This window comes from Streptacidiphilus sp. PAMC 29251 (genome assembly GCF_054208735.2).
Map to the genome: position 1 here is coordinate 5,376,564 of NZ_CM135725.2, position 900,239 is coordinate 6,276,802.

General features: G+C 70.3%; 848 protein-coding genes, 11 tRNA genes, 1 other RNA gene, 64 pseudogenes and 1 riboswitch (2 of these 925 cut by a window edge). Of the genes and pseudogenes, 514 read left to right on the forward strand and 410 right to left on the reverse strand.

Translation table 11 applies throughout. The annotated features are described in order from the left end of the window. Positions 1-667: the 5' portion of an ATP-grasp domain-containing protein gene (locus ACXKR8_RS25385; protein ID WP_458266884.1), read on the reverse strand. Its footprint begins 95 nt before the window's first position; the window shows 667 of its 762 coding nt (coding positions 1-667); the start codon lies at positions 665-667; its stop codon lies beyond the left edge, outside the window. A 257-nt stretch (positions 668-924) separates the two neighbouring features. Between ACXKR8_RS25385 and ACXKR8_RS25390 the strand changes: the two genes are divergently transcribed. Next, the gene (locus ACXKR8_RS25390) at positions 925-1,545 is read left to right on the forward strand and encodes a M15 family metallopeptidase (RefSeq protein WP_458266885.1); all 621 of its coding nucleotides are present in this window, start codon (positions 925-927) and stop codon (positions 1,543-1,545) included. A gap of 123 nt (positions 1,546-1,668) precedes the next feature. Here ACXKR8_RS25390 and ACXKR8_RS25395 read toward each other — a convergent pair. Continuing rightward, positions 1,669-1,751: transfer RNA gene (locus tag ACXKR8_RS25395), tRNA-Leu, on the reverse strand. A gap of 500 nt (positions 1,752-2,251) precedes the next feature. Here ACXKR8_RS25395 and ACXKR8_RS25400 point away from each other — a divergent pair. The 8 genes from ACXKR8_RS25400 (at position 2,252) to ACXKR8_RS25435 (ending at position 11,082) form a co-directional block, all read left to right on the forward strand. Beyond that, a complete protein-coding gene (locus ACXKR8_RS25400) occupies positions 2,252-3,190 on the forward strand; it encodes an FhaA domain-containing protein (RefSeq protein ID WP_458266886.1) in 939 nt (312 codons plus the stop codon). 10 nt (positions 3,191-3,200) lie between these two features. Further along, positions 3,201-3,728, forward strand: a complete 528-nt coding sequence (locus ACXKR8_RS25405) for an FHA domain-containing protein FhaB/FipA (protein WP_458266887.1) — start codon at positions 3,201-3,203, stop codon at positions 3,726-3,728. A 167-nt stretch (positions 3,729-3,895) separates the two neighbouring features. After that, a complete protein-coding gene (locus ACXKR8_RS25410) occupies positions 3,896-5,389 on the forward strand; it encodes a PP2C family protein-serine/threonine phosphatase (RefSeq protein ID WP_458266888.1) in 1,494 nt (497 codons plus the stop codon). Continuing rightward, entirely contained in the window at positions 5,374-6,801 is a 1,428-nt protein-coding gene (locus tag ACXKR8_RS25415; protein WP_458266889.1) for an FtsW/RodA/SpoVE family cell cycle protein, read from the forward strand. Before ACXKR8_RS25410 ends, ACXKR8_RS25415 begins: the two co-directional genes overlap by 16 nt. 89 nt (positions 6,802-6,890) lie before the next feature. Beyond that, complete coding sequence (locus ACXKR8_RS25420; protein ID WP_458266890.1) at positions 6,891-8,357, forward strand: peptidoglycan D,D-transpeptidase FtsI family protein; 1,467 nt, start codon at positions 6,891-6,893, stop codon at positions 8,355-8,357. 212 nt (positions 8,358-8,569) lie between these two features. Next, on the forward strand, positions 8,570-10,138 hold the full coding sequence (gene pknB / locus ACXKR8_RS25425) for a Stk1 family PASTA domain-containing Ser/Thr kinase (RefSeq protein WP_462099850.1): 1,569 nt from the start codon (positions 8,570-8,572) through the stop codon (positions 10,136-10,138). Then, positions 10,066-10,536: a PASTA domain-containing protein gene (locus ACXKR8_RS25430; protein ID WP_462100699.1), complete on the forward strand. Its 471-nt coding sequence runs from the start codon at positions 10,066-10,068 to the stop codon at positions 10,534-10,536. Before pknB ends, ACXKR8_RS25430 begins: the two co-directional genes overlap by 73 nt. A 117-nt stretch (positions 10,537-10,653) precedes the next feature. Further along, positions 10,654-11,082 (forward strand): PPOX class F420-dependent oxidoreductase, encoded by a 429-nt coding sequence (locus ACXKR8_RS25435; protein ID WP_458266892.1) that lies wholly within the window; start codon positions 10,654-10,656, stop codon positions 11,080-11,082. Between the two features lie 16 nt (positions 11,083-11,098). Here the strand turns inward: ACXKR8_RS25435 and ACXKR8_RS25440 are convergent. The 5 genes and pseudogenes from ACXKR8_RS25440 to ACXKR8_RS25460 form a co-directional block, all read right to left on the reverse strand. After that, positions 11,099-11,880 (reverse strand): annotated as a pseudogene (locus tag ACXKR8_RS25440) (class E sortase). Between the two features lie 63 nt (positions 11,881-11,943). Further along, complete coding sequence (locus ACXKR8_RS25445; RefSeq protein WP_458266894.1) at positions 11,944-12,951, reverse strand: class E sortase; 1,008 nt, start codon at positions 12,949-12,951, stop codon at positions 11,944-11,946. Next, entirely contained in the window at positions 12,948-13,592 is a 645-nt protein-coding gene (locus ACXKR8_RS25450) for an aminodeoxychorismate/anthranilate synthase component II (RefSeq protein WP_458266895.1), read from the reverse strand. Before ACXKR8_RS25450 ends, ACXKR8_RS25445 begins: the two co-directional genes overlap by 4 nt. Next, entirely contained in the window at positions 13,592-13,897 is a 306-nt protein-coding gene (locus ACXKR8_RS25455; protein ID WP_458275288.1) for a hypothetical protein, read from the reverse strand. The genes ACXKR8_RS25450 and ACXKR8_RS25455 overlap by 1 nt, the downstream gene beginning before the upstream one ends. Positions 13,898-14,014: 117 nt before the next feature. After that, entirely contained in the window at positions 14,015-14,773 is a 759-nt protein-coding gene (locus tag ACXKR8_RS25460; RefSeq protein WP_458266896.1) for a DUF881 domain-containing protein, read from the reverse strand. Positions 14,774-14,961: 188 nt separating this feature from the next. Here ACXKR8_RS25460 and crgA point away from each other — a divergent pair. Next, a pseudogene (gene crgA / locus ACXKR8_RS25465) lies at positions 14,962-15,214 on the forward strand (cell division protein CrgA). Between the two features lie 281 nt (positions 15,215-15,495). Here the strand turns inward: crgA and ACXKR8_RS25470 are convergent. Both ACXKR8_RS25470 and ACXKR8_RS25475 read right to left on the reverse strand, forming a co-directional pair. Next, positions 15,496-16,320, reverse strand: coding sequence for a rhomboid family intramembrane serine protease (locus ACXKR8_RS25470; protein ID WP_458266898.1), 825 nt, complete (start codon positions 16,318-16,320; stop codon positions 15,496-15,498). Between the two features lie 166 nt (positions 16,321-16,486). Next, entirely contained in the window at positions 16,487-17,014 is a 528-nt protein-coding gene (locus tag ACXKR8_RS25475) for a peptidylprolyl isomerase (protein ID WP_458266899.1), read from the reverse strand. Between the two features lie 204 nt (positions 17,015-17,218). On the opposite strand from ACXKR8_RS25475, the gene ACXKR8_RS25480 reads away from it, so the two are divergent. The 6 genes and pseudogenes from ACXKR8_RS25480 to ACXKR8_RS25505 all read left to right on the forward strand — a co-directional run bounded on the left by ACXKR8_RS25480 (position 17,219) and on the right by ACXKR8_RS25505 (position 23,459). After that, positions 17,219-17,968: a DUF5324 family protein gene (locus ACXKR8_RS25480; RefSeq protein ID WP_458266900.1), complete on the forward strand. Its 750-nt coding sequence runs from the start codon at positions 17,219-17,221 to the stop codon at positions 17,966-17,968. A 793-nt stretch (positions 17,969-18,761) separates the two neighbouring features. After that, positions 18,762-19,096 (forward strand): annotated as a pseudogene (locus tag ACXKR8_RS25485) (MerR family transcriptional regulator). Positions 19,097-19,259: 163 nt separating this feature from the next. Continuing rightward, a complete protein-coding gene (locus ACXKR8_RS25490) occupies positions 19,260-19,880 on the forward strand; it encodes a TetR/AcrR family transcriptional regulator (protein WP_458266902.1) in 621 nt (206 codons plus the stop codon). Positions 19,881-19,933: 53 nt separating this feature from the next. Beyond that, positions 19,934-20,791 carry an SDR family oxidoreductase gene (locus ACXKR8_RS25495; protein WP_458266903.1) on the forward strand — a complete coding sequence of 286 codons (858 nt, stop codon included), beginning with the start codon at positions 19,934-19,936 and terminating at the stop codon, positions 20,789-20,791. 281 nt (positions 20,792-21,072) lie between these two features. Beyond that, positions 21,073-22,152 carry a 2OG-Fe(II) oxygenase gene (locus ACXKR8_RS25500; protein ID WP_462099851.1) on the forward strand — a complete coding sequence of 360 codons (1,080 nt, stop codon included), beginning with the start codon at positions 21,073-21,075 and terminating at the stop codon, positions 22,150-22,152. Further along, positions 22,077-23,459: a hypothetical protein gene (locus ACXKR8_RS25505; protein WP_462099852.1), complete on the forward strand. Its 1,383-nt coding sequence runs from the start codon at positions 22,077-22,079 to the stop codon at positions 23,457-23,459. Before ACXKR8_RS25500 ends, ACXKR8_RS25505 begins: the two co-directional genes overlap by 76 nt. Positions 23,460-23,685: 226 nt before the next feature. Here the strand turns inward: ACXKR8_RS25505 and ACXKR8_RS25510 are convergent, their stop codons facing one another. From ACXKR8_RS25510 to dnaA, 14 genes and pseudogenes are all read right to left on the reverse strand, one after another. Beyond that, entirely contained in the window at positions 23,686-24,261 is a 576-nt protein-coding gene (locus ACXKR8_RS25510; RefSeq protein WP_458266905.1) for a Uma2 family endonuclease, read from the reverse strand. Between the two features lie 286 nt (positions 24,262-24,547). Next, positions 24,548-25,114, reverse strand: a complete 567-nt coding sequence (locus ACXKR8_RS25515) for a Uma2 family endonuclease (RefSeq protein WP_458266906.1) — start codon at positions 25,112-25,114, stop codon at positions 24,548-24,550. Between the two features lie 332 nt (positions 25,115-25,446). Continuing rightward, positions 25,447-25,519 (reverse strand) — tRNA-Ala (locus ACXKR8_RS25520). Between the two features lie 166 nt (positions 25,520-25,685). Further along, positions 25,686-25,817 (reverse strand): DLW-39 family protein, encoded by a 132-nt coding sequence (locus tag ACXKR8_RS25525; protein WP_458266907.1) that lies wholly within the window; start codon positions 25,815-25,817, stop codon positions 25,686-25,688. Between the two features lie 153 nt (positions 25,818-25,970). Then, a complete protein-coding gene (locus ACXKR8_RS25530; protein WP_458266908.1) occupies positions 25,971-26,282 on the reverse strand; it encodes a DUF6191 domain-containing protein in 312 nt (103 codons plus the stop codon). A gap of 102 nt (positions 26,283-26,384) precedes the next feature. Continuing rightward, positions 26,385-26,458: transfer RNA gene (locus ACXKR8_RS25535), tRNA-Ile, on the reverse strand. A 135-nt stretch (positions 26,459-26,593) separates the two neighbouring features. Then, on the reverse strand, positions 26,594-27,508 hold the full coding sequence (locus ACXKR8_RS25540) for a DUF3566 domain-containing protein (protein WP_458266909.1): 915 nt from the start codon (positions 27,506-27,508) through the stop codon (positions 26,594-26,596). A 179-nt stretch (positions 27,509-27,687) separates the two neighbouring features. Beyond that, positions 27,688-30,297 carry a DNA gyrase subunit A gene (gene gyrA, locus ACXKR8_RS25545; RefSeq protein ID WP_458275082.1) on the reverse strand — a complete coding sequence of 870 codons (2,610 nt, stop codon included), beginning with the start codon at positions 30,295-30,297 and terminating at the stop codon, positions 27,688-27,690. 183 nt (positions 30,298-30,480) lie between these two features. Next, complete coding sequence (gyrB, locus tag ACXKR8_RS25550) at positions 30,481-32,481, reverse strand: DNA topoisomerase (ATP-hydrolyzing) subunit B (RefSeq protein ID WP_458275083.1); 2,001 nt, start codon at positions 32,479-32,481, stop codon at positions 30,481-30,483. Positions 32,482-32,830: 349 nt separating this feature from the next. Beyond that, positions 32,831-33,373: a DciA family protein gene (locus tag ACXKR8_RS25555; RefSeq protein ID WP_458266910.1), complete on the reverse strand. Its 543-nt coding sequence runs from the start codon at positions 33,371-33,373 to the stop codon at positions 32,831-32,833. Positions 33,374-33,437: 64 nt separating this feature from the next. Further along, positions 33,438-34,568: a DNA replication/repair protein RecF gene (recF, locus tag ACXKR8_RS25560; RefSeq protein WP_458266911.1), complete on the reverse strand. Its 1,131-nt coding sequence runs from the start codon at positions 34,566-34,568 to the stop codon at positions 33,438-33,440. Positions 34,569-34,621: 53 nt separating this feature from the next. Further along, a pseudogene (gnd, locus tag ACXKR8_RS25565) lies at positions 34,622-35,496 on the reverse strand (phosphogluconate dehydrogenase (NAD(+)-dependent, decarboxylating)). A gap of 122 nt (positions 35,497-35,618) precedes the next feature. Beyond that, a complete protein-coding gene (gene dnaN, locus ACXKR8_RS25570) occupies positions 35,619-36,749 on the reverse strand; it encodes a DNA polymerase III subunit beta (protein WP_458266913.1) in 1,131 nt (376 codons plus the stop codon). Positions 36,750-37,688: 939 nt separating this feature from the next. Further along, complete coding sequence (gene dnaA / locus ACXKR8_RS25575; RefSeq protein WP_458266914.1) at positions 37,689-39,590, reverse strand: chromosomal replication initiator protein DnaA; 1,902 nt, start codon at positions 39,588-39,590, stop codon at positions 37,689-37,691. A gap of 409 nt (positions 39,591-39,999) precedes the next feature. Between dnaA and rpmH the strand changes: the two genes are divergently transcribed. The 9 genes from rpmH to ACXKR8_RS25620 all read left to right on the forward strand — a co-directional run bounded on the left by rpmH (position 40,000) and on the right by ACXKR8_RS25620 (position 47,024). Continuing rightward, positions 40,000-40,137 (forward strand): 50S ribosomal protein L34, encoded by a 138-nt coding sequence (gene rpmH / locus ACXKR8_RS25580; protein ID WP_458266915.1) that lies wholly within the window; start codon positions 40,000-40,002, stop codon positions 40,135-40,137. Between the two features lie 16 nt (positions 40,138-40,153). Continuing rightward, positions 40,154-40,636, forward strand: a complete 483-nt coding sequence (gene rnpA / locus ACXKR8_RS25585) for a ribonuclease P protein component (RefSeq protein WP_458266916.1) — start codon at positions 40,154-40,156, stop codon at positions 40,634-40,636. Positions 40,637-40,674: 38 nt separating this feature from the next. After that, positions 40,675-41,007: a membrane protein insertion efficiency factor YidD gene (yidD, locus tag ACXKR8_RS25590; RefSeq protein ID WP_458275084.1), complete on the forward strand. Its 333-nt coding sequence runs from the start codon at positions 40,675-40,677 to the stop codon at positions 41,005-41,007. Further along, complete coding sequence (gene yidC, locus ACXKR8_RS25595; RefSeq protein ID WP_458266917.1) at positions 41,004-42,263, forward strand: membrane protein insertase YidC; 1,260 nt, start codon at positions 41,004-41,006, stop codon at positions 42,261-42,263. The genes yidD and yidC overlap by 4 nt, the downstream gene beginning before the upstream one ends. Positions 42,264-42,381: 118 nt before the next feature. Further along, complete coding sequence (locus tag ACXKR8_RS25600; RefSeq protein WP_458266918.1) at positions 42,382-42,924, forward strand: Jag family protein; 543 nt, start codon at positions 42,382-42,384, stop codon at positions 42,922-42,924. A 60-nt stretch (positions 42,925-42,984) separates the two neighbouring features. After that, positions 42,985-43,755, forward strand: a complete 771-nt coding sequence (rsmG, locus tag ACXKR8_RS25605; RefSeq protein ID WP_458266919.1) for a 16S rRNA (guanine(527)-N(7))-methyltransferase RsmG — start codon at positions 42,985-42,987, stop codon at positions 43,753-43,755. 477 nt (positions 43,756-44,232) lie between these two features. Further along, positions 44,233-45,258 (forward strand): ParA family protein, encoded by a 1,026-nt coding sequence (locus ACXKR8_RS25610; protein WP_458266920.1) that lies wholly within the window; start codon positions 44,233-44,235, stop codon positions 45,256-45,258. Further along, positions 45,255-46,325 (forward strand): ParB/RepB/Spo0J family partition protein, encoded by a 1,071-nt coding sequence (locus tag ACXKR8_RS25615; protein WP_458266921.1) that lies wholly within the window; start codon positions 45,255-45,257, stop codon positions 46,323-46,325. The genes ACXKR8_RS25610 and ACXKR8_RS25615 overlap by 4 nt, the downstream gene beginning before the upstream one ends. Before the next feature lie 81 nt (positions 46,326-46,406). Then, positions 46,407-47,024: a GNAT family N-acetyltransferase gene (locus tag ACXKR8_RS25620; RefSeq protein ID WP_458266922.1), complete on the forward strand. Its 618-nt coding sequence runs from the start codon at positions 46,407-46,409 to the stop codon at positions 47,022-47,024. A gap of 94 nt (positions 47,025-47,118) precedes the next feature. On the opposite strand, the gene ACXKR8_RS25625 is transcribed toward ACXKR8_RS25620, so the two are convergent. From ACXKR8_RS25625 to ACXKR8_RS25660, 8 genes are all read right to left on the reverse strand, one after another. Continuing rightward, positions 47,119-48,294, reverse strand: coding sequence for an N-acetylmuramoyl-L-alanine amidase (locus tag ACXKR8_RS25625; RefSeq protein WP_458266923.1), 1,176 nt, complete (start codon positions 48,292-48,294; stop codon positions 47,119-47,121). Between the two features lie 151 nt (positions 48,295-48,445). Continuing rightward, positions 48,446-48,784 carry a thioredoxin gene (trxA, locus tag ACXKR8_RS25630; protein ID WP_458266924.1) on the reverse strand — a complete coding sequence of 113 codons (339 nt, stop codon included), beginning with the start codon at positions 48,782-48,784 and terminating at the stop codon, positions 48,446-48,448. 76 nt (positions 48,785-48,860) lie between these two features. Next, positions 48,861-49,823: a thioredoxin-disulfide reductase gene (gene trxB, locus ACXKR8_RS25635; RefSeq protein ID WP_458266925.1), complete on the reverse strand. Its 963-nt coding sequence runs from the start codon at positions 49,821-49,823 to the stop codon at positions 48,861-48,863. 110 nt (positions 49,824-49,933) lie between these two features. Then, on the reverse strand, positions 49,934-50,860 hold the full coding sequence (locus tag ACXKR8_RS25640) for a zf-HC2 domain-containing protein (protein WP_458266926.1): 927 nt from the start codon (positions 50,858-50,860) through the stop codon (positions 49,934-49,936). Further along, complete coding sequence (sigM, locus tag ACXKR8_RS25645) at positions 50,857-51,612, reverse strand: RNA polymerase sigma factor SigM (protein ID WP_458266927.1); 756 nt, start codon at positions 51,610-51,612, stop codon at positions 50,857-50,859. Before sigM ends, ACXKR8_RS25640 begins: the two co-directional genes overlap by 4 nt. 28 nt (positions 51,613-51,640) lie before the next feature. Further along, positions 51,641-53,542, reverse strand: a complete 1,902-nt coding sequence (locus ACXKR8_RS25650) for a serine/threonine protein kinase (RefSeq protein ID WP_458266928.1) — start codon at positions 53,540-53,542, stop codon at positions 51,641-51,643. 132 nt (positions 53,543-53,674) lie between these two features. Continuing rightward, positions 53,675-56,125: a murein biosynthesis integral membrane protein MurJ gene (gene murJ, locus ACXKR8_RS25655; protein WP_458266929.1), complete on the reverse strand. Its 2,451-nt coding sequence runs from the start codon at positions 56,123-56,125 to the stop codon at positions 53,675-53,677. Positions 56,126-56,191: 66 nt separating this feature from the next. After that, complete coding sequence (locus tag ACXKR8_RS25660) at positions 56,192-58,762, reverse strand: hypothetical protein (RefSeq protein ID WP_458266930.1); 2,571 nt, start codon at positions 58,760-58,762, stop codon at positions 56,192-56,194. Positions 58,763-58,991: 229 nt separating this feature from the next. Between ACXKR8_RS25660 and ACXKR8_RS25665 the strand changes: the two genes are divergently transcribed. Beyond that, a complete protein-coding gene (locus ACXKR8_RS25665; protein WP_458266931.1) occupies positions 58,992-60,470 on the forward strand; it encodes a CCA tRNA nucleotidyltransferase in 1,479 nt (492 codons plus the stop codon). A 56-nt stretch (positions 60,471-60,526) separates the two neighbouring features. On the opposite strand, the gene ACXKR8_RS25670 is transcribed toward ACXKR8_RS25665, so the two are convergent. The 4 genes from ACXKR8_RS25670 to ACXKR8_RS25685 form a co-directional block, all read right to left on the reverse strand. Next, on the reverse strand, positions 60,527-61,282 hold the full coding sequence (locus ACXKR8_RS25670) for a hypothetical protein (RefSeq protein ID WP_458266932.1): 756 nt from the start codon (positions 61,280-61,282) through the stop codon (positions 60,527-60,529). 87 nt (positions 61,283-61,369) lie between these two features. Next, positions 61,370-62,689, reverse strand: coding sequence for an MFS transporter (locus ACXKR8_RS25675; RefSeq protein ID WP_458266933.1), 1,320 nt, complete (start codon positions 62,687-62,689; stop codon positions 61,370-61,372). 136 nt (positions 62,690-62,825) lie between these two features. After that, positions 62,826-63,908 (reverse strand): inositol-3-phosphate synthase, encoded by a 1,083-nt coding sequence (locus ACXKR8_RS25680; protein ID WP_458266934.1) that lies wholly within the window; start codon positions 63,906-63,908, stop codon positions 62,826-62,828. 102 nt (positions 63,909-64,010) lie between these two features. Then, the gene (locus tag ACXKR8_RS25685) at positions 64,011-64,694 is read right to left on the reverse strand and encodes a PadR family transcriptional regulator (RefSeq protein WP_458266935.1); all 684 of its coding nucleotides are present in this window, start codon (positions 64,692-64,694) and stop codon (positions 64,011-64,013) included. Positions 64,695-65,105: 411 nt separating this feature from the next. On the opposite strand from ACXKR8_RS25685, the gene ACXKR8_RS25690 reads away from it, so the two are divergent. Further along, positions 65,106-67,625, forward strand: coding sequence for a transglycosylase domain-containing protein (locus ACXKR8_RS25690; RefSeq protein WP_458266936.1), 2,520 nt, complete (start codon positions 65,106-65,108; stop codon positions 67,623-67,625). A gap of 138 nt (positions 67,626-67,763) precedes the next feature. Then, a complete protein-coding gene (locus ACXKR8_RS25695) occupies positions 67,764-69,314 on the forward strand; it encodes a glycosyltransferase family 87 protein (protein WP_458266937.1) in 1,551 nt (516 codons plus the stop codon). Positions 69,315-69,403: 89 nt separating this feature from the next. On the opposite strand, the pseudogene ACXKR8_RS25700 reads toward ACXKR8_RS25695, so the two are convergent. The 3 genes and pseudogenes from ACXKR8_RS25700 to ACXKR8_RS25710 form a co-directional block, all read right to left on the reverse strand. Next, a pseudogene (locus ACXKR8_RS25700) lies at positions 69,404-70,437 on the reverse strand (alanine racemase). A 47-nt stretch (positions 70,438-70,484) separates the two neighbouring features. Then, positions 70,485-71,603 carry a lipid II:glycine glycyltransferase FemX gene (locus ACXKR8_RS25705; protein ID WP_458266939.1) on the reverse strand — a complete coding sequence of 373 codons (1,119 nt, stop codon included), beginning with the start codon at positions 71,601-71,603 and terminating at the stop codon, positions 70,485-70,487. Between the two features lie 160 nt (positions 71,604-71,763). Then, positions 71,764-72,054, reverse strand: coding sequence for a hypothetical protein (locus ACXKR8_RS25710; protein WP_458275085.1), 291 nt, complete (start codon positions 72,052-72,054; stop codon positions 71,764-71,766). A gap of 396 nt (positions 72,055-72,450) precedes the next feature. On the opposite strand from ACXKR8_RS25710, the gene rpsF reads away from it, so the two are divergent. The 5 genes from rpsF (at position 72,451) to ACXKR8_RS25735 (ending at position 75,673) form a co-directional block, all read left to right on the forward strand. Next, complete coding sequence (gene rpsF / locus ACXKR8_RS25715) at positions 72,451-72,741, forward strand: 30S ribosomal protein S6 (RefSeq protein ID WP_123498332.1); 291 nt, start codon at positions 72,451-72,453, stop codon at positions 72,739-72,741. Positions 72,742-72,872: 131 nt separating this feature from the next. Further along, entirely contained in the window at positions 72,873-73,511 is a 639-nt protein-coding gene (locus ACXKR8_RS25720) for a single-stranded DNA-binding protein (RefSeq protein ID WP_458266940.1), read from the forward strand. A 122-nt stretch (positions 73,512-73,633) separates the two neighbouring features. Beyond that, positions 73,634-73,870 (forward strand): 30S ribosomal protein S18, encoded by a 237-nt coding sequence (rpsR, locus tag ACXKR8_RS25725; RefSeq protein ID WP_034089348.1) that lies wholly within the window; start codon positions 73,634-73,636, stop codon positions 73,868-73,870. 19 nt (positions 73,871-73,889) lie between these two features. Beyond that, positions 73,890-74,336, forward strand: coding sequence for a 50S ribosomal protein L9 (gene rplI / locus ACXKR8_RS25730; protein WP_458266941.1), 447 nt, complete (start codon positions 73,890-73,892; stop codon positions 74,334-74,336). Between the two features lie 188 nt (positions 74,337-74,524). Beyond that, the gene (locus ACXKR8_RS25735) at positions 74,525-75,673 is read left to right on the forward strand and encodes a hypothetical protein (protein ID WP_458266942.1); all 1,149 of its coding nucleotides are present in this window, start codon (positions 74,525-74,527) and stop codon (positions 75,671-75,673) included. Positions 75,674-75,828: 155 nt separating this feature from the next. On the opposite strand, the gene ACXKR8_RS25740 is transcribed toward ACXKR8_RS25735, so the two are convergent. Next, entirely contained in the window at positions 75,829-77,148 is a 1,320-nt protein-coding gene (locus tag ACXKR8_RS25740; protein WP_458266943.1) for an MATE family efflux transporter, read from the reverse strand. Positions 77,149-77,579: 431 nt separating this feature from the next. Between ACXKR8_RS25740 and dnaB the strand changes: the two genes are divergently transcribed. Next, entirely contained in the window at positions 77,580-80,510 is a 2,931-nt protein-coding gene (gene dnaB / locus ACXKR8_RS25745) for a replicative DNA helicase (protein ID WP_458266944.1), read from the forward strand. 23 nt (positions 80,511-80,533) lie between these two features. On the opposite strand, the gene ACXKR8_RS25750 is transcribed toward dnaB, so the two are convergent. From ACXKR8_RS25750 to soxR (ACXKR8_RS25760), 3 genes are all read right to left on the reverse strand, one after another. Further along, positions 80,534-81,367, reverse strand: a complete 834-nt coding sequence (locus ACXKR8_RS25750; RefSeq protein WP_458266945.1) for an SAM-dependent methyltransferase — start codon at positions 81,365-81,367, stop codon at positions 80,534-80,536. Between the two features lie 55 nt (positions 81,368-81,422). Beyond that, a complete protein-coding gene (locus ACXKR8_RS25755; RefSeq protein WP_458266946.1) occupies positions 81,423-82,109 on the reverse strand; it encodes a class I SAM-dependent DNA methyltransferase in 687 nt (228 codons plus the stop codon). Positions 82,110-82,192: 83 nt separating this feature from the next. Then, a complete protein-coding gene (gene soxR / locus ACXKR8_RS25760; RefSeq protein WP_458266947.1) occupies positions 82,193-82,657 on the reverse strand; it encodes a redox-sensitive transcriptional activator SoxR in 465 nt (154 codons plus the stop codon). Positions 82,658-82,760: 103 nt separating this feature from the next. On the opposite strand from soxR (ACXKR8_RS25760), the gene fdxA reads away from it, so the two are divergent. After that, positions 82,761-83,090 carry a ferredoxin gene (gene fdxA / locus ACXKR8_RS25765; protein WP_458266948.1) on the forward strand — a complete coding sequence of 110 codons (330 nt, stop codon included), beginning with the start codon at positions 82,761-82,763 and terminating at the stop codon, positions 83,088-83,090. Positions 83,091-83,197: 107 nt separating this feature from the next. On the opposite strand, the gene ACXKR8_RS25770 is transcribed toward fdxA, so the two are convergent. From ACXKR8_RS25770 to ACXKR8_RS25780, 3 genes are read right to left on the reverse strand one after another with little or no spacing between them, the layout of a single operon-like run. After that, the gene (locus ACXKR8_RS25770) at positions 83,198-83,989 is read right to left on the reverse strand and encodes an ABC transporter permease (RefSeq protein ID WP_458266949.1); all 792 of its coding nucleotides are present in this window, start codon (positions 83,987-83,989) and stop codon (positions 83,198-83,200) included. Further along, entirely contained in the window at positions 83,986-84,972 is a 987-nt protein-coding gene (locus tag ACXKR8_RS25775) for an ATP-binding cassette domain-containing protein (protein ID WP_458266950.1), read from the reverse strand. Before ACXKR8_RS25775 ends, ACXKR8_RS25770 begins: the two co-directional genes overlap by 4 nt. A 37-nt stretch (positions 84,973-85,009) precedes the next feature. After that, positions 85,010-85,693 carry a DUF4097 family beta strand repeat-containing protein gene (locus tag ACXKR8_RS25780; RefSeq protein WP_458266951.1) on the reverse strand — a complete coding sequence of 228 codons (684 nt, stop codon included), beginning with the start codon at positions 85,691-85,693 and terminating at the stop codon, positions 85,010-85,012. Between the two features lie 236 nt (positions 85,694-85,929). Here ACXKR8_RS25780 and ACXKR8_RS25785 point away from each other — a divergent pair, with 236 nt between their 5' ends. Together ACXKR8_RS25785 and ACXKR8_RS25790 are read left to right on the forward strand one after the other, a co-directional pair. Continuing rightward, positions 85,930-86,733, forward strand: a complete 804-nt coding sequence (locus ACXKR8_RS25785) for a helix-turn-helix domain-containing protein (RefSeq protein ID WP_458266952.1) — start codon at positions 85,930-85,932, stop codon at positions 86,731-86,733. Beyond that, the gene (locus ACXKR8_RS25790) at positions 86,702-87,055 is read left to right on the forward strand and encodes a VOC family protein (RefSeq protein WP_458266953.1); all 354 of its coding nucleotides are present in this window, start codon (positions 86,702-86,704) and stop codon (positions 87,053-87,055) included. Before ACXKR8_RS25785 ends, ACXKR8_RS25790 begins: the two co-directional genes overlap by 32 nt. A 6-nt stretch (positions 87,056-87,061) precedes the next feature. Here the strand turns inward: ACXKR8_RS25790 and ACXKR8_RS25795 are convergent, their stop codons facing one another. The 3 genes from ACXKR8_RS25795 to ACXKR8_RS25805 form a co-directional block, all read right to left on the reverse strand. After that, on the reverse strand, positions 87,062-87,199 hold the full coding sequence (locus ACXKR8_RS25795; RefSeq protein ID WP_458266954.1) for a hypothetical protein: 138 nt from the start codon (positions 87,197-87,199) through the stop codon (positions 87,062-87,064). A gap of 122 nt (positions 87,200-87,321) precedes the next feature. Then, positions 87,322-87,879 (reverse strand): nuclear transport factor 2 family protein, encoded by a 558-nt coding sequence (locus tag ACXKR8_RS25800; RefSeq protein ID WP_458266955.1) that lies wholly within the window; start codon positions 87,877-87,879, stop codon positions 87,322-87,324. Between the two features lie 71 nt (positions 87,880-87,950). Next, the gene (locus tag ACXKR8_RS25805) at positions 87,951-88,625 is read right to left on the reverse strand and encodes a TetR/AcrR family transcriptional regulator (protein ID WP_458266956.1); all 675 of its coding nucleotides are present in this window, start codon (positions 88,623-88,625) and stop codon (positions 87,951-87,953) included. A 94-nt stretch (positions 88,626-88,719) separates the two neighbouring features. Here ACXKR8_RS25805 and ACXKR8_RS25810 point away from each other — a divergent pair, with 94 nt between their 5' ends. Beyond that, positions 88,720-89,373, forward strand: coding sequence for a class I SAM-dependent DNA methyltransferase (locus ACXKR8_RS25810; protein WP_458266957.1), 654 nt, complete (start codon positions 88,720-88,722; stop codon positions 89,371-89,373). A gap of 32 nt (positions 89,374-89,405) precedes the next feature. On the opposite strand, the gene ACXKR8_RS25815 is transcribed toward ACXKR8_RS25810, so the two are convergent. The 4 genes from ACXKR8_RS25815 to ACXKR8_RS25830 all read right to left on the reverse strand — a co-directional run bounded on the left by ACXKR8_RS25815 (position 89,406) and on the right by ACXKR8_RS25830 (position 92,236). Continuing rightward, positions 89,406-90,155: a hypothetical protein gene (locus ACXKR8_RS25815; protein WP_458266958.1), complete on the reverse strand. Its 750-nt coding sequence runs from the start codon at positions 90,153-90,155 to the stop codon at positions 89,406-89,408. Between the two features lie 25 nt (positions 90,156-90,180). Continuing rightward, entirely contained in the window at positions 90,181-90,321 is a 141-nt protein-coding gene (locus ACXKR8_RS25820; protein ID WP_458266959.1) for a hypothetical protein, read from the reverse strand. 98 nt (positions 90,322-90,419) lie between these two features. Then, a complete protein-coding gene (locus tag ACXKR8_RS25825) occupies positions 90,420-91,385 on the reverse strand; it encodes an NADP-dependent oxidoreductase (protein WP_458266960.1) in 966 nt (321 codons plus the stop codon). Positions 91,386-91,567: 182 nt separating this feature from the next. After that, on the reverse strand, positions 91,568-92,236 hold the full coding sequence (locus ACXKR8_RS25830; RefSeq protein WP_458266961.1) for a hypothetical protein: 669 nt from the start codon (positions 92,234-92,236) through the stop codon (positions 91,568-91,570). Positions 92,237-92,338: 102 nt separating this feature from the next. Here ACXKR8_RS25830 and ACXKR8_RS25835 point away from each other — a divergent pair, with 102 nt between their 5' ends. Continuing rightward, positions 92,339-93,040: a helix-turn-helix domain-containing protein gene (locus tag ACXKR8_RS25835; RefSeq protein WP_458266962.1), complete on the forward strand. Its 702-nt coding sequence runs from the start codon at positions 92,339-92,341 to the stop codon at positions 93,038-93,040. Positions 93,041-93,120: 80 nt separating this feature from the next. On the opposite strand, the gene ACXKR8_RS25840 is transcribed toward ACXKR8_RS25835, so the two are convergent. Next, positions 93,121-93,516, reverse strand: coding sequence for a VOC family protein (locus ACXKR8_RS25840; RefSeq protein ID WP_458266963.1), 396 nt, complete (start codon positions 93,514-93,516; stop codon positions 93,121-93,123). A 286-nt stretch (positions 93,517-93,802) separates the two neighbouring features. Here ACXKR8_RS25840 and ACXKR8_RS25845 point away from each other — a divergent pair, with 286 nt between their 5' ends. The 4 genes from ACXKR8_RS25845 (at position 93,803) to ACXKR8_RS25860 (ending at position 97,510) form a co-directional block, all read left to right on the forward strand. Continuing rightward, positions 93,803-94,825, forward strand: a complete 1,023-nt coding sequence (locus ACXKR8_RS25845) for an MBL fold metallo-hydrolase (protein ID WP_458266964.1) — start codon at positions 93,803-93,805, stop codon at positions 94,823-94,825. A gap of 70 nt (positions 94,826-94,895) precedes the next feature. Next, complete coding sequence (locus ACXKR8_RS25850; RefSeq protein WP_458266965.1) at positions 94,896-95,318, forward strand: MerR family transcriptional regulator; 423 nt, start codon at positions 94,896-94,898, stop codon at positions 95,316-95,318. Between the two features lie 2 nt (positions 95,319-95,320). After that, positions 95,321-95,653: a thioredoxin gene (gene trxA, locus ACXKR8_RS25855; protein WP_458266966.1), complete on the forward strand. Its 333-nt coding sequence runs from the start codon at positions 95,321-95,323 to the stop codon at positions 95,651-95,653. Positions 95,654-95,881: 228 nt separating this feature from the next. After that, positions 95,882-97,510 (forward strand): globin domain-containing protein, encoded by a 1,629-nt coding sequence (locus ACXKR8_RS25860; RefSeq protein ID WP_458266967.1) that lies wholly within the window; start codon positions 95,882-95,884, stop codon positions 97,508-97,510. Between the two features lie 63 nt (positions 97,511-97,573). On the opposite strand, the gene ACXKR8_RS25865 is transcribed toward ACXKR8_RS25860, so the two are convergent. Continuing rightward, positions 97,574-98,083, reverse strand: coding sequence for an NUDIX domain-containing protein (locus tag ACXKR8_RS25865; RefSeq protein WP_458266968.1), 510 nt, complete (start codon positions 98,081-98,083; stop codon positions 97,574-97,576). A gap of 202 nt (positions 98,084-98,285) precedes the next feature. On the opposite strand from ACXKR8_RS25865, the gene ACXKR8_RS25870 reads away from it, so the two are divergent. Further along, complete coding sequence (locus tag ACXKR8_RS25870; RefSeq protein ID WP_458266969.1) at positions 98,286-99,044, forward strand: IclR family transcriptional regulator; 759 nt, start codon at positions 98,286-98,288, stop codon at positions 99,042-99,044. 89 nt (positions 99,045-99,133) lie between these two features. Next, positions 99,134-99,601 (forward strand): SsgA family sporulation/cell division regulator, encoded by a 468-nt coding sequence (locus ACXKR8_RS25875; protein ID WP_458266970.1) that lies wholly within the window; start codon positions 99,134-99,136, stop codon positions 99,599-99,601. Between the two features lie 43 nt (positions 99,602-99,644). Here ACXKR8_RS25875 and ACXKR8_RS25880 read toward each other — a convergent pair whose 3' ends face one another. After that, positions 99,645-100,022: a phage holin family protein gene (locus tag ACXKR8_RS25880; protein ID WP_458266971.1), complete on the reverse strand. Its 378-nt coding sequence runs from the start codon at positions 100,020-100,022 to the stop codon at positions 99,645-99,647. Positions 100,023-100,139: 117 nt separating this feature from the next. Here ACXKR8_RS25880 and ACXKR8_RS25885 point away from each other — a divergent pair, with 117 nt between their 5' ends. From ACXKR8_RS25885 to ACXKR8_RS25895, 3 genes are all read left to right on the forward strand, one after another. Then, positions 100,140-100,457 (forward strand): cupin domain-containing protein, encoded by a 318-nt coding sequence (locus ACXKR8_RS25885; RefSeq protein WP_458266972.1) that lies wholly within the window; start codon positions 100,140-100,142, stop codon positions 100,455-100,457. Positions 100,458-100,466: 9 nt separating this feature from the next. Further along, a complete protein-coding gene (tenA, locus tag ACXKR8_RS25890; RefSeq protein ID WP_458266973.1) occupies positions 100,467-101,165 on the forward strand; it encodes a thiaminase II in 699 nt (232 codons plus the stop codon). Between the two features lie 160 nt (positions 101,166-101,325). Next, a complete protein-coding gene (locus tag ACXKR8_RS25895) occupies positions 101,326-101,535 on the forward strand; it encodes a hypothetical protein (protein ID WP_458266974.1) in 210 nt (69 codons plus the stop codon). Between the two features lie 92 nt (positions 101,536-101,627). Here ACXKR8_RS25895 and ACXKR8_RS25900 read toward each other — a convergent pair whose 3' ends face one another. Then, positions 101,628-102,971 (reverse strand): YibE/F family protein, encoded by a 1,344-nt coding sequence (locus tag ACXKR8_RS25900; RefSeq protein WP_458266975.1) that lies wholly within the window; start codon positions 102,969-102,971, stop codon positions 101,628-101,630. 301 nt (positions 102,972-103,272) lie between these two features. On the opposite strand from ACXKR8_RS25900, the pseudogene thiC reads away from it, so the two are divergent. The 3 genes and pseudogenes from thiC to ACXKR8_RS25915 form a co-directional block, all read left to right on the forward strand. Next, a pseudogene (thiC, locus tag ACXKR8_RS25905) lies at positions 103,273-105,110 on the forward strand (phosphomethylpyrimidine synthase ThiC). Positions 105,111-105,255: 145 nt separating this feature from the next. After that, positions 105,256-106,251 carry a WD40 repeat domain-containing protein gene (locus ACXKR8_RS25910; RefSeq protein WP_458266977.1) on the forward strand — a complete coding sequence of 332 codons (996 nt, stop codon included), beginning with the start codon at positions 105,256-105,258 and terminating at the stop codon, positions 106,249-106,251. Between the two features lie 7 nt (positions 106,252-106,258). Beyond that, a pseudogene (locus ACXKR8_RS25915) lies at positions 106,259-106,432 on the forward strand (phosphomethylpyrimidine synthase ThiC); the annotation flags it as partial. A 65-nt stretch (positions 106,433-106,497) separates the two neighbouring features. Here ACXKR8_RS25915 and ACXKR8_RS25920 read toward each other — a convergent pair. Together ACXKR8_RS25920 and ACXKR8_RS25925 are read right to left on the reverse strand one after the other, a co-directional pair. Continuing rightward, a complete protein-coding gene (locus tag ACXKR8_RS25920; protein WP_458266978.1) occupies positions 106,498-106,947 on the reverse strand; it encodes a GNAT family N-acetyltransferase in 450 nt (149 codons plus the stop codon). A 1,006-nt stretch (positions 106,948-107,953) separates the two neighbouring features. Beyond that, positions 107,954-108,076, reverse strand: a pseudogene (locus tag ACXKR8_RS25925) (helix-turn-helix domain-containing protein); the annotation flags it as partial. Positions 108,077-108,152: 76 nt separating this feature from the next. On the opposite strand from ACXKR8_RS25925, the gene ACXKR8_RS25930 reads away from it, so the two are divergent. Together ACXKR8_RS25930 and ACXKR8_RS25935 are read left to right on the forward strand one after the other, a co-directional pair. Then, positions 108,153-108,551 (forward strand): transposase, encoded by a 399-nt coding sequence (locus ACXKR8_RS25930; protein WP_458266979.1) that lies wholly within the window; start codon positions 108,153-108,155, stop codon positions 108,549-108,551. Between the two features lie 295 nt (positions 108,552-108,846). Continuing rightward, the gene (locus tag ACXKR8_RS25935; RefSeq protein WP_462100700.1) at positions 108,847-109,584 is read left to right on the forward strand and encodes a transposase; all 738 of its coding nucleotides are present in this window, start codon (positions 108,847-108,849) and stop codon (positions 109,582-109,584) included. A gap of 2,160 nt (positions 109,585-111,744) precedes the next feature. Here ACXKR8_RS25935 and ACXKR8_RS25940 read toward each other — a convergent pair. Next, positions 111,745-114,399, reverse strand: coding sequence for a tetratricopeptide repeat protein (locus ACXKR8_RS25940; protein WP_458266980.1), 2,655 nt, complete (start codon positions 114,397-114,399; stop codon positions 111,745-111,747). Between the two features lie 204 nt (positions 114,400-114,603). Between ACXKR8_RS25940 and ACXKR8_RS25945 the strand changes: the two genes are divergently transcribed. Beyond that, complete coding sequence (locus ACXKR8_RS25945) at positions 114,604-115,116, forward strand: hypothetical protein (protein ID WP_458266981.1); 513 nt, start codon at positions 114,604-114,606, stop codon at positions 115,114-115,116. A gap of 10 nt (positions 115,117-115,126) precedes the next feature. On the opposite strand, the gene ACXKR8_RS25950 is transcribed toward ACXKR8_RS25945, so the two are convergent. Continuing rightward, positions 115,127-115,894 (reverse strand): GntR family transcriptional regulator, encoded by a 768-nt coding sequence (locus ACXKR8_RS25950; RefSeq protein ID WP_458266982.1) that lies wholly within the window; start codon positions 115,892-115,894, stop codon positions 115,127-115,129. Between the two features lie 223 nt (positions 115,895-116,117). Between ACXKR8_RS25950 and ACXKR8_RS25955 the strand changes: the two genes are divergently transcribed. Next, positions 116,118-116,462 carry an SCO3933 family regulatory protein gene (locus ACXKR8_RS25955; RefSeq protein ID WP_458266983.1) on the forward strand — a complete coding sequence of 115 codons (345 nt, stop codon included), beginning with the start codon at positions 116,118-116,120 and terminating at the stop codon, positions 116,460-116,462. A 17-nt stretch (positions 116,463-116,479) separates the two neighbouring features. On the opposite strand, the gene ACXKR8_RS25960 is transcribed toward ACXKR8_RS25955, so the two are convergent. Then, positions 116,480-116,671: a hypothetical protein gene (locus ACXKR8_RS25960; RefSeq protein WP_458266984.1), complete on the reverse strand. Its 192-nt coding sequence runs from the start codon at positions 116,669-116,671 to the stop codon at positions 116,480-116,482. Positions 116,672-116,688: 17 nt separating this feature from the next. Between ACXKR8_RS25960 and ACXKR8_RS25965 the strand changes: the two genes are divergently transcribed. From ACXKR8_RS25965 to ACXKR8_RS25975, 3 genes are all read left to right on the forward strand, one after another. After that, on the forward strand, positions 116,689-118,125 hold the full coding sequence (locus ACXKR8_RS25965) for an FtsK/SpoIIIE domain-containing protein (RefSeq protein WP_458266985.1): 1,437 nt from the start codon (positions 116,689-116,691) through the stop codon (positions 118,123-118,125). Further along, positions 118,122-118,310, forward strand: a complete 189-nt coding sequence (locus tag ACXKR8_RS25970) for a hypothetical protein (protein WP_458266986.1) — start codon at positions 118,122-118,124, stop codon at positions 118,308-118,310. Before ACXKR8_RS25965 ends, ACXKR8_RS25970 begins: the two co-directional genes overlap by 4 nt. A gap of 300 nt (positions 118,311-118,610) precedes the next feature. Then, positions 118,611-120,089 carry a replication initiator gene (locus ACXKR8_RS25975; protein ID WP_458266987.1) on the forward strand — a complete coding sequence of 493 codons (1,479 nt, stop codon included), beginning with the start codon at positions 118,611-118,613 and terminating at the stop codon, positions 120,087-120,089. A gap of 134 nt (positions 120,090-120,223) precedes the next feature. Here the strand turns inward: ACXKR8_RS25975 and ACXKR8_RS25980 are convergent, their stop codons facing one another. Beyond that, positions 120,224-121,783, reverse strand: a complete 1,560-nt coding sequence (locus tag ACXKR8_RS25980; RefSeq protein WP_458266988.1) for a recombinase family protein — start codon at positions 121,781-121,783, stop codon at positions 120,224-120,226. Between the two features lie 70 nt (positions 121,784-121,853). Here ACXKR8_RS25980 and ACXKR8_RS25985 point away from each other — a divergent pair. Continuing rightward, positions 121,854-122,003 (forward strand): annotated as a pseudogene (locus tag ACXKR8_RS25985) (thiamine biosynthesis protein ThiC); the annotation flags it as partial. 178 nt (positions 122,004-122,181) lie between these two features. Here the strand turns inward: ACXKR8_RS25985 and ACXKR8_RS25990 are convergent. Beyond that, positions 122,182-122,913, reverse strand: coding sequence for a hypothetical protein (locus tag ACXKR8_RS25990; protein ID WP_458266989.1), 732 nt, complete (start codon positions 122,911-122,913; stop codon positions 122,182-122,184). 311 nt (positions 122,914-123,224) lie between these two features. Here ACXKR8_RS25990 and ACXKR8_RS25995 point away from each other — a divergent pair, with 311 nt between their 5' ends. After that, a complete protein-coding gene (locus ACXKR8_RS25995; protein ID WP_458266990.1) occupies positions 123,225-124,280 on the forward strand; it encodes an aspartate-semialdehyde dehydrogenase in 1,056 nt (351 codons plus the stop codon). A 29-nt stretch (positions 124,281-124,309) separates the two neighbouring features. Here the strand turns inward: ACXKR8_RS25995 and ACXKR8_RS26000 are convergent, their stop codons facing one another. The 3 genes from ACXKR8_RS26000 to ACXKR8_RS26010 all read right to left on the reverse strand — a co-directional run bounded on the left by ACXKR8_RS26000 (position 124,310) and on the right by ACXKR8_RS26010 (position 128,078). Next, positions 124,310-125,392, reverse strand: a complete 1,083-nt coding sequence (locus ACXKR8_RS26000; RefSeq protein WP_458266991.1) for a hypothetical protein — start codon at positions 125,390-125,392, stop codon at positions 124,310-124,312. 169 nt (positions 125,393-125,561) lie between these two features. After that, complete coding sequence (locus ACXKR8_RS26005; RefSeq protein ID WP_458266992.1) at positions 125,562-126,776, reverse strand: metallophosphoesterase; 1,215 nt, start codon at positions 126,774-126,776, stop codon at positions 125,562-125,564. Positions 126,777-126,890: 114 nt separating this feature from the next. Continuing rightward, positions 126,891-128,078, reverse strand: coding sequence for a LacI family DNA-binding transcriptional regulator (locus tag ACXKR8_RS26010; protein WP_458266993.1), 1,188 nt, complete (start codon positions 128,076-128,078; stop codon positions 126,891-126,893). A gap of 293 nt (positions 128,079-128,371) precedes the next feature. Here ACXKR8_RS26010 and hisC point away from each other — a divergent pair, with 293 nt between their 5' ends. The 5 genes from hisC (at position 128,372) to ACXKR8_RS26035 (ending at position 133,623) form a co-directional block, all read left to right on the forward strand. Next, on the forward strand, positions 128,372-129,454 hold the full coding sequence (gene hisC, locus ACXKR8_RS26015; protein ID WP_458275086.1) for a histidinol-phosphate transaminase: 1,083 nt from the start codon (positions 128,372-128,374) through the stop codon (positions 129,452-129,454). Positions 129,455-129,670: 216 nt separating this feature from the next. Further along, a complete protein-coding gene (locus tag ACXKR8_RS26020) occupies positions 129,671-130,981 on the forward strand; it encodes an efflux RND transporter periplasmic adaptor subunit (RefSeq protein WP_458266994.1) in 1,311 nt (436 codons plus the stop codon). After that, positions 130,981-131,811 (forward strand): ABC transporter ATP-binding protein, encoded by an 831-nt coding sequence (locus tag ACXKR8_RS26025; protein ID WP_458266995.1) that lies wholly within the window; start codon positions 130,981-130,983, stop codon positions 131,809-131,811. Before ACXKR8_RS26020 ends, ACXKR8_RS26025 begins: the two co-directional genes overlap by 1 nt. Next, positions 131,808-133,016 (forward strand): ABC transporter permease, encoded by a 1,209-nt coding sequence (locus ACXKR8_RS26030; RefSeq protein ID WP_458266996.1) that lies wholly within the window; start codon positions 131,808-131,810, stop codon positions 133,014-133,016. The genes ACXKR8_RS26025 and ACXKR8_RS26030 overlap by 4 nt, the downstream gene beginning before the upstream one ends. Before the next feature lie 46 nt (positions 133,017-133,062). Beyond that, on the forward strand, positions 133,063-133,623 hold the full coding sequence (locus tag ACXKR8_RS26035; protein WP_458266997.1) for a hypothetical protein: 561 nt from the start codon (positions 133,063-133,065) through the stop codon (positions 133,621-133,623). Between the two features lie 37 nt (positions 133,624-133,660). Here ACXKR8_RS26035 and ACXKR8_RS26040 read toward each other — a convergent pair whose 3' ends face one another. Beyond that, on the reverse strand, positions 133,661-134,236 hold the full coding sequence (locus ACXKR8_RS26040) for a hypothetical protein (protein WP_458266998.1): 576 nt from the start codon (positions 134,234-134,236) through the stop codon (positions 133,661-133,663). A 216-nt stretch (positions 134,237-134,452) separates the two neighbouring features. Between ACXKR8_RS26040 and ACXKR8_RS26045 the strand changes: the two genes are divergently transcribed. The 5 genes from ACXKR8_RS26045 (at position 134,453) to ACXKR8_RS26065 (ending at position 139,566) form a co-directional block, all read left to right on the forward strand. Further along, positions 134,453-135,985, forward strand: coding sequence for an efflux RND transporter periplasmic adaptor subunit (locus tag ACXKR8_RS26045; protein WP_458266999.1), 1,533 nt, complete (start codon positions 134,453-134,455; stop codon positions 135,983-135,985). Beyond that, positions 135,982-136,872 carry an ABC transporter ATP-binding protein gene (locus ACXKR8_RS26050; protein WP_458267000.1) on the forward strand — a complete coding sequence of 297 codons (891 nt, stop codon included), beginning with the start codon at positions 135,982-135,984 and terminating at the stop codon, positions 136,870-136,872. The genes ACXKR8_RS26045 and ACXKR8_RS26050 overlap by 4 nt, the downstream gene beginning before the upstream one ends. Beyond that, on the forward strand, positions 136,869-138,077 hold the full coding sequence (locus ACXKR8_RS26055; protein ID WP_458267001.1) for an ABC transporter permease: 1,209 nt from the start codon (positions 136,869-136,871) through the stop codon (positions 138,075-138,077). The genes ACXKR8_RS26050 and ACXKR8_RS26055 overlap by 4 nt, the downstream gene beginning before the upstream one ends. 28 nt (positions 138,078-138,105) lie before the next feature. Next, the gene (locus ACXKR8_RS26060; RefSeq protein ID WP_458267002.1) at positions 138,106-138,759 is read left to right on the forward strand and encodes a hypothetical protein; all 654 of its coding nucleotides are present in this window, start codon (positions 138,106-138,108) and stop codon (positions 138,757-138,759) included. 72 nt (positions 138,760-138,831) lie between these two features. Then, positions 138,832-139,566 (forward strand): response regulator transcription factor, encoded by a 735-nt coding sequence (locus ACXKR8_RS26065; protein WP_458267003.1) that lies wholly within the window; start codon positions 138,832-138,834, stop codon positions 139,564-139,566. Between the two features lie 267 nt (positions 139,567-139,833). Here the strand turns inward: ACXKR8_RS26065 and ACXKR8_RS26070 are convergent, their stop codons facing one another. Then, on the reverse strand, positions 139,834-140,040 hold the full coding sequence (locus ACXKR8_RS26070; RefSeq protein WP_462099853.1) for a hypothetical protein: 207 nt from the start codon (positions 140,038-140,040) through the stop codon (positions 139,834-139,836). Between the two features lie 50 nt (positions 140,041-140,090). Between ACXKR8_RS26070 and ACXKR8_RS26075 the strand changes: the two genes are divergently transcribed. The 9 genes and pseudogenes from ACXKR8_RS26075 (at position 140,091) to ACXKR8_RS26115 (ending at position 152,477) form a co-directional block, all read left to right on the forward strand. Beyond that, the gene (locus ACXKR8_RS26075) at positions 140,091-141,008 is read left to right on the forward strand and encodes a sensor histidine kinase (RefSeq protein WP_462099854.1); all 918 of its coding nucleotides are present in this window, start codon (positions 140,091-140,093) and stop codon (positions 141,006-141,008) included. An 82-nt stretch (positions 141,009-141,090) separates the two neighbouring features. Next, positions 141,091-142,620: a cytochrome ubiquinol oxidase subunit I gene (locus ACXKR8_RS26080; protein ID WP_458267005.1), complete on the forward strand. Its 1,530-nt coding sequence runs from the start codon at positions 141,091-141,093 to the stop codon at positions 142,618-142,620. 9 nt (positions 142,621-142,629) lie between these two features. After that, a pseudogene (cydB, locus tag ACXKR8_RS26085) lies at positions 142,630-143,013 on the forward strand (cytochrome d ubiquinol oxidase subunit II); the annotation flags it as partial. 274 nt (positions 143,014-143,287) lie between these two features. Further along, entirely contained in the window at positions 143,288-144,523 is a 1,236-nt protein-coding gene (locus ACXKR8_RS26090) for an ISL3 family transposase (protein WP_458274984.1), read from the forward strand. Positions 144,524-144,527: 4 nt separating this feature from the next. Next, a pseudogene (locus ACXKR8_RS26095) lies at positions 144,528-145,148 on the forward strand (cytochrome d ubiquinol oxidase subunit II); the annotation flags it as partial. A gap of 241 nt (positions 145,149-145,389) precedes the next feature. Then, the gene (gene cydD, locus ACXKR8_RS26100) at positions 145,390-147,003 is read left to right on the forward strand and encodes a thiol reductant ABC exporter subunit CydD (protein ID WP_458267006.1); all 1,614 of its coding nucleotides are present in this window, start codon (positions 145,390-145,392) and stop codon (positions 147,001-147,003) included. A gap of 64 nt (positions 147,004-147,067) precedes the next feature. Then, positions 147,068-148,486, forward strand: coding sequence for an IS4 family transposase (locus tag ACXKR8_RS26105; protein ID WP_458267007.1), 1,419 nt, complete (start codon positions 147,068-147,070; stop codon positions 148,484-148,486). Between the two features lie 296 nt (positions 148,487-148,782). Then, complete coding sequence (gene cydC / locus ACXKR8_RS26110) at positions 148,783-150,666, forward strand: thiol reductant ABC exporter subunit CydC (RefSeq protein ID WP_458267008.1); 1,884 nt, start codon at positions 148,783-148,785, stop codon at positions 150,664-150,666. A 42-nt stretch (positions 150,667-150,708) separates the two neighbouring features. Continuing rightward, positions 150,709-152,477, forward strand: a pseudogene (locus ACXKR8_RS26115) (GAF domain-containing sensor histidine kinase). Here the strand turns inward: ACXKR8_RS26115 and ACXKR8_RS26120 are convergent. The 3 genes from ACXKR8_RS26120 to ACXKR8_RS26130 all read right to left on the reverse strand — a co-directional run bounded on the left by ACXKR8_RS26120 (position 152,474) and on the right by ACXKR8_RS26130 (position 158,025). Then, positions 152,474-153,280 (reverse strand): HAD family hydrolase, encoded by an 807-nt coding sequence (locus ACXKR8_RS26120; protein WP_458267009.1) that lies wholly within the window; start codon positions 153,278-153,280, stop codon positions 152,474-152,476. The pseudogene ACXKR8_RS26115 and the gene ACXKR8_RS26120 overlap by 4 nt on opposite strands. A 30-nt stretch (positions 153,281-153,310) precedes the next feature. Then, positions 153,311-154,873, reverse strand: coding sequence for an MFS transporter (locus tag ACXKR8_RS26125; RefSeq protein ID WP_458267010.1), 1,563 nt, complete (start codon positions 154,871-154,873; stop codon positions 153,311-153,313). A gap of 164 nt (positions 154,874-155,037) precedes the next feature. Beyond that, positions 155,038-158,025 (reverse strand): BTAD domain-containing putative transcriptional regulator, encoded by a 2,988-nt coding sequence (locus ACXKR8_RS26130; RefSeq protein WP_462099855.1) that lies wholly within the window; start codon positions 158,023-158,025, stop codon positions 155,038-155,040. A 168-nt stretch (positions 158,026-158,193) separates the two neighbouring features. Between ACXKR8_RS26130 and ACXKR8_RS26135 the strand changes: the two genes are divergently transcribed. Continuing rightward, positions 158,194-159,021, forward strand: coding sequence for a hypothetical protein (locus tag ACXKR8_RS26135; RefSeq protein WP_458267012.1), 828 nt, complete (start codon positions 158,194-158,196; stop codon positions 159,019-159,021). A gap of 21 nt (positions 159,022-159,042) precedes the next feature. On the opposite strand, the gene ACXKR8_RS26140 is transcribed toward ACXKR8_RS26135, so the two are convergent. Continuing rightward, positions 159,043-160,122, reverse strand: a complete 1,080-nt coding sequence (locus tag ACXKR8_RS26140) for a hypothetical protein (RefSeq protein ID WP_458267013.1) — start codon at positions 160,120-160,122, stop codon at positions 159,043-159,045. A 374-nt stretch (positions 160,123-160,496) separates the two neighbouring features. Here ACXKR8_RS26140 and ACXKR8_RS26145 point away from each other — a divergent pair, with 374 nt between their 5' ends. Next, a complete protein-coding gene (locus ACXKR8_RS26145) occupies positions 160,497-161,384 on the forward strand; it encodes an LLM class flavin-dependent oxidoreductase (protein ID WP_458267014.1) in 888 nt (295 codons plus the stop codon). Between the two features lie 141 nt (positions 161,385-161,525). Here the strand turns inward: ACXKR8_RS26145 and ACXKR8_RS26150 are convergent, their stop codons facing one another. Next, complete coding sequence (locus ACXKR8_RS26150) at positions 161,526-161,960, reverse strand: hypothetical protein (protein ID WP_458267015.1); 435 nt, start codon at positions 161,958-161,960, stop codon at positions 161,526-161,528. Positions 161,961-162,152: 192 nt separating this feature from the next. Here ACXKR8_RS26150 and ACXKR8_RS26155 point away from each other — a divergent pair, with 192 nt between their 5' ends. Further along, positions 162,153-162,770 carry a SigE family RNA polymerase sigma factor gene (locus ACXKR8_RS26155; protein ID WP_458267016.1) on the forward strand — a complete coding sequence of 206 codons (618 nt, stop codon included), beginning with the start codon at positions 162,153-162,155 and terminating at the stop codon, positions 162,768-162,770. Next, a complete protein-coding gene (locus ACXKR8_RS26160) occupies positions 162,763-163,251 on the forward strand; it encodes a hypothetical protein (RefSeq protein ID WP_458267017.1) in 489 nt (162 codons plus the stop codon). Before ACXKR8_RS26155 ends, ACXKR8_RS26160 begins: the two co-directional genes overlap by 8 nt. Positions 163,252-163,331: 80 nt before the next feature. Here the strand turns inward: ACXKR8_RS26160 and ACXKR8_RS26165 are convergent, their stop codons facing one another. From ACXKR8_RS26165 to ACXKR8_RS26175, 3 genes and pseudogenes are all read right to left on the reverse strand, one after another. Next, positions 163,332-164,009, reverse strand: a complete 678-nt coding sequence (locus ACXKR8_RS26165) for a hypothetical protein (RefSeq protein ID WP_458267018.1) — start codon at positions 164,007-164,009, stop codon at positions 163,332-163,334. Between the two features lie 294 nt (positions 164,010-164,303). Further along, positions 164,304-165,131: an ABC transporter permease subunit gene (locus tag ACXKR8_RS26170; RefSeq protein ID WP_458275289.1), complete on the reverse strand. Its 828-nt coding sequence runs from the start codon at positions 165,129-165,131 to the stop codon at positions 164,304-164,306. Positions 165,132-165,272: 141 nt separating this feature from the next. Beyond that, positions 165,273-165,580 (reverse strand): annotated as a pseudogene (locus ACXKR8_RS26175) (P-loop NTPase family protein); the annotation flags it as partial. 325 nt (positions 165,581-165,905) lie between these two features. Here ACXKR8_RS26175 and ACXKR8_RS26180 point away from each other — a divergent pair. The 8 genes and pseudogenes from ACXKR8_RS26180 to ACXKR8_RS26215 all read left to right on the forward strand — a co-directional run bounded on the left by ACXKR8_RS26180 (position 165,906) and on the right by ACXKR8_RS26215 (position 173,258). Further along, positions 165,906-166,784, forward strand: a complete 879-nt coding sequence (locus ACXKR8_RS26180; RefSeq protein WP_458267019.1) for a hypothetical protein — start codon at positions 165,906-165,908, stop codon at positions 166,782-166,784. Between the two features lie 41 nt (positions 166,785-166,825). Beyond that, on the forward strand, positions 166,826-167,806 hold the full coding sequence (locus tag ACXKR8_RS26185) for a hypothetical protein (protein WP_458267020.1): 981 nt from the start codon (positions 166,826-166,828) through the stop codon (positions 167,804-167,806). After that, positions 167,803-168,567: a hypothetical protein gene (locus tag ACXKR8_RS26190; protein WP_458267021.1), complete on the forward strand. Its 765-nt coding sequence runs from the start codon at positions 167,803-167,805 to the stop codon at positions 168,565-168,567. Before ACXKR8_RS26185 ends, ACXKR8_RS26190 begins: the two co-directional genes overlap by 4 nt. Then, positions 168,564-169,535 carry a hypothetical protein gene (locus tag ACXKR8_RS26195; protein ID WP_458267022.1) on the forward strand — a complete coding sequence of 324 codons (972 nt, stop codon included), beginning with the start codon at positions 168,564-168,566 and terminating at the stop codon, positions 169,533-169,535. Before ACXKR8_RS26190 ends, ACXKR8_RS26195 begins: the two co-directional genes overlap by 4 nt. Before the next feature lie 120 nt (positions 169,536-169,655). Beyond that, positions 169,656-170,606, forward strand: coding sequence for an ABC transporter ATP-binding protein (locus ACXKR8_RS26200; protein ID WP_458267023.1), 951 nt, complete (start codon positions 169,656-169,658; stop codon positions 170,604-170,606). Further along, the gene (locus ACXKR8_RS26205; RefSeq protein WP_458267024.1) at positions 170,599-171,582 is read left to right on the forward strand and encodes an ABC transporter permease; all 984 of its coding nucleotides are present in this window, start codon (positions 170,599-170,601) and stop codon (positions 171,580-171,582) included. Before ACXKR8_RS26200 ends, ACXKR8_RS26205 begins: the two co-directional genes overlap by 8 nt. Positions 171,583-171,591: 9 nt before the next feature. Continuing rightward, positions 171,592-172,510 (forward strand): annotated as a pseudogene (locus tag ACXKR8_RS26210) (ABC transporter ATP-binding protein). 31 nt (positions 172,511-172,541) lie between these two features. Further along, on the forward strand, positions 172,542-173,258 hold the full coding sequence (locus tag ACXKR8_RS26215; protein ID WP_458267026.1) for an ABC transporter permease subunit: 717 nt from the start codon (positions 172,542-172,544) through the stop codon (positions 173,256-173,258). 146 nt (positions 173,259-173,404) lie between these two features. On the opposite strand, the gene ACXKR8_RS26220 is transcribed toward ACXKR8_RS26215, so the two are convergent. The 6 genes from ACXKR8_RS26220 to ACXKR8_RS26245 all read right to left on the reverse strand — a co-directional run bounded on the left by ACXKR8_RS26220 (position 173,405) and on the right by ACXKR8_RS26245 (position 178,788). Continuing rightward, a complete protein-coding gene (locus tag ACXKR8_RS26220) occupies positions 173,405-174,649 on the reverse strand; it encodes a CynX/NimT family MFS transporter (protein WP_458267027.1) in 1,245 nt (414 codons plus the stop codon). Between the two features lie 36 nt (positions 174,650-174,685). Further along, positions 174,686-175,396, reverse strand: a complete 711-nt coding sequence (locus ACXKR8_RS26225; RefSeq protein ID WP_458267028.1) for a FadR/GntR family transcriptional regulator — start codon at positions 175,394-175,396, stop codon at positions 174,686-174,688. 133 nt (positions 175,397-175,529) lie between these two features. Continuing rightward, positions 175,530-176,564 (reverse strand): 3-oxoacyl-[acyl-carrier-protein] synthase III C-terminal domain-containing protein, encoded by a 1,035-nt coding sequence (locus ACXKR8_RS26230; protein WP_458267029.1) that lies wholly within the window; start codon positions 176,562-176,564, stop codon positions 175,530-175,532. 67 nt (positions 176,565-176,631) lie between these two features. Then, positions 176,632-177,612: a quinone oxidoreductase family protein gene (locus ACXKR8_RS26235; protein WP_458267030.1), complete on the reverse strand. Its 981-nt coding sequence runs from the start codon at positions 177,610-177,612 to the stop codon at positions 176,632-176,634. Between the two features lie 68 nt (positions 177,613-177,680). After that, a complete protein-coding gene (locus ACXKR8_RS26240) occupies positions 177,681-178,316 on the reverse strand; it encodes an MBL fold metallo-hydrolase (protein ID WP_458267031.1) in 636 nt (211 codons plus the stop codon). A 4-nt stretch (positions 178,317-178,320) separates the two neighbouring features. After that, positions 178,321-178,788: a MarR family winged helix-turn-helix transcriptional regulator gene (locus ACXKR8_RS26245; RefSeq protein ID WP_458267032.1), complete on the reverse strand. Its 468-nt coding sequence runs from the start codon at positions 178,786-178,788 to the stop codon at positions 178,321-178,323. 149 nt (positions 178,789-178,937) lie between these two features. On the opposite strand from ACXKR8_RS26245, the gene ACXKR8_RS26250 reads away from it, so the two are divergent. The 11 genes from ACXKR8_RS26250 to ACXKR8_RS26300 all read left to right on the forward strand — a co-directional run bounded on the left by ACXKR8_RS26250 (position 178,938) and on the right by ACXKR8_RS26300 (position 188,597). After that, entirely contained in the window at positions 178,938-179,861 is a 924-nt protein-coding gene (locus ACXKR8_RS26250) for an NADP-dependent oxidoreductase (RefSeq protein ID WP_458267033.1), read from the forward strand. 193 nt (positions 179,862-180,054) lie between these two features. Continuing rightward, a complete protein-coding gene (locus tag ACXKR8_RS26255; protein ID WP_458267034.1) occupies positions 180,055-181,077 on the forward strand; it encodes a ScbA/BarX family gamma-butyrolactone biosynthesis protein in 1,023 nt (340 codons plus the stop codon). Then, positions 181,074-181,214 (forward strand): hypothetical protein, encoded by a 141-nt coding sequence (locus tag ACXKR8_RS26260; RefSeq protein WP_462099856.1) that lies wholly within the window; start codon positions 181,074-181,076, stop codon positions 181,212-181,214. Before ACXKR8_RS26255 ends, ACXKR8_RS26260 begins: the two co-directional genes overlap by 4 nt. Further along, entirely contained in the window at positions 181,211-182,116 is a 906-nt protein-coding gene (locus tag ACXKR8_RS26265; RefSeq protein ID WP_462099857.1) for a beta-ketoacyl-[acyl-carrier-protein] synthase family protein, read from the forward strand. The genes ACXKR8_RS26260 and ACXKR8_RS26265 overlap by 4 nt, the downstream gene beginning before the upstream one ends. A 96-nt stretch (positions 182,117-182,212) precedes the next feature. Next, positions 182,213-182,455 (forward strand): acyl carrier protein, encoded by a 243-nt coding sequence (locus tag ACXKR8_RS26270; protein ID WP_458267036.1) that lies wholly within the window; start codon positions 182,213-182,215, stop codon positions 182,453-182,455. After that, positions 182,452-183,690: a beta-ketoacyl-[acyl-carrier-protein] synthase family protein gene (locus ACXKR8_RS26275; RefSeq protein ID WP_458267037.1), complete on the forward strand. Its 1,239-nt coding sequence runs from the start codon at positions 182,452-182,454 to the stop codon at positions 183,688-183,690. Before ACXKR8_RS26270 ends, ACXKR8_RS26275 begins: the two co-directional genes overlap by 4 nt. Beyond that, positions 183,687-184,406 carry a 3-oxoacyl-ACP reductase FabG gene (gene fabG, locus ACXKR8_RS26280; protein WP_458267038.1) on the forward strand — a complete coding sequence of 240 codons (720 nt, stop codon included), beginning with the start codon at positions 183,687-183,689 and terminating at the stop codon, positions 184,404-184,406. Before ACXKR8_RS26275 ends, fabG begins: the two co-directional genes overlap by 4 nt. A gap of 44 nt (positions 184,407-184,450) precedes the next feature. Next, a complete protein-coding gene (locus ACXKR8_RS26285) occupies positions 184,451-185,437 on the forward strand; it encodes a 3-oxoacyl-ACP synthase III family protein (RefSeq protein WP_458267039.1) in 987 nt (328 codons plus the stop codon). Positions 185,438-185,498: 61 nt separating this feature from the next. Then, positions 185,499-186,227 (forward strand): SDR family NAD(P)-dependent oxidoreductase, encoded by a 729-nt coding sequence (locus ACXKR8_RS26290; protein WP_462099858.1) that lies wholly within the window; start codon positions 185,499-185,501, stop codon positions 186,225-186,227. Further along, positions 186,224-187,906, forward strand: a complete 1,683-nt coding sequence (locus tag ACXKR8_RS26295; protein ID WP_458267041.1) for an FAD-dependent monooxygenase — start codon at positions 186,224-186,226, stop codon at positions 187,904-187,906. Before ACXKR8_RS26290 ends, ACXKR8_RS26295 begins: the two co-directional genes overlap by 4 nt. After that, on the forward strand, positions 187,896-188,597 hold the full coding sequence (locus ACXKR8_RS26300) for an HAD family hydrolase (RefSeq protein ID WP_458267042.1): 702 nt from the start codon (positions 187,896-187,898) through the stop codon (positions 188,595-188,597). Before ACXKR8_RS26295 ends, ACXKR8_RS26300 begins: the two co-directional genes overlap by 11 nt. A 30-nt stretch (positions 188,598-188,627) precedes the next feature. Here the strand turns inward: ACXKR8_RS26300 and ACXKR8_RS26305 are convergent, their stop codons facing one another. Beyond that, positions 188,628-189,587 (reverse strand): aldo/keto reductase, encoded by a 960-nt coding sequence (locus tag ACXKR8_RS26305; RefSeq protein WP_458267043.1) that lies wholly within the window; start codon positions 189,585-189,587, stop codon positions 188,628-188,630. 109 nt (positions 189,588-189,696) lie between these two features. Here ACXKR8_RS26305 and ACXKR8_RS26310 point away from each other — a divergent pair, with 109 nt between their 5' ends. The 3 genes from ACXKR8_RS26310 (at position 189,697) to ACXKR8_RS26320 (ending at position 192,927) form a co-directional block, all read left to right on the forward strand. Continuing rightward, positions 189,697-191,295 carry an MFS transporter gene (locus ACXKR8_RS26310; protein ID WP_458267044.1) on the forward strand — a complete coding sequence of 533 codons (1,599 nt, stop codon included), beginning with the start codon at positions 189,697-189,699 and terminating at the stop codon, positions 191,293-191,295. Positions 191,296-191,406: 111 nt separating this feature from the next. After that, positions 191,407-191,838, forward strand: a complete 432-nt coding sequence (locus ACXKR8_RS26315; protein ID WP_458267045.1) for a hotdog fold thioesterase — start codon at positions 191,407-191,409, stop codon at positions 191,836-191,838. A gap of 174 nt (positions 191,839-192,012) precedes the next feature. After that, positions 192,013-192,927, forward strand: a complete 915-nt coding sequence (locus ACXKR8_RS26320) for an AfsR/SARP family transcriptional regulator (protein WP_458267046.1) — start codon at positions 192,013-192,015, stop codon at positions 192,925-192,927. An 18-nt stretch (positions 192,928-192,945) separates the two neighbouring features. On the opposite strand, the gene ACXKR8_RS26325 is transcribed toward ACXKR8_RS26320, so the two are convergent. After that, positions 192,946-193,407, reverse strand: coding sequence for a MarR family winged helix-turn-helix transcriptional regulator (locus tag ACXKR8_RS26325; protein ID WP_458267047.1), 462 nt, complete (start codon positions 193,405-193,407; stop codon positions 192,946-192,948). Between the two features lie 210 nt (positions 193,408-193,617). Between ACXKR8_RS26325 and ACXKR8_RS26330 the strand changes: the two are divergent. Next, a pseudogene (locus tag ACXKR8_RS26330) lies at positions 193,618-194,939 on the forward strand (ion channel protein). Positions 194,940-194,945: 6 nt separating this feature from the next. On the opposite strand, the gene ACXKR8_RS26335 reads toward ACXKR8_RS26330, so the two are convergent. The 3 genes and pseudogenes from ACXKR8_RS26335 to serS all read right to left on the reverse strand — a co-directional run bounded on the left by ACXKR8_RS26335 (position 194,946) and on the right by serS (position 197,851). Then, positions 194,946-195,710 (reverse strand): SDR family oxidoreductase, encoded by a 765-nt coding sequence (locus tag ACXKR8_RS26335; protein WP_458267049.1) that lies wholly within the window; start codon positions 195,708-195,710, stop codon positions 194,946-194,948. Between the two features lie 45 nt (positions 195,711-195,755). Further along, positions 195,756-196,577, reverse strand: coding sequence for an HAD family hydrolase (locus tag ACXKR8_RS26340; protein ID WP_458267050.1), 822 nt, complete (start codon positions 196,575-196,577; stop codon positions 195,756-195,758). Continuing rightward, positions 196,574-197,851, reverse strand: a pseudogene (gene serS, locus ACXKR8_RS26345) (serine--tRNA ligase). The gene ACXKR8_RS26340 and the pseudogene serS overlap by 4 nt, the downstream one beginning before the upstream one ends. 206 nt (positions 197,852-198,057) lie before the next feature. Here serS and ACXKR8_RS26350 point away from each other — a divergent pair. Next, positions 198,058-198,885, forward strand: coding sequence for a polysaccharide deacetylase family protein (locus ACXKR8_RS26350; RefSeq protein ID WP_458267052.1), 828 nt, complete (start codon positions 198,058-198,060; stop codon positions 198,883-198,885). Positions 198,886-199,365: 480 nt separating this feature from the next. Here ACXKR8_RS26350 and pheA read toward each other — a convergent pair whose 3' ends face one another. The 7 genes from pheA to ACXKR8_RS26385 form a co-directional block, all read right to left on the reverse strand. After that, entirely contained in the window at positions 199,366-200,298 is a 933-nt protein-coding gene (gene pheA, locus ACXKR8_RS26355) for a prephenate dehydratase (RefSeq protein ID WP_458267053.1), read from the reverse strand. Positions 200,299-200,407: 109 nt separating this feature from the next. Then, positions 200,408-201,709: an iron uptake transporter deferrochelatase/peroxidase subunit gene (efeB, locus tag ACXKR8_RS26360; RefSeq protein WP_458267054.1), complete on the reverse strand. Its 1,302-nt coding sequence runs from the start codon at positions 201,707-201,709 to the stop codon at positions 200,408-200,410. Further along, complete coding sequence (locus ACXKR8_RS26365; protein WP_458267055.1) at positions 201,709-203,718, reverse strand: copper resistance protein CopC; 2,010 nt, start codon at positions 203,716-203,718, stop codon at positions 201,709-201,711. The genes efeB and ACXKR8_RS26365 overlap by 1 nt, the downstream gene beginning before the upstream one ends. 17 nt (positions 203,719-203,735) lie before the next feature. Continuing rightward, positions 203,736-204,218, reverse strand: a complete 483-nt coding sequence (locus ACXKR8_RS26370; protein WP_458267056.1) for a copper chaperone PCu(A)C — start codon at positions 204,216-204,218, stop codon at positions 203,736-203,738. Beyond that, positions 204,215-204,901, reverse strand: a complete 687-nt coding sequence (locus tag ACXKR8_RS26375; protein WP_458267057.1) for an SCO family protein — start codon at positions 204,899-204,901, stop codon at positions 204,215-204,217. The genes ACXKR8_RS26370 and ACXKR8_RS26375 overlap by 4 nt, the downstream gene beginning before the upstream one ends. A gap of 174 nt (positions 204,902-205,075) precedes the next feature. Beyond that, on the reverse strand, positions 205,076-205,867 hold the full coding sequence (locus tag ACXKR8_RS26380; protein ID WP_458267058.1) for a YcnI family copper-binding membrane protein: 792 nt from the start codon (positions 205,865-205,867) through the stop codon (positions 205,076-205,078). Between the two features lie 76 nt (positions 205,868-205,943). Then, positions 205,944-206,864 (reverse strand): hypothetical protein, encoded by a 921-nt coding sequence (locus ACXKR8_RS26385; protein ID WP_458267059.1) that lies wholly within the window; start codon positions 206,862-206,864, stop codon positions 205,944-205,946. Between the two features lie 428 nt (positions 206,865-207,292). Here ACXKR8_RS26385 and ACXKR8_RS26390 point away from each other — a divergent pair. From ACXKR8_RS26390 to ACXKR8_RS26400, 3 genes and pseudogenes are all read left to right on the forward strand, one after another. Continuing rightward, positions 207,293-207,337: pseudogene (locus ACXKR8_RS26390) on the forward strand (hypothetical protein); the annotation flags it as partial. 93 nt (positions 207,338-207,430) lie between these two features. Continuing rightward, positions 207,431-207,799, forward strand: a complete 369-nt coding sequence (locus ACXKR8_RS26395) for a hypothetical protein (RefSeq protein ID WP_462099859.1) — start codon at positions 207,431-207,433, stop codon at positions 207,797-207,799. A 78-nt stretch (positions 207,800-207,877) separates the two neighbouring features. Then, positions 207,878-208,643 (forward strand): annotated as a pseudogene (locus ACXKR8_RS26400) (MerR family transcriptional regulator). A gap of 86 nt (positions 208,644-208,729) precedes the next feature. On the opposite strand, the gene ACXKR8_RS26405 reads toward ACXKR8_RS26400, so the two are convergent. From ACXKR8_RS26405 to ACXKR8_RS26420, 4 genes are all read right to left on the reverse strand, one after another. Then, the gene (locus ACXKR8_RS26405) at positions 208,730-209,680 is read right to left on the reverse strand and encodes a helix-turn-helix domain-containing protein (RefSeq protein ID WP_462099860.1); all 951 of its coding nucleotides are present in this window, start codon (positions 209,678-209,680) and stop codon (positions 208,730-208,732) included. Between the two features lie 184 nt (positions 209,681-209,864). After that, on the reverse strand, positions 209,865-211,352 hold the full coding sequence (locus tag ACXKR8_RS26410; protein WP_458267063.1) for an aminopeptidase P family protein: 1,488 nt from the start codon (positions 211,350-211,352) through the stop codon (positions 209,865-209,867). Between the two features lie 146 nt (positions 211,353-211,498). Beyond that, the gene (locus ACXKR8_RS26415) at positions 211,499-213,076 is read right to left on the reverse strand and encodes a PP2C family protein-serine/threonine phosphatase (protein ID WP_458267064.1); all 1,578 of its coding nucleotides are present in this window, start codon (positions 213,074-213,076) and stop codon (positions 211,499-211,501) included. Positions 213,077-213,345: 269 nt separating this feature from the next. Continuing rightward, the gene (locus ACXKR8_RS26420; RefSeq protein ID WP_458267065.1) at positions 213,346-214,128 is read right to left on the reverse strand and encodes a glycosyltransferase; all 783 of its coding nucleotides are present in this window, start codon (positions 214,126-214,128) and stop codon (positions 213,346-213,348) included. Positions 214,129-214,532: 404 nt separating this feature from the next. Here ACXKR8_RS26420 and ACXKR8_RS26425 point away from each other — a divergent pair, with 404 nt between their 5' ends. Beyond that, positions 214,533-215,189, forward strand: coding sequence for a bifunctional DNA primase/polymerase (locus ACXKR8_RS26425; protein WP_458267066.1), 657 nt, complete (start codon positions 214,533-214,535; stop codon positions 215,187-215,189). 225 nt (positions 215,190-215,414) lie between these two features. Here ACXKR8_RS26425 and ACXKR8_RS26430 read toward each other — a convergent pair whose 3' ends face one another. From ACXKR8_RS26430 to ACXKR8_RS26445, 4 genes are all read right to left on the reverse strand, one after another. Further along, entirely contained in the window at positions 215,415-216,401 is a 987-nt protein-coding gene (locus tag ACXKR8_RS26430) for a DUF5926 family protein (RefSeq protein ID WP_458267067.1), read from the reverse strand. 153 nt (positions 216,402-216,554) lie between these two features. Next, a complete protein-coding gene (locus tag ACXKR8_RS26435) occupies positions 216,555-217,115 on the reverse strand; it encodes an ATP-binding protein (RefSeq protein WP_458267068.1) in 561 nt (186 codons plus the stop codon). A gap of 273 nt (positions 217,116-217,388) precedes the next feature. After that, entirely contained in the window at positions 217,389-218,204 is an 816-nt protein-coding gene (locus ACXKR8_RS26440) for a glycerophosphodiester phosphodiesterase (protein ID WP_458267069.1), read from the reverse strand. A gap of 107 nt (positions 218,205-218,311) precedes the next feature. Next, on the reverse strand, positions 218,312-219,688 hold the full coding sequence (locus ACXKR8_RS26445) for a purine-cytosine permease family protein (protein WP_458267070.1): 1,377 nt from the start codon (positions 219,686-219,688) through the stop codon (positions 218,312-218,314). Next, positions 219,683-219,796, reverse strand: a riboswitch (TPP riboswitch). It overlaps the preceding gene by 6 nt. A gap of 374 nt (positions 219,797-220,170) precedes the next feature. Here ACXKR8_RS26445 and ACXKR8_RS26450 point away from each other — a divergent pair. Next, positions 220,171-221,901: a S1C family serine protease gene (locus tag ACXKR8_RS26450; protein WP_458267071.1), complete on the forward strand. Its 1,731-nt coding sequence runs from the start codon at positions 220,171-220,173 to the stop codon at positions 221,899-221,901. 206 nt (positions 221,902-222,107) lie between these two features. Further along, positions 222,108-222,195 (forward strand) — tRNA-Ser (locus ACXKR8_RS26455). Between the two features lie 1,289 nt (positions 222,196-223,484). Here ACXKR8_RS26455 and ACXKR8_RS26460 read toward each other — a convergent pair. The 6 genes from ACXKR8_RS26460 to ACXKR8_RS26485 all read right to left on the reverse strand — a co-directional run bounded on the left by ACXKR8_RS26460 (position 223,485) and on the right by ACXKR8_RS26485 (position 227,293). Next, positions 223,485-223,892, reverse strand: a complete 408-nt coding sequence (locus ACXKR8_RS26460; RefSeq protein ID WP_458267072.1) for a transposase — start codon at positions 223,890-223,892, stop codon at positions 223,485-223,487. Then, entirely contained in the window at positions 223,889-224,500 is a 612-nt protein-coding gene (locus tag ACXKR8_RS26465) for an ARMT1-like domain-containing protein (protein ID WP_458267073.1), read from the reverse strand. Before ACXKR8_RS26465 ends, ACXKR8_RS26460 begins: the two co-directional genes overlap by 4 nt. A 248-nt stretch (positions 224,501-224,748) precedes the next feature. Then, complete coding sequence (locus ACXKR8_RS26470) at positions 224,749-226,149, reverse strand: IS1380 family transposase (protein WP_458266600.1); 1,401 nt, start codon at positions 226,147-226,149, stop codon at positions 224,749-224,751. A gap of 122 nt (positions 226,150-226,271) precedes the next feature. Beyond that, positions 226,272-226,406, reverse strand: coding sequence for a hypothetical protein (locus ACXKR8_RS26475; protein WP_458267074.1), 135 nt, complete (start codon positions 226,404-226,406; stop codon positions 226,272-226,274). A 36-nt stretch (positions 226,407-226,442) separates the two neighbouring features. Continuing rightward, complete coding sequence (locus ACXKR8_RS26480) at positions 226,443-227,027, reverse strand: AAA family ATPase (protein WP_458267075.1); 585 nt, start codon at positions 227,025-227,027, stop codon at positions 226,443-226,445. Positions 227,028-227,056: 29 nt separating this feature from the next. Further along, a complete protein-coding gene (locus tag ACXKR8_RS26485; protein ID WP_458267076.1) occupies positions 227,057-227,293 on the reverse strand; it encodes an AbrB/MazE/SpoVT family DNA-binding domain-containing protein in 237 nt (78 codons plus the stop codon). Between the two features lie 247 nt (positions 227,294-227,540). Between ACXKR8_RS26485 and ACXKR8_RS26490 the strand changes: the two genes are divergently transcribed. From ACXKR8_RS26490 to ACXKR8_RS26510, 5 genes are all read left to right on the forward strand, one after another. Beyond that, entirely contained in the window at positions 227,541-228,389 is an 849-nt protein-coding gene (locus ACXKR8_RS26490) for a hypothetical protein (protein WP_458267077.1), read from the forward strand. A 3-nt stretch (positions 228,390-228,392) separates the two neighbouring features. Then, a complete protein-coding gene (locus ACXKR8_RS26495) occupies positions 228,393-229,715 on the forward strand; it encodes a hypothetical protein (protein ID WP_458267078.1) in 1,323 nt (440 codons plus the stop codon). Beyond that, positions 229,712-231,598, forward strand: a complete 1,887-nt coding sequence (locus ACXKR8_RS26500) for a DEAD/DEAH box helicase (RefSeq protein ID WP_458267079.1) — start codon at positions 229,712-229,714, stop codon at positions 231,596-231,598. The genes ACXKR8_RS26495 and ACXKR8_RS26500 overlap by 4 nt, the downstream gene beginning before the upstream one ends. After that, a complete protein-coding gene (locus ACXKR8_RS26505; RefSeq protein ID WP_458267080.1) occupies positions 231,595-232,533 on the forward strand; it encodes a protein NO VEIN domain-containing protein in 939 nt (312 codons plus the stop codon). The genes ACXKR8_RS26500 and ACXKR8_RS26505 overlap by 4 nt, the downstream gene beginning before the upstream one ends. A 110-nt stretch (positions 232,534-232,643) precedes the next feature. Beyond that, complete coding sequence (locus tag ACXKR8_RS26510) at positions 232,644-233,447, forward strand: GIY-YIG nuclease family protein (protein WP_458267081.1); 804 nt, start codon at positions 232,644-232,646, stop codon at positions 233,445-233,447. A gap of 14 nt (positions 233,448-233,461) precedes the next feature. Here ACXKR8_RS26510 and ACXKR8_RS26515 read toward each other — a convergent pair whose 3' ends face one another. Further along, entirely contained in the window at positions 233,462-233,893 is a 432-nt protein-coding gene (locus ACXKR8_RS26515; protein WP_458267082.1) for a very short patch repair endonuclease, read from the reverse strand. 305 nt (positions 233,894-234,198) lie between these two features. Between ACXKR8_RS26515 and ACXKR8_RS26520 the strand changes: the two genes are divergently transcribed. The 6 genes from ACXKR8_RS26520 to ACXKR8_RS26545 all read left to right on the forward strand — a co-directional run bounded on the left by ACXKR8_RS26520 (position 234,199) and on the right by ACXKR8_RS26545 (position 241,039). Continuing rightward, the gene (locus ACXKR8_RS26520) at positions 234,199-235,416 is read left to right on the forward strand and encodes a DNA cytosine methyltransferase (protein WP_458267083.1); all 1,218 of its coding nucleotides are present in this window, start codon (positions 234,199-234,201) and stop codon (positions 235,414-235,416) included. Between the two features lie 465 nt (positions 235,417-235,881). Then, positions 235,882-236,244, forward strand: coding sequence for a MarR family winged helix-turn-helix transcriptional regulator (locus tag ACXKR8_RS26525; protein ID WP_458267084.1), 363 nt, complete (start codon positions 235,882-235,884; stop codon positions 236,242-236,244). Between the two features lie 77 nt (positions 236,245-236,321). Then, positions 236,322-237,725, forward strand: coding sequence for an MFS transporter (locus ACXKR8_RS26530; RefSeq protein WP_458275087.1), 1,404 nt, complete (start codon positions 236,322-236,324; stop codon positions 237,723-237,725). 119 nt (positions 237,726-237,844) lie between these two features. Further along, a complete protein-coding gene (locus ACXKR8_RS26535) occupies positions 237,845-238,138 on the forward strand; it encodes a DUF1330 domain-containing protein (protein ID WP_458267085.1) in 294 nt (97 codons plus the stop codon). Between the two features lie 146 nt (positions 238,139-238,284). Next, positions 238,285-239,826: a M48 family metalloprotease gene (locus tag ACXKR8_RS26540; protein WP_458267086.1), complete on the forward strand. Its 1,542-nt coding sequence runs from the start codon at positions 238,285-238,287 to the stop codon at positions 239,824-239,826. Positions 239,827-239,851: 25 nt separating this feature from the next. Next, positions 239,852-241,039, forward strand: coding sequence for a hypothetical protein (locus ACXKR8_RS26545; RefSeq protein WP_458267087.1), 1,188 nt, complete (start codon positions 239,852-239,854; stop codon positions 241,037-241,039). Positions 241,040-241,060: 21 nt separating this feature from the next. Here ACXKR8_RS26545 and valS read toward each other — a convergent pair whose 3' ends face one another. The 5 genes from valS to ACXKR8_RS26570 form a co-directional block, all read right to left on the reverse strand. Beyond that, on the reverse strand, positions 241,061-243,625 hold the full coding sequence (valS, locus tag ACXKR8_RS26550) for a valine--tRNA ligase (protein ID WP_458267088.1): 2,565 nt from the start codon (positions 243,623-243,625) through the stop codon (positions 241,061-241,063). A gap of 118 nt (positions 243,626-243,743) precedes the next feature. Then, the gene (locus ACXKR8_RS26555) at positions 243,744-244,988 is read right to left on the reverse strand and encodes an RNA polymerase sigma factor (RefSeq protein WP_462099861.1); all 1,245 of its coding nucleotides are present in this window, start codon (positions 244,986-244,988) and stop codon (positions 243,744-243,746) included. After that, positions 244,985-245,320 carry a YciI family protein gene (locus ACXKR8_RS26560; RefSeq protein ID WP_458267090.1) on the reverse strand — a complete coding sequence of 112 codons (336 nt, stop codon included), beginning with the start codon at positions 245,318-245,320 and terminating at the stop codon, positions 244,985-244,987. The genes ACXKR8_RS26555 and ACXKR8_RS26560 overlap by 4 nt, the downstream gene beginning before the upstream one ends. A gap of 142 nt (positions 245,321-245,462) precedes the next feature. Beyond that, entirely contained in the window at positions 245,463-247,904 is a 2,442-nt protein-coding gene (locus ACXKR8_RS26565; protein ID WP_462099862.1) for an FtsX-like permease family protein, read from the reverse strand. Further along, positions 247,898-248,671 carry an ABC transporter ATP-binding protein gene (locus ACXKR8_RS26570; RefSeq protein WP_458267092.1) on the reverse strand — a complete coding sequence of 258 codons (774 nt, stop codon included), beginning with the start codon at positions 248,669-248,671 and terminating at the stop codon, positions 247,898-247,900. Before ACXKR8_RS26570 ends, ACXKR8_RS26565 begins: the two co-directional genes overlap by 7 nt. 282 nt (positions 248,672-248,953) lie before the next feature. Between ACXKR8_RS26570 and ACXKR8_RS26575 the strand changes: the two genes are divergently transcribed. From ACXKR8_RS26575 to ACXKR8_RS26605, 7 genes are all read left to right on the forward strand, one after another. Further along, positions 248,954-251,977 carry an AfsR/SARP family transcriptional regulator gene (locus tag ACXKR8_RS26575; RefSeq protein ID WP_458267093.1) on the forward strand — a complete coding sequence of 1,008 codons (3,024 nt, stop codon included), beginning with the start codon at positions 248,954-248,956 and terminating at the stop codon, positions 251,975-251,977. Between the two features lie 164 nt (positions 251,978-252,141). Continuing rightward, on the forward strand, positions 252,142-253,584 hold the full coding sequence (locus ACXKR8_RS26580) for a hypothetical protein (RefSeq protein ID WP_458267094.1): 1,443 nt from the start codon (positions 252,142-252,144) through the stop codon (positions 253,582-253,584). 172 nt (positions 253,585-253,756) lie between these two features. Beyond that, positions 253,757-255,370: a phage tail sheath family protein gene (locus tag ACXKR8_RS26585; RefSeq protein ID WP_458267095.1), complete on the forward strand. Its 1,614-nt coding sequence runs from the start codon at positions 253,757-253,759 to the stop codon at positions 255,368-255,370. Positions 255,371-255,436: 66 nt separating this feature from the next. Beyond that, the gene (locus tag ACXKR8_RS26590; RefSeq protein WP_458267096.1) at positions 255,437-255,880 is read left to right on the forward strand and encodes a phage tail protein; all 444 of its coding nucleotides are present in this window, start codon (positions 255,437-255,439) and stop codon (positions 255,878-255,880) included. After that, on the forward strand, positions 255,880-256,365 hold the full coding sequence (locus tag ACXKR8_RS26595; RefSeq protein ID WP_458267097.1) for a hypothetical protein: 486 nt from the start codon (positions 255,880-255,882) through the stop codon (positions 256,363-256,365). The genes ACXKR8_RS26590 and ACXKR8_RS26595 overlap by 1 nt, the downstream gene beginning before the upstream one ends. Continuing rightward, entirely contained in the window at positions 256,362-256,520 is a 159-nt protein-coding gene (locus ACXKR8_RS26600; RefSeq protein WP_458267098.1) for a DUF6760 family protein, read from the forward strand. The genes ACXKR8_RS26595 and ACXKR8_RS26600 overlap by 4 nt, the downstream gene beginning before the upstream one ends. A 17-nt stretch (positions 256,521-256,537) precedes the next feature. Then, positions 256,538-257,563 (forward strand): hypothetical protein, encoded by a 1,026-nt coding sequence (locus ACXKR8_RS26605; protein WP_462099863.1) that lies wholly within the window; start codon positions 256,538-256,540, stop codon positions 257,561-257,563. Between the two features lie 499 nt (positions 257,564-258,062). Here the strand turns inward: ACXKR8_RS26605 and ACXKR8_RS26610 are convergent, their stop codons facing one another. Continuing rightward, positions 258,063-258,680, reverse strand: coding sequence for a hypothetical protein (locus tag ACXKR8_RS26610; protein ID WP_462099864.1), 618 nt, complete (start codon positions 258,678-258,680; stop codon positions 258,063-258,065). Between the two features lie 204 nt (positions 258,681-258,884). On the opposite strand from ACXKR8_RS26610, the gene ACXKR8_RS26615 reads away from it, so the two are divergent. The 8 genes and pseudogenes from ACXKR8_RS26615 to ACXKR8_RS26650 all read left to right on the forward strand — a co-directional run bounded on the left by ACXKR8_RS26615 (position 258,885) and on the right by ACXKR8_RS26650 (position 266,754). Next, positions 258,885-259,478, forward strand: a complete 594-nt coding sequence (locus ACXKR8_RS26615) for a hypothetical protein (protein WP_462099865.1) — start codon at positions 258,885-258,887, stop codon at positions 259,476-259,478. Positions 259,479-259,539: 61 nt separating this feature from the next. Continuing rightward, a complete protein-coding gene (locus ACXKR8_RS26620) occupies positions 259,540-259,977 on the forward strand; it encodes a phage tail protein (protein ID WP_458267100.1) in 438 nt (145 codons plus the stop codon). Further along, positions 259,978-260,697, forward strand: coding sequence for a CIS tube protein (locus ACXKR8_RS26625; RefSeq protein ID WP_458267101.1), 720 nt, complete (start codon positions 259,978-259,980; stop codon positions 260,695-260,697). Continuing rightward, complete coding sequence (locus tag ACXKR8_RS26630) at positions 260,697-262,577, forward strand: VgrG-related protein (protein ID WP_458267102.1); 1,881 nt, start codon at positions 260,697-260,699, stop codon at positions 262,575-262,577. Before ACXKR8_RS26625 ends, ACXKR8_RS26630 begins: the two co-directional genes overlap by 1 nt. Further along, positions 262,577-263,026: a GPW/gp25 family protein gene (locus ACXKR8_RS26635; RefSeq protein ID WP_458267103.1), complete on the forward strand. Its 450-nt coding sequence runs from the start codon at positions 262,577-262,579 to the stop codon at positions 263,024-263,026. The genes ACXKR8_RS26630 and ACXKR8_RS26635 overlap by 1 nt, the downstream gene beginning before the upstream one ends. Beyond that, entirely contained in the window at positions 263,026-264,984 is a 1,959-nt protein-coding gene (locus tag ACXKR8_RS26640) for a putative baseplate assembly protein (protein ID WP_458267104.1), read from the forward strand. Before ACXKR8_RS26635 ends, ACXKR8_RS26640 begins: the two co-directional genes overlap by 1 nt. Next, a pseudogene (locus tag ACXKR8_RS26645) lies at positions 264,981-265,537 on the forward strand (phage tail protein). The gene ACXKR8_RS26640 and the pseudogene ACXKR8_RS26645 overlap by 4 nt, the downstream one beginning before the upstream one ends. Beyond that, positions 265,534-266,754, forward strand: a complete 1,221-nt coding sequence (locus ACXKR8_RS26650; RefSeq protein ID WP_458267106.1) for an NADase-type glycan-binding domain-containing protein — start codon at positions 265,534-265,536, stop codon at positions 266,752-266,754. Before ACXKR8_RS26645 ends, ACXKR8_RS26650 begins: the two are co-directional and overlap by 4 nt. A 19-nt stretch (positions 266,755-266,773) precedes the next feature. Here the strand turns inward: ACXKR8_RS26650 and ACXKR8_RS26655 are convergent, their stop codons facing one another. After that, complete coding sequence (locus tag ACXKR8_RS26655) at positions 266,774-269,572, reverse strand: LuxR C-terminal-related transcriptional regulator (protein WP_458267107.1); 2,799 nt, start codon at positions 269,570-269,572, stop codon at positions 266,774-266,776. Positions 269,573-269,702: 130 nt separating this feature from the next. On the opposite strand from ACXKR8_RS26655, the gene ACXKR8_RS26660 reads away from it, so the two are divergent. The 3 genes and pseudogenes from ACXKR8_RS26660 (at position 269,703) to ACXKR8_RS26670 (ending at position 273,228) form a co-directional block, all read left to right on the forward strand. After that, entirely contained in the window at positions 269,703-270,365 is a 663-nt protein-coding gene (locus ACXKR8_RS26660; protein ID WP_458267108.1) for a helix-turn-helix transcriptional regulator, read from the forward strand. Positions 270,366-270,489: 124 nt separating this feature from the next. After that, the gene (locus ACXKR8_RS26665; protein WP_458267109.1) at positions 270,490-271,137 is read left to right on the forward strand and encodes a Pvc16 family protein; all 648 of its coding nucleotides are present in this window, start codon (positions 270,490-270,492) and stop codon (positions 271,135-271,137) included. Beyond that, positions 271,134-273,228 (forward strand): annotated as a pseudogene (locus ACXKR8_RS26670) (ATP-binding protein). The gene ACXKR8_RS26665 and the pseudogene ACXKR8_RS26670 overlap by 4 nt, the downstream one beginning before the upstream one ends. A gap of 30 nt (positions 273,229-273,258) precedes the next feature. Here the strand turns inward: ACXKR8_RS26670 and ACXKR8_RS26675 are convergent. Beyond that, positions 273,259-274,629 (reverse strand): hydrolase, encoded by a 1,371-nt coding sequence (locus ACXKR8_RS26675; RefSeq protein ID WP_458267111.1) that lies wholly within the window; start codon positions 274,627-274,629, stop codon positions 273,259-273,261. A 211-nt stretch (positions 274,630-274,840) separates the two neighbouring features. Here ACXKR8_RS26675 and ACXKR8_RS26680 point away from each other — a divergent pair, with 211 nt between their 5' ends. Continuing rightward, positions 274,841-275,566: an eCIS core domain-containing protein gene (locus tag ACXKR8_RS26680; protein WP_462099866.1), complete on the forward strand. Its 726-nt coding sequence runs from the start codon at positions 274,841-274,843 to the stop codon at positions 275,564-275,566. On the opposite strand, the gene ACXKR8_RS26685 is transcribed toward ACXKR8_RS26680, so the two are convergent. Then, positions 275,535-275,711 (reverse strand): hypothetical protein, encoded by a 177-nt coding sequence (locus ACXKR8_RS26685; RefSeq protein ID WP_458267113.1) that lies wholly within the window; start codon positions 275,709-275,711, stop codon positions 275,535-275,537. The genes ACXKR8_RS26680 and ACXKR8_RS26685 overlap by 32 nt on opposite strands. Positions 275,712-275,877: 166 nt before the next feature. Continuing rightward, a complete protein-coding gene (locus ACXKR8_RS26690) occupies positions 275,878-276,321 on the reverse strand; it encodes a GNAT family N-acetyltransferase (protein ID WP_458267114.1) in 444 nt (147 codons plus the stop codon). 102 nt (positions 276,322-276,423) lie between these two features. Here ACXKR8_RS26690 and ACXKR8_RS26695 point away from each other — a divergent pair, with 102 nt between their 5' ends. Both ACXKR8_RS26695 and ACXKR8_RS26700 read left to right on the forward strand, forming a co-directional pair. Beyond that, a complete protein-coding gene (locus ACXKR8_RS26695) occupies positions 276,424-277,362 on the forward strand; it encodes a DUF4232 domain-containing protein (protein ID WP_458267115.1) in 939 nt (312 codons plus the stop codon). 43 nt (positions 277,363-277,405) lie between these two features. Further along, positions 277,406-277,780 carry a VOC family protein gene (locus tag ACXKR8_RS26700; protein WP_458267116.1) on the forward strand — a complete coding sequence of 125 codons (375 nt, stop codon included), beginning with the start codon at positions 277,406-277,408 and terminating at the stop codon, positions 277,778-277,780. 10 nt (positions 277,781-277,790) lie between these two features. On the opposite strand, the gene ACXKR8_RS26705 is transcribed toward ACXKR8_RS26700, so the two are convergent. Further along, complete coding sequence (locus tag ACXKR8_RS26705) at positions 277,791-278,639, reverse strand: SAM-dependent methyltransferase (protein ID WP_458267117.1); 849 nt, start codon at positions 278,637-278,639, stop codon at positions 277,791-277,793. A 319-nt stretch (positions 278,640-278,958) separates the two neighbouring features. On the opposite strand from ACXKR8_RS26705, the gene ACXKR8_RS26710 reads away from it, so the two are divergent. The 6 genes from ACXKR8_RS26710 to ACXKR8_RS26735 all read left to right on the forward strand — a co-directional run bounded on the left by ACXKR8_RS26710 (position 278,959) and on the right by ACXKR8_RS26735 (position 284,579). Further along, complete coding sequence (locus ACXKR8_RS26710) at positions 278,959-279,390, forward strand: STAS domain-containing protein (protein WP_458267118.1); 432 nt, start codon at positions 278,959-278,961, stop codon at positions 279,388-279,390. 17 nt (positions 279,391-279,407) lie between these two features. After that, positions 279,408-280,163 (forward strand): 4'-phosphopantetheinyl transferase family protein, encoded by a 756-nt coding sequence (locus tag ACXKR8_RS26715; protein WP_458267119.1) that lies wholly within the window; start codon positions 279,408-279,410, stop codon positions 280,161-280,163. Between the two features lie 328 nt (positions 280,164-280,491). Continuing rightward, positions 280,492-280,791, forward strand: a complete 300-nt coding sequence (locus ACXKR8_RS26720; protein WP_458267120.1) for a hypothetical protein — start codon at positions 280,492-280,494, stop codon at positions 280,789-280,791. Between the two features lie 150 nt (positions 280,792-280,941). After that, positions 280,942-282,282 (forward strand): OB-fold domain-containing protein, encoded by a 1,341-nt coding sequence (locus ACXKR8_RS26725; protein ID WP_458275088.1) that lies wholly within the window; start codon positions 280,942-280,944, stop codon positions 282,280-282,282. Next, positions 282,279-283,460 (forward strand): lipid-transfer protein, encoded by a 1,182-nt coding sequence (locus ACXKR8_RS26730; RefSeq protein ID WP_458267121.1) that lies wholly within the window; start codon positions 282,279-282,281, stop codon positions 283,458-283,460. Before ACXKR8_RS26725 ends, ACXKR8_RS26730 begins: the two co-directional genes overlap by 4 nt. 189 nt (positions 283,461-283,649) lie before the next feature. Beyond that, a complete protein-coding gene (locus tag ACXKR8_RS26735) occupies positions 283,650-284,579 on the forward strand; it encodes a TolB family protein (protein WP_458267122.1) in 930 nt (309 codons plus the stop codon). 13 nt (positions 284,580-284,592) lie between these two features. Here the strand turns inward: ACXKR8_RS26735 and ACXKR8_RS26740 are convergent, their stop codons facing one another. After that, a complete protein-coding gene (locus ACXKR8_RS26740; protein WP_458267123.1) occupies positions 284,593-285,561 on the reverse strand; it encodes an EamA family transporter in 969 nt (322 codons plus the stop codon). A 94-nt stretch (positions 285,562-285,655) separates the two neighbouring features. On the opposite strand from ACXKR8_RS26740, the gene ACXKR8_RS26745 reads away from it, so the two are divergent. Next, positions 285,656-286,528, forward strand: coding sequence for a DUF1906 domain-containing protein (locus tag ACXKR8_RS26745; RefSeq protein ID WP_458267124.1), 873 nt, complete (start codon positions 285,656-285,658; stop codon positions 286,526-286,528). Between the two features lie 143 nt (positions 286,529-286,671). Further along, complete coding sequence (locus ACXKR8_RS26750; protein ID WP_458267125.1) at positions 286,672-288,336, forward strand: long-chain fatty acid--CoA ligase; 1,665 nt, start codon at positions 286,672-286,674, stop codon at positions 288,334-288,336. Positions 288,337-288,385: 49 nt separating this feature from the next. Here ACXKR8_RS26750 and ACXKR8_RS26755 read toward each other — a convergent pair whose 3' ends face one another. Continuing rightward, entirely contained in the window at positions 288,386-291,859 is a 3,474-nt protein-coding gene (locus tag ACXKR8_RS26755) for a hybrid sensor histidine kinase/response regulator (RefSeq protein ID WP_458267126.1), read from the reverse strand. Between the two features lie 227 nt (positions 291,860-292,086). On the opposite strand from ACXKR8_RS26755, the gene ACXKR8_RS26760 reads away from it, so the two are divergent. Further along, positions 292,087-292,177, forward strand: a tRNA-Ser gene (locus ACXKR8_RS26760). Between the two features lie 90 nt (positions 292,178-292,267). After that, complete coding sequence (locus ACXKR8_RS26765; RefSeq protein ID WP_458267127.1) at positions 292,268-293,065, forward strand: hypothetical protein; 798 nt, start codon at positions 292,268-292,270, stop codon at positions 293,063-293,065. Between the two features lie 56 nt (positions 293,066-293,121). On the opposite strand, the gene ACXKR8_RS26770 is transcribed toward ACXKR8_RS26765, so the two are convergent. From ACXKR8_RS26770 to ACXKR8_RS26785, 4 genes are all read right to left on the reverse strand, one after another. After that, positions 293,122-294,459, reverse strand: a complete 1,338-nt coding sequence (locus ACXKR8_RS26770) for a UDP-glucose dehydrogenase family protein (protein WP_458267128.1) — start codon at positions 294,457-294,459, stop codon at positions 293,122-293,124. Between the two features lie 56 nt (positions 294,460-294,515). Beyond that, entirely contained in the window at positions 294,516-295,772 is a 1,257-nt protein-coding gene (locus tag ACXKR8_RS26775) for a right-handed parallel beta-helix repeat-containing protein (protein ID WP_458267129.1), read from the reverse strand. Between the two features lie 8 nt (positions 295,773-295,780). Continuing rightward, complete coding sequence (locus ACXKR8_RS26780; protein WP_458267130.1) at positions 295,781-297,766, reverse strand: right-handed parallel beta-helix repeat-containing protein; 1,986 nt, start codon at positions 297,764-297,766, stop codon at positions 295,781-295,783. A gap of 110 nt (positions 297,767-297,876) precedes the next feature. Further along, the gene (locus tag ACXKR8_RS26785; RefSeq protein ID WP_462099867.1) at positions 297,877-299,076 is read right to left on the reverse strand and encodes a glycosyltransferase family 2 protein; all 1,200 of its coding nucleotides are present in this window, start codon (positions 299,074-299,076) and stop codon (positions 297,877-297,879) included. Between the two features lie 644 nt (positions 299,077-299,720). Between ACXKR8_RS26785 and ACXKR8_RS26790 the strand changes: the two genes are divergently transcribed. Further along, positions 299,721-299,796, forward strand: a tRNA-Arg gene (locus ACXKR8_RS26790). A gap of 117 nt (positions 299,797-299,913) precedes the next feature. Here ACXKR8_RS26790 and ACXKR8_RS26795 read toward each other — a convergent pair. Both ACXKR8_RS26795 and ACXKR8_RS26800 read right to left on the reverse strand, forming a co-directional pair. Next, complete coding sequence (locus tag ACXKR8_RS26795) at positions 299,914-301,113, reverse strand: tyrosine-type recombinase/integrase (protein ID WP_458267132.1); 1,200 nt, start codon at positions 301,111-301,113, stop codon at positions 299,914-299,916. Between the two features lie 46 nt (positions 301,114-301,159). Then, entirely contained in the window at positions 301,160-301,858 is a 699-nt protein-coding gene (locus tag ACXKR8_RS26800) for a helix-turn-helix domain-containing protein (RefSeq protein ID WP_458267133.1), read from the reverse strand. Positions 301,859-302,502: 644 nt separating this feature from the next. Between ACXKR8_RS26800 and ACXKR8_RS26805 the strand changes: the two genes are divergently transcribed. The 17 genes from ACXKR8_RS26805 to ACXKR8_RS26885 all read left to right on the forward strand — a co-directional run bounded on the left by ACXKR8_RS26805 (position 302,503) and on the right by ACXKR8_RS26885 (position 313,449). Beyond that, on the forward strand, positions 302,503-303,144 hold the full coding sequence (locus ACXKR8_RS26805) for a hypothetical protein (protein ID WP_458267134.1): 642 nt from the start codon (positions 302,503-302,505) through the stop codon (positions 303,142-303,144). Further along, a complete protein-coding gene (locus ACXKR8_RS26810; protein WP_458267135.1) occupies positions 303,141-303,542 on the forward strand; it encodes a hypothetical protein in 402 nt (133 codons plus the stop codon). The genes ACXKR8_RS26805 and ACXKR8_RS26810 overlap by 4 nt, the downstream gene beginning before the upstream one ends. 105 nt (positions 303,543-303,647) lie before the next feature. Then, positions 303,648-304,682, forward strand: a complete 1,035-nt coding sequence (locus ACXKR8_RS26815; protein ID WP_458267136.1) for a bifunctional DNA primase/polymerase — start codon at positions 303,648-303,650, stop codon at positions 304,680-304,682. After that, positions 304,679-305,983: a DUF3987 domain-containing protein gene (locus tag ACXKR8_RS26820; RefSeq protein WP_458267137.1), complete on the forward strand. Its 1,305-nt coding sequence runs from the start codon at positions 304,679-304,681 to the stop codon at positions 305,981-305,983. Before ACXKR8_RS26815 ends, ACXKR8_RS26820 begins: the two co-directional genes overlap by 4 nt. Positions 305,984-306,178: 195 nt before the next feature. Then, entirely contained in the window at positions 306,179-307,624 is a 1,446-nt protein-coding gene (locus tag ACXKR8_RS26825; protein ID WP_458267138.1) for a UvrD-helicase domain-containing protein, read from the forward strand. Positions 307,625-307,679: 55 nt separating this feature from the next. After that, entirely contained in the window at positions 307,680-307,940 is a 261-nt protein-coding gene (locus ACXKR8_RS26830; RefSeq protein WP_458267139.1) for a hypothetical protein, read from the forward strand. Beyond that, positions 307,937-308,335 (forward strand): hypothetical protein, encoded by a 399-nt coding sequence (locus ACXKR8_RS26835; protein ID WP_458267140.1) that lies wholly within the window; start codon positions 307,937-307,939, stop codon positions 308,333-308,335. Before ACXKR8_RS26830 ends, ACXKR8_RS26835 begins: the two co-directional genes overlap by 4 nt. Beyond that, a complete protein-coding gene (locus ACXKR8_RS26840; RefSeq protein ID WP_458267141.1) occupies positions 308,332-308,571 on the forward strand; it encodes a hypothetical protein in 240 nt (79 codons plus the stop codon). Before ACXKR8_RS26835 ends, ACXKR8_RS26840 begins: the two co-directional genes overlap by 4 nt. Before the next feature lie 14 nt (positions 308,572-308,585). Then, positions 308,586-308,801 (forward strand): hypothetical protein, encoded by a 216-nt coding sequence (locus ACXKR8_RS26845; RefSeq protein WP_458267142.1) that lies wholly within the window; start codon positions 308,586-308,588, stop codon positions 308,799-308,801. Positions 308,802-308,821: 20 nt separating this feature from the next. After that, positions 308,822-309,007: a hypothetical protein gene (locus tag ACXKR8_RS26850; protein ID WP_458267143.1), complete on the forward strand. Its 186-nt coding sequence runs from the start codon at positions 308,822-308,824 to the stop codon at positions 309,005-309,007. A gap of 60 nt (positions 309,008-309,067) precedes the next feature. Further along, the gene (locus ACXKR8_RS26855) at positions 309,068-309,736 is read left to right on the forward strand and encodes a hypothetical protein (RefSeq protein WP_458267144.1); all 669 of its coding nucleotides are present in this window, start codon (positions 309,068-309,070) and stop codon (positions 309,734-309,736) included. 124 nt (positions 309,737-309,860) lie between these two features. Then, the gene (locus ACXKR8_RS26860; protein ID WP_458267145.1) at positions 309,861-310,289 is read left to right on the forward strand and encodes a helix-turn-helix domain-containing protein; all 429 of its coding nucleotides are present in this window, start codon (positions 309,861-309,863) and stop codon (positions 310,287-310,289) included. A 128-nt stretch (positions 310,290-310,417) separates the two neighbouring features. Continuing rightward, positions 310,418-311,173, forward strand: coding sequence for a coiled-coil domain-containing protein (locus ACXKR8_RS26865; RefSeq protein WP_458267146.1), 756 nt, complete (start codon positions 310,418-310,420; stop codon positions 311,171-311,173). A 14-nt stretch (positions 311,174-311,187) separates the two neighbouring features. Beyond that, positions 311,188-311,568: a hypothetical protein gene (locus tag ACXKR8_RS26870; protein ID WP_458267147.1), complete on the forward strand. Its 381-nt coding sequence runs from the start codon at positions 311,188-311,190 to the stop codon at positions 311,566-311,568. A gap of 3 nt (positions 311,569-311,571) precedes the next feature. Further along, positions 311,572-311,937, forward strand: a complete 366-nt coding sequence (locus tag ACXKR8_RS26875) for a hypothetical protein (RefSeq protein ID WP_458267148.1) — start codon at positions 311,572-311,574, stop codon at positions 311,935-311,937. A gap of 141 nt (positions 311,938-312,078) precedes the next feature. Then, positions 312,079-312,363, forward strand: a complete 285-nt coding sequence (locus ACXKR8_RS26880) for a helix-turn-helix domain-containing protein (RefSeq protein WP_458267149.1) — start codon at positions 312,079-312,081, stop codon at positions 312,361-312,363. A gap of 72 nt (positions 312,364-312,435) precedes the next feature. Continuing rightward, entirely contained in the window at positions 312,436-313,449 is a 1,014-nt protein-coding gene (locus ACXKR8_RS26885; RefSeq protein ID WP_462099868.1) for a tyrosine-type recombinase/integrase, read from the forward strand. Between the two features lie 320 nt (positions 313,450-313,769). Here the strand turns inward: ACXKR8_RS26885 and ACXKR8_RS26890 are convergent, their stop codons facing one another. The 5 genes from ACXKR8_RS26890 to ACXKR8_RS26910 all read right to left on the reverse strand — a co-directional run bounded on the left by ACXKR8_RS26890 (position 313,770) and on the right by ACXKR8_RS26910 (position 316,860). Continuing rightward, positions 313,770-314,372: a hypothetical protein gene (locus ACXKR8_RS26890; protein WP_458267151.1), complete on the reverse strand. Its 603-nt coding sequence runs from the start codon at positions 314,370-314,372 to the stop codon at positions 313,770-313,772. Positions 314,373-315,332: 960 nt separating this feature from the next. After that, the gene (locus tag ACXKR8_RS26895; RefSeq protein WP_458267153.1) at positions 315,333-315,719 is read right to left on the reverse strand and encodes a DUF6907 domain-containing protein; all 387 of its coding nucleotides are present in this window, start codon (positions 315,717-315,719) and stop codon (positions 315,333-315,335) included. A 213-nt stretch (positions 315,720-315,932) separates the two neighbouring features. Further along, positions 315,933-316,289, reverse strand: a complete 357-nt coding sequence (locus ACXKR8_RS26900) for a hypothetical protein (RefSeq protein WP_458267154.1) — start codon at positions 316,287-316,289, stop codon at positions 315,933-315,935. Next, the gene (locus ACXKR8_RS26905) at positions 316,286-316,483 is read right to left on the reverse strand and encodes a hypothetical protein (protein ID WP_458267155.1); all 198 of its coding nucleotides are present in this window, start codon (positions 316,481-316,483) and stop codon (positions 316,286-316,288) included. Before ACXKR8_RS26905 ends, ACXKR8_RS26900 begins: the two co-directional genes overlap by 4 nt. Continuing rightward, positions 316,480-316,860 carry a hypothetical protein gene (locus ACXKR8_RS26910; RefSeq protein ID WP_458267156.1) on the reverse strand — a complete coding sequence of 127 codons (381 nt, stop codon included), beginning with the start codon at positions 316,858-316,860 and terminating at the stop codon, positions 316,480-316,482. The genes ACXKR8_RS26905 and ACXKR8_RS26910 overlap by 4 nt, the downstream gene beginning before the upstream one ends. A 141-nt stretch (positions 316,861-317,001) precedes the next feature. Between ACXKR8_RS26910 and ACXKR8_RS26915 the strand changes: the two genes are divergently transcribed. Both ACXKR8_RS26915 and ACXKR8_RS26920 read left to right on the forward strand, forming a co-directional pair. Beyond that, on the forward strand, positions 317,002-317,757 hold the full coding sequence (locus ACXKR8_RS26915) for a GntR family transcriptional regulator (protein WP_458267157.1): 756 nt from the start codon (positions 317,002-317,004) through the stop codon (positions 317,755-317,757). A gap of 422 nt (positions 317,758-318,179) precedes the next feature. Continuing rightward, positions 318,180-319,442 carry an IS4 family transposase gene (locus ACXKR8_RS26920; RefSeq protein WP_458267158.1) on the forward strand — a complete coding sequence of 421 codons (1,263 nt, stop codon included), beginning with the start codon at positions 318,180-318,182 and terminating at the stop codon, positions 319,440-319,442. 200 nt (positions 319,443-319,642) lie between these two features. Here ACXKR8_RS26920 and ACXKR8_RS26925 read toward each other — a convergent pair whose 3' ends face one another. The 12 genes from ACXKR8_RS26925 to ACXKR8_RS26980 form a co-directional block, all read right to left on the reverse strand. Then, a complete protein-coding gene (locus ACXKR8_RS26925; protein WP_458267159.1) occupies positions 319,643-319,864 on the reverse strand; it encodes a hypothetical protein in 222 nt (73 codons plus the stop codon). 109 nt (positions 319,865-319,973) lie between these two features. Continuing rightward, the gene (locus ACXKR8_RS26930) at positions 319,974-320,321 is read right to left on the reverse strand and encodes a hypothetical protein (protein WP_458267160.1); all 348 of its coding nucleotides are present in this window, start codon (positions 320,319-320,321) and stop codon (positions 319,974-319,976) included. Between the two features lie 1,895 nt (positions 320,322-322,216). Further along, positions 322,217-324,400, reverse strand: a complete 2,184-nt coding sequence (locus ACXKR8_RS26935; protein ID WP_458267161.1) for an FtsK/SpoIIIE domain-containing protein — start codon at positions 324,398-324,400, stop codon at positions 322,217-322,219. Then, the gene (locus ACXKR8_RS26940; RefSeq protein WP_458267162.1) at positions 324,400-324,600 is read right to left on the reverse strand and encodes a hypothetical protein; all 201 of its coding nucleotides are present in this window, start codon (positions 324,598-324,600) and stop codon (positions 324,400-324,402) included. Before ACXKR8_RS26940 ends, ACXKR8_RS26935 begins: the two co-directional genes overlap by 1 nt. Before the next feature lie 62 nt (positions 324,601-324,662). Further along, positions 324,663-324,902, reverse strand: coding sequence for a hypothetical protein (locus tag ACXKR8_RS26945; RefSeq protein ID WP_458267163.1), 240 nt, complete (start codon positions 324,900-324,902; stop codon positions 324,663-324,665). Positions 324,903-324,907: 5 nt separating this feature from the next. After that, positions 324,908-325,075, reverse strand: coding sequence for a hypothetical protein (locus ACXKR8_RS26950; protein ID WP_458267164.1), 168 nt, complete (start codon positions 325,073-325,075; stop codon positions 324,908-324,910). A 71-nt stretch (positions 325,076-325,146) separates the two neighbouring features. Continuing rightward, positions 325,147-326,106 (reverse strand): protein transporter Sec31, encoded by a 960-nt coding sequence (locus tag ACXKR8_RS26955; protein ID WP_458267165.1) that lies wholly within the window; start codon positions 326,104-326,106, stop codon positions 325,147-325,149. A 119-nt stretch (positions 326,107-326,225) separates the two neighbouring features. Further along, a complete protein-coding gene (locus ACXKR8_RS26960) occupies positions 326,226-326,378 on the reverse strand; it encodes a hypothetical protein (protein ID WP_458267166.1) in 153 nt (50 codons plus the stop codon). After that, a complete protein-coding gene (locus ACXKR8_RS26965; RefSeq protein WP_458267167.1) occupies positions 326,375-326,743 on the reverse strand; it encodes a hypothetical protein in 369 nt (122 codons plus the stop codon). The genes ACXKR8_RS26960 and ACXKR8_RS26965 overlap by 4 nt, the downstream gene beginning before the upstream one ends. After that, a complete protein-coding gene (locus tag ACXKR8_RS26970) occupies positions 326,740-327,105 on the reverse strand; it encodes a hypothetical protein (protein WP_458267168.1) in 366 nt (121 codons plus the stop codon). The genes ACXKR8_RS26965 and ACXKR8_RS26970 overlap by 4 nt, the downstream gene beginning before the upstream one ends. Beyond that, positions 327,102-327,758: an RNA polymerase sigma factor gene (locus ACXKR8_RS26975; RefSeq protein ID WP_458267169.1), complete on the reverse strand. Its 657-nt coding sequence runs from the start codon at positions 327,756-327,758 to the stop codon at positions 327,102-327,104. The genes ACXKR8_RS26970 and ACXKR8_RS26975 overlap by 4 nt, the downstream gene beginning before the upstream one ends. Positions 327,759-327,760: 2 nt before the next feature. Then, positions 327,761-328,357, reverse strand: a complete 597-nt coding sequence (locus ACXKR8_RS26980; RefSeq protein ID WP_458267170.1) for a hypothetical protein — start codon at positions 328,355-328,357, stop codon at positions 327,761-327,763. Positions 328,358-328,552: 195 nt separating this feature from the next. On the opposite strand from ACXKR8_RS26980, the gene ACXKR8_RS26985 reads away from it, so the two are divergent. The 3 genes from ACXKR8_RS26985 (at position 328,553) to ACXKR8_RS26995 (ending at position 330,887) form a co-directional block, all read left to right on the forward strand. Continuing rightward, on the forward strand, positions 328,553-328,795 hold the full coding sequence (locus tag ACXKR8_RS26985; RefSeq protein ID WP_458267171.1) for a hypothetical protein: 243 nt from the start codon (positions 328,553-328,555) through the stop codon (positions 328,793-328,795). Positions 328,796-329,259: 464 nt separating this feature from the next. Continuing rightward, the gene (locus ACXKR8_RS26990; RefSeq protein WP_458267172.1) at positions 329,260-329,445 is read left to right on the forward strand and encodes a hypothetical protein; all 186 of its coding nucleotides are present in this window, start codon (positions 329,260-329,262) and stop codon (positions 329,443-329,445) included. 521 nt (positions 329,446-329,966) lie between these two features. Further along, positions 329,967-330,887, forward strand: coding sequence for a DUF2199 domain-containing protein (locus tag ACXKR8_RS26995; protein ID WP_458267173.1), 921 nt, complete (start codon positions 329,967-329,969; stop codon positions 330,885-330,887). 223 nt (positions 330,888-331,110) lie between these two features. Here ACXKR8_RS26995 and ACXKR8_RS27000 read toward each other — a convergent pair whose 3' ends face one another. From ACXKR8_RS27000 to ACXKR8_RS27035, 8 genes are all read right to left on the reverse strand, one after another. After that, positions 331,111-331,755, reverse strand: coding sequence for a dihydrofolate reductase family protein (locus ACXKR8_RS27000; RefSeq protein WP_458267174.1), 645 nt, complete (start codon positions 331,753-331,755; stop codon positions 331,111-331,113). A gap of 176 nt (positions 331,756-331,931) precedes the next feature. Continuing rightward, the gene (locus ACXKR8_RS27005) at positions 331,932-332,057 is read right to left on the reverse strand and encodes a hypothetical protein (RefSeq protein ID WP_458267175.1); all 126 of its coding nucleotides are present in this window, start codon (positions 332,055-332,057) and stop codon (positions 331,932-331,934) included. Positions 332,058-332,902: 845 nt separating this feature from the next. Further along, a complete protein-coding gene (locus ACXKR8_RS27010) occupies positions 332,903-333,490 on the reverse strand; it encodes a GNAT family N-acetyltransferase (protein WP_458267176.1) in 588 nt (195 codons plus the stop codon). 149 nt (positions 333,491-333,639) lie between these two features. Next, entirely contained in the window at positions 333,640-335,658 is a 2,019-nt protein-coding gene (locus tag ACXKR8_RS27015) for a WD40 repeat domain-containing protein (RefSeq protein WP_458267177.1), read from the reverse strand. 47 nt (positions 335,659-335,705) lie between these two features. After that, the gene (locus tag ACXKR8_RS27020) at positions 335,706-337,235 is read right to left on the reverse strand and encodes a hypothetical protein (RefSeq protein ID WP_462099869.1); all 1,530 of its coding nucleotides are present in this window, start codon (positions 337,233-337,235) and stop codon (positions 335,706-335,708) included. A 506-nt stretch (positions 337,236-337,741) separates the two neighbouring features. Beyond that, positions 337,742-338,305 carry a hypothetical protein gene (locus ACXKR8_RS27025; protein WP_458267179.1) on the reverse strand — a complete coding sequence of 188 codons (564 nt, stop codon included), beginning with the start codon at positions 338,303-338,305 and terminating at the stop codon, positions 337,742-337,744. Between the two features lie 395 nt (positions 338,306-338,700). Then, positions 338,701-339,561 (reverse strand): HEAT repeat domain-containing protein, encoded by an 861-nt coding sequence (locus ACXKR8_RS27030; RefSeq protein WP_462099870.1) that lies wholly within the window; start codon positions 339,559-339,561, stop codon positions 338,701-338,703. Beyond that, a complete protein-coding gene (locus tag ACXKR8_RS27035) occupies positions 339,545-339,787 on the reverse strand; it encodes a hypothetical protein (protein WP_462099871.1) in 243 nt (80 codons plus the stop codon). The genes ACXKR8_RS27030 and ACXKR8_RS27035 overlap by 17 nt, the downstream gene beginning before the upstream one ends. 79 nt (positions 339,788-339,866) lie before the next feature. Between ACXKR8_RS27035 and ACXKR8_RS27040 the strand changes: the two genes are divergently transcribed. Next, positions 339,867-340,655, forward strand: coding sequence for an amidohydrolase family protein (locus tag ACXKR8_RS27040; protein ID WP_458267181.1), 789 nt, complete (start codon positions 339,867-339,869; stop codon positions 340,653-340,655). Positions 340,656-340,836: 181 nt separating this feature from the next. Next, positions 340,837-341,061 carry a hypothetical protein gene (locus ACXKR8_RS27045; protein ID WP_458275290.1) on the forward strand — a complete coding sequence of 75 codons (225 nt, stop codon included), beginning with the start codon at positions 340,837-340,839 and terminating at the stop codon, positions 341,059-341,061. A 264-nt stretch (positions 341,062-341,325) separates the two neighbouring features. Here the strand turns inward: ACXKR8_RS27045 and ACXKR8_RS27050 are convergent. The 4 genes and pseudogenes from ACXKR8_RS27050 to ACXKR8_RS27065 all read right to left on the reverse strand — a co-directional run. Next, positions 341,326-341,403, reverse strand: a pseudogene (locus ACXKR8_RS27050) (helix-turn-helix domain-containing protein); the annotation flags it as partial. A 7-nt stretch (positions 341,404-341,410) separates the two neighbouring features. Continuing rightward, a pseudogene (locus ACXKR8_RS27055) lies at positions 341,411-341,584 on the reverse strand (DUF2975 domain-containing protein); the annotation flags it as partial. Positions 341,585-341,619: 35 nt separating this feature from the next. Continuing rightward, on the reverse strand, positions 341,620-342,570 hold the full coding sequence (locus ACXKR8_RS27060) for an N-acetyltransferase family protein (protein WP_462099872.1): 951 nt from the start codon (positions 342,568-342,570) through the stop codon (positions 341,620-341,622). A gap of 81 nt (positions 342,571-342,651) precedes the next feature. Next, the gene (locus tag ACXKR8_RS27065; RefSeq protein WP_458267184.1) at positions 342,652-343,191 is read right to left on the reverse strand and encodes a GNAT family N-acetyltransferase; all 540 of its coding nucleotides are present in this window, start codon (positions 343,189-343,191) and stop codon (positions 342,652-342,654) included. A gap of 109 nt (positions 343,192-343,300) precedes the next feature. Here ACXKR8_RS27065 and ACXKR8_RS27070 point away from each other — a divergent pair, with 109 nt between their 5' ends. From ACXKR8_RS27070 to mscL, 3 genes are all read left to right on the forward strand, one after another. After that, positions 343,301-343,915: a MarR family winged helix-turn-helix transcriptional regulator gene (locus ACXKR8_RS27070; RefSeq protein ID WP_458267185.1), complete on the forward strand. Its 615-nt coding sequence runs from the start codon at positions 343,301-343,303 to the stop codon at positions 343,913-343,915. Continuing rightward, positions 343,912-345,642 carry an MDR family MFS transporter gene (locus ACXKR8_RS27075; RefSeq protein WP_458267186.1) on the forward strand — a complete coding sequence of 577 codons (1,731 nt, stop codon included), beginning with the start codon at positions 343,912-343,914 and terminating at the stop codon, positions 345,640-345,642. Before ACXKR8_RS27070 ends, ACXKR8_RS27075 begins: the two co-directional genes overlap by 4 nt. A gap of 130 nt (positions 345,643-345,772) precedes the next feature. Further along, positions 345,773-346,219: a large conductance mechanosensitive channel protein MscL gene (gene mscL, locus ACXKR8_RS27080; protein ID WP_458267187.1), complete on the forward strand. Its 447-nt coding sequence runs from the start codon at positions 345,773-345,775 to the stop codon at positions 346,217-346,219. A 15-nt stretch (positions 346,220-346,234) separates the two neighbouring features. On the opposite strand, the gene ACXKR8_RS27085 is transcribed toward mscL, so the two are convergent. The 4 genes from ACXKR8_RS27085 to ACXKR8_RS27100 form a co-directional block, all read right to left on the reverse strand. Continuing rightward, a complete protein-coding gene (locus ACXKR8_RS27085; protein WP_458267188.1) occupies positions 346,235-346,867 on the reverse strand; it encodes a nucleoside/nucleotide kinase family protein in 633 nt (210 codons plus the stop codon). A 4-nt stretch (positions 346,868-346,871) separates the two neighbouring features. Continuing rightward, a complete protein-coding gene (locus ACXKR8_RS27090; protein WP_458267189.1) occupies positions 346,872-347,825 on the reverse strand; it encodes an aldo/keto reductase in 954 nt (317 codons plus the stop codon). A 90-nt stretch (positions 347,826-347,915) separates the two neighbouring features. Then, positions 347,916-348,884, reverse strand: coding sequence for a sugar kinase (locus ACXKR8_RS27095; protein WP_458267190.1), 969 nt, complete (start codon positions 348,882-348,884; stop codon positions 347,916-347,918). Continuing rightward, positions 348,881-349,558, reverse strand: coding sequence for a bifunctional 4-hydroxy-2-oxoglutarate aldolase/2-dehydro-3-deoxy-phosphogluconate aldolase (locus ACXKR8_RS27100; protein ID WP_458267191.1), 678 nt, complete (start codon positions 349,556-349,558; stop codon positions 348,881-348,883). The genes ACXKR8_RS27095 and ACXKR8_RS27100 overlap by 4 nt, the downstream gene beginning before the upstream one ends. 123 nt (positions 349,559-349,681) lie before the next feature. Between ACXKR8_RS27100 and ACXKR8_RS27105 the strand changes: the two genes are divergently transcribed. The 5 genes from ACXKR8_RS27105 to ACXKR8_RS27125 all read left to right on the forward strand — a co-directional run bounded on the left by ACXKR8_RS27105 (position 349,682) and on the right by ACXKR8_RS27125 (position 353,993). Then, entirely contained in the window at positions 349,682-350,338 is a 657-nt protein-coding gene (locus ACXKR8_RS27105) for a GntR family transcriptional regulator (protein ID WP_458267192.1), read from the forward strand. A 126-nt stretch (positions 350,339-350,464) separates the two neighbouring features. Beyond that, positions 350,465-351,481 (forward strand): 5-dehydro-4-deoxyglucarate dehydratase, encoded by a 1,017-nt coding sequence (locus ACXKR8_RS27110; protein WP_458267193.1) that lies wholly within the window; start codon positions 350,465-350,467, stop codon positions 351,479-351,481. Further along, positions 351,481-352,752, forward strand: a complete 1,272-nt coding sequence (locus ACXKR8_RS27115; RefSeq protein ID WP_458267194.1) for a glucarate dehydratase family protein — start codon at positions 351,481-351,483, stop codon at positions 352,750-352,752. Before ACXKR8_RS27110 ends, ACXKR8_RS27115 begins: the two co-directional genes overlap by 1 nt. Positions 352,753-352,844: 92 nt before the next feature. Then, complete coding sequence (locus tag ACXKR8_RS27120; RefSeq protein WP_458267195.1) at positions 352,845-353,036, forward strand: hypothetical protein; 192 nt, start codon at positions 352,845-352,847, stop codon at positions 353,034-353,036. Between the two features lie 129 nt (positions 353,037-353,165). After that, entirely contained in the window at positions 353,166-353,993 is an 828-nt protein-coding gene (locus ACXKR8_RS27125; protein ID WP_458267196.1) for a tyrosine-protein phosphatase, read from the forward strand. 107 nt (positions 353,994-354,100) lie between these two features. On the opposite strand, the gene ACXKR8_RS27130 is transcribed toward ACXKR8_RS27125, so the two are convergent. From ACXKR8_RS27130 to ACXKR8_RS27150, 5 genes are all read right to left on the reverse strand, one after another. After that, positions 354,101-355,072 (reverse strand): RNA polymerase sigma factor SigF, encoded by a 972-nt coding sequence (locus ACXKR8_RS27130; protein WP_458267197.1) that lies wholly within the window; start codon positions 355,070-355,072, stop codon positions 354,101-354,103. Positions 355,073-355,280: 208 nt separating this feature from the next. Continuing rightward, entirely contained in the window at positions 355,281-356,168 is an 888-nt protein-coding gene (locus ACXKR8_RS27135) for an RNA polymerase sigma factor SigF (RefSeq protein ID WP_458267198.1), read from the reverse strand. A gap of 260 nt (positions 356,169-356,428) precedes the next feature. Beyond that, the gene (locus ACXKR8_RS27140) at positions 356,429-356,722 is read right to left on the reverse strand and encodes a Dabb family protein (protein ID WP_458267199.1); all 294 of its coding nucleotides are present in this window, start codon (positions 356,720-356,722) and stop codon (positions 356,429-356,431) included. A gap of 39 nt (positions 356,723-356,761) precedes the next feature. Beyond that, positions 356,762-356,926 carry a hypothetical protein gene (locus ACXKR8_RS27145; RefSeq protein WP_458267200.1) on the reverse strand — a complete coding sequence of 55 codons (165 nt, stop codon included), beginning with the start codon at positions 356,924-356,926 and terminating at the stop codon, positions 356,762-356,764. 498 nt (positions 356,927-357,424) lie between these two features. Continuing rightward, positions 357,425-360,451, reverse strand: a complete 3,027-nt coding sequence (locus ACXKR8_RS27150) for a glycosyl hydrolase family 95 catalytic domain-containing protein (RefSeq protein ID WP_458267201.1) — start codon at positions 360,449-360,451, stop codon at positions 357,425-357,427. A gap of 194 nt (positions 360,452-360,645) precedes the next feature. Here ACXKR8_RS27150 and ACXKR8_RS27155 point away from each other — a divergent pair, with 194 nt between their 5' ends. The 8 genes from ACXKR8_RS27155 (at position 360,646) to ACXKR8_RS27190 (ending at position 369,281) form a co-directional block, all read left to right on the forward strand. Continuing rightward, positions 360,646-361,443, forward strand: a complete 798-nt coding sequence (locus ACXKR8_RS27155; RefSeq protein WP_458267202.1) for a FadR/GntR family transcriptional regulator — start codon at positions 360,646-360,648, stop codon at positions 361,441-361,443. 273 nt (positions 361,444-361,716) lie between these two features. Continuing rightward, positions 361,717-362,814, forward strand: a complete 1,098-nt coding sequence (locus ACXKR8_RS27160; RefSeq protein WP_458267203.1) for an enolase C-terminal domain-like protein — start codon at positions 361,717-361,719, stop codon at positions 362,812-362,814. 83 nt (positions 362,815-362,897) lie between these two features. Then, the gene (locus ACXKR8_RS27165; protein ID WP_458267204.1) at positions 362,898-364,259 is read left to right on the forward strand and encodes an ABC transporter substrate-binding protein; all 1,362 of its coding nucleotides are present in this window, start codon (positions 362,898-362,900) and stop codon (positions 364,257-364,259) included. A 1-nt stretch (position 364,260) separates the two neighbouring features. Next, complete coding sequence (locus tag ACXKR8_RS27170) at positions 364,261-365,142, forward strand: carbohydrate ABC transporter permease (protein WP_458267205.1); 882 nt, start codon at positions 364,261-364,263, stop codon at positions 365,140-365,142. A gap of 6 nt (positions 365,143-365,148) precedes the next feature. Further along, a complete protein-coding gene (locus tag ACXKR8_RS27175; protein ID WP_458267206.1) occupies positions 365,149-366,033 on the forward strand; it encodes a carbohydrate ABC transporter permease in 885 nt (294 codons plus the stop codon). Positions 366,034-366,037: 4 nt separating this feature from the next. Then, positions 366,038-367,114: a FadR/GntR family transcriptional regulator gene (locus ACXKR8_RS27180; protein ID WP_462099873.1), complete on the forward strand. Its 1,077-nt coding sequence runs from the start codon at positions 366,038-366,040 to the stop codon at positions 367,112-367,114. Then, positions 367,111-368,262, forward strand: coding sequence for a thiamine pyrophosphate-dependent enzyme (locus ACXKR8_RS27185; RefSeq protein WP_462100701.1), 1,152 nt, complete (start codon positions 367,111-367,113; stop codon positions 368,260-368,262). The genes ACXKR8_RS27180 and ACXKR8_RS27185 overlap by 4 nt, the downstream gene beginning before the upstream one ends. Next, the gene (locus ACXKR8_RS27190) at positions 368,259-369,281 is read left to right on the forward strand and encodes a transketolase-like TK C-terminal-containing protein (RefSeq protein ID WP_462099874.1); all 1,023 of its coding nucleotides are present in this window, start codon (positions 368,259-368,261) and stop codon (positions 369,279-369,281) included. The genes ACXKR8_RS27185 and ACXKR8_RS27190 overlap by 4 nt, the downstream gene beginning before the upstream one ends. Before the next feature lie 21 nt (positions 369,282-369,302). Here ACXKR8_RS27190 and soxR (ACXKR8_RS27195) read toward each other — a convergent pair whose 3' ends face one another. After that, positions 369,303-369,776 carry a redox-sensitive transcriptional activator SoxR gene (soxR, locus tag ACXKR8_RS27195; RefSeq protein ID WP_458267209.1) on the reverse strand — a complete coding sequence of 158 codons (474 nt, stop codon included), beginning with the start codon at positions 369,774-369,776 and terminating at the stop codon, positions 369,303-369,305. A 77-nt stretch (positions 369,777-369,853) separates the two neighbouring features. Here soxR (ACXKR8_RS27195) and ACXKR8_RS27200 point away from each other — a divergent pair, with 77 nt between their 5' ends. Together ACXKR8_RS27200 and ACXKR8_RS27205 are read left to right on the forward strand one after the other, a co-directional pair. Next, the gene (locus ACXKR8_RS27200) at positions 369,854-370,579 is read left to right on the forward strand and encodes a transketolase (protein ID WP_458267210.1); all 726 of its coding nucleotides are present in this window, start codon (positions 369,854-369,856) and stop codon (positions 370,577-370,579) included. 35 nt (positions 370,580-370,614) lie between these two features. Next, positions 370,615-371,549 (forward strand): annotated as a pseudogene (locus ACXKR8_RS27205) (transketolase family protein). Between the two features lie 109 nt (positions 371,550-371,658). Here the strand turns inward: ACXKR8_RS27205 and ACXKR8_RS27210 are convergent. After that, the gene (locus ACXKR8_RS27210; RefSeq protein ID WP_458267212.1) at positions 371,659-371,805 is read right to left on the reverse strand and encodes an SRPBCC family protein; all 147 of its coding nucleotides are present in this window, start codon (positions 371,803-371,805) and stop codon (positions 371,659-371,661) included. Between the two features lie 180 nt (positions 371,806-371,985). Here ACXKR8_RS27210 and ACXKR8_RS27215 point away from each other — a divergent pair, with 180 nt between their 5' ends. Continuing rightward, positions 371,986-373,302: an MFS transporter gene (locus ACXKR8_RS27215; RefSeq protein ID WP_458275089.1), complete on the forward strand. Its 1,317-nt coding sequence runs from the start codon at positions 371,986-371,988 to the stop codon at positions 373,300-373,302. Here ACXKR8_RS27215 and gltX read toward each other — a convergent pair. Beyond that, positions 373,241-374,611 carry a glutamate--tRNA ligase gene (gene gltX / locus ACXKR8_RS27220; RefSeq protein WP_458275090.1) on the reverse strand — a complete coding sequence of 457 codons (1,371 nt, stop codon included), beginning with the start codon at positions 374,609-374,611 and terminating at the stop codon, positions 373,241-373,243. The two genes, ACXKR8_RS27215 and gltX, sit on opposite strands and share 62 nt — an antisense overlap. A 182-nt stretch (positions 374,612-374,793) precedes the next feature. On the opposite strand from gltX, the gene ACXKR8_RS27225 reads away from it, so the two are divergent. Further along, the gene (locus tag ACXKR8_RS27225; RefSeq protein ID WP_458267213.1) at positions 374,794-376,152 is read left to right on the forward strand and encodes an SMI1/KNR4 family protein; all 1,359 of its coding nucleotides are present in this window, start codon (positions 374,794-374,796) and stop codon (positions 376,150-376,152) included. Here ACXKR8_RS27225 and ACXKR8_RS27230 read toward each other — a convergent pair. From ACXKR8_RS27230 to ACXKR8_RS27250, 5 genes are all read right to left on the reverse strand, one after another. Next, positions 376,088-376,969: a nucleotidyltransferase gene (locus tag ACXKR8_RS27230; RefSeq protein WP_458267214.1), complete on the reverse strand. Its 882-nt coding sequence runs from the start codon at positions 376,967-376,969 to the stop codon at positions 376,088-376,090. The two genes, ACXKR8_RS27225 and ACXKR8_RS27230, sit on opposite strands and share 65 nt — an antisense overlap. A gap of 139 nt (positions 376,970-377,108) precedes the next feature. Further along, a tRNA-Ser gene (locus ACXKR8_RS27235) sits at positions 377,109-377,195 on the reverse strand. A 33-nt stretch (positions 377,196-377,228) separates the two neighbouring features. Next, positions 377,229-377,774, reverse strand: coding sequence for a tRNA adenosine(34) deaminase TadA (gene tadA / locus ACXKR8_RS27240; RefSeq protein WP_458267215.1), 546 nt, complete (start codon positions 377,772-377,774; stop codon positions 377,229-377,231). Between the two features lie 206 nt (positions 377,775-377,980). Then, complete coding sequence (locus ACXKR8_RS27245) at positions 377,981-378,547, reverse strand: tRNA adenosine deaminase-associated protein (protein WP_458267216.1); 567 nt, start codon at positions 378,545-378,547, stop codon at positions 377,981-377,983. A 190-nt stretch (positions 378,548-378,737) separates the two neighbouring features. Further along, positions 378,738-378,923 carry a hypothetical protein gene (locus ACXKR8_RS27250; RefSeq protein ID WP_458267217.1) on the reverse strand — a complete coding sequence of 62 codons (186 nt, stop codon included), beginning with the start codon at positions 378,921-378,923 and terminating at the stop codon, positions 378,738-378,740. Positions 378,924-379,068: 145 nt separating this feature from the next. On the opposite strand from ACXKR8_RS27250, the pseudogene upp reads away from it, so the two are divergent. Then, a pseudogene (upp, locus tag ACXKR8_RS27255) lies at positions 379,069-379,706 on the forward strand (uracil phosphoribosyltransferase). 115 nt (positions 379,707-379,821) lie between these two features. Here upp and ACXKR8_RS27260 read toward each other — a convergent pair. The 3 genes from ACXKR8_RS27260 to ACXKR8_RS27270 form a co-directional block, all read right to left on the reverse strand. Further along, positions 379,822-380,523: a LytR C-terminal domain-containing protein gene (locus tag ACXKR8_RS27260; protein WP_458275091.1), complete on the reverse strand. Its 702-nt coding sequence runs from the start codon at positions 380,521-380,523 to the stop codon at positions 379,822-379,824. Positions 380,524-380,679: 156 nt separating this feature from the next. Continuing rightward, positions 380,680-380,976, reverse strand: a complete 297-nt coding sequence (locus ACXKR8_RS27265) for a type II toxin-antitoxin system VapB family antitoxin (protein WP_458267219.1) — start codon at positions 380,974-380,976, stop codon at positions 380,680-380,682. Between the two features lie 427 nt (positions 380,977-381,403). Beyond that, a complete protein-coding gene (locus ACXKR8_RS27270; RefSeq protein ID WP_458267220.1) occupies positions 381,404-382,573 on the reverse strand; it encodes a hypothetical protein in 1,170 nt (389 codons plus the stop codon). Between the two features lie 366 nt (positions 382,574-382,939). On the opposite strand from ACXKR8_RS27270, the gene ACXKR8_RS27275 reads away from it, so the two are divergent. Then, positions 382,940-383,659 (forward strand): nitrate- and nitrite sensing domain-containing protein, encoded by a 720-nt coding sequence (locus ACXKR8_RS27275; RefSeq protein ID WP_458267221.1) that lies wholly within the window; start codon positions 382,940-382,942, stop codon positions 383,657-383,659. A 226-nt stretch (positions 383,660-383,885) separates the two neighbouring features. On the opposite strand, the gene ACXKR8_RS27280 is transcribed toward ACXKR8_RS27275, so the two are convergent. Further along, positions 383,886-385,100, reverse strand: a complete 1,215-nt coding sequence (locus ACXKR8_RS27280; RefSeq protein ID WP_458267222.1) for an IS4 family transposase — start codon at positions 385,098-385,100, stop codon at positions 383,886-383,888. A gap of 22 nt (positions 385,101-385,122) precedes the next feature. Here ACXKR8_RS27280 and ACXKR8_RS27285 point away from each other — a divergent pair, with 22 nt between their 5' ends. From ACXKR8_RS27285 to ACXKR8_RS27300, 4 genes are read left to right on the forward strand one after another with little or no spacing between them, the layout of a single operon-like run. Beyond that, positions 385,123-386,835, forward strand: coding sequence for a sensor histidine kinase (locus tag ACXKR8_RS27285; RefSeq protein ID WP_458267223.1), 1,713 nt, complete (start codon positions 385,123-385,125; stop codon positions 386,833-386,835). Then, the gene (locus ACXKR8_RS27290; RefSeq protein WP_458267224.1) at positions 386,832-387,263 is read left to right on the forward strand and encodes a roadblock/LC7 domain-containing protein; all 432 of its coding nucleotides are present in this window, start codon (positions 386,832-386,834) and stop codon (positions 387,261-387,263) included. Before ACXKR8_RS27285 ends, ACXKR8_RS27290 begins: the two co-directional genes overlap by 4 nt. Further along, positions 387,260-387,634, forward strand: coding sequence for a DUF742 domain-containing protein (locus ACXKR8_RS27295; RefSeq protein ID WP_458267225.1), 375 nt, complete (start codon positions 387,260-387,262; stop codon positions 387,632-387,634). Before ACXKR8_RS27290 ends, ACXKR8_RS27295 begins: the two co-directional genes overlap by 4 nt. Continuing rightward, positions 387,618-388,262 carry a GTP-binding protein gene (locus ACXKR8_RS27300; RefSeq protein WP_458267226.1) on the forward strand — a complete coding sequence of 215 codons (645 nt, stop codon included), beginning with the start codon at positions 387,618-387,620 and terminating at the stop codon, positions 388,260-388,262. The genes ACXKR8_RS27295 and ACXKR8_RS27300 overlap by 17 nt, the downstream gene beginning before the upstream one ends. Positions 388,263-388,371: 109 nt before the next feature. Here ACXKR8_RS27300 and ACXKR8_RS27305 read toward each other — a convergent pair whose 3' ends face one another. The 3 genes from ACXKR8_RS27305 to ACXKR8_RS27315 all read right to left on the reverse strand — a co-directional run bounded on the left by ACXKR8_RS27305 (position 388,372) and on the right by ACXKR8_RS27315 (position 390,756). Continuing rightward, positions 388,372-388,869, reverse strand: coding sequence for a hypothetical protein (locus ACXKR8_RS27305; RefSeq protein ID WP_462099875.1), 498 nt, complete (start codon positions 388,867-388,869; stop codon positions 388,372-388,374). Between the two features lie 104 nt (positions 388,870-388,973). Further along, a complete protein-coding gene (locus ACXKR8_RS27310) occupies positions 388,974-389,618 on the reverse strand; it encodes a hypothetical protein (RefSeq protein ID WP_462099876.1) in 645 nt (214 codons plus the stop codon). A gap of 166 nt (positions 389,619-389,784) precedes the next feature. Next, positions 389,785-390,756, reverse strand: a complete 972-nt coding sequence (locus ACXKR8_RS27315) for a magnesium transporter CorA family protein (RefSeq protein WP_458267228.1) — start codon at positions 390,754-390,756, stop codon at positions 389,785-389,787. A 71-nt stretch (positions 390,757-390,827) separates the two neighbouring features. On the opposite strand from ACXKR8_RS27315, the gene ACXKR8_RS27320 reads away from it, so the two are divergent. From ACXKR8_RS27320 to ACXKR8_RS27330, 3 genes are all read left to right on the forward strand, one after another. Further along, the gene (locus tag ACXKR8_RS27320; RefSeq protein ID WP_458267229.1) at positions 390,828-390,989 is read left to right on the forward strand and encodes a DUF6126 family protein; all 162 of its coding nucleotides are present in this window, start codon (positions 390,828-390,830) and stop codon (positions 390,987-390,989) included. 56 nt (positions 390,990-391,045) lie between these two features. Continuing rightward, positions 391,046-391,486 (forward strand): STAS domain-containing protein, encoded by a 441-nt coding sequence (locus ACXKR8_RS27325; RefSeq protein ID WP_458267230.1) that lies wholly within the window; start codon positions 391,046-391,048, stop codon positions 391,484-391,486. 144 nt (positions 391,487-391,630) lie between these two features. After that, positions 391,631-392,200 (forward strand): hypothetical protein, encoded by a 570-nt coding sequence (locus ACXKR8_RS27330; protein WP_458267231.1) that lies wholly within the window; start codon positions 391,631-391,633, stop codon positions 392,198-392,200. Positions 392,201-392,208: 8 nt separating this feature from the next. Here ACXKR8_RS27330 and ACXKR8_RS27335 read toward each other — a convergent pair whose 3' ends face one another. The 4 genes from ACXKR8_RS27335 to ACXKR8_RS27350 all read right to left on the reverse strand — a co-directional run bounded on the left by ACXKR8_RS27335 (position 392,209) and on the right by ACXKR8_RS27350 (position 396,631). Further along, a complete protein-coding gene (locus ACXKR8_RS27335) occupies positions 392,209-393,240 on the reverse strand; it encodes a TolB family protein (RefSeq protein WP_458267232.1) in 1,032 nt (343 codons plus the stop codon). A 180-nt stretch (positions 393,241-393,420) separates the two neighbouring features. Next, entirely contained in the window at positions 393,421-394,572 is a 1,152-nt protein-coding gene (locus ACXKR8_RS27340) for a flotillin family protein (RefSeq protein WP_458267233.1), read from the reverse strand. Between the two features lie 13 nt (positions 394,573-394,585). Then, complete coding sequence (locus tag ACXKR8_RS27345; RefSeq protein WP_458267234.1) at positions 394,586-394,846, reverse strand: hypothetical protein; 261 nt, start codon at positions 394,844-394,846, stop codon at positions 394,586-394,588. A gap of 159 nt (positions 394,847-395,005) precedes the next feature. Then, positions 395,006-396,631 carry a PucR family transcriptional regulator gene (locus tag ACXKR8_RS27350; RefSeq protein ID WP_458267235.1) on the reverse strand — a complete coding sequence of 542 codons (1,626 nt, stop codon included), beginning with the start codon at positions 396,629-396,631 and terminating at the stop codon, positions 395,006-395,008. A gap of 238 nt (positions 396,632-396,869) precedes the next feature. On the opposite strand from ACXKR8_RS27350, the gene ACXKR8_RS27355 reads away from it, so the two are divergent. Further along, positions 396,870-397,721 carry an FAD binding domain-containing protein gene (locus ACXKR8_RS27355; protein ID WP_458267236.1) on the forward strand — a complete coding sequence of 284 codons (852 nt, stop codon included), beginning with the start codon at positions 396,870-396,872 and terminating at the stop codon, positions 397,719-397,721. After that, positions 397,712-400,421 (forward strand): annotated as a pseudogene (locus ACXKR8_RS27360) (molybdopterin-dependent oxidoreductase). The gene ACXKR8_RS27355 and the pseudogene ACXKR8_RS27360 overlap by 10 nt, the downstream one beginning before the upstream one ends. A 28-nt stretch (positions 400,422-400,449) precedes the next feature. On the opposite strand, the gene ACXKR8_RS27365 reads toward ACXKR8_RS27360, so the two are convergent. Then, complete coding sequence (locus tag ACXKR8_RS27365; protein ID WP_458267238.1) at positions 400,450-401,154, reverse strand: pyridoxine/pyridoxamine 5'-phosphate oxidase; 705 nt, start codon at positions 401,152-401,154, stop codon at positions 400,450-400,452. Positions 401,155-401,226: 72 nt separating this feature from the next. Here ACXKR8_RS27365 and ACXKR8_RS27370 point away from each other — a divergent pair. Both ACXKR8_RS27370 and ACXKR8_RS27375 read left to right on the forward strand, forming a co-directional pair. Next, positions 401,227-401,666, forward strand: a pseudogene (locus ACXKR8_RS27370) (GNAT family N-acetyltransferase). 176 nt (positions 401,667-401,842) lie between these two features. Then, positions 401,843-402,334 carry a molybdopterin-dependent oxidoreductase gene (locus ACXKR8_RS27375; RefSeq protein WP_458267240.1) on the forward strand — a complete coding sequence of 164 codons (492 nt, stop codon included), beginning with the start codon at positions 401,843-401,845 and terminating at the stop codon, positions 402,332-402,334. Here ACXKR8_RS27375 and ACXKR8_RS27380 read toward each other — a convergent pair. Continuing rightward, on the reverse strand, positions 402,325-403,494 hold the full coding sequence (locus ACXKR8_RS27380; RefSeq protein ID WP_458267241.1) for an FAD-dependent oxidoreductase: 1,170 nt from the start codon (positions 403,492-403,494) through the stop codon (positions 402,325-402,327). The two genes, ACXKR8_RS27375 and ACXKR8_RS27380, sit on opposite strands and share 10 nt — an antisense overlap. A 123-nt stretch (positions 403,495-403,617) precedes the next feature. Here ACXKR8_RS27380 and ACXKR8_RS27385 point away from each other — a divergent pair. Further along, positions 403,618-404,206: pseudogene (locus ACXKR8_RS27385) on the forward strand (TetR/AcrR family transcriptional regulator). A 76-nt stretch (positions 404,207-404,282) separates the two neighbouring features. On the opposite strand, the gene ACXKR8_RS27390 reads toward ACXKR8_RS27385, so the two are convergent. Continuing rightward, the gene (locus ACXKR8_RS27390) at positions 404,283-406,148 is read right to left on the reverse strand and encodes a discoidin domain-containing protein (protein ID WP_458267243.1); all 1,866 of its coding nucleotides are present in this window, start codon (positions 406,146-406,148) and stop codon (positions 404,283-404,285) included. A 175-nt stretch (positions 406,149-406,323) separates the two neighbouring features. Beyond that, entirely contained in the window at positions 406,324-406,635 is a 312-nt protein-coding gene (locus ACXKR8_RS27395) for a CGNR zinc finger domain-containing protein (protein WP_462099877.1), read from the reverse strand. Positions 406,636-407,144: 509 nt separating this feature from the next. On the opposite strand from ACXKR8_RS27395, the gene ACXKR8_RS27400 reads away from it, so the two are divergent. From ACXKR8_RS27400 to ACXKR8_RS27420, 5 genes are all read left to right on the forward strand, one after another. After that, positions 407,145-407,696 carry a carboxymuconolactone decarboxylase family protein gene (locus ACXKR8_RS27400; protein WP_458267245.1) on the forward strand — a complete coding sequence of 184 codons (552 nt, stop codon included), beginning with the start codon at positions 407,145-407,147 and terminating at the stop codon, positions 407,694-407,696. 147 nt (positions 407,697-407,843) lie between these two features. Continuing rightward, entirely contained in the window at positions 407,844-408,272 is a 429-nt protein-coding gene (locus tag ACXKR8_RS27405) for a GlcG/HbpS family heme-binding protein (RefSeq protein WP_458267246.1), read from the forward strand. Positions 408,273-408,346: 74 nt separating this feature from the next. After that, entirely contained in the window at positions 408,347-408,829 is a 483-nt protein-coding gene (locus ACXKR8_RS27410) for a helix-turn-helix domain-containing protein (protein WP_462099878.1), read from the forward strand. Next, complete coding sequence (locus ACXKR8_RS27415; RefSeq protein ID WP_462099879.1) at positions 408,724-409,266, forward strand: MmyB family transcriptional regulator; 543 nt, start codon at positions 408,724-408,726, stop codon at positions 409,264-409,266. Before ACXKR8_RS27410 ends, ACXKR8_RS27415 begins: the two co-directional genes overlap by 106 nt. A 45-nt stretch (positions 409,267-409,311) precedes the next feature. Continuing rightward, a complete protein-coding gene (locus ACXKR8_RS27420) occupies positions 409,312-410,424 on the forward strand; it encodes a glycerol dehydrogenase (RefSeq protein WP_458267248.1) in 1,113 nt (370 codons plus the stop codon). A gap of 24 nt (positions 410,425-410,448) precedes the next feature. On the opposite strand, the pseudogene ACXKR8_RS27425 reads toward ACXKR8_RS27420, so the two are convergent. After that, a pseudogene (locus ACXKR8_RS27425) lies at positions 410,449-411,335 on the reverse strand (LysR family transcriptional regulator). A gap of 94 nt (positions 411,336-411,429) precedes the next feature. On the opposite strand from ACXKR8_RS27425, the gene ACXKR8_RS27430 reads away from it, so the two are divergent. Next, positions 411,430-411,780 (forward strand): DoxX family protein, encoded by a 351-nt coding sequence (locus tag ACXKR8_RS27430; RefSeq protein ID WP_458267250.1) that lies wholly within the window; start codon positions 411,430-411,432, stop codon positions 411,778-411,780. Positions 411,781-411,796: 16 nt separating this feature from the next. On the opposite strand, the gene ACXKR8_RS27435 is transcribed toward ACXKR8_RS27430, so the two are convergent. Beyond that, positions 411,797-412,063: a hypothetical protein gene (locus ACXKR8_RS27435; protein ID WP_462099880.1), complete on the reverse strand. Its 267-nt coding sequence runs from the start codon at positions 412,061-412,063 to the stop codon at positions 411,797-411,799. After that, the gene (locus ACXKR8_RS27440; RefSeq protein ID WP_462099881.1) at positions 412,038-412,784 is read right to left on the reverse strand and encodes a Gfo/Idh/MocA family protein; all 747 of its coding nucleotides are present in this window, start codon (positions 412,782-412,784) and stop codon (positions 412,038-412,040) included. Before ACXKR8_RS27440 ends, ACXKR8_RS27435 begins: the two co-directional genes overlap by 26 nt. A gap of 212 nt (positions 412,785-412,996) precedes the next feature. Between ACXKR8_RS27440 and ACXKR8_RS27445 the strand changes: the two genes are divergently transcribed. From ACXKR8_RS27445 to ACXKR8_RS27455, 3 genes are all read left to right on the forward strand, one after another. Further along, the gene (locus tag ACXKR8_RS27445; protein ID WP_458267252.1) at positions 412,997-414,244 is read left to right on the forward strand and encodes a CynX/NimT family MFS transporter; all 1,248 of its coding nucleotides are present in this window, start codon (positions 412,997-412,999) and stop codon (positions 414,242-414,244) included. Between the two features lie 83 nt (positions 414,245-414,327). Then, entirely contained in the window at positions 414,328-414,729 is a 402-nt protein-coding gene (locus tag ACXKR8_RS27450) for a hypothetical protein (RefSeq protein ID WP_462099882.1), read from the forward strand. 58 nt (positions 414,730-414,787) lie between these two features. Next, the gene (locus tag ACXKR8_RS27455; protein WP_458267253.1) at positions 414,788-415,042 is read left to right on the forward strand and encodes a hypothetical protein; all 255 of its coding nucleotides are present in this window, start codon (positions 414,788-414,790) and stop codon (positions 415,040-415,042) included. A gap of 74 nt (positions 415,043-415,116) precedes the next feature. Here the strand turns inward: ACXKR8_RS27455 and ACXKR8_RS27460 are convergent, their stop codons facing one another. After that, the gene (locus ACXKR8_RS27460; RefSeq protein WP_458267254.1) at positions 415,117-416,610 is read right to left on the reverse strand and encodes a dienelactone hydrolase family protein; all 1,494 of its coding nucleotides are present in this window, start codon (positions 416,608-416,610) and stop codon (positions 415,117-415,119) included. Positions 416,611-416,681: 71 nt separating this feature from the next. Between ACXKR8_RS27460 and ACXKR8_RS27465 the strand changes: the two genes are divergently transcribed. After that, the gene (locus ACXKR8_RS27465; protein WP_458267255.1) at positions 416,682-417,728 is read left to right on the forward strand and encodes a helix-turn-helix domain-containing protein; all 1,047 of its coding nucleotides are present in this window, start codon (positions 416,682-416,684) and stop codon (positions 417,726-417,728) included. A gap of 38 nt (positions 417,729-417,766) precedes the next feature. Here the strand turns inward: ACXKR8_RS27465 and ACXKR8_RS27470 are convergent, their stop codons facing one another. Further along, positions 417,767-417,979, reverse strand: a complete 213-nt coding sequence (locus ACXKR8_RS27470; RefSeq protein ID WP_458267256.1) for a hypothetical protein — start codon at positions 417,977-417,979, stop codon at positions 417,767-417,769. 520 nt (positions 417,980-418,499) lie between these two features. Here ACXKR8_RS27470 and ACXKR8_RS27475 point away from each other — a divergent pair. Both ACXKR8_RS27475 and ACXKR8_RS27480 read left to right on the forward strand, forming a co-directional pair. Further along, positions 418,500-418,895, forward strand: a pseudogene (locus ACXKR8_RS27475) (DNA-binding protein NsdB); the annotation flags it as partial. Between the two features lie 281 nt (positions 418,896-419,176). Further along, a pseudogene (locus ACXKR8_RS27480) lies at positions 419,177-419,263 on the forward strand (DNA-binding response regulator); the annotation flags it as partial. A gap of 70 nt (positions 419,264-419,333) precedes the next feature. Here the strand turns inward: ACXKR8_RS27480 and ACXKR8_RS27485 are convergent. Further along, on the reverse strand, positions 419,334-420,215 hold the full coding sequence (locus tag ACXKR8_RS27485) for a MerR family transcriptional regulator (protein WP_458267257.1): 882 nt from the start codon (positions 420,213-420,215) through the stop codon (positions 419,334-419,336). Between the two features lie 121 nt (positions 420,216-420,336). On the opposite strand from ACXKR8_RS27485, the gene ACXKR8_RS27490 reads away from it, so the two are divergent. Next, complete coding sequence (locus ACXKR8_RS27490; RefSeq protein WP_458267258.1) at positions 420,337-420,756, forward strand: hypothetical protein; 420 nt, start codon at positions 420,337-420,339, stop codon at positions 420,754-420,756. A 45-nt stretch (positions 420,757-420,801) separates the two neighbouring features. Here ACXKR8_RS27490 and ACXKR8_RS27495 read toward each other — a convergent pair whose 3' ends face one another. Continuing rightward, complete coding sequence (locus ACXKR8_RS27495) at positions 420,802-421,659, reverse strand: patatin-like phospholipase family protein (RefSeq protein WP_458267259.1); 858 nt, start codon at positions 421,657-421,659, stop codon at positions 420,802-420,804. Positions 421,660-421,743: 84 nt separating this feature from the next. On the opposite strand from ACXKR8_RS27495, the gene ACXKR8_RS27500 reads away from it, so the two are divergent. Beyond that, positions 421,744-422,304 carry a TetR family transcriptional regulator gene (locus ACXKR8_RS27500; protein ID WP_458267260.1) on the forward strand — a complete coding sequence of 187 codons (561 nt, stop codon included), beginning with the start codon at positions 421,744-421,746 and terminating at the stop codon, positions 422,302-422,304. A 65-nt stretch (positions 422,305-422,369) separates the two neighbouring features. On the opposite strand, the gene ACXKR8_RS27505 is transcribed toward ACXKR8_RS27500, so the two are convergent. Next, the gene (locus ACXKR8_RS27505; protein ID WP_458267261.1) at positions 422,370-422,555 is read right to left on the reverse strand and encodes a helix-turn-helix transcriptional regulator; all 186 of its coding nucleotides are present in this window, start codon (positions 422,553-422,555) and stop codon (positions 422,370-422,372) included. On the opposite strand from ACXKR8_RS27505, the gene ACXKR8_RS27510 reads away from it, so the two are divergent. Beyond that, entirely contained in the window at positions 422,545-423,423 is an 879-nt protein-coding gene (locus tag ACXKR8_RS27510) for an alpha/beta hydrolase (RefSeq protein ID WP_462099883.1), read from the forward strand. The genes ACXKR8_RS27505 and ACXKR8_RS27510 overlap by 11 nt on opposite strands. A gap of 178 nt (positions 423,424-423,601) precedes the next feature. Next, positions 423,602-424,018: a hypothetical protein gene (locus ACXKR8_RS27515; RefSeq protein WP_462099884.1), complete on the forward strand. Its 417-nt coding sequence runs from the start codon at positions 423,602-423,604 to the stop codon at positions 424,016-424,018. Positions 424,019-424,156: 138 nt separating this feature from the next. On the opposite strand, the gene ACXKR8_RS27520 is transcribed toward ACXKR8_RS27515, so the two are convergent. Continuing rightward, complete coding sequence (locus ACXKR8_RS27520) at positions 424,157-424,585, reverse strand: nucleoside deaminase (RefSeq protein ID WP_458267263.1); 429 nt, start codon at positions 424,583-424,585, stop codon at positions 424,157-424,159. Continuing rightward, positions 424,582-425,541: an LLM class flavin-dependent oxidoreductase gene (locus tag ACXKR8_RS27525; RefSeq protein ID WP_458267264.1), complete on the reverse strand. Its 960-nt coding sequence runs from the start codon at positions 425,539-425,541 to the stop codon at positions 424,582-424,584. Before ACXKR8_RS27525 ends, ACXKR8_RS27520 begins: the two co-directional genes overlap by 4 nt. A 94-nt stretch (positions 425,542-425,635) precedes the next feature. On the opposite strand from ACXKR8_RS27525, the gene ACXKR8_RS27530 reads away from it, so the two are divergent. Further along, the gene (locus tag ACXKR8_RS27530; RefSeq protein ID WP_462099885.1) at positions 425,636-426,166 is read left to right on the forward strand and encodes an Lrp/AsnC family transcriptional regulator; all 531 of its coding nucleotides are present in this window, start codon (positions 425,636-425,638) and stop codon (positions 426,164-426,166) included. Here ACXKR8_RS27530 and ACXKR8_RS27535 read toward each other — a convergent pair. After that, on the reverse strand, positions 426,138-426,653 hold the full coding sequence (locus ACXKR8_RS27535; protein WP_458275092.1) for a TetR/AcrR family transcriptional regulator: 516 nt from the start codon (positions 426,651-426,653) through the stop codon (positions 426,138-426,140). The two genes, ACXKR8_RS27530 and ACXKR8_RS27535, sit on opposite strands and share 29 nt — an antisense overlap. Positions 426,654-426,946: 293 nt before the next feature. Between ACXKR8_RS27535 and ACXKR8_RS27540 the strand changes: the two genes are divergently transcribed. Then, on the forward strand, positions 426,947-427,966 hold the full coding sequence (locus tag ACXKR8_RS27540) for an aldo/keto reductase (RefSeq protein ID WP_458267266.1): 1,020 nt from the start codon (positions 426,947-426,949) through the stop codon (positions 427,964-427,966). Between the two features lie 79 nt (positions 427,967-428,045). Here the strand turns inward: ACXKR8_RS27540 and ACXKR8_RS27545 are convergent, their stop codons facing one another. The 4 genes from ACXKR8_RS27545 to ACXKR8_RS27560 form a co-directional block, all read right to left on the reverse strand. Beyond that, on the reverse strand, positions 428,046-428,417 hold the full coding sequence (locus tag ACXKR8_RS27545) for a VOC family protein (RefSeq protein ID WP_458267267.1): 372 nt from the start codon (positions 428,415-428,417) through the stop codon (positions 428,046-428,048). Positions 428,418-428,557: 140 nt separating this feature from the next. Further along, a complete protein-coding gene (locus ACXKR8_RS27550) occupies positions 428,558-429,367 on the reverse strand; it encodes a zinc-binding dehydrogenase (protein WP_458267268.1) in 810 nt (269 codons plus the stop codon). Next, positions 429,364-430,347 (reverse strand): ABC transporter ATP-binding protein, encoded by a 984-nt coding sequence (locus ACXKR8_RS27555; RefSeq protein ID WP_458267269.1) that lies wholly within the window; start codon positions 430,345-430,347, stop codon positions 429,364-429,366. The genes ACXKR8_RS27550 and ACXKR8_RS27555 overlap by 4 nt, the downstream gene beginning before the upstream one ends. 116 nt (positions 430,348-430,463) lie before the next feature. Further along, positions 430,464-430,658, reverse strand: a complete 195-nt coding sequence (locus ACXKR8_RS27560; RefSeq protein ID WP_458267270.1) for a hypothetical protein — start codon at positions 430,656-430,658, stop codon at positions 430,464-430,466. Positions 430,659-431,106: 448 nt separating this feature from the next. Between ACXKR8_RS27560 and ACXKR8_RS27565 the strand changes: the two genes are divergently transcribed. From ACXKR8_RS27565 to ACXKR8_RS27585, 5 genes are all read left to right on the forward strand, one after another. Beyond that, positions 431,107-431,928: a sensor histidine kinase gene (locus ACXKR8_RS27565; protein ID WP_462099886.1), complete on the forward strand. Its 822-nt coding sequence runs from the start codon at positions 431,107-431,109 to the stop codon at positions 431,926-431,928. A gap of 32 nt (positions 431,929-431,960) precedes the next feature. Beyond that, positions 431,961-432,593, forward strand: a complete 633-nt coding sequence (locus ACXKR8_RS27570) for a response regulator (RefSeq protein ID WP_458275093.1) — start codon at positions 431,961-431,963, stop codon at positions 432,591-432,593. 100 nt (positions 432,594-432,693) lie between these two features. After that, positions 432,694-433,707, forward strand: coding sequence for a phospholipase D-like domain-containing protein (locus ACXKR8_RS27575; RefSeq protein ID WP_458267272.1), 1,014 nt, complete (start codon positions 432,694-432,696; stop codon positions 433,705-433,707). An 11-nt stretch (positions 433,708-433,718) separates the two neighbouring features. Then, positions 433,719-435,020, forward strand: a complete 1,302-nt coding sequence (locus tag ACXKR8_RS27580) for a KamA family radical SAM protein (RefSeq protein WP_458267273.1) — start codon at positions 433,719-433,721, stop codon at positions 435,018-435,020. A 46-nt stretch (positions 435,021-435,066) separates the two neighbouring features. Beyond that, a complete protein-coding gene (locus ACXKR8_RS27585; protein WP_458267274.1) occupies positions 435,067-435,582 on the forward strand; it encodes a hypothetical protein in 516 nt (171 codons plus the stop codon). Between the two features lie 3 nt (positions 435,583-435,585). Here the strand turns inward: ACXKR8_RS27585 and ACXKR8_RS27590 are convergent, their stop codons facing one another. Both ACXKR8_RS27590 and ACXKR8_RS27595 read right to left on the reverse strand, forming a co-directional pair. Next, on the reverse strand, positions 435,586-436,098 hold the full coding sequence (locus ACXKR8_RS27590; protein WP_458267275.1) for a GNAT family N-acetyltransferase: 513 nt from the start codon (positions 436,096-436,098) through the stop codon (positions 435,586-435,588). Between the two features lie 274 nt (positions 436,099-436,372). After that, positions 436,373-436,747 (reverse strand): winged helix-turn-helix transcriptional regulator, encoded by a 375-nt coding sequence (locus ACXKR8_RS27595; RefSeq protein ID WP_458267276.1) that lies wholly within the window; start codon positions 436,745-436,747, stop codon positions 436,373-436,375. Positions 436,748-436,846: 99 nt separating this feature from the next. Here ACXKR8_RS27595 and ACXKR8_RS27600 point away from each other — a divergent pair. Together ACXKR8_RS27600 and ACXKR8_RS27605 are read left to right on the forward strand one after the other, a co-directional pair. Continuing rightward, positions 436,847-437,035, forward strand: a pseudogene (locus ACXKR8_RS27600) (NAD(P)-binding domain-containing protein); the annotation flags it as partial. A gap of 28 nt (positions 437,036-437,063) precedes the next feature. After that, positions 437,064-437,567, forward strand: coding sequence for an NAD(P)-binding domain-containing protein (locus ACXKR8_RS27605; RefSeq protein ID WP_462100757.1), 504 nt, complete (start codon positions 437,064-437,066; stop codon positions 437,565-437,567). Between the two features lie 26 nt (positions 437,568-437,593). On the opposite strand, the gene ACXKR8_RS27610 is transcribed toward ACXKR8_RS27605, so the two are convergent. Further along, positions 437,594-438,565 (reverse strand): GlxA family transcriptional regulator, encoded by a 972-nt coding sequence (locus tag ACXKR8_RS27610; RefSeq protein WP_458267278.1) that lies wholly within the window; start codon positions 438,563-438,565, stop codon positions 437,594-437,596. Positions 438,566-438,763: 198 nt separating this feature from the next. Here ACXKR8_RS27610 and ACXKR8_RS27615 point away from each other — a divergent pair, with 198 nt between their 5' ends. Then, positions 438,764-439,732: an NADP-dependent oxidoreductase gene (locus ACXKR8_RS27615; protein WP_458267279.1), complete on the forward strand. Its 969-nt coding sequence runs from the start codon at positions 438,764-438,766 to the stop codon at positions 439,730-439,732. A 143-nt stretch (positions 439,733-439,875) separates the two neighbouring features. On the opposite strand, the gene ACXKR8_RS27620 is transcribed toward ACXKR8_RS27615, so the two are convergent. From ACXKR8_RS27620 to ACXKR8_RS27635, 4 genes are all read right to left on the reverse strand, one after another. Beyond that, complete coding sequence (locus ACXKR8_RS27620; RefSeq protein ID WP_458267280.1) at positions 439,876-440,298, reverse strand: PIN domain nuclease; 423 nt, start codon at positions 440,296-440,298, stop codon at positions 439,876-439,878. Further along, on the reverse strand, positions 440,295-440,510 hold the full coding sequence (locus ACXKR8_RS27625; RefSeq protein WP_458267281.1) for a type II toxin-antitoxin system VapB family antitoxin: 216 nt from the start codon (positions 440,508-440,510) through the stop codon (positions 440,295-440,297). Before ACXKR8_RS27625 ends, ACXKR8_RS27620 begins: the two co-directional genes overlap by 4 nt. Positions 440,511-440,579: 69 nt before the next feature. Beyond that, the gene (locus ACXKR8_RS27630) at positions 440,580-441,710 is read right to left on the reverse strand and encodes an RNA ligase family protein (protein ID WP_458267282.1); all 1,131 of its coding nucleotides are present in this window, start codon (positions 441,708-441,710) and stop codon (positions 440,580-440,582) included. Positions 441,711-442,203: 493 nt separating this feature from the next. Then, positions 442,204-442,785, reverse strand: a complete 582-nt coding sequence (locus ACXKR8_RS27635) for a hypothetical protein (protein ID WP_458267283.1) — start codon at positions 442,783-442,785, stop codon at positions 442,204-442,206. A 397-nt stretch (positions 442,786-443,182) separates the two neighbouring features. Between ACXKR8_RS27635 and ACXKR8_RS27640 the strand changes: the two genes are divergently transcribed. Beyond that, positions 443,183-446,488: a type ISP restriction/modification enzyme gene (locus ACXKR8_RS27640; RefSeq protein WP_458267284.1), complete on the forward strand. Its 3,306-nt coding sequence runs from the start codon at positions 443,183-443,185 to the stop codon at positions 446,486-446,488. 7 nt (positions 446,489-446,495) lie between these two features. Here ACXKR8_RS27640 and ACXKR8_RS27645 read toward each other — a convergent pair whose 3' ends face one another. Further along, the gene (locus ACXKR8_RS27645) at positions 446,496-446,837 is read right to left on the reverse strand and encodes a hypothetical protein (RefSeq protein WP_458267285.1); all 342 of its coding nucleotides are present in this window, start codon (positions 446,835-446,837) and stop codon (positions 446,496-446,498) included. Positions 446,838-447,068: 231 nt separating this feature from the next. On the opposite strand from ACXKR8_RS27645, the gene ACXKR8_RS27650 reads away from it, so the two are divergent. From ACXKR8_RS27650 to ACXKR8_RS27670, 5 genes are all read left to right on the forward strand, one after another. After that, positions 447,069-447,467, forward strand: a complete 399-nt coding sequence (locus ACXKR8_RS27650; protein WP_458266979.1) for a transposase — start codon at positions 447,069-447,071, stop codon at positions 447,465-447,467. Next, positions 447,464-448,498: an IS3 family transposase gene (locus ACXKR8_RS27655; protein WP_458274906.1), complete on the forward strand. Its 1,035-nt coding sequence runs from the start codon at positions 447,464-447,466 to the stop codon at positions 448,496-448,498. The genes ACXKR8_RS27650 and ACXKR8_RS27655 overlap by 4 nt, the downstream gene beginning before the upstream one ends. A gap of 93 nt (positions 448,499-448,591) precedes the next feature. Then, complete coding sequence (locus tag ACXKR8_RS27660) at positions 448,592-449,713, forward strand: IS630 family transposase (protein ID WP_458267286.1); 1,122 nt, start codon at positions 448,592-448,594, stop codon at positions 449,711-449,713. A 204-nt stretch (positions 449,714-449,917) separates the two neighbouring features. Further along, on the forward strand, positions 449,918-450,565 hold the full coding sequence (locus ACXKR8_RS27665; protein ID WP_458267287.1) for an HAD family hydrolase: 648 nt from the start codon (positions 449,918-449,920) through the stop codon (positions 450,563-450,565). 41 nt (positions 450,566-450,606) lie between these two features. After that, positions 450,607-451,365, forward strand: a complete 759-nt coding sequence (locus tag ACXKR8_RS27670; protein WP_462099887.1) for a DUF1932 domain-containing protein — start codon at positions 450,607-450,609, stop codon at positions 451,363-451,365. Between the two features lie 34 nt (positions 451,366-451,399). Here ACXKR8_RS27670 and ACXKR8_RS27675 read toward each other — a convergent pair whose 3' ends face one another. Then, complete coding sequence (locus tag ACXKR8_RS27675) at positions 451,400-451,951, reverse strand: P-loop NTPase family protein (RefSeq protein WP_458267288.1); 552 nt, start codon at positions 451,949-451,951, stop codon at positions 451,400-451,402. After that, positions 451,948-452,991: an AAA family ATPase gene (locus ACXKR8_RS27680; RefSeq protein ID WP_458267289.1), complete on the reverse strand. Its 1,044-nt coding sequence runs from the start codon at positions 452,989-452,991 to the stop codon at positions 451,948-451,950. Before ACXKR8_RS27680 ends, ACXKR8_RS27675 begins: the two co-directional genes overlap by 4 nt. A 268-nt stretch (positions 452,992-453,259) precedes the next feature. On the opposite strand from ACXKR8_RS27680, the gene ACXKR8_RS27685 reads away from it, so the two are divergent. The 9 genes from ACXKR8_RS27685 (at position 453,260) to ACXKR8_RS27725 (ending at position 460,223) form a co-directional block, all read left to right on the forward strand. Further along, entirely contained in the window at positions 453,260-454,276 is a 1,017-nt protein-coding gene (locus ACXKR8_RS27685; protein WP_458267290.1) for a hypothetical protein, read from the forward strand. Beyond that, positions 454,276-455,277 carry a nucleotidyl transferase family protein gene (locus ACXKR8_RS27690; protein WP_458267291.1) on the forward strand — a complete coding sequence of 334 codons (1,002 nt, stop codon included), beginning with the start codon at positions 454,276-454,278 and terminating at the stop codon, positions 455,275-455,277. The genes ACXKR8_RS27685 and ACXKR8_RS27690 overlap by 1 nt, the downstream gene beginning before the upstream one ends. Beyond that, positions 455,274-455,699: an NAD-dependent epimerase/dehydratase family protein gene (locus ACXKR8_RS27695; protein ID WP_458267292.1), complete on the forward strand. Its 426-nt coding sequence runs from the start codon at positions 455,274-455,276 to the stop codon at positions 455,697-455,699. Before ACXKR8_RS27690 ends, ACXKR8_RS27695 begins: the two co-directional genes overlap by 4 nt. 401 nt (positions 455,700-456,100) lie before the next feature. Beyond that, complete coding sequence (locus tag ACXKR8_RS27700) at positions 456,101-456,853, forward strand: FAD-dependent oxidoreductase (protein ID WP_458267293.1); 753 nt, start codon at positions 456,101-456,103, stop codon at positions 456,851-456,853. Positions 456,854-456,906: 53 nt separating this feature from the next. Continuing rightward, positions 456,907-457,305, forward strand: a complete 399-nt coding sequence (locus ACXKR8_RS27705) for a transposase (protein ID WP_458266979.1) — start codon at positions 456,907-456,909, stop codon at positions 457,303-457,305. Positions 457,306-457,358: 53 nt separating this feature from the next. Further along, the gene (locus ACXKR8_RS27710) at positions 457,359-458,003 is read left to right on the forward strand and encodes a transposase (RefSeq protein WP_458267294.1); all 645 of its coding nucleotides are present in this window, start codon (positions 457,359-457,361) and stop codon (positions 458,001-458,003) included. 20 nt (positions 458,004-458,023) lie between these two features. Then, the gene (locus tag ACXKR8_RS27715; RefSeq protein WP_458267222.1) at positions 458,024-459,238 is read left to right on the forward strand and encodes an IS4 family transposase; all 1,215 of its coding nucleotides are present in this window, start codon (positions 458,024-458,026) and stop codon (positions 459,236-459,238) included. Between the two features lie 225 nt (positions 459,239-459,463). Then, positions 459,464-459,880 carry an integrase core domain-containing protein gene (locus ACXKR8_RS27720; RefSeq protein WP_458275095.1) on the forward strand — a complete coding sequence of 139 codons (417 nt, stop codon included), beginning with the start codon at positions 459,464-459,466 and terminating at the stop codon, positions 459,878-459,880. Positions 459,881-459,974: 94 nt separating this feature from the next. Continuing rightward, entirely contained in the window at positions 459,975-460,223 is a 249-nt protein-coding gene (locus ACXKR8_RS27725; protein WP_458267295.1) for a hypothetical protein, read from the forward strand. Here ACXKR8_RS27725 and ACXKR8_RS27730 read toward each other — a convergent pair. The 3 genes and pseudogenes from ACXKR8_RS27730 to ACXKR8_RS27740 all read right to left on the reverse strand — a co-directional run. Then, the gene (locus tag ACXKR8_RS27730) at positions 460,220-460,522 is read right to left on the reverse strand and encodes a hypothetical protein (protein WP_462100758.1); all 303 of its coding nucleotides are present in this window, start codon (positions 460,520-460,522) and stop codon (positions 460,220-460,222) included. The two genes, ACXKR8_RS27725 and ACXKR8_RS27730, sit on opposite strands and share 4 nt — an antisense overlap. Continuing rightward, positions 460,474-460,920 (reverse strand): hypothetical protein, encoded by a 447-nt coding sequence (locus ACXKR8_RS27735; protein WP_462100702.1) that lies wholly within the window; start codon positions 460,918-460,920, stop codon positions 460,474-460,476. The genes ACXKR8_RS27730 and ACXKR8_RS27735 overlap by 49 nt, the downstream gene beginning before the upstream one ends. 19 nt (positions 460,921-460,939) lie before the next feature. Next, a pseudogene (locus tag ACXKR8_RS27740) lies at positions 460,940-461,239 on the reverse strand (tryptophan--tRNA ligase); the annotation flags it as partial. Positions 461,240-461,315: 76 nt separating this feature from the next. Here ACXKR8_RS27740 and ACXKR8_RS27745 point away from each other — a divergent pair. Further along, positions 461,316-461,846: pseudogene (locus ACXKR8_RS27745) on the forward strand (tyrosine-type recombinase/integrase); the annotation flags it as partial. Between the two features lie 444 nt (positions 461,847-462,290). On the opposite strand, the gene ACXKR8_RS27750 reads toward ACXKR8_RS27745, so the two are convergent. Genes ACXKR8_RS27750 through ACXKR8_RS27765 form a run of 4 tightly spaced genes read right to left on the reverse strand, consistent with a single transcriptional unit; the run spans position 462,291 to position 467,843 of the window. Next, positions 462,291-462,500, reverse strand: coding sequence for a helix-turn-helix transcriptional regulator (locus ACXKR8_RS27750; protein WP_458267297.1), 210 nt, complete (start codon positions 462,498-462,500; stop codon positions 462,291-462,293). Positions 462,501-462,505: 5 nt separating this feature from the next. Next, entirely contained in the window at positions 462,506-465,619 is a 3,114-nt protein-coding gene (locus tag ACXKR8_RS27755; RefSeq protein WP_458267298.1) for a type I restriction endonuclease subunit R, read from the reverse strand. Continuing rightward, positions 465,616-466,815, reverse strand: a complete 1,200-nt coding sequence (locus ACXKR8_RS27760; RefSeq protein WP_458267299.1) for a restriction endonuclease subunit S — start codon at positions 466,813-466,815, stop codon at positions 465,616-465,618. The genes ACXKR8_RS27755 and ACXKR8_RS27760 overlap by 4 nt, the downstream gene beginning before the upstream one ends. After that, entirely contained in the window at positions 466,812-467,843 is a 1,032-nt protein-coding gene (locus tag ACXKR8_RS27765) for an HsdM family class I SAM-dependent methyltransferase (protein ID WP_458267300.1), read from the reverse strand. Before ACXKR8_RS27765 ends, ACXKR8_RS27760 begins: the two co-directional genes overlap by 4 nt. Before the next feature lie 147 nt (positions 467,844-467,990). Between ACXKR8_RS27765 and ACXKR8_RS27770 the strand changes: the two genes are divergently transcribed. Then, positions 467,991-469,391: an IS1380 family transposase gene (locus ACXKR8_RS27770; RefSeq protein WP_458266600.1), complete on the forward strand. Its 1,401-nt coding sequence runs from the start codon at positions 467,991-467,993 to the stop codon at positions 469,389-469,391. A gap of 181 nt (positions 469,392-469,572) precedes the next feature. On the opposite strand, the gene ACXKR8_RS27775 is transcribed toward ACXKR8_RS27770, so the two are convergent. The 9 genes from ACXKR8_RS27775 to ACXKR8_RS27815 all read right to left on the reverse strand — a co-directional run bounded on the left by ACXKR8_RS27775 (position 469,573) and on the right by ACXKR8_RS27815 (position 476,667). Further along, positions 469,573-470,484, reverse strand: coding sequence for a type I restriction-modification system subunit M (locus tag ACXKR8_RS27775; protein WP_458267301.1), 912 nt, complete (start codon positions 470,482-470,484; stop codon positions 469,573-469,575). Positions 470,485-470,699: 215 nt separating this feature from the next. Further along, the gene (locus tag ACXKR8_RS27780) at positions 470,700-471,326 is read right to left on the reverse strand and encodes an HAD family hydrolase (protein WP_458267302.1); all 627 of its coding nucleotides are present in this window, start codon (positions 471,324-471,326) and stop codon (positions 470,700-470,702) included. A gap of 97 nt (positions 471,327-471,423) precedes the next feature. After that, positions 471,424-472,065 (reverse strand): ATP-binding protein, encoded by a 642-nt coding sequence (locus tag ACXKR8_RS27785; protein WP_458267303.1) that lies wholly within the window; start codon positions 472,063-472,065, stop codon positions 471,424-471,426. Next, entirely contained in the window at positions 472,032-472,772 is a 741-nt protein-coding gene (locus ACXKR8_RS27790) for a class I SAM-dependent methyltransferase (protein ID WP_458267304.1), read from the reverse strand. Before ACXKR8_RS27790 ends, ACXKR8_RS27785 begins: the two co-directional genes overlap by 34 nt. Before the next feature lie 70 nt (positions 472,773-472,842). Next, positions 472,843-474,237, reverse strand: a complete 1,395-nt coding sequence (locus ACXKR8_RS27795) for a hypothetical protein (protein WP_458267305.1) — start codon at positions 474,235-474,237, stop codon at positions 472,843-472,845. 4 nt (positions 474,238-474,241) lie between these two features. After that, positions 474,242-475,006 (reverse strand): hypothetical protein, encoded by a 765-nt coding sequence (locus tag ACXKR8_RS27800; protein ID WP_458267306.1) that lies wholly within the window; start codon positions 475,004-475,006, stop codon positions 474,242-474,244. A 40-nt stretch (positions 475,007-475,046) separates the two neighbouring features. Then, complete coding sequence (locus ACXKR8_RS27805; RefSeq protein ID WP_458267307.1) at positions 475,047-475,631, reverse strand: hypothetical protein; 585 nt, start codon at positions 475,629-475,631, stop codon at positions 475,047-475,049. Positions 475,632-475,780: 149 nt separating this feature from the next. Next, positions 475,781-476,080, reverse strand: coding sequence for a hypothetical protein (locus ACXKR8_RS27810; protein ID WP_458267308.1), 300 nt, complete (start codon positions 476,078-476,080; stop codon positions 475,781-475,783). A 77-nt stretch (positions 476,081-476,157) separates the two neighbouring features. After that, positions 476,158-476,667, reverse strand: a complete 510-nt coding sequence (locus tag ACXKR8_RS27815) for a nucleoside-diphosphate kinase (protein ID WP_458267309.1) — start codon at positions 476,665-476,667, stop codon at positions 476,158-476,160. 355 nt (positions 476,668-477,022) lie between these two features. Between ACXKR8_RS27815 and ACXKR8_RS27820 the strand changes: the two genes are divergently transcribed. From ACXKR8_RS27820 to ACXKR8_RS27835, 4 genes are all read left to right on the forward strand, one after another. Beyond that, positions 477,023-477,691, forward strand: a complete 669-nt coding sequence (locus ACXKR8_RS27820; protein WP_458267310.1) for an NUDIX hydrolase — start codon at positions 477,023-477,025, stop codon at positions 477,689-477,691. After that, on the forward strand, positions 477,688-478,098 hold the full coding sequence (locus ACXKR8_RS27825; protein ID WP_458267311.1) for an NUDIX hydrolase: 411 nt from the start codon (positions 477,688-477,690) through the stop codon (positions 478,096-478,098). Before ACXKR8_RS27820 ends, ACXKR8_RS27825 begins: the two co-directional genes overlap by 4 nt. A gap of 50 nt (positions 478,099-478,148) precedes the next feature. Continuing rightward, entirely contained in the window at positions 478,149-479,354 is a 1,206-nt protein-coding gene (locus ACXKR8_RS27830; protein ID WP_458267312.1) for a M20 family metallopeptidase, read from the forward strand. An 83-nt stretch (positions 479,355-479,437) separates the two neighbouring features. Next, complete coding sequence (locus ACXKR8_RS27835) at positions 479,438-479,560, forward strand: hypothetical protein (RefSeq protein ID WP_458267313.1); 123 nt, start codon at positions 479,438-479,440, stop codon at positions 479,558-479,560. Here the strand turns inward: ACXKR8_RS27835 and ACXKR8_RS27840 are convergent. The 5 genes from ACXKR8_RS27840 to ACXKR8_RS27860 form a co-directional block, all read right to left on the reverse strand. After that, positions 479,557-480,576: a tryptophan--tRNA ligase gene (locus ACXKR8_RS27840; protein WP_458267314.1), complete on the reverse strand. Its 1,020-nt coding sequence runs from the start codon at positions 480,574-480,576 to the stop codon at positions 479,557-479,559. The two genes, ACXKR8_RS27835 and ACXKR8_RS27840, sit on opposite strands and share 4 nt — an antisense overlap. 418 nt (positions 480,577-480,994) lie before the next feature. Further along, complete coding sequence (locus ACXKR8_RS27845) at positions 480,995-482,758, reverse strand: relaxase/mobilization nuclease domain-containing protein (protein WP_458267315.1); 1,764 nt, start codon at positions 482,756-482,758, stop codon at positions 480,995-480,997. After that, the gene (locus ACXKR8_RS27850) at positions 482,748-483,617 is read right to left on the reverse strand and encodes a plasmid mobilization protein (protein WP_458267316.1); all 870 of its coding nucleotides are present in this window, start codon (positions 483,615-483,617) and stop codon (positions 482,748-482,750) included. The genes ACXKR8_RS27845 and ACXKR8_RS27850 overlap by 11 nt, the downstream gene beginning before the upstream one ends. Positions 483,618-483,768: 151 nt before the next feature. Next, a complete protein-coding gene (locus tag ACXKR8_RS27855; protein ID WP_458267317.1) occupies positions 483,769-484,743 on the reverse strand; it encodes a DUF2637 domain-containing protein in 975 nt (324 codons plus the stop codon). A gap of 354 nt (positions 484,744-485,097) precedes the next feature. Then, positions 485,098-486,261: a DUF3631 domain-containing protein gene (locus tag ACXKR8_RS27860; protein ID WP_458267318.1), complete on the reverse strand. Its 1,164-nt coding sequence runs from the start codon at positions 486,259-486,261 to the stop codon at positions 485,098-485,100. 379 nt (positions 486,262-486,640) lie between these two features. Here ACXKR8_RS27860 and ACXKR8_RS27865 point away from each other — a divergent pair, with 379 nt between their 5' ends. From ACXKR8_RS27865 to ACXKR8_RS27885, 5 genes are all read left to right on the forward strand, one after another. Beyond that, positions 486,641-487,159, forward strand: coding sequence for a helix-turn-helix domain-containing protein (locus ACXKR8_RS27865; protein ID WP_458267319.1), 519 nt, complete (start codon positions 486,641-486,643; stop codon positions 487,157-487,159). A 131-nt stretch (positions 487,160-487,290) separates the two neighbouring features. Next, on the forward strand, positions 487,291-487,596 hold the full coding sequence (locus tag ACXKR8_RS27870) for an excisionase family DNA-binding protein (protein ID WP_458267320.1): 306 nt from the start codon (positions 487,291-487,293) through the stop codon (positions 487,594-487,596). A gap of 11 nt (positions 487,597-487,607) precedes the next feature. Next, positions 487,608-488,846 (forward strand): tyrosine-type recombinase/integrase, encoded by a 1,239-nt coding sequence (locus ACXKR8_RS27875; RefSeq protein WP_458267321.1) that lies wholly within the window; start codon positions 487,608-487,610, stop codon positions 488,844-488,846. An 802-nt stretch (positions 488,847-489,648) separates the two neighbouring features. Continuing rightward, the gene (locus tag ACXKR8_RS27880; RefSeq protein ID WP_458267322.1) at positions 489,649-490,932 is read left to right on the forward strand and encodes a DNA cytosine methyltransferase; all 1,284 of its coding nucleotides are present in this window, start codon (positions 489,649-489,651) and stop codon (positions 490,930-490,932) included. Between the two features lie 44 nt (positions 490,933-490,976). Further along, complete coding sequence (locus ACXKR8_RS27885; protein WP_458267323.1) at positions 490,977-492,155, forward strand: PDDEXK family nuclease; 1,179 nt, start codon at positions 490,977-490,979, stop codon at positions 492,153-492,155. 141 nt (positions 492,156-492,296) lie between these two features. Here ACXKR8_RS27885 and ACXKR8_RS27890 read toward each other — a convergent pair whose 3' ends face one another. From ACXKR8_RS27890 to ACXKR8_RS27900, 3 genes are all read right to left on the reverse strand, one after another. Further along, positions 492,297-494,024 carry an AIPR family protein gene (locus ACXKR8_RS27890; RefSeq protein ID WP_458267324.1) on the reverse strand — a complete coding sequence of 576 codons (1,728 nt, stop codon included), beginning with the start codon at positions 494,022-494,024 and terminating at the stop codon, positions 492,297-492,299. Between the two features lie 1,857 nt (positions 494,025-495,881). After that, a complete protein-coding gene (locus ACXKR8_RS27895; protein ID WP_458267325.1) occupies positions 495,882-496,388 on the reverse strand; it encodes a nucleoside deaminase in 507 nt (168 codons plus the stop codon). A 1-nt stretch (position 496,389) separates the two neighbouring features. Then, positions 496,390-497,253 (reverse strand): GntR family transcriptional regulator, encoded by an 864-nt coding sequence (locus ACXKR8_RS27900; RefSeq protein ID WP_458267326.1) that lies wholly within the window; start codon positions 497,251-497,253, stop codon positions 496,390-496,392. 543 nt (positions 497,254-497,796) lie between these two features. Between ACXKR8_RS27900 and ACXKR8_RS27905 the strand changes: the two genes are divergently transcribed. From ACXKR8_RS27905 to ACXKR8_RS27980, 16 genes are all read left to right on the forward strand, one after another. Then, positions 497,797-498,126, forward strand: a complete 330-nt coding sequence (locus ACXKR8_RS27905) for a hypothetical protein (RefSeq protein WP_458267327.1) — start codon at positions 497,797-497,799, stop codon at positions 498,124-498,126. Then, a complete protein-coding gene (locus tag ACXKR8_RS27910; protein ID WP_458267328.1) occupies positions 498,123-498,377 on the forward strand; it encodes a hypothetical protein in 255 nt (84 codons plus the stop codon). The genes ACXKR8_RS27905 and ACXKR8_RS27910 overlap by 4 nt, the downstream gene beginning before the upstream one ends. Continuing rightward, positions 498,374-499,204 carry a DUF2637 domain-containing protein gene (locus ACXKR8_RS27915; protein WP_458267329.1) on the forward strand — a complete coding sequence of 277 codons (831 nt, stop codon included), beginning with the start codon at positions 498,374-498,376 and terminating at the stop codon, positions 499,202-499,204. The genes ACXKR8_RS27910 and ACXKR8_RS27915 overlap by 4 nt, the downstream gene beginning before the upstream one ends. Next, complete coding sequence (locus ACXKR8_RS27920) at positions 499,201-499,569, forward strand: RRQRL motif-containing zinc-binding protein (RefSeq protein WP_458267330.1); 369 nt, start codon at positions 499,201-499,203, stop codon at positions 499,567-499,569. The genes ACXKR8_RS27915 and ACXKR8_RS27920 overlap by 4 nt, the downstream gene beginning before the upstream one ends. A gap of 101 nt (positions 499,570-499,670) precedes the next feature. Beyond that, positions 499,671-499,907 (forward strand): hypothetical protein, encoded by a 237-nt coding sequence (locus tag ACXKR8_RS27925; protein WP_458267331.1) that lies wholly within the window; start codon positions 499,671-499,673, stop codon positions 499,905-499,907. Positions 499,908-500,004: 97 nt separating this feature from the next. Beyond that, positions 500,005-502,218 (forward strand): cell division protein FtsK, encoded by a 2,214-nt coding sequence (locus tag ACXKR8_RS27930; protein ID WP_458267332.1) that lies wholly within the window; start codon positions 500,005-500,007, stop codon positions 502,216-502,218. A 150-nt stretch (positions 502,219-502,368) separates the two neighbouring features. Beyond that, complete coding sequence (locus tag ACXKR8_RS27935) at positions 502,369-502,611, forward strand: hypothetical protein (protein ID WP_458267333.1); 243 nt, start codon at positions 502,369-502,371, stop codon at positions 502,609-502,611. A 75-nt stretch (positions 502,612-502,686) separates the two neighbouring features. Further along, positions 502,687-502,875, forward strand: a complete 189-nt coding sequence (locus tag ACXKR8_RS27940) for a hypothetical protein (RefSeq protein WP_458267334.1) — start codon at positions 502,687-502,689, stop codon at positions 502,873-502,875. 19 nt (positions 502,876-502,894) lie between these two features. After that, positions 502,895-503,497 (forward strand): hypothetical protein, encoded by a 603-nt coding sequence (locus ACXKR8_RS27945; RefSeq protein ID WP_458267335.1) that lies wholly within the window; start codon positions 502,895-502,897, stop codon positions 503,495-503,497. Continuing rightward, positions 503,494-504,258: a DNA cytosine methyltransferase gene (locus ACXKR8_RS27950; RefSeq protein ID WP_458267336.1), complete on the forward strand. Its 765-nt coding sequence runs from the start codon at positions 503,494-503,496 to the stop codon at positions 504,256-504,258. Before ACXKR8_RS27945 ends, ACXKR8_RS27950 begins: the two co-directional genes overlap by 4 nt. A 4-nt stretch (positions 504,259-504,262) precedes the next feature. Further along, positions 504,263-504,553 carry a hypothetical protein gene (locus ACXKR8_RS27955; RefSeq protein ID WP_458267337.1) on the forward strand — a complete coding sequence of 97 codons (291 nt, stop codon included), beginning with the start codon at positions 504,263-504,265 and terminating at the stop codon, positions 504,551-504,553. A gap of 53 nt (positions 504,554-504,606) precedes the next feature. Beyond that, the gene (locus ACXKR8_RS27960) at positions 504,607-505,107 is read left to right on the forward strand and encodes a single-stranded DNA-binding protein (RefSeq protein WP_458267338.1); all 501 of its coding nucleotides are present in this window, start codon (positions 504,607-504,609) and stop codon (positions 505,105-505,107) included. 64 nt (positions 505,108-505,171) lie between these two features. Beyond that, complete coding sequence (locus tag ACXKR8_RS27965) at positions 505,172-506,065, forward strand: bifunctional DNA primase/polymerase (RefSeq protein WP_458267339.1); 894 nt, start codon at positions 505,172-505,174, stop codon at positions 506,063-506,065. Positions 506,066-506,269: 204 nt separating this feature from the next. Beyond that, positions 506,270-507,520, forward strand: coding sequence for a DUF3631 domain-containing protein (locus ACXKR8_RS27970; RefSeq protein WP_458267340.1), 1,251 nt, complete (start codon positions 506,270-506,272; stop codon positions 507,518-507,520). Between the two features lie 193 nt (positions 507,521-507,713). Then, a complete protein-coding gene (locus ACXKR8_RS27975) occupies positions 507,714-507,947 on the forward strand; it encodes an excisionase family DNA-binding protein (protein ID WP_458267341.1) in 234 nt (77 codons plus the stop codon). An 86-nt stretch (positions 507,948-508,033) separates the two neighbouring features. After that, on the forward strand, positions 508,034-509,317 hold the full coding sequence (locus ACXKR8_RS27980; RefSeq protein WP_458267342.1) for a tyrosine-type recombinase/integrase: 1,284 nt from the start codon (positions 508,034-508,036) through the stop codon (positions 509,315-509,317). A 50-nt stretch (positions 509,318-509,367) separates the two neighbouring features. Here the strand turns inward: ACXKR8_RS27980 and ACXKR8_RS27985 are convergent. After that, a tRNA-Ser gene (locus tag ACXKR8_RS27985) sits at positions 509,368-509,452 on the reverse strand. Positions 509,453-509,581: 129 nt separating this feature from the next. Between ACXKR8_RS27985 and ffs the strand changes: the two genes are divergently transcribed. The 8 genes from ffs to ACXKR8_RS28025 all read left to right on the forward strand — a co-directional run bounded on the left by ffs (position 509,582) and on the right by ACXKR8_RS28025 (position 517,994). Next, positions 509,582-509,680, forward strand: an RNA gene (ffs, locus tag ACXKR8_RS27990) — signal recognition particle sRNA small type. A gap of 45 nt (positions 509,681-509,725) precedes the next feature. Continuing rightward, positions 509,726-512,107: a DNA polymerase III subunit gamma and tau gene (locus ACXKR8_RS27995; RefSeq protein WP_458267343.1), complete on the forward strand. Its 2,382-nt coding sequence runs from the start codon at positions 509,726-509,728 to the stop codon at positions 512,105-512,107. 203 nt (positions 512,108-512,310) lie between these two features. Then, positions 512,311-512,652 carry a YbaB/EbfC family nucleoid-associated protein gene (locus ACXKR8_RS28000; RefSeq protein WP_458267344.1) on the forward strand — a complete coding sequence of 114 codons (342 nt, stop codon included), beginning with the start codon at positions 512,311-512,313 and terminating at the stop codon, positions 512,650-512,652. Positions 512,653-512,969: 317 nt separating this feature from the next. Further along, the gene (recR, locus tag ACXKR8_RS28005) at positions 512,970-513,569 is read left to right on the forward strand and encodes a recombination mediator RecR (protein WP_458267345.1); all 600 of its coding nucleotides are present in this window, start codon (positions 512,970-512,972) and stop codon (positions 513,567-513,569) included. Beyond that, on the forward strand, positions 513,562-514,254 hold the full coding sequence (locus tag ACXKR8_RS28010; protein WP_458267346.1) for a DUF5063 domain-containing protein: 693 nt from the start codon (positions 513,562-513,564) through the stop codon (positions 514,252-514,254). Before recR ends, ACXKR8_RS28010 begins: the two co-directional genes overlap by 8 nt. A 178-nt stretch (positions 514,255-514,432) precedes the next feature. Then, complete coding sequence (locus ACXKR8_RS28015) at positions 514,433-515,701, forward strand: aspartate kinase (protein WP_458267347.1); 1,269 nt, start codon at positions 514,433-514,435, stop codon at positions 515,699-515,701. A gap of 338 nt (positions 515,702-516,039) precedes the next feature. After that, positions 516,040-516,621: a SigE family RNA polymerase sigma factor gene (locus ACXKR8_RS28020; RefSeq protein ID WP_458267348.1), complete on the forward strand. Its 582-nt coding sequence runs from the start codon at positions 516,040-516,042 to the stop codon at positions 516,619-516,621. After that, positions 516,618-517,994, forward strand: coding sequence for a DUF4232 domain-containing protein (locus tag ACXKR8_RS28025; RefSeq protein WP_458267349.1), 1,377 nt, complete (start codon positions 516,618-516,620; stop codon positions 517,992-517,994). Before ACXKR8_RS28020 ends, ACXKR8_RS28025 begins: the two co-directional genes overlap by 4 nt. Before the next feature lie 370 nt (positions 517,995-518,364). Here the strand turns inward: ACXKR8_RS28025 and ACXKR8_RS28030 are convergent, their stop codons facing one another. Next, complete coding sequence (locus ACXKR8_RS28030) at positions 518,365-518,643, reverse strand: hypothetical protein (protein WP_458267350.1); 279 nt, start codon at positions 518,641-518,643, stop codon at positions 518,365-518,367. Positions 518,644-518,823: 180 nt separating this feature from the next. On the opposite strand from ACXKR8_RS28030, the gene ACXKR8_RS28035 reads away from it, so the two are divergent. The 9 genes from ACXKR8_RS28035 to ACXKR8_RS28075 all read left to right on the forward strand — a co-directional run bounded on the left by ACXKR8_RS28035 (position 518,824) and on the right by ACXKR8_RS28075 (position 525,282). After that, positions 518,824-519,429, forward strand: coding sequence for a hypothetical protein (locus ACXKR8_RS28035; RefSeq protein WP_458267351.1), 606 nt, complete (start codon positions 518,824-518,826; stop codon positions 519,427-519,429). Between the two features lie 36 nt (positions 519,430-519,465). Beyond that, on the forward strand, positions 519,466-520,176 hold the full coding sequence (locus ACXKR8_RS28040) for an RNA polymerase sigma factor (protein ID WP_458267352.1): 711 nt from the start codon (positions 519,466-519,468) through the stop codon (positions 520,174-520,176). After that, the gene (locus tag ACXKR8_RS28045) at positions 520,173-520,541 is read left to right on the forward strand and encodes a hypothetical protein (RefSeq protein WP_458267353.1); all 369 of its coding nucleotides are present in this window, start codon (positions 520,173-520,175) and stop codon (positions 520,539-520,541) included. The genes ACXKR8_RS28040 and ACXKR8_RS28045 overlap by 4 nt, the downstream gene beginning before the upstream one ends. Beyond that, complete coding sequence (locus tag ACXKR8_RS28050) at positions 520,538-520,690, forward strand: hypothetical protein (protein ID WP_458267354.1); 153 nt, start codon at positions 520,538-520,540, stop codon at positions 520,688-520,690. Before ACXKR8_RS28045 ends, ACXKR8_RS28050 begins: the two co-directional genes overlap by 4 nt. Further along, on the forward strand, positions 520,690-521,346 hold the full coding sequence (locus tag ACXKR8_RS28055) for a helix-turn-helix domain-containing protein (protein WP_458267355.1): 657 nt from the start codon (positions 520,690-520,692) through the stop codon (positions 521,344-521,346). Before ACXKR8_RS28050 ends, ACXKR8_RS28055 begins: the two co-directional genes overlap by 1 nt. Before the next feature lie 114 nt (positions 521,347-521,460). Further along, the gene (locus ACXKR8_RS28060) at positions 521,461-522,468 is read left to right on the forward strand and encodes a hypothetical protein (RefSeq protein WP_458267356.1); all 1,008 of its coding nucleotides are present in this window, start codon (positions 521,461-521,463) and stop codon (positions 522,466-522,468) included. 58 nt (positions 522,469-522,526) lie between these two features. Next, positions 522,527-522,688 (forward strand): hypothetical protein, encoded by a 162-nt coding sequence (locus tag ACXKR8_RS28065; protein ID WP_458267357.1) that lies wholly within the window; start codon positions 522,527-522,529, stop codon positions 522,686-522,688. 204 nt (positions 522,689-522,892) lie between these two features. Next, on the forward strand, positions 522,893-523,093 hold the full coding sequence (locus tag ACXKR8_RS28070) for a hypothetical protein (protein ID WP_458267359.1): 201 nt from the start codon (positions 522,893-522,895) through the stop codon (positions 523,091-523,093). Then, positions 523,093-525,282: an ATP-binding protein gene (locus ACXKR8_RS28075; protein WP_458267360.1), complete on the forward strand. Its 2,190-nt coding sequence runs from the start codon at positions 523,093-523,095 to the stop codon at positions 525,280-525,282. Before ACXKR8_RS28070 ends, ACXKR8_RS28075 begins: the two co-directional genes overlap by 1 nt. A 1,655-nt stretch (positions 525,283-526,937) precedes the next feature. On the opposite strand, the gene ACXKR8_RS28080 is transcribed toward ACXKR8_RS28075, so the two are convergent. Beyond that, on the reverse strand, positions 526,938-527,111 hold the full coding sequence (locus ACXKR8_RS28080; protein WP_458267361.1) for a hypothetical protein: 174 nt from the start codon (positions 527,109-527,111) through the stop codon (positions 526,938-526,940). A gap of 6 nt (positions 527,112-527,117) precedes the next feature. On the opposite strand from ACXKR8_RS28080, the gene ACXKR8_RS28085 reads away from it, so the two are divergent. From ACXKR8_RS28085 to ACXKR8_RS28110, 6 genes are all read left to right on the forward strand, one after another. Further along, positions 527,118-527,270 carry a hypothetical protein gene (locus tag ACXKR8_RS28085; RefSeq protein WP_458267362.1) on the forward strand — a complete coding sequence of 51 codons (153 nt, stop codon included), beginning with the start codon at positions 527,118-527,120 and terminating at the stop codon, positions 527,268-527,270. Positions 527,271-527,739: 469 nt separating this feature from the next. After that, positions 527,740-529,110 carry an IS4 family transposase gene (locus tag ACXKR8_RS28090; RefSeq protein WP_462100703.1) on the forward strand — a complete coding sequence of 457 codons (1,371 nt, stop codon included), beginning with the start codon at positions 527,740-527,742 and terminating at the stop codon, positions 529,108-529,110. A gap of 337 nt (positions 529,111-529,447) precedes the next feature. Further along, on the forward strand, positions 529,448-529,687 hold the full coding sequence (locus ACXKR8_RS28095) for a hypothetical protein (protein WP_462099888.1): 240 nt from the start codon (positions 529,448-529,450) through the stop codon (positions 529,685-529,687). 112 nt (positions 529,688-529,799) lie between these two features. Then, positions 529,800-529,991: a hypothetical protein gene (locus ACXKR8_RS28100; protein ID WP_458267364.1), complete on the forward strand. Its 192-nt coding sequence runs from the start codon at positions 529,800-529,802 to the stop codon at positions 529,989-529,991. Between the two features lie 555 nt (positions 529,992-530,546). Next, on the forward strand, positions 530,547-530,852 hold the full coding sequence (locus ACXKR8_RS28105) for a hypothetical protein (protein WP_458267365.1): 306 nt from the start codon (positions 530,547-530,549) through the stop codon (positions 530,850-530,852). A 95-nt stretch (positions 530,853-530,947) separates the two neighbouring features. Then, positions 530,948-531,286, forward strand: coding sequence for a hypothetical protein (locus tag ACXKR8_RS28110; RefSeq protein WP_458267366.1), 339 nt, complete (start codon positions 530,948-530,950; stop codon positions 531,284-531,286). A 104-nt stretch (positions 531,287-531,390) separates the two neighbouring features. Here ACXKR8_RS28110 and ACXKR8_RS28115 read toward each other — a convergent pair whose 3' ends face one another. Beyond that, positions 531,391-532,152 carry a GntR family transcriptional regulator gene (locus ACXKR8_RS28115; RefSeq protein ID WP_458267367.1) on the reverse strand — a complete coding sequence of 254 codons (762 nt, stop codon included), beginning with the start codon at positions 532,150-532,152 and terminating at the stop codon, positions 531,391-531,393. A gap of 141 nt (positions 532,153-532,293) precedes the next feature. Here ACXKR8_RS28115 and ACXKR8_RS28120 point away from each other — a divergent pair, with 141 nt between their 5' ends. The 8 genes from ACXKR8_RS28120 to ACXKR8_RS28155 all read left to right on the forward strand — a co-directional run bounded on the left by ACXKR8_RS28120 (position 532,294) and on the right by ACXKR8_RS28155 (position 535,954). Beyond that, on the forward strand, positions 532,294-532,674 hold the full coding sequence (locus tag ACXKR8_RS28120) for a hypothetical protein (protein WP_458267368.1): 381 nt from the start codon (positions 532,294-532,296) through the stop codon (positions 532,672-532,674). Continuing rightward, a complete protein-coding gene (locus tag ACXKR8_RS28125) occupies positions 532,671-532,868 on the forward strand; it encodes a hypothetical protein (protein WP_458267369.1) in 198 nt (65 codons plus the stop codon). The genes ACXKR8_RS28120 and ACXKR8_RS28125 overlap by 4 nt, the downstream gene beginning before the upstream one ends. Further along, the gene (locus ACXKR8_RS28130) at positions 532,868-533,053 is read left to right on the forward strand and encodes a hypothetical protein (protein ID WP_458267370.1); all 186 of its coding nucleotides are present in this window, start codon (positions 532,868-532,870) and stop codon (positions 533,051-533,053) included. Before ACXKR8_RS28125 ends, ACXKR8_RS28130 begins: the two co-directional genes overlap by 1 nt. Beyond that, a complete protein-coding gene (locus tag ACXKR8_RS28135; RefSeq protein ID WP_458267371.1) occupies positions 533,053-533,262 on the forward strand; it encodes a hypothetical protein in 210 nt (69 codons plus the stop codon). Before ACXKR8_RS28130 ends, ACXKR8_RS28135 begins: the two co-directional genes overlap by 1 nt. 140 nt (positions 533,263-533,402) lie before the next feature. After that, positions 533,403-533,924 carry a DUF6907 domain-containing protein gene (locus tag ACXKR8_RS28140; protein WP_458267372.1) on the forward strand — a complete coding sequence of 174 codons (522 nt, stop codon included), beginning with the start codon at positions 533,403-533,405 and terminating at the stop codon, positions 533,922-533,924. A gap of 119 nt (positions 533,925-534,043) precedes the next feature. After that, positions 534,044-534,730: a hypothetical protein gene (locus ACXKR8_RS28145; RefSeq protein ID WP_458267373.1), complete on the forward strand. Its 687-nt coding sequence runs from the start codon at positions 534,044-534,046 to the stop codon at positions 534,728-534,730. A 295-nt stretch (positions 534,731-535,025) separates the two neighbouring features. Beyond that, the gene (locus tag ACXKR8_RS28150) at positions 535,026-535,469 is read left to right on the forward strand and encodes a DUF4352 domain-containing protein (RefSeq protein ID WP_458267374.1); all 444 of its coding nucleotides are present in this window, start codon (positions 535,026-535,028) and stop codon (positions 535,467-535,469) included. Positions 535,470-535,552: 83 nt separating this feature from the next. Next, the gene (locus ACXKR8_RS28155; protein WP_458267375.1) at positions 535,553-535,954 is read left to right on the forward strand and encodes a hypothetical protein; all 402 of its coding nucleotides are present in this window, start codon (positions 535,553-535,555) and stop codon (positions 535,952-535,954) included. A gap of 64 nt (positions 535,955-536,018) precedes the next feature. Here the strand turns inward: ACXKR8_RS28155 and ACXKR8_RS28160 are convergent, their stop codons facing one another. The 19 genes from ACXKR8_RS28160 to ACXKR8_RS28250 form a co-directional block, all read right to left on the reverse strand. Then, positions 536,019-536,597 (reverse strand): recombinase family protein, encoded by a 579-nt coding sequence (locus tag ACXKR8_RS28160; RefSeq protein ID WP_458267376.1) that lies wholly within the window; start codon positions 536,595-536,597, stop codon positions 536,019-536,021. A 158-nt stretch (positions 536,598-536,755) separates the two neighbouring features. Continuing rightward, entirely contained in the window at positions 536,756-537,019 is a 264-nt protein-coding gene (locus tag ACXKR8_RS28165) for a helix-turn-helix domain-containing protein (protein WP_458267377.1), read from the reverse strand. An 80-nt stretch (positions 537,020-537,099) separates the two neighbouring features. Then, positions 537,100-537,537, reverse strand: a complete 438-nt coding sequence (locus tag ACXKR8_RS28170) for a hypothetical protein (protein WP_458267378.1) — start codon at positions 537,535-537,537, stop codon at positions 537,100-537,102. A gap of 169 nt (positions 537,538-537,706) precedes the next feature. Then, positions 537,707-538,285 (reverse strand): hypothetical protein, encoded by a 579-nt coding sequence (locus ACXKR8_RS28175; RefSeq protein WP_458267379.1) that lies wholly within the window; start codon positions 538,283-538,285, stop codon positions 537,707-537,709. Further along, the gene (locus tag ACXKR8_RS28180; protein ID WP_458267380.1) at positions 538,236-538,766 is read right to left on the reverse strand and encodes a hypothetical protein; all 531 of its coding nucleotides are present in this window, start codon (positions 538,764-538,766) and stop codon (positions 538,236-538,238) included. Before ACXKR8_RS28180 ends, ACXKR8_RS28175 begins: the two co-directional genes overlap by 50 nt. Next, positions 538,763-539,137, reverse strand: coding sequence for a hypothetical protein (locus ACXKR8_RS28185; RefSeq protein WP_458267381.1), 375 nt, complete (start codon positions 539,135-539,137; stop codon positions 538,763-538,765). Before ACXKR8_RS28185 ends, ACXKR8_RS28180 begins: the two co-directional genes overlap by 4 nt. 73 nt (positions 539,138-539,210) lie before the next feature. Continuing rightward, positions 539,211-539,825 carry a hypothetical protein gene (locus ACXKR8_RS28190; protein WP_462099889.1) on the reverse strand — a complete coding sequence of 205 codons (615 nt, stop codon included), beginning with the start codon at positions 539,823-539,825 and terminating at the stop codon, positions 539,211-539,213. Positions 539,826-539,895: 70 nt separating this feature from the next. Continuing rightward, entirely contained in the window at positions 539,896-540,096 is a 201-nt protein-coding gene (locus ACXKR8_RS28195; protein ID WP_458267383.1) for a hypothetical protein, read from the reverse strand. A 20-nt stretch (positions 540,097-540,116) separates the two neighbouring features. Next, a complete protein-coding gene (locus tag ACXKR8_RS28200; RefSeq protein WP_458267384.1) occupies positions 540,117-540,503 on the reverse strand; it encodes a hypothetical protein in 387 nt (128 codons plus the stop codon). Between the two features lie 73 nt (positions 540,504-540,576). Further along, positions 540,577-541,236, reverse strand: coding sequence for a hypothetical protein (locus tag ACXKR8_RS28205; RefSeq protein WP_458267385.1), 660 nt, complete (start codon positions 541,234-541,236; stop codon positions 540,577-540,579). A 7-nt stretch (positions 541,237-541,243) separates the two neighbouring features. After that, positions 541,244-541,888, reverse strand: a complete 645-nt coding sequence (locus ACXKR8_RS28210) for a hypothetical protein (RefSeq protein WP_458267386.1) — start codon at positions 541,886-541,888, stop codon at positions 541,244-541,246. Positions 541,889-542,102: 214 nt separating this feature from the next. Then, a complete protein-coding gene (locus ACXKR8_RS28215) occupies positions 542,103-544,820 on the reverse strand; it encodes a hypothetical protein (RefSeq protein WP_458267387.1) in 2,718 nt (905 codons plus the stop codon). After that, positions 544,817-545,050, reverse strand: a complete 234-nt coding sequence (locus ACXKR8_RS28220) for a hypothetical protein (RefSeq protein ID WP_458267388.1) — start codon at positions 545,048-545,050, stop codon at positions 544,817-544,819. Before ACXKR8_RS28220 ends, ACXKR8_RS28215 begins: the two co-directional genes overlap by 4 nt. Positions 545,051-545,146: 96 nt before the next feature. Beyond that, positions 545,147-545,593, reverse strand: a complete 447-nt coding sequence (locus ACXKR8_RS28225) for a hypothetical protein (RefSeq protein ID WP_458267389.1) — start codon at positions 545,591-545,593, stop codon at positions 545,147-545,149. Then, entirely contained in the window at positions 545,590-546,027 is a 438-nt protein-coding gene (locus ACXKR8_RS28230; protein ID WP_458267390.1) for a hypothetical protein, read from the reverse strand. Before ACXKR8_RS28230 ends, ACXKR8_RS28225 begins: the two co-directional genes overlap by 4 nt. After that, the gene (locus ACXKR8_RS28235; RefSeq protein WP_458267391.1) at positions 546,024-546,254 is read right to left on the reverse strand and encodes a hypothetical protein; all 231 of its coding nucleotides are present in this window, start codon (positions 546,252-546,254) and stop codon (positions 546,024-546,026) included. The genes ACXKR8_RS28230 and ACXKR8_RS28235 overlap by 4 nt, the downstream gene beginning before the upstream one ends. Further along, positions 546,251-546,679 (reverse strand): hypothetical protein, encoded by a 429-nt coding sequence (locus tag ACXKR8_RS28240; RefSeq protein ID WP_458267392.1) that lies wholly within the window; start codon positions 546,677-546,679, stop codon positions 546,251-546,253. Before ACXKR8_RS28240 ends, ACXKR8_RS28235 begins: the two co-directional genes overlap by 4 nt. Positions 546,680-546,695: 16 nt before the next feature. Beyond that, positions 546,696-547,076 carry a hypothetical protein gene (locus ACXKR8_RS28245; RefSeq protein WP_458267393.1) on the reverse strand — a complete coding sequence of 127 codons (381 nt, stop codon included), beginning with the start codon at positions 547,074-547,076 and terminating at the stop codon, positions 546,696-546,698. Beyond that, positions 547,076-547,318: a helix-turn-helix domain-containing protein gene (locus ACXKR8_RS28250; RefSeq protein WP_458267394.1), complete on the reverse strand. Its 243-nt coding sequence runs from the start codon at positions 547,316-547,318 to the stop codon at positions 547,076-547,078. Before ACXKR8_RS28250 ends, ACXKR8_RS28245 begins: the two co-directional genes overlap by 1 nt. 165 nt (positions 547,319-547,483) lie before the next feature. On the opposite strand from ACXKR8_RS28250, the gene ACXKR8_RS28255 reads away from it, so the two are divergent. From ACXKR8_RS28255 to ACXKR8_RS28265, 3 genes are read left to right on the forward strand one after another with little or no spacing between them, the layout of a single operon-like run. Further along, positions 547,484-548,191: a hypothetical protein gene (locus ACXKR8_RS28255; RefSeq protein WP_458267395.1), complete on the forward strand. Its 708-nt coding sequence runs from the start codon at positions 547,484-547,486 to the stop codon at positions 548,189-548,191. A 20-nt stretch (positions 548,192-548,211) separates the two neighbouring features. Then, a complete protein-coding gene (locus ACXKR8_RS28260) occupies positions 548,212-549,519 on the forward strand; it encodes a tyrosine-type recombinase/integrase (protein ID WP_458267396.1) in 1,308 nt (435 codons plus the stop codon). A 29-nt stretch (positions 549,520-549,548) separates the two neighbouring features. Next, positions 549,549-550,421 carry an SURF1 family protein gene (locus tag ACXKR8_RS28265; protein WP_458267397.1) on the forward strand — a complete coding sequence of 291 codons (873 nt, stop codon included), beginning with the start codon at positions 549,549-549,551 and terminating at the stop codon, positions 550,419-550,421. A 59-nt stretch (positions 550,422-550,480) separates the two neighbouring features. Here ACXKR8_RS28265 and ACXKR8_RS28270 read toward each other — a convergent pair whose 3' ends face one another. From ACXKR8_RS28270 to ACXKR8_RS28285, 4 genes are all read right to left on the reverse strand, one after another. Beyond that, positions 550,481-552,397, reverse strand: a complete 1,917-nt coding sequence (locus ACXKR8_RS28270; protein WP_458267398.1) for a S9 family peptidase — start codon at positions 552,395-552,397, stop codon at positions 550,481-550,483. A 123-nt stretch (positions 552,398-552,520) separates the two neighbouring features. Further along, positions 552,521-552,985, reverse strand: a complete 465-nt coding sequence (locus ACXKR8_RS28275) for an MFS transporter (protein ID WP_462099890.1) — start codon at positions 552,983-552,985, stop codon at positions 552,521-552,523. 17 nt (positions 552,986-553,002) lie between these two features. Next, positions 553,003-554,028, reverse strand: a complete 1,026-nt coding sequence (locus ACXKR8_RS28280) for an MFS transporter (protein WP_462099891.1) — start codon at positions 554,026-554,028, stop codon at positions 553,003-553,005. A gap of 133 nt (positions 554,029-554,161) precedes the next feature. Then, a complete protein-coding gene (locus tag ACXKR8_RS28285; RefSeq protein ID WP_458267400.1) occupies positions 554,162-554,617 on the reverse strand; it encodes a tellurite resistance TerB family protein in 456 nt (151 codons plus the stop codon). Positions 554,618-555,070: 453 nt separating this feature from the next. Between ACXKR8_RS28285 and ACXKR8_RS28290 the strand changes: the two genes are divergently transcribed. Together ACXKR8_RS28290 and ACXKR8_RS28295 are read left to right on the forward strand one after the other, a co-directional pair. After that, on the forward strand, positions 555,071-556,312 hold the full coding sequence (locus ACXKR8_RS28290) for an amidohydrolase (protein ID WP_462100704.1): 1,242 nt from the start codon (positions 555,071-555,073) through the stop codon (positions 556,310-556,312). Between the two features lie 159 nt (positions 556,313-556,471). After that, positions 556,472-557,194: a DsbA family protein gene (locus tag ACXKR8_RS28295; RefSeq protein WP_458267402.1), complete on the forward strand. Its 723-nt coding sequence runs from the start codon at positions 556,472-556,474 to the stop codon at positions 557,192-557,194. Between the two features lie 62 nt (positions 557,195-557,256). Here the strand turns inward: ACXKR8_RS28295 and ACXKR8_RS28300 are convergent. The 3 genes and pseudogenes from ACXKR8_RS28300 to ACXKR8_RS28310 all read right to left on the reverse strand — a co-directional run bounded on the left by ACXKR8_RS28300 (position 557,257) and on the right by ACXKR8_RS28310 (position 559,244). Beyond that, positions 557,257-557,741 (reverse strand): annotated as a pseudogene (locus ACXKR8_RS28300) (macro domain-containing protein). 97 nt (positions 557,742-557,838) lie between these two features. Next, on the reverse strand, positions 557,839-558,723 hold the full coding sequence (locus tag ACXKR8_RS28305; protein WP_458267404.1) for an ATP-grasp domain-containing protein: 885 nt from the start codon (positions 558,721-558,723) through the stop codon (positions 557,839-557,841). Positions 558,724-558,788: 65 nt separating this feature from the next. After that, complete coding sequence (locus ACXKR8_RS28310; RefSeq protein WP_458267405.1) at positions 558,789-559,244, reverse strand: GNAT family N-acetyltransferase; 456 nt, start codon at positions 559,242-559,244, stop codon at positions 558,789-558,791. A 329-nt stretch (positions 559,245-559,573) separates the two neighbouring features. On the opposite strand from ACXKR8_RS28310, the gene lysS reads away from it, so the two are divergent. Then, a complete protein-coding gene (lysS, locus tag ACXKR8_RS28315; protein WP_458267406.1) occupies positions 559,574-561,217 on the forward strand; it encodes a lysine--tRNA ligase in 1,644 nt (547 codons plus the stop codon). A 440-nt stretch (positions 561,218-561,657) separates the two neighbouring features. Here lysS and ACXKR8_RS28320 read toward each other — a convergent pair whose 3' ends face one another. From ACXKR8_RS28320 to ACXKR8_RS28335, 4 genes are all read right to left on the reverse strand, one after another. Further along, a complete protein-coding gene (locus ACXKR8_RS28320) occupies positions 561,658-562,041 on the reverse strand; it encodes a DNA-directed RNA polymerase subunit alpha C-terminal domain-containing protein (protein ID WP_458267407.1) in 384 nt (127 codons plus the stop codon). A 192-nt stretch (positions 562,042-562,233) separates the two neighbouring features. Then, positions 562,234-563,520 (reverse strand): ISL3 family transposase, encoded by a 1,287-nt coding sequence (locus ACXKR8_RS28325; RefSeq protein WP_458267408.1) that lies wholly within the window; start codon positions 563,518-563,520, stop codon positions 562,234-562,236. Between the two features lie 206 nt (positions 563,521-563,726). Next, a complete protein-coding gene (locus ACXKR8_RS28330) occupies positions 563,727-564,785 on the reverse strand; it encodes an ORC-CDC6 family AAA ATPase (RefSeq protein ID WP_458267409.1) in 1,059 nt (352 codons plus the stop codon). Beyond that, positions 564,772-565,530: a hypothetical protein gene (locus ACXKR8_RS28335; protein WP_458267410.1), complete on the reverse strand. Its 759-nt coding sequence runs from the start codon at positions 565,528-565,530 to the stop codon at positions 564,772-564,774. The genes ACXKR8_RS28330 and ACXKR8_RS28335 overlap by 14 nt, the downstream gene beginning before the upstream one ends. A gap of 673 nt (positions 565,531-566,203) precedes the next feature. Here ACXKR8_RS28335 and ACXKR8_RS28340 point away from each other — a divergent pair. Further along, positions 566,204-566,767 carry an HDIG domain-containing metalloprotein gene (locus ACXKR8_RS28340; protein ID WP_458267411.1) on the forward strand — a complete coding sequence of 188 codons (564 nt, stop codon included), beginning with the start codon at positions 566,204-566,206 and terminating at the stop codon, positions 566,765-566,767. Here the strand turns inward: ACXKR8_RS28340 and ACXKR8_RS28345 are convergent. After that, entirely contained in the window at positions 566,764-567,234 is a 471-nt protein-coding gene (locus ACXKR8_RS28345; protein WP_458267412.1) for an NUDIX hydrolase, read from the reverse strand. The two genes, ACXKR8_RS28340 and ACXKR8_RS28345, sit on opposite strands and share 4 nt — an antisense overlap. A 19-nt stretch (positions 567,235-567,253) precedes the next feature. Continuing rightward, a complete protein-coding gene (locus tag ACXKR8_RS28350; RefSeq protein ID WP_458267413.1) occupies positions 567,254-567,997 on the reverse strand; it encodes an XRE family transcriptional regulator in 744 nt (247 codons plus the stop codon). 159 nt (positions 567,998-568,156) lie between these two features. Between ACXKR8_RS28350 and ACXKR8_RS28355 the strand changes: the two genes are divergently transcribed. From ACXKR8_RS28355 to ACXKR8_RS28415, 13 genes and pseudogenes are all read left to right on the forward strand, one after another. Next, on the forward strand, positions 568,157-568,504 hold the full coding sequence (locus ACXKR8_RS28355; protein ID WP_458267414.1) for an SCO3933 family regulatory protein: 348 nt from the start codon (positions 568,157-568,159) through the stop codon (positions 568,502-568,504). Positions 568,505-568,509: 5 nt separating this feature from the next. Next, positions 568,510-569,892: an FtsK/SpoIIIE domain-containing protein gene (locus ACXKR8_RS28360; protein WP_458267415.1), complete on the forward strand. Its 1,383-nt coding sequence runs from the start codon at positions 568,510-568,512 to the stop codon at positions 569,890-569,892. Positions 569,893-569,979: 87 nt separating this feature from the next. Further along, positions 569,980-570,228 carry a hypothetical protein gene (locus ACXKR8_RS28365; RefSeq protein ID WP_458267416.1) on the forward strand — a complete coding sequence of 83 codons (249 nt, stop codon included), beginning with the start codon at positions 569,980-569,982 and terminating at the stop codon, positions 570,226-570,228. Between the two features lie 4 nt (positions 570,229-570,232). Further along, entirely contained in the window at positions 570,233-570,430 is a 198-nt protein-coding gene (locus ACXKR8_RS28370; RefSeq protein ID WP_458267417.1) for a hypothetical protein, read from the forward strand. Between the two features lie 86 nt (positions 570,431-570,516). Then, on the forward strand, positions 570,517-571,194 hold the full coding sequence (locus ACXKR8_RS28375) for a DUF2637 domain-containing protein (protein WP_458267418.1): 678 nt from the start codon (positions 570,517-570,519) through the stop codon (positions 571,192-571,194). Between the two features lie 224 nt (positions 571,195-571,418). Then, a complete protein-coding gene (locus ACXKR8_RS28380) occupies positions 571,419-571,772 on the forward strand; it encodes a SpdD protein (protein ID WP_458267419.1) in 354 nt (117 codons plus the stop codon). An 88-nt stretch (positions 571,773-571,860) separates the two neighbouring features. Beyond that, positions 571,861-572,055, forward strand: coding sequence for a hypothetical protein (locus ACXKR8_RS28385; protein WP_458267420.1), 195 nt, complete (start codon positions 571,861-571,863; stop codon positions 572,053-572,055). A gap of 5 nt (positions 572,056-572,060) precedes the next feature. Further along, entirely contained in the window at positions 572,061-572,237 is a 177-nt protein-coding gene (locus tag ACXKR8_RS28390; protein ID WP_458267421.1) for a hypothetical protein, read from the forward strand. Next, positions 572,234-573,646 carry a replication initiator gene (locus ACXKR8_RS28395; RefSeq protein ID WP_458267422.1) on the forward strand — a complete coding sequence of 471 codons (1,413 nt, stop codon included), beginning with the start codon at positions 572,234-572,236 and terminating at the stop codon, positions 573,644-573,646. The genes ACXKR8_RS28390 and ACXKR8_RS28395 overlap by 4 nt, the downstream gene beginning before the upstream one ends. A gap of 26 nt (positions 573,647-573,672) precedes the next feature. Continuing rightward, a complete protein-coding gene (locus tag ACXKR8_RS28400; RefSeq protein ID WP_458275096.1) occupies positions 573,673-573,852 on the forward strand; it encodes a helix-turn-helix domain-containing protein in 180 nt (59 codons plus the stop codon). Next, positions 573,836-574,358: pseudogene (locus ACXKR8_RS28405) on the forward strand (site-specific integrase); the annotation flags it as partial. The gene ACXKR8_RS28400 and the pseudogene ACXKR8_RS28405, both read left to right, overlap by 17 nt. Positions 574,359-574,427: 69 nt before the next feature. Continuing rightward, positions 574,428-574,826, forward strand: a complete 399-nt coding sequence (locus tag ACXKR8_RS28410; RefSeq protein ID WP_458266979.1) for a transposase — start codon at positions 574,428-574,430, stop codon at positions 574,824-574,826. 202 nt (positions 574,827-575,028) lie between these two features. Further along, the gene (locus ACXKR8_RS28415) at positions 575,029-575,856 is read left to right on the forward strand and encodes a transposase (protein WP_462099892.1); all 828 of its coding nucleotides are present in this window, start codon (positions 575,029-575,031) and stop codon (positions 575,854-575,856) included. A gap of 180 nt (positions 575,857-576,036) precedes the next feature. On the opposite strand, the pseudogene istB reads toward ACXKR8_RS28415, so the two are convergent. Both istB and istA read right to left on the reverse strand, forming a co-directional pair. Beyond that, a pseudogene (gene istB / locus ACXKR8_RS28420) lies at positions 576,037-576,809 on the reverse strand (IS21-like element helper ATPase IstB). A 44-nt stretch (positions 576,810-576,853) separates the two neighbouring features. After that, the gene (gene istA / locus ACXKR8_RS28425; protein WP_458267424.1) at positions 576,854-578,368 is read right to left on the reverse strand and encodes an IS21 family transposase; all 1,515 of its coding nucleotides are present in this window, start codon (positions 578,366-578,368) and stop codon (positions 576,854-576,856) included. A 190-nt stretch (positions 578,369-578,558) separates the two neighbouring features. On the opposite strand from istA, the pseudogene ACXKR8_RS28430 reads away from it, so the two are divergent. Next, positions 578,559-579,170: pseudogene (locus ACXKR8_RS28430) on the forward strand (site-specific integrase); the annotation flags it as partial. A 59-nt stretch (positions 579,171-579,229) separates the two neighbouring features. On the opposite strand, the gene ACXKR8_RS28435 reads toward ACXKR8_RS28430, so the two are convergent. The 5 genes and pseudogenes from ACXKR8_RS28435 to ACXKR8_RS28455 form a co-directional block, all read right to left on the reverse strand. Further along, positions 579,230-579,303 (reverse strand) — tRNA-Pro (locus ACXKR8_RS28435). An 89-nt stretch (positions 579,304-579,392) separates the two neighbouring features. Next, positions 579,393-580,313: a zinc-binding dehydrogenase gene (locus tag ACXKR8_RS28440; protein WP_458267425.1), complete on the reverse strand. Its 921-nt coding sequence runs from the start codon at positions 580,311-580,313 to the stop codon at positions 579,393-579,395. A gap of 106 nt (positions 580,314-580,419) precedes the next feature. Then, the gene (locus ACXKR8_RS28445; protein WP_458275097.1) at positions 580,420-580,812 is read right to left on the reverse strand and encodes a nuclear transport factor 2 family protein; all 393 of its coding nucleotides are present in this window, start codon (positions 580,810-580,812) and stop codon (positions 580,420-580,422) included. A gap of 225 nt (positions 580,813-581,037) precedes the next feature. Beyond that, the gene (locus ACXKR8_RS28450) at positions 581,038-582,078 is read right to left on the reverse strand and encodes an IS4 family transposase (RefSeq protein ID WP_462099893.1); all 1,041 of its coding nucleotides are present in this window, start codon (positions 582,076-582,078) and stop codon (positions 581,038-581,040) included. Next, a pseudogene (locus ACXKR8_RS28455) lies at positions 582,006-582,203 on the reverse strand (transposase domain-containing protein); the annotation flags it as partial. The pseudogene ACXKR8_RS28455 and the gene ACXKR8_RS28450, both read right to left, overlap by 73 nt. 295 nt (positions 582,204-582,498) lie before the next feature. Here ACXKR8_RS28455 and ACXKR8_RS28460 point away from each other — a divergent pair. After that, positions 582,499-582,573 (forward strand): annotated as a pseudogene (locus tag ACXKR8_RS28460) (LysR family transcriptional regulator); the annotation flags it as partial. A gap of 59 nt (positions 582,574-582,632) precedes the next feature. Continuing rightward, a complete protein-coding gene (locus ACXKR8_RS28465; RefSeq protein ID WP_462099894.1) occupies positions 582,633-583,412 on the forward strand; it encodes a LysR family substrate-binding domain-containing protein in 780 nt (259 codons plus the stop codon). Between the two features lie 74 nt (positions 583,413-583,486). Here the strand turns inward: ACXKR8_RS28465 and ACXKR8_RS28470 are convergent. Then, positions 583,487-584,427, reverse strand: a pseudogene (locus tag ACXKR8_RS28470) (metallophosphoesterase). A 234-nt stretch (positions 584,428-584,661) separates the two neighbouring features. On the opposite strand from ACXKR8_RS28470, the gene ACXKR8_RS28475 reads away from it, so the two are divergent. Beyond that, positions 584,662-585,129, forward strand: coding sequence for a GatB/YqeY domain-containing protein (locus tag ACXKR8_RS28475; RefSeq protein WP_458267428.1), 468 nt, complete (start codon positions 584,662-584,664; stop codon positions 585,127-585,129). Between the two features lie 178 nt (positions 585,130-585,307). Here ACXKR8_RS28475 and ACXKR8_RS28480 read toward each other — a convergent pair whose 3' ends face one another. Continuing rightward, positions 585,308-587,590 (reverse strand): transglycosylase domain-containing protein, encoded by a 2,283-nt coding sequence (locus tag ACXKR8_RS28480; protein ID WP_458267429.1) that lies wholly within the window; start codon positions 587,588-587,590, stop codon positions 585,308-585,310. A 379-nt stretch (positions 587,591-587,969) separates the two neighbouring features. Here ACXKR8_RS28480 and ACXKR8_RS28485 point away from each other — a divergent pair, with 379 nt between their 5' ends. Beyond that, complete coding sequence (locus ACXKR8_RS28485) at positions 587,970-588,305, forward strand: WhiB family transcriptional regulator (RefSeq protein ID WP_458267430.1); 336 nt, start codon at positions 587,970-587,972, stop codon at positions 588,303-588,305. A gap of 127 nt (positions 588,306-588,432) precedes the next feature. Here the strand turns inward: ACXKR8_RS28485 and ACXKR8_RS28490 are convergent, their stop codons facing one another. Together ACXKR8_RS28490 and ACXKR8_RS28495 are read right to left on the reverse strand one after the other, a co-directional pair. Beyond that, complete coding sequence (locus ACXKR8_RS28490) at positions 588,433-589,707, reverse strand: ArsA family ATPase (protein ID WP_458267431.1); 1,275 nt, start codon at positions 589,705-589,707, stop codon at positions 588,433-588,435. After that, a complete protein-coding gene (locus ACXKR8_RS28495) occupies positions 589,704-590,774 on the reverse strand; it encodes an ArsA-related P-loop ATPase (RefSeq protein ID WP_458267432.1) in 1,071 nt (356 codons plus the stop codon). Before ACXKR8_RS28495 ends, ACXKR8_RS28490 begins: the two co-directional genes overlap by 4 nt. 175 nt (positions 590,775-590,949) lie before the next feature. Between ACXKR8_RS28495 and ACXKR8_RS28500 the strand changes: the two genes are divergently transcribed. From ACXKR8_RS28500 to ACXKR8_RS28515, 4 genes are all read left to right on the forward strand, one after another. Further along, positions 590,950-591,108: a DUF4177 domain-containing protein gene (locus ACXKR8_RS28500; protein WP_458267433.1), complete on the forward strand. Its 159-nt coding sequence runs from the start codon at positions 590,950-590,952 to the stop codon at positions 591,106-591,108. Then, positions 591,108-591,593, forward strand: a complete 486-nt coding sequence (locus ACXKR8_RS28505) for a RidA family protein (protein WP_458267434.1) — start codon at positions 591,108-591,110, stop codon at positions 591,591-591,593. Before ACXKR8_RS28500 ends, ACXKR8_RS28505 begins: the two co-directional genes overlap by 1 nt. A gap of 88 nt (positions 591,594-591,681) precedes the next feature. Then, positions 591,682-592,614: an NUDIX hydrolase gene (locus ACXKR8_RS28510; protein ID WP_458267435.1), complete on the forward strand. Its 933-nt coding sequence runs from the start codon at positions 591,682-591,684 to the stop codon at positions 592,612-592,614. Further along, complete coding sequence (locus ACXKR8_RS28515; RefSeq protein WP_458267436.1) at positions 592,611-593,435, forward strand: MBL fold metallo-hydrolase; 825 nt, start codon at positions 592,611-592,613, stop codon at positions 593,433-593,435. The genes ACXKR8_RS28510 and ACXKR8_RS28515 overlap by 4 nt, the downstream gene beginning before the upstream one ends. Before the next feature lie 108 nt (positions 593,436-593,543). Here the strand turns inward: ACXKR8_RS28515 and ACXKR8_RS28520 are convergent, their stop codons facing one another. From ACXKR8_RS28520 to ACXKR8_RS28535, 4 genes are all read right to left on the reverse strand, one after another. Beyond that, a complete protein-coding gene (locus ACXKR8_RS28520; RefSeq protein WP_458267437.1) occupies positions 593,544-594,218 on the reverse strand; it encodes a Crp/Fnr family transcriptional regulator in 675 nt (224 codons plus the stop codon). Positions 594,219-594,397: 179 nt separating this feature from the next. Continuing rightward, entirely contained in the window at positions 594,398-595,795 is a 1,398-nt protein-coding gene (locus tag ACXKR8_RS28525) for a glycoside hydrolase family 26 protein (protein WP_458267438.1), read from the reverse strand. Positions 595,796-596,085: 290 nt separating this feature from the next. After that, entirely contained in the window at positions 596,086-597,108 is a 1,023-nt protein-coding gene (locus ACXKR8_RS28530; RefSeq protein WP_458267439.1) for a sigma-70 family RNA polymerase sigma factor, read from the reverse strand. 98 nt (positions 597,109-597,206) lie between these two features. Continuing rightward, positions 597,207-597,719 (reverse strand): DUF7144 family membrane protein, encoded by a 513-nt coding sequence (locus ACXKR8_RS28535; protein WP_458267440.1) that lies wholly within the window; start codon positions 597,717-597,719, stop codon positions 597,207-597,209. 506 nt (positions 597,720-598,225) lie between these two features. Here ACXKR8_RS28535 and ACXKR8_RS28540 point away from each other — a divergent pair. Further along, positions 598,226-599,374: an AI-2E family transporter gene (locus tag ACXKR8_RS28540; RefSeq protein ID WP_458267441.1), complete on the forward strand. Its 1,149-nt coding sequence runs from the start codon at positions 598,226-598,228 to the stop codon at positions 599,372-599,374. 552 nt (positions 599,375-599,926) lie between these two features. On the opposite strand, the gene ACXKR8_RS28545 is transcribed toward ACXKR8_RS28540, so the two are convergent. Continuing rightward, positions 599,927-600,853, reverse strand: coding sequence for a ScbA/BarX family gamma-butyrolactone biosynthesis protein (locus ACXKR8_RS28545; protein WP_458267442.1), 927 nt, complete (start codon positions 600,851-600,853; stop codon positions 599,927-599,929). 143 nt (positions 600,854-600,996) lie between these two features. On the opposite strand from ACXKR8_RS28545, the gene ACXKR8_RS28550 reads away from it, so the two are divergent. Continuing rightward, positions 600,997-601,680: a ScbR family autoregulator-binding transcription factor gene (locus ACXKR8_RS28550; RefSeq protein WP_458267443.1), complete on the forward strand. Its 684-nt coding sequence runs from the start codon at positions 600,997-600,999 to the stop codon at positions 601,678-601,680. Beyond that, the gene (locus ACXKR8_RS28555) at positions 601,577-602,656 is read left to right on the forward strand and encodes an NAD-dependent epimerase/dehydratase family protein (RefSeq protein ID WP_462100705.1); all 1,080 of its coding nucleotides are present in this window, start codon (positions 601,577-601,579) and stop codon (positions 602,654-602,656) included. The genes ACXKR8_RS28550 and ACXKR8_RS28555 overlap by 104 nt, the downstream gene beginning before the upstream one ends. Here the strand turns inward: ACXKR8_RS28555 and ACXKR8_RS28560 are convergent. Beyond that, entirely contained in the window at positions 602,649-603,152 is a 504-nt protein-coding gene (locus tag ACXKR8_RS28560; protein ID WP_458275098.1) for a GNAT family N-acetyltransferase, read from the reverse strand. The two genes, ACXKR8_RS28555 and ACXKR8_RS28560, sit on opposite strands and share 8 nt — an antisense overlap. An 11-nt stretch (positions 603,153-603,163) precedes the next feature. Next, complete coding sequence (locus tag ACXKR8_RS28565) at positions 603,164-604,498, reverse strand: FUSC family protein (protein WP_462100706.1); 1,335 nt, start codon at positions 604,496-604,498, stop codon at positions 603,164-603,166. A gap of 105 nt (positions 604,499-604,603) precedes the next feature. Between ACXKR8_RS28565 and ACXKR8_RS28570 the strand changes: the two genes are divergently transcribed. From ACXKR8_RS28570 to ACXKR8_RS28585, 4 genes are all read left to right on the forward strand, one after another. Continuing rightward, on the forward strand, positions 604,604-605,044 hold the full coding sequence (locus ACXKR8_RS28570) for a MarR family winged helix-turn-helix transcriptional regulator (protein ID WP_458267446.1): 441 nt from the start codon (positions 604,604-604,606) through the stop codon (positions 605,042-605,044). 85 nt (positions 605,045-605,129) lie between these two features. Further along, on the forward strand, positions 605,130-606,089 hold the full coding sequence (locus ACXKR8_RS28575) for a hypothetical protein (protein ID WP_458267447.1): 960 nt from the start codon (positions 605,130-605,132) through the stop codon (positions 606,087-606,089). A 98-nt stretch (positions 606,090-606,187) separates the two neighbouring features. Continuing rightward, entirely contained in the window at positions 606,188-606,583 is a 396-nt protein-coding gene (locus ACXKR8_RS28580) for a TOBE domain-containing protein (RefSeq protein WP_458267448.1), read from the forward strand. Positions 606,584-606,688: 105 nt separating this feature from the next. Next, a complete protein-coding gene (locus ACXKR8_RS28585; RefSeq protein ID WP_458267449.1) occupies positions 606,689-606,949 on the forward strand; it encodes a hypothetical protein in 261 nt (86 codons plus the stop codon). Between the two features lie 25 nt (positions 606,950-606,974). Here the strand turns inward: ACXKR8_RS28585 and ACXKR8_RS28590 are convergent, their stop codons facing one another. Genes ACXKR8_RS28590 through tatA form a run of 3 tightly spaced genes read right to left on the reverse strand, consistent with a single transcriptional unit; the run spans position 606,975 to position 608,420 of the window. Next, a complete protein-coding gene (locus ACXKR8_RS28590) occupies positions 606,975-607,136 on the reverse strand; it encodes a YqaE/Pmp3 family membrane protein (protein WP_458267450.1) in 162 nt (53 codons plus the stop codon). Between the two features lie 56 nt (positions 607,137-607,192). Further along, positions 607,193-608,077 (reverse strand): twin-arginine translocase subunit TatC, encoded by an 885-nt coding sequence (gene tatC / locus ACXKR8_RS28595; RefSeq protein WP_458267451.1) that lies wholly within the window; start codon positions 608,075-608,077, stop codon positions 607,193-607,195. Between the two features lie 10 nt (positions 608,078-608,087). After that, a complete protein-coding gene (tatA, locus tag ACXKR8_RS28600; RefSeq protein ID WP_458267452.1) occupies positions 608,088-608,420 on the reverse strand; it encodes a Sec-independent protein translocase subunit TatA in 333 nt (110 codons plus the stop codon). Positions 608,421-608,717: 297 nt separating this feature from the next. On the opposite strand from tatA, the gene ACXKR8_RS28605 reads away from it, so the two are divergent. Both ACXKR8_RS28605 and ACXKR8_RS28610 read left to right on the forward strand, forming a co-directional pair. Then, a complete protein-coding gene (locus ACXKR8_RS28605; protein WP_458267453.1) occupies positions 608,718-609,497 on the forward strand; it encodes a ferritin-like domain-containing protein in 780 nt (259 codons plus the stop codon). Next, the gene (locus ACXKR8_RS28610) at positions 609,494-610,294 is read left to right on the forward strand and encodes a ferritin-like domain-containing protein (RefSeq protein WP_458267454.1); all 801 of its coding nucleotides are present in this window, start codon (positions 609,494-609,496) and stop codon (positions 610,292-610,294) included. The genes ACXKR8_RS28605 and ACXKR8_RS28610 overlap by 4 nt, the downstream gene beginning before the upstream one ends. A gap of 545 nt (positions 610,295-610,839) precedes the next feature. Here ACXKR8_RS28610 and ACXKR8_RS28615 read toward each other — a convergent pair. Next, positions 610,840-612,063, reverse strand: coding sequence for an FG-GAP-like repeat-containing protein (locus ACXKR8_RS28615; protein ID WP_458267455.1), 1,224 nt, complete (start codon positions 612,061-612,063; stop codon positions 610,840-610,842). 300 nt (positions 612,064-612,363) lie between these two features. Here ACXKR8_RS28615 and nth point away from each other — a divergent pair, with 300 nt between their 5' ends. From nth to ACXKR8_RS28635, 4 genes are all read left to right on the forward strand, one after another. After that, a complete protein-coding gene (gene nth / locus ACXKR8_RS28620; protein WP_458267456.1) occupies positions 612,364-613,227 on the forward strand; it encodes an endonuclease III in 864 nt (287 codons plus the stop codon). A gap of 2 nt (positions 613,228-613,229) precedes the next feature. Continuing rightward, a complete protein-coding gene (locus tag ACXKR8_RS28625) occupies positions 613,230-614,048 on the forward strand; it encodes an NUDIX hydrolase (protein ID WP_458267457.1) in 819 nt (272 codons plus the stop codon). 109 nt (positions 614,049-614,157) lie between these two features. Next, a complete protein-coding gene (locus ACXKR8_RS28630; RefSeq protein WP_458267458.1) occupies positions 614,158-615,336 on the forward strand; it encodes a MarP family serine protease in 1,179 nt (392 codons plus the stop codon). Between the two features lie 140 nt (positions 615,337-615,476). Beyond that, on the forward strand, positions 615,477-616,175 hold the full coding sequence (locus tag ACXKR8_RS28635; RefSeq protein WP_458267459.1) for a metal-dependent hydrolase: 699 nt from the start codon (positions 615,477-615,479) through the stop codon (positions 616,173-616,175). Positions 616,176-616,196: 21 nt separating this feature from the next. On the opposite strand, the gene ACXKR8_RS28640 is transcribed toward ACXKR8_RS28635, so the two are convergent. The 7 genes from ACXKR8_RS28640 to ACXKR8_RS28670 all read right to left on the reverse strand — a co-directional run bounded on the left by ACXKR8_RS28640 (position 616,197) and on the right by ACXKR8_RS28670 (position 623,490). Then, positions 616,197-616,328, reverse strand: a complete 132-nt coding sequence (locus ACXKR8_RS28640; protein WP_458267460.1) for a hypothetical protein — start codon at positions 616,326-616,328, stop codon at positions 616,197-616,199. Between the two features lie 213 nt (positions 616,329-616,541). Beyond that, positions 616,542-617,495 carry an alpha/beta fold hydrolase gene (locus ACXKR8_RS28645; protein WP_458267461.1) on the reverse strand — a complete coding sequence of 318 codons (954 nt, stop codon included), beginning with the start codon at positions 617,493-617,495 and terminating at the stop codon, positions 616,542-616,544. 90 nt (positions 617,496-617,585) lie between these two features. Beyond that, positions 617,586-618,068 carry a phage holin family protein gene (locus ACXKR8_RS28650; RefSeq protein ID WP_458267462.1) on the reverse strand — a complete coding sequence of 161 codons (483 nt, stop codon included), beginning with the start codon at positions 618,066-618,068 and terminating at the stop codon, positions 617,586-617,588. A gap of 115 nt (positions 618,069-618,183) precedes the next feature. Next, a complete protein-coding gene (nhaA, locus tag ACXKR8_RS28655; protein ID WP_458267463.1) occupies positions 618,184-619,434 on the reverse strand; it encodes a Na+/H+ antiporter NhaA in 1,251 nt (416 codons plus the stop codon). 119 nt (positions 619,435-619,553) lie between these two features. Continuing rightward, positions 619,554-621,542: an acetate--CoA ligase gene (gene acs, locus ACXKR8_RS28660; protein WP_458267464.1), complete on the reverse strand. Its 1,989-nt coding sequence runs from the start codon at positions 621,540-621,542 to the stop codon at positions 619,554-619,556. Positions 621,543-621,707: 165 nt separating this feature from the next. Then, the gene (locus ACXKR8_RS28665) at positions 621,708-622,403 is read right to left on the reverse strand and encodes a carbonic anhydrase (protein WP_458267465.1); all 696 of its coding nucleotides are present in this window, start codon (positions 622,401-622,403) and stop codon (positions 621,708-621,710) included. 88 nt (positions 622,404-622,491) lie between these two features. Continuing rightward, the gene (locus ACXKR8_RS28670; RefSeq protein WP_458267466.1) at positions 622,492-623,490 is read right to left on the reverse strand and encodes an ATP-binding protein; all 999 of its coding nucleotides are present in this window, start codon (positions 623,488-623,490) and stop codon (positions 622,492-622,494) included. Between the two features lie 279 nt (positions 623,491-623,769). On the opposite strand from ACXKR8_RS28670, the gene ACXKR8_RS28675 reads away from it, so the two are divergent. Beyond that, entirely contained in the window at positions 623,770-624,690 is a 921-nt protein-coding gene (locus ACXKR8_RS28675) for an oxidoreductase (RefSeq protein ID WP_458275099.1), read from the forward strand. Between the two features lie 129 nt (positions 624,691-624,819). Then, positions 624,820-626,220, forward strand: coding sequence for an IS1380 family transposase (locus ACXKR8_RS28680; RefSeq protein WP_458266600.1), 1,401 nt, complete (start codon positions 624,820-624,822; stop codon positions 626,218-626,220). A 603-nt stretch (positions 626,221-626,823) separates the two neighbouring features. Here the strand turns inward: ACXKR8_RS28680 and ACXKR8_RS28685 are convergent. Continuing rightward, the gene (locus ACXKR8_RS28685) at positions 626,824-627,624 is read right to left on the reverse strand and encodes an HAD family hydrolase (protein WP_458267467.1); all 801 of its coding nucleotides are present in this window, start codon (positions 627,622-627,624) and stop codon (positions 626,824-626,826) included. A gap of 558 nt (positions 627,625-628,182) precedes the next feature. Here ACXKR8_RS28685 and ssd point away from each other — a divergent pair. The 6 genes and pseudogenes from ssd to ACXKR8_RS28715 form a co-directional block, all read left to right on the forward strand. Beyond that, positions 628,183-629,255, forward strand: a pseudogene (ssd, locus tag ACXKR8_RS28690) (septum site-determining protein Ssd). Continuing rightward, on the forward strand, positions 629,252-630,571 hold the full coding sequence (locus tag ACXKR8_RS28695) for a TadA family conjugal transfer-associated ATPase (protein WP_458267469.1): 1,320 nt from the start codon (positions 629,252-629,254) through the stop codon (positions 630,569-630,571). The pseudogene ssd and the gene ACXKR8_RS28695 overlap by 4 nt, the downstream one beginning before the upstream one ends. Further along, entirely contained in the window at positions 630,571-632,412 is a 1,842-nt protein-coding gene (locus ACXKR8_RS28700) for a type II secretion system F family protein (RefSeq protein WP_462099895.1), read from the forward strand. Before ACXKR8_RS28695 ends, ACXKR8_RS28700 begins: the two co-directional genes overlap by 1 nt. A 37-nt stretch (positions 632,413-632,449) precedes the next feature. Next, positions 632,450-632,791 (forward strand): DUF4244 domain-containing protein, encoded by a 342-nt coding sequence (locus ACXKR8_RS28705; protein WP_458267472.1) that lies wholly within the window; start codon positions 632,450-632,452, stop codon positions 632,789-632,791. A gap of 13 nt (positions 632,792-632,804) precedes the next feature. Beyond that, positions 632,805-633,206, forward strand: coding sequence for a TadE family type IV pilus minor pilin (locus ACXKR8_RS28710; RefSeq protein WP_458267473.1), 402 nt, complete (start codon positions 632,805-632,807; stop codon positions 633,204-633,206). Positions 633,207-633,382: 176 nt separating this feature from the next. Next, positions 633,383-633,637, forward strand: a pseudogene (locus tag ACXKR8_RS28715) (Rv3654c family TadE-like protein); the annotation flags it as partial. Positions 633,638-633,699: 62 nt separating this feature from the next. Here ACXKR8_RS28715 and ACXKR8_RS28720 read toward each other — a convergent pair. After that, positions 633,700-636,188, reverse strand: a pseudogene (locus tag ACXKR8_RS28720) (DEAD/DEAH box helicase). A gap of 203 nt (positions 636,189-636,391) precedes the next feature. Here ACXKR8_RS28720 and bldG point away from each other — a divergent pair. The 3 genes from bldG (at position 636,392) to ACXKR8_RS28735 (ending at position 640,043) form a co-directional block, all read left to right on the forward strand. Further along, the gene (bldG, locus tag ACXKR8_RS28725) at positions 636,392-636,733 is read left to right on the forward strand and encodes an anti-sigma factor antagonist BldG (protein ID WP_030253930.1); all 342 of its coding nucleotides are present in this window, start codon (positions 636,392-636,394) and stop codon (positions 636,731-636,733) included. 90 nt (positions 636,734-636,823) lie between these two features. Further along, positions 636,824-637,246, forward strand: a complete 423-nt coding sequence (locus ACXKR8_RS28730; RefSeq protein WP_458267475.1) for an ATP-binding protein — start codon at positions 636,824-636,826, stop codon at positions 637,244-637,246. 274 nt (positions 637,247-637,520) lie between these two features. After that, positions 637,521-640,043: a sodium-translocating pyrophosphatase gene (locus tag ACXKR8_RS28735; protein ID WP_458267476.1), complete on the forward strand. Its 2,523-nt coding sequence runs from the start codon at positions 637,521-637,523 to the stop codon at positions 640,041-640,043. A 19-nt stretch (positions 640,044-640,062) separates the two neighbouring features. Here the strand turns inward: ACXKR8_RS28735 and ACXKR8_RS28740 are convergent, their stop codons facing one another. Continuing rightward, entirely contained in the window at positions 640,063-640,947 is an 885-nt protein-coding gene (locus ACXKR8_RS28740; protein ID WP_458267477.1) for an alpha/beta fold hydrolase, read from the reverse strand. A 165-nt stretch (positions 640,948-641,112) separates the two neighbouring features. Between ACXKR8_RS28740 and ACXKR8_RS28745 the strand changes: the two genes are divergently transcribed. The 10 genes from ACXKR8_RS28745 to ACXKR8_RS28790 all read left to right on the forward strand — a co-directional run bounded on the left by ACXKR8_RS28745 (position 641,113) and on the right by ACXKR8_RS28790 (position 655,918). After that, positions 641,113-641,790 carry a small secreted protein gene (locus tag ACXKR8_RS28745; protein ID WP_458267478.1) on the forward strand — a complete coding sequence of 226 codons (678 nt, stop codon included), beginning with the start codon at positions 641,113-641,115 and terminating at the stop codon, positions 641,788-641,790. Positions 641,791-641,836: 46 nt separating this feature from the next. Beyond that, complete coding sequence (locus ACXKR8_RS28750; protein WP_458267479.1) at positions 641,837-643,471, forward strand: DUF7059 domain-containing protein; 1,635 nt, start codon at positions 641,837-641,839, stop codon at positions 643,469-643,471. A gap of 152 nt (positions 643,472-643,623) precedes the next feature. Continuing rightward, on the forward strand, positions 643,624-644,055 hold the full coding sequence (locus ACXKR8_RS28755) for a hypothetical protein (RefSeq protein ID WP_458267480.1): 432 nt from the start codon (positions 643,624-643,626) through the stop codon (positions 644,053-644,055). A gap of 348 nt (positions 644,056-644,403) precedes the next feature. Next, positions 644,404-647,250 (forward strand): type I DNA topoisomerase, encoded by a 2,847-nt coding sequence (topA, locus tag ACXKR8_RS28760; protein ID WP_458267481.1) that lies wholly within the window; start codon positions 644,404-644,406, stop codon positions 647,248-647,250. 172 nt (positions 647,251-647,422) lie between these two features. Beyond that, positions 647,423-650,941 (forward strand): dTMP kinase, encoded by a 3,519-nt coding sequence (tmk, locus tag ACXKR8_RS28765; RefSeq protein ID WP_458267482.1) that lies wholly within the window; start codon positions 647,423-647,425, stop codon positions 650,939-650,941. Positions 650,942-651,017: 76 nt separating this feature from the next. Then, on the forward strand, positions 651,018-652,250 hold the full coding sequence (locus ACXKR8_RS28770) for a DNA polymerase III subunit delta' (RefSeq protein ID WP_458267483.1): 1,233 nt from the start codon (positions 651,018-651,020) through the stop codon (positions 652,248-652,250). Positions 652,251-652,357: 107 nt separating this feature from the next. Further along, complete coding sequence (locus ACXKR8_RS28775) at positions 652,358-653,359, forward strand: hypothetical protein (protein ID WP_462099896.1); 1,002 nt, start codon at positions 652,358-652,360, stop codon at positions 653,357-653,359. 58 nt (positions 653,360-653,417) lie between these two features. Then, positions 653,418-655,022, forward strand: a complete 1,605-nt coding sequence (locus ACXKR8_RS28780; RefSeq protein WP_458267485.1) for an alpha/beta hydrolase — start codon at positions 653,418-653,420, stop codon at positions 655,020-655,022. A gap of 70 nt (positions 655,023-655,092) precedes the next feature. Next, the gene (leuE, locus tag ACXKR8_RS28785; RefSeq protein ID WP_458267486.1) at positions 655,093-655,752 is read left to right on the forward strand and encodes a leucine efflux protein LeuE; all 660 of its coding nucleotides are present in this window, start codon (positions 655,093-655,095) and stop codon (positions 655,750-655,752) included. 92 nt (positions 655,753-655,844) lie between these two features. Next, positions 655,845-655,918, forward strand: a tRNA-Thr gene (locus ACXKR8_RS28790). 346 nt (positions 655,919-656,264) lie between these two features. Here the strand turns inward: ACXKR8_RS28790 and ACXKR8_RS28795 are convergent. Beyond that, a complete protein-coding gene (locus tag ACXKR8_RS28795; RefSeq protein WP_458267487.1) occupies positions 656,265-656,429 on the reverse strand; it encodes a hypothetical protein in 165 nt (54 codons plus the stop codon). A gap of 320 nt (positions 656,430-656,749) precedes the next feature. On the opposite strand from ACXKR8_RS28795, the gene ACXKR8_RS28800 reads away from it, so the two are divergent. The 3 genes from ACXKR8_RS28800 to ACXKR8_RS28810 all read left to right on the forward strand — a co-directional run bounded on the left by ACXKR8_RS28800 (position 656,750) and on the right by ACXKR8_RS28810 (position 664,364). Continuing rightward, a complete protein-coding gene (locus ACXKR8_RS28800; protein ID WP_458267488.1) occupies positions 656,750-657,112 on the forward strand; it encodes a hypothetical protein in 363 nt (120 codons plus the stop codon). A gap of 158 nt (positions 657,113-657,270) precedes the next feature. After that, on the forward strand, positions 657,271-660,813 hold the full coding sequence (locus ACXKR8_RS28805; protein WP_458267489.1) for an ATP-binding protein: 3,543 nt from the start codon (positions 657,271-657,273) through the stop codon (positions 660,811-660,813). A gap of 122 nt (positions 660,814-660,935) precedes the next feature. Next, positions 660,936-664,364, forward strand: a complete 3,429-nt coding sequence (locus ACXKR8_RS28810; RefSeq protein ID WP_458267490.1) for a hypothetical protein — start codon at positions 660,936-660,938, stop codon at positions 664,362-664,364. A 330-nt stretch (positions 664,365-664,694) separates the two neighbouring features. On the opposite strand, the gene ACXKR8_RS28815 is transcribed toward ACXKR8_RS28810, so the two are convergent. Further along, a complete protein-coding gene (locus ACXKR8_RS28815; RefSeq protein ID WP_458267491.1) occupies positions 664,695-665,627 on the reverse strand; it encodes a DUF4238 domain-containing protein in 933 nt (310 codons plus the stop codon). Positions 665,628-665,803: 176 nt separating this feature from the next. On the opposite strand from ACXKR8_RS28815, the gene ACXKR8_RS28820 reads away from it, so the two are divergent. Next, positions 665,804-666,625, forward strand: a complete 822-nt coding sequence (locus ACXKR8_RS28820; RefSeq protein WP_458267492.1) for a transposase family protein — start codon at positions 665,804-665,806, stop codon at positions 666,623-666,625. Between the two features lie 218 nt (positions 666,626-666,843). Here ACXKR8_RS28820 and ACXKR8_RS28825 read toward each other — a convergent pair whose 3' ends face one another. Together ACXKR8_RS28825 and ACXKR8_RS28830 are read right to left on the reverse strand one after the other, a co-directional pair. Continuing rightward, on the reverse strand, positions 666,844-668,454 hold the full coding sequence (locus ACXKR8_RS28825; protein WP_458267493.1) for a tyrosine-type recombinase/integrase: 1,611 nt from the start codon (positions 668,452-668,454) through the stop codon (positions 666,844-666,846). Continuing rightward, on the reverse strand, positions 668,451-669,110 hold the full coding sequence (locus tag ACXKR8_RS28830; RefSeq protein WP_458267494.1) for a helix-turn-helix domain-containing protein: 660 nt from the start codon (positions 669,108-669,110) through the stop codon (positions 668,451-668,453). Before ACXKR8_RS28830 ends, ACXKR8_RS28825 begins: the two co-directional genes overlap by 4 nt. A 91-nt stretch (positions 669,111-669,201) precedes the next feature. On the opposite strand from ACXKR8_RS28830, the gene ACXKR8_RS28835 reads away from it, so the two are divergent. From ACXKR8_RS28835 to ACXKR8_RS28860, 6 genes are all read left to right on the forward strand, one after another. Next, positions 669,202-669,492, forward strand: coding sequence for a hypothetical protein (locus ACXKR8_RS28835; RefSeq protein WP_458267495.1), 291 nt, complete (start codon positions 669,202-669,204; stop codon positions 669,490-669,492). Positions 669,493-670,062: 570 nt separating this feature from the next. Further along, a complete protein-coding gene (locus ACXKR8_RS28840; protein ID WP_462099897.1) occupies positions 670,063-670,704 on the forward strand; it encodes a TIGR04255 family protein in 642 nt (213 codons plus the stop codon). Then, positions 670,701-671,153: a hypothetical protein gene (locus tag ACXKR8_RS28845; RefSeq protein ID WP_458267497.1), complete on the forward strand. Its 453-nt coding sequence runs from the start codon at positions 670,701-670,703 to the stop codon at positions 671,151-671,153. The genes ACXKR8_RS28840 and ACXKR8_RS28845 overlap by 4 nt, the downstream gene beginning before the upstream one ends. An 8-nt stretch (positions 671,154-671,161) precedes the next feature. Then, on the forward strand, positions 671,162-671,554 hold the full coding sequence (locus ACXKR8_RS28850; protein WP_458267498.1) for a hypothetical protein: 393 nt from the start codon (positions 671,162-671,164) through the stop codon (positions 671,552-671,554). Positions 671,555-672,444: 890 nt separating this feature from the next. Continuing rightward, positions 672,445-672,732 carry a transposase gene (locus ACXKR8_RS28855; RefSeq protein ID WP_458267499.1) on the forward strand — a complete coding sequence of 96 codons (288 nt, stop codon included), beginning with the start codon at positions 672,445-672,447 and terminating at the stop codon, positions 672,730-672,732. A gap of 29 nt (positions 672,733-672,761) precedes the next feature. Next, on the forward strand, positions 672,762-673,658 hold the full coding sequence (locus ACXKR8_RS28860) for an IS3 family transposase (protein WP_458267500.1): 897 nt from the start codon (positions 672,762-672,764) through the stop codon (positions 673,656-673,658). 327 nt (positions 673,659-673,985) lie between these two features. Here ACXKR8_RS28860 and ACXKR8_RS28865 read toward each other — a convergent pair whose 3' ends face one another. Then, entirely contained in the window at positions 673,986-674,342 is a 357-nt protein-coding gene (locus ACXKR8_RS28865) for a hypothetical protein (protein ID WP_458267501.1), read from the reverse strand. Positions 674,343-674,545: 203 nt separating this feature from the next. Between ACXKR8_RS28865 and ACXKR8_RS28870 the strand changes: the two genes are divergently transcribed. Continuing rightward, positions 674,546-675,325 (forward strand): transposase family protein, encoded by a 780-nt coding sequence (locus ACXKR8_RS28870; protein ID WP_462099898.1) that lies wholly within the window; start codon positions 674,546-674,548, stop codon positions 675,323-675,325. Positions 675,326-675,506: 181 nt separating this feature from the next. On the opposite strand, the gene ACXKR8_RS28875 is transcribed toward ACXKR8_RS28870, so the two are convergent. From ACXKR8_RS28875 to ACXKR8_RS28890, 4 genes are all read right to left on the reverse strand, one after another. Beyond that, a complete protein-coding gene (locus tag ACXKR8_RS28875) occupies positions 675,507-676,154 on the reverse strand; it encodes a transposase (protein ID WP_462099899.1) in 648 nt (215 codons plus the stop codon). An 8-nt stretch (positions 676,155-676,162) separates the two neighbouring features. Then, entirely contained in the window at positions 676,163-676,906 is a 744-nt protein-coding gene (locus ACXKR8_RS28880) for a transposase (RefSeq protein WP_462099900.1), read from the reverse strand. Positions 676,907-677,093: 187 nt separating this feature from the next. Continuing rightward, on the reverse strand, positions 677,094-677,705 hold the full coding sequence (locus ACXKR8_RS28885; protein WP_458267503.1) for an EcsC family protein: 612 nt from the start codon (positions 677,703-677,705) through the stop codon (positions 677,094-677,096). A gap of 301 nt (positions 677,706-678,006) precedes the next feature. Continuing rightward, positions 678,007-678,570: a hypothetical protein gene (locus ACXKR8_RS28890; RefSeq protein WP_458267504.1), complete on the reverse strand. Its 564-nt coding sequence runs from the start codon at positions 678,568-678,570 to the stop codon at positions 678,007-678,009. A 168-nt stretch (positions 678,571-678,738) separates the two neighbouring features. Here ACXKR8_RS28890 and ACXKR8_RS28895 point away from each other — a divergent pair, with 168 nt between their 5' ends. From ACXKR8_RS28895 to ACXKR8_RS28935, 9 genes and pseudogenes are all read left to right on the forward strand, one after another. Continuing rightward, positions 678,739-680,472, forward strand: a complete 1,734-nt coding sequence (locus ACXKR8_RS28895) for an N-6 DNA methylase (RefSeq protein ID WP_458267505.1) — start codon at positions 678,739-678,741, stop codon at positions 680,470-680,472. Continuing rightward, positions 680,469-681,515, forward strand: a pseudogene (locus tag ACXKR8_RS28900) (type I restriction-modification system subunit M); the annotation flags it as partial. The gene ACXKR8_RS28895 and the pseudogene ACXKR8_RS28900, both read left to right, overlap by 4 nt. A gap of 158 nt (positions 681,516-681,673) precedes the next feature. Further along, positions 681,674-683,089 carry an IS1380 family transposase gene (locus ACXKR8_RS28905; RefSeq protein WP_458267506.1) on the forward strand — a complete coding sequence of 472 codons (1,416 nt, stop codon included), beginning with the start codon at positions 681,674-681,676 and terminating at the stop codon, positions 683,087-683,089. Positions 683,090-683,269: 180 nt separating this feature from the next. Then, positions 683,270-684,262: pseudogene (locus tag ACXKR8_RS28910) on the forward strand (HsdM family class I SAM-dependent methyltransferase); the annotation flags it as partial. After that, positions 684,259-685,479: a restriction endonuclease subunit S gene (locus ACXKR8_RS28915; RefSeq protein ID WP_458267507.1), complete on the forward strand. Its 1,221-nt coding sequence runs from the start codon at positions 684,259-684,261 to the stop codon at positions 685,477-685,479. The pseudogene ACXKR8_RS28910 and the gene ACXKR8_RS28915, both read left to right, overlap by 4 nt. A gap of 11 nt (positions 685,480-685,490) precedes the next feature. Beyond that, a complete protein-coding gene (locus tag ACXKR8_RS28920) occupies positions 685,491-688,712 on the forward strand; it encodes a type I restriction endonuclease subunit R (protein WP_458267508.1) in 3,222 nt (1,073 codons plus the stop codon). Between the two features lie 75 nt (positions 688,713-688,787). Then, positions 688,788-690,437, forward strand: a complete 1,650-nt coding sequence (locus tag ACXKR8_RS28925; RefSeq protein ID WP_458267509.1) for a protein kinase domain-containing protein — start codon at positions 688,788-688,790, stop codon at positions 690,435-690,437. 305 nt (positions 690,438-690,742) lie between these two features. Then, positions 690,743-691,099, forward strand: coding sequence for a WXG100 family type VII secretion target (locus ACXKR8_RS28930; RefSeq protein WP_458267510.1), 357 nt, complete (start codon positions 690,743-690,745; stop codon positions 691,097-691,099). Positions 691,100-691,154: 55 nt separating this feature from the next. Beyond that, positions 691,155-692,279: a hypothetical protein gene (locus ACXKR8_RS28935; protein ID WP_458267511.1), complete on the forward strand. Its 1,125-nt coding sequence runs from the start codon at positions 691,155-691,157 to the stop codon at positions 692,277-692,279. 47 nt (positions 692,280-692,326) lie between these two features. Here ACXKR8_RS28935 and ACXKR8_RS28940 read toward each other — a convergent pair whose 3' ends face one another. From ACXKR8_RS28940 to ACXKR8_RS29015, 16 genes and pseudogenes are all read right to left on the reverse strand, one after another. After that, entirely contained in the window at positions 692,327-693,505 is a 1,179-nt protein-coding gene (locus ACXKR8_RS28940) for a hypothetical protein (RefSeq protein WP_458267512.1), read from the reverse strand. Next, positions 693,502-694,323, reverse strand: a complete 822-nt coding sequence (locus ACXKR8_RS28945; protein ID WP_458267513.1) for a PP2C family serine/threonine-protein phosphatase — start codon at positions 694,321-694,323, stop codon at positions 693,502-693,504. The genes ACXKR8_RS28940 and ACXKR8_RS28945 overlap by 4 nt, the downstream gene beginning before the upstream one ends. A gap of 19 nt (positions 694,324-694,342) precedes the next feature. Beyond that, positions 694,343-695,107: a vWA domain-containing protein gene (locus ACXKR8_RS28950; protein WP_458267514.1), complete on the reverse strand. Its 765-nt coding sequence runs from the start codon at positions 695,105-695,107 to the stop codon at positions 694,343-694,345. Continuing rightward, positions 695,100-696,131, reverse strand: coding sequence for a hypothetical protein (locus ACXKR8_RS28955; protein WP_458267515.1), 1,032 nt, complete (start codon positions 696,129-696,131; stop codon positions 695,100-695,102). Before ACXKR8_RS28955 ends, ACXKR8_RS28950 begins: the two co-directional genes overlap by 8 nt. A 47-nt stretch (positions 696,132-696,178) precedes the next feature. Continuing rightward, positions 696,179-696,637, reverse strand: coding sequence for a hypothetical protein (locus tag ACXKR8_RS28960; protein ID WP_458267516.1), 459 nt, complete (start codon positions 696,635-696,637; stop codon positions 696,179-696,181). Next, positions 696,630-697,607: a serine/threonine-protein kinase gene (locus ACXKR8_RS28965; RefSeq protein ID WP_458267517.1), complete on the reverse strand. Its 978-nt coding sequence runs from the start codon at positions 697,605-697,607 to the stop codon at positions 696,630-696,632. Before ACXKR8_RS28965 ends, ACXKR8_RS28960 begins: the two co-directional genes overlap by 8 nt. Before the next feature lie 183 nt (positions 697,608-697,790). Next, positions 697,791-698,630 (reverse strand): phosphate ABC transporter ATP-binding protein, encoded by an 840-nt coding sequence (locus ACXKR8_RS28970; RefSeq protein WP_458267518.1) that lies wholly within the window; start codon positions 698,628-698,630, stop codon positions 697,791-697,793. 11 nt (positions 698,631-698,641) lie between these two features. After that, on the reverse strand, positions 698,642-699,598 hold the full coding sequence (locus ACXKR8_RS28975; protein ID WP_458267519.1) for a sortase: 957 nt from the start codon (positions 699,596-699,598) through the stop codon (positions 698,642-698,644). Continuing rightward, complete coding sequence (locus tag ACXKR8_RS28980) at positions 699,595-701,589, reverse strand: hypothetical protein (RefSeq protein WP_458267520.1); 1,995 nt, start codon at positions 701,587-701,589, stop codon at positions 699,595-699,597. Before ACXKR8_RS28980 ends, ACXKR8_RS28975 begins: the two co-directional genes overlap by 4 nt. A 110-nt stretch (positions 701,590-701,699) precedes the next feature. Continuing rightward, positions 701,700-703,289, reverse strand: coding sequence for an Ig-like domain repeat protein (locus ACXKR8_RS28985; RefSeq protein WP_458267521.1), 1,590 nt, complete (start codon positions 703,287-703,289; stop codon positions 701,700-701,702). 92 nt (positions 703,290-703,381) lie between these two features. Continuing rightward, entirely contained in the window at positions 703,382-704,371 is a 990-nt protein-coding gene (locus tag ACXKR8_RS28990) for a hypothetical protein (RefSeq protein ID WP_458267522.1), read from the reverse strand. Between the two features lie 106 nt (positions 704,372-704,477). Continuing rightward, complete coding sequence (locus ACXKR8_RS28995; RefSeq protein ID WP_462099901.1) at positions 704,478-705,284, reverse strand: hypothetical protein; 807 nt, start codon at positions 705,282-705,284, stop codon at positions 704,478-704,480. Beyond that, on the reverse strand, positions 705,215-707,125 hold the full coding sequence (locus ACXKR8_RS29000) for a hypothetical protein (RefSeq protein WP_462099902.1): 1,911 nt from the start codon (positions 707,123-707,125) through the stop codon (positions 705,215-705,217). Before ACXKR8_RS29000 ends, ACXKR8_RS28995 begins: the two co-directional genes overlap by 70 nt. Continuing rightward, positions 707,125-709,890 (reverse strand): phosphate ABC transporter permease PstA, encoded by a 2,766-nt coding sequence (gene pstA / locus ACXKR8_RS29005; RefSeq protein WP_462099903.1) that lies wholly within the window; start codon positions 709,888-709,890, stop codon positions 707,125-707,127. Before pstA ends, ACXKR8_RS29000 begins: the two co-directional genes overlap by 1 nt. A gap of 156 nt (positions 709,891-710,046) precedes the next feature. Continuing rightward, on the reverse strand, positions 710,047-710,250 hold the full coding sequence (locus ACXKR8_RS29010) for a hypothetical protein (RefSeq protein ID WP_462099904.1): 204 nt from the start codon (positions 710,248-710,250) through the stop codon (positions 710,047-710,049). A 46-nt stretch (positions 710,251-710,296) separates the two neighbouring features. Then, positions 710,297-710,749 (reverse strand): annotated as a pseudogene (locus ACXKR8_RS29015) (PstC family ABC transporter permease); the annotation flags it as partial. Between the two features lie 41 nt (positions 710,750-710,790). Here ACXKR8_RS29015 and ACXKR8_RS29020 point away from each other — a divergent pair. The 4 genes and pseudogenes from ACXKR8_RS29020 to ACXKR8_RS29035 all read left to right on the forward strand — a co-directional run bounded on the left by ACXKR8_RS29020 (position 710,791) and on the right by ACXKR8_RS29035 (position 714,321). Then, positions 710,791-711,165, forward strand: coding sequence for a hypothetical protein (locus ACXKR8_RS29020; RefSeq protein WP_462099905.1), 375 nt, complete (start codon positions 710,791-710,793; stop codon positions 711,163-711,165). A gap of 558 nt (positions 711,166-711,723) precedes the next feature. Next, positions 711,724-712,975 (forward strand): annotated as a pseudogene (locus ACXKR8_RS29025) (cytochrome P450). A 168-nt stretch (positions 712,976-713,143) separates the two neighbouring features. Further along, on the forward strand, positions 713,144-713,671 hold the full coding sequence (locus ACXKR8_RS29030) for an RNA polymerase sigma factor (RefSeq protein WP_458267528.1): 528 nt from the start codon (positions 713,144-713,146) through the stop codon (positions 713,669-713,671). 2 nt (positions 713,672-713,673) lie between these two features. Then, on the forward strand, positions 713,674-714,321 hold the full coding sequence (locus ACXKR8_RS29035) for a hypothetical protein (RefSeq protein ID WP_458267529.1): 648 nt from the start codon (positions 713,674-713,676) through the stop codon (positions 714,319-714,321). Between the two features lie 12 nt (positions 714,322-714,333). Here ACXKR8_RS29035 and ACXKR8_RS29040 read toward each other — a convergent pair whose 3' ends face one another. From ACXKR8_RS29040 to ACXKR8_RS29065, 6 genes are all read right to left on the reverse strand, one after another. Then, positions 714,334-715,608 (reverse strand): cytochrome P450, encoded by a 1,275-nt coding sequence (locus ACXKR8_RS29040; protein ID WP_458267530.1) that lies wholly within the window; start codon positions 715,606-715,608, stop codon positions 714,334-714,336. Next, positions 715,605-716,240, reverse strand: coding sequence for a GTP-binding protein (locus tag ACXKR8_RS29045; RefSeq protein ID WP_458267531.1), 636 nt, complete (start codon positions 716,238-716,240; stop codon positions 715,605-715,607). Before ACXKR8_RS29045 ends, ACXKR8_RS29040 begins: the two co-directional genes overlap by 4 nt. Continuing rightward, positions 716,221-716,583 (reverse strand): DUF742 domain-containing protein, encoded by a 363-nt coding sequence (locus tag ACXKR8_RS29050; RefSeq protein WP_458267532.1) that lies wholly within the window; start codon positions 716,581-716,583, stop codon positions 716,221-716,223. The genes ACXKR8_RS29045 and ACXKR8_RS29050 overlap by 20 nt, the downstream gene beginning before the upstream one ends. Continuing rightward, entirely contained in the window at positions 716,580-716,981 is a 402-nt protein-coding gene (locus ACXKR8_RS29055) for a roadblock/LC7 domain-containing protein (protein WP_458267533.1), read from the reverse strand. The genes ACXKR8_RS29050 and ACXKR8_RS29055 overlap by 4 nt, the downstream gene beginning before the upstream one ends. Further along, positions 716,968-718,605 carry a sensor histidine kinase gene (locus ACXKR8_RS29060; RefSeq protein WP_462099906.1) on the reverse strand — a complete coding sequence of 546 codons (1,638 nt, stop codon included), beginning with the start codon at positions 718,603-718,605 and terminating at the stop codon, positions 716,968-716,970. Before ACXKR8_RS29060 ends, ACXKR8_RS29055 begins: the two co-directional genes overlap by 14 nt. A gap of 206 nt (positions 718,606-718,811) precedes the next feature. After that, positions 718,812-720,356 (reverse strand): MFS transporter, encoded by a 1,545-nt coding sequence (locus ACXKR8_RS29065; protein WP_458267535.1) that lies wholly within the window; start codon positions 720,354-720,356, stop codon positions 718,812-718,814. 124 nt (positions 720,357-720,480) lie between these two features. On the opposite strand from ACXKR8_RS29065, the gene ACXKR8_RS29070 reads away from it, so the two are divergent. Continuing rightward, complete coding sequence (locus ACXKR8_RS29070) at positions 720,481-721,533, forward strand: helix-turn-helix transcriptional regulator (RefSeq protein ID WP_458267536.1); 1,053 nt, start codon at positions 720,481-720,483, stop codon at positions 721,531-721,533. A 7-nt stretch (positions 721,534-721,540) separates the two neighbouring features. Here ACXKR8_RS29070 and ACXKR8_RS29075 read toward each other — a convergent pair whose 3' ends face one another. Then, positions 721,541-722,566 carry a terpene synthase family protein gene (locus ACXKR8_RS29075; protein ID WP_458267537.1) on the reverse strand — a complete coding sequence of 342 codons (1,026 nt, stop codon included), beginning with the start codon at positions 722,564-722,566 and terminating at the stop codon, positions 721,541-721,543. 242 nt (positions 722,567-722,808) lie between these two features. Here ACXKR8_RS29075 and ACXKR8_RS29080 point away from each other — a divergent pair, with 242 nt between their 5' ends. Beyond that, the gene (locus tag ACXKR8_RS29080; RefSeq protein WP_458267538.1) at positions 722,809-725,739 is read left to right on the forward strand and encodes an ATP-binding protein; all 2,931 of its coding nucleotides are present in this window, start codon (positions 722,809-722,811) and stop codon (positions 725,737-725,739) included. Between the two features lie 68 nt (positions 725,740-725,807). Further along, positions 725,808-726,209 carry a thioredoxin gene (trxA, locus tag ACXKR8_RS29085; protein ID WP_458267539.1) on the forward strand — a complete coding sequence of 134 codons (402 nt, stop codon included), beginning with the start codon at positions 725,808-725,810 and terminating at the stop codon, positions 726,207-726,209. Between the two features lie 11 nt (positions 726,210-726,220). On the opposite strand, the gene ACXKR8_RS29090 is transcribed toward trxA (ACXKR8_RS29085), so the two are convergent. After that, positions 726,221-726,823 carry a TetR family transcriptional regulator gene (locus tag ACXKR8_RS29090; RefSeq protein WP_458267540.1) on the reverse strand — a complete coding sequence of 201 codons (603 nt, stop codon included), beginning with the start codon at positions 726,821-726,823 and terminating at the stop codon, positions 726,221-726,223. Positions 726,824-727,017: 194 nt separating this feature from the next. On the opposite strand from ACXKR8_RS29090, the gene ACXKR8_RS29095 reads away from it, so the two are divergent. The 4 genes from ACXKR8_RS29095 (at position 727,018) to ACXKR8_RS29110 (ending at position 729,458) form a co-directional block, all read left to right on the forward strand. Continuing rightward, positions 727,018-727,392, forward strand: a complete 375-nt coding sequence (locus tag ACXKR8_RS29095) for a Zn-ribbon domain-containing OB-fold protein (RefSeq protein WP_458267541.1) — start codon at positions 727,018-727,020, stop codon at positions 727,390-727,392. Positions 727,393-727,563: 171 nt separating this feature from the next. Next, positions 727,564-727,968, forward strand: a complete 405-nt coding sequence (locus ACXKR8_RS29100) for a hypothetical protein (RefSeq protein WP_458267542.1) — start codon at positions 727,564-727,566, stop codon at positions 727,966-727,968. A 100-nt stretch (positions 727,969-728,068) separates the two neighbouring features. Then, a complete protein-coding gene (locus ACXKR8_RS29105; protein WP_458267543.1) occupies positions 728,069-729,061 on the forward strand; it encodes a hypothetical protein in 993 nt (330 codons plus the stop codon). Positions 729,062-729,248: 187 nt separating this feature from the next. Further along, positions 729,249-729,458 (forward strand): hypothetical protein, encoded by a 210-nt coding sequence (locus ACXKR8_RS29110; protein WP_458267544.1) that lies wholly within the window; start codon positions 729,249-729,251, stop codon positions 729,456-729,458. A gap of 485 nt (positions 729,459-729,943) precedes the next feature. Here ACXKR8_RS29110 and ACXKR8_RS29115 read toward each other — a convergent pair whose 3' ends face one another. Next, complete coding sequence (locus ACXKR8_RS29115) at positions 729,944-730,939, reverse strand: cation diffusion facilitator family transporter (protein ID WP_458267545.1); 996 nt, start codon at positions 730,937-730,939, stop codon at positions 729,944-729,946. A 126-nt stretch (positions 730,940-731,065) separates the two neighbouring features. Here ACXKR8_RS29115 and ACXKR8_RS29120 point away from each other — a divergent pair. The 4 genes and pseudogenes from ACXKR8_RS29120 to ACXKR8_RS29135 all read left to right on the forward strand — a co-directional run bounded on the left by ACXKR8_RS29120 (position 731,066) and on the right by ACXKR8_RS29135 (position 736,378). Then, positions 731,066-732,747 (forward strand): annotated as a pseudogene (locus ACXKR8_RS29120) (threonine/serine exporter family protein). A 20-nt stretch (positions 732,748-732,767) separates the two neighbouring features. After that, complete coding sequence (locus tag ACXKR8_RS29125; protein WP_458267547.1) at positions 732,768-733,823, forward strand: hypothetical protein; 1,056 nt, start codon at positions 732,768-732,770, stop codon at positions 733,821-733,823. Between the two features lie 171 nt (positions 733,824-733,994). Next, entirely contained in the window at positions 733,995-735,347 is a 1,353-nt protein-coding gene (locus tag ACXKR8_RS29130; RefSeq protein WP_462099907.1) for a C40 family peptidase, read from the forward strand. Between the two features lie 371 nt (positions 735,348-735,718). Then, complete coding sequence (locus ACXKR8_RS29135; RefSeq protein ID WP_458267549.1) at positions 735,719-736,378, forward strand: hypothetical protein; 660 nt, start codon at positions 735,719-735,721, stop codon at positions 736,376-736,378. A gap of 259 nt (positions 736,379-736,637) precedes the next feature. Here ACXKR8_RS29135 and ACXKR8_RS29140 read toward each other — a convergent pair whose 3' ends face one another. Continuing rightward, positions 736,638-737,087 carry a GNAT family N-acetyltransferase gene (locus ACXKR8_RS29140; RefSeq protein ID WP_458275100.1) on the reverse strand — a complete coding sequence of 150 codons (450 nt, stop codon included), beginning with the start codon at positions 737,085-737,087 and terminating at the stop codon, positions 736,638-736,640. A gap of 36 nt (positions 737,088-737,123) precedes the next feature. Here ACXKR8_RS29140 and ACXKR8_RS29145 point away from each other — a divergent pair, with 36 nt between their 5' ends. Both ACXKR8_RS29145 and ACXKR8_RS29150 read left to right on the forward strand, forming a co-directional pair. After that, on the forward strand, positions 737,124-737,309 hold the full coding sequence (locus ACXKR8_RS29145; RefSeq protein ID WP_458267550.1) for a hypothetical protein: 186 nt from the start codon (positions 737,124-737,126) through the stop codon (positions 737,307-737,309). Positions 737,310-737,333: 24 nt separating this feature from the next. Next, positions 737,334-738,056, forward strand: a complete 723-nt coding sequence (locus ACXKR8_RS29150; protein ID WP_458267551.1) for a hypothetical protein — start codon at positions 737,334-737,336, stop codon at positions 738,054-738,056. Between the two features lie 82 nt (positions 738,057-738,138). Here ACXKR8_RS29150 and ACXKR8_RS29155 read toward each other — a convergent pair. The 6 genes and pseudogenes from ACXKR8_RS29155 to ACXKR8_RS29180 form a co-directional block, all read right to left on the reverse strand. After that, a pseudogene (locus tag ACXKR8_RS29155) lies at positions 738,139-738,531 on the reverse strand (transposase); the annotation flags it as partial. Positions 738,532-738,818: 287 nt separating this feature from the next. Further along, the gene (locus tag ACXKR8_RS29160; RefSeq protein WP_458267552.1) at positions 738,819-739,646 is read right to left on the reverse strand and encodes a PhzF family phenazine biosynthesis protein; all 828 of its coding nucleotides are present in this window, start codon (positions 739,644-739,646) and stop codon (positions 738,819-738,821) included. 189 nt (positions 739,647-739,835) lie between these two features. Beyond that, positions 739,836-740,450, reverse strand: a complete 615-nt coding sequence (locus ACXKR8_RS29165; RefSeq protein WP_458267553.1) for a DUF1707 SHOCT-like domain-containing protein — start codon at positions 740,448-740,450, stop codon at positions 739,836-739,838. A gap of 87 nt (positions 740,451-740,537) precedes the next feature. Next, positions 740,538-741,044 (reverse strand): nuclear transport factor 2 family protein, encoded by a 507-nt coding sequence (locus ACXKR8_RS29170; RefSeq protein ID WP_458267554.1) that lies wholly within the window; start codon positions 741,042-741,044, stop codon positions 740,538-740,540. A 24-nt stretch (positions 741,045-741,068) separates the two neighbouring features. After that, a complete protein-coding gene (locus ACXKR8_RS29175; RefSeq protein WP_462099908.1) occupies positions 741,069-741,731 on the reverse strand; it encodes an NAD(P)-dependent oxidoreductase in 663 nt (220 codons plus the stop codon). A 49-nt stretch (positions 741,732-741,780) separates the two neighbouring features. Further along, positions 741,781-742,605 carry an inositol monophosphatase family protein gene (locus ACXKR8_RS29180; RefSeq protein ID WP_458267556.1) on the reverse strand — a complete coding sequence of 275 codons (825 nt, stop codon included), beginning with the start codon at positions 742,603-742,605 and terminating at the stop codon, positions 741,781-741,783. Between the two features lie 119 nt (positions 742,606-742,724). On the opposite strand from ACXKR8_RS29180, the gene ACXKR8_RS29185 reads away from it, so the two are divergent. Next, positions 742,725-743,654, forward strand: coding sequence for a LysR family transcriptional regulator (locus tag ACXKR8_RS29185; protein WP_458267557.1), 930 nt, complete (start codon positions 742,725-742,727; stop codon positions 743,652-743,654). Positions 743,655-743,675: 21 nt separating this feature from the next. On the opposite strand, the gene ACXKR8_RS29190 is transcribed toward ACXKR8_RS29185, so the two are convergent. Then, positions 743,676-743,975: a putative quinol monooxygenase gene (locus ACXKR8_RS29190; RefSeq protein ID WP_458267558.1), complete on the reverse strand. Its 300-nt coding sequence runs from the start codon at positions 743,973-743,975 to the stop codon at positions 743,676-743,678. 81 nt (positions 743,976-744,056) lie between these two features. On the opposite strand from ACXKR8_RS29190, the gene ACXKR8_RS29195 reads away from it, so the two are divergent. The 6 genes from ACXKR8_RS29195 to ACXKR8_RS29220 are packed head-to-tail and all read left to right on the forward strand — an operon-like array spanning position 744,057 to position 747,562. Further along, on the forward strand, positions 744,057-744,518 hold the full coding sequence (locus tag ACXKR8_RS29195) for a GbsR/MarR family transcriptional regulator (protein WP_462099909.1): 462 nt from the start codon (positions 744,057-744,059) through the stop codon (positions 744,516-744,518). Positions 744,519-744,578: 60 nt separating this feature from the next. After that, on the forward strand, positions 744,579-745,520 hold the full coding sequence (locus tag ACXKR8_RS29200; protein WP_458267560.1) for an ABC transporter ATP-binding protein: 942 nt from the start codon (positions 744,579-744,581) through the stop codon (positions 745,518-745,520). After that, positions 745,517-746,323 carry an ABC transporter permease subunit gene (locus tag ACXKR8_RS29205; RefSeq protein WP_458267561.1) on the forward strand — a complete coding sequence of 269 codons (807 nt, stop codon included), beginning with the start codon at positions 745,517-745,519 and terminating at the stop codon, positions 746,321-746,323. The genes ACXKR8_RS29200 and ACXKR8_RS29205 overlap by 4 nt, the downstream gene beginning before the upstream one ends. A 30-nt stretch (positions 746,324-746,353) precedes the next feature. Next, the gene (locus ACXKR8_RS29210; protein WP_458267562.1) at positions 746,354-746,998 is read left to right on the forward strand and encodes a class I SAM-dependent DNA methyltransferase; all 645 of its coding nucleotides are present in this window, start codon (positions 746,354-746,356) and stop codon (positions 746,996-746,998) included. A gap of 38 nt (positions 746,999-747,036) precedes the next feature. Further along, positions 747,037-747,216 (forward strand): CopG family transcriptional regulator, encoded by a 180-nt coding sequence (locus tag ACXKR8_RS29215; RefSeq protein WP_458267563.1) that lies wholly within the window; start codon positions 747,037-747,039, stop codon positions 747,214-747,216. Position 747,217: 1 nt separating this feature from the next. Next, a complete protein-coding gene (locus ACXKR8_RS29220; RefSeq protein ID WP_458267564.1) occupies positions 747,218-747,562 on the forward strand; it encodes a VOC family protein in 345 nt (114 codons plus the stop codon). A 92-nt stretch (positions 747,563-747,654) separates the two neighbouring features. Here ACXKR8_RS29220 and ACXKR8_RS29225 read toward each other — a convergent pair whose 3' ends face one another. Further along, positions 747,655-748,149 carry an inorganic diphosphatase gene (locus ACXKR8_RS29225; RefSeq protein ID WP_380508828.1) on the reverse strand — a complete coding sequence of 165 codons (495 nt, stop codon included), beginning with the start codon at positions 748,147-748,149 and terminating at the stop codon, positions 747,655-747,657. Between the two features lie 77 nt (positions 748,150-748,226). Here ACXKR8_RS29225 and dacB point away from each other — a divergent pair, with 77 nt between their 5' ends. The 7 genes from dacB to ACXKR8_RS29260 all read left to right on the forward strand — a co-directional run bounded on the left by dacB (position 748,227) and on the right by ACXKR8_RS29260 (position 757,958). Then, positions 748,227-749,717: a D-alanyl-D-alanine carboxypeptidase/D-alanyl-D-alanine endopeptidase gene (gene dacB, locus ACXKR8_RS29230; RefSeq protein ID WP_458267565.1), complete on the forward strand. Its 1,491-nt coding sequence runs from the start codon at positions 748,227-748,229 to the stop codon at positions 749,715-749,717. 248 nt (positions 749,718-749,965) lie between these two features. Beyond that, positions 749,966-751,099, forward strand: a complete 1,134-nt coding sequence (locus ACXKR8_RS29235; RefSeq protein ID WP_458275101.1) for a zinc-dependent metalloprotease — start codon at positions 749,966-749,968, stop codon at positions 751,097-751,099. 277 nt (positions 751,100-751,376) lie between these two features. After that, the gene (gene tilS, locus ACXKR8_RS29240; RefSeq protein ID WP_458267566.1) at positions 751,377-752,504 is read left to right on the forward strand and encodes a tRNA lysidine(34) synthetase TilS; all 1,128 of its coding nucleotides are present in this window, start codon (positions 751,377-751,379) and stop codon (positions 752,502-752,504) included. A gap of 98 nt (positions 752,505-752,602) precedes the next feature. Then, positions 752,603-753,142: a hypoxanthine phosphoribosyltransferase gene (gene hpt, locus ACXKR8_RS29245; RefSeq protein WP_458275102.1), complete on the forward strand. Its 540-nt coding sequence runs from the start codon at positions 752,603-752,605 to the stop codon at positions 753,140-753,142. Positions 753,143-753,420: 278 nt separating this feature from the next. Further along, positions 753,421-755,439 carry an ATP-dependent zinc metalloprotease FtsH gene (ftsH, locus tag ACXKR8_RS29250; RefSeq protein WP_458267567.1) on the forward strand — a complete coding sequence of 673 codons (2,019 nt, stop codon included), beginning with the start codon at positions 753,421-753,423 and terminating at the stop codon, positions 755,437-755,439. 136 nt (positions 755,440-755,575) lie between these two features. Continuing rightward, positions 755,576-756,184, forward strand: coding sequence for a GTP cyclohydrolase I FolE (gene folE, locus ACXKR8_RS29255; RefSeq protein ID WP_458267568.1), 609 nt, complete (start codon positions 755,576-755,578; stop codon positions 756,182-756,184). Between the two features lie 115 nt (positions 756,185-756,299). Continuing rightward, positions 756,300-757,958: an IS1634 family transposase gene (locus tag ACXKR8_RS29260; protein WP_458267569.1), complete on the forward strand. Its 1,659-nt coding sequence runs from the start codon at positions 756,300-756,302 to the stop codon at positions 757,956-757,958. A gap of 4 nt (positions 757,959-757,962) precedes the next feature. Here the strand turns inward: ACXKR8_RS29260 and ACXKR8_RS29265 are convergent, their stop codons facing one another. Together ACXKR8_RS29265 and ACXKR8_RS29270 are read right to left on the reverse strand one after the other, a co-directional pair. Next, on the reverse strand, positions 757,963-759,204 hold the full coding sequence (locus ACXKR8_RS29265; protein WP_458267570.1) for an alpha/beta hydrolase: 1,242 nt from the start codon (positions 759,202-759,204) through the stop codon (positions 757,963-757,965). Positions 759,205-759,368: 164 nt separating this feature from the next. Beyond that, complete coding sequence (locus ACXKR8_RS29270; protein WP_458267571.1) at positions 759,369-760,568, reverse strand: alpha/beta hydrolase; 1,200 nt, start codon at positions 760,566-760,568, stop codon at positions 759,369-759,371. 205 nt (positions 760,569-760,773) lie between these two features. Between ACXKR8_RS29270 and ACXKR8_RS29275 the strand changes: the two genes are divergently transcribed. The 7 genes from ACXKR8_RS29275 (at position 760,774) to ACXKR8_RS29305 (ending at position 766,844) form a co-directional block, all read left to right on the forward strand. After that, positions 760,774-762,585, forward strand: a complete 1,812-nt coding sequence (locus tag ACXKR8_RS29275; RefSeq protein ID WP_458267572.1) for a phosphatidylglycerol lysyltransferase domain-containing protein — start codon at positions 760,774-760,776, stop codon at positions 762,583-762,585. Positions 762,586-762,595: 10 nt separating this feature from the next. Continuing rightward, positions 762,596-763,465, forward strand: coding sequence for a dihydropteroate synthase (gene folP, locus ACXKR8_RS29280; RefSeq protein ID WP_458267573.1), 870 nt, complete (start codon positions 762,596-762,598; stop codon positions 763,463-763,465). Further along, the gene (locus tag ACXKR8_RS29285; protein WP_458267574.1) at positions 763,462-763,917 is read left to right on the forward strand and encodes a nuclear transport factor 2 family protein; all 456 of its coding nucleotides are present in this window, start codon (positions 763,462-763,464) and stop codon (positions 763,915-763,917) included. Before folP ends, ACXKR8_RS29285 begins: the two co-directional genes overlap by 4 nt. Positions 763,918-764,011: 94 nt before the next feature. Then, on the forward strand, positions 764,012-764,371 hold the full coding sequence (gene folB / locus ACXKR8_RS29290) for a dihydroneopterin aldolase (protein WP_458275103.1): 360 nt from the start codon (positions 764,012-764,014) through the stop codon (positions 764,369-764,371). Then, positions 764,368-764,955, forward strand: a complete 588-nt coding sequence (gene folK, locus ACXKR8_RS29295; protein WP_458267575.1) for a 2-amino-4-hydroxy-6-hydroxymethyldihydropteridine diphosphokinase — start codon at positions 764,368-764,370, stop codon at positions 764,953-764,955. The genes folB and folK overlap by 4 nt, the downstream gene beginning before the upstream one ends. 91 nt (positions 764,956-765,046) lie before the next feature. Next, positions 765,047-765,535: a DUF3180 domain-containing protein gene (locus tag ACXKR8_RS29300; RefSeq protein ID WP_458267576.1), complete on the forward strand. Its 489-nt coding sequence runs from the start codon at positions 765,047-765,049 to the stop codon at positions 765,533-765,535. Positions 765,536-765,716: 181 nt separating this feature from the next. Continuing rightward, positions 765,717-766,844: a hypothetical protein gene (locus ACXKR8_RS29305; protein ID WP_458267577.1), complete on the forward strand. Its 1,128-nt coding sequence runs from the start codon at positions 765,717-765,719 to the stop codon at positions 766,842-766,844. 16 nt (positions 766,845-766,860) lie between these two features. Here the strand turns inward: ACXKR8_RS29305 and ACXKR8_RS29310 are convergent, their stop codons facing one another. Together ACXKR8_RS29310 and ACXKR8_RS29315 are read right to left on the reverse strand one after the other, a co-directional pair. Next, positions 766,861-768,030, reverse strand: coding sequence for an NADH-quinone oxidoreductase subunit D (locus ACXKR8_RS29310; RefSeq protein WP_458267578.1), 1,170 nt, complete (start codon positions 768,028-768,030; stop codon positions 766,861-766,863). Further along, a complete protein-coding gene (locus tag ACXKR8_RS29315) occupies positions 768,027-769,073 on the reverse strand; it encodes an SAM-dependent methyltransferase (RefSeq protein ID WP_458267579.1) in 1,047 nt (348 codons plus the stop codon). The genes ACXKR8_RS29310 and ACXKR8_RS29315 overlap by 4 nt, the downstream gene beginning before the upstream one ends. Positions 769,074-769,179: 106 nt before the next feature. Between ACXKR8_RS29315 and ACXKR8_RS29320 the strand changes: the two are divergent. After that, positions 769,180-770,370: pseudogene (locus ACXKR8_RS29320) on the forward strand (sensor histidine kinase); the annotation flags it as partial. A 129-nt stretch (positions 770,371-770,499) separates the two neighbouring features. Beyond that, positions 770,500-771,194 (forward strand): annotated as a pseudogene (locus ACXKR8_RS29325) (response regulator). Positions 771,195-771,207: 13 nt separating this feature from the next. Here ACXKR8_RS29325 and ACXKR8_RS29330 read toward each other — a convergent pair. Further along, positions 771,208-772,353, reverse strand: a complete 1,146-nt coding sequence (locus tag ACXKR8_RS29330; RefSeq protein WP_458267582.1) for a threonine aldolase family protein — start codon at positions 772,351-772,353, stop codon at positions 771,208-771,210. Between the two features lie 92 nt (positions 772,354-772,445). Between ACXKR8_RS29330 and ACXKR8_RS29335 the strand changes: the two genes are divergently transcribed. The 14 genes and pseudogenes from ACXKR8_RS29335 (at position 772,446) to ACXKR8_RS29400 (ending at position 785,166) form a co-directional block, all read left to right on the forward strand. Further along, positions 772,446-773,126, forward strand: coding sequence for a lysophospholipid acyltransferase family protein (locus tag ACXKR8_RS29335; RefSeq protein ID WP_458267583.1), 681 nt, complete (start codon positions 772,446-772,448; stop codon positions 773,124-773,126). An 89-nt stretch (positions 773,127-773,215) separates the two neighbouring features. Continuing rightward, positions 773,216-774,151 (forward strand): Rossmann-like and DUF2520 domain-containing protein, encoded by a 936-nt coding sequence (locus ACXKR8_RS29340; protein WP_458267584.1) that lies wholly within the window; start codon positions 773,216-773,218, stop codon positions 774,149-774,151. Then, on the forward strand, positions 774,148-775,005 hold the full coding sequence (gene panC, locus ACXKR8_RS29345; protein ID WP_458267585.1) for a pantoate--beta-alanine ligase: 858 nt from the start codon (positions 774,148-774,150) through the stop codon (positions 775,003-775,005). The genes ACXKR8_RS29340 and panC overlap by 4 nt, the downstream gene beginning before the upstream one ends. Before the next feature lie 53 nt (positions 775,006-775,058). Beyond that, entirely contained in the window at positions 775,059-775,553 is a 495-nt protein-coding gene (gene panD, locus ACXKR8_RS29350; RefSeq protein WP_458267586.1) for an aspartate 1-decarboxylase, read from the forward strand. Next, on the forward strand, positions 775,550-777,226 hold the full coding sequence (locus ACXKR8_RS29355) for an L-aspartate oxidase (protein WP_458267587.1): 1,677 nt from the start codon (positions 775,550-775,552) through the stop codon (positions 777,224-777,226). Before panD ends, ACXKR8_RS29355 begins: the two co-directional genes overlap by 4 nt. Next, positions 777,223-778,194 carry a carboxylating nicotinate-nucleotide diphosphorylase gene (gene nadC, locus ACXKR8_RS29360; protein ID WP_458267588.1) on the forward strand — a complete coding sequence of 324 codons (972 nt, stop codon included), beginning with the start codon at positions 777,223-777,225 and terminating at the stop codon, positions 778,192-778,194. Before ACXKR8_RS29355 ends, nadC begins: the two co-directional genes overlap by 4 nt. A 37-nt stretch (positions 778,195-778,231) precedes the next feature. Further along, a pseudogene (locus tag ACXKR8_RS29365) lies at positions 778,232-779,016 on the forward strand (type III pantothenate kinase). An 80-nt stretch (positions 779,017-779,096) separates the two neighbouring features. Next, entirely contained in the window at positions 779,097-779,990 is an 894-nt protein-coding gene (locus ACXKR8_RS29370; protein WP_458267590.1) for a hypothetical protein, read from the forward strand. Between the two features lie 109 nt (positions 779,991-780,099). Next, entirely contained in the window at positions 780,100-781,830 is a 1,731-nt protein-coding gene (locus tag ACXKR8_RS29375) for an LPXTG cell wall anchor domain-containing protein (protein ID WP_458267591.1), read from the forward strand. 62 nt (positions 781,831-781,892) lie between these two features. Further along, positions 781,893-783,416, forward strand: coding sequence for a bifunctional lysylphosphatidylglycerol synthetase/lysine--tRNA ligase LysX (lysX, locus tag ACXKR8_RS29380; protein ID WP_458267592.1), 1,524 nt, complete (start codon positions 781,893-781,895; stop codon positions 783,414-783,416). Between the two features lie 137 nt (positions 783,417-783,553). Further along, entirely contained in the window at positions 783,554-783,688 is a 135-nt protein-coding gene (locus tag ACXKR8_RS29385) for a hypothetical protein (protein WP_462099910.1), read from the forward strand. Positions 783,689-783,788: 100 nt separating this feature from the next. Beyond that, positions 783,789-784,175, forward strand: a complete 387-nt coding sequence (locus ACXKR8_RS29390; protein ID WP_458267594.1) for a BlaI/MecI/CopY family transcriptional regulator — start codon at positions 783,789-783,791, stop codon at positions 784,173-784,175. A 9-nt stretch (positions 784,176-784,184) separates the two neighbouring features. Continuing rightward, positions 784,185-784,688 (forward strand): amino-acid N-acetyltransferase, encoded by a 504-nt coding sequence (locus tag ACXKR8_RS29395; RefSeq protein ID WP_458267595.1) that lies wholly within the window; start codon positions 784,185-784,187, stop codon positions 784,686-784,688. A 127-nt stretch (positions 784,689-784,815) separates the two neighbouring features. Beyond that, the gene (locus ACXKR8_RS29400; RefSeq protein WP_458267596.1) at positions 784,816-785,166 is read left to right on the forward strand and encodes a histone-like nucleoid-structuring protein Lsr2; all 351 of its coding nucleotides are present in this window, start codon (positions 784,816-784,818) and stop codon (positions 785,164-785,166) included. Here ACXKR8_RS29400 and ACXKR8_RS29405 read toward each other — a convergent pair. Next, positions 785,105-785,521: a hypothetical protein gene (locus ACXKR8_RS29405; protein WP_458267597.1), complete on the reverse strand. Its 417-nt coding sequence runs from the start codon at positions 785,519-785,521 to the stop codon at positions 785,105-785,107. The genes ACXKR8_RS29400 and ACXKR8_RS29405 overlap by 62 nt on opposite strands. Positions 785,522-785,896: 375 nt before the next feature. On the opposite strand from ACXKR8_RS29405, the gene ACXKR8_RS29410 reads away from it, so the two are divergent. Then, positions 785,897-788,413, forward strand: a complete 2,517-nt coding sequence (locus ACXKR8_RS29410) for an ATP-dependent Clp protease ATP-binding subunit (RefSeq protein ID WP_458267598.1) — start codon at positions 785,897-785,899, stop codon at positions 788,411-788,413. 65 nt (positions 788,414-788,478) lie between these two features. Here the strand turns inward: ACXKR8_RS29410 and ACXKR8_RS29415 are convergent, their stop codons facing one another. Further along, positions 788,479-791,736 (reverse strand): NACHT domain-containing protein, encoded by a 3,258-nt coding sequence (locus ACXKR8_RS29415; protein WP_458267599.1) that lies wholly within the window; start codon positions 791,734-791,736, stop codon positions 788,479-788,481. A gap of 1 nt (position 791,737) precedes the next feature. Beyond that, a complete protein-coding gene (locus ACXKR8_RS29420; RefSeq protein ID WP_458267600.1) occupies positions 791,738-792,070 on the reverse strand; it encodes a trypco2 family protein in 333 nt (110 codons plus the stop codon). An 86-nt stretch (positions 792,071-792,156) separates the two neighbouring features. Here ACXKR8_RS29420 and ACXKR8_RS29425 point away from each other — a divergent pair, with 86 nt between their 5' ends. Next, complete coding sequence (locus tag ACXKR8_RS29425; RefSeq protein ID WP_458267601.1) at positions 792,157-792,606, forward strand: GNAT family N-acetyltransferase; 450 nt, start codon at positions 792,157-792,159, stop codon at positions 792,604-792,606. On the opposite strand, the gene ACXKR8_RS29430 is transcribed toward ACXKR8_RS29425, so the two are convergent. From ACXKR8_RS29430 to ACXKR8_RS29440, 3 genes are all read right to left on the reverse strand, one after another. After that, entirely contained in the window at positions 792,551-793,510 is a 960-nt protein-coding gene (locus ACXKR8_RS29430) for a type IV toxin-antitoxin system AbiEi family antitoxin domain-containing protein (RefSeq protein WP_458267602.1), read from the reverse strand. The genes ACXKR8_RS29425 and ACXKR8_RS29430 overlap by 56 nt on opposite strands. 76 nt (positions 793,511-793,586) lie before the next feature. Beyond that, positions 793,587-794,699: a ferritin-like domain-containing protein gene (locus ACXKR8_RS29435; protein ID WP_458267603.1), complete on the reverse strand. Its 1,113-nt coding sequence runs from the start codon at positions 794,697-794,699 to the stop codon at positions 793,587-793,589. 118 nt (positions 794,700-794,817) lie between these two features. Continuing rightward, positions 794,818-796,365 carry an aldehyde dehydrogenase family protein gene (locus ACXKR8_RS29440; RefSeq protein ID WP_458267604.1) on the reverse strand — a complete coding sequence of 516 codons (1,548 nt, stop codon included), beginning with the start codon at positions 796,363-796,365 and terminating at the stop codon, positions 794,818-794,820. A gap of 466 nt (positions 796,366-796,831) precedes the next feature. On the opposite strand from ACXKR8_RS29440, the gene ACXKR8_RS29445 reads away from it, so the two are divergent. Next, positions 796,832-797,437: a M23 family metallopeptidase gene (locus tag ACXKR8_RS29445; protein ID WP_458267605.1), complete on the forward strand. Its 606-nt coding sequence runs from the start codon at positions 796,832-796,834 to the stop codon at positions 797,435-797,437. A gap of 25 nt (positions 797,438-797,462) precedes the next feature. Here the strand turns inward: ACXKR8_RS29445 and ACXKR8_RS29450 are convergent, their stop codons facing one another. After that, entirely contained in the window at positions 797,463-798,068 is a 606-nt protein-coding gene (locus tag ACXKR8_RS29450; RefSeq protein WP_458267606.1) for a TetR/AcrR family transcriptional regulator, read from the reverse strand. A 198-nt stretch (positions 798,069-798,266) separates the two neighbouring features. On the opposite strand from ACXKR8_RS29450, the gene ACXKR8_RS29455 reads away from it, so the two are divergent. Then, a complete protein-coding gene (locus ACXKR8_RS29455) occupies positions 798,267-799,883 on the forward strand; it encodes an MDR family MFS transporter (RefSeq protein WP_458267607.1) in 1,617 nt (538 codons plus the stop codon). Positions 799,884-799,908: 25 nt separating this feature from the next. Here ACXKR8_RS29455 and ACXKR8_RS29460 read toward each other — a convergent pair whose 3' ends face one another. Continuing rightward, the gene (locus tag ACXKR8_RS29460) at positions 799,909-800,793 is read right to left on the reverse strand and encodes an HhH-GPD family protein (RefSeq protein WP_458267608.1); all 885 of its coding nucleotides are present in this window, start codon (positions 800,791-800,793) and stop codon (positions 799,909-799,911) included. 159 nt (positions 800,794-800,952) lie between these two features. On the opposite strand from ACXKR8_RS29460, the gene ACXKR8_RS29465 reads away from it, so the two are divergent. After that, positions 800,953-801,837 (forward strand): hypothetical protein, encoded by an 885-nt coding sequence (locus ACXKR8_RS29465; RefSeq protein WP_458267609.1) that lies wholly within the window; start codon positions 800,953-800,955, stop codon positions 801,835-801,837. Between the two features lie 24 nt (positions 801,838-801,861). Here ACXKR8_RS29465 and disA read toward each other — a convergent pair whose 3' ends face one another. After that, on the reverse strand, positions 801,862-802,968 hold the full coding sequence (gene disA, locus ACXKR8_RS29470) for a DNA integrity scanning diadenylate cyclase DisA (protein ID WP_458267610.1): 1,107 nt from the start codon (positions 802,966-802,968) through the stop codon (positions 801,862-801,864). Positions 802,969-803,066: 98 nt separating this feature from the next. Further along, positions 803,067-804,559 (reverse strand): annotated as a pseudogene (gene radA / locus ACXKR8_RS29475) (DNA repair protein RadA). Between the two features lie 107 nt (positions 804,560-804,666). Here radA and ACXKR8_RS29480 point away from each other — a divergent pair. The 3 genes from ACXKR8_RS29480 to ACXKR8_RS29490 are packed head-to-tail and all read left to right on the forward strand — an operon-like array spanning position 804,667 to position 807,967. Continuing rightward, entirely contained in the window at positions 804,667-806,619 is a 1,953-nt protein-coding gene (locus tag ACXKR8_RS29480) for a BACON domain-containing protein (RefSeq protein WP_462099911.1), read from the forward strand. Next, a complete protein-coding gene (locus ACXKR8_RS29485) occupies positions 806,538-807,089 on the forward strand; it encodes a SigE family RNA polymerase sigma factor (RefSeq protein ID WP_458267613.1) in 552 nt (183 codons plus the stop codon). Before ACXKR8_RS29480 ends, ACXKR8_RS29485 begins: the two co-directional genes overlap by 82 nt. Further along, on the forward strand, positions 807,086-807,967 hold the full coding sequence (locus tag ACXKR8_RS29490; RefSeq protein WP_458267614.1) for a hypothetical protein: 882 nt from the start codon (positions 807,086-807,088) through the stop codon (positions 807,965-807,967). The genes ACXKR8_RS29485 and ACXKR8_RS29490 overlap by 4 nt, the downstream gene beginning before the upstream one ends. 7 nt (positions 807,968-807,974) lie before the next feature. Here ACXKR8_RS29490 and ACXKR8_RS29495 read toward each other — a convergent pair. Both ACXKR8_RS29495 and ACXKR8_RS29500 read right to left on the reverse strand, forming a co-directional pair. Continuing rightward, positions 807,975-808,709: pseudogene (locus ACXKR8_RS29495) on the reverse strand (hypothetical protein). A 171-nt stretch (positions 808,710-808,880) separates the two neighbouring features. Next, positions 808,881-809,690 carry an AIM24 family protein gene (locus ACXKR8_RS29500; RefSeq protein WP_458267615.1) on the reverse strand — a complete coding sequence of 270 codons (810 nt, stop codon included), beginning with the start codon at positions 809,688-809,690 and terminating at the stop codon, positions 808,881-808,883. A 112-nt stretch (positions 809,691-809,802) separates the two neighbouring features. Between ACXKR8_RS29500 and ACXKR8_RS29505 the strand changes: the two genes are divergently transcribed. The 5 genes from ACXKR8_RS29505 to ACXKR8_RS29525 all read left to right on the forward strand — a co-directional run bounded on the left by ACXKR8_RS29505 (position 809,803) and on the right by ACXKR8_RS29525 (position 815,223). Next, positions 809,803-810,747 carry a Ppx/GppA family phosphatase gene (locus ACXKR8_RS29505; protein ID WP_458267616.1) on the forward strand — a complete coding sequence of 315 codons (945 nt, stop codon included), beginning with the start codon at positions 809,803-809,805 and terminating at the stop codon, positions 810,745-810,747. A 348-nt stretch (positions 810,748-811,095) separates the two neighbouring features. Continuing rightward, complete coding sequence (locus ACXKR8_RS29510) at positions 811,096-811,911, forward strand: sugar phosphate isomerase/epimerase family protein (RefSeq protein ID WP_458275105.1); 816 nt, start codon at positions 811,096-811,098, stop codon at positions 811,909-811,911. 25 nt (positions 811,912-811,936) lie between these two features. Next, positions 811,937-812,698 (forward strand): class I SAM-dependent methyltransferase, encoded by a 762-nt coding sequence (locus tag ACXKR8_RS29515; protein ID WP_458267617.1) that lies wholly within the window; start codon positions 811,937-811,939, stop codon positions 812,696-812,698. A gap of 111 nt (positions 812,699-812,809) precedes the next feature. Next, entirely contained in the window at positions 812,810-814,654 is a 1,845-nt protein-coding gene (ilvD, locus tag ACXKR8_RS29520) for a dihydroxy-acid dehydratase (protein ID WP_458267618.1), read from the forward strand. Between the two features lie 71 nt (positions 814,655-814,725). Then, on the forward strand, positions 814,726-815,223 hold the full coding sequence (locus ACXKR8_RS29525; protein WP_458267619.1) for a hypothetical protein: 498 nt from the start codon (positions 814,726-814,728) through the stop codon (positions 815,221-815,223). Between the two features lie 21 nt (positions 815,224-815,244). Here ACXKR8_RS29525 and ACXKR8_RS29530 read toward each other — a convergent pair whose 3' ends face one another. Further along, positions 815,245-815,700, reverse strand: a complete 456-nt coding sequence (locus tag ACXKR8_RS29530; protein ID WP_458267620.1) for a hypothetical protein — start codon at positions 815,698-815,700, stop codon at positions 815,245-815,247. Positions 815,701-815,775: 75 nt separating this feature from the next. Here ACXKR8_RS29530 and ACXKR8_RS29535 point away from each other — a divergent pair, with 75 nt between their 5' ends. The 3 genes from ACXKR8_RS29535 to ACXKR8_RS29545 all read left to right on the forward strand — a co-directional run bounded on the left by ACXKR8_RS29535 (position 815,776) and on the right by ACXKR8_RS29545 (position 818,206). Next, the gene (locus ACXKR8_RS29535) at positions 815,776-816,627 is read left to right on the forward strand and encodes a proline dehydrogenase family protein (protein WP_458267621.1); all 852 of its coding nucleotides are present in this window, start codon (positions 815,776-815,778) and stop codon (positions 816,625-816,627) included. Between the two features lie 90 nt (positions 816,628-816,717). Continuing rightward, a complete protein-coding gene (proC, locus tag ACXKR8_RS29540) occupies positions 816,718-817,527 on the forward strand; it encodes a pyrroline-5-carboxylate reductase (protein ID WP_458275106.1) in 810 nt (269 codons plus the stop codon). Between the two features lie 28 nt (positions 817,528-817,555). Continuing rightward, positions 817,556-818,206: an HAD family hydrolase gene (locus tag ACXKR8_RS29545; RefSeq protein WP_458267622.1), complete on the forward strand. Its 651-nt coding sequence runs from the start codon at positions 817,556-817,558 to the stop codon at positions 818,204-818,206. A 24-nt stretch (positions 818,207-818,230) separates the two neighbouring features. On the opposite strand, the gene ACXKR8_RS29550 is transcribed toward ACXKR8_RS29545, so the two are convergent. Beyond that, positions 818,231-819,742 (reverse strand): M23 family metallopeptidase, encoded by a 1,512-nt coding sequence (locus ACXKR8_RS29550; RefSeq protein ID WP_458267623.1) that lies wholly within the window; start codon positions 819,740-819,742, stop codon positions 818,231-818,233. Between the two features lie 173 nt (positions 819,743-819,915). On the opposite strand from ACXKR8_RS29550, the pseudogene ACXKR8_RS29555 reads away from it, so the two are divergent. The 7 genes and pseudogenes from ACXKR8_RS29555 (at position 819,916) to ACXKR8_RS29585 (ending at position 826,293) form a co-directional block, all read left to right on the forward strand. Beyond that, positions 819,916-821,123: pseudogene (locus ACXKR8_RS29555) on the forward strand (MFS transporter). After that, positions 821,120-822,343 carry an acetoin utilization protein AcuC gene (locus tag ACXKR8_RS29560; protein WP_458267625.1) on the forward strand — a complete coding sequence of 408 codons (1,224 nt, stop codon included), beginning with the start codon at positions 821,120-821,122 and terminating at the stop codon, positions 822,341-822,343. Before ACXKR8_RS29555 ends, ACXKR8_RS29560 begins: the two are co-directional and overlap by 4 nt. A 63-nt stretch (positions 822,344-822,406) precedes the next feature. After that, the gene (locus ACXKR8_RS29565; RefSeq protein WP_458267626.1) at positions 822,407-823,267 is read left to right on the forward strand and encodes a phosphatase; all 861 of its coding nucleotides are present in this window, start codon (positions 822,407-822,409) and stop codon (positions 823,265-823,267) included. 126 nt (positions 823,268-823,393) lie between these two features. Beyond that, a complete protein-coding gene (locus tag ACXKR8_RS29570) occupies positions 823,394-823,603 on the forward strand; it encodes a helix-turn-helix domain-containing protein (RefSeq protein WP_030261033.1) in 210 nt (69 codons plus the stop codon). A gap of 231 nt (positions 823,604-823,834) precedes the next feature. Then, positions 823,835-823,933 carry a 30S ribosomal protein bS22 gene (locus tag ACXKR8_RS29575; protein WP_003948845.1) on the forward strand — a complete coding sequence of 33 codons (99 nt, stop codon included), beginning with the start codon at positions 823,835-823,837 and terminating at the stop codon, positions 823,931-823,933. 92 nt (positions 823,934-824,025) lie between these two features. After that, a complete protein-coding gene (locus tag ACXKR8_RS29580) occupies positions 824,026-825,114 on the forward strand; it encodes an NAD-dependent epimerase/dehydratase family protein (RefSeq protein ID WP_458267627.1) in 1,089 nt (362 codons plus the stop codon). After that, positions 825,111-826,293 (forward strand): annotated as a pseudogene (locus ACXKR8_RS29585) (lysophospholipid acyltransferase family protein). Before ACXKR8_RS29580 ends, ACXKR8_RS29585 begins: the two are co-directional and overlap by 4 nt. 100 nt (positions 826,294-826,393) lie before the next feature. Here ACXKR8_RS29585 and ACXKR8_RS29590 read toward each other — a convergent pair. The 3 genes from ACXKR8_RS29590 to ACXKR8_RS29600 form a co-directional block, all read right to left on the reverse strand. After that, a complete protein-coding gene (locus tag ACXKR8_RS29590; protein ID WP_458267629.1) occupies positions 826,394-827,548 on the reverse strand; it encodes a DUF5667 domain-containing protein in 1,155 nt (384 codons plus the stop codon). Between the two features lie 243 nt (positions 827,549-827,791). Further along, entirely contained in the window at positions 827,792-828,619 is an 828-nt protein-coding gene (locus ACXKR8_RS29595) for an ECF subfamily RNA polymerase sigma factor, BldN family (RefSeq protein WP_458267630.1), read from the reverse strand. Between the two features lie 347 nt (positions 828,620-828,966). Next, positions 828,967-829,863, reverse strand: a complete 897-nt coding sequence (locus ACXKR8_RS29600; RefSeq protein ID WP_458267631.1) for an HAD family hydrolase — start codon at positions 829,861-829,863, stop codon at positions 828,967-828,969. Between the two features lie 72 nt (positions 829,864-829,935). Here ACXKR8_RS29600 and ACXKR8_RS29605 point away from each other — a divergent pair, with 72 nt between their 5' ends. From ACXKR8_RS29605 to hemB, 7 genes are all read left to right on the forward strand, one after another. Beyond that, the gene (locus tag ACXKR8_RS29605; protein ID WP_458267632.1) at positions 829,936-830,214 is read left to right on the forward strand and encodes a glutaredoxin family protein; all 279 of its coding nucleotides are present in this window, start codon (positions 829,936-829,938) and stop codon (positions 830,212-830,214) included. 172 nt (positions 830,215-830,386) lie between these two features. Then, a complete protein-coding gene (locus tag ACXKR8_RS29610; RefSeq protein ID WP_458267633.1) occupies positions 830,387-830,947 on the forward strand; it encodes a 3'-5' exonuclease in 561 nt (186 codons plus the stop codon). A gap of 194 nt (positions 830,948-831,141) precedes the next feature. Further along, positions 831,142-832,002 (forward strand): redox-sensing transcriptional repressor Rex, encoded by an 861-nt coding sequence (locus ACXKR8_RS29615; RefSeq protein WP_458267634.1) that lies wholly within the window; start codon positions 831,142-831,144, stop codon positions 832,000-832,002. 67 nt (positions 832,003-832,069) lie between these two features. Then, positions 832,070-833,416, forward strand: coding sequence for a glutamyl-tRNA reductase (locus tag ACXKR8_RS29620; RefSeq protein WP_458267635.1), 1,347 nt, complete (start codon positions 832,070-832,072; stop codon positions 833,414-833,416). Between the two features lie 170 nt (positions 833,417-833,586). Further along, the gene (gene hemC / locus ACXKR8_RS29625) at positions 833,587-834,693 is read left to right on the forward strand and encodes a hydroxymethylbilane synthase (protein WP_458267636.1); all 1,107 of its coding nucleotides are present in this window, start codon (positions 833,587-833,589) and stop codon (positions 834,691-834,693) included. Continuing rightward, on the forward strand, positions 834,690-836,372 hold the full coding sequence (locus ACXKR8_RS29630) for a bifunctional uroporphyrinogen-III C-methyltransferase/uroporphyrinogen-III synthase (RefSeq protein WP_458267637.1): 1,683 nt from the start codon (positions 834,690-834,692) through the stop codon (positions 836,370-836,372). Before hemC ends, ACXKR8_RS29630 begins: the two co-directional genes overlap by 4 nt. Positions 836,373-836,485: 113 nt before the next feature. Further along, positions 836,486-837,469 carry a porphobilinogen synthase gene (gene hemB / locus ACXKR8_RS29635; protein ID WP_458267638.1) on the forward strand — a complete coding sequence of 328 codons (984 nt, stop codon included), beginning with the start codon at positions 836,486-836,488 and terminating at the stop codon, positions 837,467-837,469. A 68-nt stretch (positions 837,470-837,537) separates the two neighbouring features. On the opposite strand, the gene ACXKR8_RS29640 is transcribed toward hemB, so the two are convergent. The 3 genes from ACXKR8_RS29640 to ACXKR8_RS29650 are packed head-to-tail and all read right to left on the reverse strand — an operon-like array spanning position 837,538 to position 838,635. After that, the gene (locus ACXKR8_RS29640; RefSeq protein ID WP_458267639.1) at positions 837,538-837,876 is read right to left on the reverse strand and encodes a rodlet layer protein; all 339 of its coding nucleotides are present in this window, start codon (positions 837,874-837,876) and stop codon (positions 837,538-837,540) included. Positions 837,877-837,913: 37 nt separating this feature from the next. After that, positions 837,914-838,252: a rodlet layer protein gene (locus ACXKR8_RS29645; protein ID WP_458267640.1), complete on the reverse strand. Its 339-nt coding sequence runs from the start codon at positions 838,250-838,252 to the stop codon at positions 837,914-837,916. 44 nt (positions 838,253-838,296) lie between these two features. Next, entirely contained in the window at positions 838,297-838,635 is a 339-nt protein-coding gene (locus tag ACXKR8_RS29650) for a rodlet layer protein (protein ID WP_458267641.1), read from the reverse strand. Between the two features lie 350 nt (positions 838,636-838,985). Between ACXKR8_RS29650 and ACXKR8_RS29655 the strand changes: the two genes are divergently transcribed. Then, positions 838,986-839,570 (forward strand): hypothetical protein, encoded by a 585-nt coding sequence (locus ACXKR8_RS29655; protein ID WP_458267642.1) that lies wholly within the window; start codon positions 838,986-838,988, stop codon positions 839,568-839,570. Between the two features lie 75 nt (positions 839,571-839,645). On the opposite strand, the gene ACXKR8_RS29660 is transcribed toward ACXKR8_RS29655, so the two are convergent. The 3 genes from ACXKR8_RS29660 to ACXKR8_RS29670 all read right to left on the reverse strand — a co-directional run bounded on the left by ACXKR8_RS29660 (position 839,646) and on the right by ACXKR8_RS29670 (position 840,680). Beyond that, complete coding sequence (locus tag ACXKR8_RS29660) at positions 839,646-840,029, reverse strand: hypothetical protein (RefSeq protein WP_458267643.1); 384 nt, start codon at positions 840,027-840,029, stop codon at positions 839,646-839,648. Positions 840,030-840,138: 109 nt separating this feature from the next. Further along, positions 840,139-840,387, reverse strand: a complete 249-nt coding sequence (locus ACXKR8_RS29665; protein WP_458267644.1) for a chaplin — start codon at positions 840,385-840,387, stop codon at positions 840,139-840,141. A 62-nt stretch (positions 840,388-840,449) separates the two neighbouring features. Next, positions 840,450-840,680 carry a chaplin gene (locus tag ACXKR8_RS29670; RefSeq protein WP_458275107.1) on the reverse strand — a complete coding sequence of 77 codons (231 nt, stop codon included), beginning with the start codon at positions 840,678-840,680 and terminating at the stop codon, positions 840,450-840,452. A gap of 271 nt (positions 840,681-840,951) precedes the next feature. Here ACXKR8_RS29670 and ACXKR8_RS29675 point away from each other — a divergent pair, with 271 nt between their 5' ends. Then, on the forward strand, positions 840,952-841,194 hold the full coding sequence (locus ACXKR8_RS29675) for a chaplin (protein WP_458267645.1): 243 nt from the start codon (positions 840,952-840,954) through the stop codon (positions 841,192-841,194). Between the two features lie 119 nt (positions 841,195-841,313). On the opposite strand, the gene ACXKR8_RS29680 is transcribed toward ACXKR8_RS29675, so the two are convergent. From ACXKR8_RS29680 to ACXKR8_RS29690, 3 genes are all read right to left on the reverse strand, one after another. Then, on the reverse strand, positions 841,314-842,081 hold the full coding sequence (locus tag ACXKR8_RS29680; RefSeq protein ID WP_458267646.1) for a polysaccharide deacetylase family protein: 768 nt from the start codon (positions 842,079-842,081) through the stop codon (positions 841,314-841,316). A gap of 92 nt (positions 842,082-842,173) precedes the next feature. Then, entirely contained in the window at positions 842,174-842,416 is a 243-nt protein-coding gene (locus ACXKR8_RS29685; RefSeq protein WP_458267647.1) for a chaplin, read from the reverse strand. Positions 842,417-842,764: 348 nt separating this feature from the next. After that, positions 842,765-843,004, reverse strand: a complete 240-nt coding sequence (locus tag ACXKR8_RS29690) for a chaplin (protein WP_458267648.1) — start codon at positions 843,002-843,004, stop codon at positions 842,765-842,767. A 174-nt stretch (positions 843,005-843,178) separates the two neighbouring features. Here ACXKR8_RS29690 and ACXKR8_RS29695 point away from each other — a divergent pair, with 174 nt between their 5' ends. The 3 genes from ACXKR8_RS29695 (at position 843,179) to ACXKR8_RS29705 (ending at position 844,447) form a co-directional block, all read left to right on the forward strand. Next, entirely contained in the window at positions 843,179-843,436 is a 258-nt protein-coding gene (locus tag ACXKR8_RS29695) for a hypothetical protein (protein WP_458267649.1), read from the forward strand. Between the two features lie 189 nt (positions 843,437-843,625). After that, positions 843,626-843,847, forward strand: coding sequence for a chaplin (locus ACXKR8_RS29700; protein WP_458275108.1), 222 nt, complete (start codon positions 843,626-843,628; stop codon positions 843,845-843,847). Between the two features lie 342 nt (positions 843,848-844,189). Further along, positions 844,190-844,447, forward strand: a complete 258-nt coding sequence (locus ACXKR8_RS29705) for a hypothetical protein (protein ID WP_458267650.1) — start codon at positions 844,190-844,192, stop codon at positions 844,445-844,447. A gap of 289 nt (positions 844,448-844,736) precedes the next feature. On the opposite strand, the gene ACXKR8_RS29710 is transcribed toward ACXKR8_RS29705, so the two are convergent. Further along, positions 844,737-846,137: an IS1380 family transposase gene (locus tag ACXKR8_RS29710; protein ID WP_458266600.1), complete on the reverse strand. Its 1,401-nt coding sequence runs from the start codon at positions 846,135-846,137 to the stop codon at positions 844,737-844,739. A 109-nt stretch (positions 846,138-846,246) separates the two neighbouring features. On the opposite strand from ACXKR8_RS29710, the gene ACXKR8_RS29715 reads away from it, so the two are divergent. Beyond that, positions 846,247-846,312 (forward strand) — tRNA-Cys (locus ACXKR8_RS29715). 85 nt (positions 846,313-846,397) lie between these two features. Here the strand turns inward: ACXKR8_RS29715 and ACXKR8_RS29720 are convergent. Further along, a complete protein-coding gene (locus tag ACXKR8_RS29720; protein WP_458267651.1) occupies positions 846,398-846,766 on the reverse strand; it encodes a chaplin in 369 nt (122 codons plus the stop codon). A gap of 187 nt (positions 846,767-846,953) precedes the next feature. On the opposite strand from ACXKR8_RS29720, the gene ACXKR8_RS29725 reads away from it, so the two are divergent. Continuing rightward, complete coding sequence (locus ACXKR8_RS29725) at positions 846,954-847,538, forward strand: hypothetical protein (RefSeq protein WP_458267652.1); 585 nt, start codon at positions 846,954-846,956, stop codon at positions 847,536-847,538. Between the two features lie 34 nt (positions 847,539-847,572). Here ACXKR8_RS29725 and ACXKR8_RS29730 read toward each other — a convergent pair whose 3' ends face one another. Further along, positions 847,573-849,339 (reverse strand): carbohydrate binding domain-containing protein, encoded by a 1,767-nt coding sequence (locus ACXKR8_RS29730; protein ID WP_458267653.1) that lies wholly within the window; start codon positions 849,337-849,339, stop codon positions 847,573-847,575. Between the two features lie 138 nt (positions 849,340-849,477). After that, positions 849,478-850,215, reverse strand: coding sequence for a DUF1707 SHOCT-like domain-containing protein (locus ACXKR8_RS29735; protein WP_458267654.1), 738 nt, complete (start codon positions 850,213-850,215; stop codon positions 849,478-849,480). Positions 850,216-850,393: 178 nt separating this feature from the next. On the opposite strand from ACXKR8_RS29735, the gene ACXKR8_RS29740 reads away from it, so the two are divergent. Then, positions 850,394-851,800 (forward strand): S53 family peptidase, encoded by a 1,407-nt coding sequence (locus ACXKR8_RS29740; RefSeq protein ID WP_458267655.1) that lies wholly within the window; start codon positions 850,394-850,396, stop codon positions 851,798-851,800. 145 nt (positions 851,801-851,945) lie between these two features. On the opposite strand, the gene ACXKR8_RS29745 is transcribed toward ACXKR8_RS29740, so the two are convergent. After that, positions 851,946-852,863, reverse strand: coding sequence for a LysR family transcriptional regulator (locus tag ACXKR8_RS29745; protein ID WP_458267656.1), 918 nt, complete (start codon positions 852,861-852,863; stop codon positions 851,946-851,948). A gap of 187 nt (positions 852,864-853,050) precedes the next feature. Between ACXKR8_RS29745 and ACXKR8_RS29750 the strand changes: the two genes are divergently transcribed. The 3 genes from ACXKR8_RS29750 (at position 853,051) to ACXKR8_RS29760 (ending at position 856,537) form a co-directional block, all read left to right on the forward strand. Continuing rightward, complete coding sequence (locus ACXKR8_RS29750) at positions 853,051-853,614, forward strand: hypothetical protein (RefSeq protein WP_458267657.1); 564 nt, start codon at positions 853,051-853,053, stop codon at positions 853,612-853,614. Between the two features lie 114 nt (positions 853,615-853,728). Continuing rightward, the gene (locus ACXKR8_RS29755) at positions 853,729-855,879 is read left to right on the forward strand and encodes an ArnT family glycosyltransferase (protein WP_458267658.1); all 2,151 of its coding nucleotides are present in this window, start codon (positions 853,729-853,731) and stop codon (positions 855,877-855,879) included. A 22-nt stretch (positions 855,880-855,901) separates the two neighbouring features. Further along, positions 855,902-856,537: a cysteine hydrolase family protein gene (locus ACXKR8_RS29760; RefSeq protein WP_458267659.1), complete on the forward strand. Its 636-nt coding sequence runs from the start codon at positions 855,902-855,904 to the stop codon at positions 856,535-856,537. A 44-nt stretch (positions 856,538-856,581) separates the two neighbouring features. Here ACXKR8_RS29760 and ACXKR8_RS29765 read toward each other — a convergent pair whose 3' ends face one another. Next, complete coding sequence (locus ACXKR8_RS29765; RefSeq protein WP_458267660.1) at positions 856,582-857,466, reverse strand: sigma-70 family RNA polymerase sigma factor; 885 nt, start codon at positions 857,464-857,466, stop codon at positions 856,582-856,584. Positions 857,467-857,546: 80 nt separating this feature from the next. Next, positions 857,547-858,023, reverse strand: coding sequence for a P-loop nucleotide/nucleoside kinase family protein (locus tag ACXKR8_RS29770; RefSeq protein ID WP_458267661.1), 477 nt, complete (start codon positions 858,021-858,023; stop codon positions 857,547-857,549). A gap of 165 nt (positions 858,024-858,188) precedes the next feature. Between ACXKR8_RS29770 and ACXKR8_RS29775 the strand changes: the two are divergent. Further along, a pseudogene (locus ACXKR8_RS29775) lies at positions 858,189-858,341 on the forward strand (nuclear transport factor 2 family protein); the annotation flags it as partial. 43 nt (positions 858,342-858,384) lie between these two features. Continuing rightward, the gene (locus ACXKR8_RS29780; protein ID WP_458267662.1) at positions 858,385-858,624 is read left to right on the forward strand and encodes a hypothetical protein; all 240 of its coding nucleotides are present in this window, start codon (positions 858,385-858,387) and stop codon (positions 858,622-858,624) included. Positions 858,625-858,635: 11 nt separating this feature from the next. Here the strand turns inward: ACXKR8_RS29780 and ACXKR8_RS29785 are convergent, their stop codons facing one another. Next, a complete protein-coding gene (locus ACXKR8_RS29785; protein ID WP_458267663.1) occupies positions 858,636-859,499 on the reverse strand; it encodes an SDR family oxidoreductase in 864 nt (287 codons plus the stop codon). Positions 859,500-859,589: 90 nt separating this feature from the next. On the opposite strand from ACXKR8_RS29785, the gene ACXKR8_RS29790 reads away from it, so the two are divergent. Next, complete coding sequence (locus tag ACXKR8_RS29790; protein WP_458267664.1) at positions 859,590-860,339, forward strand: TetR/AcrR family transcriptional regulator; 750 nt, start codon at positions 859,590-859,592, stop codon at positions 860,337-860,339. Positions 860,340-860,398: 59 nt separating this feature from the next. Here ACXKR8_RS29790 and ACXKR8_RS29795 read toward each other — a convergent pair whose 3' ends face one another. Further along, complete coding sequence (locus tag ACXKR8_RS29795; protein ID WP_458267665.1) at positions 860,399-861,679, reverse strand: hypothetical protein; 1,281 nt, start codon at positions 861,677-861,679, stop codon at positions 860,399-860,401. Positions 861,680-861,748: 69 nt separating this feature from the next. Here ACXKR8_RS29795 and ACXKR8_RS29800 point away from each other — a divergent pair, with 69 nt between their 5' ends. After that, on the forward strand, positions 861,749-862,006 hold the full coding sequence (locus tag ACXKR8_RS29800) for a Uma2 family endonuclease (RefSeq protein WP_458275109.1): 258 nt from the start codon (positions 861,749-861,751) through the stop codon (positions 862,004-862,006). 12 nt (positions 862,007-862,018) lie between these two features. Here the strand turns inward: ACXKR8_RS29800 and ACXKR8_RS29805 are convergent, their stop codons facing one another. Both ACXKR8_RS29805 and ACXKR8_RS29810 read right to left on the reverse strand, forming a co-directional pair. Next, positions 862,019-862,405, reverse strand: a complete 387-nt coding sequence (locus ACXKR8_RS29805) for a DoxX family protein (RefSeq protein ID WP_458267666.1) — start codon at positions 862,403-862,405, stop codon at positions 862,019-862,021. Positions 862,406-862,500: 95 nt separating this feature from the next. Further along, on the reverse strand, positions 862,501-862,986 hold the full coding sequence (locus tag ACXKR8_RS29810) for a carboxymuconolactone decarboxylase family protein (RefSeq protein ID WP_458267667.1): 486 nt from the start codon (positions 862,984-862,986) through the stop codon (positions 862,501-862,503). A gap of 130 nt (positions 862,987-863,116) precedes the next feature. On the opposite strand from ACXKR8_RS29810, the gene ACXKR8_RS29815 reads away from it, so the two are divergent. Next, the gene (locus ACXKR8_RS29815) at positions 863,117-863,608 is read left to right on the forward strand and encodes a sigma-70 family RNA polymerase sigma factor family protein (RefSeq protein WP_458267668.1); all 492 of its coding nucleotides are present in this window, start codon (positions 863,117-863,119) and stop codon (positions 863,606-863,608) included. 7 nt (positions 863,609-863,615) lie between these two features. Here ACXKR8_RS29815 and ACXKR8_RS29820 read toward each other — a convergent pair whose 3' ends face one another. After that, positions 863,616-864,947 carry an MFS transporter gene (locus ACXKR8_RS29820; protein ID WP_462099912.1) on the reverse strand — a complete coding sequence of 444 codons (1,332 nt, stop codon included), beginning with the start codon at positions 864,945-864,947 and terminating at the stop codon, positions 863,616-863,618. Positions 864,948-865,043: 96 nt separating this feature from the next. Between ACXKR8_RS29820 and ACXKR8_RS29825 the strand changes: the two are divergent. Then, positions 865,044-866,119: pseudogene (locus ACXKR8_RS29825) on the forward strand (ROK family transcriptional regulator). 101 nt (positions 866,120-866,220) lie between these two features. On the opposite strand, the gene ACXKR8_RS29830 reads toward ACXKR8_RS29825, so the two are convergent. Together ACXKR8_RS29830 and ACXKR8_RS29835 are read right to left on the reverse strand one after the other, a co-directional pair. Continuing rightward, positions 866,221-866,835 carry a hypothetical protein gene (locus tag ACXKR8_RS29830; protein WP_458267671.1) on the reverse strand — a complete coding sequence of 205 codons (615 nt, stop codon included), beginning with the start codon at positions 866,833-866,835 and terminating at the stop codon, positions 866,221-866,223. 213 nt (positions 866,836-867,048) lie between these two features. Next, positions 867,049-868,210 (reverse strand): annotated as a pseudogene (locus tag ACXKR8_RS29835) (acyltransferase family protein). Positions 868,211-868,545: 335 nt separating this feature from the next. On the opposite strand from ACXKR8_RS29835, the gene ACXKR8_RS29840 reads away from it, so the two are divergent. Beyond that, positions 868,546-869,052 carry a hypothetical protein gene (locus tag ACXKR8_RS29840; RefSeq protein ID WP_458267672.1) on the forward strand — a complete coding sequence of 169 codons (507 nt, stop codon included), beginning with the start codon at positions 868,546-868,548 and terminating at the stop codon, positions 869,050-869,052. A gap of 559 nt (positions 869,053-869,611) precedes the next feature. Continuing rightward, entirely contained in the window at positions 869,612-870,484 is an 873-nt protein-coding gene (locus ACXKR8_RS29845) for an SAM hydroxide adenosyltransferase (protein ID WP_458267673.1), read from the forward strand. A 173-nt stretch (positions 870,485-870,657) separates the two neighbouring features. Here ACXKR8_RS29845 and ACXKR8_RS29850 read toward each other — a convergent pair whose 3' ends face one another. Beyond that, positions 870,658-870,804, reverse strand: coding sequence for a hypothetical protein (locus ACXKR8_RS29850; RefSeq protein ID WP_458267674.1), 147 nt, complete (start codon positions 870,802-870,804; stop codon positions 870,658-870,660). Between the two features lie 286 nt (positions 870,805-871,090). Between ACXKR8_RS29850 and ACXKR8_RS29855 the strand changes: the two genes are divergently transcribed. After that, positions 871,091-872,701, forward strand: coding sequence for a M48 family metallopeptidase (locus tag ACXKR8_RS29855; RefSeq protein WP_458267675.1), 1,611 nt, complete (start codon positions 871,091-871,093; stop codon positions 872,699-872,701). 90 nt (positions 872,702-872,791) lie between these two features. On the opposite strand, the gene ACXKR8_RS29860 is transcribed toward ACXKR8_RS29855, so the two are convergent. The 5 genes and pseudogenes from ACXKR8_RS29860 to ACXKR8_RS29880 all read right to left on the reverse strand — a co-directional run. Further along, the gene (locus ACXKR8_RS29860; RefSeq protein WP_458267676.1) at positions 872,792-873,922 is read right to left on the reverse strand and encodes an alpha/beta fold hydrolase; all 1,131 of its coding nucleotides are present in this window, start codon (positions 873,920-873,922) and stop codon (positions 872,792-872,794) included. 57 nt (positions 873,923-873,979) lie between these two features. Further along, positions 873,980-874,522, reverse strand: a complete 543-nt coding sequence (locus ACXKR8_RS29865; RefSeq protein WP_458267677.1) for a hypothetical protein — start codon at positions 874,520-874,522, stop codon at positions 873,980-873,982. Between the two features lie 73 nt (positions 874,523-874,595). Further along, complete coding sequence (locus ACXKR8_RS29870; RefSeq protein WP_458267678.1) at positions 874,596-875,282, reverse strand: response regulator; 687 nt, start codon at positions 875,280-875,282, stop codon at positions 874,596-874,598. Further along, a complete protein-coding gene (locus ACXKR8_RS29875) occupies positions 875,279-876,565 on the reverse strand; it encodes a sensor histidine kinase (RefSeq protein ID WP_458267679.1) in 1,287 nt (428 codons plus the stop codon). Before ACXKR8_RS29875 ends, ACXKR8_RS29870 begins: the two co-directional genes overlap by 4 nt. Before the next feature lie 69 nt (positions 876,566-876,634). After that, positions 876,635-876,913 (reverse strand): annotated as a pseudogene (locus ACXKR8_RS29880) (alpha/beta fold hydrolase); the annotation flags it as partial. 302 nt (positions 876,914-877,215) lie between these two features. On the opposite strand from ACXKR8_RS29880, the gene ACXKR8_RS29885 reads away from it, so the two are divergent. From ACXKR8_RS29885 to ACXKR8_RS29900, 4 genes and pseudogenes are all read left to right on the forward strand, one after another. Beyond that, a complete protein-coding gene (locus ACXKR8_RS29885) occupies positions 877,216-877,881 on the forward strand; it encodes a YwqG family protein (RefSeq protein ID WP_458267680.1) in 666 nt (221 codons plus the stop codon). Positions 877,882-878,054: 173 nt separating this feature from the next. Then, positions 878,055-878,375, forward strand: a pseudogene (locus ACXKR8_RS29890) (restriction endonuclease); the annotation flags it as partial. Between the two features lie 45 nt (positions 878,376-878,420). After that, positions 878,421-879,315, forward strand: a pseudogene (locus ACXKR8_RS29895) (UDP-N-acetylglucosamine--N-acetylmuramyl-(pentapeptide) pyrophosphoryl-undecaprenol N-acetylglucosamine transferase); the annotation flags it as partial. A 92-nt stretch (positions 879,316-879,407) separates the two neighbouring features. Beyond that, a complete protein-coding gene (locus ACXKR8_RS29900) occupies positions 879,408-879,659 on the forward strand; it encodes a hypothetical protein (protein WP_458267681.1) in 252 nt (83 codons plus the stop codon). Positions 879,660-879,688: 29 nt separating this feature from the next. Here the strand turns inward: ACXKR8_RS29900 and ACXKR8_RS29905 are convergent. Next, a pseudogene (locus ACXKR8_RS29905) lies at positions 879,689-880,741 on the reverse strand (SMI1/KNR4 family protein); the annotation flags it as partial. Positions 880,742-880,819: 78 nt separating this feature from the next. Here ACXKR8_RS29905 and ACXKR8_RS29910 point away from each other — a divergent pair. Beyond that, a complete protein-coding gene (locus tag ACXKR8_RS29910; protein ID WP_458266979.1) occupies positions 880,820-881,218 on the forward strand; it encodes a transposase in 399 nt (132 codons plus the stop codon). Continuing rightward, positions 881,215-882,249 (forward strand): IS3 family transposase, encoded by a 1,035-nt coding sequence (locus tag ACXKR8_RS29915; RefSeq protein ID WP_458274906.1) that lies wholly within the window; start codon positions 881,215-881,217, stop codon positions 882,247-882,249. The genes ACXKR8_RS29910 and ACXKR8_RS29915 overlap by 4 nt, the downstream gene beginning before the upstream one ends. On the opposite strand, the gene ACXKR8_RS29920 is transcribed toward ACXKR8_RS29915, so the two are convergent. Beyond that, complete coding sequence (locus ACXKR8_RS29920) at positions 882,229-882,633, reverse strand: hypothetical protein (RefSeq protein ID WP_458267682.1); 405 nt, start codon at positions 882,631-882,633, stop codon at positions 882,229-882,231. The two genes, ACXKR8_RS29915 and ACXKR8_RS29920, sit on opposite strands and share 21 nt — an antisense overlap. A 678-nt stretch (positions 882,634-883,311) precedes the next feature. Between ACXKR8_RS29920 and ACXKR8_RS29925 the strand changes: the two genes are divergently transcribed. Together ACXKR8_RS29925 and ACXKR8_RS29930 are read left to right on the forward strand one after the other, a co-directional pair. Next, complete coding sequence (locus ACXKR8_RS29925; RefSeq protein WP_458267683.1) at positions 883,312-884,103, forward strand: hypothetical protein; 792 nt, start codon at positions 883,312-883,314, stop codon at positions 884,101-884,103. Beyond that, complete coding sequence (locus tag ACXKR8_RS29930; protein ID WP_458267684.1) at positions 884,090-885,262, forward strand: helix-turn-helix domain-containing protein; 1,173 nt, start codon at positions 884,090-884,092, stop codon at positions 885,260-885,262. Before ACXKR8_RS29925 ends, ACXKR8_RS29930 begins: the two co-directional genes overlap by 14 nt. 81 nt (positions 885,263-885,343) lie before the next feature. On the opposite strand, the gene ACXKR8_RS29935 is transcribed toward ACXKR8_RS29930, so the two are convergent. Further along, positions 885,344-887,017 carry a hypothetical protein gene (locus tag ACXKR8_RS29935; protein ID WP_458267685.1) on the reverse strand — a complete coding sequence of 558 codons (1,674 nt, stop codon included), beginning with the start codon at positions 887,015-887,017 and terminating at the stop codon, positions 885,344-885,346. A gap of 401 nt (positions 887,018-887,418) precedes the next feature. Here ACXKR8_RS29935 and ACXKR8_RS29940 point away from each other — a divergent pair, with 401 nt between their 5' ends. The 5 genes and pseudogenes from ACXKR8_RS29940 (at position 887,419) to ACXKR8_RS29960 (ending at position 891,921) form a co-directional block, all read left to right on the forward strand. After that, on the forward strand, positions 887,419-888,819 hold the full coding sequence (locus ACXKR8_RS29940; RefSeq protein WP_458266600.1) for an IS1380 family transposase: 1,401 nt from the start codon (positions 887,419-887,421) through the stop codon (positions 888,817-888,819). A 254-nt stretch (positions 888,820-889,073) separates the two neighbouring features. Continuing rightward, positions 889,074-889,505 (forward strand): hypothetical protein, encoded by a 432-nt coding sequence (locus ACXKR8_RS29945; RefSeq protein ID WP_458267686.1) that lies wholly within the window; start codon positions 889,074-889,076, stop codon positions 889,503-889,505. A gap of 65 nt (positions 889,506-889,570) precedes the next feature. Further along, positions 889,571-890,638, forward strand: a pseudogene (locus tag ACXKR8_RS29950) (IS630 family transposase). Positions 890,639-890,852: 214 nt separating this feature from the next. Then, positions 890,853-891,641 carry a hypothetical protein gene (locus tag ACXKR8_RS29955; RefSeq protein WP_458267687.1) on the forward strand — a complete coding sequence of 263 codons (789 nt, stop codon included), beginning with the start codon at positions 890,853-890,855 and terminating at the stop codon, positions 891,639-891,641. A gap of 13 nt (positions 891,642-891,654) precedes the next feature. Next, positions 891,655-891,921 carry a hypothetical protein gene (locus ACXKR8_RS29960; RefSeq protein ID WP_458267688.1) on the forward strand — a complete coding sequence of 89 codons (267 nt, stop codon included), beginning with the start codon at positions 891,655-891,657 and terminating at the stop codon, positions 891,919-891,921. Positions 891,922-892,280: 359 nt separating this feature from the next. Here ACXKR8_RS29960 and ACXKR8_RS29965 read toward each other — a convergent pair whose 3' ends face one another. Further along, positions 892,281-893,423, reverse strand: a complete 1,143-nt coding sequence (locus tag ACXKR8_RS29965) for a hypothetical protein (RefSeq protein WP_462099913.1) — start codon at positions 893,421-893,423, stop codon at positions 892,281-892,283. A 95-nt stretch (positions 893,424-893,518) separates the two neighbouring features. After that, complete coding sequence (locus tag ACXKR8_RS29970) at positions 893,519-893,890, reverse strand: TIGR02391 family protein (protein WP_458275110.1); 372 nt, start codon at positions 893,888-893,890, stop codon at positions 893,519-893,521. Positions 893,891-893,907: 17 nt separating this feature from the next. Here ACXKR8_RS29970 and ACXKR8_RS29975 point away from each other — a divergent pair, with 17 nt between their 5' ends. Next, positions 893,908-894,861, forward strand: a complete 954-nt coding sequence (locus ACXKR8_RS29975) for a transposase family protein (protein ID WP_458266773.1) — start codon at positions 893,908-893,910, stop codon at positions 894,859-894,861. A gap of 40 nt (positions 894,862-894,901) precedes the next feature. Here the strand turns inward: ACXKR8_RS29975 and ACXKR8_RS29980 are convergent, their stop codons facing one another. The 5 genes from ACXKR8_RS29980 to ACXKR8_RS30000 all read right to left on the reverse strand — a co-directional run. Next, a complete protein-coding gene (locus tag ACXKR8_RS29980; protein WP_458267690.1) occupies positions 894,902-895,837 on the reverse strand; it encodes a hypothetical protein in 936 nt (311 codons plus the stop codon). Further along, the gene (locus ACXKR8_RS29985; RefSeq protein ID WP_458267691.1) at positions 895,818-896,336 is read right to left on the reverse strand and encodes a hypothetical protein; all 519 of its coding nucleotides are present in this window, start codon (positions 896,334-896,336) and stop codon (positions 895,818-895,820) included. Before ACXKR8_RS29985 ends, ACXKR8_RS29980 begins: the two co-directional genes overlap by 20 nt. A gap of 195 nt (positions 896,337-896,531) precedes the next feature. Further along, positions 896,532-897,761 (reverse strand): hypothetical protein, encoded by a 1,230-nt coding sequence (locus tag ACXKR8_RS29990; RefSeq protein ID WP_458267692.1) that lies wholly within the window; start codon positions 897,759-897,761, stop codon positions 896,532-896,534. Positions 897,762-897,770: 9 nt separating this feature from the next. After that, positions 897,771-898,802, reverse strand: coding sequence for an AAA family ATPase (locus tag ACXKR8_RS29995; RefSeq protein WP_458267693.1), 1,032 nt, complete (start codon positions 898,800-898,802; stop codon positions 897,771-897,773). After that, positions 898,796-900,239, reverse strand: partial view of a Mu transposase C-terminal domain-containing protein gene (locus ACXKR8_RS30000; RefSeq protein WP_458275111.1) — the 3' portion only. 545 nt of this gene lie beyond the right edge of the window; the window shows 1,444 of its 1,989 coding nt (coding positions 546-1,989); its start codon lies off the right edge, out of view — the gene reads right to left on this strand; its stop codon occupies positions 898,796-898,798. Before ACXKR8_RS30000 ends, ACXKR8_RS29995 begins: the two co-directional genes overlap by 7 nt.

Below are 900,239 nucleotides of genomic sequence, written 5' to 3' on the forward strand. Positions count from 1 at the left end.
CTCGTTGCGGGTCGGAGGTGTACATGCCGCTCGCCCAGGCGGCATTGGCTTCGATCACCGACCAACGGCCGTCGGCCCTTCCCACGTCCACGACGATGGCGGAGGGCAGCGTGTCACCGCACTCGGCCAGCAGTTCCGCTCCGAAGGCCGCCGCGTCCTCGTCGAGCGGTCCAGGACTCAGTCGCCCATGTCGTGCGTACCGGCTGCCGGTGTGCACAACTCCGTCGAGCAGGTACAGCCGGTACTCGTCGGCGAACTCCATCACGTCGCTGATCAGCACGGGCGTGTGCGGATCCACCTCGTCCGGGCCGGGCAGCCGTGAGCCGTCGGTGTAGACCAACGCCGGTATCTGCTTGTCGTTGGGCGACTTGATGAACGCGGGCCGGCGCAGGCCGTACGCCTCGCGGATCGGCACCAGGTGGATCTCCCGCCCGGTGTACGTCCGAGGCAGCCGGGCCAGCCAGTCCATGGGGGCCTGCAGCAGTGCGATGCCGAGAGCGGGCGCCACGACGTCAGCGAAGCCGGGCCCGGCGTGCAGGTGCTCGGCACGCAGGTCGGCCGGTACGGCGAAGCTGGGCAGTTGCACGGTATGCAGGCCCCGGCGGTGAGCGGCCTCGCGCAGGACCTGGGCAGAGTCGGTGAGCCGGGGTGGCAGGACGAGAGTCACAAGCACCGATCATGACCTACGACAAGCAGCCGTCCCACCCGATATGCGCGCGCAGTCGCCGCGACGCAGCTCTGCGCGGAGCGGCACGAAGGCACGCGCGGCTCGACCGGGTCACCGAGATCCGGGTCCTTTCCGACTGCACCGGCGCGGGCACCCGGCCGGCTACGGCGCTGGTGAGGTCCGGGAGATCGATTCCCGCGCGTAAGAGTGCCCGGCACATGGTGGCTGGATGAATGGTGTTGATGTCGGATCCAAGCGTGGCAGTCATCCCCGTCGAGGAGTGCAACGATCCGCTGGTGGACTGCCGCGGCGTCCTGCGGGTCGACGAGCGACGCTCCGACCCGGCAGGTGACTGGGCACATCTCCGGACGGGGGTGGTGGAACGGCTGGTACGTGCGCAGGAACTTCTCCCCTCTGGTTGGCAGTGGCTTCTGGTGGAGGGACACCGGCCTCCATCCCTGCAGCAGAGCATTTTCAACGACTACTCAGCGACGCTGCGGCAGTTGCACCCCGACGCTTCGGAGGCGGACATCCGCACCGCCACGACCCGCTGGGTGGCGCCGCTCGAGACAGCCGGCCACGTCGCCGGAGCCGCCATCGATCTCACGATATGCACGAAGCACGGTGTCGAGGTCGACATGGGCAGCCCCGAGGCCGCCACACCCGAGGAAAGCAACGGAGCCTGCTACACCCTGGCCCCCGACCTTCCCCCGCAGGCTCAGCACAACCGGACGGTGATGATCGAGGCCCTGACCGCGGTCGGAATGGTGAACTACCCGACCGAGTGGTGGCACTGGTCCTACGGGGACCGCTACTGGGCTCTGCTGACGAAGTCCTCCTTGCCACGACACCGCGTAGGCTCGTCCGATATTTCTTGATCCCCCCAGAACCCGGCGCCTGCGCCCCGGCCGGCCACCTCGCACCGGCCGCCAATGAAAAAAGGTGCCTCCCTCAGCGACTTTCGTCTCTGCTGGAGGCACCTTTTCGTCGGTGCTTCTATGTGCGCGAGGGGGGATTTGAACCCCCACGCCCTTTCGGACACTGGCACCTGAAGCCAGCGCGTCTGCCATTCCGCCACTCGCGCATTGAGTGATGTCGCTGACTCTACCGAACGGAGCCCGGTGTCTTCAAACCGGTTACCGACCGGCCCTCCGACTGCCTGGTTTCCCGGGGCAGCGCCTTGCGACAAGAAGAACTTTAGCACGTCGGAAGGGGTCTCCTGGACGCCCTGACGACCCGTGGAACAGGCCCGGCGCCGCACCCGGGGAGCCGGGCCGAAGCCGAACGGGTGATCAGCGGATGACCACCCGGATCCGGGGGTACGTCTCAGCCTGCAGGGCCGGACTCGTACCGGACCGGCGCTCCTCGATGGCATTCTTCATACAGGAGCTCAGAAGCTTCAGGCCGAAGCGGACCCCGCGCACCCCCGCCGTCGTACCGTGATCCACCCCACGGTGCCACCCGGCTGGGGCGAGGAACCGCGCGCGGGCCTGCCGCGTAGATACGATCAGTAAGGACGACTAGTACGCCGCCGCCGCGCAGCCGCACGGCGGGCCGAGAACGCCCGATGGAAGGGGGTGCCCCGTGGGAGCCCTGAAGAAGTTCGAGCAGCGACTCGAGGGATTCGTCAACGGCGCCTTCGCCAAGGTGTTCAAGTCCGAAGTGCAGCCCGTGGAGATCGCCGGAGCGCTGCAGCGCGAGTGCGACAACAACGCCAGCATCTGGAACCGGGACCGCACCGTCGTCCCCAACGACTTCATCGTCGAGCTGAGCTCGCACGACTACGAGCGGCTCAGCCCGTACTCGGCGCAGCTGGGCGGCGAGCTGGCCGGCATGGTGCGTGAGTACGCCCAGGCGCAGCGCTACTCCTTCATGGGGTCGCTCAAGGTCGCCCTTGAGCAGGCCGAGGACCTGGACACCGGCCTGTACCGGGTGCGCAGCCGGGTCGAGGCCGCCCCCGAGGCGGCCGCCCCCGTCGCGGACCCGTACGCCCAGCAGCAGGCCCAGCAGGCCCAGGCCCAGCCGTACGGCGGCCGCCAGGCCGAGGCCTGGCAGCCGCAGATGCCGCCCGCGCCCCCACCGACCGCCCCCGCCTTCCCCGCCGTCCAACCCGGCGGAGGCCCCGGCGGCCCCGGCCAAGGAGGCCCTGGCCAAGGCCAAGGAGGCCCGGGAGGCTCAGGCCAAGGAGGCCAGGGCAACGTCCGCCCCCTCCCCGGCTCCGGCTTCGGCCCGGCCGGCGCCACCACCCGCCGCTGGCTGGAGATCAACGGCGACCGGCACCAGGTCTCCACCCCGGTCGTGGTCCTGGGCCGCAGCACCGAGGCCGACATCAGGGTCGACGACCCCGGCGTCTCCCGCCGGCACGCCGAGATCCGGATGGGCACCCCCTCGGTGGTGCTCGACATGGGCTCCACCAACGGCATCGTGGTCGACGGCCAGCACACCCAGCGCGCTACGCTGCGCGACGGCTCACGGATCATCATGGGCAGCACCACCATCGTCTACCGGCAAGCCGAAGGGTGACGCGCTCCACATGTCAGAGCTGACCCTCACAGTCATGCGGCTGGGATTCCTCGCCGTTCTGTGGCTGTTCGTGATCGTCGCGGTGCAGGTGATCCGCAGCGACCTGTTCGGCACCAAGGTGGTCCAGCGCGCGGCCACCGCGCGCCGCGGCTCCCCGGCCGCGGGAGCGGCCGCCACCGGCCGCCAGCAGCCGCCGCAGCAGCGGGAGGCGGGCCGTTCGCAGACCCAGCGCCCGCGCCGCGGCGCCCCCACCCAGCTGGTCGTCACCCAGGGCTCGCTGGCCGGGACCACGGTCGCGCTGCAGGGCCAGACGATCACCCTGGGCCGGGCCCACGACTCGACCATCGTGCTGGACGACGACTACGCGTCCTCCCGCCACGCCAGGATCTATCCCGACCAGAGCGGGCAGTGGATCGTCGAGGACCTGAACTCCACCAACGGCACGTACCTGGACCGGACCCGGCTCACCAGCCCCACTCCGCTCCAGCCCGGGGCGGCCATCCGCATCGGCAGGACCGTCATCGAGCTGCGGAAGTAGTCACGCATGAGGCATGGGCACCAGGCCCGCACTCCGGGGGTGGACGGCGAGCACCGCGATTCGGTGCACCCGCGCCCGGACAGGCCGGACACGGCACCGTACGATGCATCAACGCACGCTGCACCGGGGCATCGCGCAGGGGACCGAGGGAAGGGGGCGGACGGCACATGAGCCTCGTGCTGCGCTTCGCCGCCGGGTCGCACAAGGGCATGATCCGGGAGGGCAACGAGGACTCCGGCTACGCCGGTCCGCGGCTGCTCGCCGTGGCCGACGGCATGGGCGGCCAGGCCGCGGGCGAGGTGGCCTCGTCCGAGGTCCTCTCCACCATGGTCGAGCTGGACGAGGACGTGCCCGGCACCGATCCGCTGACCGCGCTGAGCGCCGCCGCGGACCGCGCCAACGAGCGGCTGCGGCTGCTGGTCGAGGGCGATCCCGCGCTCGAGGGCATGGGCACCACGCTCACCGCCCTGCTCTGGACCGGCCAGCGGGCCGGCCTGATCCACATCGGCGACTCCCGCGCGTACCTGCTGCGGGACGGCGCGCTGAGCCAGATCACCCAGGACCACACCTGGGTGCAGCGTCTGGTGGACGAGGGCCGGATCACCGAGGAGGAGGCCAGCACCCACCCGCAGCGCTCGCTGATCATGCGCGCGCTGATGGGCACCGGTGAGGTCGAGTCCGATCTGTCGATCCGTGAGGTCCGGGCCGGCGACCGCTACCTGATCTGTTCCGACGGCCTGTCCGGGGTGGTCAGCCACCAGACCCTGGAGGAGACCCTCGGCAGCTACTACGCGCCCGAGCAGACCGTCTCCGAGCTGATCCAGCTGGCGCTGCGCGGCGGCGGCCCGGACAACATCACCTGCGTGGTCGCCGACGTGCTCGACGTCACCGACGGCGACACCATGGCCGGCCACTTCACCGACACCCCGGTCGTGGTCGGCGCGGTCGCCGACGGTCCGCCGACGATCAGCCACCACGCGATGGCGAACACCCCGGCCGCCCGCGCCGCCTCGCTGGGCCGCCCGCAGCCGGGCGCGTCCACCGCGACCGCCCCCGGCCGGCAGGGGGACTACGACGAGGACTACGCCGAGGGCTACCAGGACGGCGGCTACCAGGCCGACGAGACCGACCCGGACTACCTCCCCGAGGAGGGGGGCCGGCGCAGCCGCCGCAAGCAGCGCGAGGGCCGCAAGCGCCGCTGGGGCGTCCCGGTGGTGGTCCTGGTGGTGGTGCTGGCCCTGGTCGGCAGCGCCGGCTACTTCGGCTACCGCTGGACCCAGACCCAGTACTTCGTGGGCGCCAGCGGCGGCACCGTGGCCATCTACCAGGGCGTCAACCAGAGCCTGGCCGGGATCAACCTGTCGAAGGTGCACCAGGCCACCAGCATCCAGCTGAAGGACCTGCCGCCGGCCGAGCAGACCCATGTGAAGGGCACCATCTCGGCGAGCAGCCTCAAGGACGCGCAGACCCAGGTGGCCACCCTGCAGACCCAGGCCGACCTCTGCAAGGCCAAGGCGGCCGGCCAGAACCCGGTCACCCCCACCCCGCTCCCCTCGGCGTCCGCGGGCACCCCGAGCACGACGCCGAGCACCCCACCGTCCACCCCGCCCTCGCTGAGCCCGCAACAGCAGCAGATGGCAGACCAGTGCGTCGCCTCCTGACGTCGGAGGGAACGGCGGCCACCGCCACCATCACTCCGCAGGGGGCGCCCAACCGGCGCAACACCGAGCTCTCGCTGCTGGTCTTCGCGGTCATGATCCCGCTGTTCGCCTACGCCGACACCGGCCTGGCGATGGACGGCCGGGTCCCCGCCGGGATGCTGGAGTACGGCCTGGGCATGGGCCTGTTCGCGCTGCTGGCGCATCTGGCGGTGCGCCGCTGGGCGCCCTTCGCCGACCCGCTGATGCTGCCGATCGCCGCGCTGCTGAACGGCCTCGGCCTGGTCTTCATCTGGCGTCTCGACCGGGCCACCCAGCTGCCGCACAACTACCCGGGCGCGCAGAACCAGCTGATCTGGAGCGGGCTCGGGATCGCCCTGTTCATCGGCGTGATGGCGCTGCTGAAGGACCACCGGCTGCTGCAGCGCTACACCTACATCGCCGGTCTCACCGCGCTGGTGCTGCTGGCGGTCCCGGCCTTCATGCCGGGCCGCTCCTCGGACTTCGGCGCCAAGATCTGGATCCACATCGGCAGCTTCTCGATCCAGCCCGGCGAGTTCGTCAAGATCATCCTGCCGGTCTTCTTCTCCGGCTACCTGATGGTGAAGCGGGACGCGCTGGCCCTGGCCAGCCGCCGCTTCCTGGGCCTCTACCTGCCGCGCGGCCGCGACCTGGGCCCGATCATCGCGGTCTGGGTGCTCAGCCTGATGATCCTGGTCTTCGAGACCGACCTGGGCACCTCGCTGCTGTTCTTCGGCATCTTCGTGATCATGCTCTATGTGGCCACCGAGCGGACCAGCTGGATCGTCTTCGGACTGGCCATGGCCGGGGCCGGCTTCTGGCTGGTGGCCGGCACCGAGCCGCACGTCCAGTCCAGGATCACCGACTGGCTGCACCCGCTGGCCGCCGCCCCGGGCGGCGGCGGGGTGGGCCAGATCGGCCAGGCCCTGTTCTCCTTCGGCGCCGGCGGCACCCTGGGCACCGGCCTGGGCCAGGGCCACTCCTGGCTGATCGGCTTCGCCGCCAAGAGCGACTTCATCCTCGGCACGGTCGGCGAGGAGCTCGGCCTGGCCGGGCTGATGGCGATCTTCCTGCTCTACGCCCTGCTGTTCGAGCGCGGGCTGCGGACCGCGCTGGCGGCCCGCGACCCCTTCGGCAAGCTGCTCGCGGTCGGCCTGTCCGGGGCCTTCGCGCTCCAGGTGTTCATCGTCGCGGGGGGCGTGACCGGTACGATCCCGCTGACCGGCATGACGATGCCGTTCATGGCCCAGGGCGGTTCCTCCGTCATCACCAACTGGGCCCTGGTGGCCATCCTGCTGAAGATCAGCGATGTGGCCCGCCGTCCGGCGCCGGCCCCCGCGCCGGGACCGGGACCGGGGACCGGAGAACCGACCCAGGTGCTCGCACCGTCATAGAACCCGTGTAGACACATCAAGAGCAGATATGTACGAGCAGACACGTACCAGCAGCTGACCGACCGTTGTGCAGGAGGGGAACCCCGCCCGTGAACAAGCCCATCCGCCGGGTATCGGTGTTCTGCCTGATCCTGGTCCTCGCGCTGATGATCCGGGTGAACTACGTCCAGGGCGTCGAGGCGAGCGCGCTCAACAAGAACACCAACAACGCCCGCGGCACCATCGAGGCCTACAGCTACCCGCGCGGCGACATCATCGCCGGCGGCAAGGCCGTCACCAAGGACCTCCTGGTCAACGGCAACAAGTACAAGTACCGCCGGGCCTACGTCGCGGGCCCCGAGTACGCCCCGGTGACCGGCTACTCGTCCCAGGTGTTCGGCAGCAACCTGCTGGAGAACGTGGAGAACGGCATCCTCAGCGGCAGCGACTCGACGCTGTTCTTCCACAACACCCTGGACATGCTGACCGGCAAGCAGAAGCAGGGCGGGGACGTGGTCACCACGATCGACCCCAAGGTGCAGAACGCGGCCTGGAACGAGTTCAAGAGCTCGGGCAAGAAGGGCGCCGCGGTGGCCCTGGACCCGACCACCGGCGCGATCCTCGGCCTGGTCAGCGCCCCCTCGTACGACCCGACCAGCATCGCCGGGGCGGACACGGCCAGCAGCAACGCCTGGAACGCGCTGCAGAAGGACGCCTCCACCCCGATGCTGAACCGGGCGCTGCGGCAGACCTATCCGCCCGGCTCCACCTTCAAGCTGGTCACCGCGGCGGCGGCGCTGGAGACCGGCAAGATCACCGACATCAACGCCCCGACCGACTCGCCCGACCCGTACGTCCTGCCGCAGACCACCAACCAGAAGCTGGTCAACGAGCAGGGCGACGCCTGCCTCAACGTCTCCATGAACGATGCGCTCAAGGTCTCCTGCAACACCGTGTTCGGAAAGCTGGGCGACGAGATCGGCAACGTCCGGATGGCCCAGGAGGCGAAGAGCTTCGGCTTCAACAACCCCGGCCTGCTGGTCCCGGTGGGGGTTTCCGCAAGCGTGTTCGACACCGGCATCAACCGCCCGCAGAACGTCCAGTCCTCGATCGGCCAGTTCGACACCCGGGCCACGCCGCTGCAGATGGCCATGGTCGCCTCGGCCATCGTCAACAACGGCTCGCTGATGAAGCCCTACCTGGTCGCCCAGACCCGCACCGCGGGCCTCTCGGTGATCGACCAGGCCAAGCCGACCCAGCTGTCCCAGGCCACCACCCCGCAGGTCGCACAGCAGCTGCAGACCATGATGGAGAACGTGGTGCAGAACGGCACCGGGCACAACGCGCAGATCCCCGGGGTGACCGTCGGCGGCAAGACCGGCACCGCGCAGCACGGCGTGAACAACAAGGACAACCCGTACGCCTGGTTCGTCTCCTACGCCAAGGACTCCGCCGGCAAGGAGATCGCGGTGGCCGTGGTGGTCGAGGACAGCGACGCGGCGCGCAACGAGATCTCCGGCTCCGGCCTGGCCGCGCCGATCGCCAAGGCCATGATGCAGGCCTACCTGGGCAAGTGATCAAGAGGGCTCGGGCCGGTCGCTCCCGGGCCCGCGGCGGGCCGGAAAACGGATACCGGTCTCATATCAAGGTAGCCCTGGAGAACCGGAAGCAGCCCCGGGCCCGGTAGCGTATCCGCAAGCAGCGGTCTGCCCAAGGCCGATGCCCACACCGAAGACCACGCAGGACCGACGGATCAACCTCGGCACTGGCGAGGGAGAGGGTTGGAACCATGGAAGAACCGCGTCGCCTCGGCGGCCGGTACGAGCTGGGCGGCGTCCTGGGACGCGGCGGCATGGCAGAGGTCTACCTCGGCCACGACATCCGGCTCGGCCGCCCCGTCGCTGTGAAGACGCTGCGGGCCGACATGGCCCGCGACCCGTCGTTCCAGGCCCGTTTCCGCCGCGAGGCGCAGTCCGCCGCCTCGCTGAACCATCCGTCGATCGTCGCCGTGTACGACACCGGCGAGGACTACATCGACGGGATCTCCATCCCGTACATCGTGATGGAGTACGTCGACGGGTCCACCCTGCGCGAGCTGCTGCACTCCGGGCGGCGGCTGCTGCCCGAGCGCGCGCTGGAGATGACCACCGGCGTGCTCCAGGCGCTGGAGTACTCGCACCGCAACGGCATCGTGCACCGGGACATCAAGCCCGCGAACGTGATGCTGACCCGCAACGGCACCATCAAGGTGATGGACTTCGGCATCGCCAGGGCCATGGGCGACTCCGGCATGACCATGACCCAGACCTCGGCGGTCATCGGCACGGCGCAGTACCTCTCCCCTGAGCAGGCCAAGGGCGAGCAGGTCGACGCCCGCTCCGACCTGTACTCCACCGGCTGCCTGCTGTACGAGCTGTTCACCATGCGCCCGCCGTTCGTCGGCGACTCGCCGGTGGCCGTCGCGTACCAGCACGTCCGCGAGGAGGCCCAGCCCCCCTCGGTGTACGACCCCGAGGTGCGCCCCGAGTACGACGCCATCGTGATGAAGGCGCTCGCCAAGGAGCGGGACTACCGCTACCAGAGCGCCGACGAGATGCGCGCCGACATCGAGCGCGCCCTGGACGGCCTCCCGGTCGCCGCCGCCCAGCCGGTGGCCTACGGCGCCGGCGGCATGCCCGGCTACGGCGGCCAGCCCCAGGGCTACGGCCAGCCGGACCAGTACGGCCGCACCACCGCGATGCCCCAGCAGGGCCCGGACGCGGCCGGCCAGACCAGCCTGCTGCCGAGCGTCGGCCAGGGCTACGACGTCGGCGGCGACGGCTACGACACCGGCAACGGCAACGGGTACGACGACGGCTACGGCGGCCGCAGCGACCGCCGCCGATCGGGCAACAGCGGTGGCGGCGGCGGGAACCGCAGCACCTCCTGGATCATCCTCGCGGTCGCCGCGGTGCTGGTCCTGGCCGGCGCCTACTTCATCGCCTCCTCGGCGCTCAAGGGACAGTCCAAGCCGACCTCCTTCCCGGTGCCCAGCCTGGTGAACCAGGACTTCGCGGGGGCGCAGGCGGCGGTCGCCAACAGCCAGGGCACCCTCAAGGTGGTCCAGGGCGCCCCGGTCGCCTGCGACCCGGGCACCGCGGACAAGGGCAAGGTCTGCACCCAGTCCCCCGCGGCCGGCGCCGACGTGGCGGCCGGCACCACCGTCACCGTCCACCTCAGCACCGGCGCGCCGACCAAGGCGGTCCCGCAGACGGCCGGCAAGTCCCCAACGACGCCACCACCGCGCTGGAGGCCGCGGGCTTCTCGGTCAGCAACCAGACCCAGAAGGCCAGCGACACCGTCCCCAGCGGCACCGTGATCGGCACCACCCCGGCCGCGGGCAGCAGCGCCGCGAGCGGCTCCGGGGTCACCCTGGTGGTCTCCTCCGGCCCGGCCCAGGTCACCGTCCCGAGCCTGCTGGGCAAGACCCAGCAGCAGGCCCAGGACGCCCTGAACAAGGCCGGACTGACCCCCGACCCGCAGGGCAACGACGACCAGCCCACCAACTACGCGCCGGGCACGGTCTCGCGCCAGTCCCAGCCGCAGGGCACGAAGGTGGCTCCCAACAGCTCGGTCCAGTTCTGGGTGGCCCCCCAGCCGCAGAACACCAACGGCGGCCAGAGCTCGCAGCCCCCTTCCCAGGGGGCGACAGGAAACACCGGAAACACCGGTAACAACGGCGGTAACAACGGCGGCAATGGCGGCAACGGCCAGTAGCCCGACGCCCCGCCACCTGGTCGCCCCCTGACCGTGACCGCGCCGAAGGGCCGGGACGCACCTCGCGTCCCGGCCCTTCTCCGTGCGCGCGGGCGATCCGTGGACGACCATGGGGGCATGGCTAATCCGATGACCGAAACCGAGTGGCGGGCCTTCCTCAGCGAGGGCACCCGTACCGGCAAGCTCGCCACCACCCGCGCCGACGGGCGCCCGCACGTCGCCCCGATCTGGTTCCTGCTGGACGGCGACGACCTCGTCTTCAACACCGCGACGGACAGCGTCAAGGGCCGCACCCTGGCCCGGGACGGCCGGGTCGCCCTCTGCGTGGACGACGACCGGCCGCCGTTCTCCTTCGCCCTGGTCGAGGGCACCGCCACGCTCAGCGACGACCTCGACGAGCTGCGGCACTGGGCCACCCGCATCGCCGCCCGCTACATGGGCGAGGACCGCGCCGAGGAATACGGCGCCCGCAACGGGGTGGCCGGGGAGCTGCTGGTCCGGGTCAGGATCGGCAAGGTCGTCGCCCTCGCGGCGCTCACCGACTGAGCATCGGCGGCGGCCCTCAGCGCAGCTCCGCCGGGAGGTCGCGGTTCTGGTCCACCCGCTCGGTGCGGGTGAGCGAGGCCCAGACCGCCATCCGGTAGCGGGAGGTGTACGCCGGGGTGCAGGTGGTCAGCGTCAGATAGCGGCCGGGCCGGCGGTAGCCGGACTCGGCCGGGACCGGGGCGGTGACGTCCACGTCGTACGCCGAGGTCTGCTGCAGCGTGCTGTCGACGGTGTAGACGTACCAGGTGTCCCGGGTCTCCACCACGACCTTGTCCCCCGCCGCAGCTCCGGCAGGTCGTGGAACCTGGCGCCGTGGCCGTCCCGGTGCGCGGCCATGGCGAAGTTGCCGTCGGCCGCCCAGGGCATCGCCGCCGGATAGGGCTTCTGGTAGACCCCGGCCACGCCCTCGTTGAGCACGTCGGTGCCGGTGCCCATCATGATCAGGACCTGGTAGTCCTTCCCCAGCCTGGGGATGTGCAGAAAGCCGATGCCGTCCCCCGGCCGGTACACCAGTGGCGGGGCCTGCCTGGCCGGCCGGGCGTCGGAGCGCGGCAGCGGGGACTGGGCCGTCCAGGACTGCCGGACCTTCGCGGCGGCCCCGTCCGCGCGCTGGTCGGCGACCACATCGGTCCACCACAGCGAGTAGCCGACGAAGAGGGCGACCAGCACCCCGAAGGTGATCAGCAGCTCGCCCACCAGCCCCAGCGCGGTCGACAGCGGGCCGGAACGGCGGCGGGGGACGGGCACCAGGGCGGTGGCGGTGGCAGGAGCGGGGACGGGGGCAGGGGCGGACGGCATGCGGCAGGAGCTCCTCGGGAGGGACCGGCGGCCACCCGCCGGTATCCCGAGGACCGCCCCGCGTCAGCCGGCCTGCAGCGCCTGGGGCTTCTGACCCGAACTCTTCGGCAGGTCCTGGGTCATCTTGCCCCAGACCGCCATCCGGTACGTGGAGGTGAACTCCGGCGTGCAGGTGGTCAGGGTGATGTAGCGGCCCGGCTGCTTGAAGCCGGACTCCGACGGGACCGGCGCGATCACGCCGACGTCGGACGGCGAGGTCTGCGGAAGGGTGCTGGTCACCGTGTAGGTGTAGTAGTCGTAGGCGGTCTCCACGACGATCTTGTCGCCGGGCACCAGCCGGTTGATGTAGCGGAACGGCTCACCGTGGGTGTTGCGGTGCCCGGCCAGCGCGAAGTTGCCGGAGCTGTCCCAGGGGAAGGCCGTCTCCAGCGACCCCGTGTAGTGCCCGACCAGGCCCTTGTCGAGGACGGTGTCCTTGTCCACGCCCTCGGCGATCGGCGTCATCACATCCAGCTTGGGGATGTAGATCAGCGCGAACTTGGTGTCGTGGGGTATCGAGGAGGGATAGGGCGCGTGGTTCTTCGGCGGCAGGGCGGTACCCGCGCCGGAGCCGCCGCCCGGGTTCCACTGCTTCTCCAGGGTCTTGGCGCTGCCGCTGGCGTAGGCGTCCGCCGCCACATTGGTCCACCACAGCTGGTAGGCGACAAAGAGGAACATCACCACGCCGAGGGTGATGAACAGCTCCCCCATCACCCGCACCGCGATGATCCCGGGGCTCTCCTTGGGCCGCGGCGCCCTGGGGCCCGCCTTGCCGCCCCGGCGCCGCCGCGACTGCTGCTCCGCCTTCCGCCGCTCGGCGCGACCGCCGACGGCGGCCCCGACCCCGGTGGCCCCGCCGGCCGCCGGTTCGGGCTGCCGCTGGAACGCCGACGAGGGCACCCGCAGCGTGAGGGTCTCGGACGAGGACGGTTCCTCGTCAAGCTGGTCGAACTCCTGGTACACGCCCTGCTGCGGCTCGTCCTCCTCCTCCCAGGGGGAGCCGCTGCCGCGTTCCGGGCGCAGGGCGGTCATGCGACCGCCGCCCGGCCGATCACCGGCGCCAGGCCGGCCGACCGGTCCACCGCGCCCGGATCACCGCATTCGGCGAGCCAGTTGGCGAGCATCCGGTGGCCGCCCTCGGTGAGCACCGACTCCGGGTGGAACTGGACCCCCTCGACCGGCAGGTCGCGGTGCCGCAGGCCCATCACGATGCCGGAGTCGGTCCAGGCGGTGACCGCCAGTTCCGGCGGCAGGGTGTCCCGCTCGACCGCCAGCGAGTGGTAGCGGGTCGCGGTCAGCGGCGAGTGCAGTCCGGCGAAGACCCCGCCGTCCAGGTGGGTGACCGCCGAGGTCTTGCCGTGCAGCAGCTCCGGCGCCCGGCCGACCACCGCTCCGTACGCGACCGCGATCGACTGCAGCCCCAGGCAGACCCCGAACAGCGGGATCCCGGCCCCGGCGCAGTGGTGCACCATCTCCACGCACACCCCGGCGTCCTCCGGCGTACCCGGACCGGGGGAGAGCAGCACCCCGTCGTACGCCCCGGCGGTGACCGACTCCACCGCCACCTCGTCGTTCCGGACGACCTCGCAGGTCGCGCCGAGCTGGTAGAGGTACTGGACCAGGTTGAAGACAAAGCTGTCGTAGTTGTCGACGACAAGGATGCGGGAAGCCATCAGGCAACAACTCCGGTCGGGACGAGTGGTACGCGCGGGATGTACGTCGGGAGGGCGGCGCCGTCGATCGAGGGGGCACTGGAGCTGCCCCCGCTCGGCGTCGTTCCGGCCGAGGGCGTCCCGGTCGGCTGCACGCTGCTGGTTCCGCCGTCGTCCACAGTGACGTTGCCGAAGGGGAGCAGCGGTTCCGCCCAGGGGAAGACCCATTTGAAGAGGACCGCCACCGTGGCGAGGAACAGCAGCAGGGAGAGGCCCGCCCGCATCGCGGCATTGCCGGGCAGCCGGTTCCAGATCCAGCCGTACATCGCGCTCCTCCTTGCCCGGTGGTCTCCGCTGTTCTCCGCCGCACCAGAGTACGGGGCGGCATGCCCGGTCGGTTCATCTTCCGAGCGGTGCGTCGCCGCCGGACACCCCTCTAGGGGTCACTGCTGGGTCTTGGCGTACTGGAGGTCCGCCGTCCCGGTATAAGCGGGGAGGGTGGTCGCCCCCGACTGCTGGAGCTTCCAGCCGAGCCCGTAGGCGGCCACGTACTGGAGGTAGGTCTGCAGCGCGGTGTCCTGGGCGATGGACGCGTTCAGCGTGCTGCGGTCGCCGACCGCCCTGATCACATAGGGCGGGGAGTAGACCCGGCCCTGCAGGATCAGCTGGTTGCCGACGCAGCGCACCGCGCTGGTGGAGATCAGCCGCTGGTCCTGGACCTGGATGCCGGTCGCCCCGCCGCGCCACAGCGCGTTGACGACGGCCTGCAGGTCCTGCTGGTGCACCACCAGGTCGTCCGGCTGCGGCTGCGGCACCCCGGGGATCTTCGCGGTGGCCCCGGCCGGGGCGTCGTTGAGGGTGACCGTGACGCCGGGGCCGCTGAGCGGGTCTAGCCCGACCGTCTGTTCGAGCGCGCCGAGCCGCTTGATGTCGGCCGGGTCCTGCGCGTGCTGGGCGGCCAGGGCGTCGATCTGGGCCCGCAGCCCGGCGACGCCGCTCTCGGCGGCGGCGTTCTGCTGGCTGCGCTGCTGTATGACGTCGGAGAGGCGGAGCAGGGTGTCGTCATTGCGGAGCGAGGTGCCGTGCGCCGCCCGTCCGCTGGTGTAGAAGAGAAAGCCGGCCAGGGCGAAGACCATACATGTCGCGAAACGACCGACAATTCGGGCGGTGCCGGGGCGCTTGCGGGCAGCCGGTTCGGTCACGTCCGGAACTTCTTCCGAATCTGGCACGTACCCTTATCTCCTTCCGACTCCGCGAGCCACTACGCTAACGGACGCTGGAGACGCATGCGGCGGCACCGCACGCCGTGCCACTTTTTCTCCAGGACAACCCATAGCTCAGCAGGCGCCTTAGGGCCATGCAGCGCAGCGCATCGACAGGAGTGCTCCTCGTGCCGAAGTCCCGTATCCGAAAGAAAGTCGGACTACACCCCGCCCGCCCAGGCGACCGCGGTGAAGTTGAGTTCGGGACGCAGTTGGGTCGCCCCGTTCATGCTGGCGCTCTTCCTGATCGGCCTGATCTGGATCGTCATCTACTACGTCTCCAGTTCCGAGTGGCCGATTTCGGCGCTCCACAACTGGAATATCGTCATCGGCTTCGCGTTCATCGCGGGCGGGTTCGGCGTCTCCACCCAGTGGAAGTAAGCGGCCGAGCCGCCGCTTCCCACGCGTTGTCCACATGGTTATCCACAGTGGGGAAAACCATGACTATCTGTGGATAACTTGATTCATCGGGGCTGAAAAAGCTCCCGCCCGGCCCCGTCCATCGGGGCAAGTACGCAGGTGGACGCGGGTAGACCAGCAGTAAGCCAAGGGGCCCGCACAGGTGTGCGGGCCCCTTGTGGACAACTCGGCCGGAACGCCGCCGGGGGCGGTCTCCGGCAGCCAGGATCAGCCAGCCGGCGGCCGGGATCGGCCGGCCGGGCTCAGTTCAGCGCGGCCACCCCGGCCAGGGTCGCCACCAGCACCGCGAGCGCCACCACCAGCACCGCCGCCGCCTGCACCGCGGTGCGGTTGCGCAGCGGCGCGTGCGCCAGCCCGAAGCCCACCAGCAGCCCCGCGACCAGGCCGCCGACATGCCCCTCCCAGCTGATGCCGGGGATCGCGAAGGTGGCGACCAGGTTGACCACCACGATGGCCATGATCGGCCCCAGCTCGTAGCCGCGCTTGCGCTGGATCACCAGCAGCGCGCCCAGCAGGCCGAAGATCGCCCCGGAGGCGCCCAGGGTGAGCGTCCGCGGAGCCGCCAGCAGCACCAGGGCGGAGCCGGCCAGCCCCGACAGCAGGTACAGCGCCAGGAAGCGCCAGCGGCCGAGCAGCCGCTCCAGCGGCGGCCCGAGCACCCAGAGCGACCACATGTTCATCGCGATGTGCCAGGGGGCGGTGTGGAAGAACACCGAGGTGATCAGCCGGTACCACTGGCCGTTCGCCACCCCCGGGCCCCACATGTAGAGGTCGAGCACGTTCGCCGGGCTCATCACGTAGTGCAGCAGCCACACCGCGACGTTCAGCCCGATCAGGACCTTGGTGACCAGCGTCCCGTCGACGGCCAGGGCCCCGCCGAACTCGGTCCTGGCCTGCCGTACGGCCGTGCCCGGGACCGGACCGGTACCGCTCACGCACTCCTGGCACTGGAACCCGACCGCGGCCTCCACCCGGCAGTCCGGGCAGACCGGGCGCTCGCAGCGGTTGCAGCTCACCCCGGTCTCCCGCCCCGGATGGCGGTAGCAGTCGGGAAGCGTGGCAATCATGTTCATCCTGTTCCTTGAAGCCCGGGAGACACGACGGGCCCGGTGCTCGACAGCACAAGCCTGCCGTGCACCGGGCCCGAGGGAAATGCCTAGCGGCGGGAAAGATGCCCGGCGGGACGCCCGGCCCGTGCCCGGTGGGACGCCCGGGGCGTCTCTGGTGACACCTCTAGCGGCGGGAGATCTCGACCGACTCGATCACCACGTCCTCGACCGGGCGGTCGTTGAACGGGGTGACCTTGGCGGCCGCGATCGCGTCCACCACGGCCCGGCCGTCCTGGCCGGTGACCTCGCCGAAGATGGTGTGCTTCCGGTTCAGGTGGCCGGTCGGGGCCACCGTGATGAAGAACTGCGAGCCGTTGGTGCCCGGGCCGGCGTTCGCCATGGCCAGCAGGTACGGGCGGTCGAAGGCCAGGTCCGGGTGGAACTCGTCGCCGAACTGGTAGCCGGGGCCGCCGGTGCCGGTGCCGAGCGGGTCCCCGCCCTGGATCATGAAGCCGGAGATGACCCGGTGGAACACCGTTCCGTCGTACAGCCGCCCCTGCGACTTGGCACCCGTGCGGGGGTCGGTCCACTCCCGGGACCCCTCGGCCAGCTCCACGAAGTTGGCCACCGTCTTCGGGGCGTGGTTCGGGAGCAGCCTGACCTCGATGTCCCCGTGGTTGGTCCTGAGAGTGGCGAACAGTTCCTCGGCCACGATGCGCCTTCCTGCAGTCCTGCGTACTTCCGCGTACAGCTCTGACACAGCGAATCCTCCCACGCCCTGCACAAAGCGGCGCAAAGGAGCAGGATGCAGGGAAGCCCCGGGGCCGTTCCGGCGCGCCTTGGTACGTTCCGGCGCGCATGATCTTTAACTGGGTGGACAGGTGAGAATTCGGACGCCATCGAGGAGGAGGTACTGGTGACCCGCATCGACGCAGCGCGCGAGGCTGCCGGGAAGACCCGGGAGCAGCTCGCCCCCTACGCCGCGAGCGCACGGGACGCGGCAGCGCACTACACCGACGAGGCATGGCAGCGGCTGGCCCCGCACATCGAGTCCGCCGTTGAGCAGGCACGGGTAGCGGCGCAGAACGCCCAGAACGCCGCACAGAGCACCGTGGACAGCCGTGTCACGCCCCATGTCGTACCACTTTGGGACCAGGCCAGGGCGACGGTGCCGCCCTCTGTCGAGGACGCCGTCAGCAAGGCCGCGGTACGCACCCGCAAGGCGGCCAGGAAGGCCAGGAACACGGCGGTCCCCGTCGTGAGCCACGCCTTCGACGAGGCGGCCCAGGCCACCTCGCAGGCCGCGCAGATCGCCAGGGCCCGCGGTGCGGCCACCCTGCCGGTGCTGCGCGGACAGGTGTCCCGCGCCGAGATCGAGGCGCTGGCGGCCAAGCACACCCGCTCCAGGGGCTCCCGCTGGACCCGCCGGGTCGTGGTGGTCGGCGTCCTGGGCGCGGCGGCCGGCGGCGGCTGGGCGGCCTGGCGCTGGTGGCAGCAGCAGAGCAACCCGGACTGGCTGGTGGAGCCGCCCGCGGCCACCCTCCCGCCGCGTCCCGCCCCGGCGGCCTCCACCGCTCCGGCGGACGAGGCAGTCGTGCTGCTCGACCCCGAGGTCCTGGCCAAGCAGGCCGGCGACCCCGAGGACCCGGACCACGAGGACGTCTGAGCCGGTCGTCCCGCAGCGGCAGAGGGCCCCACCCAGGAACGGGTGGGGCCCTCTGCCGTCCGGCCCCGGGGGCAGCCGGGCTTCACCGCGTGCGCCCGGCGTCGCAGGCCCAGGCCGGGGGCTGCTTCCTGCATGGACGGCCGCATCCCGTCCCGACGGCCCGGTCCTGCCGAGGGCGGGCCATGGGCATGTTCACGAGCGTCCGCTCCACAGGGGCAGCAGGTTACCTCTGACACGGGCACCGGAAAATCTATCGTGGCTGGAGTAGACATCGGGTGGTGGTGTGGTTATGGTTTCTCTCGTAGGCAAGAAGACAGCAGGGCCTGGCAGAAACGAACTGCCGGGCAGCAGTACGAGCAGGTGCAGTTCGCAGGGCGGTGCGGTGGTGGAGTTCCGGAGCCAGGGCGGTTGCAGGACGGCGACGGGCGACGGGGCTGGCTGCCGAAGAGTGGCGCTACGACAGGCCACTGAGCGGTTCGCATCACCAGCAGTACGCACGAGGTCAGTACCAGCAGTAGGCAAGTGACAGATCCCAGAGGGACGAACGGAGGAGCGAGGCATCATCAGGATCGCCCGGGCGGAAGTACTGAACCCGGGTACCGCAGGACATCGATAGCGAGGTGGTCTGAGGTCAAGCAACCGCGATCCCCGCACCAGCCGACCGACCCCCCGTCGGCGGTACGGACACAGTAGACCGGCGCAGTCCTGAGGCCGGAAGATGGTGTAGCAGTTCCTTCGGGGCCCTGGTGCCACAGGCACCAGGGCCCCTCCACGCGTTCCAAAGAGAGGCAAGATGACAGCAGACGCTTCGTTCGGACGTCTCGACGACGACGACTACCCCGCCTACACCATGGGCCGGGCCGCCGAGATGCTCGGCACCACCCAGGGCTTCCTGCGCGCCATCGGCGAAGCCCGCCTGATCACCCCGCTGCGCTCCGAGGGCGGCCACCGCCGCTACTCCCGCTACCAGCTGCGCATCGCCGCCCGCGCCCGCGAACTCGTCGACCAGGGCACCCCATCGAAGCCGCCTGCCGCATCGTCATCCTCGAAGACCAACTCGAAGAAGCCCAACGCATCAACGCCGAATACCGACGCGCCGAATCGGCCAAGCCCCCGGACGTGCCCTGACGCGGGACGACCCGCGGGGGCTGCCCGCGGCCGACAGCCCCAGCCACAGCCACAGCCGGGCCAGGGCGCGGGCGGCTGACGTGAGCAGCGGTTTGACCGGCTGCCCATCCCGGTTTACTTTAGATACGCAACCGTAGCGTATCTAAACTGGAGGTGGTCGTCGATGAGTTCACTGGCCCGCTCGCGTGCTGGTGGTTCGGACGCGACGTCGGCGACGGGCCGGCCGCGCGATGCCAACCGCGACTCGGCCATCCTCGATGCGGCGCTTCAGCTCCTGACCGAGGTCGGCTACGACCAGCTGTCCATGGAGTCGATCGCCGCCCGCGCCGCGGTGGCCAAGACCACGATCTACCGCCGCTACAGCGACAAGGCCGCCCTGGTGGCCGCCGCGGTCAAGCACCGGTCGAGCAGCACCCCGCCGCAGGCCCGCTCGGGAGACCTGCGCGAGAACCTGCTGGCCGTGGTCGGGTGGCTGGCACAGCAGATCGCCGAACAGGAGATCGGGCTCCTGGGCGCGCTCTTCGCCGGCATGCGCAGCGATCCCGACCTCGCAGCCCACATGCGCCGCATCCTGCGCCGCGACGAGGCCGCGATGACCGACCAGTCCCTGCACGGGGCGGTCGAGCACGTCGACCGGCTGGTGCCACGGGCCGCCGAGCTGTTCGCGGAGGTCGCCCCGGCCGTCATCGTGCACCGGATCGTCGTCGCCGGCGAGAGCTGCGACGAGCGCTTCGTCGAACACCTCGTCGACGACATCCTGCTGCCGCTGCTGCGCAGCGACTGAGACTGACCAGCCTGCCCAAGACCACGCGGGGCAGGTACGAAAGGAACCCAAGCATGATCGTCATCACTGGTGCGACCGGCGCCCTCAACGGCGCCACCGTCGAACACCTCCTCAAGCGCATCCCGGCCGACCGGATCGGCGTCAGCGTCCGCAGCACCGACAAGGCCCGCCACTTCGCTGACCGCGGCGTGCGCGTGCGCCAGGGCTCCTACGAGGACCCGGCCGCGCTGCGCGACTCCTTCGAGGGGGCCGACCAGGTCCTGCTGGTGTCCTCCAACGACCCGCACGCGGACGCGGTCGCCCTGCACCGCGTCGGAATCGAGGCCGCGGTCCAGGCGGGAGCCCAGCGCATCCTGTACACCAGCCACCAGGGCGCCGGCGCCGACAGCCCCTTCCACCCGGCACGCGACCACGCCGCCACCGAGCGGCTCCTCGCCGAATCGGCCGTCGCCTGGACCTCCCTGCGCAACGGCTTCTACGCCCACAGCCTGGGCTGGCTGCTCGGCCCCTGGCAGGAGACCGGCACGATCACCGCCCCGGCGGACGGACCGGTCTCATGGACCGACCGCGCCGACGCCGCCGAGGCGGCAGCCGTCATCCTCGCCGGTGACCGCACCTTCGACGGACCGGTCGCCCTCACCGCGCGGCAGGCCGTGACCCTCGACGAGGTCGCCGCCCTGGCCTCCGAGATCACCGGACGCACGATCAAGCGCGTCGTCGTGGACGACGAGGAGTGGATCGCTGCCAAGGTCGCGGCCGGCACACCCGAGGTGATGGCCCGGATGACGCTCACCACCTTCCAAGCCGCTCGCCAAGGCCGCTTCGCCGGGACAGGCCCCCTGCTGGCCGCACTCCTCGGCCGCGAACCCCGCACCGTCGCCGACCAGCTCGCGGACAGCATCCCCGGCTAGACATCCGTCATGACCGACGCAGGCGCCACCACCTCCGAGACTGTCGGACAGCATGTTCGGCCTGGTCCAGCCAGTTGGTGAACCAGCTGGCAAAGGTCAGCGGCTTGCCCTCCGGTGTGCATGACCGCATCAACGCTCATCGGCTTCTCCTTTCCGCGGACCCGGAGGATAGGGGCTGCCCGGCAGCGGGGTCAGAACATCCCGGCCTCCCACGTCGGCCGGCGCTAGGGTTTTCGGAGCAGTCGGAACGGCACGATGCCGGCCAGAGGGGCGGACACGCCATGGGACAAGGAGCACGGAAGCGACTGGCGGAGCTGCTCGACCACTCGCAGCAGCGCGGGGACTTCAGTACCCGCATGGAGGTGGACGCCAGTGCACTACGTATCGCGGTGGACGGCCTCGGCGAGCTGCCGCTGCCGCTGCGCGCCCCGGTCACCAGGAAGCTGATCGCCCAGGCCCGGCAGGCCCGCTTCGGCCGCGGTGAGCAGACCCTGTCCGACACCAGCGTGCGCGACACCTGGGAGATCACCCCGGACCGGTTCACCCTGGGCGGCCCCGACTGGGACCGCACGCTGGACGGTGCCCTCGACCGTGTGCGCACCGCACTCGGTCTTCCGCCCACCACCACCCTGCGCGCCGAACCGCACGCACTGCTCGTCTACGGCAAGGGCCAGTTCTTCCTGCCGCACCAGGACTCCGAGAAGAACGACGCCATGGTGGGCACCTTGGTGGTCTCGCTGCCCTCGCACCACACCGGCGGCGAACTCGTCATCGAACACGCCGGCCGAAGCACCACCTACCAGGCGTCCCGGGAGCGGCTGACCTTCGCTGCCTTCTACGCGGACTGCCGTCACGAGGTCAGGCCCGTCACCTCCGGCTACCGCATCGCCCTCACCATGAACCTGCTCGCCGAGCGCCTCCGGCCGACCGGCGGCCAGGACGACAGCCCGGTGGCCGACCTGGCCCACTGCCTGACCGAGCACTTCTCCCAGCCAGCCGAGCAGCAGTACGGCTACGGCCGCAACAAGGCTGCACCGCCCAACCGGCTCGTCTACCTCCTCGACCACGAGTACACCCAGCGCGGCCTGGGCTGGGACATGCTCAAGGGCGCCGACGCCGGCCGCGCTGCCCTGCTCCGCCGGGCCGCCGGACAGGCGGACTGCGAGGCGGTCCTCGCACTGGCGGAAGTGAAGGAGACCTGGGACGCCGTACCGCCCTACGACCGCTACGGCTATGACGAATCGGAGCACTCCGACGACTGCGAGGACGAGGAGTGCGAAGGCGAGTGCCTCCTCGACCCCGACGGCGAGCCCGGAGCCGAACGCCGCGCCGCAGCGGCGACTTCTCCGACTACGTACTGAACGACCTGGTCGACGACGAGATCACCCTCGGCTGGTGGACCCGCCCCGACGACACCGGCGGCGAACAGATCTCGCTGCCGGTCCCGTACGCCGAGGTGTGCGCCACCACCGAGAACAGGGACCTCACGCCCTACCAGTCCGAGTACGAGGGCTACATGGGCAACTACGGCAACACCCTGGACCGCTGGTACCGGCGGGCCGCGGTGGTGCTCTGGCCGCGGCAGCGCTCCTTCCCGGCCCGCGCCGAGGCGGACTCCGCGGGAGCCCTTCAGGAGCTCCAGCACTCCCTGGACACAGGGAAGCCCGAGCCGGCACGAACGCTCGCCCGGACACTCGCGCCGTTCTGGAAGCACCAGGGTTCGGGGCCCGCGCTCTTCGCTGCCGCGCTGCGCGTCGCGGTGGGGCTGGGGGAAGCGGACACCGCCGGAATGCTCCTCGCCCCCTTCGGAGTGGAGACCCTGAACGAGTCGCACGCCCCTCAGCTCGCGACAGCTGCCGGACTGTACGGGCGGGTGTGGGCACGTGAGGCCGTAGACAGCTGGCTCGGTCCGGTCGGCGCCTTCACCGGAGCCGACCGCGATACGTGGCTCGCGTCCCTGCCAGGTCTCTGCGCCGCGCTGCGAGCCGCCGAAGGTGACGGGAACGCGGTGGCCGCACCGCTGGTCCAGGGAGCCTGGCAGACGGCCCGGCAGCGGCTCGGCAGCTGGATCGACGTGGGCCAGGAGCAGGAACGCCGTGCGAGCCTGGAGCGGCTCGGCACCACGCTGGCCCACATCCTGCGGGCCGCCGACCCCGAAACCGCCGACACGATCACCAGCGCCCTGCGCGCGCTGCCGGACACCGCGCTGGAGTGCCTGCTCCCGGCCCTGCACACGGCAGCCCGCCCGCCCGTACTGAGCGTCGGCACGCCCGCGGCAAGCGCGTTCCAGTCGCTCGCCGACCACTGCGACGTCCGGCTGACCGCAGCCCTCGCCCGCCCGGTACGGGCAGCGGACGACTGGTCACTCGCCCCGGCCGGTACCTGCCGGTCCAGCTGCGACCTCTGCCCCGTTCTCGACGCCTTCCTCGCCTCCCGCACCCGCCGGGTCATGGACTGGCCGCTCGCGAAGGACCGGCGCCGCCACATCCACAACCGCATCGAGCTGGCCGACCTGCCCATGACCCACACCACCCGCCGTCAGGGAAGCCCTTACACCCTGGTCCTGACCAAGACCGACGCGGTGTTCACCCGCGAGCAGGCAGCCCGGGTCCGCGCCGAGACCGAACTGGCGTGGCTCCGACAGCAATGGGCCCGGCCACGCGACTGAGAGGACACGGGCGACTTGCCGCCCCTACCGCAGGTCAGAGCAGGATGCCGGAATCCCGCAGGGGAGCGACCCCCGCAGGACAAAACGGGACCATCCCCGCGAGCGCGCGGAGCAGATCCGGGGCCAGACCTGGATCATCCGTCTCCATCCTCCTGAGTCGCCGATCCTGCTCGATCCGGAACCTCTCCTGACCTGCCAACAGGGCGGTGACGACATTAGGTTCAGGTCACCGGGCGAGGTCGGCGGGGTGCAGATCCAGCGGGAAGGGGACCGGGGTGCGCAGCCGGTCGCGGTGAACGCCGGTAGCGACATACGCCCGGGTGGTGTCGTCGAGCTCGTAGGTGTGCACGACGGGTAGGCCGTGTTCGTCCTCGATGCGCCACAGGTGGCGGATGCCGGCATCGGCGTACAGGCCCGGCTTGTAGCGGCGGTCGCGGTCCTGCGACTCCGCGGAGACGACCTCGACCACCAGCGCGACCTCTTCGGGGACGAAACGGGTCCGCTCCGGGAGATAGGGCACACTCGCCGCGATGATGTCGGGCTCGGGCCGGCTCCGGCGGTTGAGCGTGACCGTCATCTGGGCCTCCACGGTCCACCCGACGGGCGCGGCACTCTCCAGCGCTGCAGTCAGTCGACGGATGACGCGGTCGTGCCAACTGCGCTGCGGGGACATGTTGAAGATCAGCGCTCCGTCGAGCAGTTCGATATGACGAGGTGCGTCAGCCGGCAGCAGGTCCAGGTCCTCCGCCTCCCAGCCGCTCTCACGGGGCGGGTACATCCATTGCGGCAACGCAGTACTCACATCAACGCCCCTCCAGCAGTGTCGACGCCTCCGGTCCATCCCCAAGAATGCCACGCACCCCACCCCGACGAGGCATCCCCAGACACCACCTTGATGCCCGAGCCGACCGAGACCAAGACCAAACCGTCCCCACCGGGCCCTGGAAGCAGAATCACCCGGAGACGCAGGAGCCCCGGATATGGGGACCACCCCCGCAAGTGCGGGGAGCAGCCGGCTTCGGCGCAGTCTCGCAAGGAGTTCACGGGAACCCGTAGTCGCGCCGCCTCGGCTCAAGGAGCGACAGAACTCAGCAGATCTTCTTGAAGTCGGTGCGCACCGTCACAGCGACCCCGGCGAGGGTGAAACGAACCTCCTCGCCGAAGCGGTAGGGCACCGCCGAGGTGTACTCGTCCCCCTTCGGCTCCCGGTACAGGACGCACTCCCCGGTCAGGACGTCCACGACGAGGTACACCGGGATGCCGCGCGCCGCGTACTGGTTGAGCTTGCGCCCGTAGTCCTGACCGACCGTGGAACGCGACACGCTCTCGGCAACGAAGTGCACATGCTCCTGCGCGACGAAAGCGTCCCCCGGACCAAGTACTCCCGCGTCCACCACCAACACGTCCGGCTCAGGCGTGTAGCCGTCCAGCTCCGGCAGCACCCCCTTGTCGCGCGTGACGTGCAGCCCCGCCTCGCCGGCGAGCTGCTCCGCCAGCTGCAGCCGGATCGAGTCGTCCGCCACACTGTGGGCCTCCGTCACCGGGGACAGGTACAGACGCCCCTGGTCGAACAGCAGCTTGACCGCCTTGGGCAGCTTCATCGACCGCCGTACCTGCCGCAGCCACTGCGCGTGCCCCGGGTAAATCGAGCTCATCGCGCGCCTCCCAAGCGGCCAACGGACACCGCCATCGTACGGGCCAGCACCATCGCTCCGGACTTCACAGCGGCAGCTCGCACCGCCACCGCTCCGGGCCCCGGCGCGCCCTCCAGGCCCAGGGGAGGCACGAGGCTCCCTGGGGAGACGCGGACCCATGTTTTCGCAGGTCAAACGCATGGTGATCTCAGACAACTCGAAGGATCAAACAGGAGCAGACGGCACCCCTGCTTGAACCCCCGAACTCCCAGTGGGCACGGCCGTGCCCACCAGTGGGTACGAAAAATGCCCTCCGACTCCACGTTTCCGCAGGTCAAAGGGCATTTATGGGGTGGAGCCTAGGGGAGTCGAACCCCTGACATCCGCCATGCAAAGACGGCGCTCTACCAACTGAGCTAAGGCCCCTCAGCGGCTCTGACCAGAACCACCGCGCACCAGGGTACCGGTTCCCGGAGGAAACCCTGACCTGGGTTGTTCGCGGTTCTGTTCAGCGGGTCGTGCACGGGGTCGTTCACGGGCGCAACCCCGACCGATCGGCCGGGGTTGCCGCGCCGCACGGATGCGGCGGTCCTCAGCGGGCGCCGGCCGGAACAGCGTCGGTGGCCTCGGTCCACAGATCCTGCTCGGCGCGGTCCGCCTGGACCTGGCGGTACACGAAGTACCCACCAAGAGCAGCCAGGACTACCAGGAGAAGCTTCTTCACCGCGCGACCTCGTCCTTCTGTGCCGGTACTGTGCGGCGGCAGCCGGAAGGGGGCTGCCGTCCTCCCGGCCGATGATACACACCCGGCGTGAGCCGCAACCCGGGCTGCGCCGATCGCGGCCCACCCGCCCCCAGCCGCCCTGCTGACGCCCGGTCAGCCCCGGGGCAGCCGGAGCACGACCCGGCCGCCCTCCAGATCCACCTCGGTCCGCGGCGGGGCGCCGTCGCCCTCGTCGTCCCTGAGCATCAGCGAGCTCTTCCGCTCGTCCAGCTGCTGCTGCTTCCCGGCCGCGAAGACGGCGTGCAGCTGCTCGAAACCGGTCGCCGATATCTGCCCCTCCCGCCCGCTGCCGCGCCAGGGGACCCACTTCGCCCGCCCGGCCCGCAGCGCCAGCTGGTCGACCAGCGCCACCAGCGCCAGCAGGCAGACCAGCCCGGGGATCGTCATCGCGAACAGTGCCGGCATCACTCGTCCACCCGTCGGTCGTGGCCCGTGGGCCCATGGCCCGTAGCCCCTGGAACGAAGCAGAAGCCCCCATCGACCGGGTCGATGGGGCTTCTGTGCGAGTGCGCCTACCAGGACTTGAACCTGGGGCCTCTTCCTTATCAGGGAAGCGCTCTAACCGTCTGAGCTATAGGCGCCCGCTGCTGCGTTGCGTTGAAAGATTAGCGCACCGACGCGGATCTGCCCAAATCCGTTCCCCGGGGCAGGGTCCCGGAGGTGCGGAAACACCGTCCGGGACCCCGCAGGGGGCTAGCGGGGGGCTAGCGGGGGAGCTAGTCCTCCTCGGCGAGGGTGAGCTCCACGCCGCCGGTCATGCCGGCCGCGGTGTTGTAGATGAAGGAGCCCAGCGTCGCCAGGGCGGTCAGCAGCACCACGTCGATCACGGCGATCAGCGCTGTGAAGGTCATCACATTGCTGAAGGACAGGTACGACTGGAGGTCGAACCCGCCGTTCTGGTCGGTCCCGGTGGCCTGCTTCAGCGTGCCGCCGACCGAGCTGAAGACCTGGGCGGTGTCCAGCACCATCCACAGCAGCGCCACGCCGACCACGGTGATCACACCGAGCGCGATGGACAGCAGGAAGCTGATCTTCATCACCGACCAGGGGTCGGTCCTGGCGACCCGCAGCCGGGCCCGCCGGGTCCGGCCGGACGGGGCGGCGGCCGGACCGGCCGCCGGGGCCGCCGCAGGCGCGGCGGGGCCGGGACGGCCCACCGGCGGAGCGGGGGCCGCCACCGCGGCGGCCACCGGGCCGACCCCGGGACCTGCGCCGGAGCCCGGCGGGACCTGGGTGCCGCGGGCCGGGGTGGGCTGGCCCTTCTGGTACGTCGTCGGCTTGGAGTAGCCGGGCCGCTCCGGGGCCGCGGCCGGGGCCTGGGCCGGCTGCGGCGGGGCCGCCGGAGCGGCCTGCTGCTTCGCCTGCTGGCCCTGCGGACCGCCCTGGCGGCGGCGCGGGGCGCCGCCCACGGCGGGCGCCCGCGGCGGGGTCCCCCCGGACGCGGCCGCCTGGACGGTCGGCATCATCGAGGTCGTCCCCGCCGCCTCGCGGCCCGCCGCGGCGGGTCCGAATCCGGGAACGCGGTCGGTGGGACCGACGCCCGCCCCACCCTGGGGCACGCTCGGCCCCGGGCCTCCGCGCTTCGCGGCGCCGCTCCCGGCACCGCCTGTCGCGCCCGTGGCTCCACTCACCCTGGTCCTCCCGCAGTTCCCCACCAGGGCCGGTCGGCCCTGGTCAGTGTCCATGTGTCAGCTGCTGTGCTCGGTACTGTGCCGCCCGTTCGACCCCGTCGCAGCCGACCGGGCCCCGGCTACCGCCAGGGCCCGACCGTACGCCACGCGCCGACGCTTCACACATCGGAGTCCAGGGATCAGTCGGACGCGCCGTCCGCCTGCTCCCCTTCCTCGTCGTCGAGGCCGTCGAGGCCGTCGTTTTCGAGGTCCTCGTCTTCGAGGTTCTCACGGTCGACCGCCCCGGGTGCGTCCGACGACAGCGCGTCGGCCGCATCCAGGTCGGCGATCACGAGGTCCTCGGTCCCGCCCTCGCCGTTCTCGTCGAGTTCGTCCTCACCGGCACCCTCGGCGTTGCGGGCGATGCCGACGACGGCGTCCCGCTTACCCAGGTTGATCAGTTGGACGCCCATGGTGTCACGACTGGTTTCACGAACTCCGGAAACCCTTGTGCGAATTACTCCGCCGCCCAGGGTGATTGCCAGGATTTCGTCCGTTTCCTCCACAACCAGGGCACCGACCAGGATGCCGCGGTTCTCGACGATCTTCGCTGCCTTGATCCCCAGACCGCCGCGGCCCTGAACGCGGTACTCGTCCACCTTCGTCCGCTTGGCGTAACCGCCGTCGGTCGCGGTGAACACATAGGTGCCGGGGCGGATGACGTTCATCGAGAGCAGTTCGTCGCCCTCGCGGAAACTCATCCCCTTCACACCCGAGGTGGCCCGGCTCATCGGCCGCAGCGCCTCGTCGGTCGGGGTGAACCTGATCGCCTGGGCCTTCTTGCTGACCAGCAGCAGGTCGTCCTCGGCGGAGACCAGCGCGGCGCCGATCAGCTCGTCGTCCCGGCCCTCGCCGTCGGTGCGCAGGTTGATCGCGATCAGACCGCCGGAGCGGGGCGAGTCGTAGTCCTTCAGCGGGGTCTTCTTCACCAGGCCCTCGCGGGTCGCCAGGATCAGATAGGGAGCGGCCTCGTACGTCCGCACCGCCATCACCTGGGCGATGTGCTCGCCCGGCTGGAACGCCAGCAGGTTGGCCACGTGCTGGCCGCGGGCGTCGCGGCCGGCGTCCGGCAGCTCGTAGCCCTTGGCCCGGTAGACCCGGCCCTTGTTGGTGAAGAACAGGATCCAGTTGTGGGTGGTGGTCACGAAGAAGTGGTCGACGATGTCGTCCTGCTTCAGCTGCGCCCCGCGCACGCCCTTGCCGCCGCGCTTCTGCGAGCGGTACAGGTCGCTGCGGGTGCGCTTGACGTACCCGCCGCGGGTGATGGTGACGACGATGTCCTCTTCGGCGATGAGGTCCTCGACCGACATGTCCCCCTCGTAGGGGATCAGCGTGCTGCGGCGGTCGTCGCCGTACTTCTCCACGATGATCGCCAGTTCCTCGGCGATGATCGCGCGCTGCCGGTCGGGCGAGGCCAGGATCGCATTGTACTCGTTGATCTTGGTCATCAGCTCGTTGTACTCGGCCGTGATCTTCTGGTGCTCCAGCGCGGCCAGCCGGCGCAGCTGCATCTCCAGGATCGCGTTGGCCTGGATCTCGTCGATCTGCAGCAGGGCCATCAGGCCCGCCCGCGACTCCTCCACCGTGTTGGAGCGGCGGATCGTCGCGATGACCTCGTCGATCGCGTCCAGCGCCTTGAGCAGGCCGCGCAGGATGTGGGCCCGCTCCTCGGCCTTGCGCAGCCGGAAGGTGGTGCGCCGGACGATGACCTCGACCTGGTGGTTCACCCAGTGCCGGATGAAGGCGTCGACCGCCAGCGTCCGCGGCACCCCGTCGACCAGGGCCAGCATGTTGGCGCCGAAGTTGGTCTGCAGGTCGGTGTGCTTGTAGAGGTTGTTCAGCACCACCTTGGCCACCGCGTCGCGCTTGAGCACGACCACCAGGCGCTGGCCGGTCCTGGACGAGGACTCGTCCCGGACGTCGGCGATGCCGCCGACCCGGCCGTCCTTGACCAGGTCGGCGATCTTCAGCGCCAGGTTGTCCGGGTTCACCTGGTACGGCAGCTCGGTGATGACCAGGCACTGCCGGCCCTGGATCTCCTCGACCTCGACCACCGCGCGCATGGTGATCGAGCCGCGGCCGGTGCGGTAGGCGTCCTCGATGCCGCGGCGGCCGACGATCAGCGCCCCGGTCGGGAAGTCCGGGCCCTTGATCCGCTCGATCAGGGCTTCCAGCAGCTCCTCGTTGGAGGCGGTCGGGTTGTTCAGGTACCAGAGCGCGCCCGACGCGACCTCGCGCAGGTTGTGCGGCGGGATGTTGGTGGCCATCCCGACCGCGATCCCGGTGGCGCCGTTGACCAGCAGGTTCGGGAAGCGGGCCGGGAGGACGTCGGGCTCCTGCGAGCGGCCGTCGTAGTTGGCGGAGAAGTCGACGGTGTCCTCGTCGATGTCCCGCATCATCTCCATGGCCAGCGGCATCATCTTGCACTCGGTGTAGCGCATGGCCGCCGCCGGGTCGTTGCCCGGGGAGCCGAAGTTGCCGTTGCCGTCCACCAGCGGCATCCGCAGCGACCAGGGCTGCGCCAGCCGGACCACGGTGTCGTAGATCGAGGTGTCACCGTGCGGGTGGTAGTTGCCCATCACGTCGCCGACGACGCGGGCGCACTTGTAGTAGCCCTTCTCGGGCCGGTAGCCGCCGTCGTACATGGCGTAGAGCACCCGGCGGTGGACCGGCTTGAGGCCGTCGCGGACCTCGGGCAGGGCCCGGCTCACGATCACGCTCATCGCGTAGTCGAGGTAGGAGCGCTGCATCTCGCTCTCGAGCTCGACCTGCTCGATCCGGAGGTTGGCCTCCGGCAGCGTGGGGAGCGCGGGAAGTCCGGGCTCGGCGCCGTCCGCGCCGGTGGGGTTGTCGTCGACCACTGCTGGTCAGTTTCCTCTCGTGCGTGCTGCCAGGGACAGTTCTGACGTGCTCTCGGTGCTGCCGAGCGGGCGTCAGACGTCCAGGAAGCGGACGTCCTTGGCGTTGCGCTGGATGAAGGAGCGGCGGGCCTCGACGTCCTCGCCCATCAGGATGGAGAAGAGGTCGTCGGCACGGGCCGCGTCCTCCAGGGTGACCTGGCCGAGGAGGCGGTGGTCCTGGTCCATGGTGGTGATCCGCAGCTCTTCCGCGTTCATCTCGCCGAGGCCCTTGAAGCGCTGGATCGCGTCGTCCTTGGGGAGCTTGCGGCCCGCCGCCCGGCCGGCCGCGATGACCGCGTCCTTCTCCGGGTCGGAGTAGACGTACTGGAAGTCGTCCCGGCCCCACTTGATCTTGTAGAGCGGCGGCCGGGCCAGGAACACGTAGCCGCCCTCGATCAGCGGCCGCATGAAGCGGAACAGCAGGGTGAGCAGCAGGGTGTTGATGTGGTGGCCGTCGACGTCGGCGTCGGCCATCAGCACGATCTTGTGATAGCGCAGCTTGGAGACGTCGAAGTCGTCGTGCACGCCGGTGCCGAAGGCCGAGATCAGCGCCTGGACCTCGGTGTTCTGCAGGACCTTGTCGATCCTGGCCTTCTCCACGTTCAGGATCTTGCCGCGGATCGGCAGGATGGCCTGGACCCGCGGGTTGCGGCCCTGCTTGGCCGAGCCGCCGGCCGAGTCACCCTCGACGATGAAGATCTCGCACTCGGAGGGGTCCTTGCTCTGGCAGTCCGAGAGCTTGCCGGGCAGCGAGGCGGTCTCCAGCAGGCCCTTGCGACGGGTCAGGTCGCGCACCTTGCGGGCCGCCACCCGGGCGGTCGCGGCGGTGATGGACTTGCGGATGATGTCCGCGGCCTCGCTGGGGTTGCGGTCCAGCCAGTCGTTGAGGTGCTCGTGCACCACCTTCTGGACGAAGGTCTTGGCCTCGGTGTTGCCCAGCTTGGTCTTGGTCTGGCCCTCGAACTGCGGCTCGCCCAGCTTGACGCTGATGATCGCGGTGAGGCCCTCGCGGATGTCCTCGCCGGTGAGGTTCTCGTCCTTCTCGCGGAGGAACTTCTTCTCCCGGGCGTAGCGGTTGACCAGGCCGGTCAGCGCCGCGCGGAAGCCCTCCTCGTGGGTGCCGCCCTCGGTGGTGTGGATGGTGTTGGCGAAGGAGTACACCCCCTCGCTGTACGCCGTGTTCCACTGCATCGCGACCTCGCAGGAGATCGTCCGCCCCTTGTCCTCGGCCTCGAAGCCGATCACGCTGGGGTGGATCAGGTCGCCCTTGTGCGAGTTGAGGTACGTCACGAAGTCGGCGATGCCGCCCTCGTAGTGGTACTTCACCGTGAACGGGGTGCCCGCGTCGTCCACATGGTCCGGGCGCTCGTCGGTCAGCGCGATGGTCAGGCCCTTGTTGAGGAAGGCCATCTCCTGGAAGCGCCGCGACAGGGTGTCGAAGGAGTACTCGGTGGTCTCGAAGATGTCGCCGTCGGCCCAGAAGGTGACCGCGGTGCCGGTCTCGGCGGTCTCCTCGTGCTGCTCCAGCTCGGCCGTCGGCGCGCCCAGCTTGTAGTCCTGGGTCCAGCGGTGGCCGTCGGTGCGGATCTCCACCGCGAGGCGCTGGGACAGCGCGTTGACCACGGAGACGCCGACGCCGTGCAGACCACCGGAGACGGAGTAGCCGCCGCCGCCGAACTTGCCGCCCGCGTGCAGCACGGTGAGCACGACCTCGACGGCCGGCTTGCCCTGACCGGGCACGATGCCGACCGGGATGCCGCGGCCGTTGTCGGTGACCCGGACCCCGCCGTCCTCCAGGATGGTCACCCCGATGGTGTCGGCGTGGCCGGCCAGGGCCTCGTCGACGGCGTTGTCCACGACCTCGTAGACGAGGTGGTGCAGCCCGCGCTCGCCGGTGGAGCCGATGTACATGCCGGGGCGCTTGCGGACCGCGTCCAGGCCCTCCAGCACGGTGATCGCACTGGCGTCGTAGGACGAGTTGTTCTCCGAGAGGGAGCTGGTCACCGGGGACAGGTCGTCGGCGTCCCCCGGCACCGGGTCGGCGGCACCGGCTGCGGCGGCAGCCTCGGCCTCGGCGGACAGGGAGTTCTCGGGGGTCTGGCTGGGGTCGCCGGAATCGGCCACGAAGCGCCCTTTCTGGCACAGCTCGGGCAGCTTCCGTACCCCGTGGGTGGGACCGGAGCGGCCTCGGTTCTCGACTCAGTCACCGCAAGCGGCGGTTTCACGTTCCAGTCTACCGGTAGGACTGACACTCATGGGCCTTTGGTGGCCCCTGGCTTCCCCCGTGCCGCACGAAATCCGGGTCGGATGGGTACCACCACGCGCACGGGGGGCGAGATGGGCTCACATGGGCCCTCAGCCGATCCGGCCGGTGACCCGACGGTCACCCCCAGGTGTCCCCTGGTCCCTTGCTTCCCGGGGCCCTCAGCCGGCCGTAGGCACGGGCCGGACCCGCCGGGCCCTGAACCTTGATCAACCGCACGGTGCCGTGGCCCAGTTCCTGGTTCAGCTTCCCCACCAGCTGCGGCGCCAGCAGCCGGATCTGGGTGGCCCAGGCGGTGGAACTGCAGCGGACCGAGAGCACCCGGTCCTCCTCGTCGTAGTGCTCCGGCTCACAGTGCGCGGCCAGGTCCCGGCCGACGATCTGCGGCCAGCGGCCCATCACCCCGCCCACCGCGGCCGGGGCCTCCCAGCCGCGCTCGGACACCAGCCGGCTGATCGCGGCGCCCAGCGGCTGGGGGTCGCGCCCGTCGGCGCGCGCGCCGGAGCGCAACCCCGTGCGCCGGGACTCCTTCTTCTGCAGCACATGGTCCCCGCGCAGCCTGGCCTGCTCCTTGGCGTTGCGCAGGGCCACCCTGGCCAGGTCGACGCCGGACAGCTGCGGCTCGTCGTCCGCCGGCACCGGTGCCTCGCTCGATTCGTTCACAGCAGCCCCACTCTCCCCGCTCCGGGGATGCAAGCGTACGAGGCCCCACGGACATCAGGAGCGTTCAGACGATTCTGCTGACCTCACCGCTCGCCACCGAGTAGCGCGCCCCGGCCAGCGCCTCCGGCACGTCCTCCGGCACCGCCGCGGTGACCAGCACCTGCTCGCCGTTCGCCACCAGCTCGGCCAGCCGCTCCCGGCGCCGGGTGTCCAGCTCGGCGAACACGTCGTCCAGGATCAGCACCGGCTCGCCGCCGTCCGCGCGGAGCAGCTCGTAGGAGGCCAGCCGCAGCCCCAGCGCGTAGGACCAGGACTCGCCGTGGCTGGCGTAGCCCTTCGCGGGCAGCTCGCCCAGCTGCAGGCCGAGGTCGTCCCGGTGCGGTCCGACCAGGGTGACCCCGCGTTCGATCTCCTGCTTGCGGGCCGCGCCCATGGCGCCCAGCAGCGCCGCGTACAGCGGCTCCCGGCCGCCGGTCAGCGGCACGCCCTCGCCCATCGAGCTGCGGTACTCCAGCAGGGTCGGACCGCCGCCGGGGGCCAGTTCCTCGTAGGCGGCGCGGACCAGCGGCTGCAGCGCGGTGACCAGGTCGATCCGGCAGGCCAGCAGCTCGGCCCCGGCCCGGGCCAGGTGGTCGTCCCAGACGTCCAGGGTGGACAGCTCCACCCGGCCGCTGGAGCGGCGGGCCATCGCGGCCGACTTCAGCAGCGCGTTGCGCTGCTTCAGCACCCGGTCGTAGTCCTGCCGGACGCCGGCAAGACGGGGCGCGCGGGCGACCAGCAGCTCGTCCAGGAACCGGCGGCGCTCGCCCGGATCGCCCTTCACCAGGGCCAGGTCCTCGGGGGCGAACAGCACGGTGCGCAGCAGTCCGAGCACGTCGCGCGGGCGGACGTTGTCGGAGCGGTTGATCCTGGCCCGGTTCGCCCGGCCCGGGTTGAGTTCCAGCTCGACCAGGGTCGGCCGCTGGTCCCTGACCACATTGACCCGGACCACCGCGCGCTCGGCGCCGAGCCGCACCAACGGGGCGTCGCCGGCCACCCGGTGGCTGGCCAGGGTGGCCACATAGCCGACCGCCTCGACCAGGTTGGTCTTGCCCTGGCCGTTGGGACCGGTGAACGCGGTGACGCCCGGGTCGAGCGGAACCTCGGCCCGGGCGTAGGAACGGAAGTCGGCCAGCGACAGATGCGCGACGTGCATGCTCTGGTTCTCGCCGGCCTTCTTCTCGTCAGTTGTCTTACAGGGTAAGGAAGTTACTTGTTCTCGACCGCGTGGCCGCCGAACTGGTTGCGCAGCGCGGCGATCATCTTCATCTGCGGGAGTCGTCCTGCCGCGAGGCGAAGCGGGCGAACAGCGAGGCGGTGATGGCCGGCAGCGGCACGGCGTGGTCGAGGGCGGCCTCGACGGTCCAGCGGCCCTCGCCGGAGTCCTGGGCGTAGCCCTTGAGCTTCTCCAGGTGCTCGTCGGAGTCCAGCGCGTTCACGGCCAGGTCGAGCAGCCAGGAACGGATCACCGTGCCCTCCTGCCAGCTGCGGAAGACCTCACGCACGTCGGTGACCGAGTCCACGGCCTCCAGCAGCTCCCAGCCCTCGGCGTAGGCCTGCATCATGGCGTACTCGATGCCGTTGTGGACCATCTTGGCGAAGTGGCCCGCGCCGACCTTGCCGGCGTTGACCGAGCCGAAATCGCCCTCGGGCTTGAGGGCGTCGAAGATCGGCTGGACCTTGGCGATGTCCTCGTCCTTGCCGCCGTACATCAGGGCGTAGCCGTTCTTCAGGCCCCAGACGCCGCCGGAGACACCGCAGTCGACGAAGCCGATGCCCTTGGCCGCGAGGTCCGCGCCGTGCTTCTCGTCGTCGGTCCAGCGGGAGTTGCCGCCGTCGACGACCACGTCGCCGGGCTCCAGCAGCTCGGCGAGCTCGTCCACGGTGGCCTGGGTCGGCGCACCGGCCGGGACCATGACCCACACCACGCGCGGCGCGGACAGGCCTGCGACCAGGTCCTTCAGGCTGGAGACGTCCGCGAGGTCGGGGTTGCGGTCGTAGCCGACCACGGTGTGGCCGGCCTGGCGGATGCGCTCGCGCATGTTGCCGCCCATTTTGCCGAGACCGATGAGTCCGAGCTCCATCACGAGTCCTTCGTTTTGAGGTGACTGCACAGCGCGCGGCGCCCTTGCCGCCAAGGGGGAGCCTACGCCCGGTGGCGTGTACCCACCGGGCGCGGGACCCATCCGCGTGACCTGCTTGCGCCTCAGCCGGACAACCGCACCGGCATGATCAAGTACTTGTAGCTCTCATCGGCCTCGGCGTCGGCCGCGTGCTTGCCGCTGAGCAGGGCCGGCTTGGTCGAGGTGGTGAAGCTCAACTGGGCCACCGCGGAGTCGATCGCGGAGAGGCCGTCCAGCAGGTAGGCCGGGTTGAAGGCGATCGAGATGTCGTCGCCCTCCAGGTCGGCGTCCACCCGCTCGGTGGCCTGGGCGTCGTCGCCGGAACCGGCCTCCAGGGTGAGCACGCCCTGCTCGAAGCTCAACCGGACCGGGGTGTTCCGCTCGGCCACCAGCGAGACGCGCTTGACCGCCTCCACGAAGGCCGGGGTCTGGATCGTCGCCACCGAGTTGAACTCGGTCGGGAACAGCGCCCGGAACTTCGGGAACTCGCCCTCCAGCAGCCGGGTGGTGGTGCGGCGGCCGGCGCCCTCGAAGCCGATCAGGCCCTCGCCCTTGCCGCTGCCCGCCAGGGCGATGCTGACGACGTCACCGGCGCTGAGGGACTTGGCGGTGTCCAGCAGCGTCTTGGCGGGCACCAGGGCCACCGCGGAGAGGCCCTCCTGCTCCGGCTTCCACATCAGGTCGCGGACGGCGAAGCGGTAGCGGTCGGTGGCGGCCAGGGTGACCCGGTCCCCCTCGATCTCCACCCGCACGCCGGTCAGCACCGGGAGCGTGTCGTCCCGCCCGGCGGCGGTGGCCACCTGGGCCACGGCGGCCGCGAAGGCCTCACCGGGCACGGTGCCGGAGACGGTGGGCATCACCGGCAGTGCCGGGTACTCGTCCACCGGCAGGGTGGGCAGGGTGAACCGGGAGCTGCCGCAGAGCACGATCACCCGCACGCCGTCGGTGGAGATCTCCACCGGACGGTTGGGGAGCGACCGCGAGATGTCGGCCAGCAGCCGGCCGGAGACCAGGACCGTGCCCGGCTCCTCGACGTCGGCCTCGGTCTCCACCCGGGCGGAGACCTCGTAGTCGAAGCCGGACAGGCTCAGCTTGCCCTCGTCGGCCGCCAGCAGCAGCCCGGCCAGCACCGGCACCGGAGGCCGTGCCGGGAGGCTGCGCGCGGCCCAGGCCACGGCCTCCGCGAGGACGTCACGCTCGACCCGGAACTTCACCGGTAACCGCCTCCTGTGTACTGCTGGTTCTGGACTGGTGGTGGCAACAGCTTGCGCTGATCCGGGGGCTCTCGGTTTGAGCCTGTCCCCAGGGTGGGGACGATCCCGGTGGGAGTCGCGCCCGCCGAGGCGGCCATCGCTGCTCCCTGTTGCTGGAGACAGTCTGACGCACTCCACCGACAGCCGAGGCAGATGGGGCGAAGACGGCTCGAACCTGTGTCGGGTTGCCGTTATCCACAGATCTTGGCCCCCACCTGCTTTTCGATCATCCCGGTGCTCTATACGTGGGTAGTAGTAGTAGGCCTTGTGGAAACAGTGGAAAACCACCTCTGCGCCTGGTCAGGGCCCCTTTTTTATCCACATTGCCTGGGGACGGTATCAGTGGAAAAACCACCCCTCCTGTGGATGCAGCACCCTTCACCCACAGGGCAGTTGAGTTATCCCCAGGTTTTCCCCAGATCCATCCACAGATATCGCCTCAGTTCTCCACAGCCCCTCTGGCAACATCACGTGACCGCTTTCACTCGGGACGGTGACAAGCGCATTGATGTTGTCGAACTGTGGACACTGCTGTGGAGAACTAGCCGAAAGCTGGGGACAAGTGGCTGCTTCCTGGGGACAGCGCGTGGATAACCCTGGCGCCGTGTTGACGGGCCCTCCGTCGTCCACAGCCTGTGGATAACTATTTCCCACAAGTACACAGGCAGGTGAGCTGGGCAGACGTCTCCATGATGACGGAACCTGTGGAGAGATTCTGGATAACTTCGTCCTCCCCAGGGTGTGGACAGTGAAAACTGCCGCAACCTGTGGACCAAGGGCCCAACTGCCGCCCCCGTTCGAACGATGGGTCCAGCTGTGCGGGCACGAAAGGAGCCCCGGAACGGTGTTCCGGGGCTCTGCTCGCTGTTCTGGTCGGTGCTGTGGTCGCGGCTGTGGCGGTCAGCTCTTGATGCGGTTGGTCAGCTCGGTCACCTGGTTGTAGATGGACCGGCGCTCGGCCATCATGGTGCGGATCTTGCGGTCCGCGTGCATCACCGTGGTGTGGTCCCGGCCGCCGAACTGGGCCCCGATCTTGGGCAGGGACAGGTCGGTGAGCTCCCGGCAGAGGTACATGGCGATCTGCCGCGCGGTCACCAGCACCCGGCTCCTGGACGAGCCGCAGAGGTCGTCCACGCTGAGCCCGAAGTACGCGGCGGTCTGCTGCATGATGACCGTCGCGGTGATCTCCGGGCCGGCCTCCTCGCCGCCGGGGATGAGGTCCTTGAGCACGATCTCGGCCAACTGCAGGTCCACCGGGGACCGGTTGAGGCTGGCGAAGGCGGTCACCCGGATCAGCGCACCCTCCAACTCCCGGATGTTGCGCGAGATCCGGGAGGCGATGAACTCCAACACCTCGGGCGGGGCGTTCAGTTGCTCCTGGATCGCCTTCTTGCGCAGGATCGCGATCCGGGTCTCCAGCTCCGGCGGCTGGACGTCGGTGGTCAGCCCCCACTCGAAGCGGTTGCGGAGCCGGTCCTCCAGGGTGACCAGCTGCCGCGGCGGCCGGTCCGAGGAGATCACGATCTGCTTGTTGGCGTTGTGCAGGGTGTTGAAGGTGTGGAAGAACTCCTCCTGGGTCGACTCCTTGTTCTGCAGGAACTGGATGTCGTCGACCAGCAGGATGTCCATGTCGCGGTAGCGCTGCCGGAAGCCGTCGCCCTTGTCGTCCCGGATCGAGTTGATGAACTCGTTGGTGAACTCCTCGGAGCTCACATAGCGGACCCGGGTGCCGGGGTAGAGGCTGCGGGCGTAGTGCCCGATCGCGTGCAGCAGGTGGGTCTTGCCGAGGCCGGACTCCCCGTAGATGAACAGCGGGTTGTACGCCTTGGCGGGGGCCTCGGCCACCGCCACCGCGGCCGCGTGGGCGAAGCGGTTGCTGGAGCCGATGACGAAGGTCTCGAAGAGGTACTTGGGGTTCAGTCGCGCGGCCGGCTCGTCCTTGCGCGGCAGGCCCGGCGCGGAGCCGCCGCCGGGGCGGTCAGGACGTTCGGACAGCGGCCGCTCGGACAGCTGCTGCTCCGGCCGGACGGCCGGCAACTGCTCGTGCTCGGACCGCTGTTCGGCCTCGCGGTCGTCCTGCGGGGCGGACGGGCGGAAGGGCTCCTCCGGGGCGCGCTGCTCCCACGGGCGCTGCTGCTGCGGGGAGGGGGCCGCCGGGGGCCACTCGTCCTCCTGGTCCCGCTGGTCCCGCGGGGACCGGCCGGGGAAGGAGGAGTAGCCGTTGCCGGGACCGGTCGCCGGGGCGCCGTAGTAGCCGCCGCGCTCCTGCTGCGGGTACTCCTGCTGTTGCTGCGGGTACTCCTGCTGCGGGTACGGGGAGGAGTAGTCGGCGCGGCGCTGGTCGTAGCCGTCGTAGCCCTGGCTCTGGTTCTGGCCCTGTCCGGAGCCGGGTCCGCCGGGGACCTGACCCTGGTTCGGGCCCTGACCCTGGTTCTGGTTGGGGCCCTGGGTGTAGTCGCGGTGCTGCAGTTGCTGCTGTTGCTGCTGGGGCGGCGGGGCCTGCTCGCGGGGGGCGGGGGGCGGGCCGAGCGGGGCCGCGTTGGCGTCGACGATCACGGCGATCCGCATCGGACGTCCGTACTCATGGCTCAGCAGCTCGGTGATCGCCGGGAGCAGTCGCCCCTCCAGCACCCCCTTGGCGTACTCATTGGGTGTCGCCAGCAGCGCGGTGTCGACCATCAGGCCCATGGTCTGGGTGCGCTGCAGCCACTGGGCGTCCTTGGGGCCGACCCCCTGGTCGTTGCCCAGTCGCTCGACGATCCGCGCCCAGACGGTCGCAAGCTCGCTGCTCGTATCAGCCACTGGTGCACGCTTTCTCGTTCCACCGGGACAGGTGGGGAGGACCGGGAGAAGAGAGGAGGGGGAGGAGGGAACCGGAGAGTCTGCCCACGGTAGTCAGGCCCGGGGCTGCGTTCAAGTTCTTGTCCACAGGCTGTGTACAGCAGTGTCGCAGACCGGGGGCCGCCCCGTTTCCCCGGAGCCGCTTCCGGGAAACCTCCAGCCGGTTTGACCCGCGGAGCCCGTTCCGCGTACCGTAACGAGGTCGAGTTGTCGATGGCCGCTGCCGCATGCCCGCGGATTATCCGCACACCAAGGCGCGCAGCTACGGGCGTCGTGGGTCACCGTACATAACGGGTATGGGGATCGCGCGGACGCACGGTGACGGCTTATCGACGCCCCGCGACCCTTCGATTCATCCTGGAGTCCCCCCGTGAGCAAGCGCACTTTCCAGCCGAACAACCGCCGTCGCGCGAAGACCCATGGCTTCCGCCTGCGGATGCGCACCCGTGCCGGCCGTGCGATCCTCGCGGGTCGCCGCGAAAAGGGCCGCGCCCGCCTGTCCGCCTGATCTATCAGGTCATGCTGTGCTGCCACCCGAACATCGGCTGAGGCGGCGCCAGGACTTCGCGATCGCGGTGCGGCGGGGCCGCCGCGCCGGACGTCCCCTGCTGGTCGTGCACCTCAGTGAGAACGCTGAGGGCACGTCCGGCGGGCCGTACGGCGAGGGCGACCCCGTGGCATCCACGGATCTGCCGTCAACGGACCCGCACAGCACCGGGGAGTCTCCCTCTCCGGTGCGTGCGGGTTTTGTCGTCAGCAAGGCCGTCGGACCGGCTGTGGTCCGCAACCGCGTGAAGCGTCGCCTGCGTCACCTCGTAGCCGCACGTCTTGCCGACCTGCCCGCAGGTAGCCTGATAGTGGTACGCGCGCTGCCCCCAGCCGGGACGGCGGGATTCGCGGACCTGCAACGCGATCTCGATTCCGCACTGCGGAAGCTGGCCGCCCCCCGGGGCAGGCGGCTCCGCGACTCCGGTACCGCATCCTCGCCGACGGGAGCAGGACAGTGACCTACCTGCTGATAGCAGCGACAGGCCTGGCCTTGCTGCTGGCAGGGCGGTATCTGCTGCTGGGGTTGATCAGGGTCTACCAGTGGACCGTCAGTCCGCTGCTGGGCCCGGTCTGCCGCTACCACCCCTCGTGCTCCCGCTACGGGTTCGAGGCAATCAAGGTGCACGGCGCGGTCAAGGGCACGGCCCTGACCGCGTGGCGCATCCTCCGGTGCAATCCGTGGAGCGCGGGCGGCTTCGACTACGTGCCCGCGCGCAAGCGCCCTGTCTGGTACCGGTGGGTCCTCAACCTTTCGTCCCGCGACGTGGGACCCCACACCTCGAGCGGTGCTGACGCGCCGACTCCCTCGACCAACGCCCAAGGAGCATGACCGTGGGGTTTCTCGGCACGATCCTCAGTCCGCTGTATACAGCTGTCTCATGGATCATCGTCCAGTTCCACTCGCTGTACAGCCAGGTCTTCCCCGCTGACAGCGGCTGGGCCTGGGGTCTGGCGATCGTCTCGCTGGTGATCCTGGTCCGCGCCTGCATGATCCCGCTGACGATCAAGCAGACCAAGTCGATGCGGGCGATGCAGGCGCTGCAGCCCCGGCTGAAGGTGCTGCAGGAGCGCTACAAGGGCGACCGGCAGAAGCTCTCCGAAGAGAGCATGAAGCTCTACAAGGAGGCCGGGGCCAACCCGGCGTCCAGCTGCCTGCCGCTGCTGATCCAGTCGCCGTTCTTCATGTCGCTGTACGGCGTGCTGAGCAATGTCGCGCACGACAAGACGGTCGGTGTGATCACCCCGACACTCCTGGTGAGCGCGCAGCACGCCTACATCTTCGGCGCCCCGCTGTCGGCGACCTTCTTCAACTCCTCGATCACCAACGTCAAGATCGTCACCGCGGTGATGATCCTGACCATGTGCTTCACGCAGTTCCTCACCACCCGCCAGCTCATGACGAAGAACGTCGACCTCTCGGTCAAGACGCCGTACATGCAGCAGCAGAAGATGATGATGTACGTCTTCCCGGTGATCTACATCTTCATCGGCACCAACATGCCGGTGGGCGTGCTCATCTACATGGTGACCAGCAACATGTGGACCCTGGGCCAGCAGCTGGTGATCATCCGGCAGAACCCCACCCCCGGTTCGGTCGCCTTCAAGCAGCGCCAGGACCGGCTCAAGGCCGCGGGCAAGCTGAACGCCGACGGGACCCCGGTGAAGGCCGGTCTGGCCACCCTGGTGAAGGGCGGAGCCCCCGTGGTCGAGGAGGTCCCGGAGGACACCGCGCCGGTACGCCGGCAGCAGCCCAAGCGGCAGACCAAGTCCCAGCGGGCCGGCGGCACCGGTACGGCTCCGGCCGACGCCGTGGTCACTACCGCCGAGGACACCGCCAAGGTGAGCACCGAGAAGGCAGTCAGCGGCGCCAAGCCGGCCACCGGGAAGCCCGCTGGCGGGACCGGCACCGGAAAGGCCGCGACCCCCGCGCAGGCCCGTGGCCGGGCCAAGACCGGCGGCGCGGCCCCGGCCGCCGGCGGCACCGCTGCCACCCCGGCCCAGTCCGGCGGCCAGAAGCGCAGCAACCAGCCCGCCAAGCGGAACCCGCAGCCGGCCGGTCGCTCGAACGGCAAGAAGAAGTCCTAGCACTGCCGCCCGGCCTGCTCGCTCCACCCCCTTGTCGGAACCAGATCCCTTGTCGGAACCACATCCCCTGCCGGAACCACATCCCCTGCCGGAACCACAGATCCAAAGGAGTCCACCCGTGACGGACGGCACCGCGACGCCGGTCGAGAACGTCGAGCCGAAGAGTGCAGCGTCGACGGCCGATACGCTCGGCCACCTGGAGCAGGAGGGCGAGATCGCCGCGGACTACCTGGAGGCCCTGCTCGACATTGCGGACCTCGACGGGGACATCGACATGGACGTGGAGGGGGACCGTGCCTCCGTCTCCATCGTCGGTGAGGGTCCCGGCGACGACCGCTCGCTGTCCCGGCTGGTGGGCCAGGACGGCGAGGTCCTGGAGGCGCTGCAGGAGCTGACCCGGCTGGCGGTGCACCGCGAGACGGGCGAGCGCAGCAGGCTGATGCTGGACATCGCCGGGTTCCGCGCGCAGAAGCGGGCCGAGCTGGCGGAGCTGGGCGCGCAGGCGGCCAAGGAGGCCAAGGAGGCCGGGGCGCCGGTGAAGCTCCGGCCGATGACGCCCTTCGAGCGCAAGGTCGTCCATGACGCGGTCGCCGCGGCCGGTCTGCGCAGCGAGTCGGAGGGCGAGGAGCCGCAGCGGCGGGTCGTCGTGCTTCCCGCGTAGTCCTGCTGTCCCACACTGGTTGCACTTGAGCACTGGTTGCACTTGAGGAGAGGGTCAGCGATGTCAGAGGCGGAGCCGGGGCCTGAACCGGTGGCGGAGGAGTTCTCGAGGGAGCTCCCGGAAACGCCGCCGGCGGCCAGGGCGGTCTTTGGCGACCGCTTCGGGCAGGCAGTCCGCTACGCCGAGCTGCTGGCCGACGCCGGGGTGCGCCGCGGTCTGATCGGCCCCAGGGAGGTGCCGCGGCTGTGGGAGCGGCACATCCTCAACTGCGCCGTACTGGGGGAGCTGCTGCCCGAGGGCGCGTCCCTGTGCGATGTCGGGTCCGGGGCCGGGCTGCCCGGGATCCCGGTGGCGCTGGCCCGTCCCGATGTCCGGATCACCCTGCTCGAACCGCTGCTGCGGCGGACCACCTTCCTGGAGGAGGTGGTCAAGGAGCTCGGTCTGGAGAATGTGACCGTGGTCCGGGGCCGGGCCGAGGAGATGATCGGCAAGCTCTCGGTGGACGTGGTGACCGCCCGGGCGGTGGCTCCGCTGGACCGGCTGGCCGGCTGGGGACTGCCGCTGCTGCGTCCCTACGGGGTGATGCTGGCGCTCAAGGGCGACTCCGCGGAGCAGGAGCTGGTCGAGCACAAGGCCGCCCTGGTCCGACTGGGGGCCAGGGAGTGGTCGGTGGGCATCGCCGGTGTGGGCGTGGTGGAGACCCCCACGCATGTGGTGCGGGTCAAGGTCGGCGAGAGCCCGGGTGGGGTCAAGGCGGCCACCAGGCGGGCCAAGGCCGCGCGGGCGGGCCGGGCGAAGGCGGGAACCGCTGCTCCCCGCCGGCACCGCTAGGACGCCGCCGCAGCTGCCGCCGGGCGCTGTTGCGCTGAGGGCCCGCCGTTTCACGTGAAACATGGATTCACGTGAAACGGCGGGCCTTTCTGCTGCCCTGGGACGGCCGGAGTGTCGAACCATGAGATTTCCCCTATACCGGGCATCGTGTTTCACGTGAAACGTCGCTCTCTGCTTCCCGGGATCCTGAGCCGCAGTCGTGGGGCCGCTCAGTACAGCCGTCGTTCGGGTGAAGTTCTGCCGCTGAGGGGGTCAGAAGGGCCACAACCGACTCCCGCTGCCGCCGCGCTGCGCGATGATGCCAGCGACAGCCAGGACGGAGAGGGGGGCGAACCCATGCCCAGTGAGACTCAGGTCGAGCCGTTGCCCGGCCCCAGGGCCAGGAACCGTCGAGCGGTAGCGCCTGTTTCACGTGAAACAGCACAGACTTCGGGGGGCGCCACCCGCACGCTTGTGCCGCATGAAACACTGACGCCCATGCAGGACTCCGAACTCACCCCGCTCATTGACGACACCCCCATCGGACGTGCCGCACAGGCAGCGGTCGAGGCGATGGGCCGTGTCGGAGAAGCTCTGCCCCGCCCTGCCAACACCCGGGTGATGGTGGTCGCCAACCAGAAGGGTGGCGTGGGCAAAACCACCTCCACCGTGAATCTGGCGGCATCCCTGGCCATGCACGGCGCCAGGGTGCTGGTGATCGACCTCGACCCGCAGGGGAACGCCTCCACGGCGCTGGGGATCGACCACCACGCCGAGGTTCCCTCCATCTACGACGTCCTGGTCGAGGGCAAGCCGCTGGCCGACGTGGTCCAGCCGGTGGCGGACGTCGAGGGGCTGTTCTGCTGCCCGGCGACCATCGACCTGGCCGGCGCCGAGATCGAACTGGTCTCCCTGGTGGCCAGGGAGAGCCGGCTGCAGCGGGCGATCGAGGCCTATGAGCAGCCGCTCGACTACATCCTGATCGACTGCCCGCCCTCGCTGGGGCTGCTGACCGTCAACGCGATGGTGGCGGGACGCGAGGTGCTGATCCCGATCCAGTGCGAGTACTACGCACTGGAGGGCCTGGGCCAGCTGCTGCGCAATGTGGACCTGGTCCGGGCCCACCTCAATCCGCATCTGCATGTGTCGACGATCCTGCTGACCATGTACGACGCGCGGACCCGACTGGCCTCCCAGGTCGCGGACGAGGTCCGCAGCCACTTCTCGGAGGAGGTGCTGAAGACGGCGATCCCCCGCTCGGTCCGGGTCTCCGAGGCGCCCAGCTACGGGCAGACCGTCCTCACCTACGACCCCAGCTCGACCGGGGCGCTCTCCTACCTGGAGGCGGCCAAGGAGATTGCGCTGCGCGGTGCCGAGAAGGACGCCCGGGCAGCCGACGAGCGGCTTGCCGCGGACCCGGGCAACCCCGGGCTCTACCAGCAGCAGCCGCGCCGGATGGCAGAGCACTCAGCAGTGCAGCATGAGACAGCAGGGAAGCACGGCACGATGGAGGGGCAGCGGTGAGTGAACGACGTAGGGGTCTGGGCAAGGGGATCGGGGCACTGATCCCGGCAGCCAGTGGGGCGGACAGCCGGTCCATCTCCCCCGCCATCGGTGGTTCGCTCTCCCCGAGCGGCGTTCCCGCGCTGGGCGGCGGCGGAGCGGTCAGCACCTTGGAGCGCACGATCGAGGGCGTTGTTTCACGTGAAACAGCGGCGGCGGGCGGGTCGGAGCTGCGTCCGGTGGACGGGGCGTACTTCGCCGAGATCCCGCTGGACGCGATCACGCCCAACCCGCGTCAGCCGCGTGAGGTCTTCGAGGAGGAAGCCCTCAATGAGCTGATCCACTCCATCAAGGAGGTGGGTCTGCTCCAGCCGGTGGTGGTCCGTCAGATCTCGCCGGACCGCTATGAGCTGATCATGGGGGAGCGCCGCTGGCGTGCTTCCCGTGAGGCCGGTCTTGAGGCGATCCCGGCCATCGTCCGGGACACCGAGGACGAGAAGCTGCTTCTTGACGCCCTGTTCGAGAACCTGCACCGGGCCCAGCTCAACCCGCTGGAGGAGGCCGCGGCCTACGACCAGCTGCTGCGGGACTTCTCCTGCAGCCATGAGGAGTTGGCCAAGCGGATCGGCCGCTCGCGTTCCTATGTCTCCAACACCCTGCGGCTGCTGAACCTGCCGGCGCTGGTTCAGCGTCGGCTGGCGATGGGCGAGCTGCAGTCGGGTCATGCTCGGCCGCTGCTGGGCCTGGAGACGCCGGAGGAGCAGGAGGCACTGGCGCGGCGGATCACGGCCGAGGGCCTCTCGGTGCGGACGGTCGAGGAGATCGTCGCGCTGTCCAAGCTGGAGCAGGCGCCGGCGAAGAAGCCGCAGCCGCCCAGGGCGGGCAAGCGGGTCCACCCGGCGCTGGCGAGTCTGGCGAGCCGGCTGTCCGACCGGTTCGACACCAGGGTGAAGGTGGAGCTCGGCAAGGACCGCGGAAAGATCGTGGTGGAGTACGCCTCCATGGACGACCTGGACCGGATCCTGGCGCTGTTCGCCCCCGGCGAGGGCCAGGTCCTCAAGCAGGACAAGACCGACGACGAGGGCTAGCACCTGGCACCAGGCTGCACCGAGGGCCCCTGTTTCACGTGAAACAGGGGCCCTTTGCTGTGGCCGTCTAGAGTGTGAGGCATGGGACGCAGGTTCGTACCGATCACGCTGGACTCGCTCTCCGACCTTCCGGGCAGCTGTGGCTCCTGCGTGTTCTGGGAGTTGGACGCGGTGAGCGGGGCGGCCGCGGTCAAGGCCGGGAATCCGGAGATCGAGAAGGAGTCCTGGATCTCGGCGGTGCTGCTGGAGTGGGGCTCCTGCGGGCGGATCGCCTATGTCGACGACGTCCCGGTGGGCTACGTCCTCTACGCGCCGCCGGCCTATGTGCCGCGGTCGCTGTCCTTTCCGACCAGCCCGGTCTCCCCCGACGCCGTCCAGCTGATGACCGCGCTGGTGCTGCCGGGATACCAGGGGCAGGGGATCGGCCGGACCCTGGTGCAGACCGTCGCCAAGGATCTGGTGCGGCGTGGTTTCAAGGCGGTCGAGGCGTTCGGGGACGCCCGCTGGAAGCAGCCCGGGTGCCTGCTTCCGGCGGACCATCTGCTGGCGGTGGGATTCAAGACGGTGCGACCGCATCCCCGTTATCCGCGGCTCCGGCTGGAGGTGCGCTCGGCGATCTCCTGGAAGGGGGAGATGGAGGTCGCCCTGGAGCGGCTGCTCGGTGCGGTGCAGAAGGAGCCCTCGCTGCGACCGCTGTAGCACCGGGCCGGAGGTCTCACCGGGCCGAGGTCTCGCTGGACCGACGTTGCACCGGGCCGGTGTTTCACGTGAAACACCGGCCCGGTGCCTTCGTTCAGAGCAGCGCGGCCGGGAGGTGCAGCACCCCGGTCGGGGAGTCGTCCTCGGGCGGGAGGTAGAGCCGCTGGACGGCCACCGCGATGGCCTCGACGGCCTGGGCGCGCAGCTGCGGTGAGGACAGCCGGACCGCGTCCTGGATGTTGGTGAGGTACCCCAGCTCAAGCCGCACCGTGGCCATCCGGGTGGACCGCAGCAGGGTCCAGGTGCGGGCATGGCTGCGGTTGTCGCCGAAGCCGCAGCGGGCGACCAGCTCGCGCTGGAGCAGCCCGGCGAACTGCTTGCCGGTGTGGGACCAGCGGTGGCCGCTCTCGTCGCCGTAGTAGTAGCTGGACGCTCCGGACGCCTGCGGGTTCTGGTGTCCGTCGAGGTGCAGCGACAGCATCAGGTTGGCATCGGTGGCGTTGGCGAACTGGGCCCGCTGGGTCTCGTCACCGCCGTTGTCCGCCCCCCGGGTGAGGTAGGTGCGGACGCCCAGGGCGGTGAGCCGGCCCTCCAGCCGGGTGGCGATCTCCCAGACGATGGCTGCCTCGGTGTGGCTGTGGGCGCAGACTCCGGGATCGCCGCCGCCGTGCCCCGGGTCGATGATGATGACCTTGCCGGGGAGCGCCGCTCCGGAGTGGAGCAGCATCTCGGTCTCACGCATCACATGGGGTGCGCCGCCGACCACGGTGCGGGCGAGCCGGGCCAGCACGGTGAAGGTGGTGGGGCCGAGAGTGCCGTCGGCCTGGAGCCCCATGTTGCGCTGGAACTCGCTGAGCGCCTGGGCGGTGTCATGGCCGAAGATTCCGTCGACGCGGCCGGGGGTGAAGCCCATGTCCAGGAGCCGCTGCTGGAGTTGGGCCACGTCGTCGCCGACCTGGAGATTGCTCACCACATGGCTGAGCACCCGGTCGCCCAGTCTCCAGCGGGCCTCGTTGAGGTGGCGGTAGGTCTCCGGACCGACGATGCCGTCGGCGGTGAGTCCGCGCTGCTGCTGGAAGTGGCGCACTGCGGCGTCGACCTGGAGGTCGAAGTGCGAGGAGGCGGAGGCCAGTTGCCGGTGGTCGCCGAGGGCCTCCCCGGTGTTGGGCAGCAGGCCGAGCAGGCCGAGCTTGAAGCGGATCTCGGCCACCGCGGGTCCGGTGTCACCGAGCTTCCAGTGATAGGTGTGGGCGGGATGCTGCTTGGTCATGATGCGAGGGTCCCCTCCTCCTCATGGACTGCCATGATCGTACGCGCCGTTTCACGTGAAACATGTGCGGCGCTCTTCTACAACGACGCCGGGGCAGCCACCCTACGGTGGCTGCCCCGGCGTCAGTCTGCTCTGTGACAGGCCCTGTCGGCTACTCGTCGCCGAGCAGGAACTCGGCGAGATCCCGGACCAGGGCGCTCTTCGGCTTGGCGCCGACGATGGTCTTCACGACCTCGCCGTTCACATAGACGTTCATGGTGGGGATGGACAGGACCCCGTAGGTCGCGGGGACGTTGGGGTTGTTGTCGATGTCCAGCTTGGCGATGGTGATCTTGTCGCCGAACTCGGCAGCGATCTCCTCGAGTGCGGGGGCGACCTGGCGGCACGGGCCGCACCAGGTGGCCCAGAAGTCGACGAGCACAGGCTTGTCGCTCTTGAGCACCTCGGACTCGAAGGTGTCGTCGGTCACGATGATGGTGGCGCCGGCCACGGGGTCTCCTCGGGTGTGCGGGGATGGGTGGGGCTGTCGGGTGGTTGCGGTGTGGTGCTGGGAGGCCGGGAGCGGCTCAGACCGCGCTGCCGGCCAGGCTCTCGGTGTGGGCGAGCAGGGCCAGGTAGCGCTCGGCGTCCAGGGCCGCGGCACAGCCGGTGCCGGCCGCGGTGATGGCCTGGCGGTAGGTGTGGTCCACGACGTCCCCGGCGCCGAAGACACCGGTCAGGTTGGTCCGGGTGGAGGGGGCCTCGACCCGGAGGTAGCCCTCGTCGTCCAGGTCCAGCTGGCCCTTGAACAGCTCGGTGCGCGGGTCATGGCCGACGGCGATGAACAGTCCGGTGACCGGGAGCTCGCGGGTCTCGCCGGTGACGGTGTCCCGGAGCGTGAGCCCACTCAGCTTGGTCTCGCCGTGGATCTCGGCGACCTCGCTGTTCCAGGCGAAGCTGATCTTCGGGTCGGCGATGGCACGGTCCTGCATGGTCTTACTGGCCCGCAGGCTGTCCCGGCGGTGGACCACGGTGACGGACTTGGCGAAGCGCGACAGGAAGGTCGCCTCCTCCATCGCGGTGTCGCCGCCGCCGACCACGACGATGTCCTGGTCCCGGAAGAAGAAGCCGTCACAGGTCGCACACCAGGAAACGCCGCGGCCGGAGAGCTCGTCCTCCCGCGGCAGGCCCAGCTTGCGGTGCTGGGAGCCGGTGGTGACGATGACAGCCCTGGCCCGGTGCACGGTGCCCTCGGAGTCGGTGACGGTCTTGATGTCACCGGTGAGGTCGACCGCGGTGATGTCGTCCGGGACCAGCTCGGCGCCGAAGCGCTCCGCCTGGCCGCGCATGTTGTCCATGAGGTCCGGGCCCATGATGCCGTCCTGGAACCCGGGGAAGTTCTCCACCTCGGTGGTGTTCATCAGCGCGCCGCCGGCCGACACCGCCCCCTCGAACACCAGGGGCTGCAGCGCGGCACGCGCCGTGTAGAGCGCGGCTGTGTAGCCGGCCGGGCCTGAGCCGATGATGATCACGTTGCGGACGTCGCTCACTGCACATCTCCTGAATCGCTTCGCAAGCCTGGGGGCCGGCGAGATGGAAGGCACCACTGCCTGACTCCATCCCGCTCAACGGTTCCCCAGTGTCCCGCATTCCCGGGGGTTCAGTCGCGTGGCACGGTGCGCTTCAGCAGGACCCCTGCTCCGGGTGACCTGGTGCCGCCGGTGGCGCAGGAGGTGGACACCAGGTAGGCGTCGACCTTGTGCAGCGGGTCGGCGGTGTCGTTGTAGACCAGGAGGAACACCGGGGCACCGCGGTAGACGCCGGGCGTGGCGACCAGGGGGGTCTCGCCGCTTCGGCCGGTCGCGCCGACGACGCAGGGCACCGGTGTGGCGTCTGCGTCGGCCGTACCCCCTGCGGGTTGCTGGAGTGCCTTCGGGCCCAGGGCGGTGCCCTGGGGTCCGGTCGGCAGCAGCTGCTGGACCTGCTGGGTCAGGTCGGCGTCGGTGAAGGGGACCGGGGCGAGGCTGTCGGCCCGGTCGGGAACCTTCGCCGAGGTGCTGCTCGCGCTGTTGCCGCTTTCACCCCCGCTCTGCAGTACCGCCGTGCTGATCAGGCCGACGGCCGCGAGGGCGGCGACGCCCAGCGCGGCCCGGCGCCAGCGCCTGCGCCGACCGGGTCCGGCCGGCGGCCGCAGCGGGCCCGCGGGCGCGGAGGGCGCGCTGTGCGCCTTCCTGGGGGCTGTCCCGGCGGCCGCGGCGTCCGGGTCGGCGCCCCGCGCGGTCTCGGCGACCCCGGCTGTCCCGGCGTCCTCCGAGGCTTCGGTGCCCAGCAGGGCCTCGGCGGCGAGCGCGGCGTCGAGGCGGAGGCCGATGTCGGCCGGGAGGACCGGCGTTCCGGTCTGCCCCAGCAGCGAGCGCACCTCCTCAAGAGCGGCGCCGGTGTCCCGGCAGTCCCGGCAGTCCGCCAGGTGGGCCTGGAGCTGGGCGCCGGCCTCGGCGGGGAGCAGGTCTTCGAGGAAGTCGGCGATGGTTTCGACCGGGAGGTGCCCGGAGGAGTCCAGGACGGGGTTCGACGAGGTCGGGCTCATGTCGGCTGCTCACCTCCGCTGCGGGGCTGGTCGGATCGGGGACGGGCCAGCAATGGGACGGCCGGCCCGGCGTTCGGGTTCCGTCTCGGCCCCGGCGGTGCGTCGCCGCCCGGGGAGGGCGCCGCTGTTTCACGTGAAACAGCGGCGCTTCGGAGGTGGGAGATCTGCGGCAGCAGCCTGGCCCGGCCGCGGGCGCAGCGGCTCTTCACCGTGCCGACCGGGACCCCGAGGATCGCCGCGGCCTCGGCCACCGGGTAGCCCTGCATGTCGACCAGGACCAGGGCCGCCCGCTGGTCCTGCGGCAGGGAGGCCAGGGCGGCGCCCAGCTCGCGGCGCAGCTCGCCCCGTTCCGCCGAGACGTCCGCGCCCTCGTCGAGGCCGAGCAGGGCCTCCTGGGCGGGTTCCTGGTCCAGTGGCCGGGTCCGCCGGGTCGCGCTGCGCCGGGCCCGGTCCAGGCAGGCGTTCACCACGATCCGGTGCATCCAGGTGGTGACCGCCGAGCGCCCCTGGAAGGTGTGCGCGGAGCGGAACGCCGAGACCAGGGCGTCCTGGAGCGCGTCCGCGGCCTCCTCCCGGTCGCCCAGGGTGCGCAGGGCCACCGCCCAGAGCCGGTCCCGGTGGCGGACGACCAGTTCTCCGAAGGCGTCGTGGTCCCCCGCGACATGGCGCGCCAGCAGCGCCGCGTCGGTGTCGCCGCGGTCGCTGCTCTCGTCGGACTGCGCGGGACCCTCGTCCCGTGACGGACTCGCCACTGTCGTTGTTCCCCCATGGAAGGCTTGGTCAGCCCAGGATCTGGATCTCCGAGATTCCGCCGCGGAAGGCGTGCGAGCTGGTGGGGTCCGCGGGGAGGCTGGTGAGGTGGATCAGCACGAAACGGGTGCGCACCGGGGTGGCGAGGGTGTCGCTGGTGAAGGTGGTGCCCTGGACCTCGCCGCTGTTGGCGACGCGCTGGCTGAAGTCGGCGCTGCTGCTGGTGGGTGCGCTGGTCGCGCTGCTGTCGCTCGCGGGTGCCGCGAGCACCTCCAGGGTCTCTCCGCCGGTCGGCAGGACCAGCTTCACGCCGGAGACGTTCTGCACGCTGCCCAGGTCCACCACGATGCCGCTGCCGTCGGCGCGGCTGGGGTAGTTGCCGAACTTCGCATAGTTCAGGTACTGCGAGGTCATCCAGGCGGTCCTGGGATCGCCGTCGATGCTCAGCGGGGCTTCGGGAGCCGCTATCGGCTCGCCCCGGGGCGAGAACTCGACGGCGCTGCTGATCTTCAGCGGGTGCAGCGCCGGCTGCGCCGACGGCGTGGGCTTGGGCTTGCCGCCGACGCCCGCGGTGACCGGGGTGCCGTCGTTGTTGGTGCTCTGCTTCTGCATCAGCACCTCGGCGGTGGCCCAGCTGCCCAGCCCGACCGCTGCCAGCACGACCAGGGAGATGGCCCAGCGCAGGGCCTTGCCGGTGCGTCCGGGCAGGGCGGGCGGGGGCGACGGCACGGGAGGGCCGGGCCGACGCGGCGGCGCGGTCGGCGGACCGTACTGCGGGGCCGCGCCGGGGTAGCTGCGGGTCGGGTACTCGGGCAGGACCAGCGGCTCGGGGTCGGGCTGCCGGATCTTGGGGATCTGGTCGATGGCCCGGGCGAGCTGCTCGGGGGAGGAGATCGGTTCCAGGTGCCGGACCGGGGGTTCGCACAGGGTGCGGGCGCACAGGTCGGAGAGCCCGCGGTGGACCCCTGCCCTGACCTGCTCCGGCGGTACGACCCCGACGGTGCGGGGCATTCCCTGGAGCCCGTGCCGGTCGTCGGGTCCCGGCCAGCGGTGGGTCAGCGAGGCGAACAGCAGGGCGCCCAGGGCGCGGGCGTCGCTCTGGGCGGCCTCGGTGCGGTCCTCGGCGTCGAGGCCGTGCAGGGCGGCGTCCAGGGCGATCCCGTTGATCCGGTACTGGCCGCTGTCGCTACGGAGCACGCAGGCGGGGGTGAGCCTGAGGTGGGACAGGCCCCTGCGGTGCGCGGCGGCGATGGCGTCGGTGACCTGGCGTGCCATCTGGTACGCCTCGTAGGGCTCCAGCGGGCCCTCGGCCAGCAGCGTCCCCAGGTCGGTGGCGTCGGGCAGCCACTCGCGGATGATGTAGACCACCTCGCCCTCCTCGACCGCGTCCAGCACCTGGACGAAGCGGGGGTCGCCGAGCAGCGCGGCCTGGCGGGCGGCGGCCACGGCGGCCTGCGAGCGGGCATGGCCCGCGGCGAGCAGGTGGATCCCGACGGCGCGGCGCAGCTTCTCGTCGACGGCCCGCCAACTGGTGAAGACCCCCGCCTGGGTGAGGCACTCCTCGAGCCGGTAGCGGTCGGCGATGCGGTCGCCGCTGTGCCGGACCGGCGCGGGGAGCAGCGGGGTGGGCAGCGGGGCGGTCTCCGTCCCGGATACGGCCGCTGAGGCGGCGTCGGGCGCGGCGTCGGGCGCGGCTGCAGCTGCGGCTTCGGGCTCGGCTTCAGCTTCGGGCGCGGCTTCGACGTCGGTGGACGTGGCGTCGGCTTCGGCGTCGGACGCGGACGCGGGCTCGGCTGCGGGAACGGAGTCGTCGTCAGGTTCCGGTTCCGCTGCGGCAGGAGCCGCGGCGACGGGCTCCTCCGCCTGCTCCGGCTCTGCCGGTTCGCTGCTCTCCGCGATCGTGTCGACCGGAGCCTTGCTGCGATCCGCCACCTTCGTCCTGCCTCCCCTTGGTGTCCCCCCAGGTCGTGCCGGGGGGTCTACGGTCAATTGTGCCAACTCCCACTGACCGACTACGACCCACGATCCCCCCAGTTGGTTGCCCGGGGGAGGCGGGATCCGGTCTCAGCGGCCGAGCTTCCCGCGCACCATACCGATCAGCGGGGTGAGTTCCTCGATACGGAGGCGCTGGGCGATGACGACGAACAGGGCGATCTCCACCACGCCGCCGACGGCCGCGGCGGCCATGTTCGCCAGCACACCGCCGCCGACGCTGTGCACGATCAGGTAGCCGAGGGCGAGACCGATGCCGGCCGGCAGCACCGCCGCGCCGACGAGCTTGCCGTAGGTGCGTTTGATCCGGGCCCCGTCCAGCTCCCCGACCCGGCGGCGGAGCCTGGGCAGCGCCACCAGCAGGCCGATCAGATAGGAGAAGCCGTAGGTGAAGGCCATCCCGGTGACCGCCCAGTGGGAGGGCAGCACCAGGTAGCAGACCCCGGACAGGACGGCGTTGCTGGCCGCCACCCACACCGTGTTGTAGAAGGGGGTACGGGTGTCCTCGTAGGCGTAGAAGCCGCGGAGCAGCACGTACTGGGCGGAGTAGGGGATCAGGCCGAGGGCGAACGCGGAGAGCATGAAGCCGACCGAGGAGCCCGAGCGGCCGTAGAGGGCCGAGCCGATGAACGGGCCCAGCGACAGGAACAGGAACGCGGCCGGGACGATGGCCACGGCCGAGGTCCGCAGCCCGTAGGAGAGGTCGTCCCTGACGGCGGTGGCGTCGCCGTCGGAGGCGGCCCGGGAGATCCGCGGCAGCACCGCGCTCATCACCGACACGGTGATCACGGCCTGGGGGAGCTGCCAGACCAGCATGGCGTTGGAGAAGGCGGCGAGGCCGGCCCCGTCCGAGCCGGCCGCGGCGGTGGCCAGCTGGGTCACCACCAGGAAGCCGGCCTGGTTGGCGAGCACGAACAGGAAGGTCCACTTGGCGAGCTTGGCGGCGTGGCCGAGGCCGTGGCCGCGCCAGTCGAAACGGGGGCGGAACTTGAAGCCCGCCGCGCGCAGGTAGGGGATCATCGACAGGGCCTGGACCGCCAGGCCGAGCAGGGTGCCGATGCCGAGCAACCGGACGCCCTCGGGGGAGACCGTCGCGGTGGAGACCGCGGTGCTGCTGAACGGCCCGTACACCCAGGCGTACATGCCGAAGGTGAAGATGACGACCACGTTGTTGAGGACCGGGGTCCACATCATCGCGCCGAACCGGCCGCGGGCGTTGAGGACCTGACCCATCACCACATGGATGCCCATGAAGAAGATGGTGGGCAGGCAGTAGCGGGCCAGGGCGACCGTGGTCGTGGCGCCCGCCGGGGTGCTCATGGCCTCGTTGGAGACCAGCCGGACCAGCAGCGGGGCGGCCAGGACGGTGACGAAGACCACCCCGGCCAGGCCGACCATGACCAGGGTGAGCAGCCGGTTGGCGTAGGCCTCGCCGCCGTCCTTGTCGGACTTCATGCTGCGGACCAGCTGGGGCACGAAGACGGCGTTGAGCGCTCCGCCGCCGACCAGGATGTAGAGCAGGGTGGGCAGGGTGTTGGCGACGTTGTAGGAGGTGCCCATGCCGTGCAGGCCGATGGCGTAGGCCATCACGATGGTGCGGACGAAGCCGCTGCCGCGGGAGACCAGGGTGCCCGCGGCCATGATGGCGCTGGAGCCCAGGATCCCGCCGACCTTGCCGCCGGCGGCCTTGGCGGCGGGCGTCTCCGCCGACCCGGGCGACCCGGGTGCGCCCGGCCGGGGGCCGGCCGAGGGGTCGATCCTTATCAGCGGCATGGTGCCGGTGGACTCCGCGACGAACTCGGGGCCGGTCTCGCCGTACGGGGCGGGGGCGTAGGCCTGCTCGCCGTCGCGGAAGAGGTAGTCGTAGGGGTCGGCCGCGGGGTTCTGCTGCCGGGCGCGGGCGGTCTGCTCGCTCTCGGTGGCGTGGGTGAGCAGCTCGTCGACGCCGACCTCGGCGAAGCCCTGCGGGGGCCCGAAGCCGGGAACGGTCACTCCGTCAGGTGCCCCGGGGTGGGCCGGCTGCGGGACGTACGGCGGCTGCCCCTGCGGGTACTGGCCCTGGCCGTAGCCCTGGGGCTGGTAGTACTGCTCCTGCTGCTGGTAGTCCGGCTGCGGGTACTGCTCCGGCGGGTACTGGCCCTGGTCCTGGGGCTGTGACTGGGGCTGTGACAGGGGCTGGGCGACCGGCGGGAACTGGTCCTGCGGGTACTGACCGGGCTGGGCGACCTGCTGGTACTGCCCCTGCTGGTACTGCTCCGCCGGATACGGCGCCTGCTGCGGATAGCCGGACTGCGGTGGGGCGGGCTGCTGGTAGGCGGCCTGCGGGTAGTCCGGCTGCGGGTACTGCTCCTGGCCGTAGGGGTCCTGGGCGTAGGGATCGCGCGCGTAGGTCTCGTCCAGGTAGGGGTCCGCGGGCTCGGCGGCCGGCTGCGGGACCTGGCGGGGGTCGGTGGGCGGCGTACCGCGGTGTGGGGCGCGGCCACCGCGTCCCTGCTGGGTACTGCCGTCGCGCGGGGCGCTCATGCCACCTCTTCCGGATGTGTGGTGCTAAGGGTCCACCCTCTCATCCGCGAGCCGTCACCCAGCGAATCAGGGCGCGTTTTTCTGAGGGTGACGTGCGAGTTGTTGCTCTTCGTCACCCTTCTGCGCGTCGTCCCCGGCCTCGCCGCCCGGCTCGGCCTGCTCGGGCCCGGGCCGACCGTCGGCCTGCCCGTCCGGCTGTCCGGGCTGCCCGTCCGGCTCGGGGAGGCCGTCGGCGATGTTGTGCTTGCGCTTCCAGTACAGCCGCAGGCCGGCCAGCAGGACCAGCAGGCCGCCGCCGGCCATCACCGCGATCACCCCGCTGGGCAGCTTGGTGATGTCGACGTAGAAGGAGACCGGGTCGCCGTAGGGCTGGTGGTCGGCGCTGGTGTAGAGCTGCGCCGTCATCTGCACCTTGTTGTTGGCGAACGCCTTCACCGGGAACTTGATGGTGATCTTGGTGCCGCCGCCGGCCGCCACCGGTTTGGAGGCGGTCGCGTTGAACTGCTCGTTGCCCAGGCTGAGCCGGCCCGCGTTGTTGGAGCTCAGCTCGACCATCAGATTGATCACGCCCTGGCCCAGGTCGTTCTGGACCGTGATCGGGATGGTCGCCGAGCCGCTGCCGGACAGCGTGATCGTGCCGCCCGGCTTGGGCAGGATGGTGACCTTGCCGTACAGGTTCATCAGATAGTTCGCCGCGTTGCCGCGGTAGCCGTCGCCGAGGGCCGGCTGCCGGCGCCACTGGGTGGACACCGAGCGCAGTATCGCCGAGCTGAAGGCGGTACGGACGGTCGCCGGGTTGACCAGGATCTTCTCCAGCTCGCCGAGCTTGTCCTGGGTGTCGGCGACGGCGTACAGGTCGCCGGCGTCCAGCTCGCTCTTCCGCACGGCGGCCGGGTACGCCGACACCGGCGGCACGGCGTGGCCCGCGCCGGGGGTCGGCGCCGCGCTCGCCACGGCGGCGAAGCTCGCGGGCGCGGCCCACTTGCCGTGGACCGCGGCCTTGAGCGAGGCGGCCAGCACCTGGGCGGTACTGGCGGACATCTCCCGCGGCGGCTGGATCAGGATGCTGCGCTGCTTGCTGGGCTGCTCCAGCGTGATCGCCAGGGTCTCGGCGAGGAAGCGCTGCTCGGCCAGGGTCTGCGCGCTCGGCGTGGACAGGTCCCCGGCGAAGATCGCGGCCAGGGTCGGGTCGGCGACCACGGCGGTGGTCCCGTTGCCGAGCGAGCGGGCCGCGTTGGGGGTGAAGTTGAGACCGGGCGACGGCAGGCTGCTGCCGGAGACCACGATCTGGGTGTCGCCCACCCCGCGCGCCAGCTGGACCACCGAACTGTCCAGGTAGCCCTGGTAGGGCCAGGCGACCGTGTGGCTGGCGGTGACCTGCAGCGGGTTGAGCCCGACCTGGCCGAGATCGGTGTTGGCGATGCTGACGGCCTGCTTGAGGGTGTTCGACCCGGAGCCGTTGTGGGCGATCGAGGCGAGGTCGGGGTCGGCGGCCGGGAGCGAGACGACCTGCCGGCTGTCCAGGCCGCTCAGCGCCGACTGCAGACCGGTGCGCCAGGTCGTCGCGGCGGTGGACCCGGTCCCCGGCTTGGTGCAGCCGCAGGCCGCGGAGACGCCCTGGCTGTCGTCCCCGGAGACGACCCGGTACTTGGGCTCCATCTTGAGGACGCTGCTGATCAGGTCGGGGTCGATCACCCAGGTCGGTTCGATGCCGGACAGGCCGAGGTCGGCGCCGATGGCCTGGAGCTGGCCGAGGCGGCCCTCCGCGCCGAGGTCCGAGGCCAGCGAGTCGTCGGTGAACACGGCCTCGTCGGCGCCGGCGGAGTCGGCATAGGTCTGCGGCTGGACCCGGGGCGGCTCCACGATCGGCCACAGCGTGGCGATCTTGGTCGGCTTGTCGTCCTTGCTGTCGTACAGCGGCAGATAGGTCCTGGCGATGCCCAGCGGGTGCACCTCGTCGGAACCGCTGACGGAGCCCTGGGCGTCCACCGCGATCTCGTACACATGGTTGCTGCTCAGCTGCAGGTCGGAGAGGTCGACGGTGAGGCTGAAGGTCGGGCTGGTGGCGCCGGGGGCCAGCGTGTCCAGGTCCTTGTCGAGCTTGTCGATCTCCTGCGGGTCGTCGCTGGACGGGGTGGTCCTGGCCGCGACGGAGGCGATCTGGGACCGGTTGGCGAGGTGCTCGAGATTCACCCAGACCCCCACGTGCAACGCGGAGATCGGGCTGCTGCCGGTGTTGGTGACGGTGCCTCTGAGGACCACCTTGCCGGTGGCCGAGGGCGTGGTCGGGCTGATCGCGGTGAGCGTCACCTGCGCCGGGTAGCGCACCGTGCCGGCCCGTACCGTCCCGGTCGCCGCGGTGGTCCTGGTCGTCGCGGCGAGCCCGGCTGCGCCCGTGACCTGCCGGACGCCGTCGATCCGGTACTCGGCCGCCCCGGCCGCGGGGGCCAGCGCGGTACCACTCGCGAGGGTGAGGCCGGCCGCCAGCAGCACCGTGCCGGCCCGGTGCGCGCGCTGCAGGGGGCCGCCGTGCTCCGGACGGTCCGCCCCCGCGGCTGTCCCGGTCGCCCCGGCGTCCGCCCCGCTGCCGCGGCCGTCGCCGAGCCGGGTCCTGCGACCTCTGTACCGTGCCGCCACGCCCACGCGCCCTCGCCGTTCTCGTCGCTCTCGGTGCTCTCGGTGCACTGCCACGGCCGGGCTGCCGACCGGTTCTCACGGCATCGTAACGACGTTGCCTGGGAGCGGTCGCAGCCGGGCGCGCCCGGATGGGCGCACCACCCCCTCCGGGACGGGGCTTCGCTGCCCTTCTTAACGAGGCGCGCCGCGCCGGTAACGCCACGTAGGCTTGTCTCTCGTGCCGAACGTCATGCATTCCTCCGAGTCCAGCGATTCCCTCAGCGCCGCGCAGCAGGCCGCCGTCGGCGGTGTCCTCAGCGCGTACCCGGTCGCGGACGAGCTGGGCCGCCGCTTCCAGCAGGCCGGTTTTCGGCTTGCGCTGGTCGGCGGTTCGGTGCGGGACGCCCTGCTCGGCCGGCTGGGCAACGACCTGGACTTCACCACCGACGCCCGTCCCGAGCAGATCCTGGCCCTGCTGAAGCCCTGGGCCGACGCGATCTGGGACGTCGGCATCGCCTTCGGCACGGTCGGCGCCCGGAAGCGGGCCAGGCCGGTCGCCGACCCGGTGCACGGTGAGCTGTTCGACTTCCAGATCGAGATCACCACCTACCGCTCCGAGGCGTACGACCGCAACTCCCGCAAGCCGGAGGTGTCCTACGGCGACACCATCGAGGAGGACCTGCTCCGCCGCGACTTCACCGTCAACGCGATGGCGGTGGCCCTGCCCGAGGTGGTCTTCGTCGACCCGCACCACGGCCTGGCGGATCTGGCCGCGCGGGTGCTGCGGACCCCCGGCACCCCGGAGCAGTCCTTCTCGGACGATCCGCTGCGGATGCTGCGGGCGGCCCGGTTCGCGGCCCAGCTGGACTTCGAGGTGGCGCCCGAGGTGGTCACCGCGATGACGGAGATGGCCGAGCGGATCGACATCGTCTCGGCCGAGCGGATCCAGGCCGAGCTGAACAAGCTGCTGCTGTCCGCGCACCCGCGGCAGGGCCTGCTGCTGCTGGTGGACACCGGGCTGGCGGCCCGGGTGCTGCCGGAGCTGCCGGCGCTGCGGCTGGAGCGGGACGAGCACCACCGGCACAAGGACGTCTACGAGCACTCGCTGACGGTGCTGGAGCAGGCGATCGACCTGGAGACCGAGGGCCCCGACCTGACCCTGCGGCTGGCCGCGCTGCTGCACGACATCGGCAAGCCGCGCACCCGCCGCTTCGAGGACGGCGGCGGCGTCTCGTTCCACCACCACGAGCTGGTCGGCGCGAAGATGGTCAAGAAGCGGATGCGGGAGCTCAAGTACTCCAACGAGCTGATCGCGGACGTCTCCCGGCTGGTGGAGCTGCACCTGCGGTTCCACGGCTACGGCGAGGGCGAGTGGACCGACTCGGCGGTGCGCCGCTACGTCCGCGACGCCGGTCCGCTGCTGGAGCGGCTGCACAAGCTGACCCGCTCCGACTGCACCACCAGGAACCGGAAGAAGGCGGCGACGCTGTCGCGCGCCTACGACGGCCTGGAGGAACGGATCGCGGTGCTGCGCGAGCAGGAGGAGCTGGGCGCGATCCGGCCCGACCTCAACGGCGACGAGATTATGGCGATCCTGGACCTCAAGCCGGGCCGGGCGGTCGGCGAGGCGTACGCCTTCCTGCTGGAACTGCGGCTGGAGCAGGGCCCGCTGGGCCCGGAGGCGGCCGAGGCCGCACTCCGGGAGTGGTGGGCCGGCCGACAGCCGTAAGGGCGGGCAGCTGTAGGGGCGGCAGCCTTGAGGGTCGGCCGCGGCCCGGCCCGGTCTCAGCTGCCGCCTCCTGCGGCGGCCGCCACCAGCACCACCAGGATGATCAGCACCAGGACGGCCGGGACCAGCAGGCCGAGCGCCTCGGGCCGCTTGAGCAGCGGGGCGCCGGGGACCAGCTGGGACTGGCCGGGCGCGGGCGCGGCGGCCGGCAGCGCCTTGATCTTGTTGAAGCCGATCGCGTTGCGGATCAGCGCGATGCCGCTGAACAGCCAGGAGCTGTAGCCCCACCAGCCGCGGACCATGGTCTTCGCGGACATGTCCCGCATCACCGCGGTACCGCAGGTGTGGCAGAACGGGCCGCGGGTCTTGTGGAACTGCATCACCAGGATCATGCCGCGGTGGCCGTGGAAGTTCACCGCGGCGGCGGGGAAGCCCCCGCAGAAGCGGCAGGTCGGACCGCCGTCGTAGACCGGCTGCGGCTGCGGCCCCGGCGCCTGCGGCTGGCCCTGGGGGTGGCCTTGCGGCTGGCCGTACTGCGGCTGGCCGTAGGGGTTCTGCGGCGGCTGCGGGTACCCGTACTGCTGCTGCTGCGGAGGCGGCGCCTGCGGGTAGCCCTGCGGCGGGGCGTACCCCTGCGCCGGCGGATAGCCCTGCGGCGGCGCGTACCCCTGCGGCGGGTACCCCTGGGGCGGCGGATAGCCCTGCGGCTGGCCGTACGGCTGCTGCGGCGGGACGGCGGCGGGGGGTGGTCCGTACGGGTTGGGCTGCTGCGTGTACGGGTTGCCCGGGCTGGGCGGGGGCGGCGTTGCCATGGGGGACCTCGGTGGTCGGTGGACGGAGCGATGTGCCCCGCACGCTATCCGCTGACGGGCGGTCACCGGCCGCCCGTTGCGCAGTGGTTATGAGCCGGGCGGGACAGGTGTGGTCATAGCGGACGAAGAGAACGGGTGGCGCAGCGTCAGGCTGTAACCGAGCGCGGTGAGCCCGTAGAGCAGGGCCGCGATCAGGACCACGGTGGCGGAGCGTCCGCTGGCCGGCATCACCAGGGCGGCCACCGCCGCGGCGGCCACCAGCGCGGTGTTGTAGAGCACGTCGTAGACCGCGAACACCCGTCCCAGGAAGGCGTCCTCCACCCCGGTCTGGACCAGGGTGTCGGTGCTGATCTTGACGCCCTGGGTGACCAGCCCGAGCAGGTAGGCGGCGGTGATGATCGGGACGGGGGCGAAGAACAGCCCGAGCGCCGGGGTGAGCAGCGCCGCCAGCGCCGCGCAGCAGACCAGCCAGCCGTTCACGCCGATCCGCCGGCTGGCCCAGGGGGTGAGCAGCGCCGCGGAGAAGAACCCCGCCGCGGAGGCGGCCAGCGCCCCGCCGAGCCAGCGGATCCCGGCCGCCTGGTCCTCCGGCGCGGCGAAGGTGTTCCGGCACAGCATCAGGGTCAGCACCAGCAGCAGGCCGTAGCAGAAGCGGCACATGGTCACCGCGGCCAGCGCGTTCGCGGCCGGGCGGCACTCCCGGACCAGGTGCCGCAGCCCGTCGGCCAGCCCCCGCGCGGTCGCCGCCAGTACGGTCCGCAGCGGCTCCGGCGGCTGCTGCTCGCGCTGCGGTCCGAGCAGGTCGCGGGCCATGGTCCGGGTGGCGAGCGCGGCGCAGCCGTAGCCCAGGGCGGCCAGCACCAGCAGTCCGGCGTTGGCCTCGGCCCCGCTGGGCAGGACCAGCCGGACCACCAGGCCGGAGCCGCCGCCGATGCTGCTGGCCACCGTGCCGAGGGTGGGGGCGAGGGCGTTGGCACCGATCAGCAGCGCGGGCGGGACGACGGCCGGCAGTGCGGCGGAGAGCCCGGCCAGCACGAACCGGTTGGCCCCGGTGACCAGCAGGGCGGCGCCGAAGAAGACCGGGGTGGGGACGTGCAGCAGCACCAGCACCGCGGTGCCCAGGCAGAGCAGCAGCCGTACCAGGTTTCCGTACAGCAGGATCTGCCGGCGGCGCCAGCGGTCGAGCAGCGGGCCTGCGAACGGTCCGACCAGGCAGAACGGCAGCAGCATCACCGCGAAGGCGGAGGCGATGGCGCCCGGGGTGGGCTGGCGCTCGGGGGAGAAGACGACATAGGAGGCCAGGGCGACCTGGAACACGCCGTCGGAGAGCTGGGAGAGCAACCGGGTACGCAGCAGGCGCCGGAAGTCCGGCAGCCGGAACAGGGCTGCACCTCGGGTGATCGACACCTGCACAGACTAGGCCCTGGCCAGGGCGGCACGGTGCTGCCGCATCTGACACGACCGAGGGGTGCCTGTTTCACGTGAAACAGGCACCCCTCGGACGGTCGGTTCGGCTCAGTGGCCGGTGGTCAACGGCCGGTGCTCAGTGGTCGACCTCGCCGCGGATGAACTTCTCCACGTTGTCGCGGGCCTCGTCGTCGAAGTACTGCACCGGCGGCGACTTCATCAGGTAGGAGGACGCCGACAGGATCGGGCCGCCGATGCCCCGGTCCAGGGCGATCTTCGCGGCGCGGACCGCGTCGATGATGACGCCGGCCGAGTTCGGGGAGTCCCAGACCTCGAGCTTGTACTCCAGGTTCAGCGGCACGTCGCCGAAGGCACGGCCCTCGAGGCGCACGTACGCCCACTTGCGGTCGTCCAGCCACGGCACGTAGTCCGACGGGCCGATGTGGACGTTGCGGGCGCCCAGGTCGCGGTCCACGATCTGCGAGGTGACGGACTGCGTCTTGGAGATCTTCTTGGACTCCAGGCGGTCCCGCTCCAGCATGTTCTTGAAGTCCATGTTGCCGCCGACGTTCAGCTGCAGGGTGCGCTCCAGCAGCACGCCGCGGTCCTCGAACAGCTTCGCCATCACGCGGTGCGTGATGGTGGCGCCGACCTGGGACTTGATGTCGTCACCGACGATCGGCACGCCGGCCGCGGTGAACTTGTCCGCCCACTCCTTGGTGCCGGCGATGAAGACCGGGAGGGCGTTGACGAAGGCGACCTTGGCGTCGATGGCGCACTGGGCGTAGAACTTCGCCGCGGCCTCGGAACCGACCGGGAGGTAGCAGACCAGGACGTCGATCTTGCGGTCCTTGAGGACCTGCACGATGTCGACGGCCTCCTCGGTGGACTCCTCGATGGTCTCGCGGTAGTACTTGCCGAGGCCGTCCAGGGTGTGGCCGCGCTGGACCGTGATCCCCGACGCGGGCACGTCGCAGATCTTGATGGTGTTGTTCTCGCTGGCGCCGATGGCGTCGGCCAGGTCGAGCCCGACCTTCTTGGCGTCGACGTCGAAAGCGGCGTGGAACTCCACGTCGCGGACGTGGTAGTCACCGAACTGCACGTGCATCAGGCCGGGCACGCGGCTGTTCGGATCGGCGTCCTTGTAGTACTCGACGCCCTGGACAAGCGAGGCGGCGCAGTTGCCCACACCTACGATGGCTACGCGAACCGAACTCATTTCGGTTGCTCCCTCTTGTGATCGTGATGGAAACGCCAGTGCGTTACGTCAATGTGGTGCCGGCAGTCCCCCGACCGCCCGCGTGCGCGGTCCGCGCTGTGGTCAGCGCTCCTGGGAGGAGCGCCCCGGGCGGTCGGGCGGCGTTGCGGCATTGTCCGCGGGCCGGTCCCTGTCGTCCGAAATCTGTGGGGCCCGCTCGGGGCCGGGTGGTGCGGCGTCACGGCCGGTGCGGTTGGCCCGCTCGGTCTCGATCAGCTCGTTGAGCCAGCGGACCTCGCGCTCCACCGACTCGAGTCCGTGCCGCTGGAGCTCCAGGGTGTAGCCGTCCAGGCGCTCCCTGGTGCGGGCCAGCGAGGTGCGCATCCGCTCCATCCGCTCCTCCAGCCGGCTGCGGCGGCCTTCCAGGACGCGCATCCGCACGGCCCGGTCGGTCTGCCCGAAGAAGGCGAAGTGCACCCCGAAGTGCTCGTCCTCCCAGGCGTCCGGGCCGGAGTCGGCGAGCAGTTCCTCGAAGCGCTGCTTGCCCTCCGGGGTGAGCCGGTAGACGATCTTCGATCGCTTGCCGTTGAGCGCGGTCGCCGGGATGTACTCCGTGTCGGGGTTGTCCTCGATCAGGAAGCCCTGGGCGACCAGCCCCTTGAGGCAGGGGTAGAGCGTGCCGTAGGAGAAGGCGCGGAAGGAACCAAGCAGGACGTTGAGACGTTTGCGCAGTTCGTAGCCGTGCATCGGGGCGTCGTGGAGCAGGCCGAGGACGGCGAACTCAAGGATGCCGGAGCGTCTGCTCATGTCCTGCCGTCTCCCTTCGCCACTGCTGCGGTCCCACCACTATGCCGACTCGATGTATCGATTCGATACATCGAGACGATATGCCGCGACCGCGATTCAAGCAAGGGGCGACCTCGTGAAGGTGATCACATACAGGTAGGAAGCCAACGGTTTCCTAAGTATCTGTGGTCGTTTTGTCCGTATTGGCAGCTGAAGCACCATTAGCTTCCTTGAATTGCTGCGTACTCTGTCCGCTATGCATGGAGCCGGGAACCGAAGTGGCAGTTGGGGCGTCCTGGTCCCTGGTGCAGTGCGGCCTCTCCGGCCGGTGCCCCGGGGGACTCGCACGCAGGGCCAGGAGGGCCCTGGGGCGAATCGGAAGTGGACTACCGCCTTCAGGTCTGACGGCCTGTCCGAGGAGCAGCTGGACGTATGAGCGAACATCGGCGCAAGCAGCAGTCGAACCCGGGGAGCACTCCCCCGCGCCGGACGGCCCGTCCGCAGGGTGGGCCGGGCTCCCAGCCGCAGGGTTCTCAGCGGCAGGCCTCGCCCTCCGAGCCCCGGCTCACCCGCGCCGAGATGCGCAGGGGCGGCCCGGCCAAGGGCGGCGGCGCGGGCGCGGCCGGCTCCGGTGGACCCGGCGGCCCGGCCGGAACCCGGCCCAGGCGCTTCCTCGACTACCCGCGCTGGGGCAAGTCCGGGGTACGTCGCTGGATCCCCTCGATCAAGCAGATCCTCAGCGGCGCCCTGATCGTGTTCGCCGGCGTGGTGGGCCTGGTCGGCTACGCCTACGCGACCACCAAGGTGCCGCAGCCCAACCCGACCTCCGAGCTGCAGAACAACATCTTCTACTGGGACGACTGCAAGACGGTGATGGCCACCACCGGCACCGTCAACCGGCAGAACGTCAAGCTCCAGGACGTGCCGATGGTGGTCCAGCACGACTTCATGGCCGCCGAGGACGAGACCTTCGAGACCAACTCGGGCATCGACCCCAAGAGCATCCTGCGCGCGGTCAAGAACATGGCCACCGGCGGTCAGATCCAGTCCGGCTCGACCATCACCCAGCAGTGGGTGAAGGAGAGCGTGCTCGGCAACAGCCAGCAGACCCTGAGCCGGAAGTTCCAGGAGATCATCATCTCCACGAAGATCGGTGAGGGCTACTACACCAAGAACGAGGTCCTCGAGGGGTACCTGAACGGCAACTACTACGGGCGCGGGGCCAACGGCATCGAGGCCGCCGCCCAGGCGTACTACCACGAGCACGCCTCGCAGCTGACGGTCTCCCAGGGCGCCTTCATCGCCGCGACGGTGAACCAGCCCAGCTACTACCAGGACGTCGCCACCGACAAGAACGTCCAGGCGAAGGCCCTGGCCCGGTGGAACTACGTGCTCGACCGGATGGTCGCCAACAACTGGATGACCGCCGCCGACCGGGCCGCGTACACGCCGGACAAGTTCCCGATGCCGGTCGCCTGGGTCCGGAACGCCACCCTGAACGGGCAGGTCGGCTACATGGTCGACACCGCCACCAACTACGTCGAGGCGCACAGCACCCCCAAGGTGACCGACGCCGACTTCGCCAACGGCGGCTTCAAGGTCTGCACCACCTTCAACAAGGCCAGGGTCACCGCGCTGACCGCCGCGGTGAACCAGGTGGACGCGGAGCACATCGACCCCAAGAAGCGTCCGAAGACCGACACCTACTTCCAGACCGGCGCGGCCTCCATCGATCCCAGCTCGGGCGCCATCGTGGCGATCTACGGCGGCCCGGGCGCGGACAAGGGCCACTCGGTCAACAACGCCAACAGCGAGGGCGTCCCGGTCGGATCGACCTTCAAGCCGATCGTGATGGCCGCCGCCCTGGAGAACGGGGCGGTGCTCACCCCGGGGGCCGATCCGTCACCGATCACCCCGGACAGCAAGTTCAACGGCAACGACCTGATCACCATCAAGAACCAAGCCGGCCAGCTGCTCACCAACAAGGACGGCTCGCCGTTCAAGCAGAAGAACGACGACACCGCCAAACCGGGGTTCATCACCCTGCGCAAGGCGATGGCGAACTCGGTCAACACCTCGTACGTGCAGCTGGGCGAGGACGTCGGCTACCAGCCGGTCCACAGCATGGCGGTGAAACTGGGGCTCGACCCGAAGATCCTCACCTCCGACACGGCCGGCTTCTACATCGGCACGTCCACCCCGAGCGCGATCCGGATGGCGAACGTCTATGCCGCCTTCGCCAACGGCGGGATCTCCCACGACCCCTACTCGGTGAAGTCGGTCCAGCGGACCGGCCAGAACCTGACCACGCCGACCCTGGACAAGATCAAGTCGGTCCAGGCGATGAAGCCGTCGACCGCCGACACCATCAACAGCATGCTCGAGGACGTCGTCAACTACGGAACCGGCACCGCGGCCAAGGCGCTGGGCCGGCCGGCGGCCGGCAAGACCGGTACCACCGACGACTACAAGTCGGCCTGGTTCAACGGCTACACCCCGCAGCTGGCGACCTCCATCGGGATGTACCGGGAGAACCCGCTGAAGCCGGGTCTGAAGAGCATGATCGGCACCGGCACCGGTCAGCAGACCACCTTCTACGGTGGGAAGCTCCCCACCGAGGTCTGGACGCTCTACATGACCCAGGCCCTCAAGGGCCTGCCCGTGGCCGCCTTCCCGGCCGCGCCTAGCCTGCCCAAGGGCGCCAACGAGTCCGGGGCGCCGACCCCGACGCCGAGCGCCACGGCCACCGCGACCGCCACGGCGACGGCCACCGCGACGGCCACCGCGCCGGTCACGGCCACCACGACCCCGCCGGCGACCAGCACACCTCCCAGCAACACGCCGACCCCGCCGTGCATCCCGGTGGTGCAGGTCTGCAACACGACGAGCGCCAGCAGTACGGCGAGCGCCACCAAGACCAAGGGCGGCCGAGGGGGAGGGACCGGCGGCTGATCCGGCGCGGTCAGGGCCGAGCGGCCCCGGCGTACGGCCACCCCGCGGGGCGGCCGTACGCCGGGGCCGCTGCCAATTTGCCGGCCAACCCGCCGGGTGCCCGGTCCTCACCGAGGGACGTGCGGCAGGATGTCCGGCATGACGTCGAGCGAGCGTGACGCGGCAGCGGACCAGCCCCCTGCCCACCCGGGTGCCGACCCGGCCGTACCGGAGGACGGCACGGGCGTGCTGACCCTTCCCCCGCCCCCGGCCGAGGACACCGTGGTGGTCCCCGCCGACGAGGATCCGGTCGCCGCCGCCGGCAGCGAGGTCCTCGGCGGCGCCCCCGGCCGCCGGGCCCTGCTCGGCGTCAGCTGGTGGACCGCGGGACGGGTGCTCGCGGTGTGCACGATCATCGTCTTCGCGCTCGGCATGGTGCAGAAGGTCCCCTGCTACAACAGCGGCTGGTTCTTCGGCACCACCGCCCAGTACGACCACGCCTGCTACAGCGACATCCCGCACATGTTCTCGCTGCGCGGCTTCTCGATCGGCTCCGTCCCCTACCTGGACCGGATCCCCGGCGCGAGCGACCCGGCCAACGCCCATATGCAGTACCTGGAGTACCCGGTGCTGACCGGGCTCTTCATGTGGTTCGCCGCCTGGCTGACCCCCTCCGGCAGCGACGTCCACCGCGAGCAGGTCTACTGGCTGCTCAACTCCGGCATGCTGATGATCTGCGCGGTGGTCGCGGTGATCGCGGTGATGCGCACCCACCGCCGCCGCCCCTGGGACGCGATGCTGTTCGCACTGGCGCCCGTGCTGGCCCTGGACTCCACCGTCAACTGGGACCTGCTCACGGTCGCCCTCACCGCGCTGGCCCTGGCCTGCTGGGCCAACCGCCGGGTGGTCTGGGCCGGAGCGCTGCTCGGCCTGGCCGTGTCGGCGAAGTTCTACCCGCTGCTGCTGCTGCTCCCGCTGCTGCTGCTGTGCTGGCGGGCCGGGCGGATGCGGGCCTTCGGGCAGGCGCTGGGGGCCGGGATCGGGGCCTGGCTGGTGCTGAACGTCCCGTTCATGCTGCTCAACTTCAGCGGCTGGGCCACCTTCTGGACCTACAACGCGAGCCGGAAGGTCGACTACGGCTCGTTCTGGCTGATCCTCTCCCAGAACGGGGTGACCAGCTGGTCCACCACCACCGTCAACGTCGTCATCCTGCTGCTGATGGCCCTCTGCGGCCTGGGCGTCGCCTGGCTCGCCCTGGGCGCCCGGCGCCGGCCGCGGCTGGCGCAGCTGGCGTTCCTGATGATCGCCGCGTTCGTCCTCACCAACAAGGTCTACTCACCGCAGTACGTGCTGTGGCTGGTCCCGCTGGCGGTGCTGGCGCGGCCGCGCTGGCGGGACTTCCTGGTGTGGCAGGCCTGCGAGGTGCTCTACTTCCTCGCCATCTGGTTCTACTTCGCCTACTCCACCAGCCCGCACCAGAAGGGGCTGCCGGCGGACTGGTACCACGCGGCCATCGTGGTCCACCTGCTGGGGCTGCTCTACCTGTGTGTAATGGTCATCCGCGACGTACTGGCGCCGGAGTGCGACGTGGTCCGCTGGGACGGTAGTGACGACCCGTCAGGAGGAGTCCTGGACAGGGCAGATGATGCTTTTGCGAGCGTCGATGAGGAGTTCGGGGACGCCAAGTACGCTGATTCTGCGGCTGGTTGAGCCTGTGGATAAACGACCACCAGCCTGTGGATAAGAAGTTATCCACAGGCTGGTGGCGCATCCGGCTATTCCGGTCGGATCAGGTCGGCTCAGTCCCGGTCGGCGATGCGGTCGAACAGGGTGGTGGTGTGCCGCAGCGTGGCCTTGAGCTCCTCGCCGGCCTGCGGGGGCTGGATCTCGCCGGGGAGCCACAGCAGCGAGGCCTGCATGTGCGGGGGTTCGGCGAACGCCAGCTTGGAGCCGTTCCAACTGAACGGCGAGGGCGTGCGGTTGAGGGTCGCGAGCCCGGCGCGGGCCAGGTTCTTGGCGCGGGGGTGAGGCCGGTGAGGTTCTTGGGGGCCTCCAGACCCACCCCGTGGGCCGTGCCGCCCGCGACCACCAGCAGGTGGCCGTCGGCGCCGGCCCGGTGCTGGCGGTAGCCGTAGCGGTCGCCCTTGGCCATCGGATGGACGTCCATCACCGTGCCGCGGCTCTCGATCACCCGGTGGTCGCCCAGCCAGAGCTGGGTGCCGATCCTGGCCCGGAAGTGCACGTCCGGGTAGCGCCGGCTCAGCTCCGCCACCTCCTGCGAGGTCAGGTGGCTGACGAACATCCGCCGCAGCGGCAGCCCGGCCGCGCGCAGCCGGTCCACCCAGGCGGCGGTCTCGGCCAGCGGGTCGACCCCCTCGGGCCGGTCCATCGGCAGGTGCACCGCGAAGCCCTCGACCCGGACGTCGTCGATCGCGGCCCGCAGCTTGCCGAGGTCCTCCGGGGAGACCCCGTGCCGCCGCATGCTGGTCATGCACTCGATGATCACCCGTCCGCCGACCAGGCCCCGTACGCCCTCGATCGAGCCGACCGTGCGGATCACCCGCTGCGGCAGCGGCACCGTGTCCTCGCGGATCCGGTACGGGGTGAGCACGATCAGGTCCTTGCCGAAGTAGTCCTTCAGCTCGGCCGCCTCGTAGGAGGTGCCGACGGCGAGGACGTCCGAGCCGAGCCGGGTGGCCTCCTCGGCCAGCCGCAGGTTGCGGAAGCCGTAGCCGTTGCCCTTCGCGACCGGGACCAGGCCGGGGAAGGCGTCCACGACGGAGCGCTGGTGGGCACGCCAGCGAGGGGTGTCCACGTACAGGGTGAGCGCCATGGGGTGTGGGATGCCTTCCGTGCTTGTCGTCGGTGTGCGGGAGGGGTCTAGCGGCGATTCATGTACATGTCGAGCGCCTTGTGCAGCAGCTTGTTGAGCGGGAAGTCCCACTCGCCGAGGTACTCGGCCGCCTGGCCGCCGGTGCCGACCTTGAAGCGGATCAGCCCGAACAGGTGGTCGTCCTCGTCCAGGGTGTCGCTGATGCCGCGCAGGTCGTAGACGGTCGCGCCGAGCGCGTAGGCGTCGCGCAGCATCCGCCACTGGATGGCGTTGTTGGGCTGCACCTCGCGCTTGTGCACGGTGGACGCGCCGTAGGAGTACCAGACGTGCTCACCGACCGTGATCATGGTGGTGCCGGCCAGCGCGTCGCCCTCGTGGTACGCCAGGTACAGGCGCATCCGGTTGGGGTCCTCGCTGGTCAGGGCCTTCCACTGGCGCTGGAAGTAGGACAGCGGGCGGGGGATGAAGTGGTCCCGCTCGGCCGTCTCCAGGTAGAGCTGGTGGAACACCGGCAGGTCGTCGTAGCCGCCCTGGACGATCTCCACCCCGGCCTTCTCGGCCTTCTTGATGTTGCGGCGCCACAGCTGGTTGAAGCCCTTGAGGACGTCGTCCAGCGAGCGGTTGGCCAGCGGCACCTGGTAGACGTAGCGCGGCTGGACGTCGCCGAAGCCGGCCCCGGCGTCCTCGCCCTGCTGCCAGCCCAGCCGGCGCAGCCGGTCGGCGGTGTCGATGGCCCGGGGCTCGTACCAGTCGGCCTCGACGTCGCGGAGCCGCTTGGCCTCCTTGCCGGCGATGGCGCTCTTGATGGTCTCGGCCTGCCAGCGGCGGATTATCACCGGCGGGCCCATCTTCACGGTGAACGCGCCCTGCGACTTCAGGTGGTCCAGCATCGGCTGCAGCCAGCGGTCCAGGTTCGGGTCGAACCAGTCGATCACCGGGCCCTCGGGCAGGTAGGCCAGGTAGCGCTTGACCTTGGGGATCTGCCGGTACAGCACCAGTCCGGCGCCGACGATGGCGCCGCGGTCGTCGAACCAGCCGATGCTCTCCGAGCGCCACTCGGCCTTGACCTCGCCCCAGGAGGGGACCTGCATATGGCTCGCGGAGGGCAGGGTCCGGACGAAGGCCAGATGCTCCTCCGGGCTGATGGTCCTCAGGCGCAGGCTCATTGTGGGGGTGCTCCTCGGGCTTCAGTTTCGCGTCAGACGCGAAGCCTACTGCCCAGGTGGAGCACCCCCATAGGGTTGTCGCCCGTCACCGTCGGTGCGTCGCGGCCGGGACCGGGCCTGGACGGGGCCCGCGCCGGGCCGCGACGCGGTCAGGGCGCCGTCAGTAGAGGCCGCCGTGGGCCAGGCCGATGCCGAATCCCGCCGCCGCCGCGACGCCGGCGCAGACGAAGAGGAAGCGTTCGGCCGTGGTCACCGAGATGTACTGGCCGACCGCGCCGGTGAGGATTCCGGCCAGGCCGGTCCAGGACGCGACGATGTGCAGGCCGCGGAACATGCAGGTGGCGACGGCGACGGCACCGAGGATCACGGTGAGCGCGGCCATGGTGTCCTGCAGCGGGTGCGACTTCGCGCCGTCCGTCGCGTGCTGGTAGCCCGCGCCGTAGGGCGACATCGGGGCGAGGGAGGGCAGCGGGCTGGTGGGCTGCCCCTGGGGCTGTGAGGAACCGAACGAGTGAGCCATCTGACCCGCCTCCTTGGGGAGGATCGTCGGGACCGGCGGCCGGGAGTCGGCCGTACGGCCTCGGGACGGTGGCGCACTGTAGTGGGCGCCGTTACCCGATGTGTACAGATTGCGGCGATCGGGGGGTGGATTTCAAGACCCCATTCGGGTACCTGTAGGCTGGGCCGTCTGCATCGGTGTGGCGCGGCTCTTCTGCCGCGACCCGTGCGCTGCCCGAGGCTCCCAAGCCGGATTGTCAGTGCCGACCACTACTGTTGCGACGCGTTCAAAAAACCCTCCTGCCACGGAAATACCGTGGCCGCTGAGTCCAGAGGAGGTGGGTTCCACATGCGTCATTACGAGGTCATGGTGATCCTCGACCCTGAGGTCGAGGAGCGCGCAGTATCCCCCCTGATCGAGAACTTCCTCAATGTCGTCCGCACCGGCGGCGGCAATGTGGAGAAGGTCGACACCTGGGGTCGTCGTCGTCTGTCGTACGAGATCAACAAGAAGTCCGAGGGCATCTACTCGGTGATCGACCTCAAGGCTGAGCCTGCGGTCGTCAAGGAGCTCGACCGGCAGCTCAACCTGAGCGAGCAGGTCCTCCGCACCAAGGTGCTCCGCCCGGACACCCACTGAGGCTCCACCCAAGTACCTCTCTCCAGAACCTTTGGAATCTTTGAGGTACTGCACCGCCCGGTCGTCCGTACGGCCGTCGCGGTGAGCACTGCTTGAACGGAACCGCTCCCACCGAGAGGTCGAACACCACCATGGCAGGCGACACCGTCATCACCCTTGTCGGCAACCTTGTCGACGACCCCGAGCTGCGTTTCACGCCTTCGGGTGCGGCCGTCGCGAAGTTCCGCATCGCGTCCACTCCTCGTACGTTCGACCGCCAGACCAACGAGTGGAAGGACGGCGAAAGCCTCTTCCTCACGTGCAACGTCTGGCGTCAGCCGGCGGAGAACTGCGCTGAGACGCTGCAGCGCGGTATGCGCGTCATCGTCCAGGGCCGTCTGCGCCAGCGCACGTACGACACCAAAGAGGGCGAGAAGCGGACCGTCTACGAGGTCGAGGTCGACGAGGTCGGCCCGTCGCTGCTGCGCGCCACCGCGAAGGTCACCAAGGCCCAGCGGACCGGCGGACAGGGCGCACCGGGCGGTGGCTTCGGCGGCAACGCCGGTGGCGGCGGCGGTGGCGGGTTCGGTGGTGGCGGCCAGCAGGGCGGCAACGGCGGCGGCTGGGGTTCGCAGAACTCCGGCGGCGGCCAGTCCGCTCCGTCCGACGACCCCTGGGCGTCCAGCGCCCCGGCGTCCGGCGGACAGCAGGGTGGCGGCCAGCAGAGCGGCAACGGCGGCGGCTGGGGTTCCCCGGCCGGCGGCGGCTTCTCGGACGAGCCCCCGTTCTAGTTCCAGGCAGTGTGCTGGGCTGATCCCTCCGGGGTGAGGCCCGCTCAGACTTGATCCCGTGCGACCCGGTCGCGCCCCTCGCGGGGCGACGGCCGGATCGTGAACACCAGTTGGAGTACATGATGGCGAAGCCGCCTGTACGCAAGCCTAAGAAGAAGGTTTGCGTCTTCTGCAAGGACAAGATCTCCTACGTCGACTACAAGGACACGAACTTGCTCCGCAAGTTCATCTCCGACCGTGGGAAGATCCGCGCTCGCCGGGTCACCGGCAACTGCACCCAGCACCAGCGCGACGTGGCCACGGCTGTGAAGAACAGCCGCGAGGTCGCTCTGCTCCCCTACACCTCGACCGCTCGCTGAATAGGAGGGTGACCGAACCATGAAGATCATCCTCACGAACGAGGTCTCCGGCCTCGGGACCGCCGGCGACATCGTCGAGGTCAAGGACGGTTACGCCCGCAACTACCTGGTTCCGCGTGGCTTCGCCATTCGCTGGACCAAGGGCGGCCAGAAGGACGTGGACGCGATTCGTCGCGCCCGCAAGATCCACGAGATCCAGACGCTCGAGCAGGCCAACGAGGTCAAGGGCAAGCTTGAGGGTCTGACCGTCAAGCTCGCCGTGCGCGCGGGCGACGCGGGCCGTCTCTTCGGCTCCGTCACCCCGGGCGACGTCGTCGCGGCCATCAAGGCCGTCGACGGTCCGCTCGTGGACAAGCGCCGGGTCGAGATCGGTTCGCCGATCAAGACCACGGGTGCCCACACCGTCACCGTCAAGCTGCTGTCCGACGTGGTCGCCAAGATCAACGTCGACGTCGTCGCTGCCTGACGCACGCTGCTGGAAAGGCCGGTCCCCTCGGGGGCCGGCCTTTTCGGCGTACTCAGGCGTAGTTGAGGGCGTGAGGGAGGGCTCGGCTGAGTACGCGTGCGCATGCGCGCGGGGCGGCGGGCGCGCAGGATGAAAGCTCTACTGGTCGGTAACTTATCTGTCGGCAACGTGTCTGGGGGAGTACGGCGATGGTCATCCAGGTCACCAAGGTGACCAGCCCGGCGGAGCTGCGGGAGTTCTGCGACCTTCCGCTGCGGCTGCACCCGCCCGAGCTCTACGTGCCCGTCCCAGAGCGGCGGATCCGGGCCTGGTACCGGGGCAGCGGGCCGCAGCGGCGCTACGGCCCGGTCGACCTCTACCTCGCCAGGGACGGCCGGGGCCGGGTGGTCGGCCGCACCTGCCTGCACCGCAACACCGACCTGGACGTCCGGGTCGGCCGCCCGGTCCAGCTGTTCGGCCTGACCGAGTTCACCGACCTCACCCCGGACGGGGACGACCCGGCCAAGGAACTGCTCGACCTCGCCGAGCAGGCCGCCACCGTCAGCGGCTGCGACCTGCTGCTCGGCCCGGTGGAACTGCTGCCGGACCAGTCCCCCGGCGTGCTCACCTCGGGCTTCGCCGAACGCGGCCTCAGCGGCGGCGGCTGGAGCCCCGCCTACTACCCGACCGCGTACCGGCGCAACGGCTTCACCCCGCGCTGGCCCGGGCAGACCTGGATCTGCGAGGGCCTGGACGACCCCGGACGGCTGCCGCCGGAGAAGGCCTTCGCCTTCGACGACCGGCGGATCCAGGACGAGGAGCTGGTGGTGCACCGGGGGCGGCGGCACACCCTGCACCGGGTGCTGCCGCTGCTCCGCGGCATCCTCAACGACTCGGCGGAGCAGGTGGAGCAGCGCACCGAGGTCTCCCCCGCCGATTTCGCCGACCGGGCGGCCGGGCTGGCCCGGGTGCTGGACCAGGACCTGCTGCTGTACCTGACCAGGGCGGGCGAGCCGGTGTCCTTCCTGCTGGCGGTCCCCGACGTGTCCTCCTACCTGACCGAGGCGCTGGGCCGGCCAGGACCGCTGCGCAGGATCGGGCTGCGGACCGCGGTGCGCCGGGGGCGCTACCGGGCCGAGGCGGTGCTGGTGGCCTCGGGCACGACGCCGGCGTGGCAGGGGCGGGGGTACGCCACGCTGCTGGCCCGGGAGCTGTACCGCAACCTGGCGGCGGGCGGCTACGGGACGCTGCGCGGCTACCGGGTGCCGCTGGGGGAGCGGGCGGCGGAGGGGCCGTACCGGGGGATGGGCGGGCGGCCGCTGCAGGGGACGGCGTTCTTCGAACGACGGCTGCGCTGAGGCCTGCGGCCTGGCTGGGCTGAGGGCCGGGCCGGCCTGGGCTGAGGCCTGGCTGGGCCGGGCTGAGGCCTGGCTGGGCCGGGGCCTGCCGGCGGCTGCGGCGCTCGCGGGTGCCGCGGACGCAGCCGGCGTGAAGGCCGTGGGGGTCCGGGCCGTCAGGCCCGGACCGCTCCGGTGACCAGCCAGGCACCGGTACGGGCGCGCAGGGTGAGGAACAGCAGCCGGACCACCATGCACAGGGTGATCGCGCCCCAGAGCGCGTTCAGGCTGCCGCTGCCGACGGTCAGCGCCACCGGCGCGTACGCGGCCAGGGTGGCGACCATGGCCCAGGCCAGGTACGGACCGTCGCCCGCGCCCATCAGCACCCCGTCCAGCACGAAGACCACGCCGCAGACCGGTTGGCCGAGCGCGGCGATCAGCAGCACCGTGCCCAACTGCCGGTGCACCGCCGGGTCGGAGCTGAACAGCGGCAGGTAGAGCGGGCGGGCCAGCAGCAGCAGTGCGCCCAGCAGCAGGCCTGAGCCGATCCCCCACTGCACCATCCGCCGGGTGGCGTCCCGGGCGCCCGCGATGTCGCCCGCGCCCAGGTAGCGGCCGATGATCGCCTGGCCGGCGATGGCGATCGCGTCCAGGGCGAAGGCCAGGAAGCTCCACAGGGACATCGCGATCTGCTCCGCCGCCATCGAGGTGTTGCCGAGCCGCGCGGCCACGGCGGTGGCGATCAGCAGCACGGCGCGCAGGCTGAGGGTGCGGATCAGCAGCGGCGTGCCCGCGGTGGCGCAGGCCCTGATGCCGTCCGGGTCGGGGCGCAGGCTGGCGCCGGTCCGCCGGGCGCCGCTGACCACCACGGTCAGATAGGCGGCGGCCATGCCCCACTGCGCCAGCACCGTCCCCAGCGCGGAGCCGCGGATGCCCAGGCCCGCGCCGTAGACCAGGACCAGGTTGAGCGCCAGGTTGGCGCTGAAGCCGGCCACGGCCACGTACAGCGGGGTGCGGGTGTCCTGCAGCCCGCGCAGCACGCCGGTGGCGGCCAGCACGGTCAGCATCGCCGGTATGCCGAGGACGCTGATCCGCAGGTAGCTGACCGCGTAGGGGGTGGCGGTGGGGGAGGCGCCGAAGACCCCGATCAGGTCGGGGGCGAACAGCAGGGCGGCGAGGACCACCGGGACGGACAGGATCAGCGCCAGCCAGATCCCGTCGATGCCCTGCTGCACGGCGCCGCGGCGGTCGCCGGAACCGACCCGGCGGGCGACGGCGGCGGTGGTCGCGTAGGCGAGGAAGACGAAGACGTTCACCAGGGTGGTGAGCAGCGCCGCGGCGACGCCGAGGCCGGCCAGCTGGGCGGTGCCGAGGTGGCCGACGATGGCGGAGTCGGCCATCAGGAACAGCGGCTCGGCGATCAGGGCGCCGAAGGCGGGCAGGGCGAGGACGAGGATCTCCCGGTCGTGCCGGGTGCCGCGGGAGGTCGATCGCATGGTCCTACCGTAGTCATCCACAGGTAATGGCTGCAAAGCGGGTATGGGTCTTACTGCGGTGTGCTCCGGGTGGCGGAGCGGACACCTTGGGTGGCGATCTTCACGCTCACCGAGAAATATTTCTCATGCACAGGGGGTGGAATGCATCGCCGCAGGTCAGCGTGTTGACGCCGTAAAGATCTTCGGGTTATCCACAGACTGTCCCCCTGCCCGTGCACAGCTTGGGGTCAGTTCTCCACAGCATGGGGCCCTTCATCCACATGGCCTGTGGATAACCATCTTGGCCGATGGGCTGCTCCCCCTTAGCGTGGTCGCTCTGCCGACGCGCCGCACCAGCGCGCTGGTGCCCTGTGTCAGTGGGGTGCCGTATAGAAGAGGGTGACGCGTATGTCCGCTCCGGATCCCGCGCAAAGATCGACGAGGGGGTCCCGATGAGCGACGTTCCATACGACGACCATGGCGACCACGACATCCCGCCGCCGGACGAGGAGTGGCCCCCGCCGCCGTCCCCCGGCGACGGTCCCGGCGACCGGCTGCCGTTCGGCAAGGGGAAGGGCAAGGGCGGTTCCGGCTTCGGCGGCGGGCAGGGCGGCGGCGGTCGGGGCGGCAGCGGGGGCGGGGGCGGGCAGGGCGGCGGCTCCAGCTTCGGCGGGAACCAGGCGGACCGTTCCTCCTACGCCAACGGCGGCAAGGACGGCAAGCAGGGCGGCGGCGACTCCTCGTACGAGCGGGTCCCCCCGCAGGACCTCGCCGCCGAGCAGTCGGTGCTGGGCGGCATGCTGCTGTCCAAGGACGCCATCGCCGACGTGGTCGAGGTGATCAAGCCCGCCGACTACTACCGGCCCGCGCACGAGCTGATCCACAGCGCCATCCTCGACCTCTACGCGCGCGGCGAACCCGCCGACCCGATCACGGTGGCCAGCGAGCTGGTCAAACGCGGTGAGATCACCCGCGTCGGCGGCCCCTCCTATCTGCACACCCTGGTCAACTCGGTCCCCACCGCCGCCAACGCCGAGTACTACGCGGAGATCGTCCACGAGCGGGCGGTGCTGCGCCGGCTGGTGGAGGCCGGCACGCGGATCGCGCAGATGGGATACGCCGCCGAGGGCGACGTCGACGAGATCGTCAACGCGGCCCAGGCCGAGATCTACGCCGTCACCGAGCAGCGCACCAACGAGGACTACGCCCCGCTCGGCGACATCATGGAGGGCGCCCTCGACGAGATCGAGTCCATCGGCTCCCGCAGCGGCCAGATGTCCGGCGTCCCCACCGGCTTCGCCGACCTCGACTCGCTGACCAACGGCCTGCACCCGGGCCAGATGATCGTGGTGGCGGCGAGGCCCGCGATGGGCAAGTGCCTCATGTCCACGACAATCATTGTGGAGGCGCGCACCGGCGAGCGCATCACCATTGAAGACTTCGTCCGACGTGGACAAGCCGGTGAACATCTGGAGATCCATACCCTTGGAGGCGACTGGCGGATGCAGAGCGTCCGGCCTTCGGACTTCATTCACAACGGGCTCAAAAGCGTGCTGAAGGTCGAGACCCAGTTGGGCCGGGCGATCTCAGCCACCCCGAACCACCCCTTCCGTACTCTGCGTGGATGGGTCTCGTTGGATCAGCTCCGTCCCGGTGAGCGAATCGCCGTTCCTCGGGAATTGCGAACCGGGGTGTCGGCAGAACTGCCGAGCGCTTTGGTGGCACTGACCGGCTACCTCCTCGGCGACGGCTGCATCACTGGAACCCACCCTGTTCCGCGACTTCGCGCGCTTGATCCGGTTATTCAGAACGAAGCACAGAAACTGGGCGAGGAGTTCGGTTCAGTAGTACGGCTGCGATCCCCCAAGCCGTGCGTCATGGGGAGGCACTGCACGGACAGTGTGGAGGAGGGGCACAAGCACGCTTCCGAAATGGCCTTCTGCGCCCCGGTCAACGGACCACATGCGTTGATGGACCACTTGCTCGCTTGGGACCTCTGGGGCAGGGGCAGCCATGACAAGTTCGTCCCTGAGACGTTCTTCCGGCTGCCGGAGCACCAGATCGCGCTGTTCCTCTCCCGCCTCTACGCCACCGACGGCTGGGCCTCGGTGTCCAAGCCGGGCAACCAGCCGCAGATCGGCTACTGCTCGGTCAGCGAGCGCCTGGCGCGCGACGTCGCCCACCTGCTGCTCCGCCTCGGGATCGTGGCCAAGGTGGTCCGCCGTACCGTCGCCTACCAGGGCGAGCGGCGGGCGGCCTTCCAGGTGCTGATCCATGACGTCGACCAGATCCGGACCTTCGCGGCCAGGGTCGGCATCCACTCCAAGGAACGCCAGGTCGAGGAGGTTCTCGCAGCCTGCGGCGACCGGGTCGGTCAGCCCAACCTCGACCTGATCCCGGGAGAGGTCTGGGAGCTGATCAAGGCGGAGAAGGCCGACCGCAGCTGGGCCGACATCAGCGCACGCACCGGCCGACCGCGCCACCACAACTGGCATGTCGGACAGCAGCTCAGCCGTCATCGCCTGTTGGAGCTGGCCAAGGCCCTGGAGTCCACCGTCCTGATGGACATCGCGACCTCCGACGTTCAGTGGGACCGGGTCGAGTCCGTCGTCGCGGACGGCGAGGCCGAGGTCTACGACCTGACCGTCGAGGGCACGCACAACTTCGTCGCCAACGACATCGTGGTCCACAACTCCACGCTCGCCCTGGACTTCGCCCGCTCCTGTTCGGTGAAGCACAAGATTCCGAGCGTTTTCTTCTCCCTGGAGATGGGGCGCAATGAGATCGCGATGCGCCTCCTCTCGGCGGAGGCGCGGGTCGCGCTGCACCACATGCGGTCGGGGAACATGACCGACGAGGACTGGACCCGGCTGGCCCGGCGGATGCCCGAGCTGAACGACGCCCCGCTCTACATCGACGACTCCCCCAACCTGTCGATGATGGAGATCCGCGCCAAGTGCCGGCGCCTCAAGCAGCGGAACGACCTGCGGCTGGTGGTCATCGACTACCTCCAGCTGATGACCGGCGGCGGCGCCCGCCGGCCGGAGAGCCGGCAGCAGGAGGTCTCGGAGATGTCCCGAAACCTCAAGCTGCTGGCGAAGGAGCTCGAACTCCCGGTCATCGCGCTGTCTCAGCTGAACCGTGGCCCCGAACAGCGAACGGACAAAAGGCCGATGGTCTCGGACCTTCGCGAGTCGGGATCTATCGAACAAGATGCCGACATGGTCATTTTGTTGCACCGAGAGGATGCCTACGAGAAGGAGTCCCCCCGAGCCGGCGAGGCCGACCTGATCGTCGCCAAGCACCGTAACGGCCCGACCGCCACCATCACCGTGGCCTTCCAGGGCCACTACTCCCGCTTCGTCGACATGGCCCAGAGCTGAGGAGCGGCTGGTAGGGAGCCGATTCAGGGCTTGAGCGCCACTCCGCCGTACATCCCGATCCGGTCGTCCCCGGCGAGGACCTGCTCGTCCGGCCGCCACTGCGACAGCACCACCAGGCCGGGGTCGACCAGGTCCAGGCCGTCGAAGAACGCGGCGATCTCCTTGCCGCTTCGCACGGCGGTCCTCACCGACGATCGGGCGTAGGCCTTCGCCGTCGCGCGGACCCCTTCCGGGTCCAGGTCGGCGGTCACCTGCGACAGCACTAGCGCACTGCCCGGGGCGACGGCGTCCATCAGGGTGCGCACCGCGCGGTAGGGGTCGTCCTCGTCGATGACGAAGTGCATGACCGCGACCAGCAGCACCGAGACCGGCCGGTCGAAGTCCAGGCGGCCGCGTACCTCGGGATGCTCCAGGATCTCCGCCGGACGGCGGACGTCCCCGGCGACGACCGTCGCGCCTGACGGCGCGGGCTCCTCGCCGTGAGCGCGGGCGTGCGCCAGGACGATCGGATCGTTGTCGACGCCGACGATCCGCGCGTCGGGCAGCACCGCCAGCGCGGTCTCGGCCGTGCTGCCGGGGGCGGGCAGGCCGATGCCGATGTCCAGGAACTGGTCCAGGCCGGTCTCGGCCAGGTGCCGTACGGCGCGGGTCAGGAAAGCGCGGTTGACACGGGCGAAGTCCCGGACCGGCATCGCCTCCAGGGCCTTCTCCGCGGCCGCGCGATCGGCCGGGAAGTGATCCTTGCCGCCGAGCAGATACGAGTAGATGCGCGCCGGCGTGGCCACGGCCGGGTCGATCGTCGGCGGCGTCCGGTGCGGGGCGATCAGATCGCCGTTCAACGGCTCCGAATCCGGCACGTCGTCCTCCACCCCGTGGACATCACTCCGACGACCCGAGCGTAGCGCGGGGCCGTCAACGCCGCTGAGTCACTGCTTCTCCTCCGAGCACTGGCCAGTTCTTGGCAGCCAGCAGCTGCAGCTCCTGGAACTGCCGCTTGTCGGTGGGCTTCGGCTGGCACAGGACCCGGGCGACCTCGCTCACGCCGACGCCGCGCAGCAGCCCCGCCAGGTGGTCGGGCGACCAGCGGTAGGCCGTCACCACCGAGTGGTCGAAGGACTGCGTCGGGATCGCAGGGTCGTCGGTGGCGAAGCAGCTGATCAGCAACTGGCCGCCGGGGGCCAGGACCCGGGCGATCTCTGCGACCACGGACGGCAGGTCCTGCGGCGGGGTGTGGATGATCGAGGACCGCGAGAGCACCCCGCCCAGCGCACCGTCCGCGATGTCGAGCGCTGCCATCGAGCCCACCTCGAAGCGCAGATCCGGGGTGGCCTCCCGGGCCGACCCGATCATCGCGGGCGACGCGTCGACGCCGAAGGCACGCAGCCCCAACCCCCGCAGATGGGCGGTGACATGCCCCGGCCCGCACCCCAGATCTGCGACCTCGCCCGCACCACCCGCCCGCACGGACTCGGCGAACGCGGCGAGCAGCGCCCGCTCCAACGGTCGGTCGCGCAGGGTGTCGGTGAACTGCCGCGCGTAGCGCGCGGCGACGGCGTCGTAGGCGTCGCGGGTGGCGCGGAGGGAGTCGAGTTCGACCATTCGGGGACTCTAGCGGGCGCGGGCCGTGGGGTGGCGTACGCCGGTGTCGGCGAGGCCCTTTCGAACCTGCCCGGCCCCGCGGGTCACAGTCGGCGGGGGCCGGCGCCGTCCTCGGCGAGGGCGTCGCCGGGGTTCAGTAGGGCGCAGGCCTTCATGGAGAGGCATCCGCAGCCGATGCATCCGGTGAGCTCGGCCTCCAGCCGCTCGATGGTCTGCCGGCGCTCCTCCAGCCGGCGCTTCCAGCCGCGGGAGGCGCGCTGCCACTCCTGGTGGCTCGGCGGACGGTCGAGCGGCACGTCGGCGAACGCCTCCCGGAGGTCCTGCAGCGGGATGCCGATCCGCTTCGCCACCGAGATCAGTGCGACCCGGCGAAGCATGTGCCGCGGGTAGCGGCGCTGGTTGCGGTCGTCGCGTTCGGACGCGATCAGGCCGAGTTCCTCGTAGAACCGCAGGGCGGAGACGGCCGCCCCGGTCCGCGCGCTCACCTCGCCGATGCTCAGCCAGTCGTCCGGGGCGGCCCGGACGTCGCCGGGACGGTAGCTCGTCATGCGCAACGCCTCCTCTTGACCTCAAGATTACTTGAGGTCCTACGGTCGGCTGCGTCGGAACGGCGAACGGGAACAGGAACGACCCGGAGAGGACGGCAGTTCGATGACGTTTGTGATCGCTTTGCCCTGTGTGGACGTCAAGGACAGGGCATGCCTCGATGAGTGCCCCCTCGACTGCATCTACGAGGGGGAGCGCATGCTCTACATCCAGCCGGACGAGTGCATCGACTGCGGCGCCTGCGAGCCGGTGTGCCCGGTCGAGGCGATCTTCTTCGAGGACGACACCCCGCAGGAATGGCAGCACTTCACCACCGTGAACGCCGAGTTCTTCGCCGACCTGGGCGCTCCCGGCGGTCGGGTGAAGCCCGGTCCGCTCGGACCGGACCATCCGATCGTGGCGGCGCTGCCGCCCCAGGGCGCCGGGGCCAGTTAGTCCGCGGCCGTGAACGCCGACGGGGCGGCGTGCTCCGACGTGGTGTCGGGGTACGCCGCCCTGGGGGTGGGACGGGGTGCGGGTGGTGCCCCGCGTTGTCACGGCGGTTATTTCGGGTCGCGGTTGAACGTCGAGGTGGACCAGTAGTAGCCGAGGGCGGTGAGCGCCAGGCACCAGGCGACGGCGAGCCAGCCGTTGTGGCCGATCGGGCTGCCGAGCAGCAGGCCGCGCAGGGTTTCGATGGTGGGGGTGAACGGCTGGTACTGGGCGATGGGTTGGAACCAGCCGGGCATGGAGTGGACCGGGGTGAAGGCGCTGGACAGCAGCGGCAGCAGGATCAGCGGCATCGCGTTGTTGCTGGCGGCTTCGGCGTTCGGGCTGACCAGGCCCATGCCGACGGCGATCCAGGTGAGGGCGACGGCGAAGAGCACCAGCAGTCCGAGGGCTGCCAGCCACTCCAGGGCGGTGGCGTCCTTGGAGCGGAAGCCGATGGCCACGGCGACGGCGCCGACCAGGACCACGCTTGCGATCGACTGCAGCACGCTGCCGACGACGTGCCCGACCAGGATGGAGGGGCGGTGGATCGCCATGGTGCGGAAGCGGGCGATGATGCCCTCGGTCATGTCGTTGGAGACGGAGACCGCGGTGCCGATCACGGTGCTGCCGATGGTCATCAGCAGCAGGCCCGGGACGAGGTAGGCGAGGTAGGCGGAGCGGTCCGGGGCGCCGCCGGTGATGCCTGTGCTGAAGGTGTTGCCGAAGATGTAGACGAAGAGCAGCAGCAGCATGATCGGGGTGAGCAGCAGGTTCAGGGTGAGCGAGGGGTAGCGCCGAGCGTGCAGGAGGTTGCGGCGCAGCATGGTGGAGGAGTCGCGGGCGGCCAGGGACAGGGTGCTCATCGGACGGTCTCCTTCAACGGGGCGGAGGCGGGGGTGGGGATGGTGGCGGGGATGGTGGCGTCGCCGGTCAGGGCGAAGAACACGTCGTCGAGGTCGGGGGTGTGCACGGTCAGCTCGTCCGCCTCGATGCCGGCCGAGTCCAGCCGGTCGAGGATGGAGCGCAGTTCGCGCTGGCTGCCGTCGCTGGGGATCCGCAGCGACAGCGCCAGGTCGTCCCTGGTGACCTCGCGCAGGGCGCCGGCGGCGCCCTGGTACGCGTCCGGGTCGGTGAAGCGCAGCCGCACGTGTCCGCCGGGGATCAGCCGCTTCAGTTCCTCGGGGGTGCCCTCGGCGGCGAATCTGCCGTTGTTGAGCACGGCGATACGGTCGGCGAGCTCGTCGGCCTCGTCCAGGTACTGGGTGGTGAGGAAGACGGTGACGCCGTCGGTGACCAGTTCGCGGATGATCTGCCACATGGTGTGCCGGGCGCGCGGGTCCAAGCCGGTGGTCGGCTCGTCGAGGAAGATGATCCGCGGGCTGCCGACCAGTGTCATGGCGATGTCCAGTCGGCGCTTCATGCCGCCGGAGTAGGTCGAGGCGGGCTTCTTCGCCGCCTCCACCAGGTCGAAGCGCTCCAGCAGCCGGGCGGCGGTGCGCCGCCCCTCGCTGCGGGAGAGGTGGTGCAGGTCCGCCATGAGGAGCATGTTCTCCTCACCGGTGATCAGGCCGTCGACGGCGGAGAACTGGCCGGTGACGCCGATCGCGGCGCGTACCGCCTGGGCGTCGGTGGCCAGGTGGTGGCCGCCGATGTGGATGTCGCCGGTGCCGGGGTCGGCGGAGATCAGGGTGGAGAGGATGTTGACGGCGGTGGTCTTGCCGGCGCCGTTCGGGCCGAGCAGGGAGAAGATCGTTCCTTCTGGGACGGCCAGGTCGACGCCGTCGAGTACGACCTTGTCGCCGTAGGACTTGCGCAGCCCGTTCGCTGCGATGGCCAGGTTGGTCATGATGGCTGTGCTCCTTGTTCCAGGCTGCGGGCGGTGGTCACAGGCTGCGGGCGGTGATGTTGCCGTGGGCGGTGGTGGCTCGGACGGTCAGGTCGGCGGTGCCGTCGGTGCCGTCGGTGCCCGTGAACGCGTTGTGGATCCGGCCGTAGGTGGTGCCGGCGTCCAGGGAGGCGGAGACTCCGCGGGTGGCGCTGACCGACACGTCGCCGGCCTGGGTCTGCAGCACGACCGTGCCGTGCATGGCCTGGGCGATGTGGATGTCGCCCTTGGTGGTGCTGATCTCGGCGGGGCCGCCCATCCGGCCGACCGAGATGTCGCCGGCGTGGGCGGTCAGCCGGGCGCTGGCGGCCTCGTCGATCTTGATCGCGCCGTGTGCGCCGTACGCGCCGTCGAAGGTGACGTCGCCGAACCGTCCGACGCCGCGGAACTCGGCGCAGGCCGCCTTCGCCTCGACATGGGAGCCGGCCGGCAGCTGGACGGTCACCTCGACGGATCCGGAGCCCAGCATCCGGTTCTTCGCCGGTGCGGTCTTGATCTTCAGGACGCCGTTGCCGTACTCGACCGTGGTCTGCTCGGCCGTCTTCACGTCGCGGCTCTTCGAGGGGTCCGTGGGCCGGACCTCGACCACGGTGTCGGCCCGGTCGGCGGCGATGAACTGGATGCGTCCGGCGGGGATGTCCAGGACGGCGGAGATCGCGGTGGGGGTGGCGAACTTCTGCATGGTGTTCTCCTTGTGCTGCGCTTCTTGCGCTGTGGTTTCTGACAACGCAAACGCTACGTTGCGTTCATAGATCGAGCAATAAGCTTGTTGCTTCTGGATTGTATTTTCGCAGCTGGAAGTACAAGTATTGTTGCAACGGCTATGTTTTCAATGCAACGCCCAGCGCTCCGCGCGTTGCATTGGAGTGAAGTGAACGCTATGCTGGAGGCATCAGGGAAGCGTGAAGGGAGACCGCGATGCCGGGAGGCAGACTCACCCAGCAGGAACGCCAGCAGATCGGGCTGGGGTTGGCCGACGACCTCGCCTATGCGGAGATCGCCAGACGCCTCGACCGCCCCACCTCGACGATCACCCGCGAGGTGATGCGCAACGGCGGCCCCACCGCCTACCGCGCCGACCTGGCCCACCGGGCCACCGAACACCGCGCCACCCGGCGCAGGCAGGCCGCTCCCCGAGGGGCGCAGGCAGCCCCGCAGCCCAACGGACGCGACCCCGAGGCGGTGCGCGAGTACGAGGAGACCTTCACCACCCTGTTCATGCAGTCGGGCCTGCCCAAGATGTCGTCCCGGGTGCTGACCTGCCTCTACACCACCGACTCGGGCAGCCTCACCGCGTCCGAACTCGTCCAGCGGCTCCAGGTCAGCCCGGCCTCCATCTCCAAGGCGACCACCTTCCTGGAGAGCCTGGGCCTCATCCGCAAGGAACGGGACGAACGCCGCCGTGAGCGCTATGCCGCCGACGACGACGTCTTCTACCAGTCGACGGTGGCCAGCGCCCGATCCCTCGCCGAACTCGCCGTCACCGCACGGCAGGGCTTCAGCGTCCTCGGCCCCGACAGCCCGGCCGCCGCCCGCCTGGAGAACATCGCCCGCTTCATCGACTTCGTCGGCGAGAACATCATCCGCGCCGCGGAGCAGGCTCGGGAGATCCTCAACACGAAACCCGAAGCGGCATCGGACGGCCCTGCTACGCCTGTTTCTGAGGCCCCGCCAGGTCTACGCTCAGCGGATGACCTTGGTATGGGAGCAGGTAGTCATTGACGCGGTGGATCCGGTGGCGCTGGGGCAGTGGTGGGCTGCGGCTCTCGACTGGGTCGTGGTCGACTCCGCCGCTGACGAGATCGAGATCCGTCCGGAGCCGGATCGCCTGCCGGGGTTGCTCTTCGGCCGGGACGACGGGCGCAAGACGGTGAAGAACCGACTGCATCTCGACCTGAGGCCGGACGACCAGGACGCCGAAGTGGCCCGGCTGCTGGCGCACGGTGCCCGGCATGTCGACATCGGCCAGGCCGATGAGCCGTGGGTGGTGCTGGCAGACCCCGAAGGCAATGAGTTCTGCGTCCTCGGCCGGCGGCGTCAGTAGGCGGCGTCAGTAGGCGGCGACGCCGCCGGCTCCCAGGACGTTCGGCAGGGCCGGCGCCTCGGCGCCGGTGGATCCCGGTGGCGTGCTGTAGGGCGCGAGGTGCTGGTCGCGGTCCGACGCGGTGAGCCGGGCCGGTGAGGGCATCCGGGTGAACGGTGCTCGGACCGATGGCCGAGCCCCGCGAGGCCGGCGGCGCGGGCGCCCGAAAGGGAGGCCTGAAGCGCGTGCCTGAAGGGTGTCGCGCGCGTCGGCCGGGGGGCGGTGTGTCAGCCGGAGAGGCCGGACTGGCGCAGCACATCGGCCTTGCTGTAGTAGTCGTCGTCGGTGACGATCTGGTGCCCGCGGGTCCGCAGGACGGTGACGGCGGGCACGGAGAACGGCTTGGGCGCTCCGACCACCTGTCCGCCGAACGTCCAGTCGATCACCACCAGGTCACCGTAGGCGAACGCATGGTCGACCTTGATGGTGGTGCCCTGGATGGCCTGGTTGGTGTCCGTCACCCACTGGGCGACCCCGTCCCGGCCGAGGAATTCGCGGTCGAAGGCATGGTCGGTGTAGCGGGCGCCGTTCTTGACGAACAGGTTGGCCAGGCTCTGCGGGTCGCCGCTGTTCCACGCTGCGGCCCAGTTGACGGCGATGGTCGGCAGTCGCCGCTGCTGCTCCCCCGGTCGGCTCGACAGTTGCGCCGTCGCGGACGCCGTCGCGGTCGCGGACGCGGTGGACGGCGCGGCGCTGGCCGACTGGGCCGAACTCGCCAGCAGGGACGCTGCGGCGACGCCTATGACGGCAGCAGTGGCGAGGGAGCGACGGAAGTTGATCATCATGTCTCCAAAGATGAGTGGCTTGCTTGGGTGGTGGTCGACTGAGGCTCAGGCAGGTTCATGGGGCGACTGATTCATGGGATGACTGACTCGGGGCCTGGTCCGACGTTGTCGGCCGCGGGATGGGCCATCCCCTCGGTCAGCACCCGCGCCCACCGCGACCCCGAACCGCCGCTGTCGGCGGAATCGGCGGCATCGGTGAGACCGGCGGCATCGGTGAGACCGACGGCGACGATGAGGTGGCAGAGCTGGCCGTAGGCCATGAACTGCTGCACCGCCCAGTCCTCGGCCCCGGTCCGTTCCTGGATGAGGGTGATCATCAGCTCCAACCCCCGCCGAGTGGCCGCGGCGATCTCTGGCACATCGACCGCGCTCAGGGCATGGACCTGCAGCATCAACAGATCGCGGTCGGAGATCAGCTCGGCGTAGGCATCACCCATCGCCGACAGCACCACATCGGGCGCGTCGGCGGGCATCCGGTCCGCGACCTCGTTCATGGCCGCGAGGATCTGCTCGTGGCAGTTTTCCAACGCGGCCAGGAACAGGCCGAGCTTGCCGTCGAAGAGCCGGAACACATACGCCGGAGAGACCCCCGCTGCTTTGGCCACGTCCGTGACCGGCGTCGCCCGGTAACCGCCGCGGGCGAACACCGTGATCGCTCGTGAGGTGATGACCGCGCGGCGGGCGTCCGCCGTGGATCGAAACGGTCCGGCCGTCGGGAAGGCGGCGTCGTTGGCGGGGGTCGACATGGCGTCTCCGTTGTGAGTTATCAGTCAATTACTATGTGACCACACACTCACAACCGTGTCAACGAGGTCATTCCTTGAACTACCGTGTCCGGCTATGAGCGCTGAAGGCTGGTTGGCGGACACCCGGCGGTCCTACGACACCGTCGCCGTCAGTTATGCGGACCAGGTGGCGGACCTCCTGGAGCGGACTCCCTACGAACGCGCGGCCCTGGCGCTGTTCGCCGACCTGGTCCGCAGCAACGGCGAGGGGCCGGTGGCGGACGTGGGATGCGGGTCGGGGAGGGTGACGGCCCACCTGCGGGGACTGGGCGTGGACGCGTTGGGGATCGACCTGTCGCCCGCGATGGTCGAGGTGGCGCGGCGTGATCACCCCGGCCTGCGGTTCGAGGTCGGTTCCATGACCGACCTCGACCTCGCCGACGCCTCGATGGCCGGCCTGGTCGCCTGGTACTCGCTGATCCACGTCCCCGACGACGAGATCGGCTCGGTCCTCGCGCACTTCCGGCGCGTGCTGCGGCCCGGTGGTCCGCTGCTGCTCGGCTTCCACGTCGGTGACGAGTCGCAGGTGAAGACGCAGGGCTACGGCGGGCACCGGATGAAGGTCCACGTCCATCGCCGCCGGCCCGACCGGGTGGCCGGCTGGCTAAACGAGGCCGGCTTCACGGTCGAGGCGCAGCTGACGCTCAGCTCGGCCGAGAGCTCGCACGGGGGAATCCTCTTCGCCCGCCGCCGTCCTGACACCCCGTAGGAAACCCGTTGCAACGGGTGGGGGCCGCAGAGCTACGCGGTGGAGGCTGAGCCGCGTCCGGGTGCGTGCAGCCAGATCCGGAGCGGGCCGACCGGCTCGAAGCCGTGTCGGACGGCTGCCGCCAGGTCGTCGCCGTGCTCGTAGCCGACCATCGGCAGGGTCGGGAACAGTCGGTGCACCGCGTCCAGGACGACAGGCCAGGCCAGGTCGGGGCCGCCTTCCCGGGCGAAGACATTGGAGATGCCGACCACCCGCTCGCTGCGGCTTGCCACCGCCCCGGCGGTCACCCGGCCGTCGGGGGAGTGTCCGGCGAGCAGGAAGGCGGCCGGATCGTCCAGGAGCCCGGGCCGGAAGAGGTCCCCGTCCCCGTTGCCGTCCCCGTTGCCGTCCCCGTTGTCCCGGGCCCAGGCGCGGAGGGTGTCCGGATCGTCGGCCACGTCCCAGGACAGGTCCGGGACGGTGGCGGGTGCGGCCGCCGGGCGATGGATCCACTGCGCCTCGAACAGCACCTGGAAGCCGGCCCCGGTCAGGTCGAGGTCGGCGAAGCTGTCCTTGACGGAGGCGCCGGGGGCGGTGGTGTCGATCCGCGCCGCCAGCGCCGCCGGGTCGGCGCCCGGCACCAGCGTCACCGCGTCCGGGTAGTACCGCGGGGTGCGGGCCGGGGAGGCCCAGGCCTGGCCCCCGAACCCGGTGGCCAGGTCGTGCGAACGGCTCATCGCGGCGCACCACTCGGCGTTGTTGCGGGCGGCGGCCTGGACCAGGAGCTGCTTCGACGTCGTCACAGGTACGGTCCTTCCGGTCGGAGGGTCAGTGCGGCTGGAGCGGTGCCCCTCCGTAGCCGATCTCGTTGCCGTCGGGATCGCGGTACCGCGCCTTGCGCATGCCGTTGGGATAGGTCTCCCGTTGCACGGGTCCGATCCCGCGATCGGCGATCCGGTCGATCGGCATCCGACCATGCTAGGGCTCGACCACGTCCAGGCCGGGGCGGGAGCGGGCCCCGCCGACGCACCAGCCGACGGCGGGTGATCCCGGTCCCGGGGGTGTGGTCAGGGCAGGAGGACGATCTTGCCTCGGCCGTGGCCCTGCTCGCTGAGCCGGTGGGCTTCCTCGGCGTCGGCCAGCGGGAGGGCGGCGCGGACCGGGAGCGAGAGGGTGCCGGCCCGGTGCAGCGCCAGAGCAGCGGTGAGGGCTTCCGGGGTGCGGTCCTCGGCGGGGCCGCCGCTGGTGAAGCGGACGTCGAGCGGGCCGGCCTCGGCCGGGTCGACCAGGCTGACCACCCGGTCCGGGCCGCCGACCAGGGCGACCGACTCGGCCAGGACGCCCCGGCCCGCTGCGTCCAGGACCGCGTCCACCCCCTGCGGCGCGGCTGCCCGTACCCGGTCGAACAGGCCCTCGCCGTAGCTGACTGGGATCGCGCCCAGCGAGCGCAGGTAGTCGTGGTTGGCCTCGGCGGCGGTGCCGATCACGGTGACGCCGCCGGCGACCGCGAACTGAACGGCGAGGCTGCCGGCCGCTCCGGCGGCGGCGTGGACCAGCAGGGTCTCCCCCGGTACCGGCTTGAGGTGGCCCAGCGCCCTGGTGGCTGCCTCGGCGCCCACGGTCAGCGCGGCCGCGGGCCCCCAGTCCAGGTCGGCTGGCTTGGCGGCGAGCGTGGCGGCGTCGGCCAGGGCGTACTCCGCGTAGCCGCCGGTCACCGGGCCGAGGACCTCGTCGCCGACCTTCCAGGCGGTCACCTCCGGTCCGGTGGCGGCGACCGTGCCGCTCGCCTCGAGGCCGAGGACGTGCGGGAAGGCCACCGGGAAGACCGCTGCCATGAAGCCGCGGCGGATCTTCCAGTCGAGCGGGTTCACACCGGCCGCGTGCACCCGCAGCAGGACCTGTCCGGGGCCCGGCACCGGGACCGGGAGCTCGGTGAGCCGCAGGACGTCGGGGTCGCCGTAGCCGGAGAAGGCGACGGCCTTGCCGTGAGCGGGAAGGGCGGGGGCGGCGGGGTGGGTGCCGGACGTGGTCATGGCGGGAGCCTCTTCGGGGTCGCTGCTGGTCGGGGCATCGGCGGGGTGCCGACAGCCCGAGAGTTCCACGGGACGTCCGGCGCTACGAGTGGAGAGTTCTCCCTAGGATCGGAAATCCCAGGCTGCCGCCGGGCGCTCCCGCGCCGCGAGGACGGGGCGTCAGACGGGTGCCGGACGGGGCGTCAGACCCGGGCCGGGGTGGCGTTGGGGAGTGCCGCTCGCGGAGTCCTGGCCTCGGTGAGCATGGCCGCGCCGAGCGGGCCGAAGGCGGCGGCGAAGAGCAGGCCGCCGAGCGGTAGCAGGTCCAGGCTGGCGGCCATGACCACGGTGCCCAGCAGGACCAGGACCGGCATCCGCAGGCCGATCAGCCGCGGCCGGCCCAGCGCGAGGACGGCGGTCAGGGTGATCAGGCCGAGGTAGAAGAACAGCGGCAGCACCGTGTACAGCAGCGGCTCCACCCCCGGGTGGCTCTGGAACCGGTGGAAGCGGACGTTCATCGCGGCGTGGTCGGTGGAGACCGACGCGACATAGATGTCCACGACCGCCTGGCCGAGCACCGAGCAGATGCCGATCAGGGTGGCGACAGCTGCCGTGTTCGCGGTCAGTCGGCGGGCGGTGCCCAGCTCGGCGGCGAGGCGGCGCAGGTGCAGCACGATCGGGACGAAGCAGAGCAGGCCGAGGATCAGCAGCAGGTGTCCTCCGGTCCAGGCCGGCCCCGGGGCATGGTGCCCGCTGAGCAGCCGGACCACGCCGTATCCGACCATGAACACCGGACCGGCCAGGAGGGATCCGCCAGTGACGGTCAACTGCCGTGCTGTGCTGGGGATCTGAGATGTCGTCTGGAAGGTCATGGAAGAAGCATCGCGGCGGCCGGAGCCCTGCCGATATCGGTGATGACCCTGAGCCGCCCCTGAACGGACCCCGAGGGACGGACCCCGAGGGACAATCGACCTGTGTACCGGGAGCGAGCAGCGCGCGCCGTTCCGGGAGCGGTGCTGTGGTCCTGGCGGACCGAGGGGGACGCCGGGACCGGCAGGGTCCTCCCGGACGGCTGCATGGACCTGATCTGGACCGCGGGGAAACTGCTGGTCGCGGGCCCGGACACGGTGGCGCAGGTGGTCGAGCGGGTGCCGGGCGAGGCCACGGTCGGGCTGCGGTTCGCCTCGGGGACGGCCGCCCCGGTGCTGGGGGTGGCCGCCTGGGAGCTGCGGGACCGCCGGGTGCCGCTGGCCGGGCTGTGGTCGGGCCGGGAGGCCCGGGTGGCGCTGGAGCGGGTCGCCGAGGCGGACCACCCGGCGGCGGCGCTGGAGGCACTGGTCCGGGAGCGGGTGGCCGCCGCGGGCGGCTGGACCCGCGATCCGGTCCGCGGCGGGGTGCTGGACGGGCTGCGGCGCGGGGTCGGGGTGGCCGGGATCTCCGCCGAGCTGTCGCTGAGCGAACGCCAGCTGCGCCGGCGCTGCCTGGAGCTGTTCGGCTACGGGCCGAAGACGCTGGACCGGGTGCTGCGGCTGGAGCGGGCGCTGGCGGCGGCCCGCGGCGGGGAGCCGTTCGCCCGGGTGGCGGCCGGGGCCGGCTACGCCGACCAGGCGCATCTCGCCCGCGAGGTGCGGGCGCTGGCCGGCCTGCCGCTGAGCGAGCTGCTGGCAGCGGGGTAGGCCCTGCGGGCGGCTCAGGGGCAGGGCCGGGGCGGCTCAGGGGCAGGTCCGGGGCAGGTCCGGGGCAGGGCGGCTGACGGTCAGGCCGGGAGGGGGGCGAAGAGGTCGACGGCGTTGCCGTCGGGGTCGTGCACGACGGCGTAGCGCTGGCCCCAGAAGGCGTCCCAGGGTTCCTGGTGCCCGGGGTGTCCGGCGGCGGTCAGCTCCGCGTACACCTTGTCGACCTCGGCGGGGTCGTCGCAGCGGAAGGCCAGGGCGGTGCGGTGGCCGCCCTGCGGGGGCGTCCAGCCGGGGTCGATGCCGCGGATGACCTCGACGGTGTCCCAGGCCAGCCGCAGGCCGCCCGGGAGCACGGCCTCGACATGGGGTTCGCTGTCGGCTCCGGCCGGGAGGTCCAGGCCGAGGCGTCGGTAGAAGGCGAGTGAGGCGGCCATGTCGGCGACGACCAGGCCGAGCAGATCGAGTCGTGGAGTCATGCCTGCCACGCTAGGCGCTCGCACCGGCCCGGTCTTGAACGAATCGGACATCCGGTGGGGCGGGTGGGTCACGCCGGTGGCGGTGCGGGGCATGGGAACGGATGCTGGGGGGAGTGACTACCGGCGGTAGCGGAGGAGCGGCGCGATGGCGGGAAGCGAGGGCAGGCGGCGGGGGCGGCACGGGGCCAAGCGGCGCGGGCCCGAGCGGGGGGCTGCTGCGCAGGGCCAGGCGGTGGGCCCAGGGGTGGGCCCGGACCCGGGGTCCGAACCGGGCCAGGAGCCGGGGGTGGGCCAGCTCTCCGGTCAGGGCCAGGGGCCCGGACCGGGCCAGGAACCTGGTCAGGGTTCGGGCGAGGTGCTGGAGGGGGTCGTGCTTGGCACGGGGGACCAGTGGTCGGCCGCGCCCGGGGCTGCCGGGGCCGGACCCACCGGGTCCCCCGCGCCCACCACACCCGCTGGATCCGCGCCCGCCGGGTCCGCCGGGTCCGCCGCCGCGGCGTTGCAGGTCGATGTCTTCACCGGGCCCGAGTCCGCCTTCTTCGCCACCTCCGCGCTGGTCTACGGGCCGACCGAGGCGGTCCTGGTCGACACCCAGCTGACCCGTGCCGCGGCCGGTGAGCTGGCCGAGTGGGTGGCCGGCAAGGCCCGGAGGCTCATCGCGATCGTGATCACGCACCCCCATCCGGACCACTACTTCGGCACCGAGGAGGTGCTCCGGCTGTTCCCGGGCACCCCGGTCTACGCCGTGCCCGAGGTGATCGAGGGGATCATCGCCACCGCCCTGGACCGGATCGCCCGCTGGCAGCCGGTGTTCGGCGACGACCTGACCTCCTCCCCGGTGGTGCCGGGCCCGCTGCCGGGACACCGGCTGCGGGTGGACGGGGCGCAGCTGGACGTGCTGGCGCTGGGCCAGGGCGACTGCGCGGCCTGCAGCATCATCCATGTGCCGGGGGCGGACACGGTGGTCGCCGGGGACCTGGTCTCCAACGGCACCCACCTGTGGACCGCCGAGACCACCCCGCGGGAGCGCGCCGACTGGCTGGCGAACCTGGAGTTGGTGCGCGCGCTCGGCGCGTCCAGGGTGGTCGCCGGCCACCGCGCGCCGGGGCAGTCGGACCGGGCGGACCAGGTGCTCGGCTTCACCTCGGGCTATCTGCGCGAGTTCGACGCCCGGCTGGCGCAGCACCCGGACGACGCCGCCGCGCTGGTGCGGGCGATGAACGAGACCTACGCCGAGCTGACGCTGCCGGCCCTGCTGCAACTGAGCGCCGAGGCGGCCGTCCGGCCCGGCCCTGCGGACAGCCCCTAGCCGCCGCTGGCCTTGACGTCAGGGTCAAGGTCTAACGTCGTGCCCACGGGTACGGCGAAAGGGGCGGCGGATGCGGATCGGGGAGCTGGCGGAGAAGGCGGGGACGACCACCCGCACGCTGCGGTACTACGAATCCCGCGGGCTGCTGCCGGCCCGGCGCGCGGTGAACGGCTACCGCGCGTACGACGAGGAGGATCTGCGGCTGCTGCGGCAGATCAGGCTGCTCCAGGACTTCGGCTTCGAGCTGGAGGAGACCCGGCCGTTCGTCGACTGCCTGCGGGCCGGGCATCCCTCGGGCGACTCCTGCCCGGCCTCGCTGGAGGTCTACCGGCGCAAGCTCGCCGAGATCGACGAGTGCGTGCAGCGGTTGCAGGCGGTGCGGGAGCAGGTGAGCGGGCAGTTGCTGCGGGCGCAGCTGGAGGCGGCCAGCGAAAATCCGACTGAACCCATGTGCGAATTGAAAGCCGATCAGAGCCAGGCGTCAGAGGAGTAGCGATGGTGCACATCGAGGGTGTTCTGCAGGTGACCGACGAGACGTTCGCGGCCGAAGTCCTCGGCTCGGATATTCCGGTCCTGGTCGATTTCACCGCCGACTGGTGTCCTCCGTGCCGGATGATCGCGCCGGTGCTGGCGCAGGTCTCCGCGGAGCAGCAGGGGCGGTTGAAAGTGGTGACGCTCGACGTGGACAGCAATCCGGAGACCCAGGCCGCGTTCGGGGTGCTCTCGATGCCGACGCTGATCGTCTTCCAGGCCGGCGAGCCGGTGAAGTCGCTGGTGGGGGCACGGGCGAAGCACAAGCTGATGCTGGAGCTCGACGGTCTTTTCTGAGTCGCTGCTGAGCTGTCTTCTCAGCCGCGGGCGCGGCCGGGGCGTGGGGGGCGTGAGTGCGCAGCGGACGGTAGCGCGTTTGTGCCCCGCGCGCCCCATTCTTCTCACTATTTATGGGATGAGCTGTTTGCCCATGCCAGGCTGCGGTTGGCAGGAGGTCTGCCCGCCGCCGCCGCACGAATCGTCGCTGTCGGACTGCGCTGATACGACGGGAGAAGAAACCGAAAGGTGTCGATCGGAAGCGCTCTCAATCGAAACGGCCTGCCGCGTATTCGGCAGTCGAAGCAGCCCAAGCAACCCAAGCAGCCGGGAAAGGACAAGGAAACGGTCCCGGTTGCCCCGCCACCCCCGCCCCCGTCGATCCAACCGCCGCCGCTGGCTCTGGTCGAGTCCGCGCCGGAGGAACCGCCCCAGCTCGAAGCTCCGCCGGTCCTAGCTCCGCTGCTCGAAGCCCCGCCGGTCCGCCCGGCCTACGCGCCGATGATCACTGACGCGCCGGGTCTCAACTGGGCCGGTCCCGGCGACGCCTGGAGCCGGGCCTGGGGCGCGCATCCGCCGCAGTTCCCGGCGCTCCCGGTCGCGGGCAGCTTCCAGACCACGATCGGGCCGCGGCCGACCCTGTTCCCGCCGATGCCGGACGGGCCGCCGATACCCGTGGCGCCACCGTCACTGCTGCCGCAGACGGCGGTCGCGGTACTGCCGCTGGCCGCTGCCAACGCTGCCGCGACCGGCCCGACCGCGGCGGACATCGCCCTGGTCCGGCGCAGCCTCGGCGTGCTCGAACCGGTCGCGGACCGGGCCACCGCGCACTTCTACGCGGTGCTGTTCCTGCGCCACCCCGAGCTGCGGGCGCTCTTCCCCGCGTCCATGGACCTGCAGCGGGACCGGCTGTTCCGGGCCCTGCTCGCGGCCGGCCAGGCCGCCGACGACCCGCCCGCACTCAGCGCCTACCTGGACCGGCTGGCCCGGGGACACCGCAAGTACGGGGTGCTGAACGAGCACTACGGCCCGGTCGGGGAGGCGCTGCTGGCAGCGCTGGAACGTTACTGCGGACGCTACTGGGACCAGCCGACCGAGATCGCCTGGCGCCGGATCTACCGGGCCATCTCCGAGGTCATGATCGCCTCCTCCGAGGACGACGCCCGCAAGGCCCCGGCCTGGTGGCAGGCCGAGGTGCTGGCGGTGGAGCCCAGGCCGGGCGACGTCGCCGTGGTCGCGCTGCGCACCGCCCAGCCGTACCCGTACCGGGCCGGGCAGTACACCACCCTGGAGGTGCCGATGTGGCCCCGGGTCTGGAGGCACTACTCGATGGCTTCCGCCCCGAACGCCGAGGGCCTGGTGACGCTGCAGGTCAAGGCGGTCCCCGCGGGCTGGGTCAGCAACGCCCTGGTGCACCGCACCCGGCCGGGCGACCTGCTGCGGCTCGGCCCCCCGGCCGGGACCATGGTGGTGGACCACGACAGCGACACCCCGCTGCTGCTGCTCGGCGGCGGCACCGGGATCGCCCCGCTGCTCGCGGTGATCGAGGAGGTGGCCGCCCACGGCCGCCGCCGTACCGTCGAGGTGTTCTACGGGGCCAGGCGCGCGGCGGACCTCTATGCCAGGGAGCAACTGGTCGAGCTGGCCCGGCGGCACCCCTGGCTCGCCGTGCGCAGCGTGGTCTCCGAGGGGTCCCCGGTGGACGAGGGGCCCACCGGGACGCTGCCGGCCGTGGTCGGCCGACGCGGACCGTGGGAGGAGTACGAGGCCTATGTCAGCGGGCCGGCCGCGATGATCAGGCGGACCTCGGCGATGCTGCTGGAGGCGGGGGTGTCCGGCGCCCGGATCCACCACGACCTGCCGGAGGAGCTGGGGTAGCCGGTCGGCCGGGGCCCGGCGGGGGGTGCGGCCGGTGGGGCCGGGCCCGGTGGGGGGTGGGGGTCAGACCGGGCCCAGGTCGTCGGCGAGCAGGGCGGTGATTCCCTCGATGTTCGCCGCCAGGTAGGCGCGCAGCGAGGCGGGAACCACGTTCACCGAGGTCACGCCCTCGCGGGTGAAGGGCAGCCGGACGATGTCGTACTCGCCGTTGGGCTCGTCCACCTCGGGGCCGTGCCGACGCGAGGGGTCCATCGACTCCAGTCGGCAGACGAAGAAGTGCTGCACCTTCACCCCGTCCGGGTGGGCCGGGGTGCCGTCGTCGTGGTGGGTGTAGCGGACGGTGTCCACAAAGGCGGGCACCACGTCCGCGGCCTTGCCGCCCAGTTCCTCGGAGAGCTCCCGGTGCAGGGCGTCCACCACGGTGGGGTCGCTCGGCTCCACGCAGCCGCCGGGGGTGATCCAGTACGGGGTGCGGCCGGGCTTGGTCCGCTTGATCACGATCAGTTCGGGGCCGTGCGGCCCACTGTCCAGGAGGATGGCTCGGGCGGTGCGTTTGACCACCGGACGTGACATGAATTCCTCCGTGCCGTGCACCTGGTAGGGGTCCGTTCCCAGCAGTGTGCCGCGCGGGGCAGGTGGTGAAACCCGGTCGGAACCGGCATTGCCCCCTCCGGACGGCGGGGGTCAGGATCGGTCGCCTGATCGAGGCAAAAACGAAGCTTTGCGTGCATGATGTTAAGAAGGTGGTCATTTACCGTATAGGGGGGCAACTGCGATGGTGGCAGTCAAAGGCGAGCCCACCCTGATCGGCTCGGTACAGCGGGCGCTGCGGCTCCTGGAGACCGTCGGCGCGTACAGTTCCGGCGCCACGGCCAAGCAGTTGGCGCGTGCCGCCGAACTGCCCCTGCCCACCACGTACCACCTGCTGCGGACCCTCACCCATGAGGGATATCTGCAGCGGGTCGAGGGCGTCTACATCCACGGCCCGGCGATCGGGAACCTGGGGCGCTCCCGCGAGCAGCAGGAGGAGCGCAGCGCGATCCGCAGACGGCTGGCGCTGCTGCGGGACGAACTCGGCGCGCCGGTCTACTTCGCCACCTTCCAGGACGGCGAACTGGCCGTGCTGGACGTGGCCGAGACCTCGGCGCTGCCGGCCGTGCACGAGTGGGCGGACTTCCGCCGCACCGCGCACGCCCACGCGATCGGGCAGTGCCTGCTGGGGCAGTTGGACCAGGAGGGGCGCAACGACTACCTCTCCCGCTACCGCCCGGAGCCGCTGACCCGGCGCACCCTCACCACCACCTCCGCGCTGGTCCGCCGGTTCGAGCTGCACCAGCCCGGACGCCCGGTGCTGGAGCAGCAGGAGTACCTGGCCGGGACGGTGTGCGCGGCGGTGCCGATCACCCTCGGCGCGGCGGTCTGCACGGTCGCGCTGTCGATCCCGGCCGCGCAGGCCGAGCGGCTGCCGGTGCTGGCGGAGCAGCTGCGGCTACGGGTGGGGGAGGTGCTGAGCAGTCCTTTTTTCACCATCTGAAATCTCGGCCCTTGGCATGCACGGGGACGAATCGGACGATGGACGTGCAGGTGCAAGGCATTGGCGGGACGAGCAGGACGGGGTCGGACATGGACACTCACCACGGCGGGAGCACGCAGGGCACGGTCGCAGGACACCTGGTGATGCTGCTCCAGGTCTCCCCCGAACTCGCCTTCGAGGTCGACGTGACGCTGGGCTACAACCCGGCCGATCCCTATGCCGTCCGGCTCACCTTCCACCTGCCCGGCGACGAACCGGTCACCTGGATCCTCGGCCGGGAGCTGCTGCTGGACGGCATCAACTGCCGCAGCGGTGAGGGCGACGTGGTGGTCGAGCCGGTGGCCGGGGAGGACCCGGACTTCCCCGACGTGCGGATCCTGCTGAGCTCACCGGCCGGGACGGCCGTGCTCTACTCCCCCGCGCTGCCGCTGATCGAGTTCCTCGGCCGGACCGACCAGGTGCTGCCGCTGGGACAGGAGCAGGCGATGGACGAACTGGAGCAGCAGCTGGCGCTGATCCTGGACAGCCTGGACGGGCGCTTCCGCAACGCGGGCTGAACCGCGCCGCGGAAGCGACTGGAACAGGGGTTGAACAGGGGTTTCAGTCCTCGTCGCGGAAGACCAGGTGCAGCGCCCAGGCCACGATGCTGATGATCAGCGAGCCCAGCAGCGCCGCGACGAAGCCGTCCACATGGAAGTCCAGCTTGAGCTGTCCGGAGGCCCAGGAGGTCAGCCACAGCATCAGGGCGTTGATCACAAAGGTGATCAGGCCCAGGGTGAGGATGAACAGCGGCAGTGAGAACAGCTTGACCAGCGGCTTGATGAAGAAGTTCACCAGGCCGAAGATCACTGCCACCAGGATCACCGTCAGCGTCTGGTGCTCCCAGTTCGCCGAAGTGAGACTGATGCCGGAGACGACAGCGGTGGCGACCCAGATGGCCGCCGCGTTGATCAGGGTCTTGACCAGGAAGCGCAACATGCTGTGATCGTCGCAGGAGTACGGGCCGGGACGGAAGCCCTGACGGTCCCGCGTTCCCTGCTGGTTGAATGCGGGGTGCCGAACACACCAGCCGACCGACAGGGAGATGGGACACCGATGCAGGTATTCCGGATGGACGACCTGGACGCCCAGCGGGCCGCCAACGACGGCGCGTACCTGCGCTTCCTCAACGAGCGCAATATGTCCGCGGGGCTGTACGCCCTGGACAAGGGCGCGCTCGACCCGCAGCAGCCGCACACCGAGGACGAGATCTACGTGGTCGTCAGCGGGCGGGGCTACCTCACGGTCGGTGAGGAGACCACCACCGTCGGCCGCGGCAGCGTGGTGTACGTGCCGGCCGGCGTCCCGCACCGGTTCCACCACATCACCGACGACCTCCGTGTGCTCGTCGTCTTCTCGCCCCCGGAGAGCTGAACCATCACCGTGACTGCCACTGACACCTCCTTCTCGCAGCAGCTCTGGGACTCCGCCGAGGCCACCTACCGGGCGATCCTGGACCACCCCTTCCTGCGCGGGCTCACCGACGGCACCCTCCCCCGCGCGTCCTTCCGCCACTTCGTGGTCCAGGACTCGCACTACCTCCGCGACTACGCCCGGGCGCTGGCGGTCTGCGCCGCCAAGGCCCCCACCGAGCAGGACGTCCAGGCCTTCGCGGGCGACGCGGTGGGCGCGCTGGCGGCGGAGCAGGGGATGCACGCCGAGTTCATGAGCGACCTGGGCGGCGTCGATGCCGAGGCCGGCGCGGGCGCGGGCGACGGCGATGCCGAGGTGCTGCCGACCACGCGGGCCTACACCAGCTATCTGCTCGCCACCGTCTACGGCGGGTCCTTCGCCGAGGGTCTTGCCGCCGTGCTGCCCTGCTACTGGATCTACGCCAGGGTCGGCGAGGCGCTGCTGCGGGACTCCTCCCCCGACCCGCTCTACGCCCGCTGGATCGACAGCTACGGGGACGAGGCCTTCCAGGGCGTGGTCCGCCGGGTGCTGGAGCTCACCGACCGGATCGGCGCGGAGCTCTCCCCCGCCGAACGGGCCCGTGCCGTCCAGCACTTCGCTGTGACCTCGCGCTATGAGTGGATGTTCTGGGACGCGGCCTGGAACCGGGAGACCTGGCCGGTCGGATGAGGGCGACCCCCGGTGCCCGGTCCGGGACTTATCCGGGTCTTCTCAGGGGTAGCAACCGTCCAACGGCGCATCGTCCGGCCGTACGATCGAGGCACAGCAACGAACGGACGGGCCCGAGGCCCTGAGGCCCCGGGACACCCCGTGGGGGAGGACGGACAACATGAACGGCATCTGGAAGGCGCTCCCCGGATGGATGCGCAACATCGTGGTCCCGGCCATCGTGGTGATCATCGGCCTGTGGCTGGTCTTCACCATCCTCGGCGCGGCCTTCGCCATCGTCAGCCTGATCTTCGGCTGGGCCTTCCGGCTGCTGCTGCTGGTGGCGCTGGGGGCGGCGGTCGTGATCCTGGTGAAGAAGGCGTCCCGCTGACCTGACGTGAGCTCAGGGCCCCAGTACCGGAAACCGGTGCTGGGGCCTTCGGCGTGTGCGGGGGTTCAGCTGTGGGAGTCCAGCGGCGCCGGTCAGCGGCGGTGGCGGTGGCGGGCGCCCGCTGCGGCCGGCTCGGTCGCGATGGCGGTGGTGGCGGTGGTGGCGGCCGCGGTGACGGCGGCGCTGCGCTGCTGGGGGAGCGGCTTGCGGCCGTCGCGGGAGGCGACCAGCGCGGCCAGGGCGGTGGTCAGCGGGACCGAGGCGATCAGGCCGATGCTGCCGACCAGGGTGCGGACGATCTCCTCGGCGACGATCTCGCTGGTGGCGACCGTCCAGATGCCCCGGTTGGCGATGGAGAACAGCAGCATCAGCGGCAGCGCCGCCCCCGCGTACGCCATGACCAGGGTGTTCACGGTGGAGGCGATATGATCCCGGCCGATCCTGATGCCGGCCCGGTAGAGCGCGCGGGCGCCCATGGTCGGGTCGGCGGCGCGCAGCTCCCAGACCGAGGAGGCCTGGGTGACCGTCACATCGTTGAGCACGCCCAGCGAGCCGATGATCACCCCGGCCAGCAGCAGCCCAGGCAGCTTGATCCCGGTGAAGAGGGAGTGCACCAGGGAGGTCTCGTCCGAGGTGTTGCCGGTCAGATGGGTCAGCCCGATGAAGACCTCGCCGAGCACCCCGATCAGTGCCAGCGAGCTGAGGGTGCCGATCACCGCCACCGAGGTGCGGGCGGACAGGCCGTGGCAGAGGTAGAGCGCCAGGAACATGATCGCGCCACCGCCGATCACCGCCACCCGCAGCGGGTCCTCGCCCTTGAGGATGGCCGGCAGCACGAACAGCGACAGCACCCCGAAGCTGATCGCCAGCGCGACCAGCGCGGCCAGCCCGCGCAGCCGTCCGACCAGGACCACGGCGACGGCGAAGATGCCGGCAAGGATCATCAGCGGGAAGGAGCGGTCGGCGTCGCTGACCGAGTACCGCAGGGCGGCCGGGGCGGTCGGCGAGTAGTCCATGATCACTTTTTCGCCGGCGCTGTAGACGGCGGTCTGGTCCGGGGTGAGCGTCTGCTGGACCGAGGTGCCGGCGTCCTTGCCGCTGCTGAGCCGGACGGTGACCAGGGTGCAGGCGTCCTTGGCGGCGGCCCCCGCGGTGGGCGCGGCTCCGGCGTCGCAGGGCGCCGCCTTGGTCGCGGTGACCGTGCCGGTGACCGTCGGCTGGTCGAAGCCCAGCCCGGTGGAGGCGTGCGCGGGCAGCTTCCCCGGCCACATCAGCACCATCCCGGCCACCACCGCGACGGCGAAGGGGACCAGCACGGCGGCGATGATCCGGCGCAGCCGACGGGAGGCGGGCGTGGCCGGACCGTGGTCATGGCTGTGACCGGTATGACCGGTGTGGCCGCTGTCGTGGCCGTGCTCGTGGGGGTGGTCAGCCACGGAGAGGGTCCTTCCGGAGACGCGCGCAGTGCTGCACGGTACCCGACAACGCTGAGTGGCAGGTGGGAGTGGGAACAGTCGCAGATCACCTCGCGGGTCGGGCCGCGGGTCGGGAGGCCCTCTGGCCAAGCCGGGGCGGGCTCGCTACGGTGGCGGCATCTCGATTGCAGACGCGGGAGCTCGGAGCACCGGGCTGAGAGGGCGCTGACCGCCGTACACGGATTCCATTCCGTACGGCAGCTGCTTGCGCCGACCGCACGAACCTGACCGGGTAATGCCGGCGTAGGGAGAAGTAGGTCTGATGACCACGTACGACGCACAGCAGTCTGCCGCCATGCCCGCCCCCGTGCCCGTCCCCGACAGCACTGCCACGGGCTACCCCACCCCCGCCTGGCGCAAGGCGTACCGCTCCGGATCCCGACCCGAATCGCGCCCCGACCTGCGGGTTCCCTACCGGGAGGTGCAGCTGACCAACGGCCGCACGCTCCCGCTGTACGACACCTCCGGGCCCTACACCGACCCCGGTTTCACCGCCGACGTCCGGCGCGGGCTCCCGCCGCTGCGGGAGGGCTGGATCAACCAGCGCGGCGACGTCGAGGAGTACCACGGGCGGGAGGTCCGTCCCGAGGACGACGGACTCAAGCACACCGCGCTGCGCGGCGGGACCGGCGCCGGGCTCGCCAACCTGGACGCGGTCTTCCCCGGCCGGCCGCGGCGTCCGCGCCGGGCCCGCGACGGCGCGGCGGTGACCCAGCTCGGCTACGCCCGGCGGGGCCTGGTCACCGCCGAGATGGAGTTCGCGGCGCTGCGGGAGGGGCTGGACCCGGAGCTGGTCCGGGCCGAGATCGCGGCCGGGCGGGCGGTGCTGCCGGTGAATGTGAACCACCCCGAGGTGGAGCCGATGCTGATCGGCAGCCGGTTCCTGGTGAAGGTCAACGCCAATATCGGCAACTCGGCGGTCACCTCCTCGATCGAGGAGGAGGTGGAGAAGATGTCCTGGGCCACCAGGTGGGGGGCCGACACCGTGATGGACCTCTCCACCGGCCGCAACATCCACACCACCCGGGAGTGGATCCTGCGCAACTCCCCGGTCCCGATCGGCACCGTGCCGCTGTACCAGGCGCTGGAGAAGGTGGACGGCCGAGCCGAGGAGCTCAGCTGGGAGGTCTACCGGGACACCGTGGTCGAGCAGTGCGAGCAGGGCGTCGACTACATGACCGTGCACGCGGGGGTGCTGCTCCGGCACGTGCCGCTGACGGCCCGTCGGAAGACCGGGATCGTCTCCCGCGGCGGCTCGATCATGGCGGCCTGGTGCCTGGCGCACCATCAGGAGAACTTCCTGTACACCCACTTCGCGGAGCTCTGCGAGATCCTGCGGGCCTATGACGTCACCTACTCGCTGGGGACGGGCTGCGGCCGGGGTCGATCGCGGACGCCAATGACGAGGCGCAGTTCGCCGAGCTGAGGACACTGGGCGAGCTGGGTCGGATCGCGCGCTCGTACGAGGTCCAGGTGATGATCGAGGGCCCCGGGCACGTCCCGATGCACAAGATCCGCGAGAACATGGACCTGCAGCAGGAGATCTGCGACGACGCGCCCTTCTACACCCTCGGCCCGCTGACCACGGATGTCGCCCCTGGCTACGACCACATCACCTCGGGCATCGGTGCGGCGATGATCGCCTCCTGGGGGACGGCGATGCTCTGCTACGTCACCCCCAAGGAGCACCTCGGCCTGCCCAACCGGGACGACGTGAAGACCGGGGTGATCACCTACAAGATCGCCGCCCATGCCGCGGACCTGGCCAAGGGCCACCCCGGCGCCCAGGACTGGGACGACGCCCTCTCCGACGCCCGCTTCGAGTTCCGCTGGGAGGACCAGTTCAACCTGGCCCTCGACCCGGAGACGGCACGCGCCTTCCACGACGAGACCCTCCCGGCCGAGCCGGCCAAGACCGCGCACTTCTGTTCGATGTGCGGACCGAAGTTCTGCTCGATGGAGATTAGTCGAACCATTATAAAGCGCTTCGGCGACGACACGTCCGTGACCAGCGATGATGCGGTTGAAGCTGGCATGCGGGCCAAATCGGAGGAGTTCATGGCCTCCGGTGCGCGGGTGTACCTCCCGCTGGCTGACTGACCAGCGGGTGCAGGCGGAGGCACCGCACCGGGAGGCAACAGGGGGCTTCCCGGCGCGGTGCCTCGTGGTCGTTGGCTTCGACGGACCGGGCACGCACTGATCGGCACGGACGTTGTACGGCTCGGTCCGCTGTGAAGGGGAAAGCATGGAGGCTGTGGAGTTCCTACGCGTCAAGGCGATGGTGCGCTCGCTCCGTTGGGACGGTGACGAACTGGTGGATCACGCCGGGGGTGGGCGCCGGTGGAAGGCCGACGGGACTGAATGTCCGACATCGATCAACTTCGGTCTCCCCTTCGACCAAGCGGTGGTCTCTCCGTCCGGTCGATTCGCCGTCGTCTACGGGGAACGCGGAACCAAGGCGCTGGTCCTTGACGGTGCCCGCGTCGTACGCGAGCTGGGCCGGAGCTACTATCATTCCGCCGACTTCGATTACCCGGTCACGCTGGGCAGGCTTCCGGACGGGCGGGAGGTCCTTGTCCATTGCCCCGACGGTTACAGCGTGCTGGAGATCGAAGACCTTCAGTCGGGTCGGAGACTGACCAGTGGGGACCGTACACCGACAGACGTGTTCCACTCGCGGCTCTCGGTCAGCCCGGATGGTCGGCACCTTCTGGTGGCGGGCTGGCTCTGGAGCCCGTTCGGGATTGCCCGTGTCTACGATTTGGCGAATGCCCTTGCGGATCCGGCGGTCCTGGACGGCAATGGTCTTCTGCCGCTGTCTTCCGGTGTCGGAGCCGAGGTGGCAGCCGCTTGTTGGCTGGACGGCGACCGGATCGCGTTTGCGACGAACGATGAAGTCCTCGATGACGATGAGGAGCCGTCCAACCTAGGGCCGAGGCAGTTCGGTGTGTGGTCGATCTCCGGACGGCAATGGCTGCACCGGAGTTCCGTCGGCTATCCGATCGGGACTCTGCTGGCCCGGGGGACCCAGGTCGTCTCGCTGTACGACCACCCGCGCCTGATCGACACCGGGACTGGAGCAGTTTTGGCGGAGTGGCCGGAGGTGAAGGTCGGTCCGAAGGATGGCAGCTTCGGTGTCACCCACGTTCCCACTCCGGTCGCCGCGGTGAGCGCCGACGGTACCCGCCTGGCGGTGGCTCAGGAGAACGGCATCGCTGTGATCGAACTGCCAGTTCCTTGAGAGTTGATGTGGTGGCTCAGGCCCGAAGTTCTGCTCGATGGAGATTAGTAGAACCATAATAAAGCGCTTCGGCGACGACACGCCCGTGACCAGCGACGACGCGGCTGCTGCCGGTATGCGCGCCAAGTCGGAGGAGTTCGCGGCAGGAGGCAACCGGGTCTACCTGCCACTGGCGGACTGACCTGGGGAAGCGGTGCGGCACCTGGAGCGCGAGGGGACTCCAGGTGCCGTCGCCTGATCAACGTGTCAGGTCTGGGAGCGGTAGAAGATCTTTCCCTCGTGGGGTTCCACTCCAAGGGCGGCGTACAGGGCTACGGCCGGAGGGTTGTCGCGATCAGCGGTCCACTCGACGCGTGAGCAGCCTGCTGCCTCCGCTTCCTTGCGGACAGCGACCATGAGTTCGCGGGCGACGCCGTGTCGCCGGTAGTCCTCCTGGACGTACAGCTCCTTAAGATAGAGGCTCGTCTCCGCACCGATGGCGGGCCACAGGAAGCACACCGACGCGAGACCGATGACCTGGTCGTCTTCGCGGGCGAGTAGGACGGTGGCGGCTGGTCGCGGGCCGAAGAGTGCGTGGCGTACCTGCTTCACGTCGGGAATCTCGTCAGGTCCGCCGTAGTAGCGCTCGATCTCACCGAGCATGGTGGCGATGGTCTCGGCGTCGTGTTCGGTGGCCTGCTCGATCGTCAGCCTCACGGGGCTCCCTTCATCCGGCTGAGGGCAGCGCCAGCACTTCACGCAGGGTCCGCACCTCGGGTAGTTGTCTTCCCGTGTCGGTCACGCTAACTGCAAGATCACGGGCGCGGTAGAGGATCAATGCGCTTCGGTACTCGACCGGCAGGGCCAGAACGCTGTCAATCGCGAGCTGCGCTCCGGCGGCGGCGGCGCCGTCCCACGTCAGGCAGGCGGCGCGGTCGAGCATGATCAGCGTGCGATCGGTGCGGTTCTCCTCCGGGTACATCGACAGGGCTCGTTCCTGCTGGTCCCATGCCTGCTGGGTCTCGTGCAGAGAGGTCCAGGCGTTGCCTGAGTGGAAGGCGAGCTGTGCCTCGTCGTAGCCGAGGGCGGACGGTTGGCGGTCCTCGGGGGCCAGCCGTGCCACCGCTCGTTCGGCCCGGCTGAGGGCGTTCACCGCCTCGTCCCTGCGGCCTGCTCGGGCATGCACGCGGGCTTCCAGCGGGGCCGCGAGGGCGTCGGCTACGCAGGGCAGACCTCCGGCGAGTTGCTGGGCACGTACGGCCAGTTCGGCCGCTCCGTCCCAGTCCCCGCCGTAGTAGAGCTGGTAGGACTCCTGGGCGTAGATCCACGCGAGGGTGGGCCGGTCGTCGGCCTGAGTGGCTGCGGCTCGGCCGGTGCGCCACCAGTCCCGTGCGCCTGGGTCGTCGAGTTTCAGCAGAGTGAGGGCCACCAGGCCGGACAGGTAGGAGCAGGCCGAGAGAAGTTGCCTGCGTATCGCTGGTGGATGGCGGTGGTTCAGCAGCGTCCGCAGGTCGCTGAAGTCGGCCAACAGGTCGGTGAGGAGTTCCTGTTCGGGGCGGTAGCGGGTGGCCCGGCCGTGTCGGGCAATGGTGAACTGCCACTCTTCGAGGGAGGCGGCGGTCATGGGGCCGGCGGCCAGTTGTTCGGCGAATCCCGCATGCAGCATTGCGGCGCGCTCGGTCAGTGGTGCGCCCGGCGGGTGTGAGGCGAGAGCAACCAACTCCCCGTGAGCGTCCAGCGCGCTGTCAAGGGCCTGCGCCATGGCGGGGGTTGGTGATCGTTTTCCCGTCTCAAGGTCGGAGACCACGGTCTTTCCACAGGTGGCGAGACGGGCGAGATCGCGCACCCCTCTCTGACAGTCTCGACTGAGACGTCCGGTTCGTCCGGGTTAGTCTGGATGGGCGAGACAGGAGATTCCCGGCATGGCTTCCAATACCACCACCTCACGCACAGCCCCCGAGCCCGACCCGGCCCCGCGGCCGAAGCGGCGCACGTTCACGGCGGAATACAAGCTGCGGATCGTCGCTGAGTACGATGCCGCCCCCAGCGGGGAGAAGGGCGCGGTCCTGCGCCGCGAGCGGTTGTACCACTCGCACATCATCGAGTGGCGGGCCGCGCGAGACGCCGGAGCGATGGCCACGCTCGCCGACCGGCGGACCTCGCCCGCACGCCCCAAGAGGCCCGCCGAAGCAGCCGAGGCCGAGCGGCTGCGCAAGAGGCTGGCCGTCGTGGAACGGGAGCTGGCGCAGAAGGACGCCGCCCTGGAGCTGCTGGGAAAAGCTTCCGCACTCTTGGAACTGCTCTCCAAGAGTGCGGGCTGAAAGCCGAGGCCGAGCAGGTCGCCGACGAGCTCTTCCAGTCGCTGGAGCGGGAGTTGAACACCACTGCGGCCTGCCGGCTGACCGGTCGCTCACGGGCCACGCACTACCGTCGGCTCAACCCGCCCCCGCCGCGCGAGCGCGCTCCGCGCCCCTCGCCGCCCTCAGCTCTGGCTCCGGCGGAGCGCGCGCGGATCCTGGCACTGATGAACAGCCCGGCCTATGCCGAACTGGCACCTGCCCAGATCTGGGCGCGCGCGAACTGGACGAGGGCCGCTACTACTGCTCAGTGCGCACGATGTACCGGATCCTGGAGGCCCAGGGCCAGACCGGCGAGCGCCGCCGCCAGGCCACCCACGCCGCCAAGTCCATCCCCGAACTCGTGGCCACCGCCCCCTCGCAGGTCTTCAGTTGGGACATCACCAAACTGGCCGGACCAGACAAGGGCATCTGGTACCACGCCTACGTCATCATCGACATCTTCAGCCGCTACGTCGTCGGCTACACCGTGGAGATGGCCGAATCGGCCGAGCGCGCCGAGGAGTTGATCAGCGAGACCGTCGAACGCAACGGCATCGCCCCCGAGCACCTGCACGCGGACCGCGGCACCTCGATGACCAGCAAGAAAGTCTCGCAGTTGCTCATCGATCTGGGCGTGACGCGCTCGCACTCGCGCCCCAAGGTCTCGAATGACAACCCGTACAGCGAAAGCCAGTTCAAAACCACGAAGTACATGGCCGACTACCCGGCGCGGTTCGACTCCCTGAACCACGCACGCGAGTGGTTCGACTCATTCATTGCCTATTACAACCATGAGCATCGCCATTCGGGCATCGGGCTGCACACGCCTGCGTCCGTGCACTTCGGCACCGCCGGCCAAGTCCAGGACCAGCGCGCCGTCACGCTCAACGAGGCATACGCCCGCCACCCCGAACGCTTCGCCCGCCGCCCCCGCCCGCCCAAGATCCCCGATCAGGCGTGGATCAACGACCCCGCCAAACGCAGAGAACCCGAATCAGCACAACAGAGCGCATAACCGTACGAACGTCTCATTTGACTTGACACGTTCCGCACGGACAGTGTTCCGCGTAAGCGTCGTAAGGCTTGTCCGAATGTTTCCTCGACCATGTGAGCGCCCCCAGTGTCCGCACTGTCCGCAGCGGAGCGGACAGCGGCGGACAGTGCTCGTATACCGCTGAAGGCTCCTGGCATTGAGGCTACTCGTATCGCCGCATTTCCGATCGGCTGATCACGAGAGGTGCTTCACCGATGACTCCACTGTCTCCACTGCTGCCCGAGGTGCATTGGGATCGAACGGCGTCCCTGTGGCGCGTCACGATCGGCGAGGTACCGATCTTGGATGAGGGCGGGACGCCACGGGGTTGGGTGAGCTTCAACGCTGCGTACGACGTGATGCGGGGCCTGGAGCGGGCGGCCTGTCCTGAAGGGCGGTGGTTGTGATGACCGTTGAGCAACCGCTGGTGCCGGAGATCGGTACCTGGGTGGTGGACACCCGCACGGACCGGACCGCGATGGTGACCGATGTCCGTGCGGGTCGGCTGTACCTGCGTCCGCCTGGGTGGGGTGGTGAGGAGTGGGAGGCGATGCCTGCCCATGTACGTCTAGCCACTAAGCAGGAGTCGTTGGTGGCGCGGGTGGGCGAGTTGAACCAGCGCAGTATGAGTGGGGGGTGGTCATGATGGATCGGCTCCCTGCTACGGCGGGTCGGATAGCGGCCCGCGGTTCGGTGTTCCGGTGCGGGTACTGCCGGGGCTTTGTGCGGGTGGCGCACTCGCGTATGGCGACTGTGGCCGGGGTGGTGCGCTTCGTGCACACCTGGCATCCGGTGCGCGCGGGTGAGGGGCGGTTGCTCCCCTGAAACTCCCGCTTCCGTCAGAGCTGCTCCACTTCCGGCGTGCGGCGCGGTTGGGGGCGAACGGCTCGGCGCTGGAGCGGGTCACCGCCACGGAGGTCACATTCGGTGGCGGTGGGCGGGGCGGGTCGTAGGCGCGGCTGGGCTTGACGCCCAGTCGGACCCGCCCCGTATCAGAACTCCCGCGCGAGGCGGTCTGGTCATCACCTCGTACGGGACTGGCTCCCGGTCCCGGCACCCCGTCTGGGGCTGGGAGCCGCACAGCTCAACAACCGAATGAGATGCCGGACCACCCCCTACTTTGACGGGCGGAGGGTGGTCCGGTGGGTTCGCACCCGGTGCCGATGGTACCCGGGTGCACACGCATGTTCGTAGGCATCCCGCTTCTCCTAGGCACCATGACTGGTCGTCACATGCCTGAAAGGGGCTGCTAGATCGATGCTGGATGAGGACGCGGAGCAGTGGGAGGGCCAGTTCGAGGCCTGGGATGCGGACTGCTGGGGCCCTGAACCTGGGGAGGACTGCGCGTCAGGGTGGTGGTCGGGGCAAGCTGCGGCCGGGCGGCTGAACCACGCCTTGGCCCAGTGCGGATTCGAGATCTGGGAGGTCGAGGCGACCGGCGGCATGTTGGCAGATGGCCGGGGCATGGTGAGAGTGGTCGGCTCGCCGCTGGCGGTGCGGCGATTGGCACAGATGCTTGGGCAGTTGTCCCGGCAGGCTCCGCCCGGCCAGGCTGGACATGCCCGCGATGCCGCGTAAAGCCGTTGCCCTGGGTGTTCGGTCAGTGCGTTGCCGGCCAGGGCGTCTGTGGTTGGCTCCACAGGAACCACGACGTGGCCGCTGCCGTCCCGTCTGCCGTCGTCCCACACACCGTGGAGCGGGCTGGCCCCCGGGTGTCCAGGTGCAGCGCCCCACTGGACGAACGACCTGGACACCCGGGGGCCAGGCTGCTCGGCTCCGCCTGGGACGACGGCAGACGGGACGGCAGCACCCCAGCCCCACCACCGACAACCGATTCCCGCCGACGAAGCCAGGGCCATCCCGGAGCCGGAGCGCCCCCGCCGGAGGCATCAGCTCCAGCCTCGATCACCCGCTGACATGCCGCGCTGCTCATGGACTCGGGGTCAGACCTGGTGTCGATCCTCAACTGTGCGCGGGGGGCCATCGCCGTCCGGCCGGGACCGGCCGAAGGCCGCATGCCCGGCCGGGGCGGCAGGGGCCGCCCCGGCGGCGCGCAAGCGCCGCCCTTGAGTAAGTACAGAAGGTCTTCGACGTGGTTCAGTACAAGATCGGGTTGGTAAGCTACTTAATAGTCAATCTTCATCACTGCTCGTTGTCAGTAATGCTTTGCACGAGCGAATCCAAGGCAATACTCAACGGGTGGCTACTTCCCAGTGCATGGGAGGCGATTACCCTCGCGCGCTCTGCTGCTGACAGCGCAGATTGATTATCTCCTAGATCCCTGTGGGTGGCGGCGAGGTTGCCCAGGCGGATGGCGGTGGTGGGGTGGTCCGGGCCCAGCACGGTCTCGGTGATCGCCAGCGCCCGCTCCTGCAGTGGCAGCGCCAGAGCGGCCTGGCCCAAGGCGCGGTGGGTGGCGGCGAGGTTGCTCAGGCGGATGGCGGTGGTGGGGTGGTCCGGGCCCAGCACGGTCTCGGTGATCGCCAGCGCCCGCTCCTGCAGTGGCAGCGCCAGAGCGGCCTGGCCCAAGGCGCTGTGCGTGGCGGCGAGGTTGCTCAGGCGGATGGCGGTGTCGGGGTGGTCCGGGCCCAGCACGGTCTCGGTGATCGCCAGCGCCCGCTCCTGCAGTGGCAGCGCCAGAGCGGCCTGGCCCAAGGCGAGGTGCGTGGCGGCGAGGTTGCCCAGGCGGATGGCGGTGGTGGGGTGGTCCGGGCCCAGCACGGTCTCGGTGATCGCCAGCGCCCGCTCCTGCAGCGGCAGCGCCAGAGCGGCCTGGCCCAAGGCGAGGTGCGTGCCGGCGAGGTTGCCCAGGCTGATGGCGGTGGTGGGGTGGTCCGGGCCCAGCACGGTCTCGGTGATCGCCAGCGCCCGCTCCTGCAGCGGCAGCGCCAGAGCGGCCTGGCCCAAGGCGAGGTGCGTGGCGGCGAGGTTGCTCAGGCAGGTGGCGGTGCTGGGATGGTCCGGGCCGGGGGACCGGATGCTTGCGGCTGCTTGAACGGCGAAGAGGTGGTTGGCGGATGCGTACTGTCCGGCTTCGTAGTCGAAGCGTGCGACCCAACCGGTCAGTTCGAGTTCTTCTGTGCTGGTGGGTGTGGTGGTCAGTGCGCGTGAGTGGGGCAGGTAAGGGGTGAGTTCGCGGTGGCGCAGCACTTCGGCGGCGTCGGTGAGGTGGGTGTTGAGGGCTTGGACAGCTGCTTGTTGAAGGTTGTGTCGGTGTTGTGGTGGCAGGTGGTACATGGTGATGGTGCGGCTGATGAGGGCGTGCACGCTCCATGTGTCGGGGTCGGGGGATGCGTGGCGGATCAGTGAGCGGTCGTTTGCCGCTCGGATCGCTGCGGCGATCGTTGTGTCCAGCAGGGGTTGGGGGGTGGCGGTGAGTGTCTCGGTGATCAGGGTCCGGGGGATGGGTGCGGGTGACAGGATGGCGGCTAGGCGTAGGAGTTCCATGGTGGGGCTGGTGTCGGAGAAGTGGCGGATGCTGCGGTGGAGCATGGTGGCGATGTTGCGGTCGGTGGTGGTGGGGAGGTCGTCGCCGAGTTCGTCCACGAGGGTTTGGAAGGCGTCGGTTTCGGTTTCTTTGAGAGCGGTGCTCAAAGAGGCGTAGGTGGTGAGAGCGTCGCTGGTGCTCCCGCGGGCGAGGTCGACGGCCAAGGCGTGGTGTCCGAGTTCCTCCGTCAGTGTTCGGGCGTCTTTCTGCTCCTGGGGTGCAAGGGTGCGTATGCCGGTGAGTAGTTGGTAGGACTCGTGGGGGGTGAGGGGGTCCAGGTCGATGCGGTGGGCGTCGTTGTAGCGGCGGTAGCGGGTGGTGATCAGGGTGTGGGCGAGTTCGTGGTTGGGGATCATTTCTGCGCGTGCGTCCTGGCTGAGCCGGGCGGGGAGGTCGTCGATGATCCACAGGCAGGGCTGGCCGGTGTGGATGATGCGCGCGAGGATGGCCGCGCGGGGGCCTCGTCGTTCGCGTTCCCCGGTGCTGATGTTCATGCGCCTTGCGATGACGTCGAGTTGGCGGTGGTTCTCGGCAAGAACGGCGGTCTCGTCGGTGGTGTCGGGTTCGTGGCTGGCGTAGGCAGTGGTCCAGATGATGCCGCCGGGGTAGAACGCGGCGAAGCGTCGGGCGTAGGTCTGGGCCAGCAGGGTCTTGCCCTGGCCGCCCATACCTGACAGGTAGGCGACGGGCGGTCCTGCGTTTCCTGCGGTCAGGGGGTAGCGGTGGGCGTGCAGTGCGGAGTGGATGGTCCACATGTCCGGCACGCGGCCGACGAAGTCGGGTGAGCCGCTGGCGGTGTTGGGCCACCACGTCGGCGCGGTCTCGTTGATCGCGTCGCCCAGTGCCTGCGGCACGGCATCAAGGCGGCTGGTCACGCGTCCGATGAGCTGCGTGTAGCTGCCCGTGGCGTCGGGGACGGCGTACAGGGGATCGGCGAGTTCGACCGGCGCGATGTGGGCGGGTTTCGGTTCGGGGTTGATGACCAGCATGCGGCGGGAAGGGTCGCCCAGGGCGCTGGCGGCGCGGAAGGCTGTCATCAGTTCCCACTGGCAGGCGGGACGGGTGAGGTAGGTGCGTGAGTAGTAGAGCAGGACCAGCCGGGTTCGGCGCAGGGCTGTGCGGATGGTGGGGGTGATGCCCTCGTGGGTGTCGATGCCGCCATCGTCCAGGAATACCGACAGGCCGGCGTCACGTAGCGCCTGAACCAGAGGTGCGACCTTGGAGCGGTCGGCGGTGGCGTAGCTGAGAAACACGTCATAGGCCCGGGTGTCCCCCTCGGCCTCTGCTGTCTCATTGCTGGATGCGTTCATGTGCTTCCCCCGTGGTCCCGTGCGCCACGGCCCTAAGTGGCGCAATTCAGACTAGTGACGCGCCATCCGGGATGTGTTCCATATGCCTGACTTGGGCTCAGGAACGTTGTGGCGCGCTTCCGTGAGAGGATTCGGCCCCCGTAGGCTGGGGCTGGCTGGGGTGGAACTGCGAGGGGGCGGGCTGTGAGGCCGAGCAAGGTGCACGTGAAGATCGCCATACCGTTTGTCGGCGAGATCGCTGGCGAGTGGGAGCCCGACGACGCTGAGCGGCGCGCGTCGTGGGAGCTGTACGTCGAACTGGTCACCCGGATCGCGGTCGTGCCGCTCAAGCAGGGGGAGGGCTCGCTGCGGGAGGCGATGACCTCGATGTACAGCCTCTTCGCGATCACCCGCGACATCCTGCGCCGCTACGGCCCCCAGGTTGCCCCGATCGAGAAGAACAACGCGATCTCCTTCGGGAGCCTGGCCGTGGCTGTCCTCAACGACGGGCTGCGCCCGTTCCTGTCACGCTGGCACCCGCGCCTGAGCGCCTGGGAGGCGTCCTGCCCTCCGGGTACCGCACCGGTCGAACACGAGCACACCTGGCCGTTGGGCGAGGACCTGCGGACCGAGATGGAGAACGTGCGCACGACGCTGGTGCAGACCGCCCGCTACCTGGGCCAGGTCGCCGGGGCCACTGACCTGATAGATCGCCAGTCCACCACACCGACCACCTGACCTGCGTCCGTTACGGGATGCGATGGGAGCGCCTCGCCCGCGCGGTGATCTCGTAGGTCGGGGCTGCATCATGCGCGCCCATGCGCAGTTCCTCCAGCATCAACGGACTTTCGGTTGTGGCATCTGTGGTGATGCGCAGCAGGCTCAGGAGCGGGGTGGCGTCGGACAGGCGCAGGGCGGTGCTTTCCTCGGGGTGGGGCATGCGGGCGCGTACGGTTTCGGTCCAGGCCAGTTTGTGTCCGGTGGCGGCCAGTGCCGTGTACAGCTCGGCGACGGGTCGAGCGGGCTCGCCTGCCAGGGACGTTGAGGCGGTGGCCTCAGGGATGGTGACGCGCTGGAGGCGGCGGGTTCCTGTGTCGGGGTCGGTGAGTGTGCGGTCCACGGTGATCATGGCCTCGCCTTCGTCCAGCCCCAGCAGCAACATGGTGGTGGCGTCAGCCGTCGAGCGGTTGACTGTGGGCGGTTCAGATTCGGTCCACGCGTCGGCGGGGGTGATGTAGCGGCTGCCGGTCCTGGTCACCGAGCGCTCAAGGGCAGCGGCCTGCCCGGTGGCGGTGGCGCGGATGAAAGACCCCTTGCCCATGACCACGTCCACCAGGCCCTCGCTTCGAAGTGAGGCGATGGCCTGGCGCACGGTGGGCCGGGAGAGCTTGAAGCGCTTGGCCAGGGTGTCCTCGGAGGGCAGGGCGCTGCCAGGTGGGTACTCCCCGTCGGCAATGCCTTGGCGCAGGACGTTGGCGGCCTGCTGGTAGAGGGGCTGGTTGCGGATGATGTCCACGGGCGGGGCCTCGTCTCGTCGGTGCTGTCTCCCAGGGGTCTGTGCCCAGCTTCGCGGCCCGGACATGTGACGTCAAGACAGGTAGCGCGTCACCTGTCCTGACAGGTGTCGGGAAAAGCCTTGCGCTTTGGGGATCGGCGGCGCATGCTCGACACCTGTAAGGACAGGTGACGGCGGACCAGATGGGTTCGGCGGACCTGAACGGACATGGAGTCCACCCCACATGCAGCTCATCCCCGTGGACGGCACCCGACTTGAGCCGATGATGTGCGTCGGCAGGCCGGGACCGAAACTGGTCAGCATCGAGACAGGAGAGATCAAGAGGGACAAGGACGGCACCCCCGTCTTCACCGTGCCGGTCGTCGTCAAGGACGGCTACCGCGCCTCCGTCATCGACATCGCCGTACCCGGCGAACCCAAAGGCATCACCGAAGGCATGCGGATCCAGGTCGTGGGCCTGGTCGCGATCGCCTGGAACATGGGCGACCGCAACGGCATCTCCTTCCGCGCCGAAGCCCTACTCCCCGCCCCGCCGGCCCACCCCGCCAAGGGCGGTGACACCAACTGACACCCCACTGGCGCACCTTACGCAACCTGCTCGCCGACCTCGCCGACCTCGCCGAGGAACTCCACCAGATCACCGACCCCGGAACCACGATCCAGCTCTACCAGGACATCGAAACAAAGGTCACCACCGCCGGACACATGGCCACAGACCTCGCCACCGAGATCACCAACGAAGCAGCCGAGAACGGCACACCCCTCCACCTGCCGCACGACGGGGGCGGTGGCCGATGAACGCGTACTGGTCGAACCCGGGACCGCTGCCGGTGCCGTGCAGGGCCCTTGTCGGCCCGGCCTGCTCCATACAGCAACACCCCACCACCGCACCGGTCGTGGCCCATCACAGTATCCCCGCCGGGACCTGGCTCCTGGCCACCCTCGCGGTTGTGGTGGTGGGGGTGGCGGTGTTGTCGCCGGTGCTGCAGCGCAGGTGGCCGGTGATCTGGTGGTACCTGGCCGGCTTCCCGGTCGTGCTGGTGCGGATACGGTGGACCTGGCGCAAGCTGACCATCCTGACCGACCTCGCTGTCCCCCGCCGACCCGCACGTCTCCTTCTGGGGGCGGTGATCGTCAAAGGCGACGCACTCAAGCCCGTTCCACCCCGCCTCGGGTTCCCGCACCCCTTGCGTGGTGGGTTGCGGGTGCGGGTGAAGCTGCACCCGGGGCAGATTCCGGAGCAGTACGCAGCGGCGGCTGAGGCCCTGGTCCATGCCTGGCGCGTGCACGCTGTCCGTGTCATGAGCGACGTACGCGGCTACGTCACCTTGACTGCCACTGCCTGGGACCCCCTCACCGCACCCACCACCCCGCACGACGGTCCGGGTCGGTTGTTGGCGGCGGTGGTGGGGCAGTTGGAGGACGGGGCCCCGTGGGTGGTGGACCTACGGCGGGTGCCGCACTGGCTGATCGTGGGAGCCACCCGCTCAGGCAAATCAACCCTGATCGCCGCCCTGGTCACCTGCTGGGCACCCCAACCCCTGGCCCTGGTCGGCATCGACCTCAAAGGCGGCATGGAACTCGCCCTCTTCCACCCCCGCCTCACCGCCCTCGCCACCAACCGCACCCAAGCCGCCCACCTCCTCAAACAACTCGTCGAAATGGCCACGGAGCGCATGGCACTGTGCCGGACGGTCGGGGCGCGCTCCATCTGGGACCTGCCGGAGCAGCAACGTCCGGTGCCGGTGGTCGTGATCGTCGACGAAGTCGCCGAACTGTTCCTGATGGCGACGCGCGCGGACAAGGACGAAGTCGGCGAAGTGGCGACCGCGCTATTGCGGTTGGCGCAGCTGGGTGCGGCGTTGGGGGTGCACCTGATCGTCGCCGGTCAACGCGTCGGCTCCGACCTGGGGCCCGGCGTCACCGCCCTGCGGGCGCAGCTCGCCGGCCGCGTCTGCCACCGCGTCAGCGATCCCGGCACCGCCGAAATGGCCCTCGGAGACCTCAACAAGGATGCCTTGGCGGCGGCGCAGCAGATCACGTTCGGACAGGCGGGGGTGGCGGTCACGTTCGGCGACGATGGGCAGTGGACCCGTGCCCGCTCCACGATGACCACCCCCGACCATGCCCAGCTCACTGCCGAGAAGTACGCCCATCTGACCCCGGCTTGGGGTGACCTGGGTGGCGGGTCGGGTGCTGATCCTCAGGCACTGGGGGTGTACCGGTCGTGACCATGGCCCTGCCGCTGGTGGCGTTCTTCGCGGTCGTCGTGTTCCTGCTCGTCCGCTCCGGGGAGCTGCGGGTGTGGCAAGTCGTCCTGGTCGGGCTGTTCGGGTTCTACCTGGACCGCACCCACCTCGCCGATCCCATCGCCGCAGCCGTCACCTGGACCGTCCGCGGCCTCACCCACACCTAACCGAAAGAGGAGAACCTGCATGACGTTCCGCCGCGTGATCTGCCCCGAATGCCGGGGCTGGCGCCGCCGCTGGACCCCCACCGGAGGACCCCACCGCTGCCGCTGCTGCCGAGGCAAAGGCATCATCCGCTAGACCTCAACGCGACCAACCCGACTCATCCGACCCGACTGACCGACTGGAGAGACCCATGGACCAGCGCCCCACCCCCGACCCGACTTCGACCGCTGCCGCGTCTGACCACACCCCCACAGTCTGGGTCTGGTCGGGCGCGGCCCCCACCACCCGACCTGGGAGACCGTTTGCCAGCTGCACCCGACCGGACACCTGACCCCGGCAACCCCTTCGAAGACCCCACCGCCCGACGTGACCACCTCGACCACGACAACCGACTCCGCACCCTCAGTGCCACCGACCAGGACATGATCCGCCTGGCCACCATGCCCGGCTTCCACCGCTGGCTCCAACAGATCCACCACACCGCCGGCTGCACCCACCCCATCTACCTCGCCGGACACTCGACCACCATTGACACCAGCACCGGGCAGGTCCTGCACCACTACAGCACTGCCGAGGAACCTGGCGGGCGTCTGGCGATCCGGTGCCGTAACCGCAGGGCCACCCGCTGCGCACCCTGCTCACGCGAACACCAGGGCGACACCTACCACCTCGTGCGCGCCGGACTGGTCGGCGGCAAAGGCCTCCCCAGCACGGTCCGCACCCACCCCCGGCTGTTCGTCACCCTCACCGCCCCCTCCTTCGGCCCCGTCCACCGCACCGCAGAGACCTGCCACGGGGTCCGGCGCGGCACCTGCCCCCACGGCGCGCCCCATGGCTGCGGACGCGTCCATGTCGAGGGTGACCCGCTGATCGGGCAGCCGCTGTGCCCGCACTGCTACGACTACACCGCACACGTGCTCTGGAACGCCCACGCACCCGCCCTGTGGAAAGCCTTCGGCGACAACCTGTACCACCACCTCGCCACACAAGCAGGAGTGAGCCGCACCGCCATCCGCAAGCAGGTCCGCGTCTCGGCCGCCAAGGTCGCCGAGTACCAAAAGCGCGGGGCCATCCACTTCCACGCCGTGATCCGCCTGGACGGACCCGACGGGCCCGACACCCCACCCCCGGTCTGGGCCACACCCGACCTGCTCACCGACGCCGTACAGTCCGCCGCTGCAGCCGTGGCACTACGGGTACCGGACTCCTCCGCCTTCGGGGAACGACGGTTGGGCTTCGGGACACAGCTCGACATCCATGCTCTGAGTGCCGGGGACGGCGGGCGGATCAGTGATGAGGCCGTGGCCGCGTACGTGGCGAAGTACACCACCAAGAGCGTCGAAGAAGCCGGAGCCCTGGACCGGCGCATCACCCGCGCCAGTGAGATCCGCACCCTGCGCGTCACCGACCACGTACGCGCCCTGATCGGCACCGCCTGGCGACTCGGCGGCCTCCCCGAACTCGAACACCTACGGCTACGCATGTGGGCCCACATGCTCGGCTACCGCGGCCACTGCCTCACCAAAACCCGCACCTACTCCACCACCTACACCGCCCTCAGAGCCGTACGAGCCGGCCACGTCCGTGCGGCCACGGGACGAGAACTGTTCAGCGACTGGGACGACGGCACCACCACCGAATCCGCCTGGCGTTACCTCTGCTCCGGCCACACCCTCGCCGAAGCAATGCTCGCTGCTGGCATCGCCGAAGACATTGCCATGAATCGCCAGGCGGCACGTGAGCAGGTGGGAGACCAATGGCCCAGGGCGGTTGATGACTGAGCCGCGAACAGGAGTAGGTCCTACTCCGCGTACCTGCTCCGACGAGACTGTTGAACGGTGGATCAAGCGGCATCTGTCGACCGCTCCCCGGCTGAGTGATCAGCAGCTTAGGGAGATCGGACAGATCCTCGGGCTCACGCTTGCGCGGAAGTCCGCCACACCGGAGTGAGTAGATCAACGTCAAACTTCTTGTTTCCGGGGCCGCTGGGCACAGCGATGACGGCATGAAGCACCTTCTTGATCATCTCTCGCTTCTGCGAAATCGTCTTGCTGGCCCATTCCTTGGCGATGTCCCCTGACGCTGCCTCGGCAGCAGCTTGCATGGCTTGGTTCTTCGCCTGGTCGAGGCGCAGTTCCCTGATCTGCCTCTCGAAGGTGGGCAGGTTGCGGAAGAACGTCTCGTCGTCCACGGTCCCGTTGTGCCACCGCTCCTCCAACTGGCCTCGACTGGTAAGGGCCTGCTGAAGCTCGCTCTCTCTTCTCCAGTCGGGGACGTCTCGTCGAGCCACTGCCGCATCGGCAGTCAGCTTGGCGATCACCAGGGCCGTGATGTGCTTGTCGGTCTCATCGCCGCGCTTGTAGGTGTGATTGCATCCGCCGTCCACGGACTTCTTGCAGAAGTAGCCATGTTCGTAGGTGACCCACTTCACGGCCTTCTGCCCCTGCATCTTGTAGTTGCAGGGTGTGCCGTCCTCCTTGAGGGCACCGCAGCGAAGGATGCCGGTGAGCAGGTACTTGTGGACGAGGGTGCCGCCGGGCTGCCCTTTCCCTCCACGAGACTTGATGGCAGCCGTGGCAGCGAACCACTGCTTCGGAGTGATGATTCCTTCCCACTCGCCGACGATGGGTTGGTCGTCGCCATCGCGAACGATCTCGCCCTTGATCTCGCGGTATCCGCAGAGCCGGGCATTCACCAGGACCTGCTTGACGCTCTGCCACTGGAACAGGTTGCCGCGTGCCGTGAGGTACCCCGCGTCCTTCCACCGCTGGGTGATCTCAGCGATCGAGGCTCCGGCGATGACGTCACGCACAGCCGTCCTTACAGCGGCTGCTTCCTCCGGGCGCAGGCTGATCTTGTCGTCTTCCCAGCCGAAGGGCCGCCAGGCGGCCACCGACTGTCCGCGAACGGCACGGCTGTGGTGACTCGCACGGGAACGGCGCTGCTTCTTCCTGGTCTCGGCCAGTGACATCGCCACCCCGAGCAAGCCCTTGATCTCGAAGCCCTCGGCATAGAGATCCTGAGTGCCGTTGGAGTCGAAATACACGCGGCCCTCGTGGGAGGTGAAAGCTCGGAGATACCGCTCCCAGTCTCCAGGCCGGCGGTAGAGGCGGTCATCGTTGACGGCCATCACGCCGTGGACAGGGTAGCCATCGGGGGTGTGCCCGGCGGTGAGGTCAGCGAGCATCTGCTCGTAGTCGTCACGGATGACTGACTCTTTGCTCGCGCTCTTGTCGTTGTCGGTGTAGCGGTAGACGATCAGCCAGCCAAGCTTGCGGGCCATCTCGTCCAGGTCCCGGTGTTGGTCCTCGATGCCGTGGGCGTCCTTCGTGCGGCCGTCGAAGGAGATGCGCGCGTAGCAGACGACGCACTTCATGTTGGGGTTGGCCGCGATGAGTGCTAGGACCTCGGCCACCGTGGGCAGGCCCTCCGGCGTTCCTCGCAGCTTCTTGATGGTGTCTTCGCGGGCTGTCATGTCATCCCCCTCGGCTGAACACCCAGAACTTCTGACACCACGCTAGCTTATGTTGGTTCTATTGAAGTAGTGCTCGATGAAGATCTCGCACGGGATTCGCAAGGAGTACGGCTCCGGAGTCGACGGGCTCGACGTGGCGGAAGAGGGGATGCGGGCCAAGTCGGAGGAGTTCGCGGCCGGGGGCAACCGGGTCTATCTGCCGTTGGCCGTCGCGGACTGATGAGTCGGCCGGTCGGCGGCGCGGCACCTGGAGCGCGAGGGGACTCCAGGTGCCGGGCAGGCTGATCGGGGCCCTGCCCCTCGGGCGACTGGCTGTCGTCCGAGGGGCAGGGCTGTTAGGCGGAGTTATCCACAGGGACTATCCACAGGGAGTTGTCCACAGGGGTTATCCACAGGCTTCAGCGGATCCTGCGGTTCAGCCGGGCGATGCCCTGGCGGAGGCCGGACATGTCCTGGCGGATCGTCGAGACGTCGTCCCGCAGTTCGCGGACGTCCTCGCTGACCCGGCAGAGCTGTTCGCTCATGGCGCCGATGACCCGCCCGTGGGCGTCCAGCCTGAGGTCGACGGACTGGGCCCAGTCCGCCCACTGACCTGGGCCGTAGTCCGGGTACTGCTCGGGCACCTGCGCCTCGGGGTGGGCCCTGAGGTACTCGTACTCGTCCCAGTGCGGGCCGGGTCCGAGCCGCCGGCCGGGCGGCATGCCCCAGGACGGGGGCATGGCCACCGGGTCCTGCCGACCGGCCGCCTCGGCGTCGAGAAGGTAGGTGCGGACGCGGCGCGCGACGGGGCTGTCGCGCAGCAGCAGGCCGACGCTGAGGACAGCGCGGCGCGGGAACAGGGCCATGGACCTGCTCCGGGACGACGGGATTCCACAGACACGCTTAATCTGTGTCAGTTCCGCACCGGTCAGGACGCGGTAGCCGTTGGCGACCACCTCGTCCCTGTGGTCGATCACCAGGCTGGAGATGACGCTCTCGGCGACCTCGTAGTAGTCGGCGACCATCCGGCTGGTGACGTGGGTGTCGTCCGGGAGCATCGTGAGGGCCTTGACCCGGTCCAGGACGTCGGTGCGGGTGCTGACGCTGTCCCGCAGAGCGCGGGATTCGAGCAGGGCGACTTCGGGTGGCATGACTGTGCCTCCCCTTTCGCGTGGGATGAGTGGGATAGGTGCCCCCAGTCCGGAGCACAGAGCCGTCCCACCCGGACGGTCAAGGGCACGAGTCGCCTATGTCCCACAGGTCTCTATGGGCCGGACCTAACCGGCCAACTATGTGATCCCTGTTCGCCGTGTCATGCCGACCACGGTGCTCGCACGCATCCTGATAACGATCCGATCGTCCTACGGTTACGCCATCCGGAAGATTTCCCGGACGGGAGTGCGGACGACGAAGGTCTTGCTGACCAGTGGGAGCCGACGCCCGGGCCGCCTACCCTGGTGGCATGAAGATGGGAATTGTGGGTGCCACGGGCCAGGTCGGTGGCGTTGTACGCCGGATCCTCGAGGAGCGGGACTTCCCGGTGACGGAGCTGCGGCTGTTCGCCTCGGCCCGTTCGGCCGGCAAGGAGTTGCCCTGGAAGGACGGCACCGTCACGGTCGAGGACGCGGACACCGCCGACTACACCGGCCTCGACATTGTGATCTTCTCCGCCGGGAAGACGGCCTCGCTGGCGCTCGCGCCCAAGGTCGCCGCCGCCGGAGCCGTGGTGATCGACAACTCCTCCGGCTGGCGCTCCGACCCGCAGGTGCCGCTGGTGGTCTCCGAGGTCAACCCGCACGCGATCGCGGACCGTCCGCGCGGCATCATCGCCAACCCGAACTGCACCACCATGGCGGCCATGCCGGTGCTGCGCCCGCTGCACGACGAGGCGGAGCTGACCGCGCTGGTGGTCGCCACCTACCAGGCGGTGTCCGGCAGCGGCCTGAACGGGGTGGCCGAACTGCAGGGGCAGATCGACGCGGTGGGGGCCAAGGCCAGCGCGCTCACCTATGACGGCGCCGCGCTGGACTTCCCGGAGCCCCAGCAGTACCTCCGCCCGATCGCCTTCAACGTGCTGCCGCTGGCCGGATCCATCGTGGACGACGGCCTGAACGAGACCGACGAGGAGCAGAAGCTCCGCAACGAGAGCCGGAAGATCCTGGAGATCCCCGGCCTGAAGGTGTCCGGCACCTGCGTCCGGGTCCCGGTGTTCAGCGGCCACTCGCTGCAGATCAACGCCCGCTTCGCGCGGCCGATCAGCCCGGAGCGGGTCCGCGAGCTGCTCGCCACCGCGCCGGGGGTGGAGCTCTCCGAGATCCCGACCCCGCTGCAGGCGGCCGGCCAGGACCCCTCCTACGTGGGCCGGATCCGCGCCGACGAGACCGTGGACAACGGGCAGGGCATCTCGCTGTTCGTCTCCAACGACAACCTGCGCAAGGGCGCGGCGCTGAACGCGGTGCAGATCGCCGAGCTGGTCGCCGCCGAGCTGGCCGCCAAGGAACTGGCCGCCAAGGCCTGAGCTGAGCGGTGACCGGGGGCCGGCGGTGGTTACCGTCGGCCCCCGCCCAGTTCGGCGTCCTCGTCCTCGTCGTCGTCGTTGCGCAGGAAGCGCGAGGGCGGGCGGGAGCCGGGGATCGAAGGCGGGATCACCGGCGGCGGCACCTCCGGGGTGAGGATGTCCGGGTCCTGCCGGGGCACCTGGAAGGCCGGGCTGGTGAAGCGCGGGCTGGTGTAGTGCGGCTCGTCGTCCTCGGACGGCTCGATCTCCCGGCCGCGCTCGTCGGTGATCCGCTCCGGGCCCGGGCTGGTGAAACCTGGGCTGCTGAAGTGGACCTCGCCCTCCTGCTGCTCGACCTCCGCGCCCTGCGGGTCGCTGATCCGCTCGGAGCCGGGGCTGGTGAAGCCCGGGCTGGTGAAGCCGAGCCGGGGCCGGGTGCGGACCAGGCTGACCCCGGCCGGGCGCGGACCGCGCGGGCGCGGGACCGTGCCCAGCTGCGCCAGCAGGTACGGCAGCAGGCCGCGGTCGCGGAGCGCGCTGTGCCAGGTCTCCCTGGCCTTGGCCAGCTCCGCGTACAGCTCCGGGTTTCGGCCGTCCGGCGGGGTGTGGCCGTCGCGGTTGGCGGTCAGCAGCAGCCCGATGATGTCGCCGCAGACCGACGCGGTGCAGATGACCAGGGCGACCAGGCCGGCCGAGATCAGCGGATGGCCGGAACTCTTGCCGTCGGCGAGCAGGGCCCAGCCGAACAGCAGCAGCACCAGGCCGCTGAGGCCGGACAGGATCGGCAGCAGCACCGCGATCAGCGGCACCCAGCCGGCCCGTTCGGCGGCGGCGAAGGCGCTCTCCGGGGCCTGCCACTGGGTCGGCTCGTCGCCGCCGATCCGGTCCCAGTCGGGGACGATCGCGGTCTGCCGGGCCTGGTCGCGGAGCTGGACGAAGTAGCCGTACTCGGCCGCGGCCGTGGCCGAGACCTCGGCGAACGCCTCCATGGCGCGGGTGTGCAGCTGCTCGACATTGGGGCCGGTGGGTGCGTGCCGCAGGGCGGCCCTGACCTGTTCGTTGTGCAGCAGTTCCTCGAGGATCCGCGCGTAGTCGAGCTTGTCCTCGGCCTGCAGGAACGGAGCGTTGTCCATGGTCCACCTATCCCCCGAACGCCCTGCGGGCCTCAGGACGGATACCCCGATGGTAGAGGCCGGTTCGGACAGGGTGACAGTCCGTTTCCGGAATTTCAGTGAGGGGTGGGGTGCGGGTTGCCTCTGGCACATGCCTGTGGCGGAAATCGGCGCCTGCGGTGACGCTCTGTCAGTATCCGGCCCCCGCTGAGGGGATGGTTTGTTCGAGAGGGAGTCTGGCGATCAACAGCCGGCCCTCGCCCTCCATGGTGACGCCGCCGTCCATGGCCACCGCGAGGTCGTCGGCGTAGACGTGCGGTCCGGTGACCCGCTGGGTGGGGCGGCCGTCCTCGGAGGGGGCGTCGCCGATCAGGTAGGGGATCGGGCTGTGGCCGTGCACCACCCGGCTGCCGCCGAAGGCGTCCAGCAGTTCGTGCACCGAGGCCGGACCGGTGTCGCCGCGGAAGGCGAAGCGCTTGGTCAGCCGCCGGAAGCAGTCCCACCACTCGTCGCCCTCGCCGCGGTTGAGCACCTCGTGGATGGCGTCGTTGACGGCGTCGACCGAGTCGCCGTACTCCAGGTAGGAGGTGGTGTCGGAGTGCACCAGCAGGTGGTCGTCCTCGATCGCCATCGCCGGGAGCCGGGTGAGCCAGGCGACATGGTGGTCCTCCAGGCGTTCCATGTCGGTCGGCTGGCCGCCGTTGAGCCGCCAGGCGGCGAGGAAGGAGGCGGTGCCCGCGCTGGACTGGACCGCCTCGTCGCCGTAGCGGTCCGCGCCGAGCAGCAGCAGCTCGTGGTTGCCCATCAGCGCGCGGCAGTATCCGCCGGAGGCGGCGGACTCGGCGGCGAGCTGCATCACCAGGTCGATCACGCCGATGCCGTCCGGGCCGCGGTCGGTGAAGTCGCCCAGGAACCAGACCCGGGAGCGGCCGGCCGACCAGTGCCCCTCGGCGTCGATCAGGCCCTCCGCGTGCAGGCCGTCCAGGAGCTCCTGGAGGTAGCCGTGGATGTCGCCGATGACGTAGAGCGGTCCGACGGCCTCGTCCCCTTCGTAGGCGAGCGGCTCGACCAGGGTGACCGGATGGCCGAGGCCGGCCTCGCCGTCGGCCGGGACCGGGACCAGCTCGATGGTCGGCGGGTCGTGCGGCGCCGCCGCGTACACCGGTGGCGCGGCGTACCCGGCCGCGGGCGCGGCGTACCCGGCCGCGGGTGCGGCGTACCCGGCAGCCGGTGCGGCCGCGGGTTCGGGGTAGCCGGCCGGGGCGGCCTGGGCGCGTTCGGGCGGGGCGAAGAAGTCGTACACCGTGGACCCGTCGCCGTGTTCGACCGCCCCGTGGGGCTGCTCGGGCGCGCGGGGGCTTGGGTCCGGCAGGTCAGGCCGGGCGTACAAGGGTCCACCTGTCATTTGGCCATCATAGGAAGCTGCTCTTCGCGGCGTACGCACCTGGGGCGCATCAATCCGCACGATACGGGTGAGCCTGGGCGTCAGAGGTGCCTGTTTGGGGTGGTTTCCACCGGATCAGCCCTCGCCGGGGACGCGCGGGGCGCTGACCGTGGTGCGCGGCAGCCGCCGCTGCGAGGAGCGGCGGATGATCAGCTCGGTGGGCATCAGCTGCCCCTCCGGGATCTCGCCGTTGGCCGGGGGCGGGATGTAGGCCGCCCGCGGCCCGCCGGGCCCGCCGCCGAGCCGGCGCGGGCTGCCGGTGCCGGTGAAGGCGCCGACCCCCTCGATGGCGTCGATCAGCAGGTTCACCACGGTGGTGCCGATCCGCTGCGGCTTCAGCGACAGGGTGGTGATCGGCGGCTCGGTGCTGGCGTAGACGTCGCTCTCGCTGCAGCAGACCAGCAGCAGGTCCTCGGGGACCCGCAGGCCGTAGCGGCGGGCGGCGGCGAGCAGGTCGGTGCCGTTGGGGTCGAACAGCCCGTACACCGCGTCCGGGCGGTCCGGGCGGGCCAGCAGCCGGTCGGCGGCGACGGCGCCGGCGCAGGGGTCGTGCGCCGGGTACGCCTCGTACAGCGGCTCCTGGCCGACCCGGCGGCACCAGCCGAGGTAGGCCTCGGTGCTGAGCCGAGTGTAGGTGTCGGTGCTGGTGCCGGTGAGCAGCCCGATCCGGCGCGCCCCGGCCTCGGCCAGGTGGTCCAGGATCTCCAGCACCGCGCTGGCGTGGTCGTTGTCGACCCAGGCGGTGACCGGGCAGTTGCCCGGCTTGCCGTCGCTGACCACGGGCAGGCCCTGCCGGTAGAGCTCGGCGACCATCGGGTCGTGGTCGGCCGGGTCGATCACCACGGTGCCGTCCAGGGCGACATTGCCCCAGACGTCGTGCCGCGAGGTGGCCGGCAGCACCACCAGGGCGTAGCCGCGGGTCAGCGCGGCCGAGGTGGCGGCCCTGGCCATCTCCGCGAAGTAGGCGAACTCGGTGAAGGTGAACGGCTCCTGACCGTAGGTGGTGACGGTCAGGCCGATCAGCCCGGACCGTCCGGTGCGCAGGGTGCGGGCGGCGGCGGACGGGCGGTAGCCCAGCCGTTCCGCTACCTCGCGGACCTTGCTGCGGGTTTCGTCCGGGAGTCGGCCCTTGCCGTTCAGGGCGTCCGAGACGGTGGTGATGGAGACGCCGGCCGCGGCTGCCACATCGCGGATCCCGGCTCGCTCCATCCGCCGGGTGTGGGTGGGGCCCCGGCCGCTCTGGTTGGCTGCTGCTGCTGTCATGTCTGCACGATCGTATGGCCCACTAGGGACAGTTGTGGGGGGTGTGCGACTGTTTGTCGCAGATACGTTTCTCCATGAGCATTTATGCTCTTTGCCCCTATGGTGATGACCATTTGATGAGCATGCCCTGCGTTTCCTCTACCCGCTGGGGCCGCCGCAGAGGAAGCGTCGACCAGCACCCGAGCGGACATGTCACCCGCACGGGTGAGATATCTCCGATCGGCTCGTATGGTGATCTCGACCGAGACGTAGGAACGGACGTGTGAAGGATGACCACGGTGAGCGAGACCCCACTGCCGCAGCATGGCCCCCGCCTGCGCGAAGCCCTCCGGGGTATCCCGACCTACAAGCCGGGGAAGCCGGCCGCGGGCGGTGCGGGCGTGCCCGCGTTCAAGCTCTCCTCCAACGAGAACCCGTACCCGCCGCTGCCCGGCGTGCTGGAGACGGCGGTGGCCGCGGCCGGCAGCATCAACCGCTACCCGGACATGGGCTGCACCGGCCTGGTCGCCGAGCTCGCCGAGCGCTACGGCGTGCCCGAGTCGCACATCGCCACCGGGACCGGCTCGGTCGGCGTGGCCCAGTCGCTGATCCACGCCACCTCGGGCCCCGGCGACGAGGTGGTCTACGCCTGGCGCTCGTTCGAGGCGTACCCGATCATCGTCCAGATCAGCGGCGCGACCTCGGTGCAGGTCCCGCTGACCGAGGGGGACGTGCACGACCTCGACGCCCTGCTCGCCGCGGTCACCGAGCGGACCCGGCTGATCTTCGTCTGCAACCCCAACAACCCGACCGGCACCGTGGTCCGCCGGGCCGAGCTGGAGCGTTTCCTGGACGCGGTCCCGGCCGACGTGCTGGTGGTGCTGGACGAGGCGTACACCGAGTTCGTCCGGGACGGCGAGGTGCCGGACGGGGTGGAGCTCTACCGGGACCGGCCGAACGTCTGCGTGCTGCGCACCTTCTCCAAGGCCTACGGCCTGGCCGGGCTGCGGGTCGGCTTCGCCATCGCCCATGAGCCGGTGGCAGAGGCGCTGCGGCAGACTGCGGTGCCCTTCGGCGTCAGCCAGTTGGCCCAGGACGCGGCGGTCGCCTCGCTGCGCGCCGAGGAGGCGCTGCTGGAGCGGGTCGCCGCGCTGGTCGCCGAGCGCGACCGGGTCGAGGCCGGGCTCGCCGCCCAGGGCTGGACGCTGCCCGTCTCGCAGGCCAACTTCGTCTGGCTGCGGCTGGGCGAGCGGACCCTGGACTTCGCGGCGGCCTGCGCCGCGGCCGGCGTGGTGGTCCGCCCCTTCGCCGGGGAGGGGGTCCGGGTGACGGTGGGCGAGGTGGAGGCCAACGACCTCTTCCTGGCGACGGCGGAGCTGTTCCGCAAGAGCCTGTGACCTCTCGCCCGGCCCGGCAAGGCGCTTAGCAAGGCACTGTCCGGGGCTTAGGGGGTTTCTGGGAGCCGCGGCCCGGCGCCGGGGGCAAAGGATGGAGCCTGCCCAGGAAGGGGGGCGTTCTGTCGGATTCCTCCGCTTCCGGGCGGCTCCCGGCTCCCGGCGAGTTCCCAGGAACCGGTCAGCCAATCGAAGGAATGCCCGGCCAGGCTCCCCGCCATGAAGGTGCTTCCACGACGGCGTAGAGCCGCTCTGCTCAACTCCCTGCTCGCCCTGCTGCTGGTCGCCGGTGCCGGGGCGGCCTACGCCGCGGTCGGGACCAGCGGTTCCTCGGCGAAGTCAGCCACCACGACCACCACCGCGACCGTCGCCAGGGGGACCGTGCTGGCGACGGTCAGCGGGTCGGGGTCGCTGGTCTCCCCCTCCGACGCGGGCGACAGCTTCGTCACCGGCGGCAAGGTCACCAAGGTCTATGTGAAGGCCGGCGACACCGTCAAGAAGGGCGAGACCCTGGCCAAGGTCGACCCGACCAGTGCCGAGGCGACCCTGGCCGAGGCGCAGGCCTCGCTGGAGACCGCCAACGCCCAACTGACCGAGGCCGAGGCCGGAACCACCACCACGACGTCCACCGGCAGCGGAAGCAGCACCGGGACGAGTGGCGGCTCCAGCGGCGGCAGCACCGCGACCACCGCGAGCAGCACCACCACGGTCAGCGCCACCGCCGTCGCCTCCGCCGAGGCCCAGGTCAAGCAGGCGTCCAGCACCGTCACCACGGCCCAGGCGGCGGTGGACGGCACGGTGCTGAAGGCCAGCGTCGCCGGAACGGTGGCCTCGGTGAGCAACAAGGTCGGCGACACCGTCTCCGGCAGCACGTCCAGCAGTTCCGGCTCCGGCGGGGCCGGCACCGGCAGTTCGACCACCTCCACGTCCACCACCCCCACCGGCTTCGTGGTGATCACCAACCCGGCCGGGATGCAGGTCACCGCCGACTTCTCCGAGACCGACGCGCTGAAGCTGAAGAAGGACATGGGCGCCACGGTCACCCTGAGCGCCACCAGCGCCACCCTCAACGCCAAGGTGGTGTCCGTCAGTTCGCTTCCGGTGGCCAGCAGTTCCACCGGCAGCTCGTCCACCGCGGTCGAGTACCAGGCGACCCTGGTCATCACCAGCCCCACCAGCAGCCTGCGGACCGGGCTCTCGGCCACGGTCGCGGTCGCCACCGGTGAGGCGTCCAACGCGCTCTACCTGCCGACGGCGGCGGTGAGCGGCACCGGGACCACCAGGACCGTGACGCTGATCAACGCCGACGGCAGCACCCAGACCCAGTCCGTCGAGGTCGGGGTCGAGGGGACCAGCGGGATCCAGATCCTGTCCGGGCTGACGCTGGGTCAGCAGGTCCGGATCACCACGGTCTCCCAGTCCGGCAGCGGCGGTTTCCCCGGCGGCGGGGGCGGCTTCGGCGGCCGGACCGGCGCGGGCGGCGTCCCCGCGGGCGTCGGCGGCGCCGGCGGCGGCGGAGGTGCCCGCTGATGGCGGCGCCCCGTCCGCCGATCATCGCGGTGCGCCGGCTGGTGAAGTCCTACGGCACCGGTGAGGCCGCGGTGCACGCGCTGCGCGGCCCGGTGGACCAGGAGGACCGCCCGCTGGGGGTGGACCTGACCATCCACGAGGGCGACTTCGTGGCCATCATGGGCAGTTCGGGTTCGGGCAAGTCGACCCTGATGAACATCCTGGGCTGCCTGGACATCCCCAGCTCCGGGCGCTACCTGCTGGACGGCCTGGACGTCGGCGGCCTGGACGAGCACCAGCTCTCGCTGGTCCGCAACCGCAAGATCGGCTTCATCTTCCAGTCCTTCAACCTGGTGCCGCGCACCACCGCGCTGGCCCAGGTGGAACTGCCGCTCGCCTACGCCGGGGTGCGCAGGACCGAACGCCGCCGCCGGGCGCTGGCGGCGCTGGAGCTGGTCGGCCTGGGGGACCGGGCGGACCACCGTCCCAACGAACTGTCCGGCGGCCAGCAGCAGCGGGTCGCGGTGGCCCGTGCACTGGTCACCGCCCCGGCGATGCTGCTGGCGGACGAGCCCACCGGCAACCTGGACAGCCGCAGCACCGACGACGTGCTCGGCATCGTGGACCGGCTGAACGCGGCCGGCCGCACGGTCGTGGTGATCACCCACGAGGACGAGGTGGCCCGGCACGCCAAGCGGGTGGTCCGGCTGGTCGACGGCGCGGTGTACGAGGACCTCCGGCAGGCGCCGGTGGACGGACTGCCGCCGGCCCTGCTGGACCCGGACTGGTTCGAGAGCCACTCCCTGCACGTCCAGAACGCCCAGAACATCACCACCGGGGGCCTGCGATGAACCCGTTCCAGACGCTGCGGTTCGCCCTGGCCGGGCTCGCCGCCAACAAGGTCAGATCCATGCTGACGATGCTGGGCGTGCTGATCGGCGTGGCCGCGGTGATCCTGCTGCTGGCGGTCGGCAACGGCTCCTCCCAGGCGGTCAAGGCGTCCATCTCCTCGCTCGGCACCGACTCGCTGACCATCACCTCCGGCACCGGCAGCAGCAGCTCCACCGCGACCAGCACCAAGCCGCTGACCGTGGCCGACGCCCAGGCGCTGGCCGACACCAGCAAGGCCCCCGACATCAAGGGCGTCGCCCCGGAGGTCACCACCTCGGGAACGGCGATCTACCAGGGGGTCTCCCACACCGTCAGCTCCATCGTCGGCACCTACACCGCCTACTTCGAGGCCTCCAACAGCAAGGTCACCAAAGGTGACTACTTCAGCAACGACGACATCAGCAACGGCCGCAAGGTGGTGGTGATCGGATCGACCACCGCCACCGACCTGTTCGGGACGATCAGCCCGATCGGGAAGACCATCACCATCGGCAGCACCCCCTTCACCGTGGTCGGCGAGCTGGCCACCAAGGGCAGCACCGGCTTCCAGGACCCGGACGACGTGATCGTCGCGCCGCTGACCACCGTGCAGAACGCCTTCACCGGCTTCGGTTCGCTGAACCAGATCGTGGTCCAGGCCCCGTCCTCGTCGAAGATCACCGCGGCGCAGAACGAGATCAGCACCATCCTGATGAACCAGCACGGCATCACCAGCTCCAGCGCCGCCGACTTCCAGGTCAGCAGCGCCACCTCGCTGCTCAGCACCCAGGCCTCCACCACCCAGACCTTCACCGTGCTGCTGGGCGCCGTCGCCGCGATCTCGCTGCTGGTCGGCGGGATCGGGATCACCAACATCATGCTGGTCACGGTCACCGAGCGGACCCGGGAGATCGGCATCCGCAAGGCCATCGGCGCCCCCAAGGGCGTCATCCTGAGCCAGTTCCTGGCCGAGGCCATCCTGCTGTCGATCCTCGGCGCCGGGCTCGGGGTGGTGGTCGCGCTGATCGGCGCCAACTTCACCATCGTCAGCATCAAACCGGTGATCCTGCCGTCCTCGGTGTACGGGTCCTTCGGCATCTCCGTCGCCATCGGCCTGTTCTTCGGCAGCTACCCGGCCAACCGCGCGGCGAGTCTGCGCCCGATCGAGGCGCTGCGCCATGAGTGACCGCCGACCTGCCCGACGACCGCAACTCCCCGAGAGGACGCCCGACATGGCTGGACGCCACAGCGACGCAGCGACGACCGAACTGGCCACGGTGGACGCCGCCCAGTTGCCCGAGGTGTACCAGCCCAGCCCGGAGGAGATCCTGGCCGAGCCCCCGGACACCCGCGACATCGCCGCGGAGCTGGCCGCGCCGCCGCGCCGCAGGCTGCCCTGGCTGAGCCTGCTGCTGGTGGCCGGCACGGTCGCCGGGGCGGCCTTCGCCGGCGGCGCGTACTACGAGAAGAACAACGGGACCACCGCCGCCCCCGGCCTGCCGGCCGGCTTCACCCGCCCCACCGGCGGCTTCGGCGGCGGCGCGGCCGGCGGCACCGGGACGGCGACCGGCGACGCCACCTCGGGGACGGTGAAGCTGGTCGACGGCAGCACCGTCTACCTGACCACCAGCACCGGCAGCGTGGTGAAGGTGACCACCAAGGGCACCACCAAGATCACCACGGCGAAGACCGGCAAGACCTCGGACCTGCTGCCCGGGCAGACCGTCACCGTCGAGGGCAGCACGGACAGCTCCGGAAACGTCACCGCCACCACGGTCACCCAGGGAGGCTGAGGGGTGACCGCGGTGGCGGAAGGGGAACGGGTCACTCTCAAGTCGTCGGCGTGGGCGCCGGGGTGCTGCCCGGGGTGGGCAGCAGGGCCTTGCAGACCTTGTAGGCGGCGGCGGTCTTGGGGTCGGCGGTGTTGAGCGACCGCAGTCCGCCGTTCGCCGGGAGGGTGATCCCGTGGTCCTTCATGCAGCTGTTGAAGGCGACCAGCGCGGTGCCGCCGGCCCCGCCGCCACCGCGTCCGCCGCCGAAGCCGCCGGCCGGGGCCAGCGAGGCGCAGGCCTTGAGCGCGGCCTGCGCGCTGGGGTTGGCCGAGGCCCCGCCGAAGCCGCCGCCCCCGTAACCGCCGCTGGGGCGGTCGCTGGGGTTGCGGCTGAAGCCGCCGCTGGGCCGGTCGCTGGGGTTGCGACTGAAGCCGCCGGGACGTCCGGTCGGCATGGAGACGCCGTGCTTGGCCAGGCAGTCCCGGTACGCGGAGAACTGCGCGCTGCCGGAACCGGACGCGGACGGCTGGGCCGCCACGGTCTTGGGGGACGAGGAGGAGCAGCCCGACAGCAGCAGCGCGCCGAGGCTGACTATTCCGGCGGCGGCGAGGGCACGAGGGTGGAGGCTGTTCATAGGGCCAGACCTCACCGCATCGGGGTGCGTGCTGCCTGTATGAAGTCTGGCAACTTGCTGGCAGTCGGTCGGGACGGCAGGCGGTCCGGCCGGGGCTGAGCGGGTGCTGTGCCCGGTTATGTCCGGTAATCAATGATCGTGCCCGCAGCACCGTACCCAGCGAACTCCCAGACACCTCCCAGAGCTTCGCCAAAAGTCCGGGCCAGTCTGTGCGCCATGAAGGTGCTCCCACGACGGCGCAGGGCCGTCCTGTTGAACTCCGTACTCGGCCTGGTGCTGGTCACAGGCGCGGGAGCCGCGTACGCGTCCGTGAACAGCAGCAGTAGCAGCAGCTCCAAGTCCGCCACTCGAACGGCGACTGTTGAGCGCGGCACGGTGCTGGCCACGGTTTCCGGCTCGGGGTCGCTGACCTCGCCGACCGACTCAGGTGTCAGTTTCACCACCGGCGGGACGCTCACCCAGGTGGACGTCAGCGCTGGTCAGAAGGTGTCCGCGGGTCAGGTCCTGGCGAAGGTCGATCCGACCTCGGCGAACGAGACACTGGCCTCCGCGCAGGCGACGCTGACCTCCGCGCAGGCGAACCTGACCGCGGTGGAGGACGGTGACAGCTCCACCAGCAACGGCAGTGGCGGCAGTGGCGGCAGCAGCGGCGGGGGTGGCACCAGCGGCAGCAATCTGAGCGCCACCACCGGCGGCAGCTCGGGCGGCAGCTCCGGCGGCAGCGCGGGCGGAAGCTCCGGCGGCCACAGCGCCACCCCCACCGCGAGCAGCACGCCCAAGCCCAGCCAGCACCCCACCACCACGCCCACCGTCAAGCCCACCGCGACCGCCACCAGCACCTCCGGATCCAGCCACAAGCCCCAGGTCCAGGACGCCGGTTACGTCCAGGCCGCGGCGACCCCCACCCCGACCGTGAACCCGGCCCAGCTGGCCTCCGCCGAGCAGCAGGTCACCACCGCGCAGAACGCCGTCGACGCGGCGCAGCGCGCGGTGGCCGGCACCGTGCTCAGGGCCCCGGTGGCCGGCACGGTCGCCTCGGTGGCGGGCAAGGTCGGCCAGACCGTCTCCGGCACCACCAGCTCCGGCAGCGGTGGCGGCGGCTCGTCCAGCAGCTCCAGCAGCAGTTCCTCCACCGCGCTCAGCGGCTTCGTGGTGATCACCAACCCGACCGGGATGGAGGTCTCGGCGAACTTCTCCGAGGCCGACGCGCTGAAGCTGAAGGCCGGCCAGGGCGCCACGGTGACCCTGAACGCGCAGAGCAGCACCGTCCTCAACGCCAAGCTGCTGTCCATCAGTTCGCTCCCGGTCAGCAGCTCCAGCAGCGGCAGCGGCGGCGGCTCGTCCAGCAGCGCGGTGCAGTACGCGGCGCTGCTGTCGATCACCAGTGACACCTCCGCCCTGCGCACCGGCCTCAGCGCCAGCGTGCAGGTGGTGACCGGCTCGGCGACCAACGCGCTGTACGTGCCGACCGCCGCGGTGACCGGGACCGGCGCCAACAGCACGGTCACCCTGGTCCTCCCGGACGGGTCGACCAAGCGGCAGACGGTGACCACCGGCGTCCAGGGCGACACCGACGTCCAGCTCACCGACGGGGTGACCCAGGGCCAGACGGTGCAGCTGACGGTGGTGGCCAGCTCCGGTTCCGGCGGCTTCCCGGCCGGCGGCTTCCCCGGCGGCGCGGGTCGTACCGCCCGCGGCGGCGGCGCGGCCGGAGGGTTCGGCGGCGGTCTCGGCGGCGGTCGCGGATGAGGCCGCGCCGGCGGCAGGCGCCGCCGTCCATCCCGGAGACGCTGCCGGAACCGGTGCGTCCGCGCGGCCCGGTGCCGATCCTCGCGGTGCGCCGGCTGGTCAAGACCTACGGCCACGGCGACGCCGCGGTGCACGCGCTCAGCGGCCCCTATGACGCCGAGGGCCGCGAGCAGGGCATCGACCTGACCATCCACCAGGGCGACTTCGTGGCGATCATGGGCAGCTCGGGTTCGGGCAAGTCGACCCTGATGAACATCCTGGGCTGCCTGGACGCGCCGACCTCCGGGCGCTACCTGCTGGACGGCATCGACGTCGGCCACCTGGACGAGAGCCAGCTGTCGCTGGTCCGCAACCGCAAGATCGGCTTCATCTTCCAGTCCTTCAACCTGGTGCCGCGCACCACCGCGCTGGCCCAGGTCGAGCTGCCGCTCGCCTACGCCGGGGTCAAGTCGGCCGAACGGCGGCGCCGGGCCATGGCGGCGCTGACCCTGGTCGGCCTGGCCGACCGGGCCGACCACCGCCCCAACGAACTGTCCGGCGGCCAGCAGCAGCGAGTGGCGGTGGCCCGCGCTCTGGTCACCGCCCCGGCGATGCTGCTGGCCGATGAGCCCACCGGCAACCTGGACAGCCGCAGCACCGACGACGTGCTCGCCATCGTGGACCGGCTCAACGCCGCCGGGCGCACCATCGTGGTGATCACCCACGAGGACGAGGTGGCCCGGCACGCCAAGCGGGTGGTCCGACTGGTCGACGGCGCGGTGTACTCCGACGTCCGCCAGGCCGAGCTCACCGGCCTGCCGCCCGCCCTGCTCGACCCGGACGACTTCGCCGCGCACTCCCTGCACACCCAGAACGCCCAGAACATCACCACGGGAGGAGTGCGGTGAACCCGTTCCAGACCCTGCGGTTCGCCTTCGGCGGCCTGGCCGCCAACAAGGTCCGCTCCGGGCTCACCATGCTGGGCATCCTGATCGGCGTGGCCGCGGTGATCCTGCTGCTGGCGGTCGGCAACGGCTCCTCGCAGGCGGTGAAGAACTCCATCGAGGCGCTGGGCACCAACTCGCTCACGGTCAGCTCCGGCGCGGGTTCCGCCACCTCGACCGCCACCAGCACCAAGCCGCTGACCATCGCCGACGCCAAGGCGCTCGCCGACACCAGCCAGGCCCCCGACATCAAGGGCGTCGCCCCGGAGGTCACCACCTCCGGAACGGCGATCTACCAAGGCACCTCGCACACCGTCAACTCGGTGATCGGCACCTACCCGGCCTACTTCGAGGCGTCCAACAGCAAGGTCGCCAAGGGTGACTACTTCAGCGACGACGACGTCCTCAACTCCCGCAAGGTCGCCGTGATCGGCTCCACCACCGCGACCGACCTGTTCGGCACGGACAGCCCGATCGGCAAGGCGATCACCATCGGCGGGACGCCGTTCACCGTGGTCGGCGAGCTGGCCACCAAGGGCGGCACCGGCTTCCAGGACCCGGACGACGTGGTCATCGCGCCGCTGCCGACCGTGCAGAACGCCTTCACCGGCTTCGGCTCGGTGAACCAGATCCTGGTCGAGGCGGTCTCCGCCGACGCCACCACCAACGCCCAGAACGAGATCACCACGATCCTGATGGGCCAGCACGGCATCAGCAGCCCCACCGCGGTGGACTTCCGGGTCAGCAGCCAGACCTCGCTGCTCAGCACCCAGAGCTCCACCACCCAGACCTTCACCGTCCTCCTCGGCGCGGTCGCCGCCATCTCCCTCCTGGTCGGCGGGATCGGCATCACCAACATCATGCTGGTCACGGTCACCGAGCGGACCAGGGAGATCGGCATCCGCAAGGCCATCGGCGCCCCCAAGGGCGTCATCCTCGGCCAGTTCCTGGCCGAGTCCACCCTGCTCTCCCTGGTCGGCGGCGGCCTCGGGGTCGCGGCGGCGCTGATCGGCGCGCACTTCACCATCGTCGGCATCAAACCCGTGGTGATCCCGGAGTCGGTGTACGGGGCCTTCGGCATCGCCGTCGCCATCGGCCTGTTCTTCGGCAGCTACCCCGCCAGCCGGGCCGCGAGCCTGCGCCCCATCGAGGCACTCCGCCATGAGTGACCGTCACCTCCCCGAAAGGACACCTCACATGGCCGGACGCCACACCGACCTGGTCAAGACCGATTCCTTCGTCCCCGGCCTGCGCGAGGAGCCGACCGAGGAGCTGGACCTGACCGATGAGCTCACCCCCGAGGAGATCCTGGCCGAGCCCCCGGACGCCCGCGACATCGCCGCGGAGCTGGCCGCCCCCCCGCGCCGCAAGCTGCCCTGGCTGACCCTGGCGCTCTGCGGCGGTGTGGTCGCCGCGCTGGCCTTTGCCGGCGGCGCCCTGGTCGAGAAGAACAACCTCAAGAGCAGCAGCAGCAACCCGGCCGCGGCCTTCGCCGGCTTCAACCGCGGCGGCGCCACCGCCGGCGGGGCAGCCGGCCGCACCGGAGCAGCCGGCGGTGGCACCGGTGCAGCCGGCGGAGCAGCCGGCGGGGGAGCGACCACCGGAACCGTCAAGCTGGTTGACGGAACCACCGTCTACCTCACCGACAGCTCCGGCAATGTGGTCAAGGTCACCACCGGCAAGTCCACCAAGGTCAGCGTCACCAAGGACGGCAAGCTCGCCGACCTGCAGCCCGGCCAGTCGGTCACCGTCCGCGGCAGCACCGACAGCTCCGGCGACCTCGCCGCGACCACCGTCACCGAGGGCGCCAGCCCGTTCGGCGCCGGCGGATTCGGCGGATTCGGGGGCTGACGCTCCTCACAAACCCCTCATAGAAGCACCGTAGGGTGCTTCTCACCCTCCGCCTTCCCGTCAGGGGCCTCCATGGACAGCACCGAAGCCAGCCTGCTGGTCGTCGACGACGAGCCCAACATCCGCGAGCTGCTCTCGGCCTCGCTCCGTTTCGCGGGCTTCGCCGTCTCCTCCGCCGCGTCCGGGGCCGAAGCCGTCGCCGCGGTCACCAAGCACCGCCCCGACCTGGTGCTGCTCGACGTGATGCTGCCCGACATGGACGGCTTCGCGGTGGTCCGCAGGCTCCGCGACGAGCAGCCGGGCAGCCCGGCCGGACGCGGCGGGGAGCGCGACCGGATCCCGGTGATCTTCCTCACCGCCAAGGACGGGGTGGACGACAAGATCAGCGGGCTGACCGCGGGCGGCGACGACTACGTCACCAAGCCGTTCAGCCTGGAGGAGCTGATCGCCCGGATCCGGGCGATCCTGCGCCGCACCGGAGGCCCTGCCGACGCGGGCCGGCTGGTGGTGGCCGACCTGGAACTCGACCCGGTCGGCCACCAGGTGGTCCGCTCCGGACGGCAGGTGTCGCTCTCCCCGACCGAGTTCAAGCTGCTCGAGTACCTGATGAGCAACACCGGCCGGGTGGTGTCCAAGATGCAGATCCTGGACCACGTCTGGGCCTACGACTTCGGCGGCGACCTCAGTATCGTCGAGTCCTACATCTCCTACCTGCGGCGCAAGGTCGACTCGGGGGCCGACGACAGCCCCAAGCTGATCCACACCGTCCGAGGAATCGGCTATGTCCTTCGTCGCCCCCCTGCGTAGGCGCACCTTCCGCCTGCTCGGAGGAAGCCTGTCGCTCCGCGGCCGGCTGCTGGTGCTCGCGGTGGCCCTGGTCGCTCTCGGCCTGGCGGTCAGCGACGTCCTGGTCCTCGGCACGGTCAAGGTCCAGCTGATGCAGCGGGTGGACGACCAGCTGAACCGGTCCGCCCAGCCGCTGCGGCAGGGCATGCTCTACAGCCAGTTCCGCACCGTCCGCCCCGGGGGCCTGCCCAGCCGCTATGTGGTGACCTTCCGGCTGGCCGACGGCAGCTACAGCGCCCTGGTCCGCCAACCGGTGACCACCAACGACCCCCAGCCGAAGCTCCCGCAGCTGAACGACGCCCAGCTGGCCGCCCACCTCGGCAAGCCGTTCACCGTGCCCAGCGACCACGGCGGCAGCGACTGGCGGGCGCTGATCCTGCCGACCAACAACCCGACCGTGCCCGACATGGTGGTCGCCTCATCGCTGGAGGACAACCGACGCCACCGTCGCCAAGCTCAGCCACGGCTTCCTCGCCATCGGCGCGGTGGTCCTGCTGCTGCTCGCGCTCGCGGGCTGGTTCGCGGTCCGCACCGGCCTGAAGCCGCTGCGCCGGATCGAGACCACCGCCACCGAGATCGCCGCAGGACACCCGCTCTCCCATCGGATGCCGGAGGGCTCGCAGCACACCGAGGTCGGCCGCCTCGCCGGTTCGCTCAACTCGATGCTGGCCCAGATCGAGTCGGCCTTCGCCGCCCGCGCCGCCTCCGAGGACCGGATGCGCCGCTTCGTCGCGGACGCCAGCCATGAACTGCGCACCCCGCTCGCGGGCATCCGCGGCTTCGCCGAGCTCTACCGGATGGGGGCGCTCAGCGAGGAGGCCGACATCAAGCGCACCATGGGCCGGATCGAGAACGAGGCGATCCGGATGGGCGGCCTGGTCGAGGACCTGCTCACGCTCGCCCGGCTGGACGAGCAGCGGCCCCTCGAACTCGCCCCGATGGACCTGCGCACCCTCGCCGCCGACGCCCTGCACGACACCACCGCGCTCGACCCCACCCGCGCGGTCGCCCTCACCGGGCCCGGCGGCGACACCGCCCCGACCGCCGCCCTGGTCCTCGGCGACGAGGCCCGGCTCCGCCAGGTGGTCACCAACCTGGTCGGCAACGCCATCAAGCACACGCCCCCCGGCACCCCGGTCCGGATCGGCGTCGGCACCATCGGCGGCCAGGGCGTGATCGAGGTCGCCGACCACGGCCCCGGTCTGACGCCGGATCAGGCCGCCCGGGTGTTCGAACGCTTCTACCGGGTCGACGTCTCCCGCAGCCGCCAGGACGGCGGCGGCGCGGGCCTCGGCCTGGCCATCGTCTCCGCCCTCACCACCGCCCACCACGGCGAGGTCGAGCTGCTCACCGCCCCCGGCGCGGGCGCGATCTTCCGGGTCCGGATCCCCTCCGCGCTCTGACACACCCCCCGCCTCCAACCGCGGGAACCCCTGAGCGATAATACTTTGTGAATGTGTTCACGTTCACAAAGGAGGCACTGACGTGGAGCTCGCCCTGGCCCACGAGACGATGGCGCGCTGGCAGTTCGGCATCACCACCGTCTACCACTTCCTCTTCGTCCCCCTGACCATCAGCTTCTCCGTGCTCACCGCAGGACTGCAGACCGCCTGGGTCCGCACCGGCCAGGCCAAGTACTTCAAGGCCACCAAGTTCTGGGGCAAGCTCTTCCTGATCAACATCGCCATGGGCGTGGTCACCGGGATCGTCCAGGAGTTCCAGTTCGGCATGAACTGGTCCGCCTACTCCAAGTTCGTCGGCGACATCTTCGGCGCCCCGCTGGCGATGGAAGCGCTGATCGCCTTCTTCTTCGAGTCCACCTTCATCGGCCTCTGGATCTTCGGCTGGGACCGCCTCCCCAAGAAGATCCACCTCGCCTGCATCTGGATGGTCTCCCTCGGCACCGTCCTCTCGGCGTACTTCATCCTCGCCGCCAACTCCTGGATGCAGCACCCGGTCGGCTACAAGATCGGCGCCAACGGCCGGGCCCAGCTCACCGACATCGGCCGGGTCCTGTTCCAGAACACCACCCTGGCCGTCGTCTTCCACACCCTCACCGCGGCGTTCCTCACCGGCGGCGCGTTCATGGTCGGCGTCGCCGCGTACCAGCTGCGCCGGCAGAGCAGGCTCGGCGAGACCAACACCGACAAGATCGGCTCGATGCGGACCTCGCTGCGGCTCGGCCTGGTGATCACCGTCGTCTTCGGCCTCGGCACCGCGATCAGCGGGGATACCCTGGGCAAGGTCATGTTCCAGCAGCAGCCCATGAAGATGGCCGCGGCGGAAGCCCTCTGGGACACCGCGAAGCCGGCCCCCTTCTCGATCTTCGCCTACGGCGACGTCTCCCAGGGCCGCAACACCATAGAGATCTCCGTCCCCGGCCTGCTCTCCTTCCTGGCCTCCGGCAACTTCCACGCGGCCGTCCCCGGCATCAACAACGTCCAGGCCCAGGAGAAGGCCAAGTACGGCAACCTGGCCCCCAGCTACGAGCCCAACATCCCGGTCGCCTTCTGGGGCTTCCGCTGGATGATCGGCTTCGGGATGACCTCCTTCATGATCGGGATCGCCGGCCTCTGGCTCACCCGCAAACGGTTCTGGCTCGCCCCCGAATACCGTCGCGGCGGCGAGGAGCCGCCGCTGCTCATGGTGACTAAGAAGCGCGAGCTCGGCCCCTTCCTCAGTAATTGGGCCTGGCGCGGGGCCATATTGACCATGGCCTTTCCGCTGGTCGCCAACTCCTGGGGCTGGATCTTCACCGAGATGGGCCGCCAACCCTGGGCCGTCTACGGCCTGATGACCACGGCCGACGCCGTCTCCCCCAGCGTCTCCATCGGCGAACAGATCACGTCGCTCACGGTCTTCACCCTGCTCTACGCCCTCCTCGCGGTCATCGAGTTCCGGCTCCTGATCACCTACGCCAAGGCCGGCCCCACCGACGAGGAACCCCCCAGCACCGACCCCACCCTCCGCGGCCCGTCCGGCGACGCCGACAAGCCCCTCGCCTTCGCGTACTGAGGAGACCCCATGCACCTCCACGACGTCTGGTTCGTCCTCATCGCCGTCCTCTGGATCGGCTACTTCTTCCTCGAAGGCTTCGACTTCGGCGTCGGCGTCCTCACCAAGGCCCTGGCCCGTGACCAGCGGGAACGCCGAGTCCTTATCAACACCATCGGCCCGGTCTGGGACGGCAACGAGGTCTGGCTCCTCACCGCCGGCGGTGCAACGTTTGCGGCGTTTCCGGCGTGGTACGCGACGCTGTTCAGTGGCTTCTACCTGCCGCTGCTGGTGATCCTGGTCTGCCTGATCGTCCGCGGCGTCGCCTTCGAATACCGCGCCAAGCGTTCTGACGAACGGTGGAAGCGGAACTGGGAACACGCGATCTTCTGGACTTCGCTGATCCCGGCATTTCGGGTCTTCAAACTTGATGGGCCGTCAGCGGCTTGAGCCAATTGACTGTCACGTTGGGTGACGATGCCGGGTGTGGTGTGCCCCGGATGCAAGGAGCCCGCAGGGATTGGTGATCATGGTTCTTGTCTAGAGAAACCGATCACGAACACCTGCGGGCTCGAACATCAACGATACCTGTGCCGATACGGACGCGACACTGCTGCTGGGCCTGGAGGGGCTGGGGGTGATCAAGGTGGAGGAGGTCGGGCCGGCTCTCGTCGTGCACGTGGCGACGGTGGACGAGGGTGCGCGGGCATGCCCGGAGTGCGGAGTGCTCTCCACGACGAGGAAGGGCCCACGTCTCACCCGCCCCCGCCAACTTCCTTACGGTGGACGACGTGTGGATCTGCACTGGCACAAGTCCCGTTGGTTCTGCGCGGAACCGCTGTGCCCGCGCGGCTCGTTCACCGAGCAGGTCCGCGAGGTGCCAGCGGGGGCCCGGCTGACCCGCGCGCTGCGGCGCGAGGCCGGACGCGTGGTGGCCGACGACGGCCGCACGGTCGTACAGGCCGGCCGTGACCTGGGCATCTCCTGGCCCACTGCCCAAGCTGCCTTCGAACAGTACGCCGAGCTCGTCCTGCCTGATCAGCCGCCCGTGACCGAGGCCGTCGGCATCGACGAGACCCGCAGGGGCAAGCCGGTCTGGCGGGAGAACCCCGAAACGGGCACATGGGAACTGGTCGCCGACGCCTGGCATATCGGCTTCGTCGACGCGGTCGGCGGCCAGGGCCTGCTCGGGCAGGTCGAGGGCCGCAACGCCGCCTCCGTCGCCGCCTGGCTCACCCTCCAGCCCGAGACCTGGAAACAGCGGGTCAGGTACGTGGCCATCGACCTGTGCGCCACCTTCCGCGCCGCCGTGCGCACCGCCCTGCCCCACGCCCGAATCGTCGTGGACTGCTTCCACGTCGTCCAGCTCGCCCAGCGCCACCTGGCCGACCTGCGCCGCCGCCTCACCTGGAGGCACCACGGCCGCCGCGCCCGCAAGGGCGACCCCGTCTGGAGCGTCCGCAAGCTCCTGCGCCGCAACAAGGAAGACCTCACCACCACAGAACTGGCCACGCTTGCCGACGAGTTGACCGATATGGGTACCTACGGCAAGCAGATCCTCGACGGCTGGCGTGCCAAGGAGCTCCTGCGCGACCTGCTGCGGCTCACCGCCAAGCACGCCCACGTCCTTCCCGACCGCTCCGCGGTCTCCGCCGCCCGCTACCGCTTCCAGGCCTTCTGTGCCGACCGCCCCTACCTGGTCGAACTGGTCACCCTCGCCGAAACCGTCGACCAGTGGTGGCACGGCATCGAGAACTACATCAAAACCGGCATAACGAACGCCGCATCCGAAGGCAACAACCGCGTGATCAAGCTCGAAGCCCGCAAGGCCTACGGCTTCCGAAACCGCCGGAGCCAACGCCTGCGATCACACTGCGCAACCACCCGAAGGGCACGCGGAAAGCTGACGACCCATCAACTTTGATGACCCGGCATTTCTGTGGGGAGTGGCGTTTGCGAACATCGTCCACGGGGTCAAGATCAACGCCGCGGGCGACTATGCGGGGAACGTTTTTGATCTGCTGCACCCTTACGCACTGTTGGGGGGTGTGGTGACGCTCAGTCTCTTCACTTTCCACGGTGCGGTGTTCGTCTCACTGAAGACACTGGGGGACATTCGTGACAGGTCGCGGGCGCTGGCTCGGTGGCTTGGGCTTTTCACTGCGGTCGTTGCGCTTGTCTTTTTGATCTGGACCCAGGTCGACGGGGGTGACGGGTGGTCGCTCGGGGCCATGGTCATCGCAGTCGTTGCGTTGGTCGCTGCGCTGGGCTTCAACCAGCTGGGACGGGAGGGATGGGCATTCATCTTCTCCGGCGTGACGATTGTCGCTGCGGTGGCGATGTTGTTCCTTTCGCTCTACCCGGACGTGATGCCCTCCTCGCTGAACCCCGCCTGGTCGCTGACGGTGGTGAACTCTTCTTCTTCGCCGTACACGTTGAAGGTGATGACGTGGGTGGCGGGGGTGATGACTCCGTTGGTTCTCTGCTATCAAGGCTGGACCTATTGGGTCTTCCGCAAGCGGATCGGTGTCCGCAACATTCCGGCGTAGCCGAGGTTTGCCTGCGGCGCGGGTTTGTGCGCGGTGACGGGGGCGGGTCGGAACGGGGAAGTCGCTCTGGGGCCTGCTGCGAAACGGGTGCAGTTCGTCGAGGTGCCCTTATTTCGCCGCTCGCACCCGTTTCTCGCTTTGACGGCCCCTGCCGCGACCACCCCGCCCCGTCCCACCCCCTCCCGTGCGGGGGTGGGGAAAAGCGAGGTTGAGTTCGCCGTAGTACCTATGGAGGTGCAGCATGAAGCCTGTTGATCCACGACTGTTGCGGTACGCGGGGGCCACCAAGGGCTTCCTGGTGGCGTCTGTCGTCCTGGGGACGTTGGGCGCTGGTCTGGTCATCGCGCAGGCAATGCTCGTGGCCACGGTTGTGGTGGGGGCGTTCCAGCGGCATGAGTCTGTGACCCTTCCGCTGGCGCTGCTGGCCGGGGTCAGCGTGCTGCGGGGACTTGTCTCCTGGGGGACCGAGGTCGCCGCGCACCGGGCATCCGCCCTGGTGAAGTCCCAACTGCGGGAGCAGTTGCTGGCGCGGGCGACGGCACTTGGGCCGTCCTGGCTGGCTGGGCAGCGCAGTGGGGAATTGGTCACCTTGGCCACCAGGGGCGTTGACGCCCTGGACGACTACTTCGCCCGCTACTTGCCGCAGTTGGCGCTGGCTGTGGTGGTACCGGTCGCGGTCATTGCGCGGATCCTCTTCGCGGACTGGCTGTCCGCGCTGATCATTGTGCTGACCCTGCCGCTGATCCCGGTCTTCATGGTCCTCATCGGCCTTGCCACCCAGGGTGCGATGGACCGTCAGTGGCGCACGCTGGGGCGACTCTCGCACCACTTCCTCGACGTGGTCGCGGGCCTGCCCACCCTCAAGGTCTTCGGCCGGGCGAAGGCACAGGCGGAAGCCATCCGGAAGACCACTGACCAGTACCGCAGGGCGACCATGCGGACGCTGCGACTGGCCTTCATCTCGTCTTTTGCCCTTGAGTTGCTGGCGACCATCTCGGTTGCCCTCGTTGCCGTGGGCATCGGCATGCGCCTGGTCGACGGCAGTCTGGACCTCTACACCGGCCTGGTCGTCCTGGTCCTCGCCCCGGAGGCCTACCTCCCGATCCGCCAGGTCGGCACCCACTACCACGCAAGCGTGGAGGGGTTGGCCGCAGCCGAGCAGATCTTCGCGGTGCTGGAGACCCCGCTGGCGAAGAGCGGGAATGTGTCGGCCCCCACCACCTTCGGCATCGTGATGGATGATGTGACGGTAAGTCATGCCCCAGGTTTGCAGGGCCTCTCGCTGGCTGTTGAGACTGGCGACATCCTGGCGATCACCGGAGTGTCCGGCATCGGCAAGACCACCCTGCTCTCCACCCTCCTGGGTTTCACCACTCCTGATTCCGGCAGCATCCGGATCAACGATCACGAGCTGACCGACCTGTCACCGGCCTCCTGGCACTCCCGTATCGCCTGGGTGCCCCAGCACCCGCACCTCTTCGCGGGGACGATCGCCGACAACGTCCGCCTGGCTCGTCCCCAAGCCACCGACCGTGAACTCAAGAACGCGCTCCAGGCCGCCCACGCCTGGGAGTTCGTCAGTGAACTCCCCCTCGGACCCGCAACTCCCCTGGGCGAGAACGGCGGTGGCCTCTCCGCGGGTCAGCGCCAGCGCCTCGCTCTGGCCAGAGCCTTCCTCGCCGACCGTCCCCTGGTCCTGCTGGACGAGCCCACCGCGAACCTGGACGGGGCCAGCGAAGAGGCCGTGGTGGACGCCATCCGGAGGCTCGCCGAGGGCCGTACGGTGATCCTCACCGCCCACCGGCCCCAACACCAGTGCGTTAAGCCTGTGACCTGCGGCGCAACCCCGGCGTGAACGTCGAACGGGACTCCTGATAGATCATCTTGCTGCCAAGCTCGGATGATCATCGGGAGTCCCGTTGCGCGATCAGTCTGCCACCACGCCCGCCATGCAGGTGATCCCGGGGGTCTACGCGCCGGGCCACTTGGGCGAGTTGACCCAGATCGTGGATTTTGCCCTGGTGGACGCCGTGCTGGAGGAGACCGGGGCGCGGGAGAAGCGGCTGCGGCTGCTGCCCGCCCGCGTGATGGTGTACTTCGTCCTGGCTCTCGCGCTGTTCGAGCACGCCTCGTACCGGGCGGTGTGGGGAAAGCTGACCGCGCACCTGCCCGCGGCCGTGATCGTCCGGCCAGCCGTCTCCTCGCTCGCCCGGGCGAGGCGCCGCCTGGGTGCCCGCCCCCTCAAGGTGCTGTTCGAGACGCTGGCGGGTCCTGTCGGCGAGCGCCACCGCCCCGGCTCCTTCTACCGGGGGCTGCGCACAGTGGCCGTCGACGGCACCAGTCTGCACGTGCCCGAAGACGCGCAGGTCACCTGGCTCTATCCCAAACGGGTCGGCGAGAAGAGGGAGTTCGGCTACCCGCTGCTACGCCTGCTGGTGATCGTCGAGTGCGGCACCCGGGCTCTGCTGGGCGCGGCCTTCGGCCCCGAGGCAACCGGTGAACTACCCTACGCCACACGCCTGTTGCACGTGCTAGACGCGTCGATGCTGCTGCTGGCCGACGCGGGCTTCGACGCCGTGCACTTCCTGGCCGACACCGCCGCGACCGGCGCCCACTTCCTGGTGCGCTCGGGCGCCAGCCGCTGCCCCACCGCCCTTCAACACCTCGCAGACGGCTCCTACCTGGCCCGCCTGCGCGCCCCCTACCGGGCCGGCCTGGGCTACTCGCCCCTGCCGGTGCGCGTGATCGAGGCCGAGGTCACCGTGACTCTGTCCGACGGCACCGTACGCACCGAGCAGTGGCGCCTGCTCACCAGCCTCCTCGACCACACCACCCACCCCGCAAGCGAACTCCTGCACCTCTACCACGAGCGATGGCAGGCGGAGACCGCCTATTTTTCGATCAAGGCCAGCATCCTGGACGGCCGCGTCCTACGCTCGCGCAGCATCGACGGCCTCGACCAGGAGGTCTGGGCACTGCTGACCGCCTACCAGGTGCTGATTCGCGCCGCTGCCGACGCGATCACCGACCAGCCCGCCCTGGATATGGACCGCCTCAGCTTCACCGTGCTGCTGCAGGCCGCCGCAGACACCGTCCTGACCGCCGCCGGCACCACGATCCAGGACAAGGCCGACCTGGTGGGAAGGATCGGCGCAGCGATCCTCGCCGACCTGTGGCCCGCGCACCGCCGACAGCGCGTCAAGGCCCGCAGCAAGAAGAACACCACCAGCAAATACGCCCCGAACGCGGGCAAGCACCCCCAGAGCGCACCCACCTACACCTTCAGCGCCAAGATCGGAATGCTGGAGAACGGACTCACTGCCCGCCCACGACGCTGACAGCCACGCAGGCCACGGTTGCACCGCAGGTCAACGCCCTAACGCACTGGTGTTGCCACCGGCCCGCACTGCTCGCCCTGGCGACCCGCCGACTGACCCTCGGTACTACGGCGAACTCAACCTCGTTTTTCCCCACCCCCGCACGGGAGGGGGTGGGACGGGGCGGGGTGGTCGCGGCAGGGGCCGTCAAAGCGAGAAACGGATGGAGCGGCGTAGAAAAGGCACCTCGACTCTCACCCATCCGTTTCGCAGCAGGCCCCAGAGCGACTTCCCCGAACCGGCCCGCCCCCGCTGCCATGCAACCACCCGCGCCGCAGGCAAACCCCAGGCCAGCGCAGCGCCCCGCGCCGCAGGCAAACCCCAGGCCAGCGCAGCGCCCCGCGCCGCAGGCAAAGCTCAAGGCACCGCTGACGCGAATCCGCGCTGCGGCTCGTACAAAAAGGCAAACTCGCCGGACGGCGCTCGCGGTCACGTTGGCGACACTTGCTCTGCTGTCCGCCACCGCCTTGATGGGAACCTCCGGTTGGCTCATCGATCGGGCCTCCCAACAGCCGCCCGTGCTCTACCTGATGGTCGCCGTCACCTCCGTTCGCACCTTCGGAACGGCCCGCAGCGCCCTCCGTTACGCCGAACGCCTGGTCAGCCATGACACCGTGTTCCGCTCCCTCGGGAGCCTGCGGGCCACCGTCTACACCCGCCTGGAGCGCCTCGCGCCCACAGCGACCGCCTCCCGCCTCCGTGGGGACCTCCTCTCACGCCTGGTCAACGACGTGGACGCGGTCCAGGACTACATGCTTCGCTTCCGGCTTCCCACCGTCTCCGCCGCCCTGGCCGGGCTGGCGACCGTCGCCGTCACCGCCTGGATCCTCCCCACCGCGGGGGCCCTCCTCGCAATCGGGCTGCTCCTCGCCGGCGTAGCCGTTCCCGTCCTCACCGTGCGGCTCTCGGCCCGTGCCGAGAGCAGTCAGGCCGCGACCAAGGGACGTCTCGCCGCCGAGACCGTCGCCGTCCTCGACGGCACCGCCGAACTCACCGTCAGCGGCGCCCTGCCGAGGCGCCTCGCTCAGCTGGGGGTGACGGACGGGCGCCTCACCGCGATGTCCCGCCGCTCCGCCGGCGGAGCCGGCGTCGGCACGGGCCTCGGCGTCGCCCTGACAGGCCTCACCGCCACTGCCTGCGGCCTCCTCGGCGCCCAAGCGGTTGCCGCAGGCCGCCTCGACGGCGTGCTCCTCGCCGTACTCCTGCTGACCCCCCTGGCCGCTTTCGAAGCGGCCACCGCACTGCCCGTGGCTGCACAGATCCGCCGCCGCTCCGCGCAGTCCGCTGCGCGGGTCCTGGACCTGGTCGACACCCCCGACCCGATCCAGGAACCCGCCGAACCCTCCCCGCTCCCAGCTAACCCCCTGCCCCTCACCATCCAAGGCCTCACCGCGACCTGGCCCGGCAGGGCCACCCCCGCCCTGACCGAAGTGGACCTGACCCTCCCCGCAGGCCACCGCCTCGCCGTCGTCGGCCCCAGCGGTTCCGGCAAGACCACGTTGGCGAACGTCCTGCTCCGGTTCCTGGAACCGACCTCGGGCAGCGTCACCCTGAACGGCACCGATGTCACCGCGCTGGAGAGCGACACCGTCCGTACCGCCATCGGCACCTGCGCCCAGGACGCCTATGTCTTCGACAGTTCGCTGCGCGAGAACCTCCGGTTGGCCCGCCCCGACTGCACCGACGCCGACCTCGCGCACGTGCTCACGGCGGCGCGCTTGGACACCTGGGTGGCCGGCCTCCCGGACGGGCTGGACACGATGGTGGGGGAGCACGGCGCCCGGCTTTCCGGGGGCCAGCGCCAGCGGCTTGCGTTGGCGCGGGCGCTGCTCGCGGACTTCCCGGCGCTGATCCTGGACGAGCCGGCCGAGCATCTGGACCTGCCGACCGCGGACGCGCTGACCGCGGACCTGCTGGCAGCGACGGAGGGCCGGACCACGCTGCTGATCACCCATCGGCTGGCCGGGCTGGACGCCGTGGACGAGATCCTGGTGCTGGACCAAGGCCGGATCGTCCAGCGCGGCACTTGGCAGCAGCTCAGTACCCAGGACGGCCCGCTCAAGGCCATGTGGGACCGCGAACAGCAGGCGGACGCGCTGCAGCTCGAACCCCACCAGAAGAACCCTGCGCTGCTGGTCTAACCCCGCTGTCGGGGCCGCGTGCCGCGCACTAGCCTCGGTGGCATGACCGACCTTCCGCGTACGACCCTGGGGCTGGACGCCCTGGTCACCGAGGTGTCCGAGCGGTTGCACGCGGTGGCCGCGGTCAACGACCGCATGCGGGAGCTGCTGGAGGCGGTGGTCGCCGTCAGCTCGGGTCTCGACCTGCACGCCACCCTGCAGCGCATCGCCGCGGCCGCGTCGGACCTGGGGAACGCCAAGTACGCCGCGGTGGGCGTGCTGGCGCCGCACACCAGTGGGCTGACGGACTTCATCCAGGTGGGCCTCACGGAGGAGGAGGCCGCGGCGATCGGTCCGCTGCCGGTGGGGCGGGGGATCCTCGGGGCGATCATCGACGATCCCCGGCCGCTGCGGCTGGACGATCTGACGGCGGATCCGCGGGCCACCGGGGTGCCGCCGAACCATCCGGTGATGCACTCCTTCCTCAGCGTGCCGATCCGGGTGCGGGACGAGGTCTTCGGCAATCTGTACGTCACCGAGAAGCGTGGTCCGACGGCCTTCACCGAGGAGGACCAGCAGGTCATGCAGGCGCTGGCGGCGGCGGCCGGGGTGGCCATCGAGAACGCCAGGCTGTACGAGGAGGGCCGGCGCCGGGAGCGCTGGATCGCGGGCGCGGGCGAGGTCACCACGGCCATGCTGGCCTCGGAGGACGCCCATGCCGCGCTGTCCATCGCGGCCGAGCAGGTGCGGGATCTGGCCGCTGCGGCGCTCGGCCTGATCCTGCTGCCGACCGGGGACGGCGGGCTGCGGGTGTCGCACGCGGCCGGGTCGGCGGCCGGGTTCGTCACCGGGGAGTACGTGCCGGGCAGCGACCAGGTGGCGCGGCTGCTGGAGGGGGACAGCGTGATCGTCGAGGACATGGGCGCGGACGGCCGCACCTCCTCGCGGTTCGCCCGGGTCTTCGGCCCGGCCATGGCGCTGCCGATGAAGAGCGCGGGGCGGATCCTGGGCGCGGTCGCGGTCTGGCGGGAGTCGGGGAAGCCGCCGTTCACCGAGGTGGAGCAGGAGCTGGCCGAGGCCTTCGCCTCGCAGGCGGCGCGCTCGCGCTGCGGCTCGCCGAGGGGCAGCGGGACCAGCAGCGGCTGGCGGTCTACCAGGACCGCGACCGGATCGCCCGGGATCTGCACGACCTGGTGATCCAGCGGCTGTTCGCCACCGGAATGATGATGGAGACCGCGGCCAGGCTGGCCAAGGTCCCCGAGGTCAGGACCCGGATCAGCACGGCGGTGGACGAGCTGGACGCCACCATCCAGGAGGTCCGCACGACGATCTACGCCCTGCAGCACGACGACACCCCGGACGGTGGCGGGGATCTGCGCAGCAAGGTGCTCAGGGAGGCCACCCAGGCGGCGGGACCGCTGGGGTTCAAGCCCTCGGTGCTGTTCTGCGGCCCGGTGGAGTCCATGGTCGGCGAGCCCCTGGGCCGGCATCTGCTGGCCGCGCTGCGGGAGGCGCTGTCCAACGCGGCCCGCCATGCCCGGGCCTCGACGGTGACGGTGACCGTGGACGCCACCGCGCATATCGCCGACAACGGTCGGCCGACCGGGGGTCTTGACCTGGGCGGACCGGATCTGGAGACCGCGCTGCTGGCGGCCGGCCGGCCGGCGGTGCTGCTCACGGTCACCGACGACGGGGTGGGCATCCCGGCCGAGGGGCGCCGCAGCGGGCTGCGCAATCTGGCCGAACGGGCGGAGTCCCTCGGCGGCACGGCCTGGCACGGCCCGGGCCCGGACGGCCGGGGCACCACGGTGTCCTGGACCGCGCTGCTTTAGAGCTCGGCCACCAGGGCCTCGATGACGGCGGCGACGCCGTCCTGGTCGTGGTCGCCGGCCCGCAGGGTGGTGGCGGCGAGGACCTCGGGGTGGGCGTTGGCGACCGCGTAGGCGCTGCCCACCCAGGCCAGCATCGGCAGGTCGTTGGGCATGTCGCCGAAGGCCACCACCTGGTCGGCGGTGATGCCCCGCTCGGCGCACCAGCGGGCGAGGGTGGTCGCCTTGCTCACGCCCAGGGCGCTGATCTCCAGCATCGGGCTGGACCGGGTGATCTCGGCCAGACCGCCGGCCGCTCGGCAGGCGCGCCGCAGCAGCTCGTCCGGGTCCATGGCGGACAGCTTGACCAGCATCTTGAACACCGCGTGGGCGTCGGCGGTGGTGAGGAACTCCTCGGCGGTGTTGATCCTGCTGACGTCCGTCGCGTCCCAGGGCGCCGAGCCGAAGCCGGGTTCCTGTGAGAAGCCGGACGGGTACTCGAAGGCGAAGGAGGCGCCGGGGAGCTCCGCCCGCAGCGCGGTGACCAGCGCGAGCGAGTCCTCGGCGCGCAGGGGGAAGGACTCCACCAGCTCCTTGCGCCGCACGTCGTAGACGGCGCCGCCGTTGGAGCAGATGGCGACCCCGTGCCGGCCGATGTGGTCGGTCAGCGACTCCATCCAGCGCGGCGGGCGGCCGGTGACGAAGACGATGGAGATCCCCGCCTCCTCGGCGAGCGTCAGCGCGGCCTGGGTGCGGACGGAGACCGTGCCGTCGCTGCGGAGCAGGGTGCCGTCGAGGTCGGTGGCGATCAGGCGAGGAGTAGTCACCGGTCCATCCTCGCTCACCGGGGGCGGTTCTCAGCCGACGGCGGGGAGCAGGCTCCCCACCTCCTCGACCTGCTCCGGGTCCTCGATCACCTTCGGCACCCCCCGCAGCGCGAACAGCGCCGCCACCGCGCCGACCGCGCAGATACCGCCGCCGATCAGCGAGCTGACATGCAGGCCGTGGACGAAGGCCTGCTGTGCGGTGTGCAGCAGCTCGGGGCCCTGCGGGGCGGGCAGGGCCCGTCCGGCCAGGGTCGCGCCGCCGACGTTCTGGTGCGCGGCGGCGACGACGCTGCTGCTGAGACCTGCGGGGAGGTGCAGTGCGCCGCGGTAGCTGCTGGCCAGGACGCTGCCGAGGATCGCGATGCCGAGGCCGCCGCCCAGCTCCATCGCGGTCTCGCCGATGGCCGCGGCGCCGCCGGCCCGCTCCTTGGGGGCGGTGGCCATCATGGTGTCCATGGTCACCCCGAAGATGAAGCCCATGCCGATGCCGTTGACCAGGACGATCGGGGCCAGTACCCAGTAGTCGGTGCTGATGCCGACGGTGGACATGCCGACCATGCTGACGGCCATCAGGCCGAGGCCCAGCGCGGTGGTGCGGGCCCGGCCGGCCCAGTGGATCAGCGCGGCACAGGACGGGCCGCCGATCATCGCGCCCAGCGGTCCGGCCAGGGTGGCCAGCCCGGCCTGCATCGGGGACCAGCCGCGGACGTCCTGGAAGTACTGGGAGAAGGCCAGCGCCAGCGCGGAGACCGAGACGATGGTGACCAGGTTGGCCCCGACCGAGCCGGCGAAGGCCCGGTTGCGGAGCAGCGGCAGGTCGATCAGCGGGTTGGCGATCCTGCTCTGCCGCAGCCCGAAGCACAGCAGGGCGACGGCGCCGATCGCGGCGGCGGTGACCACCTTGGTCTGCGAGAAGCCGTCGTGGGCGCCGGTCTGGATGGCGTAGACGGCGCCGAACAGGCCGACCACGGAGAGCAGCAGGCTGGGGACGTCGAGCCGCTGGGGCGAGGGGTCGCGGGACTCGATCAGCAGGGCGGAGCCGCTGGTGATCAGCAGCAGCATCACCGGGACGTTGATCAGGAACACCGAGCCCCACCAGAAGTGGTCCAGCAGCGCCCCGCCGATCACCGGGCCGAGCGCGAACCCGGCGGCGGCGACGCCACCGGAGATCCCCATGGCCAGGGTGCGCTCCTTGGCGTCGGTGAAGGTCGAGCGGATCAGCGAGGCCGTGGACGGCATCACCGTCGCCCCGGCGATGCCCTGCAGTACCCGTCCGGCGATCAGCAGGTCGGGGTTGCCGGCGTAGGCGGTGAGCAGCGAGGCCAGGCCGAAGCAGGTCGCCCCGATCATCAGCAGCCGTTTGCGGCCGATCCGGTCGCCCAGCCCGCCCATCACGACGAGCAGGCTGGCCAGGGCGAAGCTGTAGGCGTCGGCGATCCAGAGGATCTGGGTGGCGGAGGGGTTCATCTCCCGCACCACGTCGGGGATGGCCAGGTTCAGCACGGAGTTGTCGATACCGAGGAGCAGCGCGGCGGTGGTGCAGATCGCCAGCGTGCCCCACTTACGGGCCGGAGAGACTGTCGTCGAGGTCATGCCCAGACTCTCGCGAACCCCCCTGACCATCCCCTTACCAACCGCTGACCGTCAGTTGTCAGCGACCCCAGCCGGGCAGCCCCCCAGGGGCGCGAGGAACTGCGCGAACAACCCTCAACCCCGCTGCGCCTCCTCCGTCAACGCCGCAATCGCCTCCGCCGCGTTCACCCCGCCAAGCCGCAACCCCCGCGCCAGCTCCAGCAACCCCGCGCCCTGGGCAACCCTCCCCTCCCGGGCGGCCAGCTCCGCCACCGCCTCGGCCGCCTCGGCCAACACCGGCAGGTTGCGTCCGTCCATCCCCGCGGCAGCGCCTGTCGTACGTACTTCCGCGCCAACGCGGTGTCCCCCTCGGCGGTGGCGATGCGGCTCAGTTCCAGCAGCACCGAGACCCGCAGCCAGTCGCCGCCGAACCATCCCGGCGGCGCAGCCGCGAGCAGCGGGCTGCACAGCCGCCTCGCGGTGGCGAGGTCGCCGCGGAGCCGGGCCACCGCCGCCTGGCAGAGCCTGGCGCGGACGATGTTGTCGACTGCGCCGACCCGGCGGTAGAGCAGTACGGCCTCGTCGCAGTCGGCCAGGGCCGCGTCCAACTGTCCGCTGCGGAGCCGGCGTTCGGCCCGGTTGCAGAGCAGGTCGGCCATGTCCTCGGCGGCGCCGATCTCCTCGGCCAGCCGCAGCGACTCCGCGGACTGCTGTTCGGAGCGTTCGGTGTCACCGCGCCAGTAACTGAGGGTGGCCAGCTCGCCCAGCGCCATGATCATGCCCCAGCGGTCGCCGAGGGCGCGGAACAGGTCGATCGCCGCACCGAACTCACGCTCGGCGGCCTCGGGGTCGGCGTCGACATAGAGGTGCCGGAAGCCCTCGCCGATGTGCATCAGACCGCAGTACCAGGGGTCGGCCAGCCACAGCGCCGCCTCCTGGGCCGGCAGGTCCTCCATGTCGTCGGGGACGCCGGTGAACGGCGCCCAGAGCAGGAACAGTGCGGGCAGCCGCCGGGGGGTGCGGCGCAGCTCCCGCATCAGCTCTTCGGCGACTGCCAGGTGTTCGGCCAGTTCCTGTCGCCCGCCCGGCAGTTGGACGGCGAGGATGACGCAGATCGCGTACTCCTCGGCCAACCCCGGCAGCGGGTGCGGGCCGAGCGTCTCCAGCAGCCGGCGGGCGTAGGGGGCGCCCTCGAAGCGCAGTCCGCGCAGCAGCCAGTAGCCGGACAGCTGGCCGATCATCCGCAGGCCGGTGCGGGTGTCGGCGTGCCGCAGTGCGGCGTTGAGGTTGTCGTGGTCGGCGGCGAGCCTGCGCAGCCAGTCCACCTGATCGTGGCCGCGTAGATGGGGGTGGGCGGCGGTGGCCAGGTCCAGGAAGTAGTGCAGGTGCGCCTGCCGGGTCTCGGCCTCCGCGCCGGACTCGGCCAGCCGCTCGGCGGCGTAGGCGCGGACCGTCTGCAGCAGCCGGTAGCGGGTCTGCTGCCCCTCCTGCTGCGCGATGACCAGGGATTTGTCCACCAGTGCGCCGATCAGTTCCATGGTGTCCCGGTCGGCGCAGACCGCTTCGGCGGCCTCCAGGGTCCAGCCGCCGGCGAACACCGAGGCGCGGCGCAGCACGCTGCGTTCGGCCTCGGGCAGCAGGTCCCAGCTCCAGTCGACGACCGCGCGCAGGGTCTGCTGCCGCGGCTGCGCGGTGCGGCTGCCGCCGGTGAGCAGCCGGAAGCGGTCGTCAAGACGGTCGGCGATCTGACGCGGCGACAGCATCCGCAGCCGGGCGGCGGCGAGTTCGATGGCGAGCGGCAGCCCGTCCAGGCGGCGGCAGATCTCGGCCACGGCCTCGGCGTCCTGCCGCGGGTCGAAGCCGGGGCGGACGGCGCCGGCCCGTTCGGTGAACAGCTGGACGGCGGCCTGTTCGGGGAGCGCGGGGAGCGGGAACAACTGCTCGCCGGTGATGCCGAGGGGCTCCCGACCGGTGCCGAGAATCCGCAGCTCGGGGCAGCTGGCGAGGAGGTCGGCGGCCAGTCGGGCGGCGTCCGCGACCAGGTGCTCGCAGTTGTCCAGGACCAGCAGCAGCGGGCGGTCGGCGAGGGCGGCGGTCAGCCGTTCCCGGGTGCTCGGGCCCCCGGCCGCGCCCAGCAGGGTCGAGCCGCGCAGGCCCAGGGCGCTGAGTACGGCCTGGGCCAGGTCGCCGCCCTCGGCCAGGCCGGACAGGTCGGCGAAGCAGCTGTCCCCGGGGTGCCGTCCGGCGGTCTCGACCGCGATCCGGGTCTTGCCGGTGCCGCCGGGCCCGGTCACCGTCACCAGCCGGCCCGCCTTCAGCAGCTCCTCGATCCGGGCCAGCTCCTGGGCCCGCCCGATCAGGCCGTTGAGCTGGGCCGGCAGGGCCAGCCGCTGTGATGTTTCACGTGAAACAGGAGCCTCCGGTTCACCCCGCAGGACGGCCAGGTGTGCGGCGGCCAGCTCGGGCCCGGGGTCCGCCCCCAGCGCGTCGGCCAGGGCCTCGCGGGCGCCGCTGTAGGCGGCCAGGGCCTCGGCCTGCTGGCCGCTGCCGTGCAGGGCCTGGACCAGCTGGGTGCTGAGCCGCTCGCGCAGCGGATCGGCGGCGACCAGCCCGCGCAGCTCCGGGATGACCGCGCGGTGCTCGCCCAGCAGCAGCGCGGCCTGGATCCGGTCCTCGGTCGCGGTGAGCCGCTGCTCCTCCAGCCGGACCGCCTGCGGCCCGGCGAAGGGGGCGTCGCCCAGGCCGGCCAGGGCCGGCCCCTGCCACAGGGCCAGCGCCTGCCGCAGCAGTTCGGCGGCCTTGGCGGCGTCGCCGCAGGTCAGCGCCTCGCGCCCCTGTCCGGCCAGCCGGACGAAGCGGTGCAGGTCGACCTGGTCCGGGTCGACCGCGAGCCGGTACCCGGCCGGATGGTTCTCGATCAGCTCGCCGCCGTCAGGACCGGCGGCCTTCCGCAGCACACTGCGGAGCCGGGAGAGCTGCGCCTGCAAGGCGTTGCCGACCCCGGCCGGCGGCTGCTCCCCGTACAGCCCGTCGATCATCCGCTGGACGCTGACGACCCGTCCGGCGTCCAGCGCCAGCAGGGCCAGTGCCGCCCGCCGGCCCGGCCCGCCGAGCGCGACCGGGCGTCCGGCGGCGTCCCACGCCTGGGTCGCACCCAGAATGCCGAATCTCACTGTTCGATTCTCTCGCAGGCCCCACGCCCCCGTGAGAAGATTCCCGGTCGAGGCGGTGTGTTCGTTGCCCCGTCGAACAGGCGGGCATACAGCAGGGGGCGAATTTTTTTGGAGAGCGCAGGGCAGTTGGCCAGAGTGCGACGGGAGATAGCACTCGAGTCATCACGTGTGTTCTGGGGGAACGACGCATGGGCTGAGAACAACCTGGGCCAGCGGAAGCTGCTCAGCCGGCGCAGGGCCGACCCGGCCGTGGAGCTCGACCGGACCGGCGTCGAACTCGCCACGGGGGTGGCGCGGATGGGGTACGCGATCCAGGACCCCAGCTACCGCGACGGGCTGATCGAAGAGGTCAGGACCGGGTACGAGGAGATCATCCAGGACGACGCCGCCACCGTCGACATGGGCGGCCGGATCAAGGACGTGGTCCGCTACGTGGACGACCCGCTCAGCCGGGTCCCGGCGATGCGGGAGCTGCTCACCGCGCCGGTGCTGCGTACCCTGGACGCGTACTACGGCGGGTTGTGGCGGGTGCAGCACGCGCGGATGTGGCGGATCAAGCACCTCACCGAGGAGCAGCGGAAGGTCCACCACTACGGCAACCTGTGGCACTGCGACCAGCACCCGACGTCGACGCTGAAGTTCTTCGTGCAGATCAGCGACGGGGTCACCGCCGAGGGCGGCGCGTTCCGGCTGCACAGCGTCCCCAACACCCGGCGGATCATGCGCAGCGGCTACCTCGGCCAGGGCTGGGCCAAGGGCCCGGCCAGGGCGAAGCTGGACGACCCGGCGCTGGTGATCCCGTTCGACGTGCCCGCGGGCATCGGCGCCTTCTGCAACACCACCCAGTGCCTGCACCGCGCCGGGATCCCGCCGGAGGGCACCACCCGCGGCATGGTCCAGTTCACCTTCGTCCCGGCCGACCGGTCCAACCAGACCGGCGACCCCTTCCACGGCCTCGGCCCCGACAGCAACGTCGCCGAGGGCAAGTTCGCCTGACCGACCCGCCGAACCGGGCCCCTACGCGCCAAGGTTCACGTGGTCGCGTGCCGCCGGGAAGAGGCGGCGGTACAGCGGGCGCGGGCTGTCGGTCATGCCCAACTGGTACTCCGCGAACGGCAGTCCGGTGGCGACGGCCAGTCCGGCGAGGACCGGGCGGTCAAAGTGCTCCGCGCCCCACAGCGTCACCAGCCGTTGACCGGTGGCGTCCAGCAGCATCAGCAGGCTCGCAGACCACCGGTCGCCGCTCTCGTGGACGAGCACGAGTTCGGCAGCCGTGGCCACAGGGAGCGGCGGCGGCTTCTTGCGGCGGGTGGAGAACGTCAGCGTCTCCCCGTCCCAGGCGATCCAGGTGTCCTTCTGCCACGCGACTTCGCCCTTGGTGAGCACGGGGTGCCAGGGGTTGGTGGTCACCGGTCTGGGGTGACAGGTACAGGGCTCGCCCGGGGCGTCGGGGGGATCGGCGCTGAAGACGGGATGCGGGCGTCCGCACCAGCCCTGCTCGGGGTCAAAGCCGGGGGCGGGGATCATGTCGGCTGCCAGGTTCCGATAGCGGGCACCGTCCTGCAGTGCCATGGCGACGGCGGTGCTGCGCACGGTGCCTCGGAAGCGGTAGGTCCAGATCCTCCAGATCACCGGGTCCAGCAGCACCGGGACCAGGGCCGTGCCGGCCGACCAGGCGGCAACGGCTTGCGATACCCCGATGAGGTGCGCGTACTGGCCGTACCCGGCATCAGTGGTCAGGCCCGGGTAGTTGTCCCGCCGCGCGGTCCAGTAGCTGAGGACCACCAGCGCGACGGATGCGGCGAGCAGCAGGAGCACCGCGATTCGCCAGCAGATCCGCCGCTGCCGATGGCGCCAGCGAACGAGCTCCGGCAACTCGTGGCCGGGTGCCCGCCACAGCGGCCAGGTGCCCGCCACCAGCAGCATCGGCAGGGCCGACACCGCGGCAGCCGCACCAGCGGGCGTCCCTGTGCCTATCGCGCAGCAGAAGAGCGTGACGGCAGCGGTCGCGAGGACCAACGGCGGCAGCCAGCGCCCGAGGACGCGCCTGCGTCGCCGGACGGCCGCGATGAATCTGTACCCGGCGTGGCGGGTCATCCTGTACCCCCGTGCATGTGGTGTGCTCGGGAGAGTGTCCCCTACCGCCGATCCACCCGCGCAGTCAGGGGCAGGCCCGCTTTCGGCGGGGATCTGCGGACCGGTCTCGCGTTCACCCACCACGTCCTGACCTGCGACAACGTAAGGCTGGGCCTGGAACGGCCCGGCGGTGGCTCAGACCTGTTCGTCCCACTCGGTTGAGGTCGACATGACCGGCCTGGAGTTCGAGACTCCGCGGCCGAATGTCATGCTTCACCGCACTGACGTCGACCTGGACGTATCGGGACGCACCGTGAATACAGGGGAGACTCCCTTCGGATGAGAGAGTATTTCAAGACGACAGCCCTTTGGCTCAAGGGATTAGAGTCGTAGCTATGCGTCTGAGCACCGTGATTCTGCCGATCCACCGCTGGTCCGAGGGTCAGAAGGTCTGGCGACGGGCCGAGGAGCTGGGGTTCCACGCCGCCTACACCTATGACCACCTGTCGTGGCGGTCGTTCCGGGACGAGCCGTGGTTCGGGGCGGTGCCGACGCTCACCGCTGCGGCCACGGCGACGGAGCGGATCCGGCTGGGCACGCTCGTCACCTCACCCAATTTCCGGCATCCGGTGACGCTGGCGAAGGAACTGCTGACGGTCGACGACATCTCGGGCGGTCGGCTGACCGTCGGCATCGGGGTGGGCGGGACCGGGTTCGACGCGACGGCCCTGGGCCAGGAGGAGTGGACCGCGAGGCAGCGGGCGGACCGGTTCGACGAGTTCCTGCCGCTGCTGGACAAGCTGCTGACGCAGGACTCCACCACCCAGATGGGCGCGTACTACTCCGCCGTCGAGGCCCGCAACATCCCCGGCTGTGTGCAGACGCCCCGCGTTCCCTTCTACGTGGCGGCGACCGGCCCGCGCGGGCTGAAGCTCACCGCTGAGCACGGCCAGGGCTGGGTCAGCTACGGCGACCCGCGCGGCCCGGCCGACGTCCCCGTCGACCAGGCCCCCGCCGTGATCGGGGCCCAGCTCGCCAAACTCCGGACCGCCTGCGAGGCGCAGGGCCGGGACCACACGTCCCTGCGGAAGGTGCTGCTCCAGGGCTCCACCGCCGAGCAGCCGCTGAAGTCCCTCAACGCCTTCGTCGACTACGCCGGCACCTACCAGGCACTGGGCATCGACGAGATCGTGATCCACTGGCCGGTCCCCGACTCCATCTTCGCCAACGACCTGACCGTCTTCGAGCAGATCGCAGCCGAGGGCCTCGCCCAACTGCGCTGAGCACCCGGTGAGAGGGACAGGTGCCTACGAGCCCTGGCGGCGGTACTCCTTCGACCGCGCCGCAGACCCACCCACGTTCCGGGTTGTCGCGACGTCCCAGCTGATGGTGTTCAGGGCTGTGGCGGACTCGGCATCGTCAGCTCAGCTGGTCCTGCGTGGCGTACCCGGCACGCAGGACCAGGCGCAGGGGCCCGGGAGATCGTAGATCGGGGTTCTCCTGGTGTCGCCGAGCCTCCAGATCGAGAGGAGCCACTCACCGTAGGGCATGTCGCTGAGCATCTCGAAGACATGTCCGTTGTCCATGGTCAGGCAGATGTCGCCGTAGTCACCGTGGTACTCCAAGTGCAGGCGCACCACCTGTCGGCCGACAAGTTCGTCGATCAGGGGCTGGGCATCGAGTGCCTGTTGGGAGTTCGGCAGGGCGGCGGCAACGGGCTCGTTCGAGACGATCCGCCATGCGGTGTTGACGCGCAGATGCCAGTTCGGGCCGCTGATTCGCAGACCGACGGCATCGGTCTCCACCTGGGAGATGTCCAGCGGGAGACGGCTGCGCGCATCCGCCAGGATGTGATCCACGGTCACTCCGTCGGTGGTGAGTCGATGTTGATGTGGAAGGTGGTCGGGTGGGGGACCGCGTCCCGCGGTATTGAGGCGGAGCCGGTCAGGTGCTGGGGGCTGCTCCTCGCCGGCGTCCTCCAGGGCCACTGCGGACGCCGATGATGCCGACACCCCCGGTCACGGCCGCGCACAGATCGTCCAGGCAATCGCATGCGGCCATGGCAGACATCATCCCGTGGACTCGGCGAGACCTGGCCGAGGGGGCAACGAACTGCGGCTGTCGTTCGTGGGAGTAGACGACAGGGAAAGAGGTGGGGGGTGGACTGGCATGGCGTCGCAACTGAGCTCGTGCAGGCACGAGGATCAGCGTTGAAGCGGTACGGCTATCTGCTGTGCGGGGACCGCGCGGAGGCCGATGACCTGGTCCAGGACGCGCTGGTCCGGATGTTCGCCCAACCCCGGCGAACCTGGGACGTCGAGTCCGCGGAGCCGTATGTCCGCCGCGTCATGCTCAACCGCTACCTGGACCAGCACCGCCGCCGGGCGCGCTGGACCGGGCTGCTGCCACGTCTGGTGACACCGGACTCCACCGGCGACTTCAGCACCGCCAGCGGGGACCGCATGGATGTCGTCCGGGCCCTCGACACGCTCTCGCCGCGGCAGCGGGCCTGCGCGGTACTGCGCTTCTACGAGGACCTCCCGGTGGACGAGATCGCCGCGCGGCTGGGCTGCAGTGCCGGAACGGTCAAACGGCATCTGAGTGAGGCCGTCGCACGGCTCGGCAGGACGCTGGTGCTCACCGACCTTGAGGGAGACGGACATGGCTGACACCCAGGAGCTGGACGCGGTCAAGCGGATGCTGCTGGACGCGGCGGACCAGGCGGGTCCCCTCCACGCGGACCTGGCCGGGGTCGCCGCGCGGGTGGGGAGGCGCCGGCGGAACCGCCGGTGTGCCGTGGGCCTGGCGGTCGGCTGCGCCACCGCGGTCGTGGTGGCCGCGGTCCAGATCGCGACGGGAGCGTCGTCCGGTCCGGCGGACACCGCGGCGGCGGCGCAGGCCACACGGCCGGCCTGCGTCACGGCGCCGCCCGCGGGTACCCCCGCGTTCCGCGAGGTCGGGGACGTCGGCACCTGCCAGTACCTCGGGCTGACCCTCGGGGCCGCCCGTTCGCAGGCCGCCAAGGAGCACCGGGAGCTGCGGGTTGTCAGCCAGGACGGCGTGCGCTTCACGATCACCTACGACCACAGGCCCACCAGGGTGGATGTCGTCATCGTCAACGACCGGGTGACCTCTGCCGGGATCGGCTGACGCCGGTCGGGCGGGCCTGTGGACCGTATCCGGGCCGCGGCCGGTCGGCAGCGTGCCGATCGTCGCGCCCTTGCCGGGCATCAAGGGGTGCGCGGAAGGACCACCACGTAGCCCTGGTCGGCCACATAGGTGCGCTGGTCCAGGTTGGCGGTTCGGTCCGCGATGCTGAAGCCGCCGCCGGTGATGTAGATGACCAGCGCTTTCTCCCCCGTCGACGCCGTGGGGACCTGGATGTCCAGCTGCAGATCGGTCTTGGTGCCGTTGGTGGTCGGCGAGGAGTAGGTGATGTCGTCGGTGCTGGTGATCCCCGACGTCGCGCATTGGATCTGCGGGCCGGTGGGGTTGATGACCGTGCTGGTGCTGGTGTCCGTCTGCTTGATGGTCTTCGCCATCGGAATGCCCCCGGTGTTCCCCCCGGGGATCGCTCCCGGGACCGCCCCGGCGGGCAGACTGGGCGGCGTTCCACCAGGCGCACCACCAGGCGTTCCACCGGGCGCACCACCAGGCGCAGTTCCGGGAGCACCTCCGGGGGCCTTGCCTCCGGGGCCCTTGCTCGCGGGGCAGGCAGCAGTCGCGCCAGCGGCGGAAGAGGACTTGGCCGAGGCGCTGCTGGTCGAAGCGCTGCCGGCGGTCGCGCCGCCGCCGGACGAGCAGGCCGCCAGGCCCAGTCCCGCGGCCAGGGTGGCCGCCGCGAGTACGCCGCCCTTCCAGCGCGGCGCCCTCGCTGCCTGGTCCGCGACCGTATTCCTTGGGTGCATGTCGTTTCTCCTCGTCATGGTCCCCCTTGGTCGTTCCGCACGGGGTGCGGGAACGACTCTGACCGCTGCCGCGGGGCGCGGCCGGAGAGGACGCTGGGAATTCGCGGAGAACCCGAAGGAAAGACCCCACGATGATGGAAGCATGTGGGAGGGCCTCACAGGTGGTGTGAGCCAACCCATCTGGGGAGCCTCGCCACAGAATCGGCCTCACCACACAACAAGCCTATCCACGCAGCAGCCCGGCCGCGTGGGGAGGCGGCCGGGCTGTGGGCGGCGGGCTTGTGGGAAGTGGGGTCAGCTGAGGTCGCGGTGCTTGAGGGAGTAGGTGGCCGCCAGCAGCAGGCCCGCGGTCCACAGGGTGAATACCGCGAACCCGCCCCAGGGGGACAGCATTCCGGTGCCGTCCGCCTGGACGATGAGCTGTCCCGCGGTGGTCGGCACAAAGTCGCTGATGTGGCCCGGCAGCGCGGTGGTCAACGGCCCGACGACCAGCAGCAGGCCGACGGAGGCGGTCAGCGCGCCGGCGGTGTGCCGGATCAGGGTGCCGATGGCGAGTGAGAACAGTCCGAGCATGGCGGTGTAGAGCCCGAAGCCGAGGGTCTCCCGGAAGACGCCGTGCGTGCCCAGGTTCATCGGCATCTCGGACGGCAGGAACTTCGCGCCGACGAACAGGGCCACAAAGCCGGTGGTGCTGCCGATGGCCAGCAGCAGGGCGGTGAAGACGGTGGCCTTGGCGACGAGCATCGGCGTGCGCCGGGGGACCGCCAGCAGGCTGGACCTGATCGTCCCGGTGGAGTACTCGCTGGTGACGGCGAGGCTGCCGAGGACGCAGATCAGGATGAGGCCGAAACCCGCGCCGGAGAACAGCGTCCCGGCTGGATCGTGGATGGCCTGGGCTCTGTCGCCGGGGCTGCTCGACGCCCAACCCGCCTTGGTGGCGTGGGCGATCAGGATGGCGCTGCCCACGGAGACCACGACGAAGGCGAGCACGGTCCACACGGTGGAGCGGATGCTGCGGATCTTCGTCCACTCGGAGCGGAGCAGGGCGGAGAAGGGAGGCCGGAGGGAAGGGGCGGGGGAGGTCCGCACCGACAGGGCGAGGGATTCGGTGGCGACAGACACGGGTGCTCCTCGGTAGACGTTCTGACGTTCTGACGTAGTTGCGGGGTGGCGGCTCAGGCCGCGCGCTGCGGGGGCTGGCCGTACTCGACGCTGTCGCGGGTCAGTTCCATGAACGCCTCCTCCAAGGAGGCGCGGTGCCAGGACCGCACGGTCCTCGGCGGCCAGGCCCTTCATCAGGTTCCGGATCCAGACCACGCCGTCCGGGTCCAGGCCGTTCACCGGCTCGTCCGCTTGTGGACCACACCGGTCAGGCCCACGGTGTCGAGCACCTCGTCGACCCTGCGCTTCGGCAGGCCCTGGCTCTGTGCCAGGAACAGCAGGTGGTGGTAGGCGGACCGGCCGGTGTGGAAGGGGCGGGCCTCCAGCAGCGCACCGACCGTGGCGAGTGGACGCTCCAGCTCGGCGTAGGGACGCCCAGCGATGGTCGCGCTGCCCGAGTCGGGGGTGTCGTGTTCGGCACGATGCAGCCTCGCTGTCGGTAGGTGGCCCGGTCGTGCTGAATCCTGCTCCGCGGCCAAGATCGCTACCAGTGCGGTACCACCCGTTACCGGGGTTCGGTTTACCCCACCCCTTACCCCGCCCCCGTCCTAAATCGGGTGTAAGCATGCAAATCCAAGATGCTTCATACGTTTACGCACGGCGTCCATACCGATCCAGTAAAGAAGTTGTTCGAGTTCCGATTTCTTGGCCATACTCGCTGATCACGCCCGTCTTCACGTCGTGCGTGGCCGCCTCCCAGGGGACCGCGGTGAATCGCGAGGGTGGGAGTGGTCGGTGGGCGACGAGAGTGTCGGTTCGGCGGAGTCAGGTCCGGAGCAGGTGACGCCGGTTCCGCCGCCGCCCCCTTACTACCCCCCGGTTCCGCCGCCCCCGCCGGGCCACCGCCCGGAGGTCTTCGACGCCGTGCCGCGTGCCCCGCGTTCGCGGAAGGGGCTGTACCTGTCCCTCGCCGTCGCCGGGTGGCTGGTGGTCGCCGTAGGGACGGCCACCGCCGTGGTGGCGGTCGGTTCCAACAACAACGACACCACCACCACGGTCGCGGACGCGGTGCCCAGCGCCACGGCCTCGGCCACCCCCTCGGCCGCGCCGACCACCGCCGCGCCGGTGCCCACGGCCGCCCCGAGCCCCACCTCCACGGTCAGGGGTTCCGTCTCCGGCTCCACCCACCGTGGTGACCTGCGGTTCTTCCTGCTGCCCGTACCGGCCGACGCCGCCGCCTACGGTGACCAGGACGGGACCAAGATGACGGTCGCCCAGCTGGCCAAGCTGCTCGGGAACCCGACCACCAGCAAGAAGATCCTCGACGAGTACGGCTGCTCGGGCGGCGCCACCCGTACCTACCGCACCAACGACGGCACCTACACCGTGGAGACCCAGCTGATGCACTTCAGCAGCTCCGGCTACGCGAGCGACTGGGTGCAGGGGCTGAGCTTCGGCTCCCACGCGAAGTCCTTCGGCGTCTCCGGTGTCTCCGGCGCCAGGGGGTTCGCGATCGACCCCTCCGACCCGGACGGCGACGGCGAGGTGTTCGGTATCGCGCACGAGGGCGACGTCGAGTACGAGATCACTGTGACCGGGACCGGGAAGCTCCCGCACTCAGTGCTGAACCCATTGATGCAGCGCGAGGCGAAGCGTCTCAAGTCCGGCCACTGATCCGGCTACTGAGCAGCCCTGAGACGTCCCGTGGAGGAACGTTGACCACCGAAGCAGCCGACGCGGCGGCCCCAGAGCCGGCCCCCGTCGCCACACCCGACAAACCCGAACCCCCGACCGAGCCTGAGCCTGAGGCTGAGGCGTTGGCCGAGCCCACGGCAGCAGTTGAGCCCGCAGCACCGGCCGCCCCTGAAGCTCCGGCCGAACCCCAGGCCCCGGCCGACCCCCAGGCAGCAACTGAGCCCCAGGCAGCAACTGAGCCCGAGACGTCGACCGACCCCGAGACGCCGGCAGGCGCAGGCACCGGCGCCGGCGCCAAGCGGCGCCCCCGCGGGCGCACCGCGCTGATCATGGCGGTCGCCGTGGCCCTCGGCGTCCTCGGCGGCGGCGGAGCCGGCTACGCCGTGCAGGCGGCGCGCAAGCCCACCCCGCTGCCCCCGCTCACCGTCGCCCAGCCGAAGTACCCCGCGAAGCGCGTCGCCACCCCCGCGCTCCCGGCCGCCCAGGACGACCAGGTGAAGACCGACGGCGACCTCACCAAGCTGCTGGTGCCCGCCCCAGCCGGGACGAAGGCCTTCACCGACCGGGGCCAGGTCCACCTCTGGCTGGACCTCGCGGACTTCTCGGAGACCTTCACCAACCCCGGTGTGGCCTTCAGCCACCTGGCGGCGCAGCGCTTCCGCCGTACCGCGGAGGCCGGTTGGTACAAGGGCGCGGAGAACACCACGGTGTATCTGGTCCAGTACGCCGACGGCGACAGCAACGCGGCCAGGAACGAGATGTCGGACCAGGAGGGCTACGCCCACGACGCCACCGGCGGCACCGCGGTCGACGTGCCGCACATGATCGGCGGCGAGGTGTTCCCCGGCCGGAAGAACCTGGGGGGTTCGGACGTGTACTACGAGGGACGCGGGTACGCCCAGCACGGCGACATTACGGTGGAGGTCTTCATCGATTCCGCCCACCCGGTCAGCGCGAACACGTTGCTGACACTTCTGCAGAGCCAGTTGGAGCTACTGTGACCACCGAACTTCCGCCGCCGGCACCGGTGAGGAAGCCCGGCCGAGGCCGTTGGGCGGCGCTCGGCACGGCTGCTGTGCTGTCCGCCGTCGTGGTCGGCGGTGGCGTCGGCTTCGGCGTGCTGCAGGTGGTGAACAAGCCGAAGCACCAGGTGGCCGCCGCGAAGAAGCCGGCCGCGGCCAAGCCGCCGAGGTACGGCGCGCTGTCCAACGGAGACCACTTCGGTTCGCTCGGAGACCTGCTGCTGCCCGTGCCCATGGGCATGGAACCCGGCCCGGACTTCTATGAGTTCGGCAATGACACGGTGCTGTCCGCGTCCGAGTACCAGGCGATCTTCACCAAGTCGATCGGGTTCATGTCCACGGCCGACCGCAAGCTGGAGGAGCAGGACTTCCTGGACAGCCACACCAAGGGCTACGCGCTGCGCACCTACCTGCAGTCGGACTCGACGGTGATCACCCTCGCGCTGCGCCAGGAGAACCAGCAGTCCGCGACGCTGGCCGCGAAGTCCCGCAAGCACCTGGCCGACGCGACCGGAGCCTACCGGCCCGGCCCGGGCGTCCCGGGTTTCCCGGCCACCCACTGCTACCTGCCGCCGCTGCCGAGCGGGGACAAGCTGGACTACATGGACTGCGACGCCTCGGTCGGGGACATCTCGGTGTGGATGGACGTCGAAGGGGTCGCGCCGCTGGACAGCGCCGCGGCCGTCTCGCTGCTCTCGCAGCAGCTCACCCGCCTCGCCATCCCGGGAGCCCAGACATGAGCGAGCAGCCCGTCACCGAATCGCCCGTCACCGAGCACCCCGTCACCGAACCGACGGACGCCGCACCGCCCGTCACCGCACCGCCCGTCACGGAACCGCCCGTCACGGAACCGCCCGTCACGGAACTGCCCGCACCGCCCGCACCGCCCGTGCCCGCGCAGTACGACCCCGCCACCGTGTGGGCCGTGCCGGCGCATCTGGCGCCGGCTCCGCCGCGCGACCGCCGGTGGCTGCGGACCGCGCTGCGCTGGACCACGGCCGCCGTGGTCTGCGTGGCGGTCGGCGTGGGCACCGCCGTCGCGGTGACGGCTCCGCGCCGCACCGACATCCCGGGGCTGAAGACTCCGGCCGACAGCCGGTACACCTTCCCGCAGCTGACGCTGCCGGCCCTGCCGCCCAAGGCGCTCACCCCGGACCAGGGCGAGGACGCCACCGGGGACCCGGACCACGCGGCCGACCTGCGGAAGCTGCTGCTGCCGGCTCCGCTCGGCGCGAAGACGGTCAAGGGCTTCCTCCCGGACCCGTCCGGCTGGTACCCGGCCGCCTCCTACATCAAGGACATGGGCGGCAAGCCCGAGCTCAGCTCGGAGTTCAGCGCCTTCGGCCTGCGCCACATCGCCGCCCGCGCCTGGGTCGCCGCGGACGGCACCCGCACCACCGTCTACCTGCTGCAGGTCCGCGCGGACGGCGACGCGGGCACCGTCTTCGACGGGGACACGGCGTCCACCCGGCCGACGGGTGTGACAGGTCTGGTCGAGGACGGCTCGACCGTCATCCCCGGCCTGGTCTACGGCGTGCGGTCGGACCTGCTGGCACAGCCGGCGAGCCACAACGGCCAGGCCGTGCGCATGGGCTACCTCCTGCACGGGGACGTCGAGGCGGTCGTGGTGATGAGCAACCCCAAGGCGGTGCCGCTGGTGAACTTCGAGCAGGTGGTCAGCCTGCAGGGCGAGCTGCTGCAGGGCTGACCCGGTGCGGAGGGGCCCGTCCCCTAGGGGACGGGCCCCTCGCCGTACCTCGGAAGATGGGGGGATTCCGCTGCCCCAAGCCTGATGCGCACAGCAGGGCCGCACCTATACGGTCGTCCCGTGTCTGTCATCATCACGGACAACCTCACCAAGAGGTTCCCCCGGGTCACCGCGCTGGATCGACTTACCGTCGATGTGCAGCCCGGAGTGGTCGGCCTGGTCGGAGCGAACGGCGCAGGCAAGTCCACACTCATCAAGATCCTGCTGGGGCTCGCCCCGGCCACCGAAGGCAGCGCCAGCGTTCTCGGGCTCGACGTCGCCACCCAGGGCGAAGCCATCCGCGAGCGCGTCGGCTACATGCCCGAACACGACTGCCTGCCACCTGACGTGTCGGCCACCGAGTTCGTGGTGCACATGGCGCGGATGTCCGGCCTCCCGGCCGCCGCCGCCCGTGAGCGCACCGCGGACACGCTGCGCCATGTCGGCCTCTACGAAGAGCGGTACCGCCCCATCGGCGGCTACTCCACCGGCATGAAGCAGCGGGTGAAGCTGGCCCAGGCCCTGGTCCACGATCCGCAGCTGGTGCTGCTGGACGAGCCGACCAACGGCCTCGACCCGGTCGGCCGGGACGACATGCTGGGGCTGATCCGCCGGGTCCACAGCGACTTCGGGATCTCGGTCCTGGTCACCTCGCACCTGCTCGGCGAGCTGGAGCGGACCTGCGACCACGTGGTCGTCGTCGACGGGGGCAGGCTGCTGCGCTCCTCGTCCACCGCCGACTTCACCCAGTTCACCCAGCTGCTCGCGGTCGAGGTGACGGACCGCAGGTCGGACCCGGCCTTCGACGCCGACGCGGCCCTGCGCGAGCGCCTGGTCAGCGACGGGCTGACGGTCGGTCCGTCCGTGGACGGCAGCCGGGTGCTGCTGGTCGAGATCAAGGACGACGAGACCTACGACCTGATCCGTGACGCCGTCGCCGACCTCGGTCTCGGGCTGGTGCGGATGGAGCAGCGCCGGCACCACATCTCCGAGGTCTTCCACACCCGGGAGGAGGAGACCGCCCATGTCTGAGCCCGTACAGCCCGTCCAGATCTCCAAGCCCCCGCAGGGCCCGCAGCCTCCGCAGGCCCCGCAGCCTCCGCAGCCCTCGCAAGCCCCGCAGGCCGAGCCGGACGCGCGGGCCGATGTCATCCACGACATCGGCTACCGCCACTACGACGGTCCGCGCCTCGGGCGCGGCTACGCGACCCGCTCGCTGTTCACGCTCGGTCTGCGCGGCAGCTTCGGCCTGGGCCGCTCGGCCAAGTCCAAGGTGCTGCCGATGGCACTGGCGGCGGTGATGTGCCTGCCGGCGCTGATCATCGTGGCCGTGGTGGTCTACCTGAAGCGGAACGACTTCCCCGACGCGGTGAACTACCCGCACTACCTGTCCGTGATGCAGTTCGTGATCGCGGTCTTCGTCGCGGCCCAGGCGCCGGTGGCGATGTCGCGCGACCTGCGCTTCATGACCCTGCCGCTGTACTTCTCCCGGCCGCTGACCGCGCGCGACTATGTGCAGGCCAAGTTCGGGGCGATGTTCTCGGCGATCTTCCTGCTGACCGGCGTCCCGATGCTGATCCTCTGGATCGGCTCGCTGCTGGCCTCGATGCCGTTCCTGCACAACCTGGAGTTGTTCGCCTACGGGCTGGTCGCCGCCGCGCTCTACTCGCTGCTCTACACCGGGATCTCGCTGGCCATCGCCGCGACCACGTCCCGACGGGGCTTCGGCGTCGCCGCGATCATCGCGCTGTTCCTGATCTCCGAGGCCGTGGCCGGGATCATCTGGTCGGTGCTCGACAACAACGGGCACAGCGACACCGCGGGCTGGGCGCTGCTGATCAGCCCCAACTCGCTGATCCAGTCCAGTGTCAACTGGCTGTTCGGACTGGCCGACGGCAGCGGCTTCGGGGTTCCGTCGAGCTTCGGCGCCGTGGTCTTCCTCGTCGAGATCGTCCTGATCGCCGCCGCCTCGTTCGGACTGATGGTCCGTCGCTACCGGAAGATCTGAGAGGCCGTCATGACCACTGTCAGCATCGACCGGGTGTCCCGCTGGTTCGGCAACGTCGTCGCCGTGAACGACGTCAGCATGACCATCGAGCCGGGCGTCACCGGTCTGCTCGGCCCCAACGGGGCCGGGAAGTCCACCCTGATCCACATGATGAGCGGCTTCCTGCCGCCCTCCTCCGGCTCGGTCACCATCGACGGCGTCCAGGTCTGGAAGAACCAGCAGGCGTACCGGCAGATCGGGCTCGTGCCCGAGCGCGAGGCCATGTACGACTTCATGACCGGCGCCGAGTTCGTCCTCGCCAACGCCGAACTGCACGGCCTGCCCGACCCCGGGGCGGCGGCGGCCCGCGCCATCGCCACCGTGGAGATGGAGTACGCCCAGGACCGCAAGGTCACCAACGTACTCCAAGGGCATGAAGCAGCGCGTCAAGATGGCCTCGGCCCTGGTCCACGACCCGGCCGTGCTGCTGCTCGACGAGCCCTTCAACGGCATGGACCCGCGGCAGCGGATGCACCTGATGGAACTGCTGCGCCGGTTCGGCTCGGACGGCCGCACCGTCCTCTTCTCCTCGCACATCCTGGAGGAGGTGGAGCAGCTCGCCCGCCACATCGAGGTGGTCGTGGCCGGACGCCACGCGGCCTCGGGCGACTTCCGCAAGATCCGGCAGCTGATGACCAACCGTCCGCACCGCTACCTGGTCCGCTCCAGCGACGACCGGGCCCTGGCCGCCGCGCTGATCGCGGACGCGTCCACGGCCGGGATCGAACTGGACTGGAAGGAGAAGGCGCTGCAGATCCAGGCCATCGACTACTACCGGTTCACGGAACTGGTGCCCCGGGTCGCCAAGGAGGCCGGCATCCGGCTGCTCACCGTCTCACCCGCGGACGAGTCGCTGGAGAGCGTCTTCTCCTACCTGGTGACCTCATGACCAGCGCCACTCATTCCAAGAAGGTGAACCTGTGAACATCACCGTCGCCCGGCTGACCGTACGCGGCCTGCTCGGCCGCCGCCGCGGCCTGCTGCTGCTCGCGGTGCCCGCGCTGCTGCTGGTCCTGTCGGTGATCATCCGGGCCACCGTCGGCCAGGACGAGAGCACCACCGTCAATCTGCTCGGCACGCTCGCGCTGGGCACCCTGGTGCCGCTGCTCGGCCTGATCGCCGGGACCGGGGCCATCGGCCCGGAGATCGACGACGGCTCGATCATCTACCTGCTGGCCAAGCCGCTGCCGCGGTGGAAGATCGTCACCACCAAGCTGGCGGTCGCCATCGGCTGCACCGTCGTCTTCGCGGCGATCCCGACCTACCTGGCCGGGGTGATCCTCTTCGGCAACTTCGAGAGCGTGGCCCTGGCGTACGGGGTGGCCGCGGTGGTCGCGGGGGTCGCCTACAGTGCGATCTTCCTGCTGCTCGGCGTGATCACCCGGCACGCGGTGGTGTGGGGGCTGGTCTACTCGCTGCTGTGGGAGAGCATCCTGGGCAACTTCGTCAGCGGGGTGAAGGATCTCAGCGTCCAGCAGTGGTCGCTGGCGCTGGCGGCGAAGATTGCCGACCCGGGGGTGGTGAGCTCCGCGGTGAAGCTGCCTACGGCGGTTCCGCTGCTGGTCGTCGTGGCGCTGGGGACGGCGGCGTTCGCCGCGTTCCGGCTTACGCGGTTGACGTTGGCCGGGGAGGAGTAGCCGTTGACGTCGGCGGTGGCTGGTGTTTTTGCGCAGTTCCCCGCGCCCCTGAGGTGGTAGATGGTCACGCCTGTGCGGAACCACCGATAGGGGCGCGGGGCTGTGCTTGCTGAAAAGCGTGCGCGAACAGCAACCACCGCTGACGGTCACCCGGCTCGCAGTGTCCGCCCCCGCCCTGCGCCGAGACCGGCCACCAGCGCAACGACACAACAACCGAGCAGCAACGCCAGCGGCAACCCCCAGCCCCCGGTCAGCTGATGCAGGGCGCCGAAGCCGACCGGCCCCACCGCGGCGATGAAGTATCCGATCATCTGCGACATCCCGGACAGCTGTGAGGCCACCGCCGCACCCCCGGCCCGCAGCACGATCAACGCCATCGCCAGGCCGAAACCGCCGCCCTGCGCGATGCCCAGCAGCACCGCCCACAGCCAGGCCCCGCCCACCGGCGCGAGGATCAGGCCGGTGATGCCGGCGACATTGCAGCTGACCATCAGTGCCACCAGCTTCCGCTGGCTGCTCATCCGTCCGGCCAGCAGCGGCACCAGGAACGCGCCGCCGACCTGGACCAGGTTGCAGAAGGCGAAGACCGCCCCCGCGGTGCCGCGGTCCATGCCCTGGTCGGTCAGGATCGTCGGCATCCAGGCGATCAGGGTGTAGGAGAGCAGCGACATCATGCCCATGTAGAGGGCGAGCTGCCAGGCCAGCGGGTGCTTCCACAACCCGGCCATCCGCGCCCCGGCGACCTGCGGCAAAGGCTTCGCCAACGATGCGGGCCTCCGCACCTGCGGCAGCCAGACCAGCCCCGCGAACAGCGCCAGCACCGACCAGGACGCCAGCGACCCCTGCCAGCCGCCAAACGCGTGCTCCATCGGCACGGAGAGCGCCGCCGCCAGCGTCGCGCCGACGATCATCGAGGTGGAGTAGACCCCGGTCATGGTCGCGGCCCGGTCCGGGAAGTCCCGCTTGACCAGCCCCGGCATGGTGACGTTCAGCAGGGCGATGGCCGCGCCGATCACGATGCTGCCGGCGAACAGCGTCCACGCGCCGGACACCACCCGGAGTCCGACCCCGGCCGCGAGCAGCCCCAGCGCGCCCAGCACCACCTGCTCCGGACCGAAGCGCCGGACCAGCCCGGGCACGAACGGCGCGGTGATCCCCATCAGCAGCACCGGAAGCGTGGTCAGCAGCCCGCCCGCGGTACTGGACAGCCCGTACGTCCCGCTGACGTCGGTGAGCAGCGGCGACACCGCGGACAGCGCGGCGCGCATGTTCAGCGACACCAGCAGGATGCCGACCAGCGCGGTCGCCGGGTGGACGGCGATCCGGGCGAGCCGGGAGGGGGCGGCGTTCGGCGCGTATGTCGTGGGGGCGTCGAGGGTGGTGCGCGACATGGGGTTCTTTCCGGAGAAGCGGTTCGGTGCGGTGGGTCAGTTCTTGTGGAGCAGGCGGCCCACGGCCGCCATCGGCTCGGCGAGCAGCAGCCGGCAGGCGGCCTCGGCGGCGTCCGGGTCGCCGGAGGCGACGGCGTCCACCAGCGCGTGGTGCGCGGCCAGGTCGACCTCGGGCATGTCCTGGTCGCCGAAGGAGGAGCGCATCGACTCGCGGACGGAGGCGCTGAAGTAGCGGTAGACCTCGGTCAGCGCCGGGTTGTGGGCGGACTCGACCATGGCGGTGTGGAACTCCAGGTCGTGCTCCACGCTGGCCTCGCGTCCGGCCCGTTCCGGTTCGGTACGGAGGATGGCCGCCTCGGCGTCCAGTGCGCTGCGCATCCGGGCCAGGTCCTCGGCGGTGTGCCGGAGCGCGGCGAGCCTGGCTCCCTCGGTCTCCAGCGCGGCGCGGACCTCCAGTACGTCCCGCACCCCGGCGCGCTGCACCCCGTGCAGCACCGCGGCGGGGTCGCTGGTGGAGCGGACGAAGGTGCCCTCGCCCTGGCGGGACTGCAGCATCCCGGCGTGCACCAGCACCCTGACCGCCTCGCGGACGGTGTTGCGGCCGACCTGGAGCTGTTCGGCCAGCTCGTGCTCGGTCGGGATCCGGTCGCCGACCTGCCAGGCGCCGCTGCTGAGCTGGGCGCGGAGCTGCTCGATGGCGGAGTCGACCAGGGAGGTCCGCCCGGCGGCGTGCAGATTGCTGCTCACGTGGTCAGGTCCTCCGGTCGTCCGACATCCTCTTGTCCAGTCATCCTACAACTAGAACGAAGAGCCACCGGAGGCGGGGGCTGACCACCCAGCCGTCCGCCCCCGCCCCCGGTGCTTCACCGCCCCCGGTGCCTCACCGCTCCGGGGACCGGACCACCACGGCGGACCAGGTGAAGCCGCCGCCTGCGGTGAGGACCAGGCCGTACTGGCCGGGCGGGACCAGCTTCCGCTGGTGGAACTCGACCAGGCTCGCGACCGCGTCCCCGGTGCCCAGGTGTCCGGTGTGCCCGTAGTCGGCCACCGGCGCGGGGGTGATCGCGGCGACGGCGGGGGTGTAGATGTCGGTGATCGTCTTGCGGCCGAGCCGGGGCAGGGCGACGCAGGCGATGCGCGGGTCGTCGGGTTCCAGCCCGGCGTCGGCGAGCGACTCCGTCACCACCTGGCGCAGCCTCAGCGCGGTGGCCTTGGCGAAGCCCTCCAGGCCGTTGCTGCTGAGGTACGCCTTCTTGCGGCGCCGCAGGTCCGCGTGTTCCCCGGCCGGGCGCGGCGCGTCGCTGAAGTCGTCGTCGCCCCGGTGCATGGCCTCCAGTTCGGGGGCGGCCGCGATGGCTATGCCGCAGAGGGTGAAGACGTCCCGCTCGTCGTCCCTGGCGTGCAGCAGGGCGGCGGTCGCGCCGTCGCCGAAGGCGATTCCGTAGTCGCTGGTCCAGCGCCGCCAACCGGGTTCGACGAACCGGTCGGCGGTGGTGACCAGCGCGTAGTCGACGGAGGGTTCGGCGATCAGCCGCGCGGCGGCGGCCTCGATCGCCGCCACACCGCCGTTGCACTGCTGCTGGATGCCGACCGGCGTGGCCTCGTCGGCCCCGAGCTCCCGGGCCAGGTAGTGCGGGGCGGACCAGATGTCGTGGCCCTGGTGGTGCATCCAGGAGTGCAGCAGCAGACCGATCCGGGACGGGTCGACACCGGCTTCGGCCAGCGCCCGCCGGGCCGCCGTCGCGGCCATCTCCGGGGACGCCAGGTCCGTGGAGACCGGCAGCGTCGGTCGGCCGAGGTTCTCGGCCTCCTCGGCGTCCAGCAGGCCGAGCGCGACGGCCTCGTCGGCGGACTGCGCGGTCTCCGGCAGCCAGGCCGCCACAGCGGCCAGGCCCAGTCCTTCGGCAAGTCTCATGGCAGGGGACTCCGATCTTCGGTGCGGTGTCGAGCGGGGAGGGGGCGGTCAGCGCCACAGGGGGCGGTCAGCTCTGCAGGTCGAGGACGTACTTCCCGGTCGAGGCGCGGCTCTCCAGGAGCTCGTGGGCCCGGGACACCTCGCTCGCGGGCAGGACGGTGAGGTCGAGCCGGACGCTGCCGTCGGCCACGGCGGCGAGGGCCTGCTCCAGGTGCCGGCGCAGCACCGCGGGCGCGCGGTGCGCGACGCCGCCGAGGTTGTAGCCGGCCAGCGTGCTGTTGGTGTACCAGACGTGGTTGCCCTCGAAGCTGACGTCCGCCGCGGCCGCGTTGCCGAAGACGACATGCCTGCCGAAGGGCGCGAGCATGGCGGTGACCTCGGCGCGGAACGGTCCGCCGGTCGAGTCGAGCACCAGGTCGGCGCCGGCTCCGCCGGTCCGCGCGGCGACCTCCTCGGCCAGTTCCGGGTAGCCGACGACGCTGTCGTAGCCGAACTTCATGGCGTAGTCGGCCTTCTCCGCGGATCCGGCGGCGCCGATCACCAGCGTCGCGCCGAGGGTCCTGGCCAGCTGCGCCGCCGCGGTGCCCACCCCGCCGGCGGCGGCCAGCACCACCACGGTCTCCCCGGCGGCCAGTCGGCCCGCCGAGGTGAGCACGCCCAGGGCGGTGGCGACGTTGGCCGGGGCGCCGGCCGCGGCGGCCGGGTCCAGTCCGGCGAGGTCCCCGTCCAGCGGCACGACGTGCTCGGCCGGGGCGGCGACCACCTCGGCCTGTCCGCCGCCCGCCAGCACCAGCGCGGAGACCGGCTGGCCGACCCGGAGGCCGGTCACGCCCCGGCCGAGGGCCCGTACCGTCCCGGACGCCTCCAGGCCGGGACGGTGCGGCAGGTTGATCGGGAACTGCCCGCGCCGGAACATCACCTCGGCGAAGTTGACGCCCGCGTAGCGCACGTCGATGGTGACCTGTCCCGGCGCCGGGTCGGGGACCGGGGTCTCGGTCAGTTCGAGTACCGAGGCGGTGCCGTAGGAGTTGAACTGGACTGTGCGCATGGGGTCCTCCGGGGTCGTGGCGCGGTGGGTCGTGGCGTGGCGTGGCGTGGCGTGGTGGGGGCGGGGGCTCAGCGGCCCAGCGAACCGATCGGGCCGTGTCCGGCGAGCAGCCGGGTCCCCCGGGGGAACCGGGAGCTGACGGCTGCCACCGACTGGTCCAGCTGGACCGCGCTGCCGCCTGGTGCGTCCGAGCGGCCGGGGCCGAGGGCGAGCAGGGTGTCGCCGGTCACCAGCAGCGGGTCGTCCCCGGGACCCCCGGCGACGGCGAACATCACCGAGCCGCCGGTGTGGCCGGGCGTGGGCAGCACCGTGATCCGCGCCGAAGTCAGCTCCAACTCCTGCACGTCACGCGGAAGTTCGACGACATCGGCCGGTTCCCGGCGGGGATGGGTGACGAGTTGCTGCTGGGGCCAGTCGGCCGGCAGTCCCTTGGCAGGCGCGCCGAGCTGGTACCGGTCGTCCGGATGGATCAGGACCGGGATCCCGTAGCGTTCGGCCACCGGGACGGCGTCCCAGGTGTGGTCCATGTGTCCGTGGGTGAGCAGCACGGCCTCCGGGATCAGCCGGTGCCGGCGGACCAGGGCGTGCACCTCGGGCGCGGCGAGGTGCCCGGGGTCGATGATCACGCAGGGCGAACCGGGTCCTTCGGCGACGAGGTGGACGTTCGTTCCGAACATGCCGGTCGCGGCGGTGAGAATGAGCATGGCCTCAGTGGGGTCGGGGTGGTCGGCCCAGCGCCGTGGCGGCGCGTTCGAGCCAGTCGTGGAGAGTCGCCGAGCGGTCGGGCCCCAGCTCTGTCAGCAGTCCGCTGAACGCGTTGCCGACGGCCCTTTCCGCCGAGAGCAGCACCTTGGCCCCCGACCTGCTCAGCCGGATCTCGAGCACGCGGGGATGGACGGCGGCGGGTCTGCGGGTGATGTGCCCCTCCCGTTCCAGGGTGACCAGCAGCAGCGCCATCGACTGCGGGCTGACCGAGCACTGTCGGGCCAGTCCGGCCGCCGAACAGCGTGAGGACAGTCGGATCTGGCGGAGCGTCGTGTACTGGGCGGTGGTGAGACCCCACGGTTGCAGTGCCGCGGTGGTCGTCCGCGTCACGGCATGGGAGAGGCGTTTGACGACAGCGCCGAGGTGAGGGCGTTCGTCGATCGCTTCCCGCTCGTGTGGACCGAGTTTCATCACAGCCTGATTCTTATGTCAAGGGACGATTGAGTGCAAGGGTTCTTCGACTTGCGGTGCTGTCTAAGGTAACTGATGTCGCTCTTGCTTGGGGCACTCATCAGAGCCCTGACGCAAGTACCGGGTTTCAGACAAGGGAGCTGTTCCGCGTGAAGGCTGTTGCGATCTCTGCGTACGGCGGTGCCGAGGCACTGGAGTTGATGGAGCTTCCGGATCCGCGGGTGGGGCCCGACTTCGTCCTGGTGCGGGTCAGGTCGGCCGGGGTGAACCCGGCCGACTGGAAGATCCGGGAAGGCTACATCGACGACTGGTTCGAGCGGAGCTTCCCCATGGTGATGGGCTGCGACGTCGCGGGGACGGTCGAGCGGGTGGGTGACGGGGTGGTCGAGTTCGCCCCGGGCGACGAGGTGGTCGGCTATGTGCGCGAGGACCACCTCGGCCGGGGGATCTACGCGGAGCTGGTGGCCGCACCGGTGCGGACCCTGGCCCGCAAGCCCTCGGCGCTGAGCTGGGACCAGGCGGCCGCGCTGCCCGCGGCCGGACTGACGGCCTATCAGGCTCTGCACCGCCACTTGGAGTTGGCCAAGGGCGAGGTGGTCCTGGTCCATGCCGCGGCGGGTGGGGTGGGCTCGTGCGCGGTCCAGATCGCCCGGGCGCTGGGGGCCACCGTGATCGGGACGGCGAGCCCCGGCAACCACGACTACCTGCGTTCGCTGGGCGCGATTCCGGTGAGCTACGGACCGGGTCTGGCGGAGCGGGTCCGCGCCGTCGCGCCGGAGGGCGTGGACGCGGTGTTCGACCTGATGGGCGGCGAGACGCTGCAGCTGTCGCCGGCCCTGCTGCGGCCGGGCGGGCGGCTCGCCTCGGTGTCGGCCGAGGTGCTCGGCCTGGGCGGCCGGTATGTGTTCGTCCGGCCCGACCGGGACGACCTGGCGGCCATGGTGGAAGCGGTCGAGCGGGCTGAGGTGTCGGTGCACGTCAGTGCCGTGTTCCCGCTCGAACGGGCCGCCGAGGCCCACCTGCTGGTGGCCGAGGGGCATGTCAGGGGGAAGGTGGTGCTGGCGGTGCGCTGACCCTCGGGGGTCCGCTGACCAGGGAGGACGTGGGTTTCTCCAGCCGGTCTCCAGCGGGGCTGGAGCGAGCTTCATGTCGATCAAACACACGACTGTGGTTCATCTGGTCCAGCTCGCGGGTGGCCCTGCGGGCCCGGCTGGAAGTGTCGTTCAGGCAGCCCGACAGGGTTGTCCGACGAACAGGAACGTACGCATGACACTCACGGAACAGAGGTTCCAGCGCACCGGCGATCCCGGTGCGCTGGACTTCAGCCGCCCGGTGGACCGCGCACTGGTGCACCGCACCGCCGTCATGGAGGTGTTCGCCACCGACTGCCTCCCGCTCGTGGACGGGCGTTGGCGGGTCGCGGTGCAGCTGCCGCGCGGTCACAGCTACTACAACGACCACCCGCACCGCCCCCGACTCGTGGATCCGCTGGTGCTGCTGGAGTCCTGCCGCCAGGCGGTGACCGTGGTGGCGCACCGGCACCTGGGCGTCCCGTTCGGGACCTCCTTCCTGATCAGCACCTGGCAGACGGTGCTCGCCGGGTTCGACCGGCTGGAGAGCGGACGCCACACCTCCGACGAACTCCTGGTGGACGTCACCGCCCGCGGGCTCAGGCAGCGCGGCGGACGACTGCTGTCCGCCACCTTCGACGTCGACCTCTGGCTCGGCGGCCGGTCCATCGGCGGCAGCACGCTGGCGGCGGGCTATCTCAGCCGCGAGGGCTACCAGGGCTACCGGGAGATGCGGCGCGGCAGCGCCCCGCCGATGTCCGACTCCATGCCCACGGATCGGCAGGGCGTGCCGGCCGACGCCGCCGGCGTGGGCCGGACCCGGCCGGAGAACGTCGTCCTGGCCGACCTGAGCCGCGGGCCCGGGAAGGTCTCGGCCTCGCTCGACGTGCCGGTCACCCATCCCGCGATCTACGACCACCCGCTGGACCATGTCCCGGCGATGGCGCTGCTGGAGGCCGCCAGGCAGGCGGCGCTGCTGGCCGCCGGGGAACCGGAGCACGACGGCTACGCCGACGGGTTCGACGCCAGGTTCAGCGACTTCGTCGAGCTGGACGCGGCGACCACGGTCACCGCCGAGCTGCTGGCAGCCCCCGGGGCCGATGAGGGCAGGGCCGGCGGCAGCGTCGTCGAGGTGCGGTTCCTGCAGCGCGGCGCGACCATGTGCGAGGTGCGGGTGGACGTGGCCCGCACGGCCCGGGAGCCGGCGGGCGACCGATGAGGCTCGCGGCTCCGATCGGACTGTTCGCCGGGGCCTGGTACCCGCCCGACCGGCAGACCGTGCAGGAAGCGCTCGCCGTCGGCGACGTGGACGCCCGTACCGCGCGCGCGACCTCGGCTACACCTCCCTGCCGGTGAGCTGGAAGACGGCGCCGCCGGACATGGCGGTGGCCGCGGCGGCGGCGGTGCTGGACCGCGCCGGCTGCGATCCGGCGGAGCTCTCGCTGCTGCTGCACGCGAGCGTGCACTACCAGGGCCATGACGCCTGGTCCGCCCCGCACTACATCGCGCACCGGCTCGGAGCGGACCGGGCGGTGCCGATCGGCCTGTTGCAGCAGTGCAACGGCGGGGCCATCGGCATCGAGACCGCCCTGCTGCGGCTGCTCGGCGATCCTGCCGCAGGACCGGCCCTGGTCACCACGGCGGACCGGTTCCTGATGCCGAGCTGGCACCGGTGGAAGTCCGACTACGGGATGGCGGCGGGGGACGCGGCGACCGCCGTCCTGGTCCGGCGCGAGACCTCGGGGGCGCAGCTGCTGCTGCACGCCGTGGCCACCACGGTGGCGGCGGACCTGGAGGTGATGCACCGGGGCGACGACGGGCTCAACGAGAACCCGCTGAGCCACAGCCCGATGGTCGACGTCCGGCGGACGAAGCGCCACTTCGTCCGGACCAGCGGCGCCGAGCGGTTCACCGCCGCCGCGGCGGAGCAGATCACCGCGGCGGTGGCCGGCTGCCTGGCCGAGGCCGGGCTCACCGGGGACGACAGCCGGCTGCGCTTCGCGGTGCTGCCCCGGCTCGGTGCCAGGGCGATGCGGGACGCCTATGTCCCGCCCCTGGTCGCGGCCACCGGCGCGGAACTCCTGGACCTGGGCCGGGAGACCGGCCATGTGGGAGCGGGCGACCTCAACGCCTCGCTCGCGGACCTGGCCGACCAGGAACTGCTCGCCCCGGGCGAGTTCGCCCTGGTGCTGAACGGCGGCGGAGGCTTCACCTTCACCGCGATGGTCGTCTCCGGGCCCGACCCGGAGCGGCGCTGACCCCGATCGCCCCTACCGATCGCCCCTACCGATCACTACGACCGATCACTACGACCGATCACTACCGATCCCGTACCGACAGCACAGGAGATCACCATGGCATCCACGCAGGACCGCCTCTACACCCTGCTCACCGCGAACCTCGGCCTCACCGTGGACGAGCTCCGGCCCGAGGCCACCCTGGAGCAGCTCGACCTCGACTCGCTCGCCCTGATCGAGCTCAGCGTGCTGATCCAGAAGGAGTTCGACATCCTGGTCGACGACACCGCGCTGAGCCCGGAGACCACCCTGGCCACGTTGCTCGGGCTGGTCGCCACGCCGGCCGGGGTCGCCGGATGACCCCGCCGACCGGCGCGGCGACCGACGTCGCGGTGACCGGCCTCGGCCTGGTCACTCCGGCCGGCCTGGGCGTCGACGCCAACATCGAGCGGGTCTGGTCGGGGCGGTCCACCGCCTCCCGCACCGAGGAGTTGGACGGGCTCCCGGTCGACTTCTCCTGCACCGTGCCCGGGTTCGACCCGGTCGCCCTGCTCGGCCGCCGCACCGCCTGGCGCCTGGACCGGGTGAGCCAACTCGCGGTCCAGGCAGCCCGGCTGGCGGTCCAGGACGCCGCCCTCGACCCCGCCGTCTGGGACGGCGCCCGGGTCGCCGTGGTGGTGGGCACCTCGCTCGGCGGCTGGAACAGCGTGGAGCAGGCACACGCCTCGATGCTGGCGGACGGCCCCGAACTGGTGTCCCCGCTGCTGATGGTGACGGGCCCGGTCAATATGACGGCCGGTTACATCGCCATGGACCTCAAGGCGCTGGGACCCAACCAGGTGGTCTCCACAGCCTGCGCGTCGGGCAACACCGCCATCGGCTACGCGCGGATGCTGCTGCGCGGCGGAGCGTGCGACATCGCCATCGCCGGCGGCACCGAAGCGGCCATGTCCCGGACCGCGATGGCCAGTCTGAGCAAGGCCGGCGCGCTCTCCAGGCGCGGCGGCGACCCCGGCTCGGCCTCGCGTCCCTTCGACGCGGAACGGGACGGCTTCGTGGCGGGCGAGGGCGCGGCCATGCTGGTGCTGGAGCGGCCGGCCGACGCCAGGGCGCGCGGCGTCCGGGTGCGGGCCAGGATCGCGGGCTTCGGCGCCTCGGCGGACGGCCACCACGCCTCCGCCCCGGACCCGACCGGCGGCGGCGCCGAGCGGGCGATCCGGGCCGCCCTCGCCGACGCGGGGCTGGCCCCGGACGAGGTCGGCCACATCAACGCCCACGGCACCTCGACCCCGCTCAACGACATCACCGAGTCCCGGACGATCCACCGGGTGTTCGGCGAGGGTCCCGCGGTGACGTCCAGCAAGGGCGTGGTGGGCCATCTGCTGGGCGCGGCCGGGGCGGCGGAGGCCGCCTACACCGTGCTGGCCGTGGAACGCGGGCTGGTTCCGCCGACCGCCAACCTGGCCCGGCAGGACCCGGGCATCGAGATCGACGTGGTGGCCGGGGCGGCCCGCCCGGTCAAACCGCTGGCCGCGCTCAACAACTCCTTCGGGTTCGGCGGCCAGAACGCGGTCGTGGTGGTGACCCCGGCATGACCGGAGCCGGAACCGGCCGGTCGGTGCTCGTCACCGGCGGCAACAGGGGCATCGGTCTGGCGGTCGCGCGGGCCCACGCCGAGCGCGGGGACCGGGTGGCGGTCACCTACCGCTCCGGCGAGCCGCCGGCGGGGCTGCTCGGCGTCCGCTGCGACGTCACCGACCAGGACCAGGTCGAGCGGGCCTTCGCCGAGGTGGCGGCGGCGCAGGGGGACGTCGAGGTGCTGGTCGCCAACGCCGGGATCACCCGGGACGCGCTGCTGCTGCGGATGACCGACAAAGAGGTGGACGAGGTCCTCGACACCAATCTGCGGGCGACCTTCCGGGTGGTCAGGCAGGCGGCCCGGGGCATGCTCGCCGGGCGGTGGGGACGGCTGGTGCTGGTCTCCTCCGCGGTGGCCCTGGCGGGCTCCCCGGGACAGACCAACTACGCCGCGTCCAAGTCCGGCCTGGTCGGCCTGGCCAGGTCGCTGGCCTGGGAGCTCGGCCCGCGCGGGATCACCGTGAACGTGGTCGCCCCGGGGCTCGTCGACACCGACATGACCAGGGAACTGCGCCCCGCCAGACGCGAGGAGTACCTCGCGATGACGCCGCTGCGGCGCGGCGGGACCGTCCGGGAGGTGGCCGACGCCGTCTGCTTCCTGAGCAGCGAGCAGGCCGCCTACATCACCGGTGCGGTGCTTCCGGTGAGCGGCGGCCTCGGAATGGGCCACTGAGTGGGTTCCACGAGTGGGTTCCCCAACGTGTTTGAGGAGACGACATGCCCGTAGGCATCCTTTCCATCGGTTCGGCGGTTCCCGACCGGGTCATCACCAACCAGCAGATCAGCGCGTGGAGCGGCGCCGGCGAGGAGTGGATCACGGAGCGCACCGGCGTCCTGGAGCGGCGTTACGCGGAGCCGGGCACGGCCACCTCCGACCTGGCGCTGCCGGCCGCCAGAGCGGCGCTGGACGGGGTCGGCCCGGAGGTGGCGGAGGGCCTCTCCGCGCTGATCGTGGCGACCTGCACCCCTGACGTCCCGCAGCCGTCCACCGCGGCGATCCTGCAGCACAAGCTGGGCCTGCACTCGATCCCCTCCTTCGACGTGAACGCGGTGTGCAGCGGCTTCCTGTTCGGGCTCACCGTGGCCGAGGGCCTGCTCGGCACCCGCCACCTCGGCGGCTACGTCCTGCTGGTGGGGGCGGACAAGTTCTCCTCGATCATGGATCCGACCGATCGGAGGACCGTCAGCCTGTTCGGCGACGGCGCCGGTGCGGTCGTCCTCGGCGAGGTGCCCGAGGGCTACGGCATCCGGGCGACCAACCTGGTCACCGACGGGGAGTCGCACCACCTGGTCGGGGTCGAGGCCGGCGGCACCCGGACGGCCCTGGACGCGCGGGCCCGTACGGCCGGCGAGCACCTGTTCCGGATGGACGGCAGGGCGGTGCGCGACTACGCGATGAGCACCCTGCACAAACTGGTCGGCCGGACCCTGGAGGACGCCGCCGTGGACCTGGCCGACGTCGACCGCTTCATCTTCCACCAGGCCAACACCAGGCTGCTGGAGGCGTTCGCGGCCGAGGCGGGCATCGACCCGGCGAAGATCCAGATGACCGCCCCGAGCCTGGGCAACACCGCGGCGGCGTCCGTCCCGCTGACCCTGCACGCCGCCCACCGGGCCCGTCCGCTGGAGCGCGGCGAACGGCTGCTGCTGGCCTCGGTCGGCGGCGGCATGACCGCCGGGGCGACCCTACTGACCTGGTACTGAACCCCGGCCACCGGCCTGGATTCGACACGACCGAAAAGAGATTCCTGTGCGACTGAACGGCATGACCGCCGTCATCACCGGCGGCACCCGGGGCCTGGGGCGGGCGATCGCCGAGGCCTATCTGGCGGAAGGGGCCGATCTGGTGTGCGCGGCCCGGAACCCCTACGACATCGACGAGTTGGTCGGGCTGACGCCGGACCGCGTGAGCTTCCACAAGACCGACGTCACCGACGAGGATTCGGTGACCCGGCTGATGGAGCACGTGACCGAGCGGTACGGCCGGCTGGACATCCTGGTCAACAACGCCGGCACCAGCCGGGACGCCCGCATCAGCAGACTCTCGCTGGCGGACTGGAACACCACCATCAGCACCAATCTGACCGGTGTCTTCCTCTGCACCAAGGCCGCGATCGCCCCGATGGCGGCCCAGGGCGGCGGCCGGATCATCAATGTGTCCTCCTGCGTCGCCGGCCGGGCCGCCGCCGGCGCCGCCGCGTACAGCGCGAGCAAGGCGGCGGTGGAGATGTTCACCCGCACCTCGGCGATGGAGCTGGCGGCCAAGGGCATTGCCGTCAACTGCCTCTCGCCCGGCTACATCGACGAGGGCATGGGACGTGAGCTGGCCGCCAACCCCAAGGCCTGGGAGACCTACCGGGGCCGGCTGATGGCGGGACGGCTCGGACGTCCGGACGAGGTCGGCGCGGCGGCCGTGTTCCTGGCCGGCGCCGACAGCTCCTATGTGAACGGTCATGTGATGGAGGTCAACGGAGGACTGGTGTGGGCGGCATGAGCGAGGTCGGCAACGGGGTCACCGACGGGGTCCTGATCGTCGGAGCGGGACCGGTGGGCCTGGTCCTGGCCTGCGAACTGCTCCAACAGGGAGTGCCGGTACGGCTGGTGGACGCGGAGCGCGGCCACACCGGGCACTCGCGGGCCAATGTGGTCTGGCCGCGCAACCTGGAACTGCTGGACCGGATCGGCGTCACCGGGAAGCTGGCCGCCCGCGGCCACCGGCTGGCCGGCACCGCCTTCTACGCCGACCGCGAGCGGATAGCGGCGGCGTACCTGAGCGAACTGGACGACACCGCGTACCCCTTCGCGGTGATGATCGCGCAGCGGGACACCGAGCGGGTGCTGGAGGAGCGGCTGGTCGAACTGGGCGGAGCGGTGGAGCGCGGGGTGCGCCTGCGCGCCCTGGTCCCGGAGCAGCAGTTGGTCCCGGGCCGGCAGCGGGGCGACGGCCTGCCGCAGGCGACGCTGGAGCATCCGGACGGTCGGCTGGAGGTGCTCACGCCGCAGTGGCTGCTCGGTGCGGACGGCGCGCACAGCACCGTCCGCACCGAACTGGGCATCGGCTTCACCGGCCCCCAGGTGGACGTCAGTTTCGCGATCACCGACGCCAGGCTGTCGACCACGCTCGCCGACGACCTCTCCCACTACTGCTACTCGCCGCACGGCGCCATCGTGCTCGGCCCGATGGGCGACGGGGTCTTCCGGATCGCCGTCAACGTGCCCCACGACGCGTACTCCGACGCCTCGCCGCCGCCGCTGGAGCTGTTCCAGCGGCTGGTGGACGAACGCGCGGCCGGCCGGACCACGGTGGACCAACTGCTGTGGAGCGGCGCCTTCCGGGTCCGGGTGCGGCTGGCCGAGACCTTCCGGCGGGGCCGCTGCTTCCTGGTCGGCGACGCCGCCCATGTGATCAGCCCGGCCGGCGGGCAGGGCATGAACACCGGGCTGCAGGACGCCTTCAACCTGGGCTGGAAGCTCGCCGGAGTGATCCGCGGCGACCTGCCCGCTTCCCTGCTCGACAGCTACGACACCGAGCGCCGGGCGACCTCGCACCAGGTGGCCCGTTCCACCGCGCTGATGACCAGGGCGGCCCTGGCGGCCACGCCCGAGCAGGTCGCGCGGCGGGACCGGGCCTTCCGCGCCGCGGACGCCGACGGACTGTTCCAGCGCTGGATGGCGCCGCAGATGAGCCAGACCGACACCCACTACGGGGCCCCAGCGGCCGGACCCGCCGCCGCGGGCGGACCCGCCGCACGGCCGGAGCCGGGCGCGGAGCCGGACTGGCTGGCGGAGTTCGCCGCGCTGGTTCCGTCCGGGGAGGCCACCCCGGGCGGGCGGCTCCCGCTACGGCTGGGCGGCGACGGTCTCGCCACCGACCGCTACACGCTGCTGCTGTGGCCCGGTTCCCGGCCCGCGGACGACTGGCCGTCGGTGGCGGCCGGGCTGCGCCTCGCGTCGGCCGGGCAGGCCCAGGTGCTGGACCTGGGCCGGGACCTGGACCTGGGCGGGGACCGGGCCGTACCCGCCGCGCTGGCCCGGGCGCTGGGCGGGACGCCGGCCGCGGTACTGGTCCGGCCGGACGGTCATCTGCAGGCCAGGACCGGCCTCGATCCGGAGCAGATCTCCGCCGCGCTGGCCGCGGTGACGGAGCGAAAGGTGCCCGCGCATGCGCACTGACCGGCCCAGAGTCGCCTTCTTCGACGCGGACGAGACCCTGATCGCGATGAAGAGTCCGTTCTCGATGCTCCGCCGCCGGCTGCGCCTGCAGGGGGACGACGGCACCGGCTACGAGGCGGTCACCGACCCGATCCGCCGGCTCGCCGCGACCGGACTGACCCCGGTGGAGGTGCTCAACCGCTTCTACGAGGTCTTCGCCGGCGAGCTGTGGACCGACCTGCTCGACGAGGGCCGGGACTGGTACGCCGACCTCGCCGGGGACGGGGTCCCGCTGATCGGGAGCAGTGTCCGGGCGCTGCGGGAGCACCAGCGGGCCGGGCATGTCGTCGCTGTCGTCTCCGGCGCCTGGGCGGCCACCCTGCACCCGCTCACCGAGGCCCTGGGCGTGGACGTGGTGCGGTGCACCGAACCGGAGCTGGACCCCGACGGACGTCTCACCGGGGTGATCGGCAGGCCCATGTTCGGTGCGGCGAAGGCTGAGGCGGTGAACGAGGTGCTGGCGAAGTACGACGCGGCCCCCGAGGACTGCTTCGCCTACGCGGACGACCCCGGGGACCTGCCGATGTTCGAGTCGGTGGGACGGTGCACGGTGATCGGCGGGCATCCCGCGATGCTGAAGCTCGCCGAGCAGCACGGCTGGCCGGTGCTCTCGGCCGACACCGTCGAGGGCACCCTGCGCCAGCCGGTCTGAAGAACGGCGGGGGTCGTGGACGCGTCGCGCTCAGCGCGCGCCCACGGCCTCCGGCAGTTCGTCGAGCAGTTCCAGGCTGCGCGGTGCGAGCCGGACCCGCTCGGCGGCCGCGTTCTCCTCCAGGTAGCGCATGGTCTTGGTGCCCGGGATCGCCAGCACATGGTCGCCCTGGGCGAGCACCCAGGCCACGGCCGCCTGCGCGGGGCTGCAGTCGCTGGCCTCGGCGGCGGCGCGCAGCCGCTCGATGATCGCCTGGTTGGCGCTCAGGGCCTCCGGCTGGAAGCGGGGGATGGCATGGCGTCCGTCGACGGCGGGCAGGTCCAGCGGGGAGGCGATGCGGCCGGAGAGGAAGCCGCGGCCGAGCGGGGCGAAGGCGATGAAGGCGATGCCCCGGCGGGCGCAGTGCTCGACCACGCCGCCGGTCAGCGCCTCGCGGCTCCACAGCGACAACTCGCTCTGGACCGAGGCCACCGGGTGCACGGCGGCGGCGCGGTCGATCTCCTCCACGGAGGCCTCGGACAGCCCCAGCGCCCGCGCCTTGCCCTCCGCCACGAACTCGGCCAGCGTTCCCCAGCTCTCCTCCACCGGGACCTGAGGGTCCGTCCGGTGCAGCTGGTAGAGGTCGACGTGGTCCACGCCGAGCCGCAGCAGGCTGGCCTCGAACGCGGCCCGCAGGTGTTCGGGGCGGCCGTCCCGCCGGCTGCGGTAGCCCGCCCCCGGCTGCTCCACCACCAGTCCGCCCTTGGTGGCGAGCACCACCTGGTCCCGGCGTCCCCGCAGGGCCCGGCCGACCAGTTCCTCGTTGGTGAAGGGACCGTACTGGTCGGCCGTGTCGACCAGGGTGCAGCCCAGTCCGGGGGCGCGCCGGATCACCTCGACCGAGGCGCGGTCGTCCCGTCCCGACTCGTCGTAGCCCCAGGACATCCCCATGCAGCCGAGTCCCACTGCCCCGGTGCTGATCCCGGACGATCCAAGCACGACCTTGCGCATGCGTGTTCCTTTCCAGCCCTGTTGCCGTACGTCCCAACGGGTTGACAGCATACATGTGAGTATCAGTACTCTGACTTACATCCCAAGTCTGATAGCAAAGGAACCGGCCTTGTCCAGTCAGCTCTCCGCCCCGCCGACCGGCGGGAATCCACGTGCCACCCTCATCGCGGCCTGCGTGGTCGGGCCACTGATGACCCTGGTGGTGACCGGCCCCTCGGTGGCGGTGCCGGCCATCGGCGCCGACCTGCACAGCAGCCTCTCCGCCGCCCAGTGGGTCGTCGACGGCTACATGCTGACCGCCTCCAGCAGCCTCGCCGCGATGGGCTCGCTCGCCGACCGGGTCGGCCACCGCCGGATCTTCGCCGCCGGCATGGCCTTCTTCGCCTTCTGGATGGCCGTCTCCGGACTGTCCAACGGCATCCTGCTGCTGGATATCTCCCGGGCCGTGGCCGGCTTCGGCAGCGGCGCCGCGCTCGCCAGCATCACCGCGATCCTGGCGCAGACCTTCGACGGCCCGGCCCGGGCCAAGGCGTTCGGCCTGTTCGGCACCTTCCTGGGGGCCGGTCTGGCGTTCGGCCCCATGTTCGGCGGCACCCTGGTCAACGCCTGGGGCTGGCGCGCGGTGTTCCTGGTGCTGGCGGCGGCCTCCGCGCTGGTGCTGCTGAGCGTGCCGCTGCTGCCCTCCTCGCCGGGGGTCAAGGGCGGGCGCTTCGACTGGTCGGGCAGCATCAGCTTCAGCCTCAGCGTGGCCCTGTTCGTCTACGCGCTGGTCACCGCGAGCAGCCAGGGCTGGACCGGCGCGTCGGTGCTCGGTGCGCTGGTGCTCAGCGCGGTGCTGCTGGCGGTGTTCGTGGTGGTCGAACGGCGCTCGCCCGCACCCATGTTCGACCTCTCGCTGCTGGCCGAGCGCGGCTTCCTGGCCATCTGCCTGGTGCCGCTGGTGCTCGCCTTCAGCTTCGTCGCCCTGGTGATCGTGCTGCCGCCGTACCTCACCGCGACCAGTGGGTCCTCCGCGCTGCGGATCGGCCTGATCCTGCTGCTGCTCACCGGGCCCTCGCTGGTCGCGCCGGTGCTGACCGGCATGGTCGCGCAGCGGGTCGGCATCCGGAACCTCTTCGTGGTGCTGCTGAGCTTCTCCGCGGTCGGCGCGGCCTGGCTGGCCACCGTCAGTCCCGGTTCCGGCACCGCGGCGCTGGTGGGACCGCTGCTGTGCCTGGGCATCGGCTACGGCATCTCCCTCGGCATCCTGGACGGCGCGGCGATCTCCGCCGTGGCCCCCGAGCGGATGGGCATGGCCGCGGGCATGTTCAACACGGTCCGACTGACCTCGGACGTGGTCTCCATGGCCGCCCTGGGTTCCATGGTGGCCGCCCTCACCCGGAGCCACCTCGGCTCCTCGGCGCCGGTGGCGACCTACCCGGGCGGGCCCGCCGCGCTGACCTCCAAGCTGCTCCAGGGCGACCTGGACGGTGCGGTGCGGCACTCCTCGGCGGGAGCGGCCGGCAGCTCCTCCTTCGCCAGGACGCTCACCGACGCCTACGGCGCCGGCTTCCACGCCACCATGTGGATCGTCGCGGCGGCCTGCCTGGTCAGCGCGCTGGTGGTGCGCTCGCTGATGGCGGGCGGGACCGCCGCTCCTGAGGCGGACGGGGCCGAGGAGTCCGGGGCCGTCACCGAGCAGGCGGTGCGCGAGCCCGCCGTCGGCTGACCCGCCCGGCGCGGGTCGGCGGGGTGCTCCGGTCGCCGGAGCACCCCGCCGCCGGGCGCCCTTCTTCCTTCCGCATACTCCGTTCTGAACAGTCGTCAGGAGTCCCGCCCCATGAGCACGACCACCCTCGGTGCGATCCCCGTCCTGCCGGGATTCGCCGACGAGCAGCTGACGGAGCGGCTCGGCATCACCCTCACCACCTGCACGGCCGAACTGGTCGTGGGGACCATGCCGGTCTCCGGGAACCGGCAGCCGATCGGCCTGCTGCACGGCGGAGCCAACGCGGCCTTCGCGGAGACCCTGGGCTCGGTGGCGGCGTGGATGCAGGCCGGCACCGACCGCGTCATCGTCGGACGGGAACTCAGCTGCACCCATCTGGCGCCGGCCCGGTCCGGGCTGCTCACCGGGGTGGCCCGCCCGCTGGAGATCGGGCCCGGCTCGGGCAGCTACGAGATCCGGATCTCCGACGAGACCGGCCGGGAGGTCTGCTCCGCCCGACTGACCTGTGCCCTGCCGGCACCGCGGAGGGTCGGCCGAAAGTAGCCAATTCCGCTTACTGGTACGTATGCCACCTTTGGCTGCTTCGATCCAATATGACTGCGTTGTCGCATTGCTGACATGCGGAAACATCTATGACGAACCTTATATTTGTAAGCTTCATAGCTAGTATCAGGGCTCGTATATGATGGTGACATATCAAGATCACGGGGGTGGATCGTGTCAGCGAACGGAATCCCGACCGGTTCCATGGAGAGTGTTCGGTTCGGGCGTCATGGGGACGTCTTCTCGGCGTCGCACGCCCTGGTGCGTGATGCTCCCCGGCTGGAGATCCGGATGCTGGGACCGCTGGTGCTGCTCGGCAGAGCCAAGGCGCCGACCCAGATCGCGCCCAAACCACGCGTGGTGCTCGCCCTGCTCGCCGCCCGGATGGACCGCGCCGTGTCGTCGGCCGCGCTGATCGAGGAGCTGTGGGGCGAGAGCCCGCCCAAGTCGGCCGTCAGCACCCTGCAGACCTACATCGGACAACTCCGTCGCGTCCTGGTGGCGGCCGGCGGGCTGTCGCTGGCGGAGATCGCCGAAAGGGTCCTGGTCAGCGAAGGCGGCGGATACCGGCTGTCCAGTGCGCTGGTGGCGCTGGACAGCACGGCCTACACCCGGCTCGACCGCGGCGGCCGGGCGGCCATCCAGGACGGATCACTCCAGGAGGGCAGGCGCATGCTGGCCCAGGCGATGGAGTTCTGGCGCGGTTGCCCGCTGGTCAACGTCAGCTGTGGCCGAAGACTCGAGTCGCTGGTGGCCAGGCTGGAGGAGGAGCGGCTGGGCACCGTGGAGGCGGCGCTGGTCGCGGACCTGGACGCCGGGGAGCACCGTTCCGTGATCGGGCAGCTCACCGAACTCTCCGCGCAGTACCCGCTCCACGAGACCCTCTGCGGCCACCTCATGCTCGCCCTGTACCGCTGCGGCAGACGGGCGGAGGCCCTGTCGGCGTTCCGCGAGTTCCGGATCAGGCTGGTCCGGGAGCTCGGCCTCGAGCCGGGCGAGCGCCTGACGCAACTCCAGGCCTCGATCCTGCGCGGTGACGCGTCCCTGGAGCCGAACCGCAGGCTGCCGGCCCAGCGCTTCGCCAGCTGAACCCGGCCGGGTCGGCTGCTACTCCTTGCCGCTGAGCACCTTGGCGGCACGCTCCAGCAGGTCGCGGAACAGCTCCCGCTCCTGCGGGGAGAACTCGGCGGCCAGTCGGCGTTCCACCTGCAGCGCGGCCACATCGGCCTTCTTCACCAGGCCGCGGCCGGTCCTGGTCAGCTTGGAGACGAGGACCTTCGCGTGCAGATGCGAGACCTCACGCTCGATCAGCCCCTTCTGCTCCAGGTTCGCCAGAATGGTCGACATGGTCTGCGGAGTGACCATGCACTCGCGAGCGATGGTCGCGCCGGACGTCCCGCCGGAGGCGGCGAGGGTCATCATCGCCGCGTACTGCGGCACGGTCAGCCCGAAGCTGCGGAGCGCCTGCGACTTCTCCGCCATGAGCGCCTGCTCCGCCCGCTTGATCACCACACCGAGTCGGAATTCCAGCTGTTCGGCCCCGTCGCCGACATCGTTCGTCCTGGCCATGAGCTGGGGTCCCTTCCGGGGGTGGGTGAGGAGGGAGAACACTATCTTATGGTAGAGCCCTGATAGTGCCTGCGGCTTTGCTGGAAAGGCAAGGGATCTGACCGCGGTGGCGGGCGACGGAGGAGGACGGTCGCCTGGTCGGCGTAACTGTCGGCGGCCGGGCCGTGGCTGCGCCGTCAAATCCCGCAGGGCCTGCCAAAGTCACCAGCTATGGCACCCGAAGCAGCTTCCGCACCAGCTTCCGAACCAGCACCCTTGCCGGCGGCAGCGGCTTCGTCCCCGGGCCGGCTCGTGCTCGGGCAGGTGCGGCAGCTGCCCTGGGCGCTGCTGATCGGGGTGGGCAGCTCGGCCGTGCTGCTGGGGATCAGCAAGCTGGAGGAGCTGGTGCACCACCTGCTCTGGCAGCACCTCCCCGACTGGCTGGACGTCAGCCCCGACAGCGGCTGGTGGATCCTCGGCGTGCTGACCGCGATCGGCCTCGCGGTCGGCCTGGTGGTCCGCTACGCCCCCGGCCACGCGGGGCCCGACCCGGCCACCGAGGGACTGGTCGCCCCGCCGATGGCGCTGCGGATGCTGCCCGGCCTGCTGCTGGCCACCGTGCTCGCCCTCGGCGGCGGGGTCAGCCTCGGCCCGGAGAACCCGATCACCGCCGCCAATATCGCGCTGGCCTGGTGGTTCGGCAGCAAGGTGGTCAAGAGCAAGGACGTCGAGCTGTGGGTGGCGCTCGGCGCCGCCGGCACCATCGGCGCGATGTTCGGCACCCCGGTCGCCGCCGCGCTGATCCTCTCCGAGACCCTGGTCCGCCGGGCCGGGGTCAGCCTCTGGGACCAGCTGCTGGCCCCGCTGCTCGCGGGCGCCGCGGGCTCGCTCACCACCAAGCTCATCGCCGCGCCCTCGCTGTCGGTGAGCGTCCCCGGCTACCGCGGCTTCGAGCTGGTCGACCTGGTCTCCGGGACGCTGATCGTGCTGGTCGCGACCGGTTTCGGGTCGCCGGGGCCTATGCCTTCCCGTTTCTGCACAGGTGGTTCCAGTCGCTGCGCAACCCGGTGCTCGCGCTCACCCTCGGCGGGCTGCTGCTGGGCGCCCTCGGCGCGCTCGGCGGGGAGATCACCCTGTTCAAGGGGCTGGACCAGATGCGGGAACTGGTCGCCGGGCTCGACGGCTTCAGCAATGGACGGCTGCTGCTCGACGCGGTGGTGAAAATGGTCGCCCTGGTCCTCGCCGCGACCTGCGGCTTCCGCGGCGGCCGGATCTTCCCCGCGGTGTTCGTCGGGGTGGCGCTCGGCTGCCTGGCGCACGGCCTGGTCGGCGGGGTCCCGCTGGGCCTGGCCATCGGCGCCGGGGTGCTCGGCACGGTGCTCGCGGTGACCCGGCAGGGCTGGCTCAGCCTGTTCATGGGCGTGGTCATCGTCAACGACCTCACCCTGCTGCCGGTGCTGTGCGTGCTGGTCATCCCCGGCTGGCTGCTGTGCCTGGGCCGCCCGCCGATGCTGATCACCGAGCGGGCGGCCGCGGCAGCAGGCCCTGCCTGACCGGTGCTATCCGCGGCCGATCAGCGGCATCGCGCTCGCCATCACCGTGACGAAGGGGATGTTGGCCTCCAGCGGCAGCGAGGCCATGTGCAGCACGGTCCTGGCCACGTCGGCCACGTCCATGGTCGGCTCGACCGCGGTGCTGCCGTCGGCCTGCAGGATGCCCGTGGTCATCCGCCGGGTCATCTCGGTGGCGGCGTTGCCGATGTCGATCTGCCCGCAGGCGATCCGGTGCCGCCGGCCGTCCAGGGCCAGCGACTTGGTCAGCCCGGTGATGGCGTGCTTGGTGCTGGTGTACGCGATGCTGTTGGGACGCGGCGCGTGGGCGGACACCGAGCCGTTGTTGATGATGCGTCCGCCCTGCGGGTCCTGCGCCATCATCAGCCGGTAGGCGCCCTGCGCGCACAGGAACGCCCCGGTCAGATTGGTGTCCACGACCTGGCGCCAGCGCTCGAAGGACAGTTCCTCCGGCGGGGCCGAGAGGGCGGCCACTCCGGCGTTGTTGAACAGCAGGTCGAGCCGCCCGAAGGTCTCGCCCACGGCGGCGAACAGCGCGTCCACCGCGGCCGGATCGGTCACGTCGGTCGGCAGCACCAGCGCCGCCGCCCCGCGGCCGCTGTCGGCCGCGGTCCGCCGCAGCTTCTCGGCCCGCCGCCCGGCCAGGGCCACCGCCCAGCCGGCCTCCAGCAGCGCCACCGCCGTGGCCCGGCCGATCCCCGACCCGGCCCCGGTGACCACCGCGACACCTGTGTACCCGCTCGTTGCACTCATGTGCGGCAGCGTAGCGGGCGGCTTTGCCACCCCTACCCGCCGTGCTCAGGCCTGCGGGAACAGCCGTTCCAGCACCACGGCCACGCCGTCCGCGTCATTGTCCAGGGTGGTCTCGTCCGCGGCGGCCAGCAGCGACGGGTGGGCGTTGGCCATGGCGACGCTGTGCCCGGCCCAGCCGAACATCGGCAGGTCGTTGGGCATGTCGCCGAAGGCGATGGTGCGGGACTTCCGGACGCCGAGCCGGGCGGCGGCCAGGGCGAGACCGGTGGCCTTGGACAGGCCCAGCGGCAGCACCTCGACAAAACCGGGGCCCGCCATCACCACGTCGACCAGCTGGGCGGCGATCTCCCGGACCAGCTGGGTCAGCTGATCGTCGGTCAGCACCGGGTGCTGCAGGAACAGCCGGGTGACCGGCTCGGCCCACAGCTCGGCGAGGTCGGTGATCCGCCGGGTGTCGCCCTCGTCGGGGAGTCCGTAGCCGGGGCCGGTCAGCACCTCGCCGTCCAGCCCGTCCCTGGCCACGGCGAGGAACAGCGGGCCGGTCTCGGCCTCGATCTTGCCGAGGGCGATCTGGGCCAGCTTGCGGTCCAGGGTGATCGAGGTGAGCTGCCGGTGCGCGCCCGCGTCGTAGAGCTGGCCGCCCTGGCTGCACACGGCGAGGCCGGTGTAGCCGATGGCGTCCAGGGTCGGCCTGGTCCAGGCCGCGGAGCGGCCGGTGACCACGACGTGCTTCGCGCCGGCCGCGGTGGCCGCGGCCAGGGCCCGCCGGGTGCGCTCCGACACGGTGTGGTCGGAGCGCAGCAGCGTGCCGTCGAGGTCGGTCGCGATCAGGTCGTACGGACGCTCCGCGGCGGTGGTGCTGCTCACTTTCCGACCGGCTCCAGTACGGTGCGGCCGCCCAGGTAGGGCTGCAGCGCCGCCGGGACCAGCACCGAGCCGTCCGCCTGCTGGTGCGTCTCCAGGATCGCGACGATGGTGCGCGGCACCGCGCACAGCGTCCCGTTCAGCGTGGCCAGCGGACGGTTGCCCCCTTCACCGCGCATCCGGATGTCCAGTCGGCGGGACTGGTACTCGGTGCAGTTGGAGGTCGAGGTCAGCTCGCGGGTACTTGCCCTGGGTGGGGATCCAGGCCTCGATGTCGAACTTCCGGGTCGCCGAGGAGCCCAGGTCGCCGGAGGCAACGTCGATGACCCGGTAGGCGAGTTCCAGGCTGTCGAGGAAGTCCTTCTCCCACTGCAGCAGCCGCTGGTGCTCGGCCTCGGCCTCCTCGGGGTGGTGAAGACGAACATCTCCACCTTGTCGAACTGGTGCACCCGGATGATGCCGCGGGTGTCCTTGCCGTACGTCCCGGCCTCGCGGCGGAAGCAGGGCGAGAAGCCGGCGTAGCGCAGCGGCAGCCGGTCCGCGTCGATGATCTCGTCCATGTGGTAGGCCGCGAGCGGCACTTCGGACGTCCCGACCAGGTAGAAGTCGTCCTCCTCCAGCCGGAAGACGTTCTCCGCGGCCTGGCCCAGGAAGCCGGTGCCCTCCATGGCCCGCGGCTTGACCAGCGCGGGGGTCAGCATCGGAGTGAAGCCGGCCTCCACCGCCTGGGCGATGGCCATGTTGACCAGGGCGAGCTCCAGCAGCGCGCCGATCCCGGTGAGGTAGTAGAAGCGCGAGCCGGACACCTTGGCGGCGCGCTCGATGTCGATGGCGCCGAGGATCCGGCCCAACTCGACGTGGTCCCGCGGCTCGAAGCCCTCGGCGGCGAAGTCGCGCGGGGCGCCGACGTGCTCGAGGGTGACGAAGTCCTCCTCGCCGCCGATCGGGGCGTCGGGGTGCAGCAGGTTGGCGAACAGGCCCTGCAGCCGCTTGGCCTCGTCGGCCGCCTCGGACTGCTCCGCGCCGGCCGCCTTGGCGTCGGCGGCGAGGACGGAGGCGCGCTTCAGCAGCTCGGCCTTCTCCTCGCCCTTGGCGCTGCGGATCTGGTTGCCGATCAGCTTCTGCTCGTTGCGGAGCTCGTCGAACCGGGAGCCGGACGACCGCCGCCGCTCGTCGGCACTGAGGAGGGCGTCGACAAGGGCGACGTCCTCTCCTCGGGCGCGCTGCGAAGCGCGCACACGGTCGGGGTCCTCACGAAGCAGGCGAAGGTCAATCACGGGGACGAGCCTACCGGTCGCAGCCCCTGGCCTGCCGCTGCCTTTCGTCCCTGGCAGTCCGTGGCAGGTCGTGGTAGCTCCGAGGGGATCCTGTGGGGGGTTTGTCACATGTTTGTCCCGGTACCTCTCCAAAGCTGGGAGAAGGCTGTCAACCACCTCCGCGGCCGACCTAGGGTGGGGGCACGAACCATATGCGAGGGGGGCCCATGAGCAGGCACATCAACACCCGGACAGCTCTGATAGGCACGGCACTGGCTGCGCTGGTGGCGGTGACGGCGAGCGGTTGCGGAGCGTCCAAGGGCTCAGGAAATCCGCGGGCGGGGGCCTCCGGCTCCTCCGCCTCCGGGGCGGCGTCGGGATCGGCCACGTCGCCCTCGTCGCCGAAGAGCACCTCCGGTGACAACGTGCCGCCGGGCGGCACGCTGAAGGCCAGCCCGGTGCTGGAGTACACCACCGGGGCGAAGGACAAGTCGATAGCCCTGACCTTCGACGACGGACCCAGCCCGGTCTACACGCCGCAGATCCTGGCCGTACTGGCGCAGTACCACGCGCACGCCACCTTCTGTGAGATAGGCCCGCACGCCAAGGCCAACCCGGCGATGGTGAAGGCGATCCGCGCGGCCGGCGACCAGTTGTGCGACCACACGGTCTCCCACAACGAGGCGATGTCCAAGAAGAGCCTGCAGTACCAGACCAAGGAGATCGTCGACGCCAAGTCGATGATCGAGAAGGCGGGCGGCAGCGGTACCCAGGTGAGCTGGTTCCGGGCCCCGGGCGGTGACTTCTCCCCGCCCAACCGGCAGATCGCCGCGCAGAACGGGCTGCGTCCGCTGGCCTGGTCGGTGGACACCAACGACTGGAAGCGCCCCGGGGTCAGCAAGATCGTTTCCACCGTCCACCAGGAGCTGGGCAAGGGCGCGATCATTCTGATGCACGACGGCGGCGGTGACCGCAGCCAGACCGTCGCGGCGCTGAAGCAGCTGCTGCCGGAGCTGGTGGCGGCGGGCTACTCGTTCGACTTCCCGGCCAAGTGATCAGCAAGTGATCAACCGGGCTGGCAACCATTACTGAATGGTTGCCAGAGTCTGTCCTATTCTGACCGTAATAGGTGCAGTTGTGATGGGCGCTACGAGTCCGAGCAGCCTGGGGATAACTCACCGCAGCCTGTGGATATCTCGGTCACCACGGGGGTCTCATGGATTTGTCCACAGTTGGAGATGTCGACCTGTGGATTTCCGGACCTCTGGATCTTGCTTCCTCGGATCGCTTCGGCGCCCAGCTAAACCTGGACTTCTGCCCCATCTGCGTGATTTTCGGCAAACCTCGGGGGTGCAACCGGGAAACGATCACCCCGAATGCACATATGTCCGACTCGGGGACGATCTGCGGTCGCAAGCCAGCGGAGGGGATTTGTCGATTCATCCCCAGCCTGTGGATAACTCACCCTTCGCACAGTCCTCCGCCAGCCTGGGGAAAACCCCTCCAGGACGGCCCAGCAAAGTGATCGAAAGCGATCAGCCCTCGCCGCGACCGTCCAGGCAGCGGGACAGCCAGTCGGCGGCCCGGCTGAACTCCGCGTCCGAGGTACCGGGGCGGACCTGCGGCGGGACCTTGTCGGCCCGGGGGTAGGAGCCGAGGAAGCGGACCTGGGGGCAGATCCGGTGCAGGCCCATCAGCGCCTCGCTGACCCTGCGGTCGGTGATGTGGCCCTCGGCGTCCACCGAGAAGCAGTACTGTCCCAGGCCCTGGCCGGTCGGCCGGGACTCGATCCGCATCAGGTTGACCCCGCGCACGGCGAACTCCTGCAGCAGTTCCAGCAGCGCGCCGGGGTGGTCGTCGCCCAGCCAGAACACCGACGAGGTCTTGTCCGCGCCGGTCGGCGCGGCGGTCCGGCCCGGTCGGCCCACCAGGACGAAGCGGGTGGTCGCGCTGCTCGCGTCATGGATGTCGGTGGCCAGCGGTTCGAGCCCGTACAGCGCGGCGGCGAACTCCCCGGCGAAGGCCCCGTCGAAGCGGCCCTCCTGCACCAGCCGCGCCGCGTCCGCGTTGGACGCCGCCGACTCCCAGTGCGCCTGCGGCAGGTTCGCCGACAGCCAGCGCCGCACCTGCGGCTGCGCCACCGGGTGCCCGGAGACCGTCTTCACGTCCGCCAGCTCGGTGCCGGGGCGGACCAGCAGGGCGAAGGCGATCGGCAGCAGCACCTCGCGGTAGATCATCAGCGGCGAGCCGGTGGCCAGCTCGTCCAGGGTCGCGGTGACGCCGCCCTCCACCGAGTTCTCGATCGGGACCAGCGCGGCCGCGGCCTCGCCGCTGCGCACCGCGTCCAGTGCCGCGGGCACCGACACCGAGGGCACCAGCTCCCGGGTCGCCGCCTCGGGCAGGGTCCGGAGGGCCGCCTCGGTGAAGGTGCCGGCAGGACCGAGATAGGTGTAGCGGGTGGCGGACAACCGGGGCCTCCGAGGGTGGTGCAGGCGCATCGTGGACGAATGCCACGGTAACGACAACCGGGGCCCCAAGGGGCCCGGTCTCAATGTGTGGTCCTGGGGTGGTTCTCTCTCATCCCTCCAGCAGGGCCTGGCCCACGTACCCGCCGGGGTCGGTCGCGCCGCCGGGGACGGCGAAGAGGGCGCTGGACTCATGCGCGATGAAGACCGAGAGGGCGTCGGCGCGGGACAGCTTCAGCTGGACCGGGACGAAGCCGGTGCGCGGGTCGGCCTGGAAGGCGACGAAGAGCAGCCCGGCGTCCGGGGAGCCGTCCGGGCGCAGGCCGTCCTGGTAGGAGTAACCGCGCCGGAGCATGGCCGCGCCCTGGTTGGAGTCCGGGGTGGCGACCCGGATGTGGGCGTCGCCGGGGATGGCGAGGCCGCCGGTGGCGGTGATCCTGTCCAGGTCGGCCGGGGTGGTCTCGGTGCCGCCGGAGAGCGGGGCGCCGGAGGCCTTGTGACGGCCGATCACCCGCTCCTGACGGTCCGTCGACTGCTGGTCCCAGTGGTCCAGCAGCATCCTGATCCGCCGGAACACCGCATAGCTGCCGCCCGCCATCCAGGCCGGCTCGCCCTTGGCCGGGTCGGGCTTCGCCGGGACGAACACCCGGGCGTCGAAGGTGGCGTCGGTCGGCTTGGGGTTGTTGGTGCCGTCGATCTGGCCCATCAGATTCCGCCCGGTGCGGGGCCGCGCGGTCGCGCCGGGGCTGCGGCTGAAGCCGCTCATCTGCCAGCGGACGGTGGCCGCGCCCGCCGCGAGGCGCTGCAGGGTGCGCATGGCGTGGAAGGCGACCAGGGCGTCGTCGGCGCAGACCTGGACCCAGAGGTCGCCGTCGCTGCGGCGCCGGTCGAGCGCGTCCTCGGGGAACACGGGCAGCGGCGCCAGCGCGGCCGGGAGCTGCGCGGTGAGCCCGGCCTTGGCGAAGACGGACGCGCCGAGGCCGAAGGTGACGGTGAGCGAGGCGGGCCCGGCGTCCAGGGCTGAGCCGTCGTCGGTGAGGCCGGGCGGCGTCCGCCCCTCGGCCATCGCGGCCGCTGCGGCGGACCAGCGGCGCAGCAGGGAGGCGAGGCCGGGACGGGCGGTGCCGGGGGTCAGGTCGAAGGCGGTGGACAGCATCCGCGCCTGCGCGGGCTCGACGATGCCGGCCTGGTGCGGGCCGTGGAACGGGTGCGCGTCCGCGCCGAGGGCGGGGGCGACGGGTGTCGCGGTGGTGGTGGTCGGCGTGGACGCGGAGGAGTCGGTCGCGGCGAAGGCGCCCGCGCCGGCCGCGAGCCCCACCGCGCCGGCCGCCCCGGCGGTGGCGAGGAGCCGCCGCCGGGACACGGTGGTGCTGGTGTCGCTGGCCGTGCTGTCGCTGGTGGTGCGGTCGGACATCAGTTGCTCACCTGCATGGGCGCGGTCACGGTCGTCTCGTCGATGTCGTCGGAGCGGATGATCACCTGCAGCTGCCAGGTCCCCGCCATCGGCAGCTGCAGACCGGACGCGGCCCAGTGGCCCGCGTCGACCTTGTCCAGCTGGACGTTGAACGGGCCGAGGCTCTTGGCCGGGAGGGTGACCCGGATGTCCAGCTCGGGCTCGTCCACGGGCTGGCCGCTGCTGTCATAGACATAGGCGTGCAACTGGTTGCTGCCGACCCGGGCCGGATCGATGTCGATGCTGACCTTGCCCTTGGCGTTGTCGGTGCTGCCGCCGGTGTCGAAGGCCAGGTTGAGGTCGACCGGTCCGCTCTGCTTGGAGGTCACCGCCTGCGCCTGGGCCTGGGCGGTGACGGAGCGTCCGGGTGGGGCGTTGGTGAGGAGGGTGGTGACCACCAGCACGATGATTGCGAAGGTCACCTCCAGCAGGACCGAGCGCAGCAGCATCCCCCGCGCCGGGCTCGCCTCCCGCGCCCGCGCCGTCGTCACCGACCGCCGCGCCGCCGCCTGCCGCCGCAGCTGCTCCACCCGAGCGGGGTCCGCCTCCGGCGCGGCCTGGGGTTCGGCCTCCGGCAGGGGTTCGGCCTCCGCCGTTGCCGCCTCCGGGGGTGTGGGGCGCAGCCCCGCGTCGCCCGCCGCCACCTCGGCGCCCTCGGCGCCGCCCGCGCCTGCCGCCGCCCCCTGGTCCGGCTCTGCCAGCAGCACTGCGGTCCAGCGGCGGGACATCCAGGCGGAGGCCAGGATCACCAGCACCGCGCCGATCTTGATCAGCAGCAGCCGGCCATAGGTCGTGGTGACCAGCGCGTCCCAGCTGCCGAGGCCGCGCCAGGCCTGGTAGATCCCGGTGCCGACCAGCGCGGTGACCGAGCACAGCGCCACCGTGGAGAACCGCCGCACCTGCGGTGCGCCGATCCCGCCCGCCTCGGCGGGCGTCCGCAGCCCCACCAGGACGGCGGCCAGGCCGCCGAGCCAGCAGGCCATGGAGAGGATGTGCACCACATCCACCGGGACCGCCAGGCCGACCTGGATCCCGACGGAGGCGTGGTCGGCGAGAGCCCAGGTGCAGGCCAGCGCGATCGAGAGCACTGCTCCGGTGATGCCCAGGGTGGCCCTCAGCCGCCGCTCTGCTTTCGGATCAGTGCTCTCGGTTTCCGGCAGGCCGACCCCGGTCTGCCCCGCGAGCAGCGACAGGAACACCCCCGCCGCCGCCAGCAGCAGCATCCGCACCACCAGCATCGTGCCCAGGTGCTCGTGCAGGGTCTGCTGAATGATCGTCAGATCGAAGAGGCTGCCGAGCCCCTTCGCCGCCTCGTAGGGCCCGCGCAGCAGCAGTTCCGCCACCGTCGCCAGCAGCAGTCCGGCCCAGCCGCCCAGCATCAGCCGCTGCACCGGCCGCAGCCGCACCCCCGTCGGCCAGCAGAGCAGCACCAGCGCCACCGAGCCGACCAGCAGCGCGTACGCGCCGTACTGGACGCTGCGCGAGGCCCCGTACAGGAAGCCGACCACCGTGTCGCCCGTGGTGGCCTGCTCCCCGGCGACGCTGGTGGTGGTGGAGGCATGGCCGTAGGAGAAGGTGAACGCGCCGGAGACCGGGTGGGTGTCGGCGGAGACCGCGCGCCAGGCCACCGTGTAGGTGCCCTCGGCCAGGCCGGGGACCAGCGCGACCCGGGCGGTGGAGTCGTCGCTGCCGGCGTGCCCGCTGGCGCCGCTGTCCACCCGCTTGCCGCTGGGGTCGAACACCCGCATGGCGTCGCTCTCCAGCGTGACCTGCTCACTGAAGTGCAGCGTCACCGCTGTCGGCGCGGTCTGCACCACCGCCCCCTGCTTGGGGTCGCTGGACAGCAGCGCGGCGTGCGCGGAGGCGGCGGTGGCCCCGGCGAGCATCAGCCCGAGCAGCGCGGCGAGCAGGACCAGCAGCGCGGCGGCACGCCGGCGCGGCGGGGCGGGGCGGGACGCGGGACGGGACATCGTCTGCATGGCGGCGGTCACTTCGTCGTCGGCTGGGTCGGCTGCGGGGTCGGCGGCTGGTACGACAGCGGCTGGACGGTGGCCTGCACCGTCACCGTGCCGCTGTGCTGGAACGACAGCGTCAAGGTGATCCGCTGTCCGATCCTGGGCGCCGGGCTGAGCCCCATCAGCATCACGTGCGTCCCGCCGCGGGCGAGGTGCGCCTCGCCGTGCGCGGGCACGTCCACCTGGTTGACGGCATGCATCGAGGTGTCGGTGGACTGGTTCAGCACGGCGCTCTGCACCGAGCTGCTGCTGACCCCCACCAGCTGGTCCGCGCTGCCGCCGCTGTTGCCGATGTCGAAGTAGGCGACGGCCATGTCGGGGGATGCGGGCAGGGGTATGTAGGCGCCGCTGACGCTGATCTTCGCCGGTGAGGCGTCGGAGGAGCCGCAGCCGGCCAGCCCCGCCAGACCCAGCACCGCCGCGCTCGCCGCCCCGACCAGGGCGGCCCGCCTCATGCGGCCACACCCTTGATCAGCAGTGGCAGGTCGTGCAGGTAGACGGCCGAGGCGGTGTCGCTGGTGTAGATGATGTGCGCCTTGCCGTCGGTCGGCAGGTAGGCCAGCACCTGGGCGCCGTGCACCGGCTCCTTGCCCGCGGTCGGGGCCTCGACGCCGACGCCGACCGACTTCGCGGCGGCGATGATGGTGTCCATCGGGCCGGTCAGACCGACGAAGCTGCTGTTGAAGGCGTTCAGCCAGGTGCGCATGGCGGCGCCGGTGTCCCGGGCCGGGTCGGTGGTCACGAACACCACCTGGACCTGTCGCTGGTCGGCCTTGGGCAGCTTGGCGACGGCCGCCGCGATGTCGTACATGGTGGTCGGGCAGACGTCGGGGCAGTGGGTGTAGCCGAAGTACAGCAGCACGGTTTTGCCGGCCGTCTGCTTGGCGATGTTGAACGGCTTGCCGCTGGTGTCGGTGAAGGCGACGTCGGGCTTGTCGAAGGTCCGGCCCAGGTTGAGGCCCTGGTAGGGGCCCTTGCTGTCCTGGCCGGACACCTGGGCCGCCGCGTTCCCGCCGCTGCCGGAGGAGGACATGGTGCCCGAGGAGGAGCCGCAGGCGGTGAGCAGCAGCGCGGCGGAGCCGGTGAGGGCGCCGGTGAGCAGGGTTCGGCGGCGCAGGTGGTGCGACATCTGAGTCATCCATTCATGGGACGAGTACGGGGCAGGTGCGCGGTGGCGCGGGGTGGCCCGGGCCGGAACCGGGTCGGAGCCTGAACCGGGTCGGAGCCTGAACCGGGGCCAGGGCGGGGCCCGAGCCGGGCCCGGGCTGCGGGGGCGGGCACGGCCGGCTCGGCCGCGCCCGCCCCCGCCGGCTCACGCGCCGCCGGTGCCGGTGCCGGTGGAGCCCCCGGAGCTGCTGGAACCGCCGCCGGTGGACCCGCCGCGACGCCAGCCGAGGAAGCCGAAGCCCACGCCGAGCAGCCCGACCACCAGCCCGACCCCGCCCAGCACCCGGGCCAGCGTGTCGCTGCTGTCCTTGCTGGACGTGGCCGAGGAGGCCGAGGCCGTGGTCCCGGCCGGCGGCGCCGCGGTGACGCTGGGCGCGGCCGATGCGCTGCCGCCGTCGTCAGCGGCCCCCGCCGCCGTCAGCTTGAGCACGGGCGCCGGGTTCTCCGGCTCCGGCTGCCCCTCGACGCTCGGCTGGATCCAGCGGACCACCGTGCCGTCGCTGTAGGTCTGCAGGGCCTTGAAGGTGAGCGAGGTGGTGTCGGTGGGCAGCGGGCCGAGCGACAGCGCGAAGTCCTGGAACTGTCCGGGCTTGATCGTCCCGCCGCTCCAGGTGATCTCCGAGACCGCCTCGGTGACCTGACCGTCGTCCGTGGTCAGCGGCTTGGCGAGCTTGGTCTTGACCACGCTGACGGTCCATCCGGGGACGTTCTCGGTGGACACCGAGGCGATCGGGTGGTCGGTCGGCAGGTAGAGCTCGACCTTGGTGGTGTCGGCCTTGTCCTGTTCGTTCGGGACCCGGACGCTGACCTCGGTGTAGCTGCCCTGGGCGACGCTGCCCGGGTTGACGGTGACGTGCGCGGAGGCCGGGCCCGCGAGCAGCAGCAGCCCGCCGGCGGTGAGCGTGGCCAGGGTGGTCATGGTGAAGGTACGGCGCATGGAACAGCTCTCCAGTGCTGGAGGGGACAGGGGACAGGCAACTGCCGCGGGCCTGTCCTGCCACTGTTCGCGCAGGTCAGGCCGCCAAGGCCAAGGGTGGCCCGCGCCTGGTCAGCTGGTGCCGGAGCTGCGCCGTCCGCAGCGGTGGCCGGTCCTCGCCGTCCATCGGGCGGAACCGGGCCTCGGCGTCCGGGCCGAGCTGCCCGAGCAGGCCCCGCAGCCAGCCGGCGGCCAGGGCCAGCAGGGTGCGCAGCGGGGCGGTCCAGACCCGGGCGAGGGTCTCGGTGAGCTGCACACTGACCCGCAGCACCCGCCACACCGCGGCCTCGCCCCGGCGCAGCCACCAGCCCGCGGTGGCCGCGGCGAGCAGGTGGCCGAGCAGCATCAGCGGAGTGAGCCCCAGGTACGCGGTGTGGGTCCACAGCGGCAGGTGCGGGGTGCTGGCCAGGGCCAGGTGCGGAGATATACCGGCCCGGGCGACCAGCTGCGCCGCGGTCGTCCCCGGCGGCAGGGTGAGCCCGGCCGAGGCTCCGCCGGCTGAGGCGCCGCCGGGCCCGCACAGCAGTTTCGCGGCGAGCGCGGCGAGGGCGCTGGAGCCGCCGCCGGCGTGGGCGCCGGTCGGCATGGCCATCCCGGCCATGCCCGGCATATCGGCCATGCCCCCCATGCGAGTGCTGCCGGTCATTCCGGCCATTCCACCGCTGGCCATGGCCAGCTGGTGGAACAGCAGGTGCAGTCCGAGCTGGCCCACGGCCAGCGCCGCCGCGATCGACCGCAGCGAGCGCTCCCGCCCGGCCAGCGCCGCCGCCAGCGCCCACACCGCCAGGCCGCCGAGCAGCAGCGTTCCGCACGGGACGGCCCCGCCGCCGGCGAGGTCGTGCCCCATCGCGGACACGACAACGCAGACCACCGCGAAGGGCAGGGCCCTCAGTACGCGGAGGTCGAGCGTGGCGGAGCAGCCCGGTGTGCTCGCCGGGGCGGCTGGGGACACAGTCATGGCAGCTGCCAGTCTCTCACCGGCCCCGCCACGATCACCCGCTGGGTGGGGGAACCGGTTCGCCCGCCGCGCCGGTCCGCAGGAGCGCACGCCCGCGCGCGCTCCCTGATGCCTGCCCCCGGCCGTGCTCCCTCCGGGTCCTTCCGCCTCGGTACATCCGCCAGCGGGGTGACAAGTTTGCGTCTACGCGATTGATTCCTCTGACGCTCGGTTATAGGTAGTGGTATGTGGAGCCGCAGCCAGGAGGAGCCTGCCGTGGACATCTGGTGGTCTCTGCACCTTCGGCGTGAACCGGCCAGCGTGCCGCTGGCCCGACATATCCTGCTCGGGACGATGGCCTCGGCCGGCGTCGACCCGGACATCTCGCACGAGGTGGGGTCGCCCTCACTGAGGCCTGCGCCAATGCGGTCGAGCACGCCCGGCCGCTGATCGGCGCCGGCGAGGACGGCTGCTTCCAGGTCACCGCGACCATCGAGGACGGCTGTCTGCGGGTCGAGATCACCGACAACGGGCCCGGCTTCTCCGCGAACCCGGCCTGCGCCTCCCCCGCACCCGGCCTCCCGGCCGTGACGGCCCCGGCGGCAGCGGCAGCGCAGACCAGGACCCGCCCCTGCACCGGACGCCGCCGTCGCCGGATCGCACCCGCGCTGGCCCGGCCGCTGGCCATGCTGGACGGCGGCACCCTGTCGGGCCCCGGCGCCCTCGAAGGCCTGAACGGCCTGGACGGCCTGGACGACTTCGCGCCGTTCACCGGCATCCCCGACGACGCCGGCAGCTGCCTGCCGGACCTCGACGCCACCAGCGGCCGCGGGCTGTTCCTGATCCGGGCGCTGATGGACCACGTCCAGTTCCAGAACCACCCCCGCAGCGGCGCCGTGGTCTCCTTCGACAAGGTGCTGAAGTTCCGCGACAGCCCGCTGCTGCACGCCTCCTGACTGCTTCCCCGATGACCGCTTGACCCTCACCCGACGTGAGGATCCAGGCTGGGGCACGGAAAGAGGGAGCACGAAGACATGAGCTACTCGGTGGGCAAGGTCGCCGGCCTGGCCGGCACCACGGTGCGCACCCTGCACCACTATGACGAGATCAAGCTGCTGTCCCCCGGCGGACGCACGCCGTCCGGCTACCGCCGCTACGACGACGCCGACCTGGACCGGCTGCAGCAGATCCTGTTTCTACCGCGAGCTCGGCTTCGCCCTGGAAGAGATCGCGGCCATCCTGGACGACCGGGACACCAGCCCGTCCGAGCACCTGCGGCGCCAGCACGCGCTGCTGACCGGGCGGATCACCCGGCTCCAGGAGATGGCCGCGGCGGTGGAGCACGCACTGGAGGCACAGAAGATGGGCATCAAGCTGACCCCCGAGGAGAAGTTCGAGGTCTTCGGCGAGGGCTATGTGGAGTACGAGGCCGAGGCGGAGCAGCGCTGGGGCGAGAGCGAGGCATGGAAGCAGTCGCAGCAGAAGGCGGCGAAGCTCAGCAAGGCGGACTGGGTCCGGATCAAGGCCGAGGGCGACGAGATCATGCGCCGGATCGCCGAGTCGGTCCGGGCCGGGGTGGCCGCCGACAGCGAGCAGGCGATGGAGATCGCCGAGGATCACCGGCAGCACATCGTCCGCAACTTCTACGACTGCTCGCACGCGATGCAGCGCGGCCTGGCGGAGATGTACCTCGCCGACCCGCGCTTCCAGGCCACCTACGAGCAGGAGGTCACCGGCGGCGCAGCCTGGTTCCACGACGCCGTCCTGGCCAACGCCGCCCGCGCCGACGCCTGCCGCTAGGCCAGCCAGTCTGCGGCCCGCGGCCCGCACCCGGGGCCGCAGCCCACGCCCCCGGCTCGGCCCGTGCCGTCACGCGGCCCCCGCCGTCAGGCGACCCGGCTGCTGAAGGCGCGCCGGTAGGCGGTGGGGGTGGTGCGCATCGCGCGGCCGAAGTGGTGGCGGTAGGTGGCCGGGCTGTCGAAGCCCACCGCCGCCGCGACCTCCTCGACCGACCCCTCCCCGGCCTCCAGCAGCGGCAGGCTGGCCGCGATCCGCTGGGCGATCACCCAGCGGATCGGGCTGGTCCCGTTGCGCCGGGTGAAGTGCCGCAGGTAGGAGCGCTCCGACATCCGCGCAGCCCGGGCCAGCGCCGGGACGGTCAGCGGGGACGCCAGCCGGTCCAGCGCCCAGGCCATGCTGCGGGCGATCCCGTCCTCCTCCTCGGCCACCGGCCGTACCGCCGCCTCGATGTACTGCGCCTGCCCGCCCTCCCGGTGCGTCGGCACCACGAAGCGGCGGGCGACGGTGTTGGCGACCGTCGCGCCGTGGTCGCGGCGCACCAGGTAGAGGCAGAGGTCGATCCCGGCCGCGCTGCCGGCGCTGCTCAGCACCTGGCCGTTGTCGACATAGAGCACGTCCGGGTCGACCCGGACCCGCGGGTACCGCTCGGCGAGCAGCGGGGCGTACCGCCAGTGCGTGGTGGCCCGCTGCCCGTCCAGCAGCCCGGTCGCGGCCAGCGCGAACGCGCCCGAGCAGATCGACACCAGCCGCGCCCCGCGCAGGTGCGCCGCCCGCAGCGCGGCCACCACGGCCGGCGGCACCTCGCTCCTGGTGTCGGCGACCCCGGGGACGATCACGGTGTCCGCCTCGGCGAGTACTTCCAGGCCGTGGTCGGCCTTGAGGCTGAAGCCGCCGACCACGCGCAGGTCGCGCCCGGGGTGCTCGGCGCAGACCCGCAGTTCGTACCAGGGCAGGTCGCCCAGTTCCGGCCGGGGCAGCCCGAACACCTCCACCACCACGCCCAGTTCGAACGGGGCCATGCCCTCGAAGGCGAGCACGGCGACGGTGTGCGCGGTCTCGGCGGGGGACGCGAGGCGATGGTGAGCATGGCGAAATCTTAGCGCAGGGGTGCATTGACGCCAGGTCGAAGAATCCTCGAAACCACCTGCAACCTCCCCGGGGAGGGGGCGTCCTCCCGGTGCAGGACGCCCCCTGTCCCGTGCCCGTCAGCCACTCAGCCACTCAGCCGGTCAGGCCGGCCATCCACGCCTCGACCTCGGTCGAGGTCCGCGGCAGCGCCGCCGAGAGGTTGCGGCTGCCGTCGGCGGTGACCAGGATGTCGTCCTCGATCCGGACCCCGATGCCGCGGTACTCCTCGGGCACGGTCAGGTCGTCGGCCTGGAAGTACAGCCCCGGTTCGACGGTCAGCACCATGCCGGGCTCCAGCACGCAGTCCACATACGCCTCGGTGCGCGCGTGGGCGCAGTCGTGGACGTCCAGGCCGAGCATGTGGCCGGTGCCGTGCAGGGTCCAGCGGCGCTGCAGCGCCAGCTCCAGCACCCGCTCGACCGGTCCCTCGACCAGGCCCCACGCGACCAGCCGCTCGGCCAGCACCCGCTGTGAGGCCTCGTGGAAGTCGCGGTAGCGCGCGCCGGGACGCACTGCGGCGATCCCGGCCTCCTGGGCGTCGTAGACCGCGTCGTAGATCTTGCGCTGCAGCTCGTCGAAGCCGCCGCTGATCGGCAGGGTCCGGGTGACGTCGGCGGTGTAGAGGGTGTGCGTCTCCACGCCCGCGTCCAGCAGCAGCAGTTCGCCGGGGCGGACCTCGCCGTCGTTGCGGACCCAGTGCAGGGTGGTGGCGTGCGGTCCGGCCGCGCAGATGGAGCCGTAGCCGATGTCATTGCCCTCGACCCGGGCCCGGCGGTAGAAGGTGCCCTCGATCCAGCGCTCGGAGGTGGCCACGGCCTGCGCCAGCTCGCGGACCACGTCGGTGAAGCCCTTGGCGGTGGCGTCGCAGGCGGCCTGCAGCTGGCCGACCTCCCACTCGTCCTTGACCAGGCGCAGCTCGCTGAGGAAGATCCGCAGCTCCTCGTCGCCGTGCCGGGTGGTGTGCTCGGCCAGCGCGTCCTCGAGACCGGCGTCGTAGCCGCGGACGATCCGGGTGGTGGCCGGCTTCTCGTCGGCGGCCAGCACCAGTTCCTCGACCACCTTGCGGACGTCCCGGGTGGCCAGGCCGAGCAGCGCCTCGGCCTCGGCCAGGCTGTGCCGGCGGCCGACCCAGAGCTCCCCCTGGCCGTCGAGCCAGAACTCGCCGTTGCCGCGGTCGGAGCGGGGCAGCAGGTAGGCGGTGGCGTCGTGCCCGCCGCCGTTGCGCGGTTCCAGCACCAGCACCGCGTCCTGGGTCTGGTCGCCGGTGAGGTGGACGTACTCGCTGGACGCGCGGAAGGGGTACTCGGTGTCGTTGGCGCGGGTCTTCAGGCTGCCGGCCGGGATCACCAGTCGGTCGCCGGGGAAGCGCCCGGAGAGCGCGGCCCGCCGCTTGGCGGCGTACGCGGACTGCTCGGCCGGGGCGAGGTCGCGCAGCTCGGTGTCGGCCCAGCCGGACTTCATGACTCCGGCCAGCTCGTCCGAGAGGGCCGGGTAGAGGCCGTTCTTGCGGGTCTTGATCGGGGTGGCCCCGGCCTCTTCGGCAGCTGCTGGTTCCGCTGCTTCCTCGGTCGCGTCGTTCACCTGTGTCGCCTCCTCGTCGTACGGGACCGCCCCGGCGCGTCAGGGGTGAGACGGGTGGGCGGTCCCTACAATCCTAGGGCTTGGACACAGCTGGGCCAGGGGTCCGGGGACCCTGGTTGCGGCTGCTCGAACGACCCCGGCGCCGGCTACTCGAACCGGGCCGCCAGCAGCACGATGTCGTCCGGGCCTGTGCCGGCGTCGCTCTGCTGGTCCGAGCCGCCGAGGCAGCTGCTGAGCAGGTGGGCGCAGAACCGCTCCGGGTCCTGCCGGGCCTCCCGCGGCGCGGCGGCCGCGGCCGAGCGCAGCCTGGCCTGCCCGGCGTGCAGCGACTTGCCGCAGCGGCGGGCCAGGCCCTCGGTGTAGAGCAGCAGCAGGTCGCCGCGGTCGGCCCTGAGTTCCACCCCGGGGGCCTCCCAGCAGCTGAGCATGCCCAGCGGCGCGGACAGCGTGGTCTCCACGAAGCTCGCGCCGAAGGAGGTGACCAGCAGCGGCGGGCACTGCCCGGCCCCGGCCAGCGACAACTGCCGGCTGCGCGGGTCCAGGTAGACATAGAGGGCGGTCGCGGTACGGGCCGGCTCGGTGGCCTTGAGCAGCAGTTCCAGGTCGCCGAGGACCGCCACCGGGTCCTCCCCCTCCAGCACGGCGTAGGCGCGCAGCGCGGCCCGGATCCGGCCCATCGCGGCGGCGGAGTCGGGCCCGCCGCCGGTGACGCTGCCGACGCTGAGGGCGAGGCCGCCGTCCGGGAGCGAGAGCGCGTCGTACCAGTCGCTGCCCGCGGAGAGGTCGAGCCCGGCGGGCAGGCAGCGGGCGGCGAGCCGGAGCCCGGGCACCCGGGGGAGCCGGTCCGGGAGCAGCCCGCGGCGCAGGGTGTCGGCGGTGCGGCGGAGCCGGTCCCGCTCGATCTCCTTGGTGATCAGCCGGGACGCGGCGGAGCAGTAGAGGCCGGCCAGCCGCTGCGCGTGCTCGCTGGGCGCGGTCGGGGCGTCGTAGAACCAGACGGCGGCTCCGAAGGGCTCACCGCCGGAGTCCGGGGTGGTCAGCGGGAGGGCGTAGGAGGCGCCGATGCCGAGGTGCGCGGCGACCTCCCGGAAGCGCCCGCCGACGCCGTCGGTGCTGCCTGCTTCACCGGTGGTGTGTGCGGCGCCGACCGCGAGCGGGCCCGGGTTGAGCACCGAGGCCTCGCCGTGCAGCAGTCCGGCGTACGGGCCGCTGTCGCGCGGCACGGTCTCCAGCGCGCCCAGCGCGGGCCGGTCCAGGCCGAAGCCGACGGTGATGCCGGGGGAGTCGACGGTGCCGAAGGTGGCCGAGGGCCGGCTGGTGTGGCGGGTGTGCGGGTCGGCGTTCGAGGTGAGCAGCAGCATGCCGCGCTGGGCGCCGAGGATGGCGGCCCCGGCCTGCAGCACTCCGTGCAGCGCCTCGTCCAGGTCGGCGGCGGCGGTGAGGCGTTCGGTCAGCTCGTAGAGCAGGGTGAGGTCGGTCAGCGGGTCGGCGATCGGCTCGGCGGGCGGCTCGGCCTCCGTGGCCGGCGCCGCGCTGCGCCTGGCCGCCGGCTGCGGCGGGGCGGCCGGGCTCGGGAACCCGAGGGGCGGCTCGCCGAGGCCCTGACCGTCGAGGGTCTGGCCGCCGAGGCCTTGGCCATCAAGGGTCTGCCCGTCGGGGCCTTGGCCGTCGAGGGTCTGGCCGCCGAGGGTCTGGCTGGCGCGGGGGGAGGGTGACTCAGCCATGTCGTACGCCCTTCGCACCGAATGGGGTAACGCAGAGTGAGCGGTAGGCAGTCGGGGATGATGGTGTCGTTTGTCTGGGATTAGTCATCCTGCACCCCCATGTCATGCCATACGGCAATTAATGACTCACTTCTACACATACCGATCGGGTGATGTCCAGAACTGCGGGCTGTCGGATGATTGGTGTCATTGCCCGATTCCCCAGCCCAAAAACGTTACCGAATGTGATCGGCCGTCTGTTCGTTTTTCGGGTCATGGCTGACGCCCGGTCAGCGCGAAGCCAGCGCCCGGCGCACCTCGCGGCGTCTGCGGGCTTCCCGCAGCCGGGCGCTGAGCCCCCGGCGGCTGGCCCGGTGGTCCCAGGGGACGGCGACCTCCTGCACCCGGAACCCCTTCCGCAGCAGGTCGATGATCAGACCGGGGCCGGCCCCCGAGCCCTCCGACAGCGGCTCGGCGGCGGTGAAGGCGGCCCTGGTCAGACACAGTTCCGCGGCGAGCGGACGGGTGGCGGCGAAGCCGGTCGCGCGCTCGATGCCCCGGCGTGCGAACCGGGCCGCGCCCCGTACCGCCGCGGCCTCGGCCGGTTCGGCCCCGGCCAGGACCAGATCGGCCGTTCCGGTGCGCACCGGATCCAGCAGCCGGACCGCCTCGGCAGCGCTCTGCTGCAGGTCGGCGTCGAGCAGCAGCAGGTGTCTGGGCGCGGCTCCGGCCAGGTCGACGTCGGCGACCTGGCTGATCCCGCGCAGCAGCGCCGCGGTCCGGCCGACCTTGGTCCCGAGTCGGACCACCACCGCCCCCGACTCCTCGGCGACCCGCGCCGTCGAGTCGGTCGAGGCCGCGTCCACCACGATCACCAGGTCCACCCCCGGCAGCCGGCGCGCGGCGAGCACGGTCAGCGCGATCCGGGAGGCCTCGTTGTGGGCCGGGATCACCACCGCGACGGCCGACGGCGCGTCAGCAGCCGTGGCGGCCACGGCCGCCAGTGGTTCCAGTGGTGGTGGTTCGTCCTGACCGGCCGCCCCGTTGCGTGCCGGTTCCTGCTGCGCATCCATCCCCGGATCGTACGAGTACCGACGCCCCGGTGCGGGCCGTTCCGGACATGCCAACGGGTGCAACTGCCCGGCTGGTCACGGCCAACGGCCTGAACGGTCACGGCCGACGGCACGAACGGTCACGGCCAACGGCCCGGGACGACCCGAACGGTGGAACCGGAACCCGTTCTGCTGCGTCGATCCTGACGATGGGTGACGCTCGACGGGTGACGCGGGAGACCACGCAGAAATTCCTGGGGCAGTGACCAGCTTCCGGGGTACAAGCCTGGTACGGATGGCGGTTCAATCGCCACCCTGCGCCACCCCCTCGCCAGGTTCCAAACGCGCGTCGGGCGTGGTGCGCTTCTTTTTGCGCGAGATCACGTACCGATCCTTGACTGGCTCACGGAAAGGAACGAGTGCTCATGCGCGGGGTCCTCACTGCATTCCTCCGCCGCCGGGAGCGTCCGCTGCTGCTGGCGACGGCGCTGACCTGCGCCGTCGACTGGGACTGGCCGGTGCTGCCCGGCGCCGCCGCCGGCCGGGACGGCTGCGATTGCCCACGTCCCGACTGCCCCACGCCCGGGGCGCATCCGTACGAGCCGTCGCTGCTCGCCGCGACCACCGATCCGCGGATGGTGCGCTGGTGGTGGGGGCGGCGCCCGGACGCGCCGGTGCTGCTCGCCACCGGCGGGCGGGTGTCGGCGGTGAGCCTGCCCGCGGCGGCCGGGGTGCTGGTGCTGGAGTACTTCGACACCCTGCGGATCAGAACCGGTCCGGTGATCGCGACGCCGACCAGGTATGTGCTGCTGGTGGCGCCGTACACGATGCAGGAGTTGGCCGAACTGCTGATCGCCCAGGAGTGGGTGCCGACCAGCCTGCGCTACCACGGCACCGGCGGCTACGCGGTGCTGCCGCCGTCCAGGACCGGGACCGGCGGGGTGCGCTGGGTCCGCGAGCCCGAGCCTGACGAGGCTGACGAGGGATCAGCGGCGCCCTGGCTGCCGGGGGTGGGCCAGCTGATGAGCGCCCTGGTCGCGGCGAGCGCCGCCACCCCGGACGGCGAACGACTGGCCTACTGACCGGGCTGCTGATGAGCGCATAAAAAATGAAGGCTCAGCCGCTGGCGACGGGGGATGCACCAGCGACTGAGCTGTTTAAACCGTAACAAGTTTTCCCGCGCAAGCAAATTCCCCCGGGCCCGCGGAAGGCGGGGAATACCCCTCAGTAGAGGCATTTGTGACACACATCACTGCGCTCTGTCACGGAATGTGCCTGACCGAAAACGAACGGTCAGGAAAGGCCGGTCAGCCCAGCGTGACCTGACGGTTCACCAGGCCCGCGCGCGCCCGGCGCTCGTCCGCGCTGAGGGGCGCGTCCTGCGCCAGCGCGCCGGCCAGCCGCTCGACGAAGGCCGCGGCCGGCTTCTCGCAGTCGTCCGCGGTCATCTCCGAGGGGAGGTCCCACACCGGCACGGTCAGCCCGTGCGCACGGAAGGAGCCGACCAGCTTGGTGCCCTCGCCCAGGCCGGCCTCGTCGGCCGCGGCCAGCCGCGCCAGCGCGTCCAGCAGCGGCTCCTCGGCGTGCGGCATCACCCAGCGCAGGTGGTTCCGGTCCGGCACCGAGCACCAGTAGGCGGTGTCCACCGAGGTCAGCCGGACGGTCGGGATGACCTCGGCGTTGGCGGCCTCCAGCGAGGCGGCGACCTCGCCGGTGGCCGCCTCCGAGTCCTCCAGCCAGTACTCGAAGCCGGTGTGCACGGTCGGCTCGAACGCCGCCGAGGTGTCCAGCAGCTCCTGCAGCCGCGGGGTTCCGGGCGCCGGACGGCGCGGCGGGACGGGCGTGCCCGGCTCGGCCGCGAGCGCCTGCACCAGGGCGTCGGCCAGGTCCCGGCTGATGTCGCCGGAGGAGCTCTGGGTCTGCAGGCCGAGCAGCACGCTGCCGTCCTGGCGGCGCAGGGCCGGCCAGGCCATCGGCAGCACCGTCGCCAGGGTCACCGAGGGAACCTCGCCGGTGGCGCCGGCCAGGGCCTCGGCGGTCAGCGTCAGCGGCACCGTCGCGGCCGGGACCAGCTCGCGCAGCGCGACCCAGTCGCCCTCGCCGGCCAGTCCCTCGAACGGACGCTGCACCAGTTCCTGCACCGCGTGCGAGGCCTCGCGACCGTGGCAGGCCTTGTAGCGGCGGCCCGAACCGCAGGGGCACGCTTCGCGCGCGCCGACGACCGGGATCTCCCCGGTGGCGGCAGCGGTGGACTGGGCGCGCACGGGCGCCTTCTTCGCGGGCTTCTTGGCCATGGTGCGGATTCTCCCGGTGGGGCGGCTCACAACTTTCCGCCCCGAGCCTAGTGGTGCTCAGCCGCCGTCGCGGACGACCGCGGCCGCGCCGGTGTCCCGGCGTCAGCCGGGTGCCCGGTGCGGCTCCGGTGACGGTTTCGGACCCCGCAAGGTTCAGACCGCGCTCGTCGCCGAGTGCTCGGTCTCGCCGCGCCGGGCGTGCCGGGCCCGTACCGGCAGCACCGCCCAGACCGTCACCTCGCCCGGTGCGTCCCTGACGCCCCAGTCGCTCGCCAGCTGTCCGACGATGCCGAGACCCCGGCCGCCGCGCGCGGTGAGCGAAGGGCTGCCGCGCCTGGGACGGGTCGGGCCGCCGCCGTCGGTGACCTCGACCGTGAGCAGCCCGTCGCTGTGCAGCTCCCAGCCGACGACCACCCGCCCGTCGTCGCGGCCGTCCGGGTCGTCGGGATCGTGGTCCTGCTGCTCCGGCACCTGCACCAGCTCGAGTACCGGCACCGGCAGCTGCACCGGTTCCAGCGGCCGGGCATGCCGGCACGCGTTGCTCAGGAGCTCGGAGAGTATGAGGACGGCGTCGTCGATGACGACATCGGGTACCTGCTGACCGGCGAGGTCCTTGCGCAGCCGCCGCCGTGCGGCGCTCACGCATTCCGGACCATGCGGCACGGCCATGGTCGCCGAAGAAGTCGGCACATCTCGCGCTACCACCAGCGCCACCCCCGGACCTCCTCCTCAGCTGTCAACCAGGATGTGAATGCCCGGTGCGAGCACAGCGGAAACGAGAATAGAAGGACCGCAACCAGCCTTCTTGGCACAACAAATCGAACCCTCGGCACTCATTTCACTAAGCGTAGCCAGGCCGTCACTGAGGGTTTATCAAGGGTGGTGAAGAATGGCGATCCGGGGGATATTCCAGCCATTCCGGTGCGCCCGCGTACGCCCGCCGGGCCTCGGTCAGATCGCGCTCTCCCGGACTTCGTATCGTGGGTACTAACGCCCCAGCTGGTCAAGTACCTGGCGCGGATGATTGGTGATGATGGCCTCCACGCCCAGCCGCAGGCACAGCTCCACGTCCTCGGGACGGTCCACCGTCCAGACGTGCACCCGGTGCCCGGCGCGGTGCAGCGCGGCCACGTACCCGGGGTTCTCCCGGACCAGCGTGATGCCCGGGCCGGCGATCCTGGCCCCGTAGGGGAGGCTGCCGTCCCGGAAGCGCAGGGGTACCCGTTCGGTCAGGTAGACGGTGGGGACGGCGGGCGCCAGCTCGCGCACCCGGCGCAGCGAGAGCTGGGAGAAGCTCATGATCCGGACCGGGGAGCGCTCGCCGGTGCTGGGGGTGACCAGATCGAATCGGTGCAGCAGTTCGAGGAGTTTGCGCTCCACGAGGCCCGCGTAACGGGTGGGGTGCTTGGTCTCGATGGCGAGCTCGACCCGTCGGCCGGAGCTGGTGGCCAGCTCCAGCAGCCGCTCCAGGGTGAGTACGGCGGTGTGCTCCTCGTCGGCCCAGTCGACCGGGTCGCCCTTCCAGGAACCGAAATCCAGTTCGGACAGCTGGGCCAGCTCCAGCGTCGACACCACCCCCCGGCCGTTGGAGGTCCGGTCGACCGTCCGGTCGTGCACACAGACCAGATGGCCGTCGGCGGTGAGCCGGACATCGCACTCGAGGGCGTCGGCGCCCTGGTCGATGGCCAGCTTGTAGGCCGCGAGGGTGTGCTCGGCGAAGGTGCCGGAGGCGCCCCGATGGGCGACGACACGTGTGGCCTGGCGGTTGGGAAGGACAACCGGGGTGAGTCGAACGTTGGACACGGCACCACGATAAATCGTCCGCGGCCCGGACCCCGGCTGTCCCAGGTGAACAGTGGCCAGGTGTCCGGTTAACGACCCTGCTCAGTGGCCCTGTTCGACGGCCGGGGTCAGTGACCCTTGCGGAGCAGCGGGGTCAGCGCCCAGGTGAGCAGCGCGGGGACGGCGAAGGAGAACAGCGACGCCGAGGTCCACACCTGCGGCTGGAAGTGCAGCGCGTGCTGCGCATGGGCCCAGAACGTCGGCCACCAGCTCGCCCAGCCGGTCAGCTCGGCCGGGTAGATCAGCTGATAGACCACGAAGCCCACCGCCCAGGGCACCAGCGTCAGCCAGCGGGTAGGCGCGTCCTCGCTGAGATCCCAGCCTCCCTCCCGCTTCCCCGCGCCGAAGAAGAAGTCCACCGCCAGGACCGCCGACAGCGGCACGAACACCGCCCCGATCAGGCCGAGGAACGCCTCGTACCCGCTGAAGTCGGTGACCAGCAGTGCCAGCCCGGTGACCAGCGCGCCCAGGCCGACGGTCAGGATCCGGCGGTCGACCCTCGGGAAGAGGTTCTGCACCGACATGGCCGTCGAGTAGACGTTGGCGAAGGACTGGTCCGCCTCCCGCAGCACCAGCACGGCGAAGAACAGCCAGCCCGCGGTGATCCCCATAAAGGTGGTGAAGATCTTGTCGGCGTCGCCGCCCACCTGGAGCAGCGCGATCAGCCCGACCAGGTAGCACCAGACCTGGGAGAGGGTGTAGCCGCTGAACGCGCCCCAGAAGGAGCTGCGGGTGCTCTTCGCGTGCCGGGTGTAGTCGGCGGCCAGCGGCACGAAGGAGATGGAGACCGCGATCACCGAGTCCACGGCCGGCAGGAAGCCGGACCAGCTGCCGTCCTTGGGCGCGGGCACGCCGCGGCGCAGCAGCTCCACCGTGAAGAACAGCATGGCGATGCCGACCGCGACCGCCACGTACTTGCGCAGCACGGCGATGGAGCCCAGCGGACGGATCGTCATCGCGGTGGTCAGCGCCCCGGCGGCCAGCACGTACAGCCAGTGCGGGCCGCCGTCGAAGAGCGCGTTGGCGCCCATCGCGATCACGGTCAGCTCGAACACGCCCCAGCCCAGGCACTGGACGATGTTGAGCACCGTCGGGAGGTAGGAGAGCCGGGTGCCGAACAGGCCGCGCAGGATCGCCATCGCCGGCGCACCGGCCCGGGTGCCGATCACCGCGGCGATGCCCAGCATCAGCGAGCCGATCACCGTGCCGACCACGACCGCGGTCAGCGCGGCCGGGATGGAGAGGTTCTTCCCGTTGACCACCAGGACGGTCGCCGCGCTCTGAAAGCCGATCAGGCTGACGCCGAGATTGGTCCAGAACGCGGCCTGGTCCCGGAAGCCGAGGGCGCGCGGCGGCCTGGTGTCGAGGGTGAGCGGGGCTTCGGCCCGAACATCGGAGGGTCCCTGTTCGAGGACAGGGGGAGGGGAAGATGAAACGGACGTCACGACGCTCTCAGCTCCCTACGCCGGCATTACCCGGTCAGGTTCAAGCGGTCGGCGCCCCGTTCGGCGCCCTCTCAGCCTGGAATGGTCCAAGCTCCCGCGTATGTGTTCGATCGTCATGGTAGGGCCTCCCCACCAGCGGGCCAAGGGCTCCGTCCGCAGCTTGGACGAAGCCCCGGCCGGCGGGCGGAGCCCCGGCGTCGCCTTGGACGAAGCTCCGGCGCTGCCTGGACGAAGCTCCGGCGGCGGCAGCTCGGGGGTCGGGTTGTCCGGGTCCTGCCCGGGTCCTGCCCGGGTCCTGCCCGGGGCCTTGAATGAAACTGGGCTGAGGCGCGGATGAGCGTAGCTGTGGGGTGCCTAAGGAAGCTCTCACATGCATGCGCTATAGATGCGGTCAGGGGAAATAGCCCATGGCTGACCCTTACGATGCCCTGACAACGGGTGGGCAATGCTTGGGACGAAAGTCCCTCAGGAGGAGGTCATTCGTGAGTACCGAGCACGAGGGCGGGTACGCCGGGTCGCAGCAGCCCGCTCCCGCCGACGGGGAAGCCGCGGGGCCGTCCCCCTACGCGCAGGAGCGCGCCGTGCCGACTGACGCCGCGGACGACACCGTCGTCCAGCCGGTCTCACCGCCGGTCGACCCGACGCTCGCGGGTTTCCCGCCGCCGTCCGTCCAGCAGCCGTCCGCTCAGCAGTCCTTCGCCGAGCAGCCTTCCGCTCAGCAGCCCTATGCCGAGCAGCCTTCCGCTCAGGCGCCGACCGCCCAGCTGCCGGTTGCCGCAGGTGCCGCGGCCGGCACACCCGCCGTCCCGGAGGCTCCCGCCTTCCCGCCGGCCCCGGTCCAGGCCGCGCACCCCGAGCAGCCCTATGCCAAGTCGCAGCCCTCAGCCCAGTCGCAGCCCCAGCCTCCGGCCTTCCCGGCGGACGCTCCGGTGTACCCGCAGCAGCCCCCGGCCTACGGCTCCGCCGAGCAGCCCCCGGCCTACGGTGGCGAGCAGCCCCCGAACCAGCCCCCGCCGCCGTACGGCGGATACCCGGCTGCGGCCTACCCCACGCCGGGCGAGGGCCCGTACGGCCCCTACGGCACCACGCCGCCGCGCAAGAAGCGCCGCGGCGGTCTGCTGGCGCTGCTCGCCGTGACCGCGCTGGTCGCGGGCGGCATCGGCGGCGGCATCGGGGCCGCGGTGGAGACCCACAACAGCTCCAACGGCACCACCAGCGTGTCCTCCAGCCCCGACCCCAAGGCGCTCAGCCGGTCGCCCAACAGCATCGCCGGCATCGCGGCGAAGGCGCTGCCCAGCGTGGTGACCATCTCGGCGAGCAACTCGCAGGAGTCCGGCACCGGAACCGGCTTCGTCTTCGACACGGCCGGCCACATCCTCACCAACAACCACGTGGTCGCCCCCTCGGACAACGGCGGCAAGCTGTCGGTGAAGTTCTCCGACGGCACCAGCTACCCGGCGACCATCGTCGGCCGCGCCTCCGGCTACGACGTCGCGGTGATCAAGATCGACGGAACGCCGAAGAAGCCGCTGGTGCCGCTGGCCCTCGGCAACTCCGACGCGGTCGCGGTGGGCGACACCACGATCGCCATCGGCGCCCCGTTCGGCCTGTCCGGGACGGTCACCTCCGGCATCATCAGCGCCAAGAACCGCCCGGTCGCCTCCGGCGACGAGACCGGCGCGCAGACCTCGTACATGAACGCGCTGCAGACCGACGCCTCGATCAACCCGGGCAACTCCGGCGGTCCGTTGATGAACGCCTCCGGGCAGGTCATCGGCATCGACTCGGCGATCCAGTCGACCGGGCAGAACAGCGACACCGGTGCCCAGTCCGGCAGCATCGGCCTGGGCTTCGCGATCCCGATCAACCAGGCCAGTTGGGTCGCCCAGCAGCTGATCAAGACCGGCAAGCCGACCTACCCGATCATCGGTGTGCTGCGCGACGACACCTACCAGGGCGCCGGCGCCAAGATCGCCACCGCCCCGGTCCAGGGCACCCCGGCGATCACCCCCGGCGGCCCCGCCGACAAGGCCGGCCTCAAGGCCGGCGACATCATCACCGAGCTCGGCGGCGTCCAGATCGACAGCGGTCCGACGCTGGTCAGCGAGATCTGGTCGCACCACCCCGGCGACGTCGTCACCGTCACCTACACCCGCGACGGCAAGCCCCACACCACCAGCGTCACCCTGGGCTCCCGCGTGGGCGACCAGTAGGGCCGGGGCGAGTAGGCGGCCCGGACGGCACCCGCCCACCGCAGGGCAGCACCACCCCGTCCCACCGCAGCGCCGCTCCACCCGCCCCACCGCAGCGCCCGGCCCCGTACGTCACCCGGCACCACCGCCGTACGGGGCCAATTGCTTCCCCAACAGCCCCCGACTCATGAGAAGATCCCTGAGCGCGGATCTCACCACCCGCGCAAGGAGAGCTGCCCGAGCGGCCTAAGGGAACAGTCTTGAAAACTGTCGTGCGGTAACCCCGTACCGAGGGTTCGAATCCCTCGCTCTCCGCAGATCAGAACACGCAGGTCGGGGTGGGTCTCGGATGAATTCCGATACCCATCCTTTTCGATTTCCATCCCATGGGCGTTCAATTCGTGCCGCGTTGATCCAGTGTGCGGGGACTATGCGGGGACTGGATCCGGGCTGGTCGCGGACCTAACGGTGCCGGCCGCTGCCCGGTTTGGATGGGTTCCGGGGACTGGACGGGGCGTCCAGGAACCTGCTATGAGCGCGGGTTGTGGTCGGGGGTTTCCACGGGCCTGTCCATAGGGGTGTCCACGGGGGCGTCGGGTGCCTGGTGGCGACGGCCTTGCGCGGAAGCGGCCAGCTGCCCCACCTGGGCGTCGTCACGGCCGTTGACGTGTGGCTCCCAAGCCGATTGAGCGGGCTGGGACGACCTGCGACTGGCTGATTGAGGTACCCGCTGTAGGGGCGGCGGACGATGGTGTTGCGTCTGTCTGTGTGGATGAATCGGGGCTCATGGTGCAGCGGCTGCGTCGCTTGGTCGCCCGGCACACGGAGGCGGCACCGGTGCCCGGTGGGGAAGAGGGGGTGGTGTTTCGCCTATTCCAGGTCACGAGGCTGACGCCCGGGGCCCATTCCAGGGCCACCCCCTTGGTCGCGGCATCCCAGAGCTGGGGTTCTCAGAGCGTGGTGGTGAACCATGCTGTAGCTCGATGAGCTGCGGTTTTATGGGCGGGTGGGTGTGGTAGCGGTCGGGTCGGGGCAGCTAGCGGACGGTTGATTCTGTCCGGCGAGGTGTGCGGTGCCGTCGGTGATTGCTCTGCTGGAGTGTCGTGAAGCGCGGGCGCGAGAAGAGCTCGAGTCCTGGCTGGAGGCGGTGCGGGAGGCCGAGGAGCACGCTGCCGCGGCGCGGCAGCGTGTGGACCACGCGTGTATCGCCCGCGAGGAGGTGATGCGCGCGTTGGCTGAGGAGGGTGAGGGTTCCACCCGGCGCGTGGAGGGCGGCCCGGGACCGGAGTTCGTGCAGGTCAGGGCAGATGACTTGTCGTCAGTGCTTGCGGCGGGAGAGCCGCTGGCGGTGGGGACGGGTGTGGGTGCGGGTCGTGATCCGCGGCCGCCGACATGGCGGGCCGGCCTAGACGGGGACATGTTGTCGGGGGTCTACCGGCAGGTCTTCGCGGTGGCTGCCGCAGCGCCGGGGCCGGTGACCGTGCAGGAGCTGACGCGGGCGCTGGGGCGGGATGCGGCGCGGATGAACGAGGTGGAGAAGGTGCGGCACCGCGCCTATGCGCTGGAGGCGCGCGGTTGGCTGCTGCGCGAGCGCGGCGGGGTGTTCAGGGCAGTGACGACTCCAGCCGCTGGGACCGCCGGTCCGGCCAGTGCACCCGCTCGCGTGCCATTCGGCGGGTCAGGGTGACCAGGGCGGCCCACCACACCATCTGCTCGTGGTGGTCGGGGCGGCGCTCGTGGTCGCGGTTGAGCCGGCGGGCCCGGGAGAGCCAGCCCAGAGTCCGCTCCACCACCCACCGACGTGCCAGCACCACGAACCCCGCCTGCCCCTCGCCTCGCCGCACGACCTGGACCTTCATCCCGTGTCGGGCGAACGCCTGTGCCAGGGCCGGGCCCTGGTAGGCGCTGTCGGCCCAGACCAGTCTCAGCAGCCGGCCCGGCGCGTCCATGAACCGCTCCAGCAGGTCCGGGGTTGCCATCGAGTCGTGCACGTTGGCGGGTGTGAGGGTCACCTCCAGCAGCAGGCCCAGCGTGCGAAAGTGTCGGCGGTTGTGGCGTCGGACGCGTAGTAGGGATGGGGCTTGATGTAGAGGACCGCGGTGGCGGCAAGTCCGGAGGCCAGCAGGTGGTCGAGCAGGACGAGGTCCGGGAGCAGCTCGCGGGCCGAGTTGTCGGCGATCAGGCAGCCCCGCCCGGGCGGCCGGGTACGCAGCTGGGCGCTCAGGGCCGCACGGTCGTCCGCCAGGAGTCCGCCGGTGCCGAGGGCATCGGATTGTCCTGCGGTGATCTGGAAGCTGAGGTCGGCGCGATTGCCCCAGAGCGAGGACGAGAGCAGGGCGGCTGTCCGCTCGTCCTGATCCAGGGCTGTGATGCTGTCCAGCGCGGAGAGTTCCTCCTCGACGGCGGGGCCGCGCAGTTCGGCGTCCTTGAACGGGGCGAAGGGGTCAATTCCCTGCATGGGACCGGGCGTGAAGTATCCGGTGGCGGAGAGCAGGCGACGGTAGAAGTAGCTCTCGGCCCACAGGAACGGTGCGTCGGTCCACGGCAGACCGAGGTAGGGCCGACTCCAGCGGGCCCAGCGGCCGTGGTCCTGCGCGTCTGCCTCCAGCGGCTGGATCACTCCGGTGGTGGATTCCGCCGCGAGGCGTTCCAGCTGGTCGAGCCGTCAGCCCGAATCCACCGGCTGATCATTTCGGGGTTGCTCTCCTGCCCGTGGACGGTCGGCCGCTGGGGGCAACAGGTTGAGGGTGTGCGGTAGCCGCCGTGCGCGGGTCGCGGCCTGTCCGAGGGGTTGTGCGGGGTCGGGAGCGGTTGGTGGCGCTGTCGCCGGTGGCCGTCGGGCCGTCGCGGTGCGGGATCTTGTGGCGGTCAGGCCGCCGGGCGCGGCGGTGGGGAGTGGACGGCCTCGAACAGGGCGGTGAAGGCGTCGCGCCAGGGCCAGTGCTCGGGCAGATGCACCGTCAATTTGGTGCGCGCGGTGCGCGCGAGCCGGGCCGGGACGTGGACCAGGTGGGCGCGCAGGGTCGCTGTGGTGGCCTTGGCGTGGAAGACCGAGGTCAGCGCACCGGCGGCCCGCAGCAGGTTGTGCGACATCGCCCACAGGGTCAGCCACGCGGCGTTGGCCTGGAAGTTCCCGGACGGCAGGTGGGCCAGAGGCCCGGACTTCCCGTCCGCGATCACCTGCTCCACCACGGCGTGCTGCCGGTGGTGCAGTTCCGCCTGCAGCACCGCGAAGGAGCTGTCGGTGAAGACGGGGTGGTAACGCCAGGCGGTGAACAACTCGCCCTGACCCTGGGCCACTTCGGCGTTCAATCGGCGGACCCGGCGCACGATCAGCCGGGCGGTGACGTGCTCGGACTTCCTTCGGCCGGTGAAGGCGGTGTAGGGGATCTCGGCGACCTCGGCGTCGGAGACCATCTCGCCGGTGTCGGGGTCGACGAAGGCGTCCGGGTAGCGGATCGCCGTCCAGGACTCCTGCGGGATGCGGGAGATCGCGCCCGCGATGGAGGGGTTCATGCCGGTGGTCAGGGAGAATCGGGCGCCGGCCCGGCGGCAGGCGGCGACCACGTCGGCGGTGTAGAACTTGCTGTCCGCGCGGACCAGGCGGATCCCGGTGCCGCCGGTCTCCTTCGCTATGGCCAGGGCCTCGCTCACGAAGCTCTCGGCTCCGCGGACGTCGGCGGCCTTGCCGCGGCGCAGGCGGACCGCGCCGATCACGGGCCGGGCGATCGGGGTGGACAGGGTGGCCAGGATCGGGTGCAGGGTGCGCTGGCCCTTGAGGCGGCCGACCTGCGCGCCCTGCTTGGCGTGGCCGTACACGCGGCGGTGGGTGGGGTCGATGTCGATGAACATCAGTGTGTCGGCGCCGGGCAGCAGTGGGGTGCTGCGGGCCAGTCGGGCCAGGAAGTCGCGGTGAACGCGGTGGAGCTGGCGGTTGTGGCCGTGGGTGAAGGAGCGCAGGAAGGTGCCCAGGGTGGAGGGCGCGCGGACCGAGGTGAAGGCGCGGTCCATCGCGCCGTGCCGCAGCCGCGCCGCGTCGTCGATGCTGTCCGCGCCCGCGCACATCGCGCTGATCAGCGACATCACTTTGGCGGCCGGGTTGGCTCCGCCGCTGTTGTCGGCGCCCTCGATGCGGAGCGCGGACGCGGCCAGTTGCCGCAGGCCGGCCCGCTCGGCCAGCCGGACCAGCGACAGCAGCCCGGCATCGGCGATCAGGTTCGGCTCGTCGAAGACGGCGGAAACCGCTGTGGCGGCATGGCAGGATTGCATCTCGCGGATGTTCTCTCGTTCTGGCGACTTGGTTCTGTAGGAAGTCCCATCGTCCCAGGTCAGAGGGCATCCGCGTCGTTATGTCCAGGCCTCGGACAGGTCATTCATCGGTGGATTCGGGGTCAGGGCCCGTACGGCAGGGCCTCGCGGATCTGCTTGAGCAGCTGCTGGTGGCGGTCGTGGAACACGCTCCAGGGAAATGAGCCGGGGATGTTGCTCAGGATCGTGGGGGCGTCCGATTCCCTGGGGGTATGCATCGCCAGCTCCTCGCCGGTGGGTGTGCGCGTTTCGCGTCAGGAATCCTGCCCGAACCGCGTCCGGGATGTCGTCGCGGCACGGCCGGGGCGAGGGGCGATTGGATGCGGCAGGAGACCGGTGTCGTCCAGGATCTGCTCGACGCTCGCCCGGAGCGAGCTGGCCGCCGGGATGATCTGCTCCACCCCAGTGGTCAGCAGGTCGAGCGGGCGGTACCAGGAGCGCATCTCGTCGGCACCGAAGTCGTTCGCGTTCGGTTTGGTGGCGTGCCTGGTGAGGGTTTCCTCGAAGGGGATGTCGAGGTAGTAGCAGTGGGAGACGCCACTGTGGTCCTGGAGCAGCGCCGTCAGCATCGTCTCGTAGCGGGCCGCGCTGAGGATGCCCTCGACGACCACGTGGAACCCCTGCTCCAGCGAGTATCGGGCGACGAGGTCGATCAGGCCGATGTTCGCGCCGTTGGCCACGTCCTGCCCCTGGAGCACACCGCGCCGAATGACGTCCTGGCTGACCACAGCGACCCCGCGCCCGAACCGGGCGCGGATCCCTGCTGCAATCGAGGTTTTCCCAGAACCGGAGTTCCCTCTCAGCACTACCAAGCGTGATGCTTCAGAACCCACCGTCATGTTGCGAGGTTATCCGTCGGGTCAGGTGCCTACGACAAGGTTCCGCGCTCGCTGAGCTCCTGGACGGCGTCGTCTTCCCGGCGCAGCACGATCCGGCCGTCGCCTCCGCTGTAGGCCAGCACGCGGCTGCCCACGTCGAGGCCGGCTTCGGCCAGCAAGCTCATGGGGATGATGACCGGGCCGTCGTCCCCGATCGTTAGTTCTGCGGGTGTGCGGATCAGGCCGCGCAGTATGGCAGCGGCAGGGTCCCCGGCGCCCTGAAGCATTCACGGATGTCCTTGGGGCTGCGGAATCAGAGTGTTCCGCTTGCGGGGTTGAGCCGTTGACCCTCTCCTCGACAGGGCGACGCGTATGATCTACAAGGGTCAGCGGGGCCGATCATGGCATGCTGGCGTCAATATTCCGGGCTGACTGCAGGCTCCGCAGTACTTGTCGAGCCGGGCGCAGTGGCTGCAGGGCAGCTCTTCGGGCTACGCCGGTTGATCGGCTGAGCATCTCGAGAGGGGACCGGGCATGGAGGCCCGCAACGCAGCACCATGCCGCCACGATGGCGCTCCGCCCGAGCATGTCGTCGATGCAGTGGTCACGCTGATCGAAAAGCTCGGCAGCGAGGCTGACGTACTGGCACAGCACGGCCTGTCGGAGACAGAGTTCATTAGCGCTCTCCCAGCTGTCATCGAGAAGATCCGCGGGCGTAAGAGCGCGGCTGTCGCCAACCGCAAGGAGTTCCTGAAGTCCCTCCTGCAGGGCCTCGTCGACAAGGGCATCGTCCGGAGACTGGAGATCCCGAAGTATGGGGAAGACACGGTCTACCGCTTGGTGGTCGACGGCTTGGGCGATGTGGCGATCATCCAGAAGGGCTGCCCCGACGGGAATCACGGCAGCATCGACTGGACCGCCCCCGATTGGGCCACGGAGACCTACCTTTGGTGGCTCTGCGACGGCTTGAGCTACCAGCCGGGAGAGCACCTCGCCAAGGGAGCGAACCGTCTACGTCGCCGGTTCTTCGGCGACTGGTCGGACACCGTCGATGGTGTGATCTTTCACAACGACTTGTGCGGCGGCCCGGAGCGCCGGTGTCCCAAGCAGGCGCATGCTGCCAACCTGGGCGGCGTGCTCGTTCCGCCTCCCTGCATCTACGTGATGCCAGACCGCGACGGGGACGGTGACGGGACGGAGTGGAATTGGGACGGCACGACCCAGCGGCACTTCCCCGCTCTGCTGCTCAGCGCGTTCGGGATTTCCGAAGACGAGGCGCCCTCCTTCATCGGTCACGTGGGGTTCATGCAGACGGGGCGAACCCGCCGGAATGTCATTGCCTCGCGTTATGGTCTCGGACAAGCGACCACGTACAGGAGTTGAGCGATGAACAGCACCGGACTGGATCCCGACCGCAGCAGGATGCTCGCCAACCGGTCTCGGATCGGAAGCAGCCCGGTTCAGGCGTGGCCGCGCACGGAGAAGTCTCTTGAGCTTGTCGAGGTGGAGACGGAGTGGGTTCGGTTCTCCACGCTGAACCATCGGACCAGGGCGGAGCAGCAGAGGGCAGCTCGGGACCTGGGGCGCGAGGATCTGTTCACGGCCGACCCGCTGGGCGAGGACGCTCAGGAGGCGCAGTACGAGATCCTCTGCGGTCAGGCGAAGTTCGCTGACCTGAAAGCGGATCTTCTTGAGCGCACACAGCAGGAGCCCGCGATCATCACCGCTGACGGGGTGCTGATCAACGGCAACCGTCGCACTGCCGCGCTGCGATCACTGTTCAAGGACGAAGGACAGAAGTCGGGGCAGTACGTGAAGTGCTATGTGCTTCCGCAGGACGCCACGGCGACGGAAATCCTCCTCCTCGAGGCTGAGCTCCAGGTGGCACGCGAGTTCAAGGAGGACTACTCGTGGATCAATGAGTCCATGATGATCGAGGAGCTGTACGAGCTCTCCGATAAGAACTGGGACCGTGTGGCCGCCCAGATGCGCCGCACTGTCTCCGATGTACGGGCGCAGCACGAGAAGTTGATGCTGGTGCACCAGCTCGTGGATCGGTCGCAGGGGACGCGGCTGCACATCGACTTCACCGAGAGCGAGTCGGCGTTCACTGAGCTTGCCAAGCACATCCGGAACAAGCCGGCGCTGGAAGCAGAAGGAATCAAGAGCGCCTACTTCCTGGGCATCCTCACCGGAGTCAACTATCGCGACCTGCGGCATCTGCGCTGTGACGCCGCACCTGAGCTGGTCGAGACGGAGTTGAGGCGCGAGCCGGCGCTCCAGCTCGCCCGCGAGGCGGCTCGTGCCGGTACACAGCCGACTTCTGTCGAGGACGATGTTCTCAGCGACTTCCTGGACGGTGACGACGAAGTCGACACTCCGCTGGAAGATCTGCTCACTCTGGTCGTGACCCAGCGACCCGAGGGCGTTATCACTTTGCCGAGCGGTCAGACGCTTCCTATGGAACGAGTCGGGCAGAGTCTGGCGAACGCCGTCACCTTGGCCGCCCACGAGGCCAACGAGCGGAATCGCGAGCAGGACACAGTCCAGGCCCCCTTCAAGCGGATCGAGAAGGCGGCTTCCGAGCTTCAGCGCGTTCCTGCTCTGCTGTCGAAGGCACGGGCCCACTCAGGGTGGGATGAGGAGACCTTCCAGGACGACCTCCTGCAGTTGGAGCAGTTGTTGGCGGAGATTCGGGAGCAGCAGTGATTCATGCGGAGCTGCAGCGCAGGCGGCATCGACCACTTGTCATCCTGCGCCGGGGGCCGGAGGCGAGCGCCGGTGCCTGGGCGCAACTGCAGGAGGCCCTGTCCAGGGGGATCGTGGGCGGTTCCCACGACGAGATCGAGGCGCGTGTCGACGTTTTCCTCGCTGAGCTGGAGACCGTCGCCACGGTGCGGAAGCGCTTCAGCCAGCCCTTCGAGTTCGGCGAATCGCTCACCCGCCAGCTCCGCGTTTTGACCGAGGACCGTCGTAGGCGGGAGAGCGCTCTGCTCGACACCGACGATGTGACGACAGAGGGCCTGGCAGTAGAGCTGGAGGCTGCAGGATTCCGCAGGACGTTGCGCCCCTTCCAACTGGAGAATCTCGCAAGGCTGCTTCGGCTTCCTCACGGAGCCGATTTCTCCGTTCCCGGTGCGGGCAAGACGACGGTGGCGCTGGCCGGCTTCGCCCTCGGGCAGGCACGCGGACACGTCGAGCAGCTTCTCGTCATCGCCCCGATCGCGGCGTTCCAGGCGTGGAAGGAGGATGCCGCTGCCTGCTTGACCCCGGTCCCGCACATGGCCGTCCACACGGGCTCTCGCACGCTCATCCGCGACGACACGGACATCCTGCTGACCAACTACAACCGGGTGGCGGCCGATTACGACCGGATCCGGGACTACATCGACCGCAGGCCCACCCAAGTGGTGCTCGACGAGGCCCACCGGATCAAGCGAGGCGAGCAGGGCGTCCACGGCCGCGCGGTGCTCGACCTCGCCTACGCCGCCCGGCGCCGTGACGTCCTCACCGGCACTCCGGCCCCTCAGGGCGCCCATGACCTCGTCGCGCCGATGCGCTTCCTGTACCCGGGGCAGGATCACAGGATCCTGCCCCGGGGTGCCTACTCGGAGCAGGACGGCCGCGAGCCTGACGTGGTCGCCGAGACCAGCCGGGCGATCGAGCGCTACTTCGTGCGCACGCCCAAGTCCGGCTTGGATCTGCCGCCGACCGAGTTCACGGTCGTGTCCAGGCCGATGGGACCGATCCAGCAGGCCATCTATGAGGCGCTGGAGTCCAGGTACCGAGGCGAGTTCGGACTCGCCACCGACGACCGGCGCCAGTTCGGCCGACTCGGGCGGATCATGATGTACCTCCTGGAAGCCGCCACGAACCCAGCTCTGATCGTGACGGGGTCAGACGAGCACGATCAGCACGAGTTCGCCCACCCGCCCCTGGAACCGCGCCACGATGAGCCCCTGGCCCGCCTGCTCCAGCAGTACGCCGAGTACGAGACGCCATGGAAGTACCAGGAAGTCCAGCAGATCGTCCGGGACGCCGCGGCCCGGAACGAGAAGGTGCTCATCTGGTCGACCTTCGTCCGCAACCTCAAGCTCCTTAGCGAACTGCTGAAGGAGTTCCAGCCCGCCATGGTCCACGGCGGCGTCCCGCCTGAGGACGGGGCCCCAGCTGGTGCCTTGACCCGCGACGACGAGCTCGACCGGTTCCGCAACGACCCCGACTGCACGGTCCTGCTCGCCAACCCCGCCGCCTGCGGCGAAGGCGTCAGCCTGCACCACTGGTGCCACCACGCCGTCTACCTGGACCGTTCCTTCAACGCCGGCCACTACCTGCAGAGCCAGGACCGCATCCACCGCCTGGGCCTGCGCGACGACGTCACCACCCGCTTCACCCTGCTGCTCAGCCAGGACTCCATCGACGAGACCGTCGAGGACAGGCTCCGCGAGAAGATCCGAGTCCTGGCCGTCCTCATGAATGACCCGGGCCTCGTCACCGCAGCACTGCCCGAACCCGATGTCGACGACAACGCGCGGCCAGTCCAGGAGGACGACGCGACCACGCTGATCAACGCGCTGAACCGCCGGCGATGACCCTCCTGCCCAGCCATGGGACCACCTTCGCCTCGCTGCTGCTCGCCCACACCGCCGTACGCGCCCCCCGCGCAGACGCAGAGGAGTGGGTACGGGCCGCGAGGATGCAGGAATCCCACCTGACCCGCTCACTGAACCTTCAGGCCACGGCCCAGTCTCTTGTGGCCGGGGGGCTGGCGCACGACGAGGAGGGGATCCGCCTCGCCTCGCCCCTGCTTCGCCTGGTCGAGCTCGGCGAGGCGGCCGGACTCCGCGAGACGGCACGCGTCCTGATGTCCGCTGCTCCGCCACTGTGGCTCACGCTCGCAGTGCGCTCGGGCCGAGTGCTCCGCGACTACATCCCAGAAGCCGACCTGAGGGCGCTGCGATGGCTGGAGCCGGATCTGGACGCCTTGCTCCTGGCCATCGGCACGCAGATGAACCATGCGCGGCAGGAGGAGGTGCGGCAGATCCTCGGCGACGCCGCGGAAGCAGCCGTCCTGTCTGCGCTGCGCCGGGAGCGCCGGGAAGTCGTCCAGGTCTCACGCATTTCGGACGCCTACGGCTACGACCTCGAGGTCCGAAAAGAGCCAGTCGACCGAATCGAGGTCAAGGGGGCTGGCCCTTCGACTGGCGGAAGCTTCCACCTCACGCGCAATGAGTTCGAAACCTGTCGGCGTTACGGCGGGGGCTGGAGACTGGTCCAGGTCACTTTCACCGCGTCCGCTTTCACCGCCGCGAGCCTGGACAGCAGCCATGTCGCCGAGATGCTTCAGCTGAGCTCCGCTGCGATCCTGGGCATGGTGCCAGCGGACACGCCACAGTTCACCTGGGAAGACAGCGCGCTGCTGAAGGCCGCCGGAGAGCTCTGGCTCCCCACGGCATTGAAGCCCAGCGAAGATTTCCGGGCCGGCGGCTTCCAGAGCCCTGCCGGCACCCCGTCCGCGTCGGCATGAGGCGTGCCCGGGGTCGCCCGTTCGGCTGTCGTTCGAATGTCAGTGCGGAGCTCTAGTCTCGGAATCGACGTCGCACTGAACACCCACGAGGACAAGGACTCCGCGCCATCATGACCAAACACTCGGCTCCCAAGCGCAGCTCTCTCCCAGCTCCTCAGGTTCAAGATTTCCGCAAGCTCCTCGACCAGGCTCTGGACGCCACAGACGAGCAGGGGCGGAAGTGGGCCGATGCACAGTGGGGCTGCTATGCCTTCTACGACTACGACGACGAGCCGATCTATGTGGGGCAGACGAATGAGCGGTTGCGCACCCGGGTCCGCCGCCATCTGACCAATCAGCGGACCGACGCAGTTGCGATGCGGATCCTCGACGTCTTCGAAGTGGCGAAGATCGAACTATGGCCGCTGTGGGAGTTCGAGAGAGTCGCGGGTGCCGGCAAGGAGACCAAGGAGGAGCTGGCGGCCAAGAAGAAGCAGCTCGACGCGGTCGAATACACCGCTTACCTGAAGGCGATCAAGAAGAGCAAGTTCGGAGCGATCCTCAACGAGAAAATCCCCCCGGTCTCCGAGGCGGTGACGCTCCCTGCGTCCGAGGAATTCAACCTGATCAGCAAGGACACCCGCCGCGAGCGCGGACACGCCGACATTCGAATAGCGCGCCGAGCCGAGACCATATCGAGGCTCGCCGCCGTAGCCCATGAGCGAGGCGAAGTCTCAGACGGTCTGCGTCGCGTGCTCGTCGTGCAGGCTGCGCGCCTTGCTTACCTCGCGGCATCGCGGCTCGCGTTCGTCGAGGGGCGCCCGGAGCCCGCTGCAGCGGCCATCGATGTCGAGGCTCTGGTCGGCACCCTGCTGAGGGAACACCGCGTTCAGCCGTCGCTCGAAGAGGACTCCGAAGAGCCGGAGACGGACTGACCAGGCAGACGGGGCTACCTGGACCGGCGCTCACGGACCACAGCAGCCACGGCCTGTGCAGCCTCCGCAGGGTCCTCATGCTCCCAGAACCTGAGGACAGCCCATCCTGCGGCGGCAAGTCGATCATTGGTGTCGCGATCGCGCGCACGGTTCCGGGCGACCTTCTGCTCCCAGTAATCGGAGTGGGTGGCCGCCTTGGTGTGATGCTGCGGGCAGCCGTGCCAAAAGCAGCCGTCGAGGAACACTGCGACGCACTGCTTGGGAAAGACCAGGTCAGCAGTACGCCGGAGTTGCGGCAACGGCCGGGCTGCCACTCGGTAACGGAACCCGAGGGCGTGCACAGCCCTGCGCAGGGCCAGCTCGGGGCGGGTATCTCGACTCCGGTTCGCCTGCATGCTGGCGCGGGCCCCCGGGGTGGACGCCCACGATTCGGCTCCCTCGTTCATGGCTCCATCATGGCCGCCTGAGCTGGCTCTCTGCCGGAGACTCGGGCATTGTCCGTGGCGTCATATACGTTGTGTGAGCGTCTGATCATCGAAGGTTACTTACTGCATGTGAGGACTCTCCGCCCGGCATGCGCCAATCCGAACACCGGGGCTGCCTCATGAAGTTCCAGCGCGACTTCGCCACGAGTCGTGCCTTGACCGACGCCAGGCGTAGCAGCCCGGTGGGCCCCCGTGGCCAGAGCAGACTCTCCGGACCATCCCCGATCACTCCAGTGATCTATGACCAGTGCCCTAGGATCGAACCCGTGACTCCTCCGCTGACCCGCACCTCCCTGCCAGCCCAGGCCTCCCAGGAGAATCTGCAGAACGAGCAGACCGGAGCCGAGCAGGTCTTCACCGTCGCGGAGTTCTTCGCCGGCATCGGACTCGCGCGCCTCGGCCTGGAACAGGCAAAGAACCTCAAGGTCGCCTGGGCGAACGATATCGCTGTGAAGAAACAAGAGATGTATCGCGAGCACTTCGGCGACGTTGATTCCGCGCACTATGAGTGCGAAGACATCAAAGTCATCGCCGACGACCCTGTGAAAGCCGGCGTTCCGCAGGACCTGGGCGTGGCCTGGGCTTCGTTTCCATGCACCGACCTCTCGCTGGCTGGTAAGCGGAAGGGACTGGAGGGCAAGCATTCGGGGACGTTCTGGGACTTCGCGGCGATCATCGACCGCCTCAAGAACCGCGGCCCCAAGGTCATCGCCCTGGAGAACGTCAACGGCCTCGCCACCAGCCATGACGGTGAGGACCTTCGAACCCTCATTAAGGAACTCAACAGGCTCCACTACTCGGTCGACGTGCTAACGCTGGATGCCCGCCGCTGGGTCCCCCAGTCGCGCCCCCGGTTGTTCTTGATCGGAAGCAAGGAACTGCCCGAGCTCGAGAAGCCCGAAGAGCGAAACGTCGAGCTGCGCCCGAAATGGCTTGATCGCATCTTCGAGGACCCGGACCTCAAGACCCACCGTGCGAGGCTCCCCGCGCTTCCGCCGCTGAAGAGGACAGGCTGGACTCGCCTCGTCAGTCAGATCCCGGAGTCTGAAGTCGAGCACCTGTGGTGGGACGAGACGCGGATGGCCCGATTCCGAGGTGAGCTCTCGGATGTGCAGCAAGCCCGCGTCGAAGGGCTCAAGGCCCTCGGTGGAGTGGTTTACCGCACGGCATACCGGCGTACTCGCGGAGGAATCCCCCAGTGGGAGATTCGGGCCGACGACATTGCCGGCTGCCTGCGCACCACCGGGGGCGGCTCCTCCAAGCAGGCTGTGGTTCGGATCGAGAAAGACAACCTCCAAGCACGTTGGATGACGCCCCGGGAGTATGCCTCTCTCATGGGGGCACCTGACTACAAGCTGCTCGACCACGAAAATCAGGCCCGCATGGGTTTTGGCGATGCTGTCTGCGTCGATGCTGTCGCTTGGCTTGCTGTGAACTACATTCAGCCGCTCCTCGCCAAGATGGACGACCAAGGCGCTGCATGACCGCTGCTGGGACGATTCCTGTGTGCGGGGACCAGGCGGGGACCATGGCGGTCGGATCGCCGCGCGATCGGTGACGTATGTGCAGGTCAGGGTCGGTACGGCGTCGGATTTGACAACAGTCTTGAAAACTGTCGTGCGGTAACCCCGTGCCGAGGGTTCGAATCCCTCGCTCTCCGCTTGGAACGGCCCTGACCAGTCACAACGGTCAGGGCCGGCTGCTTTCGGTGTCACGCCGATGATCCGCTACTGACTGCGAATGACCGGTGTTGACCACCTCATCTGGCACGAATCTGGCACGCTCCGAGCATGCCCCGCCCAAGGGCTCGAGATATGTATAAAGAGTTTATATAAATCTGTTATGCTTCTAGCGCGAGTCGCCGAGATGCCGCGCATGTTGCTTCCGATGCCATCGGGTCCGCTCTCTACGGTCTGGCCACCAGGGCGGTGAGACGTCTTCCCCGCGACATGAGCCTGACGTCCGCGGCCACCTTGGCGACCCTGGACAAGACCGGTCCGCGACGGATCACCGATCTGGCGGTGGCCGAGGGCGTCACCCAGCCCGCGATCACTGTCCTGGTTCGGGTGATGGAGGAAGCCGGGCTGGTCGAGCGGAGGGGCGATCCGGCCGACAAGCGGGTCACGCTGGTGTGCCTGACCGAGGCCGGCGCGTCGTACGTCCGGACGCGACGCCAGGCGGGCGTCGACGCGTACGCGCGGTTGATCGACGAACTCACCGGTGACGAGGTCCAGGCCTTGGCAGCAGCCCTTCCGGCGCTGCTGCATCTGGCGGAGCTCGAAAGCCACGCCCGAGAGGAGTCGGACCGGTGACCGCGGCCCAGGCCCATGACCAGCCCACGAGCACGGCCCTGATACGTTCCGAGGCACCTCTGCTGGTCCCCGCCCTGATGTTCATCGCCCTGGTCGTGGCGGCGGTCGCCAGCCTGGGGACCCCGCTCATCACCAGCGTGGCGACCACGTTCCACGTCTCCCTCGACAGCGCGCAGTGGACCCTGACCATCGCCCTGCTCAGCGGCGCCGTCGCCACACCCGTCCTCGGCAGGCTCGGAGCCGGTCCGCACCGGCGGACCACGATTCTCGCCACGCTGGCGGTCGTCGTCGCCGGCAGCGCGCTCACCGTGCTGCCGCTGCCGTTCGCCTGGCTGCTCGTGGGCAGAGCGGCCCAAGGCGTCGGACTCGCTCTCACGGCGCTGATGATGGGCGTGGCCCGCGACCATCTTCCCGAGGAGCGCAGCGCGGCCACGATCGCCCTGATCTCAGTGGTCTCCATCATCGGAGCCGGCGTCGGCTACCCGCTGGCCGCGCTGCTCGCCGAGTTCGGCGGACTGCGGGCCGCCTACGGCCTCGGCCTGCTCGTCACCGCCCTCGCCTTCGTGACCGCGTGGCGCTCCATGCCCGCAGCTCCCGAAGGCCGCTCCGCTCACGTGAACGTGGCCAGTGCGCTCGTCCTGGCGGGTGGACTGGGCCTCGTCCTGTTCCTGGCCGGGGAGAGCAGCCTGTGGAGCCGACACCTCGCCGTGGCGGTGACCCTTGCCGTCGCCGCCGTACTCCTGCTCTGCGTCTGGACCGTTTCCGAACTGCGAACCAAGACGCCCCTGGTCGACGTCCGGGCGGTACGGCACCCGGCGGTCGCCGGGGCGAACATCGCCATGTTCGTCGGCGGGATCGGCATGTACCTCCTGCTCACGCTGATCACCCGCTACGCGCAGACGCCGCACAGCGCCGGCTACGGCTTCGGACTGACCACCTTCGTGGCGGGGCTGGTCCTCATCCCGTTCTCCGTGCTGGGGTTCGTCGCCGGCAAGCTCACGCCGCGGGTCCGGACGCGGATCGAGGGCCCCCTGCTCCTGGCCGGCAGCGCCGCCATCGTCGGCGGCGGGTTCGTCCTGTTCGCCACCGCCCGGTCCGACCTGGCCGAACTGCTCGCGGCCATGGGCGTGCTGGGCTTCGGCGTCGGCAGCTTCTCGGCCGCCATGCCCGGCGTCATCCTGGCCGTCACCCCCACGAGCGAGACCTCGAGCGCCATGAGCTTCAACTACGTCGTCCGCAGCGTCGGTTACTCCCTGGGCAGCGCCATCGGCGGTCTGGTCCTGGCCGCCGGCACCGCCACGGGCCGCCTCTTCCCGAACGACGGCGCCTACACGACCGCGGCGCTGGTCGGCGTCGCCGCGATGGCGATCACGACGATGGCCGGCCTCGCCCTCGCCCGCCGACGCTCACCCGAGACCGCACCGATCACAGCCCCAGCCGGTGTGCCGGGCCCGGGCCGCTCGAGTCGAACCGGAAACTGAGAATCGAAGCCGTCCGACTTCGAAGCCGTCTCCGTCTCCGTCTGCTCGCTGAGCCACAGCGCGCCGGCCGTGGATCCGAGCATGCTTCTGAGCATCCATTCCGAACACAGGAGGTTACCGTGGCCAAGGGCTACTGGGTCAGCGTCTACCGCAGCATCGCGGACCCCGAGAAGCTGGCTGCCTACGACAAGCTGGCCGGTCCAGCCGTCAGGGCCGGGGGCGGGCGGGTGCTCAGCCGCGGCAGCCGGGTCGCCGTACACGACGCCGGAATCGCCGAGCGCACCATCCTGATCGAGTTCGACAGCTTCGAACAAGCGGTCGCCGCACGCGCGAGTGCGGCCTACCAGGAGGCGCTGGCCGTACTTGCCGACGGCGTCGAGCGCGACTTCCGCATCATCGAAGGCCTCGACTGACGCTGAACGTGCCAGGTCCGCCGGGGATCGTGCTCAAAGCTGCGCATCGACCGCTGCTCGTGAACTCCCTACCCCCCCCGGAGCAGGGCGTTTGTGGTGGGCGGTACTCTCCGCGGGACACCAGGGCGGGCGGGGGCGGGGGAACAGTGGCAGCAGGCAATTCGAGTGGGCCCAGGACTTCGGGCCGGGCGGTGCGGGCGGCCGGACTGCTGGTCGGGTTCTACGCGATGGGTTTCGGGCTGCTCGCGCTGTTGCTGGCGATCGACTACCTGGTCCTCAGCAGCGACGACCCCAGCCCCCGGCTCGTGCTGTACGCCCTCGGCTTCAGCGCGCTGGCGGGCCTGCCGATCCTCCGCGGCATCTTCTTCACCCGCGGCAACCGGATGCGCAAGCCCCCCGGCGTACGGGTCACCAGGCCTGAGCAGCCGGTGCTGTGGCAGCGGGTCGAGGTGCTCGCGCGGGCCATGGGGACCCGGCCGCCCAAGGAGATCTGGATGACCGCCGACGTCAACGCGGCCGTGCACGAGGAGTCCTGGTTGTTGGGGCTGATACCCGGCAAGCGCCGCATGCTGCTCGGCGCGCCCCTGCTGATCGGGCTCACCCCCGCCCAGTTCGACGCCGTCGTCGGGCACGAACTCGGCCACTACTCCAACCAGGACACCCGGCTCGCCGGGCTGGTCCAGCGCGGCCGGGACTCGATGATGAACACGCTGCGCGCGTTCCGCCGCGGCAACAACGTGAGCGCGGCGATGTTCGCCCTCTACAAGGCCTACGCCGAGCGCTACCTGCGCACCACCCAGGCCATCAGCCGGGACCAGGAGCGGGCCGCCGACCTGGCGGCTGTGCGGATCGCCGGGCGCGACAACGCCGCCTCCGCGCTCCGGCAGATCCCGGCTCTGGACGCCGGGTTCGACTTCTACCTGGGCCACTACGCCGCCTCCGCGAGCGAGCTCGGACTGCTGCCGCACACGGACGAGTTCATCGGCGGCTTCCGGCACCTGCTCGCCGACCCGGAGCGGATCGAGGAACTCGACGCGATCCGGCGCGACCTGCCGAAGCGGGCGACCACCCCCTACGACTCGCACCCGCCGATGGACGAGCGGGTCGCCGCGATCGAGGCGCTGCCGGAGGACGGCCGGGGCCGGGACAGCGGCAGCGCGATGGAGTTCCTGCACTTCCCCGCGCCGCTGTTCGCGGCAGTCGCCCGTTCGGTCTGGAAGCCGGAGAACAACAGCAAGCAGCAGGTGGACTGGGCGACCCTGCTGCACACCGCCGGCCGGGCCCGGGCCCTGGAGCAGGCGGGGCCACTGCTTTCGGCAGCCGCCGTGGTCAGCGGCGGCAACCCCACGCTGATGCAGGTACTGGAGGTGGTGGACCGGGGCGGGCTGGCGGCGCTCTGCGACCGACTGCCGGAACCCAGGATCGCCAAGGGCACCACCGGCCGACTGCGGGACGAGCACCTGCGTACCGACTTCGGCAGGCGGCTGCGGTCGTTGGTGCAGGTCACCGTCGCCGATGCCGGGCGCGGCGGCTGGCCGCTGTCCTGGAGCCACACCCACCGCTTCGAGTTCCGCACCGAACTGCTGCCGGAGGGATTCGCCGACCGCTTGCAGCCGGCCGTCGAGGCGGTCGTGGCAAGTCGCCCGTCGACCAGTCAACTACGCGGGCTAATAAGCCAGTTGTCCTAGCAGGAGAATGAGGGAGAGCACAGTCATGCCACGATTCCTGGACCGGATCACCGGTCAGGGGCGCCCGCCGAAGGCCGCTACCGCCACCGCCGCCAGGGCAGCCGCTGGTCCGACCAAGGGCGCGAGCAGCAACCGGACCATCCAGCCGGCCGAGTACGGGCTGCCGCTGCGGGCGGAGCTGCGCACCGACCGGTCGGTGGACGACCCGGCCCTGGACGCCGCGGTCCTCGCCGCGAAGGGAGGGAACTGGCAGCCGGTCGGCGCACTGATGTGGGAGACCGGGCGGGACTGGGAACGCCGCTACCTCTACACCTCGATCTTCGCCGGTCTCGCGGCGGAGGACGAACGCTGGTTGCAGGCATGGCGGCAGGCCCACCCGCAGGACCCGGCGGCGGCAGCCATCGAGGCGTCGTCACTGGTCCAACTGGCCTGGAAGATCCGCAGCAGCGATGTGTCGAGCAAGGTCGGCCGGGAGCAGTGGGACGGCTTCTTCCGCGTGCTGCGCCAGGTCCCGGAGCTCTGTCGGGAGGCGGCCGCCCTCAGCCCGGACGACCCCACGCCGTGGGTCGTGCTGCTGGGAGCGGCCAAGGGCCTGCAGTGGAAGAACGACGAGTTCCGGGCGGTCTGGGCCGAGGTGCTCGCGCGCGACCCGCACCATGTCCTGGCCCACATCTCCGCGCAGAGCTATTGGCTGCCGCGCTGGTTCGGCTCGACCGACCTGGTCCTGGAGTTCACCGAGCAGGCCATCGCCGCTGCTCCGGACGGCTCGCTGCTGAGCCTGCTGCGGCTGGACCTGCTGAACCGTGAACTCCGGCCCACGGACACCGAGCCGCGTCCCGCGTTCTGGCGCGGCGAACAGGTCCAGTGGGCGATCGACGAGGCGCTGATCGACCTGGCGGCGGCCGATCCGGCCAACATCCGGATCAATGTGATGCGCAGTTGGCTCGCGATCTTCCTGGTCCGGAGCGAGCGCTGGGCCGAGGCAGTGGAGCAGTTCCGGGCCATCGGCAGGATGGTCGCCTTCGAGCCCTGGACCTATTCCGAGGACGGCACCTCGCTGTTCACCCAGCAGCGCGCGATTGCCGTCCTCGGCTGGGAGGACGCAGGGCGTCCGGCCGTACCGCCGCTCTCCCCGCACCGTGCGGCCCCGGCCGGCTCGTACTTCGATCTGAGCACGCCCAATCCGGACGCGGACCCGGTCACCGGAAAGTAGTTCACTGCTTGAGCTGGGTGGCTAGAGTTCCGCGGTCACGGTGAGGTCCCCGTCCTGGCTCCGGTAGACGAGTTCGGTGATGTGGCCGGCGGCCCGGATGTCCTGGCTGATCATCCGGATCCGGTCCAGGACGGCATCGGGGGCCCCGATCACCACGCGGGCGATCTCCGCACGCTGGGACACCTTCGCGGTCGACTTCGCCTTGCGGACTGCGGCGATGCTGACGGACGCCGCGTCCACCAGCCGCCGCTGCTCCTCGGACGCGGCCTGGCCGGCCGCCTCGGCGGTCGGCCACGGAGCCCGGTGCACGGACTCCTGGTGGGTCCAGGACCAGGTCTCCTCCGTGGTGTAGGGAAGCACCGGCGCGAACAGCAGCGTGAACAGCTCCAGGGCACGCCGCAGCGTCAGCCGCGCCGAGTCGCTGCCCTGCTGGTCGGCCTGGCCGTACGCCCGCTCCTTGACCAGTTCCACGTAGTCGTCGCAGAAGAACCAGAAGAACCGCTCCACCTGGTCCAGCGCGGTGGCGTAGTCGAACGCCTCCAGTGAGTCGGTCGCCTGCCGCACCACGGTGGCCAAGGTGGCGAGCAGGGCCTGGTCCAGCGGTTCGGTGACCTCGGCCGCGGGGGTCGGGGCCGGCACGCTGAGCACGAACTTGCTCGCATTGAGCAGTTTCATGGCCAGCCTGCGACCGATTTTCATCTGCTGCGGGTCGAAAGCCGTGTCGGTCCCCGGCCGGCCCTTGGCGGCCCAGTAGCGCACGGCGTCCGCGCCGTACTCGTCCAGGAGGTGCCCGGGGGTCACCACGTTCCCCTGCGATTTCGACATCTTCTTGCGGTCCGGGTCGAGGATCCAACCGGACAGTGCCGCATGGCGCCAGGGCAGCACCCCGTGCTCCAGCTGGGAGCGCACCACCGTGGTGAACAGCCAGGTCCGGATGATGTCGTGGGCCTGCGGGCGCAGGTCCATCGGATAGGTCTGGGCGAACAGTTCGGGGTCCTCCAGCCAGCCGCAGGCGAGCTGGGGGGTCAGCGACGAGGTCGCCCAGGTGTCCATCACGTCGTTCTCCCCGACGAAGCCGCCCGGCACGCCCCGCTGCTCCTCGGTGTAGCCCGCGGGGCAGCTGCTCGACGGGTCGACCGGCAGCTCGGCCCGGTCCGGGAGGAGCAGCGAGGTGAAGTCGGGCTGCCCGGCCGCGTCGAGCACGTACCAGACCGGGATGGGCACGCCGAAGAATCGCTGCCGGCTGATCAGCCAGTCGGTGTTCAGCCCGCGCACCCAGTCGTCGAAGCGGGCCTTCATGTGCCCGGGGTGCCAATGTAGTTCCTGGCCGCGCGCGAGCAGTTCCGCGCTGTGCTCCACGGTCCTGACGAACCACTGGCGGCTGCTGACGATCTCGAGCGGCCGATCGCCCTTCTCGTAGAACTTGACCGGCCGCGTGGTCGGCCGGGGCTCACCCAGCAGGCGGCCGGCCTCGCGCAGGGCCTCCACGATCGTCTCCCGCGCGCTGTGGACGGTTTTGCCGACGAGGGTGTCGTAGACCTGCTGGGCCCGATCCGGGTCCGCGCAGGGGAGTGCGTGGAACTCCACCGGCAGCAGACGGCCGTTCCGGCCGATGACGGGCCGGGGCGGGAGTTGGAACTCGCGCCACCAGAGGATGTCGTTCACATCGCCGAAGGTGCAGACCATCGCGATGCCGCTGCCCTTGTCGGGGCTTGCCGCCGGGTGGGCCAGCACCGGCACCCGGACGCCGAACAGGGGCGACACGGCCTCCTTGCCGAACAGCGGCTGATAGCGCGGGTCGTCGGGGTGCGCGACCAGCGCGACGCATGCCGCCAGCAGTTCGGGCCGAGTCGTCTCGATGGGGACGTCCTCCTCGCCGACCCGGAAGACCAGGCGGTGGTAGGCCCCGGTGACCTCCTGGTCGACGACCTCGGCATTGGCGACGGCGGTCTGAAAGCTGACGTCCCACATGGTGGGGGCTTCCGACTGGTAGGCCTGGCCCCGCTCGACCAGGCGCAGGAACGCGTCCTGGGAGGCCCGTTGGGCGGCCTTCCCGATCGTGGTGTACGTCGTGGACCAGTCCACGGACAGGCCCAGGCGACGCCACAGCTGTTCGAAGACCTGCTCGTCGCGCTGCGTCAACTCCTCGCACAGCTCCACGAAGTTGCGGCGGGAGATGCTGACCGCCGGCGCCTTCCGGTCCTTGCCGGTGCGCTCGGAGACCGGCGTCGGCGCCTGGAATCCGGGGTCGTACGGCAGGGACGGGTCGCACCTGACGCCGTAGTAGTTCTGCACCCGGCGTTCGGTGGGCAGGCCGTTGTCGTCCCAGCCCATGGGGTAGAAGACCTGCTTGCCGCGCATGCGCTGGTAGCGGGCGATGACATCGGTGTGGGTGTAGCTGAACACGTGGCCGACGTGGAGCGAGCCGCTGACCGTGGGCGGCGGGGTGTCGATGGAGAAGACCTCGTCGCGGGTCCCGGGTCGCTGGAATCGGTAGACGCCGTCCACGTCCCAGAAGGCGGACCACTTCGCCTCCAGCCCTTCCAGGGAGGGCTTCTCGGGGAGGGGGGATCCGTAGTGCGCCACCGACACACCCTTCGATTCGCATCGACACAGCCGGCCGGGTTCGGCCACGAGCCCCGATGCCGTCTTGAGGGCAGTCAGTGTACAGACCCATGCGATCGCTCCGTCCTCCGATGCCGCGTCAACTCGAAGGGCGCTGCCCCAACTGGTCGCGGCGGCGGGTGAGGTGGGTGATCTCGGCGGGGTTGGCCGCCAGGGCGATGGCCTGGTCGTAGGCCGCGCGTGACTGCTGACTCCGGCCCAGTCTGCGCAGCAGCTCGGCGCGGGTCGCGTGGTAGGGGTGATAGTCGAGCAGCTTGTCCTCAAGGCGATCGACGGCCCCCAGCGCCACCTCCGGGCCGTCGAGTTCGGCGATCGCGATGGCCCGGTTGAGGGCGACGATCGGCGACGGGTCCAGCCGGACCAGCTGGTCGTAGAGGGCGACGATCTGGGACCAGTCGGTGTCCCGGATGTCGCGGGCGGAGGTGTGCACGGCATTGATCGCGGCGAGGATCTGGTAGCGGCCAGGAGCCGCGCCGGCGGCCAGGCGCTCGCGTACCAGCCGGTGGCCCTCGGCGATCAGCGCGGCGTCCCAGGACCCGCGGTCCTGCTGGTCGAGGGCGATCATCTCGCCGCTGGCCGAGACCCGGGCGGTACGGCGGGCCTCGATCAGCAGCATCAGCGCCAGCAGCCCGGCGACCTCGCCGTCGGCCGGGAGCAGGGCGCGGATCAGCCGGGTGAGCCGGATCGCCTCGGCGGTCAGGTCCTGGCGGACCGGGTCGGTGTCGGGGCCGGTGGCCAGGTAGCCCTCGTTGAAGACCAGGTAGAGCACGGCCAGGACGCCGGACACGCGTACCGGGAGATCCTCCGCGGCCGGCACCCGGTAGGGGATCCGAGCCGCCTTGATCTTGGCCTTGGCCCGGGTGATCCGCCGGCCCATGGCGGTCTCCTGCACCAGGAAGGCACGGGCGATCTCGGCCACGGTCAGGCCGCCGACCATGCGCAGCGTCAGCGCCACCTGGGTCTCCGGCGCCAGCGCCGGGTGGCAGCAGGTGAAGACCAGCCGGAGCCGCTCGTCGTCGATGGCGCCGACCGGCTCGGGCGGGTCGTCGTCGGACAGCAACTGAGCCTCCTGCTGCTTGTCGTCGCGCCGGTTCTCGCGCCGGATCCGGTCGATGGCCTTGCGCTGGGCGGTGGTGGTCAGCCACGCGCCGGGGTTGGGCGGCACACCGTCGGCGGGCCACCGCTCGACGGCGGTCGCGAACGCCTCGGCCGCCGCCTCCTCGGCGATGTCGAGATCGCCGAACCGCCTGCTGGTCAGGGCGGCGACCACGCGGGCCCACTCCTGCTGGTGGGCCCGGGTGATCGCCTCCTGGACGTCGGTCACGCCGGGTTCTCCAGGAACGGTCGCACCTCGGTCTTGCGGTTGCAGGCCTTCGACCCCTCGGCGGCCAGCTTGAGCGCCACGTCGAGGTCGGCCGCCTCGATGATCCAGAAGCCGATGAAGAACTCCTTCGACTCCACGAAGGGCCCGTCGGTGAACAGTGCCTCCGCACCGCGGTTGTCGATCACGGTGGCGGTGTCGGGCCCGCCCAGGCCGCCGGCGAAGACCCAGTGGCCCTCGGCCTGGAGCCGGTCGTTGAACACGTCGATCGCCGCCATCTCGTCCGCGGTGGCGAGCTCGGTCGAGTCGGTGATCACAGAAACCAGGTACTGCATCGCGCGTCATCTCCTGTGCTCCGGGACGCCCCTGCCGGGCGACCTCTCACCCGTACAACGAACAGCCCCGCCCCGATCCGACACCGCCGCCCGGATTTCTTTCCAGGGTTTTCCGGGCGGCGGGGTCAAAAACGCTCGCGGGCTACTCGCGGGCCGCCGCGGCCTGGATGGAGCTGCCCCGGGTGGTCCGCCAGGCGGAGAGCACGCCGGCGGTGACGGCGACCGCGGTGCAGAGGGCCACCGCCTGCCACAGCTCGGCCCAGGGGATCAGTGTGGGCACCCGGCTGATCAGGTGGCGCAGCGACAGCCGCTGGGTGACCACCACCGCCGCGCCGGCGATCGCGGCCAGCAGGGTGCCGATCAGCACCGCGAGCAGTGACTCGGCCCCCACCACCCGGAGGATCTGGGCCCGGGTGGCCCCGGCCAGGTTCAGTGCGGCGAACTCCCGCCGGCGTCCGGCCGCGGCCATGATCAGGGTGTTGGCCACCGAGATCAGCGAGTAGCCCACGGTGATGCCGAGGATCACCACGGCGGCGGTCTGGGTCTCCTTCTTCTGCTCGGCCGTCATCGCGTTGAAGTAGGCGTCGGCCGGGACGACCTGCACCGACTGCTGCGCGAGCCCGGAGGCGACCGCGGCGGCGTCCGCCGTGGTGGCGCCGGGCGCCAGCTCCACCCAGGCCATCGAGGGCAGGGCACCGGTCACCGGGGTGCTGGACAGATAGGTGTCGTCGCCGGCCAGGCCGGTCTGGATGATCGCGCCGATCACCAGGTGGGTGACGGTGCTGTCGGGCAGCCAGACGGTGAGCTTCTGGCCGAGGGTCAGGTCGTCGCCCTTGGCGGTGCGGGAGTCGACCACGATGAAGTCGTCGCCGAGGCCGGTCAGCCTGCCCTCGAGCACCTGCGGGGTCAGCGCGGTGCCCATGGCGGAGGGGGCGACCGCCTTGCCGTTCAGCGAGTCCAGCACATGTCCCTTGGCGTCGCCGATGTAGATGTGGGCGCTGGTCACCGTGGTCGCGGTGGCGCCGGGCAGGCTGCTCAGGGCGGTGGTCGCGCTGCGGTCCAGGGTGGCGCCGACCTCGGGCAGCACCACCAGGTCCGCGTGCGAGGTCTGCCGGGCCTGCTGGACCCTGGTGTGGTCGCCGGAGGTCTGCATGCAGACCATGGCGGCCACCAGGCCCACCGCGATCACCACCGGGGTGACCATGGCGGCGGTGCGCCGGCGGGCGTTGAGGGTGTTCTGCCGGACGATCAGCGAACCGGCCCCGAACCGGGACAGCGGCCAGCCGGCGATCCGGGCGACCGGGCGCAGCAGCACCGGGGCGAGCAGGGCCAGACCGCCGACGTACAGCAGCGGCACCATGCCGTACTTGCGCGGGTTCACCGCGTACACCGGGCTGTCGCCGGCGATGCTCAGGCCGGTGGCCACGGCCGCCGCCAGCAGCCCGAGGCCGAGGATCCAGCGGACCGGGGTCATCGCCTTGCCGCTGGCCGCGGACTCGCGCAGGGCGCTGACCGGACGGGTCCTGGACGCGCGCAGCGCCACCGCGGCGGCGCCGAGCACGGCCGAGCCGACGCCGAGCAGGCAGGCCACGAACAGCGCGATCGGGTTGATCCCGATGTGGAACCAGGCCGGGGCCACCCCGTTGTCGATCATCCAGCTGTTCAGCCAGGCCGCACCGACGCAGCCCAGCACACAGCCGACCAGGGCGGCGGCCACCCCGATCAGCCCGGCCTCGGCCCGCACCATCTGCCGTACCTGCCGGGGGGACGCGCCGACCAGCCGGAGCAGGGCCAGCTCGCGGCTGCGCTGCTCGACCACGAAGGCGAAGGTGGCGATGACGATGAAGACGGCGACCGACACCGCGATCCCGGCCGTGGTGGCCGCCATCGACTGGGCGTTGATCAGCGCGTCGGAGCCGCCGGACGGGTCCGGGTCGGCCTGCTGCCGGTCGTCGCCGCCGAGCACCAGCGGTCCGGCGCCGACCGCGCCGCGCACCGCGCCGGTACCGGCCGCCACGGCCAGGGCGTTGACCGGCGGGGACAGCCGGGCGGCCTCGGTGTCGGCGAAGAAGACGGCGCTCTCGAACCACTTCTGCCCGACCACGCCGACCACGGTGTAGTGGTTCACCCCGAGCGGGGTCAGCAGCTGCACGGTGCGGCCGGCCCTGAGGCCGCTGTCGGAGCCGACCACGATCTCGTCGGCGGCCGGGGCCCGGCCCGAGGTCAGCCGGTAGGGGGTCAGCGCGGCTGAGCTCCAGCCGTGGCCGACCGCGTCCGCGGGCCCGTTCGGCCAGGCGGTGTCGAAGGTGCGGTCGCTGACGGTGGCGCCGGCCGCGTCCGCCTTGGCCACCAGGGCGGCGGGCAGGGCGGCGGGCAGTTCCATCGGGTCGCCGCGCGGGTCGGCCGGCACCACCACGGTCTGCGCCGCGGCGAAGCGCTGGGGGCCCTGGTGCGGGGTGCCGATGGTCGCGGCGAGGGCCAGCGACATCATCGAGATCAGCGCGGTGCCCAGGGCGAGGGCGATGAACGCGCCGACGAAGCTCACCCAGCGGGTGCGCACGGTGGCGAGGGCGATGCTCAGCACGGCGCACTTCCCACCGTGGCGGCCGCGGGCGCCTCGTCGTTGTCGTCGTCGTCCGGCTCCAGGTGGGCCATCCGGGCGGCGACGGTCTCGGCGGTGGGGGCGTCGATCCGGTCGACCACCCGGCCGTCGGCCAGGAACACCGCCCGCTGGGCGTAGGAGGCGGCGACCGGGTCGTGCGTCACCATGATGATGGTGGTCTGGACGTCCTCGGCGACGATACGGCGCAGCAACGCCAGCACGTCCCTGGAGGTGCGGGTGTCCAGGGCGCCGGTGGGCTCGTCGGCGAAGAGCACCTCGGGCTTGGTGACCAGCGCCCGGGCGATCGCGACCCGCTGCTGCTGGCCGCCGGAGAGCTCGCTGGGCAGGTGCCCGGCCCGGTCCAGCAGGTTCATCCCGGACAGCACCCGGTCCACCTCGGCCCTCTGCGGCCGCACCCCGGCCAGTTTCAGTGGCAGCTCCACGTTCTGACGTGCCGTCAAGGACGGCAGCAGATTGAAGGACTGGAAGATGAAGCCGATCCGCTCCCGGCGCAGCTTGGTCAGCGCGGTCTCCGACATCCGGGCCGGGTCGACCCCGGCCAGGGTCACCTCGCCGCTGTCGACCCGGTCCAGTCCGGCCGCGCACTGCAGCAGGGTGGACTTGCCGGACCCGGACGGGCCCATGATCGCGGTGAAGCTGCCCGGGCGGAACTCAAGTGACACACCGTCCAGGGCCACCACCCGACTGTCGCCGCTGCCGTAGGCCTTGCCGACGGCACTCAGGCGCACGACCGCCGACGTGGGCCGAGCCTGGGCGTCGCCGCGCCCGCCCCGCTGTCTGTGAAACACGATTCCGCCTCGTGGCTGTCTCTCCGATGGGAGCGGCGAGGGTCTCGCCGACAGCACGGAGACTATGGGCTGCCTGTATTGCGCCGATATCACGGCGATATCGGCGGCCACCGCGGAGGAGCCCCGGCAACCCCTTCGGTGACAGCCCCACTCGCGTACCATCTGCCCCGGGGCGGGGACTGTTCAGGGGAGCGGGTCGATACTGTGGTGTGGTCGTTCGGCGTGCTGGGAACCCTGTCGGTCACCGCGGCCGGCCGCAGGCTCTCGATCGCCGGTTCCAGACAGCGCACCATTCTGGCACTGCTGCTGCTCTCGCCCGACCGCAGCGTCTCCATCGACACCCTGACCGACGCCGTCTGGCAGAGCAGCCCGCCGGCCACCGCCCGTACCCAGGTGGCCATCTGCGTCGCCGCCCTGCGGAAGACCTTCAAGGCCGAGGGCTGCGCGGGCGAGGTGATCAGCACCGCCCACCCGGGCTACCGCTTCAACAGCGACGGCCATGAACTCGACCTGCTGCAGTACCGGCGGCTGACCGCGCGGGCCGCCGTCGACGCCCGCGAGGGCCGCACCGGGCCGGCCGCCGAGCAGCTGCGCACCGCGCTCGGGCTGTGGCGCGGCCCGGTCCTGGCCGGGGTGCTGGGCCGCCAGGTCGAGGACGAGGCCAGGCGTCTGGAGGAGCAGCGGCTGGTCACCTTCGACGAGTTCGCGATGCTGCAGCTCAAGCTGGGGAACCACCGGGAACTGATGCCGGAGCTCTCCGCGCTGCTGCGCGAGCACCCGCTGCGGGAGCGCTCGCTGCAGTCGCTGATCCTGGCCCAGTACCGCTCCGGGCACCGGGCCGAGGCGATGGCCACTTTCCGCGAGGCGCGCCGAAGATTCATCGACGACCTGGGCATGGAGCCCGGCCGCGAGCTGATCGAACTCCATGAGGCGCTGCTGCGCGACGATCCGCTGCTGGCCGCCCCGCTGCTGGCCGCCCCGCGGCCGGCCGCCCCGGAGTCGGCCGCCGGCGCCGGATCCCCGGCCGAGCCGCCGGAGGTCCGGGTCACCCCCTCCGACCTGCCGCCCAACATCCCGGCCTTCACCGGACGAATACCTCAGCTCAAGGCCCTGGAACCGCTGCTGCACCCGCGGACCGACGACCAGCCGCCCGCCGTGGGCCTGGTCACCGGGGTCGGCGGGGTCGGCAAGACCGCCCTGGCGGTGCACTGGGCCCACAGCGATCCGCAGCGCTTCCCCGACGGCCGCCTCTTCGTCGACATGCGCGGCCACGACCCCGACCACGAGCCGACCGCCGCCGCCGACGTGCTCAGCCGCTTCCTCCGCAGCCTCGGCGTCCCCGGGGAGCAGATCCCGAACGGGCTGGCCGAGCGGGTCTCGCTCTACCGCAGCCTGCTCACCGGCCGCAGGGTGCTGATCGTGCTCGACAATGTGCGCAGCTACGCCCAGATCGGCCCGCTGCTGCCGGCCAGCGGCGGCTGCGCGGTCCTGGTGACCAGCAGGGAGCCGCTGGAGCAGCTGGCGATCCGGCACGGCGCGGTGCGCACCCAGCTCGGCGCGCTGAGCCCGGCGGAGGCGGACCAGCTGCTGGCCAGGGTGATCACCGGCGACCGGCCGACCGCCGAACCGGAGCAACTGCGCAAGCTCGGCGACCTCTGCGACCGGCTGCCGCTGGCCCTGCGGATCGCCGGCGCCCGGCTGGCCTCCAAGCCGTACTGGACCATCAAGCAACTGGTCGGCAGGCTGGCCGACGAGCGCCGCCGACTGGACGAGCTCAGCCTGGGCGAGTCGCAGATCCGGGCGAGCTTCGCGCTGAGCTTCCGCTACCTGCCCGAGGACGCGGCCACCCTCTACCGGCTGCTCAGCACCCTGGACGTGCCGGACACCGCGACCTGGGTGTCCGCGGCGCTGATGGACTGCGACGGCTTCGAGGCCGAGCGGCTGCTGGACGTGCTGGCCGACGCGCAGCTGCTGGAGGTGGTCGGCGCGGACGCCACCGGCCAGCTGCGCTACCGCTTCCAGAACCTGCTCCGGCTCTACGCCTGCGAGCTGGCCCGGCAGGACGAGCAGGGGCCGCTGCAGGCCGAGGCCAGGGAGCGGGCGATGGCGAGCTGGCTGACCATCGCCGAGGAGGCCCACCGCCGGGAGTACGGCGGCGACTACTCCGTCCTGCACGGGCGGACCCGGCGACGGGCGCTGGCACCGGAGTTGCTGGAGGACCTGCTGGCCTCGCCGCTGGACTGGTACGAGGCCGAGCGGCTCGCCCTGGCCGGGGTGGCCCGGCAGGCCTCGGCCCTGGCGTTCTCGGCCCTGGCGTCCTCCGCCCCGGAGCCGGGGCTGTCCGGTCTGGCGGAGCTGGCCTGGGACCTGGTCGCGTCCACCCTGGTGCTCTACGAGACCCGCAACTACCCGGACTCCTGGCAGCGCGGCTGCGAACTGGCGCTGGCCGCCTGCCGGGCGGTCGGCAACGTCCGCGGCGAGGCCGCGATGGGCGTGGCACTGGGCGGGCTCAGGCTGCACCAGGACCGGATGCAGGAGGCGGAGGAGTTCCTGGCCCCCGCGCTGCAGTTGTTCGAGAAGCTGGGCGACCGGCACGGCTCCGCCCTGGTGCTGGCCCGGCTGGCCGCGGTGGACCAGCACCGGGGCGACCTGGAGCAGGCCGGGAGCCGGCTGCGGACCGCCCGGGAGGCGCTGCACCAGGTCGGCGACCGGTCCGAGGAGGTGCACGCGCTGAGCAAACTGGCCCAGATCGAACTGGACGCCGGCCGGCTCGGCGAGGGCCTGCGGCTCAGCGAGCAGGCGGTGGCGCTGGCCCGCGGGATCGGCGTCAACCGGGGGGCGGCGCAGGCCGGCTACCGGCTCGGCCGGGCCTACCTGGAGGCCGGCCGCCCGGCCGACGCCGAGACGGTGCTGCTCGGCGTGGTCGACATCGTCGGGGCCAAGCACGACCAGGTCGGCATGTGCTACGCCCTGCTGGGACTGGCCGAGGCCCGGCTCGCGCTGGACCGGGCGGCGCAGGCCGAGGCGGACCTGCGGCAGGCGCTGGAGATCCTGGAGCAGGTGGACCAGCCGATGGCCCGCGGCCGGATCCTGCTGGTGCTCGCCGAGGTCCGGCTGGCGCTGGGCGACCGCGAGGAGGCGCGTGCCTGCTACGCCGCCGCCCGGTCGGACTTCGCCCGCTCGGGTTCGCTGATCTGGGAGCGCCGCGCGGACGAGGGCAGCGACCGGCTGGACATCCCTTCCTGACAGGCGGCCCGCTGCCGGTGAGCGAAGCCTTGACCCCGGGGGTTGCCCCAACGGGCAGCCGCGGGTGCCCCGGCGTCCCCTCGGCAACGGGGCGGTCGCGGTGTAGGGATGGGGAGGGAGGGCGAATTCGGAGGCCGGTTCGCCGGGAGCTCAGGGAGCGGCCAGTGCACGCACACGAGGAACCGGGCAAGCAGCCGAAGCGGGCCGCGCCGGCGCGGAGCCCGGGAGCGACGCCCAGTTCGGCCGCCTCCTCGGTGCTGGCCCTGCAGCGTCTGGCGGGCAACGCCGCGGTGTCCCGCGCCGTGACGGTGCAGCGCAGCGGCCGGGAGTCGGGACCCGCCCGCGGCACCTACGGCTACCGGTCCCGCGAGGCGGAGTTGCTGGAGGAGGAGTACGGGGCCCCGATCTCCGGCCGTACCCACCAGCACGAGCACAGCGTCCTGTTCAACGTCGGCGCCCGGGGCAGCGGCCTGCGCCGGGCCGCGACCGGCGCCGCGGGCCAGCCGATCCGCCGGTTGGAGGCCGAGATGCCCTCCTATCCCGAGACGCTCAGGGCGCACCGCCGGCACGAGGGCACTGGCAACCGGCTCCATCACCGGGGCGCCACCGGAATGACCGGGAGCGAGTACCGGGACGCCCAGCACCGGGCCATCTCCGACCGGGACCGGGACAATCCCTTCACCGCGCTGGTGCACAACCAGGTGGGCTACGCGGGCATGCCCGAGTTCCACGCCCAGACCGGCACCGTGGCGGGCCGCCAGTCGGACGCTGGCTATGAGGCGATGGTGGAGAGCGGGCACCGGGTTCCGCACTTCACCGGTCCCGGCCAGACCCGGCGGACCCGGCCGCTGATCGCCTCGGAACAGGCCGAGGCCGTCTCGATGCGGCAGCAGATGCGCACCGGGCAGTACCCGGACGCCCGGGAGCAGGACCGGCTGATGCGGCGGTTCGGCGCTCGCAACCCGCAACTGCGGTCCCGGGGACCGTCCGAGGGCCTCACCATGTCCGACTACTCGGATCTCGACGCCGACAGTGACCGCAGCCGCAGCCCCGAGGAGGCCGCATCCTCCTACCGCTCCCGCAGTCGAGCCCGCAGCCGCCCCCGTGACCGCGCCAGCAGCACGGTCCGGGCCCACCGCAACCGCACCCCGGCCCCGAGCACGCGCCGGGCCGACGACTACGGCAGCACCGCCGGCGAGCCGGAGCGGGGCCGCACGCCCAGTCGCAGCCGCAGCCGCAGCCGCCACCGCAGTCGCAGTCGGGGCCAGGCGGTCCGGGGTCCCGCCGTCGCGTTGGCGAGCCTGCGCCAGTCCGGTGCGTCGAGCACATACGGCTACGACGATGACGCGCGCAGCGCGGCAGTTCGCGCTCCCAGCCGGAGCCGCAGCCGCCACCGCAGTCGCAGTCGCAGTCGCAGTCGGGGCCAGGCCGTCCGGGGTCCGGCCCTCGCGCTGGCGAGCCTGAACCGGGCCCGGAGCCGCACTCCCCACGTCAACTACGCGGCACCGGAGGCCGAGGACTACTCCGCCAGCCAGCCCAGCAGCCAGTCCTACCGCCGCTCCCGCAGCCGCCGCCGCACCTTCGACGACTCGGACCGCGACTACTGACCTGACGGCTGACCGCGACGGCTGACCGCCCGGCCCGGCCCGGGCTGCCCTTCGGGGCTGACCGGTCGGGCAGCGGCACTGCCCCCGGTCGGGCACCGGGGGACGTTTCGGTGCGGCCAGGGGACTGGAAATGTTGACTCAGTCTTGTCTCGTATCCCGAGGAGCGCAGAGTATGCCGTCGTACCTGTCACCAGGCGTATACGTCGAGGAGGTGGCCAGCGGTGCGCGTCCGATCGAGGGAGTGGGCACCTCGGTGGCCGCCTTTGTCGGCCTCGCCCCGACCGGACCGCTCAACGAGCCGACCCTGGTCACCAACTGGTCGCAGTACGTGGCGTCCTTCGGTGACTTCACCGACGGGTACTACCTGGCGCACTCGGTCTACGGCTTCTTCAACAACGGCGGCTCCTCCGCGTATGTGGTCCGCGTGGGCGGGGTGACCGGCGGGGTGTCCGGCGCCGGCGCCCAGGACCCGGCCGCGGTGACGGCCGGCCGCGGCGCCCGGGCGGCCGCGCTGCCCGCCGGCGAGGCGAAGCAGCTCGGCACGTTCACGGTGTCGGCGATCGCGCCCGGCGCGGGCAGCGGGATCAGCGTCGAGGTCACCGACGCCGAGGGCGAGGGCCCGGCCGACCGCTTCCGACTGGTCGTCAGGGACGGCGAGAAGGCGGCCGAGACCTTCGACGTCAGCGCCAAGAAGGGCCAGCGGTCCTATGTCGTCACGCAGGTCAAGGAACGCTCCAAGCTGATCACCGTCACCGAGGCGGCGCCGGCCGCGCAGCTCGCCCGGCCGGAGAACCAGTCGGTCGCGCTCGCCGCGCCAGCCGCCTCCTCCTCCCCGGCCGCCGCGTCCCCGGTGCGCGTGGACGAGGGCGCCGACGAGGTCGGCATCCGCGAGTACGTGGGCGACTCCGCGGACCGCACCGGCTTCGGCGGCCTGGAAGCCGTCGACGAGGTGTCGATGGTCGCCGTGCCGGACCTGATGGCGGCCTACCAGCGCGGCGCCATCGACCTGGAGGCGGTGAAGGCGGTTCAGCTCGCCCTGATCGCGCACTGCGAGCTGATGGGCGACCGTCTCGCCGTCATCGACCCCCCGCCCGGCCTCAACGCCCGGCAGATCATGGTCTGGCGCCAGGAGACGGCCGGCTACGACTCCAAGTACGCGGCGCTGTACTACCCCTGGATCAAGGTCTTCGACCCCTCCAGCGGCCAGACCCGGATGGTGCCGCCGAGCGGCCACATGGCCGGGGTCTGGGCCCGCAACGACTTCGAGCGCGGCGTGCACAAGGCCCCGGCCAACGAGGTCGTCCGCGGCGTGGTGGACCTGGAGATGCAGGTCACCCGGGGTGAGCACGACCTGCTCAACCCGCTGGGCATCAACTGCATCCGGGCCTTCCCCGGCCGGGGCATCCGGATCTGGGGCGCCCGTACCCTCTCCTCCGACCCGGCCTGGCGCTACCTCAACGTCCGCCGGTACTTCAACTACCTCGAAGAGTCCATCCTGACCGGCACCCAGTGGGTGGTCTTCGAGCCCAACGACCAGGCGCTGTGGGCCCGGATCAGGCGAAACATCTCCGCGTTCCTGGTGACCGAGTGGCGCAGCGGCGCGCTGTTCGGCGCCACGCCGGACGACGCCTACTACGTGAAGTGCGACAGCGAGACCAACCCGGCGGAGTCCGTGGACCTCGGCCGGGTGATCTGCGAGATCGGTGTCTCCCCGGTCAAGCCGGCCGAGTTCGTGGTCTTCCGACTGGCCCAGTTCTCCAGCGGCGGTGGCGAGTTGGACGAGTAGCAGTCTCCGAGCCGTCTCTCAGCAGTCCGTCAGCAGTCGTCAGTTCGAGCAGAAGGACCAGGTCAAATGGCGCTTCAGCCAGGTGAGTCGCTCACCGCAGCCAACTTCGGTATCCAGATCGACGGTGTCGGTCTGGAGTACCTCCAGTCGATCAGCGGCTACAAGTCGACCCAGGACGTCATCGAGTTGAAGCAGAACTCGGCGAGCGGCCAGCCGATCATCAAGAAGATGCCCGGCGGACGCCAGGCCGGCGAGGTCACCGTCGTCTACGGCGTGACCCAGAGCTCCGCCTTCAGCGACTGGCACAAGCTCTCCCAGAACGGCAACATGGGCGCGGCCCGCAAGAACGCCACCGTCATCTTCTACGACACCCAGATGAACCCGGTGAAGCGGTACCACCTGACGAACGCCTGGTGCAGCAATGTCGTACCGGGCGATGTGACGGCCGGCGCGCCGAACGCGCTCACCGAGACCGCGACCATCGTCTACGAAGACCTGGTACCCGAGTAATGCGTCGGGGATCGTCCGCCGGGGAGGTCCCGGCAGGACCGGCGACGGCGACGGCCCCGGTGGCACCGGCGACCGGGGCGCCCCCGGCGGCCGAACCGGCGCCGGTGCGGCAGCAGTTGCGCACCGAGTTCGCCTTCGAGCTGCCGCGCGGGTACGTGGACGCCGTCGGCGCCGTGCACCGCGACGGGATCATGCGACTGGCCACCGCCAGGGACGAGTTGATCCCGCTGCAGGACCGGCGGGTGCGGGACAACCCGGCGTATCTGTCGGTGGTCCTGCTCGGCCTGGTGATCACCCGGCTGGGCACGGTGGAGCATGTGCACGACGGCGTGGTGGAGCAGATGTTCGCCTCCGACCTCGCCTTTCTGCAGGACTTCTACCGCCAGATCAACGCCGAGGGCAACACCCGGGCCGGAGTCACCTGCCCGCACTGCGAGCAGCCGTTCGAGGTCGAGCTCGGCGGGAGCCGCCTGGGGGAATCGTGACGTACGCGACCGACCGCATCCATGAGGAGGTCGCGTACATCGCCTACCACTTCCACTGGAGCCTGGACGACATCCTGGACCTCGAACACCATGACCGCCGCCGGTACGCCGAGCAGATCGCCGCGCTCGTGACCCGGGCCACGGCCGAGCGATGAGGGGGCGGGCGTAGGCCATGGGGATCTTCGACCGACTGCGGGGACGCGGGGGCGCGCCGGGCCTTCCGGGTGCGTCCGAGAGCGTTGCCGCGCCTGCTGCTGCTGCTGTCGGCGGACGGCCGGGCTGGGCCGGGCTGCCGCCGATCCAGCGCGCGACGGCCCGACCGGCCCGGTACACCGTCGCGTCCAGCGACTTCGCGCAGTCGCTGACGACCTGGCAGAACCCCTCATTCAGCGGGACGTTGTCGCACGCCGTCCTGGACGGCGCTCCGACCGGCCTGATCAGGGGGGTACTGGCGCCCGCCGTCGCGGGGCCTTCCGGGGGGCTGGGCGAGCCCGCACTGTCCCTCCCGGTCGCGGTGGAAGCAGCGGACGACGTGGCCGAAGCGGCCGACGTCGCGGTCCAGCGCACCGTTTCGGCCACCCGCAGGCTCGGCCCACAGGTCGCGCCGGTACGCCCCCGTCGCGCCCAGCCCACCCCGCTGACCAGGGCGCCGGCTCCTGCCCAGGCCCAGCACCGAGTCCTCCCTGCAGCGACCCCGGCGTCCCGCCCGGGCGGGACCCCCACCCTGCAGGCGACGCCCGTGCGGACGGCCGTCGCCCCGGCCGACAGCACGCCGCCACCCGCGCCCGCGGCCCCTGGGCCTGGGCTGACCCCGGGCCTGCGGCCCACGGTCGCCACACCGCCGCCGCTGGCGCCGACCGGGCGGCCCGATCACGAGGTCGACGCGCGGGGCCCGGTGCCGTCCCCGGTGGCGCCGCTCCGTACGAACGTGCAGCGGGGAATGGCCGCCCCCGGCCCGGCTTCCTCCATACCGCGCGGACTCGGGGCGCCCATCTCCTCCGCCCTCCCCGCGGCCCCGTCCTCGGGAGGCGCGATGCCCGTGCAGCGGGCCCGGCCGGACGCACCGAGCGGAGGCTCTCCCGCCCGCGGGCTCGGCCCCTGCCCACCCCCCAGGCTCCCGGCTCGGACTCGCCCACGGTCCCCGTTCCCGCCCGTGCCCCGACGCCGCGCCGCCGTCCACTGCTGGGCGCCCCGGTGACCGCGCCACCCGCAGGCGCGACCCCGCTGACGGTGCAGCGGGCCACAGTGCAAGGTCCGCTGATATCCGATGGTCCGTCAACATCTCCTCTGAGCACGCGATCTGATGAAGCATCTGCTGCTGTAGTGCCCGCAATGCCGACCGCGCCCGTCACCGTGTCGGCGATCGGTTCGTTGCGGCTGGCCTCAGACACGTCCGCGCCTGCGGGCCCCAGTGGGTCGGAGGCACGGCCGGCGGTGCCGGGAGCCCCGGCTGAGGAATGGCCGGTCGCGGCCGGTGAGGCCCAGGTGCCCGGGCCTTCGGGAATCCTGGCGGGTCAGGCGCGGCCGGTGCAGCGCTCCTTGGCCGTGGTCGGCCGCGATCCTGGTTCGGCTTCGTCCCGGGCGACCGAGGGCAGGGCCGTGGAGCAGGCCGGACTCCCGGGAGCAGCGGTCGCTGTCGCGGCCGGATCCGAGCCCCGGTCGCCGGGCGCGGAGCCGCCTGCGCTTCGTCACCTTTTTTACCCCGTACGCCCGTTGGCCCCGGCCCGAACGTTGGTGCCGCACCAGCCGTTCCGGTCTGCGGCGCCGCTGCCGCGGAGTGGGTCGAGGACGGTGCCGCTGCGCGACACCACGTCGGCAGCCGGGTCCGCGTCGGTGCAGCGGCTCGCGGGTCGCACCGCTCCGGCCGTCACCTCCCGCGTGGCGGCGGCCGCCGACATCCCGGTACAGCGTCTGACGGCCGCAGGCGGCTCCTCGACCGCGCCCGTTTCCTGGGCAGTGGACCGTTCCTCGGCCGCGCGCGGATCGGAAACCGGCCCGGAGCCGCGGCACGGCGCCGCGTTCCCCGAACCGTCGGCTGTCACCGCCCCCACACCCCTCCCCACCGCCGCCACCAGCGCCCTGTCACTCCTCGCAGCCCTCGCCGGACCCACCCCGCCCGCCGCCCACCTCACCCCCGCCCCGACCGCGGCTCCAGCCCCGCGTCCGACCCCGGCCATGGCCAGGTACTCGGCTCCGGCCTCGCGTCCGCGTCCGGCCCTGTCCTCAGCCCCGGCCTCGCGCCTGCGCCTGCGTCTGCGTCTGGCCTCGGCCATGACCTGGTCCTCGGTTCCGGCCTCGCGTCCGACCCCGGCCATGGCGCCGTTTTCGCCTCCAATCTCCCGCCCGCGCCCGGCCCCAGCCGCCGTCCCGTTCTCGGCCCCAGCTCCAGCCCCAGCCACGTCCCCAGTCCCGGTCCCGGTCCCGTTCTTGGCTCCGACCCCGGCCATGGCCCTGTTCTCGGCCCCACACCCGCACCCGCACCCGCACCCCGCTCCGGCTTCGGCTTCGGCTCCAGCCCCGTGCCCACCCCGGGCCCGTTCGCCGCCGCCGGCCCGCAGAGCCCTGCTCCGGTGCGGCGCAGCACCGACGGGGCGCGGTTCAGTGGTGTGGCGGAAGCCCTCCCCGTGCAGCGGTCGGTGGCGTCCGGCGGCGGAGCCGCGCCGCTGCTGGGAGTACCGCCCGCGCCCGCGCAAGAGCGCGACCTCGTGGTCCCGCTCGCGGCGGCGAGCCCCGCGCCACCGATGGTGCTGCCGGTGCAGCGGACCCCCGCCACCCCGTCCGTGCCGAACCTGATCAGCGGGCTCATCTCCCCGGCCCGCCGCGCGGAGCCACAGGTGACACCCGCCGTGGCCTACCGCAGCAGCAGCCGCAGCGGCGGCGGCGGCGCAGGCGCAAGCCGGAACGGCCCCCCGCCCCCGTACTCCCCACCGCCGACCGCCCAGGTCACCCCGGGCGTCGACGAAGTCACCTCCCGCTTCGATGCCCGAAAACTGAAGGACGCGCAGGTCGACGAACTGACCCACAAGCTGATCGGACCGCTGACCAGACTGCTCCGCACCGAACTGCGACTCGACCGCGAACGCATCGGAAAGCTGCGCGACCCCCGCCGCTGAACGGCTGCAGAGCCGTCGAACGCACCGCACCGCCCGACCCACCCGCAGGAAGGCCCTCTCGATGCCCCAGGAACTGGACCCCGGCTCCACCATCTTCTTCGACCTGACCATCGACAGCCAGAGCCTGGGCCGCTTCAACACCTGTGAGGGCCTCGCCGCCTCGGTGGAGATCTACCAGCACCAGGAAGGCGGCAACAACGGCTTCGTCTGGCAGCTGCCGTCCCGGGTGACCTTCTCCAACATCACGCTGACCCGCCCGCTCACCCCGGAGACCGGCAAGGTCGGAACCTGGATCACCTCCGTCGCCACCGGCATCACCCGCCCCACCGCCCAGATCGCGGCGAAACGCGCGGACGGCTCGTTCGTCGCGCGCTGGGGGCTGATCGAGGTGCTGCCGGTGAGCTGGACCGGGCCCTCGTTCAACCCGGAGACCCCGGCCGTGGCCATCGAGACCCTGGTGATCACCCACCACGGCTTCACCGACTGGGGGGCCGCTTAGATGGCGGGCAGCACCGGCGCCGGGAAGAGCCTGACCCGGGCCTCGCTGGCGATCCACGAGCCGCCCATCGGCTACGGCACCACACCGGGTTCCCTGATCAGCACCCTGCACTTCGACTACAACCCGTCCCAGCTGACGCTGAGCCGCCGCGCCGAGTGGAAGACCACGCCGAGCGCCGCGGTCCGCTCCGGCGCGGTCCCGGAGTTCATGGGCCCGGTGCCCCGCGACATGACGGTGGACATCCTGCTGGACCGCTCCGGCAAGCCGGACAGCCACGACGTGCTCAAGAACGTCGAACTGCTCTTCTCCTGCTGTGAGACGACCACCGCCAGCATCGCGGCCAAGCAGCCGTCACCCCCGTGGGTGGTCTTCGACTGGGGCGGCAACTCCACGGTCCGCTTCACCGCCTACGTCAGCTCGGTGGAGGTGCAGCAGGTCCAGATCAGTTCCACCGGCCTGCCCACCCGCGCGGTCTGCCAGGTACATCTGAACGAGATCCCGAGCAAGACCGCCGGCCAGAACCCCACCTCCGGCGCGCTCACCGCGCAGCGGGTGCACCGGGTGGTCGCGGGCGACTCGCTGCCGTTCCTGGCCTGGCGCGAGTACGGGGACGCCACCGCCTGGCGCACCATCGCCGAGGCCAACGGCATCGACGACCCGACCCGACTGCACCCCGGTACCGAACTCATGCTCCCCGCCGCTGAAGAGGTCGGCTCCTGATGGGCCAGATCAGTTACTCCAACGTCTTCCATGTCACCTTCGACGGCCGGAAACTGCCGGACGGCCTCGCCCCGCTGCTGGTGTCGGGCTGGGTCGACTTCGGCGCCGGCGTGCCCGGCTCGTTCCAGCTCGAGTTCCGGGACCCGGACCGGCTGGTGCTCGGCCAGGCCGGCATCAGGTTCGGCACCAAGGTGGTGCTGGCCCCGGTCGCGGCCGGCCAGGGCGCGCAGTTCCCGCTGCTCACCGGCGAGGTGACCGGTCTGGAGAGCGACTACGACGGCACCGGCAGCTTCACCGTGGTCCGCGGCTACGACCTGGGCCACCGGATGCTGCGGCAGCGCCGGGTGGCGGCGTACCGCAACATGACCGCCTCCGACATCGCCCGCCAGCTGGCGGGCAAGGACAAGGTCCCGATCGGCAGCATCCACCGGACCACCACGGTCTACGACTTCCTCACCCAGGCCAATGTCACCGACTGGGACTTCCTCGGCCGCCTGGCCGACGAGAACGAGATGGTGATGTCCCTGAGCGCCCGGGGCACCTTCCAGTTCGTCAAGCGCGACCCGGCGTCCGGCGCGCCCGCTGCGGGTTCGCTGAGCGACAGCAGCCCGCAGGTGCTGGCGCGGGAGGACATCAGGCGCTGCCGGGCCGCCGTCACCTCCGCCGACCAGGTGGCCGAGGTCCGGGCCCGCGGCTGGGACGTGACCACCAAGAAGACCCTGGTCGGCCGGTCGCCCACGGCCGCCAACCCGGGGATCGCGATCGGGGTCAAGCCGGCCGAGACGCTCGCCGCCTTCGGGACCGCCACCCTGGTCGAGACCGACACCCCCTACGACCGGCAGGGGGAGGTGAAGAACGCCGCGGCCGCCCTGGCCGACGACGTCACCGCCGCCTTCGCCGAGTTGGAGGTGACCGCGGCCGGCAACCCCAAGCTGCGTCCCGGCGTCCCGGTCGCCCTGGCCGGGGTGGGCGAGCCCTTCGAGGGCAAGTACACGGTGACCGGCGCCCGGCACAGCTTCGGGCTCGGCGGTGGCGGCTACGAGACCTCGCTGACCGTCAGCGGACGCCAGTGGCGCTCGCTGTTCGGCCTCACCTCGGGCGGCGCCGGCGGCATGCCCCGGCTGCCGAGCGTCGCCAACGCGCTGGTCACGGACATTAAGGACCCGCTCCGGCAGGGCCGGGTCAAGCTGCGGTTCCCCTGGCTGGACGACACCTATGTCAGCGACTGGACCAGGACCGTGCAGTTCGGCGGGGTGAACGGCGGCGGGCTGATCGGCCCGGACATCGACGACGAGGTGCTGGTGACCTTCGACCGCGGCGCGCTGGACCACCCGTTCGTCATCGGCGGACTCTACAACGGCAAGGACAAGCCGGGCGTCGTCGACGTCCAGCCGTACGACGCCACCAGCGGCAGGACGGTCCGGCGCACCCTCGCCGACCGCAGCGGCAACCGGCTGGACCTGCTGGACCAGCGCACCGGCGGCAAGCAGGGGGTGCGGCTCAACACCGGCGACAACCGGCTGACGGTCAACCTGGACCGGGCCCAGACCGAGATCACCATCGACAGCAAGGGCAGCGTCACCATCAGGGGCACCCGGAAGGTGTCGGTCGAGGCGGCGGACATCTCGCTGAGGGCGGGTCAGAAACTGTCGCTCAGCAGCGGCGGCGACCTGTCGATCGAGGGGGAGATCATCACCGTCAAGGCCGGCGCGGTGCTCAGCATGAACGCGTTGAACAGCAGCCTGACCGGCGACGTCGACCTGGAGCTCTCCTCGGTCGCGAACCTCGACATCAAGGGCGTCAACATCCAACTGGCCGGCATCATCAAGATGCTGGGAGAGGCGACCCTCGACGGGGCGCAGGTCATGGTGATCCCCTGATGCCCGAGCAGTTCGTCGGCACCGGGTGGGCGTTCCCGCTGCGGATCGGTCCCACCGGCGGCATCGCCATGGTCAGCGGCGAGCGCGAGATCGAGGAGGCCATGCGGCTGGTGCTGGCCACCGCGCCGGGCGAGCGGCCGATGCGGCCCGAATTCGGCTGCGCCATCCACGACCTGGTCTTCGCTCCGGTCAACGAGGCCACCGCGGGCCGGATCCAGCACGAGGTCCGCGGCAGCCTGGACCGCTGGGAGCCGCGGATCGAGGTCGAGGACGTCGAGGTGACCGCGGGGGAGGAGCCGGGCGTGCTCTTCATCGACGTCCACTACTCGATCCGCGGCACCAACAACCCGCGCAGCCTGGTCTTCCCGTTCTACGTCATTCCCTCCCACGACGAGCCGTCCCCGAATCCATCCCCGGACCCTGGACCGGCCACCGAAGGCGACCGCTGATGGCACTGCCCTCTCCCAACCTCGACGACCGCCGCTTCCAGCAGTTCGTCGACGACGCCAAGCGCTACATCCAGCAGCGTGCCCCGGAGTGGACCGACCACAATGTGTCGGACCCCGGCGTCACCCTGGTCGAGACGGTCGCGCACATGGCGGACCAGCTCGTGTACCGGCTGAACCGGGTGCCCGAGAAGAACCACCTGGCCTTCCTCGACCTGATCGGGATCACCCTGTTCCCGCCCTCGGCCGCGCGCGCCGAGGTCACCTTCTGGCTGTCCGCGCCGCTGGGCGACCCGGTCCGGCTGCCGGTCGGCACCGAGGTCGCCACCTCGCGGACCGAGAGCGAGGAGGCGGTGGTCTTCGCCACCGAGAACGAACTCACAGTGGTGCCGAGTGAGTTGGCGTATCTCGTGGTCCAGCTGAGCGGACAGGCGGCGGTCGACCGGACCTCGGACCTGGCCGAGGGCAAGGATCTGCACTGCTTCGCCGAGTCACCGCGGCCGGGGGACTGCCTGCTGCTGGGGCTCACCGCCGCCGTCCCGCACTGCGCGGTGGCGCTCACGCTCGACAGCCGGGTGGACGGCGTCGGCGTCGACCCCCGGCAGCCGCCGCTGGTGTGGGAGGCCTGGACCGAGGACGGCTGGACCGGCTGCGAGGTCGACCGGGACGGGACCGGCGGGCTGAACCGTCCGGGCGAGGTGGTGCTGCACGTCCCCGGCGGCCACGTGCTGTCCCGCACCGGGCGGCGCGAGGCCGGCTGGCTGCGCTGCCGGGTCACCGAGCCGCTGCCGGACCAGCCCTTCTACACCACCTCGCCCACCGTGCGGTCGGCCGAGGCGTTCACCATCGGCGGCACCACCGGCGCCGTGCACGCCGAGACGGTGCGCGACGAGGCGCTGGGCGAGTCCAGCGGGCTGCCCGGCCAGCGGCTGCGGCTGGCCCAGGCCCCGGTCGTCGGCGACACACCGCCGCTGCAGCTCCAGGTCGCCGAGGACGACGGCTGGACCGACTGGGAGGCCGTCCCGCACTTCGCCGCCTCCGGACCCGGCGACCGCCACTTCACCCTGGACGCGGCCACCGGCGAGCTGGCCTTCGGCACCGCGGTCCGCGAGCCGGACGGCAGCCTGCGCCAGTACGGCGCCGTGCCGGCCAAGGGCGCGGCCGTCCGGGCCCGCCGCTACCGCACCGGCGGGGGCAGGGCGGGGAACGTGGCCCGCGGCGCCATCCAGGTGGTGCGCAACTCCGTCCCCTATGTGGCCGAGGTGGTCAACCGCGAGGCCGCCACCGGCGGGGTGGACGCGGAGACCGTCGCCGAGGCGAAGGCCCGCGCCCCGATCACGCTGCGCGCCCAGGACCGCGCGGTGACCCTGCGCGACTACGAGGAGCTGGCCCGGCGCGCGGCACCCGAGACCGCCAGGATCACCTGCCTCGAGGGCGACCCGGACGAGCACGGCGCCCACGCGGTACGGGTGCTGGTCGTGCCGCAGGCGGTGCCGGACGCCGGCGGGCGGCTGCGCTTCGAGCAACTCGTGCCCGGCGACCCGCTGCTGGGGCGGATCACCCGCTACCTGGACGACCGCCGGCTGATCGGCACCCGGCTGGCCGTCGGGCCGCCCTACTACCAGGGTGTCACCGTCGTCGCCACCGTGCACGCCTTCCGCGGCACCGACGCCGACCGGGTCCGGCGGCAGGCGCACGACGCCCTCTACCGGCACCTCGACCCGCTGACCGGCGGGAGCCACGGCACCGGCTGGCCCTTCGGCCGACCGGTGCAGTCCGGGGAGATCTTCGCCGTGCTGCAGCGGGTGCCCGGGGTCGAACTCGTGGACCAGGTGCTGCTGCACCCGGCCGACCCGCTCACCGGCAAGCGCGGGGAGCCGACCGACCGGATCGACCTGGACCCGCCGTCCCTGGTCTTCTCCTTCGACCACCGGGTCCGGGTCATCGGCGAGCCGTCATGAGGGGCTCCATCGACGGCCTGGGCAGCTCCGCGCCGCTGGGCCTGATGCTGCCCGCCGTCTTCGCCGACGACGACCTGGCGCAGCGCTTCGTGGCCGGTCTCGACGAGGTGCTCGCCCCGCTGCACCAGGTCCTGGACTGCCTGGACGCCTACTTCACCCCGGCGCTGGCCCCGGTGGACTTCGTCCGCTGGCTCAGCGACTGGGTCGGCGCGGAGACCGAGGGCACGGAGGACGAGGCGCTGCTGCGGGCGGCGGTCGCGGCCGCCGCGCACCTGCACCGGATCCGCGGCACCCGCCGCGGCCTGGCCGAGGCGGTGCGCCTCGCCTTCGGGGTGGAGCCGGAGATCACCGAGAGCGGCGCCGCGGCCTGGGACGCCCGGCCGCTCGGCCCGGTCCCCGGCGACCGCCGGCCGCGGTTGCAGGTGGTGCTCGCCCTGCCCGACCCCACCCCCAGGACCGGCACCGGCTGGAGGCCCTGGTGGCCGCCGCCCGTCCCGCCCACATGCCCTACACGGTCCAGGTGACCGCAGCCGAGAGGAACCCTGACAGGTGACCAGCCAGACCGCCGACGCGGGCCGGGGACAGAACCAGGCGCCGCTGTGTGCCGAGTGCGGCACGCCGCCGACCCCCGGGCAGTCCTTCTGCGACGGCTGCGGCGCCGTGCTCGGGTGGACCCCCGGCCCCGCAGGCATCCCGGGCCCCGCAGGCCTCCCGGGCCCGGGGTTCGCCCCGGGGACGGCCGACGACGACACCACGCCGGTGCCCAGCGCCGCCGCCCTCGACCCCGCCGCCCTCGACCCGGCCGCCCTCGACCCCGCCGCCGACCCCGGCCTGCGGACCACCGGGGTCCGCCCCGCCGCCGGCTTCGCCGACCCGGACGCCGCGGAGCGGGCCAGGGCCCTGCTGATCCCGGTCGCCGACCCGGAGCCGGGGGCGGCGGCCCCGTCCCTGGCCCCGGTGCTGCCGGGCCGCCCGATCAGCGCCCGACCGCAGGTCCGCGGCCTGCAGGAGCAGGACGACGAGGACGGCGCCCGCTGCCCGTGGTGCGGCACGGGCAACCGGCCCGACCGCCACTTCTGCCGCCGCTGCGCCATGACCATGGCCGGCCGCCCGGCGGATCCGGCCCGGCTGCCGTGGTGGCGCAGGCTGCCGGGCCTCCGGGGCCGGCGGGTGCCGTGGGCCGGGGAGCGGCCCCGGCTGCGCCGGGGCCTGGGCCGGGTGCTGGCCTTGGTGGTCGGCGTCGTGGCGCTCGCGCTGCTGGTGACCGCCGCGTTCCAGGTCGGCGCGGTGGCGCAGTCGGTGCGCGACCACTTCACCAAGCGGGCCCCGATCTCGCCGGACTCCTACCGCGCGTCCCATTCCTACGTCGGCCACGGCCCCGCGCTCGCCTTCGACAAGTTCAACAACACCTGGTGGGGGCCGGGCCTGACCCAGTCCGACGCCGGCGAGTGGGTCGAGGCCGACTTCAGCCAGCCGGCCGATCTGCTGGACGTGGTCATCACCTCGGGGGAGTCGACGCTGCCGAGCGATCTGGCCAAGTCCGCTCTCCCGCACACCGTCGAAGCCGTGATCACCACGGCGGACGGGCGGACCCGGAGCCGACTGCTCACGCTGGACCAGGCCGGCGGCGGGCAGACCCGTGCGCTCCGGGTGAGTGATGTCACCGCCGTCCGCTTCATCCTGCGCTCCGCCTACGGCGCCTCGGCCGAGAAGCAGGTGGCCGTCGCCGAGATCGAGTTCTTCGGACGTTCCAGCGGCGGCAGCTCCTGACGCTGCGTCAGGGGCCCAATCAAGTGTCCAACGCGGCCGGGAGTTCGCTGCGGCGGCGGATGCCAAGTTTGCGGTAGGTGCTGGTCAGATGGGTTTCCACGGTGCGCCGGGCGAGATGGTGCAGGTCGGCTATCTCGTCGTTGGTGCGGCCGGCCGCGGCGAGCCGGGCGATCCGGTCCTCGCTGCTGGTCAGCGCGCCGACGCCGGTGCCGCGGGCGGTCCTGGGCCGGGCGCCGCCCTCGCTGAGCGCCTGCTCGGCGAGCCCGAACAGGCGCACCGAGCCCAGCCGTTCGGCCGTGACCGCGGCCTCGCGGAGCAGGGCTCTGGCCGCTCCGCGCTGCCCGGCGGCGGTGAGCTGCCGCCCCCGGGTGATCAGCGCGGCGGTCAGCTCGCTGCTCTGGGAGGCGCCGCGGAGGATCTCCACGGCCTGCGCGGTCAGCTCCTGTCCACGTCGGCCGCTGCTCACCTCGCCCAGGACCCGAAGCGCGCGGCCGAGCACCCGGGGGGTGTTCCACGCGGCGGCGAGCCGGTACTCCTCCTCGGCGAGCGGAAGGGCACGCTGCGGGGAGCCGAGCGCCAGCAGGCACTCGGCGGCCGCCGAGCGCCACGGTGTGACGACGGGGCTCAGCACCTGCCGCGCGGTCTGCCGCCGGCCGCATTCCAGCAGGTCCTCAAGGGCGCCCTCAAGGTCGCCCGTGGCGGCGCGCAGCCTGCCCCTGGCATACAGGAAGCGGTTCAACTCCCAGTGGTCGTCCGCCTGCTGGACGTCGATCCGGCCGGCGAGCCGATCGGCCTCGGCCAGTCGGCCGGATTCGACCAGCGCGAGCAGGGAGTGCGCCTGGAGATTGCTGGGCCGGTCCGCCCCGGGGCCCGCGAGCACGGGGGTGAAGTGACCGCGCGCCGCGGCGGTGTCCAGCTGGGTGTTGAGCAGGGCCCGGCGCATCGGATGCAGCGGCGAGAGGCGCTGCCCGGCCAGGCCGAACCGGACCAGCCGGTCGGCCTCGTCGAGCGCGTCGGCCCACTGGGCCACGGCGGCGGCCGTGCCGAGCAGGTACGGCGTCAGCGCCGGGTCCTCCGGGGCGGACAGCAGGGCGCGGATCCGCCGCATCGCCTGATCGGCTGTCAGCAGGCCGACCGTCGCCTCATAGCGGACCAGCAGGGCCTGCTCGGCCGGACCGAGCAGGGCCGGGGACCGCGCGGCGGTGTCGCGCAGCCCGGCGTAGACCGTCCGCCGGACCTCCGAGTCATGGTCGGAGAGCAGCGCGGACGCGGTTCGGACGGTGCGGGTCAGCAGCGGTTCGTCGGCCAGGTCGCCGTCCAGGTCCAGCTCGTGCAGCAGGTCGAAGGCGGCGTGCCCCTCGCCCCGCTGGGCCAGCGCGGAACTGAGGGTGACCGCGGCCTGGACCCGCTCCCGGGGCAGCTCGCGCAGCCGCAGCGCCTCGGTCAGCCGCGGGATCCCGGAGCTCCGTAAGGCGGTGAACTCCAGCGAGCCGAGTTCGGTGAGCACCTCCGCCCGGCGACCGCGGGCCATCGGCTCGTCCAGCGCCCGCCGCAGATAGTCGACGGCCTCCGCGGCCCGGCCGGCCCGGACCGCGTCGGCCGCCGCGTCCCGCAGCGCGTCCACCGCCCACGCCGCTCCGGCCGGGGACGTCTGCAGCAGGTGGCCGGCCACCGCTTCGGCGCTGTCCCCCCGGCGGTGCCGGAACGCGGCGGCCCGATGCTGGGCCGCCTGCCGCTGCGGGCGGGGCCAGCCGTCCAGCACGGCGTCCCGGAGCAGCGGATGCGCGAAGCGGAGGCGGTCGGGCCCGGGCTCGGTGTCGGGCTCGGAGTCGTCGGGCGGGCCCCCGGGACGCAGCAGCCCGAGCCGCCGCATCGCGGTGACCCAGCCGGACACCCTGGCCGGGTCCGCCCCGGCCACCCCGGCGAGCAGCTCGACGCCGTCCTCTTCGTCCTCTTCGTCCTCTTCGTCCTCTCCGGAAGCGAGTTGGGCGAGGTCGCGGGCCACGGCGGCGGTCGCGGGCCCGGCGCTCTCCAGCCACCAGGCGACCGCGGCCGCGAAGCCGCCCGGATAGAGGTCGGCGCAGCTGTCCGGGAACCCCGCCGCGGCGGCCCCGTCCCGGGTCGGTGACCCCAGGTCGTCCACCAGGGCTGCCAGCAGCAGCGGATTGCCGGCGCAGGCCCGGACGCAGCCGTCCACCCAGGCCTCCGGGGCATGCGGCCCGAGCCGGTCGCGGACCATGGCCTCGGCGGCGGTGCGGCTCAGCGGGGCGAGCGTGTGGACCCGGACCAGGGTGGGCGAGAGGGCGTGGGCCAGCCCCGGCGCGGGCGGCATGAGGTCGTACTGGCTGCGTTCGGTCACCACGATGAGGACCGCCAGCCGGTCCAGGCGCCGGGCCGCCTCGGCGAGCCAGCGCCGGGAGGGGTGGTCGGCGAGATGGGCGTCGTCGACGGCCAGCAGCAGCGGCGACTCGGCCGCGGCCGAGCGCAGCAGCCGCCAGAACCGGGCGAAGCCGGCTCGTTCCCCGGGACCGGGGTCGTCAACGCCTCCCAGCAGTTGCAGCGCGGCGGCGAAGTCCGTCCCGCTGTCCTCGGCCGAGCAGCGGGCCCGCAGCACCCGCATGCCGTGCGCCGCGCCGTCGTCAGCGACCGCCTCCAGCAGCGCGCTGCGCCCGATCCCGGTGGCGCCTCTCAGTACCGTCATCCGCCCGGATCCGGCCCTGGCCCGTGCGGCCTCCGCGGCCACCAGCTCCAGCACCTCGCGGCGCTCGCGGAGCGGTCCTTCGTCGCGGTGGGTGCCCGGTGTGCTGGTCGGCGTCATCGGATCCTCCGATCTCGTGGTCGATCTCGTGGTGCCCCACGATTGCGAACGGCGTACCGATCACTGAAGAGTGGGAATTCGCGTGGTCAACATGGCCACGACAAAGGGAAGTCGGGGTTCGGTCGTGCGTATGTCCTGCGGACCAACGGCGGCCGCGACCGCCATCCCGGTCACGGTGCACGCGCCGGACCCGGTCTCGCTCGCCGGGGTGAAGAGCCAGCTGCGCCATCAGTCGTCGATCGAGCTGGTGGAGGAGGCGGGCGGGCGGCCGGGCTCGGTGGCGATCCTGGTGGCCGACGTGCTGGACGAGCCCACCCTGTCCTCGCTGCGGCGGCTGATCAGGACCGACGCCAACCGGGCCGTGCTGGTCGCGAGCAGCATCCGGGAGGCTGATCTGCTCCAGGTGATCGAATGCGGGGTCGGCGCCATCGTGTGGCGGCGCGAGGCCACCGGGCACCGGCTCCAGCAGGCGGTGGTGGCGGCCTCCCGCGGCGACGGGGACCTGCCCGCGGACCTGCTGGGACGGCTGATCACGCAGGTCGGCACCATGCAGCGCGGCGCCGTGCAGCGGGGCGGCGCCGGTCTGCCCGACGCTCCCGTGCACGGCCTGTCGCCGCGCGAGGTCGATGTGCTCCGGCTGGTCGCCGAGGGTATGGATACCGGTGAAATCGCGAGCAAGCTCTCGTACTCCGAACGCACGGTCAAGAACGTGATGCACGGCCTCACCACCCGGCTGCAGCTCCGCAACCGGGCCCATGCCGTGGCTTATGCCCTGAGGGAAGGCTACATCTGACGGTTCGTACCCCTTCCGATGGCCCCCCGGGCAACCGGGACTGCCCCCGGTGCGCCTGCCGCGGCGGCGCTGCGGAGCGCAGGATGGCCATCGGGGTGTGTCGGCGACAAGGAAGGGCGCGGCAGTGATCCATGAGGTGGACGAGGTCCTCAAGGGGCTGCTGTCCGGCGGCGCGCTGACCGGGACCGGTGTCGAGATCGCCTTCGACGCGCCCACCCGCGACTGGGCGGCCCGGCGCAACGCCCCCACCATCGACGCCTACCTCTACGACATCCGCGAGGACGTCAAACGGCGGGAGAGCGGGACGACGGCGGTCAGGGACGAGCGGGGAGCGGTGCTGCGCCTTCGCCGGCCGCCACGCTGGTTCCGGCTGTCGTACCTGGTCACCGCCTGGACCAAGCGGCCGCAGGACGAGCACCGGATGCTCGCCGCGGTACTCGCCACGCTGGTGCCGCACGAGCTGCTGCTGCCGGAGGAACTGACCGGGTCGCTGGCCGCGCTCGGCCTCACCGTGCCGCTCACCATCGCCGGGACCATGGACTCCCGCTCCAGCGCCGACATCTGGTCGGCGCTCGGCGGCGAGCTCAAGCCGTCCATCGACGTCGTGGTCACCGTGCCCATCCCGTCCTTCCCCGAGTACGACGCCGGGCCCCCGGTGGAGGAGTTCGCGGTGCGGGTCCGCGCGACCGACGGCACCCTGGACGGCTCCCCCGAACGGCACCACCCGCGACGGCACCACCTGCGGCGGCCGACCGGCGCAGTGGCCGAGTGAACGGGTCCGACCTGCTGCTCGACCGGCTCTCCCGACTGCGCGACCGGGTGGCGCGGCTGGTCGACCTGCGCAGCGCCGACGACCCGACCGCCGAGGACCCGCTGCGCGGCCTGTACCTCACCGACGAGGCCGTACAGCACCTGCTGCGGCCCGCGGCCGACCCCGCCGGGACCTACGACCTGGCAGATGACGCCGACTCCGCGGGTGACGCCGACCCGCTGCACCGGCTCGCCGTCCGGCTCGGCCTCACCGCGCTGGACGTGCGGGTCCTGCTGCTCGCGCTCGCCCCCGACCTCGACCGCGGCTTCGAGCCGCTGTACGGCTACCTCAACGACGACGTCAGCCGCCGCCGGGCGACCACAGGCCTCGCCCTGGAACTCTGCGGCCTGCCCGCGCACTCCGCCGCGGCCCGGGCCCGCTTCCACCCGTCCGCGCCGCTGCTCGCGCTGGGCCTGGTCCGGGTGGAGGAGTCCGAACGGCCCTTCCTCAGCCGCTCCCTGCGGGTCCCCGACCGGGTCGCCGCCCATCTGCTCGGCGACGACACCCAGGACCCCGCCCTCGACGGCTACGTCCGGCCGCTGCCGACGACGGAGGTCCCGCCGCCGTTCGACCCGCTGACGCAGCGACTGGCCAAGCGCCTCGCGGCCGGTCCGCTCACCGTCCACCTGCGCCAACTCCGGGACGGCGACGGGCTGGTCTGCGCCACGGCGGCCCTGGGCGCGGCCGGCCTGGAGGCGCTGCACTTCACCCCCGGCACGGCCGCCGCCCCGGCCGGCCCGCGCCCTCCGGCGACCACGGCCGCGGCGAGCCCGACCACGACGACGACCAGGACCGGGACCGCGACCCGGTCCCGGAACTGCTCCGCGAGGCGCGGCTGCGCGGCTGCGCCATCGTGGTGGCCCCGCTGCCGGAGCGCCCGGGGCGGCTGGTGCGGGCGCTCGCGGTGTCCGACGTGCCGGTGCTGCTGATCGGCTCCGGCCCGTACGACCCGGACTGGTGCGACGGCCGTCGCGACCCGCTGGTACTGGAAGCGCCCCGGCAGCACGCGGGCGACCTCGACGCCTGGTCGGCCGCGATCGGGACGTCCTCTGTCGAGGCGTCAGGGGAGCCCGGCAGGTCCGGGGGGCCTGGGTTCGACCTGGCGCCGGTGGTGGCGCCCTACCGGCTGGGCGGCGACCGGATCCGGCGCGCGCGGTGCGGGCCGCGCAGGAGTTGGCGGCGTTCGAGGGCGGCCCGCTCTCCGGCGCGCATCTGCGGCTGGCCGCCCGGCAGCAGTCCGCGTCCGGCCTGGAACAGCACACCCGCCGGATCAGACCCGCTGTGAGCTGGGACGATCTGGTGCTGCCGGCGGGGCCGCTGACTCATCTGCGCGAACTGGCGCTGCGGGCCCGGCACCGCGACCAGGTGCTGGGCGACTGGCGGTTGAGCGCCGGCGGCGGCCGCGGCCGGGGCGTGCTGGCGCTCTTCGCGGGCGAGTCCGGCACCGGCAAGACGCTCTCGGCCGAGGTGGTCGCCGCCGAACTCGGCCTCGACCTCTACGTGGTCCAGCTCTCCTCCATCGTCGACAAGTACGTCGGCGAGACCGAGAAGAACCTGGAGCGGATCTTCACCGAGGCCGACCGCACCGACGCCGTGCTGCTCTTCGACGAGGCCGACGCCGTCTTCGGCAGGCGCTCGGAGGTCAAGGACGCGCACGACCGCTACGCCAACCTGGAGAGCGCCTACCTGCTGCAGCGGCTCGAATCCTTCGACGGCATCGCCCTGCTGACGACCAATCTGCGGGCCAACATCGACGACGCGTTCACCCGGAGGCTGGACCTGGTGGTGGACTTCCCGTTCCCCGACCCGGCCCAGCGGCTGGCACTGTGGCGGCACAGCCTGGCCTCGGTGCCCTGCGCGCCCGACATCGATCCGGGCCCGTGCGCCCGGGAGTTCGAACTGGCCGGGGGCTCCATCCGCAGTGCCGTGGTCACCGCCGCCTACGCGGCGGCCGGCCGTGGCGGCGACGTCACCAGCGCGGACCTGCTGGCCGGCGCCCAGCGCGAGTACCGCAAGGCCGGACGGCTGGTGCTGGACGACGGCGGCTGGTGACAGAGGCTCTCGGCCCCGACCGCCTCACCCTCACACCGTGAACTGGACGGCTTCGAGCTGGACGCCCTGCTTCCCGACGGTGATCCATTGGCGCGGACCGCCGGGGTCGTCGCACACCTGGGTCCCCCAATGCGTGCCCAGGACGTATCCGTTGCCGCAGACGACGCCCACGCCGACGCTCACCACGGCCTGCTGCACGTGGATCGCCGAACCCGGGGTTCCGACGGTGATGTCGACCTCCCCGGCCACACCCTTCCAGGCGGGCAGCCAACCGGTGTCCAGGTACGTGGTGGCCGACATGCTCGTGATGCCGGACACGGCGATGTTGAGGGCCTCGATGGCGCGGCTCTGGTTCTGGGTGCCCGCCACCCCGCCGTCGCACACCGTGTGCTGCCAGCCGAGGTCCTCCACATAGACCCGGTAGCAGATGTGCCGACCCGGGGTGGTCTTGGCCGCCTTGATGGCGGCATTCGCCGCCGTGTCCGGGATCTTCGGCTTCGCCTTGGGCTTGGTCGTCGCCCCGCCTCCGCCGGCTGCGGCCTTGGTCGGGGGCGGTGTCGGAGACGGCGTGGGGCTCGGCGTCGCGGAGGGCGTCGGCGGCGGCGGGGGTGGCGCGAGGGCGGTGGCGACGGGCTGTTGCACCTCCGCGGTGGCCTGGCTGCTGACCGGGGCCGACTTGGTGAACCAGAGCGCGGCGAAGACCAGGCCGAGAGTGCAGAGCAGGGTGAGCACGGTGGCGAGCCAGCGGGGGAGGAATCCGCGCTGGACGTAGCTGCCGTCGACGTCCAGGGGCGTGCTGCCGGAGCGGCGTACGGAGAGCCGGTAGGGCCGCTGCTGCTTGTGGCCGAACCAGATCAGCCGGCGCGGCCGGAGCGTGGCCTGGACGAAGGCGGCGCGTCCGGGTTCGATCTGGACGTTGGCCGGGTGGATGTCGTAGGCGAGCTGGTCGCCGTTGTCATTGCCGGTGACGGAGACGGTGAGCGGGGTGTTGCCGACGTTGTCGATGGCGAGCTTGGGCCGGCCCCGGAAGCGTCCCTTGACGGTGTGCGGGACGAGTTCGGCGCGTATCTCGGTGAACGGCGTGATGGTGAGGTTGCCCTCGGGGACCACGGTCGCCCCGGGGTGCTCGGTCGGAATGATCTGCACGGCATAGGGGTTCGGCCCGGCGGTCGCGTCCGGGGTACGCGGTGGTGCGAAGGTGAGCTGGACGGTTCCGGTGGTGCCCGGGTAGAGCCGGAGGGTCGGCGGCTCGACGGTGACGTAGGGCGCGATCTCGCCGACCGGAACGAAGCGGTACTCGTCGACCACGTCCGCGGTGTTGCGAAGCCGCAGTCGTACGGTGACGGTGCCGCCCGCGTCCACGGTGGTCGACGCCGGCTCAAGGGAAGTCCAAAGGCTCACCTTGCGAAGCTATCCGCGGAGCGGGTGCCAGGTCAGCAGGCCGGGGGACACACTCGGCGTCCGCACAGGCCTGCCCCGCTGCCCCGGAGGCCCGGCGGACCTGCCCCCGATCCCCTTCCGGCCGCTTCCCCGGTCGGGTAGGTGTGGTGGGGGGACTCCTGCAGGGGACTCCCGCGGGGACTTCGTCACCCTCTTCGGAAAGGCTCGACGCATGCGCGCGCAAGACCCGGGCATGGCCACCGACGCGGCTAAACCGCGGCGTTCCGCGTCCAGCACCGCCTCGGCCGCCGCCGCGGCCGCCCGGTCCGGCCCCACCGCGGCCGCGATCCACCAGCTCCAGCGGACCGCCGGCAACACGGCCGTGGCCAGGGTGCTGCAGCGGAAGGCGCACCAGCACACCGCGGACTGCGGACACGGGCAGTCCGTCGCACAGATCCAGTCCGTCGCGCAGATCCAGTCCGAGAAGGTCCGCGGCGTCCTCGGATCTCGCGGGCGTACGCTGCCGGAGCCGATCCAGCGGGAGGCGGAAGGCCGGTTGGGGGTGCCCGAGGGCAGCTTCCGGTCCGTCGAGATCCTCGACAGCCCCAGGGACAAGGAGGTGGCCCGGACCATCGGCGCGGTCGCCTTCACCTCACGCAAGAAGATCGTCGGAGACGTCTCCACCAAGAAGACCCTGCTGCACGAGCTGATCCACGTCGGCCAGCAGGAGCGGGGGCCGGTGCCCGGCACTGACAGCGGGAACGGCCTGAAGGTCTCCGACGAGAACGACCCCAAGGAGAAGGAAGCAGTCTCCGGCGCAACCCGAGCCCTGGCCGCCCCCTTCCCCGCCCGCAGGCGCCCGCCCGACGCCGCGGCTGACCACCCACCTCGGCCGCGAGCGACCGCCCCCGCGGGGAGCGGTGCGCTCAGGCGTACGGAAGCAGATCCACCGTGTTGAGGTCGAAGTCGAACGGTCGGGGGATGCGGAGGGTGTCGCCGAAGTCGACGTCCTCGCGGCGGTGGTACTTCTTGCTGTCGGGGTTGCTGAAGAGAGTGACGGTCTTCAGCCGGGCGTCGACCACCAGGTACAGCGGGATTCCCATGAGCGCGGACCACCACCGCCTTCCCACGCGACGGCCCGGCGCTTCCGCCGCCTCGGCATCGCACCCGCAGCACCCCATCCTTACCCTGGAACGGACCGACCCGGCCCCCTGGCGCACCCGGAGTCGACCTGGCACCGGGTACTGCGCCAGGTCACCCGGGGATGGACTAACTGGCCGTCAGTGACTTGAACAGGTGCACGTCCGCGTGCCCGCCGGGGATGCCCAAGGTCCGGCCTGTCTCCACATAGCCGTGGCGCTGGTAGAAGCCGGGGGCCTGGAAGGTGAAGGAGGAGACCGCGACACGATCGCAACCCCGTTGCCGCGCCTCCGCCTCGGCTGCCTGCAGGATCCGGCTGCCCCAGCCGTCCTTGCGACTGTCGTCGCGAACCCACAGCAACTCGATGCCGCAGAGCCCGCCCCAGGTCCACGCGGCCAGCCCGCCGACCAGTCGGCCTGCTTCGTCGGTGACCTTGACCGAGAAGCTGCCCTGGTCGGACGCGCCGGTGGCGGCCTTGTTGAAGGCGACCAGTTCCTCGGAGAGCCGTTCGTTGAGTTCGGTGTCGCGCTCGCCGGTGGTCAGCGTCGGGCCGGAGCCGTGGTCAGTCGTCACGACGCGGATTATGGCATTCCCCATTCGGCCCGTGACGAGGCCGTGACCGGCAGCATGATCTCCGTCACAGCCCGGGCCGGTCGAGTCTGATCGACTTGTCGGATGCCCCGCGCCCCCCGCACCAGCGCCTCCCGCACCCTCGCCCTTCCCACCGCCCTGACCTGCCTCCTGCTGCTGCTCACAGCGTGCGGATCGCAGCGGGCCGCTACGCAGAGCGCCGGCACCCCCACCTGCGGCCCCTCCGCCCCCAACAGCGCGGCCAGTTCGGCCGGTTCGACCATTTCCGCCCCGGCCGCAGACCCCTCCGGCCAGGCGATGGACGGAGTCAGGATCGTCGGTGCGGCCGGCTGCCTGGCGTTCGCGGTCACCAACGATGAACCGGAGAACGCCACCTACACGATCACCTTCGAGCTGATGTCCAGCGCGGGAGGGGCGCTGTCGAGTGCGAAGCAGACCGTGCCGTCCGTGAAGCCCGGCCAGACCGTGCAGCGGCCGGTCGCCCTGGGGGAGCTGCCCACGGGCATCGGCTCCGGCGCGGGCTCCGGCGGCCAGACGCGGGTGCGGATCGTCACGGTCAGGGACGTCCCCACCGCCGAGGCGCCGTCCGTGGCAGGACCCTGTCCGGCCTCGGGCGTGCGGGTGTTCATCGACAACGGCGACGCCGCCATGGGACTGCGGGTCGTCGGCGTGCAGCTGCAGAACTGCGGGACGCAGGCTTACCGCCTCAACGGCTATCCGCAGCTGCAGCTCCTCGACCAGGGGCACAAGCCGGTCGACAGCGTGAAGATCCTGCACGGCGGCGACGCCGTCGCCACCGGCACCGGAACCGACGGCAAGCCCCAGCAGCTGGTGCTGAAGCCGGGGGAGAGCGCCCACGCCGGGCTGGTCTGGCGCAACACCACCGGCCAGGGCAGCGATCCGGTGAACGCCCCCTACGTGCGGGTGGTGCCGAAGCCCGGCGCCGCCCCGGTGATGGTCACACCCGAGCTCGACCTGGGCACGACGGGAAAGCTCGCCGTCGGCCCCTGGCAGAAGGGCTAGCGCAGGCTGGACCGGTGCGGGCGCCGCCGACATAGTGGCGCCCATGGTCTCTCTCGTACGACACATCACCATCGACAGCGCCGACGCCTACCGCCTCGCCGGCTTCTGGGCCGCGGTGCTCGACGGCGCGCTGCAGGAGGACGACCGGCCCGGCGATCCGGAGGTACTGGTGACCGTCCCGGGCGCCGGCCTCCTCTTCATCGCCGTCCCTGACGCCAAGACGGTCAAGAACCGGGTGCATCTGGACCTCCAGCCGCAGGACCGCACCCGCGATGAGGAGGTCGAGCGCGTCCTGGCGCTGGGCGCCACCCTGGTCGCCGACCACCGCCGGGCCGACGGCACCGGCTGGGCCGTTCTCGCTGACCCCGAGGGCAATGAATTCTGCGTCGAGCGCAGCGCCGCCGAACGATCCTCCTGACTTTTGGAGCTCAGGGCTTGGTGGCGACGCCCCCGTACCAGGTGATGTCCTCCGGGCGGGCCTCGCGGTCGATGGCGTTGTCCGGGCGCCAGCGGTTGACCAGTTGCAGCCCGGGCTCGACCAGCTCCAGGCCGTCGAAGAAGCGGAGCACCTCCGCGTGGGGGCGCAGGTGCAGGTTCACCCCCGAGGCCCGGTAGGCGTCCAGGGCCCGGGCAGCGGCTTCGTCGGAGAAGTCCTCGGTGCCGTGGGTGAGGATCAGCTTGCTGCCGCTGGGGCAGGCGTCGAGCAGCTCGGCGACCAGGCCGTACGGGTCCTCCGCGTCGGCGACGAAGTGCAGGACCGCGACCAGCATCAGGCAGACCGGCTGCTTCAGGTCCAGCACGCTCCGCAGGCTGGGGTGCTCCAGGATCGAGGCGGGCCGGCGGATGTCGGCGTCGATGTAGGCGGTGCGTCCCTGCGGTGCGCTGACCAGCAGGGCGCGTGCGTGCACCAGGACCATGGGGTCGTTGTCGACGTAGACGACCCGGGCCTCGGGCGCGGCGGCCTGGGCGACCTCATGGGTGTTCGGCGAGGTGGGGATCCCGGTGCCGATGTCGAGGAACTGCCGGATGCCCTGCGCGGCGGCGAACTCGACCGCCCGGCACATGAACCGGCGGTTGGCCTGCGCGGCCAGGGCCAGGCTGGGCCGCAGCGCGAGCACCTGCTGGGCCGCCGCGCGGTCGGCGGGGAAGTTGTCCTTTCCGCCGATGAAATAGTCATAGATCCGCGCACTGTGGGCGATATCGGTCCTCATGGGTGAGGGGATCTCCCAGTTCGGCTCCATCTTCGTCCAACCCTCCAGATGCGAACGTTCCGCCATGGCGTTGCCCTCCCCTGCTGACGCGACGTCAACGGTCATGCTAGATCAACCGTTTGCCCCAGCGGCACCCCGGGCTTCCAACCGTGACCGGCTGCTCCGGACGGGGTGGTTTTCACAACGGATGGGTAACAGCGTCGGGTCGGAGCCAACGGAAACTGGGTGCCAGGGCGTTGTAGTAGGTGAGGGATGCCGCCGGAGTGACCGGGGTGGTGTCCTCTCGCACTGCGGAGCACGGCGATCCAGGAGCGCGGCCATGACGGGGACAGGGATTTCTGGCAGGAACACAGATGTCGGGAACACAGATGTCGGGACCACAGATGTGACGTGGCACCAGAGGGGTTCCCAGGTCCGTACGGTGGCCCCGGCCGGCGACGGTGTCGGAGGAGCCGGCGGGGGCCGCGGCGGGCGCATCGTGGTGGAGCTGTACGGCGAGATCGACATCGCGACGGCCCGGCTGGTGACCCGCCACCTGGACGCCGCCACCGGCGGGGACCGCCCGCAGGTGGTGGTCGACCTGCGCGGCGTCAGCTTCATCGACAGCGGCGGCATGGGTCCGCTCTGCCGGGCCTGGTGCCGGGCCCAGGACCGGGGCGGCGACGTGTCGCTGATCTGCACGGACGCGCGCATCCTGAAGACCCTGCGGCTGGCCGGACTGACTCCGACCATGTCCGTCGCGACCCCGCGCGGAGGCCTCCGGCTGGGGCGGCGCGGGGCGGTGCGGCTGCGGGTGAGGGAGCATGGCGGGAAGTAACCCGCCAGGAGGAAATCTTGTCCAGCCCCGATCTGTGGCTACTGCGCGTCTCCGACCTGTCCGGGGACGGCCCCGCCGCCGACGCGTCGGCCCTGCTGGCCCTGCTGGACACGTCGGGTGCGGCGGAGCTGTTGAACGAGGACGAGCGGGCCAGCGCCGCCGCCTTCGTCCGCGACGAGGACCGGATCCGCTATGCCGCGGCGCACATCGCGCTGCGCCGGCTGCTGGCCGCCGCCACCGGGAGGCCCGCCCAGGATCTCGTCCTGATCAGGGAGCCCTGCCCCTGCTGCGGTGAGCTGCACGGCCGCCCGGCCCTCGCTGACCCGCCCGGTCCGCTGCACTTCTCGCTGTCCCACGGCGGCGACCTGGTGCTGATCGGCATCGCCGCCGTCCCGATCGGCGTGGACGTCGAGGGGCTGCCCGGGGCGGACGCGGTGGCGGAGCTGGTGTCGGTGCTGCACCCCGGCGAGCAGGCAGAGCTTGCGGTGCTGCCTGCCGACCAGCGGATCTCCGCCTTCGCCCGGCTCTGGACCCGCAAGGAGGCCTATCTGAAGGCCATCGGCACCGGCCTCGGCCGCGACCCGGCAGCCGACTACCTCGGCACCGGCGGCCTCGCCGCGACCCCGGCCGGCTGGGCCGTCGCCGACCTGCCCACGGACGATCCGACGCACGCGGCCGCCTTCGCCGTCCAGGGCGGCCCGGCGGCTTCGGCGGAGGTGCGGCTGCGCCCGCTCTCCCCGGCCTTCGTCCTGACCGGCGCTGACGGGGACTGACGGGCGCCGAGGGGGGCGCTGAGGGCCGCTGCGAGCGCCCCCGGCGTGCGCGAAAGGCGGGCTGTACGCCCCCCTATGGCGGCTTCCAAGGTCGGCCAGGGGGCCAAATGGGCGGTATCGCAAGGGAAAACCGTTACGGCGCGAACTGTCGGTCGTTCAGGGGTTAGGGCTCCCATGTCACGCTTATGAGGGAACTATCCACTGGAGGTTGGATATCCGTCGGCCGTATGGGTCAGTCTGAAGGTGCGACGTCGCAGGCCGGGCAGGCCGCATGTGGCCGCATGACCTGCCCATACCGTGTTCGACTTCCACGCCTTGGAGGAACCACATGTCCCGTATCCGCATTGCCCTTTCCGCAGCCCCGATCGCCGTCGCCATGATCCTGGCGGGCGCCGGCGCAGCCTCCGCCGACAATGGATCATTCGCGAGCGGTGGCTCCAACAGCAGCATCGTGTCCAACACGGGCAGCGGAAACCTGTCCGGCTGGGTGAATGGCAACTCCAACTGGACCCAGCAGACCGCGACCGGATCCGGCGCCTCCAACGCCAACAACACGCTGGGTGTGAACGGCAACTCCGGCGCTGTGTACAGCAGCCAGTCCAACAGCAATGTGCGGATCTTCTTCTAGCATCCAGCAGCTCCGCTGATGTAGCAGGACGGCTCTGCCGCATTGTCCGCCCCGAGGTCGGTCCCACGCCTCGGGGCGGGCCCGCGTCCGCCCGAGACGCGGCCGTCCCCTTGACTGGGCCAATGTATCTGACGCACAGTCAGATCTGTGATGGAGTCCACCGATCCACAGCAGTACCAGGAGTACGCGGGTCGTCCCGCCGCGGCCGGGGGCCGTGCGCAGGACCTGGTGAACGCGCCGATGATCCGGCACTGGTGCGAGGCCATGGGCGATACCAGCCCCGCCTACACCGGTCCGAACGCCGTCGCGCCACCGGCGATGCTGCAGGCCTGGACCCTGGCCGGGCTGGGCTTCGACGGCGAGGCCGACCAGTCGGGACGCAGCAGCGTCTATGACGACCTGCTCGCCCGCCTGGACGCCGAGGGCTTCCGCTCGGTGGTCGCCACCGACTGCGAGCAGGAGTACCTCCGACCGCTGCACCCCGGGCAGCGGCTGGTCTACGACGCCGAGATCGAATCGGTGTCGGGCCGGAAGACCACCGCGCTGGGCGTCGGGCACTTCGTCACGACCCGGATGGACCTCCGCGCGTACGACGAGAGCGCGGGGGAGAAGCCGGAGGAGGCCGCGCCGGTGGCGACGCACCGCTTCCGCATCCTCAAGTTCCGCCCGGCGGAGGCGGCGGCGAAAACAGAGCCGAGGCCGGAAGAGGCGCTCCGTCCCCGCCCCGTCGTCAACCGCGACAACGCGGGCTTCTGGGAGGGCGTCGCCGCAGGCGAACTGCGCTTCCAGCGCTGCGAACGGTGCGGGACGCCGCGGCTGCCCTGGCTGCCCGGCTGCAACGCCTGCGGCTCGGCCGAGTGGACGGCGGAGGCCGCGAGCGGCGCCGGGACGGTCTACTCGCATGTCACCGTGCACCACCCGCTGCCTGCCGCGTTCCGGGCCGGCGGCCCCTACGCCGTCGCGCTGGTGGAGCTCGCGGAGGGGGTCAGGATCGTCAGCAATGTGATCGGCCTCCCCCCGGCCGAGGTGCGGATCGGACTGCCGGTCCAGCTCTCCTTCGAGCGCTGCGACGAGGAACTGACGCTGCCGCTGTTCCGTTCCGCCACCGCCGACGACCTGCCGCCGCTGCGGATCCCGGTCACCCGGACGCTGATCGTCGCCGGGGCCATCGCCTCCCGCGACTACCAGGACGTCCACCACGATGTCGAACTCGCCCACAGCAAGGGGGCGCCGGACATCTTCATGAACATCCTGACCAGCAACGGCCTGGTCGGACGGTATGTCACCGACTGGGCCGGGCCGCAGGCGGTGCTGACCGGCATCTCGGTACGGCTCGGCGTTCCGGCCTATCCCGGCGACGAGCTGACGTTCACCGGCCGGGTCACCGAGCGCGCGGGGAGGCAGCTGACCCTCACCGTCACCGGCCGGCACGCCCGCGGCGCGCACGTCACCGCGAAAGTCCGCCTCACCGTCCCGGAGGGACAGGCATGAGCCTCACCCGCGCCGACACCCTCGGCGGTCGCGCCGCCATCGCCGGCATCGGCGCGACCGAGTTCTCCAAGGACTCCGGCCGCAGCGAGCTCAAGCTCGCCGTCGAGGCGGTCCAGGCCGCGCTGGAGGACGCCGGGCTTCGTCCACAGGATGTGGACGGACTGGTCACCTTCACCATGGACACCAATCCGGAGATCACCGTCGCCCAGGCGGCGGGCATCGGCGAGCTGAGCTTCTTCTCCCGGATCCACTACGGCGGCGGCGCCGCCTGCGCCACCGTCCAGCAGGCGGCGCTCGCCGTCGCCAGCGGCATCGCGGAGGTCGTGGTCTGCTACCGGGCCTTCAACGAGCGGTCGCAGCACCGCTTCGGATCGGGTCTGATGAACCGTCAACCCTCGTCTGAGGGAACGGCGATGGGTTGGACCATGCCCTACGGGCTGCTCACCCCGGCCTCCTGGGTGGCGCTGCACGCCCAGCGCTATCTGCACACCTACGGGCTCACCCCGGACGCCTTCGGTCCGGTCGCGGTGGCCGACCGCCGCCATGCCGCGACCAACCCCGCCGCGTACTTCTACCAGCGCCCGATCACCCTGGCCGACCACGCCGCGTCACGCTGGATCGTCGAGCCGCTGCGGCTGCTCGACTGCTGCCAGGAGACCGACGGCGGCCAGGCGCTGGTGGTCACCACCCCGGAACGGGCCCGTGACCTGCGGCAACGTCCCGCTGTGATCACCGCCGCGGCGCAGGGCGCGGGCCGGAACCAGGAGGCGATGACCAGCTTCTACCGGGACGGTCTGACCGGCCTGCCGGAGATGAGCGTCGTCGCCCGCCAGCTCTGGCGCACCAGTGGCCTGGGTCCGGCCGACATCGACACCGCGGTGCTCTACGACCACTTCACCCCCTTCGTGCTGATGCAGTTGGAGGAGTTCGGCTTCTGCGCCCCCGGCGAGGCCGCCGACTTCGCCGCCGACGGCGGCTTGGAGCTCGGCGGCCGGCTGCCGGTGAACACCCACGGCGGCCAACTGGGAGAGGCGTATCTGCACGGGATGAACGGCATCGCCGAGGCCGTCCGCCAGGTGCGCGGCAGTTCGGTCAACCAGGTGCCGGACGCGGAGCACGTCCTGGTGACGGCGGGCACCGGCGTCCCGACGTCGGGCCTGCTGCTGGGTCGCGGGTAGCCCCCCACCGCTGGGTCGGGGGCAGCCCGCCGCGACCGCTGCAGCCCGCCACGACCGCTGCAGCCCCCCGCGACCGCTGTTTCCGCTGTTGCACGCCGGTGACAGTAGGCCGACAGATCCACGATCTTCGGCTGACAGTCTTCTCTCATCGCACAGCGCAGCAGCCGAATCCCAGGGGGAGTCACCACCATGTCAGTCCGTATCCGCGCCACCCGCCGCACCGCCGCCATCGCCGCCATCGCCCTCACCGCCGGTCTGACCGCGCTGCTGCCGACGGCCGCCAACGCCGCCTCCACCCAGGCCCGGGTGCTGAACGGGACCAAGGGCAACGGGCTGACCATCAGCAACGGCACCAAGTACGTGGTGATGAACGGCACCCGGGTCAACTTCGGGGTCATCGTCCGCGACCTGGCCTGGTCCCCGGACGGCAAGAAGGCGGCCTTCATCGACGGCAAGGGCAACCTGGAGGTCGCCAACGCCAACGCCACGGGCCGCCACATAGTCGCCGTCAACCCCGGCCACCAGACCTGGTCCCACCCGACCTGGCAGGTCACCAAGGCCATCGTCCGCGACCAGGTGCCGGCCGCGAGCAACATCATCTTCAGCAGCAGCAAGAGCGGTGTCAGCAGCCTCAAGCGCATCTCGGCCACGGCCTACCACGGCACCCCGGCCGCCCTGCCGCTCGGCGAGTGGAGCGGCCCCGGTGTTCCGAACAACCCCACCACCGGCAACACCTGGCCCAGCGGGGGCGGAGCCTTCGGCACCTCCTTCTACGAGAACACACGCACCGGCGAGATCTACATCCGTGACGACTACCTCCGCCAGCAGGGCGGCCCGATCACCCGCGGCTCCGAGCCGGCGCAGTCGCCCAACGGCCAGGAGATCGTGTTCGTCCGCTCGGTCAAGGGCCACGACCACATCTTCGTCAGCAACGACGGCCAGCACGTCAAGGACCTGACCCCGCACGCCACCACCAACTACACCGAGCCGACCTGGTCCGCGGACGGCAAGACCATCGCCTTCCGCACCCCCACCGGCACCGACATCATCCCGGCCAACGGCTCCAAGGGCCCGGTGAAGATCTCCTCCTACACCGGCCTCGCCGCCTACCGCGGCTGATGGCAGCAGTCGGCTACCGGCGCGACGGCCGCTCGGTGAGCGTCGCGCCCGCAGTCGCCCCGATGACGCAGGCGATGCCGAGCAGCTGCACCCCGCCGAGCACCTGACCCAGGATCACCAGCCCGATCAGGGCGCTGACAGCCGGCTCCATGCTGGCGATCACACTGAAGATCCGCTCCGGCAGCCGTCGGAGCGCGGTCATCTCCAGCAGGTAGGGGATGACCGGGAAGAGGATGGCGACACCCGCCACCGACAGCAGGAGCAGCCAGGGCCGCGGGCTCTGGCTGAGTCCGTGCCAGGCCTCGCCGAGGCCGAACGGGGCCAGCACGACGGCCGCGGCGGTCAGCGACAGCGCGAGCCCGTCGAAGCCCTCGAATGCCCGGCCGACCCGCTGGGTGAGCAGGATGTACCCGGCCAGGCAGGCCGCCGCGGCGAAGGCGCTGACCAGGCCGCGCGGGTCGAGGTGGGCGCCGTGCGGTTGGCCGACCAGGGTCAGCAGCAGCACGCCGGCCCCGGCCAGCAGCGCCCACAGCACATGCCCGAGCCGACGCGAGAACAGCAGCGCCACCGCCAGCGGCCCGAGGAACTCGATGGTCGCCGCCGTGCCCATCGGCAGCCGGTGCACCGCGTCCGCGAACAGCAGGGTCATCCCGGCCGAGGCGAGGCCGAGCAGCAGGGCCGAGAGCAGGTCGCGGGCGCTGCGTCCGCGCAGCCGCGGCCGGGTCCAGCCGAGCAGCACCACGGAGGCGGTGATCAGCCGCAGCGAGGTGGTCCCGGCGACGCCGAGGGTGGGGAACAGCGGGGTCGACAGCGCGATGCCGGTCTGCACGGTGAACATGGCCGCAAGACAGAAGAACGGCGCCGGGATCAGATCCAGGCGCCGCTGCGGGGTGGGGGTCGCTCCGCCGGGTGGCGGTCCGTCAGCGGGGCCGCGGGGTGCGCGGGGTTCGCTGGGAGTCGGGGCAACAAGGGGAGCGGACATGGCGTCAGTCTGACGTAAGGACTGTTTGGGGGGCGAACGCGTTACCGTGGCGTGGCTAGTAGGACGATAGTGGACATAACGGTCACGATCGCATGTGACTACTATCCGAACGGCAGTCGTTGCCGCCCTGCTCTCCCTCGGTTGCCTCGCGGCGACACTCACCGGCCAGGCCACCGCCGCCGAAGCCGCGACCGCCGCCGCCACCGCTGAAGCCGCCGCCGCGCCCACCGCCGCCGCCCCGCAGGTCTTCACCGGTCAGGCGTTCGATACCTGTGCCGCGCCCAGCCTCACCGCCCTGCGCAGCTGGCACGAGACCTCCCCCTACGGCGCCATCGGCATCTACATCGGCGGCAACAACCGCGGCTGCGCCCAGCCCCTGCTCACCCCGGCCTGGACCCGCTCCGCGACGACGATCGGCTGGCGGCTGCTCCCGCTCTACGTCGGTTCGCAGGCCCCGTGCCTCCCGGCGAAGAGCAGGACCGCCAGGATCAGCCCCAGCCGCGCCCTCGCCATGGGCACCACCGAGGGCAGGGACGCGGTCAAGGCCGCCGGTGGGCTGGCGCTCACCGCGGGCAGCCCGATCTACCTGGACATGGAGTCCTACGACCGCGGCTCCAGCTGCACCCTCGCGGTGCTGCAGTACACCGCCGCCTGGTCCCGCGCCGTCCGCGCGGCCGGCTACCTGGCCGGCTTCTACAGCAGCGCCGACACCGGCATCGCCGACATCGCCTCGGCCGCGCTCAACCGCAGCACCCGCGCCGTGGCCACCGACCTGCCGGACGTGCTCTGGTACGCCCGCTGGGACAACCGCGCCAGCACCGACGGCTACCGCGCGCTCAGCAGCAGCCAGTGGGCCGGTCACCGCCGGGTGCACCAGTTCGTCGGCAACGCCAAGGAGAGCCACGGCGGCGTCACCATGAACGTCGACCGCAACGCGGTGGACGCCCCGGTCGCCCTGGTCCACTGACGGCCGGTCCGCCGAAAGCGGGACCGACCCGCGGTACACCGTCCCAGCTACTGACACCGACCCCCGAGAGCGACAGAATCACCTCTCAGAACGCTGCTACCGGCAGGTAGTACAGTCGTTTCCCCCGGTCAAGGAGGACCCAGGTGCTCAGCACGATGCAGGACGTCCCACTCACCGTCGGGCGCATCCTCGCCCATGGCTCCACCTTCCACGGCACGTCCACGGTGGCGACCTGGGACGGCGAGAAGGCCGTCGCCCGCAGCTTCGCCGAGGTCGGCGCCCGCGCCGCACAGCTCGCCCACGCGCTCCGCGACGAACTGGGCGTGACCGGGGACCAGCGGGTGGCGACCCTGATGTGGAACAACACCGAGCACCAGGAGGCGTACCTGGCGATCCCCTCCATGGGCGCGGTGCTGCACACCCTCAACCTGCGGCTGCCCCCGCAGCAGCTGTCCTTCATCATCAACCACGCCGCCGACCACACCGTCATCGTCAACGGCAGCGTGCTGCCCCTGATCGCCCCGCTGCTGCCGCAGCTGCGCCCGACGCTGCGTCACATCGTGGTCGTCGGCGAGGGCGACCGCTCCGTGCTGGACGGCTTCGCCGGCAGCGTCCACGACTACGAGGAGCTGATCGCGGACCGCCCGACCAGCTTCCCGCACCCGGTGGACCTGGACGAGCGCACGGCCGGCGCGCTCTGCTACACCTCGGGCACGACCGGCGACCCCAAGGGCGTCGCCTACTCGCACCGCTCCATGTACCTGCACTCCATGCAGGTGCTCTCGGCCGAGAGCTTCGGCCTGACCAGCGCCGACAAGGCGCTGCCGGTGGTCCCGATGTTCCACGTCAACGCCTGGGGGCTGCCCTACGCGGCGTTCATGGCCGGCACCTCGCTGCTGATGCCCGACCGCTTCCTGCAGCCGCAGCCGCTGGCCGCGATGATCACCGCCGAGCACCCCACCTTCAGCGCCGCCGTCCCCACCATCTGGACCGGCCTGCTGGACGAACTGGACGCGCACCCCGACGTCTACGACACCAGCGCCCTGCGCCGGGTCGTCATCGGCGGCTCGGCCTGCCCGCCCGCGCTGATGAAGGCCTTCGAGGAGCGCCACGGCGTCAACGTCATACACGCCTGGGGCATGACCGAGACCTCCCCGCTCGGCAGCGTCGCGCTCCCGCCCGGCGGCCTCACCCCCGAGGAGGCCTGGCCCTACCGGCTCTCCCAGGGCCGCTTCCCGGCCTCGGTCGAGCCCCGGGTGATCGGCCCGGACGGCATCGCGCTGCCGCACGACGGCGAGTCGGCCGGCGAGATCGAGGTCCGCGGCCCCTGGATCGCCGCCGCCTACTACGGCGGCGCCGACAAGCCCCCGGAGCTCGGCGACAAGTTCAGCGACGACGGCTGGCTGCGCACCGGCGACGTCGGCACCATCAGCCCGGACGGCTACCTCAACCTCACCGACCGGGCCAAGGACGTCATCAAGTCCGGCGGCGAGTGGATCTCCTCGGTCGAGCTGGAGAACGAACTGATGGCCCATCAGGACGTGCTCGAAGCCGCGGTCGTCGCCGTCCCCGACGAGAAGTGGGGCGAGCGGCCGCTGGTCACCGTGGTGCTGCGGCCCGGCGCCACGGCCGGCTTCCCCGAGCTGCGCGCCTTCCTGGCCACCCGGATCGCCCGCTGGCAGCTGCCGGAGCGCTGGAGCATCGTCCAGTCCGTGCCGAAGACCTCGGTCGGCAAGTTCGACAAGAAGGTCATCCGCAAGGCCTATGCCGAGGGCGGCCTCGACGTGACCACCCTCGGCAAGGAGTAACAGACCGGCCCGAGGATCAAGGTGCCGATGCTCACTGGACGGCGGCGGATCAGCCGCCCAGTGAGCCGATCTTGCCCAGCAGGTCCACTATCCGGGACTGCACCTCGGCGCTGGTCGAGCGCTCCGCGAGGAACAGCACCGTCTCGCCGGAGCGCAGCCGGGAGTTCTGCCGCGAGCCCTCGGTGCCGTCGCCGCCGTCGTCGACGGAGGTGTAGACGACCAGCGGGGTGCGGTGCAGCTGGTTGTTGTCGCGCAGCCAGTCCACGATGCCGACCCGGCGGCGGCGGATCAGCATCAGATCCATCACCACCAGGTTCGGCTGGACGCTGCCGGCCTTCTCCACCGCGTCGTTCTCGCTCAGCGCGTGCACCACGTGCATCCCGCGCCGTTCCAGCGTCGCCGTGAACGCCGCCGCCACGTCCGGGTCCTGCTCCACCAGCAGCACCCGGGGCGCGTGCCGCTCGCTGTCGCGCGGCGCGAGCGCGCGCAGCAGCACGGCCGGGTCCGCCCCGTACGCCGCCTCCCTGGTCGCCTGCCCAAGACCCGCCGTCACCAGCACCGGGACGTTGGCGTCCCCGGCGGCGGTGCGCAGCGTCTGCAGCGCGGTCCTGGTGATCGGCCCGGTCAGCGGGTCCACGAACAGCGCCGCGGGGAAGCCGGCCACCTGCCCCTCGACCTCCTCGCGGGTGCGCACGATGACGGGACGGTAGCCCCGGTCCTGCAGCGCCTGACGGGTCGACGGATCCGGCTCCGGCCACACCAGCAGCCGGCGCGGACGGCCGTCGGCGGCGGGGGCGACCATGGTCGGGTAGTCCGCACCCGCGATGAACTCCAGCCGGCTCTCGGTGCCGGGCCCCTGCTCCTCCTCGGCGCGGGTCTGCTGGGCAGCGGCGGACGCGGGTTCCAGCGCCAGCGCGTCAGGACCGGCCCCCAGCGCCCGACCATTGGTCGAACCGCCGGAGCCGGTGTTGTTGCCACTGCCACTGCCACTGCCGCTGGCAGTGCTGTTACCGCTGCTGTTACCGCTGTTACCGCCGCCGTCCGGGCCGAAGCGGCCGCCGAAGGGCGCCGCGGCCGGGATCGACTGGAGCGCCACCGGCTGCAGCGCGGCCGGCCCCGAGCCCTGCTCCTGTGTCTGCTGCCCCGGCACGACCACATTGCTGCTGCCGCCCACCGGCTCCAGCGCCAGCGGCCCGCCGGACTCCGGGTAGGACCGCCCGGACTGGTCGTCGCCCGGCGGGATGGCCAGCCGGCGCCGACGGCCGCTGGGGGAGGCCGCCTCGGCCTGGGCGGGCGCGGGAGTATCGATCCTGCTGCCCGCCGGAGGCAGCGCGTGCTCGAGCCCGGGGTAGACCGGGCCGCCGATCAGGCCGGGGAAGCCGTTCGTCCCCAACCCCTGCTGCAGTGAGCGCGCCTGCGCCTGCTGCTGCTGGGCCTGCTGGGCCTGGGCCTGCTGCTCCCGCTGCTGTTCCTGCTGCTCCTGTTGTTCCTGCTGCTGGGCCTCCAGCACCGCGCGCGGCGGCCGTACCACCTCGGGCGCGGGCAGGGCGCGGCGGCGCCGGGAGCGGTCGATGCCCTGGGCGGGCGTTTCCGGCTTCGACTCGGCCAGGCTCTCCACACTGCGCCGGGCGGCGGGCAGCGAAGCGCCACCGGCCGTCCCGCCACCACCCTGGTCGGCGTCGGGGGTCTGCGCCGGGCTCTGCGACTGCGCCGCACTCGGGGCCTGCGAAGCCTGCGCCTGCGAAACCTGCGCCTGCGGGGCCTGCACCTGTGGGGCCGGGGCTTCCAGTCCGGGCAGCTCCGGCAGCATCGCGGTCTCGTTCTCCCGGGACCGGTCCGCCTCCCGGGCCGCGGTGGCGGCCCGCTCGGCCGCCTCGCCGGCGGTCGCCGGGTCCAGCGGAAGCTCCACCACATAGGTCCGGCCCTGCTTGCCGGGCAGCTCGTGGGACTGCAGCACGCCGCCGTGCCGCTCCACCATGCCGCGCGCTATCGGCAGGTGCACCGGGCTCCCGCCCGCGCTGGGGCCGCGGACCTCGATCCGTGCCACCGAGCCGCGCTGGGCGGCCGCTATCACCACGGTCGGTCCCTGGGCCGGCCCGCCGGACAGCCCGGAGGCCACCCCCACGGCCATCCCGTACAGCCCGTTGCCGCCCTCGCTGCCGCCCTGGACCCCGCTCGCCGCCACATCCGCGATCAGATGGCCGAGGGCCTGCGCCAGCCGCTCCTGGTCCGCGATCACCTCGACCTCGGACGGGTGCACCGCGAACCGCACCCGGTCCTCGCCGATCAGCTCGGTCGCTGCCGCGACCGCCCGCCGGACCACCTTGTCCAGGCCGACCGGGCGGCGCTCCAGGGTCTCCCGTCCGGCGTCGAGCGCGGCGTCGAAGCGCTGATAGGACAGCACCCCGTCGACCAGCCGCGAGGTGCGGGCGCAGTCGGCGGCCAGCCGCCGCAGCACCCAGTTGGCCTCCGGCCAGAGCTGGCCCGCCGGATCGGCCGCGAGCCGCTCCAGGGTGCCCTGCAGCCGGGTCAGCGGCTCGTCCAGCTCCTCCCGCAGCACGGCGGTGAGGTGCTCGTGCCGGGCCGCCAGGGACAGGTAGGCGGTGCGGTCGGTGAAGGTCATCACCGCGCCGACCAGCTGCTCGCCGTCCCGGACCGGGGCGGTGGACAGCTCCACGTGCACCGGGCGGCCGTCCTTGCGCCACAGCACCGCGGTGCGGACCCGGTGCTTGCGGCCCGAGGTCAGGGTGTCCGCGAGCGGGGACTCCTCGGCGGGCTGCGGGGTGCCGTCGGCCTTGGAGTGCTGCACCAGCGGCAGCAGCTCCTGGCCGCCCAGCTCGCTGGCGCGGTAGCCGAGGATGTGCGCGGCGGCCGGGTTGACCAGCACCACCCGGCCGTCGATGTCCACCCCGAGGACGCCCTCGGCGGCGGCCCGCAGGATCATCTCGGTCTGCTTGTGCTGGCGCCGCAGCTCCGCCTCGACCTCCAGCCGGGCCGACAGGTCGCGCACCACGATCAGCAGCAGCTCCCGGTCGGAGGGACGCGCGCCACCCCCGGCGCTCCCGCCGCCGCTCCCGCCGTAGCCGTACCGGGACACGCCCCCGTAGGAGTCGTACGGGCCGTAGCCCTCCCGGCCGCTCTCGCCGGATCCTCCGGTGGTGCCCAGGCCGCCACCGAGCAGCCCGTCGTCCTCGAACTCGTTTCCGGCCACCTCGACCGGGAAAGTGGTTCCGTCCGTCCGCCGCGCTGTCATCCGTACGGGGGTGCCGCCGTCGTCCTCGGCACCGTCCTCGGCGCGGGTGCGCGGGCGCATCGAGCCGGGGATCCGGCTCGGATCGAAGTCCGGGAGGAGGTCGAGCACGCCCATGCCGACCAGCGAGGTGCCGGGCGTCTGCAGACTTCGCACGGCGGCGGCGTTGGCGTCCACGACCGTGCCATTGCTGTTCACCAGCAGCAAGGCGTCCGGAAGCGCATCGAGTATGGCTGCGAGGCGAGCAGTGCCTCGGGTCGGCCTGCTGCTCACGACGAGCCGTCCTCCCTAGCTGACATCCCTGCCGCAGCCGCCCGAACCTGCCGCTGCGTCGGCTGGCCTCCCCCCAGGCTCACCAGCAAGCACTATCCCACACTCATTTTTGCGATAGCGGCGATCCGCCTAGTAACGTGGATACCGGTTGGCCGCAGCCCACGAGGCTGTGGCATCATCCATGCAGCAGGTCGTGACCGCCGTCGGGCGGTTCATGACCCATGCAGGGAGGCTTCGCCTAGTCCGGTCTATGGCGCCGCACTGCTAATGCGGTTTGGGTTTTAACGCCCATCGGGGGTTCAAATCCCCCAGCCTCCGCAGTCTGATCAGGGAGTTCGTACCTCACGGTGCGGACTCCCTGCTGCGTTTCTGCGCGCTGCCGCGTTTCAGCGAGAGGGGACCCGACCCTTGACCAGCACCGACCGACCTCTCCCCGAGGTCGAGCAACTCCGGACCGCGGCCGACGCCCGGGTCCGCGCCAGGATCACCGCGGCGGCCCGCCGCCGCGAACAGCTGTCCTACACCCGTGCGGCCTTCGGTCTCCGCCGAACCGCCGGCGTCCAGTACCGCAACAGCGCCAAGGCCGCCCGGCACCACCCCGCCCGCCACCACGGCGGGCCAGGGCCGGGATGCACCGCACCGGCCCCGCTCATAGCGTGGAACAGCACCGTCCATGGGCATCGGCCGTCGGGAGTCCCTGTGATCAAGCTGGAGCGGGTGGCCGACTGGGCCGCCGAACGGTCCCTCTACCAGGACCTGTACCGGGGCCTGCCGGTGCCGATGCCGGAACTGACGCGCAGTACCTGGCCCCCGCCCGCCGGAGTCGTGGCCGCCAGGCGCGACGGGCAGCTGCTCGGCTGGGCGGTGTTCTTCGCCGACGCCGACGCCGACGCCGACGCCGACGCCTACGCCGACGCCAACGCCGAGCGGGGCGGTCCGGATCACGGGGCAGTGCTGCAGTGGATCCTGGTGGCCCGGGAGCGGCAGCGGATCACCTCCGGCTGGAACACCGAGCACGGGGTGACCGCGGACGAGTCCGAGCTGCTGGCGGCCCTGGCGGCCGCCGCGGCCGAGGGGGCCCGGGCAGCCGGATACCGGGCGCTGCGCTGGTGGGAGGCCGAACCGGGCTTCGCCCAGAGCCTCGCCGAACGCACCGGCGCGCAGCGGGCGGAGGGGGCGGACGGACCGTACCGGCTCGCCTGGTGACGCCGCCCGGCCGCCGCACGGGTGGACGGCCGGGGCGGTGTCGAAGGCTCAGATCCTCACGGGCGGCCGAGGGCGCGGTAGGTCCAGCCGGCCGCGCGCCAGGCCGCCGGGTCGAGGGCGTGGCGGCCGTCGACGATGCTGCGGCCCGCGGTGACCGCGGCCAGGGCGTCGGGTTCGATGTCGCGGAACTCGTTCCACTCGGTCAGCAGGACCACCACGTCTGCGTCCTTCGCGGCCTCCAACGTGCTCTCGGCGTAGTCGAGTTCGGGGTAGCTGCGGCGTGCGTTGGCCATCGCCTGCGGGTCGTACACCCGGACGACCGCGCCCGCGCGGCGCAGGCTGACCGAGACGTCCAGCGCGGGCGCGTCGCGGATGTCGTCCGAGTTGGGCTTGAACGCCGCTCCGAGCGCTGCGACCTTCACTCCCTCCAGGCTGCCCCCGGCCAGCTCGCGGACCAGGTCGACGGTGCGGGACCTGCGGCGGCGGTTGATGGCGTCCACCTCGTGCAGAAAGGCCACCGCCTGGCCGACGCCCAACTCCTCGGCGCGGTGCGCGAAGGCGCGGATGTCCTTGGGCAGGCAGCCGCCGCCGAAGCCGAGGCCCGGCTTCAGGAAGCGTCCGCCGATCCGGTCGTCGTAGGCGAGCGCCGCCGCGAGGTCGTGCACGTCCGCGCCGGTGGCCTCGCAGACCTCGGCCATGGCGTTGATGTAGGAGATCTTGGTCGCCAGGAAGGAGTTGGCGGCGACCTTCACCAGCTCCGCCGTCGGCAGGTCGGTCACCACGACCGGTGAGCCGCCCTCTATGACCGGGGCGAACGCCGTGCGCAGCTGCTGTTCGGCCCAGGCCGAGGAGGTGCCGAAGACCAGCCGGTCCGGACGCAGGGTGTCCTCGACGGCGTAGCCCTCGCGCAGGAACTCCGGGTTCCAGGCCAGCTCCACCGCCTCCCCGGCGGGCGCGAGGCCCTGCAGCAGCCCGGTGAGCCGCGCCGCCGTGCCGACCGGGACGGTGGATTTCCCGACCACCAGGGCTCTCCGGGTGAGGTGTGGCGCGAGCGAGGTGACGGCGCTGTCGACGTAGGTCATGTCGGCCGCGTCCGAGCCGGGCTGCTGCGGAGTGCCGACGCAGAGGAAGTGCAGGTCGCCGAACGCGCCGGCCTCGGCGTAGTCGGTGGTGAAGCGGAGCCGGCCGGAGTCCAGGGCCTTGGCGAGCTGCTCGGGCAGCCCGGGCTCGAAGAAGGGGACCTCGCCCGCGTTGAGCCGGTCGACCTTCTCCTGCGAGACGTCGATGCCGAGGACCTCGAAACCGAGGACCGCCATGCAGATGGCGTGGGTGGCACCGAGGTAGCCGGTGCCGATGACGGTGAGACGGAGCGGCTGTGCGGAGGCTGATGACATGGGGGTCTCCTCAGAGCAGGTCGAGTCGGGTCGGAATTGATTCAGCTCGGTTCGGGTCAGGGCGTGCAGGGCACGTTGCTCAGGCCCTTGCCCGCGCCCTGGACCTTGTTGTCGCAGGTGATCCGGTTGCCCAGGACCGGCGTCAGATGGAACCCGTAGCCGGGGCCGTTCACGTCGGCCGTATTGCCCTTGAAGGTGTTGCCGGTGCCCCAGCCCTTGAGGATCTCGTGGGTCTGGAAGCCGTCCTGCGGCGAGTTGTGGCCGGTGTTGCCCTGGATCAGATAGCCGTTGCCCTTGACGTTGATCCAGCCGCTGCCGCCGGCGCTGGTGATGCCGTCGCCGTTGAAGGTGTTGTCGAGGATGAGGCCACCGGTGGTGCCCTCCTTGACGTCCACGTTCTCCGCCGTGGTCTGGTCGAAGACATTGCCCTTGACCGTGTTGCGGTCGCTGTTGTCGGGCTGACATGCGGTCAGGCTGCACCAGTTGGACTTGGCGGTGCCCAGGTAGACGCCCTCGCCGAACTTGTCGCGGTTCAGCCCGGTGTGCTCGACGGTGTTGCCGACGACCAGGTTGTCACTGCTGAACTCCCGCAGGTGGATCGCCTCGTCGCCGATCTGATGCACCGTCAATCCCTGCACGGTGGAGTGCTGGGTGTGGTCCAGCACCACCCCCTTCTGGCCATTCTGGACGGTGAAGCCGACCAGGTGCCAGTAGGCGGAGTTCTGGATGTGCAGGACATAGCCCTTGCCGGTGCTGCCGCCGTCGAGGACCGCCCCCGGCCCGCCGCAGAGGTAGACCGGATCGGCCGCGGTGCCGACCGCGGTGGCGCTGAACTGGCCCTGGTAGGTGCCGTCGGCGAGGTCGATGACCGAGCCGGGGGCGACCGAGGTCAGGGCGTTCACCAGCTCCTCGGCCGAACCGACCGTCACCGTCGCGGTCGGGCAGGACGCCGCCCCGCCCGCCCCGGCCGTACCCGTCCCGGCCTCGCCCGTGGAGCCGTCCGCCGAGGGCGCCGCGGACGGGTCGGCCGACGGCTCGCCGCTGGCGTCCCCGCCGGTGTAACTGCTGGCCCCGGCGGTCGGGACGCCGGTCGGCAGGCCGCCCTTGTGGTGTCGGCTCTGGCTCGCGTCGACCGTCTTGCCGGCGTTCCCGCTCCCGTTCCCACCCCCGCCGCTGAAAGCGAGGACGCAGATGACCGTGGCCATCAGCGCGCCTCCCAGCCCGAACAGGGCGGGCATCCGCCACCAGCCCGGCGGCCTGGGCGGTCGCGGCGGCCGAGGTGAGGGCGGGGACACCGGCGGTGCGCTGCTCATGTCGGCGCTCACCCCACGGGCTCGAGCTGGTCGCCGGCCCGGGCGGCGGCCTGGGCCGCGGACGGGTCCTGGGCCGCGTGCCGTCCGGTGGACTCGGCCCGGGCCGCGGCCAGCTCGCCCACGATCACCTGCGGCAGCGGCGTCTTGTCCTGGTACGGGAGCCCGGCCAGCAGGTCGCTGGACGAGCCGGCGGTGTGCAGCCGCCTGCTCCGGCGGCCCTTCACCCCGGCCACCACGATCAGCAGGAAGACGCCGATCCAGACCAGCGTGGTCGGGTGCAGCAGCCGCAGGATCCGGGTCAGCAGCGGCGTGGTGTTGTGCCAGCCGATGGTGTCGTTGGAGCCGACCAGGTGGCCGCCCTCGGACCGGGACGAGGAGACCGCGCTGGTGCCCTCGCCGCTCAGCACGTTGTCGGAGATATTGGTGCCGCTGTCCTTGCCGACCAGGGTCACCGCGTGCAGCGCGGCGCCCTTCACGGTGTTCCCGGTCACGTCGGCGGTGGAGTCGCGCAGGTAGATGCCGGTCTGGGCGCCCTTCACGATGTTGCCGCTGACGGTGCCGCCGGTGTTGCCGTCGCGGATGGAGATGCCCTCGCGCTGCTGGGCGGTGAGGATGTTGCCGACCAGGGAGACCTTGTCCGAGTTGCGGCGGACCACGATGCCCATGGTGTTTCCGGCGATGCCGTTGTTGTCGATGTTGATGTTCATCCCGCCGAGCACCTCGACACCGTAGTGCCCGTTGTTGTTCGCGGTGCTGTTGGCGATGGTGTTGTTGCCGTACGAGCCGACCGGACCGCCGGACGCGGACGGTCCGGTGGCCAGCGCCTGGCCGTTCAGGGTGAAGCCGTTGCCGGAGTTCTGGTCGGCGGTGGAGCCGCTGATCCGGATCTCCTGGGCCGCCCGGGCCAGCACGAAGCCGTCGCCCTGGTTGCGGCTGGAGTCGACCTTCTCGAGCACCACCTGGGTGGCGAAGCGGTACAGCACCAGGCCGTCGACCAGGCTGCCGCTGATCTTCGTCCGGGAGATCTGGACCCCGTTGGCGCTGGAGACGAAGAGGCCGTAGGCATCGCCGGTGATGGTCGAGTCGCTGATCGTCGCGGAGACATAGGAGAGGCCGCCGACGTCGAACTGGCTGCCCGGGGTGGCGATCGCGCCGGCCGGCAGGCTGTCCACCGCGCTGGTGCCCAGGTCGTCCGTGGACTTCGCCGCGTCCTTGCCCTTCTCCAGCTTCTGCGCGGCCTTGCTGTCCTTGCGGGCGACCTTGCCGTGCACCGGGACGTAGGGCGTCGGGCCCTGGGTCGAGCCGGTGTTGGGCCGGTCGGTGCCGGTGAGGCTGATGCCGCCGGTGCGTCCGCTCCAGAAGCCCAGGTCGGAGGCTTCGACGTGCTCCATGGTGAAGGTGCCGCCGATGGCCCTGATGTAGGCGCGGCCGTCGGTGGGATCGGTGTCCGGCTTCGCGGTCCGCGCGTCCCAGCTGGTGATCCGCAGCGGCTGCTGCACGCTGCCGACCATGGACAGCGAGCCGCCGAACGCGACGATGCTGACGAAGCCGTTGACGTTGCTGGCCATCCGTAGGGTCAGCCCGCCCGGAGCGGTGAGGTTGAGCTTCGCGCCGTTGTCGACATAGATGCTCTCCAGCAGCAGGTACGAGCCGTCCGCCTGCCGTACGAAGGTCTGCGGAGCGAGTTTCAGCAGGTCGGTGACGGTGTACGCGGCCTTCCGCGAGGTCAGCACCAGGGTGTAGCCGGAGGCGGTGGCCAGCCGGTACGGGGACTTCCAGCTGGTGCCGTGCAAGGGGGCGACCGAGACGACCGAACGCAGCTGCGAGATCCGCCGGTCCTCGGCGGCGAGGACCGCGGACTCCTTGGCCGCGGTGGTCGCGTCCAGGACCGGCGCGGCGGCGACCGGGGTTGTGCCGCTGGTGCTGCCGGGGGCGTCGGCGGCCGCCGTGGTCGCAGCCGGCCCGGCCAACGCACCCAGGACCAGCGCGGTCAACGCCCCAGCCGCCACCCGATGGACCACGCTGCGGCGCTGCGCCTGGTTCTGTGTCTGGTTCGGTGTCTGGCTCCGCGTCTGATTCTGCGTCTGGTTCTGAACCCGCCCCCTCATGCCCCCACCGCCTCCTTCTGCTGGCCGTTGCCGTTGCCGTTGCTGCTGCTGTTCTGCTGCAGCTGAAGCTTCGGCTCCTCCCGCTGCAGCGTCGCCGCGCTCTGCCCCTGGCCGCCGACCGAGTCGGTGCTGCGGGTGAGCCAGCCCTGCTTGTTCATGGTCACAAAGGCGTACAGCTTGATCGGCAGCGAGATCATGATCACCGTCAGCGCGGTGAGCGGCAGCAGGAAGATCTCCAGCGGGTGCCGCCGCAGGTGCGAGTAGCCGCGGATGCCACGCCCGATCAGCAGCCAGGCGGCGGCGAAGGCCCACCCGCGGGCGGTGTAGTCCAGTCGGCTGAAGAAGAGGAACCCCATGGTCAGGCCCATGGTCACCGGGGTGAGCAGGATCTGCAGCACGGTGATCCTGGACACCATCGGGGTCCGCCACAGCCAGCCCTTCCACAGCGCGGTCAGATAACAGCGGTACGAGTTCCGGCTCCAGCGGATCCGCTGCTTCACAAAGGCGCGGAAGGAGGAGGGGAACATCGAGATGGCACGGGCGTTCGACTGGTGCACCGTCTTGTAGCCGGACGCCAGGGTCAGCCAGGTGAGCCGACCGTCGTCCCCGGCGACGCAGCGCCGTCCCAGGAAGAACTCGTTCTCCAGGTGCTCCACCACCGGCAGCACCACCGAACGGCGGTACGCCGCGGTCCGGCCGGAGAGGCAGATCACCCCGCCCTGCCGGCTCATCGCCGGCACGTAGTCGTAGTAGCGCAGGTTGACCAGCCAGTCCGCGATCCGGCGCCAGACGCTGGTGGTCCGCTGGTAGACGTTCTGCTGGGTGCCCACCCCGCCGATCTGCGGGTCGACGAAGGGCATCTGGACCGCGTCCAGCAGTCCCTTCTCCCAGGACGTGTCCGAGTCGGCGAACACCAGGATCTCGCTGCTCGCCGCCCGAATTCCGACCCCGAGGGCCGACCGCTTCCCATGGTGCTCGAAAACGATGACCCGCAGCCGCGGATCCTCCACCTCGGCCAGAAGACGCTGCGCCTCGGTATCCGCGGTGTCGATGACGATGATGATTTCGGTGGGATTCTGCGACCGCCAGGATTCCAGGCAGCGGAGCAGGATCTCCGGATCCTCCCGGTAGGAGGGGACGACTACGGATGTGGAGGTCCGGTAATCGTTGACCACCGGTGCGGCGAATCGCGACACTACCGCGCGGTAGAGCCACAGAACCCACACGATGACCCCGGCGAGACCCAGCGGAACCACTTGGCGCCAGGCATTTCCCGAGGTCAACGTGTTGATGAAGTGGGGAGCGTCGTGGAGCAAACCGGATATACTGGACATGGAAATCCTGGGGTAGGCGTTCGGCCTGAGCTTTGTTGACGCCATCCTAGGCATAGCACAATGTGAATATCGCGTGCGGGTCAGGTGTTTACACGGTAGATCCAGGAACTTGATAAATGTCCATGCGAAGGGCGTTGACATTTACATTCTGTTACGGTCGGCGAGGGCACGACTACGCGGATGAGGAAAGCGAAACATTTCCCCCCGCATTTACGCAGCGTTCACCTGAAAACACCCCCGAAGTACGCGCGGCAACGCTATGCACCCCACCGCCCCCAGGCACCCTGGCCGCCGCCGGCCGACCCCCGCACCCGAGCCACTGCCCCGCCCCGAGCCGCCCCGCACCCGAGCCAGCTCCCTGCCCCCAGTCCGAGGGCGGTGCCCACCCCACCCGCCCAGCGCACCACCAGGCCCCTCAAAACCCGATTTCACCCCAGGCCGGGCCTCGTGTAATGTTGCACTCGCAGGGCAGCGGGGCGAATGAAAACCGCCCAGAAGCCAGGCAGGCGCTCATAGCTCAACGGATAGAGCACTTGACTACGGATCAAGAGGTTGCAGGTTCGAATCCTGCTGAGCGCACCAGCGCAATGGGCTTCAGGCCCAGGTCAGGGCCCTGTTTCACTTCAGTGAAGCGGGGCCCTTGGTCGTTCCCGGGGGCCGTCGTCTCACAATTTCTCACAAACGGTTTTTGATCATGCGTCAGCCGAGCAGCTCGCCCAGCTTCTCCGCACCCGCCCGCAGACTCTTCGCCTCAGGGTGCACGTAAGTCCGCTTGGTGAACGACAGGTCACTGTGACCAGCCCAAGCGGAGACCACAACGTCGGGCACCCCGTTGTTCGCCATCCACGACAGGCAGGCGTGCCTTGCGTCGTACAACCGCACCGGCCGCACTCCGGCCAGCGCCATCAACTTCTTGGCCTCACGCCGCAGCTTGTCCGTCTTGAACGGCCGGCCGAGCTCGTCGACCAGGACGTAGCCGGTGTTCTCGTACCCGTCACCTGCGGCCAACTTCTCGGCGGCCTGGATCGCGTGGAACGACCGCAGGGCCTTGCTGACCGGAAGCGGCAGCGGGAGCACGCGCTTGCCCGCGTCGGACTTCGGCCCCTTCTCCACTACCTTCAGTCGCTCTCCCTTCTCCCTGGTGCGGTCGAACACGAGGGTCCTCGTGTTGCCGATGGTGATGGTGCCCTCGCCGTCCAGGTCGACGTCTTCCTCCCAGCGGGCGCCGCAGACCTCGGCTGGCCGTTCGGCGATCATCGAGAGCATCATCGGCCCGTACAGTCGGTGGCCCTGGATGCCCGCGAGGAATGCCTTCACCTCGTCCTCGTCCCACGGCTGTTGGACGACCTTGCCCTCGGTGGCCTTCCGCTTGGCGTCGCGGGACACGACGACGTGCTCGGCGACGTTCCGCACAACCAGCTGACGGCGCACCGCGAGATGTAGTGCGGCCCGGAAGCGGCCCACGGCCAGCCGGACGGACCTGATACCCAGTCCGGTGCCCGGGGTGCCGCCGCGGACTCGACCACTGGTGACCATCCAGTCGATGAGAGCCTCGATGTCATCCTCTGACAGTTCCTGGATCCGCCGGTGGCCCATGTGCCGGCGCACCGGCCGGATCGCCTCGCCGTAGTTGGAGACCGTGTTCTCGTCGACGTCCCGCGTCGCGGACTTCAGCCACTGGTCGAGCAACTCGTCGACGGTCATCTTGTTGGGTGCCACGTAGGAGCCGTTGGCTCGCTGGTGGCGGATGCGGGCCAGCTCGGCGACCGCTTCCTTCTTGGTGTCCTTCGTGACGGTCAGTTGCTTGCGCTTCCCCTCGGCGTCGAAGCCGATGTCCACGACAAACCGGTACCGCGTTGTGCCGTTGCTCAGCACGATCTTCTTGATCGGGTCAGCCATACTGCTCCCCTAATTCTCCGGCCCGACCACTACGGTCGGGCCTGCGCTACTGCTGCCCCGGGGCAGCCTCGCCGCCCTCGGTGGCAGGCCTGTCGAGGCTCTCGGCAATCTCGTCCAACTCGAATCCGAGCGAAGCATGCCGACGGCGCGCCATACGCAAGAGTGCTTTGCGGCCAGCTTCGTCGCTGTCGGCAGATGGCACGACCAAGTCGATGATGACCTCAGCGAAATTGCGGACGAGCCGCACGATGGAGTTGTCCGTGCCGCGCCGACGCTCCTCGGGTTGGGCGAGGGCCTGGTAGGCCAACTGCTGTCGCCCGTAATGCTGTTCTCGATCGTAGGCGTCCAAGGGGATCGCGGGATCGGCACCTGGCTCGGCGAAGTTGGCGCTCCCACCGGGCTCGTCCATCGCCGTCTGCTGGCCCTCGGCCCAGTTCCACGCCGTACGGCTGCTCACGCTGCACCTCTCAGTGAGAGCCACGGGATCGCTACCCGACGTCGGCGGCAAGAGGAGCGTGCTCGGGCTCACGTTCAGTGCCAGAGCAAGCGCGACTAGGTCGTCCACATCGATGCGGCGCTCACCGCGTTCCATCTTGCTGATGACAGTGGGGAGCATCGGGCGCCCGACCCCGGCCAGCAGCGCCGAAAGGTCCTTTTGGTGGAGCTGACGTGCCTTACGGAGGCGCTCAATGTTCGCCGCCACCCGCCGCGAAGTTGGACCGCTCACCACTGCATTAGAAGCCATGATGGCTATTCTGTGGCACAGGGTGGACATCCCGCAAGCTACCGAGCTAGGATCCATACAACGGCGAACCTAATCGCCATTTGCAGCGATCAGGCTGTTCACCTTGGAGTTTCCATGCCACAGAACACTGCTGGCGATCCCGAAATCTGGCTAACGCCGGATGAGACAGGTCCCGTAATGAAGGTCGCCAAGCAGACGCTCGCGAACTGGCGGTGCCTTGGCATCGGACCGCCCTACGAGAAGCTCGGGCCGGGTCGTGCGGCCCGGGTTCGGTACCGCAAGGCCGATGTGCTCGCGTGGATTAGCGATCAGAGCGCGAGGGCCGCGTGACGAGGCCACCCACACTCGCGGACGTCCGGAAGTGGCCCGCCACGGTGGACGTACCCCAGGCAGCCACGGCTATCGGGATCTCAAAATCCCACCTGTACGCCCTGCTGAAGCGCGGTGAGGCACCCGTCCGGGTCCTCTCCTTCGGCACCCGCCACAGGGTCGTGACCGCATCGCTGATCCGCCTGCTCGAAGAGGCGGCCTAACCCAACTCATGGCGAAGGCCTCGGGTGTTCACCCCGAGGCCTTGATCGCCGCTCACCTTGCGCCTTCCGATTCCAGCCGGGCGCACAAGCCAAGGACGTGAATCCAAGCTCATGGTACTGGCAAGAACAACCCCTGGCGGAAGTACCGCCGACGTCTGCGACGCAGACAAGCGCCGCTACAGCAAGGCGGCCGAGCAGTTGGCCGCCGACACCCCCGTCGCCGAGGCCGAGCGCCCGGACACGGCCCTGTTCGTCAACGTCGCCTGCGAGGCGACCAACGGCAACGTGTACACCGCCTGGGTCGCAGAACCCGGCGACAGGCCGATCCTGCTCGTCGGCTACGACGACACCCGGATCCCGCGCTCGGTCGTCGACTTGATCGTCGCCCGCCGCCACGGTGTCCCCGCCGAAATCATCGAAGCGGACTTCGCGCAGCAGCTCAGCGAGCGGTCCGACGTCACCCCGGACGACCTGGCGGGATCCACGCCCGCCAGGCCCCCGGTCAACGTCGACGAGCCGCTCGAAGGCGAGCCCGTCCAGCTGGAGATCGGCACGGTCGTGGTGTCCATCACCGAGACCCGCTGGTTCGCGGACGGCACGTTCCCGGAGAAGCGTGAGGTCGTCGTCGACGACGGCGGTGCACCGGTCGAGCTGTCCTTCGAGCAGGCCCAGCAGTTGCCCGCGCAGATCCGCGACTTCGCGGACCGCGTCGAGAACATGCTCGCCAACTTCGGCCACCTGGGGGAGCAGTGACCACCACCACGGCCATGCCGGCCGCCGTGATCCTCAACGCTCACAGTCACCCCCGCCCGTCCTGGGTGGTCGGGACCAACATCGGGTACTCCGGTGCGGGGGACCGGTACGCCTGGGCGGCGCACCAGGGCGCCGCGCTACAGCTGGTGCTGCCTGGCCCGGACAGTGAGGTCGTCGTCTCGACCCGGAACCTGCTGTTCCTTGAGGACACCGAGCCCGAGCAGCACTTCCTGACCGTGACCGCGACCGATGCCGACGGTGACCCGGTGGACCGCGACCTCACCCTCGACGAGGTCGACGCGCTCATCGCCTCGGCCTCCGCCTGGGTGGCTGGGCTCCGCGCCCAGCGCGCCCGAATGGGTGCCGCCACCGCGCTCCAGGGCGCCGCCGTCGCCTGAGGCCGGCAGTTGACGCGCACGCCCGCACCATCCCGGACGGCGGAGGACACACCCTCAGCCTCCGCCGTCCGGTCCCCAGTACTTCAAGATCCAGGAGCTACCAAGTTGAACCAGAACCACGGCCGCCAGGAAGAGGGTGGCGGCCGTCACGACCCCGGCGGAGTAGGGCAGTCCGCTGCGGTCTACGGCACCAGCAGTATGAAGCGGGCCAGGCGCCTCAAGGCGGCCCTCGCCTTCGCTTCAATGGGCTGGCCCGTCCTCGGGCTCAGCCCCGGCACTAACGTGCCGCTGAAGGGCTGCGAGCTCTGCAATCCCAAGTCCCCGCACTATGTCCCGCACCACGGCATCAGCGGATGCCCGCACCCGGCCGACTTCTGCCACGGATTCCATGCCGCGACCGTCGATGAGCAGCGCATCCGCAGTATCTGGGACCGCTTTCCCGATGCCAACGTCGGCATCAGCCCGGGTCCGGCCAGCTTGGTCACCGTCGACTGCGACACGGCCAAGGACGCCAGCGCACCACCGCACCCGTACGACCTGCCCGGTGTCGTCGACGGCAAGGACGTCCTCGCGATCATCCTGGAGCGCTACGGAGCCCCGTTCCCCGGCGACACGCTGTTTGTGTCCACGCCCCGCGACGGATGGCACTTCTACTGGACTCTCCCGGCCGGACTGGTCGTCAACAAGTCCGAGGCCAAGTTCGGCTGGAAGATCGATGTCCGGTCCACCGGCTCCTACATCACCGCGCCGACTTCCGAGCGGCCAGAGGGTGAGTACCGGCGTCTCGGTGACGTCCTGCGGCCCAAGGAGGCGCCGGCGTGGCTGCTGCACCACCTTGAGGTGACCGGGCACATGCCCAAGCCGCAGGTCGCGACCCCGCCGCGATCGGCGTCGACGGCGCAGCCGACCCGGTTCATGACGGGCCTGGTCAAGGTGGTCCTCGAAGCCCAGGAGGGCGAGCGGAACAGCCGCCTGTTCTGGGCCGCGTGCAAGGCCTTCGAGCACGCCGGTGCCGGCGACATCGACGACCACTCCGCTGCGGGCTGCCTGCTCGACGCGGCCCTGCACATCGGCCTCGACCAGCACGAGGCGCAGCAGACCATCAACAGCGCCCAGCGGGCGGCAAGGGGCGCAGCGTGAGCGACGACATCGAGGACATCGCCGCGGCCATCGTGGGCAAGAACGGGGTGAAGGACCCCGAGCCACAGTCGCCGGCGGGCCGACCCTGGCCCGAGTTGGGCAAGGGCGCGCTCTACGGGCTTCCGGGCACGATCATCAACACGATCCTGCCGCACAGTGAGGCAAGCGCTGCGGCGATGTTGTTCACCCTGTACGCCGGAGCCGGGGCCATGATCGGCCGCACCCCGCACATGTTCGTCGGCGGCACGGAGCACGGCGCACGGGTGTGGCCGCTCATCATCGGCGCGACCGCCGGCGGCATGAAGGGCACCTCCTGGTCGGAGATCAAGCAGGTGCTGAAGGAGGCCGACGACAAGTTCTGCGGCACCCGAATCATGGGCGGCCTGTCTTCCGCCGAGGGGCTGATCTTCCAGGTCCGCGACTCCACCGGCGACCCCGAGGACGAGCACTTCGACGAAGGCGTCAGCGACAAGCGCCTCCTGGTCGTGGAGTCCGAGTTCGCCTCGGTACTGGCCCAGGGCAAGCGGGACGGAAATACGCTGCTGCCAATCGTGCGGCAGGCCTGGGACGGCGACACGCTGCGCACCATGACGATCCGGCCCCGGGTCGCCACCGACCCGCACATCGTGGTGATCGGGCACGTCACTCCGACCGAACTGCGAGCCAAGCTCTCGGAGTCCGAGCGGGCCGGGGGAACGATGAACCGGTACCTGCCGGTCATGTCCAAGCGGTCCAAGCGGCTACCGGACGGCGGGATGCTGGAGCAGGCAGACATCAAGGCGTTGGGTGCGCAGTTGGCCGAACGGATCGCGGCAGCGGCGAGCGTCAAGCGGATGCAGCGCACCTTGGAGGCCGCCAAGTACTGGCGTGAGATCTACCCGCGCCTGACTCCCGATCACATCGGTGACGGGCCGGTCGCCCAGGTCGTGGCCCGGGCGGCACCCCAGGTTCTGCGACTGTCCGTCACGGCGGCGTTGCTCGACGGCGAGGACCGTATCGGCCTGGAGCACCTGCAGGCCGCCGAGGCGCTGTGGGCCTACGCCGAGGACTCCGCTTGGTACATCTTCGGCACCGGCTCCGGCAACCCCGACTTCGATCGGCTCAAGGGCTTCGTGGATGCCGCTGGCGATGGCGGTGTCACCCGTACGGAGATCACGAAGGGGTGCTTCGGCGGCCACCGCAAGAAGGCCGACCTGGATGCCCTCGTGGGTGAGCTCCTCAAGATCGACGGTTACGAAATGTATTCGCAGGAGACGGGCGGTCGCCCCGTCCTGACACTGCGGCGAACTAAGCAGAAGTAGCGAACTATGCCTCTGACCTGCGATGACACTTGACCCCTTTCTTCGCACCCGCGAAAGAAGGGTGCGATAAGCCGAGGCGCTGACCTGCGCTTTTGGGGTTACTTCGCATCTTCGGCTTCTTTCGCCGCGAACAAGCCCCACCCGCAAGCCGGTTACGCAAAGTAGCCGCCGAAGTCCTTCATGAAGGAGGTGACCATGACGTACCCGCCCACCGCCGAGCAGCAGGAAGTGATCGACGACTTCCTCCTCGGCCACGACCTCAAGATCCAGGCCGGTGCCGGAGCCGGGAAGACCAGCACCCTGAAGTTCACCGCCGCCGCAGCCGGAAGCAGCCGCGGCCTCTACATCGCCTACAACCGGCCCATCAAGGAGGAGGCCGCGAGGTCGTTCCCCCGAACGGTCCGCTGCGTCACCAGCCACGGACTCGCCTACGCCACCATCGGCATCCGCTACCGGCACAGGATCAACAGCTCCCGTCTTCCGGCCCGCACCGTTGCTCAAATCCTCGGCGTGGCGCGGCCCCTGGCCGTCAGCGAGACACTCGCGCCGCTCGCACCCTGGCAGGTCGTGATCCATGCCACGGCTGCCGCCAAGCGCTTCTGTCACAGTGCGGACCGGGCCATCGGCGCCAAGCACATCCCGAGGATCAAGGGCTACGACGCCGAGGAGAACGAGCGGCTGGCCGAAGCCGTCGCGCCGCTCGCGCAGATGGTCTGGGAGGACTGGACCGACCCTGAAGGCCGCCTGAAGTACGACCAGGACGCCTACCTCAAGCAGTACCTCCTCTGCAGCCCCAAGGTGGAGGAGGACTACGTGATGCTCGATGAGGCCCAGGACGCCAACCCCGCACTCACCGGCTTCATGCTCGACCAGCACCACGTGCAGCGGATCGCCGTCGGCGACAGCTGCCAGCAGCTCTACGCCTGGCGTGGAGCCGAGGATGCCCTCGGTGTTCTGCCAGGAAGTGAGTTGACGCTCAGCCAGTCTTTCCGGTTCGGCAACGCCATCGCGGAGGAGGCCAACGTCTGGCTGGGCGTCCTCGACGCCCCCCTTCGGCTGACCGGTTACGACCGCATCGACTCGCGGCTCGGCCAGCTCCACCGCCCGGACGCCATCCTGTGCCGCACCAACGCCGGCTGCATGGGAGCAGCCATGGCGCTCATGGCCACCGGCACCAAGGTCGCGGTCGTCGGCGGCGGCAAGGCGATGAAGGACATGGCCTACGCCGCAGTGGACCTGAAGGCCGGCAGGGCGACGAGCCATCCGGAGCTGATGGCCTTCTCCACCTGGGACCAGGTCGTCGACTACGCCGAGAACGACCCGGACGGCGCCGACCTCAAGCCCCTGGTCGACCTCATCGAGGAGCACGGTCCGACCCGCCTGATCCAGGCCGCCGGGGCGCTCTCGGACGAGAGGAACGCCCAGGTGACCGTCTCCACGGCGCACAAGTCCAAGGGGCGCGAGTGGGCCACGGTCAAGATCGGCAGCGACTTCCATGCCCCCAAGCGGAACCCGGAGACCGGCGAGCTGCGGATCACCCGGGCTCTGGCGATGCTCGCCTACGTCGCGGTCACCCGCGCCCGTGAAGTCCTGGACTGCGAAGCCCTGTCCTGGGTCGACAACCTGGACGGAACGGTCTGAGCGAACTATGCGAAATACGCGAAGTAAGTCAGACATCGCAGGTCAGAACCCTGAAGTGGCGTCGCAGATAGTTCGCACGGCGCGCGAAAAGGGTGACCGCAGCCCCGACCCGGACCTCGCCGAGATCCTCCGTGCCTCCGCCGAGAAGCGGATCGCCGATCAGATCGCCGACGCAACCGCTCGGCGCGAAGCCCAGCAACAGACCCGAGCCGAGTTCACGGCACGCCGTACAGCCGGGCTCCGCCGCCGGTACGCCGCAAAGCAGGCCCGGCTCCGCATGATCGCCAACCACCAGCAGACCCAGGAGACATCGTGACCAGCCCCGTCATGATTGAGCTTGAGCACCCCGTCCACGCCGACTGCCCCGAGTGCGGCGAACCCGTCGAGTTCGACCACTACGTCATCACCACCCCCGAAGGCGCCCTCTGCCAGGGATGCGCCAACGACACCGCACCCGGGCTCGGCGACCTTGCCCACGGACTCAGCGCCATCCGGTGGGCCCTCATGTACCAGCTCGGCCAGGAACACCGCAGCCTGGTCCAGCAGCACTGCAGCAACCTGGCGACCCTCGCCGCCAACCTCGCCAGCGGCGCCACCGCCCTCTACACCGAAGGCCCCAACGGCGAGAAGGACATCCTCCGCCCCGGCGGGAACGACCCCCACGACACCATCCGCCGGCACGTTATGCGCGCGGTCGGGAGCAACCGATGACCATCGTCCAAGACGCCCTCCACCGGGTCCTCATGGAGAGTCACCGCTTCGACTCCGGGGATGCCGTCAACGAATCCATCAAGCGGGCCGTCCTCGCCCTGGTCGACGCCCTCGCCTACCGCGACGGCATCCCCGACCGGACCGCCTACATCGAAGCCCTCGCCGAACTTCACCGCGACGACCCCAACCCCCTCACGGCGATGTGCATCACCGCCGCCAGCTGGCTCGCCGAATAACCCAGGAGACCACCGTGACATCTCGCATGGCGAAGGTCAGCCGCACCGCGAAGACGCCCACCGTCGAGGTCCACTGCCCGGCCTGCCGCGCACTGCGCCGCTGCGGCTCCGTCGGCACCGCGACCATCAACAACCGGCGCCGCGAAGTCCTCGAATGCCCCGCACCCGACTGCCAGCTGCAGTGGGTCCCCGTCCGCAACCACCTCACCAGCGCCCCGACAGCAGCCTGAAAACCATAGGAGAACCGATCATGCTCAGCGCCCCCGTCCCGCCCCTCGTCGCCGCCACGATCCTCCGCACCAGCGGAGCCGAACAAGTCGTCGTCACCAGCTGCCCCGGCTGCGGAGGAGCCCACCGACACCTCGCCGTCGGACTCCGCGTACCCGTCTGCGGCCGCCCGTACATCGTCCAGCTCAGCAGCAGCAGCCCGGCCTGATACGCCGCCCCAAAGCAACGCCGCGCAAAGCCCAGAAGCCACCCCGGCAAGGAGACCGCTATGACCACCCCCGCCAAGCCCACCTGGCCCCTCGGCAAGCGCCCCTACCTCGCCTGCCGCCGGTCGTCCGAATACGACCACCAGGAACCCGCACCGCCCGCCGGCACCCTCGTGCGCTTGCCCGGCAACGTCGCCGTGCTCTACGTCGGGCAGAAGTGGACCCAAACCTGGGCACAGACCGACGCCCTCGCCGAGGAACTGCGCGGCGCCCACTTCGTCGAACTCGTCGGCGACATGTGGGAAGCAGCCCGCCCCGCCAAACGCGCCATCAACGACTCCTGGACCGCCGCGAACAAGGCCGCCAGGGACACAGCCGCACCCCCCAAGCCGCCCAGGTCACAGGCGGCCCTGTGCGGTCGCCCCGGCAAGCGGGACGTGCCCTGCAGGCAGACCGCCGGATGGGGCACCGACACCCCCGGCACGGGGCCCTGCTACTGGCACGGCGGATCCACCGTCGAACTGGACAAGACCGAGCAGCGGGTCATCGAGCAGATCCGTGTCGTGCGTGAACTCGCCCGTAGGGCCGCGGCCAAGGCCCCGTTCGCCGAGGCGCAGCTCGCCGCCGCCCTCGACCTTCAAAACATCCTGCTCGGCATGGCCGCCAAGCGCCGCAGGTCGCCCCGGAGCAGGCGCGCCAATCAAACACCCTCCGCCAGCACCCGCGATTGAACACCTGCAGCCGTACGCCCGCCCGCAACGCTCCGCACCACCCCGCGAAGGACCGCACGATGAACGCTGAACGACCGGCGCACCGCCGCTGGTGCACCGCCCGGGGAGCCGGGGTGAGCTGCTGATGGCGATGCGGCTGCCCGTCGGGGCGTACCTGCTGCTGGACGGCGAGGACGCCTCCCGTCTGGACTCGGTGCTGCGCCGCGCGGTCTACGACATGGGGCGCCGGGACGGGTGCGTGCCCGACGCCCTGGTGAGGTTCTCCGAGGACGTGCACAAGGTTGCGCTGCAGTTCCGCGCATCCCTGCTGGTCGAGGGCACATTCGGAACCGTGGAACCTGAGTTCGCCTCTGTGGCGGGAGTGTCGGCTGTGACAGACCAGCTGACCACGCAGCAACTTGCGCGGCTCGCAGGATGCAGCGATTCGTATGTGCGCCGGCAAGTCAACACAGGCGTCCTCCCGGGGATGCGGACGACCGGCGGCGGGTGGCTCATCGATAGCGGTGCCGCGGCCGTGTGGCTGGCAGGACGGAGCAACCGAACGGCGGCCTGAATGCGCGGGACACGACGGCGGGGCGGCGAGTGCACCGCGGACCCTGCAGCGCCCGTACAGGCAGCCCTGTACGCCCACCCGGCCACATCCCTTTTCGACCCGACGACCACACCCGCCAAGGAGACCTGATGCACACTCAGACCACCACCGAGACCCCCGCCGAGCTCCGCGCCCAGGCCCAGGCGCTCCACGACCAGGCCGCCCAGCTGCGCGCCGAGCTGCAGGCCGTACTCACGGCCGGCCAGCAGGAAGCGGACCGGCTGCGCGCCGAAGCCGACCAGGTCCTCGCCGGGGCCCGGAACAAGGCCAACAGGCTGAGGGGCGAGGCCGGCGACACGGACCGGTCGGCCGGGCCCTTGGAGGAGCGGGCGGTGCTGCAGGAGGCCGCCGCGGTACTCGTTGCGGCGATCCCGGCCGCCGAGTCCCGCGCCGCTGGCTTCTACGCCGAACTTGAGGCACTGGGTGTCACCATCACTGGGCTGCTCGGGCGCCTGGAGCAGCTCGGCGTCGACCGCGAAGAGGTCGGCATGCAGCTTGCCGCGGCACGCGAGGCCGGGGATGTCGACGGCGTCGTCGCGGCCCGCGCCAGGATGACGGCGATCGACGAGGTCGTCGCCAGCCTGGAGGGCCAGAAGCGGGTAGCGGAGCAGCGTGTCGTCGCTGTCGGCGCACCGGGCGAGGACGGGGAACTCGACCGGGCCGAGAAGCTGGTGGTGGCCCTGATCGCCCAGCAGCGCCAGGTTGCCAACCAGCTCGACCCGGACAGCCTGCAGGCGCAGGCCGACGCTCTGATGGCGCAGTTGGTGGAGTACGCGGCTGCGCAGGTCGACCAGGAGCAGCAGAACCAGCCCGCCCGCCGGGCCAACACCATCATTCAGCAGTGACCGGAAGGACCGTCATGACCACCGCACCCCGCAGGACCATCCGCCCTGTCACCCGGGCCCTGATCGCGAAGGCGAAGCCCGACGAGAGCTGGGTCGCGCTGTACAACGAATCCGGGCAGCTGATCGGGATCTGCGACCCCAAGAACATCACGCCGATCGCCGAGTCCAGCAGCGGCGCACCCCAGCAGGCGGCGCCGAAGGCGGCCCCGGCGAAGGCTCCCGTTGCCGCGGCGCAGCAGCCTGACGAGATGGCCAAGCAGCAGGCCGTCGCCCAGCTGCGGAAGGGCCTGAACGCCCCGCGTGCAGCGGCGGAGAACGACCTCCTCGCGCAGCAGATGGGTGCCGCCGCCACCCGCGTCCTGAGCGAGATCCACAAGCACCCCCGCGGGCGCTGACCCATGCCTGAGGGCCCCGTTCCCGTCTACGACCAGGACGGCAAGCTGGTCGGCGTTCTCATGGACCCGAGCAAGCTCACGGTGCTGTACGACGGCAGCCAGGAACTCGACCTGGAGCCCGCGCCGCCCGCCGAGGTCGGGATCCCGGCGGACGCCGTCGGCAAGTCCTGGGAGGCGAAGCGTCAGTGGTCCTCGGACACGCGGACCGCTGCGGAGCAGGCCGAGATCGGCGCCGACATGACGGCCTCCGCGCTGACGGCGTTCGCCCGCTACTGGGCGGACCGGACGCCCGCCGAGGACGTGGCAAAGCAGGCCGCCGCGCTCGGCGTGCTCCGCCGGATCCGCTCCGGTCCGCCGGCCCGAGGCTGACCCCCTTTGACCCCCTGCCGGCTTCCTTGTCCGGTGGGATGCACGGCCGGCTGATGGCCGTGCAGCGTGCCGCCGACCCTCGTCCATGGGTCGGCGGCACGTCGTGCTCACCCAGACCAACCCGTCGGAGAGGCGGACACCATGACCACCACCATCAGGGAGCGCAGGATCCCGCCGCCCGAACTCGGCGTGATGCTCAACCAGGCCAGGATGCGCGCCGGGCTCCGCGGCAGGGAGGCCGCCCGGCTCGCAGGGCTGGATCACGGGTACCTGATCCAGTTGGAGACCGGTCGGCGGACACCGTCGCGGAAGGTCGCCGAGGTGCTGTGCGAGGTCCTGGCACTCACCGACGCCGAGAGTGCCGAACTGTTCGAGGCCGCCCTTCCGGACGTCGGGAAGGATCACCCGGGCAAGCGGGCAGCGTGATCCAGACCGGTGGCCATGGCCACCACTTCGGATCAGCAGAAAGAGAAGAATAATTACTGTTATCCTTCCCTTATGGATGCACCGTCAGATCGCGCCCTCTCCACCGAACTTGTGCCCCTTAATGCCGCCCCGGAGCGCTCGATCGAACTGGCGGACGCCGCGAAGGTCCGCACCGATCTCGAAGCCCACTACGGGGACGACCTCCCGAGTCTGGTCTCGCTCTGGATCATGTCGAAGCGGTCCGCGCACACCCGCCGCGCCTATGCCCGAGGCTTCCGCCGCTGGGACGAGTTCTGCCGGGCCGTCGACGTCCACCCGCTGCAGGCCCGCCGACCGCACGCGGACGCCTACATGCGCGGCTTGGAGCAGCAGGGCACGCCGAGCACGACCGTGGCGCACGCCCTGTCGACGGCCAGCTCGTTCTACAAGTACGCCGTCAGCATCGAGGCCACGGACCGGAACCCCTTCGCCGACGTCGACCGCCCCAACGTCGACCCCGACCACTCCGGTACGGAGGGGCTGACCGAGGCAGAGACGGCCCGGCTGATCGACGCCGCCCGCGCACTGTCGCCGAGGGCCTACGCCGTAGTGGTCGTCCTCTATACGCTCGGGCTGCGGGTCGACGGGGCGCTCGCCGCCGACGTGTCGTCCCTCGGGTACGACCGCGGGCATCGGACGTTGACCATCATCAAGAAGGGCGGGGCCGCGGCGAAGCTTCCGCTGCCGCCCATCACGGTCGACGCCCTCGACTCGTACCTCGACGGCCGTACCGAGGGCCCGCTGTTCACCACCCGGACCGGTCGGCGCCTGGCCGAGCCCGAGGTGTGGAAGCTGCTGCGGCGCCTGGCCAAGCGCGCCGGCCTGCCGCAGGTCGACTCGATCCACCCGCACGTTCTGCGGCACGGGTTCATCACCGACGCGCTCGACCAGGGCGTCCCGCTGCATGTCGTCCAGGACGCAGCCGGCCACAAGGATCCGAGGACGACACAGCGGTACAACCGGGCCCGCCGCCGTCTCGACGGACACCCCGCCTACACGGTCGGGGCTGCCATGGCTGAGCGACTACAGCACCGCGGCGAAGCCTAGGAGCCCCTCGGCGCCCGGTGGCAGCCTGATGCCGCTGGGCGCAGTGTTGTCGGAGGAGGTGGGCAGCATGGCGGGCTATTGGATCTACGCTGAGGGTAGGCCTGACGACGACACCGACGACGAGGGCATGTGGCACATCGCGAAGGACGGATCCCTCGTAGCCCTCTGCGGCAAGTCGTTGGCAAATATGAGGCGCTGGTCTCCCATGTCGGAGCGCGCTTGGGCGACATTGCCGGGGCCTCAGCACCTCTCTCCGAGCAACCGCTGTCCTGAGTGCACGGTGGGATGGGTTGGACGCCCGTCGACTGGGTCCTGATTTCTCAGCAGGCCGGCCCGACCGACACCTGTACCTTCTTGGGACGCTTCGCCGGGGTCGCGTCGGCGTTGTATCCAGGGTTGTCGCTCGCCCAGGCGGCCTCGGTGCAGTAGCCGGGCCCGGTCGGTGAGGTGTCCTGGATCATCGTGAACGTGCTCTCGCACGTCGCCAGGTTGTAGTTCCCGAGCACCTGGGCGTTGTTGGTCAGGGTGGGGGCGACGTACCAGACGATGACGTCCCGCTCTGGGCCGCAGCCGGTCGGTGACGGCTTAGCCTTGGCCGGCTTCGGCTTAGGCGTCGGGCTCGGGGTGGTGGGGCTCGGCTTGGGCGTCGGGCTGGCCGTCGTCGGTGCCGGGGTCGGTGATGGCGACGGAGCTGGCGGGCTGCTGCTCGCAGTGGCGATAGCGACCGCCGACTGAGTGACCGCGATCGGAGTGGTCGCCGCGGTCTTCTTCTGCGGGTCGACGGCGGCGCTGATGCCGCCGATGACGATCAGGGCGAGGAGGATGCTGCCGCATCCGATCCCGGCGATCTTCAGCTTCCGGCGGCCGGAGACCTGGCGCGGTGGTGGTGGCTGCCAGGCAGGCGGTTGGGTCGGGTTGGTCATGGCGCTGGTCCCCCTGGGTGGTTGGGAGCCCAGCGTTCCAGTGCGCGCCTTGGTGACTACGCAGTACGACCGATCCGTTACCGGAGGTTCGGGCCGTAACGGACGGCGTCGACCGTATGGCCGTTACGGCTACTGCTGCTGTGCGTGTCGCCTCAGCTTCGCCAACAAGCTCCGGATGTCCGCCAAGCTCGTAGCAACGTCGGCGGCCCAGAGTTGCGCCTGCTCGGCCGTGGTCGTGTCGTCCAACTCAGCCCGGCGCAGCCCATCGGTGAGGCCGGACAGGGCGGCTACGCCCTTTGCAATGTTCCTCGCCCCCTCCTTGCGCCTCCTTGGGGCACTGCTCGGAGGTGCTTCGACAACCGTTACAGCGGGGGCGGCCTTCCGCTGCCGGTACGCCTTCTGGCGGCACGCCGAGCCGCAGAACCGCGAGTCGGCCCGGCCGGTGGTGATGGGCTTCCCGCAGCCCTGGCACGGGTCCTCGCTGCCCTGGTTGCCGTTACGGGTACGCGTAAGGCTGGTTGAGCATGTTCGGGAGCAGGTGACGCGCTTCAGCAGCGGGTCAGCGCCCCGCACGACCAGCCGACCGCAGCCGGCGCACTCTGCGGCAGGCAGGGGCTTCCCGCGCCCCACCAGGTCCTGCCAGCGGAAGCCGCTGCTCTCGCGCAGGCTGGCGAGCTTCGTCAGGCCGGTCTCAGGGTCCGGGCCGCCAGCGGTGTAGCAGTCTGTGCAGATGCCGAACTGGCCGCTGGACCACCTGCGGCCGTGCCTCTGGGAGCCGGTGACGAGGTAGAGCGGGCCGTCGATCGGCTCGGAGCACATGGGGCAATCGTCTTCACTCATAGGCGTAACGCTACCGGGAGATTCCTCACCTGTACCCGTAACATCCAAAGCGGGGGCCCTGCTCGACCTCGGCCAGGACCCCCGCGCGCAGCCTACGGGCCTGTCACGGCAGGCCGGGTATCAGTCCCTCATGGTCGGGTCGCCCGGATCATTCGCCCGGATCTCGACCAGCTGTGCAGCGAGCCACCGCAGCTTCGGCAGGTAGCCCTCAAGGGCGGCGGCGAGGCGCTCGATGTCCTCGGGCTCCATCTCCACTCCGCCCATGCTGAGGTCCATGGAGATGTACGCCTTGCGTCGCTCGGGGTCGGATGCCCTTGGGTACTGGACGATGACGGCCTCGGCGATCTCGTACCGGAAGTCGTTGACGACGAGCTCCGCCTTCAGCGGGAGCGTCTCGTGGAACTGCGAGATGCCCCACTGCTCGCCGCCCTCGGCGTGGATGCCGTCGCACCACGGCGGGCACGGGCCCAGGGTCTCCATCGGCGTCGAGGGCGGGCGGTTGGCCATCGGGTACTCCTCGTACAGGGGCGAGGCCCTGACGGTGGATAAGCGAACACCGTCAGGGCCGGTCGGCACCGCCCGTACCCGTGGCCTCCCCAGACTTTTCACTGGGTACGGGCGGCTGTTGGACACCGTCCGGGTGCCGCTGGGGAGCATGACCCACCCGGACGGTGGTAGCGCCCCGCCCGGCCGAAGGGGGTTCAACAGCCGGGCGGGAACTCAGGAGGCGTCGCCGTCGAGCGGCTCGGCCGGCAGGGGACGCTGCGGATTGCGGCAGCACGCCAGGCAGCGGACCACGACCGCACCGGCACCGATGTCGCCCTGTATCTCAGCGACGACCCGACCCCGCGGCGTCCACTCCCTGCAGGCGTGGCAGTAGCCAGCCGCCGGCTGCGCGCCCTCGACGCCACCGGAGATCAGGACCAGGTCGCCCATGAACTCGGGATAGCAGTCCTGGTGATCCAGGGCGACGGCCTTGGAAGCGGGGTCGCCGAGCACCAGACGCGCGCGCAGGCCCTCGGCCGGGTGCTGGCAGTAGCTGCACTGCCTGGCGGCCGTGATGGTCGGGGCGGTCACTGCTGGACCTCGGCAATGTCCTCGATGATCTGCAGTACCGAGTACAGCGAGCTGGTCAGCGCCCCGGTGGTGAGCACCAGGTCGGCGCCCTTCGCGGTGCTGTAGTCCAACTGCTGGGCCTGCAGCAGATCATTGAGCGCGACCTTGACGCGGAACGTCTGGGTGGCGTCGAGCTTGACCTTCTCCTCGCTCACGGCCGCGCCCCGATCCTGGCCTCGGCCCAGACGGTGCGGTCCTCGTCCTGGGCGCCGCGGACCAGGGCCAGGCCCTGGACGATGCCGATGCCCTGCCGGGCCCGCAGGGGCAGCGGATGGGGGCCGGTGGCGTAGATACGGACGCGGGGCCCGTCGGTCGATACGGTCATTTCGATCTTCCCCGGACGTGTGGCGAGTACGGCGATGAACAGCTCGTCAGCGAGGAGCACCAGGTCGTCGATCTGCTCGGCGCCTGCTGCTAAGCCCTCGTCGTCGGCGTGCTCGCGGATCCGCGTCCGCACCCATTTCCGCAGCTGCGGGGCCTGGTCGGCCTGCCCTGGGTAGGGCATCCGCCAGGTGTGGCCGGCGCTGGGCATGGGTGTGACCCTCCGCATCCATTGCGAGTACGCAACGTGCTGTTGTGTACTCAGAATGTCGTCAGGCTTGGGGTTGGTCAACCATGCGAGGCAGTATTGCGAGTACAGAAACGAACGATCATCCGAGAGAGAGGCGTCGGCGTGACGCAAGACCAGCGGCCCGAATACCTCCGCATCGCCGCTGAACTGCGGGAAGCCATCACCAATGGCACCTACGCCCCAGGGGATCAACTCCCCACGCTCCCATCCCTCGCACAGCAGTACGGGGTGTCGGACACCACCGTCCGCAACGCCGTCGCCGTCCTGCGCAACGACGGCCTCGTCGAGTCACGCACCCGCGCCGGCACCCGGGTCCGTGAGCGCCCCGCGATCCACCGCATGGCCGCCGACCGCTACAAGACCACCTCGGCACCCTCGACGGCCTTCACCGTCGACCAGGGCGCGGAGTGGTCCGAGTACCACCTCGGGAAGCGCTTCGAGAAGGTCAAGGCCACCGACGAGCTGGCGATCCTGTTCGAGGTCGAGCCCGGGGAGCAGCTCCTCGCACGGCACTTCGTGTTCTTCGACAAGGGCGTCGCCACCCAGATGTCGACCTCGTATGTGCGCTGGTCCGACGTGAAGAACAGCCCGATCGTCGACCCGATCAACGAGCCCTGGCCCGGCGGCACCCGCGCGCAGCTGGCCACTGTCGGCATCGTCGTGGCCAGGATCGAGGAGTCGTTCACCACCGCCATGCCCACCGAGGCCGAGGCCACCACCCTGGTCATCGGCGCCGGCATCCCGGTCCTGCGCTGGACCCGCCGGATGCTGACCGCCGAGGGCCGGGTCGTCGAGGTCGCACACCCGATGGTCCGCCGCGGCGACACCACCGTCGTCGACTTCGCCTTCGAGGTGTAGGTGTGTGATTCGCGGTTATTTTATTACGCGATCTGCTACACCTCGGCGGTGGGCTGCGAGTTCACGGCCTGCCGGGTGAAGGGCCCGTTCTGGTCCGGACCCTTTCGTTGACGTCACCGACATGGTCCGGCTGATTCTTGAGGTTGGCCTCAAAGATGCAGGCCAGCCCGATCGTCAGGGGATCGCCTGAGGTTTTTACCCGTGACCGTGAAAACTCCGGCATGGGTGATCATCCCCAACACCACCAGTAGTGGGATTGGTCTGCAGGGCGTCCATGCTGTGGACCCCCTTGCGGGTCCGCGGCTCGGACCCGCAGCGGGCCGCCATCCGCCTTCGTAACGCAGGCGGTTGGCCGTCGCCAAAGGGTAGGGACTAGCTCCAATGGTGTTGCTTTTGCTGACTTCTTGGGCATTCATGCAGGTATGCGTGAGATCGGGGATGTTGGTTCGGGCTTGGGGGCGTTGACGCAGTGGTGTCCCCCGTCGTTGGTGGACAGGGTCATCGAGCGATGCGGACGGACGGAGGTGCGCCGTCGTCGGCTGTCGGCGCGTTCGATGGTCTTCTTCGAGTTGGCGCGCTGCCTGTACCCAGACGAGGGGTACCGCCAGGTCTTCGAGGAACTCACCTGCGGGGAAGGCGAGTTAGTATCCGAGCTGCCGAACAAGTCGTCGTTGTGCCGGGCTCGCCGGCGTCTGGGTCCGCGCGTGCTGCGGGAACTGTTCCGCGAGGTGGCGGGGCCCATGGCCCAGGAGGACAGCTGCCCCTCGGCGTTCTGGCGGGGGCTGCGCGTGCAGGCACTGGACGCGACCTTGCTGGATCTGGCGGACACGCCCGAGAACGAGCGGGCGTTCGGCCGCCCGACCGCCGTGCACGGGACCAGCGCGTATCCGCAGGCCAAGGTGATGGCCATGGTGGAGTGCGGCAGTCGGGCCGTGGTGGACGCGGTGGTCGGCGGCTACCGCGACGCGGAGGCGGAACTGGCTCTGGACCTGGTCGAGTCGGCCGGTCCCGGCACGCTGGTGCTGGGCGACCGCAACTTCATGGGCACCCGTCTGTGGTCCGCGTTCCGCGAGGGCGGCGCGCAGTTGCTATGGCGGCTGAAGAAGAACGTTGCCCGCAGCGAGTGCCGGGAGTTGGGAGACGGCAGCTACCTCGCCGTCGTCGGCACGGACAGCAAACGCCGGGCTGAGCTCCGGCGCAAGGGCATTGAGATCCCCGTCCGGATCGAGGTCCGCGTCATCGAGTACACCCTGGACGGCGAGGAGGAGGTCTACCGGCTGGCGACCTCACTCCTGGATCCCGCTACCGCCCCGGCCGCCGAACTCGCTGCTCTGTATCACTGGCGTTGGCAGGTAGAGACCATTTTCTCCGAGCTCAAGATCGTCCAGCGGACCTCGCGGACCGTCCTGCGGTCGCAGCACCCCGATGGCGTCCTGCAGGAGATCTGGGCCAACCTGACTGTGCATCACCTCACCCGCGACCTGATCCACCACGCCGCGACCGTAGTGGCGCCGATACCGCTGGACCCCGACCGGATCTCCTTCCGCCGGGCCCAGCACTTGGTCCGACGCTCTCTCGCCGAGTCCCTTTCCCCCCTGCGGACCCGAGCCGCTCGCGCAGCGGGCCGCCGCCCGGCTCGCGGCCAGGCCCAGCGCGAAGCGCGCCCCCCGCAACTACCCGCGTGAACTGAAAGTCACCCAGCCCCGATACCCCAAGCGCTCCGCCGCGCCCACGCACCGCCACCGGCAGGGGCTGGTTCGGGCCCGCGAACACCCGGTTGGCGTGTGGTAACTGATACGGCACCCCCAGGTGGGTGGATCGGGTTCCGTCCGGGGGCGCCGGGTGCGGTCAGGTCCAGCTGATGACGAGGTAGCCGTTGTCGCCGTCACCGGCGCTGGTCGGTGTCCTGGCGTCCCCGGCGCTCTGGCCGGTGCCGCCGGTTCCGTGTCCCGTGGGGTCGGGGCAGGTCGCGGACGTGGGCGGTGCCGCCTCCGGCGCCGCCTCTGCCGCCGGCCCCGCCCCGGGCCTCGATGAGCAACGTGGCCTCGGTCGCGGCGGAGGCGTTGAACAGGGCGGTGCAGCCGCCCCCTCCCCCTCCTACGCCCATGCCCGCGATGCTGGCGGGCTGCTTGCCGGGGGCGCCGTGGCCACGCAGGCCCCCTGCCGTTGTTCTGGGAGACGGTTCCGAAGCAGGCTATCCGTGCGGTGGACAGCCTCTACTTAGGGGCGTACCAAGCCGCGATGACCATTTTGGCTTCGCGTTGGTCGGTAGAACAGGTGAACGTCACTGTGGAGGAGCCTGCAGTCGTCACCAGCCATCCGTGGACGGGTCCGGGACTAGTATCGATCTCTTGATGGAGTGGACCGTTGTCGCCGGAGAGCCACAGGTGGGCTTGGCGTTGGTCAGGGGTAGGTGCTGGATCAGCTAGGCCGGCCTTGAGATGCATCGTGGGGTTCTGGCCTGTATTGAAGGTGATCGAGGCCGGTGTTGTCCCGCACTGCAAGGTGATGGCGATCGTGAAGTGGTCGTGAGCGACCGTCACCGGGCCGACCGAGTACTTCATCGACGGGCTGACGCTGACCGGCTTGAGGGATGCGAGATATTGCGTGGGTGATGAGACCGGTTGGGCTGGGGCCACCGGGACGGTAGAGGTAGGCATCGCTGTTGCGCTCGGGCTCTGGGGGATACACCTGTTGCCGAGGCAGTTGGCGTTGCGCTCACACTCGCGGAGGGCGCTGGTGTTGCCGTGGCAGTTGCTGTTGCGCTCACACTCGGAGAGGGCGCTGGTGTCGCTGAGGTGGCAACGGCTGGTCGGCCCGTACCTATGAGGCCTTCGGCTTTTGCTACGCACCCTCCGATGAGTGCTAGCAAGGCTATGACCGCGACCATCAACGCTGAGAGGGCATTGGTGGTCTGCGTGGCCCTTTCCACGATCCTCGGCGCTGCGGAGGAGTCAGGTGGTGACGTGGCCGGGTCCGATGTAGCAGAGGGGTCCGGTAACCCGGAAGGATCTGGCGTAGCGGAAGGATCCGCCGAGGGGTCCGTACTCATTGCGCTGGTTCTCTCTCGCGTAGCCCTGTAAGGCGACGATCAGCCTGCAAGCTGCACCAAACTACTTCGAGCATGCGCGAATTGGGCGATTCTGGGCGGCAGCGATACGTGTCTTCCGGGCAACTCGGCCCTCTACCTCGGGCACCATCCGCCCGATCCGTGCTCAGAACCCTCAAAAGCAACGCCATTGGGACTAGCTCCCACCCTTGGAGGCGGACGGCCCGTCCGCCTGAAGCCCGCCGAAGGTCGCAGGGTGCATCTCTCGACGGCGGTACGCGCCAGTGCGTACCAGGCGTGGCTCTCCCGGTAGCGGGAAAAATGAGCTGACCTGCACGGTCGTAACGGCCGTGCAGCCTGGACGTGTGTACCGCACGTCCAGGTCGCGACCGCTGTTATGGAGGGGGTACTCCAACTTGCGTACCCCTTGATCACGTTCGGGGCGCGCCGAAGATCACGCGGCGAGACCCTCGCGCTGCAGGTCTCGACCAGGGTGGCGCCCCGGCCGGTCAGCGGATTGGGCTGACCAGGTCTCCCGGTTCCGTCTACACCTTGGACGGAACCCTCTGCGCTCTGCAGGAAGGGTCCGCACATCCTGCGGACCCTTTGCGACGCTCGCGGACGGCGTCGCAAACGGTACCCAGATTGCGGGTACCCCTGACTGACCTTCACCGCGAGGGCCGGTCGCACCGAAGGGGCTCGGTACAGGCAACACCCTTTTGCGGTGGCCACCTTGGCCAGCTCAACCACGGTCATGACGGCCGCGGTTTGCTTCCGTCAACCTGACGGAAGCAACCGTGGTCGTGCTGCCATGGTTGAGCCCGTCAGATTGACGGTCTCAGATTGCTGCCAGCGCGAAGATCACCGAAGCGGCCATTTGCGGCACCCTCGACGGGTGCCACAACCATGGGGTGCTGCCCCACGGGTGCCAGGTCCCAGCAGGACCTGGCAAATCCAGTCGTGAACGTCTCGGTCACAACAGCCCCGAGCAGTCGTTTTCCCCGATCCGGGAAGTGGTGCCGCCCCAGTTGTGGTCATCCCGCCTACAACTGCCCGGCAGTCGTAGGCATATCGCAACGACTGGATCCGCGGCGAGGGTGACTTGAAGTCACTCTCGAACCGGCGGGACCGAGGTGGTCACGGCGACCAGCTCGGCGGGGTTCTCCACAGTGTGGATAACCCCTGTGGACAAGTGTTCGAATAGCTCGACAGGGGTCTTACTGAGACCTCAGTGGCGAGGGGCGCGCGAGTTTGCGTACCCCCGTGGAGGGGCCTCAGGGGCCCTTCCGGCGGCTCTCGCCCGTGACCCGAAACCCGATATCAGTGCAGCTCAGAACGCTGATCACCCCGATATCGGGGTCGAAACCGGTTTCGGGCCGAGGTGAAACCACGACCCGGCCCGAAACCGGGTCAGGAGTCCGGCTCGTCGTCCTCGTCGAGGCCGTCCGCAGGCTCCGGCAGGTCGGCGAACCGCACACCCTTGGCGCCGCCGCAGCAGTCCCGGATGGTGATCTGCATGGTCCGGATGCCGTGCGGCTTCAGCGCCGCCGACAAGGTCGTCGAGCTGGCCGCGCGAGCCTCGCGGATCTCGTCCGGGGTCATCGCCTCGACGGGCTTGTCCGTCTCCACCCAGGGCCCGTACAGCTCGGGCCGGTATGCGGCGAGGGAGTCGACCAGGCGGTGGGAGTGGACGGCGTCGGCGCCGTCGGGCCAGATCGCCCGCAGGTGGTCCGCGACGGTCTCCAGGGCGACGGTCTCCACGGTCTGGCCGATCGCCTCACCGGACAGGGTGCCGGCGGCGATCCGCAGCGCCAGGGCCCGCTTGCCGACGTCCTCGGCCTCGGTCTGCTTGATGAACGCCGCCCGCACGGTAAGGCCCTCCCGGCCGCGGGCGAGGATCCCGGTGCCCTGCTCGCTCACCGAGATCTCCGTCGCCCGCATCCCGCGCTCATGGGCACCGGTACCGAGGACGTTGTTGTTGGCCCGCCAGTCCATTACCGCCAGGCACAGCCGGGTCCCGACCGAGCTGGACACCGAGGACGGCAGGGAAGGGGCGTCGGGGTTCTGGGTGAGCAGGATCAGGATGACCCCGTAGGCCCGGCCCTTCTTGATGAGCTTCGTGCAGAGGGCCGCGGCCTCGTCCTTGTAGTCGGCGTGGGTGAACAGCTCCTGCGCCTCGTCGATGACGATGACCCGCGGCCCGAGGTTCTGCTCGGGGTACCGCTCCTCCAACTGCCGGGTGACCCGGCGCCCGTCCGGGGTCTCGGACGACGGCAGGGACTTGACGAACTTCGCGCGGCGGCGCTGCTCGACGATCCCGGCGCGGAGCCCGTTGATCGCGGCTTCCAGGTCTTCGTCGTCGTCGCCACTGACGTACCGGTGGCAGACGGGGCGGGTGGCGTCGAGGTCGCCGGAACCCTTGAGTTCGTAGATCCACAGCTCGGCCGTCGGGTCCAGCGCCACACCGAGGACGATCGCCAGCGCGCAGCTGGTCTTCCCGGAGCCGGGAATGCCGCCGACCAGCAGGTTCGAGTACATCAGGGTGATGGTGACGAGGTTGCCGCGCGGGTCGAAGCCGAACGGCAGCGGCGCGAACACGTCGGCCTGGCCCTTCGACATCAGGGGCCAGAGCTTGCGCGGTGCCTTGGCGGGGTCCTGCTGGGCGACCCACAGGACCAGGCGCCCGGGGTGGGCGTCGCGGTCCACGTCGGGCCACACAGTAGACACTGGCCGGCGCATCGCCGCGGCCAGAGCCGAGCGCTTCTCCAGCACCTTGACCGCCTCGATGCCGGGCGGGAGGTCGACTTCGGCGCGCCAGCCGGGGCCGTCGCGCTGGACCTCGGCGGCGAACGAGATCCCGCTGCGGCCCTTCTTGTCGCCGATCCCGATCGCGGCCAGGGCGTCGAAGACCTCGGTGGAGTCCAGCGGCCGGAGCGAACGCGTCGTCACGTACCGGGTCAGGACCGGCTTGTCGGCCTTACCGCCCTTCAGGCCGAGCAGCGCCAGCGCGCCCATGGTCCCGGCGGCAAGGTCGGCGGCGGGCACGGTGAACCAGGCGACGGCCCCGGTCGCGAGCAGGGTGACCGCCGCGGCGATCGAGGCCAGGCGCCGCGGACGCACCCGGCGGGAGTGCTCGCGGGACAGCGTGACCCAGGCGGTGACGTCCCCGTCGACGGCGGCCTTGGCGGTGACCGGGCGGGCCTGCACGTCGGCCACCCACCGGGCCCACAGGGCCAGCAGCCGGCCCGCGCCGCGCGGGGACTGCCCGATCAGCCGGGCGGTGTACAGCGGTGCCCGGACGGTGTGGAAGGTGGCGTAGTGCAGGTAGTACGAGGTCGCCCACTTCACCGCGTCGGCCAGCTGCGAGCCGCTGCGCAGGTAGGCGGGGATGATCGGCTGGGCGTCGGCGAGGTAGGCGCGCTTGTCCTGCAGCCACGCCCCGGCCGCGGCTGCGGTGTCGGGCTTGTCGACGGGGATCGGCGTGACGTCGGGCTCGCGCTCGAAGACGTCGCCGGTCTCGGTGCGCCCGACCTTGATGAGCTTGACGGTCTGGGCGGTTCCGTTGACGGTCGGGTGGTCGGTGTCGAGGCTCATCAGCGGTTCCGAATCTGCATGGTGGGGTGGGTGGCGCGCCAGCCGATGACGCCGAGCAGGACCAGCAGCAGCGCGGCCGGCTGGGTGGCGATCCACGGCAGCGCCGCGGTGGCGGCCGGGGTCAGGACGGTGCGCAGGTTGTAGGCGAGCAGGAGCAGCAGGCCGAGGATCAGGTACGTGGAGGGGCGGAGCTGGGGCATGGCGGTACCTCCGGGACGGGGCCGGGCAGCGCGGCGGCTGCCCGGCCGGGGCGTGATGTGGCTCAGTGGCCGATGCAGCCGTCGTGGCTGCGGCGCGGGCAGGCGTCCCGCCGCTCCTGGATGAGGGCGTGCCAGTCGGCGTCGGCCGCCGCTCCCTCGTCGAGGTGGCGCTGATGGCGAGCGGCCTTCTCCTGTTCACGGACCCGCGCGAGGGTGAGGGCTGCGTCTGCTGCCACGTAGCGGGCGGTTTCGGTCTCGGTGCTGCTCTCGCGGTTCGGGGAGAGGAAGCCGAAGAGGCTCATGGCGGTCAGCCCTTCTTCTCGGCGGCGTCGCGGGCGGCGAAGCCGGCGTTGATCCGGTCGAGCGAGTCGGTGAGCGTCTGCCAGGCCTGCGGCGAGGCGGTCACGGTGGCGGTGAAGTCGACGCTGGTGCTCTCGGGCTCGGGGTCGAGGGTGGGGCGGGTGTTCTCGGACATGGCTGGGCTCCTGTCTCAAGGTGATTTGCGGCAAATCAGGCGTGACGGAATGCGTTACGAAATTCGGGGGGTCAGGCGGCGGTGACGCGGCGCAGGATCCGGGTGACGCTGTCCCGGTTGACGTCCGGCCCGTGGACGGCCTGGACGCTGGAGAGAACCGCGTCCTGGTCCCGGACACCGATCCGGACAAGCCCGCGAACGGTGTCCGTCACGGCCTTCTCAGCGGACCCGTTTTCCTTGGGGGAACTGTGTCCGGACAAGTCCGCGACCGTGTCCGCCGACACCTCGATGCCGACCCGGGCCAGCTGCTCGACGATCTCGTCGGGGGTGGCGTCGGGCATCGTCTCGACGGCCGCGCGAACAGCACTGCGGACCGTGGCATCGGCGTGCCCGGAGTGGTCCGTGACCCGGTTGACGGTGACGCGGGCCGGTGCGGGCGGGAGTGCGTCCTCGGCGCGGGCGAGCTGGCGGCGGATGGCCACCATGGCCAGCTGTGCGCCGGCCTGGGCCGTGCGCTTGTCGACCCACTGTTGGGTGAGCGGGTCGAAGCGCTTGGCGTGGTGGTGCATCAGCAGCGTCCAGGCCCCTTTGGCGAGGGCGGACACGAACGCCCCGACGACACCAGCGGCAAGGTGGTGGGTGATCTGCCCGTGCACGATCACGGCGGTCATCGCCAGGGCCAGGGCGAGGTACCCGCCGATGCGGGGCAGCCACACCTTCTTGCGGTCGTACCGGGCGAGCCACTCGAAGCCGAGGGCAAGGATCCACGAGAGGTCGAACGCCAATGCGGCGATGTAGGCGACGGCGGCGGTCACGGTCATGGACAGCAGGCCGCCGACGCTGGTGGTGGACCAGATGACCGAGGCGGTCACCAGGGCCGCGGCTACGCCGGTCGCACCGGCCAGGACGATCTGATCCCAGTCCCTGGGCTCCACCGGAACGTGGACCTGGTAGGGCTGTTCGGCCTGGACGGTCTCCCCGTCGATGGTGATCGGGACGGTGCGCATCAGGGTCTTGAGCTGGGTTTTCATGGTGGACTCCAAGGAGGCTGGAGCCCGGCGGCGTGGCGGTGACCACGGCACGCTTGCGGGAAAATTGCCCGCAAGCGTGCTGGCCTTCCGCCGCGCCGCACGGGCACGGGAAGGTCGGGTCAGAAGTGAACGGTGGCCTCGACACAGAGCACGTCGGGCTGCTCGTCGGACGGGTAGGGGTCGGTGATGTCGGTCAGGTCGTCGAAGGCCTGGCGGAGCCGGACCAGCCCGAGGGCGATCTCCGACTCCAGGCCGGTGAGGCGGATCCTCACTGCCACACCCCCGCCTCGGCGGCCGGCACCGGGACGGCGCCCGCGGGGGGCTCGGCGACGTGCAGGGCCGCTTTGACATAGGCGATGCAGAACCAGTCCGCACCACCCCAGCGGCCTTCGGCACGGAGCGACTGCATGGGGCCGTGCTGCGCCGAGTCGTAGTCGTGAGCCTCGACCTCGAGCTCCAGGGCGGCGGCCAGCAGCCGGAGCGACTCCTCGCCCCGGTCGTGGGCGACGGTGATGAACGGGTAGATCGTCGCGTCCAGTTCGATCCGCCAGCCGAACGGCAGCTCGTCGACCTCGGGGTGGGTGGCGAGCAGCAGGTGCAGGGCGGCGGCGCTGATGTGCGCCGAGGGGCCGGTCACAGGGCACCGTCGTTCCAGGCGTCGGGCATGGCCGCCCACGTCTGCCAGAAGGTGTGCCCGGCCGGCGTCAGGGCCGGGTGGGAGTACCCGAGCTGGTGGTACCTGACCAGGATCTGGGCGGCGTCCTCCCAGAACCGGCACGGGATGATCGCGTTGACGACGACCATCACGACCGGGTCGTCCTCGAACGTCAGCACCGAACCGGAGATCTTCGGGTCGAACCCGACACCGAGGCGCACGTCCCAGCAGTTCCGGAGCCCGACCTCGGAGTCGAGCGGCACGTGGTGCACCGTCCGGCCGCCGAACTCCAGCAGGTCCACCGTGCGGAACACGGCAGGGCGGGTGATCGTGGTGTCGGTCATCGGGTCACCGCCAGGGCGGACTGTGCGCCGGCCGCAGCGTCCCAGGCGGACCGCAGGGCAGCGACCGTCTCAGCGGCGCCCTTGAAGGCGTCCAGCGCCCCCTGCTCGGCCTCGGCGGCGTGCTCGACACATCCGGTGCAGCGGGCGACCGCTGCGGGGTGCACGGCCATCCGCAGGCCGCTACGGGCGGCGAGCAATGCACGGTGAGCCGTGCGGTACGCCTCGGCGACCGGGATCAGGGCGTCCTTCGCGGACTCCAGTTCGGCGAACAGGCGTGCCAGGTGCGGCATCTCCGTCAGCGGCCCGGCCAGGGTGCGGGTCGCGGGCACCTCGGTGTCGGTGAAGTCCGTCGCCGTCTCGTGGTTCATGGACCGCCGGTAGTGCCAGCTGATGACCTGCCGGCTGATCGTGGCCAGCAGCCCGAACACCCGGTCGTCGACCGCGGTACCGGGGGCCACGTAGTAGCGCCAGAGCCGGATGAACGTCTCCTGGGTGAGGTCCTCGGCGAGCTGCCGGTCCCGGTATCCGAGGCGGGCGCTGATGTAGCCGGTGACGCGCTGCTGGAAGGTGCCCATGATGGCGGCGAGGATCTGCTCCGGGGTGCCCTGATAGGTCTCGCCGGGTGCCAACTCGGTGCGGGTGAGGGTGGCCATGGTCAGACCCCCGCGTAGTAGGACCGGGCGGCGTGGGCGTCAGCGGCCGTGCTGTCCGTGCTGTGGCAGTCGGTGCACACCGTGTCGCCGTTGCCGTCCTCGGACAGGTCCGCGAGGTCCCATGTGCGCCCGCAGCGGGCGCAGTCGCCGGTGGCCGGGACCTGGGTGAGCTTGAGCGAGGCGGCGGAGGTCTTCATCGGGACCGGGCCCAGGCCGTTGGCCTTGAAGATCGCCCGGATCTCGTCGAGGTCGGCGGTCTGCCGGGTCGACGGGATCCGCTCGACCAGCCAGGCACCGTAGGTTCCGGCCGGGAGCCGGTCCAGGACCTTCCGGGCGGCGCGCTTGCCCCGGTCCGCGCGGCGGGCGAGATCGGCGGCCCGGTGGAACTCGCGGGCGGCGGCCTCGACCAAGTCGACGGCCGGCATGTCGTCCGCGGTGAACAGGTCCGCCGGGTCCTCGGCGGGCTCGACGTCGACCTGCGTGCCCTGCTGGGCAATGGGGCCGCGCAGCTCGGCGACAACCGCGGAGAAGCGGGACGCCGCCCCGCTCAGGACGGAGCGGAATGGACGACGAGGGGAGAAAAGCGCAATGATCGGCACAGCCGTCTCCTTGTTTGCTCAAGGTGTTCGGTCAGGCCCCTGGCCGGTGTTACTAGCACTGCCGGGGGCCGCTTTGCGTCTACTTTGTTGCAGGACCAATGTCTCACGCGGGTGGCCTGAGCGCAACAAAGTAGACGGAGAATCTTCGGAAGCCCGTCTATTCAGTTGCGGCGAGATCGTGAGACCATGCAGAACATGACAGCTCAGTTCCCGTCCGACCCGGACCCGCGCACCGAAGCGCAGTGGCTCCGAAAGCTCGACCGCGCCACGGCTGCCCACGAGAAGACGCGGGCCTCCCTGGAGACGCTCATCGCTGATGCTCGGGACGCCGGGGTGTCACTGACCGCCATCGCGGAGCACACCCCGTACAGCCGGGAGTGGGTCCGCAAGATCGCCATGCGCATCGAGGCGGGACGCTCCACGCCGCCGGCGAGCTGACGCCGAAGAGGCCCCGTGGCGTATCACGGATTTCTCACAGACTGCCCCTGCGAAGCTGGTCGGTGAGCCGCTGACCTGGGCCTGAGACCGCTCCCCTGGACCGTGTGGACGTGACGGACGCTATTCCGTTCACTACGGATCAAGAGGTTGCAGGTTCGAATCCTGCTGAGCGCACAGCAGGCCAGAGGCCCCTTACGAGAAATCGTAAGGGGCCTCTGGCGTTGGCTTGACGGCAACGTTGACGGCAACCCTTCTGGTGTCCAGTCAGACGGCAGCCAGGACGCCTCCGGCACTGCCGTCATCGTCGTCACCGCTGGGTCTTCGTCTCGGTGATCAGCAGCTCGCCGCTTCGCCCTGGTCGACCCGGAGCGATGAAGCTGGCGACCCTGCACGGCCGATCTACGCTTCTGGCAGGCCACCCCCTCGATCTCCAGGAGACCGATCCAGTGCTCCGCTGAAAGTTCATGATCGCCGCCACCGGCAGCCTGCTCAGCTTCGCCTTCGCCCCACTCCCGGCCAACGGCCGCATAGGAATGAGCGACGTCGGACGCATCAGCGAAGGTCAGATCCTTGTACGAGCAGTGGGGGATCGCTGGATGGGTGTCATGCAGCTCTACGAGGACGCCCCGCTGATCAGACCCATCGTGTGAATGACGAGCCTGCCCATCCTCGGTGATCAGGTCGATGGGCGACCTCTTCGTCAGTAGAGGTCATCAAGGGGGTCGATGCGTCGGCGGAACTCCGCTGCTCGGCGCCGGGACATGCCTCGCGCCACGCTCTCAAGGAGATCTCGGGCTTCCCGCGGGTCACCGCAGCATTCCCAGATTCCGCAGCCTCCGTCGGTGTCCACCCACAACCGACGATAAGGATCATGGACGAAGGAACGCCAAAGGCGAAGGGCTGTCGCTGTCATGCCGGGCGAGAAACCCCGCGTGGATTCCAGTCGGGCGATCTCAGCCAGGACCTGGGGGGACAGTCCGCGCATTTGATCCGTCACCAGGCATGGCCAGTGCCGCGCGAACTCGGCGGCACGGAGTCGGCTCGGCCGCCTACGCGGCATCGCCCTTTCTGTTGGTCGTCATGAAAATGAGTGTTCCACGCGAACTGAGCGCGGCTCAAGCGGTGGCAGCCACCGGCTTGGCTGTCACTGCGCCCAGCTAGGCTGCGCGCCATGATCAGCCACCCTGTTCCGGTCTGCGCCTGCTGCGGCGCACCCACGCCCGACGACAAGCGCATCGATGTCCGCTTCGGTCTGCCGGATGCTGTACTGGGTAGCGGCGAATCGTCACGACGGCATCCACACGGACTGCAGGCCCTGCTGGCGACCGACAACCTCGGCTCATTCATCCGCTGCCTGCTGCCCATAGGGCTTACCGGTGACATCGAACTGGTCATCGGTACCTGGTTGCGGATCAGCGATGCCGATCTTGCTCTGGCTCGAGACGTCTGGGAGGAACCCGCGTACGGCGACCTCGTCCTCCATGGCAGCCTCGCCAACTCGATCCGCCCCTGGGGCGACGAGCTCCTGGGCGCACCGGTCACCATCGCTGTGAGAGAGCGACACGAAATCCCCTACGCAACGGCTTCCGAGCACCCGGTTGTCTCCAGGATCCTGACGTCGACATGGGACCGTGACTACGTCCTCAGTCGCTTCGGCCATGCCCTCGCCGTACCTGTACGTACGCGGATCGATGATCGCTGGTCCATCGAGCGCACTGCTGGTCTCACAGGCCGCGTTCACGACGGTAGTCACCGGTTCGCCGGTCCCGGGCGCACGGTCATCATCGACGCGCTCACCCACTCCGACCCTGATGCTGATCCGGAGACCCTGTTGACCGGCCTGCTCAAGGACGCACCTGCTGTCCCGGCGGCCCAGCAGACCGACGAGCGCGAGCCCGGATGCATGCGCCATGCCCTTTGGCTGTCGGCCACACGCGGTGAACGCCAGCAGCACGAGCTCCATGGTCACGTCGTTGTTCCGGGAGCTGCGTTGGTCGTTGTCTGCATCTCGGACGACGCGGACGACCTCGCCTGGGCACAGCACGTCTGGCGTTCCGTCCGCGTCGAAGAGGGTGACGAGGTTCAGTCGTGACCTTGAACACCGCACTTCCGTCCCCCTCCGACCTGGAACTGCTCCGTGAGCACCTCGGCGATGGCGGTCCCGAGGACGCCCTCGGCTGGGAGGCCATGCACGCCTTCGAAGCCCACCACGGCATCACGCTGGGCCTCTGGCGTTGGCTTGACGGCAACGTTGACGGCAACGGCCTCCGCAGCCTCGGCGTGACCGCGAGCTGTCGCTACGGCGGCTCGCGGAGCTACGGCCGGGTGAAGGTCAGATGGGTGATACCGCTGGGTGTCGTCACCGACTCGACCTGGAACCGCTGTTCCAGCCCTTCCAGCCCGTCCCACAGCCGCTCACCGCGACCCAGGATGATCGGGACGACGGCGACGTGGAGGTGGTCGACCAGGTCCTCCGCGAGGAACTGCCTGACCGTGGTCGGGCCTCCGCCGATCCGCACATCGAGGCCGCCCGCGGCCTCGCGGGCCTGTGCGAGCACCTCCTGCGGTGAGGCGTCGACGAAGTGGAAGACGTTGCCGCCCTCCATCTCCAGGGACGGGCGCGGGTGGTGCGTCAGCACGAACACCGGGGTGTGGAACGGCGGGTTGTCCCCCCACCAGCCCTTCCACTCCTCGTCGGTCCACGGGCCGCGCTGCGGGCCGAACTTGTTGCGGCCCATGATCTCCGCCCCGATGCCGGCCCCCCAGGTCCAGGCGAGGGCGTCGTCGACACCGCTGTTGCCGCCGGACTGGCCGTGCATCTCGTTGAAGGCGCGGGTCTGCATGAACCACTCGACCAGCCGAATCCCGGCATGCCCGAACGGCGCCTCCAGTTCCTGTCCCTCCCCGGCGGCGAACCCGTCCAGCGACACACTGAAGTTGTGCACTCGAACACGCGACATGACACTCACGTCTCTCACTCGGACTCCATCGTCGAACCGAGCCTAAACGCGTCCACTGATATTGGCCGGATCACTCGCCGCGCGAACGGGCCCAACCTCACCACCCCCGGTCGCCCCGCCGGCTGCACGGCACCAGACGTGAACGTCCCGGTCACAACCGCGCTGATCGGTGCCGACTACTTCTTGTGCCGCTGCTGACGCCGAAGCCAGAACCGGTTCGCAGACGCCGACCGGGCCCACTTGGAGAGCACCATGACGGCCGTGGCGCCGATGACGGCCAGGACGGTCCAGAGGGTGTGCACGACGACGGCCCTTCGGTCGGGTTCTGTCGTCTACCCCGCCCGCGAATGGGTACCCGGGGCAATGCCAATGGCGACCGCGGGACTCTCCTGGTCGGCGGATACACTCCGCCCTGGACGAGGCACGTGAGCACCATGCGTTGGGCGCGGGTACGAGGGACAGCCGTCAACGTGGCTGGCACTGGGGCGTGGATGCTTGCCTGGCTCTGGGCCGACGACCACGACTTCAATGGGTTCGGCCCCATGTCCACCCGACGATGGCGGCAAGTCCGCCGGTCCGCGGCAGACCTGGTGACTGCGAGGCAGCTCAGGTGACGCCCAACCGCTCAGGTGCACCGCGCGGGGCGGGTAGGTTGCGGCCATGGCATCTGAAGCGAAACCGTCGGCGATAGCGAAGCTCGCGAGATTCTTGGGGCTGGTGGAGTACGGCCCCGGCGGGGAGCCTCGGCCTGGCGCAGCGAAGCGGTCGCGTTTCGGTCCTGTGTCCTCGCGTCTCGATGAGGAACTCGACAACCTTCGTGAGCGCGTTGCGGAGCTTGAGCGGCAGGTCCGCGATCAACCTCAGGAGCACTGACCGTCTACTCGCCTGGCGTGGCGTGGCGTGGCGTGGCGTGGCGTGGTGTCGGTCCCGGGAACGCGAAGCCGAGGAAGCTCAGCGAGCTTGATCTCCCCGGGCCATGCGGGACCGTCAGCTCGCCGCGGTGCGCCTATGACGAAAGCAGCGGTCCGGGTTCATGGACCTGGAGCACCTTCGACATTTCCATCGTGTGGATAACCCCTATGGGCACGTGTTCGATCGCGAATGGGCATCGTCAACAACCCCTCCGGGCGTAGCCGGCCGGCCGGGTTCAGGTGTCTCGGAGGCGGGCGTTCAGGTGCATGTCGTGACGGCCGTCGTCATGGACCGCGGCGCTGCGCTTGGTGCCCTCCAGTTGGTAGCCGGACTTGGTGGCGACCTTGCAGGAGGCGTGGTTGCGGGTGGAGTGGTCCAACTGCAGGCGGTGAAAACCGATCTCGTCCAAGGCCCAGGCACTGAGCGCGGAAAGGGCGCGCGAGGCGACACCCGCGCCGCGAGCTGCTGGGAGCACCCAGTAGCCGACGCCGGCCATGCCGTCGTCGAGGTTGACGCTGCTCAGCGCGATGCGGCCGAGAACTTCGCCGCCATCGCGGGTAACCGCCCAGTGGCCGCCCTGCTCGCGTTCCCAGTCCTGGCGATAGGCGTCGAACCATTCCCGGACGCGGGTCTCGGACGACGGGCGGCGGGTGTGCCACCGGCGGATCTCGTCGTCCTGGTACGCGGCCAGGAATGTCGGCACGTCAGCCGGTTCCCAGGGACGCAGCAACAGGCCCTGGGCGGCGGGCAGTGCGGGTTGTTGGAGGGAGCCCGCGAGCGAACCGGGCAGAACGGCGGGAGGCGTCGACAGATCGCGAGTCACGAACCATGGTCACTCGACGGCCGCCACAGCCGTCAAGGTTGCCTTCGCTCATATTGTTGCTGTTGCTGTTGCTGTTGCTGTTGCTGTTGCTGTTGCTGTTGCTGTTGCTGTTGCTGGGCGCGGGGTCTCCACCGTGCAGGAACGGGGGTTCACTCCCGGGTGAGCGGGAGTCCGAGGACTCCGTGGCCATGGCCGACGATTAGGTCGGAACCCGCGGTGGCCAGGCAGGAGACCGCCACGTCCAGGGCGATGTGCTGCACCGTGCCGGTCGCCGGCTCCCACACCCGCAGGTTGTGCCTATGTTTGACGCCGACGACCAGGACGCTGCGACCGTCGTGCAGTGTGGTGCCGGTCATGACCGGGATGCCGGCGGATCCCGTCGAGGCGGGTAGATCATCGCTGATCGGCGCACCGGTCGCGAGGTCCCACAGCGTGACCGTGCCGAGGTTGTCTCCGGTGGCCAGCACGGCTCCGTCCTGGGTGGGTACAGCCGCCACCGCCGCCATCGCTCCCGGGCGGTGGCCGGCATCGTTGACGGCGCGTCCGCTCAGTTGCACGGCCGCGCCTCGCTCCCAGGGGTCGTCGACGGCCGGATCCCACACATGGACGCGGCCCGGAGTGTCCGTGGCGGCGATCAACGTATGGCCGGGGGCGATCGGGACGGCGGCGATCGACTGGATCGGAGCACCATAGGGGTTGAGGCGCCCGACAGGCTCACCAGTTACTGGATCCCACAACCGGACCGCGCCTCGGGAGGTGGCGGTGACGAGCAGGGTTCGTCCGTCGGGGACGGTCGCGGCACACATCCCGATCACCCCGCCGGGCCGGTCGCCCACCGGTTCGCGTGCTGGCTGCCCGGTGACCGCGTCCCACACCGCGATCGTCCCGCTGTCGCCTCCGCTCGCCAGCAGGCTGCGGCCTTCGGGCAGGAGCAGGGACGTCATCGAGCGGATGCGGTCGGGATGTCCCGGCAGCAGCGGTCCATGGATGAGTCGGCCGTCGGCCGCATTCCACAGGCACACCGCACCCCTGTCGCCGGCGCCGGCCACAAGCAACGGGTGACCGGGGCGGGTCACCACCGTCAGCGAGTTGACGCCTCCGAAGGAACCGGGCGCGGAATCCGAGAACACCGAAATCCGGCCCCAGGGTGTGCCGTCGGCCGCGAGCAGGGCGCTTCCGTCCTGACGGAGTTTATGGAACTGACGGGGGAGCCGGGTCGCTGCTGACGTCGCCGTGGTCGCCGACCGGTCGGCAGCCGTCCCCGCCTGCGGCAGATGCTCCTGGGGGCGCGCACCGGTCGGATCCTCCACCAGGCCGTCGGCGATCGTCCAGGTCTGCTCGCAGCCCCAGCAGCGGAAGTGGCCGGTGAGCAACATCAGTTTGCGGGCCAATTCCCTCCCGGCCCCCTGTGGGGCGCCCTTGGCCGCAACCATCCCGGCAACCAGGCACAGGACGGCCGGCCCCGGTGTTTCCGGGGGTATTCCCGCCGCCGCGACCGTACGCGCCACCCGCAGAAAGGGCTCCCACCCCGCTCCCAGCGCGTCCTCCCGCAGGGCGGTGGCGATCTCGTTCCAGGAGGAGCCCCAGGGCTGCTCTTCCTGACGGGCCTGGCCCGGATCGGGCAGCTCGGGAGCCTTGAAGGGCGGACGCACCGGGTCCACGAAGAACGGGTCGATCTCGGTATCGTTCCCGCACCCGGGGCACAACAACTGGAGGTAGCTCTCCTGGAGCTCGAGATTCCACAGCGCTGCGCCGGTGTGGTGGCCGGCGAAGGCAACACAGCTCAACGCGAGATAGGCGCAGTCGTTCGCGGGAACAGCGGCGGTGAGAAAGCTCTGTGCGGCCGCCTGTTCAGCCAGTCGAAGTGCGGCACTGAACCCCGCCTGGAGTTCGGCCGGGACGGGGGGCCTGTCCTCCGCCGTCACGATGAATCCCAGGTCCACCCAGAAATCCGCGGACTGTTCCGGCGGCAACGCCGCTGCGGCCTCGACCAGATGCGGTAGGGCTGCATAGGCGCCGTCGACGACGGTTCCGTCGTCCAGCAGGCCTCCGGTCATCTGCGTCCAGGTCTGCCTCCATTCATCGCCGGTCCCGGTCCCAGCAGCGGTCCCGGTGGCGGCCGCGGATGCCATCTGCTCCAGCAGCGCTTTCACCTCATCGGCCGTCACCCCGTCAAGGTCCCGCCAACGAGGGCTGTGCAGGGGCAGCTTCGGAATCATGGAGTGAGTCTCGCAATCATCATCTGATCGGCGACAGTTGCCATCGCACGGGGCGCAATTCGTTCCAGGAGCGGCAGGACGGCGGCCCAGCCGTCGAGGAGCAGGACCCGTACGGCAAGCTGCCGCGCGTCGGACGGCTCGGACAGCTCCGCGAGTGCGGCCAGTGCACGGGCTCGGGTCGCGCGGTAGGCGATCGAGTGGGTGAGTGCCTCGGCCCGGTCCGGATCGCCGCGCCGGGCCAACTCCCTGACGACCGCGACCAGTGCCTCGCCCTGTGCCCATGGGTCGGTGATGGTGTGGGCCAGGGTCTCGGCCCGGTCCGGATCGCCGTGCTGGGCCAGCCCCCGGACCACGTCGATCATTGCCCTGGTCTGTGCCCGGCGGTCGGTGATCGCGTGGGCCAGGGCCTCGGCCCCGTCCGTGTCGCCGTAGCGGGCCAGCGCCCCGACGATCTCCGCCTGCCGCCCCGCGCGCTGATCCGGGTCGATTCGGTCGGCGAGGGCCATGGCCCGCTCGACCTGCCCGCGCCGGGCCAGCAGGAGTGTCACGGCCCGCAGCAGAGTGTGGTGGTCGGGTCCGAGGTCGGTGTCGAGCATGGTCTCCGCCCGGTCGGCCAGGGCGAGGGCAACGTCCTGGCCGGCGGTGTCGGCGGCGTCGGCGGCTTCTGTAGCTTCGGCAGTGCCGACGGTCTCGGCGACCGCGTCCAGCACACAGGCCATGTCCCAGGCATCCAGAGGGGATCCGGGTGGTTGCGGAACGGCGATCATCTTGTACAGGACTTCCTGCGGTGCCACGTCCTGGCCGGCGGTTTCGCCGGGCGCCGGCAGGCCCGTCCCACCCCCGACGTCGAGCGGGGGTCTGGGTGAGGGGCGCAGCAGGGCGTCGACCCGGTACAGGTCTCCGCTCAGCACCTCACAGGCCAATACCATTGCCAGGGGCCGGGGTTGAGGCCGGGACCATGCCTCCGGGCTACGGGATCGGGCGGAGTCCTCCACGCGGTCGGCGAGCTCAGCGGCCCGGACGTGGTCGCCGGCGGCGGTGGCCACCTCCACCAGGAGGGCGAGCACCCGTCCCATCTCGCCGTAGCCGGAGGAACTCACCTCGGCGTCGGCGCGGGCGGCGAACCTCAGCGCTTCCTGGGTGTCGCCGTCGTCCGCCGCCACCTTCGCCAGCATGGCCCAGGCTTTCCCCCAGTTGTGCGGATAGCGGATCCTTTCTGCCAGAGCGGTGGCCGTGTCGCGTTCACCGGCGCGGGCCCACGCCGGTACGAGGACGAGCAGTGCCTGGTCCCGTAGCCCCAGCGGGATCGACTCGGCCAGTGCCTGGGCGCCGCGCAGGTCTCCCGCGCCGGCCGCGGCCGTCACCAGCGCCAGCAGCTCCTCGCCCTGTTTGAACTCGTCGCTGATCGTGTACGCCAGCTCAGCCGCGCGCGGGAGGTGGCCCGTGCGTGCCAGCGCCCGCCGGAACCACTCGATGGTCGGACGGCTGTCCGGGGCGCTTCCCGCCGACAGTCGGAGAACGGCCAACAGGCAGGGCTCGAAGCCCCTTTGAACGATGCGCCCACCCGCGTCGTGCTGCGGTGCCAGGCCGTGACGCTGCTCCCGTTCCCGTGTCATGAAGAGCTCTTCGCCCCACTGGGCCATCCCCTTCGGCATGTCTACAGCGCTCCCTCGGTGAAGCTGGCCCCCGGCGTGCGCACGTGCTCCCGCCGGCCTCGCCGGACCAGAGAAATCCTGGGACCGGCGCGGCGGACCCGACGGCGGCGGACGGTCGTGGGGCGCCCGCGTCCGTGGTCGCCTTCCTTCCCGCGGCTCTGGTCGATCACTGCTCTCCTGCTGACCATACGGGTGGGGACTGACAAGGCAATTGCCCGCGTAGTGCAGGCAGTGAGGGGACGCGTAGCAAGTGCGCGGCAGGCCGGCCTGAGCGTCTTCGAAATGCCTGTCCCGGAGGATGTCGCCTCGGAGGAGTAATCGGAGGAGCAAGAGGCTTCGTCGGTCGTACTGGTACGGCGCCGAGGTGAAGCGGGTCGCTACTGGTAGGACTCCTCGAACTCCGAAGTTCCTTGGTACCACTGCCCGTTCGGCTGACAGGCGGGGACCGAGAAGCCCTCGTAGCCGAAGTAGCCGGCCTTGCTGGCCTTCGCGGGGAAGCTGGTGGAGATCTCGACGGTGCGCGTCCGGTGTCCGGCGAAGGTGCCCATAGCCAGCTCCTTGGTGTCCCAGTAGGGGGAGCTGACGTTCTTGCGTCCGGCGTGGAAGGCGAGGCTGAGGAGTTTCCAGTGGCCATTGTCGATGCGCCACCAGATCTGCGGCGCCGCGTGGGGGGTGCCTTGGCCGGCGTAGGCGAGCTGGAGGTAGAAGAGCACGTTGGTCCGGGGTGCGGCCTGGGTGTTGTAGACCGGCGTGAAGATGTCGATTTTCTGTCCGGCCCGGCGGGCGGTCGGCACGAGGCCGAAGTGGTCGGCTGCGCGCAGGCTGTGGTCCGAACAGGCGGCTGGGGCGGTGCTTCGGCCGGCGGCGCTGGCCGTTGCCGGTATGAGGGCGGTTGCTGCGGCGATGGCCAGTGCCACGGCTGTACGGCGGGTGGGTTTCAAGGATGCTCCCCGATGGCTCGCTGATCGAGTTCGTGATCATAGCGAGCCCGCACGTCCTGGGCTGTACGCACGGGCGGGGTCAGCGGTTGCGGCGCTCTCGGCGGCGGCGGAGGTACCTGGTGACCCAGGGGCCTTGCATGAGGCTGCCGACGAGTACGACGGCGGCCAGGATGAGGAGCAAGCCGGGGAAGGTCATGCCTGGCGTCTGCCCGGGGCGGGGGAGAGTACGCGGTGGGGGAGTTGTACGCGGCAGGGGAGCCTGCGCGGCGGGGAGAGCGTACTCGACGACGGCTACTGCGGGGGCGTGTCGTCCGACGCGGGGGTGGGGGTGGTGCTGGCCTGGACGGCCTGGGCGCGCTGCTTGGCCCGGCGGAGGGTGAAGTAGCCGATGGCGCTTACCCCGAGGCCCCCGGGAGACTGTCAGCCCGCGGCCCGCTCCCCACAGGATCAGCGAGGTCGGCCACCACCAGCTCGGCGGCCCGCGCCGGCTCCCCGTTGGCGCGGGTCAGCAGTGAGGCCGCGTCGTAGCTCGTGTCGGCCGTCTCTCGATGGGTCACCTTCATCCCGTGCACCGACTCGAAGCGCGGTGAGCAGAGCGCCGCGTCGAGGTCGGGGCGCAGCCGCTCCAACTCCAGGACGACGGCCCAGGCGTCGTCCTCCATACGGGCCCGCCGCACCGGGTCGCAGGCCGCGACGGCCCTGTCCGTCCCGGGTGAGTCGGGCTCATAGGTGTCCAGCGCCGGAAGGAGTTCGGGGACGCCCAGGATCGCTGCTGCGTCGAAGGTGAGGAAGTAGGCCCCGTCGTCGGAGTCCAGCAGTCCGGCGATCAGCGGGACGGCACGTGGGTCGTGCCGTCTGGCCAGCCCCCGCGCACCCTCTTCCCGGACCTCGCTGTACTCATCGGTGGTGCACTCCCACAGCGCGTCCCTGATGGCGGTCGTGTCCTGCTCCAACTGGAATCCCAAGGTGAAGGCCGCCCAGTTTCGGACCTCACGGTCCTGGTCCCGGGTGAGCTGGATCAGCGCCTGAACATCGGGCCCGTCGGGCAGTCCGCTGGTGACGAAAGTGATCTCCGAGGCGACCTGACGCCGCAGGTCGGCGTCCTCGTGACCGGACAGCCGGACCAGCACGGGGACGGCGCGCGGGTCCTGCGTGCGGCCCAGGCCGCAGACGAGGGACACCAGCACACAGGCCTGAGTCTCCCCCTCGGCCAGCGCCATCAGGGCCGTTGCGGCCTCGTCACGCAGAGCCTTCATGCTCGTTGGCCGCGTTTCCCACCAGATCGCAGCCCACCTCCCGCTCCAGGGCATCGGCGGACTTCAGCAACCCCAACCCGCACCGCAACGCCGCCTCCCCACCCTCCCCTTTGGCAGCCTCCCGAGCCAGCGTCCCGTAGGCCTCCCAGTCCTGCTCCGCCTCCGAGGCCTGGGCCACTCGCGCCGCAGTCATCAAGCGCGCCGCCGGCCCCATCGCATTGTCCATGTGCGCATTCTTACTGTGCACAGTCGTTCCACCTCGCGGGCTTGACCTTCACACCGCTGTCAGACTTTAGCGTGGCTCTATGATCATCGATTTTCACGCCCATGTCACCGTCGACGTCCCCGACCAACTGGCCCGAGCCCGGAAGGCCGGTGTCGGTCGCACGGTGCTGCAGTCCACGCGCATCCACCCCGAGGCGCCAACCACGCTGGAGGGCCTGCGCGCGGAATTCGCCCGGCTCGTCGCGGTGGTCGGCGGCGAGGTCAGCCCCGAGGACGAGTTCCACGCGGCGGTGGACGAGCTCTGCGCAGCACTGGACGCACACCCGGACGAGACCGTCGGCCTAGCCAACGTCCGTCTGAACATGACCGACGATCAGATGCGGACCTGGCTGGACACCCTCCTCGCCCGCCCCGGCATCGTCGGGATCGGTGAACTGACCCCCGCCCCCGGCCAGGCGCACCTCATCGAGCCGGCGCTCGCGGTCAGCGCCGACCACGGCGGCGTGCCGGTCCTGGTCCACGGCTTCGCCCCGAACACCGCCGAGGACCTACGGACGTACGCCTCGCTGGCCGCGCGCCACCGCACGGTTCCCGTCGTCGTCGGTGCGCTCGGCGGGCTCAACTGGCTGGAGCTGGTCGACCTGGCCCGCGAGACGCCGAACCTCTACATCGACCTCTCCAGCGCGCTTCAGGTGTTCGCCGTACGGGCGGCGGTCCGTGAGCTTCCCGAGCGGTGTGTGTTCGGGTCGAACACCCCTTACGGAGACGTGGTCGCGTCGCGGCACACCGTCGAGGCGGCGGTGGCCGATTCGGCGGTCCGTGACCTGGTTTTCGGCGGCAACACGGCCCGACTTCTGACCCGCGCCTGAGCACCCGCACCGCGCCTGAGCTCGCACCGCGGGAGGCTGGGAGACTTGTCCTGGTCCTGGTCCTGCAGCTGGGCTCGCCGCCGTTCGGATCTCGACCAGACCCGACCCGTTCCCCGCCGCGACACCGAACTCCGCCGCGCCGCCCGAGCTGAGCCCCACCCCGAACCGTAGGAGACAACGCATGTCCGACACGTCGGTCGTCAGGGTTGGGAAGCGGATAGGCACCGGGCTCTGGGCGATCCTCGCCCTGGTCCGGTGTATCCGCACTGCGCTGGGTGGGTTCGGCCTGCTGGCCGTTCTTGCCGATGTCATGCTCGGGCTCGGGGCGACCATGCTGGGCATCACGGTCTGGGAGCACTTCCGCCCGCGTTCGAAGCGGCGCAGGTCGCAGGAATCGCAAGGCTGAAGCCACGCGTTCGGCAGGACGGTGCGACCGCGGGCGAGGGGGTCGACACGTTCTCCACAGTGTGGATAACCCCTGTGGACAAGTGTTCGAATGAGGGTGGCTGGCAGCGGCCCCGCCGAAGCCCCAGGCTGTCCGGTGGGCCTGGTTGCGGCGTTCGGCATCGTCCTCGCGGGGGGAGTGAGACCGCGAACGGCCCTCGATGGAGCCGTTTCAGGCCGGACCCTTCGGGTTGCGCGGTGCCGTGCTGATCCGCCCGCGCCGTGCTCATCCGCCCTCGTCGTTCTCGGGCTCCCAGCGCAACAGGTCGCCCGGCTGGCATTCGAGCACCTCGCAGAGCGCGGCGAAAAGCGAGCTGGGCCGACACCATGCCGAGGATCGTGATCACGCGTAGCGGGGTCAGCGGGAGCGACCCGTCGTCCGGCTTGGTGGCCGGCGCCAACACCATCATCGCCTGCACGAACACGGTGCCGGTGAGCACCAGCCCGAGCACGGCGCGCAGCGCGTACACAGTCAGCTTTCCCATGAACGTCCTCCGATGAGGCCAGGGGGCTGGCCCGCTCAGCTGAGGCGGCGTTGGAAGAGGAGGTAGTCGCCGTCCTCTCCGATGAGCGTGTACTGGCTGCGCTCGTAGAGGGCTCGCGCGGGATTGCCGTGGTGGACGCCGAGTTCCAGGACCCGATGGCCCGCCTTCTGGGCGCTGTCCGAGAACCAGGTCATGAGTTCCGCGCCCAGCCCTCTGCGTCGCATGGCGTCGGCCACATGAATGGTGATCAGCGTCGCGGTGTCCGCAGCCGAGGTCCACATGGCATAGCCGACCGGTTCACCATCGACTTCCAGGATCACCGTCCGCTCCAGGTTCTTGATCCAGAGGTCAAGATTCCGGTCGATCGCCTGGGTCCAGGACGCGAGATGGGCGGGCTCGATCTCCTCCATGTAGGAGCGTTCGCCGCGAAAGACGAACGGCAGGTCGCTCGACGCTGCCTCGCGCAGCCGTGGGCGGGGGTGGGGGTGGGGACGGGGGTGGTCAAGTGAATTGTCCAATCCTGGCTGGCACTGCAGCCGTGGTCGGTGGGCCCTACCAGGCGGGGCGCGGGTCCTGGCGCTCGGTTGAGAAGCCGGTTGGCAGGGGCGCTTCTGTCCGCCACAGCAGGCCAGGGCCGGGCGGGAACTCATCACTGGTCGCCGGGGGTGCAGGCGTCTGTGGCCGGGGAGCGCTATTTCGACCAGCTCGCCGTCCCGCATCATCCACAGCCCGAAGCAGTCGTCCTCCTCGTCACGGATCAGCACCTGCACGCTCGCTGGATGCGGCCACGCCAGGGATTCCAAGTGCCGAAGCAGACCCGACCGTGAACGTACGCGGTAGAACTCGATCACCCACCCCCAGTCAATTGGCTGGTCGAGCCGCTCGAAGTGGCCGCCCCAACTGCGCGACTCGTCCGGCCGGGTCAGTGGTTCCATCACCTCGTCCGCGTCCGCTGCCAGCACGATGACCTGCGCGATTCTGCTCATGCCGAAGTATCTGGGCATGCCGTGGGTCGGAGGCAATCGATTTCCGAGGCACGGCCGGGGGCCGGGGCAGCCCGGCTGCTGCTACCGCTCCTCTCGGTGCCATTCGGTGGCCAGGACGCCGAAGACGACCTCGTCGGCGAAGGCGCCGTTGACCCAGGCTGCGCGGCGGAGGGTGCCTTCGAGGGTGAAGCCGTTCCTCAGTGCCGCGTGCTTCATCGCGATGTTGTCGGCCAGGGTCTCGATCTGCAGGCGTTGCAGGCCGCGGATGGTGAACCCGTAGTCGCAGAGGACGCTCACGACATCGGCTCCGAATCCGCGGTTGCGGAACCCGGGCCGTAGCGAGAGGCCCAGATGGGCGGTCCTGTTGTGGGTGTCGATGCCCCAGAGGACGGCCTCGCCGGCCAGTTCGTCGGTGTCGAGGGTGACCACGGAGAAGCAGGCCGCGTTGTCGGACGGCTCCGAGAGGGCATACGGGGAGGCGGCGGAACCCGGCGGGATCGGGTACCAGGGGCGGGTGCTCGCCTGCGCCCGCATGGCCACGTCGTTGTAGAGCTCGGCGTGCAGGACGGGAACGTCTGTCTGGTGTCGGGCGCGAAGCCCGATCGTGGTTCCTTGGAGCATGGGCTCCATCATCCCTTGCCCCCGGCGGTGGGGGTGTAGGAGGGAATTAAAAGATGTGGAGTACAGTTACTTGCTAGAGACAAGCAACTATGTTCCCGGGGAGGGCGGCATGGACCAGGGGACGAGTCCCAGGCCCGCGACAGCGGCGACAGCCACGCCGACGGCGACGGCAGCCACGCCGACAGCGGCGACGGCAACCCCCACGGCAACCCCCACGGCGACCGCCGCGGAGGCGGCGACCGCGCTCGGGGACGAGATGCAGCGCCTCCTACGGCTGATCCACGCGTGGAAGCAGCGGGCCAGGGAGGATCCGGGCGGGGGCGACCGGGTGCTGCTGGCGCGGCTGGTGACCTGCGGTCCCCGGCGGGCGACCGACCTCGCGGCGGACACCCTGCTCGACCTGTCCACGGTCAGTCGGCAGACCCGCTCCCTGGTCGATCACGGCCTGGTCGAGCGGCGGCCCGATCCCGAGGACCGCAGGGGCGCCCTGCTCTCGGCCACCCCGGCCGGAGTCATCGCCTATCAGCACTTCCGGGACCAGCGGAACCAGCGGCTGGCCCACATTCTCGACGCCTGGCCGGCCGAGGACCGCTACCAGCTGGTCCGGCTGTTCGGACGCCTGAACGACGACTTCGCAGAGAACCGCGCAGAACTCTTCGGTGGACCGGTCGGGGCTACCGCCCAGACCGCAGCCGACGCGGCGCAGCAAGGAGAAAACACGTGAGCAGCAGTACCAAGAACAGCGGGAGCGCGTCCGCCGCGGCGATACCCGCCGAGCCAGGCGGCTTGAGCCACCGTCAGATCCTGACCATTCTCTCCGGTCTGATGATCGGCATGTTTCTGGCCTCGCTCGACCAGACCATCGTCAGCACCGCGATCCGCACCATCGCCGACGACCTGCACGGCCTCAGCCAGCAGGCGTGGACCACCACGGCGTACCTGATCACCTCCACCATCGCGACGCCGCTCTACGGCAAGCTCTCGGACATCCACGGCCGCAAGCCGTACTTCCTGGCCGCGATCAGCATCTTCCTGGTCGGTTCGATCGCCTGTACGTTCGCCACCTCGATGATCGAGCTGGCCGCGTTCCGTGCCTTCCAGGGCCTCGGCGCCGGTGGTCTGATGTCGCTCGCGCTGGCCATCATCGGCGACATCGTGCCGCCGCGTGAGCGGGCCCGCTACCAGGGCTACATCCTCGCCGTCTTCGCCACCTCCAGCGTCCTCGGACCGCTGGTCGGCGGCTTCCTGGCCGGTCAGAGCACCATCCTCGGCATCGCCGGCTGGCGCTGGGTGTTCCTGGTGAACGTGCCGATCGGCCTGGTCGCGCTGGTCGTGGTCGCCAAGGTGCTGAACATCCCGCACGTCCGCCGCGAGCAGCGGATCGACTGGTGGGGCGCGGTGACCATCGCCATCGGCGTGGTCCCGCTGCTGCTGGTCTCGGAGCAGGGGCAGAGCTGGGGCTGGCTCTCCGCCCGCTCGCTGCTCTGCTTCGTCGTCGGCGTGCTCGGCGTGATCGCCTGGATCATGGTCGAGCGCCGGATGGGCGACGCGGCGCTGATCCCGATGCGGCTGTTCAAGAACAAGGTCTTCAGCCAGACCAGCGTGCTGTCCGTCCTGGTAGGCATGGGCATGTTCGGCGGGCTGTTGATGATTCCCCAGTACCTGCAGATCGTGAAGGGCGCCAGCCCGACCGAGTCCGGCCTGATGATGCTGCCGCTGATGCTGGGCATGATGTCGGCGTCGATCATGGCGGGTCAGCTGACCTCCAGGACCGGGCGCTACAAGATCTTCCCGGTGATCGGCACCGCGCTGCTGCTGGTCGCGATGCTGTTGTTCCACTTCGAGGTGCAGTGGAACACCCCGCTGCTGGAGACCATGGTCTTCATGCTGATCTTCGGGGTGGGCCTCGGCTGCACCATGCAGACGCTGACCCTCTCGGTGCAGAACACGGTCCCGGCCAGGGACATGGGCGTGGCCACCGCCTCGGCCACCTTCTTCCGGCAGCTGGGCGCCACGGCCGGTACCGCGATCTTCCTGTCGGTGCTGTTCAGCACGGTCGGGGACAAGATCAATACGGCGTTCCAGACCGCGTCGAAGACCCCGCAGTTCCAGTCCGCGCTGCACGACCCGGCGATCGCCGGGAAGCCCGGCAACGCGCCGGTGATCCAGCTGCTGCAGCACCCGGGCGCCAGCGGCGGACCCTCGGTGCTGAGCGACTCCTCGTTCATCCAGAAGCTGGACGACGTCTTCGCGGCCCCCTTCAAGATGGGCTTCGCGGATTCCATGCACACGGTGTTCCTGCTCGGCGCGGGTGTCGTGGCGGTGGCGTTCGTGCTGGTGCTCTTCATCAAGGAGGTGCCGCTGCGCACCGTCTCCGGCATCCAGGCCCAGGCCCAGGCCGCCGCGGCGGCCATGGAGAAGGCCGCGCTGAAGGAAGCTGACGCCTCGTAACGCCTGTGAAGGAGACCAGTGAACGGCCCCGCTCATCAGCGGGGCCGTTCGCGTGTACGGGGTCAAACCTGGGAGGGTGTGCCCGCGCCAGTCTCCTGTCCCCGGCGCCGAACAGTATGGAGAGAACAGCATGAAGGGCTTCCGCAGTTTCCTGTTGCGCGGGAACGTCGTCGACCTCGCGGTCGGCATCGTGATCGGTGCGGCCTTCACGGCCGTGGTGAACGGATTCGTCAACGCCTTCCTGACCCCGATCGTGGGGTTGATCACCCACAAGACCGGAAACTTCAGCAGCGCGATCTTCAAGGTGGACGGGGTCTCGTTCGCCTACGGCCAGCTGATCAACTCCACGATCAGCTTTGTGCTCATAGCCTTTGTCGTCTACTACTTCGTGGTCATGCCGGTGAACAAGCTGCACGAGCGCTTCAAGCCGAAGGAGGAGCCGCTCGCCCCGACCAAGGAGTGCCCGGAGTGCCTCAGCACCATCCCGATCGCCGCCACCCGCTGCTCCTTCTGCACCATCCCGGTCGGCCCGCCGCAGCACGAGGTCCCGATGCAGAAGGCCTACCCGCCGCGGTAGTCCATTGACGCCGCGTCAGCCGACGACCAGGGCCGGGCGGCGCGGGTCGTCGGCGCGGACGACCAGGTCGGCGGCCTCGGCCGGGCGTACCTCGGCCTCGTAGCGGGCGAAGGCCGGCAGGGTCCACTGCTCGTCCGCCGGGGTACGGCGGGCCAGCGCGGCGGGGCTGAGCCAGAGGTGGACCGAGAGGTCCAGCGGCAGCCAGCGGCCCAGCAGCAGCGGACCGTCCAGCAGCAGGACGCCGCCGGGCGGCAGCGGCACCGGGGGCCTGCGGACGGCACGGTCCGCCCGCGCGTCCCACAGCGCGGGCAGGACCAGCCCGCTGCCGCCCGGCTCCAGCGGGTCGAAGACCTCGCGGAACAGCGCGTTGACGTCCAACCAGCCGTCCAGGTAGGCGTCGGCGTCCTGGTGCCCGTACTCCAGGCGCAGCGAGGCCGGGCGGAGGAAGTCGCCGGAGCTGATCCGCAGCACCGGGCGGCCGAGCAGCCGCAGACCCTCCGCCACCGCGTCCGCGAGCGCGGCGGCGCCTGCGGCCGACGCTCCGTCCACGGCGATCCGCAGCCGCTCGCCGGGCGGCGGGGGGAGCAGCGCGACGCGCTCGCCGAGGGTCTCGGCGAGCGCGTCCGGTGTCAGTGGGCGGACCTGCACCCCGTTACGCCGACGCGTCGGTCAGCAGCGCGAGTTCGGCGGCGCTCAGGGTCAGCTCGGCGACCGCGAGCAGGGCCGGGAGCTGCTCCACCGTGCGGGCGCTGGCGATCGGCGCGGCGACGGTGGGCTGGGCCAGCAGCCAGGCCAGGGCCACGGTCGCGAGCTCGGCGTCATGGGCGGCGGCGACGCTGTCCAGGGCCTCCAGCACCTTGAGCCCGCGCGGGGTCTCCAGGTGCTTGGCCGCGCCGCCGGCCCGCACGCTGTCGACGGCCGGGCCGCCGACCCGGTACTTGCCGGTGAGGAAGCCGGAGGCGAGGCCGTAGTAGGGAATCGCGGCCAGTCCGTTGGCGGCGGCCACCTCGGCCAGCTCGCCCTCGTAGGTGTCACGGGAGACCAGGTTGTACTGCGGCTGCAGCGCCACGTACCGGGCCAGGCCCTCGCTGTCGGAGAAGGCCAGCGAGGCGCTGAGCCGGGCCGGGGAGATGTTGGAGGCGGCGATCTGGCGTACCTTGCCCGCGCGGACCAGCGCGTCCAGCGCGGTGATGATCTCCTCGACCGGGGTGCTCTCGTCGTCGAAGTGGGTGTAGAGCAGGTCGATCTGCTCGGTGCCGAGACGCCGCAGCGAGGCCTCGGTGGCGGCGGCGATGTTCGCGGCCTTGAGGCCCTTGAACTCGGGGTGCGAGCCGATCTTGGTGGCGACGACCACGTCCGCACGGTTGCCGCGGGCAGCGATCCAGCGGCCGAGGATGGTCTCCGACTCGCCGCCGGAGTTCCCCGGAACCCAGGCCGAGTAGACGTCGGCGGTGTCGACGAAGTTGCCTCCGCCGGCGGTGAAGGCGTCCAGCACGGCGAAGGACTGGGCCTCGTCGGAGCTCCAGCCGAAGACGTTGCCGCCCAGGGCGAGCGGGAAGACGGTCAGGTCGGAGGTGCCGAGGCGGGTGCTCGTGGTTGCGGTCATGACCTGTGCCAACGTGGGGTGGCGCGGAGGTATTTCCGGGGTGCCGGCGACAGTCACCCGTTCGGACCTCGGCGCAGGGTGGTGCCCACGTCAGCGCAGCGTGGTGCCCGGGGCGGCCGAGAGCAGGTGCAGCTCGTCCCTGGTCGGCAGCCCGGACCAGTCGCTCGGCACCGAGACCGCGAACGCGCCGGTCAGGCAACCGAGCCGGAGCCGTTCGGCGGCCGGGGAGCCGTCCAGCAGGCCGGCCAGGTAGCCGGCCACGAAGGCGTCGCCCGCACCCACCGGATCGACCGCGCGGACCGGGACGGCGGGCTGGTGCAGCACCTCGGCCGCGGTGTGCAGGGTCGCCCCGCGGGCGCCGCGCTTGACCACCAGCTCGGGGACGGCGCCGGACAGCCGGCGGACCGCCTCCGCCTCCTCGGTCGCGTCGGCGAGCAGCAGCAGTTCCTCCTCACCCGCGAACAGATGGCTGACCTGCGGCAGTAGCGGCAGCAGCTGGGCCCGCAGCTGCTCCGGGGTGCCCAGCGCGGTGCGGTGGTTGACGTCCAGCGAGACCGGGACGCCCGCCGCCGCGGCCAGCTCCACCGCGTACCGGACGGCCGCGGCGGCGTCGGCGGAGAGCAGCGGGGTGATGCCGGTGAGGTGCAGGACGGCGGCGTCGGCGATCAACCGGGCCGCGGCGGGGGCGGCGAGGTCGTCCGGGCAGAGCCGGGAGCCGGCCGAACCGGCCCGGTAGTACTGGACCCGGGTGACGTCGGGGGTGCGCTGCTCCTTGATCAGCAGCCCGGTGGGGGCGGCCGGGTCGGTCCGCGCACCGGTCACGTCCACCTGCTCGGCGCGCAGCCGCTCCAGCACCATCGCGCCGAACTCGTCCGCGCCGACCCGGCCGATCCAGGCGGCCGGGTGGCCGAGCCTGCGCACCCCGATGGCGACGTTGGACTCGGCCCCGGCGATGGAGAGCTGCAGCTGTGCGGCCTGCCGCAGCGGGCCGGGGTGGATCGAGCCGAGGGCGGCCATGGACTCGCCGAGGGTGACCACCCCGGAGCTGTGACCGCTCATACGGCATCCGTGCGGGCCGTGGCCGCCAGGTACCCCGCGGCGCGGGCCGCGAGCGCCGCCAACGCGGCTGGGCTGCTGTCGTGGGCGGCCTCGCGCAGCAGCGGTGAGCCGACGCCCACGGCGACCGCCCCGGCGGCGAGGTAGTCGGCCACGTCGTCCAGGGCTATCCCGCCGATGGCGATGAACGGGACGTCGGGGAAGGGCGCGCGCAGGTCGCGCAGATAGCGGGCGCCGCCGACCGCGTAGGCCGGGAAGAGCTTCACCGCCGCCGCGCCGAGCCGGACCGCGGCCATCGCCTCGCTGGGGGTGAGCGCCCCGCAGAGCACCGGGACGCCCTGGGCGACCCCCTCGGCCAGCACCTCCTCGGCCACTCCGGGCGTGACCAGGTAGCGGGCCCCGGCGTCGATCGCGGCCCTGGCCTGGTCCCGGGTGAGCACGGTGCCCGCGCCGAGCAGGGTGCCGGGCGGCAGCGCGGGGTCGGCGGCGCTGCGGCGCAGGGCCTCGAGGCCGGCCTCGCTGGAGAGGGTCAGCTCGACCGCGCGGACGCCGCTGCGGGCCAGCACGGCGGCGCAGGCGGTGAGCGCGTCGGCGTCGGTGCCGCGGAGCACGGCGAGCAGCCGGTCCTGGCGCAGCACCTCCAGCAGATCGGGTGCTGGGGCAACGGTGGGAGGCATGGCGGTGCTCCGATTGCTGGAAGGGAAAGGCCAGACCGAACGATAATCGATTGGTTCGGAGCTGAATAGACCTCACCCGATAGAGTCAGCACTACCGCCCCACCCCCAGCGAGGAGCCGCAGCATGGTCGAACCCGGCCTCGGCGGACGGTTGTCCGACCAGGTGTACGAGCTGGTCCGCACCGCCATCGCCGCAGGTGAGCTGGCCCCCGGCGGCCGGCTGGTCGAGCTGGACCTGGCCCGCCGCTACGGCGTCAGCCAGGCGCCGGTCAGGGACGCGCTGAAGCGGCTGGCCGCGGACGGCCTGGTGCTGCAGTTCCCGCGCCGGGGCAGCTATGTGGCGGACATCTCAGAGGAGGACGCCCGGCAGGCCTACCGGGTGCGCGCGGTGCTGGAGCAGTTCGCCGGCGCCGAGGTGTGCCGGCTGGCGCCGGAGGGCCTCCCCGACCTGCTGCGGGCCGACGTGGAGGCGATGCGCGCCGCGGCCGGCCGGGAGGACGTGGGCGGGGTGGTGGACGGGGACGTCTCGTTCCACCGGCACGTCTGGGAGGCGGCCGGGAACGGCCTGCTGGCACGGATGTGGACGGTGACCGAGGCCAGCCTGCGCAGCTTCACCGCGGTCTCCAACAAGGTCTACTTCGGCCGGCTCGAAGAGATCGCGGAGAACCATGTGCCGCTGGTCGCGGCGCTGGAGGCGGGACGGCCCGAGGTCGCCGGGATCCTGTTCCGGGAGCATGTGCTGGAGATCTGGGAGCGGATCGGCACCCCGATTATCGATTAAGACTGTCTCTGCGTGCGGATGCAGGGTTCACATATCCTGATGTCGTTCAGTAAACTGAACTCAGTTCACGAACATGAACGATGGCACTCCCGCTTCATGCCCGCCGCCGCCTCGCTGAGGAGCCCCATGGACCTCCACGCCGTACTCACCCCGCCGCTCTCCTTCCCGCTGACCCCCTTCACCGAGGAGGACGCCCTCGCCCTCGACGTCCTCGAGCTCCATGTCGAGCAGCAGGTCGCGGCCGGCGCCACCGCTGTGTTCATCGCCTGCGGCACCGGCGAGTTCACGGCGCTCAGCCGCGAGGAGTACGGCGAGGTGGTCACCCGCGCCGTGAAGACCGTGGCCGGACGGGTGCCGGTCTTCGCCGGCGCCGGCGGCGGCCCGGCCGTCGCCCGCGAGTACATCGCCGACGCCGCCGAGTGCGGCGCCGACGGCGTGCTGCTGCTGCCGCCCTACCTGGTCAGCTCCAGCCCTGAAGGCGTGCTCGGGCACGTCCGCTACGTGGTCAGGGACAGCCCGCTGCCGGTGATCGTCTACCAGCGGGCCAACGCCAAGCTCAGCCCCGCCACCGCGCTGGGCCTGCTCGACCTGCCCCAGGTGGTCGGTCTCAAGGACGGCCTCGGCGACGTCGAGCAGATGCAGCGGATCGTCGCCACCGTCCGCACCAGCGGGCACGCGCGCGCCGACTTCTTCTACTTCCTCAACGGCCTGCCCACCGCCGAGCTGTCCGCCCGCGCCTACGCCGCCATCGGCATCGGCAGCTACTCCTCGGCGGTGCACTCCTTCGCCCCCGACCTGGCGCACGCCTTCGCCCGCGCGCTGGACCGCGGCGACGACGCGCTGCTGGACGCCCTGCTCGCGGCCTTCCTGCTACCGCTGGCCGACCTGCGCGACCTGGTGCCCGGCTACGCCGTCTCGCTGGTCAAGGCCGCCGCCCGGCGCGGCGGCCTGGCCGTCGGACCGGTCCGGCCGCCGCTGGTCGAGGCGCGCGAGGAGCATGTGGACGAACTGGTACGTATCATCGCCGCAGGCCGTGCCGTCGTGGCCGCCCATACCGCCGGCACCGCCAGCACCGCCCATGCCGCCGGCACCGCCCGTACCGCCAGCACCGCCCATGCCGTCGCCGCTGTGGAGGCCGAGTAGTGAAGATCCGTCAGGTCACCGTCACCCCGGTCGCCTTCCACGACCCGGCCCTGCTCAACGCGGTGGGCGTGCACGAGCCCTACGCCCTGCGCAGCATCATCCAGCTGCACTGCGACGGCGGCATCGTCGGCCTCGGCGAGTCCTACGGCGACGACGCCTTCCTCTCGCTGCTGGACGCCGCCGCCGAGGCGATCACCGGCCTGGACGTGTTCCACCTCGGCCTGATCGAGCAGGCGGTGGCCCGGGTCATCGGCGGCGGAGCCTTCGCCGACAGCCACGGCCTCACCGGCGGCTCCTCCAGCTCCAAGACCGTGCTCTCGGTCTTCTCCGCCTTCGAGGTCGCCTGTCTGGACGCCCAGGGCAAGTCGGTGGGCCGCCCGGTCGCCGACCTGCTCGGCGGCGCGGTGCGGGACAGCGTGCCGTTCTCCGCCTACCTCTTCTACAAGTGGGACGGCCACCCCGGCGCGGCCCCCGAGGACGGCGACGACTGGGGCGCGGCGCTGGACCCGGACGGCATCGTCCGGCAGGCCCGCCGCATGATCGACCGCTACGGCTTCGGCGCGATCAAGCTCAAGGGCGGCGTGTTCCCGCCCGAGGAGGAGATCGCGGCGATCCACGCGCTGCGCGCCGCCTTCCCGGACCTGCCGCTGCGGCTCGACCCCAACGCCGCCTGGACCGTCCCCACCTCGCTCAAGGTCGCCGCGGCGCTGGACGGGGTGCTGGAGTACCTGGAGGACCCCACCGCCGGCATCGAGGGCATGGCCGAGGTGGCCCGGCAGGCGCCGATGCCGCTGGCCACCAACATGTGCGTGGTCGCACCCGAGCACCTCGCCCCCGGACTGCGGCAGCGGGCCATCGGCGTGCTGCTCTCGGACCACCACTACTGGGGCGGGCTGCGGCACTCCCAGCAGGTGTCGGCGCTCTGCGCCAACTTCGACGTGGGCCTGTCCATGCACTCCAACAGCCACCTGGGGATCAGCCTGGCCGCGATGGTGCAGCTCGCTGCGGCCACCCAGCACCTCAGCTACGCCTGCGACACCCACTGGCCCTGGAAGCGCGAGAACGAGGACGTCATCGTGCCGGGCACGCTGAGCTTCGTCAACGGCGCGGTGCCGGTCCCGCGGGGCCCCGGCCTGGGCGTCGAGCTGGACGAGGACGCGCTGGCCCGACTGCACCGGCTCTACCTCGACTGCGGGCAGCGACGCCGCGACGACACCGCGTACATGCAGCGGCTGCACCCCGGTTACACACCGAACACGCCGGGTTGGTGATCGGGTAGGGGCTGTGCGGAAGTGGTGTTGGTACAGGTTCGCTACCCGGGCGGTTGACCGGTGTTCATCCGGATTGGCTAGAGTCACGTCCCATGTCCGACTACCAGAACCGCCCCGTCGAGGACCCGTCCGCGAGCACCCAGATGTTCAAGGCCTTCGTCGACGAACCGCAGCCCCAGCCCGCCACCGCCGTCAGCGGGAACAGCCGTACCGGCCTCATCACGGTCGGCGTGATCATCGCGCTGATCGTCGTCGTGGGTGTCGTCTATTTGGCGATGAAGTAACCCACCACAGCCGCCCGTCCGCTTCAGCGCTGTGCTGCCGGCCGTCGCCCCGTTTGCGGCGGTCGGCAGAGTGCTGCCCGCGCCCGGGAGGGTGCTGACGCCTCCATCACCCCAGGGGAGAGAACCGCCGTGACCGATCCGCAGACCGCAGCCGCCCGCAGCCTCGGCCTCCATACCGCCGCCAACGCCCGTGACCTGGGCGGATACCGAACCGCTGACGGCCGTACCGTCCGCGCCGGGGTGGCTCTGCGCGGCGACGCACTGAACCGGCTCAACGACGCCGACCGGGCGGTCCTGGCCGGGCTCGGCGTCCGCGCCGTGGTCGACCTGCGCGGGATGAACGAGGTCCGTGAGAACGGCGCCGACCTGCTGCCCGAGGACGGCTCGGTCCGGCTGGTGCACCTGCCGGTGTACTCGCCCGAGCACGACATCTACCTCTCGCTGCGGGACGTCCTGGCGAGCCAGGACGCCGCGGCCCAGCGGGCCATGCTCGGCGACGGCGGGGCCGAGCGGATCATGTCCGAGATGTACGCCTGGTTCGTCACCGACCCGTCCATCCGCGGGCTCTTCGCCGAGGCGGTACGGATGCTGGCCGACCCGGACGGGACGCCGCTGCTGTTCCACTGCACGGCCGGCAAGGACCGCACCGGCTGGACCGCGGCGATCGTGCTCACCGCGCTGGGGGTGGACCGCGCCACCGTCTACCAGGACTACCTGCTCACCAACGCGCGCTCGGCCGCGCTGATCGACCGGATCATGGAGGTGTTCCGGAGCAACACCGTCATGGACGACCCCAGCCTGATGATGCCGGTCATCCGCGCCGAGGCCGCCTACCTGGACGCCGCGTTCGCGGCGGTGGCCGCGGGTTGGCCGACCTTCGACGCCTTCCTCACCGACGGCCTGGGCCTGGACCAGGCCACCCTGGCCGCCCTCCGCAAGAACCTGCTCGCCGACTGAGGCTGAGGCTGAGCCTGCGGCGGCGGTGGCCGGGCGGGGCCGGTGGGCAGGCCCCCGAGGCCCGCCCACCCGTCTCCTCCGCCGCAGCGTCGTCTGCACTCCGCAGGTCACCCCTCCGTGATGAGGCCTTCCCGCAGGGTGGCCAGGGTGCGGGTGAGCAGGCGGGAGACGTGCATCTGCGAGATGCCGATCTCCTCGCCGATCTGCGACTGCGTCATATTGCCGAAGAAGCGCAGCATGATGATCCGCCGCTCGCGGGCGGGCAGCCGGGCCAGCAGCGGCTTCAGCGACTCGCGGTACTCGACCCCCTCCATCGCCGCGTCCTCGTAGCCGAGGCGCTCGGCCAGCGGGCCGTCGCCGTCCTCGTCGGTGGGCGCGGTGTCCAGCGAGCTGGCGGTGTAGGCGTTGCCGACGGCGAGGCCCTCGACCACGTCCTCCTCGGTGACGCCGAGGCAGGCGGCGAGCTCGGCTACGGTGGGGGAGCGGTCCAGCTTCTGCGCCAGCTCGTCCCCGGCCCGGGTCAGCGAGAGCCGCAGCTCCTGGAGCCGGCGCGGGACCCGCACCGACCAGCTGGTGTCCCGGAAGAAGCGCTTGATCTCGCCGATGATGGTCGGCATCGCGAAGGTCGGGAACTCGACGCCGCGCTCGTTGTCGAACCGGTCGATCGCCTTGATCAGGCCGATCGTACCGACCTGGATGATGTCCTCCATCGGCTCGTTGCGGCTGCGGAAGCGGGCCGCGGCGTAGCGGACGAGCGGGAGGTTCAGCTCGATCAGGGTGTCCCGGACGTAGGGGTGGTCCCGGTCCTCGGGGGTGAGCGTCGCAAAACGCTTGAACAGGCTGCGGGAGAGGGCGCGGGTGTCGAGTCCCTCGCGCTCGACCACCTCGGCGACGACCTCGGCCACGACCACCTCGGCCGCCTCCGCCGCCTCGGCCACGAGGGTGTCGGCCACGAAGGTTTCGGCCGCCAGGGCCTCGGCCACGACGTCGGGCTCGGCAGGCTCGGTCAGGGCCGCCCGCGGGGCGGGGAGGACCGCAGTGTTGGAGAGAATCTCAGGGCTGCCCAGTTCTACGGACACGCTACCCCCTCATGTCGACAAAGCCACCGCTGCCCGAGTCGACAAGGCGACGACTCGATGTACCTCCACTGGGATACCGGCTCAGGATCCCCCGCAAACCCCAACACGACCAGACGTCACGCGATGGTAACGCGCTGCAATGCGGGGCGGAGGAGGTATTGTGACGGATTGTCACGAAGTGGGCGGCGGGCTCCAGCGACGTCCGAGGTCAGCTGTCCCAGGTGTTGCCGCTGCGCAGCCGGGCGAAGATCCGTGCCAGCAAACGGGATACGTGCATCTGTGACATTCCCAGCTCGGTGCTGATCTGGGACTGCGTCAGATTGCCGAAGAAGCGCAGCATCACAATCTGTCGCTCCCGGTCGGGCAGCTGCACCAGCAGATGTCTGACCATGTCCCTGTGCTCCACATGGGTGAGGGCGGAGTCCTCGTAGCCGAGCCGGTCCAGCAGCGCCAGCCCGCCCTCGTTCTCCTGGGTCGCCTCCAGCGAGGCCGCGTTGTAGGCCCGGCCGGCGTCCAGGCAGGCCCGGACGTCCTCCTCCGGGATCCGCAGGTTGGCGGCGATCTCCGGGATCTTCGGCATCCGGCCGTGAGCGACCGTCAGGTCCTCCATCGCCGCGCTGACCTGCACCCACAACTCCTGCAGCCGCCGCGGCACATGCATGGTGCGGACGTTGTCGCGGAAGTAGCGCTTGATCTCGCCCATGATCGTCGGCAGCGCGTAGGTGGGGAACTGCACGCCCCTGGTCGGGTCGAACCGGTCGATGGCGTTGATCAGCCCGATGGTGCCGACCTGGACCACGTCCTCCATCGGCTCGCTGCGGCCGCGGAAGCGGGCGGCGGCGTAGCGGACCAGCGGGAGGTTCACCTCGATCAGCGCGACCCGGACGTGCTCGTGCTCGGGGGAGCCGGGGGTGAGTTCGGACATCCGCTCGAACAGCACCTTGGTCAGGGTGCGGACGTCGACCCGGCCGGAGTCGGTGGGGATCGGCTCGGCGACCGGCGCCGCGGGCGCCTCCGCGGCCTGCTCCGGGACGGGCACGGGGGCCGCGGGTGCGTCACCCTCGTCCTTTGCGCTCCCCTGTGTCTGCACCGCCACGCCACCCCTCGCGAGCTCCCGTGAGGCGCAACGTTTGCCCCAGTCCACCATCTGGCAAACCGGTCATAGCATCACAAGTGAGATGCTATTAGGGCAAGCACCACATATAGGTGTGTTGATCGGGGCTGTGCTGGCGAGTGAATCCGCGCCGCCATCCGGTCCCCCTGCGGCCCGGCGGCGCGGATTCCACCCGCCGGTCTGCGGGGGACGCCCCTGCTGCCGGCGGCGGACCTGCCTGCCGCCGACGGACGCCGGGTCGCTCAGACCTCGACGTCGGCGATCACCCAGGTCGCGAACTCGCGCCAGAGCGCCACCCCGGCCTGGTGCGCGGGGTGCGTCAGATAGCCCTGCAGCGCCTCGGCGTCGTCCACCAGGCTGTTGATCGCATAGTCGTAGGCGATGTCCCGCACGGTGACGTTCCAGCCGCACTCCCACTCACGCAGCAGGTCGATCTGCTTGCCGAGCGCCTCGAAGGCCGCGGCGCCGGCCGCGACCCGCGGGTCGTCCTTGCTGACACCGTCGTTGAGCTTGAAAAGAACCAGGTGGCGGATCATCGGTGGAGCTCCTCGTGAGGGGTTCGGGCCGCCCGGGAGCTACTTCACCAGGCTGCTCATGAAGGTTCCCACGGACTTGGCGGCGGTGGAGATGCCGGTGAACCCGACCTGCACCAGATCGGCCGCGCGCACCGGCGCCGTGATGATCGTATATAGCACAAAGATGACCAGCAGATACATCGCGATCTTCTTCGCCTGCCCCATGACCCCGCCCGCCTCCCCGCGCCCCGCTCCGCGCCCCACTCCAATGGCCGAAGCCTAGCGCTGCCCGACCGGTCGGCGACCGGCAGATCCCCGCTTGCCCCCGGGATGTGATCCCCGTGAGGTGATCCCCGGGGTAAGGCCCCCGTGAACCCGAAAGGACCAAGGTCCCCCCGGAAGGGGACTCTCGCCGGGTGCGCGGGCCGGGGAAGTGCAGCAGAGTGGAGAACGTACCGAGCGGGACTGGCAGGGACCGCCCGGTACACGGACCGGAGCCCCCGCTGTGGGACCGACCGCCGCGCTCTCCCCCCGACGCGGCGACGGTTGTGGGGCTCCGTCGGCAGGGGGAGCGCGCCGGTCCCCCGTGGCTGCGCTCCCCCTCCCCCCGACCTTCACGGTCGTGAACGGTCGTGAACCCCCTCCCGGGTATGGGTGGTCAGCACCCGGGCAGGGGGTTCTTCCGTTTCCCAGCGACGGCAGGCCCGCCGGCCTGCCGGGCCGCTACGAGGCGGAGATGGCGAAGATGTGCAGCGCCGCGGTGCCCTGTTCCACGTCGGGGCTGATGTTGGGCAGGGTCACCGACTGCAGTGTCTTGCCCGCGGTCAGCGGCACGCCCAGGTAGTAGACATAGGTGCTGTCGCCGTCGGTGGTGTTGCCCGGCTGGTTGAGGTAGCCGGGATGGGCGATGACGGCGGTGCTCCCGGGCGGTCCCCACCAGTCGGGCGTGGAGAGGGTGAAGTCCTGGGTGCTGCCGTCGGTGTAGGTGAGGGTGCCGTCACCGCTGGAGTTGCCGTAACTGGTCGCGGCGAGGAACCCGAGGGTCGAGCCGGTGCCGGTCAGACTGATGGTCTGGCCCGAGGCGACGATGTTGTCGGGCTGGCCCGCCCCGGCCGTGCCGGGCCAGGTCAGATGGACCCCGCCGTGGGTGATGGTGGCGCCCGCGGTCAGCCCCGCCGTCGCCAGCGCCTGCTGGGAGAAGCTGGACCCGCCGCCGTCGAAGTTGCCGGCGTCGGTGCTGGAGTCGTCGGTCACCCCGACGTTGTTGAACGAGGACGCCACGGTCTGCGACGTCCCGTCGGTGCCGATCTGCCGTGAGCCGAGGTGCTTGTCCACCGTCGCCGGGCTGCCGGTGACCGGGGCGAACGGCAGTGCGGTGAACGGGGAGCCGGCCAGCTCGACCAGGTACGTGTGCCCGCTGGTGGCGTTGATGGTGAGGGTGCTCGCCGTGGTCGCGGCCACCGCGGTGGTCTGGCTGGTCGCGTCGACCACCGTCACCGACTGCCCCGGCCAGGGCGTGCGCAGCTTCATGGCGGCGGTGCCGCCGGCCTCCAGGACGACGGTGGAGGTGACCCCGCCGTGCACCTGGACGTCGACCGTGCTGTTCTGCTGGACCGCGACGGAGCCGCTGACGTCCCAGCCGGCCGGCCAGGCCGGGGCGATCCGGATCAGGCCGTCGTAGTCCTGCACCAGGCCCTCGTTGAGGGTGGCGGCGATCATCCCGCCCTGTTCGATGTACGGCTCGGGGTTGATCCCGCCGTCCAGGTCGGCCAGGCCGTTGGCGTACATCTGGGTGTACTCGATGTTGTCGAGCAGGGACTGCTTGACGTCCGCGGGCCGGCCGAGCCGGGCCGCCTGCAGCCCGTCGAAGGCGTAGTCGCCCCGGTCGGGGTGCTCGCGGGAGGTCCAGGTGCGGTTGGCCAGGGCCAGGTTGCTGCCGGAGTCGCCGATGAGGCCGTAGGGGTAGACCGCTTCGAGGTCCGGGTTCTCGTCGTTCTGCTGGTCGGCGGCCGGCTGGGTCGAGTAGGCGAGCACGTCCTTGCCCGCCGCGTCCGAGCTGGCCGTCAGCACCTTGGTGTGGGTGGCCTGGTCGGTCCGCGGGAAGTCCGGGATCTGGGTCTCGGCCGTGGTCAGCTGGCTGACGAAACCGGAGTCGACATTCAGGGCCTGCGCGGCGCTGACCGTCATCGGCCACACCGCCTTCATCGCCGAGATGTCGGTGATCGGGTCGGTGACGTCCCACTGCGTCTCGTGCGCGTTGGCCGTGGTGTGCAGCTTGCCGTCACTGCCCAGCGTCGCGTACGACAGCAGGAACTGGGCGGCGGCCTTCATCAGCGGGTAACCCGCCTGCAGGAAAGCGGTGTTGTGGGTGACCTGGTACTGCTGCCAGATCCACAGCGCCACCTCGGAGCCGGTGGTGACGGTGAGCGAGTTGTAGCTCGGGTCGATCGTGCTGTCGCAGGAGGCGTTGCCGGCGTCGTCGCCGAAGGCGCCGTTGCCGTTGAACCGCATGGTCTCGGGGACGCAGATGCCGGACTTGCCGGGCATGTGGGCCGCGGTCCAGGCCTGCAGATTGGCGATGTTGTTGGTGTAGAGGTTGAAGTAGCTGGTGTTGAGCGCGCTCTCGCCGGAGCTGAGGTTGGCCGCGATCTGCATCCGCTGGTTCCAGAACCAGTAGTCGGAGGGCACCCACAGCTGGTTGTCCTGGTCCCAGGAGAACAGGTCGGCGAGGCCGGCCTGGGTGCCCGGGTAGACGCCGCGCACCAGGCTCGCCTCTTCGTAGAGGTAGAGGGTGCGCAGGTTCTCCGCGTACTCCCCGGAGCCGTCCGCGGAGGTGATCTCCATCAGGTCGGCGGTGTTCCAGTAGTTCTGCCACCAGGCGAGCTGCGGCGCGGCCAGCGCCGCCGAGGTGGCCGTGGCGTCGCTGCCGAACAGCGGGGACGCGGTGCTGGACGCGGTGCCGCCGGTCCAGGTCGGGGCGCCGATCAGGACCCGGAACGAGCCGTCGGCGTGCGGGGTGAAGCTCAGTTTGACGCTCTTGCCGGCGACCTTGGTGGCGGTGACATTGGTGCCGGCCGCGGTCACCGCGAGCAGCGAACCGAAGGTGTTGCCGGTGCCGCCGCTTCCGTTGTCGAGCCAGGTCTCGGCGAGCGTGCCGGTCTTCCCGGAGACGGCGGCGGTGGGGCTGCGTCCGGTCCAGAGGGCTCCGGTGACGGTCTGGGTGGCGTTGGGGTCGGCGCCGGTGACGTCGACGACCAGCTCGTCCTTGTCCGCGCGGATGTAGATCGAGGCGGTCATCCCGCCGCCGGTCTCGACCAGGGTGCCGGTGTAGAGGTCGAGCCGGGCGTGGAAGTCGGCGGCGCCGGTGATCGCGGCCAGGCCGGGGATGGTGACCTGTCCCGGTGACTTGCGGTCCGGGAAGGTGTCGTCCCGGTTGAGCTGGGCGGTGAACCCGCCGGCCGCCCATACCGCGGCGCCCACCGAGCCGTTGCCGAGGCCCATGGCGCTGTGCGGATCGGTGTTGGGCGAGCCCAGCACGATGTCGGAGCGCTCCACCACGTTCGGCTTGTCGACGGAGAAGCCGGAGGAGGACCACGCGGTGGTCCCGGTGTCGGCCGACGCGGGAGCGGCGGCCGAGAGCGAGAGCGCCACGCAACTGGTGGTCAGCAGCGTGGAGGTGACGAACACACTCAGTGCGCGGCGCGGGCCGGAGCGGCGGCGTCGGCGGACGGACAAGATCGAGGGTCGCATCGTGGACTCCCAGTGTCACAAACATGTGATGTTTGCGGATATGGAACCATAGGCAGCTCGTCTTGCCTAGCCCTCGAAGTCGTGCAATCTGCAGAAACCTAGTGGCCTTCAGTGGGCATCAGTATGCGAAGCATCATATGAATATGAGCCGCTACCCTGGATCTGTAGACATATGGCAGCTGGGGAGCAGGACGATGGCGCAAGCAGCACGGGGTCGGATCTCCGAGGTCAAGGCTGCCTCGGGCGGCCCGCAGGGGCGGATGTCGGCCCGTGTGATCGAGAGCCTGGTGGACGAGGTGGTCTCCGGCGCGCTCGCCCAGGGCCAGACCCTGCCGATCGAGCCCGAGCTGTCCGCCCGCTACGGGGTGAGCCGGACCGTGCTGCGCGAGGCGGTCAAGGCGGTGGAGGCGATGGGCCTGCTCACCGTGCGCCAGGGCCAGGGCACCTCGGTCCGGCCGATCGAGGACTGGAACCTGCTCGACCCCGTGCTGCTCGCCGCCAGCGTCCGGCACGACGCCGAACTGTCGATACTGAGCGAACTGGTGGACGTCCGGGCCGCCCTGGAGGGCAAGATGGCGGCCAGGACCGCGCTGCGGGCGACCGACGAGACCCGGTCGCACCTGACCAGCCTGGTCGACATCCTGCACCGGACCACCGAGAGCCAGGACCTGTTCCTGATCACCGATGTCGCGTTCCACAAGGCGATCATGGTGGCCTCGGGCAACCGGCTGGCCCAGGCGGTGATCCGCAACCTGACCGACGAGGCGAACCGCAGCCCCCGCTACATCGGCGAGCCGACCGTCGAGGACCTGCTGGTGTCCAACGAGGGGCACGACGAGATCCTGGCCGCGATCCTCAAGGGCGACGCGGAACGGGCGAACACCGCCATGGCGCGGCACATCACCCTCTCCTGGGAGCGCCGCCGCCCGTCCGGGCTGGCCCGGGAGGCCCGGGAGAGCGGGCGCGGCGACGCCGGGCGCGCGGGTCGCTGACCCCGCCGGGCGGCCTTTGCGCAGCCGCTGAGCTGCTCTGAACGTTATTCGTCATATCAAGCTGGGAGCAGGGCAGACCGCCCTGCTCCCAGTGCTGTCGGCGACCCCTGGGAGCAGGCATCATAACCAGGCATTTAGCCCAAAACTAGGGCGCAGTGACGGCACGTCACGTCTTGATCTCTCCAGTAGTTAAGCCTCTTGCCAAGATACATGTGATGAATTAGGTTGGCCCAACTTCCAGCCAGTCCTTGCCCTCCCACGAAGGGTCATCGCGTGCGCATCACCCATGTCGAGACGTACAGCGTCTTCCAGCCGGGCGTCCGGCCACCGTTCCGCTGGCGCAAGGGGCTGACCGGCGGTGTGCCCGACGGACAGGTCGCGGTGATCCGGATCGGCACCGACGAGGGGGTCGAGGGCGTCGCGCTCGCCCCCCGCCCCGGGATGGGCCCGACCGTCACCGACCTCGTCGACCGGGTGCTGCGGGCCGAGTTGATCGGCCAGGACCCGTACCAGCGCGAGTACCTGTGGCGCCGGATGTGGGAGGTCGACCGGATCGAGGAACTCCCGCTGCCGGTGCTCGGCCTGGTCGACAACGCGCTCTGGGACCTCGCCGGCCGCGCCTCCGGGCTGCCGACCTGGCAGGTGCTCGGCGGCTTCCGGGAGAAGATCCCCGCCTACGCCTCGACGGCGACCTTCGACAGCATCGACGAGTACCTGGACGTGGCGACCCAGTGCCAGGAGCTGGGCTACCACGGGTTCAAGGTGCACGCCTGGGGCGACGTCCGCGCCGACGGCAAGCTCTGCGTGGCGCTGCGCGAGCACCTCGGCGACGACATGCCGCTGATGTATGACGGCTCGGCCGGCTTCGACCTCTCCGACGCGATCGCGCTCGGCCGGGTGCTCACCGACGCCAGGTTCCTCTGGTACGAGGAGCCGATGATCGAGTTCAATGTCACCGCCTACGGCCACCTGGCCCGCGCGGTCGGGGTTCCGCTGCTGGTCGCCGAGACCTCCGACGGCGCGCACATGAACTCGGCCGACTTCATCGCGGCCGGCGCCGCCACCTTCGGCGTACGGGCCAGCGCCCAGCTGCGCGGCGGCATCACCGGCTCCATGCGCACCGCCCACCTGGCCGACGCGTTCCGGGTCAGGGCCGAGGTGCACGGCTCGGAGATCCCGAGCCGACACCTCTCGATGGCCATCCCGAACACCACGATGTTCGAGTCGATGGTGCTCAGCACCGACGTCGCACCCAAGCGCGAGATCGACAAGCAGGGCTTTCTGCACGCACCCAGGGACCCGGGCATGGCACTGCCGCTCGGGCTCGACTACCCCGCCGTTCTCGCTCCCTACGTGGAGAGCGACCACTGATGCCTTCGACCGAGATGCCTTCCACAGAGATGCCTTCCACAGAGATGCCCTCCGTAGAGACAGAGACAGGGACAACGATGACCATGAGACGCTCCAGCACCTCCGGCCGCAGATCCTCCCGCCGCGCCGCGGCGGTCCTCTCCGCGGTCGCCGTCGGCGGCCTGCTGCTCGGCGGGTGTGCCAGCACCACCGGCCCGACCGGCAACGCCACGGCGGCGCCCTCGAAGTTCACCCCCGCCAAGCAGGACGCGTCCGCGCCGATCACGGTGTGGGTGGACGCCACCCGGCTGCCGATCGTGAAGGCCTATCAGAAGGCCAACCCGGACGTGAAGATGAAGATCGTCACCTACAGCGGCGACGACGACGGCTCGCTCGACCTGCAGACGAAGATCGAGCTCTACAACCGGGCCGGCAGCGGCTGGCCCGACGTGGTCTTCTCTCAGGTGCCGGACGACACCACCTGGGGGGTCAAGGCCGGGGTCGACTGGATCGCCCCGCTGGACACCCTGGTGCCCAAGGCCACCCTGGACGGCTTCGCCGAGAACTCGCTGGCCGTCTGCACCTTCGGCGGCAGCGCCTACTGCCTGCGCAACGATCTCGGGCAGAACGTGCTCTGGTACAACCAGAAGCTGATGAAACAGTTCGGCTACACCGTACCGACCACCTGGGAGGAGTACGAGGCCCTCGGCAAGAAGGTCAGCGCCGAACACCCCGGCTATGTGATCGGCAGCGTCGGCGACGGCTGGGCGCCCGAGGTCTACTTCTCGGCGAGCCAGTGCCCGATGAACAAGGTCACCGGCAACGCCCTGACCATCGACCCGACCAGTCCGAACTGCACCCGGATGGCCAGCCTGCTGGACACCTCGATCGCTGACAAGTCGATCGCCACCGCGGGCACCTTCGACAACAGCTTCGTCAAGGACACCTCCAAGAAGGTGCTGATGATGGCCGGGCCCTCCTGGTACGGCCAGGCCCTGTTCAACGACGCGTACAAGATCCCGGCCGGGCAGATGGCCGCCGCGCCGCCGCTCAAGTGGGCCGCCGACACCACCACCTACACCGGCGACGTCGGTGGCGGCATCTGGATGGTCTCCAAGCACTCGGCCAACCTCAAGGCGTCCGCCGCCCTGATCGTCGCGATGACCACCGCGGACGCCTACCAGCTGCAGGCGCCGACCTACCCGGCCTTCAAGACCGCGGCCACCAGCTGGCTGGCCGGGCAGAAGACCGAGGGCTACTTCGCCGACGACGTCGCCCCCGCGTTCACCCAGGCCGCCTCGCAGCTGTGGCCGGGCTGGTCCTCGGTCAGCTACAGCGCGGAGCAGGTCTGGTCCTCCGCCGTCGTCCCCGGGCTCACCGCGGGCAAGAGCATGACCTCGCTGATGACGCCCTGGGCCGCCGCGGTCAAGAACCAGGCCAAGTCCGTCGGATACACGGTGGGTTGAGATGACCAGAGGCAAGGATCAGGCCGGCAGCACGGGCTTCGGGGCGCTGCTGGTCAGCGGGTACACCGTGCTGCTGCTGCTCTTCGGGGTGGTGCCGACCGGCTACGCGATCTACCTGGCCCTGACCAACAACCGGGGGCAGCTGGTCGGCCTGGGCAACTTCATCCAGGTGGTGCACGACTTCCGCTTCGTCGGCGCGCTGGAGCACATCGGGCTCTACCTGGTGATCTGGCTGGTGGTGCTGGTGGTGGTGGTCATCGGCCTGGCCCTGATGCTGCACGGCCGCTATCCGCGCACCTCGGCCACCCTGCGGTTCCTGTTCTACGTCCCCGGGGCGCTGGCCGGCGCGGCCAGCGTGCTGGTCTGGATGTTCCTGCTGGACCCCACGGTCAGCCCGGTGGCCTGGTTCCTCAAGGCCGTCGGCGACCCGACGCTGGCCACCGTGGTCGCCCCCTCGCACCTGCCGGTCATCTTCTCGATCATCGCCTTCTGGAGCGGTGCGGGCGGCTGGATCGTCGTCATGTACGGCGCGCTCAACAACATCAGCGCCGACCTGCTGGAAGCGGCGCGGATCGACGGCGCCAACGTGTTCCACACGGCGATCCACATCCAGATCCCGCTGCTGAAGAAGTGGATCGCCTACATGCTGATCCTCGCCTTCGCGGCCGGCACCCAGATCTTCATCGAGCCCGAACTCACCGACATCGGCACCCGCGGGCTGATCGGCAACAGCTGGTCGCCGAACCAGCTGGCCTTCCAGTACGCCTTCCACACCAATGACTTCAACGACGCCGCCGCCATCTCGGTGTACCTGCTGATCATCGGCCTGGCCTGCGCGGCCCTGCTGGTGGCGCGCTCCGGCCTGTTCGACACGGAGGACTGAGGACTGATGAACTTCGCCCTCTACCGCAACGGGATCGCGCGCACGCTCTGGTTCATCGTCGCGGCCTGCTTCCTGCTGTTCTTCGTGCTGCCGCTGGCCTGGCTGGTGCTGGCCACCACCAAGACCGACAACCAGCTGATCCAGCTCAACCCGCTGGCCTTCGGCTCGCTGCACGACTTCGCCCGGTCCTGGCACAATGTCGCCGCCTACCAGGACGGCATCGTCTTCACGTGGCTCGGCAACTCGGCCCTCTACAGCTTCGCGGCCCTGGTCATCACGCTGGCCACGGCGATCCCGGCCGGCTACGGGCTGGCCCTCGGCCGGGTGCCGGGACGGCGGATCCTGCTCTCGCTCACCCTGGTGGTGATGATCATTCCACCGGCGGCGCTGACCCTGCCGCTCTTCCTGGAGATGAACGCGATCCATGAGATCGGGTCGGCCTGGTCGGTGATCCTGCCGTTCGCCTTCTTCCCGTTCGGCGTCTACCTCGCCTACATCTTCTTCTCGTCCAACCTCCCGCCCGACCTGCTGGCGGCGGCCCGGCTCGACGGCTGCTCGGAGTGGGGCGTGCTCTGGCACATCGCCCTGCCGCTGGCCAAGCCGATCGTCGCGCTGATCAGCTTCTTCTCCTTCGTCGGCAACTGGACCAACTACTTCCTGCCGCTGGTGATGCTGCCCAACGACGGCTCGCTGCCGATCCAGGTCGGCCTCAACCAACTGCTCTCCTCGACACCCGCGTTCAACCCGGTGGCCGGCAGCGGCCAGATCGACTTCAACCGGCCGGAACTGGCGCTGACCACCCTGATCGCGGTGGCGCCGGTACTGATCGTCTTCCTGTTCTCCCAGCGTGCGCTGGTGTCGGGAATGCTGTCCGGCGCCTCCAAGGAGTGACCCGATGACCGACACCGCCCCGGACGGCGGGTCCGCCCCGTACCCGTCGGTGGACCTCCGCGGCAGTTGGCCGCGACGGCCGGCGCGGCTGTCCCAGCCGGTCACCGCGGCGATGGTGGACCGCATCGTCTCGGCCGAGTTCCCCGAAGGCTCGCAGTTCCCCATCGAGGCCGAGCTGTGCGAACTGTTCGCGGTCAGCAAGACCGTGATCCGCGAGGCGGTCAAGGCCCTGGAGGGGATGCGGCTGCTCACCGCGCAGCGCGGCCGGGGCACCATCGTCCGGCCGATCGTGGAATGGGACCTGCTGAACCCGCTGGTCCTGGCCGCGACCGTGGCCCACGACCCGGAGCGGTCGATCCTCGACGAGGCGGTCGACATCCGGGTGGCGCTGGAGGGCCGGATGGCCGGCCAGGCCGCGCGGCGGGCCACCCCGGACCAGACCGCCCAGCTGGGCGGTCTGCTCGACGCGCTGCACACCGCCACCGGCGACGTCGACCTGTTCCTCACCGCCGACCTGGCGTTCCACGACGCGATCATGACCGCCTCGGGAAACCGGCTGGCCACCGCCGTCGTGCACACGATCGAGAAGGAGGCATCCCGTAGTCTGCGATACATGGGCGCGCCGGGGCCGGACGACCTGACCGAGTCCAACCGCGGCCACGACGCGATCCACGACGCGATCGTCCGTGGCGACACGGCGGCCGCGGTCGAGGCGATGGCCAGCACATCCACGACTCCTGGCTGCGCCGGCGTCCGCACCGGGCCACCGGCGCCGTCGTCCCCGGGCCACGCACGCCGTCCTGACCGGGGACGGGACCGCCGGGTCCGGCCTGTTGTCGACCTCGGCCCGTGCCCACCCATCCACCCACCCAGCCACTCAGAGAGGGCCGCCGCCATGACCACCGCGCCCGCCACCCCGGGACCGATCCCGGATTGTCCGCGCTGCTCCGTTCGGTGGAGCAGCGGGTGCTGTGGCTGTCGACCGCGATGGTCGACCACGCCAACCATGTGCGCCCCAATCCGTCCGGCATCAAGGTCGGCGGCCACCAGGCCTCCAGCGCGTCCATGGTGTCGATCATGACCTCGCTGTGGTTCGAACACCTGCGCCCCGAGGACCGGGTCTCGGTCAAACCGCACGCCTCGCCGGTCCTGCACGCCATCAACTACCTGCTCGGCAGCCTGGACGCGCGATACCTCACCACCCTGCGTGAGTTCGGCGGGCTGCAGAGCTACCCCAGCCGCTCCAAGGACCCCGACCCGGTCGACTACTCCACCGGCTCGGTCGGCATCGGCGCCACCGCACCGATCTGGGGCGCGCTGGCCCGTCGTTATGTCGACTCGCACTTCGGCGGGGCCGGGACCGGACGGCAGTACTCGCTGGTCGGCGACGCCGAGCTGGACGAGGGCGCGTGCTGGGAGGCGATCCTCGACCCGATGGTGGCCGGACTCGGCGAGGTGGTGTGGATCGTCGACGCCAACCGCCAGTCCCTGGACCGGGTGGTGCCGGACATCGGCGTCAGCCGGCAGATCGCCATGTTCGAGGCGGCAGGCTGGCAGGTGCTCACCGCGAAGTACGGCCGACGGCTCACCGAGGTCTTCGCCCGCCCCGGCGGCGAGGCGCTGCGCGAGCGGATCGACACCATGACCAACCCCGAGTTCCAGCGGCTGCTCCGGCACACCGCCGCCGAGGTCCGCGACCGGCTGCCGGGCGGCTCCGCGCCGGGCGGCTCTCCGCAGGGCGGCTCCCCGCGGGCCGACGAGATCCGGGCGCTGCTGGCGGAGTTGGACGACGACGCGCTGATGGCCGCGCTCCGCAACCTGGCCGGCCACGACCTGGACGCGCTGCGCGACACCTTCGCGGCGATCGACGACACCCGGCCCACGGTGATCTTCGCCTACACCCTGAAGGGCTACGGCCTGGCCATGGAGGGGCACCCGCAGAACCACTCCGCGCTGCTGAACGAGGCCCAGCTGGCCCGGCTGCGGGAGCGCGTCGGCGTGGACGCCGCCGAGCCGTGGGCCCGGTTCGCGCCGGGGACGGCCGAGGACCGGCTGTGCGCCGAGGTGGCCGCCCGGCTGCGTCGCCCGGACCTGCCGAAGCCGTCCGACCTGCCGGTTCCCACCGACCTCGGCCGTACCCCGGCCGGCACCGGCACCACCCAGGCCGCGCTCGGCCGGGCCTGCTGGACATCAACCGGGCCGCACCGGCCGTCGGCTCCCGCATCGTGACCGTCAGCCCCGACGTCAGCTCCAGCACCAACCTGGCCGGCTGGGTGAACAAGGTGGGCGTCTGGGCCGCCGTCGAGCGCAAGGACTGGTTCGCCGACGACGCCGACACCATGCTGCACTGGCGCGAGACGCCGGAGGGACAGCACGTCGAACTGGGCATCGCCGAGGTCAACCTGGTCGGCGCGCTCGGTGAGCTGGGATCGACCTGGAGCCGGTGGGGACAGCCGCTGCTGCCGATCGGGGTGCTCTACGACCCGTTCGTCGAACGCGCCCTGGAGCCGTGGTCGTTCGGCATCTACGCCGGCGGCCGGTCGATCCTGGTCGGCACACCGTCCGGGGTGACCCTCGCCCCCGAGGGCGGGGCGCACCAGTCGATCAAGACCCCGTCGATCACCCTCGAACAGCCGGGCTGCGTCTCCTATGAACCCGCCTTCGCGATCGAGGTCGAGTGGACCCTGCTGGCCGCGCTCGCCGAACTCAGCCGACCGGACGGCTCGTCGGCGTACCTGCGGCTGTCGACCCGTCCGGTGGACCAGTCGCTGGCCGGCGTACCGGCCGACCCGGCCGCGCGGGAGCGGCGCCGGGCCCAGGTCGTGGCCGGCGCGTACCGGCTGCGCCGGCACCCGTCGGCGGTGGTGACCATCGCCGCGATGGGCGCGCTGGTGCCCGAGGCGCTGGCCGCGGCGCAGCGCCTGGACGCGCTGGGCTTCGGCTGCGACGTGCTCTGCGTGACCAGCCCCGACCTGCTGTTCCGTGCGGTGCAGGCCCGGCGCGGGATCGGTGACGCGAGCGACTGGATCCTGGACAGCGCGTTCCCGGCGGAACGCGCCACCCCGCTGGTGACCGTGCTGGACGGGCACCCGCACACGCTGGGGTTCCTGGCCGGCATCCACCGGATGCCCGCCACCCATCTGGGCGTCACCGCGTTCGGCCAGTCCGGCGACGTGGACAGCGTCTACCGCTACCACGGCATCGACGCCGACTCGATCACCAAGGTCGCGCTGGACCTGGTCGACTGAGCCTCGGCATTTGGCCAGAGGTCAGCGACTGCGCGGGTCGGGGGGCTCGTCGCCGAGGAGGTAGCGCGCGCCGACCCCGTGTTCGGCGGCGGTGTCGTCCGGGTTGTAGAGGGCGCAGGTGCGCAGCGACAGGCAGCCGCAGCCGATGCAGCCGCCGAGCTTGCGGCGCAGCCGCTGCAACTCGGCGATCTGCCCGTCGATGCGGTGCTGCCAGGTGCGGGCGACCGGGGCCCACTCGGTCGCGGTCGGGGCGTGGCCCTCGGGGAGCGGGGCGAGCGCGCGGGCCACCTCGTCCAGCGAGAGCCCGACCACCTGGGCCGCCCGGACGAAGGCCACCCGCCGCAACTCGGCCCGGGGGTAGCGGCGTTGGCCGCCGGCGGTGCGCTCGGCGTGGATCAGCCCGAGCTCCTCGTAGTAGCGCAGGGCGGAGGTGGCCAGACCGCTGCGGGCGGCGAGCTCGCCGATGGTCAGGTAGTCGGACAGCGGGGCCGTCACTGGTCGGGTACTCGCTTTCGTGGATCTTCCCGGGGAAGGCTTGACTTCAAGTCCGCTTGAAGTTGCAGCCTAGTCCTATGACGCTGACCAGGGAAAAAATCCAGGAAACGACAAGCACCAAGCCGCAGGCGGGCTGGGCGGACCTGCCCCGGCTGGTCGCCCTGATGACCGGGGCCGAGAAGCACGGCCCGGCCGCCAACTCCACGCTCGACGCGCTGTGGGTGCTCTACGACCGGGTGCTGCGGGTCACCCCCGACACCGCCGAGGATCCGGAACGGGACAGGTTCCTGCTGTCCAAGGGGCATGGCCCGATGTCCTACTACGCCGTGCTGGCGGCCAAGGGCTTCCTGCCGGCGGAGTTGCTGCCCGGCTTCGGTTCGTACGACTCGCCGCTCGGCCACCACCCGGACCGGACGCTGCTGCCGGGGGTGGAGATCGGCAGCGGCTCGCTGGGACACGGTCTGCCGCTGGCCGTCGGCACAGCCCTCGGCCTGCGCGCCCAGGGGCTGCTGGACCCCGCGGTCTGGGTGCTGATCGGGGACGCCGAATTGGACGAGGGCAGCAACCACGAGGCCCTGGCCTTCGCCGGCGCGGCCGGGCTGGACCGGCTGCACCTGGTCGTGATCGACAACCAGTCCGCCACCCACGGCTGGCAGGGCGGCATCGCCTCCCGGTTCCGTGCCGCGGGCTGGTCCACCCGCACCGTGGACGGACGCGACCACGAGGCGCTGTACGCCGCGTACACCGCGCCGCACCCGGGACGGCCGCACGCGGTCGTCGCCGTGGTCGAACCCAAGCACTGAAAACCCACCTCACGCCCACGCCAGGAGCAACTGCCATGCGCGCACAGTTCATTGAGACCGCCACCGCCCTGCTGGACGAGGACCCCCGGCTGGCCGTCGTCATCGCCGACATCTCCGCGGACGGCTTCGCCGACGCCGCGCGGGCCCATCCGGACCGCGTGGTCAACGTCGGCATCCGGGAGCAACTGCTGATCGGCGCGGCCGGTGGCATGGCGCTCACCGGGCTGCGGCCGATCGTCCACACCTTCGGCGCGTTCCTGGTCGAACGCCCCTTTGAGCAGGTCAAGTTGGACCTCGGCCACCAGGGCGTCGGCGCCGTCCTGGTCAGCGCCCTGGGCTCGTACGACTGGCCGGCCGGGGGAGTCACCCATATGTCCCCGGCGACGTGTCGCTGCTGGACACCCTGCACGGCTGGACCGTCCACGTCCCCGGCCACCCCGACGAGGCCGAACTGCTGCTGCGCGACGCCACCGCGGCCGACGGCCTGGTCTACCTCCGACTGTCGGAGCAGCACAACGCCGTGGCACGGCCGGTGCGCGCCGGACACTTCCTGACGGTGCGTGAGGGCGGCTCGGACGGGCCGGTGATGATCGCGGTCGGACCGGTGCTGGACGCCGCCCTCGCCGCCGCGGAGGACAGCGACGCCACCGTGCTCTACGCCACCACCGTGCGCCCCTTCGACTCCGTCGCGCTGCGGGCCGCGCTGGAGGGTCACGACCGGGCGGACGTCGTCCTGGTCGAGCCCTACCTCGCCGGGACGTCGGTCCGATTTGTCGCCGAGGCGCTCGCGGACCGGCCGCACCGGGTCCTCGGCCTGGGCGTGGCACGCGAGGAACTGCGCCGCTACGGCACGATGGCCGAACACATCACCGCCCACGGCCTCGACCCCGCGTCCCTGCGCGAACGGATCAGCCGCTGGAGCCACCCGCTGGGCGGGAATCCCGCTCCGCGGCCTCGGCAAGACGCTTGATCGTCGCCAGCCGCCGATCCCAGTCGGACGCGAGGGCTGCCATCCACCGCGCCGTCGTGTCCAGCGGGGCGGGCCGCACCGCGTACCGCACCTCGCGTCCGACCCTCCGTCACACGGACGCCTGCTCGACGCGCGCCTTGAGCGCGTCGAGCTCCAGCGGCCGGCCGCCGCTGTTGTCCTCGAACGCCTGACCGCGCAGCTCCGAGGATCCCGCCAGCGCCGCGAACCCGCTCTCCACGGCCACGGTGCCGGGCAAGCTCGCCTTGTCAACGCATAGGAGCAGAACCGACGACGATTGACCCTCCCGACCGTTCGGGATTTATCGACTCCTCCAAGTTCGTCCACACTCTGAGATCGTCGGGATCGACGGCGATCTGGTGGAGCCGGCCCCGCTACGGTCGTCGAAATGACTGACAGCGGAGACCATATGGCCGTCATGGCGGGCCCTCGAACGGTGACGCAGATAGCGGGTTTCGCGCTTCCGGTGATCTCGTTCGCGGCGCGCCTGCCTGCCGCGATATGCCCCATTGCCACCCTGCTGATGGAGACTGAGCTCAACAGCATCGGCACCGCGGCCATCGCCGCCGGCGCGCTGTGGACGGGACAGGCCATAGGCGGGCCGTTCCTCGGGCGCTATGCCGACCGTCGCGGCCATCGTCCGGTCATTCTGACGGCCTCGCTCGCGAACGCCGCGGCCATTGCCGTGTTCGTGGTGGCGGCGCTGACGGCAATGCCGCTCATCGTGCAATCCGCGCTCGCCGCTGCCGTCGGCCTCACCGTGCCGCAGATCGGTCCGCTCTCCCGCACGCGATGGGTTGTCCTGACGGAACCCGCGGACGGCAGAGACCCCGCCGCCGCACGGGAGTTGACCCACCGCGCACTCTCCTTCGACACTGCTGTCGATGAAGTGAGCTTCATGGCAGGACCGGCCCTCGCAGGCCTGATGGTGATGCTGATTCACCCTGCGGCAGGGCTCATCCTGGCCGGGCTGCTCATCGCGGTGTTCGGCACCCTCTTCGCCCTCCACCCCACGGCGCCACCAGGGACGCCCGCCCACGCCGCCTCCCGTGCACCGTTGCTGAACCCCGTACTGGTGGCGCTCTGCGCCGTGGCCCTGCTCCAGGGAATGCTCTGGGGCAGCGCCAACGCCGGCACCAGCGCGCTCTCCGAGCACCTCGGCAGCACCGGAATGGCCGGGGTCGTCTGGGGAGCCATGGCCGTGACCAGCTCACTCGCCGGTCTGCTGATCACGATGTGCCCCAGCGCCCTGGAGCCGACCCGCCAACTGCGCCTCGCCATCGCCGCGCAGGCGGTCCTGCTGCTTCCGCTCCTCTTCGTCGGCAGCTTCCTCGGCGTCACCGTCACCCTCGCAGGCATCGGACTCGCCGTGGCCCCGCACCTCATCGCGTTGTTCACCCTCGCCGAACACGCCGCCCCGCTGGAGCGGATGGGTGAGGCCATGGCTCTGCTCGGCAGCGGCCTCATCATCGGCCAGGGGATGTCCGCGCTGGCCGCCGGACAACTGGCCCAGCATTCCGGTTACCACGGTGCCTACCTGCTGACCTGTGTCTCCGGAGCCGGCGCGCTGGCCGTGGCCTGCGTCTGGGTGCGCCCCATGGCCATGGGCCTGGATCAGGTCATGGGCCTGGACCGTCGCGCAGGCAGTGACGCAGCCACGCCGGCGCTCGACGTCACCGCAGCCCCAGGCGTCCCAGCGCCGAGTCGATCCGGGCCAGGACCCGCTCGCGGCTGAGCGCCTCAAGGGACTCGAACAACGGCAGGCCCACCGTGCGGCCGGTGGTCGCCACCCGGATCGGAGCCTGGGCCTTGCCCAGCTTCAGGCCGTGCTTCTCGCTGACCGCCTCCAGGACGGCCTTCAGCTCGTCCGCCCGCCAGTCGGCCGCGTCGGCCAGCCCCACCCGGGCGTCGCGCAGAATGTCGGCCGCACCGGCCTTCATCGCCTTCGCCCACGCGGCCTCGTCGTTCACCGGCTCATCCAGGAACAGGAAGTCGACATAGGCGGTGATCTCCGACAGGACCGTGATCCTGGTCTGCGCGAGCGGCGCGACCGTGTCGAACAGCGCCTGGTCGAACGCCTCCGGCGACCAGGCGGCGTACGGGGCCTCCAGCCACGGCGCGCAGGCGGCGGCGAAGTCTGCCGGAGCCAGGGCACGGATGTACTCGCCGTTGAACGCGGCCAGCTTCTTCACGTCGAAGAACGCCGAGGAGCCGTTGACGTCCTTGATGTCGAACAGCTGCTCAAGCTCCGGGTAGGGGCGGATCTCGCGGTCCTCGCCCGGGCCCCAGCCCAGCAGCATCAGGTAGTTGACCATCGCTTCGGGCAGATAGCCCTCGGCGAGGTAGTCCTCCAGCGCGACCTTGTCGCGGCGCTTGGACAGCTTCTGCCGCTTCTCGTTCACGATCACCGGCAGGTGTGCCCACGCCGGCGGCGTCGCGCCCAGCGCCTCCCACAGCAACTGCTGCTTCGGCGTGTTCGACAGGTGCTCCTCGCCCCGGATCACCTGGGTGATGCCCTCGTCCAGGTCGTCGACGACATTGGCGATCAGGAACACCGGCGAACCGTCGCCGCGCGCGATCACAAAGTCCTCGATCGCCGCATTCGGGAACGCCGGCTCACCGCGGACCAGGTCCACCACCACGGTCGTGCCCTCGTCCGGGGTGCGGAACCGCAGCGCCCGCCCCGCCTGGTACGCCAGCCCCCGGTCACGGCAGAAGCTGTCGTAGCCGAGTTGCGCGGAACCGGTGCGCTCGGCGACCTGCTCGCGGGTGCAGTCGCAGTAGTAGGCGCGGTCGGCGGCCAGCAGCTGCAGCCCGGCCTCCTTGTGGCGCCCGGCGTTCTGCGACTGGAAGTACGGGCCCTCGAACGCCGGGTCGGAGTCGTTGATGCCGATGGAGGCGAGCGCGTTGACGATGCCGTCGATCCACTCCGGCTGGTTGCGCGCGGCGTCGGTGTCCTCGATCCGCAGCACGAAGGTGCCGCCGGCCTGTCGCGCCACCGCCCAGTTGTAGAGCGCCGAGCGGGCCCCGCCGACATGGAACATGCCGGTCGGAGAGGGGGCGAATCGAACACGAACCGGGGCAGCAGACATAGGGAGAATCCTAGCCGCGGGACCGGAGACCCGGTGCGACCGCTCGCTCCACCAGCCCTGACACCGGGCCCAGATGTCGTACCCCTGTGATGGGGTGGAGACCGACGGCCGGGGCGAGAGACAGGGTGGGGCGGATGGACCGCGCGGAGTGGCGGACGTTTCTGGAGCAGTGGAGCGCGGAGTGGATAGCCGGGCACGACCCGGATTCGGACCCGCCCCTGGACCAGGACGTCGTACGGGACGTCTGGCTGGGCCACGGACCGGCGAGCGAGGCCGAGGTCGCCGCGGCCGAGGCCCGGCTGGGCCGCCGACTGCCGCCCTCGCTCCGGGAGTTCATGCTCGTCAGCAACGGCTGGCGGGACGCCGGCAACTTCATCTACCAACTGGCCGGCACCACGGAACTGGACTGGCTCAGGAACACCGACGACCGCCACTGGATCGAGATCTGGGAGGACCTCGCCGAGGACGAAGCGGACGAGGCCGACCCCGCCGACGAGGACGAGGTCGACCCCGCCGTCCACGAAGCCAAGGTCCTCGCCCGCTCCCTGCGCCTGTCCCTCGACGGCGACGCCGCGGTCATGCTGCTCGATCCCGACGACGTGGACGAGGACGGCGAGTGGGCGGGCTACTGGCTCGCCTCCTGGTCCGACAGCGGGCCGGAGCGCCACAGCTCCTTCTTCGACCTGATGCACCGGCAGTGGGTGTCCTTCCACGCCCTGCGCAAGCCGCCGGGCGCCACCCGGGACCACTGGGACGCGGAGGTCGAGCGCGCCCGCCACCAGGCGCTGGCGGGCGAAGTCGACGCGTCCTTGGGGGTGTTCGCCCAGGCCCACGCGTTCGGACGGGAGCGGGCGGATGTGCTGAGCCTGCAGCTGAAGGTGCTGCTGGGTGATTGGCGCGGGCACGTCGCCGACATGCTGTGGTACCGCCCGGCGAAGGACGGCCTGCTCCTCAGCCCGCTGTTCGCCGCCGAGCTGCTCCCGCTGCTGATCCGGCATGACCAGCTCGCGGCCCCCCACGACCTGCGGCCGCTGCCCCGGCTCAAGGAGCTCGCCCCCGAGCCGGTGCGGGCGCTCATCGCCGACTACGAGGAGCGGGCGGCCGCACCGGACTTCCGGCTGAGCTTCGGCGCACCCGAGTTCGACGCGGCCGTGCACGCGGTCGCCGACCGTCTTGCCGCCCATCCGGCCTTCCAGGCCCCCGAGAGAGCGGCCGCAGGCACCGCCGTGATCGTGGCCACCGCCCGCGCACAGTACGGGAACCCACCATCCGCCCACGGCCCGTCGCCCGACCCTGCCGCGGTCCGCGCGTCACTCTGCGACGACGCCTGGCCCGACCTGCTGGCCGCACTGCGCCTGTGGCGCCCGGTCGACGAGGACCACATCGCCCCGGTCTCGCTGCTGGCCGACCCGGTACTGGCCCAGCTGATCACCCCTGACCGGGGCCGCCAGATCCTGACCATACCCCGCGCTCCAACCCCCAGCAGCTTGTAGGACGGGCCCTCATGTCCGCGGTGTCTTTCTCTCCATGGACGGCGGTGTACTCGGCTGCCAGCCACGGGCCGAGGTCGTCGATGAGCACGCTGAGCACCGCGGAGTCCGCGGTCGGCGTGCGTGCGGTGGTCGCGGCCAGGTGCATCTGCGCGGCGCGCTGGGGGTAGTAGCGGCCGAAAGCCTCGGCGGATTCTGCGAGATCGCTGGTCCAGCCACCCCAGCGGGGCATGACCAGGGTGAAGCCGGTCCGCACGATGCGACGGGCGACCGCGCGGCTGAGTGTGCTGCGCCCGGCATCCGTGCTGGCAGCCGCTTCCTGCTTGCGCCAGTGCGGGAGGGCCAGATCCAGGTCGCCGTTGGTCTCGCGGGCGAGCAGGGGAGTGGGGCGGTAGCGGGGCAGCTCGTCGGCGAGGTCGTCGCCGAGCAGCGGGGTGCACAGGCAGGCGACGAACCAGCCGAGGTCATGGCGTTCGAGGTCGCTCAGCAGCGTGCGGGTGCTGAACAGGAGGATGCCGACGCCGTTGACCTGCTCAAAGGCGGAGTCGAGCGCCGCTTCGAGTACGTCGGCGTCGGCGCGGTCGGCGCCGGTGGGCTCGCCGTGCAGAGCGAGCAAGACGTCGAGGTCGGAGACCGCAGGAATCGCCGTGCCGCGCGGGACGCTGCCGTAGAGGTAGGCGCTGTGCAGCCGACTGCTGTCGAAGACCCGGGCGATCCGCTCGCGAGCGGCGTCAACCACAGGCACGAACCCCTCCGGCACCTGGCCCAGGGCCCCCTCCCGAGCGATGAATCCGTCCTCGTCCAGCCCTTTTGCGCCCATAAAGGCACTCTGCCCTGCTCCCCGCCCGTGGGCGAACGAATATCAGCCGAATGCCGGAGCCTGTGGGGCACGCCGCCGGAAAGTGAACGCGTGAGGCCCCGACCATCGCTGGTCGGGGCCTCACGTTTCCTGCTCAGAGCGGTAGCGGTGGGATTCGAACCCACGGTGAAGTTGCCCCCACACACGCTTTCGAGGCGTGCTCCTTTGGCCGCTCGGACACGCTACCGTGGGACAGCTTACCGGACGTGGGGGTGTGCTCCTAAACGGATTCCTCGGCCGGTCCCGCGGCGCGGCGGTCGTTGAAGAAGGCGGTCAGGGCGGTGGCGCAGTCCTCGGCGAGGACGCCGGGGACGACCTCGGGGCGGTGGTTCAGGCGGCGGTCGCGGATCACGTCCCAGAGGGACCCGGCCGCGCCGGCCTTGTCGTCCAGGGCTCCGTAGACGACGCGGGCCAGGCGGGCCAGGACGATGGCGCCCGCGCACATGGTGCAGGGCTCGAGGGTGACCACCAGGGTGCAGCCGGTGAGGCGCCATTCGCCGACCGCGCGGGCGGCCTCGCGGATGGCGAGGACCTCGGCGTGGGCGGTGGGGTCGCCGACCGCTTCGCGTTCGTTGTGGCCGCGGCCGAGGATTTCTCCGGCGGGGCTGAGGACGATCGCGCCGACCGGGACGTCGCCGGTGGGGAGGGCGAGGGCGGCTTCCGCCAGGGCGAGGCGCATGCGGGGGGCCCAGGGGTCGCGGAGCGGGTCGGTCCGTGGGCCCGTATGGGGGCCCGGGAGGGGGGTGGTGTGCGGGGCGCGCTGCATGGCATCAGTCTGGGGTACGGGCCGCCGGTCTGGTTGGTGGCCTGGTTTCGGGCCCGGGCCCGGGCTGCGCGGGTCGGCCTCGGGGCAGGGCTGCGCGTGTCGGCTTCGGCCGAGGTCGGGCCAAAGCGAGGCGGGGCGGCCGCTCGGAGGAGTTCCGAGTGGCCGCCCCGCCGCGACTGGTCCGGATGGCGTGCGGTGGTGGGCGGTTAGCGGACGGCTTCCAGGACGTCGCCGCAGCCCAGGGCGTCGGCGATCTCGGTGAGGGCGTCGCCGGGGATGGAGCCCTCGACGCTCATGTCCATCAGCTCCTTGGCGCCGACGCCGAAGTCGATCAGCAGCCCGGCGTCGCCCAGGGGGCCGTTCGGGAGGCCGTCGGGGTCGACCACGACCTCGTCGTCCTCCTCGTCCGGGTCGGACTCCGCCGACACGGTGTCATCGTCGTCGTCCTCGTCCAGTGCCACGACGAGGTCGTCCAGGTCGTCCCCCGCGCCGCGGCCGACGAGTTCGTCGGTGAGGACGATCTCGCCGTAGGCGCTGCGGGACGCGGCGGAGGCGTCGGAGACGAAGATCCTCGGGTCCTCCTCGCCGTCCACGCGAACCACGGCGAACCAGGAGTCCTCCTGCTCGATGAAGACCAGGACGGTCTCCTCGTCCTCCGCGGCCTCGCGCGCCAGGTCAGCAAGGTCAGCGAGGGTTTCGACGTCATCAAGCTCGGTCTCGCTCACGTCCCACCCGTCCTCGGTGCGAGCGAGCAATGCAGCGAAGTACGCCACCAGCGACTCTCCCAGGTCTTGGCCACAGGACCGGGCTCCTGAGCGGGCCCGGAATCCAGGGGTCCATGCGAACGCCCCATCGGCATCGTGACAGAAAGCAGGCCGCTCCGGGGAGTGTTCCGCCCTGCGTCTTCGCTGGTCGTGTCGCAAAAGGGGGGTGGCGGCGTGGTGAAAGGGTGCAGACGGGGCATCAGATGCGGAAGGTGCGCATTCTCAGGACCTGCCGCATGCGTTCGTTCTTGGTCCGCCGGGGGTGGACCCTGGCCTGCAGTTCCTTGGCCTCGTCGAGTTCGCGGAGGAACGCCGCGCGGCGGCGGCGGCGCTCGGCCGCGGTCTCTGGTCTGGCCTCTGTGCTGTCGTTCGGCTGTTCGGACATGCCTGTCTGCCCCTCGGGTCTCGGGGTGCTCGTGCTCCTTCACCTTCCCACTGAACGCACGATCACACAGATTTAACATGTCCCTGCCAAAACGACGCGGATCTGCGACGTCGTGCGGGTGCCCGCCCTCGGATAATGTCGCGGTATGCGGATTCATGTCCTGGACCACCCCCTGGTGGCGCACAAACTCACCACGCTGCGCGACGAGCGCACCGATTCGCCGACCTTCCGCCGCCTCGCGGACGAACTGGTGACCCTGCTGGCGTACGAGGCCACCCGGGACGTCCGGACCGAGTCGGTGGAGATCACCACCCCGGTCGCGGTCACCACCGGCACCCGGCTGAGCTACCCCCGCCGCTGGTCGTCCCGATCCTGCGGGCCGGGCTCGGCATGCTGGACGGGATGACCCGGCTGCTGCCGACCGCCGAGGTCGGCTTCCTCGGCATGGTCCGCAACGAGGAGACGCTGGAGGCGTCGACCTACGCCACCCGGATGCCGGACGACCTGTCCGGCCGCCAGGTGTACGTGCTGGACCCGATGCTGGCGACCGGCGGCACGCTGGTCGCCGCTATCCGGCTGCTGATCGGGCGTGGCGCCGACGATGTGACGGCGATCTGCCTGCTGGTGGCACCGGAGGGGCTGGCGGTGCTGGAGAAGGAACTCGCCGGGCTGCCGGTGACCGTGGTGACCGCAGCCGTCGACGACCACCTCAATGAGCAGGGCTACATCGTCCCGGGCCTCGGCGACGCGGGCGACCGGCTGTACGGCACCGCGGGGGACTGACCCGGCGGAGCCTCGGCTGGTGGCTGGTGGCTGGTGGCTGGTGGCTGGTGGCCGGACGGCCCGGGCCGTCCGGCCACCTGGGCCGGCTGCCCGGGCCGATCGCTCGGCCCTACTGCTAGCAGTGGGCCGGGGTCGGGCTCGGGACGGGCCGGGTGGCCAGGGCGAGGGCCTGCGCGGCCTGGGCCGGGGTGGCGAGGGCGGTGAAGCCGTTGCCGAGGACCAGGTCCACCGTGGTGTCCTTGCGCAGGTCGGTGACCGACTTGGCGCCGGTCACCTCGGTGCCGACCACGGTCATCAGCTTGGCGGCGGCGATGTTGCCGGTGACCTGGGCGGTGCCGAGCACCTTGTGCTGCAGCGGGGCCGGGGCATTGCCGATCTTGCCGATGATGAAGCCGCGCTTCTTGAGCAGCGCGGCGGTCTGGCCGGCCAGTCCGCCGCGGTCGGTGGCGTTGTAGACGTTGACGGTGATGCCGGTCGGCTTGGGGACGACGGCGCCTGCTGCGCCGGCCGCCGCGGCCTGGCCCGCCGGGGCCGAAGCCGCGCCGGAGGCCGAGGCGGCGCCCGAGGCCGGAGCCGTGGGCACGCTGTCGCCGTGGGCGGTGGTCGCTCTGGCGGGGCAGCCGGCCGCGGTGGTCTTCTTGCTTCCGCCGAAGACGTCCACCAGTTGGAAGGTGCCCCAGCCCAGCACCGCGAGCACCGTCACGCCGGTGACGGCGAGCAGGATGTAGCGGCGTCGGAGATTGGGTCGGGCCAGGCGTGGATACGCCGTGCCGGTGACTCGGTACTGCTTTCCCTTGAGGCCAGGGGGAGTCAGCATGCTCACCGCGAATTGCCCCCTTGTGCGCCGGGCTTTCAGTGCTGGTCGGACAGCGACTGCTGTCTGTCACCAGACTAATGCGCGGTCGCGACTCTGCGTACTAAAGGATCATCATCTGGGCTATCAGGACACCCGAAAGTGTGCACGATAGCCCGATCAGTCCATCTCCAGCACGCGTGCGTGCAGCACCTGACGCTGTTGCAGGGCGGCGCGTACGGCGCGGTGCAGGCCGTCCTCCAGATAGAGGTCGCCGTGCCACTTCACGACATGCGCGAAGAGGTCGCCGTAGAAGGTGGAGTCCTCGGCGAGGAGGGTCTCCAGGTCGAGCTGACCCTTTGTGGTCACGAGTTGGTCGAGGCGTACCGGCCGTGGGGCCACGTCCGCCCACTGGCGGGTACTGACCCGGCCGTGATCCGGGTAGGGCCGCCCGTTGCCGATGCGCTTGAAGATCACACGCAGAGACTACCTGTCCCCGGGGGTGCGTCGCAGCAAGGATGACAGTCCGTGATCCGGCCCAGCTTGAACGGGGTCTGTCACCAGGGGGTTTGTCGGGCGTCCGGGAAAGGTTCCTTCCGCTCCGCTCACCCGAGAGAGTGCCGGGAGGGTGCGGGGGCGCGCGGGGGGAGCGTCCGCAGGCGCTCGCGCGCCGCCCGCGGCATGGTCGGAGCGGTGCTCACGCCTTGGCGAGAGCGGTGCTCGCGGCGGGGCCGGAGCGGTGCTCTCACGTCGGGGGGAGCACTGCTCTCACGGTTGGCGAGAGCGCTGCTCCAGCGACGGCGAGAGCACCGCTCACGGCGTGGCCGGAGCACCGCTCACAGCGAGGCGAGAGCACCGCTCATACCACCGCGAGAGCAGCGCTCACATCACCGCGAGAGCCCCCTCACAGCGCGGCCAGCGCCGCGCCGATGCGGTCCATGGAGCTCAGCCGCATCAGGCCGTAGTTGTAGAACTCGACCTCCGGCACCCCCAGTTCGTCCAGCACTCGGATCTTCGCCGCCAGGTTCTCCGGGCCGTCGCAGTCCTGCGACATCGGGCGCAGGATCACTGCCAGCTCGGACGGGTCCACCCCGTGCAGCGCGAAGGCGGCGACCTTCTCGCGCACCTGCTCCGGTGTCTTGGAGTAGCCCAGGGTCTCGATCCGGTGGACGGTCTTGGCCAGCGCCGGCAGGTCGACGCCGGAGAGCCAGCCTTTGCCGGGCCCGTCGCCGTCCATGAAGGTCAGCCGCATCCCGTGCTGCTCGGCGACCTGCGCGGCCTCGGCCGCCAGTGAGCCGACGGTGGCGGCGGAGGCGTCCACATAGGCGGCCAGGGCGCCGCCGGCGATGGTGTCCAGCGGGGTGGCCTCGGCGGCGGCGTCCTCCGAGTCCAGGCAGCGGCGGATCTCGGCCTGGACCGCCTGCCGCACCTCCTCGGCGGGGACGCCCAGCCGGACCGCCGCGGCCAGGCAGTGCTCGCAGAAGCACAGCCCCAGCAGGGCCTCGGCGACCTGGCCCAACTGCTCGAAGTAGCGCTCGTGGTGGTAGCCGTGCCGCAGGCCGTGGAAGTGCAGCGACTCGGCCCTGATGGCGTCCACCCCGTAGCGGGCGTGCTCGGCGACGAGGGTGTGCACGTACTGGCGCACCTCCGGGTTGGCCGGGCAGAGCTCGGTGCGGGCGCGGTCGCCGAAGGCGTTGGCGGGGGCGCAGTCGGGGTGCTCGAAGCCGAGCCGGTCGTTGTGCAGGAACACGGTCCAGGCGTGCAGCTTCAGCCCGCGCCGCTGCGCTTCGGCGGCCGCGGTGGCGAAGGGGTCGGTGTCGCCGATGGCGGTGGACGGGACCGGGCGCAGCCGCTGATCGGCCCAGCGGGCCGGGTCGGGCCGGAAGTAGGCCGCGCCGGGCTCCAGGTAGCGGACCACCCGGCGCGGGTTGTGCGGGAAGACGTCGCGGGCCTCGTGGTAGACGGAGGCGAGGGTGAGCCCGCCGACCCCGGCGCGGTCGGTGAGGTTGCCGAAGAAGTGGTCGGCGCCCTCATCGATCAGGTCGGTGGCGAAGGCGAGGACGGACGACTCCACAGGGTGCTCCGGCAGGGGTGAGGCGGCTGGGTACGGGGCCACCGTAGCCGTGACGGCAGGATTGGTCTAGACCTTCACTGGGACGTTTCGAAAATGTTCAATCCTGGCCACTTGTCTTCAGCGATTTTCACCGATGGCTTTTTGTGTGTGTTTTTAATTCGATAGTTCACTGAAAAGAATTCAGTTCCAGCTCAATGAATTCGATCACGGTCTAGCTGGCGGTAGCGTGGATTTTCCGCTCCATCACAGCTGATCTACTGCACCGGAGGATCGGTGGCCACACCGAATCGCATGTTAAAAGTACGTGAACCCGCAGGTGAAATCAAGAATACCGTGCCTCCCCGGCGCGGTCGGCTGTGGAATTCCGTGATCGCCCCCGCCACCATCAGGGCCAAGCTCGTCCGCATTCTGGTCATCGCCCTCGCACTGGTGCTCGCCCTGCTCGGGGTGGTCGCCGCGCAGCAGGTCACCAGCTACCGGCAGGCCTCCTCGACGGTGCAGGAGGTCAAGCTCCTGATCGCGCTGCAGAACTTCGTCCATGAGCACCAGAAGGAGCGTGGTCTCACCGACGGCGTCATCAGCGGCACCACCTCGTTCTGGGCCCAGATGCCGGCCCAGCGCGCAGCCACGGACACCACCCTGGCCGCGGTGAAGGCGCTGATCGCCGGAAAGACCGACTCCGCGTCCGACCAGGTCAGGAATGGTCTGCAGGCGGTCGACCAGCTGCCGGCGATCCGGCAGGCGGCCGACAACGGCCACGGCAACCTGCTCAAGACCTACGCCTACTTCACCGTCACCAACAAGGAGCTGACCGCGCTCACCCTGGGCCTGGAGAAGGCCCAGGACCCGGCCCTGCACGCCGACATCCAGGCGCTGCTGTCGCTGGGCACGGCCAAGGAGGACACCGGTGAGGAGCGGGCGCTGATGACCGGCTCGCTGCCGCTCGGCCACTTCCCGTCCGACTGGTACACCGAGTTCACCGTGGCCAGGGCCGGCCGGCTGGCCAACCTGGACACGCTGCGGCTCTGGGCCACCCCCAACGTCGCTTGGCTAGGCCGCGGCGGTGAAGTGTTCGAGTGTTCGTGATTGTTCGTCAAGGTTGTTGTGGGTGCAGAGGGTGACGACGGTTGCCGGGTTGCCGGGTCGGTGTGCCTGGGGGAAGAGCTGCAGCTTGACGGTGTGTGTGACGCGGGTGGTGGCGGGCTCGTCGGGTTTCAGGGTGCGGTATCCGGTGCCGCTGCGCTTGGCGGCACGGGGTGCGGCGCGTCCGGGTCGGGGTGTGACGGCCTGGCGGATGAGGTCGGCGCGGACGTCACGGGCCTTGGCGGCCAGCTGGCGAGGGGGGAAAAGCCGTCCCGACGGTGCGTCGGACGGCGGCGAGGGTGTTCTTGAAGCTGATCTCCGCGGCGGGAACGTGGGCCTGCTCGGCGGAGTCGAGGGCCAGCTCGTGGACTGCCTGGTAGACGCAGAGCATCGCCCACAGTTCCTGCTCGACCATGGCGGGGCTGTTCGAGCGCAGGGTGGCGGTGCGCCCGCCGCGCTGTTCGATCTTGATGTGCTTGAAGATCGTCTCGCTGGTCCAGCGGGACGTGTAGAGCTCGGCCAGCTCCTGTGCGGGCGCGGTGACGGGGTCGAGCAGGGTTGTGATCAGGCAAAACAGCTCCGAGGTCTCCTCCGTGGTCCCGTCGGGGCCCCAGGTGGTCGTGGTCACGGTGTACTCGATGACCCGCACCGGCATCCGCTCGCCCTTGCGTCGCCCGCGCAGTTCGCTCAGGTAGGTGCCGTCGGGCAGCACCTGGACCAGCGGCAGGGCGAACGACTGCGAGACGCGCCACAGGAGTTGGGCCCCGGTGGCCGCGGTGTCGGTGCACAGGCCGTAGGCGGGGAAGCCCCGGTCTGCCAGCAGCAGCATCTCTGGCCCCAGCAGGGGCAGCAGCCGCAGCGCCAGGGTCCGCTCGCCGACCGCGAAGGAGTCGAAGACGGCCCCGATCATCGCCTTGGTGCCGCACTCCACCAGGGCCAGCAGTCGTACCTGCGGATACGGCCCCGGGCCGGCGGCGTTCGAGGAGCGCGTGTACGCGGCGGTGTTCTTCTCGCTGTCGGGGACGTCGACCAGGGTTCCGTCCATGGAGGCCAGGCGCAGTCCGCGCCAGAACGCCCCCGGTGTGGCGGGCGTCCCCCTGGCGCCGGCGACCCGGTCGAACAGCAGCCGCAGCGGACCGGGCCCCACCCGCGCCCGCGCCTCGGTCAGGGCTCCCGTGGTCGCCGGCCGCCAGGTCTCGCCCGCACGGCGCGGCCAGTTCTCCACCAGCTCGCGCAGCACCAGCCCGTAGCCGTAGCCGGTGAACAGCCACATCGTCAGAACGAAGTTGACCATCAGCGACGAGGGCAGGGACTTGGTCCGCTCCTCCCGCGCCCCGGCCTCATCGACGACGAAGTCGACCAACTCGGGCGTAAAGGTGCGCGACAGCAGCCCCATCCGCAGCCGCTCCGGGTAGCTCTCACCAGCTATGTGATCACGTGGCACAAGATCCAGACCTTAGCCGATCATGAGCTTCCCAAGCGACGTTGGGGCCACCCCGGCCCAGCAGGCCCAGGTCGACGCGATCTGGACCAAGCCCTACGCCCAGCAGATGCAGACGTGGGATCTGATCGCCACGCAGAGCGGGGGGAAGCTCGATCCCCAGGTCATCCCCAACCCGCTCTGGTACCAGGTGCTGACCGAGACGGTCAACGACATGCGTGCGGTCCAGATCAGCTACAGCCAGGACATCACCGCCCGGGCGATGAGTCTCCAGTCGCGCGCCGAGCAGCAACTGCTGCTGTTCGGGCTGCTCGCGCTGGCCGTCTTCGGCCTGGTCGCCGCGCTCGCCGTGGCCTGCGTCCGCTCCATCTCCAGCCCGCTGGCCTCGCTGGCCCGTGAGGCCGGGGAGATCGCCACCGGGCGGCTGCCGCAGGCGGTCGCCCTGGTCCAGGAGGGCGGCGGCGAGCAGCCTTCACCCACGCCCGTCGCGGTGCCCAAGCGGGCCGGGGCCGAGGTGCGGCTGGTCGCCGAGGCGTTCGACCAGGTGCAGCGGGTCGCCTTCGACCTCGCCACCGAGCAGACCGTGCTGCGGCGCAACGCGACCGACTCGCTGGTCAACCTCGGCCGCCGGAACCAGAACCTGGTCCGCCGTCAGATCAGCTTCATCAACAAGCTGGAGCACGAGGACGCCGATCCCACCCAGCTCGCCAACCTCTTCGAACTCGACCACCTGGCCACCCGTATGCGCCGCAACGCCGAATCCCTGCTGGTCCTGGCCGGCGAGACCAGCCCCCGGCCCTGGGCCACCCCGCTCGGGGTGACCGACGTGATCCGGGCCGCGCTCTCCGAGGTCGAGGAGTACCGGCGGGTCACCCTGCGCCGGGTCGACCCGGTGAAGCTCACCGGCGCCGTGGTCGCCGAGGTCGCGCACCTGCTGGCCGAGCTGATCGAGAACGCGCTCAGCTTCTCCCCGCCCGACGTGGACGTGGAGATCGAGGGCCGCCGCACCAGCGCCGGCTACCTGGTGGCCGTGGTCGACCACGGCCTCGGCATGGGGCCCGACGCGCTGGCCGAGGCCAACGTCCGGCTGTCCGGCAACGCCAGCTTCATGGCCGAGCCGACCCGCTTCCTCGGCCACTTCGTGGTCGGTTCGCTGGCCCGCCGCCACAACATCGAGGTGCGGCTCGGCGATGCCCCCGCCGCCGGGGTGGTGGCCCGGGTGCTGCTGCCCAACGCGCTGCTGGCGGAGGCTCCGCAGCCGGAGCCCGCCCGTCCCTCGTCCGGCCGGGCGCTGCCCGCCGACGACGCGCCCGAGCTGCAGCGGGAGATCGACATGGGCGCGCTGCCGCCGGTCCGTACCGCGGGCATCATCAAGCAGCGGGTGGCCGACGTCGAGCCGGAGACGGCCGGCGCGTCCGCCCGGGCCAAGGGGGCGTACGACGACATGGTCGGCGCCGGGACGGGGCCGCGTACCCCGTCCGCCGCCCGGACCCGCAACGGGCTGGTCAAGCGGCCCAAGCGAACCTCCATCCCGTCCGCGATGACCGAGGTCTCCGGCCGCTGGCAGGCCGGTGAGGAGCGCACCCCCGAGCGCTCGCCGGCCGAGGTGCGGTCGCTGCTCTCCTCCTTCCAGTCCGCGCACCAGCGGGCCGAGGCCGCGACCACGGCCACCGCTACTGGCTCCGCCCGATCCGATGACCGATCCGCCGACCGCTCCGAGAGTGAGGAAACGCGATGAGCGCCACCACCGCCCCGACCGGCGACACGATGACCTTCAACTGGCTGCTGGCCAACTTCGTCCGCAACACGGACGGGGTGCGGGACGCGGTCGCGGTCTCCTCCGACGGCCTGCTGATCGCCGTCTCCGAGGGGCTCGGCCGTACCGACGCCGACCACCTCTCCGCCGTGGTGTCGGGGCTTGCCAGCCTGGCCCGGAGCGCCTCCAAGCGCTACGACTTCGACGGGATGAAGCTGCTGATGATCGAGATGCGACGGGGCTTCCTGCTGGTCTCGGCCGTCCGCGACGGCAGCTGCGTCGGGGTGCTGGCCGACAGCACCGCCGAACTCGGCCTGGTCGGCTATGAGATGGCCGTCCTCGCCGAACGCGCGGGCGACCTGCTGACACCCGCCCTGATCGCCGACCTGAGGCAGGCCCTGCCACGATGAGTCGGGACGACAGCGAGTACCAGGACGGTCAGCAGGACGAGCCGCCGGACGACCAGCTGTTCGTGAGGCCGTTCATCATGACCGGTGGCCGGGTCCGCTCCGTCCAGGACGGGCTCCGGCTGGAGACGCTGATCACCGCATCGCCGGGATCCCTCTTCGCGCCCCTCGAGTTCGAGCGCCGAAGGATTGTGACGCTGTGTCAGACGCCGCAGTCGGTGGCGGAGGTGGCGGCCGGCATCGCGGTCCCGCTGGGGGTGGCCAAGGTGCTGATCGGCGACCTGATCGCGGCCGATCTGCTGGCCTGCCACCAGCCAAAAGAGATGTCGCTCTCGGTGATGGAAAGGATCAGGGACCATGTCAGGGCGCTCTGAGAACCGCAGCAGTAAAAGCGCAGGAGGCCGCGACCGGGGCCAGGGCCCCGAGGTGCCCATGGCCGTGAAGCTGGTGGTCAGCGGCGGCCTGGGGGTGGGCAAGACCACCTTCGTGGGCGCGATCTCCGAGATCGAGCCGCTGGACACCGAGGCCGCGATGACCGAGGTCTCGGTCGGCGTGGACTCGCTGGAGGGGGTGGACGGCAAGACCACGACCACGGTCGCGCTGGACTTCGGCCGGATCACCCTCGATCCGGCGCTGGTCCTCTACCTGTTCGGGACCCCGGGCCAGGACCGCTTCTCCTTCCTCTGGGACGACCTGGTGGAGGGTGCCCTGGGCACCGTGGTCCTGGTCGACACCCGCCGGATCGAGGACTCCTTCCCCGCCGTCGACTACTTCGAGGAGCGTTCCGCCCCGTTCGTGCTCGCGGTGAACCACTTCGACGGCGCGGACGCCTTCGAACTGGAGGAGGTCAGGGAGGCGCTCGGCCTCAGCGCGGATGTGCCGATCGTGCGCTGCGACGCGCGGAACCGCGGCTCGGTGCGGGATGTGCTGGTGGCGCTGATGGACCAGGTGATCAACCGTCATCTGGCCGTCAAGCAGCGGGAGTCGGCGCTGGTGCGCTGACGCTCCGGCGAACTCGCGACGTGACATGAGGCGACGCGACGCGACGTGATGAGGGTGGGGCCCGGACCGGACAATGGTCCGGGCCCCACCCTCGTGCTTCAGGCAAGGATCAGTGCTGGCGGCGCTTGATGCCGACCATGACGGCGGTGCCGGCCCCCAGCAGGGCCAGCGCGACGCCGGTGAACAGGCCGGTGTCACTGCCGCCGCCGGTGCCGGCCAGCGAACCGGCCGCCGGGGCCTGCGAGGCGGAGGCCGAGGCCGAGGCGGAAGCAGACGCGGACGCGGACGCGGACGCCGTGGCCGAGGCGGGGGCCGAGGGGCTCGCCGGGGTGGACGGCGTGTGCGTCGCGGTCGGGGTGCCGGTGCTGGGCGTGCCCGTCGGCGCGGTGCGGTGGACGGTCAGCTCGCGGCTGGTGCTGACGCTCGGGAAGCGGGGCCCGCTGTCGACGAAGAGGGCGACCTTCGCCGAGGCGGTCTTGGCGGTGTAACCGGTGACCCGGATCCTCAGCTTGTAGCTGTGCGAGGCGCCGTCGGCGAAACCGGCCGGGATCGGGGGCAGGGCCGCGTCCTTGGCGGTGACCCAGGCGCCATTGGTCCAGAAGTCCACGGCGAGGGTGATGCCGTCCGGGTTCTCGTCCTTGGTGTTGGCGCCGTAGGAGACAAAGGTGGGCCACGGGCTGCTGAGGGCCGCGCCGGTCTTGTTGGTGACAGTCAGGGTGGTCTCCAGCGGCTGCCCGGGGCGACCGTCGAGCCGCCGGACAGGGTCTCCAGCACCGGGCCGCCGGTGTGGGCGCTGCCGACCGGGATGTCGATCGACTTCCGCAGGGTGGCCCCGGCGCTGCCCGCGGCACCGCCGAAGCTGAGCCGCAGGCCGCTGTCGTTGACCGGCCAGCTCTGGTGCGCCGTCAGGCTGACCAGCCAGGCCATGGTGGAGTGGGCCGGGATGGTGAAGTGGTCGCCCATGTGGCCGCCCTGGGGGTAGAAAGCGCCGAGCAGTTCACCGTCCTGGCCCTCCAGCTCGGAGCCGGTGGCCGGGGCCTGCAGCTGCGGGGCGACCGTGAGGCTGACGTCCTGGGCGCCGAGCGACAGTGCGCCGTCGGCGTTGCCCCCGATGTTCGCGGTGAACGGCTGGGCGCTGCCCGAGGTGTTCTCGACCTCCACCGTGAAGTACTCGGTGTCGTTGCTGCCGGGGCGGATCGGGACCCAGTTGCTGCCCGGGCCGGTGATGGCCATGGTCAGCGGCGAGACCGGGGCCGGCGCGGCGTAGGCGGCGGTCGGCAGCAGCGCGGAGGCCCCGGTGACGGCGACGGTCGCGGTGAGGACGGCGGCGGCGAGGCGGATACGGGCAGCGGACATGGCGGTTCCCCCGAAAAGATGGCTGTGTCGTGGTCTGCACGAGCCATTCGCCTTTGCCGAGCCTGTCGTTCGCTCGTCCGGCTGTTGCTGCTCTGTGCGATGACCAAAGACTGACAGCCCTGGATCCAGAAACTGTTCGTCCACTGTCACTGCCGTGCAACAGGGTTCAGATCCAGTCCTTGCGCTTGAAACTGATGTAGAGCACGGCCGACAGCACCAGTACCACGGCCGTCGACTCGTAGAAGCCGGCGTGGGTGCCGAAACCCGGGTAGGGGACGTTCTGACCGTAGAAACCGGTGACCGCGGTCGGGACCGCGATGATCGAGGCCCAGCTGGTGACCTTCTTCATGATCAGGTTCATTCGGTTGCCCTGGATGGTCAGATTGGTCTCCATCACCGAGGTCACCATGTCCCGCAGCGACTCGGTCCACTCGGTGGCCCGCAGCACATGGTCGTAGACGTCCTGGTAGTACGGCATCATCGGGTCGCTCACCACGTGCAGGTCACGCCGCAGCAGCGTGTTGACGACCTCGCGCATCGGCAGCACCACCCGGCGCAGCCGGACCAGGTTCTTGCGCAGTTCGAAGGAGCGCCGCTGCACCGCCTGGATCTCGCTGCGGCCGTCCTCGAACAGCAGGTCCTCCAGTTCCTCTATCCGCTCGTCCAGCTCCTGGACCGCGTTGAAGTGGCCGTCGACCAGGTAGTCCAGCAGGCCGTGCAGCAGATAGCCGACGCCGTACTTGGCCAGGTCGGGGGAGTCGTCCCAGCGGTCGACCACCCGCTGCATGTCGAAGTGCTCGCCCTTGCGGATGGTGATCAGCGCATTCGGAGTGATGAAGACAGCGATCTCGCTTGTGAGCAGTGCTCCGTCGACATCGTTGCTGACCGCGTAGGCGCTGAGGAAGAGGTGCGAGCGGTAGCGGTCCAGCTTGGGGCGCTGGTGCTCGTGCCTGGCGTCCTCGACCGCGAGGGCGTGCAGCCCGAACTCTTCGGTGATCATGTCGAAGTCGTCCGAGGTGGGATCGCAGAGGTCCAGCCAGACAGTGCATGTGGGATCGCCCACATAGTCGGAAATGTCCTGGACCGGAAAACCTTCGTTCTCAAGGTTGCCGCTGCGGTAGAGCCGGGTTCGCGCCATCGGGCCAGACTAGACGGCAGACCCGTCGGGCCCGGCGTTGGGTTACGCTCCGAATGACTGAGGAGACCCAGGTGGACATACCGATGGACCAGCCGGTCGACGACGGTTCCGAGGGCGGCGGCCGACGGGCCAACAAGGGCGTGTGGATCAGGGCGTTCATCTATGTGATTGGCTTCCATGTGTTCGCTGGTTTCATCATGCTGCTGTTCTTCCTCGGCAACCGGAACCACTGATGGGTCAGCGCGGTCCCGTTCGCTCCATGACGTCCACCCCAACGCCGGAGGCTCCCTTGACGATTCAGTGGCATTTCCAGGACGGGGCCGGTGCGGGAGTCCTGCAGGTCTCCGGCTACCTCGGCGCCGAGTCCGTGGCCCGCTTCGCCGGCGCGGTGGGCTGGGCCCTGGCACGCGGCACCGGGCCGCTGATCGTGGACCTCAAGGCGCTGCACGGCTGGTCGCCGCAGGGGCAGGCCGCGCTGCGGGACGCCGTGCTGCGGCTGGCCGAGCAGCAGCGGACGCTGGAGCTGGCGGCGGTCCCGGCCGGGGCCGACAGCGCGCTGATCGCCGAACTGAGCGGCATACCCGTGCACCTGGACGTGGACGCGGCGCTGGCCGCGCATCCCGCTGCGCCGGAGGCCGACCAGGCGCCGGAGGCGCTGGCGCGACAGCGGCGCAAACAGAACTGGCGCAGCGCCGGCTGGCTGCAGACCCCGGCCGGGACCGCTCCCTGAGCGCGACCGTCCGACCCGCTCCCTGAGCACCACCGGGCGCGAGCGGCCGAGAACCGGCGCGAGCCGGTGGGAGCGGCCGGTCGGGGGTGGTGCCCGGGGGTTCCGGGCTGGTAGTCATGGCCTGTGCGCTTTGACTCAGTCCCCATGCCGCCTCCCGTCGAGGCCCGGCCGCGCGACAGCCGCGGCTACCCCGTCCCCGCGATCACCCCCTGGACGGACGGTGAGCCGCAGTTCGCGCTCACCGGCTACGACCAGAGCGCCGCGTGCGCCCAGGAGCGGCTCTGCTCGGTCTGCAACACCCTGATGCCGCGCGGCCCGGTGTGGCGGGTGGTCGGCGCGAGCGAGAGCGCGGCGATCGCCGACGCGCGGGCGGCGGGCCGTCCGTACCGGAACATGGCTCCGACCCTGGAGGGCCCGGGCCACCGCGCCTGCATGCTCTACGCCTCGATGGTCTGCCCCTACCTGGCCCGTCCCAACGCCCGGCGCGGCATGTCCGCGGCACGGCCGGAGGACGACATCACCGCCCATGTGGTCCGGGGCGCGGTCCGCGGCGGCACCGGCGCGGTGGTCGGCTTCGCCGAGTACGAGTTCGCGGTCACCGGTTCCCAGGTGCTGTTCCGCTTCCTCGACGTGGTCGAGTTCCTGCCGCACGACATCGCCGACTCGCACCTCGGCGAGCTGGAGGCGGAACTGCGGGCCGGCAAGTCGGGCTGAGCCGCGTCCTAACCCCGGTAGGCCGGGAGGCCGCTGACCGAGGAGACCCGGGTCGGGGCGGCGGAGCCGTCGGCCGGGAGGGTGGCGATGCCGTCGGCGGTGCGGACCGCGAGGGTGCGGTCGTCGGGCGACCAGGCCGGCTCGGTGTAGTCGGTGGTGGCCTGCGGGGTGAGGTCCCTGGCCGGCGCGTCGGACTGGAGCGACTGCACGAACAGGTGGTCGTGCCCGCCGACCGAGCGGACGAAGGCGACCGAGCCGCCGTCGGCGGAGAGCGCGGGCTCGGAGCCCGGGGCCAGCTTGTCGCCCTGCTGGCGCAGGTAGTCGTCGCGGATGTAGACCTCGCCGGCGGCGTTGGCGTAGACGGAGGTCCCGTTCTTGCCCGCGGCGCTCGGCCAGGCGTTGCCGGTCTGCGGGAGCTGGGTGGGGGCGCCTGCCCCCGAGCCCAGGCCCAGCACGGTCGGGGTGCCGTCGGCCGCGGTGGCGGACACCTCCTTCAGCTTCAGCACCCCGCCCTGCGACGCGGCGAAGAAGATGTTGTCGCGGGCCGGCATCTCGTACTGCTTGTCGGCCTTGGTGACCTGCCAGGTCGGGTGGGACCAGTTCTCGCCGCTCGGCGCGCGGGCGACCAGCACCCGGCCGCTGCCGTCCGCGTTGGCGGTGTCGAGGTTGCCGTTGCCGTCGATGAACGCGGCCTTGGTGCCGTCGGGGTTCCAGGCGAGGTCCCTGACCACGGTGCCGAAGTCGACCGAGGTGCCGTTCATCAGCACCCGGCTGGTGCCGTTGCTGATGGTCAGCCCGCTGTGTCCGGTGCCGTTGAGGACCGGCGCGGCGGACGAGGACGAGGACGAGGTGGCCTGGCCGGCCGGGGCGGAGGCCGGGGCCGAGGCACTGCCGCTGGGCGCGGAACTCGTACCGGTGGGAGCGGCCGACCCGGCCCCGGCGCCGACCCGGACGGTGGAGGCGCAGCCGGTCAGCAGCGTGGCCGCCCCAGCGGCGAGGGTGAGGGCGATGGCGGTTGCGGTGCGCGAACGAGACGGCATGGCGTTTCTCCCCGGGACAGTGGCGCGCGTCGCTCTGCGCGACAGCACCAGGCTGTCACCCGGATATCGGCGAACTGTGTGTCCCCCGTCACAGCCCGGCAACAGCATCGGCCCGGACGGGACACGGGCCGACGCTGTTGCCGATGGCTCAGGCTTGGCTCAGGCCCACAGCTTGAGGGCCTACGGCTCGAGCTCGACCGGGCCGTCGCCGTTGCTGGTGCCGTTCTTCCGCTTCTGCGCCGAGCGCGCCTGCGGCGAGCCCAGGTTCTGCCGGACCGAGTCCAGAATGGTCAGACCCTGCCCGACCAGCCCGGCCGCGATCTCGCCCAGGCCGTCCGCGCCGTTCAGCACATTGACGTTGGCGCCCTGGAGACCGGCCGCGGCCTCCTTGACGATCTGCGGCAGCTGGTCGATCAGCATCCGGTCCAGCGCCACCCGGTCGTACGACGCCGCCGCCTCGGCCTGGATCTTCATCCGGTTCGCCTCGGCCGTGGCCAGCACCCGGATCCGCTCCGCCTCGGCCTCGGCCGGCTTCACGATCTCCGCCACCAGCTGCTGCTGCCGCAGTTCGGCCGCGCGCTGGGCCAGCTCGGTCTGCGCCTGCAGCACCTCCTGCTGCGCGTGCGCCTGCGCCAGCGGGCCGGCCTGGGCCGCCTCCGCCTGCGCCTTCTCCACCTCGGCGGAGTACTGCGCCCGGACGACGGCGGTGTGCCGGGCGTACTCGGCCTGGTTCCGCTCGGCGACCTGCTGCGCCTCGACCGCCTGCTGGGTGGCGTTCGCCTGGGCGATCTGGGCCTGGCGCTGGATGGCCGCCTTGTGCGGGGCGGACATCGCCGAGATGTAGCCGGTGTCGCCGTCGTCGATGGACTGGATCTGCAGCGAGTCCACGGTCAGGCCGATCGTGCCCATCTCGGTCTTGGAGGTCTCCAGCACCTCGGAGGCCAGCTTCTGGCGCTCGGTGACGATCTCCTCGACCGTCATCGAACCGATGATGGAACGCAGGTGACCTGCGAAGATCCGGCCGGTCAGGATCGACATCTGGTCCTGGTCGGAGAGGAACCGCTGCCCGGCGTTGACGATGCTCTCGGTGTCGTTGCCGACCTTGAACGCGATCACGGCGCGCACGGTCAGCGCGATGCCCTGCTTGGTGACACAGGTCTCGGCGACCTCCGCCTCGCACATCGCCAGGGTCAGGAAGCGGGTCTTCCGGAACACCGGGAGCACGAACGCGCCATGACCGGTGACCACGCGGAACGGCGCGGTGCCCATGCCACGCCTGCCACCTGAGATCAGCATGGCCTCATCGGGGGCGGGAACCCGGTAACCGAACATCCTTCACATCTCCTCAACCTGCGTCGCCGGGATCGCCGGTCAACGCGTCCAATGGATCCACGGGCTGCGCCCAGGCGACGACGTCGACCTGGCGGCTGCCACGCGATTCGATCACGAGCACGGGAGTCCCCTTCGCGAGGGGCTCCGGGGACCAGGCGAGGAAGGTCTCGGAACCGCCCCTGACGCGCGCCAGGACCTCGCCCGGACCAGCGGCACCGCGGGTGCCGACCAGCAGCACTCCGGTACAACCGATCACGGCCTCGTCCGGCACCATCAGTGGCCGCCCCCCATCATTCCGATCCTGAGATCCAGACCCTAGCGGTCCTCTACCCGGCGGCCCATGCTTTGACCGTCACAGCGGCCCTTGATTCCCCGACCCGGGCGGGGGCGGGGGCGTGGCGCGGGCGTGGCGGGGCAACGCGGTTCGGCCGGATCACGGGCCGGGGGTGCGGGGTGCGCAGAGCAGGGCGGTGCGGAGGTCGGTCTGGTCGGCGAGCCGGGCCAGGCTGCGGCCGGTGAGCTCCTCGATCCGGCGGGCCCGGTAGTGGACCGTGTTCACGTGGACGTGCAGGGCCTTCGCGGTGCGGGCCCAGGAGCCGTCGTGGTCCAGGAACACGGCCAGGGTGTCGACCAGCGACACACTGTTGTCCCGGTCGTTGGCCAGCAGCGGTCCCAGCAGCCGCTCCCGGAACGCGGCGGTGACCTGGGTCGGGATGCCGGCCAGCAGCCCGGCCAGCGAGTCCAGCCGGGCCGCGTCCGCGTACGGGTCGGCGGAGGCCAGCGCGTAGCGGGCGCCGACCAGGGAGGCGCGCAGCGCGGGGACGGAGGCGGCGACGGTCGGTCCGACGCCGATCCGCAGGGTCTGGCCGGTGCCGAGCAGGGCCTGCAGCGCGGGCAGCAGCGGGCCGAGGTCGCCGGCCGGGCCCGTCACCACGGCGGCGGCCTCGCCGCGGTCGTCCGTTCCGGCCACGAAGGCGGTCCCGGCGGGGAGCTGCGGTTCGGCGAGCTGCAGCAGTTCGGTCAGGGCGTCCACGGCCCAGGCGGTGGGGGCGCGGTCGATGCGCGCGGACACCGTGGTCAGGGCGCCGTCGGCGGGGAGGGCGCAGGCGGCCAGCGCATGGGAGAAGTCACCGTGGTCGGCGGTGCCGGGGGCGGCGAGCAGGTCGAACAGGGCCGCGGCGGCGCTGCGCAGCTCGCCGTTGCGGGAGCGGGCGCGGAGGGCCAGCGGGGCCAGCAGGTCGGCCAGGGCGCGGGCCGGGGCGGAGGAGCCGGTCAGGTACCAGCCGTCGAAGGGCGAACCCCCGTGGGCCCCGATGGGAACGGTGCCGCCGCCCTCGTTGCCGCCGCCCACGGTGCCGCCGCCCACGGTGTCATCGCTGACGGCGGTGGAGCCCACGGCGTCCGGCCCCGAGCCGGCGATCAGGCGGCCGCTCGCGGAGAGCACCGCGCAGTGCGGCAGGCCGAGTCGGGCCACGGCGCGGGACAGGATCCGGGCGGGCGGTGCGCCGGCCCCCAGCATCGCGGTCAGCTCCTGCCGGGTCGACTGCGGCAGCGCCCCGGCGTCCGCGTCCCCGCCGTGCAGCCCGCCCCAGAGCCGGAGGTAGATCCGGTCGGTGACGGCACGGAAACTGGTGCCGGCGGGGATCGATATCAGCGGTATGCCGTGGATCCGGCAGGCGTCGACCAGGCTCGGCGGCACCTCGCCGTGGGTGCCCTCACCGGCCAGCAGCGCGGCCACCCCGGCGCTGCGCAGCGAGGTGGCGAACCGCAGCGCGGCGTCCGGCGCCTGGCCCGTGCCGGCCGTGCCGCCCGTGCCGGCCGTGCCGCCCGTGCCGGCCGTGCCGCCCGTGCCGTCCCTGCCGCCTGTGCCGTCTGCCCCGGGTTCCGGTTTCCACCAGACCAGCCCGCTGAGCACCAGCTCGCCCGGCTGGAGGTAGCGGGCCGGGTCCTGGAGGTCGGTGGAGGTCACCCCGGTCACCTGCCGGTCCAGCAGGTCGGCTGTTCCCCAGGCCAGACCGAGGGGCAGGTCCTCCAGTCGCAGCAGGTCTCCGACGATCATGTCTTGCTCCTCGTGCTCCGTACCAGAACGGCTGACCGCATGAGCGAGGCCCAGGCACGTCTGTGCATCGTAAGTGCGAGCCTAGATGACGGATATGCCTGTTGGTTGATCCACCAGCCCGGCAGCCCCGGCCTGGTGGTCCTGACCAGTCGTCGCCCGTAACACGCCGCTGCTTCAATCGGGCCAGGGGCGGGGGAACAGACCGCAGCGGCAACGGACGCGGAAGGGGGCGGGTCGAGTGGATCTGCACACGGTCACCGAATCGGGCCCGGTGCACTGGGCGGAGCCCTGGCGGCCGGGTGACGCCTGGCTCGGCGGCGGCACCTACCTGTTCTCCGAGCCGCAGCCGCAGCTGCGCCGGCTGCGCGACCTGTCGGCGGCCGGATGGCCGCCGCTCACCGTCCGTCCGGAGGGCCTGGAGATCGCCGCGACCTGTACGGTCGCCCAGCTCTCCCGGCTGGTCCTGCCCGAGATCTGGGCGATCAACCAGCGGCTGGTGACCCAGTGCTGCCGCTCGTTCCTGGCCTCGTTCAAGATCTGGAACATGGCCACGGTCGGCGGCAACCTCTGCAACGCCCTGCCCGCCGGGCCGATGATCTCGCTCACCGCCGCCCTGGACGGGGTCTGCCTGCTGCGGGCGCAGGACGGCGCGGAGCGGCGGCTGCCGGTGTCCGAGCTGGTGACCGGCGCCGGACGAAAAGCGCTGGGCGAGGGCGAGCTGCTGCGCTCGATCACCCTTCCGGACGCCGCGCTGCGCAGCCGTACCGCCTTCCGCCGGGCCTCGCTGCATGAGCACGGACGGTCGGCCGCGCTGCTGATCGGCCGCAGCGACCCGGCGGACGGCTCGCTGACGCTGACCGTGACCGCCTCCACCGTGCGCCCGGTGGTGCTGTGGTTCCCGCTGCACCCGGGGGCGGCCGAGCTGCGCCGGGCGATCATCACGGCGGTGCCGGACGGGACCTGGTTCGACGACATCCACGGGCTGCCCGAGTGGCGGCGCCATATGACGCTGCGGCTGGCCGAGGAGATCCGGCGCGAACTGCTGGAGCAGACAGCAACGGGAGCAGAGGGGAGTACCGGATGCGGATGACCGTGAACGGCGAGGAGACCGCGGAGCCGGCCCGTCCCGGCCAGTGCCTGCGCACCTATCTGCGCGAACGCGGCTGGTTCGGCGTCAAGAAGGGCTGCGACGCGGGCGACTGCGGCGCCTGCACCGTCCATGTCGACGGCGAGCCGGTGCACAGCTGCCTCTACCCGGCCTTCCGCGCCGACGGACGGGCCGTCACCACCGTGGAGGGCCTCGCCACCGACGCCGGTCTGCATCCGGTGCAGCAGAAGTTCCTGGACGCCCAGGGCTTCCAGTGCGGCTTCTGCACCGCCGGTTACCTGATGACCACCGCCGCCCTGGACGACGAGCTGCGGGCCGACCTGCCGCGGGCGTTCAAGGGCAACCTCTGCCGCTGCACCGGCTACCGCGCCATCGAGGACGCGGTCTGCGGGGTGCGGCACGTCGAGGAGCCCGCGCCGGGCGAGGCGGTCGGCCGCAACCTGCCCGCGCCGGCCGGGCCGCAGGTGGTCACCGGGACCGCCCGCTACACCTTCGACCTCGCGGTCGAGGGCCTGCTGCACCTCAAGCTGCTGCGCTCGCCGCATCCGCACGCCAGGATCCGCTCCATCGACACCGCCGAGGCGCTGCGGGTCCCCGGCGTGGTCGCGGTGCTGACCCATGACGACGCGCCGGAGCGGCTGTTCTCCACCGCCCGGCACGAGCACCCCACCGAGGACCCGGACGACACCCGGGTGCTGGACGACACCGTGCGCTACGTCGGCCAGCGGGTCGCCGCGGTGGTCGCCGAGAGCGAGGGCGCGGCCGAGGAGGGCTGCCGCCGGATCGCCGTCGACTACGAGCTGCTGCCCTTCGTGGTGGACCCGGAACTGGCGATGGCGCCCGGCGCCCCGGTGGTCCACGCCAAGGACGCCGGGACGGCCAGGATCGCCCGTCCGGAGAACAACGTGGTCGGCGAGGTGCACGGCGAGATCGGCAGCGTCGAGGACGGCTTCGCCGAGGCCGACGTGGTCTACGAGGAGGAGTTCCGGACCCAGCGGGTGCAGCACGCCAGCCTGGAGACCCATGGCGCGGTCGCCTGGTTCGAGGAGGACGGCCGGCTGGTGGTCCGCTCCAGCACGCAGACCCCGTTCCTGACCCGGCGCGCCCTGTGCGCGCTGTTCGACCTGCCCGAGGACCGGATCCGGGTACTGGCCGGACGGGTCGGCGGCGGCTTCGGCGGAAAGCAGGAGATGCTGGTCGAGGACGTGGTGGTGCTGGCCGCGCTACGCACCGGACGTCCCGTCAAACTGGAGTACACCCGAGCCGAGCAGTTCACCTCGGCCACCACCCGGCACCCCTTCACCGTCCGGGCCAAGGTCGGCGCCCGCCGGGACGGCACGCTGACGGCGATTCAGCTGCGGATCGTCTCCAACACCGGCGCCTACGGCAACCACGGGCCCGCTGTGCTGTTCCACGGCTGCGGGGAGTCGGTGTCGGTCTACCGCTGCGCCAACAAGAAGGTCGACGGCTGGGCCGTCTACACCAACACCGTCCCGGCCGGGGCGTTCCGCGGCTACGGGCTCGGCCAGGTGGTCTTCGCGATGGAGCAGGTGCTGGACGAGCTGGCCCGGCGGATCGGGATGGACCCGGTGGAGCTGCGGGTCCGCAACATCATCGGCCCCGGCGAGCCGATGATGACCGCCGACGGCGCGGAGGAGGACCTGCACATCGCCAGCTACGGTCTGGACCAGTGCCTGGACGTGATCCGCACCGCGGCGGCCGAGCCGGCGGCTCCCGGGCAGGTGCCGCAGGGCTGGCTGACCGGGGAGGGCATGGCGATGTCGATGATCGCCACCGGGCCGCCCGGCGGCCACTTCGCCGACGCGGTGCTCACCCTGCTCCCGGACGGCGGCTACGACCTGGCGGTGGGCACCGCCGAGTTCGGCAATGGCACCACCACCGTGCACAAGCAGATCGTCTCCGGCGCGCTGGGCACCACCGCCGAGCGGATCACGGTCCGTCAGTCCGACACCGATGTGGTGCGGCATGACACCGGGGCCTTCGGCTCGACCGGGACCGTGGTCGCGGGCAAGGCGGTGCTACGGGCCGGGACGGCGCTGGCGGAGCAAACTGCTGGGCTTCGCCGCCGAGCACACCGGTGTCGCCGCCGCGGACTGCCGGTTGGAGGCGGACGCGGTGGTGTGCGGCGGGCAGCGGCTGGCGCTCAAGGACCTGCACACGGCGATGGTCGCGGCCGGACGCGAGGTCGCGGCGGCGGGGCACTGGGGCGGGACCCCGCGCTCGGTCGCCTTCAACGCCCAGTGGTTCCGGATCGCGGTCGACCCCGGCAGCGGGGAGCTGCGGATCCTGCGCAGCGTCCACGCGGCGGACGCGGGCAAGGTGATGAACCCGATGCAGTGCCGGGGCCAGGTGGAGGGCGGCATCGCCCAGGCCCTCGGCGCGACGCTGTGGGAGCAGGTGCGGATCGACGAGCGGGGCGCGGTCGAGACGGCGGCGTTCCGGCGCTACCACCTGCCCGCCTTCGCGGACGTCCCGCGCACCGAGGTCCACTTCATGGAGACGGCCGACGCCATCGGCCCGCTCGGCGCCAAGTCGATGAGCGAGAGCCCGTTCAACCCGGTCGCCCCGGCCCTGGCCAACGCCCTGCGCGACGCCACCGGGCTGCGCTTCACCCGGTTGCCGCTGAGCCGCGACCGGATCTGGGAGCGGATCCAGGGGTGAGGGAGGCCCGGTCCGGGCGGGGGGCGGGTCAGGACCAGAGGCGTTGGCGGGTCCAGGCTGTCTGGTCGCTGCCGCGTTGGTAGTGGAGCCGGGTGTGGCGGCGCTGTTCGTCGGCCTGCCAGTACTCGACCTCCTCCGCCGCGACGGCGTAGAGGGTCCAGTCCGGGGCGATCAGGCCAGGGTGGGCGGCGAGGTGGTCCTGGGACTGCTTCAGCGCGGCTTCGGCCTCGGCCGGGTCGCCCAGCGGCTGTGACTGACGGCCCAGCAGCGCCTCGGCGCGGGCCCCCGGCGAGCGGGCCAGGAAGTCCGCCGCGCTGCGCTCGGGCCCGGCCGGGGCGACCGGGCCGGTGATCCGGATCTGACGTCCCTGCTCGGGCCAGTAGAAGGTGAGCGCGGCCTGCGGATTGGCAGCCAGCTCCCGGCCCTTGCGGCTGCCCGCCCCGGAGGCGAAGTACCAGCCCCCGGCGGCGTCCACGTCCTTGCAGATCAGCACGCGTGCGGACGGGCGAGCCCCGGCGTCGGCCGTGGCCAGGGACATGGCATGGGGCTCGCGGACGCCCGCCTCGACCGCGGCGTGCAGCCACTGCACGAACAGGGCCACCGGATCAGCGGGAGCGTCCTCGGGGTCGAACACGGGCAACTCGGTGGCGAACACCGGCAGCGACCGGAGCAGTGCCTGGATTCCGTGGGTGGAGTCGGCCGTACTCAGGTCGGTTGATGGGTGCTCAGGCATGGGTCAATCATCCCATCACCCAGACACAGATTCTCAGTGGACCAAGGCAAACGCAGACTGCTTATATGCAGCATGAGCACTGATCTCCCAGATCTCCCCGCCGGCCATGACATATCCACCGACCCGGCGCGACTCGACCATGCGGCCATCCACCAGTGGCTTTCCACGGACGCGTACTGGGCGCTGGGCCGGTCCCGGGAGAAGCAGGACACCGCCATCGCCAACTCCCTGAACTTCGGGTCTACGACCGCGCCACCGGCGTCCAGCTCGGTTACGCCCGGGTGGTCACCGACACGGCCACCTTCGCCTGGCTGTGCGACGTCTACATCGCTCGGGAAAGCCGGGGAAAGGGCCTGGGGCACGCCCTGGTCACCGCTGTCCGGGAGCATCTCGCGCCCTATGGACTGCGCCGGGTGATGCTGGCCACCGCGGACGCCCACGCGGTCTACGCCAAGGTGGGCTTCGCGCCGCTCGAGAGGCCGGAGAAGTGGATGACGCTCGGCGCGCAGTAGGCCCCTCGGGCTCTGCCCTGCCTCGCCGACGGGCCACGGCAGCTGCCAGCTGTCGGCCGTTCGTCCCCTGGTAGCTGCGGCGCGCGACCGACCTTCCACCTCGCAGCTGCGATTCGTCCGACCCGGCGCCGGGTATCCCCACCCCAGTCGTACGGCACCACCTCGGAAGGGGTCCGATGAGCCGATCCACCCCGGCAGTCCTCCTGCACGGCCACCTCGACCGGCCCGCCGAACTGACCGTGGAACAGCTGCGCGGTCTGCCCGCCCACCGCGCGGAGGTCAGCTTCGACTGCCGCAGTAACGGACCCCAGCGGCACAGTTTCGAGGGGCCGAAGCTCTGGGACGTGCTGGGCACGGCCGGACCGCGGCTGGAGTCGGCCACCCGCAAGGCCAGGCTGGGCCACCTGCTCACGGTCACCGGCGCGGACGGCCACTTCGTGGTGCTGTCCTGGGCCGAGATCGACCCCGAGTTCAGCGGGCTGCAGATCTTGCTGGCCACCAGCATCGACGGCCGTCCGCTGGACGCGGCCGGACCCCAGCTCGTGGTCCCCGGCGACACCTGCGGCGCCCGCTACATCAGCGGGATCACCGCCGTCTGGGTCGGCCCCCTGCACGCCTGGGCTTCGGTGTCGGCGGGGTCTGGCAGCGCCAAGGCCGGTCAGCGGTAGTCGAGCTCGGCGAGTTCGGTGGCGAGCCGGGTGGTCAGCCCCGGGACGTGCCCGAGCACCGGCAGCGCCAGATCGCGGACGCCGCGGACGACCGCGCTGCGGCTGGTGACCATCCGGGTCATCCGGTCGGTGAGGGCGACCACCCGCTGGGCCACCGGACGGCGCCGCTCCTCGTAGCCGTCCAACCGTCCCTCGGCGAAGGCGCGGCCGAGGGCGTAGCCGTCCTGGATGCCGGTGTTCATGCCCTGGCCGCCGGCCGGGCTGTGCACATGCGCGGCGTCGCCGGCCAGCAGCAGCCGTCCGCTCCGGTAGTGGTCGGCCACCCGGTGGTGCACCCGGAACCTGGACGACCAGGCCAGCGCGGTGACGCTGGCCCGGCCCGGTGCCCGCTGGTCCAGCAGCCGCTGGACGAAGGCGAGTTCGGGGGTCTCGGGTGCGTCGTCCACGGTGGCGACGATGCGGTAGTGGCCGCCGGGCAGCGGGGCGACGACGGTGAGTCCGTTGCCGTTCATGGTCAGTGACACCTCGTCAGCCCCCGGCGCCCAGTCCATCTCGACGTCGGCCAGCACGAAGGACTCGCCGTAGGCGCCCCCGGTGAAGCCGATGCCCGAGGCCTCCCGCACCGCGCTGTGCATGCCGTCGGCGCCGACCGCGTAGCCGGCCCGCAGGGTCTCGCCGGTGCTCATGGTGAGGGTGGCCCCGTCCCCGTCCTGGACCACCGAGGCGACCCGGTACGGGCGGGTGGCCTCGCCGCCCAGCGCCCGCAGCCGGGCCAGCAGCACGCGCTCGGTCTCGTCCTGAGGGACCATCAGCGTGTACGGGTAGGGCGTGGGCAGTCCGTCGAACGGGATGGTGAGCAGCTGCCGGGTGCCGCTGCGGAGGGTGAACCGGGTGAGCGGGAGGCCGCGCTCGATCAGCTGCTCGGCGGTTCCCAGCTCGGCCAGCACCTCCAGGGTGCGGGCGTGCACCACGGCGGCGCGGGAGGTGTTCAGGCCCTCGGCGAGCTGGTCCAGCAGCACGAAGTCGACGCCGGCGGCGGCGAGTGTGATCGCGAGGGCGAGCCCGGTGGGGCCGGCACCGACAATGGCGACCTCGGTCCCGGCAGGCAGTGCGGGGGTGTTCTGGGCAGTGTTCGCAGCTGTTGTCACGGTGGTCTTCACGGTGGTACCCCTTCGCTTCCGGTGCTCGCTCCCTCGTTGCCAACGCTTGTTGGCCAACGCCTGTTGTCAGGATGCCCCGGCCCGCACTGGAAAGTCAACAGTTGGTGGCCTACACTTGTTGGCATGACATGGGGCCATGAGGGAGCCGACCCGGCGAAGCGCTCGGACCGGACCAAGGCGGCGATCCTCAGGGCCGCCCGCACCCGGTTCGCCGACCAGGGCTATGAGCGCACCACCATCCGCGCCGTCGCCGCCGACGCGGAGATCGACCCGTCGATGGTGATGCGCTACTTCGGCAACAAGGAGCAGCTCTTCGACGCCGCGCTGAGCATCGACCTGCGGCTGCCCGACCTCACCGCGGCGCCCGCCGCAGCAGCGGGCGGCACTGATGGTGCGTCATTTCCTGGACCGCTGGGAGAGCGACCCGGCCGACGACGCGCTGCTGGTGCTGCTCCGTTCGGCGGTCACCAATGAACGGGCCGCCGAGCGGATGCGGGAGATCTTCGCGGCCCAGGTGGCTCCGGCGATGGCGGCCGCCCTCGGCCCGGAGGTCGCCGCACGCCGGGCCGGGCTGGTCAGCGCCCAGCTCCTGGGCCTGGCGCTGACCCGCTATCTGCTGCGGCTGCCGGCCGTCACCGCGCTGAGCCGGCAGGAGATCGAGGACGCCCTCGGGCCCGCGATCCGGTCGGTGCTGGAGCAGCCCGGAGAGTAGGAGCACGACGGACGACGTCGGCCCCGACTGCGATGGGGGTGCAGTCGGGGCCGCGGTCGATCGGACGGGGGAGCGGTCAGCTGCCGTAGACCTGGAACTCCCAGAGCGAGTAGCCGTACTGGGTGGCCCGGGCGGTGCCGTTCATCCGGATGTAGCGCCCGGTGCCGGTCACCGGCAGGGTCTGGTTGCCGCCGGTGCCGGTGGTGGTGGAGTAGACCGTGGTCCAGGTGGTGCCGTTGGCCGAGGTCTGGATCTGGAACCCGGTGGCGTAGGCGGCCTCCCAGTTGAGCACCACCTGGCTGATGGTGTGGCTGGCGCCGAGGTCCACCTCCAGCCACTGCGGGTCGGAGAAGCTGCTGGACCAGCGGGTGCCGGCGTTGCCGTCGACCGCGTTGGGCGCGGTGAAGCTGCCGTTCTCCACCGAGGAGGCGGTCGCCGTCTTCCCCTGCGACAGCAGGGTCGTCGGGCCGCCGGTGGGTCCGCCGCCACCGGCGGACGGGGTGCCGTAGAGGGCCAGTTCATACAGCGAGTCGCCGTACTGCGAGGCTCTGCTGGTGGCGTTCACCCTGAGGTAGCGCCCGGCGCCGGACAGGGTGAGGTCCTGGATGTCGGTCGGGCTGTTGTTGTTGGTGGCGATGGTGGTCCAGGTGGCGCCGTCGTTGGAGGTCTGTATCTGGTAGGCCGCCGCGGAGGCGGCTTCCCAGGTCAGCGTCGCGTGGGTGAGGTTGTAGGACTGGCCGAGGTCGACCTGGACCCACTGCGGGTCGCTGAAGCCGCTCGACCAGCGGGTGGTGATGTTGCCGTCGGTGGCGTTGGACGCCGGGAAGGTGGCGCTCTCCACGGACGAGGCGGTGGTGGGCTTGCCGAGGGCGATGTCGGTGCCGGACGCGGCGGCCGGGGGCTTGTTGTAGACGGCCACGTAGTCGACGTTCAGCTGGCCGCCGGAGACGGTGGCGGCGTTGGGGCCGCCGCCGAACGCGGCCGGGAAGGCGCCGCCGATGGCCAGGTCGAAGATGATGTAGAAGGAGTGGTCGACCGCATTGGCCCAGGTGGCGGCGTCCACCTGGTTGGAGCTGACGGTGAAGTAGTTGGCGCCGTCGAGGTAGTAGCGGATCTGCTCGGGCGAGGTGGACCGGTCCACCTCCACCGCGTAGGTGTGGTAACCGGTCTGGCAGCCGGTGCAGGCGCGTTCGCCGCTGCCGATGCCGGTGGACTCGTTGCAGGGGCCGCCGGGGCTGACGCCGCAGTGCAGCGTGCCGAACAGCGAACTGCGGCCGTTGATGTCCTCCATGGTGTCGATCTCGCCGGAGCCCGGCCACGGGACGCCGATCCGCAGCGGCGAGCCCAGCATCCAGAAGGCCGGCCAGTATCCGGCGCCGTTGGCGGTGGTGACGTTGGGCTGCTGGATGGAGGCCTGCATCCGCACCACGCCGCCGGGTTGGGCGCCGAAGCCGTCGGCCTGGGTCTCCACCCGGCCCGAGGTCCAGCCGGCGTTCGGGTCGGTGCCCGAGTGCAGCGCCTTGAGCACCAAGTGGCCGCTGCCGTCCTGGTAGACGTTGGCGGTGCTGTTGGTCGTGGTCTCGATCTCGCCGGTGCCGAAGTTGGCGCCCGCGCCGTCGTCGTAGCGCCAGGTGTCGGTGTTCAGGGCGGTGTTGGCGGCGCCGCTGAAGTCGTCGCTCCAGGTGGTGCTGAACCCGGCCGGCGCGGCCGGCACGGTGGCCGGCTGGACCGCGGCCGGCTGGACCGCGGCCGGTGCGGCCGCCGCGGCGACGCCGGCCCGGACGGCGGTCGACTGGGCGGAGGCGGGGGAGCCGGCCAGGGTCACCGCGGCGATCGCGGTGACGGCCAACAGGCCTACGGCGAAGCGCCGTTGGGGACGGCGTTGGGGTCGGCTACGGGGTTGGCGCAGCCCTAACTGCCGGGGCTTGGCTCGGAACGACATGGGTACTCCTTGCGGTGGGTGGGCAGCCCGGCCCACCGCTTCTGCCTAGGAAGCGGTGTAGTGACGGGGGGCCGTGAGAGCGCTCTCAGGAGAATCCGCCCCCAGTCGGAGCACTGTCAAGAGAACGGACCTGTTCCGGAACCGCAGGGCCTGTTCCGGAACCGCCGGTGCGCCGTCAGGCCGTTGAGCTGCGGTGGCGCTGGTAGTGGCGGGCGGCGCGGGCGCGGTTGCCGCAGGCCGGGGAGCACCACTCGCGCCGGGGGTGGTCCTTGAGGAAGTACAGGACGCAGCCGGGGGCCAGGCAGGCCCGCAGCTGCAGTCGGTCGCTCTGGCTGAACAGGCCGATCGCCTCTTCGGCGATGGCCGAGACCGTGGCGGCGGCGGCCTGGCCGTCGGTGCGGATGAGGCGTGCGGGCGCCTCGCCGGGAGTCCAGGCCAGGGCCGACCAGCGCGGTACCGCCCCGGCGGCCTGGTTGACCGCGTCCACGGCGGCGGACAGCTCCCTGGTCGCCGAGGCCGCCGCGGGCCGAGGGTCGCCGGTGGCCTCGGCGGCCAGCCGCCGCAGGGCGTCCCGCAGCGCGAGCAGCCGCTGGGCGAGGTGGTCGATCTCGGTGGCGGACAGGGCGTCCAGGCCGAGGGCGGGGCCGGGGCCAGGGGTGAGACCCGGGTCAGGGGTGAGACCGGAGCCAGGGACGAGGCGGGGGGCGGGGTCGAGGCCGGGGTCGAGGCGGGGGCGATGGCGCGCAGCCAGGCCGAGGTGCCGGCGATGTCGCGCAGGGCGTCGTGGACGCCGTCACGGTCGGCCCAGATCGTGTTCATCAGCTCCACCGGCAGCGGTTCGCCCAGCAGCGGCGCGCGTGTCTCCATGCCCCGAGCCTACCGTACTTCTAATGGTTGCCACGGCCTCTTTCCGTTGACAGTCCGCTGCGGTCGTGGCATGGTCCTAATGGTTGCAATTGCATCCAGACGTTAGAACTGAGAGGGAGTGCGGTACCCATGGACGCGTTCACCCCGATCGACCCCGCCACCGCGACCGGCCGGGCCGCCGAACTGCTGGCCGACGTGCAGAAGACCCTGGGGCTCACCCCGAACATGACCAAGGTGATGGCCAACAGCCCGGCCCTGCTCCAGGGGTACCTGGCGCTGTCCGGAGCCCTGGCCGGCGGCGTGCTGCCCGCCGGTGTCCGGGAGCGGCTGGCCATCGCCACCGCCGAGTACAACGGCTGCGGCTACTGCCTGTCCGCGCACACCTACATCGGCGGCCACCTCGCCAAGGTCGACGCCCTGGAGCTGGAGCAGGCCCGCGACGCCAAGGCGTCCGACCCGCACACCGCCGCGCTGCTGGCGCTGTCCGACGCCATCGCCCGCGGCCGCGGCACGGTCGCCGACGCCGACCTAAGGGCGGCCCGCGAGGCCGGGGTCACCGACGCGGAGATCGGCGAGGTGGTCGGCCACCTCGCGCTGAACGTGCTGACCAACTACTTCAACATCCTGGCCGAGGTCGACAACGACTGGCCCGTGGTCACCCCGCGCACCCAGTCCGCGTGACTGGTAGCGCCGGACCCAGGATCGGGCTTCCCCGGGAAGAGGGAGGCCTGGTTCTTTCCCCGGCGGCTCGGCAGTCTGGGATCCGTACCGCGCCGGTGCGATCCGCACCGGTGTGACCACCCGTCAAGACCCGAGGACGATGCCGACATGACTTCCCTGACCCAGGCGACGACGGCCGAGGCCGTGTTGGCCGGAATCGCCAAGGCGACCGAGATCAACGTCCGGATGAACATCGCCGTCGTGGACGCGGGCGGGCACCTCGTGCAGTTCTCGCGGATGGACGGCGCCTGGCTCGGTTCGATCGACATCGCCCTCAAGAAGGCCAGGACCGCCTCGCTGTTCCGCCTGCCCACCGCGGTGATCGGCCAGATCTCGCAGCCCGGCGGCCCGGTCTACGGCATCGAGCACAGCAACGGCGGCCTGGTCACCTTCGGCGGCGGCCTGCCGATCAGCGACGGTGACGGGGGCATCCTCGGCGCGGTGGGCGTCTCTGGCGGCTCGGTGCAGGAGGACACCGCGGTCGCCGAGGCCGTGGTGCAGGCGGTCGCCGAAGCCGCGGCGGGCCGGTCGGCCTGAGTACGTCCGGGCCGTCCGGCCCGAGCCCCGGCCCGGTGGCCGCCGCCGCTGGTACGCGTCGCATACTCGGCAGCATGGACGCGAAGGTGGAGATCCAGCTGACTCTCAGTGAGTTTCTCAAGGCGAAACGGGCGGCCACACCGCCCGAGGCGGTCGGCCTGCCCTCCGGGGCCCGTCCGCGCCGGGTGCCGGGGCTGCGGCGCGAGGAGTTGGCGCAGCTGGCCGGGGTCAGCGTCGACTACTACATCCGGCTTGAGCAGGGACGGATGGCGAACGCGTCCGGCTCGGTGCTGGCCGCCCTCGCGGACGCCCTGCGGCTGAGCGACGACGAGCGTGCCTACCTCTTCTCCATGGGCGGTTCCCCCGTCCGAGGTCCAGCAGGGTCGTCGCCGGATCCATCACCGCGCAGACCCGGCACCTGCTCGACAGCCTGGTCGAGTCGCCCGCGATCGTGCTGGGCAGGCGCCTGGACGTACTGGCCTGGAACGACCTCGGCGCAGCCCTCTTCCTGGACTTCTCGACCCTCGCTCCCGAGCGGCGCAACTTTGCCCGCCTGATCTTCCTGGAGCCCAGGATCCGCAGTCTCTATGTCGACTGGGAGCAGATCGCCAGCGGCTTCGTCGCCAAGCTGCGGATGGATGCCACCCGCTACCCGGACGATCCCCAACTGGCCGCTCTGGTGGGGGAACTCGCGGTGCGCGACCTCGACTTCAGGCGCTGGTGGGCGCGGCACGAGGTGCAGGCGATCACGTCGGGGAGCAAGCGGATCACCCACCCGATCGCCGGTCCGCTGACGCTCGACTGGCAGGCGCTGCAGGTGGCCTCCCACCCGGACCAGACGATCATCGTCCACAGCACGCCCGCCGACTCGCCGAGCCGTGCGGCCTTCCAGTTCCTCACCGCATGGGCCGACAGCAGACCGAAGGTCGCGGTCGCCGACGCCCACGCCGTCCCAGCCCCAGCTCCGGCCCCGGCCCCGGTGAATGAGAGTTGAGGCTGCGGGGTGTGTTCCGGCGACGATCCGCGGAAGACTGCCGACATGCTCAACGTCTTCTCCTCACCCGGGCACTACGTCCAGGGTCGGGACGCCACCGCGTCCCTGGGCCCGGAGTTGGTCCGGCTCGGGCTCGCCGCCCCGGTCCTGGTGGTGGCCTCCCCGAGCGCGGAGCGCCTGCTCGCCGCGACCTGGCGGCGGACGTTCGCGTCGGCCGGCCTCGACTACGCCGTCCATGCCTTCGGCGGTGAGTGCAGCCGCGCCGAGATCGCCCGGATCGCCGGGGCCGCGACCGCGAACCGCAGCGCCGTCATCGTCGGCGCCGGCGGCGGCAAGGCCCTGGACGCGGCCCGGGCCGCGGCGGACGACCTCGGCCTGCCGATGGTGAGCTGTCCGACCGCGGCCTCCAACGACGCCCCGTGCAGCGCCCTCTCCGTCGTCTACACCGAGGAGGGCGGGTTCGAGGCCTACCAGTTCGTCCGGCGGAACCCGGCGCTGGTGCTGGTGGACAGCAGCGTCGTGGTCCAGGCCCCGGCCCGGCTGTTCTCGGCCGGCATGGGCGACGCCCTGGCCACCTGGTTCGAGGCCAGGACCTGTGTGGCGGGCCGGGTCCGCACCATGCGTGGCGGCGCGTCCACGCTGGCGGCCGCGGCGCTGGCGGAGCTCTGCCACCGGACGCTGCTGGCCGACGGCCCGGACGCGTTGGCGGCGGTCCGGCAGCAGGTGGTGACCCCTGCGGTGGAGCGCCTGATCGAGGCGAACACCCTGCTCTCCGGCCTCGGCTTCGAGTCCTCAGGCCTGGCCGCCGCCCACGCCGTGCACAACGGCCTGACCGCGGTCCCCGAGACGCACCCCTACCTGCACGGCGAGAAGGTCGCCTTCGGCGTCCTCACCCAACTCGTCCTGGAGGGCGCGCCGAGCAGCGAGACCAGCTCCGTCCTCGCCTTCTGCACGGCCGTCGGGCTGCCGGTGACCCTCGCCGGTCTCGGCCTGCCCGACGCCAAGCGCGACACGGTCGAGCAGATCGCGGCCCGGGCCACGGCCGAGGGCGAGACGATCCACAACGAGCCGTTCGCCGTGGACGTCGAGACGGTGTCCGACGCCCTGGTCGCGGCAGACGCCCTGGGCCGGGCCTGGCAGACGGCCGGGACGGGCTGACGGTCCCGCCCGTCGTCGTCCGCGTCAGGTCAGCTCCAGGCAGCAGCGGACGAAGTCCTGGACCACGGGTCGGTGTCGTCGGCCGGGGCCCAGGCGACGCCGACCTCGCTGGGGCTGATGCCGCTGACCGGCCGGTAGCCGATGCCGGGGCGGGCGTAGAAGCGGGCGGCGGATTCGGGGGCCAGGGCGATCCCGTAGCCGTTGGCGATCGCGCTGAGCCAGTCGTCGGGGTGCTCGGTGACGGCGCCGATCCGGACCGGGTGTCCCTCGCGCTCGTCGGCGGCCAGCCAGTAGTCCCGCCACCAGCCCGATTCGGCCGGGGCCGCCACGAACGGCTCGTCCCACAGCTCGTGGAAGGGGATCAGCTCGCGGCCGGCCAGCGGGTGCGCGCTGGGCAGGGCGACCCAGCGGGGCTCGGTGAACAGCGGTTCCACCCGCAGGGAGTCCTGGCCGGGGAAGGGCAGCCGCAGCAGCGCGGCGTCGACGTCCCCGTCGGCCAGCCCGGCGGTCGGGTTGGACCACGCGGCCTGCCGCATCTCCACCCGCCAGCCCGGCTGCCGGCGGCCGAACTCAGCGATGATCAGCTCGGTGGCCTCATTGGCGGCGCTGGCCAGGAAACCGACCCGCAGCACCCGTGCGGCCAGCCCGGCCGCGCTTCTGGTCTCGCGCAGCGCCCGGTCCCACGCGGCCAGCAGCGCCGGCACCCGCTCCGCCAGGGCCCGGCCCGGCTCGGTGAGGGCCATGCCGAGCCGGGAGCGGGTGAACAACCGCAGGTCAAGAAGGGTTTCCAGCTGCTTGATCTGCTTGGTCAGCGCTGGCTGGGAGACGAACAGCCGCTCCGCGGCACGGGTGAGGTTCCCCTCCTCCGCGACGGCGAGGAAGTAGCGCAACAGTCGGGTGTCGACATCCATGCCATCAGGTTATGAGTACAGGTATTGGACGTGCGGCAGGGGACTGTCGAGGCTTGGGGCAATCAGCAGGCCAGTGTTCTTGGAGGGTATCCGCATGTTCCTTGCCTATCTCGTGGTCACCGTCGTCACGATCGCGGCGAATGCGGGGATCGCCGTCGTCGACCTCTCCGGAGCGGCGTTCGTCCTTGCCAACTCGGACGAAGTGAGTGTGCCGCGGTCGTGGATCCCGTGGCTTGCCTCGCTGAAACTCGCCGGAGCCGTCGGGCTGCTGCTGGGGCTGGTGGGCGTCCGGTCCATCGGCATCGCCGCCGCGATCGGTCTGGTCCTGTTCTTCATCGGCGCCGTCGCCACCCACCTGCGCACCCGGGTGCTCCACAACATCGCCTTTCCCGGAGGCTACCTCGCCCTGGCTGTCGCCTCCCTGCTCCTCCTCGCGGCCCGATGATTGAAGTGACGCAGCGTCACATAGCTTCGTGGGAAAGGTGGAATCGCTCGATGACGTGCTGCACCCGCAGTCCGGCGGCGAAGTCCGCCAGGGTCGACCGCCGGCCCCGGATCGCCCCGGCGAACTCGCCCAGCCGGGTCTCCTCGCTGCCACGCGGCCCGGCGGGTTCGGTCCGGTGCCAGCCCTGGGCGTCGCCGATCCACAGGTCGGCCCAGTCGGTGATCCGGTAGGAGCGGCGGGAGCCGTAGAGGGTCCACTCATAGGTCTCGGGCCCGGCCGCCACCTGCCCGGAGAGCCCGTACCGGGGTGGTGCCGGCGGTCAGCAGTCCGACTGCCCCGATCTCGCTCCGCGGGCCGTAGGCGACCTGCGTGTGCACCGGTTCCAGCGGTCCGAGCAGGCGGTCGGTGAGGAACACGAAGTGCGAGGCGACCTCGCGCAGGAAGCCGCCCTGTTCCCGTCCGGCCAGCCAGTCGGCCTCCTGCTGGAAGGGCCGCGGCCACTGCGGGAACAGCAGCCGCAGCTCCACGCCGACCACCTCCCCCGCCTCGCCGGCGCGGACCGCACGGGCGACCTCCAGGGCGGCGGCGCGGTCCGACAACGCGAAGTTCAGGGCGTTCACCGTGCCGGTGGCTTCGGCGACGGCGACCATCTCGGCGCCGTCAGCCGGGTCCACGGCCAGCGGCTTCTCGCAGAAGACCGCCCGGCCCGCCTTCATCGCCTCGACGGCGTAGCGGGCGTGGGTGTTCGGCGGCGCGGCGACATAGACCGCGTCGATCCCGGCCCGGCCCAGAACCTCGGCCGGATCGCGCGAGAGCGCGAGGTCGCCGTGCACGGAACGGACCCGGTCCAGGGCCCGTTCGCTGGGGTCGGCGGCGAGCACCACCTCGAACTCCGGGTGCCGTTGTGCGACGTCGAGCATCTCAGCGCCCATCGCGCCCAGCCCGATGATGCCCAGCCGGATCCGTCCCTGCTGCCGGATCAGTCCCTGCTGCGTGTCCCCCATCAGTGACCTTCCTTGACCGGCCGCGGTGGCGGCGGCAGTTCCTTGATCGACAGCGAATGGGGGACACCCTACTCGGGGTCTTTGGACCTGCCCCGGTGGAGTCGGTCTCCTCTGCCGAGGGGGCGGCAGAAACGATGGACTGGATAAATCACCCGATGACCTGCTGACCCGCTGACCTGCTGACCCGCTGAAAGGCCGAGCCCATGACTACGGTGCGTACGGACCATGAGGTCGGGGCGGTCGGGGCGGTCGGGGCGGTCGGGGCCGCGGGGGCGGTCGGGCCGACCGGCCGCAGGGCCGTCTACGTGGCCATGGGCATCGTGCTGCTGGCGCTGAACCTGCGGCCGGCGCTGGTGGCGGTGTCCCCGCTGGTGGACACGATCCGCCAGGACACCGGGATGTCGGCCGCGGGGGTCAGTCTGCTGACGGCGATCCCGCTGGTGTGCTTCGGCCTGCTGGCGCCCGTCGCCCCGCGTCTCGGGCGCCGGTTCGGCACCGAGCGGTGCCTGCTTGCGGTGATGGTGGCGATCGTGACCGGCACCGCGCTGCGGCTGCTGGACTCCACCGCCGCCCTGTTCGCGGGAACCGTGGTGATCGGGGCGGGGATCGCGGTGGCGAATGTGCTGCTGCCCGGGTTGATCAAGCGTGACTTCCCCACCCGGGCCCGGCTGATGACCGCGCTGTACACCATGGCGCTGTTCGGCGGAGTTGCTCTGTCGGCGGGGGTGACCGTGCCGCTGCGGCGGGCCACCGGTCTGGGCTGGCAGGCCACCATCGCCTGCTGGGGAGTCCTGGTGGTGGTGGCGATCGTGGTCTGGCTGCCGCAGCTGCGCTTCCGCGCCGACCACCGGGCGACGGCGGGTGGCGCGGGGCCGGTGGTTCGCGGGCTGTGGCGGGACAAGGTCGCCTGGGGCGTCACCGGGTTCATGGGCCTGCAGTCGCTGACCTACTACGCGGCCGCGGCCTGGCTGCCCACCATCCTGGAGGAGTCCGGGATGACCGCGGGCACCGCCGGGTGGATGCTGTCCTTCTCCAGCCTGCTGGCCGTCGCCGGCGCCTTCACCGCCCCGATCCTGATCGGCAGGCGACTGCGGGCCGGCACCCTGGCCACCGTCGCCGCCCTGCTCTGCGCGATCGGCTTCACCGGGATCCTCACCGCGCCGGTCGCGGGCGCCTACCTGTGGATGCTGCTGCTCGGGCTGGGACAGGGGGCGGCGATGAGCCTGGCGCTGCTGTTCATCGTCCAGCGCTCTCCCGACATCCAGCACGCTGCCAAGCTCTCCGGAATGGCGCAGTGCTTCGGCTACGTCCTGGCGGCCACCGGTCCCACCGCCCTGGGCGCGCTCCATGACGGCCTCGGCAGCTGGACCGTGCCCTTCCTGCTGCTGACCGCCCTGCTGGTCCCGCAGGCGGTCCTCGGCGTCATCGCCGCGCGACCGCGCCACGTCACCGGGCACTGACCCGGCGCCCGACGCCGCGCGGCACCCGGATTTCTGCGATGCTCCGTCCTATCGCCCACCAAGACCGGAGTGGCTCTCGGAAAATGAAGCTGACCTGGGCCGACGACATGTACGACATGGCCGTGGATTCGCTGCGGGAGCACCATCTGGTGCGGGACTCCCTGGTCGAAGCGGCATACGCGGTCGACCGGCTCCCGGATTCCGACTACGTCGCCCGATTCGGCCGCACCAAGGCGGAACTGCAGCAGTACATCGACGAGTGGGGGGAGTTCCGGCCGTCCCGGAGGCTCCCGGTCCAGGATCTGGAGCTGGTCAGGGCCTGCTTTCTGGAGACCCTGGACTTCTTCTCGGACGCCGGGTACGAGATGCGCACAGGCTGGGTGAAGGAGGAGGCCGCGCAGGTCCTCTCCGCCTTTCTGAAGGACCGGAAGCACATCACCATCACCCGCCAGTGGGCCCAGGTGCCACCAGTGGGGCTCCCGTGACTGAAGCCACCGTACTGATCGGCACACGCGAAAGCCTGCGGAGGTCATCATCGAGGCCGTGGGACTGCGCCCGCACCTCCCCGGCCCGGTCGCGTTCCTGGAGTTGGACGATTACCGGCATTCCGGGTTCGCCGCTGTGGACGGCACCGTCGTCGACTCCTCCCTCACGGACTTCGACGGCAGCCAGGCGCGGACGCCGAAGGCGGACTGGGCCTTCAACCGTGTGCTCCGTCGCCTGGGCGTGCAGGCGGGGGACGGCACCGACGAGTGCACCGCGTTGGGCCTGACCCAGTACCTGGCGGGCCTGGCCTGACCACTGCCGCCCCAAATCCCGGCTGCTCAGGGCCTCAGGGCCTCAGGGCCTCATTACCTCAGCCCCTCAGACCCTCAGCACCTCAGGTGCGCGAGCACCGTCCGCATCGCCTGGGTCACCGCCGCGCGCGACTCGTCCGTCGGGTTCGCGGTCTCGAAGCCGTGCACGCCGTTCGGCACGTCGATGATCTCGACCGGGGCCTTGGTCTCCTCCGCCGCGCGTACGAACTCCTCGACCGTGGCCGCGATCTGCGGCGTCTCCAGACCCGCCCGGGTGAGCACGACGGGCGGCAGCCCCCCGCCGCCGGCCCGCAGCGCGTCACTCGGGCGGAACCGGGGGCCGACCGCGCCCCACCCCGGAAGCGGTTGCAAGACCGGGTAGTTGAGGGCCGCGCAACGCAGCCACCCGGGCCGGGCGGCGATCCAGTCCGCGGCCAGCAGCCCGCCACCGGAGAAGAACCACAGGGCGATCCGGTCGGGGTCAACCCGGGGGTCGGCCCGCAACTGGTCAACGGCCTCGGCCACGTCGTCCGCGGCCTGCGGATACTCGGTGATGCCGTACAGGCGGTGCTCCACCACGGCGCCCACCACGCCCAGGCTCGCCGCGTAGCGGCCGTAGCCGAGGAAGAACGGCCAGTCGCGCGGCGCCGGGACGAGGTCGGGCGGGAGCGGCCCGCCGTGTACGAACAGCACCGCGGGCCAGGGGCCCGGTGCCGCTCCCGGCTCGGGCAGGTGCAGATCCAGCCGCCCGTTCCGCTCCTTCGGCTGCCCCGGAACGGTGACGTCGAGTACGAAGGGTCGGGTGAACGGCGATTCGCCGCCCTCGGGCGTGGTCAGCCTCCGCCCCTCACCCGCCGCCGCGCTGAGCAGCACCTCGGCCAGTTCGTCCGGCCGGGAGAGCATCGGCCAGTGACCGGTGGCCAGGTCGAAGAATCCCACCCGCGGATCGGCCAGCTTCCGGAACTGCGGCGGACCGGTCCGTACCAGTGCCTCGACGGTGTCCACGGTCATCCCGCCCGCTGTGCAGAGGATTCCACTGGTCGGCACGGCCGCCGCCGCGCCGGTCAGTCGCAGCGGCTGCGTCAGCGTCCCGGACGGCTGCGGTTGGGCCAGCCGGCTCAGCAGCTCCAACTGCTGCGCCGACAGCCCTTCGGTACTGCCCCACCGCTGCCACTCGCCCGGCCCCGGGGGAAGGACCGACTCGCAATAGCCCGCCCCGTCGGGTAGTTGATGCACCGTCGGATCCGACACCAGCGCCAGCGCCCGGTCGCCGTGCTGCGGCAGTCCGGCGTCCAGGTACACGATCCGGGCCACCCGCTCCGCACGGCGGTCCGCCGCGCCCAGCACCGGATGGATGGCGTAGTCGTGGCCGACCAGCACCACCGGGGCCGGGTCGAGGGAGTCGATCAGCCGGACCAGGTCCTCGATCTGCGTCTCCAGATCGGCCTCGGGCTGCCTGCTCAGCGTGACGGGATGGGCTTCGGCGCCCAGGTGCCGCAGCCGGTCGGCCACCTCGCTCCAGATCCGCCCGTCGGTGAACGGGCCGGAGGCCAGGATGAACACGGACATCAGCAGCTCCAAGGGGGTGGGGTAGGCCGTCGCGGGTAACCTAGAACCTCCCCCAGAGGGAGGTTCAACCCTTGACCCCGGACCGCACCCCCACGGACGAGACCCCTCCAGACGGCGCCCCCACGGACGAGACCCTCGCGGACCACACGCTCGCGGACGACACCCTCAGCATCGGCGAGCTTGCCGCGCAGGCCAGGACCACGGTCAAGACGGTCCGCTTCTACTCCGACCAGGGCCTGCTGCCCGAAGCCGGACGGAGCAGCGGCGGCCACCGCCGATACGACCCCGAGGCGCCGGCCCGGCTGCGGACGATCCGATCGCTGCGCTCCCTCGACGTCCCGGTCCCCGAGATCGGGCGGGTGCTCGACCGCAGGGACACCCTGGAGTCTGTGGTGGCCCGTCGGCTGGACGACCTCGGCACCCAACTCACGGCCCTGCGCTGGCGCGAGGCCGCCCTGCGGGCACTCCAGGAGGGTCCGCAGGAGCAGTTGGCGGAACACCTGGAGCTGATCGGAGCGGTCAGCTTCCCGCCCAGCACGTCCGCGCTCGCGCACTACTGGCGCCGACTGCTGCCGGTCCGCCTCTCCGCCCGCCTCCGCTCCGCGGTCACCGAGGCGGCCGTCCCCCAACTCCCGGCCGACCCCACCCCGGACCAGGTCCTCGCCTTCGCCCGGCTGCACGCGCTGGCCACGCACGCCACCGACCACTGCCTCGTCTCTCACCGGCCGATCACCGCCGAGCACCCCGACCTGCTCTACGACGGCCTGCACGAGGCCTACCAGCTACTGGCCGCCACCCTGTCCACCGACCAGGCCCCGGGCCCGACCTCCAGCCCCAGCCCTGGCCCCAGCCCCCGTTCGGCGTCGGGCCCCCGCCCCGCGCCGGGCCCCGCCCTCGACGAGGCCCTGGACTGCTACGTCGCCGCCCACGCCCGCGCCTCCGGCACCCGCGACAGCCCCGCCTTCCGCCGCGCCCTCACCGCCGGCCTCGCCGCGGCGGACCACCCGGTGATGTCCCAGTACTGGCAACTGGCAGCAGAGCTGACCCCCGACCTCACCCTCGGTGTAGCAGAAACCCACCTCCGCGAGGCACTGACCGCCGCCACAGCCTCGAACTGAACCCCGCATCGCCGCGGCGCGAGGCCTCTCTTCCGAGGTCATGCGTCCGGATTCTGTGGCTGCTCGGCAGACGCGTGCTCAGTGGTGATGCGCTCCGGCCTTGAACGCTCCTCCGGTCTGATCCGTCGACGCAGGGCGGCCTGCACCGCATGGGCGGCCCACAGCGTCAGTGAGGCGCCCACCGTCGCGAGGTATCCGCCGAGCACGTCCTGGCTCAGTAGATCGATTGCCCTTTGGGCGAGTTGAGACATGGGTTCAAGGTCCTGGCCGCCTGCGCCGGGGATACAGGCGCGGACGTTTGGTGATAGGCGTGCGCTGTCGTCTGTCGAACTGGGATGCTTACGCACAGCTGTGAATGGCTGCGAACAGCTGAATACGACGGGACGGCAACGTCGGACGACGGATGAGCGGGAGCGCACTGTGGGACGAGTGGGCCGGCTGCGGATCCCAGATCTTGAACCAGGCCCAGTCCTGCGGCTCAAGCAGGCGCTGCACAACCTGCACTTGAGGGCCGGGGCTCCGTCGGTTGGAGAGATGGTGCAGGAGACGGGCAAGGAGTACTCACGATCCGTCGTGCACGCCCTGTTCGCTGACGAGGCCGCGCCGAGACGCGACCCGATGATGATCGTGGCGGCGGCGCTGTTACGCCGGGTGCGGAACGCGGACCTGGATCAAGAGATGGATCACCTTCACGCGCTCTGGCAGGAGGCGTGGAGCAGTGACTCCGCCGTCTCCGAACTTTCCGGCGCGTCGGTTTCCGTCTGCTCGACGATCGAACCTGCTCCAGTTGCCCCGGGTCGACGTCCCCTCAACACTCGATTGTCTGAACTGTTCGACCTCAGCGGTTGGACCAAAGGCGAGTTGGGTCGACTCGTGAGCCGACGGGCGACCGTGATGGGCCATGCCCCGATCGGCGTTGACACGGCGAGAGTCCGACGGTGGATGGAACGCGGTGAGATCCCGCGACCTCCGATTCCGATGGTGCTGTCGGCGTTGTTCACCGAGAGGCTCGGACGGGTGGTGACGATAGAGGACCTCGGTTTCCCGCTGTTCGTGGGCGGACGAAAGCCGAATGCCGAGCTCAGCCCACTCCGGTGGCCCACTGAGTCCACAGAGGTGCTCCTGACCGAGTTCACTGGTAGGGACCTCGCCTTGAACCGGGCCGGCCCAGCAGTAGACCGCCATGGTGTCGTGATCTTCGAATCCCGTTCGGCCTCCCCGGTGGCGACGCTCGCCGACCTTGATGGCTCTGGGATAGCAGGCCTGACGTGCGCGCTCTGCGGCAACCGCCCCGTCGGACCGCTTCTGTCGCCAGAGCCGGCCCGGGGTGGCGTATGCCGTCCCTGCGCTCGGGACGTGGCGCGCCTGCTGCAAGTTGACGGCTGACAGCGATCGGCTGGCAGGGGCACATGCTGCGAGCAGTTCGTTGGGCGTCCCGGGCGAGTAGGGCACGCCGGGCCGGCGCGGACGGGTTCCTGCTGAAGCGCTCCCGCCCGGCCGAGATCGCGCAGGCGGTATGCCTGGTGGCGGCGGGGCTTCCTTGAACCGGGCTTCGTCGACCCGGGCCAGTGACCGTCCGGCTGGGCGACCGTCTGGGCAGGCCGGTCACCGATCCGGCCCCGATGCCGCTTCAGCGCCCGCGGCGGTGCGGAAGACCGGCCAGCCGATCTCGGTGCGCCACTGCGAGGCGTCCGCGGTCTCCGACCGGCCCACCAGGTAGTACTCGCGGATGGGGCCGTCGACCGCGAGTGCGTGCCGGGCCACATGGGCGCCGAGTGCGCCGTAGGCGCGATCCACCTCGGCGGGAGGTCCTGCGTGTGTGATGACCGCCAACTCGACAGCCGGGACTGTCAACGGGACCACCCGTCCCACCGGCCGCACCGAGCCGGAACAGGGAACGAAGATGGTCGCCCGCCCGCGGTGGTGGGTGAACAGCTCGTCGGCGAAGATGCCGCCCGCAGGCCCTTCGACCTGCAGTTCCTGCGCCGCCAGCGTCGCCCGGAGCTCGCCCAGCGCTCCCTGGAGCCAGGACACCGAGTCCTCGGCATCGACGACCTCGGCGATCGCGGCTGCGGGGAACGCCGGCACACTGCGTACCTCGATGCCGGCGGAGGCGTCGGGTGAATCCAGCGAGTCGGGTGCGCCGGGTGCCAGGAGGTCGCGCAACGAGGCGACAGCGCGCTGTCTGCGTCCGACTTCGTCCTCCAGGCGGCTCAGGTGCGAGGTGATCCGCTCGCTGCGGGTACGCAGGTCCGGCGCGGCCAGCACCGCCCTGATCTCCTCGAGCGGCATGTCGAGATCCCGGAAGCGACGGATCACCCGGGCGGTGGGGATCTGCTCGGCGGTGTAGTGCCGGTAGCCGGTGTGCGGGTCCACGTCGGCGGGTTCGAGCAGGCCGATCCGGTGGTAGTGGCGCAGCGTTTTGACGGTCATATGCGTGGCGCGGGAGAAGTCTCCGATGGACAGGTGTGCGGTCACGCGCTCCATTCTGCGGTCTCCCCTCGGGGGAGGGTCTTCCCCGGGACACGGCTTGACCCTCCCGTCGTGGCAGTGGCGAGCGTTGTCACCACCGGCCGCAACGGCCGGCCAACGAAGGGGAATGACAGCCATGACGAAGACAGTTCCGGCCGAGGCGCCCGTCCGATCCGTCGAATCGGTCGTCGGCCGCTACCTGGCCGTGTGGAGCGAAGCCGACCCCCTGGCCCGGCGCAGGGCCGTCGCCGAACTCTGGGTGGCCGACGGCACCGAGTTCGTGGAGGGTGCGCGGTTCAAGGGGCACGATGCTCTCAACGCCCGTATCACGGAGGCCTACCAGGAGTTCGTGGAGAGCGGGAAGTACACGGTCGCGACGGCGAACGACGCAGCCGGCCATGACGACGTCATCGTCTTCACCATCCAGCTGATCTCCAAGGGCGGCGACGCCCCCGGGAGCGTGGGCTTCGCCGCCCGGGTCTTCCTCGTCCTCAACGAGGAGGGCCTCATACAAGAGGACTACCAATTGACGGTGCGTCAACTCACCACTGAATAGCTGGAAGTCAATTCGGTACAGGGTGCTCAGGTGGTCGGTCCCATCTCATCGGCGGTCAGCTCGCTTCAGGCGCAGGCGTCCAGCGGGGCGGAGCCCAGCGTCGAGGTCGCCGGCCTGGCGAAGGCCTGCCCGGTAGGCCGGTTCCCAGGCTGCCAGGTCGCCAGGGTCCGAGCCGAACGCGCGCACCGAGGCTGGATCGGGGCCGATGGTTACCACGGTGTCCGCGCCCAGGGCAGCCACCTGCTGGTTGAGTGGCTCGCGGGGAAACAGGTGCGCCATCGGCTCGATCACGACCAGCGTGCGGGCCCCGGCCGCGAGATCGGCGTTGGGGCCGGACCGCAGGGCGCCGTCCATGTACCGTCGGCCGTCGATGGCAACGGGGGGTGCGGCCCCGGGGAAGGCGCTGCTCGCCGCCACCGCGTGCACCAGCGGCACGCCGCTGTCGCGATCCCACACCACGGGCTCACCCGTGGTCGCGTCTACAGCGGTGATCATCAGCCGTCGCTCCGGCCACGCGTCGGCCCCGATCAGGCTGGCACGCCCCGCGAGCAGCGCTTCCTCGGCTCCTGGGCTGATGCTTTCGAGCGCGAGCCGGCCGACGCGACGCCTGGCCTCGCCGGGTTCCAGGCTCCGGTCGCCGAGCACGGCGAACACTTCGCGCATCCGCGCGGGGTCCGCGTTGATCCGATGCGCGGCCGGACGATCCGCACGTGCGAGCCGCCCCGGGTTCTGCCCAGTGGCAAGCAGTGCTCCGACGATCGCGCCGGCCGACGTGCCGACGATCAGGTCGGCCTCGCCCAGATCCACGCCGTCGCGGCGCAACCCGAGGGCCAGCCCGGCCATCCAGGCCGTGCCGTCATGACTCCCGGGACCCAGGACGAGTGCCCGTTCAAAGGTCTGCATGGTGGCCTCCCTCGTTAGTGAAACAGTCGTACCATATACTCGCCGATGCTGTCCCGGTTCCGAGTTGCTGCAAGGGGATCCACCGTGGGGCGACCCGCAGATCCCGCCCGGAGCGAGCGTACGCTGGCACGGGCGACCGACTACGTGCTGGCGCACGGCCTGGCCGGGCTGAGCCTGCGACCACTGGCCGCGGCCCTCGACACCAGCCCGCGGATGCTGCTCTACGACTTCGGCAGCAAACAGCAGTTGGTCGCTGCGGTCCTCGCCGAGGCCCGTCGCCGAGGTGCGGTGCGCCTGGGCGGCCACCTTCCGGCGGACACCGACTCCGTGCAGGAGCGACTACGTGGAATCTGGGCGTGGATCAGCGCGGACGAGCGTGCGCCGTTCGTCCGGCTGTTCTTCGAGGTGCACGCCGACGGCCTGGTCCACCCCGAGAACTACCCCGACCAGGGCCAGGCGATCACGGACTGGTTCGACACACTCGGTGCCACCTTCCGCGACGTCTCCACCGGTCCTGACGACACCGTCACCCCCACGTTGGTCCAGGCTGTCGTCCGGGGTCTGCTGTTCGATCTCACAACCACCGGCGATCGCCGCCGCTCCGATCGTGCGCTGGACCGCTTCGCTGAACTCCTGGAGCAGTGAACGCACGAGAGCCATAGAGGCGCGTCCGGGTTCTGGTTCGGGTTCTGGTTCTGGTTCTGGTTCGGTCAATCGTGAGGGACGTACAGGCGCAGGTCCGCCCGGTGATCACAGAGCGTCTCGGTCTGCTGAAGATCGGAATGTACCGGCTCGGCGCGGAACTGCCCCGGGGTGCAGCCGATCATCTGCCGGAAGGCCAGGTTGAAGTGGGACTGGTCGTGATACCACGGCGGCGATCTGCCGATGGCGGCCATCTCCGCCCTGCCGACCCCGGCCGCCGCCGACACCGTCGGCACTGTCACCTGCCCGAGTGTCGCTCTGGGTACTGTGCCCGCCCTCGGGCTGGACATCCTGAGCGCGACCTGCGGCCCGGCGACGACCTCCGCCGGTACCGCCCCGGGCTGGGCGCTGATGACCGTCACCATGACCTCGACGGCGGTGTTCACCGGGGACACCTCGCTCGCCGGCGCCGCCGCCAACCCGCAGAAGCTGTCGGCCAATATCCTGCTGCCGCCCGGATACACCCCGACCCGGGCGGCCGGCTATGACTCGCTGTATCTGCTCCACGGCGGCGGTGGCACCTACCAGGACTGGGTGCGGCAGAGCGCCACAGCCGTCGACCTGCCCGGAGCGACCTCGGTGCCGTCCAGTTCCACCAAGACCGGCATGCTGGACGTCATCGGCCGTTCGGCCAACCCCTACCAGGGCGTCATCGTCATGCCCGAGGCCGGCATCTCCGGGCTCTACACCGACTGGAAGGGAACCACCGACGGCGGATTCGCGCCCAAGTGGGAGACCTACCACCTGAACGAACTGCTGCCCTGGATCGACGCCCACTTCGACACCGTCAGCAACCGTTCGGCCCGTGCCGTCGCCGGCTTCTCACTGGGCGGCTTCGGCGCACTGAAGTACGCGGCCGACCGACCCGACCTGTTCGGTGCGGTCGGTGCCTTCTCGCCCGGGACGGATCTGACGTCGACGGTGACCCCCACCCCCGGCAACACCCAGGCCCCAGCGGGACGCCGCCGACCAGCACCGAGGTCAGCATCATCGACAACGCGATGTGGCAGTCGGGAGCCGCCATCGGGCCGGTCTTTCCCGCCTACGACCCGTTCTCGCTGACCCCGGAGGCCACCAACGGCAAGTTCCGGGTGAACTACTACAGCAATCCGCTGCAGATCTCCCAGGACCCGGTGGCGCAACTGACGTACCGGCTGAAGACCCTGTTCGACACCGGTACGGTGACCACCAACAACGGGAGCAACTCCGGTACCCCGCCCAGAACTCCTTCGGCGGCACCGTGCCCGCCGCAGGCACCGTCAGCTACGACTGGCCACAGGCGGACCCGGTCGACCTGGCCGCCGCCGGGGGATACGCCGCGTACAGCGGGAGGATGGGCATCTACGCCGGGGGCTGCCGGGACGGGATCACGCCCTCGACCGGCCCGGCCACCCCGGGGTTCGTCTTCGGGGAGAACCAGAGCGCTCCCGACCACGGCAACGGGGAGTGCGGGTACAGCGTCCTCAATGACACGCCGGGAACGGACCTCGCCCTCGGCGCCTACACAGCCCAGTTCGACCAGGACCTCACCAACGCGGGCGTGGCCCACCGGTACTGCTATGGCGACGGGACCCACAACTACACGTCCTGGTTCGGCGACCTGGCCGACTGGTTGAACTATGTCTACGGCGCCACGCAGAACTGCGTGGACGCCTGACCGCTCCCCTTCCCTCCGAGCCAGGGCCAGGGGCCAGGTCCAAGGGACAGGGCCGGGCCTCGGAGCCGGTCGGCTGACGGCATCGCTGGTAGCCGTCAGTCGGCCGGCTTCGAGGGGGAGGGGGAGGGGAGGGGCCGGTCAGCGGTAGTACCCCTCGACCACGGCCCGCACCTCCTCCAGCAGCGCGGGACCCTCCTGCGGCACCGGCGGCTGGCCGCTGCCCGGCCTGATGTCCAGGAGTTGCTCGTTGGACAGGGCGAACACCACCCGCCGCAGCCCCGCCCGCTGGATCACTGCCTCGCACATCCCGCACGGCTGGCAGCTGGTGTACATGGTGGTTTCCGCCGCCGTGGCCGGGTCCAACTCCCGTGCGGCCCAACGCGCCAGCTTCAGTTCCGGGTGCGCGGTGACGTCCCGGTCGGTGAGGGTGGTGTTGTGCGCCTCGGCCAGGACCGTCCCGTCCGGTCCAGCCAGCAGCGACCCGAACGGCGGGTCACCGCCCGCGCGGGCCTTGGCCGCGAGCGCGATGGCCTGCCGGAGGAGGGCGAGGTCGTCGGAGGTGGTCATGACTGCTCCGTTCTGATGCGGGGTGGGTGGCTGGACAGCCGGCGGGCGAGGTCGAGCGATGGGTCGACGGCTGAGACGACGGCTGAGTCGACGGGTCGGTGGGTCGGTGGGTCGACGGACGGCTGGAAGTGCGCGGCCACCGTGGCGAGTGCCTGCCGGCCCGCCTGCGGGTGGCAGGTCTGGCTCGGGTCGCCGTCGTAGTGGTCGAGGACGACGGTCTCGGCGCCCAGCAGCCGCAGTTGGTCCAGGTCGTCCATGATCTGGTCGATCGTGCCCTCCCCGGCCAGCCGCTGCGGTCCGCGGACCGGTGCCGCGGTGAGCTTGAGCGCGATCCGGGGCGCCAGGGCGGGTACCGGGAGGTGCTGCTCGTCTGCGGTGGCCTTCAGCCTGACCGCGGCGTCGCGCAGCCACGGCATGGTGCAGCGCAGCGGGTGCCAGGCGTCGCCGAGCCGTACCGCCCGGCGCAGCCCGGCGTCGCTGTTGCCGCCGATCCACACCGGGATCTTCCGGTCTCCGTAGTCGGCGGTGTCCGCCCAGGCTGTGCGCATGGCACGGAGATGGTCGTCGGTCAGTCGGCCCCGCTGTTCGAACGGGATGCCGAGGGCGGCGAACTCCTGCCGTGCCCAGCCCACCCCCACGCCGAGGACCAGTCGGCCGCCGCTGAGTTGATCCAGGTTGGCCGCCATCCGGGCGGTGAGCAGCGGGTGCCGGTAGGGAGCGATGAGGACCGTGGTGCCGAGCCGGATCCGGGTGGTGAGGCCGGCCAGCCAGGACAGGGTGGTGAAGGGCTCGTAGAAGGGCGCCGGATACTGCTCGGCGACGTCGGGGGTGATGGCGATGTGGTCCGAGACCATCAGCAGGTCGAAGCCCAGGCCCTCGACGGTCTGGGCCCAGCTCCGCAGGACACCCGGGTCGGTGCCGGGGCCGAAATTGAGGACGTTGACTCCGATCTTCACACCGTCGAGCCTAGCCAGGCGGCATGGATCGCCAGAAGGGATTCCGGCCTGTTCAGGGGCGGTTCGGCCGTGGATTCGCCGGTACTCTGGCCGGATGACCGAGACTCTTGACGCGACGGACTGGGCCATCCTGGCCGAGCTCCAGCGGGACGGCCGGATCGCGTTCACCGAGCTGGCCCGGCGGGTGAACCTGAGTGCGTCAGCGACGACGGAGCGGGTGCGTCGGCTGGAGGCAGCCGAGGTGATCACCGGGTACCGGGCAGAGGTAAATCTGGAGCGCACCGGGTATGCGGTGTTGGCCGTGGTCCGGCTGAAGTACCCGGGCAACCGGCACGAGCCGCTGCGTCGGCTGCTCAGTGAGCGCCCGGAGATCCTGGAGTGCCTTCGCACCACCGGGGACGACTGCTACGTACTGAAGGTGGCAGCCACTTCGCCGGCCCACCTGGAGGAAATGGTCGACGCCCTGGCCGAGTTCGGCAGCACCACCACCAACCTCGTGCTCAGCCGAACCCTCCCGCTCCGCGGCCCCGAGAGCCTCGGAGAGAGCTTCGGAGAGAGCTTCGGACGAGCAGCGTCGGACAGGCCTCCGGCCGGATCTAGCGCGGTAGGTGCAGTCCGGCGATGAGGAGCCCGACCAGTCGACGGGCGTCGTAGCGGGGATCGCTGTCCGCGCCGATGCAGAGGTTGCCGACGCCGCGCATGAGTTCGTAGGCCTCCACATCGGAGCGGATCTCGCCGGCGCCGGCCGCGGCGTTGAGCAGTTGGGTGCACACGGGCACGAGCCGGTCCAGGAAGTAGGCGTGCAGCGTCTCGAAGCCGGCGCCGTCGGACTGCAGCACCGCGGCGAGTCCGTGTTTGGTGACCAGGAAGTCGACGAACAGGTTGATCCATTGCCCCAGCGCGGCGTGCGGGGTCGCGCTGGTCGCCAGCAGGGCCGGCCCGGCCTCGGCGCAGGCTTCGACCTGGTGCCGGTAGACGGCGATGATGAGGTCCGCCCGGGTCGGGAAGTGGCGGTAGATCGTGCCGGTCCCGACCCCTGCCTTGGCCGCGATGTCGCGTACCGGCGCTTCGACGCCTGCCGTGACGAAGATCGCGGCGGCCGCGTTGAGCAGAGTCTCCTCATTGCGCCGGGCGTCCGCCCGCTTGCGCGGGACCGCATGCGCTGCGTCCCCGCCTGCATTGCTGCCGCTACTGCTGCTGCTGCTACCGCCGCTACTGCTGCTGTCGTTGACCACGCCGTTCCCTCCGCCGTCCTTCCGCTGCCGGGCTTGCCAAGCGGAACTCTGTTCCGTATTGTCAATCGGGACAAGGTTCCGTTTGCTGATGATGCCAGAGCAGGGGGCCTGCCACCAAGCCTCGCCCCACCTTGCCGCCACGCTTCACCCGCAGTCGAGGAGACACAGTCATGCAGTACCGCACTTTGGGCCGCACCGGTGTGCAGGTCAGTTCCCTCGCGCTCGGCGCGATGAACTTCGGCGCGATCGGACGCACCACCCAGGACGAGGCCACCGCCATGGTCGACGGCGCTCTCGAGGCCGGGATCAACCTGATCGACACCGCCGACATGTACAGCGGCGGCCAGTCCGAGGAGATGGTCGGCAAGGCCATCGCCGGACGTCGCGACGACATCGTGCTGGCCACCAAGGCGAACATGCCGATGGGCGAGGAGCGCAACCACCAGGGCAGCTCGCGCCGCTGGCTGGTCACCGAGCTGGACAACAGTCTGCGCCGCCTCGGCGTCGACCATGTCGACCTCTACCAGATCCACCGGTGGGACCCGCGCACCAGCGACGAGGAGACGCTGTCGGCCCTGACCAACCTTCAGCGTGCGGGAAAGATCCGCTACTTCGGCTCCTCGACCTTCCCGGCCTACCGCATCGTGCAGGCGCAGTGGGCCGCCCGGGAGAACCGTCTGAGCCGTTACACCATCGAACAGCCCGGCTATTCGATCCTGCAGCGCGGCGTGGAGACCCACGTCCTGCCCGTGACCGAGGAGTACGGCCTCGGGGTGCTGGTGTGGAGCCCACTGGCCTCGGGTTGGCTGTCGGGTGCGATCCGCGAGGGTCAGGACATCACCACCAGCCGTTCCACGTTCATGCCGCAACGCTTCGACACCACCATCCCGTCCAACCGGGCCAAGCTCGACGCCGTCGAGCAGTTGGCCAAGGTCGCCGACGAGGCCGGTCTGACGATGATTCAGCTCGCGCTCGGATTCGTGACCGCACACCCCGCCGTGACCAGCGCGATCATCGGCCCCCGCACCATGGACCACCTGCGCTCGCAGCTCGCCGCCGCTGACACTGCGCTCCCGGCCGACGTCCTCGACGCGATCGACACCATCGTCGCTCCCGGCACGGACCTCGCCGCGCATGAGAAGTCCGACACCCCGCCCGCCCTGCTCGACCCCTTGCTGCGGCGGCGCTGACTGCTCCCCGGTCCCGCCTCCTTCAGCCGGCTGTTGTCCGGGCTGCTGTTGTCCGGGGTGCTGTTGCTTCGGGCGCTGCTCAGTTGCGGGTGGCGATGCAGAACGGGTGGCCTGCCGGATCCAGCATCACGATCAGACCCAGGGCCCGATCGTTCGGCTGATGCTCGGGAGTGGTCGCCCCGTGGGCCTGGAGCTGCTTCTCGGCCGTGTCGAGGTCGTCCACGTAGAAGTCCAGGTGCATCTGCAGCGGCACCTCCGAGGAGGGCCAGGTCGGAGGCTGATACCCCTCGACCTGGCGGAAGATCCAGGTCGTGCCGGCCATCGCCACCCAGGCCGAGTCCTCATCGGTGCGGGTGATCTCCCCTCCGGACGCGGCCTGGTAGAACGAAGCCATGCGGGCCGGGTCTTGGCAGTCGATGACGACGCAGGCGAGTTCGACGATGGGGCTCATGGGGCTGCTCCTGGACAGAGATCGTTTGGCGCCCAGCATCCCAACCACGCATGGTCCGTCACTACTCGATTTTTCCCGCGCCCGCGCCCGCGCCCACACCTACGCCCATGCCCATGCCCGCACGCACGTTCATGGGCAACTCATGGGCGCAGCACCAGTTTCCTGCCCGGCGAGCCCGCCTGCGCCGCCCAGGCCTCGGCGACGTCCTCGAGCGCGTGGACCTGCAGGGCCAGGTCAAACCGTCCCTCCGCGGCATACCCGGCCACCGCGGCGTACGCGGCCGCGGACTGCTCCGGGGTGAGGGAACTGCCGCTCAGGCCGAGCACCTTGAGCCTGGCGTGTCGCAGCGTTCCGGCGTTGACCGAGGCCTCGGCGCCGGCGCACTGGGCGACATTGAGCAACCGACCCGTCGGCCGTAGCGCGGCCAGGGCGGCCGGGACGTAAGGCCCCCACAGCGGGTCGACGACCACGTCCACCGGTCCGCCGGCCTTCTCCAGCCGGGTGAGGAACTCGGCGGGGTCACGATTGACCGGGCCGGAAGCCCAGGTCAGCGCCAGGCTGTAGAAGCCGACCAGGCCCACGCTCAGCAGCCCGACCACGCCGAGCTTGGCTGCCAGCCACTGACGCCTGGTCACACTCTGATTCCACACCAGCCGGTGGGTACCGGCCTCCCATTCGCGGGTGATCAGCGGCGCTCCCCAGAACACACCGATGGCGCCGGGGACGGCGAGCAGCAGGTAGCCGAGCAGGTCTACCTGGGAGCCGTACTGGTCGGCGAAGCTGCCCAGCAGGGCGGCGCAGGTGTCATGGCCCGCGCAGTGAGCCAGGCTGTCGTGGTAGGAGCCGTGGATCTGCAGGCCGAGAAAGACCAGATAGACCGCGATCAGCAGCAGCACGGCGTAGCCCACGATCGCCTGCAGGCGGAACTGGCGCCAGGTCATCCAGATCATCGGTGCGCCTCCGTAGGCATCGGGCTGGTCAGATCGGTGGCCCGGTTCGCCCGGGCCATATAGGCCAGCACCAGCTCCTCCAGGTCGGCGGAGTCCACCCGCCAGGAGCCTCCAGCCAGCAGGTCGCGGGCCGGAAGACCCCCGGCCACCAGCTCGCCGGCCAGCAGACCCCCGGCCGACAGCCCACCGCCCACCGGCCCGCCGACCGGCGCGCCCCCCGCCACGCGAACGATCGCGCTGCTCTCCCGCCGCGTGTGCTCGACGTGGACGACCTCCACCCCGGCGGGCAGCACCGCGAGGTCGTCACGGGCGCCGGTGAGGCGGTAGTGGCTCCCAAGCAGCTCCACCACGTCACCGGCGATCTGGACGTGGGAGTCAGCCAGCACGATGAGGTAGTCGCAGACCCGCTCCACGTCCGGCAGCGCGTGTGAGGACAGGATGGCGCTGGCGCCCAGCTCGGTGACGAACTCCATCAGGTTGTCGAGGAAGCCGGAGCGGGCCAGCGGATCGAGCGCGGCAGCGGGCTCGTCGAAGATCAGCAGCTCGGGCCGCTTGGCCGCCGCTATGGTCAGGGCGAGTTGGGCGCGCTGGCCCCCCGAGAGGCGGCCCGCCTTCTGTCTCGGGTCCAGTCCGATTCGGGCGATCCTCCGCTCCGCGAGTGGGCTGTCCCAGGCCGGGTTCAGGCGGGCACCCATCCGCAGGTGGTCCGCAACGGACAACTCGGCGTAGACGGGGGTGTCCTGGGCGACGAAGCCGACCCTGGCCAGGTGGGTCGGGCTCGCGGCGGGCTCGGTGCCCAGCACCCGGATCGTGCCCGAGGTCGGTTTGACCAGCCCGCAGGACATGTTCAGCAGCGTCGACTTGCCGGCGCCGTTGGGGCCGACCAGGCCGATCACCCGCCCCTGCGGGACGTTGAGGTCGCAGTCGGTCAGGGCCTGGTGGCGGCCATACCGCTTGCTCAGCTTCACGGCTTCGAGCACTGGCGTCACTGGCTCAACCGGCTCAACCGGATTAACCGGCTCAACCGGCTCAACCGGATTAACTGGTGTCATGACTTCCCTCGATCGAGGTTCGCGGATCATGTCGTCGGCCGGGTTCAGTCACGCGAGCGGCGGCGGGTCTCCAGGAGCTGCCTCGCGAGCCGGTAGAGGCCGTAGAGGAGCGCGAGGGCGACCAATATCTGGACCGTCAGCCAGGCGTAGAGCAGGGGACTTCGTACGGTCTTCTCAGCCTGGGCCGAGATAGCCGAGACAACCGTGACAAGGTGGGCAGCGGAGTTAGGATCAGCCATGCCCTCAGCCTGCTCCGTGCGCAACTCCCGGAGCACCGACCGAAAGTACGGATCGGTCGGCGGCGCTCGTACTTTCGGCCGGTACAGCCGTCGGCAGGCGATCGCCTAGCGTGAACCGGGTGAATACCGCACTTCGATCGGTTCTGGGGCCGAGGGTCGCCGCCAACACGACACTGGGGGTCGTGTTCGCCGCGGTGCTCTTCCTCATGGCCGTCCAATACGTGAGTCAGGGCCGCCCCTGGGCCTTCGACGCCGGGGTGGGCCTGGTGGTGTGCCTGGTCGCCCTCGCGCGCGAACGGCACCGGGGGTGGGCGGCGGCCGTCGGGCTGGTGGTCGTGGCGAGCGCCGGGCTGATTGCCCGGCTCGCGCACCTGCCCGGCGAACCCGGCCCCGGCGCGGTGCTGGCCCTGCTCGTCCTCGGCGGCTCCGCGATCCGGGCGCTGCCCCGATGGCAGGCCGGCGGCGTCGCCGCGGCCGGGTTACTGCTCATGGCCTTCGGCAGACTGGCCGAGGAGGGCGGTCCAGTACCCCGGTCCGGGTCGGGACGCAGGTCTGGATCCTCGCCCTCGGGGTCGGCCTCGGGCTGCGCTTCCTGGACTACCGCGCCCGCCAGACCGCCGCGGCCGTGCGGCAGGACGAGCGACTGGCCCTGGCCAGGGAACTGCACGACGTGGTCGCCCACCACATCACCGGCATCGTGCTGCAGGCCCAGGGCGCGCAGATCGTGGCGAGAAGCCGGCCGGAGACGCTGGGCGGCACCCTGACCGGCATCGAGGAGGCCGGCAGCGAGGCGCTGGCCGCGATGCGCCAGGTGGTCGGCCTGCTGCGCGACACCGACGACGTGGCCACCACCTCTCCCACCGCGCCGGGCCCGGAGCAACTGTCGGAACTGGTCCGCCGATTCGAAGGACACGGTCCGGTGGTGCGGTTGAGGCTGCCCGACGAACAGGCGAGCTGGCCGCCCGAGGTGACCAGCACGGTCTACCGGATCGTCCAGGAGTCGCTGACCAATATCGCCCGGCACGCCTCGCAGGCCCGTTCGGCCACGGTCGACATCGCCCAGGGTCCGGCTGGTGTCACCGTCACGATCACCGACGACGCCCCGCCCGGCCACACCCGGTCCCAGCACCTGCAGAAGGGCGGTCTCGGTCTGATCGGGATGCGCGAGCGGGTCGAGGCGCTGGGCGGCACCCTGACCGTGGGCCCCCTACCTGGAACGGGCTGGTCGGTGCTGGCCACCGTGCCAGTCGCGGCGGGGGAGGCACGGTGACCATCAAGGTGCTGATCGCCGATGACCAGGCGATGATCCGCGGCGGCCTGAGGCTCATCCTGGACGACCAGGACGACATCACCGTGGTGGGTGAGGCCGCGGACGGCGCCGAGGCGATCGACCTCGCCCGGCGGCTGCGCCCGGACGTGTGCCTGGTCGACATCCGGATGCCGAAGCTGGACGGCATCGCGGTCACCCGCGCGCTGGCAGGGCCGACGGTGGCGAACCCGCTGCGCGTGGTCATCGTCACCACCTTCGACCTCGACGAGTACGTCCACGGCGCGCTGCATGCCGGGGCGGTCGGCTTCGTCCTCAAGGACGCCGGTCCTGCCCTACTGGTGGAGGCGGTCCGCGCGGCGAGGGCCGGCGACGCCCTGATCTCCCCCTCCATCACGCTGCGGCTGCTGCGGTACCTGGCCCCGAGCCGACGGAGCAGGGCGCCCGACCCGGCCCAGCCGCTCTCCAAACGGGAGACCGAGGTGGTCAGGGCCATCGCCCGGGGCCGGACCAACCAGGAGATCGCCGCCGCGCTGTTCATCTCCCTGAGCACGGTCAAGAGCCACCTGGCGACCGTGCAGGCCAAGCTCCAGGTCCGCAACCGGGTCGAGATTGCGGCCTGGGCCTGGGAGAGCCGACTCATGGACGCTGCCGAGTCACTGCCCTGACCACGACAAGGGGTGCACGAGCCACCGCATGACGCTTCATCAGCACGGGTACTAGGTCTCGTACACGTGTACACAGGGGCTGCGGGGACGGGGTGGGGGAATGTCCGGGCGCGGGGGTCAGCGCCGCAGGGTGCTGCTGCTCTGTGGCGCGCTGGCGGTGTGCAGCCTGCTCACCATCTGGTACGCCCGGGGCCTGCCCGACTTCCGGGCCAACCTGCTGCTCAACCTCGCGCCGGAGTTCCTGGGCGCCATCGTGACCGTGCTCATCATCCAGCCTTTTCTGACCCGGATCGAGGAGGAGCGGGTACGTGAGCACATCCGGCTGGACTATCCGGCCTTCTGCGAGCAGGTCGCCTCGGCCACCGACGTCGTACTGGTGCTCGATACCTTCTCCTACCTCTTCTCCGGCCGCACCGCGGACCGCTTCGTCCGGGCCGCGACGGCCGCGGTCAACCGCGGGGCGGTGGTGCGGATCCTGCTGCTCGATCCCGACTCGCTCGCCGCCCGGCAGCGCTCCGCCGAGATCAGGGAGGACGTGCGCCGCGAGATCATGCGCAATCTGCGCGACCTGCACCAGCTCCGGGCGGGCCTGTCCGCCGAACGCCGGGAGCAGTTCCAGGTGCGGCTCTACGGTGCCGCCCCGGCGATCCAGCTCTACCGCTGGGGTGAGCGGATGATGGTGAGCTTCTACCCGGTCGACCGGCTCTCCGGGGAGGGGCAGCAACTGGAGGTGCGCCTGTCTACCCCGCTCGGCTCCTTCGTCGCGGAGCGCTTTGCCGACCTGTGGTCCAATGCCCGGCCGATGGAGGAGGTGATGACGCGGCGTCTGGTGCTGCTGCACGAGGAGGGCGGACGCAGCTCGCTGCAGCTGGAGTACGTCCGGCGCCAGGACGGTCACGTCTACATCTGCGATCAGCGGGTCGTGGTCGAGCTGACCCGGCAACCGCACCGGCCGCCCCGGGCCCAGATCGACGGAAGGGACGACGAGGTCTACGAGTTGGAACTGGTGGACGCGGCGGACGAGTCGCTGCTGGTGTCGCTGGGGGCGGACTTCCAGGAGAAATACGGGAGGCTGGTTGATGTCTTTGTGAGGCTGCGCCCGCTGGGGCTATAGCGTTGGCCACTGTGCCGACCTCGCGCGACCGTACTGGACCGACCTTCAAGGCGATCACCATGCCGCAGCTGGCCGGGCTGCTCGCCCGCGCCGGGCTCGATCCCGCCGATCAGCTCAGGGCCCGAGCGGTCGCGACGGTGCTGCCGTTCCGCACCAACTCCTATGTGGTGGACGAGCTGATCGACTGGGACGCGGCCCCGGACGACCCGATCTACCGGCTGGTCTTCCCCCAGCCGGACATGCTCCCCGCCTCCGACGTCAACCGGATCGCCGGGCTGCTCACCCGGGGGGCCTCCGTCGCCGAACTGCAGGCCGCCGCGCACGCGGTCAGGATGCGGCTGAACCCGCACCCCGGTGAGCAGTTGTCGCTGAACACCCCCCAGTTGAACGGCGAGCCGGTCCACGGCATGCAGCACAAGTACCCGGAGACGGTGCTGTTCTTCCCTCGGCAGGGCCAGACCTGCCACGCCTACTGCACCTACTGCTTCCGCTGGCCGCAGTTCGTCGGCGAGCCCGACCTGCGCATGGCCAGCAGTGACGCGGATGCGCTGCGCGCCTATGTGCTGGCCCATCCCGAGGTCACCAGTGTGCTGATCACCGGCGGCGACCCGCTGATCATGAGCAGCGCGGTGCTGGCCCGCTACGTCGAACCATTGCTCGACGTCCCGCATCTGGAGTCGATCCGGATCGGCACCAAGGCACTGTCCTACTGGCCGCACCGAGTGCTGACCGACCCGGATGCCGACGACCTGCTGCGGCTGTTCGAGCGGGTGGGGCGCAGTGGCCGCACGCTCGCCTTCATGGGCCACTACTCGCATCCGCGGGAGCTGGAGCCGGAGGCGGCCCAGCGTGCTGTGGAGCGGATCCGCGGCACGGGTGCGGTGATCCGCGCACAGGCGCCGCTGATCCGGGGGATCAATGACCGTGCGGAGGACTGGGTGGTGCTGTGGCGACGCCTGGTCGCCCAGGGAGTGGTGCCCTACTACCTCTTCATCGAACGCGACACCGGCCCGCAGGACTACTTCGCCGTCCCGCTGGCCCGCGCACATGAGATCTTCCGAGAGGCGTACGCCCAGGTCTCCGGTCTGGCCCGGACGGTACGCGGGCCGATCATGTCCGCCACCCCGGGCAAGGTGCAGGTCGACGGCGTCGCCGAGGTCAGCGGGCAGCAGGCATTCGTGCTGCACTACGTTCAGGCCCGCGACGCGGAACTCGTCGGCCGACCGTTCTTCGCGGCCTACGACCCCTCCGCACGCTGGCTCACCGAGCTCAAGCCCCTGGCCGGCGCGGGACCGCTGCCGGGGATGGACTGAGTCGCAGGGCAAGGGGCCCGGACTGTCGATCTATTGGGGGGTACCCATGATCCACATCACGCTCGGGGCGATGCGCTACGTCAACCCGAAGGAGGACCAGCTGGGCCGTGACCATGTCGGCTGGGATCCGACCATGGACGACGAGGCCCTGTTCCGCGCCAACCAGGGATGCTGGGTTCTCGGGGAACGGGCCAACCGGGAGCAGTACGCCCTGCTGTCCGCGCAAGGCACTGTGCGCCAGGCGATCGAGATCGACCGCCTGGTCGCGGTATCCGGCGGTCGCCGAGCCATTGAAGGCCGTTTCCTGGAGGCCGGGCACCCGGTGCACGACGCGTACGTCGGAAAGCCCCAGCCGATCGAGCCGGTCCGCAACCCGGTGACGTACATCGACTCTCCGCACTCGGCACGGACCTGCGGCTGCGGCTGCGGGGCTCCGGTGACTCTCGGCTGGTTCCTCACCGGGCACGACCAGAAAGCCCTGCACGACCGCGTGGCCAAGATCGGCTCGGTCCACGAGCATCCTGAAGCCGCCGCACAGTTGCACGCCTCCCGGACGGATTGACGCTCAGTCAGTCTGGGGGAGGGTCTCGGTGCGCCAGATCCGGAAACCGCGGCGCTGATAGTTCGTCAGTGCGTTGGGGTGGTCGAGGGAGGAGGTGTGGAGCCAGACACGACGCACGGCCTCGCCCTCCCCTGCGAGCGTGGTGGCCCAGGCCTGTCGGACGGCGAGGTTCAGGGCTGCGCCGCCCAGGCCGTGCCCATGGTGTTCGGGCAGCAGACCGAAGGTGGTGATCTCCACATCCCCGTCGGGCTGGGGTTCAAGGTTGAGGATTCCGGCCGGGGCGCCGTGGTGGGTGATGAGCCAGTACTGCCGCAGCGGGTGCGCGAGCCAGGTCGCCCATTCGGATTCCGTACGTGCCGCGCTTCTCCACCCGAAGGGTGCTCCGATTCTCGCCTGGATGTCCGGAATCAGAGGAGAGCCGGCCTCCAGACGCTGCAGCGCCAGCCCGGCTACGGGTCGCGATGCCTGCAGGTCAGAGGGTGCCGTCATCTCAAGGTAGGTGATGGTCTTGTCCACGGGTGTACTGCTCCTCGGCAGGGCGGTGGTGGGGGATCGGTTCAGCCGGGCGGTGCTCCAGGAGATCCTGCGCCCAGCACCGGAGGCAAGCCCGCCAACTCGCCTCGAAGACGGCCCGCAACTCGTGCCCACCGCGGGAGGCGCTAGGCCCGTGCGATCTGCTGCGGTCCGGTGGCGCCGACGGTGCATCCCCAGAGAGTACGTGTGCGCCTCGTGCGCCCAACTGCCGGGTCTCCGCTCCTCAGAGCCTGAGCAGCGGAGACCCGCACGGGTGCTACCGCTCTGAAGCCCGTGGCTTGTCGGTCTGCTGCTGGGCCATGAGGACCTGATCGGCGTGTTCGACTGCCCAGTGGCCGAGGGCTGCCAGTGGTCCGTTGGCCAGGCTCTCGCCGAGGGCGGACAGTTCGTAGGCCACAGTGCGATCGGTCGTCGTGGTGATCCGCGTGATCAGGCCGTGGGCGGCCAAGCGGCGCAGCGTCTGGGACAGAACCTTGTCACTGATGCCTACGAGGTCGCCCAAGAGGTCGATGCGGCGGCGTCTGCCCGCGCGCAGCGCCATCAGCACAACCGGGTCCCAGGTGTGGGCGAGCAGGTCGGTCGCCAGGCGCACCGCGCAGTCGGCGACGAAGGGTTGGCACTCATCGTTCATGCGTCCCTCCTACCGGGCTCGGGCCTACCAATCGGTAGGCCCGAGCTGCCTACCGTATCGAGATATCGGACCTTCTGGAAAAGAAAAGGGGAAAGCACCATGCGTATCGGAATCCTGGGAACCGGCGTGATGGCCTCGGCGCTGGCCGAGGCATGGACCCGTTCCGGGCACCGCGTCCTCGTCGGGGGGCGTTCGCTCGACAAGGCGCAGGCGATCGCCGAGCGGCTGGGCGACCTGGTGGAAGCGACGGCACCGGACCAGGTGGTCCGCGCAAGCGACGTCGTGGTCGTGGCGGTGGCCTGGGAAGGGCTCGACCATGTGCTCGCGCTCGCGGGAGCCGCTGAGGGCTTTTTTTGCTGGCAAGGCCGTCATCGACTGCACCAACGCGGTGGACTACGCCTCGGGAATGCTGAAGCCTGCTGTCGGTTCGGCAGCGGAGCACATCGCGGAGCGGGCCGTGGGCGGCCACGTGGTCAAGGCCCTGCACCTGTTCGCAGGCACGAGTTGGCTGCAGCTGCTGGCGCCGGCCGAGCACCCCGAGCACCCCGGCCAACCCGGCCAACCCGGCCAACCCGGCCAACCCGGCCAACCCGGCCAACCCGGCCAACCCGAGCGAACCGTGGCGATCTGCGGTGACGACGCTGCGGCGCTCGACCTCACCGCGGCGTTGATTCGCGACCTGGGAGCCGTACCCGCCGTCATCGGCGGACTGGATCACGCCCGACAGCTCGAAGACGTCGCGGGTTTCGTCATGCGGCTGGTCGCCGCGGGATGCAACCCCGTCACAGCGGTGCCCTTCGTCGACCGGCCGCATGACTGATACCGCCGCTCAAGGAACGAGCCGCGTCACACGGTTGCGCGGGCGGGGCGGAAGGTCCGTCGGTATGCCTGTGGGGTGACGCCGACGGCGGTGCGGAGGTGTTGGCGCAGGGACACCCCGGTGCCCAGGCCGGAGCGGTGGGCTACGGCGTCGATGGGCAGGTCCGTGGCTTCCAGCAGGTTCATGGCCAGGTCGATGCGTTGGCGCAGGAGCCATTGGCCGGGGCTGACACCGACCTCCTCGCGGAAGCGGCGGGTGAAGGTGCGGACGCTGACCTTGGCGTGGGTGGCCATGTCGGCCAGCGTGACGGGTTCGGTGAGGCGTTCGCTCACCCAGGCCCGGGTGGGCGCGGTGCCGGTGTCGGACGAGTCGGGGACGGGGCGTTGGATGTACTGGGCCTGTCCGCCGTCGCGCCAGGGTGGCACAACGCAGCTGCGCGCGACCGCGTTGGCGATGTCGCTGCCGTGGTCGCGGCGAACGATGTGCAGGCACAGGTCGATGCCGGCGGCCACTCCGGCCGAGGTGAGGACGTCGCCGTCGTCGACGAACAGGACGTCGGGGTTGATGCGCACGGTGGTGAACAGACGTTGCAGGTGGTCGGCCTCACGCCAATGGGTGGTGGCGGGCCGGTGGTCCAGAAGGCCGGCGGCGGCCAGGACATAGGTACCGGTGCAGATCGCCACGATGCGGGTGCCAGGACGGATGCCGGCCATGGCCTCGCGCAGGTCGTCGGGGAGGAGGCCCTGCTCCCGGATGGGCCCGAGCGCGTGGGAGGGCGGGATGACGACGGTGTCGACGGCGGCCAGTAGGGAGGCGTCGTGGGAGACGGTGAGGCCGTAGTCGGCCTCGGCGCGGACCGGGAGGCCGTCCAGGCTGCAGGTGGTCACGGTGTAGAGCCGGTTGCCCGAACTGTCGTGGGCCGCAACGAAGATGCGGGCGGCAATGCCGAGTTCGAAGGGGACGACGCCGTCCAGGGCCAGAACGCCAACATGGTGCATGACCCGATCCTTTCACTCCGTGGCCTTCGGGCCACTACTTCGGGTTCGGCGACCTCGACAGTCTTGGAACGCGCCCGTTCAGGCAGAAGCGCAGGCAGGCGCAGGCGGGCGCAACAGGCGCAGTAGGCGCAGTAGGCGCAAGCGACAGATACCCGCACATGTAAGCGACAGATCACGCACTTTTGGAAGGGCTCCATCATGTCCAAGGCCATCGTTCCCGCGACCATGCGCGCGGTCACCCAGCACACCGCCGGAGCACCGGACGTCCTCCACGTCGTCGAGACCGAGCGCCCGGAACCGGGTCTGGGCGAGATCCTGGTCCGCGTGCACGCAGCCGGCGTGAACCCGGCGGATTGGAAGACCCGCTCACGCGGCGTGTTCGGCACCGGGGCGCTGCCGCCGTTCACCCTGGGCTTCGACGTCGCCGGGGTGGTGGCCGCGGTCGGTGGTGGGGTGACGCTCTTCCAGCCGGGCGACCCGGTGTTCGGGATGCCGCGCTTCCCGCACCCGGCGGGTGCCTACGCCGAGTACGTCACCGCTCCTGCCAGGCACTTCGCCCCGCGCCCCGCCGGCATCGATCACCTCAGCGCCGGCGCCCTGCCGCTGGCCTCGCTGACGGCCTGGCAGGCACTGGTGGACACGGCGGACGTCCGGCCCGGCCAGCGTGTCCTGGTCCACGCCGCCGCGGGCGGCGTCGGCCACCTCGCCGTGCAGATCGCCAAGGCCCGCGGTGCGTACGTGATCGGTACCGCCAGTGCCGAGAAGCACGACCTGCTGCGTTCGCTGGGAGTCGACGAACCGATCGACTACCGTACCGAGGACTTCGCGCAGACCGTCCGTGACGTCGACGTCGTCCTGGACACCCTCGGCGGACCGACCCGGGTGCGCTCCCTGCGGACGCTGCGACCAAGCGGCCGGCTGATCTCGATCCTGCCGCTGGACGACGCCTTCCCCGCCCGGGAGGCCGCTGCGGCCGGGGTGCGGGCCGTGTTCATGCTGGTGGAGCCCGACCAGCAGGCGCTGCGGGAGATCACCGCCTTGGTCGAGGACGGCCGCCTGCGCGTGATCGTCGAGCAGGTCTTCCCGCTTGAGCAGGCCGCCCGGGCCCACACCCTGGGCGAGACCGGCCGGACCACAGGAAAGATCGTCCTCTCCGTCGCCCCCTGACCTCCCACCCCTGACCTCCCACCCCGGTCCACCCCTCGGGTCCACTCCCTGGGGCTCTGCCACGAGACGGTCTCGCCATGGCGGTCCAGGAACTGCAGCCCAGGGGCGCCGCCCTACGCGTCGAGCTGTTCAGCTCTTCTGGGCTACTTGCCGGCCGCGGGCCCGTACCACTGAAGGGCTTGCCCAGTGACGGAGGCGATGCATTCGAAGTCCCGGTCGCGATGGAGAAGGGTCAGTCCCTGCAGTTCCGCTGTGGCTGCGACGACTAGATCAACAGCTCCGGCGCTGCGGTGTTGGCCCCGCCCAGTCAGCGCATTCTGGACCTCCCAAGCGCGGTTGTAGGCACGATCATCGACTGGCACCCAACTGAAGAGCAGGCGCATGTCCTCAATGCCCTGCGCACGGTCCTCGGCGGAACGAGCGCTGTAGAAGAACTCAAGCTCGGTGATCGGACAGGTCGCGATGAGACTGGCCGCTGCGGCTCGGTCCCACCCGTATTGCTCTGCGTCACCGCGCATGAAGCGTGCCAAGGCGCTGGTATCGATCAGAAACTGCGCGGCGCTCACCGACGGTAGTTCCGCTTGTCCTCGAAGATCTCCAGCTCGAAGGCCCCTTCGTCCGCGGCCGCACGCAGGCGTGTGAGTGCCAGAGCCCGCCGACGGTTCTCCAGTACCTCGCGCAGGGCGGTGTTTACCGTGTCCTTCTTGGTGCTGGTACCAAGGGCCTGGGCCACGTCGGCGACCAGTTCGTCATCCAGATCGATCACGGTTCTGCCCATAGCTGCACCTCCTCGTATATCAATGTCTGCATCGAGTATATCCAATGATGTTCTCTTTGAAGCATCAGGCTAAGGAGTCGGGGCGGCAGTGGCCTCGGAGGGGACCTGGTTGCCCCCCTTCTGTGGGTGTCCGCCGCCCGTGCGGCGGTCGGCAGCGTCCAGTAGGGCGAGGAGGTGGGCGCCAGGGAGCAGCGCCTGTTCCAGGGCGTGAGCGGGGGCGTCCTCCAGACCTCCGACGGCTGAGGCGATCTCTTCCCTGACGTCCTGGGCGATCTCGGCGGCTACCGTGGCTGTGAGGGTGGCGGGGCCGAGCTTGCTGACCGCGGCGGCCGCGCGGGCTGGGGTGAGCAGTGCTGTGGCTTCGACCAGGAGCCAGGCGGGCACGCCTGTCGCGCCGTGCAGCGGCGGCAGGTAGGGCCGCGCACCGTTGTAACGCGCGTCCTCGGCGAATGCGGGCTGCTTCACCTTGGCGAGCGGGCGACCTTCGGCCTCCGGTGCGTCGGTCTCGTGCCATTCGCCGGCCGGCTTGAGGACGTAGCCTTCCGCAAGGTTGTCGTCCAGTTCGGGGAGTCCGAGGGCGGCGGGGACCTCGGTGCGGAATGTACTCGGTAGCTGCTGCAGAGTGGTCAGTGGGCCGTATGCAAGCAGGGGTACACAGGTCAGGCCTGCGATGGCAGCGGTTCGGCGGAGAGAACGGTCGGAGATCCAGCGACGGCCACTGGGAGAGGTGGCGATGTGCGCATCGAAGAGCAGCCAGTGCAGGCCCGGCGCGTACCACACGCCAGTCTGTACTGGCGCGCTTCCGGGCTCCGCAGGGACGTCGGGGTGCGGGTAGCGGCCGCCGGTCAGTTCACCGTAGACGGTCACCACCACGTCGTCGCCTGCGTCTGCTGCGTCGTCGGGGTCACCAGGTGGCCCACTCCGGGGCGTGCGCAGTGTCGCGGCGAAGCGGGCCGCGGCCACGGACAACTGGGGCCAGATGCTGCTGACGCCGAAGAAACCGTCGAGCAGTTCGTCGCCCAGCAGCTCGCGCCGTTTGGCCGGGCGGACTCCGGAACGATCGCAGACAACGGCGAAGTGCGCTCCGTGGACCTTCTCGGCGGCGACCCACTCCCGGACTGCAAAACCGCTGAGCCGTCCGCTCGCCGGGATCTTGGGATAGGGCAGCAGGACAGGCGGTTGGGGCGTGGTACTGGGCACCAGAGAATCATCCGGCGCGCTTCCGGTGGCGGCAACGCAATGTGCCACTGCCTCGGCGTCCTGCGGCCAGGGCGAAAATTCGCAGCCCATCACACGTTGTGACAACCAATCAGGCCCTCCCACCAGCTCTACCGTTCGCGTCGAGCAGGGTGCCTCGCGGGGCGCACTCTGCCCCGGTACCGCAAGCAATCAACGATGAAGGGCCCGACCGCGATGCGGTCGGGCCCTTCATCTGCCCAGCTGGGCGGGTGCGGAGGATACGAGATTCGAACTCGTGAGGGGTTGCCCCCAACACGCTTTCCAACTGTTCGTCCGGGTGTCCGGGGGTGGTCGTCAGGGTCCTGGCCTGCGGCGGAGTCGCCCGCAGGCCGACCTCCGGACCTGGCTGAACGGAGGCGAATGCAACTGGAACTGCAACTACGGAACAACGAATGCAGGGACCCTGAGCAGGGGGAATCCCCCGTATCTGGTTGGTGCACGTGTCGCCTGCGGCTCATCCCTGGGCTCGCTGAACCTCCAGGATGACCGCTGTTCCTGCCGCGGGGCGGCCTTCGTGCATCGTGATCATGTCGCCGCAGCTGAGGTGCTGCCATCGGCACGGGATCAGGGGTGCGAGCCGGACGGCGAACCGTCCGCCCGGCTCCAAGGAGGGGCGATGCTCCACCCAGATGCGGGCGGTCTCAAAGGTCGGTTCGCCACCCGGAGCCAAGGAGCCGAGATTCCAGAGCGGGCGCATTACACCGGGGCCGGGGAGCGCGGTCTTCCGCCGGGACGCGTCGGCCGGCAGGAGGCTGAGCGTCGCTCGGATGACCCCGTTACGAGCCTCGTAGCAGCGCCAGTAGCACCACGCCGTGCTGCGCTTCAGGTGCAGCGCCTCCGCTGCCACGGCCATCGTCTCCCAGAAGCTCAGCGGGAGCCCGCGGATGTTGGCGAGTTCTTCCAGGAGACCGAGTGCCACTTCCCAGTCGTCCTGGGCCAGGTAGTCCCAGACGTCGTCCACCGTGATGTCGTTGTCGGTGGCGGTCTCCGGGGGAACCAGGAGGGCAACGGCTTCGAGCAGCTTGGAGACGTCCATCGCTCGATTCTGCGCTATCTGAGCCGCAGACTGCACTCCAGTAGTCGGCTGACTGGTGCTCGGGGGTGAGGCGCAACTCAGAACAGCGGATCTTCACGCGGGCCGTTGCCTGCGACAGGCGCTGGTGTGACCGCATGCGCCTCCCGGAAGTGGCATCCGACTGGATTACACGGCCTCACGCCCCGCATGCGCCTACCCGGTTGCGACGCCCGCGGTACGCGCAGCTGTCCAGGAGGCGGTGGGCGACGGAATCAGCGCCAGCCCCCGGCTCTCCAGGGCGGGTGTAGATCTTGATCGGTTCTCGACGGGCTTGACTACGAGGGGAGTTGATGCCTTCCAGCCCGGCTGGAGGAGTGACATACTCCTCAAGTCATGATCGGTAATGCGGGGGGCGGCAATGACGCAGGGGCAAGATTTCGGCTGGCTCGCGGAAGCCATCTCGATCTTCGGAGCGTCATGCAAGGCCATGGTGAACGGACCGGGCGACCCCGAGGCGTCAATTCGTCCGCCTCTGCAGAACCTCCTGGAGGCTGTGGGAAGGCACGACGCCATGGACGGCGTGCTGTGGCACTCCGAAACGCCCTTACGTGATGTGGGCGTGCGTCCTGATTATGCGGTCGAGGTGCACGGCGAAATCGTCGGCTATGTCGAGGTCAAGCGCCCTGGTCTGTCGGTCGATCCAGAGAAGTTCACCGGGCGGAACAAGAAGCAGTGGGAACGACTCCGCGACTTGCCAAACGTGCTCTATACCAACGGCACTGAGTGGCGTCTCTTCCGCACCGGGGAGCTGATCGGCTCCCCGGTCGTCTTCGACGGCGATCTAGGAAGCGCAGGACGCTCGTTGTCCGCCCGCGAGCCCGCCGCGTTTCACGCCCTCCTGCGGACCTTCCTCCACTGGGTTCCTGAGCCGATCCGCGCCGTCTCCACACTGGTCCGGCGCACGGCTCCGCTATGCCGCCTGCTGCGTGCGGCGGTCCTGGAGCAGTTGGAGTGGGAGGGACGGCACGCAGTGGAGGGCGCGCGCCCTGAGGAACTGCGGTTCACCGGGCTGAAGAACGACTGGCGCAGGCTGCTCTTCCCGACGGCCGATGACGCCACCTTCGCCGACGGGTACGCCCAGACGGTGACCTTCGCGCTGCTGTTGGCGCGCACGGAAGACATCTCCCTGAAGGGAGTGGGGCTGCACGAGATCGGCCGCAGCCTGGATGCCGGTCACGCCTTGATGGGCAAGGCCCTTCAGCTTCTGACTGACAACATCACGGTGAGCTTCGAGGTCAGCCTCGACCTGCTTATCCAGGTGATCGACGCGGTCGATTGGGCTGCGATCCGCAAGGGCCGGAGGGATGCGTACCTGCACCTATACGAGTCGTTCCTGGAGGTGTACGACGAGAAGCTGCGGCAGAAGAGCGGCTCGTACTACACCCCGCGTGAAGTGGTCGAGGAGATGGTGCGCCTCACCGAGGATGTGCTGCGTACCCGCTTGGGCCGCCCGGCCGGATACGCGGACGACAGCGTGCGTATCGTTGATCCAGCGATGGGCACGGGCACGTACCTTCACGCGGTCATCGAGCACGTCGCCGCTTGGACGGCGGAGAATGTTGGCCCTGGGGCGACGCCGGATGCGATAGGCAGTCTGGCGAAGCGCCTGATCGGCTTTGAGCTGCAGATGGGCCCCTTTGCCGTCGCCGAGCTGCGGGCTTCGGACCTGCTCAAGCGGCATCAAGCGGTCGCGCCGCCTGACGGTATGAAGCTGTTCGTCACCGACACGTTGGACAACCCCTACTTGGCCGAGGAAACCATCGCCTCGACGTACGGCGTGATCTCGGAGTCGCGTAGGCGGGCGAACGAGGTGAAGGCCAGTACACCGGTCACCGTCGCGATCGGCAACCCGCCCTACGACGACAAGGCAAAAGGCCGCGGCGGCTGGGTCGAGAAGGGAAGCCCGGCGCAGGGCGTCACTCCCATCGAGGCGTTCAAGTGGCCCGGAAACGGTCGCTACGAGCACGTGCTCAAGAACCTCTACATCTACTTCTGGCGCTGGGCGACCTGGAAGGTCTTCGACGCCCATCCGCAGGACCAGCAGGGGGTCGTCTGCTTCATCACTCCGTCCGGCTTCACCACGGGGCCCGGCGGACGTGGCATGCGCAACTACCTCAGGCGCACCTGCGACGAGGGCTGGATCATCGATCTGTCCCCGGAGGGGCACCGGCCTGATGTGGCCAGCCGGATCTTCCCTGGTGTCGCGCAGCCCCTGGCCATCTGCATCTTCGTGCGTAGCAAGGACACGGATCCTGAGCGGCCCGCCCGCATCCATTACCGATCTGTACACGGCCGGCGAGTCTCCAAGTACCGCCAGCTCAAAGAGATCCAACTGGACGACGACGGCTGGCAGGACACGCACTCCGCCGCCATCCGCCCGTTCCGCCCGATCAGCGAGACCGGGTGGGAGGACTATCCCGCCCTCGACGATCTCTTCCTTTGGGGAAGTCTGGGTATTACGGCCAACCGCTCGTGGGTCAACGGCCCCAGCGAGCAGCTGCTCCAGCGGCGCTGGGCGCGTCTGATCCACGAGGCCGATCCGGTCGAGCAAGCGAAATTGTTCAAGGAGACGCGAGATCGTTCGCTCCACGACAGTCGACCCCCGCTGCCTGGACAACCTGAGTACACCCAGGGACTTGCCGAGGAAGCAGAGCTAGCGCCGGACCTGATCCGCATCGCCATGCGCAGCTTCGACCGGCAATGGCTGATCTCCGACAGCCGCGTCATCGACTTCGCCCGACCCACGTTGTGGGAAGCCCTGCAGCCGGGACAGATCTTCCTGAACCAGCAGTCCTCCCACGAGATCGAGACCGGGCCGGCGGTCGTCGCCACCGCCCTGCTCCCTGATACCCACCACTTCAACGGCCGCGGCGGCAAGATCATGCCGATCCTCCATCCGGACGGCACACCGAACGTGCATCCGCGTCTGTTCGCCCACTTGGCAACCGAACTCGGCCTCGACAGCGTCACAGTGCACGATCTGGCTGCATATACGGCGGCTGTTGCCGGGCATGTCGGTTTCACCGAGCGATTCACAGCGGAGCTGCTCACGCCTGGTGTACGGCTGCCGCTCACTCGTGATCCCGCCTTGTGGCGTGAGGCGGTGAAGCTGGGCGAGCACCTCCTGTGGGCCTCGACGTACGGCGACCGGTACGTCGATCCGGAAGCCGGTCGGCCAGCAGGAGACGTCCTCTTCACACAAGGCGATCCGCGCCGGCTCCGCTACGACCAGCACATCGGGACGGAAGTGCCCAGCGAAATCCACTACGCCGAGATGAACCGGACCCTGTACCTGGGTGCCGGATACGTCAGCCCGGTGCCCGCAGAGGTGTGGAACTACGACGTCGGCGGAATGCAGATCGTCAAGAAGTGGTTCGGCTACCGCAAGGCGAACCCCAACAGCCGCAAGACCAGCCCCCTGGACGACTTGCACGTCGACTCCTGGCCGGCGGACTGGTCACGCGAGCTCATGGAACTGCTCTCCGTGCTGCGTCGGCTCACCGACCTCGCTCCCGCACAGCAGGATCTGCTGGACCGGATTCTCGCCGCGCCCACGGTCACGGTGGCAGACCTCGAGAAGGCCTATATTCTGCCGGTACCCGTCAAGGCGCGCAAACCCCGTCGCAGAGTCGAGCTGCTTCTGGACGTTGACGAGGAGCCGTAGCGGCAGCTCAGTGCTCCTTCTCCCAGCGCGCTACGTACGCTGCCGCCTCCGTCCCGCTCCAGACGCCCTCTGCGAGCTGACGGAGCGCGTGCATCTCCGGACTGAGCGCGGGTTTGCATCTCTGCAGCTCGTCGGCGAACATGCTCACCTCGGCCAGGCGTTCCCCCAGGGAATTGCACTCGGCTTCGAAGTACGCTGCCTTGCCGCGCGGCGTGATGACGAGACGCTTGCCTGTGACTTCAAGTAGGCCCATCCAACTGAGAGTCTGCACGTCGGCTGTGCTGCTCTCCTGGTCGAGTCCCCGGACAGCAGCCGCTATCGCATCGGGGGACGGAATCTCAGAGATCACGAGATGGTGCAAAAGCTGAAGCTGTGAAGGGGAGAGGACTGAGTGCACAGTCGCATGTCTAGCAGCACCGGGGACGGTCTTGCCACAGACGCGCTACGCGTTCAGCTGTTCCAAGGCAGCTAGTGCGTTGGCCGGATGACTTCGCCGTGTCGGGGCCCTCTCTGACAGTCTCGACTGAGACGTCCGGTTCGTCCGGGTTAGTCTGGATGGGCGAGACAGGAGATTCCCGGCATGGCTTCCAATACCACCACCTCACGCACAGCCCCCGAGCCCGACCCGGCCCCGCGGCCGAAGCGGCGCACGTTCACGGCGGAATACAAGCTGCGGATCGTCGCTGAGTACGATGCCGCCCCCAGCGGGGAGAAGGGCGCGGTCCTGCGCCGCGAGCGGTTGTACCACTCGCACATCATCGAGTGGCGGGCCGCGCGAGACGCCGGAGCGATGGCCACGCTCGCCGACCGGCGGACCTCGCCCGCACGCCCCAAGAGGCCCGCCGAAGCAGCCGAGGCCGAGCGGCTGCGCAAGAGGCTGGCCGTCGTGGAACGGGAGCTGGCGCAGAAGGACGCCGCCCTGGAGCTGCTGGGAAAAGCTTCCGCACTCTTGGAACTGCTCTCCAAGAGTGCGGGCTGAAAGCCGAGGCCGAGCAGGTCGCCGACGAGCTCTTCCAGTCGCTGGAGCGGGAGTTGAACACCACTGCGGCCTGCCGGCTGACCGGTCGCTCACGGGCCACGCACTACCGTCGGCTCAACCCGCCCCCGCCGCGCGAGCGCGCTCCGCGCCCCTCGCCGCCCTCAGCTCTGGCTCCGGCGGAGCGCGCGCGGATCCTGGCACTGATGAACAGCCCGGCCTATGCCGAACTGGCACCTGCCCAGATCTGGGCGCGCGAACTGGACGAGGGCCGCTACTACTGCTCAGTGCGCACGATGTACCGGATCCTGGAGGCCCAGGGCCAGACCGGCGAGCGCCGCCGCCAGGCCACCCACGCCGCCAAGTCCATCCCCGAACTCGTGGCCACCGCCCCCTCGCAGGTCTTCAGTTGGGACATCACCAAACTGGCCGGACCAGACAAGGGCATCTGGTACCACGCCTACGTCATCATCGACATCTTCAGCCGCTACGTCGTCGGCTACACCGTGGAGATGGCCGAATCGGCCGAGCGCGCCGAGGAGTTGATCAGCGAGACCGTCGAACGCAACGGCATCGCCCCCGAGCACCTGCACGCGGACCGCGGCACCTCGATGACCAGCAAGAAAGTCTCGCAGTTGCTCATCGATCTGGGCGTGACGCGCTCGCACTCGCGCCCCAAGGTCTCGAATGACAACCCGTACAGCGAAAGCCAGTTCAAAACCACGAAGTACATGGCCGACTACCCGGCGCGGTTCGACTCCCTGAACCACGCACGCGAGTGGTTCGACTCATTCATTGCCTATTACAACCATGAGCATCGCCATTCGGGCATCGGGCTGCACACGCCTGCGTCCGTGCACTTCGGCACCGCCGGCCAAGTCCAGGACCAGCGCGCCGTCACGCTCAACGAGGCATACGCCCGCCACCCCGAACGCTTCGCCCGCCGCCCCCGCCCGCCCAAGATCCCCGATCAGGCGTGGATCAACGACCCCGCCAAACGCAGAGAACCCGAATCAGCACAACAGAGCGCATAACCGTACGAACGTCTCATTTGACTTGACACGTTCCGGGGCGGTGTGGGACGGTGGACTGTTGAGCCTCATCCGTTCCGACCTCGCGGAGGCGTTGTGGCAGAGCCAGTCAAGGTCCGTCGGTTATCCGACCAGGAGGGCCAGAAGCTGCAGCGGATCGTGCGGCGCGGCACCATGAACACGGTGCGCTACCGCCGGGCGATGATGCTGCTGGCCTCGGCCGGTGGGAACCGGGTCCCGGTCATCGCCCAACTGGTGGCGGCGGACGAGGACACCGTGCGCGACGTCATCCACAGCTTCAACCGGATCGGCCTGGCCGCACTGGACCCTCAGTGGGCGGGAGGCCGTCCCCGCCAGCTCAGCGATGACGACGAGGACTTCGTCGTCAAGACGGCCACCACCCGACCCACCCGCCTGGGCCAGCCCTTCACCCACTGGTCCCTGCGCAAACTCGCCGACTACCTGCCCACCGTCCCGGGCCGGACCATCGGCCTGCGACGCGAGGCCCTGCGGTGCCTGCTGGCCCGACGTGACGTCACCTTCCAGCGCACCAGTACCTGGAAGGAGTCCGCCGACCCCGACTACGACACCAAGCTCGACCGCATCGAGTACCTGCTGGAGCACGCACCGCAGCGCGTCTACGCGTTCGACGAGTTCGGACCGCTCGGCATCCGCCCCACCGCCGGATCCAGCTGGGCACCGGCCGGGCATCCGAACCGGCTGCCGGCCACCTATCACCGCACCCACGGGGTGACCTACTTCCACGGCTGCTACTCGGTGGGCACCGACACCCTGTGGGGCGTCAACCGCCGCCACAAGAGCGCCGCGAACTCCCTGGCCGCACTCAAGTCGATCCGCGCCGCGCAGCCCGACGGCGACACCATCTACGTGATCATGGACAATCTGTCCGCCCACAAGGGCACCAAGCTCCGCGCCTGGGCGAAGAAGCACCAGGTCGAGCTGTGCTTCACCCCGACCAACGCGTCCTGGGCCGACCCGATCGAGGCCCACTTCGGGCCCCTGCGTCAGTTCACCCTGGCCAACTCCCACCACCCCAACCACACCGCCCAGACCCGGGCCCTGCACGCCTACCTGCGCTGGCGCAACACCCACGCCCGCCACCCCGACGTCCTCGCCGCCCAACGCCGCGAACGAGCCCGCATCCGAAGCGAGAAGGGCATCCGCTGGGGCGGACGCCCACTTCTCGCCACCGCATAGTCCCCTACACGGCGAAGTCACCCGGTCACCGCACTAGCGTTCAGCCGTGGCTCTAGACGCCGCAACCCAGCCACGGGGTACTGGCAGGTCGTGTCCCTCCGAGTGCACTGGGCGGGACGCCATCTACTGGCACCCCAAGTAGGTCGCTGCAGCGCATCTGCAGGGCCATCCGCAGTGGCCCCGTCGAGCCGTAGAGTCTCTTAGGTGCAGCGATTCGTGCTCTTTGATCTTGACGACACCCTCATAGACCGCTCGCAGGGCTTCGGCGAATGCGTCCGGCGCTTCTGTGGGGACCTCGGCTTGGGGGAGGACGTGGAGCTGTGGCTGCTGGAAGCCATGCGGGAGCGTGCGTATCGGAGCGACTTCGAAAGCTTGCGCGAGCGCTTCGCCCTTCCCTTCGCTGCCGATGACCTGTGGCGGCGCTACTGCTCGGGCATGGCTGAGGCCGTGAAGTGTCCGCCAGCGGTGCTGGTCGGGCTGGATCGGCTTCGAGAGGCCGACTGGCTCCTGGCGGTAGTGACCAACGGGGCCGGCGACATCCAGCGGGAGAAGCTTGCGCGGACGGGGATCGATCAACGGGTCGATGCCGTCTGCATCTCTGAGGAGATCGGGATCCGCAAGCCGGACGTGCGGATCTTCCATGAAGCTGCCCGACTGGTGAGGAGTCCTGGCCGCTCGGAGGGCTGGATGGTCGGAGACAACGCCATCAACGATGTCGGCGGCGGTCGTGCTGCCGGACTGCGGACGATCTGGGTGTCGTCGGGGGGCGCCAGCATGGAGGCGGATCATGTGGTGTCCAGCGCTGCAGAAGCCATCGACCTGCTCCTGGGGCTCGGGGGAATGGTCTCGTGACTGGCGGCGCTCCGGTCGTGGGGGTTCTTCACCCCGGCAGCATGGGAGCGGCAATCGCTGGCCAGCTCACCGCGACGGGGACGGCGGTGCTGTGGTGCTCCGCTGGGCGCGGTGCGCAGACGCGGGCACGTGCTGATGGAGTAGGGCTGGTCGAGGTGGCGAGCATCGGGGGACTGGCGGAACGCTGCGATGTGCTGCTGTCCGTGTGTCCGCCGGCGGCGGCCGAGACGGTGGCCACAGAGGTAGCGGCGCACGGGTTTGCGGGCCGGGTGTACGTCGAGGCCAACGCCGTCACGCCTGCCTGCGTCGAGCGAATCGCAGCGCTGCTTCCGGCCGCGACCGTGGTGGACGGCTCGGTGATTGGTTCGCCGCCCCGGGGAGGTAAGCAGCCGCGATTGTTCCTGTCCGGTCCGGGTGGAGCGCCGGGGCAGATTGCGGCGCTGTTTGACGGCACCGATGTGCGCACCCGTGTGCTCGGTGCGGAGTTGGGTCAGGCCAGCGCGTTGAAGCTCGCCTATACCAGCTATCAGAAGGCGTCACGGGTGCTCGCGGCGCTGTCCTACGCCTTGGCGGCTGAACACGGCGTGGAGGGTGAACTCCTGGAGGTAGCCGCTGACAGGCCGGGCAGCTATCTGCTGGAGACGGGCTACATCGCCAAGACCGCTGCGCGGGCCTGGCGCTGGGCCCCAGAGTTGGCCGAGGCGGCCGAGTTGCTGGAGGAATCCGGACTGCCTGGGGGCCACTGCGTGGTGCGGTCGAGGTGCTCGACCGGTGGGAGGGAGAGCGGGATCTCGACCTGACACTGGTCGAGGCCCTGGCCAGACTGCACCGACCTCACTGACGCAGCGAGGACAGGGCCTTGATGATGACCTGTGCCGCCTCAGCTGCTGGCAGCTGGTCGGTGTGCAGGTGGAGGTTCCAGGTGGCGTGGTTGTCCCGGAGGTCGGCTGCTGTCGCGTCCCAGGCGGCCAGTCGTGCGGGGGTGTCCGTGTCGCCGCGCCCAGTCGAGCGCTGCTCCGTCACCTCGCGCGGGCAGTCCAGTCGGACGGTGAGCCAGGCTGCCGGGTAGCCGGTCAGGAGCGCGGTGATGCCGGCGATCTGGCCCAGGTGCACGATCGGCGTGCCGCCGTCGGCGAAGGCGGCGTCTAGGCCTGGCCGGTCGACGAGGTAGACGCTGTTGTAGCGGTCGTTGCGGTAGACGACCTCCCCGGCGGCCTCGAGTTGGCGGAGCTGTTCCGGCGTGCCCATGCGGTAGCCCTGGCTGCGGCCCTCGCCGATCTTCAGGCGGGCGAAGGGGACGAGCCGTGGGTCGTGGTCGGTCAGGCAGGCGGTGACGGTGTCCTTGCCGCTGGCGGGTGGCCCGTAGAGGATGATGCCGGTCTTCATGTGCGGGCTGCTCCGAGTGCGTATCGGGTCTGGTCGGCGATGGCGATCGCCGAGCCGTAGCGGTTGTCCACGACCAGGTGCGGAACGGAGGGGCGCAGGTCGAGGTCGAGACCGTCCAGGTACTGGGTCCAGTTGCCGAGCTTCCAGGAGTCGCGTGCGGCGGAGCGGAACGAGATGTACTCGCGCATCGAGTCCTGGTCGCAGGCAAGCCAGACCGGGGTGACCTCGACCTGGTAGGCGGCACAGCGGTTGGCCAGGCGCCGCATCCAGGCGGGGTCACTCATCTCGCTGATGAAGGGGGCCGTGGCGACGGTGGAGATCCCGCATTCGACGTTGACGAGGATGGAGTCCATGAGGCACTGGTATTCCAGGGGCCGCACTTGGGTGCGGTAGGTCTCGGACTGCCGGTCGTTGGGGTCGCAGCCGAGTTGCTTGAGCAGGCGCTCGACCAGGGGTCGGGTGATGGGGTCCTTGTCGAGCAGGGGCCAGCCGGTGAGCTGGGAGATGAAGCGGGCGAACTCGGATTTGCCGCTGCCGGCGAAGCCGCCTACCAGCACGAGCGAGGTCTTGCTCGGCTCGCTGTTGGTGTGGCGTTCCTGCCAGGCGTCCAGTATCCGCTGGCGTAGGTCCTCCGCAGGCCGCTCATCTGCTGATCCGGGCAGTAGCCGCTGCAGCGCCTTGGCCACGGCCTGTGCACGGACGGCATCCACCTCGCTGCGCGATTCGTCTAGTTGCCGCTGGTCTGCCTCGCCGGGGAGCGGTTTGCGGAAGCCCAGGGCAGGCTCGCTGGCCTGGTAGAGCAGGCAGTAGGCCCGGCGGTAGTGCGGGCCTGGGTAGACCTCGCCCTGCTCGTGCTGCCACAGGGTCTGGAAGTTCGCGGCGGGTGCGGTCAGACCGGCCCGGCGGGCGGTGTCGCGGAGCCGTTCGCCGGCTGACTCAAGGGTCAGGCCGTGGGACTCCCTTGCCTCACGCAGCCGTTCGGGGCACCAACCCGATCGGTCCTTGCTCACGTCCCCCACCAGCTCACTATTCGTCAGCACGTTCCCGAGCCTAAGCGCGTGGTCGGCGAACCCGTGTGTAAGCGGATGTTGAAAGGCCGCTGAACGGAACGGTGAACAGTCTCGGCAACTCGGAGTGATACAGCGATCACGCTATGGCCGTTGTGATGTTCCTGGCAACAGTGCCCACCGGTACCAATCGACTGGAGGCAGCTCCATGTTCCATTCGACATCGCATTCTGGCGCACAGTCAGCAAACTCCGAAGTGCGGGGCGTTCGGCCGATTCCGTCCGGGTCCCCTCGAACCGCAGTGCCGCAGCGGGTCTCCGTCCGGCATCTCACTGAGGCGCTGCACGAGCTGGGGGAGGACGCGGACGACCGATGGCGGGCGTGGGCGCGCCGGGCGCTGGCTGACGACTGCCTCAGCCCTGGGCTGCTCGCCCGGATCTGGGACCAGGTCGTCGTGTTCGACGATGTCCTGGCTTCCTACCTGGCGAACCCTGTGCCGGTCCCGGAAGGCACGGTGATCGTCTCGGGCAGTGGGAAGGAGACCTTCAAGACGTTCAACGTCTCCACCGCCGCCGCGCTGCTGGCCGCCGCAGCTGGAGTGAAAGTCGTCAAGGGCACTTCCTCTTCGGTCTCCGCCGTCTCCGGCTCCTCGGACGTCCTGGTCGCGCTCGGAATCCCTGCGCTCACGGAACCCGCCCGTGTGACGGAGCTGGTGGCCAGGTACGGGATCGCCTTCATCGACTACGCCGCGTTCTGCCCGCGCTACGCGGCCCGCTACGACGGCAGGTTCTCCGCCCTCAGTCCGATGAGCTTCGTTCTGCCGGCCGCGACGCTGGCGGTCGCGGCCGACGGCTTCGTCCACGGCCTGGCCCACGACGCCGTCCACGCCTCCGCGCTCGGCATCCACGCCGCCCGACCCGACATTGCCCGAGGCAGGGTGGTCACCACCCTGATCGAACCAGGCCAGCGGATCGACGAACTCGCCGGGTTCGGCATCAGCACCAGCGCGGTCCTGCGCCACGGCGCCGTGCAGCACATCCAGCACCACCAAGACGGCGCTGCCGCACCCTGGCGGCGTGCGGTACGACACCGCGACGACCACAGCTCGAACGCCGCTGCTCTGGTCGACTCCCTCAGCTCCGATGGTGATCCGGCCGCCACGGCACTGGTCGAGCGCAATGCCGCCGCGATCCTGGCGACCAGCTACCCGGACGCCAGCGAGGCCGAGGCCCTGCAACTGGTCCGCGCGGCTCGTCTGGACGGCCGCGCCCAACTCCTGCTCTCCCGTCTGCGCGCCGCGACCCCGAAGGGCATCTGATGACCCCGCAGCCCCTGCCCTCCTCGGAGGACTGGATCACGCAGGCGCTCGGCCCGCTGGCCCGCCGCTTCACCCATCACGACCGGCTCCAGAACGTGCTTCCGCTGTCCCCGGGGCAGCCGCTGGCGGTGGTGACCGGATTCGGTCCCACCAACGCACCCACCGCCGGGACGCTGTCCGTGATGCTCGGGGTGATCGAGCTCCAGCGGCACCTGCAGGTGCCCATGACCGTGGTCGTCTCCGAGCTGGGCGCCTGGAACTCCCGCAACGTGCCGTGGAACCAGCTGACCGACGTCCGCGACCAGATGTTCGCCTTCATGCGCGCTATCGGCCTGGACGCACAGTCCACCCTCGCACCCGTCCGCCTGCGTTCCCACGTTGACCCGGGGAACCTGGTGCGCTGCGGACGCATCGCCCGGTTCCTCAGCCGCCAGGACTTCCTGGACCACCACGAGGACCTGGTCGAGCTCTACCAGGACCACGGCCTGCTCGGCAGCGAGGTGGGACTCACCGTCGATGCGCTCTACACCGTCGCCGACATCCTGGGCCCCGCCGAGGAGGGAGCCGCCCGTGTCCTGATGCTCTCCGGGCTGGAGGAGAGCTACTTCACCGAGCTGTCTCGCCTCGTCCTGCAACGGCAGGCCGCAGCAGGCGAACTCAGCCTGGGCTGGAAGGTCGAACTCGGGGCCCTGTACTTCCGGGTCCTGGAGGGCCTCGGCGGATACCCCAAGATGTCCAAGAGCATCCCAGCCTCCAGCATCCACCTCGGCATGCCGGACGACGAGATCGCCGCCCGGACGCTCGCCGAGGCTGAAGCCAGCCAGCGCCCACTGCTGTCGGCAATCGAACTCAGCAGCGGGTGGAGCGTCATGGAGATCGACCAGGCCCGCGCCGCCTTCCAGGGCAGGCGGCAGGACCCCGAGGGCTGGCAGCGCGCGAAGCAGCGCTTCACCGAGACCTTCGCCCTCTACTCCAAGCTCTGGCGCGAGTGCGGCCGATGAAGGCCGACACGGTCTATGCCGTCCTCGGAGGAGGCGGACGGCTTGGGCGACGCTTCCAGTCCAGGCTCCACGCGCGTGGCTATCCGGTCGTCGGCGTGTCCCGTCAGTGGCGGGGCCCGAACTGGCTGCAGGCGGATCTGACCGATCACCTGCACCGGGACCAGGCGCTGGCCGGTCTTCTCGCCGCGCTGGCAGGCCACCGGAACGTGGTCATCGCCGACCTCGCCCTCGACCGAACCAGCGTCACCTCCATGCGGCAGTCCATCGCCGCAGCCACGTCCTTCGTCCTCCAGGCCCGGGAAGCACTGACCGCTGGCGGCGCGACCGTCCGTGTCCTGGCCGCCGGCACCACCGCTGCGATGGCACCACCCGGCTTCCAGACGCCCTACGGAAGGGCCAAGCGGCGCCAAGCCCTGGCCTAGGCTCGCCCCCGTCGACCTTCTCCTGTTGCCGCAGCTGACCGACTACTGGTCCGCCGCCGAAGCCATGCTGACCGTCGCCGAGGGACCTGCCGGACGCTACTTGTGGCTGCTCCGCGACAGCGTCACCCCCGTAAGGCAGGCTCCACCCCGAATCGGGGATGTGCCCCGCGCTCTCGGTGCTCTGCTCACCGCCCAAACGGTCGGCCGTGACAACCCCGCCGCACACCGGCAGGCAACTCATCGCCGTCTGGCACTCCTGCCGTCCCGCCTCCGGGTCCGGGTCGACCATCACCGTGCACCGGAGGGCCTTCTCCGCCACTTCGAGAGGTACCTGCACATGCCGCCCGTCCAGATCATTACATCGGACACGAATCCGGTGTCCGCCCGAGCGGAGGCCAGTAATGAAAAGCACCCGTGAAACCGTCGTCCTGGGATCCGGATTCGCCGGCCTCACCGCTGCCATCCGACTGGCCGAAGAAGGCCACCGAGTCCGCTGCTGGGGCGATGGCACCCCCGGGGCCTCCCTGCAGAACTTCGGACAGCTTCACTCCGGAGCCGTCTACGCACCCGTGCTCCCCGAGGTGTCCGCGGCCTGCTGGGAGCACCGGTCCCGCTGGTTCGACCTGCTCGGCCCGGACGTCCAGCGCATCCCCGGCCGGGCCTTGTTCGCTGACGAGAGCGAAGTCGACCGCTACACGCAAGCCTGGTCGGACATCGCTATTCCCGTACGCCGTCTGCCAGTTGCCGAACTGGACGGTTGTGGGACCCGCCCGGCCGTCGCGCCCAAGGCGGTCTTCGCGCTCCCCGACATCTCGGTTGACGTCAGCGCCCTGCACGCCCGAACCATCTCCCGTGCGGAGAGCCTCGGCGTCACCTTCGGCAATGCCGAGCCTTGCACACTGACGCGCTGCGGTACCGAAGCCATGCTGTGGAGTCCGTCCGCCGGCTACTGCCAACCGCGGACCGTCGTCCTCGCGGCAGGCCACCGAGCGGTGCACCTGCTCGACCTCCTCGGCGTTCAGCACCCGCTGACCCTGCAACGCCTGCCGTTCGGCGTCCTGGAGCACGCGCAGCACGGTCTGCCGCTCACCTACTGGCTCGACGGCGACCTGCTCGCCGTCAGTCCCCAACCCCTCTCTGACAGTCTCGACTGAGACGTCCGGTTCGTCCGGGTTAGTCTGGATGGGCGAGACAGGAGATTCCCGGCATGGCTTCCAATACCACCACCTCACGCACAGCCCCCGAGCCCGACCCGGCCCCGCGGCCGAAGCGGCGCACGTTCACGGCGGAATACAAGCTGCGGATCGTCGCTGAGTACGATGCCGCCCCCAGCGGGGAGAAGGGCGCGGTCCTGCGCCGCGAGCGGTTGTACCACTCGCACATCATCGAGTGGCGGGCCGCGCGAGACGCCGGAGCGATGGCCACGCTCGCCGACCGGCGGACCTCGCCCGCACGCCCCAAGAGGCCCGCCGAAGCAGCCGAGGCCGAGCGGCTGCGCAAGAGGCTGGCCGTCGTGGAACGGGAGCTGGCGCAGAAGGACGCCGCCCTGGAGCTGCTGGGAAAAGCTTCCGCACTCTTGGAACTGCTCTCCAAGAGTGCGGGCTGAAAGCCGAGGCCGAGCAGGTCGCCGACGAGCTCTTCCAGTCGCTGGAGCGGGAGTTGAACACCACTGCGGCCTGCCGGCTGACCGGTCGCTCACGGGCCACGCACTACCGTCGGCTCAACCCGCCCCCGCCGCGCGAGCGCGCTCCGCGCCCCTCGCCGCCCTCAGCTCTGGCTCCGGCGGAGCGCGCGCGGATCCTGGCACTGATGAACAGCCCGGCCTATGCCGAACTGGCACCTGCCCAGATCTGGGCGCGCGAACTGGACGAGGGCCGCTACTACTGCTCAGTGCGCACGATGTACCGGATCCTGGAGGCCCAGGGCCAGACCGGCGAGCGCCGCCGCCAGGCCACCCACGCCGCCAAGTCCATCCCCGAACTCGTGGCCACCGCCCCCTCGCAGGTCTTCAGTTGGGACATCACCAAACTGGCCGGACCAGACAAGGGCATCTGGTACCACGCCTACGTCATCATCGACATCTTCAGCCGCTACGTCGTCGGCTACACCGTGGAGATGGCCGAATCGGCCGAGCGCGCCGAGGAGTTGATCAGCGAGACCGTCGAACGCAACGGCATCGCCCCCGAGCACCTGCACGCGGACCGCGGCACCTCGATGACCAGCAAGAAAGTCTCGCAGTTGCTCATCGATCTGGGCGTGACGCGCTCGCACTCGCGCCCCCAACGTCGCTTGGGAAGCTCATGATCGGCTAAGGTCTGGATCTTGTGCCACGTGATCACATAGCTGGTGAGAGCTACCCGGAGCGGCTGCGGATGGGGCTGCTGTCGCGCACCTTTACGCCCGAGTTGGTCGACTTCGTCGTCGATGAGGCCGGGGCGCGGGAGGAGCGGACCAAGTCCCTGCCCTCGTCGCTGATGGTCAACTTCGTTCTGACGATGTGGCTGTTCACCGGCTACGGCTACGGGCTGGTGCTGCGCGAGCTGGTGGAGAACTGGCCGCGCCGTGCGGGCGAGACCTGGCGGCCGGCGACCACGGGAGCCCTGACCGAGGCGCGGGCGCGGGTGGGGCCCGGTCCGCTGCGGCTGCTGTTCGACCGGGTCGCCGGCGCCAGGGGGACGCCCGCCACACCGGGGGCGTTCTGGCGCGGACTGCGCCTGGCCTCCATGGACGGAACCCTGGTCGACGTCCCCGACAGCGAGAAGAACACCGCCGCGTACACGCGCTCCTCGAACGCCGCCGGCCCGGGGCCGTATCCGCAGGTACGACTGCTGGCCCTGGTGGAGTGCGGCACCAAGGCGATGATCGGGGCCGTCTTCGACTCCTTCGCGGTCGGCGAGCGGACCCTGGCGCTGCGGCTGCTGCCCCTGCTGGGGCCAGAGATGCTGCTGCTGGCAGACCGGGGCTTCCCCGCCTACGGCCTGTGCACCGACACCGCGGCCACCGGGGCCCAACTCCTGTGGCGCGTCTCGCAGTCGTTCGCCCTGCCGCTGGTCCAGGTGCTGCCCGACGGCACCTACCTGAGCGAACTGCGCGGGCGACGCAAGGGCGAGCGGATGCCGGTGCGGGTCATCGAGTACACCGTGACCACGACCACCTGGGGCCCCGACGGGACCACGGAGGAGACCTCGGAGCTGTTTTGCCTGATCACAACCCTGCTCGACCCCGTCACCGCGCCCGCACAGGAGCTGGCCGAGCTCTACACGTCCCGCTGGACCAGCGAGACGATCTTCAAGCACATCAAGATCGAACAGCGCGGCGGGCGCACCGCCACCCTGCGCTCGAACAGCCCCGCCATGGTCGAGCAGGAACTGTGGGCGATGCTCTGCGTCTACCAGGCAGTCCACGAGCTGGCCCTCGACTCCGCCGAGCAGGCCCACGTTCCCGCCGCGGAGATCAGCTTCAAGAACACCCTCGCCGCCGTCCGACGCACCGTCGGGACGGCTTTTCCCCCCTCGCCAGCTGGCCGCCAAGGCCCGTGACGTCCGCGCCGACCTCATCCGCCAGGCCGTCACACCCCGACCCGGACGCGCCGCACCCCGTGCCGCCAAGCGCAGCGGCACCGGATACCGCACCCTGAAACCCGACGAGCCCGCCACCACCCGCGTCACACACACCGTCAAGCTGCAGCTCTTCCCCCAGGCACACCGACCCGGCAACCCGGCAACCGTCGTCACCCTCTGCACCCACAACAACCTTGACGAACAATCACGAACACTCGAACACTTCACCGCCGCGGCCTAGCCAAGCGACGTTGCTCGCGCCCCAAGGTCTCGAATGACAACCCGTACAGCGAAAGCCAGTTCAAAACCACGAAGTACATGGCCGACTACCCGGCGCGGTTCGACTCCCTGAACCACGCACGCGAGTGGTTCGACTCATTCATTGCCTATTACAACCATGAGCATCGCCATTCGGGCATCGGGCTGCACACGCCTGCGTCCGTGCACTTCGGCACCGCCGGCCAAGTCCAGGACCAGCGCGCCGTCACGCTCAACGAGGCATACGCCCGCCACCCCGAACGCTTCGCCCGCCGCCCCCGCCCGCCCAAGATCCCCGATCAGGCGTGGATCAACGACCCCGCCAAACGCAGAGAACCCGAATCAGCACAACAGAGCGCATAACCGTACGAACGTCTCATTTGACTTGACACGTTCCGAACCGGGCGGCCTCTTCGTAGCGTTGCCGGGCCGCCCACCGGCACCCGTGGACGAGGACATGGAGCGCTATCGCCTGGCCTCGGCACTGTCCCGACGCTGGGCGGGGATGCCGTCCGAGAAGCTCGGTCTCGCCTGGGGCCAGGTCGCCGAGCCGGTAGGCGACCGACCCGATCCCCTCGCGGTCGTGGCGGACCTCTCCGACCCGCCGCCGGGTTGGGGCCACCTCACCAACCTCGTCGTCTGTCTGCCCGGCAAGTGGACCACCGCCTGGCAGGCAGCCGATCAGGTGGCCACCCTGCGCGGTTAGCCGATACCGATGGCCTGGCGGACCTGCTCCAGCACCGGAGCAGCCCGCTTGCGCGCCTTTGCCGCACCGATGGCCAGCAGCTCCTCCAGCTCACTGCCCGGCTTCATCAGCGCCTCGTAGCGCTCGCGCAGCGGACCCATCTGCTCGTTGAGGACGGTATGGAGGGTGTCCTTGAGCTGCCCCCAGCCCATGCCGCCGGCCTCCAGTCGAGCCCGGACCTCCGCCGTCGTCTCCGGGGCCGCGAAGTGCGTCAGCAGCTGGAAGACGGGCGAGGAGTCGGGGTCTTTCGGAGCCTCCACCGGGGTGCTGTCGGTGGGGATACGGCGCACCACCTTGCGCAGCTCCGCCTCGGGGCGAAGAGGGGGATGGTGTTGCCGTAGGACTTGCTCATCTTCCGGCCGTCGGTGCCCGGCAGGGCGCGCCCGCTGTCCTCGCTGGGGATCACGGCCTTGGGGATCTTCAGCCGGTAGGTGTCCCCGTAGACGGCGTTGAATGCCCCGGCGATGTCGGCCGCGTACTCGACGTGCTGCAGCTGGTCCTTGCCCACAGGGACCAGGTCGGCCTCCATGATGAGGATGTCGACGGCCATCAACACGGGGTAGTTGAACAGCCCCATGTTGACGCCCGAGTCCAAGTCCTCGACGCCCGCCTCCCGGTTGCGGTCCCGCGACGCCTTGTAGGCGTGGGCGCGGTTCATCAGTTCCCTTGGCCGCGAAGCACGACAGGATCCAGTGCAGCTCGAAGATCTCCGGCACGTCGGACTGCCGGTAGAACACCGTCCGCTCCGGGTCCAGGCCAGCGGCGAGCCAGGTCGCAGCAACCGAACGGGTCCATCCTGCAAGCAACTTGGGATCACGCACCGACGTCAGGGCGTGGTAGTCCGCGATGAAGTAGATCGACTCCGTACCACCCGCCAGCTCCAGGGCCGGCTTGATCGCCCCGATGAAGTTGCCGAGGTGCGGTTCCCCGGTCGGCTTGATGCCCGTGAGCGACACCTTGGACTCAGCAATCACCATGCACAGAGCCTACCGGCGTGGCCTCGCCGTCCGAGCCGATCGGCGAGGTCATGACCATACGATTTCCGATCAGCGCCGTACTCCTTACCAGCACGGCTGCGGCGACCCCTGCGGACGCAAGCCCGGCTACTGCCCGCAGAAGGTCAACATCCGCCGCGAGACCAAGGAGACCAAGTCCCGCGCCGGGCGGCGGCCGATCGGTGTCCCGGACGAGCTGATGAAGCTCCTCGCCCAGCACCGCGACGAGCAGGAGCACGAACGCCGCCTCGCCCGCGACCTGTGGGTCGATAAGGGGTACGTCTTCACCTCGCCAATCGGGGAGCCGCTCAACCCCAACACCGACCACCACAAGTGGAAGGAACTGCTGGAGGCCGCCGGACTCCGCGACGGCCGACTCCACGACGCCCGGCACACCGCAGGAACGATTCTGCTGATCCTCGGCGTCTCGGACACCGTGGTCGACGCGATCATGGGCTGGGAGCCCGGCCAGTCGGCCCGGATGCGCCGCCGCTACCAGCACCTGACCGACCGCGTGCTCCGGGACACGGCCGACAAGGTCGGCGGACTGCTCTGGACCCGGCCTGACCAGCGGCCTCCCGCCGCCTGATCTGGGCGACTGCAATTAAAACTGCAACTACCAAACGCAGAGGGCCCGCACCGGTGAACGGTGCGGGCCCTCTGACCTGCGGAGGATACGAGATTCGAACTCGTGAGGGGTTGCCCCCAACACGCTTTCCAACTGTTCGTCCGGGGGTCCGGCGGTGTTCGCCACCGTCCTGACCTGCGGCGCAGCCGCTCGTGGGCTGCCCAACGAACCCTGATGAACCGAGACGAATGCAACTGGAACTGCAACTGCGGCGACCGGCTCCAGACAGTGCTTGAGCTGCAACTTTCCTGGCGCCCCGCACTGCGACCCGCAGGCTCGTGTTCCGGGCTCGGCCCGCAAGCGAGGTTGTCAGCGCCATGATCTATCCCCGCAGCCGTTGGAGCGACCCTACCGACGAGCTCCGATAACGGCGGTGCTCGGACGCGCTTGCGCTGGCCCGCATGATCAATCGTCGTCCCTGAGCTCGAGCTTCAGGCCGAGGGCGCGAGCGACTTTGGCGATGGTCGCGGTCGTGACGTCATTGTTCGCCTCGACGCGCGCGATGGTCGGGCGCGACACCCCTGACTTCTCGCCGAGCTCACCCTGCGACCACCCCTGCTTCTTACGGACTTCGCGGATGATGTCACCGAGACTCGTCTCGGACTCCTCGTTCATGTGCCTTACCCCTCTACCTCAGAGCCCGCGTCCGGGTCGGAGCTGTGCTGGGCGTAGAGGGCGTCCGCGGCGATGTCGGCGATCTGCCCGATGAACGCCGGGTCGGTCATGTACGACTGGATCTCCTTCGACTCGTTCACCGTCTTCAGGACCGCGAGCCCGACGGCACCGCTGAAGCCCTCTGACGCCTTGAGCTGAGCGACGGTGTTGTTCTTCGCCATTGCCACCGCCTCCTCATTCGAGTCGAGGAAGCCCCAGAAGGTCGTGATGAACCCGGAGACGCTCTTGGGGCTGACGTCGACGCCCTTTGCCTTGAACATCTCGTTGACCTTGTCTATGGCCTCGTCAAGTGGGCCGCGCTTCGGCGCGGCGCTGCCCATGTGCTCGCCGTCGAAGATCGGGAGCTTGATCCCTTCGCTGCTCCCCTCGCTCAGCGAGTGATTCTCACTGATGGCGGAGGGCACGAGCTTGACGCCGGAGAGCTGCACGCCCTCCAGGAAGCTGTCGTCGTAGTCGGTGCCGTCGGTGCGGAGGTTGCGGGCCAGCAGCGTCGCAAGGATCGCTCGACGGTGCAGCTCAGGGTCCTGGTAGTCGACGATCTGGCTGAGGAACTGCCAGGCATTGCGGTACCCGAGTACATCGGCCCGGAAAGACTCCAGGGATTCCTTCTTCGCCTTGTCTTTCGAGAGCACAGCCTGACGCCACTGGCCGCTCCACCGGTTTTTGATCGGAGATAGGGCCTTGGCGATCGCCTCGCCGCCGGCGTCCTCGAGGAAGGCATCGGCGACGGCGTCCATCTCTTCGTGCGTGTAGAGTCCGGCTGTGTCGAGCCGCTCTCCCAACGTAATCAGCGCATTGGGATCGACGTCGCCATCGACGTGCGCGTCGGAGTAGTAGAGCTTGAAGTCCTCCTGGACGCTCGCCGGGGTGTTACGGAAGTCGACGACCATCGGCGCGGTCTTGCCGGGATAGATTCGGTTCAGCCGGGAGAGCGTCTGCACGGTGGCGACGCCGGAAAGCTTCTTGTCGACATACATCGCCATGAGGCGCGGCTCGTCGAAGCCGGTCTGGAACTTGTTCGCGACGATGAGGACGCGGTAGACACCCTCCTCGCGGAAGGCCTTGCTGACGTCGCTCACGCCGTTTACCGACACTTCAGTGACGCTCTCGCCATCCTCGTCGGTGAGCGACCCCGAGAACGCGGCCAGCGTGTGCAGCGCGTAGCCCTTCTCGGCGATGTACGCGTCCATCTTCCGGGACCAGCTCAGCGCCTCCATGCGCGAGCTCGTCACGACCATGGCGCGCGCCTGGCCGCCGAGCATGTGGATGACGTTGCGCTGGAAGTGTTCGACGACGACCCGCACCTTCTGCGCGATCGCAGTCGGGTGGAGCCTCGCATAGCGGACAATGCTCGAGACCGCCTCGCCGGTGTTGACCTGGATCTCGCTCTCGGACTCCTCGCCCTCGAGCGTGCTCTTCACGCGGAGGAACATGTCGTAGGTCGAGTAGTTCGCCAGCACGTCGAGGATGAAGCCCTCTTCGATCGCCTGGGCCATCGTGTACGTGTCGAAGGCCTCCCAGCGGTCCTCGCGCTGGGTGCCGAACAGGCGCAGCGTCTTCGCCTTCGGGGTCGCGGTCAGGGCGATGAAGGTGATGTTGCTCGACGCGGCGATGGCCGAGTCCTTGGCCATGAGGAGGTCATCAGCGCTGATGTCATCCTCTCCTGCATCCAGCTCGACGTCAGCGAGCAGTTCCTTGAGCTGGCGCGAGGCGGAGCCCGACTGCGAGGAGTGTGCCTCGTCCGCGACCACGGCCCAGCGCCGGCCGCGCAGCTCCTGGGTATCTTCAATGAGCTTCATGACCTCGGGGAAGGTCTGCAAGGTGCAGGTGATGATGTGGTCGCCCTCGAGCAGCGCCTTCTTCAGCTGCGGCGACTTAGCGCCGGACTTCTCGCCGACGGCGATGACGAGCCCCTTGCTCGACTGCACCAGATTCATGTCGTCGCGGATGTTCTCGTCGAGGACCGTGCGGTCGGTGACGACGATGACCGAGTCGAACGTGGACCTCGAGCCGGCGCTCATGTGGCGGATCAGGCGGTGGCTGAGCCACGCGATCGTCTTGGTCTTGCCCGAGCCAGCCGAGTGCCAGATCAGGTAGCGCTTGCCGGTCCCGTTCGCCTCGATGTCGGCGACGACGCGCTCGACGGCGCGTAGCTGGTGGAAACGCGGGAAGACGAGGCGGTCCTCATCCTTCTTGCCGGACTTGCCGGGCTCGAAGAGCGCGAAGTCCTTGAGGATTCGCATGAAGGTCGGGCGCGCGAGGATCTCGCGCCACAGGTAGTTCGTCGACGAGCCGGTGCCCGACGGCGGGTTGCCCTCGTGCCCGTGGTCGCCCTGGTTGAAGGGCAGGAAGACAGTGTCCCCGCCCTGGAGCCTGGTCGTCATGTAGACGAGGTCGTTGGAGACCGCGAAGTGCACCAGCGCGCGGCCTGACGCGAGCAGAGGGCGGCTCCTTCCCGGCTTACGGTCCTCCTTGTACTGGCGGATCGCGTGATTGACGGTCTGCGTGTTGTCGGTCTTGAGCTCCATCGTTACGACCGGTAGGCCGTTGGCGAGGAGCACGACGTCGATGCTCTCGTTGGTCTTCGTATCGAAGCGCACCTGGCGCAGGATCCGCAGCCGGACCGAGTCGGCCGCCGCGACCACCTCGGTCAGGTTCGGGTTCGACGGCGGAAACTCCATCATCGCGCCGAACTTCGCGGCGGGACGGCCGATTTGAGCATAGGAGAAGCCCTTGCGGAGCACGCCGAGCAGCCCGCCGACCGGGTGCCCGGTAGTCGGGTCCATCCGCGTCGCCTTGGCGAGCTCCTTGGTGATGTGCTCGAGGAGCCTCCGCTCAGCGCCTGCCCTCTGCTCGCCGACCAGGTCGCCCGGGACGGCCTTCTCGTACTCATCCGGGTACTGAGTAGCCAGCCATTGCAGCGCGTCGGCCGGGACCATTGCGAGCCCGACGTCCCAGCCGCTCGGCTTCCCGTCGTCCTCGTACAGCCAGCCGCGCTCAGCCAGCTCGGCGCAGAGGTTCTCCTCGAACTCGCGCTCCAGCGTGTGCGCGTGGCTCATGCTTTTACCCCTTGGTCGGTCAGGATGTTGGTGATCAGCGCTCCTCGCCGTTCGATCAGGAGCCTGCGGAGCGTTGTGACCTTGTCCAGCATGCGCTTGATGCTCGCCGTCACTTCGTCAAGGTGATCTCCGATCCGCTTCTGTTCCTCAAGAGGGGGTAGCGGAATTGGCGTCATGTCGAGCGCCGTCTTCGTGACCCGCTGAGCGTTCGGGCGGACACCTGTGCCGATCGTTTCGAAGTAGTCGACGTAGCGAGGGCTGCGAAGCAAGTGATGGACGTAGCGGGGATAGAAGCGCGGAGAGATCCAGAATGCCTTGTAGTCAGGGCTGATGTAGCCCGTCAGCGACGAGACCCCTAGCCCACCATGGTTGAGCCACATCATGTTGGCAGCCAGTTGGTTCGGTCGAACCACTCGGTAGTTCGACACGTCCGACGCAGCCTGCTGTCCGTCGGTGCGGGTGTTTAGCTCGACGCCGCGGTACTCCGAGATCGAGAGCAACGGGCCAGCCGGGTCGTCGGCGTTCCTCTCAGTGCTCTCAAAGAAGTCATAGCCGAACTTCGTGCGCCCCCAGTGCTCCGGAACCCCATCCAGCGGGGAGCGCGCGTCTTCGACGTGGCTGGAGTAGTCGTCGGTCAACCCAAATACTGCCGCCGTGTCCGTAGTTCTCTGCTGAAGAGCTTCGGAAAGCTCGTCAAGCGTCGCGATCATGCTGTCGACCTTCTCGAGGCTGACTGCGATCTCGCGCTGGGTGTCAATGTCCGGCAGGAAGACGCGCATGGAATCGAGCATCTCGGGCTGCAGGTCCCACTGGTTGGGGCGGATGCCCTTCGAGATGCTGGCGTAGAAGCCGACGTAGCGAATCGAGCGCAGCGCGTAATGGAGAAAACGCGGATCGTCATTCGTTTGCGGCTTGTAGACAAAATATGCGGGGGAGACGATCCCTCGGAGCGAAGAAACGCCCAGCGACCCCTGCCACGTCTTCATCTTGTTCAGAACCAAATCACCAGGTTCGACGAGCTGGTACGCCGACATGTCCTCGCCAGCGCGGTTCCAGTTGTCATTGCGATCTGACTTCTTGATGACCCCATAGTCGCGATATACCGAAAGAAGCTCCTCGCTGGGGAAGCCCGTCTTCTTGTCGCGCTGATAGAGGGTCCAGAACGGAACTGACTTCCAACCCACTGCTGGCTTCATGACTCGTGCACCACGGCAAACATGGCGGCGAGTTCGCCCATGAGCTGGGCAACGTTCGCGTCAATCTCCGCGAGAGCACGCGGCTCCTTCGGCACGTAGAAGGCCCGCTTGAACGGGATCTCGTTGCCCTGCTTGGCCTTGGCAGCGTCCCAGCGGGCGTCTGGGACGAACGGCAGCACCTCGCGCTCCATGTGCTCTGTGACATCTTCGGTCATCGGGACGCGCTCAGTGATCTTCCACCCATCGGCGACCACCGGCCTCCCCTTGCGGTCGACCGCCGGGGGCGCTGACTCATCGGGCACGGCCATCGCGTCCATGACGGCGTCGATCAGGCCCAGCGGAGCCTTCAGGCCTGCCGCTTTCGCGGCTTGCGGAAAGTTCTTAGGCATCTCGTTCCAAGCCTTGCCGTCGAGCGACCGAAGTACCTCGACGTGGGTGTCGGTGAAGTCGCCACGGGCCCGGAGCGCTTCGATCGCCTCGTCGCTGAACCGTGCTGCCAACCGCGCCTGCTTGAATACCGGGACGTCCTGGAACATGAAGTCTTCGGGCGTCAGGACGCGTGAGATGGCGGGGTCGGCGTGTTCGAAGGCCTCGTACGCCTTGACCAAGATCTCCCGGTGCTGCGGGAGCATCTCCCGGCGCTTCTCGCCGATGGGCCTGCGCAGCAGAGTCCAGTGGTCCGATCCGTCGATCAGCTGAATCTTGCCACGGCGTTCGGGGTCCTTGTTCGTATCCAGGAACCAGACGTAGGTCGCAATGCCGGTGCCATAGAACATGTCAGCTGGCAGGGAGACGATCGCGTCGATGAGATCCTCTTGGAGCAACCATTGACGGATCGCACTGGGGCCTTTGTCGGCCGCGAAGAGAGGAGAAGCATTGGAGACGACAGCTGCGCGGCCGCCTTGGCCGTTCCTGGAAGCAGGGGTTAGCTTCGAGGCGCAGTGGGCCAAGAAGAGCATCTGGCCGTCGGCGGTACTCGGGAGGCCTCGGCTGAATCGAGAGCCCGGCGTCTTCGCTTGGTCGCGCACCGACTTCTCGTCCGCAGACCAATCAGCCCGAATCCACCGATGAATGACCTGTCCGAGGCCTGGACATAACGACGCGGATGCCCTCTGACCTGGGACGATGGGACTTCCTACAGAACCAAGTCGCCAGAACGAGAGAACATCCGCGAGATGCAATCCTGCCATGCCGCCACAGCGGTTTCCGCCGTCTTCGACGAGCCGAACCTGATCGCCGATGCCGGGCTGCTGTCGCTGGTCCGGCTGGCCGAGCGGGCCGGCCTGCGGCAACTGGCCGCGTCCGCGCTCCGCATCGAGGGCGCCGACAACAGCGGCGGAGCCAACCCGGCCGCCAAAGTGATGTCGCTGATCAGCGCGATGTGCGCGGGCGCGGACAGCATCGACGACGCGGCGCGGCTGCGGCACGGCGCGATGGACCGCGCCTTCACCTCGGTCCGCGCGCCCTCCACCCTGGGCACCTTCCTGCGCTCCTTCACCCACGGCCACAACCGCCAGCTCCACCGCGTTCACCGCGACTTCCTGGCCCGACTGGCCCGCAGCACCCCACTGCTGCCCGGCGCCGACACACTGATGTTCATCGACATCGACCCCACCCACCGCCGCGTGTACGGCCACGCCAAGCAGGGCGCGCAGGTCGGCCGCCTCAAGGGCCAGCGCACCCTGCACCCGATCCTGGCCACCCTGTCCACCCCGATCGCCCGGCCCGTGATCGGCGCGGTCCGCCTGCGCCGCGGCAAGGCCGCCGACGTCCGCGGAGCCGAGAGCTTCGTGAGCGAGGCCCTGGCCATAGCGAAGGAGACCGGCGGCACCGGGATCCGCCTGGTCCGCGCGGACAGCAAGTTCTACACCGCCGACGTGGTCGCCGCCTGCCGCCGGGCCGGCGCCCGATTCTCCCTGACCACCGGCATGAACCCCTCCATCGCGGGCGCGATCTCCCGCATCCCGCAGGAGTCCTGGACGGCGATCCGCTACCCGGACGCCTTCGTCGACCCCGACACCGGCGAGATGGTCTCCGACGCCGAGGTCGCCGAGATCCCCTACACCGCCTTCACCGGCCGAAGGAAGTCCGAGCACGTCACCGCCCGGCTGATCGTGCGCCGGGTCCGCCGATTGAACGCCGAAGTGGCCCAGGGTCAGGGCGAGTTGTTCACCGCCTGGCGTTACCACCCCGTCTTCACCGACAGCTCCTTCGCGGTGCTGCAGGCGGAACTGCACCACCGGCAGCACGCCGTGGTGGAGCAGGTGATCGCGGACGGGAAGTCCGGGCCTCTGGCCCACCTGCCGTCCGGGAACTTCCAGGCCAACGCCGCGTGGCTGACCCTGTGGGCGATGTCGCACAACCTGCTGCGGGCCGCCGGTGCGCTGACCTCGGTCTTCCACGCCAAGGCCACCACAGCGACCCTGCGCGCCCACCTGGTCCACGTCCCGGCCCGGCTCGCGCGCACCGCGCGCACCAAATTGACGGTGCATCTGCCCGAGCACTGGCCCTGGCGCGACGCCTTCACCGCCCTGTTCGAGGCCGTCCACTCCCCACCGCCGCGCCCGGCGGCCTGACCGCCACAAGATCCCGCACCGCGACGGCCCGACGGCCACCGGCGACAGCGCCACCAACCGCTCCCGACCCCGCACAACCCCTCGGACAGGCCGCGACCCGCGCACGGCGGCTACCGCACACCCTCAACCTGTTGCCCCCAGCGGCCGACCGTCCACGGGCAGGAGAGCAACCCCGAAATGATCAGCCGGTGGATTCGGGATCAGTGCCGAATGGAGGATTTGAGAGTACGTAGTCGAATGTCTGCCCCTCGTAGAGGTCCTCGACGAGAGTGTTTCCCTGCTTGATCGCGTCTGGGCGGCCGCCTTGAATGAGCAGGTCTGCCTTGCCGAGGGCGAACGCGGACGGCATGAGCTCCTGCCCATAGAGAGTGATGTCGATCGTCTCGTTCATGCGCCGCAGCGCTTCCTGGCCGATGAGTAGCATGCCGCCGGAGCCGGCCGTCGGGTCATAGATTGAGCGTGCCGCGCTCTCCCCGGCGAGGGTGTCGTCGTCGTTTGCGATCAGGATGTCGACCATGAGCTTGATGGCGTCGCGCGGGGTGTAGAAGTTTCCGGCCGCCTTGCCCTTCTTGTTGAAGGCCCGGTACATGACGTCTTCGAAGACGTCACCCATGCCGGTGTTGCTGAGGCTGCCGGGGCTTAGGTCGAGCGTGGAGAAATGCTTGACGACGGCGTGCAGGCGGTTGGTGTCGGCGAGCACCTTTGCGCGCCGGTTGAAGTCGAACGAGACCCAGATGTCGGCGATGTTGTTCGAGAAGCCATCGATGTAGCTCTTGAGAGACTTGTCCACGTTGTCGTCGACCGACGCGATCGTCGCCAGGTCAAGTGGCGAGACGTTATAGAAGCCCAGACCGAACCGATCCTTGACCGCGATGTCGATGAGGTGCTGGGGCATACCGGCGAACGCGTCGACGTACTTGATGACGTCGTCCTTGTTGTCGGCGAGCATGCACTCTAGCCGTCGGAGTACCGTGAACGGCAGGATGTAGTCGCCGTAGTCCTCCTCGTCGACGATGTTGCGCAAGTACTTGTCCGCGGTGTCCCAGACGATCCGCGCCGTCGTCTTCCTGGATGCCTCTGCCGACTCGGCCATGCGTGCTCGTTCCTGATCGTCCCAGCGCTGCTCTGCATCAAAGACTTTACATCGTTCCCTGTATCAGGAACGTGGCATTTGGCCCATGTCCGAGGAGTAGGCGGCTGCCGACGAGGATACGGGGGCCCTCCGGCGTCGTTCCTAGCCGGACAGGAGCGAGTGGTCCCCCGCCACTACCGATCGCGGCAAGCGGGGCCGCACAGCGGGGTCGCCGTCTACGAGAGCAATCGGGGCAGGTCGGTGATCGAGTCGATCTGCCAGTCGGCGTTGGCTCTGAGGGCCGGGTCGTCAGCCTGGAGGTACCCCCAGGGGCCTCGGCGGAGATGTGCTGTGCGCAGGCCGCCTGCCTTGGCGGCGATGATGTCGTTGTCGCGGTGGTCGCCGACGTAGACGATCTCGTCCGGGTTGCCGGGCGCCCAGTCGACGACGCGGGCGAAGAACGCCGGGTCCGGCTTCGCCACCTTCCACTGCCCGGAGGTGGCGATGGCGTCGACGGGGAGGTCGAGTTCGGCGAGGAGTTCGGCGGTGCGCGCGGTCTGGTTGCCCGCGATGCCCACCCAGAGGCCGGCGGCCCGTAGGGCAGCGAGGCCAGGGCGGGCGTCGGGGTAGAGGTCGGCTTCGCCCATGGACTCGCCCTTGCCGGCGTCCTCGCGGGCCTGGCGCTCGGCGACGAGGTCGAAGCCGGGCCGGATGAGCCGCAGGGCTTCGGCGTTGTCCTGGCCGAGAGCGGTGACCGCGCCGACGAGCACGGCGAGGGTGTGCCGGGGGACGCCCAGCCAGTCGGCCCAGGAGCCCCAGAAGGTGGTGTCGTCCATGAGCGTCTCGCCGACGTCGAACACCACTGAATGGATCGCGATAGTTCGCTCCTCGTATACCGTGGCCTCGTCAGCGTCGAGGGAGCCGGTCCGACCTGATTGTCGAGGTTGAACCAGCGGCCGGTCAAAGGCAGTGCAGTCCCGCCAGTATCCGACTGAGCATACGTGGATCTGTTGGCGAGTCTCGTTCGCTGGCGGATGGCCAGGACTCTGTGGGCGCGTCCAGTCTCAGTTCCGCCCAGATGACCTTTCCGGTTGCGTCGCGAGGTCGGTAATGGCCCCACTGATGGCTCAGTGTGTTGACGAGGCGGAGCCCTGATCCGTCGGCTGCGCTTCCGGCGGTCCTGATGACCGGAGGGCGCGGGTCGCGGTCGCTCGCCTGCAGGATCAGTCGGGGCCCCGTCAGTCTCAGTCCAATCGCGAAGGTGCCCACGCTGGCCAGCGCGCTGTAGGAGAGCGGCCCTGGGATGGGGTTCTGCGTGTGGCGTGCCGAGTTGGCGGCCAATTCCGAGACAAGGAGGAGGGCTGTCTCTGTGGTGCCGGGCGGGACGCGCCAGCGGCGAAGGACCTCGTCTGCGTGTCGCCTGGCCCAGGGTACGGCGCTGGGTATTTCGGCCAACGTGAGCTGGCTGACGAGGAGGTGCGTCGAGGACACGGTCGGATTCCTGGGATGTGGGCTGAGCTGGTGGCAGGGCTGCGGTCCTGCCACCAGTTGCTCGTGCGGGATGGGCGCTACTTGGTGGCGGTGACGTAGACGCTGGCCCACTTGCGTTTCGGGTTGGCCAGAGTCGGGTCGAACTGCCAGGGCTCGACGGAGGCAAAGCCGGCCTCGGTGAAGAGTTGGACCAACTTCTCGTGGTCGTAGGCCCAGTGGTGAGCGTTGTAGGTCGGATCGTCGTCCTGGTCCCGGAAGACGTAGTTGATGAGGTCCAGGTAGGTGTTGATGTCGTTGCGGCAGCCGCGCTTGGCGTACCAGCGGTGGACCATCTCAGTGGTCTGTTCCGGCGGCGCGGGGTACTGCTGGAGTACGAAGGCTGCGTCCGGCACGCCCGTGATCAGTTGGCCGCCGGGGGCGAGGACGCGGTGGGCCTCCTGGGCGTAGTGCTTGGCGGAGCGGGGGTAGTCGATGTGCTCCAGGAAGTGCTCGGAGAAGAGCAGCTCGACGCTGCCCTCCTGCAGCGGGATACCTTCGCGGACGTCCCAGAGGAGGTCGGCCGGCGGGACGAGGTCGATGTTGAAGAAGCCGTCGAGCTGGTGGCTGCCGCCGCCGATCTGGACTTTGGTCGGGGTCTCGTCGAGGCCGTTGGGCCAGGCGCGCTGGCTAGCGCGGTGGAAGCGGCTGAGTTCGATCTCCTTGGCGGCGGCGCGTAGGACCCGGCCGAGGCCGTGGGTGGTGGATGAGTCGGCGAGGATCTCGGCGATCTGCTCTCCGAGCAGGTCGATGGACGGTATGCGTGAAATGTCGCTTGCCATGGCAGAGCTCTCCTACGATCGGGAGGCGGGATGGGTTGATCGACGGGGGTGGCAGGGGCGCGGCCGGGTTTCAGGCGGCGCTGGTGCCGGGGGCTGCCCACTGGTTGTTGCGCATGAGCGTGTACTTGATGTCGACCAGGCGCGGGGCGACCGTCAGGTCGAGCAGCTGGGTCGGGTGGAGGTTGCCGGTCTCGTCCGGCTCGGCCAGCCACACCTTGTAGTCGAGGTTGGGGTAGGCGGGGTTGATGCCGATCTCGCCCTTGGGCATCGTGCCGTTGAAGGGCGCGATGATGTCGAGGTGGTTCCAGTAGTTCCAGGCTTGGAGCGCCTTGTACTGGTCGAAGTAGAAGTAGAAGTCCGGGTAGCGGCCGAAGGTCCGCAGTTCGCGGTGGATCAGGTGGCCGAGGAGCGGGCCCAGCTGTGTGGCCAGGCTGTCGAACTCCCAGCGAGTGTGGCTCCATGCCTCCGGCACCTGGCCGGCGGTGAAGAGGCGGGCTGCCACCAGGTAGCTGATGCGCTCCGTCAGGTATTGCGCGGCGTGGCTCGCGTCCAGGGTCGGGTCGACCTGGGCGAGGAGGCCGGTCAGCTCGTCCGGGGGAAGCCGGAACTTGGCCAGGTCGAACTTGCCGATCATGCCGGGTACGGCGAACAGCAGCTCCTTGTAGAGCCAGTTGTTGAACTCACCGAGTTCAGCCAGCTGTTGGGTGCGCGCGGATGTCGAGTGGAGCATGACGTACTCCGCGAGAGCCTCGAAGTAGAGGTAGCCGAGGATCGGCAGGCGCGGGATCGTGTCGTCGAGCAGTCGCAGGAACGCCCGGGGTGAGACCGTGGCCTTCTGGTAGGCAAGGGCTGCGGCTGCGGCCAGGAACGCGGTCGAGTTCTTGACCCGGCTGACGACCGTCTCGCGTAACTGGTGCCGCTCGGCCTTACTGAGCAGGTACTCCAGGTGTCCGTAGATCTGCAGGTGGATGGAGCCCAGGCGCAGGTAGTCCACGCCCGCGAGGCCGCGGTATGCCTGGGCGGGGAGCTGCAGCTCGAAGATCAGGGGTGTCGCGGTCCGGTTGGGCATCCCGATGCGTTCCAGGAAGGCCGGCGCCTCCCGGTTGAGGACGTAGGAGCCGAGGTTGTGCGGACGGAAGCCCCGGTCGGTGGTGGTGAGCGGTGCGCAGTAGATGCTGCCGACAAGGCAGCCGCCGGAGGGGTAGAGAACACCCTGCTCGCTGATCTCCTCCAGCGCGTGGGTCACGTGCAGGAGGTGAAGCGAGCCGCCCTGGCTGAGTGAGTCGAAGAGCGCGTTGCGACGCAGGAGGTGTCCGTTGGGCGTGGTCTCGGCCAGGCGCTGTTCCCATGCCGTGGCCTGCTGCTGCAGCGAGTCGGCCGATTGCGGGTGGGTGGAGAGCAGATCGGGGGAGTCGAAGAAGGCGTGGGCGTCGGCCCACAGGCGGTAGGAGTCGAGGAAGTCCACCGCCTTACACCAGTCCCTTCTCGGCTATGGCGTAGGCGACCGCTGCGGAGCTGTCGGCCCCGGCCAGGTAGGCCGACTCGGATATGACCACCAGGTCGTAGGCGAGGGCCCGCAGCTGGTCGAAGGCTGGCTCTCGGACGTGTCGGGCGTCCGGCCACCAGCTGAGCTTCGGCAGGCGGTAGCGGTCGAGCGCGTCGGCGACCTTCACCAGGTCGCAGATGCGTGACGCTCTGGCGTAGTCGGCGTGGTCGTCGACGCTGAATGCCTCGTAGGGCACGTCGTGAAGCCGGATGGCGGTGGCGGCCTGGATGACGCGGCGCGGGGTGGCGCTGAGCCCGAAGTGCTCCCAGACTCGGTCGGCGTTGGCTGCGAGCCACAGGGCCGCGCGGGATCCGTGCCCGCTGTCGTCCTTGTCGTGCAGGCGCTGGGAGTCGTGGAGCGCTGCCGCTACGACGGCGGTTGCGGCGGCGTTCTCGTCCAGGCCGTGCCAGTCCGCCAGCAGGGCCGTCAGTGCCGCTGTCCGCAGGCTGTGGCGCAGGCCGTGGATGGACTCGGCCAGCTTGGGCTCGGCGAGCCACTCCTTGGGGATGGCCGCCCGCTGGATCAAGGTCCGTGAGGTTGCACGGAGTGACGGTGGCCATGCCGACGGGAAGGCTGGGCGGTTGGCCCTGATCCACGCCACGGTCTCGGAGTCGGTGTACTGGTGACGCGGTAGCTGCCGTAGGGCAGCGAGATCGACCAGGCTCGCAGGTGCAGGGGTCGTGCTCATGTGCGCCCACCCCTTCGGTGGTTTGGACGGTGCGGGGCTCCTAGCGGATCTCGTGTGCGGTCGTGCGAGCAGCCTTTCGTTCCGCCTCGGCGGCCTCGAAGGCTGTGGTGAACTCGACGAGCTCCTGCTCGGTCATCAGCCTCACGCCCAGACCGGTGGCCACGGAGTGGATGCGGTCCACCGCCTCGGCCTTCGCCTCCTCGGACGCGTCGTCGCCGAGCAACACCTCGAACTCGGCGTGGTACCCCCACGCCTCGCTCCACTTCACGGCGATCTCGACGCCCAGGAAGCGGAAGTTGCGCCGGAAGTTGAATGCCTCGTGCATCGCGCTCTCGAAGCCCAGGGCGTTGAAGATCCGCACTGCCGCCTGGACGTCCCCCTGAGCGATGGGGAACTCGGTCTCGGGGAAGGCGGAGCCCTGGCCGATCCGGCTCTCCTTCAGCGTGATCTTGGCAGTGCCGGCGGCCTTGTTCTCGGTGACCTTCAGGAGCTGGTCGGGCAACACGTAGAAGTAGATGCGCTTGTCGTCCTGGCCGAGGTCCTCGGCGGCCTGTGTCAGACGGGCGACGAGCTGGTCATGTTCGTCCCGATCAAAGCGGGCCCGCAGCTCGATCTCAACAGCCAACGGTCTGGTCCTCTCGGTTTTGGGCAAGGCGAATCCCGCCGGGCCAGGGCGAGCAGCCCCCCGGCCGGTTGCGGCGAAGATCTGAAGTTGTCTCTTCCCCAGGTGCTACGGGCGGTGCAGTCGAGCTGCACCGCCCGGTCCCGGAAGCGTCAGGCGATCACGTTGAAGCGGTCTCGCACGACGCCCTCGTGAAGGTAGTTCGGCAGCGGGATGCCGCCCACGGTGTGGCGACGGGGGGCGACATCGCTCAGGGAGTCGGTCGGCAGACCGTCCAGGAGCTCCAGGCACTTGGCGACCCACTCCCGGGACCTGTCCGAGTCTCCGGAGTCCCGCAGAAGCAGGGCCAGAGCGTAGGAGGTCTCAGCGGCGGCCCACTTGTCGGTCGCCAGTTCCAGCTGGAAGGCGGACTCCAGTTCCTCGGGGGAGGCAAGGCGCGACTGGTTGGTCATTGGTGCCCTCTCTTATTGCGACGGTTGTGCCTTGGTGGTCAACGCGCTGGCGTCACCGCAGTGACGCCGGGGCCGGGCTAGTACGTGAAGATCTCCGCGAGCGTGCGGTAGTCGAACAGCTCCTCCTTGGAGAACCACAGTTCGACTTCCTGGTCGGCCTCCTCCTTGTTGCCGGAGGCGTGGACGAGGTTGGCGACCGCCTTGCCGGTGGTGAGGCTGGCGCCCGAGCTGTAGTGCGAGAAGTCGCCCCGGATCGTGCCTGCCGGTGCCTGGTTCGGGTAGGTGCTGCCGACCATCTTGCGGACCGTCGCGATGGCGTCGTAGCCCTCCAGTACCAGGGCGATCACCGGGCCCTGCTGCATGAACGTGGCGGTGACGTTGTAGACCTCGGATCCGAGACGCTCCTCCAGGTCGAAGTAGTGGCGTCGGGTGAACTCCGCGTCCATCCACCTCATCTTGGTCCCGACGATCTTCAGGGCGGCGTCCTCGAATCGCTGGGTGATCCGCCCCGCCAGGCCGCGGGCCACGGCGTCGGGCTTGAGGAGGACGAGCGTGCGCTCGACCGATTGGACCTGATCCTCGGTCATCTGTTCCCTTTCGGCGTGCTGGTCTGCTGATATGACGAACGATCAGTACGCCATGCACCGAGCCTACCGGCGCTGCCGAAGCGGATTTCGTAGCGCGATAGGGCCGAACAGGGAAAGCTCAGGAGAACTCGTTGAACCCGGCCCAGTCCTTCGTGTACTGGCCTAGAGTTGGGCGGGTCCAGCTCGTTGCTGGTGCGGCCGGTCGAGGTGACCGGCCTTGCTGTCGACGGTCCTGGTCATGCATCCGAGTCTGCTGCACAGGGCTCTCCGTCACGATGCAGCTCCAGTGCGCTGGCGATGCAGTTCGGTGCACGCGTCCGGCACTTCGACCGCAGCAAGGCGAGGACCCCGACCAGTGGACGTGATCGAAGCCTGGAGCGGCCGGTACGCCTGCCTCCTGCAGGCTGCCCTGCGCCTGACTAACGAGGCATTCGCGACCCAGCTGGGCATCGGCGTCAGAACCGTCGCTGCCTGGCATGCCGACCCGGCAGTCGTCCCGCGAGCTGAGGTCCAGCAGCTTCTGGACCATATGCATGAGGGTGCACCGCCTGCGGCCCGGCAGCGCTTCCAGGCGTCGATAGCCAACGACCGTGCTGACCATGCGTCTGTCCAGTCCGGGACGGCGGCACAGGCTCTGCGTGTGGGTATCGCTATCGTCGTCCGCGCAGCCGATGTACTCCTGGTCTGCCGCCACGACGATGAGGCGTCCGGGATCCAATGGCAGTTCCCGGCAGGCGTGATCAAACCCGGTGCGAAGGCAGAGACCGCCACCGTCCGCGAGACCCTGGACGAGACCGGCGTCCACTGCGCTGTCCGGCAACCCCTCGGACGACGACTCCACCCGGTGACCGGCGTGATGTGCGAGTACTTCCTCTGCGAGTACCTGGCCGGCGAGGCCACCAACAGCGACGCCGTAGAGAATATGGACGTCATGTGGGTGCCGCGCAGTGCGCTGACCCGCTTCATACCCGCCGATGTCATCTTCCCGCCGATCTTGGCGGCCCTGGAGGTAACGCAGACATGACCGAGCAGAGCGCCGAAGGCCGACCCGGGATCGCCGCCGCCGTCGTGACTGACGCTGGACGGGTGCTCATGGTCCGCCGCAGGGTGAACGAGGGCCAACTGTCATGGCAGTTTCCAGCGGGCGAGATCGAGCCAGGTGAGACGGCGGAGCAGGCCGCTGTGCGAGAGACACAGGAAGAGACCGGCCTGACCGTCAAGGCCGTCCGGCTGCTCGGTGAGCGCGTGCACCCCAAGACCAACCGCCAGATGTCATATGCGGCCTGCGAGGTGCTGTCCGGATCGGCGTCGGTCGTAGACACGGAGGAGCTGGACGCTTGTGCGTGGATCACGCGCGATGAGATCGCCGAGTACGTGCCCTACGGGTTGTTCGAATCGGTCCAGTCGTATCTGGACGAGGCGCTGCCGTAGCTCAGAAGCGTTGCCAGTGCGGTAGTCCGGACACGGAGGTGAGGAGAAGCGTGAAGCACGACCTGGTGGCTCGGGCCGCCGAACAGGCACCTTCGATCTTGGCCCTTGCCCAGGAGCTGATCCGGCGTCCGAGCCGGGGCGGCATCGACGACTACGCCCCCGTGCTCGCTGTCCTGGAGTCCTGGCTGACCGAGCGCTCGCTGCCGCATCGGCGTCTGCACGGCGAAACAGGGCAGCTCGTCGGCCTGCTCGTAGAGATCGCAGGTGGCCAGCCAGGGCCCTGGTGGACTCTGGACGCCTGCGTCGACACCGCGCCGTTCGGCGATGAGAGCGCGTGGTCGTTCCCGCCCACGATCGGCGATGTGGCCGACCATTGGCTCAGGGGCAGGGGCGCGGCCGACTCGAAGCTGGCCGCCTCCATGTTCTGTCACATCGCCGCTGACGTGCGTAGCAACGCCAGCAGGCTGAGGGGCGGTCTGGCTGTACTGCTGGATGTCGATGAGCACACCGGAGGCTTCGGCGGCGCTCGCGCCTACATCGCCGATCCCAGCGCTGAATGCCCAGCCGGGGTGATGATCGGCTATCCCGGTTTGAACGAGGTCGTCGTCGGGGGGCGCGGCCTATGGCGGGCCGTGATCGCGGTGCACGCCCTCGCAGGGCACTCGGGGACCAGTCGGACGGTTGGGGCTAGCGCGATCTCCCGCGCTGCGTGCCTGGTACGCCTCCTGGACGAGGCGGACCTCCCAGGCGTAGGGGGCGACGCATCGAGATTCCCGTTGCCGCCCAAGTTGAGCGTCACCGCTATCCGGGGAGGCGAAGGGTTCTCCGTCACCGCGGACCGGTGCGAGCTGAACGTGGACGTACGCACCACTCCAGGCTTCGATGCCGAGGCCGCCGACACACTGGTCCGCAAGGCTGCTGCCGAACTGGACGCCGAACTCCCCGGCCCCGAGCCCACCGTGGTCACACTGGTTGCCTGCTGGCCTCCCTTCCAGCTACGGCCCGACGAGCAGCCCGCCGCTGCCTTGATGGCGGCGGCAAGTGCAATGGGCCTGGCGGTGCGGGCGAAGGTGGCGGGCCCTTCGAACATCGGCAACCTGCTGGCCGGAGTCGGCGGCGGGATCCCGGCCACCGCCGGATTCGGAGTGCCCTATGAGGGTCTGCATGCCATCGATGAGCGGGCCAGCCTCGCCGAACTTCCCCAGGTGTACGCGGCATACCACCAGGCCATCCTCTACCTGATGGATGCCCCCTGACCTGCTTCTCTTCCCACCGAGATGGGGAGCCGGGGGCCAGCCTCGCCGAACCGGTAGGCGACCGACCCGATCCCCTCGCGGCCATGGTGGACGTCGTTGACCCGCTGCTGGGCTGGGGCCACCTCACCAATCTCGTCGTCTGCCTGCCCGGTAAGTGGACCACCGCTTGGCAGGCAGCCGACCAGGTGGTGGCCCTGCGCGGTTAGCCGATGCCGATGGCCTGGCGGACCTGCTCCAGCACCGGAGCGGCCCGCTTGCGCGCCTTCGCCGCCCCGATGGCCAACAGCTCCTCCAGTTCACTGCCCGGCTGCATAAGCGACGCGTAGCGCTCGCGCAGCGGCCCCATCTGCTCGTTCAGGACAGTGTGGAGGGTGTCCTTGAGCTGTCCCCAGCCCATGCCACCGGCCTCCAGCCGTGCACGGACCTCCGCCGTCGTCTCCGGTGCGGCGAAGTGCGTCAGCAACTGGAAGACGGTTGAGGTATCCGGGTCCTTCGGGGCCTCCACCGGGGTGCTGTCGGTGGGGATGCGGCGCACCAACTTGCGCAGTTCCGTATCGGGGGCGAACAGGGGGATGGTGTTGCCGTAGGACTTGCTCATCTTCCGGCCGTCGGTGCCCGGCAGAGCGCGACCGCTGTCCTCGCTGGGGATCACGGCCTTGGGGATCTTCAGCTGGTAGGTGTCTCCGTAGACGGCGTTGAACGCCCCGGCGATGTCGGCCGCGTACTCGACGTGTTGCAACTGGTCCTTGCCGACCGGGACCAGGTCGGCCTCCATGATGAGGATGTCGACGGCCATCAGCACGGGGTAGTTGAACAGCCCCATGTTGACGCCCGAGTCCAAGTCCTCGACTCCTGCCTCCCGGTTGCGGTCCCGCGACGCCTTGTAGGCGTGGGCGCGGTTCATCAGTCCCTTGGCCGCGAAGCACGACAGGATCCAGTGCAGTTCGAAGATCTCGGGCACGTCGGACTGCCGGTAGAAGACCGTCCGTTCCGGGTCCAGGCCGGCGGCGAGCCAGGTCGCAGCGACTGAACGGGTCCATCCTGCGAGCAACTTGGGATCACGCACCGACGTCAGTGCGTGGTAGTCCGCGATGAAGTAGATCGACTCCGTACCACCCGCCAACTCCAGGGCTGGCTTGATCGCCCCGATGAAGTTACCGAGGTGTGGTTCCCCGGTCGGCTTGATACCCGTGAGCGACACCTTGGACTCAGCAATCACCATGCACAGAGCCTACCGACGCGGCCTCGCCGATCGAGCTTCGAGAAGCTCGTCATGGGTGGCCGAGGCGGCGATTGATCCGGACTCCGGATTTCGGGCGATCCGGAGCCCGGACCGGTCAGAAATCCGGAGTCCGGATCCGGGGTGGCCTGCAGGGGTCAGTCGTCGTGATCCGGGGTGGTCTCGATTCGTTCCTTCTCGTAGGCGGTCTCGCGGGCGTGCGCCTCCAGGAATGCACGGAGTTCCGGGAGGGTGATGTTCCGGACGATCTCCGTCTCGGCTTCGGTGAGAGGACGCCCGTCGAGGTGGAATCGACCGCCGGGACGGTGCTGGAAATCAGTGTCGAAGAGCAGGTCGATGACGTCGAGGCGTATGTCGATCGGGGACAGGGTGTTGCTCCTTGGTGCGGGGGGAGGGTGGGTCAGCGCGACCGGAGGCGCTGGTCAGTGACCGGCTGGCGGGGCGTCGTGGGGGTGCCGGGGGCGGCTGGGGTGGTCGTTGCCCGTCGGATGGTGGTGCGTGATCCCGCGACTCGGGCTCGCTGGCTGACGCGGTCGTCGGTGGCTCCGCGTAGGCGCCAGAGCAGGACTTCGGCGGGGTGGTCGGCGGTGTCGAGTTCCCGTTGTCCGGCCAGGTTGGCGAGGGCCTGTCGGGGTGGGGTGCCGGCGGACTCGGCCTGGGCGAGGGCTGTAAAAAGCGCCGGGCAGGCGGGGTCGGCGAGGATCTTGTGAGCGTGGTGAGGGATGGCCGCTTCCACGGCGGCGGTGAGCCGGATTTTCTCCTTTGGGCTGGGGGTTCGGTCGGTGAGGCGGGCGAGTTGGGGGCGGGCGGCCTGGTGGTAGGCGGCCTGGAGGTGGACTAGGGACTGGCGGGCGGCTGCGGCCTGCTGTTGGTGGCCGTGCTGGGCGTGCCACTCGCCGAGGGCGATCAGCAGGAACACTGCGGAGAGCAGGGCGGCGGTGACGAGGTCGCCGTCCTTGCCGCCGGGCGCGGTGAGGAGCGCCTTCCCGGCCTGCCGCAGTGCGTTGGCGGCGCGGTGCTCGGCTCGGATCGTCGAGCGGTTGGCACGGTTGAGTGCGGTTGCGGCTGCCCGCAGGTCCGCGCGGAGCTGGCGGGGCGCGGCTGCGGCGGTGTTGTGGAGCAGTTCGGCGAACGCTGCTGCCTGCGCCTGGACCTGGGCGTCGAACCCCTCGGGAGCTGAGCCGTCATCTGTGGTGAGGAGGAAGGCGTAGGTGGTGCGCAGCTCGGCCTCCGCGCGTCGCCAGGAACTGCCGGGGTCGGCTTGGCGGGCCATGCCCGCTGCCGCGTTCGCGGGCTGCTCGCTGTCGGCGGGGATGAACCGCTCGCGGAGCCGGTTCAGGGACAGGTCCGGGGCCAGTGCGGAGCCGCCGTAGAAGATCGGCTTGTTGTCGCGGTCGGTGTCGCCGGGGGCGGCCAGGCTGTAGCCGGTGACTTCGCCGGTGACGGGTCCGAGGCGGGGTCGGACCTGGACGCCGAGGGCGGTCAGGACGGCGAAGAACTCCTGCTCGTCCCTGGCTGCGGCTGCGGCGGCGTAGGCGTGTTCGCGCAGCCAGACGCGTGCCGTGTTCTTGCGGCCCTGGCGTTCGGCCTTGGCGACCTCGGCGCCGGTCGGGGTCTTGGGTGCGGTGCCGTCGCCGGATTTGAGGCGGCGCAGGCCGAGTTCGGCTTCGATCTTGCGGGCTTCGGCCTGGGCGCGGCGGCCGTCGCCCTTGTTGCGCGGTCGGCGGCCGTCTTCTCGGACGCTGGTGGCCATGATGTGGATGTGGTCCTCGGCGTGCCGCACCGCGATCCACCGGCAGGCGGCGTCGTCGCCGTGCTCGGCGATGCCGGTGGCGTGCACGATGCGTCGGGCGACCTCGGCCCATTCCCTGTCGGTGAGGTAGCGGTCGCCGGGTGCGGTGCGGACGGGGCAGTGCCACACGTGCTGCGGGACCTTCTTGCCCAGCCGCTGCTCGCGCAGTTTGACGGGCTGGTCGAGGTAGTCGGCCAACTGCGACAGGGCGGCCTGGTGCTGGTCCAGGGGGACGCGGCCGGGATCGACCAGGCCGGGCATGGCGAACGCGGCGACGATGTGCGGGTCGGTGTGCTCGTTGCGGCGGCCGGGACCGAAGAGGTAGGAGAGCAGGCCGCGGGACCGGTCGCCGGTGGAGACGTCAGGCACCACGGCGGCCACCCCCGGCCAGGACCTGGTCCATCAGGAGGCGGGCCCGCTGGGCGACCTGGTGCAGCTCGTCGAGGTCCGCCAGCGCGCGGTCGGGCAGCTCTCCCTTGTGGACGGCGTAGACGAGCTGGTTGAGGTTGTTCCCGATGCGCCCGAATTCCCTTATCAGCCTGCCGAACAGGACCATCAGGTCCTGGGTGGCCTGTGGGGAGGGCAGGGCGGCGACGCCGTCGGGGCGCTGGTCGGGCAGGTAGGCGTGGGCGAAGGTGAGCCCGGCGTCCATCAGGTACGCGGACAGGGAGCGCCCGGCTTCGCGGGCGGTGCGCTTGAGGAATTCGCGTTCCGCCGGTTCGGCCGAGCACGTCAGCTGCACCGAGCGCTTGGTTCCGGAGCGCGGCCGGTAGAGCACGTCGCTCAGGCGCCGGCGGCGCTCGGCGCCGGGCTTGCTGTCGTCGGAGATGGGGGCGGGGATGTCGTTGGCGGCGACGCCGTGGTGCACGAACTCGTCGGCGGTCATGGTCGGCGCGAGGCGGACGACGGCTTCGCTGGTGGGTTCGCTCGGCTCGGCGGGCGGCTGCTGGTCCTGGTCCTGGTGGAGGCTGCGCTCGGCCTCCACCCCCGCCTCGGTCCCGGCCCCGTGGGCCGGGCCGGTGTCCGCCCCCGCTGGGGCGGGCACGAGCGCGAAGACCGCATCGCCCCCGGCGATGTGGACTTCGCCCCAGCTCGCTCCGCTGTTGTCCTGGCCTGCGTCAACGTCCTTGCCGGACCTGGAGGTTACAGGAGCGATGCGGGCCTGTCCCACGGTCTGCGGGTGTGGGACGTTGGGGTTGGTGCCGGAGTTGCTGCGGAAGGGGTTGCGCACGAGGTTGCTCCGTTCGTGGGGGACGGCGGTCATTGTGTTCGGGAACTGCGATTTGGTCGGGCTGTGAATTCGGTGTAGGGGGCGCGGCTGCTGGAGTTTGCAGCCGCGCCGGCTTACTGGCTCGCTTCAGTGACGGGGTTCCGGACGGGGTTCAGGCCCGGTCGGCGAGGAATTGCCGGACTTCCGGTTGGGCGGGGTGTTCGCGGGTCCGGGCGGCGCTTCGGACCAGAGCGATGGCCTCGGTGACGCGGTGGGTTGCGGCGCCGACTCCGGATTCGGTCAGGGCCTTGCGGGCGCTGTCGCGCGTGATCTGGTCAGGGTCCGGGTGGGCTGCGGCGATGACGTCGGCCAGTCGCTCCAGGGTGGCCATCGGTGGGCGTCCGCCCTGGGCCAGGGCGCGCGGTACGGAACCCTGCTTCATGCCCTGACCTGTGTCGTTGTGCTCGTCCTGGTGTTCGCCCTGATGGAATTCGGACGGGGCTCCGGAGGTCGCTGCGGTGTCCGTAAGTGGGGTGGCGAGATCCGCGTCTCGAAGATCGCCGGTCTCCGGGGCGGGGTTGGTTCCGGTCAGCGGGGGCTGGCGTGTGCCGCGCTGCGCCGGCGGTTCGGTGGGTGCGGGCTGCTGGTCCGGAACCTCTGCGGTGGTTCGGGTCAGTGCGGTTCGGGTGGGGTCGGTGTTGCCGTAGCGGGTGATCAGGATGTGGAGGTGGGTGGCTCCGGCGAGGGGCGCGATGGCGGACAGGATGGTGACGGTGGTGTCGTCCAGGTGCAGGGCGGTGGTGCCGGGTTGGTTGAGGTCCAGGGCGTGCAGGCCGTTGGCCCAGATGCTGGCGGCGGTGGCGGTGATGAACAGGGCCCAGGCGTACAGGCGCGCCGGGAGCGGGGCCTGGCGCAGGACCAGCAGGGCTCGGACGCCGTACGCGATGAAGCCGTCGATCACCACCGGGAACAGGTAGGTGAGTTGGGGGCGGACGTGGACGGCGGTGGCCATCTGGCGCAGTGCGTCGTAGGACAGGGCGCATCCGGCCAGGCCGAGCAGGATGATGGCGGCCTGGTCCCACCAGGTGGCGCGGTGGCGGCCGGTGGGCACGGCGGGGCCGGTGGCGGGTGTGGCGGTGTCGGGCATGGTGGAGGGGTCCTTGCGGTGGGGTGCGCGGGGGCGGTGTGTGTGGTGTGCCGTCTTTGCCGTCTTGCCGTTGCATCCGCAGGTCAGGGGCGGTACGGCAGGGGCACGCGGGTGCCGTCCGGGACGGCAGGGGAGATGCGACGCGGTGAGCTGCCGGGGCGGTGCGCCCGCTGGCCGTCTCAGGGCTATGGACGGATGGCTATCCGTCTTGGGACGGCTATCCGTCCCACTCAAAGGGCCGATGACCTGCGGTTTCGCGGCTGGGACGGCAGGGACGGCAGAAGACGGGGGTGCGGCTCGGTGGCCCCTGCCGGGTGCGCGGTGCGCGCGTGGGCGGCAGGGGCTAGCGGCCGGTCAGCCTGGGTCGGCCTGGGCGGGTTCCAGGGGGTGGACCTTGGGGCAGTAGCGCTTCCAGGCGTCGGCGAACTTGGTGCGGGTGTAGCCCTTGCGCTGGATCTCGCCGACGCGCACGTTGCCCGAGCTGATGCCGTACTCGCGCAGCATCGCGCCCAGCCCGCGCGGGCTCAGGCCGCCGCGCCCGTGCTCGGCCCAGGGGGCTTCGGGGTCGCCGTTGAGCGCGAACAGGATCTCGTCGGTGCTCAGCTGCTCCTGCTCGCCCCTGGCGTGGAAGATGCGGCGCAGGTCGGCCAGGATGCGGGCGTTGCTCGGGTTGTCCTGCTCGGCCTCGGCTTCGGCGGCGACCATGGCCGTGCAGGCGTGGCGGGCGCGCTTGGGCCAGGGTCCGCCCGCGAGGTCGGCGACGATGACCAGGGGTTCCCAGGTGTCGGCGGCGCGGTCCTCGACCGGCAGGGGCGGCTCCAGGCGCAGGGCCCGCTCGGCGACGGTGGTGGCCCACTGGGCGAGCAGGGCGCGCAGTTCGTGCAGGGCGGGGCTGTCGCGCTTGGTGCGGTAGGGGCTGACACGCTCGCCCTCGGCGCGGCGGCGCATGCGGACCACGATCGAGCGGTCCATGATCGTGTCGGGCAGGTCGCCGATCCCGGCGATGGCGGCCATGGCGAAGGTGTGGAACTGGTGGGGCTTGTGGTCGTTGCCGACCACGCGCAGGACGGGGCGGTTGCGCTGGTGCCCGGCGTTGAGCAGGCCGCGCATCTCCTCGTTCTTCTCCGCCATCTTGACGCTGCCGAAGATGGTGTCGGCCTCGTCCACCAGCAGGGTCGGGGGCTCCTCGGTGATGGAGCGGAAGATCGCTGCGGCCGAGGAGTTCACGGTGATGACGGGGTCGTGGACGGTCTCGGTCAGGACGTCGAGCAGGCGGGACTTGCCGCAGCGCTTGGCGGGGCCGACCACCGCCAGGCGCGGGGCGTGCTGCCAGCAGGACTGCAGGTGGGTGGCAGCCACCCACAGCACGGCGGCGTCCAGGGCCTCCTCGCGGGGCATGATCACGAACCGGGCCAGCGCCGCCTTGAGCTGGTCCAGCAGGGCCGCGCCGTGGCCGGCCGGGTCCTCGGGGTCCGGTTGTCCTGCGTGGACCGGGCCGGGGCGGGTAGTGTTGTTCATAGCGATTCCTCACTCGACGGCTCCGGGGGGCAACCCGGTCCGTCGTAGGTCAGCTGTCCAGGGATGGGCGGTACAGAGGTGTCCGATCAGCCCCCGGTGTTCGTAGCGCCGGGGGTTTTGTCGTTCTCCGGCGGCGCGACCGCCGCTCTCAACCTCCTTCAGGTTTGGATTCTCAAGCTCCCACTACAGGTATAGTGTCCCGGCGGCCGGAAGTCAAACCGCTGAACGGTTTGCCTCGGCATTCGCGATTCGCATAACCCTAGGCAGGCACGGTGAGTGACCTGCGCCACTTTAGGGTTCATGCGATTTGCGGTTGGGCATCTAATGCTGGTAGGTTCTAGGTATGGTCCGGTGTCAGTTCAATCGAGAGGGGGTGAGCATGGACAAGCCCAAGCAGCGAAACCTGGTCCCCAGCGAGGGCGAGGCCCTGGTGCGGCACAACCTGAAGATCATGAGGAAGGCCGCCCGACTGTCCCAGGAAGACGTCGCCGAGCGCATGAACCGCCTCGGCTTCAAGTTCCACCAGACCCAGATCGCCAAGATCGAGAACGGCTCCAGGTCGATCAGCTTCGACGAGGTCCTGGGCCTGGCCAAGGCCCTGAACCTGCCCGCCGACTACTTCATGACCCAGGCGGTGGCCGACCCGAACGATCCGCACTGGGAGCTCCAGGAGGCCGGGTTCCGCCTCCAGGACCTGGAGAGGGAGTGGAGAACCGCCCAGGACCTCGCCGACGCCGCCAAGGCCCGCTACGAACAGGCCGACCGCGAGTACGACGAGATCGCCGAACGCCTGGGTGTCGAGGACGAGCCCACCGAGGGCGGGTTCACCTTCTACCCGGCCCCCAACTCGCCCGAGGACCCGCTCCGCAAGGACGCGGACGCCCCCGTCGCCGAGTAACGCACCACCCGCCCCGCGCGTCCCCCGGCGCTACGAACGCCGAGGGCCGCCCAGCGGACCCACAAAATCCCGCCCATCCCGCACAGCGACCACGGCGGCGCGTTGCCCACGCGCCGCCGAGAGGTATCCCCTTGTCTGAAACGACCATGCCCATCACCCTGCTCGCGGACGCCCTCGGCGTCAGCCCGCAGGAACTCCTGCACCTCGTGCGCTCCACCGCCGCTGCCGTGTCCGACTCCACCCTGGTCGCGCTCACGGTCGAGGAGGCAGCCCGCCGACTCGGCGTCGGCCGCACCACGATGTACGCGCTCCTCGCCTCGGGAGAGATCCCGTCGATAGCGATAGGCCGCCTGCGCCGCGTCCCAGCCGACGCCCTGGCCGCCTACGTCGCAGCCCGCTCCCAGGCTGCCCCGTCGACCGCCGCTCTCGCGGCCTGAAGGGGGCACCCGTGGCGAAGTCCCGGCAGCCCAACGGCGCCTCTTCGATCTACCTCGGCAAGGACGGGTACTGGCACGGCTACGTGACCGTAGGCGTCAAGGACGACGGGAAGCCCGACCGCCGTCACGTCATGCGCAAGACCCGCGCCGACACGACCAAGGCCGTCCGTGAACTGGAGAAGCAGCGCGACGCCGGCGGCGTCCGCAAGCCCGGCCAGGCTTGGACGGTCGAGTCCTGGCTGGTGCACTGGGTCGAGAACATCGCGGCCCTGCACGTCTCCGAGAACACCATCGACGGCTACCGCGTCGCGGTCTACCACCACCTGATCCCCGGCCTCGGCGCGCACCGGCTGCTGAAGCTGGAGCCCGAGCACCTGGAGCGCTTCTACAAGAAGATGCAGGACGGCGGCAGTTCGGCCGGTACCGCGCATCAGGTCCACCGCACGGTTCGCGCCGCGCTCAACGAGGCCAAGCGCCGCCGCCACCTGACCGAGAACCCGGCCAGCATCGCCAAGGCCCCTCGCCTGGAAGAGGAGGAGGTGGTGCCGTACACGGTCGAGGAGGTCCAGCTCCTGCTGGAGGTGGCCAACCGGCAGCGCAACGCCGCGCGGTGGGTCATCGCCCTGGCGCTCGGCCTGCGTCAGGGCGAGGTCCTCGGCCTCAAGTGGACGGACGTCGACTTCGGCCTCGGGGTGCTGGTCGTCCACCGCGGTCGGCTGCGGCCCCGGTACCAGCACGGCTGCGGGGACCGCTGCGGGCGCAAGCCCGGCTACTGCCCGCAGAAGGTCAACATCCGCCGCGAGACCAAGGACACCAAGTCCCGCGCCGGACGGCGGCCCATCGGCGTCCCCGACGAGCTGATGAAGCTCCTCGCCCTCCACCGCGAGGAGCAGGACCGCGAACGCCGCCTCGCCCGCGACCTGTGGGTCGAGAAGGGGTACGTCTTCACCTCGCCGACCGGTGAGCCGCTCAACCCCAACACCGACCACCACAAGTGGAAGGAACTGCTGGAAGCGGCCGGCCTGCGCGACGGCCGACTCCACGACGCCCGCCACACCGCAGGAACGATTCTGCTGATCCTCGGCGTCCCCGACACCATCGTCGACGCGATCATGGGCTGGGAGCCCGGCCAGTCGGCCCGCATGCGCCGCCGCTACCAACACCTGACAGACCGCGTCCTCCGCGACACCGCCGACAAGATCGGCGGACTCCTCTGGACCCGCCCTGACCAGCGGCCTCCCGCCGCCTGATCTGGACAACTGCAACTAAAACTGCAACTACCAAACGCAGAGGGCCCGCACCGGCGAACGGTGCGGGCCCTCTGACCTGCGGAGGATACGAGATTCGAACTCGTGAGGGGTTGCCCCCAACACGCTTTCCAACTGTCCGCACCACAATTCAGGGCCGGTCGTGGACGTTCGCGCGGCAGGTCAGACAGGGTGCGCGTACGGCGGTGAACAGCGGTGTCCGTTAGCGCACTGGACAAAGACCAGGACAACGAACGGGACAGAGGACACGACCATCCCGCCTGCACCATCACCGCTTTCGTCGCCGCTGCACAGCATTCAAGGCTGTGGGGTAGCCGTATGTGCTCTGGCACGCTCGTTCGATGCTGTCCGCTCGCGTTCGCCCGCAGCCGCGGTAGCCGGTAGGCCAAGAGACGATGATCGCCGCTGAACGTCTGCGGACGACGCCGGTCGACACTTGGTTCTGGATGTCGACCCTTGGCCAAGCCGTCGGATTGACTGTAGGAGGTACGTCTCACCGCCTAGACACACGAGCCACCCCTGCGTCTGGGCAAGGGGCGCAACTTGAGGGAGCCGCATGCCGCCGGCTCATGAGCGGTGCATGGCACCGCCTCAGACGGCGCCACGAACGGCCAGGGCACGTCAAGCCCGGCACCCAGCCAACTAGGATGAACGTGACCTCAAGAACCAGGTTGCAGGCATGGCGGACACTTCAGGGGTGTCAGGGGACAATGGCACGCTAGGGAGGCTGCTGTGGTCCGGAACTCCGGTCCGTAGCTCCGTAACCGGTCAGTGAGGTTTAGACATGGGTAGTACGGCCAATGATGAGGGGCGAGCTTTGACTGCGGCTCCGACCGCGATTGATCTGTTCAGCGGTGCTGGCGGAGCATCATTCGGCCTAGTGGAGGCTGGCTTTGATCTGCGCCTAGCTGTGGACGTGGATCCCATGTATGGCGAAACACACTCCGCCAACCTGCCGGGACAGTTCCTGTCGGCGGACTTGCGCTCACTCGATGCAGACAAGATTGCCCAGGCTGCTGGCATCACCCCTGGAAAGTTGGACTTGCTTTTTGCGGGCCCCCCTTGCCAAGGCTTTTCGATGCTTGGCTCTAGAGTGGTGTGGGATGAGCGAAACAATCTCTACCGGGAGGTGCTACGCCTCGCTGAAGAGCTGACACCGCGGGCTATTGTGATTGAGAACGTGCCCGGCCTAGTAAGTCTCGGAGGGGGAGCCTACCTGCGAGCCATCCTGGATGGATTGGCCGCACGCGGCTACGCAGCGGCCTGCGCAGAGCTCTTGGCGGCCAGCTACGGTGCCCCACAGATGAGGTGGCGATTGATCATCATCGCCTGGCGAAGTGACCTTCAAATTCCTGCTGGATACGGGTTTCCAGCTCCCACCCATGGCCGCGGTCGCATTGGTGACCTGCTGCCGAACTGCACAATTCGTCCTGATGAGCTGGCTGGCTTCGTGACCACGCGAGAAGCACTCGGGGACATGCCAGCCCTGGAGGCTGGCGAGCAGGTGTACGAATACGTCAGCACTCCGCAATCGTCCTACCAGGTGAGAATGCGTGAAGGCCTCACGACGGAGCTCTTCAATCACTATGCAGCGAACCTAACTAAGGTCAACCTGGACCGTCTGGCACTGCTCAAGCCTGGCCAGGACTGGCGAGACCTGCCACATGCAATGTTGCCGCCGGGCATGCAGCGCGCACTGCGTAAGGATCACACGCGTCGCTACCGTCGCATGACTTGGGAAGGCATCCCTCGCTCTGTTGTCACACGCTTCCGTGATCCCAAAACTGGCGAATACACCCATCCTGAGCAGAATCGGACTATTTCCATTAGAGAAGCCGCGCGGCTTCAGGGCTTCCCTGATCGATTCGTGTTCCATGGGACACGGTCAAGTCAATACGAACAGGTAGGAAATGCGGTCCCAGTGCCGCTTGCGCGCGCCATCGCACGAGATGTCCGCAATTGCCTCTTGGGATCCCTGGGCGATCGGCTAGACCACCCGTTTCGGCGACGTCCAGCACGGCAGATCGGCATTCACGGAGAGCTCATCGAGCAGGGTGTGCTGGTTTGAGCAAAGTTCTGATGTGACAGCATCCGTGTGGATACGATCGCTGTATGACTGACTCGAACCTTACTGTGCGCCCGGACTACGTCAATGCCAAGCGACCGCACGTGGCAGAGTGGTTCGGGCACAGGGTCTTTCCGATCGTCTCTGGCTCGGAAGCAGCCCTCCAAGATCAGCTTGCGCACAGGTGCCCATTTCTGACGACTGCACTTGGCTCATCGCAACGTTGCGTCAAAAGTGACGAACACGATCCTGCCAAAAGGAACTCTGCAGGCGTATGTACGATTAGTTCAACTAGCAACAAGATTCGCCAAGATTGGCTGGTTTGCCCGTTTCGGGCATTGGACGAACGCCTCATGCAGCAAATGGTGCGCCGGTTGTTTAGCGTAGCGTCTGGTAGCCAGATCCTCGTTCGTCCCGCGCCCGTCCTTGAAGACCCGCAGGACCGCGCTGAAGTGCTGCAAGCTATTGCTTCTGGAGACCGTCGCGCCTTCGTCTATTTCCAGGGAAAGCTCGGGGGCGAGATCGGACTACCGAAGACAGCAGGTTCTCCTGCCATGTCCTTTGATGTGACTGTGGTTGAGATCCTCGCTGGCGATCAGCAACAGCTAGCTATCACCGATTCGAATGCTGAATCGGTGAGTCTAGGGAAATATGGCGTCATAGAACTCCAGACCACCGATACACACGGCAGCTACAAGGAGACCGTCAAGGCTCTCACCGACGCTCTCAACCTACATCCAGCCGATTTTCATCGACAACTCGCCAATAATCCCGAGTGGGCTGGCAAAAAGGTAGAGGGCCCAAATGTCTCTAACGTCTTCAAGCGCACCTTTTACCAAGTAGCCTTCAAATTTCAAGCGACTAAGCGAGAATCCTCAGTGGGATGCATTTTGGTTCTCCCGAAGCCCGTCTGGGACTCATGGCAGCCATTTCTCGGAGCGCCAGAATTGACTGAGCATGAAGATGGAACTTTCCGCCTTCTCGATGACAACTCCACTGACCCTAGTGACTGGATCTACGTATTCGATGTAGCGGAGAAGTCCGACCGTGGTGGGCCGGCGCAGCTAGCAGTCGGCGTTGTTCTGGGAACCAACGCCGCTGCCTTGAGCAGGGCAGCGCTTGATATCGCGCCCAAAAAGGCAGTGGAAGGCCAAGGCAGTAACGATGCGGTACTCACTTCGCTCCGCCGAAGGCTAAAGAATACTTTGCCGGGGCTCGGTCTCTGAGGGGTTATCTCAGGATTGCAGGCACCGCTAGCGATAATATCGTAATCTGCATCAATCAGTTAAGCTCGGCCAAGGACATTAAACTCCTGGCCGGGCTTAGCCGGGCGCAGAATTTGAGAGGGCACGCGAGACCGGATTTTCCTATGCTTCGCGAGCCCGGGCGAGCAGGTATTCGCTGAAGTTCTGGGTTTTTGCTGCCCTTTCTAGAATTACCCCCTCTGAAGCCATGTAGTCCGCGGACCAGGATTTCAGATTGTCAAAGAAATTCTTCATATCTGAGTCGCTGAACTGTGGCTCGCTCAATGCGATGGATCGTAGCTGCTGAGGCCGGCGGACAGGCATTCCGTCATTAAGGTGGGCAGTCAGCAGCATGGAGAGATGGAATTTCAAGTTGCTCTTCTGCACAATATTCGCGTCTGCCGCTTCTGACAGAATAAAGTTATCTACCCTCCGCTGGAGTCGAGCTGCCCAAAGATAGACCTCAAGATCAATGGCTGAGTTAAATACAAGAACGTAGTCGTCGTTGTTCTTTAGCAATGAAGACGGTTTTCCGCGCGCCTTATCTGGACGGGCTAGCCCCATGGCGGTCACTGCAGCACCCAGAAACTGGATGCTGACAATCTTGGAGGGGTCTTTGCCGTCGTTTTTATAGAACCCCTTCCTCCTGTCGTAATACCATCCGTGCGTCAGAAAGTAATTTTCAATATTTCTCTGAACCTCGTCCGTTGCACGCAGGGACGCGTCGGTGATTGCGGTTTGCCGATTTGTGGCTCGAATGACCATATCTCGCGTCGCTGCGTCATCGGTAACGATGATTCGGACTAGCAGCATACGATCCAAATTACTGGATTCACTGGAGCCTCGGAGAGCCTCGAAGATCTCATGGCTCGTTTGCAGACCATTGACGATCTGAATATTAGACAGGGAATAAGTCTTGGCGGTACTCGTCGCCTCACTGCAGATCAGTGTTACGCCGTTATTCATCCACCAAAATTCTGGACTATCGGGAGAGTTCAGTGAATTTCTAATTTCTTGATTTACGGATACATTCCCTTGATAGTCTCTCACGTTCCACTCGAACAAATGACGACGGAGGCGTCCATTTTCGTCAACAATTAGGTCATAGTAATCACGCAGTCTAACCAGAGCCACATGTGATCGGCCGCTTGTTGCACTTTCCTGGTAATTCATCGCAAATGTATATGGTGGGCGTTCATTGTACCTGGCTAGCAACTCCTTTCCGCCAAGAAGCTCTACGGAAACTTTCTGGGAGTCCGGAACGGAGCTTTGAATTACTTGCTTAAGTGCGAAAGTCTTGGCTTCCAATTGTGGTGTGATGTTACGGGCATCTCCTGGGGTCGCATAGATCACGTTCACGCTGATTCGCGGATGCCGAACCAATAGTTTTTCCCATGCATTGCGAAAAAAGCCGAAACGCTTCAGGATTTTACTGTTGTACAAAACAGAGAAAGATTCCAAAGATTGTGAAAGGTCAAGCAGTCGACGCAGTGTACCTTCTAGCTTTTCCAGGGCCTCTTCGGAAAAGCTAGGGGTACGCTTAGCCTGAACAATCCAAAGCTCCAGGTTTCTATCTTGGCCAAAATCGCTCGGCTTGCTCGAAGGCAAGACCACATCTGAGTCCTCGTCCAACAATGCATCGTCAAAGAACACATAGACCGCATCAATGGCGCCATCTTGGCCACCGCCCGCAATCCCGGCTGCAACGTCCTCTATACCTAGGCCAAATGTCCGAAGAGCCAGCTCGGATGCAAACATCTCGAAGGCTGTGGAATCTAGGACGGTGGGAAGATTTTCTGTCTTCCAAGTATCGAAGATGCGCATAATGAGCGTTTGGGCATTGCTGGGCATCTGGGGCATCTGAGGTCTCCTGCCTGTCGACATTCAAAGGATCAGATTAGCGCCTAGATGCGCTCCCGGCTGCCTGTTCCACAAGGAGCGCGGTTGGACGCTGTGCGGGTAGGGGGATCGGGCCGCAGGGACGTTGAACCACCTCGCCTGTCCTTGCCGTTCCTCCTAACTGGCATCCATAGGAGATGACCTGCAGATCCTGCTCGGCAGCGGTCTTGTCTAGGACGAGCCCACGCGACTCATCGACTGGACGCGCGCCCTCAGACCGTCGCACTTGCCGCTGTAGGCCTCACTCGCATAATCGCTGCCGGGGGCGCAATGAAATATCATGCCGTTCACCATGGGTCATGCCCCGCCGAGTGGTGTAGCCGATCAAGCTGGGGATCTTCACAATCGTTCGGCTGGCAGGGGCACGAGCAGTGGGCCGGACCGATTCCCGCTGACTGACGCCATGTCAGCACGGTGCGGCTCGGTAGAGCAGCGGTTCCGGTTGTGAGCTGCGGGTTTGGCGCCTTGATCGGCTACACCACTTGGCGGGACGCCATCTCACCATGCCGCCGTGGGTTGTCGCTGCCATCCTGGGCGATGCGCCGGCCGAGACCCAAGTATGTTTGTCCGGCCCAACCCTACGGTCGCTGAGAGGCTCAAGGCCGTCCCACCTGCTCTTTTCCGGATCGACCAAGGAATGAACCGGGCGAAAATCGAGACGGATACTCAACCGCATGGGCGCCGTCAGCCTAGCCCGGACATGCGGCAACCGTTTCCCATCGTGGCAGATTTGAAGACCAAAGCATTTAACCCCCAACGACCCTTCGGCCTGTGGAGAGGGGATAGATGCGCCAGGCAACGTCGAGCCAGCCATGCTGGTCCACGGCTGGCCCACACGATCCGGCAGAGCAGACGACAGACGGCATGCCACCTGCTCAGGGCAGAATAGGAACGTGAAAATTGATCTCGGTGACCTCCCAACCTGGCTGACCGCCCTAGCCACTGGCGCTGCCTGGTGGGCAGCCCTGACCGCGCTGCGTCGTGAACGCGCGGTGCGCACGAAGTTTGAAAAGGGAACCCGAGTTCGGGAAGACCGAGAGCAGGCCGTTAAGTTGTCGGCCTGGTACGGGGGCCTCTCTGGCGGTGAGAACGCCAGCTCTCTGTCCTTGCTCAACCGTTCTGACACTCCGGTATACAACGTGGTAGCGACGATGGTATTCGCCCAAGGTGCCGCACCGCACCGCGGGGAAGACTTCAAGGGGTTGGACCTACCTAACCATCAGATCTGTCTGACGGCTCTTCCACCGGGCGTGTGGAGCGTCCCTGCCCCGGAGGGATGGGGCGGCATGCAGCGCAGACCAGCTGCCGAAATCGCCTTCACTGACACTGCCGGACTGCACTGGGTGCGACGGTGGGATGGCGAGTTGCAAAGGTTGCCAGCGAAACCATTCGACCACTTTGAGATCCCCCGGCCCATCGACCTACGGACACCCGAACCCATCATTGTTAGTGACCATCCGACGAGGTGACCTCTTGATCCTTAGGGTGCATTCCTCCCAATCCTTGGGATGATAAGCACCATATGCGCAGCCCTGATCGGGCCCTGAAGCGAATCTTTCCATGTGCTGTGCCCACCCCGTATCGGCCACGTGCACCCCTGTTGTTGTCAGCCGTTGTTGTCACGCTGCCCCACTGTCCGCACCACCAATCAGGGCCGGTCAGGGGCGTTCGCGCGGCAGCTCAGACAGGGGGCGTGTGCAACGGTGAACGGCGGCGACCGTTAGCGCGCTGGACAAAGACCAGGACAACGAACTGAGCTGAACGAGACGGGGAAGCGAGGCCATCCGCCTACACCATCAGCATCACCATCTACAGCTTGGGCTCCACCTCGAACGGCAGGCCGGCAGCCCATGAGGCCAGGACATCAGCAGCCCGGCTCCGCAAGTCACCCTCCACGGAGATCCCGTGCAACTGCCGGCGCTCTGCGGGATAGGTGAGTTCACGGTAAAGCTGGAGGTCTTCAAACCCATTGACCGCAACGTCATAGCTCGTTGCTCCGAAAATCAGACGCGGCAGGCGTGCCCAGTAGCAGGCCATTAGGCACATTGGGCATGGTTCGCTACTGCTGTACATAACGCCATCTTCGAAGAGATGTTTCTGCTTTGCGGCACCTGCATTTCGCAATGCCATAACCTCGGCATGGGCAGTCGGATCGCATAGCTCCACAACGCTACTCGTTCCTTCGCCGATAATCTCACCACTTACTACGACGATTGCCCCAAAGGGAGTCTTGCCCTCGTCTTCCAGGGAATGACGAGAGAGGTCAATCGCGTATTGCAGGAAAGATTCATCTTCCTTGCTGAGATTTTCTGACACGTCAGTCTCCTTGGAGGTCATACCCAGACTGCTTCCCCGAACTGCGTCGCTTACGCCACCGCTTGAGGGGCGTGACGAATCGTAGTTCCGTTCTGTCTGCGGGGTAGTCTGCGTCCGACACCTCGGCCACTCGACCATCCGAATCAAGCGAGATTCGGCGGCATAGGAGAAGTGGCACCCCCTCCGACAGTCCCCAGAGCTGCGCTTCGACCGTGGTTGGCATCCGACCAGTAACCTCATCCACAATGGATTCGATTTCGATACCGACAGTCGAGAGCTGATGCATAGTTCCACCGGGCCAAGGTTCATTCTTTTCGTCGAGTAGCGCCGGGTTGGCCTCAATCAGAGAGGTCTGCATGTACGAAATACTTGACGACAGAAGGTGTCCGGTGCGGACGTCCGTCGACTCGTAACGGCGCCGCAGCATGGGCTCACCTTCGGAGATCCCGAATACTTTAGCAATTTCTGCGTCAGCTGCAATTACGTCGTATTTGGATGTGAAAGACTGATCGCCTATTGACATGCCTAGGTTTGTCTCGGCCTCGCCAACCGCTGCCCTGTCACTCTCGGGGAGACGCGCCAGATCCTTCTCTGCCTGGTGCCTCTCGGAGGAGCGGATGACCCGACTGGGCGGGACGCGGACGATGGGTGCTTTCCCCCGGCCGGCCGTGATCAGCCCCTGGGCCTTAAGTAGGCCAACTGCGCTACGAGCGGAGTTCATTGAGGTTGACCAGCGCTGACACAGCGCTGCGAGCGTTGGAAGCGAGTCTCCTGGCCTCAGATCGCCGCGCTCGATCTGCATGCGGATGTCATCTGCGATCCGGAGCTGGATGGGTGGCTGCACTGACGTGGGTTGAGGCTCCATGGCACCAGTCTCTCAGGATGCGGGTTTGCGGGCAAACCCCTTGCGTTCGACTGCAGGGCTCGTTAGTCTCATTCTCAGTTCGCAGGTTTGCCCACAAACCCGCAAACTTGATTCATGAGGGCCTTCTTTGGGCTGCTCAGCACACCTAAACAACTCAAGAGCGTGATCCACCACCGTAGTCCGGACGTGTCGTGCCCGCCGGGGTGAGTGGAGACCAGTCGGCAGAGAAAGGGCTCACGCCCTGACACCTCGGACCGCCCTTAAGACGGTGGTTCGTACATGGGACACGCAGCCGACTCAAAAGAACGGCGCTGGTCAGGGTGGCTGCGACGACCTCCGGGAGGGGTTCTCTCCGGAACAAGCAGGCCACCAGCGCCCATACGAGACCCACCCAGCGCGCCCCCGGAGCAGTCCGGCACCCGCATCACGGCGGAGGTGCGCACGCACCTCCGTATCTGCTCGACCCACTACTACGGCTGCGGCCCCGGTGCTCGAACACCGGGGCCGCTCAGGGCCGTTCCCACTTGGAAGGACGCACGACCCATGCGAAACATCGTTGCAGGCCATGAGGCCGCTGACGAGGGCGAGTTCGCAGAACTCGCCCTCGGTATCGACACCGAACTGTTCACCGGCCCCTCCGGTGGGGAGTCAGACCTTGAGCGGGCCGCCCGCCTAGCCGCCGCCAGCGACATCCTGGAGGACCTGCGCCGCACTGCCCCGGACCTGGCCGACCACGCCGATGGGCTCCTGGGGGCAGCCAACCCCGGCCGGTTCATCGAGGTCGCCTACCCGGACGTGGCCGCCCTGCTCGCCAGCAGGCCGCGTTCCGGCAAGGTCGGCAGGACCCGCCTGCTGGGGCAGGTGGCGGCATGAGTATCGCCCCGGAGCGCCTGGCCGCGATCCGCCTGATGCCGGACGACGAGTTCGCCGGCTCTTGCGAGCTGAACGACGCGGTTGAGGACCTGCTTGGCGAGGTGGACAACCTGCGCAGCGCAGTTCGCGCGCTGGCCGTCCTGCTGCGCGGCACCTGCGAGACCCTCGAATTGGGAGGCCGGCCGAACCTGGTCAACTTCCGCTTTGCCGCCCTGGCGGCCGACGCGATCGCGGGGGGTGATCGGGGATGAACCGCAGTCCGAAGATCCTGCTTGTCCTGGCGCTGGCCGCGGTGGTCGGTATGGCGTTCCGGGTGTCGTGGAACGCGCTGCACGACGTGGCACGGGCTATTGGAGCCGACCCGACTGCCGCGCTGTTGTACCCGGTGGTCGTGGACGGGTTGATGGCGCTGGCTTTGGTGGCCGCGCTGGTATTGCCGGATACCGCGGTGAAGTCGCCGCGGAAGTTCGCTCAGTTCGTGCTGGCCGCCTACACCGCCGCCTCGCTGGTCCTGAACTACGACCACGGATTGGTGGCCGCGATCCAGTCGGGCCACCGGGTCCAGCTGGCCGACTGGTCGCCGGCCAACTGGGCGTTGATGCTGCTGGCAACGTCGCTTCCGGTCGGGTCGATCGCGTTCGGTGCGGACCTGGTGGCCAAGGTGCTGCATCACCAGCCGGACACCGACCAGACGGCACAGACCATTACAAAAGGGTCGGTGTCTGACCTGGAACAGTCGGCCGACCCCACTGCGCTGACGTCGGTCTATGTGACACCCGCCCTGCCGCCGGTCGCACCCGCGTCGGCCGTCCCGGCGGTCGGTCCCGCCCCGGTGCCGGTGTCGGTTCCCGCGGTGGTCAGTCGGCCGCGGCGGGCAACCGGCTCCGTGCCGACTGCTGCCAAGAACAGGCGTCCTTCCCGTAGTGCTGCGGAGCTGCTGAGCGAGGCCCGGTTGGCGACCGTGACGTGGTCGGATGCCGAGCTGACGGCCGACCGCATCCGGGCTGCCGTGCACACCAGCTCCGTCAATGCCCGGACGCTGCGGGACGCGCTGCGCGCTGAGCGCGAGACTCCGTGAGGTTCTACGACCCCACCGGCAAGCGCTTCGGCGGCACCCCGACTTACCCGTACCACCTGGCGCCCGAGGGCCTGGCCACGCGCCGCCAACTGCGGGCCCGAGGTTTGCGGCCGGCGGGTCAGCCGGTGGCCGCTCAGCTCATGTGGTTCTCCCGCCTGACCGCTGGCCCGCGGGTGGCCTACCTGTACCGAATCGACTTGGCCCGTCCGGTGCGCGCGATGACGCCGGCCAAAGCCACGGCTCTAGCGGCGGCCATGCTCGCGCGCCGCACCTGCCCGACCTGCCGCACCGACGCCGGATACGTCATCCCCACCTCGCTGGGGTGCTGCGTTCCGTGCGCCGAACCGCAGGCCAGGGCCGCCTGAACGAACAGCGCCACCGGTCACCGTGACCACTGACCCGCGCCGTCCTTCCGTCCCCATGGCACCACGCGCCGCACAAGCGGCCTGACCTCAAGGAAACGCACATGAGCACCCCGACCAGCACCAGCACCGGCCAGCTGACCGGCACCGTCTACCACTGGGTGATGACCGTGCAGACCGGCAACGGCATGCAGGCCACCTACGACGGCACCACCCAGCCCCTGGCCCCCGGCACCACCCGCACCGCCTACTACAAGGCCGTACGCGAACACCTGGCCACCGAGGTCGGCACCGACCGGTTCACAGTGCTGTTCTTCGCCATGGACCGCGACGCCCTGTAGCGCTGCCGCCGGGGCACGTCACCGCCTGCCAGCAAACGCCGTGCCCCGGCACCCCATCCCGCACATCCCGAAGGACGCACAAGAGAAGGAACCCCAAGTGAATCACCCCTCGAACGGGGGCGACCCGGAGCGCGAGTTGTTCGCGCGCCTGGAAGCCGACCTGAACACCTCCGACGGGGAGGTGCTGGACCTGGACAAGGCCCGCACCGCCCGCGACGGTGACCCCGCCGCCGCGCTCTCCCTCGCTGATCCCGCGCTGGGTTCGGTGTACCTGACCGAGCAGGAGGAGGGCGAGGCACCGGCGTTGGTGCCGGCGGACCCGCCGAACCTGCCCAAGCCTGGGATCACCCTGGAGAAGCGCCGCCCGATCGTGCCCGCCTGGTTGCGGACCCGCACCGAGTTCACCACCGCCGCCGCCCACACCGCATCCCGCATGGGGTACGCGACCGCGTTCCACACCCTGCGCACCCCCTACTACGGGATCCGCCTGGCCGGCACCGCCCCCCGCGGCGCCGTGCGGTTCCTGTCCGCCACCAACAAGTGGGTGTGGGACCTGGAAGGCGCCCCGCTGCGTGCCGCTGCGGTCCGGTCGGAGGACGCGGGCGAGTACATGACCCTGACCCGCGCCCGTGACCGGCATGTGCGGTGGCGTGGCCTGGTCACCACCGTGGCCGCGGTCTTCGGGATCGGCCTGGCGCTGACGCTGTACGTCATGGCGCCCGGTTTCCTGCTCGCGTTCGCCGGCGCCGCGGTCCTCGCGTTGGGCATGGCCGGCCAGGCCGCGGACAAGCCCATCATCGGACCCGCGGTCCTGCGCACCGAGCTGGAGAAGCTGACCACCTCGATCGTGCTGCGCGCCCTGGGCGCGATCGGCAACGACAAAATCAACAAGGCCCTGGCCAAGGGTGGCGAGGGCATCAAGTTCACCTCCGAGATCACCCGCGACGGACCCGGCTACCGCGCCGAGCTGGACCTCCCCTACGGCGCCACCCCCGACGAGATCATGGAGAAGCGCAAGGCGCTGGCCTCCGGGCTGCGCCGCAAGCTGGGGTGCGTGTGGCCGGCCCCCAACCCCGACTCCCACGAGGGCGCGTTGGTGCTGTGGGTGGGGGACCGGCCCATGAACGAGACCAAGAAGCCGCCGTGGGCGCTGCTGAACGAGGGGCAGGTGGACCTGTTCAAGCCCGTGGTGTTCGGCAACGACCAGCGCATGGCACCGGTCACCGTCACCTTGATGTTCGCCTCCGTGGTCGTCGGGTCGATCCCGCGCATGGGAAAGACGTTCCTGATGCGGGTGCTGCTGCTGATCGGGGCGCTGGACCCGCGGGCGGAACTGCACGCGTTCGAGTTCAAGGGCACCGGCGACTTCGCCCCACTGGAACCGGTCTGCCACCGCTACCGCTCCGGGGAGGAGGAGGAGGACATCAAGTACGTCCGTGACTCCCTGCTGGAGCTGGGCAAGGAACTGACGCGCCGCGCGAAGGTCATCAAGACCCTGCCCAGCGCGCTCTGCCCGGACCGCAAGGTCACCCCGGCACTGGCGGACGACAAGAAGCTGGGCCTGCACCCGATCATGGTGGCGCTGGACGAGTGCCAGAAGGCATTCGAGCACCCCACCTACGGGGCGGAGATCGAAGCGATCTGCGAGGACATCACCAAGCGAGGCCCCGCGCTGGGCATCATCGGGATGTTCGGCACCCAGCGCCCGGACGCCAAATCCCTGCCCACCGGCATCAGCGCCAACGCCGTGCTGCGGTTCTGCCTCAAGGTCATGGGCAACATCGCCAACGACATGGTGCTCGGGACGTCGATGTACAAGGCCGGCTACCGGGCCACGATGTTCTCCCGCTCGGACAAGGGCATCGCGTGGATGGCGGGCGAGGGCGATGACCCGCGCATCGTGTGCGCGGCCCTGGTCGACGGCCCGGCCTCGGACACCGTGGTGGCCCGTGCCCGCGTCATGCGCGAGAAGTACGGCAACGTCACCGGCCACGCCGCGGGCCACGCCCCCGCGGCCGACACCACCCCGGCCCATGACCTGCTCGCCGACGTCGCGGCGGTGGTACCGGTCGATGAGGACAAGGTGTGGAACGAGAAGATCGCACTGCGTCTGGCGGACCTGCGCCCGGAGGTCTACGGCGGGTGGAAGGCCGAGACCGTGACCGCCAACCTCAAGCCGCTGGGCATCACCGCCCAGGACGTGTGGGGCACCCCGACCGGTGGCGGCAAGGGCACCACCCGCCGCGGCATCGCCCGCGCCGACGTCGTCACCGCGATGACGGAGCGTAAGCGGGACAAGCCCGAAGCCTGACCGGAACCGGTGCTAGGCCTAGCAACCGCCCCTGCTAGACCTAGCACCCTTCCTAGCAACCCAAACCCGCCCTGGCCTGCCACCTCGCACCTAGCAGCCCATCAGCGCAAACCCCGGAAAACCCCTGTTCGAGCCCTTGGGAGATACCCCGTGCTCGCTGCCCTCGCCTGCCTACTGGTCATCACTCTCGGTTACAGCGCACTGTGTGCGGCCTCGCCGTTCGGCCGCTGCCGCAAGTGCAACGGACTCGGCTTCGCCACCCGCACCGACCGGCGCGGACGGGTCAAGCGCGGCAAGGACTGCCGCCGCTGCCGCACCACCGGCTACCGGATCCGCATCGGCCGGCACCTGTTCAACCTCGCCGCAGCCCTGCACCGCGAGGGCACCCGCTGACCGCACCACCACCCGCACCACCGACCGCGCTGCCGGGGCACGCCGTGCCCCGGCAGCCACCCGGAAGGACCCGCCGTGCTCATCACCCTGTCCCTCGCGTTCGTCACCGGCGCCATCACGGTGGCCCTGATCTGGTCCAAGAAAGTCGGCATCGGAAGCGGCCTGTTCGTGTGGCTGTCCGGCTTCACCCTGGCCGGCACCGGCATGGGCGTGCCCGTCACCCACTTCCTGGCCGCCATGGTCACCGCCATCGCCCACCACTGAGCAGAAGGGAACCACCGCCATGCCGACCCGCGAACCCCTGTCCCTGCTCGACCTCACCCCCAAGACCCTCCCCGCCCTGACCACCAGCACCGTGCTGATCCTGGCCCGAATCTGGTCCGCCAACGGCGCGCACCACAGCGTGGGCGATGCCGCGCTGATGACCACCCTGGCCCTGGGATCGGCCGTGGCAGGTGGCATGACCACCGGCCGCCGCGAGGACCCCACCTCCACCATCGCGTTCACCGCCGCCGGCACCCTGGCCCTGGCGGGGGTGGCCGCCTACGCCACGGGGTGGGCCCTACCGTTGCTGCTCTGGTCGGTGGCCACGGTCCTGGCCTACGTTCTGTCGGCGAAGCACTGGCGCACCGACCGCCGCGAAACCCTTGCATTCGAGCGCACCACCACGGTTCGCCATGAGGACCACCGGCACGTGGAGACCGTGGAGGCGATGCGGGCCCGCGCACAGATCGAGGTGGCCCAGTCCGCCGGCGCGTACGCGGCAGCCCTGGAACGGGCCCTGGCCGCCCGAGCCGCTCTCCCCGGCTTCAGTCCGGCTGCCATCAGCGCCGCAGGGCTGCCCGCCCTGCCCGCTCGTGACTCCGGGGCGGGGGAGGCGGCATGAGGGGCCTTTTCGAGCGCGGGCCCGCGTCCTGGCTGCCCGCGCGCCCGTGGAACGGGCTCACCGTGCTGGACGCGTTCTGCTGCGACGGTGGTGCGGGCATGGGCTACTACCTGGCCGGGTTCGACGTCTACGGGATCGACAAGGACCCCCACCCCGCCTACCCGTTCGCGTTCGTGCAGGGCGACGCCATCGCGTTCATCACCGAGCACGGGTACCGCTTCGACCTCAACCACGGCTCCCCGCCCTGTCAGGGCGAAGGAGCACCGACCAAGGGCAGCAACGCCGCCCGCAACCTCGCCACGGGCCGCCACCACCCGCGCCTGATCACCCCCACCCGCAATGCCCTGCGCACCACCGGCCGGCCCTCGGTCATGGAGAACGTCCCCGGCTCCACCGTGCGCAAGGACATCACCCTGTGCGGGGAGATGTTCCACCTCGGAGTACTCCAACACCGCTACTTCGAGCTTGCGGGCTGGACCATGCCGCAGCCGGTCCACCTCAAGCACCGGGGCCGGGTGCGCGGGTGGCGGCACGGAGAAGTCTTCGAGGGCCCGTACGTGGCCGCCTACGGCAACGGCGGAGGCAAAGCCACCGTGCCCGAGATGCAGACCGCCAAGGGCATCGACTGGACCGCCGATCATCTCGCGCTGCGCGAGGCCATCCCACCCGCCTACACCCACCTGATCGGACAGCACGCCGCCGCGCACCTCAACGCCCCATCCACCGGGCTGCCCGCAGGACGCAACCAAGCGGCGGCTTGAGGCGATGACCACCCATCCCCGCGCCATCCGCTGGCCCCACGCGAGCCCGGACATGATGCCCAGCCTCCAATGGCCCGGCATCCGCATCTACGCCCCCACCTGGCGCGAAGCACCACCCCCCGAAGCCGACTACGTATGCAAGTGCGGACGCTCGGAAACCGCCAAAGGCCAAGCCGCCTGCCTCGCGCTGATCCAACGGTTCCACACCGACCACGACGCCCACATGAACTCCACCTACGCCGAAATCCACGCCCTGCACATGGCCGCGCGTCCCCCGCTGACCAGGGCCGCGTGACCGCCACCGCACCCCCCGCGCGCCATCGCCAATCCTCAAGGGAGCACCCCAGCATGTCCACCGGAGAGACCCCGATCACCATCGTCGGCAACCTGACCGCCGACCCCGAGCTGACGTTCACCCCCGGCGGTGCCGCGTGGGCGCGTTTCGTCGTCGCCTCCACCCCGCGCAGCTTCGACAAGACCACCAACCAGTGGACGGACGGCACGGGCATGTTCCTGCGCTGCTCCGCCTGGCGCGACCTGGCCGAACACGTCGCCGAGTCCCTGACCAAGGGCACCCGCGTCATCGTCACCGGCCGGCTGCGGCAGAACGACTGGACCACCCCCGAGGGTGACAAGCGCTCCGCCCTGGTGATCGAGGTGGACGAGATCGGCCCCTCGCTGCGCTTCGCCAACGCCACCATCACCCGCGCCCAGCGCAACGGCTCCAGCGGGCCCGCAGCGGCCCCTGCGGAGGACCCGTGGGCCAGCAGTGCCCCCGTGCCGCAGAACCCCGCCCACGCCGCCACTGGTGCCTCTGGCGGTGGCTTCAGCGACGAACCCCCTTTCTAGGAAAGGCAGTTGGGTACCCCGGCCATTCTGGCGGGGGTGCCCGAATCGTTCCCGAGGGAGACAGATGACCCCGAACGAGTTCCTTCTTAGCGCCGCCCTGGCCGCCGCCTGGCACGGGTGGCCCGTGTTCCCGCTGCGACCGGGCACCAAGCGCCCCGCCCTGCACGGAGCCGACCACTGCCCCGGCACCGAACCCTGCACCACCGGCCACCGCAAGTGGGAGCAGCGCGCCACCCTGGACCCGGAGTTGATCCGGTCCACCTGGCAGCGGGCCCCGTACAACATCGGGGTGGCCACCGGCCCCGCGGGACTGCTGGTGGTGGACCTGGACAAGCCCAAGGGCAACAGCAGTGCGGACATGCCTGACGGCATGACGACCTTCAAGGCGCTCTGCGAGCGCGCCGGACACGAGGTGCCCATCACGCGCCGCGTGCGGACCGCCGGAGGCGGGTGGCACCTGTACTTCACCGCCCCCACCGGGGCGAGGTTGGGCAACACCGCCGGCACCCTGGCCCCGCTGGTGGACACCCGAGGATGGGGCGGGTACGTCGTCGGCGCGGGCAGCATCGTCAACGACCAGCCGTACGACATGAACCACCTACTCGACCCCGCTCCACTGCCCCGCTGGCTGCTCCAGGCCCTCACCCCCGCCCCCGCGCCGCGCCGCCACGCCGTGCTGCCGAGCAGCCGTTCGGGGTCCGGGTACGCGGACGCAGCCCTGCGCAACGAGACATTGAACGTCGCCAGGTCACCCGAGGGCACCCGCAACGCCGCCCTGACCCGTGCCGCGCGGGCCCTGGGCAGGTTCGTCGCCACCGGCACCCTGGCACGTGCCGCGGTCGAAGACGCTCTTAAGGCAGCGGGCGAGTGCGCCGGCCTACTGCCGCGCGAGATCGACCCGGTGATCACCAGCGCCCTGAACTGGTCCATCGCCCACAACAGCACCCGCGCCGCCTGACGCCCCCGCCTTAAGAGCCATCAGGGTGCCCCGGTACGACTCTGCCCCGCCGGACCGACCGGCCACCGCACCACCCTGCGGCGCTGTTCAAGTCGTCGGCCGCAGGCCGCCCTCTTCGCCCTTCACCTCAGCAAACACACCTGCTCGGGGCCGTCCACAGCCTGTGGACAGTCCTGAACGCATCACCTATCAGGAGGAATGCGGATGACTGCCCCCGCCAACTCGCCCACCCCGCCCCCACTGGACGGGGCCGCGCTGCTCGATGAGATCGAGCAGTTCCACCGCCGCTTCAACGTCTTCCCCTCGCAGGCCGCCTATGTGGCCGTTGTCCTGTGGGACGCCCACGCCCACCTGCTCGACGCGTTCGAGTCCACCCCGCGCCTGGCGTTCCTGTCCCCGGAACCGGGAAGCGGGAAGACGCGGGCCCTGGAGGTGGTGGAGATGCTGGTACCCCGGCCGATGACCACCACCGACGCCAGCCACTCCGCCCTGTTCCGCTCCCTGTCCGGCGGGGAGGGACGCCCCACCATCCTGTTCGACGAGATCGACACGATCTTCGGCCCCAAGGCCGCGGGCAACGAGGAACTGCGCGGCCTGATCAACGCCGGCCACCGCCGCACCGGAGGCATCTACCGGTGCGTTGGAGACGGCTCGAACCAGCAGGTCCAGAAGTTCCCCGTCTACGCCGCCATGGCCGTAGGCGGACTGGGCTACCTGCCGGACACCATCATGAGCCGCACCGTGGTCATCCGGATGCGCCGCCGGGCCCCCAACGAGAAGGTGGAGGCGTTCCGGCAGCGCATCCACGAACCGCAGGGCCATGAGCTGCGCGAGCGGATCGCCGCTTGGGCCGACACCGTGCGCGAGCGCATCGACGGGGCGTTCCCCGAGATGCCCGAGGGGGTCAACGATCGTCCCGCCGACGTCTGGGAACCCCTGCTCGCGGTGGCGGACATCGTGGGCGGAACCTGGCCGCAGCGGGCCCGCGCCGCCTGCGTCGAACTGATCACCGCAGCCAAGGCGAACGACAAGGGCTCTGCCGGCATCCGGCTGCTGTCCGACCTGCGGGAGGTCTTCGGCGCCGCCGACCGCCTGCCCACCGCCGTCATTGTCGAGCGGCTGACGGCCATGGAGGACGCCCCTTGGGTCGATGTCGATGGCCGGCCGCTGACCACCCGGATCCTGGCGAAGATCCTGAGCGACTACGTCACCGCCGACAACGAGCCCATTAAACCCCGCAACATCAAGTTCAACGGCGTCGGGGCCAAGGGCTACTACGCGGGCGACCTCACGGACGCCTGGGCACGGTACTGCCCTGCCCTGTCCCAGACATCCGCTACTGCCGCTACTGCCGTAACCGGGCAGGTCAGAGCCCTCTTCCCGGTAGCGGATAAGACCCCGGTAGCGGATGACTATCCGCTACCGACCCCCGACCAGGCCGCCGGCCCGGCCTAGACGAGAGAGCTGCCGCCGCCCCTGGGTAGCGGCAGCTATCCGCTACCGCACACCTATCCGCTACTTCGATCATGCCCCTGAGCTGCACGGTTACGGCAGTAGCGGCAGTAGCGGATCCCTGGGAAGGGGGGACACCCCAACCCACCCGAACACCACCCACCAAGCGAACGCTTCACACCTGGGGAGAAGCCGCATGTCCACCGCAACCCCGCCCTTGCCGCAGGCCATGACCGCAGACGATTTGACGTTGATCCTCCTCACCGTTGAGGAGGCTGCGCGCCGTCTTCAGATCGGCCGTACCACGTGCTTCGCGCTCATCCGCACCGGAGAGCTGGAGTCCATCCCGGTTGGACGCCTCCGTCGCGTCCCCGCCGACGCGCCGGCGGCGTACGTCGCTCGCCAGAGGGCGACTCAGCGCGCCGCCTGATGGCATCTCGGGGCGGTGGCACTCCCGAATCAGGGAGCGGCACCGCCCCGCCTCCTGTTCCGAAATGCAGAAAGGACGGTATTCCCTTGCCAGAGAAGAAGAGGGGCACCCGCCGGGCCAACGGCGAATCCGCGATCTACCTTGGCCAAGACGGCCGTTGGCACGCTCGCGTGCCCATGGGTTTTAAGGACAACGGGGAGCCGTACCGCCGACATCTCACGCGCAAGACGCGCGCAGAGTTGGTGGCGGAGGTCAAGAAACTGGAGAAGCAGCGCGACACGGGTTCGGCGCGTCAGCCCGGAAAGCAGTGGACTGTGGGGAAGTGGCTTGAGCACTGGGTTGAGAACATTGCCAAGCCGACGGTCAGTGAGAACACCTATGACGGCTACGAAGTCGCTGTTCGCGTTCACCTCGTTCCTGGCATTGGCAAGCACCGTCTTGACCGCTTGGAGCCCGAGCATCTGGAGAGCCTGTATCGCCGGATGCAGGCGAATGGAGCGCGCAAGGCTGGTACCGCCCATCAGGCTCACCGCACAGCCCGAACTGCCCTGGGGGAGGCGCTGCGGCGCGGCCATGTGGCGAAGAATGCTGCCTCGCTGGCGAAGCCCCCACGAATGGAGGAGGACGAGTCGGAGGTTGAGCCCTACTCCGTGGACGAGATCCAGTGCCTCTTGCTGGAAGCCAATAAGCGCCGGAACAGCGCTCGTTGGATGTTGGCGTTGGCGCTCGGGCTGCGGCAGGGCGAGACGCTCGGGCTTCGCTGGATTGATGTCGATCTGGACAACGAGTACCTGAAGCTGCGCCGGAACCGTTTGCGCCCGCGGTATGAGCACGGCTGCCCGGAAACCGCACCGTGCGGCCGGAAGGCGGGGTACTGCCCGGCCAGGAATCAGGTCCGGCGCGAGACAAAGAACACCAAGTCCCGAGCAGGCCGGCGGGCCGTTCCTCTGCCGGGCCCGCTGGTCTTGATGCTCCGAGCGCATGCCGAGACGCAGGCGCGCGAGCGGAAGGCGGCCGGAAACCTGTGGATCGAGTCGGAGTATGTCTTCACCAAGCCCCTGGGCGGCCCCCTGAGCCCGAACACGGACTACCACGATTGGAAGCGGCTGCTGGTAGACGCGGGGGTTCGAGAGGGGCGGCTCCATGACGCCAGGCACACGGCAGCAACGGTCCTCATGCTGCTAGGAGTTCCGGCTCGTGTCATCGACCAGATCATGGGATGGGAGCCAGGAACCTCCGCGAGCATGCGGGCCCGGTACCTCCACGTGCCGGACGCCATGCTCAAGGAGGTGGCTCAGAAGATCGCCGTAGCGATCTGGGGGGCGTCCGATACCGCCCCTGTGGACAAAAACCAGGACAACGCTGCCTGAGGAAGCGCAGAGGCCCTGCACCGGTGAACCGGTGCAGGGCCTCTGACCTGCGGAGGATACGAGATTCGAACTCGTGAGGGGTTGCCCCCAACACGCTTTCCAAGCGTGCGCCCTAGGCCACTAGGCGAATCCTCCGTGGGAGAGCTTACTAGACGTTTGGGGGTGCTCGCGAACACGTTCTGGTCGGGCTGACCTGGGGGTCGTCGGGGAGGGGGGTTGGGGGTGGGGTGGTCACGGGGGCGCTGGGGATCCGCTACGCTGTTCCCCAGCCCCTCGTGTGGCGCTATCTCGCTGAACTCCCCCAGGGCCGGAAGGCAGCAAGGGTAAGTGGGCTCTGGCGGGTGCACGGGGGGTCCTGTCGTTTCCAGGGGCCCCCTCTTGTCAGTGGGGACCGTTAGGGTCAGTGACGTGTCGCTCGCTCTCTATCGCCGCTATCGCCCCGAGACCTACGCCGAGGTCATCGGTCAGGAGCACGTCACCGGTCCGCTCCAGCAGGCGCTGCGCAACAACCGGGTCAACCACGCGTACCTGTTCAGCGGGCCGCGCGGGTGTGGAAAGACGACCAGCGCCCGCATCCTCGCCCGCTGCCTCAACTGTGAGCAGGGGCCGACACCGACGCCCTGCGGGGTGTGCCAGTCCTGCCGGGATCTCGCGCGCGGCGGGCCTGGGTCGATCGACGTGATCGAGATCGACGCCGCCTCGCACGGTGGTGTCGACGACACCCGTGACCTGCGGGAGAAGGCGTTCTTCGCGCCGGCCTCCAGCCGCTACAAGATCTACATCATCGACGAGGCCCACATGGTCTCGACGGCGGGCTTCAATGCCCTGCTGAAGGTGGTGGAGGAGCCCCCGGAGCACCTCAAGTTCATCTTCGCGACCACGGAGCCCGAGAAGGTCATCGGGACGATCCGCTCCAGGACCCACCATTACCCCTTCCGACTCGTTCCGCCCGGGGCTCTGCGCGACTACCTGGCCGATGTCTGCGGCCGGGAGGACATCCAGGTCGAGGACAGCGTCTATCCGCTGGTCGTCCGGGCTGGTGCGGGGTCCGTCCGTGACTCCATGTCGGTGATGGACCAGCTGCTGGCCGGGGCGGACGAGGGCGGTGTGACATACGCCATGGCGACCTCGCTGCTCGGCTACACCGATGCCGGGCTGCTGGACGAGGTCGTGGACGCCTTCGCCGCGCAGGACGGCGCGACCGTCTTCGGCATCGTGGACCGGGTCATCGAAGGCGGGCACGACCCGCGCCGCTTTGTCGCCGACCTACTGGAACGGCTGCGTGACCTGGTCATTCTGTCGGCGGTGCCGGACGCGGGGGAGAAGGGCATCATTGACGCCCCCGCCGACCGGATCGCCCTCATGGAGCAGCAGGCCGCGAAGTTCGGCCCGGCCGAGCTGAGCCGCGCTGCCGACATCGTCAACACCGGGCTGACCGAGATGCGGGGGGCGACCTCGCCCCGGCTGCAGCTGGAACTGATCTGCGCACGGGTGATGCTGCCCGGCGCGTACGACGACGAGCGCTCGACGCAGGCGCGGCTGGACCGGCTGGAGCGGCGTTCCTCCTTCGAGGGAGGGGCGGCTCCGGCCCAGGCCGCGCCGATGTCGATGCCTGCCTCTGTGTCTCCTTCCATGCCGGGGAGCGGGGTGATGCCGGTGGTCGAGGCACCGCCGGTGCAGTATCACCAGCCGTTGCAGCAGCAGGCCTCCGCGCCGCCGTCCGCGCCCGTCGTCGTACCCGCGCCTGCTCCGTCGCAGGCGCCTGCGGTGCAGGCGGGAGCCCCTCGGGGGGCCTGGCCGGTGCCGCGGAGTTTCGCACCGGGGGGTCAGGACAGCCAGGCAGGCCCGGGCGGTGTAGAGGCCGAGGGTGCTTCGCAGGTACAGCAAGGACAGCAGGTGCAGCAAGGGCAGCAGGGGGCGGCTCCGGCTGCCGCGCCTGCTCCCGTGGCGGCTCCTGTCGCGCCGCCGCAGCAGCACTCGCCGCAGCAGTCACCGGCGCAGCAGCAGGGCGGTGGCGGCGGGGTCGGACAGGTGCGGCAGATGTGGCCGCAGGTGCTCGAAGCGGTGAAGGGCCGGCGCCGGGTCACCTGGATGCTGGTGCAGCAGGCTCAGGTCGCGGGGTTCGACGGGAGCACGCTCCAGTTGTCCTTCGAGCACGCGGGCAGCCGGGACGGCTTTGTCAACGGCGGCCATGAGGAGGTCCTGAAGCAGGCGCTGCAGGACGCCTTCGGCGTGTCCTGGCGGATCGACTGCGTGGTCGACACCGCGGGGGGACGGTCCGCGGGGCAAGGCCAGAGCCAAGGGCAGGGTCAGGTTCAGGGCGCGGGTCAGGTTTATGGCCAGGGCGGCCAAGGCCAGGGGCCAGGTCAGGGCCCGTCGCAAGGCCCTGGTCCGGGCTACGGTCAGGGTCAGCCGTCGACCGCACCGCAGTTCGGGTCACCGCAGCAGCAGCAGCCGCAGCAGCAGCCGGCCCAGCAGCAACAGCAGTACCACCAGCAGCCACCCCCGCAGCCTCCGGCCCAGTCCCAGCAGTCCCAGCAGTCCCAACAGTGGGAGCAGCCCGCCACGACGACGGCGCCTGGCGCGCCGCCCGTGCCGCCGCAGTCGGCCCAGGCGACCCAGCCGTCGGCTCCGCCGGTCGTCCAGGACCGGCCTCCGATGTCGCCCGACGACGAGACCATTCCGGAGGAGGAGGCCGGCGGGTACGGCCAGGGCATGGTCACCGGGCCCGAGCTGATCATGCGGGAGCTGGGCGCGACAGTGATCGAGGAGATCAACCACGAGCGTTGACGCCGGAGCGTCTGGCGCGGCTGGCGCGCAACGGCGGCGGGCTGTGCGCGAGACAACGTAGGCTCAGCGCGAGGCGTCCGTACGACCCGGTGCGGACGACGCAGTATGACGCAGCACGACCCGGTACCGACGACGGTGGCTACAGCAGCACCGACGGCGGAACCGGGGCAGGACGACGGCAGAACCTCAGACAGGAGCGAACCATGTTCCCCGGTGGTGGACAGCCCGACATGCAGGCCCTGCTGCAGCAGGCCCAGCAGATGCAGCAGCAGCTTGCCCGTACTCAGGCGGAGCTGGCCGAGACGACGGTGCAGGGAACGGCCGGCGGCGGCCTGGTGCAGGCGACGGTGAGTGGGACGGGCGAGCTCAGGGGCCTGGTCATCGACCCCAAGGCGGTCGATCCGGACGATACCGAGACCCTCGCCGACCTGGTCCTCGCCGCGGTGCGGGACGCCACTTCCGCCGCGCAGAAGCTTGCCGCGGAGCGTCTCGGACCGCTGGCGCAGGGCCTCGGCGGTGGCGGGATCCCCGGTCTGCCGTTCTGACGAGGGTCGAAAGACTCTCCGCGGGATCGCAGCACCGAGGCACTCCTTCCCCAGGCTTCCGTGCGCCCCGGCGTGCAGGAGCGGGGTATGTCGGGAGGCTTTGGCAGAGGCCGCGGCCAGAGGATGATGGCAGTCGCGGGCCGACCTGCAGCACTGGCCGGATGCCATCCGACGGACGTCATCCGACGGACAGCAACCAGGCAGAACGCCAAAGAACGCCAATGGACGCCGGGCACGACCTGAGAACGCCAGGCACCACTCGAGAACAAACAAGGCACCACCCGAGAACGCCAGACCAGAAGGGCAGGAGCGGAAGCGTGTACGAGGGCGTGGTCCAGGACCTCATCGACGAGTTGGGCAGGCTGCCCGGCGTCGGTCCCAAGAGCGCGCAGCGGATCGCCTTCCACATCCTGCAGTCCGACCCGGTCGACGTCCGCCGGCTGGCGAGCGCGTTGAACGAGGTCAAGGACAAGGTCCGGTTCTGCGCGGTCTGCGGGAACGTTTCCGAGTCCGAGCGCTGCCGGGTCTGTCTGGACACCCGCCGCGATCCGACGGTGATCTGCGTCGTCGAGGAGCCCAAGGACGTGGTGGCGGTCGAGCGGACCCGTGAGTTCCGGGGCCGCTACCACGTGCTCGGCGGTGCGATCAGTCCGATCGACGGTGTCGGCCCCGACGACCTGCGGATCAGGGAGCTGATGACCCGTCTCGCCGACGGTGTCGTCACCGAGCTGATCCTGGCCACCGACCCCAATCTGGAGGGGGAGGCGACCGCAACCTACCTGGCCCGGCTGCTCAAGCCGATGGGCCTTCGAGTGACCCGCCTGGCCAGTGGCCTGCCGGTCGGGGGAGATCTGGAGTACGCCGACGAGGTCACCCTCGGACGTGCCTTCGAAGGGAGACGACTTCTTGATGTCTGATACCACTACGGACAGCAGCACCGCCCTCGGCACCAAAGCCGCCGGAGCCGCAGCCCACCGCCCGGAGGAGCCGGACGACTTCGCGGTGCAGATCGCGGACTCGGTGAACAGCTTCGTGCTGTCCGTCCACGAGATCGCCAAGGGCGACGAGCCCGGCAGCGCTATCTCCCTCCTGCTGCTCGAGGTCTCGCAGGTGCTGCTGACCGGCGGCCGGCTCGGCGCGATCGACGATGTGCTGCCCGACGACCGCTACGAGCCGGACACCGGTCCGGACGCCGACGAGGACGAGCTGCGCCAGCGGCTGGCCGAGCTGCTCGCGCCGATCGACGTCTACCACGAGGTCTTCGACCCGTACGGCCCGGCGGACAAGCCGGTCCCGTGCCGGATCTCGGACGACGTGTCCGGTGTGGTGACGGACCTGGAGCACGGTCTGGTGCACTACCGGGCCGGCCGGGTCTCCGAGGCGCTGTGGTGGTGGCAGTTCTCCTACCTGGCCAACTGGGGTTCCACCACGACCGCGGTGCTGCGCGCGCTGCACTCGCTGGTCGCCCACGTCCGCCTGGACAGCCCGATCGGCGCACCGGCCGACGGCGCGGACACCGACGACGACGGGTTGACGGACGAGCAGCTGGAACAGCAGGCGGGCGAGTTGATGGCCTCCGAGCTGGGTATTCAAGGGCTTTAGCCGGGTTCCGGCCAGGCATCCGAGGGCTTTGGCAGCCCAGGGGCGGCGGGGACCGGAAATTCCGCGGTGATCTCGACTGGTGAGCATCAAATCCCACCATTCGGAATGCCCTGGGGTCTTCCGGCGCGCTCGTTAGACTGGGCCGACCGCACAACCAGGTACAGAACGAGGAGCGCACGTGGGCCTTGTCGTGCAGAAGTACGGCGGCTCCTCCGTCGCTGATGCCGAGGGCATCAAGCGCGTCGCCAGGCGAATCGTCGACACCAAGAAGGCCGGCCATGAGGTCGTCGTCGTGGTGTCAGCGATGGGTGACACGACGGACGAGCTCATCGATCTCGCGGAGCAGGTGTCACCTTTCCCTGCGGGCCGCGAGCTCGACATGCTGCTGACCTCCGGGGAGCGCATCTCCATGGCCCTGCTGGCGATGGCGATCAAATCCCTGGGCCACGAGGCCCAGTCGTTCACCGGGAGCCAGGCCGGGGTCATCACCGACTCGGTCCACAACAAGGCGCGCATCATCGATGTGACGCCCGGTCGGATCCGTACCGCCCTGGACCAGGGCAATATCGCGATCGTGGCCGGCTTCCAGGGGGTGTCCCTGGACAGCAAGGACATCACCACCCTGGGCCGGGGCGGCTCGGACACCACCGCGGTCGCGCTGGCTGCCGCGCTGCACGCCGAGGTCTGCGAGATCTACACCGACGTGGACGGCGTATACACCGCCGACCCGCGGGTAGTGAAGAAGGCGCAGAAGATCGACGAGATCGGCTACGAGGACATGCTCGAGCTGGCCTCGTCCGGTTCGAAGGTGCTGCTCGCCCGCTGCGTCGAGTACGCCCGGCGCTACAACATGCCCATCCATGTACGGTCGTCCTTTTCCGGACACGTCGGGACCTGGGTCCGCAACAAGCCCGAAGGGGGCGAAATGGAGCACGCCATCATCTCCGGGGTCGCCCACGACACGTCGGAGGCCAAGGTCACCGTCGTCGGCGTCCCTGACAAGCCGGGCGAGGCGGCGCGGATCTTCCGGGCCATCGCCGACGCCGAGGTCAACATCGACATGGTGGTCCAGAACGTGTCCGCCGCGGCGACCGGTCTGACCGACATCTCCTTCACCGCTCCCAAGACCGACGGCCGCAAGGCCATCGAGGCGCTGGAGCGGGCGCAGGGCGGGATCGGCTTCGAGTCGCTCCGCTACGACGACCAGATCGGCAAGATCTCGCTGGTCGGCGCCGGTATGCGGTCCAACCCCGGGGTCACCGCGACCTTCTTCGAGGCGCTGTCCGACGCCGGCGTCAACATCGAGCTGATCTCCACCTCGGAGATCCGCATCTCGGTGGTGACCCGCGCCGACGACGTCAACGAGGCGGTCCGCGCGGTGCACTCGGCCTTCGGCCTGGACAGCGCGACCGACGAGGCCGTGGTCTACGGCGGCAGCGGACGCTGACGAGGCCCTCGCCGCGAGCTCTCCAAGAGCTTCGCTGAGACCTCTTCGCTGAGACCTGGAGCCCACCCGTGCCGACCGGCGCGGGTGGGCTTTGTGGAAGTCCTAGGGATTTCGGTGACGCGGGTAGCCTCGCCCCTTACCTTAGGGGAGCGTTAAGGGCTGCCCTCGGGGGCGTCAACGGCTGCGCGGGCGAGCAGGGGAGGGCGACGGATGAGTAGCGGGCATGACAACTGCTCCGCGATTCCGTACAACCTTCGCCCGGAGTCGCTCGTCAAACCTGTGTGGCGACAGTTGTGGCAGAGCGTTGGGGACGTTGGGCAGTACCAGGGGGTGGTCTCATGACCGCGCCCTTTCCGAACGTGCGCCGTGGCGTCGACCATGTGAACGACCGGATCGAGGCCGCCACGGCGGTGAGCGCCGCCGTCGAGGGCACCAGCGTCGACCAGCTCACCGAGACCTACCAGGCCCACTACCGCTCGCTGCTCGGGCTGGCCGCGTTGCTCCTGGACGACAACGCCTCCTGTGAGGACGTGGTGCAGGAGGCCTTCATCCGGGTGCACGCCGCCCGGCGCCGGGTCCGCGACCCCGAGAAGACCCTGGCCTACCTGCGGCAGACCGTCGTCAACCTGTCCCGTTCGACCCTGCGCCGCCGGATCATGGGCCTGCGGCTGCTGCCCAAGCCGATGCCGGACATGGCCAGCGCAGAGGAGGGCGCGTACGACGCCCTGGAGCGGGACCATCTGCGCCGCTCGCTGCGCGGGCTGCAGCGGCGCCAGCGCGAGGTGCTGGTGCTGCGCTACCTCGCGGACATGACGGAGGCCCAGGTCGCCGACAGTCTCGGGATCTCGATCGGATCAGTCAAGGCATACGGTTCGCGGGGCCTCGCGGCGCTGCGGATCGCCATGGAGAGCACCTCATGAACGGCGAGGAACTGCCCCGCGAACCCCGAGCCGCGGTCAGGGTGGTCCGGCCTGGCGGCAGCGCGGGCAGGGCAGGCGGCGTCCCGCAGGCTCCGCCGATGCCGGTGGCCCCGCCGACCTCGCTCCCGCCCTGGTTCGACCGCGCGACGAGTGGTTCCGGACCGGGGAACGGGACAGGACACGGATCAGGGCACGGGACGGGCGACGGAACCGGGCCCGGGGCGGAGCACGGATCAGGGCAGGACTCAGGGCACTCCGGGCACGACTCCGGGCACGGGAACGAACCCGAGGTCGGACCCGGCGCCGACCTCACCCCCGAGCAGCGCGAGGTGCGCGACCTGCTGCACCGCGCTGTCGGCGAGCTGGCCCCGATGCCCGGCGCGCTGGAGCAGATCCGCCGGGCCGTCCCCCGGCGCCGCCAGCGCAGGAGACGGGTCCTCGGATCAGTCGTCGCCACGGTCTTCCTCTGCTCCCTCGGCACCATCGCCCTGCACTCGGCCGGAATGTCCATCAACTCCGCCGACGGCCCGCAGAGCAGCCAGCAGTACGGCGACGCGGCGAGCAACGGGCCCAGCCACGGTGCGCACGTCAGTGCGGGCGCCTCGCTGGCCCCGGCCGGTCCTGGCCGGGTGCTCCCGGGCGTCGGCAGCTCCTTCGCCGGCGGGGACAGCACCAACGGCCACAACTCCGCGACGGTGCTGCCGGGGGCGTCCGGCGTGCTGCAGCCGAACCCCTCCCTCTCCCGGCCCGCCGCCGGCAGCTCGGTCTCCGCGGGGGCCTCCGGGGGATCGGCCCACGGTTCGACCGGGCCGGTCGCCGAGTGCGTCCGCGGCCAGCTGGGCAACGGCGCCGACACGGTAGGTTCGCCCGACGCGGCCGGGGTGGTCTACGGCACCTTCCAGGTCAGCAATGTCTCCGGGAGCACCTGCCGAGTCTCGACGCCCGGCGCGGTGGCGGTACTGGCGGTGTCCGGGACCGACAAGTCCTGGATCTCGGTGGCACAGCACACCGCGGGGGATCCCGCCGGGGGGCTTCCGGCGCCTGCCGCCAAGCCCGCGCCGGTGGTCCTCGCGCCGGGGGACTCCTACCTGGTCGAGTTCGCCTGGGTGCCGGCCTCCGGTACGGGCACCCCCAGCTGCACCGCCTCCTCGGCGTCCGGCAGCAGCGCCTCGGCCGCGCCCGGCAGCGACGACACCACCCAGGGCTCGGTCTCCGCAGGCGCCGACACCGGCGCCCCGAGCGGGGCCGGCAGCACGCCCACGGTCACCCTGGGCCACACCCCTGGCGCGGGCGGGACGGCGGCGGCCAGCGCGGTGATCGGCAACGCCTGCGCGGGCACGGTCTACCGCACGAGCCCGCTCCCGGCCCGCTGACCGGGGGGCCCTCAGCGGGGAAGCTCTGTGCGGGGGAGCCCTCACCGCTGACTGGAAGCCCGCAGCGGGGAAGCCCTCAGCGGGGATCTTCAGCCGGTGGTCCGCAGCCGAGGGCCCCCGCCGGTCCGATCCCGGACCCCGTTGCGGGTGTCCAAGGCAGGCTGGCTACCGTGGTCGTGTGTACCTGCTGGCTTTCTGATCAGCCATGATGAGCTCTATCGGGCTTTGACCAGCGGGAATGCCTTCCCCTGGCTTCCCCTCGATTCCCCCGGTTTCCCCGTTTCAAAGCTCCCCAGAGACTCCCCAACTCCCCAGAGACTCCCCAGGATTCCCCCCAGGTCCCCATGGGATTAGGGCTTCCCGTCTGCGGCTATCCCTGGAGCTTGGCGTCTGCTTGGGATGAATCTGCACCGCTGGTGCGGGGCCGGCCGCCCTTACGCGCGCGCCGCTCTGCCAACTCTCGCTCCGCCTGGTCAAGGTCGGCGAGATCCCGCTCGTCACCGAAGTGCTTGATGTCCGCCCGGACATGATCGAGAAGCAGTGCTGATCGGTCCGAAGTCAGCCGTTCTGCCACGCGCCCGTAGGCCTCCCACATGATCCGGGGCACACGGAACTGCGCGCTGTGCGTGTGGTCGGTCTTGTCCGCCATGTCACTCCCTCGGTGTACCTACAGGGATTCTGACAGAAAGGCTTGCGTCCGTACATGGTTGGCGTTAATGTGTCCGTACAAGGTTAACCGCGCCGGTTAGCCAGAACGGCCCCCGCTCGGTGCTACCAACACCGGACGGAGGCCTGACCGACCACCTGCCGTAACAGGGAGTCAGCTGTGTTGGATCTTCTCACGCCCCGCCGTGCCCGCTCCATCTCCGCCAGCAAGTTCATCGCCCGGACCGCGTCCCGGGTCTCCGCCGTAGTCGCCGAGCTTCGCGGCCCCGTGGTGCAGCAGACCACGCAGGTCGACGCCGAGCCCGTCGAGGACCCGACGGACCTGTTCACCGCGGACGACATGCCGGCCGTCGACCTGGTCGAGGCCGCCGCCCGTGAGTTCCACCGGGCCGCCGACCAGGCCCGCCGCGCCGACCGCGGCAAGCGCGCCGCGAAGAAAATCCTCGACCGGCTGCCCGCCGGGACGTACGGCGCATGGCTGGTCGAGCGGATCCCGTCGACCCGGCAGACCGCCGACCTCGACGCCATCCGGGCGATCTTCAAGGCCAACGGGCTCGGCCCGGTGCCGATGAAGACCTCGGCACCGTCGCTGAAGGTCAAGGCCGTCGTTGTGGCACCCGAGACCGGCGTGTGTGCCACCTGTGACCGTGCCTGGGACGTGTCGGACCTTGGCGAGGACGGCAACGGCGACGCGCAGTGCACCGACTGCGCCAGTGTTTCCGCCGGTCTGGACGACCGCGCCGAGCACCGCGCCTACGCCTCCCGCTGACCTGCCCCGAACTTTCACCCGAAAGGACGGGCCGTCATGCCCTCCAGCACACTCACGCACGCCCTCACCCGCGCCGAGCCGGCCCCCGGCGAGACCTACACCGGCACCCCGGAGCAGATCCTGGCCCAGGTCATGCAGGCCAACGGGCGCCGCATCACGGCGTTCATCGCGTTTCGCCTGCCGCACCTGGACTGGCAGCTCGCCGAGGACCTCGCCCAGGAAGTGTTCCTGCACCTGTGGCGCTGGCAGATCACCCGCGGCATCACCCTCGACGACCGGGTGTACGGGCTGCTGTGCTGCACCGCACGGCAGGCCATGGCCCAGCACTTCCGCACGAAGCGGAACGGCGAGAGGGCCGTCGACTTCACCGACCCGGCCCTGAAGCCCGTCACGGCCGCGCCGCAGGACACCCCGCACCTGGCCCGGCTGTACGACGAGCTGGAGGCCGCGAAGGGCGCCCTGGTGCCGCTGGCGGAGGCGTACCGGGTGGTGCGCCGTCAGATCCGTGACGCCAAGAGCGCCCTGCGGTTCGCCGCCCTGCCCGCCACCGTCGAACGCTGCAGCAACGGCCTCGCCGAGCTGGCCGCCACCGAGCAGGCCGTTGTCGACGCCCTCCAGGCCGGCGCGGACCTGGTCGCCGCGTATCGCCGGGCCTTCGACAGTGCCGCCGCCACCCTCGGCAACGCCGACTCCGACCCGGACATGGACGAGGCTCTGCGCCGTGTCCGTCAGGGGGCCGGGCGATGATCGAGCCGTCCGCGCACATCAGCGCCGCCGCCCTGCACCTGCTGCTCGCCACCCACCCCGAGGTCGACGAGCTGCCGTTCGGCTGGCGGATCGAACTGGACGCGACGATCTACCCGTTCATCACCGTCGCCCATGACCGGGGCGAGGAGTCGCTCCGGCTGCTGGCCGCCGCCCTGGAGCTCGAGGTCGAGGCTCACGACTACGACTCGGCGCAGCACGGCCCCATGCAGTCGCTCCGTGCCGAAGGCCGCTGGGGTGGTGCGGAGTGGCAGTGCATCGCCTACGTGAAGGCCGCCCTGCACGTCACCGAGTCCCCCGCGGGCACTGTCCCGGTGCCGGCCGCCGAGGCGGGGGTGTGGCAGTGAGGATCCGCCTGACCGGCCTGGAGTCGGAGATCGCCCTCGGGCTGGTCCGGCTCCGCCAGGCCTTCGACGACCTGACCGACATCACCGACCCCTACCCGTCCGACGAGCAGCCCGACGTGCTCTGTGTCGACCTGGAGGTGTCGTTCTAGTGGCCGCCACCAGTGTGATCCGCATCGGTGCCCGCTTCGGCCGCTGGACTGTCATAGGCGAGCCGTTCTCCGCAGCCCCGCAGCCGAACGGCAAGCGGGCCCGCAAGGTCATGGTCCGCTGCGACTGCGGCACCCAGAAGGCCATCCACATCGCAGGACTGGACGGCAAGACACGCTCCTGCGGGTGCCTGAGCACCGAGCTCACGATCGCGCGGAACACCAAACACGGCCTGCACCACCGGCCCGAGTACAAGACCTGGTCGTCGATGAAGGCGCGCTGCAGCAACCCCAACACGAAGCAGTGGATGGACTACGGCGGTCGCGGCATCCGCGTGTGCGACCGCTGGCTCGGCTCCTTCGAGGCGTTCCTTGCCGATGTCGGCCCGAAGCCATCACCCAGGCACTCGATCGATCGCATCGACCCGAACGGCAACTACGAGCCCGGGAACGTCCGGTGGGCCACCTCCCGCGAGCAGGCCCGTAACCAGCGCACGACCCAGCTCGACGCGCAGAAAGTCGGTCAGATCAAGCGGCTACTGCTCCTTGGCGAGCTCGATCAAGGTCAGATCGCCGCGCAGTTCGGCATCAAGCGCGCCCACGTCAGCAACATCAAGACCGGCCGGGTGTGGCCGGACGTAGAGCCTGCAACACCCTGACCCGACCTTCCCCGCGCCCGTCGGTGCGGCGGAAGGCCAGCTTCAAGTCAGTGCCACTGATTTGAACGCCGGGGCCACCGCCGCGCCGCCGGGCTCCAAACCCTGGAGCACCTGATGACCGACCAGATCCCCATCTACGAGACGACCGTCGTCAACGGTGTGCCCGAGGAGACCCTCGTCGGCCACCGGCCCGCACCCCGACCGCCGCGCGACACCCGCGCCCAGGTCAAGACGCTGATGTTCCGCCTCGCCGCCGGCTTCACCGTCCTGGCCATGGGGTTGTCCGTCGCCGCAATCGGCGCCCTGTTCAGCGGCTTCGTGCCCGCCTACGTCGCCTACTCCGTGGCCGCGGTCTACGACGGGCTGTGGATCTACGCACTCCTCGGCGAGTGGATGGCCCAGACCCACCCCAAGGCCCGCCGTGCCTGCCAGGTCGCCGGCGTGTTCTTCATGGCCGTCAGCATGGCCGCGATCATCCTCGCCGCCGCCCAGCTCGGCATGGTCGGTGCCGGGATCATCGCCTCCCTGGTGCCGCTGAGCGTCAAGGCCGCCTGGTGGCTGCGCCTGGAGACCACCACGCACCGCCTGCCCCTGGCCTACCAGGTCCGGTTGGAGCGCGAGCGTGACAAGGTCCACACCGCCCTCGCCATGGAGATCGAGCACCGTGAGCTTGCCCAGCTGCGCCGCCAGGCCGCCCGCGTCGAGCAGGCCACCGTCGCCGAACTCCTCGCCATGGAAGCCGAGACCGGGATCACCGCACACCTTCTGGTGACCCAGGACGCCCCTGCAGAGGCCGCTGTGACGGGTCCGAGTCCAGCTGTCCGCTCGGCTGTCCGGACAGCCCTGCAGACCGTCCCCAACGCCTCGCCCGACGATGTCGTCGAGCTGCTCCGCAGGGTCGGTCTGACGACCACGGCGGACACCGTCCGGGAGTTGTCCGGACAGCCCGCGGACACGGCGGACAGCAGGTCGGAGGCGTCGATCAGCGACGTCGTCCGCAGCCTGGTGTACCTCGGGGTGACCGACGCGGACAGCGTCCTCGGAGCTGTCCGGACAGCCGTCGGCGAGCACGTCGACCCCGAGACCGTCGCCCGGATCCTGCGCCGCGTCACCTCCGCCTGACCCCCGACTTCCATCACGCATTTCGTCACGCCCACCCCACCGAAAGAGGAGTCCGGACATGTCCGAGAACACCCGCCCCACCCTCGACCCCGAGCCCGCCAGCACCGGTGCCGACTTCACCGCGACCGTGACCGCCTCGCCGCAGGCCTGGCAGACCCTCACCGACTCCCTCGACCGGATCAACGCCGGCTTCGCCGCCCGCGACGCCGAGAAGGGCTGACCGCCATGAGCTGGACCGAAGACGCACAGCGCTGGCAGGGCGACGCCGAGAAGTGGCGCGCCGCCGGCAACGACACCAAGGCCGCCGCCTGCGAGGCCAAGGCCGAGAAGTGCAAGGCCAACGCCGAGGCCGAAGCCCTAGGAAGTAACCCACCCCGGCCGGGCAGCGCTGCAGCTGCCCGGCCCCCGTCCCGGAGGTACCGCCATGCCCCAGCTCCGCCCCTCCACCTGGTCCATCCTCGGCCTGCTGCTCCTGCTCGCCTACAACCTGCGCACCGTCCTGATCCCGGCCGCCACTGCGGCGCTGCCCTGGATCGCCGGCCAGCCGGCCGCGCTGCTGCTGCTCCTGCTCGGCGTCATCGGCTGGCGCGCCACCCACCCCACCATGCAGATCAGGAACCGCTGATGGCCCTCACCGACGAGACCCGGGTCAACGGCCGCGACCAGGGCGTGAAGCTGGTCAAGGTCCACACCACCCCCGTGGCTGCCGAGCAGCCTCTCGAAGGCGTCGTACTGCCCGAGCAGCGGCAGCTTCCCGACGCTCGCCGCCGGCGCGTCCGCCCGGTACGCCGGGCCCGGATCGTCCTGACGCACGAGCGCACCCGCAACGGCGCCCGCCTGGTCGCCCGGCACGGCCTCTACACCACCAGCGGCGCCCTGGTCGTGGCCCGCCGCACCTGGGAGAGCCGGACGACCGCCCGGTTCGAACGCATGATGCGCGCAGCTGAAGCGGTCGGCCAGCACGAGCAGGCCATGGAGTGGGAGATGCGCGCCGCGGCGTTCCGCGCCAGCCGGCACCAGCGCCGCATGGACCTCCTCGGCGCCCCGCTGCGGCTGGCCAAGGCCACCGCGGTCTCGGTCGTCCTGGCGACCGCGGTCCTGCTGCTGCTCGGGATCGTCCTGGCGATCGACGAACACCGACTCGTCGAGGTCATCGCGCCGACCATGGCCGTGGTCGACCTCGTTCACGCCCTGGTCGTCATCGCTACCGTCGTCTGGGGTCCCGCGGTCATGGCCGCACCCTGGCTCGCCCTGCTGGGGTTGTGGGAGGTCGGCCGAACCAAGGGCACGGTGCCGACCTGGGTGCTGCCCGAGCGCGACCGCACAGGTGAGGCCATCACCCCCTCGATCGTCGTCACCGCGCTGCGGGACCTGGGGATCTCCAAGATGCGGACCGCGATCAAGGACATGGCCGACGGTGCGGCCGGGATGCTGGGCCCGATCAAGAACGCCGGCTGCGGCGTCGAGGTCGACGTCCTGCTGCCGTCCGGGGTATCCACGGAGGAGGTGCAGAACCGGCGCCGCAAGCTCGCCGAGAACCTCACCCGGCACGAGCACGAGCTGTTCATCACCATCCCGCAAGCCGCCCGCACCGTGCGGTTGTGGATCGCAGACCCCGGGGCGCTGGACGAACCGATCGGGGCCTCGCCGATGGTCACCGACCCGGAGCTGACCGCCGACTACTACGACGGGCGCGCACCGTGGGGCCAGGACCTGCGCGGCGACCTCGCCGCGCTCACCGTGTTCCAGATGCACATCCTGGTTACCGGCCTGTCCAACCAGGGCAAGACCGCTTCGCTGCGGGCCCTGGCTCTGTGGTTGGCGCTGGACCCGTTCGTTGAGTTCAGGGTCGCGGACCTCAAGGGCATCGGCGACTGGCGCATGTTCCTGGACCTGGCCACCGTCCTGATCCAAGGACCCACGGACGCCCACGTCATGCAGGCCACGCACATGGTCGAGGAGGGCGTCGCCGAGATGGAACGCCGCCTGGCCCTGGCCGAGCAGTCCGGCTCGACCAAGGGCGTCACCCGCGACATGGCCCACTCAGACCCCAGGTTCCGGCCCTTGGTGTTCATCATCGACGAGGCCCAGGTCGCCTACGGATCCGGCGCGATCGGCGACGACAAACGCCCCTACGGCGGCACCAAGGTCACCAGCAGGTACTTCCAAGCGATCAAGAAGATCCACGACCAGGGCCGCGCCGTCAACGTCACCACCTGGGAAGGCACCCAGGACCCGACAAACGAGAACCTGCCCAAGCGGTCCCGCGAGGGCAACCACATCCGCGCCTCCCTGGCCCTGGGCACCGAGGCCCAGGCGAAGATGGCCCTGGGTGATGCCCCGATCGACGGCGGCGCGGCGCCGCACAAGCTCCGGCAGGGCCTGGACAAGGGCACGCTGGTCGTCGCCGGGTCCGGCATCAAGCTGCAGCCCGGTCAGACGTCGATCACCATCCGCACGCACTTCATCGACGGCGACGACGCCGCCATGGTCGCCGAGCGCGCCAAGGAGCGGCGGGCCAAGGTCGCGACGCGCTCCGAGGTCGAGGAGGGCGAGCGCGTCGACCATCTCGCGAACATCGCCATCGTCCTCGGCGGCGAGCCCCGAATGCGGACGCAGGTGGTCCTGCAGCGGCTCACGGAGCTGAACCGCGCCGAGTACGAGGAGTGGACCTTCGCCGACCTGACCGCGTTCCTGGACGACGCCGGCGCACCGACCCGCAAGTCCGAGGGCGTCATGGTCGTCGACTGGACACGAGTCACAGACGCCATCAACCGGCGCCTCGACGGCGACGAGAACGACGACTCCGAGTAAGGGAGGCACCAGGTAGGCGAGGGAGTTCTCCCTGACTGCCTCCCTGGCCTTCCTCCCTGACGTGACCTGCGGTGATGATCGTTGAGGGAGGCAGGGAGGCAGGGCACGAACGGGCACCGAAAGACCCTGCAAGGGCCTGTGCTCGGGGTCGCACTGCCTCCCCGGCGGCCCGACAACGGGAGTTGTCCACAACCCCTGTGGATATGTGCACGACCGGCGCGCGGACCCCTACCCGGACGGCTTAACCTGAACTCGGAGCCCCTGCGTTCGTCCCCCCGTTGGCAGGGGCTCTGCCATGCGTTCGGCCAGGATCGCGGGGAGTGCGCCGGACACGACAGGAGCCCCCGTGCACCCGGCACGGAGGCTCCTAGAGCCGGTGGGGTTGTCTCTCCTCACCGGCTTGCAGGCGGCATCCAGGCAGACTCGCCGACACCCCCGAGCTTGCCCGGCGGACACCGGAGCTGCAAGGACTGACGGCCGAACGGGTGTGTCGCCCCGATACGGGCGCGTCCCCGCCGAGATACAGCCCGATCCGCCTATGTTCATCGTGAAGCCCCCGCTGCCACCGCCCGGCGGCGGGGGTTTCACCGTCCCCTGGCCAGCAGTCCGAGGAGCGACTCCTTCGCGGGGGCCGGCGCGGTCCTGCCAGGGCCCTCCGACGCGACAGGACCGCGACCCCCCGTTTTCTCCCGGCGGTGCCCCGCATCCACGCGAGCCGGGGCACCGGTGCGCGCCTTGGGGGGAGTGGCACGCACACCATCCACCTTTCCATGTACAGAACAAACTATGCGTGGCGTGAGTAAGGGCGACGGCTCACACCTTGCTCTGCCCCGGGAGCGGGCATGTCCCCGCGGGGGTGGGGCACGCCTGCTGGTGCGGCACTGCGGGCCGCTCACCAGCCCTGTGCGGCTTCGACACCCGCACGGGGGCGACGGGCAGGTCGCACCACCCAGTGCGGCAGGCCCCCGCGCATGCCGGGAGCCCCCTGATGTGACTGGACAGGGGGCTCCCGGATGCCGGTGGCAGCGCACTAGGCTCCCCCGACTGCCGGCGTCCCCTGCGCCTAGGGTGGCCGACGCACTGATCCTGCCCGCGGCCGGTGACGCGATCAAGGACCCTCAGCCGAACGAGTGTGTCGCGCCCGGCCTTAACCCGATGTCGGCCCGGTGATGGGCGGGAGCCCCCGCTTTCGGACGGGGGCTCCCAATGCCGGGGCAGGGGACGAGGCTGCCCGGCTGCCGGCGTAATCGTGCCCTGGAACGCACCGGCAGCACGACCCTGCCCACTGTGAGCTGCTGATTCAAGGACCATGGTCCGGATGGGTGTGTCGCGACATGCGAAAGCCCCCGGCGTCCACTCGGGGGCTCTCGCGCCGGGGAGAAGAGGCACCCGGGTTTTGCTTGAGCTCGACGAAGAAAAAAGCTCCAGCAGGATCATCGTGGATCACACCGATCGACGCTGGCAACATTCGTTGAGCCGAACGGGTCTGGGCATGCGAATGGCCCCCGCTCGCCCAGCAGGGGCCATTCCACGGACCGGGTGTCTGAGGTCCCGGCCGGCGCCCCGCAACCGCCTCCAGAAACAGGACACACCACCATCAAGCCCCGAAAGCCGGTGGGGTGCCAGCCCGGTGAGCCGGTCGGGTGTATCGGGCCCTACCGCCACTGGTTGGCGCCACCACCGCGCCACTCTACGACCCCGGGCTCGTAGAGGTTCAGCTCACCCAGCCCGGCCGTGCGGCAGATCGCGACCAGGTCCGCGAACGACGTCGCCTGCCCGGCCGGAACGCCCAGGATGTCGACGCCGCGGAACGGCGGATCACCATCCATCACGGGATGGACGACGACATGGGGATGGTGGTGTTCGTGCGTGCTGCTCTCGCTCATGTGAGCCATTTTTGCTGCCCCGTGCAGCGGTGGCACGTGCGGGGTCCTGCCGGGACCCGGCAAACGGCCGCGCTGGTGATCTTCGTGCTGGCGGCGATCTGAGACTGTCAGCCTGACCGGCTCAACCGTGGCAGTAACGGCCACGGTTGCTTCCGTCAGATTGACGGAAGCAAACCACGGCCGCCATGACCGTCGTTGAGCTGGCCAAGGTGGCCACCGCAACGGGTGTCGCCCGCACCGAGACCCTTCGCAGCAACCGGCCCTCGCGCTGAAGGTCGGCCGCCAGGGTACCCACGATCTGGGTACCGTTTGCGGCGCTCTCCGGGGCGGCGCAGAGGGTCCACGGAATGTGCGGACCCTTCCTGCAGAGCGTGGGCCTCCATGACGGCGGCCCAGGCTGCAAGGCCGTTACGACCGTGCAGGTCAGCGCATTTTTCCCGCTACCGGGAAAGTCGCGGCCGGTACGCACTGGCGCGTACCCCGGCTGAGACGGGCAGGCTGTCCGCCTCGAAGGGTGGGAGACAGCTCCAATGGCGTTGCTTTTGCTGATTTCTTGGGCATTCATGCAGGTATGCGTGAGATTGGGGATGTTGGTTCCGGCTTGGGGGCGTTGACGCAGTGGTGTCCCCCGTCGTTGGTGGACAGGGTCATCGAGCGATGCGGGCGGACGGAGGTGCGCCGGCGCCGGCTGTCGGCGCGTTCGATGGTCTTCTTCGAGTTGGCGCGCTGCCTGTACCCAGACGAGGGGTACCGCCAGGTCTTCGAGGAACTCACCTGCGGCGAAGGCGAGTTAGTATCCGAGCTGCCGAACAAGTCGTCGTTGTGCCGGGCTCGCCGGCGTCTGGGTCCGCGCGTGCTGCGGGAGCTGTTCCGCGAGGTGGCGGGGCCCATAGCCCAGGAGGACAGCTGCCCCTCGGCGTTCTGGCGGGGGCTGCGCGTGCAGGCGCTGGACGCGACCTTGCTGGATCTGGCGGACACGCCCGAGAACGAGCGGGCGTTCGGCCGCCCGACCGCCGTGCACGGGACCAGCGCGTATCCGCAGGCCAAGGTGATGGCCATGGTGGAGTGCGGCAGCCGGGCCGTGGTGGACGCGGTGGTCGGCGGCTACCGCGACGCGGAGGCCGAACTGGCCCTGGACCTGGTCGAGTCTGCCGGTCCCGGCACGCTGGTGCTAGGCGACCGCAACTTCATGGGCACCCGTCTGTGGTCCGCGTTCCGCGAGGGCGGCGCGCAGTTGCTATGGCGGCTGAAGAAGAACGTTGCCCGCAGCGAGTGCCGGGAGCTGGGCGACGGCAGCTACCTCGCCGTCGTCGGCACGGACAGCAAACGCCGGGCTGAGCTGCGGCGCAAGGGCATTGAGATCCCAGTCCGGATCGAGGTCCGCGTCATCGAGTACACCCTGGACGGCGAGGAGGAGGTCTACCGGCTGGCGACCACACTCCTGGATCCCGCTACCGCCCCGGCCGCCGAACTCGCTGCCCTGTATCACTGGCGTTGGCAGGTAGAGACCATTTTCGCCGAGCTCAAGATCGTCCAGCGGACCTCGCGGACCGTCCTGCGGTCGCAGCACCCCGATGGCGTCCTGCAGGAGATCTGGGCCAACCTGACTGTGCATCACCTCACCCGCGACCTGATCCACCACGCCGCGACCGTAGTGGCGCCGATACCGCTGGACCCCGACCGGATCTCCTTCCGCCGGGCCCAGCACTTGGTCCGACGCTCTCTCGCCGAGCCCCTTTCCCCCCTGCGGACCCGAGCCGCTCGCGCAGCGGGCCGCTGCCCGGCTCGCGGCCAGGCCCAGCGCGAAGCGCGCCCCCGCAACTACCCGCGTGAACTGAAAGTCACCCAGCCCCGATACCCCAAGCGCTCCGCCGCGCCCACGCACCGCCACCGGCAGGGGCTGGTTCAGGCCCGCGAACACCCCGTACCAACAAGGGTCTAAATAGGGCGCTCGGGCGATAAACATGCAGGTCAGGGGCAAGGTGGACTAGCTGCGCTCATAGAATATGTATCCAATTGTCTGCTATATCCTTGTGTCGTTCGTTCGGCGACCAACGTGGCCCGGATGGCCGAGGGAAGGGAGGGGCAACCCCGTCCTTGCCTCGGGCACCATCCGCCCGATCCGTGCTCAGAACCCTCAAAAAGCAACGCCATTGGAGACAGCTCCCACCCCTGGCGCCGGCCGTTCTGGTGCGGTGCAGATCCAACTGCCTGCGTAACGAAGGCGGACGGCGGCCCGCTGCGGGTCCGAGCCGCGGACCCGCAAGGGTGTCCACAGCATGGACGCCCTGCAGGCCAACATCGCTACTGGTGATGTTGGGGATGATCTACGTGCGGAGTTTTCACGGTCACGGGTAAAAACCTCGGGCGACCCCCTGAGGATCGGGCTGGCCTGCATCTTTGAGGCCAACCTCAAAGATCGACCGACCCCGCTGGTAGCACCAGCCCGAAAGGGTCCGGACCAGAGCGGACCCTTCACCCGGCAGGCCGTGAACTCGCCGCTCAGCGCCGTGGTGTAGCGAACGGCGTAATAAAATAACCGCGAATCACACACCTGGGATTGGGGCCGACGGCCAGGCCGTTCGCTCATCCGAGTCGTGACCTGCCGAGGGCTCCCGCTGTTGGTCCTGTGTGACCACGACCGTGCCCGCCACCGACCTCATCCCGCTCCAGCGCGACCGGCGCTCCCATCGTCGGCCCCCGGCACCGGAGGAGCCACTGTTTGCCGCCCTGGCCAGCGAGTGGCGCGCCCAGGGACGCATGGTGCCCGGAGACCGCGACCGGGAATGGGTCGACAACGTGGTGCGGAAGGTCTGGCGGTAGCTCCACCCCCGCGAAGCCCTCCCCGCCCCCGTCGTAGCCGTACCCCTGTGCGACCCTGCACGCATGAGGAGACAACGGCACTGGAGTGTCCTGGTTGCGACGATGACCGCGCTCTGGTGCGCAAGCGTCGGCATTGGCCACTACTGGGTTCACGACAGTTGGGCGCAGGCGCTCCGCAGCAGCATGATCGTCCCCCTGGCATGGGCTGGTGCCGCTTTCATGAGCAGAAGGCAGCCCACGCGCCGCCAGCAGCCCCCGCTTCCCTCGGAACAGGCACCCCGATGACACAGCCCCGGCCAGCTGGCCGCAGGTCGCGCATCATCGGCTGGGTCGCGGTCGCCGGCATCACCCTGAACGCCGCCCTCGCGTTCTCCAGGGGCGGGTGGGGCAGCGATCTGGGGTGGGTCGACGTCGCAATCCTCGTTACCGTGCTCGCAGTTATCGCTAGGGAGTATCGGCGCCGGACCTGATCGCCGACCTCGGGACTGGAGTCGGTCGGCTGCAACCCACCGCCCTTCCCGCGTACACTCCGTCGGCCTGGGGAAGGTGCCGGGGATGGAAACTGTCCTCGTGTCCCTCGGGTTGGCCCTCGCCGGCCTCGCGTGGACTGGCGTCCTCCTGATCCGGCGTAACGGGCACTCCGCAGACGAGGGCACCCCGCCGCCGACCGTACCGGCTTGGCTGCGCTGGCCCGTCACGATCACCGCCTTGATCGCACTCGCCTGCGCCGGAACGGTCGTGGACCATGCTCTGATCCGGCCGCACCAATGGTCCGTCTCGATCAACAAGGGCGCGATCTTCCTCATGATCGCCATCGGCGCTGCTATCTGGACAGCCGTCACGCGGAGGCATCGGCACTGACCCCGCCCCCGCGCGCACAACCCGGCAGGTGAGCGCACGCTGGACGTAGGGTCGAACAGCGGAGGTGCGTGGTGGGTGAGCCAAAGAACGACAACGTGGTGACCCTGACCCTGGTCGGTGCCCGCAAGGCCGCAGATACCGTGCACGACGCCGTTGCCGCAAAATACGTCGAGGTACAGCGCAGCCAGGTCGGAAATAAGTGGATCTACCATTTCAGAACGGACGTGCACCGGACTTCAGATGGCCAGCCACTCACTCTGGCGCCCGAATCGACCGGGACGGTCGAGGTGACCATCTCTAGTAGGTCCGTCGATGGGGACGGCGTGGGCCTGATAGCTGATGAGATAACGCGTGGCCTTTGGACCACGCCGACACAGGTAAATCCAGACAATGATCATAAGTTCACCTGCGACCCGAGCCGGATTCGATCGTAGCTCCGAGCCACGTCAGTCGCGGCGAGTAGGGCTCGGCGAACGCCCCCTCGCCTGTTCCGTCCCTGTGGTTCAGGGTGACGCTAAGGCCCATCCCATAGGCAGACCTACTGACTGAGGTCGAACGCGAAGTCGACGACGGTAGTGTCGCCGCGGCGGACCATCGGGTGTGCGACCTCGACGACCCGGCCCTGTGCGGTGAGCATGCGGCGGGTCCAGCGCAGGACCGGGATACCGGCGCCGATGACCAGGGTGGTGGCTTCGGCCTCGGTCGGCATGGCGGTGGTGAACGACTCCTCGATCCTGGCCACGATGATGCCGACGGTGGCCAGCTGGGCGCGGGTGCCACCGGGCCAGGGCTCGTTGATCGGGTCGACGATCGGGCTGTTCTTCACGTCGGACCAGCGGACGTACGAGGTGGACATCTGGGTGGCGATGCCCTTGTCGAAGAACACGAAGTGCCGTGCGAGGAGCTGCTCGCCGGGTTCGACCTCGAAGAGGATCGCCAGCTCGTCGGTGGCCTTGACCTTCTCGAAGCGCTTCCCGAGGTGGTACTCGGACCACTCTGCGCCCTGGTCGACGGTGAAGGCAGTGGAGGGTGCGGCGGTGGTCTTGTAGCGGTCGGCGGGCATGCGGTGGATCGCGGGGCGTTCGCGGACTCGGGTGCCGGCGCGGGTGCGTGACTCGACGAGGCCGTCGTTCCGCAGGACGGCGACGGCGTTGCGGGCGGTGGTGTCCGACACCCCGTACTGCTGTGCGAGGGATGGGAGCGTGGGGAGTTGGTCACCTGGGGCGTAGGTGCCGCTGGTGATGGCTTCCCGCAGTTCAGCGGCGATGCGGAGGTATTCGGGCCGCTGGTCTTGCGTCACGCCGACGCCCCTCTCTCGGATGATCGTCCGTTTCTGTACTCGCAATACTGCCTCTGATGGTTGACCAACCCCAAGCCTGACGACATTCTGAGTACACAACAGCACGTTGCGTACTCGCAATGGATGCGGAGGGTCACACCCATGCCCAGCGCCGGCCACACCTGGCGGATGCCCTACCCAGGGCAGGCCGACCAGGCCCCGCAGCTGCGGCAATGGGTGCGCACGCGGATCCGCGAGCACGCCGACGACGAGGGCTTAGCACCGGACGCCGAGCAGATCGACGACCTGGTGCTCCTCGCCGACGAGCTGTTCATCGCCGTACTCGCCACACGTCCGGGGAAGATCGAAATGACCGTATCGACCGACGGACCCCGCGTCCGTATCTACGCCACCGGCCCCCATGCTCTGCCCCTGCGGGCCCGGCAGGGCATCGGCATCGTCCAGGGCCTGGCGATCGCCCGCGGCTCCCAGGACGAGGACCGCACCGTCTGGGCCGAGGCCCGGATCGGGGTGCGGCCGTGAGCGAGGCGAAGGTGAAGCTCGACGCCACCCAGACGTTCCGGATCAAGGTCGCGCTCAATGACCTGTTGCAGGCCCAGCAGTTGGACTACAGCACCGCGAAGGGCGCCGACCTGGCCTTGGTGACCGGGGCGCTCACCAGCTCGCTGTACTCGGTGCTGCAGATCATCGAGAACATCGCCGAGATCGAGGAATGATGACCGCCCTCGCCGCCCCGCAGAAGCCCGAGCCGTACCTGACGCCAGAGTGCTCCGTGGGCCACAAGGATCCGACGTGGCGGCACGGCTGCCCGATGTGCCAGGCGCCCGGCTACCAGCACCCCATCCTCGGCTGGACCGCGGTCGAGTGCGCCTGCACCTGCCACACCAAGGAGGCCTCGTGATGCCGTCCATGATCCCGAGCATCGACATCCCCGAGCCGACCGGTACGGCTGCTGGGTGCTGCCACCGGTGCGGATCCTGGGGTCCGGCCAAGCGGATCGTCCGCGAGGTCCACTCCGACTCCGGTGCCGGCGGGACCGTGGTGGCCTGCGCCGGCAAGTGCAAGCGGAAGGTCCCGCCGAGTACGACGACCCGAACGTACTCCCTCTGACTCCCGCCTGGCCCCTGTCGGAAGAGCAGTGGTCAGGCGGGGCACAACGGCCGCCCGGGCCGGACAAGCTCCCCAGCGGGGCCCGGGCGGTCACCCCACGGCCCCGACGCTGTACCCGTATCCGGCGTCGGGGCTTCGCCATGACCGAGGAGACCACCGTGGACAAGTACGACATCAGCGAGGAGGACCTGGAACACCTCCGGTGGATCCACGCCCACCCCAGGCCCGACATCGACCTCCTCGGCCCGTGCCCCGACTGGTGCAAGGGCCGCCCGCACGACATCCGCGGAGACGTCGCGTCCGAGCAGGACCACATGTCCGAGGTGATGATCTCCATGGAGGTCGAAGCCGGGACTCCCACCGTCCCCTGGGAGCCGCACGACTCGCACTCGATGCTGGGCGCGGAGATCGCCTGGGCCCCGTTCGCGGACAACCCGGCCCAGCGCGGAATCTGCGGCCTGGTCTACCTCGAAGGTGAGGGCCCACCGGCAGAGATGACCCCGGACCAGATCCGGACCCTCGCCGACAGCCTCATTCCGCAGGCGGCCCGGCTCCGGGAGTTCGCGGACCTGCTGGAGAGCCTGCGCGTCGAGGACATGCCCGACCAGGGCGATCCGCCGCCGCCGTCGACTTGGGGGGACGACTGGCGGCCGGGAATGTAGCCCGTAGGCTGCACCCCGGGGGTCCTGGCCGAGGTCGAGCAGGGCCCCCTTTGGGCGTTACGGGTACAGGTGAAGAACCTTCCGATACCGTTACGCCTATGAGTGAAGACGGTTGCCCCATGTGTTCCGAGCCGATCGAGGGCCTGCTCTACCTCGTCTCCGGCTCCCGGAAGCACGGCCGCAGGTGGTCCAGTGGCCAGTTCGGCATCTGTACCAGCTGCTTTACCACTGGCGGCCCGGATCCGAAGACCGGCCTGACGAAGCTCGCCAGCCTGCGGGAGGCCAAGGACTTCCGCTGGGAGGACCTGGTGGGGCGCGGCAAGCCCCTGCCTGCGGCGCAGTGCGCCGGGTGCGACCGGCTGGTCGTGCGCGCCGCGGACCCGCTGCTGAAGCGCGTCACCTGCTCCCGGACATGCTCGACCAGCCTCACGCGTACCCGTAACGGCAACCAGGGCAGCGAGGACCCGTGCCAGGGCTGCGGCAAGCCCATCACCACCGGTCGCGCGGACGCCCGGTTCTGCGGCTCGGCGTGCCGCCAGAAGGCGTACCGGCGGCGGAGGGCCAGCCCGGCCGCGGCAGTCGTCGTAGCGCCGCCCAGCATCGCCCCGCGTCGCCAGGCTGCGGCGAAGAACTTCACCCGAGGCGTCCAGGGGCTGCAGGGGCTGGCCACGGCCTTCGAGGCGGCCCCCCTCGACGACTCCGTCAGCCAAGAGCAGGCCCAGCAGTGGGCGGCCGACATCACCGAGTGCATAACAGCGTTGAAGGCCGCAGCGGCGAAGCTGAGACGACACGCACAGCAGCAGTAGCCGTAACGGGCATGCGGTCGACGTCGTCCGTTACGGCTCGAACCTCCGGTAACGGATCGGTCGTACTCCGTAGTCACCACCGGTCGCACTGGAACGCTGGGCCTCCGACCACCACAGGGGGATCTAGGACATGCGCGCCCGAGTCACCGCTATCACCTCCATCGTGTTACTCGCACTCGCCGGCTGCTCCAGCACAAGCACTCCCACCGCCAGCAGCAGCCCGACGACCACGACCGCAGCAACCACGACCCCGGTTTCGGACAGTCCGACGCCGTCGCCGACCGTGGACCCACCAATGAGCATCGGGACCGCCTGGGCATGGCAGCAGGGCGACGGCAATACCCTCAGCGGCACTACGACCGTCCTCGGCTACCAGCAGCACGTCGCCACCGACGGCGCCTCCCCTGAGGACGCCTTCGGTAAGTCCTCGCACGGCTATGTATGGGCTGCGCTCGACGTGAAGATCTGCACCGACACCACGTCCACCGAGACCGACCCCGTGAACAGCACCCCGTGGATCCTCGCCTACGACGACGGCACCCAGATCGAGCCTTCTGACAGCGGCTACGACAGTTTCCCCAAGCCCGCATTCCCCATGGGCGACGCGACCGTTTCACCGGGCCGCTGCCTCCGAGGGAAGATCATTTTTCCCGTTCCGGGAAAGCAGCGGCCATCACTGATCGCCTACGCGCCCGACGGCCTCGACACGCCGAAGCTGTGGACCGTGCCCGCGAAGTGAGACCCGCGGCCCCGTTCCGGCGCTGTGGGGTGGGGCCCATCTCCTGCCGTGCGGAGGGGCGTCAGATGGCGCAAGCTGGAGACATGCGCAGAACCCTCACCGTCACAATCGGCGCGGCCACCCTCGTTCTCGCCGCGTGCAGCAGCACCACCAATGCGGCCCACACCGCCGCGGCCCCGGCTGGCATCAGCGCCCCGGCCCATACCGCCGCACCCATCAAGACCACGGCGGCCCCCGCCACGTCCTTCGCCGGCGACGGCGAATTCCAGGTCGGCAAGGACATCGCCCCCGGCACGTACAAATCTGCGGGTCCGGCTAGCACCGACCTCCCCTCCTGTTACTGGGAGCGCGACAAGGACGCCTCCGGCAACATGGACTCGATCATTGCCAATGACACGCCCACGGGTGCAGCCGTAGTGACAATCAAGTTCACCGATAGGATCTTCAAGACCCAGGGCTGTAAGCAGTGGACCAAAGCGGGCTGAGGCGCAAAGGCCACCCTTCGGCCCACATTGCACCCCTGCGGGCATGCTGCAGCCAGGCACCAGCTCACTTGGTGGTCTCCTTGGCGAGGTGCCGGTAGATGGTGGGGCGGGTAACGCCGTAGGCCTTGGCGATCTCTTCGACGGTGTGCTTCCGCTTGCCGTCCTCGCCGGTCTCCTCGTACATCCGTCGCGCGTCCGCTGCCTGACGCTCGGTGAGCTTCGCCTTCCGTCCGCCATTGCGACCGCGGGCACGGGCCGCTTCCAGCCCGTCGACGGTGCGTTCGGACATCAGCGCGTGTTCGAACTCGGAGATCGCTCCCAGGATCTGGAAGAACATCCGGCCCACTGCGGTGGACGTGTCGATGCCCTGGTCGAGGACGACCAGGTCGATGCCGCGTTCGTCGAAGGTGCGGGACAGGTCGATCAGGTTGGCCAGGGAGCGGCCGAGTCGGTCGAGCTTGGTGACGACGAACTGGTCTCCGTCGCGGGCGACCATGAGGGCCTTGTCGAGCTCGGGCCGGCTGGCGAGCTTTCCGGTGATCTTGTCGACGAAGACCTGATCGCAACCTGCGGCGAGGAGTGCGTCTTCCTGGGCTTCGGGGTGCTGGTCGCGCGTGCTGACGCGCGCATAGCCGATTCGCATGCCCTTAACGTATCGCAAACGGGGGATGTGTGACTTAGTTTCAGAACACGCCTTACGTTACAGAGTTGTCCTGCGGGAACATCTCCATGATCTCCATGTCCGTAGACGTTCGTTTGCGGACGCCCAGGGCGTCAAGAGTTGAGTTCGCGTCACGCTCTCTACTCCTCCACCGGTTTCGCCACTGCGGCGGCCATCAGTGCCGCGCGCTCATGGGCGGTCAGCTGCAGTACCTCGGCCAACTGCTCGGCGACGGCGACGGACGGGGACCGCTGCCCCACCTCCAAGCGCACCAAGTACTGTCGGCTGATCCCGACCAGCCGGGCGGCCTCCCTGCCGCGGAGGTCGGCGCGCATCCTGGCCCTGCCGAGCATCTGGCCGAGTTCGGGCGGCGGGATCCTGCGCTGCCTGATGGTGGTGGTCATCGTCTTTTCCTTCTGGGTGGTCACGTGGCGGTGCCCGGTATCCGGGTGGGGATACCGGGCGGCGGGGCAAGGGCCAGCGCTCAGATTCCGTGCTGCAGGAAGTCGGAGAGCGAGACCGGTGCCCGTGGTACCCAGGTGTGGCCGGCGGTGTCGGTGGGCCACAGGGCGGCGTCCATCTCGACGCGCAGCTGCTGCGGGGACAGCTCCCACGGCTTGGGCGGCTCCGCGTCCACCGGGCCCGGCACCGTGCCCATCGGCGGAGTGACCGCCTCGGCCACCAGCGGGCGGGTGACCATCCGCGCCCGCTCCTTGACCTTCGGGGCCTTCGCAGCCTTCAGCTTCGCCGCCTTCAGCTTCGCCGCCTTGGGCTTGCCCGCCGGGCCGGGGCGGGTGCGGCCGGTGAACAGCTCGTCCAGGACCGCCAGGCGCAGCCCGGCGAACTCCTCTGCGCTCAGGCCGGTGCCGTGGGCGTGGGTGTCGTGTGATGTCTCGCTGAACGCGGTGTGCTGCTGGGCCATGCCTGTCTCCTTGGTGGGTGTGTTGGATGTGGGCGCGGTGGCGGGGGCGCAGGTCGGATCAGGACAGTAGGAGGAGACCGTCAGGTATCCGCTGCTCCCCGGCCTTCGATCCCGCGCGAGGTGATCAGCAGCGGGTGACGTTGACGCCCCGCACCACCGCGCCCACAGGTCAGAGGTCCCGGCCGCGCAGGATCGCGGTCAGCAGTTCGCTGCGGTCGATACGCGCACCGGCCCAGCTCGGTGCCACGACAGGCCCGGCAGCAGTGCCGTTCAGGTCGGCGAGGGCCTGTGCTGCGGTCTGGCGGGCGGCGTAGCCCTGCTGGTCCGCGAGCTTTGCCAGCGTCAGCGAGCCGCGGACCGCCTCGATCCCGGCGAGGGCCTCAGCCAGGTGACGCTCACTGTTCTCGCGCGCTTCCTGCTCGGCGGCCCTGGACGAGTTCGCGGCCTGCTGGGCGGCCTCGTCGCGGGCCAGTTGGGAGGCGGCGGCCTGGGCGTCGCGCCGGTGCGCGTCCAGTGCGTGCAGCGCTGCGGTGAGGGCGGTCCGCGTGGCCTCGGCGAGCGCCAGGTGCGGCCACGCGGCCTCGGTGCGCTCCTTGGCGGACTCCGCCGCCGGGTAGTCCTGCCGTTCCAGCGCCTGGGCGAGGTCGGCCTCGGCGGTGTTCAGCTCGGTACGCAGCTGCTCGGCCTGCGCTGCGGCGTCAGCCAGCTTGCCGTTCAGGTCCGGTGCTGTCCTGGTGGCGGTGCTCACGGGCGGTCTCCTGGCGGGTCGCGTAGGCGGTCACGTCCGCCCGGTTCAGCAGCCAGGTGCCGCGCTCGACCTGGTGTCCGCGGATGTCTCCGCGTACTGCCAGCCGGCGCCACCACTCGGGGCTGTAGCCGCCGATGTCGGCGGCCTTGGTGGTCGTGATCTCTTCCTCTCCTGATACTCGGGCGAGTTGGGCTGCCCCAAGAACCTCAGGTGTCACAACCGTTGGGGCAGCCAAAGCCCGCGCCGCGTGCAGCCGCCCCTGGTGCTGCACCGCCGCGGCCTTCGAGGCCAAAAGCACCGCCGTCACCGGACGCGACAACCGGCCCCCGCGACGACCTGCGGGCAGCAGGACGAGGTACTCCTCCAGCGCCGCGGCCAACTCCGCACACAGGGCCGCACCGATCGCGATACCGCCGTCCGGCAGCAGGACCGGGGCCGGGCGCTCGTCCCTGGGGCCCGCACCCGGGTACGGGGCGCTCACCGCTGCGCCCCGGCCGCCAGCAGGCCGAGTTCGCCCAGCAGCCGGGTGCGCCCCTCCTCGCCGAGGGAAGCCCTCAGTGCGGCGCTCAGCGCCGATCCCAGGACCGCGGCGACCTCCACCGGATCGGCGTCCCCGACGAGCCGCTCAACGGACACCTCGACGCCCGCGCCCAGGGCGGTGACCAACGCGACCGACGCCGCACGGGCCTTGCTGACGCCGCCACGCTCTCCAGGGCCGCAGGTGCCCACGGTGCCGCCACGGGCCTCGATCAGGTCCAGCAGAGCACAGCGCCCCCCGACTCCGGCAGCGACCGCCAGGGCCCCGTGCAGGGGTCGGTGGCAGCGCCGGCACACCGGTCGTTCAACGTTCATCGTGCGGTCCTTCGCGGTGGTGAGGTGCGGGTGGCGGACGAGGCGGCTGCGGGTACCTGTGGAGCGGTGCCGACTACGGGTACCTACCGGTGCCGGCGTCGGGCCAGGGCCGCGAGGAGGAGCCGGTGCAGTCCGATCGCGAGTTCCAGTTGCTGGCGCTGGGTCTGGTCTGTGTCGCGGCGGGCGAGTTGTCCGATGAGGCGGGTGCTTTCGGCGAGTTGCCGCAGTGCCTGTTCCTGCTGGGTGGTGGCGCCGCCGTGGTAGGCGCATCGGGTTTCGCCGGGGTCCGCTCCCCATCCGGCGCGTAGCCGGCAGGGGGTGCGTTCGCGGGTGGGTTGCCCGCAGCGGGCGACCGGGGGGTCGCCGGGGCCTGGTGGGCGGTAGGGGGCCGGGTCCTGTTGGCGGCGGCCCAGCTGTCGCTGATGGCGCGTTTGGCTGCCCTGGTGGCCTCAGAGGGTCCGACGAGTTCGATGGTGCGGGCGGACCGGAGCGGTTCGGCGAGGCGGTCGACGGCTTCTTGGTCGAGGTCGAAGGGGTTGCCGGTGTAGTAGACGACGATCCGGTCGGGGAGCGTGATGACGGTCCCGGCGGGTGACGGCGGCTCGGTGTCGTAGTCGGAGTAGTGGTGGCGCAGGAGGTAGGGGCGCTGTCCGGCGGGCCATCTGGTCGGGGCCTGGGGTGTGGTCATCGGGGTTCCGTTCCGTGGTGCGGAAGTGCTTCGGTGCGGCGTTCCTCGTTGGGGCGGCGTGCGGGCCGTCTCAGGCGGCCTGCGGGGCGTCGGCGGGGACGTGTTCCCGGGCGGGTACCCAGGCGAGGAGGCAGTCGCGGTCACCGCACTGGACGACTTCGCGGCGCTTGCCCGCGACGGTGGCGGATCCGACGGGGCTGCACTTGCGGGCGGTCCGGCAGGCGGGGCAGTGGAGGATGACGATCGGCTTGCGGGCGGGACGCTGGCCCATGGCGGTGGTCTCCTCGGTGGTCAGACGGACTTGATGACATGCCGGCGGATGGTGTCGTGCGGATCCGTTCCGCCGGGGCGTTCGAGCGTCAGGGAGCCGTCGGGCTCTTGGCGGTAGACGACGGTGGCGCCGCTGCGGAGCTGGCCGGCGAGTTCGGCGAGTTCCTCGCAGTACCGCTGGACGGTGCCGCGCTGCTCCTGGGCGATCTCGTGCAGGAGTGCCCACTTGATGAGGCTGAGGCCGTGGGCGACGTCTCCGAGGCCGTCGTGGAGGTCGTAGGCGCAGTCCTCACAGAGGGGGCCGTCCTGGGTGGTGACGAGGTAGTGGTCGGTGTGGGTGTCGTGGCCGCACCGGGCGCATTCGTGCTGCTGGGGTGTGTCGTACGCGGTGATGACGGGGGTCTTCACGGTTGCACTCCTTCAGGTTGGTGAGGATCGGGCCCGGGGCGGGCCTTTACGGGGAGGCCCGCCCCGGCCGCCCTCAGAGGGAGGTGCGGACGGTCGTCATTTCGGTGCCGGTGACGAAGCCGGTCATGGAGGCCTTGGCCGCCTCGATCTCGCCGCGGCTGAACTCCAGGGCGATCAGGAGCGGCTCGCAGGACAGGCGCATGCGCCCGTAGGCCTGGCGGGCGACTTCGAGGCCGTCGGCACGCTCGTCCACCCACTTGGTGTCGTTGGTGTCGACGTACCGTGCGAGGGCGGCCTCGAAGACCATGAGGTCGGTGGTGAAGGCGTAGGCGTGGTGCTCAGCGCAGCTGGTGCAGGCGTACAGGTCCTTGTCGGTCAAGTCGCCGTTGATGCGCTTGGTGAAGCTGACGGCGAGCGTCGCGGGCTGCCTGAGGCAGATGCGGCAGAGCAGTTCGCTGTCCGGGGTGAGCGTGGTGAAGTCGAGCGGGCTCATGGTCTTGGCGGTCTCGGTCATGGTGGTGCTCTCCTTCGAGTCGTGGAACTGGATCAGGCCGAGCCGTACGGCCTTGGCCGTGTTACGGGTGCGGACTCCGGCGTTACGCCTAGCAGCGAAGGTGGCTCGGGTCTCGGCCTGCTTCGCCGACCGCTGCTGGGCTGCCTGGACCTGCTCCCGGACGCGGGCGTCGGCCAGGTCGCGGAGCTGTTCGATGGTGGGGATTTCGGGGTCGGTCATCATTGCCTCAGACCGCGATGAAGAGCTGCGGGAGCGCCGACATTTCGGCCCAGGACTCGCGGTACTGGGTCACCGGCAGGCGGTCGAGGATGGCCCGCGGGGTGCTATCGGTGCCGAGGATTTCGCGCATCTCCGTGACCAGCGGCGCGCGCTCCTCGTCGCTGCAGCTGCTCCGGAAGGAGTTGACGTACCGGCGCCGGACCGTTCCGCTGAACGTCATTCCGCCGTGCCGGAAGCGCGCGAATCCGTCCTCGCTGGTGTTCGGCCGGCCGTACACCTTGAGGTCGTCGGCTCGGTCTCTGCCGAACATGGAGACGGCGCCGTCGGCGATGCACTTCTCGGCGTAGAGGCCGGCCAGCCGGATTCGCCAGTACGCGGTTTCGGGGGCTCCGATGTTGGAGCGCCTCAGCTCGTCGCCCTTCTGCCACACCACGTGGATGTGCTCGGGGTTGTCGGCGCACTTGTCGGGGTGGTAGTTGACGACGCCCCAGGGACTGCCGAGGACCCGGGCCTCCTCGGAGTCGAGGACGCTTTCCTCCTTCAGCTGCCGGAACACGGCCAGGGTGACCTGCTTGCCCGAGACGGTGAAGGTCTTCACTTCGAAGGCGGCCGTGGCCACGGTGGCGTTGTGGACGGTGAGTTGTTTGGGCACGGGATCTCCTTGGGTGACTTTCTGTGGTGTCGGAAGCTTGGGTGTCGGAAACGGACTTTCCGACAGTGGTTCGCGGAACGACCTGGGGTTTCGCGCGTTTCGTGAGTCTCATCTAGCTCGTTTTGTTTGTTAATGTCCGCATTCGCCGTGAGCCGCTGTCGGAAGATTCGTTTCCGACATTCCGACATTCCGACAGCACTCTCAGTAGTCACGGCTACTCCGGTACGGCCGAACCGGCGCCCAAGAGCGCTCCATCGCCTAGGCGAACTAGCCAGCCCTGCTCGACCCCGTAGTGCAGCGCCGTCGGCCACAGCGGATCGTCGGCCCCAGATGCCCGGTACCTGTCGCGGTCCGTCTTCGCCACGGACGCCCGATTGACGTCGCGTACCGGGACCTCGTCGCCGTGACGGACAAGGAAGCGGTAGGCGCGCTTGGCGACGTTCACGACGGACGGGTGTACGCCGTTCACCGTCTCGTACACCGCAGCTTGCGACTCCACGGCCGTCAGCACGGCCTCCGCCCGCCGCGCATCCATCTCGACCCGGAGGCGCCGCTTCGCAGCGTCCTGCACGTTGTCGCGAACTCGCCGAGACGTCTGCCACATCACCTTGGCCATATCCCAGTCGTCCGCCGTGATGACTGTGCGCCCGTGCAGGAGAGCGAGCAGCGCGGCGCCCTTCACCCGCCACAGAGGCTCGTGTGTGTCCAACGGGAATTCTTGGCCGCGGCCGAAGGAGATCTCCAGTGCGAGGTCGTCGAGTGCCTGCGTGACCTCAGCGGGGACTGGGATGATGGTGTTGCGCAGGGACGCCACCCAGTTGGTGACAGGGATTTCCTCGCCGCCCCGGGTGGCGACGGTGACTGGCCCTGTCCTGGCCGGCCGCTCCTTCGGAGTGTCGGGACCGAGCGTCGCGTGCGCCCAGGCGAGGCGTTGCGGGAGGCCGATGGCGCCCATCTCCAACAACTTCGCAGCGGGTTCCTCCTGTACACCGAGGGACATAGACAGCGTGTAGGCACCCTTGGGTAGGGCGCGGCGCCGCTCGACCTCGGCGTTGGAGGTGCCCTGGCGCTCGCTCATCCAGGCCTTGCAGAGGACGCCGTTGAGCGTGGCCGCGGCGGACATCTGCGCCATGGCATCGAGGACGCTGCCTTCGGTGGCAAGGGCGTAGCCGCGGGTCCTCTTCTGGACGAGGACCTTCTTCTTTCCGGTGTCGTCGTCGGGGTCGGCCTCAAGGTCGAGATAGGCGGCGATCAGGCCCTGTCCGGTGGAGATGTCGATGTAGGCAAGATCGATGCTGGGGAAGGGGGTTAGTTCTTCTGCGGTGTTCTCGGCTTGGCCCTTGCCGCTGCCGGACGGGCCGAACAGCCCGCAGTACCAGCAGAGAGTGGCGGGCTGATGGATGCCGTTGTCGACACGGACCGTGGGGTCCGCCATGGCTGCGACGCGAGCAAGGAGGGCGTGCAGGACAGCGTCGGGTGAGGTCCGCCGGGCGCGCGCCATCTGACGAATCTGCAGGAGAGCATGCGTGGCGTTCCAGAAGGTTTCAGGTAGCCGATCTTCGGAAAGTGCACCAGTCCCAGGAGTGGAGTCCGCTCCCCCGCCTTCCGGCATCGGAGCATCTCCCTCCTCGGCGGAGCCCGCGGCTACCTGGTCTTGCATGCCCGTCCAGTCTTCGTCTGAGAACGAGGGCCCGGTCAGCGGACGGACGGCCTCACTCATGCAGCGGCGCTTGACTTCGGTCAGCACCATGACGGGCAGCGATCCGGCGGCGCCCTGGGTGGGCTTGCCGGCGGCGGCGCGCAGGATGTCCTTCGCTGCCGCGCTGGTGTCACCGCCGTAGTTGAGGAGCGCGTACATCCGGCCGACGGTGAGCTTCTCGCCGGACCGCTGGGCGCCGACGGGGAGGTCGGAGCGTTCGGACCAGTTGATGGCGACGTGGTCGTTGCAGAGCAGGCTGTAGGCGCTGCTCGGGTCGCCCCCGGCGGCGGAGCGGAGCCATTGTTCGCGGCCGTCGCTGTGAAGGCCGCGGTAGTTGAACCCGGCGGGCTCTAGGACGTCGCGGAACCGCAGCGTGTCGGCGATGACGTCGAGTGGCCCGTCGCCGGAGTGCAGGCGCACGGTTGTCGCGGCCCGTGGCGCCGGGATCGGCTGCTTGGTCCGCGCTACCTTGCGGGTGCGCTTCTCCCGGTCGGCCTGGGCCAGGACCTCGTGGGCTTCGGGGGCCAGCTGCTCCGCGACTGCGATGAGTTGGTCGAGTTCGTAGATCTCGCCGCCGCCGCCGATGATGCTGGTCTGCCGGAACGGCTCTTCCTTGCCGTTGACCGTGCCGATGAGCCGGGTGAGCCGGTCATGATTGCCGACTTCGGTGTCCCAGGTGAAGCCGAGCCGGTAGGCGGCGGCGCCAAAGATGGCCTGCCAGTCGGTGGTGAACTTCTTGATCCGCGCCCGGTCGGCGTCGCCGCCGATGATGTAGGGCGTGATGGCGTAGGCCGGGTTGATACCGCCACCGGAGTTCGACAGCACGGTGGGCTGCAGCGGGATGGCCTCGGCGATGACTTTCAGGGCGTCGTCGGCGTCGGATGGGTGGGGGAGGTCATCGGGGCTGGGCTTGTGGCCGATGGTGCCGTAGTCGCCGTCGGCCCAGATGTAGCTGAGGCAGTGCGCGAGGTCTTCGCCGCCGCGGCCTCTGACTGGTGCTTCGCGCAGGGTGGTGACCTGCACATAGATGCCTTGGGGCCTGCGCTTATCGAGTTGGAGGGCGTATTCCATGGCAGAGTTGAGGCCAGCGGCGTCGGTCTGAAACCGCCGTCCTACCCACCGGTCGGCATCGGAGCAGATGCTGATCAGTCCGGGGCGGCCGGCGTAGAAGCTGAGGTACTCCCGGATGGTGTCCGGGTCGGCCGCGGCGCGAGCGGTGGCGGTCGTGGTCACCTGCTCGCCTCCTTGGCCTGCTCGGCGAGATTGTCGCCGGTCTGGAGAGCAGCAGTGGCGATGCGGCGTGCTGCGGCCCGCATGCAGTTCGGCGAGGGCTGCAGGGCGATGTACTCCGCGATCGGGAACAGCAGCGCGTGGAACGTGTCGCGGGTCGCGTACGGCCCGGTGTCGCCCTCGGGGTCGTCGCGGTCGTCGACACCCAGGCGACGGCCGCTGGTAGTGCTCACAGATGGTGCTCCGCTCTGGCGTGCTGGTCGTTGGGGCCGTGCGGGGCCGGGCGCTGGCAGTGGTGCAAGGGTGTCCAGCGCCCGGCAGAACAGGGGTCAGTCGCCGCTGGCAGTGGGCGGGTCGGTCGTGGCGACGCGGAACTGCAGCAGCTCCAGCTCCAGCAGGACGCGGTGGAGCGGGCCGGCGAGGACACCGGGCAGGACCGCGTCCTCATCGCTCACGTCGGTGTCGCCGAACGCGTCCTGGACCCAGTGCACGTCGTCGGCCTGCAGGTACGAGTGCTCCAGCTCGACGTCCCGGACGAGGCGCTGGTCACGCTCCTCGCCGTGGACGTGCAGGAAGTACTTCTGGAACAGCTCCTCGAACGCGAAGTACCGCTGCCTCGCAGTGAGCTGCTCCCACGCGGCATACCCGTACTCGGTGACGTTCCTGACCCGCGGGTCCTGACTGAGGTGCTGCCGGGCTGCGACCCACGCCACCGCGAACGCGCCGCGGTCGTCGTCCACGGACCGCTCGAAGCGGGCTTCTTCGTCCTCGGTCACTGGTCGCCGTCCTGGTTGCGGAGCATCGCGACGCGGTGCTGGAGGAGTTCGAGTTCGGCCAGGACGTTGGCCAGGGCTTCGGCGTTGACGTTGACGTTCACGTCGATGCCGTGGCCGAGGAACTCCCGGACCGAGTGAAGCGAGTCGGACAGGCTGGCCACGTCGTGGTCCCCGAGGTAGGTCCGGGTCGTGTCGCGGGCCTCGCGGTCGGTGCGCTTGGAGTTCTCCTCCTCCATGACCCGCAGGACGTAGACACCGAGGACGTGGGGCCAGTCGCGGCTGCGCTGCTGCGCGGGAAGCTGCTCCCAGGCGCGCAGGCCGACGAGGTTGATGCTGGCGCCGGGCTTGTTCGCGAGCTTGTCGAACTCGGCGATGACCTTCTGGTAGAGCCCGGGTTCGAGCATGTCCTCGGCGAGGGCGTCGAAGTCGGTCACTGGCCGCCTCCGAAGGAGTCGATGGCGCCCTGCAGCATGTTCTTGATGTGGGGCCGGGTCTCGGTGTCGCGCCAGGCGGTGAAGGCCGCGGCGCGGCCGCCGGCCGTGATGATGTCGAGCGTGCGGTGGATGTCCTGGTCGGTCCAGCCCTGGGCGCACAGCTGGCGGTACAGGGAGAGCATGTGCTGCTCGGCCTCGGTGTACGGCTTGATCAGGGTGACGGTCACGGCGACACCTCGGCGATGATCGCGTCGTACTGGTCGATCATGGTGAGCATCCGCGGGAGGTGGTCCAGGACGGAGGCGACGACGGCGCGGGCCTGGGCGGGGGTGACCTCGACGGCGTTGTTCCCGTCGGCGGCGAGCGCGAGGATCGGGGGCTTGTTCTCCTCGTAGCTTTCGATGACGAGTTCCAGGCACGTGACGGGGTGCTGCTCTCCCGGCGCGGTGACCTTGATCCATCCGGAGCTGCAGGGTTCGTGGGGGTTCTGGCCGAGGCCGCAGAACGTGCTGCCGTAGCGGCAGGTGAACGAGGCCGGGGGCAGTGCGGCCCGGACGGTCTCGATCTGCTGGGCGAGGGTGGTCGTGGTGCTGGCGGGCGTTGGCGCCGGGTCAGCGGGCGGCAACACTGCCGCGGGTGAGAGCATGGTCATGGTGGTGCGCCTCGATCTACTGGTGGGTACCGGTGTGGGTGGGCGTGCTGCTGGCAAGCGGAGTCGGGACGGCAATCCCGGCTCCGTTGCCGTTCCGGGGCCGGCTGGCGCGGGTGCGCCGGGGCTCCGGGGGCTTGAGCGTGGGGTCCAGGTCGGGGTTCGACCGGGAGTCGGCGGCCTCGTTCTTGGCGAGGTGCCGGTCGAGTTCGGCGACGCGGTACGTGACGCGGCCGTCGCTGATGAAGCTGGCCGGGCCGACGCGGCGCTCGCGCATCCTGCGCATGGCCTTGACCGTGCGGTTGACGTAGGCCGCCGCCCCGTAGACGTCGAGGACGACGGGCTTGACCTCGGTCTTCATGCCGCTGGTGATGGCCGGGAGTTCGATGGCGGTAGCCATCAGGCGGCCTCCTTACTTCCCACGTACGGCGCGAGGAGCTTGGCCAGCTCGCGGAGTTCCAGCACTACGGCGACACGGTGTAGGGCATCAACTGAGAGTTGCTTTTGCCCTCGTTCGACCTTCGAAAGATGACCCGGGTCGATGCCCGAGCGTTGGGCTACGGTCCGCAGCGTCAGCCCACGTGCAGTACGGACTGCGCGTAGGGGCGAGCGATCCGGTCTAGAGGACGGATCAAGTTGCATGGGTGACACGTTAGGGGAAGATGTGGCCTGGGGGCAAGGTGATCCGTCCTCTAGGCAAGGTGCATCTTGCCCGGGTGTTGGCCTGGGGACTACACTCGGTGCATGGGAAAGAAGAAAGACGACCCGCAGTCGCCTCCTACGGAGGCATCCCGTAGGACATACGCCATGCTCATCAACAACCTCGTCTCCGTGAACCTCAATAGAGCCCGCAGGCTTGAAGGCTGGACGCAAGAAGAGGCCGCGCGAAGACTGCAAGAGGTTAGTGGTAAGCCGTGGACTGCGTCATCGCTCGGCGCGGCAGAGCGTTCTGTAAAGACTGGCCGGACGAGGGAATTCAACGCCAATGAGCTGATTAACTTCTGCATCACCTTCCGTCAGCCGCTTGCGTTTTTCTTCATGCCACCGTCGACTAGTAGTGACATTGACTTCAAATTTGTTCTTCATGGAAAGTTCGTCGAAGGGGCTTCTGTCGTTCAGATCTCCGAATATGACCTTCTGGCTGCCACTGTCCCTCTACACCACTCGTCCCTGGTAGTCGATGATGTGCAGGCGATTTTGGCCAAGCGGGATCAAACTTGGGATCCAAGCACGGGCAAGATCGGTTGGCTGCGCCCGGAAGAGCATTGGGCCGGGGCAGACGGTGACGAGCCGGGACAGAACGCGCCATATTCCGATAGCCTGATTGCAATGGCGGCAGAGTGGGGAGTGGATCCGGGCTACCTTGTCAAGAATATGACCCCGGAAGTCATGAAAAAATACGTCGAAGACAACGCCGACTTCATTGCTGAGAATCTAATTCTTCAGATCCTGAAGAGTAACTCGAAGCCAACGGATACGTCGGGCGGTGACGGTTTGACGCCGCCACCCTTCTAATTAGACCTACTGGAGGGGCGATGCCTGGTTACATCGAGGACCGTTGGCTGAACAAGCGGCCGGATCCGGTCACGAAGAAGCGTGAGCGGACCGACCGGTGGGGCACCAAGACGAAGCGGTACAAAGTCGCGGGCATTCCTGGCGTCCGGGCCCGGTCCTTCGTCGAGAAGGAGGACGCGAAGACCTGGTGGGCGAAGGCCTCGAACGAGTCCACCCAGGGCACGTTCATCGACCCGCGCGACGGCACGATCCTGATGGACGACTACATCCGCACCAAGTTCGTCCCCGGCATCAAGGGCTCACCGAACAGCCAGCGCGTCATCGGCCACCGGCTCAACCACATCCGCCGCGAGCTGGGTGCCAAGGAGATGCGCGCGGTCGACGCCGCGATGCTCCGGGCCTTCATCGTCACCCTGTCCAACCGGCCCCTGGCACCGTCCTACGTCGCGGACATCCTCAGCACCCTGTCGACGATCTTCGAGACCGCCATCGAGGACAAGCGGATCGCCCGCAACCCGGTCCTGTCCAAGACCGTGTCCGCGCCGAAGGACACCCAGGAGAAGCGCGAGGCCTGGCCGGCCGCCACGGTCCTGGCAGTCCTGAACGGCATCAGCGCCCGCTACCGGGTCGCGGTCGCCATCGGGGCCGGCTGCGGGCTGCGGCAGGGCGAGGTGTTCGGCCTGGCCGAGGACGACATCGACTTCGCCCGCGGCGTCATCCACGTGCGCCGCCAGGTCCAGTGCGAGGTCACCAAGCGGTACTACCGGCTCCCGAAAGGCGGGAAGACCAGGTCGGTCGACATGCCCGACTCGGTCGCCGCCGAGATCCGCAACCACATGAAGCGCTACCCGCCGCACATGATCGGGCTGCCCTGGCTCAAGCCCGGCGCCACCGAGCAGCGGGAGCACGCCCTGCTGCTGTACACCACCCAGCACAACGCCATCCGGGCCCGCGCCTGGGACGTCGACATGTGGAAACCGGTCCTGGCGAAGGCCGGCGTCATCAAGCCGCTGCGCGAGGGCGGCAACCACTGGGAGTACGAGGCGGCGCGCAGGGACGGCTTCCACGTGCTGCGTCACACCTACGCCTCGCACCAGCTGGAGGCGGGGGAGTCGGTGGTGACCCTGGCTCGTTGGCTCGGGCACTCGTCGTCTACCGTGACTTTCGAGCACTACGCGCACTTCCTCCCGACTGCGGGGGCGAAGGGCCGTGCGGCGATCGACGCTCTCCTCGGTGGTGTGTCGGAGCCGTTCGGGTCTCCCCAGAGACTCCCCAGGAGGTTTACGATGATCGACGGGAAGCGGAAGATGCAGGTCAACAGGGCATGACGACCCCTACCGCTAGTCATCGTGGTCGTGTGTACCGGTTTCTGCTCACCCCCCGCTGGCTCGGCATCCACCTGCTCGCCGTCCTGGCCGTGCCGGCCTGCCTCTGGTTGGGCGTCTGGCAGCTCAGCCGGTTCGAGCTGCACAGCCACGCCGGCGGCCACGCCGCCGCGCAGGCCGCGGAGCTGAACCGGGCCGTCGCGCTGGCCCCGCTGCTCAAGGGCCCGGACGCGCAGACCGTGACGGCGGCCGACGTCGGCCGTGAGGTCACCTTCTCCGGCCGCTACGACACCGCCCACCAGCTGCTCGTCCCGCAGCGCACGGTGAACGGGAAGTCCGGCTACTTCGTGCTCACCCCGCTGCGTCCGACCGGCGGCGGCCTCCCGATCGCCGTGGTCAGGGGCTGGACGGCCGTGGCGAGCGCGGTGCCGGCCGCACCCACCGGCACGGTCGAGCTGCACGGACGGCTGCAGACCTCCGAGGACGCCAGCACACCCGAGGTCATCAGCAGCGGCGGGCTGCCCGCCGGGCAGGTGGGCATGATCAGCCCGGGCACCCTGGTCAACCTGCTGCCGTACTCCGTCTACGACGGCTGGGTCGCCCTGGACAAGGGCACCGCGGGCGGCGGCAACGGTGACAGCGCGACCGGAAACAGCGGGGCCGGAAGCGGGGCCGGCGGCGCGGCCGCGCTGACGCCGGTCCCCACCTACCAGCCGTCCGGCGGCGCCGGACTGACCCTGCGCGCGTTCCAGAACCTCGGCTACACCCTGCAGTGGTTCGTCTTCGCGGGCTTCGTGGTCTTCATGTGGGCGCGGTTCGTGCGCCGCGAGGCGGAGCTGGTGCGGGACCGCGACCTCGGGCTCACCCCCGCACCCGTACCCGCACCCGGCCTCGTCGACCGCTGACCGCTGACCGCTGACCACTGAGCGTCGACCGCTTAGCGCCGACCGCCCGGCCCCCGGGCTCAGCCCAGGTGGCGGGCCACGAAGTCCAGCTCCAGCCGCAGCTGCTTGACCCGCTCCGTCACCACCAGCGAGCCGTGCCCGGCCTCGTAGCGGTACACCTCGTGCACCTTGCCGAGCTTCTCCAGCTGCCCCACGTAGTTCTCGATCTGGGCGATCGGGCAGCGCGGGTCGTTCAGCCCGGCGCTGATGTGGACCGGCACCCGCACCTGGTCCACATACGTCAGCGGCGACGAGGCCGCGTAGCGTTCGGGGACCTGCTCGGGGGTGCCGCCGAGGACGGTGCGGTCCATCGCCTTCAGCTCCTCCATCTCGTCGTGGTACGCCGTCACGTAGTCCGCGACCGGGACGCCGGCCACGCCGACCGCCCAGTCGTCGGGCTGGGTGCCGAGGCCGAGCAGGGTCAGATAGCCGCCCCAGGACGCGCCCCGCAGCACCAGTCGGGCCGGGTCGGCCAGCCCGGAGTCGACCGCCCAGGCCCGTACCGCCGCGATGTCCTCCAGCTCGATCAACCCGACCCGGACCCGCAGCGCGTCCGTCCAGGCCTGGCCGTAGCCGGTGGAGCCGCGGTAGTTGACCCGGACCACGGCGAAACCGTGGTCGATCCAGGCGGCCGGCCGGGCGGCGAAGGCGTCGCTGTCGTGCCAGGTGGGCCCGCCGTGGATGTCGAACACCACCGGGAAGGGCCCCTCACCCGGCGGACGCTGGACCAGCGCGTGGATCGGCCCGCCGGGCCCGTCCACCCAGACGTCCTCGACCGGTACGGACGGCGGGGCCTGCGGCCCGGGCGCGGCCAGCACCACCGCCCCGCTGGTGGAGCGGATCACCGGCGGCTCGGCGGCCGAGGACCAGAGGAACTCCACGCTGCCGTCCGGACGGGGGCTTGCGCCGGAGACCGTGCCGGGCGGGGTGTCGAGGCGCCGCAGCGCACCGGTGGCCAGTACGTAGCGGTAGAGCTCGCTGCGGCCGTGCCGGGTGTGCTCGACCAGCAGCGCCGAGGCGTCCGGGTACCACGCGGCGGAGAGGTCGCCGGGTTCCTGGTACGGCAGTTCGATCGTCAGCTCCTGGACGGTGCCGTCGGCAACGTCCCAGATCAGCGGTTCCCAGCGGCCGTGGCGCTGATGGGCCACCAGCATCCGGGTGTCGCCGGGCAGCGGGGCGAAGCCCTGGCAGGAGAGGTCGAGCGGCTGGTCGCGTCCGGTCACGTCGTCCAACTCGCCCACGGTGCTGCCGTCGGCGATGCGAAGCACCCGCAGCGCGGAGTGCATGGCGTCGCCGTGCTCGGTGTGGTCGATCGCGAGCAGCGTCCCGTCGTGGGAGAGGTCGGCGACGCCGGCCGACTCGCGGTGCCGGTACACCTCGACCGGCTCCGCGCCGGGGCGCGACAGGTGCAGTGTGGTGCCGTCCTCGTCGGTGCAGCGGCCGACGACGGCCAGGCCGTCCCGCCCCAGCGCGAGCCCGGCCGGGTACGAGGCCGGCAACCCGGGGACTGCCTCTTCATCCGGGACGCCAACTGACGCCAGATCAGTTGACGGTCCGTCATTTCCCTTGCTGGTGAAGGGCTGCCGACGCCAGATGCCGAACTCGTCGCCGTCGGTGTCGTCGAACCACCAGAGCCACTCGCCGTCCGGGCTGAGGGCGGCGTCGGTGGTGCCGTGGGCGCGGTCGGTGGCCTGGCGGCTCGCGCCGGTGGCGCGGTCCCACACGTACACCTCGTAGGTGCCGGTGGCGTTGGAGACGAAGAAGCAGCGCTCAGGGGCGTCCTCGGCCCACTCGGGCAGGCTGACCTGGGCGGCGTGGAAGCGCTGCTCCCAGGCCGGGAGGCGGCTGAAAGCGGCTGCGGCGTCCGCCGCGTCGGCGGCCGGGCTGCCTGGTGCGGTCTCTGACGATGGGGCCTGCTGCGGCGACTCGGGACTCATGCCCCCATCCTGCACCGTGCACCAACCACCGGCCACCATCTATCCGGAGACCAGGAAGCAGCACAGGCCGGCGCCCCGCCGACCGGGGTGGTCAGCGTTGTCGGGACGCCCCACTACCCGCCGTCACCAGCGCGACCACCGCGAAGCCCGCCAGGACGACGACCGCGGTACGGGCACCGGCCGCGCCGGGAACCAGGTGCAGGTGAGCGTCACCGCGGCCACGCCCAGGGCGGTGCCCATGCCCCGCCCCATGTTGACCATGCCGCCCCCAGTGCCCGCCGAGGACTGCGGGATGGCCCGCATCACCAGGGTGTTGTTGGCGGGGGTGAACACCCCGAGGGCCAGCCCCAGCAGGGCCAGCGGCAGCGGCAGTACGGAGGAGGTGAACGGCAGCAGGGCCATCAGCGCCAGCGCCAGTACGGACCCGGCCGCCCCGGCCCGGGCCCGGGTGCGGTCGTCCCAGCGCGTCGGCAGCAGGTGGTCGGCCAGGGTCGCGGCCAGGGCGAAACCGAGCGGCAGCGCGGTCAGCACCAGGCCGGCCAGCAGCACCGAATCGCCGTTCCGGGCCAGCACGACCGGGACCAGCACCAGCGGGCCGAACAGGATCAGATAGCCGCAGAGGCCGCCGGCCAGGCCGGAGCTATCCCGCCCACCTGCCCCGCCTTCCCTGCCTTCCCGGCCCGTTCGGACCGCCCCGCCCGCCCTGCCCGCCCCGCCCGCCCTGCCCGCCCCGCCCGTCCCGGCCGCCCCGACCGCAGCAGGTCCAGGTCCACCAGCGGGTTGGCGCAGGCCGACTGCCGCCGGACGAAGCAGCGGCCGATGCCGACGGCGGCGGCGAACAGCACGGCGGCGGTCCAGAGCGGCGGCCCCAGTCCCGAGCTGACGGACAGTCCCAGCATCCCGGCGGTACTGGCGCCCGCCAGCAGCAGCACGCCGTAGCCGTCCACCTTCGCGCCCCCGTCGCGCTGCCGGGTGCGGGGCAGCAGGAAGTGTCCCGCGACCAGGGCGATGATCCCGATCGGGACGTTGACCAGGAAGACCCAGCGCCAGCCCACGGTCGCCACCAGCGTGCCGCCGACGGTGGGGCCGAGGGCCAGGCCCACCGCCTGTCCGGCGGCCTGCATCCCCAGCGCGCTGCGCATCCGGCCGGGCGGGGCGCTGGTGGTGACCAGCGCCACACTGTTGGCCTGCATCAGCGCCGCGCCCAGCGCCTGCACCGCCCGGAACGCGACCAGCGCCAGCAGGCCGGGCGCGAGCCCGCAAGCGGCGGAGGCGGCGGTGAACACGGCGAAGCCGTACAGGTACATCAGCTTGCGGCCGCGGGCGTCGGAGAAGCGCCCGGCCGGGACCAGCAGGGCGACCAGCGCCAGCAGGTAGGACAGCGACACCCACTCGACGGCGGCCGGTCCGGCGTGGAACGCGCTGCCCAGGGGCCGGTAGGTCAGGGTGACGATGCTGGCGTCCAGCTGCCCCATGAACGCCCCGAAGCAGACGGTGGCGACGGCCAGCCGCCAGGCCCAGGGGCGGGTCCTGATCCTGTCCGGACGGGGGCGCTCCCTGGTGAGCACGGCCCAGCCGCGGGGTGCCGTCCCCGGAGGGAAGGCGGAGCGCGGCGGGTCGAGGGGCAGCATGGGACCAGTTTATATCGGTGACAGACATAATCTGACACCGAAGAAAGGGCGGCCCCTCCCGGGACCGCCCTTCGCCCGTGCTGCCCTCTGTCCGTGCTGCCCTCCAGCCAGAGGCCGAACTCAGAGATCGAACTCAGAGATCGAACTCCGAGGGGGCGATCCCCACCGCGTAGCAGGCCTCGCGGACGATCGCCTGCTCGGTCTTGTCGAAGTTGCCGTCGGCGCCGCCGATGACGATGCCGATCTGGATCACGGCACGGGCCTCGACCGGCTTCTTGCTGGTCTTGCCGATCGTCTGCAGCACGCTGACCTTGCCGAAGTCGAAGTCGGCGGTCAGCTTGCCGCAGTAGTCGTTGAACCGGGTCTGCAGATCGTCGGCGGAGAAGTTCTGCAGCACCTCGTTCGTCGCGATCAGTGAGGCGACGCGCTGCCGCTCCGATGGGTCGATGGAGCCGTCGGCCGCGGCGACCAGCGCGCACATCGCCATGCTGGCGTCACGGAACGCGCCGCTCTTGAGGTCGTTCTTCTTGGCGTTGAGCTGCGTCTGCATGGTGTTGGCCGAGTCTTTGATGCGGTCCCACAGGGCCATCTGACTTCTCCTCTGTCACGGATACTGCTGCTGCCGCGACAACGCTCGACCGTCCCGCGACGTGCCCGGGGCGCTCGCCCCTTCGTCGGCGCGCTGCTGCTGTTCGGCGTGCGCGGCTCCGGCAGCCGGCCGTACTTCGCGGCCGGCACCACGTCAACACCTGACCTGCGTGCCCATCGGATAAGAAATCTGACCATAAGTCAGATAATGGGGGCGTGGCCGTCGACGGTATGGACCGGGATGCCTTCGAGGCGGCCCCCGCCGCCTGCGGCCCGCCGCCGATGCGCCTTCCGTCCCGGATCCCCCGTTCGGATGCCTGGTATTTCCCGGATCCTCCACCGGAAATTGAGGTCGGGCAGCAGGTCAGGCCATATTCAGCCGCTACGAGTTCGGTTTCGTCGGCTCCGGAATCCAGCGGCGTTGCTCTACCCTGAAGTAATGGACGACCCTGCGATGAATACCAACGCCCAACTCGTACAGCCCCACGGTTTCGAACATGTGTCAGCCGGACTGTCCGACAAAGTGCTCGCCGACCTCGAACGATACGCACTTGAGTTCGAGCCTGAGTTGATCAGGTTTCGCAGGGACCTGCACCGCCACCCGGAACTCTCGCTCGCCGAAATTCGTACGACCCAGCAGGTCGCCGATCGCCTTGCCGCCGCCGGTCTCAAGCCCCGCCTCACGCCGGGCACCGGATTGGTCTGCGACCTGCCGTCCAGGAATGGCGACAGGCCGGCCCTCGCCCTGCGCGCCGACCTTGACGCATTGCCCGTGCTGGACGAAAAGGACGTCGAATACCGCTCGATCAATTCCGGCGTCAGCCATGCCTGCGGCCATGACGTCCACACCGCGACCGTCCTGGGCGCGGGCCTGGTCCTGGCGGAGATGTCGAAGCACCATGAACTTCCGGTCCCGGTCCGCCTGATCTTCCAGCCGGCCGAGGAGGTGCTCCGCGGCGCCACGTCGATGATCGAGGCCGGGGCGCTCGACGGGGTCGGCCAGATCATGTCCCTGCACTGCGACCCCAAGATCGATGCCGGCCGGATCGGACTCAGGACCGGACCGCTGACCTCGGCCTGCGATCTGGTGAAGCTGACGGTGACCGGCCCCGGCGGGCACACCTCGCGTCCGCACCTGACCACCGATGTGGTCTTCGCCCTCGCCTCGATGGTGACCGCGCTGCCGGGGGCGATTACGCGAAAGCTGGACCCCAGGTCCCCGGTGTCGATCGTCTGGGGGCACATCGATGCCGGCCACACGCACAACGCCATTCCGGTGAGCGGAATCGCTGAAGGAACGATCCGTTGCATGGACGAGAAATCCTGGGTGCTGGTCCCCGAACTCGTCAGGGAAGCGATCGTCGGCATGGCGGCGTCCTACGGAGTGACCGCCGAGCTCGAGTACACCCGCGGGGTTCCCCCGGTGGTCAACGAGGCAAAGAGCATCGAGCTGTTCACCAGGGCGGCCGAGACGGCCCTCGGGGCGAAGGCGATCACCGAGACCGAGCAGAGCCTCGGCGGCGAAGACTTCTCCTGGTACCTGCGCCAGGTGCCCGGTGCGATGGCCCGCCTGGGCGTGCGCCAGGTCAACGCAACCACTCCGCTCGACCTGCACCAGGGAAGTTTCGACGTCGACGAGAGCGCCATCGGCGTAGGGGTACGGATGCTGGCGGCGGCCGCACTGCTGGTGGCCTAGCAATCCCGCCCCCTTTTTGTCGCGCGCCGGACGTTTCAGTGACCTTCGACCTGCTCTCTGGGGACGTGTGGAGGGCTCCGCAGGTGCCCGCGGCTGCCTAGCGTGGTGGGGGGCGTGCGAGGACGCGCCGGTGCGTGTACTCCAGGGAAGGGTTGTGCCATGTCCGGGCGAGGATCGACGAGGATTGCGGTCGCGGCGGCAGTGGCCGCCTGCGGCATGCTGGTGGCGACGGTGGCGAGTTGCGGGTCCACCAGCAGCGGGCCGGCGGCCGCGGCGTTCTCGGTCCAGAGCCATGCGGGCTCATCCGCGCTGGGCAGCCTCCGCTCCACCCTCGCTGCCGACGGCACGTCCATAGTGGTGGGCGACGCCAAGGCGCCCACCACGGTCAAGGTCTACGAGGACCCGCGCTGCCCCTACTGCAAGAAGGCCGAACAGGCGGCCGGCCCCGTGCTCGCGGACCTGGCCGCCCAGGGCAAGATCAAGATCGAGTACACGATCGCCTCCTTCCTCGACCAGCGACTGGGCGGCACGGGATCCGCCGCCGCGGCGAACGCCCTTCGCGCCTCCGTCGAGGCGGGACAGTTCCCCGCGTTCCACGCCGCGCTCTACGCCAACCAGCCGACGAACGAGTCCGTCGACCTCTTCACCTCCGCCAACCTGCTGAAGATCGCCGAAACGGTTCCTGGCCTGGACACCGCCGCCTTCCGCCAGGCGGTCAAGAACCGGACCTACCAGCAGTGGGTCAAGGACAGCCAGGACAGTTACACCGGGGCAGGCCTGAAAGGCACCCCCACCATCCAGGTGAACGGCAAGGACGTGGCCCCCGAGGGCGCGATGTACAACACCACCGCCTTCAACTCCGCCCTGCAGGCGTTGCTGTAGCCCTGTAGCCCCGTGGCCACCGTTACTGCTGCCGCGGCTTCCCCGGCCGTCTCCCCTTGGGCCTACCGTCCAGCATGCTCGTAGACCGTGACCGGTACGCCGGCCGTGACCAGGCGCCCGATGATCAACGGCTCGATTCGCTCCCACTTGCCCCTGCCAGGCCGCAGCCGATGCGTGGCATGTGCACCGATGCGTTCAACTCGGTGGCACGGCCGGCGACAATGCTGAGCGCGGCATCGACGGCCTCGTAGCGCACAGGTACGCCCTTGCTGCCGGTGCGCATCCCGTGCTGGCCGATCATGTTCGCCACCCACAGCAGTCGCCCGACCTGGACCACCTGCGCGGCCCCCAGGCCGAAGTCGTTACCCGCCCGTTCACGGTGCCAGCGCCGGTACGCGGCCTCCGGCTCGGGCCAGCGCTTCGAGACCGCAAGCACGAAGCCCTTCCCCCAACCGCCCAGGTCATTGCAGACGTGAGCAATCACCTTCGGGCCCTTGCCCAACGGCAATGTCGCATCGCCGCGTACGTATTCGATCCCCGTCCCCATATTCGCCAAGGTATCCGGCCGCACTGACACTCAGGGTCGATCATGCCGGGACTGCCCCACGTGAGTGTGGGCCTGCGGCGGCCGGTTCGCTGGGTTCCTACGCCTCTGGGTCGGGGTCAAGGGCGAGCAGCGGTCCGAGCAAAGTGACCGGGTCGGTGCTGCTGGGGAGGTCGCTGACCTGCCCGTCGCCGACTTCGATGACGCGCCAGGCGCCGTCGGTGCGCTGCGCGAGGTCAGTGGTGATGAACCGGCAGCCCAACTTCCGCACCAACGGGCGGATGTGGTCGAGAGCAGGTGTGGGCCGCACGTCGGGTGTGTCGGGGTGGGCGGTCGTCAGTACCGCTTCACCGTCGAGCCACCACACTCTGGCCTCTCCAACTACCCGATGGAGGTCCTCGAAGGCACGCAGGACGATACCGCCGGCCAGGGAGTCGTCCTGGAGTTCGACCAGGCGGGACACCACCCCGTGGACCGCCGCAGTGTCGGCGAGGTCGGGCAGGTAGCAGGCCTGTTCCCAGTCGTGCTTGCGGGATTTGACGAAGTCCTTCACGATTCCCGGACCCGCCGGGAGTTCTGCGGCGGCCCGGGCGAGCGCCTGCCGCTCCGGTGCCTGGTTGGGCGCGCAGGCGATCCAGGTGCTGGCTGGTGTGGCCTCGGCGAAAGCGGCGTACCAGCCGGGGAGTTCATGGGCTGCTCGGTACATCGCCGGTGTCGTCAGCAACTGCACACCACGTTCGGCCAGGGCAGCGTCCAGCTGCGCGTAGGCGGCGACGGGGACCATCCAGCCGCGGTACCAGACCGCTCCGAGGCCGCGCGGTATGCGCCGCACTGCCTCGTCCGTGCGGCCGAGGAGCAGCGCGTCATGGTCCAGCAGCGCCACCTCCGCACCGGCCCCGCGGGCGGCCGCCGCCTGCGGGGCGAAGTACGGGTCGCAGCGCGTCGGCCGAAGCGGATCGTTGCACAGCAGCAGGGAGGTGGTCATCACTCCACGGTAGGGGTCGGGCAGGTCCCGGGACCGGGATTATCGGCGGCCTCCGGGGATCGCTCTCAGAGCGTCCTCGTCATGAACGCACTGCTCGGGTCGGTTGTGTAGTCCGCGAACGGCTCGCAGGAGTGGAACCCGAACTTCTCGTACAACTTCCTTGCGGGGAGGAAGAATTCAGCCGATCCGGTCTCCAGGCTCAACCGGGTGAACCCCGCACGCTGAGCCTCGGTGATGATGTGTGCCAACAACAGGGATGCGATCCCGCTCCGCTTGCGTACCGGCCGGGTACGCATCGCCTTGAGCTCCGCGTGACCCGCGTCCAACCTCTTGATCGCGCCGCAGCCCACCAGAAAGCCATCGTCCAGCACCGACCAGAAGGTGATCCCGGGCTGGCGCAGCCCGTCGAGATCGAGAGCGTGCTTGCTCTCCAAAGGCGTGATGGACCGCATTTGTTGGACATGCTCATCGAGGAAGCGGGCGATCTCCGGTCCGGAGAGGTCATCTGCCACGATCTTCACTGTGCTCTCCCTGTCTGCGGGCCCTCGGTGCAGCACGCACCCGGTCGGATTCCCAGGACCGCAACGGGGTCGGCTCTGGCCCCGGTCCCGGTCCCCGGGTCGTTCGACAAGTCTCCCACCTGCGCATACGACACCGGCGCGGACCAGGCGAACGAGAGGGGCCACCGGTGTCGATCAGCGCGCGGAGGCCTCGCCAGCAGCGGACGTCCCCTCCCTGCCGACGGTTTTATGGCCGACGATGTGGCTGCGGAACCCCTACCCTCCTTGTAATCGAGTGACCGAATTCCCCCAGGAGGCACGACGTGGCTGGCGTGAAGCAAGGCGATTGGGTGGTCGCAGCAGCGGACCAGGTCATCGCCGAGGGCAAACGCCGCGGGCCCGACGCGTCTCCGGTCTGCGCTTCCGGGATCAGTCCTTCTGGGCCGATTCACCTGGGCAACCTGCGGGAGATCATGGTTCCGCACTTCGTCGCCGACGAGATCCGGCGTCGGGGGCTGGCGTGCAGGCACATCCTGTCCTGGGACGACTACGACCGGCTGCGCAAGGTTCCGGCCGGTGCGCCGACGTCCTTCGCTGAGTACATCGGACGGCCGCTGACCTCGGTGCCGGACCCGTGCGGAGAGCACGCGAACTGGGCCGAGCACTTCAAGGTCCCGTTCCGCGCCGCGCTCGCGCAGCTCGGGGTGGAGGTCACCGAGATCAGCCAGACGCAGAGGTACACCTCCGGCGCGTACCGCGAGCAGATCCTGCACGCGATGCGGAACCGGGCCCGGATCGACGCCGTGCTCGGCCGCTACCGCACCGCGAAGAAGGCCGAGCCGCCCGAGGCGGCGGACGACGGCCAGGCCGACGACGACCCGCTGCCGGGCCCCGAGTACTACCCGTACAGGCCGTACTGCTCGCTGTGCGGCCGGGACACGACGACCGTCACCTCCTACGACGAGGGCACGACCAGGATCGATTACACCTGCCAGTGCGGTCACGCCGACGGGTTCGACCTGGACCGGACGGACGGCGGCAAGCTGGTATGGAAGGTGGACTGGCCGATGCGCTGGGCCTTCGAAGGCGTCACCTTCGAGGCCGGCGGGGTCGACCACTCCTCCCCGGGTTCCAGTTTCACCGTTGGATCACAACTGGTCCGGGAGATCTTCGGCGGGCATCCGCCCTCCTACCTGGGCTACTCCTTCGTCGGCAGCAGCGGCTCCGCCAAGATGAGCGGCTCCGCGGGCGGGGCGCCGACCCCGACCAACGCGCTGCAGATCCTCGAGGCTCCCCTGCTGCGCTGGCTGTACGCGCGGCGCAAGCCGAACCAGGCCATCACGGTCGCCTTCGACCAGGAGGTCAACCGCCTGTACGACGAATGGGACGCCCTGGGCTGGAAGATCGAGGCCGGCCAGGCCGAGCCGGGGGAGTCGGCGGTACGCGCCCGCGCGGTCGGCACGGCGTCGCGACTGCTGCCCGCGACGGAGCGGGTGCTGCCCTTCCGTACCCTCGCGTCGGTCGCCGACATCACCACCGGGGATGAGGACCAGACGCTGCGGATCCTCCGGGACCTCACGCAGGACGACCCGCTGGAGAGCCTGGCGCAGGCCCGTCCGCGGCTCGACCGCGCGCAGGAGTGGATCACCAGCTATGTGCCCGCAGAGGAACGGACGCAGGTTCGCAGCGAGCCAGACCTGGCTGGCCTGGAGCGGCTCACCGCAGCCGAACGCGAGTTGATCAAGCTGCTCCTGGACGGCCTGGAGCAGCACTGGTCGCTCACGGGGCTCACCACCCTCGTCTACGGAGTGCCGAAGCTGCAGGCCGGGCTGACGTTGGATGCCGTGCCGACGCCCGAACTCAAGTCGGCCCAGCGTGCCTGGTTCTCCCTGCTGTACACACTGCTGGTGGGCAAGGACACAGGTCCACGGCTGCCCACACTGCTTCTGGCCCTCGGCACAGAGCGCATCCGCTCACTCCTGAGCCCGACGTAGCAAGAAGCGAGGGTGGCTGCCGGGCGATGTTCCCCGACAGCCACCCCTCCCCGACCGGGCAACCGGCCCTGAGCCCGCATTCGCCCACGGCGACCCCAGACCCTTTGCTGACGTCTCGTCAGCACTGACGTGCCAGGGAAAACCCTGCCGGTTTGCTCCAGAGATTCTCCACAGAGCCCCCCGGGCAAAGCATCAGGGCCGGTACTCCCGAAGGAGTACCGGCCCTGACCTGCTGCTATACCGTCGGGGTGGCGGGATTTGAACCCACGGCCTCTTCGTCCCGAAGCAATTCGGTGAAGTGTTCGACATGCACCTACTGTCCCCTTGACCTGCTGGATCGGTGTCCAGCCATCCGTAAATGTACGGCTGAGTGCGGGGCGGTTGTAGCGCAGTTAGACACGCAGTCGGCACATCGTGGTCGCGAGCATCGAGCGCACGCGTCAGCCGGACAGGTACTCCATCACGGCCGCCGTTGCGATGTTCATCATCTGGCGCGACCGTACTGGGCCGACCCCCTTCGCCTGCTGAAAGTCCTTCTCGGAGGCTGCGAGAATCTTTCCCACCGTATCGAAGCCAAGTTCCTTAAGCCGTCCACGGGCAAAAGCAGTCATGTCCAACTCGTCAACGGTTCGACCAAGCTGCGATTTAATGAACTCCTGTCGCTCCTCGTCCATTTTTTCGACATCGAGGCGAGCAATGCTCTCGTAGGCTTCATGGTTCGCCCCAAATTCGATCGTCCGCTTGATCGATATGGATCCCCGCAACCAGTTTGTCACGGCAACCGGATCGGCTTCGGGGCCAGTTCGCGTTCCGATATTCAACATGTAACGGGTCCCAGTGAGGCCGCGAGTCGCCACTAGGCCGCTTCCAGCCTCGTGGAGAATTCCACTGTAACAGAGGAGGCGAAGGGCTTCCTTTACGGCGGCGGGAGCATCATGATGAATCCATAGAAATATTCTTTTGTCAGAATCTCCTGTTTGGCGCTGCTTCTTTCGCAGCATAGGTATCACGGGTCATCAAAGTTGATGGGTCGTCAGCTTTCCGCGTGCCCTTCGGGTGGTTGCGCAGTGTGATCGCAGGCGTTGGCTCCGGCGGTTTCGGAAGCCGTAGGCCTTGCGGGCTTCGAGCTTGATCACGCGGTTGTTGCCTTCGGATGCGGCGTTCGTTATGCCGGTTTTGATGTAGTTCTCGATGCCGTGCCACCACTGGTCGACGGTTTCGGCGAGGGTGACCAGTTCGACCAGGTAGGGGCGGTCGGCACAGAAGGCCTGGAAGCGGTAGCGGGCGGCGGAGACCGCGGAGCGGTCGGGAAGGACGTGGGCGTGCTTGGCGGTGAGCCGCAGCAGGTCGCGCAGGAGCTCCTTGGCACGCCAGCCGTCGAGGATCTGCTTGCCGTAGGTACCCATATCGGTCAACTCGTCGGCAAGCGTGGCCAGTTCTGTGGTGGTGAGGTCTTCCTTGTTGCGGCGCAGGAGCTTGCGGACGCTCCAGACGGGGTCGCCCTTGCGGGCGCGGCGGCCGTGGTGCCTCCAGGTGAGGCGGCGGCGCAGGTCGGCCAGGTGGCGCTGGGCGAGCTGGACGACGTGGAAGCAGTCCACGACGATTCGGGCGTGGGGCAGGGCGGTGCGCACGGCGGCGCGGAAGGTGGCGCACAGGTCGATGGCCACGTACCTGACCCGCTGTTTCCAGGTCTCGGGCTGGAGGGTGAGCCAGGCGGCGACGGAGGCGGCGTTGCGGCCCTCGACCTGCCCGAGCAGGCCCTGGCCGCCGACCGCGTCGACGAAGCCGATATGCCAGGCGTCGGCGACCAGTTCCCATGTGCCCGTTTCGGGGTTCTCCCGCCAGACCGGCTTGCCCCTGCGGGTCTCGTCGATGCCGACGGCCTCGGTCACGGGCGGCTGATCAGGCAGGACGAGCTCGGCGTACTGTTCGAAGGCAGCTTGGGCAGTGGGCCAGGAGATGCCCAGGTCACGGCCGGCCTGTACGACCGTGCGGCCGTCGTCGGCCACCACGCGTCCGGCCTCGCGCCGCAGCGCGCGGGTCAGCCGGGCCCCCGCTGGCACCTCGCGGACCTGCTCGGTGAACGAGCCGCGCGGGCACAGCGGTTCCGCGCAGAACCAACGGGACTTGTGCCAGTGCAGATCCACACGTCGTCCACCGTAAGGAAGTTGGCGGGGGCGGGTGAGACGTGGGCCCTTCCTCGTCGTGGAGAGCACTCCGCACTCCGGGCATGCCCGCGCACCCTCGTCCACCGTCGCCACGTGCACGACGAGAGCCGGCCCGACCTCCTCCACCTTGATCACCCCCAGCCCCTCCAGGCCCAGCAGCAGTGTCGCGTCCGTATCGGCACAGGTATCGTTGATGTTCGAGCCCGCAGGTGTTCGTGATCGGTTTCTCTAGACAAGAACCATGATCACCAATCCCTGCGGGCTCCTTGCATCCGGGGCACACCACACCCGGCATCGTCACCCAACGTGACAGTCAATTGGCTCAAGCCGCTGACGGCCCATCAAGTTTGAAGACCCGGTATCACATGCTGCTGGAGGAATTCACGCCCCCAATCGATCACTGCGCGATGTCCAATATACCGATCACCCAGAGAGGAGTGCTCACTCCATATGGTATCGCGATAGTACTCTCGCATGACACGCTGAGCATTGCTCGTGTTCAGCGATGTTGTGGCCGAAACTGTCTTGAGCAGAGTTCTCGGATTTCCACTTGAGGCAAATGCAAGGGCGTCAAAAGTTGCCCCATTTCGATTTATTGAGGCTTCAAGTGAAGGGTCTTGGCGGATTACAATTTCCCGCATGGAGGTTATGTAACCCGGATCCAGGATGTTGCGATTAGCGTTGATCAATTCTGCGTCGTGACTTAGTTGGAATGAGTCGCCAAAGTACGTTACGCCCGGATAAACCGCAGCCTTGATCGAAATATATGGGCTCCGGAGGTCGCGCATCACGGTGAAGAACTGACGCTGTTGGTCGGGTATGAAGACATGTGCTGCCTCATCGATGAGCAGTACAATTCTGCTCACCCCTGTCTGATCGCAGAGGTCCTCGACTGCATCTTTAATCATCTCTGGGTCAATCCCGGAGTCGGCTTCGATAACCTCGCCGTCGTTCTTCCAGGCATCCTCTAGGCCTTTCCAGAGCGTCTCAAGTCGGGAGGCAACAGCCTCGTCGCTTTGGCTGCTGGAGAGCGTTGCGAAGATGCTACTCTGACTTTGGAGAACTCCCTTCTTCCGCGCCTCGCGGATAATCCTATTGCAGATTTTAGCTAGCATCCAATGCTTGAATCGGTCTGCATCGGAGGTCTGGAGGAGTCCAGCCTTATTGAATGTCACATATACTGCTAGGGTATTTGCATCGGAGAATTCCTCGTCCATCTCCTTCTGGGCGACCTTCAAAAGGAAAGACTTTCCGACGCCACGTGCACCTTGCAGAACGACGGTCTTCTTGCTTTTTAGATCATTAATCGTCGAGCGATCGAATTCAGTCTCGACGAAATACTTGCCCACATCTTCCAGCGTGAGATCTTCCGTTCGGAAGTGCAGCTCATTCGCGCTCACGATCTTTTTCCTCCAATGGAAGATCAAGTAGCTTTCGTACGGATATTAGATGAGAAAAGTGGTCTTCAAGAGAGCCTTCGACTGATGCCTTTTGGCTCTGCGGAAGATCCTTATAGTATCGAACCATCAGGAAATGAATTGTAGCTATTAGGGTGGAGCTTGCGACAGACAGCCATTCTTTGATGATATCGTCTTGAAATGATATATCAGTGGGCAATAGTCGAGAAGTTGGAATGTTCCCATGTATATACTCGGAACATCTTCTATAGGCCTGCTTAAGGCTCGTAAGCATCTCTTCTCGTTCGTCGATCGCTTCTGGGCAGAATTCCCTGAGGAAGGGTGACGAGTACAATCCATCGTCAATGGAAGTAATTGCCGACCAGCTTATATCAATTTTTCCGCTTACCCATTGGCGTCGTTTAAATTCGAGGGCGCTTAGGTAAGTTGCTCCGGTTGTGACTTCGAGAAAGGATCTGAGGCTGGAGAATGCCTGGCGGTAAAGCCCCGTCATGGCGGCATAGAATGCAAGTCCGAAGTCGCGATGTGCCGACTGGAGCTGTTGAACCTCTGGTTGCAATTCCAGGGCTTCGAGCCATACGGCAAGGTCGGCTTCAAGGTGGAGAACCTGATTTATTCCAGATTCATTTGACTTCGCCGCTTGCTGGATGTGATCCCGGCATGACTTATGTAGCTTGAGCATGGTTTCTTCAATGCTCGAAGCATTTTCGGCGCTCCGCTGCGACATAATATTAATGTAGCACCGTAGTGGGTCTCCGGCTGGCGTTGTCCAATCGTTCACGGCTCCTGCTGGTTGATCTTGCATCGGCGACGTCCACCATTCGAGAGGCCCCTGGGCCAATGACTCCACAGGAACCACAGCCTTCCCCCTGCTGCCATCCCGTCTGCCGTCGTCCCACACCTCGGTGGAGCGGGCTTGCCCCCTGGTGTCCAGGTGGAGCGCCCCACTGGACGTACGACCTGGACACCAGGGGGCAAGGCTGCTCGGCTCTGCCTGGGATGTCGGCAGGCGGGATGGCAGTTCCCCAGATCAGCCATCAATGACCGATGCTGCGCCGGCAGACCGCGGTCATCCCGGAGCCGAAGCGCCCCCGCCGGAGGCATCGTTCTGGGCGTGACTGCTGGTGCCACTGGCCCGGCGTTCGGGGTCCCTCTCATCATGCCTTTAGGCCCATCTCTTGCGGGCGCGCTGCCGCCACGCCGCGCCCGCGCCCGGCGAAGACAGGGGCGTGGGCGCGAGCGGGGCGAGCGGTGCGCCCGGCGGAGCGTCAGCGACCGCCGGGTGTCTTGATGAAGTAGAGAAATCCATCACCACGCTCGGAGTCGGCTGTCGCTGCAGCAGACTTCTTGGCTTGCCGGCCTCTCACTAGGCCTGGCGCTCCTCCGCTACGGTGAGTCGCATGGGCTCCCGTTTGGACACTTCGCAGGGTGCGGCGCAGCTTGCTAAGTCACTGCTGCCGCCGTTGGGTAACCGTTGGCTTCACACACAGGCAGTGGCTGCTCGCGCACAGCAGATCTCTGCTGCTGTGTCGGTAGAAGATCGAGAGCTGTTGGTCGCTGCCGCCTGGCTGCATGACCTGGGCTATGCGTCAGAGTTGCAGGAGACCGGCTTCCATCCCCTCGATGGGGCGCGGCATCTGGAGTCGCTGGGGGCGCCGCGTCGGTTGGTCTGCCTGGTGGCTCACCACTCCGGGGCCGTCTTCGAGGCTGAACAACGTAATCTTGCGGCTGAGTTGGAGTTGTACGAGCGGGAGGACGGCCCGGTCCTTGATGCGCTTATCTGCGCTGACATGACCACGGGGCCGGCCGGACAGTCCTTCGACTTTGATCAGCGGATGGATGAGATTCTCGATCGGTACGCGCTGGGCAGTGAGGTGCATACCTCGATCACCAACGCTCGCCCGTACCTAGGCGCAGCCGTGGCACGTGTGCGTGAGCGTCTGGTGGGCGTCGGGGTGTTCTAGCCGACGTGGGGGTGCGCGCGATGACCCAATCCGTGGTCGATTCGCAGTCGCATGGATGGGTGGATGTTGAGTGCGTCCAACTGGCTGGGCTGGACGAAAGCGACTTCCTTGGTCTCGCTGCTCGTGCTCAATGCACCGCCGATGATGGTGGCCGTGAAGCAGATCGAGAACTGCTGTCGGACCTCTCCGTCGTCGTATGCGATCACATGATGCGGATTGGTGTAGGTGCCGACGATTTCGTTGATCTCGACGTCGATGCCGGTCTCTTCCTTGGTCTCACGAACGGCAGCCTGCGGCGCGGACTCGCCGACATCGACACCTCCGCCTGGTAGCGCCCAAAGATCGTTGTCCGTCTTGTGGACGAGAAGGACGTCGCCTGCTTCGTTGACTGCCACGACTGTCACCGAGGGGACGATGCTGTTCGCCTTAGGCGCCTGGGGATCATTGAAGTAGTCGACTCGGGTCATGGGCACAAGACTGCCACGATCAGCCGGCGGACGGTGCGGGGCTGGCCAGCTCCCAGACTCGATCGAAGCTGCGGAGGTAGTGGCGGAACGTCCGTCCGCCGGGGACGTAGCGGAAGTGCAGCATGGGATTCTGACCCGCGGGTGCACCGAAGACGTGGGGATTGACCAGCACGTCGTCATCGAAGCGGTAGATCGAGTTGTACAGCATCGTGCTGTGCTGGCGAATCTCGACGCCTGGAGTTCGGGCGGCCGGCAGCAGGTACTTCATGCTCAGCCGCGCTCGCGCTGCGAGGTCGTCCCCGATCCCTTCTTCCTGGCCCCGTTGGCGAACCGCATCGGAGGCCGGATCGCCCAGCAGTATCCGGACTTGCGCCCCGGCGGCGGCTTTGTCGGCGAGGTCTTCAGCGAAGTCCGGATGACTGTCGAGCAGGAACAGACCCGCGAAAACGAGGATGTCGATCTGGCTGACGGCATTGTCGATCAGCGAAGACCACAGTGATCCAGGCACAGCACCCCTGTTGGGGTAGAACGTCGCCAACTCGGCGGTGCTGGCTGACTTGGCCTCTGGCTCGACCGATGGCCACAGGTACAGCTCATCGGTTGCGAGTAGCTGAGCGGTCTTCCAGCGGTGTCCCCGGTGGGGTACGCGGTCCTTGGTAATCCATCGCTCGACGGTCTTCGGATCGACGCTCACGTGGTCTGCAACGGACTGGATGCTGTGGTCCTTTGCGGCAATTGTCGCGCGCAGTCGCTCGTTCGGCATTGGGTGCCTTCCTGGGACCTAGGGACGTTTTGACGATACATCAGACGTCCCCAAACGTCCATGCCCGCCGTGATAGGTCCAGCACTCTGCGCTGTTTCCTAAGGGTGTCAGGAAAACCTGGCGTAGTCATCAACACACTCCATCAAGGGAGTTGGACAGATGCCGTCCTTCAAGATTGACCTCTCCACCGCCGTCGTCTTCGTGGCGGTCCCGGCTGCACCGAAGGTGATCAACCGGGAGACCGGTGAGATCGCGCTGGACCGTGAGACTCGGGAGCACATGATGACGGTCGGCCTGACCGTCGCCGATGACGGTTCGGCTGAGCTGCTGACGGTGAGCGTGCCGGAATCGGGGATTCCGGCGAACCTGGCCCTGGGGATGCCGGTGGCGGTGACGGGGCTGCGGGCGCGTGACTGGGAGAACGAGTTCAACGGTCAGAAGCGGCACGGGATCTCGTTCCGCGCTCTGGCGGTCACCTCGCTGGTTCCGGCTGCGGCGAGGGGCTGAGGATCATGAATCAGGTCGTGGCCCTGATGGAGACGGCCGGCCCGTTGGCGGCTGCTGGTGGTGGCGCGGTGTATGCCCGTGAGCGTCACCCGCGCGTGTACTGGTCCACGGTCGGCCTGCCGCTGACGGTGGCCCGCATTCGCCACGACTGGGCGGAGACGATGGAGGCGTGCGGGTTGTCGGCTGAGCCTCCGATGTGGCGGGTCATCGCCGCTCGCCGTGGTGAGGCCGAGATCAAGCCCACGGCGCCTAAGCTCCGGGGTCTGACCGCTTCGACCATGGGCCTGCGGCTGCGGCTTCGGCTGCCGCGCGGCCTGGCGACCGAGGACATGACCAATGCCGCGGAGAACTTGCGGCACGCCTGGCAGGTGCATTCGGTGCACGTGTCCGAGGTGCGTCCGGGGATCATCGATCTGCGGATCACTGGCTTTGATGTGCTGCGGCGGGTGGTGTTGCCGGCTCGGGTGGTCGCCAAGTCCACCAGTCCGGTTCGGGTACCGGTGGCGCTGGGTGATGACGGGCGGGTGGTGGTGCGTGACTACCGCCGTGCCCCGCATGCGCTGGCGCTGGGTGCGACCGACTCGGGCAAGAGCATGTACGCCCGCAACCTGTTCCATGGCTTGGCCGGTCAGCCGGTGGCCCTGGCGGGTATCGACTGCAAGGGCACCGAGCAGGCTCCATTCGCTCCGCGGCTGTCGGCTCTGGCCATGGATCCGGATGTGGCGCTGGAGCTGCTGCGGGTGCTGGTCACCGAGATGGAAGCACGCTTCGACCTGATCCGCTCCTACATGGGGATCCCGAGCAGCGTGCCCGGCTCGGACATCACGGCCGATATCTGGGGCCTGCCCGCCAAGATCCGACCGGTGCCGATCGTGGTGATCGTGGATGAGATCGCGGAACTGTTCCTCGGCACCAGCACCGCCCAAAAGGCCCGTAGCGCGGAGACCGTCACGCTCCTGATCCGTCTCGCGCAGTTGGCCCGGTCGGCCGGCATCTACCTGGAGATCATGGGCCAGCGCTTCGGTGCCGAGCTGGGCAAGGGCGCCACGCTCCTGCGCTCGCAGCTCACCAACCGGGTCGTGCACCGCGTCAACGACATCGAAACCGCCAAGATGGGCTTGGGTGATGTGTCCGAAGAGGGCGCGAAGGCTGCCACCCGGATAAGCCCTGACCTGCCCGGCATGGCCATCATCGGCGACACCTCCGGCCACTGGCAGCGCATCCGCACCCCCTACCGCTCACTGTCCGAGACCGCCGCACGCTGCGCCGCAACGGCCTACCTGGTCCCGGACCTGCCCGCCCTGGACGCCTTCCGACCGGTCCCGGCCGTGCGCCCGGTGGCCCCCGAGGACGCCTCGGTCTACGTCGCCGGCCCCGTCCCCCCATAGCACCCCTGGTCTTCCTGGTCGGCGTGACCCTCTCGCGCCACGTCCCTACCCCGCCCATGCCCGAAACCGTCCCGAAAGGGGAAAGCCGTGTCCGCCTTCATGTCGCTGTACGCCGACGCGAACACCCTGGTTGACCTGAACACCTACGGCACCGAGCGCACCCCGATCCTGACCTTGGTCGAAGACCGGACTCACCTGTCGATCGGCGCGCACGACCGCGTTCCCCTCGCTGACCACCTGGCCTTCGCCCGTTCCCTGGCGGACGCCACCGCCCGCTACGTCACCGCCTTGGAGATCTTAACTTCCGCCAACACCGTTGACGAAGACGAGAGTTGACGACATGGCGACCTCCCGCAAGTCCACCGTGAAGACCGCGCCCGCACCTGCCCCGATGGTCCCTTGTGAGCCCTGCGAGGGGACGGGTCTGGTCGCCAAGGTTGTCCGGGTCGGCCGCCGGCACCGCAACGTCGGCTCGCAGCAGGGTGCCTGCCTGGCGTGCTGGGGCACCGGCGAAGCCCCCGCACCCGACCCCACCTGAATGCCCCTGACCGCTGGTGCCGGGCGGCTGGCCGCGTGCCCCGCCCGACACCGGCCCCAACTGCCCCTCTCTGGAGGTGAATTGCTGTGCGTCGCCTGCTCGCCCGTATTGATCCGGTCCTGGTGCAAGCTGTGATCGCCGCTGCTTTGTCCTTCGCTCACCTGCACGACATCGCTGGTGCTGCTGGACAGTCCGGTTGGAAAGCCTGGGCCTACCCGATCTCCGTCGACCTGCTGCTCGTCGCCTCCTGGCGTCGCTTGCGGCAGGGACGCGCTGCCGGCACCCCGGTTCGTCTGGCCTGGGTCTGGTTCACCGTTGCCCTGTTCGCCTCACTCGGGGCCAACGTCGCCACCGCCGGACTCCTGGACCTGCACGCCGTCCCGGCGTGGCTGCGGATCCTGGTCGCTGGCTGGCCCGCCGCGGCGTTCCTTGGCGGAACCCTGCTGGCCCACAGCCCCACGACCGCCCCCGCTGCCGAGCATCCGGCGGACTCGGTCTACCTCGAACCCCCCTCGCCCTCGCCCTCGGCGTCGCCGGCTCCGGTCCCGGCTCTGGTCGAACCGGACCTTGCCCCGGCGCTCCCGCCGGCCCCGGTCTCCCCGGTCGCTGCGGTGATGGAGGTTCCGGCCGCACTGCTCGCACATGCCCGCATCGTGGCCGCTGCCCATACCGTCCGCACGGGTGCCCCTTTGGACCTGGATGCCCTGCGGTCCCTGCTCGGGGTGCCCGAGCCCCTCGCTGTTGCTATCGCCGCACAGCTCTGAGAAGGAGAAATCCGCTGTGAACGTGAACCTGCCCCTGGTCGTGATCCTCGGTTTCGCGGCCTGGCTGATCGTCAAGTCCTTCCGGCTCAAGCTCTGGGCCGTGCTCGCCCTGGTCCTGTTCGGGTTCTTCCTCGCCCACACCTTCCTCGCCCCCGCCATCGACTCCAGCACCCGCACCGGTGTCCAGATCGTCAACAACCACTGGTCCGAAGGGAAGCCCCGCCATGTTCCTGCACCCGACCTACGCCCCCACCTCCAACGACGTCTACCAGTCCACCGCGCACCTGCCCGCGACCTACCCGCCCGCCGCGGTGCCGGCTCCGGCCTGTGGCTGCCAGCAGCACGCCCCGGCCCCGACGTACTACGCCCCGGCTCCGGTCGCTGCACCGCGGCCCTCGATCGCTCCCTACGTCGCCGCCGGCATCGGGGCAGTGGGCGCCGTGGTCGTGGTCGGCGTGGTCCTCGTGGGTCTGCTCGTCGCCTTTGCGGTCAGCGCCCTGTCCATCGCCGTCGTGATCTCCGTGCTCCGCGGTCTGCTCAACTCTCCTTCGCAGCAGGGTCGTTCGCGCCGCTTCTAGATCGACCTCGGGACGGCCGACTACCGGCCAAGGACACCGGCCGTCCCGAGCACCCGCCCGCCCAACAGAGCTGACAGGAGACACCATCATGCACGCAAACAGCCCCGCCATGCCCGCACCCCGCCTGTGCCCGACCTGCGACGGCTTCCCCATCGTCGCCGTGACCACCGGCACCCGCCGTCCAGACGGCATCCTGCCCACGCTCCCGATGACCTGCCCGACCTGCCAGGGCACCGGTACCTGCACCACCGCCCTGCCCACCCTCGTCCTCGTGAGGCGGTGAGCCTGATGGCGCTCTTGGACTGGCGCGACTCCAAGCACTGGGACAACACCCCGGCCCCGTGCGTGTTGTGCGACAAGCCCACCAACCTGCGCTCGGACCGCGACAAGCCGGTCCACAAGGTATGCGCAGAAGACTGGATCGAGGGGCACTCCGCCCCCGCGGACTCCCGGACCGACCGATGACGGCGACCCTCCTCGCGCCGGCCGCTGAGCGGGAGTACGCCGCGGCACTCGACCTCGCCCGGCTCTCCGCCCGCGGGGACCTCCCTCAGCTCGTGGACCAGCTCCGCCGCACCTCCGGCTGCGCGAACCCTGTTCACCTCCAGGGCTTCCGGACCCTGCTGCATACCCCGACGAGGCAGATCCTGCACCGCTACGCGACTGATGGGGAACCTGGTGACCGGCTGCGGGTGGCCTGCGGCAACCGGCGCGCCTCGCGCTGCCCCTCCTGCGCTCGCACCTACGCCGCGGACACCTTTCACCTGATCCGCGCCGGCCTGGTCGGCGATGCCTCGAAGGGCGTCCCTGCCACGGTCCGGGACCACCCCCGCGTGTTCGCCACCTTGACCGCACCCTCGTTCGGCCCGGTCCACAACCGCCCCGACCACGCCGCGTGCCGCTGCGGCCGGCAGCACCCGGTGACCGATCCGCTGGTCGGCACCCCGCTGCACGTCGAGCGCTACGACTACCGGCAAGCAGTGCTGTGGAACAACCACGCGCCCGAACTGTGGCGCCGCTTCACGATCTACCTGCGCCGCGACCTGGCCCACGCCGCCGGCCTGACCCGCAAAGAGTTCGGCAACCACGCCAAAATCTCCTTCGGGAAAGTCGCTGAGTACCAACGCCGCGGGGCCGTCCACTTCCACGCCGTGATCCGCATCGACGGACCCGACGGTGCGGCCGCCGCTCCGCCGGCCTGGGCCACTGTCGCACTGCTGGACCGGGCGATCCGCTCCGCTGCCCGCCGCACCTTCGTGCCCCTGGACGCGGTTGCCGACATGCCCGCCCTGATCCTGCGCTGGGGCACACAGGTCGACGTCCGCCCGATCAAGGCATTCGGCGACGGCTCCGCGATCACCGAACAGGCGGTCGCCTCCTATGTGGCCAAGTACGCCACCAAGTCCGCTGAGGCAACCGAGAGCGTTGATCGCCGGATCACCGAACGCCACGACCTATCCCGCCTCGGCCTGCCCGACCACACCCGCCGGCTCATCGAAGCCTGCTGGGACCTGGACGACCTGTACCCGGATCGGCTGCTCGCGCACTGGTCACACATGCTCGGCTTCCGCGGGCACTTCTCCTCCAAGTCACCGTCCTACTCCACCACGCTCGGGGCACTGCGCAAGATCCGCGCCGACTTCCGCGCCGAAAAATCCCGCGCCGACCTACGCGAACGCCTGCTCGCGGACGGGCTCCCGGACCTGGACGACCTGCCCGAAGCGGAAACCCTCGTCCTGGCGCACTGGGCCTACGCCGGTTCCGGCCTCACCCCTGGCGAATCCCTGCTCGCCGCCGGCATCGCCGGACAGCTCACCTTTCAGCACGACATGAAGCGAGAACTACTGATCACAGACAGGGAAGGCTCCTCGTGACTACCGCTGCCCCCGTTCTCTACCGTGTGCCTGACGCTGTGCGCGTTCTGAGGCTCAGCCGGACCGTGGTCTATGACCTAATCCGTGTGGGTCGTCTCCGCACGGTCAAGGAGGGCCGTGCGCGGCTCATCCCGGCTTCCGCGATTGCCGAGTACGTCGCGTTGCTGGAGAGCGAGGCCAAGGGCGGCCATGACCAAGCGGCGTAGCAGGGGAGACGGTGGCCTTCATTGGGATGAGAAGCGGCAACGCTGGATCGCTACGGCCAGCCTCGGCTATGACCCCAGCGGAAGACGCGTCATCAAGCGGGGTAGTGGCCGTACCAAGACCGAGGCGAAGACGAAGCTCAAGGAAGTACTGCGCGACTACGAAGACGGGTTGGCGATCGCGCCTACCGGCTACACCGTGGCGAACGCCGTCAACGACTGGTTGCTGTACGGGTTGGCTGGCCGCGACAAGGCAACCCTGGATACCTGCACCGGTCTCAGCCGTACCCACGTGATCCCGTCCCTCGGCGCCCGCAAGCTCCGTGACCTCTCGGCAGAGGAGGTGGACCGGTGGCTCGCTGTGAAGGCGCGGACGCTCAGCACACGCACCCTGGAGGCGATCCACTCCTGCCTCAACCGGTCGGTGAAACGGGCAATGGCCCGCGACAAGGTGAAGCGCAACGTTGTGGAGTTGTGCTCGGTTCCGACCGGACAGGCGGGGCCCTCTCTGACAGTCTCGACTGAGACGTCCGGTTCGTCCGGGTTAGTCTGGATGGGCGAGACAGGAGATTCCCGGCATGGCTTCCAATACCACCACCTCACGCACAGCCCCCGAGCCCGACCCGGCCCCGCGGCCGAAGCGGCGCACGTTCACGGCGGAATACAAGCTGCGGATCGTCGCTGAGTACGATGCCGCCCCCAGCGGGGAGAAGGGCGCGGTCCTGCGCCGCGAGCGGTTGTACCACTCGCACATCATCGAGTGGCGGGCCGCGCGAGACGCCGGAGCGATGGCCACGCTCGCCGACCGGCGGACCTCGCCCGCACGCCCCAAGAGGCCCGCCGAAGCAGCCGAGGCCGAGCGGCTGCGCAAGAGGCTGGCCGTCGTGGAACGGGAGCTGGCGCAGAAGGACGCCGCCCTGGAGCTGCTGGGAAAAGCTTCCGCACTCTTGGAACTGCTCTCCAAGAGTGCGGGCTGAAAGCCGAGGCCGAGCAGGTCGCCGACGAGCTCTTCCAGTCGCTGGAGCGGGAGTTGAACACCACTGCGGCCTGCCGGCTGACCGGTCGCTCACGGGCCACGCACTACCGTCGGCTCAACCCGCCCCGCCGCGCGAGCGCGCTCCGCGCCCCTCGCCGCCCTCAGCTCTGGCTCCGGCGGAGCGCGCGCGGATCCTGGCACTGATGAACAGCCCGGCCTATGCCGAACTGGCACCTGCCCAGATCTGGGCGCGCGAACTGGACGAGGGCCGCTACTACTGCTCAGTGCGCACGATGTACCGGATCCTGGAGGCCCAGGGCCAGACCGGCGAGCGCCGCCGCCAGGCCACCCACGCCGCCAAGTCCATCCCCGAACTCGTGGCCACCGCCCCCTCGCAGGTCTTCAGTTGGGACATCACCAAACTGGCCGGACCAGACAAGGGCATCTGGTACCACGCCTACGTCATCATCGACATCTTCAGCCGCTACGTCGTCGGCTACACCGTGGAGATGGCCGAATCGGCCGAGCGCGCCGAGGAGTTGATCAGCGAGACCGTCGAACGCAACGGCATCGCCCCCGAGCACCTGCACGCGGACCGCGGCACCTCGATGACCAGCAAGAAAGTCTCGCAGTTGCTCATCGATCTGGGCGTGACGCGCTCGCACTCGCGCCCCAAGGTCTCGAATGACAACCCGTACAGCGAAAGCCAGTTCAAAACCACGAAGTACATGGCCGACTACCCGGCGCGGTTCGACTCCCTGAACCACGCACGCGAGTGGTTCGACTCATTCATTGCCTATTACAACCATGAGCATCGCCATTCGGGCATCGGGCTGCACACGCCTGCGTCCGTGCACTTCGGCACCGCCGGCCAAGTCCAGGACCAGCGCGCCGTCACGCTCAACGAGGCATACGCCCGCCACCCCGAACGCTTCGCCCGCCGCCCCCGCCCGCCCAAGATCCCCGATCAGGCGTGGATCAACGACCCCGCCAAACGCAGAGAACCCGAATCAGCACAACAGAGCGCATAACCGTACGAACGTCTCATTTGACTTGACACGTTCCGGGGCGGCCGTCGAAAGCGCTGACATTCGCTCAGGCGGGTTGTCAACGGTCATTGAGATCCCCAGGTAGGTGGTCGTGGGTTCACCAGGCTGGTGGCCATCAGAAACCCAGGCCTGTGGTCAGTGGTGCTCCTGGGGTGGGGGAGGTCAGTTCAGAGGGACCACGCCCTTGCCGGCGAGGGCTTCGGCGAGGCGGTGGGAGTCGCCGGTGGTGGTGACGAGGTGGGCGTGGTGCATGAGGCGGTCGGTGCTGGCACCCGCGAGGGTCTTGGGCATGATCGTGTCGAAGCCTGAGGGGTGAATGTTGCTGGTCACCGCGATGGAGCGGCGCTCGTAGGCGGCGTCGATGATGCGGTAGAACGCCTCGGCGGCGTCCTCGCCGACCGGCAGCAGGCCAATATCGTCCAAAACGATCAGATCAGCGCGGCAGATCCGGGCGACGGTGCGGGCGGTGGACCCGTCGACCTTCGACTTGCCGATCGCGGCGGTCAGGGTCTCCAGGGTGAACCAGGCCACCTTCAGGTCCTTCTCGATCGCGGCCTGGGCCAGACCCTCGGTGAAGTGGCTTTTCCCGGTCCCCGAGGGACCGGCGATGACCAGGTTCTCGGCTCGGCCGATCCATTCCAGGGTCGTCAGGGAGTTCTGGGTGGGTTCGGGGATGGTGGAATCCTCGGTGCGCCAGGACGCGAGGGTCTTGCCGGTGGGGAAGTTCGCCGAGTGACGCCGAAGGCGTCGGGTGGCGGCGTCGCGGCCGGTGACCTCCTCGGCGATCAGCAGCCGTAGGACCTCGGCGGGGTCCCAGCGTTGGGCGCGGGCGGTGGCCAGGACGTCGGGGCGGCCTTGCGCATGTAGGGCAGGCGCATGCGGCGCATCAGCTTGTCGAGTTCCTCGGGGATGGCGGGCGGGTTGGGGAAGGACATGGCGGTGCCGATCGTCTGGTGATGGATAGTCAGGGTGGGTGTGGTCAGCGTGGGTTGTTCTGCTGGCCCAGGGCTTGCCAGCCCGAGGTGCCGCTCTGGGCGGAGTGGCTCTCGTCCGCGCGCACGACCTCGCCCAGGGGCGTGCTGCCCTGGAGGTGTTCCAGGATGGAGACCAGGTCGTCGTCGGCGAAGCGTCCGGCTGTGGCTGCCAGCCCCAGGGCCCGGTCGACGTTGTCGCTGCCCATGACGGTGGCCAGCTCGACCGCGCGGGCCATCTTCGCGCGGATGCGCACCGCGCCGGCGGGTCCGGCCTCCTTGAGCCAGCGCCCCGCCCCGGGGCCGATGCCCACGAACGCGATCTCCGCCTCCGAGCGCGGTGCCAGCCGCGGCGCGAGGATGCTCCGGCCCTCGGGGTGGTCGGGGTAGTGCGCGTCGATGATCTGCGGGACCCCCGGGGTCGACAGCTGGTGGCGCCAGATCTCGGCGAGGTCGCCGGTGTCGGTGCGCGCGGTGATCGACAGTTCCTCACCCACCACCCGGCACCACACCCGCTGCCCGGTATAGCCCGGCGGCGTCGAGTAGCGCACCGCGTTGAAACTGACAGTCCGGTCCGCGCCCACCGTCCTCTCAGCGCCCAGCGCCAACGCCAACGGCTCGGCGGGAAGGACGTGCAAGGTCGCACGTTCGATCTCCAGCCGCAGGTCAGGGATCTGCGCGGTCGAGCGGTGGCGCCGCGCGTTGACCTCCAGGCACCAACTGCGGCAGGCATCGGCCAGCTCGGCGAAGGTGTCGTAGGAGGGCCGCAGGTTCGCGGTGGTGGGCACCAGGTCGGCCTTCGCGATGCGGACCGTGGCCTCCGCGCCGCCCTTGGACTCGGGGTCGTAGGGCACGCAGGAGACGATCTGGCAGCCGTAGTGCCGGCCGGCGGCGACCATCTGCGGGTGCCGCACCGGTATCCCCGCGATGTGGTCGACGGTGACGGTCTTCGCGTTGTCGGTCAGGATGTAGGTCGGCGCTCCGCCGATCCTGCGCAACGTGGTGTCCAGGCAGGCCACCAGGGTGCCCAACGTGCAGTCCCAGACCGGGATAACGACCCGGAACCGCGACCACGACAGCCACGCGCAGAACAGCCAGGTCCGCCGCCCGCCGATGCGCGGGCCCTCGCCCCAGTCGAACTGCAGCCACATCCCCGGCTCGGTGATCCACGGCCGGTAGGAGCGCCGCCGCCCGGACCGCCACGCGCCCTTCGCCGCGTTCACCGCCCGCCTGGTCGAGCGCGCACTGCCCGCGAAGCCCATCCGCACGAGCTTGTCGTGGGCCACGTCCGCCCGGATCGCCGCGTGGGTCTGGTCGACCCACTCCTCGATCTTCTCCAGGTAGGCGTCGATCATCTTCGGCCGCGGCGCGTGCTCGAAGGGATTGAGCCCGTGGTCACGGGCCTGGACATACCGCTTGACGGTCTTGGGGTCGTGCCCGCTCAGGGCCGCCGCCGACCAGACGGTCTCCGTCAGGTCGTACGCCTCAAAGATTTCCATGATCTCTCTGTCAGACTTCGTCATAGGACCTCTCCGGCCGGTAGCTGATGCTCGCAAACACCAGCAAACCGGACGGAGGGGTCTTCTTCAGATAAAGGGAGCGATCAGGAACACCACAGGTCAACAGGCCATCCACCTGGATTTCCGGTGGCCATCAGCCTGGACTCAACTGGCCGCACACCTGGACTCTGCCACGGCCGCCGACACGGGTGAAGTGCTCCGGGCGGCTGAGAAGAGTTCCATCTACGCCTACATCGTCGTGTCTCTGCTGACAGGGGCGCGCACGGAGGAGCTTCGGGCACTGACGTGGGATCACGTCTTCCTGAAGGGTCAGCCTGAAGCGAGTCCACCCGTTCCGCCGTACATGGCGGTGTGGCGGTCGGTGCGTGCCGGCGGGGACACCAAGACTCGGAAGTCGCGGCGGACGCTGGCGCTGCCGGCCCGGTGCATTGAAGCCCTGTTGGATCACTGGGTAAATCAGGGCTGGGATCGCTACGCGGCGGGGGAGAAGTGGCAGGAGAACAATCTTGTCTTCCACTCCGACGTTGGGACGGCGTTGGACCCCTCCCACGTACGGCGGGCGTTCCGCACGGCCCTTGCCAACGCGGATGGCGTGACGGCCGCCGACTGGACTCCGCGGGAGCTACGCCACAGCTTCGTGTCGCTGCTGTCGGATCAGGGCGTCCCGCTGGAGGAGATCTCGCGGTTGGTCGGGCACTCCAGCACCGCGGTCACGGAGGAGGTCTACCGGAAGCAGATCCGGCCGGTGATCCAGACCGGGGCGGTCGGGATGGACGACCTCTTCAAGAGCGATCCAAAACCATAGTCACGCAGATAAACACTCAGGGCCCCTGTCGATGATCTCGACAGGGGCCCTGACCTGGGTCGGGGTGGCGGGATTTGAACCCACGGCCTCTTCGTCCCGAACGAAGCGCGCTACCAAGCTGCGCCACACCCCGGTGCAACGAGGATTACTCTAGCGGACCCTGGCCGTGGGACGAAATCCGGTTTTCCTGGGGGACGGCGGGTGGGGTGGCGGCGGTGCAGGTCAGGAGGTGATCAGGACGGCGTTGCCGCGCACACGGCGGGCGCGGAGGGCGGTGATGGCCTCGGTGGTGCGGGACCAGTCGTGGCGGAGGCCGATCTCCGGATGGAGCCGGCCGGTGGCGACGAGGCGGACGAGGACGGAGAGGTCGTCGCCGTAGCCGCGGTCGCTGCGGGTGTAGTCGAAGTGGCGGATCGAGCCGCCGACTCCGGCCTTGAAGAAGTCGAAGAAGTTCAGGGTGACCGGGGCGCGGCTGGCCTGGCCGAACCAGATCAGCAGGCCTTCGGGGGCGAGCCGGGCGAGGGCCGCCGGCAGCGAGGTTCCGCCGACGGACTCCAGCACCAGGTCGAAGGGGCCGGCTGCCTGCTCCACCTCGGGGACGACCTCCTTCGCGCCCAGGTCGAGCAGGCGGCGTCCGCGTTCCTCGTTGGCGCTCACAGCGGTGATCTCCGCGCCGGTGTTGGAGGCCAGCTCGGTGAGGTAGTGCCCGACGCCGCCGCTGGCGCCGGTCAGCAGGATCCGGCGTCCGGCGGTGGGGCCGGCCGCGCGGAGCAGCCGCAGGGCGGTGAGGCCCGCCAGCGGGAGGGCCGCGGCGGTGGTGGTGTCGAGCCGGTCGGGCAGGACGGCCAGGTCGCTGGTGCTGATCGCGACCCGCTGGGCCCAGCCCCGGGCCGGCGGGTGGCCGACCACCCGGGCCCCCTTGGCCGGTCCGCTGCCGTCGGCGGCCGGCAGCAGGACCGTGCCGGCGACGTCCTTGCCGGGCAGCCAGCGGCGCAGCGGGTCTTCGAGGCGGAAGGTCTCACCGCGGTTGACCGAGTACGCCTCGACTGCGACCACCGCCTCGTCCGGGCGCGGTTGCGGTTCCTCGGTGTCGCCGAATTCGACGGCGCGGGAAATGTCCCCGGTGGGGAGCATGGCTTTCATGGTGAATTCGCCGTTTCGGTAGTCGGATGCCGAATGGTGCGGGATGTCGCGATGCGCTGAGGTGATGGGGCGCTCAGGTGATGAGGCGCTGAAGCGGCTGAAGCGGTCAGTCGCTGAAGAGGGCCTGGCGGGCGTGCTCGGTGTCGAAGTACTCGCGGACGGCGGTGATCAGTCCGTCGTGGACGGTGAAGACGGCGAGGCAGTGCTGGTCGTACCTGCCGCCGCCGTGCACCGCCGCCTGGGAGGTCCACTCCAGGGTGACCTTCTCGCCTTCGCCGAAGAGGTCGAGCACGGTCAGGTCCAGGGTCTCGGTGTCGATGCGGCTGAAGGCCAGCCCGAGGAAGTCCTCGAAGATCCCCTTGTGCCCGTGCCAGGTCCCGGACATGGGCAGGTTCCCGATCAGGGTCCAGGTCGCGTCCTCGGCGAAGAGGGCGGCGCGGGCGCTGGTGCAACGTCGCTTGGCTAGGCCGCGGCGGTGAAGTGTTCGAGTGTTCGTGATTGTTCGTCAAGGTTGTTGTGGGTGCAGAGGGTGACGACGGTTGCCGGGTTGCCGGGTCGGTGTGCCTGGGGGAAGAGCTGCAGCTTGACGGTGTGTGTGACGCGGGTGGTGGCGGGCTCGTCGGGTTTCAGGGTGCGGTATCCGGTGCCGCTGCGCTTGGCGGCACGGGGTGCGGCGCGTCCGGGTCGGGGTGTGACGGCCTGGCGGATGAGGTCGGCGCGGACGTCACGGGCCTTGGCGGCCAGCTGGCGAGGGGGGAAAAGCCGTCCCGACGGTGCGTCGGACGGCGGCGAGGGTGTTCTTGAAGCTGATCTCCGCGGCGGGAACGTGGGCCTGCTCGGCGGAGTCGAGGGCCAGCTCGTGGACTGCCTGGTAGACGCAGAGCATCGCCCACAGTTCCTGCTCGACCATGGCGGGGCTGTTCGAGCGCAGGGTGGCGGTGCGCCCGCCGCGCTGTTCGATCTTGATGTGCTTGAAGATCGTCTCGCTGGTCCAGCGGGACGTGTAGAGCTCGGCCAGCTCCTGTGCGGGCGCGGTGACGGGGTCGAGCAGGGTTGTGATCAGGCAAAACAGCTCCGAGGTCTCCTCCGTGGTCCCGTCGGGGCCCCAGGTGGTCGTGGTCACGGTGTACTCGATGACCCGCACCGGCATCCGCTCGCCCTTGCGTCGCCCGCGCAGTTCGCTCAGGTAGGTGCCGTCGGGCAGCACCTGGACCAGCGGCAGGGCGAACGACTGCGAGACGCGCCACAGGAGTTGGGCCCCGGTGGCCGCGGTGTCGGTGCACAGGCCGTAGGCGGGGAAGCCCCGGTCTGCCAGCAGCAGCATCTCTGGCCCCAGCAGGGGCAGCAGCCGCAGCGCCAGGGTCCGCTCGCCGACCGCGAAGGAGTCGAAGACGGCCCCGATCATCGCCTTGGTGCCGCACTCCACCAGGGCCAGCAGTCGTACCTGCGGATACGGCCCCGGGCCGGCGGCGTTCGAGGAGCGCGTGTACGCGGCGGTGTTCTTCTCGCTGTCGGGGACGTCGACCAGGGTTCCGTCCATGGAGGCCAGGCGCAGTCCGCGCCAGAACGCCCCCGGTGTGGCGGGCGTCCCCCTGGCGCCGGCGACCCGGTCGAACAGCAGCCGCAGCGGACCGGGCCCACCCGCGCCCGCGCCTCGGTCAGGGCTCCCGTGGTCGCCGGCCGCCAGGTCTCGCCCGCACGGCGCGGCCAGTTCTCCACCAGCTCGCGCAGCACCAGCCCGTAGCCGTAGCCGGTGAACAGCCACATCGTCAGAACGAAGTTGACCATCAGCGACGAGGGCAGGGACTTGGTCCGCTCCTCCCGCGCCCCGGCCTCATCGACGACGAAGTCGACCAACTCGGGCGTAAAGGTGCGCGACAGCAGCCCCATCCGCAGCCGCTCCGGGTAGCTCTCACCAGCTATGTGATCACGTGGCACAAGATCCAGACCTTAGCCGATCATGAGCTTCCCAAGCGACGTTGGGCGCTGGTGTCGGTCCAGTCGCGTGTGGCGAGGTAGTTCCTGACGACGTCCTTGCTGGTTTCCGTGGAATTCATTTCCGGCCTCTCGAATTGCGCTCCGATTCATCTGGGGAAAACGTATCGAGAGCACGGGGGTGAAGGGAAAGACTTGTTTTCCATCACTCCATGCCGACACGGCATGACCGCGCGCCTAAGATGGGACCATGTCCGAACTGCGTCGCTTGCGTTACTTCCTCGCCGTGGCCGAGGAGCGGAACTTCACCCGCGCCGCCGAGCGGCTGCATATCGCGCAGCCTGCGCTCAGCCGCCAGGTGCGGGAGCTGGAGCGGGAGTTGGGGTGGAGCTGCTCAGCCGCACCACCCACAAGGTGGAGCCCACCGAGGCCGGACGGATGCTGCTCGAACGCGGTCCCGGCCTGCTGGACGCCGCGGAGAGCCTGTGGCGCGGGGTCCGTGCCTTCGCTGACGGGCGGCTCGGCAGTGTGAACCTGGGCTACGGCATGAGCGCCGGCTACGACACCGCCCCGCAGCTGCTGTTGGCGATGAGCGAGGAGGCCCCCGGCATCGAGGTGTCCGCGCGGGTGATGGTCTTCGCCGACATCGTGGACGGGGTCGCCGCCGGCACGCTGGACGTCGGCCTGGTGCGCTGCGCCCCGCCGCAGCAGGACCTGGTGCTGACGCTGCTGCGGCTGGAGCGGCAGGGGGTCATCGTCAGCCGGGACCATCCACTGGCGCAGGGCGGCGCCGAGTCGGTCGATCCGGCCGATCTGGACGGCGTGAAGCTGCTGCTGCACGCCCGTACCCACAACCCCGGCCACTACGACCAGGTCATGGAGATCTGCGACCGGGTCGGGGCCAAGCCCGAGGTCCTGGTCCGCGGCCTCGACTTCGACGCGTCCTACACTCCGGTCGCCTCCGCCTCGGCGGTCACCATAGTCGGCGAGTCGGGCCGGGTCGGGCTTCCGGCCGGGCTGGTGTGGCTGCCGCTGGACCCCGCCTCGGCGGTGGAGATCCAGCTGGTCACCCGCGGCCAGAACCGGTCGCCGGTGATCGAGCGGCTGCTGAAGGTCGCCGCGGAGACCTCGCGCCAGCAGGGGTGGCTCAAGCTCCCGGCGTGAGGGCCACGGGGGTGATCAGCCCCCCGTCGCCCGGCGGCCCGGCCGCGCCGTCGCCCGAAAGGGCCCGAAAGGACTCAGGCGGTCGCGGTGAGGGTCAGCAGGGTGGCCTCGGGGGGGCAGGCGAAGCGGACCGGGGTGTAGCGGTTGGTGCCGCAGCCCGCCGAGACGTGCAGGTACGAGTCGTGGCCGCCTGCGGAGTGCTGGGACAGCCCCCGGCACCGCTGGCGGTCCAGGTCGCAGTTGGTCACCAGCGCACCGTAGAAGGGGACGCGCAGCTGTCCGCCGTGGGTGTGCCCGGCGAGGGTCAGCGGGTAGCCGTCGGCGGTGAACTCGTCCAGCGCCCGCAGGTACGGGGCGTGCACGACGCCGATGGAGAGGTCGGCCTCGGCGGACGGCCCCCCGGCGACCTGGGCGTAGCGGTCGCGCCGGATGTGCGGGTCGTCCAGGCCGGTGAACTCGAGGTCCAGGCCCTCGACCTTGAGCCGTCCCCTGGTGTTGGTCAGGTCCAGCCAGCCGGCCTGGTCGAAGCCGTCCCGCAGGTCCTCCCAGGGGTTGTGTATGGCGCCGACCACGCCGCGTCGGGGCGTGCCGTCCCGGCGATTCAGGCCGTGGTCGCCGGAGAACATCGCGCCCAGGTAGCGGGTCGGGCTCTTCGGCACCGGGCCGTAGTAGTCGTTGGAGCCGAAGACGTACACGCCCGGGAACTCCAGCAGCGGGCCGAGCGCGTCCAGGACGGCGGGACGGCCTCCGGGTCGGAGAGATTGTCGCCGGTGTTGACGACGAAGTCGGGCTTGAGCCCGGCCAGGGCGCGCAGCCAGCGCTGTTTCTTGTCCTGGCCGTTGACCATGTGGATGTCCGACAGCTGCAGTACCCGCAGCGGGCTCGCCCCGGCCGGCAGTACCGGCACGGTCACCCGGCGCAGTCGGAAGGACCGCACCTCGTATCCGGCGGAGTACGCCACGCAGGCTGCTCCGGTGGCGGCGATTCCCAGGGGTACGGCGTAGAGCGGTCGCATGCCCCCATGGTGGCAGAACGGGTGTCCGGCAGTGGAACCGGGAGTTGGCGACGGGGGTCTGGGAAAGGTCGGCGAAGGGTCGGCAAGGGGGGTCGGTGTGGAGTCGCCTACGGCCAGCAGGGCGACAGCCGGGGGTCGGCGGGCAGGCGAGAGGGCCACGGCGGGGAGACAGGAGGGCGCCGGCCGGGGGTTATTGGGCGGCGACCGACTGTCCGGGATGCAAGACTTGGGCCCATGACCACGAAGCTCAAGAAGCAGCTGCAGGAGGACCTGACGGCCTCGATCAGGGCCAGGGACGAGCTGCGGTCCGGCACGATCCGGCTCACCCTTTCCGCCATCACCAACGAGGAGGTGGCCGGCAAGGTCGCGCGTGAGCTCTCCGACGAGGAGGTGCTCAAGGTGATCACCCGTGAGGCGAAGAAGCGCAGGGAGGCCGCCGAGGCGTTCGAGGCCGGTGGCCGGGCCGAGTCGGCGGCGCGGGAGCGGGCCGAGGGCGAGCTGCTGGCGGCGTACCTGCCGAAGCAGCTGACGGACGACGAGCTGACGGCGATCGTCGTCGAGGCTGTCGCTGCGGCGAGGGCGGGCGGCGCCGAGGGGCCGCGGGCGATGGGCGCGGTGATGAAGCTGGTGAACCCGAAGGTGACCGGGCTGGCCGAGGGCGGCCGGGTCGCGGCCGCGGTGAAGCAGGCGCTGGCGGGCTGATCCGCAGGCCGTAATCCGCAGTCCGCAGTCCGCAGTCCGCATCGGCGATCCGCTGCGGCGGGCGGTAAGCGGCGGTGGAGGCCAATGCCCGAGGGGCGCCCGGAGTGGATCCGGGCGCCCCTCGGGCATTCCTACCGTGCTACGGCCAAGCGCTGCCGCACTCGGTCAGTGACCGCGGTCAGTGACCGCCGGGCTTGCCCGTCGTGCCGCCGTTGTTGCCGCCGACGCCGCCGATCAGTCCGCCGATGAGGCCCCCGGTGTTCCCACCGGTGTTCCCACCCGTGTTGCCCGCAGTGGTGCCGGCGGTGGTGCCGGCCGTGGTCCCGCCGGTCTTGCCCTTGCCCTTGTCCTTTTCGGTCGGGACCGACTTGGGCAGCGAGACGAGGTTGAAGTTGGCGAAGGGAACGCCCTTGAGCGCGGCGGTCATCGCATCGTGCCAGATCGGACCGGCCGTACCACCGCCGGAGGCGTAGCCGACGTACTCGCCGCCGATGGTCCGGTTGGAGAGGCTGATGTCGCCCGCGGTGCCGGAGACCACGGTGGCGCCGGCCATCTGCGGGGTGAATCCGACGAACCAGACCTGGTAGTGGTTGTCGGTGGTGCCGGTCTTGCCCGCGCTGGGACGGCCGTCGGAGAACTCGGCCGGCTTGCCGGTACCGTCCTGCACCACGCCGTTGAGCATGGTGGTGATGGAGTCGGCGGTCGTGGTCGACATGACCGAGTGGCAGTTGGCGGAGGGGATCGGCACGTTCTTGTTGTCCGCCGTGGTCACCTTGGTGAGAGCGGTGGGCGAGCAGTAGGTGCCGCGGGCCGCGAAGGTGGCGTACATGTTCGCCATCTGCAGCGGGGTGAGGTTGTTGACCCCGAGGGTGAGCGACTGGACCTGGTTGAGCGGCTGAAGCTTGGTGCTGCTGCCCTTGACGGTGCGGGCCGTGTTCGCCAGGCCGAGCTTGCCGGCCATCTTGACCACGTTGCAGAGGCCGACCTTCGCCTCCAGCGGGACGAAGTAGGTGTTCACCGACTTGGCCATGGCATCCGGCATGCTGAACGGGCCGACCAGCGACGCCGAGTCGTTCTTGTCCGGCGGGTTGTCCGACTCCGAGTGGTACTTGCCGTAGCAGTCCGTCATCGCCGGGTAGGGCTCGGAGACCTTCGACGGGAACACGGTGTCCATGCCGTAGCCGTTCTCCAGCGCCGCGGCCGCCGTGACCGGCTTGAACGTCGAGCCGGTCGGGAATCCGCCGCCGCCGCCCATGGACTCGTCCACGTTGTAGTTCAGCGTGGTCACGCTCGCCGAGGCGCCGGTGCCGTAGTTGCGGCTCTGGCCCATGGCGAGGATCTTGCCGGTGCCCGGCTGGACGATGGTCATCGCCGTGGCGGCCTTGTCCGTGGTGTACACGTGCTTGTGGACCGACTTCTCCACGGCCGTCTGCGCCTTGGGGTCGATCGTGGTGTGGATCTGCAGGCCGCCCTTGTCCCACAGGGCCTTGCGCTCCTGCGCGGTCGCCCCGAAGGCCGTGTTGTTCAGGAAGATGTGCTTCACGTAGTCGCAGAAGAACTGCTCGCCGTTGCCCGCGGTGATGCAGCCCTCGTTGGGCTTGCTCACCTTCAGGTTCAGCGGGGTGGCCTTCGCCGTGGCGGCCTGGGCCGGGGTGATCGTGCCGTACGTGGCCATCGCCGTCAGCACCTCGTCGCGGCGGGTCTTGGCCGCGACCGGGTGCTCGGTGGGGTCGTAGCGGGTCGGCGACTGGACCAGCCCGGCCAGCAGCGCGGCCTGGGTGATGCTGAGCTGGCTGGCATGGACGCTGAAGTAGCGCTCGGAGGCGGCCTCGACGCCGTACGTCTGCTGGCCGAAGAAGGTGAGGTTGAGGTAGTCGGCGAGTATCTGCTGCTTGGAGAGGGTCTCCTCGAGCTTGATCGCGACCTTCAGCTCCTGGATCTTGCGGCCGATGGTCTGCTTCTGCGCTGCCAGCACCGCGCTGACGTTGTCGCCGGCCAGCTCGACGTTCTCGTTCTTGACCAGCTGCTGGGTCAGCGTCGATCCGCCCTGGGAGCCGCCGCTGTCGCCGGAGCCGGCGTTGCTGGTGAGCGCGCGCAGGGTGCCCTTGAGGTCGATCGCACCGTGCTGGTAGAAGCGGTTGTCCTCGATGTCGATGAGGGCGTTCTGCATCAACGGGTTGATCTGGCTGAGCGGGACCACGGTGCGGTCGCGGCTGTAGACCTTCGCGATCACTCCGCCCTTGGCGTCGTAGATGGTCGACGCCTGGGCGAGCACAGGTGCGGTGAAGTCGTCCGACACACCGTTGAAGGAGTCGGTCGCGGACTTCGCGCTGAATCCCAGCGCGCCGACGGCGGGGAGGGCCAGCCCGGCGACGAGCGTGCCGGCCAGCACGCTCGCACCGAGCAGGCGGGCACCAAGGCCGACCTTGTGAAGAGGGGATCCAGAGCGATTCACTGCCATGGGCAGAACCTTACGTGGCGGTTACCCGGACACACGGGCATCTGTTCGCCTACTCTTGTCACAAGCTTGCGACAAGTTCCTGTGCGCGCTCTGGTGTCACTCATGTGGGTGATGAGATCTGTCCGGATCGTAGTCATATGCCAGGAACTAAGACCAGTGGGAAGGATTGCACAGGTACCCGAAGCCTGTCTGGCCTTCTTACCTGCAATCACTCCAGTGGGTGATCTATCCCGCACGCATAGTCCGAACGGGCCATACAGGATTGGGCCCCAAGGGGCTGTTGCAACCTGCTCTTCTTCCGTAACGTCCTCAACTGGCAACAGCGAATATGCCGTTGCCGCCGTGGGGGAGCCTCGATTCGGGAGAGGACGGCACCAGCATGGGCTGGGTTGACGACTGGAGCGCGCAGGCAGCCTGCCGCACCAGTGATCCGGACGAACTGTTCGTTCAGGGGGCGGCGCAGAATCGCGCCAAGGCAGTGTGCACCGGTTGCCCGGTGCGGACGGAGTGCCTGGCGGACGCCCTCGACAATCGCGTCGAGTTCGGCGTGTGGGGGGGAATGACGGAGCGCGAGCGCAGGGCGCTGCTGCGCCGACGACCGACGGTGATCTCCTGGCGGAAGCTGCTGGAGACCGCTCGTACCGAGTACGAGCAGACCTTCTCGATCGGCGACATCGGCGACATCACCGAGGCGGACTACGCCGAGGCCGGCTGAGGGTCCGCCGCGGAGGCGTACGTCCCGCGAGATCCGGCCGCCGGTGCGCCCCGCACGGCCGGACCCGCGGGTCGCTCGACGCTGCCCGGCCGCTCTGCCTGGCCACGCTGCCCGGCCACCCGAGGGCCTAGCCCGCGGCGAGCCGCTCGCCGATCTCCCGCAGCCCGTCCAGGTCGTGCACGTCCCCGGCCAGGGCCGCGACCTCGACCACAGGCACGTCCGGATAGACCGAGACGAAGCGGTCGCGCATCCGGCGCTCATGCGTGATCGTCCGCACCCGGTCCGCGTGCAGCCGCAGCAGCCCGGCGGCAAGGATCTCCGTCTCCGGCGGCAGGACGACCTCGCCGCCCTCCGGGGCGTCGGCGTCGAGGCCCTCCAGGGTCTCCGCCGCGGCCAGCGCCCGCTCCGCGGTCAGCTGCGGCGCGCCGGTACGGTGCACCCGGTTCAGCACCAGCCCGGCCAGCGGCATCCGGTCCTTCTCCAGTCGGTCGACGAAGTACGCCGCCTCCCGCAGTGCGTCCCGCTCCGGCGCGGCCACCACCAGGAACGCCGTCCCCTCCGCCTGCAGCAGCTTGTACGTACGGTCCGCGCGTTCGCGGAAGCCGCCGAACATGGAGTCCATCGCGGCCACGAAGGTCGACACGTCCTGCAGCACATTGGCGCCCAGCACCTTGCCGAGCACCCCGGTGAACATGTTCATCCCCACATTGAGGAACTTCATCGCGCTGCGTCCGCCGACCTTGGCCGGGGCCATCAGTATCCGGATCAGCTTGCCGTCCAGGAACGAGCCCAGCCGGTTGGGGGCGTCCAGGAAGTCCAGCGCGGAGCGGCTCGGCGGGGTGTCCACGATGATCAGATCCCAGCTGCCGGCGGCCTGGAGCTGGCCCAGCTTCTCCATCGCCATGTACTCCTGGGTGCCGGCGAAGCCGGAGGAGAGCGACTGGTAGAAGGGGTTCTCCATGATCTGCCGGGCCCGCTCGGGGTCCGCGTGGGCGAGCACGACCTCGTCGAAGGTCCGCTTCATGTCCAGCATCATCGCCTGGAGCTCGCCGCCCTGGCCGCCGCCGACGCCCTTGACCACCCGGGGGGTGTTGTCCAGCTCGGTCAGGCCCATTGACTGGGCCAGCCGCCGGGCCGGGTCGATCGTCAGCACGACGACCTTGCGGCCGCGCTCGGCCGCGCGCAGGCCCAGGGCTGCGGCGGTGGTGGTCTTGCCGACGCCGCCGGAGCCGCAGCAGACCACGATCGCCGTCGCCGGGTCGTCGATCAGCGCGTCCACGTCCAGGCGCAGGCCCGCCAGCGGGTCCTCCTTCTTGGACGCGGTCCTCGGCACGGCCTTCGCCGCCGTTTTCGGCACAGCCTTCGGTTCGGACTTCGGTTCGGACTTCGGCTCGGTGCTCATGCCGCCCCCTCCTCCTTCAGTGCCGCCGCGAGGCGGTACAGGCCGCCCAGGTCCACTCCGCCGCTGAGCAGCGGCAGCTCGTACGTGGGCAGTTTCAGGGCTTGGACGTCGGCGCGCTGCTCGCGCTCCAGCTCCACCCGGGCCGCGTGCTCCCGGCCCTGTGCCAGCAGTGGTTCCACCAGCTTGCGGGTCGCCGCCGGGACGGCCGCCTTCGCCGCGCCCGACTTGGCTGCCCCGCCCCGGGCCCTGGCGCCCACGCCGGCGTCGGCCAGGGCCGCCGCCAGCTCGTCCCGGTGGTCCCCGTCGGCGGCGAGTATCGCCGCCTCGTCCAGCAGCGGCGGACGGACCATGTTGACGATCACCCCGCCGACCGGCAGTCCGGCGGCCCGCAGCTCGGTGACGCCGTCCACGGTCTCCTGGACCGGCATCTCCTCCAGCAGGGTCACCAGGTGCACGGCGGTCTCCGGCGACCGGATCACCCGCATCACCGCCTGCGACTGGGTGAAGACCGGGCCGAACCTGGCCAGCCCGGCCACCTCGGTGTTGATGTTGAGGAAGCGGCTGACCCGCCCGGTCGGCGGCGCGTCCATCACCACCGCGTCGTACACCCGGCGGCCGTCCGGGCCCTTGCGGCGGACGGCCTCGCAGGCCTTGCCGGTGAGCAGGACGTCGCGCAGACCGGGGGCGATGGTGGTGGCGAAGTCGATGAAGCCGACCTTGCGCAGCGCCTTTCCGGCCCGGCCCAGCTTGTAGAACATCTCCAGGTACTCCAGCAGCGCCTGCTCGATGTCGATGGCCAGGGCGAAGACCTCCCCCTCGGGGGCACTGCCCTTGCCGCCCCGGCGGCCCAGTGCCCCCGGGCCCACGCTGGCGACCTTGCGCTCCTCGTACGGCAGCGCGGAGATGCCGAAGAGCTCGGCGATGCCCTGCCGCTCCTCGACCTCGATCAGCAGAGTCCGCTTGCCCTCCGCGGCCAGGGCGATCGCCAGTGCGGCGGCCACGGTGGTCTTTCCCGTGCCGCCCTTGCCGCTGACGACATGCAGTCGCACGCCTTCCCAGTCCGGCATTGCGTCGTCTCCGTCCCATGGCTTTCCGGCCACTACCGACTGTGCCCTTGCGGCGAGCGTAACCAGGACCCGTGGCCGCCGTCGGGAGTCGCCTTGCCGGGGTGAGCGGTTTGCACCTCTTTGTGTCGCAGATCACAGGTGGGTCGGTATCCCGGCGAACCGTTAGAGTCCACCCATGACCAAGTGGGAATACGTGACGGTGCCGCTGCTGGTGCACGCGACGAAGCAGATTCTGGACAACTGGGGCGACGAGGGCTGGGAACTGGTCCAGGTCGTTCCGGGGCCGAACAATCCGGAGCAGCTTGTCGCCTACATGAAGCGGGCGAAGTCCTGATGAGCGACTCGAACGGTCTCGGTGCGGTGGAGTCCAAGCTCGCGGAGCTGGGCCTGACCCTTCCCGAGGTGGTACCGCCGCTGGCGAGCTATGTCCCGGCCGTGCGGACCGGTGAGTACGTCTTCACCTCGGGCCAGCTGCCGATGGTCGGCGGCAAGCTCGCGCTGACCGGCAAGGTCGGCGCCGAGGTCACCGCCGAGGAGGCCAAGGAGCAGGCGCGGATCTGCGCGCTGAACGCCCTGGCCGCGGTGAAGTCCGTGATCGGCGATCTGGATCTGATCGTCCAGGTCGTCAAGGTGGTCGGCTTCGTCGCCTCCGCGTCCGACTTCACCGGCCAGCCCGGCGTGGTCAACGGCGCCAGCGAGCTGCTGGGCGAGGTCCTCGGCGCGGCCGGGGTGCACGCCCGCAGCGCGGTCGGCGTCGCGGTGCTGCCGCTGGACGCCCCGGTCGAGGTGGAGATCCAGGTCCGCGTCGCCGCCGCGTAGCGGCTCTCAGCTCTGCAGGGGACGGGTCGCCGCTGTTCTGCGGCGGTGACCCGTCCCATTGTCGTTTCGCTGCCCGTACGATCCGCTCATGACTCTCCCTCCGTCCTGGGCCGAGCGGATCTCCGCGCTCGGCCGCGGCGAGCTGACACCGCCCGAGCCCCGGCTGGCCGCGACGGTGGTCCTGCTGCGCGAAGCCCCGACCGAGGCGTACCTGTTGCGCCGCCGCGCCTCGATGGCCTTCGCCGGCGGGATGTACGCCTTTCCCGGCGGCGGGGTGGATCCGCACGACGGCACGGTGGCCATCGGCTGGGCCGGGCCCAGCGCGGAGGAGTGGGCGGTCCGGCTCGGCTGCCGGGCCGAGACCGCGCGGGCCGTGGTCTGCGCCGCGGTGCGGGAGACCTTCGAGGAGTCCGGGGTGCTGCTGGCCGGCGTCGACGCGGGTTCCGTGGTCGCCGATGTGAGCGGCGAGCAGTGGCGCGCGGACCGGGCGGCGCTGGAGGCGCACGAACTGTCCTTCGCCGAGTTCCTGACCCGGCGCGGACTGGTGCTGCGCAGCGATCTGCTGGCCGGCTGGGCCCGCTGGATCACCCCCGAGTTCGAGGTGCGCCGCTACGACACCTGGTTCTTCGTCGCGGTGGTGCCGGAGGGGCAGCGGACGGCTGAGGTGCCGGGCGAGGCGGACCGGGTGGAGTGGCTGGCCCCGGCCGAGGCCGTGGCCCGGGCCGAGGCGGGGGAGTACCTGATGCTGCCGCCGACCGTGACGACGCTGCGCGAGCTGGCGGGCTGTATCGCGGGCAACGGCAACGGCAACGGCAACAGCAACGGCGACGGCGAGGACGGCGACGTCGAGGCCGAGGGCGAGGGCAAGGGCAAAGGCGGTGGCTCGGCGAAGGTGCTGGCGGCGGCCGGTGGGCGTTCACTCGCCCCGGTCCTGGCCCGGGCCGAGGTGGGGGCAGACGGCCGGATCTCGGTCAGCTGGGACGATTACCCGGGACTGACCTTGGGGAGCAAGGAACGATGAGCGACATCGCGGGCCAGGCCACCGAGCGGGCGTTCTGTGTGCTCGCCCCCAACGCCTCGCCGATGACCCTGGACGGGACCAACACCTGGGTCCTGGCCGAGCCGGGTTCCGAGCTCGCCGTCGTGGTCGACCCCGGCCCGCTGGACGAGGGCCATCTGCGGGCGGTGCTCGACCATGTCGAGCAGACCGGACGCCGGGTCGCCGCGACCCTGCTGACCCACGGCCACCCGGACCACGCCGAGGGTGCGGCCCGCTTCGCCGAGCTGACCGGCACCGGGGTACGCGCGCTCGACCCGGCGCTGCGGCTGGGCGACGAGGGGCTGCGGGACGGGCAGGTGCTGCAGATCGGCGGACTGGAGCTGCGGATCCTCGGCACACCCGGCCACACCAGCGACTCGCTGTGCTTCCAGCTGCCCGCCGATGCCGCGCTGCTCACCGGCGACACCGTGCTGGGCCGGGGCACCACCGTGGTCGCCCATCCGGACGGACGGCTCGGCGACTACCTGGACACCCTGCGCCGGCTCCGCACCCTCGCGGCGCAGGTGGACCAGCAGGGCCAGCACCTGGCCGAGCGGGGCGTCCGCACCGTGCTGCCGGGGCACGGCCCGGTGCTGGACGACGCGCTGGGGACGATCGAGTTCTACCTGGCGCACCGGGCCAACCGGCTGGCACAGGTGGAGACGGCGGTGGAGAACGGGTTCCGGACCCCGGCCGAGGTGGTCGCCCGGGTCTATGCGGACGTGGACCCGGCGCTGTGGCCTGCGGCGGAGTGGTCGGTGCGGGCCCAGCTCGAATACCTGGGCGAGCACGGCCTGATCTGATCATCGGCTGGACCGGTCATCGGCTGATCCGAAGCAAGGGGTGGAATCAACCCAAAAGGGTGGCGGGTACGGCCGTCCGGCCGTACCCGCCATGTCAGAGATCAGCGATCAGCGCGAGCGCCGCGCCAGCCGTTCGACGTCCAGCAGGATCACCGCTCGGGCCTCCAGTCGGAGCCAGCCGCGTCCGGCGAAGTCCGCGAGGGCCTTGTTGACGGTCTCCCGGGAGGCGCCGACGAGCTGCGCCAGTTCCTCCTGGGTGAGGTCGTGGACCACGTGGATGCCCTCGTCCGAGGGCACGCCGAAGCGCCGGGACAGGTCGAGCAGGGCCTTGGCGACCCGGCCGGGCACGTCCGAGAAGACCAGGTCCGACATCACGTCATTGGTCCGGCGCAGCCGTCGGGCGATCGCCCGGAGCAGTGAGATGGCCACCTCGGGTCGGGTCTGCAGCCAGGGCTGCAGGTCGCCGTGGCCCAGGCCCAGCAGCTTGACCTCGGTCAGCGCGGAGGCCGTGGCCGTGCGCGGTCCGGGGTCGAACAGCGACAGCTCGCCGATCATCTCGCTGGGGCCGACCACCGCCAGCATGTTCTCGCGGCCGTCGGCAGAGGTGCGGTGCAGCTTCACCTTGCCCTCGACGATGACATACAGCCGGTCACCCGGGTCGCCCTCGTGGAACAGGGACTCGCCGCGTGCGAGCGTGGTCTCCGTCATGGAGGCGCGCAGTTCGGCAGCCTGCTCGTCGTCCAGGGCAGTGAAGAGCGGGGCGCGCCGCAGAACGTCGTCCACTCGGTCCTCCTTGTCGGCCGTGCAGGCTTGAGGTGCGATCCCCATCATGCCCGACCGGGAAACAGTGCGATCAATCACAAACCAGTGTGGCTCATCGAACGCCGTGACTTGCACCGGGGTCCTGCTGGTCGTGCTCAATCACCATGATCGGGCATTTCAGGGCGGTAGGTCCGTCGTTCTCAGGACTTGCCAGGGACCTTACCGCCGGGCAGGTACGGGAAGGGAGGGGCAGGTCCCGGCGCCGGCGCCGGCAGCGGGGGCGCGCTGCCGGGGCAGACGGCGACCCCGCGGCGCGGGCGGTGGCAGCTGGGGGTGACGGTGGGCACCGGCGCCGGGGCCGGTGCCGTGCTCGCGCCGCTGGTGGGAACGGGTGTGACCGGGGGCGCAGGCGGCGGCGTCGGCGCTGCGGTCGGGGTCGGCGTCGGGGTCGGGGTGGGACTCGGGGTCGGGGTCTGCGTCGGGCTGGGCGTGGGACTGGGCGTCGGGGAGGGCGTCGGCGTCGGCGTGGCGACCGCCGACATCGCGTCCCGGTACAGCGCCGAGGCCTGCGGGTTCTGCCGGCAGCCCCAGACGCCGTGCGGGCAGTAGTCGGTGATGGTCTGGTACAGCGTGTCGTGCGTCGCCATCCAGTTCAGCATCTGCCGGACGTAGTCGGGGTCGTCCCCGTACTGGTACAGGCCCCATTCGGGGTACGACACCGGCTTGTGGTGCGCGGCGGCGAACTCCACCTGCTGCTGCAGCCCGTACGGCTCGTTCACGTAGTCGTCGAAGGTGCGTCCTGGGCCGAGGTCGTAGCTGTCCATGCCGATCACGTCGGTGACGTCGTCGCCGGGGTAGCACTCGGTCCAGGGGTTGTCGTCGGTGCCCCGGGTCGGGTCGAAGTCGAAGCGGAAGGCCTGGCCGGGGACCTTGCGCATGGTGGTGACGATGCGCCGCCAGTAGGTCTTCCAGTCGGTCGGGTCGGGGTGGCAGCGGCTGCTGTAGGTGGTGCCGTTCATCTCCCAGCCGAGGGTGATCACGGTGTCGGTCGCGCCGAGGGCGACCAGGCGGCGGGCCAGCTCGCGGAAGTGGTTGTCGAAGGCCCCGCTCGCCCCCTGGGCCAGCACCGCGCGCACGTCGTCGTCGCCGAGGTTGTTCTCGTTGGCCTGCTGCATGGGCACGGCGAGCACCAGCATCCGGTCGGCCGCGGCCAGCCGCCAGCGGGCCCAGGGGGCGAGCAGGCTGATGCTGCCCTCGATGTCGTCCCAGCTGTAGCCGGGGAGGTAGGTGTGCCCGACCTGGATCGGGGCGCCGTGCAGCCAGGTCGAGAACTGCTTGATCCTGGCGTCGGACTCGTCCGAGCCCAGGAACGCCCCGAACGGCACGGCGTGCGCGGGCAGCACGGTGGGATCCGCCGGCCCGCCGGGGACGGCGTTGCCCGAGGCGTTGTCCGAGGGCTGCACGGAGTCGCTGTGCGGCGGGCGCGCGGCGGAGGGGGGCGCGCCGGGTGCGTGCGCCATCCACGCGGCCATCGAGGCGACGAGAACCAGCAGCGCGATCCCGAGGCAGGCCAGGGTTGCAGGTCGGCGCTGGAACATATCCAGAGACTATGTTGTGACGATTTGTCAGAGTATGCGGCGCGCCGTCGGGACTTTCACCAAGACCCGAGAGCGGAGACCGATGAGAAACCAGGTCGGCGCCGGTCTTCACCTGTATGCAGACCGCACCGGAGGAGCCCGGCCGGCCCGGGCCGGGAATCGACCTGGGCACGGTGGACGCGCTGGCCAGGGAGGTGCTCGCGGCCCGGCGCGAGGGCCGGGAGCTCCGGCTGCCCGGCGTCGGGCCGGAACTGCTCGAACTGCTGGAACTGACCGGCCTCGCCGACGTCCTACTTGGCCTCCGGCCGGACCTCCGGCCGGACCTCGGATCCGGCGCCCCACCCGGCGTCCAGCCGCGGGGGCAGCCCGAACATCGGGAACAGGGTCTCGGTGTCGAGGAAGGAGTTGAGCCCGGTGATCCGCCCGGCTGATATCTCCAGCACCTGCAGCGCCCACGGCGTGTACCCGCCGTCCGCACTCGGCCGGTACTGGCCGAAGGCGGGGCAGCCGTTGGCCGAGGTCGCTATCAGCTGCGAACCGCGGCACTGGGCGCCGGGGCCGAGCATCCAGCCGCGGATCTCGGACGGCCCGGTCAGCCACAGCTCGTACGGAGGCATGGACATCACGGCGTCCTCGTGCAGCAGCGCGGTCAGGCTCTCCATGTCATAGCGTTCGAACGCCTGCACATAGCGGGCCAGCAGCGCGGCCTGCTCCTGGTCCAGCGGACGGACCGGGTCGGTGGCCGCGACCTCCTGGACCGCGAGGGTCGCCCGGGCCCGCTGCAGCGCGCTGTTGACCGAGGCGACCGTGGTGTCCAGCAGTTCGGCCACCTCGGCGGCCGGCCACTGCAGCACCTCGCGCAGGATCAGCACCGCCCGCTGCTTGGGCGCGAGCCGCTGCAGCGCGGCGATCAGCGCCAGCCGCACCGACTCCCGCTGCGCCGCCACCTCGGCCGGATCGCCTGCCTCCGACACCACCCGGGCGTCCGGCACCGGACCGATCCAGGTCACCTCGGGCAGCATGCTGAGCGAGGCCGTCGCCACCGTGGAGGGTCCGCAGAGATCCATCGGACGGGCCCGGGTCTTCCGGCTCCTGAGCGCGTCCAGGCAGACATTGGTGGCGATCCGGTACAGCCAGGAGCGCAGCGCCGCCCGCCCCTCGAACCCGCGGTGGCCGCGCCAGGCCCGGATCATGGCGTCCTGCACCGCGTCCTCGGCCTCCGCCGCGGAACCCAGCATCCGGTAGCAGTACCCGGTCAGCTCCCGCCGGTACTGCTCCAGTTGGAGTTCCAGCGGCACCTCGACGTCTGTCATCGCGAACCTCGCCTCGCACGTCCGAACCAGCCCTGCCGAACCTAGCGGACCCCACTGACAATCGTGCGGCCGAACCGGTCCGGCAGGGAAGCGGCGCGTCAGAACGGCTGGTCGGAGGACCGGTAGACGCACAGGGCCCAGATCACGGCGACGTCCAGGGCGACCGCGATCAGCGACCACAGCGGGTAGTACGGCATGGAGAGGAGATTGCCGAGCGCGCTGAGCGAGGCGATGAAGATCCCGGCGAAACGGCCCCAGGCGGCGCCCTTCAGGACCGCGGCGCCGACGATCACCAGCACCACCCCGAGCGCCAGCTGGATCCAGCCCCAGGCGGTCAGGTTGAAGTGGAAGGCATAGGTCGGCGTGGTCACGAAGATGTTGTTCTTGGCGATGCCCATGATCCCGCGGAGGATCGCGAACACCCCGTCCACCAGCATCACGACTCCGCCGAAGAGCACCAGCCCGCTGACCCAGCCGTCCTGCCGGGCCGACACGGGGGAGGAGCCGGGGGAGGTACGGCCCGGGCGGCCGCGGGTGGGCGGGGTCGGCGTGGGGGACGCCGGGTCGGGGTTCCACAGCGGCTGGTCGAGTGGCGTGTTCGCATCGGTCATGGTTCCTCCAGAGGCTCCGGACCTGCGCGGCAGCAATGCCTTCCGAGCCTGCGCCACCCCGTCCAGGCGGGCCAGAGGACTGGGCCGAACGGGTGAAGGGTCCGGTCGCGTACGTCCACGACACAGTTCCGCAGCATGCGCTTAACACGGGTGGGGCAGGGTGGTGTTCGGCAGCGGAGGTTCGGAGCGGCTCCCGGACCAGCCGTTGCCACCGGACGCGTCGACCGGGAGCCCTGTATCCCGGACGACGGCATCCAGCCCGCACGGGCTGCCGCCGTCCCGCCCTGACCTCCCTTCACGGGTTGGCCGGGGGTGGCAGCCACTGCGGCACCGCTCCGCGTTCCCGGGTGGGGGACACAGCGGAGACAGCAGGGCCGGTCCTTCGCGGACCGGCCCTGCTGGTGTCGGGCCCAGTCGTTGTCGTGGTCCTGGTCCGGTGGAAACTGCCCGGAGCAGTGGTGACTGAACAACTATGCTTCGGGGCACCGACCGTCAGGAGACCTCCGGTGACCGTGCACGAGACCAGCAGCCAGGACGTCGTCCCGGTGCCGGCCCCCCGCTCCGCCGCCGCCGCCGCCGCTTCTGCTGCTGCTGGTGCCTCTGTTGCTGCTGCTGTGTCGCCGACCCGGCCCGAGCCGTCCTGGTCGTGGTTCTCGATCGGCTTCCGGCTCAGCCTCGGGGCGCTGCTCGCCTACTGGCTGGTGCAGGCGGTCCAGCACATCGAGAGCATCCTGATGCTGACCCTGCTCTCGCTGGTGATAGCCGTCAGCGCGGATCCGATCGTCCGCGCGCTGACCCGCCGGGGGCTGCGTCGGCCGGTGGCGGTGACCGTGGTCATCGTGGGCCTGTTTCTGATCCTGGGCGGCCTGTCCACCCTGTTCATTGCACCGATCACCAACGAGATCACTGCTCTCGCCCGCAATATCCCGATCTGGCTCCAGGAACTGCATGACCACCACTCCTTCCTCGGTCGGCTGGAGGACAAGTACCACCTCACCGACAAGGCCAAGGCGGAACTGGGCACCGACAGCGGCAGCCTGGTCGGCGGGCTGATGGGCGCGGGCCAACTGCTGGCCACCACACTGACCGGGCTGTTCATGGTGATCACACTGACCATGTACTTCCTGGCCGGGCTGCCCACGCTGAAGGGCTTCGGGCTGCGTTTTGTGGCGGGCAGCCGTCGCGAGCGGGCCGAGCGGCTGACCGACGAGATCCTGCTGCGCACCGGCCGCTACATGCTCGCCAATGTCGCCACCTCGGTCATCGCCGGCGTGGCCACCTTCGTCTGGCTGGAGATCTTCGGCGTCCCGTATCCGGCGGCGCTGGGGGTCTTTGTCGCGGTGATGGACCTGATCCCGCTGGTCGGCTCCACCATCGGCGGGATCGTGGTCTCGCTGGTGGCGCTGGTGGTCTCCTGGCCGGTGGCCATCGCCACCGCGGCCTTCTACATCGTGTTCCGGGTCGCCGAGGACTACCTGATCATGCCCAGGGCGATGAAGTTCGCCGTCGAGGTGCACCCGCTGGTGACCATCCTGGCGGTGCTGGTCGGCGGCAGTCTGCTGGGCATCATCGGCGCGCTGCTGGCCATCCCGGTCGCCGTGGCCATCGGCCTGATCCTGGACGACGCCGTCTTCCCCCGCATCGCCGCCCGCTGACCGGACCGTCGGCCCTGAGGCTGTCGGCCCAGGCCCAAGCCCCGAGTCCTGCCCGGCCCAGGCCCCGACCCCGGCGCGGCGGCGCGGCCTGTCGCCGAGTCAGTTCAGCGGTCCGGCAGGCAGCTCCGTCGGCGGCGCGTCAGCCGGACCAGTGGGTTGGCAGCCCCGGCAGAGGTCCTGTCCGTTTGCGACCGGGCCCGCGCAGAGGGCACAGGTGGCGCGTTCGCAGGACTCACAACTGCCGGGCAGACCGCTGCCGCCGTCCATCGGCCGGGGCCAACACCGGTCGGGGCAGCGCTGCCACACGGCGACCACTCCGTCGCAACTCGCGCAGACCTCCACCTCGTAGGGTCGGCCGGCCGTGGTCCACGGCTCCTGTTCCGGACACAGGCAGCGGCTCATCGCCGGGGGGAACCGGCGCAGGACCGAGTCGGCGAGCAGGGGGCGGATGACGGGCATGGCGGCCTCTCTGTTGTTGGAAGCCAGCCTGATGCCTGTCGTGCCCCGACGGTGGTGACGCGCCGGATGGGGGTCAGAAAAAAATAACTGACACTATGTTTTCTCGGCAAAGCCGAGCCGCAGCACCGCGGTGGCGTGCCCGGCCTGTCGCACCGTCACGGTGACCTGGCCTTCGCTGTCCTGGCAGTGCAGCTCGGGCACCGGGGACCACTCGGTGAACACCTCCGCGTTGATGTGGCAGTACGTCATCCGGTGCGAGTGGCGGCCGCCGGGCAGCAGGGCGGCGGCCTGTCGGGCCGCCTCCAGCAGGACCATGGCGGGCACATGGTCACTGGGGTGGTCGAAGAAATAGGGATGGGTGGGATCGGCGCAGCCCACCCGCACCGACCCGTCGGCGCCCTCGGTGATCATGACGTCCCCCGCGTGGTCCACGCCCACCGAGTCCGGAGCCGGCGCAGTGCCGACGGGCGTGCCGGGCCCGGCCCCGGTCCTGGCGCCGCGCAGCCTCCGGTAGACCGCGGCCGGCAGCACCTTGGCCCGTCCGGTCGCGGTGGCGAACAGCCGGCCGCCGTGCAGAAAGCTCACGGTCAGCGCGAAGCCGCGGAGCCGGCCGGCCGTGTGGATCTGGTCCTGCAGCACCACCTCGCACAGCAGGTCGCTGGCCCCGTGGCTGGGGCGCGGCTCGGCGCCGACGTCCAGGTCCAGGGCGAGCTCGTCGATCAGCAGGTGGGCGTCGCGGTCCACGCCGTAGTACAGGGTGGAGACGGCCAGGCCGAGCTGGCGCAGGGTCTCGGCGACCAGCAGCGGGTTGTGTCGCCGGTCGGCCCCCGAGCGCGGGTGGGTGGGGTGCGACAGGGGCCACTGCGCCGCGGCGGTGAAACTGTCGGGCCCGCTGCGGATGATCCCGGTGAGCAGTACCTCGGCGACGGAGCGCCGGTGCACCAGGATGCGCGGAAGGCCGACCGCCCAGTCCAGTGGGCCGGGCGCAAGATCGGTCACATGAGCGGGAAAAGTGTTCATGGGATCATCCAAAGGGCTCGCGCGGCTCCAGTTGCGCGCCTCGACCGTCGGGCCGCGATAGGTTCGCCCGACCAGATCAATCCGACCTGGTCAGTGCTGCCTGAGAACGTCCATGCGAGCTGAGAACGGGGAGACCGGACCGGATGCAGGAACGCGCGACCATCACCCGGGCGGCCGTCCTTCGCGCAGCGGCCGACCTGTTCGACACCAAGGGATTCGCCGCCACCAGCATCAACGAGGTCGTCGACGCCAGCGGGCGCACCAGCGGCGCGGTGTACTTCCACTTCCGCAGCAAGGACCGGCTGGCGTTGGCCGTGGTCGAGGCCTACCACGCGCACTGGTCGCAGGTGGTCTCCTGGTTCCAGGAGGCCCAGGAGCCGGTACTGGTGCGGATCGTGGGGTTGAGCCTGAGCGTGGGGCGGGCCTACCGGGACGATTCGATGGTGCGGGCCGGAGCGCGCCTCTGGTTCGAGCGCGGCGCCATCGCGCAGGAGCTGCCCACCCCCTTCCACCGCTGGATCACGGTCACCGAGGACCTGCTGCGCCAGGCCGCGGCCGGCGGGGAGCTGCTGGCGCACCTCGACCTGGCGCGCACCGCCAGGGTGCTGGTGTCGGCTTTCTTCGGCACCCACACCGTCACCGACGCGCTGGGTGAGCGCGGCCTGCTCGAAGATCGGGTGGGCGACCTGTGGCTGACCATTCTGGCCGTCCTGACCAGCAGCGATCCCCAGCGGATACTGGCCGACGCACGGGCTCTGGACGCACGCGCCCTGGACGCGCTGCCCTCCTGGTGCTCGGCCGCCGACGTCCGGGTCCCGACCCGGTGACGGCACGGCCCGCGGCCGCCTCGGTGCTGGTGACCGGGGCCGCGGCTTCCACGGCCACTGGATCGTGCGGGCCCTGCGGCAGGCCGGCACACCGGTCCGGATGATGGTGCGTCGGCCCACGCCCGCGGCGGACGGCGTCGAGGTGGTCCTGGCCGACCTGGGCGATCCGGCCTCGCTGGCCGGCGCCTGCCGGGGCATCCGTACCGTGATCCACTGCGCACCGCAGGTCAGCGGCCCGGCCGAGCTCTGCCGACAGGTCAACGCGGTCGGCACCGAGGCCCTGCTCGCCGACGCCGACCGGCACGCGGTGCCGAACCTGGTGTACCTCAGCACCGCCGCCGTCTACGGCCAGGGGCCCTTCCGCGACGCGGCGCCGGCCGAGCTGACCGCGGCGCCGCGCTCCGCCGCCAGCCGGACCCGGCTCACGGCCGAACAACTGACCCTGGAGCGCGGCGGCACGGTGCTGCGTCCGCACCTGGTCTACGGCGAGGGCGACCGCTGGGTGCTGCCCGGCCTGCTCGCCCTCGACGGGGCGCTCGGCGCGGCCGACCGCGACCGGATCGCCGGCACGCTGCACTCCGTCATCGACGTGCGCGACCTGGCCGACGCCGTCCGCGCCGCCGCGGCGCTGCCGGTGAGCCTGGGCGGGATCCACCACCTGGTCCACCCCGAACCGGTTGGTTACGCCGATCTCGCCGCCGCGGTGCGAACGGTGCTGGCACCGACGCCCGCAGAGCCCCCACCCGCAGAGCCCCCACCCGCAGAGCCCCCACCCGCGGGGCCCCCACCCGCAGGGCCCTCGCCTGGTCCGGAACAGCTCGAGCACCTGCTCTCGATGGCCGGGGTGGACCACTGGTTCGCCAACTCCCCGGCCTGGGCCGCCCTGGACAGCGTCCCCCGGCGCGGCCTCCGGCAGTCCCTGCCGGACCACGGCGCCTGGTACCGCGCCCAGTCGGCCCAACTGACTCCTAGCTGATGACAGTGCTGCGGCGTTCGACCAGGACCACGTCGCGCCACTGGCCGTGGTGCCGGCCGATGCGTTCGCGGACGCCGACGACCCGGAACCCGGCCCGCTGGTGCAGGGCCAGGCTGGCGGTGTTCTCGGGGAAGATCCCGGACTGGACGGTCCAGATCCCGGCCGCTTCGGTGGACGCGATCAGGGCCCGCAGCAGCGCGGCGCCGACGCCCAGCCCGCGCGCGTCCGGGTGCACATAGACGGAGTGCTCCACGACTCCGGCGTAGGCGCAGCGGTCCGAGACCGCGACGGCCGCGGCCCAGCCCAGCACCCGGCCGTCCGGTCCGAGGGCGACCAGGCGGTGGTCCGGCAGTTTCGCGGCATCGAAGGCGGCCCAGGACGGGGCGGCGGTCTCGAAGGTCGCATGGCCCTCGTCGATGCCGAGCTGATAGATCGCCAGCACCTCGGCCTGATGCTCGGCGGACAACGGGGCGATCCTGGGCGCGCTCTGACTGATGCTCACCCCCCCTATGATTTCAGGGCCGGGAGGGTGCGGGAGAGCCGGTTCAGGGCCTCCTCGACGGCGGAGGCGGAGGCGGAGGCGGAGGTGGAGTCGGCGGCCGAGGCGGCATCGGGGGCCGGACCGCGGACCGCGAGCCGGCAGGCGCGCAGCGCGTCGATCACGTCCGCCCGGTGCGGGGCGCTGCTCGGGCCCGGCCGCGCCGCGATCCGGCGGTGCAGTTCCAGCGGGCGGGCGATGGCCTCAAGCTCGGCGACCGCATGTTCGAAACGCGCCAGCGCGGTGGTGGTGTCCTGTCCGGCGCGGCGTGCGGTCAGCAGCGCGGTCAGGGCGGCCTGGGCCCGGGCGAACCGTCCGCGCAGCACTTCGCCGGTGCGTACCGGGGTGAGCAGCCAGGCGGTGGCGACGGTCAGCGCCGCTCCCATGGCGAGCGCCTGGAGCCGGGTCTCCAGCAGCGGCCCGGCGGATTCGCCGAAGTAGCCGTAGAGCAGCGACATCGCGGTGGTGAGGCCGGCCGCCCAGAAGGCGTAGCTGGTCCGGCGCAGCAGGGTCGCCACGGCGAGCACCACAAAGATCAGGGTGATGCAGAGCGCCCCGCCGGGACGGATCGCGAGCGCGAGCGCCGCGGCCAGGAGGGTGCCGCCGATCGCCCCCGCAGTTCGCTCGACGCCCTTGAGGACGACGTCGCCCCGGCCGACCGTGCCGGTGTTGACGACCATGGCGCTCAGCACGGTCCACTGCCAGTGGACGCCGAAGAACAGATGCCCGGCGACGAAGGCCGCTGCGAGGGAGACAGCCATCTGCAGGGCCATCCGGGTGCTGACCCGCAGGCCGTGCTTCGGCTTGCCGGCCCTGGCCGCGGCCTGCGGCGCGGGTCGGGGGGTGCGGGTCAGCCGGTCCGCGGTCCGGCGTACCGCCTGGACCCAGCCGAAGGCGATCAGGCCCACCAGCGCCGCCCAGCCGCAGAGCGGCCAGGCGGTTCCCCGCGCGGCGGCGGTCGGCACGATCAGCGCGGCGACGAGGGCCAGCAGCACCATCGCCCCGGTCCGGGTGGCCCGGGCGCCGAAGCGCCGGGACCAGATGGACAGCGACATCAGCGCCACGAACACGGCCGCGCCCAGCACCGGGCGGTCGGTCAACTGCAGGCCGGTCCAGGTGGCGACGCCGGCCAGCACGGCGAAGACCGCGGCATTCGCCAGGCACTCGCCCAGCGGCTCGCCGCCCGGTCGGCGGCCCAGCGAAAGCGCGAAGATGACGCTCGGCACGGCCAGCGCGACCGGGGCCAGGCCGACGCCGTGGGCCAGCAGCACGGCCGATCCAAAGGACAGCAGGGCCGCGGCCATGGCCACCGCCATATCGTACGCTCTGCGTATCATTTGACCCCCGCCTTTGACTTACCTGCTGGCTTATTGCTCCGATAATATAACGCTAGTGCTTACTATTGTTCTATGGACTATGGAACACAGGCCGAGCAGCTGCGCCGAGGTGTGCTGCGCCTGGGGTGGCGGCTTCGACAGGAGCGCCCGCAGGACGCCCTCAGCTCGAACAAGATCAGCGTGCTCGGCCATCTGTATCGGCAGGGGCCGGCCACGCCCGGCCGGATCGCCGCGGCGCAGCACCAGCAGCCCCAGTCGCTGACCCGGGTCTACGCCGAGTTGGAGGCCGACGGCCTGATCGTCCGGAGCCGCTCCGAGCAGGACCGGCGCGAGTCGGTGCTGTCGCTCACCCCGGCCGGCAGCGCGGCCCTGTCCCAGGACATGGCGCAGCGCGACGCCTGGCTCACCGGCGCCCTCGCCCGCCTCTCGGAGACCGAGTGCGAGGTGCTTCGGCTGGCCGGCCGACTCATGGACCAGCTGGCGGAATCCCCACCGCTGGACCAGCCCGAGTAGGACCGGTCGGTCCAAGTCCTGGGTTGCAGTCCCGAGGAGGACGGCAAGCATGGAGGGGACCGGTGGTGCGAGTCGAGGAGGCCAGTTGAACGGCCGACGAGCGGCGGGGCAGCCGAGGTCGGCGGCCGGGCCGGGGCGCATGGTGCTGCGTGCCGTCCGCGCCGACCCGCACCACGCGCCGGAGAGCGTCGCCCGGTACGCGGTGCAGGCACTGGCCCCGCGGGCCGACTCGGCCGTGGCCGCGCTGCGGCAGGCGCATCCGGAGGACTCCGACGAGGAACTGCGGCGCCGGGTGGCGGACCGCGGGGTCCGGACCACGATCGTGGAGGGCTCGTTCCTGGGCGGACCGTTCATGCTGCTCTGGCCCCCGGCGTTCTGCGCCGCGCTGGTGGCCCAACTGCACATGACGCTGACCCTCGCCGCCCTCTCCGGGCAGCGCGCCGACGACGACTCGCTCACGGCGGACCTGCTGGTGCTGCAGGGCGCGAGCCCCACCCCCGCCGCGGCCCGCCGGAGCCTCGCCGCGGCCGGGTCCGCGGCCACGGGGCCTGACGACAGAGCCGAGCGGGCCCCTGGCTGGTGGGACACCGGGCGTCGGCTCGCCCACCTGATCGGCCTGTTCGAGCCCGACGACGGCCGGACCCGGAGCCGGGCCCGGCAGGCCGCGGGCTGGGCCGGCCTGGTGCTGCTGTGCGTGGTCGGTTTCGCGGTTCCGCTGGTCTGGCTCCCGGCCAGCGCGGAGATGTACCGGCGCGCCACCGGCCGGCTCGCCGCCCGTACCCTCGCCTACTACCGGCCTGCCGACGGACCCGGCGCCCCCGCGCACTCCGGCTCGCACCGGTGGACGCTGCGCCCCGGCGCGGTCGCGGTCGCGACGCGCGCCCTGTTCTCGGTGCTGCTCACCGCTGCCGTCCTGCTCGCGGTCGTTTTCGCCGACCTCCGGTTGGCGTCGAGCCATGTGCTGGCCGCCCTGCTCCTGCTGCTCGCCACCTCGGCGGCCTGCTACGCGTTGCTCCGGGCCCGCCGGAGCAGGCGCAGCCGCTGAGGGGCTGACTGCCGCGCCCCGGCGCCGTGGACGGCTGACGGCCGGGTCGGGTCGGCTCGCTTTGCCGGGGCGATCACATCCGCCCTACCGTCGTGACCATGCAGTCCTACACGATGGGCCAGGCGGCAGACATTCTCGGAGTGAGCCCGGACACGGCCCGCCGCTGGGCCGACGCCGGCCGGGTTGCCAGCACTCGCGACCAGAGCGGACGCCGACTGATCGAGGGGCGGGACCTGGCCCGGCTCGCGACCGAGATCGCCGAGGCTGGCGGGCTGGAGGACGAGGGCATCCACATCTCGGCCCGCAACGCGTTCTCCGGAATCGTCACCGCGGTGAAGCTCGGCGATGTCGCCGCACAGGTCGAGATCCATGCCGGCCAGCACCGTCTGGTCTCCCTGCTGACCAGGGAGGCGGTCGAGGAACTCGGTCTTGAGGTCGGCGTGCGGGCCACCGCGCGGGTGAAGTCGACCGACGTCTTCATCGAGCGCGGCTGACCTGCGGGGGCCTTCGCGGGGAGCGTGGATCGTCCGTCGCCGGGTAGGCGAGGCAGTACGTCCGCAATCGCCGTCCGCAATCGCCGAAGCCGAAGGAAGATCCGCATGGGCACTCAGATCACACCCGAGGGCTTCGCCACCGCGGGGATCACCACGACCGAACTGCTCGGGCGGATCCAGCGGGCCCGCGACTGGGCGCAGCTGGAGGCTCAGAAGAACTACGCGCTGGTCGAGGAGCACGTCGACGAGGGCGGGATGCTCCAGGCACTGGCCCAGCAGTCACGGGCGGCCGCGTTCGAAGCGGTCCGTGTGGTGCTCGAGGAGATCCTCCAGCCCGGCACCCACACGGCCACCCTGTCCGACTGACACCTGCCCGACTGAACGGGTCCGGTCAGTCCTGGACGATCCGGTAGATGCCGTAGATCACACCCGGGATGTGTCCGAGCAGCTGGAGCAGGAAGGTCCACAGGACCCTCAGGCTCGGACCCTCCTTGATCAGGACGGCCAGGAACGGCAGGAAGAAGCACAGAATAATCAGCAGTGTCTTGGCCACGGCAGGCAATCCGTTCGGGTAGGCGGGGATTCGGCTCTCCCCGCCTACCCGTCCGCTCACGGGCCATACCCGGTATCCGATTCCGCCCTTCGCTCCTTGGCGCGGTCGTGCAGGGTGCAGACCAGCAGGGCCAGCAGGAAGAGCAGGCAGATCGGGAGCGCCAGCACGCTCATGGTCAGCGGGTCGCCGGTCGGGGTCGCGACGGCCGAGAGAACGAAGATCAGGAAGATGCTGCCGCGCCACCGCGCCCGCATGGTGGCCGCGCTGAGGACACCGACGAAGTTCAACGCCACCAGGAGCAGCGGCAGTTCGAACGAAAGCCCGAATACCAGCACCATCCGGATGAAGAAGTCCAGGAACTCGGCGCCGGAGAAGGCGATCGAGAAGCCGGGCGGGTTGAAGCTCACCAGGATCTGCAGCGCCTTGGGGAAGATCCAGTAGGCGAGGTAGGCGCCGACCAGGAACAGCGGCACGGCGGCGGCGGTGAAACCGAGGCCGTACTTCTTCTCCTTCTTGTAGAGCCCGGGGGCGACAAAGGCCCACAGCTGGTACGTCCAGACCGGGCTGGCCATGATCAGCCCGGCCATCATCGAGACCTTGAAGCTGAACGACAGCGGGGCCAGCACGCCGTTGTTGACCAGCAGGCCGTTGCGGCACTGCGCGGTCTGCTGGCCGTAGCCATGGACTCCGGTGATCGCACAGGCCGGACCGGTGAGCCGGCCGATCAGCCAGTCGTGGATCAACCAGCCGAGGACGGTCGTCACCAGCAGCGCGGCGATCGCGACCACGAGTCGGTTGCGCAGCTCCCGCAGATGGTCGCCGAGGGACATGCGTTGGCCCTCGTCGACCTGCTGGCTCCTGGCCTCGTCGCTGGTCGGACGCAGGGTGTCAGGGTCGCGCAGGGGGCCGGGCGGGCGGATCTGCGAGGTGGGGGCGGTCATGGCCTGGTGGTCACGCTCGGCTTGCGGTGCGCGGGTGCTCCTCGGCGACGAGGTGCGTGGCGGTGCTGCTGGCCTCGGGGGCCCCTTGGAGCGTCCGCGATGCCGCGACGGGCTGCTGGACCGGGCTCTCGGCGGTGGTGGTGACGGTGGTGACAGTGGCGGGCGGCGCCGTGTCGGCCGTCGCGGGCGGCTTGTCCTCCGACTTCATCGCGCCGACCTCGGACTTGAGGATGCGCAGCGACTTGCCCAGCGCCCGGGCCGAGTCCGGGAGCCGTTTGGCACCGAACAGCAGCAGCAGGACGACCGCCAGGATGATGATTTCAAGTCCGCGGTTCTCGAGCACGATGACACCTCTTCTTCTCGGGACCGGGGCGATGGGGACCGTCCGAGGCCGGGATGGTTCTGACTGCCTGTCTTCGTGGCTGTGAGGCCTACGGATGGGTCTCCAAGCCCTTGGACTTAGGCGCTGCTTGATCAATCCGTATGCACGTTCTATCTGTCGCCCTGAAGGATGAATGTGGGTTTGGGGTGCTCTGACGACCCATCCGCTGGGGTTTCGGCTGCGAAGCATGTGTCAGGGGCTGTCGGCAAAGAAGGCCGGTGCTCCTGGTACTTCGTATGGATTCAGAGATGGGGCGTAATGGGCGAGGAGCACCTCGATACCCGGTTGCTGGTGGAGTTGACCGAGCAGTCGCAGGATTTGAACAGCGACGCGTTGCGGATCACTCGTGAGGCGCTGACCGAGTACTCGGAGCAGGAGCCGGTGCGGCGTTGGTGGCAGCGCAGTGGCACGGTGGCGGCGGTGGTCGGTGGCGCGGCGTTGCTGGGTTCGGCGCGGGCGGCGGCGGCGTCGGGTGACGACATCATGGCGTTGCAGACGGCGGCGTCGTTGGAGAACCTGGCGGTCAGTGTGTATACGACTGCTGCGGGGTTGCCGTTCATCAAGGACGGCAACAAGACGGTGGCGGCGTTCATCACCAAGACCACCGCTCAGCACAAGGCGCACGGGCAGGCGTTCAACTCCGCTGCCACCCAGGCCGGTGGCAAGGCGCAGAACGACCCGGACCCGAAGTACCTGGCGGTCGTCAAGCAGATGCTGCCCTCGATCAAGACCCCCGCCGATGTGGTGAAGCTGGCGATCACCCTGGAGGACGTGGCGGCGCAGACCTACACCAGCTATGTGTCCAAGGTGACCGACCCGCAGCTGCGGAAGCTGTTCGCCTCGGTCGCCCCGGTGGAGGCGCAGCACCGTTCGACGCTGCTGGCGGTGCAGGCGCTGCTGGCCGGCGGCGCGCCGCAGCTGATCGCGATCCCCACGGATGCGGCGAAGCTGCCGGCGGCGGCTGGCAGTGTCGGGTTCCCCGACGCGTTCTACCCGACCAAGAGTGCTTCGCCGATCAGTGAAGGGGCCGTGAAGTGAGTGCTGGCAACGACAGCTGGCAGCTGCCGATCTCCGAGGGCGAACTCACCCGCCTGACCCGCGACCTGGATGAGGCGCACCGCGAGCACCTGCCGCTGATGCACGCGGCGGCAGCGGACCTGACCGAGGAGCTGCGGTCCTCGTCCCGGCGCGGGTTCCTGCTGGGGACCGGCGGGGTGGCGGCGGCGCTGGCGCTGGCGGCGTGCTCGAGCAGCAGTTCGACCAAGAGCGCGGTCGGCGCGCCGAGCGCCTCCGCGTCCGGGTCGGGCGGGGCGTCCTCGGGCAGCAGTATGTACACCGGTGACCTGCAGGTCGTCGCCCTGGCCACCGCATTGGAGAACCAGGCCGTGGGCGCGTACACGGCGGCTTTGGCGGCGGCGAAGGCGGGGAAGCTGGGGACGGTGCCGCCGGCGGTGGGGACGTTCGCGACCACGGCGATGGGCCAGCACGCGGATCACGCGAAGGCGTGGAACGCGGTGCTGACCGGGGCCGGGAAGCCGGCCATCACCACCGTGCCGCTGTCCAACCAGCCCGCCACGCTGAAGGCCCTGGGGGCGGCGAGCACGGTCGGGGCGGTGGCGAAGCTGGCGCTGGACCTGGAGAACCAGGCTGCGCAGACGTATCTGTTCGCGACGTACAACGTGACCAGTGCGGCGGGGATCGCGACGGCGGCGAGCATCGCGCCGGTCGAGGCGATGCACGCGGCGATCTTGAACTTCGTGCTGGGCCAGTACCCGGTCCCGGACGACTTCCTGCCGGTCGACAAGGCCGCCAGCCCCACCCTCCTCACCGTCTGACCACCAGTCAGCAGGACGCAGGAGCTCCCCACACGTCCGCCGGCCGAGCGGGATCGATACCGGTCGGCGGGCATCCGGCGGCGCGCCACCACACCCTGACCCGTGGTGGCGCGCCGCCGGACCTGTCTCACGTCCTCGGCGGCTCGTACCAGCTGACCGTCCCGCCCGGAGGGATTGCCGGGGCAGCGGCAGCAGTGCCGGGCAGGCCAGGTTTGCTGTTCTCCGGCTGCCGCCGGAGCACTCGATACCCGACGAACCTCCAGACCCGAGCGCGCCGAGGTTCGAAGAAGCGAATGAACGCGTCCCAGGGGCTCATGCGGTTTCCCTCCCGTACCGGACCGAGTTCAACCCTGCTGGACGCGCCCTTGGGACGCAACAGCTTTCGTTGTGACACGGGGCTGGTGCGGCAGGCGCGGAGGATCAACCGGGCGCTGGCCGAGGTGAACCCCTAGGAGCTGGAGGATCTGGTGACGCTGCCCGGGGTCGGCCGGAAGACCGCCAACCGGGCCCGATCGAGCAGGCGCCACCAGGCGGGGCGCCCACCCTCAGAAGAACAGTTCGCTGTGGCTGTTGGCGGGGTAGAACGAGCCGCTCGGCTGTCCGCTTTTCGCCTTGGTGAGGCCGCCCTTGCCGTTGCTCAGGTAGAGGGTGAAGGTTTCGTCGCTGACCACGTACAGGTCCGGGTGGCCGTCGCCGTTGATGTCGCCGATCGACAGCAGTTGCCAGGGCTTGCCGACACCCTTGGCGACGACGTGCGGGGTGCGGATGCCGCCCTTGCCGTTGCCGGGGTAGAGCCAGAGCTGGCCTTTCTTGTCGAGGGCGACGAGGTCGGACCGGCCGTCGCCGGTCATGTCGCCGACGGCGGCGATGGCGGTCATGGAGTTCCAGCCGCCGCCGACCCTGCGGTGTGTGCTGAAGCCGCCTTTGCCGTTGCCGAGGTAGAGCCACAGGCTGCCGCCGGGACTGCGGGCGATGAGGTCGTCCTTGCCGTCGCCGTTGAGGTCGCCCGTGGCGGTGATGTCGGTAAAGCTGCTCCAATTGCCGCTCAGCGGGTGACGGGCGTTCAGGCCGCCCTTGCCGTTGCCGGGGTAGAGCCATAGGCCGCCGGACGGGCCGCGGGCGATGAGGTCCTCGTTGCCGTCGCCGGTGAAGTCGCCGTGCCGGGTGAACGCGGTCATTTTGCTCCACGCCTCGCCCCGGCTCACGCCGTTGCCGAGGTCCACGACATGTTGGGAGTAGTCGTCCACGACCCACAGGCGGCCCTCGGCACTGCGCGTCACCAGGTCGGGGTAGCCCTCGCCCTGCATGGAGCCGTAGGGCCTGGTCTTGGCCGCTCCATCCTCCGAGGCGTAGAAGTAGATGTACTGGAGGCCGTCCCAGCACTCGTGCGCGGTGGGTGCCAGGCGGACCGAGCGCATGTAGTCCTTGTACTGGGCGGTGTTGACCTCGGCGTCACCCGCGGCGTAGTTCTTCGCGGTAGCCGGCTCGGTCCACCAGTAGCCGTCGTTGTGCGGAGCCGGCGCCCCTTGGTACTTCGCGGCTTCGAAGATGCAGCTGTAGGACCTGGTCCGGTTCGCCCAGGACACGGCGTGCTTCCCGGCCCAGCCGGTGTCCGGGGTCGAGCTGCGGTAGGTGTACATGGTCCCGCTGCCGTAAGCACCGGTGAACAGGCAGAAGTCGCGGTCGGGGCAGCGGTCGTAACCCGTCGTGGCGGCCGAGGCAGTGCTCGTGCCGGTCAGTGTCGCGGCCAGCACTCCCAGCCCCGCCACACCCGTGCCCAGCGCCCGCCGCACCGATCGCCATCGGTTCCCCACGTTCCCGAGACCCACAACCACTCCCCCGTTCGCAGCTGCCTGAGTCGGCAACGCGCTGGACACTACTGCCGAGTGCTCTGGGTTGTCATCTCCGTTCCGGCACTCATAGTGCGCTGACCAGGAAGGTCCGCCGGGGTGACGGCTTGTGAAGCGTCGATTGCGTCCCTGCTGGGGAGCGAACCAGATGATGTCTTCTGAGTCTGCCGCGCCCTGTTCCACCGCCTGCTGTCGGTGGTGGCCCGTAGGCTGATCCGTATGGTGACGAGTGGCGGTTCCGAGGGTGCGGGGCGACCGGTGTTCAAGAAGGCGAAGGTGCCGGCGACGCACACCGGGCTGGTGCGGCAGGCGCGGAGGATCAACCGGGCGCTGGCCGAGGTGTACCCCTACGCGCATCCGGAGCTGGACTTCACCAACCCGTTCGAGCTGCTGGTGGCGACGGTGCTGTCGGCGCAGACCACCGACCTGCGGGTGAACCAGACCACGCCGGCGCTGTTCGCCAGGTACCCCACCGCCGCGGACCTGGCCGAGGCGAACCCCGAGGAGCTGGAGGAGATCATCCGGCCGACCGGGTTCTTCCGGGCCAAGGCGAAGTCGGTGATGGGCCTGTCGGTCGCGCTGCGTGACCGGTTCGACGGGGAGGTGCCGGGCCGGCTGGAGGATCTGGTGACGCTGCCCGGCGTCGGCCGGAAGACCGCCAACGTGGTCCTCGGGAATGTTTTCGGTGTTCCCGGGATTACCGTCGACACGCACTTCGGGCGGCTCGCGCGGCGCTTCGGGTGGACCGAGTCGGACGATCCGGTGAAGGTCGAGCACGAGGTCGGCGAGCTGGTGCCGAAGAGCGAGTGGACGATGCTGTCCCACCGGGTGGTGTTCCACGGGCGGCGGATCTGCCACTCGCGGCGGCCCGCGTGCGGGGCGTGCCCGATCGCGGAGCTGTGCCCCTCGTACGGCGAGGGCGAGACCGATCCGGTGGCGGCGGAGAAGCTGCTGAAGTACGAGAAGGGCGGCCAGCCCGGCCAGCGGCTGAACCCGCCGCCGGACTACCCCGGAAAGCCTGCCGCACCCGCACCCGCTTCGGCCGCGGTGGGGGCCGCGACACCGACGGAGGGAAAGAGCTGAGGATGGCGGCTACGGCTGAGCAGGGCACAGGCAGCGGCACAAGGGGCACGGGCAGCGGCACAGGCACTGGCAAGGGCAGCGCGGAGATCGTCCGCGAGGGCCTGCCGGACTGGCTGCTGCCGGTCAGGGACGCCGCCGAGCGGCTGGAGCCGCAGCAGCTCAGCCGGTTCCTGCCGCCCGCCGAGGGCGGTCGCCGCTCCGCCGTCCTGGTGCTCTTCGGCAGCGGTCCGAAGGGCCCCGACCTGCTGCTGATCGAGCGCGCCCGCTCGCTCCGCTCCCATGCGGGCCAGCCCTCCTTCCCCGGCGGCGCGCTGGATCCGGAGGACGGCGACCCGCGCGGCCCCGGCCCGGTGAACGCCGCCCTGCGCGAGGCCTGGGAGGAGACCGGCCTGGATCCGTCCGGCGTGCAGGTCTTCGGGGTGCTGCCGAACCTCTACATCCCGGTCAGCAACTTCGTGGTCACCCCGGTGCTGGGCTGGTGGCGCGAGCAGACCCCGGTGGCGCCGGTGGACCCGGCCGAGGTCGCCGCGGTGTTCCGGGTCCCGATCGACGAGCTGGCCGCGCCGGAGCGCCGGGCGCGGCTGAAGCACCCCAGCGGCTTCACCGGTCCCGCCTTCCTGGTGGAGGGCCGACTGGTCTGGGGCTTCACCGCCGGGGTGATCGACCGGATCCTGCACCACGCCGGCCTGGAGCAGCCCTGGGACACCAGCCGTGAGATAGAGCTGTCCGAGGACGCGATCGGGGTGGCCACGGCCGAGCGCGACCGGGCCAGGGAGCGCGACGGCGCGGCAGGGGAACCATCCGGTACAACCCGGACGTGAAAGAGGGGGCGGACACCCGCGGTACTTAGATCTTCCCGGGTGCCCGTCCGCAGGATCCGTCCTCGTGGGAAGGTTGACCGTTGCCGCCCGTCCCGCCCAGGAAGCCACTGTGAACGTCCTCGACATCCTGCTCCTCGCCGCCGCCGTCGGATTCGCCGTCTCCGGCTACCGGCAGGGCTTCGTCGTGGGCGTCCTCTCCCTGGTCGGCTTTCTCGGCGGCGGCCTGATCGCCGTCCAGCTGCTGCCGTTCCTGCTGGAGCACCTCTCCGCCGGGACGGTCTCCTCGGTCGTCGCGGTGATCGTGGTGATCGTCTTCGCCTCGGTCGGCCAGGCGTTCACCACCCACTGGGGCTGGAAGCTGCGCGGTCCGATCGACCGCAGCCGGGCCCGGATCTGGGACGCGGCCGGCGGCTCCGTGGTGAACGTGGTGGCGATGCTGCTGGTCGCCTGGCTGATCGGCTCGGCGCTGGCCGGGACCTCGCTGCCGACCATCGCCCACCAGGTCCGTACCTCCAAGGTGCTGGGCGGGGTGCAGAAGGCGCTGCCGACGGACGCCCCGGAGTGGTTCTCCGACTTCACCTCGGTGATGGCCAGGAACGGCTTCCCGCAGGTGTTCAACCCGTTCCAGGACGAGCCGATCACCGATGTGCCGCCGCCCGACCCGGCGTTGGCGAACAGCCCCGCCGTGGTCCAGGCGCACCGGAGCATCGTCAAGGTCATGGGCACCGCGCCCAGCTGCGGCAAGGTGATCGAGGGCAGCGGCTTCGTCTACGCGCCGCAGCGGGTGATGACCAACGCCCATGTGGTCGGCGGGGTGTCCGCGCCCACGGTGAACCTCGGCGGCCGGATCTACGAGGCGAAGGTCGTCCTCTACGACTGGAAGCGCGACATCGCGGTGCTGGACGTCCCCAAGCTCAACGCCACCCCGCTGGTCTTCGCCGGCGAGGCCAAGACCAGCGCGGACGCCATCGTGGCCGGCTTCCCCGAGAACGGCCCCTTCAACGTCCAGGGCGCCCGGGTCCGCGGCCGGATCCAGGCCAGCGGGCCGGACATCTACCACCGGGGCACGGTCAGCCGGGACATCTACTCGCTGCGCTCGACGGTCCGTCAGGGCAACTCCGGCGGCCCGCTGCTCACCCCCGCCGGACAGGTGTACGGGGTGGTGTTCGCGAAGTCGCTCGATGACGACCAGACCGGCTACGCGCTGACGGTGGACGAGATCCGCTCCGACGCCACCCAGGGCCAGACCGCGACCCAGAAGGTCGACAGCGAGTCCTGCGCGCTCTGACCCCGACGCTCCGACCCGCCTCCCACCGCGCTGACCCACTTCCCGCTGCTGGGAGTGTCGGTGGCAACTGATACCGTCTGGGACGCTTGAGTCGGACGGATCTTGACAGGCCGTCGCCATGAGGGGGAGGACGCCACGCCATGATGGGTCATTCGCACGCGGTCAGCGGAGCGCTGCTCTTCGCTGCCACCGCGCCCTACCTGCCGCCGCTGGTGATGCACCATCACCTCAGCCCGCAGGAGATCCTGATGGGCACGGTGCTCTGCGCCGGCGCGGCCCTGCTGCCCGACCTGGACCACCATGACGGCACCATCGCCAACTTCCTCGGCCCGGTGTCCAAGCTGCTCTGTCGCTTTGTCGCCTGGATCTCCGGCGGCCACCGGCACGCCACGCACTCGATCTTCTTCATCGCCTTCATGACCCTGGGCACCTGGGCCGGGGTGTCCTACGGCGGCCGCTGGTTCACCCTGGGCATGACCTTCTTCCTGCTGGCCATGGCAGTACGGGCGCTCAACCTCTGCCCGCCCGGGCACGGCTTCTCGGCCTGGGGCACCATCGTGGCGATGGCGCTGCTCGGTACAGGTGTGATCGCCAAGTTCATCCCCTCGGCGCCGGGCTGGCTGCCGTACGCGGTGGGCCTGGGCTGCCTGGCGCACCTGCTCGGCGACTCGATCACCAAGCAGGGCGCACCGTGGCTCTGGCCGTTGAAGACCCGCTACGAGATCGTGGTGATCAAGAGCAGCGGCAACAAGCTGGAGACGGAGATACTGGTCCCGCTGATGGGAATAGCGACCGTCGCCCTGCTCTGGTTCACCGCGCTCTCGCCCAACACGTTCTAGCCACCCGGCGGCTGCCGCGGGTCAGCGCTGGCGGAGCCGGGAGGTGACCCAGCGGGCCCGGCGGGTGATGATGTGCGGTATTCCGACATGGTCGGTCTCGCTGTTCACGGGACCTTCGGGGGCGGCGCCAGCGGTGCCGCCGAACGAACTCATGGCCGTGCTCTGCTGAAGCGAGCGGCGGCGGGAACGTGGCGCGAAAGCGTGGTCGTGCATCCAGCTCATAGATAGAGGACTGCCCGCACGGGGCCGAGGGTAATCCCGTGCGGGGCGGCCAATTGGCCTATGGTTGGCATATTTTCAGACAACAGGATTCCACTTTCGAACCCACGTTCTGACCGAGCGTCAGCCGTTCCGGAGCGGTGCTGCTCAGCGGTCCGGTTCGGGGTCGCGCAGCCAGTTGATCAGCTCCCGGGAGAACCCCTCCGGGTCCTCCTCCTGCGGGTAGTGGCCGATACCGTCCAGCAGTCGCCAGCGGTACGGCGCCTCCACGTACTCGGCCGAGCCGACCGCGGTACGGGCCAGCAGCACCGGGTCGGCCGCACCGTGCAGATGCAGTGTGGGAACCCGTACCGGCCGCCGCATCCGGCGCGAGTACTGCAGGCCGTCGGGGCGGCCCATGGAGCGCATCAGCCAGCGGTAGGGCTCGATCGAGCAGTGCGCGGTGTTCGGCAGCCGCATCGCGTGGCGGTAGGTCAGCAGCGTCTTCTCGTCCGGCCGGTGGTCCTGGCTGGTCCAGTCGGTCAGGTAGTCGCCGACCACCAGGGCGTCGTCTGCGACCAGCTGCCGTTCGGGCACCCAGGGCCGCTGGAAGCCGAGCAGGTGCTCGGCCGCGGCGATCTGCTTGCGGTCGGTCATCAGGGACCGGCGGTACCGGCGCGGGTGCGCGCTGGAGACCACCGCGAGCCGGCGGACCAGGTTGGGGCGCATCACGGCCGCCGTCCAGGCCAGGAAGCCGCCGAGGTCGTGCCCGACCAGGGCCGCGTCGGAGGCCCCGAGCGAGCGGATGATGCCGGTCAGGTCCAGCGCCATGTTGGACGGGTCGTAGCCGCGCGGGGTGCGGTCGCTGCCGCCGACGCCGCGCAGGTCCACGGCGACGGCGCGGAAGCCGGCGTCGGCGAGGGCGGTGAGCTGGTGCCGCCAGGTCCACCAGAACTGCGGCCAGCCGTGCACCAGCAGGACCAGCGGGCCCTCGCCGAGCTCGGCGATGTGGAAGCGGCCGCCGTTGGCGGACACGTCGCGATGGGTCCAGGGGCCCTCGATCCGCGGATCGAAGCTGTCGGCGGAGACGTGGGATCCGCCGGGGGTTTGGTCAGACGACATGTGCAGAGCGTGTCATATCCGGAGCATGGTCGGGATTCCCGACCGCGCGCCGGGTCGTCAGCAGCGGGTCCGTAGCAGGTCGGCAGCGGTTCAGGGCAGCAGGATCTTGTGCCCGTCGGAGGTGAGCGGCGGGGCCGGGTGCGGCTTGGCGTTCTTCAGCACGTCGACGGTGGCCTTGGTGGTGGCAATGGTCCGGTCCGGCGGGGAGAGCTTCTTGAAGAAGCGCAGCGCCAGCACCCCGGCGATCGCGGCGATCAGCAGGTAGAGGAAGCCGACGATGGTCAGCGACCAGCCGAAGGTGATGCCGGAGGAGCCGCCCAGGTCATGGATCCCGTAGGCCAGGGCGAAGCTCAGCACCGGCACCGAGAAGAGGGCGACCACCGCGGCGATCGCCCCGGCGATCCCGCCGAAGAGCCCGCGCTTGACGTCCTTGGTGATCTCGGCCTTGGCGAGGGCGATCTCGTCGTGCACCAGCGCGGAGAGGTCGGCGGTGGCGGCGGCGAACAGCTGGCCCACCGTACGGTCGGCTCCGTTGGGCTGGGAACTGGCCTCGGACCTGTCAGCTGCTGACATCGGGCGTCTCCTCCGGTCGTTCTGGCGGGTCTGTGAAAATCACGTCTGACGTCACGTCTTCATCGGTGACTGCTTCCTGTCACTGTCTCAGATCATGCCTCCTCACGGCGGTGGCTCACCACTCGGCCTGCTCCAGCTCGTAGATCCGCCGGTAGCTGCGGTTCCGCAGCCGCAGCAGCACCGCGGCGACGACGGCGCAGATCAGTGACCCGATCAGGACCGCGGCCTTGTCGCGTTCGGCCAGGGCGTGGTCGTCGGCGAAGGCCAGCTCGGAGATCAGCAGCGACACGGTGAAGCCGATCCCGGCGAGGACCGCGACCGCGAACAGGTCGGCCCACTGCAGTTCGGGGTTCAGCTCGGCCCTGGTGAAGCGGGCGGCCAGCCAGGTCCCGCCGAAGATGCCGACGGTCTTGCCGACCAGCAGGCCGAGCACCACGCCCAGCGGGGACGCCTGGGTGAAGACCTGGCCGATCGCGTGGGGGCTGATCGACACCCCGGCCGCGAACAGCGCGAACACCGGTACGCAGAATCCGGCCGAGAACGGCCGCACCAGGTGCTCGATGTGCTCGGCGGGGGAGTGCTCCTCGCCCGGGTCCTTGGTGCAGCGCAGCATCAGGCCCATGGCCACGCCGGCTACCGTCGCGTGGATCCCGCTCTCGTGCATCAGTGCCCAGATCACGAACGCCAGCGGGAGGTAGAGGTACCAGCCGCGCACCCGCTTGCGGTGCAGCAGGTAGAAGAGGGCCAGGCCGAGGACGGCCAGGCCGAGTGCCCAGAGCTTGATGCCGTGGCTGTAGAAGATCGCGATGATCAGGATCGCGATCAGGTCGTCGACCACGGCCAGGGTCAGCAGGAAGGCCCGCAGCGAGGACGGCAGGTGCGAGCCGACCAGGGCCAGCACGCCCAGCGCGAAGGCGATGTCGGTCGCGGTGGGGATGGCCCAGCCGCCGAGTTCGCCGCCCGGGCCGAGGTTGACCAGGGCGTAGACGATCGCGGGCAGCACGACCCCGCAGACCGCGGCGACCACCGGCAGCGCCGCCGCCTTGGGGTCGCGCAGCTCCCCGGCCACCAGTTCGCGCTTGAGCTCGACCCCGGCGACGAAGAAGAAGACGGCGAGCAGCCCGTCCTTGGCCCAGGTGTCCAGGGTGAGGTCCAGGTGCAGCGGTGCGCTGGGCCCGACCGTCCGGCCCAGGACGCTCTGGTAGGCGGCCGGCCAGGCGTTGGCCCAGACGAGTGCCACCACGGCCGCGCAGAGCAGCAGGATGCCGCCCACGGTCTCGGCGCGGAGCGCGTCGGCGAGGAACGCGCGTTCGGGGAGCGGCAGCCGGCCCAGGAACTGGCGGCGGGGCGTGGGGCGGTCGCTCACGCGGTGCTCCTCCGGACAGTGATCTGACGGGTTATATACCTTTTGTCGGATGCTATCCGGGAAATGCCGAAGGGGCCGCCCCGCGACGCGGGACGACCCCCTTCATGAGCTGGTGGCGCCTACTCCTCGGACTCCGCGCCGGCGCGCTGGGTCTGGATCAGATCCATCACGGTGGAGTCGGCCAGGGTGGTGGTGTCGCCCACGGCGCGGCCTTCGGCGATGTCGCGCAGCAGCCGGCGCATGATCTTGCCGGAGCGGGTCTTGGGCAGCTCGCTGACCAGCTGGATCAGCTTCGGCTTGGCGATCGGGCCGAGCACCTTGGCGACGTGGTTGCGCAGCTCGGCGACCAGGTCCTCGTTGTCCTTGGCGCTGCCGCGCAGGATCACGAAGGCGGCGATGGCCTGGCCGGTGGTGGCGTCGGTGGCGCCGACCACGGCGGCCTCGGCGACCTTGGGGTGGGAGACCAGGGCGGATTCGACCTCGGTGGTGGAGATGTTGTGGCCCGAGACCAGCATCACGTCGTCGACCCGGCCGAGCAGCCAGAGGTCGCCGTCCTCGTCCTTCTTGGCGCCGTCGCCGGCGAAGTAGGTCCACTTGTCGCTCTCGGACCCGTCGTGGCCGGCGCCGAAGCGGGACCAGTAGGTTTCGAGGTAGCGCTGGTCGTCGCCCCAGATGGTGCGGAGCATGGAGGGCCAGGGCTCGGTGAGCACCAGGTAGCCGCCGCCGCCGTCGGGGACCTCGCGGGCCTCGTCGTCGACGACGGTGGCGCTGATGCCGGGCAGGGGGGTTTGTGCGGAGCCGGGCTTGGTGTGGGTGACGCCGGGCAGCGGGCTGATCATCATGGCGCCGGTCTCGGTCTGCCACCAGGTGTCCACGATCGGGGTCTTCCCGGCGCCGATGTGCTCGCGGTACCAGATCCAGGCCTCGGGGTTGATCGGCTCGCCGACGCTGCCCAGGATCCGCAGCGAGGACAGGTCGAACTGGGCGGGGATGTCGTCGCCCCACTTCATGAAGGTGCGGATCGCGGTGGGCGCGGTGTAGAGCAGGGTGACGCCGTACTTCTGGATGATCTCCCAGAACCGGCCCTGGTGCGGGGTGTCCGGGGTGCCCTCGTACATGACCTGGGTGGCGCCGTTGGAGAGCGGCCCGTAGACGATGTAGGAGTGTCCGGTGACCCAGCCGATGTCGGCGGTGCACCAGTAGACGTCGGTCTCGGGCTTGAGGTCGAAGACCGCGTGGTGGGTGTAGGAGGCCTGGGTGAGGTAGCCGCCGGTGGTGTGCAGGATGCCCTTGGGCTTACCGGTGGTCCCGGAGGTGTAGAGGATGAACAGCGGGTGCTCGGCACTGTGTGCAGCGGCAACATGCTCGGTGGACTGACGCTCGGTGATCTCGTGCCACCACACGTCCCGGCCTTCGGTGAAGGCGGTGTCCTGGCCGGTACGGCGCACGACCAGCACATGCTGCACGGTCGGACAGGACAGGACGGCCTCGTCGATGGCGGGCTTGAGCGCCATGGGCTTGCCGCGGCGGTAGCCGCCGTCCGCGGTGATGATCAGCTTGGCGTCCGCGTCCTGCACCCGGGAGGCGACGGCCTCGGCGGAGAAGCCACCGAAGACCACGGAGTGCGCGGCGCCGATCCGGGCGCAGGCGAGCATCGCCACGGCCGCCTCGGGGATCATCGGCAGGTAGATGGCGACCCGGTCGCCCTTCTCGACGCCGAGTTCGGTGAGCGCGTGGGCGGCCTTGGAGACCTCGTCCTTGAGCTGCGCGTAGGTGATCGCGCGGCTGTCACCGGGCTCGCCCTCGAAGTGGATCGCCACCCGGTCGCCGTTGCCGGCCTCGACATGGCGGTCCACGCAGTTGTAGGCCACGTTCAGCTCGCCGTCGGCGAACCACTTGGCGAACGGCGGGTTCGACCAGTCCAGGGTCTCGGTCGGCTCGGTGGCCCAGCTCAGCCGACGGGCCTGCTTGGCCCAGAAGGCGAGCCGGTCCTCCTTCGCCTCGGCGTAGGCGGCGGCGGTCACATTCGCGGCGGCGGCGAGCTCAGCAGGCGGGGCGAATCGACGCTCTTCCTTGAGCAGGTTTTCCAGGCTTTCATTGCTGCTCAACGCGCACTCCTCATCGAGTTCTGGGTACGGGCGGGTCCCATTCTGTCCCGTAACCCGGAGATGTCGTGACTAGCTCACCAGGATGAGGGCGCGCTGACAAGGGTCCTCGGCAAATTGGTGTAGACCTTTGTTGGGGCGCTGCTGATCAGGCCGCCTTGTGCCGCCTCAGGCGACCGACTCCAGATGGGGTCGGACCGGGCTGAAGGTGCGCCCGTTGCCCGCGAGGAGATGCGCCTGCGCCGTGGCGAAGTCGAAGTAGAGCCCGGCGAGCTGCAGCGTCCCGGCCTCGATCCCGCGCCGGACGGAGGGGTGGGCAGTCAGATTGTCGACCTGCTGGGCCACATTGGTCAGGCAGAGCCGCTCCAGCGGATCCGCCGAGGGTGCCGAGCCCCGGAGTCGGGCGGGGGAGTGCCGCACCCGCTGCAGCGAGTCCTGGCCGTGCCGCAGCCAGCGGGTCAGCGGCGTCCCGGCCCCGCCCTCGCGCCGGTGTGCGCCGCGCAGCAGCGACTGCATCGCGCCGCAGCCCGAGTGCCCGCACACGGTGATCGTCCTGACCTGCAGGATCTCCACCGCGTACTCGATCGCGGCGGCCACCGAGTCGTCCGTGCCCAGGGTGTCGGGGACGGCCACCAGATTGCCGATGTTGCGGACCGTGAACAGCTCGCCGGGGCCGCTGCTGGTGATCACGTTCGGCACCAGGCGCGAGTCGGCGCAGGTGATGAACAGCTGGGAGGGGGACTGCCCCTCCCGGGCCAGCCGGGCCAGTTCGGGCTGCAGTCCGGGGGCGGTGTGCTGCTGGAAGTCCCGCACCCCGCCGAGGAAGTGCTCGTCCTGGCGGGGGCCCGTGCTGTTGCGTCGCATGCGCGTCTCCCAGAGTTAGGTAAATGAAGAGTAATGAACCCTTTACCTAAATGAGAGCCTCGACAACCGAAGTTCACCCGACCGGGTGTCAGGCAGTGACCGCCTCGCGCTGCGTATCGCTCACCGTCTCACTCAGCGTGAAATCGGGATCGACCTGGGCGGCGAGGTCCGTCCCGGTCTTGGCGTTCCCCCAGCTCTCCGCGTTGCGCAGGTGGAAGCGCACCATCTGCCGGGTGTAGCGCTCCCAGTCCCGGAGCGGGTACGTCGCGTCCGCGGCCTCGCGCAGGGCCCGCAGCGCGGCGTGGTTGCCCGGCTCCAGCTCGGCCAGGACGGGCGCGCGCCCCTGCTCCGTGCGCCGGACCCACTCGGACTGGCCGAACACCGCCAGCAGGTCGTCGCCCACCTGCTCGCGGAGGTAGGCCACGTCGTCCTCGTGCTGCACCTTGTTGCCGACCACGCGCAGGTTCACGTCGAAGTCGGCCGCGTACTCCTTGTACTGGCGGTAGACCGAGACGCCCTTCCGGGTCGGCTCGGCGACCAGGAAGGTCATGTCGAAGCGGGTGAACAGGCCGGAGGCGAAGGAGTCCGAGCCCGCCGTCATGTCCACCACCAGGTACTCGCCTGCCCCGTCGGCCAGGTGGTTCAGGCACAGCTCCACCGCGCCGACCTTGGAGTGGTAACAGGCCACGCCGAGGTCCTCCTCGTCGAAGGCGCCGGTCGCCATCAGCCGCAGCCGGGCCCCGTCCACGGTGAACTCGCGGGCGCACAGGTCGTAGACCGGGTTGTCCTCGGCGATCCGGAGCAGCCGGGAGCCGCTGCCGGGCGGAGTGGTCTTGATCATTGACGCGGCGTCGGCGATCCGTGGGTTCCCGCCGCGCAGGTACTCCTTGATCTGCGGCAGCCGCGCCCCCATCGACGGCACCCCGGCCGCCTGCTCCTCGGTCAGCCCGATCGCCGCACCCAGATGCTGGTTGATGTCGGCGTCCACCGCGATCACCGGCGCCCCGGCGGTGGCGAGGTGGCGGACGAACAGCGAGGACAGGGTGGTCTTGCCGCTGCCGCCCTTGCCGACGAAGGCGATCTTCATGGGGACTCCGGGTCGTTCGGGGCTGGGTGGAGTAGGTGCGTGGCGTACTTATTGGTAATCGTTATCGTCACCAACAGTGGTCATGGTAGCAATCTGTCACTGCCGCGTGATCGGCTTTATGGAGTGTTGACCCTTTCGGGTGAGAGCGCCCCGGAGCGCGCACGCGCCCCCGGGTTACGTACGCTCGGTGCCGTGAGCACACCATCAGCGACCCCTCAGTCGAACGCCTCCGCAGCCCCCGGACGCGACCGCGTCCGCGGGGACGCGGCCGCGGACCCCCTGGCCGCCCTGGCGGAGCTGCCCGGGGTGGCCGACGCCGTCGCGGAGGCCCGGCGGGCCGTCGACCGCCTGTACGGACACCGGGTGATGCGCCGCCGCGCCGCCGAGGTCACCTCCGAGTCCGCGCTGCGCGGCGCCCGCGCCTCCGCCGCACTGGACGGCGCCGACTGGCCCCTGGAGGAGGTGCGCCGCCGCAGCGACTTCGGCACCGACCCGGAGGCCCGGACGGTCGGCGGCGCGCTGCGCCTCAACGCCGAGGCCGGGCAGCTGCTCGGCACCTGGCGGCACTCGCCGCTGCAGGTGCTGGCCCGGCTGCACCTGCTGGCCTCGGGCGACGCGGGGGCTGCAGCGGAGGGCTCGGGCGGGGGCGTGGGCGCCGGGCGTCCGCGCCGGGACGGCGAGGCGGTGGCCGAGCTCTTCGGCACCCCGCTGCCGGTCGCCGAGGAGGTCCACGGCTCCGAGTCCGCCCCCGCCCCGGCCCGCCGGTACCAGCTGCCGCCGCTGCCCGCCGCGGACGAGGTCTCCGCACGCCTGGACGGCCTGGCCCAGCTGCTGATCGGCCGGGCGGCCGGCGGGAAGAAGCGCCCCAACGACCGCAGCGCCCCCGCCCTGGTGGTGGCTGCCGTCGTGCACGGCGAGCTGCTGACGTTGCGGCCCTTCGCCGCCCACAGCGGGCTGGTCGCCCGCGCGGCCCAGCGGATCGTGCTGATCGCCGAGGGCATGGACCCGCAGGCGATCTGCCCGTTCGAGGTCGGCCTGGCCGAACTCGGCACCGACGCCTACCGCAACGCCCTCGGCGGCTACGCCTCGGGAACGGGCGAGGGGATGGCGGCCTGGATCATCCACTGCGGAGCGGCGCTGCGGCTGGGCGTGCGGGAGAGCACCGCGGTGTGCGAGGCGATGCAGCGCGGAATGGTCTGACACCTGAGCCCGAATCCACCGATGAATGACCTGTCCGAGGCCTGGACATAACGACGCGGATGCCCTCTGACCTGGGACGATGGGACTTCCTACAGAACCAAGTCGCCAGAACGAGAGAACATCCGCGAGATGCAATCCTGCCATGCCGCCACAGCGGTTTCCGCCGTCTTCGACGAGCCGAACCTGATCGCCGATGCCGGGCTGCTGTCGCTGGTCCGGCTGGCCGAGCGGGCCGGCCTGCGGCAACTGGCCGCGTCCGCGCTCCGCATCGAGGGCGCCGACAACAGCGGCGGAGCCAACCCGGCCGCCAAAGTGATGTCGCTGATCAGCGCGATGTGCGCGGGCGCGGACAGCATCGACGACGCGGCGCGGCTGCGGCACGGCGCGATGGACCGCGCCTTCACCTCGGTCCGCGCGCCCTCCACCCTGGGCACCTTCCTGCGCTCCTTCACCCACGGCCACAACCGCCAGCTCCACCGCGTTCACCGCGACTTCCTGGCCCGACTGGCCCGCAGCACCCCACTGCTGCCCGGCGCCGACACACTGATGTTCATCGACATCGACCCCACCCACCGCCGCGTGTACGGCCACGCCAAGCAGGGCGCGCAGGTCGGCCGCCTCAAGGGCCAGCGCACCCTGCACCCGATCCTGGCCACCCTGTCCACCCCGATCGCCCGGCCCGTGATCGGCGCGGTCCGCCTGCGCCGCGGCAAGGCCGCCGACGTCCGCGGAGCCGAGAGCTTCGTGAGCGAGGCCCTGGCCATAGCGAAGGAGACCGGCGGCACCGGGATCCGCCTGGTCCGCGCGGACAGCAAGTTCTACACCGCCGACGTGGTCGCCGCCTGCCGCCGGGCCGGCGCCCGATTCTCCCTGACCACCGGCATGAACCCCTCCATCGCGGGCGCGATCTCCCGCATCCCGCAGGAGTCCTGGACGGCGATCCGCTACCCGGACGCCTTCGTCGACCCCGACACCGGCGAGATGGTCTCCGACGCCGAGGTCGCCGAGATCCCCTACACCGCCTTCACCGGCCGAAGGAAGTCCGAGCACGTCACCGCCCGGCTGATCGTGCGCCGGGTCCGCCGATTGAACGCCGAAGTGGCCCAGGGTCAGGGCGAGTTGTTCACCGCCTGGCGTTACCACCCCGTCTTCACCGACAGCTCCTTCGCGGTGCTGCAGGCGGAACTGCACCACCGGCAGCACGCCGTGGTGGAGCAGGTGATCGCGGACGGGAAGTCCGGGCCTCTGGCCCACCTGCCGTCCGGGAACTTCCAGGCCAACGCCGCGTGGCTGACCCTGTGGGCGATGTCGCACAACCTGCTGCGGGCCGCCGGTGCGCTGACCTCGGTCTTCCACGCCAAGGCCACCACAGCGACCCTGCGCGCCCACCTGGTCCACGTCCCGGCCCGGCTCGCGCGCACCGCGCGCACCAAATTGACGGTGCATCTGCCCGAGCACTGGCCCTGGCGCGACGCCTTCACCGCCCTGTTCGAGGCCGTCCACTCCCCACCGCCGCGCCCGGCGGCCTGACCGCCACAAGATCCCGCACCGCGACGGCCCGACGGCCACCGGCGACAGCGCCACCAACCGCTCCCGACCCCGCACAACCCCTCGGACAGGCCGCGACCCGCGCACGGCGGCTACCGCACACCCTCAACCTGTTGCCCCCAGCGGCCGACCGTCCACGGGCAGGAGAGCAACCCCGAAATGATCAGCCGGTGGATTCGGGCTGAGGCTGGAAAGCCTCGAGGCTGGAAAGCTCCGAGGCTGGAAAGAAGGGTGCGGCGGCACCGAGGAGAGGTGCCGCCGCTGACACAGCGGGCGAGTGACCAGAGCGTGCGCCATTTCTTTGCGCATCCGGCTGGAATCAATTCCATCGGCCGAAAGCGGCGGCCCTATCGCGGGTCGGCTGCACGTGGGTGCTCGTTTGCCGTGCTCGGTCCGTGGGGCCTGAAACTTCGATGATTCCTGACTGCGGATCCATCCTGGTCTCGCGGGCCGTCTGCTTCCTTTGTAGCGCGGATTCGGCGGAAGCGGAACTCGGCGGCGTATTTCTTTACCTTCGGCCCGAGCTCCGGCCCGAGCTCGCGCCCGATGTTCGGCCGCCTTCCGGCCGCCCTCCGGCCCTTCCGATCACGCCGGTGTGCTGCGTCGTTTCGCCGCGTACCAGACGATCCCGGCCGCGGTCGCCGCCGCGCCCACGGCAGCCGCTGCCAGCACCGGCCGGCTGCTCACCTTCAGCGCCGAGCTGCGCTGCTTCAGTTGCACCGGGCGGCTGAAGACCAGCACCGGCCAGTCGCGGGCGACCGCCTCGCGGCGCAGCGACCGGTCCGGGTTCACCGCGTAGGGGTGGCCCACCGCCTCCAGCAGCGGCAGGTCGGTGATCGAGTCGCTGTAGGCGAAGCTCTGCTCCAGGTCGTAGTCCTCGGTCCGGGCGAGGGCCCGGATCGCGCTGGCCTTGTTCCCGGAGTAGGCGTAGAAGTCGATCTCCCCGGTGTAGAGGCCCTCGGCCTCGGCCATCCGGGTGGCGATGACATGGTCGGCGCCCAGCATCTCCCCGATGGGCTCGACGAGTTCGGATCCCGAGCTGCTGACGATCACCACGTCGCGGCCGGCCGCGTGGTGCTCCTCGATGAGCGAGGCGGCCTCGTCGTAGATCAGCGGGTCGATCAGGTCGTGCAGGGTCTCCGCGACGATCTCGCGGACCTGCTGCACGTTCCAGCCGCGGCAGAGCGAGGAGAGGTACTCGCGCATCTTCTCCATCTGGTCGTGGTCGGCCCCGCCGGCCAGGAACACGAACTGGGCGTAGGCGCTCTTGAGGACGGCCCGACGATTGATCAGGCCGCCGCGGTAGAGCGGGCGGCTGAAGGCGAGCGCGCTGGACTTGGCGATGACGGTCTTGTCGAGGTCGAAGAACGCTGCTTGACGCACCAAAACTCCCTCTGTTGCTGGGGCTCCCACAGTCACGAGATCCTGGGGGAGGCTCCGCGCCACTGCACGTAGCCGATCCTCGCAGACACCGACCGTCCGGGGTGGCAGCAGGGCGGCGGCGGGCCGTCGGAGGACGCCGCCGGGCGGCCGGTGAATCGGCGCGTCAATCGGCCATCCATTCGGCCCAAGCAGCCGTCGCGCGGGTTTGCTTGAGAGGGGCCTCGGGTACACCATGGAAGTCACGGATCGTTCGCGACCGTGCTGCCCCGGTCTGGCTCCTCCCCCCCGAGTCAGGCTGTGGAGGACGACCCCCGCTCTCCCCCCGGCGGGGGTCGTCGCCTGTCCGGGGGCATTTTCGCGCGCTATTCGGTACAGCTCCTGAAGATTCCTTCAGCGGGCGGCGCCGCGTCAATCTGACGCCGCATATTCAATCCCTTCGAGTGGCCGATTTATCCACAGGCCCCGAGTCATCCACAGATTGCCTCCGTGCACACCGACGGCCCCCGGAACCGGGGCACCGTTGGACCACGCCACTTCGGCGTACAGCACGGGGAGGCAGTCATGGCGGGGACGTGGTCCACGGAACCACTGCTGGTCAGCGAGGACGAGCGGCTGATCGAGAGCCTGTTGCGGATCTGCGCCGCCGCGGGCGCATCGCCGCAGGTGGTCTGCGGTGCCCCGCCGTCCCGTCAGGCCTGGGAGGCCGCACCGCTGGTGGTGGTCGGCGACGACGTGGCGGAGCGAATGACCGGGCTCAGCCACCGCCCCGGCGTGCTGCTGGTCGGCAGCGACCTGGACGACGTCGAGGTGTGGCGGCGGGCCGTGGTGCTCGGGGCCCGCCATGTGATCTTCCTGCCGGACGCCGAGTCCTGGCTGCTCGACCGGATCGCGGACGCCGCCGAGGGGTGGACGTCCAGGCGCTCACCGTCGCCGTGCTGGGCGGCCGGGGCGGGGCCGGTGCGTCCACCCTGGCCTGCGCGCTGGCGGTCACCGCGGCGCGGGAGGGGCACCGCGCGATACTCGTCGACGGCGATCCGCTGGGCGGCGGCCTCGACCTGCTGCTCGGCGGCGAGGACACCGCCGGGCTGCGCTGGCCCGACCTGGCCGGTTCGCGCGGTCGGGTCAACGCGGTGGAGCTGGAGAACTCGCTGCCCCGGATGCACGCACTGACCGCGCTGAGCTGGGATCGCGGCGACGCGCTGACGATCCCGCCGGAGGCGATGCGGACCGTGCTGGGGGCGGCCCGTAGACGCGGCGGGGTGGTCGTCCTCGACCTGCCCCGGCGGATCGACGACGCGACCGGCGAGGCCCTGGAGCAGACCGACCTCGGGCTGCTGGTGATCCCCGCCGAACTGCGGGCGATGACGGCCTCCGGGCGGGTGGCCTCGGCGGTGCGGATGCGTCTCACCGACCTCAGGGCGGTGGTGCGCGGTCCCGCGCCGAGCGGGATGGAGGGCGAGGAGATCGCCGCGGGCCTGCGGATGCCCCTCGCCGGGGAGTTGGCCGCCGAGCCGGGCCTGGCCGCCGATCTGGAGCGCGGCCGACCACCCGGGCTCAGCCCGCGCGGGCCGCTGGCCCGCTTCTGCTCCGCCTTCCTGACCGAGGCGCTGGCCGGCACGGGGTCGGCCGCATGAACCCGGGCGGAGCGGGAGCGAGGCCGGGGTCGGGCCTGGGCTTGGGCCTGGGATCCGGTTCGGGGTCGGGGCCGGGGCCGGGATCGGTGGACGGCACCGGGGGTCTGGGCGGGGCGCAGCGTGCGGCGCTGCTGGACTCGGTACGGCTGCGGCTGGCCGAGGCCGGCGCGGACGCCACCGTCAGCAGGGTGGCCGAGGCACTGCGGGCGCAGGGGCGTCCCTATGGCGACGCGGAGGTGCTGGAGCTGGTCCGGCAGTTGCGCTCCGACATGGTCGGCGCCGGTCCGCTGGACGCGCTGCTCGCCGATCCGGAGGTGACCGACGTCCTGGTCAACGGCCCGAATGAGATCTGGGTGGACCGGGGCGCCGGTCTGGAGCGGGTGACCGGCGTCCGCTTCGCCGACCGCTCGGCGGTACGGCGGCTGGCCCAGCGGCTGGCCACCGCCGCCGGGCGCCGGTTGGACGACGCCCGGCCGTGGACGGACGCCCGGCTGCCGGGCGGGATCCGGCTGCACGCGGTGCTGCCGCCGATCGCGGTCGGCTGCACCCACATCTCGCTGCGGACCAGCCGGAGCAGGGCCTTCACCCTGCCCGAGCTGGTGCTGGCCGGATCGGTGACCGAGCAGGGCGCGGAACTGCTCCGGGCGATGGTCCGTGCCCGGATGTCCTATCTGGTCAGCGGCGGCACCGGGAGCGGCAAGACCACCCTGCTCGCGGCGCTGCTCGGGCTGGCCGGGCCGACCGAGCGGCTGGTGGTGGTGGAGGACTCGGCCGAGCTGCGTCCGGACCACCCGCATGTGGTGCGGCTGGAGGCCCGCCCGCCCAACCAGGAGGGGGCCGGGAGCGTCGATCTGCGGGATCTGGTGCGCCAGGCGCTGCGGATGCGCCCGGACCGGCTGGTGGTCGGCGAGGTCCGCGGGGCCGAGGTGCTGGATCTGCTGGCCGCGCTGAACACGGGTCACGAGGGCGGCTGCGGGACGGTGCACGCCAATGCCGGGGCCGACGTCCCGGCCCGGCTGGAGGCGCTGGCGGCGGTGGCCGGGCTCGACCGGACGGCGTTGCACAGCCAGTTGGGCGCGGCGCTGGACGCGGTGGTGCACCTGGTTCGCGAGCCGGACGGACAGCGCCGGGTGGCCGAGGTCCGGGTGCTGACCCGGCGGCCGGACGGCCTGGTCGGCACCGAGCCCGCCGTCCGGTTCGAACGGGACGGCCGGATGCGGCGCGGGGCTGGGTGGGCCCGGCTGGAACGGCTCTGCGGCGGCCTGCGGGACCAGGACGAGTGGATCGAGAACGAGCGGAACGAGGAGGAGCGGTGATGGCGGGAAGCGGAGCGGTGCAGGTGTGGGGCGGGGCGGTGCTGGCCGTGGTCGGGGTGGCCGATCCGGTGGCGCGGGCCACGGCGGCCGGGGCGCTGCTGTGCCTGCTGGGCTGGGCCGCCTGGTTGCTCTCCGGCTGGGACGCCGCCCAGCGGCGGCGCGACCGGATGTTCCCCCGGGAGGAGCAGCGGGACGGCCCCTGGGCACGGCTGCGGGGCGGTGGGCCGTGGCGGGTCGGTCGCTGGAGCGGGACCAGGCCGCCGCCGGAACTGCTGCTGCTCCCGTTGGGGCTGCTGGCGGCCTGGCCCACGCACTCCCCGCTGGTGGCCGCGCTGGCGGCGGGGGCCGTCGTCCCTGCGATACGGCTGCGCCGACGACGACGGGCCTCCCGGGTCCGGGGGCAGCGCCGGACGGCCGTGGTGGCCCTCTGCGCGGCCCTGGCGGGGGAACTGAGGACCGGGGCGACACCGCACCAGGCGGTGGAGATGGCAGCAGCGGAGTTCACGGGGTCGGGGGAGCTCACGGCGTCCGGGGAGTTCACCGGGTCGGGGGAGTCCACCGTGGCCGGGGAGCCGGTGCTGGACTGCACCGTTCTGCTGGCCGCTGTGCGCTACGGCGGGGGCGTGCCGGAGGCGTTCCGGGTACTGGCGGGGGTGCCGGGGGCCGAGGGGGCGGCGGGGATCGCGGCCTGCTGGCAGGTGGCCTCGTCCAGCGGGGCGGGGCTTGCGGCGGGGCTCGACCGCGTCGCGGAGGGGCTGCGTGCCGAACGCGCGCTGCGGGAGACCGTACGGGCGGAACTGGCGGGGCCGAGGTCCACGGCGGGGCTGCTGGCGCTGCTCCCGGTGTTCGGCCTGCTGCTGGGGCCGCGCTCGGGGCCGATCCGCTGCGGATGCTGCTGCACACCCCGGGCGGGCTGCTCTGCCTGCTGCTCGGGGCGGCGCTGGAGTGGGCGGGCTGGCCTGGACCGGACGAATCGCGCGGGGCGCGGAAGCCGCGGCGTAGGACGCCGGGAACGACGAGGGAGAGGCGGTTGGCGGATGGATCTGTCGGTGATCTGGGCAGCTCTGCTGAGCGGGGTGGTGGCGCTGCTGCTGGGCCTGCTCAGAGCGGCCGCGGGACGCAGGCTGCGGGGACGGGCGAGGGCGGTCGGGCTGCCGCTGGAGCCCCCGCCGGGGTGGTGGCGGGAGCGGGGGCTGACGCTCCTTCGGAGCCGCCGCTCGGGCTGGTCGCCGCGGCTGGTCAGGGGCGCGGCCTCGCTGCTGCTGGGGGCGGGTCTCGCGCTGTTCACGGCCGGGGCGGTCGGCCTGCTGCTGGGCGTGCTGGCGGGGGCGGCCGGATACCGCTGGCTGCCCGAACCGCCGACTGCGCAGCAGCGCCGAAGACGGCGGGAGAGCAGCGAGTTGCGCGACCAGCTGCCGCTCACCGCGGACCTGCTGGCCGGGTGCCTGTCCTCCTGGTGCGCCCCGGCCGAGGCCGCCGAGGCGGTGGCCGCGGCCCTGGGTGGCCCGATGGGGAGCCGGCTCGCCCGGGTCGCGGCGGAGATCAGGACCGGTGCGGACGCCGAGGAGAGCTGGGGACGCTTCGGCGCGGATCCGGTGCTGGGCCCGCTCGGACGCTGCCTGGTCCGGGCCGCCGCCAGCGGCGCGCCGCCCGCGGCGGGCCTGGCCCGGCTCGCCGAGGGGGCCAGGACGGCCGCCGCCACCGCCGCGCAGGGGCGGGTACGGCGGGCCGGTGTGCTCGCCGCCGCTCCGCTGGGGCTGTGCTTCCTGCCCGCGTTCGTGCTGATCGGTGTGGTGCCGGTGGTCACCGGCCTGGCCGGAAGTTTTCTCGTACGAATCTGATCAAGTGTCAGAACGTGTACTACCCAAGGAGAGACCGATGAACGGATCCGCAGTGTTCAATGCCCAGCTCGACCGCTTCGACGCGCTGATCGACGCCGCGGAGCCCAACCCGCCGGTCGGTGCACGGTGCCTGCAGCGGCTCAGGAGCGTGCTGCTGCTCTCGGTCGCGGTGGCCCAGGCCTGGTTCCTGGACGGGGTCCACGCGGTCCGCCGCCGCCTGGCGCGGTTGCGCCCCGACGCCGGAATGACCACGGCTGAATACGCTGTGGGAACCGTGGCGGCGTGCGGCTTCGCGGCGCTGCTCTACAAGGTCGTCACCAGCGGGGCTGTGTCCTCGGCGCTGAACGCGCTGGTCACCAAGGCCCTCCATGCGGTGTGAGGGACGATCGCCGTTGCGCTCGTCTGCCGACGCCGACCGCGCCGCCGGTGCCGGTGCCGACCGCGGGTATGTCACGGCGGAGACCGCGGTCGTGCTTCCGGTGCTGGTGCTGCTGATCGGGGTGCTGGTCTGGGGCGTGCTGGTCGGTGCGGCCCAGGTGCGGTGCGTGGACGCGGCCCGGGAGGGGGCCAGGGCGGCGGCGCGCGGCGATCCGCAGGGGCAGGTCCTGGACGTGGTCCGGCGGGACGCGCCGCAGGGTGCGGCGGTGGAGCTGAGCGAGTCCGGCGGCACGGTGGTGGTGCGGGTCTCGGCGCAGTCGCGGGCGCCGGGCGGCCTGGGCGGGCTGCTGTCGCTCCCGGTCGGGGCCACTGCGGTGGCGGCCCGGGAGCCGGGCGAGCCGGGAGCGCCCCGGTGAGCGGGGCGGCGGCGGGCGGGGCGAGGGCGGGCGAGGTGAGGGCGGGCCGGGTGAGGGCGCCCGGAGTGACGGCATCCGGAGTGACGGCATCCGGAGTGACGGCGTCCGGAGTGACGGCGTCCGCCGGCGCCGACCGGGAGGCCGGTTCGGCGACGGTCTGGCTGGTGGCGCTGCTGATGCTGGGCTGCTGCGCCTTCACCGGAGCGCTCGGCCTCGCGGCTGCCGTCGCCGCGCGGCACCGGGCAGCCGCGGCGGCGGATCTGGCCGCGCTGGCCGCGGCGGGCCGACTGCTCTGGGAGCCGGGGACGGCCTGCGCCGAGGCAGGCCGGATCGCCGGGGCGCAGCGCGCCGTCCTGGTCTCCTGCGTGCTGGAGCGGGACGCGGCGGAGGACGCGGTCGAGGTGGTCGTCCAGGTCCCGCTGTCGGGCGGGCTGGCCGGTGGCCTGTTCGCCGGGCTGCCGCCGGCCCGGGGCCGCGCCAGGGCCGGCCCGCTCTACGCCGAGGGCTCCGGGGCGGTGGTGCCTGCTGCCGCGGTGCCTGCAGCCGCGGGGTCCGGGTCTGCGGGGTCCGGGGCCGTGGCGCCTGGCTCTGCCGAGTCCGAGTCCGAGGCCGCGGCCACGTCCCGGTCCGGGGCCGGGACGGCCTCGCCGTCAGTGAGCAGTTGGCGCAGCAGCCGGACTGCGCCGGGCTTGTCCAGGGGGTCGTTGCCGTTGCCGCACTTGGGGACTGGATACATGACGGGCAGCCGCGTTCGCACTCGCAGGCGCCGATCGCGGCGAGGGTCGCGCCGAGCCACTCCCTGGCCCGCTGGAAGCCTCGTTCGGCGAAGCCCGCCCCGCCGGGGTGGCCGTCGTAGACGAAGACCGTGGGCAGCCCGGTGTCCGGGTGCAGCGGGGTGGAGACGCCGCCGATGTCCCAGCGGTCGCAGGTGGCGAACAGCGGGAGCAGGCCGATGGAGGCATGCTCGGCGGCGTGTGCGGCCCCGGGGAGGTCCTCCGGCAGGACTTCTGCGTCGTCGAGCTGATCGTCCGTCACGCACCACCACACGGCCCTGGTGCGCAGGGTCCGCGGCGGGAGGTCGAGCTTGGTCTCGCCGAGCACCTCGCCGGTGATCAGCCGGCGGCGGAGGAAGGAGACGACCTGGTTGGTGACCTCGACCGAGCCGAAGCAGAGCCGGCCCCGGCCCCAGGCCACCTCCTGATCGGTGCTCAGCACGCTGATCGCGGTGGTGTCCCTGGCGACGGTGCTGTACGACGGGTCGGCCTCGACCACCAGGGCCACCGCCTCGTCCAGGTCGAGCTCCTGGACCAGGTAGGTCCGGCCCTGGTGCAGGTGGACGGCCCCGGTGTGCACGGCGGTGTGGGCGGATCCGGCGTCCACGGTGCCGAGCAGCCGCCCGGTGTCGGCCTCCACCACCCGGACCGGGTTTCCGCCGCCGCCCCTGATGTCGATGGCGTCAACGGCCCGTTCCCGCCGGGTCCAGAAGTAGCTGCCGCCGCGCTTGCGCAGCATCCCGCGCCGCTCCAACTGCGGCAGCAGCAGCGGGGTGGACGGGCCGAACAGCTCCAGATCGGGCTCGGTGAGCGGGAGTTCGGCGGCGGCCGCGCACAGGTGCGGGGCCAGCACATGGGGGTTGTCGGGGTCGAGCACAGTGGATTCGACCGGCTGCCGGAACAGGGATTCGGGGTGGTGCACCAGATACGTGTCCAGCGGGTCGTCCCGGGCGATCAGGACGGCTAGCGCGCCCTGCCCGGCCCGTCCGGCCCGGCCCGCCTGCTGCCACAGCGAGGCGCGGGTGCCGGGGTAGCCGACGATCAGCACCGCGTCCAGCCCGGCCACGTCCACGCCCAGCTCCAGGGCGCTGGTGGCGGCCAGGCCGAGCAGTTGTCCGGAGTGCAGCGCGCGTTCCAGCGCCCGCCGCTCCTCGGGCAGGTAGCCGCCGCGGTAGGCGGCGACCCGGCGGGCGACGGCATGCCCGGCGGCCTCGGCCAGGTGCTCCTGGGCGATCACCGCGATCAGCTCGGCGCCACGCCGGGAGCGGACGAAGGCCACCGTACGGGTGCGGTCCAGCACCAGGTCGGTGAGCAGGTCGGCGGCCTCGGCGGTGGCGGAGCGGCGGACCGGGGCGCCCAGCTCGCCGTGCAGTTCGGTGAGCGGCGGCTCCCAGAGCGCGAAGACGGTCTCGCCGCGCGGCGAGCCGTCGTCGGTGACCTCGGTGACCGGCAGTCCGGTGAGCCGTCCGGCCGACCGGCCCGGATCGGCGGAGGTGGCGGAGGCGAGCAGGAACACCGGCTCGCTGCCGTAGCGGGCGCAGAGCCGGCGCAGTCTGCGCAGCACCTGGGCGACATGGGAGCCGAAGACGCCGCGGTAGGTGTGGCACTCGTCGATCACGACAAAGCGCAGCGCGCGCAGGAAGGAGGCCCAGCGGGCATGGGCGGGCAGGATTCCCCGGTGCAGCATGTCCGGGTTGGTCAGCACCAGCGAGGCGTACTGCCGCACCCACTCGCGCTCCTGGAAGGGCGTGTCTCCGTCGTAGGCGGCGGGGCGGATCCGGTCCAGCGAGCCGTCGCCGGCCGCGCGCAGCTCACCCAGACGGCGCAGCTGGTCGGCGGCGAGTGCCTTGGTCGGCGAGAGGTAGAGGCAGGTCGCGCCCCTCCCATTGGGCGCCTCGGTGCCTTCGAGGAGGGTGCTGAGGACCGGGGCCAGGTAGGCGAGCGACTTGCCCGAGGCGGTCCCTGTGGCGATTACCACATTTTGTCCGGAAAGAGACAGACTCGCCGCCTCTGCCTGATGTGTCCATGGTTGAGCGATTCCGCTCTTCTCCACGGCAGCGATGATTTCCGGCCGAACTCCGGCTGGCCAGTTTGCATACCTGGCGGCACGGGCGGGCAGGTGCTCCGTATGAGTGAGCCGATCTTGCCGTCCTCGGGCTCCCGTGAGCCTGTCGAGAACGGTCGCGGGCGGGTCCGGGCGCGGCTTCATCGGCAGTCAGTCTGTCACCAGACCGGTGGAGATTCGCCGCAAGGCGTCGTGCTGCCCTGGTCGTAAGTGGTTGAATGCCATCGCGGCCTGCAACGGGGTACCTTCCCCGCCAACGGCCAAGAATCGCAACGATGCCGTCACGGCAGTGCGTCCCCCCGTCCGGGTGGGCCGCGGGGCCGTGAGAGCAAGGTGCTGGAGGTTCCGTGGACCTGTCCCTGTCGACCCGTACCGTTGGCGACCGCACGGTCGTCGAGGTGGGGGGCGAGATCGATGTGTACACCGCCCCGAAGCTGCGTGAGCAGCTCGTCGAGCTCGTCAATGAGGGTCACTACCACCTGATCGTGGACATGGAAGGCGTGGACTTCCTGGACTCGACCGGGCTGGGCGTGCTCGTCGGCGGGCTCAAGCGGGTACGCGCCCATGAGGGTTCGCTCCGTCTGGTCTGCAACCAGGAGCGCATCCTCAAGATTTTCCGTATCACCGGGCTCACCAAGGTGTTCCCCATCCACAGTTCTGTGGACGAGGCCGTAGCCGCGACCGACTGAATCAGGTCGACCGCGACTTCCCGAGGTCCCTGACAGGGACCTCGGGCCGGCCCGGAACGGGCCGGAGAGACGAACCTTCGAGGGGGAGCCATGGCCACCGTCGAACTCCGATTCAGCGCGCTCCCGGAGCACGTACGGACCGCACGGCTTGTCGCCGCGGCCGTCGCCCGCCGGGCTGGAGTAGACGAATCCGTCCTCGACGAGGTCCGCCTCGCCGTGGGTGAAGCATGTTCCCGCGCGGTCAGTTTGCACCGCCGCAGCGGAATCGACGACGCGGTGCGGGTCACCCTCGTCGAGCAGGAGAAGCGCTTTTTCATCGAGGTCGGCGACGGAGTCGGCGGACCCGAGATGAACGGCCACACCGCCGAGGGCGAGGGTGACGACGCGGCCGAGGCCGCGATGGGACTCGCCGTGATCAGCGGGCTCGTCGACGACCTGGACATCAGCAGTGACGCGGACGGCGGAGTGGTCCGGATGAGCTGGCCCGTCGCCGTCCACCCGGTTCTCCCCTGACACGGGGCTCTGGACGCTGCTGACGGAACGACAGACAGGCAGCTGGGCAAATGGACAGGTATGACCGGATCCGGTCATACCTGTCCATTGTCGTGCCCCCGCAAACACCTTGAGGATTACTGCGCCAATCCCTGCGCATCCCCTGTTTTGATCAGGCCGTGATTCCTAGAATCGCGGCCTGCCGTGTCAGTTGACGGCCCCCCTCGCCCGCGCAGCCGAGTGGACCGAACCAATTGCACCGCCCGGCGCACGAGCCAGACGTCAAGGAGGACGAATGGCCGGGCTCAACTTCTCCGGAGCTCCAACCAGCGTACGTGTGAGCGCACCACCCCCCGCAGTGTCCGCCGTGCTGACCAGTGAAGGTCGCACCATAGTGATCATCGTCGCCGTGATCGCCCTCGCCGCCCTCGGGGTGGCCTGGCTGCTGGTGCGACAGGTCCTCGCCGCCGACGAGGGCACCGACTCCATGAAGCGCATCGCCACCGCGATCCAGGAGGGCGCCAACGCCTACCTGGCGCGCCAGTTCCGCACCCTCGGGGTGTTCGCCTCGGCGGTGGTCTTCCTGCTGCTGCTCCTGCCCGCCGACAACTGGGACCAGCGGATCGGGCGCTCGGTCTTCTTCGTGGTCGGCGCGGGCTTCTCGGCCCTCACCGGCTACATCGGCATGCGGTTGGCGGTGCGCAGCAACGTCCGGGTGGCGGCCGCCGCCCGCGCGGCCACCCCCGGCCCCGACTCCACCGAGGAGCCGGACATCCGCGCGGTCTCGCACCGCGCCATGCGGATCGCCTTCCGCACCGGCGGCGTGGTCGGGATGATCACGGTGGGCCTCGGCCTGTTCGGGGCCTCGTTGGTGGTCCTGATCTACAAGGAGAACGCCGCCAAGGTGCTGGAGGGCTTCGGCTTCGGCGCCGCCCTGCTGGCGATGTTCATGCGTGTCGGCGGCGGCATCTTCACCAAGGCCGCAGACGTCGGCGCCGACCTGGTCGGCAAGGTCGAGCAGGGCATCCCCGAGGACGACCCGCGGAACGCGGCCACCATCGCCGACAACGTCGGCGACAACGTCGGCGACTGCGCCGGCATGGCCGCTGACCTGTTCGAGTCCTATGCGGTGACCCTGGTCGCCGCCCTGATCCTGGGCAAGGCGGCCTTCGGGGACGACGGCCTCGCCTTCCCGCTGCTGGTCCCGGCCATCGGCGTGATCACCGCGGTGCTCGGGATCTTCGCGGTGTCGCCGCGGACCAACGACCGCAGCGGTATGAGCGCCATCAACCGCGGCTTCTTCATCTCGGCCGCGTTCTCGCTGGTCCTGGTCGTGGTGGCGGTCTTCGCCTTCCTGCCGGCCCACTTCGCCGACCTGCACGGCGTGCCGGCCGAGATCGCCCGGCACAGCGGCAACCCCAGGGTGTTCGCGCTGGCCGCGGTGGCCATCGGGATCGTCCTGGCCGCGGTGATCCAGCAGCTCACCGGCTACTTCACCGAGACCAACCGGCGCCCGGTGATGGACGTCGGCAAGAGCTCGCTGACCGGTCCGGCCACCGTCGTGCTGTCCGGCATCTCGCTGGGCCTGGAGTCGGCCGTCTACTCGGCGGTGGTCATCGGCGCGGCGGTGTACGGGGCGTACCTGCTCGGCGGCGGCTCGCTGATGCTGGCCCTGTTCGCGGTCGCGCTGGCCGGGACCGGCCTGCTGACCACGGTCGGGGTGATCGTCGCCATGGACACCTTCGGCCCGGTCTCCGACAACGCCCAGGGCATCGCCGAGATGTCCGGCGACGTGACCGGCGCCGGCGCCCAGGTGCTGACCGAGCTGGACGCGGTCGGCAACACCACCAAGGCGATCACCAAGGGCATCGCCATCGCCACGGCGGTGCTGGCGGCGACCGCGCTGTTCGGCTCCTACACGGATGCCATTCAGACCGCGGAGGGCCAGGTCGGCCCAGCAGCCCATGGGCTGAGCCTCAGTCTGGACATCTCCCAGCCCAACAACCTGGTCGGGCTGCTGCTGGGCGCGGCGGTGGTGTTCCTGTTCTCCGGTCTCGCCATCAACGCGGTCTCGCGCTCGGCCGGCTCGGTGGTGTTCGAGGTCAGGGAGCAGTTCCGGACCCGGCCCGGGATCATGGAGGGCACCGAACTCCCGGAGTACGGGCGGGTGGTGGACATCTGCACCCGGGACGCCCTGCGCGAGCTGGCCACACCGGGGCTGCTCGCGGTGCTCGCCCCGATCGCGGTCGGCTTCCTGCTCGGTGTCGGCTCGCTCGGCTCCTACCTGGCCGGGGCGATCGGCACCGGCACGCTGATGGCCGTCTTCCTCGCCAACTCGGGCGGGGCCTGGGACAACGCCAAGAAACTGGTCGAGGAGGGCCACCACGGCGGCAAGGGCAGCCCGGCCCATGAGGCGACCATCATCGGCGACACGGTCGGCGACCCGTTCAAGGACACCGCTGGCCCGGCCATCAACCCGCTGCTGAAGGTGATGAACCTGGTCTCGCTGCTGGTGGCTCCCGCCATCGTGAAGTTCAGCTTCGGCGCGGACGAGAACACCGGCCTCCGGGTGGGGGTCGGGGTGCTCTGCATCCTGGTCATCGTCGGCGCGGTGTGGACCTCCAAGCGGCGCGGTATCGCGGTCGGCGCCGAGCCGGCGGCGGGGGCTGGCGACCCAGCGGCAGCCGTCGGCCCGGCGGAGGCCGCCGCCCCAGCAGTGGAGGAAAGCCCGGCAGTCGAGGGAAGCCCGGCGGGGGAGGGGAGCGCAGCGGCGGAGGACGACGAGAGCGAGACGCCCAGTCCGACCAGCGTTCCCTGAGCCACCTGCTGAGGTCGGCTCAGTTCGCCGGCGCCTTGGCCGCGTTCGCGGTCACGGCGTCGGCGATCTGCGGCCACAGCGCCGCCGGCAGGTTGTGCCCCATGCCGGGGAGGATCAGCAGCTCCGCCCCGGGCACGGCCTTGGCGGTGGCCTCGCCGCCGCTGCGGTTGATCAGCGGATCGGCCGCGCCGTGGATCACCAGCGTCGGCGCGGTCACCTCGTGCAGCGCGGGGGTCCGGTCCGGCGAGGCGATTATCGCCGCGAGCTGCCGCGGAAAGCCGTCCGGACGGCTGCTCCGGTCGTGGGCGGCGGCGACCCACTCCCGCAGTGCGGCGGGGTCGTCCGGGTAGCCCGGCGAGCCGAGGACGATCCATCCCTTCACCCCGCTCTCGATCGCGGCCTCCCGGCCCGCCCCGGGCGGATTCAGCAGCACGGCCCCGGCCTCGGGTGTCGCCGCCCCGCTGACGCTGTCGCCGGGCCGGGACATGATCGAGCAGAGGCTGAGCGCCCGGTCCGGGTGGTCGATCACCAGCTGCTGCGCGATCATCCCGCCCATCGAGACCCCGACCACATGCGCCTGCCCGACGCCCAGCGCGTCCAGCACGCTGAGTGCGTCCAGCGCCATGTCGCCGAGCAGGTACGGAGCGCTGGACGGATCCCCTTGCATGATCGCCCGGAGGTCCGGCTGCGGTCCTGCGTCGAGGAAAGTCGACAGGCCGGCGTCCCGGTTGTCGTACCGGACGACGTGGAAGCCCTGCGCGGCGAACAGCTCGCACAGCCCCTCGCGCCAGGAGATCAGCTGCGATCCCAGGCCCATGATCAGGAGCAGGGTGGGGTCGGCGGGGTCGCCGAAGGTGTCGTACTCAAGCTCTACCTGCTGCGAGTTCGGGGCTGTACGGGGCATGGGGGTGGCCTCCTGGACGCTTCGGGCACTCGTACCGACTAGTCGGTACGTTAATGCGTTCGGCGGATCAACAACAGGTCCCGGCGGCCGTCGGTCTGCGCCGTGTAGGTTCCCAGGCCGGGGCCGGCGTATGCCGGGGCCCTTGCGAGGAGAGGATTCCGACCCGTGGTGACGAAGATGTGGCTCAGGCTGGCGGCCCCGGCCGTGCTGGTGGCGCTGGGGGTCACCGCCTGCGGCAGCGGCAACGGGCCTGCCGTCGACGCCTGGGCGAAGTCGGTGTGCCAGGGGATGCAGAGCCCGGTCCAGCAGTCGAACGCCGCGCTCGCCGACACCGGGGCGGTGAAGCCGGGGGAGACGCCCAAGGCCCTGCAGACCCGGCTGGCGGCGGACTTCGGCGCGCTCGCCACCGCGAACACCCAGATCGCCCAGGCGGTGCAGAAGGCCGGGGCGCCCAAGGTCGACAACGGCGCGCAGACCCAGGCGGACGCCCTCTCCGAGCTGGACCAGGCCGCCGGAGGCTTCACCAAGGTGCAGCAGTCGGTGCTGGGTCTCTCGGTCGCCGACCAGGCCACCTTCGCGGCCGGTCTGAAGGGCGTCGGCGACCAGGTGCAGCGGCTCGCCGAGCTGTCGACGAGTGCCCTGCAGAAGCTGCAGACCGGTGACCTGGGAGCAGCCCTGGCCAAGCAGCCGGGCTGCAAGAGCGTGACCGGGACGGCGGCACCAGCGGCGACGACGACCGGGACGACAGCGGCGACGAGCCCGGCGACCGCCACCGCTTCGGCGAAGGCCACCGCGTCCGGGAGCGGGAAGGCCACACCGTCCGCCACGACCAGCGCGCACTGACCCTGGGGAAGCCGCCTGGGAAGCCCCTTGGGGAGACAATGGCGGGGTGACCACCAGCACCGCGCCCGATCCCGCGCCCGCGCCCTTCCGTCCCGCCCTCGACGGTGAACTCGCCGCCCGTCTGCGGGCGGTGTTTCTCGCTGCCGACTTCACCGCTGACGGCTGCCTGGAGCTGCTCGGGGCCACCGCGTACGCCGCGCTCGCCCGCAGCGAGACCGTCCCCGCACTGCGGGTGACCGGGGGCGGGAGCGTACGGGAGACGCTGCTGCGGCTGTTCCTGCTGCAGCAGCCGGTGCCGTACGCGGCGGCGGAGGCCGCGCTGCCGGTGCGGGAGTGCCTGGCGGCCGGCTGGCTCATCCAGGACCAGGACCAGGATCCCGATGGAGGAGGAGGTCAGGTCCGGGCCACCGTGGACGTCCGCCCGTACGCCAATGACATCGCCGGCGACAACGCCGGCCATGCCGCCGCCGCCTCCGATGCCTGGATCGTGTCGGACCTGGGCTGCGCGGTCGGCGGCGCGGGCGGCATCGGCGCCAGCGGTAGCGGCAGCAGCGGCGGGGCCGAGGTGCCGCGCTCGGAGCTGGTGCTCGGGGTCGGCGGCGCGTCCACCACGCTGGCGAACATCACCGTGCGCCGTCCGGTGCGCCGGGTGCTCGATCTGGGCACCGGCTCGGGGGTGCAGGCCCTGCATGCCGCGCGGCACAGCGCGGTGGTGGTCGCCACCGATGTCAACCCGCGGGCCCTGCACTTCACCGCACTGACCATGGCACTGTCGGGTTTCAGCCATGTGCTGACCCGGGCCGGCAGCCTCTTCGAACCGGTGGGCGAGGAGACCTTCGACCTGATCGTGTCCAACCCGCCGTTTGTGATCTCCCCCGGGGGCCGCTTCACCTACCGCGACGGCGGCATGGCCGGGGACGACCTCTGCCGCGGCCTGGTCGCCGGGGCCGGGGCCCGTCTGGAGCCCGGCGGCTACTGCCAGCTGCTCGCGAACTGGCAGCACGTCCGCGGCGAGGACTGGCGCGAGCGGGTCTCCGGCTGGATCGCCGGGACCGGCTGCGACGCCTGGGTGGTGCAGCGCGAGGTGCAGGACGTGACCCAGTACGCGGAGCTGTGGCTGCGCGACGGCGGGGACCACCGCGAGGCCAGGGCGGACTACGACGCCCGCTACGGCGCCTGGCTGGACGCCTTCGAGGCGGCCAAGGTGGAGGGCATCGGCTTCGGCTGGATCACCCTGCGCAAGCCCGCGCCGGGCGTACGCCCCTCGGTGCACCTCGAGGAGTGGCCGCACACGGTCGAGCAGCCGCTCGGCCCGGAGATCGAACGCTGGTTCGCCCGCCAGGACTTCCTGCGCGGCCATGACGACGCCGCCCTGCTGGCCGCCCGCTACCGGCTCGCCGACGAGGTGGTCCAGGAGCAGGTCGGCGCACCCGGCGAGGAGCACCCGGAGCATGTGATCCTGCGTCAGAACCGGGGGATGCGGCGGGCCACCAAGGTGGACACGGTCGGCGCCGGCTTCGTCGGCGTCTGCGACGGCGAGCTCAGCGCCGGGGAGATCCTGGACGCGATCGCCGGGCTGATCGACGAGGACCCGGTGCTGCTGCGTGACCGCACCCCGGAGCAGATCAGGATGCTGGTGGAGCAGGGCTTCCTGGAGCCGCTCGGAGCGGACACAGATTGACCGGATCCGGATACAGCAGCTGGATCCGATCGTCCCTGTTCATCTTCGCTTCCCCGGAGTGACGCCGGGCGTACGCCGGGCGTGCGCCCGGCGTTGCCCGTGCGCTGTCAGTGTGACAGTCGTACGACTCATTCCCGGGGGGTGGCGAAGGCGTGGACGCACCACTGAGCGTGTTCACCGGCGCGTGGTTCACGCTGTTCGGCGCCGGGGTGCTCTGCTGGTGCGCCCTGGAGATCCGGACCCGGCGCGAGCTGCTGCGCAGTGGCGTGTCCTGCCTGGCCAGGGTCCTCCCCGACCCGGCCGGGCAGGCCGTCGACGCGGCGCACCCGGACACCTCGCCGATCCTCGGCTTCCTGGTCGAGGGCCACGGCGAGGTGGTCACCCGTCCGCGCGGCTGGACCTCGGTCCGCCGGACGCCGCTGTTCGCCGTGGACACCCTGGTCCCGGTCGCCTACGACCCGGCCCGTCCGAGCACGGTGGTGGTGGCCGGAGCCGGACAGTTCCGCAGCGACGCCTTCTGGACCCTGCTCGGCCTGGCCTTCGCGGCCTGCGGTGTGCTGCTCCTGCTCGGGTACTTCCACTAGCAGCTGCGGGCCGGGCCCCGGTGTAGCAGAAGGCTCGGTCGTATGCGGCCGGATGGCCGCAGAACACGCCGAAGGTGTCTGGTTGTCCACGAGTCGAGCTGGCTGTAGTCCTATCATCCGGCATGTCCGCTTCAGCCCTCAGTGGTGATCTGTAGGGCGGAAACACCCGCCTTCGGGTTACCGTTCGAGAGTCGTCACCGGTGTCCCGTGGTTCACAAATCGGGATTCGTCCGTTTGACAAGGGGACCTTGATGCGGTCACACTCCGCTCTCAGGGCTTCATTGACTTTGGACCGGCAGCGGCGCCGAGCGGCCCAGTACCCCAATCGACCGGGAGAGAAGAGCGAAGGTGTCCCCGACCAGCGAGACCGCACGCCAAATCCAGCGACTCGTCATCGTTGAGTCGCCGGCCAAGGCGAAGACGATCAAGGGCTACCTCGGCCCCGGATATGTGGTCGAGGCGAGCGTCGGGCATATCCGCGACCTCCCCGGCACCGCCGCCGAGGTGCCGGACGGCTACACCGGTGAGGTGCGTCGGCTCGGCATCGACGTCGAGAACAACTTCGAGCCGATCTATGTCGTCAACGCCGACAAGAAGGCCCAGGTCGCGAAGCTCAAGTCGCTGCTGAAGGACGCCGACGAACTCTTCCTCGCCACCGATGAGGACCGCGAGGGAGAGGCCATCGCCTGGCACCTCCAGGAAGTGCTGCGGCCCAAGGTCCCGGTGCACCGGATGGTCTTCCACGAGATCACCAAGGACGCCATCCAGGCCGCGGTCAACAACCCGCGCGAGCTGAACAAGCGCCTGGTCGACGCCCAGGAGACGCGCCGCATCCTCGACCGCCTGTACGGCTACGAGGTCTCGCCGGTGCTGTGGAAGAAGGTCATGCCGAAGCTCTCGGCGGGCCGGGTGCAGTCCGTGGCGACCCGGCTGGTGGTCGAGCGCGAGCGGGAGCGGATGGCCTTCCGCTCCGCCTCGTACTGGGACCTCACCGCGGTCTTCGCCAGCGGTCGGGGCACAGATGTCGGCGACCCCGGCACCTTCGGCGCGCGGCTGTTCTCCGTGGACGGCCGCCGGGTCGCCTCCGGCCGTGACTTCGACTCGGTCGGACAGCTCAAGGCCGGCTCCGCCCAGGTCCTGCACCTGGACGAGGAGGCCGCCCGCACCCTGGCGGCCGGCCTCGCCGACACCGCCTTCCGGGTCCGCAGCGTCGAGTCGAAGCCGTACCGACGCTCCCCGTACGCCCCGTTCCGGACCACGACCATGCAGCAGGAGGCCGGGCGCAAGCTGGGCTTCGGCGCCAAGCGGGCCATGGACGTGGCGCAGAAGCTGTACGAGAACGGCTTCATCACCTACATGCGTACCGACTCGACCACCCTCTCGGAGACGGCGATCACCGCCGCCCGGGCCCAGGTCGAGCAGCTGTACGGGCGTGAGTACCTGCCGGACGTGCCCCGGGTCTACACCGGCAAGGTCAAGAACGCCCAGGAGGCGCACGAGGCGATCCGCCCCTCCGGCGACCGCTTCCGCACCCCGGCCGAGACCGGGCTGCGCGGCGACGAGTTCCGGCTCTACGAGCTGATCTGGATGCGCACCGTCGCCTCCCAGATGAAGGACGCCGTCGGCCAGTCGGTCACGGTCAAGGTGGCCGGCGCCTCCACCGACGGCCGGGACGCCGAGTTCTCGGCCAGTGGCAAGATCATCACCTTCCACGGCTTCCTCAAGGCCTATGTCGAGGGCCGCGACGACCCCGACGCCGAGCTGGACGACCGCGAGAGCCGGCTGCCCCCGGTCGCGGAGGGGGACACCCTGGGCGCGGAGGAGATCTCCCCCGACGGCCACGCGACCAAGCCCCCGGCCCGCTTCACCGAGGCCTCGCTGATCAAGGACCTGGAGGACCGGGAGATCGGCCGCCCGTCCACCTACGCCGCGATCATCGACACCATCGTCGCCCGTCGCTACGTCTTCAAGAAGGGGACGGCGCTCGTCCCCTCGTTCCTGGCGCTGGCCGTGGTCCGGCTGCTGGAGGAGCACTTCGGCCGCCTGGTCGACTACGACTTCACCGCCAAGATGGAGAACGACCTGGACGGGATCGCCCGCGGCGAGGGCGCCTCGGTGCCCTGGCTGCGCCGGTTCTACTACGGCCAGACCACCGAGGGCGAGCCGGCCACCTCCGCCGCCTCGGCCGCCGACGCCGGCAACGGCGACGGGGACCACCTCGGCGGGCTCAAGGAACTGGTCACCGACCTCGGCGCGATCGACGCCCGCGAGATCAGCTCCTTCCCGATCGGCGACAGCGGCATCGTGCTCCGGGTCGGCCGCTACGGCCCGTACGTGGAGAAGGGCGAGCAGCGCGCCGACGTCCCGGACGAGATGGCCCCGGACGAGCTCACCGCCGAGTTCGCCGAGGAGCTGCTGGCCGCCCCCAGCGGGGTGCGCGAGCTGGGCAAGGACCCGGTCAGCGGCAATGAGATCGTCGCCAAGACCGGTCGTTACGGCCCGTACTTCACCGAGGTGCTGCCCGAGGGCACCCCGAAGACCGGCAAGAACGCGGTGAAGCCGCGGACCCAGTCGCTGCTGTCCACCATGTCGCTGGACGACGTCACCCTGGACGACGCGCTCAAGGTCTTCGGCCTGCCGCGGACCGTCGGGGTGGACCCGGACGGCGTGGAGATCACCGCGCAGAACGGCCGCTACGGCCCGTACCTCACCAAGGGCACCGACTCCCGCTCCCTGGAGAACGAGGAGCAGATGTTCACGGTGACCCTGGAGGAGGCGCTGGCCCTCTACGCGGTGCCCAAGCAGCGCGGACGCGCCGCCGCCAAGCCGCCGCTGCGCGAGCTGGGCGTGGACCCGGTCAGCGAGCGGCCGGTGGTGGTCAAGGACGGCCGCTTCGGCGCCTATGTCACCGACGGTGAGACAAACGCCACACTTCGCCGCGACGACGTGGTGGAGGAGATCACCCCGGAGCGCGGCTACGAGCTGCTGGCGGAGAAGCGGGCCAAGGGGCCGGCGAAGAAGGTCGCCAAGAAGGCGCCCGCGAAGAAGGCCCCGGCGAAGAAGGCCGCCACGGCGAAGGCCACGGCGACCAAGACCGCCGCCGCCAAGAAGACAGCGGCCAAGAAGACCACGACCGCGGCCAAGAAGGCCCCGGCGAAGAAGGTCACCGCCAAGAAGCCCGCCGCGGCCGAGTGAGCCGAATGAGCTGACCCCGCGTGCCCGGCTGAACGCGCACGGGACCGAAGGCGACGCGGAGGGGCAGGAAACACCCCCTCCGCGTCGCTGCGCGGTCACAGATGTGTCAGGGCCTTGTGGACTTATGCCGGACGGCGGTTTGGTGTCCGAGCCTCCGGTTAGGCTGGCCGCTATGACCAGTGCGGAGCAGCCCGGCCCCGACCCCACGCCTGACACCCCCACCACGCCCACCGTTCTCACGGTCGTGCCCGGCGGCAGCCCCGCCGAGCGGGCCGGGGCTCTGCTGCGCGTCCGCTCCTTCCGACGGCTGTGGCGGGCCCAGCTGCTGGGGTCCGTGGGTGACCGGCTCGGCCTGCTGGTGCTGCTGATCCTGGTGGTCGAGGCAGCGGCGACCGGGGAGTTCGGCACCGGCTACCGGGCCGTGCTGCTGGCCGTCGCCGCGGTCTTCGCGCTGCGGCTGCTGACCACGCTGCTGCTCGGGGTCCTGCTGCTGGAGCCGTTGGCCCGACTGCTGGACCGGGTGGACCGGCGCTGGACCCTGTTCGGCGCGGACGTGCTGCGGGCGGTGCTGTTCGGGGTGGCCCCGTTCTGGATCGTCTGGAGCCATGCCACGGCCGCGGTCTGGCTGCTGATCACCCTCTTCGTCGCCGCCGCCGCCGAGCGGATCGCCGCGATCGCCCGCGAGGCGGTCGGCGAACGACTGCTTCCGGCCACCGCGCCCGGCGTCCCGACCGTGGACCAGCGCCCGGTGCTGCGCCACATCGACCAGTGGACCGGCTACGCGGCCGTCCCGCTGGCCGCCGCCGTGCTGGTGGCGCTGACGCTGATCGAGAACGGCCTGTCCTCGGGCATCGGCTGGCTGGACGACCACACCGGCACCGTCTCGTCGTTCGGCGCGGCCGGGCTGCTGGTGGCCTCGGCGGTGCTGCTGTACCTGCAGGAACTACCGTCCGCCTCGGGCCCGATCGCCCCGTACTCACCGCTGACCGGGCTGCGCGCGCCCACCGACACCACCCCCGGCGAGCGGGCGCCGCGCGGCCGCACCGGCAGCGCCGTCCTCTTCAGCTTCTCCGCCGCCGGATCCGCCGCCGCCATGGGCGGCATGGTGGCCTCGGCGCTGCCGCACGCGCACGACCTGCTGGCCGGCCCGGTCGGCTTCGGCCTGCTGGTCCTCGCCGCCACCGCGGCCCCGGTCCTGGGCCTGCGGATCGCCCCCTCGGTGCTGCCGGTGCTCGGCCGCCGCAGGCTGCTTCCGCTCGCCGTCGGCAGCACCGGCCTGGCCCTGCTGCTGGCCGGCCTGGTCCAGGACTTCGTGCTGGCGCTGGTGCTGATCACCCTGGCCGGGGTGGCCGCCGGAGTCGTCCTGCGCACCGCGTACGTACTGCTCGACCTGGAGACCGAGCCGGCCCGGCAGCCGCTGGTCCAGGAGCACCTGCGGTCGATGCTGCGGGTCGCCGTCGGGATCGGCCTGGTGGTCGCCCCGCTGCTGGCCGCGGCCATCGGCCCGCAGATGGTGGACACCCAATCGCTGCAGTTCGACCACGGCGGGGCCGGCCTGGCCGTCTCCTTGCTGGGCCTGCTGCTGCTGGTGTTCGCCGTGGTGGTGTTCCTCCGCGCCGACGACCGCCGGGGCACCGCGCCGTTCACCCGGGACGTCTGGGACGCCCTGCGCGGCGGCTCCAAGCCCGTCCCGCACCGGGCCGGCAGCGGATACTTCATCGCCCTCGAGGGCGGCGACGGCGCCGGGAAGTCCACCCAGGCCCAGGCCCTCGCCGAGTGGATCCGCAGTAAGGGCCACGAGGTCGTGGTCACCCGCGAGCCCGGCGGCAGCGCCATCGGCCAGCGGCTCCGCGCCATGCTGCTGGACGTCGGCAACACCGGCATCTCGCACCGCGCCGAGGCCCTGCTGTACGCGGCGGACCGGGCCGAGCACGTCGAGAACGTGATCCGCCCGGCGCTGGACCGCGGCGCCGTGGTCATCACCGACCGCTACATGGACTCCTCGGTCGCCTACCAGGGCGCGGGCCGCGACCTGGCCGCGAGCGAGGTGGCCAGGATCAACCGCTGGGCCACCGAGGGCCTGGTGCCCGACCTCACCGTGCTGCTGGACGTCGACCCGGCCGCGGCGCGGGAGCGCTTCACCGAGGCGCTGGACCGGCTGGAGTCCGAGCCCGAGGACTTCCACGCCCGGGTCCGCACCGGCTTCCTTGCGCTGGCCGCCGCCGACCCGGTCCGCTACCTGGTGGTCAACGCCGCGCAGACGCCGGCCGCGGTCACCACCGCGATCAGGCACCGGCTGGACCGCGAGCTGCCGCTCTCCGAGCAGGAGCGGGTCGCCCGGATCGAGCAGGAGCGGCTGGCCCGCGAGGCCGAGCTGCGCCGGATAGCAGCCGAGGAGAAGGCCAAGGCCGACGCCGAGCAGGCGGAGCGGGAGAAGCAGGAACAGCTGGAGCGGCTGCGACTGGCCGAGGAGGAGCAGGCCAAGGCCCTGCAGGCGGAGGAGGACCGCAAGTCCGCCGAGAAGTCGCGGCTCGCCGCCGAGCAGGCCCGACTGGCCGCCGAGGCCGAGGCGGCCCGCCGTGCGGCGGCCGAGCAGGAGCGGCGCGAGGCGGAGGCAGCGGAACGCCGCCGGATCGAGTCGGAGGCGGCGCGACTGGCCGAGCTGGAGCGCCAGCGCGACGAGCGGCGGGCCCATGAGCGCCGCCGCGCCGAGGACGCGCTGCGACGTGCCGAGACGGAACGGCAGGCGGCCGCGCAAGCGGCGGCGGCCGCCGCTGCGGCAACGGCGGCGAGCGCGGCCGAGGCCGCCCCGGCGCCCGGCGCCGAGGCGCCGACCCGGGAGGTCCCGGTGGTGGCGCCGCAGAGCACGCCCCAGGACAAGGCCCCGGACCAGGCTCAGGCTCAGGGCAAGGCTCAGGACACGGCCCCGGGCAAGCCGCAGGTCGCGCCCGACCAGCCGACCGAGGTGATCAGCGAGGAGGACCGGGCCGAGGCGATCCGCCGTGCGGACGCGGCCCGCGCGGCCGGGAGCAAGCCGGTGGCGGGCGGCGAGTCGGCAGTGGGTGGCGAGTCGGCGGCGGAGACGACCACGGTCATGCCGCAGGTGCCCGCAGAGGCGCCCGAGGCGCCCGCTCCCAAGCGCGGCCGGGCGGTCACCCCGCGCACCCCGCCGGCCCCGCGCACCCCGCCGACGAGGCCGACCCCGGCGACCACCCCGGCGGAGGAGCGGACGGCCGTGCTGCCCAAGGTCCCGCCGGTGCCGCCGCAGGCCCCTCAGGCCGCGCAGCAGACGACGCCGCCGGGTCAGGGCGGTCGCCTGCCGAAGTCCTGGCGGGTGGCCCGCCCCAAGAGCGGCGAGAGCGTCCAGGAGGGTTCCCCCGACTGGCTGTTCCGTCCCGAGGAGGGCCAGCCCCCGGCCCCGCAGCAGCCGGCCCCGCGGCAGGCAGCGCCGCGGCAGCCGGCCCCGCAGCACCCCCCGGTGGAGCGCACCACCGAGATGCCGATCGTCGAGCAGGACGCCCCGGCGTCCCAGCGGGCGGCCGGCAGCCGCTACGACTGGGCTGAGGAGACCCCGTTGGACGACCTGCCCAGCCTCACCGACGAGCTGCTCGGCTCCCGGGACGAGTGGTCCCAGTGGGACGGCGGCGGCGAGGACGAGTCAGGCGGCAAGGGCCGCAAGGGCAAGCGCTGACCCCCTAGGCTCGCCCGTGATCCGCTGAAGTCGTGATCCGCTGAAGTTCTGAGACGAAGTTCTGGAGAGAGCAACCGTGAGTGTCTGGGACGACCTGGTGGGCCAGGAGCAGGTGGTGGAGCAGCTGGTCACCGCCGCCCGCTCGGCGCGGGTCGTCCTGGCCGGCGGCCGTACCAGCGGTGAGGACGAGCAGGCCGCGCCGGCCGGGGCCGGGACCACCGGGATGACCCACGCCTGGCTGTTCACCGGGCCGCCGGGCTCGGGCATGGCTACCGCCGCCCGGGCCTTCGCCGCCTCGCTGCAGTGCACCTCACCCGATCTGGAGCTGGGCGGGATCCCCGGCTGCGGCTTCTGCGAGGGCTGCCACACCGCGCTGATCGGCAGTCACGCGGACGTGGCGTCGGTGCGCACCGATGTGCTGAGCATCGGTGTGAAGGAGACCCGGGAGCTGGTCCGCAGCGCTTCGATGTCCCCGGCCGGCGGGCGCTGGCAGGTGATCATCGTGGAGGACTCCGACCGGCTGACCGAGGGCGCGGCCAACGTCCTGCTCAAGGCGATCGAGGAGCCCGCGCAGCGCACCGTGTGGCTGCTCTGCGCACCCTCGGTGGAGGACGCGCTGCCGACCATCCGCTCCCGCTGCCGGCTGCTGGTGCTGCGGACGCCGCCGGTCAGGGCGGTCGCCGACGTCCTGGTGCGCCGGGACGGCATCGAGCCGGAGATGGCGATCTTCGCGGCCCGTGCCGCGCAGGGCCACATCGAACGGGCCCGCCGCCTCGCGCTGGACCCGGCCGCCCGCGAGCGCCGGGCCGAGGTGCTGAAGCTGCCGCTGCGGGTCGCCGACCTGGGGGCCTGCCTGGCCGGCGCCCAGGCCCTGGTGGACGCGGCGACCGCGGACGCCAAGCAGGTCGCCGAGGAGGTCGACACCCGGGAGACCGAGGAGCTGCGGGCCGCGCTCGGCGCCGCCGCAGGCATCGGCGGCCGCATGCCGCGCGGGACGGCGGGGGCGATGAAGGACCTGGAGGACCGGCAGAAGCGCCGGGCCACCCGGACCCAGCGGGACACCCTGGACCGGGCGCTGATCGACCTCTCCTCCTTCTACCGGGACGTCCTGGCGGTGCAGTTCCGCGCCGCAGGCGAGCTCTCCAACGAGGAGATGCGGGCGGCGGTGGAGCGGGTCGCCGGGGAGTCCGGGCCGGAGGGGACGCTGCGCCGGATAGAGGCGGTGCTCGACTGCCGACGCGCCCTGGAGCGCAATGTCGCCCCGCTGCTCGCGGTGGAGGCGATGACGGTGGCGCTGCGCGCGGGGTGAGCTGTCGCTCTTTCGGGTGACACTGCGGGTTGCCGGGGGAGTAGTCCCGGTTGCCGGGGGATGGCACCCCAGTGATCTTGTGGTGGGCGGTTCTCGCGGTGCTGGGTGTGGTGGCGGCAGTGTGGCTGGCCGGGGGTGCGCTGGCCTCCTGGCGTGAGCAGCGGGCCGGTCTTGTGTATGAACTGACGCCCCGTTATCTGGGGGCGGTCCTGCGCGGGGGCCTCGCGCTGCTGGCATTCGGCGGTGTGCTGACCGGCAGCCTGGCGCTGCTGCTGACGTCCCCGGTGGCGCGACCTGCTGCGGTCTCCGCCGACGCACGGGTGGCCGCCCGTCCCCTGGCCCACCCCACGGTGACCAGGCCGGCCCCCGCGCCCACCCCCTCCCCGGCCGCGCCGACCTCGCCGACGGCACCGACCGCGCTGACCGTGATCGCCCGCCCCCACGGCGGCCAGCTGCTGCAGGGCTCGCTGCCCGGACTGCCCGGCCGGTTCAAGGTGTGGCTGCCCGAGCAGTACGCGGGACGGTCGGCCCCGCTCCAGGCCGTGCTGGTACTGGCGGACGACGCCGACCTCGACGATGTGTTCGAGGGCCTGGCCGGGGCGGTCGACTCGGGCCGGGCCAACCCGATGGTCGCCGTCGTCCCGGCCGCCCCCTGCGCCGCGGCCGGAACGGTCGATCCCGCGCTGACCGGCAATCGCCTGCGTGCCGCTGTCGCCGCCCGGTTCCATGTGGACCCGGCGGCCGGCGGCTGGGGCGTCCTCGGCCTGGACGCCGGCGCGCCCTGCGCGGTGGCGACGGAACTCGCCGCCCCGGCGCAGTACCGGGCGGCGGCCGGCCTCGGCGGACGCTATGACGCGATGCCCGCCGCCGTCACCACCGCCGCGCCCGGCTCCGGCTCGGTGGCGCGGCTGCTGCTCGCCGACTCCAGCCGGGACACCGCGGGCCAGGCCTCGGCGTCCAAGCTGAACTCCGCGCTGGTAAGGCTGCCGGGTACCGCCGTCCGGGTGTCCTCGGCGGTCCGGGACTTCTCGGTCGAGCGGGAGCGCTTCCGCCTGGTCCGGCTCGCCGCCGGATATCTGACCGAACAACTGGCGACCACGCGGCGGTGACTGACAGCGCCGACGGATACGCTCTGCGTGCTGCAGAGAGAGTTGAGGACAGAAGAAGATGAAGCTTGTTCCGCGTATCGCGACGGCATCACTGCTGCTCGCCGGGCTCGCCCTGAGCGGGTGCTCCTCGTCCGGCACCCCCTCCGGAACGGGGTCGTCATCCAGCGCGTCCTCGTCCACCGACTCCGCCGTCACCAGCGCACCGGCGGCGGCCGCCCCGGCCACCGCGCCGGTGCTGGAACCGCTGCCCGCGGCGATTCCGGACGCACTGCAGCGCTACTACGGGCAGAAGCTGAGCTGGCACTCCTGCGACAGCGGATTCCAGTGCGCGACGGTGAAGGTCCCGCTGGACTACGCCGACCCCGGGTCCGGTGACATCTCCCTCGCCGTGGTCCGGCACCAGGCCTCCGGCAAGGGCTCCACCCGGCTCGGCTCGCTGCTGATCAACCCGGGTGGCCCCGGCGGCTCCGCGGTGGATTACGCGGAGTACGCGGCGAGCAGCTACCCGGCCGTGGTCCGCGCCTCCTACGACATCGTCGGGGTGGATCCGCGCGGGGTGGCCGGCAGCACCCCGGTCAGCTGTCTGAGCGACAAGCAGATGGACGCCTACACCGCGACCGACACCACCCCGGACACCCCGGCCGAGATCAACACCCTGGTCGCGGCCGACAAGTCGTTGGCGCAGGGCTGCGAGAAGCTCTCCGGCCGGCTGCTGCCGCACGTCAGCACGGTCGACTCGGCACGGGACATGGACGTGGTGCGGGCGCTGCTCGGCGACGCCAAGCTCAACTACCTGGGCAAGTCCTACGGGACCTTCCTCGGCGCGACCTACGCGGGGCTGTTTCCCAGCCGGGTGGGCCGGATGGTGCTCGACGGCGCGATGAACCCCTCGCTGGACGCTCTGCAGCTGAACAGCCAGCAGGCCGGCGGCTTCGAGACGGCCTTCGACGCCTTCGCCGCCGACTGCGTCAAGAGCAGCGGCTGCCCGCTCGGCAGCAGCACCGGGCAGGCCGACACCAAGCTGGACCAGCTGTTCGCCTCCTGGGACGCCCACCCGCTGAACACCGGAACCTCCCGCAAGCTGGACGAGGCGCTGGGCACCACCGGTGTGATCGCCGCGATGTACGACCAGGAGCAGTGGCCGCAGCTGCGCGGGGCGCTGACCCAGGCCGAGCACGGCGACGGCTCCGGCCTGCTGACGCTCTCCGACCAGTACTACGAGCGCGACGGCTCGGGCCACTACAGCAATCTGATGTACGCCAACGCGGCGGTGAACTGCCTGGACCTGTCGACCGCCGCCACCGGCCCGGAGCAGGTGGAGCAGCAGCTCGCGGCCTATCGCAAGGCCTCCCCGCACTTCGGCACCACGCTCGCCTGGGGCGGTCTGACCTGCGCGTACTGGCCGGTGAAGCCGACCGGTGCGGCCCACACCATCCCGGCCAAGGGCGCGGCCCCGATCGTGGTGGTCGGCACCACCCGGGATCCGGCCACCCCCTACGCCTGGGCCCAGGCCCTGGCCGCGCAGCTGGACTCGGGGACGCTGCTGTCCTACGACGGCGACGGCCACACCGCCTACGCCCGGGGCAGCCAGTGCATCGACGGCGCGGTGAACGTCTATCTGCTGACCGGTCGTACCCCGGCCAAGGGAACCGTGTGCAAGTAAGGGGCTTGCAGCTGTCACAATCCTTTCATCGCACTAATTGGTGGTGCGGTGGAAGGACGAGGCGGCGGGCATGTTCGGAGTCATCAACTACGGCACCTATGTGCTGGGCGCACTGCTGATCATCCTGCTGCCCGGGCCCAACTCCATGTATGTGCTCTCGGTCGCCGCCCGCAAGGGCGTGCGCACCGGCTTCCGCGCCGCCTTCGGGGTCTTCCTCGGCGACACCACGCTGATCACCTTGACCTCGCTCGGCGCGGCCTCGCTGCTGAAGGCGACCCCGCTGGTCTTCGACGGGGTGAAGCTGGTCGGGGCCGGCTACCTGGTCTTCATCGGCTACGGGATGCTGAAGTCGGCCCGCCGAATGTGGCTGGACCGCAACACCGACCCGGACACGGATGCCGACCAGGCCGACGCGCCGGACGCGCAGGAGCGGCCGTTCCGCCGGGCGCTGGTGATCAGCCTGCTGAACCCCAAGGCGATCCTCTTCCTGCTGTCCTTCTTCGTGCAGTTCGTGGACCGGTCCTACGGGCAGCCGGAAGTGGCCTTCGTCATACTCGGCGCCACCATCCAGTTGTTCAGCTTCCTCTACCTGACCACGCTGATCATGGCGGGCACCACGCTCGCCAACGCCTTCCGCCGCCGCCGTCGCCTCTCGGCCGGTCTGACCACCGGCATCGCCGCCCTCTTCATCGGTTTCGCCGCGAAACTGGCGACCGCCTCGGCCGGATAGCGCGGGGCGCCAGCGCGGGACAACAGGGTCGGAACCACCCCTGTGGACTGTGTAGACTATCCACGGTTGCCGATCAACAGATCGTCGACGGTGCCGCCTTAGCTCAGTTGGCCAGAGCAACGCACTCGTAATGCGTAGGTCTCGGGTTCGAATCCCGAAGGCGGCCCTGAAGAACCCTAGGACTCCCTCGCCGGGACCTGGGGTTTTTCCATTTTCTTGACCTTCCCTCGGACTAGCCGAAGCATCCGGCAAGCCCGACGATGGGAACGTGTGGCCGAAGTGTGGCCATTTTTGCGGAGGCGCTGCAGAGGTGGGGCCATCGCGCAGGCTTCGGTTGGCCGGTGAAAGCTGCGGACTTGTCCAGTCTCTACAAGAAGATGCCTGCTGCTCGTGCGGTCCCCCATCCTGAGACCGCGAAGATGCGGTGCGCCAGTGCGTCCGGTCGGCGCGGCACGGGGGCGCGCCGGATAATTCTTCAGAGAGCGGTGCGGGACATGGTGACGGTCGCGGCCCTACATGCCCAGCGGCGCCAGGCTGACGGCGTGCTGCAGGCTCGTGTTGGTGTCGCCGTGCCCGGCCCGGAGATGCTGGGTCACGCTCCTGACGTCACCCCACAACCACCAGGTGTACATGTCGGGCGACTCGCAGCCAGTGTCCGGCAGTATCACCTTGGCCACGGTCCTCCCGGTGCCGCGCAAGTTCACCGATTCCTGGAGGGCGACAGGGTTAATCTGCACGTCGACAAGGCTTGTGGACGGCCTGGCGGACGGGTCCGGGGCCAGCTGGTTGCCGGAAGATCCCGTTGGGGGCGGGGGATTGCGGTGTTGACGCGTTATCTGTTCTGCAGCCGCCCCAGCCCATATGCGGCGGCTCTGCTGCTTGTACGCGGTGATGCCCTTGGGCCCGAGTGTTAGCACGGTGCGGAAGGGCCAGTTGCGGATTGACCGTTCCGTGCAAAGTCGTTCCAGCGCGCGGTGGTTGCCGTGATAATGGAGGGATGAACACACGGCGGATCGTGCTGATGGTGACCTCCTTGGCGGTGGCGGGCCTGGGTATGGCGTTTCTCCTGCTCCGGGGGAATACGGCGAATCAGGTGGCCACGGTGGTGTCGGCGTTGGTGGCCGTTGCGGCGCTCGGTGTCGCCGTCTGGGCCGGCCTGCCCGCGCCGCATTCACGCAGGCTGCGGGTGGCGGGCACCGGCGAGGCGCGGGCCGGCATCGGAGGTACCGCTGTGTCCGGTCTCGTCGTTCCGGCTGCCGGCGGCACGGGAGCGGATCTGGGAACGGTTGAGGTGGAACGAACCGGCCCGGCCGACGCTACCGCTGGCGGGGATGCCACCAGCGGCGTCCGCCTGACCTGAGTGGGTTGGCCCGGATGATTCCGGCCCACGAGGCCGGTCTTCATCCGGGAGAGACGCACGCACGTGAGACGAACGGAGGCTTAGTGAAGGCGCGCGGGTGGCGGCAGTGGTCGGCGTCTGTCACCGGCAGCGGGGCAGCCCGCGCCACAGCAGGCGGGGTGGCGGTCAGCGGCGTCGTGCATGGTGACGTGGCTGTGCATGCTCCTTCTGCTGCCCGCAGCGGGTACCGGCAGCAGGTTCTGCGCATTGCGCCCTCCGAGCTGGGCGGCAGGGAGGCGGAACTGGCCGAGCTGGCCGCCTTCTGCACCGCGCCGGACATGGGCCCCTATGCGTGGTGGCGGGCGCTGGCCTGGTCGGGGAAGACCGCGCTGATGGCCTGGTTCGCGCTCCACCCCCCGGAGTCCGTGGAGATCGTGCCCTTCTTTATCACCGCGCGCTTCGCCGGGCAGAGCGACCGGACGGCGTTCACGGAGGTTGTCGGCGAACAGCTCACTGCACTGCTGGGGCAGCCGATGCCCGCCTACCTCACCGAAGCCACCCGCGAAGGCCATCTGCTCGCCGTGCTGGAGGAGGCGGCTCACCGGTGCCGGCAGCGCGGTGAGCGCCTGGTGCTGCTGGTCGATGGCCTGGACGAGGACCGCGGGGTGACCACCGGACCGGACGCGTACAGCATCGCCGCACTCCTGCCCGCGCGACCGCCCGCCGGCATGCGGGTGATCGTGGCTGGCAGACCCGACCCACCCGTACCGGGCGACGTACCGGAAAATCACCCCCTTCACGACCCCGGCATCGTACGGCCCCTGGAAGCGTCTCCCTTCGCGGCGGCGGTCCGGGCCGACTGCGAGCGCGAGTTGGCGCGGCTGCTGCGCGGCGCGCCGGAGGAACGGGACCTGCTGGGTCTGGTGGCCGCTGCCGGGGGTGGCCTGAGTAGGGCCGACCTGGCGGAACTGGCCGGCTGCGACGACTGGGAGGTGGCCCAGCACCTCCGGGCAGTCACCGGACGTACGTTCACTGTTCGCGCGGGCGGCGGCCAGTCGGTTGCCGGGCCCGTGACGGCCACCACCGATGTGTATGTCCTCGGCCACGAGGAACTCCAGACGACGGCGCTCACCATGCTCGGCCAGGACAGGCTGTCCGGCTACCGCGGACGGCTGCACGCGTGGGCCGGGACGTACTGCGACCGGGGCTGGCCGCCGGACACTCCGGAGTACCTGCTGCGCGGCTACGCCCGGCTGCTGCGCGCCACCGCCGACCTGCCCCGCGCTGTCGCCTGCGCCACCGACTCTGCCCGCCACGACCGGATACGTGAACTGACCGGAGGGGACACTGCCGCCCTCGCCGAGATCGTCGCCGCGGGGGCCATGGTCCTGGCGTGCGATGAACCCGATCTTGTGGGGACGGCCCTGCTCGTTGCCCACCACAATCGGCTCGTGGAACGCAACACCTATCCGGTGAGCCTGCCCGCCGTGTGGGCCGCTGTCGGCCAGGCGGACCGCGCCGAGGCGCTGGCCCGAGGGAGTGACTATCCGGAAGCGGTAGGTGCCGCGCTGGCGGAGGTCGCCGTGGTGGTTGGCTTCGGGGGCGATCGGGTGCGGGCGGCCCGGCTGGCCGACACCATCGAAGGCCTCAACGGCGGCAGTGAAATGGCCTGCTGGCGGGCGCGCCGAATGGTGGCCGTAGCGGAAGCGGCGGGAGCCGGTGGTGACCTCGGCCGCGCCGCTGCCATGGACCGCGCCATGGATGTCGTTCTGGCACACGCCACCGCCCACGAGAAGGCGCTGGTCCTAGCTGCCCAGGCACGGGCGGCCGCCGCGGGCGGGGATCGCGGGCGGGCCGGCGAACTGGCCGACGCCATTGAGGAACTGGCCCGAACCGACATCCACTCCTGGTGCAAGGGGGATGTGCAGTGGGCGGCCGACTCGGAGGACCCGGAGCGTGTGGCCGTCGCACTGGGGCACTTGGGAGTCCTCGCCCGCACGGTGCGCTCTACCCGGCGGCGGGCCGCGATAGAGGCGATGCTGGCGGCGGCCGCCGCTGCGGGCATCGGCAGACACGGAGCCCCGCTCTTGGAGGCGGCTGCGGAGTTGAGCCGATGGGCCCGACCGCCCCTGTGGGCTCTTGAGGTCGTTGAGCCGCTCACCGAGGCGGTGGTCGCCTCAGGTGACGCGCCGCGCGCCGCGCGTCTGGTGGACCTGATTGCGGAGGCGGCCGCCATTCCCGCTCATCCGTGCTGGAAGGACTCGTCGTCGACGCGGTCTCTGGCCCGGGCTACGGTGCAGGCGTTGACTGTATGCGCCGACCGGGAACGCGCGGCTGCGCTGTCCCGGGCGTTGGAAGTTGTAGCCAGCATGCCAGCAGATGACGACACCGACGACAGTGACGACGCCGTGCTGCTGGTGGCAGCGGCGGGAGCGGCGGCGTTGGCGGGCGAAGACGCGCGGGCCGAGGCGTTGGCCCGCGCGATTACAGACCCTGAATGGCGCCCGGAGGCGCTGGTCCTGATGGCGAAGGTGTCGCTCGGCTGCGGGGATATCGAGCGGGCAGCGGGGCTCGCCGCGGTGGCCGAGCGCTTCTGTCGTGAGAGTGTCCGGCCCTATCCTCGGGCGAAGGCGCTGGCCGCGCTGGCGCGGGCGACAGACGCCGGGGGTGATCGGGCCGGAGCGGTGCGCCTGACCGGTGCCCTCCCCGTTCTGGCCGGTGCTACGGCCTCGCCGTACTGGCGGGCGGAGGTGCAGGTGGAGTGGGTGGGCGCGCTGGCGGCGATGGGAGAGTCGGACCGGGCCGAGACTCTGGCGCGGACGATCCTGCCGTCGCTGAGGGAGTGGGCTGGCCAGGAGCTGGTGCGGACACTGTCCAACCGTGGCGAGTTTGATCGGGCCGAAGCGTTCGTCCTCGGCATCGGCAACGAGAGGGAACGGCGCGAGGTCGGGAGAACGTTGGCGCAGGAGGCGGTCACGCACGGCGCGTTCGAACGGGCAGGGAGGTTGCTCGACGCGTTCGAGGCTCTGCCGGAGGACCGGGCCAGACTGCTGACCTCGCTCGCACGGGCGGCGGCTGTCGGCGGGGCCCGGCACCGCGCCGCCGTACTCGCCGCTTCTCTGCGGGACCTCGCCCAAACACGCTCGGACAGCCAGTTTAGGGACTCAGTGGCGCGGTACGCGGCAGAGGCACTGGCCTGGAGCCGCCAATTCGACGAAGCCGAGGATTTGGCGCGCGGCATCACCGATCCGTATTACCAAGCGGACGCGCTAGTCGCTCTGGTGAGGGCGGCGGCAAGGTCGGGCCAGCCAGGCCTGGCAGCAATGTGGGCCCACCGGGCCGGGGAGTCGTGCTCGCGGACCGACGGGTATACGCAGTTCTTGTTGCTGAGCCGCCTGGTGGAGGCGGTGACGGCGACAGGCGACCTCAGCACCGCGCTGGACCTGGCCGAAGGCATTCCCAATTCGAACTGGCACGCTGGCGCCCTGGCAAAGCTGACGCGGTTCGTCGAGCCCGCCAGAGGGCGGCGGCTCATGGCACGCGCGCTGGCCCTGGGCAACTGGAGCAGCCTGCTCGACGACCTCGGCCGGCTCGCCCCCGAAGCTCTCCCGGCTCTCACTGACACGCTTCTCGGCTGGGAGGAAACGGGCGGCGGCTCCGTCGCGCCCGGATGGGGCCCCAGGGCGGCGGATACCGGCGCGGCGGGCGGGTCGGCGCCGTGACGCACCACGAAGAGCGGACCGCACCGCCGCGAGAGGAGCGGGCTGCGGCGGCGCGGCCGAAAGGCCGGGTGTGGTCCATGCGGGCGTCCGGGACGGGCGCGGCAGAGGCGCGGACTGGGGCGGTGGCCAACAGCGGCATCGTGTATGGGGACGTGCGGGTCGGTACACAGCCGGAGACGCGCTCCGGTTACGGCGAACAGGTCCTCCGGATCGCCCCGGAAATACTGGCGGGCCGCGAGGCAGAGATCCAGGAACTGGCTGCGTTCTGCACTGGGGGCGCGGTCAGCCCGTACACGTGGTGGCGGGCCGGGGCATGGGCCGGAAAGACTGCGCTGATGTCGTGGTTCGCCCTTCACCCGCCCGAGGGCGTACGGGTCGTCCCCTTCTTCGTCACAGCCCGGTTCGCCGCGCAGAACGACCGGGTCGCATTCACCGACGTCGTACTCGAGCAACTCGGTGAACTACTTGGCGAGGGACCGGTCGCGTTTCTGACTCCGTCGACCAGGGAGGCCCACCTTCTACGTCTGCTGGAGGAGGCGGCTCACCGGTGCCGGCAGCGCGGTGAGCGCCTGGTGCTGCTGGTCGATGGCCTGGACGAGGACCGCGGGGTGACCACCGGACCGGACGCGTACAGCATCGCCGCACTCCTGCCCGCGCGACCGCCCGCCGGCATGCGGGTGATCGTGGCTGGCAGACCCGACCCACCCGTACCGGGCGACGTACCGGAAAATCACCCCCTTCACGACCCCGGCATCGTACGGCTCCTGGAAGCGTCTCCCTTCGCGCAGGTAATCCGGGTGGAGGCGCAGCGCGAGCTGAAGCACTTGCTAGCGGGCCCGGGGGCCGAGCGCGAACTGCTCGGTCTGCTTACCGCCTCGGGCGGCGGTCTGGGCACCGCGCACCTGGCCGAGCTGACGGACCGGAGCCCATACGAGGTGGAGGAGACGCTGCGCAGCAGGGCCGGGCGTACCTTCCGCATGCGGGAGAGCCCTTCCCGGCCGGGCGAACTGTCCCCAGTCTTCGTCCTCGGGCACGAGGAACTACTGGACCACGCGGTACGGATGCTCGGTCCCAAGGAGCTGGGGGCCTACCGGGACCGAATCCACGCCTGGGCCGACCTTTACGCGGACGCGCGATGGCCATCGGACACCCCGGAGTACCTGCTCCGCGGATACTTTTCTTTGCTGCGCGCCACCGCCGACGTGCCCCGGCTGGCCGTTCTCGTCGCCGACTCCGCCCGCCACGATCGGATGCGCGACCTGACCGGCGGCGACTCGGCGGCTCTCACCGAGATCCGCTCCACCCAGCACTCCCTGCTCGAAGCGGACGCCCCGGACCTGACAGCCCTGCTCCGGCTGGCCGTCCGGCGCGACTCGCTTCACGCGCGCAACGAGTACGTCCCCGTCGGTCTGCCAGCGGTGTGGGTCACGTTGGGGCAGCCGCGGCGGGCCGAGGCACTGGCCCGGAGCCTGGCCGAACCTCGCCGACGTGCCGAGGCGCTGACCGCGGTGGGGCAGGCGCTGGCCGACGCGGGCACGCGCGAGGAGGCCGAGGCGGTCTTCGTGGACGCGGCGGAAAATGCACGCGCCGACCTCGACCCGCTGCAGCGGGTACTCACCCTGGTCGAGGTGGGGCGGGCGTGGTGGCCGGTCGAGCCCAAGGGGGCCGGAGCCTTACTGCGGGAGGCGACAGACCGGGCCGCCGCCCTGACCGTCTCCTCCCCGAGGCCGCAGGCCTTGGTGGCCGTGGCGGAGGGATGGATGGAGGCCGGCGAACGGGACCAGACGCGGGCAGCACTCTCCGAAGCCGTCGCCCTGGCACGTTCCGGCTTCCTTCGCGAGAAATGGCAGCGGGCCGGCGTCCTCGCCGGGGCGGGACGGGTGCTCCACGCCCTGGGGGAGACAGAGCGCGCCGAGGAAACGTGGGTGGAGGCCGAGGCGCTGCTTCCGGAGTCGTCCGACCCCCTCGTCAGCGTCGCCTGGGCCCTGAGGGACCGCCCGGAACAGCGGGAAAGGGTCGGGGAGTTGCTGGCCAGGGCGGAGGCCGTCGCACGGTCGGGGGAGGAGGGGGAAGAAGGGAAAGGAGACTGGGCGCTTCTGCAGATCGGGATTGTGCTGTCTGCCGCCGGGTTCGCGGAGCGGGCCGAGGAGATCGCCCGCGGAATCACGGAGAAGGCTCAGCTGCTCGCCTTCGTGAGTACGGATCTAGCAGAACGCGGCGAGCAGGTGCGGGCGGAGACACTGGCCCGTTCCTTTGATGAACCCCTGTACCGGGCGCGTGCTCTCGCCTCAGTGGCGAAGGCACTGGTTACTGAAGGCCGTCACGCCGAGGCGGAGTCCCTGGCAGAGGAGATCGAGGCGCTCGCGCCTGACGCCGTGGATCCGATCAGCCGTGCCTGGGAACTGATCGATCTGGGGGCGGCCCTGGCAACGACCGGACAGCAGGAGCGGGCCCTTGCGCTGCTCGACGCTGCGGAGGCCGTCGTGCGCGCCCACGTCGGCAGCCCTGAGGGGGAGAGAGTAGGGCGTTGGCTAGGCAGCGCCCTGATCGGGGCCGGGGCGCAGGAGCAGGCCGAGGCGCTGGCCCGCTCCTTGACCGATCCGCTGTGGCGCGTCCGGCTGCTCACCGAGGTGGGGCGGGCGGTGGCCACGGGAGCGGACCGGCCGCGCGCCGTACAGATTCTGGAGGAGGCGGAGATCGCCGCCGGGCTCATTGGCGATCCCGTCTACCGCGGGCATGAGCTCGCCGACGTTGCCGTGGCCCTGGTGACCGCGAGTGCCGACGAACGAGCTGAAACGCTGGCTCGGTCAGTCGAGTACCCGGGGACGGACGGGAACCAGGCGCTCGATCACGTGGGCAAGGAGCTGGGCATCCAGGGGCGGCACATTCAGGGTGCGGCCGTGCTAGCCAGGTGCGAGACAGAGGCCAGGGGGATGCCGGAGATCGGTGACCGCGTCTGGCGGCTTGCCTTCATCGCCGAGGGTTTCGCCTCCTGTGGGCACCCGGAGCGGGCGGCACAACTGCTCACCGAAGCCGAGTCCGAGGCCCGCCAGATCCCCGATCCGGAGGGCCGGGCCCAGCATCTCACCGCAGTCGGGGAAGCCCTCACCATCTGCGGGGACTACGAGCGGGCGCGCTTACTCTTCGGGGAGACTGCGGAGATCGTCCGCGCTCTCCCCGGCACCCCCCGCCGCGACCAATCACTCGGCCGTGTCGGAGCGGGGCTGGTGGCCACCGGTGCGTACCTGGAGGCCGAGGAACTGGTCGTCGACATCGGCGAACCGCGCTACCAGGCGCGGGTGCTCACCGCGCTGGCGGAAGTCGTCGCTCCGGAGCAGGCGCGGCGGCTGGTCGCCCGGTGCCTGTGCGCGGCTCCATGGCAGCATGCGCTAGACGGCCTTGCCGTGGCCGCCCCGTCAGCGCTGGTAACGATCGCGGACGAAGAATATGGGGGCGGGGAACGCATCACCACAGAACACAGAGACGAGGGACAGGGAAACGGCCGGAACGCTGTCAGCGAGAAAATACCGGGAGAGGGCAGAGCCACGTGAGCCCAGCCGCAGGGCTTCCAGGCGTCCCGAGCCCACTGGTACTCGGAAAGCGTGTCGAGGAAGAAGCTCTCCTCGTCGTGCACTGAGATCCCGGCCTCGCGCCGCCGCTAACCGTGACGACGTCCGCGAGTCCGCTCTCCACTGCCACTGCGGCCGGGTCCACCGGCACAGCCGCATTCGCGGGCCGGCGCCAGTTCATTGAGCAGTTCACCCTCGATCTCGTTCATCAGTTCGCCGTGGAGTCACTAGTTTCCGATAGCACGGTCAGGGCCTCCTGGTCGGGAAATTCCATATTGCGGCTCCCGGTGTCATGGCTGAGTATCCGCCCGGTCAGGGCTTACGGCCACGTTTGCTTGCTGCCTTGCAAACCTGATAGAAGTCGCGGCAGACCCCTGCGGAGGGCAAGGGCCTGTCCACCTCCCGTATATAGTCTTCCAATCCGCTGCCGGGTCGCAGATGCACATGACTGAAGGCGGCGCGTACCTGCCAGGCGTTGAGTTCGTGAACCTCGTCCTCGCCGATCTCGATGTAGCGGCTTGGTCCGTCAATAGCGCGGAGGGCATACTTCGGCGCAATGGGAAGAACAATCGCGTCGGCGAAGGCGTAGCCGATGCCGCCGTTGACTCCGGCGTTGGGCATCCCTTTTCTGACCGTCAGTGCTGGGATGTCGCCTACGACGAACTCGCCGCTTTGGGCTGGCGTGATGATTTCAATGCCGTGGTCCTTCAGCCAGTAACGTGTGCGCCAGTAGCGTGATTGCAACATGGCATGAAATAGGATCCCCGTTTCGACCCACTCGGCGATGGGTGCGTGCAGGTTCTGAAAGGCGCGTTCGTGGCTGTGGCTGTGACCGCTTGTGAGGCCCAGGCGTGAGGTGGCGATGGCGTCGAGCACTGCTGGGTACCCCTGCCAGAAGCCTCTCGCCTGCTCGGTGGCGCGGAGCCAGCTGTCCTGAAAAACTGTGTAGTACTGAATGCTCCTGGCATGGTGGATGGCGACGAGGTTGCGCAGCCGATCAAGATGCATCGGGTCCAGTCCATGGCCGTCTCGAACTGCGGTGAATGTGCTGCCTGCTGCGTTCTCGGCTCGCCCCCAGAGCGTCTCCAAGGATCCCGATTCGAACTTCACGAAATCGACTATTGGGGCCTGCCCGCATTCCTCAAGTCCGCGTCCCCTGATGTTGGCGTGCGGGTATTCCAGATTGAGCGAATTGACCTGTGCGGCGCCGGACTGGCCAATCGGGGCGGAAAACTGTCGGAGCATGACTCCTGACACTGAGGTTTTCTCAGTGAAATGATCTTCGCGAAGCTGGGCAGATCGGCATGAAACCGGATGTTCGCGGCGAGCGCCGGAGCGGCCGACCCGGCTGCGAGCAGACGTAAAGCCCCTGGTAGGACGGTTCTCACCACAAGATCGTCGCTACAACCAGAGGCTTCACGTTGGTCACCTATGTTGCCACGCTCGACGTCCCGCGCCACATCGTCGAATACCTCGCGCGACTGCTGGCCGCGCATCGCCGGACGCTGCGGACGCCGAAGCGCTCCCGCGCGTTGGGGCCGTTCCGTCAGGCGGTGCTGGTGCTGCGCTGGTTCCGCGAGCGCGGATGCGTGCACTGCCTGGCCCGCGACGCGGGCGTCTCCCAGGCCACCGGCTACCGCTACCTGCACGAAGGGATCGACGTTCTCGCAGCTCAAGCCCCGGACCTGCACCAGGTCCTGAAGGACTGCCAGGAACGAGGGCTCAGCCACGTGGTGCTGGACGGCACGCTCATCACGACCGACCGCGTCGCGGGCGCCCACGTCAACAGCGAGGGCAAGGAGGTCGATACGTGGTACTCCGGCAAACACCGGTCATTCGGGGCGAACGTGCAGTTCCTGTCCGCACCGGACGGCACCCCGCTGTGGGTGAGCGACGCCGAGCCGGGCTCCACCAACGACATCGTCGCCGCCCGCGAACACTGCCTGCCCGCGCTCTACAAAGCAGCCGCCGACGGCCTGCCCACACTCGCGGACTCCGGCTACCAGGGAGCCGGAATCGGCGTCCACCACCCGTTCAAGAAGCCACAAAACAGCTCCCACCTGCGCCTTCACGCCGACACCCAGACCTACAACGCCGTGCTGCGCGGGGTCCGCGCCCTGGGCGAGCGAGCCGCCGCCGAACTCAAGGAGCGCTGGCGCACCCTCAAACGCGTCACGCTGAGCCCCGACCGGATCGGCGACATCGCACGAGCGGCACTCGTCCTCAACGGAATCTGGAAGTGATCACCGTTGAGAAAACGTCACTAGGTGTTGGTCATGCACGGCAACGCTTGCCTTCGTCCTTAATATGTCTATTCGCCTTTGGATAACGTCTGGTGCGGGGAGGGGTGGCAGCGGCCTTCGAAGCATGCGGACAGCATAGGCAACCGTCCACCTATGGTGCAGACGGAGCGGCCCCGGTCAGATACCCGCAGACCGGGGCCGCTCATTGCCCCTGATCGTCAGGCAGTGCTCTTCTCGTCTTCCGCAGACAGCCGCTTGGGCGGCTGCATCCTCGGCAAGTTGAGCGACCCGGACTTCTGGCTGCCGGGGACCGCCGTCAGATGGGGTCGCGAGCGTGGGACGAGCTGCACGACCTTCTCGGCCGCGTCGCGGGCGAGGTCATCCAGGACCGCCTGGTAGATGTCGCGGGTGACGCGAGTATCCGAGTGGCCGAGCGTCTCGCTGACGACCTTGACGTCCACGCCCGCCGCCAGCATGAGCGTGGCGGCGACGTGACGCAGGTCGTGGAGCCGGATCGGAGGCAGGCCAGCGGCGGCGACCAGCCGTTCGAAGAGGTCGCTGACCTTGCCCGGGTGAAGCAGTGAGCCGTCCTCTTGCGTGAAGATTCGGCCGGTGTCCCGCCAACCGTCTCCCCACTCCTCGCGCTCGCGTTCCTGGCGGAGCCTGTGGGCCTGGAGAACCTCGAAGGTCTCATCGTCCAGGGCGATGAGACGGACGCCTGAGTCGGTCTTGGGAGCGCCTTCGTGGATCTCCCAGCCGTCCTGGACGAGCTGGGTGGCGATGGCCAAGGCCCGCGCAGCGGCCGACAGATCCTCCCATCGGGCCCCGCAGGATTCGCCGCGTCGGGTACCCCTAAAGGCGATGAGCCGCCACAGCGGGTAGAGCCGGTCGCCTGCGACGAAGTCCAGGAACTGCCCCGTCTGGGCGGGAGTCCACACCATGACCGGCGAGGGCCTGACCCTGGTCTCCTGCCAACGGGCAATGCGCTCGTCGGTCCAGATCAGGGCCTTCGGCTTGGTCCCGGGCAGCAGCTCGACGTGCTCGGCCGGATTGAATGGGGACATCACCTGCTGGGCGATGGACACGTTCAGGGCAGCTCGCAGTGTGGCCCTGATGTGGGGCTGCGTATTGAGGCTGGTGATGCGACGGAACGGAGGCATCGAGTCGAGCTGAGCCCTCAGCCACGCGCGCAGGGCGCGGTTGGCTGCGCCGGCGTTCGGGGTTGCCTTGAGCTGCGCTGCGACTGCCTTCCTCTGGGCGTTCTGCTCCTGGATCTCAATGTTGCGCTCGTTGATATCGTCGAACATCCTGTCCAGGTGGTGGACACGGAGCTTGTCCAGCCTGATGTGACCGAGGTGCGGCTTCAAGTGGACTCGGACGTCGCACTCGTAGCGCTTGTAGCCGGTTAGTCGCAGCTTCTTGCGCCCGCTCAACCAGGTGTCGAGCCACTCGGCCACGGTGGTCTTCGAGTTGAGCGTCTGCCCGGTCTTGAAACGGCGGCGTGTCTCGTCGTAGTCCGGCAGCGGCTCCTTCGACGTCGAGCAGGCTTCGAGGAGATCACTGATCGCGAGGTGGCCAGCAGGGTCGTCCTCTTCCGGGATCGCCATGAGGGCTGCGACCTTGGACAGCTCTTCCTTCGCGGCATTGGCCGTCGCGAATCCACCTCGCCGGAATCGGCGGCGCGTGCCGTCTTGGCGGGGTACAAGCTCCTGGACTGCTGCCCACAGTCCATGCCGGGGGTTGGATGCCTTTGGACAGGTCACTCCGTACTGCTTGCCTGTTGTGGGGTTCCGGCAGGCGCACCTGCGAACGGTCGTGCCTTTTTTCACTCGTGGTCCTTGGAGTCGGGCTCGGCCTCGGGTTGGTCGACGAATGCGAGTTCGTCGGGAAGGGCAGGGGGTACCAGCTCCCGTTCACGCATCCGGGCACGAAAGGCGCGCAGCTCCTGGCAGTCCTCGAAGGCGTGCTCTTCGTACCCCTCGGCACGCTGCAGGAGCGTGGTTCTGCGGGCCCGGTCCAGGGTTGTGCTCGCCGTGCGTCGCCGCTCCCGGGCCAAGGCGTTGGAGGACGTCGCGGCGGCCACCAGGTCGCCGTGATGGCGGAAGACGTCCAGGACGTCCCGAGCGGTGCCTTGGGCGGCGGGCAGACTCAAGGGGCTCTCGCCGGTGAACCAGGCGAGCGCGTCCCAGGTGGACACTTCCCGACCCGGGAGCACCTCCACCGTGGCCGAGGTGCCGAGGGGGAAGAGGAGGGTCACTGGCGGGACACCCAGGACGTCAGCCAGCACTACGAAATCCGCGACGGTGATGCTCGCCTTGCGTCCGGATTCAAGGTTCTTCATGGAGTGCTCGGTGAACTCCGCCAAGCCGCGGTCGGCGCAGCCCTGCGCGACGTCGCCCATAGTGAGGCCGGCGGCCTTGCGTGCCTCCCGCATCCCCTGGGCGATCCGAGCAGTGAACGCTGTCGGCCATTGATCAGGTGTCATGGCGACACCTTAGATCGCGAAAATGGACTGCTGCAACTCCGTGATACTTCTATGGCGGCACCACGACACCGAACTCCACCAGGAGGGCATCATGACGGCATCCGGTTCTTCCCCCGAGGCGCGAGGGCTGACGAGCGAGGAACTGCTCGCCCTCCCGGCGGTGATCGACCTCGACACCTCGAACCGGGCGCTGATGATCGGCCGATCCACCGGGTACGGGCTCGCCAAACAGGGGGAATACCCGGTCAAGGTTCTGCGACTTGGCAACGCCTACCGGGTGGTCACGTCAGAGCTGCTCAAGCTTCTAGGGCTGGAGCGCCCGCAGCCGGCGAGTGGACAGCCTGACGGCAGAGTCGGGGCGCACCACAGCCTGTGTGCGTAGATGCGGTTGGCGCCCTGGCCTCGACCTTTCACGGCAACTGTGGGGGCGCGGTCCTGTGCCCCCAGGTGGGGAAACCCAAGGCTGGCACCACGCGGCGCGGCCCGCTCTCAATACGGCGGGGGCGGGTGATCTGCGGTGACTGTTGGCCGGTGTCCCACTGTTCCCATGGGGCAGGCGTGTTGATCCTGAACCTCTGAACCCTCAGTCGTCGGTCCACCACTTCGGCTCGTCGTCAGCCCTTCGGGCGGGCGGTGGGTCGGCATCTTGTTCGACTGTGCTTCTTGCGGACCACGAGAAGCTCCTGAACGGATGGCGAAAGGAGGAACTTCTCTCACTTTTGGGAGCCCCCTCGTCGCCACTCGGCATGTTGTGGCACGCTCTGGCATAACGGAACGGTCGGGGAGAGAGCATGGGAGTCCAGAGGTTGGCGAAGCAGGAGCCACCCGTCAACGAGGTTGTACTTTCCGTTGCTATGGCCCCCGGCCAGCTCTGGCTGGTCCTGGTATCCCCGGGATCCTCGGGTCTTGGTACGACGACCACCGGGCCACTCAGACCGTCCCGTCGTATCTGATGCCGATCGAGGCCGCCGAACCGAACAGTCCCGCCTTCCAGCCATTTCACCAGCTAAACCTGCTCTCGCCAGGCTCACGCTACTGGCTGACGTCGGACGATGGCTCCGAGGTTCTGCAGGTGCAGTCGGACTACCTTGCACTGAACTGGAAGCGCGGGGAAGGCCATATCCCGTACAGCCGGTACGAGAGCGTGCGCGAGCGGTTCGCTGCATTTCTCAATGAAACGGATCGTGGCCTAGTGCAGGTCGGTGAAGGGGTTCGCCCGTTGCGGGCCGAACTCACCTACGTGAATCTCATCGAGCCGAATGGCATTTGGCCGCGCATGTCGGATGGCCATAAGTTGTTCACGCTTTCGCCCGAATCGATCGGGGACTATGAGCAGTTTTCGTTCACGTTCTCCCGGGCGCTCATTGCAGATAGTGAGACCTACGGCCGACTTCACGTGGGCATGAACCCCATGCAGGATTGGGCTAAAGCCGAGCCGCTGTGGAATTTCACGATCACGGCACGGAGCTTGCCATTTGCCGACGAGTCGATCGGGTCGGCACTCCTCTTCCTTGATCGCGCCCATGAGGCTGCCAACAAAGCGTTCCGGCAAACCGTCACCAATGAAGCATTGAGACTTTGGGGGCTGCAATGAGTACGGCCATCGCATCGGGTTGGACACCGCCGCAGGAGTCTGCTCCGACCACGGTCACCGGTCCGACGGTGCGCCGGCGCGACGCTGAGTCGACAGCGACAAGCACGCTCCTGTACTCCAGTTCCCAGAATCACTGGGCGACTGCCCTGGTCCGCGAGGTGCTTTCCCGGGCCACCGCCGATCGCAACGTCTCTCCGGTCGCGATCCGCACCTGCATGGAGTGGGTGGCTGCGCTGCCGAGCGGCATCCCAAAGCCGTTCTTCGCGATCGGCGATGACGGGAGCCTCGGCCTTGAATGGTCAAGGTCGGGCAACTATCTCTACCTCACATTTCGTGAGGAGGCAGGCGAGGCGTACTTCGAGTCGGCCTCAGGCGATGAGTGGGAGAGCGGTCTCGGTCTCGCCCTGGACAAGCTAGCCTCGGCCCTTCGCGTTATCGCGGGGCACTAGGCCAAATAATGTCTGACCAGAGCAATGGCGCTCGCATTCCAGATGATTACACGATCATCAGAATGATCAAACCTGATTGGCGTATGCCAGAAGATGGCGTACTGCGCCCTACCTCTCAAGCGATGGCAGACAGCTCCGACGACGGTGCCATGTCCACATTCATCTCCGAGGACATCTTCGCTGCCGGCCGCCTCATCAAGGAGTTGAGTGAACTCCCGAAGTTCGCGGGGCACTTCCCATGCATCTGGCTGGCCGGGGAACTGCGCGGCCTTGGGCAAGAGATCGAACGGGATCCCATCGACGAGTTCCCGGGGCATGCCTTGGTCCGCGACTCCAAGGGGTCGAGGGGAAGCAAGGCGCGACGCCGCCTTGCGAAGGCGAGCAGATGGATCGAAGAGTAATTGTTGATTCCCTGATGTTGCTTCATGGCGGACTGGCCAGGTCAATTCGAGGCATCATCCTCCGGCAGGGAGGAGCACAACGGTGTGCCAGGGGCCCACCGCGGACGTGCGCCGTGGGTGCAGAGGGTTGCTCTCGGTGATGGTTAGAGCCATACCGGCCCGCTCGACGGCCTGGCGTGACTCGGGTGACAGGGGTTTGCCGGTTCGGCTGGTGAAGCGCAGCGTCGGCACGGTGTCGTGGTTTGCCTCAACGGTGAGATCGTCGACACGTCGGTACGTTGGTGCCTCGTCCGTACCGCCGGAGAGGAATATGGCCGGCTGCTCTGCGCTGTCTGGATCCAAGGGCGAGCTGACCAGGAAGGCTGCACAGTGAAGTCCGGAGACGCTGGGGAGGCCGACGCGGTAGCCGGCAGATGCGATGACGCGTGCGTCGACCTGGTTGGTCGTGGCGGTTCGGCTCCCGAGGAGCAGGGTGTAGGGCGCGATTACTGCCGCGCTGTGCTGGTTGCGGCGATGTCGCAGCCAAACGCGCGGATTGACCGTTCGTTGGTGCACTCTGGTGACGTGCGGTGTCGACACTTATAGCTCCGAGTCTTGCCCCGGTGGCACGGAGGCTTTCGGCGTTCGCGGTGCTGCGCCACTGCCTGTGCCCAGTGAGTCTGAGTATGCCCTGCATCCCATCAAATACCCTGCTCAGCAAGAAGGTTGGATCCCGGGTTTTGGGCAGGTCCGGGATTGGGTAGCTCTCGGTGGTCGTCATGCCGGTTCCGCTCGCGCCGCGAGCGGGGTAGCCGGCGTGTCGTGGTGCACGGATTTCTGACGGGTCAACTGACCTTCCCCTCGTAGCGTTGAGGTCGTGACTGAAGGGGAAGTTGGGAGTCATGGCAGAGATGAGACGAAAGTTCGACGCGGAGTTCCGTGAGGGGGCGGTGCGGATCGTCGCCGAGACCGGTAGGCCGATCGGACAGGTCGCCATGGACCTGGGGATCAACGAGACAACCCTGAGCACATGGGTGTCGAGGGCGAAGAAGGCCGGCGGGGACGGGACGCTGAGCGTGCCCGAGCGCGAGGAACTGGCGCGGCTGCGCCGGTTGGACGCGGAGAAGAACAAGCGGATCAAGGAACTGGAGATGGAGCGCGATGTACTCAAACGCTGCATGGTCCTTTGGGTGAAGTAGCTGAAGGGGACCCGGCGTTGCTCGTCGGGGTGATCAGCGACCAGAGGACCGAGCACGGCATCCCGCACCGCGTCGCCTGCCGCGCCCTCGGAGTGTCCGAGGCGTGGTTCTACAAGTGGCGCCGCCGCCCGGCCGAGCCGACGAAACGCGAGGTCAGGAGGACGCGCCTGGAGGCGAGGGTCACGCACTTCTTCCGGGAGTCGGGCGAGACGTACGGGTCGCCGCGGATCACCCTGGACCTGTGGGCCGAGGGCTGGCAGGTCTCGGTGAACACCGTCGCCGAGGTCATGGCCGACCTGGGCCTGCAGGGCCGCAAGCCCCCGCGAAGGCGGCGCTCACTGACCCGGCAGGGCAAGCGCCGGGCAGCCCCTGACCTGGTGCTTCGCCGGTTCGACGCGGTCGCGCCCGACGTGCTGTGGGTGGGCGACATGACCGAGATCGAGACCGGTGAGGGCAAGTTCTACCTGGCCACCGTCCTGGACCTGTTCTCGCGCCGCCTGCTGGGCTACGCGATGGGCGCGCACCACGACGCAGCCCTGGTGGGGGCGTCGCTGAAGATGGCGGCCACCACCCGCGACGGCCAGGTCGACGGCGTGATCTTTCACTCGGATCGCGGCTCGGAATACACCAGTGAGGCGTACAACGACCTGTGCGACAGGCTGGGCGTGGTGCAGTCCATGGGGCGGGTGGGATCAGCCCTGGACAACGCAGCCGCGGAGTCGTTCAACTCGCTGATCAAGGTCGAGTACATCCACCGGCACCACTTCCCCACCCGGGCCGAGGCCCGCCTGAAGATCGCCACCTGGATCACCGACTTCTACAACCCGCGCCGCCGCCACAGCGGGGCCGCCGGCCTACCGCCCATCGAGTTCGAACGAACCATCAGCGAAGCACGCGCCCACCATCAAAGAGACCAAGCCGCATAAGGAAAGCCTCTACGAAACCAGGGGATTGACAGGATTGCATCTCGCGGATGTTCTCTCGTTCTGGCGACTTGGTTCTGTAGGAAGTCCCATCGTCCCAGGTCAGAGGGCATCCGCGTCGTTATGTCCAGGCCTCGGACAGGTCATTCATCGGTGGATTCGGGCTGATACACCATCCGGTTGATGGACCACGGCCCTGGCAAGGTGGCGAAATGGCCTAGTTGTCCGATCGGCTGGTGCGGTCGATCGGACTGTCCGACCTGCATGTTCATCGGGGCGCACTAGCTTTTTCCGTCTTCAGAAACCGGGCAAATCTCTACTTTGCCGAGGCTATGACCCCGAACTGAGGCCCCTGTCCAGGAAGCTGTCCACCTCAACTACAGCTTCGTCGGTGTGCCTCGAGTCGCGCATCCATGCCTTCGGATCGATGCCGTACTTCTCCGAGAGAAACCGAAGTCGATATACGGCCTTTGCCCGCCTGAATGTGCGATCGGTCATCTCTGCACTGAGAGACGCATTGATGATGATGCCCGCAACAGGCACGACTTCTGCCAGTTTCTGCTTTGTGAGCTTGAACCCGAGAGCCTTGTATACGGCCTCGATCACGGACACGAGCGCGTGTTCTCTGAGCTGTACCCACGTGGCACGCCGCATCATGTCCTGTGTCAATCGGGACAGCGAGGCCATGGCTGTGGTCTTTCCGCCCAGCGACGATGCTGTTCCTAGTGAGGTTTTCTCAGTGAAATGATCTTCGCGAAGCTGGGCAGATCGGCATGAAACCGGATGTTCGCGGCGAGCGCCGGAGCGGCCGACCCGGCTGCGAGCAGACGTAAAGCCCCTGGTAGGACGGTTCTCACCACAAGATCGTCGCTACAACCAGAGGCTTCACGTTGGTCACCTATGTTGCCACGCTCGACGTCCCGCGCCACATCGTCGAATACCTCGCGCGACTGCTGGCCGCGCATCGCCGGACGCTGCGGACGCCGAAGCGCTCCCGCGCGTTGGGGCCGTTCCGTCAGGCGGTGCTGGTGCTGCGCTGGTTCCGCGAGCGCGGATGCGTGCACTGCCTGGCCCGCGACGCGGGCGTCTCCCAGGCCACCGGCTACCGCTACCTGCACGAAGGGATCGACGTTCTCGCAGCTCAAGCCCCGGACCTGCACCAGGTCCTGAAGGACTGCCAGGAACGAGGGCTCAGCCACGTGGTGCTGGACGGCACGCTCATCACGACCGACCGCGTCGCGGGCGCCCACGTCAACAGCGAGGGCAAGGAGGTCGATACGTGGTACTCCGGCAAACACCGGTCATTCGGGGCGAACGTGCAGTTCCTGTCCGCACCGGACGGCACCCCGCTGTGGGTGAGCGACGCCGAGCCGGGCTCCACCAACGACATCGTCGCCGCCCGCGAACACTGCCTGCCCGCGCTCTACAAAGCAGCCGCCGACGGCCTGCCCACACTCGCGGACTCCGGCTACCAGGGAGCCGGAATCGGCGTCCACCACCCGTTCAAGAAGCCACAAAAACAGCTCCCACCTGCGCCTTCACGCCGACACCCAGACCTACAACGCCGTGCTGCGCGGGGTCCGCGCCCTGGGCGAGCGAGCCGCCGCCGAACTCAAGGAGCGCTGGCGCACCCTCAAACGCGTCACGCTGAGCCCGAATCCACCGGCTGATCATTTCGGGGTTGCTCTCCTGCCCGTGGACGGTCGGCCGCTGGGGGCAACAGGTTGAGGGTGTGCGGTAGCCGCCGTGCGCGGGTCGCGGCCTGTCCGAGGGGTTGTGCGGGGTCGGGAGCGGTTGGTGGCGCTGTCGCCGGTGGCCGTCGGGCCGTCGCGGTGCGGGATCTTGTGGCGGTCAGGCCGCCGGGCGCGGCGGTGGGGAGTGGACGGCCTCGAACAGGGCGGTGAAGGCGTCGCGCCAGGGCCAGTGCTCGGGCAGATGCACCGTCAATTTGGTGCGCGCGGTGCGCGCGAGCCGGGCCGGGACGTGGACCAGGTGGGCGCGCAGGGTCGCTGTGGTGGCCTTGGCGTGGAAGACCGAGGTCAGCGCACCGGCGGCCCGCAGCAGGTTGTGCGACATCGCCCACAGGGTCAGCCACGCGGCGTTGGCCTGGAAGTTCCCGGACGGCAGGTGGGCCAGAGGCCCGGACTTCCCGTCCGCGATCACCTGCTCCACCACGGCGTGCTGCCGGTGGTGCAGTTCCGCCTGCAGCACCGCGAAGGAGCTGTCGGTGAAGACGGGGTGGTAACGCCAGGCGGTGAACAACTCGCCCTGACCCTGGGCCACTTCGGCGTTCAATCGGCGGACCCGGCGCACGATCAGCCGGGCGGTGACGTGCTCGGACTTCCTTCGGCCGGTGAAGGCGGTGTAGGGGATCTCGGCGACCTCGGCGTCGGAGACCATCTCGCCGGTGTCGGGGTCGACGAAGGCGTCCGGGTAGCGGATCGCCGTCCAGGACTCCTGCGGGATGCGGGAGATCGCGCCCGCGATGGAGGGGTTCATGCCGGTGGTCAGGGAGAATCGGGCGCCGGCCGGCGGCAGGCGGCGACCACGTCGGCGGTGTAGAACTTGCTGTCCGCGCGGACCAGGCGGATCCCGGTGCCGCCGGTCTCCTTCGCTATGGCCAGGGCCTCGCTCACGAAGCTCTCGGCTCCGCGGACGTCGGCGGCCTTGCCGCGGCGCAGGCGGACCGCGCCGATCACGGGCCGGGCGATCGGGGTGGACAGGGTGGCCAGGATCGGGTGCAGGGTGCGCTGGCCCTTGAGGCGGCCGACCTGCGCGCCCTGCTTGGCGTGGCCGTACACGCGGCGGTGGGTGGGGTCGATGTCGATGAACATCAGTGTGTCGGCGCCGGGCAGCAGTGGGGTGCTGCGGGCCAGTCGGGCCAGGAAGTCGCGGTGAACGCGGTGGAGCTGGCGGTTGTGGCCGTGGGTGAAGGAGCGCAGGAAGGTGCCCAGGGTGGAGGGCGCGCGGACCGAGGTGAAGGCGCGGTCCATCGCGCCGTGCCGCAGCCGCGCCGCGTCGTCGATGCTGTCCGCGCCCGCGCACATCGCGCTGATCAGCGACATCACTTTGGCGGCCGGGTTGGCTCCGCCGCTGTTGTCGGCGCCCTCGATGCGGAGCGCGGACGCGGCCAGTTGCCGCAGGCCGGCCCGCTCGGCCAGCCGGACCAGCGACAGCAGCCCGGCATCGGCGATCAGGTTCGGCTCGTCGAAGACGGCGGAAACCGCTGTGGCGGCATGGCAGGATTGCATCTCGCGGATGTTCTCTCGTTCTGGCGACTTGGTTCTGTAGGAAGTCCCATCGTCCCAGGTCAGAGGGCATCCGCGTCGTTATGTCCAGGCCTCGGACAGGTCATTCATCGGTGGATTCGGGCTGAGCCCCGACCGGATCGGCGACATCGCACGAGCGGCACTCGTCCTCAACGGAATCTGGAAGTGATCACCGTTGAGAAAACGTCAGTGATAGGACACCGAGCGCAAAGAGTTCTTCCTCTGGAAGGGTCACGTCGTACCCGTACCTCGCCGCGACCACGCCGATGCACCGACCCATCAATGCCAACGAGGCTGTAACGTCCGCGGCAACTGCCGCGACGACAACCCCGGCCGTCACGCCCCCGCTGACGGTGGCCGAAACCTCGGCCCCTGTAACCGCCAGTGCAGTTGATCCGCCCTGTGCGGCGGCCACGACCGTGTAGCCGAATCTGGGCGGCAGCACCTTGTCGCAGGCTTCAAGGTCGAGCTTGCGAATATCCTCAAGCCTCGTTATGCCGGGGTGGCGACTCGCGTATTTCTGCACGACGCTGGATGCACGGACGCTGGCGAGGGCAGGTTGAAATGTGAGGGCCAATGCCCCGTCAAATGCCCGCTCAAGAAAGGCATCGACTCTATCCGCACCGGGAATTGCCGTGTATCCGCGACTGATGGCTTCTCCGGCTTTGCGTCCGGCGTCTCGAACCCAAGCCGGCAACTTCCTACGATCGGGTCGGTAGATCTCGTTAATACAGTTGTCCCAGGCCGCACTATCGTAAGGCGACATGTCCTCAGTCCTCATCTAATCTCCTCGTATTCGACCGAACAAGACCGGCGTTGCGCACGGTGATCCAACGACGTGCGACAGGAATAATGTTTCGCAGATTGCGATGTCCCGCACGCACTCGGTAAATTGGAGCTGATGCTCCGCCCCGATAGAGTAGCGAAATAGCCGCGTTTTCTGATCGGCTGGCGCGGTCGATCGGATTGTCCGACCTGCATGTCCATCGGGGTGCGCTAGCTAACGGGGGAGACGCTTGCGGGAACGGCGGTGTCTGATGATGTCCCGCCGCTCCCGTCTCCCTGTTTCTGATGATGCGCAGCTATCGATCGAGCGATACCCAGATACCGAAAGCCCGCTGGGCTTCCTTCGTCAATTCAGCGAGCTTGAGGAACTCGTCATCGATCATCTCCCAGTCGCAGATCGAACAACCGTCGATGAGCGCCGTCCAGGCCGCGACGAAATGGTCGAGGCAGTGGCGGATGTGCTCTTGGTAGGCGAGTACGTGACGGCCTTGGCGTTCGAGCCGCTTGGTCTCGATTTCGGCCTGGTCTTCGGGCATGTGTCGCACGAACGGCGATGGGATGGGCTGGGGGCCGCGGTCTGGATTGAGGATCCCGGTTCCACGATGGTGCAGCTCCGTGGTCTGGAGGATCAAGCTCTCGAAGTCGCTCCTGTCGGCAGTGGAGGCTTCTCGCGCGAAAGCTTCCAGGATCCAATCCCAGTCGGCCGCGCGTCGCGGTTCCGGGCCGTGCCAGGGCGTCATGCGCGCGTGGAGAGCGCGGACCTCGTCACCAGTTCTGCGCAGGCGGGAGGTCAGACGCTCCCAGTTGCGGCCCAGGCTGTCGACGCTCTCGCGGTCGTCTTCCTCGTGATCAGTGCTCATGGTCGAATCCCCCTCGCTCGACGCTCCCAGCGCACCGAAGCGTGCTGGGCGCGTGTGGTGCAGGTGCCCGCATTCCTGGGCGCTTGACGACAGAGTCAACTAGATTCCGTTGGCGCTGTCAACAGGATGTAACTTTGAGATCTGGCAATCTTGGTGTACGGTCTGGGCATGACCGGAGATAACGAGGTGCCCGATGCCACGGCGACCGCTGCGGAGATCGCACGGTTGGCGGGCGTGACGCGCGCTGCGGTGTCCAACTGGCGCAGGCGTCGCCCCGACTTCCCCGCGCCCGTCGGTGGCACCTCGGCCAGCCCTCTGTTCTCGCTCGCCCAGGTACAGCAGTGGCTGGAGGGACAGCGCGAAGGCCGAGAGGTCAGCGGTGAGGTCCAGCTCTGGCAGGCACTGCGCGGTGCCTACGGTGAGGAGATGGTCAGGGCGCTGGCTGCGGTCGGGGACTATCTCCTAGGCGGCCGAGTTGAGTTGACCGATAAAATGGCATGCGAGGCCGTCGGTGGACTGGTCGCCGAGCGGATGCCTACTGATGTGATGGACGGTTTGGTCGCCCGGTTGCTGGAGTCCACCGCGCGCGCCGCGTTGGACGGTGCCTCGACGTTGCGGCTGGCCAGCGCCGTGCGGGAATTCGCAGGTGAGACCTCAGGTGCCGTCTTCGACCCGGCGTGTGGCGTCGGCTCGCTCCTCGTCGCGGTGGGCGGCGACACGGTTGGGAGCAGGCTGGGGCAGGACACACACGCGGACGCGACGCGTTTGGCCCGGATACGCGCGGCCCTGGCCTCTCCCGGGGCAGGCGTGCCAGCTCAGATTGTGCCAGGCGACTCGTTGCGCACAGACGCCTTCCCTGACCTCCGCGCGGACCTGGTCGTGTGCGAGCCGCCAACGGCTGTGGCCGACTGGGGCAGAGAGCAGTTGCTCATCGATCCGCGCTGGGAGGCAGGTGTGCCATCGCGCGGGGAGAGTGAACTCGCCTGGCTTCAGCACTGCTACCACCACACGGCCCCCGGCGGACGGGCCGTGGTGGCCCTGCCGGCATCTGTCGCGCACCGCCGCTCCGGTCGCAGAATCCGGGCCGAGTTGGTGCGTCGCGGCTGCGTCACTGCAGTGGTAGCCCTGCCCCCCGGCCTCGCGGCCAGTCACGCACTGCCGCTGCACCTGTGGTTGCTAAGCCGTCCCGCTGATCCCGGCCCGGGGATTGGGACCGTGCGCATGATGGACCTGAGCGCCAACAGTTCTGATGGGCCCTGGCAGCCGCAGTCGCACCAGGTGACAGAGGTGCCGCTCATCGATCTGCTGAACGACGAAGTGGACCTCACCCCCAGCCGCTATGTCCGCGAGCCCGAACCCGACTACGTGGCGCAGTACGCCGCACTGCGCAAGGATCTCAACACCCGTCTGCACCGCCTGCGGGCACTGCTGCCGGAGCTACCTGCGCGAGGTGAGGCAGATGGCTTGGACGAGGGCGTCCCAATGGCGATGAGTGACCTGCTGGCGGCGGGTCTGGTGCGACTGGACGGCGACGAACTCGTATCCGTGAACGACCAGTTGGACCCTGACTATGTGCGTGGTTTTGCTGGCAGTGCGGCGAACGTCCGCCGTGGCACCTCATCTTCCGGTACGTTCCGAGCGGACCTGCGGACGGCGCGCCTGCCCCGTATGGACGTCGATCGGCAGCACCGCTACGGGGATGCCTTTCGCTTGTTGGGCGCGTTCGAGCACGAGCTAGCCGAACTCGCCAAGATGGGGGACCGGGCCGCGCGGCTCGCCCGCGACGGCCTCACCGGTGGCGCACTCGACCCGCCGCCGACTCGGGACAGCGGCAAAGCTGGGCGCGAGAGCACGACGACTGACAAAGACGACGCAGTGTGGCGAGAAAGCAGGGCGCTTTGAGTAAGAACCAGGAATTGGCCGACTTCATCTGGTCGGTGGCTGATCTGCTGCGCGGTGACTACAAGCGCTCGGAGTACGGCAGGGTCATCCTGCCGCTGACTGTGCTGCGCAGACTGGACTGCGTCATGGCCCCGACGCGCCAGGCGGTGTGGGACCGGGCCGCCTCCTACACCGGTGAGAACAAGAATGGGCTCTTGCTGGCGGCCTCCAAGCTCAAGTTCTACAACCTTTCCGAGCAGACCTTCGACACCATCAGCAACGACGCGGCCAATGTGGCGAAGAACCTCAAGGACTACATCCGGTGGTTCTCCTCGGAGGCCACCGAGATTATCAACCGCTACGAGTTCCAACTCCAGATCGACCGCCTGGACAACGCCGACCTGCTCTACCAAGTGGTACGGAAGTTCGCGGGCCTGGATCTGAGTTTCGAGGCCGTAGACAATCACGACATGGGTTACGTCTTTGAGGAGTTGATCCGTAAATTCGCCGACGCCTCCAACGAGACCGCAGGTGAGCACTTCACCCCGCGCGAGGTAATCGAGCTGATGGTCGAGCTGCTGCTCGCCCCGGACGACGACCGACTGACCGGGGAGGGCCAGGTCGTCAGAATCCTCGACCCAGCTTGCGGCACGGGCGGCATGCTCTCGGCAGCTGAGGAGCACATTCGGAAGCTGAACCCGGGCGTGCGTGTCAACCTGTTCGGGCAGGAGCTGAACGCCGAGTCGTACGCGATTTGTCGCTCCGACATGCTGCTGAAGGGCCATACGGCGGAAAACATCCGCTTCGGTAACTCTTTCAGCCAGGATGGCCACCAAGGCGAAACCTTCGGTTACATGCTTGCCAACCCGCCCTTCGGCGTGGAGTGGAAGAAGGTGGAGAAGTCTGTCCGGCAGGAGCATGAGGACCGGGGATACGACGGCCGATTCGGAGCCGGCCTGCCCCGGATCAACGACGGCTCACTGCTGTTCCTGCAGCACATGATGAGCAAGATGCAGCCACTCAAGAAGGACGCTGCGGGTGACGAGATCGGCGGCACCCGCCTCGGTGATTCACGAGCCCTTGGCGTGTGGTGACTGAGCGTCACCTGGATGCAGAGACGGTGCCCCTACCTGCAATGATGCGAGTTATCTAGAAACGTATCGTCGCGAGGTGGGGCACCGAATCCGTGGGGAAGAATACTGGACGTCTGACCGATCTGGCCATGTCGGCTGACAGGAGGCGGCAGGTCGGGCATGCGGGTGGGGTGCATCTGCAGGTGCTGGCCGAGCGGGCGGGGCTGGCAGGGGCGCTGACGCAGGCGATGCGGCGCCCGGGTTTCCGGCCGGGGCACGAGCGGGGGCGGGTGCTGGTGGACCTGGCCTGCGCGATCGTGCTGGGGGCGGTGGCGATCGGCGACATCGCGGTGCTGGAGCATCAGCGCGAGGTGATGGCGGGCGGCCCGGCGGTGGCGTCGCCGCCCACGGTGTGGCGGGTCCTGGACGAGGTTGGCGAGCTGCAGGTGCGCCGGGTCGCCCGGGCCCGGGCGACGGTGCGCCGGCAGGTGTGGTCCTGGCTGGAGAACCGGCCGCAGGGGTTCCCGTGGATCGTGGTGGACGGTGCGGCGCTGACCGGTTGGACGGTGATCGACTCCGATGCCACGCCGGTGGCCTGCGCCTCGGAGAAGGAGGGCGCGGCCGGGACGTACAAGAAGGGCGTCTACGGCCTGTGCCCCATGATCGCTTTCTGTGACAACACCGGGGAGATGCTCGCGCAGGAGCTGCGTCCCGGCGACGCGGGCTGCAACAGCGCCGAGGACAACATCGCCTGCTTCGCCGCCGCGGTCGAGCAGCTGCCCGCCGCCTACCGCCGCAAGATCTTGTTCCGGATCGACGGGGCCGGGTTCTCCCACGGGCTCCTGACGTGGATCGCGAAGGCCGGTGGCCGTCGCCACCCCTCCTTCACCTGGCAGTACTCGACCGGCTGGGCGTTCACCGACCGTGAGATGACGGCCGTGACGGCGCTGGACGAACTGGAGAAGCAGGAGCGCAAGCAGGGCCGTTCGGTGTGGCAGGCCGCCCTCGACGCCGACGGTGCCGCGCGTGAGGACGCGCAGGTCGCCGACATCACCGGACTGCTCGGCGACCTCTCGCTCTGGCCGCCCGGGCACCGGGTGATCGTGCGCCGCGAACCGCTGCACCCGCGCTACGTCAAGGACGCCTCACCCTACGAGCTCGAACACGGCATGCGGCTGCAGACGTTCGCGACCAACACTCCCGACCGTCAGGCCTCATGGCTCGATGCCCGCCACAGGACTCACGCCCGGGTCGAGGCGAAGATCCGCGACAGCAAGGACGCGGGCCTGAACCGGTTCCCCTCGCGCCACATGAAGGTCAACCAGGCGTGGCTGCTGGCCACCGCGCTGGCCTGCGACCTCCGCAACTGGCTCCAACTCCTCGGCTGTGAGGGCGAGATGGCCAAAGCCACCCCAAAGACCCTGCGCTTCCGCTTCCTGCACGTGCCCGCCGTGATCGTGCGCGGCCAGCGCAAACGCACCCTCAAGATCCCCAGAACCTGGCCCTGGGCGAACGCGGTCGTCCAGGCCTTCCGCCGCCTCATGGCCCTGCCCTACCCAACCTGACCTGGGCAAACCGCCCAGCAGAGCATCGAGAGGAGGCCGACCCGCAGTCCCCGGGCCCGTGGAACCCGGCGCCACCGACGCGACAGTCGACGCGCAGCCCTACCCGGCGAAGCCCGCCAGGCAGAGCAAAAGCGACAACCCGGGCACACGATCAACGGGCCGCTGCGGTGAAAGATTCAGGCCCGGCTGGCCATTGTCTTCAACGGCTCCCCGCTGTTCTCAGGTGGAGCGGGGTCGGGTGAGTCGGAGATCCGCAGGTGGATCATCGAGCATGACTACTTGGAGGCGATCATCGCCCTCCCAGATCAGCTCTTCTACAACACTGGTATCTCCACGTACTTCTGGATCGTCACTAACCGTAAGTCCGTCGACCGCAAGGGCCGCGTGATCCTGCTCGACGCCCGCGACCAATGGACCAAGATGCGCAAATCGCTCGGCGAGAAGCGCAAGAAGATTACCCGGGCGCAGATCGGAAGCATCTGCGCGACCTACCGCGACGCGCTGAGTATCGCCACCGACGAGACCCATTCGGACCACGGACGGGTGAAGATCTTCGCCAACCGGGACTTCGGATACCAGCGAATCACCGTAGACCGGCCGCTCAAGCTCCGTTTCGAGCTGAGCGAGGACACTCTTACCCAACTCCGCGCGTCGGTCGCCGTGAAGAAGGCAGCCGGAGGCGAGGCACCGGTCGAGCTGCTGCTCTCCGCACTCAAACCGCTGCTCGGCTCTCACTGGTCCACCAAAGCTGAGGCATGGGACGCCCTGCGCAAGGCAATGGTGACCGGGGGCGTTCTGTGGCCGTCTGCCACGCCCTTCCAGAAGGCAATGCGTGACGCTGTGGGCGTTACCGACCCGGAGGGCGAGGTTCAGCTCATCAAGGGCAAACCCGAGCCTGACGCCGACCTCCGCGACAACGAAAATATCCCGCTTGGTGAGGACATCGACGAGTACTTCGCCCGCAAGGTCCTCCCGCATGCGGCGGACGCCTGGGTTGCGGAGGTCAGAAACCTGAAGACGAAGGAGGTCGAGCGATTCAAGATCGGCTTCGAGATCCCCTTTACCCGTCACTTCTACGTCAGCGCACCATCGAAACCTCTAGAAGAGATCGATGAAGAGCTGAAGTCGCTGGAGGCCGAGATTCAGGCGCTTCTAGGGGAGGTGACAAGGTGACTGAATTTCGAATCAAGGATGTTGCTCGGATCAATTCCCGAGTTCTACCGGAGGGAACCGATGCAGAATTTCGGTTTCGTTATATTGACATCAGTTCGGTAGACGGGCTGGGAAACGTATCAATCCCAGATGAAGATGTTACATTCGGCAATGCGCCGTCCCGTGCCAGGCGACTCGCGCCTGTCGGGTCCGTCATTGTCTCAACTGTGCGGACCTACCTTAAGGCAATCGCGTCAGTTCCCGAAAGCGATGACCCGCTGGTCTTCTCCACCGGGTTCGCAGTCCTGGAGGCCAAGGGGGGAGTGGATTGGAGGTATCTGGCGTACTACTGCCGTTCACGACCATTCATTGATGCCGTGGTGGCGCGCTCTGTGGGTGTCAGTTACCCTGCCATCAGCCCGAGCGAAGTGGGTGATCTCCCCGTTTCGCTCCCAGAGCTGGAAGAGCAGCGTCGGATCGCTGAATTTCTCGACGCCGAAACTGCTCGAATTGATCAACTTGTGGCGAAGCGTAGCAAGATGCGCGGTCTATTGGCGCTTAGGCGGGAGCGGATCGTCGAGACGGTGCTGGGCCTTGAGCCAGAAGGCCGCCAAAGCCTGACTCCGCTAAAGTACTTGGCGGCAAAAGTGACCGTTGGCATCGTTGTCACACCGGCCAAGTGGTATGTCGACGCAGGCGGAGTCCCAGCTCTGCGTGGACTGAATGTCAAGCCAGGGCGCATCGATATTGAAAACCTCGTGTCGATCAGCGCCGAGGGGAATGCAGGGAACATCAAGTCGCGGCTCAGCGCTGGTGATGTAGTAATTGTTCGCACGGGCCAGGCTGGGGCTGCGGCCGTCGTACCCCAGCAATTGGATGGTGCCAACTGCATCGATCTGATCCTTGTGCGCCCAGGGAAGAAAATTAGCTCTAAGTATTTGCAATATGTCCTTAACTCGAATTACCTTCGAGCGCAAGTTGCGGAAAATTCCGTTGGAAGTATTCAAGCTCATTTCAATGTTGGATCGATGAAGCAGGTGCCTATCCCGTCGATCCCTCTCGCGGAACAGGAAAGGATCGTTGCCGCGCTGGACGAAAAGGCTGGCGCGTTGGACTTGCTGGAACAAAAGTTGAACGAGCAGGAAGAATTGCTCGCCTATCGACGCCAGTCGCTGATCACTGCTGCGGTCACCGGTCAGCTCGACGTCACCACCGCTCGCACGCACAACGATCTCTGAGGGGCATTCAGATGGACGACGTCCGAGTGTACACCGAGAAGGCATTCGAGGACGCTGTGGAGGCGGCGCTGCTGCGCAGCGCTTGGCAGCGCGGGCTCGCGAATACCTATGACCGCGCACTCGGGATCGACACGTCCGAGTTGGCCATATTCCTCAGGGCGTCGCAGAACGACGCGTGGCTGGCGCTTAAGGCGGCCTACGGGGAGGTGGAGGAGCAGGCCATCGGCAGGTTCGCGAAGCGGGTGGCGCGGGAGATCGACTCACGCGGGCTGCTGGACGTGCTGCGACGGGGCGTCAACGACCGAAACGTGAAATTCCAGCTTGCGTACTTCCGTCCCGCACACACCCTCGCTGCCGACGCTCTTGCCGGGTACGACGCCAATCGGCTCACCTTCGTGCGCCAGTTCCACTACTCGGCCTCCCGCCCGGCCGACACCCTCGACATGGCGTTCTTCCTCAACGGACTGCCCGTCGCCTCCGTGGAGTTGAAGAACGGGCTGACCGGCCAGACCGTCGAGGACGCCAAGCGGCAGTACCGGCGCGACCGAGACCCGAAGGAACTGTTCTTCGCCAAGCGCAGCCTTGCCCACTTCGCGGTCGACCCGACGCTCGCCTTCCTGACGACCCGCCTGGCCGGGGATGCAACGCGCTTTCTTCCCCTCAACACCGGCTCCGGCGGTCCCGGCCAGATCGGCGGAGCGGGGAACATCCCGGCCCCCACCGACGGGACGTACTCCACTTCCTATCTCTTTGACGAGGTGTGGGTGCGGGACAACTGGCTGGAGCTGCTGCAGCGGTTCCTGCACGTGGAGGACGCCGCCGCGAAGGCAGGGCGGGCGCCGTCGCACAAGCCCGGCAGCGCGCATACGCAGCCGTTGATCTTCCCGCGATTCCACCAGTGGGACGCCGTGCGCAAGCTCATCGCACACGCCGCTCGCCACGGCGCGGGGGAGAACTACCTGATCCAGCACTCCGCTGGCTCGGGCAAGTCCAACACCATCGCCTGGCTGGCGCACCACCTGTCGAGCCTGCACACCTCCCACGACCCCGGGCTGATCGCGCCCGCCGCACTCGCCTCCGGCCTGGGGGCGAACGAGTTGGTCTTCGACAAAGTGATCGTGATCACCGACCGCCGAGTGCTGGACAAGCAGCTTCAGGACACCATCTTCCAGTTTGACCACAAGGCCGGCGTGGTCGTACGGATCGACGAGAGCTCCCAGCAGCTCGCGGACGCGCTGACCGGGCCGACCGCCCGGATCGTCATCACCACGGTGCAGAAGTTCCCCTTCGTCCTGGACAAGGTCGCGGGGCTGGGTGGGCAGCACTACGCGGTGATCATCGATGAGGCGCACTCCTCCCAGGGTGGGGAGAGCGCGGCGGCGCTGAAGAAGGCGTTGGGACGCCTCGGCTCGGATGCGGTAGACGAGGACGGTGACCCCCTGACGGCTGCAGCTCTGGCCCGTGGCAAGCAGCCGAACCTGTCCTTCTTCGCGTTCACAGCCACCCCTAAGGCGAAGACGATTGACCTCTTCGGCTCCCCCTACCCCAACCCCGGCTCAGGGGAGCCGGAGAAGGGACCGTTCCACGTCTACTCGATGCGGCAGGCCATCGAGGAGGGCTTCATCCTCGACGTGCTCGGTAACTACATCACCTACGCCACCTACTTCAAGCTCCAGGAGGCCGCCGCTGACGAGGCGGAACAGCAGGTGGACCCGCGCAAGGCCCGTTCGAAGCTGGTCAGGGCCGCGCTGATGTCGGAGGCATCGATGGCATCCCGCGCGAAGATCATCGTCGATCACTTCCGTTCGCATTCCAGCCCGCGCCTCGGTGGCCGGGCCAAGGCGATGGTGGTTACCTCCGGCCGCGAGCACGCCGTGCGGCTCTACCAGGCCATGCGTGCCTACATCGACCAGCGCGGCTTCACCGACTGCGGCACCCTGGTCGCGTTCTCTGGGGCGCTGACCCTCGACGGGATCGAGTACACCGAGCCCAAACTCAACGGCTTCCCCGAGCGCGAACTGCCGACCCGCTTCGGCTACACCCGCGCGGACGACCCGAACCCGCCCTCTGTCCCCAAGCCCGAGCACCGCATCCTCGTCGTCGCCGAAAAGTACCAGACCGGCTTCGACCAGCCACTGCTGACCACCATGTATGTGGACAAGATCCTTGTGAAACTGGCGGCGGTGCAGACCCTGTCCCGGCTCAACCGCACTCACCCGCTCAAGACCACCGAGGATTTGTTCATCCTCGACTTCGCCAACCGGCCCGAAGACATCGAGCAGGCATTCCAGCAGTACTACGAGGCATCGGTCAACGAACCCACCGACCCCAACCTGCTGTTCGACCGCGAACGCGAAGTGATGGCCTACCAGCTCCTGGTGGAAGCCGAGATGGACGCCTTCGTCACCGCGTACTTCGCCGCCTTCCAAGGCGGCAAGGCGACCGACACCGCCGTCATGAAGGCCCACGCCCGCCTCTATGGATACCTCCAGCCCGCCCTGGACCGCTTCAACGCCCTCAACGCCACTGAGCCCGACACTGCCGCCGAGTTCCGCCGCGCCCTTGACTCCTACACCAAGGCGTATGGCTGGCTCTCCCACGTCATCGGCTTTGAGAACCTGGAACTGGAAAGGCTCTACCAATACGGACGCTTCCTGCTGCGCCGCCTGCCCGCGCCCGTTCGCAGCGCCGGTGCAGACATCGGGGCCGCCGTCCCGAGCCATATGCGCATCGCCCAGACCGGCACCCCCGAACTGCGCCTGGAGGCAGCCGGCGCGCAGGTGCTGCCGGGCCTGGTTCCCGAAGCGGGCGGGGTAGTGGCCGAGGGGGAAGAGATGTCGCTGGCCGAGGTGATCCAGTCCGTCAACGACGAGTACGGCACGGGACTGTCCACCGCCGACCAGATCCTGCTCGGCCAGCTGGTGGTCGCCGTCAGCGAGGACCCCGAACTACGGGCCATCGCTCTGCACCAGGACCAGGACGTCTTCGGCGGGGAACTGGAGAAGGACCTCGACCGGATCGTCATTGACCAGGCGGCGTCCAACGACGCCCTGATGGTCCGCTACTTCGACGACGCCGACGTCAACCGCCTGTTCAAGCAGGTCGCGACCCAGCAGGCGTACCAGCTCATCCGCCGCCCGGTGCGGCGCGAGGCCGAGCGTCGGGTCACCGAGCAGCGAGCTGCCGAACTGAAGTCCACCGGAAGCCGCCGGGCGGAGCCACCGACAGCATAGCCTGTGCTCCACAGAACGTCAGATGAGGGGTTAGGCGGGGCAGTTGTGCGCCGCCCATGCAGAGAGGGTCCTCGCATGGTGCAGGGCGCGCCGAACTTCGACGCCGACGTACCCGCCCGCCTAATCGCGGGTCGGTACCGGCTGCACACGCCCATCGGCGCGGGCGGCATGGGCGAAGTCTGGCAGGCGTACGACGAACGCCTGGACCGCCGGGTGGCAGTGAAGATGATGCTGGCCGAGAGCCCTGCTTCACCCGGCTTCCAGGGCGCGGCCTTCGAAGAGACCCTGCAGACCCGCCGAGCCCGGTTCCTGCGCGAGATCCAGATCACCGCCAGCCTCGATCACCTCGGTGTTCCTGCTGTCTACGACACTGGTACCGATGACGCGAGTGGACGGCTGTTCGTCGTCATGCAGCTCCTGCAGGGCCGCGAGCTGCAGACTTTTATCGACGAAACCGACTACGACAGCGAGACGGTGCCCGTCTCGTGGGCTGCGGCCGTCGGGGCCCAGATCGCCTCCGTCCTCGACACCGTGCACCACCACGACGTCGTCCACCGCGACATCAAACCTGCCAACCTGATGATCACCCCCGGAGGTGTGGTCAAAGTCCTCGACTTCGGAGTCGCCGCCCTACGCGGAGTAGGTAGCCTGTCCCGGCTCACGCAGGTCGGCATGACCGTGGGCACTCCCCCCTACATGTCACCCGAGCAGAGCTTGGCCAACGCCGTCGGTCCTGCTGCGGACATTTACGCTCTCGCCTGCGTTCTCCACGAGCTCCTCACCGGAAAGCCACCCTTCACTCCCGACGACAGCCGCTCCCACATGTGGCACCACGTCCATACCCCGCCACCCCCCATCCGCTCCCTGCGACCGGACGTGCCGGCTGACATCGAGAAGCTGTTGCTGGCGATGCTCACGAAGGAATCTGAGCAGCGTATGGGCGCAATGGAGGTCTATGACGCACTCCTGCCCTTCGTTCTCGCCACCACCGGAACCCAGGCCGCAACCGACGACGACCTCAACCCCAGCCTGCCTTTCCTGCGACCCTTCGGGGGTCGGGCGCGCAGCAGCAGCGCCACCGCCACCTACACGCCTGCCTTGGTGGTTCCTTCGCCCCTTTCGCTCCATCCGGTGGTTGCAGACCAAGGACAACCGTCAGGCCCTATTGCACTGACCGAGCAGGAGGCGGACGTAGTCTCCGAACGCGCATCGAGCCTGGCTCGGGAAGGTCAGTTCACCCAAGCCGCTGACGTTCTAACGGAGGCGATTATGAGAGCTGCTGATCTGGAACTCAGGGAAGGAATGTGGTTCAGTCTCGCACAGGTGAAGTTCCTGGCTGGCAGCCACCGCGAAGCGCTCGGACTGTTCGAGCCGCTCGCCCGCGACTATACCGAACGCTACGGTGCCCAAGACGAGCAAGCCCAGCTGTGCTGGTACTACACCGCGCAGTGCCGGATGGAGCTCGGCGACGCCACCGCTGCTATTCAAGCTTTCGATCATGTCACTGAGATCACGCCGAACCCAGACGACGCTGACGCCGTCAGCCGCCATCTGGATGCCCTGGCGCGACTCACGAGTCTGTATGCAGCGGCGGAAAGCCTCCCGCAGGCGCTGGACGTCGGCGACCGGCTCCGGTCGGAGACTTCCCGCCTACGGGGAAGCGATTGGCCAGGTCTCGCGCAGATCGACGCCTATCTCCTCCGTCTTCGCCAGGACCTGGGCTGATTGTCGGCGGCCGTGACGTCCTTCCGTCTCCGCCGGGGCTAACTTGTAGGGCAGTGACAACGCCCTTTTGGCGGCCTGGTACCTCGTAGGTGTGACCGTGTGCGGCCGGAGTGCGGCCGGACGCCTTTGGACGAGGTAACACAGGGTGTCACGGACGAACTGTCCGAATGTGCTCTGATCAGGTAAAACAGCACTAGGCGACACGAGCTGGAACCAGCCGTCATGAACCCCAATGGTCTCGTAATGCGTAGGTCTCGGGTTCGAATCCCGAAGGCGGCCCTGCAGAAGCCCAGGACTCACTCGCCGTGACCTGGGCTTTTGTCTTTTTCGGCAACGAAACCACGGGGGCGGTTTTGAATGTCCTGAACGGGGCCGACAACGGCCTTGCACCGACCGGGATCGCCCATCGGGCACTCGGCGAGATGTTCGACGGCGGCGCTCCGGAACTGCGCCGGATCGCGGCTGAACTCTCGATACTGGGCGCGAAGATGGACGATCTCGGCAAGGAGATCGCGACCGCGCTCGGACGACTCAGCTGGCATGGAACGGCGTCGGACGCCTTCGTCGGCCACGCGCGCACCCGGGTGCGCGAACTCACCTCGGTCGCCGACAGCCTCGACGGCCTCGGCCGGTCGGTCGAACGCCTGGCCGACAGCTGCTGAGTCGGCACGGCTGCTGAGTCAGCACAAAGCTCGTACAGCAAGGGGATCGAACCGTATGACCAGCAGGGAATTCGGTGTTCAACTGCACGAACTGACCGAGGTCCAGCATGGCTGGCGCTCCGTCAGCGAACGTATGGCCGAGATGAGCAAGGATCTGGGCCGGATCCGGACCGTCCTGGCAAGAGCCGCCGCAACCGACCTGCGGGCCGGCCCGCTGGCCGGGTCGCCGGGCTTCGGGGCGGCGCTGGCGGTGGCCAGGGAGGTCAAGCAGATCGAGTCGCAGGTCGCGAGCCTGCTCGCGACCAAGGTGAGGCTGACCGAGGACATCGCCCAGGACGCGGGCAAGATCAAGGCGGTGGTGGCCGAGTACCAGGCCATCGACCACGAGGTCGCCGAGGGGCTGCGGAAGATCACCCCGGAGTCGGCGGGCGGCGGCAGCACCGCGCTCGCCGGCTGGGGGAGCGCCACGGCGGGGGGTGGAGGCGGCGGCGGTAGTGGTGGTGGCAGCAACGGCGGCGGCTACTCCGGGGGCGGCTCCAGCAACAGCGGCTACTCCGGCGGCAGCTCCTCCGGCGTCGGCTACGCGGGTGGTGGCTACTCGGGTGGCGGTTCGAGCGGTGGTGGTGGCGGCGCGGGCGGCGGCGGAATCCTCAAGGACGGGGGCGTCGGTGACTGGCAGACGCAGACCGACAGCCGCGGCTGGGACGGCTGGTCCAGCGGTGGGCGGCAGCATCCGCGGAACGGCGAGGGCGGCGGTGTCGTGGACGAACCCCGGCTCGACGGGGTCTCGGCCGAGCGCAGGGGCATCGTCGACCGGGCTCTGGAGCGGGCCCAGCACCGGCTCGGCTACAGCCAGTCGTCCGTCACCAACGGCTACCGGGTCGACTGCTCGGGCCTGGTCTCGGACGCCTGGGGGCTGCCGGGGCCGGGGCTGGACACCTATGGGCTGATGAGCCCCGATGTCTCGCACCGGATCAGCAAGGACGACCTGCAACCGGGCGACGCGATGATCGCGGGCGACCACACCCTGATCTTCGGCGGCTGGGCCGATGCCGCGCACACCCAGTACATCGGCATCGAGGACAGCGGCTCCCAGGGCTGCATCTCCCACGTCATCCCATACCCGTACTACTCCGGCTCCGGGCCCTACTACCCCTATCGCAGAAACGGCGTCGGCTAAGCGGGTCCACCCCCCGGGGCCGCCCCGCCTCAGTCGGCCGCCCCGCCTCAGCCGGCTGACGCGATGACGATGATCAGGAAGACCAGCACGGCCAGCACGATCAGGACCGTACGCGTGGTGTGCGACTCCTTGGTCACGTTGGTCGGATCGGTCGAGCCGTTGATCGCCGCGCCCTGGACCACCCCGGGCGCCGCGGCCTGGTTGAAGTCGTCGTGGCCGGTGCGCCCGGCCCGTTCGCACCAGGGGCAGCCGACCAGGTGGGAACCGTAGCTGTGCCGCGGCCTGACCCGGCAGACCTGGACCCGGGAGCGCTCCGCGTCCAGCGCGCGCAGCCAGTCCTCGGCCGAGGGGCGGGCGGCCGGGTCGGTGACGCCCGGGCCGAACGCGGTCCGGGCCAGCCGCAGCAGTTCAGGAGGGAGGACGGTGGGGTCGATCACCCCGCGCGGCACGATGATCCGCTCGGGGCGGACCACGTAGGAGCAGCTCGCGGCGATGTTGTCCTTGACCGTGGACTGGGAGTCGCTGTCGTGCGGCACCCCGCCGAAGGGGTGGTTGCCGACCGTCAGCAACTGGTAGATGAGCACCGCCAGCGCGAAGTTGTCGCTGCCCTCGGTGGCCGGGCCGCCCTTCTGGCGTTCGGGGGCGCAGTAGTCGGCGGTCTGCATCAGACACGGGAAGTACTCGCCGGTGCCGGGGTCGGTGAAGGCGATGGAGTCGCAGTCCAGAAAGGTGACGAAGCCATTGCCGTCCACCACCACGTTGTTGCTGGAGAAGTCGCCGACGACCAGGTTCTCGTGGTGCATCCGCGCGGTCATAAAGGCCAGGTTCCAGCTCACGCCGAGCAGGAACCGCCAGTCGACGCGCTCCGGGAACAGCCGCAGCCGCTGCGAGCGGGTGAACAGACCGACCAGTCGTACGTGCTGCGGCTCGCCGAACCGGTGCATGGCATAGCCGAGGAACTCGCCGCCGGGGCCGCGGGCCGGGGCGGTGGGCCAGGCCAGCTCGGACGGCTGGGAGCTATCGGTGGGACGGCCGCCGAGCGGGGTCATCCGCACCATCCGCTCCAGCCTGCGCTCCTGCTCCGGGCCGGGCTGGTCGCGGTAGAGCTTGACCACGATGTCGTCGTCGCCGACCACGGTGTAGACGGCCGCCTCGCCGCCGCTCTTCAACGGCAGTGCGGCCAGCTCGATCTGGCGGGTGTTCAGCAGGATCCTCTGCCCGGTCATCGGCGAACCGCCCTCAGCAGTGTCTTGTCATCGGCATTGACGGCGGTCAGCCGGTCCGAGCGGAGCAGCACGGCCAGTGCCTGGTGGTCCTCCTCGGGATCCGCGCCCGGGTGGTCCAGGGTGCGCAGCACCGACTTCACAAAGGACTCCTTGGGCCGTCGGGGCTGACCGTCCGTCCAGGACAGGGCGACCTGGGCCAGGCCGTCCGTGGACAGCAGCACACCGTCCACACCCGGGTCGTTCACACAGGCGGTGCTGAGTCGGCGCTCGGCGTCGGCCGAGGTCAGGAACACCGTCTCATTGCTGTACTCGCTGACCGCCGGGGGCTGCGGCAGCAGATGGAACTGCGGCACGCCGTCCACCGTGCCGGACCTGAGCACGGCGAAGCCGTCGCCGACGCTGAGGTGGCCGATCCAGGTCGGGGTGAGCACCACCACGGTCAGCGTGGTGGCGAAGTCGTCGGCGTCCTTGCCGGTGCGCCGCAGGAACTCCTCACGGACGTCCAGGAAGGCCTCCCGCAGCGAGGCGTTCACCCCGGCCGTGGTCCGCGGCCAGGCGGTGGCGCGGCGGGCGAAGTACCCCACCGCCAGCTCCACCGCGAGCACCGAGCCCTCGTCCGAGCGCGGCCGGCTGCCCGCGCCGTCGGCCACCGCGAGCACCGTCACCGACGCCTGCGGCGGCCCGGAGACCCCGTACAGATGGGCGTCCTGGCACGGGATGCCGGACCGCCGGTGCCGGTAGCCCTCGACGCTGACGCCGTGGATCCGCCACTCGCCGGAGCGGCGCCCGGTGGTCAGCGCCACCGTTTCCTCGTCCATCGCTTCGCCCGCCCCCGGTTCAGGATTCCCAGGCGGGGCGCTGGGTCTTGAACTGGCTGAAGATCTTCTCGAAGACCTCGTCCCCCGCGCCCTTCTGCTCGGCGTTGGCACTGGCCGACATCATCTGCAGCAGCTCGCGGAACGGGAATCCCTGCAGCCGGGCGTTGAACGCCGGGGCGAACGCCCGCAGCACCTCCTCGGCCCGGTCGGTGATGCTGCCGACGCCGATCGCGTAGAGCCGGAACCGCTTGGCCCGCTGCTCCTCGGTCAGCACCGGCACGATGCGCTGCCAGGCGTCGGTGAGGTGCCCGGTGGCGTCGGTCGGCAGACCGTCCGTCACCAGGCAGATCTGCGGACGGTAGTACTGCAGCCCGAGCTGTCGCAGCTCGGTCTTCCGGGCCGCGACGATCTGCATCGACAGCTCCAGCGCCTCGGCCATCAGGGTCACCCCGGCGGCCCTCAACTGCGGCGGCTGGAACTGGTACGCGGGGACGAAGGGGCTGACCCTGGCCTGCGGCGGCAGCAGATGCGGCCCCTGCCAGGCGTTCACCCCGGCGTCGCCGAAGGTGACCACGGCCACCTCGACGCTGTAGCTGAGGCTCACATCGTCGTGCAGCTCCCTGGTCCACTCCTGCAGGGCCGCGTTGAGCGAGCCGATCGGCCCGCCCAGCATCGAGTGCGAGGTGTCCAGGCAGAGCACCAGGGGGAGCCGCTGGGCGTTGTTCTCGATCTCGATGTCGGCGTACTGGTACGGGAGGGTCTTCGCGTGCGGGTCATTACGCATGGAGTCTCCGTTGCGGTGCGGCGGTCTGGTCGGGGAGGAAGGCAAGCAGGACGTCCGGATCCTGGGCCGGGTCGTCCGGGTCCGGGCGGGCCACCTCGACCGCCCCGCCGGGGGCCGGCGGCTCGTCGGAGTCCGACCAGACCGCGCGGTAGAGGCACTGGTCGATGTCCACATAGCCCTGCGGATGCAGGTCGGTGGCGACGGTGGCGGGGTGCAGCTCGGCTGGGCGGGGCGTCCTCGCGGGACGCGTGATCGTGGTGACGGTCATGGCCTCGGTCGGACGGTCGCCCGGCGCCGACTCGTTGTCGTACCGATCGCCGTACGGCCGGCCGCGGCCGCCGCTGGAACGGCGGACCACCAGTGCCAGCAGCGCGAGCAGCGCGAGCAGCAGGGCGACCACGCCGCCGATGAGCAGCCCGCTGGGGCCCGAACTGTGCTTGGCGGGCTTGGACTTGTTGGTGGCGGGCGGCGTGGGCTCGGGTTTGGCCTGACCGTTCTTGATCAGATCCTTCCCGTCCAGCGCCTTGACCCCAGTGCCGGTGCCGGTCCCGGTGCCCGGACCAGCCCCGCTCCCGGTCAGGGCGGTGCACAGATCGTCGCAGCCGCCCTTCTCCAGCACTCTGAGCTGCCCGGCGGCGACCGGGTCGAGGGTGGAGACCTGGCTGGACGGGTCGACGAAACGGTGGTCCTGCTTGGCCAGGTCCAGCAGGATGCTCCCGCCCGGCCCGGTGGTGACCCCCTTGTCCACCGACACCTGCAGGGTCCGGTGGCTGAGTTCGCGCCCGAGCGCGGCCAGGTCGCCCAGGTCGGCGACCGTCTTCGGGCCCTTCAGCTCCTCCGGGACGGTGGCGCCCGGCTTGGCCTGCTGCACCGTGCACAGCACCGTCGTGCAGCTCGACGCGGTCCCCTTGCCCGGTGTCGCCCCGTCGCCCGGGGCCAGCCCGAGCAGCGGGACGAGCAGGGCCAGCAGGAGCAGCACGGCGGGGCGACTTCGCCGCGCCGTACCGGCCCTATCGGATGACACCACTGGTCCCCCCAGTTTTTTTGGTCGGCAATTCCTCGACGAGGGCGTTACAGCTGGAACACCCGATGGCACCGGGTGAACATCTGACGTGCGTGGTCGGCCCACTTCTCGGCCAGTACGCCGAACTCCTGCCGGGTCATCCGGCAGGTGAGCGGCAGGACGCAGACCCCGGCCAGGCACGGGTTGGGGCCGCGGACGTCCCAGACCGAGAGCATCGGCACCAGCTGCTCGGTGTTCCAGGCGTTGGATGCGGCGGCGGCCAGCGCCAGCTGGTCCGGCCGGAGCGTATGACCGTCCGTCATAAACGCCACCAGCAGGCTGGTAGTGGTCATGAAGCGAAGGGTCACCCGGCGGTCGGAGCCGGTCAGGTCGAAGTCCAGCGAGACCGAGGCCGCGTCCTCGGTCGAGCGGTAGTGGCTGCGGGCGGCCCAGTCGGTCACCAACGGCCGCCAGTGCGAACCGAGTTCGAGGGCGGGGGGCGCGGCGACGGCCTCGCTCTCAGCCACGGCCCACCGCCTCGGCGACCATCCGGTCGGTCAGCCCGGCGTCCAGCAGCGCTTGGGCGTGCAGCAGCAGGCAGGACGGCACCGAGGTCACCGAGCCCCGGCTGTGGTTGCGGGCGGCGAGGTCGTCCTTGCGCACCTGGATGTTCTCGGCCAGGGTCGGCGGCGGCCACACCGGGGCGGCCTCGGCGGTGAGTTCGTCCAGCAGCGCGGCCGGTGTCGGCCGGTCCGCGGGGGCCTTGGCCAGGCAGCGTTCCACCAGCCGGCGCAGCCCGGCCGGGACCGAGCCCAGCGTGGGCCGCTCATGGATGATCCGGTACATCACCCCGGTGCCGGAGCCGAACGGGGCCTCCCCGGTCGCGGCGAAGGCCAGCACCGCTCCGAGCGAGAAGACGTCGCTGGACGGGCCGGCCGGATCGCCCTTGAACTGCTCCGGGGACATGAACGGCGGCGTCCCCATCACCGTGCCCACCGTGGTGATCGAGCTGGAGCCGCCGAACAGCGAGATGCCGAAGTCGATCACCCGGGGGCCGTCCTCGGCCAGCAGCACATTGGCCGGCTTGAGGTCCCGGTGCACCACCCCCGCGGTGTGGATCGCCTGCAGCGCCTCCACCAGGCCTGCTCCCAGCAGGCGTACCGCCGCCTCGGGCAGTGGACCGTCCGTCCGTACCGCCTCGGCCAGGGAGGGGCCGGCCACGTAGAGGGTGGCCAGCCAGGGCGGTTCGCCGTCGGTGTCGGCGTCCACCACGGCCGCGGTGAAGGCTCCGCTGACCGCCCGGGCCGCCTCCACCTCGCGGGCGAAGCGGCTGCGGAACTGCGGGTCGGAGGCCAGCTCCGGGCGCACCACCTTCACCGCCAGCGCCCGGCCGCTCGCCGATCTGCCGAGGTACACCCAGCCCATGCCGCCGGAGCCGAGCCGGCCCACGATGCGGTAGGGCCCCACCCGCAGCGGATCGCTGACAGGAGTCCGCACTGCGCCCACCCCCACTCCGGGCTCGTCGTTTCCGACGCTGTGAATGGTAAGAGTGTCCCGCGAAACTCATGGTGACGTCATAGGAACTGACAGACAGTTGGGAGAAATCAGCCATCCCGCCGGAATGAGCCACTCCGCGGGGATCGGCCGACGCCCGCGGGGGTCAGCCGAAGTCCGCGGCGATCAGCCGAAGCGGCCGTGCACATAGTCGGCGGTGCGGGAGTCCTGCGGGGAGCCGAACATCGCCGCGGTCGGCCCGTACTCGACGATGCCGCCGGGGACGCCCTGGGCGGCGAGGAAGAAGGCGCAGCGGTCCGAGACCCGGGCCGCCTGCTGCATGTTGTGGGTGACGATGACGATGGTCACCTCCGCCACCAGCTCCCTGATGGTCTCCTCGATCCGCCGGGTCGAGGTCGGGTCGAGCGCGGAGCAGGGCTCGTCCATCAGCAGCACCTGCGGTCGGACCGCCAGCGAGCGGGCGATGCAGAGGCGCTGCTGCTGGCCGCCGGACAGCGCCCCGCCGGGCTGCCGCAGCCGGTCCCGCACCTCGGTCCAGAGCCCGGCCTTGGTCAGGCACTCCTGGACCAGCCGGTCCCGCTCGGCGCGGGTGGTCCTGACGCCGGTGAGCTTGAGCCCGGCGGTGACATTGTCGTAGATGGACATGGCGGGGAAGGGGTTGGGCTTCTGGAACACCATCCCGATCCGCCGCCTGGCGTCGGTGAGCCGGCGGTCGGCGGCGTAGACGTCCGCGCCGTCCAGCAGCACCTCCCCGGCCAGGGCGGCGCCGGGGATCAGCTCGTGCATCCGGTTGAGGATGCGCAGGAAGGTGGACTTGCCGCAGCCGGAGGGCCCGATCAGCGAGGTGACCTGGCCGGCCGGCATGTCCAGCGAGACCTGCTCCAGCACCTTGTGGTCGCCGAACCAGGCCGAGACCTCCCTGGCCTCCAGGCCCCCGGGCGCGCCCCCGCCGGTGCGGACGGCGGGCAGCACGACGGTGGCCGCAGAGCTTTCAGTGACAGACATATGACGACCCTTCAGAGGAGGTTCGGGAGCAGCCGGGCGACCTGGTCGGAGACGGTGAGACCCAGCGCGAGCAGCACCGGGACGCCGACGATCCACGCCTGCGGCCGCCCCCAGCGGACCCTGGCCAGGGACAGCGCTATGGCCGCCAGCAGCAGCGCCTCGCCCCAGAGCACCAGGGCGGTCCAGGCGGACGGGTCGGTCCCCAGCAGGCCCTCGGCCCGGCCGATGTCCTTGCTGCCCAGCGGCCGGGCCGGGGCCGGACGCACCGCGCTGATCAGGTCGGCGTCGACCAGCAGGGTGCCGGTCGGCATAAAGGCCGGCCCCGAGGCGGTGACCAGGATCATCCGCCCCTTGCCGAGGGCGGGCGCGGGCGGGACCGGATCCCCGGCCCGGCGCACGTCCAGCACCCGGTAGGTCTGCGTGCCCTGCCCGGTCACGAAGGAGAAGGTCTCCGCCGGGCGCAGTTCGCCGATGTGCCCGAACGGTCCGCCGAAGCCGGACTGACGGCCCATCAGCACGCTGGTGCCGGCCTGGCCCGGCATCGGGGTGTCCCGGCGGTGCCCCGGACCCGACTCCAGCACGCCGGAGGTGGTGCCCTCCCGCACCACCTCGCGCAGCCCCAGCTGGGGGATCCGCAGCAGGGCCACCGGGCGGCCGAGTTGGAGCAGCTTGCCATTGGCGTCGGTCTGGCCGACCGGGGCGGTGCCCTCGGCCAGGTCCAGCCGCAGCGCGGCGTAGGCGGTCTCCCGGTCCCTGGCGTGCCGCAGGTCGCCGATCGGGCCGATGTCGACCAGCAGGCCGAGGACCAGCGCGGCGAGGATGCTCAGCGCGGCGCCGTACACCCCGGCGGCGTCCAGGCCGCGGGGCGGGCCGGGCTTGGGGCCGGGTCGCGGCGGCGGTGCGATGGGCTGCTGGAGCGGCGGGTGCGGGGACGGTGGTGGGGGCGGGGGTGCGGTGGTGAGGGTCATCGCTTGGCTGCCTCCTTGTTCTTCACGGGGGGCTGCGGAGCGGTTGCGGTGGTCGCCTGGCTCTCCTTGACCCTTTCGCGCTGTCGGCGCAGGTAGGAGAGGCCAACCAGGGCGAGCAGTCCGCCGCCGCCGACCAGGGCCGCGACCGAGTCCGAGGGCAGGCCCCTGCCGCCGGTCGCCGCGGGCGCCGCGGCGGGGGCGGTCAGGGCGGGGGCCGCCGGGGGGACCGGGGCCGGGGTGGCCGCGTCGCCGTGGATCAGGACGGTGGCTGGCTTGCCCTCGGCCTTCCAGGTGCCGTCGGCGGCGAAGGTCAGGGCCCCGCGGAAGTCCTTGAAGTGAGCGGGGAGGAACCGGCCCTTGCAGTAGACGTCCACGACATAGCGGCCGTGCAGGGCGGCGACGCCGTTCTGCTGGGCGATGACGCCGAGGGTGTTGCTGATCGGGACGACATAGCCGCCGTTGGCGGCCACCGGATAGATCGCGGCGGGGGAGAGGCCGACCACGGTGGCGCCGGCCGCCGGGAAGCCCGCGCCGGAGAGGGAGGCCATCAGCGAGTCGTCGGCGTGCGGGCAGGGCCCTGAGGTGAGGACGTCGACGGCGTCGTTCGCATGCCCGGTCGCATAGTCGAAGGCAAGGGTTCCGGTGCGGGCGGGGGCGGCAGCAGCGGCGCTGGGTGCGGCAGTCGGATCCGCGGCAGCCCGCGGCGCGGCTGCCAGCAGCCCGCCGAGGGCGAGCCCGCCCACCACCAGCACCCCGAGGACCGCTCCGCTGGCCTTCCCCAGCTCGACCGTTGCCTTGGCAACACTCCCGGGGACCGGCACCGCCACCGGCACAGGTACGGCCACCCCGTTGCCGACCGGCGAGGCCGGCGCCGGAGCAGTGGCTGTCGCTCCCGCGTCGGGGGCCGGTGGCGGTGGGGGGACCAGCGGGGGGCCGGGTCGTCCGGGCGGGGTCCCGCCCGTGCGGCGGAGCCCGAGGCGACGCACGCGGCGGAAGCGGGCGAAGGCCGCCAGCAGCAGCACGGCCAGGATCGCCAGCAGGGTCCAGGGGATGGTCGGGTAGCTCACGTGCTGGGTGGTGCTCGACAGGGCAGGGTCGATGTCGCCGGGCAGCGCCAGCGGGTCGATGGTGAGCGAGGCGGTCTGCCACAGGGCCGGGTAGACCCCGCTGACGGTGACCGTGTAGGTCGCGCTGTTGCCCGGCAGCAGTTCGGTGAGCGCGGCCGGGCCCTTCGCGGTGACCACGTTGCCGAGGGCGTTCCTGACCCGCACCGCCTGCCGTCCGCCGAGTCTGATGTTGCCGGTGTTGCGGACGGTGTAGCTGGTCGTGGTGCTGCCGGTGCTGAGCGGGTTGAGCGTCCCTCGGTACGTGGTGTGGACCGCCTCGATGCTGAGCGCGGGCCGCAACGCGCCGGGGACCCGGACGTGGATCCGCGCGCCCACCCGCTGGTCGACGGTGATGGCGTTGCCCTTGGCGTCGACGGTCTGCCGCCGCAGCGCCAGGACGATGCCGCCGGAGTGGTCGCCGGGGGTGGCCGCGGCCGGGATGGCCAGTGTGAACGGGACGATCTGCCGGGAGCGGGGCGGGAGGGTGACGGTCGCAGTGGCCAGGTGCACCCAGGAACCGAGGTCGGTGGACGGCTTGCCCGCGGGCAGGACGTCGTAGCCGCCGGTGTCGGTGTTGAAGGCGTCGGCCGCGTACAGGGTGAGGCTCAGTGGCTGGTCGCCGTAGTTCCAGACCGCGACATGGTCCTTGACCTGGGCGCCCGGGGTGCCGGTGTAGGTGTAGGCGCTGCGGGTGTCGGGCGCGGTCGCCGAGGCGGGCTGGATACCGAAGGTCTGCTGTTTGCCTGCGGCAGGCAGAGCGGGGGCCGCCGTCGCGGTGGGGGCGGCCGTGCCGAGGAGGCCGATCAGCAGCGCCGAGACCAGCGCGGCAGCGCCCCTCCGAGGCCGGAGCCGAGGCCGGAGCCGGAGCGGTACGGATCTTCTCATCACGGGCGTCCCTTCACAGCGGCGTGGAGTTCGAAAGAGAAAAGGGGCCGACCGGCCCCCTTCCGCACGGCGGGTCACCGTGCGGAAGGGGAACGGGAATTGACGCTGTGTTACATGACGGTCAGGGTCAGCACGCCGGTGTACGCGCCGGCCGCCGTGGAGGTCGGGGCGACCAGGGAGAGGTCGGCGCCGATCTGCGCGGTGCCGAGCCCGGTCGCGGTGGCCAGGGTGCGGGAGGACTTGAGGCCCAGCGCGCCGCTGTCGCCCGAGGCGACGCCGGGGGCCGGGGCCACCGTCCCGCCCAGGTTGACCTTGAGGCCGTCGCCCTTGTTGACCAGGTTGGGCGCCCAGCCGAGGTTCTGGGCGCTGATGGTGCCCGCGGGGGAGGTGAAGTCCGCGACCTGGCCGCTGAGGGCCCAGCCGGGGGCGCCCGCGCGGGTGTCGGTGACGGTGACGGTCTGGATCGGACCGGCCGCCGAGTACAGGGTGCTGGTGGTGTTCAGCGTCAGCGGCGGCAGGTTCACATTGGAGCCGGCCACGCTGAGGGCCAGGGCGCCGGGGGCGACCGTGGTGTTGATGTTCTCGCTGCCGGGGGTCGGGCCGCCGGGGGTGCCGCCGCCGGCCGCGGTGACCGTGAACGGGACGGCTGTCGACACCGAGGCCTGGTAGGCGGTGCTGTCGGTGGGCGTGAAGGAGGCGGTCAGGTTGTGGTCGCCCTCGGCCAGCGTGCTGACCGTGATCGAGGCGCTGCCGCCGGAGACGGCCTGGGTGCCCAGGACGGCGCCGGTGCCGGCGTCGGTGAAGGTCACCGAGCCCGCTGCGGCGGACGGGTTGGTGGTGGAGGTGAGGGTGACACCGCTGCCCGCGGCGGCGGAGCCGCTGGGGGTGATGGCCAGCGCGGTGCTGGTGGCCACCGCGCCCGCCGGGCTGACCGTGTAGGGGGTGGCCGCCGAGGTGGAGCCGCTGAAGGAGGTGCTGCTGGACGTGAAGACGGCGCTGAGCTGGTGCGCGCCGACGGTCAGGGCCGGGGTGCTGAGGCTGGCGGCGCCGGCCGTGACCGGGACCGGGCTGCCCAGCGGGGTGGTGCCGTCCAGGAACTGGACCGTGCCGGGGGCGCTCGGCGAGACCGCAGCGGTCAGCGTGACCGACGCGCCCGAGGCCGCGGAGCCGGACGGGGTGACCGCGAGGGTGGTCGTGGTCGCGGTGACCGACGGGCCGCTGGGGTCCTGGGAGACGTAGTGGGTCGGGTCGGTGAACCAGATCGAGCTGGTGAAGGTGTCGAAGGTGGCGGCGCCGAACGCATTGCGGCAGGTGAGGGTGAAGGTGTACTTGCCGGAGAGGGCGGCGATGCTGTTGTTCTTGGCGAAGGTCTGCATGGTGTCGAACAGCGGGACGATGTAGCCGCCGGCCGCGTTCTGCGAGTAGGTCGTGGTCGGGGAGTTGCCCACGACGTTGTAGCCGCCGGCCGGGAAGCCCTGGCCGGACACGCTGGCGACCAGGTTGCTGCCGGTGACGCAGGGGCCCGAGGAGACGATGCTCATGGTGCTGTTGTCGAACCCGGTGTCGGGGGTGAAGGACAGGGTGCCGACCGGGGAGCCGTCGGCGTACGCGGCGCTGATACCGGACAGGACCATCGCTCCGGAGGCCAGGAAGGTGGCCGTGCCGAGCGCGATGCGCTTCGGCAGGTGGTTCGTTGACACGGTGGGACTCGCCTTCTGTAACGGTGGGAAGAGCAGGTCGGACTGTGTGACGAAAGCGCTGACGAGATCTCGAAGAGGCCTCTGACGGTCGATCAGCCGGTGGTGGCGGAGGCGGTGGAGCCGCAGTTGGGGTCGATGCCGAAGCCGTAGGCCTTGATCACCGTGGACTGCTTGCAGATCCCGGAGTTGGCGCCGACGAAGACGTCGCTGTACGGGCTGGTGGCGACCTTGCTGGTGGGGATCACGTTGTAGACCTCGCGGGTGGCCGCGGAACCGGTGTTGAGCAGCAGCGACGGGGTGCCGTTGATGTTGCCGAGCACGGCGGTGCCGCGCAGGTCGGCGAGGGTGCCGGAGCCCTGGGCGATGAACTGGGCGATGGAGAAGGGGACGATCGAGTTGGCGTCCAGGACCCGGCCGTCGTGCTCCTCGATCGGCTTGCCGGCCGAGGTGTCCTTGAGGCAGGGGTACTTGTTGGCCACCACGTCGGCCTCGGTGATGCCGACCGTGGTCTCCCAGAAGGAGCGGGTGCCGGAGCCGGCCTGCGGCAGCAGCGGGTGCACCGAGTACGGAGCGGCGCCCACGTAGTTGGGGTCGCAGGTGTAGATGCCGTGCAGGTCGGTCAGGGTCATCGTGCGCGGCAGCGAGCTGTTCGGGGCGATCGCGTAGGTGACCGCGTCGATCGCGAACGGCACATAGGTGAGGCCGGGGGCGGACTGGGCCAGGTTGAGGCTGGACGACCGGGCGAAGCTGACGCAGTTGGTGGAGTTGAGCTCGTTGAGCAGTGAGGTGCGCCCCGCTCCGGAGCCGTTGGGACGGGCCACGGCCTGGCAGTTGGCGCCGGTGGTGGTGGCGATGGTGGGCGAGCCGGTGGCGTCCCAGGAGGAGATGACCTTCACGCCGTTCACGGTGACGGCGTTGGACAGCGCGTTCATGACGCCCTGGGTGGTGTCGGAGCCGACGCCGATCAGCGGACGGGTGTTGCCGGCCGGGGAGCCGGACGGGTCGGCCTGCGCGGTGCCCGCGCCGAAGGCCAGCAGGCCGACGCCGGCCGCGCCGGCCAGGAGCTTCAGGGTGGTGTTCATGGTGGGTGGAACCCTTTCGACGATGGAACGCATCACGGCCGGAGGGTTCCGGACGGGGTAAGGGAATGTCGGTGGGGGCCGCCGGGGCGGCCCGATCAGTGCGGCGCTACCGGCCCGACCGGCGCCGCCGCAGGTACCTGGGCAGCAGCGGCCCGGCCAGGGCGGCCGCGGCCCCGGCGCCGAGCAGGCCGACCATCAGGTAGTGGGCCGCGCCGACCGGCGTCGCCGCGGTCCGCACGATGTGCTCGGTGGGCGGCCTGGTCGGTGCGACGGTGACCACGGTGTGGGCCGGCGGCGTTGGCGTGGTGGGCGGGGTGGTGCTCCCGCCGCCACCCGAGCCGCCGGTGCTGCTCCCGGCGGCGTGGGTGGGCCTAGCCTTGACCGGCGGTGCGATCGACCTGGCGACCATGGTCTTCGCCGCCGCCAGTGCCTGGCTGCGCAGCTTCTTCGGCAGCGGGACGTAGCCCAGGCTCAGCTTTCCGGAGTCGAAGCCCAGCGTCTGGCCGCTGCCGACGGCGTAGTCGATCAGCGAGGCGTACTGCTTGGCCTCGGCGCGGGGCAGCGCGCCGGGGGCGGAGGCGGCGTAGGTCAGCATGGTCAGCGGATAGACGCCCTTGCCCTTGGCGGTCGGCTTGAGGGTCAGCGCGCTGGTGCCCTTCACTGTGGTCATGGCTGCCGCGCCGGCCAGCATCGTGGCGGTGCTGGGGGCCACGAACTGCCCCGAACCGTTCAGCAGGCTGGCGCTGTTGAGCCCGTAGCGGATCGCGGTCGGGGTGTCGGTGACGGCCAGGATGCCGCGCAGCCCGGCCGCCTGGGCGGCGCCCTTGGTGAAGGCCGGCGGGATCACGGTGTTGTCCCAGACGGTGTGCGACAGGTTGTCGCCCCGGGAGGCCGAGCGGGCCGAGTCGTGCATGTCGTTGGCGTACGGGTGGGCGTCCAGGGTGCAGAGCTTGGGACGTTGCCCTTCTCGTCGGGCGGGTACACCACGCAGTACGGGTCGCTCTTGGGGAAGTCGTCCCTGGGCAGCGCCATCGCCTTGGGGACGCGGTAGTTGGGGTTGACCTGCATCCCCCAGGCGTCCTTGGTCCCGGCCAGGAAGGCGCGGGCGGAGGGGTCGGCCTCGACCCAGGCCCACAGCCGCCGGGCGACGTCCGACTCGCCCAGCGGGACCTCGATGTCGTAGATCCTGCTGCCGAAGTACAGCGCCCGGAACTGGGGGTTGTACCGCAGGAAGTCCTCGTCCGAGGTGAGGTCGAGGGGGTTCTTGGCGAGCGCCGGATCGGGGTCCTGGTAGTCGGTGGCGTAGCGGTAGGACTGGGTCAGCAGCTTGGCCACCAGCCGCGGGGTCAGATTGAGCTGGGTGATCCGCTGGCCGTTGCGCTCCTGGACGTCGGTCGGCGCCCGGCCGGAGGACTGGCTCTCGATGTCGAAGGCGATGGTCACCCCGGACAGGCCGATCGGGGCGTACACCGGGGTGCGTCCGGCCGCCACGGTGGCGGGCGGCGCCGGGTCGGAGACGAAGACCAGGCCCGGGTCCTCGTCGGTGTTGAGCTTGGCCCGGGCGATGTTGTCGTCGACCTTGGTGTAGCGGAAGTTGGAGCCGGTGTTCTGGCACAGCACCGGGGCCCAGCGGATCATCGCCTCCTTGGCCATCTCGGTGCCGTAGGTGTGCAGGTCGGCGGCGTTGATCGGGCAGCTGTAGCCCAGCGGCGAGTAGTGCAGCGGCACCATCAGGCGGTGCGCCCAGTTGCTGGCGGACAGCGGGGAGGAGACCAGCTTCCCGCCGGTCAGCGGGAGGCTGCCGTCGACCTCGGTCAGACCGCGCGGCACGACCACCAGCCAGCACTTCCGCCCCTCCTTGGGCGTGACCTTGACGTTGTCCGGGACCGCGCCGCAACCGAGGCCAGGGGCCTCCTCATTGGTCTCGGTCTCGAAGTAGACCTGGCCGGTGCCGTCGGTCCTGGTCGGCGCGAACGGCACCTCATTGGTGGAGCTCAGGTCGTACGCGGTGCTGGTGCCATTGGTGTCGACCGGTCCGCGCACGCTGTGGAACGGCACATAGACATTGCCGCTCTTCCCCGGCGCCTGCTTGATGGTCTCCTCGGGGTCGACCAGGCTGGCGTAGTTGAGCTGGCGGGTGCCGACGTAGGCGCCGCCCCGGTTGTCGCCGTTGTAGCTGCCGTACTGGCACTGGGTGCGGTCCGGCCCGCTGGCCGCGTCCCCCCAGCACTCCATCAGCTGCAGGTAGTTCTGCCCGAAGGTGCCGGGCATCGGCAGGGTCTGACTGCCGCCGGTCCAGGTGACATTGACCGACTGGTCCACCAGGTCCGCGGTCTGATGCACCGTCACCGCGAGCCCGGCGAACTCGCCGGAGCCGTGCACGGTGACCGGGTCGAGGTCGGAGCCGACCGCGGCGGCGGCGCTGTACGTCGGCCGGCCGGGCAGCGCGGCCATCGCCGCGGGGGTGGCCGGGGTGCCGCCGAGGGCCACCGGTGCGGTGGGGTCGATGCCCACCGGGCCGCCGGTGAGCGGATCCACCTGGACGCTGGGCGCAGCGGCCGGCGCGGCGGCCGAGACCGCGGCGGGGTCGCGGTGCTCGCCGGAGACCAGGACCCCCGCCGTCACCGCGGCCAGCAGCACCGCGCCCAGGGCGGTGCGCAGGGCGCGGGCCCCCGCAGTGCGTGAACTCAGCACCGCGCGTGAATTCGGCGTGCTGCCTGAGTTCGGCGTGCTGCGTGCGTTCGGCGTGCGCATCAGTTCTCCCCCCTGCGGCGGGCGGCGCGGCGGGCGATCACCGGCGGCAGCACGATCACGGAACAGAGCAGCAGCCCGGCCAGCCCCATCAGTGCGTGCTGCAGCCCGCTGCCTGCGGTGGCGGCGATCGAGACCGGTTCGGCGCTCACGTCGTCGCCGCCGTCACCGCCCGTCGCGCTGCTGCCGGACCCGTCCTGGGCCGGATCGGCGGGGCTGTTCGCGGCTGAGTTGTCGCCGCTGCCCGCCGTGCTGTCCTGCGCGAGGGTGCTGGGGGCCTTGGTGGCGCTCTTGCCGCCACTGACGTTGGTACTGGTCTTGGCGGCCCCGCCGGTGCCGGTGCTGCACTCCGCCGTGGCGCCCTCCTTGTCGCAGGCGGGCGGGTACGGGGCGAGCTTCGCCAGCCGGTTGCTGCCGTCGCCGTTGGCGGAGAAGGTCGGGTTGTCGCAGCCGGAGAGGCTGACGGTCTGTTTCTGCACCCCGGGGATCCGGCCGACCACCGCCAGCGCCGCCTGCACCAGGTTCTTGGGCAGCGGGGAGTACCCCAGGTCGGGGGCCTCCGACTGCCCCTTGCAGAGGAAGTAGTAGGCGAAGGCGCCCAGGGTCCGGCCCTTGTCGGTGGTGAAGTGCGAGTCGGCCGCGATCCGGTCGACCGGCAGGATCATGTAGCTGTAGCTGGACAGCGGGTAGGCCCGCGGGTCGGGGTTGTCGTACACCCCGGTGAGGTTCTGGGTGAGGTCCGGGTTGATCTGCGCCTTGGTCAGCGCCACCGCCACGTTGTACGGGGTCGGCTCCACGTAGTAGTGGTCGGCGTTGAGCATCTTCACCACCGGGAAGCCGGTGAGCTTGGCGTAGGAGTACTCGACATAGGTGATCGAGCCGGCGTTGTGCTGCTGCGAGACGAAGCCGGAGACCCCGGTGGAGCCGTTCAGCGCGATGAACTTGGAGGTGGTCGGGTAGAACGAGGTGATCCCGCACGGCACCTGGGTCCGGCCGGTCTTCGCGCAGAAGGCGTTCCAGAGCGGGGCCTCCTTCTGGGCCAGCCAGGTGGTCAGCTGCGCGGTGGTGCCGGAGCCGTCCGAGCGGACCACCGGGACGATCGGCACCGGGGGCAGGTCGAGGCCCGGGTTGTCCGCCTTGACCAGCGGGTCGTTCCACTTGGTGATGACCCCGGTGAAGATCCTGGCGATCACGTCGCCGGAGAGCCGCAGATTGGTCACCCGGTGGCCCTTGATGGTGAGGTTGTACATGAACGAGGTGCCGCCCGCGACGATCGGCATGTAGGCGAACGGGTCGGCCGGGGCGTTCTCGTAGACGCCCTGGTCGGTGATGCCGTAGGGGATCTCGGAGACCGCGAAGTCCACGGCCTTGTTCTTGAACTTGGCCCGGCCGTCCGAGGAGCCGGTGGCGCTGAAGTTGACCCGCATGCCGTTGGCCAGGACGTCACTGGTCCAGGCGTCCATGGCGTTGCTGCTCCAGGTGGAGCCGGCGCCGGAGATGGGGACGTAGCCGGAGCCGGCCGCGGCGGCGCGGGGCGCACCGCCGAGGAACAGGCTGACGGCCAGCACCAGCAGCGCGGCGAGCAGCGCCGCCCCGCGCTGCAGGAGGGAACGGAGACGGCGGTGCACCTGGGAGTCCTTGCTCTGGACGGCGATGGCAGTAGCGGCGGCAGCGGTGCCGGGAGCGGGTGGAGGAGCCGGCAGGGCGGCGCCCGGTGCGGCGCCGAAGCGCCGGGCGGTGGACTCCGAAGCGGCTTCCCTGCGCCGCTGCTGACGTCGGGTCAGCTGCCCCGGGGCGCGTCCGCCGAGGATGCGGGCGATCATGAACAGGGTCGCCACCACGACCAGCAGCACCGCCGCCGCGCCGAAGCCGCGCGAGATCTGCCAACTGGACGGGAGCCGGACCAGGGTGAACACCAGCAGCGGCAGCGAGGTCTGCGGGCCGTGGAACAGGTTCCCGTTCATCGCCTTGTTGTAGCCAGCGGTCAGCAGCACCGGTGAGGTCTCGCCGATCCCCCGGGCGGTGCCCAGGATCACCGCCGTGGCCAGCCCGGATCTGGCAGTGGGCAGCACCACCTGCCAGACCGTCCGCAGCCGGCTCGAACCCAGCGCGTAGGAGGCCTCCTTGAGCGAGGCGGGGACCAGTCGGAGCACCACGTCCGAGGCTCTGATGATGATCGGCAGCATCATCACCGAGAGCGCGCAGCCGGCCGCGAAGCCGCTCTGCTGCGCGCCGAGGATCAGGATCACGGCCCAGACGAAGAGTCCGGCCAGGATCGAGGGCAGCGCGGTCATCGCCTCGACGATGGTCCGGACGAAGCGGGCGTACCGTCCGGGGACCTCGGTCAGGAACACCGCGCAGCTCACCCCGAGCGGCACGGTGATCACCAGCGCGGTGCTGATCTGCTCCAGGGTGCCGACCAGGGCGTGGGTCACCCCGCCCACGTTGAGCGGGGTGAGCGCGCTCGCGTGGCCCATGTCCTGGGTGTAGAAGTTGCTGTGCGGCAGCGCCGCCCAGCCCTTGTAGAGGGTGTAGCCGACGACGATGCCCAGGGCGGTCAGCACCAGCCCGGCCAGGCTGTGGATCACCGCGGCGGCCAGCCGGTCGCGGACCGCCAGGCCGTTCTCGTCCTGGGCGACCAGGATCCCGTAGAGCACCAGGAACAGCGCCCAGGCGGTCACCACGAAGCCGAGCGGGCCGCTGAGCGGGGTCAGGTAGTCGAAGAGCACGGCGGTCAGACCGAGCGAGCCGGCCACCGCGCCGAGCACGGCATAGGTGTCGCCGGGCCGCCGCGCCCCGAGCGAGCGCCGCGGCTGGACGGCGCCGGGCGGCAGCGGCCACCCGCACCGGGAGGGTGGTCGCAGGCACCTCGGCGGCTGCCTCGACGGCTGCTCCGACGGCTGTCCGGATCTCGGTGGGGGCGGTCATGTGCTCGCTCCGGAACGGCTGCGGGCCACCACCGCGGAGGCGGCGAAGTTGACGGCCAGGGTCATCAGGAAGAGGCAGAGCCCGGCCGCCATCAGCGCGGAGACGCCGAAGCCGGAGGAGTCCCCGTAGTGCAGGGCGATCAGCGCGGACACGGTGCTGGCGCCGCTCTGCAGCAGGTGCGGCTGGACCTGGAAGATCACCGAGATTGATCATGTAGACGGTGATGGTCTCGCCCAGGGCCCGGCCCAGGCCGAGCATCGTCCCGCCGATGATCCCGCCGCGCCCGTACGGCAGCACCACGGCGCGGATCATCCCCCAGCGGGTGGAGCCCAGCGCGTACGCGCCCTCCCGCTCGCCGGGCGGGGCCTGGCCGAAGACCTCCCGCATCACCGAGCACATGATCGGCGTGATCATGAAGGCCACCACCGTTCCGGCGATGAAGGTGGACGAGGTGTAGGTGGCGACCGGCGCCAGCGGGTCGCGGGGATCGGCCCCGGTGACGGTGAACAGCGGGATCCAGCCGAAGTAGGTGGAGATCCACCTGGCCAGACCGGTCATGTACTGCTCCAGGAAGAAGAACCCCCAGAGCCCGTAGATCACGCTGGGCACCGCCGCCATCAGGTCGACCAGACTGATCAGGGTCTGCTTGGCCCGCTGCGGCGCGTACTCGGAGATGTAGAGCGCCATGCCCAGCGCCATCGGCAGCGCGAAGCCGACCGCGGACCAGTCCGATCAGGACCGTGCCGACCAGGACGGCGGCGATGCCGAAGTGGCCCCGGCCGCCGTCCGGCTGCCAGCTGGCGGTGGTGAAGAAGGGCAGCCCGCCCACCCGCAGCGCGGTCAGCCCCTTGAAGGCGAGGAAGCCGCCGACCGCGAGCATCACCGTGAGCACCAGCGCGCCGCTGCCCCTGGCCCCGGCCAGGAACATCCGGTCGGCCAGCCCGGGGTTGGCGGTGAGCCTGCGCTTCAGGTCGGGCGGGCGCTTCAGCTCCGCCGGGGCGCTCATGCGCCGGCCAGTTCGGGTCCGGTCCCGCACGGTCGCCCTGACCAGGTGCGGAATGACCTGCGCCGGGTCGACGCCGAGCACCCCGGAGCGGAACTGCGCCAGGTTGTAGAGGCACTCGCGCTGCCTGCGGTAGGAGCGGGCGGACTGCGCCACCGGCTGCTCGTCGATGTCCAGCCGCCAGCCCCACATCGAGCCGACCTGCTCCCGGCACATCACCGCCACCGCCCGCTCGACGTCGGCCCTGAGCCGGACCACGGCCCGGCGGCAGGACTCCTCGTCCCGGAAGTACGCCAGCCCCCGGCCCAGTTCGCGGTTGTTGGCGCTGAGCAGCCGCCACCCGGTGTACGTCTCGCCCCGGCCGGTGCCGCTCCTGGCCGGTCTGGTGACGATGAGGAACCTCGCCTGCCCCATGCCCCGCTCCTTCTGCCCGCCACCGGAAAGCCAGTGGCCGAAAGAGACGGTCCTGCCTGCACGCGGACTCGCAGACACAGCTGTACGAACGCCGGACATGGGGAACGTGAACGCCGGGGATTGGTCGTGTCGGGAAGTTGTGGACGACGCCGGTCCGGGCTTTGCCAGCTCCTTGCCGAAAGCACAGGCTGACCGGGCGGCTGAAACTCGCTCTTAGCCTAACCGTTGCCAACTCGGTACTGTTTTCGACCAGTTGATGTTCACTGGAGGAGCAACTGTGACAACTGCCCCGCAGGCCGCCGCAGCACCGGATATTCTCTCGCCGGCGTTCGCCGCCGACCCCTACGCCGCCTACCGCACCATGCGCGAGCAGTTCCCGCTGATCTGGCACGAGGGGATGCAGAGCTACATCCTGTCCCGCTACGAGGACGTCGAACGGGCCTTCAAGGATCCGGTCTTCACCAGCGACAACTACGACTGGCAGATCGAGCCGGTGCACGGCCGCACCATCCTGCAGATGGGCGGCCGGGAGCACTCGGTCCGCCGGGCCCTGGTCGCGCCCGCCTTCCGCGGCAAGGAACTGCAGGAGAAGTTCCTGCCGATCATCGAGCGCAACGCCGCCGAGCTGATCGACGCCTTCCGCAAGGACGGCAGCGCGGACCTGGTGGCCCAGTTCGCCACCTGGTTCCCGATCAATGTCATCGTCGACATGCTCGGGCTGCCGCGCGAGGACCACCAGCGCTTCCACGGCTGGTACACCTCGATCATCGACTTCCTGGGCAATCTCAGCCAGGATCCCGAGGTCAACGAGCGCGGCCTGCGCACCCGCGAGGAGCTGGCCGCCTATATGATCCCGGTGATCCAGGAGCGCCGTGCCAAACCCCGGCGACGACCTGCTCTCCACCCTGGTGACCGCCGAGATCGACGGCGAGTCGATGAGCGACGAGGACGTCAAGGCCTTTGTCAGCCTGCTGCTCGCGGCCGGCGGCGAGACCACCGACAAGGCGATAGCCGGGGTCTTCCGCAATCTGCTCGCCAACCCGGACCAGCTGGCCGCGGTCAGGGCCGACCGCAGCCTGATCCCGGCGGCCTTCGCGGAGACCCTGCGGTTCACCCCGCCGGTGCACATGATCATGCGTCAGCCCTCCGCCGACGTCACCGTCAGCGGCGGCACCATCGAGGCGGGGAAGACCGTCACCTGCCTGATCGGCTCCGCCAACCGGGACGCGGACCGCTACGCCGAGCCGGACCGCTTCAACGTCCTGCGCGAGGACCTGACCACCGCCAACGCCTTCTCCGCCGCCGCCGACCACCTGGCCTTCGCGCTCGGCCGGCACTTCTGCGTCGGCGCGCTGCTGGCCAAGGCCGAGATCGAGGTGGGCGTCAACCAACTGCTGGACGCCTTCCCCGACCTGGCCCTGGCCGGCGACCTGGTGCCGGCGGAGCAGGGCGTGTTCACCCGCGGCCCCGGCGCCCTGCAGGTGATCTTCACACCGACGGCGGAGTAGCCGCCCGGATCACGGGTCCGTCCCGGTTCCCAGGCCATGGTGCCTGCCGGACCGGGACGGACCCTTTGCGTTCACGGTGGATTTCGGCCTGTGATGAATACGGTGCCGGCGACATATACAGGAGTGAAGGTATCGAGCGAGAGGCGAGAGATGACCCTTCAATCACCTGTGTCGTACGACGTCTCGGGCGAGGAGTCGCAGTTCACCGGACTCTACGAGCGCGAGTATCCGCACATCGCACGCTATCTGCTGCGGCGGGGGGTGGGCGAGCGGGCGGCCGACCTGGCGGCGGAGACCTTCGTCGTCGCCTGGCGGCAGCGCGAGCAGTGGCTCGCACTGCCGGCGGAGCGCCACCGGCCCTGGCTGTACGGCGTAGCACGGAAAGTGCTGGCGAACTCGATCCGGTCCGAGCAGCGGGCAGCCGCGCTGACTGATCGGATCGCAGCCGATCGGAGCATCGCCGCGGCTGTCGACCACAACGGCCTCACCGTGGAGCGGCTCGCCGTGGCCGAGGCATTCGAGCGGCTGTCCGAGGCGGACCAGGAGCTGATCCGGCTGGTCGCCTGGGAGGAACTGACCCCGGCCCAGGCAGCCGAAGTCCTGGGCTGCCGGGTCGCCACCCTCACCATGCGGCTGCACCGTGCCCGGACCCGTCTGAAGAAGCAGATCACCATCTCCGCTGCGAAGGGGCTGTGACCATGAAGACCGACGTGACCATGAAGACCGACGTGACCATGAAGACCGACGCGACCAGCGAACTCAAGCAGCTGATGGCCGCCCTGGACCCCGCCCCCGAGAGTCGGGTGACCGACGCCCAACTGCGGGCGGACTCCGCCCCGGCCCGCAGCGTCCTCCTGCGCGGGGAGGCCCCGGTGCCGCCCGACGGCGCCGTCCCGCGGCCGCGTGCCGGGTGGACCCGGCAGCGGGTGCTGCGCTGGTCCGTCCCGGGCGTGGCGGTGGCACTGGGCGCCGGCGCCGTGGCCGCCACGACCCTGCTGACCGGTTCCCCCGCCTCCGTGCACGACGAGGTGCGCTGCTACAGCGTCGGCCGGCTGAGCACCGACACCCACCAGTTCACCGACACCTCCGTGGCGTCGACCCAGGCGGCTCCCGAACCGCCTGACGCCTCCGCCACCGCCGCCGGCGCGGTCGACGCCTGCTCCGCACTGTGGCAGATCGGCGTCATCCGGGCCGGGACCTTCGTCAACGGCGCGTCGACCCCCGGCGACCACCCGGTGCCGCACCTGGTCGGCTGCGTCCTGGCCGACGGCGAGGCCGCTGTGCTGCCCGGCGACGAGCACACCTGCCAGAACCTCGGCCTGCCCGCGCTGACCGACCGAAGCTGAGCCGTTGCGGTCCTAGATCGAGGTGAAGTCGACCGGCAGCGCCACCGGTCCGCGCATCCAGATCGACGGCCGCCAGGCCACCTCGGCGGCGGGCACGGTCAGCATCACGTCGGGCAGCCGGTCGAGCAGCACCTCGACCGCCGCCCGGGCGATCACCTCGGCCATCTCCGGGGCCGGCACCGGGCAGCGGTGCTCGCCGTGGCTGAAGGACAGATGGGCCTGGTTGCCGACCGAGCCCGCGCTGAAGTCCGGCTGCACCTCGGGGTCGGTGTTGGCGGCGGCCAGGCCCAGCACCACGCAGTCGCCCTTGCGGATCCGCACCCCGGCCAGCAGGGTGTCCCGGGCGGCCCAGCGGCCGATGAAGTTCTGGGTCGGGGTGTCCGCCCACAGCACCTCGTTCAGCGCCTGGCCGACGCTGCGGCGTCCGCCGGAGAGGGTGACCGCGAAGCGGTCGTCGGTGAGCATCAGCCGCAGCGTGTTGCCGATCCAGTTGGAGGTGGGCTGCTGGCCCGCGGCGATGATCGAGATCATGTCCTGGATGATCTCCTCGTCCTCGAGCCCCGCCGGGTGCGCCAGCATCCGCGAGGCCACGTCGGCGCCGGGGTTGGCGCGTCCGCGCTCCAGCAGCCCGGCCATCGCGCCGTGGATCCGCATGTACGCCTGGATCGCCTCCGGGCTGTCGTCCAGCGAGTCGGTCATGTCCTGCTCCAGCGCCACGGTCTGCTCCTGGGTCAGGCCGAACAGACCGGCCATCACCCGCAGCGGCACCTGGGACGCGAAGTCGGCCATCAGCTCGGCCTGCCCGCTGCCCGCGAAGCCGTCCACCAGCGCGTCGGCGACCTTCTCGGCGTTCGCCCGCAGCTCGAACTGGTCCACCTCGGACAGCACGTCGGTGATCGCCCCGGCCCGGCGCTGGTGCTCCGCGCCCTCGGTGAACAGCACCGAGGGGGTGTGGAACACATAGGGGAGCAGCGGCCAGTCGGACGGGATCCGGTCCCAGGCGTGCCAGCGCCGCGAATCGCGGGCGAACAGCTCCGAGTTGGTGGTGACGTAGTGGACCTCGCGGTAGCCGAGCACCAGCCAGGCCGGGATGTCGCCGTCCAGCAGGATCGGCGCCACCGGGCCGTACTCGCGCCGCAGCGCGCGGTAGAGCCCGGCCGGGTCGCTCTGGAAGGTCGGCGAGTGCATCCGCATCGCGCCGCCGGGGCCGCGGGCGTCCCGGTGCGGATCGTGCGCGGGGCAACCGGGCGGGGCGGCTTGGTCGAGGGCGTCCTGATGGGTCGTCACGTGGTCGGCTCCTGGGAGAGGGAGAGCGTGTGCAGATGGTTGACCAGGGCGATCAGGACGTCCCTGCTGGACTCCCGCTTCCTGGCATCGCAGTCGATCAGCGGCACACCGGGACTCAGCGACAGCGCCTCGCGGATCTGCTCCAGCGAGTGGTCCGGCTCGTCGAAGTTGTTGCGGGCGACGATGAAGGGCAGCCCGTGCTGTTCCAGTCGGTCGATGGCGTACCAGGAGTCGGCCAGCCGTCGGGTGTCCACCAGCACGACCGCCCCCAGCGTGCCGGCGAACAGCCGGTCCCAGAGGAACCAGAACCGCTCCTGGCCCGGGGCGCCGAACAGGTAGAGCACCATCTCGTCGTTCAGGGTGATCCGGCCGAAGTCGAAGGCCACCGTGGTGGTGGTCTTGGTACGGACCCCCTCCCGGTTGTCGATGCCCACGCTGGCCTGGGTCATCACCTCCTCGGTGCTCAGCGGGCGGATCTCGCTGACCGAGCCGACCAGGGTGGTCTTGCCCGCGCCGAAGCCGCCGACCACGACGATCTTGAGCCCTTCACTGGCGGTGTCCCGCAGTGGGAGCGCCGCAGCGAAGGGGGAACGCGGCTCGGGGGAGCCGGGCTCAGAGGTTCCGGAGGCCAACGAGTACCTTCTTCAGAGTGTCGGGCGGCGGCAGATGGCTCCCGCGCCCGCTGCGGGTCTGCGGGTGGCGGGCGGTGATCCGGCCCGAGTCGAGCAGGTCGCAGAGCAGGATCTTCACCACGCCGACCGGCAGGTCCAGCAGCGAGGCCAGTTCCACCACCGCCACCGGGCGCTCGCACAGCTCCAGGATCCGGACGTGCTCGGACTGCATCCCGATGCCGGGGGCGCTCTCCCTGACGATCAGTGTGACGAGGTCGAAGGAGCGCTCGTAGGACCGGGTCCGGCCGCCGGTGACGGTGTAGAGACGATCGGGATCGCCGCTGTCGACCGGGCGGCGGATCATGCGTGCAGCCTCGGCTCGGCCCGCAGGTATCCGCCTATCTGCTCGACCAGCTCGCTCATGTTGTGGCCGATCACCCCGGCGTCGGCGTCACCCTCGGCGATCACCGCGAGATGGGCGCCGACGCCGGCCTCCACGATGAAGAGGATGCCGCCGTGGAACTCGGTCATCGACTGCCGCACCCCGCCGCTGCCGTCCCCGAACTCGATGGACGCGCCGTGCGACAGGCTCTGGATCCCGGAGGCGATGGCGGCCAGTTGGTCGGCCTGGTCGACGGAGAGGCCGGAGGACAGGCACAGCTTCAGGCCGTCCCGGGAGAGCACCAGGGCGTGGCGTGCCCCCGGGGTCTTCTCCAGCAGGTTCTCCAGCAGCCAGTCGAGACTGCGGTCAGAAGTGCTCATCGTTCTTCGGTGTCCTGTCCGTGGGGAGTCCGGGTGGCGGCCTGGAAGGCAGCGAAGCGGGCGCCGGCGTCGGGCCGGGCGGGCGGAGGCTCTGGGGCGGGGTCGGCCTGGCGGCCGTGGCGGTGGCCAGGGTCTGCCCGCGGGGCCGCTTCGGCAGTTCGCCCGGGCCGGCAGTCACCCCGGGGCCTGCGGCCCCGGACCCCGCGGTCACCGGCTCCGCCGGTGCGGGCTCCGCGGCCGCGGGGACGGTCGACGCGGGGGCGCCGACGGCCTCGGGCAGGGCTTCCGGCAGGGCCGCGGCACCGGTCGGCGACGGGCTCGGCTCCGTCGCGGGGGCCGCGGGCAGCGCGGTGCGGTCCTGGGTGCGGGTGACCAGCTGGGGCGGGATCAGCACCACCACGCCGGTGCCGCCCCGCGAGGACGGCCGAAAGGACACCGTCAGCCCGTGCTTGCGGGCCAGGCAGCCCACCACCGCGAGGCCCAGCCGGGTGCCGGACAGCGTCATCAGGTCCAGAGGCTCGGCGGAGACCATCTGCTCGGCCTTGACCAGGGTCGCGGCCGGCATCACCAGCCCGCCGTCCTCGATGGTGATGACCACGCCGGAGTGCATCTCCTGGACGTAGACGTGCACCTCCTCGGTGGGCGGGGAGAAGGTGGTGGCGTTGTCCATCAGTTCGGCCAGGGCGTGCATCACGCCCTCCGCCGCGTAGCCGGCGATGGAGACGCTGCTGGCCGAGTGCAGCCGGATCCGCTGGTACGCGCTGATCCGCCCCATCGCGCCGCGCAGCACGCTCTCCATCACGATCGGCCTGGTCCAGCGGCGCCCGGAGCGGGCCCCGGTCAGCACCGCGATGCTGTCCGCGAGCCGTCCGGCCTGCGCGGTGCCGTGGTCGAGTTGGAGCAGGTCGCCGAGGACCTCCTCGCTGTGCCGGTTCTCCATCTCGCGCAGGTCGGCGAGCATCCCGGTGGCGAGCGCCTGGACCCGTCCGGCGGCGTTGGCGCAGGCGGCCATGCCGGACGCGCGCATCCGCTCGCTGATGCCGACCTCCTGCACCAGGGTGCGCAGCACGGTCAGGTGCGGTCCTGCCAGTTGGGCCGGGGCCTGGGCCAGCACGGTGGCCACCGAGCCGCCGTCGCGCAGCAGTTTGACCGCCTGCGGGACGATCTGCTGGGCCAACTGCTCGGCCTGGGTCTCGTGCTGGTCGAGCTCGGCCTCCAGCTGCCGGATCTCCGCCGCCAGCGCGACGCCGCGGGCGGTCTCGGCGTCCAGCGCGGTACGGAGCAGGGCCTCGGACTCGGCGGCGGCCCGGCGCAGCGTCTCCGCGTCCCAGGCGGCCCGGCGGGAGGCCTCAGCCTCGGTGTTGGCGTGCCTGAGCGTCTCGGCCTGGCGGGCCAGGGCCTCCCCGGTCTCCGCGCGGACCAGCTCGGCCTGCCGCCGCGCCTGCTGGATCGCGTGGCCGCGGGCGGCGGCGAACGCCAGCGTCGCGTACATCAGGACGGCGGCTCCGGCGCCGAGGCCGATCACGATGTTCCGGTCGGCGGCGGCGACCGCCAGGGCCGCCCAGGTGGTGAGGCCGCCGACGGCGGCGGCCGCGGCCAGGGGGAGCAGGACGATCCGTGTCAACGGAGGTAACTGGACAGACATACAAGCAGGTCCTCGTGCCAGGTACGGGAATATCGTATGACCACGCAAGCCCCACCCTACCCAATGAAAACGTCTATATTGACCGCAACTTGACAGGAACTCAGCAATTTTCCGTGAAGGTTGATTCCGCAACAAAGCTGCACCGTCCCGGAGTTGGGACGGCGCAGCTGAGGGTTGCATGCGAATCAACCAACGAGCGCGGGTGCCGTTCGGTCCGCTACCGCCGACTCCGCGCCGGAGCCCGGGTCGGCCGGGCCCGCGTGGTCGGTCGCGGCGGCCCGGCGCGGAAGCGCGAACATCAGCCCGAAAGCCAGCAGAAGTCCGCCCGCCACCCACCACAGCGAGTCGCTGAACGCCCCGCCGAAGACCTCCGCGGTCGCCCGGTGGGCCCGGGTCCCGCTCGCGACCGGGTTGAGGAAGACCACCGAGACCAGGCCCATCCCCAGCGCCGCGCCGAGCTGCATGGTGGTGTTGATCAGCCCGGAGGCCGAGCCGGCGTGCTCCCTGGGCACCTCGGACAGCACCAGGTCGGTCAGCGGGGCCACGATCAGGCCCATCCCGGCGCCCATCACCAGCAGCGGCAGGATCATCTGCCAGGAGTGCAGCCCGCCGCCGTAGCGGTGCTCCTCGCCGATGTAGAGCAGCACGCCAGCGGCCATCACCAGCGCGCCCGCCTGCAGCACCTTCCGGCCGAACCGCGGCACCAGCAACTGCACCGACAGGCCCGCGGCGGTGGAGACCCCCAGCGCGAACGGCAGCCCGGTCAGCCCGGCGTGCAGCGGGGTCCAGCCCAGGCCGAGCTGCATGTAGAGGGTCCAGGTCAGGAAGAACACGCCGCACAGCAGGCCCTGCACCAGCTGCACCCCGATGCCGGCCGCGAAGCTCCGTACCCGGAACAGCGACAGCTCCACCAGCGGCGATCCGTCCCGGCCGGCCTTGGCCCGCTCGTAGCGGACGAAGAGCCAGCCGACCGGGGCGCTCGCCGCCATCGAGACGAAGCCCCACACCGGCCAGCCGGACTCCCGGCCCTGCATCAGCGGGTAGAGCAGCATCAGCAGCCCGGTGCTGGCCAGCGCCACCCCGCCGAGGTCCAGCCGCAGCGCCTGCGGCGCCTTGGACTCGGTGATGTAGCGGAAGCCCAGGACCAGCCCGGCGATCCCCATCGGCAGGTTGATCAGGAAGATCGGCCGCCACTCCAGGCCGAACAGGTTCCACTGCGTCAGCAGCGCCCCGAACAGCGGTCCGGTGACCGCGCCCAGGCCGATCATCGCGCCGAACATCCCGAACACCTTGCCGCGCTCCTCGGCCGCGAAGGTGGTGTGGATGATCGACAGCACCTGCGGCACCATCAGCGCCGCCGCGGCGCCCTGCAGCATCCTGGTGGCGACCAGCATGTCCGGGTTCGCCGCGAAGCCGCAGAGCGCCGAGGCCAGGGTGAAGCCGCCGATGCCGAGCAGGAACAGCCGCTTCCGGCCGTAGATGTCACCGAGTCGGCCGCCGGTGATCAGGCCGATCGCGAAGGTCAGCGCATAGCCGGCGGTGATCCACTGGACCGCGCTGAACGAGGCCCCGGTGTCCCGCTGGATGCTGGGGACGGCGATGTTGACGATGGTCACGTCGACCATGTCCATCAGGCTCGCGGTCATCACCACGGCCAGCGCCAGCCAGCGGCGCGGGTCGGGGGTCTGCTGACGAGTCGTCGGATCAGTAGCGATCGGATCAGTAGCCATCGGATCAGTAGCCATCGGAACTGCCTTCCGGACGGGGCGTCGGACCGGGCTTTCCGTCCGACGCCCCGACTCTAGAAGTCATGTAGGACAGCTCCTGTCCCAGTTGACCCCCATCATGGAACCCATGACGGACACCCCGGCACGGCTGCTGAATCTGCTCTCGCTGCTGCAGACCCCGCGCGAGTGGCCCGGCAGTGAGCTGGCCGAACGGCTCGCGGTCAGCCCGCGGACGATCCGGCGCGACATCGACCGGCTGCGCGAGCTCGGCTACCCGGTCGAGGCCACCATGGGCGCGATCGGCGGCTACCGGCTGGTCGCGGGCGCGGCGATGCCCCCGCTGCTGCTGGACGACGAGGAGGCGGTGGCGATCGCGGTGGGGCTGCGGGCCGCGGCCGGCAACGCGGTCGGCGGCATCGAGGAGGCCTCGGTGCGGGCGCTGGCCAAGCTGCAGCAGGTGCTGCCGTCCCGGCTGCGGCACCGGGTCGGCACCCTGAGCGCGGCCACCGTCTCGCTGACCGGCTGGAGCGGCCCCACCGTGGACGCGGAGGTGCTGACCGTGCTCGCCTCCGGCACGGCCGGGCACGAGAAGCTGCGCTTCGGCTACACCGCCGCCGACCGGGCCGAGACCCGGCGGCTGGTCGAGCCGCACCGGCTGGTCACCTCGGGCCGCCGCTGGTACCTGGTGGCGTACGACGCGGACCGGGCCGACTGGCGGATCTTCCGGGTGGACCGGATCGTCGCCCCGCAGCTCACCGGCGCCCGGTTCGCCCCGCGCGAGCTGCCCGCGACCGACGCGGCCGCGTACGTCGCCGGGAAGCTGGCCGGGCTCACCCGCACCGTCCAGGCGGTGGCCACCCTGCACGCCCCGCTGGAGCAGATGGCGGCCCGGCTCGGCAGCGGCGCGGAACGGCTGGAACCGATCGGTCCTGACCGCTGCCTGCTGTACAGCAGGCCCGACTCACTGGAGTGGCTGGCCATCCGGCTCGCGACCCTGGGCTGCGAGTTCGAGCTGCACCAGCCCCCGGAGCTGGCCGAGCACCTGCGGGCGCTGGGGGCCAGGATCACCCGGGCGTCGGCGGACGCGCCGCCGCCGCCCCAGCAGACCCAGCAACCGCAGCAGACCCAGCAACCGCAGCCGACCCAGCAACCGCAGCCGACCCAGCAACCGCAGCAGTGAGCAGCCGCTACCAGCGGCGGCTCAGCAGCCGCTCCAGGAAGTTCGGCCGGTCCACCGGCAGCTCGCCCTCGGGCCGGTAGCGCAGCGTCCCGCTCTCCCAGTCGAGGTAGCCGCTGAGCCAGGCGCCCAGGCCCTCGGCGTAGTTCTCCACCGCGCGCCGCTCCCGCCCGGACAGCCCCAGCCCGTCGCACAGCTCGCCGACCCGGGCCGAGAGCCGGACGTACTCGTCGATCATCCACTGGGTCTCGGCGAGGACGGCCGCCCCGGCCTCCTCCACCCCGCACTGCCGCTGGTGCTGCATGATCACCACCAGGTTGTAGACGTCGCCGCGCGGCGCCTCCTTGGCGTAGGAGTGCACATCGTTGCTGAACGCGGGCGCGTCCGCCGCGAGTTGGCGCATCAGCCGGAGCTCGGGGCTGTGGTAGGCGGCGGCCGGGACCTCGGCCGCGAACCGCTCCAGCATGTCCAGCACGGTCTCGGTGCCGTCCGCCCCCCGGCGCAGCATCAGATACGCGGCCCGGTCCGGGACGGCGGGGGAGTGGCCGCCGCGCTCGGCCTCGGCCGCCCTGACCCGGCCCAGCGCCTCGCTGGGATGCGCCGCGAAGTACCACTCCCAGTTGCTCGCCGCCCGGGCCCGCCAGCGCGCCGACATCCCGTCCGAGCTGCGCCGCCACAGGTCGGCGAAGGAGGAGGCCACCGGTGACTCGCCCGCGCCCCTGAAGTCGCCGTGGGCGATCCGGATCAGGGTGTCGCAGATCCGGGACACCTCCTGCGGGCGGAAGCCCAGCTCGCTGTCGAACTGGTCGTCGAAGAGGAAGTAGAAACTGAACAGGTCGGTCGCCAGACAGAGCTGGTCCGCGTCCAGGGTCGGGAAGCTGCGTGCCGCCAGCCCGGGGACGTCCCAGCGGGCGTACAGGTCCACGGCCTTGGGATCCCGCAGCATGTCGTGCGACCTCAGCCAGCCGAGATTGTGCGCCTCGGCGGCGGCGCTGTGCGCATTGACTCTCCTGGGCAGCGGGACGGTCAACTCCATGCAGCGGTTCCCCTCGGTCCTCGTCGTGCGACAGTCGCCCCTCCAACCACCGCTACGGCTGATCTGAACGCTAGCGGAGGGAGATCAATACCTCGCAGTACTCAACCGGCCAACAGTTCAATTATCAACCTGCCCAGGCGAATCGACCCCATTCCCGGGCAGTCCGCCCGAACCCCTTCCAAGCTGCGTCGATGTCGATAGCCTGCAAGAGCTGTGAAAGCAAACGTCAGGGAGTGTGGCCGGTGACCGAGCGCGGACTGTACGAGCGGGAAGACCTCACCGCGCACGGGGAACTCGCGCTGGAGTCACTGAGCCAGGGGCTCGCCTCCGGGGCGACCGACCTCGGCAGCGTGCTGCTCTTCAGCGGCGAGGCCGGTCTCGGCAAGACCAGCCTGCTCGCCGAGCTCCGCCGGTCGGCCGCCGCGGCCGGCTGCACCGTGCTCTACGCCCGGGGCGGCGAGCAGCAGCGCAACGTCCCCTTCCATGTGGTCCGGCAGCTGATGCAGACCGCGCTGGCCCGGCTGACGCCCGATCAGCGGCATGAGCTGGAGGCCGTCTCCACCTCCTGGTACGCCATCGCCGCGCCCGCGATGGGCGCCGTCGCGCCGACCGCGGGGACGCTCTCCGACCCGCAGGGGGTCAGGGACGCCCTGGACTTCGTGGTCACCCAGCTCGCCTTCCTGCAGCGCCCGCTGGCGATCGTGGTGGACGACCTGCACTGGGCCGACACCGAGTCGCTGACCTGGCTGGCCTCCTTCGCGGCCCGGGTCCCGGTGCTGCCGATGCTGCTCGCGCTGGCCTTCCGCCCCGAGGAGCTGGAGCCGGCGGGCGCCCCGCTGCTCGACCACCGGATCGCCACCGCCGGCGGCCCGCTGGAGCTGCGCGCGCTCTCCCCGGGCGCGGTCGAGGCCCTGGTCCTGCGGGAGTTCGGGGCCGCGGCGGACCCGATGTTCGCCCGCGAGTGCTGGCACGTCACCACCGGCAACCCGTACCTGCTGGTCACCCTCTTCGCCAAGCTCAAGGACCGCAAGCTCAAGCCGGTCGAGGAGACCGTCCCGCTGATGCGGGAGCTGGTCGCGGCCGGACGCGGCCCGGCCATCGTCAGGCGGCTGGAGCGGCTCGGCACCGACACCCACTGGTTCGCCTACGCCGCCGCGATCCTGGACAACCGGATCGACCCGGACGTCGCCGGACGGGTGGCCGGGATCAGCCCCTCCGCCGCCAGGAACGCCATCGACCGGCTCCGCGAGGACCGCATCCTGCGCGAGGAGCAGGACGAACTCGGCCGTACCGTGCTGGAGTTCGTCCACCCCACCATTGCCACCGCGATCTACCAGTCGGTGCTGCTGCCGAGCATCCGCACCGCGATGCACGGCCAGGCCGCCGTCGAGGTGATCGCCTCGGGCCGGAGCCTCGCCGACGCGTCCAGGCACCTGCTGGAGATCCAGCCGGACGAGGACCTGCGGATGGTCGAGCAGCTCCGCGAGGCAGCCCGCCAGCACCTCACCATCGGCTCCCCCGAGGCCGCCAAGCGCTGCCTGGAGCGCGCGCTGCGCGAGCCCCCGGCCGACGAGGACCGGGCCGAGCTGCTGTTCGAGCTGGGCTGCTCCACCCTGCTGACCGCGCCGCCGGTCACCATCAACCACCTGCGCTCCGCGCTCACCACCACCCCGGGGCTGCGCCCCGACCACCGCGAGCAGGCGGTGCTGCGGCTGGGCCAGGCCCTCGGCCACAGCAACCAGATGGAGGAGGCGGTACGGGTCACCCTGGAGGAGATCACCCGGCTGCCGGCCGGCCTCGGCCGGACCAGGCTGGAGGCCGCCTCGTTCATGTGGCAGACCTTCCTGCGGGACGAGCCGGACGCCCAGGGACGCTCCCAGCAGCTGGCCGCCCTCTCCGCCGGCCTCAGCGGCACCGACTCCGGCGCCCGCGCGGTCCGGGTGCTGCGCGCCTTCGACCTGACCCAGCGCGGCGAGCAGACCACCGAGGCGCTGGACCTCGCCGCCTCCGCCTTCGACCGGCCCGGACGCCTCGCCGAGGGCCTGGGCTGGACCAACAGCGTCTGGGGCTTCGAGATCCCGGTCCTGCTCGGGCTCACCTACATCTACAACGACCGGCTCGACCTGGCCGCCGAGCTGTTCAACGACGCGGCCAACGAGTACACCGTGGCCGGCTGGAGCGGCGGCCACCTCGCCTTCGCCAACTTCATGCGCGGCCTGGTCGCCTTCCGCTGGGGCCGGCTCACCGACGCCGAGGAGGTGCTCAGGGACACCCTGGCCAAGTCCGACCGGCTGGGCCGGGACACCCCGCTGCAGTGGGACGTGGTCGGCGTCCTCTGCGACACCCTGCTGGCGATGGGCCGCGGCGCGGACGCCTTCGCGCTCGCCAAGGAGTACTCCTTCCAGCCCCCGTTCCCCAGCGTGATCGTGCTGCCGGACGCCCCCACCACCTACGGCCGGCTGCTGCTCGCGGCCGGCCGCCGGGAGGAGGGCGAGGCCCAGCTGGCCAAGGCGGGCGAGCAGCTGGACGCCAGGGGCTGGCACAACACGGTCTGGGCCCCCTGGGCCGGGCCGTTGGCCGAGTCCGTCGCCGACCGCGATCCGGCCAGGGCCCGCGTGCTCACCTCCGAGGCCCTGAAGCGGGCCGAGCGGATCGGCACCAACTCCGCGGTCGGCACCGCCCTGCGCTGGTGCGCGGCGGTCTCCGAGCCGCGGCTGGCGGTGGAGCTGCTGGCCCAGGCCGTGGACAAGCTGGGCCAGTCCCCGGCCGCGTACGAGTACGCGCTGGCGCTGGTCGACCAGGGCACCGCGCTGCGCCGGGTCGGCCGCCCCGGGGACGCGGCGGAGGCGCTGGAGCAGGGCATCGAGCTGGCGCTGCAGTGCGGCGCCGACGGCCTGGCCAGGCGCGGCCGCACCGAGCTGCTGGCGACCGGCGGCATCCGGCACCGGCTGCGGCTGGTGGCCGCGCGGATCCTGAACAAGCAGGAGCACGAGGCCGCGGTCCGGGTGGCGCAGGGCGTGCCGCAGCAGCGGATCGCGGAGGAGCTGGGCATCAGCGAGACCGAGGCCGGGCGGCTGCTGGCGTCGGCCTACCGCAAGGTCGGCACCGGTCCGGACGGGCTGGCGACGGCGCTGGGCCTGGACCCGGACGCGGAGCCCGAGCCGGAGGAATAGTCCGCAATCGACCACCGTTGTGCCGGACAGGTCATTCCCCTCAGCACCCAGGAAGCAGGGCAGCGCCGATGAGCACGCTGGAGCTCACCAAGGACAACTTCAACGAGGTCGTCGAAAAGAACGGCTTCGTCCTCGTCGACTTCTGGGCGTCCTGGTGCGGCCCGTGCCGGATGTTCGGCCCGATCTACGAGAAGGCCGCCGAGGGCAACCCCGACCTGGTCTTCGCCAAGGTCGACACCGAGGCGCAGCAGGAGCTGGCCGCCGCGTTCGAGATCAGCTCGATCCCGACGCTGATGATCATCCGCGACCGCACCGTGGTCTTCTCCCAGCCCGGAGCGCTGCCGGCGCCGGCCCTGGACGACCTGATCAAGCAGGCCCGGGCGCTGGACATGGACGAGGTCCGCCGCGAGACCGGCCAGACGCCTGCCGGGGCGGGCGCCGAGAGCGAGCAGGACGCCGCCGCCGAGTAGCGGCTCAGGCGCTACCGCCCGGCCGACCAGGAGCGGTGCGGGCGGTACTCGACAATGGTCAGCGCGATCGCCACATGGCGGTCCACCAGCTCGTCCAGGCTCAGCGGCCCGTCCGGCCGGAACCACTGGGCGACGGCGTTGCACAGGGCGATGACCGCCCGCCGTGCCTCGTCCGGGTACGGGGTGAGGAACAGTCCGTCCGCCACGCCCGCGTCGATGGCGTGGCGGAACAGGTTGGTGGCCTCGGCATGCCTGCTGCGGTAGCGGGCCAGCCGGTCCGGGTCGAGATTGCGCTCCTCGGACAGCAGGATGTTGCTCCGCGCCGGATGCTCCGCGCGGAACCTGGTGGTGGCGGCGACCACCGCGGAGAGCCGGTCGGCCGGCTCCTCGCCGACCCCGGACAGCGCGGCGGCGCAGGCCGCGAAGTAGGTGTCGAGCCCCTCTTCGAGCAGCGCGTACAACAGTTCCTGCTTGCCCGAGTAGTAGTGGTACATCGCCGAGAGGCTCATCCCGGCGCGCTGGGCGATGGCGCGGATCGAGGCGCTGCCGAAGCCCTGCTCGGAGAACTCCTGGCGGGCGGCCTCCAGCAGCGCGTCCTGTCCGGAGGGTCGCATGGGCGGTCCTTGCTGGGTTCGGGGTACGGGGGCATGAGGGGTAACTGATCGATCGTTCAGATCCTAGCCGGGATTTCCCGGTGCCGACCCGTTGAATGGCGTCCATCACATCACTCCCCGGGGCTGGACAGTGACCCCTGGCATCCGTAACTTAACGATCGTTCGAGTTGCAGACCTATGCCGGAGTCGTGCCCATGCCGTCAGAACCTGTGCCTTCGCCCGCCGCCGTCTTCCAGGACGGCCTCGCCCACGGCGAGCTCCGCTATCAGTGCTGCCGGTGGTGCGCCACCCGCTCCGCCCAGCTGAGCCTGCTCTGCTCGACCTGCGGCGGCAGCGACTTCAGCTGGGAACGCAGCAGCGGCCAGGGCCGGATCCACCGGATCCCCGAGGGCTCCGGCGCGGGCCAGGTGGAGCGCACCGCCGTGGTCGAGCTGGACGAGGGCTTCCGGATGAACGCGCAGCTCGCCGCCGTCCCGGCGCACCGGCTCTGGCCCGGCGCGACGGTGCGGCTGGAGGTCGCCGACCAGGGCGGCGCGCTCCGGCCGATGTTCCGCCCGGTCGCTGCCTGAGCCGGTCGCTGCCTGAGCCCGTCGCTGCCCGAGCCCGTCGCGGCCGGAGCGGGTCGCTGCCTGAGTAAGAGCTGGGAGTGAGCTGGGCGAGATCCAGCCGGGGGGAACCACCGGGGCACTGTGACTGTCGGTACATTCATACGGTCACTTCGTCCAAGGACGGTCGCTCTGATGCTCAGTACCACCCGCCGTGCAGCCACGGCTCTCGCGGCCACCGCGATCATGACCGCAGGCCTGGTGGCCGGCGCCTCCACCGCCTCGGCCAAGTCGGAGCTGACGATCGGGGCGCGCTCAAGCGCGGTCGCGCTCGGCGGCACCATCCGGCTGCAGGCCAGCGGGGGCTCCGACGACTTCGGCGCGGCGCCGGTCCTGCTCTGCGTCGACGAACGCAGCGGCACCGGCCGGGCGGCCGGCTGGCACCGGCTCAGGTGCACCTCCCACTACCGGCTGGCGCTGGACGTCCCGGCCGCGCAGCGCGGCACCGTCGCCTTCCGGGCGCAGCTGGTCGTCCGGCCCGCGGCGCACCGCTGGGTCGTCGACCGTACCTCCAGGACGGTGACCGTCCGGATCCGCTGACGCCGCCTCCCCCGTGCCCCGTACGCAGCAGCCCCGGTGGCGGGCGGCGTACCGGTCACCTTTGCTGAGGGGAAGTCAGATTCCAGCGGAGGGGACGCCTGTGAGCGTGACGACGGGCGTGCCCAGGGCTCCGGAACGGCCGCGGCACCGGCTCCGCTCCGCGCTGGCTGCGCTGCTGGTGGTGGTCGGCTGCGTCCTCGCGCCGCTCTGCGTGGTGGCGGTCTGGGTCAGCGACGAGGTCGGCGACACCGACCGCTATGTGGCCACGATGGCCCCGCTCGCCGCCGACCCGGCGATCCAGGACGCGGTGGCCGACCGGGTCACCACGGCGCTGACCCAGCAGCTGGACCTGCCCGGGAGGATCGACGCCGCGGCCGAGGACCTGCCGCCCCGGCTGGGCGCCCTGGTGGACGAGCTGAGCGAGCCGATCGCCGGCGGGGTCGAGGACTTCGTCCACAAGGCGGCGCTCGCAGTGGTCCGGAGCGATGCCTTCGAGACCTTCTGGACCACGGCCAACCGGGCCGCCCACAACGCCGTCGACACCTTTCTGACCGGGAAGAACGAGGGCCCGGTGCAGACCAACGGCGCCGAGGTGGTGATCGACCTCGGCCCGGTGGTGGAGCGGGTCAAGCAGGCCCTGGTGGACCAGGGCTTCGCGCTCGCGGCCAAGGTGCCCGAGGTGCACACCCAGTACGTGCTGGCCAGTTCGACCGCGGTGCCCAAGCTGCAGAAGGGCTTCAGCCTGCTGCGGACCCTGGGCGTCTGGCTCCCGGTGATCGTGCTGGCGCTGCTGGCGGCCGGCGTGGCGCTCGCGGTCCGGCGCAGGCGCTGCCTGCTGGCCGCCGCGCTGGGGCTGTGCGCCGGGATGGCGCTGCTGGCGCTGGGGCTCGCGGTGGGCCGGCACGTCTTCCTGGGCGGCCTCCCCGACTCGGTGTCGGTCCCGGCCGCCGCGGCGGTCTTCGACACCGTGGTCCACTTCATCAGGACCACGCTGTGGACGGTGTTCGGCCTGGCCGCCCTGATCGCCCTCGGCGCCTGGCTGTTGGGCCCGAGTGGGCCCGCCGTGGCCCTGCGCTCACGGGTGCGCCGCTGACCCTCGGTCAGAACCGGTGACAGAACTGTGGCCTGCGGGACTGCGGAGATGTCAGTGACAGTGGGTACTGTGCTTAGCAGGTGTGGGACACAGCGTCGATCCCACCTGGGATGTCCGTTCGAAGAACGGGCAGGGAACCAGGAGAGGTCGCGGTGCCGTCCCGTACGGCACAGGAACGGAGCACGCCATGTCGACTGCACTGGAAACAACCTCCCTCGCCACCTGTCGTCTCTGCCCTCCCGGCGGCGGAGCGGTGGTGGCGATGTACTCGGGCGACGGTCCGGCCCGCAGGGCCGAGAGCCGTGCCTGGGAGGAGACCTGCGCGAGCGGGATCACCCACCACGACCACTACGACCCGGAGCTGGACGCCTTCGTGGTGATCCGCCCACGCGGCTAGCGCCGCTGCGAGACGGCGCCGGGGGGACGAACGGGAACGGCTGGAGGCCGGCAGCCCCATCTGCTGCCGGCCTCTGCTGACCCTCTCCGGTCCGCTCACGCACCCACCCGCTCCGGCGCTGGTGGAGCGGGGCGGTGCGGTGAGCTGACCGGGGGTGCCGTGCTCCTGCTCGGGGGGTTAGTAGTAGAGATCCACCGCCGATCGGTAGCTGTTGCTCGCCACCGTCGCCGTCGCCGTTCCGATGCCCAGACACATAAAGGCTGCCAGCGCGGTGAATGCCACGAAGGTCCGCAAACGGGACACGCGATCTCCCTGTAGATGAATGCCTGAAGTCAAAGGCAAGTGGTGACGGAGGGCTGGCCGACCCCGACCGTCGATCCTGACGTCGCCTGCTCAGCATTCACTAACAAGTCGATAAAGTTCCATCTCGATCGTCAAATATCCCTCATATGGGGCCAGTAACCGATAGATCACACTTTTCAAGGTCAGCTGTTCCGGCGCTGGCGCGGGCCCGGGGTCGGATCCAGAAACACCTTCCCAACTGCGGGAAAGCGCTCGCGGAGGTGGTTCTCCGCGTCCTCACAGGCCCACTCGATCGCCTCCGCGGTCGCCGCACTGCGAAAGTCGACTTTCGCGGCGACCAGCACATTGTTGGGCCCCTCCATGATGGTGACCAGGTCGAGCACGGAGATCACGTCCGGCAGGTCCAGCAGGATCCGCTCCACCTCCCGCTCCATCGAGGCCGGGATCGAACGGCCGATCAGCATGGTCGCGTTGGACCGTCCCAGGACGAAGGCCACCCAGCCCAGCAGCAGGCCGATGCAGAGCGAGGAGATGCCGTCCCAGACGCCGGAGCCGGTCAGCTGGCCGCCCAGCAGGCCGCCGGCCGCCAGCACCAGGCCGATCAGCGCCGCCGAGTCCTCCAGCACCACGGCCTTCACGGTGGTGTCGGGGGTGTGCTGGAGGTAGGTGGTGGTGGCGACCTCGTGCCGGTCGGCCTCGCCCCGTGCCTGCTTCAGCCCCTTCAGCAGCGAGCTGCCCTCCAGCAGGAAGGCCAGCGCCAGCACGATGTAGGAGACCAGCGGATTGCCGAGCTCCTCGCCGTGGGTCAGCGTGTGCACCCCGTTGGTGATCGAGAACACCGCGCCGCCGACGAAGGTCGCCACCGAGGCGAACATGGCCCAGATGTAGCGCTCCCGCCCGTACCCCAGCGGATGGCCCGCGTCGGCCGGCTTCTCGCTGCGCTTCAGCGCGGTCAGCAGCAGCACCTCGGTCAGGGTGTCCGCGAGCGAGTGCGCCGCCTCCGACATCATCGCGCCGGAGCCGCTGATCAGCCCGCCGACCGCCTTGGCCAGTGCGATGGCCAGATTGGCCGCGCCGGCCACCAGGACGGTCGCCGTACTCTCCTCGTTCCCACTGCCCTCGTTCTCGCCGTCCTTCTCGCCGTCCTTGTTCTCGCTGTCGTCGTTCGCACTGCTCATAGCCATGCAGTATGTCCCGTAATAGAGAGATATAAGACAGTTCTGGTGTGCGTCGGCTGTGGCGATCAGGCAAGGTGGTGACCAGCGGGGAAGCCCCACCACAGACGGTTCGACGAGGAGCAGCGGGTGCCGGAGGACAGCGAAGCACGGGGGTCGGTTACCCCCGGACTCCTCGGCCATGCGGAACCTGTCGGCACCACCCCGGCCTCGCTGGAACAGAGCCCCGCCGAAACCGACCCCGACACCACGCCTTTCGGCCCGCCTGCCGCCCAGCCCGCCGAACCGTCCCCCGCCCCGCCGAAGCCGGCGCCGGTCGACCTGCTGAAGCAGTTCGACGACTGGTCCGAGCTCGGCCACACCCCCGCCGCCGGCATCGGCGTCACCGCGCTGCGGGTCGGCGCCCCCGGTGCCGCCCCCTGGCCGGACCGGATGCGCACGCTGCTGCGCACCCCCATGTCCGAACGCCCCGCGTTCGAGCGCAGCCGGGTCGCCGAGCCCTCCGAGGTCGGCCCCAACGTCCCCCGGGTGCTCGACCTGACGCTCCGTATCGGTGAGCTGCTGCTCGCCAGCGGCGAGAGCGCCGAGGACGTCGAGGCCGCCATGCTCGGCGTCAGCCACGCGTACCACCTGGACCGCTGCGAGCCCCAGGTCACCTTCACGCTGATCTCCATCTCCTACCAGCCCTCACTGGTGGACCCCCGGTCACCGCCTCCCGGGTGGTCCGCCGCCGCGGCTCCGACTACACCCGGTTGGCCTCGGTGTACCGGTTGGTCGCCGACATCACCGGGGAGCACGCCAGCGTCGAGGACGCCTACCGCCGGCTCGCCGAGATCCGCCGGAACCGGCACCCCTACCCCGGCTGGGTGCTGTCGCTGGCCACCGGGCTGCTCGCGGGCTCGGCGACGGTGCTGGTCGGCGGCAAGTCGGATGTGCAGGCCCTGCTGGTGTTCGCCGCCGCCTTCGTGGCCTCGGTCATCGGCGACCGGCTGGCCTGGATGGTGGCCTCCCGCGGGCTGCCGGAGTTCTACCAGTTCGTGGTCGCCGCGATGCCGGCCGCCGCGATGGGCGTGGTGCTGACCCTGAGCGACTACAACCTCCGCGGCTCGGTGGTGATCACCGGTGGGCTGTACGCGCTGCTGCCGGGACGCGCCCTGGTCGCCGCCGTCGCCGACGGGCTCACCGGCTTCTACATCACCGCCGCCGCCCGGCTGCTCGAGGTCCTCTACCTGGTGGTCGGCATCGTCCTCGGCGTGCTGCTGGTGCTCTACCTGGGGGTCAGGGTCAATGCCTCGCTGCACCCCGAGCAGACCTTCGCCGCCGCCCCCTACCCGGCCCTGCAGCTTCCCGCCGCGATGGCGCTGACCCTGTTCTTCGCCGTGCTGCTGCAGAGCAGCCGCCGGGTGCTGCCGGTGGTCACCGTCTTCGGCGGCATCGGCTGGACCGTGTTCGGGGTGCTCACCGCCCAGGCCCACGTCTCACCGATCATCGCCACCGGCATCGCGGCCGGGATGGTCGGACTTTTCGGCGAGCTGGCCTCGCGCTACCGTTACGCCTCCTCGCTGCCGTACGTCACCGCCGCGCTCGGTCCGCTGATGCCGGGATCGGTGATCTACCTGGGGCTGCTCTCGCTGGCCAAGGGCGAGCCGCTGGCCGGACTGGTCTCGATCAGCCGGGCCGCCGCGATCGCGCTGGCGCTGGCGGTCGGGGTCAACCTCGGCGGCGAGGTGGCCCGGCTGTTCCTGCAGGTTCCGCAGGGCGACGGGCCCGAGATCGTCCGCCGCGCGGCCAAGCGCACCCGCGGCTTCTGAGGCAGAGAGGGGGACAGCGCATGTGGGACCACTTCTGGGCCGGCTACCAGCACCACATCCAGGACCCCGGCAAGCAGCCGCTGTTCCTGGTCCTGGTCGGCTTCATCGGCTCGTTCCTGTTCATCCGCTTCAGCGTCCGCATGATCCGGCGCGAGGCCCGCTGGTGGCCCGGCAACGTCACCCCCGGCGGCCTGCACATCCACCATGTGGTCTTCGGGCTGTTCTTCCTGCTGCTCGGCGGCATCGGCGCCTTCGCCACCGCCGGCACCCACCCCTGGCTGGACATTTTCGGCCTGCTCTTCGGCATCGGCTGCGGCCTGGTGCTGGACGAGTTCGCGCTGCTGCTGCACCTGGAGGACGTCTACTGGAGCGAGCAGGGCCGCAAGTCGGTGGACGCGGTGATCATCGGCATCCTGTTCACCGGGCTGCTGCTGGTCGGCTACCTCCCGCTGGGTGTCACCCCGGACAGCAACCCGCGCTGGGGGCTGATCGGGATCATCTGCGCCAATGCGCTGTTCACCGTGGCCACCCTGCTCAAGGGGAAGTTCTGGAGCGGGATGCTCGGCATCATGGTCCCCGGCGTCTCCTGGATCAGCGCGGTCCGGCTGGCCCGCCCCAACAGCCCCTGGGCCCGCTGGCGCTACACCGGCCGTCCGCGCAAGTACGCCAGGGCCCGCCGCCGGGAGGCCCGCTGGCACCGCCGCGCCGACATTGCCCGGCAGTGGCTGTTCGACCTGATCGCGGGCAAGCCCACCCCGGCCGGAGCCCGGCCCACCCGGGCCCATCTGCTGGCCGAGCGGATGGCCGAACGGGTGGCGGCCCGGCTCGAACGCCGTCCGCACCCCGCCTACCTGCCGCTGGACGAGCAGCGGGTGCGGCGGCTGGCCCGGCTGAACCGGCTGGCCGCGCGCCGTGCCGCCAGCATCGACCTCGGCCCGCACCGCAGCCCGCCCCGGCCCCCGGCCGCCGCCGTCCCGACCGCGGCCCAGCGCTCGCGCCGCCGGGCGGAGGCCACCACCCGCCGCCGCACCACAGCCGCAGGCCGCCCCCGGCCGGGGCGCCGCCGCGCGGGCTGACGGTCGGGCCGGCCCGACTGACGGTCGGCTTCAATGACGGTCGGGCCGGCTGACGGTCTCGGAAGGCGCGGGCTGACGGTCCGTCACTCACACGGCGGCCCCACCCTGCGCGGTCGCTGCCGCCGTGCCAACACTGGGGTGTCCGGGTCCGCACAACGGGAGGCCGACCGAGTGCCAAGCAAGCCCCGCCGCCGTACGTCCGTCCTCCTCGCCGCCGCGCTTGCCCTGCTCACCGCCGTCCTTCCGTCCGCGGCGGGACCGTTCACCGGCACCGCCGCAGCCGACGACCCGTCAGCCTCCACCACCCCGGCCGTCCCGGCTGCCCCCTCCGCGCCGTCCGGCCCCTCGGCGCCGTCCGCGCCTTCGGCGGCGCAGGTGCAGGCGGCCCAGGACGCCGCCGGGCAGCGCGCTGCGGAGGTCACCGCGGTCCAGGCCCAGCTCGCCGCCGCCCAGCAGGCCGCGCAGGACCTGGACATCCAGGCCGAGCAGGCAGTCGAGGCCTACAACGGCGCCCGGGTGCGCCAGCAGCAGGCCGAGGCCGAGTCGGTCCGGACGGCCGCCGAGGCCACGGCCGCCGCCGCCCGCCGGGAGACGGCCCGTCAGGCCGCCGCGGCGCTGGCCGCCGCCCAGTACCGGCTGGGGCTGCCGCCCTCGCTCGCGGTGGTCCAGGGGCTGATGACCGTTCAGGACCTGCACGCCGCCGGTATCCAGGAGCAGGCCCTGCACGCGGTCGAGGGGCAGGACCGTGCCGTCGTGGACGCCGCGACCAGCACCGCCGCGGCCGCCGCCACCGCCTCGGTCACGGCCGCCCTGGCCGCCTCGGACGCCAGGGACGCGACCGCCGCGGTCCAGCAGGCGGCGGACCAGGTCCAGGCCCGGCTGACCGCGCAGCGCGCCGAGGTCACCCGCATCGACGCCCAGCACACCGCGCTGCTCGCCAGACTCGCCGCCGCCCAGCAGATCTCGGTCGCCCTGGCCGCGCAGCGCCAGCAGGCCCTCGCCGCGGCAGCCGCCAAGGCCAGGGCGGACGCCGCCGCGGCAGCCGCCGCCCGCCAGTCCGCCGACGCCGCCCAGGCCCAGGCCGCCCAGGCCGGCTCCGGTTCCGGCTCTGGTTCCGGCCCGTCCACCCCGTACCACTCCGGTGACGCCTCGGCCGCCGTCTCCTTCGCCCGGGCCCAGCTCGGCCTCCCCTACGTCTGGGGCGGCGCGGGCCCCGACGTCTTCGACTGCTCCGGCCTCACCATGCGCGCCTGGGAGCACGCCGGCGTCGAACTGCCCCACTTCGCCGCCGACCAGTACGCCCAGTCCACCCCGCTCTCCTACCGCCGGCTCCAGCCCGGCGACCTGGTCTTCTGGTCCCACGACGGCACCCCGCAGGACATCTACCACGTCGCCATTTACCTCGGCGACGACCAGATGATCGAAGCCCCCGCACCGGCGACGTGGTCAAGGTGGCCAGCCTCTGGATCATGGGCACCCCCGACTTCTACGCCCGCCCCCACTGATGCCGGCACCCTGTTGTAGGGACTCATCGCACTTTGCGCTTTCTCATCGGTTCTTCGCCTACTTTGCGCGGGGCGAAGAACCGATGAGACAACTGCGCCGACGGCGGCTGGCTTCGCGAGCAATCAGCGAGGGTGTGCCGGGAGTCGGCCATCGAGCATGGGTGTCCGGTCTCGCTGGTTCGGGCGGCGTCTCGTCTGTCTCGGTTGGAAGCCGGCCGATTCTCGGCGGACCTGACACTCTGCGCCCGATTTCTACCTTTCGGGGCAGATTGAGTCTCATCGGTTCTGGCTTGTCTCACCCGAGTGTGTTGACCCCGGTCGTGTCACCCGACCGGACCGCGGACCAGCCCAGTCAGAGCACGAACGGGTGGTCAGCGGAGAATGATCGGCATGGCAGCCACAGCTCCCGCATCCCACCTGGTCACGACAGCAGCCCGCGAGGCACTTCGGCCCCTGGGTCTTCAGCAGCGCGGAAGGTCGCGAACCTGGATCGACGACCACGGATGGTGGCTGGGCATCGTCGAGTTCCAGCCCGGCCGCAACGAGGGCAGCTATCTGAACGTCGGCGTGATGTGGTTGTGGCAGGACAGAGATCATCTGGCATTCGACTTCGGCGGCCGCGAGCCCGGGTTCGAGCGGTTCGTGAACCCCACCCAGTTCGCCCTCGGCGCGCAAAACCTCGCGCGGCGAGCCGCCGACCTGGCGCTGGAAAACCGGGCCAGGTTCAGTGACCTGCCCTCCACCACCGACTTCCTGACCTCGCAGAAGCCTCGCCCCGGCTACTTCTGGGACAGCTACCACGCCGGGATCGCCGCCGGACTGACCGGTGATCCCACCACAGCGCGGCGACGCCTGGACCAGGCCCTGGCCGAGGACGCCTTCGCGCCTTGGATGGTCCAAGCTCAGGAGTCCGCCCGGCACCTGCACGCCCTGGCAAAGGACCCCGAAGCCTTCCGGGACTGGGCGACGAACGCCACCACCTCCTGCAGGCAGCAGCTCAAGCTCCAAACGTGGGAGGAGACAGCGGCCAGCGGCAGCTACTGGAACTGAACCGCGCCCCGAAACTCCCATGCCCAGTGAGAATCGCACCGATGGCGTCTCAGCCGAGCTGACGCACCACAGCTCAAGGCCTACACACCCGCCATGATCCATGAGACATCCGATCCCTTGGGATCGGGTCCCCCGCCTCATGGCTCTTCGGCCTCGACCAAAATCTCACCCAGATCTGACGCCTCGCAAGTCAGAGCGCATTCGGATGAAGTGCTCGATGAGACGGGACAATTGGGTCTCCTGGGCGGATGGCCACCCGCTAGTCCGGTGGTCGCTGGAGGAGCTGTCGGGACGACTCGAAGCCCAGCCGTTCATACACCGGCACTGCCCTGCGGCCGGAATGGACCGTCACGCGAAGGGACCCGCGGTGTGTCGCATGTTCCGAAGCAGCCTCCACGAGCGCCGAGGCGATGCCCTGGCCGCGATGCTCCGGCAGGACGAAGACGGTCTGAATGTCTGCGGACAGCCGACGTGTCGCTCCGGGTCTCGGTATGCGTGGGACGAGCGCGACCCAGGCCATGCCGACGATCTCCGGTCGGAGAAGCCGGGCCACGAACGCCAGGTGCGACTCCTGGTGGGCGGCCCACCACTGCGCGAGCTCCGCTGTGAATGCCTCAACTGACTGCTGTGCTGACTCCTCGTGGTGGGTGTCCAGCCACAACAGCCGTGCCAGGCCTGCAACGTCGTCCGCGTCTGCCTGGCTGATCATCACGAGTTGAGTCTAGCCAGGGCTTGTGAGTCATCGATGGTTGTGCCGGCCGACCTGCTGTCCTCGGTTCGGCTCGATGAGGTGAAGGTTCGCTATCGCAGTGGTCAGGGCCGGTTCGCGGACACGTGGTTGGACCGGCTGTCGGTCGATGACGTGTTGGCGGGGATGCCGGTGCGCGAGGTGCGCTGGTTTCGGGGGCGGGCCAGCTACTCGGGTTGGTAGTGGTCCTCGACCGCTGGCGGGCACGTGATCTATGAGAGCCGTCTGGAACTGGCCCGCATCCTGCTTGCCGATCAGGACCCGGGCGTGGTGGCGATCGCGGCTCAGCCGTTGCTGTTGGAGTGGTTCGACGGCACGCGGATCACGCTGCGTAACGTTCGCACGGGCGCCTTCAGCGCGGTGTCGTTCGCCCGGCTCGCGGCGGGTGTCCGTATGGAGCCGGTCGGCGAGCCGGGGGTGGTGACCGACGCGGTCGCGCTCGCCGCACTGTCGAACGGGCAGCGCGAGGAGGTCAAGGAACGGGCCGGGCACATTCGCGAGGTCCTGTCCGGGTTCCGATCCGGTTTTGCCGAGCTGGCCGCGCCGGGCGAGCCGCGCCCGCTGTTCGCTCCGGAACTGGCTGTCTCGGAGCGCATCGCCGCGAAGTCCGGCGAACTGGGCGTCTCCACGCGGACCCTGAACCGGTGGATCGCCGCCTACCACCAGGCCGGCGTCGCCGGGCTGGTGGACCTGAGGTTGCTCAAGGGTCGTGCGACACGGGTGGATCCGCGCTGGGACGCGGCGGTCCGCGAGGTCCAGTCGCGGCGGCGGGACCAGGTGCAGTCCAGCCGCCGGTTCCGTGTCAGGCTCCGGCGCGGGCAGGGGCAGGGCCGGGCGGTCTGCGGAGATCCGCAGCGCCATCCGCCGCTCGCGGCGGCCGTTGACCGCCCCCTTCTCCCACCGCTCCAGCAACTGCGACAGCGCCTGTGACGACCGGTTCGCCGAGCCTGTTCAGCCTCTCCCGCAAGGAGGTCTGGCGGCGCTTCCGGTGAGCCACCTCCTAATGACGTTGTCAAGCCGCAACTGTGACCGGGAGTCGACTTTGGAAGCACTGTCCGTCACGGATCAGGGCCCATATGACGTTGACGCGTCGGCGGGCCAGGGCGAGGACGGCCTGCGTGTGGCGTTGGCCTTCGGCGCGCTTGCGTTCGTAGAAGCGGCGGGATTCCTCGCAGCTGCGGATGCTGATGAGTGCGGAGGTGTAGAACACGCGTTGCAGCCCGCGGTGGTAGCGCCGGGGGCGGTGCAGGTTGCCGCTGACGTTGCCGGAGTCGCGCGGCACCGGGGCGACTCCGGCGAAGCTGGCCAGGTGGTCGGCGCTGCCGAAACGACTCATGTCGCCGGCGGTTGCGGCCAGGAACTCCGCTCCCAGCAGCGGGCCGATGCCGGGCATGCTGGCGATCACACCGTGGGTGCCCTGGTCGCCATCACCGAAGACGACCACATCAACCGACAAGCCCATGACCACAGTCGATCACGGCTCGGGAGCACCGGTCCACACAGCCCCATTAACCACGCCCCGACCTTCGACAAGCCTCACATGAAGACCCCGAGGCCACGCGATCTGAAGAGAACGACAGATCGGCTGGACAACACGGCCGACAAGTCACCCGGACGACGACCCAGCGCCGCACGTCACCACGTCACCGACCGACAGATCAAGTCGGAACCTACACACCCACCGGCACCGCGTCAGACGTGAAGGGTGCCATCCAAGATGGTGACGGCGTTTCCGGTGAGGCGGACGCGGTCGCTGCTCAGAGCCGTCCGCACCAGGCCGCTGCGTCTGGACACCTGGAGGCCCGTGAGTTCCTCGCGGCCGAGACGTGCCGACCAGTACGGGGCGAGCGTGGTGTGGGCGCTGCCGGTGACCGGATCCTCGGGGATGCCCTTGGCCGGGGCGAAGAAGCGGGAGACGAAGTCGTGGCCCACGGCGGCCTCGGCGGCGGGGGCCGTGACGATGATGCCGCGCAGTCCCTCGCGGTTCGTCAGGTCGGCCACGGCGTCCAGATCTGGCGTGAGGGCCCGGACCGTGGCCTCGTCGGCGAAGATCGCCAGCAGGTCACCGAGGCCGTCGGAGCGGAAGGCGGCCTCGGCGACAGCCCCCAGGGCCCTGAAAAGACCATCCGGTAGGGGCACCGTCGTGCCTGGGGCCGCCGGGAAGTCGAGTGTGATGGCGCCCTCCGCGTCGGCGTGGGTGACGAGGACGCCGTGGTGCCGGCTCAGAAACCGAACGGCTCCGACGAGGCCCTTCTCGGCGCGTAGCGCGTGCGCGGTGGCGAGCGTGGCGTGGCCGCACAGGTCGGCCTCGACCAGCGGGGTGAACCAGCGGATGGCCCAGTCGGCCTCGGTCGAAGCGGGCAGCGGAAGGGCGAACGCGGTCTCGGGGTGGTTCATCTCGGCCGCGATCCGCTGCATCCACGCTGCCTCCGGCCACGGTCCGGCAGGCAGCAGGCACACGGCGGCCGGGTTCCCGGAGAAGGGACGATCGGTGAAGGCGTCGACAACGTAAAGGCGCATGTCGGGACCGTAGCGGTGGCAAGACCTGCGCGGCCAAGGCCAATCCGAAGCAGCTGGACTGACGTGGCAACGAGGAAAGCGCAAAGGTGGTGAGACAAAACCCGCGCAACTTCAGCGAGACCACCCACGACAGCCCGGCTCATCCTGACGCGGACGAAGATCGCTACGAATCCCCACCGGCTGAACCGGTCACGGGCGCGGCGTCGTCCAGCGGGTCTCGATCCGGCCGTGCTTCATCCGGCCGACCAGGCGGATGTGCAGCGTCTGCGGGGTGTCGTCGCCCGCGTCCCTGCTGATCTCCAGTTGGCCGTGCCGCACTGCCAGCCCGTTGGCGTCGACCACCATGCCCGGCGCGAGGACCAGCTCCACGGTGCCGCCGCTCACCCGTAGTTCGACGACCAGGTCGGGGCCGCTGCGCACCGCGGTGGTCAGGTCCAGCGTGACCTGGCTCCATGCGGTGCGGAGTGCCAGCCGGTGCGGGAGCGTCCAGTCGCCGTCGCGGCGCACCGTGCCGTGCTTCTCCCTGATGGTGATCAGCTCCGCAGCCGGCTCGGCCTGGCGAGCCGGCGTTGTGGCGCGTGACGGCGCGAGCGCGACGTCGAGGCCCGGCGCTGCGGCCAGATCGGCGGTGAGCGGAGTCAGAGCGTCGAAGGTGCGGGCAGCCAGCGCCGCGTCCACCCGCTCCTCGAACTCGGCCGGGTCGAGCCGCCCGTCGACGACGGCGGAGCGCAGCGTCTCGATGACCCGATCACGGTCCGCGTCGGACGCGCGCAGCGCGGGCGAGCTGGACGGGTCTGCCGGCATCCGGACTCCTCGGTAGTGATGCGGTGACACCACAGCCACCAGTAACCACGCTATATCGCGAGTCAACGGCAATCAACGACAGGCGGTTCACCGCGCTCCGACGGCGGTCCTGGTGTAGAGGTCCGCGTTGCCTTCGAGCGGTGCGGTTCTGACGACGGTGAGCCGCTCGATCAGCCAGCGTGTGCTGGTTCTGCGCAGGCGCAGCTCCCAGGTGCCGCGCATGACGCAGACCGCGTCCCGCGGGTCGGGTGCGGCGGCGAGGTGGTGGTAGGCCAGCACGTGGGCCCGGCAGGAGGCCTGGTCGGCATCGGCATCGGCGGCGCCGTCGAGGTCGAGGTCGAGGTCGATGATGAGGTTCGCGGTGAGGTGGTGGGTGGCGGTGAAGCCGTCGGCGACGCCGCGCGCATGGGCGACGAAGTCCTCGGCACTGATCTCGCCGGCCGGCACGCCGAGGTGCCTGGACAGGTCGAGGTGGACGCGTTCGGCGAGCAGGGAGCGCAGCCCGGCCCAGTCGCAGGCGTCCTGCGCGGCGGCGAGTCGGGAGACGGCTTCGGCGACCGCGAGCCGGTCGGCGTGGGGTTCGGTGCTGGTCACGGCGTACCTCCGGGTGAGGGCGGGTCAGTGTTCGAGCGGGAGGGCGACCTGCCCGGGGTGGCGCGGGTTCTCGGCCTCGTCGAGCATGGCCGCGGCTACCGTCTGCCGGCTCACCCGGGCCGGGAAGAAGCGCTTCGGTGCGCCGTCGAGGCCGACGGTGCGTCGGTCGGGGCTGAGCGGCCCGTTGGACAGCGGCCCGGCGTGGAAGACCGTGCCGCCGGCTTCGAGCACGGTGGCGTCCGCGGTGACCTTGTCGACGAGTTCCGCCCCCATCGCCTTGAGCAGGGTGCGGGTGGCGAATCCGGAGGCCTGCGCGGACGGGCCGGTGCCGTAGGCGCCCAGCCAGACGATCCGCCCGGGATCGGCGTCGGTGCCGGCGTCGGCGTCGGCGTCGGTCAGGGCGCGGGCCTCGGCCAGGGCACGGGCGCCGGCGGTGAGCGTGCCGGGCTCGTCCCCCTTGGCCACGCCGAGCCCGGACAGCACGACCTCGCTGCCGCGCAGCGCGGCGGCGACGACGGACTGCGGATCGCGCACGTCGGCGGCCACGCGGGTCAGCCGCGGGTGGTCCGGGACGGTGATCCGCGCGGGGGTACGGGCGATGGCGGTGACGGTGTGCCCGCGTTCGAGGGCCTGGCGGGTCAGCGCGAGCCCGGTGGCGCCGGAGGCGGCGAGGATGGCGATATGCATGTCGGTCCCTTGGTGACGGGTTGGATGGAAGGTCGAAGGCTGCGGCCGGTCAGGCCAGCGGGGCGAGCACCTGGACGGCCGCGGCGTGCAGGCCGGGGGCGGTGGCCAGGACGGTGTCGCTGCCCGGGCTCCACGGGCTGCCGTCGATCCGGGTGACCACGCCGCCCGCCTCGGTGATCATCAGGGCGCCTGCGGCGACCCCCGGCAGCGTGGGCTCGTACTGCCAGAACACGTCGTGGTGCCCGGCGGCCACCAGCAGCATCGGGAAGGTCGAGGGCACGCTCGCGCGCACCAGCAGCGCCCGGTGCAGCATCGCGGTGATCGAGCGGCCGATCCGCTCGTAGGTGCCGGCCTGGTCGGCCTCGGCCTGGCCGGTGTCCACGATCGCGGCGTTCAGCTCGCTCTTGGCGGACACCCGCAGCGCCGCGCCGTTCAACTGCGCTCCGCCGCCGCGCAGCGCGGTGTAGGTGAGATCGCCCACCGGCTGGCGGACGACGGCCAGCACCGGCTCCCCGTCGCGCACCAGCGCCACGGTCACCGCCCATTCCGGCAGCCCGTGCACGTGGTTGACGTTGCCCTCGACCTCGTCGACCACCCACCATTCGCCCGGCGGCAGCGCGGTGGTCTCGTGATCCTCCGTCAGCCACTCCGCACCGGGCCGCAGCGCCGTCAGCGTCGGCCGCAGGATGTCGAGCGAGACCTCGCTGTCGGCGCTCCCGGCGCGGAACATCCCGGCGCGGTCGGCCGGTCGCGCCGCGACGGAGTACCGGGCCTCCAAGGCGCGACCGGCCTCGGTGGCGACCTCGACCACCGCGGCGAGCAGCGCGCGGTCCTCGGCCGAAGCACTGCTGCTGAGGGAAGGTGTGATGGTCATGGTGGGACCTCATTCAGAGCGACGGACCGGCCTGCCCGATCCGGACTCCTCCGACGCTAGGGTCCCGGACAGATGATTGCCAGTGCACTCTTGTAAGGGCAGGAGTTACCCTGGTGCATGTGGATCTGAACCTGCTGGTCGCGCTGGACGCCCTGCTCGAAGAGAACAGCGTCGCCGCCGCCGCCGACCGCCTGCACCTGTCCCCGCCGGCGATGAGCCGCACCCTCGCGCGCATCCGCAAGGCGACCGGCGACGACATCCTGGTGCGCACCGGCCGCACCATGACCCCGACCCCCCGCGCCCTGCAACTGCGGGACGAGGCACGGGAACTGGTCCTGCGCGCCCGCGCCGTGCTCACCCCGGTGACCACGCTCGACCTGGCACACCTGGAACGCAGCTTCACCCTCCGCTGCCACGACGCCCTGGTCACGGCCCTGGCCCCGGCGCTGATCAGCACCGTGGCGCAAACCGCGCCCCGGGTGGCGATCCGCTTCCTCGCCGAACCCTCCGCCGACGTCGCCGACCTCAGCCGCGGGCAGACCGACCTCGAGGTCGGCGCCGCCGCGCCGGACCGACCCGAGATCGCCACCCGCACGCTGGGCGCCGACCGCATGGTGGCGGTCATGCGCCGGGACAACCCGCTGGCCGAGGGCGAACTGACTCCGCAACGCTTCGCCCGGGCCCAGCACGTCACCGTCTCCCGCCGGGGCCGCCTGTCCGGCCCGATCGACGACGCGCTCGCGGCGCTCGGCCTACGGCGTCACGTCAGCGCCGCACTCCCCACCACGGGCGCCGCACTCGACCTGATCGCCCGCACCGAAGCCGTGGCGGTGGTCGCCGAACAGGTCTGCCGACCGCTCTGGACCACCCTGGGCCTGCACGCCCGCGTGCTCCCCTTCGAGGTTCCCCCCGTCCCGCTGATCGTCGCCTGGCACCACCGCTACGACACCGACCCCGCCCACGCCTGGCTCCGCACCCACGCCATCCACACCCTGCGCACCCTCGTCGACGCGAGCGCCCCGGGTGCCGCCGATCCGTCCCAGCAGTGACTGATCGGCGGAAGTCCACGGTCAGATGCCGAGACCGCCCACGACGTGTGTCTCCTGCCGGGTGAACTCACCCGTCAGCAGCGGCATGACCCTGCCGATGGCAGCCCGCGCCTCGGGGAGCTGCAGCGACGCGTCGTGGTGCGCTTTGCTCGCCCACACCTCGCTCACCCACACGGTGTCCTCGTCGGTGGCCGATTCGGTGACGACATAGAGATCGCATCCCGCTGCGCGCAGCCCGTCGGCGCCGTCCACCAGTACGGCGACGACCTCCGCACGGTGACCGGGTCTGACCTTCATGGAACCGATGTAGCCGTAGCGCACAGCACTCCTCCTTGCGCGGCAGTCTGTCGAGGTATTGAATATTCAGTAAGTTCTGAATATACACAACGGAGTGTGACGCCAGTGGATCGGGAAGCCAGGCAGGCGTACGCCGAGGAGTTCGGCCTGCTCTACTCCACCATGGGCATGCCGCCCGCCTATGGGAAGCTCCTGGGCTGGCTGATGATCTGCGATCCGCCGAGCCAGACCAGCACCGAGCTGGCCGAGGCGCTCCAGCTGTCCAAGGGCTCGGTGTCCACCGGCATGCGGATGCTGGAGGGCGCCAAACTCGCCCGGCGGGTCACCCGGCCGGGGCAGCGCGGGCACGCCTACGAGGTGCTGCCCGACGCACTGATCACCGGGACCATGAACGGCAGGGCCGTCTGGGCGGCCATGAGCGTGCTGATGGCCAGGGGCGTCGAGCTGATCGGCGACGAGGACGCGCCCGAGGCCCGCCGAGTGCGCATCGCGAGGGACTTCTTCGCCTTCATCGCGGAACGGGTGCCGGACCTGGTCGAGGAGTTCAAGCGGGACAACGGGCTGTGACCGAAGCAGGCAGCGTGACCGAAGCAGGCAGTCCGACGGATCCAGGCAGAGGGATGGCCGATGACTGACACCGCCGTCGAAGCCGCCGGGCTGGTCAAGCGGTACGGCAACGCCCGCGCCGGGAAGACCGCCCTGGCCGGACTCGACCTCACCGTGGAACGCGGCGAGGTGTTCGGCTTCCTCGGTCCCAACGGGGCCGGGAAGACCACCACGATCCGGCTGATGCTGGACCTCATCCGGCCGACCTCCGGCACGCTCCGGGTCCTGGGTGCCGATCCGCGCGACGACGCAAAGATGCGGGGCCGCATCGGCTACCTGGCCGGGGACTTCCGGATCGACGGCCGGCAGACCGGGCGCGAGGCGCTGACCTACCTCGGCGACCTGCGCGGCGGCGTCCCCGCCGCGCGCATCGCCGAACTCGCCGAGCGGCTCGACCTCGATCTGACCCGCCGGATCAGCACCCTGTCGAAGGGCAACCGGCAGAAGGTCGGCGTGGTCCAGGCGTTCATGCACACACCCGAGCTGCTGGTCCTCGACGAGCCGACCAGCGGCCTGGACCCGTTCCTGCAGCAGCGGTTCGTCGAGATGGTGCAGGAGGCCGGCGCCAACGGCCAGACCGTCTTCATGTCCTCGCATGTGCTGAGCGAGGTGCAGCAGACCTGCCGGCGGGTCGGCATCATCCGCGAGGGCGAGCTGGTCACCGTCGCGGACGTGGAAAAGCTGCGCCAGTCGGCGCACCGCAAGGTCGAGATCGCCTTCGCCGGCGCGGTCGGAGTCGAGGTCTTCGCCGCGCTGCCCGGACTGCAGAACACCGCCGTCACCGCGACCCCCGACGGCGGGAGCGTGCTGCGGGCGATCCTGACCGGCAGCCCGGACCCGCTGGTGAAGGCCGCCGCCCGGTTCGAGGTCACCAGCCTGCTGGCCGAGGAACCGGAGCTGGAGGAGATCTTCTTCACCTTCTACGAACAAGGATCGAATGGATCGAAGGGCTCCACGCCATGAGCGGCAGCACGGTCTTTCGCAAGCATCTGACGGACAATCGGCGCGGCTTCCTGGGCTGGGCGCTGGCGATCACCGCGGTCGCGGCCATGTACTCGTCGATCTGGCCGGTGATGGGGCAGAACTCCGGCCTGGCCACCGCGATCGACTCGTTCCCGCAGTCCCTGCGCGACGCGTTCCACCTGCAGGACTACGGCACCGCGGCCGGCTACTTCGGCTCCACGGTCTTCGGGCTGCTGGTCCCGATCCTGCTCGCCGTCTTCGCCGTCGCCGCCGGGACGAAGGCGATCGCCGGCGACGAGGAGGCCGGGACGCTGGAGCTGGTGCTGGCCCACCCGGTCCGGCGGGTACGGCTGGCGGTCTCCCGCTGGCTGGCCGTGCTGGCCGCGGTGGTCCTGGTCGGCGCGGTGCTGCTGCTGGTGGAGTTGGCGCTGCGGGTGCCGGCCGAGTTCACCGCGATCAGCGTGGCGAACCTGGCCGCCATGACCTTCCAGCTGGTCCTGTTCGGGTTCTGCTTCGCCTCGATCGCCTTCGGCATCGGCGCCGGCACCGGCCGCCGCCTGTACGCGATCGTCGGCGGCGCGTATGTGACGGTGGCGGCCTACCTGTGCGACTCGTTCCTCCCGCAGATCAAGGGCCTGCACTGGATCCAGTCCTACTCGCCGTTCCACTGGTACACCGGAGGCGAGCCGCTGGTGAACGGCATCCAGTGGACGCACTGCGCGCTGCTCGCCGGGGTCGGCCTCTGTTTCGCCGCCGGTGGCATCTGGGGCTTCAACCGGCGTGACCTGGCCCAGGGCGGCTGACGCGGCGTCACCGGGCTACTGTGGCGCAGCATGAACGCTGACGGCTGGTTGGCAGACACCCGTACCTCCTACGACACGGTCGCGGTCAGCTATGCCGAGCAGTTGCGCGAGGCGCTGGGCGAAAAGCCTTACCTGCGGGCGGCGTTGGCCCTGTTCGCCGACGCGGTTCAGGAGGCCGGCGGCGGGCCGGTGGCGGACCTGGGATGCGGCCCCGGCCACATCACCGCTCACCTGCATCAGCTGGGGGTGGACGCCTTCGGCATCGACCTCTCGCCCGGGATGGTCGCCGTGGCCCGCCGCGACCATCCCCAGCTCCGTTTCGAGGTGGGCTCGATGACGGATCTCGACCTCGCCGGGGAGTCGCTGGCCGGGGCGCTGGCGTTCTGGTCGCTGATCCACGTCCCCGACGACGCGGTCCCCACGGTCCTGGACGGCCTCAGCCGGGCGCTGCGCCCCGGCGCGCCCCTGCTGATCGGCTTTCACCTGGGGGAAGGGTCGCGGCTGAAGACCCAGGGCTACGGCGGCCACCCGATGAACGTCCAGGTCCACCGGCGCCGACCCGCCCGGATGAGCGGCTGGCTCCGCGAGGCCGGCTTCACCGTCGAGGCCGAGCTGCTGCTCGACCCCGAGGGGACCGCCCCCGGCGCCCTCCTCTTCGCCCGCCGCCGTCCATAACCTGCGGACTAGCTAGTTAGAATGCTAGCATCGTAGCTGTGGGAGACGAGGAAGTGAAGCAGTTCAACGTGTACCTGCCGATCGGGTTGATCAAGCAGGTGAAGCACCGTGCCATCGAGTCGGAGTCCTCGCTGTCGGCGCTGGTCGCCGCCGCGCTGCGCGCCTATCTCGACGGCCCCCATCCGAAGCAGGAACGATCGTCCGAGAAGGAGTCCTGACATGACGACTGAAGGCATCGAGGCCGTGTTCATCGAGACCCACAACTGGGGGAAGACCGCGAAGTTCTTCCAGGCGCTGGGCTACGAGCTGGAGTTCGAGACCGACCACAACTCCGGCCAGCTGCGCAACGGCGACGGCCCCTCCCTCTTCATCGCGGAGGTCCCCGAGGACCAGGAGACCCCGCTGCAGTTGGTGCTGAAGGTGTCCGACGCTGACGCGTTCCGCCCCAACCCCGCCGTGGAGGTGGTCACCCCGTTCGAGGACACCCACTTCGGCACCCGGCTGATGACCGTCCGCGACCCCGACGGCCGCCTCTGGAGCCTCCAGGCCCCGCGCAAGAGCTGACGACCGGCGGGCCGGGAAGCCCCGGAAAGCAGCAACGCCACCCCCGCGCGGCGGGGGTGGCGTTCGGTGGCACGGGGCCGGCGGGGAGCCGGTCAGTGCGCGTGGCCCGAGTCGGCGAGGCGCTTGATCGAGTTGACGATCTCCTCCTCGGCCTCCACCCGGCCGACCCAGTGCGCGCCCTCGACCGACTTGCCGGGCTCCAGGTCCTTGTAGACCTCGAAGAAGTGCTGGATCTCCAGGCGGTCGAACTCCGACACATGGTGGACGTCGCGCAGGTGCTCCCAGCGCGGGTCCGAGGCCGGGACGCAGAGCAGCTTGTCGTCGCCGCCCGCCTCGTCGGTCATCTTGAACATGCCGATCGCGCGGCACTTGATGAGGCAGCCCGGAAAGGTCGGCTCCTCGAGGATGACCAGCGCGTCCAGCGGGTCGCCGTCCTCACCGAGCGTGCCCTCGACGAAGCCGTAGTCGGCCGGGTAGCGGGTCGAGGTGAAGAGCATCCGGTCAAGGAAGATGCGACCAGTCTCGTGGTCGACCTCGTACTTGTTCCGTGAACCCTTCGGGATCTCGATCGTGACGTCGAACTCCAAGGCTCCTCCAATGCGAGACGTTTGCAGCCAATAGTGTCTCCTACAGCATGGGGTGCTCGGGAAAGGGGCAGGTCCGGATGGGTTCATGGTGGGGACGCGCGGCGCGTGCGTACGCGTTGGCGCCGGTGCGCGGGGTGGCGGTCGTCGCGGGCGGGGTGGGGCTGGCCCTCGCGGCGGGCGGTATCGCGGTCGCCGGACCCTGGCAGGGCGGCCAGCGGACCGCCGAGCGCACGGCGGGAAAGTCCCTGCTCAGCGAGGTACGAACGATCCGGCCCTGGCCGGTTCCGGCACCGCTCTGGCATCCGGCCCAGGACGTGCTGCAGCCCACGGACGTGACTTCGGTCACGGTGCCGACCGGACCGGCCGCGGCGCCGGTTCCGCTGCCGACCGGCAAGGGCCTCGCCGCCGCCCTCGCCCCGGCGCTGTCGGCCTCCGCGCTGGGCACGGTCACCGCCTCGATCGTCGACGCCGCCACCGGCCGGACCCTGTACGCCTCGGGCGCCGGCACCCCGCAGCTGCCGGCCTCCACCAACAAGATCGCCACCTCCGCCGCCGCGCTCTCGCTGCTCGGTCCCGCGCACCGTTTCAGCACCACCGTGGTCAGCCCGGCGCCGGGCCGGATCGTCCTGGTCGGCGGCGGGGATCCGACCCTCACCGCCGCCGCGACCGGCGGCGCCGACCCGCAGGCCAGCCTGTCCACCCTGGCCGACCGGACCGCGGCCGCGCTCAGGGCGACCGGGACCGCCAGCGTGCATCTGGCGTACGACATCTCGCTGTTCGCCGGTCCTGCGCTGCACCCGATAGGGGTCAACGACAACATCGCCCTGGTCCAGGCCCTGACCGTGGACGAGGGCAGGCTCAATCCGCACACCACCGAGGACGCCCCCCGCCACGCCGACCCGGCCGCGACCGCCGCGGCCACCTTCGCCGCACTGCTGCGCAAGCGCGGCATCGCGGTCCAGGGGCAGCCGACCAAAGCCGCCACGAAGACCAAAACCACAGCCCCCCTGGCCCGGGTCGACTCGCAGCCGCTCAGCGAGATCGTCGAGCGGATGCTCACCGACAGTGACAACGACATCGCCGAGACCCTGGGCCACCAGGTGGCCCTCGCCGCGGGCCGTCCGGTGACCTTCGCCGGGGGAGCGGCGGCGGTGGAGCAGCAGCTGACCAGGCTGGGCATCCCGCTCGGCGGCACCCGGCTCAGCGACGCCAGCGGCCTGTCCAGCCAGGATCTGATTCCAGCCACCGTGCTCACCCGGCTGCTGGTGCTGGCCGCCTCCCCGGCGCATCCGGAGCTGCGCCCGATCGTCACCGGGCTGCCGGTGGCGGGCTTCACCGGGACGCTCGACACCCGCTACGGCAGCAGCGGCAGCAGTTCCGGCCTGGGGGTGGTCCGGGCCAAGACGGGTTCCCTGCAGACCGTCAACACCCTGGCCGGGCTGGTCCTGGACCGCGACGGCAGGCTGCTGGTCTTCGCCTTCATGTCCAACGGCAGCGGCGCGGCCACGTCCGCCCGCGACGCCCTGGACCAGCTCGCCGGGCGCGTCGCCGTATGCGGCTGCCGCTGACGGGTAGGAGCACGTACGGTGTGAGAGTGCGTCGCTGGACACCGGCGGGGCGCACGACGCCTGGCACAGCTGCTTGCCGCGTTGCCGAACCGCCCTGGTAGCCCCCGGCTGCGAGGACGATCCGGCACCTTGCAATCGGCCGCGCCGGACGCTGTGCGCCGATCCCCGCGGAGTCCGGCGACGCGCCCTTGAAACAGACGAGCCAGAGCGGCGGTGCGGATATGGCGGACGCGGCAGACGCGACAGGCATGGTCGACTGGGGCCTCGCGGTGAACACCGCGACCCGGCTGGCGCGCCCCGGCCCGGAGGTGACCCGGGAGGAGGCCCGCGCGGCGGTGGCGGAACTGCACCGGCACGCGGCCGAGGCGGAACAGCACGTACGCGCGTTCACCGGCCTGGACTCGCCGAGCAGCGCGGCCACCCCGGTCCTGGTGGTGGACCGTCCCGGCTGGATCAAGGCCAATGTGGCCGGCTTCCGCACCATCATCACCCCGCTGGCGGACCGGATGCAGGCGCGCCGCTCGGCGACGCCCGGCGGCGCGGTGCTGGGGACGGTCGGCGGCAAGGTCACCGGCGTCGAGGTGGGGATGCTGCTGGCGTTCCTGTCCTCCAAGGTGCTCGGCCAGTACGAGACCTTCGCCCCGGCCGAGGTCCCCTCGGACCTCTCCACGCTGGACGACGAGCACCCGGTGCAGCCGGGCCGGCTGCTGCTGGTGGCGCCCAACATCGTCGCGGTCGAGCGCGAACTCGACGTCGACCCGCACGACTTCCGGCTGTGGGTGTGCCTGCACGAGGAGACCCACCGCACCCAGTTCACCGCGGTGCCCTGGCTGCGGGACCACATCGAGGGCGAGATCCAGACTTTCCTGGCGCAGACCGACATCGATCCGGCCACCCTGCTGGAGCGGCTCCGCGAGGCGGCCGGCTCGCTCCCCGGCTTCGGCGGAAGCGGCAACGGCAGCGGCGGTGACAGCGGCGACGAGGACAGCAGCGGCAGCGGCAGCCTGATGGACATCGTGCAGACCCCCGAGCAGCGCGAGATCCTGGCCCGGCTCACCGCGGTGATGTCGCTGCTGGAGGGCCACGCCGACGTGGTGATGGACGGCGTAGGACCGCAGGTGGTGCCGAGCGTCGCGGAGATCCGGGAGAAGTTCCAGCAGCGCCGCGCCAAGGGCACCGGCCGGCTGGACGCGCTGCTGCGCAAGGCGCTCGGCCTGGACGCCAAGATGCGGCAGTACCAGGACGGCGCGGTGTTCGTCCGGGCCGCGGTGGACGCGGTCGGCATGGAGGGCTTCAACCGGGTCTGGACCTCGCCGAACACCCTCCCCACCAAGGAGGAGATCCACAACCCGGCGGCCTGGGTCGCCCGCATCCACAAGTAGCAGCGGGAGCAGCCCGGAACGGGTCGGGGCGGCCCGGAGCACGAACGGGGCGGCCCCGGAGTGCGAACGGAGCGGGGTCGGCTCGGACGTTGAGGCGGAGAAAGGTTTCTTCATTCACCCGTCCGGGCGGACCCTGGTCCTGAGGGGAACCGGTGTGACCCTCGACACGGAAGACTTCTGCGACCATCCCCTTACGACAATCCGCAGTCGGCCGGTCACTCTGTGAGACGATTCGGCAACTCCTCCGCTCCGGTCCGCTCCAAGGAGTGATCAATCTATGGGTCCGCATCCCGCGGTGGCCGCGATACGCCTGGCAGTACGCCGGGTCCTCAACGACATCGCCACCCAGGTACCTGACACCTTCTCCGCTGCCCCCCTCCCCGACTCCCACGACTCCCGCGACTCCCGACCCGTGCCCGCCGCGAGGCCCGCGTTCCGCCCGGTCGGCGACGTCGATCCGCGCCACGCCAAGCTGCGCACCCCCCGCCCCCGCCCCGCGCCGGACGCCCCGCTGGTCCTGGTCGCCTGCAGCGGCGGCGCGGACTCCATGGCGCTCGCCGCCGCCACCGCCTTCGAGGCGGCCAAGCTCGGCCTCCGGGCCGGCGCGGTGACGGTCGACCACGGCCTGCAGCGCGGCTCCACCAGCCGCGCGGTCGAGGTGGCCGGCCGGCTCCGCGCCCTCGGCCTGGACCCGGTGGACGCCCTGGGCGTCAGCGTGGGTCGCGCCGGAGGCCCCGAATCCGCCGCCAGGGACGCCCGCTACGCCGCCCTGGACAGCGCCGCCGAGAAGTACGGCGCCAGCGTGGTGCTGCTCGGCCACACCCGCGACGACCAGGCCGAGACCGTCCTCCTCGGCCTCGCCCGAGGCTCGGGACCGCGCTCGCTGTCCGGGATGGCCGCCGCCACCGGCCGCTACCGCCGTCCCTTCCTGGACCTGGACCGGGCGATCACCCGCCAGGCCTGCGCCGTGCTGGACCTCCCGGTCTGGGACGACCCGCACAACACCGACCCCGCCTACACCAGGGCCCGGGTCCGGCACGAGGTGCTGCCGGTGCTGGAGAAGCACCTCGGCGGCGGCGTGGTGGAGGCGCTGGCCAGGACCGCCCGGCTGTTCCGGGACGACGCCGACGCGCTGGACGCCTGGGCGGTGCAGGCCGAGGCCGAGGCGACGACCCCCGAGGGCCTGGACGTCACCCGGCTGGCCGCGCTGCCGCCCGCGGTCCGCCGCCGGGTGCTGCGCCGGGGCGCGATCCGGGCCGGCAGCCCGCCCGGAGACCTCTTCGCCCGGCATCTGGAGGTCATGGACCACCTGGTCACCGACTGGCACGGGCAGGGCCCGCTGCACCTCCCGGGCGCGGTCGAGCTGCGCCGCCGCTCCGGCCGGCTGGCCTTCCGCCGCATGTAGCCAGCAGGGCGTATGGCAAGGTTGTGACGGTAGAGACCGGATCTCCAGCACTTGAGACTCCAGATTTTAAGGACGTACCGCGGGTGGACGAGAAGGACATGGGCAGCGACCTTGCGAAGGTGCTCATCAGCAAGGACGAGATCGACGCCAAGCTGGTCGAACTGGCGGAGCTGATCGACCGCGACTACGCCGGCCGGGAGCTGCTGATCGTCGGCGTCCTGAAGGGCGCGGTGATGGTCATGGCCGACCTGGCCAGAAGCCTGCACAGCCCGGTCACGATGGACTGGATGGCTGTCTCCTCCTACGGCATGGGCACCAAGTCCTCGGGCGTGGTGCGCATCCTCAAGGACCTGGACACCGACATCAACGGCCGGGACGTGCTCATCGTCGAGGACATCATCGACTCCGGGCTGACCCTGTCCTGGCTGCTCAGCAACCTGCAGTCGCGCGGACCCGCCTCGCTGGAGGTCTGCACGCTGCTGCGCAAGCCCGACGCGGCCAAGGTCTCCATCGATGTGAAGTACGTCGGGTTCGACATTCCCAACGAGTTCGTCGTGGGCTATGGACTCGACTACTCCGAGAAGTACCGCAACCTTCCTTTCGTCGGCACTCTCGCCCCGCACGTGTACGGCGGCTGACCAGTCGTTGTGATTGCGCGGCGCGGATGCGCGGCTTCGGGAACAGTGGGGGGTTTCCCTCCGTTGGACCCGGGGAAGGGCCGTTCGACACCGGTACGCGACTGTCCCGTGGACTTCTCAAGGGGCATGTCTGCTGTACCGTCCAATAATCCGCTGTCTTTCGATTGACGGTGGATGACCAACCGGTCGAGGTCATACATAGGACGCGTCCCACGGTTAAACCGGGTGACGCCGCACAGTGGCAGGAGGGACGGGGCGGCTGATGTCGCCCCGCATGGATGGACGTGAAGCGATACTTCCGTGCGCCGGTGATGTGGATTCTGCTGGCTGTCCTCGCCGTCGTCGTGCTGATGCAGGTGGTGTCCTCCTCGGCCGGTTACAAGACCGAGGACACCAGCAAGGTCGTTTCGACGATCAGCAGCGGCCAGGCGAAGTCGGTACAGATCACCACCGGCGACAGTCAGATGATCAAGGTTCAACTCAAGGACGGCCAGAAGGTCGACGGGTCGAGCCAGATCCAGGCCCCCTACGCCTCCGACGCCTACATTTCGGGACTGCAGAACACCCTGCAGCAGGACGTCTCGAACAAGACCATCGACAGTTTCACGGTCAAGGTCGACAAGCAGAACGCCTTCGTCGGCCTGCTGCTGTCGTTCGGCCCGATCGTGCTGATCATCGTGGTCTTCCTGTTCCTGATGAACCAGATGCAGGGCGGCGGCTCGCGCGTCATGCAGTTCGGCAAGTCCAAGGCCAAGCTGATCACCAAGGACACGCCCAAGACGACCTTCTCGGACGTCGCGGGCGCTGACGAGGCGGTCGAGGAACTCCACGAGATCAAGGAGTTCCTGCAGGAGCCGGCCAAGTTCCAGGCCGTCGGCGCCAAGATCCCCAAGGGTGTGCTGCTCTACGGCCCGCCCGGAACCGGTAAGACCCTGCTGGCCCGCGCGGTCGCGGGTGAGGCCGGGGTGCCGTTCTACTCGATCTCGGGCTCCGACTTCGTCGAGATGTTCGTGGGTGTCGGCGCGAGCCGGGTCCGCGACCTCTTCGAGCAGGCCAAGGCGAACGCCCCGGCGATCGTCTTCGTCGACGAGATCGACGCGGTCGGCCGCCATCGCGGCGCCGGCCTCGGCGGCGGTCACGACGAGCGCGAGCAGACCCTCAACCAGCTGCTGGTCGAGATGGACGGCTTCGACGTCAAGGGCGGCGTGATCCTGATCGCGGCGACCAACCGCCCCGACATCCTGGACCCGGCGCTGCTGCGCCCGGGCCGCTTCGACCGGCAGATCGCGGTGGACCGTCCCGACCTCACCGGTCGGTTCGACATCCTCAAGGTGCACCAGAAGGGCAAGCCGGTCGCTCCGGACGTCGACCTCATGGTCGTCGCCCGCCGCACCCCCGGCTTCACCGGTGCCGACCTGGCCAACGTCCTCAACGAGGCAGCCCTGCTCACCGCCCGCGGTGACCGCAAGCTGATCGACAACCTCACCCTGGACGAGGCGATCGACCGCGTGGTGGCGGGTCCGCAGAAGCGCACGCGGATCATGTCGGAGAAGGAAAAGAAGATCACCGCGTACCACGAGGGCGGCCACGCCCTGGTCGCGGCGGCCTCGCCGAACAGCGACCCGGTGCACAAGGTCACCATCCTGTCCCGCGGCCGGGCCCTGGGTTACACCATGGTGCTCCCGGACGAGGACAAGTACTCGACCACGCGCAACGAGATGCTGGACCAGCTGGCCTACATGATGGGCGGGCGCGCGGCGGAGGAACTGGTCTTCCACGACCCGACCACCGGCGCCTCCAACGACATCGAGAAGGCCACCGCCACGGCGCGGGCCATGGTCACCCAGTACGGGATGACCGAGCGCCTGGGTGCGATCAAGTTCGGGACCGACAACTCGGAGCCCTTCCTGGGCCGCGAGATGGGCCACCAGCGCGACTACTCGGAAGAGGTCGCGGGTCTGGTGGACGAGGAGGTCAAGAAGCTGATCGAGAACGCCCACAACGAGGCCTGGGAGATCCTGGTCGAGAACCGGGACGTCCTGGACAACCTGGTGCTGGAGCTCCTCGAGAAGGAGACCCTGAACAAGGAGCAGATCGCGACGATCTTCACCGACCTGGTGAAGCGTCCGGCCCGCCCCGCCTGGACCGGTTCCGCCCGGCGGACCCCGTCCACCCGTCCGCCGGTCCAGTCCCCGAAGGAACTGGCCCTGACCAACGGCACCGCCCAGCTCGAGGGGCCGCCGTCGATCGTGGACATCACCAAGCTCCCGCCGCTGCAGGAGCCGAACGGAGCCTGAGCGAGAGCTGAACGCCCCCGTCGGGAATATCCCGGAATGTGTGCCGCTGCCCCAAGGTTCTAACCTTGGGGCAGCGGCATTGCCGTGCCGAGCCGCCGAGCCGCCTGTGGACGAGCCGCCTATGTGGAGGAGACCGATGACCGACCCGGTGACGATTGAGGACTCGACCGGATTCGTCCGGGTGTTCGACCAGAAGCGGGCCGAGGACGCCGTCCGGGAGCTGCTCATCGCCGTCGGCGAGGATCCCGAGCGCGAGGGCCTCCGGGACACCCCGGCCCGGGTCGCCCGTGCCTACCGGGAGATATTCGCCGGCCTCTGGCAGCAGCCCGAGGACGTGCTGACCACCACCTTCGACCTGGGCCACGACGAGATGGTGCTGGTCAAGGACATCGAGGTGACCAGCGTCTGCGAGCACCACCTGGTGCCCTTCCGCGGCGTCGCCCATGTCGGCTACATCCCCTCGCACAGCGGCAAGATCACCGGCCTGTCCAAGCTGGCCCGGCTGGTGGACGTCTACGCCCGGCGGCCGCAGGTGCAGGAGCGGCTGACCACCCAGGTGGCCGACTCGCTGATGCGGATCCTGGAGCCGCGCGGGGTGATCGTGGTGATCGAGTGCGAGCACATGTGCATGTCTATGCGCGGCATCCGCAAGCCCGGGGCCAAGACCATCACCTCGGCGGTCCGCGGCCAGCTCCGCGACGCCGCCACCCGGGCCGAGGCGATGAGCCTGATCATCGGCCGCTAGTCCTGTCTTTCGCACATGACTCTTTGTGGCGATTCGCAGCCTTGGGCGGTGTCGTCATCGAGCTGTGGGCGTTGATGGTGGCGTGCCTGTCTCCGTCGGTCGCGATCGTTCCCGTGTGCAGCGTCCCCGAGCCGAGCTTCTGATCACTGCGGTGGTCGAGAAGCGGCTCGGGGCGCTGCCGGCCTGTGCGCACTTCCTGCGCCGGCTGGACGTCGCCGGCATCATCGACGGACTGTGCCCGGTGCGCGACGTCGCTCACCTCACCCACGGACAGGTCATCGAGGCGCTGATCGCCAACCGCCTGTCCTCGCCCACACCGCTGTTCAAGGTGGCTCGCTGGGCCGAGCAGTGGGCGGTGGAGGACGTCTTCGGCATCCACGCCGACTTCCTCAACGACGACCGCATCGCCCGCGCGCTGGACGCCGTCGCCCCGCATCTGGACGAACTCATCGGATCCATCGGGGCCAAGGCGATCACCGAGTTCGGCATCGACGCCTCGCGCTGCCACTGGGACATGACCAGCGTCTCCCTCTACGGCGCCTACGAGAACCCCGACAGTGACTACCCCGTGGTCAGGTTCGGGCACCCCAAGGACCGGCGCACCGACCTGAAGCAGATCCAGGCCGGAATGGCGGTCACCGGCGACGGCGGCATCCCCGTCACCCACCGCGCCTTCAGCGGCGGAGCCGCCGAGGTCTCCCAGGTCACCGGCGCGATGACCGCCCTGCGGCAGATCGCCGAGCGCCCGGACCTGCTGCTGGTGGGCGACAGCAAGCTGCTGACCTACGACAACGTGTCCGCGATGACGGCCGAAGGCGTCCACTTCCTGGCCCCGGCCGCCGCCGCCAGCGTCGACAGCGCCGTCTACGCCGCCCTGGACCTGGAATCGGCCGCAACCGTGGACTACACCGCCGAACGCGACGCCGACAAGCCGGCCGACCAACGCGCGGCCTACCGGGTCCTGGAGGACGAGTTCACCTGGAAACCCCGGCGCAAGAAGGACCCCGCGCTGACGATGCGCCGGATCCTGGTCCACTCCAGCGCCAACGCGACCGGCCAGCTCAAGGCCCGGACCAAGAAGCTGGCCCGGGCCCGCGAGGACCTGGAGAAGGTCCAGCGCAACCTGGGCACCCGCCACTACCCCGACGCCAAGAAGGTCGCCGACACGGTCGCGGTGATCGCCACCAAACACCGGGTCACCGCCTACCTGCACACCGACGTCGGCACCGGCCCGGACGGGAAACCCACCCTGGCCTGGTCCTTCGACCAGGCTGCCATCGACGCCGAAGCGGCCGTCGACGGCTGGTACGCGCTGTTGACCAACCTGCCCGCCGACCAGGCCACCGCCGCCCAGGTCCTACTGCACTACAAGGGCCAGGGCACCGTCGAACGCCGCTACAGCCACGTCAAGGGCCCCTTCGCGATCGCGCCGATGTTCCTGCAGAACAACCGCCGCATCGCCGCCCTGATCACCGTGATCTGCCTAGCCCTGCTCGTCTTCTGCCTGATCGAGCGCCAGGTCCGCCAGGCCCTGGGCGACCAGCGCACTATGCACGGCCTCCAGCCCGGCAGCAACCAGGCCCTGCGACCCACCGGCGAACTGATCCTGACCGCGCTGTCCGACCTGCGCATGCGCAGCGGCACCGCCACCAACCCACCGGTCGTCCTAGTCAGCGAAGGCATCCAGGCCCGACTCCTCGACATACTCGAAGTCGACCCAACCCACCCCCGCTGGCTCGACACACGTTTCCCCATGTGCGAAGGACACGGCTAGTCGGCTAACCGGCGATGTCGGGCCCGGCGCCGTGCGTGGCCGTGGCCGTGGCCGTGGGGGTGGCGCTGGGAGCTGGGCGGGGGATCGCCCCCGGGGGGAGCAGCTGCTCGCCGATCCAGCTCAGCGCCGGCCCGAGCTCCAGCTCCCAGGTGGTGAAGTTGTGGCCGCCGCTGGACAGCACCATCGGGGTGGCCCCCATCGGCGACCTGACCAGCTTCAGGAACTGCTCGGTGGCGGCGTAGTCCCGCTCGCCGTGCGCGGTGGTGGCCACCAGCACCTTGACCGCGGGGGCGGGCAGGTTCCGCAGCCGCCACAGCAGGTCGTAGCTCTCGATCAGCCTGGTCCTGGCCGGTCCGGCCGGGCCGAACAGGGTCCCGGTCTGTCCGGTCTCGTAGTCGCTGTACTCGCCGCCGAGCGAGACCGCGACGCCGAACATCTCCGGATGGCGCATCGCCGCCTCCAGCGCGCAGGTGCCGCCCTCGGAGAAGCCGATCAGCCCCCAGGCGGCCGGTTCGCTGCGGACCCGGTAGGCGGAGCTCATGGCCGCCCGGTAGTCGCTGGTCAGATAGGTCTCCACCTGCGGGCCGCCGACCACGTCCACGCAGTCGGTGTCCTTGGGCGGGACGACGGTCTGCGAGATCAGCACCACGATGGTGGCGTTCATCCGTCCGGCCGCCATCTGCTGGGCCGCCTTCTGCTGCAACTTCAGCACCCCGAGCACGCCCTGGATGCTGCCCGGATAGCCGACGTAGGAGGTCAGCACCGGGAAGGCGGTGTGCTGGAACGCGGGCTGGAAGTACTCGGGCGGGAGGTAGACGTACGCCTGCTGGCTGATCCCGCTGCGGCGGCCGACGACGGTCACCGCGCTGTAGCGGCCCACCTGGTCGGCGGGCCCCTGCGCCAGCCCCGGCAGGCGCTGCAGCGGGCCGGAGTCGCCGGCCAGCACCAGCTTGCTGCCCTGCAGGCTCACCGCCTGCTGCTCGCCGCTGCTCCGGCCGATGGTGACGGTCTCGTTGGAGCCGCCGGTCAGGTCGTGCCAGGTGGGGTAGAAGTCGCCGTAGGAGTTGAGCATCAGCGCGACCAGCAGCACCACCGAGAGCTGCGAGGCCAGGATCATGCCGAGCCGGGCGGCGATCCAGAGGACGCCGCTGCGGGCCAGCCGGGGCCAGAGCCAGAGCGTCGCGCAGACGCAGAGCAGCGTCAGCAGCCCCGCAGCGTACTCCAGCCTGCTGCTGGTGAGATCCATCGCCAGTGCCCCGCGCTCTCCTGTGCTCCCCGCCACCCCCTATGCCTTCGTCGGCATCCTGTGTGGTCCCATCCTGCTGCCTGCGGGCCGCCGGGGGCAGCCAGGAGCGCGGGGAGGGGCCCGAACGGGTGACGGTGCGTCGGCCGGGGCCGGTTGACGCCGGGTCAGGAGCCGCTGCCGCCGGCCGGGGCGAGCGGCCCGGCCAGCCGGGCCGACATCCAGCGCAGCGCGGAGGGCGTCTCCCGGTTCCAGGTGCCGAAGTTGTGGCCGCCCTCGGGCAGGATCAGCGTGGACGCCTGGGTCGGCGCGGTCGCCGCCGCCGCGAAGGCCATGGTGGCCTTGTAGTCCGGCTCGCCCTTGAGGCTGCTGGTGACCAGCAGCGAGACCCGCGGGTGCGGCAGGTGCTTCAGCCGCCACATCAGGTCGTTCTCGTTCTGCAGCTGCTTGTTCCCGCCGAAGAGGTTGCCGGTGGTGCTGTCGACGGCCGACTTGTAGTAGCCGGAGAGCGAGGCGGCCACGGTGAAGGACTCGGGGTGGCGCATGGTCAGCTTCAGCGCGCAGTAGCCGCCGGTGGAGTCCCCGATGACGCCCCAGGCGTTGGCCGAGGTCTCGGCCCGGTAGTGGGAGGCTATGGCCTGGTGCAGGTCCTTGGTGAAGAAGGTCTCGGCCTGCGGGCCGCCGGGCACGTCCTGGCACTCGGTGTCCCTGGGCATGGCGACCGAGGGGCGCATCAGCACCAGGATGGTGGGCTTCATCTCGTTCTGGTGGATCGCCTGGGCCGCGACGGTCGGGTACTTCATCCGGGTGACCAGGCTCTGGGCGTTGCCGGGGTAGCCGGTGAAGACCACGATCACCGGGAACGAGGTCTTGGCGTAGGCCGGGTCGTTGTACTGCGGCGGCAGGTAGACGTAGCCGGGTTCGGTAAGACCGGTGCCTGAGCCGTGGATGGTGACCTGGTCCACCGTGCCGCCGCTGCCCGCGGCGCCCCCGTTGCTGCCGGGGAGCTGCAGTGCGACCGGCTTGGTGTCGGACACGTCCACCGAGGCCCGGCCGTCGCCGGTGGCGTCGCCGGTGGTCGCGGTGCCGCTGGGGTGCACCCCGGAGCCGTTGATGGCGATCGGGCCGCTGGTCTGGTCGGTGCCCAGCAGGTCGTCCCAGGAGCTGTAGAAGGCGCCCCAGTTGTTGGCGGCGAGCGCGATCGCGAGCAGCGTCAGCAGCTGGCTGGCCAGCAGGGTGCCGATCCTGGCCAGCATCGCCCGCCAGTTGCGCCCGCTCAGGCGTGGCCAGAGCCAGACCGTCGCCACAAAGCAGACCACCGCGAGCACCGCGATGAGGATCTGCAATTTCTGGCTGGTCAATCCCATGGTCCACATCCTGTTTTGCCGTTGATCACCGCCGTCACGGAGGTCCAGACGTTCCAGCATGCCTGGCAGGTTCCTGTGGTTTAGCAAAACGTTATCTGGTAGACCGAAACTCATGCCTGCGGAGGACGCACTCCTACCCTGTGGGGGAAGCACTCCTACTACGGTCTGACCGAAGTCCTCACTTGAGCATCTACCCTGTTCACCCATGAGCGATCAGCAGTCCACCGGGAGCAGCCAACGCAAGGGCATCCAACTGCCCAGGGTCTCCCGCCCATGGGTGCCGTCAGCCGTGGGTTACGCCACGGCACTGGTGGGCCTGGGGGACATCATCGGCGCGGTCGCCCCGCACTTCCGGGGCAGCCGGATGCACGAGCTGGCCAGTCTGCTGCCGGGCACGGTGACCACCGTGGCGACTGCTGCGTCCCTGGTCGTGGGCATTCTGCTGATCATGCTGGCGCATGCGCTGCGGCGCCGGAAGCGCCGGGCCTGGCAGGCCGTGGCGGTGCTGCTGCCGGTCGGATTCCTGCTGGAGGCGCTGCGCTGGCACCACACCGGAACAGCGGCGGTCACCCTGCTGGTGTTCGTCGTCGTACTGCTGAATCGCCGTGAGTTCTACGCGCTGTCGGATCCGCGCACCCGCTGGCGGGCGCTGTGGAACTTCCTCGCCATGTCGGTCATCAGCTTCGGCCTCGGTCTGGTGATCGTCAGTTCGCATGCGAGGACCACCCTGGGATCTCCCAGTTTCGGCGACCGTTTCTGGCAGGTGGCCTGGGGTCTGCTGGGAATCGGCGGGCCGATCCACTACAGCTCGGACCGCACCAGCGACCTGGTCTACTACTCGCTGGCCGGGCTCGGCCTGTTCACCGCGGTCAGCACGGCCTGGCTGGCCACCAAGCCCTCCAAGCCGGTGGCCGAGCTGAGCGTGGAGGAGGAGGCGCAGGTCCGCGGGCTGCTCACCAAGCACGGCGCCCGCGACTCGCTGGGCTACTTCGCGCTGCGCCGGGACAAGAGCGTGATCTTCTCGCCCAGCGGCAAGGCCGCCATCGCCTACCGGGTGGTCTCCGGGGTGATGCTCGCCTCGGGCGATCCGATCGGCGACGTCGAGGCCTGGCCGGGCGCGATCAAGCTGTTCATGGAGGAGGCCCAGCGCCACGCCTGGGTGCCGGCCGTGATGGGCTGCAGCGAGACCGGCGGCGAGGTGTGGACCCGCGAGGCTGGCCTGGACGCGCTGGAGATCGGCGACGAGGCCATCGTCGAGGTGGAGGACTTCACCCTGGAGGGACGGGCCATGCGCAACGTCCGGCAGATGGTGAAGCGGATCGAGCGGTCCGGGTACACCTGCCGGGTCCGCCGGGTCGACGAACTGGGCGAGTCCGAGCTGGTGGCGATCCGTCATGCCGCCGACGCCTGGCGCGGAACCGAGACCGAACGAGGTTTCTCGATGGCGCTGGGCCGTTTCGGTGACGCCGCCGACGAGGGCTGCGTGGTGGTCACCGCGCACAAGCTCCCGGACGGCGCCGCGCCCGGGGCCTCGGACATCCGGGCGGTGCTGCACTTCGTGCCCTGGGGCCGGGACGGCATCTCGCTGGAGCTGATGCGGCGTGACCGGGACGCCGACCCCGGCCTCAACGAGCTGCTGATCGTCAAGGCGCTGGAGGCCTGCGAGGGGCTGGGTGTGGACCGGGTGTCGCTGAACTTCGCGATGTTCCGCTCGGCCCTGGCGCGGGGTGAGCGGATCGGCGCGGGCCCGGTGCTGCGGGCCTGGCGCGGGCTGCTGGTGTTCCTGTCGCGCTGGTTCCAGATCGAGTCGCTGTACAAGTTCAACGCCAAGTTCCGCCCGATCTGGGAGCCCCGCTTCCTGGTCTACCCGACCGCCCGCGACCTCCCCAGGATCGGGATCTCGGCGCTCCAGGCGGAGGCGTTCATCGTGATGGAGCTGCCGAAGTTCCTCCGGCGCCGGCGCAGCGCCGTGCTGGAGCGCACGCCGAGGGTGGGGGCGGAGCTGCCCCAGCCCTGAGAATGGCTCCATGAACGCGTACAAGAGTCCTCTGCCCGGGCTGGACGACTGGGGCCGCTGCGGGGTGATGGGGATCGTCAACGTCACCCCTGACTCCTTCTCCGACGGCGGACTGTGGCTCGACCCGGGCAAGGCGGTCGCGCACGGCCTGGAGCTGGTCGCCCAGGGCGCGGACGTGATCGACGTCGGCGGGGAGTCGACCCGGCCCGGCGCGACCAGGGTCACCCCCGAGGAGGAGCTGCGCCGGGTGCTGCCGGTGGTCCGCGGCCTGGTCGACGGCGGCGCGCTGGTCAGTGTGGACACCATGCGGGCCGCGGTGGCCGAGGCGGCCGTGGACGCCGGGGCCCGGATCGTCAACGACGTCAGCGGCGGCCGCGCGGACGCCGGTATGGTGCGGGTCGCCGCCCGCACGGGTGTGCCGTTCGTGGTGATGCACTGGCGCGGGCAGTCCGTCGGCATGGACGACCTGGCCTCCTACGGGGACGTGGTGGGCGAGGTCATCGAGGAAGTGGAGCGCCAGATGGACGCTGTGGTCTGCGCCGGGGTCGACCCGGCCCAGGTGATCGTGGATCCGGGGCTGGGCTTCGCCAAGACCAGGGCCGACGACTGGGCCCTGCTGGCCCGGCTGGACGCCTGGTCCCGGTTGGGCCGTCCGGTGCTGGTCGCCGCGTCCCGCAAGCGGTTCCTGGGCACGCTGCTGGCCGATCCGGCGACCGGCGACCCGCGTCCGGCCCGGGCCAGGGACGCGGCCACCGCCGCGGTCTCGGCGCTGGCCGCCGCGCAGGGCGCCTGGGCGGTCCGGGTGCACGAGGTGCCCGCGACCGCGGACGCGGTCCGGGTCGAGGCCGCGCTGCGCTCCGCACGAGGAGGGTCCGCATGAACATCACCGATGCCGACGCCACCGCGGTCGAGGCCGCCAACGCGGCCCTGTACGCCGCCCTGGAGGCCGGCGACCTGGACGCGCTCACCGACGTCTGGGTGTCCGGCGCGGACGCCGACGACGTGCGCGGGGCGACCTGCATCCACCCCGGCTGGCCGGTGCTGCGCGGCCGGGCCTCGGTGCTGCGCTCCTACGCGCTGATCATGGCCCACACCGAGTACATCCAGTTCTTCCTCACCGACGTGGAGGTGGAGCTGCTCGGCGATGTGGCACTTGTCACGTGCACCGAGAACATCCTCTCCGGCGGCGAGGCCGAGGAGGAGGGCGAACTGGGCCCGCTGGTGGGCGGCCGGGTGGTCGCCACCAACCTGTTCCGCCGCACGGCGGACGGCTGGCGGCTCTGGTCGCACCACGGCTCACCGGTGCTGACCAGCGGCCCGGACGAGGAATAGGCCCGGCCCGGGCGGGTGCTGTCAGTCCCGCGGGGTACGTTTGTGCTCTCCGGGCAGCGTTGCCCGAAAAAGCTTGAGCGGAGTGATTCGATTGCTGGACCGTGTCGCGGTGCGGGGCCTTCGTGCCCGTGGCCACCATGGGGTCTTCGCTCGTGAGCGCGAGCAGGGACAGACCTTCGTGGTGGACGTGGTCATGGGCGTCGACACCCGGCCCGCCGCGTCCGGCGACGACCTCACCCGCACGGTCCACTACGGGATCGTCTCCGAGGAGGTCGTCGCGGTCATCCAGAGCGACCCGGTGGACCTGATCGAGACCCTGGCCCAGCGCATCGCCGACCAGTGCCTGAAGCACGAGGCGGTACAGGAGGTCGAGGTGACCGTGCACAAGCCGGACGCCCCGATCACCGTGCCGTTCGACGACGTGACCATCACCATCGTTCGGAGCCGCGGATGAGCAGCGACCCCACCACCAGTCCGGTATCCCCCGAGGTCGAGCGGCAGGTCGACTCGGCCGACAGCACCCTGCACAACCCGCGCAGCGCCGTCGTGGCGCTGGGCAGCAACCTCGGCAACCGGCTGGAGACCCTGCAGGGCGCGATCGACGCCCTGGAGGACACCCCCGGCGTCCGGATCACCTCGGTCTCCGCGGTCTACGAGACCGAGGGCGTCGGCGGCCCCGAGCAGCAGCCGAACTTCCTGAACGCGGTGCTGGTGCTGCGCACCACCCTGCCGCCGCACTCGCTGCTGGAGCGCGCCAACGCGGTCGAGGACGCCTTCGGCCGGGTCCGCGAGGTCCGCTGGGGCCCGCGCACCCTGGACGTCGACATCCTGGCCTACGAGGGCATCGTCCTGGACGCCCCCGAGCTGACCCTGCCGCATCCGCGCGCCCATGAGCGCGCCTTCGTGCTGGCCCCCTGGCTGGACGCCGACGCCGAGGCCGAGATCCCCGGCCACGGCCCGGTCGCCGCACTGCTGCGGTCCGTCGGCGAGGCGGGCGTGCAGCGGCGCGTCGACGTCTCGCTGCACCTGCCGGAATAGCCGACGGCGGCGGGTAGGCTCAGGTTTCGGTCCGTCAGTTCGTCGGGCGGTCGGTCGGTTCGTTGGTCAGTCTGGGAGCGAAGGGGAGACCTTGAAGGCGCTACGCCCTGTCGTGCTGCTCGGGATCACTCTTGTCGCAGGGGTGCTCGCCTGGGCCGGGTCGCAGCTGTGGAACTCGGTGGACTCGCTGCCCGGGGTCCCCACCGCCGCCCCGATCGTGCTCGCGGCGGTCGCGGTGGTGCTCGGCGCCACCGCGTACTCGCTCAGGGGACGGCTGCGGGCACAGCGCGACCGGGTGCCGGACGCCAAGGGCGTGGACCCGCTGTCGGCGGCCCGCGCGGTGGTCCTCGGTCAGGCCAGTGCCCTGGTCTCGGCTCTGGTCACCGGGATCTACGGCGGGATGGGCGTCTTCCTGCTCACCATGGGCGACGCCGTGCCGGCCCGCCGGGGGCAGGCGATCACCGCGCTGTTCGCGGTGCTCGCCGGGATCGCGGTGATGGCGGCCGGGCTGTGGATCCAGTACGTCTGCCGACTGCCGGACGACCCCGAGAAAACAGTCACCCAGGGCAGTCATTCGTGAACCCGGTGTCACTGATCGGCTATGTCAAGACCGTCTTTGGTACCTCACCTGACATGGCTGCGCCCGGCACGCTAGATTTCTGGCCATGCCACGTGGTCGCCATCGCCAGTCCTCGCCTCTGAGCAGGCTTCTTCCTCCCACCGCCTGTGGAGTCCTGGCCATAGCCTCGCTCATATCCGCAGTGTTCACCGCTGATCCGGCGGTGCTGCGGACCCTTGTCGTGGCGGCGTCGGTCGGCGCTTTCGCCGGCGCGGTGCTGCTGCGGCTGCGCGAGCACGCCGGGGACGTCGAGCTGGAGGCGGAGATCGCCGCCAGGACGCGCGACGAGTCCCGCTTCGAGGACCGCGTCGCCGAGCTGGAGTACCAGGCGGAGACCGCCGAGGAGCAGGTGAAGCGGCTGGACCGGCGACTGCTGGCGCAGCGCGCCCAGATCACCCGGATCGAGTCCGAGAACGCCAGGCTGCTGCGGGACCGGGCCCGGGCCGCGGCCGAGCAGGCCGCCCGGGAGACCGAGGAGGCCCACCGCCGCGAGCTCGCCGCGCGGGGATCCCGTCCCACCGCCACCGCTTACCTCAAGGCCGCGGCGGCGCTGCGCGGCCTGGAACGCCGGGCGGCGGTGGGCCAGGCCCAACGCATCGCCGCGGCCTCGGCCGCGCCGCCGGCCCAGCGGGCGGCTGTGAAGGCGGGCGGGGCTGTGCAGGTGGGTGTCGATCAGTCAGGTGCGGTGCGGGAGGGGCTGCTTGCCGACCCCGCGACCGCGGCCCCCGCGCCGCTGCCCTCGGCCTTGGACGCGCTGGCCACCGCGCGGCAGCACCCGGCCCAGGACGCCGTCGCGACCCCCGCCGCAGCCCCCGAGCCGGAGGCCGAGCCGCAGCCGGCCGCCAAGGCCACCCCGGCCGGTCCGGCCTGGGCCCGGGCCGCGCTGCCGCCGATGCGGCCGGCCTCGGCCGTGCTGCCGACCGCGCTGACCCGGTCCAACCGCCAGTCGCGGGACCTGCTCCGCAAGGACGCCGGCAGCGGCGGCACCTTCAACTTCTTCAGCCGCCAGGAAGCGGCCATCTCCAACGGCCTCGGCGACCTCGCCGACGTCGTGGGCGACGAGGCCGCCGCCGCGCAGCAGCTCTACGCCGGGGAGCAGGTGGCGGCGGAGGCCGCCGTCGGCGGGCTGCCCGACCCGGTCCACGACCGGACCGGGGAAGCGCGGGCCGAGGACGTCGCCGAGGCCGCGTCCGAGGAGGCGGAGCTGGTCGACCTGACCGCCGACGACGAGACCGAGCCGATCGACGTCCGGGCGCTCCGCGCGATCTGAGTCCGAGGGGTCCGGCCTATTTGTCGATGTCGCCGACCACGAAGAACATCGAGCCCAGGATCGCCACCATGTCGGCGACCAGGGTCCCCGGCAGCAGCTCGGCCAGCACCTGGATGTTGTTGTAGGAGGCCGAGCGCAGCTTCAGCCGCCAGGGGGTCTTGTCGCCGCGCGAGACCAGGTAGTACCCGTTCACCCCGAGCGGGTTCTCGGTCCAGGTGTAGGTGTGGCCCTCCGGGGCCTTCAGCACCTTGGGCAGCCGGGTGTTGATCGGTCCCGGCGCGAGGTCGTCCAGCCGGTCCAGGCAGGCGTCGGCCAGGTCCAGCGAGTTGTGCAGCTGGTCCAGCAGGCATTCGAAGCGGGCCAGGCAGTCGCCCTGCTGCCGGGTCGCCACCCGCAGCACGTCGGACAGCTCGCCGTAGGCCAGGTACGGCTCGTCCCGGCGCAGGTCGAAGTCGACGCCGGAGGCGCGGGCGATCGGCCCGCTCACCCCGTAGGCGTGCACGAACTCGGGGGCGAGCACACCGACGTCCCTGGTCCTGGCGCGGAAGATGTCATTGCCGAGGACCAGGTCGTCGAACAGCCCGGCCCGGCTCCTGAGCGCGGCCACGGTGGCCCTGACCCGTCCGTACCAGCCGGCCGGGAGGTCCTCCTTGAGGCCGCCGACTCGGTTGAACATGTAGTGCATCCGGCCGCCCGAGGCCTCCTCCATGACCGCCTGGAGCTGCTCCCGCTCGTAGAAGGAGTGGAAGATCGGGGTGATCCCGCCCAGCTCCAGCGGGTAGGAGCCGATGAACATCAGATGGTTCAGCAGCCGGTTGAGCTCGGCCAGCAGGGTGCGGGTCCAGGTGGCCCGCTCCGGGACCTCCATGCCGAGCATCCGTTCGACGCCGAGCACCACGCCCAGTTCGTTGGCGAAGGCCGACAGCCAGTCGTGGCGGTTCGCCAGCATGATGATCTGGCGGTAGTCGCGGGCCTCGAAGAGCTTCTCCGCGCCCCGGTGCATATAGCCGACGACCGGGTCGGCGGCGGTGATCAGCTCGCCGTCGAGGTGCAGTTTGAGCCGCAGGACGCCATGGGTCGAGGGGTGCTGCGGGCCGATGTTCAGCACCATGTCGCTGGTGCCCAGCTCGGTGGCCGCCCCGGCGCCGATCCCGACCGTGGTCTCGCGCGTGCTGCTACTCGTCATGACGCAAGAGTGTGCCACTGCGGGGGCAGCGGGACACCCACCGCCTGGACACCCCAGGCGAACCCGCCCAGGCCGGCACTCGCGGTCAGCTCCGCGGCCTCGCCTGCGGCGGCCAGAGCGCGCAGATATCCGGCCGGGTCGCTGGAGGCCCGCGCGAGTGGTGGGCGGGCCCCGCTGACACCGAGCAGCCGCAGCGCCTCGCGCTGGGTTGTCCACAGGCTGTGGACAACTTCCCCGGTCGCATCGGCGGCGTCCAGGCAGGAGTCCAGCGCCACATGGCAGGTCAGATCGCAGCTCCCGTCCGGGACCGGGCGGACCTCCCGGCCCTCCCGGAAGGCGGCCAGGGTGCCGAACGGCGGGCGGGAGTCGGCCCGGTGCGCGTAGTCCACGGCCACCGCCAGGCCACGGCCCAGCGAGGCCACCGCCTCGGCCCAGGCCCGGTCGCGGGGCAGCCCGATCTCGGCCCGGAAGCCCTCCTCGGCATGCTCGGGGTCCAGCGGCCACCAGCGGTGCAGCCAGTCGGCGTCCGGCCCTGACACCGGTTCGCCGAGCCGTTCCTCGCCGGTCTCCGGGCAGACCAGGACCAGTCGGGCCACGCCCTCGGCGTCCACCTCGGCGATGTCGACCGGCACATTGTCGAGCCACTCATTGGCGAACAGCAGGCCGTTCGCCGCCGGTTCGATCCGGTCGGACCAGTGCACCCAGTCGGGCAACCGCTCCGGTCGGGCCGCCTTCTCCACCCCGCGCAGCAGCAGCCGCTCGGCCAGTTCCGGGGCCTCGGCGCGGGCCCGCAGGCCCAGCTCCAGCAGCAGTTCGCCGCGTCCGGCCCCCACATCGGTGACCACCAGTTCGGCCGGACGGCCCAGCGCCCGGTCCAGTTGGCGCACCAGCGCCAGCACCGCCCCGGCGAACTGTCCGGAGGCGTGCACAGACGTCCGGAAATGCCCGGCCGGGCCCACCAGCTGCACAAAGAACCCCGACTCCCCGTACAGCGCGCGCTCAGCCGCCCGCCGCCAACCGCTCCACACCCGATCACCGTCCACCGCCGCAGCCTAGCGAGACCCCCAACCCTTCTCCGACCTGCGGAGGACGTCCAACTCAGCCCGGCGGGGGACACTGAAGCGGTTCCGTCTGCCTAGGCTGGTAACCGTGCAGTACATCTACAGCTGGTTCCGCAGACACCCCACCCTGGTCGATGCCGGGTGGGCTGCGCTGCTGTTCCTGTTGTGCCTGGCTCAGGCCACCTCGAACCAGACCGCGGTCGGCCCGCTGCTGGTCACCTCGGTGGTGCTGTGCGTCATGATCGCGATCCGGCGGCGGCAGCCCGACCTGGCGGTGACGGTCGGCATCCTGACCGGGTTCGCCCAGGTCGTGCTGCGCTGGGACCCCAGCACCGCCGACATCGCGCTGCTGGTGTTCGCCTACACCGGCGCGGCCTTCACCAAGCCCTGGACCTCCCGGCTGACACTGCTGGTGAGCTTCGCCTCGGGGCCGCTGACCTGGTTCCGCTTCGGCAGCGACAACAACTCGGACCACCCCAACTCGATCTGGTTCAATCTCTTCGTCGGCCTGCTGTTCTCGACCCCCTTCATCCTCTGCTGGGTGCTCGGCCGGTTCACCCGGATCCGCCGCGCCTACTACGTCGAGCTGGAGGACCGCGCGGCCCGGCTGGAGCGCGAGCGGGACGCCCAGTCGAAGATCGCGGTCGCGGCCGAACGCGCCCGGATCGCCCGCGAGCTGCACGACGTGGTGGCCCACAATGTCTCGGTGATGATCGTTCAGGCCGACGGCGCCTCCTACGTCATGGACGGCTCGCCGGAGCAGGCCAAGCAGGCGCTGGCGACCATCGCCAGCACCGGCCGCCAGGCGCTGGAGGAGATGCGCCGGCTGCTGGGGCTGCTGCGCTCCGCCGACACCGCCGGCGAGTACGTGCCGCAGCCGGGCGTGGAGCAGCTGCCGGAGCTGCTGGAGCAGGTCCGCAACGCGGGTCTGCCGGTGGCCTTCCGGGTCGACGGCGAGCCGCGCGAGCTGCCGCGCGGGGTGGAGCTGACGGCCTACCGGATCGTCCAGGAGGCGCTGACCAACGCCCGCAAGCACGGCGGCCCGCAGACCAGCGCGACGGTGCGGATCCGCTTCGACGACCGCGGCCTGGACATGCTGATCGAGGACAACGGCCGCGGCGCCAGCGCCGAGCTGGCCCGTGACGGCGGCCAGGACGGCTACGGGCACGGGCTGATCGGGATGCGCGAGCGGGTCGGTATGGTCGGCGGCACGCTCGACGCCGGGCCGCGTCCCGGCGGCGGCTTCCGGATCAACGCGGTGCTGCCGCTGACGCCCTCCGTCGGCCGACCGCGGCGCCCGAGGCCGCGCAGGCCCCGGCTCCGGCCCCGGCTCCGGTCCAGACCGTGGACCGGAACCCGGCGCCGACCCCCGCAACCCCCCTCACCTGACCAGCGAAGGAACCCCTCCATGCCGATCCGCGTGATGCTCGTCGACGACCAGGAACTGCTGCGCACCGGCTTCCGGATGGTGCTCCAGTCGCAGCAGGACATCGAGGTCGTCGCCGAGGCCGGGGACGGCGTCCGGGCGCTGGAGGTGCTGGCCGAGACCGAGGTCGACGTGATCCTGATGGACGTCCGGATGCCCCGGATGGACGGGGTCGAGGCGACCCGGCGGATCTGCTCCGCGCAGACCCGGGCCCCGACGGAGTGGTCGCCGGACCGCGGGTGCTCATCCTCACCACCTTCGACCTGGACGAGTACGCCTTCGCCGCGCTCAAGGCCGGCGCCAGCGGCTTCCTGCTCAAGGACGTGCCCCCGGCCGAGCTGGTCGCCGCGATCCGCGCGGTCCGCGGCGGCGACGCGGTGGTGGCCCCGACCACCACCCGCCGCATGATCGACCGCTTCGCCACGGTGCTGCCCAGCTCGGTGCCGGTGGCCGACACCCCGGAGCTGGCCCGGCTCACCGACCGCGAGCGCGAGGTGCTGCTGCTGATCGCCCAGGGGCTGTCCAACGGCGAGATCGCGGCGCAGCTGACGCTGTCCGAGGCGACCGTGAAGACCCATGTCGGCCGGATCCTCACCAAGCTCCAGCTGCGCGACCGGGTGCAGGCCGTGGTGCTGGCCTACGAGACCGGCCTGGTCCGGGCCGGCGGCGTGGTCTAGCACCCTCCCGGGGTCAGCCGGCGGCGGCCTGGACCCGCTTCAGGAAGTCGCCGACCCCGTCGCGGACCTCCTCCGCCGACCACTCCAGGGCCGGGCCCGCGATGGTCAGCTCGGTGAAGGAGATCCCCGGCAGCCCGGGCTCGTGCCACATCAGCGGGAGCACCGCCCGCCTGGTCTGCTCGGCCGTCAGGGTGGCGGTCTCGTTCAGCAGTTCGGCCGGGAACGGCAGCCACAGCTGGAACTGGTGGGTGTGCGGCGGCTCGGGGAACACCCGGGCGCCGGGGACGCCGGACACCGCCTCGGCGATGGCCGCGGCCACCATCCGCGCGTGCGTCACATAGCGCTCCAGCCGGGGCAGTTCCCGCTCGATGCCGCGCAGCGCGCCCAGCGCCACCGGCCACTGCTGGTAGAGCTGGCCCCCGTAGCGGTGCCGCCAGGCTGTTGCCTGCTCCACCAGGGTCTCCGGACCGGCCAGCGCGGCGCCGCTGAGCCCGCCCAGGGTCTTGTAGAAGGACACATAGACCGAGTCGGCGAGGCCGGCGATCTCGGTCAGCGGGCGGCCGAAGTGCGGCACCGTCTCCCACAGCCGGGCGCCGTCGAAGTGCACCACCGCGTCCCTGGCCCTGGCCGCCTCGACCACGGCCTCCAGCTCCGCCCAGCTCGGCAGCAGGAAGCCCGCGTCGCGCAGCGGCAGCTCCAGCGTCAGGGTGCCGAAGGGCTCGGCGAAGTCCGCGACCTCGGCGGCCGTGGCGATCCTCCGCTCGGAGGTCGGCCAGACGCTGCGCAGCCCGCTGAGCTGGGAGTACGCAAAGCGCTCATGCACCTCGGGGTGCGCCAGCGGATGCATCGCCACGGTCCGGTCGCCGGTCCGCTCGGCCCAGCAGCGCAGCGCGACCTGCTGCGCCATGGTGCCGGTCGGGAAGAACGCCGCGGCCTCGGTCCCCAGCAGCCCGGCGACCTTCCGCTCCAGCTCGGCCACGATGCCGTTGCCGTAGACGTCCGGACGTGAATCCAGGTCGTAGGGGCCCTCGCCGAGGGCGGTCAGGCTCTCCCGCAGGGTCTGCGGCCGGGTGCCCGACAGCAGCCGGGTGCAGCCGCGAAGCGCCTCGAACCGACGCTGGGCGGGATCGGCGGTCATCTCTTCAGACACATCAGACATGGGCCGATCATCCCGCACCCTACGCACCGGTACCCTCTAGGCGCCGGGTTCTACGCCCTGTGCCGCCATCGCAGAACGCCCCGGAGGGTCCGTTGCTCGCTCTAGTCCTCAGGTCGCTGCTGATCCCGTTGGCGCGCGTGGTCTACCGGCCGGTCATCGAGGGACGCGACAACGTGCCCAGGCGCGGCCCGGTGATCCTCGCCAGCAACCACCTGTCCTTCATCGACAGCGTGGTGATCCCGCTGGTGGCGCCGCGTCCGGTGGCCTTCCTGGCCAAGGCCGAGTACTGGAACGGGACCGGCCTCAAGGGCCGGCTCAGCCGCTCCTTCTTCACCGCGATCAGCGCCGTCCCGGTCGAGCGCGGCACCCACCGCGCCGCCCAGGCCTCGCTGGACGCCTCGCTCGGCGTGCTGAACGACGGCCTGGCCTTCGGCATCTACCCGGAGGGCAAGCGCTCGCTGGACGGCAGGCTCTACCGCGGCCGGACCGGGGTCGCCTGGCTCGCGCTGACCTCAGGGGCCGTGGTGGTCCCGGTCGCGCTGGCCGGCACCGAGGACATCCAGCCGGTCGGCAAGCGGCTGCCGCGGATCCGCCGGGTCACCGTCCGCTTCGGCGAGCCGCTGGACTTCAACGACCGCCGCGACGTCCGCCCGGTCGGCCCGGTCCGCCGCGCGGTGACCGACGAGATCATGGACGCCATCGCGGCCCTGTCCCAGCAGGAGCGGGCGACCACCTACAACGAGGGCCCCACCGACGACACCGAGGCGGCCTAGCCCGCCGCCGCGACCTCATGCTCCCGCCGTAGGATGAGGCGGTACGTCCGGTACCCCTGAGGACTGGAACGGAAGAAGGAGCGCTACACGTGCGTGCGGACGACTTCGGTCTGCCGACTTTCGGTGATCCCGCCGACCCCGGCAACCGCCCGGCCCGGCTGGCCGTGGGCGTGGTCGGGACCGGGCGGGTCGGGCCCGCGCTGGGGGCGGCGCTGCAGCTGGCCGGGCACCGGGTGGTGGCCGCCTCGGGCGTGTCCGCGGCCTCCCGCCGCCGGGCCGAGACGCTGCTGCCGGGGGTGCGGCTGGTGACCCCGATCCAGGTGATGGCCGCCTCCGACCTGGTGCTGCTGACCGTCCCGGACGACGTACTGCCCGAGCTGGTGGCCGGACTCGCCGCGACCGGCGCGGTACGGCCGGGCCAGCTGCTGGTCCACAGCTCCGGCGCGCACGGGGTGGCCGTGCTGGACCCGGCCACCAGGGTCGGCGCGCTGCCGCTGGCGCTGCATCCGGCGATGACCTTCACCGGGACGGCCGTGGACGTGGCCCGGCTCTCCGGCTGCCCGTTCGGGGTGACCTCGCCGGAGGAGCTGCGGCCGGTCGCCGAGGCGCTGGTGGTGGAGATGGGCGGCGAGCCCGAATGGGTGCCGGAGGACGTCCGCCCGCTCTACCACACCGCGCTGGCCCACGGCTCGAACCACCTGGTCACCCTGGTCGCGCAGGCCATGGAGATCCTCAGCGACGCGGGCGTGGCCGAGCCCGGACGGATGCTGGGCCCGCTGCTCGGCGCGGCCCTGGACAACGCCCTGCGCAGCGGTGACGCCGCGCTGACCGGTCCGGTCGCCCGCGGCGACGCCGGGACCGTCCGCAAGCATGTGGAGCAGCTGCGGGCGACCTCGCCGCAGGTGCTGGACAGCTACCGGGCGATGGCACGGGCCACCGCGGACCGGGCGCTGGCGAACGGCATGCTGAAGGCGGAGGCGGCGGCGGAGCTGCTGGACGTCCTGGCGGAGGAGGAACCGACATGAGCGCGGTGCTGCTGCACACGGCCAAGGAACTGGCGCAGGCGGCGGCCGGCCGCCCGCGCGCGGTGGTGATGACCATGGGCGCCCTGCACCAGGGCCACGCCGCGCTGGTCAGGGCGGCCAGGGAGCGGATCGGGCCGGGCGGCACGGTGGTGGTCACGGTCTTCGTCAACCCGCTCCAGTTCGGCGCGGGCGAGGATCTGGACCGCTACCCGCGCACCCTGGACGCCGACCTGGTGCTCGCCGCCGAGGCCGGGGCGGACCTGGTCTTCGCCCCCGCGCTGGACGAGGTCTACCCCGGCGGCGCACCCCGGGTGCGGATCGCGGCGGGCCCGATGGGGGAGCGCTACGAGGGCGCCTCGCGTCCCGGCCACTTCGACGGGATGCTGACCGTGGTCGCCAAGCTGCTGCACCTGACCGCGCCCGAGGTCGCCCTCTACGGCGAGAAGGACGGCCAGCAGCTGGCGCTGATCCGGCGGATGGTCCAGGACCTCAACTTCCCGGTGGAGATCATCGGGGTGCCGACCGTCCGTGAGGCCGACGGTCTGGCGCTCTCCAGCCGCAACCGCTTCCTCTCCGCGGCGGACCGGGTCGAGGCGCTGGCGCTCTCCCGGGCCCTGTTCGCCGGACGGGAGGCCCGCGCGGGCGGCCCGGCGGCGGTGCTGCGGGCAGCCGAAGCGGTCCTGGCCGGGGCCGGCGCCGGGGCCGGGCCCGCGGTCGACTACCTCGGCCTGATCGACCCGGCCGACTTCACCAGCATCGACCGGGCGGACTTCCGGGGCGAGGCGGTCCTCGCGGTCGCCGCGAAGGTCGGCAGCACCCGGCTGATCGACAACGTACGGATCAGCTTTTCCTGAGACCAGTTCCTAAGACCAGTACCGGCATGTACTCACCACCAGGAGACGTGACCATGTTCCGCACCATGCTGAAGTCCAAGATCCACCGAGCCACCGTCACCCAGGCCGACCTGCACTACGTCGGCTCCGTCACGGTCGACCAGGACCTGCTGGACGCCGCCGACCTGCTCCCCGGCGAGCTGGTCCACATCGTCGACATCGACAACGGCCACCGTCTTGAGACCTACACCATCGCCGGGGAGCGCGGCAGCGGCATCATCGGCATCAACGGCGCCGCCGCGCATCTGGTCCACCCCGGCGACCTGGTGATCCTGATCGCCTACGCCCAGCTCACCGACGCCGAGGCGCGGGTGTACCAGCCGAAGGTGGTGTTCGTGGACGGCGGCAACCGGGTCACCCATCTCGGCGGCGACGCCGGGTACGCGCCGCAGCACAGCGGGCTCAGCTCCGGGCGGGCGGATTCCCGTGCGATACCGGTCCGGGCGTACGGTGACGTCGACGGCGCAACCCACAGCACCGCGCCCACGCACGCACGGAGTGAAGCATGACCCCAGTGACGCGACTCGCCGCACCGACCCCAGGCTGGACCGCCGCCACCGACGTGGTCGTCGTCGGCTCCGGCGTGGCCGGGCTGACCACCGCGCTGCGGCTGCGCGCGGCCGGGCTGAAGGTCCTGGTCGTGACCAAGGCGATGCTGGACGACGGCTCGACCCGCTGGGCCCAGGGCGGCATCGCCGCCGCGCTCGGCGAGGGCGACACCCCCGAGCAGCACCTTGAGGACACCCTGGTGGCCGGCGCGGGCCTGTGCGACGGCGAGGCGGTCCGGGTGCTGGTCACCGAGGGCCCGGCCGCGGTCCGCCGGCTGATCGAGACCGGCGCGGCCTTCGACAAGGGCGCCGACGGCGAGATCCTGCTGACCCGGGAGGGCGGCCACCACCGCCGCCGGATCGCCCATGCCGGCGGCGACGCCACCGGCGCGGAGATCTCCCGCGCGCTGGTCGAGGCGGTCCGCGCGGACGACGGCGTCGAGCTGATCGAGCACGCGCTGGTGCTCGACCTGCTCACCGACGTCAAGGGCCGCACCGCCGGGCTGACCCTGCACGTGATGGGGGAGGGCCAGCGGGACGGCGTCGGCGCGGTGCACGCCCGTGCGGTGGTGCTGGCCACCGGCGGCATGGGCCAGGTGTTCTCGGCCACCACCAACCCCGCCGTCTCCACCGGCGACGGCGTCGCGCTGGCGCTGCGGGCCGGGGCCGAGGTCACCGACCTGGAGTTCGTCCAGTTCCACCCGACCGTGCTCTGGCTCGGCCCGGACGTCGAGGGCCAGCAGCCGCTGATCTCCGAGGCGGTCCGCGGCGAGGGCGCGTACCTGGTCGACGCGGCCGAGGTGCGGTTCATGGTCGGGCAGCACGAGCTGGCCGAACTGGCCCCGCGCGACATCGTGGCCAAGGGCATCACCCGGCGGATGCAGGAGACCGGCGCCGAGCACATGTACCTGGACGGGCGGCGGTTCGGCGAGCAGATGTGGGAGGAGCGGTTCCCGACCATCCTCGCCTCCTGCCGCTCGCACGGGATCGACCCGGTGACCGAGCTGATCCCGGTCGCCCCGGCGGCCCACTACGCCTCCGGCGGGATCCGTACCGACCTGCGCGGCCACACCAGCGTCTCCGGCCTCTACGCCTGCGGCGAGGTGGCCTGCACCGGCGTGCACGGGGCGAACCGGCTGGCCTCCAACTCGCTGCTGGAGGGCCTGGTCTTCGCCGAACGGATCGCCGCCGACATCCTGGAGCGGGACGCCGCAGGCAAGCTGACGCCCCGTCATGAAGATACGCACCGGGAGGTGCAGCGGGTTCCGCTGCTGGCCTCCGAGGCCCGGGCCGACATCCAGCGGCTGATGACCCGCGGCGTCGGCGTGCTGCGCAGCGGCGCCAGCATGGCCGAGACGGCCGAGGGCCTGGCCGGCCTCGCTGCCGCGCATCCAGACACTGGTCGTTTGAACAGCGCCAACAAGGGCGAGTCCCCGCAGGTGGAGACTTGGGAGGCGACCAATCTGCACCTGGTCGCCACCGCCCTGACCGCCGCCGCCCGGCTCCGCGAGGAGACCCGCGGCTGCCACTGGCGCGAGGACTTCCCGGACCGCGACGACGCGGTCTGGCAGACCCACCTGATCACCCGTCAGCACGACGGCGCCCTCACCACACGTTCCCAGGAGCAGCAGTGACCGAGCACGACCACCACCAGGAACTCCCGCTCGTCACCGAGGGCGGCTGCGGCGACGGCTGCGCCTGCGGCGGGGAGGAGTACGTGACCGGGCTCGACCCGCAGCTCGCCGCGCTGCTGGAGCAGGCCGGGCTCGACCCGATCGAGGTCGAGGACATCGCCACCCTCGCCCTGGCCGAGGACCTGGCCGGGGGCGAGGACGTCACCTCCGTCGCCACCGTCCCCGAGACCGCGGTGGCCACCGCCGACTTCACCGCCCGCGAGGCCGGGGTGGTGGCCGGGCTGCGGGTGGCCGAGGCCGTGGTCTCGCTGGTCGCCGAGGAGCAGTTCAGCGTCGAGCGCCATGTCGAGGACGGCGACCGGGTCGAGGCCGGGCAGGTGCTGCTCAGCGTCACCACCCGCACCCGCGACCTGCTGACCGCCGAGCGCAGCGCGCTCAACCTGCTCTGCCACCTCTCCGGCATCGCCACCGCCACCCGGGCCTGGGCCGACGCCCTGGACGGCACCGGCGCCGTGGTCCGGGACACCCGCAAGACCGCGCCGGGCCTGCGCGCGCTGCAGAAGTACGCGGTCCGCTGCGGCGGCGGCAGCAACCACCGGATGGCGCTCTCCGACGCCGCCCTGGTGAAGGACAACCACGTGGTCGCGGCCGGGGGCGTGGCCGAGGCGTTCAAGGCGGTCCGGGACGCCTACCCGGAGCTGGCCGTCGAGGTCGAGGTGGACCGGATCGACCAGCTCCAGCCGGTGCTGGACGCGGGCGCCGACCTGATCCTGCTCGACAACTTCACCGTGCCCGAGCTGCGCGAGGCCGTCGCGCTGGTGGCCGGCCGGGCCAAGCTGGAGTCCTCCGGCAAGCTCACCCTGGACAACGCCCGCGAGGTCGCCGAGACCGGCGTCGACTACCTCGCGGTGGGGGCGCTCACGCACTCCTCCCCGATTCTTGACATCGGTCTCGACCTGCGCGGATAGTCCTGCGACTCCTCTTCACCCTAGAAACGGCTGTCCCATGCTGCTCACGATCGACGTCGGCAACACCCACACCGTGCTCGGGCTCTTCGACGGCGAGGAGATCGTGGAGCACTGGCGGGTGTCCACCGACCCGCGCCGGACCGCCGACGAGACCGCGGTGCTGATGCAGGGGCTGATGGGCTCGCACCCGGCCCTGGGCGAGGACACGGTGGACGGCCTGGCGATCTGCTCCACCGTCCCTCGGTGCTGCACGAGCTGCGCGAGGTCACCCGCCGCTACTACGGGGACGTCCCCGCGGTGCTGGTGGAGCCGGGGGTGAAGACCGGGGTGCACGTCCTCACCGACAACCCCAAGGAGGTCGGCGCGGACCGGATCGTCAACACCCTGGCCGCCAAGCACCTCTACGGCGGCCCCTGCATCATCGTCGACTTCGGCACGGCGACCACCTTCGACGCCGTCAACGAGCGCGGCGACTACGTGGGCGGGGCGATCGCGCCGGGCATCGAGATCTCGGTGGAGGCGCTGGGCAAGCGCGGCGCGATGCTGCGCAAGATCGAGCTGATCCGCCCGCGCAACGTGATCGGCAAGAACACCGTGGAGTGCATGCAGTCGGGCATCATCTACGGCTTCGCCGGGCAGGTGGACGGCCTGGTCAACCGGATGGCCGCCGAGCTGTCCACCGACCCGGACGAGGTGCACGTCATCGCCACCGGCGGGCTGGCCCCGCTGGTGGTGGGCGAGGCCAGCTCGATCGACGTGCACGAGCCCTGGCTGACCCTGATCGGCCTGCGGCTGGTGTACGAGCGCAACACCGCGGGCTGAGCGGCCGAGAGGCTGAGCCATTGGGTGGGTTTCGCGCGTCGATAATCACAAATTGGGTGGTATCGGCATAGCGTCGCAGCATGCCTACGCCCCACGGGTCTCGCGGCGGTATGGCCTTCAGTGCGGACGAGCTGCGGGTGATGCGGCGTGCCCTCGCCCAGGTCCTGCACCCACCGAACCAGGCCCTCGCCCTCGCACCGAACCCCCCTGCCGCCCCGACCGCCAATGACCGCAAGCTCGCCCGAGTTCCCGACCGATCCGCCTGGATCGAGGACGTCCAGGAGGTGCTGCGCCTCGCCGAGGCCATCGACGAGGCGGTGGACGAGGCGGGCCGGATGCGGGTCTTCGCCCTGGCCGACCTCGCCCGTTACCGCGGCGCACTGCCCGGCAGCGCCGCCGGCTACCTGGAGCGGCTGCGGGACTCCGTGGCCGACGGCTACGTCCCCGACGCCGAGGACCTGTCGGCGATGCGGGCGCTGACCGCCCTGCCCTGCGCCCCCGCCGAGCGGGTGCGCAGGCTCGAACTGCGCGCGCGCTGCGGGGAACTGGCCGAGAACGCGGTCCGCCGCCGGCTCGCGGCGCCGCCGCTGCCGCCCAAGCCGCTGCTGCCGCCGCGGGTGGCCGACGCCCGTGTCGCGGACGTCCGGGTGGCCGGCCTGCGGGCCGGCAATGTGGCCGAGTTCGCCCGTCCGGCCCGGCCACAGCGGCTGCGGGAGCAGGCCCGTCCCTTTCCGATCCGACCCGGAGGACCCACCGCCATGGACTCGTACGACTCCGCCTCCCGTCCCAGTGACCCGCGCTCCGGCGACCCGCGCTCCGGAGATCCGCGTTCCAGTTCTCCGCGAGCGGGCGAGCCGGCCCCGAAGGCCCCCGCCGAGCCGGGGCGTCCGATCCCCACGCCGGGCGACCTGTGGCCGCGCGGCGTCCGCCGGGAGCGGGGCGAAGAGGACGAACTGGCCACCGGTACCGGGTGAGTGATCACGATCCCGTCTCGGTAGGAAAACTTTTGGTAAGAACGATCAGCCTGATGATTTGATCTCCGGACTCAGCTCACCTTTTTCTCCAGTCCGAGGGATCACGTCAATGGCTCACCTGCGCGCGCGTGGGATCGTCCGTCGGACGGGGGCCGCGTTCATCGCGGTCTCCGTCGTGTCCCTGGGCATGGTGGCCACCGCCCCCGCCCACGCCGCAGCGAAGTCGGTGTTCGGCTTCATCGCCCCGGACACGCAGATCCTGCTGCCGCAGAGCGAGGGCGGCGCGGCGGCCGACTTCCGCATGATCCCCCCGCTGATCGTGTCCGAGGGCCCGTCCGGCACCCTCACCGGCGTCACCCTGACCATCGACGCGAGCACGCTCAAGGGCGTCGCGGAACTCTCGCTGCCGGAGCACTGCAGCTTCACCGCCGCGGACCACCTGCACGCGGCCTGTTCGCTCGGCACGCTGGGACCGATCAGCGCGCTGGACCTGGGCATCCGCTCGGCCGCGGGCGCGGCCGAGGGCGCCAAGGGCAGCATCGTCTTCAAGGCCACCGCGACCAACGCCACCGAGGACCCCGAGGACACCGCGGCGGACCGCACCACCCCGGTCGTCGTCGGCCACGGCCCCGACCTCGCGGTGGGCCCCCTCGGCGACATCAGCCTCGCGCCGGGCGCGAGCACCTCCGAGAGCCCGCAGGTGAGCAACAAGGGCGACCGCGACGCCAAGGGCATCGTCCTGCTGCTGGACGCCGGCGAGCTGGACGGCGGCAACGGCCTGTCCTTCACCGACAAGTTCAGCAACTGCCTCTACCACTACGGCGACTCCGACCAGCCGGTCGCCGACCGCACCGAGGTGCTGTGCAGCTTCCCCGACGTCACGGTGCACCCGGGCGAGACCTACCAGGTCGCCGGCCCGCTCACCCTGGCGGCCACGGCCAAGGCCACCAAGGGCTACTTCGAGTACGGCTTCGACCTCGCCGACGGTGAGTCGGCCGACCCGGACGCCACCGGCGTGGCCGGCACCGGACCCGCGCTGGGCCTGAGCCTGCTGCCGGCCGCGGGCGCCAACGCCCGGTCGCAGGACACCGACATCGACTACAGCAACAACACCGCCGTCTCCCTGGTCAGCACCGGCCGGATCGACGACGTGGCGGTCACCGCCGGCAACGTCACCGGCACCGTCGGCCGGACCACCCACTTCCACACCACCGTGAAGAACACCGGCACGGTCCCGACCGAGCCGATGGACGGTGCGCCCAGCCCCGACATCACCGCGGTCGACCTGGTGGTCTTCCCGCTCGGCGTCAAGGTGGTCAAGGCCCCCGGCAGCTGCGAGGCGATGGACGACTCGCTCTCGACCCCGCCGGCCGCCCAGCACCGGTTCGCCGCCAAGCTGAAGACTGCCCGGATCGACATCCCCGCCGACGGCGGCAGCACCTACCTCTGCACGGTGGGCAAGGTGCTCACGGCGGGCCAGAGCGCGGCCTTCGACTTCACCGTGAAGCCCACCAAGGTGCTGCACCAGGCCGTGGGCCTCGCCGAGGCGGTCTCCGGCGCCAACCTCGGCCTGGACGACAACCCCGACAACAACGTGGTGAACTTCACCGTCAGCGCGACCGCGGCGCAGGCCACCGCCAAGCCCACGCCGACCCCCACCAGGCCCGCTCCCAGCACTACCACTTCGGGCACGGCCGCTCCGACCGGCTCCGGCGGCAACCTGGCCGCCACCGGTGGCGGCTCCGACACGCTGCCGATCGCCCTGTCCGGCGCGGCGGCGGTCCTGCTCGGCGCGGGCGGCGTGCTGTTCGCCCGCCGCCGGACCGGCGCCCGCAGCTAGCCGCTGAACCGAGGGTGTCCAGCGCGTGCGGGAGCACCGCCCGCGCTGGATACCCTTAGGGCGTGACTGATCAGAGCCCTGTACCCGCGACCGACGACCTCCCCGAGCAGATGCGGGTACGCCGCGAGAAGCTGGACCGCCTGCGCGCCGCCGGCGTCGACCCGTACCCGGTCGGCTTCCCGCGGACGACCACCAACGCCGCCCTCCGCGCCGCCCACCAGGGCCTGGCGGCGGACGTCGCCACCGGCGAGCGGGCCGGGGTGGCCGGCCGCGTGGTGCTCAGCCGCACCGGCGGCAAGCTCTGCTTCGCGACGCTGCGCGACGGCACCGACGACCTCCAGGTGATGCTGTCCCTGGACAAGCTCGGCGAGGAGCGGCTCGCGGCCTGGAAGACCGACATCGACCTGGGCGACCACGTCGGCGTCGAGGGCGAGGTGATCACCTCCAAGCGCGGCGAGCTCTCGGTCCTGGTGGACCGCTGGGAGCTCACCGCCAAGTGCCTGCGCCCGCTGCCGGACAAGCACAAGGGCCTGACCGACCCCGAGGCCCGGGTCCGCCAGCGCTATGTGGACCTGATCGTGAACCCCGAGGCGCGGGAGATGATGCACCTGCGCAGCCGGGTGCTGCGCTCGCTGCGCCGCACCTTCGAGGACCGCGGCTTCCTCGAGGTCGAGACCCCGATGCTGCAGCCGATCCACGGCGGGGCGAACGCCCGTCCGTTCAAGACCCACATCAACGCCTACGACATCGACCTCTACCTGCGCATCGCCACCGAGCTCTACCTCAAGAAGCTGATGGTCGGCGGCGCGGAGAAGGTCTTCGAGATCAACCGGAACTTCCGCAACGAGGGCGCCGACGCGACCCACAACCCGGAGTTCACCGCGATCGAGTCCTACGAGGCCTACGGCGACTACGACACCCAGGCCGAGCTGACCCGCGAGCTGATCGTCAACGCGGCCAGGGAGGCCCTGGGCACCACGGTCGTCCGCGGCCTGGACGCCGACGGGGTGGAGCAGGAGATCGACCTGGCCGAGCCCTGGGAGCAGGTCAGCGTCTACCCCGGGATCAGCGCCCGGCTCGGCGTCGAGATCAGCCCGGAGACCTCGGTGGACGAGCTGCGCAAGCTCGCCGACGAGCACGGCATCCCGTACGAGAAGAAGTGGGGCCACGGCCAGATCGTGCTGGAGATGGTCGAGCGGGTGCTGGAGCACCACGCGATCCGGCCGACCTTCATCAGGGACTACCCGACCGAGGTCTCGCCGCTGACCCGGCAGCACCGCAGCGTTCCCGGCGTGGCCGAGAAGTGGGACCTGGTCATCTTCGGCACCGAGGTGGCCACCGCCTACTCGGAGCTGGTCGACCCGGTCGAGCAGCGGGCCAGGCTCACCGCGCAGTCGCTGCTCGCGGCCGGCGGCGACGTCGAGGCGATGCAGGTGGACGAGGACTTCCTGCGGGCGCTGGAGTACGCGATGCCCCCGACCGGCGGCATGGGCATGGGCGTGGACCGGCTGATCATGCTGCTGACCGGGAAGAACATCCGGGAGACGGTGCTCTTCCCGCTGGTGAAGCCCGACACCCAGCAGTAGGCCTGATCCTGCTGCCCACCCCGGTCCCTGGTTCGCACAGGGACCGGGGTTAGTGTTTTGTACGGACAGGTACCCGTATTCCAGCTGAGGCGGTCCGGAACCATGCAGTACATCGAGGCACTGACCCCCCCGTGGTGATGGCGATCGCCTTCGCGCTGATGATCCGCGCGCTGTTCCGTAACCAGGGCGGTGCCAACGCGGCCAAGGAGGACGCGGTGGCCGAGGCGATCAGCGCCGCCGCCGCGCCGGCCCCCAGGACCGCACAGGAGTAGTAATAGGGCGCGGCTCCCCGTTTTTGTCCCGCAAAGGTGATATTTGCACTGTCAGGTGACCGCAGGGGTTTCCGCCGACTGTAACGGGAAGAGATCCGCGATGGTGCGCCAACTCGGTGAACTCGAGAACGAGGTGATGACCCGGGTATGGCAGTGGAACCGCCCGGTGACCGTTCGCGAGGTACTGGAGGATCTGGTCAGGGAACGGGAGCTCGCCTACACCACGGTGATGACCGTGATGGACAAGCTGTTCCAGAAGGGCTGGCTCCGGCGGGAACAGGAGGGCCGTGCCTTTCGATACGAGCCGGTCTCCTCGCGCGAGGCTTATACCGCCGCGTTGATGAACGACGCCTGGGCGACAAGCGACAACCCGGCGGCCGCGCTGGTGCACTTCTTCGGCATGATGTCCCCGGAACAGCAGGAGGCGCTGCGGGACGCATTGCGGGTCGCCGCTATCCCGGTGCAGCCGGACACCCCGCCGCGATAGCGTCCAGGCATGGAGGTCACCATCCGCCGCGCGCGGACCAGCGATGTACGGGCGGTACGGCGACTTGTCGACGGCTATGCCCGTGAGCGGATCCTGTTGAACAAGCCAACCGTCACCCTGTTCGAATCGGTACAGGAGTTCTGGGTCGCCGAGCGGGACGACAACGCCGAGGTGGTCGCGTGCGGAGCGCTCCACATCATGTGGGAGGATCTCGCCGAGGTCCGCACTCTCGCGGTCGATCCCTCCTGCCGCGGAACCGGCATCGGTCACCGCCTTCTGGAGAAGTTGACGCAGACAGCCCGCTGGATCGGTGTGCGCCGAATTTTCTGCCTGACCTTCGAAGTCGACTTCTTCGCGAAACACGGCTTCGTCGAGATCGCGTCGACCGCGGTCGACGGCGATGTGTACCAGGAGCTGCTGCGCAGCTACGACGAAGGCGTTGCGGAGTTCCTCGATCTGGAACGCGTCAAGCCCAACACCTTGGGCAACACACGCATGCTCTTGCACCTGTGATCCGGGTCCCGGCGGGGGCCGTGGCATGTTCGCTCCGGTACCTGTTCTGCCGAAGGGTTTGAATTTTCGGCGAAAAGAGGGTTTCCTTTCCTACAAGTAATCCATGCTTTTGAGGAAAGGGAAGCCCGTGGCTCAGAAGGTCCAGGTCCTTCTTGTCGACGATCTCGAGGGCGGCGAGGCGGACGAGACAGTGACGTTCGCCCTTGACGGGGTTGCTTACGAGATCGACCTCACGCACACGAATGCGGGCAAGCTGCGCGAGCTGCTCGCTCCGTACACCGACAGCGGTCGGAAGCAGAGCGGCCGGGTCAGTGGCGGCGCCGGCCGCGGCCGCGCCGGGCGGGCCCCCCGTCCGGTCGGCGGCAACCCGGACACGGCCAAGATCCGTGCCTGGGCGAAGGAGAACGGGCACGACGTCAACGACCGCGGGCGGGTTCCGAGCACCGTCCGGGAGGCGTACGAGAAGGCGAACGGCTGACCCCGCCGTCTCCGCCGTGGAGCAGGGCGCGGGCGCAGGCGTCGGCGAAGGTGTCCAGCAGCCGGGGGAGCTCCTCGGCCCGCAGGGCGGCTCCGGCCGGCGTCCCGGCGTCCAGGGCCATCCACGGCTCCGCCGCCCGCTGGCGGGGCACCAGGACCCCTTCCAGGTGCCCCCAGCCGAGCCAGTGCAGCAGGGCGGGAACATCCGCCGCTGACCCGGGCGGCAGCAGCACCAGCAGCCGGTCCCCGCTCACCGTGACGGGACCGGTGGGCCGGCTGCGGCGGCGCATGCGCTCCAGCGCCGCGAGCCCCGCGCCGAGCGGCGCGTCGACCAGGTCGAGCTGATGGGCGGTCACAGCCGGACCAACGGAAGACCGGCGGAACTGGTTACGCTTTCTCGGTGGGCGAACAGACGCGTGGGTACGGCGCGGTATGGAGCCCCCGCCCCCGCGGGTATGAATCCTCTGGTGGGAAGCGCCGCGGACGGTGTTCCGCGGCGTGTCGGAGGGGGCGTTCGCCATCGGCGTAGCGTTTCTGGGTCGATCTGCCTGGCCTGCGGGAACACCATCCCGCAGCATTCGGTTGGAGTCATTGTCTGCCGCTCCGGGCAAAGCGGGGCGGCGGGGTGTCGGCGGTTGAAGTGAGCTGCCCCGGCCTCCGGGACTAGCATGCGGAAGGACTAGGGAGGGGACCGACCCCTCGCTGCCCGACCGCTCTGAGGAGCGTTAACGATGTTCGAGAGGTTCACCGACCGCGCGCGGCGGGTTGTCGTCCTGGCTCAGGAAGAAGCCCGGATGCTCAACCACAACTACATCGGCACCGAGCACATCCTCCTGGGCTTGATCCACGAGGGTGAAGGTGTCGCCGCTAAGGCCCTGGAGAGCCTCGGGATTTCGCTCGAGGCGGTCCGCCAGCAGGTTGAGGAGATCATCGGACAGGGGCAGCAGGCCCCTTCCGGCCACATCCCCTTCACTCCTCGGGCGAAGAAGGTCCTGGAGCTGTCGCTCCGCGAGGCCCTCCAGCTCGGCCACAACTACATCGGGACCGAGCACATCCTGCTCGGCCTCATTCGCGAGGGCGAGGGCGTGGCGGCCCAGGTCCTGGTGAAGCTCGGCGCCGACCTCAACCGGGTCCGGCAGCAGGTCATCCAGCTGCTCTCCGGTTACTCGCAGGGCGGCAAGGAGTCGGCCACCACCGGCGGCCCCACCGAGGGCACCCCCTCGACCTCCCTGGTCCTGGACCAGTTCGGGCGCAACCTGACCCAGGCTGCGCGCGAGGCCAAGCTCGACCCGGTGATCGGGCGCGAGAAGGAGATCGAGCGGGTCATGCAGGTGCTGTCCCGCCGCACCAAGAACAACCCGGTGCTGATCGGCGAGCCCGGCGTCGGCAAGACCGCCGTCGTCGAGGGTCTGGCCCAGGCGATCGTCAAGGGCGAGGTGCCCGAGACGATCAAGGACAAGCAGCTCTACACCCTCGACCTGGGCGCACTCGTCGCCGGTTCCCGCTACCGCGGTGACTTCGAGGAGCGCCTGAAGAAGGTGCTCAAGGAGATCCGCACCCGCGGCGACATCATCCTGTTCATCGACGAGATCCACACCCTGGTGGGTGCGGGCGCCGCCGAGGGCGCGATCGACGCGGCTTCGATCCTGAAGCCCATGCTCGCCCGCGGTGAGCTGCAGACCATCGGCGCCACCACGCTCGACGAGTACCGCAAGCACCTGGAGAAGGACGCCGCGCTGGAGCGCCGCTTCCAGCCGATCCAGGTGGCCGAGCCCTCGCTCAAGCACACCATCGAGATCCTCAAGGGCCTCCGCGACCGCTACGAGGCGCACCACCGGGTCTCCATCACCGATGCCGCCCTCGTCGCCGCGGCGACCCTGGCCGACCGCTACATCTCCGACCGGTTCCTGCCGGACAAGGCCATCGACCTCATCGACGAGGCCGGCTCGCGCATGCGCATCCGCCGCATGACCGCGCCGCCGGACCTCCGCGAGTTCGACGAGAAGATCGCCGACGTCCGCCGGGACAAGGAGTCCGCGATCGACGCGCAGGACTTCGAGAAGGCCGCCTCCCTCCGCGACAAGGAGAAGCAGCTCCTCACGGCCAAGGCCAAGCGGGAGAAGGAGTGGAAGGCCGGCGACATGGACATCGTCGCCGAGGTCGACGAGGAGCTGATCGCCGAGGTCCTGGCCGTGGCCACGGGCATCCCGGTGTTCAAGCTCACCGAGGAGGAGTCCTCGCGGCTGCTGCGCATGGAGGACGAGCTGCACAAGCGCGTCATCGGCCAGAAGGACGCGATCAGGGCGCTCTCCCAGGCGATCCGGCGTACCCGTGCGGGTCTGAAGGACCCGAAGCGCCCCGGTGGCTCGTTCATCTTCGCCGGCCCGTCCGGCGTCGGTAAGACCGAGCTGTCCAAGACGCTCGCCGAGTTCCTCTTCGGCGACGAGGACGCGCTGATCCAGCTCGACATGTCCGAGTTCAGCGAGAAGCACACCGTCTCGCGGCTGTTCGGCTCCCCTCCCGGCTACGTCGGGTACGAGGAGGGCGGGCAGCTCACCGAGAAGGTGCGCCGCAAGCCGTTCTCGGTCGTCCTCTTCGACGAGGTCGAGAAGGCCCACCCGGACATCTTCAACTCGCTGCTGCAGATCCTGGAGGACGGTCGGCTGACCGACTCCCAGGGCCGGGTCGTCGACTTCAAGAACACGGTCATCATCATGACCACCAACCTCGGCACCCGTGACATCTCCAAGGGCTTCAACCTGGGCTTCTCGGCCCAGGGCGACCTGGCGAGCGGGTACGAGCGGATGAAGACCAAGGTCGGCGAGGAGCTCAAGCAGCACTTCCGCCCCGAGTTCCTCAACCGTGTCGACGACATCGTGGTCTTCCACCAGCTGCCCGAGGAGGACATCCTCCAGATCGTCGACCTCATGGCGGCGAAGGTGGACGGCCGGCTGCAGGACCGCGACATGGGTCTGGAACTGACCCCGGCCGCCAAGTCCCTGCTGGCCAAGCGCGGCTACGACCCGATCCTGGGCGCCCGGCCGCTGCGCCGGACCATTCAGCGGGAGATCGAGGACGTGCTGTCCGAGAAGATCCTCTTCGGCGAGCTGCGCAGCGGCCACATCGTGGTCGTGGACGTCGAGGGCGAGGGCAAGTCGGCGAAGTTCACCTTCACCGGCGCGGACAAGGTCGCGGTGGCGGACACGCCGCCGGTCGCGGCCTCCGGCCCGGACCTCAGCAAGGGCTGACGCTGTACTGAGTGAGTGAAGGGCCCGGTCTCCCGTGAGGGAGGCCGGGCCCTTTCGCGTTTCCGTCAGGGCAGGTCGAAGCGGGTGACCGTCGGGACATGGCTCTTGCGGATGCCGAAGATATTGGGGGAGACCGGGCCCCGGTGGCAGTGGATCTCGACCGCGCAGTCCAGCAGCCCGCCCAGCCGCTCCCGGACCTGCGCCTCGATGCCGTCCAGGCCGGGGGCCTCGATCCGCAGGGTGCGGAGGCCCGGATAGGCCCGCGCCACCTCGCGCAGCGCCCCGAGCCCGTCCGGGAGCAGCAGCTGCAGCTCGGTGACCTGGGGCAGCGGCTGCTGGTCGCGCAGGTCGTCCAGGTGCTCGTTGATGGTCCTGACCGTGCGCAGCCGGGCCAGGCCCGCCAGCGCGCCGCGCCAGAGCACCGGCAGCCGCTGGGCGTCGAAGGAGAGGAACTCCAGGGCGGTGACCGTGCCCAGCAGCTCGGCCAGCCTCGGTCGGGAGGCCTCGAACTGGCCGATGTGCAGCTCCCGCAGCCCGGCCGGGAGCCGCAGGCCGGGCAGTGCCGACTCCGGGGTGGTGGCCGCGGCGAAGGTGCGCAGCGCATGGGCGTCCGCGAGCGCCTCGGGGTGGGTCAGCTGGGGGTTCCAGTGCAGGTAGAGCTGCTCGACCCCGCTCCCGGCCAGCGGGGCCAGGCTGGTCACCTCGTGGCAGTTGCTGATCCACAGCTCGGTGGGCGCCGAGCGGCGCAGCACCGGCCCCAGGTCCAGCGGGTGGGGGTGGTCGTGGATCCGCAGCTCGATGAGGCCGGGGGGCAGCGCCAGCAGGTCGTGGGCCGTCAACAGCGGCCCCGAGCACTGGAGCCGGGAGCGGCCGCCGAGGGCGGTGAGGAAGTCCAGCTGCTCCCGGGACTGGGCCACGAAGTGCAGCGAGTCCCCGTGCTTGAGCGGGGCGATCACCTGCTCGCCGTACTCGCGCAGGTCGAAGCTGTCCCAGGCCCAGGCGAGCTGGTCCCGCACCCCCAGGGAGCTGTGCCCGGTGTACTGGCTGAGCAGCGGGATCGCCCGGCTGCCGGCCACCGCGGCGGCGGTGATCACCACGGCTCTGGCGGTGGCGTTGTCCAGGCCCTCGGGTCCTGGCAGCAGGTCGAGCACCACGGGACCCGCGCCGGCCAGCTCCTTGGCGTCCTCGTCGTTGTGCGGCGGGACCAGCCGGGCGGCGGCCGCGGTCACCTCCTGCCGGACCGCCGGGTCCAGCTCGGTGGCGTGCTCCAGCGCGGCCGCCGCCAGCAGCCACAGCCGGGCCTGGTGGGCCGGCTCCAGCTCGGCCTGGGCGAGCAGGCCGCGCAGCAGCTCGGCGCGCTCGCGCGGGCGGGCGTGGCCGACGGCCATCCGCACCACGTCCTCCCACTGGTCGTCATGGGCGTTGCGGCAGAGCACCCCCAGGCTCTCGTCCTCGACGGCGGCCCTGGCGGCCAGGTAGTCCTGGAAGGTCCGGTGGATGAAGTCGACCGTCTCCGCGGTCGGCCGGCGCAGCAGGCCGCTGCGGACCAGGAGGTGGCCGAGCACCTGCTCCGGGGTGCCGGTGAGGGACGGCATCGCGGGCAGGGCGGCGGCGATGATCTTTTCCGCGAGCTCCTGCCGTATCTCCACCTGGCCGTTGCCGGCCAGCCAGTAGGCGAGCCGCTGGAGCAGCTGGATCTGCTGCTCGGCCGACAGCGCGAGGCCGTCCGGGCTGCTGATCCCGCGCTCGCGGTCGCGGCGGACCAGCAGCATCTCCAGGGCGGCGGCGTACAGCTCCATCCGGCCCTCGGGGAGGTAGCCGCGGCGGTCCCGGTTCAGGGCGCAGATCAGCGCGCACAGCAGCGGGCTGGTGGCCAGCCGGCCCAGGTCCTGCTTGCTGACCACGGCCGCGGTGAGCACGTCCCGCCAGTGCTCGTAGTGCTCGCCGCGGCCCGCGGTGGCGTGCCAGCGGGCGATGAACACGGCCACGTCGCCGCGGCTCATCGGCAGCAGCTCCAGCTCGGTGAAGCCGGCCCGCGCCAGCCAGCCCTCGCGGACCGCGGCCGGGCGGGTGGTGACCACGTAACGGGCGTCGGGGTAGGCGGTCATCAGGTCGGTGAGCCAGCTCCTGGTCCGCTCCCGGTCCGCCTCGGGGACCTCGTCCACCCCGTCCACCAGCAGCAGGATCCGGCCGCGCGCCATCTGCTCGGTCACCCAGCCGATCGCCTGGGGGTGCCCGGCCAGCGGTTTGGCGACGACGGAGAGGAACTCCTCGGGCGAGGGCAGCTCCTCGCGCCGGGCGATCGCCCGCAGCCGGATCAGCAGCGGGACGCAGTCGGCCAGGTCGGCCAGCGACTCCGGCAGTTCCTGCCGCGCGGCGGCGGTGCCCAGCCACTGCAGCAGGGTGGTCTTCCCCGACCCGGCGGAGCCCCGGATCAGGATCCGCCGGTGCCCGGACAGCGCCTGCTCGGCGCGCTGGGCGACCGGGGGGAGGTCGTCGCCCTCGTGGACGGGGGCGCCGCCGAGCAGCTCCAGACTGAGGTAGCTGGTGTCCAGCGGCCAGGACTCGCCGTCGTCGCCGCCCCGGCTGAGGCCGATGATCTGCACCGTGCCGAGCTGCTTGACCAGGTAGGAGCGGAGGCTGTCCTCGAAGGTCGTGCGGGTCGGTGGCGGATCCAGGATTCCCCAGGTGGCATTGTGGTCGGCCTTGTAGCAGGCCTGGTGGAATCCAGGAGCGGTCAGGATCGCCCGAGTCGGCGTGATCTCCAGCCGCCCGTGCTGCCACTGACTGGGATCCGCCCTGACGATCCCGACGAGGTTGTCTTCGAGGAACACCGCCGCGCCGGAGAAGCCGGCCCAGGGCGATCCACCTTCGGGCCGGAGCTGAGGCGCGCCGTGCAGGCTGTCGAGCACCTGTCGGCCCCGCAGCATCCCGGACGCGGGTTTCAGTGTGCCGACGAGCTGCTCGCTGTCCAGCTCGCCGTGGCCGTCACGCTGCACAAAGGGGAAGCCCACGGCGAAGGTGCCGGCCCGGGGAGTCAGGTCGTCGACCCGGCCCCAGACGAGCCGTTTGGACTCCAGGAAGGTGCTCGGTGACACCACGTCGTGCCCGGCGAGGAGCAGGGCCGCGTCGCAGTCGTCGTTGTACGCCGACCACAGCACCTCACAGGGAACCGGGCCGGCAGCACCCGGAACGATCACTGTCGGACGTCCCTCCCCGAGGAGGTGGGCCGCCGTCAGAATCAGCCGGTGTGTGAGCAGGTACCCGCTGCCCTGGCTCGCGCCGAACACCGCCGCGACGCGCTCCCGCTGTGGATGCGCCATGTCAGTTGCCCGTGTTGAACCGTGAGGTTCCGCCGTGCGTCTGCTCCCCGACTTCGAGCGGGCCGCCGGTCGCGGCGTCCTTGGGGGTGAGCGTGAAGGACACCCGGTGGGTGTTCCCGCGCGCGGCCTTGGCCTCGGCGTCGGCGCTCAGCACCCAGGCCTTGACCCCGCCCTTGACCCCGGCCTCGCGTCTGATCTCGACGGCGAACTCCATCTGGATCGGCCCCACCTCGAACCGCACGGCCGACCCGGCCCCCTCCAGGGCCGCCTGCGTCAACTGCTCGCGCACGGCCCGTACCGCGGCTGAGAGTTCGATCTCCTCGAAGTCGGACATACGGTCTCGCTCCCCCTGGGTCCATAGTGTGTGATGAAGGTACGACAGGTCACGGGCCGCCGTCCGCGGAACGAAAGGGCAGCAGCATGGCGGAGATCCGCAGGGCCACCACTGTCGCCGAGGTGGTCGCCGCCGAGGGCCTCTACGACGGGCCCGCGCGCCAGGACGCCGCCACGCGGTTCCTGGCCTCGCCGGAGCACCATCTGCTGATCGCCTACGACGGGGACCGCCCGCTGGGGTTCGTCAGCGGGGTGGAGGTGACCCACCCCGACAAGGGCACCGAGATGTTCCTCTACGAGCTGGCGGTCGACCAGGCGCAGCACCGCCGGGGCATCGGCCGGTCGCTGGTCGCCGCGCTCGCGCAACTCGCCCGGGACCGCGGCCTCTACGGGATGTGGGTGCTGACGGACCGGCACAACGCCGCCGCGATGGCGACCTACCGCTCGGCCGGGGCCGACGCGGACGAGGACTGTGTGATGCTCACCTGGAACTGGCCGGTCGGGAAGACCGGACCGGGCGGGCCGGCCGCGGGCTGACCCGCAGCTCGTCCAGGGCGGCCCGGACCAGCCCCGCCACCCGTCCCGGCTCCAGCGCGTCGGCCCAGCGGAGCCGCAGCAGCCGGTAGTCGCCGCCGCCCGAACCGTCGCCGCCGCCCGAACCCGCGCCGGTCCTCCCGTCCGCGTCGCCGAGCAGCGGGCGGCGCAGCCCCCGGCGCCAGCAGAGGGCGGCCCGCAGCACCTGCCGGCCGCGGGCGTCCAGCAGCCGGTACTGGAGCTCGTCCGGCGGGACCCCGCCGCGGATGCAGTCGAGCCGGGAGACCGACTCCAGCGCGGACTCGGCCCGGCCGTCGGCGAGCGGGAGCAGCCGCCGGGCCCGGTCGGCCCCTGCGCGGTAGCGCATCGCCCGGTCCACCTCGCCGAGGTCCGGCAGGACGCCCTGGTGCAGGGCGGAGTCCAGCAGGCTGAGGGCCTGGTCCTCCGGGATCCGGAGCAGCAGGTCGGCCAGGGTGCGGGCGGGGGCGGTGACCGGCAGGCCGCGCATCCTGACCACCTCGCCCGGGGCGAGGGCGGCGATGTGCAGCCGCAGCCGCAGATCCGGCCGGGGGTGCCGGCCGCGCGGGAGCAGCAGGTCCACATGGGGCATCTCCCGGGGCAGCCCGGCCAGCCGGAGCAGCCGGGCGGCGCTGCCGAGGGCGATCACGCTGCTGGGCCCGCAGCGCAGATGCGCCGCCCAGAGCCGGGCCAGCAGCGGTGGCGGCCCGTCCGGGTCGAAGCCGCCGGTGAGGTAGACGCCCTGGTGCAGGGCCTGCCAGCGACCGCGCTGGACCAGGGCGCGGACCTGGTCCCGGGTCAGCCCGGCCTCCTGGGCCTGGCGGCGGAGGACCACGCCGCCCTGGCGGCGGGCGAGGGCGGCAAGGGTGCTGCTGGTGGAGGAGTTCATGGGACGAGACTGCCGTCTGCCGTCCAGCACCGCATCTGCGGCCTGTGGATAACTAACGACCAGTCATATCAACGCATTACGAATCGGTTTGCGCCCCGGCCGCGATCGCCTGCTCGACCTCCTCGATCCGGTCCGCCTCCTCCGCGGCGAACCGCTCCGCGTCCAGCTGCTCGGCGATCTCCTCGTCCTGGTGCATCAGCAGATCCAGGTTGGAGTCGCCCAGTTCGAGTACGCCCATGTCCACATAGGCCTGCTGCAGTTTGGGGCCCCAGAGGCCGATGTCCTTGACGCAGGGCACTATCCGGGAGAACAGCAGCTTGCGGAAGAACTGCAGGTACTCGCTCTGCTCGCTCAGCTCCTCGGCGTCGGCGAGCGGGATGCCGAAATTGGTCAGCACCTCGACCCCGCGCAGCCGGTCCCGCATCAGATAGCAGCCCTCGATCACGAACTCCTCGCGCTCGGCGAGTTCGGCCGAGCTGAGCTGGGCGTAGTAGTCGCGCAGCGCCATCCGGCCGAAGGCGACGTGCCGGGCCTCGTCCTGCATCACATAGGCCAGCAGCTGCTTGGGCAGCGGCTTGGTGGTGGTGTCCCTGAGCATCCCGAAGGCGGCCAGGGCCAGGCCCTCGATCAGCACCTGCATGCCGAGGTACGGCATGTCCCAGCGGGAGTCCCGCAGGGTGTCCCCGAGCAGCGCCTGCAGGTTGTCGTTGATCGGGTAGAGCATCCCGATCTTCTCGTGCAGGAAGCGGGAGTACAGCTCGGCGTGCCGGGCCTCGTCCATGGTCTGGGTGGCGGAGTAGAACTTGGCGTCCAGGTCCGGGACGGACTCCACGATCCGGGCGGCGCAGACCATGGCGCCCTGCTCCCCGTGCAGGAACTGGCTGAACTGCCAGGAGGCGTAGTGCCGGCGCAGGTCGGCGCGTTCGGCGCTGTTGAACTTGGCCCAGTACGGGCTGCCGTAGATCGACATCGCCTCGTCCGGGAGGCCCAGCGGGTCGTAGGGGTCGACCTCCAGCGACCAGTCGATCCGCTTGACCGCGTCCCACTGCTTGTCCTTGCCCTTCTGGTAGAGCGCGAGCAGGCGGTCGCGGCCGTCGTCGTACTCCCAGTTGAAGCGGGCGGCGCCGGACGCGGGGACGGTCCAGATCCCCTCGGCGACGGGCGTGGTGTAGCGATCGTGGGTCGACATGGAGACGCTCCTCGTCGTGTGCGTTGCTGGGCGGTGCAAGGACACGAGAGGAGCGTCACACGAAGTTACTGACGGGTCAACAGGTCAGGATCGGCCAAAACGACCGGGTCCGGGGGAGTCAGCGGGACGGGTAGAGGGAGTAGCCGGGGAAGTTGCCGTACAGCTTCTCGTCCGCGCCCTCGGGGCCGTGGCTGACGGCCTGGACCAGCAGGTCGCCGCCGACGAAGGCGCCCTTCCAGGACGCGCCGAGGCCGCCGAAGACCTCCTCGCGGTCCCCGCGCGAGCGGGGGGCGTTGACGCCGACCTTGAAGGCCATCAGGTCCGGGGCGATCCTGGCCGCGAACTCCGGGTCGTCGGTGGCGATGCTGGCGACCAGCGAGCCGTTGCCCGCGTTCATCGCCGCCAGCAGCTCCGACTCGGTGTCGACCAGGATCACCGAGTCCAGCGGGCCGAAGGGCTCGGCGTGGTGCAGCGACCAGTTCGGCGGCGGGCTGAGCACCGACGCCGGCGCGATGTACGCGCTGAGGTCCTGGCCGGGCAGGAAGGCGCCGTCGGCCAGGCTGCCCCGGTGCAGCGGGACGGCCCGGGAGACCACCGCGTCGTCGAAGTGGCGGGTCAGCTCGGCGGCCTTGGCGGCGTGGATGACCGGGCCGAAGTCCAGCTCGGGCAGCGCCGCGTCGGCGTCGGCGACGGCCAGCGGGTGGCCGAAGCGGAGATTGCCGAGCACCGCCAGGTAGGTCTCCAGGAAGGCCGGGAACAGCCGCCGCTGGACCACGTACCTGGGGTAGGCGGTGCAGCGCTGCTTGGCGTACTCGAAGCCCTTGCGCAGGTGCGCGGCCAGCGCGGGCCAGTCGCTGTAGTCCCATACGCCCCAGGTGTTCAGCCCCTCCTGCTCCAGGAAGTGGCGCCGGCCGAGGTCGGCCAGCGAGGTGGCCGCGCGGCGGCCGTTGGCGCGTCCGCCGACGAAGGCGAGCGCGCCGAGGCCGGGGGAGCGGATCAGGGCGTCGGCGATCTGCGAGCCCATCCCGGAGAGCAGGGTGACCGGCAGCCCGGCGCGCAGCATCAGCGCGTGCGCCAGGGTGAGGCAGTGGAAGCCGCCCTGCGAGGGGGTCTTCGCTATCACCGCGTTGCCGGCCAGCAGCTGCACCAGCTCGGCGTGCACCTGGACGCTCATCGGGTAGTTCCAGCTGGCGATGTTGGACACCGGGCCCGGCAGCGGCACCCGTCCGGCGAGCTGGCGGTCGATGTTCTCCAGGTACCAGCGCACCCCGTCCAGGGCGCGGTCCACGTCGGCGCAGGCCAGCCGCCAGGGCTTGCCGATCTCCCAGACCAGCAGCATCGCCAGCAGGTCGCGGTGCTCGGCCAGGGCGTCGACGGCGGCGGAGACCCGGGCTTTTCGCTCGTCCAGCGGGGTGCGGGACCAGGCGCCGTGCTGGGAGACGGCGAAGTCGACGGCCGCGGCGGCCTCGGCGATGTCGATCCGGGGCGGTCCGGGGATCGGCGTGCCGTCGACCGGGGTGGTGTGCTCGCCGGGGGTGCCGACGGCATGCCACTCGCCGCGGACCAGGTTCAGCAGGCGGTCGGGGGTGAACGCCTCGGGCGCGGCGGCGAGGCAGCGGGCGTAGGTCTCGTCCCAGGAAGTTCCGGGCTTCAGCTGCAGGGTCACGGTGGCGCTCCTGTCGAGAGGGAGGAGGTGCACGTACCGGGGCAATGAGCTCGCGATTGATGCGGATCGAAGCGAGGTGGGCTCAGGGTGGCACGGGCCGCTCGAGGGCGGTACGGGGCCTCGCCGCTGTGTGGCCCTTCTCACGGGGGCCCGGCGGCCCTACGGACGGCCGTAGTAGTTGACGGCTGGACGATCCCGGGGCGGCGGGCGGGCGGCGCGGGGGTGCGGCGGCGCAAGGGGACCAAGGGCCCGAGTCCGTCGACTATGCGCCATCGTCGTGCGGATCTGCCGATTGGTTTGGACCACTGTGTCCCGATTGGTTACAAACGATGGTCTTACCCCCGAGCCTGAGGACGAGGTCGAACCGCTGATGCATTGCGCCCATGGTAGGCACGCCCGAGTCGCTCGGCATGCCCACAGGAACGCCGTCCTCGCCGCCTGTGCCCGCTGCGGCGGACGTACGGCGATGACCGGCGCGGCGATCGCCGCGCTGCTGACGTTCGGGGTCCCGGCCTCGGCCGGTGCGGCCGAGCCGGCGGCCGCGCCCGCGCCCGCCGCGGCCAGGACGGCCGCGGCCAAGCCCAAGGCGGTGGCCGCGCCCAAGCCCAAGACCGCTGCCAAGGCGGCGGCCAAGCCGGTGGCCAAGCCCGCGCCCAAGCCCAAGACCTGGGACGCGCCGATCCCGGGCGCGCCGATGAGCGAGGCCTACGGGGTCAGCGACAGCGGCTACGCCGCCGGGTACCACACCGGTACCGACTTCGCGGTGGACGTCGGCACCCGGGTCGACGCCGTCACCGCCGGCACCGTCGTCTCGGCCGGGTGGCAGAGCAGCTACGGCAACGCCGTGGTGCTGCGGCTGGACGGCGGGGACTACGCCCTGTACGCGCACCTGTCCGCGTTCACGGTCCACCAGGGCCAGCGGGTCACCGTCGGCCAGCAGGTCGCGCGGTCCGGCAACACCGGGAACTCCACCGGCCCGCACATGCACTTCGAGCTGCGGACCAGCAACACCTACGGCGCCGTCACCAACCCGCTGACCTTCCTGCGGGCGCACGGGGTCAGCGACTTCTGAGCGCGGGGCGGGGTCACCCCAGGGGTCACCCCGCGGGCGGCTTGCCGATCCGTTCGGCGATGTCCAGCGCCACCCGCAGTGCGATCTCGCGGCGGCCGAGCTGGTCCGGCAGGTCCGCCACCGCCAGCTCCGGATCGTCGGCGCAGGCCTGGCCGATGAACTCGGTGACATTGATCGCCATCAGCGAGATCGACGCCCTGACCCGGTCCTCGAAGGTCGGCTCGGGGCCCTGCATCAGCCGGGTGAGCGCGATCATCCGGTCCTTGAAGCGGGAGCCGGTGCTCAGCTCCCGGATGGTCGGCTGGTTCTCGTGGAAGAACCGCAGCAGCGGCAGCTGCCCGGACATGCCCTCGGCGAAGCGGCGGACGATCTCGTCCCGCAGCTCGGGGCTGTACTCCTGCTGCTCGCCCCAGGCGATGGCCTCCTCGATGGGCGCGGACATGCTGTCCACGATCCCGGCGAGGATGTCCTCCTTGGTGCGGAAGTGGTAGTACAGGGCCGCCTTGGTGACGCCGAGTCGATCCGCGATCTCGCGCAGCGAGGTCTTGTCGTACCCGTGCTCGGCGAACAGCTCCAGGGCGACGTCGAGGATGCGCGCCCGGGTGTCCCCGCGAGGTGTCTGGGTGGTCATCGCTCCGCCTGAGTGCCTGTCCGGTGAGAGTCCTGCTCGATGCTGCTCGCTGTGGTTCGATCCACCGCCGACCGGTTCCCGCAGGTCCGCCGGGGGCGGCGAAAAGCGGGTTGACGGCCGTTGCTCCCTGAGCTTACCGTGCCGCTGACAGGGGTACTAGCCGGGCGGCAGGTAAGTTCGCGTGTGGGGAGAGCTCGAATGGCTCAGGACCAGATTCCACAGCAGGATCAGGCGACGGGGGACGGGGGTGTACCCGATCCCGACGCGCAGGTGATCCGCACGCCCCGGGAAATCCGGATCGTGCTCAGCGGGCTGCTGATCGCGATGCTGCTGGCGATGCTCGACAACATGATCGTCGGCACCGCGATGCCGACCATCGTCGGCGACCTCGGCGGCGTCAACCATCTTTCCTGGGTGGTGACTTCGTACATCCTGGCGACCACCGCCTCCACCCCGATCTGGGGCAAGCTCGGCGACCTCTACGGTCGCAAGGGCATCTTCATGGCCTCGATCGTGATCTTCCTGGTCGGCTCGGCCATGTCCGGGGTCTCCCAGAACATGAACGAGCTGATCGGCTCCCGCGCGGTCCAGGGCCTGGGCGCGGGCGGGCTGATCGTCGGCGTGATGTCGATCATGGGAGCGATGGTGCCGCCGCGGGAACGCGGCAAGTACCAGGGCATGTTCGCCGCGGTGATGGCCGTGGCCATGATCGGCGGGCCGCTGGTCGGCGGCACCATCACCGACCACCTCAACTGGCACTGGATCTTCTTCATCAACCTGCCGCTGGGCGCGCTCGCGCTGGTCGTCGTCGCGATCACGCTGCACCTGCCGAAGCAGCGGTCGCAGGCCCGAATCGACTACGCGGGCGCGGGTCTGCTCACCGTCGCCATCGTCGCCCTGGTCCTGGTCACCACCTGGGGCGGCCAGACCTACGCCTGGGGCTCCTGGCAGATCGCCGGGACGCTGGTGCTCGCCGCCGTCTCGCTGGCCTGGTTCCTCCGGGTGGAGCAGCGGGTGGCGCAGCGCGGCGAGGAGCCGGTGCTGCCGCTGCACGTGTTCCGCAACCGCAACTTCAGCCTGATCTGCGCGCTCGGCTTCGTGGTGGGCTTTGTGATGTTCGGTGCGATCACCTTCCTGCCGCTCTACCAGCAGAGCGTCCAGGGCGCGTCGGCGACCAACTCCGGGCTGCTGCTGATGCCGATGATGCTGGGCATGCTGGTGGTCTCGCTGGTCGTCGGCCAGGCGGTGACCAGGACCGGGCGCTACAAGATCTACCCGGTGATCGGGACGCTGCTGATGACCACCGGGCTGCTGCTGCTGTCCCGGCTGGACGTCCACACCAGCAAGACCACCTCCGCCCTGTTCATGGTGGTGCTGGGGGCCGGGATGGGCTTCCTGATGCAGATCACCATGCTGGTCGCGCAGAACAGCGTCCCGCTGCGGGACATCGGCGTCGCCTCCAGCAGCTCCACCTTCTTCCGCAGCATCGGCGGCTCGTTCGGCGTCTCACTGTTCGGCGCGCTGTTCAGCTCCCGGGTCACCAGCACCATGGCGGAGCGGCTCGGCGCCGGCGGCAGCCAGGCCGTGGCCGGGCACGCCCAGCTGTCCCCGGCGATGCTGGTGCACCTCCCGGCGCCGGTCAGGGACGCCTACGACCACGCGGTGACCAACGGGGTGCACAGCATCTTCCTGTGGGGCGCGCTGTTCAGCGTGGCGGGGATCGCGGTGGCGGTGTTCCTGCAGGAGGTGCCGCTGCGGGCCACGCCCAAGCCGGCCGCCGAGGAGCTCCAGCCGGTGGTGGGCGCCGAGGCCTGACCCGACGTCAGCCCTCCTTTCGAGCTCAGCCCGGCAGCCGGTAGACCCCGGGGGCGACCGGTTCCACCAGCCCGTCCGCGACCAGGCCGTCCAGGGCGCGGGCGCGCTGGACCGGCTCCGGCCAGACCGCGTCCAACGCGGCCTGCGGGACGTCGGTGTGGTGGTCGGCCGCGCGCAGCACCGCGAGCAGCTTGCCGCGCACCTGACGGTCCGTCCCCTCGTAGGTCTGGCCCCGGCGGGCCGGGCCCTGGTACGGCGGGCTGCCGGCCAGCCGCCAGGCGCAGCTGTCCGCCACCGGGCAGTGACCGCAGTCGGGCGTCCGCGCGGTGCAGACCAGCGCGCCCAGCTCCATCACCGCGACGGCCCAGGTCGCGGCGGTCTCGGCCGGCTCCGGCAGCAGTGCGTTGGCGGTCCTGCGCTCGGCGGCGGTGGTCGCGGTCGGCGGGAACTCTTGGCCGTCGACCAGCCGGGCGAAGACCCGGCGGACATTGGTGTCCAGCACGGCATGCCGCTGCCGGTGCGCGAAGGAGGCCACCGCGGCGGCGGTGTACTCGCCCACGCCGGGCAGTGCGAGCAGCTCCGCGTGGTCGGTCGGCACCTCGCCGCCGTGCAGCTCGGTGATCGCCACGGCGGCCGCGTGCAGCCGCAGCGCCCGGCGCGGGTAGCCGAGCCGTCCCCAGGCCCGGACCGCCTCGCCGGAGGGCGCGGCGGCCAGCGCGGCCGGGGTCGGCCAGCGCTCCATCCACTGCGCGTACATCGGCAGCACCCGCTTCACCGGGGTCTGCTGGAGCATGAACTCACTGACCATCACCGCCCAGGGCCCCGCGCTCGGCTCCCGCCACGGGAGTTCCCGGGCGTGGGCGGCGTACCAGGCGAGGACGGTGCGGTGCAGCGCGGTGTTGTCAGTCATGGCGCTGTCGATCCTCGCACACGCGGGGTCACCGCCGAGTCACCGGAACGGTGGCGAAAAACCATCCGAACGGACTATCAGGACGATGATGTGAAAGAAGAGACCGCTGGTACGGCGGTGTTGTGCTGAGCGGGGGTTGATCTCTCGTAAGGTTTGCTCGTGCCTTCTCTGCGCAATCCCGTCGGGCCGCTGCCTTCGTCCATCTACTGGCGGCGCCGCCTCGTCGTGCTCGTGGTCCTCGCCGCGGTGCTCCTCCTGGTCCTCTGGCTGCTGCTGTCCGGCGGCAGCGGGAAACCCGGAGCGGGCGGACCGGCCTCGTCCTCGCACCCCGTCGCCTCGATCAACCCGGGTACCAGCGCCCCCGGTGGGTCGAGCGACGGCTCGAAGGCGGGCGGAGCCGGCGGCGGCACGCCGTCCGGCCCGTCCGGCAGCGCCTCGGCGACCACGCCGGCCGGCACCAACGGCGGCACGGTGGTGGGCGGCGGCGGCCCCAGCACCGGCACCGGCAGCAGCACCGGCGGTACGAGCGGTGGGGCCGGCGCCAGCTCCGGCGGCAGCAACGGAGGCAGTGCCAGCGGCGGCAGCGGCGGCGTCGCCACACCGCCCAACGCGGCCGGCACCATGAACCTGCCGGTCTGCGCGGCGGCCGACGTCGAGCTGGCGCTGACCAGCACCGAGCAGACCTATGACTCCAGCCAGTGGCCGACCTTCCAACTGGCCATCAGCAACACCACCGGCGCGGCCTGCCGGGTCGACCTGGGCGCCAAGTCGGCGGTGCTGACCGTCTCCAGCGACGGCAACAACCACGTCTGGTCCTCCGGCGACTGCCCCAAGGTCACCACCGCCCAGTGGTACGCGGCACCGGCCTCCGGCAGCCCGCTCACCGCGCAGTTCCAGTGGAGCCGCACCACCTCGGCGGCGGGCTGCACCCCCGGCGGTGGCGGCGGCGCGGTGGGCGCAGGCAGTTATGTGGCCAGGATCTCGGTGAACGGCATCCCGATCCAGCCCGCGCACCAGTTCAAGCTCGCCCCGTTCGGCAGCTGACCTGAGCGGCCCCACCCGGCCGGATCAGACGTAGCGCTCCAGGATCGAGGACTCGGCGAGTCGCGACAGCCCCTCACGGACCGAGCGGGCCCGCGACTCGCCGACGCCCTCGACCGCCTGCAACTCGTCGATGCTGGCGGAGAGCAGCTTTTGCAGACTGCCGAAGTGCTCGACCAGGCGTTCGATGACGGTGTTCGGCAGCCGCGGGATCTTCGCCAGCAGCCGGTAGCCGTGCGGGCTGACGGCGGAGTCCAGCGCCTCGGGCGTGCCCGGGAAGCCCAGGGCCTTGGCGACCGTCTGCAGGTCCAGCAGATCGCTGTGGGTCAGTCCCTCCAGATCGGCCAGCACGTCCTGCACGGTCCGGCCGCGCTTGGCGGCGCGCTCCGGGAAGTAGTCGCGGGCGACCAGCTCGCGCTCCGGCTCGACCCCGGCGATCAGCTCGTCCAGCTGGAGCGACAGCAGCCGGCCGTCGGTGCCCAGCTCGATCACGTAGCCGGCGATCTCACGGTTGATCAGACGGACCATTTCCAGCCGCTGTGCCACCGCGGTGACATCACGGACCGTCACCAGATCCTCGATCTCCAGGGCGGAGAGGGTGCCGGCCACCTCGTCCAGCCGGAGCTTGTAGCGCTCCAGCGTGGCCAGGGCCTGGTTGGCCCGGGAGAGGATCGCGGCGGAGTCCTCGATCACCCGGCGCACGCCGTTGACGTACAGGGCGATCAGCCGCATCGACTGGCTGACCGAGACCACCGGGTAGCCGGTCTGCTTGTTGACCCGCTCGGCGGTGCGGTGCCGGGTGCCGGTCTCCTCGGTGGGGATGGAGGCGTCCGGGACCAGTTGGACGCCGGCCCGGACGATCCTGGTGATGTCCTTGTCGATGACGACCGCGCCGTCGAGCTTGCACAGCTCGCGCAGACGGGTCGCCGAGAACTCGACGTCGAGCACGAAGCCGCCGGTGCTGAGCGACTCCACGGTCTTGTCGAAGCCGACGACGATCAGGCCGCCGGTACGGCCGCGCAGGACCCGTTCCAGGCCGTCGCGCAGTGGGGTGCCGGGGGCTACGGCGCTGAGCGAGGCCCGCATCAGGGCCTCCTCGCGGGAGGAGCGATCCGCCCGGTCGTTGGCTGCCACGGGACGACTCCTCCGGTGGGGGTGCGGTGTACCGCCATGAGTTTACCGTCGGGCGCGGCGGACTGTGTCCGGTTATTGACGGCGACCCGGTTCCGGCGCTAGTCGGGGTCGATCGGATCCCATCCGTCCATCAGCCCGGAGTCGCCTCCCGGAACGGACGAAAGGGGCGACCCACCTGCGTCGGGACGCTTCTCGGGGCGCTCCTTCCGGGCCCGCGAGCGGCCGCCCTGACCGGGGATCGCGGCCAGCGCCTCGCTGATATTGGCCACTTCGGTCACCCGCATCCCGGCCGGGATCTTCCCCGGATCCGGCGGAACCAGGGCATGGGTGAAGCCGAGCCGGGCCACCTCGGCCAGCCGCCGCTCCACGCCGGTGACCCGGCGGACCTCGCCGGCCAGGCCCACCTCGCCGATCGCCACCATGTTCGGCGGCAGCGGCGTGTCGGCCGCGGAACTGGCCACCGACAGCGCGATCGCCAGGTCGGCGGCCGGTTCGGTGAGCTTCACCCCGCCGACCGTGGCGGTGTAGATGTCGAGCTTGCCGAGCCGCACCCCGCCGTGCCGCTCGACCACGGCCAGCACCATGGCGATCCGGGGCGACTCCAGGCCCGAGGTGGTGCGCCGGGGGAGGGGATCTGCGAGTCCACCATCAGCGCCTGCACCTCGGCGACCAGCGGACGGCGGCCCTCCAGGGTGACGGTCAGACAGGTGCCGGGGACCGGTTTGTCACGCTTCGTCAGGAACAGCCCGGACGGGTCGGCGACCCCGGTGATCCCCTTGTCGTGCAGCTCGAAGCAGCCGACCTCGTCGGTCGCGCCGTAGCGGTTCTTGACGCCGCGGATGATCCGCAGCCGGGCGTGCCGGTCGCCCTCGAAGTGCAGCACCACGTCCACCAGGTGCTCCAGCAGCCGCGGCCCGGCGATCGAGCCGTCCTTGGTGACATGGCCGACCAGCAGCGTGGACATGGCCCTGGCCTTGGAGACCCGGATCAGCGCCGCGGTCACCTCGCGGATCTGGGCCGGGCCGCCGGGCGCGCTCTCCAACTGGGCCGAGGCGATGGTCTGCACCGAGTCCAGGATCAGCAGCGAGGGCTGCACCTGCTCGACGTGGCCGAGCACCGCCCCGAGGTCGGTCTCCGCCGCGAGGTAGAGGTGCGGGGAGATCGCGCCGATCCGGTCGGCCCGCAGCCTGACCTGGCTCGCCGACTCCTCACCGGTGATGTAGAGGGTGCGGTGCTGCTCGCTGGCGGCCTTGGCGGCGACGTCCAGCAGCAGCGTCGACTTGCCGACCCCCGGCTCGCCCGCGAGCAGCGCCACCGCGCCGGGGACCAGACCGCCGCCGAGCACCCGGTCCAGCTCGTCGATATTGGTCGGCCGGGACGCGGCGACCCGTGCGTCGACCTGCCCGATCGGGATCGCGGCGCTGGTCACCGGCCCTGCGGCGGTGGTGCGGACCGGGACCGCGCCGGTCTCCTCGACCGTGCCCCAGGCGTTGCACTCGGTGCACCGGCCGGTCCACTTGGGCGGCGTGAAGCCGCACTCGGTACACCGGTACGAGGCGCGGGCGGGCTTGGAGGTGGTTCGTGCTGCCATGCCGTGAACGCTACAGCCGACCACCGACACCGGTGATCGGTCACCCGTTAGGAGTATCCGCAGGGCAAGTTCCCCTACGCACGGCCTCCCGGCCCTAACGTCGGTGTGTGACCACAGACGTGCAGGCCACAGCTTCTGCCCCGCTCCCGCCCGCGCCGCTGCCGTCGGCCCGGCCCGGGGACGCGCGGGTCGGCGCCGGGCGGGCGACCGGCGCGCGGGCCCTGGACGAGGCCTGGGAGCGGCTCGGTGACGGGCTGTTCACCTACTGCCTGTCCGTGCTCTGCGACCAGGCCGAGGCGGTCGCGGCCGTCCGCGAGGTGCGGCAGCTCTCCGCGCGGCACCGGCGCCGGCTGCGCCGCCCCGAACTGCTGCGCGCCTGGCTGTACGCGCTGGCCCGGCATGTCTGCCTGGTCCGGATGGAGGAGGCGGATCCGGTCAGGAGCGTCCCGCGCCCGGCCGGCCGGCACAGCGCCGAGCACGGCCGGCTGGCCACCCTCGGCTGGCCCGAGGCCGCCGGGGTCACCCCGGCCCAGCGGGAGTCGCTGGAGCTGGCCGGACGGCACGGCCTGCGGCCCGCCGAGCTGGGCGCGGTCCTGGATCTGCGCACCGAGCAGGCCGGGGCGCTGCTGGCGCAGGCGGTCTGCGAACTGGAGCGCACGGCCGCGGCGCTGGCGGTGCTGGCCGCCGAGGCCTGCCCGGAGCTGGCGGTGATCGGCGAGGGGCGCGGTCCGGTCCTCGGCACGGCGCTGCGCGGCGAGCTGGTCCGGCATGTCGACGCCTGCCCCACCTGCCGGGGCACGGCCGAACGTGCCGCCGCGGTCGGCCCCTGGCCAGGGACGCTGCGGGCGCCCGGGTCGCCGGCCCTGGTGGCGGCCCCGCCGGAGGCCCGCAAGGCCGCGGTCGGCGAGGGCTTCTTCGCGGCGCTCGGCGCGGGCCGCAGTGAGCGGAGCGACGGCCGGGAGGACGGCCGCGAGCCCCGGTTCGACCGGCGCGGCTTCCCGGTCCACCGGACCGCCAGGGCCGCCCGGGCGACCATGCTGCGGCAGCGGGCGGTGGCCAGCACGGTGATCGCCATGGTGGTGGCCGCCCCGGTGATGGCGCTGTGGGTGACCCACCACGGCTCGGCCCCGGCGGAGGATCCGGTGTCCTCGGTGCAGGTCGACTCGGCGACGCCTGAGCCCGAACCGTCCCTGGCGGCCGGTCCGGTGCAGTCGGCGACGCCCTCGCTGTTCGCGGTGCCCTCGGTGCCTGCTGCGACGGCGCCGGTCGGCGCGGCGCCGGCCCCGGTCGGCCCGGTACCGCCGCCGTCCGCCTCGGTGGGGCACCACGGCGCCGGGCTCGGGCTCGGCACCGCAGGCCCGGCCCGACTGGCCGTCAGCGCCAGCGAGCAGGGCGGCCGGACCGTGGTCACCCTGGTCAACGACGGCGGCACGGCGGTGGCCTGGCATGCCGCGAGCACCGCCGCCTGGCTGCGGCTGAGCCGCAGCAGCGGGACGCTGCAGCCGGGCGGGCAGGTCACCCTGCTGGTGACCGTGGACCAGGCGACCGTGCCGGTGGGGGAGTGGACCGCGCAGGTGGCGATCGCGCCCTCGGGCTCGGTGGTCGTACTGCGCGGCCCCGGCAGCTCCGGCGGCCGCCGCGGCGCGCCTCCGCCCGCCTCGGGCCCCCCGGCCGGGACCAGTACCCCGACCCCGCCGCCGACCACGGACCCCACCCCGACGCCGACCCCCACGCCGACCCCGACGGCCAGTGGGACCCCGGCCCCGACCTCACCCCCGCCCACCACCGACCCGCCCACCTCGGCCGCGCCGACCGGCCCCGCTCCTGCCCCCGAGGCCACCGCCGGGGCCGGCACGCCCGGTAGCTGCCGCCCAGCAGGATCACGGTCTAGTAACGGGTGCGAACCTGGTGCAGCAGCCGGCCTCCCGCGTCCGTCTGTCCTGGTGGCAAGAACGACGGGGCACAGGGGGAGGAAGCGATGCGAGGCGCAGACACTGCGGCGTTCGCCGAGTTCGTGCAGGCCAGATCGCCGTCGCTGTTCCGGACGGCACTGCTGCTGACCGGCAGCCGGGATCCGGCGGACGATCTGGTGCAGTCCACGCTGGAGCGGATCTGGCAGCAGTGGGGCCGGGTCCGCAGGGCCGACTCTCCGGACGCCTATGCGCGCCGGATCCTGGTCAATCTGGCCAACGACCGCTGGCGCGGCCAGCGCGGCCGCACCGAGGTGCCGCTGCTGGACAGCGACACCGACCAGGACGCATCCGTGGCGACTGTCGACCCGTACCGGCAGGTGGTGCTGCGCGACGAGTTGATCCGGGTGTTGCACACACTGCCGTTGAAGATGCGGACCGTGCTGGTGCTGCGCTACTTCGACGACCTCTCCGACGAGAGCATCGCGGACCTGATGCAGGTCTCCACCTCCACCGTGCGTTCGCAGGCGGCCCGCGGGCTGGCCAAGCTGCGCGACGTGGTCCCGGCCCAACAGAGCGAGCGCGCCAACCAGAGCAATGTGCAAGGAGGTGCCCAGTGAGCAGGTTCAGTGAGGACCAGGACGTCGAGCGGGAGCTGGTCGCAGCCATGAATGACTTTGTCGACAGCACGCCGGTTCCGACCTACGACCCCTCCGCGCTGATCGCCGCACGGCGCGGGCGGCGCGGGCCGCAGCTGTGGGCGCTGGCCGCGGTGGTGATCGCGGTGGCGGCGGTCGGGACCGGGGTCGCCGTGGTGTCGGGCGGAAGCAGCCCCCGGCCGACCCCGCCCGCGGCGCCCTCGCGGACGTCGGCGAGCCACGCCCCCAGCGCGAGCGCCAGCGCGGACCCGTCCCCGCTGCCCTATGTCGATCCGGCGCAGGCGCAGGACGCGGCCACCCGCACCGTCACCGTCGCCGCGATGATGTACGAGAACTCGGCCACCCGCGGCAAGGTGAAGCTCGACACCGTCGCCGCGCTGTTCGCGAGCCCGGCCGTCTTCACCCACGCCTGGGGGAGCGGCGGCCTCGGGGTGACCTGCGGTCAGGTCGCCGACGGCGCGCTGAACGGCGGCATCGCCCCGATTCTCTACCACGGCACGCACCGGCTGACCCGGCACCCGCAGTTCGTCTTCGACGCCGACACCTCCAAGGTGACCGGAGTGACCTGCGGCAGCGCCTCCACCGGCCCGGGCGACGCGATCATGGTGGATGTCTACGGAGGCGTCGTGTCCGGCGGCAAGTCGGGGGACGGCCTGCTCGGCCCCGATGTCACCTCGGCCACCTGCGGCCACGACCAGGCCAAGACCTGGTACGCCGACGACCCCGGCTCGGGCACCCTGACCGAGGGCTGGACGGTGCGGGTGGACGGCTACGGGCCGATCAACGCCGGCATCGACCCCAACAAGAGGCTGCTCTTCTCGGTCACCTGCCCGAAGTGACGTCCCGTCAGTCCGCCGGGTGCGGGGCCACCGGGCCCGCGGCCCCGCTCCCGGCGATCCGCTGCTCGCACATCTCGGCCAGCACGGCGTAGCCGCCCGCGCCCATCAGCTCCACCAGTTCCGGGCGGTAGCTGACATACACCGGGTCGGGGCCGATGTGCGCGTCCGGGCTGCCGGTGCACCACCACTGCAGGTCATGGCCGCCGGGGCCCCAGCCCCTGCGGTCGTACTCGCCGATGGTGACCTGGAGGTAGCGGGTGTCGTCGGGGCGGTCGATCCAGTCGTAGGTGCGGCGGACCGGGAGCTGCCAGCAGACGTCCGGCTTGGTCTCCAGCGGCTCCAGCCCCTCGGCCAGGGCCAGGGTGTGCAGCGAAGCAGCCCTCGCCGCCGGGGAAGCCGGGGCGGTTGAGGAAGATGCACGCGCCGTCGACCCGGCGGGTGCGCAGATCCCCGTCCTCGTCCGGCTCGCTGATGCCCTTGGGGCCGTTGCCCTGCTTGTGGAACTGCCAGGTCTCCGGGGTGAGCCGGGCCGCGTGGCCGAGCACCCGCTGCTGGTCGTCGTCGTCGGACCAGTGCGCGCCCAGGGTGCAGCAGCCGTCGCTGGCCCGCCCCGGGCGGATGCCGTGGCAGCCGCGTCCGAAGATGCAGGTCCAGCGGGAGGTGAGCCAGGTCAGGTCGCAGCGGAAGACCTGCTCCGGATCCTCGGGTCGGCGAACTCGACCCAGGCCCTGGCGAAGTCCAGCGGGACCTCGCGCTTGCGGGCAGCCGCGGCGGCCTTCTTCGCAGCCTTCTCGACTGCCTTGCGATCGGTGAGCGTCACATCTACGGCTGGCACCCGGCAAGCCTATGGCCTGGTCGGCGGTCGGCAGAGCAGGTGAGGCCGGGTCTGCCGACCGGGTGTCCGGCCCGGCGGCTACTGCACCCTGGTCCCGAACAGGCCGCCGGTGGCGCCCTCCTTGTCGCCGCCCTGGGCCTTCCGCAGCGCGTTGGCCAGGCCCTCCAACGTCATCGACTGCAGGATGACCTTGCCCTGGCCCTCCAGAGTCGCCAGCGACAGCCCCTCGCCGCCGAACATGGCGTTCATCACACCCTGCCGGTTCATCCGGCCGACCCGCTCCACCCCGTACCGCACGCCCTCCTCGAAGGCGACGATGCAGCCGGTGTCGACCTGCAGCTTGCCGCCGAAGTCGGACAGGTTCAGATCGATGAAGTTGCCCGCGCCCGCGATGATCACGGTGCCCTCGCCGGTGAACTTCTCCAGGATGAAGCCCTCGCCGCCGGCCATCCCGCTGCGCAGCCCGGAGAAGGCGATGCCGAAGTTCACGCCGGACTCGGCGGCGACGAAGGCGTCCTTCTCGGCCATCCAGGCCCGGCCCGGGGTGATCTCCAGGGCCCGCATCTCGCCCGGCAGGGTCCCGGCGAAGCCGAGCGTGCCCTCGCTGCCCTGGGCGGTGAAGTACTGGAACGCGATGCTCTCGCCGGCCAGCATCCGCTGCCCGGCCTGCATCGCCGTCCCCATCGCCTGGCGCAGCATCCCGCCCATCCCGCCGCCGCCCCCGCCGCCCTGCTGGTTGTTGTTGGGGCCGGAGATCCGGGTGTCCATGGTGACGTTGACGGTCTTGAAGAGGAACTTCCCGGCTTCGCAGTAGACGGTCTGACCGGGCTGGAGTTGGACCACGGCCATCTGCATGGCGTTCCCGACGATCTGGAGTTGCAGGGCCACGGGGTTTCTCCTCCGACGACAGGGCGGTTTGCCTCCACCAACGCGCCGGACGCCCCCGCCGGTTCCGGTCCCGAGGTGATCCGGTCCGCGCCCTCGCGTACCGTGACCGTTTATGCGACTCGGCGTACTCGATGTGGGATCCAACACCGTCCACTTCCTGGTGGTGGACGCGCACCCCGGTGCTGCCCCGGTCCCCGCGTACTCGCACAAGATCGAGCTGCGGCTGGCCGAGCTGCTGGACGCCGACGGGGCGATCAGCGACGAGGGGGTGGAGCGGCTGATCGAGATGGTCGCCTCCTCGATGCGGGTCGCCGAGGACAAGGGCGTCGAGGAGGTCCTGCCCTTCGCCACCTCCGCGGTACGGGAGGCGGCGAACGGCGAGGAGGTGCTGAAGCGGGTCCAGCGGGAGACCGAGGTCGACCTGCGGGTGCTCTCCGGCGGCGACGAGGCCCGGCTCACCTTCCTGGCGGCCCGCCGCTGGTACGGCTGGTCAGCGGGGCGGCTGCTGCTGCTGGACATCGGCGGCGGCTCGCTGGAGATCGCCTGCGGCCTGGACGAGCAGCCCGACTCCGCGGTCTCGCTGCCGCTGGGGGCGGGCCGGCTCACCGCGGGCTGGCTGCCCGGCGACCCGCCGGACCCGGAGGACGTCCGCCGGCTGCGCCGCCACGTCCGGGCGGAGATCGCCCGCACCGTCGCCGAGGTGCACCGGCTGGGCCCGCCGGACCGGGTGGTCGGCACCTCCAAGACCTTCAAGCAGCTGGCCCGGATAACCGGAGCCGCCCGCGAGGCCGACGGCCCCTACCTGCCGCGGAAACTGACGCGGGATTCGCTCGCCTCCTGGATGCCCCGGCTGGCGGCGATGACCACCGAGCAGCGCGCGCTGCTCCCCGGCGTCTCGCCGGGCCGGGCCCGGCAGCTGCTGGCCGGCGCGCTGGTCGCGGACGGGGCGATGGACCTGTACGGGGTGGACTCGCTGGACATCTGCCCCTGGGCGCTGCGGGAGGGGCTGATCCTGCGCCGCCTGGACCAGATGACCGGCGAGCAGCAGCTCGGCTGATCGCCGCGGGGCCGACGCTGTCCCGCTGCCGCCCCACCGCCGCCCCGCCGAGCGGCGGACGCGCATACGCTGTGTTCCGTGGCGGATCCAACGGATGAGCAACCGAATCCCAGAACCGGCGCCGCGAAGAAGGCAGGCGCGGTGAAGAAGGCCGTTGCCACGAAGAAGGCAGCGGTGAAGAAGGCGGCGGCGAAGAAATCCGCGGCTACGGGCGCCAAGGCTGGCAAAACCGCCAAGAAGGCCGTCGGCAAGAAGCCCGCCGGGAAGGCGTCCGCTCCGACCCCCCGGCTGCTCGCGCAGCCCCGGGCCCTGGCCGTTCCCCCGTCCGCCGCCGGCGAGGGCTTCCCGCTGCTGGTGCCGGACGCCAAGGTGGCGCTCTCCACCGCCTCGGTCTACCCGGAGAACACCGCCGCCGCCTTTGAGATCGCGGGCCGGCTCGGCTACGACGGGGTCGAGGTGATGGTGTGGACCGACCCGGTCAGCCAGGACATCGAGGCGCTGCGCCGGCTCTCCGACTACCACGGGGTGCCGATCCTCGCGGTGCACGCGCCCTGCCTGCTGATCACCCAGCGGGTCTGGGGCACCGACCCGTGGACCAAGCTGCTCCGGGCCCGCGCGGCGGCGGAGAAGCTCGGCGCGTCCGCCGTGGTGGTCCACCCGCCGTTCCGCTGGCAGCGGCAGTACGCGCGGGACTTCGTCCAGGGGATCTGGCAGATGGCCGGGGAGACGGACGTGCGCTTCGCGGTCGAGAACATGTACCCCTGGCGCTACCGCGACCGCGAGGTGGCCGCGTACGCGCCGGACTGGGATCCCACCACCGAGGACTACCGGCACTTCACGGTGGACCTCTCCCATGTCTCCACCTCCCGCACCGACGCCCTGGAGATGGTGGACCGGATGGGCGACCGGCTGGCCCACGTCCACCTCGCCGACGGCTCCGGCTCGGCGAAGGACGAGCACCTGATCCCCGGGCGCGGCAACCAGCCCTGCGCCGAGCTGCTGGAACGGCTGGCCCGGACCGGCTTCGACGGCCATGTGGTGCTGGAGGTCAACACCCGGCGCTCGCCCGGACCCGTCGAACGCGAGGCCGACCTGGCCGAGGCGCTGGCCTTCACCCGGCTCCACCTGGCCACGGCCGCCCCGCTAGGGTCGGTCAAACGCTGACCCGACAGCAGGGACGCACACCGAGATGACCTCACTACACGGTTCCGACCTCTCCAGCTCCTTCGGCGCGGTCGCCGCCGACTACCAGGCGGCCCGCCCCAGCTATCCGCAGAGCCTGTTCGACGCGATCGAGGAGCTGAGCGGACGCCCGCTCAAGGGCGCCCAGGTGCTCGACGTCGGCGCCGGCACCGGCATCGCCACCCGGCTGCTGCACGGACGCGGGGCCGAGGTGGTCGCGGTGGAACCCACCCCCGGCATGGCCGCGCAGCTGCACCTCAGCAGCCCGGAGCTGCCGCTGGTGCGCGGCGACGGCCATGCGCTGCCGTTCGCCGACGGCTCGGTCGACCTGGTCACCTACGCCCAGGCGTTCCACTGGACCACCCCGGAGAAGTCGGTGCCGGAGGCCCGCCGGGTGCTGCGCAGGGGCGGGGCGCTGGCGCTGTTCTGGAACATCAAGGACCGCAGCCAGGGCTGGCCGATGGAGCAGGAGCAGCGGATGATCGCGGCCTGCCCGAAGTACCACGGCTACGGCGCGGTCAACTCCTCAGGACCCGACCTGGCCCGGCTGATGCCGCGGACCGGGAGGGCGGTGCTGCACTGGAGCCGCCGGATCCCGGTGGACCTGTCGCTGGCCGACCTCGGCTCCCGCTCCTATGTCGCGGTGCTGGAGCCCGCGCGGCGCGCGGAGGTGCTGGCGGCGGAGCGGGAGGCACTGCTCGCGGTCTTCCCCGACGGGGTCGTGGTCGAGCAGTTCGATCTGGACCTGACCGTGGGCCTCAACGACTGAAGGCTTCGTCGCCTCGGGGCCGGGACCTGCCGTACCGTATTTCGGACGGCCCGTCCATGTCGCGATACCGCGGCGTAGGCTCGTTCGTCAACGACGAAGGAGTTGAGCATTGTGCCCGAGCTGAGGTCCCGTACGGTCACCCACGGTCGCAACATGGCTGGTGCGCGCGCCCTCCTCCGGGCCGCAGGCGTAGCCCGTGAGGACTTCGGCAAGCCGATCATCGCGGTCGCGAACAGCTTCACCGAGTTCGTGCCCGGGCACACGCACCTCCAGCCGGTGGGCCGGATCGTCTCCGAGGCGATCCAGGCCGCCGGCGGCATCCCGCGCGAGTTCAACACCATCGCGGTGGACGACGGCATCGCGATGGGCCACGCCGGGATGCTCTACTCGCTCCCCTCCCGCGACCTGATCGCCGACTCGGTCGAGTACATGGTCCAGGCGCACTGCGCCGACGCGCTGATCTGCATCTCCAACTGCGACAAGATCACGCCGGGCATGCTGATGGCGGCGCTGCGGCTGAACATCCCGGTGGTGTTCGTCTCCGGCGGCCCGATGGAGGCCGGCAAGGCCACCCTGGTCGACGGCACCGTCCGCAAGCTGGACCTGGTCAACGCGATCTCCGACGCCGTCAACGAGAACATCTCGGACGAGGACATCTCCCGGATCGAGGAGAACGCCTGTCCGACCTGCGGCTCCTGTTCCGGCATGTTTACCGCGAACTCGATGAACTGCCTGGCCGAGGCCATCGGCCTGGCGCTGCCCGGCAACGGCTCGATCCTGGCCACCCACACGGCCCGCAAGGAGCTCTACCAGGCCGCCGGGCGCACCGTGGTCGAGATCACCAACCGGTACTACGGCCAGGACGACGACAGCGTGCTGCCGCGCAATGTCGCCACCCGCGCCGCGTTCGAGAACGCGGTCGCGCTGGACATCGCCATGGGCGGCTCCACCAACACCATCCTGCACCTGCTCGCCGCCGCCCAGGAGGCCGAGCTGGACTTCGACATGGCCGACATCGACGCCCTGTCGAAGCGGCTGCCCTGCCTCTCCAAGGTCGCGCCCAACGGCTCGTACTACATGGAGGACGTGCACCGGGCCGGCGGCATCCCGGCGATCCTCGGCGAGCTGTACCGGGGCGGGCTGCTGAACGAGGACGTGCACACCGTGCACAGCCCGTCCATGGCCGACTGGCTGAAGACCTGGGACATCCGCGGCGGCTCCCCGTCCGCCGAGGCGATCGAGATGTTCCACGCCGCGCCCGGCTGCGTCCGCTCCTCCTCCGCCTTCTCCCAGTCCGAGCGCTGGGACACCCTGGACACCGACGCGGCCGGCGGCTGCATCCGCGACGTGGCGCACGCCTACTCCACCGAGGGCGGCCTGGCCATCCTCTACGGCAACCTGGCCGTGGACGGCAGCGTGGTGAAGACGGCCGGCGTGGACGAGTCGCTGTGGACCTTCCAGGGCCCGGCCGTGGTGGTCGAGTCGCAGGAGGACGCGGTCGAGGCGATCCTCACCAAGCGGATCAAGGAGGGCGACGTCGTCGTCATCCGCTACGAGGGCCCCAAGGGCGGCCCCGGCATGCAGGAGATGCTCTACCCGACCTCGTACCTCAAGGGCCGCGGCCTGGGCAAGGCCTGCGCGCTGATCACCGACGGACGCTTCTCCGGCGGCACCTCCGGCCTGTCGATCGGGCACGCCTCGCCCGAGGCGGCCTCCGGCGGCGCGATCGCGCTGGTCGAGGACGGCGATCTGATCACCATCGACATCCCGGGCCGCTCGATCCGGCTGGAGGTCTCCGACGAGGAGCTGGCCGCCCGCCGGGCCGTGCTCGAGGCGGGTCACGGCTACCGCCCGAAGAACCGCGAGCGGCAGATCTCGGCCGCGCTGCGGGCCTACGCGGCGATGGCCACCAGCGCCGACAAGGGCGCGGTCCGGGACGTCTCCCGACTGGGCTGAGCGAGTTGCACGGCGGCGGGCCGTCTGTCCGGTGATACCGGGCGGACGGCCCGCCGTCGCATAATCGAGCGGTGTCCGAGAAAACCGAACGCCCCGCACCCAGCCCCGAACCGGTCCGCTTCTTCGGGACCGGCTGGGTCCAGCACGACGCCGGCTACTGGCTGCGGCGGGTGGCCGTCAGCGCGGGCGCGCTGGTGGCGGCCGTCGCCGGAACCGTGCTGATGCGGCTCGGCGTGCAGGGGGTGTTCGTCTCCGAGGCCGGTTCGCTGGTCAACGCCCTGCTGGTGGTCGCGGTCGCGATCTGCACCTGCGTGGCCGCGATCCGCACCTGGAACCTGCTCAGCAAGGGCAAGGCGGCGCTGACCGGCTGGATGGCGGACGACCGGTCGGTCGGCCCGATGCTGGTGATCGGCTGCGTCGGGATACTGGTCGCCTATTTCCTGCGGAGCCTGGTCGAGGCGCCCGGCGAGGGTGAGAAGCGGGCCCGCTACGAGCTGGCGTCCGCCGCCCACGTCCGCCGCCGCACCCCCGCCACGGCGGGCGCGGGCGCGCGGCGCAAGCGGCGCTGAGCCTGCTGGGCCCGTCGGACTCTAGTAGCCGGTGTTCTTGCGGCGGGTGGAGGCGACCGAGCCGACCACGCCGACGATGGCGCCGAGGATCGCGGCGTGCCAAAGGCCGGTGAAGATGCTGAAGAAGACGCCGTCCCCGCTGAGCAGGAACTGGGTCACGGTGTTGGTGACGAAGAGGCCGACGGCGGGGACCGCCGCGGTCTGCCACGGGTGCTCGGACGCCCAGCGGCGCAGCCGTCGCTCGCCGCCCTTGCCCACCATGGAGCCGACGCCGCCGACCAGGAAGAGCAGGAACAGGCCGACGCTGGCCGGCCAGGCGAGCATGCCCAGCGACCAGTTCAGGGTGATCAGCTCAAGGCCGAGGGTGGCACCGCCGCCGACGACGCCGACGACGCCCGCGGAACGCCAGGGTCCGTGCGTGGCCGAGGCGACGGCGAGCTGGCTGGATTCGCGGGACGAGACATCACTGCTAGTCATGCCTCCACGGTGCGCCCTCGACGACCCGAACGCTATAGGGGACAACCCTGAGTTTTACGGCCCTAGGCTGGACGCATGCTGACCCGTGAGCTCCTGCTCGCCGCCGCGTGCCGTCCCGTGGTCGGCCGGCGCCTGCTGCGGCGCTTCGTCGCCGGGGAGTCCACCGCGGAGGCGGTCGGCGTCCTCGACCGGCTGATCGCCCGCGGGCTGCAGGTCAGCGTGGAGCACCTGGGCGCGGAGAGCGCCGACCCGGCACAAGCCGACGCGGTGCGGGACGAGTACCTCGCGCTGCTGGCGCGGCTCGGCGCGGCCGGGACCGGCGGGCGGGCCGAGGTCGCGGTCGCGCTGTCCGCGCTGGGCTCCGGGCTCCGTCCGGACGGCCGTCGCGCCGCGCTGGAGCGGGCCCGCGCGGTGTGCGCGGCGGCGGAGGCGGCCGGGGCCGCGGTCACCCTGGACCGGTCGGCCCCCTGGGCGGTCGACGACACCCTGGACACGGCCGCCGAGCTGCGCGCGGACTTCCCCCGGGTCGGCGTGGTGCTGCGGTCCTGTCTGCGCCGCACCGAGGCGGACTGCCGTGAGCTGCTGCACACCGGGACACGGGTCCGGCTGGTCAAGGGCCGGTGTCCGGGGGCCGAACGGGTGGCCTTCCGCGGCCGGGGCGAGGTGGACCGCTCCTTCGTCCGCTGCCTGCGGCTGCTGATGGAGGGTCACGGCCACCCGATGGTGGCCACCGACGACCCCCGGCTGATCGAGATCGCCGGCGCGCTGGCGGTACGGGCCGGGCGGCCGCAGCAGAGCTACGAGTTCCAGCTGCCCTACGGCGTCCGGCCGGACGAGCAGCGACGACTGGCCGCTGCGGGCGAGGCGGTGCGGGTGACCGTTCCCTACGGGCAGATGACACGTCGAGCGCTGCGTGCATCCCACTGACCGGCTGCTGGACGGCGGGGACGCCGCGCCCGCGGCCGGTGCGAGGATGGCGGCCAGCAAGGTCAGCACGCAGAGCCGCACGGAGGTCCCATGACGCAACGAGTCGCCGTCCTCGGCACCGGCAAGATCGGCGAGGCCCTGGTCTCCGGGCTGCTGCGGGCCGGGAAGTCCCCGGCGGACGTGCTGGTCACCGCGCGCCGCCCGGAGCGTGCCGCCGAGCTGCGCGAGCGCTACGGGGTGGAGGCGGTCAGCAACGCGGAGGCGGCCAAGGCCGCGGACACCCTGATCCTCACCGTGAAGCCGCAGGACATGGGCGCGCTGCTGGAGGAGCTGGCGCCGCAGGTCTCGGCGGACCGGCTGGTGATCTCCGGCGCGGCCGGGGTGCCCACCGCCTGGTTCGAGGAGCGGCTCGCGCCGGGGACGCCGGTGGTCCGGGTGATGACCAACACCCCGGTGCTGGTCGACGAGGCGATGAGCGTCATCTCGGCCGGCTCGCACGCGAGCGAGCAGCACCTGCTGCGCACCGAGGAGATCTTCAAGCCGGTCGGCAAGACGCTGCGGGTCCCCGAGTCGCAGCAGGACGCGGCCACCGCGCTCTCCGGATCGGGACCGGCGTACTTCTTCTTCCTGGTCGAGGCGATGACCGACGCGGGGATCCTGCTGGGGCTGCCCCGCGCGGTCGCGGCCGAGATGATCGTCCAGGCGGCGGTGGGCGCCTCGGTGATGCTGCGGGACTCCGGCGAGCACCCGGTGAAGCTGCGCGAGGCGGTCACCTCCCCGGCCGGAACCACCATCGCGGCCATCCGCGAGCTGGAGAACCACGGGGTCAGGGCGGCGATGCTGTCCGCGCTGGAGGCGGCCCGCAACCGCTCGCAGGAGCTGGCCTCCGGCGGCAAGTAGCGGCTGCCAAGGACCCTAGGGTGGTGCCATGCGCTACGACCTGGTGATCTTTGACAATGACGGGGTGCTGGTGGACAGCGAGCCGCTGTCCAACCGGCTGCTGGCCGACTATCTGACCGAGCTGGGGTACCCGACCACGATCGAGGACTCCTACCGCGACTTCATGGGCGCGGCCTCGCACACCGTGCACGACACCATCGCCGAGCGCTTCGACGGCGCCCGGCTGCACGAGAGCTTCGACGACGACTTCCACGCCCGGGTCTTCGCCGCCTTCCGGGAGCGGCTCACCCCGGTGCCCGGGTCGGCCGAGCTGGTGAAGCGGGTGCGCGAGTCGGGCCTGCGCTACTGCGTGGCCTCCTCGGCCCACCACGAGTGGATCCGCACCGCGCTGGACACCTGCGGGCTCTCCGGCTTCTTCACCGAGGAGCAGTTGTTCAGCGCCCAGGACGTGGGCCGGGGCAAGCCCGCGCCCGACCTGTTCCTGCACGCCGCCAGGACCATGGGGGTCGCGCCGGAGCGCTGCGTGGTGCTGGAGGACAGCCCGCTCGGGGTGGCCGCGGCCCGCGCCGCCGGGATGGACGTCTACGGCTACACCGCGCTCACCCCGCGCGAGCGCCTCGCCGACGCGACCGGCCTCTACCAGGACCCGGCGGAGGTCCCGGCGCTGCTGGGCCTCTGAGCCCGGCCGGGCTGTTCGTGCGGGTCAGTCCGGCACCCGCAGCCGGCGCCCCCGGAGCGGGGCGCCGCGCAGGCCGGTGAGCCGGAACGGCAGGCCCAGGCCGCTGCCCGGGGTCGGCTGCGAGGTACGGGTCTCGGCGCGCAGGTGCAGCGCCGGCTCGCTGCCGTCGCCGGAGTCGCCGACGGCGGCGATCGGGGTGCCCACGGTGAGGTGCTGGCCCCGACGGACCCGGACGCTGTCCTGCCGCAGCCAGGACAGCACCACCAGCGCCCGGCCGGTGTCGATGGCGATGTGGTTGCCCTCCGGGTGGTCCACGGCGGGCGCGTACGGGTCGTGGTCCGGCAGGCCGTCCACGGCCGCGACCACCACGCCGTCGCAGGGGCTGAGCACCGGCTGGCCGAAGATCGCATAGCGCTGGTTCCCGGCCGGGGCCAGCCCCAGCGCACGCCGTCCGCGCCACTGCGGCCCGTCGCCGAGCTGCACCAGGTCCATGGCGTAGCGGCGGTGCCGGCTCGCGCCGGGGGTCAGCGACTCCTGGGCGTAGCGGTTCACGGCGGGGCCGCCGGCCTCGGTGAAGGTGAAGCAGCCGCCGCGGAGTGGGAAACCGAGGATCAGCGGGTGTGCGCTGGGGGAGGGCTGGATCGGCCGGGTCCGCCGCCAGGTCCATCCGGCGAGCGCGAATCCGGCCGCGCACAGCGCCATTTCCGGGATCCCCGGCCTGGTCCAGGGCAGCCCGGGACCGAACGCGGGCAGCGCGCGGAGCCCGGCCAGCAGGGCGAGGGCGACGGCGGCGAGGGGGAGCGCGCGGAACCACGGGGGGAGCGCGTGGGTGGGCCCGGTCCGCAACGCGTACCAGGCCAGCGCGGGCGCGGTGAGGACCAGCAGCAGCCAGCCGGTGGCGGTGCCGGTGAGGAAGGGGAGGACGGCGGTGGCCACCGCGGCGGCGAGATAGCCGAGGGTGAGCCGGGTCAGCGCCGCCGCGCTGGGCGAGGCGGCGCTGGACGAGACCGCGGTGGCGCCCCCGCGCGGCGGCTCGACCGAGGCCGGGGCTGGGGCTGGTGCCGGCGCGGGAACCGGGTCGGACGCCGGTGCCGGGATCGGTGCCGGGTCAGAAACCGGGACCGGTCCGTGGGCGGGAGCCGCTGCCGTTCCGGAGAGGACCGGGAGGTCGGTGCGGGACTGGGCGGGGAGTGACCCCTGACGGGCAGTCAAGGCCGCGGGGCCGGTGACCAGGGTGGTGAGTCTGCCGTCGGCGGACAGCTGGGCCCAGACCAGCTCCGTGCCTTCCGCGAACTGCACCTGGTACAGCTCCCGCTCCCGCGGTGCCCGCCGCACCCCCCGCAGTGCGCCGTGGCGCTCCCGCAGGCCGTCCACCGTCGCCCGGAGCCGGTCCAGCGGCACGCTGCGCAGCAGCTCCCCGCTGAAGGCCGACTCGTCCAGCGCCTCCGCGCCGAACACCGCCGCGAGGGCCTGGGAGACGGCATCCTGCGAGGGGAAACGGCGCAGTGGTGCGAGGAGTCGGTCGCGCGGGCTCATCTGGTCTTCCTGTCTGCAGTCGTACTCTCACCGTAAGTAACGAGCAGCGCGCTGAGCGGGAGCGACGTGGGTTGCGGCTTGCGATCTTTTCCCGGCAGGGACTTCCCGACGCGGGCAAAGGTCCGTACGCTCGCGCCAATCGTTCGAGTACTGGTGAGTAGAGGTGTGCGGCAATGTCAGCAGGGGTCGCGGAGTTTCCGGCGCGCTTGCGCCAGGCGCGCATCGCGCTGCTGGTCAGCTATGTCGCGCAGGGGACGGTGTTCGCCCTGCTGGTCTCGCTGATCCCGGAGATCCAGGACCAGTACGGGATGTCCGACGGCACCCTGACCATCTACCTCGCGGCGGTGCCGATCCTGGCCGGCATCGGCAGCATCTCCATGGAGTGGGTGGTCAAGCGGACCTCGCCGCGCGCGGTGCTGCGGATCGTGCAGCCGCTGACCTGTCTCACCCTGATCGGCATCGGCGCGGGCCACCAGCAGTGGCAGGCGGCGATCGCGATGGCGGCCTTCGGCCTCTGCGTCGGCGGCCTGGACGCAGCCAGGCCATGTCCGGGGTCGCTCTGCAGCACCGCAACGGGCGCAGCATCATGCAGGGCTTCTACGCCGCCTACAGCCTCGGCGGCATCACCGGCGCCTCGCTGGCCTGGGCCGGCCAGCACTGGCACCTGTCGCTGTTCCTGCTGTACGGGACCGCGACCGCGGTGGTCGTCCCGATCGTGATCGCCGCCGGCGTCTTCTACGCCGGTCCGGTGGAGCTGGCCGGAGCCGTGGAGGAGGCCGTGCAGGCCGCCGCCCGCTCCATCCCCTGGAAGCCGCTGCTGCCGCTCTGCCTGGCCATGTGCGTGGCCTACATCGGCGACGCCACCGTCTCCAACTGGAGCGCCAAGTACCTGCAGGACGGCCTGCACAGCTCGCACCAGACGTCCACGCTGGCCTACTGGGCCTATATGGCGGTGATGCTGCTCGGCCGGCTGCTCGGCGACAGCCGGATCCAGCGCTGGGGCAGCGTCCGTACCGTGCAGGTCGGCACGGTGGTGTGCGCGGCCGGGTTCCTGCTGGTGTCGGTCGCGCCCGGGCCGTGGTCCGCGGTGGTGGCCTTCGGCCTGGTCGGGCTGGGCATCAGCGTGGTGGTGCCGCAGGTGTTCGCGGCCGGCGGGCGGCTGTTCCCGGGCGCGTCGGACGCGGCGGTGGCCCGGCTCAACATCTTCAACTACGTCGGCTTCCTGGTGGGATCCCCCCTGGTGGGGGCGCTCGCGGGCGGTCTGAGCTACCGGATCGCGATGCTGGTGCCGATGCTGCTGGTGCTGGTGATCCTGTTGGTGGCCAAGTCCTTCGGGGCCCCGGCCGCGGCGGCGGTGGAGCCCGATACCGTGGCTGTATGACTCCGCAGCCCCACCAGCTGGACCTGTTCTGGGACGAGGCCGTCACCGGCTACGACTTCGGCCCCGGCCACCCGATGGACCCGGTGCGGCTGTCGCTGACCATGTCGCTGGTCCGGGCCTTCGGCCTGGACCGGCTGCCCGAGGTCACCGTCCGCGCCGCCCCGGCCGCCGGGGACTCCACCCTGGCCCTGGTGCACCAGCCCGAGTACGTCTCCGCCGTGCGCAAGGTCGCCACCAGCGGGGTGCCGGACCCGGCCCGCGGGCTCGGCACCGAGGACAACCCCGCCTTCGCCGCCATGCACGAGGCCTCCGCGCTGATCGCGGGCCAGTCGGTGGCCGGCGCCGAGGCGGTGTGGCGCGCAGCGCCTCGAACAGGGGTGGTGGCAGGCGACGGGCGGGCGTGGCGCGGCGGCCGCGCGGTGAACTTCGCCGGCGGGCTGCACCACGCCATGTCCGGCAGCGCCTCCGGCTTCTGCGTCTACAACGACGCCGCCCTCGCCGTCGCCCGGCTGCTGGAGCTGGGCGCCGAGCGGGTCGCCTACGTGGACGTGGACGTGCACCACGGGGACGGGGTGGAGCGGGCCTTCTGGGACGACCCCCGGGTGCTGACCATCTCGCTGCACGAGCACCCGCGCACCCTGTTCCCGCAGTCCGGCTGGTCCGAGGAGATCGGCGGCCCCTCCGCCGAGGGCACCGCGGTCAACCTGCCGCTCCCGGCCGGCACCGGGGACGCCGGCTGGCTGCGGGCCTTCCACGCCGTGGTGCCGCAGCTGCTCGCGGCCTTCGACCCGCAGGTGCTGGTCAGCCAGCACGGGGCGGACACCCATCTGGAGGACCCGCTGGCGCACCTCGCGGTCAGCCTGGACGCCCAGCGCGCGGTGGCCGTCGCCCTGGCCGATCTGGCCGACGAGCACACCGCCGGACGCTGGCTGGCCCTCGGCGGCGGCGGCTACGCGGTGGCCGACGTGGTCCCCAGGACCTGGACGCACCTGGTCGCCATCGCCGCCGGGCACCCGATCGCGCCGGAGACCGACGTCCCGGAGGAGTGGCGGGCCGAGGTCTTCCGCCGCACCGGGCAGCAGGGACCGCGCCGGATGACCGACGGCATGTCCGCCGCCTGGAAGGAGTTCGACGCCGGCTACGACCCGGCCGACCGGCTGGACCAGGCGGTGCTCGCCACCCGCAAGGCGGTGTTCCCGCACCACGGGCTGTTGCCCTGAGCGCCGCCCGGCCGTCGCCCTGACGGCTACTCAACCGAGGCTCCGCACTGGGAGACTGGCCGGGTGATCAAAGCAGAGGAGCTGTACGGCCATCTGGTGAAGCACCGGATCGCCGGCCGGGTGGCCACCCCGCGGGAGAACAACCTCGGCAAGTACGCCCGCTTCGGCCGCCGTGACCCCGACGTGCTGTTCGGGCTCGACCCCGAGGGCGAGTGGACCGCCGCCGACGTGCTGGCGCTGATGGCCCGGCGCTGCGGGGTCTCACCCGACCCGGAGCACCGGTACGGTCAGGACACCATCGATCCCCGGCTGACCGTCGACGCGCTGGACCGGGTCGCCCTCGCGGTGGCCCGGACCGCCGCGAACCGGGGCTCGGTGCTGATCGGGACCGGGCATCCGCAGACCCTGGCCGGGTTCCACGGGGCGCTCGGGGAGGCACTGCGCGCCGCCGGATGCGCTGTTCTCACTCCGGCGCACCCAAGTCACTTCCCGATGCACCACGGCCAGGACGTGGAGTACTCCGTCCTGGAGTTCCGGCACCGGGTGGGCATGGTGCGGGTGTATGAAGGAGCACCCCCCGCGGCCGGGTCCGCCTCCGCCGAGGCCGTCGCGGCCGCGCTGGGGGCGCTGTCCGAACCGGTGCACACCCACTCTCCGCAGCCGGTGCGGATCGCGCTGGCAGCCCTCGCCGAAGCCGGTGAACCCCTGCCTGACCTGGTCATCGGCGACCACGGCTGGGCCTGCGGAGCCGGTCGGCTGGGGATCCCGGCGGTGGGGCTCGCCGACTCCAACGACCCGGCGGTGTTCGTCGGCGAGGCGGAAGGTGAGGTCGAGGTGGCCGTGCCGCTCGACGACGGGGTGTGGCAGGGGTGCTACGAACTACTGAGCGCCTACGTACTGCAACAGGCTGGTATGTCTCAGTAATCTCCGACCGCTCACCCCTCTTCCCACTAGTACCACCCGCACCTACTCTGGGTATACGCGTGTGCTGGCTGGAGTCACCGGAGGGGAAGCCGGTGCCCGTCACACGGATTAAGGGTCGGTGTTGTCATGGCGTCTGGAGAGCGGCCTCTGAACGAGGTCAACTTCCTCACCGTGGCGGAAGTCGCCTCGGTGATGCGAGTGTCGAAGATGACGGTGTACCGCCTGGTGCACAGCAGTGAGCTGCCTGCGATCCGCGTAGGCCGCTCCTTCCGGGTTCCGGAGCAGGCGGTCCACGATTATCTTCGCGAGTCCTACGTGGGACGGGAGACCGCGTAGGTCGGACAGGACTCAGGACTGACGAGTAGTACAGCGCCAACAAGGTCCGGCCGGGGTGTCCCACCCCGGCCGGACCTTCGCTGTCCGGGTCGCTGTCGGGGTCGCCCTTGGGGTCGTCGTCGGGGGCGGATTACGCCTCAGAGCCAGGGTTGGGTACGCTGGTGGCTTACGTCAGTCGTTTGGACTCTGACTCCCGCTCCTGCGGGTTTGTCCAGTGAGTGAGGGTTGTCAGTGGGTTCCGTAATTAAGAAGCGCCGCAAGCGTATGGCCAAGAAGAAGCACAGGAAGCTTCTCAAGCGGACGCGCGTTCAGCGCCGCAACAAGAAGTAAGGGCCCAGGGTCTCTGTCACTGCCCGCTCCGACGCTACTGTCGGAGCGGGCAGTGGCGTATCAGGTGCTTTGTCTCCGGAAGGGACCGTCCATTGGGAAAAGTCGTGCTTGTCACCGGGGTTGCCCGGCATCTGGGCAGCCGCTTCGTCCAGGAGATCCGCCGCGAGCCCGAGGTGGACCTGGTGGTCGGCGTCGACCTGCAGCCCTCCGCGCACGACTTGGCCCCGCCCGAGGACTCCGTCGAGGGCACAGCTGACGGCACGGCCGAGTACCTCTTCGTCCGCGCCGACATCCGCCGGCCGACCGTGGCCCGGGTGATCGCGGAACACGGCGTGGACACCGTGGTGCATCTCAACGTCAGCACCACCATGCTGGGCTCCACCAGCCGTTCCACGGTCAAGGAGACCAACGTCATCGGCACCATGCAGCTGCTCGCCGCGGTGCAGAAGGCCCCGAGCGTGCAGCGCCTGGTGGTGAAGTCGACCACCAGTGTGTACGGCTCCGCGCCGCGCGACCCGGCGGTGTTCCACGAGCGGATGCAGCCCAAGGTGCTGCCCAGCGGCGGCTTCGCCAAGGACGCGGTGGAGGTCGAGGGGTACGTCCGCGGCTTCTCCCGGCGCCGCCCCGACGTCGCCGTCTCGGTGCTGCGCTTCGCCAACATCGTCGGCCCGCAGGCGGACACGCCGCTGGCCGAGTACTTCGCGCTGCCGGTGCTGCCGACCGTGCTCGGCTACGACCCCCGGCTGCAGTTCATCCACGAGGACGACGCGGTGGAGGTGCTGCGGCTGGCCGCGCTGGAGCCCCGGCGTGGAATGATCAACACCGGCACCTTCAATGTCGCGGGCGAGGGCGTGATGGTGCTGTCCCAGGCGGCCAGAAGGCTGGGACGGCCCACCGTGCCGATGCTGCTCCCGGCGGTCAGCTGGGTGGCCGGGCTGGCCCGGCAGACCGGACTGCTGGACTTCTCGCCGGAGCAGATGCGCATGCTGACGCACGGTCGGGTAGTGGACACCACACAACTGCGGGAGACCTTCGGCTATCTCCCGCGCTTCACGACCGAGCAGGCGCTGGCCGATCTGGCCCGCAGCACCCGCTCGGGCCTGCTGCCACCGGCGCAGGTGGCTGGTTGGACGACTCGGGTGGCGGAACTGCTGCCCAACGGCGGAGGTAAGAGGCGATGAGCTCGGCAAGGGAGCGGGCCGACGGTGCCGACGAGGCCCGGGCGAAGGTGATCCCGATCGGCACCGGACGCAGCGGCGGGGCCGGCGCGCCCAAGCGGAAGAAGCACCGGGAGGGCGGCAGCACCGAACCCGTGCAGCTGCACCCCGCGGTCGAGCCCGATCCCGAGGCCGTAGCGCCCGAACCCGAACCCGAGCCTGAGCCCGGACCCGGGTCCGAATCCGGGTCCGAGGAGCAGCCGCAGCCCTCGCCGGTGCACGGGATCGCGGACGCCGTGGCCGGCGCGGTCGGGCAGGCGCTGGCCGGTCCGGCCGGCGCCCTGGCCGGGCGGCTCTTCGGCAAGGGCTGGGAGGACCGGGCTGCCGGCGGCCTCAACTTCCTGCGGCGCAGGCTCACCGGGGAGTACGAGGTCGACGAGTTCGGCTTCGATCCGGAGCTGACCGAGAAGGTCCTGCTCACCGCGATCCGTCCGCTCGCGGACAAGTACTTCCGGCTGGAGGTGCGCGGCGCCGAGAACCTGCCCACCGAGGGCGGTGCGCTGGTGGTGGCGAACCACTCCGGGGTGCTGCCGCTGGACGCGCTTGATGACCCAGGTCGCGATCCACGACCACACCCCGACCCAGCGCCATCTGCGGATGCTCGCCGCCGACCTGGTCTTCGTCCTGCCCGGGGTCAATGAGCTGGCCCGGAAGGCCGGGCACACCCTGGCCTGCAACGAGGACGCGCAGCGGCTGCTGGAGCTGGGCGAGATCGTCGGCGTCTGGCCGGAGGGCTTCAAGGGCATCGGCAAGCCCTTCGCCGACCGCTACAAGCTCCAGCGCTTCGGCCGGGGCGGCTTCGTCTCCTCGGCGCTGCGGGCCGGGGTGCCGATCATTCCCTGCTCGATCGTGGGCGCGGAGGAGATCTATCCGATGATCGGCAATGCCCGGACCCTGGCCCGGCTGCTGGGCCTGCCGTATCTGCCGATCACGCCGACCTTCCCCTGGCTGGGACCGCTGGGCGCGATTCCGCTGCCGACCAAGTGGACCATCCAGTTCGGCGAGCCGATCCGCACCGACAGCTACCCGCCGGAGGCGGCGGACGACCCGATGCTGCTGTTCAACCTGACCGACGAGGTCAGGGAGACGGTCCAGCACACGCTCTACAAGCTGCTGGTGCAACGCCGGTCGGTGTTCTTCTGAGGTGTCTGAGGTGAGTCGGACCAAGGCCCGCAGCGTGGGAATCGCTGCGGGCCTTCTTCCGTACCGTGCTGGCTGCCGGCCTTGTCAGCTGCCGGCCTTGTCAGCTGCCGGAGACGCCGAGGCCGAGGCCGGGGAGCAGGCCCGGCAGCAGCGGCGGGATGGTGACGCCGTCGCCGGTGCTGCTGGGGGCCGGCGTGGGGTCGCCGTCCGAGCCGCCGTTGGGCGCGGCCGGGGTGGCCGAGGCCGAGGGCGCGCCGCCGAGCAGGCCGCCGACACTGCCGACCAGTCCGCCGGTGCCCTGGGTGGTGGGCCTGGCGGTCGCGGTGGCGCCGCCCTGGCTGCCGGTGCCCTGGGTGGTGGGACCCTGCGGGGCGCTGGTGGCGCCCTGCCGACCGCTGCTGCCGGCCCGTCCGCTCGGGTTGGACCCGCCGGGAGCGGCACCGCCGCCGCTGCCCGGGTCGCCGGCGCCGCCGGGGGTGGCGGCGAGGTGCAGCGGGGCCAGGTCGTCACTTATTCCGGTGAGCAGGCTCTGCACCCGGCCGGTCTCCGGGTCGAGCCGACCGCCGAGCTTGGGCTCGATCGCGGCCAGCCGCTGCTGCTGGCTGTCCGCGAAGTCGGCGAGCTGCCGCATCGGGGCCAGCGTGTGCTTCTGGGCGTAGATCGCCTTCAGCAGGTCGCGGCCCTGGCTGCCCTCGGTGTTCATGTCGGTGAGGGCCTGCGAGACCTCGGCCAGCAGATGCGGGCTGAGCGTCTGCCCGTCCTGCTGGTGCGCGGTCAGCTTCTGGGCCTCGGTCATCCGCTGGGACGCCTGGTCCAGCAGCAGTTTGCCGCGCTCGGCGTTGGAGCCCGCCAGGTTGAGCTGCCAGTCCTCGAGACCGCGCTTCATCCCGTAGAGCGTGTCGCCGGGGACGGCGGAGGTGCTCGCCGCGGCGACGCCGCCGAACGTACCCAGGGCCACGCCCGCGGCCAGGCCGCCGAGGGCGAGCCTGCGGCCCCAGCGGGTGGGCGGCCGGAACCGGCGGACGGCCTCGGTGGCCCGGTGGGCCCCGCGACCGCGCTGGTCGGGGACGGCGGCACCGCCGCCACCGGCGAAGGCACGTTCGAACTCGGCCATCAGCAGGGCGCGCTGGTCGCGCTTCACAGCGGGGTCCAGCACGGGTACCGGGGTGGCGCGCAGCTCCTCCACCGCTGCCACCATCTCGGTGAACTGACCCTCGTGCTGGCCTGCCGCCGTAGTGCTGGGGCGATCCTCCACAGCGTCAGCGAAGGCTCTCGCCCTACGGTGCTCAAGCACGTTGGCTGTCATGGGCAGCACCTCCTCTCGTCGATGTCGACAACTCGGCCGACCGGACGGTTGCGCAGTCGTGCCTGAGACCACCCGAAAGGGTGATGCGGGGCCCCGAAGGGGCTTTGCACTCTGCGCAACGAGTCGTGGGGACGCTCGGTTACGCACGCATGATCACTCGGGTGACGGCTCATCAGTATGAGTGGATACCTGTCATCGCGCATCGCTGGGAAGCAGTCGGGCAAGTGTGCGCACCGCTCGGTACTGGAGGGTCTTGATGGCACCCTCGTTCTTCCCCATGATTCGCGCTGTCTCGGCCACGGACAAGCCCTGCAGGAAGCGAAGCCGTACGCACTCCTGCTGCTGCGGGTTCAGCCGGTGCACGGCGTCCAGCAGCGCGGCGTTGGACAGCGACTCCAGGACCGAGTCCTCCGGGCTGCGCTCGCACTCGTTGGAGTCGAGCATCTCGCCGGTGGTGACCTCGAGCCGGAACCGGCTGGACTTGAAGTGGTCCGCCACCAGGTTGCGGGCGATGGTGACCAGCCAGGCGCCGAAGTCCCGGCCCTGCCAGGTGAAGGTGCCGATCCTGCGCAGTGCGCGCAGGAAGGTCTCGCTGGTCAGGTCCTCGGCGGTGGCCTTGCTGCCGACCCGGTAGTAGATGTAGCGGTACACCGTGTCGGAGTAGTGGTCGTACAGCCGACCGAAGGAATCGCTGTCGCCCTCCTGCGCCTTCTCGACCAGCTTCATGATCGGGTTGTCGGCGCTGGGCGCCACCTCGTCCTTGTCCCAGTTGGAGTTCCTGGTACGGGAGGTGGCGGGGGAGGTGCGGGTGCGCAGCGCGACCGAGGCGCGCGGCGCGGGGGTGCGGTGGTCGGCGCCGATGCCGCCGACTCCGATACCGGCGATGACGGGTGCGGGAGCGGGCGCCAGCAGGGGGGACAGCCGCTCGCACACCAGGGCGCGCAGCAGCTCCAGGCCGCCGGTGGTGCCGTCGGGGGCCAGGGAGGATGCAGGCGCGTCGTTCCGGACGTGTGGGTACACGGGACTCCCAGAGGCAGAACTGTTTACGTGCAGTGCGGGCCCGCTCGCCCAGCGTGGGACACATGGGCTCCGGCGTGCGTCTGACGAGGATAACGCTTCGTGCAACAACCGCTACACCCTGTTGCTAAATTCGCCGCTTCAGTCACATCTGTCACTGACTAGTGGCACAATGTGACCGACTATGCCAAGCGGAATCGGCCCTACTATGTCGATTTTTGACCGCATATCAGCGGTGAGTGAACGATCGACCCAGGTTTCCCGGTGATCGCCCAGACTGGTCCACGATTTTTCGCCCAGCCAAAGTGATCAGAAGTGATCAGACCCCCGACCGGCGCCGACCGGCCCGGCTAGCGCCGGCGGTTGCGGTAGAGCGCCAGCGCCGCGGCGGTGCCGCCGGCCGCCGCGCCCAGGCCGGCCGCCGCGGGGATGCCCACCCTGGCGGCCTTCCGGCCGGTGCGGAAGTCCCGTACCCGCCAGCCCTGCTGCCGGGCGTGGCGGCGCAGCTCCGCGTCCGGGTTGATCACATAGGGGTAGCCCACCAGCGACAGCAGCGGGATGTCGTTGGAGGAGTCGCTGTACGCGGCGCAGCGGTCCAGGTCCAGCCCCTCCCGGGCCGCCAGCGCCTTCACCGCCTCGGCCTTGGCGGGCCCGTGCAGGGTCTCGCCGACCAGGCGCCCGGTGTAGACGCCGCCCAGCGCCTCGGCCACGGTGCCCAGCGCGCCGGTCATGCCGAGCCTGGCCGCGATCACCCGGGCCGCCTCGACCGGGGCGGCGGTCACCAGCCACACCCGCTGCCCGGCCTCCAGGTGCATCTTCACCAGGGCCCGGGTGCCCGGCCAGATCTTCTCGGCGATGTACTCCTCGAAGATCTCCTCGCAGATCGCCTCCAGGTCGGCGACCCGGTGGCCCTGGACGATGGAGAGCGCGCTCTCCTTGGCGTCCGCCATGTGCCCGGCGTGCTCCGCGCCGTGCAGCCGGAAGTACGCCTGCTGCCAGGCGAACCGCAGCAGCTCGCGGTGGCTGAAGAACTTGCGCTTGTAGAGCCCGCGGCCCAGGTAGAAGATCGCCGCGCCCTGGACGATGGTGTTGTCGCAGTCGAAGAAGGCAGCGGTGTGCGGCTCGGCCCCGGGGTCCGTGCCGTCGTCGTCGCGGGTGATCGCGGCCTCGGCCGCCTCCGCGGCGGCGGAGCCTGCGAGCACGGCGGAGGAACGCTTCTCCTGGGAAAGCTTTCGCAGCCTGGGCATACCGCGAGCATAGCCAGCGGAGCGCCGCGGGCTGGTATCCGGTTCACCCGCGCCGAGGGGCAGAATGGGGTGGTGACCCCTTTGCTGCGCCGTGAACCGGGCAAGTCCCCCGCCGAGCATCTGATCACGCTGATCGGGAAACCCGACTGCCATCTCTGCGAGGACGCCCGCGCGGTGGTCGACCGGCTGGCGGCGGAGCTCGGCTTCTCGGTGGAGGAGTTGAGCATCAATGACGACCCGGAGCTCTACCGGAAGTACTGGGAGCAGATCCCGGTCACCCTGATCGACGGCCGCCAGCACGACTTCTGGCGAGTGGACGAGACCCGCCTGCGCAAGGCCCTGGGGGCCTAGGAGCAGCAGAAGCGGTGCCGCAGGGCACGATGCGGTGACGAATGTCCCATGGTTCGGTCATCAGCTTGTGGGTTCGCCTGTTTGTGCGCTTACCATCGAGACGTTTTGTGCCGAGGGGGGCGGTCCGGGTCAGTACTGACACCGGTCCCCGACAACCCTGAGGAGTGGAACCGTGCCCAGCCCGACCGCCCCGTCCAGGGGTTTCGCCGTGGTCGATGTCGAAGCCAGCGGGCGGGTGCCCTGGCGGCACCGGGTGGTGGAGGTCGGCGTGGTCCTGCTGGACCACTCGCGGCTGCGGGTGACCGGGGAGTTCAGCACGCTGGTGGACCCCCGCGGCCCGGTCGGGCCCAGTGAGGTGCACGGCATCGCCCAGTCCGACGTGGTCGGCGCCCCGACCTTCCGCGAGCTCGCCCCGCAGCTGCTCGAGCTGCTCCGCGGGCGGGTGCTGGTCGGCCACCATGTCCGCTGCGACCAGGAGTTTCTCCGCCGCGAGTTCGCCCGCAGCAGGATCCTGCTGCCGGACGCGCCCGCGCTCTGCACCATGGCCCTGGCCGATCAGGTGCTGGGCTGCGGCCCGCGCTCGCTGGGCGCCTGCTGCGAGGCGGCGGGCTTCCCGCTGGTCGACGCCCATACCGCGCTGGGCGACGCCAGGGCCGCGGCCGAGCTGCTGCGGCGCTGCCTGACCGCCCCGGGCGCGGCGACCCGTGCGCGGGTTCTGACGGGGTGTGCGTGATGCGCGTCACTCAGCGGGGACAAATCGGACACCATCTTTGTGCACACGTTCACAAACGCATAACCTGGCGTTCGCAGCCCAGCTTCACCCGGCTTCACCCCTCAGGGCTCGCGTGCCGGACCTCAGCCACCTGGGGTTCTCGCGGGGGTACGGGGGGTCGCCCCCCGAGCAGTTGGAGCACCCACAGGAGCACCGTGGCAACTGGACGTACCACCCCAGCCTCTCCGTCCCCAGGAGGCGCCTCCCGGCGCACCCGGGCCCGGGGCATTCCTGATGCGACGGTCGCGCGGCTGCCGCTCTATCTCCGCGCCCTGACCGCGCTCTCCGAGCGCTCGGTGCCGACCGTCTCCTCGGAGGAGCTCGCGACGGCTGCCGGGGTCAACTCGGCCAAGCTGCGCAAGGACTTTTCCTACCTGGGCTCCTACGGGACCCGCGGCGTCGGCTACGACGTCGAGTACCTCGTCTACCAGATCTCCCGCGAGCTGGGCCTGACCCAGGACTGGCCGGTCGTCATCGTCGGCATCGGGAACCTGGGGCACGCGCTGGCCAACTACGGCGGGTTCGCCTCCCGCGGCTTTCGGGTCGCGGCCCTGCTGGACGCGGATCCGGCGCTGGCCGGGCAGACCGCGGCCGGGCTGCCGGTTCGGCACATGGACGAGCTGGAGGAGATCATCCGGGCCGAGCACGTCTCGATCGGAGTGATCACCACCCCGCCCGGCGCCGCCCAGCAGGTCTGCGACCGGCTGGTCGCGGCCGGGGTCACCAGCATCCTCAACTTCGCCCCCACCGTGCTCTCGGTGCCGGAGGGCGTGGACGTCCGCAAGGTCGACCTGTCGATCGAGCTGCAGATCCTCGCCTTCCACGAGCAGCGAAAGTCCGGCGAGGACCTGCTCGCCGACGACGGTCCGGCAGTAGTCTCACGGCCTGGGGCAGGAGCGAAGGCAGTGGCCGCTGCGGCTGCCCGGGCGGTCTCCCGCGCGCGCGGCAAGGCCGTGGCCGCCGCCGAGGCGGAGAACGGCGACGACGGGGACCTGCCGGCGGTGATTCCGGCATGAGCCTGAGCATGAGTCTTCGGCGCACGGGCCTTCAGCAAGGCATGAGCCTGGGAAGCGGGGCAGCAGCGTGAGCCTTCTGGTACTGGGCCTCAGCCACCGCACGGCGCCGGTGGGGCTGCTGGAGCGGGCCGCCCTCACCGGCGACTCCCCGCAGCGGCTGCTGCACGCCGCGGCCGCGGCGGCGCCGGTCGGCGAAGCCGCGCTGGTCTCCACCTGCAACCGGATCGAGCTGTACGCCGACGTGGACAAGTTCCACGCCGGGGTGGCCGACCTGTCCGTGCTGCTGGCCGAGCACAGCGGAGTCGACCTGGAGGAGCTGACCGCGCACCTCTACGTCCACTACGAGGACCGCGCGGTGCACCACCTGTTCTCGGTGGCGTGCGGGCTCGACTCGATGGTGGTCGGCGAGGGGCAGATCCTCGGCCAGTTGCGGGACGCGCTGGGCCTGGCCCAGGAGCAGCACACCGCGGGCCGCGGCCTCAACGAGCTGTTCCAGCAGGCGCTGCGGGTCGGCAAGCGGGCGCACAGCGAGACCGACATCGACAAGGCCGGGCAATCGCTGGTCAGCTTCGGTCTGGAGCGGATCGCCGAGAGCACCGGGCCGATCGAGGGCAAGCGGGCGCTGGTCGTCGGCGCGGGCTCGATGAGCTCGCTGGCGGCGGCGACCCTGGCCCGCGCCGGAGTGGTCGAACTGGTCATCGCCAACCGGACACTTGACCGAGCCGAGCGGCTGGCGGCGACGCTGGGCGCCCGGGTCGTCCCCTTCGAGGACGTGGCGCTGGCCATGGCCGAGACCGACCTGGTGGTCTCCTGTACCGGGGCGGCCGGGATCGTGCTCGGGGCCGAGCAGATCGCGGCCGCCGTGCAGAAGCGCTCCGCCGACTGCCCGCTGGGCGTGCTGGACCTGGCGCTGCCGCGCGACGTCGGCGCCGAGGTGCACGACCTCGCCGGGGTGCACCTGGTGGATCTGGAGACCCTGGCCGAGGGCGCCAGGAACACCGACGCCGGCGCCCTGGACGTGGACGCGGTCCGCCGGATCGTCGGCTTCGAGGTCGACGCCTTCGGCGCGGCCCAGCGGGCGGCGGCGATCACCCCGACCGTGGTGGCCCTGCGGGCGATGGCGTCCGAGGTGGTCAGCTCCGAGCTGGAGCGGCTGGACGGCCGGCTCCCCGAGCTGGAGCCGAGGGCCAGGGCCGAACTGGCGCAGACCGTCCGCCGGGTGGTCGACAAGCTGCTGCACTCGCCGACGGTGCGGGTCAAGCAGCTGGCCGGGGAGCCCGGCGGGGCCTCGTACGCCGAGGCGCTGCGCGAGCTGTTCGACCTCGACCCGGCCGCGGTCCGGGCCGTCGCGGGAGCCCCGGCGACGCCGGCCGTGCTGTCCCCCCTGCGGGCGGCAGGGGGTGAACCGGGATGACGGACCGTCAGCAGCAAGGCGGCGGCCGTGCGCCCGGTGATCCGGAGCAGGCGTTCGGAGGCCTGCCCAGCACGCTAGCAGTGGCGGGGGACAGCTCCATCGGCGGGGGCCGGTCGGAGCACCGCAGTACACCGAACACCCATACCGAGCACGACCGGGATGATCATGTCATGAGTGGCCAACTCCCCACCCTGGGAACCGATGCGAGCGGACCCCCGCTGCGCCTCGGCACCCGTCGCAGCGCCCTGGCGGTCGCCCAGTCCGGGCAGGTCGCCGAGGCGGTGTCACGTGCCACCGGCCGCCGGGTCGAGCTGGTCGAGATCACCACCTACGGCGACACCTCGCGCGAGCAGTTGGCGCAGATCGGCGGCACCGGAGTGTTTGTCTCCGCGCTCCGGGACGCCCTGCTCGACGGCTCCGTCGACTTCGCGGTCCACTCGCTGAAGGACCTGCCGACGGCAGCCCCGGACGGGCTCGCGCTCGCCGCGGTCCCGCTCCGCGAGGACCCGAGAGATGCCCTGGTCGCCAGGGACGGGCTGAGCCTGGAGGAACTGGTCGGCAAGTGCGTCCAGGCCCCGGCCAGGATCGGCACCGGTTCGCCGCGGCGGATGGCCCAGCTCAACGCCTGGGCGGCCGCGGCGGGGGTCCGGATCGAGACGGTGCCGATCCGCGGCAATGTCGACACCAGGATCGGCTACGTCCGCTCGGGCGAGCTCGACGCCGTGGTGCTGGCCGCGGCCGGACTGAGCCGGCTCGGCCGGCTCGGCGAGGCCACCCAGCTCCTGGACAGCGCGCTGATGCTGCCCGCCCCCGGCCAGGGGGCGCTGGCCCTCGAGTGCCGCGCCGACGACGCCGAACTGACCGCGGCGCTCGGCGCGCTGGACCACCCGGCCACCCGGGCCGCGGTCACCGCCGAGCGCGCGCTGCTGGCCGCGCTCGAAGCCGGCTGCTCCGCCCCGGTGGGCGCCCTGGCCGAGGTTCAGCCGAGCGGCGTGCCGCCGACCGAAGTACCGCAGACCGCAGTACCGCAGACCGCAGTTGAGCAGGCATCAGTACAGCGCCGTACTGACGGCGCTCGTGCTGACGCCGACACCGCCCTCCACCTGAGGGCCATCGTCGGCACCGTTGACGGCTCGTCCGTCGTGCAGTTGTCCGTTACCGGCGCCTTCGGGCCCGAGGCGGCTTCCGAGCTGGCAGCAGCGGCCCTGGGCCGCGAGCTGGCGGCCCGGATGCTCGCCGAGGGCGCGGCCGGCCTGATGGGGGAGCGTGTCCAGTGAGCCCCACTAAGCATTCAGTCGTCCCGGCGGGTTCACGCCCGACCGGCCAGGTCACCTTCCTCGGCGCGGGGCCCGGCGATCCGGGCCTGCTCACGCTGCGCGCCGTGGAGGTGCTGTCGGCCGCGGACGTCCTGCTCGCTGACCCGCTCACCGCCGCGGCCGTACGGGTGCACTGCCCGGCCGGGGTGGAGCTGCACGAGGCGCAGACCGCCGCCGACGCCTTCGTCCTCGACGGGACCTTCGGCGCCGACGGCGCCGCGGCGATCACCCGGCTGTTCCCGGCCGTGCAGGCCGGACGGCACGTGGTCCGCACCGTGGACGGCGACCCGGGCCTGGACGGCCGCGCCGCCGAGGAGATGCTGGCCTGCGCGCAGGCCGGGATCCCGTTCCAGGTGGTGCCGGGCGTGGCCCAGTCGGTGGGCGTCCCCGCCTACGCGGGGGTGCCGCTGCGGGCCGGGGCGGGAACCGACGTCCGCTTCGTCGACGCCTCGCACTGCACCCCCGAGGCCTACGACTGGTCCAACCTGGGCGGCTGCGACGCCACCCTGGTGATCAGGACCCGGCTCAGCTCGCTGCCGCTGTCGGCCACCTCGCTGGTCGGGTCGGGACGGAAGCCGGACACCCCGGTCTCGGTCACCCTGGAGGGCACCACCACCCGGCAGCGCACCTACACCGCGACGCTGGGCACGCTGGCCGCCGAGCTGAAGGCGGCGCGGGTGCTGCCCTCGCCGGTCTCGGCGCCGGTGAACCCGGCCAGCAGCGTGATAGCCGTCGTCGGCGAGCAGGTGAACAGCCGGGCCACCCTGTCCTGGTTCGAGACCAAGCCGCTGTTCGGCTGGAACATCCTGGTGCCGCGCACCAAGGACCAGGCCGGCGCGCTGTCCGAGCAGCTGCGCTCCTACGGCGCGGTGCCGTCCGAGGTGCCGACCATCGCGGTCGAGCCGCCACGCACCCCGCAGCAGATGGAGCGGGCCATCAAGGGCCTGGTCACCGGGCGTTACGAGTGGATCGCCTTCACCTCGGTGAACGCGGTCAAGGCGGTCCGGGAGAAGTTCGAGGAGTACGGGCTCGACGCCCGCGCCTTCGCCGGGATCAAGGTCGCCGCGGTCGGCGAGTCCACCTCGCAGGCCCTGGTCGACTTCGGCGTGAAGCCGGACCTGGTCCCGACCGGCGAGCAGTCCGCGGCCGGACTGCTGGAGGACTGGCCGCTGTACGACCCGGTGTTCGACCCGATCGACCGGGTGCTGCTGCCGCGGGCCGACATCGCCACCGAGACCCTGGTCGCCGGCCTGGTCGAACTCGGCTGGGAGGTCGACGACGTGACGGCCTATCGGACGGTGCGGGCTTCGCCGCCGCCGGCCGAGACCCGGGAGGCGATCAAGGGCGGCGGCTTCGACGCGGTGATCTTCACCTCGTCCTCGACCGTGCGCAACCTGGTCGGCATCGCCGGCAAGCCGCACAACGTCACCGTCATCGCCTGCATCGGCCCGGCCACGGCCAAGACCGCGGAGGAGCACGGGCTCCGCGTGGACGTGCTGGCCCCGGCGCCGTCGGTGGCGGCGCTGGCCGAGGCCCTGGCAGACTTCGGCGCGGCGCGGCGGGATGCGGCGACGCAGGCGGGGGAGCAGGTCTACCGGCCCAGCGAGAGGCGGCCGGGTTCCCGGCGGAAGGCGCGCTAGCGTTGTCTTTCAGGGGCGCGGGGAACTGCGCTGTCAATCACCCACGAAGGTGCATGGTTGGCAGCGCAGTTCCTCGCGCCCCTGGGTAGTTGCCACTGACTCCAGGAGTTCTGATGACCGTTGAGGTACCTGTCGTCCGGCCGCGCCGCTTGCGGACGACCCCTGCGGTGCGGCGGCTGGTCGCGGAGACCAGGCTGCACCCGGCGGAGCTCATCCTGCCGATGTTCGTCCGGGAGGGCATCTCCGTGCCCGTGCCGATCAGCGCCATGCCCGGCGTGGTCCAGCACACCAGGGACACCCTGCGGAAGGCCGCCGTGCAGGCGGCCGAGGCGGGGGTCGGCGGGCTGATGCTCTTCGGCATCCCGGAGGTGCAGGACGCCGTCGGCTCCGAGGGCACCAACCCGGACGGCATCCTGCAGCAGGCCATCCGTGACGTGGTCTCCGAGGTCGGCGACCAGCTGGTGGTCATGTCGGACCTCTGCCTGGACGAGTACACCGACCACGGCCACTGCGGCGTGCTCGCCGCGGACGGCACCGTCGACAATGACGCCACCCTGGACCGCTACGCCGAGATGGCCGTGGTGCAGGCCGAGGCGGGGGTCCACATGGTCGGCCCGTCCGGGATGATGGACGGTCAGATCGCGGTGGTGCGGGACGCGCTGGACGCGGCGGGCTACCAGGACACGGCCGTCCTCGCCTACACCGCCAAGTACGCCTCGGCCTTCTTCGGGCCGTTCCGGGAGGCCGTCGGGTCCTCGCTCAAGGGCGACCGCAAGAGCTACCAGCAGGATCCGGCGAACGCCCGCGAGGCGCTGCGCGAGCTGGAGTTGGACCTGGCCGAGGGGGCGGACCTGGTGATGGTGAAGCCGGCCATGTCCTACCTGGACGTCCTGCGCCAGGTCGCCGACGCCAGCCCGGTCCCGGTGGCCGCGTACCAGGTCTCCGGTGAGTACGCGATGGTGGAGGCCGCCGCGGCCAACGGCTGGATCGACCGGGAGCGGGCCATCATGGAGACGCTGACCTCGATCCGCCGGGCCGGCGCCAACCAGGTGCTGACCTACTGGGCCGTCGAAGCCGCCGGGATGCTCCGCGACTGAAGGCATGAAAAAGCGGCCGGTGTCGGGATCCGCCTCACCCGACACCGGCCGCCCAGCTGTGTTCGGCTTCAGCCGATCAGGTGGGACAGGGCGCCGTCGCCCTCGCCCTGCGTGGTGTGGCCCACGTTGCAGATCTGGTGCTGCTGCTGGTTCAGAATCGGGACGTCGGCCTGGACCGGCACAAGACCGACCTGCACGTGGTGGACCTCGGGCAGGCAGATGTTGGGGTTGTCCGCCGTGTGGAAGTTCGGGCTGTGGTTGCCGAACGTGCCGGTGGTGTTGGTGCCGCCGGGGCCCTGCACCGAGGTGGCGTTGCCGTCGGCGTTGCCCAGCGCGGCGGCCGAGCCCATCGACATGGTGACGGCCGTGAGCGCGATGCCCGTGGCGGTGATGGCCTTCTTCAGCATGGTGTGACTCCTTCAGGTGGTGCGGAGGTGGGGTGACTCAGCCGATCAGGTGGGACAGCGCGCCGTCGCCCGTGCTCTGCGAGGCCTGGCCCACGTTGCAGGTCTGGTGCGACTGCTGGTTGGCGACGGGGACGTCGACCTGGACCGGCACGAGGCCGACCTGCACGTGGTGGACCTCGGGGAGGCAGATGTTCGGGTTGTCCAGGAAGTGGAAGTTCGGGCTGTTGTCGCCCCAGGTCCCGGTGGTGTTGGTGCCGCCGGCGCCCTGGATGGAGGTGGCGGAGCCGTCCGAGTCGCCGATGGCGCTGGCGGAGCCGGCAGCCATGGCCAGCGCGGCCGCGGCGAGGGAGGTGGCGGCGATTGCCTTCTTCAGCATGGTGCTACTCCTTGGTGCGTTGGGGACGAGCAGGGGTGGACGACTCAGCCGATCAGGTGGGACGCGACGCCGTCGCCGTTGCCCTGGGTGGCCTGGCCGACGTTGCAGGTCTGGTGCAGCTGCTGGTTGCCCACGGGGACGTCCGCCTGGACCGGCACGAGGCCGACCTGCACGTGGTGGATCTCCGGCAGGCAGATGTTCGGGTTGTCCAGGAAGTGGAAGTTCGGGCTGTTGTCGCCCCAGGTCCCGGTGGTGTTGGTGCCGCCGGCGCCCTGGAGGGACGTGGTGGAGCCGTCCGAGTCGCCGAGGGCGGCAGCGGAACCGGCGGCCATGGCCAGCGCGGCCGCGGCGAGGGAGGTGACGGCAATGGCCTTCTTGAGCACGGGAGTTCCTTTTCTTGGTGGGGATGACACACGTTCTGATCGAGCAGGGGGAGCGATCAGCGAAATGTGCGGGAGATGCGCGCTCACGACCAACTGCTCACTCGACCTAACGAACGGCTGCCCGCGGGGTCACCTTCTTCCAAAGTTCCGCGCCGAGATTCACCCGTTCCGTGTACTTCCCGGCGTTTCGGCGTGGCGTTCAGGTGATCCCGCGCATTCTTTTGTTTCGTCGCTCGTTCACGCAGAATGTCAGGCATCTTTCCTGAGCCGGGTAATTCCTCATGAATGGGAAATATATGAACTTCAGTGCGCGAGCAGCAGTGGTCGCCCTCGCTGCGTGTGCCGCCGGCATGGGGGCAGCTGTTCAGGCCACTGCGGCACCGGCCGTCAGCACCGACCGACTGGAGGCCGCGGAGCAGTCCGCGGCAGCCACCCGGGTGCCCTTCGACCTGCCGCTGGGCGGCGCCGTGCAGTCGGTGACCGGTGACTCCTCGCTGGCCGGCCTGCACGGCACGCTGCCGGGCATGCCGATCGTCCCGCCGTCGCCGGTGACCAAGGAGACCGACTCGCTGCTGCCTGACCCGCTGGTGCCGGCCCTCGGCACGGCCCACGGCACGCCGGAGCTGGAGCTGGTCGGCCCGGCGCTGGGCGGGGACGGCTCGGTCCGTCCGAACGGTCTGGTGGCGTCCCTGCCGGAGGCCCCGGTGAAGGCGGTGGGGGCGGCGGCCTCGCTCGGCCGGCCGATCACCTCGTCGAAGGGCGATGAGGCGATCGACCTGACCCGGCTTCAGCCGGCCGTCACCAGCCCGCAGGTGCAGACCTCGCCGAGCGGGTTCGTCTCGCTGGACCAGCGGACCATGAACCGGCCGCTGGACCAGACCGTGAACGAGTTCCTGACCACCGCGACCGCGACGGCGCAGGAGCTCGGGAACTGACCGAGCGTACGAAGGGCCCGGCCGCGGATGCAGCGGCCGGGCCCTTCTTCGGCTTCGGCGTCAGCCGGGGAGCAGTCAGCCGGGGAGCAGGTGGGTGAGCGGGCCCGCCAGCGGCAGGCTGTCCAGGCCGCCGCCCTGGCTCAGCGAGTCGGTGACCGCGCTGGTCGACACCGGGCGCTCCCCCGGCTGGTCCGGCTGCAGGGCCACCGCGTTCGACAGCGGGTCGGCGGAGGAGGCGGCCAGCGGGTCCAGGCGCAGCTTCTTGACCGGGGTGACCGCATAGGTGGTGGCCCCGGTCAGACCCTGGAGGGCGGGCCCCACCTGGGGCTCCTGGAGGGAGGTCACCGGAGCGCCGGTCCCGGTCGGCTCCGCGGCGAACGCGGTGGGCTGCGCGGCCAGGACGCCCAGGACGAGGAGGGCGCCGACGGTGAGGCCCTTCGGCAGTGGTACTGCTGCCATGGATGGTTCCGATCTGTGCGGGCACCGCGGTGCCTGGGGGAACGGGAGAGCGGGAATGCCCCCCGAGGCAGCTGCTTCGAGGGGCATTCCGGCCGGCGGCACCTGCCGATCAGCAGTCGGGCTCGTTCACGCAGGTGTTGCCGAAGGCCGGGTTCAGCAGGCCGATGACATTGACGCTGTTGCCGCAGACGTTGACCGGGACGTGCACCGGGACCTGGACCAGGTTGCCGGAGAGGACGCCGGGCGAGTGGGCGGCGGCACCGGCGGCGGAGCTGTCCGCGGCGGCCGTTCCGGCGCCGGCGAGCGCGGCGCCGAAGACCGCCAGGGAGAGGACAGCGGCCTTCTTGGTGTTCTGCATGAGGGTCTCCTAGTCACGCGAGTACGGGCGGTGGGCAGGTACTGCGCACCGGATGTGCTGGGTCAGCTGTTGCTGCAGGAGTTGCCGAAGGCCGGGTTCAGCAGCGCGATCACGTTGACGGTGTTGCCACAGAGGTTCACCGGGACGTGGACCGGGACCTGGATCAGGTTGCCGGAGAGGAAGCCGGGGGAGCCGGCCGCGGTGCCGATGGCACCGGCGTCGGCGGCGGCGGAACCGGCACCGGTCATGGCGAGGCCGGCGGCGACGGCGGAGAGAACCAGGGCCTGCTTCATGTTGCGCATGGAGAATCCTTTGTTTTCCGTCCGTCCCCTTCGGATCGGACAATGTGCGAACGAGCGCGGTGGGTCCCGGGATACGCGCGGACGGAAACAACCACTCGTGTAGCGGAGTATTGACTGCTGTGATCATAGGATTGTCGGGCGGAGTTCCTGCGTTCAGGTGAATGTGTGGACCGGGCCGGTTCCGATGATGTGCTGTGGGCGTTGATCGGAATGTCCCTTCCTGTACGGCCTCGCCGTTATCAATCACATTGATGGAGAAGTCATGAACAACGTCGTCAAGGGTGCCCTTGTCACCATCGCCGCTGCCGGTGTCATCTCGGGTGGCGCCGGTGCGGCCTTCGCCAGCTCGCAGTCCGCTGGTGACGCTGTCGCCTCGCCCGGTGTCGCCTCCGGCAACAACGCCCAGGTCCCGGTTCACGTCCCGGTCAACGTCTCCGGCATCAGCGCCAATGTGATCGGCGCCCTGAACCCGGCCTTCGGCAACTCGGCCGCCAACGCCGGCTGACCATTTGGCTCCTTTTGACAAAGCGGGCGGTCGACCACCTTGCCGGTGGTCGACCGTCTTTTTGCTGGGTCTTTTCGCTGGGTCTTCGCCGGGCCGGACCGTCAGTCCGCGGGGAGACTTCAGTCCGCAGGGAGCGGAGGGCAGTGCGCCGAGCTGGCCAGGTCCCGGAGCCGGTGCCGGAGCCGCTTGGCCAGCAGCCGCCAGCGGGCGTCGCGTTCCCCCACGTAGGAGCGGGGCAGGCTGCGGCGGCCGCAGCGGATCCCGTGCCCGACCGCGGCGGCGTACTGGTAGCCGGCCCGGCCGACCGCGTCGACGGTCGCCTGCTCGAACTCCCCGTAGGGGTAGCAGAAGCCCCGGACCGGCTCCTGCAGCAGGTCCTCCAGGGTCGCCCGGCTGCGGGAGACCTCCAGGTCAAGTGCGGCGGGGTCCAGGCCGACCATGTGCCGGTGGGTCTCGCCGTGGGAGCCGACCTCCATCCCGGAGCCGGCCAGCGAGCGCAGCTGACGGGCCGTGAGCAGCGGCTTGGCCGGGGCCCCGGCGTCCCAGCTGTTGTGGTCCCCGATCAGCCCGGCCACCACGAAGACCGTCGCGGTGAAGTCGTAGGACCTGAGGATCGGCAGGACCTTCTCGCTGAAGTCCGCGTACCCGTCGTCGAAGGTCAGGCCGACCAGGTTGGCGGCGGTGCCGCGGTCCCAGGCCCGGAGCAGTTCCACCATGGACACGCCGCGTCGGCCGGAGCGGCTGAGCCAGCGCATCTGCTGGTCGAACCGGCGCGGGCTCACGGTCAGCCGGAAGGGGTCGTGGCGGAAGTCGTCGACCGAGTGGTACATGAGCGCCCAGGGCGTCCTGCGGAGGCAGCCGCCGGTGGTCCTCGTCAATCTCCTCATCCTCCTTCTCGGCCCGTCCCCCCGGGAGGGTCCAGGCAGCACTGCGGCCTGCCCGGAGGAACGGGGCAGGCCGCAGTGGCGCGGGGGTGGGATCAGCCCCAGTTCTCGCAGTGGTTGCCGAAGGCCGGGTTGAGCAGGCCGATGACGTTGACGGTGTTGCCGCAGGCGTTGACCGGGACGTGCACCGGGACCTGGATCAGGTTGCCGGACAGCACGCCGGGCGAGGCGAACGCGCCACCGGCAGCGTCGCTGCTGGCGGAAGCGGCACCCGCACCGGCGGCGATCAGGCTCACTGCTGCGGCGGCGACGAAGATGCTGCGCTTGCTGCTGTTCAAGACCGTGCTCCTTGATGGAATGAAAGTTGCTCGTACATCCGGTTGGGACGACGGCCTGTGCAACGCGGCAACCCCGCCCCTGGCAACGCCCAACGGGTGATCGTCACTCAAACGCGTCACGGCTCGGCCGTCCGCCACCCGTCCGGCCCAGTGCCGGGACCGGTTCCGTGTCCCCGCGGGCCCCGGCGTCGTTGCCTGCGCGTGGTGGTGGCGACGGGGTTCCGGTGTTCGGCGCCCGACCCCCGTCGGCCGCCCGGACGGCTGCCGGACAACGGCAGGCGGGGCACGGTCCGCCCGGTGTACCGGTGCGGACCGTGCCCCGCGGGGGTGCGGCGAGCTGGAGTGGTGTCAGCCCGCGTTGTGGCAGGTGTTGCCGAAGGCCGGGTTGAGCAGGCCGATGACGTCGACGGTGTTGCCGCACACGTTCACCGGGATGTGGATCGGGACGGCGATGTCGTTGCCGGAGAGCACGCCGGGGGAGCCCGCGGCGGTGCCGGCCGCGTCGCTGCTGGCGGCGGCGACACCGGCGCCGCCGGCGAGCAGGCTGACGGCGGCCGCGGCGACGAAGATGCTGCGCTTGCTGTTCACAGTGGGGTCCTCTCAAAGACCGGGAAGGATCAGGTGTCCCGGTGGATGTCCATCGAAACGTGCCCGCCGCTTCCGTGGTCACGGCCGGTGGAGTTCTTCACCCGGACGCCTGCCGGGTTCATCCGTGCGGACCAACGGGTGATACTCCGGCGGCTGACGCGTCGTTGGCCGGGCATGCCCGAGCCCCGCTGGTCCCGGATCAGTCCCGCCGACCTGTTCCCCGCCTTTCCCGCTCCGCCCGCCCTCGCCTCACCCGCGCTCGCCCCGGCGGCCGCGCCCGAGTTCTCCGACCGGGGCCGGCACGCGTCGCCCAGCCCCGACGAGCCGGTCTACAGCCAGCTGGTGCGGGAGTGGCAGCTGCGGGGGCTGATGCTGCCGGGCCAGCGGGACCGGGAGTGGGTCGAACTGGTGGTCCGGCAGAGCTGGCGCTAGCCCGGCGCGGGGTCGGTCACGGTCTGGCGGCTTGCCCGTCACGGTCACGCGTTTGAGTGACGATCACCCTTTGCGCGTTGCCGGACGGCAGTCCGGCGCGTTGGAGCGGGCAGTCGTCCTGTCCCGGACGCGCAGCACCCCTGTCGTTCCTGAAGGAGCACCGTCTTGAGCACCAGCAAGAACAGCGTCATGTTCGTCGCCGCCGCCGCCGTGGGCCTGATCGCGGCCGGCGCCGGCGCTGCCTCCGCCAGCAGCGCCGCTGCCGGTGGCGCGTTCCACTCCCCGGGCGTCGGCTCGGGCAACGCGATCCAGGTCCCGGTGCACGTGCCGGTCAACCTCTGCGGCAACAGCGTCAATGTCATCGGCCTGGTCAACCCGGCCTTCGGCAACGTCTGCCACAACGAGGGCTGACCGCTTCCGCCCCTCCGGTCCACCGCGCTGCGGCCCGCCCCCTGCACCGGGGCGGGCCGCAGCGCTGCCGCGCGGGTCTGCGCAGACCTGTGCGGACCCGCTTGGAGCTGGTCGGACATGCGGAAGCCCCCGGTGTCGGTCGGGGGCTTCCGGTGCGCAGGGAATGGAGGCTCCCAGCTGTGCTCCGGGACCCCGCCCAGGGCCGTCCGGTGCATGCCCTCCACCCTGGCGGTGACCTGGGCGTTTCCGCAAGCGTGTTCATACGGACGGCGTAGCCGGGCTGATCATCGTTCCGGAACGATCCGACCGTGCCCTCTGCGGCGCTCGCACGTTACAGGTGGCATGAACGCACTTCGCCTCGTCACACTCGCCGCCGCCAGCACCGCGCTCCTCGCCGCCGCGGCCCCGTCCGCCCAGGCTCTCGACTCCGGAAGGGCCCTGGGCACCGCCGCCCAGGCCGCAGGAACCGCCGCCCACTACGTGGTGCCGGTCGCGGAGGGCGCCATCGGCTCCAAGGTGGGCCAGAAAGTGGGAGCCGTGCAGAACACGGTGAAGGCCGGCAGCGACGCCGTGGCCGGCGTCAATGAACTGGTCAGCTGAATCTTTTACGGCGGCGGCGCGCCGCTATTTCTGCCACCGGTGACAGTTCGTAGAATAACGATGTTTCCCGGTGGAGTGGCCGAGTGGTGAGCCCGAATCCACCGGCTGATCATTTCGGGGTTGCTCTCCTGCCCGTGGACGGTCGGCCGCTGGGGGCAACAGGTTGAGGGTGTGCGGTAGCCGCCGTGCGCGGGTCGCGGCCTGTCCGAGGGTTGTGCGGGGTCGGGAGCGGTTGGTGGCGCTGTCGCCGGTGGCCGTCGGGCCGTCGCGGTGCGGGATCTTGTGGCGGTCAGGCCGCCGGGCGCGGCGGTGGGGAGTGGACGGCCTCGAACAGGGCGGTGAAGGCGTCGCGCCAGGGCCAGTGCTCGGGCAGATGCACCGTCAATTTGGTGCGCGCGGTGCGCGCGAGCCGGGCCGGGACGTGGACCAGGTGGGCGCGCAGGGTCGCTGTGGTGGCCTTGGCGTGGAAGACCGAGGTCAGCGCACCGGCGGCCCGCAGCAGGTTGTGCGACATCGCCCACAGGGTCAGCCACGCGGCGTTGGCCTGGAAGTTCCCGGACGGCAGGTGGGCCAGAGGCCCGGACTTCCCGTCCGCGATCACCTGCTCCACCACGGCGTGCTGCCGGTGGTGCAGTTCCGCCTGCAGCACCGCGAAGGAGCTGTCGGTGAAGACGGGGTGGTAACGCCAGGCGGTGAACAACTCGCCCTGACCCTGGGCCACTTCGGCGTTCAATCGGCGGACCCGGCGCACGATCAGCCGGGCGGTGACGTGCTCGGACTTCCTTCGGCCGGTGAAGGCGGTGTAGGGGATCTCGGCGACCTCGGCGTCGGAGACCATCTCGCCGGTGTCGGGGTCGACGAAGGCGTCCGGGTAGCGGATCGCCGTCCAGGACTCCTGCGGGATGCGGGAGATCGCGCCCGCGATGGAGGGGTTCATGCCGGTGGTCAGGGAGAATCGGGCGCCGGCCCGGCGGCAGGCGGCGACCACGTCGGCGGTGTAGAACTTGCTGTCCGCGCGGACCAGGCGGATCCCGGTGCCGCCGGTCTCCTTCGCTATGGCCAGGGCCTCGCTCACGAAGCTCTCGGCTCCGCGGACGTCGGCGGCCTTGCCGCGGCGCAGGCGGACCGCGCCGATCACGGGCCGGGCGATCGGGGTGGACAGGGTGGCCAGGATCGGGTGCAGGGTGCGCTGGCCCTTGAGGCGGCCGACCTGCGCGCCCTGCTTGGCGTGGCCGTACACGCGGCGGTGGGTGGGGTCGATGTCGATGAACATCAGTGTGTCGGCGCCGGGCAGCAGTGGGGTGCTGCGGGCCAGTCGGGCCAGGAAGTCGCGGTGAACGCGGTGGAGCTGGCGGTTGTGGCCGTGGGTGAAGGAGCGCAGGAAGGTGCCCAGGGTGGAGGGCGCGCGGACCGAGGTGAAGGCGCGGTCCATCGCGCCGTGCCGCAGCCGCGCCGCGTCGTCGATGCTGTCCGCGCCCGCGCACATCGCGCTGATCAGCGACATCACTTTGGCGGCCGGGTTGGCTCCGCCGCTGTTGTCGGCGCCCTCGATGCGGAGCGCGGACGCGGCCAGTTGCCGCAGGCCGGCCCGCTCGGCCAGCCGGACCAGCGACAGCAGCCCGGCATCGGCGATCAGGTTCGGCTCGTCGAAGACGGCGGAAACCGCTGTGGCGGCATGGCAGGATTGCATCTCGCGGATGTTCTCTCGTTCTGGCGACTTGGTTCTGTAGGAAGTCCCATCGTCCCAGGTCAGAGGGCATCCGCGTCGTTATGTCCAGGCCTCGGACAGGTCATTCATCGGTGGATTCGGGGTGAGGCAGTGGCTCGCAAAGCCATGTACACAGGTTCAACTCCTGTCTCCACCTCCGGTCGAACGCAGGCAGGCCCCCCGCGGTTGCGGGGGGCCTGCCTGTTGCCGTCTCGGGCTGGATCAGCCTGCTTCGGCCTGGATCAGTTGTCGCCGGCGCAGTCGCCGTTGTCACCCTCGTGGTGCCAGTTGTGCGGCGCCCAGTTGTGGTTGTCCCAGTTGGTGAGGTGCACGCTGTGGTGCCATCCACCCTGCTGCTGCTGGTCGTCGCCGCCGCCGTTGCTGCAGCGGTTGCCGAAGGCCGGGTTGAGCAGGCCGATCACGTTGACCGAGTTGCCGCAGACGTTCACCGGAACGTCCACCGGGATCTGGATCACGTTGCCGGACAGGACGCCGGGCGAGTCGTAGGCAGCGCCGTAGGCGTTGCTGTCCGCGCTGGCCACCCCGGCGCCGGCGATGAGAAGGGCACCCGCGGCGCTCAGAAGAAGTCCGGCCTTGCTGACGGAACGCATGTAAATCTCCTTCGATGTGACGGTGTACCAGGAACGCGTCGATATGACCGTCCGCCCATGGTGTTGTCCTACGAGTGATCCTTGGCGAACCGTCGGCGAAGTCCTGACTGCGACACGGAGTGTTCATGCGTATGGCTCAGCGGGGGGCGCTGTGAATGCGCGGCGGGGGCAGGACGATAATGGCGATATGCCTAGCCGAGAAACCGCATTCCGCCCCACCGGCGCACTGCACGCGGTCCGCCGCGCCACCACTGCCGCGCTGCTCGCGGCCGCGCTCCCGTTCCTCGCCGCCGGCTGCTCGGCCGGCAGCGACGCCGGGGTCCAGCGGACCGTGCCCGGGGCGGCGCAGACCACGCTGAGCACCAGCGCGGACGGGGTGTCGCTGAGCATGAAGGCGCGCAATGTGGATCTGCAGATCGACACCGCCTCGGTCAGGATCGACCCGGCCGGCACGGCGTACGTGGATCTGACGGTGCGCAATCTGGGGCCCGCTGCCGAGCACCTGGCGGTGGTGTCCGTGGCCGGCGGCGGCCAGGCGACGCTGAAGGGCGGCAGCGCCGCCACCGGCCCGCTGACCACGGCCGGGATCCTGCTGGACTCGGGGAGCAGCACCGGATTCGACGCGCCGGGCGCGACCGGGTCCGCGACCAAGGACCCGTCGATCCTGCTGCCGGCCGACCCAAGCCGGAAGGTCGGGGGCACCGAGTCGGTGATGCTGGTGTTCGGCATCGCCGGCCTGGTGCACCTCGACCTTCCGGTGCGTGCGGCCTAGCTGGTCGTGCTGGCTAGCGGTTCCTGCTGGTGGTTCAGCTCACCGACAGGTCGTCGGCGTAGACGTTGCCCTGGGCGTACCAGCCGTGGACGTACACGGTGACGGTTCCGCTGGCGCCGGTGGTGAAGGGCACGGTCAGCTTGGTCCAGGCACTGCTGCTGGTCCAGGTGCTGGCCGTGGCGCCGCCGCTGACGCCGAGGTAGGCGTAGCTGCCCTGGACCCAACCACTGAGCGTGTAGCTGTGGTTGGGGCTGAGGGTCAGCGTCTGGGCGCACTGCCCGGTCTGCGAGGCGGTCGGGGCGACCAGCAGCGCGTGGCTGCCGGCGTGCACCGGGGTGCTGACGATCGCGCCGCCGGACTGGCAGGTCCACGGGCTGAGGCTGCCGGTCTCGAAGGTGCCGTTGACCAGCGAGCCCGAGCCGCCGCCGCCACCGCCGGTGGTACCGGTGACCGTGAGCGAGTAGGTCGCGGTGTGGCTGCCGGAGGCGGCGCTGCCGGTGACCGTGATCGGGTAGGTTCCGGCCGCGGCGGTGCTGGCCGCGGTGACGGTGAGCGTCCCACTGCCGCCGGCCGTGACCGAAGCCGGGCTGACCGCGACGGTGACCCCGGCCGGGGCTCCGCTCGCACTGAGGCTGACGGACTGGGCGCTGCCGGAGGTCACCGAGGTGCTGACGCTCGCGGTGGTGGAGGCGCCGGGAGCGATGGAGCCGGAGCCCGGGGTGACGCCGACCGAGAAGTCATTGGTCGGGACGGTCGTCCCACCATTGAACGGCAGCAGTGCCTTGGTGAAGTCCCAGGTGCCCTGGGCTATCCCGGAGCAGCTGTCGGAGCCGGCCGTACCGCCGGGGCAGCCGCCGTTGTCCCGCTGCAGCGCCCAGAACGAGAGGCTGGCGACGCCCTTGCCGGCCGCCCAGCTCTCGACGTTCTTGGCGTCGGCGACGGTGGTGGTCTCGGCCGTGCCGAAGTCGTCCACGCCGGGCATCAGGGTGATCCCGATCGAGGCCCAGAGCTGCGCGGAGGTCTTGGACGGGTAGAGCGACGCGAGTTGGCTGTGCAGGCCGGTCGCGGCGTTCTCGGCGTCGGTGCCCATCTCGTGGCTGGCGCCGTCGTAGTAGTCGAAGGTCATCAGGTTGACCACGTCGACCCGGGCGTTGTTCGCGACCGCGTTCTGCAGCACGGCGAGCCCGCTGGACGCGAGGCCGCTGGTGGTGGTCGGCAGGGTGTAGGAGAACTGGACGGTCCGCCCGTTGCTGGCGGCCCAGCTGTCGACCAGGGCGATCGCCTTGTTGCGGCGGTCGATCCCGGCGGTGTTGGTGAGCGAGTTGTCCTCGGTGTCGAGGTCGATCCTGGTGACGTTGTAGGTGGTGATGACGCTCTCGTACGCCGCGGCGATGGAGTTGACGTTGGTGCAGCTGTCGGCGATCTCGGTGCCGGTGTCGTCGGCGGTGTAGCCGCCGAAGGAGGGGATGACGTCCCCGCCCTTGGCCTGGATCGAGCTGATGTCGCTGCCGAAGTTGGCGGCGGCGATCGGCAGGCTGGTGTCACCGTTCCAGAGCGGCGTGCAGGAGCCCTTGCTGGCGGTCTGGATGAACGCCATGGACAGGTACTTGTTGCCGGACGAGGTGGCCAGCCCGGAAAGGCTGTCGCCGTTGTAGGCCTCGAAGTACGGCGCGGACACATGGGCCGGCAGTGGGGTTGCCGCCGCATGCGCCGCCGTCGCCGTCCCGACCAGGGCACTGGCCGCGGCAGCGACCGTGGCCAGGGCGGTGAACAGGGTGCGCTTGGGGGTGGGTCGTCTCATCTGGGCTCTCCTGTGGGGGTGTTACTGGTAGAGACCTCTGGTAGGACATCGACAATCTTTGGACTAGACCAATTAATTGTCAACACTCTTTCCAGTTCCCGACCCACGGGGAGATGATCTACGTGGCGGCGCCTGGCGCTACGCGGCCAGCGACTGACGGCGCTGCCGACGGCGTTCGAGCCGGCGCTCCCGGCGCGCCTCGCGGCGCTCCTGCCGCCGGGTCCAGAAGCCCAGATGCGGGCTGCGGACCTGGACGTTGCTGCTCTTGGCGTCGCCGGAGATCCGGATCGTCAGCACGGCCGGGGCGCCCGGCGGGTACGCCACCCGCTGCTGCACATTGCTACTGCGGACCGCGAGTTCGTCCACCTCCACCACCACGCCGGCCGGGACCACCAGCCGCAGATTGGCACTGTGCAGCGAGACCACCAGGTCCAGCTCGGGGTGTGCGATCACGGCCGCGGTGAAGTCGACGAGCACATTGGCGCTCTTGGCCTCCACCTCCATCCGCAGCGGCACAGCCCAGGGGCCGACCCGGCGCAGGTTGCTGTGGTTCGCCTGGAGCCGGACCACCTCGGGCGCGGGCCCGGCGGGCTTGGCCAGGCCCTTGCCGGCCGTGGCGGTCGTCGGCAGATCCTGCAGCAGCACCGCCAGCTCGCCGTAGGTGCGGGCGTTCAGCGCCGTCTCCAGCCGCTCGTCCAGCTCCTCGGCGGTGAGCCGGCCGTCGCCCGCGGCGACCCGGAGCTGCTCCACGACCTCGTCCCGGTCCTCGTGCGAGGCACGGAGGGCGTGCGCGGCAGGGGGTGCGGCCAGGGGCGCGGGAACCGCGGGCGGGACGCCGGGGTCAGTGGGGTCCGGGACCAGATCTCGTCGCGACATATCGCGTATTGTAGCCGCTTCGCCCGGGCCGCACGAGGGGTCGCGGAGGGCGGTCCCTGACACCCCGGTGCGTGGTGGAAGGTCACGATTCGACATTTCTCCTGACGCGGACCCGCCACAGTCGCTGTCATGGGGGACACAACCGTCGAGGACGGGTCCTCCCCACGCAAGGAGTCCCATGTCACGCAATCCCACCACCCCGGGAGCACGGCGCTCGGTTCGTACCTCACGCACGACGGCACGCACGGCGGTCGCGATACTGACCGCCGGGGCCACCGCCCTGGTCCTGGGCTCCGCCGCGGCTCCGGGCGGCGCCGCGGTCGCCGCGCACAGCACCGGCCGGGCCGACGTCCGCCCCGCCGCCGCCGGACCGCGGCTGGTCCGGGTGCTCACCGCGCCGATCACCACCGCGCAGTGCGTCGCCAAGTACGCGATCCACTGCTACTCGCCGCTGCAGTACCGGACCGCGTACAACCTCTCCCCGCTCTACGCGCGCGGGATCACCGGCCGGGGCCGCACCATCGTGATCGTCGACTCCTACGGCTCGCCGACCATCCAGCACGACCTGCAGGTCTTCGACAAGCAGTGGGGCCTGCCCGACACCAAGGTCGACGTGGTCAAGGCCGGTGACGTGCCGCCGTTCGACCCCACCAACGGCGACATGACCGGCTGGGCCGGTGAGACCACCCTCGACGTCGAGTACGCGCACTCGATAGCCCCCGGCGCGAAGATCGTCCTGGTGGAGACCCCGGTCGCGGAGACCGAGGGCACCACCGGGCTCCCGGAGATGATGAAGGCCGAGCAGAAGCTGATCGACCACGGCGTGGGCGACGTCATCTCGCAGAGCTTCGACGCCACCGAGAACACCTTCCCCGGCTTCGACCAGGGCAACACCAAGTCCCTGACCAACCTGCGCTACGCCTTCAAGGACGCCTACGCGCACAACGTCACGGTGCTGGCCGCCAGCGGCGACGACGGCGTGACCGACGCCCAGAGCAACGGCTCGGACCTGTACCCGTACAAGGTCAACTCCTGGCCCTCCTCCGACCCGCTGGTGACCTCCGTCGGCGGCACCGAGCTGAACCTCGACCAGCAGGGCAACCGGCTCTCCCCGGACGTGGTCTGGAACGACGGCTACGGCGCGGGCGGCGGCGGGGTGTCCGCCGTGTTCGCCCGTCCCTGGTACCAGGACGGGGTGCGCAAGGTGGTCGGCGCGCAGCGCGGGACCCCCGACATCAGCATGAGCGCGGCGGTGGACGGCGCGGCCTGGACGTACCAGTCCTTCGACCCCACCGACGTCGGCTGGGGCCTGGTCGGCGGCACCAGTGAGGCGACCCCGATCTTCTCCGGCGTGGTCGCCCTGGCCGACCAACTGGCCGGCCACCGGCTCGGCCTGATCAACCCGGCCCTGTACGGCCTGGCCCACCTGCCCTCGCGGTTCAGCGGCGAGGTGGACGTCACCACCGGCGACAACTCCTTCGCCGGAGTGACCGGCTACCAGGCCGGACGCGGCTACGACCTGGCCTCGGGCCTGGGCACGATCGACGGCAACGCCTTCGTACGGGCCCTGGCCGCCACCGGCTGACCCGGCGTTGGCCTTGGCCGGCCCGGCCCGGCCCCGGCTGGCCCGGCCCCGGCTGGTCCGGCTCCGGCTGGTCCGGCTACGGGCGGGGGCATCACTTGGTGCCTCCGCCCACCGGGCCCTTTCGCCTGGCTCGTCCGGGGCCGGTTCAGACGCCCGCGGCCCGGGTGGCCGGCCCGAACGCGTACATGGACGGGTCCAGGGCGTCGAGGAAGGGCCGCAGCAGCGCATTGCGGCAGGTCGGCAGCCACACCGCGGAGACCTCGGCGATCCCCACCACCGGATCGACCAGCAGATAGTCCAGCCCCGGGTAGCGATTGGCCATGCCCGCCCCGGAGAGCGAGACGACACCCTCACTGGCGACCGCGAGGGCGAGCCCCATCGGCTCCAGCACCTCGTCCACCACGTCGAGTTGGAACCCCGCCTCGCGGCACAGCTGGACGCAGCGGTCGAAGACCAGCGGCTTGACCTGACGGCCGATCATGACGAACCGCTCGTCCGCGAGGTCGGCCAGCCGCACCCGCCCGGACCGTCCGGCCGGATGGCCCAGCGGCAGGATCGCGATCAGCGGGTCGTCGAACAGCACGGTCCGCTCGATGCCGTCGAAGGAATCCCGGTGGGTGTGCCGGTGCAGCACCACATCGACCTCGTCCCGGCGCAGCGCGGCCAGTTGGTCCCGGCCGCCCAGTTGGGTGACCGGCAGCTGGATGTCGGGCCGGTCGGCCCGCAGGGCGCGCAGCGCCGGGAGGAGCAGGTCGTAGAGGCCACCCCAGGTGGTGCCGATCCGGAGCACCCCGGCCTGGCCGCTGGTGGTGGCCCGTACCGTGCGGTCCACGTCCTCGACGGAGCGGAGCAGCCGGTACGCCCCGGTCAGCATCTCCGAGCCGGCCGGGGTGAGCCGCAGCGGCTGGGTGGAGCGGTCCAGGAGTTCGGCGTCGAGGCTGCGCTCCAGCAGCTTGATCTGCTGGCTGAGCGCGGGCTGGGAGACATGGAGCCGGCGGGCGGCGGCGGTGAAGCTCCGCTCCTCCGCGACGGCCACGAAGTAGCGCAGCAGGCGTAGGTCCACGCGGTCCTCCTCGTTCTGCCGTGGGCCCGTGGGCCCGTGGGCCCGTAGGGCCCGTAGGGCCCTTGGAGCCCGCAGAGCCCATAAGCCCTGCCTATCGGGCGGAAAGTATCCGGTATTGGACGGTCCGGGCCGCCGACCCCAAAGCTGGGCACGGCAGTTGCCGAGTCCATCGCTCCGGAGGTCAGTCTTGTCAGGTCCGTTCAATGTCCGCCGCACGGCAATGATCGCACTGGCCCTGGCCGGGGTGGCCGCCATGGCCGGCACCGCCTCCGCCGCGGCTCCGGCTTGGACTCCGGCTTCGGCCCTGGCCGGGCATCACGCCGCGCTCTCGGCGCCCCCGGTGTCGGTCGCCCTGGCCGGGTCGTTCGACTTCCACGCCTGCCCGGCCGGCACCCCGGCCGCCGACGCCTGCCTGACCGACCACGTCACCGGCACCCTCCCCGGCCTCGGCGCCGTCACCAGCACCTTCGAGGTGCACATCGGCTACAGCGCGTTCGCCGCGGACGGCTGCGGTCCGATCGAGAAGCACGGAACGTTCACCACCGCGGACGGAAGCACCGTGCGGCTGGCGGCACATGGGCTCTACTGCAACGCGAGCGCCACCGCTTCGTACACCTACACGGTCTCCGGCGGCACCCGGTCCCTGGCCCACGCCTCCGGGCGGGGCCAGTGGCTGGTCCCGGCACCAGCGACGTACTCCGACGGCGTCGGCACCGGCGCGGAGTACCTGTTCGGGACGCTGCACCGCTGACCGCCGCGGACTCCCGCGGAAAGCCCCGGTCCGGCCCCACGGGGGAGGGCCGGACCGGGGCGGGTGCGAATCGGCACCGGATATGGCTTGATCACCCCGCCTGGCCGGTGGAAGATGCTTGCTCGAAGGGGGGAGCGGTGGCCGACGCAGGAGTCGCGGCCGCCGCGTCGAAACACCATCACCACTGCCCAGAACGACACTGCCCAGAACGACGACGCCCAGAACGACGACGCTGCCCAGCCGCTGCCCGTTCCACCGGTTCCACCGGCCCCCCTCCGCACCCCGCTGCGGCAGCGGCTGTGGCAACGGCTGCGCGCCGCATGCACACTGCCGCGCCTGCTGCTGGTGCTGATCGCCGCCGCCGCGGCCGGCGCGTACGCCTGGTCGCTGAGCACCGAGGGCCTTGAGGCCTACTACGCGGCCGGTGTGCGCAGCATGTCGTCCAACTGGCACGACTTCTTCTACGACGCCTTCGACCCGCACGGCACCATCACCCTGGACAAACTGCCCGGGGCGTTCTGGATCCAGGCGCTGTCGGTCCGGGTGTTCGGCTACGCGGCGTGGTCGATGGTGCTTCCGCAGGTGGTGGAGAGCACGCTGACGGTGCTGGTGCTCTACCGGGCGGTGCGGCGCACCTCCGGCACGGGTGCCGCCCTCGTCGCCGCGGCCGTCCTGGCCGCGAGCCCGGTCACCATCGCCTCGACCCGCGGCAACCTCTCCGAGCCGCTGTTCCTGCTCTGCCTGGTCCTGGCCGCGGACGCGGTGCTGCGGGTCGTGGTCGACAACCGGCGGCGCTCGGCGTACGCGGCGGCGTTCTGGGTGGCGCTGGCGTTCCAGGCGAAGATGACCGAGGCCTGGCTGGTGCTGCCGGCCCTGGTGATCGCGCTGCTGGCCGGCTCCGGAGCGGTCGGCCGGTCCGAACGCGTCCGCGCCCTGCTCCGGGCCGGGGCGGTGGCCCTGCTGGCGGTGGCACTGTCGCTGACCTGGGTCTGCGCCTTCGCGCTGACGCCCGCCTCGTCCCGGCCGGTGGTCGACGGGAGTGCCCACAACTCGATCGTGGAGCAGGTCTTCCGCTACAACGGGAGCCTCCGCTTCGGCGACGGCGACGGCGACAGCGGCAGTGACAGTGGCAGTCAGTTCGGGCTGAAGCCCCTGGGCACCCCGAGCCCCGAGGCGCTGAAGATCGCGGCGCAGAACTGGGAGCCGGCGTACGGGGCGGGCATGTATCCGCCCTCGACCTTCTCCAAGGCCGGCTGGGACCGTCTGTTCGTCGGCGTGCTGGCCCCGGACACCGCCTGGTTCCTGCCCTGCGCGGTGCTGGGCGCCGCCGTGCTGCTCCGGGTCCGGCGCCGGGCCGGCCGCGGCGACCCGCTACGGGCCGGCACCCTGCTGTGGACGAGCTGGCTGCTGCTCTACGGCGTGGCCTTCAGCAGCGCGGGCGTCATCCACGACTACTACCTGGCCACGCTCGTCCCGGCGATCGCCGCCCTGTCGGGAATGGGCCTGGCCGTGCTCTGGAAGGCGGCCCGATCCGGCCGCCGCCGGGCGGTGGTCGTCCTCGCTGTGCTGGCGATCACTCAGGGGGCTTCCACCGCTGTCCTTCTGATGAAGAGTCACAATACTTTCCTGGTCATGGCATTGGGAGTCTGCACGGTCCTGGCAACGGCGGCCGCGGCTGTCCTCCCCGGCCGGCTCCGGACTGCCCGACCGCTGGTCGCGGGCCTGGCCGCCGCCGTTGCCCTGGCGGCAGCCCTCATCGGACCGTTGGCGGCCAGTGGCTGGCTGCTGGAGCGCGGGGGTGGGCCCTTCGACACGGCGTTCGCCTCGGTAGGGACGTTCGCCCAGCCGACCCCGGCGGCCAGAATCGCCCGGAGCAAGATCAGAGGCGGGTACGGGGGTGTGATTCTGCCGACGATGTCGGCGGCGCTCTGGTCACGGCTGAGGGTGGCCGGGCAGAAGATCCAGCAGGAAACGGACAGCGATCACCGGGAGATGCTGGTCTTCGGATCGTCGCAGGCGTCGAACTACGTGGTGGAGGGTGTCAGCTCGATCCAACCGATCGGCGGCTTCACCGGCGACGTGCCCTACCCGTCCGTTGCCCAGGTGACGCAACTGATCAAGCAGGGAAAGGTCTCCTGGGCCGTACTCCCCGGGGCGGACACCCTGGTCGGCAACGACCCCCGGGTGCGGGCGATCGAGTCGCTGTGCAGGAAGGATCCCTTGGTCGCCACCCCGGACCAGCTCTTGTACTTCTGTGGGCCCTGACTCTCTCACTACGATCATGTGCATGGACTACACAGCGCCGCTCTGGGACAGTTCCGCGCTCCTGCTGATCGATGTCCAGCAGGACTTCCTCGACCAGGGTCCGCTGACGATCCCGGGCACCACCGCGGTGCTTCCGCGACTGGCGGAGCTGGTCGGGGCGTACCGCGCGGCCGGGCGGCCCATCGTCCACATCGTCCGCCTCAGCGAACCGGGCGGGAGCGACGTGGACCTGCCCCGCCGGGCGGCGGTCGAGGCCGGCCTGCGGCTCACCGCCCCGGGCACGCCCGGCAGCCAGTTGGACCCCGCCGTCCTCGGCGACCGGATGGCCGAGCTGGACCCGGCGGCCCTGCTGGCCGGAGCGCCGCAGTATCTGGGCGAGCGGGAGGTCGTGCTGTTCAAGCCCCGCTGGGGTGCGTTCCACCGCACCGGACTTGAGCAGCTGCTGCGCGGCTGGGAGGTCAGCACGACCGTGGTCGCCGGCTGCAACCTGCCCAACTGCCCGCGCGCGACGCTGTTCGAAGCGAGCATGCGGGACTTCCGCACGGTGGTCGTCACCGACGCGGTGTCCCAGGCCACCGAGGAACGGCTGGCGGATCTGGCCGGGATCGGCGTCCACCTCGCCGGCACCGCCGAGGTGGTCGCCGCGCCCTTCGGGTAGCAGCGGTAGCTGGGTCGGGTAGCAGTGGGTCGGACCGGTCGGGCTCAGTCGTCCAGCACGCCGAGGGTGAGCAGGTCCAGCCGGTCCGGTTCCGCGATCACGTCGATCTCGGTGATCAGGCCGTCCTCGAAGGTGAAGCTGAGGACCAGGAACAGTCGGCCGAGGCGCGCCATCGCGAGCCCGACCGCGCCGTTGACCAGCGCCGGCTGGGTGGACCGGGCCCGTTCCATCGCACCCATCGCGCCCTTGGCCACGGTGTGGGCACCGCTGACCAGGACGGGCTCGGGGGTCGGCACGACCGCCCGGTCTGCGCGCAGCACCACACCGGGATGGAGCAGCGCGACCAGCGCGTCGAAGTCCCCGCCGCGGGTGGCGGCGAGGAAGGCCTCGACGACCGCACGCTGGCGGCCGAGGTCGGTGGCGGGAACCGGGTCGCCGCCCTTGACCCGGCGGCGGGCCCGGCTGGCGAGCTGCCGGGTCGCGGTCGGGGTGCGTTCGATCATCGGGGCGATCTCGTCGAAGGGCACGGCGAACAGGTCGTGCAGCACGAAGGCGAGGCGTTCGGCCGGCGTGAGCGTGTCCAGCACCACCAGCAGGGCCAGCCCGACCGAGTCCGCCATCACGGCCTCCTGCTCGGGATCGCCGCCGGCCTCCTGGCTGGTGATCGACTCGGACACCTGGACGTCCAGCGGATCCTCACGCCGATGCTCGCGCGAACGCAGCATGTTCAGGCAGACCCGGGCCACCACCGTGGTCAGCCAGCCGCCGAGGTTCTCGACCTCACTGGTGTCGGCGCGATCGACCCGCAGCCAGGCGTCCTGGAGGGCGTCGTCGGCCTCGCTGAGCGAGCCGAGCATCCGGTAGGCCACCGCCCGCAGATGGGGCCGGTGTCCCTCGAAACGCTCGGTCAGCGAGGCGCGTTCGTCCACCGGGTCACAGTCCTTTGCCGCCGAGGGGTGTCAGAGCAGTGTTTGGTGCAGTGTCAGAGCAGTAGATCCACTGTCTCAGTTCAGGGGCGGGGTTCGTCAAAGAGGGCGAGTTCTTCGAGCCCCGGAGCCTCGAAATCCCTCGCCTGAGCCTCGATCAGCTCGCGGGGGATCGAGACAGTGCCACTCGGACTGTCCCGGTAGCGGGCCGTGACCCGTCGGAACAACTCATCCACCGGCACGTCCAGATAACGTAGTTCGACCGGGACGCCGAGGGCGCGGGCGGTGAGCCGCTTGGCGTCCCGCTCGTCCCGCCCCCAGAAGCCGAACTCGAGGATCACGGTCTGTCCTAGCTTGAGCAGTTCCTGCGTGTGGTCCCAGAACAGTGCTTCCAGCCGGTCGCGGGGATCTCCCTCGAACAGGTCGAAGCCGAGCCCGGTCAACCACTCGTCAGGACAGAGGCGCACCGCTGGAATCTCGCCGGCCAGCTGTTTGGACAGTGTGGTCTTCCCCGCACCGGGGAGTCCGCAGACCAGAATCAGTCGGGGTTCGGGTCCCATGACCACCGCTCGCCTCCACCTGCCGCCCGTACTGCCGCTTCTCGCGCCGATCTTGACGCACCGAAGCGCAAAGCAGAAACGATTTACCCGCGGCGGGCGGCGGGCGGCGCGATCTCGTGTGAAAACGGCTCGTCGGCTCCGGCGGTGCCCTGGCAGCATCGCGCGATGATCGATGACGGAGATCTCGACCCGATGAGTCGGTTGCTGGCGGAACGGGCCTACGAGCGGCTGGTGCTGGAGCTTGTGTGCAGGCTCGATCTCGGGGAGCCGGGCGCGGTGGCCGAACTCTTCACCTCGGACGGTGTGTGGCAATGGCCGTAGCTGCTCGCCACTGTGACCGAAAGCTCCCGCCGACTGGGCGGTGAGCGAGGTCAGCAATCAGTCGACCGGCTACTGCCCGGACCTCGACTGCTGGCCGGCGGTTGCGTCGGCACTGGACGGTGCCGGGATCGGCCGTCCCGACGGCTTCAGCTACGCCTTTGTCTTCCGCCGCTGCGAGCAGTGCGAGCAGCACAACATCGTCAGGGACGGGGACTTCAGCTGCGCTTTCTGCGGGAGCGGGCTGCCGGAGCGGTGGAACGTCGACCCGCTGCAGTCGTGATCAGTCACTGATCAAGCGCTGAGCAGTTGCTCGCGCAGCACCGCGGCCAGTGGGGTGGGCTCGCGGCCGAGCAAGGTGGCCAGTGTCGGGTCGACGGTGGCGAATTCGCCTGCGCGGCTGGCGGTGAAGATGCCGAGCAACTGGTCTGCGGCCTCGGCGGGGACGCCGCTGCCGACCAGGTGCTCCCGGAAGTGGTCGTCGGGCACGGTGGTCCTTGCTATGGTCCGGCCGGTGATCTCGGTGGCGATGCGGGCGATGTCGTCGAAGGTCAGCGCCTGTGTCCCGGTGAGCGGCGGTGTGGGGCCGTCGAAGCAGCCTTCGTCGGCCAGGATGGCGGCGGCTGCGTCGGAGAGGTCGGCGTGCGCGGTCCAGCTGACCGGCCCGTCCGCGGGGAGCGCGACCTCGCCGGACTGCACGGCATGGCCGAGGAAGTGCAGCGCGCTGGCGGTGTAGAAGCCGTTGCGCAGCGAGGTGAACGGCACGCCGCAGGCGCGCAGCGCGTCCTCGGTGGCGGCGTGGTCGCGGCACGCCTGGAAGTGTGACGACGCGTTGGCGCCCATCTGGCTGGTGTAGAGGATGCGACGGGCGCCCGCCGCGACGGCCCCCTCGATCGCCGTACGGTGCTGCGTGACGCATTCCTCGCCCATTTTGTCGACCGAGACGATGAGCACCTGGGTGGCGCCCTCGAAGGCGTGGGCCAGGCTCTCGGCGTCGGCAAAGCTGCCGTGCCGCACCCGTACCCCCTGGTCGGCGAATGCCTGCGCCTTCTTCGGGTCGCGGACGCTGAGGCCGATCCGGTCGGCCGGTACGCGGGTCAACAGCCGCTCGACGATCTGACGTCCGAGCTGTCCGGTGGCTCCGGTCACGATGATCATGATGCGCTCCAGTGCTCTGGTTCCAGTGGAATCACGAATAGCGTATCACTGGAAATAGCGCTGGAACCACCATCGCTGTATCGTTGCTACATGCCTCCACGTTCACGCGACAGGAACGGTGCCACCGCCGTCGAGTCCGACCTCGCAGCCCTGAACCGCGCGCACGCCACCCGGCAGCGGGTGGTCGAGGCGGCCGCCGGCCTGCTGGCGCGCGAGGGCCGCGACGCGGTCACCACCCGTGCGGTCGCGGTCGCGGCAGGCGTGCAGGCGCCGGCCATCTACCGGCTGTTCGGCGACAAGGAAGGGCTGCTCGAAGCGGTGGCCGAGCACGGCTTCGCCGCGTTTCTCGCGACCAAGCACGTCGACCCCGACCCGGCGGACCTGATCGAGGACCTGAGGGCCGGCTGGGACGTCGCGGTCGAGTTCGGTCTGGCCAATCCCGCGCTGTACACGCTGATGTACGGCGAGCCCACCAGCGCCACGTCGGCCGCCCTCAAGGCCGGCATGGAGATGTTGATGGGCCGCATTCGGCGGCTCGCCGCGGGCGGCTGGCTCCGGGTCGACGAGGAACTCGCGGCCATGATCATCCACGCCACGGCCCGCGGCGCGGTTCTCACCTGGCTGTCCCTGCCCGAGGACCGGCGCAATCCGGCCCTGTTGACCACCCTTCGGGAGTCCATGGTCGCCGCCGTGACCAACCAGGAGCCGGCCGTGCAGGACGCCGGCCCGGCCGGCGCGGCCCGCGCCCTGCGTGCCGCACTGCCCGAGCAGACCACCCTCAGCGGCGCGGAGCAGCACCTGCTGCGGGAGTGGCTGGACCGCCTCGCCTCCGACGACTGAGGCCGCTCCGACTGAGGCCGGTCCGACCGAGGCCGTCCCGACCGAGGCCGGACCCGGCGTCACTTCTGCGCAGAGTCGCCGCCGAGCCGGGCCTCGGCGGCCGCGCGGACGTCCTCAGTCTCCAGCGTGTCGTCGCACAGTGCGGTGAGGCGTGCGATCGAGCGCGGTACCAGCGGCACCTGTCGCGCCGCGATGAGCCGGACCCCGCTCTCGCTGTCCCAGAGACCATGCAGCAGGGTGCGTTCCGCGCCGCGCGGGTCGATGGCGAGCCGGGCCCGCAGCGCGGCCGGGCGCTCGTAGGAGTGCGGCGTCCAGCGGTACATGCCGCGCAGAGCAGGCAGTGCGCAGACGGCGGCCGGACCCAGCCGGGCCAGCCCGTCGGCGAGGACGTGGTAGCCGCACCACTGGCGGTTCCGCCGCAGCAGCCGCCAATGGGCCATCAGCCTCGGAATGTCCTGCTCCTGGCCGTGTTCGGCCAGCACCAGGACGGCGGGGCCGGCCAGTCCGGATGCCGGGTCGGCGTGCCAGGCGCGGGCCTGGGGCAGTGCGGCCGGGCCCTGGCCGAGGATCGCCTTGATCAGCCCCGATACCGGGCGGGGCGGGGAACCTGTGGTGAGGCTCGGCGCCAGATCCAGCAGCGCCGGCTGCGGCGGCCTTCGGGCGAGTTCGAACAGCGCGTCCCGCTTGGACCCGGTGGACGACTCCGGTTCGGCCAGGACAGCGAGCAGCTCGGTCTCGTCGGAGCGCTCGAACGGGCGGGGCCGGGGCACGGGGGCTGCGGGAGCACGGGTCTCCCAGGTCGCCCACGGTTCGGACTGTCCCCACCAATCCTCCTGGTACCCCTGGGGCTTGGGCCCGGCGGACAACCGGGCCAGGGCAGTCCCGCGCAGCCCGACCCAGCGCTCGGCCGGCCACTCCGACGCGATCAGTTGCAGCACGTCCACCCAACGCCGTCCCTCACGGACATAGCGCAGCAACTGCTGCTCCGCGTCGCCGTACCCGACCCGGGCCAACGCGGCCAGCACCCCCGCCGCGACCTCGAAGGCGTTCCCGTCGTCGCTCCTGGCGACGTCGTCCGACTCCCACAGCTGGGTGACGATCGGGGTGGGGTCCATACCGAGGTCGCGGACCAGCCGCGCCAGGTAGGTGTCCCGTTCGTCGACCGACCAGTCCCAGCGGTGGTCCCGCCGCATGGTGGCCAGAACCAGCTCCGCCCCCTGCGGGTCCCGCCGCGCCCAGAGCGCGCCGACGCCCCGTCCTCGTTGCAGCGCCCCCTCGACGGTGCCGGGGTGCGCGTAGTACCAGCGGGTCGTGGAGTCAGCAGGCTCGTCAGCACTCATCGCGGCCAGCATGCTGGCCCACTCCGCACCGGGCCACCGAATTAACCGCCGGGTCCGAGCGAGAGCTCGATTTCCCTTCCCGAGGTCACCTCCTACGATCCGGACACGGACCGACGGGACCGTGTCGAGAAGCCGGCGGCCTACGCCGAGTCGGGCGTCCCGGTGTATCTGCTGATCGACCGGGACTCTTGCGAGACGGTCGTGCACACCGAGCCCGAGGGTGGGAAGTACCGCAGCGTCCGGTCCTATGCGTTCGGGTCGAACGTGGAGATCACCGGCTTGGGAATCTCCTTGGAGACCGAGATCCTCAAGCAGTACGTCCGCTGATCCACCCGGCGCTCAGCCGGTGAAGGGTGCGCGGCCGAAGCGGCCCCACATGACGAAGGCGGCCAGGGCGACGTAGACCAGGTCCACCACCAGGAACTTGGCCTCGTGGCGCCGGATTCTGGTGACCGACGCGCCTAGCATGATGAGCACCAGGCCGAGGGCGGCCAGCGGCACCAGGACCGGGGCTGTGTTGGCTGCGGCGGGCACGATCAGGCCCACCGCGGCCAGTACCTCAAGGGCTCCGATGGCCTTCACGCTGCCGGCGCTGAAGTCCTCGGCCCACTTCGCGCTGGGCCCGGCAGCGGCGATCTTCTCCTTCGGCGTGATCACCTTGTAGCCGCCGCCGAACAGGTAGGCGGCGGCGAGCAGTCCGGCGACGATCCAGAGAGCGATGTTCATCAGTTTTCTCCATTGCGGGGGTGCGGCGCACCGTGGTGGTGCGGCCGGTGTGGGGTGGTGCGGCCGGTGTGGGAGGGAGCGCGGCGGATCTCCGGCTACCCGTGCTGGCCGGGCTGGTAGCCGCCGGCGGGCTGGCGGACCATGACGTTGCCGCGGTTGAAGGCGTTGATCAGGGCGATGACGCACACCAGGGCCCCGAGTTGCTCGTCGTCGTAGTACTTGGCGGCGTTCGCCCACGCCTCGTCCGTAACCGCGCCGGCGGCGCCACCGGCCGCGTCGGCGATGCGGGTGCCCTGCTCGGCCAGTTCCAGGGCGGCGCGCTCGGCCTCGGTGAACACCGTGGCCTCACGCCAGGCGGCGACCAGGTTCAGGCGCACCGCGGTCTCCCCGGCGTGCGTGGCGTCCTTGGTGTGCATGTCGACGCAGAAGCCGCAGCCGTTGATCTGGCTGGCGCGCAGCTTCACCAACTCCTGCGTCGCGACCGGCAGCGTCGAGTCCGCGAGCACCTTGCCCGCCGCGACGAGGTGCTTGCCGAACTTGGCCGCGATCGGGTTGGCGAAGAGGTTCAGTCGGGCTTCCATGGTGTGCTCCTTGTTGTTGCCCCGTTGTGCCCTCTAAGACAGGGCACCCCGGCGGACTGTGACAGGAGCGAATGTGACGTGCGCCACCCTGCCGAGGGGGGTGGCGCAGCGCGGTCGAGGAGGTGGCGCAGTGACCGGGTCCGTGGGCGACGCCGGGGACATCGTCCAGGACGCCTTCCTCGGCCTGACCCGGGCGCGCCAGGCGGGGACCGTGATCGCCGACCTGAAGGCGTACCTGGCCACGGCGGTGACGCGGCTGGGCATCAACCACCTGGGTTCGGCGCGGGTACGGCGGGAGGCCTATGTGGGCGACTGGTTGCCCGAGGGGGACGGCGGCGGCAAGGCGCGGGCGATCGGCAGGTCCGTGACCGAACCGCGGCGGGTCGCCCAGTTGCTCGTCGGCGGGTTCCGCCGGCTTCGGACACTCGGCATCTCCTTTCGGTCGGCCAGGATCAACGGCCGTCCGGGCATGGTGATGTACGACGCCGACGAGCGCGTGGTCAACGTGGTCGCGCTGGACATGGTCGACGGTGTGATCCACGCGATCCACACCGCGTCCAACCCCGACAAGCTGGCCCGCCTCGGACCGGTGTCCGACATCGCGCTGCTGCTGCCGAAGTGAGGCAGCCTCACCCCACCGTCAACCGAGCAGCCGGCCCCGCCCCGCCGAGCAGCCGGCCGGGCTCTCGCTGACAGCAGCCGGCCCGGCCCCGGCCGACAGCGGCAGCGCGGCCGTCAGGCCGCGACGGCCGGGCCTCGCTGTTGGCAGCCCTCGCCGCCACCGTGCTGCCCGTGCTGCCCGTGCTGCCCGCGCCGCCGCGCGGCCGCAGCACCCCGGCGAGCAGTGCCATCAGCGCCGCCATCACCGTGATCAGCCCGAACGCCGCCGGGTAGGAGAAGGTGCCCGCGGTCCATCCGGTCGCGGCCGGGGCGATCAGTCCGGACAGGTAGGTGATGGTGGCGACGCCGGCCACGCCCTCACCCGCCGACGCGCCGGTCCGGCCCGCCGCGGTGAAGACCAGCGGGACGACCACGGCGACGCCGACGCCGATCAGCGCCAGCCCCACCATGCAGAGCCAGGGGGTGCGGGCCACCACCATCAACCCGCCGCCCAGAGCGGCGAGGCCGCCGCCGGCGCGGACCACCGTCACCGCGCCGAACCGGCGGATGAAGCGGTCGCCGACCAGGCGGGTCCCGGCCATGCAGGCGGTGAACAGGGTGAAGGCCAGAGCGGCGGCCCCGGGGCCGGCGTCGGCGACCTTGGTGACGTACACCCCGGCCCAGTTGGCGGTGGCCCCCTCGGCGAAGGTGCCGAAGAAGCCGACCACGCCGATGCCCAGGATCGCCTTGGTCGGCAGCGAGAAGCGGCGCGGGGCCGGGGCGCCGGTCGCCGCCGGACTGTCGGGCGCGAGGCTCCGTCCGGCGACCAGCGCGACGCCCAGCAGCAGGGCCGCCGTGGCGAGCAGGTGGGCCTGCGCCCCGATGTGGTAACGGGCCGTCAGGATGCCCAGGCCGCCCGCGATCAGACAGCCGACGCACCAGAGCCCGTGCAGCCCGCTGATGATCGACCGTCCCAACTGTCGTTCCAACGACACGGCGTGGGCGTTCATCACCACGTCGCTGATCCCGGCCCCGGCGCCGAACAGCAGAAACGCGCCGAACAGAAAGGGCGCTGAGGGGGCCAGCACCGGCAGCGGCAGCAGGACGCACCACAGGGCGATCAGCAGCCGGACGGTGCGCCGCCCGCCCAGGCGGTGGGCGAGCCGGCTGGCCATCGGCATCGCCACGAATGCGCCGACGGGAGGGCAGAACAGCACCAGGCCCAGCAGCCCGGGGCTGAGGTGGTAGTGGGAGCTGAGCCAAGGGATGCAGGTGGTCAGGCTTCCGGCCACGGCTCCGTGCACGGTGAAGACCAGGCCGATGGCGCGGTGGTGCGTCAGGAGTCGGGCCGGTCGGGTCACGGGTCGAGTCAGGTGTCGGGTCACGGTGAGTAAATTATCAGGCAGGCTTCCTGATGAAAAGAGTTTACAGGCAGGCTTCCTGGCTAATATGGCCGCATGAGCGCCCCCACCGGCAGCCGTACCTCTGCCCCCGCGAAGACCGCGACCCCGGCCATGGCCCGCGCGATCAACGACCGGCTGGCCCTGGACCTTCTGCTGAAGCACGGACCGCTCTCCGCCCCCCAGCTGCGCGACCTCACCGGGCTGTCCCGCCCCACCGTCGCCGACCTGGTGGAACGACTGCGCGAGGCAGGCCTGGTAGAAGCCGGCGGGGAGTCCGGCGAGGAGCGGCGGGGCCCCAACGCCCGGCTGTACGCGCTGGTCGCCGGGCGGGCCCATGTCGCCGGGGTGGACATCCGGCGCCGCGGCGTCGAGGTCACCGTCGCCGACCTCACCGGACGTACGGTCGGCCGGGCGGCAGGGCCGACCGGACGCGACCTGACCGCCGAGATCGCCCGCGCGGTGACGGAGGCAGCCGGGGGCCGCCCGCTGCACGCGGTGGTGCTCGGGGCCCCGGGGATGGTGCATCCGCACACCAGCGACCTGGTCAGCTGCGCCGGGATCTCGGGATGGAACGGCGACCTGTTGTCCCAGCTGCGGGAACGGCTCGCGGTCGAGGGCGTCCGCCCGAGGTGCTGCTGGAGAACGAGACCAATCTCGCCGCCGTCGCCGAACTGCGGACCGGATCGGACCTGGGTCGGGAGGACTTCGTCCTGTTCTGGCTGGACGAGGGGGTCGGTGGCGCGGTCGTCCTCGGTGGGCGGGTGCGGCGCGGGGCCTCCGGCGGGGCCGGGGAGTTCGGGCTGCTGGAGGTCGCCGGCACCGACCTCTGCTTCGCGGTCGATCCGCGGACCACGGCGGAGCTGGGGGAGCAGGTGCTGGCCGAGCGGATCGCCGCCGGGGCGGCCGGCGTGGTCAGGGTGCTGGACCCGGGCCTGGTGGTGCTCGGCGGCAGCGTCGGCCGGGCGGGCGGGGAAGCCCTGGCGGCCAGGGTCGCGGACTGCCTGGCCGGGCTCACCCATGTGCCCACCGAGGTCCGCGCGACCGGGGTCGAGGACAACGCGGTACTGCAGGGCGCGGTGCTGACCGCACTGGACCTGACCCGCGACCGGGTGTTCAGCCCGACCCCCTGAGCCGGCTCCCGCTGGGCGCCTCATCTTTTGATCGTGGAGCAGCGGAGCACCCCAGGTCGCCGACCTGGGGTGCTCCGTTCAGATGTCCTCAGAACTGGTGCTCAGCAGGGGAGTGTGGTGTGACCCGCGGTGCCGGTCGCGCCGGTGGTGCCGTCCGCGGTGAAGGTGGCGGCGGTGCCGTTGCCACCGGGCTGGCCGGGACACACCGGGCTGGCCGCGCCGCCGGCGCCGCCCGTACCGCCCTTGTGCACGCCGCCGGCCGTGGAGGCACCGCCGTTGCCGCCCTTGCCGCCGGCGATGCCGCTGCCGGCGTCACCCACGCCGCCCACCCCGCCCTTGCCGCCGGTGCCACCCAGGGTGGCCGCGCCGCCGGATCCCCCGGCGCCGCCGTTGCCGTTGGCCCCACCCGCACCGCCCGCGCCTCCGGCGCCACCGACGCTTCCGCTGCCGTTGGCATTGCCGCCGCCGCCTCCGACACCGCCGTTGCCGTTCGCGCCGGAGGCACCGCCGGTGCCGCCGAGGCCACCGATGCCGCCGCCGCTTCCTACGCCGTTGGCGCCGTTGTTGCCGGACAGCCCGAGGATGGTCTGGGGCCTGGCAATGCCCGCGTCGGCGCGGTTGGTCGCGGAAGCCAGGGTGGGAGTCACGGTGAGGCCGACCACGGCGATCGTGGCGACCAGCAGAGTGCGGGAAACAGTGCTGCGCGTGAAGCGCATAGGGTGTCCTTCGGTTTTCGCGACCGGAGATATTCTTCGGCCGACAACAAACTGTCTGTCCGCAATAATCTGCCGCACACTCCGGAAAAGATTGTTGGCTGAAAATCGCCATGACTGAGCTGCGAAAATGTCCCGAACGGCGGCGTGGCGAATTACCCGCCCGCTGAAATAATGATCATAATGTCGGCGATGGTCACTTGTTTTGGGTACGTTTTATTTCCTGCCCCTCGGGCGGCGTCGAGGGAACCCGGGCCACGGCGAGTCGTGATGCGAGGACTCACCGGCCGCTCCTGGTTGCCGGAAGGCCCAGGCCATCTCTGGTTCCATCACAAAGTGAAGTGCCTTGCGGAACGGCTTTGTGCAGAACACGGTGACCGCCGCGCAGGCGACCGCGGTCGCCAGGAGTTCACCGCCCGGACTGTGCAGCCAGTCCTGGGTGGAGAAGATATGTGTGTACACACTGGCCTTCAGGACGAACCCGTGCATCAGATAGCCGTAGAGGGTGGCCGCGCCCAGCGTGGTGAACCACATGGTCCGCCGCGGTACCAGGGCGTAGAAGCAGGCGGTGAGGGTCATGGAGCAGGCGAACAGGGCGAAGGTCATGACCGGACCGGCCCACCAGGACGCTCCGAGGGTCACCGCGGCGTCCTCGTGGTAGAGCCACGCGGCATCGGCATGGGGCGCGATCAGATAGGCGCAGGCGAACGCGATCACGAAGGCCGGGGCCGCCATCAGCCGCGCGCCGTGCCGCCGGACCCGGTCGAAGTGCTCCGGCCGGATCAGCAGTCCGACCACGAAGTACGGCAGGAACTGGAGCACCCGCTGCATGCCGAGGGCGCCGGTGATCTGAGGTGACGTGGTGGCAAGCGCGGCGATCACCAGGGCGATCGGCAGCGGCCAGCGGACGAGCTTCCAGATCGGCGAGGTGATCCGCCAGATGAACAGGGCGATCAGGAACCACGTCAGGTAGTACGGATCGATCAGGCTGATCGGGTGCCCGTCGTGGCCGGCCCAGCGCTGCAGCAGGCTGTAGGCCGTCTCGAAGACGATGTAGGGCAGCACCACGGCCGGTCAGCAGTCGCTTGATCTGCTCCGGCTTTCCGGTGAAGCCACGGGAGAAGTACCCCGAGATGATGATGAAGGCCGGCATGTGGAAGGCGTACACCACCAGGTAGGCGGCCTTCACGGCCCGACTGCCGCCCATCAGCGGCTCCCAGGAGTGGGCCGCCGCGACCAGCACGATGGCCAGGTACCTCGCGTTGTCGAAGAAGGGGTCCCGCTGTTTCGGTCTCGCCTCCGGGGCTGCCCCTGACGTCGCGTCCGCCGCGGCGGACATCGGAACGACCGAGAGGGAGGGGCGGGGAGTCGGGAACATGGGAGGGAGTGTGCCTGCCGGGTTGTGGTCTACAACTTTAAGAGAACTCAAAACCGTCTGAGAAACCGGAACGCGGGCACTCGGTCAGCCCCCGCGGCAGCCGGTCGCCCTATGCGGCCTGCCAGTTGGGGTCCTGTGTTGGTAGCCGGCGTTCTCCATCGGCCGGGAGGAGAAAGTGGAGAATCTCATCCGATAGTTCATATTTTGCAAAAAATAATCTACATCTTGTTACTTCCTGTCGAAGATGCTTAAGTGATGCCCGTCACAGAAGTACCGTCGGCCCCCGGCGCCGGGAAGCCCCCGTTTCGCGTATCCCAGAGAGAGCGAGTGGTGACTTGAGGCACAACAGAGTCCTCCGTGCGATCGTGCTGACCCTCTCCGCGCTGGCCCTGACCGTGGGCAGCGCGGTCAGTACGGCGGGAGCGGCCCAGGCCGCGGTCCGCCCCGCGTCCTGCTCGACCATCAACATCGGCAGCCCGGGCAACTTCAAGCTCTACGGGATGTACGCCGGCCAGGTGGAGCAGCAGTACAACTCGTGCAACGGCAACGCCCAGGCGCACTGGCAGTGGTCCACGGCGTTCCGGAACACCTATCCGACGGCCCAGGTGACGGTGAGCCTCGAATCCAGCAACGGGCTGGTCGACAAGCCCCTGACCTGGTCGACCGCCGGTCCTGACGCGTACTCACTGGCGTCGGACATCCACGCCGCCAGCCCGGACACCTGGTTCGTGTGGGCGAGCGTCAGCGTCAACGGCTACTCCTGCGGCCTCGTCGCCCTTGGAGACCAGCACATCTACGCCACCGGCGGCACCACCGGCTCCACCCGCTACGGCGGCTGCTAGCAACAACCGCCCTGTGGCGCAGGGACCCTCCAGGTCAGGACCGACTGTCCCGCACCGACATCCGTCGGCGCGGGACAGCGCGCCTGCCGGGGCGACCAATCCTCTTGCCCCGCGCCGCCGTTGCAGCCTGTCGGTGGCCCCGGGCGCCGGGCGCAGACAGTCGTATCGGCCGCTACCCCGGTCCGTTGTGTTTGTGGGTGCACCACCAGTTCCTGGGCGAGGACCTCGATATTGGTGGGGCCGACCAGGCGTGTCCGCAGACCCGCAGGTCAGAGGTGCATCAGGCAGTAGGGCTGGCGCCCTGCGTCGCCGCCCCTAGGGCGGTCTGCGCCCCGTTCCCTCTCTCCGCAGCGCATTTGCAGGAACACCCAGGAGCGGTGTTAGGCTCCGCTTCATGCAGCACACCGCCACCCTCGCCATGATGCGAATGATGCCCCCGCCCCCGGAGGTGCTTCGCTAGCGAAGCCGTGTGCGCTCGACGCGACGGACCCTCCGGATGGAGGGTCCTTTTTTGTTGCCCAAAACAGCTTCTCAGATCTTCAGAGGACAGGAACGCACCATGACCCACCGACCGGTCATCTCCCTCACCGACTGCGTCGACCCCGATGCCCTGGCTCGCCAGTCGGCCCGGATCGCCGCCCTGTTCGGCAGCACGCCGAGCATCCTGCCGCTGGCCGGGGACGACCCGGAGGGCGCCGCGGCACTCACCCTGCTGAGCACCCTGCGCGCCACCGAGCTGACCGGCGCCCCCACCCACCCCACCGTCATCCTGGTCAACATCGCCCCCAGGGACGGCCACTGGCCCAACGGCGTCCCGTTCTGCTGGTTCCAGCACGGCGGGCACCTCGTCGTCAGCACCTGGAACCCCCGCGTGCTGTCCCTCCTGGCCACCCACCTGGGTCTGGAGAAGGTACAGGTCACCGACGTCCGTGAGGTCCTTGAGGCTGCCGCGGGCCAGTGGGCCGACCTCAGCCCCGAGCAGGTCGACGAGATCGCCCGCACCCAGTTCCGCAGCCTCTGGTACGTCCCGCTGCTGGCCCGCTGGCTGGTGGACGGCCACCCCGTCCCCGCCCAGCCGCAGGCAGTCGCCCCGGCCGAGACGGCCGAGACGGCCGAGACGGCGGAAACGGCCACGACGGCCTCCGGCCCCCGGATCGCCGTCGTCGACAACTTCGGCAACTGCAAGCTGGACCACCTGGCCGACGCCGTCCCCGGTCACGCCTCTGGCACCGTCCAGGTCCACAGCCGCCGCGAGGGCCGCCTGGTCGAGGTCCCCTGCTACGACCGGCTGCCGGACGTCCCGCAGGGGCAGCCGGGCGTGACCACCGGCAGCTCCGGATTCGGCTTCGCCGAACTGGTGGTGCGCGGGGGTTCCGCAGCCGAGCTCTTCGGCCTGGCGCAGGGCGACTACCTGCAGCGTCTCACCAGCTGACATGTTGTCTCGGCGCTACCGAAAGGCAGCCGACGCAATCGACACGGCCCTCCACCGAACTGAATGCTCCGGCCGAGGTGGAGGATCCGGCGCTGGTTCGAGAGCGCCGTCGCCTACGCGGTTCTGGATCATCCACTCCCGGCCGGAGAGTCCGGCGAGTCCCATGGCCGTGCTCAGTACCTTCCGGGGCGGCGCGAACGCTGCGACTGGAGAAGGGAGACAAAACCGACGGCGCTCAGGAGGATGACGGTGAGTTGCCGGGCGGTGTCCTTCCAGAGCAGGTGGATCATCCAGTGGGCTATGTCATGGGGTGCGTTCACGCTGGTGACCGTAAGCTGCTGGTGACTTTGTTCTGGCTGGTGAGAAGCTGATCGACGCTGATTCGTCATCTGATTGGCGATCAGTTGGCGCGGTCCGTGGAACTCGCTCCGGAGGTCCCAGCCGCTACCGAATTGGCCATCAGGTGACCCTTACCGGGACAGAAGCACCCGCACGGCCTGACGGCCGAAGCCACGGGGCAGCTGACCTGCGTGGAAGGCTGGCGGTACGATCCGCGAACGCTGCTCGGCCGATCCGGGCCGGCCGAGTCCTGTGGGGGATACTGCGATGACGTTCAGACTGCGCGCCGTTCGCGCGCTGGTACTGCTGGCGGGCTTCTATCTGATGGGGCTGGTTCTGCTGGCGGCCATGGCGACGGTCGACTGGCTGCTGATGACGCCATCGTTCATCACAGCCGTGGCCTGGTTCATACCCATGATCCTGATTGGCACCGCACTAGCGGGGGTGGCGATCCTGCGGGGCATGTTCGCCTTTCTGCGCGCCGGGCGTCTGGGGCCCGCGTCGCACGCGGTCGCGGTGACGCCCGAGGAGCAGCCCGAGCTGTGGGATCAGGTGCGAGCCGCCGCCGAAGCGACCGGGGAGCGGCCGCCCGACGAGCTCTACCTGTTCGGCGAGGTCAACGCGGGGGTCTCCGAAAACAGCCGCCTGCTGGGGCTGCTGCCCGGACGGCGCCGCATGGTCCTGGGCCTGCCGTTGCTCGCCGGGTTGACCGTGCCGCGGCTGCGCGCCGTCCTGGCGCACGAGTTCGGGCACTACAGCAACCGTGACACCCGGCTCGGCGCGGTCACCATGCGCGGCCGGGCAGCGGTGCTCCACACGGTGGAGGCGTTCGGCAAGAGCGGCACCCGACTGTCCCACCTCATCGGCTCGCTGTACGTCGCCTACGCCCGGATGTTCCTGCGGACCTCGCAACCCGTGGCCCGCCAACAGGAACTGGCAGCCGACCAAGTGGCCGCTCGGCATGGAGGCCGTGACGCGATGGCGGCCGCGCTGCGCATCATTCCGGTCCTCAGTGCCGCGCACGATCACTATCTCGAAACCTACGCCGGGATGGGCAAGCCATTGGGAGCGCTGCCGCCTGTGGGCGAGGTGCACGCCGGGTTCCCGCGCCTGCTCGCCGCCCGGTCGGACGAGCGGCTCGCTGCGCTCTCCGCCGGGAAGCGTCCACGGCGTCCGCACGCATACGATTCGCACCCGCCGACTGCCGAACGAATCGCCCTGATCGAGAAGTTGCCGGCCGACGGCAGACCCGACGGGTCGGCTGACGGGACGACCGCGCTCGTTCTGCTGCGCGACCCGGAGCGGGTGTTCGCTGCGCTGGAGGCGCTCACGCTGCCGCAGGAGGTGGCGGGGCTGCCGCGTATGAGCTGGGACGAGCTCGTCATGGCCCGCGCGGTCTCCGACGCCGAGGGCTGGTCGCAGCCGCTGAGAGTCGCCGTGGCCCGGGCGCTGCGCTCCGAGGCCCGAGCCGCGGACGGCACGGCGACCGGACGCCGAGGTGCCAGGGACGAGAGAGTGGCGAACGACGAGTTGCCCGGTCTGGAGGAGGTGCTCGACGCGATCGACCGCGATCTGCTGTGGAGGGACGTCGCCCACCGTATCCCCAAGCCGGACAAGGAGTCGCGACTGACCGGGTCGCTGGCCCGCGACTACATGCGGCCCAAGGTCTTCGACGGGATCGCGGGCATGGTCCACCTGCATCTCGCCGAGGCCGGACACGCCACCGCGGACATAGGCTGGTCCGGGAAGCCGGGACTCGCCCTGCCCGAAGCGTGGGAGAACGGCATGGACGACGCCATCGACGCGGCCGTCGCCGACACACCCGACACCGCCCCCCTGCGCGCTCTGCTCGCCGCCACCCACCGTGTGTCGGGCTGACCCCGCCGGGCTGACGGGTTCGTCGTCCGCCTGACGAAGGAGCCGAGCTGCGGACGCGAGCCGCGGCCGTCGCCGTCGGAAGCGGGTCTGTTATTCGACGCCTGACGCCTTGGTGAACCGAGTCACCAGGGAGACGAACCGGCCGGAGTCCTGGACGAGCATCGCGTGGCCGGCGTCAGGGAACAGGACCAGCTTGGCGTGCTTGGCCCGCTGAGTGATGATGCTCGCGTTTCCGGGCGGGGTGATCTCGTCGAGCGAGCCGTTGGTGATCAGCATCGGGATGGTGCTGTCGGGCAACTTGTCCCAGGTGCCCTCGAAGGACTCGTACGCCTGTCCGGCCTGGTATTGACGCAGCAGCGTCTCATTGCCGACCTTCTCCGGCGGGATCAGACCGAGCTGCTCGATGTACGCGGTCCGCGCGGCGGTGGCGTCGGCGGGGAAGAGCAGGTCCAGCATCTGCGGCCCCGTGGTCTTGGGGCTGTTGAGCTCCTCGGCCACGGCGGGCGGCGTGTTGATGGCCTGGCTGCCGCCGAGGTCACCGCCGGTGCTGACGAGCGCGCTGATCGCACCCGGGTGGAGCGCGGCGACGGTCAGGCCGATCTCGCCGCCCATCGACCAGCCGAGCAGCGCGGGGTGCTGCAGACCCAGCGCCTTGATCAGACCGACGGTGTCGTCGGCCATGAGCGGAATGGTGTCGGGGACCGAGGTGTCGTCGCTCGTGTAGCCGACACCGCGGTTGTCGAAGATGGTGACGTGGTAGTGCCGGCCGAGCCGGCTCAGCAGGTCGACCGTCCAGTCGCTCATGGTGCCGGTGTCGCCCATGACCATGATGAGGTCGGGGCCGGAGCCGAACTGGCGATAGCCGATCCTGATGCCGTCGACCGGGATCTGGCGCACCGGCCCGAGGAACGCGCCCGGCCCGCTCAGCGCGGAGTTCGCGACGACGGTCGACGCCGCCGTGGTGGACGCCGCTGTGGTGGACGCCGCCGTGGTAGCGGTCATCGCCGTGGCCTGCGTGCTCGGCTTGCTGCTCGAAGCACTGCTCGAAGCGCTGGCCACGTGGCCGCCGACGGGATGCAGCGGCGCGTTGGCGCCTCCGATCAAGGGCGGTGGCGGGAGACGGGCGGGCGAACAGGCGACCGCTCCGAGGGCCACCGTGGCCACGGCCACGGCCAGCCGAGGCAGGGTGCGGGCACGCGGCGTGCGGTGCGATGCGGACATGAGGAACCTCCGTGCTGATCATGTGCGGATGGGGTGTCGAGCAAGATGAGCTGGGGCTCAGACGTAGACGCCCGGGCGGTGGGCCGGCTTGTTCGCGTGGCGGTCGACCCGTGCCTGCAGCAGTTGGCCGCGGATGATGATCGTGCCCAGGCGGACGACGACCTCGCCGACCGCCATCAGGAGCAGGGCGACGACCCAGGCCTGGCCGCTGGTGATGTTGTGCGCGGCGGAGAAGCTGGTCACGTGCGCGGCGCCGGAGGGATGCGTGGACCACACCGCGAAGCCCAGCCGGAAGCCCATGCTGATGATCCAGAGTGCGGCCGCGCCGCGGGAGGCCTTGATCAGCACGTGCCCGCCGGCGTGCCGGACGCGGGTGAGCAGGCCGCCGGCGAGGCCGAAGACGACCCCGGTGGCCGCGAAGACCACGGCCAGCAGCACGTCGTTGCCGGCGGTCGGGATGTTGGTCAGGTAGTTGCTGGCGGCCCAGGCGATCATGCCGAGCGGGAGCAGGATGGTGCGGGTGGTCAGCCGCTCCTCGCGCATCTGGCGAAGAACGATGAGCAGGAGCGCGATGTCGATGAACCAGTCGGTCGTTGTCATGTCTAAGAGCATCCGCCGACGCGCCCCGAACTCCTTCAACCCAGGGGTGCAACCCGGGTTGAAGTCCGCGCCGCTACCACTCGGTGTTGTCGACCAGGCCGAAGCGCCAGGCCCAGGCGATCAGCGCGCCGCGATCCTCCAGCGCCAGCTTGGCCAGGACGTGGTTGAGGTGCGTTTTCACCGTCGCCTGGCTGACGACCATCTCGCGCGCCACCTGCCGGTTGTTCAGCCCCTTCGCCAGGAGCCGGACGACGTCGACCTCGCGCCTGGTCAGCCCCTCGGCCTCGGGAGGAAACGCCGCCGGCGAGGACACGGGCGCGGCGGCGGGCGCCTTGGGCTCCGTCACGACGAGCTGCACGAGCCGCCGCTGCACGGCCGGGTCGAGGACGGTCCGACCGGCCGCCACGTCCCGGACCGCGGCCAGCACCGCCTCGCCGGTTGCGTCCTTGGTCAGGTAGCCGAGTGCGCCGGCCCGCAGCGCAGGCATCACCGCGTCGTCGTCGGCGAACGTCGTCAGGATCAGCACCCGTGTCTCCATGCCCGCTGCCACTATCTCGGCCGTCACCTGCGCGCCGTCGAGCCCGGGCATCCGCAGGTCGACGAGGGCGACGTCGGGCCGCTCCGCCACGGCGAGCCGCACCGCCTCGTTCCCGTCGCCGGCCTGCCCGACCACCTCGATGTCCTCCGCCGAGGTCAGCAGCAGCACCACCCCGTCTCGTACCACCGCCTGGTCGTCCGCGACCAGCACCCTAATCGTCACGCGTCTGCCTTCCCGTCTGCCGTCATGCCGCCGGCGTCAGTGCCAGTTCCGGCGCCAGTTCCGGAGCCAGTGCCAGTGCCAGGTACGTTAGTGCCGCCTGCGATAGCGCCGCCCGCGTCCTCCACGACCGGCACACGGAGCGCGATCCGCCAGCCCGGTCCCTCGGGCGCAGGCCCGGTGGTCAACGAGCCGCCGACGGCCTCGATCCGCTCGGCCATGCCGCGCAGCCCTGTGCCGCTGCCCTGTACTCCCGACGGGCCGCGACCGGTCGGCAGCCCACGGTCCCGCACGACAGCGCGCAGCTCGGAGCCCTCCCACACCAGGTCCACGTCGATGGCACTACCGGTCGCGTACCGCGCCGCGTTCGTCATGGCCTCCTGCACCGCCCGGTACACCGCGTGCCCGGCCTCGGGTGTGAGCCGACCGGCCCGGCCGCTGACGCGCAGCCGCGCCTCGCCCGGAAAACCCCTGGTCAGGCCGCCGATATCGGCCACGCCCCGGAGCGGTGCGGAACGCAGCACACTCACCGCCGCGCGGGCCTCCTGTACTCCGTCGCGCGCGAGCTCGGCGGCGCGGTCCAGCGGCCCGGTCAGCGTCGCCGGAGCACCGTCACGCCGCGCGATCGCCCTGATCGCCTGCAGCTGCATGGACAGTCCGGCGAGGCTGTGCGCGAGCACGTCGTGCATCTCGTGGGCGATCCGCCTGCGCTCCTCGAGCGCCGCCGCCTCCTGCCGGGATGCGCGGGACGCCTCCACTTCGGCCAGCAGCGCGACCGCGCGGTCCCGCTCGGCCTGGAGCGCGGCGTGCTCGATCGAACGGTCGGCGAGCAGCCACATGCCGACGGCTGACAGCAGGCCGGCCACGCTGTCGAGGATCACCATGACCGCGACGCCGAAGCCGACCGCCAGCAGCGCGATGCAAGCGTTGCGCACCGGCCCGGCCGGGATGCACATCGGCAGCACGGCGGCGCCGGCCAGCACGGCAACCTCGCCGAGCCCGTTGGGCACGAGAGCCATGACGGCGAAGCCGGTCCCGATGGTCAGCGCGACGCCGAACCAGGTCAGCGGCGTCGGCAGGGCCCGGCCACTGAGCACCATGCCCAGCTCCGCGCCGAGCCCGAGCACGGCGACGACGACCTTCAGCGCCGCCCCGTCAGCCGCGATCACCGAGACCACCATGCAGGCAATCAGCGCGCCCGCGCCGATCACGTCACCACGCTCGAAGATCCGGCGGCGGCCGGGATCGGCCGCGGACCGGATCACGTCGGGCCACCTACGCACCATTCCCGCGCTCCGTTCGCCATCGGTCGGCTCCCGCCGTCCGCGCACTGCGAGTCTCACACGTCACTGCGGCTACGTTGAGCACGGCTGACGCGGCGCACTCACGGCCGGCGGCGCAAGCGCGGACAGAGGGGCTCCTGAGTCCGCGCGAGGCTTGACGCTTGGCAGCGGCGCGGCGAGGAACGGTTCCAGAATGCTGAGCAGCCTCTCGGGGCGGTGCAGCGGGATGATGTGGCCGCAGTCGTCGATGATGTGGCCGACGAGATGATCGGCGAGCGGCCGCAGTTGCTGTTCGAGGGCGCTGCCCACAGGGTGGGCCCCGATGGCCATGGTGGGTACGGTCAACCGGCCCGGTGTCAGGGGTGGGTCCTATGGTGTCGTCCGTGATCGCACGAGTCGAGTTGCAGGAGGTCACCGTGGCCCGCACTACACCGCCCAAGCCCGTGGATGTGGAGGTGCTCTTCCCGGAACTGGCGCCGCTCCGCCTAACTGCCATACGCCTGCACCCGCGCCAGGGCCGTCCTGGGGTTGAGCAGAGCTCGGTGGGAGGGTCGCTGCGTTGGCCGGCGGAGGAGCCCTGGCCCATCTGCCCGAGCAGTAGCCATCACTCGTGGGGGGAAGCTGATATAGGGGTTCCCATCCCCCTCGTCAGCGTGGCGCAGATCTACCAGCGGGACGTACCTGAGCTTGCCTTTCCGGAGGGTACGGACCTGCTCCAGGTGCTGTGGTGCCCCTTCATCGTCTACGGCTGCAGCGCGCCGACCCCGCAGGTCCACTGGCGTCGGGCGGACTCAGTCGGTCCGGTTCTCGAGTCCTTGCCTCCGATGCCAGTGAGCAGTAGGCCGACCGAGAAGGCCACGCCGAACCCGTGCGTGATTCACCCGGAGCCGGTAACCGAGTACCCGAGCTGCGATGTGCCGGAGGATATGTTCGAGTCGTTGCGGGGACGCTTCAAGGAACTTGAGGCCACGACTGGTTGGAAGTACCACTACCACCTCGCTGGCGCGCCGGGGATCAAACTCGGCGGGTACCCGAGCTGGACACAGGAGCCGGACTGGCCGGAATGCGGGAACTGCGGACAGACGATGCAGCACCTGCTCACCATGAGCAGTTGGGAGTATGACGGAGAATCCTGGCGCACCTGGCTGCCCGTCGAGGACCGTGGCGGCGCCACGGGACGAGAGAGGACGGTCCCCCGCGAGGGCCAAGCAGTGTGCGAGGCCGCAGGCATCATGATCGGCGATGCCGGTGGCGTCTACATCTTCCAATGCCTCAAATGCCCTGATCGGCCAGTCGGCCACCATTGGGACTGCTCATAACCGAGCCCGGAAGGGACATTCGCAATGTGGACCGACAGCAGGCAACTGAGGCAGCCAGGTCTCGGAGGCAACCGCAGCCCACATATTCGCGGGCTGTCCGTGGCGGCGGCTAGCCTTGATCCCTGGCGATCACGGACAATGTCGAGACGGCGTAAGCCGCTTCGGAGCTGATGATGAAGAAGTCTGTTGAGTTCGAACAGCTGGTGGCGAAGATCCTCTCGGAGCTTGAACCCAGTGCTCAGGTGACGTGGAGCGACCAAATTGTAGGGCAGCTGTCTGGGCGAAAGCGTCAGATCGACGTATCAGTACGGCGTTCGGATTCAGATTTCCTTGGAATCCTGGATGCCAAGGATCATGGGCGCCCTGCCAGCATTGACGGAATTGATGCGTTGGCTGGCGTCATGAGAGACGTCAAGGCAAACTATGGCGCGCTTGTCTGTAGTAGCGGATTTGCTAAATCGATCCATGAGTATGCGCGGAACTGTCATATATCGCTGTTTAATATGCATGACGCGGGGTCGATGAACTGGTCACTTGAGCGCGTGGCCACGAGTGAGGGCATTCCCTTCACCCCGGTGGCCGCGGGCAAGATTCGCCGCTCCAGCAACCCGCTGAGGATGCTGCGGTGGCCAACGCGAAGGACATGGGCCGGGTGCCCCTGGGCGCCGCACAGGCGCGTTCGATCGTCTCCCGCATCCACCCGGACGTGGTGCTGGGCACCGGTGGATACGTCGCTGTCCCGATCGGGCTGGCAGCGAAGGTGTGCCGGGTGCCGTTGGTGATCCATGAGCAGACGGTGCGGCTGGGCCTGGTGAGCAGGGAGCTGGCGCGCGTTGCAGCGCGGGTGGCAGCCTCCTCGGAGGCTTCGCTGCCGTTGCTGCCCGACTCGGCTCGGCGTGCCGCCGTGGTGACTGGCAATCCGGTGCGCGCGCAAGTGCTCGCAGGCAGCGCGGACAAGGCCGTCATGGCTCTTGGCCTGGACGGGTTCGACCGGCGGCTGCCGACCGTCTACGTTACCGGGGGCGCCCAGGGGGCCCGGCAGATCGACCAGGCCGTCGCCGCCGTCCTGCCGTGGCTGCTGGAGCGGGCCAACGTGATCCACCAGTGCGGGCCGGCCGCCGTCGAGGAGCTGGCGGCCCGCGCCGCCGCGCTCCCCGCCCAGCTGATGAGCCGCTACTTCCTGACCGGATTCGTCGGACCTGAGTTGCCCTACGTGCTCTCCCTGGCCGACGTGGTGGTCTCGCGCAGCGGCGCGGGCACCATCGCGGAGATCACCGCTCTGGGCAAGGCGTCGGTGCTGGTTCCACTGGCCACCTCGGCCGGCAACGAGCAGGCCCACAACGCCGCCCACCTGCAGCAGGCCGGGGCCGCTGTGGCACTCCTCGGCGAGGTGACCCCGAGACGCTGCGGGAGGCGGTCGCCCCGCTGCTGTCGGTCGTGGCCGAGGGCCGCTCGTAGCAGGGCTGGGACGGTCACTCGTCGGCTCCGCCGCCTCCGACCTGGTCTACCTCACCGGCTGGATGGCCATGTACGAGAAGGCCCACGGCCTGGTTCAGCAGTACTACGTCCAAGCCATCAAACTGGTCGAGGCTGCCTGTGGCACGTGGCAGACCTTCCTCGACGACTACGCCTTCGTCTCCTCGGTCCGCGGTGATGACCACTTCCAGACCATGCGCACCAGCCTGCGGCCGTACCGGCAGAACCGCGCCGTCCGCGACCTTGACGAGCGCGTCCGCACCGTCGCCCAGCAAAGGGTGCCGCCGAAGTCGGGCCAGTGAAACAGCCGAGGGTCGGTGGACGGTGTCGATCACTGCGGCTGCGGCAGGGGCCCCAAGTCGCCATCGACCACCGTCTCGGTGATCAGGGGGCGGTCCCACAGAGCGAGGATTTCATTCGCCAGAGCTACGATCGGGCGTGGATCCCGGTTGCTGAAAACGCTGATGGAGGCTGCCGACAGGCTGCGCGGGACTGCACCGGCATCGAGCAGGACGCGCCAGTCCTCTGGTGTGAGTTCGAGGAATTCCAGCCCGGTCAGCCTGGCGATCTCCAGCGGGTCCGCGAGCGTGCCGGGATAGGCGAAAAGGCTACGCAGGCGGGGCAGCCCGATGACCGGAGCCAGACTGAGCGGTTCACGGTCCCACACGCCGAGGCTCAGGACCTCCAGGTCGGGGTGGGCCGCGGCTTCGATGCTCGTGAGGCTCTGGTGGTGCACCGTCGCGGCGAACGGCAGGTGGTCCCAGCCCCGGCCGGAGTACCAGTTCCGGTCCGGACTGAGCACCAGATCGGTGAGGGACTCGGCGAAGAGGTTGGCGCCGATACTCTGCTCGTGGTCGAGCACGATGATCTGCCCGGTGTGGCCTCGCGGACCCGGCGTCAGGTCGACCGCGACCTGGTCCCCGCCGCCGGTGCTGCCGATGACGATCCATCCCGGCGAGCCGGCCAGGTCCTGCACAGCCGCGTCAGGCGAGGTGACAGCCACCTCCCGCGCTCCGTGCTCCCAACGGAAGTGACGGCTCGAAACGTTGGCGATGGACAGGCCATCCAGGGAGCACAGCTCGAAGCCCACGGCCTCGAAGACGCGCTTCGCCGTCTCGTAGTCACCGTCACCCCAGCCCTCCCATCTCGCGCGGGTGACCCGGTAGAGCACCTTGATCTCCTCGGGAAGCGCTACGCCCAGCCGGGCCTCCGCTGCGGCGATCTCCTCCTCGGTGGCGCCGATGGCGTCGGATATCCGCTCCCGAAGGGTGCGTTCCAGCAGCGCAAGGTCCACGGACGGCGCCGGCTGCGCGCCAGGCACGGGCTCGGGAAGGCGGCGCCAGGGCTCGGGCACGGCGTCCTCGACCAGGATCAGTGCGCCTGGGTCCCTCTCTGACAGTCTCGACTGAGACGTCCGGTTCGTCCGGGTTAGTCTGGATGGGCGAGACAGGAGATTCCCGGCATGGCTTCCAATACCACCACCTCACGCACAGCCCCCGAGCCCGACCCGGCCCCGCGGCCGAAGCGGCGCACGTTCACGGCGGAATACAAGCTGCGGATCGTCGCTGAGTACGATGCCGCCCCCAGCGGGGAGAAGGGCGCGGTCCTGCGCCGCGAGCGGTTGTACCACTCGCACATCATCGAGTGGCGGGCCGCGCGAGACGCCGGAGCGATGGCCACGCTCGCCGACCGGCGGACCTCGCCCGCACGCCCCAAGAGGCCCGCCGAAGCAGCCGAGGCCGAGCGGCTGCGCAAGAGGCTGGCCGTCGTGGAACGGGAGCTGGCGCAGAAGGACGCCGCCCTGGAGCTGCTGGGAAAAGCTTCCGCACTCTTGGAACTGCTCTCCAAGAGTGCGGGCTGAAAGCCGAGGCCGAGCAGGTCGCCGACGAGCTCTTCCAGTCGCTGGAGCGGGAGTTGAACACCACTGCGGCCTGCCGGCTGACCGGTCGCTCACGGGCCACGCACTACCGTCGGCTCAACCCGCCCCCGCCGCGCGAGCGCGCTCCGCGCCCCTCGCCGCCCTCAGCTCTGGCTCCGGCGGAGCGCGCGCGGATCCTGGCACTGATGAACAGCCCGGCCTATGCCGAACTGGCACCTGCCCAGATCTGGGCGCGCGAACTGGACGAGGGCCGCTACTACTGCTCAGTGCGCACGATGTACCGGATCCTGGAGGCCCAGGGCCAGACCGGCGAGCGCCGCCGCCAGGCCACCCACGCCGCCAAGTCCATCCCCGAACTCGTGGCCACCGCCCCCTCGCAGGTCTTCAGTTGGGACATCACCAAACTGGCCGGACCAGACAAGGGCATCTGGTACCACGCCTACGTCATCATCGACATCTTCAGCCGCTACGTCGTCGGCTACACCGTGGAGATGGCCGAATCGGCCGAGCGCGCCGAGGAGTTGATCAGCGAGACCGTCGAACGCAACGGCATCGCCCCCGAGCACCTGCACGCGGACCGCGGCACCTCGATGACCAGCAAGAAAGTCTCGCAGTTGCTCATCGATCTGGGCGTGACGCGCTCGCACTCGCGCCCCAAGGTCTCGAATGACAACCCGTACAGCGAAAGCCAGTTCAAAACCACGAAGTACATGGCCGACTACCCGGCGCGGTTCGACTCCCTGAACCACGCACGCGAGTGGTTCGACTCATTCATTGCCTATTACAACCATGAGCATCGCCATTCGGGCATCGGGCTGCACACGCCTGCGTCCGTGCACTTCGGCACCGCCGGCCAAGTCCAGGACCAGCGCGCCGTCACGCTCAACGAGGCATACGCCCGCCACCCCGAACGCTTCGCCCGCCGCCCCCGCCCGCCCAAGATCCCCGATCAGGCGTGGATCAACGACCCCGCCAAACGCAGAGAACCCGAATCAGCACAACAGAGCGCATAACCGTACGAACGTCTCATTTGACTTGACACGTTCCGGGTGGGCGTTGCCGATGCCGGGATATGCGGCGGGACTGGGATTGAACAGGTGAAGCACGGTCTTCCCGCTGGGAGGGATCTCCGCGGTGAAGGCGATGTGGGCGTCTGCGGACTTGGGGAGCGGGAGCGCGTTCTGCACGCGCTCGATCGCGTCGAACTCCTCCTGCCTGTCCGAGACCAGCATGGCGCGCCCGGGCTGCGGCCGCCGCCGCTGCAGGGGCACGCTCCACGAGCTCTGGCCGATCCTTCCCGCCACGTGGCCGCCCTGCGCTGCGAGGGTCTCCGCGTGGGTGGTCCGCAGGAGGCGTAGCAGAGGCTCCCAGGTCGCAAAGTCGTGAAGCGAGGACAACAGCGGCCTCCGTCGGTGCAGTGATCGTGACGGTGGCGATTATGGCCTCCGCCACCGACAGTCTCGAGAAGGGACCGGGCCAGGCCGAGGGAGAAGGCTCCGTCATCTGCACGCACAGTGCACCGGCGACCTGAGCAGCCCTCCCCGGACGGCCTGCCGGGCGACCCGCTGACGATCATCGCCCGGCAGAGAACCCGCAGCTCAGGGCCACATCAGGCAGTACAGCTGGTGTCCCGCGTCATGCAGCCGGTTGGCGAAGTCCTGCCATTTGTGGAGCTATTTGCGCGGGCACTGTGCTGACCTGCGACGATGCGGTGAAAGTGCCGCTGATCAGCGAAAACGACCTTTCATGGTCTTCGCTGTTCGGCGGCACTTTTCACGCCCATGTGCCCTGAAAGTGCCCTGGGCCCTGGGGTGCTGCTGCTCGGCGGAGCGGCTGGCTCTTTGGTCTGCAGGCCTCAGTGGGCGGGGCTGAACTTCGACCGCTGGGGGAGATCGCCCAGCTATTACACGGGACCCGGGCAGGTGCGTGCTGGGGCGCAGGGACTGGCAGCGAGAGGCGGAGTGCTTCCGGTCGACGTTGGCCGCTGAAGCAGAAGCGCAAGATTGATGTAGATAAATGAAGCACTGGGTGTAAGCTGCCCGAGACGGTGAAAGCTCTCACCCTAGGAGTGCTGCGTGAGTGGTTCCCTCCCTGCCTGGGCGCAGGACGACTTCGGCGAGCATGCGGCCGAGGTCCGAGACGCGGTGCTGGCAGCGCTGCGGATCACTGGCAAGACGATGCTGGAAGTGAAGGCAGTCGCCAACTCGCGGCGGAACTTCGCGCCAGCCGGTGCACGGATGACGAACCAGTTCGAGAGGCTCGCGCAGTATCTAGAGGCGTTGGATCTTCCAGAAACGGAGCTCATCAAGACTGGTACGTGGTACGAGCTGATTCTGGTCATGAATCGGCTGTTCTATCCGGTCTGGATCGAAGGGGTGGATCGGGAGCCGGGCGACCAGTGGCCGAAGAAGTCGTTGTCTGGCGTGGTGAGAGAGCTGTTCGCCGTTACAGACTCCGGTCGGCCGCGCTGGGTCGAGGACCCGCTCCTGGGACTGGATGTTCCAGAGCTTGTTGTGCGTCATTCCTTGGCTGAGTTGGCGGCCCGAGATCCCCGACCGCGTCTTGTACTCGTCATGTACGAGACCGACCACAGTGGCCTCCACCGAGCGTGGTGGGGACAGGCGGAACTCGTGGATGGGAGCGGTGCTCTGCGATGGCTCGCCGAGCCTGAGCTGCTGTCTTCGGATGGCACGGCTACGCTGGCCTCCGTTCCCCAGCAGCGAGACGAAGATCGTTTTGATGCCGGGGCCCCGCCCGAGGTGCTGATGGCCGAGCGAAGCGCTCACGAGCGCGGTCGGGGCATCTCCCCTCAGACCGAGAAGCCCGAGCCAACGGAAGACGACGCGACCGCAAGTGAAGAGGACTGAGCAGCCCACCATCCCCAACCTTGGCCCCGTCGACGACGTATCGCCGAGGGCAGTCTGGGATGCCTTCCATCCACCCAGGCTTACTCAGGCCCGTCATTTGGCAGGCATGACCAAGAAGGAAGTCGCTACTCGGATCGGTGTCTCTCCCGCAGCTGTGGGTCAGTACGAGACGGGGAGCAGCAAGCCCCGTCGGGAGCTGTTGCCCCGCCTCGCCGATGTGTTGGATGTGCCGGTTGAGTTCTTCTTGGCTGGGCGTCCAATGGGCAAACTCGACACCTCCATGGCCCACTTCCGGGCCTTGCGTTCGACAAGCGGTGCACAGCGGGACCGTGCCCTTGGCTTCGCAGCGCAGGTCTGGGAACTGACCCACGCTCTGGAAAAGCGCATTCAGCTACCCTGGGTCGACCTCCCAGGATTTGCTGGTGGCGAGGTCCATCCGGGTGTGGACCTGCCAGCGGAACCGGTCGCGGCTGCACGTGAACTGCGTCGACATTGGGGTCTTGGGAAGGGGCCCGTCCGTCACCTCGTGCGTCAGATGGAGGCCCACGGAATCGTTGTAGTCGCGCCGTCGGTCGCGGATGCGAGCGCTGCCAAAGTGGATGCTTTCGCTAGCGCCGGACTGCCCCGACCTCTTGTGATTCTGACACCTAACCGTGTTGACGATGTGTACCGTCATCGCTTCAGCGCCGCACACGAACTCGGTCACCTGGTGCTGCACTCGGCCTCAACTGGAGATGCTGCGCAGGAACATGAGGCAAACGCGTTTGCTGCGGCCTTCCTCACCCCCCCGGAGTACATCAAGCCGCTTCTTCCGAGCCGGATGAATCTCGCCCACCTTGCTGACTTGTCTCGTACATGGGGTGTCTCGGTCAAATCTCTCATCTACCGTTGCCGTGAGCTCGGCCTGACCTCGGAGGCCAGCGCGAGCCGGGCATACCAACGGCTTGCGGCGCTTTCCAAGCAGCCAGGCTTCGCTCCTGAACCTGTCGCTGGTTTCCCTGGTGAGCAGCCTGTGATGCTGAGTCAAGCGTTCGATCTTGCTCGTCGAGAGTCGGGCCTTACCGTCCACGAATTGGCGAGAGAGCTGGCCTGGAAGCCTGAGAGGGTGCGTGACCTGCTGGGAGTGGCTGACACACGTCCTGTTCTACGCCTCGTGTGACAGTCTTCCTTGCCGGTCAGAGCCTCGCTAGCAGCCCTGGCTGATCCAATTGGATGGTCGCGCGGGCGAGCATCGAGGCACTCAACGGGGATCGATGTAGCCGGGCAGGCCGAGTGGGGTGGGTATCAGGGGCTGATCGTCGGGGCCGCTGGCGAGGTAGACACGGAAGTGTTCGCCGTCCTGGGGACGGAAGACGACTTCGATGCCGGCTCCGCGGCCGTCCTTAAGAGCGGCGATGGCTTCCAAGTCATTGTCGGCGGTGACGCGCGTGTGGAAGAGATTGACGGGGCCAATGTCCAAGGTGTGGCCGCCGATAGTGATCTCGAATCCGGGGGTAGCGATCCGCAGGCATTGAGGTTGGCCGTTCAGAAGGGTGTGCAGGGCTGGGCTCTCGCTGCCACTGAGGGTGACGGTGATGGTGCCAGCGTCGGGGGATGCCAGGCAGCGGCCTTCAACGAGCAGTCGGGCAACGCGTAGGTCGATGCGTTCCTCGCCGGTGTAGGTCAGAGGGGCGGGGAAGTAGGTCTCGCAGTGGCGCTGGACGACGTCGAGATCGGAAAGGTAGAGCAGGAGGTTAGCGAGGGTGGATTCGACGTCGGTGTCGGCAGTGGCGGGCAGGGTTCCAGTGCCGGCCTGTGCGCCGTTGACGGTCAGCTGCAGTGGTCCCCCGCGGAGGAGGCGTTGCTGAAGACGAAGGATCTTCATCGCCTCAGCTGGTTCCTTGCCGTCCAGGTCGTAGGTGTACCGCAGCGTGGCGGTCAGCTGGCTACTGAAAGGGAGGAGGACCTGTAGGCGGGTGCCGTGGATGTCGGCGTCGATAGAGGCGCCCAGGCCGCCTTTGCCGACGGTGACCAGTTGTCCGACGTAGCGGGCAGCGGGTGAGTCATCAGTGCCGAGGAAGGCCAATGCGACAGGGGTGCCAACGTGGGCGGTGGAGGGTTCGGGTTTCCAGGTCACGCGGACGTCGGTGACGGTCTTCGCGAGCGATGGAGGGCCGTCAACCGTCAGGCTTTCTACGGCTTCGGGGGGTAGGTCCACTTCCTCGGCAATTCCATACCCCAGGGCGCGGTCGAGTGCAGCGGTGAGTTGCGGTGTCATGGCTTCGGGACGGCCGATCACGTGGATCCGGACGGGGCTGGTCTCGTGCGCGAGCGAGTGCTTGCCGCGAAGGGTCCGGATGACGGTATTGCCTTGACGCTGGAAATCCCAGGTCCAGTCGGAATCCACGTTGTCCGCCCGGTTTCCCAGTGCGCGTACGCGCTGGTCCAGGTCCTCGTCATCTATGAGGAGGACCTCCTCGCGCTGGAAGTCCCGAGCAGCCTCGCGTGCCTGGTCGCGGGTAAAGAAGGCATCCAGGTCCGCATGCGCGGCGAAGCCGCTGTCGAGGGCTGTGCGGTCCATGACCGAGACCTTGACCGGTAGACCGACGGAGAGCTTATCGACGAATGCCCGGTCCGAAGGGCTGAGCGTGCATGGCACGACCAGAGTCCATTCCACCGGCTGGTGGCGCATGGCCTTGTGGAACGACTTCTTGATTGCCGTACGGCGGCCTCGGTAGGAGCCAGGGAAGCCGTCGGGGTGGTACTTCAGCTGGAAGATCCGCAGTCCGGCATCGGTGATTACGCTGACATCGATGCCCCCGTCGCCACCGCGTCCGTCCACCGTGATCGTTTTACCATTGAACAACCGGTAGAGGAGCGCCTCGACGTGCCGGTCGAAGGCAGGCTGCCCGATGTGGTTCCACTCGATCGCCATGCTCAGCAACCTCCCGTTTCTATCCCGCATCCTGGTATACCGCGTCGAGGCCGGACGTCGTGGTGCCCTGGGTGATGGTGCTTCTTGAATTTTCCGAGATTCTCTTCAAGCCAGGGGTGGGGCGTTTCGGAAGACTCCCAACGATCGTCGGCCGGGCAGCGGGCCGACCCTTCGCCTGGCATGACGACGAGATGAACGACTCCGACCACCCCCTCCGTTGGTCTCCTGCCGAAGGGCTTCGTCACGCCGGCGACTTGGGTAGCGGTGATCGGCACCTGACCCCGAATCCACCGATGAATGACCTGTCCGAGGCCTGGACATAACGACGCGGATGCCCTCTGACCTGGGACGATGGGACTTCCTACAGAACCAAGTCGCCAGAACGAGAGAACATCCGCGAGATGCAATCCTGCCATGCCGCCACAGCGGTTTCCGCCGTCTTCGACGAGCCGAACCTGATCGCCGATGCCGGGCTGCTGTCGCTGGTCCGGCTGGCCGAGCGGGCCGGCCTGCGGCAACTGGCCGCGTCCGCGCTCCGCATCGAGGGCGCCGACAACAGCGGCGGAGCCAACCCGGCCGCCAAAGTGATGTCGCTGATCAGCGCGATGTGCGCGGGCGCGGACAGCATCGACGACGCGGCGCGGCTGCGGCACGGCGCGATGGACCGCGCCTTCACCTCGGTCCGCGCGCCCTCCACCCTGGGCACCTTCCTGCGCTCCTTCACCCACGGCCACAACCGCCAGCTCCACCGCGTTCACCGCGACTTCCTGGCCCGACTGGCCCGCAGCACCCCACTGCTGCCCGGCGCCGACACACTGATGTTCATCGACATCGACCCCACCCACCGCCGCGTGTACGGCCACGCCAAGCAGGGCGCGCAGGTCGGCCGCCTCAAGGGCCAGCGCACCCTGCACCCGATCCTGGCCACCCTGTCCACCCCGATCGCCCGGCCCGTGATCGGCGCGGTCCGCCTGCGCCGCGGCAAGGCCGCCGACGTCCGCGGAGCCGAGAGCTTCGTGAGCGAGGCCCTGGCCATAGCGAAGGAGACCGGCGGCACCGGGATCCGCCTGGTCCGCGCGGACAGCAAGTTCTACACCGCCGACGTGGTCGCCGCCTGCCGCCGGGCCGGCGCCCGATTCTCCCTGACCACCGGCATGAACCCCTCCATCGCGGGCGCGATCTCCCGCATCCCGCAGGAGTCCTGGACGGCGATCCGCTACCCGGACGCCTTCGTCGACCCCGACACCGGCGAGATGGTCTCCGACGCCGAGGTCGCCGAGATCCCCTACACCGCCTTCACCGGCCGAAGGAAGTCCGAGCACGTCACCGCCCGGCTGATCGTGCGCCGGGTCCGCCGATTGAACGCCGAAGTGGCCCAGGGTCAGGGCGAGTTGTTCACCGCCTGGCGTTACCACCCCGTCTTCACCGACAGCTCCTTCGCGGTGCTGCAGGCGGAACTGCACCACCGGCAGCACGCCGTGGTGGAGCAGGTGATCGCGGACGGGAAGTCCGGGCCTCTGGCCCACCTGCCGTCCGGGAACTTCCAGGCCAACGCCGCGTGGCTGACCCTGTGGGCGATGTCGCACAACCTGCTGCGGGCCGCCGGTGCGCTGACCTCGGTCTTCCACGCCAAGGCCACCACAGCGACCCTGCGCGCCCACCTGGTCCACGTCCCGGCCCGGCTCGCGCGCACCGCGCGCACCAAATTGACGGTGCATCTGCCCGAGCACTGGCCCTGGCGCGACGCCTTCACCGCCCTGTTCGAGGCCGTCCACTCCCCACCGCCGCGCCCGGCGGCCTGACCGCCACAAGATCCCGCACCGCGACGGCCCGACGGCCACCGGCGACAGCGCCACCAACCGCTCCCGACCCCGCACAACCCCTCGGACAGGCCGCGACCCGCGCACGGCGGCTACCGCACACCCTCAACCTGTTGCCCCCAGCGGCCGACCGTCCACGGGCAGGAGAGCAACCCCGAAATGATCAGCCGGTGGATTCGGGCTGACGGAGCCCCTGAGGTGCGGAGTCCTCCTGTGCTGGGGCAGGATGACAACTCATGGGATACACCTTCAGCGGCGAGCGCCAGATCCGTACCTTCATTTGCGACTGCTGCGGCACCGACGCGGACCGCACCTGGGCGTACCTCGATCACGAAGGCGAGCCGTTCGCGGTCTTCTTCGCCTCCTGCTACCACCACCAGAGCGGCCCGGAGATCTACTTCGATGTCATCCTGGGTACCTGGGGCACGAATGACCATAGCGACCACGTCACTTTCGGCGCCCGATACGGCGCGGTCGAAGGCCAGCGAGAGCCCGCCTGCTCCCTGGTGTCGGGCGCGGCCGTCGCGCCCGACAGCGCCATTTACGGCATCAAGCTGGACCGCACTGCGGCCCTGGCGCATCCGCGGCTGGCCGATTTCTGGCAGGTCGTCGACTTCCTCGTCGAATATGACCCAGTGGTGTCGAGGTTCATTGGAGCCCACTGCTGAGGTTGAAAGCGTGTTGGCCGGTTCCGGTGGCTGACGGTTCTTGATCCCTGCGGTACGCCGGTTGCATGAGGTACGCGCAGGGTGGCGGCCTGTCACCGAAGGGACAGGTGCAGCGGGAGCTGGTGCGGTTGGAGGCGGCGGAGCGGTTCGCTGCCGGGGAGTCGACGGCGGTGGTCGCGGCCGCGCTGCGGGTGGGTGAGCGGCAGGTGCGCAAGTGGCGTCAGGCCTGGCGCCAGGGCGGCGCGGACGCGTTGCGGTCGAGGGGTCCGCACTCGGTGGAGCGGCTGGGCTCGGATCAGTGGCTGGTGCTGGTGCGTGAATTGGAGCACGGTCCGATGGCGCACGGCTGGAGTGAGGACCGGTGCTGGACGCTGGGCCGGATCCGGCTGGTGATCGCGCGCCGGTTCCACGTCGGCTACACCGTGCAGGGCGTGTGGCACCTGCTGCGGCGTCACGGCTGGTCCGTGCAGGTGCCGGTACGTCGGGCGCTGGAGCGCGACGACGCGGCGGGCGAGGTCTGAAAGGCGGAGGTCTGGCCGCAGCCAAAAGGACGGCGGGCCCGTGACGCCTGGATCTGCTTCGCTGACGAGGCCGGCCAGGGCATGAGGCCGCCCAGGGGCCGGACCTGGGCACCACGCGGGCGCACCCCCGAGGTGCGGGTGGTGGTCGGCAGCCGGGGCCGGGTGACCATGGCCGGCGTGGTCTGCTTCAAGCCCGGCCACCGGCCCCGGTTCTTCTACAAGCTGCACGTCTACCGGGGCCGCAAGCGCGAGGGGAAGAGCTTCACCTGGCAGGACTACCGCGACTTCACCGCGATGACGCACACCCAGCTCGGCGGCCCGGTGGTCTGGTGCCGGGACAACCTCAGCACCCACCTGACCGACGGCCTGACCGAGTACGCCATCGAGCACCGCGAGTGGCTGGAGGTGTTCCAGTTCCCCTCCTACGCGCCGGACCTCAACCCGCAGGAAGGGATCTGGTCGCTGGTCAAGCGTGGCCTGGCGAACTTCGCCGCCGCCGACCTCAACCACCTCGTCCAGGTCGTCAAACGCAAGCTGAAGCAGATCCAGTACCGCCCCCACCTCATCGAGGGCTGCCTCACCGAGACCGGACTGATCATCGAACCCCGGTGACACCAGCGCAGGCCACCACACTTTCAACCTCAGTGATCTCGGATGTCCGTCAAAGCGGACCAACCTCAGACGAGACTGCCGATCTCTCGCAACTGACCTGGCTGGCGTGCGTCGTGGTCCACTCGGCCGGACACTGGGAACTGTGGGTACTCGACGGCAAGAAGGCATTCGCATTCGGCAGTGGACTAGCAAGTCAGGCCAGCCGACTGCCAACTTGGCCGTCGAGTTCGATCCCTATCACAGCGCCGACGAAGACCCCACATGTCTGCTGCTTACGCGGATTCACAGCGAGCGAGTAGAGCAGTTCCGCTCCGTCGATGGCATGAACATCGTCGCTGCGGCTCTCCTGGGCTTCGAAGCAGTGCTCGTGACGCTCCTCGAAACATCATCTCTGGCAGGGACATGGAAGAGCCTAACTTCTGTCGCGTTCGGCATGAGCATCGGGGCCTTGATCTTCTGCCTCTGGGATCGGGTTGCCTTCATGGCTTGGTACCCAGACTTCAGGAAAGCTCTGCTTGAGGCAGATGGAGCGTGGAACAAGACGCACGTACTCGCACGCCCGTTCATCTGCGCATTCGGCGCACTAAAGGGGGCGCTGCACTTCACGCATCGCGGGCTGCGGGCTCTATGGACGGCATTCGCCCGATGGCCGCCAAGCTCCTGGCGAGGGCGCGCCTTCCGACGACGGTTCCGCCACAGCACCGCCTGCCGCTTCGAACAAGGCTGGGATCAAACTAAGGCGCTGCTACGGCCCCGGAAGCTCAAGGCGTTCGAGCCCAGGGCACTGCAGCAGCTATTGGAGCTGTACGAGGATGAGGACAACTCCGGTGACTTGAAGTGGACACCTCATGATTGGCGGCGCGACCTGTTCGAGACGGAAGCTGACATCTACACCAAAAACAACAATCAGGCAATCAATCCAAAACGGCTTACAGTTGGATTGGGCGTCGGCCTCATGGCCGTGGCGCTGATCCTATTCCTCGCGGGATCCCTGTCCTCATAGTCTGGAGCAGCCCATGGCGCGCAAAGAGATACAGGCAGCGAAGCGCATCCGGCTGCAAGTTCTTCGGCGCACCAAGGAAAAGCACAAGATCGACAAGATCAAGATCGATCAGCCTAAGGCCCTTCCAAAAGTCATCCTTGTCACTACCGAGCCTGCGAAAGCAAGGGCACTGACGAGCGCGCGCCCCAGGCTCAGGCACTCCTTCGACCTAGACGAGCACCTTGCAGCCGCTCCGGGGGCCACCCTCATGCGAGACGTCGAGAGGCAATCGAAGGAGTAGCCAGCCTAGGAAACGCCCGCACCATTGGAGGGTCGGGACCCCCAGTGCTCGCCGCAGGAAGAAGCGGCACAGGCGGCATACCCGCATGGGCCTTCGGCGGGCCAAGGTACTCGCGCACGGCTCCGTTGTCGCCGGTGGCATCGGCGAGCTTCGCTGCCTGGTCGAACGCCCGCTTCTGGATGCGTTCGATTTCCGCTTGGACATCCTCGATGGGGAAGGCCGGCGTCCTGGAGCATCCGAGGGCACCGCTAACGGGTCGAGCAGGCCGAGGCCGGCTGTAGTCAGCCGCGAGTTCTCTGCCACCCGGTCCAGCAGGTGCAAGACACGCTGCCGAAACTCGGCCAGCTGCGGTGCGGTGTTCAGGGCGGCCATCCGACCGCCGTCAGATAGCTCCCACACCGTCCCGGTCTCCACCCGAACGGGGACCCGCCTGTCTGTGGCGTGCCCGTGGTCGCCGAAGCCGACGAGCTGTCCGTGTCGGTCGCTGCGAGTTCGTCCAGGGCCTGCAGCACCGTGCCGAGGGTGCTCTTGCCCCAGTGCCCGCCCCCGTCGGGGATCGTGTTGGTGATGTGCACCACCGGGATGAAGTCGCACATCAGGTCCAGCCGGTCAAGGGCTTCGCCGTCACCGCGCTGGCGGTACGCCGCCTTGTCCATCGGCAGGCTGTAGACGTCGTGGCTGCCTTTGAGGTCTTCGAGCATCCATTCCGCTTCAGTGAGGAAGCACGTCGTCGCGGACGGGGTGCCAGGGGCCCAGGGGTAGCCGCGCTGCACTGCACCGGTCACCGGGTCCTGGGTATCGCCGACGGTCAGTACCGGATCACCTTCGGCTCCGATGACGTCTTCGCGGATCGCGCGGCCGTCGCCGGTACGGGCCTTCTGCGTGGCCGCGCCAATCGGGCCCAGCCCGTAGGTGATCCGGCGAAGCCGAGCCTTGATCCTTCGCCGCAGCTCGGGCGGAAGCTCCCAGGCGAAGTGGACACGCGACGGGTACTCGGCGCTGTCCTGTTCCCCGTCATGCCACTCCGGAAAGTAGAACCCTCGGGTCGTAGGCCTCAGCAGCACTCGCTGCTTCTGCGGGCTCCACGCGAGGGTGTAGACGGCATCGCCGCTGCTTACGGCGCATCGTTCGGCCTGCTGGAGGCGCATCGGCAGGAGTTCGCTCTCGGCCCAGTCCCGCAGCCGCTTCTGTACGGAGGCGACCTCGGCAGCGCCGGTCGGCGCGTCGTCCTCGTCGGCGTGCTCGGCCCCCGGTACGACGATCTGCTGCTCGGAGCCGAGGAGGTAGCCCAATGTCGAGTCGATGATCTTGGCGGGGTCGCCAAGTTCGCGGCGCTCAAGCCCGTCCTCGTCGCCGCCGATCGCCGCGAGCTGGCCGGCCTGGTTGTTGTCGTAGGCGGCGAGCAGCTTGTAGGCGGCCAGACGCCGCATGTCCTCGTCGGGTACCCACCCACAGTCGAGCTCCGGGAAGGCCCGGCCGCCGGGGCGGCGCGGGTCTGACATCGCTGGCTTGTAGTTCAGCCACGACCACCTGTCGATGATCAATTGGCGCACGCCCACAGCCCCTCCAGGCAGTCCGCCCCGCGCCGTGATCAATACTAGGAGCCTGAACCGTCCTCCGGAGTGGCTGCAAGCTGCAGGCGCTCCTCAGCGAGGTCCAATCGGCGGGATAGGTAGCTAAGGAACGCCAGGATCTCGAACGCCTCCTCCTCGGAGTACACCGGGTAGTCGCCGTGGCCCCCGGTGTTCCGGATGGCCTGCATCATGCCCATGAACAGGTATGAGAAGCCCTCCTGCTCATCGCCGCGCGTGAACTCATCCACGGCCCGGGTCGGATCGAGGAGCGGGGCGGTCAGCGCGAAGACCTTGCCCATCAGCGCCTTGCCGCTGATCATGCGATCCAGCAAGGGACGGGCGATGGTCTGCACGCGGTGCTCTAGATGCTTACGGCGCGGTGTACGAATAACGATCGTGGTATTGCCCGGACATGAAGCAGGCCGTGCGGTGGAGTGGTGTTGTGACGCATCACCCGGGCCGCACGGCCTTGTCCAAGCGTATCTTCACCGGCCTCCAGCCGCGGCGACTCGGCAAACTCGTCGCCGAACTCGCCGGCGTCTGGACTGCTGCCGAGGAATCCCGGCTGCGTGAACGCCGAGGCCACGAGCGGTTGCGTGCGGCCGGGGCCGGCCCCGACCACGATCTGGTGTTCGTGGACCGGATCATCGTGACCCTGGTGGCGCTGCGCTTCCAGCTCCCGCACGCGGCCCTGGCCGAGCTGTACCGAGTGGACCGCTCCACGGTCACCCGCGCGATCCGTGAGATCAGACCGCTGCTGGCCGCACGCGGATTCGCCGTCAAGGACCATCCCGAGCTGCGGCTTCGCACCCTGGCCGACGTCTTCGCCTACGCGGCGGCCGAGGGCGTCGAGCTGCGATTCGACGGGACCGAGGTCCAGGTCCGCCGCCCGCGCGCCAACAAGCCCGGCCGACGTGCGTTCGTCTCGGGCAAAAAGAAGATGAACACCAAGAAGGCCACCGTCGTCACCGACGGCCAGGGCCGGACTCTGTGGGCCGGGGCGTTCCGCCCCGGGCGGATGCACGACCAGACGGCGGTGCGCACCGAGGGAATCGCCGACCTGTTCAGGCAGTTCCCACAGGTCAAAGCCAAGGTCGACGCCGGATACCGGGGCCTGGCGAAGGAGTTTCCCGACCAGGTCCAGGCTCCGCCGCTCAAACCGAAGAAGGACGCGACACCCCAGGAACTCGCGGCCTGGAACGCGGAACGCCACCAGCAGTCGTCGGAGCGCATCTGCGTGGAGCACGCCAACGCCGAGCACAAGCAATGGCGCACCCTGCAACGCTTCCTCGGCCGCCGCGAAGACTTCGACGAGACCTACACAGCCGTAGCCGGCCTGGTCTCCGACCGCGCTGCCGAGAGGTGATCACCCATCAGACAACCCGCCAGGCCGACACGCCCTGACCTCAATCGCACACAGCGCCGTTACTCATCTCGAAGACTGCCTGCTTCAGGTACCCGTCTTGGAACAGCCTGCCGGCCTTAGCCTCGACGTCTGGATGGAGGCTCGCCAGCATGGCAGCCGCGCTTCCCGCGACCTCGGCGGTAGCCGGGAACCCCATCGCCTGAGCGGTCGCCGTGCCTGCAAAGACGTTGTGATTCAGCGGCAGTGGCTGCCCGCTGGATGGCTCCGGCGCCATGACACGGATTCGCCGCTCCCAGTAGTCGGTGAGGTCGCGGACATTGGCAAAGGGGCGGATACGGCGGTCAAAGTTCAAAGTCCAGTGCAGGTGCTCATGGTTGCGACCTAGCACAGAGCTCCATGGCTCGCTGATTGCCAGGTGGGAAGCTCGGTAGAGAACCTGAGGCGATGGAAGCGTTTTGGGGTCGAAGAACGCAAGCCCGCTCAGCGTCTCGGGGTCGATGCTCGGCATCGACGGCTGATCCGGGCCGCGCGGGGGCTCCCAATCCCGCTCGACAGCAGCAGCAACCCGCACGAGACCAAGAACGGCGTTGACCTCCGCACCGGAGTCATCACAGTTGGCGGCACCTGCAAGGGTCAGGCTGATCTCCTGATTCCCGCTCATCATCGTGGGGCGGCGAAGATCAACTCCCCGCACCAGCCCCTCGGGAAGCTTCTTGATTGCAGCCTCAACTGTCCTGTCCCAGTTGAAGCGCTCCGCGATCACATCGCTGACCTGCGCGGGGCAGATTGAGTGGGATGGTTGATGGCCCGTTGTCCCACTCAATCTGCCCCCGATGTGCGTCGAGGGCCTGCAGTCCCACTCGATCTGTCCCGGATCGGAGGTGTTCTGGCGCGGCTGTACTCCGGCAGCGATCTGGTCTGCGAGCATGCCTGCGACCTGCGGCGACCAGTCTGCTTCAGGGATCGGTTGGGTCAACGAGGAGAGCTTGGAAGTCGGGGAACTCCTCAGCGGCCCGAGTCTCTGCCCCAGCTACTGTCTGGCGGCTCCCTGGGGCAAATCGTTCCGCGACTTCCACCAACCCGTAGTTGAGCGAACCCTCTGGGGACGCATCGATGCCCATCACGGTGAATGCGTCTGCCAGGAACCAGAGGCAGCTGGCCAGATCGCGAGCGATGAGTTGCGGCCGTGTGTATGGCCCGATGGCTACGACGGGCTGTTCCTCGAGAGCGGCCCCGGGTCGGGCGAGCCAGAATGCCATGGAATCGAGGCCCTCCTCGCGATCCACGGCGAAGATCAGGAAGTCGTTCGCGGGGGCCCCGCCTGGGACGGCCAAGTCACGGAACCACGTCTCCATCTGCTTGGTCGGCAGGAAGTCCGGGAGAAACCGCAGGCCAACTCCGTCGAGGTCAAGCGGCACGTTTGCCAGAGCGAGCAAGGCTTCTGGCATCTGCGGGCGGCCGTCATCCAGGGTCACATCCGGGAGACTACTCAACTTGATCGGGTGAATGCGCAGTACCTTCCTCGGTGCCGTGATTGTGGCCGTCCTTCGTCGTGGGTCAAGGTCGTTCGTCCTCGGCTTCCACGACCTGTGCCTGGTCAAAGTCGAGGGCGACGAGGGCTGGCAGGTGGGACAGTTTGATACCCACGGTTCCGTGATCTGCTGGGCCTCCTACTGCTCTGACCTGGGCGAAGCCATCCAGGGACTCTGAATCAGCAGTTCCTCGACACGGTGGCCAACTACCGTGTCACCTGCGGCTATCTGCGGAGCCCCGGGCGCATTCGGATCTTGCTCGGATCCGCCTTGGGCGCTGCGCGTGAGGATGGCCGCGGCGAGTGCGATGACGTCGGGGTATTTCGCCGCGTCAGCGTAGGCGTCGTGGTCGGTGGGGACGCCGTGGTGGTTGCTGGCGGTCTGCAGCGCGAGGAGTCGGTACTTCCAATGCTCCGCGATGGCTCTCGGCGAGGACGGCCAGGCAGGAATCACTTCGGCTGAGGCCTGTTGGGCGAGCATCAGCTGTTGCGGCGAGCACCGGCGTAGGAGCCGGCGGGCCCGGTACTGGGCTCTGATGATCTCCGGGCAGATGGCGAGGTCGATCTGCGGCTGGTCGCCGTCGCTGAGCCAGATGCCGTGCCGGGTGCAGATCGCGTGGTGCGCGGGCAGGTGGACGTGGACGCGCTGCGCGATGCCGCGGCGGGCGGTGCATCGGCGGCAGGCGGTGGTGGCTCGGATCAGGAGGTGCGCGTCGGCGGCCCTGAAGGCGGGCAGCGCTCGACTGAGGGCGGCCGGGGTCGTGCTGGTGAGCCGGGCGAGAGCGTTCAGTGCCCGGGCGCTCGCGGGGGCGAGCATGTGGTGCTGGGAGCGGTCGTCAGGATTGCTGATCTTTGTGGTGAACCAGGGGGGCAGGACGGCGAGGACTTCGGCGAGGGTGAGGTGGCTGGCGTCAGCGGTGCGGGTCAGGTAGGAGTCGAGGGTCTCGCCGGCGATGGGGGCGATGGGCCGCGGCAGGACCGGTGTGTTCCGGGCCGGAGGGGGCGGGCCTGAGGGGCTCGGCTCTGAGAGTCGCGGCGGCACCGGCTCCTGGCGGCCGGGGGTGATCCGGTGGCGGGTCAGCGCGCGGTAGAAAGTCGCCCGGCTGCCCTCGAAGCCAAGGCCGACGACTTCGGCGAACAGGGTGTTGGCGGGCAGGTGCGCGTCCGCGGCGAAGCGCTGCCGGCAGTAGCGGGCGAGAGGGCCGGTGAGCAGGCTGGGCCGCGGGGCTCGGACTCCGGGTGTCGTGCGTCCGCTCAGGTAGTCGCGGATGGTCTGCGGGGCGTGGCCGAGCTGGTCGGCGATGGCGCGAGCCGACCAGCCGGCCCGGTCCAGGGCGAGGATCTGCTCGACGCGTTCTTGGGGCAGCATGGGCCGCGCTCAGGTGGCCGGAGGGCGCGGGGATTGGGAGGCGATGTCGGCGTCGATGGCGGCCAGGGCCTTCTTGGTGATGCGCTCGGTGCCGTCGAGGACGGCGTTGATCGCGGCGCCGCGGATCAGCCAGAGCAGGCTTCCGATCATGCCGTGGGTGCGTTGATGGAGGTAGCGGTCCAGGCCGGGCAGGGTCCCGGGCTGGTGGTAGTGCAGGCGCAGGCTGTCCTCCAGGGCGGCGATCAGGGCTGTCCACTGCTGGTCTGGGGCGAACGGGCCGGTGCGGACCATGCCGAACCGGCCAGCGATCTGTTCGCCGCGGGTTCCCGAGAGCAGTCCGGTGCGCTCCAGGCTGATTCCGGCGTAGGCGAAGGTCGCCGGGATCCGCTCGGAGAAGTATTTCAGCGTGTCGGAGGCTTCGGCGCCGGCCCGGGTGCGGGTGTCCAGATTGTGGAGTTCGTCGATGGCCACGAGGGTGACACGGGTGTCCAGGCTCACTGCGAGGACCACGTCGGCGATGTCGGTGATGTTGGACCGGCCCGAGATCGGCAGGTCGAAGAACCGCGCGAACTCCATGGCCATCATCTTCGGCGTGGCCGCCGGGGGGACGGTGATGTAGACCACCGGGGCGTCACCGGTGGAGCGCGGGTGGCGACGGCGGTGGATCAGCTCGACTGTCTTTCCCAACTGGGTCAGCGCGGTGGTCTTCCCGGTTCTGGGTGGTCCGGAGACGATGAGTCCGCACCGCCCGTAGTGGGCGTTCTTGTTCATCTGGATCAGGCGGCGGCCGCTGGTGACGACCTGGTGGACGGTCGGGGTCTGGACCACCAGCAGGCGGGAGTGGTGATCGATACGGTCGTCGTCGTAGCCAGTGCGCTTGTCGTCCTCCAAGCCCAGCCACAACACCTCGGGCAGCAGGTCCGGCGCTGACAGCGTCTCGTCCATGAACCCGCGCCATCCGGCCAGCGTGGTCAGCTGCAGATGTTCGAACTCGCCGGGGCCACCGGTTCCCGGTCGCTGCGGGGCGCGGCCGGTCACCATCGTTTGTCCGCTTCGGCGAACGGATCGAAGATCGGCATCGGGATGACCTCGGCGAGGGGCTGCGGATCCTGTTCGTCCTGGTCCGCGCGGTCCGGGGACGGATCGGGAGATGCCTGGGGGCGGGCGGTGGCCTTGGTGCGGGCCGCGACGCGCCGCTCGCGCTTGGAGGCAGCCGGTCCCTCCTGCGGGGTCTGACCGGGGCCGGCGGCGGCGCGCCGCAGCAGGTCTTGCACCGCGTCGGCGATCTGCTCCTCGGTGGCACCGGGCGGCGTGTTGGCGCGCGCGTGGTCCCAGGCCAGGTCGCCGAACGGGATCGGGGCTCGCTGCAGGTGGCGCCAGGGCACGTTGATCCAGCCGCCGCGCGGCTCGCGCACCCAGACGCGCGAGACGTCGTAGGGGTCGTGGTGGACCTCCCACAGGTTCCTCTTGTGTGTCACGCCCGAGGGCTGCCCGCGCCAGGGGTTGAGCGCTGCCGCGTCGTAGGTCCGCCGTCCGATACGTACTCCGTAGGCGTTGATCGCCCGCCAGGTCGCGGGCAGTAGCTCGATGTAGTCCTCGGGACCCAGCGCGATCGGCACGTAGCCGGCGGCCTCCACCAGCGCGGCGTACTTCTCGTTGGGGGTGAACGCGCGCCCTGGTGCCAGCGGATCGCGCAGCCCGTCGTGGGGCCGGTTCTGCCACAGGATCAGCCACTCGTCCAGCAGCGCCTGCAGTTCCAGCTGCGACCACAAGGGCTGGTCCTCCACCTGGTAGCCGCGGCGCTCGACGCTGGAGCCGGTGTAGCCGGCGACGAACTGGCTGAACAGCGTGCCCACGGAGGAGAACATCCGCTCGATATGGGGCTTCTCCGCGCCCGAAGCGGGGTGCACGGGTTGGAAAGTGATCCCCAGGAACCGGCAAGACGCCCGGAAGTTGTGGGAGATGAACACCTTGCCCAGGTCGCAGACGATCGTGTCCGGGACGATCACCGGTTTGGCCGCCGCGTGCTCCAAACGCTCGTCGATGGCCATCAGCCGCCGGTGCGGCAGTACCGAGTGCGCCATCGACAGCGCCTCGATCCAGCCCGGGCGCATCGGCTCGGGAGTCACGGTGCGGGCCAGCAGCACCGAGGCGTCCACCGACTTGGTGGTCGGGGAGAGCACCGCCGCGGTCACCGTCCGCGTCGCGACGTCGATCATGCCGGTCAGTTCCAGACGACCGATCACCCCGCTGTCCAGCAGCACCAGCACGTCCAGCGGCGTGGAGTCGATCTGCACGATCTCCCCCGGCGCGTCCACCGCAAGTGCCCCGAACGGGGCTTCGGGACGGCCAGCCAAAGAGCGCCGGGTGCGCGCCGAGCCGGTGGTGTGCGTGTCGGACAACCTGGCGAACAGGCGGTAGGACGTCGTGCGCGAGGGCATCGCCACCGCACCGGGCCCGTGCCAGGACGCGAGGATC

Excerpts from the sequence above, each read along its gene's own strand:
- ACXKR8_RS25405 (WP_458266887.1), top strand. The coding sequence starts at position 3,201 with ATGTCAGAGCTGACCCTCACAGTCATGCGGCTGGGATTCCTCGCCGTT.
- ACXKR8_RS25410 (WP_458266888.1), top strand. The coding sequence starts at position 3,896 with ATGAGCCTCGTGCTGCGCTTCGCCGCCGGGTCGCACAAGGGCATGATC.
- pknB (WP_462099850.1), top strand. The coding sequence starts at position 8,570 with ATGGAAGAACCGCGTCGCCTCGGCGGCCGGTACGAGCTGGGCGGCGTC.
- ACXKR8_RS25435 (WP_458266892.1), top strand. The coding sequence starts at position 10,654 with ATGGCTAATCCGATGACCGAAACCGAGTGGCGGGCCTTCCTCAGCGAG.
- ACXKR8_RS25445 (WP_458266894.1), bottom strand. The coding sequence starts at position 12,951 with ATGACCGCCCTGCGCCCGGAACGCGGCAGCGGCTCCCCCTGGGAGGAG.
- ACXKR8_RS25450 (WP_458266895.1), bottom strand. The coding sequence starts at position 13,592 with ATGGCTTCCCGCATCCTTGTCGTCGACAACTACGACAGCTTTGTCTTC.
- ACXKR8_RS25455 (WP_458275288.1), bottom strand. The coding sequence starts at position 13,897 with ATGTACGGCTGGATCTGGAACCGGCTGCCCGGCAATGCCGCGATGCGG.
- ACXKR8_RS25470 (WP_458266898.1), bottom strand. The coding sequence starts at position 16,320 with ATGATTGCCACGCTTCCCGACTGCTACCGCCATCCGGGGCGGGAGACC.
- ACXKR8_RS25490 (WP_458266902.1), top strand. The coding sequence starts at position 19,260 with ATGAGTTCACTGGCCCGCTCGCGTGCTGGTGGTTCGGACGCGACGTCG.
- ACXKR8_RS25495 (WP_458266903.1), top strand. The coding sequence starts at position 19,934 with ATGATCGTCATCACTGGTGCGACCGGCGCCCTCAACGGCGCCACCGTC.
- ACXKR8_RS25500 (WP_462099851.1), top strand. The coding sequence starts at position 21,073 with ATGGGACAAGGAGCACGGAAGCGACTGGCGGAGCTGCTCGACCACTCG.
- ACXKR8_RS25515 (WP_458266906.1), bottom strand. The coding sequence starts at position 25,114 with ATGAGCTCGATTTACCCGGGGCACGCGCAGTGGCTGCGGCAGGTACGG.
- ACXKR8_RS25530 (WP_458266908.1), bottom strand. The coding sequence starts at position 26,282 with ATGCCGGCACTGTTCGCGATGACGATCCCCGGGCTGGTCTGCCTGCTG.
- gyrA (WP_458275082.1), bottom strand. The coding sequence starts at position 30,297 with ATGCAGCGCTCCTACCTCGACTACGCGATGAGCGTGATCGTGAGCCGG.
- recF (WP_458266911.1), bottom strand. The coding sequence starts at position 34,568 with ATGCACGTCGCGCATCTGTCGCTGGCCGACTTCCGTTCCTACGCCCGG.
- yidC (WP_458266917.1), top strand. The coding sequence starts at position 41,004 with ATGACCGTGGGGTTTCTCGGCACGATCCTCAGTCCGCTGTATACAGCT.
- rsmG (WP_458266919.1), top strand. The coding sequence starts at position 42,985 with ATGTCAGAGGCGGAGCCGGGGCCTGAACCGGTGGCGGAGGAGTTCTCG.
- ACXKR8_RS25610 (WP_458266920.1), top strand. The coding sequence starts at position 44,233 with ATGCAGGACTCCGAACTCACCCCGCTCATTGACGACACCCCCATCGGA.
- ACXKR8_RS25620 (WP_458266922.1), top strand. The coding sequence starts at position 46,407 with ATGGGACGCAGGTTCGTACCGATCACGCTGGACTCGCTCTCCGACCTT.
- ACXKR8_RS25625 (WP_458266923.1), bottom strand. The coding sequence starts at position 48,294 with ATGACCAAGCAGCATCCCGCCCACACCTATCACTGGAAGCTCGGTGAC.
- ACXKR8_RS25640 (WP_458266926.1), bottom strand. The coding sequence starts at position 50,860 with ATGAGCCCGACCTCGTCGAACCCCGTCCTGGACTCCTCCGGGCACCTC.
- murJ (WP_458266929.1), bottom strand. The coding sequence starts at position 56,125 with ATGAGCGCCCCGCGCGACGGCAGTACCCAGCAGGGACGCGGTGGCCGC.
- ACXKR8_RS25665 (WP_458266931.1), top strand. The coding sequence starts at position 58,992 with ATGCATTCCTCCGAGTCCAGCGATTCCCTCAGCGCCGCGCAGCAGGCC.
- ACXKR8_RS25670 (WP_458266932.1), bottom strand. The coding sequence starts at position 61,282 with ATGGCAACGCCGCCCCCGCCCAGCCCGGGCAACCCGTACACGCAGCAG.
- ACXKR8_RS25680 (WP_458266934.1), bottom strand. The coding sequence starts at position 63,908 with ATGAGTTCGGTTCGCGTAGCCATCGTAGGTGTGGGCAACTGCGCCGCC.
- ACXKR8_RS25685 (WP_458266935.1), bottom strand. The coding sequence starts at position 64,694 with ATGAGCAGACGCTCCGGCATCCTTGAGTTCGCCGTCCTCGGCCTGCTC.
- ACXKR8_RS25690 (WP_458266936.1), top strand. The coding sequence starts at position 65,106 with ATGAGCGAACATCGGCGCAAGCAGCAGTCGAACCCGGGGAGCACTCCC.
- ACXKR8_RS25695 (WP_458266937.1), top strand. The coding sequence starts at position 67,764 with ATGACGTCGAGCGAGCGTGACGCGGCAGCGGACCAGCCCCCTGCCCAC.
- ACXKR8_RS25705 (WP_458266939.1), bottom strand. The coding sequence starts at position 71,603 with ATGAGCCTGCGCCTGAGGACCATCAGCCCGGAGGAGCATCTGGCCTTC.
- ACXKR8_RS25710 (WP_458275085.1), bottom strand. The coding sequence starts at position 72,054 with ATGTCGCCCTACGGCGCGGGCTACCAGCACGCGACGGACGGCGCGAAG.
- rpsF (WP_123498332.1), top strand. The coding sequence starts at position 72,451 with ATGCGTCATTACGAGGTCATGGTGATCCTCGACCCTGAGGTCGAGGAG.
- ACXKR8_RS25720 (WP_458266940.1), top strand. The coding sequence starts at position 72,873 with ATGGCAGGCGACACCGTCATCACCCTTGTCGGCAACCTTGTCGACGAC.
- rpsR (WP_034089348.1), top strand. The coding sequence starts at position 73,634 with ATGGCGAAGCCGCCTGTACGCAAGCCTAAGAAGAAGGTTTGCGTCTTC.
- rplI (WP_458266941.1), top strand. The coding sequence starts at position 73,890 with ATGAAGATCATCCTCACGAACGAGGTCTCCGGCCTCGGGACCGCCGGC.
- ACXKR8_RS25735 (WP_458266942.1), top strand. The coding sequence starts at position 74,525 with ATGGTCATCCAGGTCACCAAGGTGACCAGCCCGGCGGAGCTGCGGGAG.
- ACXKR8_RS25740 (WP_458266943.1), bottom strand. The coding sequence starts at position 77,148 with ATGCGATCGACCTCCCGCGGCACCCGGCACGACCGGGAGATCCTCGTC.
- dnaB (WP_458266944.1), top strand. The coding sequence starts at position 77,580 with ATGAGCGACGTTCCATACGACGACCATGGCGACCACGACATCCCGCCG.
- ACXKR8_RS25755 (WP_458266946.1), bottom strand. The coding sequence starts at position 82,109 with ATGGTCGAACTCGACTCCCTCCGCGCCACCCGCGACGCCTACGACGCC.
- soxR (WP_458266947.1), bottom strand. The coding sequence starts at position 82,657 with ATGACGAGCTACCGTCCCGGCGACGTCCGGGCCGCCCCGGACGACTGG.
- fdxA (WP_458266948.1), top strand. The coding sequence starts at position 82,761 with ATGACGTTTGTGATCGCTTTGCCCTGTGTGGACGTCAAGGACAGGGCA.
- ACXKR8_RS25770 (WP_458266949.1), bottom strand. The coding sequence starts at position 83,989 with ATGAGCACCCTGTCCCTGGCCGCCCGCGACTCCTCCACCATGCTGCGC.
- ACXKR8_RS25775 (WP_458266950.1), bottom strand. The coding sequence starts at position 84,972 with ATGACCAACCTGGCCATCGCAGCGAACGGGCTGCGCAAGTCCTACGGC.
- ACXKR8_RS25780 (WP_458266951.1), bottom strand. The coding sequence starts at position 85,693 with ATGCAGAAGTTCGCCACCCCCACCGCGATCTCCGCCGTCCTGGACATC.
- ACXKR8_RS25785 (WP_458266952.1), top strand. The coding sequence starts at position 85,930 with ATGCCGGGAGGCAGACTCACCCAGCAGGAACGCCAGCAGATCGGGCTG.
- ACXKR8_RS25790 (WP_458266953.1), top strand. The coding sequence starts at position 86,702 with ATGACCTTGGTATGGGAGCAGGTAGTCATTGACGCGGTGGATCCGGTG.
- ACXKR8_RS25795 (WP_458266954.1), bottom strand. The coding sequence starts at position 87,199 with ATGCCCTCACCGGCCCGGCTCACCGCGTCGGACCGCGACCAGCACCTC.
- ACXKR8_RS25800 (WP_458266955.1), bottom strand. The coding sequence starts at position 87,879 with ATGATGATCAACTTCCGTCGCTCCCTCGCCACTGCTGCCGTCATAGGC.
- ACXKR8_RS25805 (WP_458266956.1), bottom strand. The coding sequence starts at position 88,625 with ATGTCGACCCCCGCCAACGACGCCGCCTTCCCGACGGCCGGACCGTTT.
- ACXKR8_RS25810 (WP_458266957.1), top strand. The coding sequence starts at position 88,720 with ATGAGCGCTGAAGGCTGGTTGGCGGACACCCGGCGGTCCTACGACACC.
- ACXKR8_RS25820 (WP_458266959.1), bottom strand. The coding sequence starts at position 90,321 with ATGCCGATCGACCGGATCGCCGATCGCGGGATCGGACCCGTGCAACGG.
- ACXKR8_RS25825 (WP_458266960.1), bottom strand. The coding sequence starts at position 91,385 with ATGACCACGTCCGGCACCCACCCCGCCGCCCCCGCCCTTCCCGCTCAC.
- ACXKR8_RS25830 (WP_458266961.1), bottom strand. The coding sequence starts at position 92,236 with ATGACCTTCCAGACGACATCTCAGATCCCCAGCACAGCACGGCAGTTG.
- ACXKR8_RS25840 (WP_458266963.1), bottom strand. The coding sequence starts at position 93,516 with ATGACTCCACGACTCGATCTGCTCGGCCTGGTCGTCGCCGACATGGCC.
- ACXKR8_RS25850 (WP_458266965.1), top strand. The coding sequence starts at position 94,896 with ATGCGGATCGGGGAGCTGGCGGAGAAGGCGGGGACGACCACCCGCACG.
- trxA (WP_458266966.1), top strand. The coding sequence starts at position 95,321 with ATGGTGCACATCGAGGGTGTTCTGCAGGTGACCGACGAGACGTTCGCG.
- ACXKR8_RS25865 (WP_458266968.1), bottom strand. The coding sequence starts at position 98,083 with ATGTCACGTCCGGTGGTCAAACGCACCGCCCGAGCCATCCTCCTGGAC.
- ACXKR8_RS25870 (WP_458266969.1), top strand. The coding sequence starts at position 98,286 with ATGGTGGCAGTCAAAGGCGAGCCCACCCTGATCGGCTCGGTACAGCGG.
- ACXKR8_RS25875 (WP_458266970.1), top strand. The coding sequence starts at position 99,134 with ATGGACACTCACCACGGCGGGAGCACGCAGGGCACGGTCGCAGGACAC.
- ACXKR8_RS25880 (WP_458266971.1), bottom strand. The coding sequence starts at position 100,022 with ATGTTGCGCTTCCTGGTCAAGACCCTGATCAACGCGGCGGCCATCTGG.
- ACXKR8_RS25885 (WP_458266972.1), top strand. The coding sequence starts at position 100,140 with ATGCAGGTATTCCGGATGGACGACCTGGACGCCCAGCGGGCCGCCAAC.
- ACXKR8_RS25895 (WP_458266974.1), top strand. The coding sequence starts at position 101,326 with ATGAACGGCATCTGGAAGGCGCTCCCCGGATGGATGCGCAACATCGTG.
- ACXKR8_RS25910 (WP_458266977.1), top strand. The coding sequence starts at position 105,256 with ATGGAGGCTGTGGAGTTCCTACGCGTCAAGGCGATGGTGCGCTCGCTC.
- ACXKR8_RS25930 (WP_458266979.1), top strand. The coding sequence starts at position 108,153 with ATGGCTTCCAATACCACCACCTCACGCACAGCCCCCGAGCCCGACCCG.
- ACXKR8_RS25935 (WP_462100700.1), top strand. The coding sequence starts at position 108,847 with ATGTACCGGATCCTGGAGGCCCAGGGCCAGACCGGCGAGCGCCGCCGC.
- ACXKR8_RS25940 (WP_458266980.1), bottom strand. The coding sequence starts at position 114,399 with ATGAACGCATCCAGCAATGAGACAGCAGAGGCCGAGGGGGACACCCGG.
- ACXKR8_RS25955 (WP_458266983.1), top strand. The coding sequence starts at position 116,118 with ATGCAGCTCATCCCCGTGGACGGCACCCGACTTGAGCCGATGATGTGC.
- ACXKR8_RS25965 (WP_458266985.1), top strand. The coding sequence starts at position 116,689 with ATGAACGCGTACTGGTCGAACCCGGGACCGCTGCCGGTGCCGTGCAGG.
- ACXKR8_RS25980 (WP_458266988.1), bottom strand. The coding sequence starts at position 121,783 with ATGACAGCCCGCGAAGACACCATCAAGAAGCTGCGAGGAACGCCGGAG.
- ACXKR8_RS25990 (WP_458266989.1), bottom strand. The coding sequence starts at position 122,913 with ATGCCACCCGAAGTCGCCCTGCTCGAATCCCGCGCTCTGCGGGACAGC.
- ACXKR8_RS25995 (WP_458266990.1), top strand. The coding sequence starts at position 123,225 with ATGAAGATGGGAATTGTGGGTGCCACGGGCCAGGTCGGTGGCGTTGTA.
- ACXKR8_RS26000 (WP_458266991.1), bottom strand. The coding sequence starts at position 125,392 with ATGGACAACGCTCCGTTCCTGCAGGCCGAGGACAAGCTCGACTACGCG.
- ACXKR8_RS26005 (WP_458266992.1), bottom strand. The coding sequence starts at position 126,776 with ATGACAGGTGGACCCTTGTACGCCCGGCCTGACCTGCCGGACCCAAGC.
- ACXKR8_RS26010 (WP_458266993.1), bottom strand. The coding sequence starts at position 128,078 with ATGACAGCAGCAGCAGCCAACCAGAGCGGCCGGGGCCCCACCCACACC.
- ACXKR8_RS26020 (WP_458266994.1), top strand. The coding sequence starts at position 129,671 with ATGAAGGTGCTTCCACGACGGCGTAGAGCCGCTCTGCTCAACTCCCTG.
- ACXKR8_RS26025 (WP_458266995.1), top strand. The coding sequence starts at position 130,981 with ATGGCGGCGCCCCGTCCGCCGATCATCGCGGTGCGCCGGCTGGTGAAG.
- ACXKR8_RS26030 (WP_458266996.1), top strand. The coding sequence starts at position 131,808 with ATGAACCCGTTCCAGACGCTGCGGTTCGCCCTGGCCGGGCTCGCCGCC.
- ACXKR8_RS26035 (WP_458266997.1), top strand. The coding sequence starts at position 133,063 with ATGGCTGGACGCCACAGCGACGCAGCGACGACCGAACTGGCCACGGTG.
- ACXKR8_RS26040 (WP_458266998.1), bottom strand. The coding sequence starts at position 134,236 with ATGAACAGCCTCCACCCTCGTGCCCTCGCCGCCGCCGGAATAGTCAGC.
- ACXKR8_RS26045 (WP_458266999.1), top strand. The coding sequence starts at position 134,453 with ATGAAGGTGCTCCCACGACGGCGCAGGGCCGTCCTGTTGAACTCCGTA.
- ACXKR8_RS26050 (WP_458267000.1), top strand. The coding sequence starts at position 135,982 with ATGAGGCCGCGCCGGCGGCAGGCGCCGCCGTCCATCCCGGAGACGCTG.
- ACXKR8_RS26060 (WP_458267002.1), top strand. The coding sequence starts at position 138,106 with ATGGCCGGACGCCACACCGACCTGGTCAAGACCGATTCCTTCGTCCCC.
- ACXKR8_RS26065 (WP_458267003.1), top strand. The coding sequence starts at position 138,832 with ATGGACAGCACCGAAGCCAGCCTGCTGGTCGTCGACGACGAGCCCAAC.
- cydD (WP_458267006.1), top strand. The coding sequence starts at position 145,390 with ATGAAGCCTGTTGATCCACGACTGTTGCGGTACGCGGGGGCCACCAAG.
- cydC (WP_458267008.1), top strand. The coding sequence starts at position 148,783 with ATGCAACCACCCGCGCCGCAGGCAAACCCCAGGCCAGCGCAGCGCCCC.
- ACXKR8_RS26125 (WP_458267010.1), bottom strand. The coding sequence starts at position 154,873 with ATGACCTCGACGACAGTCTCTCCGGCCCGTAAGTGGGGCACGCTGGCG.
- ACXKR8_RS26140 (WP_458267013.1), bottom strand. The coding sequence starts at position 160,122 with ATGACCCGCCACGCCGGGTACAGATTCATCGCGGCCGTCCGGCGACGC.
- ACXKR8_RS26145 (WP_458267014.1), top strand. The coding sequence starts at position 160,497 with ATGCGTCTGAGCACCGTGATTCTGCCGATCCACCGCTGGTCCGAGGGT.
- ACXKR8_RS26155 (WP_458267016.1), top strand. The coding sequence starts at position 162,153 with ATGCGGCCATGGCAGACATCATCCCGTGGACTCGGCGAGACCTGGCCG.
- ACXKR8_RS26160 (WP_458267017.1), top strand. The coding sequence starts at position 162,763 with ATGGCTGACACCCAGGAGCTGGACGCGGTCAAGCGGATGCTGCTGGAC.
- ACXKR8_RS26165 (WP_458267018.1), bottom strand. The coding sequence starts at position 164,009 with ATGCACCCAAGGAATACGGTCGCGGACCAGGCAGCGAGGGCGCCGCGC.
- ACXKR8_RS26195 (WP_458267022.1), top strand. The coding sequence starts at position 168,564 with ATGAGCGAGCAGCCCGTCACCGAATCGCCCGTCACCGAGCACCCCGTC.
- ACXKR8_RS26205 (WP_458267024.1), top strand. The coding sequence starts at position 170,599 with ATGTCTGAGCCCGTACAGCCCGTCCAGATCTCCAAGCCCCCGCAGGGC.
- ACXKR8_RS26220 (WP_458267027.1), bottom strand. The coding sequence starts at position 174,649 with ATGTCGCGCACCACCCTCGACGCCCCCACGACATACGCGCCGAACGCC.
- ACXKR8_RS26230 (WP_458267029.1), bottom strand. The coding sequence starts at position 176,564 with ATGAGACTTGCCGAAGGACTGGGCCTGGCCGCTGTGGCGGCCTGGCTG.
- ACXKR8_RS26235 (WP_458267030.1), bottom strand. The coding sequence starts at position 177,612 with ATGCGCACAGTCCAGTTCAACTCCTACGGCACCGCCTCGGTACTCGAA.
- ACXKR8_RS26240 (WP_458267031.1), bottom strand. The coding sequence starts at position 178,316 with ATGCTCATTCTCACCGCCGCGACCGGCATGTTCGGAACGAACGTCCAC.
- ACXKR8_RS26245 (WP_458267032.1), bottom strand. The coding sequence starts at position 178,788 with ATGAAACTCGGTCCACACGAGCGGGAAGCGATCGACGAACGCCCTCAC.
- ACXKR8_RS26255 (WP_458267034.1), top strand. The coding sequence starts at position 180,055 with ATGACACTCACGGAACAGAGGTTCCAGCGCACCGGCGATCCCGGTGCG.
- ACXKR8_RS26260 (WP_462099856.1), top strand. The coding sequence starts at position 181,074 with ATGAGGCTCGCGGCTCCGATCGGACTGTTCGCCGGGGCCTGGTACCCG.
- ACXKR8_RS26270 (WP_458267036.1), top strand. The coding sequence starts at position 182,213 with ATGGCATCCACGCAGGACCGCCTCTACACCCTGCTCACCGCGAACCTC.
- ACXKR8_RS26275 (WP_458267037.1), top strand. The coding sequence starts at position 182,452 with ATGACCCCGCCGACCGGCGCGGCGACCGACGTCGCGGTGACCGGCCTC.
- fabG (WP_458267038.1), top strand. The coding sequence starts at position 183,687 with ATGACCGGAGCCGGAACCGGCCGGTCGGTGCTCGTCACCGGCGGCAAC.
- ACXKR8_RS26285 (WP_458267039.1), top strand. The coding sequence starts at position 184,451 with ATGCCCGTAGGCATCCTTTCCATCGGTTCGGCGGTTCCCGACCGGGTC.
- ACXKR8_RS26290 (WP_462099858.1), top strand. The coding sequence starts at position 185,499 with ATGACCGCCGTCATCACCGGCGGCACCCGGGGCCTGGGGCGGGCGATC.
- ACXKR8_RS26295 (WP_458267041.1), top strand. The coding sequence starts at position 186,224 with ATGAGCGAGGTCGGCAACGGGGTCACCGACGGGGTCCTGATCGTCGGA.
- ACXKR8_RS26300 (WP_458267042.1), top strand. The coding sequence starts at position 187,896 with ATGCGCACTGACCGGCCCAGAGTCGCCTTCTTCGACGCGGACGAGACC.
- ACXKR8_RS26305 (WP_458267043.1), bottom strand. The coding sequence starts at position 189,587 with ATGCGCAAGGTCGTGCTTGGATCGTCCGGGATCAGCACCGGGGCAGTG.
- ACXKR8_RS26315 (WP_458267045.1), top strand. The coding sequence starts at position 191,407 with ATGAGCACGACCACCCTCGGTGCGATCCCCGTCCTGCCGGGATTCGCC.
- ACXKR8_RS26325 (WP_458267047.1), bottom strand. The coding sequence starts at position 193,407 with ATGGCCAGGACGAACGATGTCGGCGACGGGGCCGAACAGCTGGAATTC.
- ACXKR8_RS26335 (WP_458267049.1), bottom strand. The coding sequence starts at position 195,710 with ATGAGTGCAACGAGCGGGTACACAGGTGTCGCGGTGGTCACCGGGGCC.
- ACXKR8_RS26350 (WP_458267052.1), top strand. The coding sequence starts at position 198,058 with ATGAGCAGGCACATCAACACCCGGACAGCTCTGATAGGCACGGCACTG.
- efeB (WP_458267054.1), bottom strand. The coding sequence starts at position 201,709 with ATGTCCGACCGCACCACCAGCGACAGCACGGCCAGCGACACCAGCACC.
- ACXKR8_RS26365 (WP_458267055.1), bottom strand. The coding sequence starts at position 203,718 with ATGTCCCGTCCCGCGTCCCGCCCCGCCCCGCCGCGCCGGCGTGCCGCC.
- ACXKR8_RS26370 (WP_458267056.1), bottom strand. The coding sequence starts at position 204,218 with ATGAGGCGGGCCGCCCTGGTCGGGGCGGCGAGCGCGGCGGTGCTGGGT.
- ACXKR8_RS26375 (WP_458267057.1), bottom strand. The coding sequence starts at position 204,901 with ATGACTCAGATGTCGCACCACCTGCGCCGCCGAACCCTGCTCACCGGC.
- ACXKR8_RS26380 (WP_458267058.1), bottom strand. The coding sequence starts at position 205,867 with ATGCGCCGTACCTTCACCATGACCACCCTGGCCACGCTCACCGCCGGC.
- ACXKR8_RS26385 (WP_458267059.1), bottom strand. The coding sequence starts at position 206,864 with ATGACTGTGTCCCCAGCCGCCCCGGCGAGCACACCGGGCTGCTCCGCC.
- ACXKR8_RS26415 (WP_458267064.1), bottom strand. The coding sequence starts at position 213,076 with ATGGCTGAGTCACCCTCCCCCCGCGCCAGCCAGACCCTCGGCGGCCAG.
- ACXKR8_RS26420 (WP_458267065.1), bottom strand. The coding sequence starts at position 214,128 with ATGGATGCGCAGCAGGAACCGGCACGCAACGGGGCGGCCGGTCAGGAC.
- ACXKR8_RS26425 (WP_458267066.1), top strand. The coding sequence starts at position 214,533 with ATGCGCGGGGTCCTCACTGCATTCCTCCGCCGCCGGGAGCGTCCGCTG.
- ACXKR8_RS26430 (WP_458267067.1), bottom strand. The coding sequence starts at position 216,401 with ATGGCCAAGAAGCCCGCGAAGAAGGCGCCCGTGCGCGCCCAGTCCACC.
- ACXKR8_RS26470 (WP_458266600.1), bottom strand. The coding sequence starts at position 226,149 with ATGCAATCCTGCCATGCCGCCACAGCGGTTTCCGCCGTCTTCGACGAG.
- ACXKR8_RS26475 (WP_458267074.1), bottom strand. The coding sequence starts at position 226,406 with ATGCATACCCCCAGGGAATCGGACGCCCCCACGATCCTGAGCAACATC.
- ACXKR8_RS26480 (WP_458267075.1), bottom strand. The coding sequence starts at position 227,027 with ATGACGGTGGGTTCTGAAGCATCACGCTTGGTAGTGCTGAGAGGGAAC.
- ACXKR8_RS26485 (WP_458267076.1), bottom strand. The coding sequence starts at position 227,293 with ATGCTTCAGGGCGCCGGGGACCCTGCCGCTGCCATACTGCGCGGCCTG.
- ACXKR8_RS26490 (WP_458267077.1), top strand. The coding sequence starts at position 227,541 with ATGGAGGCCCGCAACGCAGCACCATGCCGCCACGATGGCGCTCCGCCC.
- ACXKR8_RS26495 (WP_458267078.1), top strand. The coding sequence starts at position 228,393 with ATGAACAGCACCGGACTGGATCCCGACCGCAGCAGGATGCTCGCCAAC.
- ACXKR8_RS26505 (WP_458267080.1), top strand. The coding sequence starts at position 231,595 with ATGACCCTCCTGCCCAGCCATGGGACCACCTTCGCCTCGCTGCTGCTC.
- ACXKR8_RS26510 (WP_458267081.1), top strand. The coding sequence starts at position 232,644 with ATGACCAAACACTCGGCTCCCAAGCGCAGCTCTCTCCCAGCTCCTCAG.
- ACXKR8_RS26515 (WP_458267082.1), bottom strand. The coding sequence starts at position 233,893 with ATGAACGAGGGAGCCGAATCGTGGGCGTCCACCCCGGGGGCCCGCGCC.
- ACXKR8_RS26525 (WP_458267084.1), top strand. The coding sequence starts at position 235,882 with ATGAGCCTGACGTCCGCGGCCACCTTGGCGACCCTGGACAAGACCGGT.
- ACXKR8_RS26530 (WP_458275087.1), top strand. The coding sequence starts at position 236,322 with ATGTTCATCGCCCTGGTCGTGGCGGCGGTCGCCAGCCTGGGGACCCCG.
- ACXKR8_RS26545 (WP_458267087.1), top strand. The coding sequence starts at position 239,852 with ATGCCACGATTCCTGGACCGGATCACCGGTCAGGGGCGCCCGCCGAAG.
- ACXKR8_RS26560 (WP_458267090.1), bottom strand. The coding sequence starts at position 245,320 with ATGCAGTACCTGGTTTCTGTGATCACCGACTCGACCGAGCTCGCCACC.
- ACXKR8_RS26585 (WP_458267095.1), top strand. The coding sequence starts at position 253,757 with ATGCCGTCGTACCTGTCACCAGGCGTATACGTCGAGGAGGTGGCCAGC.
- ACXKR8_RS26590 (WP_458267096.1), top strand. The coding sequence starts at position 255,437 with ATGGCGCTTCAGCCAGGTGAGTCGCTCACCGCAGCCAACTTCGGTATC.
- ACXKR8_RS26595 (WP_458267097.1), top strand. The coding sequence starts at position 255,880 with ATGCGTCGGGGATCGTCCGCCGGGGAGGTCCCGGCAGGACCGGCGACG.
- ACXKR8_RS26605 (WP_462099863.1), top strand. The coding sequence starts at position 256,538 with ATGGGGATCTTCGACCGACTGCGGGGACGCGGGGGCGCGCCGGGCCTT.
- ACXKR8_RS26610 (WP_462099864.1), bottom strand. The coding sequence starts at position 258,680 with ATGGCCGGGGTCGGACGCGAGGCCGGAACCGAGGACCAGGTCATGGCC.
- ACXKR8_RS26620 (WP_458267100.1), top strand. The coding sequence starts at position 259,540 with ATGCCCCAGGAACTGGACCCCGGCTCCACCATCTTCTTCGACCTGACC.
- ACXKR8_RS26625 (WP_458267101.1), top strand. The coding sequence starts at position 259,978 with ATGGCGGGCAGCACCGGCGCCGGGAAGAGCCTGACCCGGGCCTCGCTG.
- ACXKR8_RS26630 (WP_458267102.1), top strand. The coding sequence starts at position 260,697 with ATGGGCCAGATCAGTTACTCCAACGTCTTCCATGTCACCTTCGACGGC.
- ACXKR8_RS26635 (WP_458267103.1), top strand. The coding sequence starts at position 262,577 with ATGCCCGAGCAGTTCGTCGGCACCGGGTGGGCGTTCCCGCTGCGGATC.
- ACXKR8_RS26640 (WP_458267104.1), top strand. The coding sequence starts at position 263,026 with ATGGCACTGCCCTCTCCCAACCTCGACGACCGCCGCTTCCAGCAGTTC.
- ACXKR8_RS26655 (WP_458267107.1), bottom strand. The coding sequence starts at position 269,572 with ATGACGCCGACCAGCACACCGGGCACCCACCGCGACGAAGGACCGCTC.
- ACXKR8_RS26660 (WP_458267108.1), top strand. The coding sequence starts at position 269,703 with ATGTCCTGCGGACCAACGGCGGCCGCGACCGCCATCCCGGTCACGGTG.
- ACXKR8_RS26680 (WP_462099866.1), top strand. The coding sequence starts at position 274,841 with ATGCGCGCGCAAGACCCGGGCATGGCCACCGACGCGGCTAAACCGCGG.
- ACXKR8_RS26685 (WP_458267113.1), bottom strand. The coding sequence starts at position 275,711 with ATGGGAATCCCGCTGTACCTGGTGGTCGACGCCCGGCTGAAGACCGTC.
- ACXKR8_RS26695 (WP_458267115.1), top strand. The coding sequence starts at position 276,424 with ATGCCCCGCGCCCCCCGCACCAGCGCCTCCCGCACCCTCGCCCTTCCC.
- ACXKR8_RS26700 (WP_458267116.1), top strand. The coding sequence starts at position 277,406 with ATGGTCTCTCTCGTACGACACATCACCATCGACAGCGCCGACGCCTAC.
- ACXKR8_RS26705 (WP_458267117.1), bottom strand. The coding sequence starts at position 278,639 with ATGGCGGAACGTTCGCATCTGGAGGGTTGGACGAAGATGGAGCCGAAC.
- ACXKR8_RS26720 (WP_458267120.1), top strand. The coding sequence starts at position 280,492 with ATGTCCCGTATCCGCATTGCCCTTTCCGCAGCCCCGATCGCCGTCGCC.
- ACXKR8_RS26725 (WP_458275088.1), top strand. The coding sequence starts at position 280,942 with ATGGAGTCCACCGATCCACAGCAGTACCAGGAGTACGCGGGTCGTCCC.
- ACXKR8_RS26730 (WP_458267121.1), top strand. The coding sequence starts at position 282,279 with ATGAGCCTCACCCGCGCCGACACCCTCGGCGGTCGCGCCGCCATCGCC.
- ACXKR8_RS26735 (WP_458267122.1), top strand. The coding sequence starts at position 283,650 with ATGTCAGTCCGTATCCGCGCCACCCGCCGCACCGCCGCCATCGCCGCC.
- ACXKR8_RS26740 (WP_458267123.1), bottom strand. The coding sequence starts at position 285,561 with ATGTCCGCTCCCCTTGTTGCCCCGACTCCCAGCGAACCCCGCGCACCC.
- ACXKR8_RS26770 (WP_458267128.1), bottom strand. The coding sequence starts at position 294,459 with ATGTCATCAGCCTCCGCACAGCCGCTCCGTCTCACCGTCATCGGCACC.
- ACXKR8_RS26775 (WP_458267129.1), bottom strand. The coding sequence starts at position 295,772 with ATGAGCAGCGCACCGCCGGTGTCCCCGCCCTCACCTCGGCCGCCGCGA.
- ACXKR8_RS26795 (WP_458267132.1), bottom strand. The coding sequence starts at position 301,113 with ATGGCTGACCCGATCAAGAAGATCGTGCTGAGCAACGGCACAACGCGG.
- ACXKR8_RS26800 (WP_458267133.1), bottom strand. The coding sequence starts at position 301,858 with ATGGCTTCTAATGCAGTGGTGAGCGGTCCAACTTCGCGGCGGGTGGCG.
- ACXKR8_RS26805 (WP_458267134.1), top strand. The coding sequence starts at position 302,503 with ATGGTACTGGCAAGAACAACCCCTGGCGGAAGTACCGCCGACGTCTGC.
- ACXKR8_RS26825 (WP_458267138.1), top strand. The coding sequence starts at position 306,179 with ATGACGTACCCGCCCACCGCCGAGCAGCAGGAAGTGATCGACGACTTC.
- ACXKR8_RS26840 (WP_458267141.1), top strand. The coding sequence starts at position 308,332 with ATGACCATCGTCCAAGACGCCCTCCACCGGGTCCTCATGGAGAGTCAC.
- ACXKR8_RS26850 (WP_458267143.1), top strand. The coding sequence starts at position 308,822 with ATGCTCAGCGCCCCCGTCCCGCCCCTCGTCGCCGCCACGATCCTCCGC.
- ACXKR8_RS26855 (WP_458267144.1), top strand. The coding sequence starts at position 309,068 with ATGACCACCCCCGCCAAGCCCACCTGGCCCCTCGGCAAGCGCCCCTAC.
- ACXKR8_RS26860 (WP_458267145.1), top strand. The coding sequence starts at position 309,861 with ATGGCGATGCGGCTGCCCGTCGGGGCGTACCTGCTGCTGGACGGCGAG.
- ACXKR8_RS26865 (WP_458267146.1), top strand. The coding sequence starts at position 310,418 with ATGCACACTCAGACCACCACCGAGACCCCCGCCGAGCTCCGCGCCCAG.
- ACXKR8_RS26870 (WP_458267147.1), top strand. The coding sequence starts at position 311,188 with ATGACCACCGCACCCCGCAGGACCATCCGCCCTGTCACCCGGGCCCTG.
- ACXKR8_RS26875 (WP_458267148.1), top strand. The coding sequence starts at position 311,572 with ATGCCTGAGGGCCCCGTTCCCGTCTACGACCAGGACGGCAAGCTGGTC.
- ACXKR8_RS26880 (WP_458267149.1), top strand. The coding sequence starts at position 312,079 with ATGACCACCACCATCAGGGAGCGCAGGATCCCGCCGCCCGAACTCGGC.
- ACXKR8_RS26885 (WP_462099868.1), top strand. The coding sequence starts at position 312,436 with ATGGATGCACCGTCAGATCGCGCCCTCTCCACCGAACTTGTGCCCCTT.
- ACXKR8_RS26890 (WP_458267151.1), bottom strand. The coding sequence starts at position 314,372 with ATGACCAACCCGACCCAACCGCCTGCCTGGCAGCCACCACCACCGCGC.
- ACXKR8_RS26895 (WP_458267153.1), bottom strand. The coding sequence starts at position 315,719 with ATGGCCAACCGCCCGCCCTCGACGCCGATGGAGACCCTGGGCCCGTGC.
- ACXKR8_RS26910 (WP_458267156.1), bottom strand. The coding sequence starts at position 316,860 with ATGCCCAGCGCCGGCCACACCTGGCGGATGCCCTACCCAGGGCAGGCC.
- ACXKR8_RS26920 (WP_458267158.1), top strand. The coding sequence starts at position 318,180 with ATGCGTGAGATCGGGGATGTTGGTTCGGGCTTGGGGGCGTTGACGCAG.
- ACXKR8_RS26925 (WP_458267159.1), bottom strand. The coding sequence starts at position 319,864 with ATGGGCGTAGGAGGGGGAGGGGGCGGCTGCACCGCCCTGTTCAACGCC.
- ACXKR8_RS26930 (WP_458267160.1), bottom strand. The coding sequence starts at position 320,321 with ATGAAGTACTCGGTCGGCCCGGTGACGGTCGCTCACGACCACTTCACG.
- ACXKR8_RS26935 (WP_458267161.1), bottom strand. The coding sequence starts at position 324,400 with ATGAGCCTCGACACCGACCACCCGACCGTCAACGGAACCGCCCAGACC.
- ACXKR8_RS26940 (WP_458267162.1), bottom strand. The coding sequence starts at position 324,600 with ATGCCCCAGCTCCGCCCCTCCACGTACCTGATCCTCGGCCTGCTGCTC.
- ACXKR8_RS26945 (WP_458267163.1), bottom strand. The coding sequence starts at position 324,902 with ATGAGCCTCTTCGGCTTCCTCTCCCCGAACCGCGAGAGCAGCACCGAG.
- ACXKR8_RS26950 (WP_458267164.1), bottom strand. The coding sequence starts at position 325,075 with ATGTCCGAGAACACCCGCCCCACCCTCGACCCCGAGCCCGAGAGCACC.
- ACXKR8_RS26955 (WP_458267165.1), bottom strand. The coding sequence starts at position 326,106 with ATGAAAACCCAGCTCAAGACCCTGATGCGCACCGTCCCGATCACCATC.
- ACXKR8_RS26970 (WP_458267168.1), bottom strand. The coding sequence starts at position 327,105 with ATGACCGACACCACGATCACCCGCCCTGCCGTGTTCCGCACGGTGGAC.
- ACXKR8_RS26975 (WP_458267169.1), bottom strand. The coding sequence starts at position 327,758 with ATGGCCACCCTCACCCGCACCGAGTTGGCACCCGGCGAGACCTATCAG.
- ACXKR8_RS26985 (WP_458267171.1), top strand. The coding sequence starts at position 328,553 with ATGACAGCTCAGTTCCCGTCCGACCCGGACCCGCGCACCGAAGCGCAG.
- ACXKR8_RS26990 (WP_458267172.1), top strand. The coding sequence starts at position 329,260 with ATGATCGCCGCCACCGGCAGCCTGCTCAGCTTCGCCTTCGCCCCACTC.
- ACXKR8_RS26995 (WP_458267173.1), top strand. The coding sequence starts at position 329,967 with ATGATCAGCCACCCTGTTCCGGTCTGCGCCTGCTGCGGCGCACCCACG.
- ACXKR8_RS27000 (WP_458267174.1), bottom strand. The coding sequence starts at position 331,755 with ATGTCGCGTGTTCGAGTGCACAACTTCAGTGTGTCGCTGGACGGGTTC.
- ACXKR8_RS27030 (WP_462099870.1), bottom strand. The coding sequence starts at position 339,561 with ATGAAGGCTCTGCGTGACGAGGCCGCAACGGCCCTGATGGCGCTGGCC.
- ACXKR8_RS27035 (WP_462099871.1), bottom strand. The coding sequence starts at position 339,787 with ATGGACAATGCGATGGGGCCGGCGGCGCGCTTGATGACTGCGGCGCGA.
- ACXKR8_RS27040 (WP_458267181.1), top strand. The coding sequence starts at position 339,867 with ATGATCATCGATTTTCACGCCCATGTCACCGTCGACGTCCCCGACCAA.
- ACXKR8_RS27045 (WP_458275290.1), top strand. The coding sequence starts at position 340,837 with ATGTCCGACACGTCGGTCGTCAGGGTTGGGAAGCGGATAGGCACCGGG.
- ACXKR8_RS27060 (WP_462099872.1), bottom strand. The coding sequence starts at position 342,570 with ATGAGCAGAATCGCGCAGGTCATCGTGCTGGCAGCGGACGCGGACGAG.
- ACXKR8_RS27065 (WP_458267184.1), bottom strand. The coding sequence starts at position 343,191 with ATGCTCCAAGGAACCACGATCGGGCTTCGCGCCCGACACCAGACAGAC.
- ACXKR8_RS27070 (WP_458267185.1), top strand. The coding sequence starts at position 343,301 with ATGGACCAGGGGACGAGTCCCAGGCCCGCGACAGCGGCGACAGCCACG.
- mscL (WP_458267187.1), top strand. The coding sequence starts at position 345,773 with ATGAAGGGCTTCCGCAGTTTCCTGTTGCGCGGGAACGTCGTCGACCTC.
- ACXKR8_RS27090 (WP_458267189.1), bottom strand. The coding sequence starts at position 347,825 with ATGACCGCAACCACGAGCACCCGCCTCGGCACCTCCGACCTGACCGTC.
- ACXKR8_RS27095 (WP_458267190.1), bottom strand. The coding sequence starts at position 348,884 with ATGAGCGGTCACAGCTCCGGGGTGGTCACCCTCGGCGAGTCCATGGCC.
- ACXKR8_RS27100 (WP_458267191.1), bottom strand. The coding sequence starts at position 349,558 with ATGCCTCCCACCGTTGCCCCAGCACCCGATCTGCTGGAGGTGCTGCGC.
- ACXKR8_RS27105 (WP_458267192.1), top strand. The coding sequence starts at position 349,682 with ATGGTCGAACCCGGCCTCGGCGGACGGTTGTCCGACCAGGTGTACGAG.
- ACXKR8_RS27110 (WP_458267193.1), top strand. The coding sequence starts at position 350,465 with ATGGACCTCCACGCCGTACTCACCCCGCCGCTCTCCTTCCCGCTGACC.
- ACXKR8_RS27120 (WP_458267195.1), top strand. The coding sequence starts at position 352,845 with ATGTCCGACTACCAGAACCGCCCCGTCGAGGACCCGTCCGCGAGCACC.
- ACXKR8_RS27140 (WP_458267199.1), bottom strand. The coding sequence starts at position 356,722 with ATGATCCGCCACCTGGTTCTTTTCAAGCTCAACGACGGTGTCAGCAAG.
- ACXKR8_RS27145 (WP_458267200.1), bottom strand. The coding sequence starts at position 356,926 with ATGGGGCAGGCGAAGAAGATCGCGATGTATCTGCTGGTCATCTTTGTG.
- ACXKR8_RS27150 (WP_458267201.1), bottom strand. The coding sequence starts at position 360,451 with ATGCGACCCTCGATCTTGTCCGTCCGCCGACGCCGCCGCTCCGGCCCG.
- ACXKR8_RS27155 (WP_458267202.1), top strand. The coding sequence starts at position 360,646 with ATGGCGCAAGCAGCACGGGGTCGGATCTCCGAGGTCAAGGCTGCCTCG.
- ACXKR8_RS27165 (WP_458267204.1), top strand. The coding sequence starts at position 362,898 with ATGAGACGCTCCAGCACCTCCGGCCGCAGATCCTCCCGCCGCGCCGCG.
- ACXKR8_RS27170 (WP_458267205.1), top strand. The coding sequence starts at position 364,261 with ATGACCAGAGGCAAGGATCAGGCCGGCAGCACGGGCTTCGGGGCGCTG.
- ACXKR8_RS27175 (WP_458267206.1), top strand. The coding sequence starts at position 365,149 with ATGAACTTCGCCCTCTACCGCAACGGGATCGCGCGCACGCTCTGGTTC.
- ACXKR8_RS27180 (WP_462099873.1), top strand. The coding sequence starts at position 366,038 with ATGACCGACACCGCCCCGGACGGCGGGTCCGCCCCGTACCCGTCGGTG.
- ACXKR8_RS27185 (WP_462100701.1), top strand. The coding sequence starts at position 367,111 with ATGACCTCGCTGTGGTTCGAACACCTGCGCCCCGAGGACCGGGTCTCG.
- ACXKR8_RS27200 (WP_458267210.1), top strand. The coding sequence starts at position 369,854 with ATGACGCTGACCAGGGAAAAAATCCAGGAAACGACAAGCACCAAGCCG.
- ACXKR8_RS27215 (WP_458275089.1), top strand. The coding sequence starts at position 371,986 with ATGGCGGGCCCTCGAACGGTGACGCAGATAGCGGGTTTCGCGCTTCCG.
- gltX (WP_458275090.1), bottom strand. The coding sequence starts at position 374,611 with ATGTTCCATGTCGGCGGGGCCCGCTCGGCGCTCTACAACTGGGCGGTG.
- ACXKR8_RS27225 (WP_458267213.1), top strand. The coding sequence starts at position 374,794 with ATGGACCGCGCGGAGTGGCGGACGTTTCTGGAGCAGTGGAGCGCGGAG.
- ACXKR8_RS27230 (WP_458267214.1), bottom strand. The coding sequence starts at position 376,969 with ATGGGCGCAAAAGGGCTGGACGAGGACGGATTCATCGCTCGGGAGGGG.
- tadA (WP_458267215.1), bottom strand. The coding sequence starts at position 377,774 with ATGCAGCGCGCCCCGCACACCACCCCCCTCCCGGGCCCCCATACGGGC.
- ACXKR8_RS27250 (WP_458267217.1), bottom strand. The coding sequence starts at position 378,923 with ATGTCCGAACAGCCGAACGACAGCACAGAGGCCAGACCAGAGACCGCG.
- ACXKR8_RS27260 (WP_458275091.1), bottom strand. The coding sequence starts at position 380,523 with ATGCTGACTCCCCCTGGCCTCAAGGGAAAGCAGTACCGAGTCACCGGC.
- ACXKR8_RS27285 (WP_458267223.1), top strand. The coding sequence starts at position 385,123 with ATGAGCTTCCCAAGCGACGTTGGGGCCACCCCGGCCCAGCAGGCCCAG.
- ACXKR8_RS27290 (WP_458267224.1), top strand. The coding sequence starts at position 386,832 with ATGAGCGCCACCACCGCCCCGACCGGCGACACGATGACCTTCAACTGG.
- ACXKR8_RS27295 (WP_458267225.1), top strand. The coding sequence starts at position 387,260 with ATGAGTCGGGACGACAGCGAGTACCAGGACGGTCAGCAGGACGAGCCG.
- ACXKR8_RS27300 (WP_458267226.1), top strand. The coding sequence starts at position 387,618 with ATGTCAGGGCGCTCTGAGAACCGCAGCAGTAAAAGCGCAGGAGGCCGC.
- ACXKR8_RS27310 (WP_462099876.1), bottom strand. The coding sequence starts at position 389,618 with ATGTCCGCTGCCCGTATCCGCCTCGCCGCCGCCGTCCTCACCGCGACC.
- ACXKR8_RS27315 (WP_458267228.1), bottom strand. The coding sequence starts at position 390,756 with ATGGCGCGAACCCGGCTCTACCGCAGCGGCAACCTTGAGAACGAAGGT.
- ACXKR8_RS27330 (WP_458267231.1), top strand. The coding sequence starts at position 391,631 with ATGCCGCCTCCCGTCGAGGCCCGGCCGCGCGACAGCCGCGGCTACCCC.
- ACXKR8_RS27335 (WP_458267232.1), bottom strand. The coding sequence starts at position 393,240 with ATGCCGTCTCGTTCGCGCACCGCAACCGCCATCGCCCTCACCCTCGCC.
- ACXKR8_RS27340 (WP_458267233.1), bottom strand. The coding sequence starts at position 394,572 with ATGTTCGGTTACCGGGTTCCCGCCCCCGATGAGGCCATGCTGATCTCA.
- ACXKR8_RS27345 (WP_458267234.1), bottom strand. The coding sequence starts at position 394,846 with ATGGTGCCGGACGAGGCCGTGATCGGTTGTACCGGAGTGCTGCTGGTC.
- ACXKR8_RS27350 (WP_458267235.1), bottom strand. The coding sequence starts at position 396,631 with ATGATCGTCGGAGACCTGCTGCGACTGGAGGACCTGCCCCTCGGTCTG.
- ACXKR8_RS27365 (WP_458267238.1), bottom strand. The coding sequence starts at position 401,154 with ATGCCTGAGCACCCATCAACCGACCTGAGTACGGCCGACTCCACCCAC.
- ACXKR8_RS27375 (WP_458267240.1), top strand. The coding sequence starts at position 401,843 with ATGAGCCGATCCACCCCGGCAGTCCTCCTGCACGGCCACCTCGACCGG.
- ACXKR8_RS27390 (WP_458267243.1), bottom strand. The coding sequence starts at position 406,148 with ATGTCGTTCCGAGCCAAGCCCCGGCAGTTAGGGCTGCGCCAACCCCGT.
- ACXKR8_RS27400 (WP_458267245.1), top strand. The coding sequence starts at position 407,145 with ATGGACGCGTTCACCCCGATCGACCCCGCCACCGCGACCGGCCGGGCC.
- ACXKR8_RS27405 (WP_458267246.1), top strand. The coding sequence starts at position 407,844 with ATGACTTCCCTGACCCAGGCGACGACGGCCGAGGCCGTGTTGGCCGGA.
- ACXKR8_RS27410 (WP_462099878.1), top strand. The coding sequence starts at position 408,347 with ATGGACGCGAAGGTGGAGATCCAGCTGACTCTCAGTGAGTTTCTCAAG.
- ACXKR8_RS27420 (WP_458267248.1), top strand. The coding sequence starts at position 409,312 with ATGCTCAACGTCTTCTCCTCACCCGGGCACTACGTCCAGGGTCGGGAC.
- ACXKR8_RS27430 (WP_458267250.1), top strand. The coding sequence starts at position 411,430 with ATGTTCCTTGCCTATCTCGTGGTCACCGTCGTCACGATCGCGGCGAAT.
- ACXKR8_RS27440 (WP_462099881.1), bottom strand. The coding sequence starts at position 412,784 with ATGGGGGACACGCAGCAGGGACTGATCCGGCAGCAGGGACGGATCCGG.
- ACXKR8_RS27450 (WP_462099882.1), top strand. The coding sequence starts at position 414,328 with ATGAAGCTGACCTGGGCCGACGACATGTACGACATGGCCGTGGATTCG.
- ACXKR8_RS27460 (WP_458267254.1), bottom strand. The coding sequence starts at position 416,610 with ATGTCCGTGTTCATCCTGGCCTCCGGCCCGTTCACCGACGGGCGGATC.
- ACXKR8_RS27470 (WP_458267256.1), bottom strand. The coding sequence starts at position 417,979 with ATGTCTCAACTCGCCCAAAGGGCAATCGATCTACTGAGCCAGGACGTG.
- ACXKR8_RS27485 (WP_458267257.1), bottom strand. The coding sequence starts at position 420,215 with ATGGAGCGCGTGACCGCACACCTGTCCATCGGAGACTTCTCCCGCGCC.
- ACXKR8_RS27490 (WP_458267258.1), top strand. The coding sequence starts at position 420,337 with ATGACGAAGACAGTTCCGGCCGAGGCGCCCGTCCGATCCGTCGAATCG.
- ACXKR8_RS27495 (WP_458267259.1), bottom strand. The coding sequence starts at position 421,659 with ATGCAGACCTTTGAACGGGCACTCGTCCTGGGTCCCGGGAGTCATGAC.
- ACXKR8_RS27510 (WP_462099883.1), top strand. The coding sequence starts at position 422,545 with ATGGCGGCCATCTCCGCCCTGCCGACCCCGGCCGCCGCCGACACCGTC.
- ACXKR8_RS27505 (WP_458267261.1), bottom strand. The coding sequence starts at position 422,555 with ATGGCCGCCATCGGCAGATCGCCGCCGTGGTATCACGACCAGTCCCAC.
- ACXKR8_RS27520 (WP_458267263.1), bottom strand. The coding sequence starts at position 424,585 with ATGACCACCTCCGACGACCTCGCCCTCCTCCGGCAGGCCATCGCGCTC.
- ACXKR8_RS27530 (WP_462099885.1), top strand. The coding sequence starts at position 425,636 with ATGACCGAGACTCTTGACGCGACGGACTGGGCCATCCTGGCCGAGCTC.
- ACXKR8_RS27540 (WP_458267266.1), top strand. The coding sequence starts at position 426,947 with ATGCAGTACCGCACTTTGGGCCGCACCGGTGTGCAGGTCAGTTCCCTC.
- ACXKR8_RS27545 (WP_458267267.1), bottom strand. The coding sequence starts at position 428,417 with ATGAGCCCCATCGTCGAACTCGCCTGCGTCGTCATCGACTGCCAAGAC.
- ACXKR8_RS27550 (WP_458267268.1), bottom strand. The coding sequence starts at position 429,367 with ATGATCTGGATGACCTGGCGCCAGTTCCGCCTGCAGGCGATCGTGGGC.
- ACXKR8_RS27560 (WP_458267270.1), bottom strand. The coding sequence starts at position 430,658 with ATGGCTGATCCTAACTCCGCTGCCCACCTTGTCACGGTTGTCTCGGCT.
- ACXKR8_RS27565 (WP_462099886.1), top strand. The coding sequence starts at position 431,107 with ATGGCAGGCCGGCGGCGTCGCCGCGGCCGGGTTACTGCTCATGGCCTT.
- ACXKR8_RS27570 (WP_458275093.1), top strand. The coding sequence starts at position 431,961 with ATGATCCGCGGCGGCCTGAGGCTCATCCTGGACGACCAGGACGACATC.
- ACXKR8_RS27575 (WP_458267272.1), top strand. The coding sequence starts at position 432,694 with ATGTCCGGGCGCGGGGGTCAGCGCCGCAGGGTGCTGCTGCTCTGTGGC.
- ACXKR8_RS27585 (WP_458267274.1), top strand. The coding sequence starts at position 435,067 with ATGATCCACATCACGCTCGGGGCGATGCGCTACGTCAACCCGAAGGAG.
- ACXKR8_RS27595 (WP_458267276.1), bottom strand. The coding sequence starts at position 436,747 with ATGAACGATGAGTGCCAACCCTTCGTCGCCGACTGCGCGGTGCGCCTG.
- ACXKR8_RS27605 (WP_462100757.1), top strand. The coding sequence starts at position 437,064 with ATGTGCTCGCGCTCGCGGGAGCCGCTGAGGGCTTTTTTTGCTGGCAAG.
- ACXKR8_RS27610 (WP_458267278.1), bottom strand. The coding sequence starts at position 438,565 with ATGCACCATGTTGGCGTTCTGGCCCTGGACGGCGTCGTCCCCTTCGAA.
- ACXKR8_RS27615 (WP_458267279.1), top strand. The coding sequence starts at position 438,764 with ATGTCCAAGGCCATCGTTCCCGCGACCATGCGCGCGGTCACCCAGCAC.
- ACXKR8_RS27625 (WP_458267281.1), bottom strand. The coding sequence starts at position 440,510 with ATGGGCAGAACCGTGATCGATCTGGATGACGAACTGGTCGCCGACGTG.
- ACXKR8_RS27635 (WP_458267283.1), bottom strand. The coding sequence starts at position 442,785 with ATGGACGTCTCCAAGCTGCTCGAAGCCGTTGCCCTCCTGGTTCCCCCG.
- ACXKR8_RS27640 (WP_458267284.1), top strand. The coding sequence starts at position 443,183 with ATGACGCAGGGGCAAGATTTCGGCTGGCTCGCGGAAGCCATCTCGATC.
- ACXKR8_RS27650 (WP_458266979.1), top strand. The coding sequence starts at position 447,069 with ATGGCTTCCAATACCACCACCTCACGCACAGCCCCCGAGCCCGACCCG.
- ACXKR8_RS27670 (WP_462099887.1), top strand. The coding sequence starts at position 450,607 with ATGGGAGCGGCAATCGCTGGCCAGCTCACCGCGACGGGGACGGCGGTG.
- ACXKR8_RS27675 (WP_458267288.1), bottom strand. The coding sequence starts at position 451,951 with ATGAAGACCGGCATCATCCTCTACGGGCCACCCGCCAGCGGCAAGGAC.
- ACXKR8_RS27690 (WP_458267291.1), top strand. The coding sequence starts at position 454,276 with ATGACCCCGCAGCCCCTGCCCTCCTCGGAGGACTGGATCACGCAGGCG.
- ACXKR8_RS27695 (WP_458267292.1), top strand. The coding sequence starts at position 455,274 with ATGAAGGCCGACACGGTCTATGCCGTCCTCGGAGGAGGCGGACGGCTT.
- ACXKR8_RS27700 (WP_458267293.1), top strand. The coding sequence starts at position 456,101 with ATGAAAAGCACCCGTGAAACCGTCGTCCTGGGATCCGGATTCGCCGGC.
- ACXKR8_RS27705 (WP_458266979.1), top strand. The coding sequence starts at position 456,907 with ATGGCTTCCAATACCACCACCTCACGCACAGCCCCCGAGCCCGACCCG.
- ACXKR8_RS27725 (WP_458267295.1), top strand. The coding sequence starts at position 459,975 with ATGGAGCGCTATCGCCTGGCCTCGGCACTGTCCCGACGCTGGGCGGGG.
- ACXKR8_RS27735 (WP_462100702.1), bottom strand. The coding sequence starts at position 460,920 with ATGAACCGCGCCCACGCCTACAAGGCGTCGCGGGACCGCAACCGGGAG.
- ACXKR8_RS27750 (WP_458267297.1), bottom strand. The coding sequence starts at position 462,500 with ATGAACGAGGAGTCCGAGACGAGTCTCGGTGACATCATCCGCGAAGTC.
- ACXKR8_RS27755 (WP_458267298.1), bottom strand. The coding sequence starts at position 465,619 with ATGAGCCACGCGCACACGCTGGAGCGCGAGTTCGAGGAGAACCTCTGC.
- ACXKR8_RS27760 (WP_458267299.1), bottom strand. The coding sequence starts at position 466,815 with ATGAAGCCAGCAGTGGGTTGGAAGTCAGTTCCGTTCTGGACCCTCTAT.
- ACXKR8_RS27770 (WP_458266600.1), top strand. The coding sequence starts at position 467,991 with ATGCAATCCTGCCATGCCGCCACAGCGGTTTCCGCCGTCTTCGACGAG.
- ACXKR8_RS27775 (WP_458267301.1), bottom strand. The coding sequence starts at position 470,484 with ATGGCCGAGTCGGCAGAGGCATCCAGGAAGACGACGGCGCGGATCGTC.
- ACXKR8_RS27790 (WP_458267304.1), bottom strand. The coding sequence starts at position 472,772 with ATGGCAAGCGACATTTCACGCATACCGTCCATCGACCTGCTCGGAGAG.
- ACXKR8_RS27800 (WP_458267306.1), bottom strand. The coding sequence starts at position 475,006 with ATGAGCACGACCCCTGCACCTGCGAGCCTGGTCGATCTCGCTGCCCTA.
- ACXKR8_RS27810 (WP_458267308.1), bottom strand. The coding sequence starts at position 476,080 with ATGACCAACCAGTCGCGCCTTGCCTCCCCCGAGGAACTGGAGTCCGCC.
- ACXKR8_RS27815 (WP_458267309.1), bottom strand. The coding sequence starts at position 476,667 with ATGACCGAGGATCAGGTCCAATCGGTCGAGCGCACGCTCGTCCTCCTC.
- ACXKR8_RS27825 (WP_458267311.1), top strand. The coding sequence starts at position 477,688 with ATGACCGAGCAGAGCGCCGAAGGCCGACCCGGGATCGCCGCCGCCGTC.
- ACXKR8_RS27835 (WP_458267313.1), top strand. The coding sequence starts at position 479,438 with ATGGTGGACGTCGTTGACCCGCTGCTGGGCTGGGGCCACCTCACCAAT.
- ACXKR8_RS27840 (WP_458267314.1), bottom strand. The coding sequence starts at position 480,576 with ATGGTGATTGCTGAGTCCAAGGTGTCGCTCACGGGTATCAAGCCGACC.
- ACXKR8_RS27855 (WP_458267317.1), bottom strand. The coding sequence starts at position 484,743 with ATGCCCGACACCGCCACACCCGCCACCGGCCCCGCCGTGCCCACCGGC.
- ACXKR8_RS27860 (WP_458267318.1), bottom strand. The coding sequence starts at position 486,261 with ATGAACAACACTACCCGCCCCGGCCCGGTCCACGCAGGACAACCGGAC.
- ACXKR8_RS27865 (WP_458267319.1), top strand. The coding sequence starts at position 486,641 with ATGGACAAGCCCAAGCAGCGAAACCTGGTCCCCAGCGAGGGCGAGGCC.
- ACXKR8_RS27880 (WP_458267322.1), top strand. The coding sequence starts at position 489,649 with ATGGGTAGTACGGCCAATGATGAGGGGCGAGCTTTGACTGCGGCTCCG.
- ACXKR8_RS27885 (WP_458267323.1), top strand. The coding sequence starts at position 490,977 with ATGACTGACTCGAACCTTACTGTGCGCCCGGACTACGTCAATGCCAAG.
- ACXKR8_RS27890 (WP_458267324.1), bottom strand. The coding sequence starts at position 494,024 with ATGCCCAGCAATGCCCAAACGCTCATTATGCGCATCTTCGATACTTGG.
- ACXKR8_RS27900 (WP_458267326.1), bottom strand. The coding sequence starts at position 497,253 with ATGGAGCCTCAACCCACGTCAGTGCAGCCACCCATCCAGCTCCGGATC.
- ACXKR8_RS27905 (WP_458267327.1), top strand. The coding sequence starts at position 497,797 with ATGCGAAACATCGTTGCAGGCCATGAGGCCGCTGACGAGGGCGAGTTC.
- ACXKR8_RS27910 (WP_458267328.1), top strand. The coding sequence starts at position 498,123 with ATGAGTATCGCCCCGGAGCGCCTGGCCGCGATCCGCCTGATGCCGGAC.
- ACXKR8_RS27915 (WP_458267329.1), top strand. The coding sequence starts at position 498,374 with ATGAACCGCAGTCCGAAGATCCTGCTTGTCCTGGCGCTGGCCGCGGTG.
- ACXKR8_RS27925 (WP_458267331.1), top strand. The coding sequence starts at position 499,671 with ATGAGCACCCCGACCAGCACCAGCACCGGCCAGCTGACCGGCACCGTC.
- ACXKR8_RS27945 (WP_458267335.1), top strand. The coding sequence starts at position 502,895 with ATGCCGACCCGCGAACCCCTGTCCCTGCTCGACCTCACCCCCAAGACC.
- ACXKR8_RS27950 (WP_458267336.1), top strand. The coding sequence starts at position 503,494 with ATGAGGGGCCTTTTCGAGCGCGGGCCCGCGTCCTGGCTGCCCGCGCGC.
- ACXKR8_RS27955 (WP_458267337.1), top strand. The coding sequence starts at position 504,263 with ATGACCACCCATCCCCGCGCCATCCGCTGGCCCCACGCGAGCCCGGAC.
- ACXKR8_RS27960 (WP_458267338.1), top strand. The coding sequence starts at position 504,607 with ATGTCCACCGGAGAGACCCCGATCACCATCGTCGGCAACCTGACCGCC.
- ACXKR8_RS27965 (WP_458267339.1), top strand. The coding sequence starts at position 505,172 with ATGACCCCGAACGAGTTCCTTCTTAGCGCCGCCCTGGCCGCCGCCTGG.
- ACXKR8_RS27970 (WP_458267340.1), top strand. The coding sequence starts at position 506,270 with ATGACTGCCCCCGCCAACTCGCCCACCCCGCCCCCACTGGACGGGGCC.
- ACXKR8_RS27975 (WP_458267341.1), top strand. The coding sequence starts at position 507,714 with ATGTCCACCGCAACCCCGCCCTTGCCGCAGGCCATGACCGCAGACGAT.
- ACXKR8_RS28000 (WP_458267344.1), top strand. The coding sequence starts at position 512,311 with ATGTTCCCCGGTGGTGGACAGCCCGACATGCAGGCCCTGCTGCAGCAG.
- ACXKR8_RS28010 (WP_458267346.1), top strand. The coding sequence starts at position 513,562 with ATGTCTGATACCACTACGGACAGCAGCACCGCCCTCGGCACCAAAGCC.
- ACXKR8_RS28020 (WP_458267348.1), top strand. The coding sequence starts at position 516,040 with ATGACCGCGCCCTTTCCGAACGTGCGCCGTGGCGTCGACCATGTGAAC.
- ACXKR8_RS28025 (WP_458267349.1), top strand. The coding sequence starts at position 516,618 with ATGAACGGCGAGGAACTGCCCCGCGAACCCCGAGCCGCGGTCAGGGTG.
- ACXKR8_RS28030 (WP_458267350.1), bottom strand. The coding sequence starts at position 518,643 with ATGGCGGACAAGACCGACCACACGCACAGCGCGCAGTTCCGTGTGCCC.
- ACXKR8_RS28040 (WP_458267352.1), top strand. The coding sequence starts at position 519,466 with ATGCCCTCCAGCACACTCACGCACGCCCTCACCCGCGCCGAGCCGGCC.
- ACXKR8_RS28045 (WP_458267353.1), top strand. The coding sequence starts at position 520,173 with ATGATCGAGCCGTCCGCGCACATCAGCGCCGCCGCCCTGCACCTGCTG.
- ACXKR8_RS28060 (WP_458267356.1), top strand. The coding sequence starts at position 521,461 with ATGACCGACCAGATCCCCATCTACGAGACGACCGTCGTCAACGGTGTG.
- ACXKR8_RS28065 (WP_458267357.1), top strand. The coding sequence starts at position 522,527 with ATGTCCGAGAACACCCGCCCCACCCTCGACCCCGAGCCCGCCAGCACC.
- ACXKR8_RS28070 (WP_458267359.1), top strand. The coding sequence starts at position 522,893 with ATGCCCCAGCTCCGCCCCTCCACCTGGTCCATCCTCGGCCTGCTGCTC.
- ACXKR8_RS28075 (WP_458267360.1), top strand. The coding sequence starts at position 523,093 with ATGGCCCTCACCGACGAGACCCGGGTCAACGGCCGCGACCAGGGCGTG.
- ACXKR8_RS28080 (WP_458267361.1), bottom strand. The coding sequence starts at position 527,111 with ATGGATGGTGATCCGCCGTTCCGCGGCGTCGACATCCTGGGCGTTCCG.
- ACXKR8_RS28085 (WP_458267362.1), top strand. The coding sequence starts at position 527,118 with ATGGACGACGACATGGGGATGGTGGTGTTCGTGCGTGCTGCTCTCGCT.
- ACXKR8_RS28090 (WP_462100703.1), top strand. The coding sequence starts at position 527,740 with ATGCGTGAGATTGGGGATGTTGGTTCCGGCTTGGGGGCGTTGACGCAG.
- ACXKR8_RS28095 (WP_462099888.1), top strand. The coding sequence starts at position 529,448 with ATGGACGCCCTGCAGGCCAACATCGCTACTGGTGATGTTGGGGATGAT.
- ACXKR8_RS28105 (WP_458267365.1), top strand. The coding sequence starts at position 530,547 with ATGGAAACTGTCCTCGTGTCCCTCGGGTTGGCCCTCGCCGGCCTCGCG.
- ACXKR8_RS28120 (WP_458267368.1), top strand. The coding sequence starts at position 532,294 with ATGCCCAGCGCCGGCCACACCTGGCGGATGCCCTACCCAGGGCAGGCC.
- ACXKR8_RS28130 (WP_458267370.1), top strand. The coding sequence starts at position 532,868 with ATGACCGCCCTCGCCGCCCCGCAGAAGCCCGAGCCGTACCTGACGCCA.
- ACXKR8_RS28135 (WP_458267371.1), top strand. The coding sequence starts at position 533,053 with ATGCCGTCCATGATCCCGAGCATCGACATCCCCGAGCCGACCGGTACG.
- ACXKR8_RS28140 (WP_458267372.1), top strand. The coding sequence starts at position 533,403 with ATGACCGAGGAGACCACCGTGGACAAGTACGACATCAGCGAGGAGGAC.
- ACXKR8_RS28145 (WP_458267373.1), top strand. The coding sequence starts at position 534,044 with ATGTGTTCCGAGCCGATCGAGGGCCTGCTCTACCTCGTCTCCGGCTCC.
- ACXKR8_RS28150 (WP_458267374.1), top strand. The coding sequence starts at position 535,026 with ATGAGCATCGGGACCGCCTGGGCATGGCAGCAGGGCGACGGCAATACC.
- ACXKR8_RS28155 (WP_458267375.1), top strand. The coding sequence starts at position 535,553 with ATGCGCAGAACCCTCACCGTCACAATCGGCGCGGCCACCCTCGTTCTC.
- ACXKR8_RS28160 (WP_458267376.1), bottom strand. The coding sequence starts at position 536,597 with ATGCGAATCGGCTATGCGCGCGTCAGCACGCGCGACCAGCACCCCGAA.
- ACXKR8_RS28165 (WP_458267377.1), bottom strand. The coding sequence starts at position 537,019 with ATGACCACCACCATCAGGCAGCGCAGGATCCCGCCGCCCGAACTCGGC.
- ACXKR8_RS28170 (WP_458267378.1), bottom strand. The coding sequence starts at position 537,537 with ATGGCCCAGCAGCACACCGCGTTCAGCGAGACATCACACGACACCCAC.
- ACXKR8_RS28185 (WP_458267381.1), bottom strand. The coding sequence starts at position 539,137 with ATGAACGTTGAACGACCGGTGTGCCGGCGCTGCCACCGACCCCTGCAC.
- ACXKR8_RS28190 (WP_462099889.1), bottom strand. The coding sequence starts at position 539,825 with ATGACCACACCCCAGGCCCCGACCAGATGGCCCGCCGGACAGCGCCCC.
- ACXKR8_RS28195 (WP_458267383.1), bottom strand. The coding sequence starts at position 540,096 with ATGGGCCAGCGTCCCGCCCGCAAGCCGATCGTCATCCTCCACTGCCCC.
- ACXKR8_RS28205 (WP_458267385.1), bottom strand. The coding sequence starts at position 541,236 with ATGACCGACCCCGAAATCCCCACCATCGAACAGCTCCGCGACCTGGCC.
- ACXKR8_RS28240 (WP_458267392.1), bottom strand. The coding sequence starts at position 546,679 with ATGACCATGCTCTCACCCGCGGCAGTGTTGCCGCCCGCTGACCCGGCG.
- ACXKR8_RS28245 (WP_458267393.1), bottom strand. The coding sequence starts at position 547,076 with ATGGCTACCGCCATCGAACTCCCGGCCATCACCAGCGGCATGAAGACC.
- ACXKR8_RS28250 (WP_458267394.1), bottom strand. The coding sequence starts at position 547,318 with ATGCAACTTGATCCGTCCTCTAGACCGGATCGCTCGCCCCTACGCGCA.
- ACXKR8_RS28255 (WP_458267395.1), top strand. The coding sequence starts at position 547,484 with ATGCTCATCAACAACCTCGTCTCCGTGAACCTCAATAGAGCCCGCAGG.
- ACXKR8_RS28260 (WP_458267396.1), top strand. The coding sequence starts at position 548,212 with ATGCCTGGTTACATCGAGGACCGTTGGCTGAACAAGCGGCCGGATCCG.
- ACXKR8_RS28270 (WP_458267398.1), bottom strand. The coding sequence starts at position 552,397 with ATGAGTCCCGAGTCGCCGCAGCAGGCCCCATCGTCAGAGACCGCACCA.
- ACXKR8_RS28280 (WP_462099891.1), bottom strand. The coding sequence starts at position 554,028 with ATGCTGCCCCTCGACCCGCCGCGCTCCGCCTTCCCTCCGGGGACGGCA.
- ACXKR8_RS28285 (WP_458267400.1), bottom strand. The coding sequence starts at position 554,617 with ATGGCCCTGTGGGACCGCATCAAAGACTCGGCCAACACCATGCAGACG.
- ACXKR8_RS28290 (WP_462100704.1), top strand. The coding sequence starts at position 555,071 with ATGAATACCAACGCCCAACTCGTACAGCCCCACGGTTTCGAACATGTG.
- ACXKR8_RS28295 (WP_458267402.1), top strand. The coding sequence starts at position 556,472 with ATGTCCGGGCGAGGATCGACGAGGATTGCGGTCGCGGCGGCAGTGGCC.
- ACXKR8_RS28305 (WP_458267404.1), bottom strand. The coding sequence starts at position 558,723 with ATGACCACCTCCCTGCTGCTGTGCAACGATCCGCTTCGGCCGACGCGC.
- ACXKR8_RS28320 (WP_458267407.1), bottom strand. The coding sequence starts at position 562,041 with ATGTTGAATATCGGAACGCGAACTGGCCCCGAAGCCGATCCGGTTGCC.
- ACXKR8_RS28335 (WP_458267410.1), bottom strand. The coding sequence starts at position 565,530 with ATGTCGCAGCGGAGCGCCGAAAATGCTTCGAGCATTGAAGAAACCATG.
- ACXKR8_RS28340 (WP_458267411.1), top strand. The coding sequence starts at position 566,204 with ATGGGCTCCCGTTTGGACACTTCGCAGGGTGCGGCGCAGCTTGCTAAG.
- ACXKR8_RS28345 (WP_458267412.1), bottom strand. The coding sequence starts at position 567,234 with ATGACCCGAGTCGACTACTTCAATGATCCCCAGGCGCCTAAGGCGAAC.
- ACXKR8_RS28350 (WP_458267413.1), bottom strand. The coding sequence starts at position 567,997 with ATGCCGAACGAGCGACTGCGCGCGACAATTGCCGCAAAGGACCACAGC.
- ACXKR8_RS28355 (WP_458267414.1), top strand. The coding sequence starts at position 568,157 with ATGCCGTCCTTCAAGATTGACCTCTCCACCGCCGTCGTCTTCGTGGCG.
- ACXKR8_RS28360 (WP_458267415.1), top strand. The coding sequence starts at position 568,510 with ATGAATCAGGTCGTGGCCCTGATGGAGACGGCCGGCCCGTTGGCGGCT.
- ACXKR8_RS28370 (WP_458267417.1), top strand. The coding sequence starts at position 570,233 with ATGGCGACCTCCCGCAAGTCCACCGTGAAGACCGCGCCCGCACCTGCC.
- ACXKR8_RS28380 (WP_458267419.1), top strand. The coding sequence starts at position 571,419 with ATGTTCCTGCACCCGACCTACGCCCCCACCTCCAACGACGTCTACCAG.
- ACXKR8_RS28385 (WP_458267420.1), top strand. The coding sequence starts at position 571,861 with ATGCACGCAAACAGCCCCGCCATGCCCGCACCCCGCCTGTGCCCGACC.
- ACXKR8_RS28390 (WP_458267421.1), top strand. The coding sequence starts at position 572,061 with ATGGCGCTCTTGGACTGGCGCGACTCCAAGCACTGGGACAACACCCCG.
- ACXKR8_RS28395 (WP_458267422.1), top strand. The coding sequence starts at position 572,234 with ATGACGGCGACCCTCCTCGCGCCGGCCGCTGAGCGGGAGTACGCCGCG.
- ACXKR8_RS28410 (WP_458266979.1), top strand. The coding sequence starts at position 574,428 with ATGGCTTCCAATACCACCACCTCACGCACAGCCCCCGAGCCCGACCCG.
- ACXKR8_RS28415 (WP_462099892.1), top strand. The coding sequence starts at position 575,029 with ATGAACAGCCCGGCCTATGCCGAACTGGCACCTGCCCAGATCTGGGCG.
- istA (WP_458267424.1), bottom strand. The coding sequence starts at position 578,368 with ATGACGAAGTCTGACAGAGAGATCATGGAAATCTTTGAGGCGTACGAC.
- ACXKR8_RS28440 (WP_458267425.1), bottom strand. The coding sequence starts at position 580,313 with ATGAAAGCCATGCTCCCCACCGGGGACATTTCCCGCGCCGTCGAATTC.
- ACXKR8_RS28475 (WP_458267428.1), top strand. The coding sequence starts at position 584,662 with ATGACCACGAAGCTCAAGAAGCAGCTGCAGGAGGACCTGACGGCCTCG.
- ACXKR8_RS28480 (WP_458267429.1), bottom strand. The coding sequence starts at position 587,590 with ATGGCAGTGAATCGCTCTGGATCCCCTCTTCACAAGGTCGGCCTTGGT.
- ACXKR8_RS28485 (WP_458267430.1), top strand. The coding sequence starts at position 587,970 with ATGGGCTGGGTTGACGACTGGAGCGCGCAGGCAGCCTGCCGCACCAGT.
- ACXKR8_RS28490 (WP_458267431.1), bottom strand. The coding sequence starts at position 589,707 with ATGAGCACCGAGCCGAAGTCCGAACCGAAGTCCGAACCGAAGGCTGTG.
- ACXKR8_RS28495 (WP_458267432.1), bottom strand. The coding sequence starts at position 590,774 with ATGCCGGACTGGGAAGGCGTGCGACTGCATGTCGTCAGCGGCAAGGGC.
- ACXKR8_RS28500 (WP_458267433.1), top strand. The coding sequence starts at position 590,950 with ATGACCAAGTGGGAATACGTGACGGTGCCGCTGCTGGTGCACGCGACG.
- ACXKR8_RS28505 (WP_458267434.1), top strand. The coding sequence starts at position 591,108 with ATGAGCGACTCGAACGGTCTCGGTGCGGTGGAGTCCAAGCTCGCGGAG.
- ACXKR8_RS28510 (WP_458267435.1), top strand. The coding sequence starts at position 591,682 with ATGACTCTCCCTCCGTCCTGGGCCGAGCGGATCTCCGCGCTCGGCCGC.
- ACXKR8_RS28515 (WP_458267436.1), top strand. The coding sequence starts at position 592,611 with ATGAGCGACATCGCGGGCCAGGCCACCGAGCGGGCGTTCTGTGTGCTC.
- ACXKR8_RS28525 (WP_458267438.1), bottom strand. The coding sequence starts at position 595,795 with ATGTTCCAGCGCCGACCTGCAACCCTGGCCTGCCTCGGGATCGCGCTG.
- ACXKR8_RS28530 (WP_458267439.1), bottom strand. The coding sequence starts at position 597,108 with ATGACAGACGTCGAGGTGCCGCTGGAACTCCAACTGGAGCAGTACCGG.
- ACXKR8_RS28535 (WP_458267440.1), bottom strand. The coding sequence starts at position 597,719 with ATGACCGATGCGAACACGCCACTCGACCAGCCGCTGTGGAACCCCGAC.
- ACXKR8_RS28545 (WP_458267442.1), bottom strand. The coding sequence starts at position 600,853 with ATGAACACTTTTCCCGCTCATGTGACCGATCTTGCGCCCGGCCCACTG.
- ACXKR8_RS28550 (WP_458267443.1), top strand. The coding sequence starts at position 600,997 with ATGCAGGAACGCGCGACCATCACCCGGGCGGCCGTCCTTCGCGCAGCG.
- ACXKR8_RS28565 (WP_462100706.1), bottom strand. The coding sequence starts at position 604,498 with ATGGCCGCGGCCCTGCTGTCCTTTGGATCGGCCGTGCTGCTGGCCCAC.
- ACXKR8_RS28570 (WP_458267446.1), top strand. The coding sequence starts at position 604,604 with ATGGACTATGGAACACAGGCCGAGCAGCTGCGCCGAGGTGTGCTGCGC.
- ACXKR8_RS28580 (WP_458267448.1), top strand. The coding sequence starts at position 606,188 with ATGCAGTCCTACACGATGGGCCAGGCGGCAGACATTCTCGGAGTGAGC.
- ACXKR8_RS28585 (WP_458267449.1), top strand. The coding sequence starts at position 606,689 with ATGGGCACTCAGATCACACCCGAGGGCTTCGCCACCGCGGGGATCACC.
- tatC (WP_458267451.1), bottom strand. The coding sequence starts at position 608,077 with ATGACCGCCCCCACCTCGCAGATCCGCCCGCCCGGCCCCCTGCGCGAC.
- ACXKR8_RS28605 (WP_458267453.1), top strand. The coding sequence starts at position 608,718 with ATGGGCGAGGAGCACCTCGATACCCGGTTGCTGGTGGAGTTGACCGAG.
- nth (WP_458267456.1), top strand. The coding sequence starts at position 612,364 with ATGGTGACGAGTGGCGGTTCCGAGGGTGCGGGGCGACCGGTGTTCAAG.
- ACXKR8_RS28625 (WP_458267457.1), top strand. The coding sequence starts at position 613,230 with ATGGCGGCTACGGCTGAGCAGGGCACAGGCAGCGGCACAAGGGGCACG.
- ACXKR8_RS28635 (WP_458267459.1), top strand. The coding sequence starts at position 615,477 with ATGATGGGTCATTCGCACGCGGTCAGCGGAGCGCTGCTCTTCGCTGCC.
- ACXKR8_RS28640 (WP_458267460.1), bottom strand. The coding sequence starts at position 616,328 with ATGAGTTCGTTCGGCGGCACCGCTGGCGCCGCCCCCGAAGGTCCCGTG.
- ACXKR8_RS28645 (WP_458267461.1), bottom strand. The coding sequence starts at position 617,495 with ATGTCGTCTGACCAAACCCCCGGCGGATCCCACGTCTCCGCCGACAGC.
- ACXKR8_RS28650 (WP_458267462.1), bottom strand. The coding sequence starts at position 618,068 with ATGTCAGCAGCTGACAGGTCCGAGGCCAGTTCCCAGCCCAACGGAGCC.
- ACXKR8_RS28665 (WP_458267465.1), bottom strand. The coding sequence starts at position 622,403 with ATGCGACGCAACAGCACGGGCCCCCGCCAGGACGAGCACTTCCTCGGC.
- ACXKR8_RS28670 (WP_458267466.1), bottom strand. The coding sequence starts at position 623,490 with ATGAAGATCGCCTTCGTCGGCAAGGGCGGCAGCGGCAAGACCACCCTG.
- ACXKR8_RS28680 (WP_458266600.1), top strand. The coding sequence starts at position 624,820 with ATGCAATCCTGCCATGCCGCCACAGCGGTTTCCGCCGTCTTCGACGAG.
- ACXKR8_RS28695 (WP_458267469.1), top strand. The coding sequence starts at position 629,252 with ATGAACCCGGGCGGAGCGGGAGCGAGGCCGGGGTCGGGCCTGGGCTTG.
- ACXKR8_RS28700 (WP_462099895.1), top strand. The coding sequence starts at position 630,571 with ATGGCGGGAAGCGGAGCGGTGCAGGTGTGGGGCGGGGCGGTGCTGGCC.
- ACXKR8_RS28705 (WP_458267472.1), top strand. The coding sequence starts at position 632,450 with ATGAACGGATCCGCAGTGTTCAATGCCCAGCTCGACCGCTTCGACGCG.
- ACXKR8_RS28730 (WP_458267475.1), top strand. The coding sequence starts at position 636,824 with ATGGCCACCGTCGAACTCCGATTCAGCGCGCTCCCGGAGCACGTACGG.
- ACXKR8_RS28735 (WP_458267476.1), top strand. The coding sequence starts at position 637,521 with ATGGCCGGGCTCAACTTCTCCGGAGCTCCAACCAGCGTACGTGTGAGC.
- ACXKR8_RS28740 (WP_458267477.1), bottom strand. The coding sequence starts at position 640,947 with ATGCCCCGTACAGCCCCGAACTCGCAGCAGGTAGAGCTTGAGTACGAC.
- tmk (WP_458267482.1), top strand. The coding sequence starts at position 647,423 with ATGACCAGTGCGGAGCAGCCCGGCCCCGACCCCACGCCTGACACCCCC.
- ACXKR8_RS28780 (WP_458267485.1), top strand. The coding sequence starts at position 653,418 with ATGAAGCTTGTTCCGCGTATCGCGACGGCATCACTGCTGCTCGCCGGG.
- leuE (WP_458267486.1), top strand. The coding sequence starts at position 655,093 with ATGTTCGGAGTCATCAACTACGGCACCTATGTGCTGGGCGCACTGCTG.
- ACXKR8_RS28800 (WP_458267488.1), top strand. The coding sequence starts at position 656,750 with ATGAACACACGGCGGATCGTGCTGATGGTGACCTCCTTGGCGGTGGCG.
- ACXKR8_RS28815 (WP_458267491.1), bottom strand. The coding sequence starts at position 665,627 with ATGCTCCGACAGTTTTCCGCCCCGATTGGCCAGTCCGGCGCCGCACAG.
- ACXKR8_RS28830 (WP_458267494.1), bottom strand. The coding sequence starts at position 669,110 with ATGACACCTGATCAATGGCCGACAGCGTTCACTGCTCGGATCGCCCAG.
- ACXKR8_RS28835 (WP_458267495.1), top strand. The coding sequence starts at position 669,202 with ATGACGGCATCCGGTTCTTCCCCCGAGGCGCGAGGGCTGACGAGCGAG.
- ACXKR8_RS28840 (WP_462099897.1), top strand. The coding sequence starts at position 670,063 with ATGCCGATCGAGGCCGCCGAACCGAACAGTCCCGCCTTCCAGCCATTT.
- ACXKR8_RS28845 (WP_458267497.1), top strand. The coding sequence starts at position 670,701 with ATGAGTACGGCCATCGCATCGGGTTGGACACCGCCGCAGGAGTCTGCT.
- ACXKR8_RS28850 (WP_458267498.1), top strand. The coding sequence starts at position 671,162 with ATGTCTGACCAGAGCAATGGCGCTCGCATTCCAGATGATTACACGATC.
- ACXKR8_RS28855 (WP_458267499.1), top strand. The coding sequence starts at position 672,445 with ATGAGACGAAAGTTCGACGCGGAGTTCCGTGAGGGGGCGGTGCGGATC.
- ACXKR8_RS28865 (WP_458267501.1), bottom strand. The coding sequence starts at position 674,342 with ATGGCCTCGCTGTCCCGATTGACACAGGACATGATGCGGCGTGCCACG.
- ACXKR8_RS28875 (WP_462099899.1), bottom strand. The coding sequence starts at position 676,154 with ATGAACCCCTCCATCGCGGGCGCGATCTCCCGCATCCCGCAGGAGTCC.
- ACXKR8_RS28880 (WP_462099900.1), bottom strand. The coding sequence starts at position 676,906 with ATGCAATCCTGCCATGCCGCCACAGCGGTTTCCGCCGTCTTCGACGAG.
- ACXKR8_RS28885 (WP_458267503.1), bottom strand. The coding sequence starts at position 677,705 with ATGAGGACTGAGGACATGTCGCCTTACGATAGTGCGGCCTGGGACAAC.
- ACXKR8_RS28890 (WP_458267504.1), bottom strand. The coding sequence starts at position 678,570 with ATGAGCACTGATCACGAGGAAGACGACCGCGAGAGCGTCGACAGCCTG.
- ACXKR8_RS28895 (WP_458267505.1), top strand. The coding sequence starts at position 678,739 with ATGACCGGAGATAACGAGGTGCCCGATGCCACGGCGACCGCTGCGGAG.
- ACXKR8_RS28905 (WP_458267506.1), top strand. The coding sequence starts at position 681,674 with ATGTCGGCTGACAGGAGGCGGCAGGTCGGGCATGCGGGTGGGGTGCAT.
- ACXKR8_RS28920 (WP_458267508.1), top strand. The coding sequence starts at position 685,491 with ATGGACGACGTCCGAGTGTACACCGAGAAGGCATTCGAGGACGCTGTG.
- ACXKR8_RS28925 (WP_458267509.1), top strand. The coding sequence starts at position 688,788 with ATGGTGCAGGGCGCGCCGAACTTCGACGCCGACGTACCCGCCCGCCTA.
- ACXKR8_RS28935 (WP_458267511.1), top strand. The coding sequence starts at position 691,155 with ATGACCAGCAGGGAATTCGGTGTTCAACTGCACGAACTGACCGAGGTC.
- ACXKR8_RS28940 (WP_458267512.1), bottom strand. The coding sequence starts at position 693,505 with ATGACCGGGCAGAGGATCCTGCTGAACACCCGCCAGATCGAGCTGGCC.
- ACXKR8_RS28945 (WP_458267513.1), bottom strand. The coding sequence starts at position 694,323 with ATGGACGAGGAAACGGTGGCGCTGACCACCGGGCGCCGCTCCGGCGAG.
- ACXKR8_RS28950 (WP_458267514.1), bottom strand. The coding sequence starts at position 695,107 with ATGCGTAATGACCCGCACGCGAAGACCCTCCCGTACCAGTACGCCGAC.
- ACXKR8_RS28970 (WP_458267518.1), bottom strand. The coding sequence starts at position 698,630 with ATGTCTGTCACTGAAAGCTCTGCGGCCACCGTCGTGCTGCCCGCCGTC.
- ACXKR8_RS28975 (WP_458267519.1), bottom strand. The coding sequence starts at position 699,598 with ATGACCCTCACCACCGCACCCCCGCCCCCACCACCGTCCCCGCACCCG.
- ACXKR8_RS28980 (WP_458267520.1), bottom strand. The coding sequence starts at position 701,589 with ATGAGAAGATCCGTACCGCTCCGGCTCCGGCCTCGGCTCCGGCCTCGG.
- ACXKR8_RS28990 (WP_458267522.1), bottom strand. The coding sequence starts at position 704,371 with ATGAACACCACCCTGAAGCTCCTGGCCGGCGCGGCCGGCGTCGGCCTG.
- ACXKR8_RS28995 (WP_462099901.1), bottom strand. The coding sequence starts at position 705,284 with ATGCACGACTCGGCCCGCTCGGCCTCCCGGGGCGACAACCTGTCGCAC.
- ACXKR8_RS29000 (WP_462099902.1), bottom strand. The coding sequence starts at position 707,125 with ATGCGCACGCCGAACGCACGCAGCACGCCGAACTCAGGCAGCACGCCG.
- ACXKR8_RS29035 (WP_458267529.1), top strand. The coding sequence starts at position 713,674 with ATGAAGACCGACGTGACCATGAAGACCGACGTGACCATGAAGACCGAC.
- ACXKR8_RS29050 (WP_458267532.1), bottom strand. The coding sequence starts at position 716,583 with ATGATCCGCCGCCCGGTCGACAGCGGCGATCCCGATCGTCTCTACACC.
- ACXKR8_RS29055 (WP_458267533.1), bottom strand. The coding sequence starts at position 716,981 with ATGAGCACTTCTGACCGCAGTCTCGACTGGCTGCTGGAGAACCTGCTG.
- ACXKR8_RS29065 (WP_458267535.1), bottom strand. The coding sequence starts at position 720,356 with ATGGCTACTGATCCGATCGCTACTGATCCGACGACTCGTCAGCAGACC.
- ACXKR8_RS29070 (WP_458267536.1), top strand. The coding sequence starts at position 720,481 with ATGACGGACACCCCGGCACGGCTGCTGAATCTGCTCTCGCTGCTGCAG.
- ACXKR8_RS29075 (WP_458267537.1), bottom strand. The coding sequence starts at position 722,566 with ATGGAGTTGACCGTCCCGCTGCCCAGGAGAGTCAATGCGCACAGCGCC.
- trxA (WP_458267539.1), top strand. The coding sequence starts at position 725,808 with ATGAGCACGCTGGAGCTCACCAAGGACAACTTCAACGAGGTCGTCGAA.
- ACXKR8_RS29090 (WP_458267540.1), bottom strand. The coding sequence starts at position 726,823 with ATGCGACCCTCCGGACAGGACGCGCTGCTGGAGGCCGCCCGCCAGGAG.
- ACXKR8_RS29095 (WP_458267541.1), top strand. The coding sequence starts at position 727,018 with ATGCCGTCAGAACCTGTGCCTTCGCCCGCCGCCGTCTTCCAGGACGGC.
- ACXKR8_RS29100 (WP_458267542.1), top strand. The coding sequence starts at position 727,564 with ATGCTCAGTACCACCCGCCGTGCAGCCACGGCTCTCGCGGCCACCGCG.
- ACXKR8_RS29110 (WP_458267544.1), top strand. The coding sequence starts at position 729,249 with ATGTCGACTGCACTGGAAACAACCTCCCTCGCCACCTGTCGTCTCTGC.
- ACXKR8_RS29115 (WP_458267545.1), bottom strand. The coding sequence starts at position 730,939 with ATGAGCAGTGCGAACGACGACAGCGAGAACAAGGACGGCGAGAAGGAC.
- ACXKR8_RS29125 (WP_458267547.1), top strand. The coding sequence starts at position 732,768 with ATGTGGGACCACTTCTGGGCCGGCTACCAGCACCACATCCAGGACCCC.
- ACXKR8_RS29135 (WP_458267549.1), top strand. The coding sequence starts at position 735,719 with ATGGCAGCCACAGCTCCCGCATCCCACCTGGTCACGACAGCAGCCCGC.
- ACXKR8_RS29140 (WP_458275100.1), bottom strand. The coding sequence starts at position 737,087 with ATGATCAGCCAGGCAGACGCGGACGACGTTGCAGGCCTGGCACGGCTG.
- ACXKR8_RS29145 (WP_458267550.1), top strand. The coding sequence starts at position 737,124 with ATGGTTGTGCCGGCCGACCTGCTGTCCTCGGTTCGGCTCGATGAGGTG.
- ACXKR8_RS29160 (WP_458267552.1), bottom strand. The coding sequence starts at position 739,646 with ATGCGCCTTTACGTTGTCGACGCCTTCACCGATCGTCCCTTCTCCGGG.
- ACXKR8_RS29165 (WP_458267553.1), bottom strand. The coding sequence starts at position 740,450 with ATGCCGGCAGACCCGTCCAGCTCGCCCGCGCTGCGCGCGTCCGACGCG.
- ACXKR8_RS29175 (WP_462099908.1), bottom strand. The coding sequence starts at position 741,731 with ATGCATATCGCCATCCTCGCCGCCTCCGGCGCCACCGGGCTCGCGCTG.
- ACXKR8_RS29180 (WP_458267556.1), bottom strand. The coding sequence starts at position 742,605 with ATGACCATCACACCTTCCCTCAGCAGCAGTGCTTCGGCCGAGGACCGC.
- ACXKR8_RS29200 (WP_458267560.1), top strand. The coding sequence starts at position 744,579 with ATGACTGACACCGCCGTCGAAGCCGCCGGGCTGGTCAAGCGGTACGGC.
- ACXKR8_RS29205 (WP_458267561.1), top strand. The coding sequence starts at position 745,517 with ATGAGCGGCAGCACGGTCTTTCGCAAGCATCTGACGGACAATCGGCGC.
- ACXKR8_RS29210 (WP_458267562.1), top strand. The coding sequence starts at position 746,354 with ATGAACGCTGACGGCTGGTTGGCAGACACCCGTACCTCCTACGACACG.
- ACXKR8_RS29220 (WP_458267564.1), top strand. The coding sequence starts at position 747,218 with ATGACGACTGAAGGCATCGAGGCCGTGTTCATCGAGACCCACAACTGG.
- dacB (WP_458267565.1), top strand. The coding sequence starts at position 748,227 with ATGGGTTCATGGTGGGGACGCGCGGCGCGTGCGTACGCGTTGGCGCCG.
- ACXKR8_RS29235 (WP_458275101.1), top strand. The coding sequence starts at position 749,966 with ATGGTCGACTGGGGCCTCGCGGTGAACACCGCGACCCGGCTGGCGCGC.
- tilS (WP_458267566.1), top strand. The coding sequence starts at position 751,377 with ATGGGTCCGCATCCCGCGGTGGCCGCGATACGCCTGGCAGTACGCCGG.
- hpt (WP_458275102.1), top strand. The coding sequence starts at position 752,603 with ATGGGCAGCGACCTTGCGAAGGTGCTCATCAGCAAGGACGAGATCGAC.
- ftsH (WP_458267567.1), top strand. The coding sequence starts at position 753,421 with ATGGACGTGAAGCGATACTTCCGTGCGCCGGTGATGTGGATTCTGCTG.
- folE (WP_458267568.1), top strand. The coding sequence starts at position 755,576 with ATGACCGACCCGGTGACGATTGAGGACTCGACCGGATTCGTCCGGGTG.
- ACXKR8_RS29265 (WP_458267570.1), bottom strand. The coding sequence starts at position 759,204 with ATGGATCTCACCAGCAGCAGGCTGGAGTACGCTGCGGGGCTGCTGACG.
- ACXKR8_RS29270 (WP_458267571.1), bottom strand. The coding sequence starts at position 760,568 with ATGGGATTGACCAGCCAGAAATTGCAGATCCTCATCGCGGTGCTCGCG.
- ACXKR8_RS29275 (WP_458267572.1), top strand. The coding sequence starts at position 760,774 with ATGAGCGATCAGCAGTCCACCGGGAGCAGCCAACGCAAGGGCATCCAA.
- folP (WP_458267573.1), top strand. The coding sequence starts at position 762,596 with ATGAACGCGTACAAGAGTCCTCTGCCCGGGCTGGACGACTGGGGCCGC.
- ACXKR8_RS29285 (WP_458267574.1), top strand. The coding sequence starts at position 763,462 with ATGAACATCACCGATGCCGACGCCACCGCGGTCGAGGCCGCCAACGCG.
- folK (WP_458267575.1), top strand. The coding sequence starts at position 764,368 with ATGAGCAGCGACCCCACCACCAGTCCGGTATCCCCCGAGGTCGAGCGG.
- ACXKR8_RS29310 (WP_458267578.1), bottom strand. The coding sequence starts at position 768,030 with ATGACGAGTAGCAGCACGCGCGAGACCACGGTCGGGATCGGCGCCGGG.
- ACXKR8_RS29330 (WP_458267582.1), bottom strand. The coding sequence starts at position 772,353 with ATGTCTGATGTGTCTGAAGAGATGACCGCCGATCCCGCCCAGCGTCGG.
- panC (WP_458267585.1), top strand. The coding sequence starts at position 774,148 with ATGAGCGCGGTGCTGCTGCACACGGCCAAGGAACTGGCGCAGGCGGCG.
- panD (WP_458267586.1), top strand. The coding sequence starts at position 775,059 with ATGTTCCGCACCATGCTGAAGTCCAAGATCCACCGAGCCACCGTCACC.
- ACXKR8_RS29355 (WP_458267587.1), top strand. The coding sequence starts at position 775,550 with ATGACCCCAGTGACGCGACTCGCCGCACCGACCCCAGGCTGGACCGCC.
- ACXKR8_RS29370 (WP_458267590.1), top strand. The coding sequence starts at position 779,097 with ATGCCTACGCCCCACGGGTCTCGCGGCGGTATGGCCTTCAGTGCGGAC.
- ACXKR8_RS29375 (WP_458267591.1), top strand. The coding sequence starts at position 780,100 with ATGGCTCACCTGCGCGCGCGTGGGATCGTCCGTCGGACGGGGGCCGCG.
- ACXKR8_RS29385 (WP_462099910.1), top strand. The coding sequence starts at position 783,554 with ATGGCGATCGCCTTCGCGCTGATGATCCGCGCGCTGTTCCGTAACCAG.
- ACXKR8_RS29390 (WP_458267594.1), top strand. The coding sequence starts at position 783,789 with ATGGTGCGCCAACTCGGTGAACTCGAGAACGAGGTGATGACCCGGGTA.
- ACXKR8_RS29395 (WP_458267595.1), top strand. The coding sequence starts at position 784,185 with ATGGAGGTCACCATCCGCCGCGCGCGGACCAGCGATGTACGGGCGGTA.
- ACXKR8_RS29410 (WP_458267598.1), top strand. The coding sequence starts at position 785,897 with ATGTTCGAGAGGTTCACCGACCGCGCGCGGCGGGTTGTCGTCCTGGCT.
- ACXKR8_RS29415 (WP_458267599.1), bottom strand. The coding sequence starts at position 791,736 with ATGGCGCATCCACAGCGGGAGCGCGTCGCGGCGGTGTTCGGCGCGAGC.
- ACXKR8_RS29420 (WP_458267600.1), bottom strand. The coding sequence starts at position 792,070 with ATGTCCGACTTCGAGGAGATCGAACTCTCAGCCGCGGTACGGGCCGTG.
- ACXKR8_RS29425 (WP_458267601.1), top strand. The coding sequence starts at position 792,157 with ATGGCGGAGATCCGCAGGGCCACCACTGTCGCCGAGGTGGTCGCCGCC.
- ACXKR8_RS29430 (WP_458267602.1), bottom strand. The coding sequence starts at position 793,510 with ATGAACTCCTCCACCAGCAGCACCCTTGCCGCCCTCGCCCGCCGCCAG.
- ACXKR8_RS29435 (WP_458267603.1), bottom strand. The coding sequence starts at position 794,699 with ATGTCGACCCACGATCGCTACACCACGCCCGTCGCCGAGGGGATCTGG.
- ACXKR8_RS29445 (WP_458267605.1), top strand. The coding sequence starts at position 796,832 with ATGACCGGCGCGGCGATCGCCGCGCTGCTGACGTTCGGGGTCCCGGCC.
- ACXKR8_RS29450 (WP_458267606.1), bottom strand. The coding sequence starts at position 798,068 with ATGACCACCCAGACACCTCGCGGGGACACCCGGGCGCGCATCCTCGAC.
- ACXKR8_RS29455 (WP_458267607.1), top strand. The coding sequence starts at position 798,267 with ATGGCTCAGGACCAGATTCCACAGCAGGATCAGGCGACGGGGGACGGG.
- ACXKR8_RS29460 (WP_458267608.1), bottom strand. The coding sequence starts at position 800,793 with ATGACTGACAACACCGCGCTGCACCGCACCGTCCTCGCCTGGTACGCC.
- ACXKR8_RS29485 (WP_458267613.1), top strand. The coding sequence starts at position 806,538 with ATGCGAGGCGCAGACACTGCGGCGTTCGCCGAGTTCGTGCAGGCCAGA.
- ACXKR8_RS29505 (WP_458267616.1), top strand. The coding sequence starts at position 809,803 with ATGCGACTCGGCGTACTCGATGTGGGATCCAACACCGTCCACTTCCTG.
- ACXKR8_RS29515 (WP_458267617.1), top strand. The coding sequence starts at position 811,937 with ATGACCTCACTACACGGTTCCGACCTCTCCAGCTCCTTCGGCGCGGTC.
- ACXKR8_RS29530 (WP_458267620.1), bottom strand. The coding sequence starts at position 815,700 with ATGACTAGCAGTGATGTCTCGTCCCGCGAATCCAGCCAGCTCGCCGTC.
- ACXKR8_RS29535 (WP_458267621.1), top strand. The coding sequence starts at position 815,776 with ATGCTGACCCGTGAGCTCCTGCTCGCCGCCGCGTGCCGTCCCGTGGTC.
- proC (WP_458275106.1), top strand. The coding sequence starts at position 816,718 with ATGACGCAACGAGTCGCCGTCCTCGGCACCGGCAAGATCGGCGAGGCC.
- ACXKR8_RS29545 (WP_458267622.1), top strand. The coding sequence starts at position 817,556 with ATGCGCTACGACCTGGTGATCTTTGACAATGACGGGGTGCTGGTGGAC.
- ACXKR8_RS29550 (WP_458267623.1), bottom strand. The coding sequence starts at position 819,742 with ATGAGCCCGCGCGACCGACTCCTCGCACCACTGCGCCGTTTCCCCTCG.
- ACXKR8_RS29560 (WP_458267625.1), top strand. The coding sequence starts at position 821,120 with ATGACTCCGCAGCCCCACCAGCTGGACCTGTTCTGGGACGAGGCCGTC.
- ACXKR8_RS29570 (WP_030261033.1), top strand. The coding sequence starts at position 823,394 with ATGGCGTCTGGAGAGCGGCCTCTGAACGAGGTCAACTTCCTCACCGTG.
- ACXKR8_RS29600 (WP_458267631.1), bottom strand. The coding sequence starts at position 829,863 with ATGCCCAGGCTGCGAAAGCTTTCCCAGGAGAAGCGTTCCTCCGCCGTG.
- hemC (WP_458267636.1), top strand. The coding sequence starts at position 833,587 with ATGAGTGGCCAACTCCCCACCCTGGGAACCGATGCGAGCGGACCCCCG.
- hemB (WP_458267638.1), top strand. The coding sequence starts at position 836,486 with ATGACCGTTGAGGTACCTGTCGTCCGGCCGCGCCGCTTGCGGACGACC.
- ACXKR8_RS29640 (WP_458267639.1), bottom strand. The coding sequence starts at position 837,876 with ATGCTGAAGAAGGCCATCACCGCCACGGGCATCGCGCTCACGGCCGTC.
- ACXKR8_RS29645 (WP_458267640.1), bottom strand. The coding sequence starts at position 838,252 with ATGCTGAAGAAGGCAATCGCCGCCACCTCCCTCGCCGCGGCCGCGCTG.
- ACXKR8_RS29655 (WP_458267642.1), top strand. The coding sequence starts at position 838,986 with ATGGGGGCAGCTGTTCAGGCCACTGCGGCACCGGCCGTCAGCACCGAC.
- ACXKR8_RS29660 (WP_458267643.1), bottom strand. The coding sequence starts at position 840,029 with ATGGCAGCAGTACCACTGCCGAAGGGCCTCACCGTCGGCGCCCTCCTC.
- ACXKR8_RS29665 (WP_458267644.1), bottom strand. The coding sequence starts at position 840,387 with ATGCAGAACACCAAGAAGGCCGCTGTCCTCTCCCTGGCGGTCTTCGGC.
- ACXKR8_RS29670 (WP_458275107.1), bottom strand. The coding sequence starts at position 840,680 with ATGAAGCAGGCCCTGGTTCTCTCCGCCGTCGCCGCCGGCCTCGCCATG.
- ACXKR8_RS29675 (WP_458267645.1), top strand. The coding sequence starts at position 840,952 with ATGAACAACGTCGTCAAGGGTGCCCTTGTCACCATCGCCGCTGCCGGT.
- ACXKR8_RS29680 (WP_458267646.1), bottom strand. The coding sequence starts at position 842,081 with ATGAGGAGATTGACGAGGACCACCGGCGGCTGCCTCCGCAGGACGCCC.
- ACXKR8_RS29695 (WP_458267649.1), top strand. The coding sequence starts at position 843,179 with ATGCCCGAGCCCCGCTGGTCCCGGATCAGTCCCGCCGACCTGTTCCCC.
- ACXKR8_RS29700 (WP_458275108.1), top strand. The coding sequence starts at position 843,626 with ATGTTCGTCGCCGCCGCCGCCGTGGGCCTGATCGCGGCCGGCGCCGGC.
- ACXKR8_RS29705 (WP_458267650.1), top strand. The coding sequence starts at position 844,190 with ATGAACGCACTTCGCCTCGTCACACTCGCCGCCGCCAGCACCGCGCTC.
- ACXKR8_RS29710 (WP_458266600.1), bottom strand. The coding sequence starts at position 846,137 with ATGCAATCCTGCCATGCCGCCACAGCGGTTTCCGCCGTCTTCGACGAG.
- ACXKR8_RS29720 (WP_458267651.1), bottom strand. The coding sequence starts at position 846,766 with ATGCGTTCCGTCAGCAAGGCCGGACTTCTTCTGAGCGCCGCGGGTGCC.
- ACXKR8_RS29725 (WP_458267652.1), top strand. The coding sequence starts at position 846,954 with ATGCCTAGCCGAGAAACCGCATTCCGCCCCACCGGCGCACTGCACGCG.
- ACXKR8_RS29730 (WP_458267653.1), bottom strand. The coding sequence starts at position 849,339 with ATGAGACGACCCACCCCCAAGCGCACCCTGTTCACCGCCCTGGCCACG.
- ACXKR8_RS29735 (WP_458267654.1), bottom strand. The coding sequence starts at position 850,215 with ATGTCGCGACGAGATCTGGTCCCGGACCCCACTGACCCCGGCGTCCCG.
- ACXKR8_RS29740 (WP_458267655.1), top strand. The coding sequence starts at position 850,394 with ATGTCACGCAATCCCACCACCCCGGGAGCACGGCGCTCGGTTCGTACC.
- ACXKR8_RS29755 (WP_458267658.1), top strand. The coding sequence starts at position 853,729 with ATGCTTGCTCGAAGGGGGGAGCGGTGGCCGACGCAGGAGTCGCGGCCG.
- ACXKR8_RS29760 (WP_458267659.1), top strand. The coding sequence starts at position 855,902 with ATGGACTACACAGCGCCGCTCTGGGACAGTTCCGCGCTCCTGCTGATC.
- ACXKR8_RS29770 (WP_458267661.1), bottom strand. The coding sequence starts at position 858,023 with ATGGGACCCGAACCCCGACTGATTCTGGTCTGCGGACTCCCCGGTGCG.
- ACXKR8_RS29785 (WP_458267663.1), bottom strand. The coding sequence starts at position 859,499 with ATGATCATCGTGACCGGAGCCACCGGACAGCTCGGACGTCAGATCGTC.
- ACXKR8_RS29790 (WP_458267664.1), top strand. The coding sequence starts at position 859,590 with ATGCCTCCACGTTCACGCGACAGGAACGGTGCCACCGCCGTCGAGTCC.
- ACXKR8_RS29795 (WP_458267665.1), bottom strand. The coding sequence starts at position 861,679 with ATGAGTGCTGACGAGCCTGCTGACTCCACGACCCGCTGGTACTACGCG.
- ACXKR8_RS29805 (WP_458267666.1), bottom strand. The coding sequence starts at position 862,405 with ATGAACATCGCTCTCTGGATCGTCGCCGGACTGCTCGCCGCCGCCTAC.
- ACXKR8_RS29810 (WP_458267667.1), bottom strand. The coding sequence starts at position 862,986 with ATGGAAGCCCGACTGAACCTCTTCGCCAACCCGATCGCGGCCAAGTTC.
- ACXKR8_RS29830 (WP_458267671.1), bottom strand. The coding sequence starts at position 866,835 with ATGCGCTTCACGCGCAGCACTGTTTCCCGCACTCTGCTGGTCGCCACG.
- ACXKR8_RS29845 (WP_458267673.1), top strand. The coding sequence starts at position 869,612 with ATGACCCACCGACCGGTCATCTCCCTCACCGACTGCGTCGACCCCGAT.
- ACXKR8_RS29855 (WP_458267675.1), top strand. The coding sequence starts at position 871,091 with ATGACGTTCAGACTGCGCGCCGTTCGCGCGCTGGTACTGCTGGCGGGC.
- ACXKR8_RS29860 (WP_458267676.1), bottom strand. The coding sequence starts at position 873,922 with ATGTCCGCATCGCACCGCACGCCGCGTGCCCGCACCCTGCCTCGGCTG.
- ACXKR8_RS29865 (WP_458267677.1), bottom strand. The coding sequence starts at position 874,522 with ATGACAACGACCGACTGGTTCATCGACATCGCGCTCCTGCTCATCGTT.
- ACXKR8_RS29875 (WP_458267679.1), bottom strand. The coding sequence starts at position 876,565 with ATGGTGCGTAGGTGGCCCGACGTGATCCGGTCCGCGGCCGATCCCGGC.
- ACXKR8_RS29900 (WP_458267681.1), top strand. The coding sequence starts at position 879,408 with ATGTACGAGAAGGCCCACGGCCTGGTTCAGCAGTACTACGTCCAAGCC.
- ACXKR8_RS29910 (WP_458266979.1), top strand. The coding sequence starts at position 880,820 with ATGGCTTCCAATACCACCACCTCACGCACAGCCCCCGAGCCCGACCCG.
- ACXKR8_RS29935 (WP_458267685.1), bottom strand. The coding sequence starts at position 887,017 with ATGGCGATCGAGTGGAACCACATCGGGCAGCCTGCCTTCGACCGGCAC.
- ACXKR8_RS29940 (WP_458266600.1), top strand. The coding sequence starts at position 887,419 with ATGCAATCCTGCCATGCCGCCACAGCGGTTTCCGCCGTCTTCGACGAG.
- ACXKR8_RS29945 (WP_458267686.1), top strand. The coding sequence starts at position 889,074 with ATGGGATACACCTTCAGCGGCGAGCGCCAGATCCGTACCTTCATTTGC.
- ACXKR8_RS29960 (WP_458267688.1), top strand. The coding sequence starts at position 891,655 with ATGGCGCGCAAAGAGATACAGGCAGCGAAGCGCATCCGGCTGCAAGTT.
- ACXKR8_RS29965 (WP_462099913.1), bottom strand. The coding sequence starts at position 893,423 with ATGTCAGACCCGCGCCGCCCCGGCGGCCGGGCCTTCCCGGAGCTCGAC.
- ACXKR8_RS29975 (WP_458266773.1), top strand. The coding sequence starts at position 893,908 with ATGAAGCAGGCCGTGCGGTGGAGTGGTGTTGTGACGCATCACCCGGGC.
- ACXKR8_RS29990 (WP_458267692.1), bottom strand. The coding sequence starts at position 897,761 with ATGCTGCCCCAAGAACGCGTCGAGCAGATCCTCGCCCTGGACCGGGCC.
- ACXKR8_RS29995 (WP_458267693.1), bottom strand. The coding sequence starts at position 898,802 with ATGGTGACCGGCCGCGCCCCGCAGCGACCGGGAACCGGTGGCCCCGGC.